We start from the raw sequence: 922,746 nt of genomic DNA on the forward strand, positions 1-922,746 counted from the left end.
GCAATAGGGCAACCATATAATGCGCATGGGGATGCCTTTTTGCCGTTGCCGCAAGATACCATTCGTACGCAGCCACCGCACTTTGCTCGACACCAAAGCCAAAATAAAACATATTCCCCAGGTTATACTGGGCCATGGCATTACCTTGCTGCGCGGCTTGAGTTAGCCATTTCACGGCAGCTTCCTCACTGACAATCAATCCTCCGTAGCCCAGCGCATAAGCCTCGGCCAAGGCCAGTTGTGACTGGCTATCACCCAATCCAGCCGTCAATTGCAGACGTTTAAGCTGTTCTGGTGTTATATCAGCAAATACTGGCGCCGAAACGACAAAAGCCCCAACACCTGACACGACAAGAGCACACATCACATTCCTGATTTTACGCTGCATATCCATCTCCTTGTGTTGAATATCGATCTTAATCACAATTTATATTGGTTTTATGAAAAAGTGATGCCAGTTCTGTGACTCAAACAAATCAAACGGTTAGCAAGGATTGTTCCCACCTCTTCTCTATCATTTCCCTATCACTGTGCAAATATGCACCAGAGCAGTTTCTGACATCCAAGGTTCACAATTGCTGTGTACATTATCATTAAGTAAGTTGATCGCTTTCTCGCCTTTCGGCGTTTATCACAGGAAATGCGCAAGCGACTTGTTGTTAATCAGGAGTATGGCTATGACTCAGGAAGTATTACTTTCATTGATGAAGCGAGGAAAATTCACGCCAACCATTCTCAATACAGCAGATTCAACCTGCTATTTGATTGGTGGGGAAGATGAAATGGGCAATTTTTACCACTTGAAAGATGAGGAACATCATTCTGTGACTTGCCCTTCGCTGCAAGAAGCGAAAGAGAAACTGAGCAAGTTGGGAATACACCAAGCGGTATTTGAAATGGTGACCCCCTACGATGAAATGATAGGCAGCAGCGATAATACTGGTGGCAAAGTCCGATACGATATTACCTTCTAACTGCCCATATTGATCGGAAGTGTTAGGCTGACTGACGGATCATCAACTCTGTGCCGAGCTCAATTCTACGCTCGGTATCCTGCTCTTCAATCAGACTTACCAGCATGGTCGCCGCCTGAGACCCTAGCTGAAAAATCGGCGTATCAACGGTGGTCAACCCTACCGGTAACATGTCGCTATTGGGAATGTTATCAAAGCCTGCAACAGCGATATCTTTTGGAATCGACAGCCCTTTTTCCAGCAGGGCTTTCATTGCGCCTATCGCCATCAAATCCGATGCGGCAAATACGGCATCAAAATTGATTTCTTCCATATCAGACACGATTTGGTAAGCATCTTCCTGATAATAGTCCGCTTTGTAGGCCCAACTTTCATCGTACTCAATACCATTATCAAGCAGTGCCTGACGGTAACCCTCAAAGCGATCCCGCGCCGCTTTAATCACATCCAACTTACCAAGGAACATGATTTTGCGATAGCCGCTATCGATCAGGTATTGGGTCATCCGATAGGCAGACTGGTAGTGCTCCACCAATACTGCATTGACGGCTTCATCCTGCAAGTCCCGCGCAATAGAAACAATCGGTACGCGATGGTCAAAAAGGGATAAGAATTGCTCATCTGGCATACGGGTACCCCAGATCAACACCCCGTCATACAGGTTAGAGTTCAGCTCGCCTTGGATAAACGCCAACTCATTGTCTGCCTTGGCCATACGCAACGTAAGTTCATAACCGTGCTGATTCAATGACGAGCCAATACCGTTTACCAACTTATAGATATACGGGTTGGTCAGGTATTCATAGTCAGGACCGGAGATGACCAAGCAAATGTGTTTGGTTGATTTGCTGGCCAGCATTTTTGCGGCACGGTTCGGCACATAGTTGAGCGTTTTCGCCGCTTCCATCACCTTAGCTTTGGTCGCATCGCTCACCCGGTTTTTATTATTCAATACATACGACACCGTTACTGCCGAAACACCTGCCACCTTGGCAATATCTTTTAATGTCGCTGCCATTTACTACTCCACCACTTCAGCCCAAATGTTGATATCGGGCCTCAGTTGTATGCCTCAAAGAATGCTTGCTTAACGACGTCCAGCCAACTATTCAGCGCATGAACGTCAATGCTGTTTGCATTATACCGAAACATGAGCCAGCGCACACAGCGACGCTTGGCAACTTTAACAAGATCACATTTTCACAGGGAAAACGTTTTCACTTTCTACCAGTCTGCTTATTATCATTTTAAATTTGCTTAAACGCTTAAGCAAGCAAGAAAGCGATTGTTAAAATGAGAGAAACAGGTATGAATTACACTTTTGAAACCCGCCAGTATGAGATTGTTGTCGTCGGCGGTGGGATCTCCGGCGTCTGTGCCGCTTTGGCTGCAGCAAGACACGGCGCAAAAGTCGCGCTGATCCAAAACCGTTCAGTGCTAGGAGGCAATGCCAGCTCTGAAGTACGCATGCATATCTGCGGCGCGGACTATCATGCCAGCAAGCAAAATGCCCGCGAAACCGGGATCATCGAAGAGATCTTGCTTGATAACCGTTTGATCAACCCGCAACACTCTTTCTCGGTGCTTGATACGGTTTTGTGGGAGAAAGTTACTTTCCAAGACAATTTGGATCTGTTTCTCAACACTCATATGACCGACGTTGAGATGGAAGGCAACCGGATCGTCTCCATCAAGGCCGAGCAAACCACCACGGAGCGCCGCTTTGAATTTTTCGCCAGCAACTTTGTCGATACTTCTGGCGATGCTGTTCTGTCGCTGCGAGCAGGGGCCGATATCCGCACAGGTCGCGAAGCCCGCCACGAGTACGATGAAGAGCTCGCTCCCGATCAGGCTGACAACGTGATGATGGGCAATACCCTGATGTTCGAATCCAAGGACATGGGCTACCCGGTACCATTCAAAAAGCCAAGCTGGGCCAATACCTACACCGAAGAGGATCTCAAAGACCGCAGCCACCGGGACATTACAGCTGGGTATTGGTGGATCGAGCTGGGTGGCACCGAGCTCAACACGACCCGCGATGGCGAGGTGATCCGTGATGAACTCCTCAAGGCAGTTTACGGTATTTGGGATCACATCAAGAACGGTGGTGATCACGGTGCCGACAACTACGTGCTCGATTGGGTCGGTATGCTGCCGGGCAAGCGCGACAGCCGCCGGGTACTGGGTGACTATGTGCTCAATGCCAATGATCTATTCGGCGCACGAGTATTCGAAGATACCGTCGCTTACGGTGGTTGGCCGATGGACATGCATGTCAAAGATGGCCTTAAGAGCAAGGAATCCCCAACCAAATGGATCGAAACCAATGACATGTACGCGATCCCTTACCGCAGCCTGTATTCCCGTAACATCAGCAACCTGTTTGTTGGCGGCCGTAACATCAGTGCCTCGCACATGGCATTCGGCTCAACCCGTGTCATGGCTACCTGCGGTGTGATCGGCCAGGCCATCGGTACTGCGGCTGCAATGACGATTGAAAAATCATTGAGCCCGCGAGAAGTGAATGCCCATATCCAAGAGCTGCAATTCCGCCTGCTCAAAGACGATTGCTACCTATTCGGTATCCAAGACACCGACCCTAACAACCTTGCCCTGCAGGCAACAGTCAACGCCTCATCACAACAAGCAGGTTATGAGGCGAGCAAAGCCATCAACGGCTGGCAGCGAAATATTGGTGATCAGCAAAACCTGTGGGTCTCCCAACCTCTGTCTTCTGAGGGCGAAACGCTCACGCTGGACTTCGGCGGCACTGTCGAAGCATCAGAAATGATCCTCAACTTCGACTCCAACCTGTCGAACGAAATTATGATCACTATCTCCAAGCCTAACAAAGCAGCCCAACGAGAAGGCTTCCCGCTGGAGATAGTCAAAGATTATCGCATTGATTGCCTGCTGGGCGGCCAAGTCGTCCACCAACACTCTGTTACCGAAAACCACCTACGCCACAACAAGATCGCACTCGACAAGCCCGTTCGCTGTGACGCTATCCAGATCACAGTGACTGCAACCCACGGCGATCCTTGTGCCCGAATCTTCGAAGTTAAAGTATTCTAATAACGATATAGGAATGAAACGATGAGCATCTTAGACGTAATAGTCCTCATAGCCTTCCTGGCCGGTATGGTCGGGATCGGCTACTGGTCTTCCAAGCGGATGACCAACAGCGCCGAAATGTTTTCTGCCGGGGGAAAATCCCCTTGGTGGATGTCAGGCATCTCGGCTTATATGACCATGTTCTCTGCCGGTACCTTTGTGGTATGGGGCGGTGTGGCCTATCGCCTTGGCGTGGTCGCCATTACCGTGTGTATGAGTATGGGTGTCGCTGCGCTGATTGCCGGGTATTTCTTTGCCGGTAAATGGAAAGAATCCGGTGCCACCTCGGCGGCTGAATTTGTCGGTCAGAAATACGGTCAAGGCGTACTGCAAATGTACACCTGGCTGGGTATTGTCACCCGGATCATCGGGGTTTCGGTTGCCCTGTATTCGGTGGCTGTGATTGTCAGCTCGCTGATCCCCGTCTCGCCGGACAACTTCTTTGCCGATGACAATGGCTTCTTCAGTGTCAACTGGCTGATCATCATCGTCGGTACGGTGATCATCCTCTACACCTTCCTTGGCGGCCTGTGGGCAGTATTACTGACCGATTTCACCCAGTTTGTGGTGTTGATGCTATCGGTCTGCCTGATCTTGCCAATGATTTACAGCCTGGGTGGTGGTAGCGAGAACATCATCGCTAACTTACCAGAAGGCCACCTGTCGTTCTTCAACAGCAGCTACACCCAGATATTCATCTTCGGCTGGATCTTGGTACATGTGTTCAAGGTCGGTGGTGAGTGGGCATTCGTCCAGCGTCACCTGTGTGTCGAGTCGCCAAGAGATGCCCGCAAAGCTTCTTACTTGTTCGGCGCACTGTACATCATCACGCCGGTACTATGGATGCTGCCACCGATCATCTACAGCACCATCAATCCGGATGCTAACCCAGAACAGGCTTATATCTTGTCGGCGCAGGCCGTACTGCCTGTAGGCATGCTAGGTCTGGTGGTATCTTCAATGTTAGCTGCAACGGCAAGTATGGCCTCATCGGAGCTCAACGTGTTCTCCGGCGCCCTAACTACCGAATTCTACGGCAAGCGCATCAACCCGCAGGCCAACGATGAACAAATGATGAAGGTCGGCCGCATCGTGACCATTATGCTAGGGATGCTGGTTATCGGGATCAGTATTTCCATCCCATACCTAGGCGGGGCTGAGAAGCTGATTGTCAGCATCACCAGCTTGTTTGTTGGGCCAATGGTCATGCCAACTCTGTGGGCACTGTTTGTCGGTAAAGTCACTAAACTGCACGCCTACCTGACGGTGGTGGTCACCGCGGGTGCGGGTTTCCTACTTCAGTTTGTGCTTGCTAAAATTGACTGGTTCGCCGCCAACATGGGTGTAATGAATCAGGCTGTTGGTCTGTTGGTGCCTGTTGCCATGCTGTTAATTGCGGATAACATCATGAAAAAAAAGCAGCTAACTGTCGCCTCTACCGCTAGCTAATAAGAACAACAACTCTGTACGACCCAACAAAAAAGCCATCCCGAGGGATGGCTTTTTAGTGCTTCAAAACAACCATTAAGATTCGGTTTCGGCCTCTGGTTCTGCTTCCATGTCGGCGTCAGCTGCATCACCTGCATCACCTGCATCACCTGCATCAGCAGAGTCTACGTTGATGCCAAATGTCAGGTCTTCAAGAGCGACGACTGTATAGACACCGCCATCTTCAACAGCGGCTTCACCGGTGATCAGCGGGGTCAAATCGCCAGTCGCGGTTACTGCCAGCATGTAAGTCCCGCCTGGTACATTGAGCACCGCTGACTCGGTAAAATCAACACCTTCAAGCACAACCGTTGACTCGCTGAACATGCCATCGGTAGAAGCATGAACATCGACAAGCCCTGCAAATGTATTAGCATGAACAACGCGTACTTTGGCATAGGTTGCAACTGAGCGGAGATCTTCTTCAATCACAACGGGCTCAATGGTTTCGTCAGTCACGCTGTTTAGGTTACCCATAGCGTAAATACTGGTTGCGCTACCTGCTGGGAACTCCACTCCAGGCGCTTCAATCACCACCAAAGTATTATCATCCGACGATGCAACACTCAGATCATAGGTGCCAGCATCAACATCAAGGCTACGGAATTCTGGGAACAATATATTATTAAACTCGTCATCGATCTGTGCCCCAGAAGCTAATACATCAACCGGCAATGGCATTACATCACCCACTGTGTGCACGACTCTCACCGTTGCTTTCTCGCCGGTATTGCGAAGTACTGCAACTCCTTCACCGTCGGCTACCAACAAATTAACTGGTGATACCGCACCACCATCGACGTTCGGTACCGCAGTGATCATCAAATCACTACCACCTGCTAAATCTAATTCACCACTGTCAAAAGCGACGTCTTTTGAGCCAGCTACAGTGACACGAATACGGTAGGTGCCAGAATCAATGGTTACAGGCAATATGTCACTATCAATGGCGAAGCCCAATCCGGGCACTGCCGGGTCGGCATCAGTGATTTCTTCATCGGTAGTAAGGTAAATATCGACTGGCGGCACGTCCGGGTGGGCGTGCAGTACATCTAGGCGTACATCACCGCCTTCAGGAGCAACATCCTCACGACTAAGCACAACAGGGGCAATGTTCGCTGTCTGTCCCAAAGCAAACACGTCGTACTGCATGTCAGGCGCGAAATCGAGATTTTCGTTAATCACTTCAAGGGTATCTTCCCCTGTTAGCAAAGCTTCCACAGCAACTTCATAGGTGCCGCTATCAATAGTTAGTAGACCACTGGCAACTTGATAGTCGACCATCTCAAGGCCTTCAACAGTTTCACCGTTTAAGTTAATAGCAACAAGTGGGGCATCGCTACTGGCATGGGTGACGCGTAACTTGGACGTTGTTTTTGTATCGTCATCATCGTCATCGGTAATTGGACAACCGGCAAGAGCAAGAGCCGAAATAATAGCAAGGGTTAGTGACTTGGCTTTCATCAGAGTATTCCTTCATGACTGTCTGTGGCGTTAGATACGCTTGCCTTACTTTCATCCGATCAAAAAAAAATTACTTCACAAAAAAAATCTCAATATTGAGATTTCCCCATTCCAAATGAAAATAAGCAGTCATCCAAACCAGAACTCCCCACGTAGTAATTCAAAAAAGGGAGGATACACAGTGCCAGTAATCAGTAACGAATCTAAACGCTTACCCTATTTAAAATGTCGTGAGCACCTTATGCCTATGGGAAGCGGCGATATTAATGGGGCTGGGTATCATTTTACACACGCTGTTACTGACGGACTGCGTGCTGGCGGATTGTGGCTTGTTATGCAAGATGACTCGGGCAAAATTGCTAGCAACAACGGTGACATCATAATGTTTGCTGCGATTGAAGACGTTGATTGGTTAAGCGGAAGCCAAATTAAACTCAAGTTAGCTATTAGGCATTGGGGAAAAGTTACCGCTGAAGGTATGCAGCACCAGCGGCTCGAAGGCCAAGTCTATCCATTGTGGCAAGATAGTTTTCTCCCCTTAGACGATGTACTTGTTTTACGGCTCATGCAGTGTACTAATGAGTATCCTAACAAATGGTTAGGCTCAGCGGCTCCCTCAACAGCAAAACACTTCAATACCAATTGGATTTGCTGGCGCTGGCTGGAAATCCTCCCTATCCCGCTAGATAAGAAACAACGTCTGCTCAAATACCCGACGTCCAAGCTATGTCTCAGATATCTTAAAAAAATCATTCGTCAAAGTGATCGCATCAATTAGTTTTGGCGTTTATTGCAAACGGACATAAGCTTGCAGATAGGGTCAACATGAAAACACATGCAGTAATGCACTCCGGGATCAGCAAGGAGCCTATGATCAACGAAGAAGCACCGGTTATTGATGTAGCTCTGCTACTCAACAATATTGCCCTTTCCCGTTGTCGTCGCAGTTACGAACAACTCTTCACCTTTGTCGCCCCAAAGTTGCTTAACTTTTCCCGCAAGCAACTGCGAGACGACTCAATGGCAATGGAGATTGTTCAGGAAACCATGCTTAAGATCTGGCTCAAAGCTCACCTCTATGATGAGACTAAAGGTGCAGCCCTTACATGGATCTATTCGGTAGCAAGGAACGTCAAATTTGATTTACTGCGTAAATCGAAACATCAACAGGATTGGGTTCAAGGCGATGACTTATGGCCTATTTTGCATGAAGAGCAAGATGCCGATAAATTACCTATCGAATTTCATTCTATTGTTAGCAAAGAGCTCGAAGCTGCTATCAACAATCTGCCACCCGCACAAGCTGAAATAGTCCGTATGGTTTGTATGCAAGGCGCATCCCATCAAGATGTCGCCGATGCCCTAGACGTTCCACTCGGCACGGTGAAAAGCCGATTACGCCTTGCCCTACAAAAAATGAAGGAGGCCCTAGATGGCTAATATTCACTTCCATCCTAACCATGACCTCCTTAGTCGCTACGCCAACGGTGATCTCGATTCTGCATCAAGCATTATGATTAGTGCTCATCTTGAGTTTTGTCCTCACTGTCGGCAGAAAATTGCGGCTATCGAGGCTAAACAGGCACGTATTCTAGAAAGTAGTGAATCCGTGGCACTGACACCTTCACTCAGTGCAATGATGCTCGAAATCATGGCTCAAGAGCCTGCTGAAACTAGTGTTGAAGAGGCACCTGATAGCGAATTGACGATGGAAGATAAAACCTACCCGCTTCCATCAGTACTGCAACGCCACAACGACAAAATCGGTCCTTGGTCTCGATTGCCGGGTAATATCAAACGGGCACAGGTCGAGGTCAGTGGTGACAGCAAGATGAACTTCATTTACATGGATTCGGACAGCTCACTGCCTGAACATACCCACCAAGGACAGGAAATCACCTTGGTGTTGGCTGGTGAGTTTTACGATGAAAGCGGTACCTACAAACCAGGTGATTTCATCGTGCAGACTGATGAGCATACCCATTTACCAAGAACCCGTGAAGGACAGGATTGCTTATGCCTTACCCTGCTAAATGCGCCACTGCACTTCACATCCGGGCTGGCGACCTTGCTTAACCCGTTCAGTCAGCTGTTCTTCAGACGTTAAAGACCTCCTGAAGTTATTTTCCCAAACAATCCTATAAAAAACCCCGTTGCACATGATGTACAACGGGGTTTTGTTTTCTCAGTTTCTGGCTGATTAAGCTTTAGCTGGCTGCTTAACGTTGTAGAACAGGCTAAATAACACAGGGACTACGATCAATGTCAGTACTGTAGCAAAGCCCAGTCCCGCCATAATGGTAATCGCCAGCGAGTTGAAGAAGGCATCAAACACCAGCGGGATCATCCCCAGAATTGTGGTCAGTGCCGCCATACTCACAGGGCGAACACGGCTAATAGCACTGTCAACAATCGCATCATAAGGCTGCTTGCCAGATTCCAGCTCAATATTGATTTGATCCAGCAATACGATACCGTTTTTCAGAATCATCCCGCTCAGGCTCAACAGGCCAAGCAAGGCCGTGAAGCTAAAGGGAATGTTTGTTGCCAGCAGGCCAAATGCCACACCGATAATCGACAGCGGCACCGTGGCCCAAATCACCAACGGCTTCTTCACTGAATTGAACAGGAAGATAGTGATGACGAACATGAACAGGTAGCCCATCGGCATCGAGCCCATCATGGCTTCCTGCGCATCTTTCGACGATTCATACTCACCACCCCACTCGATACTGTAACCAACCGGTAGCGGCAGCGCTTCAACTTGTGGGCGAATACGATTAAACAGGGTCGCCGCCGTTTCATCACCCAGCACATCGTGGTCTGCCAGTACCGTCAATGTACGCTTACGATCACGGCGCTGGATAAGCGGCTCAGACCAGCCGAGATCAACACCATCGATCACTTGCTCAATCGGTACGTAGGCCTGCTGAACCGGGCTCCAAAGCTGCAGGTTCTGCAAAGTGTTGTAATCAACACGCTCGGACTCCGGCAAGCGGGTAATGATCGGCAGCATATGGGTACCGTCACGCAACAGACCAATAGTGTTACCGCCGTAAGCCATCTGTAGGGTATTGGACAGATCTTCTTTCGAGATCCCCAGGCGACGCGCTTTGGTTTCGTTGAACTGCGGCACTAGCTCCTTGGTACGCTCACGCCAGTCGTGGCGAACGTTTCGAGCACCTGGGTCTTGCAGCAAGACATCTTCAACCTGCAGCGCGATATCACGCAGCGTCTGTGGATCAGGGCCGATAATACGTGCCTCGATCTTCGATGCTGGCGACGGGCCAAATTCCATCAGCTTGAACTGGAACGTCGGCTGGTCAAACTTGGCAGGCAGCCCGGTATCCAATTTGTGCAGCAAATCAAACATGTTGTCACGGCTGGTAGTACGCACCTGCAACTGAGCATAAGACTCGTAGCTTTTCTCCGGCTGATAAGTCAGCATGAATCGCTGCATGCCCTGACCCACAGAGGTTGTAACGAAATCAACATCGTCCTGACTGCGGATGTACTGCTCAACCTGCTCGGTCTGAAGCATAGTCTCGCGGATATCCGTACCTTCCGGCATCCACATATCCACATAGAACATCGGCGTATTCGACGGCGGGAAGAACGACTGCTTCACCTGACCAAAAGCGATAACCGCACTCACCAGCAGGGCTAGCATGCTGACCATGGTCAGCCAGCGGAAACGCAGAGCAAATTTCAACAGTGCGCCAAAGATGGTAAACAATGCCCCTTTGTACGGATCTTCATCGTCCTGCTGGTTTTTATCTTCCTCTTTAAGCAATAGATCGGCCAAGAAAGGCGTCAGAGTCAGCGCGGTGATCCAGCTTAAGAATAGCGAGTAACACAGTACCCAGAATAACGAGCCCATGAATTCACCGGTAGCATCCGATGACAAACCGATAGGCGCGAACGCCGTTATGGCAATCACCGTTGCGCCGAGCAGCGGCCATTGGGTCTGCTTGGCAATATCTGCCGCCGCCTGCACCTTGGTGCGACCTTTCTTCAAGCCCACCAAAATCCCTTCGACCACCACGATGGCATTATCCACCAGCATGCCTAGTGCAATGATCAGTGCGCCAAGGGAAATACGGTGCAGCTCAACATCATTGAGCTTCATCATGATAAAGGTGCCAAATACCGTCAGCAGCAGAACCAAACCGATGATCACACCACTGCGCAGTCCCATGGCAAACAGCAGTACCACGATAACAATCGCAACCGCCTGACCTAGGCTCACCACAAAATCCTGCACCGACTTGTCAACTTCCTGAGCCTGGTTGTAGAAGTAGTTCAACTCGACACCGGCTGGCTTGATGTTTTCCAGCTCAGCCAAACGGGCATCAAGCTGTTTGCCCACTTCTACGACGTTGACACCAGAGGCAAAAGAAAGACCTAGGTTAATCGCTGGCTGACCATTGTAAGTCACTATATTGCCCGGCTTTTCCTGCACGCCACGAGAGATGGTAGCGACATCTTTCAAACGGATAAGATTACCGGTGTCACGGCCATGGATAACCAAGTTTTCCAGTGATTCGACACTGTTCATTTCGCCGTTTGGGCGGATGATCAGGTTCTGGCCATTAATCATCATCTCGCCCGAGGCGGTCACGCTGTTTTGCTGATTAAGCAGGCCAACAACGGTGTTCATGTCCAGGTTGAGTGCAGCCATGCGCTCAACAGAAATCTCGACGAAGATCTGCTCTTGCTGATCGCCGGCAAGACTCACCTTGCCCACACCGTCAACCAACTCCAATTCGCGGATCAGGTAATCGGCATACTGCTTGAGCTCGATATAGGAATAGCCCTCACCGGTTAGCATGATCATCACACCGTATACATCACCGAAATCGTCGATGATCTGCAGCGAGCCGACACCAGAAGGCAACGTCGGGCGCAGGTCATTGACCTTACGACGCATTTCATCCCAGATTTGTGGCAGCTCGTCCGGGCCGTAAATCATCTCCATGCTGACCATAATCTGGGTCATCCCAGCCGACGAGGTCGAGGTCACTTTGTCGATATACGGCAACTGACGCACCGCTTTCTCCAGCGGGTAGGTCAGCTCTTCTTCTACTTCAGTGGTGGTTGCGCCCGGATAGGTCGCAACAATCATGGCATCTTTGATGGTAAAAGCCGGGTCTTCCAGCCTGCCCAAATCAAGGAACGAGGTGACGCCCCCGACCGCCAGAATAATCAAGAACAGCCAGCTAATGACTTTATTTTTTATTGAATACTCTGCAATATTCACTGTACTGCTCCCATGGTGGCTACTGCCATAGTCAATCCCCAATCTTCTTCACCAAGCCCGACCGCTGTTGTTACAACGGGCTTGGTCTGAATTGATAACTCTAAATACTGCATGCCTTCTTCAATCAGCTTCCAAGCCATTAGCTGACCCAGCTCGGTAAAAAAAGCGAGTCCGGCTAATGTGATCACAAACCAAATCACCCAACGGATAAGGGACTGGCGTATAGTAGGCATGTTAAATTTCACTGGGCTTGCGCCTCTGCTGCTGGCTTGGAAAGCAAACTCACTTCCATTCCCTCACGCAATTTACGCAGGCTGGATGTCACCAGATGGTCACCCTCGCTGACGCCACTGCTCACGATGGCACCGTGGTTATTCAGCTGACCAATCCCAACTTCCACTTTTTGAACCTGGTTACCGTCGATCTTCCAGACAAAAAACTGGCCAGCTTCACGGCCTGCCTCAATGGCAGTCATTGGCAGTTGGTAACCTTGCAATGTGCTCAAGCCTGCCTCGGCCATATCAACACGCAGGGATACGCTGGTACCCGGCAAAATGGCAGGATCTCGCTGTGGCATTTCAAACCACATGCGGTAGGTTTGACTTTGAGGCTCAAGCTCGCTGGTGTGCTCGAGATAGTTCACCGGGTAGGTTTCAGGCTCTGTGCCAAAACGAGCCATCGGCTGATAACCACGGTTCGCCTGCTGCGGATTCAACATTGCTAGCACGTTGTCGGATACCGCGATATTGATATATAGCAAGTCGTCCTGGTAAAGGTTAACGACCGCTTCGCCCGGCGATACCGCTTCGAACGACTCTTTCGGTACATCCGCGACCACACCATTGAACGGAGCAACTAAACGGGTGTAGCCCAAGCGACGCTCCGCCGAGTTAAAGTTCACTTTTGCCAACTTGTGATTAGCTGATAGCTCATCAAGTTCAGCCTTGGAAATCATCTTGCGTTCAAACAACTCACGGCCACGCTGTAGCTGCTTCGTCGCCAGCTGGTACTGCACTTGCGCGTCATTACGCTGCTGCTGAAACTTATCGGCATCCAGCTCTGCAAGGAGATCACCTTTCTTGACCTGCTGGCCAGATTTGACCAACACGCGCCGCAACTCACCTTCGACACGAAACGCCAACGGAGTATTTTCGGCTGCTTCCACCTGGCCCTTGAAGGTGCGGTACTGACTAGTCACCGGCTGATCTACCGTCAGGGATGATACTGCTAGCGGAGCAGTGATTTGTTGCTGAGGCGGCTCCTGACAACCGGCCAATACCATCATGGAAAGGACGGCGAATGACATCTTTTTCAACATCTTAGATACCACCCTCACGTTCCCAGGCACGTACTTGCTGGCCCGGTAACAAATCGGTCGCACCGGCTATCACCACCATGATCCCTGGAGCCAGACCGGATACTACTTCGCCCTCATCGTTAAGCGCGACTTGCAATGCATCAACAACACCGGTGGCAGGGTCAAACTGCCACAATGTGCCTTGGCCATTTTGTTTCTCAACCCATGCACCTTCCGGCAAGCGTAAGGCGGTCGACAGCTCAGGCTTGGCAAAATGCACCTGACCGACCATACCGGAGAGTAAGTTCATCGCTTCTGGGCGAGAAAGTGTCACCTTGGCGGTATAGCTATTGGTATCGGCATCGGGCTTGGTCGATAGTTCTTTGAACTCGGCCTGGATCTGCTGGGCTGGGTGGTTATCCATCTCAACCCACACCGCGGTCTGTCGGATCGCCGACAGGCTACTTTGTTTTACAAATGGTACCGGCAGGTTGAAGCTCACATCCATCTCGTCAACGTTCTGGATGTTCATCACCGGTTGGTTAGCACCGACAAACTGATTCTGGTTAACAAATTTCAGAGAAACGACACCGTTGAAAGGGGCTTTGATCAAAGTATGCTCAACGTCAGTCTTCGCCTGTTCCAGGTTAGCGGCGGCTGCCTTGTAGGCCGTCTCGCGCTGGTCGAACTGATCGGTACTGATCAACTTTTTGCCATATAGCTGTTTGGCACGCTGAAACTGACTCTGCGCCAATTCAAACTCTGCCAATTTGGCATCGAAAGCCAAGCGGTAATCCTGATCATCCAGCACGGCCAATACCTGACCCCGCTCGACGCGCTGACCAACCCTGACGGTCAATTTTTCAATTTCGCCAGGCACCTGGAAAGATAGCTGGGCGCGCTGTGTCGCTTCTAGCTTTCCGGGAAAAGCATTGCTTGCTTGATTCGCTGGCATTGGTACCTCCAGCAATTTCACAGGCTTAACGACCTCTTGGGTTATTTCTGAGTTGGCTTGGTTACATCCGGCTAGGATGCTTCCCAGCAACACTATTGTTGCCACCCTGACAAACGGGGTGAACGAAATGGATGTTCCTTTCACAGGCGTTTCTCTCTAATTGTTTATATTACACACCTGTGCAGTATAAGTTGATTTATGCTGAGATCAAGTATATTTTACAGGTGGACAATAAAACTATTTTGTGAACACACAGATGACGCCCCCGCGTTTTTTTGGTAAAAATGGCGTGGGCTATGAAACAGATAGAACGATGACCGAGAGAAAACAGGGCCGTCGCAGCGCACAGGCCGCCGAAGAAACCAAGCTGCTGATCATCAAAACCGCCGCGGAAATGTTCTGCGAATTGGGGTACGAAAGGGTCTCACTGAGAAACATCAGTGAGCGGGCTGGCGTATCACACAGTTTGATCCGTCACCATTTCGGCAGCAAAGAGAAGATCTGGCAAAGTATCAGCGACAACCTCCATGTCTATTTCTTGAGCTACATGTACAAGCTGCTGGAAGAAATTCCTTCCGAGCTACCGAGTAATGTCATTCTCTATCGCTTTGTCACCATGCTGCTGGCTCAACAGCTTGCCCATCCGATGCCTATCCAGCTGATTGCTGATGGGGTAAGGCAAGGTGATGTGCTGATGGACTACTTCTTCGATAGCAACGGAGAGCTTGAAAAGTTCGTTAATCGGCTGGTTGATAACTGCAACCGTGATTTCCCAACCACACCCGTCAAGGTATGGGAAATGAAATGGCAAATGATGATGTATGCCCATGGCGCGGCTAGCATGAAGCCGTTTTTGCGCGAAACCTGGGAAGAGGATAGCGAAGAGCAATGCCTGCTGAACCATTGGCAGCTGTTCAACCAAACCATGGCAACCCAATTCAACATCACCCCAGAGCAAATGCTGCAACCAAAACAGCTGTCGGATATTCTTATCGAACTCCCTTGCGAATGGGGTTGCGATAAAGAAGAAAAAGACTCACAAGAAACGAAATAACATAGCCAGAAAGATCGAGACAAAACAAAAAAGGTCAATACCCGAGGTATTGACCTTTTTTTCTGTTAATGCCTGATTTTTTAAACTGTTGCTGCTACCGGAAGTGCCGCTTGAGTAACTTCTTGTTCGGTGCTTTCTGCCTGCTCTAGCCAAGTCATCAGTAGTTTATAGCCTAGACCCAGAACCACCGCACCAACGAACAACCCGATAATTCCTGACATCATCATACCGCCCAGTGCACCCAGTAGAATTACCAACATCGGAATATCTACACCACGGCCCATCAACATTGGTTTCAGTACTGCATCACTCGCACTTACCAGAATACCCCACACTGTAAATAGTACCGCAACTGTTGTTGTCTCTACTGCGAACAAGTAAGCCATTACAGGGCCCAGTACCAAGATTGGTGGCAGCTGAATAATCGCCAGAATCAATACCGCAAGCATCCACAAACCTGTTGCTGGTACACCTGCAACGCCCATACCCAATCCAGCCAATACCGCCTGGATAACTGCAACACCAATTACGCCCTGAACCACACTACGAACTGTTGCAATTGAAAGACCGACATATTCTTCACCCTTATCACCCAACAGACGCGAAACAACTTTGTTCGCCATTGCTTTACAGCGTCCGGCATTACTCATCACCACACCGGAAATCAAAATTGAAATAATAAACTGAACAACACTGCCACCTAGGCTACCTACCGCAGATAAACCACTCGAAACAAACGCTTTTACCTGTGGTGCATAGGTCTCCAGTGCACTTTCTAGGTTCGTTGCAGAAAGGCTCCAAGCCTTGTGCAGCGGCTCACCGACAACCGGGATCTCCGCCACCGATGCCTCAGGATGAGGGATCACCAAAGTGCCTTCCGTGACCGACGTTGCCACTTCCTGGGTGGTACTGAAAACCGCACCGGAAAACCAGACTGTTGGAACAAGCAAGGCCGCAAGTGCTACCAAGGTAACTAACATGCTCCCCTTGCCCTGGGAGAGCGAAAAGCGTTTCATCAACCCTTTGACCAATGGCATCAGAGCGATGGCAATAATAGCCCCCCAGACAATGGGCAATAAAAATGGCTGCAATATCTGATAGCAGAAGTACACCACCAGCAGCAACAACATCGCTTTAATGAATGTATCCATTGAGCTTTTGCCCGGGAGTGTTACTAGGAATTGTTGAGCATTCACAATCTACCTCACAAATGGCTTTTTTTAACTGATGGGCTCTCGCCCTGACTTGGCTAAATAGTAACCACTTCAATGTCGGTAGACTTACCATTTCACGACATGCGCAGTATTTTGCTCGCAAAGATAATTGTTCACTTATTCATCATTTAGATTTTTTACTCTAAATAGATCGCATACTCTTTCTCTTGCATTCCTTCGGGATGTTAGTACCCATTACGTGAAATTAGCGTCCGCCATTGGTACAAAGGTCTCTTTCCCTCCTACCATCACTAACCAACGAATTGAAGAGACCTTTTCTTTCCTGCTTTTTCTACTTCTACTCTGCGAGGGACTCCTTGCTCATAGGCATCTACCCGCCATTTCATTCCCCAAATGAATACTTTTCGCTACCAAGCAGCCATTTTCTTACCAAAGTATGATCTCGCGCCCAAACACAGCAAAATTTTACTCACGGACTTGGTTTGCTAACTTTCACTCATGCGCGCAACTATGCAGGCAACTCTCTGGCTGCACAGAAGAATTCATTTGCAAAAGAATAGAAAGACACCACTTACTCATATCATCTAACTATGCAAATTGCGCATAAAAAAACAGGCGGTATAGCCGTGATCTGTCTCTCAACACCACCACAGATAAAACCATTACCCTCATAGCATCCCACGGGATATCAAAACTAGATACGATCAAATTCTATGAGGGAACACAATGAACACTAACAAATTGCGCCCTATTGCCCTTGCCATAATGACTCTAACAGCACTCGCTGGCTGTAACGACGAAACCACCTATATTGAGCAACCAAAACAGACAGAAGATCCCGCACGGCAAATGCGTTCTGTCTTTGACGGCTACCAAGATGCCATCAGCACCCTGGACAGCACCGAGTTCGGTCAGGTCACCGACCAGATGGCCAGTTCACGTCAAGCTGTCGACCGTATGTACTTGGACAAGCTGGAGAATATCGACCGCAGTGCGCTATCTGACGAAGATAAAATCTACTACGACACCTTCCAGTTTGACCGCAACATCGCTATCCGTGGCGCATCACTGCCCAACCCTCGATTCGGTAACTTTGATATCCCGATCACCCACTTCTACAACTATATCGATTGGAATGCGACGGCAGCAGGGGCGAAACAAGACACCCCTGATGACTACAAGAAACATATTCAGGTGATCCGAGAGTTCACCGCCTGGACTAATAACCTACATTCACAATATGCCATGGGTTTAATTGATAAAGCCCAGCTGCCAAAAGTCCTGATCGACAGGCTCGTCGATAGCACAGAGAAAGCCATGGAAATCGACGGGGAACCATACGGACTGCTAAAACAGGGATTGAATGACATAAATAAACACTCCAACCAGTATGAAGCAGCCTTTATCGATGAATATGCAAAAGCGGTTGGAGATGCACAAGAAGCCGTTGAGAGTTTGGTTGATTTCCTTAATGGCGATTATATGGCTGCAGCTAGAAGCGATGGAAATGGAGGTGCAGGGTCAGAGAAAGATACCAACATTGGCTGGGGTGACTTGCCTAACGGTCAGGCTTGGTACCAGTGGCAGTTGGATCGCAACAGTACTACCGGCAAGCCTGCGATGGAGCTAAGCCAGCTTGGCGAAGACCTGGTGGCCGATGCCAAAGCTGAAATGCTCCGTGTCGCTGAGTTTATGGTCAACAAACGAGGGAAAACAGTCGATGCCAAGTGGCGTAATAGCAATGGGGACATCGTCGATAAAACCTTTGTGTTAGCTGATGATAGCGGCAAGATAAACCTCAACGAATTCTTCGACTTCCTCAACAGCGAACAGTTCTTCTATGGCCGCGATGGCGAGAATGTCTCCGGTACCGACTACGCCGAACTGTGTAAGGCAGCATCCTCGCAAAATGCCTGCGAAGCCGCCCTGGTCGACTACAACATATTCAAACGTGATGCCAATGACGTCGTTGCCAAGTACTTCAAGCCTATCAAAACCGACTACACCATCGTTCCAGTTCCCGCTGCGCGTGAGCTTTATGACGGTGTCGCTTCATACGGTAACAACGAATTCAACCTCAATACCCACCCCAAATACAGTCTGCAGAAATGGAATGTTTCCACCTTGCTGCTACATGAAGCCGCACCCGGCCACCATTTCCAGAATGCCTACTCGATAGAATACCCACCAGCGGATAAGCCTGACTATATCCAGAAAGTCTGGTACACCGCCTATGCCGAAGGCTGGGCGCTCTACACCGAGTGGCTTGGGCTTGAAATGGGAATCTACGGTGAACTCAACGACGACGGTAAGCCAACGTTCGTTAATGCCACCGGCATGTGCAAGCCTGACCTGGATTACACCACTTTCCAGGGCGGTATTTATAAAGATGCTGAGGAGTGTAATGCCCTGCAGTATTTCGGTAGCCTCAACGAAGCCCAGCTTCGCAACATGCGTCTTGCGGTCGATACCGGTATCCATGCCAAAGGCTGGAGCATAGAAGAAGCTCAAGAATACATGCAACTCAACTCCGCTCTTGGGGATGGTGATATCGAATCAGAAAGCTACCGCTACGCGGCCTATGTCGGGCAAGCTGTATCGTACAAATCCGGTTTCTTGGTGATCAAAGAGATGCTCGAAAAAGCACAAAGCGAACTGGGCGGGCAATTCGAATGGGCGGCCTTCCATGATCAGCTACTTAAATACGGCGATCAACCAATGGAAGTAGTCGAAACCAGTATTGAAAACTGGATCAAAACTCAGCAATAAATCATAAGGGAATGTTGCCTGTCCGCTTGCTGGCGGGCAGCAAATCAACAGAGGAGGCAAAAGAGAAAAGGAAAAAAATGGGTAAGTACCAAGTTAAAGCAAAAGGTTGGCTGGCCAAGTGGCTTACTCAAGGAACGGTGAACAATAACTATTTACCAGTAACTTACCCGAACGATTATTTGTAGTGATGTTAAACCTTACAGGTACGAAGCATGCAACCTGAATTTAACGGGGGCTACTATACCCCGCAGGACACACAAAAATGTGACATACATCAATCTAGCGTGCGTAAATTACGTACAGCGAGGGGAGTGTGTAACAAGATGCAAACGGTGGTAAATAAATACCATAAAGCATCAGTTTGTTTATATTTCAACTCATTCACCAGCTGATTTATTACCCTAACGAGCCGATGTAGCCCCACCTCTAAATTTTCGTCATTGCTGTCTTAATTTCGCTTCATCCCATGCCATACTGGGCAGCAATGCCTCTTCGAACGGTTCAGGAAAGCACATGTTAAGGATCAACAGCAAAGAACGTCCCCACTGGCGAGAGCTTGCCAAAGAATATGGCTTCGGTTTTCACACCATGTACGGCGAGCCCTATTGGGACGAAACCGGCTATTACCAGTTCACCCTGCAGCAGATTGAACGGGATTTGGAAGATCCCACCGAGGAAATCCATCAAATGTGCCTCGAGGTGGTCGATGAGGTTGTTGCTGATGAGTATTGGTTGCAGCGGTTCCAGATCCCAGAGGCTATGTGGCAACCCATCCTAGACTCATGGCGGAGCAAAGAGCCCTCACTCTATTCCAGGCTCGATTTTGCCTACGACGGCACCGGTTTTGCCAAACTGTACGAGAACAATGCAGATACCCCAACCTCGCTGTATGAGACCGGCTTTTGGCAATGGTTATGGCTGGAAGATATGGTCAATAGCGGCGCGATCCGCCGTGATGCTGATCAATTCAACCTCTTACAGGAACTGCTGATTGAACGCTTCAAAACGCTTTCACGCCAGCAACCGGGCCAGACCCTTCACTTCTCCTGCTGCAAAGATACCGTCGAAGACAGGGGAACAGTGCAATACATGGAAGACTGCGCTAAGGAAGCGGGTTTGTCGACATCATTTGTGTTTGTTGAAGATATCGGTATCAACGGCAAGAAAGAATTTACCGATATGAGTGATAAGCCTATCCGCTGGATGTTCAAGCTCTATCCGTGGGAGTTCATGCTGAGGGAAGAGTACGCCAAATACCTGCCTGCTAATGCCATCAACTGGCTGGAGCCAATGTGGAAGTCAGTATTGAGCAACAAGGCACTGCTTCCCATGCTATGGCACAAATTCAAGGGCCACCCAAATCTGCTACCGGCTTTTTTTGCCGATGATCCAGGACTTGGCGAGCTCAAGGACTATGTCATCAAACCGATATTTGCCCGCGAGGGGGCCAATATCACTATCGTCGAAAACGGCAAACAGACCCTGCGCGTCGATGGGCCTTATGGCGATGAAGGGGTGATCTACCAGGCGTACCATCCTCTGCCTAAGTTCAACAACGCCTACACCTTGATCGGCAGCTGGCTGGTCGACGATCAGGCCGGCGGGATATCCATCCGCGAAGACCGCTCGCGTATCACCCAGGATATGTCGCGCTATCTGCCCCATATTATTTTGTAAGATCGGTTGTGCAAAAATAAAAATAGCCAAGGAAGAAAGCTTCCTTGGCTATGGCTGCAACGGCGCGTTACAGGTTAATTAGCAACCTGTGCCAGACAGTATGATTCACTAAGGCAACAGGCGCTGCTTGTATACCCTAAAGTTATCAATCGCAACCGTTTCTAGCCCGATATTCGTTCTTCTCTGTCGTGCATTGAAGATTACCTTGAAAGACTCCTCATCCGGACGTTTTCTCATCACAAAAGCAATTTCATCCTTCGAGTTAGTTTCGATGGTAGCCACATAAGGCCTAACCACCTTCTTTCCACCAACAGATGTAATTTCGACATCGATATCAAAATCAGTCGCTGGCTTTTTCCCGAGCTCTTCCTTGTCTTTGAGCATATTTTCAAGGACATCAAACTTGAAGATGTAACGGGTGCCAACAGGATCCCCTACGATATCAATATCTGTAGCGACTGACTGCGTTATATTTGACCCTTGGAGTTCGAACACCAAAGCATTACTCTGATATGCTTGGCCATCTTTGTCTAGGGCATCAACTGGCTTAACAGAAGCCATACCGGTGTTCATCGTCCAGTCATTCTCTCCGTTCTCAAAATCACCATTAGCCAGCTCCTCCAAAGTGCCGCTCAGCTGCAGCGACGTGTTGTCGAACATGAAGGACTCAATGGTCTCAGGGTTGCCACTCACCACATATTCAATTTGAAGGTATGCCCCCCCTTCGGGCTTCTTAGTGTACACCGATACCAACTGGCCATCCTCACCGGCACCAATAACGGCACTGGTCGTCACCTCACCGATAGGTAATTGAGACGTTTTTTCAGCAGTCCAATAGGCTCGGATAAAGGCCTCTGATTCAGTAACCTTCATTGGTTTGATAAAACCCAATACCTTGTACTGGCTATCAACAAGTGATATTGGCAAAGATACGGCTTGGGTTAGTGTTGATTCCCCTGTTGATGAAGACCGAACCCGCACCCCCTTGCCGGAAACCCCTCCATTATCCATGATTCTGTAATTACGCGAGCCCCGGTACTGCCAGCCTTCTATTCCACTCTCAAAATCTGGGTTAGAGAATCTTGCCGTACCCCCCTCAAGCTCACCGACAACATCATCCAACTCAATCCAGTCACCTTCCGGATCCTCAATTCTATAGTCATTAAAGTGGTCACGATTTGGCACCGTAAACGGTGAACGCTGGAAGCCGAAGGACTGCTCTGAACCATCATCCCTGATCCCAACAACATGACGTGGGGTCAAGGCCGAAAAATGCACGACTTGATAGCCATTATCTTCATCGGTGATCTCATGGTGCGGCATGAAGAAAGTATTGCGCAGCTTATCAGCGGTACCCGGCTGGAGGGTCTCAGCCAAGCCAACCGCCCCGAACCAGAAATCAGCAATACCAATGGCTGGCATCTCGTAATTAGGATCTTTTACAGACCTGCGGGTTAGCAGATCAATGGTTTGAGTCGAACCCGAAGCATTGTTCATTGCCTGTCGTTTACCATCCCGGTAGGCAAAATAGCCCCCTACCATGGCACCTTGCTTGCTATGCTGACCAAAACCCAGTACCGCAGGGAAGTGAATGATATCGCCGGGGTGATCCGAAGGGCCATCATTCCAATAGTTTCCAGTCTTTCCATCCCTATCAAACGGGTTGTTACCTGCAGAGAAGGCGGCAAAATAAGGCGAGCCAAGATCATCCGTTTCTGCCTGCGTAAGCGCATAATAATTATCATTCTGCGCTTTCCAATTCGGATCTTTAGCGTGGTGCTCCAGCACCAGAGTTCCTCCCATGACCACGAAGGCAGCATGGGAAGGCTTGATCACCGGTTCGCCTTTAAGCCAATCGTTATAACTGAAATTATCTCTCTCGTAGACATACTGAGCGTAATTGTAACTAGCCATTGGATCCTGGGCCGCGCCCAAATCGCCGTACATCCAACTTTCATTCGCCATACCATTATCATTTCTGACCGGGCCGTAATCGTCGACCTCCCAGGTTATACCCTGGCGGGCACGGATGGTATCGGCAGAGCGGACGAAAATCTGCTCGAGGTATTTCTTCGCCTTAGCGAATTCAGTATTGTCCGGAAACAACTCGGCCGCTTTGATCACCGCTGGCAGAAACTTCATGCTGGTATAAACCTGCGGCTGGGGACCCGGCCCATTATCATGGGCAAACGGGCTTCCATCGGTGTTGTAGTTACGTACAAAGTGGCCGTCAACACTTTTCAAGCCACCACCTTCATTATCGTCCATCAATCCGGCATGACGCTTGATCAATACTTCCAGCAGCTGTTGAATTTTGTCATTGTTTGGTAGGCAAAGCGGTTGAGGATCTTCATTCCCTTCCTCCGAGCTAGTATCACAGCTGTATGCTTCGCCTTTATTGACTTCACTGGCTGCGAGCAACATATACGTGGCCCATCCTACCGTATCAGCAATCGGCGTCTCATTGGGGGTAGCATCAGCATCGACCAATTTCCGGTGCAGGAACCCTTCAGGCGTTACCGTCGTCCCATTAGCCCCTTCAATATTCTCGCTAGCCGTCAAACTCATTAGCGCCGTGACATACTGGGCCAGTTCATCTCGAAGCCATTCCTGGTACGTAAAGGTTTTCGTATCCTGGCCATCAGTCAGGGTGTAGGTACCACCATAGCTATCGTTCACCCCACCGGCGGAGAACAATAATTTGCCATCGGGTGTCGGCACCAGATCCAACAACTTACCGTCATAAGACCACAATACTGTCGAATCAGTATTGAAGTCGCCGCCATTTTCCACTGTATCCCTAGGTACGAAATATACCTGAGATTGATCACTGGTATCTTGGGTAATATAGAGTCCTGAGGCGCTAGCACGGCCGAACACGCGGCTATAGCCAATCCTCGACAGGTTTCTCTTGTTGAAAACTTTTGTTATCTGCTGCCCATCTGCAGCAAGCTTAAACACCCCGTTTTGGGTCAATAGATATAAGTTCTCACCTACCATATCCAATGCGATATCTTTAACGGGGTTTGGAGTCGCAATTAGACCTAATTCCGGTCCATCCACACCCTGATATACGGCATTTTTGCTGGCATCATAACGATATACGCCGATATCACTACCGACGTAGAGTTTGGATTTAAAATAAGCCATCCCGAAATGCTGTGGCTCGTCACTTGAACCCGAGCGTAATTGCACCCGATCAAAAATAGACAGATCACCGGTATTGGTATTGAAAGCCAAGATCGCATCTTCTTCACTACCCGAACTACAAAGGGCCATATACAAAAACCGGCCCGAAGGGGTAAATGTCATGCCACATATTTTGGCGTCAGAGGAGAACCCCAACACAACAAAATCAAATGCACTGATTGTATGAAGCGGGTTCTCGGAGGAAATGTCTCGTATTTTGATTTCTGTCGCGCTACTGTCAGCCGCCGCATAATAACCTGCCACTTTGGCAGCAGCCACCATATCAGTTTGGCTCAGGCTAGACAGCCAAGGGCTAGAAACAAAGTCGGTCGCTAATACAGGTTCTGCATTCGATTTTGCAGTCGCCACAGGTAGAGCGGTTTGCTGTTCGTTATTGGTACTGCCACTTATTGAGTCGTCCTGACATCCTCCAAGGACGACCAGCATTATGATCTGGCTTAGCAGTTTCATTCTTTTATTAATTTCCATATATCCTCTACAACTAAAAAAATAAGTTGTCCTCGTTTAATATTTTATTTTTAAACCATGGGATTTATTCTTCGCATAACAAGCACCAGAGTAAATATCTGGTACTTGCTTACTAATAGTAAATTGGTTAATTAGTTAGAAGTTCTGGGATTACCTTTACAGTCTGTTATTTCATTACCATAAATGGTCGCATCTGGTGGTGATACTCCCCATTTAGGCACTAAATTATTACACTGAAAATCGGCAAGGGCAGCTTCTAATTCATCAGCTTTTGCTTTATATCCATCTTTATTATAAAGATTCCACTGGTCATAATTATTGTATTTTTTGGTAGTACCATCATCCAGGGTTTTCTCTTCCTCTACAAACTCTCTGTAGTTAGCTGGATCTGTGTAGTTACAGGTTTCATCACCGGCATCGCAATCTCTCATACGGAATAGATAAAACTGTTTCTTTCTTATTTTCAGCAACTTGAATTGGCCATCACTAATAGCCGCCTTATTAACCCTATCCCAATATAAATAGCGTTTATTAAACTGGCTGACCGTTTCAACACTGCTTTTCTCTGGTTTAATTAAACGAGGGAGTAAGTTAATACCATCAAGTTTTTCTTCTATTTCAGCTAGCTCGCTGTCTGGCATATTCGTCGCATTCAATGCGGTAGGCAAAATATCTAGCGAAATAACAGGTTCATCGACAACAAGCTGGCGTTTAATGACGCTTGGCCAGGAAATCATAAATGGCACACGGATACCGCCTTCATGAAGCTCGCCTTTATGTCCATCCAACGGCAGGTTTGATGAATAGTTACTCTTAGGTTTACCGCCATTATCCGCGATAAAGACAATCATGGTATTTTGTAGAATTCGTTTCTCTTGAAGTTTTTTTCGAATTAACCCTACGTTCTCATCCAAACTCTTCGCCATTGCAAGCGCTGTTTTACGAGCCAGGTCTCCATTCTCTTTATCTTCAACAAATTCAGTTGCACTGTTGATAGCATCTATATCATTGTCTAACGCACTCAACGGGGTATGTACCGCATTAAAGGCAAGGTACAGCATAAACGGCTCCGAACCACCTGCATGCTGGTCGATATAATTAACCGCCCGCTCACCAAATTTATTGGTTAGGTATCCATCTTTATTTTGTACTGGTTCACCATGCTCATCTTCATCATTGAGCAAGAAGTCCGGTGCAATATGTAACCCAACAACTTTCTCTAACGCTGAGTAGTATTTTTCTTTATAAACTTCAGGGTCATAAGTTGTATTAGCATCTTTAGCTTGTTGAGTTTTCTCAGCATGAAACGCTTTAACCCGTTGGTTTTCCGTTAGTCCATCACCCAGGCTATGTAGCAACTTATTATGGTCTTCAACTATTTGCCGTGCCTCGGCATCGGACATGGGCACTGCAAATTCATAGCTCTCTGGAAATGTCTCCCACATGGTGGAGTGAGGGGTGGTAAAGGCGTTTTCTTTGTTTCTGTCACCTATCGAATAGGCAGCCGCACCATTGTTGAAGCCGAAGAAATAGTCAAAGCCGCGATTGTGGGGCCAGAACTTATAAGCTTCACCGTCGTGATCTTTCCCGATAAAAGCCGTTGTGTAGCCCGCCTGCTGGAAATAATGTCCCATTTTTTGTTCTTCGACAGGAACTCCCGGCTCGACACTCTTATCAAGTAACTGGGTTTCCTGTGCTGTGTCTTCTACATCATCTGGCGAAGGGTTGCTGTAGAACCCAAACCGCTGTTGGTATCGGCCTGTCAGCATACCTGCCCGAGACGGGCCGCAAACCGGCGCCGTGACATAACCATGGTTGAAGACGGCACCGCTTTTGGCGATTTTAGTGACATTCGCCATTGTCTGGTTACTGATGGTATCCGCACTGTTCCACCCATCCCCGTAAAACCCTGCATCCGCATGTCCCAAATCATCGGCAACAATAACGATTACGTTTGGTGGAGCAACATTGGTGGTTTTAGCTACCGCCGGTTGCATCATACCGAAGGTGGCTAACAGCGAGGTTGCAAGCATGCATTTTTTGAAATTGGGTATTGTCATAAATCCCTCTTTTTGTTGTGTTGTTTCTTCCCAGAACGGTCAACTTGCCAGCAAGCAAGGTTAACGAGCTGTTGTAAAAACGTTTCTGCGCTACTTTCTAATTAGTCAATAGATAGAAATGCACACAGCAATTATTCATTACGACAATAATTCACCCAAGATAAATGCTTAATTTAAATACAGTAAAGCACAATATTGCGAGTATCATCCCAAAAAAACAGTATAGGTATACTTAACGGGAAGATTGAAGAACACTTCAGTTTATTAGAATAAAACCCTACATTTTTTGCTATCGATCTCAAAAAACAATTGAAACGTTTTTATCTATGAGTTTTGTGATTTTGCTTCATTGGATATGTAATCGGTTAAATCGCAATAATATGCATACAAATCAAAAAACTGATCGTTCAAAAGTCAAATGGAATTAGATGAACATCAAGGTCTAACTTATTAACATTCACCGTACTGATGGTTTTGACAGCTAAACGTATTACAAATGATCCATCGTACCCCTTTCGGGGAGCTATACTGAAGATCTAACATCTTGAAAATCTTTGCATTACTTTGTTACATATTCAGCTCAGCGAAAGCAAAATTGGGTATAACAACGGGGCAAAGGACAAGATTACATCTGCATCGGCTCCCTTATGGATAAAAACTATAAGCAATACTTAGCGCTTATTGCTCTGTCACACTCTTGCTATGTCGGCAATGCCCACGCTAACAATGAGCAGCGCTTTGCCGATTACGGCCCGCTGAAAACCTATGCCCAGTCGCCTCTTCAATCCAATGCCTTAACACCTTTGGTAAGAAGTGGTTTTAGCCATGCACCAGAAACTGTCGAACTCTATGCCACAGGCACGATTGCGAGTGTCTGGGCCCATACCGATGACTACAGTGCCGACTATTACCAAAATGATCTCTCCATCGGCGGATATTGGCAGCTAAACAATCAATGGGCGTTGGAGCTCGACTACACATGGCGCTTTGCCGCCAATAATCGGTTAGATACCTTAACCAAGGCCTTCCACGATTGGTTCGGCATCGGCCAAAATGGCCGTGATGAAGTGGATGACCACTCCTTTGATATCTCGGTACCGCAGTACGGTGTGGAAATCCACGACTTCGAGGGGGAGACCATCAGCAATGCATTCTCTCTCTATTCCAGTTACCAGATATTAGAGAACAAACACCATGGTCTATCTTTGGGGGGGACGCTGTATTTTAACTATGTCGGGAGCGGGCCGTTCAAAACCAGTAACTTTGAGCAAGCCTTGCAGCTGAATTACAGCTATAGAACCGGCAAGCACAGTGTGTATACTTTGCTCGGTGTTTCCTATCGTCATAACGACGAAGTACTGGCCCAGATAAAATATAACAAATTCGCTTTTGCCACTGGCGTCAGTTACCAATACCAGATCAGCCCCAAGCACCGCTTTCTCACCGAGGTACATGTGTATGAAGGAGCCAGTGACGCAACATCGGACTTGAGTGAGCCGTCTACCGAATTCTTGCTGGGATATCGCTACCACACCAAGAGCGGTGCGATAGAACTGTCGATGATCGAAAATGTCTTTAATATGGACAACAGTACCGACATCGCCTTTACGGTCGGTTACCGCCACAGGATGTAGCGGATAGCCTCAATTTACATTGTAAATATTTCCGGCCAAGTGCCTAAATATTGCTCTGTTAGCATTAGGATACAAAAAATAAAAAACACTGTATTGAAGAACATAGCGTTTCACCCTACCATAGCGGCCATCTCTCTTCGGCCAGCGAAAACAGACCTGTGAAAAATCTAGCCCTACTAATGTGTACCGCTTTACTTTCTGCATGCTCATACAATGCTGCGCCAGTTGTCGGCTCCCATGACAAAACCCAGCTCGAGTATGAACAAGACTTGGCTGAGTGCCGCGAGAAAACCCAGGAAGTAGATAAAAGTGAAGCTGTCCGTACCAGTGCCACCAACATGGCGATGATCGGTACCGCCGCAGGTGCACTTGGTGGTTTGCTGACCGATGATGTCGGAATGGGCGAAAGCATGGTGTGGGGTTTAGCGCTTGGGGCAGGAACCGGTGCTGCGATTGGTTCGGTCAAAGCGACCCAAACCCAATCTTTGGTTTTGCGCCGCTGTATGGAGCTCAAAGGCTACCAGATCCTCGATGCTGAAGTCGATGACTTAGCTAGAGTCGAGCTAGAGGCTGAGGCAGAAGCGAGCGAGCAACAGCAGCTGGCTTCAAACTAACTCCGTGCTACTGGGTAGCTTTGCTTGTGGCTGTACTTGTAGATTGTGCTTTCACCCGCAGTTCAAACTGCTCGACCAAAAAGTCCACCAGCACCCGCAGCCGCTTGGGCATCAACTTTCGCTGGGGATAAACCAAGCTGACCGGCACCAACGGCATATCCCACTGCGGTAACAACTGAACCAGTTTTCCCGACGCAAAATGTTCACGGCAGATAAACTCGGGCAGTACAGCAATGCCTAGCCCATCCAAGCATGCAGAGAGGGAAGCAGTAATGGTGTTGACCTTCAGGCGATAGGGCAAGTCTATGCTGACCTCTCCCCCTTCGTGCATCAGGTGCCAGTTTGGTAATTTCACCGCCTTGTTATGGATCTTGATTTGATGATGCGGCGGCTTGAGATCTTCCGGGCCTGCGATCATACCGTATTTCTCGAGATATTCTGGGCTGGCCGCCAAAACCCGTCGAGATTCAGTGAGTTTTCTCGACACAAGGCTGGAATCATCCAACTCGCCCACTTGAGCATAGAGATCGATCCCCTCGCCGATAATATCCACTTCCCGGTTGGTCATTTCAACATGCAGCGACACATGCGGATATTGTTTTAAGAAGGCATTGAGAAAACCGCCCATCACCTGGTGCCCCAGTTCCACTGGCATCACCACATAGAGCCGGCCGCGAACCAGATCCTGGTTGGCACTGACCTCAAGCTCAGCCTGCCCTATGATTTCCAGCATTTGTACACACGACTGGTAAAAGGCTTCCCCTTCTGGTGTCAGGATCAAACTTCGGGTCGAACGCGTGATCAAACGCACACCCAGATGCTCTTCCAGCTCGGCGACTTTTCGGCTGACTGTCGACTTGGTCATATCCAGAACGTCAGCGGCCTGAGTAAAACTACCACAATCAACAACTTGAGAAAAAATCGCTACCGAATTCAAGTCCATCACAGCCCAGCCTTTCAACCATTAGTAAGATTTGTGCAACAGTGTTTCCCTTTTTTCTTATCTTATCAACCAATCGGGATCATTTACAATTTGAAACACTTTCCGAAAGCCAATTCTTATAAGACACAGAGGGTAAAATGGCCGATCATCCCCAAGCGCCTGCAGCGACCAAAGCTAATCAATCACAAATCGCACCTGCGGCACTTCCCAAGCGCAATAAGAAAAAAGCGCCATTGATCGCTACCTTGATCATGCTTTCGCTAGGTGCATTAGGTGCAGGCTATTGGTATGGCTACGGCCAATACTTCGAGTCGACCGACAACGCCTACCTACAAGGCGATATCACCAACATCAGCCCTAAAGTCGGGGGCTATATCACCAAGTCTTTCGTCTCCGATAACCAGCAGGTCAAAGCGGGCGATCTTTTGGCCAAAATCGATGACCGTGACTTCGAAGCGGCATTGGATCAAGCCAAGGCGAATTTAGCTGTTAGCCAGGCGGCTATCGACAACCTCCATGCTCAAGAGCAGCTGCAAAAGACCCAGATCCGTCAGGTAGAAAGCCAAATTGCGTCAGCGAAAGCCGAGTTCGAGCGCGCCAAGCAGCAAGTTGCGCGTACACGCAGCCTACTCAAACGCAATTACTCATCACAGGACGAGCTCGACAGCATGACCTCACACCAGAAGGTGACTGCTGCCCAGCTCGAAGAAGCCAATGCCAGCTACCAAGGCGCCAAAGATCAGCTCGTGGTTATCGCCAGCCAAATCAAGCAGGCCGAAGCTTCAGTAACCGAAGCGCAGGCACAACTGGAACAGGCTGAGCTCAACCTTGCTTACACCAATATCTATGCGCCTGTTGATGGCATCGTCGGTAAACGTAGCCTACGCGTTGGTCTTTATGTTCAACCGGGTATGCCGCTGATGAGTTTGGTGCCCACCTCCAATGTATGGATCGAAGCCAACTTCAAGGAAACCCAGCTAAGCGGGATCCACAAAGGCCAAAACGTCACCGTTGAGTTGGATGCCTTCCCGGGCCAACCACTGCAAGGCGTCGTCGACAGCTTCTCGCCAGCTACCGGCGCGAAATTCGCCCTATTGCCACCGGAAAATGCCACCGGCAACTTCACCAAGATTGTCCAGCGCGTACCGGTGAAAATTACCATTCCCGACCCACAAGGGTTAAAAGGCCGCTTGATCCCTGGCTTATCGGTAGTGGCAACGGTTGATACGCGGGGCTAACTCATGGGTGCCGATATCACAACAGCTCAACAGCAACAGGCTCATGCTGTTGAAAGCGAGGCGCTGCATGTCCCTCGCCGCCACTGGATCGCCTTGTTTGGCGGCCTAATTGGCGCATTCATGGCGATCCTGGATATCCAGATCACCAACTCGTCACTCAAAGATATCCAGGGGGCGCTATCTGCCACGCTGGATGAGAGTTCTTGGATTTCCACCTCTTACTTGGTGGCAGAGATGATAGCCATCCCACTTAGCGGCTGGCTATCAAAAGCACTAGGTAAACGACGTTACCTAACCTGGACCACGGCGATTTTCACCCTGTCCTCCTTCTTGTGTTCGCTGTCATGGAACATGAGCTCGATGATCGTCTTTCGTGCTATGCAGGGTTTCAGCGGCGGTGCCTTGATCCCACTGGCGTTCTCGTTGGTGATACAGCTTCTGCCAATCCAGAAGCGTGCGGTGGGAATGGCGTTGTTTGGTGTCACAGCCACATTTGCCCCGTCCATCGGGCCGACATTCGGCGGCTGGCTGACCGAAAACCTGTCATGGCATTACATCTTCTATATCAACATCCCGCCGGCGATATTGGTGATATCCATGATCCGCTACGGCTTGGATGACGAACCACTCAACCTCAGCTCCTTGCTCAAAGCTGACTGGTTCGGGATCGTCACCATGGCGCTAGGGCTTGGCTGTTTGGAAGTGGTATTGGAAGAAGGCAACCGCGAAGAGTGGTTCAGCTCGAGCTTCATTGTCACGCTGGCGATTATCTCGGGCGTGAGCTTGGTGTACTTTGTCATCAACGAGCTGCAACACAAAAAGCCGTTGGTAAACCTGCGGCTGCTGCGAGAAAAACAGTTTGCGATGTCATGCTTGGCCTACCTTATCCTCGGCATGGCGCTGCTGGGCTCTATCTATGTCCTGCCGCTGTACCTGACCCAGATCCAGCGCTACAACGCGATGGAGATCGGTGAGGTACTGATGTGGATGGGCTTCCCCCAGCTGCTGCTGTTTCCCATCGTGCCAAAGCTGGTCCAGTTCATCAAACCCAAGTACTTGGTAACATTCGGCTTTACCATGTTTGGCCTGAGCTGCTACGTCAACACCCACATGACGGTGGATTTCGGCGGCCAGCAGCTGATCCTCTCCATGGTGCTGCGTGCTATCGGCAGTCCGTTTATCATGGTGCCGTTGTCCCTGGTGGCGATGAAGCACATCAGCAAAGCCGACACACCAGATGCATCGACCCTGACCAATGTCATGCGCAACCTCGGCGGGGCATTCAGCATCGCGATTATCGCCACTCTGCTGGATAACAAAACCCGGGAGCACCTTGGACACATCAAGGAATCACTGCCGAGTGTCAGCACCAATGGCTGGCAGCAGTTGTTGCAGCAGAGTGATTTCTTTATCAAGGCAGGTAGTGATGCTGGTACCGCGATGCAGCAGGCCCAAGCGACTCTGCTGTCAACCATGCAGCGTGATGCCGCCATCATGGCTTACAACGATGTGTTCCTGATGATGACCGCCTTCCTGGCTTTCGCCGCTGTGCTAATCATGTGTATGGATGATTAAGAAGAACCCAAGCTTTGAAAGCGATCGGATGGTCAGGCAACCTATCGGGAATGATTTCAAAACCTACCCGCTATGGACGGCGGGTTGGAGTTACATGGACGTACTCGCACGTTTTTGAAATTATTTCCGGTTGGTTGACAAAACAACAGGTGGACTAACAGTTTTACGCCTATCTACGTCAGCAGCTGCTCACCCAACTTATCGACCACCTCGAGTATGTGCAGCTGGCTCTCCCGGCTGTACAGCGATATCCCATCAATCTGCTCTTCCAGGTTCACATTGAGATGGCTAATTTGGCTCAAAGTCGAGCCTCGTAGGCTAATCGAGAATACCTTCATCCCTTTGCGTTTGGCATTGTGGGCCATGTCCACCACCGCGTTGGTTTCACCCGATTTGCTGATCAGTACCAAAATACCCGCGTTAGCCATGGTGAGCTGGTGAATATCGGTGATCACCAAGTGGGGAATATTAGCGAGAGACAAAAAACGGGACAGGTAATTCACGCTGACAATCGACGCGCCGCGGGAATAGAGGTACACCACATTGGTAGCCTTTAGGCCAGATGCCAACTTGGCTATCACTGCTTGATCTTGCCCTTCGTCTTCCGCTGACGAACGCTGGCGGGCCAAGTCTGCCGCTAGCTTGTAGCGGAGCTCAGTATAGCTGGCATACCCCATCTTCTTGCACACCCGGTTGACCGAGGTCGTGGTGGTCAGCGCCTTGGCCGCGATCTCCTTGGCCGAGATCTCGCCCAATTGCTTGGCGTGGCTAATAATAAACTCATAGATAATGCGTTCGGTCCCACGGAAGGTATTCATTGTAATTATTGTCGTCACGTCGTCATTGGATGGGCGTATTTAATCGCGAACAGCGGATGAAAATCCGTGAGTGATGTCTCAAAAGTATCGTCATACGCACCTTGTACCAAGAAACCATAACGCTTGCCGATCGCCGCTTTTTATACTGTCTGCAGTTTAGAACAATGGATATGAAACCATGGCGAAGAAAAAACTGGTCGCAGTAACGGCTTGCCCTACAGGTATCGCCCATACGTTTATGGCGGCAAAGAAAATTCAGAGCTGGGCTGAGAAGCAAGGCTATGAAGTCAAAGTAGAAACGCAGGGCAGTGACGGAGTCAAAAACAAACTGACCGCCCACGACATTGCCAGCGCAGATGCCGTTGTCCTGGCTGTCGACGTACCTATCATGGACATGGATCGCTTTGACAATGCCAACCCGCTACAGGTACGCACTCAAGAGTTGATCAAGCATGTCGATGTCCTGCTGCCAGAAGCCATGAAACGGGAGAAAGACAAGTCCACTTCTGGGGCTGTTCTACCGGTTCAGGAAAAACGCTCTGCCTACCAAGTCTTCATTGGTCACATAATGACGGGTATCAGCTACATGCTACCAGTGGTTGTGCTTGGTGGCCTGCTGATGGCGGTCGCCAAGATCACCGGTGAGTTCGTTGATATCTCCGGTACCCCGATCGAAACCCTCGACCGCCTTGGTTTCATGACCATCAAATTCATGTACCCAATCTTCGCCGCCTACCTTGCCTATTCCATTGCCGGTAAGCCCGCATTAGTCCCGGCCTTTATCGGCGGGGTAATGAGCGACGAGGTCTACAAACGCTTCTTCGGCATCGAGGTATGGGCACCATCAGGCTTCTTCGGTGCTATCGCTATCGGTTTCCTGATTGGTTACCTGGTTCGCTACCTCAACGACACCATCAAGGTGAAGTCTGAGCTCACCACCTTAAAAACCATGTTGCTGGTACCGCTGGTCAGTGGTGTTGTCATGGTGCTAACCATGGAATACGCGATCAACCCGTTCTTTGGTGCCGTCAACATGGCGATGGTCAAGCTGTTCACCGAAGCTGGTGACGCAGGTCGTGGTATTTACTCGATGGTCATTGCTGCCGGTACCGCCTTCGACCTTGGTGGCCCAATCAACAAAGCGGCTGGCTCGGTTGCCCTTGGCCTTAACGGCATGGGCGAAAACTTCGACTTAGTAGCCCGCGAGCTCGGTATCGTGATTCCGCCTATCGGCGTCGGTATCGCTGCCCTGCTAGACGGCAAGTTCCGCCCCCGCGTATTCAGCCGTGAAGAGCAAACGGTCGGTAAAACCTCGCTGATGCTCGGCCTTATTGGTATCTCGGAAGGGGCTATCCCATTCATTCTGAAAAACCCGAAAATGATCCCGATTATGATCCTCGGTTCAATCATCGGCACCCAGCTGGCCGTTGTGCTCAATGTCTGGCAGAGCCTTCCTCTGCCTGCGGTATGGGGCTGGTTCCTATCCTCAGATCCTGTGAGCTACACCATCTCGGTCATTGTTGGCTCCAGCTTTATCGCTATCGCCCTGCTGCTTTGTACCAAGCCGCAACCTAAAGGTAGCCACTAGCCACAGGGCTAGTTAACCCAAACGGATTCAACCCCGAACAACAAAGATAGGGGTGGTAAACACTGCCCCTTTCATACCGAATTAAACCAAAGAAGAGAAGTCAGCATGGCTAAAGTGCATGTTATTCCCCACACCCACTGGGACCGTGAGTGGTACTTCACCCAGCAAGACAGCGATGTTCTTGCAACCTATAACTTCACCAAGGTGATCGAAACACTGGAAAGCCAGCCGAGCTACAGCTGCTACCACCTTGATGGACAATCAGCCATTGTTGAAGACTACCTTAAAGTGATGCCGCACATGCGTGAGCGCATGGCGAAACTGGTCAGCGACAAGCGTCTGTTTATCGGCCCTTGGTACACCCAAACCGATACCTTCAACGTTGCTGGCGAATCTATCATCCGTAACCTCAAATACGGCATGCATGTCGCCGAGCAGCTAGGCCACAGCATGACGGTCGGCTACTTGCCGGACACCTTCGGCCACAATGCCCAGATGCCCACCCTATTCAAAGGCTGCGGTATCGACAATATCATCTTCTGGCGTGGCATCGACTACGACCAACAGGTCGAGCGATCCAACTTCTTCTGGCAGTCGCCGGGTGGCGACAACATCATTGCCTACAACCTGGTACACGGCTACGGCGCAGCGAAGAATATCGTGGCCGAGCCTGCCCACCTCGACAACAAAATCTTCCCGATGGTCGAGAAAATCAAAGCCCTTGCCGGCCTCGACGAAGTGCTGATCCCATCCGGTGGCGATCAGGTTAATATCGATCCTAACTTGCCGGACACCCTAGCCAAGACCACCGAGCGCAGCTCTGCCGATGACACCTATGTGATTTCGTCGATGGAAGACTATGTCGATTACCTGCGCCACAACAGCAGCAATTTCGACACTTACAGGGGCGAGTTCAAGATCCCGCGCTATACCCGTATCCACAAAACGATTGGTTCGGTGCGCTACGACATCAAGAAACTCAACTTCGAAATCGAGCAGTTCCTGCTGAAAAAACTCGAGTTGGTCACCGCGATTGCCAAAGCAAACGGTATTACCGTCCACACCGAGCTCATTGATATCGCTTGGAAAAAAATCATCGAATGCCATGCCCACGATAGCATGGGCGGCTGCAACAGCGATGCCACGAACGCCGATATCATGCACCGCCTCAAGCAAGCTGAGGAGATCTGCCACGGCCTGTACAACCTGATCGTCAAGGACATCGCCAGCCAGGTGTGCGACGACGGCGAGATAATGGTGTTCAACAACCGAATCAAACCGTATTCAGGTATTACCGATATCGTAGTGTTCAGTACCTTTGCCGATATTACGCTGGAGCACAACGGCCAAGTGATCACCACTGAACTGGTCAAGCGCGACACGCTCGATGGCGGCAAGGTTATCGAAGTTACCAAGGACGGCGAGAAAGAAGTCCCTGTCCCGCCGTATTACCGTTTCGAGCTAAAGGCCAAACTCAATGCTATTCCGGCGCTTGGTTACCAGACCCTTCAGGTCTGCGAGACCAGCACAATGGCCAAGGCACAAACCGGTACTTCAGCCCAGATCGAAAACGACCGCATACACCTGACTTTGGAGAACGGCGAACTGGTGCTAACCGACAAGCACAGTGGCCGTACCATCACCAACCTCATTCAGTTTGAAAACCAAGCGGATGATGGTGATTCCTATGATTTTTCACCACTGGAAGGCGATACCCCGCTGTACTCCCAGCCACTGTCACTGCTTGATAGCCAGCGTGGCGAGCTAATGCAGCAAATGACCCTGCAAAGCCGGATCTTGGTACCGCAAGATTTGGAAGACCGCCGCCAGGGGGATGCCAACAGCGAAATCGTATTTAAGCTAACGTTCACCCTGCACCATGGCGAGCGTAACCTGCAGGTCGACATTGATACCGTCAACCACGTCAAGGACCACCGGGTTCGTGTCTTAATCAATAGTGATATCAATGCAGCTAGCTCTATCAGTACCCTGCCGTTTGCTACGATTGAGCGCCCAATCGCACCCGTACTGTTCGGCGCAGAGGAAAACTGGCGCGAGCGCTATCGCGAGTGCCCAGTAGATATCGAGACAACCGAAGGTGCTGTTGCCATCGCCAGCGATGCAGCTGAGCCTAGCAAGGCCCTTATCATCAACGGTCGCGGGATCAAGGAATACCAAATCCTCAAAGCGGCTCACACCAGCCAGCACGACCAGATTGCCCTGACCTTGTTCAAGGCAGTTGGCTACCTTGGCAAAGATGATCTGCTTTGGCGTCCGGGGCGTGCATCGGGGATCAACAACACCGTGGTATACACGCCAGATGCTCAGTTGCAGCAATCCATGCGCTTCAGTTTCGCTATCGCCATGACAAAATGTGCCTCACAGCAAGTGATCCGCGAGCTGGAGACCGAATACTTGAACCAGCCGTTTAGCTACCAGAGCCAACGCCTAAACAGCTTTGAGAACCGTCTCGAGCGCTTCCAAGTCCGTTTTGACGCCAAGCCAATGGCCAAAAAGTTCAGCTTGCTCAGTGTTAAAGAGGAACTTGAACTGTCGAGCGTGTCGCACTCTTTCTACGATGACAAAGCGCTAGTCCTACGCCTGTTCAACCCAACAGAGCAAGCTATTGCCTTGGACATGTCGCAGTTCGACAGCTTTGCCGATGTCGCTATCGTCAACTACCGCGAACAACTGATTGCGGATGCCGAGCCTGTGGTTGCCCCGAACAATACTATCGACCTGCGCCTGATCTGCACGGTCGCTTCAACCTCTGACAAGGAACATTGCTAATGTTTGCCCAAACCATTACCCAGAAAGTGGCCGATATTTACGGCCAAGAGCAAGCGCCGCAGATCACTGAAGATATTCTTGCGCTAATCGACAAATGGCAGGGTAAAGCATCGGCCTACCCGGCATGGGTCGACCAGACCACCAGCTACCTGATCACTTATGGCGACAGCATCAGCGAGCAAGGCAAGCCAACATTGGCGACCATGAAAGCCTTTGCCGATAAGTACCTCAAGGGTGCGATCAGCAATATTCATATCCTGCCGATGTTCCCGTATACCTCGGACGACGGTTTTAGTGTGGTTGACTACCGCAAGGTCGATCCGAACCTTGGCGATTGGGGTGAGCTCAATGCCCTGGCTCAGAATTTCAACCTGATGTACGACTGTGTGATCAACCATATTTCCAAGAGCAGTGACTGGTTCCAGGGCTACTTGGCTGGCGATGAGCGCTATCAGGACTACTTCGTCGAATCAGACCCAAGTCTGGATTACAGCAGTGTCACTCGCCCGCGTGCTTTGCCGCTACTGACACCGTTTACCAAGGCCAACGGTGAGACCACCCATGTCTGGACCACCTTCTCGGATGACCAGATCGATATCAACTTCGCCAACCCGCAAATCTTGCTTGAGAGCATCGATATCCTGCTGATGTATGCGGCCAACGGCGGCCGCTCTATCCGCCTCGATGCGATTGGCTTTATCTGGAAAGTACTGGGAACCAGTTGTATCCACCTGCCGCAGGCTCATGACATTATTAAGCTATGGCGCTTGGTACTGGATATTGCAGCCAGTGGTACCTTGCTGATCACCGAAACCAATGTGCCTCATCCGGAGAACGTGGCCTACTTTGGCGACGGAGATGAAGCCCATATGGTCTATCAGTTCCCGCTGCCGCCCCTGACCCTACACGCCTTCTTGTCCGAGGACAGCTCGGTATTGACCCAGTGGGCTGAAGGGCTGACCCGCGAAGCAATGGAGAACCTCAGTGCTGGCCGCCAGACCACCTACTTCAACTTCCTTGCCAGCCATGATGGGATCGGAGTACGCCCGACCGAAGGGATCCTGACCGATGCCGACCGCCAGTTCATGTGCAGCGAAGTCGAGCGCAAGGGCGGCCGAGTCAACTACAAGCACAATGGCGATGGCACCCAGTCGCCGTACGAGCTCAATATCAACTACCTCAGTGCGATCACCGAGCCAAGCGACACCGATCATGACAAAGCACGCAAGTTCCTTGCCGCGCAGTCACTGTTACTGTCATTTATCGGCGTTCCGGCTATCTACTACCACAGCTTCCTGGGTAGCGAGAATGATATCGCCGGGATGGAAGAATCAGGCATCAACCGCCGCATCAATCGCGAGAAGTTCAACCTCGATGAACTGGAAGGCGAGCTGAATAACCAAGGCTCATTGCGCCAACAGGTATACAGTAAAATGATTACATTGCTGAACCTGCGTCAGCAGAATGCCGCGTTTTCACCGCTATCGAAGCAAACCGTGTTAAACCTGGGCAAAGGCGTGTTCGGGTTGATCCGTGGTGAAGGCGAAGAGCGCGTTACTTATGTTCTCAACCTGACCAGCCACCCCCAGCAAGTGAACTTGGCGCAGGGCGGGACCGATTTGATCAGCGGCGAAGCCTTCACTGCTCAGCCAACACTGGCACCGTACCAATTTATCTGGTTAGTACCCAACACCAATCAGCAGCATGAACAATAAGGAGCAAGACCATGAAATTGGCCCAATTAACCTCACCTGATTTGATCATGCTCGATGCCGTATTCGATGACAGAATTACCGCTATCGAAACCCTGACCGATAAAATCGATCAGGCCGGCAAGCTGACTGACCGCCAGATGTTCCTTGATGCGGTGCTAAAACGCGAAGAGGAAGGTCCGACCGCCCTTGGTGAATACCTCGCGGTGCCGCATGGTAAATCTGAAACGGTTACCGAGCCGGTCTTTGCCTGTGCCTTTGTCAAAGACGAACTGCAATGGCAGGGCCTCGATGGCGACGAGCCGGTCAATATGATTTTCCTGCTAGCTATTCCGCCTGCAGAAGCTGGCTCTACCCATATGGAAGTGCTGACCACCCTGACCTCGTCACTGGTTGATGACGATTTTCGAGATCAGCTATTGGCAGCACGCACCCAAGCTGAGGTGATGGCGCTATTTGGAGCGGATGAAGAAGAAGTGCAAACAGACGCTGAAGATGCATCCAACACTACCGCAGATGCCGAGCCGATAGCTGCAGCAGCGATGCAGGAGCAGCCGCAGGAAGAGCCACACAACAGTAAAGCCTACCCGTTAGTCTTGCTAGTTGGCTGCGCTATCGTATTCCTGCTGTTTGCGATGATGTAGGCGATGTGATTCTACATCTCATACCAAAATAGCAGAGTGAAAATTTCAAAAACGCGCAAGTACATCCATGTAGCTTTAACCCGCCATCCGTGGCGGGTAAATTTTGACATTTTACTCTGCTACTACTTGTTCATTCATTGCAGCTCCTCTATGTAAAAAGTATGGTTTTCCTTTTATGGTGTTTCACTTATGCTTTACGGAGAAACCGTGAAAAGGACTAGCACCATGGAAACGCTCACCATCGCCCAACTTGGTAACCCAGTGTTGCGCGAGCACGCCACACCACTGTCGGCCGCCCAATATCAGGAGTTCGCTCCTTTCTTCAATGCCCTTCAACTAAAGATGTTGGAGAGTAATGGCGTAGGTATCGCCGCGCCGCAGGTCAGCGAGTCTATCCGTGCGTTCATCGTGGCATCCCGTCCCAACCCTCGCTATCCCGACGCACCGATGATGGAGCCGACCTTGATGCTCAACCCGGAAATTACTTGGGCTAGCGAGAGCATGGAAAAAGACTGGGAAGGCTGCCTGAGCATTCCGGGGATCCGCGCGTTGGTCAACCGCCACTCTCACATCGAGGTGCGATACGACACGCTTGAAGGCAAAGAAGTCAAAACCCAGATGGAAGGTTTTATAGCCCGCATCTTCCAGCACGAGCTAGATCATCTCAACGGCTTGGTGTTCCTCGATAGGGCCGAAAAGACCGATTACTACACTGAGGCTGAGTATTTAAAACTCACCGCCCAAACCGCATAACCAAAAACGAATATTCTTAGAGAACCAATTCCTTTTCAAAAAAAGACCCGAGCCATTATCGATGGATGACTCGGGTTTTCTGATTTTACTTTATCCGCTTAATTAAAAGCTTCCAAAGGCACTGTTTGCTCTGTCTTCAAGGCCACCAAATGGGCCTGATGAACTGCCGTCATCCTCATGCTGCAAGCGGCTTTCATTGATAATATGCAAACGGTATCGACTAGGAGCCTGCACCGAACTTTCATCACTGAAAGTCTTCAGATAAGCCACAACAGCCGCTTCTTCTGCTGATGTCAAACCCAGATTACCCACACCAAAACCTGCAAAATTATCGGAGATTTCAGGCTCAGGCCAACAGTTATTGGCGATTGCATCTTCCACCTCGGTAATATGCGGAGGACATTGTGCTTTAATGGTTGCCGTATTATAGAAATGAACGAGCTGCTCTAAGCTCTTGAAATAGCCATTATGGGTATAAGCTTTGACAAACCCAGAATGAGGACGTTTGTCGACATTACGTAATGTCGGTACTTTGTGTTCACCGCGATGACCCGGGTTACCCGTTACCGCTTCTAAACCAATATCTGGCGAAGGATCTCCAGGAATATTGTGGTTCCTAGGTACACCTATATTGAAGTATCGATCGTTGGTATAACGCTCTAACTCTCCTTCTCCAAGATTGGTGAAATCACTACGGTGACAGAAGGAGCAGCGAGCCCCACCAAACCCAGGGCGATCTACACCCGGACCAGCTAACCCGTAGAATAAGTCATGGCCATGGTTTTCCTGGGCCGTAAAATCATCCAAGGGGAACTTACCATCGGCATCATTTCTCAAGGCAATATCGCGCTTGGAATCAAAGGGGTTATTGTCTTTTGACATCTGCCATGCAGAAAGGGCAATCGCGAAGCGGGCGAAAGTCCTATCTATCTGTCTCTTGCCACATTTGAGCTCTGTGCCCCAGGCATATTCATATAGCTGATCGCCCCATATCGTATCATCTCTTACCTGCTTACAAACGTCCTGCTTGGTCTCTAGCGCTTGCTCTACTGGGTTAATGAATGGACTAGCATGGGCTTGATCAGATAATGGACCGATGTATTTACGGTACATACCTTCATATTCGCTGCCGACACCAGAAAACGGATCTATATTATGAAACTCTTCAATTAAGTCGCCCTCAGCTCGCCCATTCCAAAATGCCCCTCCACAAGGCGCAGGGAAGGGAGCGCCTGGAGGAGGAGGACAAGCAACGTCAAAATTCACCAATCCAGTCACTTCAAAATTGTCTTTAAGAAACTGTGCGTACTGGTTAGTTGGTGGCTTCAAATTACCTACGCCCACACCATCTGAGCCCGTCACAGCCACGTCAGTGTCATTAGTCACAGAATCGCCATTCGTTCCCCCTGCCGAGCCAGCATGACACGTTGCACAGGACATATTTTGATTAAGTGAAATATCTTCAAAGAAAAGCCGTTTACCCAGCTCTTCAAGGTACGTTAGATCATTTGCTTGTACACTATTTGATAAAACACCGGCACTCATGATGCCTAAGAGAAGCGGGATAGATTTTTTATCTATTCCCTTTTTTTTGATGGTTAACCTAGCCAATTTATTACTCATCAATAAGCTCCAACTACTTATATTTTTATAATTAAAAGCAACTGACTTTCATAAAAAGTCAGTTTTCATTTAATTCAAAACGTATCGCTTAAAGTTTGGATCCCAATAAGCTTACATATCTCCTTAAACAAACATACTTAGTTCACCCACAGAAATTGTAAGCAAAGTTTAGCTATTTTTATTTCTCAAGAACAATAAATTAAGTGAATAAAATTGATGGCTAGCAATAACTTCGATGAGATGTATCATTTTCTCATGGGAAAGTTATCTTTTATTAGAATTGATGAAATATAAGTAAACCTATACCAGAGTGCATGATAATAATTACCACTAATACTTTATAGTTAACATGTATTATAACAGTGATATGGATAATGTTTATTATTTCGTTCAAGCAGAAATGAAGCCTATTTTCATGGCTATACTAAAGGTACTAGCAACGATTAGGGATGTATAAACAAAACAAGGAGGTATACCATGCAATACCATATCCATACGTTCCGCAATGCACTAGTAACCATTATCGAGACGCAGTCTTATCGTTATTGCCACCTTCCACGCTGGCAAGAGCTCAATGCCTTCCCATATGGTTCGTGTGATTTAGCCAACAACATGCTGGCAATGTATTTAAGAGAGCAAGGCTACAACCCCAAGGTGATATGGTGCCGGAATAACCTAACCGATTACCCCGAAATTCTCAGCCATGTGTGGCTTGAAGTCGATGATAAGTTTATTGATATCACTATTAATCAGTTCCCCCGCCTTATTCGAGAGCGTGTCCATATTGTGAATAAATATGATATCGGTATTCTGAATGAAATCTATTTACATTGCAGGGAGAATAACCAATTCGAAGAAAGAGAAGTCGATTTACGAAACCATGCAGGTTGTGCAGATGAGATATATCAAGCTGTCGCAGCACTTGCGCGAAAACTCTCAAACATTCACAAAAGAAATGAATAAAAACCGATTCATCACACAAATATGGAAGCAAGCCATCACTTTGTGATCTCACGCGCATACGAATCAGAATAATTATTACTGGATCACAATTTTAATACTTAGGATGCAATATATTGCTCGCCACCTTGTGATATATATTAAACAAAAACAATGAAAAAGAATCTTATTGCCCTTGCCCTGGGTGGCCTGCTAAGCCTTTCCTCGACGTCTATTCTGGCAGATACTGCCCCGCAGCAAAGTGTCCAAGCCAGCGCTGAATACAGCCAATTTATTACCAAACGCCAAGTTGTTGACCAACTACTTGCCGATGCCGTTACCGCGTTTAAATCTCCAGCCCGTATTTCCCATGCTGGGTTTACCGCCAAAATGCCAAGCAACATGGAGATTGTCACCAATCGCCTGCTTGAAGCCTACCAGCTAGAGCCATACCGCACCGACCTGCTGATCTCAGCAGCCAATGCCCAGATCTACAACAAGAATGTTGATCGCGCGATTGAGCTGTTCGAGCAAGTTCTGACCGTTGCGCCACAGGATGTCGATGCCCATGCCTACCTCGCAGTCTGGCAGCAATTTAAAGGCAACACCGAGGCATCTCTTGAGCATATGAACACGCTCAAAACCCTCAATGCCGGGCGTGCAGCCGATATCCAGCGAATATTTGATACCGTGAACCGTATTGTGGCAACGCCACTGAAAGAAAAACAAGACAAGACTTACGAAGGCAACACGGCGATCGTTACCCTAGGGTATGCACTGAACCCAGATGGCAGCATGCACGATATCTTGGTCCAGCGCCTTAAAATGACCTTGGCTATGGCCAAAGCCCAGCCAGATTCGATGATCGTACTAACCGGCGGTGTACCTCGCAACCATAAAACAGAAGGCAAACTGATGGCCGACTGGTTGGTTGAAAAAGGCATTGCCCGCGATCGCATCATCGAAGACAACTATGCCCGTAGCACAGTAGAGAACGCACTTTACAGCAGCTATGCTCTTGCCCGACATGATATCGACCACGCAACTATTATCAGCTCGGCAAGCCACGTTCGCCGCGGCCAATCATTGTTTGAAATCGCCACTTGGCAGACAGGCCCGAAAGATATCACCTTCGATACCGTTTCAGCCGCCGATAAGCCACTGGATGAACTGAAAGTGCCTTCTGAAGGTGAACTGCTGGGTATCTACCGTGATGCGCTACGCACCTACGGTATGTGGAGCTACCGCTCTTACCCGCTTGAGCAGCGTTAAGCCAGGCACAAATTAAAGCAACTATCCAACCAAGGCAGCCAATAGGCTGCCTTGTTGTTAATTGATTAAGCAGAAAATACGGAAACATGATCAAGGTTTAACCATATGAAGCTTCAACGCCTGCATATAAAAACCCAATGGGCCTGACAACATATCAACATTGAGCTCATCACCAGCCTGGCAACTCATAGCCAAGGCATACCCATGCAGATAATCCGCCAACATCGACAAGGCATTATTGCGCAGCTCTTCACTCAGCGATAAACCCGCTACCGCCAAATCAAACCGCTCGGTGAATACCGTTGCCGGACCATGAGAGCTCATCCCGAGCAAAGTCTCCAGCAATCCCGGATATTGCGCCAGTAGGTTAAGGTAACTTTGGCATAACTTGGTCAACTCTTGTTGCCACTCGCCATTGGGATCAGGACTGTAGATCTTCTCTACCAGCGACATCGTTACCGCTTCGAGCAGCGCCTGCTTGTTGGCAAAATAGTAATAAATCGCCATCGGATCGACTTCAAGGCTGGCAGCCAACCTGCGGATACTGGGGATCTTTCCCTCGTTTGCCATCAAGGCGTTAGCGCATTCGATGATCCGCTCTTTGCTCAGTGTTACCGACGCCGCAGCCGGTCTTCCCCGTTTTTTACCCTTGACAGTCATTCTCTGATCTCTTTACACTTCGCATTATTCTACAATGTAGAATATTATAACCTAAACCTTGTCGGCCTTCCACGCCGCATCTATTTGTAACCTCATGTTAGGAGTTCATCATGGCAAATATTGTCTACATCGCAACCAGTCTCGATGGCTACATCGCCGATAAGAACGGTAACCTAGATTGGCTACACAGTATCCCTAACCCTGAGGGCAACGATTTTGGTTTCGGTGATTTTATGAACAGGGTCGATGCGTTGGTGATGGGGCGCAATACCTTCGAGACGGTATGTGGTTTTGACTGCGATTGGCCATACAGCAAGCCGGTTTTTGTCATCAGCAATAGCCTGGCATCCATTCCTGAGGGCTATCAGGACAAAGCGTTTTTGGTCAGCGGTGATCTAACAGGCATCCTTGCCGAGCTCAACGGCAAAGGCTTCAACGAGCTGTATATCGATGGTGGCAAGACCATTCAAAGCTTCATGGCTGAGGGATTGATTGATGAAATGATTATCACCACTATTCCAGTCATTCTAGGGGGAGGGGCTCCTTTATTTGGCGAAACAACATCACCTGTGAATTTTGTACTAAAACACAGTGAAGTACTGCTTGATACCATTGTTAAAAATCAATATGTGAGGGCTTAATGCTCTACCTTTTTTATTTTCAAAGCGTGGAGTAAATGTTTAAGCTCACCGACTGTTAAAGCGGGTATTGTCACCTTATTATTTATATATACGCAGCTTGTTATTTTATCTGCAAGTTGGTCTATTTCCATTTCGGTCATATTTGCATACCTTTTTAATCAAGCCGGCTGTCACAAAGTCGGCTGTCACAAAGTCGGCTGTCACAAAGTCGGCTTGATCAATTGTTTGATTGAATAGAGTATTAATAAACAACATGTTCAGCGGCTAACATCCCGTAGTTAAAATCTTTTTCTAGCTCTTCCTCGCTTAATTCAACCCTAGCATCCGTAGACAAGTCTGCTTGATGGCGAGCCGCTATGAACTGTGTTTTCTGTTTTTCAGCTTGGTGTGCTAACCCCTTGAAACAACGATTACAGGCTAGCTGGAAGTTGACCCCTTTCTGTTTACTGAAGAAATCTGGGCTCGATGCCTCAACCGTAATTTCTTTAGTTTTCCGGTCCAGATCCACGTGTACTTTGAGATCATTGGCAAGCTGGAACTTGTTCATCAACTTACCTGATTGGTAAACAATTGATGCTTTCATTGACTCGGTAATGGCAATATTGTTGTTGGTAATATGCATAGTATTTTCCTCAAGTATTATTTTTCTTTGTCAGTCAATTTAACGTCCATCCCTTTATATCGTATGGAGGTTATTGAATATGATGATTTAACTTCCTTATCCATAATATTATCCCGACATGAAGATATATAAACAGTCGTCTTTATTCTTTGTCTGAAATTATTATTTCTCGGCATTTATTTATCTCTATTTATTTGGCTTAACTTCAATGTATCACTGTGGATTGCCGGGTATATAGCTAAGTTTGGCATCATACGTTTCAATTTTGGTGGGAACTTTATTATTTATGATGGTGCCAGAAAACAAAGAAAAATAACGTTATTAAGCAACTTGTTTATTCACCCATTATATATAAAATCAAAAAAGCAGCCTAAATGGCTGCTTTTTCTTATTTATTTTCTAATTGCCTTTCACGGGGTTACATCTTAACCACCACTTTGCCCATTGTGCGCTGTTCACGAATCGCTTTAAGCTCATCCCCGACTTGATCAAGTGTGATGGTTTTCAGCTGGGGCACCAACACCTCACCCTCTTCCAGCAAGGCCGAAAAGGCTTCTCCGGCACGGACTAGGTCACGCTGTGCTTTCTCGCCATTACGGTGGCCAGAACCCAGGCTCAGCTGGTGAAAGCTCAACCCTTTCATAAAGGCATCCGGGTATGCCTCAGGGCGAACCGTCGAGACCAATTCGACCATCTCCCCTTCATAGCCCAAACAGCTTGCAGCAATGATATCGTTATCACCGCCAACACAATCCAAGGCGATAGGTACACCGGCACCATCAGTGATTGCCATTACCTGCTCGATTATATCTTGGCTGCGGTAATCAATAACATGGGTCGCGCCCAGTGAATGAACATAGTTGTGCTTGGCCTGTGAAGCAGTGGTGATAATCGTGTCGATCCCCATGGATTTGGCTAGCTGGATGGCAAAGCCACCGACACCACCCGCTCCGCCCAAAATCAAAATGGCATCTTGCTCCTGAGCATTCAGCTTATCGACCAAGGCTCGGTACGCTGTCCACCCGGCACATGGGCTGGCAGCGGCCACCTCAGCAGACACCTCTGGGTGGGCAACCAAAGTACGGGAGTCTTGCACCGCATACTCAGCAAAGGCGCCATGTGGGCGGAACATATCACCGTGATACAGCACTTTATCACCGGCCTGCCACTGAGTAACCTCTTCACCAACGGCAACGATTTCTCCGGATACATCCAGCCCGGGTACCCAATTGTCATTCATGCCAGTTGCGGCTGATTGCCAAAGGTGTATTTTTGAGTCGACCGGGTTCAAGCCGGCAGCGATAACTTTCACCACAACGTCAAAGCCCGCTGCCTTGGGCTTGGGGAGCTCTGCCATTACAAATTGATCATCACCGGCATGGTAGGTCAGTGCTTTCATCATCATCCTTTGTCCATTGCTAATAGCTTTAGCGCAGAGTGTTTTTGCTTGCAATGTACCAGAACAGTTTCAACAAAATAATCTTAATCTTTTTATTTCACTAAATTATATATCAACAGCTTACACCAACTTGATGGAATAACCCCCTCATAGCCGACATTACTTATCAATGACAGTCAGTAATATCACTCCCACAACATGAACGGCTAACCAGCACGTTCAACGGACCAATAGTGAAAGAGTGAAAGGTGAACCCGATGAACAAACACCTACTGACTAGCCTTATAACAGCCAGCCTGATTGCCGGGCTAGGTACAGCACACGCAGCGGTAATGGAAGGTTTTCCGGCTTCAGGCGAAACCCAAGTCACCGCCAGCAACTGGACACTGCCAACCTACAATCAGTGGGCGTTTCGCAATGTCGGCATCCACCCGTCAGTCATGGTGCCACGCGGTGGCGAGACGGTCGCTATCCCTTACAAAATGAATGAGTCTCTTGAGCAAGCCAGCTTTGAATACCAGGGCGAAAAGGTCACCCTGCTCGAAGCACTCGCCGCGGATCACACCGATGGGTATGTGGTGATTAAAGACGGACTGATTGTCTACGAGCGCTACTTTGGTGAATTTGGGCCACGCGACCACCACCTGTGGGCGTCCAGTACCAAGTCATTGATCGGTATGGCTGCCGGGATCTTGGTCGAACAAGGCAAACTAGATATCACTAAGAAAATTCCTTCTTACATCCCCGAACTAAAAGACAGCGCTTTCTCAGAGCGCACTGTTCGCGACGTGCTGAATATGATCACCGCACTGGATTACAGCGAGGATTACGTCAACATGGAGCCGGGTGCAACCAGCACCGAATACTTCCGTCGTCTTGGCTTTATTCCGGCCTATGATCTGATGGCGCTCGACCCGGCTAAGGACGATACCCCGAGGGGGATACAAGCCTTCTTGCCAAATATCGGGCAAAACCCGGATCTGTCACCTCGCCACAAGTTTGAGTACCACTCACCGAATGTCGATGTTATCGGCTGGATCATCGAACGCCAAAGTGGCCAACCACTACAGAAGTTCGTTGCGGACAATATCTGGGGCAAGCTAGGTACCGAGCATGACGCCTTCTTTATGACCGATATCGCTTATACGCCAGTCGCTACCGGTGGCTTCAATACCACTTTGCGTGACTTTGCCCGCCTTGGCCTAGCGATGGTGAACAATGGCCAATACAACGGCGAGCAGCTGTTCCCGGAAAAATGGGTCAAAGACACCTTTACCCTGACCGACGAAGAACGCCAGCATGTCAGCAATAGCCAGTACAAGGATACCGAACACGTCACTTTCGATGACAAGCTAACAGGTTACAAAAACTTCTGGTGGATCCATGACGAGGAGAAAGGCATTGCTACCGCCCGTGGCGTCTTCGGCCAAACCCTTTATGTGAACCAGGATAAAAACGTTGTGGTCGCAACCTTTTCCAGCGCACCAAGCGCCTCCAATGCTGCGAGGGATACTTATAAGCTGAAACTAGATATTACCCACCAGCTAGCCGAGCAACTATAAAGCTATTAGCTACCTGCCCTCATTTTTCCGCCTACCATCATCCGACCGTGGTAGGCGGTCTTTTTGATTTCCCATTATCTTAGCTAACCACTTGAAAAGCATTTGCTCTAGATTTAGCTTCTATAACAATAACCACTGCCGGAATCCGCCATGTTCACCCTTGAACAAATCTCTGCCTTCACTGCTGTTTATCAACACGGCTCATACAGTGCCGCCGCCAGGGCGTTGGACAAAGACCGGACTACCGTCAGGGAGCATGTGCTCAGCCTTGAAGATAATCTCGGGCTACCGCTGTTCACTATTCTCGGCCGCAGTGCCAGGCCGACAGATCTGGCCCACCGACTATTCCCGAGGGCTGAAATTCTCGCCCGACAGGCACAGGAGTTTACCCTAACCGCGCTGGCTGCTTTCGATCAGACCCTGACCACACTCAATATCTACCACGACGTCTTGTTGCCAGCGAGCATGGTGATCCAAATAGAGCAGCAAGCGGCGGAGTATTTCCCGCAACTTCAGCTCAACTGGCTCCACCGTAACCGCGATGAAACCCTCAATGACTTGGTATCGGGCGAAGCCCACCTCGCCATCATGCCCCACCGCAACAAGATCATCCCGGAAAAACAGATATGGTACCGAAACCTTGGCATGCTACCGCTGTCTATTTATGCCGGTAAAGATCACCCGCTGGCAGCCAAAACGAACGTCTCGATCAAAGATCTCCAGCTCAACAAGCAATACATCAGCGAGAACCATTTGCGGGCGGGAATAGACATGATGAAGATCTCGCCGCACCAGCACATCATCAGCAACAATGATGTGTTGATTGCCCTACTGAAACATCAAGGGTGGGCGGTACTGTCGCGGATCTTCGCTACGGAGTATGTCGAAAGTGGCGATCTGGTCGAGCTAGCACTGACCGATGTCGTCAATGCACACCGCCACGGGTTGACATTGTATTACCCAACCCAGCTAGAAAGTGATCCCACTATAGGCCAGTTCATTGAATGGTTCAGCAGCTATGCCAAGCAATATATGGATTAACACAACAGGAAATCGCCTAAGAAATGTATGTGTTCAGAGAAGAGCAATCCTATTCGCGTTTACTCTCACGGTACACTTCGGGGCTCTGCCCGGTCCAGCTGGCAAACGCCCGATAGAATGAAGTCGTTTCTTGAAAGCCAAGTAAGTAAGAAATTTCAGCTAAGCTAGTGCGTGATTTGGTGAGGTAGAACTGAGCCAGCTCCCTGCGGGTGTCGCTCAGGATAGACTGGTAATTTTCCCCTTCGGCCGTTAGCTTACGCTGTAAAGTGCGTTTGCTCATTGCCAATTCGCTTGCCACATTGTCGACCGACACCAACCCGCTCGGGATCAGTTCCAGTAATGCGCTTTTCACCCGCTCAGCGGTACTTGCACCGGCACTCAGGTTCGACAGCCGCTTTTGCAATTCAGGCTCGAAGAACTGCCACATCCCCGCGTTCTCTGTGAGAAACGACGCCTTGGCATCTTGTGCCCTGAAAACAAGTTCAACCACCTCTCCCTGCTCAACCTCGGTACCAAAATATGCGGTATACCGAGCGGGGTTGGCAGGAAGTATCGGACTTTTTACCGAGATAGGCTCGATGTGCTTGCGGGTGGCGGTTCGCACCAACTGGGTGAAAAAAACCAGTTCAATCATCACCATAGACCGAGGCAATAAATCCCCGGCAGATTCAGGGCAGATCCGTGCAATCGTGCATTCGTCGGTGATATCCAACTCCATCCGCATCGGTGCAATCAGCGGCTTAAAGCGCTGAATACGCTCAAGGGCGACATTTAAATTCGGACTGCACAAACTGGCAAACAGCGGTGGGTTAAAGCTCTCCACCGCGAACACATCCGCCATCAACAGAGCGACATCCAGCTCACCGGCAATTTCATCCAATGCCGAGAAGAAACGGAAATATTCCTCTTTGTTCATGTAAGTATCATCACGGCTGAGCAAATCTTTGGGTAAATTGGCAACCCGCAATAAATTGGCAGCGTCAACGGCCATGTCCTTTAACCATACCCGCCATCCCGGATGCACCTGAAATTTTGATGCCAGCTTCATAGCCTATCTCCCACCATACTTTGCCCGCTACTATCTTATTGTTTTTCCATCGCTTGGCGGGACACCTTAAGCACCATTTTGCGAGGTAGCAATGGAATAATCCAGTTCAGCACAAAGCGCAGCTGGCTTTCGTTGAATGCCACCAATTCGCCTTTTTCCATCGCTTGATAACCACACTCGGCAACCGACTTAGCTGATTTGGCTTTCTTCCAAATATCGACACCGTCGAGATCGCCCGCCGCTACAAAACCCGTCGCTACCGCGCCAGGACAAAGTGCCGTTACTGAAATATTCTTATCAGCCACTTCCTCGGCAATGGCTTGCGAGAACGAGGTGACATAAGCCTTGGTCGCGTAATACACGGCCTGTAATGGCCCAGGTATAAACGATGCGGTGGAAGAAACATTGAGAATTTTACCGCGTTTGCGGGCCACCATTCCCTGCAGATAATAGTGGGTCAAGTTAGTCAGAGTGACCATGTTAAGTTGCATCATTGCCTGATCGGCCGCCAGTTCACGCTCATAAAACTTTCCATGGCCACCAAAGCCGGCGTTGTTGATCAGCACATCGACCTCGATACCCTGCGCCTCAGTGTGCTCGAATACCTCTTGAGCAGCCGTCGATGACGACAGGTCTTTTGCCACCACGACCACCTGAATACCAAACTGCGACTCTAACTCCTGCTTCAGCGCTTCCAGCTTATCCAAGCTACGGGCCACCAACACCAAATCCCCTCCTTTGGCGGCATGGATGCGGGCCAGCTCTTCGCCGATCCCGCCAGAAGCACCAGTGACAAGCGCCACATTGGTCATGGTGGCAGATTGGATTTCAGGTTTTACTACTGTGTTTGACTCTGACATGGCGGACTCCCTAATGAGTAATAAATGTGTTCGTTAGGGATATAGTAGTGAATGGGCAACAAACCACACTGTCCGATCGCGCCATGGTGTTAGCCAATAGCGCCAAATCGCTATCAGATAAAACAATACCAATTTAATCAATAAATTGGCCGTAAAGTTGAAGGTTAGCGAACCATCACTCCCTTCACCTCCCCCGTTTTTATCAAGTGCTGCTCAAGCTCCTCTAATGAAGAGAATCGACCGCTCGCCACAGCAAAACGAGGATCATCAATACTGTCCGGTACAGCAAACGTCGTCATACCCGCCGCTAAGCCAGCAATCATGCCTGTCACGCTGTCTTCAATCACCACACACTGGTTAGCAGCAACATCCAGTTTTTGAGCTGCCGTCAGATACACGGATGGATGGGGCTTGCCATGTTCTTCATTGTCGGCACTGCACACCACCGAAAAATACTGACTAATATTCAAGCTATTAAGCACCGCATCAATTATCGGCATGCTTGATGAGGTTGCTAACGCAATTTTCACTCCTGCGCTCTGCAGGGTTTGTAGCAATGAAACACCCCCTCGTTTAGGCTCTCCATGCTGGCGAATAAGTGCAACAACGGCTTGCATGATACTAAGCTGCAGTTCTTCCGATGGTATATTCAGATTAAAGTGCTGACACCAAATCTTAGCAATGTCATCTAATCGGCGCCCCATAGTCAGGCGAATACAATCGTCAAACGTAGCAGTCATGCCATAGCCTGCCAATACGTCCACCTGTGCCTGTCGCCAATAAGGTTCAGAGTCAATTAGCACTCCATCCATATCAAAGATAACCGCATCTTTTTGCATCATACTTACCTCTTAATCATTGGTAATTGCATCCTAGAGCGACATTAAACGGCAATAAAGAGAAGAGTTCATACTCGCAGCCTTCCCCCTTTCCAGCTACGCCATAGCGTTACTTTTCTGGCTTTGGTGTATCTGTTCCCCGCATGACTGTCGGATAGTCAGCTTTGGTGAGAGAATGATCTGCTTGGCGGGCTCTTCACTGCCATTGATCCGCAATAGCAAGGCTTCCGCGGCAGTCCTGCCAAGCTCTTTGGCACAGGCCGAAACGGTGGTGAGGGGGGGCACAGTCTCGGCAGACTCGGGCAAGTCATCAAAGCCGATCACAGCTATATCTTCCCCAACGCGCAATCCCCTTTCCACCAATGCCCGCATAGCCCCGTAGGCAATGGTATCGGTGTAGCAGACCAGGGCGGTCAAATCTGACCTCTCGTTAAGCAAGTGCAGGGTTTCCAAATATCCTTGTTGCCGGCTGTTGTTTTCGCAGCTTCGTACCAACTGGTAGTCAGGCTCTATCCCCTGCTCCATCAACCTCCCCATATAACCGCTGACCCGGTGTGATGCCGTTTTCGATCCGATAAGATTGCCGACAAACCCAATCTTGCGGTGGCCGAGTCCCAACAGGTAATCGGTCGCTATCTGCGCCCCCTTGAAGTTATCGATCCCGACAAAGTCATATTCATCGAGATCCGGCGATCGCACCGCAAAAACCACAGGGACATTACGCCGCTTGAGGGCATGGAGGTAGTCAGTATCCAGCCGTTTGGCAGGGCATACCACTAACCCCGAGGTGTTCTGGCTCATCAGCGACTCAATAAAGCGCTGCTGCTTTTCGGCATCGGACTCACAGTTGGCAAGGAACAGCAGGTAGCCGTCGCTGTCGAGTTTATGGCTGATCCCCGCTGTCAGCTGGTTATAGATCGGGTTGGTGATGTCATGAAGCACCAGCCCAACTAGGTTGCTTTTCTTGCTGCTCAAATTGGCCGCCGACTGGTTGTACACATACCCCAGATCTTCAATGGCAGAAAAAATCCGCTCCCGGGTGTGCTCTGATATCCGCCCCTTGCCCCGCAGGGTCAGCGACACGGTCGTCGCACTGACCCCACAGAGTTTGGCGACATCATGGATGGTGGGTTTAGCCATGGTTAACTCCTGATTTATCGCTAAACCATTTATCCCAGAAAAAACCCCGATTTCTCGTGAACAACCTCACACAATCCCAGATATGGCGCGGGATTGTTGTGGTTTTTGAGTGGTTTAACGGGTTTACCAGTTAGGCCATTTAATTTGTATGGGTTTAAGGTAGGACACAGATAACGACGGCGGGAATGAGTAAGCCCTTCCTGCCAAAACAACATCAAACCTCTACCAAATACAACAACGAAACGGTGCCCTATGAACCTGAAAAACCTGGATTCGGTACAGCGGTTTGCCAAGGCCATGCTCTTTGCCGTGACCTTCATCCTACCGTTTGCCGCCATCATGATATCGCTCGGAACCATCGGCATGAGCCCCATGTTGCTGGGCGGGATCCCTTATGTCGGTGACCTATTTGCCTTTGTCGGCAAATACCTCAATGTCGGCGGCTGGGTGATCCTTGCCAACCTGCCTTTCTTCTTCACCCTATGTGTCGCCTCGTCCCTGACCGGCAACAAGCAAGCCGGGCCGGTGATCATCGCTGGCCTGTTCTTCTTGATGGTGCACAAGCTGATTGGTGAAATGAGTGTCTGGTACTTTGGCGATATCAAAGGCTTTACCGATATCCAGTCCCCGATGGATCTATTATCACCGATTGCCAACCCGGAATACGTCAACATCTTCCAGGATGTACTGGGGATGCCAACCTTCCGTATCGGTATTGTCGGCGCCATCATTGTCGGTATCCTGTCAGCCCGTATCTGGGAAAAGTACAAGACGTTCGACAAACTGCCGATGGCACTGGACTTCTTCAACGGCCAACGCTTTTGCGTGTTCGTCACCTTTATCTACGCCTTTATCATGGCGGCAGTGCTGATGGTAGTTTGGCCGATTGTCGGTGACGGCCTGGATGCCTTCAGTATTTGGGCAGCACAAAACGGTGATTATGCTGCGCCTTTCTCCAAAGCCTTCCTCGAGACCGCACTGCGCCCGATTGGCCTGCACCACGTGACCAATGCAGTCTGGGAATACACCCCAATCGGTGGTGAGTTCTACTCCGAGCTTAAAGACATGACCATCATCGGCCTGCACCAGGTTGGCCCGGCTCGCCTTGATGAAATTGTCCAGCTGTTCAACCTTGGCCGCATCGAAGATGCCCAGGCTATCTTGGCCGACCCGATGATGAACAAGATGATGTTCTACCAAGACTTCCATGGCTTGTTCACCCTACCAGGCGCAGCACTGGGTATGTACCTGGCGATCCCGAAAGAGCGCCGTACCGCCAAAATTAAATCTATCTACCTAAGTACGACCCTGGCCGTAGTTTTCACCGGCTTCTCAGAGCCACTGGAGTTCATGTTTGTATTCGCCTCACCGGTACTGTACGGGGTGAATGTGGCCTTCCAGTCAATCATTTCGATGATGCCGGACTTCTTCAAGCACATGTTCGATGACCCAGCGATGATGACCTGGTACTTCCGTGGCCTGCCGAACCTGCTGACCAACTACCTGGTACAAGTCGGCTTTATCCTGGGTCGCTGGTACGAGCTAGTGATACTGTTCGGTACTGGGGTGATTTGGTTCCTTATCTACGGTGTGACCTTCAACTTCATCATCCGCAAGATGGACGTCACTATCCTGGGCCGCGAGAAAGAAGACGAAGCCGAAGAAGCCAATGACTCTTTCGTTACCCGCATGGCCAGCCAGAGCAACAAGCGTGTCGAAGCCATGGTCCATGTTCTTGGCGGCCTCGATAACATCGACACCATTGATAACTGTATGACCCGCCTGCGCCTGTCGGTCCACGACAAATCGAAGGTCGATATGAGCAAGAAGACCTGGCAGAAGCTCGGCGCTCTAGATGTGGTCGATGCCGGTGGCAACAATATCCAAGCCATCTACGGTGCATCTGTGAGTAACATCAAGATCCAGCTCGAAGACTATGTCGACGAAGCCAGAAGCCAAACATCAAACGTAGCGAACCCACTCGCATTCGAATAACCCAATTAACAAACAAATATAAGCCCGCCCTTCCCGCCGGGAAGGGACGGACACCGCTTTACTGAGGAAAAATAAGATGTCTGATAAAAAAATCGCTAACGTTGTAATGCAAACACACTGGGACAACGAATGGTACTTCACTGACCGTGAAGCACAGGTCCAACTGACCTACAACGTGCGTGAAATCCTATCTATGCTTGAGCGCGGCGAGATGAAATACTTCCTGTTCGACGGCCAGACTGCCGCTATCCAGGATTACCTCGATGTCTGCCCGGAAGATCGCAGCCGCATCGTCAAGCTGGTTGAGGAAGGCAAGCTGTTTATCGGCCCTTGGCATACCCAAGCCGAGACGTTTGCGGTTTCAGGCGAATCGATGATTAACAACCTGATCTACGGGATTGAATACGCCGACCAGCTTGGCGGCTCATCCTACGTATCCTACCTGCCGGACAGCTTTGGCCATCCAACGGATTTCCCTAAAATCTTCAACGGCCTGAATATCGAAAACCTATCGATCCGCCGCGGCATGGGTGACAAGCACAACGTCCCAACCGAATTCTGGTGGGAAAGCAACGACGGCTCTAAGATCATGACCAACGTGCTGATCGACGGCTACCACTGGGCAGTAGACCCTTACTTCGAAGGTGACTTGCTGACACGTAACATCCGTCCTGAGTGCACCACCAACGACATGACCTCCCTGGAGCTTGCGGCCCACAAAGCGCCGACCAAGAACTTCCTGTTGCCATTGGGCGAAGACCAGACTCCGGCATTTGCCAACTTCTACGAGCTGCTGGACAAATACAACAAAGAGTCTGACCTGTACGAGTTTGTCGAAACCACTTACGACGAGTTCTTTGCCAAGGTACGCGAAGAAGCCGGCGACGCACTGCCGACCTATAAGGGCGAGCTACTATGCCCGCAATATTCGCGTATCCACAAGTCCATCAACTCGGTTCGCTACGATGTTAAGCAAATCCATGACAAGGTAGAGCGCCTGATGACCTACACCGTCCAACCGCTAATGGCGATGGCGGACAAAGTTGGCCTGCCATACGAGCGTGGCCTGCTGAAGGAAGTATGGAACCTGCTATCTCGCGCCCAGACCCACAGTGTTTGCACCAACACCGACGAAACCAACGAGCGTATCTATGTACGCCTGAAAGAAGCCTATGATCTGGCGCTGACAGCACAAGCCTTCATCGCCCGTAAGCTGGCGGTATCGTCCAAGTACGGTGATAACAGCACGCCAATGGTGGTGGCAAATACCCTACCGACGAAGCGCACATTCACCGACCGCTTCAAGATTTACACCAAGAATGAGCACTTCGCGCTGATCAATGATGGCCAAGAGCTGCCATACTCGATCGTCGGCAAAACCCGACCATACGGCGGTGTTATCCGCGGCGATGAAAGCCTGCATGACGAAGAGAAGTACTACTTCGTCACCGAAGTGGAAATGACTTTGGAAATGAATGGTTTCTCTTACAAAACCATTGAAGTCGATGACTCAAAAGCGGGTGCTGATGTCACAGTGGCCATCAACGAAACTGCCAATGTGATTGAAAACGATGATTACGAAATCATCCTAAAAGGTGGCGAGCTGACGATTGCCAACCGCAAGACAGGGGTGGTGTACACGGATGCCATTCGCTTTAGCAATGACTCGGATGCCGGTGACAACTACGACCACAGCCCAATGGAAAATGATTGGGAGCTAGATCTAGACCTTAACAACTCCTTGGTAACTATCGAGAAAACCCCTGCTACCCAAACCCTGACAGCCAAAGGCAAATGGTTGGTACCCGCAAACATGGAAGAGCGCGCAGCACGTATCACAAGCAGCGAGCTTGCGTACGAGCTGTCTCTGTCGCTATGCAATACTTCTGATGTTATTGGTGTTCACATCGAAGTGGATAACAAAGCCCTCAACCACCGCCTACGCATGCTGGTCGATTCCCAGGTCGCCAGTGAGTTCTCTTACGCCGGTACCCAGTTCTCTGAAATCGCCCGCGAAGTAAACCCGCCAGAGCTTAAAACCTGGAAAGAGGATGGCTGGTTGGAAGAGCCAACAACCACTGAACCGCTATTGAACACAGTGGCACTGAAAGAAGATGGCAAGTACACCGCAATCTTTACCCAAGGCTGTAAGGAGTACCAGATCGTTGGCGAGAAGTTCGACAAAATTGCCGTCACGCTATTCCGTGCATGTGGCCACTTTGGTCTGCCGGATCTATCACGCCGCCCAGGTCGTGCCTCTGGTACACCGAACAAGATCACCGCGACGCCAGACAGCCAACTGCAGAAGCGCCTGACGTTTGACCTTGGTATCGTGACAGGCTCAGATTACAAGTCAAACCTTGTCCGCCAACAGTACGTTGAGTTTGCGACCGATACGGTGTTCTACCACGAACAGAACCTATGCCGCGCGGGTGAATACAACATCAGCTTCTTTGCCACTAACCCACTTCGTGAGCAAGTGCCTGCTAACTTCAGCCTACTTGAAGTAGAAGCAACCGATGCGGTGTTCTCTACCCTGACCAAGGCGAAAGACAACAACGGTTACCTACTGCGTATGTATAACTGCGAAGAGCAAGCAATCGAAGCAGGCCAAATCAACACGGTTCATGGTTACCAGCCTCGTGAGCTGACTAACCTGCTAGAGCAAAGCCAGGGTGAAGTCACGCCAACCCTTCGCCAGGGTGAGCTTCGAACTGTCCGTATTGCCTAACCTCCCCGTAACAGTGGCCGGCCTATGCCGGCCACTGCCTGAGTATTCGATATGTTGATTGATGATCCAATTTTTTACCTCGTTGCCGTGCCAGCCATCCTGGTCTACGGTATCGGCAAAGGGGGCCTGGGCGGTGCCGTCGGCGACGTTGTCGTCCCATTCATGGCACTCGCAATTTCCCCTTCTTTGGCTGCCTCTATCCTGATGCCGATCTTGATCGTGATGGACATCTTTGCCCTGCGCCACCACCGCCGTAATGTCGACTGGCAGCAAATCAAAGCGATGCTGCCGGGTGGGGTTGCCGGAGTAGTCATTGCGGCCCTGTTCCTGAAACAACTGCCGGAGTACGGACTGCAAATCCTAATCGGGGCTATTTCGGTAGGATTTGTAATGCTTTATGTATTCAAGCGAAGCGCAACCGAGCACCAATGCGGCCGCTTTGGCGCCAGTATCTGGTGCGGACTGGGCGGCTTTACCAGTACCGCTATCCATGCCGGCGGCGGACCGGTAAGTATTTACTTACTTCCGCAGAAACTGGATAAACTCAAGCTTATCGGCACTATCGTCTGGTTCTTTGCCATTATCAATTTCCTTAAGCTGGGTGCATACACCTACCTGGGCGGGATGAGCATTGATAACTTGATGACCGCTGCTGTGCTGATGCCGCTGGCGCCTATCGGGGTGCGTATCGGTGTCTACCTGCTACACCGGGTCAGCCAAGATTTGATTTACCGCTTGTGTTACCTGTTCTTATTTATTTCCGGGTTCAAGCTGCTGCTTGATGGCATCAGCCAGGCGATGGGAGGATAAAACCTTCAAACACTTGTTGGTCTTCACCGAGCTGATTTCACTATCCCAGTCCGGCAAATCCCGATATGATTGAGGGATCAAGCCCAAAGGTAATACAATATGACCAATAAGAACTTTGCATTGGCAGCGACCGAGCTGCTCAACCGCCGCGTTGCTGGCACCAAAGCAGCACGCCTTGACGAGCAGCAGCGCCCGGCCAATGTCGATGATGCACTGAAGATCCATGCGGCAATGATTGACCAGCACAGCGACAAAGTCGGTGGCTGGAAGTGCCTACTACCACTTTCAGACGATAAGTTTGTAGTGGCACCTATCTTTGCCGACACGATTCAAACTGGTGCCGATCTGCAAGGTAACAGTTGTGCACTTTTCGCCGACAACAATGTCGTTCGCATCGAGCCGGAAATTGCTTTTATCCTGAACAAGGATCTCCCTGCGAACCCTGAAGGTTACAGCGAAGAGCAAATCAACGAAGCAATTGGCCCATGTCATATGGCACTGGAGCTGATGCAGGCACGCTTTGCCGACGACAGCGGCGCCGAGTTCTTCGAGAAACTGGCAGATTGCCTGGTCAACCAAGGGATGTTTATCGGCCCGGAGATCAATCGTGAACAAGCATTCGCAGCAGCCAAGATTGACATTACGGTGAGCCAAGGTGAGCAAGTACAAATATTCGCGGGCGAGCACCCGAACTCGCTACCGCAGAACCCAGTGTACTGGCTAATCAACTATATGACCCGCCGTGGCATGCATTTCGCGGCAGGTGAAGCCATTATCACCGGTTCATACTGCGGTATTGTTGAAGTCGAGTTTGATAAACCAACGACTATCAAATACGACGGCATCGGCGAGTACCAAGTGACTTTCCAAGAGAAAGCCTAAAATGAAAAAGCGGGAGCACTAGGCTCCCGCATATTCTGAAAGGTGTTGGCTGGTTTGATAGTAAGTATTAACTTACCTGAAGCTCAGCCGCCTGTGACTTTACCAAACGGTATTTCTTCAGGGTTACCGTAATCAAGCAAGTTACAACAGCACCGACGATCATACACATTACAGCGATAACCGGCTTGTTCATCGCACCCAGTAGCGCCACAATCGGGCCACCGTGGGCAACGGTGTTGGTAATGCCGAACAGGAACGCCATTACACAAGCCACCATGCTACCAATGACATTGGCTGGGATAACAGTCAGTGGGTCACGGACGGCAAACGGGATAGCACCCTCACCGATACCCACAAAGCCCATCGCCCCTGCCGCTTTACCCGCCTCGATTTCAGTCTGGTCAAACAGGCCCATCTTGCGGCCGATAACAGTAGACATCCACATCGCCAACGGCGGAACCGGGAAGGCACAAGCCAAGGCACCCATAAACTGGGTCTGACCGCTGGCAATCATGCCGACACCGAACAAGAAGGCTACCTTGTTAACCGGGCCACCCATATCAAAACCGGACATGGCACCGAGGATCATCCCCAGGATAATGATGTTGCCACCGCTCATGTTCACCAGCATTGCATTCATCGAGTCGATCATTCCCGCCACCGGCGCACCGATAAGGGTAATGAAAATCACCGCGATGAAGAATGTACCGGATAATGGCGCAATGATAATTGGAACCAGCGGCTGCATCACTTTCGGGTAATTCAGGCTGGTGACCCAGCGGATGAAATAACCCACCAGCAAGCCGGCAATAATGGCACCGATAAAGCCTGTCCCGACTTCCGAACCGTAGAACGAACCGTTGTTGGCAATCCAGCCGCCAATGAGGCCCGGGGCCAAGGCAGGGCGGTCACCCACTGCATAGGCAATGTAGCCGGCCAGAATTGGGATCATCAGGGTGAATGCCACGACACCGACATCCAATACCGGTTGCCAGAAACTGCCTTCAGGGATCTGCATACCTTGTTCGGTTGGCACACCGCCAATGGCCAAGGATAGGGCAATCAGCAAACCACCAGTTACCACGAACGGGATCATGTAGGACACGCCGTTCATCAGGTAGGTGTAAAGCGCCGAAGTCGCCTTGGTTTTCTGGGCTGGTGCCTGATCGCTCTCACCACCGGCCTGGGCTTGGTAAGCCGGCGCCTGCAGCGCATTCTCAATCATCTGCTTGCCGCGTTTGATCGGCTCTTTCACACCGCTCTTGATTAGTTTTTTACCGGCAAACCGGTTCATGTCTACCTGCTTGTCACAGGCCACAATGATGGCATCGGCACGAGCAATCTCTTCGGCACTCGGGCTGTTCTTGACCCCAATTGAACCATTGGTTTCGACCTTGATTTCATAACCCAGCTCGGCAGCTGCTTTTTCCAATGATTCAGCGGCGAGGTAGGTATGGGCAACCCCGGCAGGGCAACCGGTGACACCGATCAAAAAGCCTTTGTTTGCAACCTCTGCTGCCGGCTCTTGCGCTGGATCCACTTGTTTTTCTTCAAGCAGCAAAACCAGCGCTTCCTTAGGGGTCTTGGCTGCCAGCAACGCATCAACAAACCCGTCTTCAATTAGCTTGCTAGATAGCTCGGCCAACACCTCGATATGGTGGTCAGCACCGCCATCAGGGGAAGCAATCATGAAAAACAGCTTGGATGGCAAACCGTCTTCCGAACCGTAATCAATGCCTTCGCGGCAGATACCAATCGCAACCGCAGGCTCAACCACCGCCTTACTTTTGGCATGGGGGATCGCAATACCATCTTCAAACCCTGTGCTGCCTTGGGCTTCACGGGCCTGGAGATCAGCAACAAACTGGGCCTTGTCGCTGATTTTCCCCTCGCGTAACAGGAACTCGGACAAGGTATCAAACACGTCGTCTTTGCTTGTGACCTTCAAATCGAGGCACATCAAATTCTCATTAATAAGAGATGTAATCATGGCAAACTCTCTTTTGTTGTAATGAGCGGCCCTGCCAGCAGGGCCACTTAACTGTAGGAACAGATAGATTCAGGGTTAGTTGCGCACGTAAGCCTTGATGGTGGCAATTTCCTGGCCTTCGCTTTCGCCATACGGGCGGATAACGTACTCACCAACCGACGCAGGAATCACGAAGGTTTCCGCGTAGTGCACCACATAAGGTTCGAAGGCACCGGTCGGGCTCTCGACAATCGCCTCACGGCCTTCAATCAGGTTGAGGACATTGACGTTGCCGCCAGTGTGGTGGCTCACTGCCTTGCTGAACCAGTGGCGGCGGGTTTCGATGAACTCTCGCTCATGCAAGCCAGTGCGCTCTTCGCGCCAACCATCGCCCTCGCCAATGAAATCGACACGGTTGACCAAATTCTCCTCAGTCCAATCGGTATCGCGGTCCCACTGGATCACTTCCTTGCCATGCTCCAGGTGAACCGGGCGTGGCAAGCCGTCCATTCCCAGGCGATCCCAATCCCACAGCTTAAAGGTAAAGATATACGGCGTTGCACTGATTTCCAGTACCATCGCATTGCTGCCGGAGCAGTGGATTGTCCCTGCCGGGATCAAGAAGTGGTCGTGTTTCTTGGCTGGGAACTTATTGATAAAGCGTTCGTCATCAAACGATTTTTCACCGCGCTGCGCAGCCTGGAGATCGGCCATCATCGCATCCGGGTCGACATCGTTTTTCACGCCGAGGTAAACCGTTGCATCATCACCGGCGTCAAGCATGTAGTAGCTCTCGTCCTGGGTGTAGTGCATGCCGAACTCCTGCTGGATGTATTCGGTCAGCGGGTGGACTTGCAAGCTGAGGTTCTGTCCCTGCATGGTATCGAGGAAGTCGAAGCGGATCGGGAACTCGGCACCGAAACGGGCATGGACCTCTTCACCCAGCAGCGCACGGGGCTGCAGCATCACCAAATCCTGGGATGGGATTTCGACGCGGATACCATCCACCATCAAGTAAAGGCTGTTCTCTTCCGGCACACAGTCAAAACACCATGCGTAATTTGGTTTGTCCGGATCAAGGTCGCACACTTCCTTCATCCACTGGCCACCCCATACGCCCGGGTCAAAGAACGGCACAAGACGGAAAGGTTGGTTTGTGGCCTGCTCAAGGCCGGCGCGGAACGCATCACCGCTGATCAGCTTCGGAGTATCGGCTACATTGGTATCAAGCAGAAAATCCGTACGCTTGAGCAGCGGGGTCTTGTAGCGGTCGAAGACACGCCATTCGATGAAGAATGCACGCTTGTATCGGCGCAGGACATCCTCGTCATTGTTCTCGACACCCCAGTTGCCAATTTCACCACGGCGGTAGCGCTGCTGGATTTCCCAACGGGCCAGATCTGCATAGACATGGACATCACCATCGTGGATCAACGAGGCACCCGGGCCATAAACCACCACCAGCTTCGATTGGCTCTCATGGACATTGCGCTTGAGAGCATAAACCTGCTCATCATCGAAGAACTCAACCAACTTGTGCGGGGCAATCACACCAAACACCCTGTCATCGGTGATATGGCGCTCGATCATGGCGAAGATTTTCTCTTCTGGGTATTTCGCCTGCTCTGAGCACAACAGCAGAGCTTGGGGGAATGCAGCCGCCAGGGCCTGCTCCAAATCGTTTAGGTTAACGCCAGGGTAACAGTCGACAACCAGTACGGTTTTGTCTTGGCCCAAAGCGTGGATCTTGCTGTCAACCGCATCAAACAGGTTATCCCAGCCCTGCCAACTCTGGCCGGCGAAACCTGCCACATCGATATGGGGGAATTTGTCGTAGTTTGCTTTTTGGTTGTTCAAATAGCTCATGATTGCACCTCATCAATTCGTTGAGGTGAAGATATATCGATTAACCACCAGCCATCAATTTGGTTAATGTGTTTAACCACTCAGTTATGGTTTAAACGATTAACCTTGGCTTTTTGGCGTGATTAATGTCACAAAAAGGTCGCTTTTCAACCATTATGATTAGATTAAACGATTAACCTTAGGTTTAAATCTATCATGGCTACCATTGTTGATGTTGCCAAGCACTGTGGTGTTTCTACCGCTACCGTGTCTATGGTACTGAGAGATAAAGGAAGAATTTCCGACAAAACCCGCCAGCGTGTGCTCCAGGCCATTGATGAGCTGGGCTATGTCTACAACCAAACCGCCGCCAACCTGCGTAACCAGCACAGCAATCAGATCGGCCTGCTGCTCAATGATATTACCAACCCATTCTACAGCGAGATGACAGCCGGGCTGAGCCAGGAGATGGAAGACAATGACCTGATGCTGTTTTTGGCCAATAGCGAAGATGCCGTTGCGCGGCAGAAGAAATTCATCGAGTCCCTGCTGAGCCAGAAAGCCGGCGGGCTAGTGCTCTGCCCGGCCAAAGGGACAGACCAGCAGTTCCTTGCCACCCTCAAACGGCGCCAGTTGCCGGTGATCCTGGCAGTAAGGGATATTGAAGGCACCGACTATGACTATGTCGGTACTGATAACTTTTACGGTGGGCAACTAGTCACCCAGCACCTGCTTGGTCTCGGCCACCGCCACATCGCCTTTATCGGTGGTGACAAAGCCTCGAAAAACCGAGCCAGCCGGATGGGCGGCTACATGAGCAAACTGATCGAGCATAATATCACCCCGCAACTTGGCTGGATGGCCACCTGCCCGGCAACCCGCAATGGCGGCGCTGCGGCAATGGCAACCCTGCTCAAGCATCACCCGGAAGTGACTGCGGTGGTGTGCTACCACGATATTGTCGCCTTCGGGGCAATCCGTACCTTGCGCCAACACCAACTCGAGCCAGGCAAGGATATTGCCATTACCGGTTTTGACGATGTCCCGGAAGCTGCCGATACCTATCCGGCCCTGACCACTATTTCTGTCTCGGCGAGGGAGATCGGCCGCCGTGCCGGTGAAGCACTGCTAGAGCGTATCCGCGGCAATACCGAACCCCAAAAGCGGATCATCATCCCGCCGAAACTTGTGATCCGCCAGTCCTGCGGCTACACGGATCCCAATGACAACGGCTAGTGTACGATTTCCGGAACGATGATCAAGCAACGATCCGAATGTCGCCTTGATCATCGTTCCACTGTTTTCGATCGAATCCAATCAAGAGAGTCCTATTACATGAACACCATTCGCCTTGGTAGCATCCAGGATGTGCCTGTCATCCATGTCCGCCATCCCAAAGCAACGGCCGATATCTCACTGTTTGGTGGCCAGGTGCTGCGCTTCCAGCCGGCCAACTCCCATCAAAGGTTATGGCTGGGTGAAAAGGCCATATTCAACCACAGCACTGCTATACGCGGTGGTATCCCGCTATGCTGGCCATGGTTTGGTAACCACAAGCCGGGTCCCGACCCACTTTCACAAACCGCCCATGGCTTTGCCCGCCAATCACTGTGGAACCTAGACCACAGTGAAAGCAATGAACAAGAGGCCCGGCTTCGGCTGGTACTCCGTGCCAATGAGCATACTTTGTCACTTTGGCCACACCACTTTGAGCTGCAGTTAGACATCACTATCGGTGAATCCCTGACATTGAGACTGACCAGTAAAAACACCGGCTCCACACCTTGGTCATACACCGGTGCTTTCCATAGCTACTTTGCCACTGAAGATATCCGCCAAAGCGAACTGACAGGCCTAGGCCAGCCATATCTCGATAGTGTGGATAACGGTACTCCCTGTCACAGTAATGGCCATTTGCAATTTGAACAGGCATTGGATCATGTCTACACCGAGCCAGAAGCAAACTGTGTTCTTTCATTGCCACAAGGTACAACGCAGATAGCCGCAACCGGCCATGACAGTTTGGTGGCCTGGTCGCCTTGGCGGGAAGGAGCTGCAGCAATGGCAGATCTGACAGACGATGACTACCTCAGAATGTTCTGTGTCGAGCCAGCAGTATTCCAGCAACCGGTTTGTTTGCAGCCGGGCGAGGAGCATGTGCTGAAAATGACCATCAGTTAATTAGGCAACAAAACAAAAAAAGGCCCCAACCATTGGCGATCAATGGTTGGGGCCGTTCCGTTAATGTCACGTACAACTAATGTGCTGAATTACAAGCTAGGCTGGCTGGGCCTGGGTTTGGATTTGAGCTTGCTGGTACTCCGGGTAGTCGATGTATCCCTTGTCATTACCTCCGTAAAGGGTCAGACGGGCATCGGCATCGAACTCAGTAAGCGGCCAGTCATTTTTGAAGCGCTGTACCAGATCTGGGTTGGTCACATATGGCGTACCGAAGGCCACCAAGTCAGCATACTGCTTATCAAGCAATTGCTGGGCCGTTTCCTTGGTCAGCTTGCCCGCTACCATAATCGGGTTCGGGTACACTTCCCGCACTTGCTGGCGGAATGACTCCGGCGCTTCTACATAGCGTGAAATGTTTTCCGAGAAGTGGACATAGGCCAGGTTCATCGGTGCCAGTTTTGCCAATGCTCTTAGCGTCAGCTCAATAATCTCCGGATCTTCTTCGGCATAGCCCTCAATCACGTGCGGTGACACACGGATAGCCACTTTGTCACTGCCGATTTCTTTGGCAACAGCATCAACGGTTTCCAGCATAAAGCGCATGCGGTTTTCCTGGCTGCCACCATACTGGTCTGTACGCTGGTTGCTTGCCATACGCATGAACTGGTCAATCAGGTAACCGTGGGCAGCGTGGATCTCAACGCCGTCAAAACCGGCTTCCATCGCATTCTTGGCCGCCTGGACAAAATCAGCAATGGTGTCCTGGATATCCTGCTCGCTCAAAGCGCGTGGCATACCGGTTTCCACCATACCAAAGCCGCCTTCTGGCAATGGGCCAAACACCTGATCGGGATCTTTTACCGCCGATGCCGATACCGGTTGCTCACCGGCGATAGTTTCGTGGCTGCGGCGGCCTACGTGCCAAAGCTGGATGAAGACTTTACTGCCGGCACTGTGCACAGCCTCAGTGACTTTTTTCCAACCATCGATATGTGCTTGGGTATAGATACCCGGGGTCATCGAATAACCACGGCCAACCGCAGAGATTGGCGCACCTTCGGTGATAATCAAACCGGCATTGGCACGCTGCTTGTAGTAGGTTGCCATCATGTCGTTTGGCACATCACCCGGCTGCGAGGTACGCGAACGGGTCATAGGGGCCATAGCAATACGGTTTTCGAACGACTGCTGACCGTAATTAAATGATTCAAATAGCATTGTTTCTCTCCAGCTAAAACTTAAACACACTCTGGGCTGGTTTCAGCCTGGTAAGTTGGGTAATCGGTCAGGCCTTTTTCAGCCCCGCCAAACAGGGTCTCTGGGTCATGCGCGGCCAGTGGGTAACCGTTTTCAATCCGGGCAGGCAGATCCGGGTTGGCCACAAACGGGCGGCCAAAGCCAATCATATCTGCCAAACCTTCACCAACGGCCTGCTCGGCTTTGTCGCCATCGTAGCGGCCGGCGTAAATCAATACGCCTTGGTAGGCTTCACGCAGTGCCTGCTTGAATGACTTAGGCGTATCTGGCGCGTCATCCCAGTCCACTTCGGCAATGTGCAGGTACACAATATTGTGCTTGTTAAGCAGCGCTGCAGCGGCGGTATAGGTTTCTTGCGGGTTGGCATCAACAGTGCCGTTAAGCGTCGTCAAAGGCGCAAGGCGAACACCCACACGGTCAGCCCCGATGGCTTCGACCATAGCGGCTACCACTTCATCCAAAAAGCGCAGGCGGTTTTCCAGGCTGCCGCCATAGGCATCGGTGCGGTTATTGGCTTCTGAATCGATAAATTGGTTAATCAAATAACCGTTGGCAGCATGCAGTTCGATACCATCGAAGCCGGCTTCTATTGCATTGAGGGCAGCCTGGCGGTACTGCTCAACAACGCCTTTGATTTCCCCGACAGTCATCTCGCGCGGCTCAACCACATCGACAAAACCCGGTTCATCGGTACCGTTGTCGATAAATACCTTGACGTTTTCTGCCTTGATGGCCGAAGAAGAAATAGGCTGCTCACCACCAATATTGTCTGGGTGGGTCACACGGCCGACATGCCATAGCTGGGCGAAGATCGCGCCACCTTCGGCATGGACCGCATCGGTAACTTTTTTCCAGCCAGCGATATGCTCCGGGGTATAGATACCCGGCGTCCAGGCATAGCCTTTGGCCATCGATGAAATCTGGGTGCCTTCAGAAACAATCAAGCCGGCACTGGCACGCTGGGCGTAATAGGTTGCCATCAAATCATTGGCCACATCGCCCGGTTGGCAGGCGCGTGAGCGTGTCATCGGAGGCATGACAATGCGATTTTTCAGGGTAAGGCGGCCGAGTGTCATCGGCTGGAATAGTGACTTGGTCATAACTGCTGCCCTCTCAATTAGGATGGGGGCAGTCTAGCAAGTCATCAGTTTTTCATTGATAGCAAGAATGACAAATAACTTTTGTAGAAAATGAAATAATCTTAGCAATCCCGTCACACCATACGGTTCGATACAAAGCGCTTCCTGAATTCGCTGGGGCTTAGCCCCATTACCTTGATAAAGACTTTGCGGCACGCACCTGCATCCTCATACCCAACTTGGTAGGCAATGGACTCGAAAGGCTCGATGGTTGCTTCCAGCAACTCACAGGCCTTCTGTACCCGCAGGCGCTGGAGGTATTGGGTGGGTTTGAAACCGGTCGCTTTGACAAAACGCCGAAGCAAAGTCCGTTCCGTCAAGTTGGCCCTACTCGCTAGGCTGGCAATCGTCATAGGCTGGCTGTAGCGGTTGTTGAGCTCGTGCTGCAGCGCCACGATAGCATTGTCACCATGCTGGTAGCTGGGGGTAAATTGCTGGTAATAGCGCTGCTCACGGGAGCCGGTATCGACCACCAGCATTTTGCCCACCAACCGCATCAGTGCTGGCGAACCCAATAGCGAAACGACCTCTAGACCCAGGTCAAGCCAAGACATCATGCCCCCAGCGGTGATCACATCGCCTTGGTTGACAAGGATCTTATCCGTAGCCAATTGTAACTCTGGAAACTGCTGGTGGAATGTCTGCGCCAGCCCCCAGTGGGTGGTAACTTGCTTGTCTGCTAGCAATCCGGTTTTAGCTAGAATAAAAGCCCCGGCACATGCCGATGCCAAAATACTGCCCTGTTGGTGCTGCTTACCCAGCCATTCAATTAACGCTTGTGGAGGCATGAGGTAATCATCGCCAAGCTGGCTCGGTGGCAATATCACAACCGCATAGCCTGCAGCCTTGTTATCTGGATGTGCCTTATCATGCAAGCTGTGCATATCAAAGGGAATAACCTCTGCCTTAAAGGTTACATCTATCCCCTGCTCTTTACTGGCATGGTTCGCCATGGCAAATAGTTCCTCCAGACCATATACCGCCGAGCGTAGGCTGTTGGGGTACTGAACGATGGCGATAGAAATAACATCAGAATTCATAGGAAAAAGCTCTTTGTCATTTTTAACCTGCTTTATGTCATTTTAGACACTGAGAAGCAAACAGTTCAATCCCTATACTGGCTCCATATTCATTGTTTAACCCCTTGTTTAGACCTCACACATCGCAACCGGAGTCCGACTATGTCAAAGAAGGCGCTACTTGTAATCGACCTACAGAATGACTATTTCCCAGGTGGTAAATTCCCGCTGTGGAATACCGAGCAAACCCTCGCCAATATCAAAACAGCTATTGCAAAAGCCAACCAGCAAAACATCCCGGTGATCCATATCCAGCACCTTGCTGATCCGGCGATGGGCCTGGCGCCATTTTTCAATCAAGGCACCCAAGGTGCCGAAATCCACCCGGAGATCCTGGCAGCGGCCCCACAAAGTGACGTGGTGAACAAACAATTTGCCGATAGCTTCGAGCAGACCAACCTCGAGCAAGTACTGAGCCGCCATGGTGTCGATGAATTGCTGGTCTGCGGCATGATGACCCAGAACTGCGTGACTCACACCGCTATCTCCAAAGCCGCAGAGAAGTACAAAGTCTCAATGCTGGTGGACTGCTGCACCACGGTCGATGAGATGATCCACAACATCGCCTTGCATGCGGCCTCGACCCGTGTCGAGCTGGTGGCCAGTGAGCAGGTGTTGTAAAGGAATAGGCTCGGGGCTCGGGGCTCGGGGCTCGGGGCTCGGGGCTCGGGGCTCGGGGCTCGGGAATAAACATAGATTAGACTTGAGACCGTGTTCAGCTTAAAATTGAACTATCGTTCACTTATTAGGCTGGAAACTCATCATGGCAAACCATGCAAAATTTGACCGTCAGCAAGTCATCGACAAAGCCACGAGCCTGTATTGGGAAAAAGGGTTTCACGCTACGTCTATGCGCAACCTGCAAGACGTCATAGATATGCGTCCCGGCAGCATTTACGCCGCCTTCGGCAGCAAAGAGGGGCTATTCAAAGAAGCCCTGCAACACTACACCGAACAAGGGGTAGCGAAGTTGGCAGCTTGTCGGGCTCATAGTGCTTCGCCTGTGGCAGCGCTGAAAATGTTTATGGAGCAGTTGGTGATCAACACCCAGCACGGGGCACCGAGCGGCATGTGTATGCTGGCCAAAACCGTGGCCGAGCTCACCGGCGAGCATGAAGAGCTGCTACAAGAGGCCAAACGCTCTTTCCGCAAGATGGAAAGTGAATTCGAAAAGCTGATCGTCGAAGCCCAGGAGCTGGGTGAGATTGACAAAGAGAAAGACCCGCACCAACTGGCCCGCCATATCCAGGTACAGATCTCGGGACTTCGCACCTATGCCCGTGTCAACGGCTCGGATGACGATGAAAATGGCGCTCCGCTAAAACAAATGATTGAGGATGTGTTCAACCACTATCCGTTCTAGGCGATAGCTCTATTGCCATTACCTATCAAGCCAGCCTCCAGTGCTGGCTTTTTGATACTCACAGCAAACCACATAGCTACAGCGTCAATTGCGGCTGGATAAAATCTATGAAGGCCGAGATCCGCCTTGCCACCGAGGACGATTTATAGAACACGGCATTGACCTGCTCACGACCGGTATTGACCAGTTTTTCTGTTTCCAGCAAAGAGACCAGACGCCCTTCCTCCAAATCCTTGTTGACCATAAAGCCCGACAGGCACGAGATGCCATTACCGGCCAGCACCAGCTGGCGGACGGTTTCACCGTTGCTCGAAATCATTGAAGGCGAAATCGCATCCAGTCCCTTGAGCGGCCAGCGATTAAGGATTTTGGCACCGGCAAAACCGATCAGGTCATGCTGGCCAAGCTCACTGACCTGCTTGGGGATCCCGCGCTTGGCGAGGTATTCCGGCGAGGCAACGATATAAAGCGGGCTTCTTCCCAGCGGCCGGGCATGCAAGGTGGAATCATCCAGCTTGCCGATACGGATCGCCACATCGGTGCGCTTTTCCAGCAAATCAACGAAACCTTCATTGGATGTCAGCTCAAGCTCTATCTCGGGATAAGCGGCTTTGAACGGCTGGATCAACGGAACCAGCTGGTGGAACACAAACGGGCTGGCTGCATCTACCCTTAGCCTCCCCTTGGGCAACTCACCTCGCTGCATGATGTCTTCCTCGGCCTGCTGGATATGCTGCAAACCTGTCCTCACCGCTTCGATAAACTGCCGCCCCTCGTCAGTCAGCTCGACCCTGCGGGTGGTACGGTTGAGAATAGACACGCCAAGCTGCTTCTCGACTTTACTTACGGCCCTTGAGACCCGTGCAACCTGGATATCCAATGCTTCAGCAGCGGCAGAGAAGCCGCCGCTATCGACCACGGTCAGTAAAATTTCCAAATCATCAGAGCGCGTTAGCATGGCACCTTTCCTTTCAACGTCTTTTATCACCTTTGCATTTTTTCATTTATAGCAAAAATCATTTGTAAAAGGTGCTGTTTTTAGCAATAGCATTTTTTTGAATAATGCCTGCCAACAGAGAGAGTGCCGCGAAGGGTTAGCGATAAAGCTGAAAACCTTGAGACCTTAAAACCTTGAGACCTTAAACAAGGTCGTAGCGGCGGTTTGATTACATCAATAGAGAGAAAGACTATGCCTTTAGCACTATTGGCATTGACGCTAAGCGCCTTTGCTATCGGAACCACAGAATTCGTCATCGTGGGCTTGATCCCAACCATGGCAGCCGACCTTAATGTGTCACTACCTTCTGCCGGCCTGCTAGTCAGTTTGTATGCCCTGGGTGTTGCCGTAGGCGCCCCAGTATTAACCGCCCTAACCGGTAAATGGAACCGCAAGGTTGTCCTGCTATCAGTCATGAGCCTGTTTGTTGCCGGTAACCTGCTGGCATGGCAGGCCCCGGGTTATAACACCCTGGTATTGGCACGTATTCTGACCGGTCTGGCCCACGGGGTGTTCTTCTCCATTGGCTCGACCATCGCAACCGGGCTGGTATCGAAAGAGAAAGCCGCCAGTGCCATTGCGATCATGTTTACCGGCCTGACTGTGGCCCTAGTAACCGGTGTACCTCTGGGTACCTATATCGGCCAAACTTTCGGCTGGCAGGCAACCTTCTTGATTGTTGCCCTGCTTGGCCTAATTGCCTTAATTGGTAGTGCATTTTTGGTCCCTGGTAACCTCAAGCAGCCGCCAGCGGCCAAGCTATCGTCACAGCTTAAAGTGTTGACCCAGCCTCGCCTGCTGCTGGTATATGCCATCACAGCACTCGGCTACGGCGGTACCTTCACAGCCTTTACCTATCTGGCACCGATCTTGGAAGATGTGTCTGGTTTCAACTCCGGTGCGATTGGCCTGATCATGCTGGTATACGGCGTGTCAGTCGCTATCGGCAACATCTGGGGTGGTAAAATGGCTGACAAGATGGGCCCAATCAAAGCCCTGACCATTATTTTCACCGGCCTAGCGGTAACGTTATTGGTGTTCAATGTGACCGCTTACAACCCGATAGCTGCTGTCGCAACCATCTTGGTATGGGGTGCCTTCGCCTTCGGTAACGTACCGGGCCTGCAGGTTTACGTGGTAAAACTGGCAGAGAAAGTCAGCCCGGATGCAGTCGATGTCGCCTCTGGCCTAAACATCGCGGCCTTCAACATCGGTATTGCCCTAGGTTCATGGGGTGGCGGCCACATCGTCGCCGAAGCGGGACTGATGCATACCCCTTGGGCCGGCGCTGCAATTGTGATTGTTGCCTTGCTGCTAACCCGCCTGAGCGGTCGCTTGGACAAGAAAGCGCTAAGCAACGACGTAGAGCCAAACAACAAGGTCGTAGCCAATACTTCGCAAGTGGTTTAAACATAGGACAAGTTATTAAAACACGAGCCAAGACCCCAAAAGCAAAAAGCCTGGCGTTACTACCGCCAGGCTTTTTTGGGTTCCAATACCATGGAGCGAGACAAACCTATCAATGCAAGAAGGTACTGCCTTCGCTAGCACTGGTCGCCGTCAAGTCACCTGCAGGGTTGATCAGGTGCGGCAGGATTTTCGGCAGGTTCAACTCAATATCCTGATCCTCTACCGCGTTGATGTTAGCGTGGTACCAACCCAGCAGGCCGAGGACGGCATAGCCGATAGCATCATCGCTATCGCGGTGCTCGAGGATAATTTGCAAGAAACGCAAAATCGTCTTGTCATTGGTTTTCGCCTGCTCAAAGGTTTCGTTATAGATCGCTAGCGCTTCACCAATCAGCCCATCAAATTCAGTTTCAATCGCAACTTGGAACGAGCCGCCATCAACAGAAATTTTCATATCAATATCACCAGAATAAGTCTTGCTGTGATAGTAACGAAATCATGTGGGATTGTCGTTTCATCAGCATCATTATCAGTATAAAACAGTACTTTTATTGATGAATTCGAGGCTTTCTAATAAATTTCTCCACTCAATCTCCCCCTCAGCTCTCCTCCATCTGCTGTGCCAACTGGCGTGATACATGTTCAGGGCTCTGAGTATGGCGGGCCAGCAAGCGGTACATCACCGGGATCACCACCAAGGTGAACAAGGTCGCCACAGTAATCCCGCACAGTACCACAATACCAATCACAATCCGGTTTTCAGCTCCCGCGCCGGTGGCCAAAATCAAAGGGACAGCACCGGCAATAGTGGTAATCGCCGTCATCAATATTGGCCGCAGTCGTTCTGAAGCAGCCTCCAATAAGGCATCATCAAATGCCATGCCCTGATCGCGCAACTGGTTGGCAAACTCAACAATCAAGATCCCGTTCTTTGCCGACAGGCCGATCAGCATGATAAGCCCGATCTGCGAGTAAATATTCAGGGTCTGATCAGTGAAATAAAGCCCAAGCAGCGCCCCAAGCGTGGCCAGCGGAACGGTCAGCATAATGATCAAAGGGTGGATGTAACTTTCAAATTGTGCTGCCAGCACCAGAAATACCACCAGCAGCGCTAGGGCAAAAATGAACACAATCGAGGTGCTAGAGTCCTGGTAATCCTTGGAAGCTCCCTTGTAATTGACCACCGCATCGGCAGGCAGCAATTCATCAACCAGTCCGTTGAGGTAGCCCAATGCCTCGCCCAAGGTATATCCCTCGGCAAGGTTGGCTTCAAGCGTAATAGCACGTACCCGATTGTAGCGATTGAGCTGCGGCGCCCCAGCATATTCATCGACTGTGATAAGGCTTGAGAGCGGAACCAGCTCGTCGGCCTGCTCGCCCCTGACATACAGATTAGCCAGATCCGCGGCGGTATTCTGCCGTTCACGTTGACCTTCGATCACCACATCGTACTCTTCACCGCGCCAGGTATACGTCGTCACCTGACGGGAGCCGAGCATGGACTCCAGCGTCTGGCCAATCGATTTGAGAGAAACGCCGAGATCGCCAGCCCGATCGCGATCAATCACGATCCTTAGCTGCGGCTTGGTTTCCTTGTAGTCATGATCCAGCCCGACAATATTGGCATTACTGGCAGCGGCATCGAGCAAGATATCCCGCCACTGCGCCAGCTCTTCATAACTGCCGCCCCCCAGCACAAACTGCACCGGCTTGCCGACCCCGCGCCCAAACGGCTGTCGCATCACAGGGAAAGCGGTGATCCCCGCCAAATCCCCCAGCCGCCTGCGGATATCGCCAATAATGGCCCCGGCCGGACGTCGTTCAGCCCAGTCTTCAAGCACCACGATAGCAAACCCATTGGAGAAATCGGCCACCCTCCCCCAACCTCGCGGGGCACGGATCAACAAACGCTTGATTTCCCCAGCCTCAACCAAAGGCATCAGGCGGTGTTCGACTTCATCCATATACGGCCGGATAAAATCAAAGCTTGCTCCCTGCGGGCCGTTGATGATGATAAACATCGCCCCCCTGTCCTCTCTTGGGGCGAACTCAGACGGCAAACGCTGCTGTAACCAACCACAGGTCGCCAGCACCACCAGTAGAACGATGATAACGCGTACAGGGCGCTGTATGGCACGAGAGAGCATAGATTTATAGCGGGCTGTTAACGCCGCCATGGCACGGCTACTCAAACGCACCAAGCCACTCTCCTTGTCGACCGGTTGCATCAGTTTGGAAGCCATCATCGGGCTCAGGGTCAGCGCCACCAAGGAGGACAGGATCACCGCGGCACTGATGGCAATAGAGAACTCACGGAACAGTTTTCCCAAATCCCCTTCGAGAAATCCGATGGGCAAGAAGACCGCCACCAGCACCACGGTAGTGGCAATAATCGCAAAGCTCACCTGTTTCGCCCCGAGGTATGCCGCCATAAGCGGAGGCTCACCAGTGCTGATCCGGCGGTGGATATTTTCCAGCATCACAATGGCATCATCGACCACAATGCCGATCGCCAAAATCAAAGCCAACAAGGTCAGCAGGTTCAGGGTAAAGCCCAAGGCATAAAGCACAGTGAAGGCTCCAATCAGTGATACCGGCAAGGTCAAGGCAGGGATCAGCATGGCGCGAACACTGCCAAGGAAGAGGTAAATCACCACTACCACCAGCCCAAGGGCGATCATCAGAGTCTTGTAAACCTCGTCAATCGAGGCCTGGATAAACACCGAGGAATCGTAGGAGCGTTTAATTTCCATGCCCGGCGGCAATGTCGGGTTGAGCTGGTCAACCAAGGCATTGGCCGCTTTGGCCACATCCAACGTATTGGCTTTCGATTGGCGGGTGATCCCCAGCCCAATCATATCCTGGGTGTTACCGCGGAAGGTGATCCGCTCTTCCTCGGCGGCCAACTCTACCTTGGCCACGTCACCGAGACGGATCAGATAACCATCGTCACCGGTTCCCACCACCAAGCGGACAAAATCCTCCGGGGCAATGAAACTGCGCTGGGTCCGGACGGTAAACTGGCGACTCTCCGACTCCACCGACCCGGCGGGCAACTCAATGTTGTCATCACGCAGGGCATCCTCGATATCGGTCACCGTCAATTCTCTTGCGGCCAACTTCTGGCGATCGATCCAGATCCTCAATGCATAGGATTTGCCGCCTCCAAGGCGGATCCCAGCCACACCATCGATCACCGAAAAGCGATCGGCCAAATAACGACGGGCATAATCGGTCAGCTCAAGCGTATCCATCCGATCAGAGACCAAGTTAAGCCACATGATCACTTCTGAGCTCGCCGCAGCCTTTTGGACTTCAGGAGGGTCAGCTTCGTCGGGTAAGTTATTGAGAATACCTGCGATACGGTCACGGACATCATTGGCCGCCGCATCAATATCGCGACCAATGGAAAATTCCAAGGTGACACTGGAGCGGCCATCCCGGCTCTGCGAGCTAATCGAGCGGATCCCTTCAAGGCCGGCGATCCTATCTTCCACCAGCTGGGTGATCCGCGTTTCAACAATTGCTGCTGACGCCCCCCTGTAGCTGGTGGAGATATTCACTACCGGAGGATCAATATCTGGGTATTCCCTAAGTGGCAGCCTGTCGAACGCCACCAAGCCAAAGACCACCAGCAACAGGCTGATCACCGAGCCGAGTACAGGCCGGGTAACCGAAATATCCGACAGCCACATCAGCTAGCCTCCCGGTAAGAGAAGCGCTCCTGCTCACGGATCTCCACTTTCTGTCCCGGCCTTACCCGCTGGGTTCCCCGGGTAATCACCCGCTCACCTTCCTGAATCCCGGTCACGACCTCCGCTTCGCCCCTGCGGCGAAAACCCAGTTCCACCTCGCGCTGCTCAACCTTGCCTTCCTCACCAACGACAAACAGAAAGTGCTGCTGCTGGCGCGATACCAAGGCTTCCTCGGGTACTACCAGCCCCTGATGCTCGCCAACGATCAGTGACAAAGTCATCAGCATACCGGGACGCAGCCGTAGATCCGGATTGGCAATATCTGCCCGTATCACGATGGCCCGGGTCTGGGGATTGATACGGCTGTCGATACTGGCCACCTGGCCACGGAATAATTCATCGGGATAGGCTGCGGCGCTAGCTTCAATCACCGCCCCTTGAGCCACCAAACCGAGAAAAGCTTCTGGAATAGAAAAGTCGAGTTTCACGGTGGCAATATCATCCAAGGTGGTGATCACTCCCCCCGGCGTCACCAGCGCGCCGGGACTAATTTGGCGAAAGCCCAGTACACCGGAAAATGGCGCATGAATATATCGAGCAGCCAGCTCAGCCTCGTTTTGCGCCAATACGGCCCTAGCGACCTCGATATCGGTATAGATGGCATCGAGCTCGGAGCGGGCAATGGTGTTGCGCTTAACCAGACCTTCAATCCGCTTGTATTCACGCTGTTGCTCTTTGAGATTGGCCTTGGCGGCCCGCACTTTAGCCTGCTGCTCGTCGGCATTGAGGGTGACCAACAATTGCCCGCGCGAAATCGACTGGCCATCCTCAAACAGCACCCGGTCCACTTTCTCGGTCACCTTGGCCGTAAGCACCACAGATTCGCGGGATTTCACCGTGCCTAGTGCTTCTACTTCGCGCCGGACCAATTTTTTTTCCACTTCGGCCACCACCACAGTCGGTGTCGGCATCGAACGGCTGGCAGCCGCTCCGGAAGAGAAGTATTCCTTGTACGTGATGGCACCCGCCAGCACAACGAGAAGCAATAGACTGATCAGAGTCCCTTTCAATCGCACGCAGTATCCTTCTGAGGGAGAGGGGAAAATTACAGCTGATATAGTCAGTATAGAAAGGGAGATTGAGGTCGGCGCAAATAGGTAGGATTTAATCGCAGGCAAAAAAAAAGCGAGCCGGTCGATGGCTCGCAAAATAACTCATATATTGCATTCCGAGAGGGTGACTAGGAAATCCCAGTATCCTTACCAGTGAAAACCTAACTCTCGAAAGGGACAAAGGTTATATCCGTTGGTCATTTTGCCTCAGCTCAGAGCCCTGATGTCAGGAAAATGTCAGGAATAACAAAACAATGTTCACCAATGAGGTCACGGTTCCAACTTTGATGAAACCTTCTAGGTATAAACCGGCTTTTCAGGGAGCAAAGCCCGCCGGATATACCTATTTGGTTGAATTAATAGATTTATTATTAATCAAAGGTGGTTCCCAGTGATAGGTAGAAGGAATTCTGACCATCCTCAGCCATACCGTAAGCAAGGTAGACAGGCCCTACTGGGGTATCCAAGCCCAAAAACACGCTAGCGGCCGACTGGCTGGAATCAAAATCGATATCCGCTTGATCATCCCACACCCCACCACGCTCCAGAGAACCACCGACATAGACAGGTATCGACACAGCCCCAAAATTGTTATCCAGCAAGCGGTAGTTATAAACCAAAGCCCCGAATAACTTGTAGCGGCCATTAAGCTCATAGCGATGGTAACCCGACAGGTTGAACAAGCCCCCCAAGTCCTGAACATAAACCGGCAACAGATCATCACCGTCATAGCCACCGGCCTGGAATGTCGTGACAAGGCTATGCCTGTCATGGCTGAACGGCTTGATCAATTTCAGCTGGCCATAAACACTCTCGCTCGACACCGTATCCTGATCATTGATAGAGCTGCGGCTCGAGCCCAGTCCAAACTCAGTCCGGAGCATGACCCCTTCGCGCGGGAAGAACAAACTGTCCAGATCATCATAAACAAAAGACACATAAGGACCATGGACCGAATAGTCCTGGGTATTGCTGATATTGATTTCACTGACTTCACCCACCCCGCCACGGTAACCGATAGCCAGCGAGCTCCATGGCTGGAGGTTCCAGCCCAACTCAGCATAGCCACTGTAGACACTGTACTCGGTTTCGGCACTGCTACCCGGTTCCCTGCCTATCAAGTCGGCCTGCTCCTCGGACAAAATAAACTCGCGCACTTCGCGGTTCCAGTTAACGCCAAACGAGGTATAACTGTTTTTTTGATAATCGAGGGGAAAATAGAAGCTGGTATCGATCTTCTTCCAGCTGCCCAGCAGCCATTCGAACTGCCACTCGCCGCCTTTGTCCGTGAGGTTGGTATAAATATATTGGGTACCGAAAGCAAAGTCAGAGCGGTTGGCAAAATCGTCCTCGAAGGCAAACTTGAGGTTGAGGTAGCCCGGCCCCCAGGACTTCTCGCGCACATCCATCAGCAGCACATTTTCATCGTCCTGTTGCTCGATTTGATAGGTGATCCGCTCAAATATATCCTGCCGGTTTAACCTTTTCACCGCATCATCCATTTCATGGTTGGTGATTACCCGTTCAGCCTTAAGATCCATCACTTCAAGCAAAGCCTGATCTGAGCGCTCGGTGTGGTTGGCAATCTCTATCCGATCAATGTAATACGCCGGACTGGCCTGTACCTGCGAGCGGCGGTCGAGTTTTTCGCGCAGATAGGCTTTATAGTCAGCCTCGGACAACTGATAGCGCTTCAATTCTGGCAGCGCATCCAATGCCACTTTGCGTCCTGCCACATAAGCCTGCTCCATCTTGTCAAAATCAGGTGCCAACATGAAAGAGACATCCGGCTGGAGATATACATCCTCTTCTCCCATCAAGCCCATTTGCTGATCAGAGCTGGTATTGGTCATGAAGGTGGTGAGCTGGCCGATAATATTGAAAGCGCTGTTGAGCTCCTGCTCTTCGAACAGGGCATCACGGAGATCAACCGCGATGATCGTATCAGCTCCCAGCGCCAGCGCGGCATCGACCGGCATGTTGTTGACGATCCCGCCATCGACCAAGATCCGGTTGTCTATCCGTACCGGTTGCAATGCCCCCGGCACCGTCATCGATGCCTGCATGGCTGTTGCCAGATGGCCTTTGTCCAACACAACCGGTTTGACCTTCACGATATCGGTCGCAACAGCCCTGTATGGAATCGCCAAGTCATTGAAACTGGCCAAAGCGGGCAAATTATCGGTCAGGTTACCGAGCAAGGTTGCCATTCCCTGGCCTTGAAAAGCGCCGGGCTTGGATTGGTAGTTCCCTTTCAGATCGATGCCGATATCGGTATAGATTTGATAGTTATCATTCTGCTGCTTGCGGCGAAGCTCAAGATCATTTCGGCCAACGCGATCTTCATAACCGCTCTGCCAATCGGCCCCCATCGTTTTGTGGCGCACTTCCTGAGCTGACAAGCCCATCGCATACATACCACCAACATAAGCCCCCATACTGGTTCCGGTGATCACATCAACCGGGATCCGGTTTTCCTCCAGCACCGACAGCACACCTATATGGGCCGCCCCTTTGGCGCCACCGCCACTGAGCACCAGGCCGATCTGAGGGCGGGATTGGGCCGCTGCGACATTAAAGGTTCCGGCGAAGACCCCGACCAGTGCGAGCAATGCGCCCCCCTGCCAGCGACGGCATATTTTGAGCCACTCCATGACATATCCTAATGATTGGATTAATAGCAATAATATACCCAAGTTAGCTGAACAAAAGGCATAAAAAATCCGGTCAGCAGCAGCTAACCGGATTTTTTTATTAATCAAAGTACGAACTTAGCTACCGCTGGCAATATCACTCAGCGCATTCATCACCTGTTCGTTGATATGGCCTTCGAACACCAACTTACAGACTTTGCGCCTCACTGCCAGACCCGAAATCAGACGTTCAATCGACAGATGGCCTTCGTCATGCTGGCTGTTGTATAGCTCGATAGTCTTACTTAAGGTCTCATAGGCCACCACCTCACCACCGACTCTCAACCAGTCAAGCTTCTCCAGCAAGCCGTGACACTCTTCGCTGATGGAGGCAACAGAATGTCCACTCATCGCCGATAAAGCCGTTATGCTGCGTTGCAGAGCCTCTGAGGAGGTATATTTGGACAGAGTAATGGTCAGTTCGTCGGCATTGATCTCTACCAAGTGCTTGCGCAGCTTCACCCGGCGGCCCAAACGCCCCTTCGGCCGGCTTTCCTTGCGCTGGATAGGTTCGAACTCCCCATCGATGATCTCGGAAAGCTGATCAAGCTCCTGCTTGGGCAATATTTCATTGCGCAGCGGGTTAGGCATGGTCGGCGCCATGGTTCGCTTGCCTTCATTGGTGGTTTTCGCCCGCGAGAATCGGATCACTTCGTCGACATCACAGCGGATATCAATCTGATAATCACAGTAGCGCTTGTCTTCCTCATGCGGTGTGATGGTCAGGTGGTAACCCCACAAATTCACGGCAAAGACATGTTCGGTGATCTTGTCCTCTGCCAACTTGCGCAGCTCGCGGATCAAATCGGACGAGAAGCGGCGCCATTCAATGTTGCGGGCCAACTTCTGGTTCAGTTCGCTCAGCATCATCGAATCATTGAGGCGGCGCGACATCCGGCTTCGGAAGAACGAGTACAACTGGAACACCAGGGTATGCTGACGCAGGATCTCCGGCGGAAACAGGAAGAAATAATCCCGGGTCAGCAGCTCATCAAAGAACGAGGGCTCCCACACCAGAATGTAAAGATTCGGCTTGATCCGGATCTCACCGTCATCGCCTTCCTTCGGCGCTTCCTCGGAAGCGGTAATGGTACGGGCCAGGAAGCGGAAGCGATCACTCTTGAATCCTTCCGGCATGTTTTCGCTCATCCAGCGGCCGGTGAGTTCATGCAATTGGAAGTCAGTAAATTCAATACGATCAATACTTTCACGGATTGAATCTCGCGCCGGGCCACTGTCTTTCTTGCCTCGTAAGGCAAGAATATCGGTGATATATACCGGGGTTTTATTCCCCATATTACGCGACTGGATCTCATAGTCGGCAATATGGTGATCATGGTATTGGACAGTCAGGGTGAACAGGGCAAACAAGGTCATCAGATCGTCGACAGTCATGATCGACTTTGATGATCGTGTCTCGATGATCGCTTTGGTACCACTGATTGCAACCATTGATTTCTGGTAGCTTTTTTTGGTCCGAGGCGGTGCCAGCGCCTGATCGATGATCCCGGCCCAGCTGGTGGGGGAGATCACTATCTGATCCGCTTCATCCGGCATTGTTGGTGGCGTACCCAAACCGTGCTCACTCAGCAGCTGGCGATTGACGTGATTCTGAGCCAAGGCTTTAGAACGTTTTTGTTTCTCTTTCGCTTTCGATTGCTCTGAGTTCAGGCTACCGGTGCCAAGCTGGGAGATCAGCATGGCCGGGTTGATGAAATGATGCAGCATGGTCTTGCCAGCCAGGCCCTCTTCGAACCTCACAGGCTGTTGTTTAAACAAACCAATATTTACCGCAGCCCGCAAGCGCTGCTGGATTGCAGCGCGGGTTAACTGACCTTCAGTAGCTTCGACCAACTCTGTGGTTGATACCATCCCATCATGGCTAGATAGGCCACGCAATGAAATCAAGTTAAGCAATTCAATGATACTTTTGGTGACACCTTTGAAGTGCTGGTATTGCGGAAGCCAGTCGATCAAGTTAGCCGGGATCGAAAACAAATGCCCATCTTTGTGGGATCGTGGAGCGGGGATCAATATCTTGTCAGTATTCTTATTGTTAGCTGAAAGCGCGGAGTTCATTTGTCATTAGCCGTAGATGCATCATTTTTCCGTGAAAGATTAATAGAAATACAACAAGAAAGAAAGATCTTTTATTGGCTTTTTTTAAACTGATCTTTTTGTTTATTTTGATCTTATTGATTAACTGATCTTATGATCTGGTTGACTAAATCTTCGTAACTGATTGAAATTTAATAAGATAAAAAATCACCCGATCGAAAGCATGATCATAAGGATTCTGGAAAAATGATCAACGTTTTACTGAAACGATGATCAAACTAGGGCTGGAAATATGATCATCATCAATCTGTAAGCATGATCATCGTAGTAATGAAAGCATGATCATGGTTATTGCACAGGTTATCCACAGACGGTTTCTGAAATGTGGGCATAAAACCAAGGACGAGCTGTTGTTGTCGCGTTTGGTGCTGCCATTTCTATGAAATTTTACCCGGAAAAATGATCACGGTGGTGTCATTCGAGCCGATATCAGGGCTGTTCTCCCTTTCAATGGTTTTTCATGGTGCAATTTTAGCCAAAGTTGATTTGACACTTTCCGTATTCTACTTGGGATTTAGCATGTGTCCGGTATGGATGAATGATCAAGCCAGTGGCGATGTATTTCAACTTCATGACAAAGTGTCGATTTACAGGCTGTTGGCCTGGATTTCACGTGGATATTTATGCGCTAAGCCCTTATCAGACCTACACTCACCGTAAATTACCCAATATTTTCCATGCTTTCGGGAATTGGGTGAGACTGTCCGATTTACACACTCATTTGCTTGATCATTTTTCCGATCGTTAAGCCTCTTTTTTGGTACCACGCTAAGCCTCTATTTTACCTTGATCATGCTTCATGATCAGTGAGTTTTGTTTGGAACAATGATCAAGTAAATGTTTATTGGTCTTCAGCGAGATCAGGGTTTTGAGTGATTTCACGTTGATCGTTGTGCTTCGAAAATACCGCTTTCCTGTGATCATAATGAAATTGATCGATTTCATCATCGTTTTGGCTTGTTTTCATGTTTGGCGCTAAGCAAGTTGATTTTAGTATGGAAAATAGTCAAATACGCACTCACCGTAAAATAGCCAGAAATTATCACGCTTCCGGTGAAAGCGAACCCTATTTGGATTTACATTGTAAAATAGTGACGCTGTAACACTTTTATTTTGTCACTTATTTCAAGTTAATCACCTTCGATGAGCATCAAAAATCCAATGAAAAACGTCGGTTTTTTGCTCTTGTTAATGCTTTATGCTGAGATAAATATCACATGGTGTCGTTCAGCTTTTTATTGTTTTGGTGTTTTTTTGCTGTACAATAAAGCAAAATGTTTCAAGGTGAATAAAGACAATGAACAGGGAACAAACCATAGACAACTTGCTCAATATCGCCGAGCAGACGAAACAGGTCCAGGCGGACCGTATTGAAATTGTATTGGAAGAGCGCCGCGAAGAAGCGTTTCCGCCAATGTCGAAGGCATTGATGGAAAGCCGCTCGGGCCTAACCCGCCGTAAGCTCGATGATGCGATTTCACGCATGGAAGCCAATGGCCATCAATTTACGAAAAATAATGCCAACCATTACTCCATCAGCTTGGAAGAAGCTCACCAGTTGATGGAAGCGACCAAGAAGCCTGCTTTTTACGAGCGTGAAGGTGCCGGTCGCAAGCCGTGGATTGTTAACGTCCAGAACCAGAAAGGTGGTACGGGCAAGTCGATGACAGCAGTTCACCTTGCTGCATGTTTGGCGCTTGATCTCGATAAGCGTTACCGTATCTGTTTGATTGATCTAGATCCACAGGGTTCATTGCGTCTATTCCTTAACCCGCAGATCAGTGTGGGTGATCAGGAAACCATTTACTCCGCAGTCGATGTGATGCTGGAAAATGTGCCAGAGGGGCAGGAAATCGACAAAGATTTCCTGATGGGGAACGTAGTGATGCCTACCCAGTACCCTAACTTGAAAACCATTGCAGCGTTCCCTGAAGATGCGATGTTCAATGCTGACGCGTGGCAGGATTTGGCTGAAAACCAGGACTTGAATATTGTTCGCCTCTTGAAGGAAAAGGTGATCGACCCGATAGCTGACGAGTTCGATATCATCATGATTGATACCGGGCCGCACATCGATCCATTGGTTTGGAACGCCATGTATGCCTCCAATGCTTTGATTATTCCATGTGCTGCTAAGCGTCTTGACTGGGCATCGACAGTTAACTTTTTCCAGCATTTGCCAACAGTTTATGAGATGTTCCCCGAAGATTGGCATGGTTTGGAGTTCATCCGCCTGATGCCAACCATGTTCGAGGACGATAACAAGAAGCAGGTCTCGGTACTGACCGAGATGAATTACCTGCTTCGTGATCAAGTCATGATGGCCACGGTACCGCGTAGCCGTGCTTTCGAGACTTGTGCCGATACCTACAGCACTGTGTTCGACCTAACGGCAGCCGAATTTGAAGGGGGTAAGAAAACCCTTTCGACAGCGCAAGAAGCGATCCAACGTGTTGGTCTGGAGTTAGAGCGCGTAATGCACTCTCACTGGGCTAACCTGAACCGGGAGTAATTAGCGGATGGCGATTAAAACCAAAGATCTGAATGCACGCTTGTTTGGCAAAGCGGACAAGCGTCGCGCGACAACGCCGACAGAAGCGCAGACTGCTGCACGCGACAAGGCGTCGGTGATTGAGCTGGCTGTCGCCGGCGAGGAAACTGTTGCGTTTGAATTGGTTAAAATCCAGGCTAATCAGGTCGCTGAAAAAACACGTGTATTTGCTGAAAATGCCCGTGAACAGGCTTTCCTGAACGAACATGCACTGGCCGATATCCTAAACACGCTCAAAGATCGTGGTCAGCAATACCCTGCGGTAGGACGCTGGTTGGACGATGGCAGGATTGAAGTCCTCGATGGTAGCCGCCGTCGCATGTCGTGTATCCTGGCAGAGAAGGATTTCCTTATCTATGTCGGTAAGGGAATTAACAGCGAACATGCTAAGTTCTTGTCCGATGTGGCCAATGCCCACAAGCCTTTATCGCTTTTCGAGCGCGGTAAGGAAATGCAGGCGTTGCTTGACGGTGGTAAAGTTGCCGATCAAAAAGAGTTGGCGAAGTACTGCCAGTGTAGTGAGGCCTTGGTCAGTGGTGCGTTGAAAGCGGCATCGCTGCCAATGGAGTTATTGATGGCTTACCCAAGTGTCGGTGAGCTCGGTCGCCCGACGATCGTCAAGCTGCACCGTTTGTTCTTTGGTCTCAACAAGGATCAACAAAAGCTGTTTGTCAGCGAGATCTCATCCGGCGATGAGGCGATGTGGAAGAGCATTGATGCATCTGGCATTACGCGGATTACCCGCGAAGTGACCAGCAAACTTGAGCAGATCGGTGAGACGCTACAGCCTAAAGTTGAAGTCGATAAACCCAAGCCTCAGGATTTGATCAAAGGCAAAATCAGCTATTTGCGCGATGGTGACAAACTGCAGTTGAAACTGAAGAAGCTGACTGAACGCCAGGCGGATGAAATTCTCTCTTATCTGGCTGACTACCTTAAATAACTGTCGGCGCTTTGAATAAGTTAAACGCCCAAAGCCAAGGCCATTGACGATTATTCCTGTAAAACCACGCTCTAGGGCGTGGTTTTTTTTCGCACCGCTATCGGCATATTGGTATTATCAAGGGGTTGTTTGCCATTGAGTCATAGCATGTCCCAACTTTCTCTTTTTTGCCGTACGCTCGCCGAGCGTGCGGCCCAGCAAAATATCCGCCATCTTGTTGTCGCAAAGGGCTGTAAAGTATGGTCGGAAGAAGTGGTTGAAGCCTTCAGCCAGCACTATGCGGATAAACTTTTCTGCGGTGAACCATTATTTGATGGTTGCGAAAGTATTCCTTTCAAAAAGGCCAAGCTGTGGTTAGGACGTGAATGCCAGATGCTCACGATCAATGGCCATCAAGGTTTGGATGCCCAAGCCCTTGGTGCTTTATCTGGCACCGTTGTTGGCGGTGGGATCCTGTTGCTGTTATTACCGGATGAATGGTTTGAGAATACTGATTCCAAGTTTAACCATCGGCTTAATCTGTTGCTAAAAAAGCCGGACGTTGTGTGGTTGGAATCGGGTCAAGCTTTGCCTGTATTGCCAGCTAGCCGTAATGTTATTCAGCCCGAATCAAACGAAGCTGGAATCACTGATCCAGAAAATTCAGCCACCAGTACAGATGCCTTACCTTTTGGCGCATTGACCACTTGTCAGGTGAATGCGGTTGAAGCTATTCGAAAAGTAGTCACCGGTCACCGGAAGCGGCCGTTGGTATTAACCGCGGATCGCGGCCGGGGGAAATCGGCCGCTCTCGGTTTGGCCGCGGCCAGTTTATTGGTCGATCGTAATATAAAGATTGTTGTTACAGCCCCTTCCTACCTCGCGAGCCAAACGGTATTCCGACATGTCGCTTTGCAGTTCGGGCTGGCATTTTCTGATCAAAAGCGGCTTGAGGCTGGCAAAGGCTGTATCGAGTTTATTGCCCCGGATGCTTTGCTGTCTGAGCTTCCATCTGCTGATGTGGTGATGGTTGATGAAGCGGCGGCTATTCCATCGCCTGTGCTGCAATCTTTGTTGCAATCATTCAATCGACTGGTTTTCTCCAGTACTGTCCATGGTTATGAAGGTACAGGCCGTGGCTTTGCGGTTAAGTTCCGCCAACAACTTGATAGTGTTATGCCACAATGGCGAGGCTTTGAAATGAAGCAAGCTATCCGTTGGGCTGACAACGATCCGTTGGAGCAGTGGATTTTCAATGCGCTACTACTCGATGCAGAGATTGCGAATGCCGAGCTTGATCCTCAAACCTCACAATATGAATATCTGGATAAGTCGGCATTGCTTCATTCACCGGCTTTGCTTTCTTCATTATTCGGCCTTTTGGTCAATGCCCATTATCAAACTTCGCCGGCAGATTTGGTGAACTTGCTTGACGATGATTCGCTTCATATTTGGCTATGCCGCAATGGCGAGCATGTATTGGGTTGCTGCTTGGTCGTTGACGAAGGCGGTTTTAGCCAAGAACTCGCCAACCAAGTTCAGCTCGGAACAAGACGACCTCGAGGCCATTTACTTGCTCAATCTCTTGCTGCCCACTTAGGGATTGTCGAAGGAGCCATTCAACGCTCGGGGCGTATTCTTCGTATTGCCGTTCATCCCGAGTTCCAGCAACAAGGTATTGGCCAGCAATTGCTGGGCTTTGTTCGGGGCTGGGCACAAATGCGTTATGACTTTTTAGGGACCAGTTTTGGTTATCTTCCCGAGCTCCTGCACTTCTGGCAGCGCGCTGGCTACCAGCCGGTTAGGTTGGGGTTACAAAAAGATGCGGCAAGTGGCTACCCTTCGTTGATGTGTGTGTTGCCAATCAGTGATTGTAGTCAGCGCTGGTTTCCCAATGCCCGGTTATTATTCTCTTCAGGCTTAATGGCAAATGCTTGCGAAGCTTACAGAGAGATGCCAACCGATGAGATCGTGCCTCTGTTGAGCGATGTAGCTTCACTCCAACCTGCTCCGGTATTATTGCCGAGTGAGCGGGCTGAGCAACAATTGCGTTTATTTGGTGCTGGCGGGTTGGGGTATGAATTGGTGTTACCCGCATTGCAGCAGTATATCTGGCAGCGACTGACGCACCCAGATACCCCATCAAACTTTTCATCATTGGCATTGGTTGTTGCTAAAGTCATCCAGCGTAAACCTTGGGGTGATATAGTTAGTCAATTCAATTTCACCGGCCGTAAGCAAGCAGAGCAAGCGTTACGTGATATTGTAAGTGCTGATATCCAGAAAAATTCTTAGCAAGGAGCAAGTAATGAAATTTGTTGTTGATACCCATAGCCACACGGTTTCAAGTGGCCATGCTTACAGCACGGTATTAGAGAATGCAGCTGCAGCAGCACAGAAAGGTCTTCAACTGTTGTGTGTGACTGATCATGCTTCATCAATGCCTGGCGCTCCTCATTTCTGGCACTTTGCTAATCAGAAAGTACTTCCGCGTTTTCTTCATGGCGTGGGGATCTTGCGCGGTGTCGAAGCAAATATCATGAACACTGACGGTGAGATTGATATTTTGCCAAAAGTTGAAGATAACCTTGACTGGATCCTTGCCAGCTTTCATGAACCTGTTTTTGCTCCCTCAACACGTGAAGCCCATACCCAAGCATTGCTCAATGTGATTCGCTCTGGCCGGGTTGATGCGTTGGGCCATTTGGGCAATCCAAATTTTGATTTCGATTTCGAGCGTGTGTTAGTTGCTGCAGCCGAAGCCAATGTTCTTATTGAGATCAATAATTCCTCATTGTCGGGTTCTCGCGTCGGCAGTCAACCTCGTTGCGAACGTATTGCAGAAGTTGGCAAAGAAGTGGGCGTGAAGTTCACAACGGGTTCTGACGCACACTTTGCTTATGATGTCGGTAAGTTTGATTCTGCATTGGCTTTATTTGACAAAGTGAAAGTGGATGAATCGAGTATTGTCACGACAAGTGCTTCTCGCTTTTTGGCATTTCTCTATCAACGTGGCCGTTCGCCAATTGCTGAATTTCAGTCATTAAGTTAAACCAATTTACACTGTAAATTTCAGTGTTGAATTCTCTCAGTGAAGGTGGCGTTAGCCGCCTTTTTTATTGTCAAAATTTACACTGTAAATCCTAGTTAAGAGACCATTGTGATCAAGATTTGTATTCATTTGACTTGTTGACTAAGGTTATATAATCCCCGCAATATTTGTGGCCTGCGTGGGAGCCTGCCATCCTACCTGTTTTGCTCGTTATGGCAGACATAAAATAATAATAAGGAGAGAGCATGAGTTTGGTTAAAGATTTATCCCCAGCGCTAAAAGAAATGTTTCATCCTTCCATTTGCCATGATGCTGACGTTGATAAGTGCTTTTCAGTAGGGCGTGGCGGTATTGCTGGCCGGATCTACGGCCATCTGCTCAGCAGCGGTGAGACCATTGATAGCCAAGATTATGGTGTGAAGGTCACGGCTAATCGGCTGAGTCGTCAATGCATTTATATCGAATCAGCTACAGCGTTGCCACTTATTGCCTGCTATCAGTTATACCTGCAACCGGTGGGCATGCTGGAAGGGTTCCTGAGGAAAGACGCTATCTCAGTTAACAAGAAGCATCCTTCGCATAACAGTTATATCTTCGTTACTGACAGCTGGCTCAGTGAACAACAGATTCGAGCAATTGCTCTAGTCTGATGAGTTATTTAAATTCTTGCAAAAACCGATATGCAATCTATTGTTTATGATAAGAATATAGATAGTTTTCAGATAAAAGTGTGACTTAACAGATACTTGGTAACTGTTTCGTTACTGTACTATTGAGGAGCTACCATTACGTTTTAGTGTTCGCTAATAGCAGGAAAAAGGAGTTGATATGGCAGATCTTTTTCTGCGTATCTCTGATGATGGACAATCAGTGTTATTCGCGGCGCTCCCCGGCCAAAAATCGGTTCCGACAAGGGCGTTGTTACTTGAGCAGCTCCACACTCTTGGGGCTGATTCATTCTACCTATTTGAAAAAGCCATTGATTCGGCATTGGCAATTACTGTCCAAGATGCCGAGCTGGTGACTGCTGGTTCAGACATGCAGTCTATCGTTATCGCAGAGCGGCGCAATGCAAGCTTGGTTGTCAAAGCTGAGCCTGACTTTATGCGTGCATCAATTACCGTCACGGCAGCTTTTGGCGGTACGCCCCTGACTGGAGCAGATATACTCGAAGCCCTCAAGCAAAACCGCATTGTTAAAGGGATCCGCAAAACCCAGCTTCAACAGCTACTTGAACAAACACAGCAACTTTCCCCCGGGGAAAAGCTGACGCTGCCTATTGCCTTTGGTCGCTTACCCGAACATGGGCGAGATTCTCGCTTTGAAGCGCTAGTCGAAGATGCCAGCCACCGTATCCTAAAGCCGCAAGCGACTGATGATGGTAAGGTGGACATGCGTGATTTAGGCGAACTTATTACCGTCAAAGCGGGTCAGCCATTGATGAAACGCATACCGGCTACTGAAGGTGTGCCAGGTTTTACGGTTCAAGGCAAAGCTTTACCAGCAAAGCCCGGAAAAGATGTCGATTTCCAGCCAGGTGATGGAACAATGATCAGTGACCATGATCCGAATCTATTACTGGCTGAACAATCCGGAATTCCGGTGCGTAAACCCCGTGGTATGCAGGTTGATGAAGCGTTGACCCTCAAAGGGGTGAATGTTGCGACCGGGCACATTAATTTCGATGGTAGCATACTGATCACCGGCGATGTCACCCCTGGGATGCGAGTCTCGGCAACAGGCAATATTACGGTTGCTGGTTTTGTTGAATTGGCAGAACTCAAAGCGGGTGGCGATATCTCCATTATTAAAGGGATAATTGGCCGTAAGCAACATGACGCCAAGTTAGCTTGTACGATAGAAGCAAAAGGCAATGTGACCAGTAAGTTTGCCCAGTTTGCTGAAATTACCTGTGGCCAGAATGCACAGTTCACCCTTCATGTGCTGCATAGCGTGATACGGGCAGAGGGTGAAGTTATCGTGATGGATCAGTTCAAGCGCCAGGGGACATTAAGCGGTGGGATCACCGAAGCGGGGTATAGCATCCGTACTGTTAACCTCGGTGCGCTTGCTGGCATCCCGACTGTGGTCAATGCGTTTACCAAGTTTGAAACTCTGCAGCAGCAAGTACAGGACAAGCACAGAGATTATCAGCTAGAGCTCCAGAATGTTGAGAAGATACGGCAGGCACAGCTCAAATTGCTAAAATTGCCTGAACACAAGCGACCTGCAGAGTTAAGTGAGCGTATTCAGCACGCTGCCGACCAACATAAAACGCAAATCATTTATCTTGAGGCTGACTATCAGCAGTTGCGCGATGAATATGAAGAATTACGTTCACGCGTCATGATCACTGCGGTCAATCGGCTCTATTCCGGCGTGCAAAGCCGGTTAGAAAAAGAAACACTGCTTATCGACCAAGACCACGGCCCCTCCAAGCTCCATATCTCTGAACAGATCTTCCAGTGCACTCCCCTTTAAATGACCGTTTTGGATTTACAGTGTAAATTAAATTTACACTGTAAATCACAATCAAAATTCACTGACTAATACTGGTTGATGGGTACTACAGCTACTGAACACGTAGATTTGCAGGCTTGAACGCTCGTCTATCTTTCTGTTTCTGCTCAGTGTAGAAGCCCTGGAAACCGCTCACGAAAAGATCAGACAATCGGTTTAGCTGAGTTTCAGTTTCTACCCGAGTGGCAATCGTCATGATATTGAGGCTGTGCGCTGTACGGCAGATGGATGATAGCAGCTGCTTCTTCAGTTCATCATTCAGCTGATGGGTATAGGAATAATCAACCTTTGCATAGTCAGGCCGGAATTCTTCAAGGTAAGCCAGCGATTTAAAATAGCGTCCGTAGCCGTCGACGCCATACTTGAACTTGTAGAAACGAATGGCGGAACACAGCAAGCTGCAGGCATCTGGCGTGCGGATAAAACAGGATTCAGGGATTTCGAAATGTAGGCGATCAGCAAGATGCTGGTTTCTAGCGAGTGCTTGGTCGAGCCATCGGTTGAAAGCCGGGTCGGTAATACTGTTGGTGCTGAGGTTGATGGCAAACGGGCCCCGGCTCGGGTCAGCATTGAGAATATTGATATGGTGGGCAATGACATGCTTATCAAGCAGCATCCCGGCTCCGACATCTTCGATAGCGCCTAAGAATTGGTTGGCTTGGTAGTGTGACTGCTGAGACTTCAGCGAAGAAAACACCTCGAAATGGTATTGCTGCTGGCGCTCATTGATGACGGGTTGGTACTTGTAATTCATGGCATTGTTATCGATCGCTTCGAGTAATAAAGCCTTCCATTGCTGTTTACCGAAGCTGGGGACTTGGTGCTGGTTCTCGGCCAGTTGGATTGGCTCGGCAGGATTTCGGGTGGCCTGCGCCAAAATATTATCTAGCTGGCCTAGGACGTGGCTGGCATTGCTGGCCTGCTCGATGATCAACAAACCGAGGAAGACACTGTCGGAGGTATCACCGCGATAGGCCTTCTCCTGTTGCTGGTGAACCTTCTGCATGTCTTCGGCGATGTGCTGGAGTTTTTCTGTGGAAATATTCGGAAGTAAAACGGCGAACTCATCATAAGATAATCGGGCAAGATAAACTTGTGCATGGACAATATTGCTGTTGAAATCCTCTGCAAGCTGACGGGTAAAGTTGTCGCCTTTTTCAAAGTCATTCTGCTGGTAGACTTCATCGAGCAAGGTCGACTTCAGTAAGATCAGGCCGCCCTGCTGGGGATTATCGAGCCATGCGTTGAGTTGGTTGATGAAATAGTGACGGTTGCCCAAGCCAGACACTTTGTCCTGATAAGCCTGCGCTTTGAGTTTATTGGCCTCAAGAGCCTGTTGCCTGAAAATATCATCCAGCTGTTTTTTGAAATGACCCAGCATGTTTACCCATGCCTGGGCTTCGAGACTATTGAGTGCTATGGCGGGGAGCTGTTTATTCAGCGAGGCCGATTGCTGCGCAAGTTGGCTAAGTGGTAAGAGTTTTCGTCTGATAACAAAATATAGGGTCAGCATCGAAAACAGATATAAGCCAATACCAATCAAAGCGCCGGGTATAATTTGTTGTACGAAGCTATGGCTGATGACTTCGATGGGCATTGAGGCAGTATAGCTGATGGTCTGACTGCTGCTACTCAGCAGTGTTCGTTGTACCGAAAGCTCAGGCCAGAACACAGCCATGCTGATTGGTGGTGCTGCTAGTTCTGGGGCTGAAGATTCAGTTCCTCTCTGTGTATCTAACGATTGATCAGATAGCGTATCCTTAGTTGGCCCTGTAAATGGAGAAGCGCTGCTGTACTGTTCGTTGCTAGCCAATACATGAATTCGTGTCTCCACTCGCGGAGAGACTAGGCTCAGCTGCTCTAGTATAGATGGGTAATCTGGTTGGTTGGTTTGCTCTGCGCTGGCCTCAATGCGCGTATGCTCAAGCTGGTGTTCAAGATAGGCGGCATGCGAGCGTAGCTGTAGATTAGTCTCGCTGACTAGGGTGGAGCGGATCCCAAAGGCATAGAGAACTAGGAAACATAGCAAAATTACTGTTAGGCAGCTGGCAATCCAAGCATAGGTATAGCGGAATAAATTCATAGTTTATCTCAGCAAGCTTGAAGAGAAATAAGTGTATGGAAGCGTTCAGGCGACTGAGGGTGTCAATTCGTGCTTTGCATAAGATTAAATTACCAAACTTTATTGGTAACTCGTTGTTTTGGTGTAGAAGAGATATTGTTTTCGGAAGATGGTTCGAAGAAACATGCAATGCCGCCACAGGTTACATTCGTGTTTGACCCATGGCGACATAACTTGGCTTGCTAGGCTTTAAATTCGTTCTTGTCGATGTGGTATTTCTTCATCTTGTCATACAGTGTTTTGCGTGCCAGCCCCAACTCCTGCTGGACTTCTTTGAGCCGACCATGATGCCGGTTAAGGGCATCATGCAACACTTTACATTCGAAATCGGCAACCCGATCGGCCAACGTGGCCGTTTGCGCTTGCTGGCTAGGATCATGGTGCTGGGGCTCAATCGCCTTGGCGCCCATCAGGGCAAATCGCTCGGCAAACAGTCTTAGTTCGCGCACATTGCCGGTCCAGCTTTGTTGTGTCAACCACAGTTCAAGCTGGTTATCGATATGAGGAGGCTCAAGGCCAAAGCGGCTACAGTCCGTTCGCAGGAAATTGTGGAACAGTAACGAAATATCTTCCCGTCGCTGGCTGAGAGGCGGCAGATCAATGGTAATGAAGCCCTGCTTGAAATAGAGGTTATGGAGGAAACCGGTTTGGCATTGTTGGTGGCTGTCGCTATCAGCACTAACAATAACCCGGACGGCTTTGTCGGCTTTGCATATAGACTCGATACAACGCAGCAACGTAGATTGTAGTTGAGGTGGTGTTCTGTCAATGTGCTTGAGATAAAGCGTTGCGAAAGGCACTGCTGACTTGGTTGTGAGTTCGCTTAGTTGCGATTCTGCTCCTGAAGAGCCGCAGTCAAGGGTTACAAAAGGCTGTTGAGGCTGCAAACCATGATCATGGACAAAACGGGCGACCAAGGCTTTGCCGCAACCGCTCGGGCCGTGGATGAATAACGGTGAATACGTTTTTGACTGATGGGCCAAGATCCTTCTTAGCTGTTTTATGGATGGGGCATTACCCAAGATCCGGGGCCCCGGTCCACTTTGGACTTCAAGCTCTCGTCGTAGATCCCTATTCTCCATGACCAGCTCACGTTTTTCACCAGCGCGCTTTACAACATCAAGCAGGTGCTCGGTTGAGAACGGTTTCTCCAAAAAGTCATACGCGCCCAGCCGCATCGCTTCCACAGCCATTGAGATATCCCCGTGACCGGTCAGCATAATGATCGACAGCTCGGGATCCAAGGCCAGCGCCTGCTTGAGAAAGGTCAGGCCATCGATTCCCGGCATATTGATATCAGAGATGATCACCCCGGAAAATTGATTCGTGAGTTGCTCAAGGGCGGGCTTGGCACTAGCAAAAAGACTGACGTCATAGTCCTCGAGCTCAAGGGTCTGGCCGAGGGCGTCGCGGATGGACTTCTCGTCATCAATAAAAATGACTGGGATATTCATGGGTTGATCTCGCTATCTAATGGCAAAGTCACTGTAAACTCGGCACCGCCACCAAGGTGGTCGCCGATAGTAAGTGTGCCTTGGTAGGCATCAATAATTCGTTTGGAAATGGTCATGCCAAGGCCTAAGCCATCTTCTTTGGTGGTATAAAACGGGTTGAAAACCTGTTGTTTTTGCTCTGGGCTCAAGCCGGGGCCGTTATCCCATACTCGGCAGATCGCACGGCCTGCATGGGCTTCGAGTGTGATGCCGATTTGCGGTTCGGGCTGATCGTTGAGCGCCTGCAGGCTGTTCTGGATCAGGTTGACCAGCACCTGCTCAAACTGTACGGCATCGATATTGATAACCATGTCTTCGGGGAAATCCTCGAGCCGCAGTATTACGCCTTGTTTGATCAGCGCACTGCGCATCAAAGATAATGCCGAGCGGATGGAGTCGGCAGCATGGGTGCGCAAGGTGGTTTGCTGTAAATTACGTTTGCGGGCAAACACTTTGAACCGGGCAATAATCTCTGCAATTAACGTATTTAGTTGGATGATTTCATCGAGGTTACGACCAACGGTGTCGTAACGCTGTTTTTCCAAGAGCTTGCGGCCGTTTTCGGCATAAGTACGGATCGCAGCTAATGGTTGGTTGATTTCGTGGTTGATACTCGCCGAGAGTTCTCCCAACATGGCTAGCTTGGCTGCCTGAAGCAGTTCGTCCTGGGTTTGTTTTAACTCGGCTTGGCTGTGCTCATATTGGCTCAGGGTGATCTTGAGTTGCTGGTTGGTTTCCTGCAGTCGGCGGGTACGTTGGCTGACTCGTTTTTCCAATCGGCTGTTGAGATTGGCCAGCGCGATGCGGGCACGGTAGGTCTGCCACCAGGAATGAATCGCGATGCAAAGCAAGGTGTAGATCAGAATAAACAGCAGCAGCACCTGCCCCATATATTCAAAAGCCTTGGTTTGCGGGGTAAAGCCGTAGATATACCAACCGGCCTTGTCCATATCGTGTTGGGCGGTGATAAAGGTTTTAGCTGGTGTGCCAGGTTGCGTGCGCAATGGCTGCACGGACTCTTGGTTGAATGCCGCCAAGCTGTCCGCTTCGGTTAGGGCGTTAATATCCACCTTGCCATATTGTCGCGATTGTTTAACTTGATGCCTGATGTCCTCGCCGAGAGGTAGCAGTGAATGATAGAGCCATTCGGGCTCTGAGCTGTAGAATATGATCCCCAGTTTGTCGGTAATGGCATATTCGATGTCTTCGTATTGCCAGATATCTGCCAGCAGCGAAAGATCAACCTTGATGGTCAGAACGCCGATGGGATGCTGATCTTTTAATACCGGGGCTGAGAAATAGTAGCCGCGTTTATCAGAGCGGGCACCGAGTGCAAAATATTGACCGTTGTTACCATTGGCTGCCTGCTGGAAATAGGGACGGTAACTAAAGTTTTGTCCTACAAATGAGTCGGCTTGCTGCCAGTTACTCGAGGCCAGCGTCGTTCCGGTCATATCTATCAGGTACAGGGTGTCAGCGCCGAGGGTTTGGTTCCACTCGGCGAGTAATTGGTTGACGGACAGGTTGGCGTCATTTTTGGAGGAGCCTGCACGTTTACCAGTGGTATCGAGGAGAGGGGCAAGAAGGCGCGGATCACTGGCAAGCACTGCGGGCAATTGACTGTAACGCTCGAGCTGGTTGTCTATTTTGCTGCCGAGTTGGCCCACATCAGCGGTGATTTTTTCGCTAAGATGCTGCTGAATTTGCAAGAAAGTGATCCAACCAATCAGCATGGCGCCAATACTGCCGATCAGCAGGGCGAAATAAAAGAATTGTTTTTTGCTCGACATATGAAGGCCTTTATTACTATACCCAAGACACTCTTGCTGAACCGAGCACCTTGAAGTTATTTGGGGATAAGGTAACAAATTGAGTAAGGGGAAACGTCGAGCTTGGTTGCATCCTGCTATGTCAGATCAGAGACTTGGGCAATTTACTTGTGTTTCAGCAAGACTAAGCGCACAATTTCAGCGTTATAAGAGACATCTACACAATCAGCGGAGATAACAATGGAATTGTCTGATATTCGTCGCGACTATACGCAGGGTGGGTTGCGCCGTAATGATTTGCCGGAGCAGCCGGAACAACTTTTCAATACCTGGCTGGAACAGGCGATAGAGGCAAAGCTGACCGATCCCACAGCGATGACAGTGGCGACTGTCGACGAACACGGCCAGCCTTATCAGCGTATTGTGTTATTGAAGCACTTTGATAAAGACGGGTTTGTCTTCTATACCAACCTTGGCAGCCGCAAGGCATCCCAACTGGCTGACAACAGCAAGATCAGCTTGCATTTCCCTTGGCATCCACTCGAGCGCCAAGTTCACATTACCGGAACGGCTGAAAAGCTTTCCAAAATGGAAGTGCTGAAGTATTTCTCATCGCGTCCGAAAGAAAGCCAGATCGCGGCTTGGGCCAGCAAACAAAGCTCTCGCATTTCGGCACGGCAAGCATTGGAAAGCAAGTTCTTTGAGCTAAAAGAAAAATTTGCCAAAGGTGATGTGCCGGTCCCGACATTTTGGGGCGGTTACCGGGTAAAAATTAATTCAATTGAATTTTGGCAGGGTGGGGCAAACCGTTTGCACGACAGATTCTTGTATACCCGAAGTGAAGAAAACAGCCAGACGTGGGATGTTGAGCGACTGGCGCCATAACGCAGCGCACTATTATTAATTGAACATGAAAAGAGCAGCCATCGCTGCTCTTTTTTTGTTTATGCGGCCAATTGTTGTTGGCTAGTGACAATGCTGACACCTTCAGGGTGGCGGACTTTCAACGCCTTTTCAGCACAGGCGATGGATTCGATTTCATTCACCGCTTGGATTTGGTATTTGCAAGGGATATTGAAATGAGGATGGACAACGTAGGTAATTGTAAATTGCTTCATGGTATTTCCAGCTGATAGTTGGCTCTTCGGCCGTTTAATTTAAGAACTGGGCGAATTATAGAAAATCGGCCCAGTACAAAAATTGATCTGGAAACAGGCTTTGGATTGCAAAAAGGCAAACTTAGTCTGCGTGTTTTGTGGTTAGCCGCGTGCTGCTACTCTTTCAAAATCACAGATAGTTGGCGTTTTAGCATGCTTTCAGGGATATGCGAGCCAAAGCCGAAATCGAGTGCGATATCGATCAATTCATTTTTCGAGCGTGCATTGAATTTTTCGCGTAGGCGAATGACATAATTCTCGACGGTTTTAACCGATACACCAAGTACCTTGGCAATATACTGAGGCTTCTTGCCGTAGAGCAGAAGAAACAGGACCTCGGATTCACGGGTGTTGAGATTAATGGCGCTGTGGTTGAGATCAAGATTGAAGGAGGCTTGCTCTTTCGGATCGATACCCGCTGCGCGACAAATCCAGTGGCCGACTTCGAGTACTGCCGTATCTTTGAGTTCGACACCAGAAAAGATGGTGCCGACTATTTCGTTTTCTTCATTCTTCCACGGCGTTTTAGTGAATAAGTGTGCACGCCAACTTCCGTCAGAATAGGGGTGGATATCTAATACCCGCATTCTTTTTCCGGATGTTACGACAAGATTATCTTGTTCACGGAATGCTTCTGCACATTCAACCGTTGGGCTTGGCATATCAAAATCGGTACGGCCGATACAATCTAAATGGTGATCCACACCAATGATGTCCCCATACTCGGAATTAGCATAAACGAAGACTGAATCCTTATCTTTACATCCCCAACACCCTGGGAGTTGATTAAAAATATGTAGTAAAGAGGGTTCTACTTTATTTTTCACTACGTGTGCCTGAGTTAATAGAATAGAGCAGTTGCAATAATGAAGTTTAATTGAATGGGCAGAGGTTACAATATCTGAGTGACGGGTTTTTGGGCACAATTGTAAAAAATGATAAAAAAAAGCCGACCTAATAGGTCGGCAAAGACAAGAGTTTGACTCCGAAGAGCACAATCCTGTACGACGTGTAGAAGAGGTATCCAATCAGATTCATATTCCTTGGTATGAGGGTGTATACCAAAGTAAACCCGCTTGGCATGTATCCAAAGCTGGATACTGTAAACAGAAAGCGGTGAACACCGTCCCCTGTCTACGGAAAGTACTATAGCAATAGTGCCTAGGGGTAGTAAGGGGGGAAATCACCTATTGACATCAATTTGACAATGTGGTTATGCGTGCAGGGGATGCCCTATGAAAACCAAAGCATACAAATGCTTAGTCGGATTCATATCTGTTGCCTATACGGAGTTTGAAATAATGAAAAAGCGAAAAACGAGAGCTTATTCAGTAACTTTGCATAGTTTTTTTCCGGCGATTTCAGTCCTATTTCGCTATTGTGAACCATTGAGATGGCAAGCACGAAGAAGGTTGTCCAGATATGCATGCATCTGCAATCGCCCGGTTTTATATATCTGTAATTTTTTTTTTGGCACTACATTTTATTTTCCAAGTGCAGTTATTTTCACAGCAAACTTATTTACCAAATAAAAAAACGACTAAAATCTCTGAGACTTTAGCCGTTATGTTGCACTTTAATATCCTCTGGTTTGATAAGGATAATTAATGCCAAACCATATTGAGTGATTAATTCACGAAATTAAATGTCCTTAGCAAAGTGATCCCTAAGCTGCTGGAAAATATGGAGCCAAGTGTAGTGACTGCGATTATATTGGCTGCCAGGTAAGCGTTACCCCCCATATTTCTTGCCATGACATAGCTAGCGGCGGCAGTCGGTGCTGCGCTCATCAGGAATATAAGACCCAACTCGAGATCCCTGAAACCAAATCCAATCCCCGCCAGTGTAATAAGCAGTGGGGCGACGATGAGCTTACCGATACTGGCAAACTGGGTATTGGTCGGCTCTTGGCGCAGTTGGTTGAATTCAAGGCTGGCTCCGGTACAAAGCAGCGCCAGCGGCAGTGTCATTCCTGCAAAATAACCGCCAGATTTGGTGATAATGTCTGGCAGGGGAATAGTGAACACGGAAAATGGCAGCGCGCAGAGGATGCTGATGATCAGCGGGTTTTTGATGATCGAACGTAGCAGGAAACGGGCGTTGAGGCTCGGCAAGTTCGGGTTTGAACGCGACAGGGTGATAACCGCAAGAATATTGTAGGCAACAGTGATAACGGCTACGTAGAGTGAGCCGAGGGCGAGGCCCGTGTCACCAAACGCATTGCTGGCATAGGCCATGCCAATGATTCCTATATTTCCACGGAAGGCACCTTGAACCACAACCCCGCGATCCTTCTTCTGTTTTATTGCCTTGTTGGCCAATAACTCGAACAAGGCATAAGTCAGGATATTGGCTGCCAATGCAAACAACAACAAATCAGGGTTACCAATTTCTGAGAGATTGGAGCGGGCAACACTCAAAAACAACATAGCGGGCAGTGTGAGATTGAAAACCAGTTTGGAGCCGGTTTCGATAAAATCTTCCGTCAGCATACCGATGCGTTTGAGGTAAATCCCCAGGCCAAGCATCAGAAAGATGGGGCCGGTGATGGAAAATGAATAATGTAGTTGTGCAAGCAGTTCTGTCATGGTCGCCTATCCCTATTAAGAATGCTATTTGTAACACAAATAGGTTCGGGAAAGGAAACATGATCAAGGATCATTGTTTCGATCTGTTTCATTCTGGTCGGCCAGCAAAGAATACGCACTATATACGGGGCAACTTACTGAAAGTAGATGGAACGATGATCAAGCTGTGCGTCGTTGTCACATGGCCAAAGTTTCAACAAATAAACATCTTAAGCAAACCTAAATCGTGTATTTCCAATTAACTGATTGAAAAGTAAACTATTATTTTACGTGTTCTTGGCTTGGTGTCGCTGGCTTGTCTAATGGCGTTTTCAAGTAACTGGTTTTTAAATCAACAGAATAGCGTCAGAATGACATTGGCCGTAATTTCTCCATACTTGATCATAGTTCCGAAGTATAGCTCTGTAAGGATTTATGGTATTATCGCTCTACGAATCACCGCCAAATCCTCGGTTATTTAGCATGAAAGAAAAGCTAAACTCGCCAATATTCAAACCTTCAGAAATTGTCAAACTGCCGGAGCAGATGGATCACCACAACCACGGTTACAACCAGGTGGTGATTGGTTTATCCGGGCAGACGGAGTTTGATATTGAAGGGGCGGGAAATCTAGTTTGCCCTGGCCAGGGCTGCTTGGTGACGGCGGATTCGGAACATGCCTTTTCTGGGATTGGCAATAATGAAATCTTGGTGCTCAATGTCGCTTCAGATCTGTATCAGGCCAGTTACACTCAGGATCATATCGCCCGTTTGTTTGATCAGTCTGGCTATTTTCATCTTGACCGCCAGGCACAGAACTTGATTCAGGCACTGACCGCCGAAATGGCCGCCCACCCCGATGATTTGCTACTGAGCCGGGCCTGTACCGATACCTTGATGTGTGTGCTACACCGCCACTTCAAACCGCTCAAAGATGATCGCCAGAGTTATCGGCTGAATATGGATGTGATTGATCAATACATCCTCCAGCACCTGACCAGAAAAATCTCGGTTGCCCAACTGGCGGGACTGGTCTTTTTGGGCGAGAGCCAGTTCCATTTTCTGTTCAAAGAGCAAACAGGCGTGACTCCTCATCAGTATGTGCTTAAGAAGCGATTGGAGTTAGCCAGGGATCTGATTGAAGAGTCCCAGTTGAGCGTTGCCCAGGTGGCGCAGAGTACAGGCTTTGCCAGCCAAAGTAGCTTCACCCAAGCCTTTACCCGGTTGTTTGGTAAACCGCCGGCGCGCTACCGCCGTGAAAACCCCGCAGGCTAACATAGCCTAGCTGCCTATCCCTTTCGTTGCCCTGCTTCTTTTGTCCCGTTAACCCTGTGATTATCGTGTCACTTCGCAGCACTTGGCTTGTTGCCTATTTGTAGCAAGCAACGTCAGTTCCGCTTTCTTTTTGCTTACCTATTCGCTCCTATGCGTATGTTTCTCTGTTGATCACACTTGATCATGCTTCCGCTATCTCTTGATCATTGTTCCGAAATTGCGTGTTTCTTCAGCAAAATTTGGCTGCTGGTTACGGAAAAATGCACGTTTTCTAAAAAATCCCTGTCAATTTTTGTTAAAGGCCGGACTTTTTCTAAAAAGTATCGGAGAATATAGCAAGACTATCGGAGTGGTGGAAAATAAAATCCCCTCAATGGTAACACTGATGTAACATTTTCTTGGGTGAGGAGGCAGCAAGTAATGGAAAATGCTGTTTGCCTGATCCGGCATACTATTGAGGGAATCACTATGTTCAATGCGGCAGAAGTACTTCAGCCTGGTTTTATTGAGCGTCCACTGGATGAGCTCTGGTCACAGATTTCACCCCTTTACAGCGTGGATGAGTCACAATGGCTAGCGCAGTTGATGCCGTTGGCCGAGCCAACAGAGCATGAGAGGCAGTTTACGTCTGAACAGGCCACCAGCTTGATCGAGCGGGTAAGGGATGATCAGAATGCAATCCAGATGATTGATGCCCTGTTGCTTGAATACAGCCTGGACACCAAAGAAGGGATCCTGCTGATGTGTCTGGCCGAAGCGCTGATGCGTATTCCAGATGCAGCGACAGCCGATGCCCTGATCCGTGACAAGCTCAGTGTGGCGGATTGGAAATCTCACCTGAAAAACTCTGACTCCTTGTTTGTGAATGCCTCGACCTGGGGCCTGATGCTGACCGGTAAAGTGGTTAGCCTTGATGCCAAGGAAGATGGCGCCCCTAGCCATGTTATCAACCGCCTCGTTAACAAGATGTCCGAGCCGGTGATCCGCCAGGCCATGAACCAGGCCATGAAGATCATGGGCCACCAGTTCGTGCTGGGCCGTACTATTGCCGAGGCAATGAAGAACGGTAAAGGTAAGCGCGACCAAGGCTTTACTTACTCATTCGACATGCTGGGCGAAGCCGCGCTGACTGCCCAGGATGCGCAAAAATACTTCAAAGATTATGTGATGGCTGTCGAAGCGGTAGGCCGTGACAGCTATGCCAGCGAAAAAGGCAGCAACACCCGTTCGCCGGATCCAACCGTATCTATCAAGTTGTCAGCTCTGCACCCTCGCTATGATGTAGCGAACGAAGCCCGTGTACTGGAAGAGATGTACCAGTCGGTACTTTCGCTATTGAAGCGTGCCCGTGAACTCAACGTCGGTATTACTATCGATGCCGAAGAAGCCGATCGTCTTGAACTGTCACTGAAACTGTTCGAAAAGCTTTACCGCTCGGAAGAGGTAAAAGGCTGGGGCCGCTTTGGCCTGGTGGTACAGGCATATTCGAAACGAGCCTTGCCGGTACTGGCATGGTTGGCGGCACTGGCCAAGGAGCAGGGCGATGTGATCCCGCTACGCTTGGTGAAAGGCGCTTACTGGGATAGCGAATTGAAACTGTCACAGCAGAGTGGCTATAGCGCTTATCCGGTGTTTACCCGTAAGGAAGCCACGGATGCGTCATACTTGGCATGCGCGCGCTTCTTGCTGGCATCTCACCTCAACGGCCTTATCTACCCGCAGTTTGCCAGCCACAATGCCCACACGGTATCGGCAATCATGGCGATGGCACAGTCTCACCGTAATTTCGAATTCCAGCGCTTACATGGTATGGGCGATGCGTTATACAACCATGTGATGGATATGCACCAGACCAACGTCAGGATTTATGCGCCAGTCGGTAGCCATAAAGATTTGCTGCCGTACTTGGTTCGCCGCCTGCTGGAAAACGGTGCCAACAGTTCGTTTGTCCACCGCTTGGTCGATGCCAACTGTCCGGTGGAAAGTTTGATCCAGCATCCGGTTGATACCCTGAAATCGCGCCCGACCCTGCACAACGGTTTGATCCCGCTGCCGCCGCAAATCTTTGGTGAAGAGCGTAAGAATTCGGCCGGTGTAAATATCGAGATCGCCTCGCAATGGCAGCCATTCAATGAATCTGTTCAGGCGTTTGCCGATCATCAGTGGCAGGCTGGCCCTATCATCAACGGTGTTGCCTTGCAGGCCGGTGAAAGGGTATTTGCGGTCACGGCACCTTATGATCGTCGCGAAAGTGTCGGTAACGTGGCATTTGCCAATGCAGCACAGGTTAATGAAGCTATTTCTATTGCGGCGGAGACCTACCCGCAGTGGTCTGCCCTTCCTGCTGCCGAGCGTGCTGCATGTCTGCAGCGTTTGGCTGATTTGCTCGAAGAGAATACCGGTGAGTTGGTGGCCCTTTGCCATCGCGAGGCGGGTAAAACCATCCAAGACGGTATTGATGAAATTCGTGAGGCGGTGGACTTCTGCCGTTTCTACGCCAATCAGGCTGCCGAGGAGTTTTCCCAGCCCAAACATGTGATGGGCTTTGATGGCACGACCCGCCAGCTGAGCTACCAGGGCCGCGGTGTCTTCGCCTGTATCAGTCCGTGGAACTTCCCGCTGGCGATCTTCCTAGGTCAGGTGTCAGCTGCGTTGGTTGCGGGTAATACCGTAGTTGCTAAGCCGGCTGAGCAAACCTCGCTGATTGCCTTCCGCGCTATCGAGCTGATGCTGGAAGCAGGCGTGCCTGCCGGCGCTATCCAGTTACTGCCGGGTACTGGCGCCGAGGTGGGTGCACCACTGACTTCTGATCCGCGCATTGCCGGGGTAGCGTTTACCGGTTCGACCGAAACCGCCCAGCGCATTAACCGCAGCCTCGCTGCCCGTGATTGTGAGCCTGTTCCTTTCATTGCTGAAACCGGTGGCCAGAATGCCATGCTGGTTGACAGTACCGCCCTGCCAGAGCAGGTGGTACGTGATGTCGTGCGTTCGGCCTTTGCTTCGGCGGGCCAGCGCTGTTCGGCATTGCGTGTACTGTTTATCCAGCAGGATATCGCCGACCGGGTGATTGGCCTGATCAAAGGGGCGATGGCTGAGTTGTCTGTTGGCCGCCCTGAGCTGCACAGTACCGATGTTGGTCCGGTGATTGATGCAACGGCACGCGATAAGCTGCTGACCCATATCCAATCGCTGAAAAATCAAGCCAAGCTGGTGGCACAGGCCACGATTCCGGATAGCTGCCAGCACGGTGATTTTGTGCCGCCGTCGGCGTTTGAGATCCCATCTATCGATGTTCTGGAAAATGAAAACTTCGGCCCGATCCTGCATATCGTCCGCTTCAAGGCGAATGAGCTGGATCAGGTCATCGACCAAATCAACCAAACCGGCTTTGGCCTGACTTTGGGGGTACATAGCCGTAACGAGCGTACCTATAGTCATGTTGAGCGCCGTGCCCGTGTCGGTAACTGCTACATCAACCGAGATCAGGTGGGTGCGGTAGTTGGCGTCCAGCCATTTGGTGGTCAGGGATTGTCAGGCACCGGCCCGAAAGCCGGTGGCCCGCACTACCTGTACCGCTTTACCCAAGATTGTGTTGAAGCCTAATGGCAGTCGAGAAATTTAAGGAGTGATCATGACTATTCAAACATTGGTAAATACAAGCTCGGCGGCATGGGAAGGCTGGAACAATCTGGGTTATGAAGCCCGTACCCGTATCTTACGCCACTGGACCGATCAACTGACTGCGGAATGCCGCGCCATGGTGGAATTCCAGTGTCAGCACGCCGAAGAGCATGTGGCATCGACGTTGTTGATGCCGGGCCCGACGGGTGAAACCAATGAACTTTACTGCGCTGGCCGCGGTAGCTTCATCGTCACCGCCGACAGCGATACCCCGCTGGTGGCATTGGTCGGTCAGTTGGCTGCCGCGCTGGTAACCGGCAATACCGTTTTTGTTTGCCTGCCTGCGGACTATCCGCTCAAGGCCAAAGAGGTCGTGGCACAGCTGGAGCAAAGTGGCTGTGCCGGCGGTGTGATCACCGCTATCGATAATGATCAGCTTGCCGACTTGGTTAGCCACCCTGCTATCGCGGGTGTGGCCTACGCCGGCAAGCTGTCGACAACCCAGGCGCTAGCGCGCCAACTTGCTGCCCGAGACGGCCTGCTTGCTCAGCTGATCAGTGAAACTGATACCGAGAAGCTACCGTTGATCGGCAGCCCAACATACTCACTGCGTTTTGTGACCGAAAGGACACGGACGATCAACATCACGGCAGTCGGTGGCAATGCCACCCTGCTTGAGTTGGGGAGTGGTGAGGAACACTAACCCGGGTTGGGCCGCCTGAAACAGGGAACTAGCTTGCAACCTGTGGCGGCCAAATAGCAACCCATCGCTGATTGTCAGCGCTATAACCAAAATGCCCCCGCTATGGACGGGGGCTTTAAGTGAGGGAACTCAAACAATGATAGAGAATAGCTTTGCTATTACAGCAACGTTTATCGCCTACCTAATTGGCATGTTGGCCATTGGCTACATTGCGTATAAACGCACGTCGAACTCAGCGGATTACTTCTTGGGAGGCCGTACACTAGGGCCATGGCCTGCTGCGCTGTCTGCCGGTGCGTCGGATATGAGTGGCTGGTTGCTACTGGGTCTGCCGGGCTACGCCTATGCCGCTGGTATGGAGTCACTGTGGTTGGCAGGTGGTTTGCTGCTGGGTACTTGGCTAAACTGGCTGATCTGTGCCAAGCGCTTGCGTACCTACAGTATTACCACAGATAACGCATTGACCATGCCGGAATTCCTGGCTCGTCGCTTCGACGATAAATCCAAGCTGATCCAAACTATTTCAGCATTCTTTATCTTGCTGTTTTTCCTTTTCTACACCAGCTCGGGTTTGGTTGCCGGTGGTAAGTTGTTCGAGACAGTCTTCGGTCTTGATTACACTATCGCAGTGGTTGTCGGTACGGTGTGTGTAGTGTCGTACACCTTGTTTGGTGGTTTCCTTGCGGTATCGTGGACTGACTTGGTACAAGGCCTGTTGATGTCTGCGGCACTGTTGATTGTGCCAATTGCAGCGATGAACGGCACGCCAAGCGATCTGGCTATGGCCCTGGAAGCGAAGAACCCTGAACTGATGACACTGTTCAATGACGTCAAGGGTGAGCCGCTATCGGCGATTGCCATTATCTCGTTAGCCGCTTGGGGCTTGGGTTATTTTGGTCAGCCACACATTCTGGCGCGATTCAAGGCGACCCGCAGTAACGCTGACATCGGTACTGCACGTCGTATCGCAGTGGGCTGGACGGCACTGTCAATGGCTGGTGCGATCCTGGTTGGCCTAGTGGGTATCTTGTTTGTTGATAACCAACTGGCAGGCAACCTAGATGACGGTGAGCGTATTTTCATGTTGTTGGTGAACTCTATGTTCCACCCAGTGATTGCCGGTATTTTGCTGGCGGCAATTCTGGCAGCAATCATGAGTACTGCTGACTCCCAGCTGTTAGTATCGTCTTCGGCATTGGCTGAGGATTTCTACAAGCAGGTATTCCGCCCGCAGGCAACATCGGAAGAGATTGTGAAGGTTGGCCGTATTGCGGTTGTCGCACTGTCGGTTATTGCTCTGATGCTGGCGATGAACCCTGATAGCACAGTACTGGGTCTGGTCTCTTATGCGTGGGCTGGCTTTGGTGCGGCATTCGGTCCGGCCTTGCTGCTAAGTTTGTTCTGGAAAGAAATGAACCGCAACGGTGCGTTGGCTGGTATCGTTATCGGTGCCATGACCGTGGTGATCTGGAAACAGCTGACCGGCGGTATTTTCGACCTATACGAAATTGTCCCTGGCTTTATCTTTGCCACGATCGCCATTGTGGCGGTGAGCAAGGCAACTGGCGGCGCTTCGAAGGCGGTTGAAGAGCAGTTCGAGACTTACCAGAAGAACTTGGTAGAGTTTAAATAATGTGCTGGATTAGCTAACCAGCTAAACCCAAATACAGAAACGGCTTCCCAATAGGGAAGCCGTTTTTTTATCTACAAAGCAAAGTTTTGACAATGTTTTTGACTAAATATTGACCACTTGAACAAATCAGACCAAAAAATATTTCAGTAGGCTTGTTCTGGTTAAGGGTATGATTTTTAAAGATATACACTCGGTTTGCGAACAATTAGATACAAAATAAACTTAATCGTGTACTAGTTTACTATTACATTGTTGTAGGGGTTCTGATAGTTTGTGCTGGCAATCACGCATTACTGTCACATTATCACTAGAAGTACCTGTTAAATGAAGTTGAAAATCTGCTCTGCTGTCATCTCTACACTTTTACTGGCTGGCCAAGCGTCAGCATTCACCCTTTATGAAGATGAGCAAACAAAGTTTGATATCGGTGGTGTCTTTGTTCTTGATGCCTTCCAGCCGGTGTTCGGCGAAGATGATATTTTCTCTGCCAGCCGTAGTATTTTGAACATGGGCGTTGAGCGTCAAATCCAGCCGGGTTTGACCATGGATGCCAAGTTCGAATGGGATCAGTTCCTCAATAGCCCAACGTCTGGCCGTAACAATTTCCGTAACCGTTTAGGTTATGTGTCTATTAACAGTGATGAGCTGGGTAACTTGCGTTTCGGTAAGCAGTGGTCGGCATACCACGATGTTGCCCGTTACATGGATAACCTGATCATTATCGATCCGGATGCAACTCCGATTTATTCTGAAGGTACCGACGGCGGCTTCGCGGCAACCGGCCGTGGTGATAACCTGGTAGCTTACCGCTATAGCGACAACGGCTTGAACGTGTCGGCGCACTATGGCTTTACCAGCGACGGTGAGACAAATGACGTTAAGCGTGACTACAACTACGCGCTGTCGACCAGCTACGACTTTGACTCGGGCCTGAGCCTGGGTGTGGCTTACCTTGAGAACAAGGTTGAAGTTTCAAATACGGCTGATGTGAATGGTCTTGAAGACGGCGATAAGCAAACAGCACTGACAGTCGGTGGTCAATATGTTGCTGGTGGCCTGAAGGTTGCAGCGGTTTACACTAAGGGTGAAAACATCCATAAAGCAGGCCTGCAAGGTGGTCCTCGCATGGAGTGGGCTGATGCCGATGCGGTAGACGTATATGCGCACTACGCACTTGAATCAGGTTTCCGTCCATACGCTTACGCTTCGCATGTTGATTTCGACGGTGAAGGTGATGTAACTGGTGACCGTCAAGTGTACGCTGTGGGTCTGTCTTACGCTTTCACTCCAGGTGCAACCTTGTCATTCGAGGTTAAGCGCAACGAGCTGAACGAGTTCAGTGGAGAATCTAGCCGTACTGACAACGGCGGTGGCTTTAACTTCGCCTGGGCATTCTAATCCCCGTATAGAAGCTATAGAGCTAACTATCAAAGGCTGGCATTGTTGCCGGCCTTTTTTGTCTGTGTTGATTGAAGGTTGATGTAACGCAACTCCGAAACTTTGCGGTTTATGGTTAGATACAGGGACTTTATGGGAGAGATTTCATGGCATTATCAGATAGAGAAAAAAGCCTGATCGCAGGTATGTTGTATAACCCGGGGGCTGATGATTTGCCTCAAGACCGCCAAAAAGCCCGCAGTTTGTGCCGCAAAATCAGCCATTGTGATGACAATAAAGAGCGCAATGCCTTGGTTCAGCAGTTGTTCGCGAAATCGGACGACTCGACAACCCTCAATGGCAATTTCATGTGTGACTATGGCTATAACATAGAGGTTGGCAAAAGTTTCTATATGAATGCCAACGGGGTGATCCTCGACTGCGGCAAAGTGATCATCGGTGATGAAGTAATGATTGGCCCTAACGTTACCTTATGTACCGCAGGTCATCCGATAGATGCGGCTACCCGCTATACCTATGAAGAGTTTGCCAAGCCAATTACGGTGGGCAATCAGGTGTGGATTGGTGCCAATGTGCTGGTGCTACCGGGGGTGACGATTGGTGACGGTGCGGTTGTCGGTGGTGGCAGTGTGGTGACCAAGGATGTTCCTGCCCACACGGTTGTGGTGGGTAACCCGGCCAAAGTGGTTAAAGAAAATATCAATGGTTAAACGGAAGCTTATTTGTAGAAGTTTATTGGTATAGGGTAAAGAACACCGCCGCGCTGGGGGAAGGTTAACGCGGCGGTGAGAGCCTGGTTATATCGCTGGCGACATCACCCCAAACGGCCTATTCGCAAGGAGGCTTGTTCACAAGCTGGTTTACTCACAAGGTGGAGCGAGGTGGATCATCGCCAGGCCGCCGAGTGAGGTTTCGCGGTATTTCTTGTTCATATCCTTGCCGGTTTGGTACATGGTATCAATCACCTTATCGAGCGAGATGCGCGATTTGCTGTTGCGCTTGAGGGCCATGCGCGAGGCATTGATCGCTTTCATCGCACCCATCGCATTACGCTCAATACAAGGGATCTGCACCAAGCCGCCAATAGGATCGCAGGTCATGCCCAGCGAGTGCTCCATGGCTATTTCAGCCGCCATGCAAATTTGCTCGTTACTGCCGCCGCGAATAGCGGTTAGGCCTGCTGCTGCCATCGAAGACGACACGCCAATTTCCCCCTGACAGCCCACCTCTGCGCCGGAAATCGATGCATTCATCTTGTACAGCATGCCGATAGCGGCAGAGACCGCAAGGAAGTCTTTGACTTGTTTATCATCCAGTTCGCGGATGAATTTGTTGTAGTACATCAGTACCGCTGGGATCACCCCGGCAGCCCCATTGGTTGGTGAGGTCACCACCTGTCCGCCAGCAGCATTTTCTTCGCTGACAGCAAAGGCAAATACATTGACCCAGTCCAGCACTACCATAGGATCGTTCTCGATCTCCTGGTTGGACTCGAGTTTCTTCAATAGGGCCGGTGCACGGCGAACCACATGCAGTCCACCTTCCAATACGCCTTCGGTCTCAAAACCACGAGCCATACAGTCCGACATCACCTGCCAGATCTGGCTTGCCTTGGCGTCCAGCTCTTGCTGGCTGCGGAATGCCAGCTCGTTGCGCAGGAACATGGCCCCGAGACTGAAGCCTTCTCGCTCGGTAATGGTGAGGATATCTTCCGCCGATTTAAACTCGAACGGCACGGTCACTTCGCTGGTGGCTTTACCATTTTGCAGCTCGTCGGCCGTTGCAATAAACCCGCCGCCAATCGAATAGTAGGTCTCGATGAAAAGTTGGTTGCCGGCTGGGTCGAAGGCAGTAATGGTCATACCGTTTTCATGCAACGGCAGGTTGTCGCTATGGAACAGCATGTCAGTATCGACATTGAAAGTAATGGTCTTCTTACCGGCAAGCAACAAGGTGTTGTTGGCAATGCCATCGGCCATCGCCTGGTTGGCCGCTTGGATATCAATGGCATCTGGTTTGTTGTTCATCAACCCGAGAATTGAAGCTCGGTCGGTGTGGTGGCCTTTGCCTGTCAGTGACAAAGAGCCGTACAGATCCACTTGAACCCGGGCCACATCGTCCAGCATGCCATCCACTTTTTGGCAGAAATCAAATCCGGCCAGCATCGGGCCGTTAGTGTGGGAGCTGGACGGGCCTACACCCACTTTGTAGATATCGAAAATAGATAACATGGTACTTCCTCATTGTTCACTTCTACCTGTAAGTTTGGCAAAAGATACATGCTAATTCTGTATAAGTGGCAAATAGTAAAAGCATATACTGACGATTAAGTATCCTGCATTTAAATTAGCTAAGGTGTGATCGCGGTGGGATTGATTGAGTCTAGGGCACGGCAATGAAAGGGAGTATCTAGTGGTAGAAAATAGCAAACAAGCCGTTTGCTAAGTTTCTCATTGGCTAGGTGGCCCCAGAGTAAAGGCCACCTCCATCTTAACCGAGGAACCGTTTATGAAATGCACTGTAAGTGCATTTCATCTTTTCCCCCTATTTTCTCCAGCCAGCAACCAGTCTTATGCTGTCTGAAATATCGCCAGATCAATGATCAAGGAACAGGTAGTTCTGCCAGCTTTTCATTCTGATCAGTACCTTACGCATCACCGATACATGCTCGAAGCTGTCGGAATAAACGGCGATTTCGACATTGGCCCCTTGCGGTAGGTTGTACTCGCTCAGATCATCAGTGATTTTTAATTTAACCAATGGACGGCCTTGGCGCAGTAACAAGTCGCTGCCGTACAACACTCCCGCGGCCTGGATTTGGCTCTCACCGATTGCTGGTAATACTTCAACTACCTCACCTTGGAACGTTTTGCCGGGCAGGGCACGGAAAATAAAGTCCGCCTTGAAGCCGGGGCGCAACCTGAGCAAGGAGTTTTGCCTAAATGCGCCGATAAAGAACTGCTCCTCCTGATGGACGAAGGTCATTACCGGTTTAAGTGGTAGGGGCACGGCCATCATTCCCGGACGTAAGGTGACCTGGGTGACATAGCCGGCGGTAGGGGCATGCACCACGGTCTCCTCAAGATTAAACTGGGCTTGGATTAACTGGGCACGCACCTTGGCGATAGCAGTATTCTCTCCCATGATTTGCGATTCATAGGCTAACTTTGCCCGCTGCTCTTCGGCACGGGCTGCTGAGAGCGATGCCTCGGCACTGCGGTAGAACTGGCGGCGGTTGTCCACTTCCGACTTGGTAAAAGCGCCACGCTTGTAGCCTTTTTCATAGCGCTGGAACTGGGTCAGGGTTCTGTCCCGCTCCGCAACGGCTCGCTCGGTACTGGCTTTGGCGGCATGATAAGCCGCTTCCAACCCCATCACATTCTGCTTGGCTTCGGCCAGCGCAGCTAACTGCAATTGGACTTCAGCTTCATACGGGGTCGGGTCGATACGAAACAGCACATCGCCTTTTTTAACTGGGGTATTGGCCTCAACAGGGACTTCCACCACTTTGCCCCTAACGCCAGTCACGATGGGAGTCGTGATATAAAACTGCCCACCCATGTTGCTGTGCGGGTGGTTGTAGTTCATTAGCAAAATCAGGGTGCCGATCAGGATAATACCGCCGAGCACCGCGGTCGGTACCGTCCATTTATTTAGCGGGATGTTGAAGATCTTGAACACCGCAATACACAGTGCGGCGTAGGTCAGAATGAGTAATAGATCCATTAGCGCTCATCCTCCTGCGGGTTGCTGCCGGTGCTGTTGTTACTGTTATTGCTGGGCGCAGAACCGTTATTGGCTTGTTTAGCCTGTATGACTTCCAACTCGGCTACTTTCCCTGTCAGGTGCTCGACCTGCTCCGAGAGCTTCAGTATTTCATGGTGTAGCTCGTTTTGTTCGTTCTGGATTTTGGTAAACCCCCAGCCCCTGTCTTCACGCCATAAAGTGGCCCAGATCCAAAGGAAAGGCCATAGGGCATGCAGGGTGAACAGGCTGACCCAGCCAGCGTAATGGATGGCATCCTGATGGGGATGGTTACGCTTTTTGGAGATTTCATAAGGGATATCGTGGATGGCGATGATCCCGTAGAACAGGAAGACCGCGACAAAGCACAATACGCCCAAGGCAAAATAGTCGAGAAACATCCTTGCTCCTTGTCCTTGGTGATCACATTAAAATTTAGCACTGATTTACTTTTATGCTTGTTTTTGTTGGCTTTATTTCGACAGGTTTCTGCAAGGTAAGACGGGCTGGCAATATCCTTTTAGGGAATTTATTCTCCAGTTTTTGACATTTTGGTCGATATAGAGAGTCAGCGAGAGAAAGGCCGCGACTTTTTGCAAAAAAGAGGGTTGCAAAAAGAGGGCGGTCTCACCGAATACCGTAGTCGTGTTCGGTAACATGGAAAAATGAAAACTGAGTATCGAGGGGATATGCCTTATCTAATGGTTATAACCGGCCTGTCAGCGGGCCTACTGGCGTGGATCCTGTATCGCGTGTTTACCTCTCAGGGTAAACAACAACAGTCGTTAGCAGAGAAACGACAGAAAGAAGCCCGATACCAGCAGGTGCTGGAAAAAGCCAAGATAGCCGAGCGCGAAGAAAAGATCTTCAAGGCCCAGACCGGGCATGTCCTCAGCCAGTTATCCTTGGCCAAAGAATATGAGCTCACCAATGTCCGTGAAGCCATCAATTGGTACGAGAAAGCCGCCAAGCTCGACAATATTATTGCCCAGAACGCCTTGGCCCGTTTGTGCCGTGCCGATATTGACGATCCGGATGGCGAAGCCAAATCGCAATACTGGGAGCAGGTGGTCAAAGCCAAGCGTGGCGAGGCCAAAGAGCTGTTTGAGCTTGGTCTGTTGCAGATCCGCGGGCAGGGAACCGAGATAGATGTCGAGGCAGGGCTGGAAAATGTGTTGCTGGCCGCTGATAAAGAGTTGTTGGACGCAATGCTGTTCCTTGGCGATTGGTATCTTTCGGAGTTTTCTCAGCCCCATCAGCCGTTGGAAGCCTTCTTGTGGCGTTTCCGTGCCGCTAAACAAGGTGATATCAATGGCTTCATGAAGACGGCATTCTGCTATCAGGCGGGGATCGGGGTGAGTAAAGACAGTTGCCGTGCCCTTTACTGGCTGGAGCGTGCAGCAGAGCGAGGCGAAGGTGAAGCCCAGTTGCTGGTGGCGAAAATGCACAACCGCGACACCATGGCCGAAGCCTCAATCGCTTATATCTGGTACTCCCTGGCGTATGTAAATGGTTACAAACAAGCTAAGGATGCACGGGATGAAGTGGTGCAGCAGCTTGATATTGATACCATCCTCGGCGTGCAGAATGTAGCGAACAGAGTCTATAAGTTGCTCAAGCAAGGCGAGGATCTGGAAGCCCACTCGGTGATTAACTTGCTCGATAAGTTATATGGCCGTAAAGGTTACCGACCAACAGAAGAGATGCTCGAAACCTTGGCGCTGGGCGAGCTGGAAACTGAAATGGCGACGTTGCAGCCAGTTGAAAAGGGAAGAACTGGCGAGCAAGCTTCATCTTCAACGGTATCTAAAGCAACAGGAGCGGCAGCAACTCATACAAAGACTGCACAGGCTGATTTGAACACGGATAGCCAGGCTCTGAATACCGATACCGGGGTGATGTTTGGTACCGATAGCCGTCACTCTTCCATGTCGGGTTACCAGCAGCAATCTTGGCAGACTTCATGGGATAGCCTGCTGGCAGATAATGAAAACAAGCAAAAAAGTGAAAATAGCGACTAATAGCACTGCTTGACTGTTTGATTTATTGGATAAAAGGCCCACCGAGATAATTCTTTCGGTGGGCTTTTTTGTTATTGAGCGCGGATATAGTCCAGCAGTTGCGGCATTTCCGTCAGGGTGATCACCCTGGGATCTTTGATTTCAGGCGCATGGGGGGCCGCATAATGGAACGTGGGGATCCCGGCGTTGAGTCCGGCCTGTACACCGCGGGAGGTATCATCGACAAACACGCAGTCTTGTAGCCGGTAGCCCATATTCATCGCAGCAAAGTGGAGTAAGTCCGGATCTGGCTTCCAGCTGCTAGCTTCGAACCCGCTGAATAGCTTACCTTCGAAATAGTGCAGCATATTGGTCAGGCCAAGGGTATGTTCCATTTTGTGTACCGGGCCGTTGGAGGCGATGCACATATCGATGCCTAGTTGGGTGAGCTCCTCGAGTAAATCTGGCACGCCCGCAATAGGCGTCAGGTGTTCATTGAACAGCTTGCGACACTCTTCCCGGTACATCGGTTCAAGGGTATCGATAGACACGGTTACCCCTGTGCGGCGGCGGGTTTCGGCGAGGATATCGACAATCTTGCCGCCTTGGAAGTGCTCAATACATTCATCGAGGCTCAGCTCGCCGCCAAGCCGAGAAAAAATGTTCACTAATGCTTGGTTACACAGCCGCTCGCTGTCTACCAAGGTTCCGTCGCAGTCAAAGATGACGCAGCGGGTTTGATAGGGCTGATCCTTATTCATATTCTTATCCTGTATATCTCGCTGTCTTGATTGTTAATCCAGCCCTGCGATTTCGACAATACAGAGTTTGGTGTTTTGCTAGCTACATCGCCAACCGCCTATAAAATGACAAGAATTATTTGAATCAGCGCTCATTAAGCGGGTTATCAGCAGCCTCGTGCGGCTTTGGGCTTGCCGTCATGCGCTGTGCTTGTTGATGAAGGACTCAAGTATTGCGGCCCCTGAGTCGACATTGTTTTGCTCTGCATGCAAAAAGGCCCAGATTACATCTTCGTGTTCAGTAACCAGCTGGTATAAACCGTGGTGTTTGGTGGCGTTTGCGGCCTGCTGACGGTAGCGCAGGGCATAGGGTTCAACCCAGTTGGCGAGGGTCTCGACCAAGGTACCCCATTCAAGATCGAGCCATTTTTCAGCGTCACGCTGACCTTTGTTTTCCATCTCGCTGTCGTGGTCTGGGCAGGCGATATCGATACCGTTTAATCCTGTTTTAAGCTTGCTTGCTGTGATTTGCTCGACCTTTATCAAAAGTTGCCATTTATGGATGTGGTTATCGTCACTATACTTGTTGGCAAAAGTAGTAAAAAAGGCAATGCCGTAAAGTTCACCGAAATAGGCGGAAAGGAGCAGATCTGTTTGCATGGGCGGGGCCTGTGTTGATGGTTTGGTTGAATATGCCAGGTGAGGCAGTGGTGGCAATTATAAGGGGTGGCTATGACTTCATCCATTTTTCCTTCATGGCTTGGCGGCTATGAAGTTAGGGAACATGTAAAGAACCCGAATATTTCGGTCGGGGAGCACACATATTATTCAGGTTATTATCATGACAAGCATTTCGAAGACCACTGTGTCCGCTATCTGCTGGGGGATCACTCGAGCCGTGCGGTGTGGGAGTCGGGGATTTTCGGCGAAGTTGACCAGCTTATCATCGGTAAGTACTGCTCGATTGCGTCCGGGGCGACATTCATGCTGGCGGGCAATCAGGGCCACCGCCATGATTGGATTTCCTCGTTTCCTTTCGATGTGGGTAAATTCGGCGATAAGGTGAAATCCGGCTTCGAACGGGCTGGTGACACCTTAATAGGCAACGATGTTTGGATTGGCAGTGAGTGCGTCATTATGCCCGGGGTAACTATAGGTGACGGTGCGGTCATTGGCGCTAGAACTGTTGTGACCAAAGATGTTGCGCCATATGCGGTGATTGTGGGTAATCCGGGTCAGGAGATCAAAAAGCGTTTCAGTGAAGAGCACATTGCCAAACTGCTGGAAATGAAATGGTGGGATTGGTCGATTAAACAGCTTCAGCAGAATATGGACGTTATGTGCAGTAACGATATCGATGCGTTGTACGAGCGGTATCTGCATTTCGAACAGTAAGGCTGAGCTCTAAGTTATAGATGAAAACCGGTCAGCTTGCTGACCGGTTTTTTCGTGTAAGTTTAACTCACAAGTAATGGGTTGGGCTGTGCCCGGTCCAGCTCTTAAAGGCGCGGGAAAAGCTGCTGAGATCGGCAAACCCAAGCCGGAAGGCAATATCGGTCAGGTTGATGTTGGGCTGGTTGAGCAGCAATAGGGCTTTTTCCAGCTTATATTGCTCCACAACCTGCCGGTAGCTGGATCCTAATACGGCGAGGCGGCGATTGAGCGTCCTGACACTCATCAGCATCTCGGTAGCTATTTTCTCTCGAGAAATAGCCTTTAGGTTAGGTTCGTTATCAAGCAACTTGTAGATCAGCAGAATAATATCGTGGCTCTCCAATTGGCTGACAGCCTGGCGCAGGGGAGGGATTGCAACGGAATAGATGTTGGGATCGCGGCCTTTCAATTGGACTTCAGCTGCATTACGGGGAAAGCAGATCTTTAAAATCGGCGAGCCCGTTTTGATTTGGCATCCCATCAACTGCTCGAACTGCGGCTGAAGCGCTTTGGGAAAGGGCCAACGGGTGATTTTCAGTACCAGGTTATCCATTCCCCCTGTGACTTGTTGAATCATCTCGATAAGGGTGGCGACATACATCATGAAACCGCGATCGGATACCTTCGACTTGTCATTGAAGGGATCATGGTTGATCACCCAAAGCTCGCTGTTGCCTTTTGGTGTGATGTGGTGCTTGAGCCGGATGGGGGAGCCTATCAAGATGCAGTATTGGCAGGCATCCTGAATAAAGGTAATAAGATCATTACCTGTCCACAGTGCCAATGAATAGCAGCTGAAGGTGAGTGGTGATACATACTTGGCGGCATATGCCGGAAAGAGTGGCTCCCCGCTGTCCTGGCACAGCTGGTTGAAACGGTAGCTGAATGCGCGCAGATCGGCAGGGCGTATCCGGATCCTTTCACTGGCGGTTTCATCGGGAAAGTAATTGCTGGGCTCGAGGCCGAAATCTACGGCGGCTTGCTGGAGCATTTCCCGCCATCCTTTATGGAGCGACATGGACGCGCAGGGGACTTGTGGCATGGAGGCTTGATTAGTTATGTGACTTAATGAATATCGTATTGATTTTATCGACTGAATGCATTTGACTTTTCACCAAAATGTGACTTGGTTGAACACTGTTGCAATGGTATTAAGTGTTTATTCAGCCAACTTGTCCGGGCTGCCATCGGGCAGGTATCTGTTGGCCAGATTAGCTTGGGGTGTGCTTATGCCAGCTCTGTTGCAGGGCGAGCTCCAGCGGGGTGTGTTGAAGCATGGGAAGCTGCCACTGAGTAGGGCGGATCGGCAATTTACCGCCGCGTTGCCATAGCGAGCGCATATTGATGAAACGACGAAACAGAGGTGAAAACACTGAGATGGCTTCCATCACCGTCCAGTGTAAAGGGGTAACCGTGACGGGCTTGCCAGTACTGAGTGCCAAGCCCCGGGCAATATCTTTGATACTGGCTTGGTGGCCGGGGTAGTAGTTGACCGAGAGCGGCGAGCTGAATGTTGGATCCAGCGAAAGTTGCTGGATGAGGTTTTCCGCTAAATCAGGCAAATAGGTCCAGTAATGGTTCATTCCATAGGCGCTTGGGGATTGCAGGATCAATTTGTGGTTGGTTTCTTTGACCAATAGTCCGAGGTAGCTGTGGTGTTGGGAAAAATTCAGGTTGTGCCCATAGCAGAGTACCTTGATATTCGCACCGGCGTTGGCGGCCATGTCCAATTGAGCGCTGATTTTTTTAGGTAGTACATAAGCTATGGGCGTTTTTTTATGCCAGAACGCAAGGCTATTGAATAGTGGTTGCTTGGTATCGTAGACGTTGGTTGTGATCACTAGGTTGCGGCGGAATCGGATCACCTGTTTGAGGATTTCGTCGAGAGAAAAAAACACCCGCCCGCCCTCGATTGGGTCGGGCAGGTGCAGGAAAACTGTGTCCGTTTCCGCCACTAGGGCTTCTAGTAAGTCATGATCGTGCTCCGTGAGCTCAGCCAAGGTCATATTGGCTGAGAATGAAATCGGCTGGCTGGGATCGGCAATAGTGGCGGTAATTTGCCAATTGAATCTCTCTAGAGATTTGCAAAGTAGTGCTCCCATCTCATGTTCAGCACCTAATACTAAGGCTCTTCTCATGTTTTTCTCCAACCTTGCGATTCATTTCAAAATCATCCCCCTTAGTTAAGAGCTTTTTCTCGTTATAGTGAATAGATAAAAACACATAGTGGGTATTTGAGAATGCATAACATGGAATGGGACAGCATTCGCATCTTTCTTGCTGTGGCTGAAGAAGGAAGTATGTCTGCTGCTGCGCAGAAATTGGGAATGTCACAGCCGACGGTCAGTCGGCACATATCGGCCCTCGAGGAAAAAGTGGGCTTTAACCTGTTTGATCGCTCAACACAGGGGCTGGGTTTGACCTTGGTCGGCAATGAATTGCTGGTGGCCGCCAAGGAGACAGCCAAAGGCGTCGATGGTTTTATCTCTAAGGCGTCGGCACACAGTGGAAAACACATAGGTCATGTCCGGCTGGCGGCCAGTGATACGATATCTTTTTATTTTATGCCAGCACTGCTTAATGAGTTCCAGCGGCAGTTTCCTGATATTGAAATTGAAGTCTTGGTCGCCAATAAAGAGGTGAACCTCAACAAGCGAGAAGCCGATCTGCTGATATCTAAGACCAGGCCTGAGCAGTCAGACTTGGTTGTGAGCTTATTGCACAGTGAGACAATTGGGTTTTATGCCCATCGAGACTATCTCGAGGAGTACGGCAAACCTACCTCGGTGTTGGAGCTTCACGACAGCGAGCACCAAATCATTGGCTACGATCAGCAGAAGGTCTATATCGAAACAGCGAACCGGTTCGGCAAGCCGCTCAATAAGTCGCATTTTAATTTCCGTACCGATAGCTTCAAGATGCAGCTTGAACTGGCTCGGGCCAAAGCGGGGGTCGCAGTGGTATTTCATTCCATTGCAGAGCGGTATCCCGAGCTAGAACTGATTGACCTGCCCGATCTGACCCTGCCCGATGCCCAATGGTGGCTGGTATGCCATCACGATGTCCATATCAATCCTAGGATCCGTCACTTGATGTCTTTTATCAGTGAATGGTTCCGATCACCGCACGATAAAATCCGGAAAATCAGCTAGTTATAATCATTTTACTGCTCTTCTGACGAAGAGCAGTTTCCTTCCTCATTAAAATGATGCTTTTTTCCGCTTATTGGGTCTTCTTTTTTCTATAATTTGTTTAATGCGATAAACATTTCTGTGTGTTTTTTTGTTGCCACTGGTTACAAAATAGACGCGCGAAAACGTTTTCGTTGCTTTAAACTTGATCTGAACCAGTGAATTTTCAATTTTTTTCAAAATTATCGAAACAAAAGTTGAGTTATTCAAAAAAAATTGAATAATGTAATCAAAAGCTATAAATCAGAAGAAAATGCTGCTCCACACATTTTTCTTCTGGATAGGTCAACAGACCGGATAGACGTGTAACGGAACTTATTGTTCTTGAGCCCAATTTAATCTGATGAGATAACCCATGAGCAACTCTCTAGTACTTGTAATCAACTCTGGCAGTTCTTCACTTAAGTTTGCCCTTATCGACACTGTTAGCGGTGAAGCGACCCTAAGCGGCCTTGGCGAATGTTTCGGCCTGCCTGAAGCGGTAGTAAGCTGGAAAATTGATGGTGAGAAGCACGAGCACATGCTTGATGCAGAAGGTAACCACCACCAGCAGGCAGTTGATCGCATTGTTGCCCTGCTTGAAGAGCTAGGCATGAAGCAAGACATCGTTGCTATCGGTCACCGTGTTGTACACGGCGGTGAGAAATTCACTAAGACGGTTAAGATTGACGAAGCTGTACTGGAAGAGATCGACAACCTGAGCGATCTGGCTCCTCTTCACAACCCTGCTCACGTTATCGGTATGCGCGCGGCAATGAAGGCGTTCCCAAGCCTGTCTCAGTACGCGGTATTTGACACTGCTTTCCACCAGACTATGCCAGCTAAAGCATACACTGGTGCTATCTCTCAGAAGCTATACAACGATTACGGTATCCGCCGCTACGGTTTCCACGGCACGAGCCACTTCTTCGTAAGCCGTGAAGCAGCGAAGATGATCAACAAACCTGTTGAAGACAGCAACTTCATCTCTGTTCACCTAGGCAACGGCGCATCTGTATGTGCAGTTAAGAACGGTAAGTCTGTTGACACCAGCATGGGCTTCACCCCACTTGCAGGCCTAATGATGGGTACTCGTTGTGGTGACCTTGACCCAAGTATCATTGAGTTCCTACTGAAGAAAGGTTGGTCTCAGGAAGAAGTCTTCGACGAGCTGAACAAGAAGTCTGGTCTTCTAGGTGTATCTGGCCTAACAAGTGACTGCCGTGGCATCATCGAAGCGATGGAAAATGGTCACGAAGGCGCAACGCTAGCGTTTGAACTGTTCTGCTACCGTGTAGCTAAGTACATCGGTTCTTACATGGTTGCGCTAGACGAGCTAGACGCAATCATCTTCACTGCGGGTATCGGTGAGAACTCTCAGCCAATCCGTAGCAAGATCCTAGAGAACCTGAAGATCTTCGGCTACCGTGAAGACGAAGAAGGCAACGCTGCAGCACGCTTTGGCAACGCTGGTATCATCACCAAGCCAAACACGCCAGTTGCTATGGTTATCCCAACCAACGAAGAGTGGGTAATCGCTAAAGAGTCAATGGAACTGCTACACGCTTAATTGCTAGTTCACTGTAGACACTTACAGCATAGATACTTACGCATATAAATATTAAAGAAACCGCCAGCAGAGATGCTGGCGGTTTTTTTATGGCTAGAATTCATCACCACCTGGAAAGCTTATATCGATATCGGCGAAGTGGAAGAGAGCCGACGCTTTTTTACGATTTCCTCCCTGATATGGTCGTAGATAAAATTGAAAACGAAGGCATAAAGAGTAATAAACACTGTCACACCAATGTCCATGATCAGCGCTTGGTACAGGCTCACCCCCAATATCACAGCCATGACAGGGATGGTTAGCACCAACAGGCCAATTTCGAACAAAACCACATGGAAGATTCGCATTGCGATAGTGCGCTGGGTTTTGTCGCCCGGGAAAAACTTATCGAATACCCAGTTGAAAACGAAGTTCCAGGCCATGGCGATCGTCGCGATGATTATCATGGTTCCTGATAGCGCTCCGACTTGATGGTCAGTAAAGGCCATTAGCAACACAATCGACAGCGATACCGCTAGTACTTCGAACAATACGGCATGGAACACCCGCTCAATAGCACCCATTTATCTATCTCCTCTTGTTTCATGGGCTACAAAAGAGCGGGCATTTTGGCAGCTTGAAACTTAACAGCAAGATAGTGCTTATCACACATCGTGATAGCTAATTTAATTATTGATGCAGTATTTTACCAATCTTCATTCAGCAGTTTAGTGAATGCCTGAACCGCCGTGGATAGACTGTCAGGTTTGGCTTTGGTGATCAGGTAGAACTGGCTTTCAAGCGTCCACTTGTCGGGCTGGAGGGCGATCAGGTGCTGGCAGGCGTGGTTTTGCTCGATAAGGTGGGTTGGCAGGAAGCTGAGGTGACTACCAGCAAGTGTCAACATCAGGCCAGATTCGACATGCCAGCCACTGTAGAGCTTGGCGCCGGGGTGTTGTTCAATATCGAGCAGCCGTTTCATGGACTCGGCTGCGTAGCCCCCCATATTTATCCGGCAGCCTGATAACGCATAGTTATTGGCAATAATCTTTGTTGCCAAATCTTTTCGGGCATACAAGTGGCTCTGTTCGACAAATAGCGGGATGGCAAAGTCAAATGCCGTGCGCTGGTGCTCGCCGAGTACGCAGATCATCATATCCAACTGGGCACTCGAGAGTTTTTCGTTGAGTTGGGTGAAGTCGCCGACATCCAAGGTAACCTCGACATCGTCACTGAGCTGGTAGAATTGCTCTATGGCTTTGAGCAGTGGGTTGTTGGTCAGGGTCGCAGTATTATCCAAGCAGCCGACCCTAACATGGCCAGATAAAGTTGACTGTACCCCTTTGAGTTTGAAGGCATATTCAGTCAGCATCGCGCTGATTTCATTTGCATAATTATACACTGACCTTCCTTCGTCAGTCAGTTCGAAACCACTCCTTCCCCGCTTGCACAGGCTGATCCCTAAGCTTTTTTCCAATGTGATAAGCTGGTTGCTCAGTACGGGCTGGCTCAGACCTGTGCTATGGGTAGCGTTGCTGATCCCGCCCTGCTCAACGATTTCGCGGAATAACTCGAGGCGGCGTAGGTCTCTTTTATCCAGTGTCGGGGCTTGGATGGTCATAAAGGTTTTCCATAATAAATTTCGAATGTTTGTATTTAATAATATGTATTTATTCGAATGTAACAAGCTGCTAACTTTTTTTATGTGATATTTAGGGATAAAAATGCAGGGTGGCTGAATGACCAAGAAAGGAAAGGAATCGAAAATTAATGACTTCGAGCTGGAGCCGGTACCGCAGCAGGCAAAGCGGAGCTGGATAGTGATCAGCTTGATTTGGCTGGCGATTGGGATTGATATCTCGGGCTTGTTCCTTGGTGCATTCCTCAGCAGCGGACTGCCGATAGATCAGGCCCTGACAGCGACGTTCGTTGGGTCGGCGCTGCTGGCGGTGCTCGCCATGCTGTGTGCCAATATCGGTTTTCAGGCAGGGGTATCAACGCCGTTGGTGAGCAGTGCAGTGTTTGGCCGCCTTGGTGGTAAAACCATGGGGGCTATCACCGGGATCTCGCTGGTGGGGTGGTTTGCCTTCCAGGCCGATTTCTTTGCCTTGATTATGGTGGATGCGCTGGCGAAATATGATGTCGTCGTTTCCCATGGTACCGCCTTAGTAGGCGGAGGCCTGCTGATGATGGTGACTGCCATTTATGGGGTACGGGCACTGGGCAAGCTCAGTACCTATTCTGTTCCTCTAATGGTCACGCTGATCACCATTGGTTTGTATATGGCGTCAGGTGTTCAGTCTTCGTCAACCAAGGTGATCGAGTCACCGTTGTCGATGGGTGAGGCGATTTCGTTTGTAATGTCGATTTGGATTCTGGCTGCCGTTGCTGCGCCGGATATTGCCCGTTATGCCAAGACCCGCAAAGATGCCATTCTCGGCGCCGGCTTCGGCTTCTTGTTTGGTAACAGTGCCATTATCGTGGTTGCGCTGCTGCTGACCCAAATGACAGGTACCGATAACCTGGTTGATGTTTTCTTCTCGCTCGGTTTGGGGCTAGCCGCCATCATCGTGCTGGTGTTTGCCCAGTGGACGACTAACAGTAGCAATTTGTGCTCAGGCGCTTTGGGGATGTCGGTAACGCTGCCTTCTGTTCCGCGTCCGCTGCTGGTCGTGTTGATGACGATTGTCGGCCTGGCGATTGCCCAATTTGGCATGGTCGATAAGTTTACCGCTTTCCTAACCCTGCTGGGCGTGACTATTGCCCCATCAGCCGGTGTATACCTAGCGCAATATTACCTGATTGATAAAGAAGCGCTGACTTTCGAGCGTATCTCCAAAGCCCCTGACTGGATGTTCAAAGGCTTGATTGCCTGGGGCTTCGGCAGTGTTATTAGTGCCTGTACCGCAGGTGAGTTTTTCGGATTGTTTACGCTAACCAGTATTTCGGCCATTGACGGCATCCTTGCCTCGCTGATGGCTTACATGGTGCTCGTAAAGTTGTCAGTCGTAGAAAAGGAGACTGCGCGTGATTATCAATGAACAAATGATCGATGATATAGCCTTGGGCGCGACAGTGCTGGGTACGGGAGGCGGGGGTGACCCATACAGTGGTGCCCTGATGGCCAAGGTAGCCATTGCCAATGCCGCCAAACCGGTTGAGATCATTGCACTTGATGACGTCGAAGATGGCTGGATGACGGTGCCTTCATCGATGATTGGCGCACCGACGGTGGCGATTGAGAAAATCAACTCAAGAGATCAGATGCTGGTGGCGTTCGAAGCCATGGAAAAAGCTGTGGGATGTTCTATTGAAGCCACCTACCCGATTGAGGTCGGCGGGTTTAACTCCCTTATCCCTATTTTGGTTGCAGCACAGAAAGGCATCCCGGTAATTGACTGTGATGCCATGGGGCGGGCGTTCCCGGAATCGCAGATGGTGACCTTTTACCTTGATGGCTTGCCATCGGCGCCCAATACCTTGGCTGATGAGAAAGGCAATGTGGTGACCTTACACCCGCTTGATGGGGTATGGTCAGAGCGTTTTGCCCGCCCGATCACTGAGCAGATGGGCGGCTCGGCGGCAATGTGTGACTACCCAATGCGCGGTGAGTTGCTCAAACGCAGTGCCCTACCGGCAACCCTGACCAAGGCGATGAAGATCGGTGCGGCGATCCGCAAAGCGAACGATGAAGGCAAGAGTGGCGTGGCAGCGGTGCTGGATATCGTCGGTGGCCACAAAATTATCAGCGGCAAGATTATTGAAATTGAAAGGAACACCAGTGGCGGTTTTGTCAAAGGCGGTGTGACGATTGAACGGCTTAGGCATGCTGATCCGGAATCAACGATTGATGATGTTTATGTTCACTTCCAGAACGAGTTGCTGCTTGCCCACCAAGGGGTAAAGGCAGGTGACTTATCGCAGGAAAACTTGCTAGCGGTGACGCCAGATTTGATCTCGATTTTGGATCATGAAACCGGCCACCCTATTACTACCGAGCAGCTTCGCTATGGCCAGCGGGTCGATCTTATTGCCTATCCTTGCGATGAAAAGTGGCGGACTGACAAAGGGATCGAAGTGGCGGGGCCGGCTTATTTCGGTTACCCAGCTCAATATTGCCCGGTGGAATCATTGAAGCTGTTATCCCCAACGACCCAGGCGAAATAGGAGTACGAAGTATGGAACAGAATCAATTTTGTTTAGGCCAGTTTCGTTTGGGTATTGACGTGGGCGGTACCAACACCGATGGGGTGTTGTTAGATGCTGCGCTTAACTGTGTCGCCAAGGTCAAAGTAGCGACCACTGCCGATATTGCATCGGGGATCGACGGCGCGATTAACGCTTTACTCGCGCAGGCTGGTATCACTGGCGATCAAGTCCAGCACGCCATGCTAGGCACCACCCAGTGCACTAACGCGATTGTCGAGCACAAGGGGTTGGATAGGGTCGGGATGATCCGCCTGTCGCTGCCAAGCGGCAGTAGCGTACCCCCACTGTGTGGCTGGAGCCGTGAGTGGCAGGATTTGCTTGGCGGACACTTCTACGAGGCGCATGGAGGCTACGAATACGATGGCCAGCTTATTGCCGAGATCCAAGAAGCGGAGATCCGCCAATTGTGCCAACAAATGCGCGGCAAGGTTGATTCGGTAGCGATATGCGGGGTGTTTTCGCCGGTAAACAGCCAGCAGGAGTTGCAGGTTGCGCAATGGCTCCGCGAAGAGTTGCCGGGCGTTGGTCTTTCCCTGTCGCATAAGATCGGTAGCCTTGGCATGCTTGAGCGTGAGAATGCCACTATCCTCAATGCGGCCTTGCAGGGCACAGCCAAGCGCTTTGTCGAAGGTTTTTGCCATGCTCTCGAGGCACACCGTATCAATGTGACGCCGTATTTCGGCCAGAATGACGGTACCCTGATGTCGCAGGAGTTTGCTCTAAAATACCCGATTTTGACTGTCGCCTGTGGGCCGACCAACTCGATCCGTGGTGCCAGCCACCTGACAAACTTGTCCGATGCGATTGTGGTTGATGTCGGTGGCACGACATCAGATATCGGTGCGTTGACTCATGGCTACCCGCGTGAGTCGAGTGCAGCGGTAGAACTTGGAGAGGTGCGCACCAATTTTCGGATGCCGGATATCCTGGCTATCGGCATTGGCGGCGGTACGGTGGTAAAAGGTGCGATTGAAGCTGGAGATGTTCGTTCGCTACAGCTAGGGCCGGAAAGTGTCGGCCACCAACTGACCCGAAAGGCGCGCAGCTTTGGCGGTGATACCCTGACATTGACAGATATTGCGCTTGAAAAGGGTGCAATGAAATGGACAGGCGAGCCGCAGGCACAGCCTCTTGGCATTGACATGATCACTGCCGAGCTTGTTTACCAGCAGATGGTGGAGCGGGTGGAAGAGGGTATCGATAAGATGAAAACCTCGGCCGCCAAGGTGCCGGTGATCCTGGTGGGCGGTGGCAGTGCTTTGTTACCTGATAGCTTTAGTGGGGTCAGTGAAGTCGTCCGCCCTGAGCATTTCGAAGTCGCCAATGCCATCGGGGTTGCCCTAGGAGAGATCTCCGGACAGCTGGATAAAATCGTTGAGATTGCCCCGGATCAGCGCCTAGAGGTACTGAAGGCCTTAGAGCAGGAAGCCGAGCAACTGGCGGTAGAAGCCGGTGCTTGTCCCGACAGCGTGCAGGTAATCGAGCGCCACGAAATTCCGCTCAGCTACCTGCAGGGCAACCGGGTCCATGTGAAGATCAAAGCGGCGGGAAAAATCGCCTAGCCATTATCGAGCCAGCTTAATCGGAAATCTATTACTGCAAGCAATAGCCCACAGTAAGACACTATGAAGCCCGGGGCGGGATATCGCCCCGGGCTTTGTTTTTCTATCGTTGGAGTATCAAGTGTCCCTGTTATTGGTCAAGCAACCTCAGCGCTTTATCAAGTAACTGCTTGGCTTGCTGGATATGTTCTTTGTCTTGGTGTCGCGGTGCCGTACTCTCTCGCTCGATCAGTGTGACACCGATATGGGTGATGTCTACCTGATCCGCTGGGGCGGTAAGCAGCTTGTTGACTGCAGTCTGGCCGAGTAATTTAAAATCCTGCTTGATGGTGGTCAGTGGCGGGGAGAAAAATGCACTGTCCTCGGTGCCATCAAAGCCGATCACCGACACACTGTTTGGCACGTCGATACCCATTTCATTCAAAGCGCGCAGTGCTCCTAGAGCCATCTGATCATTGGCGACCAGCACGCAGTCGAAGTGGCGGTTTTGCACAATCGCCTGGCGCATGGTTTGGTAGCCGCTTGAGGCTGACCAGTCTCCTTCGCATTGGGCGATAATATCTAGCTGGTGGATGGCAAAAATATCCTGCCAAATTTGGGTTCTTTGTTGAGAGGCATAAGAGACATTGGGGCCGGTTAATAATACCGGCTGAGTCCGCCCAAGTGCGATAAGCAGTTCTGCCCCTTGCTTCGCACCGTTGCCGTTGGCACTGCACACCGCATTGACCTGGGTACCGTCTGGCACATCAATGAACAGCAGTTTTACCTTGGCGTACTTTTGCATGAGTTCACCAGCAAGGTCACTAGATACCGGTGCGTTGATAATAATTGATTCAACCTGCTGGGCGATCAGCTCCCTAACGGCACTTTCAATGTCTTGGTCTTCAAGGTTATCTACCGCCGAGATGGCCAAGGTATAGCCTGCGTCATGGGCTTGTTGGCGTACCCCGTTGGCAATCATTGCCGCACCATGAAATGCCATGTCCAACGTGATCAAGCCAATGATTTTATTCTGAACTTTAAGTGCCTGCGCGGCTTTGTTCGGGATATAACCAAGCTCTTCTATAGCTGCAAGTACCCTTTCCCTGGTTTTGATCGATACATTTTCCGCGCCGTTGGTAACTCGGGATACCGTTTGGGTAGAGACACCGGCCAAACGGGCGACATCTTTGAAAGTTGCAGTCATTGTTTGCCATCCATTTTGAACATGTAAAGCATTCTATCATGAACATGACAAAAGGCCTTTCTGTTGATTTATGTTTTCGAAAACATTTGGTGATGATTCTCACGTAACTCAGGTTTGAAAAGGATCTTTGATCACATTTTCATCGCTATTGGCTTTTTAAATGGCTTGTTAGTGATCTAATTTATTTGTAAATGTTATCGAAAACAATTTTTGAGAGACTATGACAAAGCTACTTCATTTACAGAGCCAGAACCTGAGTTTGGTGTTTAAGTTGGGGCGTATTCCGGAGATTATCCATTGGGGTAACAAGGTATCCGCCATTGATGAAGATCTGTTTCTGGCGACCGAGCGCCCGGTGAGCCAAGCGCGACTCGATGTCGATGTGCCGTTGAGTGTTTGTCCTGAACTTGGGGCGGGGCATTTCAATGCGCCAGGCCTTGAAGGTAATCGCCAAGGCCATGACTTTGCCCCGGTGTTTACGATGGAAAACTACCGCCACCAAGGACAATGCGTGGTGTTCGAGCTGGTTGATGACGTGGCCATGCTGCAACTGGATGTGGAGTTCGAATTGGATGCCAGCAGTGATGTTCTGCGCCAGAAGCTCATTATCAAGAACCTTGGTGATGAGGCTTACTCGCTGGACAAATTGGCGTGTACCTTGCCGGTGCCTTATCACGCCAATGAGTTAATGACTTTCCATGGTCGTTGGTGCCAGGAGTTCCAGACCCACCGTGTTGCGTTTGAGCACGGTGGCTTTGTTCAGGAAAACCGCCGCGGCCGTACCTCGCACGAGAACTTCCCGGGCTTGTTTGCCGGTGCCAAAGGGTTCACTGAGCAATCTGGCCAGGTATGGGGATTTCACTTTGCTTGGAGTGGTAACCACCGCATGCGTGCCGATGTTCGTAGTGATGGACGCCGCTTTATCCAGGCCAGTGAGTTGCTGTTCTCCGGCGAAGTTGCTTTGGCTCCACATGAAAGCTATTCCACGCCTGAGCTCTTTGCGACCTACAGCAACGCTGGTTTGAATGGGATCTCTGAGCGTTTTCACCGCTATGTTCGCGAAAACATTCTGGCGTTCACCCCAGATCAGCCTCGCCCGGTGCACCTTAATACCTGGGAGGGGATCTACTTCGACCATGATCCTGACTACATCATGAAGATGGCCAGCGAAGCGGCTCGAATGGGCGTCGAGCGTTTCATTATTGATGACGGCTGGTTTGTCGGCCGTGATGGCGAAAAAGCGGCGCTGGGTGATTGGTACCTTGATGAAACTAAATACCCGAATGGCCTGGAGCCGGTGATCCAGCATGTGGTGGATAACGGCATGGAGTTCGGCCTGTGGGTTGAACCAGAGATGGTCAGTATGGACTCGCACCTCTACCGTGCTCATCCTGATTGGGTCTTAGGCATCGAGGGTTACCAGCAGCCGTCAGGCCGTTGGCAGTATGTACTCGACTTGCAAAACAAGGACTGTTTCGATTACTTGTTTAGCCGTTTGGATGATTTGCTTAGTCGCTACCAGATCAGCTATCTCAAGTGGGATATGAACCGCGAATTGGTCCAGCCGGCCCACAATGGCAAACCTGCAGTGAAGGGACAAACTTTGGCTTTCTATGCTCTGCTTGATGCATTAAGGGCTAAGCATCCAGAGGTTGAAATTGAATCCTGCTCGAGCGGTGGTGGCCGCATCGATTTCGAAGTGCTCAAGCGTACCCATCGTTTCTGGGCATCAGACTGTAATGACGCTTTGGAGCGCCAGACTATCCAACGAGGCATGGGTTACTTCTTCCCGCCGGAAGTGATGGGTGCCCACATTGGCCCTGCCGAGTGCCACTCAACCAAGCGGATGCACAACATCAACCTGCGCGGCGTGACGGCACTGCAGGGCCATATGGGTGTCGAGCTGGATCCAGTCAAGGTCGGTGAAGAAGAGAAGGCGGCTTTCGCCCACTACATCGAGCTGCACAAGTGTTTCCGCTCCCTACTGCACAATGGCCGCGCCTTCCGGATCGACCCGGCAGATGAGCGCCAATACATTTATGGCGTCGAGCATCAGGACGAAATGTTGATCACTGTCTGCCAGCGCGCGATGCCATCCCATGCCCTGCCAGCCCCGCTTCGTTTGAGCTGCTTGGAAGCAGAAGCGATGTACTCGGTAAAAATTGTCGAGATGCCCCAAAGCTCGTTCCAGCTGATGAAGCACCGCCCGGCATGGATAGATAAAACCCTACACCTACGGGGAGATAACTTGATGGAAATCGGCCTTATCCTGCCGATCCTCGATCCCGAATCTGCCCTGATCCTACACCTACAAAAAGATTAAAACGTACCCGGTGGCACCCCAGGTGCCACCAAACAAAAGGAACTGAAAGATGGAAATTACACTCATTTCATTCTTCTTGTTTACTGGCTTTGTGGTTTGGTTTACCTACAGCAAAGTGAAGAACTCGAAGAATGACTCCCACGATGGCTTTTTTCTCGGCGGCCGTTCACTGACCGGTGGTTTGATTGCCTCATCCCTGATTCTAACCAACCTTAGTGCAACCAGTTTTGTCGGGATGTCTGCCCAGTCCTATACCCACAATATGTCGGTCATGGGCTGGGAAGTGGCCAGTGGTGTTACCCTGGTGATGATCGCCCTTTACTTGGTGCCTCGCTACCTCAAGCAGGGGATCACCACGGTGCCGGATTTTCTCGAGAGCCGCTACGATCTTGGGGTGAAAAAATTCGTTACCCTGCTGTTCTTGTGCCAGTACGTGATTAATATTTTGCCGACCACCCTGTACGCAGGCGCGGTGGTACTGACTGGTATTTTTGATATTGAGTCGATTCTAGGGATTTCGGAATTCCAGGCCATTGCGTTGATCAGTGCACTGATTGGCCTGCTGGGTTTCTTCTACGCCATTTACGGTGGCCTGAAAGCGGTAGTGATTGCCGATACCATCAATGGCGTGGGTTTGATCACTGGTGGTTTGATGATCCCAGTCTTTGGCCTGTTTGCCCTAGGTGGCGGCAGCTTTGGTGAAGGTTTGAATATCTTGCTGACTGCTGCGCCGGAGAAGTTGGAGTCGGTGGGTGCTGCCAGCGATCCACTGCCGTTCTCAACCTTGTTTACTGGCCTGTTACTGGTGAACCTGTACTACTGGGGTACCGACCAGTCGATTATCCAGCGTGCGCTGGGTGCCAAGAATCTCAAGGAAGGTCAGAAAGGGGTGATCTGGGCCGGTGCCATCAAGGTGATTTCGCCGCTGTTCTTGATCATTCCAGGTATCATCGCCTTCCACCTGTTTGGTGCCGATGCCGGTAACCCGGATACCATGTATACCCGCTTGGTGAACGAAGTCTTGCCAAAGCCTTTGGTCGGTTTCTTTGTGGCGGTAATGTTTGGTGCCATTCTGTCGACCTTTAACGGGGTACTGAACAGCTCAACCACCTTATTTGCGCTAAACGTCTACAAACCTATCTTTGCCAAGGAAGGGCTGACAGACAAAGAGTTGGTGGCCAAGGGCCGCGTGTTTGGTGTGCTGATTGCAGTTGTCGCTATCTGTATTGCCCCGTTTATCATGTATGCCCCTGAAGGTTTGTTCCAGTACCTACAAATGGTGGCAGGCTTCTTTAGCGTGCCAATCTTTACCATTGTTTTCGTTGGTTATATTTCCAAGCGCGTACCTGCCATTGCGGCCAAAGTGGCGCTGGTGGTGTTTGTTAGCTCCTATGCCTCGATGCAGCTTATCTTCAAAACGCCACTGCACTTCCTGCACCAGCTCGCAATTCTATTCGTGGTTTGTACTGTACTGATGTTCGTTATTGGCCACTTTGCACCGCGCAGCAGTGACTATGTGATGCCGGTAAATGAGAGTATGGATGTGACGCCGTGGGAGTTTCGTTTCGAAGCGTCGGCCGTCATCCTCTACATGGTATTGGGTGCCTACATCATGTTCAGCAAAGTAGGCTTTGTGTCTGATGACCCAACCTTCATGCAGGTCTACGGCTTGTGTGGTATGGTGATGCTGGTGGGTGTTGCCGTAAGGTACTTCAAAAAAAAGCAGGCCTCGCAGCAAGTGTTGGCTCCTGAGTCCTAAGAATCGTTATCTGAAAAATAGCTTCTTGAAATTAGACTTTTGAAATGAAAGCCCGGCAGTGAAAACTGCCGGGCTTTTTTATCTTTCTACCGAGGGGGAATTCGGTGCGATTTACACTGTGAATTGGTTGGTGGTTGCCAATTCTTTGAACCACGTTGAGTGGCGTTTCGGGATGCGGTTGCCGGTTTCCAGATCCAGGCGGTAGAAGCCGTAGCGGCGCTTGAACGAGTTCAGCCATGACCAGTTGTCAATGAACGTCCACTGGTGGATACCGAAACAGTTTGCCCCTTCTTCCATCGCGCGGTGCAACTGGATAAAGTGCTCTTTCATTAGCTCGGTACGGAAGCTGTCGTCAATCATGCCGTCTTCTTGTACTGGGCCTTCCGACTCCAGATCCATCGCGATACCGATCTCTGCTAGATACCATTTGATGTTGCCGTAGTTATCCTGGATGTTTTTGGCGATATCGTAGATAGCCGTCGGCAGGATCTCGTTATTGTCACGGTATGGGTTGAAGCGGCCTTCCGGGTTGATGTAGTTCTCGAAGTACTTCTCTGGCGTGAAGTAATCCAATGTGTATTCGCCTTCACGGGCTTTGACGCGGCGCGGCACGTAGTAGTTAACACCCAGGAAGTCGACTTCGGCTGCTTTGATTTCATCGATTTCAGCGTCGCTGAATGCCGGCATGATGTCGTTGTCACGCAGGATCTGGCACAGCTCTTGAGGAATGGTGTTTTTCACCATCGGGTCAAGGAAGCTGCGGTTGAACAGCAGGTCGGCATACCATGCCGCTTCTTGGTCGGCGTCGCTGTCGTTGCGGGTGTATGACGGGGTAAGGTTTAGCACCACACCAATCTCACCATCAAGCTTCATCTCATGGTAAGCCAGTACCGCTTTGGCATGGGCAACCATGATGTTGAAGGCGACTTGGACTGCCAGTTTGCCGTCTTTTTTGCATGGGTAATGGAAATCATACAGATAGCCGCCTTCAACCGGGACAATCGGTTCGTTGAAGGTGATCCAGTGCTTGACCTTGTGGCCGAACAGTTTGAAGGCGGTACGGGCAAACTTCTCGAAAAGTTCAATAACATGCTTGGACTCGAAGCCACCGTATTGCTCTTGCAGCTGGGCTGGCATATCGAAGTGGTAGAGGTTGATCATCGGCGTAATGCCGTTGGCAATCATCTCGTCGATATAGGCATCGTAGAAGGCAACAGCATCCGGGCAGGCTTCACCGGTTTCGAAGTCCTTGATCAGGCGGGACCACTGGATAGAGGTACGGAAGGAGTTCATGCCGATCTTTTTCATCAGCGCGACATCTTCCTGGTAGCGCTCGTAGGTTTGGCAGACTGTCGCAGGACCGATTTCCTTGAAGAAACGCTCTGGGCTGTTCTGGTGCCAGGTATCCCAAATGGACGGGTGGGCTTTGTTGGTCGTGCCTTCTGTTTGAATGCCAGATGCTGCCGCACCCCACAGGAAACCTTCCGGGAAAGTGAAAGTTGTCATAGTTGCCTCAGTCTTTGATCGCTCAGCTTGTGAACGATAGGTGTTATCGGAAATAGGGTTCAGGCTTGCCGTTGCAAGTAATGAAATAGGGCACCAATCAAATTGGCGTCATTGCCTGCCTGGCAGGTCGCGAGCCTAGGCTTGATGTTGGCGATAGTAATGGCCTGCATCAGCCCATCGAGATGGCGGTTGAGGTGCTCGAGCAAATCCGCCCTTTCGCTAATCGCGCCACCGAGAATGATGGTCTCGGGATCAATGCAATATTGGATATTGAATAGGCCAGTTGCCAGGGTGCGGTACCATTGCTCGATGACCTCTTGAAGGCGTTCATCCCCTTGCTCAGCAGCCTCGAATACGGCCTTGCCATCCAGGCTGTCAACGTCAACATCCAGGGCTTGCGCAGCCGACTCAACCAAGGCGCGGGTGGACGCCATGTCACTGAAAGTAACGGGTAGGCCGTCTTTCTCGCCGGTGAGCATATAGCCGAACTCGCCGCCGTGGAGCTGGTGGCCGTGTTGGATCTGGCGGTTGTTGATGACAGCCCCGCCGATACCACTGCCAATGACCACCAGGCAGCACTGGTTGGCCTGCTGGGCCGAGCCTTGCCAGAGCTCGGCAAGTGCGGCGCAGCAGGCATCGTTCTCGAGCTCTGCCGTTAGCTGGTAGCGTTCGAAAATTAACGATTTGAAGTTGGGGCCATGGATGTAGGGCAGGGCACTGGCACCATGGATAACGCCGCTGTCACAGTCCACCGCGCCGCAAGCACTGATAGCCATGCCGCTGAGGGTGTATTTCTGGCGCAGGGTCAACACCACTTTGTCCAATGCTAGCCAGAAGTCATCGAGCGATGTTTTCGGGCTAGTGAACTTGCCTTTGTGCAGCAAGGTCGCATGGGAGTCCATCACGGCATATTTGACGGCGCTGCCGCCGATATCCAGTACAAGAATGTGTTGGGTCGTCATTGTGTCCTGCCTGTTTGATGTTCTGGTGGGGAATCTACGGACATAAACTGAGAAAAGATAGATCAGTATGGAAACCGGTTTCCATAAAATGAGAAAGGTCACAAAATATCGGCAGGGTATCTCTGGATCTGTGATTTTGATCGAAACAAAAAAGCCGCCCGATTTGGGCGGCTTAGAAGGTATGATGCAGCTTGTTGCTAGTGGGGCTTTATTACAGCATAGGACTTATCGCTGGCCTTGGATTTATCTCTGACACAGGACTTATCTCTGACACAGGACTTATCTCTGACGCAGGGCTTCCTGTTCAAGCAGCTGCTTTTCATAGACCTTGAAGAACGGGCGGTAAATCATCCATGAGTTAAAAATGGCAAACAGGCACATGAACATATTCTTCCAACTGCCGTTGGCAGCCCATGCAGCGCCTAGAGGAGCCGGCATCGACCATGGCAGCAGCGCCACCATCCGGTCGAGGGTTCCGATATCGGTGAGGTACCAGGCAATGCAGGCGTTGATCAGTGGCACCCCGACAAAAGGGATCAGGAACAACGGGTTCATGATGATCGGGAAACCGAATAATATCGGCTCGTTGATATTAAATAGAGATGGTATTAGCCCAACCTTACCCACTGATTTCAACTGCTTAGAGCGACTTTTGAGCGCCATGAAGATAAGCGGCAGAGTGGAGCCAATCCCGCCAATCAGCAGGTAAAAATCCCAAAAGCCTTGCAGGTAGATATGAGGCAGCTGTTCGGCTCCATCGGCTAGGGCGTGTTGGTTTTCAACCAGGTAGGTTATCCAAAATGGGTTCATGATACCGGTGATGATAAGAGCGCCGTGGATACCGATAAACCACAGCAGGTGGCAGATCAACAGCGACACCAAGACAGCCGTCAGGGTATCGGAGGCGACGATCAGTGGCTGTAATGCCGAAGCGATCAGCTCAGGCAAGATAAGCCCGGTGTTTACCTGCAAGTAAGCGTTGATCATGCTAATGGAGAGCAGGATAACCATCAGCGGCACGATCAGCTGGAAACCGTTGCGGGTCATCAGCGGGACTTCATCCGGCAGCTTGATGTACCAGCCTCGTTTATAAAAAAAGCGAATTATCTCAATCGCATAGGTGCTTGATATCAACGCAGTGAAGATGCCCATTCCGCCAAGGTAGACATTGGGCATTTCGTTGCCGCTAAAGCCGATAAACAGCAAAAAAGCCAAACAACCCGTCAGGCCGGATAAGCGTTCGGGGATCTGGTATTGCTTGGCCAGGCTAGCACTGGCACCGAAGGCAACAATGAGGGCGATCAGGCCGATTGTCAGCTCGAAGGTCGGTGCCAGTAGCGGTTTCAGGGTGAGGTAGAACTGGCCGAAACTGCTGGTGTAATTAATGGCAAACGGCGGAAAAATAAATGGAACCAACAAGCTACCGACGATCACAAACGGCATCGCTAACGAAAAGCCGTCTCTCAATGCGGTAACGTGGTTGCTGCGTGTCAGCCAGTTCGCCAATGGCGAGATACGCTGCTCGATGACACTTGCCGCGACATTCATCACTTGAATGTTCATAGGTTTTGCTAATCCTTTGGAAACAGTTTCCGGTCTCAATATTGAACGGATCACATTTTGCCAGAACATTCTGCGTTTTCTGGTGATCACACTCACAAATAGAAATGGATTACCTGGAAACCGGTTTCCAATATTTTCCTTTGGTCGTATATTTCAAACCGAAATCATTCGATAGAGGACTTAAAAATGAAAAAAATTATGTTGTGTTGCTCTGCAGGTATGTCGACCAGCCTTCTGGTGAAAAAAATGGTTGCCGAAGCGGAAAAGCGTGGTCTGGATGCGGAAATCAAAGCCTACGGCGCAGCGGAATTTGACCAGCAGGTAGGTAACTACGAAGTCGTATTGCTTGGCCCGCAGGTGAAATACATGCAGCAGGATCTGCAGAAGAAAGCGGACGCCCACGGCATCAAGGTAGAGCCGATCAACATGATGGATTACGGCATGCAGAAGGGTGACAAGGTGTTGGACTTTGCCCTGTCGCTAATTGACGGTTAATCACGAACTATAACAATAAAGGAATCGTTATGAGTGCCCTATACGACAAGTTAATCGGGGTGATAGAGCAAAAAATCACCCCCATGGCCGGAGCTATCGGCCAGCAGAAATACGTCACGTCGATCCGTGATGGTTTTATCGCCGCACTGCCTTTCATGATTGTTGGTTCATTCATGTTGGTGTTTATCTTCCCGCCGTTCTCGCAAGATACCACCTGGGGCTTTGCCCGCGCATGGTTGGACTTTTCCGAGCGCCACTTCGATACTCTGATGCTGCCGTTTAACTTCAGCATGGGGATAATGACCCTGTTTATATCGGTCGGGGTCGCAGCGAGTTTGGCTCGCCACCATGACCTGGATCCGTTGACCACGGGTATGCTGTCGTTCATGTCTTTCATGTTGGTGGCAGCACCGCTTGAGAACGGCATGATTTCAACAGCTTACTTCTCTGGCCAAGGTATTTTCACGGCATTGATCGTAGCGATTTACGCGACCGAAGTGTATGCCTTCCTTAAACGCAACAACATCACTATTCGCCTGCCGCCTCAGGTTCCGACTGGTGTTGCCCGTTCGTTTGAAATCCTGATTCCGGTGATGGTGCTGATCCTGACGCTGCACCCATTGAACCTACTGATTGAATCACAAACTGGCATGATCATCCCACAGGCAATTATGGCGTTGGTTGAGCCGCTGGTCGCTGCGTCTGATACCTTGCCTGCACTGCTGCTATCGGTACTGGTGTGTCAGATCCTTTGGTTTGCCGGTATCCACGGCGCGCTAATCGTCACCGGTATCATGAACCCGTTCTGGATGGCGAACCTTTCTGTTAACCAGGCAGCTATGGCGGCTGGCGAAGCTATCCCGCACATCTATGTTCAGGGCTTCTGGGATCACTACCTGCTAATCGGTGGTGTGGGTTCTACTCTGCCATTGGCCTTCTTGCTGCTGCGCAGCAAAGCTATCCACCTGCGTACTATCGGTAAGATGGGTGTGGTTCCGGGTATGTTCAATATTAACGAGCCTATCCTGTTCGGTGCACCAATTATCATGAACCCGCTGTTCTTCCTACCGTTTGTATTGGTGCCAATGATTAACGCGACTCTGGCTTACATTGCCCTTGACCTGAACTTGGTAGCGCGCGTGGTATCGCTGACGCCGTGGACAACCCCTGGCCCTATCGGTGCATCTTGGGCGGCGAACTGGTCATTTAGCCCGGTTATCCTGTGTCTGCTGTGTATGGCTTCGGCAGCGATTATGTACCTGCCATTCCTTAAGGCTTACGAGAAGCAACTGCTTGAGCAGGAAGCGGCGAACAAAGCAGACGAAGAAGCGGTAGAAGGTCAGCCAGTAACGGCTTAATTCCCCCTCATAAAATTAAGAAACCAATTATTCATATCAAGAGATACCCAGCTCTGCTGCCAGGCAGCAGGGCTGCAGTAAAGTGGAGAGAAAGATGGATTTAGAAGAACAGGTAATGGGCATCATCATCAACGCGGGCCAATCACGCAGCCTTTGTTATGAAGCCCTTCGCCATGCCAAACAGGGGAATTTCGACGAAGCCGAAGGCCTGATGAAAGAAGCCCAGGAGTTTGCCAACCAGGCTCACCTGGTACAGACCCAACTGATTGAAGCCGATGAAGGCGAAGGCAAAACCAAAATGACATTAGTCATGGTACATGCCCAGGATCATCTGATGACCTCGATGCTGGCCAAGGAATTGGTTGCCGAGCTGATTGAACTGCATCGCCGCGTGCAGTAATTCCAACATAAAGTCAGTCAGCTAGACCATAAGAGAGGGACAATGAAGCCCTCTCGTCCCACAGCCTTGAATACAGGCAATTTTTTCTCCAGCTACTGACACCACCATTCACTTTCATCATTGCCGAGATTTTTGAGTATCGACACAACGAACCAGAATGCTCGCCAATGCTGAAACGCACAAAGTTAATAACAAAGAGGGTAGGCAGATGTTGCAGTTAGGACTGGATATCGGTGGGACTAAAATCGAAGGCTTGGTACTGGATGCCAATGGGGAGCAGGTGTTCCGCAAGCGCATCCCGACCATCAAAACGAGCTATCAGGCTTTCATGGATAACTTGCTGACCTTCATTGCCGATATTCGGTTCACCGTTGGCCAGCCTTTGTCTATCGGCATTGGGCTGCCGGGGGCGGTCGATCCGGTGACCGATAAAATCAAGAACTGCAACTGCCTGGTTCTTAACGGCCATGACCTATGGTCGGATTTAATCCAGGCGCTGGAGCAAGATGTTTACATTGCCAATGATGCCGATTGCTTTGCGCTGTCAGAGGCCGTCGATGGCGCGGGTGCCAATGGCAACACGGTATTCGGTGTCATTGTCGGCACCGGTTGCGGCGGTGGGATGGTGGTAAATCGCCAGCTGCTGATGGGGCCCAATGCCATTGCGGGTGAGTGGGGTCATAACATGTTGCCGGGTTACGATATTCGCACTGATGGCATTAGCCAGCCTTGCTATTGCGGCAAGGACAACTGTATCGAGCGCTTTATATCCGGTACTGGTTTTACCGAGCGCTTCAACCAGCGGCTTGGCTGTAACCTGACGGCACAGGAAATCATTGCCGCGGCGGAGATGGGTGACGAGGAAGCCAAAGGCTACTACGACCACTTTATCGATGCCTTTGGCCGGAGCTTGGCCTCGGTGATTAATGTGGTCGACCCCCATGTGATAGTACTTGGCGGTGGGTTGTCCAATGCCGAAGCTATCTACCGCGACCTGCCGAAGGCCGTCGAGAAGTATGTGTTCTCGAAGCAGTGCAATACCCAGATAGTCAAAGCCAGGTTTGGCGACAGCAGCGGTGTGCGCGGGGCGGCATGGCTGCCGTCGATGCACGCTGAGGCAGCCTGAAGGGTACTAGGCTATTAATCACGGGTGCAGTGAGTGGAAATTAGGGTGGAAACTCATGGAAACTGTCCGGGATAAAAGAGGTTTTTCTTCATGGTCGAATGACTGTGGAGGTGACTATGATATGATAGACCCCTGCTGTGTCTGCTGGCATTGAAGACGGTACGGTGCAGTGGGAATTTTTGGGTAACAACGATGTAGTACGGATTAATGGCAACCATCACTGATGTTTCAAAGCTAGCAAATGTATCTAAAGCCACGGTCTCCCGTGTGCTGAGTGGTACGCGTGGGGTCAAGGAAGAGAGCAAGTTGGCGGTATTGAGAGCCGTCGAGGAGCTAAACTACCGGCCTAACGTTGCCGCGCAGAATTTGGCTAAGCAAGCCTCGCACTATATCGGTGTCGTATTGCCATCGGCTGAAGCGACCAATGTCGCTAACTACCTACCACTGTTGTCCAAAGGTCTAAAATCCCTCAACAAATTCATGCTGCTGCATTACGCTAGCGATGCAGAAGACCAGCGCCGGGTCATTGATGAGCTGCAAGACCAGTGTGAGGCCATCATCGTGATGGGCGCGCCGCCTGCAGGCCCGCAGCCGGCCAATGTAGTGCATTTCGATAATGTCTGTATCGAAGGTAGCCTGGTCAGTGGCTACAACTATGCTTTTGCCACAGAAAGCGCTTGCCGCTATGTACTTGGCAAGGGTCACCGCCAAATTGCTCTGCTGATTGATGATGCTCAAGAGGCCGCTAGCCAACAGATGCTGGATGGCTATCGCAGCGCGCTGCAAAACCTGTCGATCCCTTTCAACCGCCAACTGGTCGTGGAAGCCAAGAGTGATGTCGAGCAAGGCCTGTTGGCACTGATCAACAGCTTCACCAAATACACCGCACTGGTGGTCAAGCGTGATAGCCATGCTGCCGAAGCCATGCGCTTGATGCGTGAGTTTAATATTGCAGTACCGCAGGAAGTGTCGATCATCAGCTTGGAAGACTCGCCGCTTGCTACTTTGCTCTACCCGCCGCTGACCTGTATCAGCTACCCGACCGAATCTTTAATTGATGATTGCCTGAAACGGGTTAAGGGTATTGTCGATGGTAAGCCCCTCCAGCTAGAGCAGGCACCTGCCGCGTCTGGCCGCTTGGTTGCCCGCGCCTCGGTGATGACCCTAGCGTAAACTACCGGTATGGTCGAATTGGCCATGCTTGAGGTAGTGGATTGCCTGTTCGGAGACTGTCTGGCTGTAACGCATCGCGGTATGGCTTACCTTCAATGCGATAAAATCGTCCATAGTGTCAACCTTGGCCGATTCAACCGACACTAAACCGTCATTGGCCACATCAAAATAGGATTTGGTCGCGAACGATGACTTGGTGCCAGCAATGATCCCCACAGGATAGTTAGGCTCCGGTAGCCGGTTACCCAAGCTGGTATCGCCTGAGATTAGGGATTGGCTAACTTCCCCGCCAATATCCATCAGGAAATTATCCTGCATGTGATCAGCGACTTCACTGCCTTGGTTGGGCGTTCCCATGAAAATGACTTTGCCTAAGTGCTGCGGGTCGACAGGGTTCTGTGCCAGGTAATCCCTGATCACCAAGCCGCCGAGTGAGTGACCGATAAAGTGAGTCTGCCCGTCTTTGGACACGCAACTTTGGATTTGCTGGCGGGTGTCATCCAGCATGTCATCCAGCGCAACGCCGATGGTCGAGTAGTCGATGGCGCATACCGCGAATCCCGCTTGCTCTAAGTTATCCCTCATTTTCCACATCGCATGGCTGCTGCGACCTAGGCCATGGGCAAGCACCACCACATCGCCGTCATCGGCAATCTCTGGCTGGGATGAGCAGGCAGTCAACAAGCCTATCAGTGACAGGGCAATCAGGGAGTGTTTCGGTGTCATAATCAAAAGCGTTGCGGGTTGGACTGATTAATTATCATACCGTAGCCACCTGAATAGTTATTGACCTTGCAATACATCGGCTGAACCGTGACATAGAGCCATGTTTGGCGTCATCTATGTATCTCGAGCTCATCCATGCATTTCGAAATAAACCCAATTGTATTATTATATTTCCTATCGATAGCTAATCCATAGATTGGCTTCACTCGACTTTTTCTCCCAACCGGATACCACTCATGTCTCACACTTTGTTGCCGAACATCATTGAATTTCTGACCCATGTTGATCCGTTCGATAAGTTGCCTCAGGACTGTCTCGAAAAAATCGCGGGCTGTATCAAGATTAACTATTTGGGGCAGGGTGAGCGGATTGCATTCTCGACCGATCAGGAAGAGTGCTACCTCTACATTATCCGTACCGGTGCGATGGAGCAGCGTAAATCCGATGGGGTATTACGTGCGAAGTTAGGCGAGCAAGATATCTTCGGCTTTAGCTTCCTACAAACTGAAGGGGAAAATAGCCAAGCAGAGATGGCTTATACAGCAACAGCGATGGAAAACTCCTTGCTGTATTTGATCCCCCACGCCAAGCTCAAGCATATCCTGCGCTCATATCCGGAATATGCCCAGCATTTTGCGGCACAGGCGCAGGTTCGTATCCAATCAGCATTGAGTGTGGTGTGGTCAGATGATGAAAAGGGCTTGTTCTTCAAAACCGTGGCAGAAGTGGCCAGCGATAGGGTGACAGTGGTACCGGCGACATTATCGATCCAGCAAACGGCATATCGGATGACGGTTGAAACCCCGTCACCGCTAGCGGTGGTTAAAGATGGCAACCAGATTGTCGGGGTGATGACCGACCGCGATTTGGCCAAGCGGGTATTGGCAAAATGCGTCAATGCCGACAGGCAGATCAAGGAAGTGATGACACCGAACCCATTGATTGTCTCCCCCGATGATTTGGTCATGAAAGCCGCCTCTTTGATGATGCAGCACAATGTCAGAAGCCTGCCTGTGGTTAAAGACGGGCAGGTTGTCGGTGTCTTGTCGACTACCCACTTGATTCAGAAGCACCGGGTACAGGCCATTTTCCTTATCGAGAAAATTAACTACACCGACTCGCTGGAAGACTTGGTCGAATTGGCTTCGGAACGTCAGGCGATTTTCGAGGCGTTGATTGAAGGTAATGTTGGGTCGGAGATCATCGGTCAGGTGATGGCGATGATCATGGATACCTTTAACCGCCGTATTTTGCAGCTTGTGGAAGCCAAGATGGGACCTCCGCCATGCGAGTATGCTTGGGTGGTGGCAGGTTCTCACGCGCGTAATGAAGTCCATGCCCTGTCGGATCAGGACAATGCCATTATCTTGTCCGATGATGTGACCGATGATCAGCGTATGTATTTCAAGCTGCTGGCAATGGATGTCTGCAAATGGATGGATGCTTGCGGTTATAGCCTATGTAGCGGTAACTATATGGCCTCGGTACAGAAATGGTGCCAACCGCTGTCGGTATGGAAGGCGTATTACTCGAAATGGGCGGAAAATCCAGAATACGATCGCTTGCTCAATATCACCGTATTCCTGGAAGTACGAGCAATCCATGGCCATGCGGCGTTTTCCGAAGAGCTACAGGCACATTTGATGAACTTGCTGGGGGAGAACAGCAGCTTCTTGAGTATCTTGGCCAGAGACACCGTGGAGACCCAGCCGCCGCTGGGTATTTTCAATAAGTTTGTATTGGAGAAGAATGGCGATCAGAGCAACACCCTCAATATCAAAAAGTATGCCCTTAATCTGATCGTCGACTTGGCGCGGATTTACAGCCTGTCGGTAGGTTGTACCCTGACCGGCACCGAAGAGCGATTCCAGTATGCCTTTGAGCACGGCAGCCTGAGCGAGGAAAGCCTTAAAGATATTATCGGTGCCTACCGCTTTATTACCCGGGTGCGCTACAGCCATCAGCTGCAGGCGCTCAAGAACGGCGAGGTGCCGGATAACCATATCTCACCGGATATGTTCGGCAGCTTTGAGCGTAAGCACCTCAAGGATGCATTCCGGATTATCGCTGAGCACCAGGATGCGGTGAAGCTACGCTATGGCCAGGCATAAGGATTGCTATAGATGAAACGAATGCTGTCTTATTTCAAGCCGCTTAACCGCCTGTCGAGGGCACAGGCCAAGTGGCGTGATAACTATGAAGCCATTGATTCTGCCCAGCAGGTGGTGAACCTGCTCGGTGGTGAACTGCCTGCGCCTGACATTCCGCTGCTGGAGCGGGATATCATCAGCCTCGACTTTGAAACGACAGGGCTGAACCCGGACAAAGATCAGATCCTCAGTATTGGCTATGTTGAGATGCAAAATGGCATGCTCAACTTAAGCAGTTGTGAAGAGACCTTTATCAAGGACAGTAGCGGGATCAACGCGCAGTCGGCGATTATCAACCAGATCACCCCAGAGATGCTGAAGTCTGGGGTGGGGCTGGACGAGGCGATGGATGCCCTGTTTGCCAAAATGGCTGGCAAGATAGTGCTGGTTCATGGCCTCACGGTTGAGAAGTCTTTTCTTGAGCACTACCTGCAACAACGCTTTGGGATCCCGCTGCCGCCATTGCTATGGCTTGATACCTTGCTGATTGAAAAGATGCTGGTAACCAACCGCCATATGCGTGAAGAAGGGGATTACCGCTTGTCCTCAATCCGCCAGCGCTATGGCTTGCCGGAGTACCCGAGCCATGGTGCCTTGATTGATGCAGTCGCCACCGGTGAGTTGCTGCTGGCCCTGCTTAACAAGTGCTTTGGCCGCGCAATGCCTCGGCTCGAAGAGGTGTATGACATGCACCACTTTGATTTGACGATGAGTGAGTAAGGGCAACGTCATCACAAACTAACAGGGGCTACTACGGGCCCCTTTTGTTTGCCTATTGTTTTGTACATTAGCTCTGGACTTACACGCTGTTACAGAGAGGAGTGATAGATAAGATAAGCAATGAGCAGGATAAACAAAATGAACACGCCGATGACAGCTATAACACGCCGTGACAGTAAGTGCCGCTTGGAAGTCAGCAGGTAATAGGTCGAGACAATAATCAAGAACGTCGTCATGGAGAACCTTCCACTCACTACCTTTCAATATAGGCTGTTTCTCAGCGTCCTCCAGAAAGTGAGAATCTGACTTATAGTTAAGAGGCCATCCTTTGTGTGAGAGCCTTTGATGAAATTTAAGACAGGGTTTAACCTAAGGTTATGCTTACCAGCCTTGGTAGCGGCCGCTTCTCTCTTGGGGCTAATGGGTTGTGAGAGCAGTATGTTTGCCCGCAGCTATGACGAGCCGCCGATGAACCGCCAGTACATGGAGCTGTACCGCACCAGCGAGATGCTGAATAGGACTCCGCCTGAAATATACCAATACCCTCGGCCTCCATTCAGTTGAGCTGATATTTCATGTGTTGCAGATAAAAAAAGCCCCAGCTCATGGCTGGGGCAACTGGATCAATTAATGTAGTAACTTTGGCAAGTGACTAGCTATACCAACCTAGAAAAATGATTTTCACTAGGCCGGTATCAAATTCAAAAAATCAAAAATGATCGACTAAAATCAGAAAATTCATCGGGGGTGAAGCAATTACTGAACTTTGGCTACCGCATCTTTCACAAGCAGGCCAAGCTCATCCCACTGCTTGTTGTCAATTAGGTTGCCTGGAACCATCCAAGTACCACCGCAAGCTAGTACAGAAGGTACCGCTAGGTAGTCATCGATGTTGTTCAGGCTAACACCGCCAGTAGGCATGAACTTAACTGGGTAAACGGCAGTCAGTGCTTTAAGCATTGAAACGCCGCCAGAAGGCTCAGCTGGGAAGAACTTAAGGGTACGTAGACCCATTTCCATTGCTTGCTCAACCAGGCTTGGGTTGTTTACACCAGGAACGATAGCAACACCTTTCTCCTGGCAGTATTTTACTGTCGTAGGGTTGAAGCCTGGGCTTACGATGAAGTCAACGCCAGCGTCGATAGCTTCGTCAACTTGCTCTTTAGTTAGAACCGTACCCGCACCGATTAGCATCTCAGGGAATTCTTTACGCATGTTGCGGATAGCTTGTGCTGCCGCTTCAGTACGGAAAGTAATTTCAGCACAAGGCATGCCGTTGTCAACTAGGGCTTTACCTAGTGGGATTGCGTCTTCAGCGTCTTTGATCGCAATAACTGGGATTACTTTTAGCGCAGCTAGTTTATCGTTTAGGTTGCTCATAATTCTTTACTCTCACTCAGTGTGTGTTAAATCGTTGGCATCGCGTCGGCAGGGATCACTGCACCACGGTACTGGATAACCGTTGATGCAACCTGGTGGCCTGCGTGAGCAGCTTGGGTTGCTGAACCGCCGGTGAAACGCTTGGCTAGGTAGCCACCGCTGAATGAGTCACCTGCTGCAGTGGTGTCGACAACCTTGTCGGCAACCAGGGCAGGTACGAATACATTCTGGTCTGCGGTAACAACAAGGCAGGCATCTTTACCGCGCTTGATAGCGATTTCGGTAACGCCGGCACCTTGGGTACGTTCGATACACTCTTCTAGCGTTTCATCGCCGAACAGCAACTGCTCATCGTCGAAAGTCAGTAGTGCGATGTCAGTTAGGGATAGCATGCGAAGGTAGGCTTCCTGTGCTTCTTTCACACAAGCCCAAAGCTTTGGACGGTAGTTGTTATCAAACAACACCTTGCCACCTTTGCCTTTGAAATCTTCCAGGAAAGTAAATAGCTGTTCACGGCTTGCAGCCGTTAGGATAGCTAGGCTGATACCACTTAGGTAGATCGCATCAAAAGCCATCAGGTTGTTTAGCAGCTCTGCACTTTGCTCTTGTTCAAGCAGGTATTTTGCTGCTGCATCGTTACGCCAGTAGTGGAAGCTGCGCTCACCCGTGCTGTCGGTTTCGATGTAGTAAAGGCCAGGTAGTTTACCTTCTAGGCGTAGCACCAAGTCAGTATTGATCCCTTCCTTGTTCCAAGCTGCCAACATTTCATCACTGAAGCTGTCGTTACCTAGGGCAGTTACATAGGTGGTGTTGATGTCCTTGTCCTTGGTTAGGCGAGATAGGTATACCGCTGTGTTAAGGGTATCGCCACCAAAGTTACGGGTTAGTTGGTCATTGGCTTGTTGCAGTTCAATCATGCACTCGCCAAGAATGGCAATGTTCATAGTAGCCATACATACTCCGGAAAAAGGGGATGGGAAGGTGCACTAGTGTGCCCTTCCCATCAGGGTAATTACTTCAAAAAGTCCTGACGAACTGGAGAGAACATGTCTAGCAGGATGCTGCCTTCTTCTAGTGCTACTGCACCGTGAACAGCTAGCTTAGCTGCGATGTACGCGTCGCCTTTTTTCAGTACGCGCTTCTCACCGTCAACTTCTGCTTCGAAGCTGCCTTCAACCACGTAACCAATTTGGTCATGGATGTCGTGAGCGTGTGGGTGGCCGATAGCACCTTTTGCGAACTCTAGGTGTACTGCCATAAGATCTTCTGTGTGGCCGACGATTTTACGCTTGATGCCATCGCCTAGATCTTCCCACTCGTTGTTGTTGATTTCGAAAAACATTGTGTGATTCTCCCGAAAAATTAGTGTGTTAAAATATTACAATTCAAAATAGGGTACAAAGGTCCAGCCTTTGCTGTTGTTATTGGTTAAGCCGCACTCGTCTCGGCTGCGGCGTCAGGCTTTTTTCGAGAAGCACTCACCAGCAGGATACCGACCGTTAGTACGATAGAGCCACACAAAATAAACAGTCCACGGCCTGATGGTTCATTTGGAATCAGGGCCATTGCCAGAATACCGAAGCCAGCTACAGTGATTAGGTTACCTAGCATTGAACGCTGCTTAGTATCAAGCTGCTGCTGCTCGTCACCTTCTGCCACTAGTGGGGTATTCCAGTTTTCAAATAGTTTGTCGACTTCTTGCTGACGCTCAGTTGTCAGGCCTTTGTAGAAGAACGTAGTCATCATGAACCAACCACCGGTGAAGATAACGTGTGCTGCCAGGCTTAGGCCAACAACCAGGTCACTCCACTCACGGCCGGTGAACGGCTGTTCCAGACCGAATAGGCCTTCGATGTGGTGAGCTTTAAGCGCGATACCGAAGATGTAAGAAACCAGGCCACCAACGATAAGTGTTGTCCAACCCGCCCAGTCCGGCGTCTTGCGAACCCACATGCCCAGTAGGACAGGGATAAGCATTGGGAAGCCAATCAACGCACCGATGTTCAGTACGATATCGAACAGGCTCAGGTGGCGTAGCGAGTTAATAAACAGACCAATCGAGATGATGATGAAGCCCATCAGGATGGTGGTCACTTTAGAAACGATAACCAACTCTTTCTGGTTCGCATGTGGGCGAATGATTGGCTGGTAGAAGTTACAAACGAAGATACCTGCGTTACGGTTCAGGCCAGAGTCCATAGAAGACATGGTTGCCGCGAACATTGCAGACATCAGCAGGCCAACCATACCGGCAGGCATGACGTTCTGTACGAATGCTAGGTAAGCTGCATCACCACCCACTGAACCATATTGTTCTGCGAAGTCAGGCATGAAGGCTGCGACGTACCAAGGTGGTAGGAACCAGATAACTGGGCCAACAACCATTAGGATACAAGCAAGACCAGCGGCTTTACGGGCATTCTCACTGTCTTTTGCTGCAAGGTAGCGGTAAGCGTTGATGCTGTTGTTCATTACACCGAACTGCTTAACGAAGATGAATACTACCCACAGTACGAAGATGCTGATGTAGTTTAGGTTGTTACCAACGTAGAAGTTGCCCTGGAAGTTGTCAACGATGTTACCGATACCGCCACCGTGGAAGTAGGCTGCGATAGCACAGGTAATGGTTACGGCCATGATAACTAGCATCTGCATGAAGTCAGATGCGATAACCGCCCAAGAACCACCGGTAACCGCCATCAGCATCAGTACTAGACCGGTGAAGATGATCGTTGTTTCCATTGGGATGTTGAATACAGCCGCAACGAAGATTGCAAGACCGTTGAGCCAAACACCTGCAGAAATCAGGCTATCTGGCATGCCGCCCCAAGTGAAGAACTGCTCCGTGGTTTTACCAAAACGCATGCGAATAGCTTCAATCGCTGTTACTACGCGTAGTTGGCGGAATTTTGGTGCAAAGTACAGATAGTTAAGCAAGTAACCAAAAGCATTTGCTAGGAATAGGATAACGATGGTGAAACCATCAGAAAATGCGCGTCCGGCTGCGCCTGTGAACGTCCATGCTGAAAACTGAGTCATGAAGGCGGTAGCACCTACCATCCACCACAACATCTTACCTCCACCCCTGAAGTAATCACTGGTTGACGTAGTGAATTTCCTAAACATCCACCCGATTGCTATCAGAAAGAAGAAGTAGGCTAGAACTACTAAAGTATCTATGGTCATTTTTTTCAGCCTTAAGATTAACGAACTGGCGGTAGTGTAATAATTGAATGGTTGTATTGTAATACAAGACGACCATTTTCGTGACCTCAATCAAGTTTATTTTTTCGTGCTGCAGCGCGAAGGATTCCTGTTTTTATGCTTATTTCTTTTAAAAACATTGATTTGTGTTTTGAATTTGACATGGATCAACTCACTAATTGAAATGTGATAGCAGTCGGCTTTTTTTAAAACGGTAGTGAAACAAAACTCGATTTGTATTATTTTATGCGTATCGAAGAGGTGCAGTATACGCTCTAACCTAGAGGTCAATATGAACACAATGACACTGCCAGTGTTACTAACTATTGAAGAAGCTTCTGATTTACATAAAGAAATCGGAAGCTCTTCTTTAATGGGCTATACCATTGCAAAGCTACAGGCTGAGCTTGAGCTATATATGGCACAGCCAATGGATGTTCCCGGTCAAAGCGAAGCCGGAGGTTATGAACATAATAAGCATAGGCAAAACTACCATTACATTAATCTGGCTGGCCGTTTGTTCCTGATCACTAAAGAAGAACGCTATGCTGAATATGCTGGTCAACTTTTGACCCAATATGCTGATAAATACTTGCAGCTAGATTTTCATGTTCAGCGTAACACCAACCCTCCAGGCCGTTTGTTTCACCAAATGCTCAATGAGCACATGTGGTTGATGTATGCAAGTTTAGGCTATTCGTGCATCAGTGCATGGCTTTCAGACTCGCAGCGTGACCATATAGTGGAAAACTTGTTCAAGCCCATGTTGCATGTCGCGATAGAGAAGTATGACTTTGATTTTGACCGCATTCATAACCATGGCATCTGGGCTGTGGCGGCAGCGGGTATTTGTGGTTTAGCCATTGGCGAGCGTAAGTATTTGGAAATGGCGGTCTATGGCCTCAAAGGAGATGGTAAGGCTGGGGGGTTCCTCGCCCAGTTGTCAGAGCTATTTTCTCCATCGGGTTACTACATTGAAGGCCCTTATTACCACCGCTTTGCAATTCGCCCTTTGGCGGTGTTTGCCGAAGTACTGCACCGTCATATGCCTGAGCTGGATATCTACAACTACAAGGATCAGGTGATCAAGAAGACCACCCATGCCTTGTTGGCAACGGCATACCCTAATGGTGTGTTCCCGGCTTTGAACGATGCATCGAAGAGCATGGGCATTACTGACATGGGCGTGGTGGTTGCTGTGAGTATGGTCTTCAAGCGTTATGGCTTTGATAAAAACCTGCTGGGTATGGCGCAGATCCAAGACCAGGTATGGATGCACCCTTGTGGTCTGTCCCTTTCGCAAGCCTGTGGTGCTGAAGATAACATCGAGCCGCCGTTCTGGCCGAGCGTTGAGTTGACCGAAGGCCCTGACGGCAATTGCGGGGCACAAGGCTTCCTACGCATGCAGGCGAAAGACAAAGATATCTGCCAGCTATCCATGAATTACGGGCAGCACGGTATGGGCCATGGTCATTTTGATACCTTGGGTATCGCTTTCTACAACCGTGGCCAAGAAGTGCTGCGTGAGTACGGTTTTGCCCGCTGGGTGAATATTGAGCCGAAATTTGGCGGCCGTTACCTGGATGAGAACAAAAGCTATGCTCGCCAGACCATCAATCACAATACCGTGACGGTGGACGAAGGCTGCCAGAACCAGTTTGATGCCAACCGTGCAGACAGGGTACACGGCAAACCGCATTTCTTCATAGGTGAAGGCACTGAGCTACAGGCGATGAGCGCCTTTGCTGATGAGCATTACCCTGGCACTGGCATGCAGCGTACCGTGATGATGCTGAAATCTGATGCGCTGGAGAGTCCGCTGCTGATCGACCTGTACCGCCTGACTAGCGACAAGCCGCACCAGTACGACTATTCACACCAGTACCAAGGCCAGATCATCCGTACCGACTTCGAGTACAAAACTAACACCGAACTTCACCCGCTGGGTGATGGCTATGGTTACCAGCACCTATGGAACCTGGCCCGTGGCGAAGCAGGTAACAATGCTTTGGTTAGCTGGCTGCAGGGCAATAGCTACTACACATGGCTTGGTACCAGCTCAAGCGCCGACAACGAAGTGATCTTCACCCAAACAGGTGCCAACGACCCGCAGTTTAACCTGCGCCATGAAACCAGTTTTATGATGCGAACCACGGGCAGAGACCTGCTGTTCGCCTCTGCATTGGAGACCCACGGCTACTTCAATGAGGCCGTTGAAGCCTCGGTAGATGCCCGTGGCACACTAAACAAGATTAACGTTCTGGCTCATAACGAGACAGGTTCGGTGGTTGCTATCGAAGGTGAAGATATCCGCTTCACCGTAATGGTGAGCAACCAGCCGAATGTGACCGACACGACCGAACATCGAATTATCATTAATGACACAACCTATAGCTGGAAAGGATTCCTTGCTGTTGAGCAGGAGACGAAATAATGACGTATCAACCACTACTGATGAGCTTCGACGAAGCCGCTATCCTTCGTGAAGATCTGGGTAAAGACACCCTGATGGGCAATGCACTGGCCCGTGACATTGCAAAACTGGAAGATTACATCGCAACGGTTGGTATCGAAGTACCTGGCCACGGCGAAGGTGGTGGCTATGAGCACAACCGCCATAAGCAAAACTACATCCATATGGATATTGCTGGCCGTCTGTACCTGATCACCGAGAACGAAGCGTACCGTGATTACATCCGCAACCTGCTGGTGGCGTATGCAGAGGTTTACCCTAAGCTAGAGCTGAACGTCAGCCTAGACAGTAACCACCCTGGTCGTATCTTCCACCAGACTCTGAACGAAAACATGTGGATGCTTTACGCTTCTTGTGCGTACAGCTGCATCCACCACACGCTATCTGACGACGAGCGTCGCCTTATCGAAAACGATCTGTTCCAGATCATGGCTGATATGTTCGTCGACACTTACGCTCACGACTTCGATATCATCCACAACCACGGCCTTTGGGCTGTAGCGGGTGTAGGTATCTGTGGTTACGCGATCCAAAACCAGGAAATCGTTGATAAAGCGCTTTACGGTCTGAAAGGCGACAGCGTAAGCGGTGGCTTCCTGGCCCAGCTTTCCCAGCTGTTCTCGCCAGACGGCTACTACATGGAAGGCCCTTACTACCACCGTTTCTCACTGCGCCCAATTCAGCTGTTTGCTGAAGCCATTGAGCGCCGCCAGCCAGAAGTGGGTATTTTCGCCCACAAAGACGGTGTGATTAAAACGACCAGCTATGCCGTAATGTCAACGGCATTCCCTGACGGTACGCTACCGGCTTTGAACGACTCGTCGAAGACCATCGACATCAATGATGAAGGTGTTCTGATCACAACAAGTGCGTGTTTCGGCCGTTACGAAGAAGACGCCAACTTACTGGCGATGGCTGCTCACCAGAAAGATGTGTGGGTGCATATCTCTGGTAAGAAACTGTCTGACGCGGTAGCAAAAGAAGAGAATATCCCTGCATTTAACTGGGGTAGCCTGTTTGTCACCGATGGCCCTAATGGCGACAAGGGTGGCCTGACTATCATGCGTCACCGTGACAGCAAAGACCAAGATACCATGGCATTGCTATGGTTCGGCCAGCACGGTTCTGACCACCAGTACCACTCGGCACTGGATCACGGTCACTACGACGGCCTTCACCTGAGCGTATTTAACAAAGGTCACGAAACCCTGCACGACTACGGTTTTGGTCGCTGGGTTAATGTTGAGCCTAAGTTCGGTGGTCGCTACATTCCAGAGAACAAGAGCTACTGTAAGCAAACTATCGCTCACAATACCGTGGTTGTTGATCGCAAGACCCAGAACGAATTCAACACGGCATTGGCTGAATCTCGTAACGGTGAATTGCACTTCTTCAAGACTGACAACGAAGACTTCCAGGGCATGAGCGGCATCGTACGCGAATACTACGCCGGTGTTGATATGCAGCGTAGCGTGCTACTGGCGAAGGTTGACGGTATCGAAAGCCCGTTGATCATCGACCTGTACCGTTTGATCTCTGAAGACGAGCACGAGTATGACTTCCCTGTACACCACACGGGCCAGATCATCCGTACTGATTTCGACTACCAGGCAAACGCGAGCTTGAAGCCAATGGGCGAAAGCGATGGCTACCAGCACATCTGGCAGGTTGCTCAAGGTGAAGTATCAGGCAGCACGCTGGTAAGCTGGTTGCATGACAACAGCTACTACAGCATGGTGAGCTCTGCGGGCAACCAGGGTGAAGTGATCTTCGGCCGCTTGGGTGCCAACGATCCTGACTTCAACCTACGCTCTGAGCCAATGTTCGTACTGCGCCAAAAAGCGAAATCTCACCTGTTTGCTAACGTGTTGGAAACGCACGGTTACTTCAACGAAGCCGTAGAAGCATCGGTTGATGCCCGCGGTAAAGTAGAGCGCGTTGAAGTGGTGGGTATGGATGATGTGGCCTCTGTTGTCCGCCTGCACCTTGTTGACGGTCAGGTACTGACTTATGCAGTATCTAACCAGACTGGCGGTCTGCAAGACGGCAAGCATGAAGTGAGCTTTGAAGGCGAGAACTTCAGCTGGGAAGGCCCATATGCACAGCTATAACTAACACTGACTAAGTGATTAATGGAAAGCCGGGCTTGCCCGGCTTTTTTACGTTTATATCCAAGCTACTTCAAGATGCAGGTTCACTGCGCCCTGAGGCAGATTGAGTATATAAGCCCTGATGTATCAATGCTGATGCATAATATGTTCTGGGGCTTTTGTATTATTAATTGATTGTTTGTTATGTTGTTAATGAGATCCAAGTCACGCTAATGCAAAGATATTGCCGATTATTGGTTGGTTTAGCAATGTGGCGCCTTGAGTATATTGTATTACAAGGGGGCTGATCATATAATGCACCCATCAATCGAGATAGCCGTTCCTCAAGTGGCTACCCTGAGACTGACTTATTATAACAATCTACTTCCTAACTTAAGCTTTGCCTTGTCTAACAGCGCTCTAGGACGGAGCGCTATTTTTTTGCCTGTTTTTTACCCCCTCTCTTTTACTCAAATTCCTGTTCTCTTGTTCTAACCCTGTTTTTAGATCTCCCTCTTTTGTGCACTGCCTTCACTGTAATTTCTAATACCTATTCCCTGATACATGGAAAAGGGTGTTGACTCTGGGTTTGTTCCAGAGTTTATCCTTGTTACCAGGTTCAGCGAGCTAGGTTTAAATAGATGATTTTAATTGTATTTTTTGTAATCTGGTTAGTGTGGTTTTTCTATAACCTGCAGCGTTTCGAGCAGGTTTCGCATGAAGAGAAAGAGGAGGTGTCCGAAGAGCGAGGATGTATTGAATTGTGTCGATGCAGCCTTGGCAACTACGGCCCGGTGTTACCCGAGCATATCCAGGACTTTATCGAAGCAAAGTACTTTGATCCAAGGTTTGATGCTGCCTCAGAAGACGGTGCAGAGCGCACTTGTAAGAATTAACAGTAGGCGGGTTTGATGATGAAAAAGAAGCAATATAAGCGAACAGTAAAAGTATTGCAGGCCGAGTTGGTCCAGCTTCAGGCCCATATCATTGAAAAGGGCCTTAAGGTAGTGATTGTACTCGAGGGACGTGACTCGGCAGGTAAGGGGGGGACGATAAAGCGAATCGTCGCTAAGCTCAATCCGAATCATGTCCGGGTGGTAGCCAAGGGGAAACCAACCGATGCAGAAGAGCGGCAATGGTATTTCCAGCGCTGGGTCAAAGAGATGCCCAGCGAAGGGGAAATGGTGATTTTTGACCGCAGTTGGTATACCCGAGCCGGTGTCGAATCAGTAATGGGCTTTGCTACCGAACAGCAAGTCTCGAGTTTTCTCAAGGATTGCCCAGCTTTCGAGAAGAGTTTGGTGCGCCAGGGCGTTATTGTGCTCAAATACTGGCTGTCGATCACCCAGCAGACCCAGGAAGATCGTTTCCACCAAAGGTTCAATGATATTACCAAGCGCTGGAAGCTCTCACCGATGGATCTGCAATCAAGGACTAAGTGGGAACAGTACACCTCTGCCAAAGAGCGGATGTTCCGTAAGACCCATACCAAATATTGTCCGTGGTTTGTGGTTGATAATAACTGTAAGCTCAATGGCAGACTGGACATCATCCGTCATATCCTCAGGCAGTTTGAGTTTGAGTTTGAGCGTAAGATCATCAAGCCGAAAAAGTTACCACCAGTAGTTATTGACAGCGCTGAGCGCAATCCGGAGTTTGAGCCACTAAGGATTAACTAGAAAAACGCTAGAAAGTCTACAATTCCCAATAATGAAAACGATACGCACTTGCAATTGATAATTAATTGCATTTAATATTCAAAGCAAATGGGACTTTGTAGGTGTGTATTGTGAATCTTGAACAGTGCTGGGTACGTTATTTGAAAGCAGAAGAGTTGATGGCGCAAGGGCACTGGCCCGAAGCCCATCGGCTCTATGATGACGTGTTGAATCATTTGCCGGGACATATTCATGTTGCGCTAGAGCACGAGGATACTAAGCCTTGCCAATTTGCATGCCTGATTGGCGGATTGCGCGATGCCAGTGTTGCTTATTCTGAGATCCTCAATAAGCTTGGCTCGCACCAAGAGGCGTTTCAGACCCTCAATCAAACCTATGCTTTCCTACAATTTCTTCAGCTTGAAAAACATGACTTGATAGATCGGGTAAGAAGCGTCCTCAGCAAGCAGGTTGAGGAGCTGTACTCACATATGGCGGCCTTTTGTACCGCGCAGCGCAATGCGCAGTGGATGTTGGAGTTTACCCATGTGACCCGGGCTCATCAAAAATTCTCCCACCTTCACACGCTAGGCGGAACAGAGCCAGGTGGCTCAGTACTCTATAATTAATTCAAAACCACAAGGATATGTGATGACCGTTAATTCCATTCTTTCGGTGAACAACCTCTCTGTCAGCTTTACGACAAACGATGGTATCGTCGATGCAGTAAAGAATGTCAGCTTTGATCTCAAAGCCGGTGAAACCCTTTCCATCGTTGGTGAGTCGGGCTCAGGCAAGTCGGTATCGACCAATGCCCTGATGAAATTGCTACCGGATAATGCCATTGTGCATCCTGACTCTTCTATCACATTTGAAAATCAGCCTATCCTCGATCTGACCGAAAAGCAGATGAAGAGTATTCGTGGCGATCGAATAAGCATGATTTTCCAAGAGCCTATGACATCGCTCAATCCTTATATGCGTGTCGGTATCCAGGTTGCAGAAGCCATACTGAGCCATCGTCCTGTCAGTAAGAAACAGGCAAAGGACAAGGTGCTAGAGCTGTTTGACTTGGTACATTTGCCTAATCCGCAACAAGCGTATGAAAAATTTCCCCATGAGTTCTCTGGCGGTCAGCTTCAGCGCATCATGATAGCCATGGCGCTGATCAACGAACCGGAGATCTTGATTGCCGATGAGCCGACCACGGCGTTGGACGTGACGGTGCAGGCTGAGGTGCTGGATTTGATGAAAGAGATCCAGGCCAAAATGGGCATGGCGATCTTGTTCATTACCCATGACTTAGGGGTCGTCAAACACTTTGCCGATCGTGTGCTGGTTATGTGCAAAGGTGAGATGGTGGAAGAAGGAGTGACTGATGCCCTGTTTAGCCATCCCAAGCACAGTTATACCAAGATGCTGATTAACTCTATCCCCAAAAGTAGCAAAGCACCGACCCAACCCGATGCCTCTGAGCTTATCAAAGCCGAAGATATCAGGGTGCAATTCTTGATAAAGTCTCACTTCCTTGCCAGCCGCAATGAATATTTCGAAGCCGTGAAGGGCATTTCGCTGGAACTCAAGCAGGGTGAAACATTGGGGATTGTGGGTGAATCTGGCTCGGGTAAATCCACTTTGGGACGAGCCTTGGTTGGCCTGTTGCCCTCGACGGGGCGGATCGAGTTCAAGGGCAAGGATCTTAGCCAACTGAGTGATAAAGAGCGGTTTGATTTGAAGAAAGATGTGCAGGTGGTTTTCCAAGACCCGTATGGGTCATTGTCACCGCGAATGACCATCGGCGAAATCATCACCGAAGGTTTGACCGTCCATCAGCCTAGGCTGAGCAAAGCGGAGCGCATGCAGCGAGCACGGGAAGTGCTGAGAGAGGTGCGTTTGGACCCGGCATCTATCAACCGTTACCCCCATGAGTTCTCAGGAGGCCAGCGTCAGCGTATTGCCATTGCCCGTGCCCTGATATTGAAACCATCATTTATTCTGCTGGACGAACCGACATCGGCACTGGATCGTTCGGTACAGCTAACGGTTATTGATCTGCTCAAAGATTTGCAGCAGAGATATAACATTGGTTATCTGTTTATCAGCCATGACCTGTCTGTGGTGAAAGCGCTGTCTGATAGGGTAATGGTGATGCAGCGCGGCGAGGTAATGGAGCAAGGTACAGCAGATGATATCTTCCATCACCCGTCCAGTGACTACACCAAAAAACTAATCGAGGCGTCGTTCGATTTGGAGCAGGTGGCCTGATTCAATAAACATCACTTTTGTTCAAACAGCACCTCTTAATCCAGGTGCTTTTTATTGCCCCATAGTAGCTATCCGCATAATGCCTGGCGAAACACTTCGCGTTGTTCGCGCATGAACGCGATAAACAGCTGGGATTTCAGCGGCAGATACTTTTTGTCCGGATAAACCAGCAGCATGGATTTATCCTGTGGGATCCAATCGTCGAGCAGGAAGTCCACCTTGCCCCGAAGATGCTCATGCCGGAACAGCGAAATAGGCAGATAGCCGATACCAGCACCGTTCAGTGCTAGCTCCTTGGTGACATTGAGATCATCGCAAACAAGTGTGGCTTGTTCGCTGATGTCGACATGCTCACCGTCTTTGGCGAAACGCCATGGCAAAAAGTATCCTTCGACATGATTGCGGATGCATGGAAATTGGTAAAGCTCGAGCGGGTGTGCCGGTTTGCCATATTTGGCAACGAAGCCTTTGCTGGCACCCATCACATATTTGACCGGGGATAGCGTTAAGGCCATCAGTGATGAATCATGTAAAGGCCCTAGCCGGAAGGCAAAATCAATGTTTTGTTTGGTCAGATCCTGAAAGCGGTTGGATGAACTGAGGTTAATATTGATGGAGGGGTATTTGTTATGAAACTCAGCCAGCATCGGCGCAAGCAAGTCTTGGCTTAGCGCCCTTGGCGCGGTAATGGTAAGCGTACCAACAGGCTGGTTGGCTATCTGTTCGGCCTCACTGCAAAGCTCGGAAACGGTATCGGCGATTAATTGTGCCTTAGGCAAGATCTGTTGGCCCAGTTCCGTCAGCGACAGTGAGCGGGTTGAGCGGTTAATCAGCTTTGCCCCCAATTCTTGCTCAAGCTGCTGGATCTTACGGCTTACTGTGGTAGTCGGTACACTGAGCTGCCTGGCGGCTTCGGCAAAGCTATTGAGCTCAACCACCTTGGCAAAAAGCGGTAATGCAGAGATGTCTTTCATGGTGACGGCCTTCATCCCGTATTTGGGATAGTGAAACTCAATTTAACAGTCTAATCAACAACTATGGAATTCACTATAGTTTCCTCATCGCAAGGCAATCACAACACAGAGGTCACAATGGATATCTTGGTATTAGGCGCAACAGGCAACACAGGTTCAGAAGTAGTCCGACAGTTGGCAGAGGCGAAGGCAGATTTTGGTATTTTGGCTCGCAGCAGCGAGGCCGCGGAGAAGCTTAACCTTCAGCCTGAACAAGTTCGTATCGGGAGCTTTGATGATCCGGTTTCCTTGGTATCGGCGATGGACGGGGTTGGCAAAATCTATGTGGCCATGCCTGCCCATCCTAGCAATGTTCAATGGATTGAAAATGTTGTCGCAGCAGCGAAAAATGCTGGGGTCAAACAGATTGTGAAGCTGTCTGGCATGGGCGCAAAGGCAGATGCGGGCTCCGAAATTATCCGTACCCATGTGGCAACGGATGATCTGGTCAAAGCCTCGGGGATTGCCTATACCATAGTGCAGCCAAACTCATTCTTTCAGAACCTTTATGGCAGCCTTGCGACCATTAACAGCATGGGTAAGTTCTTCCTGCCATTGGCTCAGGCCAAACAGAGCGTGATTGATATCCGTGATGTGGCGGCTGTCATCGTTACCGCATTGACCCAAAGCGGCCATGAAGGGCAAACCTATCTTATCTCTGGTCCTGAAGCGCTGACGTTTGCTGAGCAAGCGACAATACTGAGTGAAGAGTCAGGTAAGCAAATCGACTATGTCGCTGTCAGTCAGGCCGATGCCGAGGCGGCCTTGAAAGGAGCGGGGATGGATGATTGGTCAGCCGAGAAACTGGCCGAAATCATGGCCTGGTTTGGCCAGGGGCATTACACCGAGGTCACCGATACCGTCGAGAAGGTAACAGGAAATAAGCCACGTAACTTCCGCGACTTTGCCAGGGAGTTTGCAGGGGCTGTTTCAAACTAAAGTCTGTTATTGGGCCGGGAAGGGAGGTCTTTTCCGGCTTGAACTAGTTAGATAGAGTGGTTGAGGAAACCTTATCTGCATAGATATCCAGATATGGATGCTATTTTTTTGACCTTTGCCATTTTTTTATAGGCTGTGATTCATTAACCTGAGGCGGGATTTCAGCAAGGTAATGCATAATGGCAACAACGTTTCAGGACATTGCGAATTATTGTGGGGTATCAACAGCAACCGTTTCTAATGTGATTCGGAACAAAGGCCGGGTATCTGTGGCAACTAGAGCGAAGGTACTCAATGCTGTTGATGACCTAGGTTATGTGTATAATCAGATCGCTGCAAACCTGCGAAATACCCGAAGCAAGCAAATTGGCTTGATTATTCCCGATATCCAAAACCCTTTCTATGCAGGGGTGACTGCCGGTCTTGCCCGTCATCTGGAAAAAAATGGCTACACCCTGTTCCTGGCGAGCTGCGAGGAAGACTTAGAGCGACAGCAATACTTTGTGGATGCTTTGCACCAAAACAGTTCGGCAGGAATTGTATTTTGCGAAGCCAGAAATACTTCCCCTACCTTGATCAATACCTTGGAAAATCGGCAGATGCCCATGGTACAGATCCTTCGTTCGGTGGGTAACTCTAATTATGACTTTGTCGGTATTGATAATGTGGTGGGCGGCCGCTTGGCGACCGAACACCTACTCCAGCTCGGACACCGCCACATTGCCTTTATTGGCGGGGAGGCCAACTCCAAGACCCGGGCACTGCGCCTCGAAGGGTATAATAACGCCATGAAAGCGGCAGGGTGCCTTGTCCCGGAAGGGTACCATGCCATGAGTACCAAAAAAGGCTCGAGGCTTGAGGGCTACCATGCCTTTGTTGAATTAAGACAGTCTTATCCTAAATTGACTGCAGCGGTATGTTATGACGACTTGACGGCGATCGGCGTGATGAGGGCTGCGGATTCGATAGGGCTTAAGCCCGGCAAAGGTTTTTCCGTTATTGGCTTTGACGATATTCCTGAGGCGTCAGACATTTTACCCGCTCTGACGACGATTTCAGCTTCCAGTGAAATTGGGGAAAAAGCTGGGGAACTACTTTTTGAACGGATTTTTGGTGATACCTCACCGAAGAAACATTTGCTGTTACCCCCGAGGCTGATAGAGCGCGAGTCGTGTGCCGCGATTTAACTTGAAGAACCAAGCATTGGTTCAATCTCGGACCGCCTGTTGGGGCATGGGGAGTTCGGCCTGCTGGGCAAGGTTCCACCAGCCACCTAACATTTGTTGCCAGGCCGGATGAGTCGGGTACTGGTTCATTAGGATATATCGAGCGGTAAGGGCTTTCTCTGTCTCTGTGCGGGGAACCCACCCGTGCCTTAGTAAAAAATCAAAGGCAGCTCGGCATGCCCAGACTGGAGCTTCATTCTTCCTTGGCCAAATTGCCAATACACTTTCCAATGGTGGTGTCCGGGGAGGGATATACCCAGCTTTCACTGCAATATCAGTCAAGTGCCGTATGGCCGCCGATGCATTGCCAGAATAGTGTTCAACAAACAGTTTGACTAATACCGAACGGTTAGGGTTTACAGCTTGTGCTAATTTTTTCCTTGCTTCCAGGTGCTTATTCATAGTGACCTCCATGCCTTCTGGTTGTTCAGATCGGCGAAAAAGACAGGCCGCGATCAAGCGGCCTGTAAATTAGATGAATAACAATTAAAGGACAATGCGGATATTTCGGATTTCTCCAGCGCCTAGCTGGCCGAGTTCCAGGCTACCGGCCTTATGGGTATCTTCTGCCAGATTGCTGAAGGTAATCGCTTTATGGTCGATATTGACTGCTAGCGTTCCCCCTTCGATGGCGTGGGATTCATTGTTGAAGATACGCAGGATATAAGCCTGGTTATCTTCTGACTTCTTCACGGTGCCAATGGTTGCTTGCGAATCCTGCAGCTCAAACATCTTGAATTCGTTTGGACAACCCTGTGCCAGTGGATAGGTGTCTAGGAAGCACATCGGGAAGACAACACGCTCGTGTTTCTGGTTCTGGAAGTAAGAGATATCGGTGGCAAAGCTGACGTAGTCCTTGGCAATGTGGTTACCATCATAAGCGTTGTAGTAACAAAGGCCGAAGTCGAACTCATTTTCGCCTTGCATTTGGCTCAACGGTGCCTCAAACATTTTCATCTGTAGGCCAGAAGCACGGCCTGGGCGGCGGTTCAGATCAGGCAGGCCGAGGTGGCCAACAGAGCGGAAGGCTGTCATAGCGATATCTTTTTTGCCTTCACCGATGATTTCGTACTCTTTCATACCACGGGTAAAGGTGGTGGCAACGTATTCATCACCGACCAGCGAGACATGGTTGAGTAACGGTTCAGTTGGTGTCGGCTCTTCCAGCCAGCCTTGCTCTTTCCAGAAGCGCAATGCTTCTGGCTCGGTAACACGTTTGATGTAGCCGAATTGAGTACCGGCGTAACTGTGTTCGCTGGCATTTTCAGTGCGGACTGCAAGCCGGACACGGTGGTTGTGGGCATGGTTGTCAATATGGCCAGAGAAGCGTATGACATTGTCATCTTCTTTAAGGGTAACCCTCAGCAAGTAACCCATGTCTGTCGAGCACTGTTTTTCGGCACGCTGCTCTAGGTCGAAAGGTGTGCGAACCTTACCTTCAATAACGAGCTCGCTAAGCGCCGGAGTGCTGTACGCTTCGGTGATCGCACCCTCAATGAAATCAAAGTGGTTGATCATGTCGTTAGTTGGGTAGGAGTAGTCGTAGTTATCCCCTTCATCGCCAGATTCTTCAATATAAAGCACATCGCTGTGGAGCTTGTTCATCGCTTTGTCGAAGATATTGAGTTTGCCGTGAACCAGTTCAATACGGTAGCGGTTATTCTCGATACCGTTGTTGACCGCCTTTTTCTCGGCGCGCTGTGTGGCTTTCTCGCCATCTACAATGGTCAAGGCTTTGTAGCTCAAGCCATCGAAGTCTTTCAAGTTCAATGCAATACGAGAGCGGAAGTACCATAGAGCCGGATCCATATCCTCCGCGTTTTTCCTGATTTTACCGCTGTAATGCTCATCAACACTGATCACTGAGTGCTCAACTTCTTTGCCATCGAGCATGATTTTGAAGTCAGTGGACTTAGTGTAAACATAGAGCTTTTGGCATAAATCGCGCTTTTCAGGTAGCGAGTTGAAAACAACCAGCGGTGATTCATTACCTTGTTGTGCGATAGACACTGCAATTTTACGGATCAGGTACACCTTGGTTGATTCGGCAATGTTGTATGCTCGAGAGCTACGGGTTTTTATCAGTTCATTGGTTTTATCGGTGTTGGTTGCCGATGAATGGGTTTGGCTGCACAGCAAGAGGTTCCAGACCCGGTCAATCAAACCGGTATCATAATCGACACCCAACTGATCAAGCAGGGCCATTAGAGGCTGCACCTCAAAGGTCATGATGCGCTCGGTTTTGTCCTGGATAGTCTTGATATCGGCACGGGCTGAGAACAAGGATTTATGAACGCGGTGGTATTGGGTACTTAATAGTTCACCTTGGAATGTCTTGATCCCTTCCCCTTCGGCACGCAGCTTGTTCATGTAGTCCTGAAGGGTGGTTTCGACAAATTCGTATTCGTCCGATTCGCGGTTGTACTTTTCTGCCATGTTAGTGAGGCACTGTACCGCCGGGGTCAGGTCTTCACCCATTGTTAACAGGAAGTCATGTTCCATTGCTGAGCCATTTTTCAGTTTTTGCATCTGGCTTTGGACATTATCACCGTAATATTCAAGGGTTGGGTCTGTGATGAGATCACCACTGACGTAGGCATGAGTGGCAAAGCCATAGCTGGCGTCCATTGTTGTCGCCAGTAATTCGCTGCCGTCATTGGACTGCCAGTAAAAATCCAGCCCAAGACCGTGCTCGTCACCTTTACCACGACGGAAAACGAAGTCCTGGATGCCCATGGAGTTAAAGATTTTCGGGAAATCTTGTGAATGGCCGAAGGAGTCTGGCAAGTAGGCTACTTTACCTGTCTGTCCCCAGCGGTTGGCCAGTTTCATACCTAGGCGCAGGTTGTTGATCACCGCTTCGCCACTAGAAATAAAGCAGTCGAGCTGGGCGTGGAACGGACCTGTGATGAGGTGGCCTTCCTTGACCAGGGCTTTGATCTTTGCTTCGTCTTCAGGGTGCATCTGGATATAAGTTTCCAGTGCATCCGTGCGTCCATCCATTAAGAAGTATTTGTAATTACCTTCTTCGAAGCCTTTTAACAGCTCTTTGGTGTTATAGGCAAACATTACTGTTGTATCTTCTTCCGTGAAGTACCACTCTGGATCCCAATGTGTGTGGTGTACTAGATGAGCAACAGTTTTAGACATAATAAACTCCATTGTATGATTAAATTGCATTCTTAAATTAATGAGACAAGACGATTAAAGCTGGTTGAATATTTTCAATGCCATCAGTGAAAAGCTTTAATCCTGAGATAAAAAGAAATAAGTAACAGGCTCTATATATCAGTGTTTGGCTGACTCGGTGTAATAACCAGACTCCTATTTTTACGCCCAATGGTGCTAAAGGCATTAATATAATGGCTGTGTAAATATTGGTTAACTCAAATCCCCCAAGCCATGAATAAGGTATAAGCTTAATGAAGTTGATGATGGCAAATAATACGACCATGGTTGCGATTAGCGTGACTTTATCGAGTTTTTTAGGAAGTAAGTAAATATTTACAGGGCCACCTCCTGCATGTATAGCGGTACTGGCAAAGCCACCAAGACAGCACCATACTGAAGGGGAAAGTGGCTGACTTGGTCCACTTGTATTGATTGCCCTTAATAGATAGAGGCCAACGAAGCCAAGAGATATTCCACCAATTAAAATTTGTAAGCCTGCTTCTGGAATATATTTCATTAAAGCGGTTGCCATAATAATACCTACTATTGCCCATGGCAGCATATGTTTTAATTCATTCCAATCAGCATGTTTATAATGTTGTTTAACGGCAAAGTAGTCCATGACACATAGAATTGGCAATAATATTGCTGCTGCTTGTGCTGGAGATATTGCTAATGCCATCAAAGGAACAACGATGTCACCGACTGCGCCACCTAACCCACCTTTTCCTATGCCATATATAATGACTGCTGGAATAGCAATTAAGTAAAAGTAAGGGTCTGAAATAAACATATTCTATTCCTTGGGCGTTATTAACCCAGCCGGGTAGGGAGTTACCCGGCTTTGAGTGTTGATATTGAATTAGGCAGTTGCGATGTAATCTTCTAGTTGTATTCTTAAGTTATTCACCTTGGTTCCATAAATTGCCTGGATGGCACCATCGACGACAACTATGTCTATGGCTCCGAGTTTTTGCCACGTCTTTTTGTCTTTATTGACCAGAGCGGTATCTTTTACTTCAACCCTGAGGCGGGTGAAGCAGTTGCCGACGGTAATAATATTGTCTTTGCCACCTAGTGCTTTGAGAATCCCCTCAGAGCGGCTTGTATCCATGTTGGCAAACTGGGTCAGCAAACCGTCTTCCTGAGCCCCCGTATCTTCTTCTCCTTCCGGTTCACGGCCGAGGATGACAACATCATATTTGACGATAATGTGGCGGAAGGTGACGGCATAGATCGCAAAGGCGGCCAAGCCACACACCAGCCAGATAGCCATTTCCCCCCAGCGGCCGAGTATCCAACCAACCTGCAGCAATCCAGAGGCTACCGCATTAGGCACGCCACGCAGGTACCAGGTCATCATGGCGTTATCGCCAGTTAGCATAGTCAGAGTATCGGGCAGAATCGAAACCAGCGAGTAGAAGATCACGTTCACTACATACAGGATTGGCGAAGCGAAAACGAACATGAACTCCAGTGGCTCAGCAAACCCGGTGAAGATGACGGCCATGGTGGTCGACAGGTAGACGGACTTCACTTTTGCCGTACGCCTTTCTTTAGGAATGGCAAAGTACATCCCAAGTGCGGCACCCGGCAGGGTGAACATGGCGTGGAAATCGGCAGTGAACATCATCTTGCACATCTGAGGGGTATGGACAATGGCAGTGGCATCACTGATACGGCCAAGGTTCATCATTTGTACCGCTTCATCCAGCCTTGCAGGGCACATTTGGTGAAGGCCAATGACTGTCATGTCTTTTAGTTCGGAGTAGAACTCACCGCCAATTGGCGTGTACTCCCAGACAGCATTGGTTACGTGGTGCATGCCGATAGGGCGCAAGGCGACTTCTGTCAGCCCTTTGATAAATGGCGTCGTGAAGGCACCACGCTCGGCAGCCCATACGCTGAAGGCGTCTAGGCCATCACCGACAATGGGCCATACCAGCATTAATGCCATGGCCATGACGAAAGCATAAAGGAAGGTGACAAGGACACAGAAGCGTTGACCATTGAAGAAATCGAGTGCCATGGGTAATTTGTCGAAGGTTTTGTATTTGTCCCAAATCCTTGCTGAGAGCACGCCGACAAGGATGGCACCAACAATCCCGATCCTGAACGTTGGCATGCCAAGTACATCTTGGAATATATTGATATAGTCAGGGTTGAGCGCAGGGTTTAATAAATCAGTGACTGTTTGTATCCCGTCATAGCCTTTGACTTGGCCGAAGTAAAAGACCGAAATAGTACCGATTAGCTTATGAAGTACTAGGAAGAATAGGCCGGCAATAATTACAGGTCCGGCTGACTTCTCACCTGTTAGTGAGGCGGCGACGCAAAGTGCAAAAAAGAAGGGTAGATTGGCAAGTATCACCCAGCCAGCAACATTGAGATGTTCACCGAAGAATGCAAAGGTGCTCCCAAGATAGGGAACGCCTCCAAGCAGGAAGGGGCTCATCATAATAGAGCCAATGGCTATCATGATGGCCGCAAACGGCAGGATGAAGGTCACAGCATAAAGCATAGCTTTAGCAAATTTTTGGACCTTCCCAAGTCTTTGACTATTCATTCGTAAGTCCTTATGATCGAGAAGCGTACAGATTCAATTAGAAGTAATGTTTAATCGTTATTTAATTTTTCCTACTCTTAATCCCCATCAAGGGTAGAAAACTGTTCGCCGCCCAGCAGCGGTTGTTGCTGGGCAACCTATCCTTCAGATATATTTGTTATTCTTTGTGTTATTCTTTGTGTTATTTATGGCGTATTTTTTGTTTTCATCTCGTTTTTTTCTTGCCTTTAATAATAGATATTTTGTTTATATGACACAAATTGATTAATGGGATTAATCATCGACTTCAAAATAGAAATGATGTCGGAAATATTAAGCTGTGAGGTTAATCCCAAATAACAATCAAAAGTATTAAAATTGGTATGGGCAAAATATAACGCTGGCGTGGCGTGGCGTGGCGTGGCGTGGCGTGGCGTGGCGTGGCGTGGCGTGGCGTGGCGTGGCACTCTATCTTTTATAAGTGAATGTAACAATAAATAGTATCCTGATTTAGATCATTAAAATGTCAATTATTATTTGATTTACAATTGATAAATAAAAAATGTGATGGTGCATATTTGTACTGATTTAACTTGAGTGATTTTAAATTATAAAGAGAATATGAGGTTATAAATGAATATATTAAGCATTAGTAGGTTTTTAAATTTCTGTAGTCATAACAAAAAAGCGCCTGAGTAGGCGCCCTTTTTTAACTTCGGCTATTTTGGGTAATATTAGCTAGCCGCTAGTACCGCTTGTTCCTTTTTTACTTTGTTATAGCGCATCTTCTTGAGCGTAATAGCGACAGCGGCAGTGGTGATGACACCAATAGCCATTGCGAGCAGTGCCAAAGCCGGCTTGTTGAAGGCGCCTAGCAGAACCACGATTGGGCCACCGTGTGCAACGTTACAGGTTAGACCGAAGCTAAAGCCTAGGATACAGGCTACCGCAGAACCAATCATATTGGCTGGGATAACGGCAAACGGGTCGCGGGCAGCAAATGGGATAGCACCTTCCGAGATACCCACAAGACCCATTGCGGTTGCAGCTTTGGCATTTTCCACTTCCTCACCTTCGAACAGTTTCATACGGCTGCCGATGAAGGCTGCTAACGCCATACCCAGCGGAGCGACAGGGATTGCTGCAGCTTGTGCGCCCATAAACTGTGTTTGCCCTTCGGCAATTAGGCCGACGCTGAATAGGAAGGCGACCTTACCGAACGGACCACCCATATCGAAACCTTGCATCAAACCAATTACCAGCCCGATAAGGATAACGTTACCGGTTGATAGGTTAGCCAGTACGGTGTTCATGGTTTCCATAATACCGGCAATAGGTGCACCGATAATGAAGATGAACACGGCTGCGATGAATAGCGAACCGGCAATCGGGGCGATCATGATAGGGACGAGCGGCTGGATCATCTTGTTGTAGTTGAAGCTGACAACCCATTTGACGAAGTAACCAACCAGTAGACCGGCAATGATGGCACCGATAAATCCGGTACCAGCATCGGCATCGTAGAAAGAACCGTTATTGGCAATCCAGCCACCAATCAAGCCCGGTGCAAGTCCTGGTCGGTCCGCAATGGCATAGGCAATGTAGCCGGCAAGGATAGGGATCATCAGGGTGAAGCCGACAACACCGACATCGAGGATCTTATTCCACAGGCTGCCTTCAGGAATCGCGAGGCCACCAGGGGTAGGTTCACCGCCGATCGCCAGTGAAATTGCAATCAAGATACCGCCGACCACGACAAACGGGATCATATGTGACACGCCATTCATCAGGTATTTATAAAGGTCATGGCCTGAGCCACCAGGGCCAGCTTTCGCTGCTGTTGTTTGACTTGCTTTGTCATCCCCTGCAAAGGCTGGGGCAACCAAAGCCTGCTCAATCAGGGTATCGGCATTTTTGATTGCTTTCTTCACCCCTGTAATCACGACTTTCTTACCGGCAAAGCGGTTTAAGTCCACTTGCTTGTCACAGGCGACGACAATGGCATCAGCGCGTGCAATCTCTTCGGCCGTTGGCGCGTTTTTTACCCCAACCGACCCATTGGTTTCGACCTTGTAGTCGTAACCCATCTCTTTGGCTGCATTTTCGATGGCCTCGGCTGCCAAGTAAGTATGGGCCACCCCAACCGGGCAACCGGTCACCCCAATGATAAAACCTTTTGATGGGCCTTGGGCGGTGGCAGGTTCGTCTATCTGCTTTTCGTCTTCTTGGGTAAACAACGCCAAAGCCTGTTCGCTAGAAGTGGCCTTTTGCAGGTCTTCGAGGAAAGAGGGTTCGATAATTTTTGAAGAAAGGCTGGCAAGGACTTCCACATGGAAGTCACTGGCTTTTTCCGGGGAAGCGATCATGAAGAAGATCTTCGAAGGCTCACCATCCTCAGCACCATATTCAATGCCAGCTTTGCTGACACCCACTGCAATCGCGGGGGCGATCACTGCACTACTTTTGGCATGGGGAAGGGCTACCCCGTCTTCGAAGCCAGTATTGCCTGTGGCTTCGCGCTCCCAGAGGCCTTTGACAAAAGTTTCTTTGTCCGACACTTTGCCTGCATTGACCAGTACGTCAGCAAGCTCATTGAATACTGCTTCTTTGTCTGTGGCAGCCAAGTCTAGCTTTATGAGCTGCTCATTTAGGATCTCTTTCATCATAGTGCAGATCTCTTTTTGATGTAGGGGGGTAAGATTTATGTATTTACAAATTATAATTTCATCTTAGTGATACTCTGGCAGGTGAAAATTGATAGAGATCAAATTTATCGAATGGTATCCAGCCTGTTTCAGTAAATGTGAGCTGAGTAACGGATGTGACATGACAAAGATCACAGTTAATTGCTGGTAAATTTGTCATATCAAATTCACGTTAGAGCGAGATCGCGTAAGGGAGTGATTGCTGGCCCCGCCATTGGCTGACTAACAATGTGCCGGCGCTCAATGGCAAAACATCGTGGACATGATGGAAAGGTGAATTTTCCTCGGCCTCCATAGGCAGAAGCTTTCCAGCAATGTAAACGGGCGGTTTGGCGCCGATTGCCCGGGCGACTTTGCCATTTTCATCAATGGCCAAGACAAACCCGCTGTTATCCCGTCTGCAGGCATAGTTTTCTAGGTCAATGTCACTGACAACTGGCCCAGACCAGCACACCCCACAATATAATAATGACTCATGGATCACCGGTCGGCACGGGTAGACGCCGGGTAAGTTGACTGATTTGACGAACTCGCCTGCCAAAGTGAAAAACTTGAAGCTGGATTGTTTTCTTGATGAAACGACCAGCAAGGCTTCCTCCCCTTTGGTTGTTGGCCTGCTATCGAGGGCGATGCCATGAGGATTGATGAGTGAGTGATTGGCTGGTGCCTCTTCTGTGCCTCCAAAAGAGAACTTGTAATTGCCATCAGACGTGAAGCAATGGACGAAGCTGGCACCATAGCCATCGGCGATATAGATATCTCCATTGGGCGCGACACACGTTTCGGTCGGGTTGTAAGTCAACCCCTGATGATATATGCCCAGCTCAAACGGGTTGGCAAAGGTGCGAATGACCTGCCCATCGAGGGTTGTCTGCACGACCTCACCCAGCCCTTTGCTCACGACACCATCAATCTCTAATACCCCTGTTTGTGTGATTAGCAGGTATTCGCAACCGTCAGTTTCATACAGGGTAAGGCCATGACAGCCATCATAGCCAAGTGTCCAACTGTCGAGGAAAACCCCGGACTCGGAAAAAATGAGAATGTTGTTATCTGGGTGGTCGACTGACAAAAAAACTCTGCCATCTCGGCTTCTTGCTAGTTCGTGGCAGTTCTCTATCTGGATATGGCTGGGGACTTCTGTCCAGTGCTGGTTGAGCTGAAAAGTATCGTGGGTTTGATAGGTTGGCGAAGGTTGCGGCATAACAAAAAGACCCTTTGATTTAACTATATGTATTTATTGGCTAAAGCATGCTGGCGAGTAACAGCTTCAATGAATGTTGATGCTTGTTAACAAAATTAGCGCTTGCACAACATATCAAATGCCGATAATTTGTAAATACAAAAATAAATTTACATCTTCAATGCCAATAAGGAAGTAACACCATGACCCTGCTCTCGCCGATCAAACCGCCAGTTCAAACACAAGCCCAGCCTCTACAGCAGCAATATCAGGAAAAAGGGTTCATCTTGCATAAGCAACCCCTGCTGGAGACGCAGCAGTTTGCCGAGTTACAACAGATCTTTGAGTCTTTGCTGACAGCAAAAGGAGATATGCGAGCTGACGAATTGAACCGCCCGCACTACGCGGATCCACGGTTGTTTAAGTTTTTGACGGCAAAGCCGGTATTGGATCTAGTTGAGTCCTTGATTGGCCCAAACATTGGCCTGTGGAGCAGCCATTTTATTTGCAAGGAAGCCTACACCGGCCGTATTACGCCGTGGCATGAGGATTCGAAATACTGGGAAGGTCGAATTGACCGGATGGATAAACTGGCGACTATCTGGTTGGCGATAGATCCTTCGAGCAAGGAGAACGGTTGCATGCGGGTGATACCGGGAACCCATGTGCTTGAGGAGAATTTTGAATATATTGATGTCGACAAAGCAAGCCATACCTTCTCCACCGAACTGCACCACCGCTATTTTGACGAGCAGGACGCCGTGTACTTCGAATTGGAGCCGAATGAGTGCTCTATTCATGATGGGCGCATTTTCCATGGTGCTCTTGCCAATACCAGTCCGTTGCGCCGCTGCGGTTACACCATGCGTTACGTCTCGCTGGATTGCAAAGTGAATGATGAGCACCCTGATAACGCAACCCATCGCCTGTACCATGTTCGGGGTGAGAATGTTGCGAATAACAAGGTATGTCAGCTACCTGATTTTTAATCATTTTGTTGATTCAGGGAAGTGGAGGAGACGTCGGTTTACTTGTTAAACCGACGTTTTTGTTATCAGCGGATAGAGACAGTGGTGAGCTCGTTGGAGACCAAGGTTTCGACTGTGTATTGCGCCAGTACAGAGTGAAGTAGGTACACATGGTGCTGGATGCAGAGGCTTATATGACCTGGCTCTGCACGAAGTAAAAAGGCTTCTTTTTCGTTAAGCGCTTTGCCTGAAATCGTCTTGGCATCATGGCTGATATTGTGGCCGGCACTGTGCTCGACAAAATGCAGTACTGACTGTTCACAGTGGGCTTCTGTAAAGGTTGGGAACAGCGCCACCGGCATCCAGGTTTCTTCCAAGATAGATGGCTCACCGTTGATAATACGCATCCGCTTGAAGTGATAGAGCGGGGTGCCCTGATCGAGGCGAAACTTTTTTGCCAGCAATTCATTGGCTTTTGTCTGGTTAAACTCCAAAACGATGTTTTTCAGATCGGTATCTTTGTTGATCCGCTCAGAAATACTGGTCAGGTTGTTGTCTTGGTAAAACTCTGGTGGATTGACAAAAATGCCAGAACCCTGGCGGGAATGCACGAATGATTCTTGCTTTAGTTTCTCAATCGCTTTACGCAATGTTGGCCTACTGACACCGAATTGACTAGAAAGCGCATGCTCACCGTCTAGCTGAGACCAAGCTGGGTAATTCCCCTTTACAATGTCAGCCTTGATGGCTTGGTAAACTTCTATGTACTTCATCTATAGAGCGACTTCTTTCTAAGTTGCGCATTGGAACGCCGGTTACAACCGAACCTGTTAACACATATTCTAGCTTTTTGGCGTAATACGCGAAAAATTATTACTGGAATATTACCAGAAAAGCCCTTCCAACCACACAGCCATGTTCAATATTTCTCATGGCATGATCAAGATCATCCTTTTCAATGCTTCTTTTTTATTTGTATTTACATATTTTGAATGTGGGTTTATGTTTATCTCATAAGCCAAGAGGAGCCCTACCATGTCATCCAAAATTGAAAACAACCCAAGTCAAGTTGATGTCAACAAGAAGATCCCTTGTGAAAAGCCTGTCATGACCCAGTTGGAAATCATGGAAGCCTATACGCATGCGCATCAGAGCGAGCACGATATCTACCAGCGTGAGGTAGGGTGTCTATCTGAGCTGTATCCAATTTTGTTCAGACAAATTGAAGCTAATGATTGTGTTGTTGGCCGCGTTGATGCGCTGCCAATTGGTTTTGGCAGCGTGACATCGGTAGGTGGGGTCGGTCACTACTGTAATTTCGACAAGCTTGAGGCGCTGAAGAATGATTTGCCGCCAGCGGTACACGGCCGAGTCGACGCCCTGCTTGATTACTGGCAGCAGCATGACACGCGCACTATCTACTACCGCCAGACCCTGACAGAGACTACATTGGGTAAGTTTGTCGATGTTAACTACCCGGCCATTGCGACGGCACGTCTTAGTGGCATGTACCTGGATTACAACAAACTGGTGGACCTGGGTCTTAATGGAATGCGGGCGCTTATTGGTGACAAATTGGCTTCAGCTCGCCAGCTGGCTGATACCAAGGCAGTATCGCTGCATCAGTCTTTCCTTGGCAGTTTGGATATTGTTGAAGAGGTGATTAACAAGCATATTGCGTTGTGTGCTAAAGAGCTTGAAGCGACGTCAGATCTAACCCGTAAGCTCCAGATGAGCGACTTGATTGATGCCCTAACAGCGATTCGCACTGAAAAGCCACAGACGTTCTTGCAGGGGATTCAGCTCACTTGGCTCTACAGTCTGTGTGCTGGGGTGGTGAACTACGGCCGAATGGATGATTATCTTGGTGATTTACTGGTGGCTGATCTTGAAGCCAAACGAATTACCGAGCGTCAGGCGATTGATTATATTCGCTCTCACTACCGCTTAATTGAATCGCGAAAAACAACGGTTAATGGTCGAGTGGTTATTGGTGGCGTTGGACGACGCAACCCTGAAACGGCTGATGTCTACTGCCGATTGTCTATTCAGGCGGTACGCGAAAATAAAGATACTGAGCCTCAATTTACCCTGCGTATTTATAAGGGCATGAACCAAGATGTTTACAACGATGCCCTAGATGCGATTGGTGAAGGACTGACATACCCAATTTTGTATAACGATGACGTGAATGTGCCAGCGGTTATGAAGTCGATGCAGATTTCAGAGCAGGACGCCCAGCATTATGTTCCGTTTGGTTGCGGAGAGTTTGTCCTGTCGGGCAAGAGTGTTGGGACACCAAATACCTGTATCAACATCTTGAAGATTTTGAACATTGCCCTGACCGGTGGTACCGATTTCTGGGATGGCCAAGATAAGAGCGGAGGCACGGCGCTGCTCAAGCCTGCTCAGATCGTGAGCTTCGATGACGTAATGCAAAATTACAAGGATCTGCTGGATTTCTATATCGACCTGACCGCCAAGGCGCAGTCTTTTTCGTATCAAGTGCTGAACCAGCAGGTGGGCTTCTTGTTTACCAGCATGTTGACCGATGATTGTATCGGGCGCAGCAAGGCGCTGCTCGATGGTGGTGTTTACAAGCTTGGCGGCACCAATGAAACCTATGGTAATACCAATGCCTACGATTCACTGGCAGCTATCAGGAAAGTGATATTCGAGGAGCAGAAGTATAGCTACGCGGAGCTGATTGAAGCATTGAAAGTCGACTTCGAGGGTTACGATCGCATGAAGTACGATCTTATCCATGCGCCGAAATTTGGTAATGATGATAGCTATGTTGATGATATTGCGGTCGAGATGCATGAATATATCTGCAATGGCATTAAGGATTCGGCCGCCGAAGTAGGGATGGACAGCTACTTGGTGGTGATTATCAACAACCAGGTGAACACCGAATGGGGCCGGGCGACGAGTGCTTCTGCCGATGGCCGCCATCGCGGGGTATACATGAGCAATGCCAACAACCCGCAGAGTGGCGCAGATAAAAATGGCCCAACGGCGATGCTAAACTCGCTGGCGAAGTTGAAGGCGGATGTCCATGCCGGCTCGGTACAGAACATGAAGTTCAGCAAGAATATGTACCAAGACAAGCGGATGATTGTCGAAGCGCTGCTGGATGGGTACTTCGAGCAGGGCGGCCCACAAATCATGGTAAGTGTCGTGGGTAAAGGTGAGCTCGAAGATGCCTTCCATAACCCGGAGAAATACCCGAACCTTGTTGTCCGTGTGGGCGGTTTCAGTGCTCGCTTTGTAAACCTTGACCGAGACGTTCAGCTAGAAATCTTGAACCGAACCCTGAACGACTAACCGCAAAAAGGGCTGCGATTTGCAGCCCTTACTTCCTCTCCCGACTCAATGTAAACAGGTATTGGCATGCAAGGATCAGTTCAATCAAAGCCGACAGGCATTGTCTTTGACATTCAAAAGTTCAGTGTCAATGATGGGCCGGGTGTTCGTACCACGGTCTTTCTCAAGGGGTGCCAGATGAAATGCGTCTGGTGCCACAACCCGGAGTCATTGAGCGTCAAGAAGCAACTGTCTTTTTCGGGGCAAAAATGCATAGGGTGTCGAGCTTGCGAAAAAGTCTGCCCCAACAGTGTGCACCAATTTGATAAAGAGGGTGTGCATCATGTTGATTTCGATAATTGCGATGCGTGTGGGTTGTGTGTCGATGCTTGTATGCAGGATGCGCTCAAAATCTACGGAAAAGAGATGTCGGTTGATGATGTCTTTGCCGAAGTGATCAAAGACAAGGTCTACTTTGATAAGTCAGGAGGGGGATTAACCCTATCAGGTGGTGAGGCCCTCAAGCAGTTTGAGTTTTCTCTGGCCCTAGTCAAGAAATGCAAGGAGCATGGTCTGCATGTCTGTATTGAAACCAATGGTGCTTCTAAGCCAGACCATTATCGGGCGATAGCGCCCTATGTTGATTTGTTTCTGTTCGACTACAAGGCGACCGGTGATAAAACCCATAAATCCTTGACTGGGTTATCAAGGCGTTTAGTCGATGACAACTTGGCGTTGCTTGAGCAAATCAATGCCAATGTGATCCTGCGCTGCCCGATCATTCCAGGCTACAACCTGTCAGACGATCATCTGCAGGCTATCGCGAATCTGGGCGAATCGATGGGGAATATTCAGAAAGTTGAATTGTTGCCTTACCATAACTTCGGCAAAGGGAAAGCGGCAGAGATTGGGCGGGACTATGACGTTGATGCTGATATTCCTGCAGATGAGCAAGTGCAATCTTGGCTGGAAAAAGTCCGCCGTTATGGCGAAATCAACGTCACATTGAGCTAGCTAACTTGTTTAAGACTTACCTAGGTAGGGGCCCAGAAATAAGCCGACCTGATTACGGCATAATCCCACCTCAACCCTGACTCCGGCTTGTTCTAGGATAGCGATCCCCTTTCCACTGTTTCTCGGATCGGGATCGAGCATGGCGACCACAACATGCTTTATTCCGGCTTCGGCCAGTGTCTTGGCACAAGCCGGTGTGCGGCCGACAAAAGAGCAAGGCTCCAAAGTGACATAAGCACTGACGCCCTCGAATGTCTCTGCTCCAGTGGCTATATAGGCATTGAGTGCCTCGACCTCGGCATGGTTGCCACCTATTTTTTTGGTATGGCCTTCGGCGACGATGCAATCACCTTTTACCAGCACGCAGCCAACCGGTGGGTTGGGCTGGCACTCTGGCAATGCTTGCTTTGATAGCTCAAGGGCGCGGAGCATAAATTTCTCAGCCATGTACTCTCTATCTCTGTAACGGGTATTAGGCGGGTATATTACCTGATACGTTACTGAAATGGCGTGAGATCGATATCTTCTATTTTGCTGACTGCTTTAATGGTTGGATGTTGGGAGATTCTTTTGAGATACGCCGCCAGGTGAGGGAAGTGCAAAGGTGACTTTTTGATAGGCATCGACCACTCAGCCAGCATGAACAGGAAGAAGTCGCAGGCGGTGAGAGTATTACCCAGTAAGTATGGGTTACCGTTGAGTTGCTTATCTATCACCGACAAGGCGTCGGCAATTCGGTCGTCTTGCGCAGCAACTACATTGGGAATAGTGTTTTCATCATTGGTATGGCGGTGCGGGTAATAGCGAACCATTAGCTCGGCTTGCAGGGTATTGTTAAGATAGGTTAACCACTGGAAAAACAGAGGCCTCAACGGGCTGCCAATGTCAGGGATCAAGCCATGTTCGGGGTGCTGTTCACACAAATGAATACAGATGGCAGGGCTTTCAAAAAGGACATTACCGTTCTCAACCAAGGTGGGTATCCGGCCTGCTGGGTTGAGTTTTAGATATTCCGGTGATTTTTGAGAGTTGGACTTTTTGTCTACCAGCAACAATTCATAATCCAGCCCCATATGGTGTAGCAAAAAGTGTGGGGCCAGGCTGGCGTTATTGGGGTAGTAATAGAGTTGGTACACAATGTTATCCTTGCTCGAGAGTATTAGCCAAATTGGTGAAAGAGTTCGCCGATCACTGGCAGTATAGAGAGTATCAACAAACCGGACATGAATAAATTGAACCATTTACGGTGGGTTTCATTGTTCAGATATCGTTTTAGCCATGAGCCGAAATATAGCCATATACCAACGCATGGGAACGAAATAACCAAGAACATGCCTGCCAATATCAAGGTTTGCACAGTAAATTCACTGCCTGATACTGTGAATGCGGCAATAGCACCGGTTGCCACCACCCAGGCTTTGGCATTTACCCATTGGAATAGAGCACCATTGAGAAAGGTCAGTGGCTGTGAATGTTCTTTGGCGCTTAGTCCATCGCTAGAACTGGAAATTAGCCAGGCTAAATACAGTAGATAAAGCACACCAGAGACTTTAATAATGGTATGCAAGCGAGGAAACAATTCAAATACTTGTCCGAATCCAAAACCGACAAGCAATAGCATAAATGAAAAGCCAATACATATTCCGCACAATACGGGTAAGCTTTTTTTAATGCCAAAGTTAAGGCCGGATGTCATCACTAATATGTTATTGGGGCCTGGTGTCGCGGATGAGACGACGGCAAATAGCACCAATGAGAATATGTAATCCATTACTTCCTCATAGCTAAGTTATATCGGCACAACCAGACTGTTATCTTAGCAAGGCAAGGTTGTCTAATTTTGTGTTCTTGATGGCTTGTTCCTTGGCAATATTTTACCGCTAACTATTTGGAGCTAGAAATAGCTTTCTCTAGGGAATACTGGTCTCAATATTGAGTTGGCCTTCAAGTCCGGCTTCGCGGTGAATACTCAATGCTTTAAATTCTTCTGATGATGTCATATCCAGCAATGCTTGTCGGGAAGGATACTTAACAATAACAAATGCATCCCAAAGCTCGTCGACTTCCCCTATTATCAGTCCGGTTATTTCGGAATAGAAAACCACTTCCGCGTCGTATTTATCGAGCACTTCCAGCATAGGCTTGCCATAGAGTTCATAAGCTTCCTTACCGGTTAATGTAGATTCACGACCATCGGGGTAAACGGCTTTTTCCTTGAACCGGAATAAATTAAGCAAATGAATTTCGCCACTTTCAGGTTCATTATTGAGTCTCTCCATCTGCTTGTCAGAGGGATAAAGCTGATTTAGAACTTCCATATTCTCTCCAGTATCTAGTGCTTCATAAATGTCTGGTTATATTTTACTCGCACAAACCTTAATATGAAGAGATGTTAAATAAAGGTAAAGTGTATTTTTGAATTAAGGCGATCTTTTTCGAAAATAATTTATTTGAACCCTGTTAGCAGGTATCAACCAATCATCTATTTTTACTCTGATATTGTTCAAGTGAGGTGTGATGATGAAGTTGATGTTAGTTTCAATGCTGTTCTCGCTTCTGTCTTTTGCCGTTTTTGCTGAGCATCATGGCAAGAAAAAACCATCGTTTGATGACCTTGATACCAACGGTGACGGGGTCTTATCGAAAGACGAGGTGAAAGGCCCCTTGGCGGATCATTTCGATACCATTGATGTTGATGGCGATGGTGTGATCACGAAAGATGAAATGCCAGAAAAGCCCCCAAGGAAGAAGAGTTACTAGTATTAACTATATGATATTGAATCATATATAGCAGCGCCTGGTACAGGCGCTGTATATTTTGTTATAGCCCTTCCAACGCTTCCAATGACTCTGGCAAGATCTGGCCACCATCTACCACTATGCTTTGTCCAGTGATATAACCTGCTTCGTCAGAGGCGAAGAATAGTGCAGTGTTGCCGATATCCTCAACATCGCCCAATCGGTTGAGCGGGATGGATGCTGCCATGGTATCGAGGTAGTCCTGGCCGAGATCTTGTAGCCCCTCGGTATAGATATTCCCTGGCATAACGGCGTTAATCGTAATACCAGAGCGGGCCAATTCTATTGCTGCGGTTTTGACAAAGCCTAGTTGACCAGCCTTGGAGGCACCATAGTGGGACCAACCCGGGAAGCCGGTTACAGGACCGGTGATGGACGAGGTGACGATAATGCGGCCCTTGCTTTGCTCTTTCATGAATGGGGTAACGGCTTTAACGCTCAGGAACAAGCTTTTGAGGTTGGTGTTCATTACCTGATCCCAATTCTCCGGCTCCATTGCGCTAAGGCTAGCTTGCGGGAAGATCCCTGCATTGGCACACAGCACATCGATATGGCCGTATTTTTCCCTGACAAATTCAGCCATTTTCTGCATTTCCTGCCAGTTGCTGACATCTGCCAAGAAGTATTCAGCGTTGAATCCTTGTTGATGAATTTCAGCAACGGCCTGTTGGGCGGACTCTTCACCACGGGCTACGATAATCACATTAGCACCTTGGCGTGCGAATACGCGTGCGATGCCTTTACCGATTCCTTTGCTGCCACCTGTGACAATAACGGTTTGCCCTTTGATTGGGTTGAGCATAGTAGACCTTCTTTCAATTTAAGTGTGTATGAAAAAGTAGGCATGATAATGCGTTACGGGTATAACTTATTGGGCTTAATTGTAAGTTTTTGCAGATGTTGATGTTAGTTCAATTTATTTGCAAAAAGCCGGTGAAGAAGCGCATCGGCAACGGTTTATGATTGGTTACAAATGAAGTGGGCTAGTTGCAACCTGTACTGCTAACATGCCGCGCTAAAATTGCATCGTGCAATTTTGGCTATAAACCCTATTGGTAAAATTCTCTTTGAAGATAACTTACTGCCACTTTGGGCAGTAGTCATATCGGTATTGATAGTGGTATTAGCATCGCAAGGAGGCGAGTGGCACAGTAGGAGATTATGAGTTTCAATGAAAGCAACACTCCAGCAATTGTATGGTCTTTCAGATGACCTGGCACATCAGCTTACCCAAGCAGGTACCTTCCGTACTTTCTCCCGTGGAAAATACCTGGGTTTCCAGGGCGAAACCCCAGATGTTCTCTATTTACCACTTGACGGTATTCTCTCGCTGCAAGCCCCTTTTGAGTCTCGAGATGATTATTTCTATTCGGTGTTCTGTGCGGGGATCCCGGTAAATGACTTATTTCTTCTTAACCCGCAACCGCGGCTTGAATCATTGAAGGCATTGACGGATGTCACTTTGTTATCAGTACCTTTATCTAAGGCAAGGGAGCTGATGGGGGTATCGTTGGAGTTTTCTCATTTGATGCTGAAGTCGTTATCCCAAAAACTCTATGCCTTTGGCAGCCTTACTTATATCCAGTCGGAAAAGAACCCAGAGCAGAAGATACTTAAGTGCCTGCAACAGTTGGCAAGGCTCAACCCCAACAATCGGGTGTATTTAAATTATCGCAATATCGCCTCCTTAATGGTTATCTCCCGTAATACCGTGGCTAAAGTGGTGAAGGATCTGCAAGGGCAGGGTGCTTTGATAGTAGAAAAAAACTATATTACGTTTCCTGAAAAGTGCGAGCCGTGTCCAACAACCAGCCACTCGCTGCATTGAGTATGTACTTCATTTTGCTACGATCCTTAGATAATAGAGGCGTTGAGTGATGAGGATGTACCATGCGACAAGAAAATAGGGCTGAGCTGGAGCACTTTAGCTCACTACTGACGGAACAGGACTATCCGAACCTGTACACGGCTTTTATGAAAAATGCTGTCGCCAAGCGATTTGAAGCCGGTGAAGTGATTGTTTTCCAGGAAGAGACATTACAGCGTTTGGGTTACTTGAGTGCAGGCGAAGCGGAGATCCACCTTACTTCATTTGAGGGCGACACCATTATTGCCGAGCGGTTTCCACCGGGCTCTTTGTTAAATGCCCCAAGGTACATCGATGGTAAAGGCTCGCCTGCGGACGTCATTGCTGTTAAACCGTGTACAGTCCTTTTTCTGCCTTACAGAATACTGAGAAGCGATCCGACCTTGGATGCTGAAACATTACGCCTGGCGGCACATACAACGGCGGCACTGTACCGATTGACTGAAAAGGTCTACCGGGCAGCCATGTTGCTGCCTTTGAAAGAAAGAATTATTCATCGTCTTTTTTTGCTAAAAGATGAGAATAATAGTGTGGAAATTACCGCTGAAAAACTAGCAAGTTATCTTGGTGTTAGTAAATATAAAATTCATCGCTCATTGAATGAGTTAGAAAAGGAAAACCGGATCGTTAATACCTATGGCGCCGTGACTTTAGTTGAATGACAGCTTAACTACTTATTAGTTTTTCTTTTATTTTTTTATTATCTTGATGGATAAGGATAATATTATTGCTAAAAGCTTCTTGCATGGAAATGCTGCCGTTAATAATTGCCTGTAAGCTGACATGAGTGAGCATGATGGTATTGGCGTGATCCTCTGGCGGCGTGATATCAACCTCAAGCCTACCCGTATTATTGATACCGTAACTTGACCAAATTGGCACGTCAGTTAGCAGGACGTTAACCCCTTCAACCCCTTGCTGCTCAAGCTTTCGAGAGAATAACGTCAGCCACCAAGAAGCCCTTTGGAAGGCTGGTAAGCCTTCAAGTTGAGTGACAGGTTTGATGATGCCTGTTTGCTCGGCATACATACCTGCAAGGGTGAGCTGCATCGTACCGGGAAGTATTGGGCTATTGTCATCGTATTCCATACTCATATGAAATGGGCACGCGAATGTCACAGTTGAAAATAGAATAGCAGCTAGAAAAACCGAGAGTTTACGTTTTTTCATAGATTGCTCATTATATATCTAAATAAATTTTAGTGAAATGTATCACTAAATTTCGAAATGGAAATTGTATCCTGCAATATTCAAAAGGAGCATGGTTGATATGCTTTGCGTGAATTGATTATTTCGAAAACGCAAAGGTAAGACTATGTATAAACTTACTTGTGTTGCAGCGTTAGTTGCAGCCGTTACATCCGCTTCTGTATTCGCCAGCACTTCACTCTCTGTAGATGCTCAAAATGTGGTGAGCCCATCCGGTGCGATTCTCGCTGAAAGCTTGAACAATAAAGATCAGCAGTACACTGAAGCTGTTTATGAAGTCGTGCCTGGGGTATGGTCAGTCACTGGCCTTGGAATGGATAACATAAATGTGATTGAAGGTGAAACCGGCCTTATTGTTATCGACGGTGGTATTAGCCGCGCTTATGCTAAGAAAGCCATGTCCATGCTACCCGAGAAGGTTTCATCTAAGCCAGTAAAAGGCTTTATCTATACCCACTGGCATTACATCTTCGGTGCCGGCGAATGGAATGTTAGCGATGATACGGTTGTTGTTGCCCACGAGAACCATCAGAGCGAACTGACGACTTCGACAGATGCATCTTCACCAACCGCGCCTGCTCGTGTCCTTCGTACCCAAATCCAACTAGGTACCTTCTTGCCAAAAGAAGGGCAGGACTCGCCATCGGTTACTGGCCTAGTGAATGTTGATATCTCTGATATTTCTGGGTATATGGCACCTACCAAGCTGGTGGGTGATGACGAGACCGAGTTCGAAATCGATGGCGTGAAATTTGTTACCCATGCCGGTCATTCGGATACCCTGGATGGTTTGAGCATCTACATGCCGGAGCAGAAAGTCAGCATCGACAACACTTACTGGGCACATGGCCTGTTTAACTTCTCAACCCTGCGCGGCGATCGTTGGCGTGAAGTGGACTTGATGACCCAGGCAACCCAGTGGCTGCTTGATCAAGATGTCAAGCATAGCCTGAAGGTGCATGGCAAGCCAGTATCCGGTGAAGTCTTTAAAGAGCAGCTTTCAGCACAGATGAAGTCTATCGAGCTGCTGGTTTCAGAGACAGAAAAAGCCATTGGCCAGGGTATGTCACCAGATGAAATTCAGTACAACGTGACTTATCCGGAAGAGCTAGCTAACTCACCGCACATGGAGCAAAACTATGGTGAATGGAGCTACCATACCCGCCGTTACTACAATCAAGCGATGCACTGGTTCGGTAACGACTCTGTCGACCTGCACCCACTTGAGCGTAATGACGAAGCGCGCCGTATGGTGAAAGCGATGGGTGGTGTGGATCAGGTGATCAGCCAAGCCAAAGAAGCTCACAAAGAGGGTGAATACCAGTGGTCTGCGCAATTGGCGACCTATGCAATCCGTGCCGGAAGTGACGAAGCAAAACAGGTGAAAGCAGACGCGCTGCGAAGCAAGGCGCAGTACGCGACGGCTTCAAATACCCGTAACTGGTATCTGACCCATGCATTGGTACTGGAAGGCAAGCTTGAGCTGCCGATGGTACTGACCGGCGAATACTAATCCCCTCGACACTATTTGCTGACATAGCAATTAATGACATTGCGATTGATGACATAACAAGCTCACCCACATCGGGTGGGCTTTATGCCATCTGTACTTCTTGTTAAGGACACTTTTATGAAAACCCTCTTTGCTTACTATCTACACTATTCAATTATTCTCGCCCACCATGTCAAACCACTTAGAAAGGTGCTTCAGGCGGGTAATACGCTGCTGATAAAGTTGGTTGTGCGCCAGTATGAGTGTGACGGCCTCAAAGCCTGGCAGTCATTTTGGATCCCGGCATTTGCCAAATTCGGTCGCTCAAGGGCACCCTATTTGGCTAAGAAAATGGCGATGGATATCAATGATCCGAAATCACTGGGTAGCTACCACGATTTTGAAGATCCGATTCTGGGCGTTGAAGGCCACTGGGAAACGACAGAAAACGGCGATCCAGTGCGTGTTGAAACCGCCTGTGTGGTGTGTGAAGCGCTAAAAGAGGCGACAGAAAACAAACAATGTCGCAGCGATTTTTGCCGCCATGTGGTTGCGGCTATGGAGCAGAACACCGGTGAGGCACTTAACCCGGACTACCGGGTAGAAATCCATGACCTGATGACAGAAGATGCCGAGGTGTGCCGCTTCGTTCATAAGATCGACAAAAAGTAATTATTGTCGATCAGTCTAAAACCTCGCTAATGCGAGGTTTTTTTTAATGTTTAGACTTCAAGCGTATAGCGCAACGAGCGCTTCTCGAATCCTTGCTTTGCATAAAACTCCTGGGCTTGGTAGCGACTTAGCGATGTCGTCACTTCCAATAGTTGGCAGCCATGCTCTTTGGCATGGTTTCTGGCCACTTCAATGAGCGTTGAACCAATGCCTTTGCCGCGCTTGTCTTTCTCTGTCACTAGGGCAGTGATACGGCAGATTTGCTCGCCAGTAGGAAAATACGGAAAGATGATCAAGGCTATCAACCCAAGTAGTCCGTCTTCGCTATCGAAAACCATGGTTGCTTGTCTGTTGTCGTCCAGCATTGACTCGATAATTGCAGGTGAGGTTTGGTAGCCAAGTTGAGTCAGCAATATGCCAATGGCTGGGCCATCATCCATGTTAGCATGTCGGATCATATCAATTCCCATTTAAGTATGACTAACCCAGCCTAGCAGAACGATATGACAAGTTTGTGGAGTGATAACTCAAAAAAAACAATACGAGCAGATTAAGAACTGTATATATCCAAGCGGCTTAGGGTGCCTATTGGATATATACAGTACAGGTAGGGGAGCAGCTTAAGCCACTTCGCTTGGCAGGCGGTGCTTCTCTTCTTTTAGCAGGAACTGAGACGCAGCACGGGCTTTGTCGGCATTGCCGGCCATGATGGCATCGTAGATTGAGCGGTGTTCATTAATACAAACGCCGCCGTCTTTGGACGAGTGGTGAATGAAGCTCATGAAAATCGTTGCCATTACATTGCCGAATGGTAGGTAGAAGTCGTTACCGGTTGAGAAGAAAATCAAACGGTGGAAGTGCATATCGACTTCTGCCCAGCGAGCTTGGTCGAAGTCTTCAGCAATTTCACACATTTGCTGGAAGGTCTCAGATAGCTCGATACGCTGTTCGGCAGTGGCATTGCGTGCTGCTAGGGCACAGGCTTCTGGCTCGATGGCTTTACGCAGGCCAAGGAACTGATGGTAGAAGACTTCTGCGTTTTGCAGGCCTTCCATCCATTCTAGAAGTTGTGGATCAAGGAAGTTCCAGTTCAGGCGGTCAACAACCTTGGTACCAATTTTCGGCTTTGACTCAAGCAGGCCTTTTGACGTCAAAAGCTTAACAGCTTCACGCAGGGCGGTGCGGCTGATGCCGAATTGTTCACAGAGCGTCATTTCTCCAGGGATCACTTGGCCTTGCGCGAGCTGGCCAGAGAGAATGCGACGGGCGATTTCGCGGGCTACCTGCACATGCAGGCTGCGTTTGGATCCCGCAATCGCGGTAAAACTAGAAGACATGTTAATCCTTGGTTCAATAACAATATGTATGACTATATGACTACAGTATACTGGATTTCGTGTTTTAGCTTGAGTAGTTTTGAATTTTTCAGGCAAAAAAGCCGACTTTCGTCGGCTTTTTATCGTAATAAAATTTACCGCTAGGGGCAATTTTTAGCTGTAAAACAGTCTATCTGTAGCCGATATCCTATGAGCGAACCATTAGAAGCTGTACGTAATACCTACACGGCTACGCAGTTCGCGGGTATCGCTTGCATCAGATCGGTTGTAATTGACGTCACCGAATTCAACATATGGGCTCCAAGCACCTGGACGGTAACGGATGCTGATGTTGTTCTCGTAGTTGGTGTCTTTACCGTCGTATAGCTCGTAACCTTCTGCTTTGTAGTAGTTCATTTCAAGGCCGAACTGCCAGTCATTAATGCGGTAGCCTACGTTACCGGTTACACGGTGGCGCTTATCTGTGCTGTCACCATTGCTGTAAGTTTTAAAATCGTGACGGTAACGACCGCTCAGTGTTAGGCCTTCCACGCTTTCAAAGGCGTAAGTTAGGCGAACCTGTGGCTTATATGTCATACCGCTGCTGCGGCCTTCAATTGGCATGCCTGGTTGCAAAGTCCAGTTGTCGTTCAGACGGAAGCGGTATCCCCAGTCAAATTCCCAGCCATTGTTTTGCAGATCTTCCATGAACTTGCCATCTGCGCCTTTAAACTTCAGTTCACCACTGAAGTAAAAGTCACCGATGCTTTCGTTGATTTTTACACGGCTAGAATGCTGTTCAGATTTACCGCGGTATTCATGACGGAAGTCGATAGAGGCAGCGCTGACCTGGCCTGCAATAAGAGCTGAACCAATAAGTAGCATCAGGGGAGAATGTTTGAACATAGTGTTTATTCCTGAATTGTAGGGCGTTCCCGAAAAAGTAATACAATAGTATTGTTTTGATTTTTGCCGTCAATCAGGGGTAAACGTTAATTGTGATCATGATCTATGGTGATCGGTATCACAAATAAAAAATCAAGCTTTTTAATATCAGTAACTTAATTGTTTGTTTGGAAGTTCTTTTTATATTTTTACTCTTGGTCATAAACGTGAAACCGATCAAAAAAAGTATGACATTTTGATTTTAATCAATATTAATAACTAGTATAACCGTTGTTTATCTTTGTTTTAAGCTGTTGTTTTTATTTGTTTTTATTGTTTTGTGTTACTTTTATCCTAAAATAATCGTGATCGCTATCGCGATTAATGAATATTGTAGTACAAGAAATTAGGCGAGGTTTTTATAGTATAAGCAAATTACTACTCAAAAGGACTTCAACGATGGATCTAAATACCATGATCGTCGGCATCTACTTTTTGTTTCTAATAGCAATTGGCTGGATGTTCCGAACATTTACCAATACCACCAGTGATTACTTCCGGGGGGGAGGTAGTATGCTTTGGTGGATGGTAGGTGCTTCAGCATTTATGACCCAGTTCAGTGCGTGGACGTTTACCGGTGCAGCCGGTAAAGCGTATGACGACGGTTTCGCTGTTGCGATCATCTTCCTGGCAAACGCCTTCGGTTATCTGATGAACTACCTGTACTTCGCGCCGAAGTTCCGTCAGATGCGTGTGGTTACCGTAATCGAAGCAATTCGCCTGCGTTTTGGTAAGCATAACGAACAGGTATTTACCTGGTCGGGTATGCCTAACAGCGTGATCACCGCGGGTATCTGGCTAAATGGTCTGGCGATCATTGCTTCTGGTATCTTCGGCTTTGATATGACCATGACAATTATCCTGACTGGTCTGGTTGTACTGGTGATGTCGGTAACCGGTGGTTCATGGGCGGTTATCGCCTCTGACTTCATGCAGATGGTTATCATCATGGCGGTAACGGTGACTTGTACTATCGTTGCGGTTATCCAGGGCGGCGGTGTTGGCGAGATTGTTAGCAACTTCCCACTGGAAGAAGGTGCATCTTTCGTATCTGGTAACAACCTTAACTACCTAAGCATCTTTGGTATCTGGGCATTCTTCCTTTTCTTCAAGCAGTTCAGTATCACCAACAACATGCTGAACTCATACCGTTACCTAGCGGCCAAAGACTCTAAGAACGCGAAAAAAGCAGCACTGCTTGCTTGTATACTGATGACCATGGGTCCATTGATCTGGTTCATGCCTTCTTGGTTTATCGCAGGCCAAGGTGTTGACCTTGCAGCACAATACCCAGAAGCAGGCTCAAAAGCCGGTGACTTCGCTTACCTATACTTCGTACAAGAATATATGCCAGCAGGTATGGTGGGTCTTCTGATCTCTGCTATGTTTGCCGCGACCATGTCTTCAATGGACTCGGGCCTGAACCGTAACTCAGGTATCTTCGTTAAGAACTTCTACCAACCAATCCTACGCCCTAACGCGCCGGAGAAAGAGCTGGTGGTTGTCTCTAAACTGACGTCTACCTTCTTCGGTATCGCGATCATCCTTGTTGCCCTATTTATCAACTCGCTGAAAGGACTGAGCCTGTTTGACACCATGATGTATGTAGGTGCGCTGATCGGCTTCCCAATGACTATCCCTGCATTCTGTGGCTTCTTCATCAAGAAAACCCCTGACTGGGCTGGCTGGGGTACGCTGGTTGTCGGTGGTATCGTTTCTTACTTCGTTGGTTTCGTTATCACAGCCGACATGGTTCAGAACTGGTTCGACCTTGAGCCGCTAACTGGCCGTGAGTGGTCTGACTTGAAAGTGGCTATCGGTCTGATTGGTCACCTGATCTTCACTGCTGGCTTCTTCATCCTATCGACTGTGTTCTACAAGCCGCTGTCTGAAGAGCGCCAGAAAGACGTTGACCGTTTCTTCAACAACCTGTCAACGCCGTTGGTGGCAGAGTCTACTGAGCAGAAGAAGCTGGATAACAAGCAGCGCCGTATGCTTGGCTCACTGATTGCTGTAGCTGGTGTTGGTGTCATGGCGATGTTTGCCCTGCCAAACCCATTCTGGGGCCGAATGATCTTTGTTCTATGTGGTGCGATTGTCCTTGGTGTCGGTTTGCTGCTGGTCAAAGCGGTAGATGGCAAAGTTGAAGAAGCTACCGAACTGGCTACCGAGCAGGACTAAGGAGCGAGCATGTTGAAACGTACTCTTACCTCAATGGCAATTGCTGGAGCCCTGTTCGCAGCCCCTGTATTTGCCGTGGACGGTACCCCTAACACTGTATTCTTCGATGCAGATTTGATTGCCGAGAGCAAGGCGCGTATCCACAACGATACTGCGACAGAAGAGGCGCAGGCGAGCTACCAGCGCCTGCTGGATGAAGCAGAAGATGCAATGAAAGTGGGTCTGCTGTCAGTGACTGACAAGACCCTGATGCCGCCAAGCGGTGACAAGCATGATTACTTCTCCATCAGCCCATACTGGTGGCCGAACGAGGAAACTGAAGATGGCCTGCCATGGGTACGTCAGGACGGTAATACCAACCCTGACTCGAAGACAGATGCCACAGACTCAGTGCGTATAGGCTTGTTTACCCGCTCGGTTCGCGCCTTGGGCGTGGCGTACTACTTCTCTGGTGAGGAAAAGTACGCCGAGCAGGCCGCAGAGATGCTGCGCCATTGGTTCATCAACCCTGAAACGCGCATGAACCCGAATATGCGTTATGCCCAGGCTGTACCGGGTGTTGATGACCAGCGCCGCAGCGGCATGATTGACTCGCGCAGCTTCTCGGACCGTTTGGTTGACGCATTGGCGCTGATTGAACTGTCGGAACACTGGACCGAGCAGGACGATACCGCAATGCGTGCATGGCTCGGTGACTTCCTTGACTGGTTGATTACTTCCGAGCAGGGTACTGCCGAACACTTTGCACCGAACAACCACGGTACCTGGATGCAGGCGCAGATTGCCGGTATTGCTTACTACCTTGGTCGCGAAGACATCGCCAAGATGACGGTTGCCCAGACCAAATGGCGTATCCGTGAGCAGCTAGATAGCAAGGGCACGCAGCCAGAAGAGTTGGCGCGTACCCGTGGCTACCACTATAGCTACTTCAACCTCGATGCCATGGCCTATCTGGCACAGCTTGGCGACAAACTGGGCGTCGATATCTGGAACCACGAGTACCGTGGCCGTAGCCTGAAATCAGCAATTGATTACGTGGCGCAATACCAGCGTATCGAAGACTGGCCGCACCCAGACAACGACGTGAAGAAGGGCCGCTTCCAGACTTACCGCATGCTGACGGTGTACCGCAAGGCTGATTTGGCCTGGGGTACAGACCACTACGATCAGGTTATCGACAAGATCGGCTTTGACAATGCCGAGCTAAATAACCTGTCACAGGTTTGGGCCGAGCGGGACGCGTACCTGCTGTATCCAAAACTGTAAACCCTCTCCGTGAAACACCCGGGCGGCAATACTGCCGCCCGGTATAAGGAAAACACCATGAAAAAACACACGCCTATCGCACTGGCTTTGCTGGCTGCGCTATCTTTCAACGCCCATGCTTCTTCACCGACGCCGGTACAACTGCCAGAAACTGCCGTTGAACAATCCATCGCTCAGGTTTCATTACAATCTTTGACGGCTGAGCAGTTGGTAGCCGGTCAAAGCCGTGAGCTTGTCGATGCCAGCAAGGTTGAGGCTGCGGATAACGCTGCCGTTGAGGCGTTGAAACAGCAGCTGGAAAATGCCAAGCCGGGTGAGGTGATCAGCATTGCCCCTGGCCGTTACGCCAACCTGGGTGTGGTTGAACTGACCGCCGATGACATCACAGTGAAAGCCGAGCAGCCAGGCACAGTGTTGTTGACGGGCTTGGTCCAGCTGGTCGTCAAAGGCGATGATATTACCCTAGATAGCCTAGTGTTTACCGAAGGTGGTCCGGCAGAGCGCTTTGGCGGCGTGCGTCTGGAAGGTATGCGCAATACCCTACAGAACTCGACCTTCTACTACTTCAACGATGATTACGAGTACGAGCCGGACGAGCGCCGCAGTGAGTATCCACGTTACCTGTGGGTGTCGCTATGGGGCAAAGATGGCAAGGTGATCAACAACCGTTTCGAGGGCAAGCATAAGCGCGGTACCTTGATCGGTATCCAGAAGAACATTGACGATAAGGCGGATAACCACCTGATCGAAGGCAATATTTTCTACTCGCAGAAAAAGAACCAGTATGACGAGTTGGCGATTGAAAAAGCTATCCGTTACAACGGCAACAGCTGGGAAGCGATCCGTATCGGTGATTCGAAGAGCAGCCAGTGGCCGTCAGCGACCCAGTTCGTCAATAACCTGCTGGTGGACTCTGACGGTGAGCGCGAGCTGATCTCGATTAAATCGGGTGAGAACCGTATTGCTGGCAACACCATCTTCGAAAGTGCATCGATGATTTCCCTGCGCCACGGCAAGGCGAATGTGGTAGAGAACAATGTGATCATTGGTAACAACAAGCAAGATACCGGTGGTATCCGTATCTACGATGAAGATCATGTCGTGCGTAATAACTACCTAGTTGGCCTACGTGGCTCGGGTGGCCAGATCGCTGGTAATGCCGATGTCCGTGGTGGCGTAGTGATCAACACCGGTATCATTGATGTGCAGAACAACGAGCAACTTGACCAGGAAGTGAAGGGCAAAGAGCTCAACAAGCAGTGGACGCCGAAGAACGTCACGGTGGAAAAAAACACCATGGTTGATGTGGAGTTCGGTATGGTACACGGCAACCAGGGCCACCGTGTCAGCCTGTTCGATAACAGCGAGGTAGAGACGATCTTCACGGGTGACGAGATTACCTTTAGCAGTAATGTGGTGTTCAACCTTGACGAAACATTGCAGGCATTGCGTGCAGACCCTGCGACTCCGTTGACTAACCCGACATACAGCGGTGAGGTTTACTACGGTCAGGTACACGGTGTTGACGGGGTGCCAGCAGGCGTTTCCCAGCAAAAACCAACCTACACCAAAGTGGGCGACTTCTACCAGTTTGCGGAAGGTGGTGCCGATGTATCGAAACTGCATGTGTTGACGGCTGACGAAATCGGCCCTAGCTACCGTTTGCAGGTTGCACCGAAGAGCTAGTTCTACATTTTGCTAGTTTGATATTTTGTTAATTGTCGTATTTTGCCCGGGCATATTCCAAGGTAGTGCCCGGGCTTTTTTTGTTAGTAATTCTTGATAACGACCGGTTCATGGTCGCTGTCGGTGTAGATAGTCATATCTACCTTCTTGCCATCAATTTGGTAATGGGTTGTGGTAACGGTGCCCATCAGCTCGCCACGGCCTTTCCATAATGGTTTGCTATGCATGGCTGCCACGGCTTCTACCTGTGTCGTTTTAGCTGTGGCACTGGCCATGAACTCGTCTAATGCCGCCTGGCGATCCAACGTCTTGGCAGCGAATTTGCTATCGACAAAGTCATGCTCGACAAACTTCGAGTGGTTGGCATGTGACTGCTTCTGGCTGTAGCTGTATGAATAGCGTGCCTTGTAGCCATTTTCGACATTCAGCGCCTCGCCGTTGGGATCCAGCATTACGTAGGAGAAGTATGCTGAGTATTTACCCGGCCCGCTGCGGTACATATCCAGCAACTGGTCAGGGCTGGTAGCGTTGTAGGCATCCCAAGACAGTACATAGCTTGGCGCGTTGCCTTTGAGGATATCTCCACCGTCTTTTTCGCGGTAGGTCCCTTCGTCTGCCATGGTGTTCATCAGCAGTGGCTGACCGCCTTTAGCAATACCGCCGTAAGGGATCAAGCCGGCCCAGGTTTGGATCACCTTGGTTTTGCCTTCTTCGTCGGTGTGGTTAAGGACAATCAGGCCTTCATAGTTCACCGCCATATAGTCGAAGTTAGCGACGCCCCAGCCCTTGCCTTCTCCATCTGTCATGCCCATGACCGAGCATTTCGCCGGTGCTTCAGCCTGTAGGAAGCCAATCCCGCCATTGCGTTGCGACTCTAGGATAGCTTCGTCACTCATGCCAACAGCGAGCAGGAATGAAGGTGGCAAGTTAAGGGATTCAGACAGCCCTTTGATGTAAGAAGCGGCCTCTGGCGACTGCTGCTGTAGGTTCTCGAAAACCTGCTCGCCCTCATAGCTTTTGCCAAGGCTTGCCACGTTAAGGCCCGGCAGCATCACGCCCAGTGTGTCATCAAAACGTGAAATTGAGTCGAGGATATCGTCTTTGGCGACTTCACCGACATGCTTGCCAAGCTCATAGGTGCTGCCGGTAAATTTTACCTCGGCAATCTGGTCGGTGTGCTGGATAAGTTCAGCATTTACGCCTGCACTGAGTAACGCGATGAGTGAAGCAAACAATGTCTTTTTCATGTCAAAAGCCCTTAATTCCATGATTCTTGAAAGTGGGGTAAGCGGTTATCCGCTCTGATGGGAAGCACATTAGGTTTGATATCGAACCTTGTAAAGGGTTTTGTTTTACATTGAATCTTTTATTCAGAATAGGTACAGCTACCTTCAACTCAGAGTTAAACCTAAATCTGGCTGCGAAAAGTACAAGTGATTGGATTTTCTGTCTATGTAGCTTTGGCTGGGGGTGGGTAACAATGAGTTCATGCTGAAAACATGCTCAACGCAATACAAAATCCAATATCAATAACAGCTCTAGGAAGGAACGAACTATGCCTATTCAACAACAGTTTCGCGATGCCATGTCTAACCTTGCCGCAGCCGTCAATGTGGTGACATCGGGAGGGGAAGCAGGCACTGTTGGCCTGACAGCGACAGCCGTCTGTTCGGTAACCGATAGCCCTGCCACGGTATTGGTGTGTGTTAACCGCAACAGCGCCTCCAACCAGATTTTCAAGGACAATGGCCGTATCTGCGTGAATGTGTGTGCTGCCGAACACAAAGAAATGTCGATGCATTTTGCAGGGATGACAGGCATGGCGATGGAAGACCGATTCCAGCTTCCTGGTTGGGAATTTAACCAGCATGGTGTGCCGGTACTGACTGATTCACTGGCGACACTGGAAGGTAAGGTAGCCTCTGTGAGCGAAGTGGGTACTCACAGTGTGTTCTTTGTTGAAGTTGAATCCATCACCACCACCGAGAGTGATGGGCTGGTGTACTTCTCGCGTGAGTTCAAATCTGTCGAAGCGACAAGAAAGATGCCGGAAGTGGCTTAAAAGTACCAGCTTTATTCGTTTTCTCGAACTCAGGAGCTTTCTCGAACTCAGGCAGGCCGCTATCTCTCTCGATATGAAGAGTTGGCGGCCTACTTACTATTGGCACTTAGGTTATCTATAGTACTTAGGCTTAGAATTTCAGGCCAAAAGTAACACCAATTTGGTCGGGTTCGTAGCGGTAAGGCCCTACATCTAATTTCAGGACTTCATTGGATACATTAATGTAGAACATATCTGCTGTCAGACGTACGCCGATACCGTAATAGGTGTTGGTATCAGAGTAATTAGTGGAGTAACAATTTTTACTTGAACACCACCGGTCATCTTCGGTCGTACGGTGGAAACCCAGTGAAACATATGGTTTAAGCGACACGCTTGGGCTCAGTGGGAAAGCATAGCCTAGATCTGTACCAAACTTCACTGTGCTGTAATCAACCGAGCCGCGATAGTAGTCATATCCGGACTCTTCATAGGACAGGTTGAAACCGACAATGCGGTTGAAATCATAACCGCCTTCAAGCTTAAATCCGGTGTCGGTTTCGATGTAACGATCAGACAGATATGAGATCCCCAAGCCAACACGCGGCCCCTGATAATCGTTAGGTCCGCCATGATGGTAATGATGGTGGGTATGGTGCTGATTGGCGCTGGCGACCATTGGCGCTGTAGTTAGCAGGGTTAAGGCTGCGGTAGCGAGTAACTTTTTCATTGTCTGCCTTACTGTGGAAATGGGAAGCGGGCAGATTATGGCGATCAAGTTTGGGGTTGTAATTAGCCTCATGACTGAAATAACAGAAAGCTGACAAAAGACGTCATTTTCGAAGCATTTGGCCGCTAAATGACGTTAAATGTAAGTAATTGTTGCTGGTTTATCTTGTGTTATCCTGCTTTCCGGTAACACATGAAGTGCTAAGCGGGCATGCAGTACAGCGAGGGGTTTTGTTGCAAAATTGCTGACCGTGTTCGACCATCAATCCGTGGTAAAAAGCATAGCGATTGGTATCAGCCGGAATGGCTTGCTCAACCAGTAGCCTGAACTTTTCATAGCTTTTTGGCACTTCAAGCCCGTTGCGTTCGAATATCCGCCGGGCATAGGCGTCGATGACAAAAGAGGGCTTGCCTATGGCATACACCAAGATGGCATCGGCGGTTTCCCCACCCACGCCCTTTATGGCTAATAGCTCCTGTCTAAGAACTGAAAGCTCAACCGCTCTAACTTGTTCGATGTCGTACTGATAGCTTTTGAACCATTCCGTTAGTGCTTTGAGTTTGATAGATTTTTGATTGAAGTACCCGCTAGGCCTGATTGTCTGTGCTAGTTCGTCGAGTGGAAGCCGTTCAATTAGCTGCGGATCATTGGCGGCCTTGCCGAGATTATTCAATGCCTTATCGGCGTTTTTCCAATTGGTATTCTGGACGAGGATAGTACCCAACATGGTTTGGTAGGGTGGGGTATCTGGCCACCAGTCGAAGTAGCCATAGTGGTTCTCTAAAGTGGAGAAGACGGTTTTTATCAGGCGTAGTTGGCCTGAGACATCATTAGAAAGCGTGCTCATTGATTGTATTTCTGCCCTGCTTCATGTCCGAAATCAGCGTAGCCTATCCATTCACCTCTGTCACAAGGCTTTGTCATAAACTTCAGATTGATTATGCCGTGTGTGGTCGATAAGAGGAGGAGTCGGAACGCCTGAACAGGAGACGACGGTATTTCTCCCTGCTTGCTTGGCCTGATACAGGGCTTGGTCTGCCCTTGAGACGAGTTGTTCCCAACTTTCACCGTCGCGAAGGGTGGCGACACCAAAACTGGAAGTTAATACAAAGTTTTTAATTACCCCACCTATGGAAATATTAATCCTTAGCGAGTCGGCAAGCTTGCTGGCATCTTCTGTATTGGTTTTGGCGAGTATAATTAATATCTCATCCCCGCCAAAACGGTAGGCCGAATAGGTGTTTTGAGTTTGCGCTCTGATGATTTGGGCTACGCGCTTGATTGCTTCATCTCCAGCCAAATGACCATGCTTGTCATTAATCGTTTTGAAGTTATCAATATCAGTCATGATGATACTGAGTGGTTGCACTTTACTCCTTTTTGCCATTAATTTGGGTAGCTTTCTCTCTAAGGCATGGCGATTGTAGAGCTGTGTTAGTGGATCTCGGCGCGAAAGTTCCCGGATAGAACTGATCAAGCGGGCATTGATCATCCACATCATGCTGAAACTCATCGCAACCACTAGAATAATACTGAACAAGAAAGTGAACTGGTGGATCACCCCTGCATACATGAAGCTATGTAATTCGCCTGATAATGCGGTCCACATTACTCTAATTATCATGAATATACTGTAAAGAAATAAAGAAGCCGACATCATCCAAACAGCGATCTTCAAGTCTTTATTTGTTCCTCTGATCGTTGCGATAGCTGATAAGAATGTGGTGATGGCCAAGAAAACACTGATAACTATAACCCGTGCCTTGATTGACGGTGAAACTTGGGTGAAGTAATAAAATAGCGAGACAGAGAGCGGAATGCAGGCATAGGTAAAATAGGTAAATTTCAGCGAACCCTTTCTGAAAATACATAAGCTATGCAGAACCAATTGAAAACCTAACATAATCAGACTATTAGCTAGGACAATGCTAAACCAGTCTGGTGTTTTTCCTCTCATGCCGAGGAAGAATGGGCCTACTCCAATAAACAAAAGGGATAATGCAAATAGCTCTAGTCCAGGTATTTCTTTTTGGGAACGACGATAGAGAAGAAAGCCAACACTGTAGATACAAGAAAACAGAATGATAATAAAGTTGAGTGTTCTTATATCTAGGGTAAAAAAATCCATGTTTACTAACCACTCTTTGTAAGGCAACAAAGTAGCTGGAAGCCATATCCCACTTTTTAGGTAATAGAATCTTAGAGTATTGTTAATATTATTCTCAATAACAGGCGGTGAAGTGAGAATGTAATCACATTACATGGTCATATTAGAAGAAATAGTCATCGCGAAAGAAGGAAATACACATTTAAAGTGACTTGTGTATTTCCCTTGATATTTCATTAAGTATTCATATATTCATGCGACTTCCGGTAGTTTTACCGCTCGTGCCGGGTTTCTTTTTACTGCAATTATGGCAAGTTTTTTCCGGTATATGGATATCGAGTGGTCGGCTAAGAACTTGTTATATTTAAAGTTGCCTAGAAACCATGCTTTTAATCTATAGGCAAAAGAAACAGAGTAAAGCAACCTAACTTCTTCGTACTTACCAGCATCGCAATTGGTCAAATAGCGCATATTTCCCCCGTGGATATATCCGTTGAATTTCTCCAAAAGCTTCTTTTGGAGCCAACGACCAACATAAGGGAGAATACCCAGTATGGTACTTAAGCCACCAATGGTTATCTTGTTTGGTGGCAGCATTGTGACAGCATCAGCGGCATTTACGATGCGATAAATTGGCGTCTTGATGGATGATATCCATTCTTCGTTACCGACTCTCGGTGCGCCAAAAGTATAGCAAGCGGCAATGCCGTTTTTGAAACCTAGCCGCTTGGCTGCAACCATTGCCAGCGCTCCTCCTAAGCTGTGACCAGTGATCATCAAAGGTTTGCTGTTATCTAATTGGTGCAGTGAGCGTTCTATCTGACTTTCAACGGCTTCATAAGCTTGCTTGAAACCAGTATGAACCTGCCCACCAGATACACACTCGGTTGTTATCGCACGAATATCCGTTTTTATATCTTCCAAGCTGGTTGCTTCAGTGCCTCGAAAGGCTAATACATGGTATTGCTCTAGCTCCACCAAAATGGCCTGTGTTCCATCTTCATCGAATGTGTCTATGAGGCGGGCACTATTAAGTAGGCGCAGTTCATTCTTGAGCGTGGCTTCTTCGGCTTGGTGATCATAAACCAAGTTATTGAGTAACGAGAGCAATTTTCCTATTCGTGGATCTGCCTTGTTTCGACTAAGTTGATTAACCATATCCTCTAGCCGATCTTCAGTAAACTTGGATGGGGTGAAAGGGTTAAAGCGGATATAAGCTAATTCAGATAAACAAGCCATTAGCCAAGCGGTTCTGTCGCTATAGGCCTGTCGGTAGAGAGGGAAAGCGGTATCTAATATTTGCTCGGCCTGTTTTTGTTGTGCTCGGGTCGACGCGATAATTTTACTAGTCATGTTATATCCTTATATCTTCATGAGGCGGTGACGGTATTTAATCCATCCAGCTTTTCGCGATCCGGCCGGAATCTTTGAGTTCCTGCAAGCCTCTTTCGTAGTGGGCATTTTTATCTGTGAGCCATTCCACCAAGTTAATGTCGATATAAAATCCGCTTCCGTTATTCCTGTGGGTATAACCTATTGTGTAATGATTAAATAGGTGGAGGCTTAGCCCTGCACCAAAATCACTGACATCAGGCCGGTCGGTATAAATTGCGGTTACAGATGCACCGATAGGGAACTTGCCATCAAAACAGTCCCAACAGTTAACTCCGAACACTTCTAGCCCATAGCTTAAATCGGTTCGTTCTCCGCGGACTGCATCTGGTATCTGTTCAATCAAAATAACAGGATGGAGCAAGAAAAACTGCCAGTCTGCAGGACCATCGTTACCAACCTGTTGGTAATAGCCACCTTGGAGCTGGTAGGTCACCAAACTATCAAGGAAAGTCATTGCCCTAGCATTGTTATTGAATCGCTCCCACCGCTTAAGTGTTTGCTTAATGGCTGTGTCTGCCTTTTCGCTAGCGATGGTCTCAATTGGGCTGTTTAAATGGTTTAGTACATCAGCTAGCGCTTCGAGAGCAATACCGCAGTCCAGGCGTTGTGTTGATGATAGCTGAGCTAACTTATCGCATTGTTGGTCGGCAACTTTAGCCCCCATTCTCGGGTTGCTACCAACATTGAAATAGTAGAGCCCGGTGTTGGCATTGTGTCGGTAGGAAGCATATTGGAAAGCAGTGAGCGGGGACTGCTCCAAGGTATCCGCATAATTGATAATAGGTAAGATGAGTGTTCTTTCTATCTCAATGGCTTGCACGCCAGCTGCATCAAAGATGTCTGCATAATATTGACCAACAGCAGCAGGCAGCTCTCGGGCGATTTGTTTTATAGTTTGTTCCGATTCACTCTGCGTGAACTGGTTGATGTTTTCATTTATGTCTATCGTTTGGCAAAGCGCTAAACGCCCTTTCTCAATGAGAGTGATCACGGGGTTAATTTGTTGCTGAACAGCCGGGTGAGCTTCAATGGGAGGGAGTGTTTGCTTACAATTGCTTGGTGTTTCTGTTGTGGATAATGCGTTGAAAGACAATAGGCTACAAAGTGCTACTATCAGACACCGAACATAGCTTTTCATAAGTCCTCCTAACTATTTTCTTGGGCTGCTAATTGTTCAAGTTCTCGATAAACCTCTTTAACGGCTCTGAAGAATGCGACTAACTCTCTTATGTTGATGTCATCATCCGTCAGGTCATCCAGTTCAGTGCGTACATCCTCAAATTTGTGGTTGAGTGAGCCTTGCTTATAGCTCTGCAGAGCTTGTTTGGTATCTTCGCTATAAATCCTAGACGGGGCGTAGCAGACGTTGTTGAGAAACTCGGCGACGAATTCCGGGTGCGCTGCATATTGACCAAAACCGTGGGGGTTGATTTTTTTCTGGATACTTTGCGATAGATGTTGGACGTTGAATGATTGCGTTTTGTGGAACGGAAGGAAGTGTGTGAGAGGATCAAGTACGTTGTGGCCGTTGATGAAAAAATCACGGATACAACCATTGTTGTCAGTATCTAAATGTACTCGGCTTTGTGATGGGTCGGGCAAACGGCTAATCAGCGGAAGCATGCGACTGACATTCGCAAAAGTCACCAAACCTTTGACGGTATTTATTTTGGGATGTTGGGTATATAGGGAGTTCAGGCTGTCATGAGCGACCGCGGTGCCCATTGAATGGGCGACAATAACAAGCTTTCCTTTGTTGTTGACTAGTTGGTTAATTTCATCGGTCATTCTTGCTCGCGCTCTGGGGCCGCAATGCGTTGAGCCATAGAGCAGGATATCGAGTAGGTATTCATAGATAAATCCGTCCTTGTCTAGCTTGGTTAGTCCTTTGAGGAGCTTTTTGACCAAGCTAGAAGGCAGGCCATTGGTAAACTCAGTAAGTTGGCTGACGAGTTGTTCATGGCCTCCTTTGGCCGCTTTTGCCATTTTCTGTCGTTCTTGATCAAACTCTTCAGAGTAGTTGAACTCACGTATCGTTACTTGGGAGTCGGTGTTGATATCATATGCCAGGCCAAAATGCTTTTGCGCGGTTTCATTGATAGCTGAAGTAAACGCCGCTTTCATATTGCCTGGTTTGTGGGTACCAATTCCGTGAACCAGTAATACTGTTGTTGTCATGATTGGTCTCCTTTTGCAGTTATCTTTCCTTAAGTCATTAACAGCCATCACCGGAGTAATACTTTATGGGGATATGGATTGCTTCATTGTTTCAGCCGTAATTTCGGCTTGAAGGCTCATGGTTGATAGTTGTAGTGACTTAAGATTTTTATCTGTTCTCAAGGGCGAGGGTGTAGAAGTGTAAGTTTTAGGTGCTAGCTGTATAGTTAGCTTATTGATGTCATTCGTAACGGGAGAAAGAAAGTTTTCTTTAATATCAATAATTAGCTTGTCGTTAATATACTTTGGCATAAAGTGATATGTTTTTGCCCAGCCACCATTACTTTCTGGTAAAAAGTAAATTCCCTCTTTCCAGTCATCAGGTAGTTCAGAATTAGATACAGAATTACCGCCATTGTCTCCCCAATAGCAAGTTCTTCCGTTGCAAAGAGCGGCGAGGTTTAATGGGGGATCATATTGATTGGGTGTTTCGTTAGAAAGTGAAGAACCTTTTTCACAGAGTATATAACTTTTACCACCAATAATTGTTGATATTGAATTTTTGCATGCATATGTTATTGAATCTTCATTAATTATTATTGGTTTTTTTATGCTTGGAGAAGAGTTAATGACACTGCCATCTTGTTTGCAAAGTATATATTTATCTTCTCCCAAATTGAGATGTTTTTGTGTTGTGCAATGAGGTAGAGCTTCTGAATGAGCATCAACATTAAAAGAAAAGAAGAACAATACTATGAGTAAGGCAAATCTGCTATTTCGCATTTTTCACTTCCTCCTCGAAACATGAAACAAGCTTTGCAGTTAACTTTTCATCGATGGGGTAACCATTTTGGGTGCAGCTGACTAAAAGATCTAATGGCTGGTAGGTCATTTTATTGTTCGTGTGTTTGATGGGGATTGGTGCTGGCTGTTGCGTAATGGGCTTAGATAAACCGTAACGAGGAAAACCTGCCCCTATATGTTCATTTGGTATTACACCTCCAATGACGACAGCAACAAGCCCAAGGATTATCATCGCCCCACCAATCGATCCGACAGTGACATTAAAAGAGAAATCCTCCGGAGAAAAAGCGAAGTTCACCGCTTTAGGGTTGTTTGCTGGTGGAGAATCTTCATTATTGCTTGCAGACTGCATTGAGGAGCCGTTATCTCTTGATATACCCAAGATGAAGAACATGATCCCTAAACTAATTACTGAGAAGCCAATTAACATGACATTTTGCTTCATGACCTGTTTATTGATAGTTAACCGGAATGTCTTTTCTTCTTGATTAAATAGAGAAAAAAGAGAGTAGTCGTCAGCAGAATATAGGATGTTTTTTCGTTTTGCTTCTTCAATATGGTATATGGCAGATACGGATGGTTCAGACTTTGTCAGTTCAAGAAGTGATTCACTTGCTTTATTTTGATAGATAATAGCGGTAGCAATAAGGTAAACGGGGATCACAAACCCAAAGAATGCAGTGATTAGCAGTTTTATACGGTCGAATTTAATATTCATGCTAGTGCTGTTTTGCTATGAATGATAAATATAACGTATGGTCATATTTATTGGTGGTCAAAAAACAACCGCGCAAATGTGAGGTACCTTTCAAAAGATAATATTAATAACTGAGGGAAAAGAAAATTAGGAAAATAGGAATAGCGTTTGCTTTATCAATGTCATAAATACATTGTTAACATGCGATTTGTCAAAATAATGACGCTTGGGTTTATTGAGTAATTAGATATTAATAAAGTGAGTAAATACACACTCTTCAGCATGAGGGTGTATTTACTGGGTTGAGGGAAACGGTGGCATCACGATGTGGTGTTTACATTACTGCTCTTTGGTATCAATCAACGCATTGAGCAGTGTGGAAAGCTGGCGGTATTTCTCTTCGCCGAGTTTGGCCTTGAGCTGAATATACTGGGCTTCAATTAATGGTCGCAGATCGTCGACCAGTGTTTTTGCCTTGTTCGTGAGATGGATATAGTACTTGCGTCCGTCATTAGCAGACTTCTTGCGCTGTACATAGCCCATTTTCTCAAGGCGGTTCACTATCCCGGTCAGGCTTGGGCCTAGAATGCAGCATTCGCGGGACAGGGTGGAGAAATCGATTTCACCAAGCGTATCGAGCACCCGCATCACACGCCATTGCTGCTCGGTGATTTCGTTGTCCGCCAGGATAGGGCGGAAGTAATCCATGGATACATCCCTTGCGCGTATCAGCTGCAGGGGGAGCGAGTCTTCGTACTTAGTCACAATATAACCTTCTAGCTGTTACCGTGTTGTCGCAAATTATTATTTGTTTCAGACACATATTCACAATATAAATCAAACTATCGAAAAGCTATAGCTGTATTTTGATCTTATATATTACTTTGGATATCGCCAAGTTATGTAAAAAATGCGGGCTTGCTGCTAGGCAACGAGCCCGCCGTGAATGCACCCGCTAGGCGTACAAGATGCTCGGTAAAAACAGTACGATAGCTGGCATCAATACAATAAGCGCCAGTCGTACCATGTCTGCCACCCAGAACGGGAATACTCCCTTGAAGATGGTGGCGGTGTTTATATCCTTGATAATGCCGGACAATACAAAAACGTTGAGTCCGACCGGTGGGGTGATCAAGCTGATTTCGGTGACCACTACCACCACGATGCCGAACCAGATTGGATCGAAGCCAAGCTCAACCACCACCGGGAAGAAAATCGGCACAGTCAGCAGCATCATCGACATACTTTCGAATACGCAGCCAAGAATGATGTAGATTAATATGATCAGGCCCAGCGCCATCATCGGGGAGACGTTAACCGCCTGGATCATCTCAATCAGTGCGGTTGGTAGTCCGGCTCGGTTGATGAAATTAGACAATATCAGGGCGCTGATCACTACTGCAAACAGTGAAGCTGATGTTTTGGCGGTATCAACTAGGATGTCGCGCAAAATGGCGTAGTTGAGCTGGCGGCGGTAGGCTGCCAGGGCGAAGGCCCCTGTTGCACCGATCCCGGCCGCTTCGGTTGGGGTAAAGGCGCCGATATAGATCCCGCCCATCACCAGTACAAACAGTGAAATGGTCGACATGATCCCTTTTAGAGCGATAAAGCGGTCTTTCCAGCTGACGCGTTCACCCGGAGGGGCGCTTTCTGGGTTGCGGAAAACCACCCATTGCACGGCCATCAGGTAAAGGACGATACCGATTAATCCCGGAATGAAACCAGCGGCGAATAGTTCACGGATACTGCTTTCCGTGAGTAGGCCATAGATCACCAGCATCACGCTTGGTGGGATCAGAATGCCCAAGGTACCACCGGCAGCAATAGAAGCGGCGGCCAATCCGTCTGAGTAACCAAACTTACGCATCGGCGGCATGGCGACTTTAGACATGGTTGCCGAGGTGGCGAGGCTTGAGCCACAGATAGCCGAGAAGCCACCGCAAGCCAAGATAGTTGACATCGACAGCCCACCTTTACGGTGGCCGACAAAGGCATTACAGGCACGGTAAAGTTCGTTGGAGAGCCCAGCCCGTGTCACCAAGTTACCCATCAGAATAAACAGCGGGATCACAGATAGGCTATAGTCCTGACCGGTATCGATAATGCGTCGGGCCGCCATCGACATTGCCGCGTTCCAGTTGTAGTCGTTGATGTACCAGAAGCCGAGAAAACCCACCACACCCATGGCAAAAGCCAGTGGCAAGCGGAGGAAGACAAGGGCAATCAGAACCGTAAAGCCAATAATTGATTCAATCATTTAAACCCCCTTGCTCTCGGTGTTCAGTGGCTGGGCCGTGGATGATGGCGAGAACAACGTCTTGCCGTAGACCAGGGCATTGAAGAAAGTCAGGAACCCGCCGACAAAGCCAGTAATAGAAATCAGGTAAGTGACATAGCCAAGAGGCAGCTCAAGAATTTCCGTAACCTCTTCATACTCCATAGAGCGGCCAGCCAATTTCCAGTTCATCATGGCAACCAGAACCAGCGAGCATGAGCAGATCAGGTTGATCACCACTTGACGCAGGCCCACCCAGCGTTTTGGGAAGACGTTGTCGAGCAAGTCGACGCAGATGTTTTCTTCCTGCCACGACACCAATGGAAAGGCCATGAACACCATGACTGCCAGTAATACCTCGATCATCTCGGTAGAGCCGATCAGCGGGCTGCTAAAGAAGAAGCGCCCGACGACATCTACAAAGGTGATCACCATCATTAGCATCAGGCTGAGAGCGGCAAGGGCCTCCAACCCTCGCCGAATCGCCTGGGAAAGTCTTGAGCAACTCATAGCTTACAGTCCTTGTTCAAGCTCTTTATAGAAGTAGTTGTAGGCCGCTTCGCCGTCTATCTTGCGTTGCTTGGCCGATTTGTACCATTTGTTCACCAATGGCTCGGTGGACTTTTTCAGGTCGGCAATCATTTCTGGTGTTGCTGGAGTAAAGGTGTGGCCGTTGGCGATACCGGCTTCATAACCGACGTTGTCCATGTCGTCCCACATCTTGCCGAACAGACGAGATAGTTTTTCACCCGAGACGTTGCGGATGGCTTCCTGATCGGCTTTCGATAAGCCTGACAGGGTGTCGCGGTTCATCACGATGGCAAAGCTGCCGCGGAAGATCCCGCCCGGGTAAACCGTGGTGTTGTCAGCAACTTCGGCGAGACGGAAAGAGGCAAGGGATTCATAAGGCAGATAGGTGCCGTCGACCACGCCTTGCGAAATAGACTCATACACCTTGGTGGTTGGCGTAAACACCGGTGTCACCTTCATGTCTTTGGCAATATCAGAGATAACGCCGCCACCGACACGCAGCTTCTTGCCTTTGATATCGTCCAGTGAGCCTACAGGCCCTTTGGTGATCAACTGGCCTGGGCCATTAACGCTCAGTGCCAGTACTTCAACACCACGGTGCTCGCGGCCTTTGCTTAGGTAGGCTTCGTAGGTGCGCCAGTAGGCTTGGGAGATCAGCTCGGAGCTGGCGTAGTCTGAAAAAGTTGGGATCTCAGGCAGCTGTGTAAGCTTGAAGCGCCCTGCCTTGTGGCCATGGTAAATCCAGGTGACTTCACCGATGCCATCGGTCACGACATCAATTTGGGTTTGCGGTGGGGCAAGGTCATACTCCACTTTTACAGTCACTCGGCCTTCAGTGGCCTCTTCAACCCATTCCCCCCACGTAGGCCAAACAACTTTGTTGATGCCGTGGTTTGGCGAACCCCAAGTACTGATTTTGATTGTTTTTTCAGGGGCGGCTTGCACGGCATAAGTGGAAAACATCATTAGTGCAGCGGTGGTCATGGAGGCAATTTTGGTTACACGCATAACAGGATTCCTTTAGTTATGGATGATGAGTAGTGCTCACTGGGTGAGTCGTTATTGGACTTTAGTTAACATATTAACTAATTCGCCAGAAAGCAAAGGTCTTGTTAATGAAATGTGTTAGTTTCCTATTGCTTTGTTAACTGGATCAATGATTCGAAAATAAAATCACTCCCGACATTATTTTCTTACTTGTTTGATTAATGACCAGTCTGTAAATACCTCCTACAAATGTGATCTTTCCTGCAAATTGAATGTAACGAGATTTGCATGACAAATGATTAAATGTCTATTTATAAATCTAAACCATTGATTTAATTTGGTTTTGCTCTGATTTCATTGAATTGCTGGACATTAGTTAATATATTAACTAATGTATTTAACATGTTAATTAGTTGCTAATTGCTTTCCCTGACAGCATGACCGTGGACGAGGGACGTTGGCAATCAGTCAGCCAGAAAAAAGGAATGCGAAATGTTAACGGAAGATCAAATTCATGTGGCGGCAGAGCGGTTATATAAAGCCGAGAAAGGAAGGGAGCAGATCCCGGCACTAACCCTAGACTACCCAGAGATGAGTATGGATGACGCCTACCGTATTCAGAGCCGTTGGGTAGAACGAAAAATTCGTGAAGGGGCCGAAGTAAAAGGTTACAAAATTGGTCTGACATCGCGGGCAATGCAGATGGCAGTGAATATTGACCAGCCAGATTATGGCGTACTGCTTGATGATATGTTTTTTCCTGACGGTGCCCAAATTCCCGCAGATGACTTTCTCGACCCGCGTATTGAAGTAGAGCTGGCCTTTATTCTTAAGGACAAGCTCGAAGGCGACAACATCACTATATTCGATGTGCTTAATGCCACCGATTATGTGGTACCTGCGCTGGAGTTGATTGCTGCCCGTTGCCACCGTACCGATCCACAGTCCGGTTATACCCGCAAGGTGTACGACACCATTGCCGATAATGCAGCCAACGCCGGGATTATTCTTGGCGGCCGTCCTATCAAGCCTACTGAGCTCGATTTGCGCTGGGCTGGCGCCATGCTTTATCTCAATGGCCAAATCGAAGAAACCGGCCTCGCCGCTGGGGTATTAGGCCATCCTGCCAATGGGATCTGCTGGGTGTGCAAGCGTTTTGCGCCGCACGGTGTTTCGCTAGAACCAGGGCAGGTGATCCTGGCGGGCTCCTTTACCCGTCCGGTGGCGGTGAAAGCGGGTGACAGTGTTCATGCTGACTTCGGCCCGCTCGGCGGCATCTCGGTCAAGTTCGTCTAGGGGACAGTGCGCTAATGAGTAATCAACTACCTAAAAACGTATTCAAGCAAGCTCTCACCCAAGAGGCACCGTTATGGGGGCTGTGGCTTGGCCTGCCCGATACCAGCTGCGCGGAAATTTGCGGCGGCAGTGGATTCGACTGGGTATTGATCGATGGCGAGCATGCCTCGTTCGACCTAACTGGGATCAAATATCACCTGCAGGCGCTAGCGCCGCATCCGACGTCGGCCATTGTTAGGGCTGAAGACGGTAATCCGACATTGTTAAAACGTTTGTTGGATATCGGTGCCCAGACCTTGTTGGTGCCTATGGTTAACGACGCAGAACAAGCCAAAAAGGCGGTGCAATCCGTGTATTACCCCCCTATAGGACAGCGCGGCATCGGCAGCGCCTTGGCAAGGGCATCACAGTGGAACCGGATCCCAAATTACTTGCACCAGGCCAATGAAGAGATCTGTCTGCTGGTGCAGGTAGAAACGGCCGAGGCGATTGAAAATATTGAGGCGATTGCCGCCGTCGAGGGGATTGATGGCATCTTTATCGGGCCGTCGGATCTTAGCGGCTCGATGGGGCATATCGGCAACCCGGGGCATCCGGATGTCGTCGCCGCTATTGACCATGCCATTGAGGTGATCAACCGCGCCGGTAAAGCGGTGGGGATCTTGTCACTGAACCCGACCCAGGCCAAAGGATATGTCGAACAAGGGGTGAAGTTCATCGGTGCTGGGGTAGACACCTTGTTGTTGCGTCAGGGCGCAGAAGGGCTAGCAAAAAAATTGAAAGATAAGGACAGCGACAGCGACACCAATATCAAGACCGAAGCGGCTGCTGTTGCCAACGTGTATTAAGAATCGCGGGGTTGAAAGGAAGATGATGGAAAAGATGTTTAAAGGCAAAGTGGTGTGTGTCGCGCTCAATGACAGCGAGCAACGCCAAGTCATGGCGGAAGCATTCAATGAACCGCCTTACAAGGCACCACCGACACAGCCTGTGCTGTATTTCAAACCAAGGAATACCTGGAACAACGAATCTGAAGCGGTCGCATGGCCAGCTGATAGCGATGAGTTTGTGGTTGGCGCCAGCCTGGCGGTAATCATCGGCCAGACTTGCTGCCGAGTGTCTGAGCAACAGGCGCTGGATTATGTCGAAGGTGTCGCCCTGCTGCATGATTTCTCTTTGCCGGAAACCAGTTACTACCGTCCGGATATCAAGGGCAAGTGCTTGGATGGCTCGGCAACCTTGTCATCCCCCGTCACCCTTTCCGATGTCGGCGAGCTATCAGATTTGGTGGTCACAACCATGGTCAATGGCCAGCCAGCACAGCAACTGCCGCTCTCTCGCCTTTACTGGGATGTCCCGGCGCTGCTGGAGCGAATCTCCCATATCATGACATTAGAAGCCGGCGATATCATCGCTGTCGGGTTTGCCGGTGAGCGTATTGCATTGCAGCCTTATGACAAGGTGTCGTCAACCGTTAACAAGTCCTCAATCGAAGGAGATGCAACTCGTTCAGCTCCATCTATCAGTTTACAAAACACAGTGGGAGGCCAGTACGCATGAAGCGCGCCAGAGTGGAATACAAAGGAAAAGTGTTGGATGTCATCGTCAATTTTGAAGGCGAGCTGGTAACGGCAAGTGGCGAGGTACTGCCTTCCCAAGCAGTAAAATGGTTATGTCCGGTGGAGAACCCGGGGACGATTTTTGCCCTTGGGCTGAACTATGCCGACCATGCTTCGGAGCTGGCGTTTGAGCCACCGAAAGAGCCGTTGGTATTCCTAAAAGGCGGTAATACCCTGACGGGTCATCAGCAGCCTTCCTACCGCCCGGACGATATCGAGTTCATGCATTATGAATGTGAGCTGGTGGCTGTCATTGGCAAAAGCGGCAAGAACATCAAGCGCGAGGAAGCGCTGGAGTATGTCGCGGGCTATACCATCTGCAACGACTATGCGATCCGTGATTACCTTGAGAACTATTACCGTCCGAATCTGCGAGTGAAGAGCCGAGATTCCCTGTGCCCTATCGGCCCTTGGATTGTCGACACAGACGATATCGCGGATGTGAACAATCTGGCACTGGAAACCCGGGTGAATGGTGAGCTGACCCAGCAGGGCACGACCGCCGATATGATTTTCGATATTCCGTTTTTGATTGAGTACCTCAGCAGCTTTATGACGCTGAACGAAGGGGATCTGATTGCCACCGGTACGCCAAAAGGGCTGAAGGACATCCAGCCGGGTGATGTGGTGAGCTGCTCAATTGAGGGGATCGGCACGCTGGAAAACCCAGTGCTGTCAGAGAAAGCCTTCTACGGCGAACTGACTGACTAGCCTGTTACCCATTCCAATTAAAAGATTTAGGGAAGAAAACTATGACTCAGCAACTCGATACCAATATCAACAAGGCCAACAGCTATTTGGCGCGCTTTCAGAATCAAACCCTGGGCCACTATATCAATGGTGAATGGACACTGGGCTCGGAAGGGGAGGCGTTTGATAACCTGACCCCAACCGACAATACCTCGCTGGGCAAAGTGGTCAAAGGCTCGGCAGAAGATGTTAACCAAGCCTGTTTGGCTGCCGAGAAAGCGTTTACTGAGTGGGCGGCGATCTCCGGTGCCGAGCGCCGCAAAATCCTGCACAGGTTGGCCGATAAAATCGAAGAGCGCGCCGAGGAAATCGCGCTGGTTGAATCCATGGACTGCGGCCAGCCGCTGCGCTTCATGCGCCAGGCAGCAGTACGTGGCGCGGCTAACTTCCGCTTCTTTGCTGATAAATCGCCTGAGGCGAAAAATGGCCTGTCATTGCACCAAGACAACCATACCAACTACACCATCCGTACCCCGATTGGCCCTGTAGGCGTGATCACGCCGTGGAATACCCCATTCATGCTGTCGACCTGGAAGATTGCCCCAGCGCTGGCGGCCGGCTGTACCGTGGTTCATAAACCGGCGGAATTCAGCCCATTGACTGCGGCCATTTTGGCCGAGTGTGCCGAAGAGGCTGGCTTGCCTGCTGGTGTGTGGAATATGGTCAATGGTTTCGGTGAGGTAGCAGGCAAGGCACTGACCGAACACAAGGCGATCAAAGCCGTCGCGTTTGTTGGCGAGACCGTCACTGGTTCGATGATCCAGGCCCAGGGCGCACCGACACTCAAGCGTGTGCACTTTGAGCTGGGCGGCAAGAACCCGGTTATTGTGTTTGACGATGCTGATTTCGAGCGTGCACTGGATGCGGTGGTCTTCATGATTTACAGCCTCAATGGACAGCGTTGCACCAGCTCCAGCCGCTTGCTGATCCAATCAGGCATCAAGCCAAAATTCATCGAAGCCCTCAAGCAACGCGTCGAGAACCTGCAAGTTGGCCACCCGTTGGATCCACAAACTGAAGTTGGCCCGCTGGTACATCAGTCTCACTACAACAAGGTATTGAGCTACATGGATTTTGCCGAGCAGGACGGGGCAACGATCGCTGTTGGTGGCCGTGCACTGCCAGAGCTGGGCAACGGTAACTACCTGACGCCGACCTTGTTTACCGAAGCGGACAACACCATGCGGGTGGCTAAAGAAGAAATTTTTGGCCCGGTGCTGACGGCTATCGAGTTCGACACGGAAGAGCAGGCGCTGCACATTGCCAATGATACTGACTATGGCCTGTCAGGCTATATCTGGACCCGCGATACCGGCCGGGCAATGCGTATGGCGACCCATGTGGAAGCGGGGATGATCTGGGTGAACTCGGAAAACAACCGTAACCTGCCGTCGCCGTTTGGCGGGGTCAAAATGTCGGGTGTTGGCCGTGATGGCGGTGATTGGAGCTTCGATTTCTACATGGAAACCAAGAATATCTGTATTGCCCATGATACCCACAATGTACCTTCTTTAGGTAAATAAGCAGATATATAACCGACTGATAAGGGTACCTCGGCCTGGCTAGGTGCCGGGGCCCTTTTGCAAGAGGAGAAGGATAATGCCTCATTTCATTATGGAATACTCCGCTAACTTGGAGCAAGACGTTGATATCCCAGCTTTGATGCGAGTGATCCACCGCGAGGCCATTGATACCGGCGTGTTCCCTAAAGGTGGGATCCGAACCCGGGCAATCCGTTGTGATCATGTACTGATCGCCGACGAAGATCCGGAAAATAGCTTTATTCATTTAACCGCCAAAGTGGGTGTCGGGCGGGATATAGAGACCTTGAAGGCAGCCGCTGATCGGGTATTTGAGGTGTTTACCCAGTTTCTTGCCCCAACCTTTGAAAAGCGTTACTTGAGCGTCGGTTTTGAGATGACCGAGCTTCATCCGGTGCTCAACTACCGCAAAAACAATATTCACCAGAAACTGGCGAAACAAGGACAGTAGTCATGGGACAGGCTTGGGCGCACTTCCAGTATGTCTTCTCCACCATCATGCCGGTGTTCCTGATGATAGGGCTGGGCTATCTGGCGTTCCGCCGTGGGATCTTGCCGCCAAATGGGCACAAGGCGCTGGCTGCCTTTGTGTTTAACTTCGGCTTGCCGGCTGCCATTTTCAGTGCCTTGAGTACCAAATCCCTCGGGGAGGTGTGGCATACCGACTATATCCTGGCCTACACTCTGGGGTCGCTGGTGGCGTTTGCTTTGGTCTTTATCTATGCCATTTGGATGTTGCAGAGGACACCGGTCGAAAGTGTGGTGCTGGGGTTGGGCGGGAGCTTTTCCAATAGCTTGCTAATTGGCTTTCCAATCATCTTCTTTCTGTTTGATACCCCGGCGTTGATCCCCTTTTCCCTCACTTTGATTGTCGAGAACCTGATAATGCTGCCTTTGCTGCTGGGTTTGGCCGACATGGCGGATAACGACAGCGGCGCCAACCTCAAGGGGAAAATGAAGGAAACCGCACTCAACCTGGCCAAGAACCCGATTGTACTGTCGATTGTTTTGGGGCTGGCGTGCTCGGCGATGTCACTGCACCCGCCACAGGCGGCTGAGCGCATCATTGATATGCTGGCTAGCACAGTGACCGGAGTGGCTCTGTTCACGATTGGTGGTGGCTTGGTTGGTGTGAGTGTGTCCGGCATGAAGCGGGAGATAGGCACCGTGATGATTGCCAAGCTGTTGATCCACCCACTGTCGATTTTGGTCATGCTGATGTTGGTGTTCCAGCTTGATCCGATGATGAGTTCGGTCGGGGTGATTTTGGCCAGTGTGCCGATGTTTGGCGTGTATGCCGTGATTGGCCAGCGTTACCAGATGGGCGGATTGTGTTCGGCGGTACTGCTGCCAACCACCTTGTTGGGCATGCTGACGGTGAGCGCGTTTACCACCCTAGCACTGATAATGTTTTGATTTGTTTTTTGATTTTATAGCCCACCTAGGGCATGACCAATAACTGAAACTGACGTCCGCTACCTGGCAGGATGTGATTGAGAAAAGGAATTTATTATGGGCAAACTCTGTGTTGCAGCAAAAATTACTCACGTACCGACCATGATTATGTCCGAGCAGCCGGGTAAGCTGCACGGTTGCCGCAAGGCAGCTATTGATGGGCACAAGCAGATTGCCCAGCTCGCCAAGGATCTGGACGTCGATACCATTGTCGTGCTCGATACTCACTGGTTGGTCAATGCTGGCTACCATATCAATGCCAACCAGCAGTTCACCGGTAACTACACCAGCCACGAATTCCCGCACTTTATCCAGAACCTTGAATACCAATACTACGGCAATGCCGAGCTCGGTAACCGCATTGCGGATAAGGCGACCGATAAAGGCGTCTTTACCCTTTCCCACCAGGTTGAGTCGTTGGATCTTGAATACGGCACCTTGGTACCGATGCGCTATATGAACGAAGACAGTCACTTCAAGGTGGTATCGGTCGCGGCATGGTGCTCGGTACACAGCATTGAGTCATCCCGCATTCTCGGCGAAGCGATCCGCGAAGCGATTGAAGAGAGTGACAGCCGGGTGATGCTGCTGGCCTCGGGATCGTTATCCCACAGGATCTGGGATAACGATGACTATGCCGCCAACAATGGTACTTTCACTATCTCCAAAGAATTCAACCGCCAGGTCGACCTGCGGGTATTGGATCTGTGGCAGAGTCGCGACTACAAAACCTTCCTGGATATGTTGCCTGACTATGCGGCGCTGTGTTCGGGTGAAGGTGGCATGCATGACACCGCGATGCTGTTTGGCGCATTGGGCTGGGACAAGTACGAAGGCAAAGCGGAGATTGTGACCGAGTACTTCCCAAGCTCTGGCACCGGGCAGGTCAACGTATTGTTCGAAGTAACGGAATAATGGGAGCGCAGATGGATTTGAAAAAAACGGCGCTGTTCAAACAGCAAGGTTACATTGGCGGTGAATGGTCTGATGCCCTAGATGGTAAGACAACGGCGATTACCAACCCATCGACTCAAGAAGTGATCGGCCATGTACCTGACATGGGCGAGAAAGAGGCTGAGCAGTGTGTCGGCATCGCCCAGCAGGCGTTCGAACAGTGGAAGCAGACCACGGCCGATCACCGTTCGGTGGTGCTGCGCCGTTGGTATGATTTGATTGTTGAAAATACCGAGGATCTAGCGAGGATCCTGACCACTGAGCAAGGCAAGCCATACACCGAAGCCAAAGGGGAAATCGCCTATGCTGCTAGCTTTGTGCTGTGGTATAGCGAAGAAGCCAAGCGTGCTTATGGCGAAGTGATCCCGAGCCACAAAACCGATGGCAAAATCGTGGTGACCAAAGAGCCGATCGGTGTAGTAGCAGCCATTACCCCTTGGAACTTCCCTGCCGCGATGATCACCCGCAAGTGCGCGCCGGCCTTTGCCGCAGGTTGCGCGGTGATACTAAAACCAGCACCGGAAACCCCGTTTACCGCGTTGGCATTGGCGGAATTAGCACAGCAGGCGGGTTTACCTGCCGGGTTGCTCAACGTGATCACCGGCGATGCAGTCGCTATCGGTGGCGTGCTGACCGCCCACAAGAAGGTGCGTAAAGTCTCTTTCACCGGCTCGACCCATGTCGGTAAGATCCTGATGAGCCAGTCGGCAGCCTCTATTAAGAAAATGGGGCTGGAGCTTGGCGGCAATGCACCGTTTATTGTCTTTGACGATGCCGATATCGATGCGGCAGTCGATGGTGCCATGATTGCCAAGTTCCGTAATGCCGGCCAAACCTGCGTTTGTGCTAATCGGCTCTTCGTCCACGACGCGGTTTACGATGAGTTTGCTGCGAAACTTGCCGCCCGGGTTGCCAATCTCAATGTCGGCGACGGCTTTGCCGATGGGGTTGAAATTGGCCCGATGATCAATAGCGGCGCGGTCGAGAAAGTGCGTACTCATATTGATGATGCCCTTGCCAAAGGCGCGAAGGTGCTGTGCGGTAATCTTGCCGAGCAAAAGGGGCTGTTTGTCCAACCGCATGTCATGGTCGATGTGACTGACGAGATGCTGGTAGCGAGCGAAGAAACTTTTGGTCCGCTGGCGCCGTTGTTCCGCTTTAAATCAGAACAAGAAGTGATCGAGCGTGCCAACAATACCGACTCTGGCTTGGCTGCCTATCTCTATACCCGTTCTCTAGGCCGCGCTTGGCGGGTGGGGGACGCGCTGGAAAGCGGCATGGTCGGTATCAATGAAGGTTTGATTTCCACGGCAGCAGCGCCTTTCGGCGGCGTTAAAGAATCCGGCCTTGGCCGCGAAGGCTCCCGCCACGGTATGGAAGACTACCTAGAAATGAAGTACCTGTTTATGGGGGGGCTGGAGTAACGATGTACTACATAGTGCTGGAAGATGGTGAGTTGATCTTGCTGTGAGTTAATCTCTGATAGAACAACACCACGAACAGATTGCTGTTCGTGGTGTTTTTGTATGGGAGAGGGTTATTGTAAAAATGAAGAGGTTAAGCCTAGTTAATTTTTTCACATACCGTTCTTTCCAGCTCGACGTCATACATCTCAAGTAGCTTGACGTAATCACCGCTCTCGCACATTTCCTTGAGTTTTTTGTTGAATGCATCCTTGACCGCCTTGTCTTTGAAACTGGCTTTGAATTCCGTCACCGGAGGGAAAAGACTGTGGTACTCGACACTGTCGATAGACTGCTTCATTGCCTTGCTGAAGAATTCGAAAATACTCTGGTCGATAACAATCACTTGCTTGTCCGCTTTCCAGAACTGGGCCACTTGGTCGGCTTGGTCGCCGAATTCATGGTAATTGGAGCGGTATTCGGAGCCCGGAGAGAAAAGCGTTTTGAACTCGTCCCCCAGTTCTAGATAGGCATTCTGCCAGGTCAGTACCGGGTGGGTTTTGAGATCATCAATGGTCTCAATCGCAAGACCATCACTTTTCTTGCTGATGGCGAAGTTGACGAAGGTAATAAGGTGATCGGAATAGTAAATCTCGCCGCCATCGACTAATACACCAATCGCGACATCGGCTTTTTTATCCTGAACGGCATTTTGGACATCACTCAGTGGCATTTGGACAAACTCCAGCTCATACCCTGCCAATGCCTGTCTGACAATATCTACTTCGAGGCCTTCACTGCCACTGTCCATGACATAAGGGGGCATATCCGTCGAGATAGCGACGGTGAGCTTTTCCTGCTCGGCATGGAGGTGGACAACGGCAAATAAGGCTGAACTGTAAATGGCTAGCCTCAAGGGGATCAGATAGCGAGGCTTTAACTTGGCATTTTTCATTGTGAAAAACCTCAGGCAGCAACAACACAAAGAGTCTTTTAAGTTTAACAGCAAAGTAGGAAACTGCTGGCAAGAGAGCGCTTTCGTCGCATTTTCGGACAACCTTGGTTTTTATTCTGCCATTTAGCGAGATTTAGTCATGCGCTCGGTTGGGTGTTTTGTCGAGGTTTATTCATATGTGTGACCAATGTAATTGAAGCAAAAGACAAAAATGGCAAACTTCAGCGAACAGCACTGCTATCTGTCCTTTTAAGACTAATCGCTCTGAATCGAGATGATTTAAACAGACAGCATGTAATTTCGAGCCCGCTTTGAGAGCCCATTATGTCACTAGAAGAAATCCAGAAAAAAATGCATAACGGCGAAGTCTATTTTTCGCATGAACAAGCATTGGTTGATGAACAGACGCAATGTCTTGAGATGTTGTACGACTATAACCAAACCCGCCCGTCAGAGGTGAAAAAGCGTGAAGAAATACTGCATAACTTCTTTGCTGAGATGGGCGAAAACTGCTACTTCGAGCCGCCGCTGAGGGCCAACTGGGGTAGGCACACTTACGTTGGTAAGCAAGTGTACGCCAACTTCAACCTTACCCTGGTTGATGACACCACTATCCGGATTGGCGATTATGTCATGCTTGCCCCCAACGTCACCATTGCCACTGCGGGACATCCAATCGAGCCTTCATTGAGAAAGAAAGTCGGGCAGTTCAATATGCCCGTCACCATTGGCAACAATGTGTGGATTGGCGCAAATTCCGTGGTATTGCCAGGTGTGACTATTGGTGACAACAGCGTGATTGGCGCAGGTAGTGTGGTGACCAAAGATATCCCGGCCAATGTGGTTGCGGTGGGCAACCCTTGTAAAGTGATGCGGGAAATTGGTGAGCGAGACAGGCATTGCTACTACAAAGATCTGCAGTTTAGCGCAGACGTCAGTGCGATGATCGAGCCGTAAGGCGGCCGTTTCAGAAAGCGACCGTGAATAAAAAAGGCAGTGGAAAACCACTGCCTTTTTAAATGTTTTTTAGCCAATTGGACTTAAGCAACGACGTTCGCCACTTCTTTGACTAGCACAGCCAGTTCGTCCCAGCGCTCTTCGTCAATCAGGTTACCCGGAACCATCCACGTACCGCCACAAGCGAAAACAGATTTCACTGCTAGGTAATCTTTAACATTGCTTGGGCTCACGCCGCCAGTAGGCATGAAGCTAACTGGGTAAACGGCAGTCATTGCTTTTAGCATGTTCACACCGCCTGAAGGCTCCGCCGGGAAGAACTTCAGGGTATCAAGACCCAGTTCCATCGCCTGCTCAACCATGCTTGGGTTGTTCACGCCAGGGATGATTGGCATTTCACGCTGCTGACAGTATTTCACGGTAGTTGGGTTGAAGCCTGGGCTCACGATGAAATTAACACCGGCATCGATAGCTTGGTCAACTTGTTCAGCATTCAGCACAGTACCTGCGCCAATTAGCATCTCAGGGAAGGCATCACGCATGTTGCGGATAGCTTGCGCCGCCGCTTCTGTACGGAAAGTTACCTCGGCGCAAGGCAGGCCGTTCTCAGACAGTACCTGAGCCAGTTTTACTGCTTTATCTGCATCTTTGATAGCAATTACAGGGATAACTTTCAGCTCGGCCATACGAGCATTTAACGTTGTCATGATGTCTTCCTTAATTCGAATTGAATAACACAGGCATTGCTGTGGCTGGAATAATGGCACCCTGATGCTGGATCACGGTACCCGCTAATAGATGGGCATTCTTTGCCGCTTGTTCTGTATTACCACCGGTAAGGCGTGTTGCCAAGTAACCTGCGCTGAAAGAGTCGCCCGCCGCTGTAGTATCGACAACATTGTCGACTTTGGTGGCGGCCACTGACGTGCAACCTTCGGCTGTGATCACTAGGCAGTCTTCGGCACCGCGCTTGATCACGATTTCACCTACGCCATTTTGCTGGGTGCGGGCGATACAGTCTTCTACAGAGTGCTCGCCATAGAGCATGATTTCATCATCAAAGGTCAGTAGTGCGATATCGGTCAGCGATAGCATAGTTTGGTAGTGCTTGGCGGCGATGTCGGCGCTTTGCCATAGGCGAGGGCGGTAGTTATTGTCGAAAACAATCTTGCTGCCTTGGGCTTTGCAGGCTTTGAGCACTTCGAAAAGACGCTCGAGGGCTGTCTCAGGCAAGATAGCAAGGCTGATGCCGCTTAGGTAGAGCATTTCAAAACCGGCAAGTTTCTCAACCAAGGCATGGGTATCGGTATGTTCCAGCCAGTAGCGGGCGGCAGAATCATTGCGCCAGTAGTGGAAGGTACGCTCACCGGTATTGTCGGTTTCGATCAGGTACAAACCTGGGTTCTTCTCTTCCAACTGGAAGACCAATTCGGTATTGATGTGCTCTTGTTGCCACTGGGCAAGCATATCGCGGCTGAAACTGTCGGTACCAAGCCCGGTGATGTAGCTTGTTTCGACATTATGCTGGTGGGTCAAACGGGAAAGGTAAAGTGCAGTATTGAGCGTGTCGCCACCAAAACTCTGTTTGATGAGCTCGCCTTTGCGCTGCAGTTCGACCATACATTCACCGATCACAGCAACATGATTTAAAGCCATAAAAATACCCTCAAGATTGGTCATTGAGGGTATTTTCAACAATAAGGTTTAACAAGTCAATAAAAATGAAATTATGTTTCTATTTATTGAGGGTAGTTATGAAAACCTAATTGTTCTGACACCTTACGGCTGGCATTTTGCAGCAGCTCTACGTAGTAGGCCTTGCGCTTTTCATCGAAACGTATGGTCGGCAGCGAGATAGACAGGCCAGCGATGACATTGCCAAAACGGTCGAAAACAGGGGCAGCCATGCAGCGAAGGCCTGGCTCTTGCTCTTCGTTATCTTCGGCAAATGCCTGCTCTTTTACCGCTTTCAACTCGCTAAGCAGCTGGTCGATATTTTCTAGCGTTTTGTCAGTGTGCTTAACAAAGTCGACATCTTTCAGCGCATTACGGGTGAACTCTTCACTGCGGTAAGCCAGTAGCACTTTACCAATCGCGGTGCTGTAGAGTGGGTTACGGCGGCCAATGCGCGATTGCATGCGTAGGTTGTAGCCAGAGTCAATTTTATGGATATAGATAATGGCATTTTCGTCCAGCGCACCAAGGTGAAGGGCTTCATTGGTCTGCTGTGAGATCAGTTGCATTTCTTTATCGCATAGATCAACCAGATCGACATGCTCCAGTGACGTCGCACCCAGCTCGAATAATTTTAATGTCAGTGCATACTTATCGGTTTCGCCTTCCTGAGAGACATATCCCAACATCTTCATGGTTTGCAAAAAGCGGTAAACCGTACTTTTTGACATCATCAGGCGCTGAGACAGCTCGGTTACGCCGATCTCTTTTTGCTCGCCTAGTGCCTGAAGGATGCCGAACACCTTCATCACTGAGGAGACGGCTTCGGGCTGTTTTGCGGATTCCATCTTTCATACCTTTCTTTATATTCGTTGTTGCCTGCATTATACGTTCTAACTTTTTATGTATCTATTTTTATGAAAACCTTTTTCAAAAAATATGAATCAACGCGAATTCTCCTTGTTTGTGTGATGTCGATCAAAGGTAATAAATCAAAAATAAAACAGCTTTTCAAAAAACTTGATGTGGTTTTTCATGGTTGTTATAGTGCAACCACATTAACGGGACACAAACATCTTGTTCAGGGCGTTGGAGCCGGGAACACATATCGAGGAAATGACATGATTCTGAATACATTCAACCTAGAAGGTAAAGTTGCCATCGTAACTGGCTGTGACACCGGCCTTGGACAAGGTATGGCGCTGGGCCTGGCACAAGCAGGTTGTGACATTGTGGGCGTCAACATTGTTGAGCCAACAGAAACGATTGAGAAAATCAAAGCGACTGGCCGCGAGTTCCTGGATATCCGCGCCAACCTGATGAAAACCGATGACATTGCAGGCATCGTTGATCAGGCGGTGACCAAGTTCGGCAAGATTGACATCCTGGTTAATAACGCCGGCATCATCCGCCGTAACGATGCGATTGATTTCAGCGAGCAGGACTGGGACGACGTAATGAACATCAACATCAAGTCGCTGTTCTTCATGTCTCAGGCCGTTGCTAAGCAGTTCATCTCTCAGGGCCATGGCGGCAAGATCATCAACATTGCGTCGATGCTGTCTTACCAAGGTGGTATCCGCGTACCGTCTTACACGGCATCGAAAAGTGGCGTAATGGGTGTGACCCGTTTGATGGCTAACGAATGGGCGAAGCACAACATCAATGTTAACGCGATCGCACCGGGCTACATGGCGACCAACAACACGGCACAATTACGTGCTGATGAGAAGCGTAACGCCGAAATCTTAGAGCGTATCCCTGCTGACCGTTGGGGTGAGCCAGCTGACTTGGCAGGCCCATGTGTGTTCCTAGCTTCTGATGCGGCTTCATATGTAAATGGCTACACAGTGGCTGTTGATGGCGGCTGGCTAGCACGTTAATCACAACAAGTTTTTATAGCGGCTGCATCTGTATGGATGCGGCCGCTTTTTCGTATTTGGCAGTTATTCGATTTTTACTGCTATTTGTTTTTGACTACTAACTCGTAGAGGACTGGATCTTGTTTGGTGAAATATCTTTGGCCCAGGCGCTGGGCTTTGTCAGCTTTGCCTTGGGAATAGCGGCGTTTTATCAAAAAGATGATAAGAAGCTAAAAGTGGTGATGGTGATATTTAATATCAACCACATGGTGCATTTCTTCTTGCTCGGTGCTGTCACCGCAGGTTTCAGCGCGCTGCTGTCGGCTTTCCGCACCGCCTTGTCGGTAAAGTACCAATCTAAACTGCTCGCCTATTTCTTCATTGCCTGTAATTTGGCCGTTGGTTTCTATTTAGCTGATGGCTGGTTGGATTTACTACCCATCGCCGGGGCTTGTATCGGCACTTATGCCTTATTCTGCCTGGAAGGGATCAAATTGCGCTTAGCGTTTTTCGTCGGCGCACTATGCTGGCTCAGCAATAACATCGTGGTGGGATCGATTGGCGGCACCTTGCTTGAAGCCACCTTGCTGAGTGTGAATGTCATGACCATGTTGAGACTATATCGCCAGCAACGGGTAGCGGTTGCGTAGCTACTTTTTGTCTTTACGTATTAGGGGTCTGTTGGAGCACATGAAGTAGTGATGACGACTTCATGTGCTGTGCTGTGCTGAGGTTGAGATGGGTTAGTTTGCTGACGGTAGATGTTTCTTTACAAATGCAACGACGCTTGGCACATACTTCTGTGTATCAAATATAGGGGCGCTGTGGCCGACTCCTTCTTCGATGTATAGTTGGTTATCAATGCCATGCTCATCCAACAATGTTTTCATCATTATACTTTGTTCTAAAGGGACTTGTTTGTCCAAGTCGCCATGCAACATGATAAAAGCCGGCGACTCTTCGTTGATGTAGCTTGTTGGCGATGCTTGCTTTGCCAGTTCAGGATCATGACTTGGGATCGTGCCAAGGAAACGGGAAACCGATGCGCGCTCTGTCGTTGGTCGGTTGCCCTTATTGCCAAGTGCTAGCAAATCCGTTGGACCAAAGAAGCTCACTACAGCATTGACCTTATAATTGGGTTTTTCGTAGAAGTCGATATCACCATGGGTATTTGTTGCACCAATTAAATTGGCAAGGTGGCCACCGGCAGAACGACCCATTACGATCAGGTTATCAGCAGCCAGGTTGTATCTATCAGCATGTTGATGAAGGTAGTTGATCGCATCATTGATATCAGACACTGGAGCCGGGAAGCTGGCTTCACCACTTAACCGGTAACTAACCGCCGCCAGTGCATAGCCTTCGCCGATCATTGAGTTGAGCAGCAAAGGGTTTTTTAAGGGGATATCATCCTTACTTCCTCGCTTCCAAGCACCTCCGTGTACCCAAATCAGCAGAGGCCGTTTGGTATCCGTTGTTGCCTCTGGCATGTATAAATCAAGCTTTAGCGCTTTATCATCGAGTTGCTTGAAAACGATATCTTTCTCAACGGTGTAGCTTGCACTTGCCGTGAAGCAGGCAAGCCCGAGGGCTGAGAGTAAAACCAGTTTTAATAGTTTCTTCATTGTGTCTTTTTCCGTAATTGGCAAAGCCCCTGACTGTGCAAACAGGGGCCGTACCAACAAAGTGTTGACTATTATAGTTAGAATGTCGTCTCGAGGCCGACCCAGTATCGACGACCATCTTCTACATATCCGTACTCATCGTAAGTGGTCTCTTGGTCAAACAAGTTGTAGATGCCTGCCATTAGCTTCACGTTATTATTGAGCTGCCAGCTGCCGCCAAAATCAACATAGGTGATCGCTGGGGCAAGGTTATTTCTTGAATCTTTGGTGATCGTGTCATTTTCGTCACTGCGGTAGGAAACACGCAGCCAGGAATTGACAGTATCGTTGACCATCCAGTTTGTATTCACTGATACAAGGTGTTCAGGCATTTGTGTTAATGGTTGGCCTTTATCTTCACCAGACTGCTTCTCACTGTAGGTATAGGTATAGGTGGCGGCGACGTTGACCGTATCGGTAATATCTCTTGAAACTGCGGTCTCTGCACCGTAGGTAATCGCATCTTCAATATTGGCATAGGTGGCGTCACAGGCTCGGCCGGTACAACCACTATCAATATTCATTTTCTCGATTTTGTCTTTGAAATCGTTGTAGAACACGGTCACGCTAGAGCTAAGGCTATCGTTGCCGGCGAAGTAAATACCCATTTCGGTATTAACTGACGTTTCTGGTTTCAAGTCCGAATTGCCGTAGACATAGCAGCTACCGCTACAGCTTTCTTGAACCCAGCCCTCTTCCATTTCTGTCAGGCTCGGTGCACGATATCCGGTTGAAACACCACCTTTTACTGTCCAGTTATAGTCAACCATCCACACCCCATACAAACGAGGGCTGAAATGGGAGCTGAATTGATCGTTATCGTCGTAGCGAAGGCCTGCTGTAAGGGCGAATGAGTCTGTCATATACCATTCGTTTTCAGCGAAAACCGACAATTGGGAGTTCTTGAAGATAAACGACGCATTGTCGAGCTCTTGTTTCTCATACGCCACCCCGATGGTGAGGTAGTGATTGCTAAGAGGCAATGACCATTGGCTGTTGAGGTTGGTATTTTCTACCTCAAGCTTGCGGCCGACGTTCTCAACTATTTCTTGGCTGATGTAAGAAGAGCCAGAGCCCCAGTTGTAGTTACCTGAATGGGCCAAACCGAAAGACTCACGCCTGTTTTGTGTTTCAGCGGTGGATGGCCTCGATTTGCCAGAGGTATTCACGCGTTCTTGGTCGTGGTAGGTGTAGTCAACCGTAAACGTATCTTCTGTCGTCGGCGTTAAATGTATTGAAGCGCGGTAGTTGTCTAGTTGCTTGCCACCGTTAGCATAGAGAATGTCATCTTCTTTGCGCTCTTGGTATAGGCCTGTCAGAGAAGCGCTCAGTAATCCGTCAATCAAGGGACCCGCTAAGTAAAGTTCACCTTGGTAGTGGTTACCTGATTGGGAATTCTCTTGAAGCGTCGCTTCAGCCCGCAGGCTGCCATGCCACTCTTGATAATCCTTGCGGGTAATAATGTTGATCACACCACCAATGGCATCAGAGCCGTATAGTGTTGACATCGGGCCACGTACAATTTCGATACGTTCTATGGCATTAAGAGGTGGTAGCCAATCCTGCTCAAAACCCCCTCCGCTACTGACTTGGGTTTCACGGCCTGATTGCTTGCGGCCATCGACAAGGATTGCCGTGTATTCTGAGGGCATACCGCGAAGTGATATCTCTTGGCGAGACCCGCCACCTGTTACGACTACGCCGGGTTGGTCACGCAGAGCATCGGTGAGATCTTTGTAAGAGCGGTTCTCGATCTGCTCGCGGCTGATGACACTGATAGATGCTGGGGCATCTGTTACTGATTGCTCGTAGCCAGCTGCGGTAACGACCATGGTTTCCATTACGCTGGTATCTGGGGTTGTTGAAGTGTCCTGAGCTAGGATAGGGGTTGATAGAGCGGTACATAACCCACAGGCAAGCATTGCCAAAGGGTGACGAGCGAAAGGAATAGACGGCATAAATACTATGTTCTGGCTTCAATTGATAATCGTTATCAATTAAATAGGTAATGACAATCAGTCGCAACAAGAACAGTATTTAGTAGCCCGAATGCCACTATCCCTATATTGAATAGTGGGGGTCAAGCTGTAGTGTGCTCTGCGGTGAATAACTCTTTGAAAACCGCTCGGATCCATTCACACATTGGATCATCATGGAACCGCTTATGCCAATAGAGATATACAGATTCGAAATGCAGCTTCAACTCTTCGGGCACTTCTTTTACCGTTAACCTCTCATCGCGGCACGCTTCTAGTGCATAAGGTGTAGGAAGATGGAATATTATATCGGTTGCAGCGGCGATATTAGGAGCTGAGCTGAAATGGCTTAATTGTACAGGTATAGACAAACGGTTTTTCTTATCTACCAGACCGAGCTCAATAAATTTATGCTCAAAAGACAGGGTTTTTTCTCCCTGCAATGAGATTTGGCCAAAGTGGCAGTTTAGTAACTTATCTGCAGTCAGTGTTTCATCAGCAAGAGGGTGCTCTCGGCCCATCAGTAGTTTGAATCCCCGACTGGCCACTGCCATGCGATAGAGGTTTTGATCTGAATATTCAGGCTGATGGGAAGATAAGACAAAATGTACATCACCGGATATAAGCGCTTCAAAGTGCCTTTGAGCTGTGGTATCGACACTTACCACCATATGCGGTGCTCGTTGACGGATCGCATTAATAACGCTCGGCATTAGCGTATTAACTTGAGGTTGAAGCCCAAAAAAGCGCACTGTACTCGTATCGTTTTGTGGCTTAAAAGACTGTTTGTGAACCAGCATTTCAAGGCTATTAATCACCAAGTTGATATCTTGCTTGATACTCTCTGCTTTGGGGGTTAGCTCATAGCCGGTATTGGTTCTTACCAACAATTCGTCAGAGAAAAAAACGCGCATCTTTTGTAATGCACGGCTTACTGAAGATTGGCTAATGTTCATCCCGTGAGCAGTGTTAGAGACATGCTTTTCTTCGAGCAAGTGTTTTAGGATTAGTAGTGAGTTGATATCGACTTGGGATAAATCCATGCTTCGACTCTAAAGTAATATGGCGTTGTGAGTATAGGAGGCTTTCCTTGCAGGTAGGGATAGTAACCTAAACTTCACTTTCTTATCTACAGTTTATAAGAGTGCCTGAAAATCAATAGTCCAAGACGACAAAGGCTCCGAGCATGCTCGGAGCCTTTTCAAATTCCATAACCGTAATGTTAACTGGCTACAGTAATATTACTTCTCTAGTACAGACAGTACGTAGTCTTTGATCGTTTCGTCTTGGCAGTTTGCGAAGAAGCACTCTTGGAACTGCTTGCTGCCAACTGCTGTTTTAACTAGCTCTTGGTCGATAGCGCGCAGACCTTCTACGACATCTTTAGATACAGCCGCTTTTACGTCGTTAAGGATTGCAGCGTTTGCTTGCTGAGGAGCCGCACGCTCAATTGGGTAACCTTCGCCACGCTTGCCAGTAAAGGCTTTTTCGAAGATGTAGCGTACGTTTAGCTCACCCGCCCAGCCAAAACCTTTCGCGAATGCTAGAGAGATAGCATTACCGTTGTTGATTTGGTTGAAAAGGAATGCGTCTGATGGCTCTAGGCAGTAACCACAAACAACGCCTGGGTGCAGGTTGCTTGACATAAGTGCACCTTGACCCGTACCACAACCGGTTACGACGAAATCTACAGCTTTAGAGTTAAGAAGAATGCTCGCCATGATACCTAGGTGGATGTAGGTAAGGTGGTGATCGTTCTCATCTGTCATACCAACGTTGAAAACGTCGTGACCTAGGCCACCTGCAACGTTGTTGAGTTCAGCTGCAACCATAGCGTTCTTTGGCGCTTGGCTGTTTTCCATCATTAGTGCAATTTTCATAACAATATCTCTCTGTCGTTGATGTTTTGAGTATAAGACAGAGATTTAAAAATGAAAAGGCTTTTCAAAAAAATAAAAATTAAATTAATTAAACTGTGACTTTGAGCGAGGTGTGACACATTTTTTGATGAGGGTGGTGTAATTGATTGCTTGGTTTTACGGCGTTTTCTCAGCAGCTTATGAATGGTTTATAATGTTCATTTTTACACTAACTTTATGTTTTTATTTGTTTTTATTGAAATTTTAAGGTGTGTGATTAGTGGTGGTGGTTTCAGTGTGCTCTGGTCTTAAGTTCATTTTCTAGGGTAACATCTTGAAATGGTTGCTTGGTGAAACATTGTTTCAATTATTTTTATTGGTTTGGTTTTTGATGTAAGATATGGGATATCGCCCTGAGGGCTTCGGGGCAAATCTTGTAACGAGTAACGCAGAATCAGAGAGAAGGTACGCAAATGTTTGTATTCAATAACGATATCGTGATAGAAGATCTGGGCGAAGGTGTAAGCCGTAAAATTTTGGCTCACAGCGATAACATGATGTCGGTAGAAGTGCACTTCGAGGAAGGGGCTATTGGTGCCTTGCACACCCACCCGCACGAGCAACTGACTTATGTGCTATCTGGTGAGTTTGAGTTCACGATTGGTAATGATACGAAAGTCGTGAAAGCGGGTGACACTATGTATAAAGAGCCAGAGATCCTTCACGGTTGCCGTTGCCTGAAAGCTGGCGTACTGATTGATACCTTCACGCCTATGCGTCAGGACTTTGTAGCGGCATAAGTAAATCGACATTAAAAAGGCCAGAGCAACGAGCTTGCTCTGGCCTTTTTGTATTGTGCCGTAACCTATTGCGAAAGACTTATCTGGCTAGCCAACCGCCATCAACTGCCATGGTAAAGCCATTGACATAGTTGGCTGCATCCGACGCGAGGAACACGGCCGGCCCGGCAAGGTCTTCAGGGGCGCCCCAGCGTTCAGCGGGGATGCGATCGAGGATTTCTTGGCTGCGTGCTTCATCTTGGCGCAGTTGCGCGGTATTGTCAGTCGCCATGTAACCCGGTGCAATCGCATTAACATTGATGTTGTGCTTCGCCCACTCGTTGGCCATCAAGCGGGTCACACCCATAACGCCACTTTTCGATGCCGTATATGACGGCACGCGGATCCCGCCTTGGAAAGACAGCATTGAAGCCACGTTGATGATCTTACCGCCGTTGCCTTGGGCGATGAATTGCTTGGCAACTGCTTGGCTAAGGAAAAACGTGGTTTTGAGGTTGATGTCCATGACATCATCCCAGTCCTGTTCGCTGAAATCGATGGCATCTTCACGGCGGATGATCCCGGCATTGTTCACCAGGATATCAATCTTTCCAAACTGCTCTAGCGTGGCAGCGACAATGCTTGGGATATCATCCGTCTTCATCAAATTGGCACGGATATCGATAAACTGACGCTCCAATGCTTCCACTTTGGCCTTGGTTTCCGTACTACCGGATGAGCTGACCCCGACAATATTACAACCTGCCTCGGCAAGCCCTAGAGCAATACCTTGTCCCAACCCACGATTACAGCCGGTAACAATGGCTACTTTGCCTTCAAGATTAAATGCGTTGAGTATCATGCCTATTCCTCGTGATGATGGCTGGTAGTGATTTAGTGTTAAATGATAACAGCGCTAGCTCATATTTCAACAAAAAAGAAATGACGTTTCATTTTTATGTTCTGTGGTCGTTGTCCTGTCTCTATATTTGTTGGGCTTGGTATTGATCTTTACTTCTGTTTTTGGCCTGTTGCTAGATAGACACAGTGATCTATCTCTCATTTGATGCAAGAATAATTAAAATTGAACCGATGTTTTGATTTTGTTCGTGTGTGAGGAGGGATGAGGTCGTATAATGGGTGTATTAAAACGACGTTTTGTTTTTATGCCTGTCTGGGCACTTTGAAATTCAACCGGAGAAATAGAATGGCAAAAGGTAATGTAATTGGCCTGAGCTTTGAGGTTTTTGAAGATAGTGATACAGGGGTGAAAGTAACTCGCCTTACCCCGAAAGGTATGACTTGTCACCGTAATTACTTTTACCAGAAGTGTTTCACTAATGATGGTTCAAAGTTACTTTTTGCTGGCGACTTCGATGGAAATCGTAACTACTATCTACTGGATCTAGTTAAACAGCAGGCTACACAGCTAACGGAAGGTGCAGGCGACAATACGTTTGGCGGCTTCATTTCAACAGATGAGAAAAGCTTCTTTTATGTGAAGAACGAGTTGCACCTGATGAAGGTGGATCTGGAGACACTGCAAGAGAGCGTTATCTATACCGTTAACAGCAAATGGAAAGGTTACGGTACGTGGGTGGCTAATTCTGACTGCACCAAGCTTGTCGGCATCGAGATTTTGAAATCCTGCTGGAAGCCACTGACAGATTGGCAGAAATTCCAAGATTTCTATCATACCAACCCGACTTGCCGTTTAATTAAAGTGGATATCCAGACGGGTGAGCTGGAAGTGGTTCATCAGGATGATGCGTGGCTGGGCCATCCAATCTACCGTCCTTTTGATGATTCGACGGTTGGTTTCTGCCATGAAGGGCCGCATGATCTCGTTGATGCACGTATGTGGCTTGTAAATGAAGATGGTTCAAATGTTCGTAAGATCAAAGAGCATGCTGAAGGTGAGTCTTGTACTCACGAGTTTTGGATCCCTGACGGCTCGGCGATGGCCTACGTATCTTACTTTAAGGGCCAGACGGATCGCGTCATTTACAAAGCGGATCCTGTCACTCTCGAAAATGAAGAAGTGATGGTGATGCCACCATGTTCACACTTGATGAGTAACTTCGATGGCTCACTGATGGTGGGTGATGGCTGTGATGCGCCAGTAGATGTGGCGGATAGCGATGGGTACAACATCGAGAATGACCCATTCCTTTACATCCTAAACACCAAAACCAAAACGTCGACTCGCCTGGCGAAGCACTCGACTTCTTGGGAAGTGTTAGATGGCGATCGCCAGATCACTCACCCTCATCCTTCATTCACGCCTGATGATAGTGGCGTGTTGTTTACCAGTGACTTCGAGGGGGTTCCTAGCTTATATATTGCTGATATCCCCGAACAGATGAAAGCCTAATTCAGGACATAACGTTCAATACAAAAACGGCTTTCTTACGAAAGCCGTTTTTTCATATCTTTATCAAGTAAAGTTTACTTCATATCACGTAGGGTACTTACAGCTGAAAATAGCGCTTGGCATTATGGTAACAAATATCGCTTATCAATCGCTCCAATAGCGCTTTATCCTCTGGCAACTCGCCTTGCTCAACCCACTCGCCGATCAAGTTACACAAAATACGACGGAAGTATTCATGGCGGGGGTAGGAGAGAAAACTTCGGGAATCGGTCAGCATGCCGACAAACCGGCCAAGGGCACCGAGGTTACCTAGGGTTTTTAATTGGTTAATAATGCCGTCTTTCTGATCGTTGAACCACCAGGCTGCCCCGAGCTGAATTTTGCCGGGTCCACAATCACTATCCTGAAACGCACCAATCATAGCGCCGAGTACATAGTTGTCTTTCGGGTTCAGGCAGTACAGGATGGTCTTCGGCATTGAATATTGATAGTCCAGCGAGCTCAGAAGCTTGCCAAGGTTTTGTGCAATACAGGTATCGTCGATAGCACTGAAGCCTGTTGCCCCGCCGAGCTGCTCGAACCGGCGTTTGTTCGTATCTTGCAATACCCCAATGTGGATTTGCATGACCCAGCCAAGATCGTGGTTTTTCTGACCTAGGAACTGGAATAGCTGGGTTTTGAACTGGAGAATCTCTTTGTTTGAGAGGGGCTTGCCTGCGAGCGCTTTGATAAAGGCTTGGTTGGCCTCTTCGAGTGTACTGTCAGCATACGGGATCGTTTTCAAGCCCAGATCGGATAGACGACACCCATGTTGATGGAAATAGTCGAAGCGTTGTGCCAATGCCTTGAAGAGCGAGTCGATATTGTGGATTCTGCAATCTGTGATCGAGGCAAGTTTGGCGACCCAGGTGACAAACTTTTTGCTGTTTTCGATGTTGAAGACATCATCTGCCCTGAACGTTGGCAGCACTTTGACCTTGAAGTCCGTTTCAGCCAAATGGCGGTGGTAGCGAAGATCGCTCAATGGATCATCGGTAGTACACAGCGACTCGACATTCATTCGCTCTAGCAACTGCCGGGCAGAGAACCTCTCACCACCAATTTGCGCATTACACTGTTGCCAGATTTTGTCACAGTTTTCAGGACAAATAAGATCGGTCACGCCGAAATAGCGTTGCAGTTCCATATGTGCCCAATGGTAGAAAGGGTTACCGACGAGGTAAGGCACGGTTTCACACCACTTCTGGAATTTCTCATAATCACTGGCATCCCCCGTGATGTAGTGCTCATCGATCCCGTTGCTGCGCATTGCCCGCCAGACATAGTGATCATGAGAAAGCCAGGCGTCAGCAATAGAGCGGTAATGGATATCATGATAGATATCTTGGGCACTTAAGTGGTTGTGGTAATCAATGATGGGCAGCTCTTTGGCATAGCTATGGTAGAGGTGCTGGGCCGTTGGGGTGTGCAGTAGGAAATGCTGATCAAGAAAAGGTTTCTTCATAACATACTCTTTAATGATGGTTTTAGCCTGGCAGGCATTAAAGGGTGGTTAAAATAAAAAGCCGCCTCAGAGATATGAGGCGGCATGAATTAACCCATTTAGTAATTAGTTTTGAGTCGCGAGTTCAGCTGATGAATCAGTTTTGCTCTGGGCACTCTTTTTGAGTAAGTAACCTGTTAACAGGATGATACCCGAGCAGCCTAGGAACAGTGCACGGCCCCAAAGTGGGTTAGGTACCAGTACCATCACCAGCAAGCCAACCCCCATCATCATAGTGATGGTGCCTAGTTTCTCGCGCTGCATTTTGTCGAACTCATCTTGAGAGTTATCAGCGACCACCTCGGTTTCAACATTTTCGAAGAAAGTGTCGATTTCTTTCTTTTCTTCAGTGCTGAACGATTCCTCTTTGTAGAATAGGGTTGTTGCCCAGAAGAAGCTTGCTGTCAGGAAGAGGTGAGCAGCGATTGTGATCATGGTGCGTAGCTCACCAATTTCTCGACCGGTAAACTCGATACCTAGTAACTGACCTAGAGCTTGAGGCGTGAAGACATTGATACATAGCCAAGAGACGAACATACCGAAAACCACTGTCGCCCATGCTGCCCACTTAGGTGTTTTCTTGATGAACATACCCATGAACAGTGGCACTAGAATTGGTGACTGGGCCAGTGTTGAAACCGTCATCATTAGATCGAACAGGCTTAGTTCCTTCAGGCTGCTAAATAGCTGAGCCATCAAGATAACAACAATACCGTTTGCTACACACACAATCTGGCCAACGCGCAGCTGTGACTTCTCACTACCAGGTTTGTTCTTACAGACAACCGGTGTCCAGAAGCTACGGACAAAAATACCTGAGTTGCGGTTCAGTGCCGAATCCATTGAAGACATGGTGGCGGCGAATAGACCGGCTACTAGTAGTCCGACAGTACCCAGTGGCATTGCATTTTCGGCAAACACAAGGTAGACCGCATCTGAAGCTTTATTACCTAGCGCTGCATATTGGGTCGCCGCTTCAGGATAAAGGATGGCTGATGCCCATGGTGGGATAAACCAGATGATGCTACCCACAGCCATTAGACACATCGCCATTAGTGCAGCCTTACTGGCATTGTTGGAGTCTTTAGCGTTTAGGAAGCGGTAGGAATCCTGCATATTGTTGATACTTTGCAGCTGTTTTACAACGAAGAACAGGAAGGTACCAACAAAGATGAGACCGTAGTTCATGTCTGGGCCCATCATGAAGTCAGATGGGAAGTTGGCGACAATTTCACTTGGGCCACCGACTTTTATCAGGGCGACTACGGCACAAGCAATAGAGATAATGGCTACTACCAGAGTTTGTACAAAGTCTGAAGCAACAACACCCCACGCGCCACTTAATAGCGAAATAGCAAGTACGGCAATACCTGTAATCCAAATGGTCGTGGTCATATCGAAGCCAAAGACTGCACCCACGAAGATTGATAGACCATTTAGCCAAACACCGGCATTCAATACACTTAGCGGAATGATAGCCCAGGTAAAGAATTGTTCATTGGTTGTACCAAAGCGGTTTCGTACAGCCTGAGTCGGGGTATCGACTCGGGTTTGGCGGAATCGTTTAGCGAAATATAAGTAGGAAACACCATAGGCAAGCGTATTACCTAAGAATACAGCCGAGGCCATGAAACCATCGTTAAAACCTTTACCTGCAGCACCGGTAAATGTCCAAGCTGAGAATTGGGTCATAAAGGCTGTTGCCCCTACCATCCACCACAGCATTCGGCCTCCCCCCCGGAAGTAGTCGCTAGAAGAGTTACTGGCCATTTTTTTGAAGGCGAGACTGATGAAGACCATCAGCATGAAGTACCCGCCTATTACCATAATCTCTATATTCATAGTGCTCTCTTAGGTTTGCCAACCATTGCATATGATGATTGGTCTGTTGCGATTTATAGTTCAAAGTTTATGAGAGAAGTCTATGTATTATGATTAGACAAATCCGTGATCAAAATCATCTTCGTAAAAAAATGAAACGCAATTTTGTTTTTTTTGTTTATTCGTTTTTCGAATAACTACCAGTTACTGTTTGAATAACAGGTACTTATAAATAATAAAGGCGGTTTTTTAAGTTGTTGATAAAGATCAGATATTCTCTGAACTGTGATCTGCCTTGTTTTTTGGCCTTTTTTCACTACCAATTCTCATGTGATATGTATAATTGAAACAACGGTTCATAAAAAGTGAGTGATTTCATGCTGCAGTTTTCAAACGATGAAATGGCAAGGATCAAGAGCAAAGATTGCGCGGCAATTATCGACAACCTGATCTCAAATAATCATACAGTTTTATCGTCGGACACCCTTGTTCCGCCGGATTCTCGAGCAACATGGAATCTGTATTATTTTTGTCCGGAGCATGGGGTTCGCCTTGATTGGCAGAGAAATAGTCCGAATGAACACCGCTGCCCGGTGGACGGTAAGGTGTTTACTGGCGAACCTTATGATGGCGCGTGGTGGCGATGGCTTAACGGTTTGAACTCCAAAGCCTGCAATGAACTTGGCTTGTTGTGGCACTTAACTGGCGAGCAGAAATACTTTGATAAAGTCCGCGAGATCTTGATGGGGTATGCCGATCACTACCCTGACTATGAAGAGCACGGTGGGATCCCTTACAATGGGCCGGGTAAAGCCAATGCCCAGACCTTATGCGAGGCTAACTGCCATATGGATTTCGCCCGGGGTTATGATTTTGTCCGTGAGGCACTGACTGCCGAAGAGCGAGATCACATTGAGCAGAACCTGCTGCGGGAAGGGGCAGAGTTCATGATGCAGCATCGCAGTGACCAGCTGCATAACCATGAAATGAAAATCAGCTCGACCATCGGGGTGATTGGCTTGTTACTGGACGAGCATCGTTTTATCGACTTTGCCGTCAATAGCCCATATGGCCTTCGTTATCAGTTGGAGCATGGCATTATTGGCGAGGGACTGTGGTTCGAAGGTTCTATCCACTATCACTATTACGCGCTTCAGGCTTTGATGGGCTATGAAATGATGGCGCGTGGTAGTGTGTACTCACTTAAAGACCACCCTAGCTTCTTCCAGATGCTGGCATTCCCTCTTAAGCTGGTACAAATTGATGGGCGTTTCCCTCGCTTGAATGACTGCATTGCCGGTCAGGAAGTACTTACTCATTCGCATTTGTTCGAATATGCTTACAGCGAGTTCAAGCATCCGCTGTTTGCTTCTGCATTGAGTAGTATTTACCAGAACAAGAGCCGCGATAACATTGATGCCTTGCTATATGGCGTTGATGAATTGCCAGACGCTAAACCACTTGCTACCCAGCCAATCCATGCGCCGGGTGTCGGCTTGACGATTTGCAAAGATGAAGCCCGTAATAATATGCTGTTGGTCAAGCATTCGCCTTATGGTGGTGAGCATGATCATTATGACCGGCTAGGTATCATTATCTGCCGTGACGGCAAGGAAATCCTGCCTGATCTTGGGACAACCGGATACGGTGCCGAGCTGCACTATGGCTATTACAAGAACACGGCGACCCATAATACCTTGGCGGTGAACCAGCAAAACCAGCCGCCGGCGATCCCAGAAGTATTGAGCTTCAAACAAACGCAAGATGTTACCTACCTCGATACCGTGGTTGATTGGTCGAAAGCCCATCCCGGTTTGGATAGCCATACCTTGGTCCAGTGGGATAAAGAAGCCTACCGTGATGTGCAATTCCGCCGCAGCGTAATATGGCTTGGTGATGCTGCCATTGAATTCAACCAAGTGCACAATCCTCATGGTCAGCAGTTGGATTTAACTTGGCATGTACGCGGAGAGCATCTGGTCAGCCCGCTGGCTGTTGAATGTGATAATCCTTTACACGGGCCGCTTGCTCGGATGACAGACTGCAAGATACAAACTATCTCGGGCGTAGCCGCACAGCGGTTTGATATCGAAGATGAACCTGCTTACCAGTGCTTTGTGTCCGCCGAGGGAGTACTGCTTACCGGCCAAGCACCAGATAATCCTGCGACCAGTAACCTGTCATATATGTTACTGCGTAGCCAGGAGACCGTATTCAAATCAGCCGTTATTCATGATTTGGATAGCCAGCAGCCTATTGATAATGTCGATGTGAAGTGGGTGGGAGAGAGTGCCTATATTAGCCTTGACCGCGATGGCAAACTTCACTCGGTCAAAGTGACGTTTTCTCAAGACGGCATGAGTTATCAATCATTGCATTGCGCTTCTTAGTATATTCAAAAGCAGTTAAGAGCAATCAAGGCCAGCACATTAGTGCTGGCCTTTTTTTATGGCTTGATAAGAAAAATATAAAACCTAGCTGAAATGGCCGTTGGTGCGGGGGAACGAAACTTCTTTTATGACGTTCTTATGAACCGGCATAAATATCTCGGCCTTAGATTTTGTGTCATGTAGGTTTTCATTAAAAAATTGACACTGCTTCAAGTAATTTGCCGCTTTTCTTTTTAGGTATAACAATGCTTACAAATTCTTTAGGCAAACTTTGCCTTTCGGAAACTAAATTTTATATTTTTAGATATTTATCATCATCTTAAAGTCATCAAAATGAAATGCTCCAACCTAAAGATAACGTCTGATTTGTGAACGCGTGTTCATATTTTTACTACATGTTTTAGGGATGCAATTTTGAAAAATATTCTTAAGCTGGTTGGTGTAATCGCGGCGGTTATATCGCTAGCAGCTTGTAATTCAAGTGATTCTGATGATGGTGGTAAAGGGCTGGAAGTGACGCCAACCGTACGCTCTCATTCACATAATGATTACTACCGTGACGAGCCGTTTTTCGGGGCAGTAAAACTAGGCTTTGGTAGCTTTGAAGCCGATGTCTTTTACCGCGAAGGCTATGATGAAGTGCTAGTGGCTCACGATGAGTGGGAAACGGTGTTTGAGTGGTCGTTTGATGATATGTATATCCAGCCTTTGGTGCAGTATGTCAGGGATAACGAGTATCGCTTTTATAATAACTGGTCTCACTCAGCGGTATTGTTGATTGATATTAAAACCCAAATTGACAGCGAAGATAGCGGCTACGAAACCTGGCTGGCGGTTGAAGAAGTGCTAAGCCAGTACCCAGATATATTTACTACGTATGAAAATGGCGTGGTGAAGCAGGGGCCTGTGACGGCGATTATTTCAGGCCATCGTCCGATCGAAAAAATGCGTGAAGCAACCAAACGCTACTCTTTTGTCGATGGCCGGCTGGGAGATCTGGGGATAGAAACCGATCCAACACTAATGCCACTGATCAGTAATAACTTCAGCCACTTTAACCAGCCTCAGTTTGGCAACTTCTTTGGTAAAGGCGAGTGGCCACAAGAAGCCTTGGATGAGCTGGAAAGAATTATGACCGAAGCGCATGCCAATAATCAGAAGATCCGTTTCTGGGCGACGCCTGAAGGCGATGACTATATCAACAACCATATTTGGAGCGAGTTGGTAAAAGCCGATGTCGACTTCATTAACACTGACTACCAACAGGACTTACATGACTGGTTACTGGAAAACGACCCGCATCCATCTGAGCCGTCAGTGAACTGGTTGGATGATCCATTCTGGGATCCGATGTATCCATAATTGTTACTTGCTAGCTCTGAACCCTTTCAAGTGTATTGGTTCAATACAGCACACAGGCTAGCCTGTGTGCTTTTTAGTCTCTGCTTTTTTCTCGAAATGCAGAAGCGGTGATCCCGGCATTTTTGCGAAAGAAGCGGGCGAAATAGGCCGGATCCGTAAAGCCAAGTTCATAGCCTACCTCAGAAATAGACATCGCGGTGAGCAACAACATCCTGCGTGCCTCCTGCATGATCCTGTCTGTGATTAACCGTTTTGAAGACAGGCCGCTGACCCTGCGACAGATATCATTGAGCCGAGATGTGGTGAGCCCGATATGCTCGGCATATTGCGGCAGTGCCCAATGGGAGCGGTAGTTTTCTTCTATCAATACGTTGAATTGGTTGAACACGTTGACATCTGTGCTGCGGTAACTGGTCGTCACTTGTTGGTTGTTGGCATAGCGCATTATCTCTATCAGGATCAATTGCAGCCAGCTAAGGCTGGCAGACTCTGCCATGAACTGTTGTCCAGCCGATTCTTTTTCCAGCATTTCAAATAACATTTCCAGCGGTGATGATTCCGGTAAAGGGATACAAAAAGGCTGCATGGCCGTAGAGGCGATATCATTGCGGCCAATCTCGATATCCAATAGTCGCCAGACCAACTGCTGGCTGGCGGTGATGACAAATCCGCTGGCGTGATCGTCGGTGACAAACGAATGGGGCACGGTGGGCGGGGTGAAGAACAAGGTTTTCCCGTGCATCGAGTAATGGGATTGGTCGAGCAGCACATGGGTGTTGCCCTCCAAAATACAATGGATTTGGTAGTAACGATCGTGGTAGTGGGTTGGCATGTTGCGGCCAAAAAACAGGGCGAGGCTGTTGAGCCGCTCAAGGTGAAACTCGTTATCGCTATAGCGAGAGTCGTACACCTTGCCAATGTTCAGGTTGGGGATTGTAAGTGCTTCCATGACATGACCTTCCGTTTTTTGATTTTATTATAGTAGTGATAGTTAACATGTTATCTAAAACGGCGAAAAGTACAATTGAATACTTGTAACATCCATTTAACACGGCGTGGTCATTTCCCATAATGAATGCAAAGAAGCCGCGAACAAGAAACGGCTGGCTCACAATCAAAAGGAACTGGACATGAAGCGACCGAATCCCCTGCTAGATAACATGCAAGCTATCCTACCGACTATTGCGGCCAATGCGGCGCAAGCCGAACTTGACCGTACTCCGCCGGAAGAAAATATTCGCCTGCTGCGTGAAGTTGGCTTCTTCCGTGCCTTCCAACCGAAAGTCTACGGGGGCTCGGAAATTTCACTGCCGGAGTTTACTGACTGTGTTGCAGCCCTTGCAGGAGCTTGTGGCGGTACGGCGTGGGGAGCGAGTTTGCTGGCGACACACAGCCATCAAATGGCGATGTTCTCTAAGCAGGCTCAGGAAGAGTTCTGGGGTGATAATCCAGATGCCACGGCCAGTAGTAGTATTGCCCCCTTTGGACAAACAGAAGAGACCGAAGGCGGGGTGATCTTCAACGGCAATATGCGCTGGAGTAGCGGTAGCGATCATGCCGACTGGGCTATTCTCGGTTTCAACCGTACCGATGTCAGCGGCAACAAGGTTTACTGCTTCGGCGTGGTACCTCGCCATGAGTACACTATTATTGATGATTGGTATGCAGCGGGTATGCGCTCCAGTGGCACCAAGACTTTAGTGTTGAAAGACGTATTTATTCCCGAACACCGAATTGAAACGGCCAAAGGTATGATGGAAGGCCAATCTGCCGGTTTCGATCTCTATCCTGACAGCGATATTTTCTACACCCCATACCGACCATATTTTGCCTGTGGCTTTGCGGCCATCAGCTTGGGGATTGCCGAGCGTATGCTGGAAGTCTATAAGGAAAAGACCAAAAACCGAGTACGTGCCTATACCGGAGCGAAAGTGGGTGCAGCGACACCGGCATTGATGCGTATTGCCGAGTCGACCCATCAAGTTGCCGCCGCTCGCGCTTTCCTTGAGAAGACTTGGGAAGACCATAAAGAGCATGGTGAGCGCAAAGAATACCCGTCGGCAGAGACATTGGCTTATTGGCGTACCAACCAGGCTTATGCGGTAAAGATGTGCATAGCAGCAGTCGATCGCTTATTTGAAGCCATGGGCGGTATGTCTTGGTTCAATGACAATGAAGGTCAGCGACTATTCCGTGATTCCCATATGACAGCTGCTCATGCCTACACCGACTATGATGTGTGTGCCCAGATCTTAGGCCGCCAGCTAATGGGCTTGGAGCCGGATCCAAGCATGGTCTGATGATATTTTTGCTCAAGTGATGTGCTTCTATTTGATTTAGTACGCATTAGATAAAGCTTTGTTGTGTTCTTGCCCCCGAACTCGGGGGCTTTTTTCATTTAGGGATAATTATTTTCAACTTTTGTTGAGTCGGTTCTGTCGTTACATCTTGGTTTACATGTAGCCACCGCGTCACCAAGGTGGGGTGGCTAGAAGCATGACGAATCGCTTTGATTATAACTTGTTGTTTTTAAATGTATTTAAAGGGTTTTAATGATGGGGTGAGGTAGTGATAAGGTGATGGTTATGAAACTGCTTGTTGTAAAGGGGTTTTCATTAAAATCAACAGATAATGAAATTTCTGATGATTTTAATCAAATAAATCAGTAATCACTCAAATATTTTTTGCAATACTAAAATTATGTGATAAATTGCTTTCAAGATTTGAGAGCATCAATTTGCGAACAAAGTGCCACGCTCCTTAGAACGGGGGAGGGTGGTTTAAAGGTCTGAACTTCATTTGCATGATTAAGACCGGCTGGGGAGACCCAGTGAATATCCTGCTTGGAACCCAGGGTATTAGGAACGGGAACGGCCCTGAGCGAAAGCTCAGGGCCGTTTTTCTTTTTGGGGCTTTTACTTAAGTATTGGCCGTGTTGTATCTTCGGTTGCGTCCTGCCCAAATCGTCGTTTCTGCCAAGTCTTCAATAGGGTTTTCTTCTCTGACTCGGCTTCTTCTCCGGCGATGAATGCTGCCTTGGGTATTTTTCTGATAGTGGCTGTTAAGCTGCCGGAGGCTCTTGATATCAGCTAATTTCATCGTTCTCTCCTTAAACAGATACTGTTACCAGCATAGAGGTCTTACCTGAATGGAAGTTGACGGGTATATTCAGTTGGTTGCACTATCTTTCCGATTCTTGATCTGTATCTATTTAATACAGTGATGTGACAAGGGTGGAAAATATGAAATAGCTATTTTTCATTAAGTAGTAAGAAATATCTGCAGTGATTGCCCAAGTAAAGCCCGAGTGGGAGGAAATAATCCACTTGGTGCCAGTCGCCATGTTTTGTTATTTTTTTACATGAAACGCATAAATTACTTTGAGCTGTGTCACACTTATATGTAGGATCTCTCTCGTTTTCTGATGGTTAATTGCACATTAAGGTTGAAAAATGATTGAGATGTTAGCCCTTTCCCAGCTTTTACTGGCTCGCTTAAAAGCGGAAGAACAAAAAGAAAAACAGGAAGAAACAGCAAAGTAATTGCTAAGAGCTTTAAAACCGGATTTTAATTCCTCCATCATAGATGCCGCTTCAGGCCATATGAAGAGCTTGAAAGCGGCGAATGAATACGAGGGGAATAGAAAGCGGCACATGAAAATGTGCCGCTTTTTAAATGGGTACTATTCGTTATTTAACCAGAGTTGATCTTGTTCAGAAACATACTCTTTGTAACCGGCTTCCCACCCTTGGATGGCAAGATTTTCATGTTCGGTATTGAGGCACTGGCCGGTATATTGTTGCCCTTGTTTACCATGTTTGTAGGTTTTGTAAGGTAGGCAGTAGTCTGCAATACCTTGCTGGTAGCCAAGGCGGTATTCGTTCACAGCGCCTTCTGGCAGTTCACTCAGTTTTTGGAGCTCATTTTCGGTGCGAACCAAACGGCCGTTTTCACCGTCTTTGACACCAAGCATTTTCCATTGGTTTTCCTGAGCCAGTTCTGTGTCATAGGACTGACCGGTACAGGCCGCTAAGCTGAGGACAGCTACAAGTAAAACTAGATGTTTCATCGTCTACCTCCGCAAGCAAATGTGAATTTACACTTTAATTATATATCCCCATGAAAAAACGGGCATAAAAGCCCGCTCTCTATATAAGGTTATTTTTTAATTGCTCGACAACAACCTAGACGGTGCGGTTCGGGGCCAGTAATAGCCGAGGTAATTCCAGCCCACCCAAAGTACCAGACCGGTGGCGACAACCATCTCGAAGATACCTAAACGCTCTAACCATGACCAGTGAGGGTAGTAGATAGCAAACCAATCAGTCAGGCGTTCCAGGGCAACAGCACTGATCACTGATGGGAAGGTAACAGCCGCCAGTGATGGCTGGAAGCGCTGCTTGAGCAAATAGAAGTAGCACAGGTAAACCAAGATGGTCATGGTGATCCCTACACCAGCCAGAGCGCCAGTTAGCACCGGATCCGGCTCGCTGACATTAAGCAGGTAGGCGGTTAGCGATAGGTTTACTGGTGCTGCCATAATAGCCAGTGTCGGCCTAGCTGGTCTTGGCAGACGTCCGGCAAAACACAAGCGGTACAGTACAACTGGCAACATCAGAAAATAGATCGCGATACACGCATCAGTCATCGCTAGGGCAAATTCGTGGTGGCCGAGTTGAGGGCCAGCCAAGGTGCCGCTGATTGCCCCTACCGGATACAAGAACCAACTCGGGTACATATTGGTTAGGCGGAATTTTCTGATTTGGCAGAAAAAGAAGAACCCCATCATGAACATATGCAGTGCTAATGCCGGGTACCAGAGCAAACGGGCCACTTCGACATGGATCGATGATAGGTAATCGGATAACACCAGCATGGTCATCGACATGGGTGCCATCAGGCTGCCATAGAGCGGGTGGCGAAGATCTTGGATAAACCGTTTGGGGTTGAGCAGGTATTTCAGCACAACGGGAAGCAGTAGGACGGCACCGATCAGCGCGCCAATTCCACGATACCAATTGGCGTGATCAGGGAAGTAGAGCGACCAGGCGAGGCCGGTTCCCATTGAAGCTAAAGCCAGCGCGGCTTGGGCTGTTGGAATATGTATCAAAGCATTACTAAATGCTGGCATTGCGCTAAAAAAACCTTATTTGAGCATAAAACAGACGGGAGAAAAGGCATTCTACACTAGATTGCCCTTGAGGGAGCGTGGGATGGATCAAAACAAGGTTTGGAGTGGGTCACATTTTGGTAGAAGATTTGGTAAATCGGGTTTGCTAAAAGTCGATTTTAGTACCATATTTATGATGTGACCTGTAAATGAGCTGATTCATATTTAGCTTACGGAGGAATGAGCTGTTTTCATTCATTTGGCTCAAGGGTACAGGGAGCCGGTTGATGTGAATCAACCACACTAAGCGTCGGTATTGCTTAGTTTACAATTTGGTTAAGTGACAAATAATGTGATTATACTTCTTCGCCAACACAATTGATGTCCGATTTAAACTTGTGACTGTATCGGGCACGGCATACTCAACGTAATGAGTGGCGAAGCCTCAAGTTGTATTTCAATCAACGCTCTATGTGTGCTGTGTAGGTAGACTAGAGCAACAGAATAGAGATAAAAACTAAGCCGCACTGCAATGGTGCGGCTTTTATTTTGTCTGAAAAAAATAGTGTCATTTTCTTGAAAATACTAACCCACTGTTTTTAAACGGCTGTTTAATGTTATCCACAAAAACAGTGGGTAACTTTATGGTAAATGTCAGATGTAATTGATTGTTTTGTCAACAAATGGTGCTGAAGTGAACAAAAACAGGGAGTAATGTAACCATTCACCGCTTTTTTGCCTAAGTTCATTATTTCTTCAATTGGTGATGGGGCTACCGGATATACCAACCTTTCTTTGCTATTGTAAATTCGTAAAAGGAATTTACATAACAAGAGGTTAACCATGATCAGCCCGCTCAAGCATTTGACCATACGCCAAACCTTGCTCGTCACCTTCATTATCCCTACTTTGCTGCTTTTGTCTGTTATCGGGTGGCAAACCCATCAGTTGCTGGAAAAGCGTGCGCAAGCCGATATTGCACAAGAAACTGTTGCACTCTTCCATCTTTATGATGAGGTTGCCCATCAGTTTGCTGTCGAGCGCGGATTAACCGCTGGGGTCATCGGTGCTAAAGGACAAGGTCCTCAGGTGCAGGCACTAAGAAACCAACGAACATTAGCTGACAATGCCTACCAGTCATTGTTGTCATTTACTCCGCAATATTTAGATTCACAAGTGGTTAGGCCATTACTTGAAGCGGTTCGCTCGGAATTGGACAAACGCCAAGGAATTCGCCAGCAAGTGGATAGCTTGGATTTGGTGGACTCCCCCTTTGCCTTTTACTCCAATGTAAACCGTCTGGCACTAGATAACCTTTCGCTCTTACTGGCGCAAATTAGTAACGCCGAGCTTAAGCAAGAGCTGCAAGGTTTGTTGCAGCTTTTAATTATCAAAGAGCAGGCTGGGATGGCTCGCGGGGCGCTTAACGGCGTGTTTGCTAGTGGCCAGTCAGGGCTAGATCGCTACGCGCAGATCCAAGGTTATATCAATGACGAGGCGTATGCAGTTCGGCAGGCTCGTATACTGCTGAGTGGCCAGAGCCAACAGCAGCTAGAAAGTATTGTTCGGTCACCAACATGGCAACAGGTTATGGGAATCCAGCAGCAATTTCTTGGCCAGAAAGCCTCACTTTCAGCCGTTAAAGGGCCTGCTGCACCGAGCTGGTTTGGGTTGGCGACAGAAAGGATTGGTGCCGTCAAAGGGCTGCGTGATCAGATGGCCGTAGAATTAGCTGCCAAAGCGCAGGCCGAGAAGCAACTTGTGACTAATCAGTTGTGGTTCTTTGCAGTGATTGTGGCCTTGGTCATCGTGCCATTAATTCTCTTTACTGTCGTTTCTCTCAAACGCTTAACTCAACGGGTCACTGCTTTCTCAGACAAGCTATCTACCATGGCGGCGACAAAGGATCTGACTGTTCGTCTGGCGGATGATCGTGACGATGAAATAGGAGAAATTGGCAAGAAGCTTGATAGGTTGTCAGACAGTGTCAGCGACACGCTCAGCAAAGCGCATTCTGTTGCGAACCAGACCCAGCATGAGATGGTGGAGATGGTGAAGTTGATTGCGTTGGCCAGAACTGACAGTCAGCAAACCCATACCCGCTGTGACAGCATCGCCACAGCGATGACGGAAATGGCTCAAACCAGTGAGCAGGTGGCGGGGATCACGAGCGAGGCTCAGCGAAGTACTGAACTGGCTCGCGAGAGTGCCGAGTCTAGCTATGCCCAAAGTGAACAGTCGCAGCAAACCACTTCTCGCTTGCTGGAAAGTGTAAACGAAACCTATCAGTGTATTGAAACGCTCGAGCAGCAAATGGAAGGGGTAACCGATATCCTGGATACCATTAATGCAATATCAGAGCAGACCAATTTGCTGGCGCTCAATGCGGCGATTGAAGCGGCAAGGGCGGGTGAACAAGGTCGGGGCTTTGCTGTCGTTGCCGATGAAGTGCGAACCTTGGCCCAACGCAGTAAGAAATCAACAGAGGATATTCGCCAGTTGCTTGATGGCATCACCCAGAATGCCAAGGCTTCCTATATCAATATGCAGCAAAGCCGTGAAGCCACGGTGGAAACCCAAGGCGTAGTGTCTGAAGCAAGAACCTTGGTCGAAGGTTTGATTGGGAACGTGAATGAAATTGCTGAGTTCAACATTGGAATTGCCACCGCGGCGAGCCAGCAATCACAGACGGCCCATAGCGTGGATGTCGATGTCGATGGCTTGCTGGATTTAGCTGGCAACACCATGCAGGCCATTGCTGATATTCATGACGAAATGAACCTGATCAAGCAGCGAATGACTGAGCTGTCATTGGAAGTCGATAAGTTCCACATTCGCACCGCGAATCAGTCACCAGAAACCAGTGAATTTGCTATAACAGCGTCTCACTAAATTCACATCAGGCCATACTGGGGCTAATTAGCAGGGGCTTTTTAGCCCCTGTTTATTGTTGGTAGGGTGCCATTCCAGAATGACTCAACAATTCCGTTGCACTTGGCATCATGGAGGCTGTTGTTGGCGATATGCAGTTTATCGGCGTATTGTCGACCTTCCACCCGAGCTTCTACCCATGCGACATGATGATCGGTATTGTCTGCCGTGAGCGTACTTTGGATCAGATAATCACTGACTCGCTGGATGGTCATCTCTGGCAGTGTTTCGAAGAATTGGCAAGAGTCCAACACCCCGTGCAGCTGTCCGGCAGAAGTGACGGTGGACAGGGGGCTGACAGAAGCGTTGGTGACTGTTGCAGCACACATTAATAGGGCGAAGATGACACTTGGTAGTCTTAGGAAAATCATGCATTCGTCTCGTAGCAAGAGGTTGGGAATGCGGATAATCTACCTATTTTCGACTACCAAATGTGGTTATCAGTTATGCAGCTTGCTGAGTTAAATTTAGCTCAAGCGCTTCTGCCACCATTCTTGGGCCATTGTCAGGGCTTGCTGCTGCTCACTGCAAATCCCCATCATTTTCAGTACGATGGCGAGGGTAGAAACCACCGCACACTCACCGTAATGGTTTTCCTCTTCGCCAAGCCAGATCTTTTGCAAGAATTCACCACTGATCTCACCGTGCTTGCCAGAGGCTCCTTCAAGGTATGTTGGCCATTCTTCGGTGAAAAGCTGCCCTTGGGAGACGCCAGACAGGCGGCATGCGGTGCGTGGACTACGCTCACTCTCACCGCCCTCACCTTTAAAGGCTACCATGTTGCTATCTCCTACCAACTGGGCAGCTTCAGCGTGGAGTTGTTCATAGCCTTGGTGGAAGATGCCATGGATTGAGAACGGTGCGGCGACTGGGTTCAGTGCCCGGGCAACCGTATTAAGCGGGGTTCTCAGCCCGACCAAATTACGCAGTGCTAGCAAATCGATTAGCGGCTCGCAGTAACTCGATAGCGGAATGTAGCAAATATTATCCTCAGCCAGAATGCGTCTGGCTTCATCGGGCGTCTCGGCCTGTTGGATATTTAGCGCCGGGCAGGCGCTTTCAACTTGGTATTTGATCGCATCAACCGCCATATGGCCACTGAGCATGACTCGGATACCGTTCTTTGCCAGCAGTTTTGCAGCTAATAATAGCCAAGGTGGCTGGCGGCGTTTTCCGGCAAAGCAAGGCCAATCGACATCGACGTCTAGTTCTTGCCATTCAGATGAAATACGACCACGTAATGATTGGATATATCCAGCGGCCTCTTCGCTGGTCTCGCAGCGAACACGCTGCAGCATGAGCAGGGTGGCAAGCTGTAGTAATTCGGCTTTGCCATCAAGGTACATATCCAGCGCTTCACGCGCTTCTTCTTGGGTGAGTGGACGACGGCCCTTTTCTCCGCGGCCAACGTGTTTAATAAATTCTGAAAATGCTGTCATGGTGTCTTCCGTGTAAATGTACCCAAGCCATTAGTTGACCTTAACTTAGGTATATTAGCACTAAGCCAATAAATTTATTCACAATAATGAAACAGGGTTAGTTCTGGTTCTGGGTAAGGGCTAGGTCAGGCTATTTCTACACTTTCGTCGTCGATTGCCTACACTTATTTCTGGAAACTAAGTTATAGCGCAATCAATAGGGATAACCGGAGCGGGTATGAAAACACTGTTTACGCGAGGTAAATTGTCATTAGGAGCCATACTGGCCTTGATCTCTTTGGGGGCGAATGCAACTGAAGGCCGGGTCATTGAGTACAAAGTGAATGATGAAGCTTATGAGGGATATTATATTTCACCATCGGAAGATGCTCCTTTGGTGCTGCTCATCCATGATTGGGATGGGCTTACAGACTATGAAGTGAAGCGGGCTGATATGTTGGCCGAGCAAGGCTACGCCGTATTTGCCGCCGACCTATTTGGTGCTGGTGTCCGCCCGACCGAAGTCAAAGACAAGCGACAGCATACCGGAGAGTTGTACAAAGACCGTCAGAAAATGCGCGACCTGATGAATGGCGCACTGCAAATGGCCGATTCTCTAGGAGCCAATACCGAGAAGTCTGTAGCCATGGGCTATTGTTTTGGTGGCGCTGCGGTATTGGAACTCGCGCGTTCGGGCTCCGACATGAAAGGTTTTGCGACGTTTCATGGTGGCCTGAAAACCCCTGAAGGTCAGGACTATTCCAAAGCAACAGGCAATATCTTAGTGCTTCATGGCGCGGCGGATGCTGCAATTCCGATGTCTGACTTTGCCGTGCTTTCCGGCGAGCTGGAAAAGGCCGGTGTCAGCAATGAAATGATTGTTTACAGTGGTGCACCGCATGCCTTTACTGTCTATGGCTCTGACAACTACCGCCAAGATGCCGATTACAAATCCTGGCAGCGCTTTTTAACCTTTTTGGATGACGTCGAATGGCAGTAGTGTGTAGAGCAGAACTCACGACATCTTTCTTTATAGGCCAATCCAGTTTTAGCTAAACACAGCAGCCAGCAGTATACCTGCTGGCTTTTTTCATTTTGAACGGTTGTAATGGACTGATGTCGAACAGTTAATGTCTATCGACGTCTAATCAAAAGGATGATGAATATGCTCTATGTGACGACCCCTGAAGTTTATGGCCGCGAAATCACGGAAGTGCTTGGTACCGTCACGGGCAACGTGGTGCAGTCCAAACATGTCGGCCGCGATATTATGGCGGGCTTCAAGACCATTTTCGGCGGTGAAATCAGGGGCTATACCGAAATGCTTACCGAAGCCAGGCAGGAAGCAACCCAGCGAGCCATTGCCGAAGCAGAAGCCTTAGGTGCCGATGCGATTGTCAATGTCCGTTTTACTACGAGTGCAATTATGCAGGGCGCGTCTGAAATCTTGGTTTATGGCACTGCGGTGAAGCTAAGATAAAAATAATATAAACATCTAATGACAAATAAATAGATGGCATATGTATCCCTAAAAAATAGGCAATATATCTCATATGGCCTATTTTTTTAGGCAGTTGTTCATTGTTGCAACGTTATTTTGTTATGCCTTATGTGAAAAATTAATACTAAAGACTTAATTTATTTTGTCTGGTTAATTCTGGGTGTTGATTAAAATTATTACTTTTGCTATCAATGAGTGAAGTCTCATTGTTGTAAGCTGTAGTGATTCTTGCTGACTATATATCAAGTATGGATCAAGGAAGACCCTGTGGACATATATTATCTAAACAATGGCATTAACTCTGATTTAAAGAAGGCATTTCTGAAGTTAACAGGTGATATTCCTAGGTTTGTAGAGTCTGTTAGGGATATTGACTGTTTGTCTGACACTCCACAAATTATTGTTATCGATCTGAAAAATATGAAAATTTCAGATATCGTTGGGCTGTCTAAAGAAATGATTTTTAGATCGTCACAAGCAAAAATAATCTTTGTTAATGCGAAGAAAAAATACGATGAACTCATTACATCTGATTGGCCACATTGTTTTGGTGTATTTTATGAAGGCTGTGATATTAGTGAGTTAGAAAAAGGAATTAGTGTGATTCTAAACGGTGAGCGTTGGATTACACGAATCAACTTATCTCGGATGATAGAAGCTTTAAGCACATCACAAGATGATAATGACAATCTTGTAAATAACAATATCACTAAAAAAGAATTGGCAGTATTAAACTGCTTGATCAAAGGGAAGTCTAATCATGAGATTGCTAATGAGCTATATATTAGTGAAAGCACTGTAAAATCTCACTTATATAGGCTGTTTAAAAAAATTGAAGTGAGTAATCGAACCGAAGCGATTAACTGGGCCTACACGTCTCTAAGAATGAAACTCTAGCTTCTGGTTACAAAGCGTTTTTTAATTTGACTTCATTCATATTGATAAAGATCCCATCTTCTGCTTTTTTTCCGTTGACGATAATGGAGTTAGAGTAGAGGGTGTCATCTGACAACCGTAAGTCGTACTCTCCTTCAGGGATTAGATCCAGCTCAAAGTCGCCGTTCTCACCGGTATAAAATGTATAAGATGAGTTGGTACTTTTTGATATCAGCTCTCCTACCTTACTTTGAATTGGGCTTTTGTTGTTATCGACGAGTACACCATAGATAAAGTAGCCTTTTAATACATCAAGTTCGACAGCTGAGCCGCGGCGGATACCACCTAACGAAGTAAACTGATCAAAAGCGAGCTCTGTGCCTAAATCCAAGTCATCAGCACTTATAGAAATTCGTCGGCTTCCCCTATTGGCAATCGGTATCACTTGGCTTTTAGCCCCTCCGTTTTCGGCCGAAACAACGGATAAATTGCCGTAGCGCTCTTTAGCGAGTGTATAGCCTTGCATGTCTTTAGGTAAGGAAACGATAGTGAAACTGCTCGATATTGGCGAAGTGAATGCTATGTTACTTCCAGCCCAAGCGATTGCGGACTCAATACCGATACTGGCACTTCGACGAGGTAAATCAGAATCTTCATTCCTTGATGTTAGGCGAACATTACCATTAACGTAATCACCACGTTGTTTGTAATACACATCTAAACTTTCATATTTTTCATCGACAAAATTTAGGCTACCCCGCCAGGAATAGTCACTGTCATACTTGGAGGCCGATAACTGGGTTTCGAATTGGTTGTCCGTTTCAGAGTATCGTGTTCGCAAGTTCCCCCAAATATTATTGAAAGAGAGCGGAATAGAAAGTGATAGGCTGAAATTTTGATCAGTTCTATCGTCATACTGTGTGACACCGTAGTTAACATTGACAGAAAACTTTTCCCAAAATGTATAGCTGGAGTTGAGACTGGCTGATTTACTGTAAAGGTTATTATCCTCAAAGTTCAAGTTGGTTGAAAAGCTGAGGTAGCCATTCTTCAACGGTGTGTTAACCCCAGAGCTAAAGCGAATGCTTTGCCGGTCAATCGAATTATCGCTGTCATATTTATTGATGGAGTAACCAAGCGTACTGTTCTGCAGTACAGAGTAAAGTAACTCAGGGAAGTACAAGCTTGAGTTGATGGTGTAATTTCTATTACCGGAGCTATCACTGTGCTCAGCATTCAAGGTTAAATAACTATCGCCAATAGAAAAATAGTTGTAGAGCCCGTATGTCTCCAAGTTTTCTTGCCACTGAACATGCGGAGAAACCGTCCACCAGTCAGTCAATCCATAAGATAAAACAGCTGATGCGGCAGGTTCATCATCGTCCAGTTTCTTCACGCCATCATCGTCATATTGTTGCAAATAACCTGCCACAAACTGGGTTTCAATATCACCGGGTAGAAGTAGGCTAGGGTGATCAATGATATTAAAATACTGGGTGATTGTTGTACCAGACTGATCTGGGTAACTGACCTCGACTTCATTTACCCCTGTTTCAAGGGGAAGATCGCGAAAGTTGTATTGGCCTGGTGGGAGTCGAATAGTCCGATAATCTTCACCATTAATTTTGATAGAGACGAGAGCACTAGACTCCAACACTAAAGGGACAATATTGGGCCGGCGGCTTAGTTTAAGGTATTCTGGTTGATAAGAATAAGATAGGCCAAAAATTTCCCCTGCCGACAACTGCTGAATTTCCGTTTCAATACGGTAGTCACCAAGTTGTAAAAAACCGGCATTATTAGGCAAGTCGTACATGAGCCTGGTACTGTCTCTTTGCCAACCTTTGTTACTGTTGGAGGTCGAGTCAAAATAGCTGTGGCCATCTTCTAGAGTGATAGCGCCAAAGGCGATACCGCTTCTCAGCGATAAGGTATCACCAAATGTACTAGTGTCGATAAGGTTATGGTTATGGGTAAGGGAGTAGTTGATAACACCGCTAAACAAAGATGGCTCTGCAACGTACATCCCTTCCGGGATAGCGCTGGCATTACGACGAAAAAATTCTATATCGATAGCCTTTAAATCTTGCACTGGCACCTGAATATTTACAACCAATTCCGCATCATCAAATTCTGCTAGCCAACCTAAGTTGTTTAACTGTTGGGCATTGATTCTTTGTTTCACAAAGTTTTCTCGAAGAACTTCCAAGCGGTCTGGCTGAAGGCTACTCTCTAAATGGTAAAAAAGTTCATCACCACTTAAATACCAATCACTTGGATTTTCTTCTGAGAGATAACCTGTTAATTCAAGTTGCTTTCCTATGATATTAACATCGAGTGGAAATTCGAATAATTGACTAGATGCATTATTTGATATTAATATGCCTAGTGATAATACTACTATGTTTTTACTATGCATAGTATTTGTCTTATTTATACATTAATGAAACATTTGATACTTCTTTTAATTTGATGTCTTTATTTATTAATTTCAAGAAAACCTCACTTTTTGCTAGTACATTTATACCAGGTAAAGAACTACCATAGATTGATTTATTACCATTATCATCCATGAGTTCAATTTCCCAATCATCTAAAACTTTATGTTTTGTCCCACTGTTATATATTGCGATGTTAGTGTACATATCATCTTTACTAATTACTTTTGTTGATAGAATATATTCAGCATTCTTAGGGGTAACGTATAGTGCTGTAATGAATTCATATTTTGCTTTCATTACATCTATATTATCGCCAGCTATATTTTTTTGATTGAAAATTACTCGATATGATCTTTCTTTTGATATTGATTTTGAACCGGTGTACATTACTTTTATCTTTTTTTTCTGTCCTGGAGCTAAAATTACTTTTTTAGGGAAAATCCGTAGTTCATTTGTATCTCTACGAATCTCTTTACCATTTTCGTTAATTTCTCTTGTATATGCACTGACAATGTATGCTGATTTTATGTTTGATAAGTTTTCAAGTGTATAACTTGTTGTTTTGTTTGGTATTGATATTTCTCTGTTCATTGGTGAAATGCTATAGTTTGCATTCGCAAGATTAGATATTAGGATAGCGATTATAATTATGTTGATTTTCATCATAACTAAATTCTCTGTTATTTGAGGGGAGCTCACTCCCCTCAGGTATGATTTAGATAGTGCTGATAGTAAAGGTGAAATCTTCACTATATGTACCAGCTTCCTTGCCACTAAAACTATAATCTTTAAGTTTTAGCCTAAATGTTTCTTTCTCATTGCTTGTAGATTCCGCCACCGGATAAACACCGTTAGGATCTGCTGGTCCAGTTATATTTATAAAAGTATTACTCATATTGCTACTGAAACCTGATGAGTCAGATTCGACTGAGTATGTAACTGAGCTGGCGCCATTGTTTGAACCATTAACAAAACTACCATTACCAACTCTTAACGACACTTTATATCCATTTGCTGCATTACATACAACAGCACCTGTAATATTTTGGTAATCGCTGTCAAGTAGGTTAATTTCACCTTGTACACCCATGTCACTGAAGACTTCACGGTATTTATCAGCAACGCCGCTTTCATTCGGATCCCAAATATCGAATTTCAATCCAATATTACATGTCTCTTCAACTGTTTCCATTACATGCACTTGTGCTGAACGCTCATCAGCTTGTGCGGAAGACATTACGCCAAGTAAAATTAATAGTGATGCTGCTGTTGCTGAATATTTCATTTTGAAATTCCTTATTACTAAATATATTGATTCAGGCCATGTAGTACAGCATTTTTCTACACGACTTCAGTATGGGTCTTTTCTTATTGATAAACTTCAGTCTTAAGACTGAAAATTTTAAACTTCAGTCTTAAGACTTAATTTTTAAGTGGCATGTTCATGTGAAAGTTGATTATTAATAGACATGAGCAAAACAGCCCCGCTATATGCGGGGCTGTTTGTTTTCAGGCGTTCGTTTCCCTACTCTCTATATCATGATGACTTTGACGGCGAGTCCAAGCAGAACAGCGCCTGATAAGCGATCGATGAGCAGGGCATGGTTGCGCAGGCGAGTCATGGTATTTGGCCGTGATAGAACACAAGCAATGAATGAATACCATAGCGCATCGAGCACAACAGGTGTAAGAACAATGATCAGGCGGCTAATGAAGTCATTGCCATCAGCAACAAACTGGCTGAACAGCGCTAGGAAGAAAATAATAATTTTCGGGTTGAGGAGGGAAATCAGAAAGCCGTCACGGGCAGACTGGAGCAGGGTGTTTTCTTTGCCCGCAGTGATCATGTCAGAAAGCCCGCCCTTGGAGCGCAACGAGCACACGCCAAGATAAGCCAGGTAGGCTGCTCCAGCATAGGCGATGGAGTGAAAAAAGACTGGAGAGTTTTTCAGGGCCATCGCGAGACCGGCTAATGACAATGCAGCATAAATACCGACGCCAACAGCATGGGAGATGGCTGTGACAATACCGTGGCGTCTACCGCCTGCCAGTGTGTTTCTCGATACCATGATGACTGATTGTCCCGGTGTCAAGGTGCCTAGTAGTGTGACGACAAATAAAGAAATGAATACAGTTAGAGACACAATAACCTCTTAATATTAAACGTACAAATGTGAGATTTGGATATAACTTGGTCTTTGATGGGGTGGTTACCAAGGTACGTTTAGAAGATTATTGTGCGTAGCTGCGTGAGCTACAGATGTTTTAAAACTGCTCATAAGTGTGATGATACATAAAACGAAATAGCGGCGAAAGCGATTGGTGTGGTTTTTTGCTTGGGTTTTACCAATTCAGTTATTATGAAATGCTAGAAATGATTGAGTTCCGAAAATGGCTAGTATTGTCCTTGTGGCGGGGTAGACTGAAAGAATAAATTGTCACCCTTCAAATTAACTAGAGCCCAAGGACACTCGTTCATGATGACTCCCGAACAATGTCAGCAAGCCCGCTTGGCAAGGGACAGACGCTACGACGGACTGTTCTTCACTGCGGTAAAAACCACAGGCATTTATTGCCGCTCTATTTGCCCGGCTCCCTCCCCGCTGGAAAAGAATGTTGAGTATTTCCCGTCAGCAGTCGCTGCTGCCCAGGCTGGCTATCGCCCTTGCTTGCGTTGCCGGCCAGACAGTGCGCCGGGCTCGCCTGCTTGGCAGGGCAAGAGTACAACGTTTGTTCGTGCTCAGCGTTTGATTGATGAAGGCGCCTTGATTGATGGTGACTTGGTGCAGTTAGCAGAAAGGCTTGGTGTAACCGATCGCTATTTAAGGCAGCTGTTTAATGAGGAGATGGGCTTGTCGCCCAAGGCGTATAGCCTTTACCAGCAGTGCCTGCTGGCGAAAAAGCTGCTGCATGAGAGCCAATTGCCTATTACCGATATAGCGTTGGCGAGTGGGTTTAATAGCATCCGCCGATTCAATGATTGTTTCCAGAAGCATTTCTCGCTCACCCCGTCGCAAGTACGCAAGCAGCTTAATGAGGCTCAGGAGGGCGGGGGTAAAGAGGAAAACATCCAAACGGTAACGGTGAGTTTGTCCTACCGCCCGCCCTATGACTGGCCCTCTGTGCAGGATTTCTTTGCCTCTCGCCTGATTGAAGGGTTGGAATGGCTGGATGAAAACAGCTACGGCCGCACGTTCGGTAAGGAATATGGCCAAGGGTGGTTTACAGCTGTCCATGAGCCGGATAAATCACGCTTTAGCGTAGAGTTAAACCTTGCTGATCTCCAATGCCTCCCCCGCGCTATTGCCAATATTCGTCGCTGTTTGGACTTGGACGCTGACTCTGGTGTGATAGACCGTGCGATAGAACAGGCAATGGGACAGCCACTGATTCAAACTGGCTTGCGTTTGCCGGGGACTTGGAGCCCTTTCGAGGCGGGTATCAGAGCCATACTGGGCCAGCAGGTATCGGTAAAAGCGGCGCGGAATTTAGTTGAGAAGCTCATCCTGATGAATCCGGACAACCACAGTGGGCGGTTGTTTTTCCCTGAGCCGGAAGCATTTTGTGGGTATGACCTCAATCAGCTGGGGATGCCTGAGCGCCGCCGAGAAACCTTGCGGGTGTTTGCCCGGTATGTGTCTGAGCAAGGCATTGATGAACCAAATGATTTGTTGTCATTGCCGGGTATTGGCCCATGGACGGTGGATTACCTTAAAATGCGTGGCTTGAGCGATCCCAATATCTTTCTTGTCGGTGACTTGGGGGTAAAAAAAGCGCTTCAGAAACGAGAAGAGCAATGCTTCGAGAGCCCTGAACTACCACCTTGCCAACCGGAACTGGCCGCGCCGTGGCAGAGTTATTTGACCTTATATTTATGGAAAACACTATGAGTAACCAACTGATCAACACCCCCATTGGCTGGCTGAATGTACTGGCAAGCGACAGTGCAGTTACCGCCATTGAATTTGATGCCGATCCAGAAACGCAGCAGCAACCTTCTGAGATCACCGAGCGTTGCTGCCAGCAGTTGGCTGAGTACTTCACCGGCCAAAGGGAGCACTTTGATATCGAGTTGGATATGGCAGGTACCGCTTTTCAGAAAACGGTTTGGCAGGCTCTTAACGGTATCGAATATGGTGATACCTGTTCATACGGCGATATCGCTAATCATATTGGTAACCCGAAGGCGGTGCGTGCTGTAGGGGCTGCTAATGGTAAAAATCCAGTCCCGATTATTGTTCCCTGCCACCGGGTGATCGGTAGTTCTGGCAAGCTGACTGGCTATGCGGGAGGGTTGGATATCAAAGTGTGGTTGCTCGATCACGAGAAACAACATTTCATCAAATAGCCCAGAGAGGGCATTTATTGATTTCCCTGCTATTGCTCGCCATGAATTTCCGATAGGGTGGCATCAATATTCGATTTAAGTTCTTGGTTTTTGATCTCAGTTTGGAGTGAACAATGATTATTGAGCCAGTGATTAAAGGCGTAGTAGCTCGCTCTGCCCACCCTTATGGCTGCCAGCAGGCCGTTCGAAAGCAAATTGACTATGTGAAGCAAGCGAAGCCTATTGTCGGGGGCGCCAAGCGGGTCTTGGTACTCGGTGCATCGTCTGGGTTTGGTTTGGCGTCACGGATTGCCCATACGTTTGGCGGTGCTGAGGCTGACTCCATTGGGGTGTCGTTTGAGCGTGGCCCTAATGAGAAAGGTGTGGGAAGCGCCGGTTGGTACAACAATATTTTCTTCAAACAAGAAGCGGAGAAAGTCGGCCGGATTGCGACCAATATTGTGGGTGATGCGTTCTCTGAGCAAGTGCGACAGCAAGTGATCGAGGCGATCAAACATGATCTCGGCGGTAAGGTTGATCTTGTGGTGTACAGCTTGGCTACCGGTGTTCGTCCAAATCCAGAAACTGGTGACATGTGGCGTTCGGTGATCAAAACCACTGGCCAACCGGTGGTGGGACCGACCTTGAACCTGGAAACCGACAGTCTGGCAGAGATGACGGTCGAGACTGCGACCGAGCAAGAGATCGACGATACGGTCAAAGTCATGGGCGGTGAGGATTGGGTAAGCTGGATCCAGTGCCTAACAGCGGCAGGTGTGCTGGCGCAAGGCTGCCGCACGGTAGCATATTCCTATATTGGCCCAGAAGTCACTTATCCTATTTATCATCATGGCACGCTTGGAAGGGCCAAAGAGCATATGCACAACACAGCTGTTGTGCTTAATGAACAGTTGGCTGAACTTGGCGGTCAGGCCCATGTTGCAGTCTGCAAGGCCTTGGTGACCAAGGCGAGTGTATTCATCCCCGCTTTCACGCCTTATATCCTTGCCTTGTTCAAAGTGATGAAAGAAAAAGGGACTCACGAAGGGTGCATCGAACAGATGCAGCGTCTGTTTAATCAGCGCTTTTATGCTGATGGGGGAGTGAAAACCGATGAGCAGCGCCTGATCCGTATGGATGACTGGGAGTTGGCTCCCGAGGTGCAGCAACAGGTTAGTGAACTCATGGCTGACATGAACGCTGAGAATTTTGCCGAAGTTGGTGACTATGCCGGCTATAAGCAAGACTTCATGGAGCTTAATGGTTTTGGCTTTGCCGAGGTTGATTACCAGCAAGATATCAGTCTTGATAGTTTACAGCTGCTTCAACCTTAGCGCTGTGTCGGCCTTTTCTGGGTGTGCTAGCTTCGATAAGCAACCCTATTGATAAAATCGTCATTATATTGTCATTGGAATATAGGCAAAGGTAATGGCGATTTTTATTTTCTCACTATTGAAACACTTTTCGGTTGTCGTTTCGTCACTGAGCGACGTCTTATCCGCATTTAGATCATAAAACCTCGACATAGTTAATTCTGCATTAGGATAAATCTGGTCTAATCAGCCAATAATCATTAGAATTAGATTAATAAAAGAACAACAAAGAATGCAGTGATTATGGTTGAACGTCGTCACTTTAGTCGTATTTTGTATCAAGCTCCGGCTACGCTGAACAATGCCAATGGTGAATGGCAGGCGGAAGTCCGGGACTTGTCCCTGCAAGGGATCTTGCTAACCAAGCCGGAGAGCTGGTCTGCGCAAGATGCTGACGATAAGTATTTTTTATCGTTTTGCTTACACGACTCTGATATCGAACTGCGGATGGAAACCCAGTTGGTTCACCATGATGCTGCTTATTTACGTATGCATATCTTCCATATTGATTTAGAAAGTGCCGGACATCTCCGGCGTTTGGTCGAATTAAATGTTGGCACTGATGAACTATTACATCGTGAGCTGGAACAGCTAACTGATCTGCAGCAACATCTCGACGAGTCGTGAATAGTCATCATGTCAGAAAATATTTGTATTTCGGTGTCCGATCATCGTGGCACCTCTCATTATCTTATTAACCGTTTTAAGAAACGTTATATCGCCCTTGCCACGACGGTCGTGATGGCAGCGGCAGCCGCTGGTGGGTACGGTGTTTATAACCTTTACCAAGATAACCTGCATTCTAATCAGCAGTTGAGCCAACTTAATGTTCAGGCCCAGCAGCTTAGCGCGTCCTTGACTGAGGAAAGTGAGAGCAACCGTGAACTGGTTGCTGAGCTCAATGAGAAAAAAGCTGAATTAGATGCCTTGTCATTGCGTATTGATGATGTGGAAACCATCCTTGGCCTGCAAACGGCCGAAGACGGCGAAGTGGTGACGCTTGAAGAGCGGGTGGACAGTGCAGCGATCAGCTCTGCGGTAAGGGGTACCTTGTTCCGCATGATCCCCAATGGCAACCCGACACCGGGGATCAGGATGTCGTCGCAGTTCGGTACTCGTGTCCATCCGGTTACAGGTAAGCGTAAGCGTCATTTGGGCTTGGATTTTGCGGCCAATACCGGTACTGAAATCTATGCCCCTGCCGATGGGGTGGTTGAAGTTACCCGGCCAAGCAACAAGGGCTCCGGCAACTTCCTCAAGCTTGATCACACCATGGGATTCACTTCGACCTATTCGCACATGAAGAAATTCAATGTGAAGCGAGGACAGTTTGTACGCAAGGGTGACTTGATTGGCTGGACAGGCAATACTGGCCTGTCTACTGGGCCGCACCTCCATTACGAGATCCGCTTTTTGGGACGAGCATTGAATCCTCGGCCATTCGTTGAATGGACGCCGGATAATTTTGATAGCCTGTTTGAAAAAGAGAAAACCGTCCAATGGGCGTCGTTGCTCAATATGATCAATAATGTGGTGTCGATGCAGGTAACGTTGACCCAGTCGCCTCATATTGCCCGTCCAATCCAGACGGCCAGTAATGAAAAAGGCCCTGTTGGGGAAGAAGGCTAGGCATCACATCTCTTTGACTGCGTCTTTGTTATTACTGAATCAGTGAAGGAATCGCTATGACCCGTGAGTTATATATTGGTGTGATGTCTGGTACCAGCCTTGATGGGGTGGATACTGCTTTGGTTGCCTTTGACACGGAAGGCGAGCGTGCTGCGAAGCCAGAATTGCTGGCGACCGATGCCTTCCCTATGCCAGATACATTGAAATCAGCGTTGCTGGATGTGTGTATGGGGCAGGCGACTAACCTCAAACAGATTGGCCAGTTGGATCACCAGTTGGGACATTTATTTGCTGACGCTGTCAATCAATTGCTGGACACGTCAGGAGTTGATGCAGCAACTGTCACCGCGGTGGGTAACCACGGGCAAACGGTGTTCCACCAACCTGATGGTGACTATCCGTTCACCATGCAGTTGGGGGATGCCAATATCGTTGCGGCCAAGACCGGCATTACTACTGTGGCTGATTTTCGCCGCAAGGATATGGCGCTTGGCGGGCAGGGAGCTCCCCTGGTTCCGGCATTCCATAAGGGGCTATTCTCGCAACAAGAATCAACAACTGTGGTGTTGAATATTGGTGGGATTGCCAATATATCGGTGTTGCGCCCAGAGCTGCCTGTGATTGGCTATGATACCGGTCCCGGTAATATGCTGATGGATGCCTGGGTGTATCTTCATCATGGGCAGAAATACGACCAAGACGGGGCCTTTGCCGCATCGGGCAGCGTTAACCAGCCGCTGTTGTCAAAGCTAATGGCCGATCCTTACTTGTCCCGGCCATATCCTAAAAGTACCGGGCGGGAGCACTACAATCTGCCTTGGTTAGAAGGCCAACTTACTGGTTTGGCCGAAGTGGTCTCGGAGCCTGATGTGCAGGCAACCTTGCTGCAGTTCACCGCTCAGACAATAGTTGAACAAGTAGCGCATTTTGCCCAAGGTCACCAACCGCAGTTACTGGTGTGTGGTGGTGGGGTGAATAACTCACTACTGATGCAGCGCCTTGCAGAGCTACTGCCTGATTGGTCTGTTGCCAATACCCGAGATGCCGGTGTCGATCCTGACTATATGGAAGCGATGGCCTTTGCCTGGCTTGCCCGTCAACGTGTCCATGGCCAACCGAGTAATGTACCGGAAGTGACCGGTGCCTCTGCTCTGGCGTCACTGGGTGTTATCTACCCGGCGTGATAGTAGATATTGATGCTGAGCGTGTTTTTGTCAAAAATGAATGTGTGATTACTCATAAGCATTGTTTTTCACAAAGCGATGGTTTACAACCATATATGCCATGGGTGTATGTGGTTAGTAGTGAGGTTATACATGAAGGGTCAATGGCGACATGGACTGTTGGTAATGTTATTGATTGCAGGCAGTGCGCACGCGGTAAAAGAGCGTGAGCTCGGCGAGATCTTTATTGAAGAGTCTAACTCTAAGCAAGCGCTTGAATTTGTCGGCCAAGGCAGCCGTCCTGTAGACAATACCGGACGAGATAAATACAGCATCTATCAAAACAAGAATATCCAGGATCCCACAGAATTCGGTGCCGGCCTGAAGTTTAATGCGACCGATGACTTCAGTATCTCCGTAGAGGCGGGTGGTGCTGTGGTGGACGATAGCGACTTGGATATTGATAGCGGTGCGGTAAAATTTGAGTTGAGCTACTAATACCTTTGTTACTTTTCCCAGTATGGGTATTGGGAAATAAGTCCGTCTTTAGCGATTATTTTTGTTGAACGGGTACGAAATAGTGAGTAATTGCGTGAAATGCGAGCCTATCGTGCCAGTTTAATACTTTGAAACATCTTGTCTTTTTTCCATCATCGAAGTTAAGCTTTTCTGTCATTCATTATCCCTATATTCAGCATGAAATTAATACATGCTCATATATCACGGGATTAATATGTTCAAGAAATCACTAGCTGCAGCAGTCACGCTGGTACTGACTACATCAGTATTTGCCATGGATGCACGTTACGAAGATCGCTCGGGTAATCTAACGGCGGACCTACCTCAGAACGAAGCGGAATGGGTGAACCCATCAACTTTGATTTTTGCTTACACGCCAGTAGAAGACCCATCGGTTTACGCTAGTGTCTGGAGTGAGTTTCTAGAGCACATGGAAGAGAAAACAGGTAAGTCTGTTCGCTTCTTCCCTGTACAGAACAATGCAGCGCAAATTGAAGCAATGCGTTCTGGTCGTCTACATATTGCCGGTTTCAACACAGGCTCTACCCCGCTAGCGGTTAACTGCTCTGGCTTTGTGCCTTTCACCATTATGGCCGGTGAAGATGGTTCATTCGGTTACGAAATGGAAATCATCACTCATCCGGACTCTGGCATCGATTCAGTAGAAGATCTGAAAGGCAAGAACCTGGCGTTCACCTCTCAAACGTCTAACTCAGGTTTCAAGGCTCCATCTGCGATTCTTAAAGCTGAATACGACCTAGAACCTGAGCGTGATTTCAAACCTGCTTTCTCTGGCGCGCACGATAACTCAATCATTGGTGTTGCCCACAAAGATTACGATGCAGCTGCTATTGCGAACTCTGTTCTGACTCGTATGTTGGATCGTGAAGTGGTGAAAGAGTCTGACATCAAGAACATCTACACATCTCAGACATTCCCGACAACGGCTTACGGTGTTGCTCACAACCTTCACCCAGAACTGCAAGAGAAGATCCAAGATGCGTTCTTCAGCTTTGACTGGAAAGGCACCAAGCTAGAAGAAGAGTTCTCCCGTAACGGCGAATCACAATTCATTCCTATTACTTACCAAGAGCATTGGGCGGTGATCCGTACCATCGACGAGGCGAACGACGTCTCTTACGCTTGCCGTTAATAGGAACTACCATGTCAACACTTCAACTTCGTTCACTGACGATGCAGTACTCGCCGAAAGATAAAGCGCTGAGTAACGTGTCGTTGGATATCCAAGCTGGTGAAGTTGTTGGACTTATCGGCCCCTCAGGGGCCGGTAAATCAACACTGATCCGTTGTGTAAACCGCCTAACCGAGCCAACGTCTGGAGAGGTCTTGTTCAAAGGGCAGGATTTGACCAAACTGGGGAGCCGTGAACTGCGTCAATCTCGCCGTAAAATTGCGATGATTTTCCAGGAATACGCCTTGATTGAGCGGCTCACGGTGATGGAAAACGTCTTGTCCGGCCGTTTGGGCTATGTACCATTCTGGCGCAGCTTCCTGCGCAAATACCCGGGTGAAGATATTCAATCAGCATATGCGCTGCTTGACCGCGTTGGCCTGATGGAGCATGCCGACAAGCGTGCTGATGCCCTTTCTGGTGGTCAGCGCCAGCGTGTCGGTATTGCCCGTGCTTTGGCCCAGCAGCCAGAACTATTGCTGATTGACGAACCTACTGCTGCATTGGATCCGCGCACTGCCCGTCAGGTAATGCGCCTAATCTGCGATATCTGCGACGAGCACCAGCTACCGGCGATTATCAATATCCACGATGTGAATCTCGCTAAGCAGTTTGTAGACCGCATTATCGGCCTTAAAGCTGGTGAGGTGGTATTCGATGGTAAACCGGAAGAGCTGGGCCACGATGCCCTTACCCGGATCTACGGCGAAGAAGACTGGAATAGTGCATCGGAAACCCCTGAGGAAGAAGATGTTCATGTCATTACCGAGCTAATTGCGGAGCCTGCGTAATGGCCCAGACTTACCCTACTCACTGGAAAAAGCCGCCGTTTATTGCCCAGCCTTTTTGGCGCTGGCTACTTTGGCTTGGTGCCGGGATCTATTTTTATATAGCAATCGGCTCAATTGAAATTAACTGGATGCGCGTCTACGAGGGTTCTGAGCGGGGCTGGAACTTCATTATGGCGTTTATGCAACCAGACTTCTTCAGCCGCTGGGAAAATATCAGTGTTGGCCTGGTTGAGAGCCTGACCATGACCCTGACCTCTACGGTTGCCGGCGTGCTGCTGTCTATTCCATTTGGCTTAGGGGCAGCCCGTAACTTGGCACCACGTCCGGTGTATTTATTCTGCCGAAGCTTTGTGGCGATTGCCCGTAGCTTTCAGGAAATCATCATTGCTATTTTGTGTGTTGCCCTGTTTGGTTTCGGTACCTTCGCCGGCTTCGTCACCCTGACCTTTGCAACGATTGGCTTTTTGGCGAAGTTGTTTGCTGAAGAGATTGAGTCAGTTGACCCGGCAGCGCTGACGGCCATGAAGGCAACCGGTGCGAGCTGGTTCCAGCAGGTGAATTATGCGATCCAGCCGCAGGTGATGCCTCGTATTATCGGCCTTAGCATGTACCGTCTTGATATTAATTTCCGTGAATCGGCAGTGATCGGTATCGTTGGTGCTGGTGGTATTGGCGCGACGCTGAACACCGCGATGGATCGCTACGAATACAGCTCGGCAGCCGCTATCTTGTTGATCATCATTGGCCTTGTCATGTTGGCAGAGTATGTGTCGGCCATTATCCGTAACCGCATTCAATAGGAGCCGGTATGTCTATTTATCAATCTACCTACCAGTCCCATTGGCAGAAATATTCGGCTAAAGAAAGCTTGTGGCGCTGGTTCGGCTGGCTGATGTTCGTTTCACTGTGCACGTATTGCTGGCAGGTCATGAACAAAGACACTATGTGGTTCTTTGTTACCGATGCACCTAATCAAGTGGCAGATATCACCGGGCGGATGTGGCCGCCGCGCTGGTCATACATGGAGCAGTTGTGGCAGCCATTATGGGATACTCTCAATATCGCCACATTGGGTACATTGCTGGGTGTCGTGATGGCTTTCCCCGTAGCTTTCCTAGCGGCGAGGAACACCACGCCATCGAGGGCATTTGTCCGTCCGGTTGCTCTGTACATTATTGCGGCGAGCCGTTCGATTAACTCGTTGATTTGGGCTTTGTTGCTGGTGGCAGTATTGGGGCCAGGCTTGCTGGCAGGGATCATTGCTATCGCCCTTCGCTCGATTGGCTTTGTCGCCAAACTGATGTACGAGGCGATTGAAGAGGTGAACAAAACCCAGGTAGCAGCTATCACCGCCACGGGGGCATCTCCACTGCAAATTCTTGATTACGCCGTGATGCCGCAGGTATTGCCTAATTTTATTGGTACTTCGATTTTCCGCTGGGATATCAACATTCGTGAATCGACTGTGCTGGGCTTGGTGGGGGCAGGTGGTATCGGCCTGAAACTTCAGGAATCGATGGCGGTACTGGCATGGCCGCAGGTGACGGTGATTTTCATCTCTATTCTTGCCACCGTGGTGGTATCCGAATGGGTATCGGCTCGCTGTCGTCATGCATTGATATAAAGATAAGTTATCCATTGATAGTAAGGCTCACTTCGGTGGGCCTTTTTTATGTCTCTATCTTGGGATTTTGGGGGCTGTAAGGGAGATTTGAAGGCTGACAGTCGTCAAAGTGTTTCGAGCGTGTCGCAAAAATATGCTGTGTTTGTGTTCTGTTGTATGGAATTTAATAGAGTGATAGTTGCTTGAAAACAGTCTCAGAGGCTCAACTTCAATTAATAACAATAAGGAAATCAGAATGGCAAAGTACCAGTTCTTTTGTAAGCCAGATTCAAACCGTAAAGCGTTCACTTATTTAGAGATGGAGAGTGAAAGCTTTAGTAATGAGAAGCTGCAGTTGTTGGAAATTGGATTTGAGGTTGAGGGAGATGTGATTTACGCAGACTCCCCAGAGGAAGCCGTTGAGAAGTTCAAGTCGAACTTTTTGGCACCGCTGGATGATTATGCCAATTCAAATCCCGCAGGTGGCTTGGTGACGTTCGTTTTTGAAACCTTCAAAGCCATACGCGGTAAGAAATAGTCCCTAGAGTTAAAGGCTCGACTTGGCGAGCCTTTAATAACCCAAGGGTGAATCAGCGTTCGATAATATAATCCAACTGGTAAAAATGCGCTTCGCTTTTACCATTCTCAAATTGGTTATATACCCCAGCCTTGAAGTAGCTAAGTAAGTTTTGCCAATACCTAATGTTGTGAGTGAGTTTTACTTCATCATTGACTTTGATCACCAAGTGATTGCCTCCGACATGAATATCGAAATCGGTTGGATTGACTAAATCAGCAGGGCCTAAATCCACATGCTGGTATGCGTGCTTACATTCAAGGCTTTCATGATGCTTACTACCTTTACTGCAATCTAATGCGTTTGTTTTTAGTACAGCCCAGTAGTGTCCATGTTGTCCATTGCGCTCAAGTTCCCAGGTGATCCTTGTTAAAGGGTGTGGGATATATCCGTTACCACGTTCGTCATTACCTTTATTATGAACTTGCAGGTAGGTGATTTCTTTCTTTCCTGAAGGGCTATTCTCAACCGATTTTTCTGGAGCTATCGGGAGCAGTTTTGCGCGCAAGCGATATGATAGTGTGGGCTCGCTAACGCTGAAGTTGTCGAGCACTCTGAGTTCATTTCTTAACTTATAGCCAGCCATATTGAATACTAATGCCTGACTTTGGCTATCGACATAAAAATGTTCGTTGATAATACCTTCAAAATCCCCTGTCTTTGCTAGTTCATATTTACTTCCAGGTGTTGCGTATGGTGTCGAAATTTGTAGTTTTGATGAGGATAAAATATGACTAAACTGCGGATAATCTACTGGCTCGGCATGTGTCTTTGGTTGGATAGCCTGAGTTGGGAATTCGGTGTTTGCTGGCGAATTTGCAACGGCAATATGACTGGTAAGCAAACTGCTAATAAGCACTAGATGTGTTTTATTCATTATGGACCTTAACAGTGATTCCAATGACAGTGACCAATGGATAGTCGCTATCAATTTGGCTAAGATCGTAGCAACTTAAAAAAACTCTTTGATAGGTCATTTTGCGACAATTGCGGGGTGAGATATATTGTGCTGCTATTTTGATTGGTCATTGACCAACAAAGTTTAAATAATAACCGGCACTGTAAAATGTCGGTTAATTCTCTTCTCTCTTAACATTTAATCGTTTTCGTCGCTTTAATATTTCGGCTTTTATCGCAGTGGAAATATTATGAAAAAGATAATGACGTTATTACTGGCGCTTGGGATGTGTGCATCTATGAGTGCTAAAGCCGAGACAGGTATCGGCCTTTCAGTCGGCGACCCGTTCTGGGGCGTGGATATGAAGCACAACGGGTTTCGGATCAATGTCAGCCTGGATGATCAGTTTGGTGTCGGCGTAAATAAAACCTATGGGGTGCAGGGTACACCTTTGTACCTGTTTCTTGGTGGTCAGTATGTTGATCGCAACAAGCATTATGTGGCGATCACGCCGGGTATCGGTGCGGAGTTCCGTGTGCGCCCTATGGGGTTCTATGTTGATTTAACCCCTGCGGTGTACTTGGACGAGCTGGATATTGAACTAGAAGCGAGAGCGGGCTTCCGCGTGTATTTCTAAGTGTCAGGGTAAGCCTTCTTTACTATACCGTCTAACCGCCCAAGATATTTATAATCAAGCACTTGTTATCAAGCACCTGTCATCAGGATTGACACACTAATCCTCGCCATATGGCGAGGATGTCAGGTCATTGTCAGTGACGAGGAATGGGTGTCACTTCAATTTCCCAACGGAAAGGAAATAAGCCTGTCAGGCTATTCTTAACGGCCGAGTATCGCCATTTTCATTTAAGCAGCATAGAACTCAAGTAAAGCTTTTCGACATCATTGAGGTTATTGGAAACCGCTATGGCTTCACGAAGTGGTTCTGATAATTCGAGAAAGTAGCTCGGGGGCATATCAAACAAGCGGGCGGCTTTGCTGATGACTTTTCTTGAGGGGGTATGTTTTCCGTTTTCGATCAATGATAGGTAAGTTGTTGTAATATCAAGGTGGCTGGCGCATTCTTCACTTTTCATCTTACTGTGAAGCCTTAGTGCACGAATCTTAAAACCGCTAATACTCATCAAATTTAGTCACCCTATTTATCTATTAAATTGTCATGTCTTTGTGGGCTTGGAGGGATGTTAGTCCATGTCTATCGGGGGCATACCTGCGATTCTAGCGTTGAGGTATCGGTCTGATGCTGGGTTGACTCGGAAGTGGATAAACGAGGTTTCGAAATCATCATCATACGTAAGTCGTTGGGCAACTCCGATAGCTTGATCATTATCGAATACTATCCAGTACTCAAGGCGCCCGTTTAAATCGTTTTTAAAGGTTGTCATGTACTTGATCATTTGGTTTCCAAAGGGGATGTCATACTTTAAAAAATACAGTTTATCCGCAACATTGGTTAAGTCTTGTGATACAAAGTACACAAGAAATGCTTTTGCCTCCTCACTAAGTTCATTCAATTCAGTGACATGAGTATACTTCATATTATTTAAACCTTTTAAAAATATTGTTTTATTAAGTGGTCGTTGAAGGTGTTATATATGATTACCTCAAAATGATACTATTTCAACTTATGAATTTGAAAAGTTAGATGATCATTTTATTCTAAAATGAATAGTTGTAATAATAAAAGCATTGAGTACAATGTACCCCCTGTGTTGACTGGAGGTTGATTATGGGTAACGAATGTCATAGTGAAAATATTGATATCAAGTCTATAAGAATGCGACTGAAGGTCAGCCAGCATGAATTTGCCGAAGCGCTTGGACTCAGCCTGGAAACTATTAAAAGCTGGGAGCAAGGACGTCGTAACCCAACAGGTTTAGCCAAGAAAGCCCTCAAGCTAATGGATAAAGATCTTGAGCTTTATTATAGGTTTAAGTTCAATTAGTTAATGAGCTATAGCACCTTTTTCCCACCCCATCGGTGCTATAGGACTTTGCATTCGCCAATAAAAGGGTCATATATTGAAACATGATGAATATGAGCTTGACTTGTACTTTGAAAATATTGATGAAATAAACGAATCAATAGATGGAATAGACTTTGTTATCAGTGATGATTTCCTTCATTTTAAATACCTCAATCTGATCATTATTGCCATCATTTTTATCGCTGTTTTATTGTTATTTATTTAATCGGAGGGTAAGAATATTATCACGCCGCCATAACCATAATATCTCTCATCCGTTCGCTTTAAATACATGAAATAAAAAAGAGATATTATGCTGAGTTTTTACAAAGAAAATTGGTTCAACAACATCAAGGGAGATTTATTATCAGGAGTCGTGGTGGCATTGGCCTTGATACCAGAAGCTATCGCCTTCTCCATCATTGCAGGCTTAGACCCTAAAGTAGGTCTGTATGCTTCTTTTTCAATTTGCGTAGTCATTGCCTTTACAGGGTCACGATCTGGCATGATATCAGCGTCGACCGGTGCTATGGCTTTGCTCATGACAACACTGGTGAAAGAGCATGGCCTTGAGTATCTATTAGCTGCCTCATTTTTTGCCGGGATCCTGCAATACATCATCGGACTGCTCAAGTTGGGCGATTTAATGCGGTTTGTCTCGCGTTCTATTGTGACCGGTTTTGTTAATGCCCTCGCTATCCTTATTTTCATGGCGCAATTACCAGAGTTAACTGGCGTAACTTGGCATGTATACGCACTGACAGGTGCAGGGCTGGGTATCATCTATTTGTTCCCTTACATCCCTAAAATTGGCAAGCTATTGCCATCACCGTTGGTGTGTATCATTGCTATCAGCGTAATTACGGTGATGTTCAAGCTAGACGTTCGCACTGTTGGTGACATGGGCGCACTGCCTGACTCGCTACCTGTTTTCCTGCTGCCGAATGTGCCGTTTTCCATCGACACATTACAGATAACTTTCCCTTACTCATTGGCCTTAGCTGTGGTCGGCGTGCTGGAGTCGATGATGACCGCAAAAATCATTGATGACATTACTGATACACCCAGTGATAACAATGCCGAATGCAAAGGTCAGGGGGTCGCAAATATGGTCTCTGCCCTGTTTGGGGGGATGGCAGGTTGTGCAATGATAGGCCAGTCGATGATCAATATGAATTCTGGTGGCAGGACGCGTCTGTCAACACTGTCGGCGGGTATCTTCTTGTTGGTCATGGTTGTTTTCTTGGGCGATTACCTTAAGCAGATTCCGATGGCAGCATTGGTGGCTGTGATGATCATGGTCTCGATTAGCACCTTCTCCTGGAAGTCGATCCTTGATATCAAACATCATCCGCTCAATGCTAATGCGGTGATGATATCGACGGTTGTCACTGTTGTACTGACCCATAACTTGGCAATCGGGGTCGTGGTGGGTGTCGTGGTTTCAACGGTGTTCTACGCTAACCACAGCCGCAAGATCATGAAAGTGACGGATGATATTGTGGTTCTCAATGAGCATACAATCCATAAGGTACACGGACAGATTTTCTTTGCATCTGCCTACAATTTCATTGATATGTTTAACTTTAAGCACCCGACCAAGTACGTCACGATAGACTTGTCCGATGCACATTTCTGGGATATTACCGCTGTTGGCGCGCTGGATAAGGTGGTTATCAAGTTCATGGAAGCTGGCTCAGAGGTTGATGTTGTGGGTATGAATGAAGACTCTGAACAGATGATCACAAAATTTGCTATTTTCGATAAACCGGAGAAATTGGCGAATCAGGCTGTTGGTCACTGACAGTTAGATAGAGATTACTTGATACCTAAATAACAGGAGTTCAAATGGCGTACAGTCATTTGAACTTTTATGGTTCCCGTTAGCAAAGCAAAGCAAAGCTCTTGGGTTACTGCGATGAGCTCGGCTTGATATCGATTGAGCCGCTTTTCGCATCGACTTGGGCGTGATATACCGCTTGTGGATCGCCGTAATGTTTGAACGTAAAGCGATAAACGCTCGCCGGAGACCATATTGCGGTGCTACTCAAGGGCTCTAAATCGTAGCCATCCTGCTGGTATAGCTCGGTCTCGGCGACTTTCTTCATCGCTGCTTGCTGGTCGGTGCCCCTGTCGAACTCTGGCTCGAGTGACGGATTCGTTGGATACGAACTCCCGTTATTTTTCATCAAGCGAAACGCTCCATTACTCCATACTAGGAAATCCTGCCAGCCGTTACTCGTACTGTCAGCCAGCAGTACAGGCGGTTTGACAACAGACATCTGGCTGATGATGTTGCCAGTATTATCGAAGATGACCGCGGTACAACCGCCGCTGCCACAAAAATAGCTGTCTTGTATCAACACGAAATGCTCAGCAATCCCATCGTTGTTAAGATCGGCTTGGCCTGTTAGGTAGTGGATATTGTCCTGCTCAAGCGAAAGTCCCTCGGGGGCTAATATTTTGATATCTACCCATTGAGCAATATTTCTTTCACTTGCGGTAATGGGCTGATTACTTGAAAGTGAGTCAGTGGAGGAGGTGCTGCTTGACGGACTGCAGCCAATCAGAAAAAGTACGCCTAGAAGGCTTAAAACGCCGTATTTGAGTTTGGACATGTCATCAGGCTCTATGTCGGTATTTATATAGAATATTTGCATTATGACCCGAGAAACGAACTATGGGTAATATACAGTTAGTCTCGCTATGGGACGTAGAAAGGGAAAAGCTCATCGACTTGATGAACAATGATCAAGTTAGGGCACAGCTACCGTTGTTGACCGGTGTTTTTACGCAAGAAAATTGCACGGCTTTCCTTGAGGCGAAGCAACAGCTTTGGGATGAGTATGGATATGGCCCGTGGGCTCTAGTCATCAATGGGGAATTTGCCGGGTGGGGTGGTCTGCAACCTGAAAACGGAGAAGCAGATTTTGCGTTGGTGTTACATCCTGACTTTTGGGGCTATGGCATTAAAGTTTTTGAAATTTTTGAACGTATTGCTTTTGTCGAGCTGAACCTAAAATCCATTACCGCCTTGTTTCCCCCTACAAGGGAGAATTGGAGAGCGATTACTCGCTTTGGTTTTATCAAAGAGACAGAACTCGTTTTCAATGGCCGGAGTTTTATCAGGTTTCGGCTTACACCAAAAACAAAAACGGCGCTGCAGCCATAAGCTGCAGCGCCGTTTTTTAAATTATGTTCGAATTACTTCTTAAGGTTAGTGAAGTAGTCGAAGATAACTGGTACGTCGTTGTTACCCATGCCTGCATCAACAGCAGCCTGTAGGCTAGTAGAAGTACCTTGAGCGATTAGAGACTCAGTGCCTAGCTCTTCACATAGAGCAAGGAAGTAGCCAAGGTCTTTGTTTGCGTTAGCAACAGAGAAACCTAGCTTCTCTTCGCCGTCTACCGCGTAGAACTTACAGAACTGCATGAACGGAGAGTTAGAAGGACCAGCTGACATGATGTCGAATAGTTGCTGGCCGTCAACGCCTGCTAGCTTAGCTACTGCGAACGCCTGAGACATAGTTGCAACAGTCGTCATACCCATGAAGTTGTTTACAAGCTTAGTCACGTGACCTGAACCTAGCGCACCTAGGTGGAATACGTTTTCGCCTTGCTCGTCAAGAACTGGCTTAACTTTGTTGAAAGTTTCCATGTCACCAGCAGCCATGATGTTCAGAAGACCATCTTTAGCGTGAGCTGGAGTACGGCCTAGAGGAGCATCGATCATGCCTGCGCCTTTCTCAGCAAGGTCAGCACCGATCTTCTTAGTAGAAGCTGGGATAGAAGTACCGAAGTCGATTAGCGTTTTGCCTTCAGACATGCCCGCTAGGATACCAGTTTCACCGTAAACTACTTTCTCAACAACTTCAGAAGTTGTTAGGCAAAGCATAACGATGTCACTTTTCTCAGCTAGTTCTTTACCAGAAGCAGCTTCAGAAGCGTTGCCACGAGCTAGAACAGCAGCAACTGCATCTTTGTTAAGATCCATTACGTTAACTTCGTAACCACGGTTTTGAAGATTCTCAACCATGTTGCCGCCCATAAGGCCAAGACCGATGAAACCAATTACTGGTTTAGTCATTTCAGACTCCTACTAAAAAATACTATTGTATGACTATATGGCTTAAGGATATACATCTGTTCGCTTTAAAGCAAATGTAGATTGCTTTGAAATCTTAGCCAGTTCACAGTTTTTTGATCTAAGCCAGATCTAAGCTGATTTTGAATTGTGATCTGGGGAGATATCGTGCTAGAGAGGAAAATTCATTAGCAAACAGGAAATATCTCCCCCGGAGAAAAGCCACCGATTTAGTGGTAATTCAGCTCTGCTGCTTTGCTTTGATCGAACTCATTGAGCGTCTTGCGTGCTAGGTGGCGGAATGGGATCGCCTTGATACATTCCTCGAATGGCATGACTGCGAACGCCCAAAACAGCGGTGCGTCGAAGAACTGGATGAGGATGGCCAGCAAAGGCAGTGACACTAGCCATTGGCCTGAGAAATTGATGGCGAATACCGCTTTGGTCTTGCCCAGCGCCCTTAGCGCATGGCCGTGCACCGTGTTATAGCCGCGCACCAAAGGTAGGAAGATGTAGAGCGGGGCAATCACGGCCAGTGCCTGGAAGGTTTCAGGCTCCATTTCAGGGTAAATAAACGGTAAGCACAAGCTCAGGGTGAAGAAAAACGCGCTGGTAATCATCGATAGGATGACAGCAATTTTGATGCTGGTGTCGACATTTTCCCGCAGGTCATCAAGCTTGTTGGCACCAATGGCCTGGCTGATCAGAATCGCCGTTGAGTGGGCGGCAGCCGTTGTCATTTGGGTACCCATACGGATCCACGGCATGATCAAAGTAATCGCTACGTAGGCATATAGAGTCAGCTGTGAGTACAGCAACTGGTAGATAGTTGCGCCGACAGCCAGCATTGCCACATTGGCGGCAATCGGGAAAATCTCACCGAAGTGGCGTTTGGTTAGATAGATGAAATGACTGACTTTTCCTGGTCTGCGCAGAGTGATCATGTCGTCCATACGCACACAATAAACAAGGAAACCGGTACGGACTAAAATCGCCACTAAACTACCTAGAGCAGCACCCAATACCCCCAAACCAAACTGGTGGATCAGCAAGAAAGTTGCCACCGTATTGACCGGCAGCTCCAGCAGATAGCCTTTGAAAGGGATCTTGGTTTTGCCAAGGCCATTGAAGCAAGCAATGATCACTTGGGTTAATGCACTGAATAGTAGGGTAAGAGTGGAAATTTGCAGATAACCAACTGTTAGTGCTAATAGTTCTGGATCTTGGGTAATGTAGCCGACCAACTGTTCGCCGAAGATAAACAGCAGTAGCGAGAACAAAATTGCCACCCCGAAGTTGATTGCCATTCCGCTTAGGATCGAGTCGCTCAATGCATCAGAGCGGCCTGAGCCATAGGCCCGGCTGATCACCAGTTGGGTGCCGTTGGCGAGTGCGTTTTGAAAACCAAGCAGGAAGGCAACAATGGCTGTAGCGATACCAATGGCCGCAACAGGAACTTCTCCAAGTGGTGAGATCAGCAGCGTGTCGATAAGTAGCATCGACTGCATAAGCAATGCATTCATGGCGAGCGGCCATGCGGTTTTCAGGTTTTTCTTTACAAATGGAGAGAGTTGCAAGAGGGCTCCTTGTTGCATAAATGGTTATTAGAGGTGACGAATTGTATTATTATATTTCAATCCGCCCCCTAACTTCCAGAACCTTCCTGTCGAAAAATCGTTCTGATTTGTTAATCACCCACCTTGTTCGCCACGTTGCCGTGTTTCTCTTCAATCAAGGCACAAAACAGCTGGCTAACCGTTTTGATGAGCGTGTCCGGAAAGTCGTAATCGGGATTATGCAGCTGGGGATGCGCCTCTCCGCTACCGACACAAAACAGTACGCCGGGCCACTTTGCGAGGAATTCAGCGACATCCTCAGACCATCTCATTGGCTTATCGATGCTCGCAATTGGAAGGCCGAGTGACTGCGCCTGCTTGATAACTTGCTGGCAATGTGATGGTGAATTTACGACAGCATTGAACCATTCCTGCCAAGAGATTTCGTATCCAAGATCTTCCTTTTCGCAAAGCTCACGGGTTTGCTGTTCAATGAGTGATTTCATTGCTAATAGGGTAGGGTTGTTTTCGCTGCGCAAAGTGGCAACCACCTTGGCATATCCCGGTGCGGTACCAAATGCCGCTGCGCCATTAACGGTTTCCCCGAGTGAGGCATGAACGACAGTGGTGAGGGAAAATACATCGGGAAATTGTTTGGGTAAGGTTTGTAGCAGCTTGATCAGTTCTGTCATCGTCAGCGTCGGCGAGACTCCGTCCTCAGGCCTGGCCGCGTGGGATGTCTTGCCCATTAGCTCTATGGTGACACCGGTAGAAGCACAAGCGAAGGTATCAGGTTTGATCACTATGGTATTGAGCGGGTAACCGGGCAGGTTATGGTAGGCATAGACATTGTCGATATGCTGATTGGCAAGCCAGGGTTCTTGCAGCATGGCTGCAGCACCTGCGCCGGTTTCTTCTGCAGGCTGGAACAACAATAGTACCCGGCCGGATAGTGGGGGATGCTCGGCGAGGTGTTTGGCGACCATCATCATTGTGGCGGTATGACCATCATGGCCGCAGGCATGCATGATGCCCTCATGACAAGAGATATGCGTATGGTTGGCTTGTTCTTGGATCGGAAGGGCGTCGAAATCAGCACGAAACAGGCTAGTTTCACCCGGCTGCCCGCTGTCGAACTCAACCACAACCCCGTGGCCTCCTAATCCTGTTTTCGGTGACAAACCAAATTGCCGCAGTTGTTGAACAATGAAATCAGCGGTTTGGCGTTCGTGGTGTGAAAGCTCAGGGTATTGATGAAGGTATTGGCGGAAGGCTATTGGATCAAAGGAATCAATCGGCGTAATCATAACAGTTCGTACAGCTATAGTAGGTAGGTTGCATAGCTTACGCCGATTCTAATTGGGCTGGTGTGATGGTTATCTCATCGATTACGTTAAGCAAAGTTAAAATACATGCTTTTTGATGATGACAGGTAAGTCATCTTTGCCTTCATTAAAAATGTCAATTTTGACGTTGGTATTTTCTTTTATTGCTTCAATAACTTTACCGAACAAATAAAAAGGAATAGACAGGCCAATCAAATAATACGATGGAGATAGCAGCATCGTGAAAGCTAAGCCTAAAAAACTTAGGAATACCCCAAGGATCAACATGAGGAAACTTATAATGATTAAACTTGATCTAGTGCTGATGTTTTTCATATTAACCTCGTAAATGATTTTTACTACTATATAGTGCCGATGCTATTGCATGGCTATCTGTATTGAAATGCTATATCAATGCGGTTAAAATAGAATGAATATCACCTGAATGATGAATAGTATTCCAGAAACAGATACCCAATATAAATATAAAATATATTTCTAAGATGAAATTACTACACTTGGTAAGTGAACATTAATCTATGATCCCCATTAGCATAACGAGTATCATTTGACCAGTTAGCAAAGTACCTAATATTTGAACGTGGTGTTATTTGGTATGAAACCGCTGCTTCGTGTAAAAAATGAGATTCACCAGATAATTCTCCTGTAGCGCCGTATAAAGACATTGGATTATAGTTGAGCCAAATATTGTTACTTACGTTGTATCGACTGTACATTCCAGCCAAGCCATATAGTCCAAGTAGGTGGTGACCGCCAATCGTGCCGTTTTCAGTCTCAAGGCGGTAGTCTGTCTTGTTTAAATCAATGGCCGCTGCTCCGGCTGCTAACATCGGATAAGCTTGAAAACGGCCTACTTGGGGTAAGGCTTGAATGAGTCCATACGTGCCGGAGCCGAGGCCCGAATTAAGGTTGTAATTCAGGTCAATATTGGTGCCTGTTCCCGTTTCCATGCTTGCTTCAAAATGGCGGTAGCGAAGCTCGCTGATGGAGTTGTTGTTACTTTCTCGCCATCCTATAGCATCACCAGCGATGCCCTTGACTTCCAATATATGCATGGCCTTTCGGTTAGCAACACCTGTATCGTAGGCATGGCCAAACATTAAATTAATCCCCTTATCACCGTACCCTGCACCAAACTGAGAGAATACAGCCATCGGATCAGACATATCTTGCAGGGTATCTGAATACTGAGAAGCAAATGCAGTATATGTTGGTAAAGTTAATAGAATATAAATAAGCGATTTTTTTATGCCTAATATCATGTCATATACCTGATGACTTCTTGCAGCCATTTTTGCACGTAGCATAGTAAAAATCACAACTGGGAATAGAGGCGATTTTGTTGCAACAACGGCACTTAGCTCTGATCAAAAAGATATTTATCAATGCGTACTCGTGTTTTTTGCTGAGAATGTTTGTTTCTCGAATAAATTCAAGTGTGTTACGGTTTATATATTTCACCATAATCAATTTCCATCTTGAAATGGGGGAGTCTACATGACATTTTGATAGATCTCCCCTGAAATGCTTATTTCATCAGTGGTACGATTTCGAAGTCTTGGCTAAATTGCACCGACACACTCTTCAGTGTATCCAATACTGATGCGTCACCCTCAAGTTGAGCTTTTTTATCTTTTACCAACTGCTCTAGCGTTGTCTTGCCAGTAATAGCGGCAATAAAATCATCGCGCTCTATAGATAGGGTTAGATCAACGCCGCTAACGGCTTCTTCCACCTGGAGAGGAGCAAGGTTAGCGTTGCTAAATTCAACGTAATATACTTCGTCTATCCCTGGGTGGATAAGATTAAAGTTGAATGCCATATCAGCAGGTACTTTGCTGGCATCAACCGAAATAGCCATAAAGTCTAGGAATCCTGCTGTTGTCATCTGTGACATTATGTCAGATGACACTGCTTTTAATGCTTCAGGTATATGGTTGGTGCGGAGTTCTGAAGCGCCTTGTAAGTATGAGTTTCGCCATGCCATGGTTTCAGACTGATAACCTTGCTGTTCCCAGCTATCAGCCAGCAAGTCGCGGGCTTTGCTATCGGAAGGATCGCAGTTGACGATATCATTTAACAGCGTAGAGGCTTCTTGGTAGGCGCCCTGGTTGAAATGATACTGAGCCTGCTTAAGCATAATATCAGCGCCTACTGTTTCCACGTATAAGCATGAGCGGTCAACGTTGGTCAAAGGATTGATGTTGGTCGGGTTCATATCGTGGTAACCCAAATATAGGTTAATGACGCCACGGGCATTGTGGGAGTAGGATCCGTGGTAGCCGCGACTTGCCCAGGTCTGTTGCTGAGATTCCGGTACAATCGCTTCGACTGCTCGGCCAATGTCATTGATCTTAACCCCTTGGTTAGCGAGCCTCAGAGTCTGGTTATGGATGAAGCCATAGTTGTCGCGCTGCATGGTGAGGTAGTCTGCGACTTCGTTGCTCTTAGTGTCCGGGTTGTTCCAGACCGGGGCAGAGTGAGCGGCATGGATGTTGTCGACTTTATCTGCAAAGCGATGCTTTATCTCCGAGAGGTATTTGGTCCAAGCAAGCGAGTCACGGGTTTGTGCCCCACGGAAGGTGTAAATGTTATGTTGGCCGTCGTAGGTGAGCTCCGCAGTGTTCAACGCGTTGTAAGCGGGTACATAGTTGATCATCTCGGTTGGCGCTTCAGCTCCCGGCATATTGATGAATAGCATTTCCAAGCCATCAATAATGACGGTCTCTTCACGATCTTCAATGATCACTGTCGGTGGGATCAGCGTGATTTCACCTTTGGAGGTGCCCATGCCGAGCGCGTTATCAACTACCCCGTATGCCGAATCTGGCAGTGTATTCCCGTACTGATATTGAGCGCGGCGACCCATGGCATTGCCGGCCAGCAAACCTTCGCTGAGCAACTCTTCCATAAAGTCCTTCGGAGCGTAGATATTTACCCCATCAGGCAGTTGCCCATCCTCAAACAATCCACGAACACCGCCATAATGGTCTGGGTGGGTATGGGAATATATGACCCCTGTGACTTTGTGCTCACCATTGATGGCAGGTAGGTGCTGTTTGGCAAAGTCCCATGCGGCTGAGGCGGCTTCCCTGGTGATCAGCGGGTCATGGATAATATACCCGGTATCGGAGCGGTATATGGTCATATTAGAAATGTCGGCACCACGAACTTGATATATGCCGTCGGTGACTTCATAAAGCCCTCCTGATGCATAGTTCATTGCTCCTTGCCGCCAAATAGATGGGTTAACCGTATCAGGGCGATCACTGCGAATGTTGTCAACTTCCAGATACCCACGTGAATTACGAAGCTCTGCCGCATCATGATCGCCAAAAACAGCAATAAGCCCCCGTTCTGAGCGTTCAAAGGCAGAAGTGTCGTGCCAAGGTAGTGTTTTGTCTAATGCATTGTTAGCTTCTATGGTGTGCTTTGTGGCTGGTTTGCCGATGTACTCTAACGCATCATAGTCAGCACTTGCCGCGCATGATGTCACAGCGACGGCGATAGATAATAGTGTTTTTTTCATTTTAGTCGTCTCTTTGGTCATAATAGTTAAGGAAGCACTGCCCCTAGAGGTTTGTTCTTTGTTTTGTGAACGAGTCGCCCCCTCGGTTAGAGGGAAACCGATATAGTGACTTCATCTTTTTCTATAGCTGAAAGTGCAAATAAATATCTTTATCTGGCATTTTTTTTCATATCTTTTTTCTTTCATATCTTTGAAGTTTATAAAAGCCGAGAATCACCCGGTAGATGATAGTGATGATGAGTATGAGTCCGGCTAAGGTTCCTATCGGTGTTCCAAATCCTAGTGCTGATACAAACAGGCTGACAATTATAGTTATATTCATTATAACTATTTGTAATATTAGAAGCCGACTAGGTTGTGAAATAAAAATAGTTCTAGACATCGTCTATAAATTCTTTTTATGTCAGGGTGGCTAGTTAAACAGAAAATTTGTTAGTTATACGACTTGATGATTTCATATGATTTAAAACTTTTAAGTGATGAATCCTGAATAAAAAATGAGTAAAAATACCCCCGCTAGTTTAAGCAGGGGATGCTAAATAGCATGTTAGGAATTTAAATATGAAATCAAGAATGTCGTCTGCTCATAGCATCGTTATGAGCTAAAAAGTTATCCCAAGGGTTAACCTTATCTGATCATAGTCAATGTTTGCTCCTCCTATATTGAAGTGAAGATTGTTTTTTGCAAGTTGCATGTAAACATATTCACTGGATGCCCTAATGCCAATACCATGGTAGATGTTGGTATCCCTATCGCTGGCCGTGAGGCAAGCACTTGTCATTTCACAGCTGACCCCACGCCATTTGGTCGTGTGTACTCCTGCCGTTACGTATGGTTTCAGTGCCATATTGCTGGAGTATAAAGTCCAACCGACATCAACTCCTGCTTTGACAGTTTTGAATTTTTCCCGGGATGAACTGTGACTATCTATTAATTTATAGTCACCTTGCGAAAATGAAGAATGCATTCCCACAATATCATTCCAGTCATATTCATATTCAAGGGTAAACCCTTTCTCTGTATTTACATTTCCGAGTGCCTCAAATTGACTCACGCCAAACCCGATACGATAATCACCTGAGAAAGCTGCACCAGAGGTTAACAGGCAACCAGTAATTAATAATAAAAAGTGTTTTTTCAAATTACTTATAAACCTATTGGATTAATTTGTTAGAAAGTTTTTCATTAAGATTTCATTAAGGAAAAATATAATCTATATGTTATATGGCTGAATTTTTCATATGTACCCCTCAAGATGAGATACTCGTTTCACTAAGAGCAGCCATAGTGAATATTTATTATTTGTCAGACAACATAATCAAGATTGCAGCGTTAGATTTTAATTGCGATTCCGTTTAAATACGAACGATCAAGTGTTTTAATTCTTTTCACTGATTATCATTTACTCGAAATGATTTTGGTTCAGGGTTGGAATTGTTTTATTACACTTAATTACAAAGGCTGCCTCATTAAGTTATTCCACTTAATAGGCAACCTTTATTGATTCGGCAAGGTATTTTGACTGGAGGAGAAATTTTTATTCAACTGGCAGTTGAGCTTGTAGCCATTCTATAAATGCGGCGTTTCTTGGTCTGTGCTGTTGTCCATTTAAGCAAATGAGATCATAACCACGCCCTGAGTTTACGCCATTGAAAGGAGCAATCAGCTCACCGGATTCTAAGCTGTGATGGACTAGTGATTCACGTGCTATGCATATGCCCATATTGTTCTTGGCAGCAGTCATAGCCATGTCAGAATGGTTAAAGATATAGGTTCGTGTCATCACATTAAGCTGCATGATCTCTTCATCTTTCTGATTTTCTAGCCATATATTCCATTCTTGACTCGGCTCGCTAGCTTCTAGTGACTCGTTACAGTGAATGAAGGTCGCCCGCTCAAGCTTACTCAGCATTGAGCCTTTCCCTTGAAGCTGTGCGTCGAAATATTCTGGGCTGCATACCGGCAAGAGCTTTTCATCAAATAACCGGTGATGATAAAACCCTGCATGATCACTTTCACTGTAGTAAATTGCGACATCTACAGGTTCGTGCTGGAAATCGAGCCGGCTGGCTTTTACTCGGAGTTTGACGTTAAGGTTTGGGTACAAGCGTTGGAAGTCTGGCAGCTTTGGCAGTAACCAGTTTTGCGCAAAGGTCGGTGCCGCGCCGATGTACAGCTCCCCCCGCAGTTCGTTGAACTTGATATCTTCGAGTTCAGAAAAAATCACATCGAAAGACTGGTTAAGTGCCAGTAGCAACCGTTCTCCCTCTTTGGTCAATGCCAGGCGCCGCGTCATGCGGATAAACAAATTAAAGCCTAGCTGTTGCTCAAGTAGCTTGATGCGTTGGCTTACCGCTCCCTGAGAGATAAATAGCTCTTCGGCTGCCTTGGTAAAACTGAGGAACTTGGCGGCCACGCTGAAGGTATACATATTGGATACCATCTGTTGTTTTTGATTCATGCTTCACCTCATAGATTAGCCTGCCTAATGCATAGCAGATGTTTATTGGTTTGTGTAGCGGCTAGTGATGCTTTTAAATCAATTTATCTTATTTATAACGAGGAAAGTACTATGAAACAGAAGCTGAAAATTACGATTATTGGGGCCGGTTCAAGCTACACGCCGGAGTTGATTGAAGGTCTAATCAAGCGTAACCACGAGTTACCGATCCGTGAACTCTGGCTGGTAGATATTGAGGAGGGGCACGAGAAGGTCAGTATCATCGGTGACCTGACCCGTCGGATGCTAGCTAAAAACAACATGGCACATATTGATGTTCATGTAACGCTGGATCGCCGTTCTGCATTAAAAGGTGCAGATTTTGTCTGCTCTCAGTTCCGCGCAGGTTGCTTGGAAGGCCGAATTCGTGATGAGCGCATTTCTTTAAAATACGGCATGATTGGCCAAGAAACGAATGGCCTTGGCGGGTTTGCCAATGCTTGCCGTACCATACCGATTGCTTTGGACATCGCGAAGGAGATGGAAGAATTATGTCCAGATGCATGGCTTCTGAACTTTACCAACCCATCAGGTATGGTGACAGAGGCGATACTAAAACATACCAAGGTAAAAGCCGTAGGGTTATGTAATGTGCCCGTTATCATGCAAAAAGGTATCGCGCAGATGCTGAGAGCTGACGAAAAGGACTTTGTCTTACAGGTTGCCGGTCTGAATCACTTCATCTGGGCACGACAGATTTTGCATGATGGCCAAGAAAAGCTTCAGGATGTTGTCGAAGAGATCTTGTCGGGTAACGATCTTTTGGTACCGCAAAACATTCCACCGTTTGAATGGCCTGCGGAATTATTGCGCAATATGGGGATGATCCCATGTGCTTACCTTCGTTATTACTACACCAGCCAAGATATTATGGGGCAGGAGTTAGAGGAAGCGGACGGTGAAGGAACACGAGGAGAGGTGGTGAAGGCGATGGAAAAGCGCCTGTTTGATATTTACCGTGATCCTGAGCTAAACGAGAAGCCTAAAGAGCTGGAAAAACGCGGTGGACAATATTATTCGGAAGCGGCATGTGAGTTGATGAGTTCGATTTATAACGACAAGCGAACGATCATGCATGTGAACACCCGAAATAATGGCTCTATTGGAGGCTTGCCAGATGACTGTACCGTTGAAGTAAGTTGTATGATCACCAAAGCTGGACCACTGCCACTGAACGTTGCTCCGTTCCCGTCAGATACATTACGTTTAATCCAGCTAATGAAAGAGTTTGAATCGCTGACTGTCGAAGCTGCTGTTACAGGTGACCGAAATGCAGCTCATCGCGCGCTGATACTCAATCCATTGGTGACGACAGGCACTATTTTGAAGGAAGCCTTAGAGGAAACAATTGATGCTAACTTAGATTTTATGCCTCAATTCCGTTAAGGCTCAATAATATCAAGTGGCTCATTACCGTCCCAGTTTTCCAGAATAAATTGACGCTTACTATCAAGTCGCTGCTGAAGGGATTGGATGTAATCTTCTGATTCCTTCAATTGGCGAGCCAGCTCGAAGGCTATCGCTTCGAGATCATCAAAGCTAAAACTATCGCCTTCTGTGTTGAGGTAATCTTCGGGGCTGTAGGTTTCAAATTCGAACTGAGGCGCAGAAGGTGTTAAGGCTCGTAAGTGGCGTTCTTTTTGTAGGTGGTCAAACAAGGAAAAGCTGGTGACAAGAACAGCAATGAGTGCACTGGCGCCAAATAGCTTTCGATACTGGCCATTCTCTTTCAACGCTAACAGGATCAGTAACCCACAAACAATGCATAGCAGTATCAGTACCATTCCTTAGAAACCTCAATCGCTTATTGTTAGTGATTAGATTATCAAAATGAATAGTTAGTCACTATTGAGATTCTGTTACGGAATGCAAATTGTGAGGTGGCGATATGGGAATTCTTTCCCGTAACTGAAAAAAAATTCCATGCAGTCAATGCCTCTGTTAGCACTGGCTCTAATTTGCTCTCAAGCCCAGACTAGCCATTCCTCCAACATCGCCACTGAAGCTTAATTCTGAATACATCATAAAGGTTCAATATCATCCCTTTTGCTATGTTTGGAATGTTTTGCATTACAAATGAACGTTTTTTATAAAGTGATGCTCCATTAGTAAATTATTGCAACCTTCATATTTATATGATTATAAATGCAAAGTTTATTGATTTAACTTCGCGTGATTACAAGTCTGGGAAAATTCCCCGTCAACATGCTTGATATTAAAATATTACCTCTCAAATATTTCGCTCCGTCAACAAGGAGGTTTTATGTGAAACACACTTGGGGATCTTACTAGTTGATGCCTGGTAAAAAGCATTGCACCAAGTTCGCTAGGCTTGGTGGATGGTTATAGAAAAGTAGCCGGTTCCTAGCCACCGGCTTAAAGCTCAAGGCTAGGGCACTTAATTAATGCATGGCCCAGACTCCATTAGATAAGTGTTGTCCCTATGCGACGCTGAACGGGCGGGGCCCCGTATAAACAGCCTCCTGGCCGAGCAATCTGCCAGCTGCAACTCACCCGCTGGTATACCGGGCAATATATACCGAATGTTCATGTTATGTATTGTGTTGATACTACTTTTCTAGGTATGTCTTTGACTGTTCGGCCACTCTATTATTTAGAGTGGCTTTTTTTTTAATCGAACTATATGATCCATCGCGTATAGTGATTAAGGGTTAAATCATGACAAAAAACATCAAGGCACACGAGACTACAAGCGGCCTGGCGTGGGTTGCAACAAGACTTCTGAATAATAAGATTCAACTTGCAATCTCTGAGCGTTATAGCGAAATCAACGTTGAACAGCTAACCATGCTGATGGAGTTGGCATACGAAGATGGGATCAGGCCAACCACGTTGGCTAAGCGTATGACCCGAAGCAAAGGTACTATCTCTAGCCTTATTCGTCATGCGACCAAAAATGGCTATATTGCTTCAGCCCCGGATCCAGCAAACAAAAATGCTAAGCGTATTCACTTGACGATCAAAGGCAAGGAAGTACACGATGAATTAATGCCGGTATTGATGAACATCTTGATTGGTTCTACCGAAGGCATTGACCAAGCAGATCTGGAAGCTACCCAGCGGGTGATGACCAAAATCATTAAAACCGAGTATCCTGAGTATTTCGAGTATTAAGTGAGTAGGGGCCATAAGCTGGCCCTTTCTTTTCCCTTCTTCATTATTTCCCCTCACCAGCTTTTTGTTGTTACTCATACTGAGCTTCACTTTCTTTGACGAAGGTACAGGATAGGTTGTCGTGGTTAGTGAGTCTGATACTGACCGTTGACGAAAAAACTAATAGGGGTGATATCAAATCAAATGTGATGTTTCTATCTCCATGCCATCTCATTTTTGTCTCACTATTTATAGTCATTAAATAACAGCTACTTGGCTGTGAATTGTGTTTTTGTAGAGTTCTGAAAGAAGAATTATGCTGTATGAATCCTGAATTTAGGTTTGATGCCAACTCTTTTTTGTTGATAAGGTTTGATATTGAATCTATTATCCCCGCAACGACATGAGTTACGGAAATAGAAGAGATGTTCAAACAATCAAAATTTGCTGCGCTAATGACAATTACCGCACTAGGTGCCGCTTCATTACTCTCTCCGGTACACGCCGCTGAGCAAGACCCTAATCCAGCGGATCTAACCCAAACCAATACCTTTGTTTGGTTGAGCGCCGACAGCAAAGGTAACAGCAAAGTGAATGTGGGACTTGCCGGCCAATACAGTGAGGGGAACACCTTCCTTGGCCTTATTGAGCACGGTGTGAAGTTCCAAAACAACTTCAAGGGAACGGACGGAGAAAACTCTCGTCTGCGCTACTTCCAGGTGCTGGATACTGGTTCTAGCCTGGCACCTAAAGCCGGTGCCAGTGTCGATTACATGAAGGGGTGGAAGCATAAAGGTGTGGAGAGTGACATTGTGGCACTGGGCGGTATTGCCAAAGTGAATACCCCGATGGAAGCGTTAACCATCTACCCGAATCTGGCTTATGTAACGGGTGAAATAAAATCGGGCGCAGCGAAGAAAAGCGTGAATGGTTATCAGGCCAACCTGTTTGCCTCCTTGGCACTGAGCGAGAGCGGTAACTACGCCATCTTCCAGCCCCAGTGGATGGATACCAATGTCGGTTCGAAGTTTGAAATGAAAACCGGCTTCGGTGCACCAGTGACGGACAGCGGCAAGCTATGGATGAACGTTGACCATGTTTATACCCATGTTGATTTGAAAGGTGCAAAGGGCGGCATGGGCCGAGACAACGACAATAAATTTGAAGTCGGTATTTCTTACTATTTCTAATATTTACAGGGGCTTATTATGAAAAAGACACTATTGGCTTTACTGGTTGCTGCGACAACATTCAACGCGGTAGCATTGGAAGTTCACGGTCCGGACAAAGCATTTATCGACCAGACGGCAGCGACCGGCATTGATCAAAGTAACTGGGACAGTGGTAAAAGTGCGAAGTTAACATTCAAGCACGCTTACAGGTTCACCCATCATATTGATATGGAAAAAGGCACATTCACTCACGACTTGGGTAAGGCGGAAGGCTTTGACTTGAAGTCGGTGAAGGCCAGTGATCTGGATGGCGAGTTTGACTTGGAAACTATCATTCGCGACCGCCTTAACATTGAATCATTGGTTCTGGTGAAAAATGGCCAGCTAGTGGATGAGTATTACTGGTCAGGCATGGATAAAGACCAAACCCACTTACAAATGAGTGTCACCAAGTCTTTTACCGCCCTCACCTTGCAGACTTTGGTGCAAGACGGCCTGGTGGATATGAGCAAGCCGATTGCCGATTACTTGCCTGAGCTAAAAGCATCAGCCGGTTTCCGTGACGCAACGGTTCAGCAAGTGGCCGATATGCGCTCTGGCATCAAGATTGAGTTCTCGCCGGGCAAAATCTGGGATGACCGGATGACCAACGTGCAAGAGTGGAACGGCGTGAACCAATACCCGGAGATGAGCAGTATTTTGGACTTTGGTAAAACACTCGGCCAGCGCTCTGATGTGGCGACCGGACAAGCGTTTGACTATCAGTGTGCCAATACCGAAATGCTAGGGATGTTGATTGAGCGTGTCACTGGCAAGCCTGTGGCAGAAGTCATGGAGGAAAAACTCTGGAAGCGGGTAGGCTTTGAAAATAACGCCCACCTTCAATCTAACCACAATGGTGAGGCTGTTGCCTCCGGCGGATTGAATGCCACCACTCGGGATATGGCCATCATGATGGATGTGCTGGTTAACCAGGGTAATAACCGTGCCGGTGAGCGAATTATTGATAAGGAATATATCGACAACCTAATGGCGGGTAACCCAGCGGTGAAGAGCGCCTGGCAGTACGACGGTTTTGCCTCCCTTCTTGCCGATGCTTGGTATAAAGATCAGGTGCGGGTGCTTAATGTTGAAGGCCATCGCTTCATCACCTTTGTTGGTATTCATGGTCAGGTTGTGATTGGCGAGCCATCAACGGGGATTGTTATTGCTATGAATGGTGCACAGGACGAAATGCAGGCAGTACGTACTGTTGCTATGACTTACCTCCAAGTTGCCCCTGCGCTGCTTGATGCCATGCAAGATTAAACCTTATAAGCCGGTTCAATGACTGATTTAGCCACCGCTCGCGGTGGCTTTTTTGTACTTGGCGCATAAATGGGAAGAAGTAGTGGCATTTACTTAATCTAGATTAAGTTTTACAGGCGGGATCCTCGCTATCATCGCCCACCACTTTTTGCTGTACCACACGATATTTGTAGAGGATTGGACTTGAGCACTTTGTTTACTGAAACCCGCATTGGCAAGATGGCGTTGAAGAACCGTTTTATGCGCAGCGCGACGTGGGAGAATATGGCAACAGAAGATGGCCATATGACAGACAAGCTATACGCCATCTATGAAGAGCTCGCGCAGGGTGAAGTCGGCCTGATCGTAACTGGTTATGCAAATATTGTTGAAGAAGAAAAGCCCAATGCCGGCATGATGGGGATCTACAATGATTCCTTCATTGATGAATATAAGAAACTGACCGAACTGGTGCATCGCAACGACTCTAAAATCGTCATGCAGTTGGCCTACGGTGGCACCAAAACCACTTTCAACCTCGGTGAAAGGGTCATTTTCGCGCCAAGCGAAGTACCAGAAAAAGGCACCCAAACACTGGGCAAGGCAATGACCAAAGATGAAATTGATTACATCGTCAAAGCCTTTGCCGAAGCTAGCTTGCGCGCACAAAAGTCAGGTTTTGACGGGGTTGAGATTCATGCTGCCCATACTTACCTGATCAACCAGTTCTTGAGTCCTTACTACAATCGTCGTGAAGACGAGTACGGCGGTAGCCTGGAAAACCGCATGCGCTTTTTGATGGAGATCTACGCCGAGACCAGAAAATTGGTCGGTGAGGATTTCCCTATCCTAGTGAAACTGACGGCGACCGAGTTTTTCGACGGTGGCGTGAGCTTTGATGAGACCCGCATCGTTTGCCAGAAGCTCGAAGAAATCGGGGTTGATGCCATCATCATCTCGGGCAATATCCATGGCAAGGCCAACACCATGATTGGCCAGTCTTTCGATGGCTATACCATCAAGGAAGAAGGCTATTTCCATGAATATGGTCATGCCATAAGCCAGGAAGTCAGCGTGCCTGTTATTACCGTTGGCGGCCTGACAGACATTGAGGCGATAGAAAAAATTGCTGAGAACACAGGTATTCAATATTTCGCATTATCACGTCCACTTTTGTCCGAGCCGCATTTGATCAAGCGATGGAAGCAAGGGAATAGGGCGCCCGTTGAGTGTGAGCGATGCTCTAAGTGCCGTACCAAGCGCGGCAACTTCTGCGTGGTGAACAAGGAAAGAAAGACGCAGCTCGCGCAAATGTAATTCGACCGGATTTGAGTCTTATTGATGGTAAAGCCAGCAAAGTGTTGCTGGCTTTTTTGATCTTGCTTGTTGTCGTGGAATACTGACCTCGTCATGACTTGATGCGGGCAGGGATGGTGTATTGATGGCAATTAAATAAAGCGCCAGTGGATCGGCGTGAACCACTTTTCATTTGTTGTGCTAACAATTGAAGGGTAGACAGAAAAGAGTAGTGATAGATGATAAAAACAAAAGCTAAATTACTTGCTGCGGCATTGGCTGCCGCTTTGCTTGGGGGCTGCGCCAGCTACAGCATTTCAGAGCAGGATATGACTAACTACCTGCAAGATTCGGTCAGTCTGGATCAGTCAGTCGGGGTTGAAAATGTCATGTATGCCGAGGTTGCGGTAGACGATTTGGAAGTCAAAATTGGCCGGGCAGATGCTGACCGCGTGTCGGTATTCGCCAGTACCAATGCCCAAGTACAGATGCTGAGCATGAAAAATATCGGTTTGGATTTGGATGTCGAATTTAGCGCTGTCCCTGAATATGATAAAGACACTGGTGAGGTTTACCTGAAATCGCTACGACTAGAGCGCTTTGATGAAAGCAGCAAGCAACTGACTCCTGAAATCAAACAACTGCTGAAACCTGCGGTTTCCATGATTGGCTATGCGCTATCTAAGCAACCGGTCTATAAACTGGATAGCTCGAAGGTACAGGAAGCTTTGATCAAATCAGCCGAGCCTAACTTGGTGATCAAGAACAATAAACTCGTCATCGAGCTGTTAGATTAGCATTAAAAGACTCTTGAGGCGTTAAAAGAGAGACTTACACGCTTCAAGAGTGCTACCTGTTAACTCATTCTTCAGTACTAAGGATGGGAAAGAAAACGTTGACTCTTCTTACCATGAAAGCGCCCATCCTTTGCAGGGAATTAATTCACTAAAACATAGCCATTTGTGTCCCGCACGCTGCGGCTATCATCGCAATCCATCCCTGCACCTTCAGCCTGGCATTTCTGTGTGGTTGGTAAATCAAGCTGCACGCTATTTCTAGACTTTATGTGAGTCGCAATCGCTGAACCAGCCAAGATAACAGAGATCGCCAAGAGTGGTTTAACAAAGCGCTGTGAAAATACCATGTGTTCATGTTCCTTGTTTTTTTTAAAACTTAAAATTTACTTTGGCTGTATTATAAGACAAATTGATTAAGGCTATTGAGTGTGATCAATTTTTCTTATGCTTTGTGTTGAACTGCTCTTTGGTGTTTATCTTGGGTAATTGAAAAGAGAAAGATATATTTTGATTTTAAGCTTTTGAAATTAACGGAAGTGATGACGGTTAATGTCGAGAATTGGATATTGGCCCAGTAGGTACTAAATAGCTTCTTTGCCAAAGTCAGTAGGTTGGCGTCGTACATTGTTGAGTTTTTCATCGTCTTTAATTTCTCTATCGACAAGCTTGCGGATAGTAAACCGGGCAATGTCGAGTTCTTGGTTGATACTGATGATTTTGAAGTGGATGCATTGGTATTGCTTGCGTAACCTGCGATAGCGATTGTTGAGTAGCAGCAGGACACAGAAAACAGCGGTATTGGTTAGTATCATTATGCCAATCAATAGTCCCAGCATGGTGTTACCTCGTAATATGAATTTTTTGTTCGAATTTGTCTGTCAGAGGGCATCCATGCCGATTGTTATTGCGATCAATAGTTTTTTTGGTTTGTTATTGAATATTATGTTTCTTACCTACTGATTAAGCCTTATTCAATAACCCTTACTTAGTAATGCCTTCACGGTGGTGGCAATATCCTCTTCACTCTTATGCGCCTGGAACAGCACGACATACTTGCTGTTGATGATCAGGGACGGTACCGCGTTGACTTCATAGGCCGCACTGATTTGCTTGGCTCTATCTACCTCTGCTTTGATGGCTCTGATGTTCCTTTCTGCCGTTTTACCATCGTCGCCAGTGGTATATCGTTTGATAGTCCCCATGGCATCATTCAGTCTAACTTCCGCACTGCCGCCTCCCTGAACCGCATCAAATAAATCTGCCGTAAAGGCGTCAAGTTTATCCGGAGTAACCATTAGCCGACCGGTGTAATACAAAGACGCTTGCATTTCAGTCGGCCGGTTGTAGACAACATGGACTTTGTCAATCGGTTGCTTAATTCGCCGAGCCAGTCTGGAAAAAATCTGCTCCAGTGAGTGGCAAGCATGGCAGCCAAGGGCGAAGATTTCTGTAACAGGTGCCAGTTTAATATCACCCGGGGTATCTACCGTTTCGTAGTGGATCCCCTCTATCGGTTTGGTTGCGGCATTGACCTGGGCAGCAAGCAGCATCCAGAACACCATGGTTATCAGGCTATTTGTTTTCACGGTTGTACCCCTCCTATTTCGTGCTGGTGATTATACATATTTAGGTTTGATATTAAATCTAAATATTTTATGGTGTTTTTTTATCCTCAGTTTAATCTGTCCAGTTTGGGGGGAGGGGGAGTGTTCATTTGCCGAAAATTTCCCTAAGATCAGAAATTAGGGAATGAGGATGTATGGCTGAAGATGGGTTTATCGTACGTGACTAAAAGCGCCATGGTAATTTGCTCAGTGTTTGGGCTATTTTCTGCCGCTTTTGCGTCGGAGCCACCAAAGGAAATAACCCTTTGGCGCCATCAAACGGGCACCAATGAGATGCAAGCCAGCGCCGACCAAGTGGCTCGTTTTAACCAGTCGCAGCAAAAATGGAAAGTCGTCGTTGAGTCACTGCCACAGGCGTCATACACCGAATCAATTACAGCTGCTGCCTTGGCGCGTCAGCTGCCCTGTATTTTGGGGGTCGACCAACCGACTGTCCCCAACTTTGCATGGTCTGGCTTTTTACAGCCTTTATTCCCTTTGCTCGCGCCTGCAACATACCAGGGTCTCAGCGTCGGCGGGCGAGGGATGTATCAAAACCAGCTGTATTCTGTCGGGCCTTTTGATGTTGCGCTGACGCTTTTTACTCGCTACTCCATTTTGGAGCGCTATCAAATTCGGGTACCCACTCTGTCATCACCTTGGACAAAAGAAGAGTTTGATAACGCTTTGCAGCGATTGAAAGCATCAGGGGAGTTTGCGTATCCCTTCGATATCAATACTGGATGGGGCAACGAGTGGCCAAGCTATGGCTGGGCACCATTAATGCAGAGTTTCGGGGCTGATTTGATTGACCGCTCAAACTATGTAGAAGCTGAAGGCATTCTGAACTCACCTGAAGCGGTGGCGTTTGCCGAATGGCTTTCCCAACTCGTTGAGTTTGGATGGATTGACCGCCGCCCGGCTGACAGCCAAGGGTTTATTAATGGCCGTACAGCGATTCACTACACCGGCAGCTGGTCAGTTAGGCAGTATCAACAGGCTTTTGGTGAAGATTTGGCTATCCTACCTGTGCCTGATATGGGGCATGGGCCAGTCATTGGAGGAGGCTCTTGGCAGTGGGCGATAACCACTAGTTGCCAGGCCCCCGATGGTGCGGCAGCCTTTATTGACTTCGTGATGCAGCCTGAAGAAATCGCGCTTTTTTCAAAAAGCACCGGATTCATACCGACAAAGTCCTCTGCTGCCGAGCTGACCGCGAACTACAACATAGAAGGCCAGTGGCGAGTATTTTACGAGTTTACTAAGCGGTATACGGTAAATAGGCCAGCCACACCTGCCTACGCCATAATTTCAGCCTCTTTTGCCAAAGCAATGCGCGATATTTTAGATGGCGGTGAACCGCAGGAAGAGCTAGATATGGCGGTCGATAATATTGAGCGCAGTATCTACAATAACCGGTGCTTTGGCTTTACGCTGCCGCCGGAAAAATGATGGATAGGAAGATAAATTAGTAATGTTGCTCAAAGGAATGACATTAGGAAAAAGACAGAAAGTCTGGGGTTGGATGATGGGGGGCCCGGCGTTTTTTGGTTTGGCCTTCTTTGTCATTCTTCCATTTGTCATGGCAATCGCCATGACCTTTACCAATCAGCGGCTGTTGTCTCCGTATCCGACTGAGTTTGTCGGTATGCAAAACTATGAGCGACTGCTGGGTATTAACTACGTCGTGCTTTCACCCTTGGAAGATGAGGCTGGCGAGCTGATTTTGGATGAGGATGATGAGCCGATATACCCCCGGCTACGGACGGTACTGAGATCCGATTATCCCAAACTGCGTTACTACTACGAACTTGCCAGTATTAAAGTCTGGGATGACAAAGAGTTTGTATTGCTGGCGCGCGACCCCGTGTTTTGGCGCTCTTTGTGGAATACCCTGAGTTTCGTTTTGCTGGTGGTGCCGCTGCAAGGCTGCGTGGCTCTGGGGCTCGCGCTTTTGGTCAACCAAGGGCTAAAAGGGACGCTGTTTTTCCGAACGGTCTTTTTTGCCCCGGTTGTGACCTCCATGGTGATAGTTTCGATTGTCTGGACTTTCCTCTACCACAAGGACATGGGCGCAATTAATGTCTACTTGCGTTGGTTTTCGTTGGGGTTATTAGGGCCTATCGACTGGCTCGGAGATAAAGCTTGGGCCATGCCCTCTATTGTCATTATGTCGGCATGGCAGGGGGCTGGTGTGCAGATGTTGATCTTCTTGGCTGGCCTGCAAGGGATCCCGAAAGAGCAATACGAAGCGGCCAGTATTGATGGTGCCAACCGTTGGCAGCGCTTTCGCTATATCACCCTGCCGGGACTCAAGAACACCTTGGTGTTCATTGTTATTTCAACCACCATTGCGGCATTTGGTTTGTTTACCCAGGTTGATGTGATGACCCAGGGCGGGCCGCAGGATTCAACCTCAACCGTCATGTATCACGCGATAACCCAAGGGTATCGGCAGATGGATATCGCCTACGGGGCAACTATCAGTGTGGTGTACTTTATCGTCATCTTCATTATCGCCCTATTGCAGAAGCGCGTTATGAGCCGGAGGCAGAAGTAATCATGGTGCTACGTTCCCACTTCAATAACCGTTACCAACGGATCCTGATGTACGCGGTGATGCTTTTTCTCGCTTATATCTTCGCCTTTCCTCTGCTGTTTATGCTGGTGTCATCGTTCAAGCCTGAGGCACAGATTTTCAAAGATCTCTATTCGTTGCGGGCAATACTGCCAAGTGGTGAGCTATCCCTCGACAACTACCGCACGGTGTTTGATAAAAGTAATATCGTGCGGTTTTTCTACAACTCGATGTTCATTACCGGCGTCAGTGTGCTGCTGGGATTATTGATTAACTCTATGGCAGCATATGCTTTGGCAAGGTTGCGCTGGAGGGGACAGGCGTGGATTTTGGCTGGCATTATTGCCTTGTTGATCGTGCCTTTCGAAGCCATCGTGATCCCATTATTGATGCTGGTGGCAAAGCTGCCATGGATAGAATGGCAGGGTGGGCAGTTTATCCTTGCCCAGTCTTGGCTCAATAGCTACCACGTACAGATTTTGCCCGGTGTCGCCAATGCGTTTTCTATTTTCCTGTTCTACCAGTTCTTCAAGGATATCCCGAAGGATTTCGATGAGGCTGCAGCGGTTGATGGCGCGACCCCGTGGCAGATTTACTGGAGGATCATAGTACCAATGTCGAAGCCGGTGTTTGCGACGGTAGCTATTTTGCAGTTTCTGACCAACTGGAACCAGTACCTTTGGCCGGTTATGGTGGTACAGAGTGAAGACGTCAGGCCGGTGATGTTGGGTATACAGCAGTTCTTCGGGGTGAATACCTCATGGGGGGAGGTCATGGCCTACGCTACCTTGATCACGCTTCCGGTACTGGCTGTGTTTTTGTTCTTCCAGCGCCGTTTTGTCCAGTCGATGGCTGGGGCGGGGATCAAAGGGTAATATCTCGTCGATGAACTGAAGCGGCGTCAGGAAGCGCTGGCAGAGAAGAAACCGTTAAGGGCATTAAACGAACGACCATTTTTACAAGGTTAGTTTGCTTCAATGGCTGCCTACCAAAGGTTGACCTAGGGCGGTTTATCGCTATGATCACTGGTCTGAAACTGATCATAATTCTACATAACCATTCAATAACGGAGGTGCACAAAATGACTAAGCTTACCCGCAAGCGCGTGCGCATCTTCGTTGCCAAAATTGCTTACCTTAAGCAGCCCCATATCGCTTAGTGCAGGCAGTAAATAATACTCACTTATTTACTGCCGAAGAATGATGCGAGACCATACCCAATATAAGTGAACTCTAGCTTGCCGATAATAAGTTAACGCAAGTAGTTTGCTGTGGCTTACTCCGCTCTTTCATAGGTTTTCTGTTTTTCTATATGAAGAGAACGAAGCAATGATGAACAACAAGCACTGGACGAAAATGGAAATGCTCCATCAAACCGTCAAGAACAAAAACATTTCCATCAAAGGCACCCATAGTTATTACAGCGATGCTTACGATAATGGCTTTGAGCGCTCGGTGGTGCGTTACCTCCATGGTGACGAACAAACTTGCCATCGCGAACCCCGTTGGGAAATCGACAAGCTGTATATCGGCGATTATGTCTGTATTGGTGCTGAAGCGGTGATTTTGATGGGGGGTAACCATACCCACCGTGTCGACTGGTTTTCGCTTTACCCGTTTATGGACAAGATTGACGAAGCCTACCAATCAAAAGGGGACACCCATCTTGGTGATGGCTGCTGGATAGGTATGCGTGCGATGATCATGCCAGGTGTTACCATTGGTGAAGGCGCTATTGTCGCTGCCAATAGTGTGATTACTAAAAATGTCGAGCCATATACCATTGTTGGCGGTAGCCCGGCGAAAACCATACGTAAACGCTTTGCGCCAGATACTATCGAACGCTTGCTGGCCTTGAAAATCTACGATTGGCCTGAAGCCAAGTTCGATGCCCTCAAAGATGTGATCTGCAGCAATGATATTGATGCATTGGAACACGCTCACCTTAGTTACGTGAACTGATCAGTGTTAGCAGCCTTTAGACGCTTTCTGTAGGCTGCTATTTACTTGTGTTACGTCGGTTTTTTCATCAATAACTCGAATGGCTAGATTTTAATTTTGGCTTTCTTAGATTTACGTAAAGGCTAAAGCGTGATGTAAGTACCTAAAAGTTGGTAAAAAGTTAAGCTGTTCGTGTTGTTTTGTGTGATTCTGAGGCGTAAAGTGTCCAGCAGATTGAGAAAATTGACCTTGAGTATTTACGTAAACTTTACGAAAATAGTTAAGTGATCTGTTATGGGGAAGAAAATGAACGTCATGGAACCAGTCGAAATTCCAAAAGCGACCATCAAAGAAGCGGCAGAAAGAGCTGGCGTTTCGATTGCATCGGTCAGCCGGGCTTTGAACAATAAGCCGGGGATTAGCGAAAAAACACGTAAGCGCATTTTAGACATCTGCGCTGAGCTTAACTACATCCCGAATACTTCGGCAAGGGAATTGACGGCAGGGCATAGTAATACCATTGCTATTTCCATGGGGCCGCATGACTTCGTTGCTTCGCGTTATCTAGGTATGCTTTGGCCTGCGCTTTCTTCTGCAATCCGCAAGAAGGGCCAGAACCTATTACCGGTTGAACAAGATACCGATATCAGCCAGATCACTGGGGCGATTTTGCTCGGGGTTGAAGACAATGATGCCCGCGCTAAGTACCTAAAAGAGACTGGAGTTCCTTTTGTTTCAATAGGTTGTAGTGATGGTGTGTTCTGGGTCGCACCGGATGATTTTAATGGTGCCCGCCAAGCAACCGAGCACTTATTGGAGCGTGGCCGCAAGCAAATCGCTTTTGTTACCCCGACGGTTTATGGTGGCGGCTACCAGTTCCGTTACCAAGGTTATATGTCGGCAATGGCGAGCAAGGGCTTGCCAGTCAGAGAGATCCGCACCACCTGTGAGCCACTAGGAGAGATTGCCGCTTATCGCTATTTCCTCAATATGGACGAAAAACAGCTGGAGTCCCTTGATGGCTTCGTATGTGAATGTGACGAGACGGCGATTGGTTTGATTGCGGCATTGAGGGATAGGGGCTATCAAGTCCCGCAAGACTTCTCTGTCGTCGGTTACGATGGGTTGCCTGGGGTATCGAAAGATCTGACGACCATCGTCCAGGACCCGCACGATATTGCCGATAAGGTTTCCGAATTACTTGAAGCGGCGATTGCCGGTGAAATGCCACGTGGAGCTGTGATCCCTGTCACGTTAAAAGTCGGCAAAACAAGCTGATTTAAGCAAAAAATATACCTTCCCCTTATATATCAACGTAAAAGCGTGACGAGAGTCGCGCTTTTTTTATCTCTATAGCAAATAGCTCCTGCCTATTACGTTTTTGTGATCCTGTTAACGTAAGCGTTTACGTTAAGATCGTAAACTCACCTCAGATTTTACGGATTGGACGAAAAGGTGAGGACAACAATGAAGAAAAAAGCATTGGCGTTATCTCTGCTGTTAGCGGGCATGGCTTCCCACACAATGGCTGCAACTGAAGTGACGATTGCTGGTTGGGGCGGCAATGATGTCGTTGCCATGAACAAACTGGTGAATGATGTCCTGGTTGAAGATTTCAAGGCGGCAGGTATTGCCATTAAATACATGCCGGTTGAAAGTGACTTCGGGCAGTACATCATCAATGGTTTGTCTGCGGGTACAGCGCCGGATGCGTTTTACATTGATGTCTTGATGGCTCAGGCATTGGTGAACTCTGGCAAGGTTGCGGCAAACGACAAGAGCTTGGATAAGGTCTCAGAGCAAATCCTTCCTAACCTGAACCTAGCATTCACCCTAGAAGATAAGCAGTACGGTGTTGCCAAAGATTTCAATACCTTAGCGCTGCAATTCAACAAAGATATCTTCGATGATGCGGGTGTTGACTACCCAACCAACAAAGATTCCTGGGCAGATCTGCTGACTAAGCTAAAAGCGATTAAAGCTGAGCTGGGCGATGAAGTCTCCGGTATCTGTGTGATGCCTGACTACGCACGTTTCGCTCCATTTGCGCTATCAACCGGCTGGAAGCCATTTAACGAAAATGGCCAAACTATTCTCGATGATGATTTCCGCCGTGCGTTTGAATTCTACACTTCGCTTAAGTCTGAAGGTGTTGGCATTCTTGCTTCTGATATCGGCCAGAGCTGGGGTGGCGGTTGTCTGGGTACCGAAGAGACGGCTGTTGCCATCGAAGGTAACTGGATCAGCGGCTATTTGCGCGATAAAGCGCCGAACATGCAGTATGGCTCGACCATGATGCCTATCGACAGCAAGACTGGCGAGCGTGGCAACCTGCTGTTTACTGTGGCATGGGGTATCAATGGTGATGGTGCCAATGTCGAGGCGACACGCAAGGCTGTCGACATCCTGACTAGCCAAAAAGCGCAAAACTGGGTGCTGGATTCGGGTCTTGCCCTGCCAAGCCGTGCAGATCTGTCTGAGGCGGAATACTTTGCCCAGCCTGATCAGGAAAACCAGCTAGCGAAAACCATTTTCGACGGTGCTTCAAGCGGCCACGTGATGCCATTTGCCTTCGGTCAGCATGGCTCGAACTGGATGCAACCAGTGAACGAAGCCCTGAACGCCGTATTGCTTGAGCAAATGACCGCTGATGAAGCGATCAAGATGGCTCAGGCTAAATACGACGCCATGACTGGCAAGTAAGCGAGGTTTGCAATGAATTCCCTTCGCTTACGCGAACAGGTTTACGGGTGGCTCCTAGCTGGGCCATTCGTTCTGACCCTGGTTGTTTTCTTCTTATATGCCTTGGTTCGTACCGTTTACTTTAGTTTTACGGAATACGATCTGTTTTCTGAGGCGGTCTGGGTTGGCCTGAATAACTTTGTTGCTCTGTTCAAGGATGACTTGTTCTTGCTGGCATTGGGTAACACGGTGTCTTTCTCGGTGATTGTGACGGTTATCCAGACGGTATTGGCATTGGGCTTGGCGATTTTGGTCAACTCCAAAATCCGCGGTAAGTCTTTCTTCCGCACAGCTTTTTACCTGCCGAGTATTTTGTCGAGTGCTGCCGTTACCCTGATTTTTATTTGGTTCTACCAAAAGAACGGTTACCTCAACGGCTTTTTGACTTCGGTAGCGGCAAACTCCCCGTACCTGACGTGCTTTGTAGTTACTGCTGCGATTTGCCAGCTGGTACTGGTGTGGCGTGACCGCATCCGCGGTTTGCCGGCAAGCTGGTTCGATCCGGCTTGGGGCATCCTGTCATGCATGATTGCCGCAGTGATCACCTTGGTTGGCTCGATGACTGGCTTGGTTGAAGCCTCAAGTCATGTGGTGGAAGTGAACTGGCTCAACACCCGTGAAGAGGTTGGCCCGATGCCGCTGACGCTTTGGGCGATTGTTATCCAGAACATCTACACCACGATCCCGACCTTCATGCTGCTGTTTTTGGCTGGCTTGCAAGGGATCCCAGAGGAGCTGTACGAAGCAACCCGCATCGATGGTGCGAAGAAGTGGCAACAGCACTGGCACATCACGATTCCTCAGCTTGCACCGGTGACCTTTGTCGTTATCACCTTCGGCATCATCGGTACGCTGCAGATGTTTGACCAGGTTGCCCTATTAGGTGCCGCTGCACCACTAGAGTCACGTATTACCCTGGCTTACTACGTTTACCACAATGCTTTCCCACCGGGCGGTACACCGCAAATCGGTATGGCAAGTGCTGCATCACTGGTACTGGCGTTCATTACCCTGGTCGTGGTTTACATTCAGAAAATTTTCGGTGTGAAGGAGAAAGCAGATGTCTGATTTGGCACTGGCACAACCGGCTGAAAAACCTGCGGTTAGCATGGAGCAAATCAGTAAGTTCCACGCCCGCCGCCGCTGGGCCAAGGTGGCCTGGGTTTACGGTGCGCTGATGATGATTGCGACTATCATGCTGGGTACGTTTGTGGTCGCTTTCATGGCGAGCCTAAAAGATGACCCGTTGGAGCAACCATTCAAGTTCAATTTTGCCCAGGTACAGCCTGCCAACTGGTCTGCAGCTTACCAGCTGGGTAATGACGGCAACAGTGCCCCTTGGTTTGGTGGCTTTGCCCCGGGCGCGGATATCACTTTCCAGGTGACTTACGCGGTCGAAGAGGGTGACGAGCTTGCTATCCCTGTGATTGAAGTGCCTCGCCGCCGTCCGGGTACCGGTATGGCTGCGGCTATTACCACCGAGTTTGCGGCCGATTACGCTGTGGTTTCCGAGCCGAAGCTTATTGGCGAAGCCAGCGACGTTACGTTTGTCGAGCAACGTGGTAAACGTGAAGTCACCCGCCAAGGCAACAGCGCGACGTGGGAATTCACTGTCCGCTATGAAGGCGATGGCCCAGTAGTGGATACCCTGCCACTTAACATCACCGCCCCTCGCGGTCAGGTACTGGTGGATAGCACCCTGTCACCGAACCGTATGGAGCGTCGAGGCCGAGTTGCCGCGTGGGACAACCTTGCACCGGGTGTGATTGGTTATGTGTTCAAAAGCTACGTAAGGGTTTACACCGAGTCAGTCAGCCTTGAAACCGGCAAGAGCCTGTTTATGAGCTGGACCATGAACTCATTCTTCATCGCCTTCGGCAAGGTACTGCTGACCCTGTTCTTTGCATGTACAGCAGGTTACGCCCTGGCGCGATTAAAGTTTACCGGTGCGCGCTTTGTGTTTGCGTTCATGCTGCTGAGCATGATGGTACCGGGTCAGGTGACGTTTATTTCGAACTACCTGATCTACCGTGACATTGGCTTGCTCAATACCCCCTGGGCTGTGATCACCGCCATCGTCGCCTCCGGCCAGGTGCTGATCATGAAGCAGTTCTTCGAAAGTGTGCCGAAGGAGCTGGAAGAAGCCGCGATTGTCGACGGTGCCAACCCAGCCACTATTTTGTTCCGTATTTTCATGCCATTGGCGAAGCCGGCCATCATGTCGGTCACCATCCTGGGTTTCCAGGGCGCATGGAATGATTTCTTCTGGCCGCTGGTGGTTATCAACAGCCCGACAGATGCCTACACGCTTCCTGTTGGTCTATTGAGCCTACGTAACGCTTACGGTGTTGCAGGCGACTGGAACCTGATCCTGGCCGGGGCTTTCCTGTCCACGATCCCTGTACTGATTGTTTTCATTATTTTCCAACGTTACTTCGTTGGTAACGATATTTCTTCCGCTGTTAAAGGTTAATTAGGAAATTTTACGATGTTTATGAACTACAACGCTGGTCAAGGCGAACTGAAAAACTGGATCGTTGAGGAAACCGCGTTTGACTCAGCATTCCAAGGCAAATGTGAAGTTGTTATGAGCCAAGGTAACGGCTACATGGGTGCGCGTAGTGCAACGGAAGAAAAATACGTTGGCCAGACCCGCAACCTGTTCGTTGCTGGTACGTACAACAAGTTCGATGAAGAAGAAGTGACTGAACTGCCAAACGCAGCTGATATGAGTGCGATTGAAATCTTCATCGATGGCCGCCGCTTTCACCTTGAAGCCGGCGAAGTGAGCAACTACTCACGCCGCTTGAACGTGAAAAACGGTGAGCTGACTCGTGAGTTCACATGGAAAAACACTGAAGGCAAGAGCTTCGAGATGCGCTTCCGTCGCTTCTTCTCACAAGCGAACCTTCACCTGATGGCATTTGATGTACAGGTTAAAGCCCTGGACAGTGATGCGAAAATCGAAATCCGCTCGGGTGTCGATGCCCAGCTTTCGAACTCTGGCGCACAGCATTTCCACGAAGGCGAAAAGCGTATTTACGACAAGCGTTTCATCGAGCTTCTGCAGCACACTACTGAAAGCAAGGTAGATTTTGTCTTCCTGACGTCGCACCGTTACTTTGTAAACGGCCAAGAGACTGAAATCGACCCATCGCTAGCTATGGACCGCCGTAAAGTATGGGTAAACATCAACTACGACCTGAAAGCGGGCGAAGCATTCGGTACCGAGAAAATCGGTGTGGTACACACGTCTCGCGACAAGCAGTTCGATGTTGAAGGCTACGAGCTTCAGTCTCTGCGTGACCACGCGCTGACAAACCTTAAAACGAATGCTGACCGTAGCTTTGATGAACTGCTTGAAGAAAGTGCAGCTGAGTGGGACAAGCGCTGGGCAGGTATGAATATCACTATCGGTGGTTCTGACTTTGATCAGTTGGCTATCCGTTTCGCTCAGTACCAGCTAAACATCTTTACCCCAATGCACGACTCTCGCTTCGGTATCGGCGCGAAAGGCCTGTCTGGCGAAGGCTACAAAGGCCACTCGTTCTGGGATACAGAAGTATTCATGCTGCCTTTCTTCATCTACACCATGCCTGAAGTTGCTCGCAGCCTGCTTGAGTACCGCTTTAAGACCCTAGATGGCGCGCGTAAGAAAGCGAAAGACAACGGCTACATTGGTGCTCAGTTCCCATGGGAATCAGCACTAACTGGTGAAGAAGTAACGCCTGTATGGGGTGCTGTTGACATCATCACTGGTAAATCAACCAAGATCTGGTCTGGTTTTATCGAGCAGCACATCACTTGTGACATCACTTACGCCCTATGGCAGTACTACCAGATCACTGGCGACCAGAAGTTCATGGATGACATGGGCTACGAGATCATGTTCGATACCGCGACTTTCTGGACTAGCCGTCTGGAGTGGCTGGAAGACCGCAACATGTGGGGTATTTGTAACGTCATCGGTCCTGATGAGTACAAAGAGCACATTGATAACAACGCCTTCACCAACTACATGGCGGTGGAAAACATTAAGCTGGCGATCCGCTACTACGAAGACCTTGAGCAGTCTAACCCAGAGCTACTGGCGAAACTGTCTGACAAGCTGAACCTAGTAGAAGCACGCAAGATGTGGCTAGAGCGCGTCGATAACGTTTACCTGCCACAGCCGCGCCCTGAAGATAAGGTAATCCCGCAGGATGACACTTACCTACAGAAAGAAGTTATTGACCTGACTAAGTACAAAGAGCAGCCATTCGTTGGTGGCCTGTTCCAGGACTACAACCTTGAGCAGGTTAACGAGATGCAGGTTTCCAAGCAGGCCGACATCATGGTGCTGTTCCTACAGCAGGAAGACAAGTTCGACCTGGAAACCAAGCTGGCGAACTGGAACTACTACGAGCCGAAAACACTGCATGACTCATCATTGAGCCTATCTACCCACTCGGTATTGGCATCGGATGTAGGTAATGCAGAGCTTTCTTACGACCTATACCAGCAAGCTGCAGGTATTGATATCGGCCAGAACATGAAGAGTTCTGATCACGGTATCCACGCGGCGTCTATCGGCGGTATGTGGCAGTGTGTGGTATACGGCTTCGGTGGTGTTCGTATGCTGGGCGGCAAGCTTCGCATCAACCCTAACCTGCCTAAGCAGTGGGACAGCCTGAACTTCCCAATCTACTGGAAAGGTGAGCGTCTGGAAGTCACTGTCGACCAGGAAACAGTACAAATCGCCCGTCCTGAATTCACAGGCCAGGCACTGGCAATCGAAGTGGCCGGTGAGCCACGTGTTATCGAGTCAACTGAGGTAACTTTCAATGTGTAAGGCATTTATTTTCGACCTAGACGGTGTGATCACCGATACCGCTGAGCTGCACTACCAAGCCTGGCAGCGTATGGCCGACGAAGAAGGTTACTACTTCGACCGTGAAATCAATGAACAGCTGCGCGGCGTTTCACGCCGTGCATCACTGGAAATTATCCTTAATGGCCGTGAGATCAGCGAGGAAAAAATCGCTGACCTAATGGAACGCAAGAACAACTACTACGTTGAGCTGCTGAGCACCATTACAGCTGAGGATGTCCTGCCGGGTATCGAGCAGTTCCTGCTTGAGCTGAACGCACGCGGTATCAAAGTTGCGCTGGCATCGGCGAGCAAGAATGCCCGCCCAATCCTGCACCGTTTAGGCCTGACACCATTGTTCGATGCAATTGGTGATGGCTGGTCGGTGAACCGCTCAAAGCCTGCGCCGGATGTATTCATCCACGCAGCAGGCCAGGTGGGCGTTAACGCTGATGAGTGTATCGTAGTGGAAGATGCTGAAGCCGGTGTTGATGCTGCGAAAGAAGCGGGCATGAAGGTTGTTGGTATCGGGCCGAAAGAGCGTGTTGGCCATGCGGACTGGGTCTGTGCAGACACCAGTAAGCTAGTGGTATCGCAAATTTTGGCGTAACGAGTAGGGATTCAGAGGTAAAAAAATGGCGCGTTTAGAACTTAAGAACATCAACAAAATCTATCCTGATGGTGCCCACATCATCAAGGATGCCAACCTGGTAATCGAAGATGGCGAATTTACGGTTTTCGTCGGCCCATCAGGCTGTGGTAAATCGACCATGCTGCGAATGGTGGCAGGCCTTGAGGAAATATCATCAGGCGATATGCTGATCGACGGTGATGTGGTCAACACCCTGTCACCGACAGATCGCGGGATCGGCATGGTGTTCCAGTCTTACGCGCTATATCCGCATATGACAGTGTTCGAGAACATTGCCTTCGGCCTCAAACTGGCGAAGAAGCCAAAAGAGGAAATCGAACAGGCAGTGAAGAACGTGGCCGAAATGCTGGAGCTGACCAAGCTGCTTACCCAGCGCCCGAGCCAGCTTTCTGGTGGCCAGCGCCAGCGTGTGGCAATTGGCCGTGCCATTGTCCGTGACCCGAAGGTGTTCTTGCTCGATGAGCCATTGTCTAACCTGGATGCGGCGCTGCGTGTTCGTATGCGTCTGCAACTGGCGGATTACCATAAAAAGCTTAAATCGACCGTGATTTACGTAACCCACGATCAGGTGGAAGCCATGACGTTGGCTGACAAGATCGTGGTACTGAAAGACGGTTTGGTTGAGCAGGTGGGTTCACCGCTGGATCTTTACTACTTCCCGAAAACCCTGTTTGTCGCAGGCTTCATCGGTTCACCGAAGATGAACCTGATCCCGGCAACACTCAAGCATGCCACAGAGGATCGCGCTACCGTTGAAGTTGGCGATTACACCTTTGAGGCCGAAGTGAATGCCGAGGCGGCAACACAAGGCGCTTTGATGACATTGGGTATTCGTCCGGAAGATATTCACCTGGCTGAGAGCGGGGTTGGTGTTCGCGTTGAGGGTATGGAGCGCCTTGGCACCGAGTCTTTGCTTTACACCACATTGCTGCGCGGTGGGCAGGAGGTTCTGGTACGTGTACCGGGCACCGTGCATGTAGAAGTGGGCCAGTACCTGAATATCCATATTCCGGCGGAAAAATGCCACTTGTTTGACAGCAAGGGCAAGGCATTTACCCGTAGCTTTACGCTGGACGATTTAATTACCTTACCACCACAAGTTCGCCAGGCCAGCTAATTAGGTTCTGACGAAGAGCGTCTGAAAGTCAAAATAAAAAGCCCGCTTGGCGGCGGGCTTAATATCCAACGTCTGAGTTAACTCATTGACGTTTAAGTATTCCTCAACCTGTTGGCGCAGGTTGAAAAAATTGTCCTGACAGCATGCGAGTCTGTTTGCAGGACAACAATACTCTGCCCGTTGGCGCGGGCAAAACATCTACTGTACGCAAAATTATAATAGGGAAATATTATGAATAAAACAGTCGTGGCAATGAGCTTGGCACTCATTTTCTCTGGACAAGCCTTAGCGGAAACTGAACAGGAAGCAGAAAACCAATCAACGCTAGTCCGTCTGGAGAACGAGGCTTCTAAAGCAGAGCTGCTGACGGCGACTAACGCACCGGCGAAAGAAGAGGGTCGCCTCCATGGTACGTTAGGCACCAACATTGAAGTAGAGCGAGTGATCCGTGATGACGGTGTAAACGAAGGTAAACTGAAATATACCCTGGCACAGGGTAGCTTCCGTCATGATGACCTTCCTGGCTGGGACTTTGGTTTCTACTCTGCACGCGAAGAGCTGTTCAACGGTAACTTGAAACACGCTGATTATGACCGTGGTGTTAACTCAATCCAGGAAATCTGGGCAAACCGCAGTTACGGTCAAGCATGGGGTAGCGTTGGCTGGGGGGTTAAACTAGCCGGTGAATCCATCGATAAGCGTACTACGCCAGAAGTTAAAGTGTTCGGTAACTACAACATTACTGATCGCCTAGATATTCATGGTTATGCGATGTACCACGTGGAATATAACCGTGGTAGCAGTGAGTTCCCATACTGGGAAATCGAACCGGGTTTCGGCTATAAAATTGCCGACAACATGGGTGCATGGCTGAACTTCCGCTACCAGGAAGGTACACTTAAGCCAAAATCAGGTGATAACTTTGTTGAAACAGAGACCATCATCAAGCCAGGTATCTGGTACAGCTGGGGCGACTTGAGTGCCTCACTCTGGGGTGAGTTCGGTAAATTCGAAAAAGAAAATGACCAGACAGGCGCCCATGAGTGGTCGGAAGACTACTGGAAGCTAGGTATTTCAGCTAACTATGCACTAAACAGCAGCTGGCGTGTCTTTGGTGAAGTGAGCTATAAAGACATCAAGTTCGAAGATAACAGTAATTCAGAGTTCGATGGTTACATCCCGCTATTTATTGCCGGTATTAACTACAGCTTCTAATTTTCCTTCTTTTACTATCGATGTATCCAGGCCGTTTTCGCGGCCTGGAATAACAAAATCAATAAATATAATAAGTTACTATTAAATTTATTAAGAAAATAATAATAAACCATGTGTATTGGACGTAAATTGAACCTTACGGCAAGCTGAACTTTACGCGAATATGCATGGATTTACGTATATCACACATCTTTTTATTCGCTACACTCATTGTGTAGGCAATAATGCCGCTATATACGGATGTGAGGTATAGGATGAAAAAACTATTATTGGCGTTAGTTTTAGTGGTACCAGCATTTGGGGTTTTGGCTTCATCATCAAGCTCTCCTTCAAGCTCATCTTCAAATAATGGCAGCCTTTCCGGTAGGCATTCAGAGTCTTATCAAGTTTGCTATATCGATGGCAAAGCTATCATGCTTCAACAAAACATGTGTTATGCCAAAGGCGGCAGTCTAGTAAAACCAAATTAATTAGGTTTAATTTTTCCTTTTAAAATGCACTTATAATGCAAGCGATATTAAATTAAGCAGGCTTTTTATTTTATATAAAAAGTCTGTTTGACTATTATTTCAATTGTAATGTAAGACACTTCTTCATAGCATTATTGCCTATTGCCTATTGCCTATTGCCTATTGCCTATTGCCTATTGCCTATTGCCTATTGCCTATTGCCTATTGCCTATTGCCTATTGCCTATTGCCTATTGCCTATTGCCTATTGCCTATTGCCTATTGCCTATTGCCTATTGCCTATTGCCTATTGCCTATTGCCTATTGCCTATTTAAACCATAAATTAAAGACTCAACCTAAAGGAATAGGGTAACGGCAGTGTTAGACATGAAAGAACTCCCCTCGATAAGAGCGCTTCGAACTTTTATCGCTGTTGCCAATCATCTGAGCTTCTCCAAAGCCGCTAGAGAGCTATCCCTTACCCAAGGGGCTGTCAGTAAGCAAATTGCTCAATTAGAACAGCAGCTTGGCCTGCCTTTGTTTGAACGCCACCTCAATGGTATCCGGTTATCTAGTGTCGGGTTGCGGTATTTACCCCAGATAGCGGAATCGCTAGAAGCCCTGCAAAATGCTACGGCCAGCCTGCGCCAGCTTGATCAGGTTGATGAAGTACTGACGGTCAATGTGACCCCATCTTTTGCTAGTCTCTGGCTTATCCCGAAGATAAATAGTTTTGCCAATGCTTTCCCTCATCTTCAAGTACAATTGAAAACCGGGGATGGGATGGTCAATGATATTAGCACTGACAACGACATCATCATTCGCTGTTTACCTCTTGCCAAGCATTACGAAAATGCCACTCTCTTATGCTACGAAAGTCTTCGGCTGGTGGCATCAGCTAATTTGTTACAGTTAAGGCCAATCAGGCACATTGATGATTTAGCTAATCATGTTTTTCTACCGCAAGTTACCCGGCCGCAATTGTGGGAGCAATTCAGAACCCATCATGACATTGCATTTCCAATGGATTTCTACGGCGTGGGATTTGAGCACTTTTATCTATCATTGGAGGCGGTGAGAAACCAGTTGGGCTTGGCTTTATTGCCCGATTTTATGGTTGATGATTTGCTCGCCGAGCAGTCGCTATTTAACCCACTTAATTCTGCGATGACCAGCCATTATGGTTATTACATAATTGTGCCTCATTATAAACGCCATGCCCGAAAGGTGTGTGTGTTTACTCAGTGGTTAGCCGACATGATGGACAACAGCCAAGATCATATTTCCTAGCATTTATGTTCTCGTAAGTCCTTATTCGTGATCTTATCAGCAAATATTCTCTCTAATTGTGTTTACACTGCTTTTTGATTAATAAGTCGATCTTTGTGCTAGTTTAATCAAAATAAAAAGAATAACTGAATAATATTTCAACATTCCAATAGGTGTTCACACCATAGGAGAGATACGATGACGAAGATGTCTATTACGCTGTTGAGTGCCGCTGTTCTATCTGCACTTAGCATGAGTGCTAATGCTTGTACGGGGTTGATTGTGGGTAAAGGAGCATCGGTAGATGGCAGCATTATGATTGCCCGCAACGAAGACTTTGGCATCAATAACTGGAACAAACACCTTGCCTATCGCCCACAGCAAATCAACGAAGCGGGCGATTGGACCTTAGGTAATGGTTTAATTGTCCCTATGCCGAGCCAGTTTTTTGCCTATTCGGCAATTCCTGACTGGGACGCGCTGACCGTTGATAAAGACGGCAAGTATTACGAAGAGCGCGGCATCAACCAGTACAATGTCGCTGTTTCAGCCACCACCAGTGCCGAGGTCAATGACAAAGCGGCCAAGGCTGACCCATTGGTAAAACCCGGCATCATCGAAGCGGTGATCCCAACCCTTATCCTGCCGCAGGTGAAAACAGCCAAGGAAGGGGTTGAACTGCTAGGTCAGTATATTGAAGAGTACGGCGCCGGAGAAGGTAACAGCTTGTACATTGCCGATGTCAATGAAGCTTGGTTGTTTGAAATCGGTTCTGGGCACCACTGGATTGCCGTTAAAGTGCCAGATGATAGCTATGCGATGATTGCCAATGGCTTGCGGATCCATGGGGTCGATTTGGATGCACCGGATGTGATGCACTCAGAAGGGCTACTGGATTTCGTCAAGCAGCACAAGTTGCTCGATAAGCCAGATGCCAGTTCATTTAACTTTGCCAAGGCCTTTGGGGTGATTGGCGATGTCTACAACGTGGACCGCGAGTGGTTGGGGCAGGCAATGCTGACGCCTTCGCAGGTGCAGGATACCCGCGAGCAGCAATACCCGTTGTTCATGAAGCCTGATGACAAGATTTCGGTCGGCGATGTCGCTAGTGTTTTGGGTTCAACCTATGAAGGCACCAAGCTGGCTGACAAAGGGGAGCGGCCTATCCGGGTAGAACGCCAGCTTGAGTCGCATATTATTCAGCTTCGCCCTGATATGCCTGAAGAGTTCCAGGGCATCATCTGGCAGAGCTATGGTGTATTGTCTGAATCTGTGTTGGTGCCGTTATACACCAGCTTGCAAGAGTACCCAACCCCGTACACGGTTGGTACCGATACCTACAGTGATGACTCGGCTTACTGGCAGTTCCGAAGCCTGACGGCACTGGCTACTGCCAATCCGGACAAGTACCTGCCAATGCTAAAAGCGACCTGGGACAAGGAAGAGAGCAAGCTTTACAAGCAAGTGAGCAATATGGATATGCTGCTCAAAGATATGTACAACCAGGATAAAGCGACCGCAGTCGAAATGGCTTCGGATTTCTCTTACGGCCAGTTGCAGCGCACCTTGAGCATGGCAACGGAGATCCGCTACAAGATGATGACGGACCTGACCAAGAGCACCGAGAAAAAATATAGCGAAGAAGAGTTCAAGAAGATTATGAGTCTTTAGCTAATCACTGTTGGTGTAGGTCTGCTGCACTAAACCTTATTTTTTCTGAAATGTTTGCCATCAATAAAAAGAGCGCGTATGCGCTCTTTTTTAGTTCAAGCATGACTTGCAGATATCTCAGTTACATCAAGCCGACTTCTTTGTAGTATTTTGCTGCACCAGGGTGGAGCGGGGCAGAAAGACCGTCTCGGATCATCTCTTCTTTCTTCAAGTGGGCAAAGGCTGGGTGGAGCTTTTTGAAGTCATCGAAGTTTTCGAATACCGATTTGACGATGCTGTATACCACGTCATCTGGTACTGACGTTGAAGAGACAAAGGTGGCACCTACACCGAAGGTGGTGACATCAATAGCGTTGCCTTTGTACATACCACCCGGCACCGTTGCGACACGGTAGAAGCTGTTGTCCTCTATCAGCTTGTTCACCTTGTCACCGGCAACGGTAATGATTTTGCTATCACAAGACGTGGTAGCTTCTTTGATAGCACCGCTTGGGTGGCCAACGGTATAGATCATGGCATCAATTTTGTTATCGCAAAGTGCTTTTGACTGTTCAGAAGCTTTTAGCTCAGAAGCCAGTTTGAAATCCTTCATTGACCAGTCGTATCTTTCCATCAACACTTCCATGGTGCCGCGCTGACCTGAGCCTGGGTTACCGATATTTACGCGCTTGCCTTTAAGATCTTCGAAGGTTTTGATCCCTGAATCGGCACGGGCAACGATAGTAAACGGTTCTGGATGGATGGAGAAAACCGCACGCAGATCTTTGTATGCCCCGTTGTCGGCAAACTTGCTGGTACCGTTGTAGGCATGGTACTGCCAGTCAGACTGGGCGATACCAAGGTCGAGCTCACCGGCTCGGATGGTATTGATGTTATAGATAGAGCCGCCAGTACTTTCGACCGAGCAGCGGATGTTGTGATCTTTTCTGTCTTTGTTGACCAAGCGGCATATTGCCCCACCTGTAGGGTAATATACCCCAGTGACACCACCTGTACCTATGGTAACGAAACGGCTTTCGGCAAAAGATAGCGTCGAGGTACCCAGTAAAACGGCGGCACCGGTGTAGGCAAGAAGCTTGTTGATAGATCCCATAGAAGTCCCTTTTGATGAGTTTTACGCAAAAAGCAAAGCCAATGGATACTGCTTCTGGCTAAGCAGTGAGGAGCTGGCGAAAATGGTTAGCATCAAGGGTTGCGAGACCTAAATGCTTGGCGGTTTCGACAAGGTTAGCCACTTGTTCTGCGTTGGTTGAGGCTACTGTACCTTGATGATTAACATGGTTATTTTCAAAGCCAACCCGAATATCTCCACCCATAATCATAGACGCTGTCAGGCAAAGGTGTTCATATTTTCCAAAAGCGCAAACTGCCCAACGTTTATCATGATTAAACAATCGCTGTTGCAAGAAAGGTGAGAGGTCTCGCGGTGAGGCGGTTTGGTGTTGGTCGTAGCGACCGAGCACCAGCAAGATATGGTGGTTATAGGCAGGCAGTAATCCTTTTTCCAACAATGCAAAGTAGCGTTCAAGATCTTGCGGACTATAAAGAATGTATTGGGCGATGATCCCTTGCTCGGCGATACCATGGAAAAAGCCGCTCGCTGTATCAAGGTAGGCAGTATCTGAATATTGGCTTTCGGGGATTAACTCACTAAGAGCCAAGGAGGCAGCTTCTGGCTTTACTTCGGTGATTAAGGCCATTTGTTGGCTAGGGGAATACTGCCCGACTGCCTCTGTGGTTAGCTGGACAATAATGCTGTCACCCACTTGCTCTTTCAGGGCGTGGTAGAGATGGAGGTTATCGCCGACTTCCAAGGAGTGCTTGCCATTTCTATCCCTGGCATGAAGGTGCACCATAGCCGCCCCTGCATCGCGGCAGGCGATAACCTCATCAATGATTTCCTGCCGAAGCATCGGCAGGGCAGGGTGATCGGCTTTGGTTTTCCTAGCCCCGTTGGGGGCCACAATTATCGCGGTCTTGCCCTGATATAGCTTGTTTGACATTGGTTTTCTTCCCGTTAGTTTTATCGCCTATCGCCTATCGCCTATCGCCTATCGCCTATCGCCTATCGCCACCCCACCGATGCTTGCAACAGGGAGGTATGTAGTTTGCTAACCAGCTCATCCAAATGGTGTTCTTCAATAATAAAAGGCGGAGCCAATAAAATATGGTGGCCAGCTTTGCCGTCTATCGTTCCTGACATGGGATAGCACATCAGCCCGTTGCTCATGGCCGCTGATTTAATCGCTTTGTGAGCCTGCGAATAGCTGGAAAGGGGGGCTTTGGTCTTTTTGTCTGCGACTAATTCTATGCCGATAAACAGCCCCTTGCCCCGGATATCCCCGATGTAAGGTAACTCCCCTAAGCTCTCGTTGAGTTTGGCCATGAGTTGGCTACCACGGAGTTTGACGTTGTCGAGTAGGCCGTCATCGACAATGGTATCAACGGTCGCTAGCGCCGCGGCACATGCCATCGGATGGCCCATAAATGTATGGCCATGCTGGAAAAACCCGCTACCTTTTGCGATGGCTTGGTAGATCTTGTCGTGGACGATGGCAGCGCCGATAGGCTGGTAGCCAGCGCCAAGCCCTTTGGCAACAGTAACAATGTCAGGCGCGATCTCTTCTTGCTCAAAGGCGAAAAAGGTACCAGTACGGCCAATACCGCACATCACCTCATCAAGGATCAGTAACACATCATAGGTATCGCAAATCTCCCTGATCCGCTTGAAATAACCAGCAGTAGCAGGAAGCGCCCCAGCGGTTGCACCTACCACGGGCTCGGCAATGAATGCCATGACGTTGTCGGCTCCCAGCTCAAGGATCTTTTGTTCTAGCTCATTCGCTACCCTAAGGCTGTAGCCCAGCTCTGATTCTCCCGGCTGCTGATCACGATAAGCATAGCAAGGGGCAATGTGATGGGCTGAGGAGAGTATCGGCCTGAAAGGTTCACGCCGCCACTCATTACCACCGACCGAAAGTGCGCCGAGGGTATTGCCATGATAGCTCTGTCGCCGGGCGATGAATTGGCTTTTCGTTGGTTTGCCCTTTTCGACAAAGTACTGCCGCGCCAATTTCAGTGACGCTTCCACCGCTTCGGAGCCGCCACTGACAAAGTAAGTGTGGTTCAAAGCTTCTGGTGCAAGTTCTGTCAGTCGCTTAGCCAGTTGCTCACTACTTGCACTGGTAAAAAAACCGGTATGGGCATACGGAATGCTATCTAACTGTTGGCTGATGGCCGCCTTTACCCTTTGGTTGTTATGGCCCAAATTTGATACTGCTGCACCACCGCAACCATCGAGGTATTGCTTCCCTTCGCTATCTGTCAGGTATATCCCTTGCCCGCTAACTACGGTGGGTAGCGGCGTATGGCAATGGCGGTGGAGAACATGGCTCATTATTAGATTCCTTGCATATAGTTAATAGCTTGATTGTTGAGCGGACCCAGCCTCTGTGGCAAACGAATAAAAGTGCAGGGGTATGAAAAAATAGAATAGGGGACAAGAAAAGCATGGCGCATGACTAAATAGTAAGGCTGTTTTCGTAATTTTTACGTTATTCGAGGTTGTTTTAACGAAATTGCGACGGCTTAATCCGTCTTGCGGGTAAAGAAAATAACTAAAACTGTTGTTTTTAGCGTTTTACTGATACTTGTATTTTCTTTAATGTGATCGGCTTAACGTAAGCGTTTACGTTAATGATGCATAATCCGCTGCATTGAGATGGATTGATACGGAAGAAGAGCAAGACATGGCAGAGGCTTACCGCCCTAAACTTCATATGACGCCGGACCAGGGATGGATGAATGATCCAAACGGTTTGGTCTATTTCAACGGGCACTATCATCAATTTTACCAGTACTACCCGCATGACACGGTGTGGGGGCCGATGCACTGGGGGCACAAAATTAGCCAGGACTTGATTAACTGGCAGGAGCTGCCGCCGGCACTCTATCCTGATGAGTCGGGAATGTGTTTCTCTGGCAGTGCAATTGTTGATTGGAACAATACATCTGGTTTGTTCGAAAATGGTAAGCTGGGCTTGTTGGCCTTCTATACCTCATTTATCCAGCCTGAGGTAATTTTGACCGATGGCCGCAAGGTTGAAGACCCTATCCAGCAGCAAGCGTTGGCCTATAGCCAAGATGGGATGATTTGGAAAAAGTACCATGGCGGCCAGCCAATCATCCCCGCACGTGGCAACCCGGACTTCCGTGATCCTAAGGTCATCTGGCACTCAGCCAGCCAAACTTGGGTGATGGTGGTATCTTGTGGTCAGCATCTTGAATTCTATCGCTCTACCAATTTATTGGACTGGCAACTAGTCAGTGAGTTCGGCTACCGTCATGGTGCCCACAGCAAAGGGCCATGGGAATGCCCCGACTTGTTCGAGCTTCAAGTAGAAGGCAGCGAAGAGAGCCGCTGGGTATTGGTTGTTGGTATCGGCGAAGGTGCCCATTGTGGTGGTGCAGGTACCCAATACTTTATCGGTGATTTCGACGGTAAGACCTTTACTAACCATAACCACCCAGAAGAAATCCTATGGCTCGACTTTGGCCGTGATTATTACGCGACCCAGTCATTTTCTGATCTTCCGAGCGAAGATGGCCGCCGGATCGTCAGTACCTGGATGAGCAATCATCAATACTCTCTGGAATTGCCAACGCAAGCCTTCCGTAGTTCGATGGCGATGCCGCGTGAGCTTTTCTTGTTTGAGAGCAAAGCAGGCTTGCGTGTCGGGCAGCGTTTTGTCCGTGAACTCGACACTGTGCTGGGTTTTGAGCCGAATACCGAGAGTGAATTCTCTGTCTTTGAGGGGATAAGCAAGGAGGAGAAAAACACGGTGATGAAATGTGAATTCATGGCGGCGCTTTCTCAAGGCCAAACCCTCTCACTGGCTCTGTTTGAAGATCATGATATCAAGTTCCAGTTCAAGCACCTTAAGGCTGGGCTTGAGGTTCGCTCCCTGCGCAAAGGGCAATTCGGGCAAACGCGTATCGATGAGCACTACCCCCATGATTACTGCGTTGTTCTTCCTGTCGGCCCTGAGTTTTCTATCTCTGTCTTAGTGGACAACGGTTCAGTTGAATTGTTGATCAACGGCGGTGAGTTCAGCTTTACCAATTTGGCCTTCGCCCGCAATACCGAAGCGATGTACGCAATCTGTGTTGATAACGGCGAGTTACCTATCCTGAAAAGTGCCGTCAAAATGTTAATGCAAGGAGAGCAGGCATGCTAACGCTTCAACAGGCTGAAAAAGCCCTAGCCCAGGTGCTCGATTCTATCGAACTGCCTAAATTGACCAAGAAAGACGAGCAGGCTTTTCTAAAACGTCTGGATGAACACTTCCCGGCCTTGGTGATCAAGCTGCACCAGTTATACGGTGAGCGTTATGATTTTTTCCTCCACCTACAACAGTTGGTGGTGGTATTAGCCAAGGCGTTTGCTGCCCGCAAGCGAAAGTGGAAGAACCTGGATGAACGCCGCCTTAAATCACCGGCATGGTACCGCGACGAGAAAATGCTGGGGATGGCGGTGTATGTTGATTTGTTCGCGGGCGATCTGAACAAGCTCAAAGCCAAGATCCCATATCTAAAGTCCATGGGGATCACATACCTGCATTTGATGCCTTTGTATAAGGCGCCGGAAGGTGACAGTGACGGTGGCTATGCCGTGTCCGATTATCGTTTGGTCGACCCGAAGTTGGGTTCAGAAAAAGACTTGGTTGCCCTTGCCGATGCTTTGTCAGCAGAAGGGATCAGTCTGGTATTGGATTTTGTTTTCAACCATACCTCAGATGAGCACCGCTGGGCGGAAGCGGCAAAAGCTGGCGATCCTGAATTCAAAGAGTTCTACTACTTCTTCGAGGACAAGCAGGAAGTAGATGACTATAACCAGACCTGCCGTGAGATTTTCCCGACAGTGCGCCGCGGAAGCTTTACTTTCCTCGAGCCTCAGCAAGAGTGGGTATGGACAACGTTCAACAGTTTCCAGTGGGATCTGAATTACGCCAATCCGGCAGTGTTCAATGCCATTACTGATGAGATGTTGTTCTTGGCCAACATTGGCTGTGAAGGGCTTCGCTTGGATGCACTAGCGTTTATCTGGAAGGAAAAGTGGACCCAATGTGAGAGCCTGCCGAAAGCCCATACGCTGATCCAGGCATTCAACAGCTGTTTGCAAATTGTCGCGCCTGCGGTGTTGTTCAAGTCAGAAGCGATCGTCCACCCGGATGAAGTGGCGCAGTACATCGGCAAGGATGAGTGCCAGCTGTCTTACAATCCATTGATGATGGCCTTGATGTGGGAGAGTCTGGCGACCCGCGAAACCAAGTTGCTGACCGCGTCGCTGAAAAAGAGCTTTGAGATCTCACCGGACTGCAGTTGGGTAAACTATATCCGTTGCCACGACGATATCGGTTGGACTTTCGATGACGCCATCGCCGATCAGTTGGGTATCAATGGTTTCGACCACCGCCGCTTCCTCAACCAGTTCTACACTGGTCGTTTTGATGGCTCGTTTGCCGAAGGGGTGCCGTTTCAGGAAAACCCGACTACCGGTGATTGCCGGGTCTGTGGCTCGCTGGCATCACTTGCCGGCCTCGAACGTGGCCTAGAACAAGACGATAACCAGTTGATTGAATTGGCTCTCAAGCGCATTCGCTTGCTCAATAGTATCAACTTGAGTATTGGTGGTATCCCGCTGATTTACCAAGGTGATGAGCTAGGTATTCTCAACGATCACAGCTACCTGGAAGATAGCAGAAAAGCCGATGATGCCCGTTGGGTAAACCGGCCTGCAGTGACCGATGACGCCATTGGCAAAGCGCAACTGCCGGGGTCATTCGAGGCGTCGGTGAACCAGTCGCTAAAAGCAATGATCAAGCTTCGCCAGAACAATGAAGTGTTTGGCGCTTCCCGAACCGAGATTCTGGAAACCTATAATCCACACTTGTTTGCTTATGCCCGCCTGAATGACAACGGCCAGACAATGCTGGCTATCTGTAACTTCAGCGAGCAAGAGCAACAGGTTCCGTTTTCAATCACCGATATTTTAGCCACTGCATCTGTGCTAGATATTTTGAATCACTCCCCTTTGCAACCTACGGATCAGATTACGCTGGGGGCGTATGACGTGAAATGGTTGGTACCTGCCTAACTGGTAAATAGGGATACCCCGTAACATTGTGTTCTTTGGCCGGTATGCGTTGAGTGACTCGCTACCGGCCTTTTTTTATTTATGCGACGGCCAATGCTTTATCTTGGGAGATGAATGATAAATCCAAGCTCTTCGCAACACTTTCGTTGGTCACCTTGCCATGGATGACATTCAGGCCATTCTTGAGGTGCTGATCGGCCTGCAGTGCCCGTTTGTAACCTAGGTTGGCCAAGCGCAGGATATACGGCAGGGTCGCATTGTTGAGGGCAAATGCTGAGGTACGGGCGAGGGCGCCTGGCATATTACCCACGCAATAGTGCACCACATCGTCAACAATGTAGGTAGGTTCATCGTGGGTGGTGACCCTTGAGGTGGCAAAACAGCCCCCTTGGTCAATGGCGACATCGACCAATGCTGAGCCTGGACGCATTGCTTTTACCATGGCTTCGGTGACCAACTTGGGCGCTGCCGCGCCGGGTATCAGCACCCCGCCAATGACTAAATCCGCTCCAACAACCGCATCTTCAAGGTTCTGCTGATTTGAGTAGACAGTTTTCACACTGGAGCCAAACTGGACATTGAGTTTACGTAGGGTATCGATATTGTTGTCCAAAATGGTGGTGTCTGCACCAAGGCCAACAGCCATTTGGGCGGCATTGGAGCCCACCACACCGCCACCGATAATGGTCACTTTTGCTGGGGCGACACCGGCAACACCACCGAGCAGCAGGCCGATCCCGCCTTGTGATTTCTCTAAGCAGGCGGCGCCGGCCTGAATGGACATTCGGCCCGCCACCTCTGACATTGGGGCCAATAATGGTAGGCTGTTATTCGGACCCGTTACCGTCTCATAAGCAATGCAGACGGCATCGCTGGCCAACAGATCTTCAGTCTGCGCCATATCAGGGGCAAGGTGCAGGTAGGTAAAGAGCAGTTGTCCCGGGCGAAGACGGGCACGCTCTACGTCCAATGGCTCTTTGACCTTGACGATCATCTCGGCGGCTTCGAATACTGCATCGGCATCGGGCAGAATATGCGCCCCTGCTTTTTGGTATTCTGCGTCACTGCAGCCAATCCCCATGCCGGCAGTGCTTTCGACGAAAACCGTATGGCCCTGGGCGCAAACCTCACGCACGCTTGCTGGCGTCATGCCGACACGGTATTCATGAACTTTAATTTCCTTAGGTACGCCAATTTTCATGGTTAACTCCTTTTATGCAATATCGTTTGAATCTTGTTTGATGACCTTGAAGTTGTCCCAAGCCTGCGACGTAGGCATGACTTCAAGGCTATTGATGTTGATATGGGCAGGTTGCTGGGCAATCCAACCAATAATCTCAGCAATATCTTCAGGCTTTAGCGGGTTGGTTTGCTCATAGATTGCGTTGTATTTGGCTTGGTCACCATCGAAACGGACCAGGCTAAACTCGCTTTCGGACAATCCCGGCTCCAAACTGGTGACCCGAACCCCAGTACCTGCAAAATCACTGCGGAGATTACGGCTGAACTGGGCGACAAAGGCTTTGCTTGCGCCGTAAACATGGCTGCCTGGATAGGCCCAATTGGCCGCAATGCTGGCTAAGTTGATGATGCTTGCTTTGGGTTGCTGCTTGAGAATTGGCAGCAACGCATGGGTGACATTGACTAGACCGGTTACGTTGGTATCAATCATGGTATGCCAGTCACTGAGTTTGGCTTGGTCGGCGGGTGATGCCCCCAAAGCTAGGCCAGCATTGTTGACTAAAACCTCAATGTTTTTGAATGAGGCGGGAAGCTCTTCGATAGTTTTCTGGATCTGCTGGGTATCCCGTACATCCATAGCAGCAAAATGAACCGGGGCTAAGAGAAAGAGCTCGTCAGCCAGTTTTCTAAGCCGCTCTTCCCGGCGCCCGGTAATGATTAAGGCGTAACCCTCGCGGGCAAAATAGCGTGCGGTAGCAAGGCCGAACCCTGAGGTTGCCCCTGTTATTAAGACGGTTGGTTGAGCCATGGTTAATCTCCTTATAAACCAAAAGCAAAGAAATGTCGGAATGCTGCATGTAACAGCAACCAGCCCGAGAGTGAAATAAGCAGGTAGTAAGCACCGTGATGGATGGCGGCAATGTGCCTACGACTAAATAATTGTTGGCCAATCAAAACGCCAATCACCGCAATGACTAGTGAGGCTACCGGAGCATCAGGCAGCAGGGAAAAGGACTTATTTAGTCCATACCCCAAACCGACAGCCATACAGGTCGTGAGAAAGAAATAACAAATCAATGTATCTCGCTGCTTTCCTGCAGGTAGCCCGCTGTAGCGCAAGTGAATTACTACGGGGGCACCGCCTGCCGATACTGCGCTGGTTGTCCAGCCTGACATTACGCCGCACAAAACCGGTGAGGCAATGGCCTTTTGTGCCAGCGCAAGCTTTAGTTTGGGCATCAGCGCCATCGCAAGGATTGTTGCTGGAACCAATAGCCGCAAACTACTTTCTGGCAACCAATGAAGTAATGCTAGGCCTGCAGGTATTCCTGCCATCGTCGCCAGTAAAATTTGGCGCAAGGCATGAAAATCGGTGTTGTCCCAACTTTTAGCTACCAAGGGTAAGCTGATCAGCAAGTCCATGAGTAAAATTGCCGGGACGGTTTCCGCAACCGGGTAGTAAAGCGTGAGCACCAAAATCGCGATGGCAGAAAAGCCAAAACCGGTATAACCGCGGATAAAGGCAGCGATAAAAAGTACTAAAGGTATGCTAATTGAGATAAACACACTGCCATCCTTGCCTGTTGCCAATCATTCATAGCTTCAGATTAAGAATTAGCAGTGTGGTTGATTAGAGCCAGTTCATTATTTTTGTGGGGACAGTTGCGAAATAACTTCAGCCAGTTTGCGGATCCCCGGTTCAATTTTACTTTCTGGAATAGCAAAGAAACCCAGACGGATAAAGCCCCGGTTCTGGTTTTGTGGCGAGGAAAAATGTACATCGCCAACCTCGATCAAAACGCCAGCCTGCATGGCATGGTTCTGCAGTTCTTGGGTACAGACCCCATCGGGTAGCTTGAGCCAGAAGGCACTTCCTCCCAATGTCTGACTGGTCATACATTGTGGCAGGTAAGCTTCTATACATTGGCGCATAGCTTGCCATTTTTCGCTGTAATGGCTGCGAAGCTTTCTCAGGTAGGTATCGTAATAGCCCATTGATATAAACAGTGCGCAGGTACGCTGGTTATTGGCTGGAGGATGTCGGTACATCAGGCGCCTAAGTTGTCTGGCGGCAGTGATCAAGGTTTCATCGGCGACCATAAAGCCAACCCTCAAACCCGGTGACAGGGATTTGGATAAGCTGCCAACGTAAATGACCCTGCCACTCTCGTCGAGGCTTTTCAGTGATGGCAGTGGTTCGGCGATAAGGTTGACTTCGCTGTCATAATCGTCCTCGATAACAATGAAATCATGGCTTTCAGCGGCATCCAAAAGTGCTTTTCGCCTAGTCATGGACATGGTGACATTCGTCGGTACCTGATGGCTGGGTGTTGTATAAACATAGTCACAACGATATAGACTGGGGTTGAGAGCCAAGCCTTGCTGGTCGATGGGCAGAGGTTGGATATCTGCCCCGTGACTGGCGAAAATGTTTCGTGCATCCGGGTAACCCGGATCCTCCACGCCGATGGTTGTGGTGCCATTGGAGAGGAGGTTTGCCAGCAAGTAGAGGGAGTTCTGGGTTCCTATCGTGATAAGGATCTGCTCTGGCCTGGCATGGATGCCCCGTTTGCTCAGTACATTGCTTTGTATCTGTTTCACCAGCGCAGGATCGTCACTGTCTATTGAGTCGGAAATCCAGTCTTTAATTACACTGGCGCGCTGGGCCAGACGGCCACACTCCCGCCAGTGGTTAAGTGGAAATAGCGAGTGGTCTGGCTGGCCGAAAATAAATGGGTAAGGATATTGCTGCCAATCGCTGGGCTTTTCGATATTGCGCTGTTGGCTGAGTCCTGGCTTTATCCGGTTGTACCAAAATTGTGCAGGGCGCGATCCTATTGTGGGCAGCGAAGACGAAGGTGCTGGTGTCATGGTTGAACTTGCCGGATTGACAAAATACCCGCTGCGTTGGTGGGATAACAGGTAACCCTCATCAACCAGTCGATCATAGACCAGTACGACAGTATTGCGTGAAACCCTCAGCATCGTTGCCAGTTTTCGGCAAGACGGCAGCGCTTTGTCGCTGAAAACCCCGTCATTGATTTTTTCCAGCAAGTGCTCGCGAATTTGTTCCTGGAGGCTGCGTTCTGGCGAAAATTGAATATGGATTAAGTGCTCACTTTTCATTGCATCATCCTTGATATCAAAACATCTTCCCTGTTTTCAGCACGATATGTGCCAAAGTGCATTCGTGCTGGCTCTGTTGCCCCTACAAAAATTTCAAACTGGCGCTATGGGGCAGGAACAAGCTTGCCTAATTTGGGGGTATGTAAAGACAGGGAGTGATCGATATGCATTTGCACAGCCAGCATTTTACCGCCACTGATTTATTGGCAATGGACAAAGACGCCGTTTGGCACCATATGACGCAGCATGCTACCCAAACCGTTCCAATGATGGTGCGGGGGCAGGGGAGTTATGTCTGGGATATTCACGGCAATCAGTATTTGGACGCCTCATCCGGAGGCGTGTGGTGCGTCAATGTTGGGTACGGGCGCGAGAGTATTGCAGAAGCCATCAAGGAGCAACTGGTGAGCCTCAACTATTTTGCAGGTACGGCCGCGACCCCCGTTGCTGCGCAATTTGCGGCTAAATTGCTCGAGCTGATGCCCGGAATGGGCAAGGTGTATTTCTCGAATTCAGGCTCAGAGGCCAATGAGAAGGCGTATAAAATTGTCCGTCAGATAGCGGCGAAAAAATACGGGGGGAAAAAGCATAAGATCCTCTACCGTGAGCGGGATTACCATGGCACGACGATTACCTGTCTCAGTTCCACAGGTCAGGAAGAGCGGCGAAACCAGTATGGGCCGTTTACACCGGGGTTTGTCGAGTTTCCCCATTGCAGTGAATACCGCAGCCAGTTTGGTGATGTGGACAATTACGGGGAATTGGCTGCAAAAGCCTTTGAAGATGTGATTTTACAAGAAGGGCCGGATACCGTGGGTGCCGTTGTCATTGAACCTATCACGGCTGGTGGCGGGGTGATCACGCCGCCCGAGGGTTACCTGCCAGCGATAGAAGCGATCTGCCGCAAGTACGACATCCTGCTCCATATTGATGAAGTGGTGTGCGGGGTTGGCCGGACAGGTGCTTGGTTTGGATACCAGCATTACGGGATCAAGCCTGATATTGTCACCATGGCAAAGGGGGTAGCCTCGGCCTATGCCGCCATATCCTGTACCGTGGTGACAGAAGAAGTATTCAATCAATTTGCCGATGAGCCGCTGGAGCGCGAGAGCTTTTTCCGCGATATCAGTACCTATGGGGGCTGTACTGCAGGTCCTGCCGCAGCATTGGAAAACTTGAATATCATTGAGCAGGAAAATCTGGTCGAGAATGCTGCCCATATGGGGGAATACCTTCGTGCCAGGTTGGATGAACTTAAAGCTCGTTATCCGTTGATTGGTGATGTCAGGGGGAAAGGATTATTTCTCGGACTCGAGCTGGTTGAAGACCCTGTTACCAAGCAGCCGGTGGATGAGAAGGTGGCCATGCAGGTCGTCGGCCTGTGTGCCAAGCATGGGGTATTGATCGGTAGGACGAACCGTTCATTTCGAGACTATAACAATACTTTGTGTCTAAGTCCGATGCTGACCCTTACCCGTGATGAAGCCGACGACATCATATTGGCACTGGATAGGGCATTCACTGAATTGACCCTATAAAACCTAATCAATGGGTAAAAGGCTGCTTCGGCGGCCTTTTTTGATCGTATTTAGCACTGGCTAAAGATATTTCCCTTTATGCGCTGGATTTGCCGGGATTTTGTTTTGCACGTTTTATGAGCATGGTCATGGTGCAAACCTGGACCAATTAACCTCTGAACTGGCACTACCGAAAGGCAGGTGAGATTCGTAGTGTAACCACTAATCCATCGACAAAAGGAAGTGACTATGACTCGTAACACGACATTTTTCGGGATGAAAGAATTGGCTTTGGCTGGCGTTATGGCGGCAACATTATCTAGCCCTGCAATGGCAGCGAAAGAGGTAACTATCGGCTATCAGGGGATGTTCAACCCGATGAAATATGCCATTGACCAGAAGTTATTTGAAGACGCTACGGGCTATTCAATTAAATGGCGTAAGTTCGATTCAGGGGCCCGTGCAATAACGGCAATGGCCTCGGGGGCGGTGGATATGACCGTTGCGGGTTCTAGCCCTATCGCCAGTGCGGCCAGTAATGGTATTGAGATGGAACTGGTCTGGGTGATGGAAAACATCGCCGATGCCGAGGCTTTGGTCGTCCGCAAGGGCAGTGGTATCTCATCGCCCTCCGATCTTAAAGGCAAAACACTTGGCGTCCCTTTTGTCTCGACTACCCACTTCCACATGCTGTTCGCGCTTGAGCAATTTGGCTTGACCGAAAAGGATGTCAAGCTGATCAACATGCAGCCCGGTGCGATAGTGGCCGCCTGGCAACGCGGCGATATTGACGGTGCATTTATCTGGGACCCTGCGCTTGGCACCATCAAACAAGATGGTGAGGTGTTGATCACATCCAAGCAGTTGAGTGCGTGGGGCAAACCGACCTTTGACGGTCTGATTGCCAGTAAGTCCTTTACCCAAAGTCATGGCGACTTTGTGACAGAGTTCCTGACCGTTCTTGCCAAGACTGATGAGGAGTACCGCTCTAACAAAGAAGGCTTTTCTGCTGACCACCCCATTGCGGTTTCGGTTGCCAAGCTGACTGGTGGGGAAGCAAGCACGGTACCCGAGGCGATGAGCCTTTATGAATTCCCAAATGTTGACGCTCAGTTGTCATGTCAGTGGTTAGGTTGTGAAGCCAAAGGCGGGGCCGTAAAAGCGCTGGAGGCGACTTCGCAATTCCTGTTGCAGGAGAAAAAAATCTCTGGCCTGCAGCCTGATTACAGTGTTTTCGTTAATCCGAGTTATGCCGCGCAAATAGAGTTATAGCCTGCCACCTGGCAAAAAGGAGGGAAAGTATGGACAAGGATAAAGTGCTGGAAATCCATGATGTGTCTGTCATTTACGATGACCGCAACGGGGGAGAGGCCGTTACCGCATTATCGGGTGTGAATTTGAAAATCGAGCAGGGCGATCTGGTTGTTGCATTGGGGGCTTCTGGTTGCGGCAAAACCACCTTGCTTAACCTTATGGCTGGTTTCATCCAGCCATCGGCGGGTTACCTGACACTGGGCAATTCTGAAGTAAAGGGGTTACCGCGCGTTACCATGGGACGGGAAATTGGTGACCAAATTGTTGGCCCCGGTGCCGAACGGGGGGTGGTTTTCCAAAAGCATGCACTTTTCCCTTGGTTAGATGTGATTGAAAACACGGCATTTGGCCTGAAATTGCAAGGTGTACCCGAAGAAGAACGCCTGGAGCGCGCAGCGAAATACCTCAAATTAGTTGGGTTGGAAGATTTCCATCAGCACAAGGTATATCAACTGTCCGGCGGTATGCAGCAGCGTGTGGGGATAGCCAGGGCGCTGACAAACGACCCCAGTATTCTGCTGCTTGATGAACCCTTGGGGGCATTGGATGCATTGACCCGTGAAACCTTGCAGGAGCTACTGCTCGATGCCTGGCAGGCGACCAATAAGATGATGTTCTTCATTACCCACAGTGTGGAGGAGGCATTGTTTATGGCGTCAAGGCTGATTGTTATGTCCCCCCGTCCCGGAAGGATCACCCATAGCTTTGAGCTGGATTTCAACCGCCGTTTCTTGGAATGCCGTGATGCGCGTGCCGTCAAATCGATGCTGGATTTTATCGAGATGCGGGAAAAAATCCTCTCGATCATTCACCAAGATGAAAAGCCGGAGGTTGCAGCATGAGTAACACCAATACCGTTGAGCAAATTGATGTATTGAACCCGGTAGAAGTCACTGGCGATGATGCCCAAGACATGTTGCATGAGGTTGTGCCTGCCACAAAAAAAACAAGGCTACTGCCACATTACAGGGATACCGTTGGCCAAGATGGCAAACTACCGTTAGGTCCAATGCTTATCCGCGCATTGAAACAACGTACAGAGAAGGCTCCGAATTATTATGGTGAACCGGGGCAGGGGGACGCGAGGCTGGTCTCGGTGATTTCTGTCATTGGATTTATCTGCCTATGGGCATTGGTCACCGAGGCGGGATGGATTAAGCCGCTGTTTTTGCCCTCACCGATTGCGGTGGTGGAACGACTGGGTGATCTGGTAGTTAATGGATTCTCCGGTGTGTCGCTGGGCGAGCACCTGCTGGCAAGCCTGACCCGGGTGTTTGGGGCGTTTGCCTTGGCGGCGGTAACAGCCATTCCATTAGGGATATTGATTGGTACCAATGTATGGGTGAGAGGTGTGTTGGACCCTTTAATCGAGTTCTATCGTCCTTTGCCTCCACTTGCTTACCTACCGTTGGTGATTATCTGGTTGGGGATTGATGAGACCAGTAAAATCACCCTTATCTTTCTTGCGATGTTTGCACCGATTGCCTTGAGTGCCAGGGCTGGGGTGTCGTCGGCCAAAAGCGAGCAAATTCAGGCGGCATACTCGATGGGCGCCAGCAAATTTCAGGTCCTTTACCATGTCATTATAAAGAGTGCGATGCCGGAAATCCTGACCGGTTTGCGTATCGGCATCGGCTTTGGTTGGACAACCCTTGTTGCCAGTGAAATGGTCGCTGCACAGGCAGGTATCGGTTATATGGTGCTAAATGCGGCGGAGTTTCTGGTGACGGATGTCGTGATTGCCGGGATTATGATAATTGGCCTAATTGCCTATTCTTTTGATCTGTTCATGCGCTGGCTGGAAAAGAAACTGGTGCCGTGGAAGGGATATTAATCCTGTTAGTTTCCTTTAGGGGGCGGTAAGGGGCTGTTAGGGCCGGACACTCTTTTCAATTGATATCTGGGTAGTAAAAAAGACACCAAAGCGTCCTAAATCGGTCATTTAAGTCTGCCATGATGAAGAGGCTAAGAACCAGTGCCGACTTGCGGCGCATAACGAAGACTCATAACGTTAGGTTCCTTTCCGTTGGCCACCCTAGGGTGGCCTCTTTTCTTTAAAATGCAATATCGATGACTTAATTGTTTAACCTTCTAAGCACATACTTCTCCCGCTTTTTGCACTAAGGCCATTCTGTATGGGGTGGCTATGAGTACTTTCACTATTTTCGCGTTTTATCTAGACAGTTGTTCGCCGTTCCAATCATTTATTGTTGTTGGTCATTAACAATTAATGATAGGAGCGGTTTTTTATTTTTCGTACCGCTTCATTATCATTGTCGAGGCATCTACTTTAGCCATAAACCCTTTGGCGGCATCGGCTGTCATGAATGAGTCCATCGATGCTTGAGCATCTTCTGTGCTTTCCCAGTGAACAATTACCAGCCACTCCCCATTTTCTCCCTTTGCACTCTCTCGGGAGATGAAGCCTGGTTGTTTTGATACGTGCTCAATCTCAACAGCCTTGTCTAAAGGAAGAAACTCTTCGTAACTAACGCCGTTATTGAGAGTAAAAGTCGCGACTTCGATGACTTCGGCATGGGCATGGGCACAAAAGGCAGAGATACAACATACTGCTGTACTTAGGTATTTCATTTTCATAATTAGTACCTGTTTATTGATGCGAAGATATTTTCACTGAACGTTAGCGTAAGTAAAAATATAGCTGGCAGAGTGAAATTGATTGGCTTAACTATCAGAAAGATTGTGTTTAACCGAGGAAAATAGTTATTCAAGGACGAAACAAAAAAACAGCCCAACTGAGCTCATTTGTGATGCGAAAGTGTTTGCAGGAATTATGCTTAGCAGTGAAGAGATTCTTCTACCTTTGTACCTGATAAATAAAGGCTTTAAAGCAAAGCAAGTTAGCTTTCGTTTTGTCGTTTGAAATTAGCGGGCCTCAATTGGTGTCAAGGCCCGCAGCAAACCTAGAGGAAAAGGTGAAAATTAGTTCTGGTGCGCCGGTAAGGTTTTGCTCTCATAAGCATCGGCAAAGCCGTGGTTTCTGTCGCGGTGACCGGCTTCGTCTTCGCGGATACGCAGGACAACATCCCTTAGCTTGGCATTGGCTGGGAGCTGGTAGTACTCAATCGCAATGTCTGGAGCTGGTGTGTTTTCAACTTCTCCGGCATCAATTTTTTCGAGGTATTCAGTGTAGCTTTTGCAGGCTTCTTCTTCGAAGTATCCGACCACACGGTGGGCGATACGTGATGACAACAAATAGATAAAGCTGTACACAACAAGAAAGACACCTTGCCCGAGCAATACCAATAGCCTCTCTATCCAGCTTGGCTTGGCGATATCAAGGAAGATCATCAGGTGCATGCGCTCGTTCTGCGCTTCATCAAGCAGCTCCTTGATCCAGCCTGCATCATCCCGCATCCGGCGTAATGATTTCAGGTGATTGAACATACCGGCAACCATGCCCGGTACGGCTGCAATGGTCTCAAGGATAACGGCACGCTTGGCATATTTTTTACCATAGAACAGGTTCAGGGAGAATTTAAGGAACTGCGTGATTTGATAGGCAACACGCTCCGAAAGCTTGGTGGCGCTGCGGTGGGTAATTTTAAAGCCTGACATAATAAATCCCCTATTTATAGTAGTGTTTCTAATGCTTTAGCATTGAAATTTGTCACCAATATATAAAACCGCTTTGTAACCAACTGTATTGTTCAAGCAGGGACTGTTGTGTCGGGTAACTGATTGTTTTAGTTGTAAACAACCTTATTTATTTGGTGGTTTTTTTTTGCTCTTAACAATTTGGTATTGTTGAAGAAGTTCCTTTTGCCAAATGTAACCGAAGTGGTGTGAGATAATTAACGGGCTAGGATGATAAATCCCTATTATTTATAATGACTTGCCGGTAAGTAACATCTTACGAGCATAGCGTGAGCTTAAATAATGATGAACAGGTAAATCATTGCCTTATAGCCAGACAAAGTGGTATGTTACAGTAACATTTTAAGCCTAGCTGTAACTTATCCTATTGTTATGACACAAGAACAACGAAAAGCGCGTCCTACCCTGCAAGATATTGCTGACCGTGTCGGCATCACCAAAATGACCGTCAGCCGCTATATGCGCAACCCTGAATCAGTGTCAGCCAAGACAAGGGATAAGATTGCCGAGGTGGTGGAAGAGCTGGGGTATATCCAAAACCGGGCGCCAGCCATGCTGTCGAAGTCTTCCAGCAAGGCGATAGGGGTGTTGCTGCCTTCATTGTCGAACCAGGTGTTTGCCAGCTTTGCCCAGGGCATCGAAGCGGTTACCAATGCCAACGGTTACGAGATCCTGATTGCCCACTTTAGTTACGATGAAGAAATTGAAGAGCGCAAAATTGCCTCTTTGCTTTCCTATCAGGTCGACGGCCTTATCCTGACTGGTACCTCTCATACCGAACGTACATTGCAGATGATCAAAACTGCCGGGGTGCCTGTGGTCGAAGCGATGGAGTTACCAAGTAACCCTGTCGATATGGTAGTGGGGCTGGATCATATCCACGCCTCCTATACGGCGGTGAAAACCATGCTAGATAAGGGCAAGCGCCACATAGCCTACTTTGGTGCCCGTTTGGATACCCGTACCAAACTGCGTATGGAAGGCTATGACAAGGCGATGGAAGAGGCCGGCTTGCCGAAATACCATATCCTGACCCATGAGCACTCCAGCTTTACCCTCGGGGGAGAGCTGTTAAGCCGTGCCTTGGCAGAGTGCCCAGAGTTAGACGGCGTGTTCTGTACCAATGATGATATCGCCATCGGTACTATCCTCGCCTGTAATGAACGAGGTATCGAAGTACCGCAGCGGATCAGTGTCGTTGGTTACAACGCCTTGGATATCGGCCAGGCTATCACGCCACGCCTAACCAGTATCTATACGCCGCGTTACCAAATTGGCGAGAAGAGTGCAGAGCTATTGCTCCAAGCCCTTGACGGTAAGCGAAGCGAGAGGAATGTGTTCGATATGGGCTTTACCATTAGCCGGGGCGAAAGCTTGTAAGGAAAAGCTTGTAGGTAAAAGCTTATATAGATTAGCGAATAGAAAAATGGGAGCAAGTTGCTCCCATTTTTGTTTGTGTTGTTACTTTTGTTTGTGCTGGTAGAGGCTTAGAACAAGAAGCTCGCGCCTTCATCGGCTCCGCCGACATTTTCACGCATCACTTTGAAGATATCCCGTCCCCAAGTAATCTGGCTGGCTTCGGTATCGAGCTGAACCTGCTGGCGCTGGTCAAAATCAACCGCCACTTCCAATAGCCCGGTGCTGCAGTCAAGCTTCACGACATCGCCATCTTTGATCATGCCGATGGCACCGCCGCGCAGCGCTTCTGGGGAGACATGGATAGCCGCCGGGATCTTGCCGGATGCGCCAGACAAGCGGCCGTCGGTAACTAAAGCGACCTGATGGCCGGCTTTTTGGATATTGCCAAGAATAGGCATTAGCTTGTGTAGCTCAGGCATACCATTGGCGGCAGGGCCATTGTGGCTGACGACAATAACACAATCCCCAGTGAACTCACCGGCCTGGTAGGCCGCTTCGACGTCATGCTGGCAACGAAAAACTTTGGCTGGCGCTTCAATGAACTGGTGCTCTTGCTTGACCGCAGAGACCTTGATGACTGCCTGCCCTATGTTGCCCTTGAGCACTTTGGTACCGCCAGTTTGGTTGAATGCCTGGCCGTTGGCTGCGATCACCTCAGCATCTCGGCTCTCGCTAACAGGCTGCCATACCAGCTTGTTATCAGTGATCGCTGGCTGGGTCAGTTGGTCGGCAAATTCACCAAACACTGTCTTCACCTCTGCATTGAGCAGGCCGCGTTCATGCAGTGTTTTCATCAGTGCCGGCACACCGCCAGCTTGCTCGAAGGCGTTGATATCTGCCGGGCCGTTAGGGTACATCTTGGCTAGCAGCGGCACGATATCAGAGAGTTCGCTGATGTCATCCCAGGTAAGGATGAGACCACCTGCGCGGGCGATAGCCAGCATATGAATAGTGTGGTTGGTACTGCCGCCTGAGGCTAGCAGGGCGACCACGCCATTGACCAAGTTTTCAGCCGTGAATACGTCAACAAGAGGGCGATAGCTAGCGGAGTCTGCCGTCATGGATGCCAGTGTAAGGCTAGCGTGTTCAGTCAGGGCTGAGCGTAATTCCGTATTTGGTGCGACAAAGGCCGAGCCCGGTAGCATCAAGCCCATGGCTTCGAAGACCAGCTGGTTGGTGTTGGCTGTACCATAGAACGTACAGGTGCCTCCGGAATGGTAGGCTTGGCACTCCATCTCTAGCAGGGCATCTTTGCCCACTTCGCCGGCGACATACTGTTGGCGCACAGCCACTTTCTTATCATTGGTTATGCCTGTTGGCATTGGGCCTGCCGGAATGAAGGCGGTCGGCAGGTGGGCATAGCTCAGTGCACCCATTAATTGCCCCGGGGCTATTTTATCGCAAATGCCCAGCAGCAGTGTGGCATCAAATACATTGTGGCTTAGCGAGAAGGCGGTGGACTGAGCTATTAAATCACGGGAGAACAGCGACATATCCATACCCGGCTGGCCTTGGGTTACCCCGTCGCACATCGCAGGTACGCAGCCAGCAATTTGGGCGGTATGGCCAAGCGATTGCAGCGCTGACTTGATTTGGTCTGGGTAGTTTTTGTAGAGCTGGTGGGCACTTAGCATGTCATTGTAAGACGAGACAATGGCAAGGTTGGCACGGGTGAAATCGAGGATCTGCTGCTTCTCTTGCTGGCATGAGGCCGCTACCGCGTGAGCAAGGTTGCCACAGGACAAGCTGGCTCGGCCTTTGCCTTGCTCTGCCTGATACGCTGTTTTGTCTTCAAAGTTCGCACGGATAACTTGGCTGCGGGCTTTGATACGCTCGGTGATCAAGGTAATCGTTGGGTGGATCATGCGGTGATCTCCTGGGCGGTAGCTGGCATTGGCATCGCTTGTTCTGTTTCAGATTGCTTTGCATCAGTTTGTTCAGTCAGTGCAATAACAGCCTTGTCCAAAATCGCTTCAATGCTCTGGTCAATGTCCACTGTAATGACATCGGCCTCATCGACTGGCGTTTCAAGAACGGCAAACTGGCTGGCAATCATGTTCTCTTTCATGAAATGCCCCTGGCGAAGGCGGATACGCTCCCTGATCACTTCTTGAGATCCAGACAGGTACAAAAAGGCTAAATTGTGATTTCCTTCACGAATTTGTTCCCGGTAACATTTTTTCAGTGCTGAGCAGACAATGACACCGGTTTCGTTCTTGCTTTCAATGCTGAATGCGGCATCACGGATCCGCTCTAGCCAAGGTTTACGGTCTTGGTCGTTCAGTGGCTCCCCATCGGCCATTTTCAGGATGTTGGCTTTCGGGTGCAGGTCATCGCCATCGATAAACTTACCGCCAATTCGCTGGGCAAGTTCATAACCAATAGTACTTTTCCCTGATGCAGACACTCCCATCACTATGATGCTTTTCCCCACCATATAAGCTCCTTGAATCTTTTTCTGATCTGGATCTCATTTTTCAGATGATCTTCAAAATCGGGTTTATTTTACGAATGTTATTGGTAACATGTTACCCGTAACTTGAATGGTTGTGAACCACTGAATCAAGAATTCATCAAAACACCATGTAAAGCACAGCGACAAAATTGTTCCGGTTATAGAGAACGGCTGTGCCATGGAGAGGGGAGAGAAATGGAACAGACAATTGAAAGCAAACTGAGAGCGATGAAGGTCGTGCCAGTGATTGCTATCAAGGATGCCGATAAGGCCCAACCGCTGGCTAAAGTGTTGGTCGAAAACGGTTTACCTTGTGCCGAAATTACCTTTCGCACTGAAGCGGCGGCTGAGTCGATTCGCCGAATGCGCGAAGCCTACCCAGAGATGCTAATTGGTGCCGGTACGGTGTTGACAACTGAGCAGGTTGATCTGGCGGTTGAAGCCGGTGCTGATTTTATTGTTAGCCCTGGCTTGAATCCGACCACGGTTACTTACTGCCAACAGAAGAATGTGGCGGTTATCCCTGGCGTCAACAACCCAAGTCTGGTTGAACAGGCGATGTCGCTTGGCCTGAAAACTTTGAAGTTCTTCCCAGCGGAGCCTTCAGGGGGCATCGGCATGCTAAAAGCGCTATCGGCGGTTTATCCGGTTGAGTTTATGCCGACGGGTGGGATTAGCCCGGCCAATGTGGCGGACTATCTGGCATTGGACAAAGTGGTCGCTTGTGGCGGTACCTGGATGGTCCCGAACAACTTAATCGACCAAGGCGATTGGCAAGCCATTGGTCAACTGGTGAGTGAAATCAACCAGTAAGCAAAATAACAAATTGATGGTCACCAGAATTTACATTTTATCGGGTGACATTTAACGCATTTTATTGGGGAATAGGCCGCAAATTACGCTAGCCAACTATTCTCCGTACACGCAGGAGTTGAGAAGATGTCGAAAGAATTCAGCGCGGTAGCCCGCTCGGTCGTTGAAAAATTGGGGGGCGCTAATAACGTTGTCGCCCTTACCCATTGTATGACCCGTCTACGTTTCGTATTGAAAGACGAAGCGAAAATTGATGCCGCAGCCATTAAAGGCGTGAAGGGTGTAATGGGTGTCGTACACAATGGTGACCAATGTCAGGTGATCATTGGTAACAATGTGGCTGCTGCCTATAAAGAAGTGATGAAGCTGTGTAACTTTGATGGCGCGCCTGCTGAAGATACACCGGCGCCTAAGGTTAAGCTAACGCCGAAAGTGATTGGCGCTAAAATGCTCGACGCGCTTGTTGGTACCATGTCGCCACTGATCCCTGCGATTATCGGTGGCTCGATGGTTAAGCTGGCTGCCATGCTGCTGCTGATGTTCAACATCTACGAAGCCGATCACTCGACTATCATTTTGCTCAACACTATTGGTGACGGTGCCTTCTTCTTCCTGCCTATCATGGTAGCGGCATCTGCAGCCATTAAATTCAAAACCAATATGTCGCTGGCCATCGGTATTGCCGGTGTGTTGGTTCACCCGAACTTTATTGACCTAATGGCCCAGGCAGCAGATGGCCGTGCGGTAGAGCTGTTCGGTATCCCAGTAACATCAGTTCGCTATACCTATACGGTTATTCCTGTCCTGATCATGACTTGGATTCAGTCGTACATCGAGCGTTGGGTAGATAGCATCACACCTGCTGTGACGAAGAACTTCCTAAAACCTATGCTGATCGTATTGATTGCTGCGCCAATCGGTATCTTGCTTGTTGGTCCTATGGGTATCTGGATCGGTACTGCAATCTCGACGTTGGTATACACAATCCACGGTGCATTGGGTCCACTGGCTGTTGCTATCATGGGTGCACTATGGCCGCTATTGGTACTTACTGGTATGCACCGCGTATTTACGCCAACTATCATCCAGACCATTGCTGAAACGGGTACTGAAGGCATGGTTATGCCATCGGAGATCGGTGCGAACATCGGCATGGGTGGTGCGTGTCTGGCAGTCGCATGGAAAACTAAGAACATCGCCCTTAAGCAAACATCTATGGCGGCAGGTGCCTCAGCACTGATGGCTGGTATCTCTGAGCCTGCACTATACGGTGTGTTGGTTCGCCTGAAGCGCCCTCTAATCGCGACGCTTATCACTGGCTTCATCGTTGGTGGCCTTGCGGGTATGGCGGGAATTGCAAGTCACTCAATGGCAGCGCCTAGCCTGTTCACCAGTGTCCAGTTCATCGACGTTAACGACCCGATGAGCCTGGTTTGGGTACTGGGTCTGATGGCACTGTCAGTGGTTCTGTCTTTCGTACTGACGCTTGTCCTAGGCTTTGAAGATATCCCTAACGATGAGGATGAATCAAACCCAACGGCAGCAAAAGAAAGCGCTGAAGAAGTTGAAACACCAGTGCCGGCAAAACCTGCAACGGCCTAGTCTTTCATAACGAGTAAAATGAGCCACCTCTAAATGGGGTGGCTTAGCAACAATTCGCGGTAACGTGCGGTAATTAGCGAAAACACAAGAGGCAAACCATGTCTGATATTAAATTCCCGGAAGGGTTTCTATGGGGTGGCGCGATTGCGGCAAACCAATCTGAAGGTGCTTACCGCGAAGGCGGCAAGGGGCTTACCACAGTAGATATGATCCCTTACGGTGAAAACCGGATGCCAGTTAAACTGGGTCAGGTTGATAAAGTGGAATTGGACGCGGACGAATTCTACCCAAGCCATCAGGCCATCGATTTCTACCACCGTTACAAAGAAGACATTGCGATGCTGGCCGAGATGGGCTTTAAGGTATTTCGTATGTCGATTGCCTGGGCGCGTATCTTCCCTAATGGTGATGAAGAAACCCCGAACCAAGCGGGTATCGATTTCTACCGCTCAGTATTCGAAGAGTGCAAGAAATACGGCATCGAGCCATTGGTGACCCTTTGCCACTTCGATGTACCTATGCACCTTGTCAACGAGTATGGCTCTTGGCGTAACCGCAAGATGATCACGTTTTTTGAGCGTTATGCCCGTACCTGTTTCGAGGCGTTTGACGGCCTAGTGAAATACTGGCTGACATTCAATGAAATCAACATTTTGCTGGCAAGCCCGTTCTCTGGTGCCGGTATTGCTTTCCAGGAAGGCGAGAACCACGATCAGGTTAAATACCAAGCGGCGCACCATGAGTTGGTAGCCAGTGCGTTGGTGACTAAAATCGCCCATGAGATCAACCCGGAAAACCAAGTGGGTTGTATGTTGGCTGGTGGCCAGTTCTACCCGTATTCATGCAAGCCGGAAGATGTGTTCACGGCGATGCAGAAAGATCGCGAAAACTTGTTCTTCATTGATGTCCAGTCACGCGGCTACTACCCGTCTTACGCCCAGAAGGTGTTTGATGAGAAAGGTGTGAAGCTGGAAATCCACGAAGAAGACTTCGAGATTTTGAAAAATACCGTCGACTTCATCTCATTTAGCTACTACGCCTCACGCTGTGCATCTGCTGATATGAACGATGGCAATACCAGTGCGGCGAACGTCGTTAAGTCGATCAAAAACCCGCATTTGGAAGCCAGTGACTGGGGATGGGTCATTGACCCGCTTGGCCTGCGTATCACCATGAACTCGCTGTACGACCGTTACCAAAAGCCATTGTTCCTGGTTGAAAATGGCCTGGGTGCCAAAGACACTCTCGATGAGAACGGTGAGATCAATGATGACTACCGTATCGATTACCTGCGCTCACACGTTGAAGCAATGAAGGATGCGATTGCCGACGGTGTGCCACTGATGGGTTACACGCCGTGGGGCTGTATTGATTTGGTTGCGGCATCGACGGGTGAAATGAGCAAGCGTTATGGCTTTATCTATGTCGACCGCGATAACGAAGGCAACGGTAGTTTGGATCGTACCCCCAAGAAATCCTTCTACTGGTATAAAAAAGTCATTGCGAGCAATGGCGAAGATCTAGCTTAAAACTTAACGGATTTAATGCCGTTTAGGTTAGATGTGTTCTGTTGTCTGAGGGGAACTCTGACAGTTTGCCGGTAAGGCCCTTTGAGGCTTACCGGCTTTTTTGTATTTATCACCTATTCATTTATCTATGGATAGGGTTATGACTGGAAGGCCAGTATGCTGCCGAAGGCAATCAAGCCAGCCCCGCAGGCTTGGTTGAGGCGCTTCTTTAGGCGCTGCATTGTTGATTGCAGTGAGGCAGATGTGAAGATAATGGCCACTAGGCAGAACCAGATACCGTGCAGCGCAACCATGTAACCACCGTAAAAAAATGCCTGTGAGTTCTGTGCGTTGTCTGGAGCAACAAGCTGGCTGAAAATACTCAGGAAGAACAGCATTGTTTTTGGGTTAAGCACATTACATAGAAAGCCCTGCAGGAAGTAGCGGCTTGCGCGTTTCTCGACGGTATCTGTTTCAATCTTTGCCAAGCCTTCATTGGCTGTCATGAGCCCTTTGATGCCGAGGTAGATTAAGTACCCCGAGCCAGCATAGCGGATGGCATTGAACAGCACTTCATTCTGTGAGATTAGGTAACTCATCCCCAGCATAGAGTAGCTGATGTGGACAAAAATGGCGGCGCTGATCCCGGCTGCAGTCCACAACCCTGCTTGACGCCCCTTCCCGATACTGTTTTTTAGTACCAAAACAAAGTCTGCACCAGGACTTATCACAATTAAAATACCCAATAACGCTAAGCTGATTAATTCCAAACCGACTCCTAAACCTTTCTTAAAACCTATGTCTATGACTAAGGCTGTGAATTGAATAGTCCCGATTGTAGAGTAGTTTTATGCTCGCTATAATCGAAATACTCTCCTTTGAATTGTGAGAAAAAGTCACATATGCGTCATCTCAAAGCCTTTCACATCTTCCACGTTGCAGCGTCTTCGCCTAGCTTGAGTGAAGCGGCGAACCGGCTCAATATTACCCATGGGGCGGTCAGTAAGCAGATCAAGGTGCTGGAAGGCTACCTTGGCCATGCTTTGTTCTATAAGCAGGGGCGTCATCTTTATCTGACCCAAGAAGGGGAGCTGCTTAAGCAATATACCCAAACCGCGTTTTCCGCCTTGGAAGATGGTGTGGGGCAATTGATGAAAAGCGAGCAACAGTGCTTGGAAATATCGTGCGAGCCGACATTGACCATGCGCTGGTTAATGCCACGCTTGGCTGACTTTCACAATGAGGTAGAGGGCGCGGATATTCGTCTCTCGACAGCTGGTGGCCCGGTTACGCTCGGAACAACTGGGTTATCGCTGGCTATTCGCCGCGACGATTTCAGGGTCGAGCATGACTACAACAAGGTGTCTTTGGTTAAGGAGTGGGTAGGCCCAGTATTCTCGCCGGATTATTGGCAACAGGTTCGCCATGATTTGACCTGTGTTAAACGGCTGCATAGCCAGACCAGGCAATCAGCCTGGGATGATTGGATAAGAGGCTCGGGACAGCATGGCATAGCTGGTAATAGTCACCAAACATTTGCCCATTTCTATTTTTGCTTCCAGGCGGCGGTCGATGGGTTGGGGGCTGCGTTGGGTTCTTATCCCTTGGTAGTGGATGATCTCAAGCGGGGAAACCTGGTTGCGCCATTTGGGTTCATCCCGTCAGGTCATAAATACATTCTGTTGTCGCAAAAGCAGACGCCCAGTGATTTGGAGTATCGTTTTACTCAATGGCTTCAGGGGTGTTTGGCAGGTTGTGTTCCGACTGAAAGTGAAGCTGTTGGGCTTATTGATTAGAGTTGCCTAACTCCGAACGTGTGGAGCTAGGCATTTTTGACTTTAGTTCTGACTTTTTAGCTAGTTGGCTCAAGCGCCCAGAACATAAGGCCAGTCACCAATGGAATGTTCAAGTGGCTGAAGTCGAACTTGTCGGTGAGGTATGTCGGTTCAATATCGGTACTTAGGTTCGTTTGGCCATCAATGAAAATGACTTCGCCGTTAATCTTTTCTGCATAAATGTAATGGCTGTTATCCCGGATCAGATCATCCATCAGTCCGATGCCGACAACAAAACGGGTACCGTCCTGGTACTGATCCATTGCTAGCCAACCTTCAGAATTTTTCACTTCTTCCTGTTTTAGTTCAAACCACTGGCTACCGTTAGGAGTGGCCAGCGACAAGCCTGATTGAGGGGCTTTGATAGAGAGGTACTTTGAAATACCGGCCAGCTGTTGTTCCACTGTCGGGCTGTAATTGCCCCAGAAATGGTATTGGGTGTTTGACATGAGCTGTTCGGCATCAAGAGCGACATCTGCAGTAGTTTGCCGGGTAGCAATCCCTGTTGCATTGAGTGAACAGTTCGACAGCATACGGCTTTGGTTACCCGTAATGACGGCTGTGTTGATCATCTCACCAATACTGCTGCCGATGCTTCCGACATCGGCCAATAGTGGAGAATAAGCTTGGCTAAATTCTGCATTATAGGCTTCGACAGCCGTTTTGATGCCAGGGATACGAGCGTCGTTGATCTCGCTATGCTCTAGGGCGTTGGCATTGATTGATAAAATTGAAATCATTGATACTAAAAGCTTTTTCATGCTTACCTCTCCTTTAAAAAGAAAAGATTGCACGATCCGTGCCATAGGGTAGATAGCTTGGGTGGGTTGGATAGCTTAAGTGAATTAGCAATTTTATCGCCCCATATTGGTGCGCCTGACTCAATATGGGGCGCCAATATGGGGGTAAATATATAAGCGTTATTTCACGTCATCAAACGTAGCGCTTTCAAGCAACGCGGCGATAGTGTCTTTATAGCTAAGCCCAGCCTCTTTGGCTGCCATTGGGAAAACACTTCGGGTTGTCATTCCCGGTACTGTGTTCATCTCGATAAGCCAGATTTGTCCACTTTCATCAAGGAAAGTATCTACCCGTCCCCAGCCACGGCAGCCCAAGGTTTTGTAGGCGGTTAGGGCAGCTTGCTGCATGGCTTTTTCTTGTTCTGCTGTCAAGTCAGACGGGCAGTGATAAGTCGCCGTTTGCTCGCCGAATTTGGCATCCCAGTCAAAGAAGCTGTCTGATTTGATCTGTACCACAGGCAGGGGTTTGCCATCAAGGATGGCACAGGTGTATTCGCGGCCTGTGATGAATTGCTCAACCAGGATGTCATCATCGTACTCAAACGCATCAACCAAAGCGGTGTAAAGCTCTTCCGGCGAGGCGGCTTTTGATACACCGATGCTGCAGCCTTGGTTTAAGGGTTTGACCACTACGGGGTAGGTCAGGTTTGCCAACGTGGTTTTGATGGTGTCTACTGGCGTATGCTTGTTGACCTTAATCCAATCAGCGGTTTGCAGTCCATTCGAGCGCCAGATCTCTTTGGTCTTGAGTTTGTTGAGGGAAATGGACGAGGCCAAGAGGCCGCTGCCAGTATAGGGGATCTTGAGCAAATCGAGCAGGGCTTGCAGGTGCCCGCTTTCACCCATACCGCCATGAAGGGCAATGAAAGCTTTGTCTAAGTTGAAGAAGCCCTGCAAGGTGATATCAATGTGCCGGGGATCGATCTTGATAGCTTCATAACCCAATGACTCAACGGCCTCGGCAATACAATTGCCCGACTTTAATGAGACTTCGCGCTCGCTAGACTCACCGCCGTATAAAATTCCAATTCTCATGGTCATGTTCCGATTAAGCTTTGTTGTGTGAAAAAATCATCAAAGGAATACAAACCGATTGTTTTATAGCGAACAATCGAAAAAGTAAGAGTATAAAATTACTTGTATAGTGTTTAGTAGCTTATTGTAATGCTTTGTACTTCATATTGGATTGAAATGCCTAAAAAGTATGACATTGTGCATAACTTTATTTTCATCACAGAGAATGTTGTCTTATTTTTGAGCAAGGAATGAATTTCTTTTCAGCTAACTTGAAATAAATATCCTGCTAGGTATTGGGCTATGAACAGACAACAACAGCAAAATAAGTCATTGGGTATGTGGTTAATTTCCTTGTTGATTTCCTTGTACATGGGGCTGTTTGCGACGGTCGCAGCTGCACTGGAGTTTGAAAGCTATCCTCTAGATACCCTGGATAAGACGACGGCACAAGGTGTGAAGGCTGAAGTGGTTGATTACCACGGCCAGAAAGGGATACACGTTGCGGTGTCACCAGATCATCAGTCTGCTGAGCAAGGAGGATGCGATCACTGTACATATTTAGCGTTGGAGACTATCCCGTTTCGTGATGGCACCATTGAAATAAATATGGCTGGTGAGCCGCAGCAGAATGCAGCTGCAACATCAACGGCAAATGGCTTTGTGGGTATCGTTTTTAGGGTCAGTGAAGACTTGTCCAAATATGAAGGTGTGTATTTCCGCCCTTCCAATGCCCTGTCAGAAGATGAAGCGCAGCGTGAAATGACGGTTCAGTATTTCTCCTATCCGGATAACACCGCTGAACAATTGAGGGAGTCGGATCCGGGCAAATATGAAAGCGCAGCTAATATCCGTCCCGGGCAATGGTTCCACCTGAAAGCCGAAATCAATAATAACCAAGCGATTTTCTATGTTGATGGCGAAAAAATCTTGGTGGTTGACCGCTTGTTCCACGGCTCTGAGCACAAAGGGGTCATTGGGTTTATTACCGAGCCAGGCAATGATGCATATTTTTCAGAGTTGCAGATAAAGCACAGCCAGTAGCTGAACCTCCATCTTGAAGCAACTTGAGTATAAAAAAAGAGCAAGGCCGTGGCCTTGCTCTTTTTGTTTGAAACTGTTGTTTTTGAGGCTTTTGTATTTAAAGCCTTTCAGAAAACTTAGCTCGTGACAGGCTCTGCTGCAACAACAGGCTTGCTCTTACGAACAGCAAAGGCACAGAACGCCATAAACCATAGGCCGCTCACAGCAACACCTGCCCAAGCTGAGTGGGTGTAGCCGATAGCGAGGTAACCCAGCAGCGCGCCGAAGGCCACTGAGCATGCGTAAGGAAGCTGGGTCATGACGTGATCCATGTGGTGGCAGCCTGCACCTGTCGCAGACAAGATACTGGTGCTTGAAATTGGCGAGCTGTGATCACCAAATACCGCACCGGCCAGTACCGCAGACAACATTGGAAGCAGCAGTGCGATGTCACTGGCCGCAGCAATATCACCGGCTAGCGGTAGCATGATGCCGAACGTACCCCAGCTGGTTCCTGTCGCAAATGCCATGGCACAAGACAGCAGGAAGACAACTGCCGGAAGCAGTTCAACCGGCAGGTTACCGTTAGACATTGAAGCTAGGTAGATACCGGTTTGCATGTCACGCACAACGGCGCCAATCGTCCAGGCAAAGAATAGGATAATAATAGCGGGCATCATGGCTGAAATGCCTTGTGGGGCGGCTTTCATCCAGCTGCCTGCATCTAGCTTCAAGCGAAGGGCAAGGCCGATAGAGACGACCAAGCTGCAGATCGCACCGTATACTAGCGATGAGCCTACATCGGTGTTCTCAAACGAGCCGATCACGCTGAAGGCTTCGCCGTTGGCAGCCAGTACATCCGCACCTGACTGCACCATGAAAAATACCGTTGCCATAGTTAGGGTCAGGATAGGCAGTACCATATCAATCATGCCGCCTTTGGCTGACTCTGGCACCTCGACATCCAGGCCGGCTGGTTTGCCTTTTGATTCATCCCATAGCTTGCCTTCAAGTGCCCACTTCTCATGTTTGCGCATCGGGCCGATATCAAGCTGGAACGCAATCACACACAGCACCATCACAAGGGTGAATACCGCGTATAGGTTCATTGGCATCATCTCGACAAACGCCGAGATTGGACTTTGATCGGTCACGCCATGTGCCACCATGATGCCGCCAACTAGGGCAATGATGTATGCACCCCATGAAGAGATTGGCATCAATACACAGACTGGTGCTGCTGTGGAGTCCAGCAGGTAAGCGAGTTTGGCTCGAGAGATATTGAAACGGTCAGTCACCGGGCGGCAGATAGCACCCACCGATAGGCTGTGGAAAAAGTCGTCGATAAAGAAGATGAAGACCATCAGGCCTGTCAGTGATTTGGCACTGCGACGGTCTTTACAGCGGACCGCTGCCCAGTCGGCGAACGCTTGGGTAGCCCCGGAAACACTCATCAGGCTGATCAGCGCGCCAAGCAGCAGCATGAAGATGATCATGTTGACGTTATCGCTGTTCATTGCGCCGTCGACCCATACAATTGCCAGCACTTTGCCGACCAGGTATTGCAGGGACTCAAGCGGTGAGTATTGGTTAAGCATCAATGCGCCGGCAAAGATACCTGCTCCGAGGGAGAGCAAAACCCGCCTGGTGGTGACCGCAAGGATAACAGCCAGCATGGCAGGGATAACGGACATTAGCGAGTCCGAAAAATCGACAAGGTTCATGATCTCATCACACCTATGTGTTTCAGGTGGAGATCTACCGAAAGGAAGTGTAACTAAGACGCAGAAAAAGAAGACTTGTTACCCCCTCAGGTAGCGCTCCATAGGTAAATACTATGGCAGTTCTGTGCCTATTCGACACAGACCCAGCGACTGAGTTGATGGCTGCAGTCACTTCGGCGCTGACTCCTTTCTCCGGCTTCAAAGGTATCACCCTCCACACGGTTACTTATAGGCAGCGCGCCTCTACTGATTTAGGGTTTATCACCGTCAATCCTACTGGATTTTGGTCATAAGTCTAACATTATATACGGCTGAATATTTATGTCAGCTAATAATAAGCTTTTTTCATGGTCTTGATTAGAATCTTGGTTTGAAGCGTTAGCCCTTTCCTCGGATTATCCGTTTTACCCATTGCTGGGTTTAAATTTTAAGGAGCTAACGTGTTTTCTCGCAAACACTTTGAATTGATTGATAAACCGACGTTCTTCGGGGCGTTGGGGATGTTGATCTCGGTTGTGGTGCCTTTGCTGCTGTTTCCGGCACAAGGGGCAGAATGGATTGCTGTCGCCAAAACGTTTATGACCGATAAGCTCGGTTTCCTCTATTTGGCGCTCGGTGTCGGTGCATTCTTCTTTATGATTTACATCGTTTTTTCCGATATCGGCCAAATTAAACTGGGCGATCCTGATGAGCAGCCCGAGTTTACGACGGCGTCATGGGCGGCCATGCTGTTCTGTGGTGGTATCGGTGCCAGTATTCTTTACTGGGGGACAATTGAGTGGGCGTATTACTACCAAGCGCCTCCTTTCCAGTTAGAACCTGGCAGTGAAGAAGCGGTCCGCTGGGCGGCAACTTATGGCTTATTCCACTGGGGGCCGATTGCATGGTCTATTTATTTGGTCCCTGCATTGCCGATTGCTTATTTCTTCTATGTGCGCAAGCAGCCTGTACTTAAGGTCTCGGCGGCATTGATGCCTGTGATAGGGGAAGCCCGCAGTTATGGTTGGCTGGGTAAAGTCATCGATGTGTTATTTATCTTCGGCTTGCTGGGCGGTGGTGCTACGACGCTGGGCTTGGCTGCGCCGTTGATCACCGAAGGTGCCAACTACCTATTTGGCGTACCGAAAGATACGGTTACCCAAGTTATCGTATTGATGATTTGTACCGCCATCTTCGCCTACTCGGCGTATGCCGGGATGGAGAAGGGCATTAAGTTCCTCAGTAACATCAACTTCTGGGGGGCTTTGGGTCTACTGGCTTTTATTCTGGTGACTGGGCCAACGATATTCATGCTGGAAACCGGCTTGGATTCACTGGGCCGTATGCTGTCGAACTTCTTTGTCATGGCAACATGGGCTGAGCCGTTCGGCGGCTATGGCTCGTTTGAAAATACCCACTTCCCGCAGGATTGGACTATTTTCTACTGGGCGTGGTGGCTGGTGTTCGCCCCGAGCATGGGCTTGTTCGTCGCGAGGATCTCCCGTGGCCGTACCATCAAGCAGATGGTGACCGGTTCGATATTCTTTGGGTCGATGGGCTGCTTCCTGTTCTTCATGATTTTGGGTAACTACGGTCTATCGCTTCAGCTTTCGGGAGCGTTGGATGTGGTTGGCATCTTGAACTCTGAGGGTGCGACAAAAGCTATTTTCTCTATCCTTGAGCAGTTGCCGTTTAGTACCTTGGTCATCGCAGCATTCACCCTGCTGTGTTTGATTTTCACTGCCACGACGTTTGACTCGATTTCCTATATCTTGGCATCGGTTGTACAGAACAACGTGACTGAAGACCCAATGCGCTGGAACCGCTTGTTCTGGGCATTTGCGTTGTCATTCATGCCGTCGGTATTGTTGTTTATGGGGGGGCTGTCGACCCTGCAAACGGCGGCTATCGTCGGTGGCTTGCCACTGCTTGTCATTGCAGTAATGCTGATGATGTCGGCGGTGAAGGCGGCAACGCTCGATCTGACCCATCAGGAAGGTTATGAAGATCCGGTGATCAATATCGAGGAACTACCCGATGTCGACCCATGGTCAAATGAAGGCATGGCATTGACCAAGTTCGAGGAGCTGAAAGAGATCGCCATGGCGGCGGCAGAAGCCGAGCGAGAAGCACTTTACAAAGTGTGGAAGCTGAAGAAGAAAATCCGCGCTGAAGCGGTGGCCAACGGTGAGTCCGGGATGGATTTCAGTGATGCGCCGCAAGAGCGTTTGGATCAGCTTCAGCAGTTGATGGACGATGCCATGACAGCCAAAGAGAACAAGCTAGCCGCTTCGGAAGAAGCGCAGGAAGCACGCAAGGTGTTCAACGAGCTGATGCGAACCCGGTTGGAAACGATGGTCGAGCAGGAAGTGTAGGGAAGCACTGACTTACAGCTATAAAAAATGCCGAGTCATGAGACTCGGCATTTTTGTATCTAAAGCTTTTGTGTTTAAAGAAGGCGTTAGATCTGATCGACCACAGCCCACACGGCTGCAAGCACATCCTGGCCGAAGGCGACGCTGCGCTCCGGCGACCAGCCGTAGAACTCATCAGGGTGGCTGATGTGATCTTTAAATGGCATCTCGATAGTGTAAGACAGGCACTTGAACTGCTCGGCAACCCAGTTGGAGCCAATGGCCAGGTTAGCTTTGCCAGGCTCGTCTTTGTCGTAACCGTGGGCTACCTGGAATTCTGGGGTAATGGTCAATAAAGCAGCCTTGAACGCATTTTCTAATGCGGCATGGCGCTCATTGTAAGATGGGATCCCTTCGCTGCCTGCTACGAAGTTATACGGGATCGCTTCGTCACCGTGGATGTCGAGGAACATATCGACGCCAGTCGCCAGCATTCGCTCGCGGACAAGGAAAACCTCTGGACTCTTATCCATTGATGGGGTTTGCCATTCGCGGTTTAGGTTGACACCAATGGCATTGGTTCGCAGGTGGCCACGGATACTGCCGTCCGGATTCATGTTTGGCACGATATGGAATACCGCTTTGTCTAGCAGGGCTTTGGCAACCGTGTCGGTATCATCAAGCAGGCGCTGCAATAGGCCTTCGATAAACCACTCGGCCATGGTTTCACCCGGGTGCTGGCGGCCAATGATCCAGATGTTTTTCTTCTCATCTGACGGTTCGCCAATGGTCAGCAAGCTCATGTCGTTGCCATCAAGGGTCGCACCAAGGGTTTCCAGTTTGCAGCTGAACTGGCTTTGTGCCTGGTGCAGTAAGTCTTGGTGGCGGTCGTAGCTGTATGGTGCGAAGTAGGCGAAATACATCGAGCCGTACTCTGGGATCATCTTGAAGCTTAGGGTATCGCCATCAAACTCAGCAGGAATACGGAACCACTCTTCTCGGTCGTATGAGGCGACAACGTCATAGTCTTGCCAGCCTTCCGGGTAGGCAGACTTAGCCAGGTTTAAGATTGAGAACTGGTGTTGCTTCTGGGGCTCGCTTTCGAGGCGGAAATGGAACCATTGCGAGATATCTGACTGGTTATCGGCAGGGATGGTCAGCTGGATGTTGTCTGGTGAATCGGCACTGACGATATGGATGTTACCACTTTCGAAATTGCTGAAAATTTTCATTGTTATCAATCTTATGTTTGTTGAGGTAAAAAGAGGTTAGCTGTAAATATAGCTGGTTTGAAGTATTTATCTGTTACAGAGCATTGATAACTCAAAGAGCCGGTAAAGTAAAAAGCTTCGGGCCCGTAGAGCACTGCGGTAACATGGCATAAAAACGACAAACAGGAAGATAAAGTGGCTTTTCATTATGTTGCTCGCGGGGTGATCCGCGATGGAGACCGTATCCTTTTGGTCAGGGCGATTGGCGATAGTATGACTTTCTTGCCCGGTGGGCATATAGAGTTTGGCGAATCGGCGCCGGTAGCATTGGCCCGTGAATTGTTCGAGGAAGCGTCAATAAATGCCAACGTCGGTGAATTTATTGGTGCGGCTGAAAACGAATGGTTCCTTGAGGGGCAGCCACAGACTGAAATCAACTTGCTGTTTGAGGTTGAAACGGGTCTATCGCATAGAGACCCTGTTGTTTCCAATGAAGCTCATCTCGAGTTTTTCTGGGTACCTTGCAAGGAAATTGAGCAGTGGAACCTTTTTCCTGAGTCTCTTCGTGCTCTGGTTAAGCAAGAGCAGAGACCTAAACAGGCATTTTGGGGTTCGGGAATCCCACTCAAGTCAGTATGATCACACACTTTTTTATGTGATTTTGTTGATTAAACGGATAGATTGGCTCTTTGTTGTCTAATGTGTGAGCAAACGAACATTTTGGGGGTTTACACATTACGGCAAGCTTTATATTATACGCCGCACTTACGGAGAGATGGCTGAGTGGTTGAAAGCACCGGTCTTGAAAACCGGCATACGTTTGTAGCGTATCTAGGGTTCAAATCCCTATCTCTCCGCCACATTTCAATAGTCAGTAGTCATACTGGTTATTTGACCTTTTGGGTAAGCAGGGTTCAAATCCTCCATACCAAGAGCGTCTCCACCACATTCTAAAAGTTTGACCAAGGTTGAGCTTTATAAAGAATTGGAGCGGTAGTTCAGTTGGTTAGAATACCGGCCTGTCACGCCGGGGGTCGCGGGTTCGAGTCCCGTCCGCTCCGCCAACGACATTAGCCCGATGCGAAAGCGTCGGGCTTTTTCGTATTTACCACTCCCGAAAGTGCTGCGCACTTTTGTCTGCGGAACTAGGCGTCCCCACCGTGATGCCGGACCATCGAGTCCACTTGGATGCAAGCCCAGCCCTCCGCCACTACACTGAAGCCTCGTCAGAAATGCTGGGGCGTTGTTGTTTTCTCGTTATTCCTTAGCAACAAACTTCGTCAATAGCGCTTCGCCTTGCTGTTGGCTGAGGTACCCCGGTACTGGGTAAGTACCGTGGGCTTCAGCCAGTGCACGCTGGGTTATAAGCGGGATCTCTTCGGCTTTCAGCTCTGGGAAAGAGGTTGGGATCTCCAACGCCTTGTTAAGTTCTGTCACTGCGACGATGAAGTCTTCTGCGGTGTTTAGGCCAATGGCTTCGGCGAGGAGCTGTAGCCGGTTTTCGCAGTAGGGTTTTAGCAGTTTGAGTACTTCTGGAAGCAGGACGGCATTTGCCAGACCATGGGGAATGTTGTACATGCCGCCTAGCTGGTGGGCAAAGGCATGGACATAGCCAACGTATGCTCGGGTGAAAGCACATCCTGCCTCGTAGGAGGCAATCGCCATTTGCTCTCTTGCCTCTAGGTTATGGCCATCCTCAAAAGCGGTAGTTAAATATTTGAAGATCTTCTCGGTTGCTTGGATCGCGTATTTAACAGTTAGCGGGGTATGGTAGGTGCCAATATATGACTCAACAGCGTGGGTCAGCGCATCCATACCGGTTGCGGCAGTAATGGGTTTAGGGAGTCCGACCATCAGCGTCGGATCTATCAGGGCGACATCTGGCAGAATTGCCGGATCGACAATGGCAAACTTCTCACGTGCACTTGGATCCGAGACGACCGCCGCAACGGTCGCTTCCGAGCCTGTGCCAGCTGTGGTTGGAATAGCCATGAACGGTGGTAACTTCTTTCTGATTTTGAGCTTTCCTGCCAATCTTCGTACAGGCTTGTCCCTCACGATTTTTGCACCTATCGCTTTAGCACAATCAATCGGTGAGCCCCCGCCAATGGCAATAATGGCGTTGCATTGTTGCTCTTTGTACACATCCGCACCCACTGCGACATTGGCAATGGTCGGGTTGGGTTTTACCTCATCGTAGATGACATATTCAATGCCCTGGTCTTTCAGGGCGTTACATAAAGCCGTTGTGAGACCGAGTGAGTGAATCATGGCATCGGTAACAATGAGCACTTTCTGAGCGCCTTTTGCGGCCATAAGCTCACCGGCTTTGGCGACGCTATTGGTACCCATTTCGAGTTCGGGGAAAGGAATCGTGATGAGTTTGTTGAGCTGTTTATTGATTCCAACCACGGTTTTGTAGAGCAACATAGTAAACATCCTTTTAAACACGTGTTTGAATTATAGTCATAACTCGTGATGCGTTTATGGGATGAGCTTCATGGTTGAACAAAAATATGCTGCTAAGTGCTTATTAGGTTTTAGGTATTGGCAAGGATCTCAACCAAAGGGAACGGTTGCGAGGTTAACTTGTTGTTTCGGTATAAAAAACTATTTGTTGTTTGGCTACCGTTACTGAACAGCTTGGTAATTTGGTAAGGCGTACCTTTGGCGAGGTGCCAGAGAAAATGCTCAGCGGCCTTATCAAATGTCCTAACGCGTTCAATTTTGTCGACAGTCCCTAAAGGCGAATGGAAGGTGAACTCAGTTAAGGTAACGCTGCCATCACATTCAAGGCGTTGTTTGTCGACATGCTCGAAGCCGAAATCATTGGCTGAAGGGGCCACGCCTCCTGGCAGCATCTGTGCGGGTAGGATTAAAGTTGCTTGTGAAAGGGTCATTTCAACTCCTGCTTTTTTATTATCGTGGCACAGGCTGCAGGTTAATGCACTGCGATCTTATGAGCAAATTATCTATGTGCTGCCACACTGTAAGAAAGCCAGCAAAGGAGATAAGGGATGAATAGGCGGCATTTTCTAGCACTGTGGTCGGTATTGTTTGTGAAACCATTGTGGGCAAAAACGCCTGCTGTTGCGACCCCTTCGCAGGCTGAAGGGCCCTTTTATCCTGTTACACCTATTCCACTGAGAGCCAATTTAGTTTTGCAGGAGGAAGGTTTGGCTGGGGAGCCGATCGATTTACTTGGTCGGGTGATAGACACAGATGGCCAAGCGCTATCTGGAGTAAAAGTGGAAATTTGGCAATGCGATGGCAATGGCGTTTATGATCACCCACAGCAACCTAATAATGAGGCTTTTGATCGCCACTTTGCCGGTTTTGGTGCTGTAGAAACCGACAGTAATGGCCAATACCGTTTTCGTACTCTCTATCCTGTGCCGTATACCGGCCGTCCACCCCATATTCATGTCAAACTTTGGCGTGGTAATAAAGAACTCTTAACGACACAGCTCTACCTCAAAGGGCAAACGGGTAACGAATGGTGGGGTGGGCGAGAACGCCAGCATCTCCAGTTTGATCCTGTTGGAAGTGGGAAAGATAAGGTCGGAAATTTCGATTTTATTCTCTCTGTGTGAGTGCTTAATTCTCAAATATTGAATTATCGGCTGTATTGTGAGCAGTCAGTCGTTCTGGGTGTTTACAAGTCCCTGAGTGCCCGATATTATACGCCGCACTTACGGAGAGATGGCTGAGTGGTTGAAAGCACCGGTCTTGAAAACCGGCATACGTTTGTAGCGTATCTAGGGTTCAAATCCCTATCTCTCCGCCACATTCTAGATACTGGGTAATTAGCCGAGTGTCATACAGAATTGGAGCGGTAGTTCAGTTGGTTAGAATACCGGCCTGTCACGCCGGGGGTCGCGGGTTCGAGTCCCGTCCGCTCCGCCACTACATGAAGGCTCAGTCGAAAGACTGGGCCTTTTTTGTACCTGTTGATTCTGGCGTCAGTCCTGCGGACTGATGAGTCCCGGTCGAGTGCGACCCCAGCCCCAGCCCTCCGCCAATACACTGAAGGCTCAGTCGTTTTTTGTATGCTTCGAAATTGGCGTTCGTCCTTCGGTCGAATGAGTTCCGCTGGAGCGCCAGCCCGGCCGTTCCGTCAACGACATTAGCCTGATGCGAAAGCGTCAGGCTTTTTCATATAACGTTTGTGAAAGTGCAACCTGAACATTTAGTCTGTTTGAAACATTGATGCATCAAAGTTGTGAGAAAAAGCGGGGGATTTTATGTTATGAAACAAAAGCGCTCTGATGAAATATTTGGCTGCTCTGATTGTTCTTATAGTCTGACTTTTAAAAGAACTAAGAACTTAGCGGAAAGTTCTTATAATGTGAATTGGTTATATTGAGTGTATGCATGCTCTAAAGTCAATTTATTGACGTTTTGGGGTGTCTATTTTATTTGTATTCATTAAAAATAAAATGGGCATTTATATTTTAATATCAATAAATTAAAAGACATCAGGCGATATTTTTGGATTGATATCACAAAAATGTGATACGTGTGGCATATGAGGTGTGATTCAGCTGCTAACATTTAATTACATTTGGATGAAATCAGTCCAAGCTTATAAATATATAAATCAGCTTTTTTAATACTAATAAATATTTATTCATGGAAGAATAAACAACGTTTTTATGGCTTTTAATCAGACAGTTTTATTTCGTGCTGTTATAACAACAGCAATGATTTTATTTGCATTTGTTGTTGACCCTCTTGGCGTTAGAAATGCGGCAGAAAAGCATTATGAGGACCATATTCTACGGCTATGGTCCCCCTTTTATGTGGATGATGTTTCACAGGACGTCACAGTCATACTGATAGACGATACTTTTCTGCGCCAGACAGAAAAGTATCCTGTGACTTATCGAAATCTGTCTAACTTACTGAGGGTTATTAGTGCCCATAAACCACAGGCAGTTTTTTTTGATATTCTTCAGCACTATGAACATTCTCCTCGCTTAGATCGTTGGTTAAAAACATTGGGGTCTCAAGAGGTTCCCGTATTTATGAGTAGCGACACGGACTATGACACAGAATCTATATTGAATGATGAAACATCCCTTCGCTACAAAATATCTAAAGTCAGTCAACTAACTGCGGTTTCTTGGAGTGGTTACCAGCATTACTATCCGTTATATGTTGATTGGAACGGAAATAAATCTGAAACGGCAGCCATGTCACTGTACCAAGTATGGTGTGAAGAAGAAAAAGGTCGATGCAGTTCACCCGAAGAGCAAAAAAATAGCTTTAGCGATCCAATGATGGTTCAGTGGACGAATAAATTTGATGGTAAGCAAAATAACTATTTCCCTTTAAGTCATGAATGCGGGCAAGTGTCCAACAGTCAGTTTTCACAGTTTTGGGAACTGCTTAAGTTAAGCCTTACTCAAGGTGTTCAGAGTGATAAAACATTGGATGAAGGTCTTAGGCAAAGGTGCCCACCATTTCTCTCTGTTTCAGCCTCTAAGTTATTGGAATCTGGTGCTCTTAAGTCAGAGTCGTTAAGGAAAGCAATAGAAAATAGACTGGTACTTGTTGGGTATTTTCTTCCTGGAGGTACCGATATTGTTCGTTCTCCAGTTCATGGCAGTTTACCTGGTGTGTACTACCATGCAATGGCACTGGACAATTTAATCAATCTGGATGCGGATTATTGGCATGTTCCTGAAAAGATTGGCCTCTTTAATCTAAGTCTTGCTGATATTGTAGAAATTCTTGTCCAAGTTGGAGTGCTGTTTCTTGTTATCTGGTATCGCTATACGCATCTGGAGAATGAACTCGCCGACGGTGAGACGCTCAATTCCAGAACCCAGATATATTCCGGTATTAAACCCACAGTGTGTATCGTTGCGCTGATAGTCACTTCGGTTTTGGTATGCCATTTTATTTTGAAAGTTGGTGCACCTAACTGGTATGGGTTATTAATGATCCTATTTTTGGATCTGCCTATATTTCTTTTCTACTTTCTTGAAGCTGTTAAGAAGTTTGCAACTAACAAAGCAAACCGTGTCAGAGAGAAAGTTACCTGTTATATCCATTCAATCAAAACACTGAACAATAGATAAAGGAGTAGCTATGTTTCGCCATAACAAAAGGTGGTTAGGGTTAGGTCTTGTCACAGTTTTAACGGCTTTTCCAACTGTTGCGGAGGACAAGGTATTGATTTTGGATTTCCTGATGGATTCTGTTGAAATCTGTGATGGTAATTTGGACTGTAGTGATGTTGATAAAAAAAGCCTTCCGAACCCATCAGACGAGATGGTTATCGTTTCAAGCTACGATAAAAAAGAAGGAATGGTTATGTTTAAACACCTTGGTAATGAAAAATGGGTTCACATTACTGAGGTTGAACTAAGTCAAAAAGCTGTAGCATCCGTTGTTTGTACTAATCAAAAAACAATTTCTAGAAAGTCTGATAAGCAAGTGTTCTCTACATATGGACTGGGAGAAGGGTGTTAATTATGCGTCAATTTATTGCACTGTTGGTTATGTCTGGAATGCTATCTGGTTGTGCTGTTGATAGTTTAAAAACCCTGACAGGAAGTACTTATGAGGGAGTGGAAGGGAAGTATATTCACTCTCTCACACCGGAAACCAATCAACCGGTAGTGAATGAAGAAGCTACGGTGCGCAATACTGAAGAAACAGAAAAAGAAAAGGTCTTCTATCGTGCAGCCGCTGATAAAAACCTCATAGCCAACCCTTATGCTGAAAAGTACTTGAATGAGATTCTGGCAAACATCCTTGCTGAATGGGAGCAACCGGTCGACAAAGATATTAAAGTCGTTATTTCAGCGGATAGAAACTATTCCGCTTTAGCAACGACAGATACGATTGTAATTACCCAGGGAGTTTTGGGAGACGCAGAATCTGAGGATGAATTAGCGTTTATTATCGCTCATGAGTTGTCCCATATTCTGTTAGAGCATAACAATACTAACGAGTACTTCGCTAAGCAAAGTGCTTTGGTGAGCAAGGCTGCAAATGTTGCTATGGTCTCTGCAGTTGTTGGGGATTTAGAGACGCATAAAACAGCCGATGGCCTTAAGTTAGCTTCCAAAAACTCGGCAAGTGCCCAAAAATTAGTATCAGACTCGTATCGGATGGGAATGACAATCAACCGCCTGAGTCGAGATGTGCTGAGTTCTTCTATGAGCCGACAAGATGAAGATGAGGCCGATCTACTTGGTGTCGACTTAATGGTCAAAGCGGGTTACAGCGCTAGGGCATATTATGATGTGATGGATCGGCTTGAAAGCAGCCAGGTGTTCAATAAAGAGCAGTTAGCGGCCAAAAAGCAGGATTTCCAAAGCTTTGTCAGTATGGCTAGTAAGGCAAATAAAAACATAAGTGGATCAAACTTGGAGACGTTAGGCTATTTGGCCGCAAATGAAGCAGCAACACGTCTTTTGCAAGATTTTGCTGAGCGACATAACTCACCCAGTGAAAGAAAGCAGGATCTTAATCACTATGTAAAACGTGAGTATCGTAAAGAGCGTAGACGTGACTTTTCTACGGAAAGGCTGAATAAAACACTTCGTTCAGGTAAGGCAGAGCAGATACAGAAGAATTACTGGGCAGCTTCTGAAGCAATGAGAGCTGTTGAATTTGGTGATTTAGAGAAGGCTGAAAAACTGGCTCGCCAAGCGGTTTCTGGTCCAACAAGCTCTCATGCCTATCCACGACTGGCGTATTACACCGTTCGAAAATTACAAAACAAGCCTGACAAAGCGGCGCAGAATCTGGCATTAATTAAGAATTGGGATTACGCCTCTATTCAGACATTCGCGTTAGCTTCGCAAGCTTTCCGGGCGCAAAATCAGCATAAAAAAGCCGAACAGGTATTGGATAAAGCGAAAGCTGCAATAGGTTCCGATCAGCCATTCTTACCAGAATATATTGCCTTGTATCGTAGCATGGGGGAGCAGTCTAAGTTAGACGAGCACCTCAAACGCTGTGATAATGTGAGTGAAAATAATATTGTCGCCCAATGTTATCAAGCTGCAGGTGTAGATATTCCATCAGACACTAAGAAAGCTGGTAAAGGCTTCTTTGATTCGATTACCAGCATGGTTGAGATTTAATGGCTGCTAGTTGAGCAGTTAAACTCTCAGATTCAATTATCATTAGCCTCCAATACAGCATTGGAGGCTTTTGTTTCTTGTGAGTAAAGAGATGATATGACCATTAAGGTTGTACTAATTTTCTTTGAGCTAGTGAAAGGACTGTCCGTTCTAATTGGGCTACGATTTCTGACTCTTGCTCCCAGGTGTTCCAATAAAGCTCTACAAAGATGGAATCAGGGGAAAGAGTTATTAAATCAGAGGATGTTAGCTGCTCTTCTATCAGGAGCTTAGGAAGCATAGTCCAGGCATTTCCGCGAGCGACGGCATCGAGAAGCGCATGAGAGCTAGGAAGGTAGTGGGTTCTTTGCTGTTTACGTTCTACACCATGAATCGATAAATACTTATCCACCAAGTCATCATCTCGGTCGAAAATGGCGATGGGAGCTGAAGCGAGTTGTTCCTTGCCAATGCCGTTTTTGAAATAGTGATCACAATATAACGGAGAGCATACCGGAAGATATTCCAATTTGCCGAGGTATCGGGTTTTGCATCCACCTATGTGATTGGCTTTCGAGGTGATAGCAGCGATGACTTCACCACTTTTGAGTAATGCTTGGGTTGAGACTGTATTTGATGTTCGGATATCAAAAGACAGGTTTGGTGTTTCGCTAAACTGGTCTAAAACATCCATAAACCAGCAGCTTAAGCTATCATGATTGACTGCAATCGCAAGGGATAGGGAATTGTTATCCGAACCATGGTTCAGGGCATGGTTCATCTCATTTTGCAGTAAGAGCATACGGCGAGCGTAGCTCAGAATTTGCTTGCCTACCTCAGTTGCTTGTGGCGGTGTGCTGCGGACTAAGACCGAGTGTCCTATCCGGTTTTCCAGCGATTTAATCCGCTGAGATACGGCGCCGGGCGATATATGTAAATGGCGAGCGGCGTTATCGAAGCTTTGACCATCCACGATAGCGATTAAGGTTTCCATCTCCTTGTGATCGAGCATTTTTACCACCTAGTACCTTTAGTTTTACTAAAGATATATAAGAATATTTAGTTTTATGCAACTTGTCGGGAGGATTACTATCAAGTCGAAAACACATGAACTGATAGGGATCTTTCACCATGACCAAGCCACTCACACAAGTACCATCGAAGTCACCACAGACCTTCCTCGACTTTCCTTTTGTCAACGATTTTGAAAACTTCTCTTCAGATATTACGATTCTAGGGGTGCCTTATGGCATGCCATACAGCGTTGACGGGATGGCCAATGATCAGAGCTTGGCGCCTGATCATATTCGTAACTGGTCAACGCTCACGGAAGTTGAGATGACCTTGGGGAATTACGACTTCGATTTGGGGGGAACCTTGTTAGATGGTAAAGATATCAAGATTGTTGATTGCGGTAATGTTACTTCTAGCTTTAACCCCGGTGAGCACTATGAGAAAGCAGAACAAGTTGCCCGTACTATTTTTGCCGCTGACTCAGTGCTTATTACGCTAGGGGGCGATCATGGTGTGCCTATTCCTATTTTAAAGGCACTAGATGTATTGGATGAAGAAATTACCTTGATCCACATAGATGCCCACTTGGACTGGCGTGATGAAATCAACGGGGAGAAAAACGGCTATTCCAGTGTTATCCGTCGTGCTTCCGAGCTTCCTCACATTAAAGGCATCCACCAGATTGGTATGCGGGGAATAGGCAGTGCCAAGAATCAGGAAGTGAATGATGCCATCGCACACGGATGCTCGATTACCACCGCATATCAGCTCCATGATTTAGGCATGGAAGAAGTCTTAAAAACGATTCCTGACGGCGGCACGTATTATTTAACGATTGATGCCGATGGTATCGATCCTACCATTATGCCAGCTGTACTGGCTCAAACTCCCGGCGGATTAAATTGGGTTCAACTTCACAAGCTGATACATGGATTGGTGAAAAAAGGACGGGTCGTGGGTATGGATTTGGTCGAGATCACCCCGTCTTGCGATGTTGGCAATATATCCATGATCCATGCTGAGCGATTACTGTGTAATTTTATTGGTGCAACGATTAGAGCGGGATACTTTGACAAGTAGTCTCTGGTTTAGGCAAAAGAAGTTAGCTTGAAAATGTGAATGAAAAGGGCCCTCAGGATGTGTGAAGAGGGCCCCTTTATTTAACACAGAGCTACTTCAGCGATTCATAAGGCAACCCGACATACTGCTCGGCAATAGCGACTTTTCCGGCTGGGTTGTTGAGGTAGTAATCGAGCTCGGAAGTCATCAGGCGATTGAAAATATCAGCGCCGGTATGATCGACATCTAACTGGTCGAAATCGTGCAGCATGTTGGTCATCCACCAGGAAAAACGCTCGCCATGCCAAACGCGGCGCAAACAGATATCAGAGTATTGCTCGATGCATTCCATATCATCGTTTTTATATACCCGGGTCATGATTTGATACAGGGTAGCGACATCTGATGCCGCGAGATTAAGCCCTTTAGCACCTGTTGGTGGCACGATATGGGCGGCATCACCGACAAGGAACAGTCGGCCATACTGCATCGGCTCGCAGACGAAAGAGCGCAAAGGTGCGATGCTCTTTTCAATACTCGGGCCGGTTTGTAACCGCTTGGCTGCATCCTCGGGGAGGCGCTCTTTGAGCTCATCCCAAAACCGCTCGTCACTCCACTCTTCGATCTTGTCTGTCAATGGCACTTGGAGATAATAGCGGGAGCGGGTCGCAGAACGTTGGCTGGCGAGTGCAAAGCCACGCGGGTGCTTGCAGTAGATCAGTTCGTCATCCACTGGCGGGGTATCGCTCAGTAGTCCTAGCCAACCAAACGGATACACGCGCTCATATTCATGGCGGATAGAGTCAGGGATAGTTGGGCGGGAAACGCCGTGGAAGCCATCACAGCCAGCGATAAAATCGCACTTCACTTGGTATTGTTTGCCGTTGTATTCAAATTTGACCGAAGGGGTGGATGAGTCGGCATCGGCAATTTCCGACACGGGGGCATTGTAATAGCTGGTGAGCCCTGCCTCATGACGGGCGTCCATCAAATCACGGGTGATTTCCGTTTGGCCGTAACACGTGACCACTTTTCCCTGGGTTAGCTCACGAAGATCAATGCGGGTGCCCTTGCCATCGACACTGATCTGGAAGCCATCATGGCTATGCCCTTCTACATCCATGCGATCATGGCAGCCTGCTTCTCGGATCAAATCGACAAAACCTTGTTCGAGGATCCCAGCCCGGATCCGGGATAGCACATGGTCAGCGCTTGACCGTTCAATAACAATGTTATCAATTCCTTGTTTTGCCAGTAGTTGGCCTAGCAGCAAACCTGATGGGCCAGAGCCAATAATGGCAACTTGTGTAGTGATGACTTCCATTTGTAGTACTCCTACTGTCGTTTTTTCGTTGTGTTCTTGTTGTGTTTGTAGTTTGTTAAAAATATGTGATTTCGGCCATTCACATTGTCTGCAGATTCTTGTACTTTTTCGTCATGGTGGATAAGGAAATAAAGTAAATGATCGAGCAGGTAGCCATCCCACGCTTCTTTCTCTATGGCGAGGAAAGTGATAGTGACGATTCTGAATTTATCCATATTGAAACGATCGCGGCGAGAAGTGCTGAGCGTGGCTGGAAAATTAAACCACATCGCCATGGCAAGTTATTCCAGTTATTGCTTATTAGCGGCGGGGCGGCAGAAATTGTATTAGATAATAAACAGTTAACCGTTACTGGAGAGAGTGCGGTGATTATTCCTGCTGGGGTTGTTCATGGCTTTGTATTCTTGCCGCAGACTCAAGGGTATGTATTGAGTATCGCCGAACCGCTTATCCACCAATCCGCGGCTTCGAAGGTCAGCGGCTATTTCAATGCGGTGCTTGATGCTCCGCGGATCATTACCTTTTCAGGCCAAACTGACTTCAATGCCCAGATACAAACATATTGCAATTTATTGTCACTAGAGTCCGATACCCGCTATGCCGGAAAACGTCATGCAGTCGAGTGGCTGGCAAAAATGATTTTGCTATCGATATATCGGGAAATCGAGTATAGCGAGGCAGAGCATGTGGCGTCGCAAAAGCTACATTCCAGCTATTATCAATTCCAGCAATTGATTGAAAAGCACTATCGCCAACAGTGGGGTGTGGCTCAGTATGCCGGACAATTACAGGTATCTGTTTCGACGTTGAATCGACTGTGCCAAAAGGCAAAAGGAGTGGGAGCGAAGCAGATCATCTCGGAGCGGTTGTTTGTCGAAGCAAAGCGCAGTTTGCTGTATACCCAGATCAACGTTGATCAAGTGGCCTATAACCTAGGCTTTGAAGATCCTGCTTACTTTTCGCGGTTCTTCAAGAAAAAATCAGGGTTAAGCCCGAAGGCATTCCGCGAGCTTAACCCGTTCGAGACAGAGTTCTAACGGCTAGATTTAAAAAATATCGAGGTCATTACCAATGACGACCTTGCCGCTATAGCCAGCCTGTACTTCGTCCAATACTGACTCGACCGGAGCGCTGTAATGGAGGATATGGCTTAAAACAAGCAGCTTAGGTTGGGCTTCGTTGGCAATTTGGGCGAGCTCGCCGGTTTTGGTGTGGCTGGTGGAGTGATACTTCTGCCAAAAGGCCGATAGCTTCGATAGGCCCTGCTCGCTGATCACTTCATGCACCAGAACATCGGCTCCTTTGGCTATGGTTTTCATTTCTTCCGAAAAAGCTGTATCACCACTGATCACCACGACTTTATCCGGTGTTGTTACCTTGTAGCCAAAGGCTGGGCGAATATCGCCATGGGGAACGCGGAAAGCTTCAATGGTGACACCGTCTTGCTGGTAAACAATATTGCCTTCAGTGTATTCGGTCACATTCACTTGATAGAGGGTAGGGTTCTTGACGGGTTGTTTGCCACTGGTGCGCAAACCGATATCAACCGACAGCATGTCGTAGTAGCCAGTGACAAATTTTTCGGTGCCGATAGGCCCGTAGATCGATAATTTTTCATCCCGGCGCCACCAGTAAGTCGCTGCTAACTCAGATACATCCAGGATATGATCGCTATGTAGGTGGGTCAGGAATACATGTTGGATATTGGTCGGATAAAGTGCGGTGATGCCTTTTTGCTCGGCGGCTTCAATGGCTTTTTGTACCATCCCGCCGCCAGCATCAAAGACAAACGCTTTATTGTTGTAGACGACTGCCGTCGATGGTCCTGAGCGGGAGGCATCAGGCACCGGCGTTCCCGTACCCAGCAGTATGACGTCGGTTTGGGCTTTGGCGGTAAATGAAAAGAATAGTGCAAATACAACAGCAATTGCGCGCACAACGCTACGCGAGATAAGATCTCTCATTGCTTTCTCCATGGTGACTATGTGTAGGGGAAGGTTATGCCCCGCAGTGGCAATAACTACGGGGCACTATTTATGGGTGCAGTTATTGGATTACTATGACTTGGGTTTACAACAATCCCAGTGCCAGAGATGGGAAGCCGATGATAAGTAGCAATCGGGTGACATCGGATAACACAAATGGGATCACGCCTTTGTACATGTCTTTGATTGATACACCGGGAGCCAGCGACTTGATGACGAAGACATTCATCCCAACAGGGGGAGTGATAAGCCCGAGCTCAACGGTAATGACTGCGACAATACCGAACCAGATTGGATCAAAGCCAGCGGCTTCGATAAGCGGGTAGACCACAGGTACGGTAAGCAGCAGCATAGCGATACTGTCCATCACGCAGCCCAGCAATACAAACAGCAGGAGAACGGCAAACAACACCATGTACGGCGACAGTTGCAGGCTATCGACAAAATCTACCAGCGAGTAGGAAATACGCGAGACCGACAGGAAATAACCAAAGATCTCAGCCCCGATAATCATGAAAAAGATCATGGCAGATATGGCGAGCGTTTCTTCGACGGATTCGAGAAATTGCTGCCAGCTCATCCCTCGGAATATGGCCATTACCAGGGTGCCGGCGGCACCAATCGCCGCAGCTTCAGTCGGGGTGAACAGACCAAAGTAGATCCCGCAGATGATGAAAGCGAAGATCCCGGTGAAGGGTACCAAGCCTTTCAAGCCTTTAATCTTTTCTAACAGTGATGTTTCTTGTCCCGGAGTGGCAAGATCGGGATAGAGCCAAACTGTAATCGCAATGGTGGCGCAGTAGAGGAACAAGCCCAATAAACCCGGGATAACCCCTGCGATAAACATATCGCCTACTGATTGCTCGGTGATCAGGGCATAGAGCAGCAAGGCGATAGAAGGCGGGATCATGATACCCAGCGTACCGCCGGCGGCAAGGGTACCCGTTGCCAGTGACATCGAGTAGCCGTTCTTTTCCATCTCAGGCAGCGCGACACGGGACATACTGGCCGCCGTTGCTAGCGAGGAACCGGAAATCGCCGAGAAGACCCCGCACGAGGTGACGGCTGCGAGTGCCATTCCCCCGCGCCAGCGCCCAAATAGGGTTCTGGCACCATTGAACAGCTCCTGGGACATTTGTGCTTTTGAGGCAAATACCCCCATCAAAATAAACATCGGGATCGGGCTATAGCTGTAGTTCGACAGCGTTTCGAAAGGGCCGCTATCGAGGATCGCCACAGCTGAAGGGAAAGCGACGATAGAGCCAAAGCCGACAAACCCAGTGACTGCCATAGAGAGGGCAATTGGGGCGCGAAAAGCAATCATCACCAGCATCAAAGCGATGCAAATCAAGCCAATAGTTGAAGATTCCATTACGCTAGCTCTCCTTTTTGGGTTTGATGTGTCGCTTCAGAGCTCGAAGGTGTTTCTGCTGAGGAGGTTTCCGTATCCTCGCACGATGCTATATCGCTGCCTTGATGGCTGACCAGTTCAATAGCAATAATCAGTGATCTCAGGGCAAGCAGGCTGGTAGCAATGAGCACAACGGTATACACATAGTGCAATGGAATATGGAGATCTTGGGTGGTTTCCCCTGTCATTCTCACCGATTCAATGGCTTGGTAGAATCGTACTGACATACCTGCACCGAGAAGTGAAAAGCCTAGGGTATAGAAGGCCTCAAGATATATTTTGAGGCGGTGATTCATCTTTTCGGTAAACAAGTCAACAATGACCTGAGATTTGCCGACAGAATGAGGAAGGGTAAATAATATGGCAAACAATAGGCCGTATTTAATCAGCTCCACCCCGCCGACAAACGTAAAATCAACACTGCCGCCTGAGTAGTTGAATATGGCTCGCGTTAGCACATCACTGAGAGTGATGAACATCATTGAGACCAATATCGCGCCACTGGCCAGATGTAGCAGATAGGCACAGCGATTAATCAGGTTGATGATCCCTTTCATGATCGTATTTCCTTATATTTGAGGCCTTTCTAGAATCCGCGAGTTAGCTACAAGTGGTAGACAGTTCCATTGCCCGGTTATAGACATTACGCGCGGGTAGCCCTTTGGCCTCGAGCTGGGAAAGGTAGTTCTCCGTCACTTGCTCAAAGATCGGTTGCCATGTCTTTTGGTTGCTTGAGGCGTCAACACGGTAGATGTTGTGGTTGTCGGCTTTGGCATCGGCAAGGCCTTCTTGGTCAAGGCGATCGAATACGCTGGCAGCGATGTTCGACCATTTCTCTCCAGAGTGCTTATCAATGACAGCTTTGAGCTCGGGATCCAGCTTGTTGTAAACGCTGGTATTCATGGTGACAAGGAAAGCCAACGAGTAGAGGCCACCCACTTCAGTGTGGTTGTCCGCCAGTTCATTGAGTTTGAAGCCTTTAGCGCCTTCCCACGGTAAAGCGACACCATCAATCACGCCACGCTGCATAGACTGGTAGGACTCAGGTGCTGGCATGCCGACAGGCAATGCGCCAAGCTCTTCCAGCAAGCTACCAACAACGGCGGTTGGGCGGCGAATTCGCAAGCCGTCTAGATCACTTGGCTCTTCGATATTCTTGCCTTTGACATGAAGCAGGCCTGGACCATGGGTAAACAGGAACAGCGGTTTGGAGTCTTTGTATTCGTTACCGAACGCGCCTTCCTCATATAGGTTTTGGATCACGCAGGAGCCTTGTGAAGCATTTTGCACAACCCCAGGGAGTTCAACGATCTGTGTGAGCGGAAAGCGGTTAGCCGAATAGCCTTGAACCGTAGCGGTAACATCCAAAATTCGATGTTTCACCGCATCATATTGGGCTGGTGGTTTGGCTAGCATTGAAGCGGGATAAAGCTCCACTTTAATACGGCCATTGGAGTCGGCTTCGATTTCATTGGCCCACTCTTGGTAAATTTCTTTGTGGATGTCCGACACCGCAGGCCAAAAGTGGCCAAAGCGTAGGGTGACATCAGCAGCAAAAGCGTTAGAGCTCAATAGAAGAGAGGTGAGGGCAGCGGTAGTTGTTGCTTTGAATATCTTTTTCATTTTCAAACGTCCATTTGTTTAGCAAAAGATGTCGTGCAGTTTTATTGTTAACTTTTCAACATTCACGCCCCAAGACAGCTAGGGAAAGGCGGCGAATGAGGACCACTAGTTAATGTGTTAATTATTTGTAAAATACGATTTGAATTTAGCATTACGCTGATAATGTCGTTAATTAGAAAAAGACAGTAGCTATTCAATTATTGAATAGCAAAGGGACTATTTGACGGTATTTAGGGGCTAAATGCTGGGTGATGTAAAGCAGGGAAAAATCTTATTTTAATGTTACTGGTGATGTTTTTTGTCGATGATTCTATCTTTTGCCGTTTATTTCTAACGAAAATGGCGGATTTTCATTAGATCTTACTTCGAGGCTAAATAACATTTAGCACGTATGCAGTTGTGTATTCTTTTGATATTAACCTTTAGTCTAACGTGGTTGCGATTTTTCACTTATGTCTTGTGGGAATGATTCATAAATTAATATGTTAACTATTAGTTAGAAGCTGCCGCTAGTATGTCGTTCTGCATTTTTCATACGATCAGGGCGACGAAATGGGTGGCGTTAAACAATTATATGTAGGCATGGCGTTAGCCGTGTCGATCCTTTTGGCTGGTGCATTAGCACTGGATCAAGCTGTCTTTTTGCGGCTTCTGCTGGGTTTAGGACTTGGTATTGCCCTGACCAAAGGGGCGATTGGGTTTGCAGGCAGTATTAACCGAGCTTACCGCCGGGGATCAACCCAGTTGATGCAAGCATTGATGCTATTGTTTGTGGTTACCGCCATTATCAATGCTGGGCTTCTATATGGCGCTGAGCCGGGAAGTTATAACCTGTGGGTGAACCCGATTAATGCCGGTTTGGTCATTGGTGGCCTGATGTTCGGCTTTGGTATGACGCTCTCCAGCTGCTGTGCTTCTGGGGTAATGGTCGAGATGGTCAGTGATGTGCCAAGGGCGTTGACCACCTTGGTGGCTTTTGGTTTTGGTGTGTTTATCGGCTTCCCGATCCAATCGTCGTCGCCTTTAGTGACGGAAACACTGTTCTCGACGGCCAGTTACCAAGGTCAGGGGGTGTTCCTGCCTGACTTGTTTGCATGGGGGCCTCTGAACGGCTATTTGATGTCAGTGTTGGCGACTATTGGTTTTGCAGTTGTTACCGTTTGGCTTGCCAAGAAGTACCAGCACAAGCGCCAGCAAGAAGGGACTTATCTAGGTGTCGAAGCGGAGCAGAAAAGGGCTCCCCAAAATTTAGGCTCGGCAGAAGTTAAGCGTTTTTCATGGCTTAGCAGCCTGTGGAGCATGAATTTTGCTATATTGGTTATCGCGTTGATCTTCGGCGTGATGATGGCGACCACTTCCGCAGGCTGGGGGGCATCATCGCCGTTTGGCTTCTGGTTCGGCAAGGCGCTGCTTGCTATCGGAATTGATATTGAAGCGATCACTTCATTTACTGGGCGCCCGGCACAAGCCTTTACCACGCCGTTTTTTGAACATGGCGTATCGGTACAGAACTTGGGTATTTTGTTGGGCACTTTGGTCGCCGTATTGTGGATAGGCAAATTCAGCTCTCCATTTGCAGCCCGCTACTCGTTGAAGCAGTACATGCTGTTTGCCCTTGGTGGCGTGTTAATGGGGTTGGGAACCCGTTTTGCTAACGGCTGTAATGTTGGAGCGCTTTATACACCGATTGCCAATTTTTCGCTATCGGGCTGGATTTTCTTTGCGACCATTATCGCGGGCGGGGTATTTGGCAACCAGTTTGCAAGAAAGATGAAGCTGATCCCTGCGGCGCCGAAACGTCAGTTGAAGCCAGCGAATGCCATCGCTTAATTTTAATGACCATCTTATCATAATAAAAACAAGCGGGCTGTAGAGGCCCGCTCCAAAAGTATTTGGATAAAAGAGCGCATTAGCACAACTAAAAAGGAATATAGACACCCTAAAAAGAAAAACACTTTCTTTGAGTTCGATCGAATATTACATGCAGTTTATCGTTGTAACAATTAGGCTTTGCCTATTGCTATAATCGGTAAGTCCTTTCATACCTAGCTGGTAAATGTGAAGATGAATTAAATTGCAATAAATTCAGTTGTTTATGTTTTGTGGGAAGGCTATGGTTTCTACTTGAATGTTTGCGGGACGCTAAACACTCTGCTTCAGATATTTGAAAGAGCATAATTTAATCAGTAGTATCCCTAGTAATTAAACTAACTCAATACATTAATAATGAAACCAGTAGAGTCAGCAAAGCTAGATATTCTTATAGACGAAGTAGAACACATCAAGAAAGAAAACAGAAAGTTGAAAATGCTTATTTCAACCGTTTTGGTTTTAGCTGTTATTGCAATCGTGAAAATACACATCTTTCGATGACTGGCAAAGCATACCTATAGTACGTATTGGATGAAATAAAAGAAGGCATGAGCATCTACTCGTGCCTTTTTCATAGAGATTCGACGGTGCAAGATCGGTTAAAGCGTCAGCTCACAATTAACCCAGCAACCACCTTGGTGATGCGACTCTACCGTGGCATCAGAGAATTTCACCCCTGCTGCGCCGGCTTCAACTCGAGGGAAAAGCAGCCAATCTGCTGGTGCCTCAGTGCCATCTTTGCGTGCAGCCACTGCCAGCGCAAATTCGGTATAGAGATTGGCCCAAGCTTCAATGACACCTTCGGTAAAACCGCGCGCCAAACGCGTGGTTCGCTCGACGGAAGGGAATAGTTCACCCCCTTGACCGCGAGAAAGTACCCGGTCAGCTTCACCGTGGATACTGAATTTGAGCTGTTCCGGATGTTCCATATCCCACTCAATGCCACCCTTGTCACCATATACTCGCAGGCGAAGGCCACCACGGTTACCCGGTGCCAGTCGGGTTGCCATCAAGGTTCCCGGAATAGTGTGATTAAATTTGGTCATCATCATCACCGTATCTTCCAGTGCTTTAGGGGCACCGCAAACATGCATCTGGGCCAGAATATCAGTCATAGGCAAACCGGTAACAAATGTCGCCAGGTTTTGGGCGTGGGTACCGATATCACCGGTACAACTAGTTGAGCCTGACTTTTTCGGATCAAGCCGCCATTTAACATGTTCAGCTTCATTGATACTTTCGTTCATCATCCAGTCCTGCATGAATTCGACATGGATCTGATTGATGTTGCCGATATCACCACGGGAAATCATGGCTTTGGCCTGACGTACCATAGGGAAAGAGGTATTAACGAAAGAGACACCGAATACCAGCCCTGTCTCTTTGGCAAGATGGATTAAATCAATGGCTTCATCCAGTTCATTGGTCAGTGGCTTGTCACACAGCACATCGATACCGTGCTCCAAGAAGGTTTTTGCTGCTTCATAATGGAGATGGTTGGGTGTCGTTATCATTACGGCGTCGACGCCATCTTCTCGGGCAGCTTCGGCTTTGGCCATTTCCTTGAAAGAGGTGTAACAGCGGTCTTCGGGTAAATACCATTGTGCCCCCTTGGCTTTTGCTTTGGCGGGATCAGAGGATAGCGCACCGGCTGTTACTTCCCAATAATTGCTCAATCTGGCGGCGGCTGATTGGGTAACAGAGATCCGCCCTCCACCTACAATTCCCAAACGGAGGCGGCGAGATAATCGCGGATAAGGGCCAGCAAAAGTTAAATCGCTTGGAAGTAATTTTTCTTTCATCTCGGTGAGTTCCTTAGTGGGCTGCAAGTGATTCGCTTTGAGGCTCGGTTTGCTCAGAAGGAGACATCTCCATTTCGATAGCCATGAATACCCCCTGGGTAATGGTTTCATACTGATGCCACGGGTAACGGCCATTTTCATCGTACATAGGCTTGTGGCTGGCTCCTGGAGCAAGTGTGTCTTCTAAGTACAAGGTATTGATATCCTTTTCGAAACACTGCTGCATCTTGCCGAAACCGACAATTTGGGTGTGGATTTCCTTAAGGTTATTGAAGCCGACATGGGTTTGATGCAATCCCACCTGAAGTGGTACTCGACCTGCAAAGTACATGCTGAATTTGATGTTGCCGAGGGTATCTTTCGGTGACATCCAGAATGGCACTCCTTTCAGACGCTCTTCCCCCCGCGCATCATAAGCCAATGCCCATGTCTGCTTGATCTCTTCAAAGAGTTTGGCTTCGTTCGGGTAGGCATCGAATTGTTCAATCAGCACAATGCGGTCGATATTATTCAACTCAATGTTGTTGACAATTTTTGACTCGTAAAAGGCGATACTTTGGGTGTTGGCTTTGATCGGGGTATCAGACAGGTTAAGTAGGATACTGTTTTTGCTCACCGTATACTGGGATTCATTGTCGATTAAGGTCGCTTTGAAAAAAGGGGCGCAGAATTTTAATGTTTGAATGCTCATTTAAGCAGCTCCGTGTAATTGCCCAACAAGGTTGCTTGTCATTTGTTGGGCAAGGTCCTAGAAATAGTGTTAAACCAATCAGTGAGTGAGGTCGTTAAAGTACGGCGTTTGTTTCTTGCTGAGCAGGGTGGACTCCGACTTCACTGTCTGGGAAATTAGCAGGCAGCGCAGCAGGGATATCACACTCGGTGGTTAACTGCTGGTAAGCACCGGTTTTCGCCGAGAGCATAATGCCCTCCATGACCTCGCAGACGTGCAGTGCCATTTCTCCGCTCGCACGGACTGGCCGCTGGTTGTTTACCGCATACGCGAGGTCGACCAGACCTAGGCCACGGGAGTCATCCGAGAAGTTGTGCTGATTTTTCGCCACGCTCCAATTGTCCAACCCTTGCTGGCGAGGGCGATAATTCCAACGTGCGTTGTCACGGGTGCGATATAGCACGTCTCCGCCGAAAATGTTGGTTCCGTCGGTTGGATCGGGATCGGCAATACACAGGGTGCCTTTGGTACCGTAGATCTCCAGCCGAGGTAACTCTGAATCCCAAATGTCAAAACTGGTGAGCATCATGGCAGAAACACCGCTCTTGAACTCCAACAAGCTGGAGATGTGGGTGTCGACTTCAACATCGATATGTTCACCGGCACGAGGCTGGGATTCGATCAAGCGCTGTTCGAATGACTTTTTCGCCATGCCAGCACATTGTTTGATGGGGCCGAGCAGCGAAATCAGAGATGTTAGGTAGTAAGGACCAAGATCAAACAGCGGACCGCCGCCCGGCTTGTAGTAGAAATCAGGGTTCGGGTGATGTCGCTCTACACCATGGGTACCGACAAACGCAGTGGCACCAATGGGCTCACCGATAATACCTTCATCCAGCAATTTGCGGCAGGTTTGGATCCGGCTACCAAGGAAAGTATCTGGCGCGTTACCCACCAAGACATTGTTCTGTTTGGCAAGGGCTAGGATCGCTTTGCCTTGTTCTAAATCGGTAACAAATGGCTTCTCGGAGTAGACATGTTTGCCGGCTTTGACCGCAGCTAGGGAAATATCACCATGCACGGCAGGGATCGTCAGGTTAAGAACGGCATCAATATCGGGATCATTGATAACGTCATCAGGCGTACAGTATTTGGCAATATTATATTTTTCTGCTTTGGCTTTCGATTCGTTAATATCTAAGCTGGCACAAGCAACTATTTCAACAATATCAAATTTCTGGCAGGTTCTAAGGTAGATATCACTGATAACACCGCAGCCTATAAGCCCTATTCGTAGTGGTTCCATTTTTTTACTCTTGGTTATTGGATGTGGACGTTGTGGGTTGAGTAAATGTGAATGTACTCAACCTTATAGATATATTTATTATTTATGATGTATATTTAAAACAGTGAGCTATTAAATGTTCGAGCTTGCATTCTCTACTGAAGCTTGCGCTTGTTTTATCCACTTTGGATCTATTCTAGTGGCTAACCAAGTGAGCATCTTTGGTTGTGAAGCAATTCGGAAAGCATCGAGCTCTTCGGAATTAAGTGCACGAACATTCATGCCCTCTTTGATAATGGTTTCTAGACCTTGAGCTGAATTGATTTGCTGGATAGCACGACCAACTGTGCCAGCAATTTTAGCTGAACGATCAATGATTTCACGATCTATCTGATTCAGTGAGCGGTAGAAGTTGTCATTAATGACTAAGAAGTCAGCACTGTAAACATGACCATCCAAAGTAATATATTTCTGTAGTTCATAGAGCTTTTTCTCAACAATCACACTGACAGGGTTTTCCTGACCGTCGATGACGCCAGTGGTTAATGCGGTAGGCAGTTCTGGTGCGGCGATCGGTGTAGCCATGGCATCAAGCACTTTCATAAATTCGATAAAAGTCTGGTTTGGCATCACACGCATTTTCATGCCTTTGAGATCTTCTGGTTTAGCAATTTCTTTTTTCGAATTGGTAAAATGACGGAAACCTGTTTCACCATAAGCTAATGTTTTCAAACCAGTTAACTGGCGGCAGTGCTCGCTGAGATTTTGGCCGAATTCACCGTCCAGCACTTCCCAAGCGACTGGTGAAGAAGGGAATAAATAGGGGATTTCGATGATGGCGGCTTCTGGGCATACCTTGGAAAAAGCGCCGGATACGATGGTCATGCTTAACATCCCTTCTTGTACCGACTGGAGTAATTCGGTTTCACCGCCTAACTGGCCCGCTGGGAAAATATCGACTTGAATACGGCCGCCAGATTCAGCCTCAACTAAATTCTTGAAGACCTGAGTTGCTGCCCCTTTTTTTGAAACTGTCCATTCTTGGGAGTCAACATGACCGATATTGATTTTTATGTTAGCGGCAGAAATGTGAGGTGTGATAAGGAGTGAAGAAAGTAAAGCAATCGATTTAAAGAACTTCATGTGCTGTTCCTATTATTTACGTTATTGGTAAAGATTGACCACAACTTCAGATCAAATTGTTATTAACATTTTGTTTACGTCAAATAGGTTAGACATGCTTTTTGTTGATGAGAAATAAATAAATTGCAAAGGGTATAAAATTAACCTATTGCTAAATTAAAATTGCTGTTATTTATTGAGAGGGAAGGGTTAAAATTGTGAGGAATGTTTAATTTCTACGAAAATTAAAGTGGATTATTACATGGGAAATTGTATCAAAATATATTCACTCAGAGCTAATAATCAAACAGGATATAAAAAGGCTACTGTTTCCAGCAGCCTTGTAAAATTGAGGGCATGAAGTAATGAATTATGGTTACTGCTCTTGGATAAGCATGGTGCCCGCACCCGTATTTGAGATTGGGTAGTGGTAATTGCTGGATAGCACCTTGAGATTGTCGGATAGTGCACCGCGCATGCCCAGCCAGAGGATCAGCTCAGGGCCTTGGGATCCGGCCTCGACCACAAGATCGCGGATACTGAGTTTGGTCAGGGCTTCTGGCTCGCTGATGATCTTGTCCATACAGTAGCGGTCGAACTCGGTATTAATAAAGCCAGCACGCTCACCATCAAGTTGGTGGGATAAACCACCAGTACCCAGAATTACCACCTTCAGATCTTTATCGAAAGAACGGATTGCATCACCGAGTGCCTTGCCCATATCAAAGCATCGTTTTGGGGATGGCATCGGGTGCTGCTCAACGTTGATACAGACCGGGATCACCTTCATATGGCCATAGCTGTTGTTTGGCCACATCAGCTGCATTGGTACGGTAAGGCCGTGGTCGACCTTCATTTCCTGGCAGATAGTAATATCGAATTCGTTTTCAACCAGCTGGTTACAGATGTGCCATGACAGTTCTGGCGCGCCCTTGATTGGCGGGATGGTGTTGATACCCCAGCCTTCGTCGGCATTATGGTATTCCTCGGCAGCACCAATGGCAAAAGTGGGTTTTTTATCGAGGAAGAACTCCAGGCCATGATCGTTGTAGAACACGATGGCAACGTCGGGCTGCTCTTCTTCCAGCCAGTTATGAATAGGCGGGTAAGCATCAAAGAAAGGCTTCCAGTATGGGGTCTGCTGCGAGCCTTCAGCGATAGCTTTGCCGATGAGCGGAATATGTGATGTGGTGATACCACCGATGATCTTAGCCATGGTTTAGCTCCCTGGGTTACGCAGTTTTTGGTTGAATTCTTCGAGTGTGACGCCGGTTTGGATGGCTCCGATGTCCTGCATGTTAAGCCCCAGCATGCCGACAAATTTGGCAAGGTAATAGATGCTGCCGCCTTCTTCGATGAGCCCCAAAACATCGCGATTGGCGATGGCTTGCTTCTGTGCCTCGGTGAGGTTGAATTTATCGCAATAGGCCATCTCGTCAGCGGAAAAGGCGGCTCTTGCCTCGGCGTTGTTAAGGGAAAAGCACATTTTGTTTAGGCCATAGCCCTTGCGGGCCATAGTGCTGTCGAACAGGGTGGTGCCTTCAATGGCGTTTGGGTTATCGAGGTAAGACATGTGCTCTCCCTAGGCTTGCTGCCAGTATAGTTTGTCGGGGTTGGTGACCAATAGTGCCTGCTGCAGGGCTGGCGTTGGGGCGATCTGCGGGATCACATCGACCAGTTGGCCATCATCCGGGGTGTGGGATTTCATGTTGGGGTGCGGCCAGTCGGTGCCCCATAGTACTCGCTCAGGGAAGCGTTCTACCAAATACTTGGCAAATGGCACCACATCGCTGTAATCCGGCGGGGTTTGGGTCAATCTTTCTGGGCAGCTCACCTTGGTCCAGAAGTGCGGGTTGCGCTCCAATAGGCTAACGAAGGCTTGAAACTCAGGGCCATCAACTGGCTTGCTGACATCGGGCCGCCCCATGTGGTCAATCACAATGGTGGTATCCAGCTCTTCAAGGAATGGCGCGATATCTTCAAGATCCTGGGCTTCGAAATACACCACGATATGCCAGCCAAATGGGCGGATTTTCGCCGCGATATTTTTGAATACCGATTTCGGCGTGGTATCAACCAAGCGTTTGACGAAATTGAAACGCACGCCACGCACGCCAGCTTGGTGCATGGCAAGAAGCTCTTCTTCAGTAATGGACTCATCAACCACGGCAACGCCTCGGGCCAGCTCGCCGGCCGTATTAAGCGCGTCTACCAGGGCTGCATTGTCTGTGCCATGGCAAGAGGCTTGAACGATAACATTGCGGCTAAAGCCTAGGTGATCGCGCAGAGCAAACAATTGCGCTTTGCTGGCATCGCACGGGGTGTATTTACGTTTCGGAGAATAAGGGAATTGGGCTGCAGGGCCAAAGACATGGCAATGGGCATCCACTGCGTCTGCCGGAACCTTAAATGCCGGGGTACGTGGGTTTGGGTGGAAAGGGAGGTAATCAGCGTCCATGTTTATTCCTTTTTCGTTATTTTTAAAATTGGTTTGCGATGAATACGTTGCCATCGAACAGCTTTCTTGCTGTTCGCAATATTGCTGCGCTCTCGTCACCATCGCTTCGATTGACTATGACGGTAAGAGCGCCGGTTGGGTGTTCGATGTCCAATGTCATCGTGTCGCCAACTTCAACCCTAGCGAGTTCAAAGGCTGGAGATTCTGGCAACAAGCAGGCAGATGCCACACTCACGGCACCTAGCACCCCGATAGAGGCATGGCAGCGGTGAGGGATAAATGTTCGGGTGGAGATAGCCCCGCCATGTTGTGCCGGGCTCACCAATGACATTTTCGGGACGGATTTGTCAGTGACATCGCCAAGATTCATCAAAGGGCCAGCTTGTAAGCGGATAGATTCCAGACGGGCTTTAAGCGCTTCGTTGCTGTCGAGTTCGTCACGGCTTTCACTGCCTTTGATGCCGACATCTTCGGCGCGAATGACGACAACAGGCATGCCATTGTCGATAAGGGTAGTGGCAACGCCGTCTATGTTGTCGAACTGGCGTCCGGTCGGCAGCAGAGCCCCGCAACTTGAGCCCGCCGTATCACGGAAAGTCACCGCAATTGGGGCAGCTGTGCCAGGTACCCCGTCGATAGCCGCGTTACCCTGATAGCTCACAGTCTTGTTAGGCGTAGGCACCAGGCACTCAGCGATTTGGCCAGTATTTTCCATGTAGACCGTAACTGACGTTTCGCCGTCTTTGGCCTCTATCAAACCACGCTCAATGGCAAAAGGCGCGACGCCGGCAAGGATATTGCCGCAGTTTTGCCCGTCGCTTACCACAGGCTTATCGACAAACACCTGCAGGAACAAATAATCAACGTCCACGCCTTCACGGCTTGAGGGGGAGACGATGGCAACTTTGGAAGTAAGGGGATCGGCCCCACCCATGCCATCAATTTGGCGGGGGTCTGGGGATCCCATCACGCCAAGTAACAAGTTATCGCGCTGCTTTGGATCGCTTGGTAAATCGCTGGCGAGGAAGTAGGCACCTTTCGATGTACCTCCCCGCATCCACATGCAGCGAACAGAGGTTTGATCAAACATACTTCAGGCCCTTTTCAGCCAAACGGCCACGCATGTTGTAGATATCGAGGCCTAACTCGCCGTTTGCCAAACGAATACGCTTCTCTTCTTCCTTCGCCATTCGCTCACGGGCCAAGGAAAGTACTCGTTCGGCTTCGTCACGGCGCACGACACAAACGCCGTCATCGTCAGCAACAATGACATCGCCCGGGTTGATAAGCTCATCGGCACACACCATTGGGATATTGACTGAACCGAGGGTTTCCTTGATGGTTCCCTGGCTGAAGACATGTTTCGACCATACCGGGAAGTTCATTTTCTTCAGGTCACGCACGTCACGAACGCCGCCTTCAATGATCAAGCCGACCACGCCACGAGCTTGTGCTGAAGTTGCTAATAGGTCGCCAAAAAAACCGAAATTCGATGGGGAGGTAGGGGCGAAAACAAGAATGTCGCCTTCACGGGCCTGCTCGATAGCAACATGCATCATCCAGTTGTCACCGGCCGCGCCAGAAATCGTCAAGGCCGAACCGGCAACGGCAACATCAGAGTAAATAGGGCGCATATAGTCGGCCAGCAACCCACGGCGTCCTTGTGCCTCATGGACCGTAGCGACTCCGCACTCAGCCAGTCCAGCGATGATTTCAGGGTTAACTCGTTCAATGTTTTGCACCACGACGTTGTTGTTCATAGTGGGGTTCCCTTTTCCTATCCTTGAAAAAATGTATCCAATCGGCTGTTAAAGATTACAGTGATCACAGTATCTGGTCTTAACACTTTTTTTACCATTTCGAAATAATGTAAAGGTATTCGTTTTTGGTATAGTGGCCCTATTATTTCAATTATTATTAGACGTGAAGATGGTAGATATTCCTAATTTAAGGCATTTGCGGGCATTTATTTACATTGCTGAGTCAGGCAGTATTAGTAAGGCATCGGAATTGGTTTTTTTATCCCAACCCGCATTAACCCAAGCAATAGCAAAGCTGGAAAATGCTGTCAAAGCGACGCTATTTGAAAGGCGTTCTGACGGCATGCATTTAACATCACTTGGAATGATATTTAATAAGCGAGTCAGTCGTGCAATTAATATCTTGGATGATGAACTTACCAAAATTCTTAATATAAAAACGGGAAGTTCAAAAAAATCAAAACCTTCCAATTATATCAATACTGTCACTATCACTCAGCTAAGGGCTTTATTAGCGGTAGCCGAAAATAAAAGCTATTCAGCGGCTGGGCGCAGTATTGGCGTGTCACAGTCTTCGCTTTATCGAGCCTCAAAAGAATTGGAAGCCAGTTTAGATGTTGTTCTATTTGAGAAAACATCGTTGGGGATCAGTATCAGTAAAGTGGGGCTTGGCTTGCTTAAAGCGACCAAGCTGGCGTTCAAGGAAATCCAACAGGGCCTGGAAGAGATCAGCTCCGAACAGTTGGCAGGAGCTGGGAGAATCGTGATTGGCAGTATGCCTCTTGCTAGAACCTGCCTGCTACCAGAGACGATTAATGACTTCTCTTACATTAATGATGACTTCAATATCAAGGTCGTGGAAGGGGACTACTCTGATCTGCTTTATCATCTTCGCAATGGTGAAATTGATGTATTGATTGGCGCGCTACGATTCCCGCCACCGGCTGTTGATATAAGGCAAGAAACCCTTTTTGATTCAAGTAATAATATTATCGCCAGAACCGATCATCCATTAACTAAAGTGGATGATTTAACCATGGATATTCTTGCTGAGCAAAGTTGGGTGGTACCTGGCGAGCATACGCCTGCACGAAGAATGTTTAATGAATTTTTTTCCGACACTGAAAGCTATCCGCAGAAATTAATCGAAACCAGTTCGCAAATACTGGTAAGAGAAATATTACTTGGTAGCAATAAGTTAGCGATACTTTCAAAGCATCAAGTCCAGCGGGAACTTAATGAGGGCAAGTTCACTATTTTAGACTTTCCTTCATTCAGTCATTCTAGGCCTATAGGATTAACCTTCAGGCAGAACTGGCATGCGACAGAACTCCAGAAAAGCTTTATAAGTTTACTGCGTGATAAAGGATTAGCGCTATCGGTTTTGAGCTAGGAATTATTACTGTCTATTCAAAAAATGAATATCTCTCGCTTTTAATTAATTACCTTTAAAAATCAGCTGGTGATAGCTTTTGGTTAACGGCGCATTAACAATTGCGCGTTGTGAATGTTAATCGATTGAAAGGAGTGGCAATGGCCAAGTTATCACAAGTTGCCTTTCTAGGTTTTGGTGAAGCAGGGCAGGCAATTATGTCTGGCTGGAGTGATAGTCAGGCTCCGGTTACAACGGCTTATGACATCAAAACGGATAATCCTTCCCTGCGGAAGGCGAAACTGACTGATTACATCGAATCAGGGGTACAGGGATGCTTCAATCTTGGTGCAGCACTGAGTGGTGCGACCGCGATTTTCTCTCTGGTTACAGCGGATCAGGCGCGGGTTGCTGCTGAGCATGCCGCGCTTCACATCCAGCCGGGACAGTTTTATTTCGACTGTAATTCTTGTTCGCCGGATTCAAAGCGCATGAATGCCAGGTTGATAGAACAAGCAGGCGGCAAATATGTTGATGTCGCCATTATGTCGCCGATTTATCCGAAGCGACACCAGACACCCGTTTTGATCAGTGGCCCCCATGTGGCAGAAGCCAAAAAGATCATGGAGCAGCTGGACATGAATCTGGATGTTATTGAAGGTGATATCGGTGCCGCCTCTTCGGTCAAGATGATCAGAAGCATCATGGTGAAGGGGATGGAAGCGCTGATGGCGGAATCTTTCCTCAGTGCTAAAAAAGCTAATGTCGAGGACTATGTGCTTAGCTCGCTGGAAGCAAGCCACCCTGGTATCAACTGGCGCCAAGCTGCTGCCTATAACCTCGAGCGAATGATGGTTCATGGCCAGCGCCGCGCTGCAGAAATGCGCGAAGTGGCACTGACGGTGGAGCAGCTGGAACTGGATAACGCTATGACGCAGGCAACGGTGCAATGGCAAGAGCAAATTGGTTCATTGGCACTGAAAGCCGATAGCGAAGATTTTACTGAGTTAGCAAACACGGTGCTTAAACGCTTGTCCTCTTAACAGGACCCAAAGCGTTACAGACTGACTTAAACATAAAAGGGATGTAATGATGAAAGTATGTGTAGTGGGTGCAAACGGTGCATTTGGTACTAAGCATCTTGAAGCAATCAAGAATATCGAAGGTGTTGAAGTGACGGCGCTTGTTGGCCGCGATTTGGACAAACTCCAGTCAGTAGCCGCTGAATACAACCAGCCGCTGGTGACCGAAGAGCTAGAGCAGGCACTGGCGCTTGAGGATCTGGATGCAGTGATCTTAGCAACGCCAACCCAGATGCACGCCAGCCAGGCCATTCAGTGTCTTGAAGCCGGTAAGCATGTACTGGTGGAAATTCCGATGGCAGACAATCTGGAAGATTCCCGCCGCTTGGTCGATGTCCAGCAGACTACCGGTTTGGTGGCAATGGCTGGTCATACTCGTCGATTTAATCCAAGTCACCAGTGGATCCATAACAAGATCCAAGCCGGCGAACTGAATATCCAACAGATGGATGTCCAAACTTACTTCTTCCGTCGTACCAATACCAATGCCAAGGGTGAGCCACGCAGCTGGACGGATCATCTGCTTTGGCACCACGCCTGCCATACGGTTGATCTGTTTCAGTACCAGACAGGTGAAGTCGCTTCGAAAGTTACCGCGCTGCAAGGACCTATCCATCCTGAGCTTGGTATTGCGATGGACATGAGTATTGGTATGAAAGTCCCATCAGGCGCTATTTGTACTTTGTCCCTGTCATTCAACAATGACGGCCCGTTCGGCACTTTCTTCCGCTACATTTGCGACGAAGGTACTTTCATTGCCCGTTACGATGACCTATTTGATGGTCGTGAGAATCCAATTGATTTGAGTGACGTTGCGGTATCAAACAACGGTATCGAGCTGATTGACCGTGAGTTCTTTGCCGCCATCCGCGAAAACCGTGAGCCTAACTCCAGTGTTAATCAGTGCCTGAGCGCAATGGAAACCCTAGATCGCATTGAACAGGAATTGGAAAGCGATTGGTCGCGGGGGCATGCATGCGCAGGATAGGGCAGTTAGACACTGCGCCGGTCGCGCTTGGGTGCATGAACCTCTCCCATGCATACGGTCAGCCACCGACGGAGAAGCAGGGGATTAGGCTACTTAACGAGGCGTTGGATCTCGGCTACGACATGCTAGACACAGCGATGTTGTATGGTGCAGGGGCCAACGAAGCGTTGTTGGCCAAAGCGGTGGGTCACCGCCGCTCTGAGTTTTTGCTAGCGTCGAAAGGTGGCATGTTCATTGGTGACAATGGCAAAAAGCAAATTGATGGCCGTCCAGCATCACTGCGTCAGCACTGTGAGCAGAGTTTATCCCGGCTAAAAACTGATGTGATCGATCTGTATTACCTCCACCGCTGGGATAAGAGCGTCCCCATTGAAGACAGCGTGGGTGAGCTGTCGCGACTGGTCGAGGAAGGCAAAATTCGCGAGATCGGTTTGTCGGAAGTCTCGGCAGATACGCTGCGCAAAGCCGATGAGGTTTATCCAATAGCGGCGGTGCAGTCAGAGTATTCGCTATGGAGCCGGAACCCCGAAATTGCATTGCTTGATGCATGTAATGATATTGGCGTTACGTTTGTCGCATTCAGCCCGCTGGGACGGGGGGCACTGACTGGGTGTATCCGTGACCCGGATCAGTTTGAAGGTAATGACATCCGCCGGGCAATGCCGCGTTTTTCATCGGAGTATTACCCGAGCAACTTGAAGCTCATTGATCAGCTGTTTGATGTTGCTGCGCAGGTGAATTTGTCGGGAGAGCCCTCACGCCAAATCTCGCTAGCCCAGTTGTCTTTGGCTTGGGTATTGGCCAAGCAACCAGACAGTATCGTGCTGCCAGGCACGACAAATAGCGATCACCTGGTTGAGAATTGGCTTGCTGCAGACTTTTCTTTATCGGCTGAAGTTGTTGGGCAGTTGGATAAGATCATCAATCAGCAAACAGTAAAAGGCCCTCGCTATAACAGCGTGGTTCAGCTGGAAATTGATACCGAAGAATTTTAGCTCAATCGAAGTGTGTTGCTAGACGTGAACTGATTTGTAATAGGCGATAAGTCATGTTCGGTCCTTGCCCGAGGTTATGCCTCGGGCTTTTTTTATTTGTTGCATAAATGTGTGTAAATCATTCTGAGTTTTACCGGTTGTAAGTATTGAATAAACGCTATTGTTAAGGCGCTAAATTAAATGTGAGCCAGCATCAATTTATCAATAAAATACCAATCAGGAATCGAAGTTAATTTTTACATTCATTTGTATAACATAATGAAAAATAAAGGCTAAGTTGAGGTGTTTTAAACAGCTTATACCTAATTTGAATGCCCTATGCGCTATATCAATTTCTGGCGATAAATTTCGACTGTTAGTATCAAATGTATGTTAACAGGAGGTAAACGGTTGTGAATATTATAAAGTCATTAGTCATAGCGCTTTCGCTAGCAACTGCGGGCACAGTGAGTGCGAAAACAATCAACATCACCATTGGTCACGTCGATGCCCAAGAGTGGACAACATCCAAAAAAGGGGCAGCGACTCAGGTATTCAAAAACTTGGTTGAGGCGGAATCCGGCGGCAGGATGAAGGTCAACATCTACCCTGCGGGTCAGTTGGGTTCAGAAACCGAGTTGGTGCAGTCTACCCAGGAAGGCATGGTTACAATGAGCTTGGTATCGGGTGCTTTTGCCAAAGTATGTAAGGAAGCATCGGTACTGGAAATTCCATACTTGTTCCCTTCATCACCGGTTGCCTGGAAAGTGCTAGATGGCGAGTTTGGCCAGAGCTTGAGTGAGCACTGTCTGCAGCAAACAGGTCTTCGTACCCTTTCTTATGGTGAAACAGGCTTCCGCCACTTCACCAATTCTAAGCGCCCAATTCATTCTCCAGAAGATCTGAAAGGCCTGAAAATTCGTGTCATGACGCTGCCTTTGTATATCGAGATGATGAAATCACTGGGTGCTGAAGCGACACCAATCGCTTTCCCTGAAGTACCTACTGCACTGACAACCGGTGTTATCGATGGTCAGGAGAATCCAGTAAGCGTTATTACCCTGAGTAAATTCTACGAATTCCAAAAGTACATCACCCTTGATGGCCATGTGTACAGCACTGACTTCCTGCTAATCAATGAAGACTTCTACTCATCATTGAGCCCAGCGGACAAGGAAATCATTGACCGTGCGGGTAAAGTGGCAGGAACCGTCGGCCGAGCTGTCCAGCAGGTTAACTCAGCACAAGGGCTGGAAATCCTTGCCAAAAACGGTATGGAAATTACTTCTCTATCACAGGAAGAGCTGGAAAAATTCCGCTCAGCCGCGCAGCCACAAATTGTGGAGTGGTTGAAGAAGCAGGTTGATCCTAAGTGGGTAGTGAAAGTACAGGACTCTGTAAACGCAGCGAGTCAGGTTCAGTAAGTGGTTTGAGCTGGCATGGATAACCATGCCAGCTTTTCCGTCTTAAGCAATATCAAGGATGTGTATGATGGTCTTCTATAAAAAACTACTGTCAGTGCTAGCGGCCTTGTCGTTATTTATTCTTTTTAGTGTCATGCTGGCTGCCAGTATTAGCCGTTACTTTTTGGATAGCCCAATTTTATGGAGTGAGGAAGTTGCCAAATACTCCATGATATACGGTGTGATGTTTGGCATGATCCTCTGCTACCTAGAGGGCCTTCATATTAAGTTTTCGGTGCTTGACAGCTTCTTATCGAAAAAAAATCTAGCCAGATTAAATATCCTGACGGACGTTGCAGTATTGGCAAGTGGTGTATTAATTACTTGGTCTGGCTATTTGTTTGTAATGCGTCGCGGGTCAATCACTTCTCCAGGCACAGGCTTGAGCATGTATTTCTTCCAATCAGCGATTGTCATTGGTGGAGCAGGATTAACCATTGCCGCAGTCATGAAATTAGCCAGCTATATTCAATTGCGCCGTTATGAATTAAGTACGCTTACCAGTAAATAAAAGATAAATAAATATAAGGAAGTAACATGTTATCTTTAGCATTTCTATCCAGTATGCTAATACTGGGTATACCGCTCGTTTTCGGTATTATTCTGTCAATAACGTTATTTATTTCTGATACCCCTATTTCTTTAAGCCTGATTGGGCAACGTATTTTTGGCGGGTTGGACTCATTTTCAATCCTTGCGATCCCACTTTTCGTCTTGGCAGGCGAGCTAATGAATAAAAGTGGCATCACCAAGCGAATTATCACATTTGCTAATGCCCTAGTTGGTACGTTTAAAGGTGGTCTGGCTCAGGTCAATATTTGGTCTTCGGTCATGTTTGCAGGGCTTTCTGGTTCGGCGGTGGCAGATACCTCTGCTCTGGGTCGGGTCTTTATTCCTGAAATGGAGAAGGAAGGCTATTCCAAGTCATTTTCATCGGCGTTGACTGCGGCTTCTTCGGTAATTGGTCCGATGATCCCACCAAGTATTCCTGTGATTATCTATGCCCTTATTGCTAGTGGCGTATCGGTTCCGGGGCTTTTCCTTGCAGGTATTGTTCCTGGCATCCTCTCTGCAATTTGCTTGTCGGCCTATGTGTATTACTACGCGACGAAGCACAATATCAAAAATACGGCAGTTGTAACGGGGCGTTTCAAGGCGTTCGTTAATGCGATTATCCCGCTGACTATGCCAGTATTGATCCTTGGCTCAATTCTTATGGGGATTGTGACACCAACGGAAGCGGCAGCCTTCGCGGCTTTCTATGCTTTGACGATTGGTATGTTCGTCTTCAAGACATTGAAGATCAAAGATTTGCCAGAGATCTTCATTACCTCGATGCGCGATTCGTCAATTGTATTGATCTTGATTGCTGTCGTATCGGTGGCGAACTGGTTGCTGACCTTCTCGCAAGTGCCGCAAATGATCAGCCAGCAGGTACTGGATAACATCACCAATCCTATTGTATTCCTGCTGTTGGTTAACTTGATATTGCTATGTATTGGCCTGTTCCTTGAAGGTATCGCGGCCATGCTGATCCTTATCCCAATCTTGCACCCGATTGCGATGAGCTTTGGTATCGACCCAATCCACTTCGGTGTCATCGTGATCTTCAACTTGATGATTGGCTTGATCACGCCACCAATGGGGATGTGTTTGTTCGTGGCAAATTCAATCTCGAAAGTGGGTATTGCCGCAATTTCACGCCAGGTTATGCCGCTATTCATCATTGAAGTGTTTGTCCTGATGTTTATTACGTTCGTACCAAGCTCAGTGACGATGTTACCAAGGCTGTTCGGATATTAGGTTGACTGGGGATAATTACAATGTCGGTGGCGGAAATACTTGCACCTATTGTACTGATGATGTCAGTTGGCTACTTCGCGGTGTCGATGGGGGCGTTTTCTAAAAGCTTTGTGGCTGAAGCTGGAAAGTTTGTCATGTACATTGCTTTGCCGGCATTGATTATCTTGAATGTCAGTACTATCGAGTTGTCTGAAGCAATCAGCTTTAACTATTTATTGGTTTACGGAGTGACAGGGCTTATCGCAATGACCATCGGTTTTGTCGCGAGCCGAGCCCTGCTAAAGAATAATAGTAAGTCATCAGCAATGAACAGTTTGGGCTGCGCGCTCTCAAACAGTGCGTTTGTTGGTATACCGATTGTTATTCAGCTGTTTGAAGATACGACAGCAAAAGCCTTTGTGATGTGTTTTTTGATAGAAAACATTATTCTTATCCCATTGGCTTTCATGATTTTAGAAATCACACATAATCAATCGGGAAAAAGTAAGAAAGCCATCTACCTGGCATCATTGACGAAATTAACCAGAAATCCAATGATCATCGCTGTAACTATTGGCTTTACGATCAATATCTTTGGTATTTCACTGCCAACTGTTGCGGGCGGTGTGCTGGAGATGGCGGCAAAGGTTTCGACTGGGCTTGCTTTATTTGTCATTGGCGGCTCCTTGGTCGGTGCAACCGTAAAATCCAATATTAGCCGTTCACTATTGGTATGCAGTACAAAACTAATAATCTGTCCAGTTATTGCTTTATTCTTGACGTTTATTTTTCCACTGGATGGAGAATTACAACTAGCGGTTATTTTATTTTCCGCAATGCCAATGCTGAGTATATACCCGGTAATAGGCGGGCAATATGGTGATAGCGTTTTTTGCTCAAGTACATTATTAATCACAACAATATTATCTGGGGTGACAATTTCACTCATTCTGTATGTAAATCAATTATCAATAAATATCTAAAAAGTTGGTAAGCCATAGCTGGAAGTTAGTTAAAACATAGCTGCACCATAGTTTAAACATAAGTAAAAAACAAAGCGATACAGTGGCTTTTATCAACCAAAATAAATATGAAATAAGAGGCAAGTAATGACAAAAATTAAAATTGCAGTGGCGGGAGCTGGGCTAATTGGAAAAACTCACCTGAAATTAATCAGTGAGAGTAAAGAGTGTGAGTTGTCTGCCATTGTTGATCCTTCTCCACAAGCGAAGGAATTAGCCGAGCAATATAATGTTCCACTATTTCCAAGCCTGAATGCACTATTCGATGACGCCAAGCCTGATGGCATTATCTTGGCTACGCCCAATAAACTGCATGCCGAGCAGGCGATGCAGTGTGTCAATGAAGGGGTACCGGCCATTGTTGAAAAACCGGTAACACAAACCATTGAAGAAGGCTTTGCCCTATACAAAGAAGCCGAAAAGCATAACAGCAAGATTTTAGTCGGCCATCACCGTGCCTATAGCCCGATTTTGGAAACCGCCAAGCAGGTCATTGAAAGTGAGCGGTTCGGAAACCCGGTTGCCGCGATTGGTAGTGCGGTTTTCTACAAGCCTGATTTCTATTTCGATGAAGGGCCATGGCGCACGCAAAAGGGCGGCGGGCCAATCTTGATCAATATGATTCACGAAATTGGCAATCTGCGTTACCTGCTTGGTGAAATTGTGGGCATCCAAGCGTTGAGCTCGAATGTGAATCGCCAGTTTGAAGTCGAAGACACGGCCGCGATGACCTTGCATTTCGCCAGTGGGGCGTTGGGGACGTTTGTTCTTTCTGATGCAGCATGCAGCGGCCGCAGCTGGGAGCAGACATCGCTGGAGAACAAGTCTTATGCCAGTTATGGCGACGAAGACTGTTATCACATTGCTGGTACCAATGGCTCGCTATCTATCCCTACGATGCGTTTGAAATACCATACTGGCGATGAAGAGAAATCATGGTGGAAGCCGCTGGCCGTCGATACGGTTGAGCTAGAACGCGAGGATCCGCTTGCACTCCAGCTTACCCATTTCTGCGCATTGATCCGTGGCGAAACTGAGCCAAGAGTCAGTATTAAGGATGGCTTGCAGAACCTGCTGGTGATCGACGCAATTGTCGAAGCCAGCGAGAGCAAAAACTATGTTGAGGTGCGCCAGGTCAGCTAACACAGCATTGGGCAGATTATCACGTATTCATTGAAAGGAAGTAATGATGAAATATTCTATCGCAACGGTGAGTCTATCTGGAACCTTGCCGCAGAAATTCGAAGCTGCCGCCAAGGCGGGCTTTGATGGTGTTGAGATCTTTGAAAATGACCTGACGCAGTGCCGTTACAGCCCTGCTCAGGTGAAGCGTATGGCGGATGATTTCGGGCTCAGCATTGTTGCCCTCCAGCCAATGCGTGATATGGAAGGGATGCCCGAGCCTCTGCGCCAGCAGAAGATTAATATGCTGCAAATGAAGTTCGAGGTTGCCCATGAACTGGGTACAAACCGTATCTTGATGTGCAGTAATGTACAGCCTTATGCGTCAGCAGACCGCAGTCAATGTGCCAGTGACCTCCACACTTTGGCTGAGCTTGCCCAGCGCGAAGAGATCATGCTGGGTTATGAAGCCTTGGCGTGGGGGCGCCATATTGCCGATTACCATGACGCTTGGGATTTGGTAAAACGTGCCGATCACCCGAACATGGGGATCATTCTCGATACCTTCCATATGTTTGCCCGCGGTAACACCTTGGACGTGCTCAAGAACGAAATCACCCCGGATAAAATCGCCTTGGTGCAGGTGGCGGATGCGCCGAAGATCCATATGGATATTCTGCAGTACAGCCGCCACTTCCGCTGCTTCCCGGGACAAGGTGATCTGCCTGTGATTGAGTTCCTGCAAGCGCTTAAGGACAAAGGCTTCGATGATTATCTGTCCCATGAAATTTTCAATGATGAGTTCCGTTCTTCTTCACCGCTAGAGAAATCGATAGATGGCATTCGTTCGTTGAAGTGGCTTGAAGACCAGGTGGGCACCCAACAAGTACCAGCGGCGCCAGCGCCTGAAATCAAAGATATTGGTTTTATTGAATTTTCTATTGCCGATGAATCTGACAACTCTTTCTATAACCTGCTGGCATCGCTTGGGTTTAGGAAGACTCATGTACACAAGTCGAAGAATGTTGTATTGATGAACAAAGGCGAAATCAATATCGTACTCAATGGCGAGAAGAACAGCAGTGCCCATGAATACCTCAAGCGACATGGCGAGTCTGTTTGTGCGATTGGCCTGATTTCAGAAGATAGCCAGCGCAGTTTGGCACTAGCAAGCCGTTACCACTGCGACATTATCCATAACCAAAGGCTCAATGATGAGCTAAGTATTCCTGCGGTTGTCGGGGCGGGTGATAGCCTAGTGTATTTCTTGGACGAGAAAGCACAGCGCAATTTCTATGACCATGACTTCGAACCGGTACTCACTCAAGCCACTGAAGACGATGGCAATTTGTTGCGTATTGACCATATTGGTCAAACAGTACCAAATACCGATATGCTGTCGATGGCGTTTTTTTACCGTTCCATTTTTGGTTTCAAACCAGAGCAAAGCTTTGATTTGCCGGATATCAATGGACTGATCACCAGTAAAACGGTCACCAGCAGCAACAACAATGTCAAAATTGTACTCAATACAACGACTGCGTCAGATACCGCAACTCAGCAGTTTCTGACCAAGTCTAACGGTGCATCGGTGAATCAGATAGCACTGGAGTGTCGAGATATTTTCAAAGCGGCAGAGTCGTTGGAGCAGACATTCCAACTGCCTATCCCGGATAACTATTATCGTGATATTGAAGCCAAGTATGGCCTCGATGAGCAGTTAATCGAGAGCCTCAAGCAAAATAATATTATGTATGACCGTAGTGAAGATGGTGAGTTTTTCCACTTCTATACCAAAGAAGTCAATGGGATTTTCTTTGAGGTGCTCCAGCGGGTAGGTGAATATAAAAAATACGGTGAAGACAATGCCTTTATTCGCTTGTCTGCCCAAGCAGCAACACGCGAAGTCGAAGATATGTAGAGTGTAAATGAATCTGAAAGGCCACCTTGCTGACAGGGTGGCCTTTTTATTTTCGCGCAACACTACATTTAGGGAATATAAAAAGCCATCGAATATTACGATGGCTATTTGTTATTTGTTATTTGTTATTTGTTATTTGTTTAGGTTGAATACTATCAAGACTCAGCGATACATTGGATAGCAAGCTCATACCCCTTTAAACCCATACCTATGATGGTCCCTTTGGCAACAGGGGAAATATAAGAATGGTGGCGGAAGCTTTCTCGGGCATGGACGTTGGAGATATGTACTTCTATAACAGGGACATCTACCCCTTTGATTGCATCATGCAAGGCGATGGAAGTATGGGTGTAAGCGCCGGGGTTAAAAGCTATACCAAGGATTTCTCCTTGCTTGAAACGCTCGCCCGCTTCATGGATCGCATCAATCAACACGCCCTCATGGTTGGACTGACGAAAATCAATAGTATGGTCAAAATGACTTGCCGCAGCAGTACAGCGTTCTTTCAAGTCGTCGATGGTTTCACTGCCATACTGAGCAGGCTCTCGCGTGCCCAGTAAATTCAAGTTAGGCCCATTTAGTACCATGATAGCTGACATATATCCCTCTATTTATGAATTCCATTTGTGTGATGATTTATTATAAAAAAACATAAGCTATTTACGCCTAACTAGCTCACAAAAGGGCTCTCACTGAATATTGTTTTTTGAGAGAGGATATAAGTAAATGAGAACCGTAAATATATAGATCTCAAGATATGATTAGCATCGTAAAACTTTATAGGTTATGTCTAAATTTCGAATTGATATTCAAGCGTAGCCATCGTTTATCTTGGCTGTTTGCATCTAGTTCCGTTGCAAGCCCAGAGAACCTCAGAGAATGAACAATGAGGTGCAGTTGTACGCTTGCAATCTTAGCTTGCATGGATGTTAAATTTTGATCCTATAACCTATCGAAATAGGTGTCCAAATTGTGTATCCTCACTTTTTGAACGTTGTTTTATTTGGTGTAGGTTGGTTACATGTTAAAGATTGTGTTGGTCGAGGATGACGAGAAGCTGTGTGAGCTATTGGCAAATTACCTTCGGCAACAACAGTTTGAAGTGATCACAGTACACGATGGGCTGGAAGCACCTGATGTGATCATTAACCACCAACCGGATTTAGTGGTATTGGATTTGATGTTGCCGGGCATGGATGGATTAAGTATTTGCCGTAAGATCCGTGGTAAGGTGCAGAGTAAAATTATGATGCTGACAGCGAGTGATGACGATATCGATCATGTCGCTGGGCTTGAGGTTGGCGGGGACGATTTTGTCAACAAGCCAATCAAACCTCGCGTATTGCTGGCGAGGATCAGAATGTTGTTGCGCCGTGAATTGAGCAGTGTTAACTCGGCTCAAGTGGGTGATAATGAGCCGGCTCCATCTGATGAACAGGAGCATCGATATGGCTCACTGACCGTAAATCATCGAAGCCGCAGCTGTGAAATGAACGGAGAAGCGGTAAGCCTGACGGACAGTGAGTTTAACTTGTTGTGGTTGCTGGCTTGTCATCCTGATGAAGTGCTAACACGAGAATTCCTAGTCATGGAAACCCGCGGCATCAAATATGATGGTCTAGATCGTACCATCGACAATAAGATTGTTACCCTGCGCAAAAAGCTGGGCGATAACCCGTCGCTACCAAGGAAGATCATTACAGTACGCGGAAAAGGATATTTATTTGTACCTGACCGTTGGTAGGGTAGTGGTATGAAGCGTCTGTATTTAGAGTTTTTTGGTGGCTTGTCGGGTCTATTCTTCCTTTGTATTTTGGCCTTTTCTTTTGTGACCCAAGAGCTGACAACTGACTACGAAGCCGAGTTGGAAATCAGCCACGTGTCTAGCGTGATGCAGATTTTGGATGATGTTGCAGCCCAGCGAGGCCAGGCAAAAGCCGATAAGTTACTTGCCGGCTATGCTGAGAAGAGCCATTTGACCTTCCAACAATTTAGCTGGGATGAAATTGGTTTTACGGAATCTGAACGCAATGAACTAAGCCGCCGTGGTGCCCTATTTGATGATGAAAACGAGTACTGGGTTGTGTTCGGGGATCAGCAGTGGGTGTATTACCTCCAGCCGGATGTGGAGCAAGATCTCTGGCAGATGCTGGACTTGGAAGTCAAACTGTTATGGGCCTCCTTTTTTGCCACTTTTGCCTTATACAGTGCGATTATGTTGAGGCTGCTGTCCGGACGTTTTCGTAAGTTGGAAGAGGCCACCATGGCCTTTTCTGATGGCGACTTCAAAGTACGGGCATCGGAGAAAGCTGGTGACCGGGTTGGCCGACTCAATGCCCGTTTTAATCAAATGGCCGATAAAATCTCTGAGTTGATCCAAAGCCACAAACATCTGACCAACGCCATTGCTCATGAGCTAAGAACCCCTATTTTCCGGATGCAATGTCAGCTGGAACTGTTGGAAGAGTCGGTGTTGAATGCCGAGCAAAAAAGCTATCTGGGCGGCATTTATGATGATATCGATGAGCTGGAATCGCTGATTGAAGAGCTGCTGTACTTTGCCAAGATGGAACGCTCTGGGGTGACATTACAGCTCAAGCAACAGGATGTTGCCGAGGTACTGCAGCGAACCATTGCCCACTGCCAGAAGGACACTAAGCAGGTACTGAGTTTGGAGTGCCCGTCACAATGCTATTTTGATGTTGATGCCCATCACCTCGAACGAGCAGTGTCCAACATTATCCGTAATGCTTTCCGCTACGCAAAACACTGCATTTCAGTAAAAGCGTTCTGCCACGAAGGAATGCTGACCATTCAGGTCGATGATGATGGCTGTGGTATCCCGCCAGATGAACGGGAGAACGTATTAAAGCCGTTTTACCGAGTGGGGACTTCCCGGGATAGGCAGTCTGGTGGGCATGGTTTGGGGTTAGCGATAGTTGCCCAGGTTGTCTCGCTGCATCAGGGGGAAATTAAGATCAGCGAAAGTGATTGCGGCGGCGCGAGGTTCACTATTCGCTTGCCGCAGGCCAAGTGTCATGTCGCTTGAAGCTTAGCTGGCTAGCGCAACGAGGTGGAAAAAGGCAACAATCCCGGTGAGCTTATTGCGCATCGGTTGGTAGTCTGCCGGGCTATTTTCTTTTTCTACTTCACGTATTTTCTTCTCAGCAAACCAAATAGCGACAAAACCAAATAGTAGAACCAGCACTGACCATACATAGCTTTCAGGAGAATGGAGCAAAACGCCCCAGGCGATCAAGGCAAACAGGTTGCTGAGCAACAAGGCATTGCGGCTGAGGCTGGTTTTCATATGATCAATGGCATTGCCCCACAAAATGCCCGAAAGGAAGCTTAAGATCACTGCACTGTAGGCAATAAAGACTTTGTGGGCAGTGAGGCCAAACATGGTTTTGTCTGCCCAGATACAGATCAGGCTCAGTGCAAACGGCACCAAGCCCAAATATGCCAACCGGGTCATGATTTGATTGGGTGTTGAAGTCATTGCGCGCTCCCTCATCATTTGCTTTTAAAAAGCATAGCTTAAGCTTATGAATTGTGATGATGGGGCGGTTTATTGAGATATGTTCTAAGCACTTGGCTCCATAGTGGCACATAGAAATGGCAGATGCGGTAAAACAGGTATGCTGCTGCAAATAGTCCCGAGAGAGAAGCGCAAAGATGAACGGATAACCCGGCAGCAAGACCCGTTAGCATTATGACGAGCGAGAGTAGTATCGAACGCCAAACATTCTCGATTAAGTAAGCCACCCATGGTCTGAAGTTGGTCTCTCTTAGCCTATAGCGCAGTACGAGCAAAGCGGTGAGATACAAGGCGGGGATCAGGCTGACAAGTGGAAGTGGCCAGCCTTGATAAAGGGTAAACCCAACCAGAAGTTTGCCGGAAACAGCATAGGTGAGTGCTAGTGAGTGGATAAACTCAACGGGCAGCAGACTAGCAGCAGCAAATAAGCAAAGGCCTACGGCATAGACTACCGAGCCTGAGAACAAGATGAAATAAACCGGTAAGCCGATGGCAAGGTGGGCTAAAGGGGCGAGTGTCATTGCATGCATTAGCCATTTCAGCCAAGAAGCATGATTTTCCATAACCACCTCCGTATGCCAAGAGGGCATTGGTAACTTGGTTATCATCTAATGAAAAGGTAAATAATGCAACGTTATGTATATCTATGTTTGATGGATGTCATTATTGAGGGCATTTGTGAATATTGTGTTGTTAATGCATGACATATGGGCCTATGAGGCATTACTATATCCCCGTTGTGATTACTGTTGAGATTAAAAATGAGAAAGCTTTCTCTTGCGGCATGCACTTTTGCACTTCTTTCCTCTTGGTCTGTGTTTGCTTCAACAGATCTTGAGTCGAAATCAGCCCCAGTTTCGTTTCAGGCTGTGCCGGAAATTATGGAAAAGTTTGATGATGCAGAAGAATACCGTAAGAAAGCCGTGACCTTGGGTAGGCTTCCTCATAAGGTTGAATTGGGCAAGCAATTCCCTACCTATGTAGCAGGAGAGGATGGCAAGCCGGTATTGGAAACCCAAAACACGGTAACAGAGGACGTAGTGATTGCCCGTAATCCATCACCCGTTGTTGGTGCTGTTTATAACGAGTGGCTGGTTCCCAAAGAAACATGGCATTCCACTTATGGCGAACTGCCGATGTTTGATACCTTTATGCCGTTCAAAAGGGTGAAAAGCATAAAAGCTATCCCTATCACTGAAGATATTTTGAGTCTGTTGGGAAGCCTTGATGGCGAAACCGCGGTTATTGATGTCGATTGGAATGATGCTGGAATGAAAGTCTATATAGATGGCTATCTGACCGACGGTGGTTACGGTATTGCACCGGAAGAAATGCAAAGTACTTATGAGATAATTGAATAGACTAAGACTAACCTCCCTTATCTATTATTGAACTCACTGAAACGCCCCGCTCAACAAGCGGGGCGTTTCTGATCTCATAACCGCTGATGCTTTGTTGGTCATAAAATCCTGCTGCTATTGTTACCAGAGTCGAAGTGTAATCCCGATCACATTTATTCCTGAACAGGTGCTGTTTTAGTTGTTCAGCTAAATCGGTTTAGCAATAATTGGCACAGTTAGAAATTTTGGGAGAGAAGAGAATGGCAAAAGTATGGGTTACTGGTGATGCGGTGGTTGACCTCATTCCTGAGGGTGCAGGAACTTACCTGAAGTGTCCGGGCGGTGCGCCTGCAAATGTTGCGGTAGGTATTGCCCGTCTAGGTGGCGAAACGGCATTTTTCGGTCGCGTTGGCCAAGATCCGCTAGGGCGTTTTATGAAGCAGGTTTTGTCTGAAGAGGGCGTAAATACTGATTTGATGAAATTGGATGCCGAGCACCGTACTTCAACTGTAATTGTTGATCTGGATGATGAAGGCGAGCGCAGCTTTACTTTTATGGTAAAACCGAGTGCCGACCAATTTACATCTAGCGAAGATGTCCCTGCTTTTGCCCAAGGTGAATGGCTGCACGCTTGCTCTATTGCCCTAGCCAATGAGCCTTCTCGCGGTACAACGTTAGAGGCGATGAAAGCGATTAAAGACGCTGGTGGCTATGTGTCTTTTGACCCTAACTTGCGCGAAGAAGTATGGGCCAACCCGGCTGAATTGAAGCCTGTTGTCATGCAAGCTGTAGCACTTTCTGACGTGGTGAAGTTCTCTGATGATGAATTGCTATTCCTAACGGATAAGACTGATCTACAGACGGCACTGACATTCCTTGAGGAAAACTACCAGCTGCCACTGGTTATCGTTACCCAGGGTAAGAAAGGGGCTTTGGTTGTTCAGGGTAATGAACAGCAGTTGTTTACTGGTAAGCCGGTCAGCCCTGTTGATACTACAGGTGCGGGTGATGCCTTTGTTGGCGGCCTGTTGGCGGGTTTGGTATCTGTCGATAACTGGCAAGATAAAGCCGCATTGCTGGATATCATCAAGCAAGCCAACGCTTGCGGTGCGCTAGCAACAACAGCAAAAGGGGCGATGACTGCGCTGCCGACAGCAGAGCAACTGGCCGAGTATTTGGCTGAATAATATTGGTGTAACACGCTTGAGAGATGCGCATTACACGTACTGAAGAGGCCCGGCTACCGCTGGGTCTTTTTTGTTCACCCATTCAATTTTGCAAATTTTGCAGTACATATTGCCTATCCCATCCCACATTTTAAGCGACTGCATTGATCATTTTTTCATCGCAGACTATTTATATATGCAATGTATATACAATGTGTATCTGTGATGGCACCGAAAGCAAAACGAGCGGCAAACAAGAAAGACAGTCAGCTCATCATTCGTATTAACGGAGATCAACGTGATGAGTTTGTTTCTCTGTGTGAAGACCTGGATACTTCCGCTGCAAGAGAGCTACGCCGTTTTATCAAGCAGTTCATTGAAGAGCACAAATCTAGCGAATCATGAATAGGTTGGCAGTTTCTCTGCTCAGCCTGTTTTTCACCCCGCACAGGGCCACTTTTAGGCGAGTGCACAAAGCGATGACAAGGAAATGAGATGGCTAAGAAAGAAGCTAAAATCAAAGTTGTAAAAAAAGATGTAAAAAAAGAAGTGAAAGTCAGCAAGAAAGATATTAAAAAGTCACTGAAAAAGGCAGAAGCGAAAGTTGAAAAACTTAAAAAAGCCGAGGCCAAAGTGCAGAAGCTGAAGAAAGCGCTTAAAAAAGCATAATTGCTAAAGTAACACTTAAAGCCATCGCCTTTTACTGTTAAAAGTCGATGGCTGTATTTGTTTTGTTCCCTACCTCTGGCTCAACAGCAAGGCTCAGTTGCCAACTCGTCTTCCTTTATCTGAGCTTTACTGCTGGATGCTCTTTTGTTATTCAACGCGAGAACAGTGAAGGCTGTTAGGGCTGATGCACTGATGATTAGCATAGCCGTCAATACCGTATCATAGTCTCCCTGCTGCCAAATCAGCGAGCCGATATAAGGGGCAAATGCTGAGCACAGCAAGTAGGGCAGGGCCAGTGAGCCAGAAATTACCCCGAAGTTGCTATCACCCATTAATTCGCGGGTCACCATTGGCTTCATGATGCTGATAACGCCGTAGCTGCCACCCTGGAAAAAAACAAATCCAATCAATAGCCAAAATTGATCGCCAGCAAACAGGAATAGGCTAAGCGCAATATTAATGCCGATAAAACAACATAGCGTCATGGTTATTAAATTAAGGCAGCGATCAGCTAAAATCGAGACAACCCTTCCCAGTACTTGCATCGGGCCAATCAAAGAGGCAATGAGAATCGCCGTAGTAGCAGGCACTGCACGTTCATCGAAAATAGGCAATAAATGGCTAATCACCACTCCATGGGTTAACCCCAGTAAGGAGAAGCTAGCCGCTAGAAGCCAGAATGTTTTGTCGGATAAAAACTGATACCGAGAGGGAGAGTCGTGCTGACGAGTGCGAGCTGCCACTTGTTGCCGGGTACTATGGGCTTGAATGTATCGGCTACTGAAATACACCATAGGTACAGCGATAATAACTACCGTTGTTGCTGCAGCTTTGATTGCTGTCGGCAAACCAAAATGGGTTAACAAATAGTGGGTTGCTGGAAAACAGATAGTGCTAGCAAAACCAGCAACTAACGTGATGACGGTAATGGCTTGTTTGGCGTTGCCGAGGCGGTAGCGGATAAGAAAGGCAAAGCAGGGCTCATAGAGGCACCCAGCCATCGCGACACCGATACCAAGCCATAGGAAATAGAAGCCTGTCAGGGATGCGACATGGCTCAGTGACCACAACAGAACACCGCCGATCAAAGAACATACGGTAAGCATCGTTGGCCCATGACCACGGTCGATAAGCCTGCCTGCAAGAGGGGAAAAGATTGCTGAAACGGCAATACCCAGGGTGAAAGCCAAGGTGAGATCAGAGCGGCTCCAGGAAAATTGATTTTCCCATTCCAGCAAGGTGGCGGGGAACAGGTAGTACAAACTGGCCCATAGTAAGGTTTGTGCAGTGGCGAGCAAGAGCGTGGCGTATGTCATGGTAGTCCTGAATGAAAAAGCGACGAGGTTAATTCACTCGATAAGGGTAGCGGATAAATATTAAATATTTATTATTCTAGAATAGTGGAAATAATGTTGACTTAAACCTGATCAACTCAACGGGTTCATCTACAGGCAAAGCATTTACGCTGCGGGCAGGGGTAGGAGGAATGAAGGTAAGCGAAGTGTTGAAGTATGGAGTTATGGAATCATGGCTACCTTCAGAAGCGCTGAGAAAACTCGGCAGGCAGCCATGATGTAGGGGGAATAGTTTATAATGGAGCTAGGCTAGCCTAGCAACCAAGCCGTAGCGTCAATAGAGAAAGATTCGTTGCTCATCAGGCGCACAGCAGAGGCATCTTCAGCAGTAAATACCCGCGCAGTCATCACAAACTCGCCCTGGTTGATAAACAGCTCAAGTGATGAGTTGTCAGCCAGTAGCTGTATCTCAACATCTCGCTGATCAGCCCAAGGCAGCTCGCGGATGGTCTCGCCATCGGTAGGCTGGGCATGGGTGCGATCTAATTGGATCATCTGCTTATCGGCATCAAGGATGATGTCACAGTACTCGTTGCCATTGTCCATCACCCGAAGCGTTATTTGTCCTTCTGCCGGCCAAGGCAGGGTAGTTTGTAGTTCAAAGCTCTTGCTGCCGAGATCAGCTGAACCATCACCATTACTGCTGTTGAGCTCGAAGTGCTGCATTTCGCCACGAAGTTGCTGCAACTCACGGACCGGTTGCTGGTAAAGCTTGCCGTTTTGCCAAGATAGCTCCCTTAAGCAAGTGAGCTGGTGGACCCATTGGTCTTTGACGCTTGGCTGGTTGATTTCATCGGGTAATCCCATCCAACCTACCATTAAGCGGCGACCGTCCGGTGCCTCTGTTGACTGCGGTGCATAGAAGTCAAAGCCGTGATCCAGGGTTTGGAAATCAGAAAGGCCAAGCTGGTCGTTGTCATCCAATGTGGCTTGTAGGTAGCCATTATGGTGCGGGATGTTATGGTGCTCGCTATTGGCTTCGATACCTTGCGGACAGATGATCGCAATCAGCTGATCGTTAAGTTCGAACAGATCCGGGCATTCCCACATGTAGCCGAAGTCATTCAGTTCATCGCCAGCCAGAGAGACAAACTCCCACTGGTGCAAATCCACAGAACGATAGATAGCCAAGCGACCAAGCAGTTGTCCGTCGCTTGTTTCCAGGTGGTTAGTTTCCTGCTGGGCTCCCAACAGCATCAACCAGTGATCGCCATTTTTAACCAGCTTCGGATCACGGCAGTGCGGCGTGACCGATGGTGGCAGGCTGTCGATAACCGGGCCGTGCTTGGTGAAATGGATCCCGTCTGTTGAGGTCGCAAGGCACTGGGTGGTGATACGGTCGCGTTGTTCGCCGATTCGGACATTGCCGGTGTAGAACAGCATCAGCTCCTCTTCGGTACTGACTGCGTGGCCTGAGAAAACACCGTGGCTGTCGAACCAGTCTGATGGGAACAGCGCCATAGGTTGGCTTTGCCAGTTAATAAGATCACTACTGGTAACATGAGCCCAGTACTTGTCTTTGTGCACACAGCCAAATGGGTAGAGCTGGTAAAACAGGTGGTATTCACCATTGTGGTAGGTGAAACCGTTAGGATCGTTGAGCAAGCCTTGCGGCGGCGCAATGTGCCACAGCGGACGATGCTGTGATTCGGTCGTTTCACTGACATCCGCAAGCTGCAGGCGCTGGTTTTGTTCGATAATACGTCCTAATTGTTCCCATTCAGCCTCACTTAGAGGCATATCCGGCGTCCATGAAACTTGATTGAGGTTGCTGTGGAAGGGCAGCACACGAGCAAGATCGGAGCGAAGTTCCGGATCCTTAAGCTCCAGAATCACCTGTTGCTCGACACGCAAAGCGCGCAAGAGATTATTGGGGCCGCCGCAGGCAGCAAGGATATCTGTCAGTGTCATGGATGCGAGACCTTAAGCAAAGTTTGCTTGTTGATTTTCGGGAACGTTCCAAAAATACAGAAAAGGCAGTATTTAAGGCAAGGGGAGTTGTGGAAATACTCCCCTTTATGAAGAAAACTGTGCGTTTGATCGCTTTTTAAGGTAGGAAAAGTGCGGGAAAGGGGTTAACTACTTTCGCGTTGTACCCAGTCAAAGCCGAGTACCAGCTTGGAGACCTGGCTGCGGCCTTGTTCGATAATTTCCAGCAGCATTTTAGCCGCATTGTTGCCCGCAGGCTCGAAGCCATAGGCAAAAGTAGAAAGACTAGGAGTGACGACTGCGGCCATTTCATCATTACCGACACCGATCACCTTGATGTCTTTCCCGGGCACTAGCCCTGTGGCTGCAATGGCCTGCATGGCACCAATTGCGATGCGGTCGGTAGCACAAAAAACACCGTCAACTTGTTGATTACTAGATAAAATATCAGCCATTTCCTGACGACCGGAAGCGATTGAAAATTGCCCTTGGCTATGGAACTTGGGTTGTTTGGCTGCCAAGTGTTTGAGCGCAGTAGAGAAACCATCGAAGCGCTGCTGGTCAACCGCGATATCATCACTCTGCACCCCGAGAAAGCCGACATGCTTGCAGCCCGCTAGGGTGAGGAGTTCGCCTGCACAGTAGCCAACCCGGTAGTCATCGTGGACAACGCTGGGAATATTGAAGCTGGAGCCGTCCTGGCCGATCAGGACTACCGGCGCCTTGGAGCGCTTGATAGCGGTAACCAGCTCATCATCGATATGAGTGGCAAACATCACGATGCCTTCAACCCGCTTCTGATTGAATAACTCGATATATTGCAGTTCCTTGCCTGCCTGCAAACGGCTGTTGGCGAGCAATACCTGCTTGCCAGCCTGTTCGAAGATTTCGCTTAAACCATCAACGCCTTGTGATGTGGCATTGGAGGCAACGCGAGGAACGATTATTCCTATCAGGTTGGTTTTATTAGATTTTAAGTCTTTTGCTACTTGGTTTACAACGTAGCCGCACTCTTCGATTGCGCGTTTTACTTTGACCTTGGTCGCTTCTTTAACGCCATATTCGTCGTTGATCACCCGGGAAACCGTTGATTTCGATACCCCGGCAAGTCGGGCTACATCGTGTAGGCTTGCCATACATAACTCCTTGGTTACCCACGATCATCCTGCAAACTAGGGATGCTTTGCAATCATTGTGCTTTGGATAAGGCCTTTAGAGTGACTTAGATCACGTTTGAATGTGCTTGATAGCCGCAATCATCGATCCCCCTCACAGTCAGAAAAGCAAAGCTTGACGCCAGCTTACTCGATCGTAAAAACTATTTCGGTAACGTTCCCGAAATCAAGCCAAATTGTTTAGGGCGCAAGTGACAAAGTGAGCAGTCCCAACACCTGCTAAGCCCTATGGCGCACCTTGTGACTTGCCGGGAGCCGCAATGATTTTAATAACATGTACCCATACCAGCAGGCGTGCTGGGGGTGGAATTTAAATTTCTGAGCGTGAAGAGCATTCGCGACGGGGGTAGAAAGATGGACTTTCCGGTAATTGCCAAGCAACTTATTGAAAAGCTTGGTGGAAAAAATAACATAGCAGCAGCGGCACACTGTGCGACACGCTTGCGTTTGGCTTTGCATGATGAAAGCAAAGCCGACTTGAAAGCAATTGACGACATCGAAGGGGTGAAGGGCCAGTTCCAGGTAGCTGGTCAAATCCAGGTGATTTTTGGCTCGGGTATCGTCAACCAGGTCTATGCGGCAATGACTGTAGAGACCGGGCAGACAGAGATGTCGACCAAGGACGTCGCTTCAGCTGGCGCACAAAAGCAGAACGTGGTTCAACGCGCGGTGAAAGGTCTGTCTGATATTTTCGTGCCGATCATTCCAGCGATTGTCGCGGGCGGCCTGTTGATGGGGATCTTTAACCTGCTGACAGCACAAGGCTTGTTTATTGACGGCCAGTCTTTGATCGAAGCCTACCCGGATATGGCTGATCTGGCGTCGATGATCAATACGTTTGCCAACGCTCCATTTGTGTATCTTCCTGTTTTGCTGGCATTCTCGGCATCGAAGAAGTTTGGCGGCAACCCGTTCCTCGGGGCAGCGTTGGGTATGTTGATGGTTCACCCGGATCTGCTGAACGGCTGGGGCTTTGGTGGGGCTAGCGTTAGCGGCAATATCCCGGTGTGGAACATCTTTGGCTTTGAAATCCAGAAAGTAGGCTACCAAGGCTCTGTACTGCCGGTTTTGGTATCCGCTTTCATTCTTGCCAAAGTTGAAAATGGCCTGCGTAAAGTGATCCCATCAGTATTGGACAACTTGTTGACCCCGATGCTGGCGATTTTTATCACTGGGTTCCTGACCTTCACGCTCGTTGGTCCTATCACCCGAGATGCGGGTTTCCTTCTTGGTGATGGCCTTAACTGGCTGTATGAGTCAGCTGGCTTTATCGGTGGCGGCATGTTCGGTTTGGTATATGCGCCGTTTGTTATTACCGGTATGCACCATAGCTTCATCGCGTTTGAGACCCAACTGCTTGCTGATATCGCGGTAACCGGTGGTACCTTCATCTTCCCAATCGCGGCGATGTCCAACGTGGCGCAAGGCGCGGCTTGTCTGGCATTCGGTTTGACGACCAAAGATAAAAAAGCCAAGGGGATTGCGATGCCATCGGGCGTGACAGCCTTGCTGGGTATTACTGAGCCTGCCATGTTCGGTGTGAACCTGAAATACCGCTACCCGTTTATTGCAGCCATCATTGGTGCGGCAATCGCAAGTGCTTTCATTACCTTGTTCAAGGTAAAAGCGACGGCACTGGGTGCGGCAGGCTTGCCGGGTATTATCTCTATCGACCCTAACTCTGTGATGTACTACATCGTAGGCATGGTGATTTCCTTTGGTGTTGCATTCTGCCTGACTATCCTCTTTGGCCTGAAGCAGAAGAAAGCTACGCCGAAAGCAGCTATGGCTTAATCAGAGGCTTAACTTAAGTTATAAGTACCAATAGAAAAGGGGCTGGTATAGCCCCTTTTTCTTTATTGATGATACACACTTTTATTACTGAGAAGCTTGAGCGACCTGATCGACATCCTCTTCATTACAGCTTTCCATCCGTGCACCGATGATCGCCCCGGTTAATGCGATAACAGTTGAGCCGACCATCGCGATGATCATCGGCCACAGTGATGTGCCACCCAGCATTGCCGCCAGCGCACTGACACCCGCACCCACACCATATTGCACCGCCCCCAGTAGAGCTGATGCAACCCCTGCATTTTTACCGTAATAACGCATGAAACAAGCGCTTGAGTTCGCCATGATACCGCCGTTGGCAGCAATGGAAATGACGAAGCCAGGCAAGATATACCACAGTGTTTCTGGTGCAATAATGTGGCTGTAAATCAGCACCATGCCACCAACAAGCTGCAAGCTTAGAAAGACCTTGAGCAAAGTAGATGGCTCATAGGTACGCAGCAGGAAAGTATTGGTTCGGTTGATGATCACAATGCCGATGACATTGGCAATAAATAGCCCCGAAAAGAGCTCGGCCGAAACACCGAAGTGCTCGATATAGGCCAAAGGCGCACTGGTAATAAATGTCATCAGTACTGCATAGCCGAAGGCTTGGGCGACAAGAAACCCCAGCGCCCTGCGCTCCCTGATCACTGATAGATAGCCACCAGACCCTTTTTCTTTTTTAGCCGGTTTAGTCTTTGGCATGACGACCATGGCATTGAGTGCAATCATGGCTGCGAGGAAGCAGAGCAGGTAGAAAATCCAGTGCCAGCTTTGGCTGCGAAGGATCAAGGTACCGACCGTTGGGGCAATGGAAGGGGCCAGCATCATGATCAGCGCGATGAGTGAAAACAAACGGGCGGCTTCTTTGCCTACCGCATTGTCACGAATCGTTGCTGGCACACCGACAACAGCAATACCGCCGCCAAGGGCTTGTACTACCCGCCATGCCCATAGCATTTCCAATGACTCCACACCCGCCATCATGAAACTACCGACAGCAAAGAGCAGCAAACCGGCCACCATGGTTGGCTTACGGCCTAGCTTATCAGATAAAGGCCCGCCGATTAGTTGGCCTGCGGCCATGCCAAGGACATAGATACTGACGGTGACGGCTACCAATGAGGTGTTCACGCCGAGATCGCTGGCGATGATCGGGATTGCAGGCAAGTAGCTATCGATTGCGAAAGGAGAAAGGGCAAAAACGGCGGCAAGCAACAGCAATAGAGAAGTGGGGATGTGTTTATTCATAGAACCTCTTATTTATCTTTCTAGAAAGATAATATCTAGCATTTGTCTTTCCAGCAAGATATATTTAACGGGCTAGGAAGGAGAGAGCAGATGGCAAAACAAGAAACTGTCGCCAACATATTGAAAAACATCGAACAAAACTGGCCGGAGTCGTTTGAGAAATATTCGCCGCCGAAGCTTAGGATCCACCGCCTCCACGATTATTTTCAGCAAGATTTAGAAAAAGTGATCAGTCAACACGCGCTCCAGCACGCTGATTTTGGGGTGTTGACCACCTTGAGAAGAGCCGGCGAGCCGTTCTGTTTATCACCGACTGAGCTCTACAGTTCAATGCTGTTGAGTTCAGGGGGCCTGACGAAAGTACTCACTCGGGTGACTACGGCTGGATTAGTTGAGCGGGTTGATAACCCGGAGGATAAGCGCAGTAAATTGGTTCAGCTTACTGAGGAAGGACGAGTTTTGATTGATGGCATCATTCAGGAGTTACATCTTGTTGATCAACTGCGCCTCAATGTGCTTACCAAGGAAGAGAAACAGCAGTTAAATGGTTTGCTAGCAAAAATGCTGACTGCTTGGGAGTAGTTTATTTTTGGTCTGTGACTTGGGTGATCAAGGTTTACAAGGGCTCCATAGTGGTATGGAGCCGATGTTGGCTAAGAGAATTCCTTGAAGAAAGGGATACTGGCTGCCCCTAGACTAGCGGATAACAGGCCATTGTCTGCAGCGAGTATTTTGGGTTTAGAGTAATTGGGTTTTACTGCAATTATTTTTTCCATATCCATTTCATCAGCAATGTATTGGGCGACTTGCTTTGGAATTAACCCGCCAATAATGATTGCATCGGGTGCCAACAACCACACAACTGGCTCGATAACTTTTTCAAGTTGCGTGGCTGCATGTTTTGCCCATTGTCTCGTTACAGGGTGGCAGGCAATACTCTCTTTAGCTAAGTCTGAAAATGATTGGCAGTCTATGCCATTTTCATCAAGCTTGTTGACCAAATCCAGTGCCGATGGACGTGGCCTGCCATGTGGAAAGAGTGCCCCAATTTCACCAGCATTGTTAACATTACCTCGGTAAAGCCCACCATTTAGGATGCTCGCAGAGCCGACACCATAGCCTAGATGAAGATAAAAGACATTGTCATATTCTCCCCAGTTACCGACATATTGCTCCCCGATAGCACCCGCATTGGCGAGGTTGTCAACAAAAGCCGGTAAGCCAACTTTCTCAGAGAATAGCTGTTCAAGATCTTTTTCACGCCATTGTTGGATTATCTCTGGTGGGTAAAGGTAGCCATTATTTCGGTCAAAATAGCCAGACAATGCCAAACCAACACCATAGACTTTAGATACCGGGATCTTCTTAGCCTTAATCATTGCCTGCGAAACTGATTTTAGTTTTTGTGCTACTTGTTCTGGGGTTGTTATGTCACATTCGATGCTCCTTGAAGCAACGATATGGCCGCAGAAATCAGCCAAAACCACTTGTATCCTGTTTAGCTCCAGTGCTAAGCCGATAGAATACCCACCACAAGGGTTTGCTTGGAGGGGGACAATAGGCTGGCCGCGCCGAGTTGGAACCCTTTCGCCTTCGACAAGAAAACCACTAGAAACCAATTCTTTGCTGATCTTTGTTACTGCACTGGCAGTGAGGCCAGTGATCTGGCTTATCTGCACCCTAGATAGCGATTTATGCTTTTTTATTAGGGAAATTAGATTTTTATGGTTGGTATTTAATCCGTTATCCATGGCTGCTGTTAAATCATCTACAATCCTTTCATATTGCTTTAAACCCCTAGCTCAGTCAAATGTTGATACTTAAGTTGAAAGTTTGAATTTAAAATATAATTAATTATCAATAACTTAATATTTAATTTGAAAAGATAAATTTTTCTTAAATAATTATGAAATATTAAGTTGATTAAATGAATTTAATTGAGCGGCTGACGCTGCATTTTGTATTTTGTAATGGATTTAGAGGGAATGATGGTGACAAAAACTGCTTTATCAAGTTTGGTGCTCTTGGCATGCACAGCAACTGCGCAAGCTTCTGCGAAAACAGAAATTGAGTTTTGGCATGCGTTAGGTGGCAAGAATACTGAAGCGGTTGAACATCTATGTTCAGCGTTTAACGATCAATCAAAGACTGCCCAGGTAGACTGTATCTTCCAAGGGGATTACCAGACAGCGATGCAAAAGGCGGTTGCTTCTGTGCGCTCAAAGACTCACCCGGTTCTAATGCAGTTCAATGATGTTGGTACCACAGATATCATGATGTCGGGAATTTTCAATCCAGTTGAAGAAACTATTACCGATGCTAACTGGAGTTCCTACATCAGTGGCGCAAGAGGCTATTACGAATCGGCTGAAGGTAAAATGATGTCCCAGCCGTGGAATAGTTCAACGCTGGTTATGTATGCCAACAAAAAAGCACTGGCTGAAATAGGTGTAGAGCAAGTCCCTACAACCTATGAAGCCTTGTTACCTATTCTGGAAAAGCTTAAGGAAAGTGGCCATCAGTGCCCTATGGTTACCGATGGTGGTTCATGGCGTATCCTCGAGCAGGTTGCAGCCCGCCACGGTGCTGAAATTGCGACCAATGCCAATGGTTTTGACGGGTTGGATGGTGAGTATGTTGTTAACCAAGGCTTGATAGCCCAGCACTTGAATAACCTGAAAACATGGAACCAAGAAGGTCTGCTCAAGTTAACAGCAGAAACGGTTTCGGGAAACCAGACAGCAGCAATGGCTTCAGGTGAATGTGCGTTAATGGAAAGCTCGTTATCAGCCTACGGTGCGGCGAAGTCAACCTTAGGGGATGACCTTGAGCTAACACTTGCCCCAATGTACGAAGGTCATGAGCGACATAATACCTTTGTTGGTGGTGGTTCAGTGTGGCTGCTTAAAGGTCATGATGCCAAGAAAGATGCGGCCGCCATTGAGTTTCTAAATTTCATTCGTCAACCAGAGCAGCAGCTGACGTTCACTTCAATGACCGGTTACCTGCCAGTAACCAGTGATGGCTATGACTTCATCAAAAAAGCTGGTGTATTGGAGCAGGCTGAATTTGGTTCTATTGCCCCAGGCTTCGAGTCTTTGGATCAGATGAATAACCCGGCATCGAAGGGAATTCGTCTTGGGTTCTACACGCAGTTCCGCAGTATCTTTGAAGAAGAGACCCAGAAGGCCTTTGCTGATCAAATCTCAATGCAGCAAGCGCTGGACAATACCAAGGCTCGCGGTGACCAGTTGCTTCGCCGTTTTGAAAGAACCTACCAGTAGTAATGGAGAGGGGCGCGCAAGGCGCCCCGATACGAAAACCCTATGACCTCTGTCTATAACAAAAAGTGGCTGGCAATGTTTCTCGCCGGTCCCCAGGTTCTCGTTCTATCGCTGTTTTTCTATTTACCGATAATGAAATCCATCGAGTGGTCGACAACCCTGCAGCACCCTTTTGGTGGCCCATCGAAATGGGTGGGTATTGAGAACTATATTATTACCCTTACAGACGCTGAATTTTATCGCAGCCTGATGCTGACGATGAAGTTTATGTTCTTTGGATCGACTTTATCAGTGTTGGTTCCTTTGATATTAGCTTTGGCGGTGCATCGACAGGTACGGATGTCGGGAATGGCGAGGAATTTACTGGTATGGCCCAAGGCTGTTGCCGGCGCATCTATTGGTGTTGTGTTCGCATTTATTTTTAATCCATTTGTGGGTGTATTTTCTTTCGTAAATAGTATTGAGCCTAACCTTTGGAATCCGGGGTTGAACGGTAATGATGCCTTTTGGACGATCATCATCGCCCATGTGTGGGGGGGGATACCGTTTAACTTCATTATTTTCCTCGGAGGCCTAAATGCGATACCCCACAGCCTTAACCAAGCGGCAGCAATGGATGGAGCATCAGGTTTACGGAGGATATGGGATATATATATTCCGCTGCTAACACCGCAATTGTTCCTCAGTTTTGTGCTCGAAGTGACTGACTCTGTGGTATCAGCTTTTGCGTTAGTTGCCAGTATGACTCAAGGGGGCCCCGGAGGGTCAACCAAATTTCTGGTTTACAAAATTTATGAAGACGGTTTTTTAGGGCTGGATTTATCCGGTGCGTCAACTCAGACCGTTATTCTAACTGTATTTGTATTGCTGGTTGCATTCTGTCAGTTCTTATTCCTTGAAAAGAAAGTGAAGTACGCAAGGTAGTTATGATTGAAAATAACAAAAAACTCGACCGTGTTGCGGTAACCATTATTGGTATCGGTTTATTATTTATTCTAATGCCCATTTATTTAATGGTTGTCACGGCGACCCATTCATACGATGACTTTATTCGAAATGGCGTAAGCTATTTCCCCGGCGGTCATTTTATTGAAAATATTAGGTCGGTTGTTAGTGAAACAATCTTGCTCAAGCAGTTGGTCAATAGCATCATCGTGGCAACATTATCAGCAACAGGAAAAGCTTGCTTTGCCTTTTTTTCGGCTTTTGTCATTGTCTACTTTAGGATCCGTTACGGAACATTACTGTTCTTCTTTATCTTGCTTTCGACTATGGTACCGATGGACTTGAGGGTAGTAGCGAGTTATGAAGTTGCCTCAAACGTATTGTCACCGTTCAACTACCTGATGGGCATACTAGGCATTAATAGTTTAATGAGCTTTGCCTTTGGTAAAGAAGTCTATTTAGAATGGAGCCTTTTGGATTCATATTTAGGAATGGCCGCACCTATTTTGGCATCAGGAACGGGTACCTTTTTATTCCGCCAGTTTTTTAAGACCATTCCAAAATCATTGGTTGATGCTGCAACAATGGATGGCGCCGGTCCATTAAGGTTTATGTATGACATTCTGTTACCACTTTCGAAGTCTACATTTATTTCCCTTTATGTATTGATGTTCATGGGAGGTTGGAACCAATATTTGTGGCCGCTCATTGTTAGTTCGAAACCAGAAATGCAGACATCACTTATAGGTTTGGTAAATATGACCATTGTTACTGATGGGGCGATACCCAATTACCCTATGGTCATGGCTGGTGCGATATTGGTTAATATAATCCCCGTATTATTAATTGCCATTATGCAGAAATATATTGTTCAAGGTTTAACTCTTTCGGAAAAATAAAAATGTCAGTAGAACTAAGCCACCATAATGGTGAAGACATTATCCTTAGTAATATAAGCAAAAGCTACGGTAATAGTGACGTTATCGATAAGCTAAATATTACCTTTAAATCAGGTGAATTTAATGTCATTTTAGGCCCGTCAGGGTGCGGTAAATCCACAACGATGAATATGATTGCTGGTCTTGAAGGGGTAACGTCTGGTGAAATTTATATTGGCCAAACGGATATCACTCACCTGGAGCCCAAAGACCGTGGTTGCGCCATGGTATTCCAAAATTATGCCCTCTATCCGCATATGACAGTGTTTGACAACATAGCTTATTCGCTAAAAATCCGTCGGGTGCCAAAGCATGAGATCAAAAAGAGGGTTGAAGCGGTTGCCAAAATGGTTTCTTTAACCGATTACCTAGATAGGCTTCCTTCAGAGCTTTCTGGTGGTCAGCGTCAGCGGGTAGCTATTGGCAGGGCGATTGTGCGAGAGCCTAAGGTCATGCTATTCGATGAGCCGTTATCAAATCTAGATGCCAAGCTCCGCCATGAGATGAGGATGGAACTCACCATGCTGCACAACCGCCTCGGCGCTACGTCTATCTTTGTGACCCATGATCAGGTAGAAGCGATGACTTTGGCTGATAAGATTTTGATCCTCAACCAGGGCAAAGTTGAACAGTTCGATACACCAAAGAATATCTACCAAAAGCCAGCTTCCACTTTTGTTGCAGACTTTATCGGGTCGCCGGCAATGAATTTATTTGCAGTTCACAAAGTCGATGGTTGGTACTTTGATAAAGCGGGAAATGAGGTAACCAAGGGACATGATCTTGAGCGAGCCGTTTTGGGAGTGCGGCCTGAGGATATTGCCATCAACCCTGAGGGCCGGATTAAGGGCAAACTTAAGTATATTGAAGATATGGGGGCATATCAGGTACTGACATTGGATGTTGGGCATGATCAAGATTTCCGAATTAATACGACTCTCGGGCTAGAGCTCAAAGTTGGTGAAAAAGTCAGTTTTGATATATTGGAAGAAAACTGCCACTTATTTCATCCTGATACAGGAAGGAGGATAGGTGAATAATATACAAGCAATTATTGATGACGTGCTTCACGTCATCAAAAAATGTTCAAGGCAAACTATTTTATCTGGTCTTAGCGCGTCTTCAAATGTTGAAAAGAATCAAAAAACATCTGCTAGTGATATTGCAACACAAGATGATAGGGAAATAGAAAAGCAATTAAGGAAATCACTTTTACACATTTTTCCAACAGCTCTCATTATTGGTGAAGAAAGTGTTCATGAGTCACCGGAACTGTTATCCCAAGCTGAAGATGCTAACTTATCTATTATTATCGACCCCATAGATGGTACTTGGCATTACGCTCATGGAAGTAACCTGGTCGGCGTAATGCTCGCTATATTAAAAAATGGTAAATGTATCTTTGGTGTCATTTATGATCCACTTAATGATGAGTATGTTTACGCCGTTGAAGGAGAGGGAGCCTTTGTCAGAACAAAGGACAATGTCACGAAAAGTGTCGTGACTTCAGATAACTCACCCAATATTGGACTATGCTCACCTTTTCATTTTAATGATGCAAAGATAAGAGAAGATATTTCAAATTGGATGAATACCTATGACCGAGTGTTTTCGCTGTCATGCTCAAGCTTTGAATATAAAATGATTCTAAATGGCGGGGCAAGTTTTTATTTAACCCATGAGTCGCCGAAACCTTGGGATCATTTGGCAGGGGTGTTAATAATTAACGAAGCCGGTGGGTATGCAGCAAAAATAGATAATACGGAATATTTATTATCAGATAAGGACAATAATTTACTTGTTTGTTCATCTAAACAAATTTGGCAACAAATAGTGACTCAACTCCCTTTATAATATTTTTAAGGATAAAAAATGAAACTTGTAAACATGCTCGGGATCTCAATGATCTCCGTGAGTTGTTTTATTGGTGCTGTAAACGCTCAAGATATCTCCCGCGATGACATAATGATTATGGCTCACCGTGCCGATTGGCGGGCATTTCCGGAAAACTCATTACCAGCTATTCAATCTGCGTTGGATAAGGGTATTGAAATTATTGAAGTTGATATTCGAATGACTTCTGATGGGGTTATTGTTTTATCCCATGATACCTCAGTTAACCGTACAACGGATGGTAGTGGCTCAATATCATCTATGACGTATGATGATATTTTGCAATTACGCCTGAGAGAATACCTTGGTGGTGAAACCACGGTAACTGATCTCCATATGCCGACATTGCAAGAAGCTCTGGAATTAATTGATGGGCAAGCGATGATCTTCCTTGATAAGGGATGGCCGTTGCGTGAAGAGGCCTATGAATTGGTCAAGTCTATGGATATGCTTGATTACGTTATTTTTGATACCAGCTCGGGGCCTGATGCTGTGGCTGAGTTTGGTAGAAAAGATAATCGCATTCAACAGCTATACCGTGTTAGGGCGAATAATGTTGATGATATCCAGCATTTTGAAGACCTAAACTATGTCCCATATGCGTATTCACTAAATTATAATGATTATCTTGAGCCGCACATCCAACCAGATACTCTTGACCGTATTCAGGCTAATGGTACAAAAGTGATGTACAACACCCTGTGGTACGGGCAGACGCCTGATGCAACCGATGAGGTCAGTCATTTTAACCCTGATGCAGGCTGGGGGCGTCTGATACGTCATATGCGTGCAGATATTATCCAAACCGATAATATCGATGAAATGACATACTGGCTCGATAACAAATCGCTGCCTCATCTCGATAACCAGTCTGTGATTGTGATGGCTGATGAATTTGGAATGGAAGGCTTCGGAGTGTCATATTTTGATTCTGTAGCCAGCCCTTCAAATGGCCCTACCCGCCCAGCTGATGCGATCGAGTTCTGTGATAAAAACGGAACCCACTTGATGTGTTACATCCGCAATGATGAATGGGTAAAGTATGAAGTGACTATCCCTCAGGCAGGTTACTACGATGTTTCAGCGCGTGTTTCATCAAGGCAGCAAAATGCAGGTGCTTTCTTTCTTGAGTTTGGGGAAGGGGCAAGCATTTTGCAGCATAAGGTAATGAACACTAGTACTCATAATGTCATGATGCATGACAATGTGGGTGAAGTTTATCTAGATGCAGGTAAGCAGGAATTTACATTCCGAGTTGATAACAGCGCTTCAAACAATAATTTCTCTGTCCATTATTTCATGTTTGAACCGGTTGATATGTCACTGCCAACTGCAAGCTGTGAGTACCATATTTCAAGCGAATGGGATAACGGCTTTATTGCCAATGTTCGTATTCAAAACCTGGGTCATGAAACCATTTATGGCTGGGAGGTTGATTGGAACTATACGGATGGAGCGAAAGCCGATAGCATTTGGAATGCTAATTTGAGTGGGAACAACCCATACACAGCGAAAGACTTGGAATGGAATGCTCTTATTCGTCCGGGACAAACCGTTGAATTTGGCATCCAAGGTAAGAAACAGCAGGGTACTGCCCACCAAATCCCACATATCAACGGTGATATCTGCGGGTAATTCCTACCGAAGGCTAGCCTGAACTTAAAACAATAAATTGGATATAAGCAAAGCCAGTAGGAGCTGCCCTACTGGCTTTTTTGTTCAATATTAGGTTCGACTTCGTGCTCGGCATTGTGTTGAAAGCTAAGCTTTGTATACTGCCCGCAACGCACATCTAGCTAAGACATTATTATGATTATTTTCACGACAAACTTTGGTGATATCGAGATTGAACTGGATTTCGATAAAGCGCCGGTAAGCTCCAAGAACTTCCTGCAATACTGTAAGGATGGTTTCTACGAGGGCACTATTTTCCACCGTGTGATTGATGGTTTTATGATTCAGGGTGGTGGCCACATTCCAGGTATGAAAGAGAAGCCAACCCGTGACCCGATTGTCAACGAAGCCAATCGTGGCCTAAAAAACAAGGTCGGTACCATTGCCATGGCTCGCACCGATGCGCCGCACTCGGCAACGTCACAGTTTTTCATCAACCTTGAAGATAACGATTTCTTGGATTTTACTGCAACGACTAACCAAGGCTGGGGCTATGCCGTCTTCGGTAAAGTTACTGCGGGTATGATGGTGGTGAATAACATAGGTAAAGCTTTGACTATGACTCGCTTTGGACACGAGGATGTGCCGTTGGATGATATCATCATCGAGAAAGTGACGATCAAAGAGTCATAATCTCATCTCAAGCGTGATGCTAGAAGAAAGCCACCTGACTAGGTGGCTTTTTTGATCAGTATTCTAGCAACTCAGTTAGCCATATATTTTTATTTTTCACTCCTTCGTGCTATTTCCCCTTTTATATTAAAAGTTTTTTAACTGTTAATAATGGTTTGATTAATTAAGTTGTAATAAACATCAAGCGACTAATAAATTTTTTTACCAATCATTTCTGTATTGTTTGAAAAAAATGGTCATAAAAAAAAGTGTGCTCTGGCTCAAATATTTTTGCCTGATTCTCTGTTTTTATTGCCATCAGAGAAGGGATTTTTGGCAATTATATTAGGTGACTTAAATTATGCGAGAATTAACAGTGGAGACTCTCACCAAAGAGGCGTTCGCCCCTTTTGGTGATGTGATTGAAACGGATCAATCCGATTTTTTTTATATTAACAATCGTTCAGGGCAACGCTTTCATGGCCTTGGTGCCATTGACGTATCGGATGAGTCTAAGCCTTTGATTAGTATTGTGCGTGCGGCAGGGTTTGATAATGGCATTTCGTTTGATTTATTGGAAAAGCACCCGAAAGGAAGCCAAGCTTTCTTTCCACTAAAAGGTGAGCGATTTATTGTCATCGTAGCCCAGGGTGATGAAAACATTGATGAATCTTCATTACGCGCATTTATTACGAATGGAAATCAAGGTGTGAATTATCACCGTAATGTTTGGCATTATTTATTATTTGCCAAGAATAAAGAAACGGATTTTTTAACGATAGACCGTGCGGGTGAAGATAACTGTATTGTTAAGAAGTTATCCTCTAATTACACCATCAACTTTTAAATTATTTAAATAGATAAGTCCTATTTAACTAGGGTGGCAAAGTTTACCTATCTTTAGGCGGAGAACAATTATGGCAAGAATGCGAGCAATAGAAGCGGCAGTATTAATTTTAAAAAAAGAAGGTGTGGATACGGCATTTGGTGTTCCTGGTGCCGCTATCAATCCAATGTATGCTGCGCTTAAGAAAATTGGTGGGATTGACCATGTGTTGGCACGGCATGTTGAAGGTGCATCTCATATGGCTGAGGGCTATACCCGTACAGCACCTGGCAACATTGGTTTGTGTATTGGCACATCAGGCCCGGCGGGAACCGATATGATCACTGGTCTGTATTCTGCATCAGCAGACTCGATTCCAATCCTCTGTATTACCGGACAGGCACCTGTTGCGAAACTTCATAAAGAGGACTTTCAAGCGGTTGATATCGAAGCGATAGCCAAGCCCGTTACGAAAATGGCGGTCACGATTCGAGAAGCAGGACAAATCCCTGGCACTTTCCAAAAGGCATTTTACGAAATGCGCTCTGGCCGTCCCGGACCAGTTCTGCTGGATTTACCAATTGATGTGCAGATGACAGAGATTGAGTTTGATATTGACCTCTATGAGCCAATGGCGCCATCAAAAACATCTGCCACTAAGGCTCAGGCCAAGAAAGCGCTGGAAATGCTAAACGAGGCTGACAAACCTGTTTTGGTTGCCGGTGGCGGGATTATTAACGCCGATGCCTCTGATCTTCTGCGTGAGTTTGCCGAGTTGGTCAATGTGCCAGTTATCCAAACCCTGCGCGGATGGGGAACATTATCTGATGAGCACCCATTGATGACAGGCCGAATGGGTTGTCAGGCTAACCATCGTTATGGCAATGCGACGTACCTTGAATCTGACTTTGTATTTGGTATCGGTAACCGCTGGGCGAACCGCCATACGGGGGATCTAAATACCTACACCAAAGGGCGTAAGTTCATTCATATTGATATCGAGCCGACTCAAATTGGCCGCGTTTTCTCGCCAGATCTAGGCATTGCTTCTGACGCGCACGATGCACTGTCGGTATTCATCGAAGTGGCCCAAGAGATGAAAGCCAACGGCGACTTGAAAGATAGAACTGAGTGGGTCGCTAGTTGTGCGGAACGTAAACGTACGATGTTACGCCGTGAGGATTTTGATTGTACCCCAGTTAAGCCACAGCGCATTTACCATGAAATGAATAAAGCTTTTGGTCCTGAGACAAGGTATGTGTCGACTATCGGTTTGGCTCAAATCGCGGCCAATCAGTTCTTGCATGTTCACCAACCAAGGCATTGGATTAATGCTTGCCAGGCCGGCCCGCTAGGCTGGACAATGCCTGCCGCATTGGGTGTCGTAAAAGCGGATCCGTCAAAGCCTGTGGTCGCTATTTCTGGAGATTACGACTTCCAGTTCCTAGTTGAAGAGCTAGCTGTAGGTGCCCAATTTAATCTGCCCTATATCCATGTACTTATCAACAATGCCTACTTGGGTCTTATCCGTCAGGCTCAGCGAGCCTTTGAAATTGATTACTGTGTTCAGCTTTCTTTTGAAAATCAGAATGCACCGGAAGTAAAAGAATACGGTGTTGACCATAAGCGCGTGGTTGAAGGACTTGGCTGTAAGGCGATTCGCGTCGATCAGCCGCAAGATATCGGTCCTGCTTTGGAACAAGCAAAAGAATGGTTGCAGAAATACAAGGTGCCCGTTGTGGTTGAGGTCTTGACTGAGCGTGTCACCAATATTGCGATGGGGCCAGATATCGACAAGGTCGTGGAATTCGAAGAAACCATTGATCTTTAGGCCTTATTGCAAAGAGATATCAACCAATTTCAAATATTTAATTTCAAATTTGCTGCGGCTTTAGTGCCGCAGCATCAAGGAGCATGAATTATGCCTAAACTCGCAGCAAATCTTTCAATGCTTTTTACTGAGCTTGATTTTATGGATCGCTTTCAAGCCGCCTCCGAGGCTGGCTTTCGGGGGGTTGAATACCTTTTCCCTTACGACTTCCCTGCAAATGAGATTGCAGCGAAGTTGGAAGCGACGGGCTTGCAGCAGGTGCTGTTTAACTTACCTGCCGGTGATTGGGCAGCAGGTGAGCGCGGTATTGCGTGCCACCCTGACCGTATTGAAGAGTTTCGTTTTGGTGTTGCCAAAGCGATCGAGTACGCCCAAGTATTGGGCTGTAAACAAGTGAATTGTCTAGTCGGTATCAAGCCGGATCATGTCACCGATGATGATGCTTACCGGGTACTTGTAGATAATTTGCGGTTTGCCAATGAACAGCTAGAAGCAGCAGGCATCGCTTTTGTTATTGAAGCGATCAATACCCGAGATATTCCTGGCTTCTTTGTCTCCAATACTCGGATGGCCCTGGGCCTATTGGAAGATGTCGGCTCTGACAATATTCGCTATCAATATGACATTTACCATATGCAGGTTATGGAAGGTGATATTGCTCGTACGCTGGAAACGAATCTAGACCAAATTGGTCATGTCCAGTTGGCTGACAATCCAGGTCGTCACGAACCAGGTACAGGTGAGCTTAATTACCCATTCTTACTGGCTCACCTCGATAATATTGGTTACGACGGCTGGGTAGGATGCGAATACGTGCCGGCAAATGGTACCCAGGCAGGTTTGGGTTGGCTTAAAGAATTTAATCTAGTTTAAGGAAGGGAGACAATAGGATGAAAAATATCGGATTTATTGGTACGGGGATTATGGGTAAGCCAATGGCAAAAAATCTGCAGGATGCAGGTTATACCTTGTATTTCTCTGAACATTTTGAGCCAGCCCCAGCTGAATTACTGGGAGAAAAAGGGTTTGCTTGTCCAACTCCTGCTGCAGTAGCTGAAGCTGCTGAGGTGATCATTACTATGGTACCGGATACTCCGCAGGTTGAAGATGTGCTGTTTTCAGACATCGGAATCGCGAAAGGGCTGGCTCCCGGTAAAGTTGTCGTGGATATGAGCTCAATCTCACCGATTGCAACGAAGGGGTTTGCCCAGCAAGTGGAAGAACTCGGTGCATGGTATATCGATGCGCCTGTGTCTGGTGGTGAAGTGGGTGCCAAGGCTGGCACGTTATCCATTATGGCTGGTGGCCGTGAAGATATTTTCGAACAGGTCAAGCCACTGCTAGAAGTGATGGGACAGAATATCACGCTGGTTGGGGGGAACGGTGATGGCCAGACATGTAAGGTAGCCAACCAAATCATTGTTGCTTTGAATATTGAAGCGGTCGGTGAAGCTCTGCTATTTGCTTCAAAAGCTGGCGCAAACCCAGCCAAAATCCGTGAGGCTTTAATGGGTGGCTTTGCTTCTTCAAAGATCCTAGAAGTACATGGTGAGCGAATGGTCAAAGGGACGTTTGACCCGGGCTTCCGTATTCAGTTACACCAAAAAGATCTTAATCTTGCGCTTACTGGCGCGCGTGAGCTGCAACTTAACCTGCCCAACACAGCGACCGCGCAGGAGCTGTTTAATACTTGTGCCGCGCTCGATGGAAGTGGGTGGGATCACTCTGCGATGATCAAAGCGCTTGAACACATGAGTAACCACTCTATCCGAGGCTAACCAAATCAGCGGGCACTAAGGTGCCCGTTGTGGTTTTTGCTGATGTGTTTAGAAAGGAGATAAAGGATGAAAATTGTCATTGCCCCTGATTCATTCAAAGAAAGTTTAAGCGCTGCAGAAGTGTGCAGAGCGATACACAAAGGTATTTCTCAGCGTCTACCATCCATTGAGGTGGTATGCGTGCCGATGGCGGATGGCGGTGAAGGCACCTTAGATGCGCTAGTGGACGCAACTAATGGTTATCGCCAAGCGGTGAGGGTAATGGGGCCATTGCCTGACATGCAGGTTGAGGCACAATTTGGCATGTTGGGTGATGGTGAGACAGCCGTTATTGAAATGGCGAGAGCGTCGGGGATAGAGCTGCTAACTCCAGAGCAGCGAGACCCACGTCTGACGACGAGTTACGGGACGGGCCAATTAATTTCCGCAGCATTAGATGCCGGGGCCAAAAGGTTGATTGTAGCGATTGGCGGCAGTGCGACTAATGATGGCGGAGTGGGGATGATGCAGGCGCTTGGGGTTAGGTTCCTTGATAAGTACCGTTACCCCATTGGCCATGGCGGCGCTCAGTTATCACGAATAGCTGACATTGATATGGAGGCGTTGGATCCTCGTCTCGCAGATGTTGAGGTTGTAGCTGCATGTGATGTTGATAATCCATTGGTTGGTGAACGAGGTGCATCAGCCGTTTTTGGGCCTCAAAAAGGAGCCTCCCCCGACGTCGTGGCGCAACTGGATTTGGCATTGGCAAAGTATGCGGGTTGTATTGATGAAAAGCTTGGGTGCCAGGTGGTTAATGTTGCCGGTGCTGGTGCTGCTGGCGGGATGGGAGCCGCTTTGTTGGCGTTCATGCAAGCTGAGCTGAAACCCGGCATCGAGATTGTTTCGGAAACCGTGTCACTCTCAGAAAAGCTGCAAGGAGCCGACTGGGTTATTACCGGTGAGGGAAGAGTAGATGGACAAACACTTGGCGGTAAGACACCTGCTGGCGTCGCGAAATTAGCCCACTCGATGGGGATACCGACAATTGCATTGGCTGGTTCAATGGGGGATGGCTGCGATACATTACGCCAAGTTGGTATTGTCGCCTGTTTCTCGATTTTATCTAAACCCTGCTCGTTATCCCAAGCTCTCAGCGAAGGCGCTGAAAATTTAACGTTAACAGCCTTTCAGGTTGCAGGAATGATGGTAAACCAGTCTGATTAACGGAAAGTGCAGAAACGAAATATCGCGACTTAAAGAACAGACAAAGTGCCACCTAAAGGGTGGCACTTTGTGATTTAAACTGACAATAAAGCAAACTGAGCTCAGTAATACTCCATCGCTGTTGCGACAGATGCGCCAAGTTGAATTCGGGCTTTATTTTTAAGCAGTACAGCTTCTAGTGCTGCCAGCGTATGAAGAACGGCTTCTTGGCGGGCGTTATAGCCCATAGTGCCTATACGCCAAATTTTGCCCTGAAGCGGGCCAAATGACGTCCCGATCTCAATACCGAAGCGAGTCAATAATTCATGGCGGACATTTTCACCATCAACCGAATCTGGAATATAGACACCAACGACATTGTTCATCTTGTAGTCTTGATCACCAAATAGCGATAGGCCCATGGCCTGCAGGCCAGCTGCCATGGCATCGCCTGCTTGCTTGTGGCGGGCAATAACATTTGCAGGGCCTTGTTCAAGATAAATCCTGGCACATTCGCGGGCGGCATAGAGCATTGAGGTGGCTTCGGTATGGTGGTTCAGCCTTTCTTCACCCCAGTAGTCAAGGATCATTGGTAAATCGAAATAGTTTGATTGGATCATCGTCTCGTCACCGTCTATATGGTGTTGGGCTCTGATCCCTTTCTCAATATGCTTGCGGCGATTAATCTGTTCAACAAACTTCGGGCTTAGGGTGAGCGGTGCGCTCCCGGATGGGCCGCCCAAGCACTTCTGGAGACCGACGGAAACTGCGTCAAGGTGCCAGTCATCGACGAACAGGTCATTACCGGCAACCGACGCTGTCGCGTCACAATAGAAAAGTACATCGTGGCGCTGACAAATTTCGCCGATTTCGGCCAAAGGCTGGTTCATTGTTGTTGATGTATCGCCCTGTACAGTTGCCAATAACTTTGGTTTATCACGCTTGATTGCATCTTCAACTTGCTGAGGATCACAGACCTTGCCCCACTCAACATCAATGGTGGTGATCTCGGCGCCAGTACGCTGGGCTATCTCGCATAATAAATGGCCAAATCGGCCGATGACTGGAATTAATACCTTGTCACCAGGTTGAAGAATGGAAACCAAGACGGCTTCGATGCCAGCCCTTGCAGTCCCGTCAATAAGAAGCGTTTCTTGGTTTCGAGTGTGAAAAACTTGGCGGTAGAGCTGTTGGGTTTGACGCATGTATTCCGTCATTGCCGGATCATATTGACCGATCAACTGACTGGATAAAGCCTGATGAACACGCGGATAGGCGTTGATCGGGCCCGGCCCCATCAGCAAACGCTGTGGTGGGTTTAGGGTTTCAAAAAGTTCATTGTTAATCGTCATTGATTGTGGGCTCCTTGATCTTATTTTTCCGGCTTTCGATGCAACAGATGGATACTAGTTTCAGTCACATGTTGGCGGCACTTAACCAGAGAATATAGGGAATGAGGTGGTGGGAACATTGATATATGTGGAAATCTGGTTCTTTTATAAAAACTTTTGATAATCAAATTATGATTAAAAAAAGGAAGTGCAAGATCGAGCCGGCACTTCCAAAGGCGATATAGAGTATATACCCAAGCTACTTCAAGATGCTGGTTCAGCGAGAATTTATAAGCTTATAGACAAGACATTGTTTTGAGGATCTAGTGGCTCTAAATCAAGAAACAATAACGCGGTATAGAAGCTTAGAAAGCTCGCCCTTCGGGAGGGTATCAGCACCTTGAGGTAACTTGGGTATAATTAGCAGTGATGCAGGATTACAATGAAATATCTCGGTTACAGTCTTTGGAATAAATGTAGCTCAGTGGCTCATCCCTTCCTGTTGCATAACAGGCTTGGGGAACATAGGCCGCCATGAAAAGGTAGTCCCCTTTTTTCACTGGGATCCAGTTGTTGTCTAAGTTATAGACACCTTCACCACTGAGTATATAAGCACCGTGCTCTTGAACATGCGTTTCGATATAGCCATGGCAAGCCCCCGGCTCAAAAGTCAGAACATGGAAGTTCATGTCGAAGCCTAAATCTTTCGGGAGCAAATCTTCTACAATGACATTTTCCATACCTTCGTAATGGATTTTTTCGAGGTTATCTCGGTGGTTAACGATCAACCTTGGTTGATAGCCGTTAACAGGCTGGTACTTTCGTTTGTAGAGGAATGCCTGACTGTCTTCGCCTTGGTTGGCATTTTCCATCAGTAACAGGGCTCCTGGAGGGCAGTAGATATACCCTCCAGCTTTGAGCGTGTGGCGTTGGCCGTCGGCTTCGACACTGACTTGCCCTGAGATAACATAGAAGAAGGTTTCAATTTCTTCACCGCCAAAACCAGAGCGGTTATTGCCGCCATCATAGAGGGTAACAAGATAGTCAACAAAAGTAGCTCCGATTTGCGGAGAAGACAGGATAGTCAAATCGCAATTCTCAAAGCCAGGCAGAACATTTTTAACCAAACCGTCTGGAGGAAGAATTGCAAAATTATTCTTTTTAATTACAGCGCGTGTTGCAAGAAGATCATTTATATATCCAGTATTGTTGTTTAAGTATCCCATCTTATACCTCGAATCAATCACCTAAAAAAATGGGCCCGGAAGGAAGTCGTTGGGCCCTATTACCAGAAGCTGTGTTGGTATAGAAATATTATCGGTTATGAATAATAAAAATGTGATCTTGGTAACTCATCTTTCACTTAAAGGTTTAATTGTATGTTGGGGCGATAATTAAATAAAAATGTTTTATAAAGATGTAATTTATATCCTGGAGCTAGACATGAAATACAGTCGTTAATATTTTAAATATGTGGTCTGGAAATGCTCATTGTATTTAAAAGTCATTATGAAGAATATTAGTAGGTGTATGATGAATAAAAAAAGAATTGTTATAGCTTTAGGTGGCAACGCTATGCTTCGACGTGGTGAGGTGTTATCGGCTGAAAATCAACAGCGCAACATCAATATGGCCGCCAAACTGATTAAGCAACTTGAGCAAGATTGTGATATTGCAATCGTACATGGAAATGGCCCACAAGTTGGTTTATTGGCCCTGCAAAACTCTGCCTACAATGAAGTACCAACCTATCCGCTGGACAACTTAGTGGCGCAAACACAAGGTATGTTGGGTTACATGTTATTGCATGCCTTAACGGAGCAAGGCATGAGCGATGTGTCTTGCTTGTTAACACGTGTTGAAGTGTCAGCCTCTGACCCCGCTTTTTTGGAGCCAACAAAGTACATAGGTCCGGTATATTCGCCACAAGACCAGGCCGATCTGGAAAAGCAATATGGATGGAAAATGAAGCAAGATGGTCAATTTGTTCGCCGAGTTGTTGCTTCGCCAAAACCAGTTCAAGTGCTTGAATCAAATTCAATTATCCGTTTATTGGAACAGGGGCGGACCGTTGTATGTTGTGGAGGTGGTGGTATGCCTGTCGTGCAGCAGGAGGTTGGTTATCTTGGGGTAGAAGCTGTTATTGATAAAGACCTGGTAGCAGCCATGCTCGCAGAGCAAATTGGCGCAGATTATTTGATGATTCTTACCGATGCAGATGCCGTTTATCAAGACTGGGGTACACCGAACCAAAAAGCGCTGAGGGATGTAACTGTTAGCCAGATGCGTCCTTTTGCCGCCCCTGATGGCGCAATGGGGCCAAAAGCCGAGGCTGTGATTCAGTTTGTTGAGCGAACAGGTCAACGCGCTTTTATCGGCGCGCTACAAGACATTGAGCAAATTCTATTGGGTGAAAAGGGGACATGTGTCAGGCCGGCATGCACTGTTGTCCCCGAAGAACCACTAGTGGTGTAGTTGGTCGATATTTTTCAGGAACCCTTGGATTATGGGATCATTATTGTTGAATAGTTCTATAATCCATTGGGTTACCTCACCAGCCGAGTTTTGACGCCAGCCAATCGATAGTGGAGAAGGAGTCCGGCTCCATTGCACCTCTTTTTCAATTAACTCCCCATTTTCAATCATAGGCTTAGCCAAGTTTTTAGGTAAGAAGCCGATCCCCGTTCCGCTCTTGTGACAAGCTACCTTTGTCGATAAATCTGGCACCTTGATTTCCTTTTGATCGCGTAGCAACCAAGCTGTGCGCTTATTTATATGCTGCGATGTGTCTTCAATGTTTATGGCGGGGTGGTGCCTGAGTTGAGATTCTTTGAGTGGCACGTTAAGCGCGGCTAATGGATGGTCGGGGGCCAGAATAAAGCTCCAACTCATCTTTCCAAGTGGCTTTAGCTTTACCGCATTATCAATCGTATCAAGGCCCGGTACACCGATTGCCAGGTGGTAATCATTATTTAAAAGATCATCCCATACCCCCATATATACAGCATTAGAAATGTTGATTTGGGTAAAAGGGAATGCTTCATGCAAGGCAAAAATGAGCTGAGAGACAGCATTTTCATCAAACAGCAAGTTGTTGATTACTATATTGATATGTCGCTCTACACCATCTGCGATTTGGCGTAGCTCATCTGGCATGCTTTCCATCCAATCAAGCCATTTTTGGCATTGGCTTAGTAAGTGCTCACCGGCCTGGGTGAGGTGGACACTGCGTGTGGTTCGAGTGAAAAGTTGAGTATCTACAGCGTCTTCCAATACTTTAATCCGATAGCTGATGGCAGCCGGCGTTTTATGTAACTCTTCAGCAGCCTTAGAAAAATTAGCATACTCTGCTACTTTCATAAAAGATCGGATAGTTTCCTTGTCAAGCATGTGAGCCCTTTAAAGTTGATGAGACTCCATTCATCTTATAAAAGAATATAAGATATTAAAATTGATCTATGTCGATATTCCAATATGCGTTACAAATATTATTGTAAATAATCATTTTTAATAATTAATGCTTGATTATATAAATAATTTTAATTGTCACAGTTCATTGATGCTGCGTCATTAATACTGATTGAAATATATTAATTCTATTCTTGAAAAAATTATAACAATAAATCGTGTGTGACATTGCTCAATATTTTTAACTCATGACTGCCTTAATCTCTAACTAAATACAGGTAATCACATTGAAGATAAAAGAGTTTTCGATGTTTTAAATATTGGGATTAGAAAGGTGGTCATACATGGTCCAGGCATTTTTAAAAAAAGGTTGTTTTCAGGACTCGGTGAGCCTGATGCTGATATCAAGGCAATTGAGTAACGGGGACGCGGTTGAAGAAGTCTCGGTTATGATGGGCACTCCCGCCAACAAGTCTTTGCTGGAATCCACAGGTCTGTGGCATCCACTGTTCGCTGAAGCAACACCAAATGATATTTGTGTGGCCATTCGTCCCTCCGATGATAGTGGCAATGTAGCAGATGAAATAGCCCAGCAGTTAAATGAAGCACTTGCCTCGGTGGCGCAGGCATCTTCGGGCGGAAAGCGGTTAGATGTAGCTCGCCGTTGGCAGACCGCATTGGCGAAACAGCCAGAAGCAAATCTGGCGTTGATTTCAGTAGCTGGCGATTATGCCGCTGACTTGGCAGATGAGGCATTAGATCATGGTTTGAATGTGATGATGTTCTCGGACAATGTTCCTGTTGAGTCTGAAGTCGCATTGAAGCATAAAGCTGCCAGCAAAGGGTTGCTTGTTATGGGACCTGACTGCGGTACTGCAATGGTTGCTGGGTCGCCACTGGCTTTTGCTAACGTGTTACCCAAAGGACCTATTGGCATTGTCGGTGCCTCTGGTACCGGTATTCAAGAGTTAGCCTCGCAAGTTTGCCTGTCTGGCCAAGGTATCACCCATGCCATTGGTTTGGGTGGCCGCGATTTATCTGCACAGGTCGGCGGGGCAAGTGCTTTGAGCGCCCTCAAGATGATGGAAAATGACCAAGAAACAGAAGTCGTTGCTTTTGTCTCCAAGCCGCCAGCTCCAGAAGTGGAACAAAAAGTGATTCAGGCAATGAGAGGGATGAGCAAGCCTGTTGTTGCGCTATTTTTGGGGACGCGCCAAGCCAAGGCCCGTGAAGGCAATGTCTTTTTTGCTAAAAGTCTCGCTGAAGCAGGCAGGCTTTCCGCGATGCTAGCGAATGTCCGCCAGAATGTTCCTGGTTGTAACCATACAGCGGGAAAAAGCATTCTAGGCCTTTACACTGGCGGTACGCTGGCTGCTGAGGCCGCGATGCTCACCGCTGAGCAGTTAGGGTTGAGAGTGGATGATACGCACGAGCAAGGCGTGATGCTTAATGACAGTGGCCACCTTATTATCGATTTAGGCGATGACCATTACACGGTTGGCCGACCTCATCCAATGATTGACCCCACAACCCGCACTTTAGAAATAGAAAAGCGTGCCGCAGATGAAACTGTCGGAGTGCTGCTGCTGGATGTAGTTATTGGCTATGGTGCGACAGCAGATCCTGCCGCGGCACTTGTTGATGCCGTCGAAAATGTTAAATCCAAGCGCCAAAGCCCGCTGCACGTTATCGCCACAGTAACAGGTACACAAGAAGATCCACAGCAGCGCTCGGAACAAATTGACAAATTGGTTGCAGCTGGGGTCGCGGTCGTTAATACCCTAGAAGAAGCTGTGTTGTTGTCTGAAGCGTTAATTGAGCAACAAGAAAGACAAATAGTTAATGAACGTCCTTCTCTCCTTGATGGGATCAAGGTGGTGAATGCAGGTTTGCGTAGCTTTGCCGATGACTTGCAGTCTGCTTCTACGCCTGTTGTGCATTATCAATGGGCGCCAATCGCGGGCGGGAACACCAAATTAGCCAATCTACTAAAACAAATGCAATAGGGAAGCAAAGATATGTATTCATCAATTAATGAAGCCAACGCAGCCGTACTGGAAAAAGTGAAATCCGCTCGTCCATTTTGGGTCGATGTAACCTCTGCCGGTGAAGTAATACCTTGGTTGTCAGAAGGCCGGCACCTGCTCCACGCTGGCCCGAATATTTGCTGGGAAGAGATGACCGGCCCAATGCAAGGCGCCTGCGTCAGTGCTTGTTTGTATGAAGGTTGGGCAACGTCTGACACTGAAGCCATGGCAATGCTATCACGAGGCGAGGTTCAATTTAGTCCATGTCATCATCACAATGCTGTTGGCCCAATGGGGGGGATTACTTCTGCAAATATGCCGGTCGTTGTGGTTGAGAATAAAAACGATGGGAACTTTGCATACTGTAATATGAATGAAGGTATTGGCAAAGTGATGCGCTTCGGTGCTTATGGCGAAGAAGTTCAGCAACGATTGCATTGGATGCGTGAAGAGCTGATGCCTGTTCTTAAGGATGCACTGAAGCAAACAGATGGCGGTGTAGATTTAGGCTCTATCATGGCCCAAGGGATCACGATGGGAGATGAGTTCCACCAACGTAATATTGCGACCTCCTCACTGTTACTGAGAACACTTGCACCTAGCATTGCTGCTGTCGATACCAGCAAGAGCGTATTGAAGCGGGTGTTTGATTTCTTAAGTATTACCGACCAGTTTTTCCTCAATTTGGCGATGGCATTTTGTAAGTGTGCGATGGACGCTGGCGCAAATGTAGAGGCGGGCAGTATTGTTACCGCGATGACGAGAAACGGTAAGGATTTTGGTATTCGAGTCAGTGGGCTAGGCAATCAATGGTTCACAGCTCCAGTCAATACACCTGAGGGCTTGTACTTCACCGGTTATTCTCAAGAGCAGGCCAATACGGATGTGGGCGATAGCGCTATTACGGAAACTTATGGGATAGGTGGTGCCGCAATGGTCGCTGCACCGGGGGTAACACGCTTTGTTGGAGTTGGCGGGGTAGATGTTGCACTCGATGTATCAGAAGAAATGGCTGAGATTTTCATCGAAAATAACTCTTTGCTACAAATTCCATCGTGGAATTTCCAAGGTGCTTGCCTTGGATTGGATGTGCGTCATGTCGTGGAGACCGGTATTACCCCAGTGATTAATACAGGTATCGCCCATAAGGAAGCTGGTATTGGCCAAATTGGAGCGGGAACCGTAAGGGCGCCGTTGGCATGTTTTGAAAAAGCGCTTGAAGCGTTGGCTCAAGAGATGGATCTGCAGGCTGAGTAAGGGAAATAAGGCGGCCTCTAGGCTGCCTTGCTAAGGCCGACGGAGAAGAAGATGGTAAAAGAAGCGCTAGCCTACAGTTTGTCTGCCCCTAGTAAGCAAGGGGAGTTACGCTTTGCAGGAGGTGGCAGCCAGGCGATTAATTTTCTAACTGAAGATAACAAGGTACTGACCTTACATCGTAGTGACACGGGGATGAGCCCTTCTGGCTGGACAGTATCTGACCTGGTGTTCCATCAATTGACTGCACTTGTGCCAAAGGCGAGTCATATACGATTGGTCAGTAATGGGCTTATCGTTAATGGCTTACACCTACAAAAAGGGACAAATGGCGTATGGCTAAAGGCACAGGGCGTATCGTCTATTTCCTTAGCGGAATTGACAGACTTCCTTTCCAGGCAAAAGCAGGAAACGGGCTTATATGGTTCGTTGGCAAAAGTTGTGGAGGGTGAAGATAAAACACCATTTTATCCAATCTTGGTGCAACTGTACCGATGGTTTAATGGTGATACGCCATGCTGGAAAAATATCATCGGAGCAGGACCTGGTTTAACACCTAGTCACGATGACATGCTCGTTGGCATGTTGGCCTGTGCTTATAGTAATCCTGACTTGAAGCACAAAGCACACAGAATGTTGCCTTTATCATTAGATTTAGATTTCTGGACGACATCAGTTAGTGCCGGGTATTTAGAGCAAGCACGAAACGGGTATTTCTCTGTTTCACTATTAAACCTAATTAACTCAAATCCAGATGAATTTAGCTATTTTGCTTCTCGACTACTAAGTCATGGTCATTACTCTGGTGCCGATACATTATTAGGTATGTGGTTATTCCTTAAGTTACAAGAAACTATATAAAACGATTTAATTATTGATCGTCAATAAACAGAAAAAATCATGCAGTTTTATGAGCTGTTTATGGATCACAAAACAATATATTTCCATCACTATTATAGAATTATCTATAAGTGATATAAAACTATTAGCCCGTGAATTAGAATATTCATCATGGAGTATCTTATGAATCTTTCCAGTGAGCAGCTTCATCAGTTAATTAAAAATAAAATTAAACAAGCCGGTTTATCTGATGAACATGCTGATATTGTTGCAGATGTCCTCGTTTTTGCTGATGCGCGAGGCGTGCATTCACATGGCGCTGTGCGGGTAGAATATTACTCGGAGCGTATCTCTAAAGGGGGGATCAATGCGAACCCTCAATTTACTTATGAAGAAACAGGCCCCTGTAGTGCGCTTTATGATGGCGATAATGGCGCAGGCCATGTCATTGCAAAAAAAGCAATGGATAAAGCCATTGAGATGGCAAACACGAAAGGTGTTGCTGTTATTGGTGTAAAGCGCATGAGTCACAGCGGTGCGCTTGGGTATTTTACAAAATATGCGGCCGAGCAGGGACTTATAGCAATATCGATGTGCCAATCAGACCCAATGGTAGTCCCATTTGGAGGCAGCGAAGTCTACTATGGCACCAACCCAATAGCCTTCTCAGCGCCAGGGCCGGATGGTAAGACAATCAACTTTGATATGGCTACCACCATACAGGCTTGGGGTAAGGTATTGGACGCTCGTTCCCGGAACCAATCCATCCCAGATACATGGGCGGTGGATAGCGATGGTCATCCTACGTCTGACCCACATGCAGTTCGAGCACTATTACCGATTGCTGGACCGAAGGGGTACGGCCTGATGATGATGGTGGATATTCTGTCTGGTGTGATGCTGGGGTTACCTTTCGGTAAAAATGTCAGTTCAATGTATGACGATTTAACAGAAGGACGAAATTTGGGTCAGCTACATATTGTGATTAACCCTGAATTTTTCACAACAAAAGAATATTTCATTGAATCGATTTCTCAAACTATGAAGGAATTGGGTGAGATTCGTCCAGCCCCAGGTTTTGATAAGGTATTATACCCTGGACAAAACAGTGACCTCATTGAAGCTAAATCAAGAAAAGATGGAATAGAGATTGTAGATGAAGTTTACGATTACTTAATATCTGAGCATACCTACATTAACTCCTACGATCACAAATCTGCGTTTAATGGATAAATAGAATAAATGTTCATAATAAAAATAGCTAAATAAGTACCTTTATCGTTATGAGCTGTCTGTGATAAATACATATTTTGAAACAAAATAAGGAATGAAAAGATGGAGCTATTAAAATCTAAAGTAGAAGAGACGTCGAAAAAAATCACTCAATACGGCTATCAAGAAGGGGCTGGTATGACCCGCCTGCTTTATACCGAAGAGTGGTTATCAGCACAAAATACATTCTTAGAGTTATTTGAAAAAAGCGGCTTCCAAGCTTATTCGGATGATGTAGGTAATATTTATGGACGCTTGGAAGGAAGGGAGTTCCCAGACCAAGTGATCATGTCTGGCTCACATATCGATACTGTGGTGAACGGCGGTAATCTCGATGGTCAGTTTGGTATCGAGGCAGCATTTATTGCCATGCAATACTTAAAAGACAAGCATGGTTCTCCAAAGCGTACGATTGAAGCTGTTTCTTTGGCTGAAGAAGAGGGTAGCCGTTTTCCTTATGTTTTCTGGGGAAGCAAGAACATTGTTGGCATTGCGGATAATGATGCGGTTAAAGATCTGACCGACAATAAGGGTGTGAACTTTGTTGACGCCATGAGAAAGTGCGGATTTGATTTTGCAACAGATCGTACGGTCAGAAAAGATATTAAAGCCTTTGTCGAACTCCATATCGAGCAGGGTAAAGTACTAGAAACAGAGGGTAAGCAACTTGGTGTCGTAACCAGTATTGCAGGTCAACGACGCTACAATATTACCCTCAAAGGGGAAGCGAATCATGCGGGTACCACCCCGATGGGATACCGAAAAGATACTGTTTACGCATTCAGTAAGATCTGTAGCCAGTCTATCGATAAAGCCAAAGCAGAGGGCGATCCACTTGTATTAACCTTTGGTAAGGTGGTACCGAAACCAAATACCGTTAATGTCGTGCCTGGTGATATTTTATTCAGCATGGATTGTCGCCATACCGATAAGGAAAAGCTACTCGGCTTCAGTGATCAGATTATTGCAGATATGCAGAAAATCTGTGCCGAGATGGACATTGAAATCGATGTTGATCTGTTTATGGATGAAGAGCCTATCCCTATGGATCCAACGTTGGTTGATCTCATCGATACGACGTTTGAGTCGCAAGGCAAAAACTATATGCGCATGCACAGTGGTGCCGGGCATGATTCGCAGATTTTTGCTCCTCGCGTTCCTACAGGAATGATCTTTATTCCAAGTGTTGCAGGTATTAGCCATAACCCAGCAGAGCAAACCAATCTTGATGATCTTACCGTTGGTGTCGAAGCACTTATCAGTGTGCTTTACGAGCTAGCATACAAATAATATGCGGAAACTAATATGGAAATTAAAAATCAGTCCAGTACTGAGTACTGGAAAAAGCTTGTCGTAATACTTTGCTTTGGTTGGGTTGCTATTTGGATTTATCGTACTGTTTTAACTCCGATTTATCCAGAAATCCAATCTGCACTCGGTGATATCAGTGATACCCAGATTGGCCTTATTGCCACATTCTATTTTGCAGCATACTGTGGAGGTCAAATACCCGCCTCGATTGTTGTTGAAAAAATGGGGCAGAAGCTAACGCTATTGTGTGGCTTCAGCTTATTTACTGTGGGTACGCTTGTTATTGCGAATGCTCCATCTATCAATACAGTCTACGCAGGTTCCTTGCTGTCAGGATTAGGGTGTGCGTCATTTTTCTGCTCGGCTTACTCACTATCTGGTGAGCATGTTCCTGAGGAGCGGCGTGCATTTGCCTCTGCGATCGTCAACAGTGGCGCTGCTCTAGGGATGGGGGTTGGTCTCATAGGATCAAGTGTTCTGGTAAAGAACATGGGAGTGGCATGGAATAGTGTGCTGTACATTTCTGCAGCTGTTATTTTCGCAATGCTTATTGTCTTTGCAATGATGATAAAGCCGCAAAAGAAAGCGCAGGTTTCTACCGGGTCTAAGCAAGATGATTCTGCTGGCACAGAGCTAGAGCAGCAAGGCTCTTCGTTGTTTAGCCCGGAACTGATTGCGGTATATTTCCTATATTTCTGTACTTGTTATGGTTACTACATGATCGTAACTTGGCTTCCGAGTTACTTACAAACAGAGCGTGGGTTCGAAGGTGCTGCAATCGGTGGGGCATCCGCCTTAGTTGCCATGGTTGCTGTTCCGGGCGCACTGTATTTCAGCTCATTGGCTGACAAATTTAAGTCACAAATGATCAAGTTGGTTGTTGCGATGGAAATCGCAGGTGGCTTAATGTTGGCTTTTACGGTGTTATCGCCGAATACTACGGCTTTGATGATTAGCCTTGTCGTTTATGGATTCCTAGGCAAGATGGCTCTGGATCCGATTCTGATCTCTTATGTTACGGGCCGTGCACCGAAAGTAAGAATGGCAAGGGCTTTGGCAATCTTTAACTTGTCAGGCATGTCATCGTCGATTATTGCGCCACCACTGACAGGTCTTATTTCAGATATAACAGGATCTAAAGCAATTGGTTTCTATTTGTCTGCAGGCTTGCTAATTGTTGGTGCCTTGTTATTTATCGTCATCAACTTCAGATCAAACCATAAAACAGAAGTACAAGCAGCATAATATTAATAGTAACTATATATTTCTAATTAATGTCAAAGTAATTGAAATCATTGGCTATAAGCCAGCTAACTCTGTTAGCTGGTTTTTTATTTATGGGAAACAAATCACGGTTTAACTTTATATGGTAATAACCATACGTAAGTACTCATAAAGTGTCGGGTGTTTATCGAATGTAAAAATAGATTGAACAATAATATTGTAATAAGCAAAAAAATAAAAACATTGCGTATAGTGTGGTTACTTTCTAATACAAGTGAATTCCTTATCGGTATAGTTTTCCCTAACAAATTGAATTGATGTCCAATAATAAGGGAAATACCATGACTGAAATAACTAAGGAGTTAATCGATGAATATCGAGCTCGAGGTTATAACAATGATCTATTACCGAAGTCCACAGACAAAAGAACATGGCGAGCATTAAATTATTTTACTTTATGGCAGGGATCGGTACATAACGTCCCTAATTATGTTGCTGTGGGTGGTTTTTTCATGCTCGGCCTTAGTACCGCGGGTATTATGGCCGCTATCTTGTTAAGTGGAGCTGTCATTGCACTGGCGATGATTCTCAATGGAGCTCCCGGCTCTAAATATGGTGTTCCTTTCTCTATGCTCTTAAGGGCTTCATATGGTGTTAAAGGCGCACTTTTCCCAGGTGTATTGCGTGGTGGCATTGCCGCTATAATGTGGTTCGGCTTACAAAATTACGCTGGCTCTATCGCTTTACTCATTATTATTGCCAAGATTTGGCCTGAGTTTCTGGCGATTGGTGGTGACTGGTCCTTTATAGGTATTTCTGCGCCAGGGTTGATTGCTTTCTTAGCGTTTTGGGCCATCAATATGCTTATTGGTTTAGGCGGAGGCGCTATCCTAAACCGCTTTACGGCTTTCCTTAATCCGTGTATTTACCTTGTTTTCGGTGGCATGGCAATTTGGGCTGTATACCTGGTTGGTTTTGAAAGTATCCTTGCTTACGTTCCTGCTAAAGTTCAGCAGGGTGATGCTGGCTTCTTCGAATTCCTCATTGTAATCAATGCGATTGTTGCCGTATGGGCTGCTCCAGCGGTGAGTGCTTCTGATTTTACTCAGAATGCCCGTAGTTTTCGTGACCAAGCTGCAGGTCAGTTTAGTGGCCTAATGGTGGCTTATCTGCTTTTTGCTGTTTCCAGTGTTTGCGTATTGGCTGGAGCCAGTATCCATTTCGAAACTGATACCTGGAATGTACTCGATATAATCGCTAAGTGGGACAGCTTATTCTTGGTGATATTTGCCGGAGCTGTTGTATTGATGACGACGATTTCAACCAATGCTACGGGTAATATTATCCCGGCCGGATATCAGCTTGTAGCGGTTTTCCCACGTCTTACTTACCGTCAAGGGGTTATGATTGCTGGGGTGATCAGCGTGATAATCTGCCCGTGGAAATTGATGGAAAGCCAGGAAAGTATCTTCCTTTTCCTTAATACCATCGGCGGTATTCTTGGTCCTGTAATTGGAGTCATGCTGGGTCACTACTTCATTATTATGAAGCAGAAGATTAAATTGGATTCACTTTATGTATCTGGCGAAAGTTTTAATTATTATAAAAATGGCATTAACCTCATTGCCTTTTATGCCACGATCTTTGCCTGTGTGCTTTCATTAGGCGGCCAGTACATTTCTTCGCTAAGTGCTTTAAATAGTCTTTCTTGGTTCACCGGTGTCATTGTTGCCTTTGTAACATACGTTGCACTGATGAAGCTTGACGAAAAACGCAATCCAGATCTTTACCTATCGTTCCGATAATTAACATTGTTTTCAAAGTAGTTTAAATTAAACCAATAAAATGGAGTGAAACATGTCCTACGATAAAATTATTAAAAACGGTACTGTTATTTTAGAAAATGAAGCGATTGAAACGGATATCGCGATAAAAAATGGTGTTATTGCCGCTATTGGCAGCAATTTGGGAGAGGCATCTGAGTACATTGATGCGGCAGGTTTGATCGTTGCACCCGGCATGGTTGATGGCCACGTTCATATCACCGATCCAGGCGGCCCTCGTAGCGAGTGGGAAGGGTATGAAACGGCAACGAAAGCAGCGGCTAAAGGCGGGGTAACGACCTGTGTTGAAATGCCGTTGAATCAGGTTCCCGCTACGATAGATCGGGAAACCCTACACATTAAATACGAGGCCGGTAAGGGGAGGCTCTCGGTTGATGTTGCCTCGCTAGGGGGGCTCGTTCCGCATAATATTGACCGCCTACATGAATTAGCTGAGGAAGGTGTGGTTGGCTACAAATGCTTTGTATCGACTTGTGGTAACCCAGATCCGACATCAGGTGACTTTTGTAACGTAAACAATTATCAGCTTTACGAAGGTATGACCGAACTGGCCCGCTTGGGTAAAATACTGCTGATGCATGCTGAAAACGCTGAGATTTGTGATGGCTTGGGTAAGAAAGCGGTGGCAGAAGGCCGCTTAACAGCCAAGGATTACATTGCTTCTCGTCCGGTTTTCACTGAGGTTGAGGCTGTGCGTCGTGCGATCTATCTAGCGAAACAAACAGGGTGTAAGCTGCATCTTTGCCATTTGAGCAGCCCTGAAGCGATTGAAGAAGTTACCAAGGCTCGTAATGAAGGCCAGGATGTAACATGTGAATCCTGCGGCCACTATTTTGCTTTAGATGATAATCAGTTTGAGGAAATCGGAACCAAGGCGAAGTGTTCACCGCCTATTCGTGATAAGGATAATCAAGACCGTATGTGGGCGAAGCTGCTAAACGGAGAAATTGATTTTATTACCTCAGATCACTCACCTTGTACGCCAGATCTCAAAGAGGGAGGTATTTTTGATGCGTGGGGCGGTATCTCTTCGTTGCAGAATAGTGTCGATATTATGTTTGACGAAGGGGTTCAAAAGCGTGGTATGGCGTTGACACAGTTTGCTAAGCTGATGGCCACCAACCCGGCTGATTTGTTTGGTTTAGAGCAGAAAGGGCGAATTGCTATTGGTAAAGATGCCGATATTGTCATCATCAAACCGAATTCATCTTATGTACTAACCGCAGACGATTTGGAGTACCGCAATAAGTTCAGTGCTTATGAAGGGCGTAATATTGGTGCTCAGGTTGCCAAGACGCTGCTACGCGGTCAGGTTGTCTATGATCTTGAGAATGGGGTAACTAACCCTTACCAAGGTGACTTTGTAACTGTATAAGTGACAGGTTTAAAGTGATATTTAAAAGGCAGCCAATGGCTGCCTTTTTAGTTTTCAGCCTTTAACTTAGCTGGCATGGAGCAGGCTCTTAGTTAATGCTTAGGTATAGTTAGTTTTAAAGTAAATCAATTACCATGAGGATAATGATTAATAGTATTTGAGTATACGTCCGCTCGGTTGAGATACTTATAGGTGACTTCTATGTTGGAATGGAGATAGTGGATGTGATGAAGAGTAAGGTGATAGGAAACGATTTGATAAGTACTACACTATTTACAGTATTAAAAATAAAGCCCCATTCGGGGCTTTATTTTTATCATCTTATTGGTTTATCGCCCAATATGTCATGCCTGTCACTTTAGGGATTTTGATATGGCAAAAATCGAAATAGTGACTAAAGAAGGTCGCATTAATATCGCTGAACAGGTTAGTCTGTCCATCAATGAAAACTAGCTTTCCATTTACTTTCTCGGCATATAAATAGTGGCTGTTATCACGGATGAGGTTTTCCATTAAACCTACGCCGACGACAAAGCGTGTGCCATCTTTATATTCATTCATTTCTTGGTAAGCCTGGCAACGGGTGATATCCGTCTGGTCAAGCTCATACCATTGGTTAACCTCTGGCGTTTTAAGAGATAAATTATCTTGTTCTGCTTTCAACGCCAGATATAAAGAAATATATGAGACTTGGTCCTTTACAGGTTGGACATACTTACTCCAAAAAAAAGTCTCACGATTTCGTAATAAGGCCATGGCCTCTGCTTGCACTAAGTGAGTTGACTGCCGAGTCGCAAGTCCCACAGCATTGAGTGAACAGTTATTGAGTTTGTTAGCGTTGTTTTCAGTCACAATCGCGGTATTGATGATTCCGCCAAGTTGTTTTTGAATTGCTAGGCCATAGTTATATTCATCGGGATACTGCTTTTCGAATGCGTGGTTATGCTCTGTGACAGCGGAAATTATTTCATCTAATATGTTGTTTTCAATTTGAGTTTTATCTTCAAACCAACAATGTTGCTTAGTCATTGTTTATCCTTTTGTTCAGTAATTATTGGTATAACTTAATTGGCCGTGATAGGGGCTGGATTTTCATTTTCAGCCGCTTCGTTCTGCATATAGCTTGGATCGAGGGCCATTTTTCTTTTTGTGAGAAAGGCATATAGGACAAAGGCTAAGAATACGCCGGTAAACCAAGAAACTTGTGACAGAGGCTTCAGCGCTGGTATAAATTCACCAATAATAGCGGCTAACGCAGCAACAATGGTGACACCGAAAGCAAGTGTGTTGTAGCCATTTTTAAAGTAGTTGTATTGACCCGGTTTGGTATAAAGAGTATCCAGATCAACATTGCCTTTTAAAATGACAAAGTAGTGGGCTAGCATAACACCCAGTACAGGGCCAAGCATTGCACCGATTAAACTCAAAAACATGAATAAACTATCCTGGCTTTCCATCAACTTCCATGGACAGATGATAACACTCACTACCCCGGCAATCATAACCCCTTGACGGTATGTCAATTTAGGGAACAGCGCGACCACTTGATAACCCGCTGGGATAATATTCGCCGTGGCATTGGTTGATATTGTCGTCATTAGGATCACGATACTCGCAAGGGTTGGGACAAACCAACCATCGAAATTGTTGACTATATCTAGCACATTCCAAGTATCTACTCCGTAATGGATACTGGCACCGGCTAAAATCATCACACTGGTCATAGCAAACAGAGTATATGCGACGACAAAGCCTAGTGTTTGGCCTTTTGCTTGAGCTTTATCACTTTTAGCATATTGAGTGAAGTCACAGTTCCCTACTGCAGGGCAGGCCCATACTGCGACAAGAGAGTTCATAACAATAAAGAATTTAAAGAATGATCCTCCGTCAGTTTGCACTTGCTCTGGTACATAACTGAAAATATTACTAATACCAGCTTGGTAAACGGCCCAAATAGCCAGGCCGCCAAAGACGATCCAGATAAGAGGGTTTAAAATGGCAGTAAACTTATTAAGAACGTCACCCCCATAAAAGGCTATCACCATATTAACAGCCCAAAAAATCAAAAAAGCAATCATAGCAGGGATACCCAGACCAAGAATGGTTTCCCCCCCACCGATATTTAAAAATGATGGCCAAAATTTGCTAATTAATATCAGCATAGCTCCTGTGCCAGCGGTATTCATGATACCAAACCACATAATCGAAGCTACGCCGCCTCGTAATGTACCAGGTAGCAAGGCTCCCTTAACCCCATAAGAACCACGCAAAAGCATAGCAAAGGGAATACCATATTTTGAGCCGGCTAAACCATTTAGTACCATTGCAGCCGCAATGACTAAACTACTTAATATAATGGCAGTAATAAGACCGAAGGTACTTAATCCTAAAGTCAGAAAGCCACCTACCGCAATGTAACTTGGGATGTTGTGAACGGAACCTTGCCATAAAGTAAAGTAGTTAAAGGTATTCCAAGTGCGTTTTTCGGAAGGTTTGGGAAGCATATCATCTTTATATCCCCTAGCGCGATATTCTTCAATCAATGCCTGGTTTTCTGTTCTCATACTATTTCCTTTTTTATGTCATGTTTTTATTTATGTTATCTATAAGATGAGATGGGATAATTGACTGCTCGCGCGAAATAGATAAATTATATTATTTTCATTGATTATTGATTGGATTAATCAAATTGTTTATCAAGTAAAAAAGAGCAGGTAATTAAAGTTATCTGCTCTTTTTAATCAAAGTAATTATATTAAAACTGTGTTGTCATTTAAACATGTAGATATTCTGCAGTCTTATTTTCGTTATAGACTTCACGGTCAAATTCACCTAGTTTGTCTGAAACAAGCATGGCAATCATGACATCAACAGTATTGTTAAGTAGGGTTCTGAACATACCAGAGAACCAATCAATACCAATAAGGATAGCCACACTCTCGAGCGGAAGGCCCATCGAACTGGCAAGGAAGGTGTAGACAATAATCATCCCGCCGGGTACGACAATGGTTCCCATGCACATCAGCACTGACAGTAGGATAGCCATACCCATTTGGAAGGGCTCGAGGACAATACCTGTAGCTTGGCTCATGAAGAAAATGGCTAGGACGTAGCACATTACCGCACCATTAGCATTCATTGACATGGTTATTGGGCCAGTGAAGTCTGCGACCTTGCGGCTAACGCCAAATTTGGTCACTGAATCTTCCATTTTGGTCGGTAAACAAATTGCAGAAGATGTTGTGGTCATTGACATAATCGACAGCTTTGCAAATTTCTTTGGCATTTTGAAAGGGCTGACCTTGGTTAACATAGCCGTAAGAGGGCCATACATTAACAGCAAGATAATATCGCCGATTGCCAGTGCACCAAGGAACTTAAGCATAGGTATTATAACTTTAAAGCCAATAGCGCCAGAAACGTTAGCCAATAGGCAGAAAATACCAATGGGTGCTAGCTTCATGACCATTTTGATGATGTTCATGATCACGGCATTAAAACTAACGATAAACTCAGTGATGACCTTGTTACCACTGGTTCGAGAATATGATCCCATGGCTAGCCCGAAAATAACGGCAAAGACAATACACGGTATCATGGCGCCACTTGCCATAGAATCAACGATATTGGTAGAGAAAAAACCTAAAATGGTATCTTTGATAGAAGCATCGGGTGTGGCGACCGCTGCAGCTGCGCCCTCAATAATTATTCCTTCCCCGGGTTTAATTGTGAGGGCAAGAAATAATCCGACAAAAGCAGAGACAATGGTCATTGATATGATCCATTTGAATGTGTGAAGGCTCATTTTACCGGCGCCTTTGCTGTCTACGTTTCCGATTGCAGCAGAGACTGCAGTCATGACAAGCAAAACAACGGACATCTGAATTAGGCGGATAAAGATATCCCCAATAAATTTGATGTTCTCAGCCCAAGGGCCAACTACTGCCCCAAAGATTATACCTGCTGCAGTAGCAATAAGTATCTGATTTGTTAAAGATACTGATAGTTTCGGTTTGGGTTCAGACATACTAAGTGACATACTCGTTCCCTCATTTCAGTTATATTCCTGATATTAAGGTCGGCAAAATGTTTTAGCTCATAAAGCAAGAAATAACATTACAACTTGCATTGACCTCTTCTGTATCGAAGCATTATTTCGTATTTATTGTGTTTCTTTATGGGATATAGAATAGGCGTAAAGAAGTTTGAAATTATTGAGGGTGATTAAATATTAAGCAAATATTAAATTGTTTTGTGAAACAACAATGAATAGTTAGAAAAGTTTAAATACTATTCTAGAAAGAAGGGAGATATCAGAAGTTCATCTTTCGATATATCAGCATATCGAAAGATGAGTTTACTAAGAAGATGAATGAGTATTTTTAATACTCAGGTAGCTCAAACTGCTCGGAAATTTTGAGAATCTCATTATCCGAGCAGTGGGCGATATCTTCCATCACTTCCCGTGTAAGGTGAGGACAGAACAGCTCGATGAAATCCAACATGTACTTTTGTAAGAACAGGTTGCGGCTATAGCATAGCCAGGCGTCACAGGCCGGGATGATATCATTGAGCGGAATGCTGACCAGATTCTCGTCCACCACATCTTGAGCGGCTACTTGGGCAATAATGCCGATCCCATAACCGAGGTTGACGTACTTTTTGATAACCTCGACATCCATTACCGTCATGAAGTAATACGGCGAGATCCCTTTTTCCTTGAACGCTTTGTCTTGAGCCGAGCGTCCGGTTGAACCCGGCTCGTAACTGATCAGTGGGTAGGCACCGATTTTCTCGATGGAGATATCGCTATCATTAGCCAGCGGGTGGTCTTTGGGCACGATCAGGCTCAGGTTCCACTTGTAAGCCGGTAGTACAATGATGTCTTTTTCTCGCTCGACATTCTGTGCCAGTATCGAGAAGTCAGACTGGCCACGTTTTAGGATATGGCCGTATTTATCGAGCTGCGAAGTACCGATGTGGAATTTGATTTTTGGGTAGCGTTTAACGAACCGTTCTACTGCTTCCGGTATGAGATAGCGGGCAATGGTATTGGTGGTGTAGATGTTCAAAAATCCTTCTTCGGGCTTAATATGATCACGAACGATCGTCTTGATACGGCTTTCTTTTTCCAGCATCTCGATGGCTTCATCGATGATCTGTTTACCGATAGGTGTCACCGTACTGATGGATTTGCCTTTTCGCTCGAAGATTTTAACGCCAAGTTCTGACTCCAGCAGCCTGATTTGCTTGCTGACACCAGGTTGGGTTGTGAACAGGGAATTGGCAGCAACCGAGATATTCAGGTTGTTGTCTATCACCGCCTTGAGGTAACGCAGTTGCTGTAATTTCATTGCTTTCTCATTATTTCCGCAATAGTTTCATACCTTTGATTGTGCCTTAAGTAACAAAATTTTCATATAACAAGTGGTAATAATATATTCACTTTCCTTTTAGTGATGATTGTAGGTGCTCAGGAATCCCTGTTGGAATCACCTATGCTTTTGAGGGTTTAGTTTTCCAGCGCGCGGATCATTTCGAATCGCCGTAGCCCTTGCATAATCCTGTCTTCTGCTAGCACAGTAAGGTTTCGGACAATCGCATTGGTAATAACCAGCGGCGGGCTGACTGACTTTGTTCCTTTGGTTTCTCCACGATAGATACGCATCAGCAATACATCTGGTGGCACGCTTAATGAGCTGAGGTCACTGATCCCTATGACTTGGAGCTGCAAATTTCGGGCGATTTTGATCAGCTTTTCCGTCATTTCGTTCATAGTGTTGTTGAAGATTAAAATCAGCACGTCTTCTGGCTGGGAGGCGGTTAGGCACTCAGCCAGTTTGGAGCGACCCAGCGAAACGGTTTCCGCATCAATACCCGAGCGGTTCAGGCGGCGGGAAAAATGCTCGGCAAACCCTTCGGTATTATCTTGGCCGTTGATGAAGACTTTGTTCGCAGCAAGGATAAGCCGGCAGGCTTCATCGAGTAAGGGCTGTGAAACCGCACTGCTGATTAATCTGAGGTGCTCGATTTCCTGGTTGATGGTTGATTGCAGTACCGAGCCTTCCATTTGGGACAGGGTGTGCTGGTGACGTTCACTGGCATCCGCCGATTGGTTGGCAAATTTAATCAAATATTGCTTGAGCTCGGGATGACCGCGAAAGCCCAGTTTTTGTGCCAATCTGACCAATGTTGAAGGGTGTACCTGAATTGCGTTGGCAATTTCTTTGCCGCTGTGACCTGCGTGGTCGGCATTGGCAAGGTAATAGTCGACGACTTTGACCTCGGATTTTGTCAGCTTGTTCTCCACCCCCGTGATCAATTGCTGGATAGCGCCGCGGAATTTTACTTGGTAACTGATCTGCCTATCGTTCATTGTCTTATCGTAAGTGGCTAATTTGCTTTGAATATAGCCATAGAAAATGACTGTTAAATGTCAAAATTGCAGAATTCATGCAATTGCAATTTTGATTGCAAAGTATGAAAACCAAAGATAAACAGGTTATTACAGCACCTCTGCAACGGTTGCAGTGTTCTCTTCAACGAATCAACGAATTACTGAAACGGTATTGTCATTTTTCCTGCCTAGCATGCTCCGCAGTCCTTCAGATAAACATGGAATGAATCATGAAACTGCGTCTTTCAGCATTGGCATTGTCGCTTGTTGCAGCGGGTGCGATGGCAAAACCGGTACAAGTAGAGCTTTGGCATAACCAAACAGGTGACGATGAAGTCGTCTTGCAAAAACTGATCAATGACTTCAATACTGCCAATGGTGATATTGAGGTAAAAGCGACATACAACGGCAGCTATGCCGACATCATTACCAAGCTGCAGGCGTCTATACCTGCGCGACGCAACCCGGAAATGGCGGTACTGGAAGTGACCCAGTATGGTGTTTTTGCCGAAGCCGGTGTCCTGAACGATCTGAATGGCTATTACGCTGAAAACAAGGCGTTTACCGAAGAGCTTCAGCCGTTTGCGCTGGAAATCGGTAACTATAAAGACGGCAACTATGTGATGCCGTTCAATTCCTCAACACCGCTGATGTATGTCAACAAGGCGCTGCTTGAAAAAGCGGGCTACGAGGGCATGCCTGCGATGACATCGTTCGATGAAATTCTTGAAGTGGCAAAATCTGTGCAAAGCAAACTGGGGGCAGACAATGTCTACGGCATTAATACACCGAGCCAGTTCACCCGCTTTGGCCTGGTGATGCAAAACGGTGGTGATTGGGTTGATCCTGTCACTAACAAGTCAGGCCTTGCAGACGAAGCGACTATTGAAGCGTTCCAGTGGATGGGTGATCTGTACCACAAGCATGGCGTGGCATCAGCGGAAAGTGTGACAGACGAAAAGCTGGTTAAACAGCACTTCAGTTCAGGCCGTGTTGCCATCCACTTCGACAGCACGGGTAACCTGGGTGATTATAAGCGTTTGCTGGGCGATGACCTAGTTGTACTGCCGATGCCATGTACCGCCGAGTGTCGTGTACCAATCGGTGGCGCGGGCGTGGGTATGATGGCCAACGTTAGCGATGAGAAGAAAGCAGCCTCATGGCAGTTCATGCAGTACCTGGCATCTGCCAACCAGAGTGCAACCTGGTTCCAGCATACCGGTTACATGCCGGTGAATAAGAACGCGCTGGACGTTGAATCATCTATGCAGCTACTTGCCGATAATCCAGATTTCGGTGCGGCAATGGATCAATTGCCGGTTGCCCAAGGCCGTGCCCGTCCACCGGCAATGGCTTGGATCCGTGCCCAGGAGCAAGGTATCTGGGAGTCCATTGCCCTTGGCCAGCAAGATGCAGACAAGGCCCTGAAAGCTTTTAACCGCCGTGTTGAATCCCGTCTTTAATTTTTCTGTAGGCGGGAGCAATCCCGCCTAATAAGCATGACCATGAAAAGATTTGCGCCGTATTTATTTGTTTTACCCTGCCTACTTTTAATAGGCATTTTTACTTATTGGCCGATAGTTTCGTCTTTTGTCTATAGCTTCCATAGCTGGAATTTCCTCAGCAGCGACATGCCGTTCGTCGGACTGGAAAATTACCGCTACTTGCTCGAAGGCGAAGAGTTTCGGAACTCGCTTTATATTACTTTGGTATTTGTGGTGATCTCGGTGCCGGTTCGCCTGGCCCTTGCTTTGTTGCTGGCTAACTTTCTGGTTAATGAGACCAAGCTGGTACGCTTCCTGCGCGGAGCTTACTTCTTGCCATCTGTTACCTCTACGGTCGCTATCTCGGTGATCTGGAGTTGGATTTTTGCCACTGATTTCGGTTTGGTGAACAGCATCCTCAGCACGTTCGGGTTGGAGAAAGTGACTTGGTTGCAATCACCGATGCTCGCGCTATGGGTGGTGATCATCGTCAATACCTGGAAACAGCTGGGCTACGACATGGTGATTTATGTTGCTGGTCTACAAGCTATTCCCAATGAGCTTTACGAAGCGTCACAGGTTGATGGGGGCAAGAAATGGCATGTGTTTCGCCGTGTGACCTTCCCATTAGTGATGCCGACGACCTACTTCCTATTGATCATCTCTGTTGTGGAGTCATTCCAGATATTCACCATTGTTAATGTGATGACCAATGGCGGGCCGGCATTTGCCACCGATATGTTGGTGAACCTGCTTTATCGTACCGGTTTTGTTTTGTTTGATATCGGTCAGGGCTCGGCGCTGGCGGTAATTTTGTTTGTGATTTTGCTGGTATTGGCCGTGGTGAAATCGAAGTTGATTGGTAAGAAGGTGCACTATGAAGGCAGCTAAAGTGATTCAGTTAGCGCCGAAGAAAACCCGGTGGTCGTTGTCGATGGTGATGTTGACAGCTTTGGCGCTGATGTTTTTGTTCCCAATTGGGTACGGTGTATTTCTCTCGTTTATACCGTTTGATACTTACGCCTCTGGGCAAATTGGTTTCTCGTTGGAGAACTATGCCTACGCCTTTACCCAGATGAATTTCCCGCTGTACCTATTGAATACGGCCATTGTGTCGGTGGCTGTGACGGTGCTGAGTTTGACGGTTTCTATTTGTGCAGCCTATGCCTTCAGTCGGATTGAATTCAAGGGGCGTGAGCTGTTGTTTTGGCTGGTGGTCGCAACTTTGATGGTCCCGGGGCATATCAGTTTGATCCCAAACTACCTCAATATGGCAAAAATAGGCTTGCTTGATAGTTACTGGACGTTGATTTTGCCTTCTATTGCCAGTGGCTTTGTCACCTTTTTCCTGCGCCAGTACTTTAAGGGGATCCCAAAGGCGATGGATGAAGCGGCCTGGATTGACGGTGCCAACCACCTTCAGGTGCTGTGGAAAGTGATTGTTCCTATGGCCCGTCCCGCGATTGCCGCGATGGCATTGTTTACTTTCCTTGGCGAATGGAATTCCTATATCTGGCCATTAATCGCTACCGACAGTGAGGAAGTGCGCACCCTTCAGATCGCGCTGTCTCGGCTCTACGCCAGTGCTGCAGATGACGGCATGGTGAACTGGCCGTTGGTAATGGCGGGGGCGACGCTGACTATGTTGCCGACATTGCTGTGCTTTAAGTTGGTAGAAAAACACTTGGTCCGTGGTATTGCCATGGGCGCGTTAAAGTAAGAGATAACATGATGAAATCACAAATTGCTTCACACCGTGGCGGAACGCTTGTCTGGGGTGAGAACAGCCGCCGTGCATTCGAAAATACTTTGAACCTACCGGTAGAGCTGGTTGAATTTGATATCCACCCTTCCAAAGACGGTATTCTGGTTGTCCATCATGATGCGACACTGGATCGCACGACTGATATGACCGGCCCGGTCAATGCCAAAACTTGGCAAGAGCTTGCGCAGGGTAGCGTGAATTACTCTGGTGGTCAGCGCATGATGACGCTGGAAGAGCTTTGCGAGATGTATCACGGCAGTGACATTGTGCTGCGCTTGGAAATCAAGGCAGATGTTAACAAGGAGCCCTATCCAGGCGTGGTGGACAAGGTGCTGGATATACTTCAGCAAACGGGCATGTTTAGCCAAACAATTATTTCTTCATTCAACTGCGAAGTGTTGGCGGAGCTAGCAGAAAAAGCTCCGGAGCTCTTTACTATCTGGTTGATGCAAAGAAATATGCCACGCTTACTTGGTACTGATTTTGCGATAAGCCTTGCCCAATCCATGAAGGTGAATGAAATCTCAGTCCATGTCACCCAGCTTGATACAGGGGCTAAAGACAAAGTATTGGCAAGTGGCTTGAAATACGGGTGTTACGGCGCTCATAGCGCTGAATTGATCCAAACCGCCCTCGAGCATGGGGTACATGCTTTTACCACCGACCGTCCAGACTTGGCTATCACACTTCGCAACGCATTTATGTTGGAGAAAGCATCATGACCGCTATTGCCCTGCAGCACATAGATAAAACTTACCAGGAAGGCAATCAGGTTGTCTTCGATGTCAACATGAATATCGAAAGCGGTGAATTTATCGTGATTGTCGGTCCGTCAGGCTGTGGCAAGTCGACGTTGCTGCGGATGATCGCAGGTCTTGAGGAGATCACCGGTGGCGATCTGATCATCAATGATCAGCGGATGAATGATGTGTTGCCACAAGATCGTGATCTGGCGTTTGTGTTCCAGAACTATGCCCTTTACCCGCACTTGACCGTGCGCGATAACATTGCATTTAGCTTGGAGCTTCGCGGCGTAGATAAGAAAACTCGTCATAAGCGAGCGGAAGAGGTGGCGAAAACACTGCGCCTGGAAGAGTATTTGGATAAAAAGCCGGGTCAGCTTTCCGGTGGCCAGCGCCAGCGTGTTGCTATGGGCCGTGCAATTGCCCGTGATGCGGGTATCTATCTGATGGACGAGCCGCTGTCGAACTTGGATGCTGAGCTGCGTAACTCGATGCGGGCGCAGATCAAACAGCTCCATCGAAACCTGGGCAATACCACCATTTACGTGACTCACGATCAGATTGAGGCGCTGACCTTAGCCGATAAGATCGCGGTGATGAAAGGCGGTGTGTTACAGCAATTCGCCAGCCCAGAAGAAATCTATGATAACCCGGCCAATGTTTTCGTAGCTTCGTTTATTGGTGCGCCGCCAACCAATATCTTGCCGCTGGAAGTTAACACTGGCCGTGCACAGCTTATGGGCGATATTGCCAGCTGGCTGGTGCCAGATAGCAGTCTTGCATCAGGAAATTACCTGCTGGGTATTCGACCGGATAAAATGGCAATCATGGATGCGAGCTTTGCCAAGGATATTCGTTGGCAGGCGGATGTTGAATTGGTAGAGACAACAGGAAGTGATCGTATTATTCATTGCCGCTGTGACGGCCACAAGTTCCTGCTTAGTGTTGATCGCCGGTACCGGATCCAAGAAGGCGAAACCATTGATGTTGGTTTCAATATTGGTGATGCCTTACTATTTGATGGTGAGACAGAAGAGCGGATTTATATTCAGTTGAGCCAGGCAGAACAGGCGGCATAGAAGGAGTTCGTTGCCGCCCTCATCTTGAGCTCATCTTATGTGAGCAATGAAATGGCTGCCTTGTGCAGCCATTTCTATTTCAACAGTGACTAACTGCGCGAGATCACCCAAGTTGATTGGCAATCATTACAACAGATTTCGGCATCGCTGATGCTTTTGTTGATGATCTGGGTGTTTTCAGAATCGCATTTCGGGCAGTGGGTCCGCGTCGGTGGGCAGTTAAGCTCAACACAGTGGTTATGGTTGTCCTTTGCTTTGACCATAGGTTGTTTGCAATCTGGGCACAACATGATTTAACACTCCTTATAATTTCTACTGACTTCATGTCAGCTTTGCTGTTATGCCTTTTATGACTCTAAAGTGTGTGGCACAAAAATTGCGCCAAAGCGGCAGAAATAAAAGGCATGCAATGTAATATCACCGTTGTTGTGGTGTGACCAGCATATGGGCTGAATTGTTGGCAATTTGTTGATCGCAATCATGAATAGGCAAAAACAGTGAATAATTTTGCGAACTATTGTTCGAGTCTGTAATAGAGCTGCATTTGACCTGTCATTATACTTTCTTATCTCTGTCACCTTAGCGTCCAATAACTGAATTATTTTGCCTTTTTCTGAAATAAAGGTGAAATATGTTGCCTCCATTACGTGCCCTAGTGGCTTTCGAAGCGGTTGCCCGACTAGGTTCTATCGGGGCAGCAGCCAGAGAACTCCATGTTACACAGGCGGCTGTTAGCCAGCAGCTCAAAAGCCTGGAGCAGTTTCTTGATTGCGCCCTTTTCGAGCGGAGCCAGCGTGGTGTCATGCTGACATCCACTGCGCAGCAATATTTGCCTGCGGTCACCGGTTCTCTTCACCACCTCAAGCTGCAAACTGAGCTGTTGTTCGGCAAGCAGCAGCCCGATGTATTGCGGGTGAAAGTCAATCATTCCATTGGTCATAACTGGCTGATCCCAAAGCTCAAAGATTTTACCGAGAAGTTTCCTTTTATTCGGCTTGATCTGTCCTTGGTCGATTGGCCGTCAAGGGAGCCATGTATTGATGCCGATGTTGAAATTACCAATGGTTATCTGGAGACCGAAACAACCCGGGCTGAGCGGTTGTTTGAAGAACAATGGTTGATGGTGTGCTCTCCGGCATTCAAGCAATCCCATGCCGAACAACTTGCCTGCGGTGATATTGCCACTTTGCCAGCGATACAAGTCAAAGGCTATGAAGAAAGTTGGATGCAGTGGCTGGCGCATAACCAGCGCTTGCCAGAATTGCCGAATATCCAGTTGGAGCTGAGTAACTCTCTGCATGGCCTTGAAGCCGTCAAGCAGGGGATCGGCATGATGCTGGTTCGCTCACTAGTCGCCGAGCGGGATTTGTTGTCCGGCGAGGTAGTAACCGCCATTGATGGCTGCATGCCCTCGGAATCTGGCCATTATCTGATCACTGCCAATAAGCGTGATGCCAAGGTGAATTTCTTCTGTGACTGGCTCCACAAGCAGACGCAGGGCAGTCAGCCACCACAGGGGGCTGGGGAGCAAAATAGCGCTGAGCCCCATACCATTTCTAAACCCAAACAGAGCAACCCCTAAGTTTTTCTTATGGCGAACATCGGAAAATATGACGTTGAGCCAAACAAGCTTGTCATACACGGCAACTAGGATAGCGGGCATAGAGTAAAGGAAGTGCTTATTCCATGAAAATTACATCTCAAATACTAACAGACAAAGCCAGGGTCTTGCTGTTCATTGCACCTTTGATGGCGCCACTGATGGCATTCTGGTTGATCCCATTTGGCTGGAGCGTTTATATCAGCTTTACCGACTGGGACTATATTTCACCTGACTACTATTATGTCGGTTTTGAAAACTACCAGTATCTGCTGGAAGACCGCGACTTCCACCAAGCGATGCTCAATACCTTTTGGTTTGCATTGGGTGTGGTGGTGCCGACTGTTGGCCTTGGCTTGGTATTCGCCCTGATGCTGCATAAGAATTTTGCTGGTAGCCAGTTCTACCGGGCAGTGATTTTCTCGCCATGGATCACCCCGACCGTAGCGGTGTCGATAGTGTGGTCTTGGGTATTCGAAACCAAGGCAGGGCTTGCCAACCTGTTGTTGGATAAAGTGGGTTTTGCCCCGATCCCTTGGCTGGAAAGCGGCGATACCGCCATGGTTGCCGTCATTATTGTCACCGTGTGGCAGGCGATTGGCTGGACCATGCTGTTCTATATCAGCGCCTTGAACAAGATCCCAACCTCTTTATATGAAGCAACACTGATCGATGGTTGCAGTCCGCTGACGCGATTTTTCAAGATCACTCTGCCGCTGATATCACCGACTACCTTCTTCTTGGTCATTGTGAATGTTATCAATGCGATCCAGGCATTTGACCAATTCCAGATCCTTACCCAAGGCGGCCCGAGCGGCAGCACCCGTACCCTGCTGTACCTGTTCTATCAAACGGCATTCGAACAATACGACATGGGGCCTGCGGCTGCGACCTCTATGATCATCCTGCTCATTACCGGGGTGCTCACCATTATCAATACCGTGATGGGTAAACGTTGGGTGTATTACTAAGGACAGTGTTATGACAATGCAATCTGTAGATTTTCCAACCGGCAACCAGCCTGCGGCAAAGGCGCTCAAATTGGCCAAGTCGGCGCAGGGCGGTATGGCTGAAACGACAATAACGGCAGGTGATAAATCTCCATCTTTGGGCAAGCTATCTGTTACGGCCAGTCTTGCCAAGGCGACCATTGCCAAACATGTATTCCTGGCCTTTTCCGGTCTGATCATGGTGTTCCCATTTATTTGGATGCTATCGGGGTCGATGAAGTCGAATGATGAGATTTTCAGCAACCCGCTCAACATCATTCCTGAGCAGTTCCGCTGGGAAACCTTTGTCGATACGTTCCAGTTGGCTCCGTTCGGCCAATATATTTTCAACAGCTTCTCGGTGGCATTTTTCACCACACTGTTTGTAATTGTGAACTCGGCGATGTTTGCCTATGCCATCACCCAGCTCAAGTTCCGCTCACGTACCTTGCTGTATTTCGTGGTGATGGGCAGTTACATGCTGCCGGGGGCGGTGACTTACATTCCGTCGTATATCACCTTGGCAAATATGGGGCTGCTTGATAGCCACGCCGGTCTTATCTTGTCCAGTGCCGCTAGCGTGTTCGGGGTGTTCTACCTGCGCCAGGTGTTCCTGAAGATCCACCCGTCTTTGATTGAGGCGGCGCGTATCGACGGTGCTGGGGAGCTAAAAATTCTGTGGGCCATCGTGCTGCCACAATGCAAGGCAGCGTTGGCCACCTTGTTCTTGATTACATTTATCACCAACTACAACAGCTACATGTGGCCGAGTTTGGTGATCACAACCCAAGAGTTGCACTTGATTGCAACCGGGATCCGCCAGTTCTTTATTGCAGAGGGTAACTACGGCCTTAACTGGTCGCAGATCATGGCTGCCAGCACTATCGCTGTCGTGCCTCTGCTTGTTCTATTCATGATTTGTCAAAAAACGATTTTGTCCGGCATTGCCGATAACGGTGTTAAAGAGTAAATGGATATGAAACTAAAAACACTCGCAATTGTATGTGCATCTATTGCTAAAGGTTCTGTTGTAATAGGCGCTATGGCGGTTGCAGGAACTGCAATGGCTCAGACTGAGGTGAACTTCTGGTATTCAGGTGGTACTCAGCCTCAGCAGATGATGACCAAGCTAATTGAAGAATTTAACGCGAGCCAGGACGAGTACGTTATTCGCGGCGCATTGCAGGGCAACTACCAAGAAACTTTCCAGAAGCTGCAGGCTGGCATGGCATCACGGACCGCGCCAGAGTTTGTTTTGGTAGGTGCTTCTGAAGCTAGCTCGATGGAAAACCGCGGCCTGACCCGTGACCTGCGAGATTTCATCACGGATGATTTCAACTACGATGACTTTATCCCGGCTTTCCGTGCTCAGGGAACCGCCGACGGTGGTGAGGTGTTTGGCCTGCCAGCTTACGGTACAACGCAGGTACTTTACTACAACAAAGCAAAATTGGCTGAGCACGGCTTTACCGAGGCGGATCTAGCTACTTGGCAAGGTCTTGCCAAGGTTGCAGAAAAAGTAGCGGTCAAAGATGCCCGCGGCAATACCGAATACTATGGCTGGGAGCCAATGTGGGGTAAGGACAATCTGATTGACGCCGCATTCTCCAACGGTGCCAAGGTGATCAGTGAAGACGGCAAAACCGTGATGATTGACTCGCCAGAGTGGGTTGAAGTATGGGAAAGCTTCCGTAAGTGGATCCACGATGACAATGTGATGCGTATCCACCACGGTGGCCAAGGCTGGGAATACTGGTACAAGACCATTGATGATGTGATGAAGGGTAATGCTCTGGGCTACACCGGTTCATCAGGTGACCAAGGTGATTTGGACTTCACCAAGTTGGCCGCAACGACCCAGCCGGGTTGGGGCGATCATCCAGCAGCCCCTCAGGCAGGCTCTTTGATGTTTGTTATGCCAAAAGGAACCAATGACAAAGCTGCACAGGGCGCATTTGAATTCATGGAGTTCTACACCAATGCGGCAAACACCGCGCGCTGGTCAATGTTTACAGGTTACATCCCAGTTCGCCAAAGCGTGAATGAGGTGCCTGAGTACCAAGCCTTCACCAAGGAAAACCCGCAAGCACTGATCCCGCTCAAGCAGGCGACAACGGCTTCGGTTGACTTTATGGACCCGACCAATGGCCGTATTCAGGACGCCCTGTCTATTGCCGCCGATCAGGTGCAGATTGAAAACATCCCAGCTGAAAAAGCCCTCAAGGATGCCGCCAAGCGCGCGCAACGTGCCTTGGATAGAGCGAACCGCTCTTAATTACCAAGTTGCTTTAGGGTGAACAGGCATCAAGCCAATCGTGCTTGATGCCTGTTCATTATCGAAAAACATATCTAAGAGAATTTTTCATGCTGACGTTTTCGGGTGAATTGGCTTTTGGCCATCAAGTCGAACGCTTTGTGGTGCCTGTCGGTACCCAAAACATATCGTTGACAGGTACTACGGTAAAACAGGGTTTTCTTTACGCTTACCTCTATGATGCCAAACAGCAACTGCGCATGGCGATCTTATGGGTAAAGCCTGAGAAGCAGGTAATGATAAGCCAAGATATAGCTTCACTTGGCGGTATTGCCGGCGAACTTCCTGCCGGTGAGTGGGAACTGCATATCTATAACTTGGAAGGCGAGGGCCGTAACCATAAACCGATGCAGTATCAGGCTGATATTGCGTTTGACGTTGCGACCGATGAGCCTAGCGAACAAGCTGTAGCTCCTGCCATTGCCGTGCCGACCATTGCCAGTTTGAACACAGCGAATCAAATAGAGTTTGATTACTCCAAAATCAAGACGCCAGAGTCCCGTTGGTTCCGGGGCGACTTGCATGCGCATACCGTGTTGTCTGATGGCCATAACACGTTGGAAGCAGCGACAGAGATCATCGAGAACCAGCAATTAGACTTCATGTTCCTGACCGAGCACAACATTTGTCATCCGGCTTTGCCTGATAGTGATCGTACCCTGATTTTGCCGGGTGTCGAGGTCACGACCGACAAAGGCCATTTCAATGTCCACGGGCCAGTGGCTGGTCTTGCGATGCGTAATGCAGATTACAGCAGCGAGGCATTGATCCATCAGGGTTTGGCGATTGCTGGCAATATCAGTATTAACCACCCGATGATGAAGCCTTGGCATTGGCACTACGCTGATATGCCTTTGGCAAGCGTCGACACTATGGAGTTGTGCTGCGATCCGACGTGGTCGACTTCTCCGGCTTCTACTGAATCGGCGCTGGACGTGCTCAGCGCTATGTGGAACTGCGGCCACCGAATCTATGCCGTGGGCGGCAGCGACTCGCATCTCGAACCCCACGAGCGCAACCCCAAAGCGACCGAACCTTCCATCTATGGCGATCCATCAACCTTTGTGTTCTCACATGGCTTGAGTGGTGAAGGTATTTTGGCTGGGCTTAGACAGGGTCATGTATACCTGGAGCGACGGTGTGGGTTAGCGGTTTCTATCAATAACGGCAGTGTATTGCCGGGGCAGGATGTCGGTGAAAGTGAGTTGAATTACCAGCTTGCAGTTGCGGATAGAACATCACCCTATTTTGCCGAGTGTGTGGCAGACGGCGAGGTGATAGCGCGCTATCAAATCAGTCCGGAAGGCGTTGAATTTGGTATTGAGATGCAACATCACAATTGGGTGCGCATTGATATTCGCCGCGGTGACCTGGCTAACATGGTAGCGGGCGAGAAAGGCGAGTTTGAAGGGGTGATCAACCCAGTATTTAACGGTCTACAAGCAGTATTTGCTCAACCTTCGGTAGCGACCTGGGGTGAGCTGATGGAGACGATGGAAAACAATGGAAATTAAAGGCGTATTGTTCGACAAAGACGGGACTTTGCTCGAATTTCACCAGATGTGGCTCAAGGTATCGCAAGGGGTTGTTGCGGCATTGTTGACCCGTTACCCGGCACAAGATGAAGTCACGGCAACGGCAATGCTTGAAGCGATTGGTGTCTATGGTGAGCGGGTTGATAACTACGGCTTGCTGGCCTCGAATCCGGTAGAGGATACTTCCAAAAAGTGGTTTGAAATGTTGGCCCCGCAGTGCGATTTCGTGGCTTTCAATCATGAAGTGAAAGGCTTGTTCAACCAGCAAGTCGAGCAGATGCCGGAGCTGATCCAAACCCTGCCAGGGATTGAAAGCACACTCATAAATCTGAAACAAAAGGGATTTAAGCTTGGCATTGCCACCGCTGATACCAAAGATGCCACCCTCTACTCCCTTGAGCAGGCAGGGATTATTGAGCTTTTCGACTTCATCGGTTACTCCGATGGCGATATTGAGCCAAAGCCAGCACCAGCATTGATGGAAGCTTTCTGCCAGCACTGTGATTTGCATGCTGCCGAGGTAGTGATGCTGGGGGATACCGTGTCGGATATGAAGTTCGGCATTAACAGTGGGGCACGAAGCGTGGGTGTTTTGACCGGTACAGCGTCTCACGAAGAGTTGGCCTCCCATGCTGAGTTGGTGCTTGATTCTGTGGCAGAGTTTACACCTTGCCTGCTCAAGTCCGCGTAAGTGATTAATTAGAACAAAAGACATAACGGAAATTATTATGGCTGAAGTCGTACTTCGTGAGGTAGAGAAGGTCTACCCAAATGGATTTAAAGCTGTGAAAGGGGTCGACCTTACGATCAAAGAAGGCGAGTTTATGGTGTTTGTCGGCCCGTCTGGCTGCGCAAAGTCCACGACTTTACGTATGATTGCTGGTCTGGAAGAGATCACCGACGGTGACATCATGATCGGTGACAAGCGGGTCAATGATCTGCCGCCAAAAGATCGTGGGATCGCAATGGTGTTCCAAAACTATGCGTTGTACCCCCATATGTCGGTTTACGACAATATGGCGTTTGGCCTCAAGCAGCAGAAACTAGACCGCCATGAGATTGACCGCCGTATTCGCGAAGCGGCAGAAACGCTGGAGATCACCCACCTGTTGAACAACAAACCGGGAGAGATGTCTGGCGGCCAGCGCCAGCGAGTTGCACTGGGGCGCGCTATGGTAAGGAAGCCGGATGTCTTTTTGTTCGATGAGCCGCTGTCCAACCTTGATGCCAAGCTACGCGTATCGACCCGAGTGAGTATTGCCCAGCTGCACAATGATCTGAAAAATGAAGGCCAAACAGCCACTATGATCTATGTGACACACGATCAGGTTGAAGCGATGACGCTGGGCGATCGGATCTGTGTCCTCAACCAAGGCCAGGTGATGCAGGTCGATACGCCGATGAACCTGTACCAGTACCCAGCCAACAAGTTTGTGGCAGGGTTTATTGGCTCGCCTGCGATGAATATGATCAAGGCCGCAGTATCGCTCGAAGAGGGCAATATTTACCTGCAGCCGGAAAACGGCCCTAAGTTGTTATTACCGGCAGACAAGGCCGGTAAAGTGATGGACAAGGTCGGCCAGCAGGTTTGGTTAGGCCTTCGCCCAGAGCACATCAGTGTGGTGGACGAGCAGGACATGGCGCACTCAACCCAGGACATTGAGCTGAAAACAATCAATGTGGTGGAGTCGATGGGTAACGAGCTTTACCTTTATTTCAATATTGGTGATGTGAAGCTGGTGGCGCGGGTACCGTTTAATCCTCAGCAGTCAATCAGCCACGGCGAACTAAAGCCGCTGCACTTTGATATGTCACATTGCCATCTCTTTGATATCGAGACTGAAGCTGCTTTGCTTTAATAGTTGAAAGTGAGTGTTATATGGAAAAAGAGCGCCTACTTCATGAGGCGCTTTTTTGTTTTCCTTAACGTGTGTTCTCCCTTGCCAGATCGGGCTCGCCGCTGTTTTCCAAAATGATTTTCCTTGCGGTATTACGTAGTGCCAGTGTTGCCTGCCAGTCACTGCCATCAGGTTTGATGAGGGGGCTAATGATGACTTCGATATCGCCCTTGCGGGGGAAGAGGGACTTATCCCTCAGTATTGAGCGGGTGCCTTTCAGTGTTACGGGCAAAAGAGGAAGCTGTTTTTCGACCGCAATTTGGAACGCGCCGAGATGGAAGTCATGAACGCCAGCCATGCGGTATAAAGTCCCTTCAGGGAAAATGGTTAGCGGACTTGGTTTATCAGCAAAGGCTGCCAATTGACGGCTATCAGTAATGCTTTTTTGGGTATCAAATCGTTCGACAAAATGGGTTCCCAGCTTGCCGAGGAAAGTTCTGGCGAAGAAGTTCTCCTTGAGTTCGGATTTGGCAACAAACTGATGTTCTTTGCCTGTTGCAGCCAAGAGCACCAAGCCATCAAGGTAGCTGGCGTGGTTGACGATAACCAGGTAGGGAGAGTCATCTTTGGGCAGGTTGTCGATACCCGTTATCTCCATCTTAGTTCTGGTAAGCTTGATGAGCGAACGGGCTCCCCAGCGTGCTACTGACCAGCAGGACTGACGAGAAGGTAAAGTCGCCACCAGAACCCACACCGGTGGGGCTAACAGCGCCATAACCAACCACATATAGCTGGCAAAACCCCAGTCAGCGGCCAGTCGTTTGAATCGGCTAAATGCTGGCTTGGCACTGGATACAAACAAACGGGTTGCTTGCCACCATACTGCACGTTGTGGGGCATTGAGTTTGTTTTCCTCAAATAACGTTTTACATGCAGAGCGACGGATTTTACCACTGGAGGTTTTAGGTACGGTATGGGGAGGGCAGAGCTCAACTACATCAGTGGGAATCCCAAGCAGGTTGATAGACAGGTTTTGTATTTCATCCCGGAGTTTTTGCTTTTGCTGTTCATCATTGAGTTTGGTTTCGGCCAACACAACCAGTTGTTCGGTACCGGTTTTGGGGTTGGCACTGGCAAACACGGCGATACAGCCCTTGCGGATGCCTTCCAGTTGGCTAACAGCAGACTCCAGTTCTTGCGGGTAAATGTTGCGACCTGCCTTGATGATGATGTCTTTGACCCGTCCGGTCAGAAAAAGCTCACCTTCCATCGTTAAGGCGCGGTCGCCTGTACGCAACCATTCGCCATGGTAAAGTCCGGCGGTTTTATCTGGCGCGCGATAGTAACCCGATGTTGAAGAGGGGCCTTTGAATTCCAATTCGCCTTCTTGGCGCTCAGGCAGCTCCCTGCCTTGGCTGTCGACGATACGGATCTGGTGCCCTGGAAGGGGGTGCCCTAGGCCAATCAACGGAATACTGTGTTCGAGCAGAGCGTTGATATCTGGTTGCTCGTCTTGGTCGTCTTCATTTCCTTCTGAGTTTAAGGTTTTGTCTGCAGCGGCTTTACCTGAACTCATCACCGCTCTACCCGAGTTCATCATCGTCTGTCTGTCGGCCCATTCAACCCTCGGGGTACGGGTGCTGAGCGGGAACGTCAACCCCACCGAAGACTCTGCCAGACCGTAAACCGGCGTCATGGCTTCTGGGGTGAAACCATGCGGCTCGAACCGTTGGGTAAATGCTTTCATGGTCGCCGGGCTGATAGGCTCGGCGCCGTTCCAGCAATGCCGGACACTAGAGAGATCCAAGCCTTCTAGATCGGCATCCGGTATCTTGTTCACGCACAATTCATAGGCAAAGTTAGGGGCGGCGGTAATGGTTCCCCGGTGATGGTGCAGTGCCCACAGCCAACGTTTGGGTTGGGTCAGGAAGTTGAGCGGAGACATGATCACCAAGGGGATCGCATGGTAAAGGCTGCCGAACCAAGCGCCGATCAAGCCCATGTCGTGATAGACAGGCAGCCAACTGACAAACACATCATCGGAGGTTGCGCCGACGGCCTTGCCCATGGCCCGTATATTGGCAAGCAGGTTGGCATGGGTGAGCTGCACCCCTTTCGGTACCCCAGTACTGCCCGAGGTATATTGCAAAAAAGCGATGTCGTCGGGCTGGGCATTTCCTATTTGCTGATGCTCGGAAGAGACGGATTCAGCTGACAGCATTTCAATTTCTTCTGCTGTGACAATGTGCTCGAGTGCTGGTACGTGGAGCTTAAGCAGGGTGGACAAGCCCTTGGCCTGTTCTACTGTGATTAGCATTTTTGTCTCGGCGTTTTGCAGTATCTTACTGTGCCTGACAAGGTGATCCTCGATTTGCGATGGCCTTGCGGGCGGGTATATCGGAACTGGGATCGCCCGCGACAATAATATCCCGAAGAAGCAATAGAAATAGGCATTGCAGGTCGGCAGCATGATCGCCACGGTATCACCTGGGACGATACCAAGATCCTGAAGCCGGCTGGCTATGATCTTCGCCTGCTGGTAAAGGGTTTGGTAGCTGATCGACTCAACATTGTCGGCATCTTGGTAGACATACAGGTGCGGGCGGTCACCATGCTGATCAACATGCCAACGCAGCAACTCTTGCAAGGTTTGGACTTGATCCGGATAACTCGACGCTGTTGGTAATTCTATTTTCTCAGCAGTAGCTTTAATCGCTGTCGGATGTTGCTCGGCATTGAAGATGGCATTGAGCAAATCTCGTGGGGTGTCGATTTCCGCCAGTGTTTGTGAGGGCAGGGTGAGGGCAAATTGTTGTTCGGTTCGCTGGATCAGCTCTGCCCGGCCTAAACTGTCGAGGCCAAGGTCTTGGTCGAGGCTGCTATCAAGTTGAACAGTGCTGCTATCGAAGTTGTCAGGATTGATTTCCTTGGCCAGTTCAGTAACCAACTCGAGTAATGAATGGGCAGCCTGTTTGGGATCGGAGTAGGGCGGGATATTCTGGCTTTCCATGGGCTACCCTTTTTCTTGTTATGATGCCTAAAGTGTAGCCAAAATCGGCATTAATGCCGTTAAATGTATGAAAAGTGTGGTGATGTGCACAGTCGGTATAGTGTAGAGTCTATTGCCCGTGCTGATTACCCTTTTAGGTAGCTCAAAGGGTTATCTAGTTTAAATTGTTCGGCGGTGAACGGTCTGTCACTCAAAGCCAGCTGTATTTGATTCTGGTGCCTGCTCAGTAGTAATGAATGGCCTTTGAAGTGCAGTAGGTTGTTAGAAAAATCATAGAGGTCAAACTCAGCTTGTTGGATTTCCCCCTGATTGTATATTTGCCTTATTAGCTCACAGTAGTAGAAATCCCCTTCCTTTGCTGAACTGAATTCAGCTTGCTCAATTTGGTATCGATGCCCGTTAATCACGATTGCCTTGGCTGCAGGTCGTTTTCCTGCTGACAGTATTGGTTTTAACACCTTTTGGCGGGAGCAAAGCCAAACACTCAGCGTCAAGAATAGTAGAGTTGTGACAACAAACATCGATACCTCTTTAATTGAACAGGTGATTAAGCGCCCTGTGCGATCTGGCTCAACATGGCTTTATGGGTTTCAAGCCACTGAGAGAAGTTTTGGGGTTTACGGCCTGTCAGCATTTCGAATTCCTCGCTGGTGCCATCAGAGAAAGCGCCACGGGCATGTTGGTCCATAGTGGTGACCATGGCGACAATACCTTCAGGCAGGCCAAACGACTCAAGCTGTGCTTTTAACTCTTCATCTGATTGGTGGATCACCTGGATATTAAGCCCCAGTGCCTGGTTGATCTTGGCCGCCATTTCGTCAGTGGTTAGAGACTCCGGACCATTAAGTGTCAGGGTCTGCTTGCCAGTTAGCGCTTTAGCAACAGAAGCGGCAGCCGCATAGGCAAGGTCAAGACGGCTGAGCTGCGCGGAGCGGCCCTCTTTCGCTGCGGTTAGCCACGCTTGGGTTTGCAGCGTGCTGGCGAAGAACTCTGCAAGGTTCTCGAAATACCAGTTATTGCGCAGGATAGTCCAGTCGCTAATGTGGCTATCAGCAATCGCTTTTTCTGTTGCTTCATGTTCAAAGGCAAAGACAACCGGTGAGGTATCAGCGGCAGGCATAGACGTATAAGTCAGGTGCTTAATACCGACATTTTGTGCTGCCACTACCGCATTGCGGTGAAGTTCACTGCGCTGGCCAATGGCATCAATACTGATCAATAGTAGGTTGTCGGCACCGGTAAAAGCCGCTTCCAGTGAGGCTGGGTTTGAGAAGTCAGCTTCACGGACATCCACACCTTGTTCGGCCAATTCGGCGAGGCTTGCAGCGTTACGCGTTGTTGCAATCAGTTGGCTCGCCGGAATATTAAAATCATTCAAAAGGTAATCAATTACTTGCTGGCCAAGTTTACCTGAAGCGCCTGTAATAAGAAGTTTGCGATCTGACATGGTGTTTCTCCTGGTAGTGTCGTCGTCGGCTTGTACCGCCGAATGTGCTGTTGGTAATCACTATATCGTTTATTATTTGATTGATAATTAGCTTGAAGATAAACTCACTGTTTAGTTTTGATAAACAATAGGGCAGGCATGAATATCTCAATTGATGACATGGTGGTATTTGCTGTGGTGGTGGAGCAGCAGTCGTTTACTAAGGCGGCTGATGCACTGGGCCTTGGTAAGGCGCGGGTATCACAGGTGGTGTCGAGGCTGGAGTCTAACTTGGCTACAAGGCTGCTTAACCGTACCACTCGCTCTCTGTCTTTGACTGAAGCAGGGGCGCTGTATTACCAAAAATGCAAAGAGATACAGGACATCGCCAATTTGGCCAACACAGAAGTGCAGCAAGATACTGCCGAGCCAAGTGGTCTGATACGTATTTCGACCCCGGTGGGTAGCCCTGATTTGGTCAGGTTGCTTAGCGAGTTCTTAAAGCTCCACCCCAAAATCAGCCTGGATATCTTGGAAAGCGATGGTTACCAGGACTTGACCGAGGAACGCTGTGATATTGCCATTCGTGCCTCGAGTGCGCTGGTTGACTCGAGCCTGTATGCAATCAAAGTCGGAGAGTTTACCGACATGCTCTGTGCATCCAAGAGCTACCTTGAGCGCTTTCCACCGGTTAAAGATATCAAGGATCTGGCTACGATGAATTGGCTCAGCCATGCCATTGTCCACGGGCGAAAGCACTTGGTGCTGAAAAACAGCCAAGGGCAGGTGAGTGTATTGAATAAAGAGCCCGCATTGTCAGTGCGGACCACGGCCATGCTGAGGGATTTTGTCCTGACGGGGGAAGGGTTTGCTGTCATGCCAAGCTTTGTGATTGAGAATGAGCTTAAATCACAGCGAATTATCCGGATATTACCAGAGTTGCATGGTGTTACAGTGTCTCTTTATGCGGTATACCAGCACAAAACCCTGATGCCGAAGAAGGTGAGGGCGCTGATTGATTTCTTTAAAGCGCATCCGTTGTCTTCGTCGGTGTGATAACCCTTTGAACAGTTAATGCTTATGACGTTTACATGAAAGTCACTCGCTAGGCTGTGGGAGCTAACTCATTTGTGCCCCTTTCCTTGTTAGTGCAAGCACTCTTTCACGGACTGCTATTCAAGCTGTCCATGTGAACACCAATAAAGCTCATAGAGTGCTAAGCTCACATGATTCCAAAGGCGGTGTAATCAGCTAATATGGAGTGGATTAAGGTTTGCCTCATTATTTTACAAAGTAGATTAGATGTAATACTGCGGTTTAAAAGAATGGAAGTCCTACTCTGCTAACGTTAAGCGTTATTAGAAACAATACGGTTGAGCCAAAACGTTCCCAGTCTGTAAGACATAAATGATGATACAAGCCGCAGAGATTATGAACGAAAAAATCGCAATCCAATGACTAAGTTTGGCGAAGATACTCATTTGTAGGAGTCGATGAATGAGGTTAGATCTTGCTTCTGATTCAAAATATGAAAATGCCCAGATCCCGTTAAAAATGATTGAAAGAGTAAAACCAATCGACGCTACTTTGAGGGCGAATGAGTCTTGGATGAGGGCGGCATCCCCGACAATCGCAAAATAAAATGCCATACTTGTGGCAGTAAATGCATGATGGATCCATTTACCCGTTTGATTTTTAATTGCTGAAGTCACCGCTTTCTCCCACCTGGAATCGTAACTAAGTGATTGTAAAAAAATGTTTAGAGCTGGTAATTGTATTCCAAGCGAACATCTGTACTATCTAATGATTTTCCCCAGTTAACAAAAAAACGCACGTTTTGCTTAGAGTCAATTTGATAACTGACTGCAGCTTCATGTAAAACCCCGAACATTGATTTCAGCTGATTATCTCCCCCTAATTGGGAAGAATAGGTAGGGTTGTAGTTCATCCAGACATCGTCACTCATGGCAAGCTTAGAATAGAGCCCAACAGTGGCATAGCTGGCTGGTATTTCATAACCTTCATTGTCTTGAATAACAATGCCTGCTCCCGCTAAAGGGTAGAGCTCTAGTGGTCCAAATGCGGGAAGCGCTTGGAGAAAAGAGTATGATGCGAGCCCACTTTGCTGCTCAAAGTTCCAGTTAAAATCAATTTGACTACCCATACCATTTGAGGTGTTGACTTTAAAGTGACGGTACCGCACTTCGTTAATGGAATCGTTTCCCTCTAAACTTAAAGAATCACCCAACGCCCCTTTTAGTTCTAGAACATGCATTGCGATTGTTTCTGGGTCCATGGTGTCGTATGCGCTACCAAGTTTTACATTGAGCCCTTTGTTGGTGATCCCGCTGCCTACTTGCGTGTAAACGGCCATAGGATCACTCATGTCTTGAAGGCCGTCTGAACCAGTAGAATCAGAAGCAAGTGCAATAGTATTGGGTAGTACAGCAATTAATGCCGTGAGCAATTGTGATTTCATTTCTATGCCTTTATATGTTTACTACTCGTCATTGAGCGGTCAACACTTTTCCATTTGCGATGCCTATCTAAAGCATCAAACTGGTTACAAATATTAATGAGTCGTAGGCGAGGAATGAAATAACTAGATTAGCGTTAATAAATTACTGTTGGTTATTTTATGTCTTTGTATTTTTCGTAATGGGATACCAAAACAAAAACGTTAGCTGCTACATAGCCGGATAAATGATCGAATCAAAGTTTGTCACCGTGGCTTTATCGCGTTGTTACTTAGGTTAGTAAGTCAAAATATAACTATTCGTAATATTTTGATGTGCGCTAAATCATTTCAGTTAGGCTCACTGACTTCCCTATTATTGCCCCAGTCGATTAACTCCTTCTAAACAACAGAGGCAAATTATGAAAAAGACTTTACTAGCGGCATCTCTAGCACTACTAGCAACAACGGTTACGAATGCTAGCACTACTCTAGACGATACAGATTTTACTGGATTACGCGTATACCATCATATGAAAAACATAGTTGGACATATTAAGGCTAACGGCATTAATGAGTTTGAGCACCCAGACATAGCGGACCATACCTTCTTTGTTATCACTCCTGCGCTTGATCATTTGTACTCAAAGGCTGTGCTAGATGTACGTAACGGCCCTGTCATCTTAGAAACCCCGCCACGTGACAATCGTTACGCTTCGGTTCAAATTATTGATTCAGAGCATTTTACTCTATACGCTGAGGCGTCACCTCAAGAGGGCGGCAAATACCTGATTACTCGTAAAGGTGCAGATTACGCCATACCAGAAGGGGACTTCACGGAAATCCTCGAAGTGAATGACGATCTGCCATTTTTGTTCATCCGCACTGAAACTAAAATGTATCGCGACGACGGCTACGCAGACCAAAATCGCCGTCAACTTAAACTAACTCCAGTGGTTGCAGCAGAGCCTATAACAGTCCCTAGCACACAAGATCCACGCGAAGTAATAAATTTTGCGATGTCATTAAACGATGGCTGGGAAGAAACAGAACCTTACGTGCTGAATGCATCTGCTACTTATACGTATGAGCGTTATGAGAAAACCGTAGACTACATTACGTCACAAATTGCCAACGGTGTCCTAGTCAATAATGAACACGGATTTGAGCCGCCAACGCACCCTGACGCTAATGGTGACAACCTAACTCGCGCCGCCATTACGCATATCGGTCACCTAGGTTTCCCTGCATACCATGCTTACTATGAGAACATTCCAATGTCTCCAGAGGGTAAGCCTTTAAATGGTTCTGAGCCGTTTGTGTTGACGATGGAGCACAACTTAGATCTTGATTACTTCTGGTCTGTCACTCGCTACAGCTCGGCTACACGCTTACCGTTAGATCCAGTCACTATAGATGGCAGTAACCGTCAGGCATTTGCACTGCACAATACGATGCCAGACGAGAATGGGATGGTAACCATCACCTTCAGTGCAGAAGACCCACAAGATGGTACTTACTGGATGCCAGTAATTGACGGTGAGCAGTATTACTTTGTCGCACGCTACTACGGGCCACGTGGAGGTCTACAGGGAAAAACAGCTGCAAGTATTATGTACAAAGACACGCCGTTAGAAACTATCTTTGCACCAAAGGCTTCATTTTAAAATAAGCTGACTTCGATTAAGCCATCACCAGTAATGCCATATTTTGCATACCAATGGTGGTGGCTTCTCAATTTTCGACTGGTAAGCCGTGAGCCTACCATTGTTATTCACTCCGAATCGAACTGTGATAACCTATTCGAACTTGCGCAATAGGGGTCACTCATGAAAGATATTGAAATGTTAAGGCTTGATTTTAATAGCTTGAAGTTACTGAAAATTCTTGGTGAAGAAAAAAACACCAAGCGCGCGGCAGAGCGGCTTTTTATTAGCCAGCCAGCGGTGAGTAAGTCACTCAAGAAGTTGCGAGAGCAATTTAATGATCCCTTATTTACGCGTCGACTACATGGATTGGAGCCCACCCAAAAGTGTGAAGAGCTGCTTGCTCAACTTCCTGATATTCTCTCTAGGCTAGAGTTTTTGTTCGAGCAAGGAACGAGCTTTGATCCATTCACCTATACGGGAGAAATCAGTATTCACCTTAATACGGTGCTTTATCATCCTCTTATGGGAGCTCTATTCAATCAACTTACAACGCTTGCCCCCAATGCCACGATTCGCTTTGAAAATTGGTCAGGCGAGACTGAGCAAAAGCTCAAAAACAACCAAGTCGATTTAGGGATCAACTTTGAACCCATTGCTCTATCGAAGGAAATCATTCAAAAGCCAGTGCGTATCTCAAGAATTAGGATGTGTTGCCGTAAGGACCACATACTTACTACTCAAGCTAAATTTACTGCAGAAGACATTGTTCAGCATCCACTCGTTTTAATGCTCATGCCAGATTATAATCCTGGAGAAAATTATGCCGCCATCTATCTAAAAAGCAGAGGGTTAACACCCAAGATATTATTACGTTCCGATAAGATGGAGTTGTGTTTTGATGCGTTGAGAAATCATAATGGGCTTCTCCCCGTAACTGAAATTGTTGAACATATTTTACCCAGTGATCTTACAATTTTACCTTTATCTCATTTGGACGGTATTCCAGAGTATTCCATTGGTTGTTTTTATTCTCACCGAACGCGTAATTCCCATTATACTCAGTGGCTTAATGATGTTGTGGCTTCCGTCATTAATGACTTATTGGAAAGCAATGAACAGAGTAAAGATTAAAGAACAGTCGGTTCTAAAAACCAACGGGGACAGGTCTAACCTTTTTCCTCACTTAAATTAATTTATGAAATACTAATTTAGTGAAGTCACTGACACACTTTTGTCCAAAAACGAGCTAGCGCAAACATTTTGGTACGTGTACTAATTAAAGAGCGACATACAATAGCTATTGCCTGGGTGACCAGGTGACCTCAGTCACTGAAGTCCAACGATAGGAATAATCGCCTTTCATCGCTGAGCAATGTCGGGGAGCGATGAACTAATCCCGTTTCTTCGTTTCCTTGCCAGCGTTCCCCTTTGAGTAGTGCAACGTCACCCGAAGAGAGTTGTTGAACACTTGCCTCTCGAACATATAAACCCGATACCGAGTCTGGCCGCCCATTGCTGCCGTGCCCAAGCTTTGTACGGTTGATGGCATGATTCGGAAGCCACTCTGTCGCTAAACCATGATAGGTGGTCACCAAACGACAAGGCACCCTATCAACGTGAAAACGCGGACACATAGCCTTGTCTAATATTGCTAATCGAAGGCCTGCCCGTTTGAGGTCAAACAGACAACAGAACATGTCGACAAGCTCTGCCATATTGCCGAGAAATACTTTTGATGCTGTACCTTTGGTGAGTGCTTCTAATTCAGAGTAAGCATTTTGAGGGGAGAGAGTAACGGACTTTTCAAATTTTTCATTAGCTTCAAGAAAATGGCTAACGGCATTGCGGAGTTCCGTGTTAATTGAGCGCCGCCAGATAGCAATATTGATTTGCTCCTTGTAGATATCAGTCATTACCGTTGGGTTGTGGCCTGATGACAAAGATTGCCCTTGAGCAGATTCTATTTCTTTCTTGAACCCATCTTTGACCTTAATTTCGACCTTAACTTCGGCCTCAACGTCAATACAGCTGTCTGTGGTTAGTTGTTCTGTTAAAGCAGCATTCATTGTGCGTTTTCCCATTTCCTGAACGAATTGCTTATGTCTTCCAATCCCTTCACTCGCACGGATACGAATGCAAAGATATTGTTATGTTATAACATAGCTATAATGGCGAGGAAAACAATAAATCTGATCTCAATATCATCGATGAAAGGAACGCTTTATGGATCCAATATGGGAGGATGATGCAAAGAAACTTGATCAAAACAGGCCCAGCTTCAGCCTAGCGGGTGCTAGTGGGAACGAAACTGGGCCAGAGGGTTTGCCGTACCTTAGCGGGCGCTAAGCTTAAGCATTTACGGATATTTATTTGAGGTCGAAACGGTCTGCATTCATTACCTTAGTCCACGCTGAGATGAAGTCATTTACAAACTTTTCTTTTGAATCATCTTGTGCGTAGACTTCTGCAATGGCTCGCAGTTGTGAATTAGAACCAAAGACCAAATCCACACGTGTTGCTGTCCATTTCTTCTCGCCTGTCGCTCGGTCCGTCCCCAGGTAAGCACTGTTGTTAGGGCATACTGGTTTCCACTCTGTTGCCATATCGACAAGGTTGGTGAAGAAGTCGTTGCTGAGAACGCCTACCTTATCGGTGAATACGCCGTGTGCTGTATTGTTGTGGTTTGCGCCGAGTACACGCAGGCCACCGATGAGCACGGTCATCTCTGGCGCAGTTAGGCCCAGCAGTTGCGCTTTATCCAGCAGCATCTCTTCGGCAGGCACTGAGAACAGCTTTTTAGCGAAGTTGCGGAATCCGTCAGCTTCAGGCTCCAGTACCGCAAAGGATGCTTCATCCATTTGCTCGGCGGTAGCATCAACACGGCCTACAGAGAATGGGATATCTACATCAAAGCCACCTTCTTTCGCGGCTATCTCGATGGCTGTGTTACCAGCTAGTACAATAAGGTCTGCGATGGATACGCCACGTTCGGTGTTATTGAAGTTGGCCTGGATACCTTCAAGGACGGCCAGTACTTTTTCGAGCTGCTCAGGTTGGTTTGCTTCCCAATTTCTTTGTGGTGACAAACGAATACGTGCACCGTTTGCACCGCCGCGGTAGTCTGAGCCGCGGTAGGTCGAAGCACTGGACCAAGCGGTAAATACCAGCTCAGACACACTCAACCCTGAGTCAATAACCGCTTTTTTCAGTTCAGCAATATCACTGTTTGATAGAGCCGCATAACTTGCTTGTGGCAGCGGGTCTTGCCAAATCATATCTTCTGACGGGGAGTCTTCGCCGATATAACGGCTCTTCGGCCCCATATCGCGGTGTGTTAATTTGAACCAGGCTCGAGCAAAAGCATCAGCAAATTGGTCTGGGTTTTCATGGAAGCGTTTTGAGATTGGACCATAGATAGGATCCATACGCATTGCCATATCTGCGGTCGTCATGATGGTTTTGACTTTCTGAGAAGGATCATGCGCTTTTGGCGCCATATGCTCTTCATTGACCCCAATCGGCTCCCACTGCCAAGCGCCTGCCGGGCTCTTCACCAGATCCCAGTTGTAGCCAAACAGCATATCGAAGTAACCGTTATCCCAAACAATAGGGTTAGGTGTCCAAGCGCCTTCAATACCGGAGGTTGTCGTATCATCGCCTTTACCTGTGCCAAAGCTGTTTTTCCAGCCAAAGCCCATATCTTCTAGTGGCGCTGCTTCTGGCTCCGGCCCCATTGCTTCTTCCGAGCCTGCGCCGTGGGTTTTACCAAATGTGTGGCCACCAGCGACAAGGGCAACAGTTTCTTCATCGTTCATCCCCATACGAGCAAAGGTTTCGCGAATATCACGGCCTGAAGCAAGGATGCTTGGATCGCCATTTGGGCCCTCTGGGTTAACGTAGATCAAGCCCATTTGCACCGCGGCTAATGGCTTTTCTAAGTCTCGGTCACCGGAGTAACGCTCATCGCCAAGCCACTCGCTTTCAGCACCCCAGTAGATGTCTTCTTCTGGTTCCCAAATATCGGCACGGCCACCGGAAAAACCAAAGGTTTTTAGCCCCATTGACTCTAGTGCAACGTTACCAGCAAGAATGAACAGGTCAGCCCAGGAAAGGTTGTTGCCGTATTTCTGTTTGATAGGCCACAGAAGGCGGCGTGCTTTATCAAGGTTACCATTGTCTGGCCAGCTGTTAAGAGGCGCAAAACGTTGGTTACCAGTGTTACCACCCCCGCGGCCATCTGAAGTACGGTATGTCCCTGCAGCGTGCCACGCCATGCGGATCATGAACGGGCCGTAGTGGCCATAGTCAGCTGGCCACCAATCCTGAGAGTCGGTCATGAGTGCTTCAAGATCTGCTTTAACGGCTTTTAGGTTCAGCGCTTTGAAGGCTTCTGCGTAGTTGAAGTCTTCACCTAACGGGTTTGATTTCTTATCGTTCTGGTGAAGTATTTTTATATTCAATTGGTTTGGCCACCAATCGACATTTTTGGTTGCTTTCCCGCCTAGGGTGGTATTGCCACCATGCATGACTGGGCATTTACCAGCAGAACTTGCTTTATTGTTACTCATTTTAAGCTCCTGTGCTGTCAGCTCTTTTTGCGACAGAGTCTATGTTTGGAAAACTCAATATGAATATATAGATAAAGTCAGGGGGTCACAGATGGTTGTATCGATAGTTGTGATAGAGCGAACCTATCTGACGAAGAATGAAATAGTTAATTGATTTTAATCAAATTGTTACAAGTGGTAGGTAAAACAAACCCTGCCAAGCAGATAGCATAGGCAGGGTTTGAGGTTAAAGACAAGGCAGGTTATTAGGCTTGTTTCAGCTCTACCTCGTCGGCGATGAATCCACCGGTCTGATGCTCCCAAAGTTGGGCGTAGATACCATTGTGATCCAGCAGCTCTTGGTGGGTGCCCTGTTCGACGACTTCACCTTGGTCGAGTACGATCAGGCGATCCATTGCGGCGATTGTCGATAGGCGGTGGGCAATGGCAATAACTGTTTTGCCTTCCATCAATTGATACAGGCTTTCTTGAATTGCTGCCTCTACCTCAGAGTCCAATGCCGACGTTGCTTCATCCAGGATCAAGATTGGTGCATCTTTTAGCAGCACACGGGAGATCGCAACGCGTTGGCGCTGGCCACCAGAGAGTTTCACACCACGCTCACCGACCTGGGCATCATAGCCAACATTGCCATGGGGATCGCTCAGGGTTTCGATGAACTCATGGGCGTGGGCCTGCTTGGTGGCACTCAGTAGCTCTTCTTCTGTTGCATCAGGACGACCATAAAGAATGTTCTCCCTGATTGAGCGGTGAAGCAGTGATGTATCTTGCGTCACCATACCAATTTGGCCACGCAGTGAGTCTTGGGTGATATCGGAAATGGTTTGACCGTCAATCTTGATGGCGCCAGATTCAACATCGTGGAAGCGCATCAATAGATTCACCAAGGTCGACTTGCCCGCACCGGAGCGGCCAATCAGACCAATCTTCTCACCCGGTTTGATGTTGAGGTTGAGCTTTTCAATTACCCCTTTACCTTCACCGTAGTGGAAGCTGACATCGTTAAATTCAATGCCGCCTTTAGTCACGTCCAAATCTGGTGCGTTTGGTTTGTCTTGGATATCAACAGGCTTGGATAGGGTTTTCATGCCATCAACCACGGTGCCGAGGTTTTCAAATAAGCTACCGACCTCCCACATGATCCACTTGGACATGCCGTTGATCCGAAGTGCCAAGCTGACCGCAATTGCAATAGCACCGATGGAGATAGCAGCGCTCGACCACAGCCAGATAGACATACCGGCAATGATAAATACCAGTAAGTAGTTAATGGCTTCAACCGAGATATTAAAGCCTGTGACAAAACGCATCTGACGGTACACGGTGTCCATAAAGCCGCTCATGCCCTGCTCGGCATATTCGGTCTCACGGTTGGTGTGCGAGAACAGTTTAACTGTCGAGATGTTGGTATAGCTGTCGACAATGCGGCCGGTCATCATCGAGCGTGCATCGGCTTGCTCGGTCGCAACAGCTTTCAGTTTAGGAACAAAGTAAAACTGGATACCGACATACGCCGCTAGCCACAGCAGCATCGGGATCATCAAGCGAGCATCAGACTGGCCGATCATCACCACCATTGAGGTGAAGTAGACAGTGATGTAAACCAGGACATCGAGCAGCTTCATGACCGTTTCCCTGACGGCCAGCGAGGTTTGCATCACCTTGGTGGCAATACGTCCGGCGAATTCATCCTGATAGAAGGAAACACTCTGGCGCAGTAGGTAGCGGTGTGCCAGCCAGCGAATCGACATCGGATAGTTGCCCAGCAAGGTTTGGTGAACAACCAGAGAGTGTAGGGTGATCAGGATAGGGACCACGATCACCACCAGTAACCCCATGCCTAGTAGCTTGCCACCTTCTTCTGCCCAGAATGTATCCGGGTTGTGCACGGCAAGCCAGTCGACCAGTTGACCCATGAAACCGAACAGTGATACTTCGACGATAGCAATCAGTGCACTGAGTACCGACATGGCAAGCAGGGGTAACTCAAAGCCGCGGGTATAGTGGCGGCAGAAAGCAAATAGCCCCTTGGGTGGCTGTTCTGGCTCATGAGGCGGGAAAGCCTGTGCGAGCTTTTCGAAACGTTTGTACATAAAATGATGGTTCCAGTCTGGCGGATGTGTTTGGCAAAATAGCTCTATCGAAGGCTAACGCTCAGGGGATCACGAAAATTTGGGTGCGCAGCATAGTCGGCGCAGTGATATGTGAAACCGGAGCGATATCCCGACAGGAAAAAGGAATGTGCAAGGACATACACATTATGGTTATCGATTGTACATTTGTGCAACTAAGAGGTTAAGTCTTATTTCTATTTCAATCTTGCCTGATTCTGCTTTTTTACTGCTGCCCAGATAGCGGATGAAAGAAGAGTTAGGTAGCTGGGTATGAATTTAAGGCTCTGATTTTTAATAACAGGCAGGAAAGTGTGAGAATTACGGAAATATCAGCTGAGTTAACATTACCCGTTCGACATCAAGTCCTTTGGCCCAATGAAAGCATTGAGTTCTGCCGAGTCCCCGATGATGCCGATGGCCAGCATTATGGTGTTTACCTTGGCGAGAAGTTGGTTTGTGTGGCATCGGTGTTTGTTTCGGGTGAGCAAGCCCGATTACGTAAATTTGCCACGCTGCCTGAGCACCAAGGTCAAGGTATAGGTTCGGCTGTGATCGAACATATCTTGTTGGATATTAAAGAGAAAGGTGTGAGTTATTTCTGGTGCGATGCTAGAGAATCTGCTGGCGGTTTTTACCATCGTTTTGGCATGTTCCCTGAAGGCGAACGTTTTTACAAAGGCGAGGTACCTTATTTCAAGATGGCAATGCACCTGGACTGAATAGAGAATTAAAAACATAATTCGGCTGGATGTTACCGGTAACGGATGGTTTAATATCAAGATTGCCAAGGTATCGATTACGCTTAAGGCAACCGAATGGAAAATATAAAACAGGAAGAACAATGAAAGAAAGTCAGCAGTTAAACCTCGAATTTTCTCCTTTGGTAGAGCAGGGCTTTGACCTTGCAGAGTGCCCTCGTTGGGACTGGCGTCAGCAAGCGTGGTGCTGGGTGAATATCCCTGCCGGTGAGCTATGGCGCTTGAAAGATGGCAAGGCCGAGTCACGCCAGTGGGATGATATGCTTGGCTGTGCGGCAATGTGGGGTGAAAGTGGCTTCGTTCTAGGTACCAAGTCGGGTGTTTACCTGCTGGAAAACTGGGAAGCGGAACGCCAGCAAATTGCCCCTCTGGTAAAAACGCACCCGAGAATGCGCTTCAACGACGGCCGTGCAGCACCAGGCGGTCGCTTCATGGCTGGTACCCGAAATGGTGCTAAAGAAGGCGATCAGGGCCAGTTCCACCAATTGATGGCTGGCGGCAAGCTAGAGAAAATGCCGATGTTTGCCTGGACCTGTAATGGCTTGGCATTCTCTCCTTGCGGCAAAATCCTGTACTGGGCAGATACAGGGACGAGTTTGGTTTACCGTGCTGACTACAATCCTGAAACCGGCGAGTATGGCGAAAGCACAGTGTTCTGTGACCTGACTGGTTTTGATGGCCGCCCTGATGGCGCCAGCGTCGATAGTGAAGGTGCTTACTGGGTAGCGATGTACAGCGGAAAGTCAGTTGTGCGTATCGGTACTGATGGTGTTGTTACCCACGTGATCCCTGTCCCTGCGGATAACCCAACTATGGTTGCGCTTGGTGGTGAGAAAGGTAATCAGCTAGTCGTAACCAGTGCCGAAAGTGCTAACGGCCCTGGCCAGGTACTAACGGCCCAAGTTGATTGGCAAGGCATTGAAGAGCCGCTGGTAACGGTTCTTTAAGTCAGCTTAATATTTCGGGCGCATCACTCCACTTGTCACTCCACGACAAGGCAGTTGCGCCCTTCTTCTTTGGCCTGGTACAAGCAGTTATCAGCACGTCGGATCAAGCTGTGAATATCGCTCTCTGCATGGGTCATACCCATACTGATGGTGTATTTGATGGTGTTACCGAGGATCGTTAACTCGGATTCGGCTATTTCCTCAATCATCCGATTCAATCTCTGGATGAAAATTTCTGGAGAATTGCCGAACAAAATACAGAACTCTTCACCACCAAAACGAGCAACCAAAGCATCAGGGAAGTAAATCTGCAAGGTGTTCGCCAGCTCAATTAGAACCATGTCGCCGATATGGTGGCCATAGTTATCGTTGAGATGTTTGAAGTTATCGATATCCAGCAAGGCAAGACAACGTGGTCCGTTGTTTTTCTTCACCAGTTGGTGATTGAAGAAGTAGCGTCGGTTCCATGACTGAGTGAGGTAGTCACGGTTGGCTAATAGATATAGATTGCGCTCAGAGTCGAGAATATTCAGGGTGCTGTGCAGTCGGCAGTAGAACTCTTCCTGGTTAAAAGGTTTTTTGAGGAAGTCGTTAGCACCCGCTTTGAGGAATTTTGCAGTAAGTGCAGGCTCTTCACTGGCCGACAGACCAATGACAGCAAGTTGACCCGGTCGGAAGCGTTTTCTGAGCTCTTTGATCAAGCTGACGCCATCGCGCTCCGGCATTGAATAGTCGGTGATCACCAGAGAAATCGACTTGTTTTTGTTGATCATCTCCAGCGCTTGCTCACCGTTTTTAGCTTCCAGTACTGTGAGGTATTGCCTCTCAAGCAGGCTGCGGATGTATTTACGCGCCGTGACAGAGTCATCAACCACCAGGGCGGTATGGTCATGGTTACGTTCTAGGCGCTGCAAGATAGGAATAATGCTGGAAATACAGGTCGGGCTGTCTTTGGGGATGTAGTCGATGACTGTCTTTGCCAGCACTTTTTCACGAGTCATTTCGTCCATTAGCGCCGTCAAAACAATGACTTTTATTCCAACCGATAAACAAACATCGATAATCTCACCGTCCTGGCCGTCCGGTAAGCAATAGTCGAGAATGGCGCACAGGAAATCGGTGCTGTTGTCTAGCACAGCTTCTGCTTCGGCGATGGAGTTGGCAATAACCGGGGTGTAGCCTGCTTGTCTTAGTTCACTTTCAATGACTCGACGGAATGGGCGGCTATCCTCGACGACCAATACTTTTTGTTCCATCACTCAAACCCTGTAGCTGTCTATTATTATGCTTGTTTATAAGGCGCAGTATTATGAGCTATTTTATTTTGAGATACAATTAACACATTCTTTTGTTTGCAGAAATACAATTACTTGTCTGTTTCGGCGGCAATTGGCTATTGATGAATATCAATCAAACATCAAATATTCACTGAATAGTTATTCTGATAAAGAGAAAGAGGTTTTTAAAATGCTGCGGTATCTTACTGATGTACAATCAACTTTCACTCCTGTTTTCTTAACGTCGAGAGAGTTTTTTCTTGAGGAAAATGTAAAAGCACAATCTTGAGGGTTTTTCTTATCAGTGGATTAACCCCTTTGAGTCATATAGAGGCCTTATTAGGGTAAAATAAAGTACTAATGAGTTCAGGCGTTATTTATCTCTTTTATCTTTTTTCAAGTAATAAACTGATAACTTATTTTTCATTACAGTTAAGATACTTTTCGCTCTTTGAGAAATCTTGAAGAAAAAACGGGCAAATTCACCGGGAGAAATTGCCCATGGATAATCATATTATTCTTTCGTGCTGTAATGCTCTAGGATGGCGGTGACCTCTTTTATCCGTCGTACAAAACTGGCCTTTGAGGCGCGCTCGTGTTCGGTATGATCACCATCGCCAAAGGGGCCAAATCCATCGAGAGTCGGGACGCCAGCCCCCGCCATAATATTGGCGTCACTGACACCACCGCGCTGTTCTGTTTTTAGTTCATAGCCCAAAATAGACGCAATTGTATCGAGTAAGGCTTGCTGCTCGGCGGTGGGTGTCATGACATCTCGCTGCAAGCCGCCTTCAATGCTAGCCGTGACCCCTTCGATACCATGCTGGTGGATTAATTCAGGGATCGCACCGAGTACTCTGTCTTGTTCACTTGGTTGGGTAAAGCGTGCTTCAACCATTAATTCTGCATTGGGTGAAATGGTATTGGTACTGATCCCGCCTTTTATTTTTCCGACATTGACCGTTGTTCCTTGCGAAATGTCTGTTAATTCGTCTAAAGCAATCAGCAACTTGGCGGCAGCAAGGTTGGCATTTCTGCCTAGATGGTAGTTATTGCCGGCGTGGGCAGCAACGCCTTTGAGCGTTATTTTGTAGGTGGCTACCCCCTTGCGGCCGACAACCACTTCATGATCAGAACCGGCGGCTTCGAAATCGAGGCAGGCGGCATATTGGTGGGCTATCTGGCGGGTGACAAACTTACTGTCGTCGCTGCCTGTCTCTTCATCGCTGACTAGCAGGACATCGATATTACAGATTTGTCCATATTTCTGGTGAAGGTTTCGTAGCGCACTCAAGGCCACAAAATTGCCGCCTTTCATATCACAGGTACCTGGGCCGTAGACCCATTTTTCATCTTCACTGAAACTCTCGAAAATGCCCGGAGGGAATACTGTGTCTAGATGACCAAGAAGTAACAGTTTGGGGGCGTTTTTATGCTGCGGAGACGTAAACAGTAAATGATTTCCAACACTTTCCCGCTGAAAAGTCTCAACATTGAATCCTAGTGGTTTAAACCAGTTTTGCATGGTCTGACCACTTAGATCTACACCTTCTTTGTTATCTGTCCAGCTGTTTATTTCGATAATTGTTTTTAAATCAGTGAAATCGATAGTTGCCATAATTTGATTCCTTGCACAGGTTTTGTGTTTTTTCTGCGCTGTTTGAATGAAAGTTCCACATAGCTCACTGTTACCACATATATGCAACATTATGATGTCAAACTATGTTAATACCCTAAAGGTTTTACTCACAATGCCATATCGGCATTTTTTTGAACTGCTCACAAAAGGAGTGACACATGGCAAGGCATCGGGTCGGTTTATGGATGTATGAGAACTGTGGAGGCAAAGAAATAGAACAAAAAATCGTCACCAAGTTACGAGAGCGAGAAATTGATGCTTTAACTGGGCTGAACTTGGCGTATGCGACGGCATTTGACGGCAATATTGTATGCAATGGGCAACAACTGAACGAACTCGACCTGTTTTTCTCTTATAACGCGGGCCAGCAGACGCCCTATCAGGTGTACCTGTACCAGGTACTCAACTCAATGATGCCGATGATCAACAACTATGAATCCTTTGCGTTGACGGAAGATAAATTCCGCACTGCTCATGTGTTGAAGACCAACGGCATTACAACTACCGACTATGTGATCTGCAATAAGCATAACTTGGAGCAGGTGCGTGCCCACATGCAGTTCTGGGGCGGCAAGGCAATCTGTAAGCCGGTCGATGGCTGGGGTGGCAACGGTATTATCAAGTTGGAAAGTGAGCGAGATCTGGACTTGTTGACGCCATTTATCAACCAACAACATGCGCCGCAGTTTTATATCGAGCGGGTCATCGAGAATGACTTTTCTGATTACCGTATCGATATTGTCGATAACAAATATGTGGCTTGCTATGGCCGCAAAGCCGCACCAGGAAGCTGGAAAACCAATGTCACCAGCGGCGGCAGTGTGATTAAGCGCGAGCCGGTTCCGGAAGTTATCGAACTGGCATTAAAGGCGGCGAAGGTAACCGGCCTAGAAGTCGCCGGTGTGGATATTATCTATGACGTTGAGCATCAGCGTTATGTGGTGATTGAAGTTAACGGTATCCCTGCGTTTGCCACCCCGGATCAAGAGTTGTTCGGGCTTGATTTCAATGACACCAAGATTGACTACCTGGTGGATCTGATTGACCGCACCGTTACCAAAGAGACTAAACAGCCAGCCAAAGGCTTTATTCCTTCTCTTTCTGAAGCGCTTATCAAACCAAACTTGCTTACCGAGGAAGCTGCAGTATGAACACCCAGAACCACACTCGTCCAAAAATCGGCCTGTTGTACCTAGATCATGTACTGCGCTTCTTTAACCGCTCTAACTTCAAGGGCTGGCCGGACAAAATCGAACAGGTCACTTACCATTGGGGCAATGACAAAGACCGTTTTGTAGCAGAGGTCAAACGCAAGAAAATCGATGTGCTGATCGGCAACATACCGGCGACCGCCTACGAGACGTTCCGTGAGATAGCCCGTGAGTTGCCAGGTGTCCGCTTCTTGCCTTCCCTCGATAGCCAGTTCAGCAACAAGTCGAAAGAAAATGTGACTCACTTTTGTGAGAAATACGATTTGCCGATCCCTCGCACCCGTATTTTTTACGAAGTCGAAGAGGCATTGGACTTTTTGACCAATACGGATTACCCGAAAATCGTCAAGCGTTCATACGGCCCGTCCAATTACGGTGGCTATTTCGTCCATAAAGTCGATGATGTTGAGGAGGCGCTGCGCCTATTCTCGGAAAAACGTTACTACCCAGCCTATATCCAAGATTTTGTCCCGATGAAGGCTGATATTCGGGTCATGCTAGTAGGTCACCAGCCTGTCTGTGCTTTCTGGCGCCGACCGCCGGAAGGTGAGTGGCTGACCAACACCAGCCAGGGCGGCAGCATGGATTACCAGGCGGTACCTGATGGCGTGCTTGAGTTGGCGGTTAAAGCTTCCAAGGCGGCCAATGCCGAATATTGGGCCTGTGATATTGCGGTTAGCATGGACGATGACTACACCATCCTAGAATGTGCGACCGCTTTTGCAGCCTTCCCGTATATCCGAGACTGGATTGGCCAGTACTTGATGTGGCTGTTAGCGCCGCAAGACTTCCGAAAACCGTATTTTGCCCACCGTAATTGGGAAGAAATAGGCAAGATCGATTCTTCGCTGCTTCGAACCATGCGCTATATCACCTTCGGCCAGGCTGATTACTCGACCGATACAGGCGAGTATGCGCCTGCCGATGACCGTTACCGCCTGCTTGAGACGAGCTACCAGCGTGAGGAAGAGTGGCCGAGTGAAGCCTGGAACTTCCAGGGCAATACACCTTACAAAGTGATTGCAGCAGATGACAGCCCATTTGAGAAAGCCAGCCCAAGCCTAAACCCACACATAGAGCAGGAGGTTGATACTGGTATTGAGCAGCTGCAAGAGGTGATGATTGCCCCGGAACAAAGCAATGCTGCTGATAGCAAATCGCTGAGCGAAGAAGAACTGCTGGCGTTTTTCCTACAAGTGAAGAGCGTTGGCAAAACCTTAGCGGGTGATATCGTCTCTACGCTAGGAGCGGTTGAGACACTGCGGGTGCTCAATCAACAACCCGAAATCCTATTGCAGTTCAGGAACCTTAAGCACAAGAAGTTAGCCATAATCATGGATGCATGGCGTGAGTATTGTGCCGAACACCAATATCGCTATGAAGAGGCGGTTGAATGAAAAAACAATATATCTCTTACCAGGACATGATGGACTTCCTGGAAGAGGCGATGGCGAAATACCCGGATCTGATCCGCTTGCAGAGTATTGGCGATACCCATGAAGGGCGACCCATCATGATGGTCACTATGTCGCAGGATGTGGCATATGCGGATCTCAAACCGGCATTGCTTTATACCGGTACTATTCATGCGAGGGAGTGGATTGGCATTGAGTTGGCGGTAAGCTTCGTCCAGTACTTACTGGATAATTACCCGTCAAATCCGGATGTGGTGGAGGCGTTGACCCGCAACACTTTATATATGGTGCCTTGCCTCAACCCTGATGGCTTTGAGTACTCCCGTAAGCACTTCTCATTCTGGCGTAAAAACCGCCGCGATAATGGTGACGGGACATTTGGGGTCGATCTCAACCGTAACTTCGGGATCAACTTCCGCCAGTCGGCCCAAACCAGCTCGAATATTTACGGTGGTCCAGGGCCATTTTCCGAGCCGGAAACCCAGGCGATCAAACAGTTTGTCGAAAGCCGTGACAATATCTGTGTCGCGTTGGATTACCACTCGCAAGGCAATGTGTTTTTCCCTGCCCACAAGTTCAACCATGAGGCTGAAATCGAGGGTACCGATCTCAATATTCTCTGTGCCAACATGGCGCGGGAAATCTACAAGGTCACCAATCGCCAGTATGGTATTCACCGCGGCAAGCCGCCTGCGAACCTGATCCACGGTAGTGGGCGTGAGTACTACTATGACAGGGGTATTTTATCGACTGTGGTTGAGGTTGGGAGCCGGAATATTCCCGATTACCTGATCAACATGTCGCAGAGTGTCGATGAAAACATTCCTGCGCTACTCTATGCCCTGCGCACGACTATTGATTATTCAAAGTTGGCGCCAAGCCGCCCGGAGAGTTTCTCGACCAAGGAAATCACCGCCAATACGGTTGATTTGATTTGGGAGGCGGGCGCTGAAGATGAAGGCTGTTATTACCAGATCTACCGCAGTGAAACGCCGAAAGCGGCTTGTACCCGGGACAATTTGATCGCCATCACTTCGCAGCTCCGCTATACCGATAAGCAGCTCAAATCTGGCCGCCGTTATTTTTATAACCTGCGCAAGGTGAATCGGGTAACGCGGATTAAATCGCCGTTTGCCCCTGAGTTGAAGATCAAAACCTTGCTGGAGCGTGATGAGTTCTCGTTTACCTTGTTCCCCAGCCCGGAAAAAATCGGTTATGTCGGGGAGCTGACCCGCGCCAACAATGCTGAACACTTTGGCCATAATTCGCTGTTTATCGGGGTGAATAAAACCAAAGGGGTTTGCTACGGGGTGATTGATTACGACATGAGCCGGTTACCGGCAGATGCCAAGATCAAAGATGCGCTGTTTTCGCTTTATCCGATGAACCGGGTCGGGGCGAAAATCGAAAATTACGGTGAGTGGTCGGTGTCGATCCTCGACCCAGACGACATCAGCGACATTACCGACTTCGAGCAAATCCACAACGCAGCGCCTATCCAGACGCTGGGTGATGCCATTGACTCGGATCAGCTGACCCAGGGTATTTGGAAAAGCTGGCATTTCAGTGCAATGGAAAAAGAACTGATTGAGCAGCAGCTTGAGAAAGGACGTTTGTTGCTTAGGCTACAAGGCCCGGTGAGTTTGCCGATGGGCAATGACTCGCAGATGATGCAGTTCGATATTGGCTATGGTCGTTTCGGCGGTGGCATCCATTATCGTCCGAGCTTGGATTTGATCTACCACCGCAAGCCGTACCAATTGTCGGTGGGAGCCAGCGCTTGCCATACAGTGAAAGCCGGTGCTGTCGAGGCTGCCAAGCTGCAAAGCGGCTACGATGCCAACGGTGAGCGGATATTCGGGGTGGTGGACTTCACCTTGCCGAGGATGTCTGAGCAAAGTGATGTGGTGTTCACCGACGCCTATTTTGTACTGGAAAGTGCATCGCTGACGGGGATCAACCAGCCAATGCGCTTCTTGGTCGAAATGGTCGATGTGGAAGAGCCGGACTTTGAGCTGCTGACGACCAGTGAGCCAATAGAGTTTATTGGTTATGAAGTCAGTAGCGAAGGGCTGGCCAAAACCGCTCGCCAGACGTTCATGTTCGACAGTTCAGCCCGTCAATACCTTGAGGACTGCTACGACCAAAACCGGGCGGTGAAGCTGGTGATCAAAGCGACCTCGGCTTCTAGGCAGCAAGATGCGGTTGTTGAGTGGAAAACGGACTCCAATGACGGCACCATGTCGACCCAGCTGGTGGTTGAGTATATTGAGCGCCGGAAGCAGCCGCTTGAGGTGCCAGAGAACTTCCAAGCCAGCCTTGAAGGCGGCATGGTCAAACTGACATGGGATAACCCCGATGATAGCGACTGGGTGGGGACTTACGTAGTGCGTAACAGCTTCCATCCACCGCGTTCACCGTTTGATGGCGTCAAGTTGTATGCCGGTAAAGACGGCTACACCTTTGACAAGTTCGGCAATGCCAACCTGGCCAAATACTATTCGGTGTTCAACTACGACAATGTGCCAAATTACTCGGCGCCTGCGGTGCTCAAGTTCAGCTCGGACGAAGTGACGCCGATTGAGTTTGATGAGTTTGAAGCCCAGGACGAGGTCGAACAGCGCTATCGCCAGGGTGATTAATTCAGGCGATTAAGCAAAAGAAAAGCCGCCAGCATGAGCACTTATGCTGGCGGCTTGTTTTTAATCCACTAGGTTAAATAGCCCATAGCCCATAGCCCATAGCCCATAGCCCATAGCCCATAGCCCATAGCCCATAGCCCATAGCCTTTTCTCTAACTCTGGCCTTGCCAAATCAGTTCACATTGCTGGCTGCCATCTTGGGCGATCGGCTTTTCAACCAGCCAACGCAGTGGGGAAACAACTGGGCTGGTGGTGAACCGTACCGAGGTTTCCAGAATCGCAGACAGTGGTACCGAGAAGTCAAAGTCTTCGAACTTGCCATACACTTCAACCGGTGTTTGCAAGCTGAAGATCTGCGCCCGCTTAGACTGTGGCCTTAGGTACAGGGCAAAGTCGCGGTTGGCATAGCTGGCATCGAACTGGCCATTGACCTGGATTCGGGAAGTATCAAGCAGCAAGTCACGCTGACTCATCGTCCCTTGACGGATATCCAAACCGGCAGCGACACAATTGATCACAGACGGATCATTGTTGGTAAAGTTTGGAATGATCGCATCGGTTAAACTGACAGCCCAAAGGTCGATCAAGTCTGACTCAAACTCCTGCGGCCAAGCAGCAAAACCAATAAAGCCGTTGGCGTTGTTCATCAGGGTATCTGGCGAATTGGCCAAACTGGTCAGGTTGAACTGGGTAGAAATATTGCCGTGCATTCCACTTTCCGGTGCTAAGCGACGAGCCAGTATCCCGTAATCGAAGTTTTTGACATTACCCGTGAGCTGGATGTCGAACATATCGTCCTTGGCCTTGATTTCACTGGCAAGCTCGATGTTGCCGCCCGGTAGCTGGACTGTCATTGGCTTGAGGGTGAATACGCCGTTTTCCAGCGCCCAGTGCAATTGGCCTGCTCCTAACCAGTCTTTGCCAGAGCGAACTTCATCGACATCCAACGCGAAGTTGGCGTTGAGCATGTCTAGACCGTCGGTGCTGATCAAAGCAGTGTTCTGAAGATCGTCAGTATTCGCCGTCTCGTCAATTGGTTGCTCGTTGCCAGCTGTTTGCTCAGTGCTTTCTGTCTCCCAAGCCTGCCAGTCGCCAACCTTGAAATCGTCAAGCTGGATAAATGGCGCTCGGAATGCCAGTTCAAGGCGAGGACGTTGATCCGCTTTGAGCGGTGGTAACCATGCTCCCTTGCCAGTTAGCTGGCTGTCGTTGACCTGTACCTTCATATCATTGAGGTGATAGCCCTTGGCATCCATCGACAGGCTAGCGGCCAGTGTGATAGGGCCGTAAGGTGGCAAATCAATATCACTGAAGGCTTCGAGTCGGTCGAGGTTTGGCGTAAATGCCTCGAAGGTAAGATTGAGCGCTTGCGGGTTAATCGGCAGAGTCAGGTTAGAGCTGGCATTGAAACGCATGTCACCCAGATTGGCTGCCAATGTGACCGGTAGCGTCGAGCGACCGTCATTGGCTTCTTTGAGAGATAACGATGACAGTTTGAAAGAGGCTGCTTTTCCCGCTGCCATGCCATTGATGGCCAAGTGGGTTGAAGTGTTAGGGCCTGTTACGAAACGGCCTTGATCCAATTTAACCGCCAGTGCTTTGCCGGTGTAGCTGTCAGCAATATTGGCCTGGCCGCCAATCAGAGCCGCATCGACTTCTGTGTGTTCCATCAGCTCCAAGATAGTGCGGCCCGATAGAGACACGGCGAGCTTGGCACGGTCAAGGCGCATATCAAAATCATCGGTCACATCGAATTGGCTCAGGATGGCCCCGATATCCGGCTGGTTTACGGCAAGGTTGAGGTTGGCTTCGATATTGGCCGCATTGACACCTAAGCTCAGGTCACCTTGGTAAGTGCTACCTGCAAAGCTTGCGCTGATCGGTGCTTTACTCATTTTGCCGTTGCGGACTTTGCCGTTGAAAGACAACTTGTCTAGCTGCTGGTCAGCCCATTTCAGTTTGTCTGCACGGAAGGTCAGGTCAGCATCGGCAATGACCAGCTCACTGCCTAGCAGCGGTACATCAAGGTTGACCCCTTGGGTCGGTACTGTCTGCTCAACCTGTGGCAGCTCTTCATCATTGATGAACTGGCCGAACTGGGTGAAATCCAACTGCGAGAACTGGGCATCCATCACTAGGAATGGACGAACCTGATCAGGCTGCCAACGTAAAGTGACATCGCCGTAGCTTTCCAGCAGGGCAAGATCTGGCATGGCAAGATCTATCCAGCCGTTTTGGTAGCTGAGCTTACCGTCAATATTGATGGTGCCGGAGATGTTAGTTTGGGTGCCCAACCAAGGGTTGAGCAGGCTGGCATCCTTGCTGTTGACCTTGAGATCAAACCAGCTGCCTTCTTCCCAGCGGGTATGTTTGAGCAAGCCTTTGGCTTCGACAGAGATCGCCGGTGAATCGAAGGTCAGCGTTGTCGGCCAGTCACGGCCCATCATGATATCTTGCAGGGTACCGGCTTCGGCTTGGACGTGGGCCGGAATGCCCATTAGCTGACCTTGGATATCTGACTGGAACGGACGGCTGATACCGGCGTTAAGCCTAGCTTGGTCAATGCTGAAGCTGGCTTCGCTTCCCCATTCGACCAAGGCTTTGTCGATAGCAAGGGAAAGCTCGGCTCGCTCCAACCATTCGCTCAGCTTGGTGCCGTTGGTGGTGACAGCTAGCTCAGCGCGGTCAAGCTGGCCGCGGGAGTAGGGCATACCAGTTAGCCAGCGGGCCATTTCGCCCAATGGGGATTGTTCCGCACCCAGTCGGATATCCAGGTTAGATACCCAACCCGTGGCATCGAGCGAGGCTTGGCCACGGAAAGGCACTTCGGCAATGTCTGCTGTCATTGGGGCCGATAGCACGCCAGCCTTGCCATCGACTGACAGGGACAGGTTTTCAACCGGGGTACCCAGCCCTTTGATCTCATCAATGGAGAGATCGACGCGGGTGGTGGTTTTTTCCAGCCATTGCTCAAGCGCACGTTGCAGTGGTGACTGCTGAGGTGGAGCGGCAAAGGCGCGCATCATAGGCTGTGGCTCAGGCTGCAACCATGGGCGCAGGTCAATCAAAGGGATATTCAGCTCACCGTCTATCACATTGTGATCGCCAAGCTCGATATCTAGGTAGCCCTCGCCATGGGTGATTGGGCTTTCAATGACAAGGTTGCTGACCTTGATGCTGTTAGCGGCTGCACTGACATGGGTGGAAACTGTCAATGGAGCAACATGTTTAACATCTAAGCCGAACAGGGCTTCAATCGGGCCAGTATCCTGCCATTGCAGCTTAATATCAGCGTTGACGATATCTGACGCATCGGCCTCGATATTCAACTCGGCACCAGCGAATGAGCCTTTGGCTTTAACCTTACCGGTTTGCTGGTTGACGAGCTGCTCCAGATCGCCAGTTAGTTTAATATCATAGGCTTGGCCGATCATTGCCCCTTTAGCCGTAAACTCCCATTGTTCATTGGGTTGGCTGAGGTTAAGCGAATCTAGGTACCAGTCGAAATACTGACCTTGGCTTTGATCTTCGAAGACAACCGAGAGGTTGCTGGCTCTGATTTGGTCGGTAAGTGCTAACTGCAGCGATGAGTTTCCATCAGTCACAGCCTTTTCGTCAGAGGCGTTTTCACTATCGGTTTCATTTACAGGATCGTCACCTGGGCTAGCGGCTTTAGCTTGAGGACCTAGTAACCAGTTTGCTTGCCCGTCATGGGCCTTGGCGAGGTGCAGGTTAATATTTTCAAGTTCGAGATAGTCAACAGCCAACGTGCCTTTAAGCAGTGGCAGCACGGCGACTTTTGCATTGATCTTGCCGGAGGTCAGCATCGGCTGCCAGTTGAAGGCTTCAATGTTGTCAATGTGCACCCCTTCAAGGTGTACCTCGGGGCGAAATGACAGTACCAAGCCCATCTCCCCGTCAATACGGGTCTCGCGGTCAAGGTTGGAGGTTAGCCACTGATTGATATCGTCTCGGTAAGGGGTGAGGTCAACCTTGATGCCTACGGCAAGGGCTGCGGTGATAATGGCAGCAGGTGTGAGCAGGCCAAGTCCTACCCATTTGCTGATCTTCTTCAGGGGTGACTTAACCGGTTTTGTCGCACCTGGAGTCTCTGGCGACGTGGGCTGCTTGTTGGCAGTATGTTTGTTATTTTCTGGGCGCATAATGATTGCAAAGAAGGCGAAAGACAAAAGGAAAAAAGCACAGCAAAATCAGCTGCGCGCCATTTTGGATGTTGTTTTATTAGCTTCGGCAACCATACCATGAAATGGTCTTTGAAGGCATAAGCGCCGACGGAATTTACACTTCACTGACGGTTATTTCAGACTGTTAATCGGTAGTATACCCAAGCTACTTCAAGATGCATGTTCAGCGAGAATTTATAAGCTTTTAGACAAGGCATTGTTTTGAAGATCTAGTGGCTCTAAATCAAGAATCAATAACGCGGTATAGAAGCTTAGAAAACTCGCCCTTCGGGAGGGTGTCAGCACATCCAATCCTTCGTTGAAGCTTCTTGAAAGGAAATGCCATTCCTGCAAATCTTCGCCTTGTATTGAATGCGCTGACAACCCTCTGAATCCTGCACCTTGAGGTAACTTGGGTATATCATTATTTCAATTAATGTTTCTGATGATTACCAACGGTTTGAGTCATAAGTGATAGGGACGTAAAATCTCTGTACGATTGGAGTAGTGTATGACAGATCAACGTACAGAAATATTCACCGCTGAGCGGCTAGGATCTGGCTTTGAAGTCGATCAGGCATCGCATCTAACAGTGAGCCTACAGCCCGGGCAACATTTGGCAATCAGTGGTCCATCAGGTTGCGGTAAATCGAGCTTGCTGCAAGTCATTGCTGGTTTGCGTCCCCCTGCGGGTGGCGCCATTCACTGGCAACAAAACACGATTAAAGAGCAGAACCTGCCTTGGTGGCGCCAGCAGTTTTGTTATTTGCCTCAGCAAGCCGTGATGGGCGGTGAGACAATCTTAAAGGCACTACTACTGCCTTGGCACCTTAAAGCCCTTAACCTTCCAGAGCCTACACATGAAAAGTGCCTTCAGGTATTGGCATCCCTAGGGATTTCCCATTCACTCGAGCAGCCAACGCTCAAACTCTCTGGAGGGGAGAAGCAGCGCTTGGCGATTGCCCGTTCACTGCTGATGGAGCGTACTTTATGGTTGATGGATGAGCCGACCTCAGCACTTGATCCTGCCAGTCGGGATAAGGTGATTGAGCTCATTGCTAAGCAATCACTTACCGTGATTTCGGTTTCTCACGATCCGGTATGGGTTAACTCGGCACAGCTACAGCATGTGATGGGAGGGAGCGATGAGTGATACTTTAGTGATCAGCAACTGGGCACTGGCTGGTTTTTATCTGTTGTTTCTCATTCCGCTAGGTTTATTTCACCGTTGGGAGTTTGGCCTGAGCAAGACCTTGGTGTCAGCTGTGCTCAGGATGACAATTCAACTTTCGATAGTGGGTATTTACTTACAAACCCTGTTTTCCTTTCAGAACCCCTGGCTCAACACCTTGTGGCTGTCAGTGATGGTGATTGTGGCCGGGTTCAGTATCTGCCGCCGTGCAGGCGTACCGCCAAAATCCGTATTACCGGCTGTATTGAGTGGCCATGTCGTTGCGCTGCTGGTGGTGTTGCCCTTGTTATTGGCAGGTGTGATCCAGGCTGAGCCTTGGTGGCAGGCGCAATACCTGATTCCGGTCGCGGGAATGTTGTTGGGGAACTGCTTGGCCGCGAATGTCTTGGCGTTGGAGCGTTGGTACAGCAGCTTGAAAGACAAACAGGATGAATATCAGTTTTACTTGGCGATGGGAGCGCCTAAGCCGGAGCAGCCATTTATCCGCACAGCGGTTAAAGCTGCCTTGGCCCCACAGCTAGCGTCGATGACTACATTGGGCATAGTTAGCTTGCCAGGTATGATGACAGGTCAGATCCTCGGTGGCACTGAACCTTTGCTGGCGGTGAAATACCAGTTGGTAATTATGGTGGCGATTTTTATCTCAGCCACACTATCAGTAACCACGACCTTGACGGTTGCCAGCCGCTCTGCCTTTAACCGCTATGGACAGTTGAAGTTCTAATGGTTGAAGCTCTGATAGATGACGGTAAAAAGCGTGGATAAAAAAACAGCCGGCATTGCCGGCTGTTTTTTCGAGAATAAGTAATTATTCTGCGATTTCTGCGTTGTGGTAAACGTTCTGAACGTCGTCACAATCGTTTAGCGCATCAAGGAATTTCTCGAATTTCGCTACGTCTTCACCAGCAACTTCAGTCATGGTTTGAGGAACGAAAGAAATTTCTTCAACGTCTAGTGTTACTTCAGGCATAGTCGCAGCCAGTGCGTTTTTCACCTTGAAGAACTCAGTGTGTGGGGCAAATACAGTGATCACGCCGTCTTCACACTCGATGTCAGATACATCAGCATCTTCCATCATTAGGTTCTCAAGTACTGCTTCCTCGTCGTCACCTTTGAACTGGAATACAGCCTGGTGCTCGAACATGTGTGCAGTGGTACCTGGAGAGCCGATTTTGGCACCGTTTTTAACGAATGCTTGGCGAACGTCCATGAACGTACGGTTGTTGTTGTCTGTTAGACAGTCAACGATCACCATGGTGTTACCAGGACCGAAACCTTCATAGCGTGCAGTTGCGAAATCTTCACCGCCGCCACCTTTCGCCTTGTCGATCGCTTTCTCGATAACATGGCTTGGAACCTGATCTTTTTTCGCTTTTTCAATTAGGCGTTTCAGGGAAAGGTTGCTATCAGGATCAATACCACCGTTTTTCGCACTTACGTAAATTTCTTTACCGTACTTTGAATAAACTTTGATTTTTGCGCCCTGTGTTTTTGCCATAGAGGCTTTACGGACTTCGAAACTGCGTCCCATAGGAATCACTCTCTTTTAGATATTTGGGATTTCTGTTGGAGGCGGATTTTATCAGTAACCAAGGCGGTCTGGCTAGGGGTTATAGCTTGAAAGACGGGTTGAAAGGCAGGTTGATTGGTGGGCTAGATCAAGTTCTGTTTTGAAATTTGCACCAATCTTTTCACAGTCGCTAGATTATTAGCGATGAAAACGGTACAAAGCAAAGGCTCAAGTCTCTTGGGTATTGTGAAAAACAGAGAATAATAAAGAGAAGAGATATCAATGAAAATAGTTGCTGTCACCGCTTGCCCTACCGGGATTGCCCATACTTACATGGCTGCTTCTGAACTGACCAAGGCTGCCCAGCAGTTGGGGGTGCAGATGATGGTCGAGACTCAAGGGGCGATGGGGATCGAAAACCAACTGAGTTTTCAGGATATCGGCCGGGCTGATGTTGTTCTGATTGCTTCAGATATCGAAATCGAACACCGTGCCCGATTTACCGGTAGCAAGATCCATTGCGTGACTATTGAAGAGGTGCTGACCGATCCGGTAGGGGTGATCAACCGCTGCAAAGAGTTGTAATTAAACACCTATCTTGATTAATCACATAACGACTTATGATTGAACGCCGTATCACCTTCACTCTCGATGAAGAGGGCCTGCCTGCCTGGAAACTCAACCGGCTAAAAACTTTGGCGGGGTATTTCCGCTCTGTGGTGGTGATACACAATGTCTCCCAGCTAAGGATGGCTAATGCCGAACAGGCAATGCGGATGATGAGCTTGGGTTCGATGCCAGGCGATTTATGCCAGCTGATGATTGAAGGTTCGGATGCCGAGCTGGCCTGTATGGTGTTGACCGACTTTGTCTCCGAGCACTGCCACCTTGTTTGTACTGGCCATCGCCACATTAGTCAGCGTGAAGGGACGGGTAGTATCACCCTACCGTTTGACTATGAACTGAGCTTTTTGCCGCCGCTTTCCCAGTTATCAGTCAGTACTGTTGAAAAAGCAGATGTCCTTACACAGATCTGCCGCCAGTGCGCCCCCAACCAACCCGATAAAGCCAACCGTCTTTTAGAGCAAATGCAGGCGAGAGAGACTATATCATCAACGGCAATGGGCAATGGTGTTGCATTGCCACATATCCTAATCTCAGATGTCGAGGTGCCAACCTTGGTCTTGGCGACTTTAGAACAACCTTTAGACTGGGGCTCTAAGCGCGGTCCTGTGACCAGTATTGTGGGATTGGTACTACCTGCTCCCCCACAACGTGAACATTTGTTGGCTTTCTCGTCATTTTCCAAACGGTTGCTAGAGCCTGATTTTTGTCAACTGCTCACTGAAGATGCGCGCCCAGAGGTACTGCGTGCTGTTGTCCTTGATAGCTTGTCTTTGCCGTTTAGGTGAAAAGGCGTTTAGGTAATAAGGCGTTAGGTAAACTATTCTCTTCCTCGGTAGTCAGACGGCGTCATCCCTGTTTTATTCTTAAACACCCGGTAGAAGTAGTTCACATCCTGAAAACCACAACGGGTTGCCACTTCGTTTAAGCGGAAGGTGTACTTTTTTAACATGAACTTTGCCCGTTCAATCCTTACCCAAGTGATGTAATCGGCCATGCGCATGTGGCCCTGCTGGCGAAATAGCCGTGATAGGTGGTTGGGTGTGATGTTAAAGCGCTTGGCGATCGAGTCGCGGGTAATCGGGCGGTGGAAGTTCTCCTGAATGTAAATACAGATCCCCTGATAGAGATCTTCGCTGCGCTTTTTATTGGTGTTGCTCGGGGCTGAGAGCATCTGCTGGCAATAGCTCATCAAGGCTTGCAGCAGGTGCTCATCCATCGGTTTTTGCAGGGGCTCTTTCGCTAAGGCATTCAGTGCCGCAAGAATGTGGTCGATGGCAAAGCCGGTTCGGGTCTGGATACTGTGCTTTTGCACATCATAGAAGCTCGTTTGCCCCTTGGACTTACTAACCAGGCTGAATCCGAGTTGACGTTTACCAAATAGCAGGCTGAGTACCGAGCAGTCAGTATCCCAGTTGGGCTTGTTCCAACTGTTGGGCGGGATATACAGCGCATCGCCGGCCATGATCTTTACTTCGGTGATGCCATGATCCGGATCCTCCAGCTCATTGAGGTACTCACCGCTGATGACCATTTCCAACCGCGGGAAGTTAACCTGATAGCTAAATGGTGGCGGGGTGATATGATCGCCTGCAAACCAAATTCGGTTGAAGTGCTCCCGCTCGGCAAGCAGGGTTTCGAGTAGCTGGTGGAAGACTTGGGTCATGGTACAAATTGACCTTGGCTAGGGTAGACGTGTTGTGGCTATTATCTTTTGAGCTTGCCTCTATTGTCCTTGTTCTCGGTTGGATACCGTGAAGCGGATCACTAAAAATTGCAGTCCTAGGATGAAAAATCGTGTTACTTAAGTCTAGCGGTTATTCATTTTTTATTTTATATATGTAGCATTTATGATTGATGCTTTGAATTTAATCAGTTGATTTGAATGGTATTTTTGTGGGTTTTTATTGATTGCTATTAAGTGTGTCATTGTGAGAGTCCGATCACACAACAATACAGGTGTTACAAATATCCAGTAAATGCCCCTTTGGTACACTATAAGAGGTGTGCTAAAAAGCCGAAAATATCCCCAACGGCAACAAACAGTATGCCGATATAAATAATCAAAGGGGGAACACTCATGATCACCAATCTGATTAATGAGCAGTTGATTTGCCTAAATCTTAAGGCAACAACGAAAGAAGAGGTGTTTGTTGAAATGATCGATATCCTGCACGCGCAGGGTCGAGTCAGCGACAAAAAACAGTTTTTGGCAGACATCCATGCCCGTGAAGAGCTAGGTAATACCGGTTTTGAAGATGGCGTTGCACTACCACATGCGAAAAGTGCCGCCGTTTGTGAGCCTGCTGTCGCAATCGGTATCAGCCGCAGCGGTATTGAATACGGCGCAGAAGACGGCCTGCCTTCTAAGCTTTTCTTCATGATTGCTTCTCCAGACGGTGGTGCCAACCACCATATCGAAGTACTGGCCGAGCTATCTTCCAAGCTAATCGAGGACGGCTTCATTGACGCTTTCCTTGCAGCAAAATCTGAAAAAGATGCCTTGGCTCTGCTACTGGAAAAAACAGAAAGCGCAGAAGCACCAGCGGCTGAAAATGGTTTCCTTATTGGCGTAACCGGTTGTCCTGCTGGTGTTGCGCACACTTACCTTGCAGCGGAAGCGCTGGAGAAAGGCGCTAAAGAGCTTGGTTACGAAATCAAGGTCGAAACCAATGGTTCTATCGGGGTGAAGAATAGCCCGACAGCCGAAGATATCGAACGTGCTGAAGCGATCATTGTCAGCTGTGACAAGCAAGTGGACATGACTCGCTTTGCTGGCAAGCGTTTGATTAAAACCGGTGTTAAAGCACCTATCAAAGATGCCAAAGGTCTGATTGGCCAAGCTTTGGCTGCGCCTGCATATCAAGCGTCTGGCGATGACGCGCCAGCTGAGAAAGAAAGCAAAGTGACTCAGGCTCGCTCGGATCTCTACCGCTACCTGATGAACGGCGTATCGCACATGATCCCGTTTGTTGTTACCGGTGGTTTGTTGATCGCCCTTGCTCTGGCAATTGGTGGCCAACCAACAGAAGCGGGCATGGCCATTCCTGATGGCAGCATGTGGAATAAGGTACTGGATGTCGGTGTTGTTGCATTCACATTGATGATCCCAATTCTGGCCGGTTACATCGCCTACGCCATTGCAGACCGTCCTGCGCTTGCCCCAGGCCTGATTGGCGGCTGGATTGCTAACAACGGTTCGTTCTACGGCGCGGAAGCCGGTACAGGTTTCATCGGTGCTATCGTCGCGGGCCTGTTGGTCGGTTACTTCGTTAAATTTATCGTCACTCGCAATTACCACAAGTTCATTCAGCCACTTGTGCCAATTATGATTGCGCCAATTACCGGTAGTTTGTTCATCTCAAGCTTGTTCATCTTCGTTATCGGTGCACCGATTGCGAGCCTGATGGATGGCCTGAACGCACTACTGACCAGCATGAGTACGGGTAACGTTGTACTGCTAGGCATTGTATTGGGTGGTATGGCTGGCTTCGATATGGGTGGCCCATTCAATAAGGTAGCCTTCCTATTCTCTGTAGGTATGATTGCCAGTGGCCAGACACAATTCATGGGTGCGATGGCGTGTGCAATCCCAGTCGCTCCGCTAGGTATGGCGCTAGCCACTGTAATTGGTCGTAAGTTCAATATCTTCGAAGAGTCTGAAATTGAAGCTGGTAAAGCCTCAGGTGCAATGGGCTTGGTGGGTATTTCTGAAGGTGCGATTCCATTTGCGGCGCAAGACCCAATGTCAGTTATCCCTGCGAACGTATTGGGTTCAATGGTCGCTGCTGTAATGGCCTTCTCATTTGGCATCACAAACAGTGTTGCTCACGGTGGTCCGGTTGTGGCTCTGCTTGGTGCGATGAACAAACCGGTTCTGGCACTAGCATGTATGGCTGCAGGTGCGGTGGTGACAGCACTGGTTGCAGTATCACTGAAAAAGATGCGCCAGGGTAAAGCACAACAAACCGCTGTTGCTTAATTTCCCCCGCTAGCAATAGCACTACACAGTAAACCTGAGTGACTGTGTCCTTGAAGCTCCCTTAATCGAGGGAGCTTTTTGGCTAGAAGACTTATTCCTAGATTGGTTAGTTTGATTAACCATGAATAATCGATGAAAAGTAATGAAAAGCCTCTCTTTGCTTGCGTATTTTGGTAGTATGCGCTGCTGGAATGGCGATGGTCATGACAGGGAAACGAATAAGATGGTTAATCGGATTTCATCAGTGTCCTAATGCATGATTGGGGCACTGATGAAATCTGCATTAGAAATAAGGAAAGCTATGTCTACTTCCCCTCGTTTTTATCGTATGCATAACGTGATTCAAGATTATGCATGGGGCAGCACAACCTCGGTTGGTCAGTTGTTTGGTTTTGAAAACCCTGAAGGTAAGCCGCAAGCGGAAATCTGGATGGGGGCGCACCAGAACGGTTGTTCGCAAATTGACGTAGATGGTGAGACAACTCTGCTATCTGATTATATTGAATCGGATAAAGCGACATTGATTGGGGCACAGACGGCTGAGACATTTGGTGAGCTACCTTATCTTTTCAAGGTGCTGGCTGCTGAAAAAGCCCTGTCTATCCAGGTTCACCCAAGCAAAGCCCAGGCAGAAGCGGGTTTCGCCAAAGAAGAAGAGCAGGGCGTACCTCGCACGGCGGGTAACCGAAACTACAAGGATCCAAACCACAAACCTGAGCTGGTTTATGCTCTGACGCCTTATCAGGCAATGAACGGATTCCGTGAGTTTGCTGAGATTGTGGCTAATTTCCGTAAGCTGGATATTGCCGAGATCAGCGCGTTGGTTGATTCTCTTGAAGCGAATCAGAATGAAGCGGGTCTAGAGGCGTTTTTTGAATCAATGCTGTCACTGGACGGTGAAATCAAAGAAACATCTGTGGCCAAGCTACTGGCTTATGCTGAAGCTCACAAAGACCAAGATCTGTTTGCACTGATTCTGGATCTAGCAGGGCAATACCCGGGTGATATTGGTCTGTTTGCACCGCTGATGCTAAACACACTGACATTGCAACCAGGCGAAGCTATGTTCCTGTATGCGTGTACCCCACATGCTTACATTAAGGGTACCGGCTTGGAGATTATGGCAAACTCTGACAACGTGCTTCGTGCCGGTTTGACACCTAAGTATATGGACGTGCCGGAGCTAGTATCTTGTACTACCTGCCAGCCAATTCCTTTTGATTCGCTATTGATGGCACCGCAAGTTGAAAATGGCGCTTTGCACTACCCAATCCCAGTACCAGACTTCAAATTCAGCGTTTACCAGCAGGCTAACGATGTAGCGCTAGAGACAAACAGTGCAGAAATCCTTTTGGCTGTTGATGCGCCTTTGACTGTTGCCCATGCTGACGGCGAAACGCTGACGATTGCCAAAGGTGAGTCAGTCTTCATTCCGGCTAATGCTGGTGCTTACCTAGCAACATCTGACGGTAAGTTTGCTCGCGCATACAACTAGTTGTTGGGTGTTTAAGCGAAGTGCGGGTTTGTTGTTCGGTTGGGCGTAAAGAGCTTGAAAAGCCCTTTACATCAATCGGATGAGCTCGTATTATACGCCGCACTTACGGAGAGATGGCTGAGTGGTTGAAAGCACCGGTCTTGAAAACCGGCATACGTTTGTAGCGTATCTAGGGTTCAAATCCCTATCTCTCCGCCACATTCTAAAAGTTTGACCAAGGTTGAGCTTTACAAAGAATTGGAGCGGTAGTTCAGTTGGTTAGAATACCGGCCTGTCACGCCGGGGGTCGCGGGTTCGAGTCCCGTCCGCTCCGCCACTACATTGAAGCCTCAGCAGAAATGCTGGGGCTTTTATGTATGCGATAAACATAGGCGTCAGTCCTGCTGACTGATGAGTCCCGCTGGAGCGCCAGCCCGGCCGTTCCGCCAACGACATTAGCCTGATGCGAAAGCGTCAGGCTTTTTCGTATTTACCGCTCCCGAAAGTGCTGCGCACTTTTGTCTGCGGGCCGGGTTGCCGGACCATCGAGTCCGTCGGCTCCGCCACTACAATGAAGCCCTTAACTAGGCGTCCCCGACGAAAGACGAGGGCTTTTTTGTATTTAACGCTCCCGAAAGCGCAGCGCACACGAATTAGATGCTATGACGTGTAGAATCGATCTGTTGCTTGCGAACGTCTTTTAGTGTTTGCGGGATGGTTAATTGGTTAACCTTCAGAGATTTCGCTGCCGTATCAACTTTGCGGTCAGGCTGAGCTGAATTCGCTGGATAGCCAGCACCATAAGATACCTTGGTCCAAGAGCCTAGCTCGCTTCGGTTAATATTTAAGTCAGCAAGGGCTGTAGTTGAAAAGGCTAATAGTGCAGCTGAAAAAATAAAACGATTCATTATCTTCTACCTTTGTACATTCAACGCTCAGCGGAAAATTGCTGCGTTTCAATGGGACAGATTATGTAACGTTTTATTCATAGTGATAATGCGTCTATTGGTTAAATCACTTTTACCGATAGGCTAATAATCGTGCCGGGCCAAACCTGGTCATACTTAGCTATGCCGGCACAATGAATATAGTGGTGTGTTTATTTTCCAGGGTTACCATGTTGAGAGCTGGCGATCTCCTCGCTCACCCAATGCAGCAATTGTTTGATCGCGCGGGATAGCACTTGGTTCTGGCGCACGATATAGCCCAAGCTGGTGGTTGGAAAATCTGGCAGTGGGGTGATGGTACTTTTCAGGTTGAGCTTCGGGTGCAGTGAAAAAGCAGGCACGATGGCAATGCCAAATCCCGCTTCGGCCCAATCTATTTGGGCATCGACACTGCCGACTTCCATCACCCGGTATTTGGGTAAATGCAAACTGGGCAGGGCAAGATCAATCAGATCCCGGGTTCGGGTATCATGGCCTAATAAGATCAGTGTTGGCTCTTCGCCTGATGGCGTCATTTTTCCTTCCTTAGCTTGCTGTTGCCATTCACTCAAGCCATTTCCAAACGCACACCAGCGTATTTGACGCAATTCGGTAAAGTGTAATGGCTGGCTTTCTTTCTGGGCAATTACAAACCCTAAATCGGCCTTGGCGCTTTTGACCAGTTCGGCTGCCTGAGTCGAGGTGGTGTTAAACAGGGAAAGATCAATACCGGGAAACTCGTGCTTGAATGACTGGAAGGGCTTGATCAGTAATAGCCGGGAGATAATGTCACTGGCAGCAATGGAGAGTGTGCCTAGCGACAAGTCATTGATGGCATTGAGGTCTGACTGACATACCTGTAGTTCTTGCAGGGTTGACTGCGCGCTCTGTAACAGCCGCTCTCCAGCTTGGGTTAGGCGAAACGGATTACGTTCGACCAGCTTTACCCGGGTAGCTTGCTCCAACTGCTTGATGTGCAAACTGACATTGGGCTGGGTCATATGCAGCTCTGAGGCCGTTTTTCCGAAATGCTCTAGCCGAGCCAGGGTAACAAAGGTATTAAGCCAATTGAGATCTAGCATAAAGACTCGCCTGTTGAACTACTAATGCCGAATAGCCTTATTCTACGCCCTTTGTCACAAAATCCCATATGAGATCCTTATTGGAGTTATAACGATTATTAATTTTTCTTATTGACTGGGTCGCCTTAGCATATTCGCATCATTGATTGGGAGAGTTAATTATGTCGTCTATCGTTGTTGTTGGTGCTAACTGGGGTGATGAAGGTAAGGGTCGTATCGTTGATTTCCTTGCTGAGAAAGCTTCTGCAAGTATTCGTTTCCAAGGTGGAAACAATGCTGGCCACACTGTAGTTAATGATTTGGGTACCTTTAAATTGCACCAGCTGCCAAGCGGCGTATTTAATCCTGACTGTCTTGCGGTGCTAGGCCCTGGTATGGTTATCAGCCCTGAGCCTCTATCTACCGAACTAGCAGAAGTCAAAGCTGCCGGGGTTAACGTTAACCTTTGCATTTCTGACCGTGCGACCTTGTGTCTTCCACTCCATGCTCTTGAAGATACCTTAGAAGAAGTTCGCTTGGGTGATGCAGCCTACGGTTCAACCCGTCAGGGCATAGCACCTGCTTACGGTGACCGCGTAATGAAAAAAGGAATCTTGGTCGGTTGGTTGAAGCAGCCAGAAGTACTGTGCGAGCGTATTCAGTTCTGGATGGACTGGAAACTGCCTCAGTTGAAAGCCCTTTACCCGACATTCGAATTCAGCCAGACCGCACAAGAGATGACCGAGTGGTTGCTAGAAGTGTCTGAACCTTGGCGTGATGCTATCTGCAACGTGACCTTGCCGCTAAAAGCACTGCAGGCAGAAGATCAGAACCTGCTATTTGAAGCCCAGCTAGGGGCAGGCCGTGACCTGACCTACGGTGAGTACCCATGGACAACATCATCTAACGTTGTCTCTATGTATGCTGGCATCGGTAGTGGCCTACCAGCACTTCGCCCAGAGCGCGTGATTGCTGTTGCTAAGGCATTCAGCTCATCGGTAGGTACGGGTACGCTGATCACTGCAATGGAAGAGCAAGATGCGTTCCGTGAAGCGGCGGGTGAGTTCGGTGCAACGACTGGCCGACCACGTGACATGGGTTACTTTGATGCCGTAGCAACTAAGAACGGTGTTGAACTGCAAGCAGCAACTGAAATCGCCCTAACAAAAGTGGACTGCCTAAGTGGCCTGAGTGATCTTAAAATCTGTGTGGCTTACGATGGCGACCACAGCGAGAACCCAATCTGGCCGCAGACTGCTTCTCTAGCGCCTGTATATGAGCAGATGGAAGGTTGGAGCGAAGATATTACCGGTTGCCGCAAGTTTGAAGAGCTGCCAAAAGCGGCACAAGATTACGTGTTGCGTATCGAAGAGCTAATGGGTGTACCAGTGAAAATGGTTTCTGTTGGCCCTGGTCGTGAACAGATGATCATGCGCTAATCCCGCTCTGATTTTGATCTATCAAAATCGGATATAGAAAAGCCAGTACCATTTGTTAGGTACTGGCTTTTTGCTGTTTGCTTTTTGTTGTTTATGCAAGTATTAGGTTATGCCGTTATACCGGTGATTCAAATGAATCCGGTTTGAGGGTCAATACCGAGCAGCTGAGCTGGTTGATCATCGATTCAGCAGTATTTCCCATTAGGAAACCCGCGATGCCGGTTCTAGAAAGCGAGCCTAATATCACCACATCCACCCCTTTTGCTGATGCATACAGCGGAAGGACTTCCCTTGCTTCTCCTTCGACAATTTCTATCTTGGTATTCACCGTACTGTCTTGGTGGGGTTCTAACAGAGATTTCAAACGCTCAATGCGTTCATGCCTCATCTTTTGCGACAGCTGTGCAATATCGTTGTCGTCATAGCCACTCCATTTTCTCAGGTAGCCTTCTGAGTCAAGTCGCCAAGCATGGCACAGTGTTAAATCAGCACCAGTGATTTCACAGTATTCCAGCGCAAGTCCAATAAGCTTTGAATTAAAGTCTTGGTATTCAATATTGCTGAGATCGATCGCCGCAACCACTTGCTCGATAGGTTTTGAGTAAGAGCTGATTGACCAAATTGGCACTTCAGATTTGCGTATGATGTTTAAGGTGTTGCGACCGCGCTGACAGGCTAACTTTTTGTCATCTCTGGTTGAGTCAATGATCACCATACTGGCCTGTGATGCCTTGGCTTCCTTGATGATTTCGATATGGGGAATACCGATACGAACCAGGGTGTTGAACGTAATATTGGGGTACTCGGCATTGAGTACTTCAACGTAGTGGTTGAGTTGCCTGTGGTAGTACTTTTCAGCTTCATCAATGATGTTGACTGCAGTATTGGAATGCTTGGCGACTTCCTTTAATTCGCAAAGCTCTTCAATAACGGTGAGCAGGGTAACTTGTGCAGAACATCTATTGGCAAAGGCGAAGGCCTGGTGAAAAGAATCATTGAGCGGTTGCTCAGGAGCAATGGTAACCAACAATCGATTGAGTTTCATATGTCCTCCTTAAACACGCAAAAAAGTACGGCTTTTAATTTAAGTCTATAACGGTTGGTTTTCGTTTACCTGTCCGGTTCATGTTTGGTAACAGAAATGCGCATTTATGAGACTGGTTTTGCGGGCTAGCTCATAATGTATGGGCAGGTCAGGGTTTTTGCTGCAGCTGTGACCTGATTCAACATTGCCAACTTACATTAATTGGCAATGAAATTTCATAATAGAGCCGCTCTCGGAGGTGCATGACAATATCGATTCAAGGAGGTTGTTATGCTAAATAAACATGATAGCAGCGAGTCGCAGTGGGGCGAGTATCGAGTTTTCACCCTAAAAAACCGTCATGGTTTGCAAGTTGATATTTCCGACTTGGGGGCGTCGGTCGTTAACTTTTTTGTTCATGACCGTTTCCACCGCAAAACCAATATTACATTGGGGTATCACCACCCCGAGGAGTACCTTGCGGGACAGGCATTTATCGGTGGTGTCGTCGGGCCGTGGGCCAACCGTATTGAAGGTGGGGCTTATAAGGAAAATGGCCATCCTGTTCAGCTGGAGCAAAACGAAGGCGCCAACCATCTTCATGGTGCTTCGGTTGCACTGCACTTAAAGCGTTGGCAGGTTGTCATGCAGGCCGAACAGGGGATATCGCTTAAAACCAAGGTGGTAAAGGGGACGGCAGGGTTTACGGCAAATATGGACATTTGCGTAACGTACCGCCTGACTGAGAATAATGAGCTGAGTATTCAGTATCAGGTTGAACTCGATGCCGTCTCACCATTGAACTTGACCCATCATGCTTACTTCAATTTGAACGGTGGGGTAGAGGATGTCCTCAATCATATTCTGACTATCGATGCGGATGAATACTGGCAAATTGATCGAGGGTCGATTCCGCTATCACGTCAGTCAGTTGCCAGTTCGGCCATGGATTTTCGCCAACCTATTCGCATTGGTTTGGCCAAGTCACTCGGTGGCGAGCAGGTTGATGCCGTTGGCGGCTTTGACCATTGCTGGTGTTTGAATGGTGAAGGACTGAGGCCGGTTGCTTGGCTCTATGACAATAGCACCGGGATAGCGCTCGAGGTGAGTACCGACCAGTTGGGACTTCAGTTTTACAGTGGTAATTCGCTCGATGAGCCAAATGGCCGGGAAGGGTATTATCGCCGTCATTCTGGCCTGTGCCTTGAGACGCAAGCCTACCCCAATCAGGTGAATATGGCTGATGCCGAACAGGTGTTATACGGCCCAGATAGGTCTTATAGCCACACCACCATTTATCAAGTGATGGTGGAGTAACTTTAGGGCTATAGCGTTAAAATGAAGCCGACGATTTTCCGTCGGCTTTTCTTTGTGTGTTTAACAGCATGGCCAAAGCTAGCGGTAGACCTTATGTTGACCGGACTTATCAGGCAGAGAGCCTATTGGGCTGGGGGACAGGTATTCATGTTTACAACTGTCACCACAGACTTTGACTGGCTGAAAAACAAACTTACCATCTTTATTGGGTAAGGTGCCGGCGGGACTGGGGCTGGTATAGCTAAATCGGTTGTAGCCAAACTCTACATTTGCGACTTGGTATAAACCTTGTTTATTGGGTGTTGAACCTATCGGACTGTTACTGGTTGTGCTGTTGGCAAAAGCGTAATTACCGAGTACTGCTACCGATAAACAAAACCCTATGACTGCACATCTTACCATGGTGGAACCCTTAATGTGGAATTACCAAATAACATAATAGTTAATTTTGGTTGGTTAAGGTTTGTTGCTGTCTTTTTTATGAGATTGCCTTGGAGTGTTGGTTTTAAAGGCGTGGAAGGCAGAGGGTAAGGGTGAATCTAGTAAGCGTATAACCAAATAACATAAAACCCAGCATGTGCTGGGTTTAGTTGTAGCTGGGTTTAGTTGTAGCTGTGTTTAATTGTAAATACTTCGAAAGTCTTGGTTTACTGCACGTCATGCTCACGGTAGTAGAAGTAATCAAAGTCTGCTGGGCACTGCTGGCCAGAGACATCTGCCACGAATAATGCTGCGAATGAGCCGGTGAAACGGAAAATATCCGGGCCGCCTTCATCAGAGAGGAAAGTGCTATTTAGTCGTGGGCCAATGTCATGCCACTGCTCGCCGTCGAGCGAGTAGCTGAATTGGTACCATTGCTTGTCCAGAGCTAGGCGCATATACACCTTGCTAGCATCACCTACCGGGACTTCTTCACCAATTTCACCGTAGTTGTCGTTGATGTTCGAAGCGATTTTGAGCACCTTGTTGCCTTCATCGTCCGCAGACAATTTAAGGAAGTAGTGACCGTTGCGTGCATAGTAAGCACATAGCCCTGCCATTTGCAGTGGGGTTTCCGGGGTGAATTCAACAGCTGTTTCTACTGAGGCGTAATGAGATTGGAAGCGGCGGGCAACCATGCTCTGCTCATAGCGGGAGTAGAGGTAATGGCGGCCTTTCAGGCGCAGGAAGCCTGGACGTTCGGTTAACGACACCCATGATTCATCAAAAGGTTCACGCAAGGATTGGTAGTGAATGTTGAAAGATTCGCTCTCGAAGTTATCAAGGTGGTTTTCCTCGGGCCAAGGGCAAGGTATTAGTTCAGGAGCTGGAACCTCGAGAAGCGGTGTTTTTCCTGTCACGACATAAGGCCAACCATCGCGCCATTCGGCTTTTTGTATCGCGGTTTCACGACCAAGAATGGAAAAGCCGTTTCCGTATTTCGGGCCAAATTGATAGCCTTCCGGGTTCTTCACTTGGCGACCACACAGGTGGCTCAAATACCACTCACCATTTTGGGTTTCGACAAGGAAGCCATGGCCAGCGCGCTGGAGTTCTGCCTGCTCCTTGAAGCGTGACGTTAAAATAGGGTTATCAGGGTGGACTTCATAAGGCCCCCAGACATTGCGGGAACGGCAAACCGTGACGGCATGGTTAACTTCAGTACCGCCTTCTGCGGTGATGAGGTAGTAGTAACCGTCTTTCTTGAGGATCTGCGGGCCTTCGGTACAACCGAGTTCAGTGCCATGAAAGATAGTCTTTGCCTTGCCAACCAGTTTGCCTTTCTCTGCATCAAACTCCTGCAGCACGATACCATTGAAGAAATTGCTGTCCTGGCGGCCATCCCATACCATGTTGAGCATGTATTTCTTGCCGTCATCATCGTGGAACAGAGAAGGATCGAAACCATAGTTGCCAATTGGCATAGGATCGCTCCATGGCCCTTCGATATTATCAGCAGTGACCACAAAACTCGGTGTTGCCATCCAGTTACCGCCCCGGCAAGAGTGGACATTGGAAAAACAAAGCCAGAACTTTCCATCAGCGTAGGTCAATGCAGGGGCGTAGACACCTTCAGAGTTGTCCATGCCTTTCATGTCGAGCTGAGAGGTACGGGTCAGTGCGCGACCGATAAGGCGCCAGTTAACCAGATCTTTTGAGTGGTGGATCTGGATGCCGGGGAACCACTCAAAGGTAGAGGTCGCGATATAGTAGTCATCACCGACGCGGATAATGGAAGGGTCTGGGTTGAAGCCTTTAAGAACAGGGTTTTGAATGCTATGGGTCATAGGTCTATCTCTCGTTGGTATGGCAAGAGTAATGCAGAATGGAAATCAGTGCAGTGAGTTGGCGCAAGGCCGGATGAATATCCGGCCTTGATGGGTGTTGCTTGCTTATTTGTAAAGGAAGCTTGTTACTACGTTTTCCAGACGCTCTTGCTGACCAGAAGCCGGTTTAGGCTGGATATCATTTGTCAGTGCATGGTCTGCCAAAGACGCTAGTGAGAAGTCACCATTGATGATGTTCTTGCCAAGGTCAGTATTCCAACCAGCGTAGCGCTTAGCAACGTGCTGACCAAGTACGTCGTTTTCGATCATCTTAGCTGCACGCTCAAGAGAAAGTGCCATCACATCCATACCGCCAATGTGGCCGTGGAATAAGTCTTCTAGGTCAATCGATGGACGACGAACACGCGCATCGAAGTTAAAGCCACCTGTGGTGAAACCGCCCGCTTTCAAGATTTCGTACATCACTAGCGTGTTTTCTTCAACGCTATTCGGGAACTGGTCAGTATCCCAGCCTAGCTGAGCATCACCGCGGTTGGCATCGATGGAGCCGAATAGGCCAAGAGACGTTGCTGTTGCGACTTCGTGGTGGAAGCTGTGACCCGCTAGCGTAGCGTGGTTGGCTTCAATGTTTACCTTGATTTCATTTTCTAGGCCGAACTGCTTCAGGAAGCCATAAACAGTTGCTGTATCGTAGTCGTATTGGTGCTTAGTTGGCTCTTGTGGCTTAGGCTCGATAAGGATGGCACCTTTGAAGCCAATCTTATGCTTATGCTCAACAACCATCTGCATTAGGCGGCCCAGTTGCTCGCGCTCTTGGCGTAGGTCAGTGTTTAGTAGTGTTTCGTAACCTTCACGACCCCCCCATAGTACGTAGTTTTCACCGCCAAGGCGCTGAGTTGCGTTCATTGCATTGAAAACTTGAGTCGCTGCGTAGGCAAAGACTTCTGGGTTCGGGTTGGTTGCCGCACCGTTCATGTAGCGGGCATTTGAGAATGCATTCGCTGTGCCCCAAAGTAGTTTAAGGCCAGTCTCATCTTGTTTGCGCTCAAGAATATCAACCATTTGAGCGAAGTTGTTAACGTATTCTTTTAGGTTGCGGCCTTCTGGAGCCACATCTGTATCATGGAAGCAGTAGTAAGGGACATTCAGTTTGCTGAAGAATTCGAATGCGGCATCGGCCTTAACTTTAGCCATCTCCATTTCGTCGCCAGCTTTAAGCCAAGCGTGCTCGAATGTACCTTCACCGAATACATCAGAACCAGGCCAGCGGAAGTTGTGCCAGTAACAGGCAGCAAAACGCAGGTGATCTTTCATGGTCTTACCCAAAATCATGCGCTCAGGGTCATAGTGACGAAAAGCTAGCGGGTTAGTTGATTCTGGACCTTCGAATTGAACCTTATTCACGTTTTTAAAAAATTCAGTCATAGCCTTAATTCCAAAAAATAATTTGTGATTGCTTTCGGTATATATAATTTTCATTTTTTGTCATCGTCACAATTACGAAATTTCATTCTGAATTTCATTGATTTTGTTATTGTGGTTCAGCTCTCGTTTTTTAGCTTTTTAATACGCGCAAATGACTTTAAGTTGTTGATTTGTAATGGTTGGGTCTGTTCGTTTTGCGATTTAATTTGGCTTGGTTCACATTAAGTAAATTCCATAAAGGTATTACTATTTTGCATAAATTGATTAATATGACGACAACGTAAAAATAGAAGGCAAGCGCAAACTCGTACCCTGGAGTAAATAATGACTACGATAAAATTATCGGTTAAGGAAAAGATTGCATATGGCCTTGGAGACACGGGCTGTAATTTTGTCTGGCAAACCGTGATGCTGTTTCTTGCCTATTTTTATACAGATATCTATGGCCTATCACCGGCACACATGGGAACCATGTTCCTGCTAGTGCGATTCATCGATGCCGTTACCGACCCCATAATGGGATCAATTGTTGACCGGACCCGGACTAAATACGGTCGCTACCGTCCTTACCTGGCATGGATTGCCATCCCGTTTGGTATTGCCTGTACGTTGGCATTCTATACCCCGGACTTTGGGCCAACCGGTAAAGTGGTTTATGCCTATGTGTCTTATATCTTCCTGACGCTCATGTATACCGCTATCAATGTTCCTTATTGTGCGATGGCAAATGCGCTGACTAATGACTCCGATGAGCGTACTTCCCTGCAGTCTTACCGTTTCGCCCTGAGCACGGCTGGTGGCCTTGTTGTTGCAATGGTTGCTTTGCCGCTGGTCGATATCATCGGTGGTGGCGATAAGCAGGCTGGTTACCTTGGTGCCATGGCCGTGATGGGGCTGGGTGCTATTGCCTTGTTCTTCTTCAGCTTTGCTAATACCAAAGAGCGTTGCTTGCCGGAAGAAAACGAGAAGCAGCAGTCGGTATGGGCTGATCTTAAAATATTGTGGCAAAACACCCAGTGGCGTGTGCTGTTCATTCTTAATGTGTTGCTACTGACAGGTATCGTGCTGAAAGGTGCGTCGACCATGTACTACGTTAATACCGTAATGGGTCGCCCTGACATTGCTACTATGTTTATGGTTGCCGGTATGCTGGCGAACATTGTCGGTGCTATTGGTTCAGCGCCAATTCTCGGACGCTTCGATAAAGTGAAAACCTACCGTGTGCTGATTGTTTTCTCTGGCTTGCTATCGGCGCTACTGTTCATGGTTGACCCTAGCAATGTCGTAATGGTCTTCACCCTAGTGATTATTTTGGGTGTGGTGCAAATGAGTACAACGCCGCTGCTGTGGAGCATGATGAGTGACGTGGTTGATTATGAGAAGACCCGTAGTAACCGTTCGCTAGGTGGCATGGTGTTCTCAACAAACCTTTTCGCTATCAAGTTAGGTATTGCCATTGGTGGTGCTATGGTAGGTTGGATTCTAGCTGGAGTTGGCTATGTCGGCGGTGCGGAGACTCAAACCGAGCAAGCGATCACATGGATCAACCTACTGTATACCGTGATCCCGGGTGTGATGTTTGCTTCTTTGGCGCTAATCATGAGCTTCTATGAGTTAGACAGTGAAAAACTTCGCCAAATTAAAGCCCTGCTGACATTGGATAACAAGGAGCAGGAGGGCCTGACGCCAAAAACACATAACGCAGAATTGGGTTAAGGAGACTGGTGATGCTGTATAAAGATAGTAATCTGCCAGTGCAAGAACGCGTTAATGATTTGATTGGCAGAATGACGTTAGAGGAAAAAATTGCTCAGCTTCATGCTCAATGGCTATTTCTCGATGAGGATGGTAATCACCAAGAGCGTGAATTGGAAATGTCAGGAGGTCAGCCCGCAAGGGCTGATCTTCAGTCCCGCCTAACGCTAGGGCTAGGACTAGGACAAATCACCCGACCGTTAGGCACCCGTTCAGTCGACGCTGAACAAGGTGTCAGGGCGTTAAATTCACTGCAACGTTTCTTAGTAGAGGATACACGATTAGGCATTCCTGCTCTTTCTCATGAAGAGTGTTTAGTCGGATTGATGGTCAAGGGAGCGACGTTGTTTCCTTCATCACTTAATTATGGGCATACCTGGGACCCAGAGTTGGTAGAGCAAGCGGGTAAGGCGATTGGCGATGAACTTCGCCAAGTTGGCGCCCACATTGGACTGGCACCTGTACTGGATGTTTCCCGAGATGTTCGCTGGGGTCGTACCGAAGAAACGCTAGGTGAAGATCCCTATCATGTCGGTGTCATGGCGACACAGTATGTAAAAGGCCTGCAAGGCCCCGACAGGGATGTGCTGGCTACACTCAAGCATTATGTGGGGCATTCCTTTAGCGAAGGTGCGCGCAATCATGCCCCGGTCAACCTTGGTTACAAAACCTTGAATGACACCTTCATGCTGCCGTTTGAAATGGCGGTGAAGCTGGGCAATGCGGGCGGCGTCATGCCAGCCTATCACGATATTGATAATACCCCTTGCCACAGCTCTCACCACCTATTGACCCAAGTGCTTCGTGAAGAGTGGGGGTTCAATGGCTTGGTGGTTGCTGATTACGGCGGTATTGATCTGCTATGTGGCCATCACGGTGTCGCCTCCGATCGAGCAGAGGCAGCGGCAATGGCGTTCAATGCAGGTTTAGATTGTGAGTTGCCAGATGACCAATGTGCCCGCGATCTAATTGAAGCGATTGAAAAGGGGTTGATCACAGAAGCCAAGATAGATGAGATCGTAGCCAGAGTATTGGCAGTCAAATTTGAACTAGGGCTGTTTGAAAACCCATATGTTGAAGAAAAAGACATTGCACTCCAGCAACAACGGACACGGGATATTGCTTACCGCGTGGCCTCACAGTCGGTGGTATTGCTCGAGAACAACGGAATATTGCCGCTCAAGAAAGAAAAGAAGATCGCAGTTATCGGCCCGACGGCGGATGACCAACTCGCGTTGCTAGGTGGATATAGTTTTCCTATCCATCTCATCTTGGGCAATTTGGATGACGATGCCAAGGTATCGAAAACCCTTCTAGAAGCGTTTTGCGAACGTTTCGGTGATGTTATTTACAGCCGTGGCTGCGATATCCTCACCGAGCGTCATGCCAATGCCCCGGTATTTCCTGGGGATGTCGCGATGGCGGTGGGGCAGGAGATGTCTTCTCCGGTGTCTGAGGATACTTCGATGATTGCCGCAGCGGTTGAGCAAGCGCGCAATGCTGCGGTTGCAATAGTGTGTGTTGGCGATTTGGCTGGCTTGTTCCAGACCGGAACGGTTGGCGAGGGATCGGATGCTGACAGCCTTAACCTCCCCGGCGTACAGCAGCAATTGCTTGAAGCTGTTATTGCGACCCGAACGCCTACAGTCGTGGTTGTAACCGGCGGTCGGCCTTATAACTTACAGGGGCTAGAGAACAAGGCGGCTGCAATATTATTCGGTTGGGCTCCCGGTCAGGAAGGTGCGGATGCGTTGGCAGATATCGTGGTCGGTCAGGCGAATCCTTCAGGTCGCTTGACGCTATCGATCCCGAAAAATGCAGGAGCGGTGCCTTACTACTACAACCATAAGCTCAAGAGCAGCGGTACACCAATTGCCTACCATTTTGGCTCTAAGTATAACTTTGGCTATGGCCTGACCTATACCGAGTTCACTTACAGTGATTTGCAGGTTGTTAACCAGCAAATCAGCAATGATGGGCTGGTTGAGCTTTCGGTCACCATTACCAATACCGGTAAACGGGCGGGTTGTGAAGTTGTGCAGCTGTACGTGCATGACAAGTTCGCGAGCCAAGTCCGCCCGGTTAAAGAGCTTAAAGGCTTTTGCCGTGTTGAGTTAGCTGAAGGAGAGGCAAAGAGAGTGTTCTTTACCTTGCCGGTGGATATGCTGAATTTCACCAATGACAGGCAGCAACGGGTGGTTGAGCCCGGGATGTTTGAAGTGATGGTGGGTAAATCCAGTTCAGATATTCAACTCACAACGGAAATATCGGTCACTGGTGAGACGCGAATATTACCGAATCATTGGAATATGCTGTGTCACACTGAGGTGGCTGAAGTTTAATCTTAGGCACTGCAGATGCTCTAATTAGAAAAGCCGACTTAGAGAGTCGGCTTTTTTTGTTGTTATATTCCGCTCTTACTTATGAAAGCCATCAATGGTTATTTGTCCTGCTAATCTGGTAACCCTTTTCCAACTCTGGACAACGCCAAATAGAGAGGCATTTATGAGTAACTGTTTAAATTGCTCACACTTGGCAAGTCCAAATGTGGTTGAGCGCATTCCGCTCCAAGTGCGAATGCGCTGTATCACCTATTACCGCCAGTTTGTTGGTAGAGAGAAAGCGCTGCTTGTTCTCGGCAATTGTTAATGTTGTGGAACCATTTGGCCATTCGCGCAAGATCAAAAAAGCCTATTGCTGAACGTTGTCAGCAATAGGCATCTGGGCAATGGGCTTTGGTGTTATGGTTAGCGTTTTTTCTTGGTTGCGCTATCCATCCAAACAGCGAGGAGCAAAATGGCGCCTTTGACGACATACTGCCAGAATGTCGGTACATCCATCATGCTCATGCCATTATCCAGAGATGCCATGATAAATGCCCCGATGACAGCCCCAATCACGGTACCGACGCCGCCGGCCATACTGGTGCCACCAATCACACAAGCTGCGATGGCATCCAGCTCTGCAATATTACCGGCTGATGGCGAACCGGCTCCTAGTCGCGAGCTAAGGATCAACGCTGCAACAGCCACAAGGAAGCCATTCATGGCATAAACGGACAGCTTGGTTTTTTCGACATTGATGCCAGACAGGCGGCTGGCTTCAATGTTGCCACCGATGGCATAAATACGGCGGCCAAAGGTTGTTTTGTTCGCAATGAACATCCCGATGATAAGCAAGCTTGCCAAAATTAATACCGGAGTTGGTACGCCACGATAGTCATTAAGCATCAAAATCATGCCGAGAACGGCAATACCGATAAGGCTGTTTTTCAACAAATTCTGGGTCGTTGGCGGGTTTGGCAGGTTATATTGTGCTCGCAGGCTATGCTGCTTTTTCTGCCAGCCAAAATAGACACTCAGTACCCCAACCCCAATGATTAAGCCGAGCATATTGGGTAGGTAGCTTTGGCCGATGATCCCCATAGCCTCAGATGTTGGAGCAACCGTGGTACCGTCGGTGATGCCAATCAAGATCCCCCGGAATGCCAGCATCCCGGCGAGGGTTACGATGAAAGAGGGAACTTTACGATAAGCCACCCACCAACCATTCCAAACGCCAAGCAGGAAGCCAGCACTCAGGGTCAGCACAATCGTTAGTGGTAGCGGTAGGTTAAACCACACATCAAGAATGGCAGCGGCGCCACCCAGCAGGCCCATCATCGACCCTACTGAAAGATCAATTTCACCACTGATAATGACAAACACCATCCCGATAGCAAGGATACCGGTGATTGATGTTTGCCTGAATAGGTTGGATATATTCCTCGGTGTCAGGTAGCTCCAGTCAGTCATGATACTGAAGAAAATAGTGATAATGATGATGGCGGCTGCCATGACCAACATCTGCAAGTTGGCCTTTTTCAAATAGTCGAGTAATGGAGCCGAGCCTTTTTGCGGTAACTCTGCGGTTTGTTGTTCACTCATGCTGCTACTCCTTCAGATAGTGCGCAATCCATAATGGCTTCTTGGGTAAGGTTGTTATTGATTAAATTGCCTTTGATCTTTCCTTCATGCATGACCAATACGCGATCGCTGATGCCGAGTATTTCCGGTAATTCAGAGGAGACCATAATGATGCTGATGCCTTTGTTGACCAATGCGAACATCAGCTTGTAGATTTCGTATTTTGCCCCAACATCAATGCCACGGGTCGGCTCGTCGAGGATCAATACTTTGGGTTCGATGGCAAGGAAGCGAGCAAGAATGGCTTTTTGTTGGTTTCCCCCCGATAGGCTCTTTATTGCTAACTCGCTGCTTGATGTTTTTACTTTCAGCTTGTTAATTGAAGACTCGATAGATTGCGATTCTTTGGGCGCATCCAGCACCCCTAATGAGGAGAATGCATCCAGCCCTGACAGGGAGATGTTTTGACCTACCGACATGATAGGAATAATGCCATGGCGTTTTCGGTCTTCCGGCACCATCGCGATACCAAGTTCCAGGGCTTTCTGGCTGCTGTCGATGGCTTGGTGCTTTCCTTGGTAGTGAATCGAAATGGTCGATTTACCTTCGTAGCTTCCGTATAGGCATTGCATCAATTCAGTACGGCCAGACCCCACCAACCCGGAAATTCCTAGGATCTCCCCTTTGCGTAGTTCAAAGCTGGCATCATCGACTTTCTTGATATTGCTTGATGAAGAGTCCCACGCCGTCGCGCCTTTGACAGACAGAATAACCTCACCAATAGGATGGGGTTCTCGAGGGAATAACTGCTTCATCTCCCGCCCGACCATCATGGTAATGATGTCATCCGTTGTCATGTCCTTGGCGTGGCGAGTGCCGATATGTTTGCCATCGCGGATAACACAGATGTGATCGGATATCGCTTTTACTTCGGAGAGTTTGTGTGAAATATAAATGCAGCTGACCCCTTTGGCCTTGAGATCTTTGACCAAGGCGAGCAGGATGTCCGTTTCGGACTCTGTCAGGGGCGCGGTGGGCTCATCGAGTACCAGCAGTTTTGCATTCTTGGATAAGGCCTTGGCAATTTCTACTAATTGCTGTTGCCCCACACCTAAATCACCCACGCGGGTGCTTGGAGAAACAGAGAGTTTGACTTGCTTGAGTAACTTCTCTGTTTCTAAATACATGGTGGTAAAATCAAGAATGCCTAAGTGGCTTTTTTCAGCGCCAAGGAACAGGTTTTCCATGATACTGAGCTCTTTCACCAGCGTGAGCTCCTGGTGGATGATGGCAATACCAAGCGCTTCGGTTTCTTTTATACTGCTGGCCTTTAGTGGTTGTCCTTCAAAGGCGATATCGCCCTCGAACTCCCCGTGGGGGTAGATAGCGCAGAGAACTTTCATCAGGGTTGATTTTCCTGAGCCGTTTTCTCCGCACAAAGAGAGAATCTCGCCCTTTTGCAGGGTGATACTGACGCCATCAAGCGCTTTGACCGGGCCAAAGCGTTTTATAATGTTTTTCATTTCTAGCAGGGTAGACATGGGCAGACTCCGTTGCGACAGCCCCATTGCTGGGGCTGTATGCACCTTACTGTTGGTAAACGTCTTTTTCTGAGTGGAACTTATCAGCAATAACGGTTTTGCCGATATTGGCTTGATTGACCACGATAGGTTCTAGCAAGAATGACGGAACATCTTTCTTACCGTTGTTGAGGGTGGCGTTACTGTCTGGCGTATTGTCGTTGCCAAGTTCGACGGCAATTTCAGCTGCGCGATCAGCAAGAATAGTGATTGGCTTGTAGACGGTCATGGTCTGGGTACCCGCCACGATACGGCGTACCGCAGCGAGATCAGCATCCTGGCCTGAAATCGCCACTTTGCCAGCTAACCCCTGCGCTTCCAGAGCCTGAATCGCACCGCCTGCGGTAGAATCATTGGATGCGACAACAACATCAATCTCGTTGTTATTGGCTGTTAGGGCGTTCTCCATGATCTTGAGGGCATTCTCTGCCAACCATGAGTCAACCCACTGGTCGCCGACAACCTTGATATCGCCGCTGTCGATTTTCGACTGCAATACATTCATCTGGCCCTGGCGGAACAGTTTGGCATTGTTATCAGTTGGTGCGCCGCCCATCAGGAAGTAGTTGCCCGCCGGTGTTGTCTCAAGCATTGCCTGGGCTTGCATTTCACCGACTTTCTCGTTGTCGAAAGATAGGTAGAAATCAAGATCTGCGTTGTTGATCAAGCGGTCATAAGCCAGCACCTTGATGCCGTCCCTTTTCGCTTCCCGGATCACGTTGGTTAGCACTTCCCCGTTGTACGGAATAATGACCAGCACATCGACACCACGGGAAATCATATTCTCAATTTGGGCGATTTGTGTTTGTTCGTTACCGTTAGCGGATTGTACGAAGACTTTTGCCCCTAAAGACTCCGCTTTATCGACAAAAATATCTCTATCTTTCTGCCACCGCTCCAGTCTCAGGTCATCAATCGCCATACCGATTGTGACCGTTTTCGCCAAGGCAGAGGTACTCAGTAAACTCACCGATAGTGCGCAGAGCAGGGTGATGAACTTTTTCATGGAAAATCCCTTATTTTTCTATTTTTAAAATGAATAAGAACGTTATTGCATTAACCAATTTAGGGGATTAAAGGTGGCTTTCCATGATGGGATTTATTTAGATATTTACGTTTTTTTGTTTTTAATTGAGAGTGTGACTGCTGTACATATTTTGGTCAAAAAAGGGTGTCAGGGGTCACAGTCTATTGGGTGCGAGAAGGGAGTGTATCTTAACTGTTTTTCCAAGCTGCAATAAAAACAAAGGCCACCTCAGTGGCCTCTTTTCTCTTTTTATCGAAGATAGGGATAGGTGTAATTACCCATTAACCAATCGTTGATGGAGCGAGTCTTTCAACTCGGCTCTTTGGTGCTTCAGTTCGTGCATTGCGATATCGTCGATAGGGGAGCCACTGAGTTCCAATTCGCGGATCTCTTTATCTAGGGCATCATATTTTGAGGCATCTTTGGCAAAAATTTCGTTATTGGCAGATAAGCTAAAAATCGTATCTTTGAACTGTGGAAACTCGCTGAGCAGTGAGTGATCTTCTCCTAACATACAACCTCCTAAACCAACCTGAAAAATAGTTAAACTCGGGCTAATTGCACCTAATAGGATAGCAGCTTTGGCAGTATCGACCGGACATCATGATAAAAAATAGAAGGAAGTGCCATTAAACTTTGAAAACCAATAGCTTGATCACCTTTTGGCCTTATCCTGGAGTGACAATCAGGCCCAATGGTTCGAGCAGTTGTTCTTGCTGCCAGTCACAAATCATGACCCCTTTTAACTTCACCCTTCTAGGATCTAGCCCGGTTAGGTCGACGTGGCAAAGGTTACACTCTTCAATATCAAATTGGCCCCAACTCTCAGGTGAAAATTCTCCCCGGCTAAGATCTGAGCCTTTGAGAGAGGCGCCATGCAGGTTGGCACCTACCCAGCGGTTTTCGAACAATTCGCACTGCTCGAGCTTTTGGTTTTCCAGGTTGGCATAAGCGAGGTTGCTTGCCGAGATGTAGGCCGAGCAAAAGTAGCTTTTTTGGGTCAGGTAGTTGGCAAAGCTGGCTTGGGCGAAGTTGGCTCCTTTGAGGTTGCAGGCACGTAACTCAATGGCAAAACACTGTGCCCCTCTGAAGTTTGCCATGCTCATGTCGCAGTCTTTGAAACCGGCCTCCTTGAGTTTGGCATATTCGAACTGGCAGCCTTCGACTTCGCCACGTTCGATAAACTGGCAGTTGACGAATTCGGCTTCACTCAGATTGGCTCGGTTGAAGTTACAGCGAATGAAGGTACAGTTTTCGAACTGAGCATATTCAAAGTTTTGCTCAGAAAAATCGTGGTCAATATAGGTTTGGTCTTTCATTGATTTTGTCATTATTTGTCGTCTTTATATGGCCAGATTACAGCTAAAAATGGTTGAAAAGCCAGAGAAAAATGCGAATAAAAACCAACTTTTTTGAGTGCTTTTAAATGGCTAAAATAACAGGTTAAATCAGCCTTTTGAGAGGTTTTCTTGGGATGATTTAACGGGCGTAACTACTTAAATTGTTTTGAGCCTACAGGGCTTCTAGGTGGGCTTTAGGCTGCTTGGTGTACTAAATGATTAGCTGAGCTGGATTGGCTTGGTTGTCAATTAAGCAATAGCCCATAGAGACAGGGCTATTGGGCTACAGAGGGCAAGCATTATTGGAGGGCGAACAGCTCAACATCCGTTTGATTTTTCCGAGCTAGCTCTTTGAGATCATCACAGTACTTTTTGCTGGTTTCACTGAGTTGGGTAATTTCCTGCGCGCCTTGGTTAAGGCTGTGAATACTGTTTAGTAGCGATTTACTGGCAATACTTTGTTCTTCAGCCGCACAACTTACCTGGGTACTCATATCATGAACCGAGTCAATATCGTTAAGTAGGCTGTCGTAGATCCGGCAAACCGTTTCTGCTTCCAATGTACTGTCCTTGACCGAGTGAACACACTCTTGCATCTGAGTCACGACGTTTAATATTCCTGTGTTTAGGTCGTTGATAGTCGACTCGATATTGTTGGTAGAGCCGCGGGTTTGCTCTGCGAGCAGCCGGACTTCGTTGGCAACTACAACAAACCCCTTGCCGTGTTCCCCGGCTCTTGCCGCCTCTATTGCCGCGTTAAGGGCGAGTAGGTTAGTTTGATCAGAGATTTTACGAATAACCTGCAAGATGGCACCCACATTGTTATTTTGTTCCAGCAATTGCTCGATTTGCTGATTGCAGTGGTTGAGTTTGTCTTTTAGCGCAGAAATCGACAGAATGTTTGCCTGAGAGGCCGCTTTGCATTGCAGGCTGTTTGTTTGGGTATTAATAACGACTTCTTGTGTTTTGCATGCCATTTGGGCGACTTCGTCAATGGTTGTTGTCATCTGCTCCATAGCCGCAGTCATATCCGTGACATTACTAGACTGCTCTTGGCTGATGGTAAGTGCCAATCCCGCTTGTTCCATTACCGACTGGGTTTTGCCCGCTACATTGTCAGCGCTGGTTTTGATTGATGTAACCGTTGCCTGAAGCGCTTGTTTTACCTTGTTTGCTTGGTGGCCAATTTGGCCAAACTCATCGTCGGTAATTGGTAAGTCCCTGCCAGTTAAGTTCTTGTCTGAAAGAAGAGCCAGTGCAGATAAAATTGAGTGTATAGAGCGTTTTATTTTCAGGGTAATAAATGTGCTGAAAAAAAGCGCAACCCCTATGCTGATGATGAATAGAATTAATATCCTCTGCGAGGCGGCTGAAGCTGAATGTTGAGATTGTTGGTTTGCGCTGCGGATTGACGTGACAAGTATGGTTTCAATTTCAGCTATCATGGCTTTTAAAGCCGTATGATTTTCGGCAAAGGATTTTAGTTGCTGGTTAGCAATTTCTTCATGCTCCAATTTTGCAATATGTTGGAGTAGAACCCCTTTCTCATTTTCGACGGCATAAAAAACGGGGGAGAGGAGTTGTTCGAGTTGTTGGGTCGATTGTTTATCTCTTTCCTTTAACTGGGCGGTTTTTCGCTGTAATAAGCGAATATGGCGATCAAGGTTAGATTTGATGATCCAGGCTTCATCGGTTGTATTTTGCAACAGTATTCGGTGTATCAGTCGGTCGGCAGATTCGGTATGGAAACGTAAAAAATCGAGGTCGCGAACTTGGATAGATTCACTTTCCGTGTAATTTGCTAAATCATTTTTTATTTGAATGGATTGTTGTTCATATTGCAGGGCACTCGATTGGGCGCTTATCGCGGCGGCTGCACTTCGATCTTTAGCGTCAACCTGTGATAGCACGAGGGGAGTGAAGCTGTTTAATACTTCGTTAAATGTACCTATCTGCTCTTCATTTAACAGCGGCATCAGATAAGAAAGCTCTTGTTGGTTCAGCATCTGTTGTAGAGAATCGATACTGTTATTGATATCAGAAGCTGAAATCAACAGGTTTGTATTTGGTGCTGCTGTCGTGTTTCTCAGAGAAGTATTGGGGGAATACATCAGTGCTAAGTTAGTACTGTCAAAGATGTGAGTACTAAGGTTTGAAAAATACCGAAGAGGAGTCACTGTATTATATTCGGTTTTTTCTATTTCATTTACCAGATAACGAGAATTGTTAAAAGCGGTTATTGATACTGAAGAGATGAGCAAGATCAAAGTAATGAAAACAAAGATAACTTGTTTAATAATAGACTTCATATTAGAGGTAATAATAAAAAATAATGTGATTAATTATAATTATATTGTTTGTGGTGATAATGTGATCTGTTTCCTTAACATCTTGATGTTTCATCGATTTGTGTCACATATTTAATTATTGCTCTTATGGGTTTAAGGTCATGATTATATGTGTTTTTTTGTTTTTGCTCTAAGGGTCGGTGAAAATAAAATAGCATAAGCACGATGTGAAATTCAGTAAGGTTTACAGCTGTAAATAAAGGTTATCAAAATCCAAAAAAACGTAATAGATATATCTGTGGTTATTAGACAGTATAAGCTTATAGGATATGCGTTAGAAGAGGGTCAATGCTAGGGTTATAAAAAGTCGTCTTGAAAAGCAATCATCAAATAAATGACGTGATAGTTAATGCTGCTGAAATAGTTGTCATTCAGTGAGCATACTTTACCTAGCAAACGCGCTATAACTTTGGTTTTATAAATCTATTTATTTAATCAATTAATTATAAAAATGAGTAAACACTGGAATATAATATGATCAATATACCTCAAGTGAAACTAGGTATTGTCGCTGTAAGTCGTGATTGTTTTCCTCTTTCACTTTCTGAAATGCGCCGTAAAGCTGTTGTTGGATCTTGCGTTGCTAAAGATGTCGAAGTTGTTGAACTACAAACGATCATCGAAAACGAAAATGATACGGTAAAAGCGCTGGAAGAGGCCGCTGTTCTGGGCATTAATTCTCTAGTGATCTATTTGGGTAACTTTGGTCCTGAAGGCCCTTTGACCCAGATGGCTCAGCGCTTTGATGGCCCGGTTATGTTTGTCTCTGCAGCCGAGGAGTCAACGTCTTGCTTGGCTGACATGCGTGGCGACGCATACTGCGGCATGCTCAATGCCTCATACAGTGCTAACCTGCGTAATATTCGCCCTCATATTCCACCATATCCAGTGGGTACGCCGGATGAAGTGGCAACAATGATCAAAGACTTCGTACCGGTAGCCCGTACTATTTTGGGTTTGAAGAGCTTGAAGATCTTTAGTTTTGGCCCTCGCCCACACGATTTCGTAGCCTGTAATGCGCCTATCAAGGCACTTTTTGACCTAGGCATCGAAATCATGGAAAACAGTGAGCTTGATCTGTTGGATCTCTACCAGCAAGCGGAAGGCCACCCAGATATTCCTGCCATTATTGAAGACATGGAAAAAGAACTCGGTGACAACAACCCATATCCCGATCTGCTGCCGAAGCTAGCTCAATATGAAGTCGCACTGCTTGAATTCCACAAGAACAATCTAGGCTCTTCGACCTTCGGTATTTTTGCCAACAAGTGCTGGCCTTCATTCGAGAAGTTCTTCGGCTTCGTGCCATGCTATGTTAATGCGCGTCTGGCCGAGCGTGGTATTCCGGTAGCCTGTGAAGTTGATATTTACGGTGCGCTTTCTGAGTACATGATCACTTGTGCGACGAACCATCCTGCCACCCTGCTTGATATCAACAATACAGTCCCGAAAGATATGGTTGAGAAGAATGCAGCAGCGATGGGGGATTACACTGCCAAAGAGCTGTTTATGGGCTTCCACTGTGGTAATACGGCACCAAGCTGCATGAAAAACTCTCAGCTGCGTTTCCAGAAAATCATGCATAGCCTAATGGAGCCAGGACAAGCACCAGATATCACCCGAGGTACACTGGAAGGGCAAATTAAAGCAGGAGAGGTCACCTTGTTCCGCTTGCAGTCTACCGCAGATACCAAGCTTCGTTCTTACGTAGTACAAGGGGATATTCTGGATATCGATCCTGAGTCATTTGGCTCGATTGCGGTGTTTGCTATCCCTGAAATGCAGCGCTTCTACCGTCATGTACTGGTTCAAAAGCGTTATCCACACCATGCAGGTATCGCATTCGGTCATGTTGGTAAGACCCTGTACCAGGTTCTTGATCTACTGGGTGTCACGGATATTGATTACAACCAGCCTAAAGACGAGCGTTACCCAAATGAAATACCAAGTGTTTTCCTTGGGTAAGTTTGGCTGAACCGATAAATATAGGGAGCTTTGACAGCTCCCTTTGTTTTTATTGGAGGCTATTTAGCGGTGACTAATATTTTCCTAACGATATCCAGGGTCAGGTCGCCGCTCTCCGATAGGGCTGTCATCCCGAGGTTTTCAAGATTTTGAATGACGCGATCAATACCTTCGTCATCGATGCCGTAGTGAGATAGGCGGGTGACGATATCGAGGGAATTAAAGAAGGCTTCTGTTTGGTCGATAGCCTTGTCAATTTTCTCGTCATCCGAGCCAGTGTGAATATCCCACACCCGTTCTGCAAACTGAATGAGCTTATCCCGTTTATGGTCTCGTCTTTCGCGTAAGAGGTGCGGCAATACAATGGCAAGAGTTCTACCGTGGGCAATACCAAATAACGCGGTAAGTTCATGACCAATCATATGGGTTGACCAGTCTTGGGGAACACCAGCGCCAATCGTGCCGTTCAGGGCACTGGTTGCTGACCAAATGAAATTCTTCCTTGCTTCAGTATCTTGGTTGTCTTGATAAGTGATAGGGCCGATTTCAATTAAGGTCTTTAATATCCCTTCCGCTGTACGGTCCTGCACCATGGCTTGAACGGGTACTGTCAGGTATTGCTCGATAACGTGAATAAACGCATCTGCCACCCCATTGGCAATTTGTTCTTTGGGGAGGGTGAGGGTGAGATCCGGATCCAAGAACGAAAATGTTGGGAAGGTGAGGGGAGACATAAATACCATCTTTTGGCCGTTCAGGGTGACAACGCCTCCCATGTTCATTTCAGAGCCAGTGGCTGGAAGGGTAACAACGCAGCCAAGCGGTAATGCTGATTCGGTAGGAACGGGCGTGAAGCCGTTGAACAATATATTTTGGTACTCTTCCGTGGCATAGTTCACTGCCAAGGCTATGAACTTAGTACCATCCATGACTGAGCCGCCACCGACGGCGAGAAGAAAATCAATGTCATGCTGTTTGGCAAGCTTGGTTGCCTCTACCAAGGTCTCAAATTTCGGGTTGGCTTCAATACCACCAAACTCTATGACCTTCCGATCACCCAATGCGGCGACAACTTTGTCAATCGTGCCGAACTTCTTGGCGCTTTGACCACCAAAGGTCACCATCACTTTGGCATTGGCCGGAATAAGCTTATCTAATTCGCCGAGCCGGTCTTGGCCGAAGACAATATGGGTTGGATTGTAATAATCGAAATCAAGCATCTTTTCTCTCCGTGTTGTTAACGTTGATCAGAGACCGTTATCTTGTGGTGCATTTGAGTCTACCGACTTTATGCTTAGCCGCCGTTAGCCAAATGTGTCAAGGTGCTGGCAGAGTACGCCATGTAGAAAAAAGGCCTCCACAAGGGAGGCCAAAACATCCAAACTCATCGGGGGTAAGTTTTTCAGGAGTCAGGAGTGGATGAAAAAGTGGATTACCACCACATATCAATCTGAGCGCCGACAATGACGTCGCTGTCTTTGCCTGGGTTGCCGCCCGAGACACCCTCAGAACCTTGGATGTAGGTGGCAAGCAGGCGGATTTCAGGTGCAGGGCCGAAACCGGTATCAACCGTCCAAGTAGGCGCGATGGTGGCTTTGTAGGTCGCATCATCGGTAATAGAGCTATCGGTATAGCCAAACTCAGAGGCGATCACGAAGTTATCGATTGATGGCATGGTGTAGACAGGGCGAACCATGGCATACCAGTACGAGTAATCTTTTTCGCCGTCAGCACTACGGATGGTGTTGATGCCATCGTAGTCTGTGTACTCATAGCCGATAGCTGGGAAGAACAGCCAGTCACCGGCAAATAGCCCACCATAGGCTTGCAGGCGAACAGAAATGTCATCATCTTTGACTTTAGACATCTCACCTTGGTTGTCGCCGCTGAATGCGTAACTGCCAGGGCTATAAGCGTTATAGTTGGTGAAGGTACGGCCAAGCATTGCACCTGAGCCTAGACCCATACCCGTTTGCAATGACACGGTTGAAAACCCTTCACCAAGGGCAAAAAAGCCTTCTGGATTGTAGGCAATATTAGCCTCGATACCGCTGGTGGCATATTCATCGCCGTTCACGTTGTCGGCCATGTATTTCGCCAAGGCTTCAATACGCCACTGGCCATAGTCAGCTCGGACATGGAGGGCGTGCAGCATTTCGTTTAGGTTGGCATTTTCGTTATTTGTCTCGGACTGGTTACTAGCAATGTAGGCAAAATCCCAAGCACCATTACCCAATTCCATGTTTTGGACACCCACACCGGTACCTGAGTAGTCGGTATAGAAGAAATCGGTCATGAAGATATAGTTGTCACGGCCGTAGTAGCGCTGACCGCCCCAAAGTGTGCCCGTTGAAGTGACACCGTCAAATTCAACGAAAGCTTCAATTAGGCCCGTTGCCTTACCGTCGATATTGGCAAAACCGTTGCTGCCATGACCATTGGGGTTGTCCTGTCCCAGACGGGCATTGATACGCACGCTTTTATCACTTTCAGACCAATCCCAGCGATTCATGAAAGCGAGTTCCCAAAAATCGTCAGCCTCGAGACCTAATCGGCCTAGTGTTTCTTTTTGCCCGGCATAAGGAACCTGGGTGAAGTCATTACTGGCGCTGGAAAAAACGCCGGCACGTGCATAGCCATGAAATTCAAAATCCATCGTTGCTTCTTCTGCAGTAGCTGAAGGAACCGATATCGCAGTTAGGCCAACAATAGCCAAAGCTTTAGTGACAGCAGATAGTTTCATTAAATGATGCTCCATTTCATTGTTTTATTTAGATTGCTAGATGTGTACAGAGTGTTGGCAGTAAACACAGTAATTCGACAGGAAAACTATAAAATGCCTGAATAAGGTTTTTGAGTGATGTTAGTCACGTGAGGTTTGAATATTTGGTGATATTAATCACTGAAGTGAATTAACATAAACTTAAAAGTTAAATCCTGTAATTTGTCTAATAAATATTTATATTGATAGCATTTTAAGGCTTATTTTTATCATATTTGTTTTTATGATTTCGATTTTTTGTGAGTGTTGATGACCTGTTATGGTCGTCACATTTACTGCCTTGACGAACTTTCAATCACACTACAACAATATATTTGTCTTCCACTGTTATCCGTTTTCTCTCTGTACCAATTAAGTTAATGGATAACTGAAAATTAAAATGTATCGATAAATAAAATGGAGCTACCCAAATATGTTGAAGGTTCATATGAAGGGAAAATATATTGCAACATCAATTTGTGCTGGACTGATGATGTCATCAGCCGCTTTTGCTGATACCACTGTCCGTATGCTGCATATTGAAACCGACTCTAATGTGCTTGGCGTATGGAATGAAATTGCACAAGAGTTTGAAGCTGAAAATCCGGGCATCGAGATCAAGATTGAATTCTTGGAAAATGAGGCATTCAAGGCGAAGCTGCCGACATTGCTGCAGTCCCGCCAGCGTCCTGACGTTTTCTACAGCTGGGGGGGCGGTAATTTCCAAGTCCGTGCTGAGGCTGGTTTACTTGAGGATATGGCTGACTACTCCAAGGGCATGCAGGCCAACCTCTCTGATGCCGGGATGAATGCCTTTAAATATCAGGATCACCAGTACGGTGTGCCGTACATGGTGAGTCAGGTTGGCTTTTGGTACAACAAGGCGCTGTTTGACAAAGCGGGAATCAAGGCTGAAGAAATTGAAACTTGGGATGACTTCCTTGCTGCTGTTGAGAAGTTAAAGCAGGCTGACATTACCCCGATCGCTGTCGGTGGCGCTGATAAGTGGCCAATGCACTTCTACTGGAGCTATTTGGCAATGCGTGCCGGTGGCCAGCAAAGCTTCGAGTCTGCGATGCGTGATGAAGGCGATGCTTTTGCCAGCGAACCTTTTGTCCGTGCGGGTGAAGAACTCAAGCGTTTGGCCGCCCTAAAACCGTTCCAATCAGGTTTCATGGCTGCAGGCTACGGTGAGGCAGCGGGCTTGTTCGGCGATCATAAGGCAGCAATGCACCTAATGGGTGATTGGGACTACAACTACCAGGCTCAGCAATCGATATCGGGCAAAGGGGTTGAAGATAAAGATCTTGGCTGGCTTAACTTCCCTGCGCTGGCTGATGCAAGCGGAAATGCAACAGATACGCTAGGGGGCATTAATGGTTTTGCTTTTGCCAAAGGGGCAAAACCTGAGTCGGCCAAGTGGATGGAGTTCTTCTTGAATGAGCAGAGCCAAACCAAATTGGCAGCTATCGATCAAATCATCCCTGTTGCCAAAGGGGCAGATGCCGGGTTGCAAAATCCATTCAAGCAGAAAATTGCCCAGACGATTGGTAGTGCGGGATGGCACCAAGTGTTCTTTGACCAAGCATTGGGTGCGGATGTAGGCGGTGTGGTTAACGATATTTCTGTGGGTATTGTTACTGGTGATCTTTCCCCGGAAGAAGCTGCCGAGCAAGTTCAAGAAGCCTGGGAAATGCGCTAATTCCTGCTGGCGAAAAGATTAGAAAATAAGTTCTTGTGACGAGAGGCAGGAATATGCTTTGGGATGTTCCTGCCTAATTTAAGTAAATGGAGTTATCATGAGCGAGCAGCTAGCAAGCTTGCCACCGAAAAAAGAGCCTTTTTCTTTTTCCGCTTGGCTAAGTAAGCATAATCATGGCAATAGGCTATTATCATTAATAATATTTCTGCCGCCTGCATTATTATTATTTACGATTTTTGTTATTTTACCTTTAGGCGAGGCAGCGTATTACAGCTTTTTTAAATGGAATGGATACGGCGTTCCGACTAATTTTATTGGCTTTGATAATTATACACGCCTCTTTAAGCACAGTGCTTTTGAAACAGCTTCAATAAATACACTGAAAATTATCGTTGTGTCGCTGGTAATCCAGCTTCCACTAGCGCTGATTGTGGCCTTGAATATTTACAAGAAAAGTTGGAGCAATAGCTTTTTCCGGCTGATTTTCTTCTTGCCTTATATTTTGGCAGAAGTGGTAGCCGGTCTGATTTGGCGTTTTGTCTTTGACGGCGACTACGGTGTGATGGCCGGTATGGCAGAAACACTGGGCACCGAGCCTTGGTACATATTGGCAGATCGTGAATGGGCGTTCACCGCGATATTGGTGGTGATTGTGTGGAAGTACTTTGGCTTTCATATGATGATTTATATTGCTGCACTACAGGGGGTGCCAAAGGATCTGACGGAAGCTGCCAAGCTTGATGGTGCATCGCGGCTACAGACGATTTGGCACGTCAAGATCCCGCTAATTATGTCAGGGATAAAGGTATCGGTGTTCTTCAGTATTCTTGGTGCCTTGCAAACCTTTGATCTCATCATGCCATTGACCGGCGGTGGTCCTTCGCATTCCAGCCACTCTTTGGTTACCTATCTGTATACCTTCGGTATTACCCGGATGAACGTCGGCTTTGGTAGTGCGGTGGGTGTGGTCCTATTCTTGGCCTGTGTCATTTTCGCATTCACTTACCAAAACACCATCCAGAAAGAGCGGGGTTAACTTCATGTCCATGATTAAAGTAAACAAAGTGGAATGGATCCGGATCATATTCTTAATGCTGGTGGCTGGGTTCGTGTTATTTCCTATGATTGCCACCTTGTTTGGCGGGTTTAAAAGCCTGGGGGAGCTGCGGACCAACCCGTTCGGTATCCCGGTGCAGTGGGAGTTCGAGCACTATCAGGCTATTTTTGCTGATGGCTCTATCTGGCGACTGATGAAAAACTCACTGGTGATTGCGGGCTTGTCGGTAATTCTGACCTTGCTGTTTGGCACCATGACGGCTTTTACCTTCTCTCATATTAAATTTGCTGGTTACCGTTATGTCTATAGCTATTTCCTGATGGGCATGATGTTCCCCGCAGCCGCAGCGATCTTGCCGCTGTTTTTGAAGATCCGTGATCTGCAATTGCTCGATACCCTGCCGGGGATCGTGATCCCGCAGGTCGCTTTTGGTCTGGGTTTCAGTATCTTGTTATTCCGGACGTTCTTCGAGCAATTGCCTAAAGAGTTGTTTGATGCCGCTCGTGTCGATGGCTGTAGCTACATGCGGTTCTATTGGCATGTCATTTTGCCATTGTCGACACCGATCTTGGCAACGGTCGGCGTGTTTGTGTTGGTCGGCAGTTGGAATAACTACCTGTTGCCGCTATTGGTGCTGAATAGTGATGAGATGTACCCGTGGACATTGGGCATCATGCAGTACCGCGGCGAGTACGGGATCGCCTGGAACAAAATACTGGCATATGTTTCGGTAACCATTACCCCTGCGATTGCCTTCTTCTTGTTGGCTCAGAAATACATTGTTGCCGGCCTGACCGGTGGTGCTGTCAAAGGTTAAGTGCGCATTTAAGGACAAAGGAAATTATTATGGCGTCTGTTGAATTTAAACATATTGATAAAATTTATCCGGGCAATGTGCACATTGTGAAGGATTTCAATCTGAGGATTGAAGATGGCGAATTCATTGTATTTCTGGGGCCATCAGGCTGCGGAAAGTCGACAACCCTGCGTATGTTGGCGGGGCTGGAAGATATCTCCGGCGGTGAGATCACCATTGGCGACAAGGTGGTCAACGAGCTTGAACCCAAGGACAGGGATATCGCGATGGTATTCCAAAGTTACGCGTTATACCCGCATATGACCGTGTACGAAAACATTGCGTTTGCATTGAAACTAAGTGGTTTGGATAAGAATGAAATAGAACAGAAAGTTAGGCCAGTGGCTGACATGCTGCAGCTGACACCTTTACTGGAACGTAAACCGAAAGCCTTGTCCGGTGGCCAGCGCCAGCGGGTTGCCATGGGACGTGCGATGGTGCGTACTCCAGAGGTCTTCCTGTTCGATGAACCGTTGTCGAACCTTGATGCGAAGTTGCGAAATTCGATGCGCAGCGAGATCAAGGCGATGCACAAGAAGTTGAACAAGACCACTATTTACGTGACCCACGATCAGGTGGAAGCGATGACCTTAGCCGACAGAATTGTGATTTTGCGTGATGGTAAGGTTGAGCAAGTCGGTACGCCTTACGAAATTTATCATAACCCGGCTAACAAGTTTGTAGCTGGCTTTATTGGTAGCCCGACCATGAACTTGTTCCCGGTCACCCTCGAGCAAAGCGAAGGTTGGCAATTGAATTTGCAAGGTCAGACGATCCCATTAGTGGGTGAGCTAGACATTGAAGATGAAAGTGTTGAGCCAGGCCAGCATGTGGTGATGGGGATCAGACCAAGTGATATTCATCTATCTCCGGCAACATTGGCGGCCCCGGTTGAAGTGAAAGGGCAGGTGGTACAATCAGAGCTGTTAGGCTCGACAGTTCAGTTGACTTGCCAAATCGGTGACTACCAGCTGGTGGTTGAAGCGGCTTCAACGGAACAAATCGAGGAAGGGAGCGAACGTGCGTTATATTTGGATAGCTCCCAGCTGCATTTGTTCGATGACGAAAGCGGCAAGTCGGTGTACACGGCATCTGCTATTGAGATGATGGGAAGTCATTCTCCGCAAACCGTTGCGCTGGCTTAGGGGGAATCGTAACCAAACCAGCCTCCAGCAATTAGCTGGAGGCTGGGGGCTGATAAACAACTCGAGAGCAAAGGTTATTGTTTGCTGACTCGGTAGTCTTTTGGAGTGAGGTCTAGGTTTTTCTTAAACACGGTATACATGTATTGCAATGATGGATAGCCGCACAAAGAAGCAATCTCGACAATGGGCAACTCCGTTGAAGCCAGTAGGTGGCAGGCTTGATGTAGCTTTGAGTTATGGATTTCTTGGTGGATAGAGTGGCCACGCTCTTCTTTGAATCGAGCCTCTAGGTTGGAGCGGGAGACGCCGACAAAACTCAGTACTTGTTCGACCTTGATCCCCTTGCAGGCATTATGGCGGATATAGTGCATGGCCTGGATCACGTAAGGGTCTTTGAGCGCCTGAAAGTCTGTACTCTGCCTTTCGAACACTTGAGTCGGTGGAATAATGACCCTAGCCGGCGCAGCGGGAGCCGTTGCCTGAGGACTGGTTAATTGGCTATGGAGCAACTTGGCGGCACGATAGCCCATAGACTTACATCCCTGCCCGACAGAGCTGAGCGACACCCGGGTGAGATAGCGGGCGAGCTCTTCGTTATCGATGCCAATCACGGCAATTTTATCGGGGACCATCAAGTTCAGGTGATCACAAACCTGCAGTAGGTGACGAGCCCGGGAGTCCGTCACGGCGATGATACCGGTAGGGGTAGGAAGTCGCTGCAGCCAGTCGGCAAGGCGGTTCATGTCATACTGCCAAGTTTGCGGGGTGGTTTCATTTCCTCGGTAAACCGCGCCGTAATAGCCTTCGTCTTTGACGATTTTATGGAAGGCTTTTTCCCGCTCTTGGGCCCAGCGTTTCCCTGGGTGCTCAGGCAGGCCATAAAACGCAAAGTTTTCCAGCCCTTTATCGCGCAAATGATGGAAGGCCGTTTCTACCAAACTGTGGTTGTCGGTCGCGACATAGGGCACATTAGGATAGTCCTCGCCATTTTGATAAGAGCCACCCACCCCGATAATCGGGATATCCAACTCAGACAGGAAATGCACTATTTCAGGATTATCATAGTCCGCAATGATCCCGTCACCGACCCAATCCTTGATATTGTCTAAGCGCGTGAGGAAGTCTTCTTCGAGGAAGATATCCCAGTCGCATTGCGTTGCCTGAAGGTATTCTCCAATACCTTCGATGATTTGCCTGTCATAAACTTTATTGGCGTTGAACAGCAAAGTGATACGGTATCTTTTATTCATGAGGATTATGGTAACTCCTGCTAAAAATCATAAAACGGATACTATCAGTGGTAAAATGAACACTGTGTGACGAGCCCCTCACTCGTGAAATCCGAGAAATCCGGTAACAAAAAACATAATTGTCCTGGATGCAACGTTTCGCCAGCATGGAGTCATTAACGTGAATTGATGTCTCAGAAGGAAAACAAGATGTTTATCGGTATTGATTTGGGAACCTCCGGTGTCAAAGTCGTACTGCTGGATGAAAGCGGTCTTATTGTCGGTGCCGAAACGGTTCCATTAACGGTATCCCGCCCAGCACCTTTGTGGTCAGAGCAAAATCCACAGCAATGGTGGCAGGCAACGGATCAGGCCATTTTGGCATTGCGCGAAAAAGTCGAACTATTCAATGTGCGGGCGATTGGTTTATCTGGCCAGATGCATGGTGCGACCCTATTGGACAGTGATGGGAACGTGTTGCGTCCTGCTATTTTGTGGAATGACGGCCGCAGTTTTGCGGAATGTGAAGAGCTAGAAGCGCTGGTTCCGAACAGTCGTGACATTACCGGTAATATTATGATGCCGGGCTTTACCGCACCTAAGCTGAAGTGGTTGCAGCGCCACGAACCTGAATGTTTTGCCAATATCGATAAGGTTCTGCTACCAAAAGATTACCTGCGTTACTGCCTAACCGGCGACTTCGCTTCCGACATGTCAGATTCTGCCGGTACATTGTGGCTGGATGTTGCCAAGCGTGATTGGAGTGATGAGCTGTTGGCTGCAACTGGCTTAACTCGCCACCATATGCCGGAGCTGTTCGAAGGTTCTGATGTAACTGGCACCCTGTCTCCAGAGCTTGCACAACGCTGGGGGATGCCATGCGTACCGGTTGTTGCTGGTGCGGGTGATAATGCCGCCGGTGCTATCGGTGTGGGGATTACCCAGCCGGGACAGGCCATGATTTCATTGGGTACCTCAGGTGTTTACTTTGCGGTCAGTGACGGCTTCCTAGCTAACCCAGAGTCAGCCCTTCATAGCTTCTGCCATGCACTACCGGGCACTTGGCATTCAATGTCGGTTATTTTGAGTGCAGCCTCTTGTCTCGCATGGGTGGCTGAACTGACTCACGCCGAGAGCGTACCGGCGCTCCTAGAAGAAGTGGCAGAACAAGCCTCTGAAGACTCAGATCTGATCTTCTTGCCATACCTGTCTGGTGAGCGAACCCCGCACAATGACCCAACGGCGAAAGGCGTGTTCTTTGGCATGACGCACACCACCAAGCGTGCTGATTTGGGTAAAGCGGTATTGGAAGGTGTGGGCTTTGCGTTTGCAGATGGCTTGGATGCATTGCATGCAACCGAGCTGGTTCCAGAGGAAATCTCACTGATTGGCGGTGGTGCCCGCAGTGCATACTGGCGCCAGATGCTGGCCGATATCTTCGGCAAGGCATTGACCTACCGCGCGGGTGGTGATGTTGGCCCTGCACTGGGCGCAGCCCGTTTGGCGCACTTGGGTGTAGCGGAAAAAGCGGTACTGTCTGATATCTGCCCTGTTCCTGGATTAGTACAAGTGCATGAGCCGAATTTGGTAAAACATGCGAGTTACAGCGCCAAGCGTGAGAAATACCAGCAGTTGTACCGACGCTTGAAGGGCATGTTCTAACACGCTTTTTATATCGGAAATGCGCCACCTGAATCCACCAGGTGGCGCAGTTAATAAGGAGTCGAGATGCAAAAAAGGATTATAGGAAAAGCATTAGTCAGCCCGATAGGAATGGGATGCTGGGCAATCGGCGGGCCATTCTGGGAAGGGGATAAGCCACTAGGCTGGGGGCAGGTTGATGACAAGGAATCGATAAGGGCGATTCATGCAGGCCTCGATGCCGGTGTTAACTTTATCGATACTGCCAATATCTATGGTGCTGGTCACAGCGAAGTGGTGATCGGAAAAGCCATTGCAGGGCGACGTGATCAGGTTGTTTTGTCGAGCAAGGTCGGGTTTGATTGTGATGTGCAGTCCAAGCAAGTGTTAGGGGCCTTTTCTAAACTCGGAGAGATCAGGCAAATGCTTGAAAATAGCTTGCAGCGCTTGGGCACCGATTATCTGGATATCCTTTTCCTCCATATCGGTGACTTGCCGCTAGAGGAAGCGATTGCTGTTCGCGAGACCTTGGATAACTTGGTCAGCGAGGGGAAGATTAACAGTTTCGGCTGGAGTACGGATCTCATCGACAGGGCTGAATGTTTTGCCCAGAGCCCTCATTGTGCCGCCATCCAGTTTGAGCAAAATGTCTTTAGCCCGAACCTTGCAATGACCTCCCTGTGTGAAAACAAGCGCTTGGCGGCGATAAACCGTGGCCCTTTGGCGATGGGATTGCTCAGCGGGAAATACAGTACAGGCGCGGCACTGAGTGACAGCGATATTCGCAAAGTATCACCCGACTGGCTGAAGTATTTCAAAGACGGGCAAGCGGCACCTGAACTTATCAGTCGCTTGGATGCGATTCGCGACGTCTTAACCAGTAACAACCGCACTTTGACCCAAGGGGCACTGGCTTGGCTATGGGCGTTAAGCCCTAATAATATCCCTATTCCGGGCTTTAGAACCGTTGAGCAAATCACCTCTAACGCCATGGCCATGGAAAAGGGGCCGCTGACAGCAGCGCAGTTGGGTGAGATTGCTGAGTTGTTAGAGTCGACCTGATAATAGGTGATATTGTTGCTAAGTCGGAAAAGACGTATTTAAAATGCTAGGTTTAGTGCCTAGCATTTTTATATCTTCAGGGGAGGAGTTTATTATATCTGGCTAGTAGCCGCAAAAATATGTCTCTATACAATAATTTATGCAATGTGTATGATAATTTTTTCATGAGCATGGTCGTGGAAAGCAAACCTTATTTCTGACCAAAACCATTGAAATTATTAGTGTATTTACTCGATCAAAGGGTGGAATACCTGTTGTCAACGAGCATAAATGGAATAGATGGATCTATGACTTCGACAAGGATCACTCATAAGCTGGTGTTGGAATTCATTACCCAAGATACCTCTGAACGTAAACAGGCCGTTCAGTATTTGTTGGACGCAACTTGCGAGCATAATTTTTCAGATATCAATTTTATAATATGCCAATGTGGTTCAGATCATAATGAACCTTGTAAATTAGAATTTTCCAGTCATCGTTTTGATCTGTTGTTAAGTTTTGAAGCTGAGGCTATCAATAAGCTACGTTCTTATCCTGGAGTTATTTTGCATCAGTAATGTTAAGCCATGTTGCAACTGATAATTAAATCATTATGATACTTTTAGCTAGGAATAAAGTGGTATAAAAAATAGGGATATAATGATAGTTAATGCAGCTGAAACGTCTTCTTTTAATTTACACAATTACTCAAAAATAGATAATTTTTTTATTGACCTCTTTGGTAATGCTCAGCATTGCTGCAAAGCAATAGCTGTAATTCATTGTTATAAAAGTGCTCTTCCGTATACATTGGCACTTACCCGCTTGTTTCGCGAAGTGGTGTTGATCCCAAAAGAAGCCACCCGCTCTTTTTCTAGCGAAATGGAGAAAGCCTTCAAATGCAATCCAAAGGTTAAGTTTATATATCCTAAAAAGTCTGATTTTTATAACCAAGAAAAACATCAGATGATCATTGATAACCTTGCTATTCAAGAAGAGAATTTTGTTATTCTTGACCATGGTGGTTATTTTTGTGATCTTGCTTCAAGACTAGAAGATGAATATAAGGAGCAGTTTTTAGGTATTACGGAAATGACAGCCAATGGACATTACCGATATCAGAATGTACAACTTGGCGTACCTATTCAGTCTATCGCTGAAACAGATCTCAAACGTAGCGGCGATTTTAGTGCTTCTCAAAATATTGTTCATTACACCGAAAGAACGCTCAGGGATCATTTCAGCCTACGTCTATATAGTTCTCAATCATTTCAGACAGCTGTCATTGGTCTCGGAAATTTAGGCGAAGGTATCGTTGATGAATTAAACCGCCTTAGCGGCAGCACGCCTTATGTTTACGATATTGATCCAGTTAAGGTAGTGAGCTTGAGCGCCAACAATATTCGCTATCTGGGCAAAGAGCAGCTTTTGCAGCACTGTAATCTATTGTTCTTATGTAGCGGAAATATCAGTATTTCAGAGCAAGAGTTCGCCAATATTACCCGCGAGAAGTTCCTGTCGACAGTGACTTCTGCAGATGATGAGTTAGATCTCGAGGGACTGGTCGCGCGTGGTGCACTGACTTTGGTTGAAAGGAGCGATCTCGTTTCAACGTATCAAAACCGTCGTGGGGTTAAGATCCACCTGATTGCTCACGGGTCAGCGGTGAATACCTTAGCCCCGACATCAATGGCGGATGAAACCGTCCAACTGTTTCTCGCAGCGCACATACAGGCAGCCCATAATGTCGTTTCTCATCTACACATGCAGCGAGGTTGCGGCATTGTGGAACTCTCAAAAGATGACGAAAGGCACATTGCAGCCACATGGTTGCGCTGGTTTGCTTGATAGTACTAATGACATCAATGGCAGGATAAGAAAACAACCGAGCGGTACCGCTCGGTTGAGTTATTTCTAGGTCTGATAGAGATTAAAAGGGTGAGGCACGCCCCCAGATTTCGATTCCACTGAAGTTGTTCCAGCCTCTCAGGGAAGCACTGTCAGGATCGTTGTTGCCATTGCAGACTAATCGGACAAACTGCACCTCGTTGCGCTCAACGGTTTGGTCAACCCAGCTATTGGTATTACCTGGGCTGGTAAAATTTGCAACTTGCTCATAAGACTCGCCATCGCTCGAGACCATCACATCAGCAAAGTACTGTCGGACATCACCTTTGTCTTGCCGCAGCTTAATAAAGTCTATGTCGCTAGGTTCGGATAGCATGATTGTGTAGGTGACCCCTATTCCTTGTGCAGACCACTTGGTGCTAGGGTCACCATCGACGGCATTGATAGCGGCACCTGTGCCATTGGGGTTTTCTGCGCTGGCATCGATGGCAAAGGGTGGAAGCGCCTCGGCAGGTGTTTGGCCGCCACCTAGAGGAAGGAAAGGTAGGTAACGACTACTGAATGGGTAGTCATTTGCTGGATTCAGGCTTGGGAATATGTGGTCAACGGCGGATTCTGATAGCCCAAACCATCGGCCTAGCGTCGCTGCCATTTGCTCGCTTGACTGAGATGGCTTGAATTTATTGCCGTAAGCATCTTCACTGCCAACGATAAATTGCGGGTAAAGCCCGTGCGCCTTTGTACCATCTACTGCTCCGCCAAGTACTAACTGGTTGGCTCCCCAGCCATGATCAGTTCCCTTATTGGCATTTTCATTTATGCTGCGACCAAAGTCAGACATAGTGAAAATAACCGTATCATCAATCAAGCCATCACGTTCCAGAGAGACATAGAAACTAGACAGCACAGCATCAATTTGAGCGAGAAGGTGATCGTTCGATGCCTTATGGGTATCAAACCCTCCCATGACCACGGTGAAGACCTGCCTAGAATGGCCTATTCCTTTGGCTGCTTGCATCATCTGCTTGACCGTTTGTAGTGAGCTTGCCAGCGATCCCCCGGTGATCGTCTCATCCGGTGGATACTGTGATAGTTGATCATTTACCTGATCCTGTGTTTCTTGCAAAAAGGTCAATCGAGCCAGCCACTCTTTATCAAAGGGAGTGTTGCCAATTTGGCTTGAGTAGCTGTGGTATTGTTGTGAAAAAGAAGAAGATTGGGACAGCACCCCGAGCCCTGGCGTGTCTCCTGCCCGCATTTTTAGCTGTGTCGATTCTTTGCCTGCGATACCGAATCCACTGACGTTGATGGACTCTGGCAGGACGGTATTGGGATCATATAGGAAATCCATCATCGCACCGAGCCAACTACCGACATAACTTTGGGTCTCGGGGTTCCACCTTGTCCGCCACATTTTAGTACCGGTACTGTGAGAGCCAAGACTTGATGGACGAGGGCCTGTCCTGCCATTAAGTGGTTCGATCAATGGCCCGACGTTGATGATGGCTGATCCTTTTTGTTCGGAAAGCAACTGGGCTAAGTTTGGCATGTTGGGATGCAAGCCCAATTCGACACCATTGGCAGCGTATAATCCGGTAGGCAGAATATTCTCTAATGCCACTCCACTCGGCCTAGCTTGTTTGAATTGTGAGTAATTTTCGGCGGTTCTTGGCAGGACCATATTGAATGAGTCGTTGCCGCCGGCGAAATAGACCGCGACGAGTGCCTTGTATCCGCTGTTTTCTGAAGCCAGTGCTGTTGAAGGTAGCGTCAGGCAAAATGGCACACTACCTGAGGCCATCACAGCACCGCTCGATTGCAGAAATTGTCGTCTGTTAAGTTTCATGTGCTACCCCTGGATGCTGAATTCTGTTGAAAGAAGAGTCATTAAAATCACGTCGTTCACAGCGCTTTTATTGTCACTTTCAAGCAGGCGTGACTGATAGAGTGATATTAAGTTGTCGCGTAGTACTGAGCTCATTTCGCCGTTAAGCAAAGCTGCGGCGACCAGGTCGAGCATGGCACCGACGCCCTGCTCAGTCGCAGCATCATAGTAGGGGGATAAAGTGATATAGGTTTTTTCATCTTGCCGATACCCATTTCCGTGCTTTACGGTATCGTTAAAGTTGGTCATTGCGAGATGCAGGACATTATTGATCTCTGCGATATCAACCCACTCCATGAGCTCGAGTTCGGGGCCAACCAATTGATTGTCAAAGAGTGGGCCTTCCGGGCTGAATTCTGGGCTATAGAAGTTAAATACTGAAGGCGCTCCTAGCGGCGTTTGGTTGAATCCGTCTCGGTAGCTTAGAAATTTACTTGTTGACGCATAGAACATCGGTTCGGGGGATTGATTCTCTCGATTCGAGATACCCGGGTAAGCATTTAGCGCTCTTAGAAAGTAGGTCAGGCGAAGTATCGGCTCTTTGTATTTCACATTGCCAGTATTCTGCGGTTTAAAGACTTCCTCATCACTTAACAGGGCTTTGAGCGTTTCACCTAGATGACCGTTTGTCTGGCGGAATACCGCAGCAACCCGGGAGATGTAATCCGGGGATGGGTTAGATGAAACAAAACGATTGATCAAGAACTTGGCAATAAATGGCGCAGTACTTGGGTGATTCAACAAAATATTAATCACTTGCCTGAGCTCTAGATCGGCATCTTGTTCTGCCGGTAGAGTGACACCATGGAGTGTTTTTTCCTTCCGGTCATGATGGGCTTCATTGTTCACCATCGGCTCAAGTAAACTGTTGTTACTCAGCTCCCAGCCGGTGAACACACGCGCCAGTTCTGCAACTTGCTCTTCATCATAGTTTTCGACTGGGCGGCCTTGCTGATCTTTAATCACTGCGCCGTATTGGTCTAGGGCAAAGTCTCCGGTGGTGAGTAGCTGCATGAGCTCTCGGGCATAGTTTTGATCAGGTAGTACACCCGTAGAATCAAACGATCGGTTATCTAAGTGGGTAAGGAAAGTGCCCATGACAGGTGAGCGAGAAACGTCATAGAGCAAGTCTGCGTAAGACCCGAACGCATGCTCTACCAGTAAGTCATAGTACTTGGCTAGCGCCTTGGGTTCATCGGCTAAGTTTGCGTCTCTTTGCGAGACAACAAGAATTTGGCTAAGTGCGAAAGCCATCCTTTGTCTCAACTGGTCTTCCCCCCATAGAGCAAGATCAAACCAGGCACTGACTCTAACGGTTGGCCACCATTTACCATTTTTCCGATGTGAACGCTGATATTCTCCTCGCTCGTCATGGTAATTGGCTGGAATAGATAATTGGTTACTCAACCAGTCTTCAACCCCAAGCTCTTGGAGTTTAGCGACATCCTCCTGCTTTACACCGAAAGTTGCTCGCTCCAAGAACCGAGAAGCCTCAAAGGAACTTAATTGAATTGTCATGTCACTTCCTTATGAAATAGAATTGTACGTTTGTTGTGTAATTGTTGCGTGGTTGTTTTGTGGTGTTGATATAGATATTTAACAAGTTAACTTTATGCAAGTTTTGTCATACACATATTTGATCTTCTATCCAAAGATATATTGCGGGTGATTTATTCGTCGGGTGAATGGGAGAAGGGGGGGAATGTTGAAATGGTTTTAGTGTATTGGGCTGGACAGTCGTAGGTATTTCGTTATGCATATCACTCTTTATCAAACTGAAACAAAAATGTGACTAGCCCCGGCATCCCTCGTCATGTTTTAATTGCACAATATTCATAAGAACAAAGACAACATAATCAGGGACTAACATGGTGACAATGAAAAGAGCAGCTGCAGGGATAGCAATGGCCTTTTTGTCGCTCTCAGCAGCGGCTTCAAACACGCTCTCAGATACAAGGAGTGTCGGTATGGGCGGTGTTGGGGTAGCGTCAGCCGATTACCTGACCGCGAGCTTCCATAATCCAGCATTGGCAACTCAGAATAAAAGCCATGATCGTTTTGGAATGATCCTCCCGGTAGTCGGGGCGCGAGTTTATGATGGTGATGATCTTCATGATCGTGTGGATGCATTCCAAGATTTAAATGATCAGTTAGCGACGAATCCAGATCTTGAAGACCAATGGCGTGCTGCCTTGTTAGATCTTGATAACGAGCGGATTGATGGTGATGCCAATGTCGGCATGGTGATAGCTATTCCCAACCGCGTTGTCAGCACCAACTTTTTCATATCGAGTCATGTAACAGCTCTGCTTACCACAGATATTGATGAGGACGATCTCAATAGCCATGAGATCGTGAAATCGAATGCCCAGGGGGTTGCTGGGGGTACCGTTGATGTCGGCTTTACTTTTGCCAAAGAGTTTATCTTTCTTGATCGCGACCTGAGCCTAGGTATTTCGCCGAAGTTCCAACAACTATTGGCTTATAACTACCAAGATACCATAGATACCTTCGATGATGATGATATCGACTACAGTTCTGATTATGTCGATAAGTCCGCATTTAATGCCGACTTGGGGGCGGCCTATGCCCTAAGCCGTAATACTATGGTGGCCTTGAGTGCCCAGAATGTGTTTTCTCAATCTCTGAAAACCAATATCAGCAATGGCAGCCAAGCGACTTATGAGGTGAAAGCTCAATACACGGCAGCGGTTGCTTACAATCACCCTCGCTTTACCGTAGCTGCGGATATGGATTTGAACAGCAAGCAACCATTCAAAGAAAAGTCGTACAAAACCCAGTTTGCCCGTATCGGCATTGAAGCGGATGCTTGGCGTTTTGCCCAATTACGTCTGGGCTATATCCATAGTATGACGAACTATGCCGATGACTTGATCACCGCGGGTATTGGCCTCAAGCCATTTGGCAAGTTCGGTTTGGATATTGCCGCGCTGTATGGTGATGAAGATAACTACGGCGCATCAGCTCAACTCGTCTTCCACTTTTAATATACCCAAGCAACTTGAAGGCATTTGGGTATAATCCTTTTGAAGAGTAAGCAAAGACGCTTGTTATAGTGATAACAAGCGTCTTTTTTTCGTCTTTCTTAAACCATCAATTCAATTATTGTGAGTGATTCATGAAGCCTTGTTTTTCAAGGTAGTGAAGTACGGTTTCAGAAAAGCCAATGTGCGACTCACGGGTGTATTTCAAACTGGTGTAGATCTGCGCCAGATTCTTCACATCGGATGCTTCGATTTTCGCTTTTAGCTCGGGGTATGACATATACCGATTCCAGCCATCAGTCTCGCGCTGGTGGTAAATCGCTTGTATTTCTTCATCACTATGGTCGTGATAGGTTTCGTTGTGAACAAGCCCATTCAACGGCAAGCGGTCTCTGGTTTCCGGTGTTTCATCAGCATAACCCAATGAATAGCCTACGACAGGAACGACACCTGGTGGCAGTTCTAAAATCTCACCGATTTTATCGCAATTAGCCAAGGTTGATCCCATATAGCAAAGCCCCAGCCCCTTAGCTTCGGCAGCGATTGCAACATTCTGCGATACCAAAGTAGCGTCAATGGCAGCAATCATAAAACTCATGAAGTTATCAAAGTTAGGTTTGGCATCATTGAGTGCCAGCCATTTTTTCATTCGTCTAAAGTCAGCGCAAAAGGTGAGTAGGACAGGGGCATCAACCACCATATTCTGTTGCATATGTGGCTTGAAGAGCGATTCTCGGCGGGCATTATCTTTGGTCACTATGATGGAATATGACTGCATGTTTCCCGAAGATGATGCCCTGATCCCAGCTTGTAGGATCTCATTAAGTGCATCGTCGCTTACAGGTTGGTCGGTATATTGGCGAATAGAGCGGTGGGAATGAAGGTGAGAAAGAATATCCACAGTGTGTCCTTACAGCGTGATGGAGAAAGAATAGTGCCAAGTCCTGTATAAGGCTTGCTATTGATAATCTAAAAGAAAACATCACGTAATGTAAGACGTTTGTTGCTATTGGTTGAGATAGACAACCAATAGGTCAGCTTTGACAGTGTTTGCCAATTTAGGGACGGATGAAAAAATACGGCTAAATAACTTATTGTGGTGGCCGCATACAACAAGATCGATATCGACCTCTTTCACAATGCCTGCGAGTTTGATGTGGAGATCACCAATGACGACTTGGGTATCAGTGACGGGGTAGCCGCATTGCTCTGCCAATGCTTGTAACTTCTCCTCTAATGCCTGCTTTTCTTGTTGAGTCAAAGCAACTCTTTCAACACTCACGTGAGCAAAGGACAGTTTGCATTGCGCATCTTTCGCTAACGAAACGGCTTTATCAATCACTTCCTGACTGGTTTGAGTTAAATCCACCGCGACCAAAATATGCTGATAGCTCATTATGTTTCCCCCAAACGGCTTCGTATGATTGATTAAGTCTAGTCGTAATTGGGTATTAATCTTGATAATCCCTAAGTGGCATAGGTATCTACACTTTAACATTAGCTGTGTGCTTGGAGGCTATGTGAGTGGGGTGCTTGGTTAGACGGCTCTTAATTTGTCTGGGGCTAACATTATTGCTGGTTGTGCGGGTAGGGGCTGAAACATTGCCGGATATCGGTTTTGTCGACAGTGAGATAGAGCGCCTAAACAATGAAGCCCCCAAGGATGAAAATCTGATCAGCCAGTATCAAAGCTTAGCGCAGAGCTTGAAGAGTCAGGCTGCTTTGGCAGAAGAACAAGAAAAGTTACGCAACCTGATCACTCAGTTTCCCGAACAAAGAATACTCCTCAATCAGAAAATCCAAGAGGCGAACCAATTACCCGTTTTCCAAACCGGCCAGCTTGAATCTTATGATGACCTATCCCAAGCCTTGGCCAGATTGAGTGCTTCGCTTAGCGAGTGGCAGGCGGCTTTGAAAACGAATGGCGATGGGCGTAAGAAACTTAATGACTCCAGAATTTCGCTCCCTAAGGAAATAGCCAGCCTCAATAGCCAGATAGAGCAAGCTTCTTTAACAGTCAGCGATAGCACGGACAAGTTACAAACCTGGCTGGCAGCGGCTAATGCAAAGTCTCTTCTACTGGAAAAAGACAAGAAGCTACTTGAGCAGCAAACGCTTGATGAACGCAGTGAGTTGCTCCAGTTAGAGCAGGAGCTGCTGACAAAGAAAATTGATTTGGCAACGCCCCTGCAAGCCCAGCTGCAAAATCGCCTTACAACCATTGAGCAAGGTTCAGCCAAAGCCCTTATTGTGGAAGCCGAGCAACTTAATCGTGAGCTTGGAAGTTCTGATGGCCAGAAAACTGGCCAAGGCGAAGAGGCTAGTCAAGGTGAAGAGACTCACCAAGACACACCTCAACAACAACACGCCGCTAAGCTGCTCGAGTTTGCCAAAGAACTAGAGCAAGTCTTACTCGACATCGATGATGCCCGAATAGAGATCCACCGAATTCAAGCAGAGAGGCAAAACCTGACTGATGAGCAGGTGCTGATTCGAAATAACTTGGATTGGCTAAGGGAAAGCACCGCTTTTGGCGCTTCAATCCGAGCCCAGTTACAGCGGCTGCCTACCCGGGTGTCGGTGAAGGTGATCCCCGATCAAATTGCTAATGCTCATATCAGAAAATACGAGATCAGCCAGCTGCGCTCAGATGCGGTGCTCAATGAGCAATCCCAAAAGCAATCAAAAACCCTATCAAAAATAAATCACCAGGGAGAGGGTGCAGAGCAAGTATCACTTACCCAACGGCAACAAGAATTGCACAAAGAGCTACTGTCCCGCCTTAGCCTAGAATATGACAAGTTGATCACCGAATTAAGCCGGCTCCAGGCTGCGACTATCCAGTACAAAGACGAGGTGACCAGTGCTCGCTCTTTCCTGCGTGAACAGCAGTTGTGGATCCGGAGTAACTTACCGCTGTGGAAAAACCTCACCCGTTTTGAGATGGATATCTGGTTCGGTGCCCACACGCCGCTGAAAATCATGTTTGAGCGCACCACCCAACAGCAACAAATGACGCTCGCGTTTTCCATCATGGCGTACACCTTATTGTTTATTCTGATAAGGCTTAAACTCACCCACCTTACTGAACAGCGCCGTACGGAATACAAAGGGTTGTTTGGCCATCCGCTAAAAGACAAGTTTCGTTATACCTTGTATCTGTTTGCGTTGGCCTTGTTTCGGGCGGTTATCTGGCCGTTGTGGTATGGGCTGACAGCGCTGGGGATCTATTGGCTATGGCCACTGCCGACTTCAGGCGATCTCCCAACCTTGATAACGGCCAGTGCGTGGGGGCTGTTTGTGCTGGAGCTGATCCATGGCTTGACGGCCAAGGATGGGGTGTTAGATCTGCACCTTAACTGGCCATCGGAAATCTGCCGCTACCTACATCGTGAAAGCCGCCGGCTGCGTTGGCCTCTGATTGTTATTCTGTTGGCTTTGTATTGTTCTGAATTGGTCTCCGGCGAGAAGGAGGCAGAAGCTTCCCGGGTGCTGTTCTTGTTGCTTGTGGGTTGTATGACTTATATCTATGCTTTCCTGTTCAAGCGCGAGCGTTTGCCGATGGTATTGCCGTCTCCGCTGCATCAGGGATTTCCGCTGATGCTTACTCGAGGATTGGTGATTGGTTCGTTCCTTGCGATTATGCTGATGTCGGTGATGGGGCTCTATCTCGCTTCATGGGTGTTGCTCAACTACCAGCAGCTCACCTTGTTTTTGATGTTGGGGGTACTGCTGGTCTATCAGATGGGGGAGCGCTGGCTCAAGCTCGAGCACCGCCAACTCAACTACCAACGGCTGCTAGAGAGGCGGGAAGAGCTGATTGCCCAGCAGCAGGAACAAGCTGACGAACCGCCAGAGCTGGCTGAGCTACGAGAAGTCATGCCTGAAGTGGAGGAGAGTAGTTTGGATGCCGAACAGGTCAGTGAGCAGTCGCTTACCTTGCTCCGGGGGTTATCTCTAATTGGCTTTGTGATTGCCATGCTGACCTTGTGGTCGAGCGCTCTAGAGATGACCAGCTGGCTTGGGCAAGTTGTGGTCTGGCAAGTTAGTGAGATCGGAGAAACCGGAGTGGTGATGGTAGACATCACCATGCAATCGCTTATTTATGCGTTGATCACCTTGCTGATCACTTTTATCGCGGTGAAGAACCTGCCAGGTATATTGGAGCTATTGGTTCTGCGCCGGCTCGATTTATCTCCCGGTACTGGATATGCAGCAACCACTGTACTGCGTTACCTACTCATGCTGATTGGGGTATTCAGTGCCTGTTCACTAATTGGTTTTCAGTGGTCGAGCTTGCAGTGGCTGGTGGCAGCATTTGGTGTTGGGTTGGGTTTTGGTTTGCAGGAGATCTTCGCCAACTTTATTTCGGGATTGATCATTTTGTTCGAGCGGCCTATTCGTATTGGTGATATTGTGACGATCAACGATTTGTCGGGTACAGTCAGCAAAATCAAAACCCGAGCGACCACTATTATCGATTGGGATAACAAAGAGATCGTCGTCCCCAATAAAGCTTTTATTACTGAAAAGTTGATCAACTGGTCGCTGACCGATCCGATAACCCGTATCGTGATCCCTATTGGTGTGGCCTATGGGTCGGATATCGATAAAGTCGAAAAGTTACTGTATCAGGCCGCCAATGAGCACCCGCTGGTACTTAAAGATCCTCCACCTTCAGTCTTCTTCCTGGCCTTTGGTGCCAGCAGTCTTGATTTTGAATTGCGGGTTTATATCACGGCGATTGACCATCGCCTTTCGACCATCCATTTGATCAACAAGAGTATTGATAGTTTGTTCAAGGAGAACAATATTGAGATAGCCTTCCCGCAAATGGATATCCATGTGCGCGATGTGAAGCAGGAAAAAGATAATCCACCGGGGGATTAGGGCTTGTTGCAAAAATCATTTAAAGTCATGATAGTTCAAGAATTAATGCTAGAAAGGAAGCAATATGACTCAACAAGCCTACCCAATTACTGGTCAGTGCCAATGTGGCCAAGTCAGTTATACCCTCAAAGAAGCACCGCTCATGGTTGCTGCCTGCCACTGCCAGGCATGCCAGACGTTAGCTACTGCTCCGTTCAGTGTGACTGCCATTGTCGCAGCTTCATCGATTGAATTTAAAGGTGAGATGAAAGAATGGTCTCGGCCAACGGACAGTGGTGGTGTCAGCGCCGCTAAGTTCTGCCCAGACTGCGGTAACCGCGTGTACCATTACGATCCGAGCGTACCAGAGAAGATTAAATTGAAGTTGAAGTCCCATCAGGATGCCGATTCAATATTATATAAACCGACCGTACATATTTGGGTGAGCGAAAAACAAGACTGGTACCCGATCCCTGAAGGTGTGAAGACCTTTGAAGGCCAGCCTTAATAGTGCAGCGAAATCGACACCGGGCAATGATCACTGAGCTGATAGAGCTTCAACTGTTGGTCGGTATACAGATATTCTGAAAAGGAGACTTCGGTGTCCTTTTCTTGTATTCGGCCATCGATAATAAAGTGATCGATAAAGCCCGGATATTGTCTGACTTCCCATTGTTTTTTGCGTTTGTTGTAGGCTTGAGATCGGCAGTGACTGTCTCTGCCTTGGGTGACGAGTGTCGGAACTGATGTCAGTCCAGAAGTCAATTTTTGCCAGAACTTATCTCCTTTATGTGACAATCTGCGGTTAAAATCCCCCAAAATGATATAAGACTGTTTTTGTTCTTGCCGCTCAGTTATCCAGTTTTTGAGCACCTCAAATTGCTCTTTCAATACAGTACAGTTTTTGTTGCGGTGACGGTTGCTGTAACAACCACTCTTCAAGTGAACTGCTAATAGCCTTAAGGCCGGTTTTCCTGATTGAAATAAAGAAATATCGATACCGTAACGTAAGTACTGGTTATCCCATACATCAAGTTGATGAAGATCGGGATGACGGTGATAGGCAATTCCCTTCCGTATCGCAAAGCCGACAAATTGTGGCCAAATTTCGTCGTTGTTTTTATCTTTCCTGCTCGAGAACTCAATTTGGTATTTGTCTAGCGAGATCACCTTACCTATTGACTGGCGGTTAGCAACTTCCTGGAAGGCTAAGACATCCGGAGCAATATCATTGATGATTTCTGCCATTGCCTGATAGTCACGGGGCGTTCTTAACGGAATGGTTGTGCGGCTTTTTTCACTCGGAACTTGATCAGTGAGCCAATTAAGGTTCCAAGTGGTCAAAGTTAATGATTTAGATTGTGATGCGGCCGCTACCACTTGTCCTGAACTGATAATCATCCAAAGCAAGAGTAAATAGTACGCTGGTGGCTGAGTCATAATAGTGAGCGCCGATGCTGAAAAACTTACTTTTACCTCGATTGAGCGAAAAATCGATTCACCTTGAATGTATTGAGGGAGGAAAAACAGTTTGAATGAAATGGACGCTTTGTTGCGGAAAGTTTTGGCAGATTACTCGCAAAGAAAGTGTTTGTTGGTCAGGCAACAACCCCAAATATTTGACCGACGACTGCGGTCAGGATCATGGCTAAAGCTCCCCAAAAAGTCACTCGTCCTGCCCCTATTACTATTGAGGCCCCACCAGTTCTTGCCGCAATGGCGCCAAGAGTAGCCAGGAATATAAGAGAACAGGCTGCAACCATAATGATCAGTAGGGGTAAGGGGACAAGCCAGGCAACAAGCAAAGGGAGTGAGGCGCCTATTGTAAACGTCGTTGCGGAAAACATGGCTGCTTGAATAGGGTTTGCTCTCTGATTGTCTGATAAGCCAATTTCATCTCGGGCATGGGCCCCGAGTGCATCATGCTCCATTAGTTGCTCTGCTACTTGCTGGGCCAGTTTTGGATCGAGTCCTCGTTGTTCATAAATTTGGGCGAGTTCATCGATCTCGTCTTCGTAATCCTGTTCTAATGCTTGTTTCTCAATAGCAAGGTCAGCCTCAATAGTATCTAGCTGTGAGCTTACTGAGACATATTCTCCTGCAGCCATAGACATTGCACCGGCAACTAGACCGGCGATACCAGCAAGTAAGATATTGTGTTGGGTCGCACTGGCTGCAGTAACGCCAATGATGAGGCTGGAGGTTGATACGATCCCATCGTTGGCCCCCAGTACAGCGGCTCGCAGCCAGCCGACCCGATTAGAGCGGTGGTTTTCCTCATGGCTCATCAGATACACCCTCGTAGATGCTCAAATTCTCTACATAAAGCATAAGCTCTGTTTGAGCGGGTGCACTGACTTATTCCAGACAGCCTTAATCGTGTCTTCCATTACGATTTGAATGTGCCAGAGAAACTCTTAATGTTGATGCGCTGGAAGGGTTTGGCTTTCATAAGCATCGGCGAAAGAATGGTTACGATCGCGATGTTTGGCTTCATCTTCACGGATTTTCACAATAACATCTCGCAATTTAGCATTCGACTGTAGCTGGTAATAATCCACGGCGATTTTTGGTGCGGCTACGTTTTCTACTTCACCGTAGTCAATTTTGCTCAGATACTCAGTGTAACTCTTGCAGGCTTCTTCTTCGAAATAGCCGACTACCCGATGCGCAATCTTAGAAGAGAGCAAATAGATCAAACTATACACGACTATGAATGCCCCTTGTCCGAGTAAGACCAATGCTCTTTCAACCCAGCTCGGTTTGGCAATGTCCAAGAAAATCATCAGGTGCATTCTCTCATTCTCTGCCTCATCCAGTAATTCACGGATCCAGCCTTCATCATCTTTCATCCGGCGTAGGGCTTTGAGGTGATTGAACATACCTGCCACCATTCCGGGTACGGCGGCAATGGTCTCCAAGATAACGGCACGTTTGGCATATTTCCTTCCGTAGAAGATATTGAGAAGGAACTTGAGGCACTGGGTAATTTTATATGCCACATGCTCGGAAAGTTTGGCGGCGGTTTTGTGTTTCAATTCGAAATCTGACATAGGTGAGCTCCTATTTTCTTCAACTTTTTCTCCAACTGGGTGTGGTTTAAAGCAGCCTTAAACCGCTCGTCCACACCCAGGGTTTGTCTTATGTATTTCTATTTATGAGGAGGTAGGTTTAGTATTCGCTAGTGACTGACAATTCTCCCTCACCCAGCGTAGAGAGCAGATTTGATAGCAGGCTCGACGCACCAAAACGATAATTCATGCTGTTGTTTGCCCATTCGACGCCGAACATACTGTCCACCATATCTAAGTACTTTTTAGCTTCTTCGGCAGTTTGAACGCCACCAGAGGCTTTGAAGCCAACCCGATGCTCGACACCCAACTCTTTGATCACGGACAGCATCGTCTCTGCTGCTTCAAGGGTTGCATTGACTGGCACTTTACCTGTTGAGGTCTTGATAATGTCTGCCCCGGCTTTAATTGATATTTCAGACGCTTTTTGGATCAGCGCAGGCGTTTTTAGCTCACCGGATTCAATAATGACTTTCAAAGGTGTCCCACCACATGCCGCTTTACATTGCCTAACGAGCTCAAAGCCAACATTTTCATCTCCGGCCATTAGCGCCCGATATGGGAAAGTAACATCCACTTCGTCGGCGCCGTACATAATGGCCGCTTTCGTTTCGGCTACAGCGATGTCGATATCGTCATTTCCGTGCGGGAAGTTGGTCACAGTGACAACGCGAATATCAGGTGTGCCTTGCAGGCGTAATTGTTTTTTGGCAACAGGAATGAAACGCGGGTAGATGCATACCGCTGTCGTATTACCTACCGCGGTTTTGGCGCTCTTGCAAAGCTCGATGATTTTTTCATTAGTATCGTCATCGTTTAACGTTGTCAGATCCATTAGTTGAAGTGCACGGAGTGCGGCAGTTTTAACATTGCTCATAGGTATCTCCCGTTGAGTTACTTCTATTAAAATTCATATGCTTGTGCTGATGTATCGTTGTGAATGAGTGTCTGGCAGATACATAACTCAAGACTTGAAAAGAAACGGTTGAAGCTGAAAGTAGGGGGATTATAGGAACGGACTACAAACTATAATAGATACAGAAAATGGACTTTTATATATAACAGATTTTGGGCTGTGCTATATTCCAGCCAGTTGTTGTTTGAAGGGCACTGTCGCATTGGCTAAATATGAAAAGCTCGTAGAGCAAATTCGCAATCAGATCCAAAATGAAGTTTGGGCCGTCGGTGACAAGCTTCCTTCCCTGCGCAAGCAGACTGAAACTACAGGCATGAGCCTGATGACAGTGCTACATGCTTATCAGGTACTAGAGAGTCAAGGTTGGATCGTCTCTCATGCGCGCTCTGGGTATTTTGTCGCACCCAAAATCCAATATTCGAATACACCAGACTCCGATGTGACAGTGCAGACAACAGAAGCTATTGATATCAATGATTTTATCTTTGATGTTCTGCAGGCCAGCCGTAAGCCACATATCGTTGATTTTGGTTCTGTTTATCCCGATCCAACGCTGTACCCCCGGCAGCAAGTGAACAAATCACTGATTGCCGCAGCACGTACTATGCCGACCTCCAGTGCGCTGGATAACCGCCCTCCGGGTAATAAAGCGCTACGACAACTCATAGCCAAGCGCTATGCGGCACAAGGGATAAGTGTCCACCCAGACGAAATTGTGATCACCGCGGGGGCGCTAGAGGCACTGAACTTAAGTCTTCAAGCCGTTACCCAGCCCGGTGATTGGGTGATCGTGGAGTCGCCGACCTTCTACGGCGCATTACAATCCTTGCAAAGACTGAACTTGCGGGCGCTGTCTGTTAGAACTCACCCACGAGAAGGGATCGACCTAGATTCCCTCGAACAGGCGTTGCAATCTCATCCGGTAAAAGCATGCTGGCTGATGACCAATCACCAGAATCCCTTGGGTTGTACGTTGGCGGTAGAAAAGAAAAAACGTTTGATTGAGTTGCTGTCAAAGCACAACGTCTTTCTTATTGAAGATGATGTTTACAGTGAGCTGTATTTTGGTGCTAACAAACCACTTCCCGCTAAAGCATTTGATCAGCAGGGTATCGCGATGCATTGTTCATCGTTTTCGAAAACGTTGGTCGCAGGCTTTCGGATCGGTTGGGTGGCGGCCGGGAAAATGGCATTACCTATTCAAAAACTGCAAATGATGAGCACCTTGTCTGCCAGTGCGCCGATACAGTTGGCGTTGGCGAATTATTTATCCACCCGTAATTATGAAAACCACCTACGGAAATTACGGAGAACATTGGAGCAGCGGAAATTCACTACTTGGCAGATGCTACGCTCACATCTTCCTTCTGAAGTCAGTGTTAATTATTCAGAGGGCGGGTACTTTTTATGGATAGAGTTACCGCAACACCTGGATGCGATGGTGCTCTACCAGCGGGCGTTGAAAGATAATATCAGCCTTGCTCCAGGTAAAATGTTTTCTGTCAGTGAGCAGTTCAATCATTGCTTGCGACTCAATGCATCATTTGAATGTTCAGCAACAGAGGAAAGGGCGATAAAGCGGTTAGCCGAGTTAGTTCAAGCCATGTTGGATGAATAGGTTAGTTTCTGATTGATAGTCTTTTTGGAAAGACCGATATTCCCAAAAAATAAAAAAAGGCAGGAAGACCTGCCCTTAGTGATTTAGTGATATCTCGAACAACTGGGGTTACTGCAAGCTCTCACGTTCAGCAACTGTCTTGAGGTCGGTCAGGGTGCCTTGCCGTTTGAGTTGTCTAGCGTTTCGGCTCTTTCTTTGGCTCGGCTCAGGTTCGCCTGACGATCAGCTCTGGAGTTAACAGCTGTGCCGATGGGAACACTGGGGCTGCCCCTGTATGACTTCCATTGGTCTTATTTGTCAGTAGCATATCCAAGTAAAGGATGGCTTGCTCAGCGATAGTGTGAACAGGTTGGGCAACCGTCGTGAGTTGATAGCCCTGCCATGAAGACATCGGCACATTATCGCAACCGACTACCTGCAGTTGTCCGGGAATACTGATGCCGTTGACTTGTTTACAACTGTCGATGAACCCGAAAGCTAGCGCGTCTGATGCACAGAATACGCCTTGCAGCTTCCGGATATCTTCACTGTGACGAACACCGACTTCAAAGCCGGCGCTATAGCCATAACTTCCGGCGTTAAAGGTGGCATGTTTAGTGATGCCAGCTTCCTGTAACTCGGCACGAAAACCATTATGGCGAGCAATAGACGCTTCACCGTCTGTACGTCCCTTGATGTACCCCTGCTCAGTCAGTCCCTTGGATAGTAAATGCCTTGCGGCCAGGCGGCCAGCCTGTTCATTGTCGGTTTGTATCGAAGGTATAACGCTGTTCGGGTCTGAGCGACCGAGAGTAACTAGAGGTAGTTGTAACTCAAGGCATTGTTCAAAACTGCTGGCGGGTAGAGAGCCTGCGACAGCAATCACTCCGTCAACCTGATATCCAGATAGTTTCAGGATTGTAGAATCAAGATCGCTGTCATTTGCAACAGAGATCAGCATTGGCATTTTCCCTTGCTTTCGCAAGGCTGTGGAAAGTGCCTCGAACAGATAAGACTGGTAAGGGTTTGAAAAGTCGCTGATCAATATCGCAACAAGGTGCGATTTGGCCTTCTGTGAAGGTGTACTTAAAGTACGAGCGAGCAGGTTCGGTTGATACCCCAGTTTTTTGGCGGCTTCCAGAATATTAGCTTTTTGTTTAGGCGCTATACTAGCCCCCTCGGTAAAGGCGCGAGAAACCGATGAGCGTGAGACTCCAAGGTAGCTTGCAACATCCGAGGCAGTGACTTTCTTCATACTAATCTAACAATAATTTTTTAAGTGGCGAATCTGGCGTGAACGCATAGATAGGACCAGTGTGTTTGAAATAGGGGGCGGTATCAAGGCCCGCTTCGTTACAGATGAGTTGTGCAGCCATTGCATCCCAGACATTCACTTCTCCGACATAGCACCCATCAAGCTCGCTGCAAGCGACTTGGGTCAGTGACCAGGCGGCAGATCCCGACATTCGGATCTGATGTCCACTTTCAATCATGCGTTGCGCGTTACGTATAAATTCGGCAGGAATACCTGGCTGAAAATTAAGGTTTAGACCGACAAGCAATTCGTTCTTTCTATTGCTTTGAGGGGCAAGGTGTTTACCGCTTTCAAAGGCCCCTTCACCGCGTAAAGCATAGATGGTTCGGTTGTGGGCAGGGGCACAGATAATACCAATTGCGGGTCCTTGTTCATCGACAAATGCCATGCTGATAGCAAAATCGGCGATACCGTATAGAAAGTTGGTAGTGCCGTCGATGGGGTCAATGACCCACCCTGGAGGGGTCAGTTCTCCGCCACTCTCTTCACCCAAAAAAGCATGTTCAGGGAATGCATCACTCAGCGTTTGTTTGATATAGCTCTCGACTTGACGATCGGCTTCAGTAACCCAATCCTGTAAACCTTTTGATTCCCTCTGATAATCATCCCGGGTAGCAAAGGCGCGCATAGCAATAACTGAGGCTTGCTCGCTGATAGATAACGCGGTCTTTAAAATATCATGCAACATCAACGTTTACCTTTAGAGCATTTAGTGAAAGAGTCAGACCGTCCTGGGCAAGAGCAATCTGCGGTTGCTGTTGGCACAGCGTATTAAGCTCAGCGCGACAGTTAGGATCGACATGATAGAGAAAGCAGTGGTTACGAATGGTGAATGGTAAATGACGAACATCCTCCCATGACCCATGACTTTCATGGGAGAAGATGTATTCACACTCAATGAAAGCGACATCGGCAGCAGTCGCCAATTTTTCTCCCTCAGCACTTAGCTTCCCGTCACCCGAATAAAACAGGGCGTTTCGACCATTTTCAATATATAGGCTGCGGTTGCTGACGGCGTGAAAAGTTGGAGCTGTTTTTACAGACCAGGGGCCAATGTGAGCAGTCGTCAGAACATCGACGAAGTGAATGTCAAAAGACAGGCTTTCTTCTGGCCAGTGCGCAAAGTTAACCAGTTGGCTGAAAATTTCCCACTGGCTTTGCTGGCCAATAATGGTGAGCGGTTTGCTTCTCCCTCTAGCATTCATCCAATTGACCAGTGTTGTTAGCCCCAAGCAGTGATCAGGATGCGCATGCGTCAGGTAGATGGCATCAATGCGATGCTCATCCATTGTGTGACAGTTGTCCGCATTACTATGGTTCTCATCTGTCTTTGAGTACTTGCCTGTCATTGAAAATATTGCTCGTGGCACGGTTGGCCCACAGTCAATCAACAAGGTGAAATCGTCATCACTGACGAGTAGTGATGCATTGGTATGGTCACTATCATAAGCATCGCCACACCCGAGCATGTTAAGCAGCATTTGATTTCTGTCCTGTAGTCACTAAACGACAGCCATCTTCCCCAAACCAATGCTGGACTGATTGAGAAAGGTTAACGGGGATCTCATCACCTACTGCGAAGTTCTGTTGCGATTCAATCGTGAATCTCTCTCCTCCTAGCTTACCGTAATATAAGCGAGCGTGGCCGAGCGGTTCGATGACTTCAACCATCATTGTTGCGTCGTAATTACTGCTGTCGATAACTACTTGATTAGGTCGGATACCTAAGGTTATCTGTCCATTGACTGGAATCGTATTGAAGCTATTAACTTGTCCTATCTTGAACATCTGACCTTGATTATCGCCTTCAAGGAAGTTCATGACAGGGGTACCAATGAAGGAGGCGACAAAGCGGTTTTTAGGTTGTTTATATAGCTCTTCTGGCGTGCCTATCTGCTCTATTTGCCCCTGATTGAGTACAACAATACGATCAGCAAGCGTCATTGCTTCGACTTGATCATGAGTAACATAAATCATGGTGGCATCCAGTTGCTGGTGGAGCTGCTTCAAATAAATTCGCATCTCACTTCGTAACTTGGCGTCTAGGTTAGACAATGGCTCATCAAATAAGAACAGCTCAGGATCGCGGACAATAGCACGGCCGATTGCCACCCGCTGTCGTTGTCCACCGGATAAAGCACCTGGAAGGCGATGTAGATAGGGTTCTAGTTGCAAGTTTTTAGCTGTTTCCCTGACCTTTTCGGCCGTAGTGTGTTTATCCACGCCCGCCATTTTCAGCGGAAAGGCCATATTCTTTTCAACGGTCATATGCGGGTAGAGGGCATAGGATTGGAATACCATGGCAACCTCGCGTTCGCAGGGGTGGATGTTATTCAGCCGTTTTCCATTCAGTGAAATGTCCCCTTGAGTCACCGACTCAAGACCGGCAATCATTCTCAGCAGGCTGGATTTTCCACAGCCTGACGGGCCAACAAAGACCACAAATTCACCGTCGTTAACGGTTAGATTGACATTTGGCATCACCACATGGCTACCATAGGCCTTCGATAGATTTTTAATTATTAATTTGCTCATTACTTAAGTCCCATAGAGAAGCCACGAAGAAGAAATTTTTGCATGTATCCAGCCAGAGCCAGCATTGGTAAGGAAGAAATAATGCCGACAGACATGAGCTCTCCCCAAGCGGTACCGTCTTCTGTCATAAAATTAGAAATGAAAAGGGGGATGGTGAATTTATCGGGGGTATGGATAAACAGCAGCGAAAATAAAAACTCATTCCATCCAAGAATGATCGAAAAGATCGCAGTTGCAACCAAGCCTGGGGCACATAGCGGAAAAACAATATAGGCCAATCGTCTGAACAAATGTGCGCCATCCATTGACCCGGCTTCTTCAATCTCGAGTGGGATATCACGGATAAATCCAAGTAACATCCAAATGCAAAATGGCAAAGTATAAATTTGAAATGCTAATACCAATCCGATTTTACTATTCAGTAAACCAATCTGATTCATGAGTGAATATAAAGGTACCGCGACAACAATCGGCGGCATCATTTTTATCACCAAAACAAGTAATAAAAAGAGGCTATCGAGCTTTGCTGGAAACGAATAGCGAACTAAAGCGTAAGCAGAGAAAAACGCGATTGCTACAGAGACGGCTGTCGCGCTCAGTGCGATCACTATAGTATTGAAAACCAGGGTTGATACGTCTCCGCCCCATAAGTTGGCGAAGGATTCAAAACTCAACCGAGTCGGTAATAATTGAGTACTGGCCATGAGGATTTCGTTTTGTGGTTTGAAAGCCGTACCAAACATCCAAACAATTGGCAGCATGAATAGCCCGACCGCTGAATAAACCAGAAATAAATGAAGGTATCGCGACATTATTTTTTACTCCCGATAACTCGTTTAGCGTAAAACAGGGTCATCGTAATGGATATCAATAGCATGACTAGGGCTGCTGCACTCGCCATTCCCAAGTCGAAGAAACGAAAGCCATATTTATAGACAAACATTGAAAGCGTTTCGGTTGCATTGCCGGGACCGCCTCCTGTCATCACATAGACCTTGTCGAACAGTTTGAAGGCATCTATTGAGCGTAATAGCATGGCTAACATTAATTGCTTTTGGATCAGCGGCAAGGTGATATAAATAAACGATCGCCCCCCTTTCGCGCCATCGACCATTGCGGCTTCTTGGATGTCTTTTGGAATCGACTGTAAGCCTGCGAGAATGATCAGAAAAGCCATCGGCGTCCACTGCCATGTGTCAACCAGAGCAATAGCATAAAGCGCGAGGTTGGGATCAAATAGCCATTCCATTGGTGGCAGGCCTATTTTTACCAGCATGTTGTTAAGCAGGCCGAAATCATAGTGATACCAAGAGCGCCAAATAGACGAGCAGACCAATGTGGATAGCATCATTGGGTAGATGATCACGGGCAAGGCAAAGCGTCTGCCTGGAAACTGGCGATTAAACAATAGCGCTAACCATAACCCCAACAGTACTTGAGAGACAGAAGCGACAACGGTAAATAGAAAAGTGTTTTTTATTGCGCTGACAAAAAAGAAGTCGTCAAGCAGCTCTATAAAATTGGCAAAGCCAACGAATTGATATTGTTTGTTCACATAATCCACATTACCAAATGCATTAATCAAAACTGTTGTGATGGGGTACAGGGTCAACAATCCTAAAATAAGCAATGCCGGAGATAGCAATACAGCGAGTTGTTTGCGGTTTTCAAATAACATGACAGAACCTGATAAAGGCCCTGTTTTAACCAGGGCCTGTATTAACGGTGATGGTTTACTTACACTTTGATAGCGCGGCTGATACGGCGGTTAGCTTGTTTCAACGCTTGCTCCGCTGTCATTTGCCCCATCATTGCCATTTGCAAAAAGTCACCTAAGATACTTTCTACTTCTGCCCAATTTTGAATACGTGGACGTGCTTTACCTGTCTTCAGTGCTTCTACTTGCTGAGGGTACCAGCGGTATTTGGCGGTAACCGCTTTGTCCAGGTAAACGCTTTGTCGCGTAGGTGGCATGCCATAATCCAGAGCCAGTGTTTTTTGAATGGCCGGACTAGTGGCAAAAGCGATGAAGTCTTCAGCTGCCTGTTTGTTGTTTGAGTCAGCCGGTACGGCCAACTGCCAAATACCTAGCATGGGTGAAGGCTGGCCCACCTCTGCTGGCGGTGCCATGATTTCCATATCACCGACGACGTTAGATAGCTCAGGATCATCGAGGTTGGGTACCCAAGCCGGCCAGACTTCAATTGCCATGGCTGCAGTGCCTTTTTGGAGGGAATCGCGAACCTCGTCAGCGTTGTAAACGTCCACACCCCGAGGCGCGTATTGCTTCATAGCCAGAAATGTTTCCAATGCCTGTTTCGCTTCTGGTGTATCTAACGTTGGCTTACCTTCGCTATCAACCACGTCGGCACCATATCCCCATAGGATCGGAAGAAAACCTGTCACAATAGGGTTGCCTTTCACACCGCGAAAAACTAATCCGCTATTGTTTTTATCGGTATCAATTTTGGCGGCTGCATTGAGTACATCTGACCAGGTATGCGGTTTTGATAGATCATGTTGGTCAAACATTGCCTTGTTCCAGGCGAACATGGCTACATTACCAACCATCGGGATCGCATAAGCATTACCCGTTGCATCCGGGTAGCGGCCGATATCAAATGGAGCCTTAACGAAGTCAGGGTCTTCGATATTTTTTGAGAGAGGGGCCAGCCAATTGTTTGTCAGAAACTCAGGAGCCCATGTATCGTCCATTAATATGACATCATAGTTGCCGGTTTTTTCTCTCATCGACAAGACGATACTTTCATACAAGCCATTGCTAGGGCGTTGAACTAAGGTGATCTTCGCATCGGTATTTACTTTTTTATATTCCGCAACAATATGTTGAAGAGCTTGTCCGTAGTTGCTGTCACGGCCTGCAATAACAAGCTCTGAAGCAATAGAACTAAAAGAAGCGCTAAGCAGCGCAGTGGCAACCAGAGTTCGTCTAAACATTTCTAAAAGTCCTTTTCATTGTGCATTTTTGCACGCGTGTTCATTTGTGTTGCTGAAGAATTTACCCCTCGAAGATGTCAATTAGGTGACGGCACTATGAATATTAATCTATTGGTAGGACTGGGTCGGTTGGACGCACAACATGAAGCTGTGGGGGCAGTGAATTGTCATGTTGCGATCACCAAAATGCAATTAATTACTTATTAATATTGCACTCGCGTTCATTAATATTCAGGAGGAAACATGAATACGCACTTTGGGTCGATACTCGTTGCGATGGTTATTACCCTCATAACGTCTACACAGGCCATTGCATCGTGGAATTGGTATGCGGAAGGGTTAAATGACACGGTGAAATACAATAATGCCTATTGGTCCCGGCCACACAATACATTTGAAAATAGTAAATTTTCATCACTTGGTGATGCATTGAATCAAGGCTACCGAGCAATAGAATTGGATGTTTTTCCAAAGCCCGGCTATGAAACAATATATGTGTCACATAGCTATACGAGTCCGAAGAACAACAAATGCAGCGGAAATAAAGAGTTTGTTGATTGCTTGAGAGATATTAAAAATTGGAGTGATAATAATCCAGGTCACGATGTGATCTCACTTCAGTTGGATATGAAAGACTTCATTATTTCGCCGATGTGGAATGACAGAGCTCACCGTCTAATGGTGGCCAACATCGAGTATGTATTAGGTTCCAAGCTGTATCGGCCCAAGGATCTACAAACATATACCGGGTACTCGAATCTGCGAACAGGCGTTAAAAATATGGGGTGGCCAGAGCTTAATCAGCTACGTGGCAACATTATTGTTTTCGGATTGGCTGGACCGATTGGTTCCAAAAACCAAACCCAATCAAGGATGATTGACACGATAGGTGGCGATAAAATGCCATTGTTTATCTGTCCCGAAGTCACGGCTCCCGAGCACTTTACTTATAATAAATACGCAAACGGTTTTAATGGTAGCGCATACTCACATAATAATCAGTGGGTGGTCTGCGGTAATACCGGAGATGGAAAATATTGGGCAACCTTGGCTGCAGAAGCAAGCAGGAACAATCAGCTAATGGCTATTTGGTCCGGCAATGATCATAAATTTGATGCTTATGATGACATGATGCTTGCGGTAGGGTGGGGGGCGACGATGATCAGCCGTGAAACCTCTAGTACCCATAGTGGCAGGATCCCACTCAATGGCATTCGAAATTCGATGCCGACTCATTTTTCCCTGCAGGCAGTGAACAGCAATAAGTGTGTTGATGTTAGTGGCTCTGGCCAAAGCAATGGAACCGATATTATCCAGTGGCCATGTACCGGTTCGGCAAATCAGGCTTTTTTGTACAGTGATGAAAAGCAGCTCAGAGCACTGCACAATCCCCGCTATTGTTTGGATCCGGAAGGCTCGGCCAGTACTCCGGGTTGGAGAAATGTTGTCTTGTGGAACTGCGGTACACAAAAGACTCAAAAGTGGTGGATGGATTACAGAAACGGCGGAAAGGTGAAGCAGGCCCATGACGGTTATTTCGTCTTAACGGTTGAGGCGGGCTCTACTTCAAATGGCTCCCGGATTGTCACCTGGGGTGATGATGGAAGTAGCTATCAGCAATTTCGCGTCATTCCGGTCGAGTCTGATTTTATTGATTGGCGCAGTTATTAAACCGTAGACAGGAACAATTTTACTATTATGGTTTGGGCCGCGAGCAGATATGCTTGCGGCCCAATGAGAGATGGTCTTTTATGCAATAAACTTTAAGGTTGCCAAGGATGTCTACACTGGAAGCAAAAAAGGGCAGGAAGACCTGCCCTTTTAGTTATATCTCGAACAACTGGAATTTACTGCAAGCTCTCGCGGTCAACCGCTGTTTTGAGGTCCGTCAGGGTGCCCTGCTCAACATCAATTAGGAAGTTGTCGCTGGCCTCACCGGTTGCGAAGCGGTCAAGGATGTAGAACAAAGTACCAAAGCGGACTTTGAAGACATCGCCAACCGGCGTCGATACGCTGTAACCTTCACCGAAGTGGATTTCACTTTCCATATCGTACAGCTCTTCACTCAATAGCTTGTATTGAGGCAGACGAGACGGTTCGATATCTCGGAATGCCAGTTCATCAGCGTTGCGCAGGCGGTAGAAATCGATAGCCAGCTCTTCACCGTCCCACTCGGCAAAATCGATTAATGCCATACCGTGCTGGTTAGCCAGCTCTTCTGCCTTCTCTTTTGCTAGGCTCCAGTCTTGGATAAAGTCATTGAGGTCATCCTGACCTTCTGCTCCTGCACCATCAGTTTTCACACATGGCAGGCCAAGCGCTTCTTTTAGCTGACATACAGTAATATCTGTCTCTAGCTGTGACAGGATGAGCATCTGCTTGCCATCCATGTTGAACAGCATGTTCTTGATATCTTGCGGCCATTCTTCAGGTAGGAAACGAAGGCGGGTCAACTCTTTGATGTGCCAGTCTGTTAGCTCGTAGTAACTTTCGGCATCAAGGATCACACTGTTCCAGATCTCACCAGCACCTGATTCAACCAGTTGATCGTGCTCTTCGGCATAGTGCTCGAACAGTTCGTTGAAGCGAGGAACGTTTTCTAGTACGACAGTTTCAACTTCTACCTGGCTGTTTGGTTTGATTTCCAATACCTTGTAGGCTGGGATATAGCCTGCCAGCGAAGGCGCTTGAATGTTGAATAGGGTATAGGTTTCACCGTCGATATTGTATTGCTTCATGCCAGTATCGTTGAAGTGCATGTGACCACCGACATGGATACTTAAGCCTGTTTTGGCCAGTGCTTTACTGGTGTCATCTTCTGGCTGGCGCGCAAGTTGGAAGTTGCCTTCGCCGAAAATATCTTCGATTTCCTCTGATGCTCCATTGTAGAAATCAGTCATCGGGAAGTGGCTGAACGATAGCAGGACTTTGTTCTGCTCTTTAGCCGCTTTTACCGTGTTGCTGATCCACTCAACTACATGCTCTTTGTGGGTCAGCATCATATTGTAACCTGCACTGCTTGAGCCGTCATAATCACCTGGGTTGTTTTCCCCACCAGTAGAGTCGGCTTTCGGGCGGTAAACATTGGCGTCGATAGCCATCAGCCATAGGCCTTCGATAGGCTCAACCAAGTACGTACTGTCTGGTACCATCGAACATGCGGTATAGCTGTCTTCCTTGTGCTTTCCACCAGTCCCCTCATGGCAGATTTCATACATGCGGTTGGCATAGTTTGCTTCTTTCAATGCCACATCGTAAGAATAGTTTTCACGGGCTTCATCAGAGCTATAAGGGGTTTCGAAATACTTGTATTCTGGCTGGGGATCGAAGCCATGGTGGCTGAGGATTCCCATGATTTCCTTATAGCCCCACTCTTTAACTTCTTCGGTGCAGATGGTTGGCAGTGGGTTATCAGTAGGTATGATGGTCCAATCACCCTCGTAGCCAACACATTCGTCCTTGCCTTTACTGAAAATGCGCTGCTCATGGCCATCGCGACCGAGGTAATCTGATTTACCGGCGGGTTGGGTAAAAGGGCGTACAGGATCGTGGTTACCCGGTGCGGCAAAGAACTCAAGACCATGCTCTTCACGGTACTGGTCAAAGATTTTTACCAGTCCGCGCATGTGAACAGGCTGGCCATCATCACTAAAATCACCTGGTAAGGCGACGTACTTGATACCTTTCGCGACAATGTCATCAAGTGCTGCAATCATGGCGAAGTAGTTTTCGTTGAACAGGCGGGTCGATTTCATCTGCGACATCATGGTACGAATGGTCGCGCCTTGCCCTGATTGTGAATTGTATAAGCCGTCAAATGAACCGTCTTGGAAATCACCATAGACATCATGAAAATGGATATCAGGCATAAAGGCGACTTTTACGCCTTCTACTGGGAGTGTTTTGCCATCATCATTGCTGGAATCTGAATTACAACCAGCCAATGCAAGAGCGGTGAATAATGCCACTGCTGAGTGTTTTATTGTCATTTTATATCTCGAAAAGAAGGTGTTTATTTTTTGCTGGAAGAGAATAAATATTCAAGATGACAGAAATAAAACACTTTTATTATTCATTGGTTTAGGTGTTATCAACAATGCTTCTATTCTTTGTTTTTTAGTTGCTTACAAGATGTAATCTATTGGTTTTTGTTTTGGATTTGCTAGGTGAATGATTTGTGGTTTGAATAATGATTGATTTGTTATTAGTTTAAATTGTTATCTTCATTCAATAAAAATATGAATTTTCACTTTATTATTATTCCAAGGTTAGTTATTTAGGTGAGTGATGAAGAGTCAAAATGTGAATTACTCAAATCGGAGTTTTGAGTATTATTTTTCTGAGAGCTTGCAGCAAACGAGACCGCATATTACATCGCTTCCACCTATTGTTTTTATCCACGGTATATTGAGTAGCGGCCGGTTATTTACTCACCAGCTCATGCCATTTATTTCCAGCCAAGGCTATTCTTCGTATGCCCTTACCCTGCGTGGCCACGGTACCCATCAAGCAAAATCCTCCCCGAACCCTTTTGAAGATCACGTTAATGATGTAGCAGCCTTTGTTGATTACGTGCACCAGCGGGAGAACAGACCTGTGGTCGTGGTTGGGTATTCACTCGGGGGCTTGATTGCCCAGCATGTCTGTCAGCGTGAGGAGGTGAAGCCAAAGTTAGCCGGAATGTCTTTGATGGCATCGGTCCCGCCGCAAGGCTTTAATCAACTGAACCAAGCTATGTGGCTTGAAAATCCAGTGTTGTCTATGGTGCTCGGCCCGGTAATGGCAATGCCGAATATGGCGCTGCTTAATCCGTATTACCGCAGTGTTTTGGTCGATGCCTTGTTTGCCAATACGCCCAACCAGCAACAGCTAGATGCGTTACTCTTTGAACTAAAAGCCGAAGATCTTCGGTTGTTCGCAAAGCCGCACCCTGTAGAAGATAGTGCTCACTTGAGTGTTCCCGTTACTGTTATTGGCGCAAAAGAAGACAAGTTGGTACCAGCTTCTCTCGTTGAGGGCACGGCGGATTTCTATGGCGTAGAACCTGTTTTCTTTAGTCCTATGGGTCATGCGATGCCGGTAGAGAAAGAAGCAGGGCAGCTGGCAGCGTATTTAGCGAAATGGTGCAGTAAGCTCTGAGGCTCCTAACTTCCTGATTTACATTAATGTGAGCTCGGTATTGTTGTTTTTTTGATCTAAAACAACCAACCCTTTCAATACCCCTTTCTGGGTATCCAACCTATTCAAATTAGGCATAAATTAGTCAATAACCACTAAATTGTTAAGTGTATTTAATTGCACTTATTAATTTAGGAAGGATTCGGTGGTGTGCCTTAAAGGGGGGCTTTGTTGTGAGTGAGTTCCATGTCTGCAGCTTGATTGTTTACGTCGTGGCTGAGCAGCTTGAATCAATAAAAAAGACCATAGAGAGCTTACCGGGGGCAGAGGTGCCGATTTTGGGTGAATCAGGGAAATTGGTTGTCGTGCTAGAGGGCGAGCAAAAGAACGATATTGTAGGTCATTTTGACTATATCAAACAGTTGCCCGGGGTACTCGATACCACGCTGGTTTACCACCAAATGGAAGAACAATCTGAGCTAAAGGAAGCGTAACATGACAGTTACTAGACGTAGTTTCTTAAAGGCCAATGCAGCCATTGCTGCCGCCAGCGCAGCTGGGCTAACCATACCTGTGTCGGTAGCCAATGCCGCAGAGGGCGAGCAGGAAGTGAAGTGGGACAAAGCCCCATGCCGCTTCTGTGGGACGGGCTGTAGTGTGCTGGTGGGGACCAAAAATGGTCGCGTGGTAGCATCACAGGGGGATCCTGATGCACCGGTGAATAAGGGCCTCAACTGTATCAAAGGCTACTTCTTGCCTAAGATCATGTATGGGGAAGATCGCCTGACCCAACCGTTATTGCGCAAGAGAGACGGTAAGTACCACAAGGAAGGTGAGTTCACCCCAGTGAGCTGGGATGAAGCCTTCGATGTGATGGCCGACAAGTTCAAGCAGGCACTGAAAGACAAAGGTCCTTCTGCCGTTGGCATGTTCGGCTCTGGCCAGTGGACAGTCTGGGAAGGCTATGCCGCTGCTAAGTTGTACAAAGCGGGTTTCCGCTCCAACAATATTGACCCGAACGCCCGCCACTGTATGGCGTCAGCGGTAGTTGGGTTTGGCCGTACCTTCGGTATGGACGAGCCTATGGGGAGCTATGACGATCTCGAACATGCCGATGCCTTCGTGCTTTGGGGATCTAATATGGCTGAGATGCACCCTATTCTCTGGACCCGTTTGACTGACCGCCGTTTGTCTTCTGACAAGGTGAAAGTCGCGGTGCTCTCGACCTTTACCCACCGCAGCTATGAGCTGGCTGACAACCCAATTATCTTCAAGCCACAGACTGACCTGGCTATCCTCAACTTTGTTGCCCACTACATAATCTCCAATGACAAGGTCAACCAGGACTTCATGAACAAGCACGTCAACATCCGCAAGGGTGTGACAGATATTGGCTATGGTCTGCGTCCGACCCATCCATTGGAAAAAGCGGCCAAGAACCCGGGTAGCGGTGATTCGACGCCGATGAGCTTTGATGATTACGCCAAGTTTGTCTCGACTTATACCGCGGAATACACATCGGAATTAACAGGGGTACCAGTTGACCAACTCAACGCCTTGGCCGAAATGTACGCCAACCCAGAAACCAAGGTAGTGTCTTACTGGACTATGGGCTTCAACCAGCACACCCGTGGTGTGTGGGCCAATAACCTTATTTATAACATCCACCTGCTGACCGGTAAGATCTCCAAGCCGGGTTGTGGCCCGTTCTCGCTGACCGGCCAGCCATCAGCCTGTGGTACGGCGCGTGAAGTGGGGACCTTTGCCCACCGTTTGCCAGCCGACATGGTGGTGATGAATCCGAAACACCGTGAAATGTGTGAAACCCACTGGAATATCCCAGAAGGCACGATCCCGCCGAAGCCGGGTTACCACGCGATTTTGCAAGACCGGATGCTCAAAGACCGCAAGCTCAATGCCTACTGGGTGATGTGTAACAACAATATGCAGGCCGGGCCGAATATCAACGAAGAGCGCCTGCCGGGCTACCGTGATCCCGCTAACTTCATTGTGACCTCTGATCCTTACCCAACGGTTACCGCCATGGCATCAGATTTGATCTTGCCAACAGCGATGTGGGTGGAAAAAGAAGGGGCTTACGGTAACGCTGAGCGTCGTACCCAGTTCTGGCACCAGCAGATTAGTGCACCGGGCGAAGCGAAATCTGACCTGTGGCAGCTGATGGAATTCTCCAAGCGCTTCAAGGTTGAGGAAGTGTGGCCGCAGGAACTGATCGCCAAGAAGCCAGAGCTTAAAGGCAAAACTTTATTCGAAGTGCTGTTCAAAAACGGCAAGGCCGATAAGTACAGCTTGGATGAGATCGCTGCTGACCAGCTCAATGATGAATCGCGCGATTTTGGTTTCTATGTCCAGAAAGGCTTGTTCGAAGAGTATGCCTACTTCGGCCGTGGCCATGCCCATGACCTGGCACCGTTTGATATGTACCATCAGTCCCGCGGCCTGCGTTGGCCTGTGGTCGATGGCAAGGAAACGGTCTGGCGTTACTCCGAAGGGTATGACCCGTATGTGAAAAAAGGCGAAGAGTTTTCTTTCTACGGTAAGCCGGACAAGAAAGCGGTGATTTTCGCCCTGCCGTATGAGCCGCCAGCAGAATCACCGGATAACGAGTATGACCTGTGGCTATCAACCGGGCGGGTACTGGAGCATTGGCATACAGGTTCAATGACCCGTCGTGTGCCGGAGCTATACCGTTCATTCCCTGATGCTGTGCTCTACATGCACCCGCTCGATGCCAAAGAGCGCGGGCTGCGCCGGGGCGATGCAGTGAAAATTGTTTCCCGCCGTGGTGAGGTTCTCACCCATGTGGAAACTCGCGGGCGTAACCGGGTACCGCAAGGCTTGGTATATATGCCTTTCTTTGACGCCGGGCAACTGACTAACAAACTCACGCTTGATGCGACCGATCCTATTTCGAAAGAAACGGACTTCAAGAAATGTGCAGTGAAGGTGGTTAAAGCCTAACTATTGGAAACAGACTGATGAAGCGTTCACCTCTCAAATCATCGGAAAGCCGCCGCCGTTTCCTCCGGGATGCCGCGCGAACGGCTGTGGGTGTGGGAGCGGCAGCAACCGTACTCGGACTACAGAGCAAACAGAGCCAGGCTGACAGCAGCGGTGTGCCGATAAGGCCGCCGGGTGCATTGCCTGAGCCTGAATTTTTGCAGGCTTGCTTGCGCTGTGGGTTATGCGTTCAGGCGTGTCCTTACGATACCTTGAAGCTGGCAAGCTTGTTGTCGCCAGTGGCTTCGGGGACGCCGTATTTCACTGCCCGAACGATTCCGTGTGAGATGTGTGAAGACATACCCTGTGTGGAAGCCTGCCCGAGTGGCGCGCTGGATCATGGCCTGACCGATATCGATGATGCCCGGATGGGAACCGCGGTATTGATTGACCATGAAACCTGCCTCAACTGGTTGGGTTTGCGCTGTGATGTTTGCCACCGGGTTTGTCCGCTGATTGATGAAGCTATCACCCTAGAGCCCATCCGCAACCAACGTACCGGCTACCATGCCAAGTTTATCCCGACAGTGCATTCCGATGTTTGTACCGGCTGTGGTAAATGCGAGCAAGCCTGTGTGCTGGACGAAGCGGCGATCAAAGTTGTGCCTACGGCATTAGCCAAAGGCGCACTTGGTCACCACTACCGCTTAGGTTGGGAAGAAAAGGCCAAGAAAGGGGAAAGCCTGATCCCAGAGGATCTGACTTTGCCTGCTCACAAGCCGGGTAACAGTGGAGGAGGTCAGTAATGGCTAAGCATTTGGCAAAAGACGCCGGCAAGGCAGCGACCGCCTCGCTCGGCTGGTGGAAAGCCCACCGCTTCTTGCTGCTGCGCCGCAGCTGCCAGCTGTTGATCATTGCCTTGTTCATGATCGGCCCGACACTGGGGGTACTGCGTGGCAATTTGTCGGCAAGCACCTTGTTCGACACGGTGCCTCTGACTGACCCGTTGATCTTGCTGCAAACCATAGCCGCAGGCCATTGGCCTGAGCTGGCAGCCCTGCTTGGTGGAGTCATTGTGGTGGGCTTTTATGCCCTGTTGGCCCCTCGGGTGTTTTGTGCCTGGGTATGCCCGCTCAACATGGTGACGGACTTGGCTGCTTGGCTTCGCCGAAAACTGGGGATCAAGCTCAGTTACCGCTGGCCATCAAGCCTGCGTTACTGGTTGTTGCCGGTGTTACTACTGGGTAGTGCGGTATCGGGCACAGTGCTGTGGAGCTGGATTGACCCGGTTGCGGCACTGCACCGTGGCTTGGTGTTCGGCATGGGCGCGGGTTGGGTGCTGATATTGCTGGTGTTCTTGCTTGATCTGGTATTGGTCGAGCATGGCTGGTGTGGTCATTTATGCCCGCTTGGCGCGACTTATGGGGTGATTGGCCGTAAGAGCCTGGTTCGTATTACCGCGACCAACCGCGAAGCCTGCAACAAGTGCATGGATTGCTTCAACGTGTGCCCCGAGCCAGAAGTGCTGAGGCAACCGCTCAAAGGCGGGGATCGCAAGGTGATGAGCCAAGACTGTATCAGTTGTGGACGCTGTATTGATGTCTGTTCCGAGGAAGTATTGGAATTTAAAATAAGAATTGGAGCCAATAAAAATGAAGGGTAAGTATGTTGTGTCTGCGCTGCTGGCGGCTGTCGTGAGCCTAGCAGCATTTGCAGAGGTTACCTCGTTACGTGGCGCGCAGGAAATAGGGGATACCAATGCTGTTGCGCCCATCAAGCCGGTGCCAAAAATGCAAGATAAGCTGGCCTTGGAATTTGTTCATCAACCCCCTTTGATCCCGCACTCAACGGAAATGGTGCAGATCAACCCAAGCAACAATGGCTGTTTGCAATGCCATGATGTCGACAAGTACCGCAGAACTGGCGCCCCTAGGGTGAGCCCAACGCACTACATGGATAGCAACAACAAGATCCTAAGTGACGTCGCCCCTCGCCGTTACTTCTGTTTGCAGTGCCATGTTTCGCAGGCTGATGCCGCGCCGCTGGTGGAAAATACCTTTAAACCGGCTGGTAAGTTCGGCCAATAGGAGGGGCTATGAAAAGTCAACGACCTGGAATCATCCGGCGTTTTTGGCAGTGGTTCAGAAAGCCCAGCCACTTTGCGATTGGCACCGTCCTGACCGTAGGTGTGGTTGCAGGTGTCATCCTGTGGGGCGGGTTTAACACTGCAATGGAGTACAGCAATACGGAAAGCTTCTGTATCGGTTGTCATGAAATGGAGAACAACGTTTACCAAGAGTACGTTGGCACCGTTCACTACAACAACAGCAGCGGCGTCAGGGCGACCTGTCCGGATTGCCACGTACCCAAAGAGTGGGCACCGAAAATGGTGCGGAAGATCCAAGCTTCGAAAGAGCTGTATGCCAAAGCGTTGGGATTGGTTGATACTCCGCAGAAGTTCGAGGATCACCGGTTTGAAATGGCCTCCCGGGAGTGGGAGCGCATGAAAGCCAATGATTCTCAAGAGTGTCGGAACTGCCATAACTTTGAATACATGGATTTCAGCACCCAGAAGTCGGTTGCTGCTGGTATTCATAGCCGGGCAATCGAAGACGGTAATACCTGTATTGATTGCCACAAAGGTATCGCCCACCAACTACCGAAAGGTCATCAAATCGAAAGTGCAATCTAACGACGTGTAATTGCAATAAGCCTGTCCAATAACCCAGTCCCCGGTAGAGTGATCTGCTGGGGATTTTTTGTTTTAGCCCTAACCCGCATAAGTAAATCACAAGTTGAAACAATCTTACTGTCATGCAGTACACTGATATTGCATATGATCAGACAATACGCCCTCGTGACTAGATAGTGAGTTTTCGGCAAACCGATATGAAATCAACATCCTCGACGACAGATATCCTTCTAACCTCCACCATGAACATTTGGCCTTTTATAGAATACTGTGAAAAAAAGGGCTTTGATTGGCAGGCGGTTGCCGAGGAGTGTGAGTTACCGGTAGAAATGATGGACAAGAAACATTGGTTGCCGACCAAAGATATCATGCTGTTTTTGTTTGGGTTGGAAAGGCGGTACGGTTATTTGGTTGGGATTGAAATTGGCCGCTTTGTTACCGTTAAGCAGCTTTCATCAGAGCTAGATAGCAAGATCCAACAGTGCGGCAGTCTCTCTGAGGGGATCCAATTGTTGGTTGAAGAAATGCCCAAGCTTAATAACCATGTGATTATCTGGACCGAGAAGCTTGAGGGTAAATGGTGGCTATGCCATCGCAGTGCCTTCCGTGATTCAACTCCGGGTTTTGAACAGGCCGAATGGTTCAGAACGCTAGCACTGATTAACTTTTGCCGCCGGTTTATCGAAGGCTACTGGCAGCCAGAGCAAGCCAAGCTAGTATCTCCCAATACCAATGTAGACAAGCTCCCCTCGACCTTCAAAAAGACGGATATTGCCTTTGGCCAAGCATTTGGTGCTTTTACGGTGCCGCTTCCCGATGATTTTCATCCCGTTGCCGAACAGGCCATTGATGCCAGTTGGCACCACTCAGTCAGTAAACTTATCGATACCTATGCGTCGTTACCTTGGTTCAATATCAAGTGGTTCTCAACCCTGCTGGGTATGACGCCAAGGACTTTGCAACGCAACCTTAGCCTGCAAGGCCTAACATTCCGCGAGCTTAGGGATAACGCTAGACGCGATCATGCGATCAAACTGCTGGGCGAGGAAGGGGTAAGTACCCACGAAGTCGCCTGGCGGGTAGGGTACGATGATCTCAGCAACTTCAACCGTGCCTTTCGCAAGTGGACAGGTTATACCGCCCCGGCTTACCGTCGAAAATTGCTATCGTGATTTAGTGATTCGACACGATGGTGGAGAATACAATTCCGTAGCATCTTTGGCATGCTAATTATCTTCGGAAATAAGAAGCAAGCAAAGGACTGCTTGTCTCAAAAACACCCAGCTTTGTGTTGGCCAATTGTTGAGCTTTAACCTCGTTGTAGCATGCAACGGTTTACATTTAACGCGGTATTTATCCAACTTACTGAATTTACATTTCGCAACAGATTGAGTAATTTTCACGTATTTATTCTGTTTTTTCTCCTTATATTGCCTATACCCAAGCTCCTTGGATAAAGATATTTTCCAATACATTAGGCTCTGTGAGATGAAAAATAAAACCTTTAAGCTTGCGACATTAAGCGCTGCAATCCTGATGGCTTCGGCTGGAAGCTATGCGAGTGATTCAGTATCAATGACTATCGCTGAGTGTAAAACCTTTGAACCTACTCCTTCGGTAATCGTAAAAGGCGAGAATAACGAACTAACAAGCCAGACGATCACCATTGGTGCGACCGGTGATATGCACGGCCGTATCTTTGCATATGATTACGCGCTGGATGGCGTGGATAGAAATGCCGGCTTCTCTAAGATTGCGACCCTACTTCGTGACGAGCGTGCCAGCAATGACAACTTCTTGCTGATTGACTTGGGCGATACGGTGCAAGGTAACTCGGCAGAGCTGTTCAACAATGATCCGGTTCACCCTGTTGTTGAAACCATGAATGCCCTAAATTATGACCTTTGGGTACCGGGTAACCACGAGTTTGATTTTGAGCGCGCTTTCCTTGAGCGTAGTCTTGAAAACTTCAACGGCTCAGTGATCTCTTCCAACGTAATTTGGGACAAAAACTCGGTTGACTGTAAAGCTAACGAGGAAGAGACCCCGTTCTTACGCGGCTACCAGATCTTCGATTACAACGGTGCCAAAGTGGCCGTTATTGGCCTGACGCCGTCGTATGTAAAAGTATGGAACGCATCTAACCCAGAGAACTTCCGTAACCTAGATTTCAAAGACGAGCTGGAAGCGGTGACCGAGACCGTGAACACGGTTATAGACCAATACCAGCCGGATGTCGTGATTGGTGCCTTGCACCATGGCCGTAAAGAGCATGGTCGTGGGGTACACGAAATTGCCTCTGAGCTTGCTGATAAGTTCGATGTGATTTTCATGGGTCACGAACATGCCCGTTTCATCGAGCAAGTAGAGAAAGGCGCGGATATCACCGCTGAGATGCCTGAGATTTCTGTCGATGGTAACAGCGAGCAGGAAGACAAGGCGAAGTCTGGTGTTTACAACGCTGAAAACCGTCACGAGAAAGTTAAGATTATCGAGCCGGGCAACTGGGGTTGGGCACTGGCCAAGGCGGAAATCGAGCTTGAAAAAGATCAGCAAGGCAAGTGGCAGATTGTCGATACCACGCTATCAAACCGCAAGGTAGAGAACGTACAGGAAGACAAGCACCTGCAAGAGCAGATGCAGCACATCCATGACTCTTCGGTTGAAGATGCCAACATCATGATCGGTAAGGTGAAAGGTAACTTTACTAACTCTGCTGGCGGCTTTGCCGATGAGGCCGTTTTGGAAGAGCAAGTACTTAACAGCGAAGGTCTTCGCCTTTACAGCTCTATCCATACCGGCAAACTAGCTGACATGCCGATCACTGATTTGATCAACCAGATCCAAATCATGAACATCGAGCAGAAAGGCTCTGACGCCAAAGGCAACAGCATTAAAGTTGATGTGTCTGCCGCTGCGCTATTCTCGGACGGTTCGAACCTGTTTGATGGTCAGGAATACCGTAAGAAAGACAGTGCCAACCTATACATGTACGACAACCAGTTGGTTGCTGTTAGCATCAAGGGTGAGCAGCTGAAAGAATACATGGAGTGGTCTTACGGTTACTTCAATACTTACCAGCAGAATGACATTACCGTGTCTTTCGACCCTGCGATCCCTGCTTATAACTACGATATCTTCGATGGCTCTATTCAGTACACCGTGGATCTGAGCAAAGCGGTGGGTGAGCGTATTGATATTGGTGAGATCCGTGGTGGTAAATTCAAACCAGAAGCTGATTATGTACTGGCGATCAATGATTACCGCCTAGGCACTTTGCTTGGCCAGGAGTGGATCACTGGCGAGCAGGTGATTTGGGATTCTTCTAATGAGCCTGTTTATGCTGTACGTGACATGATCACCGAGTACGTAGAGAACGAAGGTGTCTTGGATCGCAGCAAGTTCGAGAATGTTAACTGGTATATCAAGCAATACGGTCCATCAAATGCTGCTGGTGAGGTTGCAGAGAAAGGTGACATCCTATCGTTGCGTGAAGGCGAAGGTGCCGAGTTGTGGCAGAAACTGCAAAACAAAGAGATTTGTGTGATGCGCTCAGGTCCTGGTGCACGTGATTCAATCAACGTGTCAGTAAACCTTGCCGACGACAGCACTTGGTTTGCAAACCCGAACTATTCAGCAGAGGCGACTCAGGAAGCCCTGTATGAAGGTTGTGCGTACAGCAACCAGCCAAAATAATTTCCTCCCTTTATCCTAATTCAAGGCGCTTCGGCGCCTTTTTTTGTGCCTAAACCAGACGAAGATCACTTTTGATCCTGACATGAGGTTTGAAATCTTCGTGAAAGGTGTTATTGTAATACAATATTATTGATTGCTAGATGTCGAAGCGTACTTTTCCTAAGAGCTTCGGCATAGCCATTAACTAACTTAAAGAGAACATTGATATGTCTAACAAAGTTGCATTTATCTCTGGTGCTACAGGTGGTATCGGTTTCCAAGTTGCTAAGCGTCTTGGTCAAGATGGCTACACTGTGATTCTTAACGGTATCGAAGACACTAAAGGCGCAAGCTGTGTGGCTGAGCTAACAGGTGAAGGCATCGAAGCTGAATACCGTGGTTTTGACGTAACTGATGAGAATGCTGTAACTGAAAACATCAATGCTATCGGTGAAAAATACGGTAAGATCGATGTTGTTGTTAACAATGCTGGTGGCCTAGGTGGTCGTAGCCCAATCGAAGGCATGGAAACTGAGTTCTTCCGCAAAGTAATGGCACTTAACCTAGACAGTGCATTCTTTGTTTCTCGTGCGGCAATCCCGTTCCTGAAGAAGTCTGACAACGCGTCAATCATCAACTTCACATCTAACGCTGCTTGGAACGCTGGTGGCCCAGGTGCAGGTATCTACGGTACATCTAAAGCTGCAGTTCACACGCTAACTCGTGCTCTTGCAAAAGAACTAGCGCCAGCAAACATCCGTGTTAACGCTGTATCTCCAGGTACTATCGATACGCCGTTCCACGCGCAAATCAAAGAAACTAAGCCTGAAGTATTTGCTTCTTGGGCTAACAGCATCATGCTTGGTCGCCTAGGCCAGCCAGAAGAAGTGGCTTCTGCTATTTCTTTCCTAGTAAGCAAAGATGCTTCATTCATCACTGCTGAAACGCTACAAATCGGTGGTGGCCAGGCACTAGGTATCTAATCCTATTTATGCCTGAACAAAGCTAGGCTATAGCTTTGTTGTGAGAACCAATACAGACGGTAGGTACTGCAAGGTACCTACCGTTTTTTGCGTCTGCGTTCAGCTAGTAGAGTCCATCTTCATCTTTGGTTATTGAGTGTTGCAATGCGTAGGTGGCGTTGCTAGCTTGTCCTGCTGTCCTGCTGTCCTGCTGTCCTGCTGTCCTGCTGTCCTGCTGTCCTGCTGTCCTGCTGTCCTGCTGTCCTGCTGTCCTGCTGTCCTGCTGTCCTGCTGTCCTGCTGTCCTGCTGTCCTGCTGTCCTGCTGTCCTGCTGTCCTGCTGTCCTGCTGTCCTGCTGTCCTGCTGTCCTGCTGTCCTGCTGTCCTGCTTTCTGTCTCATTTAGGTTGATATATGGCATATCCCAAATATTTTTTGAGTATAGATACTTGGGGTTATCGATCGTCGTTTTTGAACACACTTGCAAATCATATCCTTACACAGGCTTACATTAGGTGTGAAAACATTGTTGTTTAACGGTATTGAGAGGCCGAAAAAGAGGGTAACTCCTATTTTATGGTTAGTAAGTGATCATCTTCTTTCATTTTGTAAGTCACCACATATTTAACGAATGAAGTTGGTAGCATAAGGTTATTAGTCGCAATTGTGTGATCTTTGTCACTTTTGTGTGTTTTTGATGGTTCATTTATCTTTGTGATTTTGGGATCGGTATCACATAGGTAAACGTTTGCCTGTTCGTTTTTTGAACATTGGGGTGTTGAGGGGTTGTTGAGGTTTAACGTTTACGCAGCATGCAAAGGTTTACAATTAACGATTCATTTATCGAACTTACCGAATTTACATTTGGAAACGTTCTGGATGCATTTCGAGTTTTTATTCTATTCCTTGGGCGTATATTTGCTCGCGTTCCCATTTTCTTTTTTTATTTTTTTGATTGCCTAAACATGACTAAGAGTACTATTAAAGTAGCAGCGCTGAGTGCAGCGATTGTTACCGCCCTAGCTGGATGTAATAGCAGTAGCAGTGATGACAAAACACAACCATCACGTCCATCAATCGCTGAGTGTAAAACCTACGAGCCAACCCAGCCGGTAATCGTTAAGGGTGATAACCCTGACCTTAACTTCCAAACAATTACTGTTGGTGCAACTGGTGATATGCACGGCCGTATCTTTGCGTATGATTACGCACTTGACGGCGTGGATGTGAATGCTGGCTTTACCAAGATTGCTACGCTGTTGAACGAAGAGCGTGCCAACAACGATAACTTCTTGATGATCGATCTTGGTGATACGGTTCAAGGTAACTCGGCTGAATTGTTCAACGACCTACCGGTACACCCAGTTGTAGAAACCATGAACTTCATGGATTACGACGTTTGGGTTCCGGGCAACCATGAATTCGATTTCGAGCGTGCTTTCCTTGAGCGTAGCCTTGAAGGCTTCAATGGTTCAGTGATCTCTTCAAACATCATCTGGGACAAGAACTCAGCTGACTGTAAAACCAATGGTCAGGAAGTACCTTTCCTACGTGGTTACCAGATCTTTGATTACAACGGTGCCAAAGTTGCGGTTATCGGCCTAACGCCTTCTTATGTGAAAATCTGGAATGCTTCAAACCCAGAAAACTTCCGTAACCTTGATTTCAAAGAAGAGTTCGAATCACTGGAAAATACCGTTGACCAAGTAATTGCCCAGTACCAGCCAGATGTTGTTATCGGTGCGCTTCACCATGGTCGAAGTGAATCACATGCCCGTGGTGTAAACGAAATCGCTTCTAAGATGGCTGATAAGTTCGATGTGATCTTCATGGGTCACGAACATGCTCGCTTCATTGAGCAAATCGATCTAGGCGCACCTTACGAAAATGGCATGGACGACATCACTGTATCTGGTGATAAAGCTAATCAAGTTGAAGATAAAGCCAAGTCTGGTACATACAACTGGCGTAACCGAGACTCGAAAGTGAAAGTTATCGAGCCGGGTAACTGGGGTTGGGCGTTAGCTAAAGCTGAAATTGATCTGTTCAAAGACCAAGATGGCAACTGGAAGATCTTTGATACCACGCTTTCAAACCGCACTGTTGCTGATGTTGAAGAAGATGCGGCACTACAGAATGAAATGCAGCATATCCACGATGCTTCTGTAGAAGATGCCAATATCGAAATCGGTGTTGTTCGCGGTAACTTCACTAACTCTGAAGGTGGCTTTGCCGATGAAGCGGTACTTGAAGAGCAAGTACTGAACAGTGAAGGCCAGCGCCTGTACTCGACAATTCACAATGCAAAACTGTCTGACATGCCGCTAACTGATTTGATCAACCAAATTCAGATCATGAACGTTGAATCAAAAGGCAGTGAAGCGATTGGTGAGCAAATTTCTGTTGACGTTTCAGCAGCAGCGTTGTTCTCAGATGCATCTAACTTGTTTGATGGTGAAACTTACCGTAAGAAAGACAGCGCTAACCTTTACATGTACGACAATCAGTTGGTTGCGGTAAACATTAAAGGTGAAAAGCTGAAAGAGTACATGGAGTGGGCATACAGCTACTTCAACACTTACCAAGAGGGTGACATCACGGTGTCATTTGATCCAACCGTTCCTTCATTCAACTACGACATTTTTGATGGTGAAATCGAGTACGTGGTTGACTTGAGCAAGCGCGGACGTGAGGAAGACGAAGATGGTAACCTTATCTTTGAGGGTGAGCGTATTCAGAACATCACCATCCGAGGCGTTGAGCTACAAGATGATGCTGACTATGTTCTAGCAATCAATGACTACCGCTTTGGCTCTCCGATGAAAGAGAAAGGCTGGGTAACTGACGAAGATATTATTTGGGAATCTTCAGCTGAGCAGGTTTACGCAGTGCGCGATATGCTGACTGAGTATGTTGCCGAGCACAAAGTACTGGATCGTTCGAAGTTCGAGAATGTGAACTGGTACATCAAACAATACGGTCAGTCTGATGAAAGTGGCTTTGTTGCACGTAAAGGTGAAATCCTTGCCTCTCGTGCTGATGAGGGCGCAGAGTTGTGGCAGAAGCTACAAAACAAAGAAATTTGTGTAATGCGTTCTGGCCCAGGTGCTCGCGATGCTATCAACGTTTCTGTAAATGTTGATAAACCAGAGACTTGGTTTGCTAACCCGAATTACTCTGAAGATGCATCTATTGAAGCACTTTACGAAGGCTGTACTTACAGCAACCAGCCTAAGTCTGAGTAATTGAATGTATTGAAATAAGATAAAGAAGGCGCTTCGGCGCCTTCTTGTTTTGGAAAATTACGATGTTAAAACGATTATTATTTCCTTTTGTCGTCTTTTTGGTTTCCACCGCTATCTTGTGGTTTTCGCCATCAGTGAGTGAATCTTTCAGGCCCAAGGCTTACAGCAACCAGGAATTTGTCCGCGCGAGTGTGATCGATGTTTTAGCTGAGAGTACTCAGTCTGATCCTTTAGTGCCTTCAGTTAAGACAGGACGTCAACGGTTGCTGGTGGAGTTGTTGGAAGGGGCAGAGGCTGGCAAGCAGGTCGAAGTCGAGAACCAATTAAGCCGACTGCACAATGTGTATGTGACTGAAGGTGATAGGTTTATCCTGCTGGTTAGAGAGCAGGGCAGCCGGACGATTTACTGGCCTTACAACCATGACCGTTCCTCGGCGGTGTATTGGATGGTCGGGATCATTGTGGTTCTCACCGTATTGTTTGCTGGTTTGCAAGGTGTGAACTCGGTCATTTCTTTGTACTTTACCGGTGCTTTGCTGATTGGCGTGTTAGTGCCTGCTCTGTTTGCTGGTTGGAACCCTATCCTTATTACCATCGGCTTGATGGCAGTGAAAATTGTGGTCAATTTCCTGTTGGTCGCAGGCTGGAATAAGAAGTCGTTGGTGTCGATGCTAGGTACACTGGCAGGTGTGGTGATGGCAGGCTTGATGGCCCAGTTCTTTGGTGAGATGGCCCAGCTTAACGGCCTATACCTTGAGAAAGGGGAAGATATTCTCTATCTCGGCGGTGAAGCCCAAGTACAGGTACGCTGGTTGCTGTTTGTTGCGATTATGGTGTCAGCATTGGGTGCGGTGATGGATGTAGCGATCTCCATGGCGTCTTCTTATCACGAGCTGCGTGAAATGTCGCCGGAGCAATCTGAAAAAGATCGCCTGCTGGCAACAATTCGGATCGGCCGCGATATCCTGGGAACCATGACCAATACCTTGGTACTGGCTTTTGTCGGTAGTGCACTGACCACCATTATGATGGTGTGGGGCTTCCAGATGCCGGTAATGCAGTTTATGAATATCCCGGCTTTATCGCTGGCAATGATCCATGGTCTAGCTGGTAGTATCGGGCTTATTATGACTGTGCCGCTTACGGTAGTGATTGCCAGTGTTGTTTATCAACGTGATGCTAAAAAGCCGGTAGAGACTGCTAAAGTTGTCACTGAGTAATCCTTAGGTCTCAAACCAAAGGCTCAAATTAAAAAAAGCCACGATGTGCTCCCAGTGCATCGTGGCTTTTTAGTTCTACTCGGGCAGGGTTTACACCATAAAGCCTAAGTCCATGGTGGCGAAGTTGGCCGAAGCCGTTGGGAAAATGGCTTCTATGCCTGATTGGCCGACGCCAAACCAACTGGACAGAGTGGCAGCCATCTGCTCGTGGGCCTGAGTCGGGATCAGGCGGCCCCTGCCGTTATCGTCTGGACTTCCGACACTAAAGTCGGGATAAGCGCCGTAGCAGCCACCTGATACGCTACCGCCTATCACCAGTTGGTTACTGCCCCAGCCATGGTCGGTCCCGTCATTGGCATTGTTGTGCATGGTGCGACCAAAGTCCGACATGGTAAAGCTTGTGACATTGGGCTGCAGTGCACCTAATGCCCGGGTGAATTCGGTCAGAGCGGTATCGAGTTGGCTGTACAAGGATTGGTGACGCGGTACCTGATTTTTGTGGGTATCATAGCCACCTTGGTTAACGATAAAGACCTGTCTCCCCACGCTGCCGGAAGCAACCGATGCATCAATAATGCGTTTAACAGCCGATAGCTGCGAGCCAATAGAACTATTTCGGCTGATGGCCGGATCGAGCTCCGTTGAGTCTATAAGCGAACGGAAGTTATTGTAAGGAGCGAGGAAGTCACTATGCTGCTTGGTGTATTGCTGGTGGAAGGGCGACATGTACACCTCCTCTACCATTTCGCTATACTCTCTCTCCAGAGTTCCTGATGCACTAAAGGCGTTTACCGCCGATACCGAACCTTGGGTATTAGTACGCAGATCACTGACATTTACACCGCTTAGCCAGCTGTTGCCACCGAGTGAGAGTAGTTCAGGTATTGCACCTCCCTGAGCTAAGATGTCCATCAACAAACCACCCCAGCCATAGGCAGCATAGGCACTGGAATGCCATGCACTTTCCCATGCGTACTGCTGCTTTGAATGGTTAAACAACCCTGTTGGATAGGGGGCTCCGGATCCGGCAGGGCCAACAAGCGTACCTATATTGATTAACCCAGCGGCAAGGCCATCTTGGAACAATGACTGAACGCCCGGCATATTGGGGTGAAGACCAATTGGTACTCCGTTGCTGTCGGTTTTGCCTGTCATCAGCAAGCTAGCTTTATCAATGGCGATGTTAGGGCGTCTTGCGGCATATTTGCCATAGAGATCATCATCGCCCGCCATCATCATATTGAACGAATCATTTCCTCCTCGCAGGAAGACACAGACCAAGGCTTTGTAATCTTCAGCCGCATACGCCTTGTTTGAAAGGGAGAATGCCACCGGCATTGCCGTCGCCCCTGTCATCAGGGCGCTGTGTTGCAAAAATCGACGTCTCGATAATTTCATCATCATTACTCCTGAATCTGGAACTCGGGGGACATGGCGGCCATCCAGAACACCTTGTACATGTTGTCATGGTTACTTTTCGGCATATCGTCATAGACATCGCTGAGCCGTTGCTCCAACTGCGGGCTAAGCGAGCCATCGAACAAAGTATCAGCCAGCAAAGCAAGGAAGTTGGCTTTGTCATCAGTTGTCCAAAGGCCGGTAAACGCGGAGTAATCGAGGAATAAACGGTTATCCGCCAAACCGGCGACATCACCTGTTAGTGTGTTGTCGTCTTTGAGCTTGCGGAACACCAAGTTGGAGAGGTGCGGGATCTCGGCCGATGTGTATAGGGCGAATTCTGGGCCTATTAATCCGTTGTCTTCCAATGGGCCGCTAGGCGTAAAGTTAGCGGGGAAGAAGTTGAACACAGAGGGTGCCGACAGTGGCCCTTGCGAAAAGCGATGGCCTTCTGGCGAGTATTGCGCATCGTAACCGTAGCCCAGTGACGTATCGCGATGGTGCTCATAGTTGTTGCCCATTTGGCTGTTAAACGCTCGATAGAGTGCTGTCATGGTGATAATTGGCTCACGGGCTTTTGACACGGAAAGCGGGTTTGATTCATAAGGTTGTGGGTCGGTGAGTATCGCGGTCACCACTGCGGCTAAATCACCATGGGTTTGGTTGAAAGTACGAGCGACGCGCTCAACATAGTGTTTGTTTGGGTTAGAGGTAACAAGTTGCTTGATAAGGTGGGTGCTGACAAACACAGCGGTTTCGCGGCTGGATACCAGAATATCGAGCAATCTTTCTAGTTCCTCTTCGGCAGTCTCATTACCGGGGAAGTTGCGACCAAGTATTCGCTTGGGTTCATTATCATGGTTACTGGCGGTAACGACCATGGGGCTGAGTAGGCCATTTTCTTCATCCCAACCAGTGAACAATCTTGCTAACTCCAAAACATCTTCTTCGGTGTAGGCAGGAATAGGTTGCTGGGTTTCTTTGTCTTTTTTGATAACGCCTTTGTAGCTGACTTTCCACTCACCGAGCGAGAAAAGTTGCAACAATTCACGGGCATAGTTTTCATCGGGGTATTGGTTATTTTCTGGATCAGGCGGCAAGTTACCAGCCATGGTTAGAAAGCGACCCATTGCAGGCGAGTAGGTGACATCTCGGATTAAGTCTTTGTAATTGCCAAAGGCGTGCTCGACAAGAATATCGTAATAGATGGCTAATCCTTTTGCCCTGTCATCACCGGATAGTCCTGCGTCATTTTGTGATACAACCACCAATTGACTTAGCGCGAAGGCAACTCTTTGACGTAGCTGGTCTTCACCATTGAGGGCGATTCCCCACCAGGCATTGCTGCGATAGTTGCGATGCTCTTGGCTACTGCCGTTTTCACCCGCGCGGATATCTTGGATTCGTAGGTATTCATCAAGGTGGTATGACGGCGATACTGCCAGCTGTGCTTCTACCCATTGCTCGGGGGTGAGGCCGACGGCCGCGTTGATATCAGCTAACGTTGGGCCAAACGTACCGCGTTCAAGCAAACGTGAGGCATTGTGGAAATCCAAAACAAGTGGCGTCTCGATGCGCTCGAAGCTTAGGCTATAGTCGGCAGACGCTGCCCAGAGAAGATTGTCTGTTTTAGATTTGATGGGAACTATCGTGCCATCTGTTTGCAGTTGCCCCACCACGACTTCAGCACTGTTGTTATTGATACATTGACCTATCCGGTAGGGCCATTGTGCGGTTCGATTGTGACTACGTTTAGTAATTTGGCACTCAAAGGTTTCTGCTGGAATGTTGTTATTTAGAACAGTCACTTTAACAGTGTACGGAAAGTAGGTGTAATTAATCGCTTTTTGAACGCTACCATTATCGATCAAATCAACAGCGTATGCATGAGATGCAATAACTTGAAAGAGCAGTACTACGATAGCCTTTTTCAAAAAACAAAGGTTTTTGAAAAACATCGTGTTGACTCCAAATATAGTTAATTAGAGGTGTGTTTAATTTAATGTTTAAAAAAGTAGTAAATGGCTGATTTAAAATAATTCCTTTTTATGCCTCTCCTTGAAGTGTGTTTTATTTGATAGTTGAATGGTAGCAAATAAATACACCTTGCATATAAAATCGGACAGGTTATTCCCATTCGAAATATTTCGTTTTATGATTTTGTGAACCTAAGCCAAAGATGGTTTGAAATTGATATAAATATATTTTAAATGCTTGAACCAATGAAGTTTAATAACTATTGGCTCGTTATTATTTTGACGCTGTGATGATTTTCTGACATCTGCACACTACAGGATAGGTGTTTAAGTTGGAGGATGTTTAAGATGCTTCATACGATACAGTTCTTCATCAGAGCAATTTATTGCACCCCTTAGGTTACGCCTATCGCTATTTGGCGCTACACCGTAGCTGTAAGAAATATTGAGTGCAGATAAAGTCGTTTTAATTTCGGCTAGGAAGGGCTTAGCTCTACACGGTAAGAGGACGGCAATGAATTCATCACCCCCGAAGCGTATGATCATTTCGTTTCGTTGAGTATGCTGTTTTAACCCTTGGCTAAATAGCACTAGTACACTGTCGCCAAATTTATGGCCGTGTTCATCATTGAGTTTTTTAAAGTTATCCAGATCGAAAAAGATCAGATCAAATTTTTTTAGTGAAATGCTTCCAAGTGCCTTCCTATTAAACACACCTGTCAGCTCATCAACACTTTGGTTGCACTCGTATTTTGTGATGATACGTTTTGCGGCAAGGGCCAGTAAGCCAATACCAATCAGAATACTTCCATCATCAAGAAAAATAGCGATAGGAGAGGGGATTGCATCGATTACCTTTTTCAAAGGAGCGGTTTGCTCAATCATGTGAAAGATATTCTCGATCCCCATAAACATCATTCCGACAAGTGCTATTTTTTCTTTTTTGAAAACAGGAAAAGCACATATCGAGATGGAAACTATGGAAAGTAAGATCAAGTACTCGATTGCAAATTCTGCTTTGGAAAAGAAAAAAGACTCATCAATTTCCATGATGAGCATAAGCAGAACCAACCCTGTGCAGACGACTGTCGATACGGCCTTAACCATTGAAAACCACCTTTTCCTTCATATAGTTAATATGCCTACTAGTGCATTTATACTCTATGAGGATGAATTTTGCATGATACTTGTCAAAAAAATGACACATGGCTAACACTGCAGGTAAATGCTTTTCCCAAGTCGTTAAAGGGATCACTGATTCGCTATGGTTAGGGGTGAGTGCTCAAGAAAAAAGTTGATGAAAGTTCTGACTTTTAGTGGCTGTGATTTTCCTTTATACAACAGATGAATAGGCTTCGAAGATGGACGATAGTCTTGAAGACACTCACAGAGTAGCCCGAGCTCAAGCTCGTTTTCTAGCAGGATCTCGGGTTGCAAAATGATCCCTGCATGGAGTAAAGCTGCAGCCTTGAGAACGTCTCCGCTATTGCTACTTAGCCTTGATTGTTGGCGGCTGAAATACTGTGCTTCCTGAGGACGTTGCTGGGGCAGGATATCCCCGTAGTGAAACCCCAGACAGTGATGGTGACTCAGATCTGTGAGTATTTCAGGAGTGCCAAATCGCTCAAAGTAGGTAGTGGAAGCACAGAAAATTAGCTGGTAATCGCCAACCTTCCTCGCGACTAGGCTGGAGTCATCTAAGTCACCGATACGAAAGACTAAGTCATAACGGTCGTGTAGTGGGTCAATGCGGTTGTTGTCTAGGATCAGTTCAACATTGATATGAGGGTGCAGCTCAATAAATTGAGCGAGTAGCGGCGCAATAACGGTATTGCCGTAGGTGACAGGCGCATTGATCCTAATTGTACCCATTGGGGTGTTGGTTAAGGTCTGTAGGTTCTCTTCGGCCTCTTTGATATCACCTAGAATCCGTTGGCATTCATGGAAATATATTTCTCCGGCTTCTGTGAGTGATTGCCTGCGCGTAGTCCGGTTCAGTAGCTTGGTGCCTAGGCTTTGTTCTAACGCTTTGATGTGCTTGCCGACCATGGTAGAGGTGACATTAAAGTGAGCGGCCGCTTTGGCCAAGCTGCCACGCTCCACCACATCGACAAACACTTGCATGCTTTTCAGTTTATCCATATTACAAACTATAAGTTGATAAATAGCAGAATGGATCGTTATTTATCAAGTTCTGGATGTCAATTACATTAGTGCTCAGATTGAACAATAATGGGTTGATGAGATGTTTGAACAAGGGTTATTTATCACGGCAGCACTGCGTGTCAATGAGGGCGTCTCTATCGAGGAGGCAAAAGAAGTTATTGCACAGTTTTGCCAAGATATGAACAGTGAGCCAGGGTGTTCAATGGCAATTGCGATGCAGGACACAAAAGATCCACATCGCTTTATCTTCTGGGAGCGTTATGACGATCAGGCAGCCTTTGATGCCCATTTTCAAGCTAAGCATACCCAGGATTTCATCGCACTAGGCTATACCCAGCTAGAGCAAGCATTCGAAGCTAGTTTGATGGAAGTAGGAGCGGGACAATGAGTCAGATTAATCTAGAGGTGAACAAGGAAGTTAAGCAGTGGGGTATTCTCGGTACTAGCTTTATCTCTGGTGTCATGGCCGAAGCCATTCGCCAGGATGGCCAAAGCCAAATCTATGCGGTGGCAGGACGTAGTCCTGAACCTCGTGAGGCACTGGCAAAGCAGTATGATATTCCAGTACAACATGATAGCTATGATGCATTGATTGCCGATCCTGAGGTGGATATTGTTTATATTGCGCTTCCAAACCATCTTCATCACAAATATGTGATAAAGGCTGCCCAAGCAGGCAAGGCAATATTGTGCGAAAAGTCCCTGTCGGTCGATATGGAAAAAACAGATGCTGCATTTGCTGCAGTCGCAGAGCATCAGGTCTTTTTTGCTGAAGGGTTGATGTATCTGAACCACCCATTTACTGCCAAGATCCTTGAGGTAGTTAAGTCAGGGCAAATCGGTGAGCTTCGCTCGATCCAGGGCCAGTATACTGCGGCCATTTCGCAATTTGTGAATCCTGACAGTAAAGGGGCACTTTATAATCTGGGTTGTTATCCGGTGTCACTCCTGCACCTTATCATTGAGCAATGTTGTGGCAGTGAAGTTGTTGATAGCTACACTGTGTCTGCGATGGGGCGCCGTGGTCAAGACGGCAACATTTGCGAGGCACAAGCTAATTTCAAGTTTGGCAATAGTTTGATGGCACAATTGCATACTGCCGAAGACTACGGCTTGCATGCTGAGTTTACTGTTTTGGGCTCAACAGGAAGTTTACAGGTAACAAGTAACCCTTGGCTGCCTGATGCGAAAAACCAATTAACGGTTACCCAATACGAACAAACGCCTGAAGTGATTGATGTCGAGGCTGAAGGCGATGGCTTCTTATATCAGGTAAGGGCTGTACTCAAAGCTTTGGGCGGTAATGATGTTCAGCTGTCTCGACCTGCAGCGAGGCCAGAAGACTCAAGACAAATTATGAAACTGCTGACTGATTGGGAAGCTGCGGCAACTGCGTGATGTTTCTTAATGCCCAGATCGGTTTATCTAAAGATATATTTGTTCTGGGCATACAAACCCATACATTGTAACTATTCATTTCGACAGAAAACCATAACCGTCAATTATACACTGTTTATAATTTTGTCTGCTTATGTGGTTTGTTGTGCTTTCTTCCTCCCTTCATTTTGATTATTTGCGTCGTCTTCCTGTTTTAGCTAATACGGTTTACCCAACTAGCCGAGGTTTCAGAAAGATAAAGAAAAATGCGCGTTTTTGTCTTTGGGGCATAGTCAATGCCGATGCGGTAAAGGCGATGTCGGAAGTTTTTGCCCATCCGGAACTGAGGCCTGTTCTTCAGAAGAACCCTAGAATTTTCGAAAAGCCACTTAAGCCATACCTTTGTGTGAACTGGTCTCGAAAGGAAAGAATTGCCCGATTGCGTGAGCATTACCTGTTCATCAAAGACACCTTTGGTAACCAGGCACAAACGGTACTTTCTGTTAAAGGTGCCACAATCCTTGAGTTCTCCGATAACCAAGATGTGGGTTACAAAGTGCAACTTTGTCAGGGAATGAGCCGTGAGGGTTCACTTGGATTGTATTTAGTTGATGAGAATAGCCGCAATATCTATTCGCTGACCTGTCATATTGGAACCAGCGATAAGAAGATCCTTTATGTGGGGGCTTTGCAGGGGCCGAAAGAAGAGATTACTGATCGAAACCAGGTGATCAAAACCCTGACTCGCTCACTGCATGGCTTACGTACCAAAGCCTTGATGGCTGAATTGGTGTTGATTGTCGCCAATGTGCTGGGCATGGATGAGGTAAGAGGTATCTCCAATAAGGGGCACGTCTATCAAGCTTTGCGCTACATAGGCTCGAAGCGAAAAGCCGTCACCTTTGACTATGATGACTTGTGGCAAGAGTACGGGGCTACCAAAGAGAGCGCCTATTTCTACCAACTGCCGCTACAGCCGTTGCGCAAAGATACGTCCAGCCTGAAGAAAACCAAACGCCGTTTGTATACCAAGCGCTATCAATGGCTGGATGAAATTAGCCTCGAAGTCGCTGCTAACATGCAGGCAATGATGAAAACTGCAAATAACCGGTAATGCCTGTATTAAATACCCTTGTTCATCGACGCGATAAGAATTTTATCGTTTTTTGTCCGGCTGCGGTTGTGGCAGGTAAGGTAATTCATTAACGTGAGTGAACCACAAATAGCCAAATGGAGATGGCAATGGTACTACGGGTATATGGTGATATCCAATCGGGTAACTGCTACAAAGTAAAACTGCTACTTGAATTGCTGGGGATTGAGCACGAGTGGCAGCATATCGACATTCTCGCCGGGGAAACCAAGACTCCCGCCTTTTTGCAAGTTAACCCCAACGGCAAAATACCCACAGTACAAATAGAAGATGGCCGGTTTTTGGCAGAATCTAACGCCATATTGACCTATTTCGCTGAAGATACACCGCTGCTACCAGAAGATAAATACCAGAAAGCCAAGGTGATGGAGTGGCTGTTCTTTGAACAGTATAGCCACGAACCTTTTATTGCTGTCGCCCGGTTTATTGAGAAATACCTAGGGTTGCCAGAGGAGCGCAAGGCTGAATATGTTTCATTGCAAGAGGGTGGTAATAAAGCGCTCGGTGTAATGGAGAAGCAGCTTGCGACTTCGCCATACCTTGCCGGTGATGAGCTGAGTATCGCTGATATCGCATTGTATGCTTACACCCATGTCGCTCACGAAGGTGGCTTTTCACTGCAGCAATACCCGCATATCCAAGCATGGCTAGAAAAAGTTAGCGAACATCCGCGTTATGTCGGCATGTTGTCATAATCGGTAAGTAAAATGGCTCGCTGTTTAAGCTTTAGTGGATTAGATGTGGGGAAGCATGGAAGTCATTCTAGCAACAACGAATGAAGAAGTAGTTGAAATTGCACCGCTCATGCAGCAACTCCGGCCCAAGTATGAACTGGAGCAATTGATAGATCTAATGAGCCAACAACGTAAAAACGGCTATCAGCTGGTTTATGTTAGAGCTGACGATACCATTTTATGTGTAGCCGGATTTGTCACTGGTCATAAACTGGGTTGGGGCAATTATCTGTACGTTGATGATTTGGTTACTGATGAAGCTCAGCGCTCGACGGGAGCTGGGAAATACTTGATGGAGTGGTTCAAGGACTATGCCCATATCAACCAGATAGATCAGATCCACCTAGATTCAGGTGTTCATCGCTATGGTGCGCATAAGTTTTACTTGAAGGAAGACTTCGTGATTGCTAGCCATCATTTTGTTTGTCAGTGCTGAACAACAAATCAGCTCAAGGAACTGAGCTGATTTATCGTTCTTGATTGGCTAAATAGCATGGCGATAAAACATTAATGATGAGCACAGCAACAATCACTGGCATGTGTTATTTCATCAATCAGCAAGATAGAAGCAGAACGCTGATCTTCCGCAGAGATGTAATCGATAGACAAGACTTCAAGTAAATCTTTTAGCAGGAAGCTAAGATGAGAAACTGTCTTGTCCTCGTCTTTGTAAGGCTCTAGATCGATGATCAGTTTTTCGACATCATTTGCAATCGCATTTGAGGTGTCGTTTTTCCAGTGTGATTTCTTTATTTTATCAACAATGTTGAAAATGGATTCGCATTTGTTCATTGCTCGTTTGTCCTTGGCATTGCTGCTAATGGTATAAATAAAACTAAAGGTTTTACCTTTGTTAAGAAGGTGTTTTCTTATTGTTCTTGATGCTTCCTTTGACCTTAGGCCTAGTATGGATTTTACCAAGCAACTAGCACGGAAAACTAGTAGGTATGCCCACAATTTTCTTTAGGTTTAACCGCATTTTTTTGCCGAAAAAAAGCCATTCATTTGTATTAGATTATCTATCATTGAGTTAGCCGTGTTATGCCTTTCGAAGTAAGAGAAATTAGGTATTTCACCCTATATCCAATGAATGTAGAAATGAGTGTAAAAGGTTTGACATAAAACCATGTGAGAGAGTAATCTACCGCTAAATTGATTGTAATGAACTTAATAGCGTAAGGCGGGATGATGGACAATAAAGCGAAACAGCAGCTAGGGCAGATCATGGTCGAACAAGATAAGTTGCTGGCTATTTTGTCGAGTAATCCTAGTGCACTCGATGACTACCCTGAACTTCAACGCCACGTGTCTGATAAAAATAGTAATGCCATTGCTTATCGCCGAGCGCTTCGTAACAAGCAATTTTCCAAGGAACAGTATCGAGCAGCGGTATTGGCGCGGATTGATGACATTAGCTTTGAGATGTGTGCACAGCTCGATCTGGATTTTATTATCAATCGAGTCGCGAATAAGGTTGGTGATGATATAGAGGCTATCAGATGTCTTTCCATTCGGGACTTTGGTGTAGACACCTTGTCTAAGCTATTACATATGCTCGGTAATGCTGCATATGGTGTGCAGGAAACTAAAGTTTCTTATCCGTGGATGAGCCTCAAAGGGCAGGCAAACCCGACTTTTTGGAAGAAAGCTCATAAGGCGTTTGACTTGATGCAGGAAGGTTATTCTACCCACTGGAAGCTTAACTCGGTGTTTAAAGACAGGTTTGGCATTGCCGTTCCCCAGTCTTTTCCCCGTTTTGTGCGAGCTTATGGCAACCCTAGAGATATTTCTGAGTGGCGAGAGTGGGCTGACTATAAAGATGTGTGATAGCTAATTCGTCATTGCAAAGAGAAAAACGAGGTAGCCACTGGCTACCTCGTTTTTTATTGAAGCGTTTTATCGTTACAACTGATTTATATGTGCAAATTAGAAGTTAAAGTTCACGCCGACAGAGAACACGTTGTCTACTGACGCTTTGCCCACTCCCTTGATTTCGGCATCGCCCTTATAGGTGTACATCGCATATGGGTGGATGCTGTCAAAGCCGATGAATTTCGCCTTCAGTTCAACTTCGCTTTGATTGCCTTCCAATTTGCCTTTAAGTTTCTCGTTCTCGTCAACCATGTTGCCGTTAAACTCAGAATCGCCAAGCTTGTGGATGTAGTTCGCGGATAGATCCATCATATCGGCAACGATATAACCGACGGTTAAGTCCATGCGGTGAATGTTGTTGTCTTCTTTGATGCTAGCTATGTTAGATTTAACTTTCGCATCGGTCATCTCGTAGCGGTATCGGGCGGCGGTATAAAGGCCATTGTCAAACTGGTAACCTGTTTTCAAACCAAACTTCGCGGTATTACTCAGCCTCAAGTCTGCACGATGGTTGTCGCTTTCGAAGCTTGAACGGCTGCGAGAGCCCGAGGGCACGGTAAGTTCGAATTGTGGCTGGATATACCAAGAATCGGTTACATCGAAGTTGTAATCGATACGCATGTTGGACTCTTTATGGCGCTTCAGGTTGCCTTCTGTGACGATTTCAACACCACCACTGAAGCCCAAGCCAATGTCATGGTAGACAGAGAGCTTGCTCTCATCATCATTGCCGTGCTGAATGTTGTAACTGGTGTTTGCCATTGCAGTGGCAGAGAAAAGAGAGGAAACGACTGCGGCTAAAACTAACTTTTTCATTATTAAACCTATTTTGTATTAGAGAAATACAATCCATCGTCAGGTTTTGTTATCCGTTAACAGCTTGATGAATCAGGTAAAGCACCGTGTTCATCAGCGGGGACAGAATAGTGAAAAGTTTTTTCGAATGTAATTGAATGCTGTTTGAAATGATTAGATTTGAAATGATTGGAATAGTCGTTCAACTAACAGAAAAACGAGGCAAGTCGCCTCGGCCTTTGAGAGAGTGATTAGTATGCATAGCTTAGACTAAGGACATGCAGGCGTTGGTCGTCAACCTTTCCGGTGAAGCCATTATCATAGCTGACATCATGTTCTCCCAGGTCGCGATATTCATAAGCGAGACCAACACGGTGGCCATTTGAGCGTGTTTTCTCGGCACCCAGGCCCACTGCCCAGTTTTTGCCAACGGCAAGTTCAGGAGAAACCGCTGAGCTTTTTTGTAACGTCGAGTCGTAACGAACACCCGCTTGGTATTGCCAGCTGTTCTGGCTATAGCTAATGGCGGTACCTACACTGTAAACATCTTTAAGGTCGCCATCGCGGTCAAAGTCGGACCAGAACTCAACGCCAGTCATAGCTTTGACTGCCAGCTGATCATTGATTTGGTGGTGAAGGCCAATATCTATACGAGCTGGCCAGATCACATCATTGGCTACCACTGTTTTCATCCCTCCTGCTTTAACCTCTATTTTATCGCCACGGTGGTCAACACGGTGTTTGTAGTTAGCGGCAATATAAGTGCTATCGGTGATATCAAACATACCTGAAAGGATAAAGCTGGCAGCAGTCGAGTTAGCCTCACCTTCTATTTCGATATCAGCAATGGATGCATCTAGGGATGTCATTAGATGCTGTATGACAAGTGCACCGCCAAGGGATAAACGGTTATTGACTTGGTAGCCTGCTGCAAAGTGCACATTGACCGCTTCCTGCGACATGGCATCAAACAAGTTAAAGCCAGATAGACCGTTGGTATAATCCATACCAAGACCACCATCGGCGTGTAGCGAGGCTCCTAATACCCATTGATCATTGATCCGCTTGGCATAGGCAAGGCTTGGCGCGAGGGCCTTGTTTTCACCGGACGCATGGAGGTTTCCCCCCATCAAGCCATTACCATTATGGTCTGAGTAGGCGTCGATATATTGCAAACCAAAGGAAAAGCTGGAATCTTCGATAGCCGTTAAGCCTGCGGGGCTGGTGATTGCCGCACTGGCATCGTTTCGGTTGGTTGGGTTAGCGACGCCTGCAGATGAGGCACTATCAAAGGTGGCAACTTCATGGAGAAGAATACCGCCTGCCATTACGCTTGAAGAAAAGGCAGACGCTAAAAGTACAGCTAAAGTATGTTTTTTCATAATCAGGCTCGAAATAAACAAGAGCAATCAGGGAAGCTTTCGGCTAGCTAGTATTGAAAACGCTGCCTATCGGCAGCGCTTGAATGCATGTCTAGATTTGATAGTTGAACTCTATCCGGTGGTCGCCGTCTTTGAAGTCGGTGTATTCTGTCCAGTTGGCGAAATAACGCACGTTGAAGCGAGGGTTAAACTGGTATGAGGCTGCAAACTCATGGGCCAAGACATTTGAGTTACCTTCACCATACGCATTGTTTTTATAGCTATCTGAGCCCGATAGGGTGGTCATCCACATCGGGTTGTAGTTAAGCCAAATCTTATCGTTGATGGTGAACTTACCGTAGGTACCGACAACCGCAAAGGTACCCGGTACTGAGTAGCCGTTGGTTTCGGTGAATACGCTGTTGTTGCCAAATGCCGCTCCGGCACCCGCTAGCGGGAATAGCTGAACTGGACCAAGGGCCGGTAGCGCCTGAATAAAGCTGTAGGAAATGTTACCGGCTTCAGTATTGAAGTCGTAGGTAACATCAATTTGGTTACCGCGGCCATTGGTTAGGTCGACACCGAAGTTACGGAAACGGATGCTATCAATGCTGTCATTAGCATCGCTATCCCAGCCAAGGGTGTCGCCCAATGCACCTTTGAATTCGAGTACATTCATGCCAGCAGTGGTAGGGTTACCGGTGTCATAGGTTTGACCTAATTTAATGTTCAAACCTTTATCGGTATAGCCTGCGCCTACTTGGGTAAATACCGCCAGCGGATCAGACATATCTTGAATTTCGCCATCGGCATGTGCTGCAAAGCTGACTGCAGTTAGCACGGCTGCAGAAATAAGTAATTTATTCATAATATTATTCTAAAGAGGTACAACAATGAAGTGAGGTCAAAATACCATTAAGGTGAATGTTGCATTGCACTGTAAGTGCAGGTTGTTTAGTGGGTTTGTAATATTGTGTGTATTTATATAACTTTTAAATGCTTACCGGAAGTGAACCAAATTTAAGTTACTCTAAATTATCAAGGTTATTTTAAATAATATTACTTAATTAAAGGGTAATGTAATAAAAAGTTATTGTGCACTCACAGTGCAATCAAGGTTGTTTTTTTCAATTAAAATAAAAGGAGTGTTTTAAGTTTAGTGAAGGCTAAATATAGGTTGCATTTATTTTCCGGCCAATTTTTGAAAGTTCCAGCTGTGTTAGCTAACCAGTTTTTGTCAGGTAAAAGACATGATTGATTTGAATCTTGTGCGGGTGTTTGTTGCAGTATACCGCCATTCTTCCTATACCCTTGCTGCGCGCGAATTGAACTTGTCTCAACCTGCCGTTAGCCAGGCAATACGCCGGTTTGAAAGTAGCCTTGATACGCTTTTATTTGTCAATGAAGGTCGTCGCCCTTCGCCAACCCCCTATGCCACTCGGTTAATTAGGCATCTTGGCCTAGCCGTTGACTCTATTGATGGTGTACTGGCACAAAAACGTGATGTTTGCGCTTATGTCAACGAAGCCTATTTTCATTTATTCAGTGATATTGAATTTTTGATCATGCGCCAGCAACCTCGGGTACAAAAGCAAATGTTTGAGGATCTGCAAGCGAACAAAATAGAGTTATTACTAGATACTGTTGCTCACCTTGATAGTAACTTTATTGTTGAAGAGTTAATTAAACAGCCTATGGTGGTGGTGTGCCGTCAAGATCACCCTAGAGTGTGCGAGAACACATTGACCAAAGAACTCTTCTATAATGAGGAGCATGTTGTCTTGCAGCTTTGTGCTGATAAGCGACAAATTTTGGAGTCTTACGTCAAGGAACCAGTATCTACTTTCAAAGATAAGCTCGAAGTGAGCAGTGTTGCCAGCCTCTTGATGAGTGTTTCACGAAGTGATTGCTTGGGTATTGTGAATGATGCCGTTGCCAATGAGTGGGCTGACATACTCCGCTTGCAAGTCTTGCCTTTGCCTATTGCTGCTGAGCCTGTTCCATTGCATATAGTTTATCACCGACGGTATGCTTCAGACCCACACCATCAATCGATAAGGGCCGAAATCCGCCATCGTATCTGTCTTTAATTCAATTGCATATTCTCTTCTTATAGAAGATATAAGCGGTAAGTGATATTTAGTCTTTGCGATTTTCATTAGACTCATCCCGTAATTTTGAGAGTGTTATTTTCCAATATGGAGTCTCTGATGGATGCTTTCTGTCGTTTAAAAAACAAGTACAGTATTGATGATGAGTTAGCCCTGCAACTTCTTAATCGAGGGAAACTCAAATTTATTCAGAAAGGGAGCTTCCTGTACTACCAAGATCAGATATCTGACTTTATCGCAATTCCCTTGAGCGGTGTCTTTGGCATATTTCCAACGAACAAAGAAAGTCATTGTTTATTCTATAACCTGATCACTCCAGGGATTATCCTCAATGAAGTTCAATATTTGTTGGGTGGTGGCAGCCATACCGATGTCAAAGCAGTAACGGATTCTACGGTTGTTGTTGTGCCGTTCCATGTTGTAAACGAACTAGTGGAAAGCAACGCCAACTTTTCCAAAATGATCAATATTTCATTGGCTAAAAAGCAGCGGTTTTCACATACCCTATTTCACCTCAGGGGTGAGAAGAATGCTCAGTATAAAGTAGAGCAAGCTTTGCTGGCGATCAGCGAGGTAACAGATGATGGTATCATCCCAATAAACATTGTTGCCCTGGCTTCTTTGTTGACCATGTCCAGGAATACTGTGGGCAAAGAAATCAAAGGGCTGATTAGCAAAGGGTCACTGCATAAAGAAGGAATGGGTTACCGTCTTTCCCAAGAGATCCTGCAGGTTGCTTGAAGTGCAGGCTGTTTACTCTTTCATATCCTCGACAATATTCAACAAACTATATTCAACGAACTATATTCAACGAACTATATTCAACAATCTATCAGTCATAGCTTGCTACACTGAGGCCTATACTCCCAGTGAGACAAGGAATTCAGATGAAAAGCAAAAAGTTTGCCACTCAAGTCATCCACAGTGGTGAGCAACTCGTCCAGCAAACCAATCCAATCTTTCCGGCCATAACGACCGCCAGTACGTTTGTTCAGCCAAACATTGGTGAGTTCGGCGACTTTAACTATTCCCGCTGCGATAACCCAACACGGAGTGCCTATGAAAGTGCTTTGGCCGAGCTAGAAGGCGGCGTTTACGCCACGGCAACGGCATCGGGGATGGCGGCGACTGCATTGGCTCTAGAGCTTTTCCCAGCGGATTCCCATGCGATAGTGATGTCGAGCGTCTACGGCGGTACCCATCGTTTGTTCGAGACGCTACGCAGCCGTACTTCAGGCATGTCGTTCAGCTATGTCGATCTTAATGACTTGGCTGCGGTTGAAGCCTGTATCCAGTCAAATACCCAATTTATCTGGATTGAAACCCCAACCAACCCATTGCTTGAACTGGTGGATATCGAAGCGGTTTGCCAATTGGCCAAGCAGCGTGAGCTAATTTCAATTGTCGACAATACCTTCTCTACCGCGTGGAACCAACAGCCACTCACGCTAGGGGCCGATATCGTGATGCTCTCTACCAGCAAATATATTGGCGGGCACTCGGATCTGATTGGCGGTGCGCTGATCACAGCTGATGACAACCTGGCACAGCAATTGGATCGCTGCAAAACCACGGTTGGGGCGATTGCCTCACCGTTTGATTCCTACTTGGCTCTGCGTGGATTGAAAACCTTGGATATCCGGATGGAAAGGCAATGCAGCAATGCCCTTAAAATCGCGCAATGGCTGGAGCAACAGCCAGCGATTGAGCAGGTTTATTACCCTGGCCTTGAAACTCACCCTCAGCACGCGTTATGCCAAAAGCAGATGCGCACCGGCGGTGCGGTGGTATCAGTCCGGTTGAAAGGCGATGAAGATACTGTGAAACAGTTTGTCGGTAAGCTGAAGTACTTCATGTTGGCGGAGTCATTAGGCGGGGTAGAGAGCATGATCAACCATGCCGCTACGATGTCCCATGCTGGTGTACCTGAAGTCGAACGCGAAAAAATGGGGATTTACTATCAGACCCTCCGCTTGTCAGTCGGCATAGAGCATGCTGATGATTTGATTGCAGATCTCGAGCAGGCGTTGAACAAATAGCCTCGATTATTGCCTTGTAGCGAAACTCAAAAAAATACCCTTCCTCCATATGACCGGAAGGGTATTCTTCTCTAGCCTCTAACTCTATCTCAACATACTACTGTGAATTTCCCGTCCTTTCGGCGTCAGGGCATAGACTCGGCCTTCGCTCTTTTTCACTAACCCGCTGTTGACCAAGTGGCGAAGATGGAAGTTGAACTTGGTATGGTCTTCGATACCAACCAAACGGCACAAATCCATGAACTTTAGCTGCTGATGCAGGCTAAGTTGCTGCATAACCGCGCGGCGGATCGGGTTGGCTAGCGCTGAAAATACTTGATCGTTGGTACGCTCTTCGATAGGCGATTTGGGTGAACGCTGGGCATGAACCCGCTTGAGAGTGACTGACAGGGCTGCAAGGTTAAAGGGTTTGGTCAGGAACTCATCAGCCCCTTTTTTCATGGCATCCACGGCGACATCGACGGTGGCAAAAGCGGTGGTAATGATAATACCGATATGGGGCTGCTGGCGGCGAATCGTCGTCATGGCTTCGATACCGGTTAAACCACTCATCACCACGTCAAACAAGGCCAGGTCAAATTGTTGTTCGTTGGCAAGCTCCAATGCACGCTCAGCATTTTCGCAAGCCCTGACATCGAAGCCTTCGAGGGTTAATGCCTCTACCAACACTTCACGTAGATCGTCATCATCTTCGGCCAGTAGTAGTGATAGGTTCACAATTGCTCCTTAGGTAGCTCTATTTCAACACATAGGCCATTGCCGGTATTTTTCAATGATAATTGACCCTGGTGCTGGTTGGTGATTTGTTTGCAGATGGAAAGCCCCAAGCCGGTACCTTTGCCAGCAGGCTTGGTGGTGTAAAAAGGTTTGGTCGCGGCGGCAAGGGTATCGTCATTCATTCCGGGCCCGTTGTCCGTTACCCGGATCAACACTTGGTCGCCTAACTGGTTGGCGTTGATGGTGATAATGCCATCCTCGCCACAGGCATCAATGGCGTTGTTTAGCAGGTTGATGAACAGCTCTTGCAGCTGGGTGTTATCCCCATCCAGGGTGAGTTTATCAGGCACGCTCATGACCACAGAAAAGTGCGACAATCGATGAGACATCATATCTAGCGTGTCATTAACCAAGTCAGCCAGGTGAATACTGCTGTAACTCGGGGTTCGCTGGTGGGCGTAGTTGAGCACTTCGTGGCTGATATTGGCGGCTTTCTCCATGCCAGTGCGGATCCGGTTGAGCTGGCGGTGAGCATTTTCATTGTCTTCTGGCAATTGGCGTTCTAGCAAATCACAGCTGACAATGGCGCTACTGAGCGGCGTTTTTATCTCATGGGCGATGGCAGAGGTGAGTTCGCCGAGCTCTTTGAATTTATCATGTTGCAGTGATTGCTGGAGTTGGGCTTTGATCTGGCGGTGGCGCTCTAAATCGAAAACCACCAATGCCCGCCATAGGGTGACTGAAATAGCGACTGCGCACAGGGTACGCACCATAGGTACCCAGATCCCGTAAGAAGTTAATAGCAAACCTGCAGCGACACCATAGGCAATAACGGCAAAGCCGGTAAGTTGAAACCATAAGCCGGAATCAGTTTGGTTTTTATTAAGTTGTTGACCATAAATAAATAAACAGTATCCCGATAATAAACCGGCACCAAACCCGAAAATCCACCTGATTTGATTAGCACTGTTAAATAAGAAGGTATTGGTCGGTTGTGAATAGTAGCTGTGAATTGAAAACAAAGAAAATATAACAAGAATGCTAATAATGACTCTCTTTGCATATTGTCGATATTGCCATTGGATTACATTTAGCATTTGCCAAGCAAATGCGCCTAGTGCGAGGAATGAAACCCAAAGCTTGATAACTTTAAATACTTCTAAATGGATGACTTTACTCAATGCATTTTCATTGAGGATGAGATAAAGCTCGGACCATTCGTGCAGGCCGTGGATAAATCCGAACACTGCCAAGGTGGGGAGAGCGGTTGCTATGTGTAAACGGCTTAGCTTTAAGTTTCTGAATGTTATGGAAAAGCCAATGGCGAAAAAAGCCAGGCCATAGATAAGGTAGATGATAAAAACTGATAAATTTTCCATCCGGTAATCTTAATCGAGATAGAGTTATCTAGCAATGGCGCAAAATTAAGACGGTAAATTAGGTCACAAAAAAGCATTATCTCTAGGTTGTGAATTTTTCTTCACAGAATATTATGGCGATGATAATTCTTTTTTCTTTTTGGCTTTATGAAAGCAAAAGTAATAAAAGTGAAATATTCCAAATCTAATCTCCACCTCACAAGTTTGATGACCACAATCGTTAGAAAGTTGCGCCAGTAGGACTTTGAATGAACACCTTAGTTTTTATTTTGCCAATTTTTTAAAAGATGCTGTAAACAAAACTTGTTGAATGAACGACCTAACTCATTCGTAACCTCACAATATAATCGGAGATAAGATTGTGAAACTAATCAAAACCGCTTTGGTTTCTTCTGCACTGATGGCTGCATCATTTGGTGCTGCTGCAAATGTATCAATTAATGGTGCAGGTGCAACGTTCCCACACCCAATCTATGCAAAGTGGGCAGAGGAGTATCGTGCGGAAACCGGCGTGCAGATTAACTACCAGGCTATCGGTTCAGGCGGTGGTATTCGTCAGATCACAGCTAAAACTGTTGATTTCGGTGCAACCGATGCGCCTCTTACCATCGATCAACTGAATGATGAAGCCATGCTGCAGTTCCCTATGGTAATGGGCGCAATTGTGCCAGTTATCAATGTACCAGGCATCGAAGCGGGTGAACTCAAACTGACTGGTGAAGTACTGGCAGATATCTACATGGGTAAGATCAAGCAGTGGAATGACGAACGTATTGCTGAGTTGAACGAAGGTGTAAAACTACCTAGCCAAGCCATCTACGTCGTTCACCGCTCAGACGGTTCTGGTACAACCTTCAACTTCACCGATTACTTATCTCTGGTCAGCAAAGAGTGGGCTGAGAACATCGGTGCAAACTCTGACATTACTTGGCCGCGTGAAGCAACCACTATCGGTGGTAATGGTAACGCAGGCGTTGCTAACTTCGTTGGTCGTACCCGCGGCGCAATTGGCTATGTTGAGTACGCGTTCGCCAAGCAGAACAACATGACTCACACCCAGATGGCCAGTGCGGAAGGCAACTTCATCCAACCAACCATGGATACTTTCCAGGCTGCAGCTGCCAATGCTGACTGGGAAAACGCTCCAGGTTTCCGCCTGCTTCTAAATAACCAGCCTGGCGCTGAATCTTGGCCGATGACAGCGGCAACTTTCATCCTGATGCATAAAGATCAGGTCGATGCTGAGAAAGCACAAGCCATTGTTGACTTCTTCCAGTGGAGCTACGAGAACGGTAGCGAAATGGCTGAAGAATTGGATTACATCCCAATGCCTGAATCTGTAGTGGAAATGGTAAACAGCGAATGGTCGCAAGGCTTTACGTCTAACGGTGCTTCTTTCATCAAGTAATTATCTTCCACTTATTTTTCCGCTGCCCATTTTGGTGGGCAGCGGCTGTACTTATTATGTTATTGACTATCGCTAAGCCAAAACTGGACGGAGATTCAATCTTCAGTCGAATCAGCCTGTTCAGCGCGGCATTAATCTTTTTTACCTTGGTAGGTATCGTTCTTTCTTTGATTGACGGTGGCTGGAAGGCGTTTTCTGAATTTGGTCCAGGCTTTGTTTTTCGCAATGTTTGGGATCCGGTAAACAGTGATTTTGGAGCTGCTTCTGCTGTATATGGCACCTTGGTCACCTCCCTTATCGCAATCGTTATTGCTATCCCTGTGGCTATCGGCACGGCAATTTTTCTCGCTGAGCTTGCGCCGCGCTGGGTAGCATTGCCTGCCAGCAAGGCTATCGAACTGCTAGCTGCGGTGCCGAGTATTATCTACGGTATGTGGGGCTTGTTTGTATTCGCTCCATGGTTCTCGGAAGGGTTTCAAATGTGGGCTGCGATGCACCTTGTTGGCTTGCCACTGATTGGCCCTTGGTTTGACGGGCCGCCAATCGGTATCGGCTTGCTAACCGCCGGTATTATCTTGTCGTTTATGATTTTGCCGATTGTCACGGCACTCACCCGTGATGCCCTGCAATCTATTCCAAATGTTCTGCGCGAAGCTGCTTATGGCGTTGGTGCGACGCCTTATGAAGTGATCACCCGTGTTTTGCTGCCAAAAATCAAAAGTGCTGTGGTCAGCGCCGGTATTTTGGGCTTGGGCCGTGCTCTTGGTGAAACCATGGCGGTAGCCTTCGTGATCGGTGGTGCCAATCGTATCGAAACTTCTTTGTTTATGCCGGCAAGTTCGATCTCCTCGACCATTGCCCAGCAATTCAATGAAGCAACTAATCCAATGCATATATCGTCACTGATTGGTCTGGGTCTGGTGCTGTTTGCGATCACTGTGGTGGTGATGGGCACAGCGCGTTACTTGATGAGGGCATCGAAATGAGAAAGCTGAAGAATTTGTTATTCAAGCTGTTCTGTATTGCGTCCTCGATGCTGGGGATCGTGGTGTTGGCCAGTATCCTTTATACCTTGGTGTCAAAAGGGATCTCGGGCCTTAACATGGCAGTGTTTACCGAATTGACGCCGGGTCCGGGTAGCCAGGGCGGCCTGAAAAACGCCATCTACGGTAGTTTAGTGTTGACCGCTTTGGGGATTTTGATAGCTGCACCGCTAGGCGTTTTGGCTGGAACATGGCTGTCAGAAGCAGAGAAAGGCAACAAGCTGGCAGAAACCCTACGTTTCCTGAACGGCATGTTGGTGAGTGCGCCTTCAATTCTTGTAGGCCTGTTTGTCTACGGTTTGATTGTGGTACCAATGGGTTCTTATTCAGGCTGGGCAGGCGCGATTGCCCTGGCCATTCTAGCACTGCCTGTGATTGTCTCCTCGACTGAAGAGATGCTTCGCTTGGTGCCACCAACGCTTAAGGAAGCCGGTAGTGGTTTGGGTGTGCCTAAATGGCGTGTGATCACCCAGCTTGGTTACCGTGCGGCAGGCCCGGGGATCGTGACAGCTATCCTGTTGTCTATTGCCCGTATTTCAGGTGAAACAGCGCCGCTGCTGTTTACCGCACTTAACAGTAATTTCATGACGACGGATCTTGGCAAGCCGATGGCAAACCTGCCTGTCACCATTTATCAGTATGCGATGAGCCCATTTGCCTCATGGCAAGAGCTAGCGTGGGCGGGTGCCCTGCTCATCACCGGTTTTATTTTATTGGTCAACATTACCGCGACCGCATTACCAAAATTGATTAAAGCGAGAAAATCATGACAGCAACAGCGATTAACACTATGACAGCACCTGTTGGTAACACAGTTACCAGTGCGGATATAGCGCTGGGACACCGAATGGATGTGCGTGATCTTAGCTTCTTCTATAACGCTTCCGATGAGGCTGCGCTGAAAAGCGTCAACTTGCCGATTTTCAATAATCGGGTGACGGCGCTGATTGGCCCGTCGGGTTGCGGTAAGTCTACTCTGTTGCGCACCATGAACCGTATTTATGATCTCTACGGCTCACAGCGTGCAGAAGGGGAAATCTTGCTCGATGGCGAAGATATCCTGGGTAATGTGGATCTCAATGAACTGCGCTCAAAGGTTGGCATGGTGTTCCAAAAGCCAACCCCGTTCCCGATGTCTATTTATGACAACATGAAGTTCGGCCTGAAAATGAAAGGTGGCCTGAGCAAAGAGGAAATGGATACCCGTATCGAGAAAGCCCTTCGCCGTGCTCATCTGTGGGAAGAGGTCAAAGATAAGATGCATGCCGATGCTAGTGGCTTGTCAGGTGGCCAGCAGCAGCGCCTTTGTATTGCCCGTACGATCGCGTTGCAGCCAGAAGTCATCCTGATGGATGAACCGACCTCGGCCTTGGATCCAATTGCGACAGCAGCGATTGAGGAGCTGATCACCGAGCTTCGTGAGAAATACACTATTGTGATTGTGACCCACAACATGCAGCAGGCGATGCGTATCTCCGATTACACCGGTTTTATGTACCTTGGCAAGCTGGTTGAGTTCGGCAAAACCGATCAAATCTTTAATGCACCAAAGGAAGATAGAACCCGTCGCTATATTTCCGGTGACTTTGGTTAAAAAAAGAAAAAGGTTAAAAAGAAGCAGGTTAACAGAATCGAATAACAAGTCAGCCTAATCATAAACTCAGATCAAAGCCTCAATAGTGATGGTATTCACCGTCGCGGTTGGGGCTTTTTTAATTGCCTTTTGTCTTCAAAGTTATGCAAAAGTGTTGGTCAAGTCATTCATCGTGGCTTTTTGTGCTTAAATGCTTCGAAAAGTCCGATAAATTTCCTTATTTGCCCCGATTTGAAACAGTACTTAATGGCGAGTCACTGTTTTAGGGCAAATGTAGTTTTATTGCACCAATATGCACTGAGGGAATAATTGGAAAAGAGTGTTCTAGCTTTAGGGTTTGAGAATTAAATCAATATAATCAGTGTCTTACCTGGTTTATGGTGAGGTGGGTTATTTTGGCATCGATTTTGATTGGACATAACTGAATATTTATTACAAACGGAGATGTTAAGTATGTCCACGATGTCCAAACTGAATCTAGCAACACTGGGTCTGAGTTTATCTTTGCTCTCAGCGGCAGCATCGGCTGAAGAGACGATCAAGGTCGGGGTTCTCCATTCGCTATCGGGTACCATGGCGATCAGTGAGACTACGCTGAAAGACACAGTATTGATGCTAGTCGATGAGCAGAACAAAAAAGGCGGCCTGTTAGGCAAGAAGCTGGAGGCGGTGGTCGTGGATCCTGCTTCGAACTGGCCTCTATTTGCTGAAAAAGCCCGTGAACTTATCGAAAAAGAAAAAGTTGATGTAGTGTTTGGTGGTTGGACGTCGGTCTCCCGTAAATCAATGCTGCCGGTGTTTGAAGAGCTCAACAGTATCTTGTTCTACCCTGTGCAATATGAGGGTGAGGAATCCTCCAAGAATGTTTTCTATACCGGTGCTGCGCCTAACCAGCAGGCGATCCCTGCTGTTGAATACCTGATGGATGAGTTGGATGTCGAGCGTTGGGTGCTGGCAGGTACAGACTATGTCTACCCGCGCACCACCAACAAAATTCTTGAGTCTTACTTAAAAGCTAAAGGTGTTGATGAAGGCGACATCATGATCAGCTACACCCCGTTTGGCCACTCTGACTGGCAGTCGATAGTGTCTGATATCAAGAAGTTTGGCTCTGCGGGTAAGAAAACGGCGGTAGTTTCAACCATCAACGGCGACGCGAACGTTCCCTTTTACAAAGAGTTAGGTGCCCAGGGCGTCTCCTCTGAAGACATCCCTGTTGTCGCGTTCTCCGTGGGTGAAGAAGAGCTATCTGGCATGGATACATCGCCGTTAGTCGGCCACCTTGCGGCCTGGAACTACTTCATGAGTGTTGATACAGAGCAGAATGAAGATTTCATTGACGGCTGGCAGTCGTTTATCAAAAGTGAAGAGCGGGTGACCAACGACCCGATGGAAGCACACTATATCGGCTTTAATATGTGGGTACAGGCGGTGAAGAATGCCGGTACGACGGATTCGGAAGCGGTACAAGATGCGCTAATCGGTATTGCGGTGCCTAACCTTTCTGGCGGCTACTCGACCATGTTGCCAAACCACCACATCACCAAACCCGTGCTGATTGGCGAGATCCAAGATGATGGCCAGTTTGATGTCGTTTGGGAGACAACAGGGCTAGTGGCCGGTGATGCATGGTCTAAGTATCTTCCTGAGTCAGCCAAGTTATATTCTAGCTGGTCTAAGCCATTCTCTTGTGGTGCCTTCAACACTGAAACCAAAAAGTGTTCAGGCTCGAATTAACCCCTCGTAAACATTAAGGGCAGTTTGCCCTTTATTGATAGCGCTTCAGTGTAAAGCTGAAGCGCTATGTTCTGTGGGTTTTTGCCCACCTTGGAAGTCGTTAATTGCCAGTAAGGACACAAGAAATGACACCTTTAATGAAGCTCGTTAAAGCACTCATGGTCTTCTTGTTATGTACTCCCATGGCGTTTGCTTCGGTCAGTTCAACGGATGATTTTGATCGGGTATTGCTTGGGAAAAATAATAAAGACAAGGAAATAGCCATTGAGTGGCTAGTAGCCAACCAGCCAACAGAAAAGGCTAAGCCTATTCTGCGTGCGTGGTTGGAAGGGGATTTGTTTTATTACAAAGACAAGAAAAGTGAAGCTTATAAGAAGCTTTATATTATTGCCGGAAGAAATGGCAAACAGGCCGATGGTATTTGGGATGCCGAGCAGCTGACCGTTTCTCGCTCGCGAGATTTTGGCAAAGTGCGGGTCAATAACAAGTTGCGTAGCATGATAAGGATGCAGTTGGCATCACTGGGGCTGAACTCGCCTGATCCTGCTGTCCGCCTGCAGGCTGCGAATGGGCTGCTGGGGCAAACCGATGATGAGATCCTTGAAAGGATCACGGCTCAGCTAAGTGTTGAGCAAGATCCCCAAGTTCAAGACAGGCTGCAGCTTGCATTAGCCGTCAGTAAAGCGGTGGATAACAGCGAACCAACCCAAGCACGTATCGCAGCGGTAGAGACACTGTCTGAATACAGGCAAGCCATTGTGCTGCAAACCCTGAATAGGCTGCAGCCCCAGTCACTTGATCCGGAGCTCTCGGCGGCGGTCGAAAAAGGGCTAGATAAGTACCACCAGAGCCAGCGCTTTTACTCCGGGGTGGAAACGGTTTTCTTTGGTCTTAGCTTAGGGTCGGTACTGGTACTTGCCGGTATAGGCCTTGCCATCACCTTTGGCGTGATGGGGGTTATTAACATGGCCCACGGTGAGCTGATCATGATTGGCGCCTACACCACTTATGTGATGCAACAGCTTTTCCCCCAACAGATTGGTGTGGCGTTAATTCTGTCTATTCCAATGGCTTTCATTATTTCTGGGCTGGTGGGCATTGCGATTGAGCGCAGTGTGATCAGGCACCTCTATGGCCGGCCACTGGAAACCTTATTGGCGACATTCGGGATCAGTTTGATCCTCCAGCAAGCGGTACGATCTATCTTCTCTCCACTTAATCGCTCGGTCAGTACGCCAGATTGGATGGCGGGTGCCTGGGAGCTTAACCCCATGTTGTCGCTGACCTATAACCGCCTTTACATCATTATTTTCTGTGCCTTGGTGTTTATCGCCATGGTGGTGGTGTTGAAGAAAACCCCTCTTGGCCTGCAAGTCCGGGCTGTCTCCCAAAACAGGGCAATGGCCAGGGCAATGGGGATCCGCTCTGAGCGCGTCGATGCCCTAACGTTTGGGCTGGGCTCAGGCGTAGCCGGTGTTGCCGGGGTGGCCTTGTCACAGCTGACGAATGTCGGGCCGAATATGGGCCAAGCCTACATCATCGATTCCTTTATGGTGGTGGTGTTTGGCGGGGTCGGCAACCTCTGGGGCACCCTGGTCGCTGGCTTGGGGCTGGGGCTTTTCAACAAGCTATTGGAACCTTGGGCCGGGGCAGTGCTGGCGAAGATTTTGATGCTGGTGTTCATCATCCTGTTTATCCAGAAACGTCCTCGCGGGCTATTCCCGCAACGTGGCCGTGCGGCAGAAAGCTAAGGAGCGCTTGATGCAGTCTAAATCAATTATTCTCTCGGCTTTGGGACGGGACCGGGGCGGCAAAGTCGTCCTCACGCTTCTGCTCGCTGCCGTTATTCTGGTGCCGATGGCCAACCTATTATTACCGGCTGGCCACCCGCTACATATCGAAACGTTTACTATCTCGCTGATGGGTAAATACCTCAGTTATGCCATGCTCGCGCTCGCGGTAGATTTGGTGTGGGGATACCTTGGCATCCTTAGCCTTGGGCACGGTGCCTTTTTTGCCCTTGGTGGCTATGCCATGGGGATGTACCTGATGCGCCAAATTGGTGACCGGGGCGTGTATGGTGACCCTGTTTTGCCGGACTTTATGGTGTTCCTCAATTGGTCAGAGCTACCGTGGTTCTGGTACGGCTTTGATCAGTTTTGGTTGGCTTGCTTAATGGTGGTATTGGTTCCTGGCCTGCTGGCATACATTTTTGGCTACCTGGCTTTTCGCTCAAGGGTATCAGGGGTGTACTTGTCGATCATGACCCAGGCCCTGACCTATGCCCTTATGCTGGCGTTCTTCCGCAATGAAATGGGATTTGGCGGTAATAACGGCCTGACGGATTTCAAGGACATCCTCGGTTACAGCCTGCAGCAGGATACAACCAAAATCGCATTGTTTGTCTGTACCGGACTGGCTCTTGCGGCTAGCTATATCGTGTGCCGCACGGTGGTTAGCAGCCGGTTGGGGCGTGTCGCGATGGCTATCCGAGATACCGAATCGCGCACTCGTTTCATGGGCTATGACGTCGACGGCATCAAGTTATGGGTCTTCGTGTTGTCTGCAGTAATCGCTGGGATTGCCGGGGCTTTGTATGTTCCGCAAGTGGGGATCATAAACCCAGGTGAGTTTGCGCCACTGAACTCTATCGAGGTCGTGGTATGGGTAGCGCTTGGCGGGCGGGCAACGCTGTTTGGGGCCATTGTCGGCGCCTTGATTATCAATTATGCCAAAAGCTGGTTTACGGTCGAGTTCCCAGAAGTGTGGCTCTTTGCCCTCGGCGGCTTGTTTGTGCTTTCTACCATGTACTTCCCGAGAGGGGTGATTGGGTTTATTTCTGATGGCATTAACCGGTTTAGCTTCAAACGGAAAGGTAGGGATTCTCTAACATCATCGAAATCCCAACAAGCGTGCAATGGCAGTGAGGTGGCGTCATGACAGTATTGGAAACGGCAAAAAAACTACAGACCTTTGCCCATGAAATGACAAAGCGCGATGAAGTCTTTTCGTTCTTGATCCCTGAAGAGCACCCCTTAATCGATACCAAGCACAATATCTTGCTCTATGTGGAAGGGGTGAACAAAAGCTTTGATGGATTCAAGGCGATTAACGACCTCAACTTATACATTCGCGAGGGGGAGCTGCGCTGCATTATCGGCCCTAACGGAGCCGGTAAAACCACCATGATGGATATTATCACCGGAAAGACCAAGCCTGATTCAGGGCAAGTCTGGCTGGGCTCCAACATCAACCTGCTGACAATGAATGAATCGCAGATCGCCAATGCTGGCGTAGGGCGGAAGTTTCAAAAGCCCACGGTGATTGAGTGCCTCACTGTTTGGCAAAACCTTGAACTGGCGATGTCTGGGGTACGGAGCGTTTGGGGCACGTTTAGGGCTAAATTGACCGGCGAGCAGCAGGACAAGCTTGAGTCTGTTCTGGAACTCATCAATCTTGCTGACAATGCTGCGCTGTTGGCTGGCAACTTATCCCATGGCCAAAAACAATGGCTGGAGATCGGCATGCTGCTAATGCAAAACCCCAAGTTACTACTGGTTGATGAACCCGTAGCAGGGATGACCCATCAGGAAATGGATAAAACCTCAGAGTTGCTTAATTCGCTGGCGGGCAAGCACTCGGTGGTAGTGGTTGAGCATGATATGGACTTTGTCCGTTCGATTGCCAGTGAGGTGACAGTGCTTCATCAGGGCCATGTCTTGGCTGAAGGCACTATGGATCAAGTACAAAATCATCCTGAAGTGAAGCGGGTTTACCTGGGGGAATAGCATGTTAGAAATCAAATCACTCAATCAGTACTACGGCGAGAGCCATACCTTGTGGGATGTGGATATGCAGATCCCCGAGGGTAAGTGCACGGTCTTGATGGGACGGAACGGGGTGGGGAAGACCACCTTGCTTCAATGCATTATGGGGCTAGTGGGCGCGAAAAGTGGTGACATTACCTTTAATGGCCAGTCAATACTTCCTGAGCCGGCGGAGTCCCGCCCACGGTGTGGGATAGGCTATGTCCCGCAGGGGAGGCAGATTTTCCCGATGCTGACGGTGCAGGAGAACCTGGAAATCGGCTTGCCTATCCGCGACCGGGGTGACCGCAAGATCCCTGATTTTATTTTTGACTTGTTCCCTGTCCTTAAGGAGATGCTCCACCGCCGAGGAGGCGATTTATCGGGGGGGCAACAGCAACAATTGGCAATAGGCCGGGCGTTGGTGGTTAATCCAAAGCTGTTGATTTTGGATGAGCCTACAGAGGGGATCCAGCCGAATATCGTGCAGGAGATAGGCGATATTATCAGGATGCTTAACGAAAAAATGGGGCTGACCGTGTTGCTGGTTGAGCAAAAACTGCCGTTTGCCCGCCGGGTAGGCGATCAGTTCTGCATTCTTGATAGGGGGCGTCATGTTGCCAGCGGGCAAATGGACGATCTCAATGACAGCTTGGTCAAGGAGTACCTGACTGTATGACGGCGCTTATTTCACCTGCTTTATCCCAACCGACAGCCAACCAAATTGCCCAGCATACCCGCCATGGTTGGCTGGCTGAGTTGAGCTTGTGCTACCGCGACAGGGGCGACAAAACCGTACTCAAGCACCGGGAGCAGAAAGGCCCGCTAGCGGTGCAGCAGGCACTGTACCCGGAAGGCGAGATCTGCCATAGCTATCTGCTCCATCCCCCGGGGGGAGTTGCAGGTGGCGATACCCTTGATATCCGCGTCGATGTCGGCGCGGGAGCAAATGTATTGGTAACAACGCCTGGGGCAACCAAGTTTTATCGCTCAGAGAGCCGTTTTGCGAAGCAAACCCAGCACCTAACCGTTGAAGCTGGCGGCAGGCTCGAATGGCTGCCACAAGAGAATATTTTCTTCCCAGACGCCCATGCCCAGCTCAATACCGCTATCCACCTTGAGCGCGGCGCACAATTTGTGGGCTGGGAGCTGCACTGTTTTGGTCGGCCTGCACTAAATGAGTGCTTCGACAGTGGAAAACTCGTCGGTAAAACAGAGGTTTATCTTGATGAACGTCGAGTGCTCACTGAAGGCTTGAATATGTCTGGAGGCGATAAGGTATTGATAAATATGGGGATGCAGAATTTCCCCATGATGGGGACACTGTACTTAACCGAAATGGGGCAGGACTTCTATCAATTGGTACAGGCCTTGCTATCTGATATTCAGGAGCAATTAGGTCGCGATAAGTTAATAGTGGCGGCTACCCAAATAGAGGGGCTGGTTGTTGTCAGGGCTCTGGGAAATTGGAGCGAGGATATCTTGTCTTGCTTCACCAAGGTGTGGCAGCAAGCAAGGGTTGAGGTGATAGGAAAGCTACCTAGCCCGCCCCGGATTTGGGCCACTTAGCACCATTTTTAGACAGTACCTTTACACAGTACCGCTGGGAGAAAGACATGGAGTTGACGCCAAGGGAGAAGGACAAGCTACTGATTTTTTGTGCCGGTATGTTGGCTAAACAGCGCAAGGAGAGAGGGCTTAAGCTCAATTATCCTGAATCCATTGCTTTTATCAGTAGTGCAATCTTGGAAGGTGCGCGGGAAGGCAAAACGGTCGCTCAGTTGATGGACTATGGCCGTACTCTGTTGTCGGTTGATGATGTGATGGAAGGGGTGGCTGCAATGATCCCAGACGTTCAGGTTGAGGCGACGTTTCCCGATGGCACCAAGCTAGTGACGGTACACGAGCCGATTGTATAGCGGCTCTTTTTACGTAGAAAACGCAGATCAACAAGGAGTCAAAATGGCAGGGAGCAGCGCGTTTAATACCTCAGCTTTTGTACCCGGGCAAATTGAAACAGCAAGCGGTGAAATCGAGCTCAACGCAGGCAGGGCAACCATCACTGTTGCGGTTGAGAATCTCGGTGATAGGCCGATTCAGATTGGCTCACATTATCATTTCTTTGAAGTTAATGACGCCCTTAAGCTTGACCGGCAAGCCTGCAAAGGGTTTCGCCTAAACATTCCCGCTGGTACTGCAACGCGTTTCGAGCCGGGCCAATCCCGGACGGTGGAGTTGGTTGAGTATGCGGGAAAACGCGAAGTTTACGGCTTCCAAGGAAAAGTGATGGGCCAAGTCTAGCCCGTCAGCATCGTCTCTAAAAATTATACAAGGAAGAGTTATGGCAAACATTTCACGTCAGGCTTATGCCGAAATGTTTGGCCCAACAGTGGGTGATCGGGTGCGTCTTGCCGATACCGAGTTGTGGCTGGAGGTCGAAAAAGACTTCACTGTTTATGGGGATGAAGTGAAGTTTGGCGGCGGTAAGGTGATCCGCGATGGAATGGGACAGAGCCAGCGCCCAAGTGCCGAAACGCCAGATTTGGTGATCACCAATGCCATCGTGCTTGATTACTGGGGCATCGTGAAAGCAGATGTAGCGGTGAAAAATGGCCGGATCAGCGGTATCGGCAAAGCCGGGAACCCTGATATTCAGCCTGGGGTAGATATCATTATTGGTCCTGGGACTGAAGTGCTGGCAGGTGAAGGTGCCATTCTCACCGCAGGGGGTATCGACTCCCATATCCACTTTATCTGCCCGCAGCAAATTGAAGAAGCATTAGCTTCTGGGGTCACCACTATGATTGGTGGCGGGACAGGCCCTGCAACAGGTACCAATGCGACTACTTGTACACCGGGACCTTGGAATATGGCGCAAATGCTCCAGGCTTTGGATGGTTTCCCAATGAACTTTGGCCTGCTGGGCAAGGGTAACGCCAGCCAGCCAGAGGCATTGCGAGAGCAAGTTGCTGCTGGGGCGGTGGGGCTAAAGCTCCATGAAGATTGGGGCACGACACCTGCGTCGATTGATACCTGCTTGTCAGTTGCCGATGAGATGGATGTTCAGGTCGCTATTCATACCGATACCCTTAATGAGTCAGGTTTCGTCGAGTCTACCCTGGCGGCGATTGGTGATCGGGTGATCCACACCTATCACACCGAAGGAGCGGGTGGTGGCCATGCGCCGGATATTATCCGGGCTGCCGGGGAGTCAAACGTCTTGCCGTCATCGACCAATCCAACCCGCCCTTACACGGTGAATACGGTTGATGAGCATTTGGATATGTTGATGGTGTGCCATCACCTGTCACCGGCTATCGCCGAAGATGTCGCTTTTGCTGAGTCGCGCATCCGGCGGGAAACCATTGCCGCAGAAGATATCCTTCACGATCTGGGTGCGTTCTCAATGATCGCTTCGGATTCTCAGGCCATGGGCCGAGTCGGAGAGGTGATCACCCGTACATGGCAAACCGCCCATAAGATGAAGGTTCAGCGTGGCAGCTTGGCGGAAGATTCCAGCTTCAGCGATAACTTCCGCCTCAAGCGCTATGTCGCTAAATACACCATCAACCCTGCGATTACCCATGGCATGGGGCATGAAATTGGCTCTATTGAAGTCGGTAAGCTGGCGGATTTGGTGCTGTGGAAGCCCGCCTTTTTTGGGGTGAAGCCGAGTGTCGTTGTCAAAGGCGGCATGATAGCCATGGCTCCGATGGGGGATCCCAATGCGTCTATACCTACCCCGCAGCCAGTCCACTACCGAGCAATGTTTGGCAGTTACGGCAAAGCGGCCATGAATACCTCGATGTTGTTTGTCTCGGCAGCTGCTAAAGAGGCAGGGATTGCTGAAGAGCTTCAGCTAGGCAGCCAAATTGGTGTTGCCAAAAATTGCCGGACAATTAGCAAGGCCGATATGAAGCTCAATGATTGGCAGCCTCGCATTGAGGTGGATTCTCAGACCTATCAGGTTCGCGCTGATGGTGAACTTTTGGTATGTGAGCCGGCAGAGGTATTGCCAATGGCTCAGCGCTACTTTTTGTTTTGATTCATGTAGTTCAAATAATAACAAGGGATATGTAAATGATTGAGTTGGTTGAAGTGACAGAAAAGGCGACATCGAAGCCCGATGCGTATTTGAGCCTTCCGATAGACAGCCGGATCAAAAGCCGTTTGAAGGTCGTTCTGGATGACGGTCGTGATGCGGGCTTGTTTCTGCCAAGAGGCCACATTCTACGTGGTGGCGAGCAGCTCAAGAGCCGTTGTGGCGAGGTTGTGGAGATCAAGGCCGCCAGCGAGCAGGTATCGACAGTGTATTGCGCTGATCGCCATTTGCTGATGCGCGTTGCTTACCATCTGGGTAACCGACATGTACCGCTTCAGGTGGAAGCAGATTGGGTGCGTTACCAACACGACCATGTGTTAGACGAGATGGTGGTTGGGCTGGGTGCTCAGGTTACTGTTGAAAACGCACCGATTGAACCAGAAGGCGGCGCTTACGGCGGCCGCTCTGGCGGGCACCATCATCACTAGAAACAAAGCTCACGTTTTTGTACAAGGATATGACAATGAAACCATCTAAATTTTTCTCTGCAATGTTTTCGTTTTTTGCTGTCGCAGCGATGGCTCTTCCTGTTACAGCGCATGCCCACCCTGGCCATGAGCATTCTTCCTTTTTTAGCGGGCTTGTACACCCGATCACCGGTGTAGATCACCTCATCATGCTGCTTGCGTTTGGCGCATTGGCCTTCTTCACGGTTAAGAAAACAAGCAGCCAGCTGAGCTTGCTGGCGGCTGCGCTCATTGCCATGGTAAGTGGTGTAGCAGCAGGGCTAAATTTTGGCGAGCTAAGCGGTATTGAGGGAGCAATTGCTGCTTCGTTATTGGTGGTTAGCGCCGCCCTTTGGCAGGTGTTTACGGCCAGTAAGACGGTAAAAAGTATGGCAGTGGCAGTCTGTGTTGCCCTTATCTTTTGCCACGGTTATGCCCATGGTGTTGAGGCAACAGGCAATGTCTCCATGTTTGCGGTTGCGATGGCGATTTCAGCCTCAGCATTAATGTTGCTGGGTAACCGACTCGCTGCTTTTGCTTCCAGCCGCTGGATCTCTGCAGGCGTGGCTTCTGCCAGCCTCGTTTATTTGCTGGTGGCTTGATATGGCGGCCGAGGCGATGGGGATATGCGAAGTCGGTTTAGGTGATAGCCAGTTTGCGACCTACCGTTTGTTTCAACTAATCAGCCCCTCATTGCCTATCGGTGGCTTCACCTATTCGCAAGGGCTGGAGTGGGCGGTTGAAGCGGGATGGGTTAAAGACAGAGCGACCATGGTGCTTTGGCTCGAGAACCAGCTGCGCTATAGCGTGGCAACACTCGAGTTGCCGTTGATCGATAGGTTTTACCAAGCGATTGAAGGGCGCGATCTGCCAAGGATTGAAGCGCTGAGTAACCTGCTTTGCTCAAGCCGTGAGACCAAAGAGTTACGGGCCGAGGAAACCCAGCGGGGAAAAGCACTGAATGTACTGCTCAAGCAGCTGGATATCCCGGTGGACGAGTACTTGGGAAGCAAAACTGATCCTAATCAACTCGTCGGGCTGTGTGTTGCCGGCCTCCAATGGGGGATAACCCCGCAAGCGATGAAGCAGGGCTATCTTTGGAGCTGGGCAGAAAACTTGGTGATGGCTGGGGTGAAGCTTGTTCCACTAGGCCAGACAGATGGGCAGCGGGCATTGGTGGAACTGACGCACTTGTTCCCTGAAATGGAATTAATCTCCTCACAGGTTGATGAGACCATGATGGGGAGCTTTACCCCTGTGGTGTCATTGGCCAGCAGCCTACATGAAACACAATATACCCGTTTGTTCCGTTCATAAGCCGAAGGGCTAAAGAGAATTAGAAAATAAGGATTGTTATGGAAACATATAAGCAGCCGCTTCGCGTCGGAATTGGAGGCCCGGTAGGGTCAGGTAAAACTGCGTTACTTGAAGTGTTGTGTAAAGCAATTCGCGACAAGTTGAACATCGCGGTTGTTACCAACGATATCTACACCCAGGAAGATGCCAAGATCCTGACCCGTGCCGAGGCGCTTGATCCCGACCGGATCATGGGTGTTGAAACAGGGGGATGCCCGCATACGGCTATTCGAGAAGATGCCTCAATGAATTTGGCGGCGGTCGAAGAGCTGGCAAAACGTCACCAGAGCTTGGATGTGGTTTTCGTCGAGAGTGGTGGTGACAACCTGAGTGCGACTTTCAGCCCGGAGTTGGCCGATCTCACCATTTACGTTATCGATGTTGCAGAAGGTGAAAAGATCCCGCGTAAAGGTGGCCCCGGCATTACCCGTTCGGATCTGTTGGTGATCAACAAGATTGACCTTGCCCCTTATGTCGGCGCTTCCCTTGAAGTGATGGAAGAAGATACCAAGCGGATGCGTCCAACCCGGCCTTATGTCTTTACCAACCTCAAAGAGAGCAAAGGGCTAGATACCATTATTGATTTTATTATTACCGAAGGAATGCTGACGCCGAAGGCGTAGTATTAAGATAAGTTGTAAGGGGATCTGATAAATCCGAATCCACTTGGATGCTGCCTCTAACTGGGTTCAAAAAAGGGTTGGTATCAATACCAACCCTTTCTGTTTATAGCTCTTACTCGTAATCAGATGCGTAAGTCTCTTCGTAAGTGTGCGAGTACAGCTCAAATAGATTTCCAAACGGGTCTTCCATGTAGATCATTTGTGCTTGTTTAGATTCGTCTTCTGGGTGGTAACGCATGATATCCATGCGAGCTTTACCGCCAAGCTCTTCAATACGCGCGATTGTCTGTGGGAATTGCTCTTTAGCAACTTGCAGACAGAAGTGGAAGATACCAAGACGAGAGAAATCGACTTTATGACGCTCTTGGCGCTCTTTCATTTCAAACAGTTCAACACCGATACCGTCTGACGTTACCAAGTGCGCAATGTTAAAGCCTTTGAAACCTTCACCGAATACGGCAATACACATACGGCCGATTGCAGTTTCACGCTCTTCGATAACTTTAGTGTTGTTCATTACAATGCGAAGACCTAGCGCTTTAGTGTAGAACTCAACCGCTTTGTCCATATCGCCAACCATGATACCAACGTGATTCATTTTCATAACTTTCTCCAAATACTTTTTAATTTGATTCGAGCTTCGTTTCGATGGAGAGAAGTATAGGGCCACAGATTGATTAACTAAAATTATCAAAAATTATAATTTTAATAATTTAATTTTATTAATTGTGGGTTGGGAGTATAAGTATCCTGTGAGTTTGTTCATAGGCTTGCTGACTTAAGGTGTAACACGGAAATGCCCCAAAGTGTGTTTCAACTTCCCAATTGAACACGAAATTATAACTTCCTTTGACCTACATTTTCTAATACCAGCAGTCCCCAAAAAGGCTAACTAGTGTCTACTGAGTTAGTAGCTATTCACTGGGTCGTAATATTACCTACTATGAAATATGATTTAGAACTTCAGTTCGAGTGCTGATTTTCATATTAAGATGAATGATACAGCGGAGATAGATATTGGTTATGTAATCAATACTATCGTATCGATAAAAAAAATTTGATGTCGTACAGAATAGTTGCACATCTATAATCTCGACTTTATTAAAAGCAGATTAAACAACAAATGATTTTTCAACGTTCTTGTCTAGTTGCAACTCTGTCGATTCTACTTTCAGGCTGTGGCGGTGGTGACTCCGATAGTTCACCGCAACGACCCTCAATTCCGGCCACAACAAGTTGTCCAGACGGTAGTTGTCTAGAAGATGATGGGTTTACTAACCCTAGTTTGCCTATGGTTCCGGTTGATCCACCAACTATACCGCCAACAACAAGTTGTCCAGATGGTAGTTGTTTAGAAGATGATGGGTTTACTAACCCTAGTTTGCCTATGGTTCCGGTTGATCCACCAACTATACCGCCAACAACAAGTTGTCCAGATGGTAGTTGTTTAGAAGATGATGGGTTTACTAATCCTAGTTTGCCTATGGTTCCGGTTGATCCACCAACTATACCGCCAACAACAAGTTGTCCAGATGGTAGTTGTTTAGAAGATGATGGGTTTACTAACCCTAGTTTGCCTATGGTTCCGGTTGATCCACCAACTATACCGCCAACAACAAGTTGTCCAGATGGTAGTTGTTTAGAAGATGATGGGTTTACTAATCCTAGTTTGCCTATGGTTCCGGTTGATCCACCAACTATACCGCCAACAACAAGTTGTCCAGATGGTAGTTGTTTAGAAGATGATGGGTTTACCAATCCAAACTTACCTACGATTCCAGACTTTACCATTATGGGCTCAGACAAGGCCTATGAGACTAATTCACCAGTCGTATTGAAGGTTAACTATGGAGAGGAGGATGTATACTCCATTTCCTACTTATGGACTCAAGTTTCAGGTATACCAGTATCTATTCAAGACCCGAGTTTACAAGAACTTAATTTCGTAGTTCCTGCCAATATTGTCGAAGCACAAGAACTGGTCTTTCAGTTAATACTAACGTCTGAACATAGTGAACGCTCTGAGACGGCTAAAATTGCTGTTTATTCGCCTCTTGCCATCACTCCAATTGATATGCCAATAACCGCACTTGGTGATCAAGTTCAGATAACGACATCAGGGGGCAACAACAGTAGTCTGCACTTTAGTAGTTCAGACAGCGAAGTTGCTACCATTGACGCTGATGGGGTACTTACACCCTTAAACCCAGGTCAAGTAACAATTCAGGTCACACAGGCCGCGCTAGGTTTACTACCAGCACTGAGTGATGAGATTTCTCTGGTTATTGGCGAAGCTGAAGATACAACCGTGTATCTTGATGTTCCTGTTGAAGTGACTAACGACACTAATACATATACTCACTACAATGTGCCAACTGTGAGTGAAGATAAAGACACAAGCTTTACTACATATGCTAGGGCTATTTTTGGTGATGGAGAGCGCATTGCAAAGTTAAATAAAGTTGATGGTACTTGGAAAGGCACCCTGCAACAAATGCCTGCCGACACGCCAATTATCTTAATGACACATAGCTTAGATTTCGCAGGCCAAGAAATCTATCAGCAATCTCAAGAGCTACTTTTAGAAGAGGGGGAAACACAACCTCTCACGATACAGCAACAAGCAGTAGAGCCTGAAAACATTGTTACAGCGCCTATCGATCACTGTGAAAACTACGTGGATGATAAGGGCAATATTTATCCAATAACAAAAGATGAAAGTATCGATAGTGATGGAACGATACTTCATGTTTGGGGTTACACAAAAGACAGGCAATTTATCCGTCACCATGACTGTCAAGCTGCTTATATTCAATACTACCCATCAGGTAGACTTGAACGTGAGAGCCACTATTTACATGGTGTAAATCATAATGATGGCGAGATTTCTTCTGTTCATTACCTTGATGCTGTAAATGATTTAGGGAATCCAATTAAGAGTTTAGAATATAGGCATGATGAGAATGGGCACTATATGATCTTAGATGACCAACCATCTGTGTATCAATATTACCCAAGTGGTAGAATTCGAGTTAAAGCTTGGAAAGCTGGAGCAGATTACGTCTCTGCACGAAATTTTGGTCCAGATTCTATCACCTATTCGGATACACCTGAGTCATTCTATAGCAGTTTAATATGGCATGATGCTGAACAAAATCGTGAAAAACAGTCAGTTTTTAATGATGATGGTACCGTTCAGTGGTGTAAATATATTGACCCGTTAACGAATGCAGAAATGCATTACAGTAATTGCCAAATCATTGATGAGCACGGTCAAATAGTTAAAACAGAAGCAGATTTAGATAGACAGTACGGTATTGATACTAATGACGAGCCAATCATTGAACCTATCAACGAATGCACCCATTTTATCGATACTGATGGTACGGTTTACCCTATTCAGTCGCAGTTTAGCAGTTCTGGATACGTTACTACTGGTTATTATAAGGGTGATCAATACACCTATCACAACCAATGCGCGCCAGCAATGACTCGCTTTTATGATTCAGGCAATCCTGAACATGCTTGGACATTCCGCCAAGGGTTGAACACTAACCCTGATGGCTATACTTCATTCGCTTATTATGACCGTCTAGATAGCAATGGTGAGCCATTACTTAAAATGGAATCCAAAATAGAAGATGAGCTTTACGTTATCGTAGATGACCAACCATCAGTGATTAAGTACTTCATTAATGGTGATATTCAGTACCAGTCTTGGATGAAGACTAATGTACATGGTGACTGGGTGTATGGACGTGACGCAGGTCCTGACATTATTAATTACGGCTATAGCGTGAATGGGGAGTACCAGCAGAAAGACCTTTATTGGTACAGCGAAGTCGGTGATATTTTAAAACGTAAGTACTTTGATGAATCAGGACAAGTTGATTTTTGTCATTATTACAGGTCAGGTGAAGAGCCTAAGTTCGATAACGCTTGTTTTAATGAGGCCGGACTTGATATTGAATACCAAATTAAGTAAATGCTAATTTAGCTAAAAGTATGGACACCAAACACCTGTTTGATGTCCATTTTTTTGCCCGCAAAGCACTGTGTTAGTTCGCTCAATTTTATTTGTACTAATGAGGTTGTGAAAATGTTGGATTAAATACACTAGCTAACTTCTGTCCATCTTCGATCTAGGATCTAGCTGATGTGGCTAGCTCATAACTGCCCCAAAGCAAGTTATCTAACGCTTTAGCCTCACGTATCTAAATCATCATTTGGCCTACTTTTTCTAATACCTATATGGTGTTCATCAAATCCGTGGCTATTCAAGATATTTTTCTTTGAGCGGTGCGTTGGTACTGTAAATAAGGTATCAATTACTTCTCTCAATACATTCATAATGATAACCAACTCCAATAACCTTTCCTTACTCTTTATTAACATAAGAAAAAAACGCTTTCTTATCTTTAATAACCCAATAACCTGAAGTTTGATTAAGCAGTTTTAATAGATTTATAAAATTTACTTGCCATCATTTTTAAATGTTTATCTTTTGTAGCTTTAATCGCCTCACCTGCTAGCAGTTTATATGTATTATTTAATTTTTTCGTAGTTGATACGTATGACATTTAATTCTGGGGTTATAATAAGTATAATTAATGTTTGTTTTATGATGCTTATTTATCTCAACATCAACATCTTTTTTCGATGACAAAATAATTAAGTATGATACTCTATACATTCATACTTTGACCAAGATCTCTTTGTTATATACTTCTCAATATAGCCTCTATGTTTCTGATTTAAAATATAACTGATTTACAATACGGACATTGCTTGTTCATAGGTTACCTATACTTCCGAATTTTTGTGATATATATACAATACCAAAAATGCCAGAAGTTTGACACAGATCACTTTTACATAAAGTCTGAAAATTCCCATAATTGCAAATCTGTTACAGTATGATTTATTGGTGATTTTTACTGAATGGCCTTCGATGATTTATTTTAATCATGGTGATAAGCAAATTATGTTAAAAGTAAATTTATCCTACTTACCTTATTGCTCTGTTTCTTTCAAAATTGGCACCTCATGAAGTGATGCCGTTCTAAAATTAACGATACAAAAAGTTATCCGAAAGCTAGAAATTACCTGTGTTGGCTAACTCAAAAATGTCCAAAATCGTGTTGAGGCGACTAGAAGTTTATCTGTGATTAGAAGTTGTTCATCTAAATTAGCTGATATACAGACATAAAAAAGGGGCCTGAAATACTCGAACTTCAGACCCCTTATAACTGTATTACTTATCAGCTCATCAACACAATCACTTCACTCACCGTCAAACCGACGAAAGAGCCTAGCATTGAGCCAATTAGCGCCATGATCACCGCAACAGGTACGAGGTTTTTATCATAAGCGGCTGCGACTACGGCGGCAGAAGGTGCGCTGCCGATATTGGCGATAGAGGCCAGCCCTATAAGGTGTAGGTTCATCTTCATCATGCGGCCGATAATGAGCATCAAGATACCGTGAACAGCAAGGATCATGAAACCGGACATGATGTACATCGGCGCTTGGCCTATGGCACTCAGGTTCACTTCAGCCCCGATCAAGGCAACTACGACATACAGCATTACCCCGGAGACTTCATTGGCTCCGGCCATTTTGCCAAGAGCAGTCGGTGCCGCAAGGATACCCAGCAATGAGGAGATGATAATTGCCCAAATCATTGGGTTCAAAAGACCCATAGAGGCAATTGCTTGGCCGAGGTGACGACTTATCGAAGAGATAACTAAAGCAACACCTAGCATTAAAAGGATAGCCTGAAGATCAGGCTTTTCTTTCTTCTCGAGTGAACCAAGCTTCGACAGGATTTCATCCAGCCCGTTGTCGTTTGCTTTTAACACCCCGTTGAAGCGCTCTTTCATCGGCTTCAGAGCAACAATCATGATCAGCCAGACGGTATAGCATAGCGCTCCCATCAGTAGGGTATAGGCCATGGCTGAGTCAGTCACTGACAGCGCTTCTTTAACAGCCACGAAGTTTTGAGTGCCACCCGTCCAACCTGCTGACATGACACCGAAAGTGAGTGGAGTCTCATCGCTCAGGAAGCCGCCCATCATGCCATGCACGATAATAAATCCAGCCATGATACTGGCGGTTGAGGCGAGGAAAAGAATAATTAATCGTGCTCCGAGCTTGCGAATCACGCTTAAGTTAAAGCTGAGCGACATCAGAAATAGCATGGCGGGAATGGCATTGTCTCGTACAGTTGCACGAGCTGCTTTCACCTCTGGGGTCATCTCCCACATACCAAATGTGTACAGGGCCATTGAGCCAAACATGACCAGTACAATACTGGGAAACCATTTGAATAATTGGCTGGGGTATCTTTGCTCTAACCAGACCAGTAAACCGCATAAGCCGAACATCACGGCAATAAAATCGAATCCTTCTGTGATCATAATCTTCCTTTGACATAGAGTATTGAATTAATAGGGCATAATTGGTATTTGTAAGACAAAATTTAATTTATTTATATCATTGTTAATTCAATAGGGAAATATAGAAATGAAGATTGAAACGCGCTGGGTTCATGGAAAGTGTTTCGTTAGCACTGTGGAGCAAGGCCATGCGGTGATTACCGATGCGCCAACTCAATTTGGCGGGACCGATAGTGCGCAAACGCCGATGGAGTTGATGCTAAGTGCGGCGGCAAGCTGCGCGTCGATTGATGTGACCAGCATTATGGCTAAACAACGTCAGCCACTTGATAGTTGCCGTGTGGTTGTAAGCGCCGAGCAAGCCCCGACACCGCCTAAAGTGTTTACTAAACTGCATTTTGAATTTGAAATTTCGGGCAGTGAGCTGACAGAGAAAGCGATAGAAAAAGCCATCGAGATGACGTTTGAAACCCATTGCTCAGTGTCTATCATGATTGCTCGGTCTGGCGCAGAGCTGAGTTGGGAATACAAAGTGTTATAGAGGGTGCTTTTATAGTGTCGGGGGCTGAATATCCGTGATGGGCTAAGAATCGCGAAAAACAGACGAGTTTAATCGTTGAGATCTATCTTTTTACCCTTAAGGCTGTTAGTGTCGCACCCCTTGTGGTAACGGGGTGAGACAGACAGTGATTTTCGCCGGTGTTGCCAGTGTTTTTTGAACCTGCAAAGCGATGTTGATTTTGCAGGTAATGACAGGACTATGCCAGTGAGCAACAACGCGTTTTCAACCCTTAACCTAAAGCCTGAGTTAGAAGCTAACCTAGCGACCCTTGGCTATGAATCTATGACGCCTATCCAGAGCCAGAGTCTACCGCATATTCTATCGGGCAAAGACGTTATTGCTCAGGGTAAAACGGGCTCAGGTAAAACCGCGGCGTTTGGTTTGGGCTTGCTTGACCACCTTAATGTAAAGCGCTTCCGCATCCAGTCTTTGGTATTGTGCCCGACGCGTGAACTGGCCGACCAGGTAGCCAAAGAAATCCGTAAGCTGGCACGTTCTATCCACAACATTAAAGTGCTGACCCTATGTGGCGGTATGCCGTTTGGCCCACAGATTGGTTCTCTGGAGCACGGTGCACACATTATTGTTGGTACGCCGGGTCGTGTGGAAGAGCACCTGCGCAAGGGCTTCCTGTCTCTTGATGACTTGAACCTGCTGGTGCTGGATGAAGCAGACCGCATGCTGGAAATGGGCTTCCAAGATGCCTTGGATGCAATTGTTGATGCTGCGCCTGCAGATCGCCAAACCCTGCTGTTCAGTGCGACCTACCCGAAGCAGATTGAATCTATCGCTCGCGAAATCATGCACAAGCCTGTGATGGTGAAGGTAGAGTCTACCCACGATGAAAATACCATCGATCAGCACTTCTACCATGTAGAGAGTAATGAAGATCGCATGACGGCACTTCGCCTGTTGTTGTCTCTTCATAAGCCAGAATCATCAGTGGTGTTCTGTAATACCAAGCGTGAAGCTCAGGAAGTGGCAGATGACCTGGATATGTATGGCTTCAGTGCGATGGCACTTCACGGTGACTTGGAGCAGCGTGAGCGTGATCAGACATTGGTGCGCTTTGCCAACAAGAGCACCTCGGTGCTGGTAGCTACCGATGTCGCGGCACGTGGTTTGGACATCGAAGCGTTGGACTGCGTGATTAACTACCACCTAGCGCGCGATACTGAAGTGCACGTTCACCGAATTGGCCGTACAGGCCGTGCAGGCAGCAAGGGCGTGGCATGTTCTTTCTTTAGTGATAAAGAACACTACAAGGTCGCGCTGCTTGAAGACTACCTAGAAAAAGACATCGTAGGCTCTGAGCTGCCATCTGAGTCTTTGCTGAATCAGCCGACATTCCGCCCAGCGATGACCACGCTTCAGATTTTGGGTGGTAAGAAACAGAAAGTACGCCCGGGTGACATTCTTGGTGCACTGACTGGTGAAAATGGGATCCGAGGCGATCAAGTCGGTAAGATCAATGTCTTTGATATGGTGGCTTATGTTGCCGTGAAGAGCGATGTGGCACGTATTGCTCTCAAGAAACTTGAGAAAGGCAAGATGAAAGGCCGTACGTTCCGCGTGCGTGCTATCAAACGATAATTCATTCATTTACCGTTATTGCATCCTAGAGCCATGGTGGGATCCCATTTTGGGAATCACCATGGCTTTTTTGTGTTCATCTTGAGCGGATATCTCAGAATCTATTTCTTTATAGCGGTACAAAATCAAACAGATACCTAAGGAGTTTGATTATGTACAAGAAAAAAGCCCTCATTACCGCAGAGAGCGGTCTTCATACCCGACCTGCCGCCCAGTTCGTAAAAGCAGCGAAAAAATATGCCGAAGAAATCGAAGTTGTTTCTAACGGCAAAGCAGCAACCGCTAAAAACCTGTTCAAGCTGCAGACACTGGCATTGGTACAAGGTACAGAAGTGGTCGTACAGTCGTCCAATCAACAGGCTGTTGATGAACTGGCAACCTTTATCGAGAACGTAACGGGCTAACCCTCACATACGTCACATACGAAAAAACGTATTAGCAAAAAGCCCACTCTTTGATATTGAGTGGGCTTTGTTTTGATTAATGTCTCGACCTAACTCTAACGATTTTCTTGCGCCAACTGAGGCTCTGGTGTTAGCGGGGTATTACCTGCTTCAGGTTCTTCATCACCGTATTTCTGCATCAGCTTGTGCTGGACATCATTGAGCAGTGTGCCGTTTAGCTTGTAGTAGCGGAAGTAGATATACAGCGCAATGGCAAAGAAGAAGCTAGGCAAGCCAATCATGATGCACTGCATGCCAAAGACAGTATCAGCATTCTGCTCAACGTTCGGTACGTAGTTGACTGCTGTCAAGGCAATACCGATGAAGAAGGCCGCAAAGGCTGAGCCAGCTTTAACTACCAAGGTTTGTACCGAGTAGGCGATACTTTCGCAGCGAACGCCTAGCTTATATTCGCCGTAGTCCACAGTGTCAGCGACCATGATGACGTTAAGTACCCAGAACAGTGCCGTACCAATTTGCAAGAAAACACCTGCAGTTGAAATCAAGATGATACTCTGCGGGTCATACATGCCAACGTAAATCAGTACCAAGCTACCTAGGATTGGGAAGCCAGAAGCACATGCCCAAAGTACGCGGCGTGAGAACATCCCGGCAAGTTTCGGGAACAGGACAAGGGTGATCAGGTTAGCGATACCCGCATAGGCCATGTAGTAAGGGAACAGCGCCTCATTGCCAACAACATAGGTGAAGTAGTAGACAGCAAAGGCAGTGATGATATTGGTTGCTAGGTTATAGGCCAATGCCATGCACAATACACTGCTTAATTGGCTGTTTTTGTAGATAAGGCCAACCATTTCTTTGAGCGAGACTTTCTCTTGCACAGGCTGGTCTTCAAGCTGTGCGGTAGAGTAACGCTCTTTAACGTTACGTAGGGTGATATAGGTTGATACCGCAAAGCAGGCAATCAGCAGGATGGTAAAGACTTGGAAACCGTAACCTTTGTCTTCACCGCCAACATAGTTGATAAATGGCATGGCAATGGCTGCGGTAACAACCCAGGCTAAGCTGGCAAAAAAGCGAGGGTAGGGAACAAGCTCTTCGCGTTCACGTTTATCCAGCGTTAGGGTAGGTACCAAGGACCAGAACGGGATATCCATCAAGGTATATGTCATACCCCATAAAATGTAAGTGACTGCGGCATAGGCAATAAGCCAAGGGCCTTCAAAATAGTGGGCATTGAACAAAAGGTAAAGCACAACAGAGTTGGCGATGGTACCGATTAAAATCCATGGCTTGAATTTACCCCAGCGGCTGCGGGTGTTGTTGACTATCCAGCCCATAATCGGGTCGTTCACCGCATCCCAGATACGGGCGACGAGGAAAATGGTACCGACAATACCGGCTGAGATCCCGGCGACATCGGTGTAGTAAAACATCAGGTACATATAGACGATGGTGATGGCAAAGTCCTTGCCAAATGCCCCAAAGCCGTAGCTTAACTTGGTGTTCATTGAGACGCTCATAAAAGCTCCTTTTTCCTTTTCCCTGTTTTACTGCTTTTTGTAGGAAAGGCAATTATTGTTTGTTTCACGATAAGGATGTGCCCAAACTGCTTCAAGCCTCTGCACCCAGAATTGGGCACAGCATCTTTCTGCAATTGGGTAAATGTGCTTCTTGTTCTTTTCCATCACGCCACGGCAATGGCGTGATGGTGATTTGTTATTTCTAATGAGGGTGTTGCTTTAATGGATTAAATCCAATTAGGCAACCAGTCTTGCTGTGCCTCAATGAGCTCATCAACCAAGGCATAGATTTCCTCTATGCCCAATACGGCGGCAGTGTGAGGGTCTAACATGGCAGCATGGTAAATACGATCGCGGTTCTCAGTCAGGATTGCTTCTGTCAGCAGGGTCTGGACGTTGATGTTGGTCTGCATCAAGGCAGCCAAATGACTTGGCAGTTTGCCCACTGCGGTCGGCTGGATACCATTGGCATCAACTAGGCAAGCCACTTCGACACAGCAACCCTGTGGCAGGTTGTCAATCAGCCCTTCGTTTTTCACGTTGCCGTAAATCACGCTTGGGGTATTGGTCCAGATCGCATTCATGATGGTACTGGCGTACTCATGAGACTCTTTCTGTTCGATACGGTCTGCCTGTTTAAAGGCTTCCAAGTCTTTTTTCCAGTTGGCGATCTGCTCGACACAACGTTTTGGATACTCGTCCAATGGCACCTTATAGCGCTCAATCAAATCTGGGCGGTTTGGCTTGATGAAATAAGGAGTGTATTCGGCGAAGTGCTCGGAAGATTCGGTAACGAAGTAACCCAGCTTCTTGAACATTTCATAGCGAACGATGTTTTCGCAACGAGGGTTGCCATGAATATTTGGCTTCGGCGCCTGTCCCATTTCGTAAGCTTCTAGCAGATCCGGATAGATGCTGACGTACTCGCCGTTTTCGGTTTTCTTCTCCAGTGTCAGGTAGTAGGCCATATGGTTGATACCTGCACAGGTGTAGCGAAGGTCGCTGTAGTCGATGTCCAGATCGCGAGCAAGCTCCTCTGCAGTGCCTTGTACCGAGTGGCACAAACCAACTTGCTTGATGTGTGGATATTTCTCGTACATCGCCCAAGTGTTCATTGCCATTGGGTTGACGTAGTTCAGCATGGTAGCTTCTGGGCAGACTTCAGTCATGTCTTCACAGATCTGCCATAGATGAGGAATGGTACGTAGCGAGCGCATAATGCCGCCAGGGCCTAACGTATCAGCGATAGTTTGCTCCAAACCGTGCTTTTTACATACGTCGAAGTCGATAACCGTACATGGCTCATAGCCACCGATCTGGAAGGCGACGACCACGAAGTCTGCACCTTTCAGTGCTTCTTTCTGGTCGGTGTAGCAATGGATGTTGCCCGTTGCACCAGCAGACTCCATCAGTTTGCTGACAACAATTTGCGACTCTTCAAGGCGGATAGGATCGATATCCATCAGGGCAACGTCAGCCGCTTTTAGTGCTGGTTTATGGAATACGTCGCCAAGGATGTTTTTGACGAAAATAGTAGAACCGGCCCCGATGAAGGTAATTTTTGGGTGATGCATGGCTGTTCCTTTGTATGCTTGGTTTTGATGGATACATCTTTATCGAAAAACGTGCGGCTATCTTCCCTATAGTGGGCAATTATGTCCCATTTCCTAAGATTTTCGTCTTGGCCTCACAATTCTGCTTGAGGTGAAAATGAATCAGTAAATTGGGTAAAGGGGGGAATTAGATAACAAAAGAGACAAGACTAAGCCTTGCCTCTTTGCTAGTGGGATATGTTTTTACCGTGTTTCTACCGCTTGTGAACGGGTGGCAGGGCATCTGAGTACACACGCTTAGCCTGTTCAGGGCTGGTATCCAGAATATTCTGATAAGCCGTTTGCACCATCTGGTAGCGACCGCAGATATAGATATCTAGCTCTGTACTTAACGGGTGGCTGGCAAAAAAGATATCCAGCAGTTTACCTTGATGTATCTGGACCGTATTACGGATTAATGCCTTGTCTCCGCCAGTTAGTTCCTCAACAATTGGCACATAGTGAAACCGTGGATGTTGTTTCGCGAGCGCTACCATCGCATTGTGTTCATACAGATCGGAAACGCTTTTTGCTCCCCAGTACAAGGTGATATCACCTGTTGTGGGTAGCGATAAAGCCTGTAACACGATGCTTTTGGCGTAGCTGAAACCTGAGCCGCCAGCGATGACAGTAACCGAGCTTTCAGTATCACGAAAATACGCTTCACCAGCGGCCTGGCCGAGATAAACCGGCTGCTGGTTCAGCCATTGTGAGCGGAACTGTTTGATATCCGATGCCAGCTCAGAATCGGGTAATACTCCACCAATTTGGATCTCAAGAGTATTGGGATGATCATTTAGTGAGTACTCTCCCTGATGCGGCTTACTGGCAATAGAAAACGGCATTGCCTTTTGGCTGCTCGGAAGCGGTAAGTTTAAGTATTGTCCTGCACGGAAGTGATAAGGCTGCTCGGGTTGTAGCCTCAGGCTCATTGTCTGGGCATTGAGCCATTCCATACCAACAAGCCTAACAGGCGTTGCTGCTTGCGTTATAGCTGTGTTCATCAGTTTTACTCTGCACAGTTCAAGATGGCGGTGACTTCGCAGCGTTTGCCTGTTGAAGCGCTTGTGACATCAAAATCAATGTCCAGCTGGGTCAATCTGCCTGCCATTTCATGGTGTAACACTACATTTTCAATCACAAAGCAGTCATTGTCCTCGCAGCGCTTGTCGAAGCTAATGTGCTCATCACCATGCGCGCCGATACCGTAGCTATCAATAACAATGAATGCTGGGCGTTTGGCGAGAATAGCATCGAGTACATCACTATCAAGTGCGGTATCTGTTTTGCCATATTCTGGTGTGCCGTAACCGTTGTTCTCTAGGTTTGCGGTAAATAGCACCAGAGACTTTCCTACGATATCAAGCTTCTCGATATCATCAATGCAAGGCATCACCTGCGTACAATCAAGCAATAAGGTGTCAGTGATGTACTGGCTGTTTTCCGGTACTTTGGTGTAGCAGTCGATATGGGTACCAATGTGACCAAAAGCATTAACTGAATCAGATTGCTTCTTTGCCCACTGGTAAGCAGGGTGATCTTCGGTAATCAACAAGCTGACCGACTGGCGTGTGCTGCTTGTGTGATGTGATGTTGGTTGCTCTGCTGTTGATGATTTTGTTGCTGATAGCTTTGAAGTAGATAGCTTTGATGTAGATAGTTGAGACATACAAAGGCTCCTGTTGGTTGTCGTTAATGTCGGGAGCCATTGTAGGGATGATATAAGATGTCTATTACAAACATAAAGACTAAAAATATCAACTTTAGGACAAGCAGGAGGTGCTTATCTTAACTTCCTAATATCTATAAATGTAATCAGATCGACTGCGAATGTTTTCAAGAAAGGTTTTGATTCGCGTGAGTAAAATGAAGTGGGGTTATATAAGTTGAAGTAATAATTTTTTTCTGATGCGGAAATTGGAAAAAATGGATTCTTACCAATATAAATATATATGCATACCAATAACAAGGATGAAAAGAAATGAAGATGATTTATAAAAAAATCAGCGCTCTATTTGCTTTATTGTTCATATCTTTTAATGCTAATGCAGATTTTGGGATTAGGCATTTTGACAAGGTTGAACCGCATTCGTATTTCGGGGTCGGCTACAGTTTTGTCGATGTTGATGTTGACGGCACGGTAAATGACTCTTTTGATAGTGATCTGTTAGGAGTCATTATCGGTTATCAATTTAACACTAATTTGGCTGTTGAGTTCCGCGGATATGGCAATGTTTCTGATGATGAATTGTTAGGAGTATCGGCAGAGATCAACAATCATTTCAATATTGTTGGCAAAGCGATGTTGCCTATAGACAGGTATATTAAGCCTTATGTATTGGCAGGGTTTGGCAGTACCAAGGGAAAAATCGCCTCTGGATCCGAGACCGAAACGGATTTTCTTTACGGCATCGGCATAGGGATAAATAAAGGCAATGCATTAGAGTTCGCCGTTGAATGGGTGAGGATGTTTGATGATAGCTTTGGGGTTTCTGGCGTGGATTTTAAAGGTGATTCCATAAACCTTAATTTGGTTTATCACCTTCCAAGAGACTGGTGGCATTAAATCGGTATTTAATGAGAACGCCCAAAATTAATTTTATATAGCAGTGAGGTTGTATTAGTTATTGGGCTTCTTTCATGTTTAATGCCTGCTAGGGTAGGCAGTGGCCTTTCGGTGTTTTAGATATGTAAAGTAAGCTATATCTTATTAATATAATTATTATTTTATTAGTACCTGCTGTTTTGCCCATAGTGGTTTGAAAGGTTATCGGTGTTAGACCCTCCTTTCCAGCCAGTAGGTTTGGCAATAGCAATGATATCCAGGGCATTAAAGGGGCTACCTTCGAATAAGCTGCTAGCCAGTTCTTGATGTTTTGTAGGATATTGCTCGCCAAAGAGAGCGTGAGCATATTGCTGGTACCGATGGCTTAGGCCAGATTCGTTCAGCACGGCATTGATCTGCCCCTCGGTATAGCTTTCTCTTGGACCATAGGATTTCACTAGCATTGGGCTGAGTGTTTTGATGTACTGGCGAATTGCTTTTCGCTTGAAAAACTGTCTAATGGCGAACATCGCTGATCTCCTACGAGCAAAACACTATTAATACAGTGTTCAATAAGGTTTGGCAAATGGTTTCAACTGTCATTCCCATCAAAGGTATCAGCAATAAAGTCAATGAAAGCTCTGATACGAAAAGGCTGAGACTGACTGTCTTTGTAAACAGCATAAAGCGGAATAGTTTGTCTTGGGTAATCGGTTAAAACCTCAACCAACTCACCTGTTGCTTCATAAGTAGACACCATCCATTGAGGTAAGAAGGTAACTCCCTGCCCTAAAATAGCCATTTTCAACAGCATTTCCGGGCTGTCGGTACGAAAAGCCTCACTCACTGTCACTTTTTCTGACTTGCCGTCTCGATTGGTGAAGCGCAAAACATTAGAGGGATGGGCTAGCGAATAACTCAGGAATTGATGTTCAGTGAGATCACTGGCGTATTTTGGCGTGCCTTCTCGCTCAAGGTAGTCGGGGGAGGCGCAATAGACCATGGTGTTATCCATTATGCGCTTCGCTTTGAGCCCTGAATCCTTAAGGAAAGACGCGCGAAAAGCGATATCGATGTTGTCGCGATAAAGATCTATGTGTTGATCGTTGAGTGAAAGATCGATATCAACGTCGGGATGTGTTGCCATGAAGTCAGCAATTGGCTTGGATAGGAGGTGCAGCCCAAGTGAAGTCGGCATGGATAGGGCTAGCCTTCCTTTGACTTTGATCTGTTCACCTTTGAGTGTGGCTTCGAAGCTGTCATGATCTTCCAGTAGGCGAAGGGCATGCTGATAATAGGCCTCCCCCGCATCAGTTAGCGACAGTTGGCGGCTTGTTCGGTACAACAATGAAATTGAAAGTTGTTGTTCCAGCCAGGCGACCTTTTTGCTAACGCTGCCTTGGGTGATGTTTTGGCTATTGGCGACAGCAGTAAAGCTGCCCAGTTGAACGACTCTGACAAAGGTTCGGATGCAGTCTAGTTTGTCCATATCTATTCCCACCTGGAATTATTGGTAATCAATTTTAGCCGTATATCTTGGTCAGTTGGAATGTATATGATTGCTCTCAGCTTATATTTTGAGGCCAATATCATGACTACTACTCAAGTTACTATTACCGTTCTTCTTGCTGTTTTCTTTGTGTTTGCTAGCTCTATCAAGTTGTTAGGTTGGCAGAAGACGATTTTTACTACCCAGCTGGCCTTCTTCGTGAAGTATGGCCTTAACCGCAACTGGATGTTTGTGGTTGGGAGCGTTGAGTTAATTTCAGCATTGCTGATCATGGCTCCAATCTTCATAGGGACATCGTTCGTTGCGAGTGTATCTTTGGTGGGGGCGACAGCTCTTGCTGCTGTTTCTATTGGTGCGATTGCCTGCCACCTGTGGTTTGATACTTGGCGTGATGGGGTACCGGCGATGGTGACCTTTGTGTTGTCTGCAGTGTTATTGTTTCAGGGACTTTGATTGAACTTGTAGATGAAAGGGAAACACCCGCCGGGTAAGTCCCTTGGCTCGCCATTCGGGACAAACCCCAGTTTTTGATAGAAGTTTACGGCATACCTTGAGGCATTAAGATGCACAGCTTGCTTAGGAGAGCGCGACTTACATTCTTCGAGGGCTTTGTTGATTAACTGGCGAGCAATGCCTTGGTGATGGTATGCCGGATCGACGAACAAGTTGGAGAGGTTCCAATACTCTTTGACCAGAACAGCGCCTACTACTGCGTCACCGACACGGTAGACATAATGTACCGAGTAATCGGGGTGTGTCCGCCACCACATTACACTGTCGGCACAACTGGCGATAAGCCCGTCCTGAACATCTGCAGGCTCGTCTATACACGATCTGATAGCTCTCCCAGTGAGGGCAATAATGTCTGAGATATCCCTAAAGCTGGCTGGTTGTATCACTCGCACTTTTCCTTGTGTCTGTATTGCTTGTCTTATAATTGCTTGTTTTTCCCTTTCTAACAATGCTAATAGTGGATATATGTTCGGCAAAATATTATGGATAGACTCACCATGAAAACTATTGGCCTGTTAGGGGGAATGAGCTGGGAATCTACAGCCAGTTACTACAAGGCAATTAACGAAGGTATCAAGCGGGAGCTTGGGGGGTTACATTCGGCAAAAGTAGCACTTTACAGTGTAAACTTTGACGAAATTGAGAAACTCCAGCATGCAGGCGATTGGCCAGCTACCGCGGAGATTTTGTCCAATGCGGCAAAATCTGTAGAGGCTGCAGGAGCGGATTTTTTATTGATCTGTACTAATACCATGCACAAAGTCGCGAAAGATATCGAGCAGGTGATGTCTATACCATTGCTCCATATTGCCGATGCCACAGCCAAACAATTGCAGGCCGATGGTATTAAGACGGTTGGCTTACTCGGCACCCGCTTTACGATGGAGCAGGACTTCTACATCAACCGTCTTACCGAGAAATTTGGTATTGAGGTGATTGTGCCAGACTTGCCTGATAGAGAGATCATTCACAGAGTGATTTACGATGAACTGTGCAAAGGGATTATCAAAGATGAATCCCGCGCTGAATATGTAAGGATCACTGAATCGTTGGCTGAACATGGGGCTGAAGCGGTAATTTTAGGTTGTACGGAAATCGCTCTGTTGATTTCCTCTGAAAACACCGATGTACCCTTATATGACACGACGATAATTCATGCAGAAGCGGCAGTGAAACTCGCTTTATCAGAGTAATGTGAGGCCACCGCAGGGTGGCCTTTTGACAAACTATCAAATGTTATTCTGAATGACATTTATTTTTGCCACTCTTCGCTTTCCAACTTGGTAAACCTTTTCGCCTATTGCTGGTGTCAGTGTTGGATCGTCTATTTTAACCCCATTTATCTTCACCGCACCTTGCTTGATTAACCGTATAGCCTCAGAGGTTGAAGTGGTTAAACCTGATTGTTTGAGCAGTTGACTGATGCTTAAGCCGTGCTGTACTTCCATTGTCTCTAAGTTGTCAGGTAAAACTTTAGCGCTAAAGCGTTGGTTGAACATGGCTTCAGCATCATCTGCCTTGGGCTCGGAATGGAAGCGGGTGACGATCTCTTTTGCCAGCAGTACCTTGATCTCTTTGGGGTTGCGCCCTGAATCGATATCCCGCTTAAACTGCTCAATTTCATCCATAGGACGGAATGACAATAGCTCAAAGTAATTCCACATCAAGTCGTCTGAAATGGACATCAGTTTACCGAACATTTCTTCTGGCGATTCGGTAATACCAATGTAATTAGCCGCTGACTTGGACATCTTCTTAACCCCATCGAGGCCAACCAGCAACGGCATGGTGATAACGACTTGCTGCTCCATGTTGTGCTGTTTTTGCAGCTCACGGCCCATCAGCAAGTTAAAGGTCTGATCCGTGCCGCCCAGTTCGATATCGGCCTTGAGCTCTACTGAGTCGTAGCCTTGAAGAAGTGGATAGATAAACTCATGAATACCAATAGACTGTTGCTGGGCAAAACGTTTCTTGAAGTCCTCACGTTCAAGCATCCGGGCGACTGTCTGGCTGGCTGTGAGTTTCAACATGCCTTCAGCGCCCAGTTTGGACAGCCAGTGGGAATTGAAAACGATCTCGGTCTTGTTTGGATCAAGGATCTTGAACACTTGCTGCTGGTAGGTTTGTGCATTGGCAAGAACCTGCTCTGTCGTCAGCGGTGGTCGGGTTGTGTTTTTTCCGCTTGGATCACCAATTTTGCCGGTAAAATCGCCGATTAAGAAGACAACATTATGTCCCAAGTCTTGAAACTGCCTCAGTTTGTTCAAGATAACAGTATGACCAAGGTGGATATCGGGTGCGGTAGGATCAGCCCCTAGTTTGACTACCAATGGTCGGTTCTTTTGTAACTTTTCAATCAGTGCTGATTCAGGGGTGATTTGCTCTATACCTCGGTGGATGAGAGCAAGCGCTTGGTCAATATTCATAGTAGCTCCGGCAGGTATTAAGTTCAGAGCTTTTCTATCATTTATTCTGATACTCTGATTTAGCTGAAGGTATTAATTGGTGCCTAGATATACTAATATCCGGCCTCATTTTAGGTAGCAGCGTAGCAAATCTCTTCTGGGGCGAAAGTTAGCAGCTATCACGGTTCGTGATAGCTATGCTGAGAGGCGGGAGATAGCGTAGATAATGGTTAATCAATAATGTACAGCTTTGAACAATTGAAAATGTTTGTCGCCGTTTGTGAGTGTGGTTCTTTTTCTGCAACAGCGAGAAAACATAAACGGGCGCAATCTGGGGTTAGCCAGTCGGTGTCGAACCTGGAAATCGCGTTAAATCAGACTTTGTTTGACCGCTCCAGCAATATTCCAAGGCTCACCCCTCAGGGAGAAGCTTTGCTGCCTATTGCCCGCGCTATTTTGTTGCAACAGCAACGCTTGGATCAAAAGGTCATGGCACTGGATGCTGACCAAGAGCATGAGTTAGTGGTAGCAATAGAAGAGAGTGTGCTTGAGCCTGAACTGCTGGCGCAGTTAGTTGCCCTTGGTGAGCAGTTTCCGATGACCAATATTGAACTGATTTCGGCATCGACCTTTGATATCAAAACCATGGTGAGTGAAGGACGGGCACATGTCGGTGTTGTCTACTCTGACGGCAAGATGCTGGAGGATACCGAGTTTGCCACGGTGGGCTATAACCGGTTTTTGACTCTAGCTTCTCCCGAGCACCCTTTAGCTCAGAAAAAAGCTTTGAAAGATGGTGATCTGCGTAATTACCGCCAAGTCGTCCAGCGCTCGTCCAGTGGCAAAGAGCTGTGGTTTAGTTATGCCATTAGCACACAGATCTGGTATGCCAATAATCATCAGCTGCTATTGGAATTGGCTGCCCAAGGTTTAGGTTGGGTAATAGTACCTGAGAGGCTGGCAGCCTCATTCGTTGAGCAAGGTAAGCTGACAGTATTGGATTTGGCCTTTGAACCAGATGGCTGGTTGACAACAGTCGATGTGATCCAAACTCGCCGTCATACCGAAGGGCCGGTTCGACAAGCAATGCTACGTCTATTAGAAGAGGCTCTCGCTTCAAAGCCAAGGTTGTAGATATTTGCTTGTAAAGTCAGAGCGACCTTGTTGTTTTTGCTATAGTTCAATTGTATCGAATTACATATAGTTAGCAGCTGCAAGGAGGCAGGGATGAAACGAGTGTTTGGGTTGTTGGCCACACACATCATAGCGGTTGGGATTGGTTTTGCGCTAGGTATTTACGCGCTACCCATTTTGATTGCGCCGGAGGCACCACCGGTTTCCACTATTCAGTCGGTGGAGGCAAAAGCACAGTTTACCGGTACCTTTGATAAAGAGCGTCAAGACAGTGACTTTCTTCATTGGGGAGAAGGAAAGGTCGCACTAGCCACAGACAGCATCAGCTTCATGGGTGAGTTAGCTCCAGGGCCTGATTATAAACTTTACCTATCGCCAGAGTTTGTTGAAACAGAGGACGATTTCAATCGCCTCAAATCAACTATGGTCAGGGTCGGTGATATTAAAACGTTTAATCAATTCATGCTGCCGGTGGACGATAGTATTGATATCGCCCAGTACAATACCGTGATTGTGTGGTGTGAAACTTTTGGCCAGTTTATTACATCTGCCCAATACCAGTGAACTAACTGAGACCCGTAAGAAAAGGAACATCAATGGTTACCTGTCACCAAACAGATTATGTCGAAATTGCTTGTATGTATCGCTACCCCATCAAGTTGACTATGAGGTCGGGCGAGGAAGTGCTCGGTACTGCACTAGATACAAAATGGGATGAAAACAAACAAGAATGCATTGAGATAAAAACAGAAGATGCCAGTACTGAACTAGTAGTGCTTGAAGAGATCTCAACCTTGGAAGTTCAGATCGACAATCCCCATTTTAGCAAAATCTCCTTTGATTAAGCTTTCTTAAATTTTCGTTAGACCTCTGATACATCCCAGCATTTCAACGGTTGGGATGTTCTCCTTTCTCATTTTAAAGCTCTCATATATTACTTGGATACTGAGCATGCCCTTTGATTACGAGGCCATGTTTTTTTGCAGGGAAATGCATTTATAAGTCTGTAATATTAAAATAACCTGCATTTTTTCGCGTTTTTTTACGGCATTTTGCGGTAAGGTGCATTGATCTGCAGTTTTATGCAATATAGAATGCAGGCTATCGCATTCCTACGAGACTAGCTTATGGCAGATTCATCCCTTGATTTAAACAACCCGGTTACCCGGCAGAATTGGCTTCTGGAGCAAATTCAGCAAGGGAAAACGCTTATCGCCAAAGAGGCTGCAGAAGAGTTGGGTGTTTCCCTTGATACCATCCGACGCGATCTGATTGCCCTCGAGCAGCAAGGCTCGCTCAAGCGGGTAAAAGGAGGCGCTATTGCAGGAGGCGTTCCTGCGAGGCCTTTTATCGATAGGGTAAAAGATGCCGATACCTGGTTAGCAGGTTGCCAGTCTTCGCTTCAGTCATTACTTGATGGTGTGCAGACGTTATTTCTTGATGGCGGGACTTCGATATTGAAAGTGGCGAATGTCATTCCCGTAAACAGTACTATTACTGTGATCACCCCATCACCTGTTGTTGCAACCGTTTTGCTTGAGAGAAATATCGAGACCATCTTGCTAGGCGGACGCATCCATCCATCAGGTGCCATCGCAACCGGGGCAGTGACGGTGCGTGCGATTGAAAACATAGCTGCAGATATGGCTGTGCTTGGGGTATGTGGACTGGACAGTGAGTTTGGACTAAGCGCTGATGATATGGCTGAAGCTGAAGTGAAAACCGCAATGGTTAATCAGGCTCGCCGCGTTGTTGCTCTTGCGAGTCAACAGAAACTCAATAAACGCTCCCCTTACAAAGTGGTAGCCGCGGAAGTGCTCGACGTGATTGTGACGGATGCAACGCCAGAGTATACCGCAGCTTTTGTAGAGCTCGATATCGAGGTGATCAGCGTATGACATTCAACCTATCTGCTAAGAAGTTCCAATGGTTAAATCCGCCACTGCATGTCGAACAAACCCCGAATCAGCTGCTGATTGAACCTTATGGCGAAACGGATTGTATTCGATCGTTCGAATCAACCATTGCTGATTCGGCAAGCTTTCTCTTTACACATTTGTCGGGAGATTTCACCTTTCAGGCCAAATTGGATTGCCACTTGGTGGGATTGTTCGATGCCGGCGCATTGATGGTTCGAGAAAGTGCCGAACGTTGGGCAAAAATCTGTATAGAAAAGTGCGCTGATGGCGGGATATCGATTGTGTCTGTCGTCACTGATGGTTGGTCAGATGATACCAATAACGAAGTGCTAGAAAGTCCCGAAGCTTACCTTCGGATTACCCGCAAGGGCAATATGATCGGCATGCATTATAGCCTTGATGGCAAGCTGTGGCGTTTTGTCCGTAAGTTTGGCTTGCCTTGGAAGCCGCATTTACAAGTGGGTATAGCCGCACAGGCCCCAAGACAGCTTGGATGTAGGGTAACTGTAGAGCAGGTGGAAATATCGACTGAGGCTGTTGCCAATTTCCGCAATGGCGAATAACGCCAGTATATGACCTTTAGGATAAATCATGAAAATTGAACATGTTGCAATGTGGGTACGCGATTTGGAAGCGATGCGTTCTTTCTATCAAACCTATTTCAAAGCGGTATCTAACGATAAATACGTTAATACCAAGAAAGGATTCTCTTCTTATTTCTTGAGTTTTGGCAAAGGGGCTCGTTTGGAAATCATGCACAATGATGCGATTCCTGTGACGGCAGATGATCCCTTGGCTCAGTTTACTGGGTTGATACACCTGGCGATGTCGGTGGGTTCCGAGCAAGAAGTCGATGCATTAACCGCGCGTTTAGCCAATGACGGTTATAACGTGGTTGATGGCCCGCGGCGAACCGGTGATGGTTACTATGAGAGCGTTGTACTTGACCCTGAAGGCAACCGACTCGAAATTACGCTGTGATGACATCACTCAGCGCTGGCAACTCTCTGCACACAACAACTTTGAGGAAGGATATGAAAGAAGTAAAAGCGGTATTGTTTGATATGGATGGCCTGATCTTTGACACTGAAGGGTTGTACAAGGCTTGCTGGCAATACGCCGCCCAAGACCAAGGTTTAGTGATAACCGATGCAGACTATCAGTCTTTCATCGGGGTGCAGGATGTAGAGTGCGAGCACCGAGTGGCTAAAATGTTTGGTGATCAGCTAGATTTGGCACGCTTTTGCCAGGTCAGGGATGAGATGTTCAAAGCAGAACAAGACAAAGGTATTCCTTATAAGTTGGGTTTTGCTGAACTGTTTGCAGAGATCAAGCGAAAAGGGATTCAGTGTGCGCTTGTAACGTCCTCCCCTCGAGATAAAGTGGAACATCATTTTTCGGGTAGCGACTACATTAGTCAGTTCGATGTCATGGTGACTGCCGAAGATGTAGAGAACGGCAAGCCGGCACCGGATTGCTACTTGATGGCCTGTAGCCAGTTAGATATCGCACCAGCAAATTGCTTGGTATTGGAAGATTCCAATAACGGCATGCGCTCAGGGCTTGATGCAGGTTGCCTGGCGATTATGATCCCGGATTTGTTAGTACCTGCGGAAGATGTTGTACCTCGTGCAACGTCAATTGTTGACTCACTAATTGACGTTAAGCCATATATCTAACCTATAGGTGAATTTGAATTGGCGATTCTGTGATCTCAAAAGCATGCCTTTGCTGCGCCCTCTGGCACTATAGTTGATAGATAGAGAAGTTGATTAGAAACAACTAACTAGCGGAGAAGGCATGCGACAGATAGGCGATGATATTTGGGTTCATGAAGACTCAATGAAAATGCTGGGTAACAAGCTTGGCTTACGGATGACCATAGTTCGGCTTAAAGATGGCCGGCTATGGGTACATTCACCAACAGCTATCTCACCGTCATTGCAACAAGAGATAAATGCCTTGGGATCTGTACGGTACTTGGTCGCTGCCAATAACCATCATAGTAAATGGTTGCAAGACTGGATTGATGCTTATCCTGATGCTGAAGTCTATGTCAGTGCGGGTATTCCCCGTAAAGTACCGCTCTCCAATTATCACATTCTGCAACGCGGCATGGAAAATGTATGGCAAGGGGATCTTGAATGGCAAACTATGCCATCTGTTCCGGTGCTAAATGAAACTGTCTTTTTTCACTCCCGCTCATCATCTTTGATAGTGACAGACTTAGTACAAAATTACCCTGAAAACCCCAATAAAACAGGGTTTGCGGGAGCAATGACTAAATACGTGTTTGAGCCTATTGGTTTTAAAGACTGCTGTGTTCACCCTCTGCTTAAAATGAGCTTCACCATCAAAGATAAAACAGCTTTCAGCCGATTTGTGCAAAGCGTACAAGATTGGGAGTTTGATAAAATAGTCGTGACCCACGGTGATATTATCGAAAATGATGCCAAGGCTGTTTTTGCCGGGCTCATCTCACGCTTTGCAGTTTGAGCCTTGCTGCTACAATCTGTAGCTTAATGAAGCGTCATGTTATGAATAGCAACGCTTTGGTCTGATAGTGACCACTTAGGCTCTGGATGAGGTTTTTCCTCTTTACAGCCATCATCGAAGTCCGTATTATTCACCGCACTTACGGAGAGATGGCTGAGTGGTTGAAAGCACCGGTCTTGAAAACCGGCATACGTTAATAGCGTATCTAGGGTTCAAATCCCTATCTCTCCGCCACATTCTGAAGAAGCCGCTGAGAAATCAGCGGCTTTTTCGTATGCGCATCGTTTGCTTTACAAGCTCTCAATCGCACCTTGGATAGCTGGGCCAATCTGGCGCTTGCGTGAGGTGACGCCTTCTAGCGTTAGCATATCAGTAGCTGGTGTAGGCTCGAAGGCAGTTTTGATTACTTTCAAGTCACTGTCATCGACCCATAGCAGGTTGGCTTTTTTGTCTTTGGTGTCGGTGATCGAAAAGAACAGGTGATCCAGTTTGTTGGCTTGCTTGTAGGCTTTCATTGCTGCCTGTAACTCTTCTTTGCGGTCAATGAGCTGCTGGGCCGTCAGGGTTTCTGCTACACCAATGCCGACTTTCTTGCCGCCGTATTCAAAGTTTTTGTAGTCCATGGTTAAAATGGTGTCAGCGGAAAGGTGGCTCAAATCTGATTTGGCAATCAACATCTGCTGGCCGAAGTCTTCGATATCATCAATACCGGCAATTTTTGCTAATTTCTCAGCATATTCACGGTCATAGTCAGTCGTCGTCGCAGACTGGAAGACCACGGTATCAGACAAGATTGCGCCCAAACCGACACAAGCAAGATGCTTCGGTAGGGTGACATCTAGTTTTTCGGCATTGTCTGCCAAGATAGTTGCCGCAGAACCCCAGCCACGGATGTCCATAGCGACAATCTGTGGTGTGTTGATTGGCGAGCCGCCAATGGCGTGGTGGTCGATAACGGCGACAATAGAGCCTTGGTTAATGGTTGGTGCTAGCTGGGTAGTCTGGTTGAAATCGACAAGGCCAACTTTGAACTGGCTGTAGTCAGATTCAATGCGAGGTGACTCAGCGTTACAAAAATTGAGGACAAACTCAGACTCAGGGTTGATTTTCTCAGGTACCGTTGCTGTACCACCGTAGATGTGGGCTGCTAGCATTGCTGACATGACGGTGTCGGTATCAGGGCTCAGGTGACCAGTCCAGACCAAGTTATCTGTATTGTTGTTAGCTGGTTGCTGCAAGTCGAAGGCGTGGCTCGCCGAGGATACTGCAACAATGACAGCTGCAACAAGTGGTGATAATTTCACGGTGATTTCCCTATCTATTTCAATAAACTGGAAGCGAAAACTACCGATGCTAGATTACAGTTGTATTTCATAACCCTTAAAGAATGATTAAAACTGTATTTCTACTTCCATTCCCTCAATCCAGTATTTGGGGTCTAAAGTGCCTTCAAACTTTAAGGTTACTTTTAAGTAAGCAGGCTGCCCCTCAAAAGGTTGGCGAAGCTCCTGAGGTAACTTATTAACGATCTCAACAGGCTTACTGACAGTAGCTTTCATAGTTTTGCCATCTGGGAATTTCACTGTGGCTTGGCTATCGATATCGGCATACTGTAAGTACTTGGGATTGAGAAAGGCAATGACATCTGGCGTGTTGTTTTGTGCCACGGTGATAAGCGGAGCACCAAGGGGTATTCTTTCGCCCTCTAATACGTGGATGTCAATGACACGGCCATTAATTGGGCTGCGTATGGTGAGGTTATCCTGTTGGGCTCGTTTAACTACCAACTCTTGCATCAGAGCACGATAGGCTTGGCTTACAGGGCCTGCGAGGGCGATCTCATTTAAATGGCGCTTCGCCTCAATATAGGCCAGCTTTTGGTTATAAAGTTGGTTGTTGAGTGAACTGCTGATATTAATTATTGCTGCATAATCAACTTCGGATACATGGCCCTTTGCCCTAAAAGTGTCGTACTTCCTTTGTATCTGCCTGAACTTCTGTAGGTTTTGTTCTGATTGTGCAATAGCCGCCTGATAAAGCTTGTCTATATCCGGATTCGGAGGGGTTAGCTTCAATAACTCTTGCTCGATAAAGCGCGTTTCCTCATCAAGTGCTGGATCGCTCAGCAAAATGATGGCTTGGCCTTTAGTTATCTGACTCCCAATCACGGTTGGTATTGGCGCGACGAGGCTATCTTCAGCAGAAATTATGGTTATTGGGTAGGAAGTGATTATGGCAGGAGCGATGACCAACACTTGAGTACGAAATAAATAGTACCCCATGATGATCAGCGGGCTGATGACCAAAGCAAGGATCAGGTACCAGCGCAGTTTATATCCGCCCCTTTTTGCTTGGCCGTATACAACCTTAACGCCACTTTCAGACTGTGGCTTTTGCTGCTTTTCGAGGTGAAATTTAACTTTCATCGGTTAGAATTTTTTCCCTCGTTTGAGTACCCACCAAGGTGCCATACTGGACTCTTCATGGCTTCTACGTACCACCTCATTAATCATGGCAAAAGCAGTAAGAAGACGCATGATGAACTGGTAAATAGGGTAGATAGGAAGCCATAGCGCCGCTTTCCAATCACTTTTTCGTTCAGAAACTAAGCCGTAGTACACAACAAAGAATAGCAACGAAAAGAAGAGATAAATGCAGTACAACAGCATGCTAAGAGCAAGGGTAAAAGCAAGTGGGTAGCTGATGATAATATACAGCGTATAGCCCGCGACAATGATAGGTAGCAAAACGTTTTGGATCACTCCGTATGCTAAAGTGAAAATGAAATTTCCCCATCCTAGTAGTGAAGGGGACAAGCCTTCACTGTGCTTGCGTAGAAACAGGAACAGTAGGTCGCCGTCCCATCTTAAGCGCTGCATAATCAACCCTTTTAAGGTATCTGGAACGTCTGTATGGCCAACAGCGTGAGGAGAAAAACGAAGATGGTACATTGGGTAGCGTACCTTGTACTGTTTCAAGCGCATGGTTAAATCAAGATCTTCAGCTGTGTGGGTATCCCAGCCACCAACCTGTTTGAGTAAAATACTCCTAAATGCACCGAAAGCACCAGAAATATTGTTTAATACCCCCCAGTTTGCCATGCCGGTCTTTCCTGCTTGCATAGATAACATATATTCAAGTGACTGCATCCGAGTCAGGAGGTTGGTTGTGTGGTTTCTAACCCTCAATGCGCCACCGCAGGCTAAGGTGTTTGGGGAGGAAAATACCTTAGCCATGGTATAGGCCATGTCATTATCAAAAGAGGTATCGCCATCAACATTGATCACTAGTTGGCCTTTTGCCATCGCGAGCCCGGCGTTGAGGGTGGAGACTCTACCTCCGCGCTGCCATTTTGGAATAACCTTGATTTGTCGGTCTTTTCTACTGCGATGCTGTTGTTTGCTTTGAATAGCGGCTAGATAAGTTTCATGGTTTTGGCCTGCTCCATCCACAACCGCCAGTATTTCAATTTGGCCCGGGTAGATTTGCTCGACTAAGGTATCGATGGTGATTTGAATGGCATCTCCCTCGCCATAGCATGTAATGATGAAACTAATGCTGGGAAAGTGCTCGGGTTCTGGTGGTGGTTGATGGTAAGCCCAGCGGAAGATCCCTGTAATTACCAATAGGTACAGTGGTAATTCAACGATGATTAGCATCGGAAAGAGTAAAAGCCATAATTCAAGATTATTCTGCAGGATCAGAATGAAATGTTCAAAAATATAGACACTACCTGGCTCCATAGATGTTACCTATAGCCTCAGCGAGCCACACTTTAACACTGTCGTTTATTGTGGGATCGGGTATTTTGAAGGCGGATACATGCAGAGTGAAAAGGTCGTCTTCAATCAACTGGGTGAGCTTTTTTATTTTGCCTTGAAGTACTGGCATCGTTGATATTTTAGTTTTAGGCATCAAAACCAGCAGTACATCTTGCTTGTATTGACAGCAAATGTCGGTATCACGAAACAAGCCGTTGAGCCGGCTGGTAATTTGGTCGAGCAAAGCAAATAGCTTACTGTCACCGTAGAGGCTACTGTATTCTTCGAGTCTAGGGAGATGCATACTAAGCAGTAAGTGCTCTTCATCATGACGCAAGGCAACTTTATTAAGCCACAACAGAATATTTTCAAAATATCCGGCATCGACTTTTCCTTTGATTGACAGCTCAGGAGCCTGAAGCATTTTTCCATGTTGATAGACATATTCACCAAGCTGCCCCAGCTTTAGTTGATATATTTTTTGTACAATGAGTTCTGAGATTTCTGTTTGAGCTTCACAGCTTAGACAATGACTGATGGTATCTGCCTCAACAAATAAGTGGGAGCAGTTATGGCAAATATGCGTTTCCAAAGGCCGGTCATAGTCAACCCCGATATGCCGGAGTTGGGTGATGCACTTGGGGCATTCTAGTTTTCCTTTACGCAAGAAGCTCTGTTGCTCGCCGACATGTCCACAAGTAAAGCAATGCAGGGAAGTTTGGACGTCGATGTCGATATTTTTGCAGTTGGGGCAGACCTCGACATAGTTAAGGTGTCCGCCATTACACTGTTTACAGACTCTTATGCGGTCAATTAGGATTTCGGCTTCTAGCATTTCACGCTTAGTTTCGGTCACAATGAACCGATAGCTAGAGTAAAGCTCCGGGTAAAGGGCCTCTATGATGGGGTAGCGGTATACGGATAGTGAGTCGAGAAACTTGACCGGTTTTATCCTTCTATGCCGGTTGATACCGAGCCAACCCACCATGGGCTCCATGCTTTCTCTATCAGGCAGTTTGCTGAGCTTAACTTTGCTGTTTTCCCACTGTTCATAGGCAACCTTTTCATCGAAAACACCGTCACACAAACATTCACTGTAGGGGGTGCTGAGGCCAACATAAACCGACCATGACCAGAACTTTGGATGGCTAAACATCGCTTTGAGTGTGTCATTTTGTTTTTCGGCATCATCAAGGTTAATGCACAAGATCCCTCCCCAGATATCAGGTAGGTCTTCGACTGTTCCAATAATACCGACTTGCTCAAATAACATCACTTCAGGGATGTCTTTTCCCAGCCAGTATAAGCATTTGTCTGTTAATGGCATATGGTTATCCTGCTGGTCTTCTAAGCTGCTGTAACACTGTTTCTTTCTCCCCATCAGCTACCACATGGCCTTTATCCAACACTATCAAACGGTTTACACACTCGAGCATGCTGGTTTTGTGGGTAAAGAGGATCAGCGTGTGCTGCTTATTGAATGATTTTAGCGTGCGTTTGATATGCTGTTCCGATTGGCTGTCCATTTGGCTGGTGGGCTCATCAAATACTAGTACCCTAGGTTGGTTGAGCAAGGCGCGTGCGATGGTGATAGCTTGTCTCTGTCCACCAGAGAGATATTGACCTCCCTCTCCGGCTTGGCGATTTAAGCCTGATGGGTCGTGTTGAGTAAACAGATGGACGCCTGCTTGGAGGCAGGCTTTTTCGATGTCCTCGTCGCTGGATTGTGGCGAACCGAGGGTAATGTTGTCACGTATCGAGCCGAAAAATAGCGCGTTGTCCTGGGGGACACATCCTATCTGCTGGCGCAGCGAATGGAGGTGAAATTGGTTGATGTCGGTGTTGTCAAAGCGGATTGCCCCTGAACTTGGCTGGTACAGTCCCATTAATAACCGCTGCAGGGTAGTTTTGCCCGAGCCGATTTTACCAATGACTGCGACTTTCTCGCCCGGCTTGATCGTCAAAGAAACAGATTGCAAAGCAGGTGTATCGGCATGCGGGTAGGTGAAGGTTAGGTTGTCGCATTGAATATCGCCACTTAGCGGCTTGGCGTGCTCGGTCGTTTGCTGAGACCGGGTTTCATCGGGCATCGCCATGATATCGCTCAAGATAGCAATGGCAGACTTAGCCTGGTGGTAACGGGTCGATAGCTGTGACAGCTGGACCATCGGCCCGATAGCCCGGCTGGTGAGCATAGATACGGCGATCAAGCCTCCGACACTCAACGTGCCTGCGGCAATAAGGTAAACCCCATAGATAATCACCCCCACAGAGACACATTGCTGGGTGAGGCTTGCCAGGTTATGGACCGAGTCTGTCAGCCTGCGCGATTTAACGCCCCAGTTAGCTATGTGGGCGACGGCCTGCTCCCAGCGATACTGGTATTGGGGTTGGCTATTGAATAGCTTGACCGTTTCCAAGCCTGCCACACTCTCGACCAAGTTAGCATGTTTTTGCGCTGCAAGTTGCGAGCCTTCTTCAATGGCTTTTTGCAAAGGGTGCTGTATCAGCATGCTGTAAATCGCGAGAACAATAATGGCGGCGATGGGAATGACAACTAGCGGCCCTGCAATGGTGTAGATAACCAGTAAAAAAAGCAGGGCAAAGGGTAAATCGATCAACGCCGTGATGGTGGCGGAGGTAAAGAACTCCCTGACCGACTCGAACTCCTGCAAATGGCGGGTAAAGGCACCGACAGAAGGAGGGCGGGCAGCCAGCTTCAGCCCCATTACTTTGCGGTAGATTGCCGCTGATAGCAGGATATCCGATTTTTTACTCGCAATATCGATGAAGTAACTGCGCAGGTATTTGAGCAGGAAATCAAAGCCAAATATGACCACGATGCCGCTGGTCAGTACCCAAAGGGTATCGAATGCTTGGTTGGGCACCACCTTGTCGTAGATCAGCCGGGTGAAGAGCGGAATGGCCAAGGCAAAAACATTGAGCAAAGCAGAGGCGATTAGTACATCGCGGTACAGGGGCTTGGATTGCCATAGTGTTTGCCAGAACCAGGCTTGGCTGGAGTGAGAAGGGCTTTGGGGAGGCGCAACTCCCGCAGCTCCTGTCGTTGGATTTACTTGGGCTTTGCTTGCGTTAGCAGCGTCAACGGTTGATTCAGCTCGGGCATCGAACTGAAATGGCATTTTTAGCAAAAAGACTCGGTTGAGAAATTGCTGCTCTAGCTCATCGAAACTCATCCAGCTTTTTTCAGGGGCATCGCTTTTTTCTGAGGCATTGCTTTTTCTTGGATCATAGTTTTTTGGGCAGGGAAGGGCGACTTCAGCCCGCTGTTTTTCCTGATCGATATCGAGCAGGACACAGGCCTGGTTGCTATCGAGCAGGGCAATCACCGGCAGCAGTAGTGGGGAAAGCTGGGGGAGGCTGAGGTTTGCTTCCTCGGCCTGGAAACCGGCATTGTGAGCCGCCCGGGGCAGTAAATGTGGTGAGAGCTGGCCATCTTGCAAGGGGAGGCCCTCCAGCAGGCAGTTCACTGAACGGGGCTGGCCGTAATGGTGACAAAGGTAATGCAAGGCGTTAAGAAGTGGGTCTGCCATGGTTTGCCTCCTTCTGAACGGTAATGTAGTGGCCTTGGAAGCCAACAACGCCGAACTCCTTCAATGCTTGGTATTGAGGTTGGTGCTCCACCCGCGTGGCAATCGTTTTGATATTGCGGTGATGGGCCGTCTGGATAAGGGCACGCAACGCATCCTGCTGTGCATCATCCGTTGGATGCCGGGTGAAATCGGTATCGATTTTTACATACTGGGGATTGAATTGTCGTAAATAGCCAACAGAATCAAAGTGGTGGCCGAAATTATCGATACCATAGGTAAAGCGGTGTTTGTCGAGCACGAGGCAGAACAAACGGGTTTGGGCTGCGTCTTCAAGAAACGCGATTTCTGGCAGTTCGAATATCAGCTGCTGGCTAATGACAGGGTGCTCGGCAAGAAAGCTGTCTAACCACTGGATAAAACCTGTATCGGCAATGGATGTCGGGGCGATATTAATGGCCAGAAACGTTTGGTGTAGCGACAGGTAATGGACAGCTTTCTGGATCATATGGCGATCTAGCGCCACGGTTTGCTTTAGGGCATTGAGGGCTGGAAGGAAGAGGTGGGCAGAATAACACTGCTCATGGTGTTTGAGCACCGCAAAGACTTCTTGGTGAAGCGGGTGGTGCTGGCTGTCTCTGGCGGTCTGGAATGACAGGGTAATATTGTCGTTTTCAATCGCGGTTTGGCACAGCTCAAACCATTGCTGTTTGCCCCACAGCAAGTGTTCGGGTTGGTGCATCTCTCGCTGAGAATTGTGCGGCGCCCCTTCGGCTGGCGATGCCTGCTCTTGCTGTAAGCCGTTCTGATGGTGAACGGCGGCGAAACGCTGGGGGTTATGCAGGGCTTTGGACAGGACATTGTCACATTGCGCCAGTAATTCAGACAGACTCAATGAGCTTTGGGTATGTTTGGTGATGATGCCGCCCAAAATAGGCTGGAGGCTCTCAGGCGAGTTGCTGGCCTGAATATGGCTGAGCTGATCCATGAGGTTCAATATGGCGTCGCGATCTTGTTCTGAATTATTTGCATTGTCGTGTTCGGGGTGAATGATGACGAATTCACTGTGGCTCAGCCGGCCGAGCTTTTGCTGGGCAGCTGCGGTGCTGTTGAGATGCTGGCCGACTTTTTCTGCCAGCAGAGCGGCTTTCTTGAAGTTTTTCTTCCCTCTTAACCGGCTGATGGCTTCTAATTTGATGATCACCAAAGCGCCTGGCGTACCTTGCTCCAGCCAATCTTCCATTTGGAGAAGCAGCCGCTTGCGGTTATTGAGGCCAGACTCCGGATCTTGGTAGGCGCGCTTGCGCAGCAGATCGGCCTCTTGGGCCTGCTGATTGAAGTGCTGTTCGATTTTAGCTGACATCTGGTTGAACGCGTGGGTGAGCGGGATAAACTCTTTTGTTGGCGGCGTTGGCAGTGGGTGGCCAAAGTGTTTCTCGGCAATAGCATGGGCTTTTTGTTGGAATTGGCTGAGTGGTTTTTTAACGAAGTGATCCAGCAGGAGTTTCAAGGCCAGTACGCCAATCACAAAGCCGATAATAAAGGTGGTTAACAGCTGCCAGCTACTTTGCCAAAGCTTGCTGTAGGCGAGTGTTGGATAACTGGTTACCGTTATCTTGCCATACTGGAGCCAGCCACTGGTCAAAGTGTTTTGCCGGGTAACCGTGGGGATCGAGACCCACTGCTGAAACCAATGCGGGACATCGCTGGGCTGGGCGGGATAAGCGCGCTCAATAACGGTATTATCTTCTAGTAATTCCAGCGTGACTTTCTGGTACAGGCTGCCATCGAACATGGCATTGATCACCGACTCGATGGCGACAATATCGTCTTGTTCCAAGTAAGGGGAGATCGCCAGGCCAACAGCATGGATAGCGTTGTTTATTTCGATGCTCTGCTGTTCAACCAAATAGCTTCGGGTCGTCGTGAATTGGCTGAAGGCAATGCCGGCCAGCAACAACAAGAACAGCAGGCTCAACCCCAAAAACAACTGGCGATAGAGTGACATATTCTGTTAAGCCTCCTATTCCCTGTCCAGCCAAAGGATGGGCTTGGCAAACTGTTGGTGCAAAACTCGTTGTTGCAGCGATCGCCAATGTTTGATCCGGCTGGCATCACCGACGAGCTGGCCTTGCCCGCGCTGTTTCATGAGCCATAGCTTGCTACCGTTGAAGCTGTAGATAGGTTGCAAATCAGGGCGTTGGCTAGCCTGCAGGATGTCTGGTGTCAGGTTGTCCAGCAGCAAAGGTACCGAGCTAGGCGTTGGGTAGTAGGCCAATACCATATGGAATTGATTTAGGGTTAGCGCTTTGACATAGATGAGCCGCAGTTTTTCATCTTCTACGCCTAACTCCCTGAGTGAAAGGTATTTGGCGATGCTGAATTCCTCGCAGTCTCCCGCCCCGGCCCCTAAAAACTCCAGCGGGGTGGCCCAATAATCGTTTTTGCCCCAAATGTCGATATCATCGAGAAACTTGAGCTGGTTAAAGAAATCATTGACTTGTTTGAGCTGGTCAAGCTCATCATGCAGCTTTGTTTCCTTGAGTAGTTTCCGCCAGGCTGTCACCCGCATGGCCGCTTTTTTGCTGTAGGCCTGTTCGATACGCTTGGCAATTTGTATCTCCTCGGCGCTCAGCTGGACTGCTTCCTCAGAAGGCTTCTTGGCTGCAACATGGGCCGGCTGTAACCAGCTACCGCTGAGTAGCAGCGAGATCAATAGCATTCTAACCTCCGTCCTCTTCATTGGCATTTAGTCGGCGCGTAGCGAGAAAATAGTCCACTCTTCCAGCACATTCCCCCGTTCTCCTCGTACCCGGGCTGTGACTCGCCTGCTGAGGGTGTTGGATTGCTCCCGCGAACTGGCCGCTACCGGTTCGCTGTCACCAAAGCCGAGCGTTTTTATCCGGCTGGGGCTGACCCCGTAATCAATCAGTTGCTGGCGAACGACGGTGGCCCTGCGCTTTGACAGCCCAAGGTTATACTCAGAGGCACCCACCGGGCTGGCATAGCCTTTTAATTCGATCCGGGCTTCTGGGTAGGAGGCGAGGAAATCCGCCATTCGCTTGATTTGGGCTTGGAAATTATCAGGGATGACCGTTGAGTCATTGGCAAACAAGATGTGGAGGTCATTGGACTCGGAGCGTTCGACAAATGTCGGGCAGCCATCGTTATCGACGATGGCGGAGTGCGGTGTTCCCGGGCACTTGTCCCGTGCGTTGATCACCCCGTCGCCATCGTCATCCATCAGATCCCGTGATTGCTCGGCCACGGGCGGTGCTTCGGCTTCGGTCGAGCATCCTGCCAATAAGCCCAAGGCGTACAGGTAGACAAATGGAACCCACAGCCACTGATAAATATTAAGTCTTTTCATGGCTCCCCCTAGCGTACTGATTGTGACCATTGGTTCGGGACATCAATCCGCATTTCCTCTAGCAACTGCCCGGTGGCGTTCAGGACACGGTACTTGGCAAGAATGCCGGCATAGTGGGCATCGAGATACGCTTTCCTCGCCTCAAACAGTTCGTTTTCCGTGTTGAGTACATCGAGCAAGGTGCGCTTGCCGATTTTAAATTGCTTTTCGTAGGCAATAACGGTTCGGGCGGAGGCATCGACATGTTTTTGCAGGTATTGGGTTTGGCTGAGCGCCAGCTCCATGCCGCTCCATGCCAGGCGGGTGCTTTCCTCTAGCAAACGGAATGCGCGGTCTCGTACATCCTTAGATTGGCTGTATTGGTAAGCGGCGCGGCGGCTTTCGGCGAGATCAGAGCCACCGTTGTAGAGGTTGTACTCCATTTTCAGCATCGCCTTGAATTCATCGGTATGGCCGGGAGTACCGTCCAGGTCTTCTCCCCACTCTTGGGAAGCTTCGATGGAGAAAGTTGGGTAGAAGTTGCCTTTGGCTTGCTTGTATTGGTAATTGGCAGCGTCGATATCGTTTTTGGCGACAAACAATACCGGGTTGCTGTCTTTGGCCTCATTGAGGGCGCTGTCGAGGGACGCTGGGATGTAATTCTGGTCAACTTCCGGCTTCTCGAGGTTGACGGGATTGCTGCCAACTTCACGGTAGAATTCGGTGGTTTTATCTTGAAGGTTGTTTTCGGCGGCAATGAGGTTTGAGCGCGAGCGGGCGAGCCGCCCCTCTATCTGGGCTAAATCAGCCGTAGAGCCGATACCGGAGTCCGTCCGTTTCTTGATATCGGTGAATATCCTCTGGTGCACGGCATAATTGGTTTGCGACAGGGCCAATACTTCCTGGGCTTCAAGGGTATCAAGATATATTTCTGTTACCCGCAGGGCTTTGTCTTGCGCATCCGCCAATAGCTGGTAGCGCTGCGCTTCGGCTTCGGCCTTGTTGCGCTGGATATCATGGTAGGTGATGGAGCCATCCCAGATCAGCTGGCGCAAACTGATGGTAGCGTCGAGAGGTTCATAATCCCCAGTGCTGTTGGTGGTGTTGTCGTAGTCTTCATAACCGGCACTGGCCTCGAGGTCGACAGAAGGCAGGTAGTCACCGACTGAGGAGCGGGTGGACTGGTTACGGCTCATGAACTCATTGTACGCCCTTTTGATTTCAGGGTTAGTCGCGAGCGTATCAGCCACCGCCTGTTCCAGCGATTGCCCCACCGCTAGCGGAATGTTTAACAATGATGCAATCAATCCCAGCTTGATACTGAGCTTGGTCGACACAGGTCGTGTTATTATTCGCATCTTTTTCATTGAGCAATAGCCCCTAAATAATTGAGAAGTAACCCCTAAATATTGGTAAACAGCCTCCTTCAATCACTCCCTGAGTGCTGTGTGCTGGGCTTTTAACACTGGGTTGAGCAAGTACTGCAAGACGGTTTTTTCGCCGGTGATGATATCGGCTACCGCGTTCATGCCCGGAATAATTGGCAGCTGGTTTCCCGCCGGATCGGTAAAAGCGGTTTCATCAGTCCGGATCCTGATCTGGTAATAGCTGTGACCTTCTTCATTGAGCAAGGTATCGGCGCTGATATGTTCCAGCGTTCCCTTAAGCCCCCCGTATTGGGTGAAATCATAGGCGGTGAATTTGACCATTGCGGTTAACCCGGGTCTCAGGAACCCTATGTCCTTGGGTGAGATCTGCGCCTCGACCAACAAGCTGTCTTCTGTAGGGATCACCTCGATAAGATCCATCCCGGGCTGGATAACACCGCCGAGGGTATTGATATGGATTTTTTGCACCGTGCCATTGACGGGGGAGGTGACAAGGGTACGAACCACCTTATCCTGTAACCCAAGGTGTGATTGGCTCAAGGCATCGAGTTTGTCGGAGGTTTGGTTCAGCTCTGATTGGGTATCAGAGCGGAAGTTGAGCGCTATATCGAGCCGTTTGAAAATGGCCTCATTCAAGGCGGCTTTCATCGCTGGGATCTGCAGCTCGGTCGAGGTCATATCCCGGCGGGTTTCATTCACCTGCCGTTGCAGTTTCAACAGTTCAACTTTTGGTACTACCCCTTCATCGGCCAGTGGCTTGGTGATGCGGTATTCTTCACTGGCAAGGTAATAGCTCTGTTTCTGGTTTTTCAATCGTGCTCTTGCTTCCTCCAACTCCCGCAGTTTTTGCTGGATTTGCTGTGCCATCAATGTGAGTTGGTTGTCCAGACTGGCGAGCTGGTCACGGTACTCGCTCTGCTGTCTTTTTACCAAGTCGGCATTTTGCTGGTGGAAATGTTCTGGAAACGTCAGGTTAGCAGGGGAAATAGTGACAGACTGCCGCCAAAGCTTGCTGGGTGACTTGTCAGGCGAATCACTTGGTAATGATGTTTTGATACTGCTAAGCAGAGCGGTGAGGCGGATACTGTCGGCTTTGATTCCGAGCAAGTCTTGGTTCTTTTCTTCGTAGTCGGCCTTGAAGCGGGTGTCATCCAGTTGGATGAGAGGCTGCCCGACAGTAACCTGTTCACCTTCACGTACCAAGATGGCCTTGATAATCCCGCCTTCAAGGTTTTGAATAATCTGACGCTGCGAGGAGGGGATCACCTTCCCTTCACCACGGGTGACTTGCTCGATGGGGGCAAAAGCGGCCCAGCTGATCGCAGCGATAAAAAACAGCCCGACACACCAAAGCAGCAGGCGTGACTTGCCCGATGCCTCAAGCAGTAAGGCATAGTGAGTGTCTCGAACATAGTCGAGATGCTGTGGTTTGATATCACTATTTTTCTTCGTCATGCCTTCGTACTTAACCTCGTACTGAAAGACACGTTAGCCAACCCATATCCATATAGTGGTAACGGAAACAATTATTTACCTGCTCTTTGTTTGTTATTTATGGCTTTTGTAAGAGCAGACACTTGCTCAAGATAATAGAGCACGGCGAGGAGCCATGGCGTAGCGACTTTGGGAATTCTAAAAGCTGAGATCCGTTTAGGGTTTGTGAAAGCTGACTCGGATCCGAGACTAGACTTGAGGGAATAAATTCCTCCCCCCACCAGTCAAGAGTAGTGTGTATGGCTGAATCATCGTCGATAGGCTCGTCTTCTAAACCGATACAATCCAGTGGCGAAAATGCTGAAGTAGGCCCTGAAGGTGTAAAAAGCCCTGACAACAGCGCACAATACGTGGTCATGCAAAATGGCAAGCCAGTGTTTGTCGATTGGCCTTGCCCAACCTGCGTACTGGTGGCGCCTGCAGGCGGCTCAGATACTAGTTTGGAGGTTTTCCCGCCAGGCTACACAGTCCAACCGATGGGGCAGTTTATTGATGAGGCTTCGTTTGCCCAGCTTGGTTTGAGCGAGCAAGAGTTAGCGGACATACAGCAGCAAATACTAGCCGGCGCTGATCCCACCGACATTTTAGCGCCTCCTGCGGCGGGTATCTCCAGCGGAGCGACTGGAGGTAGCGGGGGATTGGGGAGCAGTGACGAAACTGCAAACGGTGGTTTTGTCGTTATCAACTACAATGGCGATTCAACTTTGGCTGAAGCGGGATTTGATACCCGGTTTGAGCGAGGGGAGGAGACTGCTGAAGATGAAACATCGCCTTTGTTTGCGGCTTCCGGCGGCCAATCGGGCTCCATGCTGCTTACTGAAGCTGACTTTGTACCGAATACCTATCCTTCCGAGTCTTCCACTCAAGTGATAGTAAGTGCTGGCTCGCTGCCGCTTGATCCTGATTCATTCACCTTCGACCCTGCGCAATTGGCTGATTTACTGTCTGAGCTCAATGCCGAAGTTACCTCCATTGGGCAGCCAGTCCTTTTCAGTTTCGATGCTGGTAGTAATGCGATTATTGGTACCAGCAATGGCAATACGGTCGTGACATTTCAAATATCGGCCGAATTGAGTGGTAGGGATGTTACGGTCACTGTCTCAACATTGCTTGAGCGGCCAGTAGATCATATTGCAGACGGAGGTGGCGGCAGGGTTACCAATATCGATGATGCACTAACAGTACTATTGCCATTGCAGGGGGCTGATTTAGCAGGAAACCCGTTAGATATACCCTTGCAGGTGAGCTCTGTCATTGTTGACGGGGAAAACCCACTATTTGGCTCTGATGCAGGTACTGTCATCGACGAGGCTGATTCACTGGGCGTTGATATAGAAGGGGAAGTCCCCTTGGACGTAGGCAGTGACGAGATCAGCAGCGTGGTATTTGATGCTGAACAGCCTGACTTGGAAGGTATTACCAGTAATGGCTTTGCGACAACGGTATCGATCAACGGCAACCAGCTTGAGTTGGTGGATAGCCGGGGAGTCTTGGTACTCACTATTACTATCAATACCGATGGTACTTACGTCGTTAACCAGATGCAGCCATTTGACGAGCTTAATCGTGCCGAGTTGGTGCTGCAAGTCGCTGTTACCGCGACCGATTTTGACGGCGACAGCACTGACGGTACTGTCGTGTTGATCAGTATTGACGGCAATAGCCCTCCTGGCGGAGAAACCGGCGAAATCACTTTTGTCGAGCCCGATCTGCAACCCAATAATTATCCGGGCAGTGGGCAAGATACCATTGAACTCACACCGGGGGTCGACCGCTTGGATCCCGATACCGTCACTATCGATGAATTAGAGCTCGATAACCTGATCAGCGAATTAGGGCAAGAGCTGAGTTCAGGCGGAGAACCTCTTACTTTCACCTATGACGATGCAACGGATGTGCTGTCGGGTGTGAGGCCTGATGGCGAGGTGGCTGTTACTTTGACCCTGACATCAGTTCAAAGCGCCGATGGGCTGGGGATCACCATTACCGCCGATTTGGTTCAATTACTGCCGCTTGATCACCTTTCTAGCGGAAATAGTAGTGGCTTCGTTGCTGTCAATGGGGAACAAATCGTCGTGACCGTGCCTATTCAGGCCAATGATACCGATGGTGATTTCCTCGACACGCCAGCGATACTCACGACCACCATCGTTGATGGTGATATCCTCGCCTTTGGCGCTGATTCCGGCGCAGTGATCACCGACCCTGATAACACCCCTCCGGATCAGGTAAGTACTGCCACCGGTGCCATTGAGTTAGATATCGGCAGTGATGCCATTGCCAGCGTGGTGTTTGTTGATAGCACTGATTTAGCGGATTTGATTGCAGGCTTTTCCAGCAATAGTGAGCCAGTTAGTTACCAAATTGATCAGAACCAACTGCAGATATTCAATAGCCAAAATGAAGCCATTCTTACTGTTACCATTGCCAACGATGGTACTTATACGCTTGAACAAAGTGATTCGCTAGACCAGCCGATTGATACTAATCAGTTGGTTCTGACTGTCGATGTAAGAGCAACAGATGACGACGGCGATACTGACGACAGCCAGATTGTCCTGACACTCAATGATGGCTCCGATCCTGCTGGTGGCGAAAGTGTTGCTGTGGCAATGATTGAGCCTGATCTTGAACCTAGCAATTACCCTGGGTCTGTTGAGGCAACGTTGAATATCGTTGCGGGTGCAGACAGATTGGAGCCGAGTTCGATATCCCTAGACCCGACCCAGCGCGATGATCTGATTGCTGACCTGCAAGCGGTGCTGAGCTCGGCAGGCGAAGCGTTGACAGTGACCTATGACGAGGCCAACGGGTTACTCGAAGCCCGCCTGCCTGGTGATACTGGTGATAGCTTGGTGCTAACGGTTGCGATTAGCAGCGTACAGGCAGCCAATGGCGATGATCTAACAGTATCGGTCATTACGACCCAACTTCAGCCCCTTGATCACCTTGATACGACTCTCGATTCTCCCTATATCACCAGTAGCGGTGAAGAAATCGTGCTGACTTTGCCATTAATGGCAACGGATACTGACGGTGACGATCTCTCTCAGCCCCCCAGTGTTTCGGTGACGATTACCGATGGTGAGTTTCCGGCTTTGGGAGGCGAGGCTGGAGTGACCCTTGATGAAACCAGTGACGCTAACCAGGTGGTTGAAGGTGAGATCAGTATCGATAAAGGTAGTGATGATATTGCCTCTTTGCTTTTTGCCGATACCCAAACTGCCTTGGATTTCACCAGCGACGGCAATCCGGTTAGCCTTGTCGTTGGTGGTACGCCGACTGGCAGCGAGATCACCTTGGTTGACTCACTGGGCAATACCATTTTGCTGGTAACGATTAACAACGATGGCGAGTTCGAGGCTACGCTCAGCGGCACACTGGATCATAGTGACAGTGACAGCTTGGTGGTGCCGCTGGATGTGGTGCTCACCGATAACGATGGCGATCAGGCGCCGGGGCAAATTGCTATTACTATTAATGACGGTGATGACCCTGCGGGTGGCGGCACCATTGAGGTTGAGTTTACTGAGCCCGACCTTTCACCACCCAACCAAGCCCCGAGCGAATACCCGCTCACCGAGCAGCAGCTGGAAGAGATTGTTGCTGGCTCTGATCGCTTGGTGCCGGAATCTGTCCAGATTGATCCAGACCAACTTGCAGCGATTATCGCAGAACTAAATAGCGAGCTGACCTCTGGCGGTGGCGGGGCACTGACGTTCAGCTATGATGCGGCATCGAATACTTTAGCTGGCGTTTTGGGTGATGGCACACCGGTGCTCACTATCGTGTTTACCTCGGTGCAGTCCGCCAATGGCCAGGATGTCGATCTGACCATGACGGTGACCCAATCGGCTCCGTTGGATCACAATACAAATGGCAACAGCGAGGGGTTTGTATCGGTCAGTGGAGAGCTGATAGCGGTTAACCTTCCCTTGCAAGCCACAGATGTCGACGGTGATAATCTAACGACATTGGTCAGCGCGGTGGCCTCCATTACCGATGGTCCAATACCGGAATTGGCTGAAGGCAGCAGTATTACGGTCAACGAAACCGCTGATATTAACACGCCGACACCGGGGCAAATTGGCGTTGATGTGGGCAGTGATGCGGTGGCATCGATTAACTTTACTGATGAGCAACCTGCATTTGAGGGGTTATTGAGCGACGGCCTACCGGTACAGTTCGAAGTGGTCGGTGGCGATACTATCAATGCCTTCATTGATGTTAACGGCACCCCGCAGGCTGTGTTTACGGTAGTCATGACACCGACAGGTGACTACACTCTCACCCTCAACAACAACCTCGACCACCTTGTCGATGACACCCTATCACTCCCGTTAAATGTGCTTGTTACCGATGATGACGGTGATACCAACACCGGTATTGTCACTATCAATATTGAAGATGGTGATGATCCTGCCTTTGGCAATGACTCTGGTCTAGCTCTCAATGAAGGTGACGACGGCCTCTCTTCAGGAACGGGTAATATTGAAGTTACTCAAGGTAGCGATGATGTCATCTCTGTTCTTTTTTCTGCCACACAACCTTCGTTAGATAACTTAACCAGCAATGGTTTTGAGCTGATATCTAGCGTAGATGGCAATCAAATAACGCTAGTAAGGGCGGATGACCCAAATATTGTGGTGCTGGCAATCTCGATTGATATCAATGGGGGTTACAGTGTCACTCAGTTGCAACCTTTGGATCAAATTGATGCTTCAGATCTCGCTACACTGGATTTAGCGGTAGAGGTAACAGATCGAGACAACGACACAGCACTGGGCTCTATTACGGTAACGATCGAAGACGGAACGGATCCTGCCGGCGGAAATACGGCACAAATTGCTTTCACCGAGGGCGATCTGAAGCCCGATGACAGCGATCCTGGTGGTGAACAAGGTTACCCCGTTTCTGGCGAGGCGGCGATCACGATCGCCGCCGGAGTCGATAGGTTAGATCCTGATACGCTTGATATTGATCCCGCTCAGCTAGCCACGCTATTGGCAGAGCTAGAGGCAGAAATTACCGCAGGTGGACTCCCGGTTACTGCGACTTGGGAGTCGGGCACGGGAACCCTGACGTTGGCGGTTGGTGGAGGGAGTACCGGGGGAGAGACGGTTCTGACTGCGGTGATCACCACGGTGCAAAACGCCGATGGCGAACAGGTTGATATCACCACTACAGTGACTCAGCTGCAACCGCTGGATCACAATGGTACAGATAATACCGGCTTGGTTCGCCAGCAAGACGATACCATAGTGTTCGACTTGCCAATTCAGGTGCAAGATACCGATGGTGATTTCCTTATAACCCCTGCACTTATCACGACCACTATTACTGACGGAACCGATCCGGAAATTGACACCATTACTTCGGTGACTGTACTGGAAAGTGATATTGATGAAGGAGGCGATTTCCACCCTGGCTCAAACCCAGATGGCGATGGGCAGGTGGCGACGGGCACCATCACGATTGATTCTGGCTCGGATGAAATCGTCAATTACCAAGTCGATGTCAATGCGTTTAATACCGACAATGCAGGAACGCTAACGGCAGGCGGGCAACAGGTTACCTTGGTGTTCAACGCCACTAACAATACCTACGAAGGCCAAGTTAACGGTGTGGTTATCTTCATTTTGGCGTTTAGTGCAACGGGCACCGCAGCCGATGATAGCTATAGCTTTACCTTGCTGGGCGCGCTGGATCATGTTCAGCCTGAGAATGACACTGAGCTGACGATTACGTTCTCGGCGACTGCGATTGACCAAGATGACGACGCTAGCGCTGCCGTTACGTTTGCGGTAACGATTGAAGATGACATCCCACAAACTCAAGATGCGGCCTTCCAATCTATAGAAGAGGGGGAATCGACAGAAACCCTGGATGTACTCACGGTGCTAGAAGAAGGGGCCGATGATGCCGAAGTCACTGCGGTCATTATTGACGGTGTGCGGCAAGAGCTGACAGGCACGCCGGATGCACAGGGCTTCTTCAGTTTTGATGTCAACCAAGACGGCCAACTGCTCGGCCAGTTATTTATCACTGCCGAAGGGCAAGTGCTGTTCAATTCGCTATCCGATCTCGACCATGGTGCGGAGCCGATTGTTGCCAATGTGGATTTTGAAGTCACTGATGGTGATAACGATATCAGTCAAAACACGTTGACGATCACCATTACCGATGAAGAGCCGACCTTGGTGGTGCAGCCTTCAGAAGGGGTCGAAGATCAGGGGCGTAACCCTGATGAATCTTTGGGTGATCCCACCACAGGGATCCCGATCAATATGTCGATTGACATCGGCGATGCGGATCGCGGTGAGCAGATCGGCGATGTGTTTATCATTCTTCCCGCCGATCCCCACGGCCAGTTCTTTCTTAATGGTGTCGAGATTGTGCCAGCCGGAGGGCAAGTTCTGATCGATCCTGCTGCATTTGTCGATCCTGATGGCGATGGCGTGTTTGAGCTGCAAGGCGTCACTTTTGTGCCAGAGCCTGATTATTCCACCCTGTTTGAGCCAAACAATTTGCTGGACTTCACTGTGACTGCCGAAGTGGTGACCAGCGATGGGGTTAATCAGCCGCTGCAAGATGGCAACTTGTCTATCAGTGTGCTGGGCATTGCCGATCAACCGGCTTTTGCTGATACCGCGGTATTTTATTACGGCGACGGTGAGGAGGACGGCGATAACATCAGCCTCAGTGAATCATTCCAGGCACTGCTGCAAGATACCGATGGCTCTGAAGAGTTGACGTATTTCATCACAATTACCGAAGGCCAAGCCCAGATCATTGGTGAGGGTATCACTGAAGTAGAGCCGGGGGTGTTTGAAGTGCCAGTCACGGCAGTCGACACCATAGAGATAGATCCTATCGATAACTTCAGCGGCGATATTCGCTTGAATCTCACTGCACAAAGCACCGAGCTTGGGCATTTTGTACCGGGCTCGGAAACAGCAGAAATTACCGAAGAAATCCTGATCAATGTTCTGCCTGTGGCCGATGATGCCCAACTGAAAGTGAGCCGGGTTGAATCCCTTGAGGATGAGCCCATTGCTCTGGCTCCGCTTATTGAACTGACTGAACTGGATGATCTCGATGATGATTTCGGGGTTGAAACCTTGTTTGTGCGTATTTCAGAGCTACCTGATGGCGCGCAGTTGTCACAAAATGGCTCTGTGCTGACCCCCGATGCTAGCGGCGTGTACGAAATTCTCTATGAGGAGTTGGATCAGGTCGTGCTGATCCCGGTGCCGGAAAGTAATGTCGACTTTCAAATAAAAGTGGAAGGGGTCGTTAAGGATGTGGTCGATATTACCCTTGAAGATGGCACGGTCGACACTGTCGAAGACGTATTGGTCACCCCCGAGCAGTTCATTGAAGTCACACTGACCGGTGTGGTTGACGAACCTGAATTTGAGCTCGGTGGCAGTAACTGGACAGAGATTGTTGATGGCGAAGTTCCCGGCATCGAAACCACGATTGATGAAGATACCGATGCTGTTCTCGATTTCAGCTTGGTCTCGGGTGAAATAGCCAATGCGCCGCTGGATGAATCCGAAACCCTGACCTTTGTGGTGTCCAATATTCCTGAGGGAACGCAGATTTTCGATGCTGAGGGCAACGAACAAACCTTGGTCTTTGTGGGGTTTGATGACGATGGCCTCCCTCGTTATGAAGTGAAACTGACCGGGGAAGACATTGGCGACCCTGACCAACCGGTTGCTATCAGTATTCGCCCACCGGAAAACAGCACAGAAGATATTGTGCTCGATGCCAATATTGTGGTGACAGAAAACGATGGTGACCAAGGTGAATTTGAGTTCCAATTGGTGATCCATATCGAGCCCGTGGTCGATGCCGAGGACTACGTTAGGCAAAGTAACGGGCTGGAAGATGAGCCGATTAACCTCAACTGGCAACCTGTACTGACCGATAGCAAAGAGCAAATTACCGGCTTGATGGTGAATAATGTCCAAGCGGGTTACGGCTTGCAGATCAATGATGGCGGCACGATTACATCATTAACGGTTGATGCCGCAGGATCAGTCACCTTAACCGAAGCGCAGTTGACCCAGTTGCTGAACGGGGCTCAACTGCAACTGCTCGCTCCGGAAGATTCCGATTTGAATCTGACTAGCGCAACGGCGATTACTACTGAGGTAACTGTTACCGAAGTCGATGTCGACTCCCCGGCAACGGATGTCCAAGTGGTCAATGGCACTTTGGACGTTATCATACAGGCTGTCGTTGAGCCGGATGCCGAGATAGGGGTGATCCCGACAGGCACCACGGACTTTGTCGATACGATTGTGTCTATTGACGGTAGCTTGGATCTCGGAGGTGGCCCTGACTCTGACGGCCAGATCGTATTTGAAGATCTCGATCCTAGCAGTGATGAGATCATTCTATCGATAGTGATCACCTTTCCCGATCCTGAAGCCGATTTTGTCGTTATTGGTGGTATTAACAACGGTGATGGCAGTTGGACTGTTCCTCAAGGCAGTTTGGAGGATATCCAGATCCTCGCTCCCGCTGACTTTACGGGTGAGGTGGTGGTCGCGATTGCTGCCGAGGTGCAAGATCAGAGCGACGATGTCAATCCTAGCGCCATTGAAATCGTCAACAGCACGCTGACGATTGATTTCCAAGGCAATGCGCTTAACGACCAACTGGCGGCTGATATTGTTGTTGATGACAGCATTATCGTCACGGGTGAGGAAGATACAGCGGTGAACCTAGGGAATTTCCTCAACCAAATTGTTAGCCTCAGTACAGTTGGCGAGAACCAGGGTGATGATGAGTTTTCCTTGGTCATCAGCGCGGCGAGCTTGCCTGATGGCGCGACGATTTCAGGTATGGACTTTAACTTTGTGACTGGTGAGTATGTGATCAAAGTGCCCGTGCAGGGCGATGGCAGTGTCGATCTGTCTGGCATCACATTGAACCTTCCCCAGGACTTTGCCGGTGACTTCCTGTTGGATGTGAAATACGTCAACACCGACACCGAAAGTGGTGATTTCAACGAAGTTACCGACACGATACCTGTCCGGATAGACCCGATTGTTGATGTTCCCGAACGCACAGGGGACAACGAGCGTGTGCCGGATATTGGTGTGTCGGTGGTGGAAACTCAGGGGCTCGATGCCGATCGCCAGCCTGTTGAAGACGGCGAGCCGGAGGTTATCTATCCCGACATAGCCTACGAAGATGGCACCATTATTTTGGATGTCACCGCCACGGTCGCCGATATCAGCACGACAACCTTGGAAGGGCTTGAGACCATCGAACAAGCCGTGATCAGCGTGGGTAGCTCCGGTGGCTTCTTGCTCAATGCCGCGGGAGAGCAGGTCACTAGCCTGATCATTACCGACAGCAGCGAGCTCAGTGCTATCCAATATGTCCCGCCGCAGGACTTCAGTGGCGATGTATCGCTCGATGTCTCGGTGACGCTTGTTGATACCGCTGAGTATGACGAAACGGCCGGGGCAACGATTCAAACTGATACCGCCAGTTTTGACGGCAGCATTACTTTCGAAGTGATTGCGGTCAACGATGAGATTAACTTTATTGGGATCGAAACACCGATTGAAGGCGACGAGGACAGCGGGTCGATCAGCTTTGCCGGAATTAGCGGTAATGTCGTCGATATTGATGACTCTGAATCAATCTTGTCACTAAAAATCGTTAATGTGCCCGAAGGGTTTATCATCAGTGGTGCAGACAATAACGGTGGAGGAGAGTGGAGTGTGGCTGTTCCGCCGGGTAGCGATTCTTTCGATTTGAGTAGCCTTGGCCTTATTCCTCCGAAAGACTTTAGTGGTTCGGTTGAGCTAGGGATTGTGGTTTTTTCCAAGGAAGATAGCCTGGATCTGCCAGTCGAAAACACGGCAAACTTTACTGTCGTCGTGAATCCGATAGCTGATAGGGTGGATATTGATGTCCCCCCAACCGCAGAAGGCACCGAAGACGACAATATCGACCTTGTCCTCAATATTGAAGCGTTTGATGACAGTGATAGCTACACCGGGACAGGCACAAATGTGTCGGAAAACCCGCCTGAAACCTTGCAGATCCAAATCAGTAACGTACCCGATTCAAGCCAAATTGCCCTGCCGGATGGGGTAACGGGCACGGTAACGGAGCAGGGCAGCGGAGTGTGGCTGGTCACGGTCGATAGCTCGGATTTAGACCGCTTGGTGTTTATCCCTGGCGATGCCAACAGTGACAATTGGAATGGCCAGCTGGACTTGGAAATCCGTGCGGTAGACCAAACCGATGTGGCAACGGATGATATTGCCCAGTTCGTGACGATTAACCTAGATATCGAAGCCGTTAACGATGCGCCGGTAAACCAAGTGCCAGTCAGCCTTGAAGTCGATGAAGATAACGTACTGCTAATCAATAGCCTGCAAGTAACCGATGTGGATGTGGATGAAGTCAGCGAAGGAAACATGTCCGTAGTGCTTGAAGTGGATAACGGCATATTGTCCCTGCCCGCAGGTGCGCCTATAGGCAGCTTGGTGATTACTGGTGATGGCAGCCAGACAATGACTTTGGAAGGCTCAATCACTGATATCAACACCTTGCTCTCTTCTGGTATCAACTACCAGCCTGATGCCAACTTCAATGGCGATGACAGTTTGCTCATGACCACTGACGATCAAGGGAATACCGGTACAGGCGGCCCGCTGCAAGATAGCGATAGCGTTCCAATCACGGTGAACCCCATTAATGATGCCCCAGAGCTTCCAACCACAGGGGATCAGACTGTGGAGGAAGATTCACCGTTAGTGATTAACGGCCTTAACGTCACCGATATCGACTTCGACGAGGCGGGTAGTAGTGGAGTGATGACAGTGACTGTCTCGGCAAACAATGGCAGCTTGACGGCAGTTGAAACCGCTGGTGTCACCATCACTGACAATAGCAGTGCCGCTGTCACCTTGGAAGGCAGCCTTGCCGATATTAATGCTGCCTTAGCGGCTGGGATCACCTACCTCGGTAACCCTGATTTCAAAGGCGATGACGTGATCACTGTGGTTGCCAACGATAATGGCAATGTGGGGGCGGGTGGGCCGCAGCAGGCGATCTCTACGATTAATGTCACGGTTACCCCTAAACCTGAGCCACCGACACTGGAGTTAACGGTTCCTCAGCTAGCAGATACGCGGGCTGTACTAGGTACTTTGGTGCCCCTTCTGGGGTTGGTAGTGATCCCCGCTGATGCCGATGAAGCCCTTTTTGTTGAAGTCCGCAACCTTGGCGCCGGAAGGTTGGTTGATAGCGCTGGTACTGAAATCGGCACTGATAATGGTGATGGTAGCTGGCGGGTGGCAAGCAGTGAGCTCGACAATATTTTCGTGGCAGATCTTTCCGAAGGGGCAAATAGCTTGACCCTAGTTGGTATCTCGCAGGAAATCGATGGCAGTGAGGCCGAATCGACCGAATTGCTGATAGGTGTTCGTATTGATGATCTCGCTAACACGGGTAATGAAGTTGGCGCGGGGGATAACGATGGTGAGAACCTTGTTGTTGGTAGCGATGCCAATGAACGTTTGTTGGGAGGATTAGCAGATGACATCTTAGTGGGGGCGGGTGGCGGCGATGAGCTACTTGGCGGTGCTGGGAACGATGAACTGTGGGGCGGTGAGCTCAACGGCAACGGTGATGGTGCCTCTGATGTCTTCATCTGGCAGTCTGGGGATATATCCACTTCCGGTACGCCATTTACCGATACAGTGAAAGACTTCGAAATCAACCTGGACCAGCTTGATATTGCTGAGATCTTGCCGGATGACGGCGAAGAGGATCTCGACCGCCTGCTCAATAACATCACGGCCGGTATCGATGCTGATGAGACAGTGAATTTAACGGTAGCGGTAAGCGAAACTACTCAGCAGAACATCGCTGTGGAAAATATCGATTTGTCGGCATTAGGGCTGGGGACAGGCTCGACTTCAAATGAAATCATCAATGAGCTGTTCAACAATGGAGTGTTTATTGTGGATTGAGTGGAAAGGCACGAACTAGCTGTAAAGATCACACTTATGCTAAATACTCATCTTATCACTATTCAACCATGGCATATAACGCTTTATGATGGCTGAGTGTACTCATTGAATAGGACAAGGAAGCCATGAAGAACTCGTTTGATCACGCTTTACCTAATGCTCAAGGTTATTTTGGTGAATATGGCGGCAGCTTTATTCCCGAAGAGCTGCAAAAAGTGATGGAGGAGATCACGGCAGCCTATGATGAGTGCCGCAAGGATCCCGCCTTCCAAGAAGAATTGGCGCGTCTTTACAAGCATTTTGTCGGGCGTCCGAGCCCAATCTTCCATGCCGAGAACTTATCGGCGAAATATGGTGCGCCGATTTACCTAAAGCGTGAAGATCTCAACCATACCGGTGCCCACAAAATCAACCACTGCTTGGGTGAAGCTCTTGTTGCCAAGAAGATGGGCAAGAAGAAGCTGATTGCAGAAACCGGCGCGGGTCAGCACGGTGTGGCATTGGCAACTGCAGCGGCACTGGTTGGCTTGGAGTGTGATATCTACATGGGTGAAGTGGATATCGCCAAGGAGCACCCGAATGTCGTTCGGATGCGTATCCTTGGTGCCAATGTGATCCCGGCAACCCATGGCCGTAAAACACTCAAAGAAGCAGTGGATGCTGCGTTTGAAGCTTACCTCAAAGATCCTATTAACCAGCTATATGCTATCGGCTCTGTAGTCGGCCCGCACCCATTCCCTATGATGGTGCGTGATTTCCAGTCGATCATCGGAAATGAAGCGCGCGTTCAGTTCAAGGAGATGACCGGAAACCTGCCTAACAACCTTGTGGCTTGCGTCGGCGGCGGGTCAAATGCGATGGGGCTATTTACTGCGTTCTTGGACGATCAGAATGTGGCTATTCACGGGGTCGAGCCAGCAGGCCGTTCTATGGATGAAGTCGGTGAGCATGCGGCAACCTTGTCGTTGGGTGAGCCGGGTATTATGCATGGCTTTAAGTCTTACATGCTAAAAGACGAGAAGGGCGAGCCTCAGGAAGTCTACTCAGTTGCTAGTGGCTTGGATTATCCGTCGGTTGGACCGCAACATAGCTACCTTAAAGATATTGGCCGGGTTAACTACGGTACCGCGGATGATCAGGAAGCGATAGATGCTTTCTTTGAGCTATCACGCTGCGAGGGGATTATCCCAGCGATTGAGTCAGCCCATGCCTTGGCCTATGCCCTGAAAATCGCCAAACAGGGTGAAACCGGGTCAATTTTGATTAACCTCTCTGGCCGCGGCGATAAAGATATCGACTTTGTGGTTGAGCACTACGGCAAAGACTATGGCATTGAGTCACTGATCTAATTCGATTCAAATCTGGAATAAAATGGAAAGCCAGTAAGTTAGACTTGCTGGCTTTTCCTATTAATTAATTAATGCCTTCAGGTGTTTTTTCTCACCTTGAGCAACTCTATCCAGTGCGAGATTGACAGTGTTGAGCCCGAACCAATGTGCAATTGGCAGCTTAGGTTAGCAGTGACTATCTGTGATGGATGGTTAATGGTTAGCGCTTTAATTTTGTTATTTCTTAACTGAAGACTGGACTCTGGTTGTAGCAAAGAATAGGTACCGCCTGATCCACAACAGATTTTATTGTCTTCTATAGCAGAGAATGTTGCGCCAAGTTGGCTGAGGATTTGCTTGGGGATTTCATCTTTGCGTAGGCCATTCCTTAGTGAGCAGGGTGTATGTAAGGCTAAGTTTTTGTACTCCCCATTTAGCGTGAAGTGTGAAAGCTGCTCGTCTTCTGTCAGGATAATTTCACCGATATTCTTCGTAAGCTTGCTCACAACACTGGCTTTCTCGGCATATTCTGTGTCGTCAGCGAGGTGTTTGACGTATTCCCTCACCATAAGCTCGCAACTCGAAGACATTGAAATAATGGCTTCCGCCCCTTGCTCAATCAATGGCCACCATGCATCGATATTCGTTTTCATGCGTTGCTGTGCTTTTTTGTTATCGCAAAGGCTGGCATGAATGGCTCCACAGCATTGTGCGGCAGGGTGCTGCTGGGTATCAATCCCCAAAGCCGACAGTAAATCCATGGCGGCTTGGTTGGTGGCAGGCTGCACTACATCTTGCGCACAGCCAGTGAGTAAGATCACGAACCTGTGCTTATTAACCGGTTTGGGTAATTGATCTTCCTTAACCGCGACGGGTACCTGTGGTTTGCTGTTGCTGTTGCTGTTTGTTGGTGGGATTTTTATCGCGATAGGGTTAGGCAAAATAGGCTTTAATCGTTGGCCGATAGAGAGTGCCAATGAAAATCGATTTGGGTAGGGGAGAACCTGCTTTATCGCCCAGCGTAACGCCCGTTCCTTCCAAGGGCGGGGATATTCATCTTCAAGCATGCTACGGGCAATGTGGATCAGTTGGCCGAATTCGATACCTGCGGGGCAGGTGGTTTCACAACTTCGGCAAGCGACGCATAAGTCTAGGTCTTTGCGTTGCTCTACTGTTAGCGTTTTTCCCTGCAAATAATCTCGAATTAAATAAATCCTCCCCCTCGGCCCACGGCTTTGGATGCCAGACTCAATGAATGTTGGACATGTTGCATTGCAAAAGCCGCGGTGGACACAACGCTTGATAATCGCTGCAGCGTCAAGGGCTGGTTGTGATTGGCTGAACTTATGATCAAGATCTGTAAGCATGCGATTCCCTTCTGAACACTTCACTTCTGAACACTTCACTTCTGAACATTTGCCAACAAGCGCCTAAATCCTCGCCTTGGTCAATTTGTAAACAATAACGTGCAATGTATCTCACTTTAGAAAGTTCACTTTGACTTTAAATAGTTATAGATCAATAGTCAATTTATTGAATACTCCAAATTATGATTATTGAGTCAAAGAGAGTGAACCAGAGACTCATACCTAACCGTGAATACCCAGATGATGAGTTAAGTGAGGGGCTATGTTGGATTATCCGTTAATTGAAAAGAAGCTCGAAAAAGCATTAGGTTCAGCGAAAGTATCGACATTGAAGCAAGACCTTGAGGCTAGCAGCCATGATACCTGGCCATTGATGACCAAACTCAATTTGCTAGATAAGCACCCAAATATGGCTGACATTGTTGTCAAAGCTCAAAGTGATGACGATATCTGCCAAGTGCTGGCACTGGCCAATGAGGACAAAGTGCCAGTGACCGTAAGGGCTTTGGCTTCGTCGGTAACTGGACAGCCCCTGCCAACTAAAGGTGGGATCGTCTTGGATATTTCAGAGATCCCCAGTAAGTTCAGCCTCAATGAGGAGAACATGACGGTTACCGCGACTTGTAGCCAAAATGGTGGGGATCTCGAGGATTTACTTCAAAAACAAGGGTGGACACTAGGCCATTCTCCCCAGTCACTGTATCGTTCAACGGTTGGCGGGTGGTTGGCAACCTTAGCAACTGGGCAGTTTTCTTCCCTTTACGGTGGCATTGAGGACTTGGTCGTTGGCTATGAGGTGATTTTGGCAACGGGTGAAAAAATGTCACTTAAAGCTAATCCACGGGCGGCGATGGGACCGGATTTACGCCAGATCTTTCTAGGTTCAGAAGGCACATTAGGCGTCATTACCTCAGTGACCCTAAAAGTGTTCCCGCAAATGGAAGCTGAAGCCTTCATGACCTACGCCATACCGACGGTCAAAGACGGTTTGGCCCTGATGCGGGAAATCACAGCGTCAAACCTGAAACCTTTCCTGGTTCGTTTTTATGATACCGAGGAAGCAAAGCATGCCATGCAGGATAAAAGTTTCGACTCTCCAGTATTGTTCCTAGGAAGCCGGGGATTGTCGACCATGGTTGATGCTGAGCAAAGTGTCCTGCACCAGTTAGCTGAAAAGCATGGTGGTAAGGCGATCGGCCCCGAAGGCACGCTTGGCTGGATGGATCGTCGTTTTGATTTTTCAACCGTTGAGAATTTGCTGGCGACAAAAGGGGGCTTTGGTGAAACCATCGAGATTGCCCACAACTGGGACTCCATCCATCCATTATGGGCAGACTTAAAGCAAGCTCTCTCACCGTTAGCCAATGAGGTTATTTCCCATTTCTCGCATATCTACAACCAGGGGACGTCTATGTACGTCATTCTGCTTGGTCAGGAAGCGGATAATGAAGCTGCAGTCGCTCGGCTGGAAGAAATTTGGAAAACCACAATGGAAGTGTGCATCAAGCATGGTGCAGAACTCTCACATCACCATGGCGGTGGTTTAGCCCGCTCTCCATACAGCCGCCGCTCAATTGGCGAAGCTCACCTCATCTTGCGTAAGTTGAAAGCTGCGCTTGATCCAAATGCGATTCTCAACCCAGGGAAATTGGGTCTTGATTGATGTTTACCAGTTACAAACCGGCAGGTAGATAAGGATGCCTGCCGGCCCTCTAATGAGCCTTGGCTGAAAAAAGACAGAGAAGATAAGCCTATGAGGCTCACCCTACACAACTAAAAAAGGACATGAAAGATGGATAGCTTATTCAATATCAGTGTCATGGGTTTACTCGGATCGTTCGCCGGAGGTTTTTTAGGCGCCGTTTTTGGCGGCTTGGTGGCATTTGTTTTTACGGGGATCGCGATTATTGTCGGTATTGCCATTATTATCGGCAGTGGTGATTCCGCATTCCTTGATTTAATTGGGCTTGGGCCAGTATTCGGGCCCCATATTTCTTTTGCTGGTGGTGTTGCAGCAGCTGCTTATGCATCACACAAAGGTTGGCTGGCAAATGGCCGAGATATCGTTACGCCATTGGTTAGCCTCAGCAGGCCGAGCGTGTTGATGGTCGGTGGTGCTTTTGGCCTCGGAGGGTATTTGGTCCAATCTATCCTTGCGGGTATAGAAGGTATTGGGGCTAATACCGATTCAGTCGCCTTAACCGTCGTATTATCTGCGATAGCGGCACGTTTGATGTTCAGTAAGTGCGGGATTATAGGTCAGCACTGTGAGGGTAAGCATGGGTTAGACCGCTTTAAAACTTCAGAACAGCATTCGTGGCTTGCTTACCAAGATACTTTCCCGATGACAATCATACTGGGGGCGTTCGTGGGCGCGATGTCGGCATGGTCGGCACTGGAATTATTAAAGGCTTATCCGGAAGCTCCCGGGGTTATTTTCTTAGGCTTTGCCATTTCTGCGATATCCCTCCTCTTTTTAGCGATGAATGTCCTTGTTCCGGCAACCCATCATATTACCCTAGTGAGTGCAGTGGCTGTCTCGTTGTTTATTGGCGTGGTGGAAAGTGATGTCCTTCTCGTCATTATCGGTGCCGTTTCTGGGTTATTTGCTTCAGTACTCGGCCAACTGTTCGCACGTTTCTGGTTAATCCGGGCTGATACCCATATCGACCCACCGGCAAGTGCAATATGGCCGATGACAACAGCGCTGATCCTAATTTCTCTGGTCGTTAGTAAGTAGTGAATACAAGGAGTGAGTCATGAGCAAATATATTTTGGTAATTGATGCTGGGACAACAGGTATTCGAGCCCTAATTTACAATGAGCAGAGCCAGATCCTGTCGCAGGCGTATACGGAATTTCCCAACTATCACCCTGAGCCTGATCGCGTCGAGCAGGATGCCATTGAAATTTGGTTAGCGGCAAAAGCGATGATAGCCCAAGCCCTCAAACATATTTCACTGCAGATGAATGATATCTCTTGTGTGGGGATCACTAACCAACGGGCGACAACAGTAGTTTGGGATCGCAATACTGGAGAGCCGGTGACAAGGGCGATCGTTTGGCAGGACACGAGAACCGCAGGACGGGTTCAGGAACTCGCGGAGCAATGGGGAGAAAAAGTATATAGCCGGACAGGTTGGGCACTAGCCCCTGTTTATTCTTCCCTCAGTTTAGAGTGGATGATGGACAATGTTGAAGGCATCAGGGAGCGCGCCGAGGCGGGAGAGTTAGCGTTCGGGACAATAGACTCATGGTTGGTATATTGCCTGACTGGCAGCGAAAAGCATGTGATCAGTGCTTCGAATGCCTCTGTGACAGGATCTTATGACCTAACCCAGGAGCAATGGTATGAAGAATGGCTCGAGGAATTGAATATCCCGCTATCGATGTTCCCGGAGGTCTGCGATGACTCTGCGGTTGTGGGTTTAACTGATGAGCGAGTTGTCGGCGGAAGTGTTCCTATTTCTGGCATTATTGCTGACCAGCATTCAGCGCTGTTTGCCCAGGGTTGTACTAAGGCAGGTATGATCAAGTGCACCCATGGCACAGGTACTTTCCTTGATATGTTAGTTGGCGATAAGCCAGTCATTGATGTTAATAGTGGCATTTGCTGCCAGATTGCGTGGCGGAAGAACGGAAGAACCCATTATGCGCTGGAAGGTTATGCGGGATGTACCGGCTCTGCCGTCCAGTGGCTGCGTGATGGTTTGCAAATCATTGACTCATCAGCGGAATCGCAATCGGTAGCGTCCAAAGTCGATGATAATGGCGGTGTCTATTTTGTCCCTGCGCTGACTGGTTTATCTGCGCCTTACTGGGATCCCTATGCCCGGGGAACGATGTTTGGTATCACGCCGGGCACAACCCGCGGCCATGTTGTCAGGGCAACGCTTGAAGGCATTGTTTACTCTATTCGTGATTTCATTAATGCCATGCAGTCGATATCAGGCTTTGATATCACGCAAATGTCGGTTGATGGTGGCGCCGCGAAAAATGACCTGCTGGTACAGTTCCAGGCCGATCAACTGGGCGTCACAGTGATACGTCCGCGCAATGTGGAAGCGACCAGCTTAGGAGCGGCTTTGATGGCTGGGCTTGGTGCAGGCGTTTGGAAAAGCGAAGATGAGGCTTTTTCTATCGGCAGGAATAAGCAGACCTTTGTCCCCCAAGTTGATAAAGCAACACGGGAGAAACAATACCAAATGTGGAACCGGGCTGTTCAGCGTGCACAGGGATGGAGCAAGTGATGAAAAGAGCGACGTTACATGATCTATCGAGTACCGTTTTCGATCTTGTTGTGATTGGTGGCGGTATTACAGGCGCTGCCACTGCAAGGGATGCAGCACTGCGTGGATTGAAGGTTGTGTTGGTGGAGAAAGAGGATTTTGCCTCAGGGACATCAAGTCGATCCTCAAAATTAATCCATGGCGGCTTGCGCTATTTGGAGACTTACCAGTTTGGCTTAGTTGCCGAATCAGTCCGGGAACGTGAAATGGCGCTGAAGCTGGCGCCTCACCTTACCAAGGTACAACCATTCCTATACATGTTCTATGAAGGTACGCCTGATAAGAAATGGTTGCTGAACCTCGGGTTGACCTTCTACGACTTTGTTTCGGGTAGCTGGAACAAACGGCGCCATAAAATGTTAAGCAAAGAGCAGGTGTTAGCTCGCCAGCCAGAATTTAGGCAAGAGGGGTTGCGTGGCGCTGCAATGTTCTACGACGTATCGACCGATGACGCCAGGGTAACTTTAGATACGGTCAAAGGGGCTGCAGAGCATGGTGCCCAAGTTATTAACCATTGCGAGGTGACGGGGCTGACATTCAATGACAACCAATGTAATGGGGTCAAAGTTGTCGATAAGCTAACAAGTCAGCAAGGGGTAATACGCGGGCATTATGTGATTAACTCTACAGGGCCTTGGAGCGATAACATCCTGCGCTTTGAACAGAGCTGCTCAAAAGTATTACGCCCGACCAAAGGCGTTCATATTGTATTGAGAAAGCAGGACTTCCCGTTGCAATCCGCTGTCTTTATGCGTTCGCCGGATGATGGCCGAACAGTCTGGCCAATACCTTCCATGCAGGATGACCGGGTGTTTATTGGCACCACGGATACTACTTATGAAGGCGACCTGAATAATGTCCATCCAGAAAAGGAAGATATCCAATACCTTTTGAATGTGGCTAATCATTTAATGCCCAACAAAAAGCTCACAGAAGATCATATTGTTGGTTCTTGGGCGGGCTTAAGGCCGTTGATTGCCCCTGCCGAAGATGTGAACAACAGTAAAACGCCCCGGGAGCATCAGATATTACGCAGTGATTCTGGGGTATATTCCATCGTTGGCGGTAAGCTGACCAGCAATAGGGTGATGGCAAAACAGCTGCTGGATAAAGTGGTCAAGCAAGATCAGAACAAATACCTAAGGCCAGATCTCTTGCCATACCGGGCAAGCAAGATCCCTATCTCGGGAGCATGTGAACCCTCGCAAGCAAATAGCGCGGGTAAGGTGAAGTATGTCGCCAATGAGGTAGTCGCCAAATTGCAAGCTGGTGGTGTGCCATATCGGCTAGCACAGGCATGGGCGTCTCGGTATGGCCACAATAGTATCCTTATTGCTAAATATTGGGACAAAGGAGCTCAATATCAACAAGCACTGGGAGCCCGGGATTTGACGGCCGCTGAAGTTCATTATTGTGTGCAGGAAGAGGCGGCTTGTTCATTGAAAGACCTGTTGGTTCGCAGGACTTCCGCTTTCTTCTGGGATAAGGATGGGGGGCTTGAACAAATAGGCCTCATCGCCCAGGAGATGCAAGGGTTACTGAATTGGACGGAGGAAGAAAAGCTCTCTCAAATTGACAGTTACTATGACTTGGTGAGAAAGCATCGTCCAAAAGCTGTTCCTAAGCCAGCCAATGAACCCCAGGGTATAGCTCAACCTGTATACGATTAACCATTACAGATTTTTGTGCGTTATTATAGTTCCCAGCCTAGATGACCACTGTCTAGGCTGTTTTTTTGTTCGCTAGGTAGTCATTACGTCAGTCTATTAAGCTATTCATTATCCAATCATTATCCAATCTTGTTAAAGGCTTTACGGTATGGATCTTCTTGCTGGAAGGCTTTTCCTAAGCTTTGAACAATTTCCTCGTTATTGATTTCATTGAGCAATGCGAATAGCTCTGGCCTGTGGGGGTTAACCACCAGTGTCGCCGCAGATAACTCTTGGTGGGAGGCAATAGATTCTGGCTTTGACAGCAATTTTGCACAAAGCCCGGCATGCTCTAACGAAACGGGGCTTGAGGTCATATGCCAAAGACCAATATCGGCTTCTTTATTCAATATCCTTGCAGGGATCTGACGAAAGTCGGTTTCAACGTATTCAAACCCTTCGGCTTGGGGAAATTCAATTTTTGTTAAGCGGACATGGTCAGAAGAGTTATTGTCGATAGCCACACGTGTCGGGTTATGGTTGTCTTTAGCGGAGACAGCGATGAGACGGTTAATTGAGTAATAGGTATCAGCTGCCAATACTTTAATGTGGTTCTCATCAATAGGGTCTGGCATATTTTGTGCGGCACCAAGAGACACTAAAGCGATGTCATAATCCCCTGATAAAACCTGAGAAATACGATGCTCCCCGCCTGGCTGGTGTTCAATAAAGTAGGGGATATTGAGCTTACTGAGCTTATTCGTAATATGGCGAATGAGAATATCGATCTCTATTGAACCACTACTAGGCATTATCAGCTGAACAGGGGCTAACTTCGCGATGTTCCAACATAGCCCGGTATCAATGTGGGTAACGATACGGCCCATATGGCCTCTGGATTGGGTCGAGAGTGCCATTGCGTCTTTCAATTGTTTTAGGGCACGCTGCATGGTGCCAGCGACGATACCATATCGTTCGTGGAACTGTGTGTTTGTGAGTAGCTTACTGCCCAAGCCTGACCTTAAGGCATGGATCACAATATGGCGCTTGGCATTTAGTATGGCTTGGTCATCTGCAAAAGCAGAAGGTCGGGTATTGGACATAAATAACCACTCAACAAGTATCTGTAACGATTAAATAAATTGTATCGAAATCAATAATAACTTACTAACGCTTAATGAATAGCGGTTTGTTATTGCGGTCATTATCATCACAAATTTCTTTGTCTCGAAATTCATAACACTGATTCTTGTGTGCCAGTCAGCGTTTATTGACCTTAATACAGCTATTTTTACTAGAGTTTTGCTAGGGTTAATGAAAGCTATAGGAACGATAAGGGTTTAACTATATGGAAATGGATTGGGTCAATGGCATATTGAGGTTTGACTCCTTTTTTGCCGTCACCATCGGGATTTTGGTGTTGTTCGTGGGTCGCCAGCTCAACAATGTATTCAGGCCGCTCAAAGAGTTCAGTATTCCCGAGCCAGTCACCGGCGGTATTTTGTTTTCGGTGATCATTGCGGTTGTCTACAGCGTATCTGATGTTGCCATCGAATTTGATTTGGTCGCCCGCGATGTGCTGTTGGTGTATTTCTTTACCACTATCGGTATTAATGCCAGCCTTAAAGATTTGCTCAAGGGCGGATTGCCGCTGGTTATCCTTCTTGCTATCACCATTGGCTACATGATGGTACAGAACTTTACCGGGATTGGCGTGGCAAAAGCCTTTGGGCTTGATAGCCCGGTAGGGATGCTGGGGGGGAGTGTTTCACTTATTGGTGGCCATGGTACGGCGATTGCCTGGGCTCCGCGGATTTCTGAAGGTTATGGCATCTCCAATGCGATGGAAATAGGGGTAGCCTGCGCCACATTTGGTTTGATCTTGGCTAGCTTGATGGGGGGACCTATCGCCAAGTTTTTGATCACCCGATACGATTTAAAGCCGGAGAAAAAAGAAGCGCTCGATGTCGGGGTCGCGGATGATACATCAAATGGTCATATCACCGGCTTTGACTTCCTCGATGCCATTTTATCCATTCATATCTGTGTCATCCTTGGCTACCTTCTCAATGAGTCAATCGCTGAAATGGGCTTGCAGTTGCCTTTGTTTGTCACCTGTTTGTTTGCAGGTATCGTGATGACCAACATTGTGCACAAAATCGGCTTCCGCCGTATTACAGGTACCAGTTGGCCGACGAGAAAACCCGCGATAGCTTTGATAGCAGATATTGCACTAGGCACCTTCTTGGCGATGTCGCTGATGAGCATGCAGCTGTGGACCTTGATTGATTTGGCTGGGCCTATTTTCGCTATCCTGACCGCGCAGTTCATTGTGGCAGTCTTGATCAATATCTTTGTCGTGTTTCCCGCTATGGGGAAAAACTACGATGCGGCGGTGATTTGCTCGGGCTTTGGCGGTATTTCATTAGGCTCAACCCCTACCGCTATGGCAAACATGTCTGCCGTTTCGCAGCGCTACGGTAACTCTCACTTAGCCTTTATCATCGTACCGCTGGTTTGTGCGTTCTTCATTGACTTGGTCAACGCCTTGATGATTCCGTACTTCCTGACGAATTTCTAAATACCTCAGTCCCCCCCTGTTTCAGTTAGCCCCGCTCTGCCAATTGAAACAGGGATATACCCAAGTTACTTTGGGTATATGACTATTACTTTCATTTTTTTGATATCAGTATTAGTTCACCGCATTTTCCCTTTTTCATCTATATTTCAATTTATTGGGGGGATAGGGAAGCCATCTATGCGTGCCACTTTGGCCAGTTGTTTTTGTTCGTTAAATTCAGGCTTGTTATCAATGGCTTGGTTCTCGCTAATGGGCCTTTCTAGCCATGTCTTGGCCGAGGAAGGCGCAAGCGGCCACTATCAGCCAGGCACTTTGTCTTCAAGGTTCAATAAAATTCCTCCCAGCAAATCAGTCAATATTTTTGTTGATGCCAGCAAGTACGAGGGAAAGACTCAGCAGAGCCTTATCGTTCCTGTGGCTGGGTTGGCTGTTACTGATTTGGATGTGAAGGATCAAACCTACACACTGAATATGGTTTGGAACCCAGGCATTGAGCTGAAAGGCGGCTGGCAATATGCAACGGCCCTATCTTTGCCTTATCGGGATTTGGATGTGTCGGCCAACCAAACAGCCGTCGAACAAGGGCAACGCCAAAAAGAGTCGGGCAGCGGGCTTGGCGACATTATGTTTTCTCCTTTGATGCTGGCCTACCCCATATCAGAAAACTGGCAGTCAGAACTGCATTTCAATATTTACCTGCCAACAGGAAACTTTGAGGCCGGTAAGCTAGCCAATGTCGGCAAAAACTATTGGACCTTTTCGCCTGTTGCTTGGCTGCAGTATATCGAACCAGTGACCGGGCAAGAATTTACCCTGTCAGGTGGTATTGATTGGAATACGAAAAATGAGGACACCGATTACCAGACAGGAACCCAACTGCATATTGATTCCACGGTGATCCAATACGTGCCTTTGCTTTGGGGGTTCACAGGGATTGGCCTGTCAGGCTACTGGTACCAGCAGATCAGTGATGACTCTGGCAGCGGTGCTGTGGGGGGAGGCTTCAAAGCCAAGTCTGTTGGGCTGGGGCCTGTCCTTAGCTATCGGTCAAAATGGTCAGGAAGGCGGGTAAGGGCGGAATTAAAATGGATAAATGAACTGGACGTCGAAAACAGGCCTGAGGGCGATCTCATATCGCTGAAGTTGTCAGCCCAGTTTTAGCGGTAGGTTTTCATCCCCCTCTGTACTCTCAAACTTCAAACGCTAATATGGTTATGGCTGCGATTAGTGTGTATCACATCTAAGACACAAACGGCATTAGCATCCAAAAAGCATTCGCAATTACTAAGCTGTGGGTAATAATATCCACCCCACCGGACGGGATGACTTTTCTTGATACATCCCGCTGTAAAGTTAAGCAGTTAGGCTGTAGCAAGATGACATATTGCCTATGGCCGTTATGCCTGCTATCCCGCTACTTTCATCGCAGCATTAATGCCACTAGGCGCTTATTTATTTTCTATGAGTTGATGTGGTTATGGCAGCGATGATGTATCAGCCGACCTTCGATCCTATCGAGTCGCTGAGTGATGAGCAGTTGCAGCAGGCAATTGCCAACAGGCTTAACAAGCAGTTGAATAATAAGGATGTTGCCGATCAAACTGCACAGTTTATTATGGACTCCCTGCTCAATTGGCAGGCAGAGAGTATCCCGGTAGAACAGGTAGAGAGTATCCTTGCCTTTGCTTTCGGTAACCGTGTTGCCCCTAATGGTAATCAACGCCCTGGCCCGATGAATGAGGCAATTGCTAATGCGGTAGTGTCTTTATATCGCCGTACCGGCGTGCCTGTTTACGCACAATGGGAAGTCGCTGAAGCGATCGGTAACCGTATTCCAGCCCCAGATCTCCATGGAATTTATCCGCGTTTTTCAGGCAAAGGAACCATGAAATACCTTTGTACCTTAGGTGTTGCGGAGAAAGCAGTATCAAAGGCAGGTGGTGTGGCAAATTTGGGTAAAACTGCTGTGGTTGCCTTTTATGAGCACAGCTTGCGCACTGTTGATACCGCTCGAGGAGCTGGTATTGATGCTTATTTACCACATGGGCTAGATATGCCACGTGAGTTTGACCCTGATTCAGGCCAGGCTTGGACGCGTGATCAGCAAACTTATGTGATGCATGAAATCCGTACCCGTGCTACCAATGAGCGAGACCGGATCATTAAGTCAAAAAAAAGCGAAGGTTAAACCTTCGCTTTTTTATTGATTACTTGCTTAGCACAAACTCTTCAATCACTTTCGCTACACCGTCGTTGTCATTGGTGTCGGTTACGTGGTTAGCAATCGCTTTGATATCGTCGGTAGCATTGCCCATTGCAACGCCCAGGCCGGCATATTTGATCATGTGGTGATCGTTGCCGGCATCACCCATACAAATCACTTCGCTAGCGTCCAAGCCCAAATGCTCAGCAAGCATGGCAACGCCAGTACCTTTATTGCTGTTCGGGTTCATCAGTTCAAGGAAGAATGGGGCACTTTGCACCACGGTATATTGAGTGTAGAGGCTCTCAGGCAGTTGGTTAATTGCCGCAGTTAGCACCTCAGGATCAGCAACCATCATCACCTTGATCACTTCCTCGTCATCTGCAAGCTCGGCAAAATCAAGCACAGTAGTTGGTACGCCATTTATCACCGACTCATGCTCGGTGTAAGGGTTGTTCTCTGGAGTGATCAGGCCACGTTCTGGGGTAAAAGCATGAATGAAAGTGCCGAAGTCACGAGCAAGGCTAGCGATGTTTTTGGCATCACGGCCGGTCATGATTTGCTTGCGGATCACCGTTTTGCTTGCAACGCGCTGCACCAAAGAAGCGTTGTAGCTCAGGACATAATCACTTTCGCCTGTCATACCCAGTTCATCGAGGTATTTGGTCATACCTTCAAGCGGGCGGCCTGAAGCAAGCACTACTTGTACGCCGCTGTCGCGTGCGGCTTGAATAGCTTGTTTAGTTCGAGGAGAAATGGCCTTCTGCGAGTTAAGCAGTGTACCGTCCATATCAAGGGCAACCAGTTTATACATTGATTCGTCCAATCAGCGAAAAATTTTAGAACCCGCATAGTAATCAATTTTTGTGATCAACTCGACATCCATTGATGATGTTGTTGTGACATTTCAAAGTTAGCTTGATGTGCGTCAATCACCTTATTCCTTAACCTCAGTAACAAGACTTAATTTCATAATTTGTTACCTGTTAGGGAATGGAATAAAGGTATAAGTTTTTGAAATTAATCACAAAATAGATATGTTGCCCTCTTTGTTTCTAACATGCATTAAGTGATTGATTTGTTGGGTTATATTTCTATCAAACCCCAATTTATGTGTGAAACTATCAAACAACTAGAAGTGATTTGTGGTTTTTCTCACTGTTTAATTCGCATGGCGAATTTAATATTTCGGCATCCAACAAGGGGCGAGTGAGAGTGGTATCCAGTTCTACCCCAAATCCATGCTGGATAGTTGCCCCGATAAATAATGATGAGTATGTCTGAGGAATGATCATGAAAAAAACGATCTTGTCTGCTTTGGTTGCCGGAGCCATGTTGTCGCCAGCAGTGAATGCTGCCGCGCCGAATACCGATTTGAATCTAATGCCATATCCACATTCTGTGGAGCTCCGAGAAGGCAAGGTCGAGATTGATGGTGACTTCAAGGTATTCATCAATGGCTATCAGTCTGATCGTGTTGCCTTCACCGCCAAGCGTTTGCTAAAACGCCTTGAACGCCAGACCGGTGTACCAATGCTAAATCCATATGTGGATAGTGAAGAAAAAGCGACACTGGTGATCGATATCGATCAGGCGCCAAAAACAGCTGTACAGACCGTTGAAGCCGACGAGTCATACACGCTGACAGCCAAGAACGGCAAGATTGTACTGGCCTCCGAGCGCCCATATGGTGCGATTCGTGGTATCGAAACCCTGCTTCAGTTGGTTGAAACCGACGCTAACGGTTATTTCGTACCTGAAGTGACCATCGAAGATACACCGCGTTTCCCGTGGCGTGGTGTGTCATACGATACCTCGCGTCACTTTGTAGAAATCGATGTGATCAAGCGCCAGCTCGATGCGATGGCCTCGGCGAAGATGAACATTTTCCATTGGCATATCTGGGATGACCAAGCAATCCGTATCCAGTTGGATAGTTACCCGAAACTATGGCAGATGACCTCTGATGGCGATTACTACACCAAAGACGAAATCCGTGGTGTGGTCGAGTATGCGCGTAACCTCGGTATCCGCGTGATCCCTGAGATCTCATTGCCGGGCCACGCTTCGGCGGTTGCCCATGCCTATCCTGAGCTGATGTCTGGCGGTGAAGGCCAAAGCTATCCGCACCAGCGTGAGTGGGGGGTATTTGTTCCACTGATGGATCCAACGAACCCTGAGCTTTATACCTTCTTGGGTAAAGTGTTCGATGAGGTGGTTGAGCTGTTCCCGGATGAGTATTTCCACATTGGTGGTGATGAGCCAAATTACTCTCAGTGGACAGAAAACGAAGACATTCAAGCCTATATCAAAGAAAAGGGCCTAGACGGTAACCATGGCTTGCAGTCTTACCTCAACAGCCGTGTTGAGAAGATGCTTGATGAGCGCGGCAAGAAGATGATTGGCTGGGATGAAATTTGGCATAAAGATCTACCGACGTCGATTGTGATCCAAAGCTGGCGTGGCCATGACAGTATTGGCCGTGCAGCACAGGAAGGTTACCAAGGTATCCTATCAACGGGTTACTACCTCGATCAGCCGCAACCAACCAGCTACCACTATCGCAACGACCCAATGCCAACAGGCATCACAGTTGATGACAAATTGCATAGCGGCGAGAAATTTGCCACTTACGAGTGGGAGAAACCACGTACTAAGGGCGGCCCGCGTAAAGGCCTGATCACCATCATTGAAGACAAAGAAGGTAACTTCCGTGCCTTTACCGACTACAACGGCAAGTCGCGTGAAGAGGTGTACATCCTTGAGTATGTGCCGGGCAAAGTATTCCGCGGCCACTTTGACAACTTCATGTCTTACACTGAGTTTAACCTTGCTTTCGAAGGTGCAGAGCTTGCGGAGAATAGCTACCAGTTGATTGGTAATGTGCGCTGGCCGACCACAGGCAAGCTGATTGCCGGTACTGAGATTGAAGGCTCTGTGATCCCTGAGCCTAACGGCGGCTACCCAGCCGAACTGACTGAAGAGCAGCAGAAACTGATCCTGGGGGGTGAAATTACGGCTTGGGCAGAAAACTACGATTCTATGACGGTAGAAAACCGCCTATGGCCACGCAGCTATGCCATTGCCGAGCGTTTCTGGTCACCAGCCGAACTGACTGATGAAGACAGCATGTACAAGCGTATGGCAGCTATCGATAACTGGTCAGAAATTTCACTTGGCCTGCAGCACCACAACAAAGCCATGATGATGTACAAGCGCTTGGCAAATGGCAACGATGTCCAGCCGTTGGTGGCACTGGCTGAGTACACCGAGCCTGCACAGTACTATGCGCGTAACTGGGAGAAGTGGATCCAGACTCCGAACCATGGTGACCTATATAACCAGTATGAGCGCCTGAACCGCTTCGTTGATGCACTGCCGGTAGAGAGCCATGCAGTATATGCGATGGAAAAACTGGTTAGCGAGCATTCTACTGGAAACAAAGACGTTCTGGGTGAACTGAAAGCACATTATTCTAAAGTGCTGGATGCGGCACAAAACGCCAAGCCAATCTTTGCGGCTAATGTGGCCTCGGTGGACAGCGTAGTCATTGCTGAGAAAACCATCGAAGTGGCTCAGATGGGTCAGGCTCTGATTGCCAAGCTGGAGAACAACCAGTCACTTAGCGAGCAAGAGCAAAATGAATACCTAGTTAAATTGAATGATGCGGCGAAAATTTACGATGAGGCAATTGTCGCTATCGTGAAGCCAACAGAAATGCTGGTAACCCAGTTTAACAGCGAAAAGTAATCACCTATTTTCATTACATTGAAAATTAATATAAAAGCGCGCCAATTGTGGCGCGCTTTTTCGTTTTGGTTGCCACCGTGAGCAAATAAAAGCATTCACGGTGGTGATAAATGTGTATATATATCAATTTTGCAAAATATGATTGACATTGTATGCAAAATTATCGATATTTTATTCTTCATTTTTAAGCTGTAGATGAAGAATTATAATGAGCGATACAACATCGGACGTTGTCCAAAACAAAACCTGGAAAATGCCAGACACCCTGGTATTAATCTTCTTTATTGGCCTGTTGGCGACGGCAATCACCTATGTCGTACCTGCAGGTATGTTTGAAACCCAAGATATTTCTTACATTGCCGACGGAGCAGAAAAGACCCGTACCGTACTTGACCCTGAGTCTTTCGCCTACGCGACGGATGAGCAGGGCGAGCTGGTATACAACAGTGTCGGCTTGTTCGCCAGTGGCGGCGGCATTGGCTTGATGAACTTTGTGTTCGAAGGCTTGGTATCGGGCTCGAAATGGGGCTCGGCTATCGGCGTTATCATGTTCATGCTGGTGATTGGTGGTGCGTTTGGCATCGTGATGCGCACAGGCACTATTGATAACGGCATCCTTCGTTTGATTGACCGTACTAAAGGCAGCGAATCCCTGTTTATTCCTGTGCTGTTTTCCCTGTTTTCACTGGGTGGCGCTGTGTTTGGTATGGGTGAAGAGGCGGTGGCATTTGCCATTATCATTGCCCCGCTGATGGTCAGGATTGGCTATGACGGCATTACAACGGTGATGGTGACGTACGTCGCAACCCAAATTGGCTTTGCTGCATCATGGATGAACCCGTTTTCGGTTGCAGTCGCCCAGGGTATTGCTGGCGTGCCTGTCCTTTCTGGTGCCTCGGTACGTATCGGTCTTTGGATCATGTTTACTATCATCGGTATTGCATTCACCATGTGGTACGCCAATGGCGTGAAGAAAGATCCGACCAAGTCATTCAGCATCAAAGGCGATGTTCATTTTAAAAACCAAGAAGCCTCTGTGACATCTTCTCGCTGGAACCTAGGCGATACCCTTGTCATGTTCACCGTTGTTGCGACTATGGTGTGGGTGATTTGGGGCGTAGTTGCCCATGCTTGGTACATTCCTGAAATCGCTTCCCAGTTCTTCACGATGGGCTTTGTCGCTGGCTTGATTGGCGTTGTCTTCCGCCTTAACGGTATGACAGTCAATGATATGGCTGATGCGTTCAAAGAGGGTGCAAGCATTATGCTGGCTCCGGCGCTGTTGGTCGGTAGTGCCAAAGGTATCCTGCTGATCCTTGGTGGTGGCGGTGACGCAACCGAAGCGAGTGTATTGAACTCTATCCTAAGCAGTGCAGGTAACGTTATCGGCTCGCTGCCGGAAGTAATGGCTGCTTGGCTGATGTATGTGTTCCAGTCAGTGTTCAACTTCTTCGTGACTTCTGGCTCCGGTCAGGCGGCACTAACAATGCCACTGATGGCACCACTGGCTGATTTGGCAGGTGTAACCCGTCAGGTTGCGGTACTGGCTTTCCAGTTGGGTGATGGCTTTACCAATATCATCGTACCGACGTCTGCTTCTTTGATGGCAACACTGGGTGTGTGTCGCATAGACTGGGGTGACTGGGCGAAGTTCGTATGGCGCTTTATCGCCCTACTGTTTGTGCTGTCCAGCGTCATTGTAGTGAGTGCACACGTAATGGGCTTTGCGTAATCGCTAACAAATCGATTAGAGTGGATGGGCAGGCAACTGCCCATTTTTTTTTGCATATGAAAAATTCAACACCATGCGGATGGAGAGTGGGGATGGAGAGAATGGTGGAAATGAAGACCCGATATACTGATGACGTTTTGCAAGGCCATCAGGTGATCACCCGATTGGATGTCGATGAATTGCCTATTGGCTGTCATCGTTTTTGGTTCCGTCCTCAGGAAAACGGTATCGGCCAGAGTTGGCATTTGCCAGTTGTGGTGTATCGCGGCGAGCAGACTGGCAATGCGCCCAAGGTGATGATCACCGCAGGTGTGCATGGCGATGAACTCAATGGCGTGATCACGGCACAGAATATTATCCAACACCTCGCCGAGCAGTCTGTGGTGGGAACGGTGGTAATAGTTCCGACGGTGAATGTATCCGGTATGTTGATGCACACCCGTGACTTTATTATGTCCGACCCTGATGCCTCGCCGACCAATTTGAACCGTATCTTCCCGGGTAACCCCGAAGGGGATGCGGCTCAGCGCTATATCGCCTCGATATGGTATGACTTGCTAGCTCACAATGCGGATATCGCCATAGACCTGCATACCCAAACCCGTGGTGCGGCCTATCCACTTTATGTATTTGCGGATTACCGTATTCCACAGACTGTGAAAATGGCTCGTCTGATGAACCCAGATTGTATTTTCGATGATCCGGGGGATGATGGTGTATTGGAAACGGTGTGGAACCGCAGCGGGATCCCGTCAATTACCGTTGAAGTCGGTGCTGGTAAGGTACTGCAACCAGATATGATTGCCCGCTCGGTTGATGGGGTGATCAATATCCTCAAATCAGAAGGTGTGCTAGAAGGGGATATCAGCCAGCCACAGCATGAATGCTATGAAGGTAAAAAAATCTTCACTGTCCGCGCCACACTGGGCGGTTTTGCCCTGCCGAAGGTCGAAATTGGTGATCGGGTAGAGATGGGCCAGCTAGTTGCAGTCCAATACGACAGCTTCGGTGATGAAATCCAGCGCTATCACGGCCCGACCAGTGGCTATGTGCTGAGTGTTAATCTCGATCCGATGCGCGAGCCGGGTACCTTGCTGGTGCGTTTAATTCAGTAGAAAAGCGTTTTAGCGAATGGTTAAACTACGCCACTATCAGCTCATATCTCAGCTGATAGTGGCGTTTTTCTTGCCAGATTAAAAGTGTGGCCTTAAATGGCAAAAGGCTGTAGGCGAAAATGATGAACTTCACTGTTCTGGACATTGAGGTTCAGTGTTTTCAGCGATGCGATGAGCAGTTTCAGTGACGTCAGTAGCTGATAGGTGGCATCGACATCATCCGCACTGAGAGCGAATTGCAATATAGATTCCCTATCCAGCCCGATAAGGTAGTGCTGAAGTTCACTCAGCAAATCATCAAGCTGCTTCTGGTGAGTTGTCAGCGTTTCACTGACACTTGATGTTTCCAAAATACTGACCAGCGAGCTCATGATCTTTGAAAGTAAGTCATCCAAGGCTTTGTTGTGAGAAGAACGCTGCCAATTTAGATAATTATCCTCAAATGCCCTGTAGAGGAGGCAGGTTTTGTAGCCGCTGGTGATCAGGCTTTTGACTTTCTCAGGATTGATCTCGGGGTAGGTTGCCCAATTAACCCTACTTGCAGCATTCTCTGCCATTGCGACCGAGCGCAGCGGGGCGGGTTGGATTTGAAAGCACTTGGGTGAGTTGCAATGGGTACGGAATGCGTGTTTTAACCCGCTGCGCAGCCGTCCCATTTCCCGCAAGAAGGTAGATTCGGGGGTACCGGAAAATACGGTATGGTTGATGAAAAAAACAATTAACATCACGATGCCAATGAGCATTAATTGCAGCAGTGCAAGCTGAATATCATAGACAGGTGTAAGTTGCATCGCGCCGCTGGTCATCATGATCAACAATTGGGTACCCAGCATGCGCTGAAGTACCTGCTGGGGTTGGCTAAACAGATACCATATGCCAAAAGCATTGATGAAATAGAACGCTGCTAGCTGCCACACCTCGGTCAACATTGGCATAAGCAATACGTACTGGGCTAAGACGAACAATGACCATGTAAACATAGAAAACAGCAGGGTCTTGACGTTGGCAAAAGGCAGTGACAACACCACAGTGCTGAGTATGGCACCTAGCAGGACAATCATCGCGCCACCGGGCATAGGTACAAAAAGCCACAAAATCATGCATGTCCAAATCACCAAGCAGGCTTTCAACGCTGCTATGGCGCTATCAGGGCGAAAAAGCCAGCTTACCTTTTGATTAGGTTTTATGTTTTTCCTTTTATCTGCATTGGAAGCATTTGCTGCATTGGCTGCTTTAAACTTTGTTTGAGCTGTTTGTATTGAGCCTGCTTGTTCAGAGCCAGTATTCCCAGTTAAATCCGCAAGGGTTATCACAATATCAAACTGCAGTTGGTCAATCTCAGTAAGAAGGGCGCCTAACATCAGGAGTGCGCCATGCTGGTTATGATTGTTGTGGTTCAAGGAGATCTGGCAAGGCTCGGCCAGAATACCCGCTTTCCCGCTTTGTGGCTGCTGTTCAAGTAAAGCCAAGGCGTTATGCGCCCTTTGGCTTAGCCTATTCAACAAGGATGTCACAACAGTAGATTGCTCCGGTGTCATCTTACCTTTAACTTGCTCAGTGAGCTCAGCCAGGTGACCGCAGAGCAGAGCCCATTGGTTTAGCTGGCCGAGCAAGGCATGCCACTTTGGGTAATCCTGCGCGACATGGTAGCTGTCGGCACTGGCCGCGTAGATTAAGTCTTCCAAGCGGGTTAATTGCCTCAGGCTGTCACCCAAGTTGAGCTCTTTGGTAAAGGAGCCTTGTTCAACAAGCTCGTTTTTGGCGATTTGCAGTTGTTGTATTTGGTTTTCGAAATACAACCGTAGGGTTGAGATAACGACAGAGCGGCTCGAGCTTGGCCAAAGCAGGCTGAATACTAAGGTAAAGCAAAGAATACCCAACACGGTTTCCTGAACTCGCAGCACCGCCATCGAGAAGGTGAGTTCTGGCAGCAGCTTGCCCATCACCAACACCAATGAGCACACCATCAGGCAGATAGTCCAAATATAGCCATTTCGCGGGTTACCTTGCAGGTAGACACAAAGGGCAGCAAAAAGGCTGTAGCAAAGCAGGAAGGGCAAAGGTTGCTGGGCAAAGCTACCAACCAATAGAAATGCCGCCATGACACCAAGCAAGGTACCGAGCAGGCGGTGACGGCCTTTTTTCAACGAGTGCCCGGAGGTTTCCGTTGCTGCCATAACGACGACAGCGAAGCCTGCCCAGTAGGGACGTTCCCAGCCCAGCCAAAGTGCACTGACAATAGCCAAAGTCAGGGCGATAGCCACTTTCAGAGGCAAGATACAACGTGGGGTGAGCATGGCAAGTCCTTACAGTGCAGTTTGATGGTGCGATTTGTTGATCATGATTGATGCGGTAGCCCCGACCCGAAGTTGGATAGGTGCAGGAACGTTATCAAGTGCAATTCTCACAGGAATGCGCTGCGCGAGGCGGATCCACTGAAAGTTGGGATTGACGTTAGGCAGAAGCGAAACACCAGTGCTGCCATCCTGGTGGGCGATACCGAAGCCGATACTCTCGACTTTGCCCTGAAGCGGATGATCGCGATATGCCATCAAAGTGACCAAAGCTTGCTCTCCGGGAGCGACATCATGGATATCAGTTTCCTTGAAGAAACCTTCAATCCAGAAGCTATTTTTATCAACTAGGGCGATAACAGGCTGGTTGGCAACCACTTGGCTTCCCACTCTCAGCGTGAGGTTGGTTACAAAACCGTCTACCGGCGCGATGACCTTGGTAAAGCTGAGATTGAGCTCGGCTTCTTCTAGCGCGGCCTTGGCGACCATGACCCCGGCGTGCGCAGATTCAACAGCATTGTTGAGCTGACTGAGTGACAGCTGCGAGATAGAGCCAGGTTGACGGCGGGACAGCGACTGGCCGCGTTTGGCTTCATCTTGTGCTTTTTTTAGCAGAGCTTGTGCTTGGGTCAGACTAGCATTGGCTTTAGCCAGGGCTGCCTTATAGGTACGAGGGTCGATTTCAAACAGTACATCGCCAGCTTTCACTTCGCTGTTGTCACGAATAGGCAGGTTAATGATCGGTCCGGTAACACGCGGGGTCACTTGTATAACCTGAGCGCGAATTTGGCCATCTCGGGTCCATGGATTTTGTAGGTATTGTTGGTATTTCCAACCAATGGCGGCAATTGCTAGTAGCACCAAGCAAAGGGTGACGCTTAAACGTTTGAACAAAGTTAGCTCCAAATGAAATCAAGAAGGAAAAACATAAGTACCGACAATAACGGTGTATATGACCGCCAGTGAGAGCTCGACCAAGGGGGGGCTTGCGACATGGCGAAACCACCGCAGCCGGTTTAATACACGGACAGTTAGGGAAGTGCATATCAACCCTAACAGAGCGGCGACCAGCAATGGGGGAAGATAGAGATCACCAAAGGCAATTTCATGGGGAATGGCAAACGACACAGTTTTTCTCTTGTTGGTCAAAAAGCGATGGAGCATGTTATTGCTATTCGGACTGGCGATAAATCGATGAAAAGGGAATACAATAGAAACTATTGGTTTCTAATGCTGGTTAAAATAGAATCTATTGATTGTTAATCATGGAGCAAGCTGTTGGACCGCTTAACCAGTATTGAAATTTTTGTACGAGCCGTAGAGCTTGGCTCTTTTGCCGCTGTGGCTGAAGAGCGTGGGATCAGTGCCCAGATGGTAGGTAAGCATGTCAGGGGGCTGGAGGCATCTATCGGTGCCAAGCTGTTGGCTAAATCCACCCGTTTCCAAAGCCTAACAGCTGCGGGAGAGCAGTATTACCAGCGGTGTTTGGTGGTGTTGGATGAGCTCAAAGCAGCTCAGGAAGATATCTACCGCAATATGAATGAGCCCACTGGTAGCTTGAAAATCGCAACCGGAGTGAATTTTGGCATCAAGGCATTGGCACCGATCCTTGCTCGGTTCCAGCAACAGTACCCCAAGCTAGATATTGACCTGACTTTGGATAACAACCCGCCGGATATGCAAAAAGGAGGGTACGATGTTATCTTCCGAGAGCGTCTAGAGGGATTTGATTACCTCGTTGCAACTAAGTTGCGCAGCTATCCCATGATTGCCTGTGCCTCACCGGCTTACCTTAAGCGATACGGTACGCCGCAGCACCCTGACGAGCTGGAGCAACACCAATGCCTACTGAGTAATTTACCGCAGGCTCCGCTTAAGTGGCGGTTCTTCGATGGCAAGAAAATCAATACGCCGGAGGTGAGCTCCCGTTTTACCATGAATAGCGGTCAGGCGATGTTGGCTGCGGCGTTGGAAGGTGCTGGTATTACCCTGCAGCCAACCTTTCAAGTGAGCGAGGCATTGGCTGATGGCTCGTTGCTGCCTATTTTGCAGGACTACACCTTACCTGAGGTCGATCTTTATATGCTTTACCGACCTTCACTACGCAATACCGCTAGGCTAACTGCGTTGCAGGTATTTGTCCGTCAGTCCATGGAGAATCAATTAGATGATTAAATCGAAAACGGAAGAGCTTGAAGTCTTTCTTGCGGTGATTGATTGCGGTGGATTCTCTGCCGCTGCCAACCAGCTAGAGATGCAGGTAGCAAAGGTCTCCCGTTTAGTGGCTAATTTGGAAAAGACCATGGGGTGCAGTTTGCTGCACCGGACTACGCGACGGGTTGAACCTACCCACGAAGGGCTGATGTTCGCCCAGAGTGTCAGGGCTGGGTTGATGCTGATCCAAGACGCACAGGAGAGGTTGAGCTCACAGCAATCATCGCCTAAAGGAAGGTTGAGAATCGATGCAGCCAGTAGTGTTATGACCCATCAGATTGTCCCGCTTATCAAACCATTTCAGGCGGCTTTTCCCGGCATCGAAGTTGAACTAGCGACAAACGAGAGCATTATCGACCTGCTGGAAAAACGCACTGATGTAGCGATTCGGGTCGGTACGCTCAAAGACTCAAATTTGCACGCCAGAGTGCTGGGGCAAAGCCCGTTAAAGCTGGTGGCATCGCCTAACTATATTGCCCAGAACGGTGAGCCCGAGGATATAGAGACGTTACTATCACACCAGTTAATTGGCTTTTCCGGCCAGCCCCACCTCAATAAGTGGCCGCTATTCGGCGAAGTGCTTGAACCGACCTTTTCGACGCTGGCGACCAGTGGTGAAATCATCCGTCAGCTGTGTCTGGCAGACATGGGAATTACCTTGCTCTCTCAATTTACCGTTGGAAAAGACATTGCCGAAGGGCGCTTGGTGAGCCTTTGCGAAGGTCAAATTACTTCCCCGCACCCAAGGGAGTCGGTGCAGGCGGTGTATTATCAAAACTCGGCACCATCGCCGCGGATAACGGCGTTTTTGGATTTCATTCAATCGCGGCTTAGTTTGTAAAGCGCTTGTTTTATAAGTAACCAAGTAAATCATACGGTTAGTATAAGTTTGCTTGCCGGCGGCGAAGGGTGATTGATTGCCATACTTTCTTAAAAAATGAGAAGGTGTTTTGTGAATTATTGTCTTTTTTGATGGTAATAACGGCGTAAACTAACACTCAGTTTTTCATACATCAGAGAGTTGAACGATGACAATTGCAATGCCGGTTTTGGGAGCAGGGACTTTCCGCCTGAAAGGTGAAGACGCATATAATTCAGTGGCGATGGCACTAGAAGCGGGTTACCGTCACATTGATACAGCACAGATTTACGGAAATGAGAAAGAAGTGGGTGCTGCAATTGCCGATTCGGGGATTGCTCGCGACGAGATCTTCTTGACCACCAAAATTTGGATGGACAAATTCGGCAAGGATGCCTTCCTGCCGAGTATCCGCCAGAGCCTGTCTGATCTGCAGGTTGAGTATGTAGACTTGCTGTTGATCCACTGGCCATTGAAAAACGAAGAAGTCGCAATGGCGGATTACCTGGCAAGCCTTAAAGAAGTGAAAGAGCTGGGGCTGGCCAAGCAAATTGGTATTTCAAACTTCACCGTCGCTCAGATGCAGCAGGCGATTGATATCCTTGGTGCAGAGGCTATCTATACCAATCAGGTCGAGGTTCACCCTTACCTGCAAAACCGTAAAGTCGTCGACTTCTGCCGTGACAACGGCATTATTGTGACTGGCTACATGCCGTTTGCTTATGGTGATGTGCTAAAGGATGAAACCATTGCTCGTATTGCTAAGAAGCACCAAGCTACACCGGCTCAGACAGTGCTGGCCTGGATGCGTCAAAACGCGTTTGTCACGATCCCATCCTCGACCAAGCGTGCCAATATCGAGAGCAATCTGAAAGCTACATCTGTCGAACTCGATGATGAAGATATGGCTGCAATCGCCAAGCTTGATCGCAACCATCGTTTGGCAAATCCTGATTTTGCCCCTGAGTGGGATTGATTTCACTTCAGCCAAGTCGATGAATATGTAAAGCCAGCAGATTAGCTCTGCTGGCTTTTTTGTGCATGTTTGATAAAAGAAGTGAGCAGCTTACGTCACTGCACAATGATTGAGGCTGGTGTTTTGAATAGTTGTTCTGGAATAACAGAAAGCCAACCATTACAGCGAGCATACTCAATTAACGTGGCGCGATTGGTTACACCCACGTCAGCAAATCGTGCAATCAAATTGGAAATCTGCTTTTCAACGGCTTTGGGGGTCCTGTGGATTAACTGGGCGATCTGTTTTGTCTGTCGGCCGCGTAATAACCAGAACAGGACGATTTCCTGTGATGGCGTGAGCTGCATACACTCAGGTTTTATCGTACTGAAAGAGGTATTGGTACTGTTTAGCGCCATGATTTCAGCGAAAGACGCCAAGTTGACCAGTTCCCTTAAATTAGTCGCGCTAAATTGGATACCCCATGGTTCTCCATTGATGATCACGGGACGTTTTTCAAAAGTATAAGCATCGAAACCATGGGCATACTTATGCACATCTATGGTTACAACTGTCTTGTTTTTCGTTATCGCCTGCCTATCTTGTTGTACAAAGTCAGATGCAAATTGGGCGGTATCACATGGTAGATCACGATCAGTGAGGCCCTCGATATCACAAGGTGCATTGACTAAGTCGCGGTAAGCTTTGTTGGCAAAGGCGAAAATGCCGTCCTTAGACTTCAATCCTGCAGGATATGGGCTGTGCTCTAGCATGTGAATCAAAACGGATAAATATGTATTTTGGTCTATTTTCACCCGCGCATTTTATCACTCCGATCGAGGAAGGGAAGTAGGAGAAATCCCCCTTTTTGAGTAGATTATCACTAGCAGCAATTACCAGCTTCTATATCCGCACGTATCGATATGAAAACGAACGCCACTGTACAAACCCAACCCCATGTTGTTCTCTCTGCCTACTTTGTTGTAAACGCTCATCAGGATTTTATGGAGTTCAGTACGCGAGATATTCCTTATTGGAACGAGGTCTAGAGCACAAAAGTCAAGGTGGGAGCTACGAGGAGCCCCGCCAGCATGCTGGTTGTATTCTTTGCTTCTGTCTCCAGAGACAGGGATCAGCAAACCGGTTTTTGGCATGATGTGCTCTTGAATGAACAGCAAGGTGCGAACCATATTGCCCCAGTTTTTCTTATCTGGCAGGTTGAAAACCGTGGTATTGCTTAGCCGCCAATCTGTACCCTGCAATAAAATCAGGTGAAGGGGTATGCCTTCTTTGACACCGTTATCTAGAAAATATTGATAGCCTTCTTGTATCTCCTTTTCTTTCCTGTTCATTAATACCCAACCACGAAATGCAGCCAAGGTTGGTACTTTGAACCCTTGCACCTCAACGACTAAATCACTGTAGTCAAAGTCGGTATGGACTTCATAAAGTTTTGTTAGATCAACGGCTTCAGCTTGACTATGGATTGAAAAAGCCAGAAACAAAGACAACATTATCCACTTCATTTATCAACCCTGTATTACGAACTGCAGGATATACATCGATATGTTCGTTTAAGTGTAGGTGATTTGACTGATAGGGTTTTGGTCTATTCTTAAGCTTGTATTTGTAATTTTTTATGAAAATCTGTCTGAAATGGTGAGATAAAAAAGTCATTGCTGATTAATCTGTTAAAATTAGAAAGGTAACCTCGTCGTAAAAAAATCGTTATTTGTTATTGCCTATGATCAAAAAAATACTTCTAATTCTGCTTTTTTCTTCTTTCGTTCAGGCTGGTACTCTCGAAGAGCATATTGAGGATCTTGCTAGTGATGTCTACGCAAGAGCCTCCCTTGATGGGGTGATGGACTATGCGTTGCTCAAAGAGGGGATTGAGGCGTACATGACCAAAGGCACTGGCGCTAATCCCAACTTGGTGATCATCGACTATCGCAGGCCTTCAAATGAAAAACGGTTTTATGTGGTCGATTTGGCGAATAAAAAGTTGAAATACCACACCTACACCACACATGGTATAGAGAGTGGTGGTGCAACAGCAGACCGTTTTTCCAATACCGTGAATTCCAAGCAAACCTCTTTGGGGGTGTTTAAAACGGCTGAAACATATTACGGGAAATACGGGTACTCACTGCGGCTTGATGGCCTATCGGCAGGCGTCAATGATAATGCCCGCCGCCGTCATATCGTGATCCACGGAGCGAAATATGCCTCACCTGACTTCCTTGCTGCCAATAATTTTATTGGTTGGAGTTGGGGATGCCCGGCACTGCCGCCAGAAAAGAACCGTGAAATTATCGATTTGATCAAAGGGGGCAGTATCATTCTTGCCGCCAACGACGAGATGGTCAGTCAGGAATCATCCCCGTCACTACTGGCCTCTAATACTTTTCATGAGCCTGTAATGAATGAGTCTATTATTGATAAGCCTATTAATTCTGACCTTGTGCAAACTGATAACCGGATGGTGATCAGCCGGTAAATATCACGACTCTACAGGTTACTTTCTTAGAAGCCGATGATGCATTCATCGGCTTTTTTGTAAGGGACTACTGTTATTCGCTCTCTTTCGTGTTTTATGCCCTGTTAAGGAATATTGAATAAAGGTTTCAGGACAATCAACTAGACGGTTTGTCCGAAAGTCTGGATATTCTAGTCACAGGCAACAAAACAGCAGTGAAGAAAAACACTGCGTAAATTATATTATTTAACATAGAGATACGAATATGGCTTTTAATCTACGTCACCGTAATTTCCTACGTCTATTGGATTTCACCGGCAAAGAAATTGAGCACCTGATCGGCCTTGCACAAGATTTGAAAAAAGCGAAATACAGCGGTACCGAGCAACCAAGACTGAGCGGTAAGAATATCGCGCTTATCTTCGAAAAAACGTCAACCCGCACCCGTTGTGCATTTGAAGTTGCAGCGTACGACCAAGGCGCGAACGTAACTTATATCGGCAGCGGTTCACAAATGGGTCATAAGGAAAGTGCCAAAGATACTGCGCGAGTATTGGGGCGCTTCTACGACGGTATCGAGTACCGTGGGTTTGATCAGAAGATCGTTGAAACCTTGGGTGAGTTTGCCGGAGTACCGGTTTGGAATGGCCTGACCGACCAATGGCACCCGACGCAGATCATTGCTGACTGGATGACCATGATCGAACATGGAAATGGCAAACGTCTCAGCGAGATGAAATTGGCTTACATGGGCGACGCCAAGAACAACATGGGTAACTCGTTGATGGTTGGTGCCGCAAAAGTGGGCATGGAAATCCGTTTGGTTGGCCCGAAAGAGTACTGGCCTGAGCCAGAGTTAGTTGCCGAGTGCAATGAGCTGTGCGAAATTTCCGGAGGTAAGATTGTGATTACTGACAATGTTCAAGAGGGCGTTGCCGGTGTCGACTTCATTTATGGTGATGTATGGGTATCTATGGGTGAACCTGCAGAGTTATGGGCACAGCGCGTTCATGACCTGTCCCCTTATCAGGTTAATATGGACGTGATCAAAATGACCAATAACCCGGGTGTGAAATACATGCATTGCCTGCCAGCGTTCCACAACAGTGAAACAACGGTGGGTAAAGAAATATCAGAGCGTTTCTACTTGGAAGGCTTGGAGGTGACGGAAGACGTATTTGAGTCGCCTTATAATATCTGCTTTGATGAGGCCGAAAACCGTATGCATGCCATCAAAGCCATTATGGTTGCGACCTTGGGCGATTAATGTAGCCAATGGGGCTTTAAGGTAAGACCTTGAATCTGAATCTTGAAGCTATGACCTCGAAACCTAGACCTCGAAACCCAGACCTTGAAATCTAGACCTTAAAGTCTTTGGCTAAAACAAAGGGAGGCGATTTCGCCTCCCTTATATCTATTTCTTCATTATCAACAAACTTACAGCGCAGCTTCTAGGATAGCTCGGCTGTCATTGATAGTGATATTGCCGCGTTCACCCAATGCTTTCATACCATGTTTTTCAAGGCTGGCAACTAGGGTGTCGATGTCAGCATTACCTAACTCAACATCGCTTAGGCTGGTTGGTACTTCCATTTGCTTGAAGAAAGCAATAGTTTGGGCAATTGCCTGGTCGATACGCTCGTCGTTTGAACCTTCTGTAATACCAAATACGCGTTCTGCGTACTGAAGTAGTTTCCCTTCTTTGTCTTCACGGCGCTCTTTCATCACTGCCGGTAGGACAATGCTCAGCGTGCGGGCATGGTCGATACCGTAGTTACCGGTTAGCTCATGACCGATCATGTGTGTAGTCCAGTCTTGCGGTACCCCAACGCCAATCAAGCCGTTAAGCGCCTGAGTCGCGGTCCACATGATGTTGGCACGCACATCGATATCATCAGGTGTGGCAAGGGCTTTTGGCCCTTCTTCGATAAGGTTAAGAAGCAGGCCTTCTGCGAAACGGTCTTGTACCTTGGCGTTGGCAGGGAAGGTCAGGTACTGCTCCATAACGTGGACATAGGCATCAACCACACCGTTTGCCACCTGGCGAGGAGAAAGGCTAAGCGTAGTTGTTGGATCCAGAACTGCAAATAAAGGCTGAACTTTTGGTGTCATAAAAGCCAGTTTGTCTTTGCCGCGCGATACTACTGCGCCCATATTACTTTCTGAGCCTGTCGCCGGAAGAGTCAATACACATGCAAGTGGTAGAGCACTTTCTACAGGGTGCTGCTGGGCAAGAATATTCCATGGGTCTTCACCTTGGTAAGCGGCAGCGGCGGCAATGAACTTAGTCCCATCGATGACGGAACCACCGCCGACAGCAAGTAGATAGTCAAAACCTTCAGCTTTGATTTTGTCGACCGCTTTCATCAACGTGTCGTATTGTGGGTTTGGTTCTACACCGGCAAACTCATCCCAGCTATGCTCACTTAAAGCTGCTTTAACTTGTTCATATACACCGTTTTTCTTGATAGAACCGCCACCATAGATGACCAAAACTTTTTTATCTTGTGGGATATCGTTGGCAATGGCAGCGATTTGGCCTTCACCAAAATGGATACGGGTAGGGTTCTGGTAAGTAAACTTGTCCATGAAGTATCTCCAGTGTTTTTGTATATGTCGCTATATGATGAACACAGTCTATGCCAATGATCCGAAAAGAGGGATGCTCAAAACTGTTTAATACTTGCCTAAATCTACTTTTTTCATGATATGGTAGCCGAGGTGATCTGGCAGAATGCTTTTCTGCTGTTTGTATAGAGGTGCAAGTCTTTTACTCAACGCTGTGATTTTTACTGGGCTAAAAGGCAGCTATTCTTTTTATTCTAGGGTAGGTTAAATGGTTTCAGTCGTAGATTCCGCTTCTAAAAAGTGCGTGCAAAAAGGTGAGGAGCTCTGCAGTTATTATGGATTATCAGATGGTTCTGGTCTTGTTGAGCTGCCAATACCAGGTATTCGCCTGTTTCGGATCAATCAGTACCATAAAATGACGCCTCAGATGTATCAGCAAGGTGTGGTGGTGATCCTACAAGGGAATAAAGTAGGGCATCTCAATGATTACCGATTTGATTACGACACTAACCATTGCCTGATTGTGGCAACGCCTTACCCAATTGCCTGTGAAACATTTGCCTCAGCAGAACAGCCTTTGATTGGATTAGATATAGATTTTGATCTCACCATCATCCAAGAGCTTGTTGATACCTTGGAGCAGCACCAGCATAGTGAAATGCCCCTTTCGCCTGATAATGGCCGTGGTGTTGCAGTCACCCAAATTACGCCGGATATACGGGATTGTATTTGCCGCCTTTTAGGCTGTTTGAAAGATCCTCTCGATGCCAAAGTGTTAGGCAAACAGCTATTGCGAGAGTTTTACTATCAATTGCTAAAAAGTGATCAAGGGCATTTGCTCGCACAATATTGCAAGCAAGACAGTGCATTGTCGCGTGTGTCCCGCGTGATCACCCATGTCCAATCACACTATGATCAAAAACTGGCGATTAATGATTTGGCCGATATGGCTGGAATGAGTGTGTCGGCGTTTCACCGTGCCTTCAAGCAGGTAGTTACTGATCCGCCTTTGCAGTACATCAAGAAGATCCGCCTTAACAAGGCAAAAACCATGATGTCGCAAGATGGCATGCCTGCCAATATCGCCGCCTTGAAAGTGGGTTATGAGAGCCCAACCCAGTTTAGCCGCGAATTTAAACGTTACTTTGGCGTGCCACCCAGTAAGGCTTCGCATATAGGATTTTCTTGATAACGTTAAGCACTTTCTTGTGTTTTGACATAGAAAATTACAAATAAAACAGTGTTTTCTATTTTAAGTCTACGTTCAGCTTTATTGTGTACAGTGTTCATTATTGAAAGGGCAGCAATGATTACTGCACCTAATAACTAGAAACCAAGAAGTATCTTGGCTATACAAACACTGCATCAAGGAAATTACACATGAAAAAGCTAGTAGTAGCGTCAACTCTTATTCTTTCCACTCTTGCGGCTACACCTGCACTGGCAAACAATACTGATTGGTTTGTCGGTGGTGGTATTGGTTACCAGAACGACAAAATCGAAAGGAGTGGCCAGCTATTATCGAACAAGAATGTTGAAGATGCCTCCTACCAATTCCGTGGCGGTGCCATCATCAACGACCAGCACCGATTCACGGCGACATACAGTTATTACGAGAGTAAGTTTGATGGCATTTTTGCAAATGACTATACGCAGAACATGTATCTCGCTTCTTATGACTATTTGATTCCTGTACATCAAAACGTGAACCTGTTTGCTGGTGCTACAATGGGTTACTCTGATACCAAGATTAAAAATACATTGAACAGCAACAGCTCAACAGATTTCGTATGGGGCGGACAAGTGGGTGCCCAGTATAAGTTGAGCAATAACTTATCAACAGATCTTACTTACCGCTACCTAGATCAAGACTATAAAGAAGGTGTGAATAAAATTGATTACACCCAGCAAGTCGTTTGGTCTGTTGATTACAAATTTTAATTTCAGCTGAATGATTTTAAAAAAGAGGGCTTATTGTCCTCTTTTTTTATTTTCAATACATAACTTTAAAACATTCAGTCTAGGTTTTGTTTTTTCAGGTAACACTTTGTTTTTAAGGTTGTTTATTTTAATTGTATAGCGTGATTATTCCTCATTTATCGTTTTTTTGATTAATTATTTATTGTTTTATGAGAGCCGTAACTGAGCACTTACATTATTTGTTCAGCGTTTATTAAGTTAAAAACAATGTTTTATATTTTAAGTTTACGTTCAGTAAATAGGCGTATATTGATTGGCGAACAGAACAAATTATATATGACTTATCCGGCCCATTAGACAATAACCAAATAATGAAGCTTGGGAGTCCAAGGAGACATACATGAAAAAGATCACAGCAATCTCAACTTTGGCATTAGCAGTAATGGCAGCATCTCCAGCGTTCGCTGCTGACACTCAGTGGTTCGTGGGTGGTGGTGTAGGTTACCAAGAAGATAATGTAAAAGGTGCCAATGCCCAAAACGGTGAGGATGCAACTTACCAGCTACGTGGTGGTGCAATCATGAATGACCATCACCGTGTGATGGGTACATACAGCTATATGGACAAGTCATCTCAGAACATGTTCCTAGCTTCTTATGATTATCTAATGCCTGTTCATCAGAATGTGAACTTGTTTGCGGGTGTATCTGCAGGTGTGGCTGATAATAAGATTGGTAGCAAGAGCTCTACAGATTTCGTTTGGGGTGGCCAGGTAGGTGCGATGTATGAAATTAATGATAACTGGTCGACTGATTTGACTTACCGCTACCTTGATCAGGACTATAACAAAGAAAGTACGAAGATTGATTACTCTCAACAAGTTGTTTGGTCGGTAGATTACCGTTTCTAAATTCTCTGCTGGTATAAACAAGCAGAAAGAAACCAAGGGGAAAGCATGCGCTTTCCCCTTTTTCTGTTCAGCCTGAGCTCTGCAGTGGCAATAGAGAAGCGGTAATTTCGCTGTCTTGTTTGGTTAGATACTGCTATAACTAATTGTATTAGAGTAAATAAGTCAGGATTCAAGGATGAAGTTAAAACTGATTGGACTACTGATGGGAAGCATGTTGGCAGCACCAGTTTATGCAACTCAACTGGAAGGTGGCACATGGTTATGCCAGCGGCCGGATAGGACAGAAAATATGTGGGAGACCACATCATATACATTTATGCCTGATGGGACGATGCATTCAGAAGAATGGTTGAGGCGCTCTGAGAACAATCAAGTCCAGCTGGAGTTCAAGTTGGCTGTCGATTATAGCTTTTACCACAATGGTCTCGATTATGTATTGAAGCCGGAGCAATTGACCCGTCAAATCGTGGTCGATAAAAAGAATATAAACCCGTTTGATAGTGACGCTAGACGCGATTTACTTGGCTATCGAATTTTCTTCCAGCCTCAATTTGAAAGTGATAACCGCGCAGCGTTTGTGATGCGTCACCATATCACCCCTGATCAACGCTTTACCTTAAATTGTTCCCGTCAAACATAAGGTACAATTTCTCTGAATTATCATCTCTTCAGTACCTTATCTAAGGTACCTGGGTATTAAAATCACCTGGGTATCTATTACTTTTTTCTCACGCTAAGACGTTTATCGTCGGCTACGTTCCTGTAGCTTCTCTTTATACTGGGTGGGGGTTTGCCCCCGCTGGCGTTGAAAAGCCTTGCTGAAACTCTGTACATTGCTGTAGCCCAGCTCTTCAGCAATTTCCTTTATGCTCAGATCTGCCTGCATGTATTTTATTGCTTGATTGCACAGTACATAGCTGGTGATTGAGCTGAAGCTCCAGCCAAACTGGTGTAGGCGACGCTGTAGCTGCTGTCGAGATAGGCTGAATCTCTCTGCGACAAAATCCAAGCTAGGATAGCCATAGAACCGGGAGTAGTTGATCATTTCATACATCATTTTAGCCGCATCATGGGGCTGGGGCATGTTAAGGAACTCGTCTAGCTCTAGGTTAGTCAGCATCATCGGACGGGTGAGCTCGAAGGGAAAGGTATTGCCGTGCTCAAGGATGGAAATATCTAACCAAACTCGAGTTGATGGGGCATTCCAGCGTATGTCAGTCCCAAAGAAGCGCTCTAGTTCGCCCTTACCGCAAGGAGGACCGCTGAGCTCGACAGTAAGCGGGTGATAATCCTCCCCCATAAAATAGCGCAGGGTATTGGTGAACATGATTGCCATCCGTAAGCTGTCCTGAAAGCGTCCTCGACCTACCGAAAAATGGTTGTCATAAGTCCATTTGATAATTTTGCCAGATAGCTCGCCGTGGAAGGTGGCCCCAGATTGCAAGCAGGATGTGCCGTAATTGATGCGACGAAAAGTAAGGGCAAGCTCGGGGGTAGAGAGAAACCAATCTCCCAGTTTATCCATGTTAGTAAAACTAACATCTTTGGCCATACGACTCAGGTATGCCTGATCGCCAATTAGCTTTTCCAAGTCTTCCATCCATAGATTGAGATCTGAAAATGGTACCAAGGTCATGGGCTCATCGAGCAGCTTTGTGGGGATGCCTAGATCTTGAATTGTGATCCCGTAGTGCTGCTCCAGTGCCCGAACAAAAGGTTGGAAGAAAATGGATCGAACAAAACCAGCTTGAAACTGAGAATCGGGTAATGGCATGGCACTTCTTTGCTCTTGTGTGGGTTGATTGTTTTAATAATTAGCCTGTATCGATTCAATATATCCAAACATCTGATAATAGTCACTCTTGCTTACATAATCTCACTCACAAAAATAATTTGAAAAAAGCCGACAACTCTTCGTGTTGCGATGCACTCAACTGTGTTGATTCGGCGTTTAGTCTTGCGTTAGTAAATTGGAGAACTGTTATGAGTCTCGTCAGCATGCCTTTTGTCGACAATGGGGTCGATACTGCGCTTCATGTTGTTGCTGCTGTGGTCCTGATTGGATCTGTTGCGGCAGCCGTGTTTGGATTTTGGCGTATCCATGAATTACCGATCCAAAAAGCCCATAAAAATGAACACCACCAAATAGGGTTGATTACTGCCTTGACTTGGATTGGCTTTATTTGGCACTGGGTATGGGTCGTCGCGGTGATCATCGCCTTTGTTGATGGCGAACAAGCCCTTCGCCATATCCGAGATATTTGGAAAGAAAAAGATCTTCAACCTCAACCCGTTGTAAGCAAGTCATCTTTGTCTGAGCCTGTGATCATGACTGAAGAGGAGTCTGAAAATGCTTGAGGGATTGGCGGTATGGGCACTATTTATTTATCTACTTCGTTTTGTCGGGATGCCTTGGAATAAATTCACCAAGTCATTCTCTTATCTAGGCGGAGCGGGTTGGTTGGTATTTGTTTGGATTGGATTGATCACCTTTGCGCCAATGGACATGTCCGGTGGCTCGGTAGTGCAGTCGCCGCACATCCAGCTTCGCCCGGGTTCGACCAAAATCAAAGGCCATGTTGATGAAATTTTGGTACGCCCGAATGAAAAGGTGAAAAAGGGGCAGCTGGTTTATATCTTGGATGATGAACAATACCAGATTGCACTCAATAAAGCCGAGACCCAATTGGGATCTGCCAAGGTAGCTCTGTCGATTGCAAAGGAAGATGTGCTGATTGCCAAGCAAAACCATCATGCGGCCCTGAAAGATATTGAAATTGCACAGAACGAGATAGAAGCGGCGAAGGAAGACTTGGAGTGGAAAGAAACCACGCTGCGCCGTTATCAAGAGCAGAACAGGGTTGTTAAGCACACGATTACCGAAACTCAGATGGATGAGCAACAAACCGCTGTGGATGTGGCAAGAGCTAAACAAGTGACATTGCAGTCACAGTTGGATAAAGCCAAAGTATCCGCTCAGCGTGCTCAACTGGCTTTTGAGAAAGCAGGGCTATCTGTAGAAAGCCGCAAGGTGGATGTGGCAAACAAGCAAGAAGATGTTGCACAGGCGCAGTGGAACTTGGACAACACTCGAGTATACGCCCCAGCTGACGGTTACCTGACCAACTACATCATGCGCGAAGGTCAGTATGTTGGTGTCATGCCGCGTATCCAGATGTATACCGATGAAAAGTATGTCTTGATGCGGGTTAACCATCAGGCAATCCGTAATGTCAAAGTCGGCCAACAAGCTGAGTTCGCCTCACCAGTTTATCCGGGCAAGGTGTTCAGTGCCGAGGTAGAAGGCATTATCGAAGCGACGGGTGAATCTCAAGGCAGTTTGCTGGCAAGGGATGATAACGTTCGCCAGACTACTGGCCAGAATGCCATGAATAAGCACCACTTTGTCCGTTTGAAACTGACCGAGCCCGGTGACTATGACATCCCGGTTGGCTCGGTTGGCCTTGCATGGATAAGTGCAGAGAAGCCGATTGATTTCTTGGCATTTTTAGATGTCATCCGCGGCATTATTATCCGCATGAAATCCCAGATTTATTTCATCTGGTCGATGTAAAACAAACCTTCGCCCGATACAAAGATAAATTGATGGGTGAGATCCCGATTACCGCTCTGGGATAACAAGGTTTCCGAAGCTGCGTTATCCCACTTTAACTACGAAAATGCTGACCGTAGTGGCTGCAATTCTATAGGCTAAGGAATTGCAGCTTTTTTTTATCGGTGACTTGGGTATATAATTGGCGGATTACATGGAGCGTTAATCATGCCTTTAGTTTTTCCGTTTACCTGCCACCTTCGTTTTACGGCTTCCTTCAAGATATCAGCCTCTTACTTGTTTGTCCTTTCCACTGCTTTGGTTTTATTCTCGCCACTTTCGAGTGCCAATCTCCTACAGCAGGATTTTGAATTTGGTGATTCTGTTGACTACATGAGATCACTGTCTGAAGGCTTTGACTGTTCAGCTCTGTACCAAACGGATGATGGTGTTGAGTCTGAAGGAGTTGCATTTTGCTTTGACCAAACCAATCTGTTCAGCACTCAAGATGGAATGCTTACGGCGTTCATATCAGAAGGGGGAGTCGATAGAGTGGAGTATAGGTTGGAAATGACCTTGGCCAATTACAATGCCGTGCTTGCCGGTTTGCGCCGTCAAAACTATGTGTTTGCCCAAGTGACCGTTGGTGGTGAAACGCTTGATGTATTATCCGGCCTTAAAGTGCTAGATCAACAAACCCTTGATGACCAGCTGTTTACCTTGGCAAACCATAGTGATTTTTCGGTGCGGCGAGAATTTATCCTGCTAGATCACCGTAGTTTCAAGCGAGCTCTAAAAGCAGATATTAATAGTGTAGCGAGTTGGTTAGAGCGCAATAATCCTCATAGAGGTTTCGAGCGATTAACACTGGTTCGAGTTACTGTTAAAAACAATGAAATTTTACTGCAAGCGAGCCAGCCGTTTTCAGATTAATCCTTGCGCAATTTCTTGACCGTGGAGATAGGAGTCGGGAAGCGGTTTACCACCCAGTAGGTTGAGATAATAAATGTGGTGATGGTCGCCATTTGAATGAACAAGATCGCTTCCATAGATAACAAGCCGCTGATCATTGCCGCATAGGCAACGAGGAAGGAAAATTCACTGGCTTGGCTGAGTCTGGCACTTAGCTCATGCTGCATAGTGGGCTTTTCTTTGGCCAGTTTCAGCGCGGTGGAGAATCCCCAGTATTTGATCACCACCATCAAGCCACCAAATGCGATACCAAAGAAGGTGTATTGGTTCCATTCGCTGAAATCCATCCTGGCGCCAATGGCAAAGAAAAATAGGATCAGGAAAAATTCCCTCAGTGGTTTCAAATGGACAGATATGGCCTGTGATACCCGGCTGGTCGCAATCGAAATACCCGCAATAAATGCACCGCTCTCGTAGGACAGCCCTACCTGATGGCTCAACTCCGCCCAGAAGAAGCACCACGCCAATGTTGCCAAAAAGCTGTACTCCTGGATTACATCAAACTTCCTAAAAAGCGGCAAAATAATGTAGCGCACACCAATAAACGCGAGAGTACAGATCGCAACGAACTTACCCAGCATTAATAAAAACCCAACCATCATGGCATTGCCACCGTCCATGTTGAGGAAGATGATCACACTGATGGCGATAACGTCCTGAACCAGCAAGATACTGGTGATCACTTCCCCCATACGCTGGTGGTGCAATGTGGTGGTTGGAATGAGCTTAAGGCCAATGACTGTACTGGAAAACATCAAGGCTGCAGCGCAGATCATTGCATCCAGTAGTGACAGCCGGATCGCTAGGCAGAACAGCAAGGTGACAGTGAAAAAGAAGACACAGGTACCAAGGGTGATAATGGCACTTTCTTTGAAAAGGTTGAGCAACTTCCTCGGCTGCAGGTTCAAGCCAATTAGAAATAGCAAGAGAATAACGCCGATATTGCCGATTTGGGTAATGTGTTCGGCATTGGGGATCAGGTTAAAGCCGTATGGGCCGATGACGACTCCGGCAGCAATGTAAGCCAAGATTATGGGTTGGCAGGCATATAAAAAAAGCGTACCCAAGATCGCTGCGCTGATAATGATCGCGCATAGCTCGAAGATGATGGGGGCTAATTCAATCGGCATACCAATACAACCGCATGAGAGACATCCTGCAACATGGTGTCACATAAGTTTGGCTCATCTTGTTCTGTTACGCCTAAGCGTCTGGTTGCACTCAGATGTTGTTAGAGGTGGTAGCAGAAAAAGGCATCTTAATGTGATTAGTGTCACGGAATGGTGTGCGATTTATTGCTCCGTGAATATACAGAATGCTATTCTTTATTTCGTAATGGTTCTCAGCAATATGGATGTTGCTTGATTAGGCTTAATTTGCTGCGGGCTGATGCCCGCTTTTTTTTCATTAAGCACAGTAATCACTTTTATGGCAGAGTAGTCTTAATCTCTATCGATTGGCGCTTAGGATGAAGCATATGCCCGGCTCAAATGTCTCTGTTTTTGACTCAACCCTCTACTCCCCGCTTTTTACCCAAAATGAAATGAAGCGGATATGGTCAGACGACAACCTTATCCAAACATGGTTAACCTTCGAAGTAAGCATTGCCAAGGTTCAGGCTGAGCTTGGGCTTATTCCACAGCAAGCTGCTGCCTCGATAGAACAGGTTTGTAAACCAGACATCATCGATTGGCCGCGCCTTGCTAATGACACCCAGCGTGTCGGAATGGCCATCAAACCGCTGGTTGATCAGTTAACTGACCAAGGTGATGAGTTAGTCGAAAAGTATTTGCATTGGGGATGTACTACCCAGGATCTGCTCGACACCAGTTTGGCGATGCGGGTAAAGCAATCACTAGACTTGGTACGAATTCAACTTGTGACCCTCGGTGATCAGCTTGAAAGTATGGCGCTTTCCCACAAGCACACTGTGATGGTAGCGCGAACCAATGCAATGGACGCCCTGCCGACTACCTGGGGTCTACAGGTAAGCAGCTATCTGCAGGAAATTACTCGTCATATCGTCCGTCTTGATGAACTTTACCCACGGGCAACCACAGGTATGTACGGTGGGGCTGTGGGGAATTTATCCTCGATTGGCCCTCAAGGGCTAGCCGTTCGTAAAGGTCTATTTTCTTCCCTTGGCCTGACAGAGCCAAAAGGCTTGGGTAATGCTAGCTTGGATAACATTGCCGAGCTCATCCAGTTCTTTGCTTTGATCCACGGTACCTTGTGTCGCATAGCCAATGACACAGAAACCATGGGGCGGGCATCTATTGCCGAAGTTCACGAGGGTGAATCGGGAGGGGGCTCAAGTACAATGCCGCACAAAGCCAATCCCCGTGCAGCCAATATGATTCAGACTCTGTCACGTATGGGGTGGATGTACGCTAGCAGTGCGCCGAACTTGATGGATCAGCATGATGTCCGCTCTGCCTCGATGCGGGTGTTGAACTGGAGTTTGGTGCCAGAATCGTCTTTGGCTGTTTCGACAGCATTGGAACGCGCTCAGAGACTGATAGGTAACCTTATGATCAATAAGCAGCGCATGCGTGATAACTTTGAAGCATCCCGTAACTTCATTATGTCGGAAGCGGTAATGATGAAGGTGGCTGAAAAAGCCGGTCGCGGTGAAGGTTACAGCAAGGTCAAATCAGCGATTGCTAATGCCCCAGCTGAGGGAAGCTTGGTTGAGGTGCTAAGACAGGATCATGAGGTGTCAGCTATCTTGTCTCCAGCAGAGATTGATGAGGCATGTGACCCGCAACATTATCTCGGCTGTAATGATGAGTTGATCGATGAAACGGTCGCTCAGTATCACAAGGTGATGAAGCAATAATTACGCTGTAAGTGTGTACCAAAATTAGTCTCTAAGAGCCAGCTTACAAACGCTGGCTCTGTTTTATCTTCAAAATCTCCAAAGGATACTTATTCGTTCTCGCTCCCCCCAGTTAACTCTGTATTTGCCATCTTGCGGTATCGCTCTAACCTTAAACCTTAGAGTAGAGCAGATGAACCCAGCCTATGAGTAGTAGCAAAGATCCTGTTGTTCCTTTGATCAAGTCCGGTTATGCCCGAGTATTGGTAGAGATATTTTACGAATACAACCATGACCCCCACCAAGCGATTAAAGACTCAGGGCTTCCGCCGGATCTGTTTGATTTAGACCAAGAGTTCCTCCCCCAGGAGCCAATGAAAAAGCTGATATACCTCCTGGCAAACCAGCTGGGGATCACTCAGTTTGGTGATATTTTGCGAACCGCAATCAGGCGTAAAGCAATCCCGCGGCTAATAGGGGAATTTTCACAATGCAAAACGGTTAAGGAGGCTTTAGAGCTTAGTCAGGCAGTATTTCTTTATGATTCTACCGTTGCCAATGTGGGGTTGGAAACCAATCACGGCAGAACATGGTATTGGTGCAAACGTAAAGTCGATGAAAGTGCCTTGTTCTTGTGGTCTGAAATTTGGGCAGTGCTCTACGCAGTGGAGTTTATCAGTGTGCTGACGCAAAGAGACTGGCTGCCCGCTCAGATTAAAATCCAATCAGACAATGCGGATGTTTATCAATCGATTCTTGGTAACTCGATCCAGTATTTTGTCGGCAATGAGCGCGTTGAATGGCTAATTGATGATGAGGTGTTGGCGTTGCCGCTTAGAATAAGCCCCAAGGCATTTGAAGAAAAGAAGCCATTGGTTAGTTGGCATGCTAATTTTACTGACCGTGTTTTTACTTCATTGTTACCTTATGTCCGCGAGCATAATCTCACACTCGAAGAAGCCGCTGAACTGCTCAGTATGACCCCCCGGACATTGCAGAGAAGGCTGACTGAAGAGCGCACCAGTTTCAGGCGAATTAAAGATAACCTCCTCTACACGGTTGCCGCGGATATGATGGGCGAAAATTTGTCCCTTACCCATATTGCCAACCAGTTGGGCTACTCCAATATCGCTCATTTTTCCCGCTCTTTTAAGCGCATCAGTGGCCTTACCCCGAAGGTTTATCAGAAAATCATTCTGAGTTTGAATGATGAGCCGTAATTTAAGCCCGTGTTATCAGGCGATAAACCCTTAACCCTACCTTAATATAAGCCAGTTAACTTGTCCGCCTCCCTCAAGTTCTTATCTTATTTATTCAGGGATGAAATGTATTTTTGAATACCCCTGCGGTATGTGAGTGCCAATATATCAAGTGATGTGGGTGCCTTATTCCACATGCCGTGTATAGCTAAGGTTTATGTCGTATACGGTATGTCGGTTTTGCATTTATCCGTTTGGCGTAACGACACAATGGTTGAGGTTGCATTCATATTTTCAATATGAGCCGTAAATTGTCGCACCTATTTGCGTGACTTGCGTCACGGTCATTGATTTTTAGAGTTATTACTCTAAAATTGGCAAATCAAGCCATTTAATCAGGCATATAGGTATTTTAACAATGAGATTAACGCCAGCTGCGGTGCTTACCTGCTGGGCAATGGTGGTGGTACCGGCATCGTCAAGTGCCAACACCATTATTGATAATGACCCACATTACAACTCAATCGGAGGCTCCGCGTCAGCACAGGCGAAACACCCTGTTAGCTTTCTGGATGCATGGCAGGCAGTCGTGGGCCAGAATGATGGCTTGGCTGCTGAACGGGCGAATATTGAGCGTACCGAAAATATGCAGGATGCTGCAAAAGACTTGTATCTTCCTTCTATCACGGCGACGGCAAAATATACTCGGCTTGATAAACCCATAGAAATCAAACCGTCTGATTTAATTGACAGTATGCCGATAGGTGGCGTTATTCCGACTTCGCCTATTGTTGACCAGTTGTTTACCTCACAGCTCACTAACCGTGAAGTGTTTACCAGTTCAATACGCGCGGTATGGCCGATCTTTACTGGTGGCCGAATTACAGCAGCACAAGACATTGCCAAGAGCCAAACCGAAGAAGCAAACCATTTATTGGCGATGAAGCAGCAGGCAACTTTTGAAGACCTTTCAAAATTTTATTTTGGCGTTGCACTTACTCAAAAAGTGTTGGAAACGCGTATCGAGGTTGAAAGTGGTCTGAAAAAACATTTTGAGCGTGCCCAAAAGCTTGAACAGCAAGGACAGATAGCCAAGGTTGAGCGTCTTCAGGCTCAAGCGTCTTACGATAAAGCACGAGTCGAGCGTCAGAAAGCTCAACGTGATATGGAGATTGCCCAAGTTGCATTGACCAAACTGCTGAAAGTCAGTTCGCCGGCAGTCCCGACTTCCTCATTGTTTGTCAATGAGTCGTTGCCTCCTATGTCGGCGTTCATTGAAAAGACACTGGCGGGCTATCCGGGGTTGCAAATTTTGGATGCTAAGAAGAAGCAAGCGCAAGGCCTGATGGCGGCAGAGAAGGGTAAGTACTACCCGGAAGTGTATCTATACGGTAACTATAACCTGCATGAGGACGATACTCTTGCCGCGAAAACGGCACCTGATTGGGCTGTTGGAGTGGGAGTGAACATTCCTCTGCTCGATAGCTCTGGTCGTTCGGGCAAAGTAAAAGCGGCACACAGTGCTGTTACGCAAGTTAATTACTTACGTGCGCAGGCTGAGCAGGATTTGACGGTATTGGTTGAGAAAACCTACCGCGAGGCGATGCAGTCGCTGGAAGAATACAACGGATTAGCTTCAAGTTTGGATTTGGCCAAAGAAAATGTCAGCTTGCGTGAAAAGGCCTTTAGCCAAGGCTTGTCGACATCTTTGGATGTGGTCGATGCCGAGCTGTATCTGGCCAGCGTCAAAACGCAGCGGGCAGCTGCAGCATATCAATATGTTATCTCTTTGACTCGCTTGTTAGCAGTCAGCAGTGAAATCAATAGTTTTAAACAATATCAGCAATATCAAGGGTTAGAGGTTCAGTCATGAGAAACGGCAAATCAAAAGCGACGTTGATCGCCACTGCAGTGTCAGTAACCGCAGTGGTTGGATGGCTGGGTTATGAATTCTGGGCAGGGTACCAACCAACACCGATTCGTATGCAAGGGCAAGTTGAAGCTCAGCATTACAATATTTCTTCCAAAGTGCCTGGGCGTATTGAACAAGTTCTTGTGCGCAAAGGCGATATGGTGGCAAAAGGGGAGTTGATCTTCACGCTTTCCAGCCCGGAAATTGATGCCAAACTCGAGCAGGCTCGTGCGGGTGAAGAAGCCGCTGATGCAATGTCACAGCAAGCGGAAAAAGGTGCCCGTGAGCAGGAAATTGCTGCTTCGCGCGATCAGTGGCAAAAAGCCAAGGCAGCTGCTGCTCTTATGCAAAAGACCTACCGCCGAGTAGATAACCTTTATAAAGAAGGTGTTATGGCAGAGCAAAAGCGCGATGAGGCTTACACTCAATGGCAAGCAGCACGTTATACCGAGCAAGCAGCCTACCAGATGTATACCATGGCCAAAGAAGGTGCGCGAGTTGAAACGAAACGCGCTGCTGCGGAAAAAGCCCGTATGGCCGCTGGCGCAGTTGCTGAAGTAGAAGCTTATGCGGCTGACACCCAGATATCTAGCTGGTTTGATGGGGAAGTGAGCCAGGTGCTATTGCATGAAGGTGAGCTTGCTCCGCAAGGTTTCCCTGTTGTTAGTGTTGTCGACATGGACGATGCCTGGGCACTTTTCAATATCCGAGAAGATAACCTGAAGCATTACCCGCAGGGGAAAGAATTTGAGGCGAAGATCCCTGCTCTGGGGGATGAGTCTTATACCTTCAAGGTGACTCATGTCGCGGTGATGGGTGACTTTGCTACATGGCGTACGACGGATGCAGCCCAAGGATTTGATATGCGTACGTTTGAAGTGGAAGCTCGTCCGGTTACGCCTGTTGAAGGGCTTCGTGTTGGCATGAGCGTGATTGTTAGCGAATGAAGATTCAACTCGCACGTGAATGGCGCTTGATCCGGGAAGAGCGCTGGCTGTTGTCATTAACAACTTGGCTACCGCTGGTGCTGTTTACTGTCATTTGGGCCATTTTTTCCTCGGGGATCGCCAGAGACTTACCCGTCGGCGTGGTCGATTTAGATCACAGCCAACTGTCACGTCAGTTGGTGCGTTATTATGATGCCAACCCGACTTTGGCAGTGTCTAACGCCTATTCTTCCGTGGCTGAAGGCAGCCACGCTTTGCGAGGTGGGGATATTTATGCGCTGGTGGTGATCCCGACAAACTTGGAACAAGACACCAAGCTCGGAAAATCACCCACAGCCACTGTTTTCTATAACAGCCAGTTTGTACTGATCGGAAAATTGGTGAAATCGGCGGTTGTACAGGCTCAGGGGACGCTTAATGCCCAAATAGACACCTTACGGAATATGGTTTCTGGGAGCCGGGTTCCCCAACAAGCGTTGGGGCAAGCGGTACCGGTTAGAAACCAGATAACGCCGTTATATAACGCCAACAGCCACTATGGCCAGTTCTTGGTCTCAGCGACTATCCCGGCAATCTGGCAAATTGCGATTGTTATCACCACCATCATAGCCTTGTCGGCGGAGCAGCGTAAGGATGGGATCAGAGCATGGCTGGGCGATACGCCTAAGCGTAATCTCATCGCTAAGCTTATGCCTTATACCGTACTGTTTTTCGTGCAGGGCATTCTCTTTGTACTGGCTTTGTATCATGAGCTTAACTGGCCAATGCATGGGCAGTGGTGGATTTTACTGCTTGCCCAATTACTGATGGTGCTAGCCTGCCAGGGTGTCGCGTGCCTGTTCTTCCTGTTTACCTTGGATGCCACAAAGGCAATGAGCTTGGCTGCCGGCTTTACCGCGCCCGCATTTGCTTTTGTGGGGGTGACTTTCCCAGCTACAGATATGCCTAGTTTCGCGCTGGTCTGGCGAGCAATGTTGCCTGCAACCCATTACTTGGATGTTCAGTTGCATCAGGTGAACCATGGCATGACTTTTCTGCAGGAAATCCCTCAGTTACTTTGCTTGCTGACATTTCTTGTGACTTGGATTTTGTCTGCTAGGCGGGTTGGCCATTTGAGTAAGATACCGGAGGGGGAGGTATGAGTTGGCGTTCGTTATTTAAGTTTGAGCTGATGGCTATCTTTACCAACCCATCGATTCTCTTTACCGTGTTTGGTGGAGTGCTGATTTACTCGTTTCTTTATCCACTGCCATATACCCAACAATTGCCACGAGAGCAGCAGATTGTGGTAGTGAACTTGGATCAATCAGAGTTAGGACGCAAGCTCGAGCGCATGGTTGATGCCACTCCGCAGGTGATCATCACAGCCAGGGCTGAGTCGGTGAATGCTGCCAAAGATCTCGTGAACCAAGGCAAGGCGCAAGGACTATTGGTGATCCCGAAAGACTTCCAGCGGGATGTTTTACTTGGAAAAAGCCCGACATTGGCATACGGCGGTGATGCGGCATACTTTCTCGTGTACGGCACCATTGCAGAAGGCATAGCCACAGCAGCCGGTACATTGGGGACAGAGGTAAAAGTAGCGAGAATGGTCATGACGGGCAGTGATATGGCATTGGCCGCAGAGCATTACACTGCCATAAAACTCAATGCCCAGCCTGTCTTCAACCCGACCATGGGCTATGTGGATTATGTTGTACCAGCTGTATTTGTATTGATTCTGCATCAAACACTGCTGATTGCGGTTGGTTTACTTGGAGGTGGTCAGAACGAGTATCAGCGTGCCGGGCAGAGTGGCTATTGGCTCCACTATCCAGCAAGGCGTATTGTATTGGTGCGCGGCATAGTGTTTACCCTTATCTACCTGCCGTTAGTTATGTATTACTTTGGCTTTAGCTTTAGTTATTACAATATTAGCCGTTTAGCATCGATGAGTGATTTGCTGCTGATTACAATGCCATTTTTATTGTCAGTGATCTTTCTAGGCATGATATTGGGGCAGTTGATCCCAAGGCGAGAACTAGCGACAGTGGTGGTGTTGCTAAGCTCTTTACCGCTGGTATTTTCGACTGGATTTATCTGGCCGGTTGAAATGATCCCTGCGCCAATTTCATTGTTAGCTCAACTTGCTCCTTCTACTCCAGCTATTAATGCCTTTTTGCGGCTGAACCAAATGGGTGCGGACTTTAATCAAGTATTAGCTTTATGGGGACAGCTGTGGCTACAGGTCATCATATATGGAGTTATTGCAGCAAGGTTAATGCTGAGAATTAAGCGGAAAACCAAACTTGCAGTTAAACGATAAAAGAAAGAGTGATGTAAAATATGAGCATCACTCTTTTAATTTTATCTAAATTAATGTGTAATTAATCCTAGTTAATGTTTACTGCTTCTATTCAACTTTAACTAAAATACTAGAGTCAGTATGAGATACAGACTGACCATAAATATCCAACAAGGTAGTTTGTGAATAAGTCATTTTGTCATCTTCAATCTGAATGCTCATGGTAAAGTCTGTGGTGGTGGCATTTTCTTTCATGTAGTCTGACTCAGCAATCCCACGCTCTGAAGCGACTAAAGTCATATGGTCGCCAGCAGCCCCTTCAGCTGTTACACAAGTGTTCCTAGGCACACAGAATGAGTTGTACACCTTCTGGTTGGCTTTATCATAGACAAAGTAACCACGCTGATCATGGAACTTAGAATCGTCCTCCTTACGGAAGACTTCCTGCTTGTAATAAAGCGCGACAAGGTACTGGTCACTGGCATTAGTCGCATCTGCGGCCACCTCAAAAGTCATTGTTTCATAGAAAGGTGTGACGGCTGGAGAGCCTGCGGCAACGTCTAGATCTTTCTGAGCCGGAGCGATATCGACACCGCCAGCATCAGCAGAAATCCAGGTGCCAACTAATTGTGCTAACGGTCCGAAGTCCATGCCATCAATGATTGTACTTTCATCGCTAGCAAAAGCGGGTAGGGAAAGTGCAGCCGATATACCAAGAGCAATAATTGTGTTTTTCATATTGAGCTTCCTTTTGGTTTTTTCATTTAAGATGAATTAATTCTTGTTATGGCGGCTACTTTACATGAATGAATAATGGTTAATTATTGATCTGTGTTAATTATTGGTTGTGTAAATGGCTTTTATGTTTTAACTATGTGATGAAGGAATGCTTAGAAAGTAATCCCTTACATCCTGAATTATATTGAAATATCTATAGTATCTAAGGCTAGGTCAATAAAAGGTCGAAAAAGCCACTAAAGCAATAAGTGGCTTTGAAGTTTAAGTGATTAAAATAATTCCACTTCAATATGCTGGGTTGCAAACGTGAATATTGAAATGTTTTTACTCGATAACTCTTTGTTAATGCTTTCCGAACGTGATGAGAAAAAGACTTCAACAAAGCAAGAGCTGTAGTCTGATTTTAAATTATCAACATTTTTATTAAAAAGGGTGTTGATATTTTTTTGATAATCACCAGTTAGAACACCTTCACCATTAAGGGAATATATTGAATCAATGTTTGTAGGAGCATAGTCATTAAAGGCTGTGCAGTATAAACTCTCTGCTGTGTATTCATAACTATGGTTTTGGTTTTTGTATAGTGTTATGGAAACTTCATCTCCATTTGCAACTCCCGCGACACCAAATGCTTGTGGCAGAGAGTCTATGCTACCTTCGGATACAAGTTCGCTATTACGGGTATAGCTGAATTCATAGCTGCTGGCATTATTGGGTAGTGTGTAACTGTAACTGGTTCCAAATTCAACCGAGTAATCCTCGTTAAGATCAACTTTTTGACCATCAGCAAATAGAGCAATTTTATCGAGATGATCAACAAACAGCCCTACTTGAGGGTTATCATAGTTGTATATTCTTGTGACACCAGTAACTGCCTGACTTTTGCTGTTGAGAATGATATTTGTATTGAAGTTCAATTCATTGGTGTTATGACCACTACTAGCACCTGAATTCTGAGTTGTTGCTGGAATGCTGACGATATTTCCTGAGTTCGCTGAGGTATCGTTATTGCTTGTATTTTCGCTTCCTCCACTACCACCACCGCATGCTGTTATCAAGAAAACAGATAGTGAAGTAGCTAAGCTTTTTGACAAAGTGTTCATCCAAATCCCTTTTATATTCGATGTACGACAACCTCAATGTTAACAGTAGGTTGTGGGCGATTTTATGCATGTAAGGAGATGGAGTTTACGTTTTACGAGGTGCTTCGAAATTTTGATAATAGACAAGAAAACGCCAGTGATGAGTATCTCAAACTTAGGTTGAGGGTGTGAAGGGAGGTGAGTGACTATTGACCGAAACCGCCAGTGCTTAAATATCACTGCAATTTCTTGATATAAAAGGGGAAGAATGAAGGTGGAAAATGAATACTTCCACCTTGATTGCATTATAAATACAGTTACTGTGCTGGCGTCGGAGCCTGATAAGCTTTTGTTCCATATAACGGGACAGTCGAAAGACTATGCTTGAAGCTACCTTCAGTCTCTTTCGTGGTATATGAAAGGTAAAGTAGCGTCTGGTTCTCAGCATCATAGATGCGTCTGACTTTCATCGTTTTGAAGAAGATGCTTTTGGATTTTTTGAACACCACTTCGCCAGATTTAGATTTATCGATCTGCGCGATCATCTCTGGGGTAATATCACCGGTTTGACGACAAGAAATGGAGCTGTCACTTGGATCGGCTAGGCTTAAGTTTGCCTCGATAGAAGCGATATGACAGGTTACACCGGTGACAACATCATCTTTCAAATGCCCGATTTTGATATCCTTCATGGTGAACATGCCAAGGCTGACATCACCAACTTCATCATCTGAACAACCGCTCAAAGCAGTGGTTGCGGCTAGCAGGCCCGCAAGCATTAATTTTGATTTCATTATTATTTCTCCATCATTTTTCATCATGATAGCAGCAACTTGGCGCTAATTTCTATTTCCTCGGTGCTAGAGATGAAATTCTCTCTAACGTGGCGTGCGAATTTGTGCTTCATCAAACCGTCGTATTACGCTCATTTATTTGCCGTAAAAGTGAAACGGTTCGGTCATCTGTCTGTTTCATAATTTTCATTCACGACTTGAATGATTAACAGGTAATAACATGGAAGTGACAAGTCCTTTCCGCCTTCCCCGCAAGACACCATTCGGTGTAGGGGAGCATGTTACTGAGTGGGCGACAGGGTTAAAAAAGCTGGATCAATTTTACGCTGCTCGCCCTGTGGGTGGTGATGTGTCTGTTTTTCTCCGCTATGCCTTAGACACGTTAGGTATTCAGTATTCGATTAAGCAGGGATCGCTGGCACAAATCCCTGCACTGGGGGCGACCGTTGTGGTGGCTAACCACCCGTTGGGTTGTGTTGAAGGCGTTATCTTGGCGGAGTTGCTTCGCTCAGTCCGCAAAGACATCAAAATTCTGGCCAATCACTATTTGAAAACAGTTCCAGAGCTGGATGAGTTGTTTATTGGGGTTGATGTCTTTGAGGGGCCGCAAGCGGTTAAGGCGAATGTGAAAGCGTTACGGGAAGCAAATAAGCATCTTGCCAATAGCGGGTTGTTGTTGATCTTCCCGGCTGGGGAAGTATCAGCCTATGATCATAAATCGCGAAGTATCACTGATAAAGATTGGAGTCACTCAGTGAGTCGGTTGATCAGTAAAAACAAGGCGACGACTGTACCGGTTTATATTGATGGTAAGAACAGCCGTAAGTTTTATATGGCAGGTCGGATCCATCCGTTGCTACGAACCCTAATGCTTGGGCGTGAGTTGCTCAATAAGCGTGATAGGCAAATTAACTTGGCTATTGGCGAGAGTATCAGCTTTAAGGAAATCAAAGGGTTTGAAGACCATAAGCAGTTGGTCAATTATCTTCGGCTAAATACCTACCTACTAGGAAGCCAGTTGAGAAGTGCCCAAAAACCCGTGTTGGCAATCAATGATAAAAATGCTGAACCCATTGTCTCTAAGGTTGAATCAGAAAAGCTAGTCTGTGAGATAAGCCAACTAAACAGCAGCGAGCATTTACTTTCATCAGGTCAGTTCGATGTCTTTTGTGCATTAGCCGATCGCATTCCTTCTATGATGATAGAGCTAGGGCGGATCAGGGAAGTAAACTTCCGCGCGGTTGGTGAAGGTACAGGAAAATCCACAGATATTGATGAGTTTGATCAGTACTACCATCACCTTTTTGTTTGGGACAGAGAAAACCAATGTTTGGTTGGTGCTTATCGCCTGGGCTTAGTCGATAAAATATTAGCGGCGAAGGGGGTGAGCGGCCTCTATTCCCGTACTCTGTTTAAGTATGATGAGCGTTTTATTCGCCAACAGGGAAATGCAATTGAGCTTGGACGCTCTGTCATTTCGGCTGAATACCAAAAAAGCCTAAGTGCCTTGTTGTTACTATGGAAAGGGATTGCCACATTTGTCTCTCGCCATCCGGATTACACGCATTTGTTCGGGCCTGTCAGTATAAGCAATGATTACAGTCCGGAAGCCCGTCACCTTTTGGCTGAGAGTATGGCTGTACACCATTATGATGTGCAAAGTGCCAAGCTGGTTTCACCGAGCAATCCGCTGTTACCCAAGGCGCCTTCATTCTGGCAAACAGATATGCTTTCGTCTTTGGCGGATATTCAATTGCTCTCTAAGGTGATCTCACGCCTTGAAGGAGGCAAGGGGGTACCTGTGCTTCTGAGACAGTATCTTGGTCTGAATGGCAAGTTGGTGTGTTTTAATGTCGATGCTGATTTCAATGATGCCCTAGACGGGCTAATCGTTGTGGATTTGCGCGGTGTACCGGCTAAAACCTTGGGAAAATATATGGGAAAGGCTGAGGCAAAGACTTATCTGGGGCGGTTTGGACTGAATAAATAGATTATGTCTAGGCGGAGGGAAGAAGGGCTTCCCTCCGTCGTGTGAATGGCATTTTCAGCTACATATCTTCGTTTTCTTTGATATGACTAAGTTGCCAGAGCTTTTCTGCTTTACTGCCGATTAGCCAGAAGCTAAGAGCCAGCAAAGCAAAGAAAATCGTCTTGTGCATGGCATCCCAGAAATACTCAAAGTAACGGGTGTACAGGTTAATTAGCAGGAAGGTGATACCAAAACTGCGGGTCAGTTTGTCGGCATGTTTGATGCCGTGGTATAGCAAGCCGATACACACTAAGCCTGAAAGTAACGCCCAAGGAAGGAATGAGACTTGCGATACCTTCGACCAGGTTGCAGCATTGGTGTGGTTTCCAAATAGCGAGACCAACCAAAGCGCAAACAGCAAGTAAAACAAGCCAATGAACCGGGTAGGTTCTTGCAGGTAGGCAAACCTGTTAGTCGCTACGGGTGTCCCGACCGCAATATCAGCCTTACTTTCTTTGTTTTGGGCAAAAAAACACGCAGTAGCCAGGACAATCAAGCCTATGAGAACCAATCGCCAAGCCATGTTGAGTCCCATGAAGTAGTCTGACGGTTCGGCAAAATAGCTGGTTTGCTCCAGTCCCCAAGCGGCAAAACTTAGCAGCGCGAAAATCCAAACCAGCATACTGGATAGACGAAAGCCGATGGCACCATAAATGAATGTTAATCCGAGCAAAAAGAAAGCTATGTGGGTGTCTGCAAACAGTGCTGTTTCTCTTAAGAAGCCAACAGAAACTGCGGTCCATAAAACCCCGAAGAAATACATGGCTTCATTGCTGAAATATTTCTCTGGGTAGCGACGCCGGCGTTTCACGCCAAAAGCAAAGGAGCCGACGGCTAACCCAGCACTAATGACCGAGAGTACACTAGCAGGTGTATCAATGAGATTTGCCAGCAATGCCATTAGGTAGTCGTCAGCCAAAAGCACGCCAATCGAAATCACAAAGCAGGTGATAGCAATCCAAAATGAATACACTGCCAGCAGCTTCCAATCAAAGCCAACGACCTCATAACTGTTGCGCAGTGATTCAGCGGTATCGGCATTGATCCGTTTATCTTTTTCCCACTGGGTAATAGCCTCATTGAGGGTTTTGGCTTGTCGTTTGTTTATTTTCATAGCGAAACACAACTTGGGTCTTGTGAACCTGTCTTTGGAAAATAAAGCGCAGCCAAATGGCTGCGCATGGAATCTGGTAGGTTTGCTGAGCTTACTGGCTATCTTCAGCGGCGACTTCTTCAGGCGTAAAAGTCAAAATGTGCTGCTTTGAAGTCAAGGTTAAGATGTTGTTTTCCAAAGCCGCATTGTTCCACTCCTGGAGAGATTGAGTCATGATGGCTTCAACAGTTGCCTGATCATCTTGGATACAAGCCATTTTGGTAGAGCCCATGCCGGTAAGGCGAATTCTATTTCCGTCTGCTAACTCAATTTGGCCAAAGAAGCGGTTGCAACCACCAAACCCCGAGACCTTTAAGTCAGCATCTACGGCCATGCCCGGTACAATACGAGGTTCTGTAATGGTGATTTCTTTACCGTCGACCCTAGTCAATACCCAACTTTGTTGTAGGTTTTTGGCTGAAAAGCCTTGTTCTAGTTCAGCATCACAACCCGTGAGTAGAAAGAACAGGGGAGCCAAAATAAGTAGCCACTTTTTCATATACATTACCTCAGAGGTTTGCCGTGTTAAGGGCTTAAGTCAACGATAGCTTGATGAATAGTTGTTTTGAATAATAGTAGCACTACCAAGCATTTATCTAGAAATATCAATAGTGACCACGGCCAAAAAAGTTAACTTCACCTTGTTTGTGGTGGAAGCCACTTTCTTTGTCCTCATCAAACTTCAGTAACGCCCGCTGTGCATCACAATAACTGCCATGCATTGCGAATGCTTCTCGGCTGGTATCAATGGCTCTTTCAGCCATACGCCGAGTTTCAGTTGTCGCTTGGCTATCACTAAACAATACTTGCTGCTGGCTGAGTAAGGTTTCCATCTCTTTCAAGCATATCTGCTCATTGTCCGGTAATGCGTTACTTGCAGTTGCCAATAAAGGGAGTAAAGCCGAAACAAGAAGGAGTACTCTTACTGCTGTCATCTTAGTGTGCCGTTTAGAATGGGATGAATTATAATACACTGTTCATTAAAGGCAAGTGTATAGTTAAAGTGCTGTTTTGTTATGATATTAATGGTTAGATGAGAGGCAGTTTCTCTAGGCAATGTCTACATAAACACGTACCTGATGGAATGCCTGAAGTATCACGCTTGGTTAACTCGAAGCACCAACAGGTCTCTTTCCCTGCGCTGATTTCGCAATAGGCCGGTTGGCCACACTGGCTACAAGTGTGGGTAGATTGATGTCCTTGAATTTCATGTATCTTTTGTTCTTGTTCAGAATCACTCATGGTACGCCACGCCGTTAGTTCAGACATCGTTCGGTGGCATCCGCTACAGATACCTTCATTGTTTTTACATTTTGCTACGCAAGGGGTTTTCACGGCTGATAATACTTCGTTATGTGCTTGAAACGCACAAAATAGCATATACCCAAGTGACTTCAAGTTGGAGGGCGGGGTGTTTATGTGTTTCTTTGGTTATCTCAGTCCCAGTACCTTAAAAGGTACCGGGACACTAAGCATGTTTATTAACTTACTTCCCGCTTTCGCCAAATCGTCATTTCAGATACCGAGTGCTGGAACTTGCGTTTGGTCTCTCTGATCACAAAGGGAATTTCTTTCACTGCGATGAGTTCAAAGTGTGGGATGAGGGTTTCGGTCAATCCATCAAGGGTAGTGAAGTTTTCACCGTTGACTTTGATCCCCCCTAACCAATTGGCTTTGTCAGTGTATTCTTCAAGCCAGGTATAAGGCGAAGCGATAACAAGGTATCCGCCAGAGGCGAGTCGCTCATGGATGGTTGTCAAAAACTGTTTTGGGTTACCTAAGCGGTCGATCAGGTTTGAGGCGTAGATCAAATCGTACTGGTTGAACTGAGGTTTTAAATTACAGGCATCACCCTGCACAAAATTTACTTTAGCCGCTATGCCCTGATAACCGAGCTCGGTCAAAGTGACACATTTGAACTCGACTAAATCGCCTTCTGTTCTTATGGTGTAGCGCTTTTCACCTTGCTCGGTCAGTGAGTAAGCTTGTTGAATGAAGCGTGCGGAGAAGTCTATGCCGTCGACGTAATCAAAAGTCTTGGCAAGCTCGAAAGAAGCCCGCCCGACTGAACAGCCGATATCTAGAGCTCGTTGGTGATGAGTAAGTTGAATCTCCTGCAAGCAAGCCTGTACGCCATGGATACAAAAGTTAGGGACAGAAAAATACTCATTGCCGTAGTGGAATTCTAAATACTGCGAAATCAGCTCATCGGTTTCATAGACATTTAAGCTAGCCATGGTTTCAGGGGCTTGTTGGGATTCGACATATCGAAATCCCGCGTGTTGGTAAAAATGGCGACGGAAGGCATAACGTGAAGCCTTAATAGACTCATTTCCTGTAGAAATCCATGAGCCGCCTTTTATCAGATTATGCTTGCCATCAAAAGTTGGTGTGGAGAAATCATCGTATAACGGGTGAACCTTAAACCCCTGGAATCCGTCAATACTGGTTTCTGTCCACTGCCAAACGTTACCGATGATATCGCAGAATCCTTCATGCTCAAATCTATCTACAGGGCAGGAAGAAGCATAATATCCTAACTCAATATTACCCGGGGCCTCATCCCAATGCGGTGAATCTGTTTCGATGTTCTGTCGTAGCAAATACCATTCAGCTTCTGTCAAAAGTCGTATTGGGCGCTGTGCCAGTTCAGCTTTCCAGTTACAGAATGCTTTAGCTTCAAGCTGATTGACTTCGACTGGCCAGTTAAGTGGTAGTGGAATTTCTGCAGTGAGGTTACGCTGGAACCATTGCCCGTTTCTTTCACGCCAAAAACGGGGCATGGTGGCCTGAGTATAATTTAGCCATGCTTTTCCTTCGTCATCCCAATAACGCTGGTGTCGATATCCATCAGCTTTAACAAAAGCAAGGTATTCTTGGTTTGAAACCAGAAACTTTGACGCTTTGAAATCGGCGACTTGATACGCTTGACTGCCGTATTCATTATCCCAGCCATAGGTATTTTCCTGCTCGGATTTGCCGAGGGAAATATGCCCTCCAGCAACACTCAGCAAGCAATTCTCTGGGGCGCTGCCCATATCAGTGCATGCTGGCCATAGAGGAGATGGCGTTACATCTCTAAGAGGGAGCTGTCGAATAATCACCGATGAGGTTTCAAGGTGGATGCGTTCATGCTCTATCCCCATCAGGATGATCCAAGCCGGATCCTCCTCACTGATAGGGAGGGCAAGAGGCATCTCATCGATGACCTGATTCACACATTGTTTTACCAGCTCTCTGTACTGCCTGACTTCTCCCACGGTGGGCCATTGGTAGTGGGTTTCATCGAGATCATCCCAAGACATCTCATCAACCCCAATGGCAAACATGGACTCGAAATGAGGATCTATACGATGGTCGATATATTTTCCTAGCTTGAGCTTGTTGATGTAGAAGGTGGCGGTATGACCGAAGTAGAAAATTAATGGGTGGCGAAGCGGCTCGGCTTTGACAAAATAAGCCTTGTCATTGTTGATGACACTAAAAAGAGATTCATAGAGCTCCCAGGTGTGATTAAAAGCGAGTTTGAGTTCTTGGCGTTTTTGTTCGATGTCGCTACCAGTGAGAGGAACGGTACGGCTTGCATACTTTGGAACCTTATCCATTGAAACGCTTTCCTTTTTAGTTATTTTTCAGACAACCTGAAATTAAAGATAGACAAAGAAAAGCACGGTCATCAAACATAAAATATGTCAATGCAAATTAATGTCTTACTGAGAAATTTCGATGTTTTTGCTGACATAAAAGTGCAAAAAACTTTGCCATAATTATTAGGTAGTAATTTTCTTTGTTGGCAAATGGAAGAATAGATGGGACAGGTTTCTTCAAGAAAATGGCAGGTACCGACTTGGACCTTGGTTGCAGTTGGTTTGTTGCTCAATATTATTTCGGCCTTGATAACCAACTTCTATATCGACGACTTAACCCGTCGCTCGAACGACATCGTCCAGCGTCAGCAAAGCAATGAGAAATTGATCCAGTTGATTTGGCAACAGGTTGAAACGGTAGAGCGTAAGCGAGAGCACACCCTAGTGATCTTGAATGCCGCCGAGATGATGCAGTCACCTTTGCCTAAAGAGATAGCAGCGCAGCTAAAGCATGATATCGGATATTGGCTCCCTGACATCCCTTTGGAGTTCAATATAGAGAATGTGCCTGAATTCATGGAAGCATTAGATGTGGTTCAAGCTGGTCAGCGAGAAAAAATTAATGAACTGTATTTGGAAAACCAAGTGTTTATTGATGACAATGCTGAAAAAATGAAAGCAATTTCGCGACTCAGAAACTTGGCACTGTTCCTTCAGGTACTGGGGTTGGCTTTTGTCTTGGCTCGGGATCTGAATTGGAAGGATTATCGATACCGCTAAGTGGACGTTAAGAAACTTTGAGTGGTCGCTCACAAAAGTAAAAGCCCTCATCAGAGGGCTTTTGCAAGTTAGGCGTTCATCAACTATTTGTTAGTAGAGTGGAAAGCAAAGCGTGAAGATTGTTTACCACCCTCTGTAGTTGCTTTATATTTGATTGAGCGAGAGTTTTCTAGTGTCAATGGAATGAAAACTCGACCATTTGCGTCAGTTTTATAACTTTGGCGTTGTTGAGGAACGTTAGCAACAGAAACGGTAGCGTTTGCAGCTGGCTGACCATTTTCAGTTACGGTTACCCATGCACCGTTGTGGGTGTCTGCCACACGGATATCAGCAAAGGCTGAAGAAGACATTACAATCACAGCGGTTGCAGTTAGTACTTTCAAGCTAGACATAATCTTCACCTCGTTATCTATGGCTTTGGCCATATTGTTGTTTGTGTACTTATGTTTGTGACTAAGTTCACGTTCAACCTATAAGACCCGCCTATAAATCGTATCTTTCATCAATTTATTATTTTTTTTCTTATCACTTAAAATTCAGTGCGTTAACAGTTCAACTTTTTTTACAATGAGCATTAAATGTAGCTTGTCACAAAGTTTGCTTCGTGTCGCTTGTGCGAACAAGCCCATTTACCTCAATTTCAGTATAGCTATTGGATTTCAGATAAAGGCACAATTTTTATGTTGTTTTAATCTATGACTATGACATCTAAAGAAAAAACAAATAAAAATCGACTATTTACTCAAACCCTCCCACACCTAGCACTTTCCATATACTGATTGGGATAAGGAATGGATCAGCTAAATAATTCAATTATAAAATAAACTCATTTCGATAAGATTTTATAAAGAGATGCGCTTAAGGTATGTATCGTTTATTTCGTATAAAAGTATTGTTTTTCATTGGTTTATATGTTGTTTTAGAGGTGGGGGTTTAAAACAGAAGGAGGAAGCCAATGTCGATTATTATCAGGCATGTCGAGAAAGAAGATATCCCAGCAATTCGAGAAATTTTTGCTGGGCGTAATGCCTACACAGGCACATTACAGCTGCCTCACCCTTCACTGGAGCTATGGAAGCAACGCCTCGAAAAGCTACCGTCAAATGTATATAGCCTGCTTGCTGAGATTGACGGTAAGGTTGTTGGACAGGCAGGGTTGGCTGTTGAACAAAACCCTCGCCGCCGGCATGTGGCGGGCTTTGGCATGGCGGTTCACGATGACTATCAAGGAAAAGGGATAGGAACGGCGCTGTTAAAAGAGCTCGTTGATTTAGCAGAGAACTGGGTTGGGGTCACCCGCATTGAGCTAACAGTGTATACAGACAACGCTGCTGCAATTGCACTTTATGAAAAACTGGGTTTTGTTATCGAGGGGACATCACGTAACTATGCCTTGCGCAATGGTGAATATGTGGATGTATACCAAATGGCAAGGCTGAAAGAATAACAGATGGTTGATCTGCCAGTGTTTAGCTAACGGGAAGTGCTTCAGGGCACTTCATTTCGTAGTACTCCATGTTTTCGGTGATCATATTCACTCTCACCGCGTCGCTCTTGGTCATAACGTGTGTCATGCCGATTTTCTGCATGACTTTTCCAGGGTTAACTTCACGGCTGAAATGCTGGCCATAGATGGTGTCTAGTTTCAGACGCTTAAAGCCGAATTCGACAACTCTCTGTGCTGCTTCAGTGCAGAATCCCTGCCCCCAATAGGGTACGCCAATCCAATAGCCAAGCTGTGCCTTGCCATGCTGAATATTGTGAAGACCAATACAGCCAATCAATTGCTGGGTAGATTTCAAGGTGATTGCATATATCGCGGAGTGGCCCTGGTGCCAACCCGCGAGATGTTTGCCTATCCACTGACCGGCAACACCATCAGTATAAGGGTGGGGGATATTGAGCGTCCCGTTTGCAATTTGTTCATCTCCGGCAAGGGCTTGAACTCGTGTGGCATCAGACAACTGAAGTGGGCGCAAGAGCAATCGTTGAGTCGTTAATAATGGTTGGTGTGGCATAGCTATCCTCTTAAGTGGGCACTTTGTGATACTAGTAAAGCCTTAATGGACCTTCTTGAACAGCGACCAGATCAAATTAGAGGATAAATATTAAACAATTAGAACATTCGTATGATAATTCAGTTATTTGAAGGAAAAGCTGTTTTAAGACTGCCAGTGATCCTCGCCATAGTTTGCTAAATTATCCAATGCTCTTTTTATTTGTTTTTCAATAAGGTACTTCATTATCCAGCCCGTACCTTTGACTTTGGGCGTGAACATAATTCGGTAGTGGATCATGCTATCGTGTGCATTGAGACTATTGAATTTGATCCATCCACCATGCTCTTCTACTGCAGCCCCTTGGATTATCTTGTAGTGCAAGTGCTCATTTTGTTTGTAATCAATAACCTGCTCTTGAACAGTAAATAAGCCATTGGACACTTCTCTGATGGCACCTATACCGTTACTTTCGGGTTTTCCTTCTTTGATCAGGTTGTACTGACCATCGAAAAAGCGACCAAGGTTTCCATGGTCGGTGAGTAGCTCAAAAAGCACTTTCTTCGGAACTTTTGCGGTTTTCTCTAAAGTAATAGTGTACATTCCCATAGCACCATCTCCACATGGACTATTATGCCAGTCTATTACTCGTTACGGACTTGTCAACATAAGGTTTTTGTGGTGTTGCAAGGTCTATTCTGTCATTGATAAAGATACATTTTTCTTGTTAATGATAAATTCCCTTTAAGTATGTGTAGCTGTTAACCTTAAAATTAAATGTGTTAAAACAGTAGTCTGCGTTATTTTTTTTTGAAAATATGTATGTTATGTCGGAAATGGATGACATCTATCACAAAAAAAATGCCAAAGAGTATTGCAAAAGGCTTGGGAGCCTCTTATATTGGAATCTGTTGATTGCTATTCAGAGGTGGAAAATTCCATACAAGGCTCCTTAAACCGTTAATTAAGGTCAAGTCATTCTCCTCTAGCTACATCACAGTTCTTTAACTCCTCGGTTATTCTAAAGTTGGCATGAGATATGCCTTTACTTATGTGTTAGGTTTTTACCTATTGGATAACAATGAGGATTGACGTTTTTCTTTTACTGAATTGTCATATGGATGTCACAGGGTTCGGTTTAAAGTAAAACGGTATTAGGATGAGTAAGAACGGTATTATTAAAGAGAAATATCAACCTTACTCGTTTAGGAAAAATGAGAGGTGTAATATGTCAAATCGTAACCGTCGTCAGTGGTTCTACCATCAGACGCAAACAAACAACCTGAAAACTAAATCTAAGTAATGTCGTTGCAGCGTATTCTCGCTAATTACTTGATTTAAAATAGGTTTAAAGCAGTAAAGCCAGAGGCACAAGTGATCCAGTGTTTCTGGCATATACTTCCCCCCATGTAAAACATTTATCTATCCCAGTAATTTAATATTAGATTTCACGCAAACGTTTTCCTTTCTGTGATGTCTATTTTATTTGGTGCTAACACTTTGAGTTAATGCTTTTCTTTTATTTTTGTAGATATCTAAACGCCGACCAATAATTGATTTGTGAGCTTAAATGGCTGGCATGTAATGTACTTGTTATGGAGTACAAAACATACTTGCCTTTTTTAGGTGCATCCCTCTAGCCAAACTGATGACCCTTTTTGATGCAATTGCGCACCATGTGTGAACGTCTACAAAATACGGATTATTAGAATAAAAGAGATACGGCTCTTTTTATTATCAAACAGTTATATCTTTTTCTAATGCTGGGTATATCAGTGGTTTTCACTGTTTCAAAGCCTGTGTAATTCTTTGTGGGTATATTGGCACGCCTGTTGCAATTTTGAGACTGCAACATAAATCAAAAGCTTATCTCAAATGGTAGACAGGATGTCCAATATGAAGAAAGTCATTAATGGTATTTCAATTTCTTTGCTCGCTTCAGCGTTGATGATGTCGGGAGCTGCAACAGCAACGACAGCTTCAAGTGGAGCGACATTGAAGAAGGTGACAGAAGCCGGTGTTCTAAAGTGTGGGGTGAGTACAGGCCTACCTGGTTTTTCCAGTACCGATGCCAAAGGTAACTGGGAAGGTATTGATGTGGAATACTGCCGGGCCGTTGCTGCTGCAGTACTGAAAGATGCCAGTAAAGTTCAGTTTGTGCCGCTTACTGCCAAAGAGCGCTTTACTGCCTTGCAGTCAGGCGAAATCGATATTCTGTCTCGGAATACGACTTGGACAATGCAGCGTGATAGTGCCCTGGGGATAAACTTCGTTGGTGTTAACTACTATGACGGGCAAGGGTTTATGGTCAGTAAAGAGCTGGGTCTTACCTCTGCCAAAGAGTTGGATGGTGCTTCGGTATGTATCCAGTCTGGTACTACTACCGAGCTGAACTTGGCCGATTATTTCCGAGTCAATGGGATGACCTTCAAGCCGGTGGTTTTCGATACCTCAGATCAGACAGTGAAGGGCTTTGAAGCGGGTCGCTGTGATGTGCTGACGTCAGATCAGTCCCAGCTTTATGCACTGCGTATCAAATTAGCCGACCCGTCATCTGCAGTTGTGCTGCCTGAAGTCATCTCCAAAGAGCCTCTGGGCCCTGTCGTCGCCCAAGGCGATGACCAGTGGTTCAACATCGCCAAGTGGACATTGAATGTGATGGTCAATGCCGAGGAGTACGGTATCGATCAGGCAAATGTCGATAGCAAGAAAAAGTCGACCGATCCTAACGTGTTGCGATTGCTGGGCGTTGAAGGACCCAAAGGGCAGGGCTTGGGCTTAGCCGATGATTGGTCTTATCAAGTGCTCAAGCAAGTGGGTAACTATGGCGACAGTTTTGAACGCACCGTCGGTACAGGTTCACCATTGAAAATTGCTCGTGGACTCAATGCGCTATGGAATGATGGCGGCATTATGTATGCGCCTCCAGTCCGCTAGAGCGTAACCTCAAGAAGGCGCAAATTTTAGTCATACGTAAATTGGCTGGGAAGGATGCCGGCAGAGACTGGGAAGCTGGCATCCTTTTTCTTTGAATTGCACAGGGATTTAACTTGTTAGTATAGGTGCATAGATGTCTACAAGTGATTTGGAACTGGACTCACGGCTAAGCCTTGAGTCCAAACCTGCCAGCAACAAGACCGTTGCCAGGGCAGCCTCGGTTGAGGATAAAACAGCACCTGCCTCAGGTGGCCTAAAAAGATTCGTGTATAACCCGTCAGTGAGGGCGGTATTTTTCCAGCTGCTGTTGTTATGCAGTGTTGGTTTTGTGATTTATACCGCGATCACCAATGCTCTGGGTAACTTGGAACAAAGGGGGATCTCAACGGGTTTTGATTTTCTGGGGCAAACAGCAGGCTTTGGTATCGGGATGTCGTTGATCCCGTATGATGAAACCCATACTTATGGCGCAACATTCATTGTCGGTTTGCTCAATACGGCTTTGGTAGCGGGATTGGGAATAGCCTTGGCAACGCTGCTGGGCTTTATCATTGGCGTTGCACGCCTATCTAAGAACTGGCTGCTAAGCCGAGTTGCCGCTGTATACATTGAAGTGTTTAGAAACCTTCCGCTTCTGTTGCAAATACTGTTTTGGTACACCGTTGTTTTGCAGGCATTGCCTTCTCCTCGCAATAGCCTGTCCTTGGCTGATGCAGTTTTCCTCAATGTTCGGGGGCTATTTCTGCCTGCGCTCGAAACGCATCCCGGAGCCGGTTGGGTTGGCTTGTCTGTGCTTGTTGGCTTGATTGGTGTCATTGCTATTCACCGGTTTAAGCATCGCCGCCAGCAGCAAACAGGCCAGTTGATTCCCGCCTGGCGTTTGAGTGCATTGGTAATGGTTGTATTGCCATTGGCGACATTCTTCCTTGCCGGCAAGCCATTGGGCATCGAGTATCCGGAGCTCAAAGGCTTTAACTTCCGCGGCGGCATTGATGTGATGCCTGAGTTATTTGCCCTGTTAATAGCGCTGTCTATCTACACCGCCGCTTTCATCGCTGAAATCGTACGCTCTGGAATAATGTCCGTAAGCAAAGGGCAAACCGAGGCGGCGAATGCGCTGGGGCTACCGTCAGGCAAGGTACTTAAATTGGTGGTGATACCGCAGGCAATGCGGGTCATTATTCCCCCTTTGACCAGCCAGTATTTGAACCTGGTGAAAAACTCTTCACTGGCAATGGCAATTGGCTATCCCGACCTTGTGTCGGTATTTGCTGGCACCACACTTAACCAGACAGGTCAGGCGATTGAAATCATTACCATGACGATGGCGGTCTACCTGACGTTTAGCTTGGTCACTTCGCTGTTGATGAATATCTATAACCGTAAAATGGCATTGGTGGAGAGATAGTATGAAGGCTTTTCATTTTTCACCCTCAGAAGCGCCACCATCCAAAATGGTGGGGGTATCGGCATGGCTAAGGGAGAATTTGTTTTCTTCTGCCTTGAATACCGTGATCACAGGTGTCATTGCCGGAAGCGTATTTATTGCGTTGGCGAGTATCTTCCAGTGGGCATTTCTCGATGCGGATTGGGTTGGGGTCAGTAGGGAAGACTGCAGCCGTGATGGCGCTTGCTGGGTGTTCGTCCAGGCCCGATTTGAACAATTTATGTTTGGCTTCTATCCAAGCGACGAGACCTGGCGTCCACTTGCCTTCATGCTGGGCTTAATAGGTATGATTGCGGGCATGATGCTAGGCAATGCAGTAGTTAAAAAATGGCTCCTTGTTTTTGCTTTAACCGCCTTCCCATTCCTATCAGTGGCACTGCTTTATGGGGGTATTGCCGGCATGCCGGTAATTGAGACTCACCTCTGGGGCGGCTTGCTGATCACCTTGGTTATTGCACTAACGGGCATTGTCGTGTCATTGCCTTTTGGTGTGGTTTTGGCACTGGGCCGCCGCTCGAACATGCCTATTGTGCGCAGCTTGAGTACGGTATACATCGAGTTTTGGCGTGGTGTTCCGCTAATCACGGTGCTTTTCATGGCGTCGGTCATGCTGCCGCTATTTCTATCTGGCGGGACGGAAATCGACAAGTTGGTCAGGGCATTGATTGGTGTCGTCTTATTTAATGCCGCTTACATGGCTGAGGCTATTCGCGGTGGCTTGCAGTCGATTCCAAAAGGGCAGTTTGAAGCCGCTGAAGCCTTGGGGCTTAGTTATTGGAAATCGATGCGGCTGATCATTTTGCCTCAGGCGTTGAAGATCAGTATTCCGTCTATCGTCAATACTTTCATTGCCCTGCTAAAAGACACCAGCTTGGTACTGATTATCGGGATGTTCGATGTCTTGGGTATTGCCCAATCGGCAAATAGCGATCCAGCTTGGCTTGGCTTTTCGACCGAGAGCTTTGTCTTTGCCGCTTTAATTTTCTGGATTATGTGTTTCGGTATGTCGCGCTACAGCATTTACCTGGAAGGTAAGCTAAATACCGAGCACAAACATTAATTTGCACAAGGAAGTTGTGAGTATGTATAGCAAAACAGTTTATCAATCGGTGTCGGAAGATTCGGTGATCCGCCTACAGAAAGTCAATAAGTGGTATGGTGAATTTCATGTCCTTAAAGACATTGATTTAAATGTAAAAAAGGGCGAAAAGATAGTGATCTGCGGCCCATCAGGGTCAGGGAAATCAACCATGATCCGCTGTATCAACCACCTCGAAGCACATCAGCGAGGACAGATTAAGGTTGCAGGTACTGAGCTGACCGATGACCTGAAAAACATCGAGCTGGTTAGGCGAGAAGTGGGGATGTGTTTCCAGCACTTTAACTTATTCCCTCATTTAACGGTGTTGGAAAACTGTACCTTGGCACCGGTTTGGGTGAAGAAGATGCCACAGCAGGAAGCCGAAGAGCTGGCGATGGAATACTTAAAGCGCGTCAGGATTGCTGATCAAGCCCATAAGTTCCCTGGGCAGCTATCTGGTGGCCAGCAGCAGCGTGTGGCTATTGCTCGTTCACTGACGATGCAGCCGCAGGTGATGTTGTTCGATGAGCCGACTTCAGCCTTGGATCCGGAAATGGTACGAGAAGTACTCGATGTGATGGTCGAGTTGGCTTCGGAGGGAATGACAATGCTTTGTGTGACCCATGAAATGGGCTTTGCCAGAGAAGTCGCCGATAGGGTGATCTTTATGGATGCGGGGGAAATCATAGAGGAAAATGAGCCTGAAGCTTTCTTCAGTAATCCTCAGTTCGACAGAACCCAAGCCTTCCTAGAGCAAATCATTCATTAATCGCCTTTACAAACAGGAAGGCGAAAGAAAACAAGTTGCTTCCGTTACAACCTCCTTTGGCGTCCTTATGGGCGCCTTTTTTATTTATTGGTAAATGGTTCCATCTATTTGAGCTTGCTCGGGGATATATGTGATCGTGACACCACCGAGGTAAATATTGCCTTTTACCACAAGGAACTCTGGCAGTTCGGTGATAGTTGAATTGGCCAAATAAAGATCCCCTCCGACATAGAGGTGTGACGGTAGTTTGGTGAGTTGAGTTCCCATCAGGCTGAGATCCCCGTTTACCTGTAACCCTTCGCTAATGGCGGCTATTTTTGAGTGAGCCAGGTTGAGGTAACCGCCTATGTGCAGCTGAGCAGGTAGGTATTGTATATCGCTATAGGCCAAATTAAGGTTACCGTTGACGGTAAGCGTATTTGGAAGTTGGCGTATCTGGCTATTCTCTAGGTTCAGGTTACCTTCAATGACGAGAGGGTCGGGCAAAATGAGTTCGGCAGAATTACGCAGCGAAACATTGCCGTAGGTATCAGTATGATTGAGTAACTGCTGGGGAATGACAATCGATTTAGCGTGGCTTTGCAGAGAAATGAAGAACGAGAAGAATAGCCAGATTGAAACGTGTTTCAATGGCAATAAGCCTCGGTTCCTGCGCGAATAAGCCGTTGTGATCAATCCTAAAATTACCTTGTCCCTTTTCATAGCAAGTGCAGATAATACTTCCATATGATCCATTGTGGTGCGTGGTGCACGGTTTGTAATCATTTGATTGATAGGTTTGCGGTCAGTATTCAACAATTTCATCTAGATAGTGACAATGTACCCTAATAAAAAAGGTGATGACTAGCCTTTAATCGCCAAAGTAGGTTCATATTGCTCTGATTTCAGTTAACGACATCGAAAATCTTGCCATTTTACTCAATTGTTTTTCGACTATCGTCCAGTGGCTAAACTTGGCACACCTATTGCTTTATTACTTATGCGTTTCGGGCAACAAGCAAGGTATCTTTACCTCCCCTAGGACATTGCGTCCTTTCCTGGATACCGAGCTTGGAAACGATGTAAGCAATTAGCACACAACTTCCTTTCGGGCGCTCTTCCAGGCGCCCTTTTTTTATTTGTCAGTCTACACTTAATGCAAAAGAGGTATGGCAAAAGTCGGATGTAGGCTGTTGTCTTATCAAAGTTTTGTGAATTATTTTTGGGTAAACGGTTTATCCGTTACTTGTCGTTTTCTTTCCCAATGTGAGGAGCTTTATGTCAGGGACCAAGAACAAAGTACTTATCCTATTTGCCCATCCGTCAACCAACCGTTCTGAGATAAATTGGCCTTTGTTCCGGTCTTCCCAAGGTATCGATGGTGTGACAACGGTTGATCTTTACCATGAATACCCAACATTTCGGATTAATATCGACAGGGAGCAACAACGATTGCGCGATCATGACATTGTTGTGTTTATGTTTCCTATGTACTGGTATTCCACACCGGCAATATTAAAAGAGTGGCAGGACCTTGTGCTCGAATATGGTTTTGCTTATGGGGCGGATGGCACTGAGTTGCATGGCAAGAAGTTCCTTTGCGCTTTGACTGCGGGAGGGCCCGCAAATGCCTACTGTGAAGATGGTTTCAATCATTACACCATCCGAGAATTGTTGCACCCGCTTGAGCAAACCGCGGTATTAACCGGTATGGAATACCTTGCGCCTTATGCCTTATTCGGTGCCCGAACTGCGGTGGAAGAGAAGCGGGTAGATGCACATATAGAGGGATGGCAGCGGCTGTTGCTGGCATTGCGTGATGATCGAATTGACTTTGAACAGGCTGGAGAAGTGGCCAAACTCAATGATCATCTCGACAGGTTGATCACGGAGGTGCCAGCATGACCATCTATTTTATCCAGGCATTTATCTATTTATGTGCAGCGGTAGTTGCCGTGCCGATAGCCAAACGGCTTGGTTTAGGTTCGGTACTTGGGTATCTCATTGCTGGGGTCGTGATTGGCCCTGTGGTTGGGCTGGTAGGAGAAGAGACTCTCGCTATTCAGCATTTTGCTGAGTTTGGCGTAGTGATGATGCTGTTCCTGGTGGGTTTGGAGCTAGAACCCAGAATGCTATGGGACATGCGTCATCGTCTGATAGGTCTTGGTGGCTTACAAGTAGGCCTGACGACTGTGATAGTGATGGCTATTGCGATGATGTTCGGCTTAGGCTGGACCATGGCGTTAGCCATTGGTTTGATATTCTCATTGTCGTCGACAGCGATTGTGTTGCAGACCTTCAATGAAAAAGGATTGGCTAAAACTGAAGGTGGGCGGAATGCTTTTTCTGTGTTGCTGTTTCAGGATATTGCTGTTATCCCGATGCTGGCATTGATTCCGCTACTCGCTTTACCTGAATTGGTTGAAAAAGCCCAGCAGTTGGCTCAACAGGCCGCAGATCATCATGAAGAGCTAAGCTTGGTCGCAGGATTGCCCGGTTGGGGATATGCGTTGGTGGTTATCGGTGCCATTGCTGCCGTGGTTGTGGGAGGGCACTTTCTTAGCCGGCCATTATTTCGATTTGTTGCAAATGCCGGGCTGAGGGAAATTTTTACCGCGACAGCACTGATGTTGGTGATCGGTATTGCTGCCTTGATGAGCTTGGTCGGCTTGTCACCGGCGTTGGGTACCTTCTTGGCCGGTGTGGTACTGGCAAACAGTGAGTTCCGCCACGAACTTGAATCGAATATCGAGCCATTCAAGGGCTTATTGCTTGGCTTATTCTTCATCACTGTTGGCGCTGGCATCGATTTCACTGTGTTATTTAGCAATATCGGTATGGTGCTAGGTATTACTCTTGGGGTGATGGTTCTAAAAGCCGCCGTGTTATTTACCCTTGCGCTAATTTTCAAGGTGAGGGGCAGTGATCGCTACCTGTTGACATTAAGTTTGGCTCAGGCCGGTGAGTTTGGTTTTGTATTGCTAAGTTACTCGATGCAAAACCATGTGCTGCCAGCAGATATTGCCCAAGTACTGGCTTTGGTTGTGGCGATTTCAATGTTTTTGACCCCAGGTCTGTTTATCTTCTTCGATAAAGTGGTTGTTCCTAAGTTTCAGGAACAGAGCAACGAGCGGGAGGCCGATAAGATTGATGAAACAGGCACGGTGATCATCGCCGGTATCGGCCGATTTGGTCAAATCGTCAACCGTTTGCTGGTGGCTAACGGTGTCAAAACGGTGGTTCTCGACCATGAAGCGGGCCAAATAGATAACATGCGGGCCATCAAGATCAAAAGTTATTATGGTGATGCTACCCGGCCTGATTTGCTGCATACCGCAGGGATTGAGGAAGCTAAGCTTCTCGTTATTGCCATTGATGACCAAGAGCGGGCGGTTGATTTGGCTGAGTATGTTAATCACACTTACCCTCATGTCAGGATATTGGCTCGGGCCTACGATCGGGGGCATCACTATGCACTTCGCTTTGCTGGCGCGGATTTTATCATCAGTGAAACTTACCATTCGGCACTGACGTTAGGGACACAAGCATTAAAAGATCTGGGTGTTCATCCATTTCGTGCAGAACAGCTTCGGCAAACGTTCAACGAAACTGAAGCTAAGAGTAAGGATGTGCTCTATCAGGCTTGGAAAGATAATACCGAGGACAATAAATATAACGCGACATACCGTGACTTGTTCATGCAGCTAGAAGAGGCGTTAAGCAAAGAAATGAAAGCCGATAGGCATGACAAACATGCATCGTCAGAGCGTGGTTGGACCCCACCACCTAAAAACTATATTGATGTGATTGCAGAGATGCAAAAGGAGCAAGAGTAGCCTTTAACGTAATTAATAGTTGAAAATAGCGCGTCTAAGTCGTTGAAGACTTAGCCGCGTTTTCTTTAGTCTTTATCAGAGCAAAACCCAAAAATAAAGGAAGCAAAAAATAGTAATCGTTTGCTTTTTTAGGGCTGAAATTGACAGGTGGAAATGTTTTCTTACATTTGATGGATAATTGCCCATTTAAACCTGGATCACAAAAAAATCGACCTTTGGGGTTTTTAATGTGATCTATATCTCTATATACTCCGCTTCCGGCCAGAACCATAGAGTTCAGCCACCTTAGTTACAAGCTGTCACCATGGACATGTGAATGACCCACGGAGTTGGACCGGCATTACTTAGCTTGTTAATTAGGTGACTTGTATGTTTTACAAATGGACGGACAATTCCACATTTTCTGGGCGTATTTGCTCAGGACCTTCCTATTTAGCTTTCTCCCCGAAGGCGATGTCCCCATTGGTAATGCAGGCAGTAACACCTTCATTTTTCGATATCCCAACACATAGTCAAAGCAACAGGACGAAATAATGCAGTTGTTAATTAGTTTGGCCGGTATTTTAGTACTGGTATTGTGCGCGTACGCGCTATCTGAAAACCGTAAAGCAATCAACTGGCGTACGGTTGGTGGGGCGTTGTTGTTACAGGCCAGCTTTGCTGCCTTGGTTCTGTATATTCCCGTTGGGCAAAAGATGCTGGGGGCAATGAGTGGCGGTGTTGCTAGCGTATTGGGTTTTGCCGATGAAGGGATCAAGTTCCTGTTTGGTGATCTAGCGACTTCCGGTTTTATCTTTGCTATTCGCGTCCTTCCTCTTGTTATCTTCATTAGTGCTCTTATCTCCCTTCTTTATTATCTCGGTGTGATGCAATGGATCATCAAAGTGATCGGTGGTGGCATTCAGCGTGCGCTGGGTACAAGCCGTGCCGAATCTTTGGTGGCTACAGGTAACATTTTCCTGTCTCAAGGTGAATCTCCGCTATTGGTTAAACCTTTCCTACCACAGATGACTCGCTCAGAGCTGTTTGCGGTAATGACCGGTGGTATGGCATCGGTAGCAGGAAGCGTGCTGGGGGGCTATGCTGGCCTTGGTGTAGATCTCAAGTACCTAATCGCTGCGAGCTTCATGGCTGCGCCTGGTAGTTTGATGATGGCGAAACTGTTGGTGCCAGAGCAGAGCGTAGCGGTTGAGCAAACCGATATCGAAATGGCAAAAAGCGACCATAGCAACGCAATTGATGCGCTTGCAGCGGGTGCAATGAACGGTATGAAAGTAGCGGTTGCTATCGGTACCATGCTGATTGCATTTGTCAGTGTGATTGCGATGGCGAACGCGGGTCTAGAAACGGTTGGTTCATGGGTAGGTTTTGAGCACTTGACCCTTCAAGGTTTACTTGGCTACTTGTTCTCGCCGCTGGCCTTTGTGATTGGTGTTCCAGCTTCTGAAATGTTACAGGCTGGTGCCTTTATTGGTCAGAAGATGATCCTTAACGAGTTCGTTGCTTTCCTCGACTTCGTAAGCATTAAAGAGACTCTGTCTGAGCACAGCCAAGTGATCATCACTTTTGCGCTATGTGGCTTCGCTAACATTGGTTCTATTGCAATCCAGATCGGCTCTATCGGTGTAATGGCACCAGAGCGTCGCGGTGATGTGGCAAGCCTGGGTATCAAAGCCGTATTGGCTGCGACACTGGCTAACCTGATGAGTGCAGCACTCGCAGGTATCTTTATTAGCCTTTAATTGATAAAGTAATTTTAGAAAACCTCTTTCGAAAGAAAGAGGTTTTTTTATACGTGGAGAATGGTTTAATCGCCGTTTAAGTATTTCTGGCGATATGAGAATGCTTGGCTGAATAAAGTGACCATCAATCCGACAAAGATAAACCCTAAGCCAAATATAATCTCTTCATTAGCGAGAAGCTGATAGCAGCAGAATGCAAAAATAAAAAACGTCAAAATCACATTGAACCAATGTATGTATGGTCGGTTTTTTGACATGCGAGCATAAGCCCTAATCATGTTACCCTCATTCTTCTATAAAAAATCCATTTTTTAATAATGGTTATTATTAGTAGTGTTTTTCTAAAAAGAAAAGCACTTATATACAAAAGTGTGAAATCATCAACATTTCATCTACGTTTATGAAATGGTGTATTATTTGATACTGGTAAATATGACTTTGTTTTTGTTGTGTCAATTATATGGTGGCGGTGGTGTTGCCTTTAAATCAATGACTTAAAATGGTTTTTGGGTGTTGTGAGTGATTGGGTAGGGGGTGTGATTTGCTTGCATTTATTTTTAGTCATCGATTGTATTATTTGTATTAAAATGAATGCAGTGTGTAAATAATGCCTAGCTTAAATGTTATAACTTATTATTGATGTTTGTAAGGAATTCTTTGCTTTTAAGGGGGCTTAATAAATCAATTGTTGTGTGCCTAAATTTTGCCCAGATAAATGAAAATGTCAAAAGAAAGGACATCTAAAAAACATAATGTTTTGGTAAGTTGATAATTTTGAATGAATTGTCATTTTTCATGCATATGAAATTAGAGCTTGAGGTACTCATTATTAGTAAGGTTTTAATAGTTACTGAGCCTCTACTTAGAAAATCAAGTTTAAAATATAAGCAGGAAATAAAAAACATACAGGTAGATTTTTTATCTTTCGTTTTATGAGGAAAGCTATTTAACTGCTAAACAAGATTAAAGCATGAGGCCAGGTGAGGGGCCTCATGCGAAGTGGACTGATTTAGCGCTTGTCGTTATCGAATTGCTTGATCAGCACTGAAGTATCTGCGCGCTGGTAGCCACGCTGCTGTAGTTCTGCGTATTTCTCGTCAACTTGTTTGGCAAGTGGAAGATCTACGCCGAGTTTCTCTGCCGCTTCAAAGCAAATGCCTAGATCTTTACGCATCCAATCAATGGCAAAGCCGAAGTCGAAATTATTTTCTGCCATAGTTTTTGCTCGATTTTCCAACTGCCATGAACCGGCCGCACCATGCTTGAGGACTTCTGTCATTTGCTCGATATCAAGACCGGCAGATTTAGCCAAGGTAATGGCTTCTGATAAGCCTTGCAGTACGCCGGCAATACATAGCTGGTTGGCCATCTTAGTAATTTGGCCATAACCAATATCGCCCATCAGCGTTGTCGCTTTGGCAAAACAGTCAATAACAGGTTTTGCTTGTTCAAACACTTTGCTGTCGCCACCCACCATGACAGTCAGACAGCCATTTACCGCCCCCGCTTCACCGCCGGAAACTGGCGCATCAAGGAAACGTAGCTGACAATCGCTGGCTTTCTCAGCAATTTCTCTCGCCACCTCTGCAGAGGCTGTGGTGTTATCAATGAGAATGGCACCGGGTTTGGCTGAAGCCAAAATACCATCTTCGCCACAGTATACTTGGCGTAGGTCATCATCGTTACCCACACAGGTAAACACAAAGTCAGCCCCCTCAGCCGCTTCTGCTGGAGTAATTGCAAAACTGCCAGCGTATGTCTCAACCCATTTTTCAGCTTTAGCTGTGGTGCGGTTATACACGGTGACATGATGGCCTGCATTGGCAAGGTGTCCAGCCATCGGGAAGCCCATTGTGCCTAGTCCGATAAATGCAATTTTATGTGATGTCATTAATTCGCTTCCCTTATTCATTTACGTTTGCCGATAATGGTAACGGTGGGGTAATAGAGGTTTTTCAGTATCTTGCATTAAGATAATAAATGCTACCGATTAGCCCCGATATATAGCACAACTAATGTTGTCAAAAAATAACTAAAAAATTGTGGGCAAGCGCAATCTTTTCTTGTGAATCACTAGCAGTAGCCCTATTATGCGGAAAGTTATTCTGTATATGGCCATTCTTTTAATATTTGGTCGGGGCTGGCTTCTGTGCTAAGAATTTTGATGCTGATAGTGTGTTTGGGATTTGCGTGGTCTAGTCATGCAGGTTCAGTCGCGCCTGTATCAGAGTCCGCAACTTTTCATAGCGCCAATCAAGTTACAGATAATAATGTGTTGATGCCTTTGGTGTCTTCAAAGCAAGTGATTTCGGAGCAAGTACTTTCAAAGCAAGTCTTATCTGAGCACTTGGCTCATCCTGCCTCATTTGCGCCTTCTAAGGCAGAGCTAAACGCGCTGTTAAAGTTTGATCAAACTGATTTGACCGATGCTGTTCAAGCCGGAGGTCATGCACCTTCCAGTAATAACCAGCACTCTAATCACGATCGCAGCCTTGATTTGGCCATCGCGGCTTCAAGCCGTTTTACCAGCTTGTTACGTCATGATCCTGAAGAGGTTGAGCCTGCTTATCAATTAGCCATCGAGCTACCTGTTGCACCTGCTCCTAGTTTTGCCAAAGACTATCGGGTTGATATGCAGCCAGCTTTGGATTGGACGCTGAAAACATCTCCTCCTTCGGGCCGGGTCTCCGGTTGGAAAGAATCTAACCTCATATATACCGTTTACCACCATCGCCTGCCTTTGGCGTGATCCGCAATCTATCTAGTCCTGCTTGTTGTTCAGGGCAAATTAATCTTGCTTGTTAAGTACATATTGTACTGCCGAGCAGGAGCGGTATTAAACCTGCTTCCCTAGTTTTGATATGGGGGCAGTGTGCTGTGCATCGCAAACGTTGCACGCTAAAAACAGTGGTAAAACTATGAGAAAAAAAGCCCCTCAGCGGTTACTGAATCATTATCCTGCCTGGAAATATGTTGTTCTGATTGTCACTTTGGTGGTGATGATGTTAAGCGCTATCCCAACTTGGTACGGGGAAGACGCTGCCGTACAAGTTTCAGCCAAGGGTGTTCCCGTCCCTGATGTCGTCCAGTTGCAAAATACCTTGAAGCAGCACGATATTGCGGTAAAGCGTATCGACCAGCAACCAGATAGCACCTTGGTTGTGCTTGCCGATGAGTCTCAGCAAACCCAAGCCCGAACGGTACTGGCTCAGGAGATGGGGCCAAAGAGCGATTCACAGCTAACGTTGGCAATGACGCCAGCAGCACCAGCATGGTTGCAGGGTATGGGTTTCGCGCCAATCAAGCTGGGTTTGGATCTTCGTGGCGGCGTGCAGTTCTTACTCGATGTAGACATGAACCAGGTCTATCAAGCCCAGGCCGAGTTGCTGCAGGATGAACTTCGTCAGGAGTTTCGCCAGCAGGGTATTCGTAATACCCGTATTGAACCTGTTGCTTCAGATACCCTCGTTGTTCGCCTTCCTAATAGCGAAGCGAACGGTAAAATCCGTCAGTTTGTTCGCAACAATTATCCGCAATGGCAGGTCACCAATGATGCTGGCCATGGCGTGAAACTCGCACTGAAAGATGATGAGCAAGCGCAGCTAAGAAATCTAACTGTTCAACAAAACTTGCAAACCATGCGTAGCCGTATCGAAGAGCTCGGTATTACCGAAGCGCTGGTACAACGCCAAGGCGAAAACCGTATTCGTATTGAATTGCCGGGGGTTCAAGACCCTGCGGCTGCAAAAAGCGTGATTGGTGCGACGGCGAGTTTGGCATTTTACCCGGTTCGCGAACTGGGTAGCGGCAGTACCATGACAATCAATGATGAGCATGGTCAGCCAGTGCGCGTAGCGCGTAAGCCAATCCTAAGTGGTGATCACATTGTTGATGCCCGTGCCAGCTTTGGCGAAATGGGTATGGCCGAGGTAAACATCAACCTTGATAGTGCTGGCGGCAAAATCATGTCTGACTTCTCTCGTCAGAATATTGGTAAGCCAATGGCAACCGCCTTCAGCGAATATAGCCGCGACAGTGAAGGCAATGCGGTACAGGAAAGCAAGATCATCAGTGTCGCTACCATCCAGAGCCAGTTGGGTAACCGCTTCCGAATCACTGGTGCGGGTTCTATCCAAGATGCTCAGGAACTGGCGTTGCTATTGCGAGCAGGTTCATTGACTGCACCGGTTACCATTGTTGAAGAGCGAACTATTGGTCCAACACTGGGTGCTGAAAACATTGAGAACGGCTTTGCTGCTCTGGCGTTGGGTATGGGCCTGACACTTGTCTTCATGGCGCTGTGGTACCGCCGCTTAGGCTGGGTGGCCAATGTGGCATTGGTTTTCAACATGGTAATGCTGTTTGGTTTGCTGGCTTTGATCCCAGGAGCGGTGCTGACCCTTCCAGGTATCGCAGGCTTAGTGTTGACGGTCGGCATGGCGGTCGATACCAACGTGCTTATCTTTGAACGTATCCGCGACAAGTTAAGAGAAGGTCGAAGCCTTGCACAGGCGATCGATCGCGGCTTTAGCAGTGCCTTCAGCACTATCTTCGATGCCAACTTCACCACCATGATAACTGCTGTTGTGCTTTACGCCGTTGGTAATGGTCCGATTCAGGGCTTTGCCCTGACGCTTGGGTTAGGTCTTCTAACCAGTATGTTTACCGGTATTTTTGCTTCCCGCGCCATTATTAATTTGGTTTGGGGTCGTGATGCTCGACGTGAGGTGCGAATTTAATATGTTGATCACTATGAAGAATGCAACAAAATGGCGTCACTTCACCAGTGTCGTGTCTATTATCTTGCTGCTTGGCTCTCTAGTGGCTATTTCCGTTAAGGGGCTTAACTGGGGCTTGGACTTTACCGGCGGCATCGTGACTGAGGTGCAAACCAACAGCGCGTTAACCAGCCATGAGATTGACCAGCAACTGGATACAAAATTTGGCCAGGATGTCAGTGTTATCGCAGCCGGTGAACCGGGGCGTTGGGTATTACGTTATGCAATCCCTGAGCAAGGCGAAGCACCGGATGTGTCTGCTGCCCTGCATACTTTGGATGCCAATGTTCAAGTATTGAATACCAGTATTGTTGGTCCTCAGGTTGGCCAAGAGTTGGCAGAACAGGGTGGTTTAGCCTTGCTTGTTGCCGTGTTGTGTATTCTTGGCTATCTGAGCTACCGCTTTGAATGGCGCCTGGCATCTGGCTCTGTGTTTGCTTTAGCGCATGATGTGATCTTTGTACTGGGTTTCTTTGCCCTTACCCAGATGGAGTTCAATCTGACAGTACTGGCAGCTGTGTTGGCTATTCTGGGTTACTCTTTGAATGACTCGATCATTATTGCTGACCGTATCCGTGAGTTGTTGATATCAAAGCCAAACAAGGCTATTGAAGATATCAATAATGAAGCAATTGCTGCGACTATCTCTCGTACTATGATCACCTCGGGTACAACGTTGCTGACAGTGGGTTCATTGTGGCTGTTGGGTGGTGGCGCCCTTGAAGGTTTTGCCATTGCGATGTTTATCGGTATTTTGACCGGTACATGGTCTTCTATTTCGGTAGGTACAGCGTTACCTGAGTTGTTCAAGCTTGACTCGTCGCACTACAAGCTAGTGCCAGTTTCACAAGAGCCGTAACAGCAAAATAGTAATCATAACATTAGGGCCTTCGGGCCCTTTTTTGTTGATGTACCCAAGACGTTTGAACTGTGATAACGTCAAATGCATGGAGATTAGCGCCGAGATTGAAAGGAAAGAGACGCAACATGGGTAAGAAATCATTAGAAACCAAGATCGTAACTGCAGGACGTTCATCGAAGTGGACGCAATCACTGGTTAACCCACCGGTCAGCAGAGCTTCAACCATTGTGTTTGATTCAGTAAAAGAGATGAAGCACGCCACAGCGAACCGAGCGAACAAAGAACTGTTCTATGGCCGCCGAGGCACCAATACTCATTTTGCATTCCAGGATGCGATGGTCGAGTTGGAAGGTGGGGTTGGTTGTGCGCTATACCCGTGCGGAACGGCTGCAATCACCAGCGCTATACTGTCGTTTGTTAAAGCGGGCGATCACATCTTGATGGTGGATGGTGTCTATGAACCTACCCGTGATTTCTGTGACAAAATGCTCGATAAGATGGGCGTGGAAACCACCTATTACGATCCTATGATTGGCGAGGGGATCCGTGATCTTATCAAGCCGAATACAACAGTTCTTTTCCTTGAATCACCATGTTCAATCACCATGGAAGTACAGGATGTGCCGACCTTGGCGCGCATCGCCCATGAGCATGACCTAGTCGTGATGCTCGACAACACCTGGGCATCACCAATTAATTTCCAGCCATTTGAGCACGGTGTCGATATTTCGATTCAAGCGGCGACTAAATACATTGTCGGCCACTCTGATGTTATGTTGGGTACGGCGGTTGCTAATGAGCGATGCTGGGATCAACTACGCGAAAATAGTTACTTGCTTGGCCAGTGTACATCGCCAGATGATGTTTATCTCGCCATGCGAGGCCTACGTACGCTAGGTGTTCGTTTAAAGCAGCATGAAGAAAACAGTATTAAGGTAGCGCAGTGGCTGGCAGAGCGCGAAGAGGTTGACCATGTGCGTCACCCGGCTTTTGAAAGCTGTGAAGGCCATGAGTTCTACAAGCGTGATTTCAAAGGCTGCAACGGTCTGTTTTCTGTTGTGCTGAATCGCGGTAATACCGAGGCGCTGACAGCGTTACTTGATGGTATGGAGCATTTCAGCATGGGCTATTCTTGGGGCGGTTTCGAAAGCCTGATCCTTGCTAATGAAAATATTAACTCGTTGCGCACTGTGGCCAAGAAAGACTTCGCGGGTCCATTACTGCGTTTGCACGTTGGTCTTGAGTCACCGGAAGATTTAATTGCCGATTTAGAGCGAGGTTTTGAGCGCTTCAATGCGGCTCTGAAGAAATAATTTCGCTTATCTATCTGATTAAAGGCCAGCATCGCTGGCCTTTTTTGTTCGGTTATTGAGTAGTTCTGCCATTTTTACAGACAATATCTAACTTGAGCACCGTTACCTGCAGGTTTTGGCTACTATGTAGTAAACGCCAGACCAAAGGGGAAGTTATGAAAAAGACAGGGTATTGGGCCGCTATTGTCATACTCCCAATGACAATACTGGGTTGTTCGAGTTCAGATCTGGAAAACTACCAGTTGTTTCCTGATGATTATGATTACGATGTGCCTTACGACAGTATCTACCATTATGGCTATAACCAAGGATGCGAGAATGCACTTGGAGTGACTGGGAATTATGGCAAGGTGTTTGGCAAGGATGAAACCCTAGACGGTAGTGATACCAAATTTAATCAAGGTTGGGATGATGGAAATCTGGCCTGTAAACAATCTAACGCACGGATACTCATGTCGACGTCATTCATCAACCCCAATCAGAACTTTAGCTATAGTTACGAATGAGTAGCGTATCGCTACATTTTCGACTTGGCATAAAAAAAACAGACCAGGAAGGTCTGTTTTTGGATAAGGCATTTTCATTTTGTGTTTAAGATTGACCTAGCCATGTATCGTTCTTAATCGTTAGTCACAAAGTTAGATGTCTTATTTAGTTTGGTCGAGTCAGTGACTGTACTTGCCCGTCTCGGAACGAAACAGGTACAACAGCATGAACCTCAGGTAGTAATAAAAATGCATCTTCATCAGATTCATTATTCACTTCCACTACAATCTGTAGGTATTTGTTCAACGCTCGCTGAAGGGCGGGAGTTGAAATTTTGTTACCTTGTTTGCCAAACTGACTGTATTGACCTTTACTTGAGTATACCCAAACGCTGAATGGGTCATCTCCTTTTTCTAGTTGCTCGATAAAATCGGCGATATTTCTCATAAAAGTCCTTTTCCCTAACCAATAACGACGTATTGATTTCCCCATTATGGAATGAAGTTGTTATTTTTCAATTTGATTTACATGTCTTATCTGGGTTTATGTGATGCTGGTAGCAAAAAATTGAAAATCGAATGCATGCTCAAAAATCAATTTAACTCTCATTGTCACTTTGTACCTAAATAATCTATAAACTCATCAGTAAACGTTTACAGAATAATTCCCTAAAAGAATATTATCAAGGGGTGCTTGTAACCATAACTACCCCTTAAGGGGTACGTAAAGTGAAATCTATTTGTGCTCAGGAGTTTGGAGAAATATCATTGTTGTAACTAAATTTTTCGGTGAAAAGTTGTACACCTTCGGAGGTTTCTTGGAAAAAAGTGTATGCGCATGGGCAATGAAGCAGCCTATAGAGCGGGAATACCACGATAAAGAGTGGGGAAGGGTAAATAAATCAGATACATATTTATTCGAATTCCTGATTTTAGAAGGCGCTCAAGCGGGATTGAGTTGGTACACCATTCTTAAAAGGCGAGAGGCTTACAGGGCGGCATTTGATAATTACGACATAGCTAAGCTCGCGTTATATGAAGATGATCGAATAGAGGCAATTATTGGTGATTATGATGTCATTAAACATCGAGGGAAAATCAGTTCGGTATTTAATAATGCACGAGCTGCTCAGCAGTTAATTAATGAGTATGGCTGTCTGGCAAATGCGCTTTGGCAATTTGTCGATCACCAACCAGTAAATAACCACTGGCAAACAATGGAAGAAATACCAACTTCAACAGAAGCTTCAAAGCAAATGAGTCGTTTTCTCAAAAAGAAAGGATTTAAGTTTGTTGGAGAAACTATTTGTTATGCATTTATGCAAGCGGTTGGGATGGTGAATGATCATTTAATAACCTGTTACTGTCATCAAGAAGTAATAGGCGAGCAAATAAAATAACTCAAGGTTGATAGCCATTACCTATTTTAGCGATAGAAGAGAGATACTGGTTTGTCACAGTGATGACGCGTATTATGTTCAATTCTTTTTCCCTCGTAATTTGGCTTTGACGAGGGGATGTTAACCATGCAGAAGTTGGGACAATGGCTGATAATCCGGTAAAAGTAATACAGCGAGCGACGTGGGTAGGCTCAATTGCAAACGTAAGTTTGGCCGTATTAAAGATCACGATAGGTAAAATTACAGGTAGTCAGGCTTTGGTTGCCGACGGTGTACACAGTTTTTCTGATTTGATCACCGACACCGCTATTTTGATTGGCTCACGCTATTGGACCGCGCCAGCTGATAAGGGGCATCCATATGGGCATGGCCGGTTTGAAACCTTTACTAATATCTTTATTGGTGTATTGCTGCTCATTGTTGGTATTGGCATTGGCTGGGATTCGCTATCAGCTCTGGGCCATGAAACCAACGCTGTTCCGGGAATGCTGGCTTTCTGGGCTGCTATTGCTTCAATTGTAGTGAAGGAGGTGTTGTACCGTTGGACGGTTGTCCAAGCCAAAATGATCAACAGCCGCTCTCTTCATGCCAATGCATGGCACCATCGTACTGATGCCCTGAGTTCACTGCCTGTAGCTGTTGCTGTAATCGCAAATTATATTTTCCCAGACCTACATTATCTTGATCAGGTTGCGGCGCTGATCGTCACTGCAATGATCCTAAAAGCGGCATTTGAAATACTGTGGCCGGCTATCATGGAATTGACAGACGCGCAGGCTGATGAAGACATCGAGGCTAAGATCCAAGGCTATGCCAGCGAAGTACCGCAGATAAAAGAAGTTCATGCTATCCGCAGCCGTCGTACTGGTAGTACAATTTTGTTGGACTTTCATATGCTAGTGGACCCCGATATGCGGGTTGAGGATGCCCATACTATCAGCGAAAACTTCAAGTCTCATATCTTGGCCCAGATAGATGAATTAGTTGATGTGATTATCCATATCGAGCCATATACTTGTGCCGAGCGCGTCATAAATCCTTGTTGCGAGGAGAAGGGCTGCGATGATAAGAGCTGTGACTAATTTGCGCACGTGTGACGAATAAAAATGTGCTAATTCTCAAAATTGAGAAGGTGTAGCAACAACGCACTTGGCTATCTTCTTTAATGTGACCCCGATCAAATTAGCTAGCAGCTATTTTGCTGCTAGCTAAGGTCTTAAAGGAGAAGCGCTATGCCGTTAATCAGAATTAAGTCGTTGCCTTTTGCTCAAGAAGTGAATATTCCCTCCACTTTAGGTGTGCTTTCCAAAGCAGTATCAGAAACCAGCGATATCGACTTAAAACATGTTATGGCGACTTGGGATTACCTCTCTCCTCATCACTATGCCCACAACGGAAAGGTAGTAGACTGCCAGCCTGATAAAACCCATCCTTTACTGGTTCATCTCGTTGCACCCAGTTTCAACACCGAAGAGCAAATTGCCAATATGCTTGAAGTGATTGCCAACACCTTGGCTGATGTATTGCCTGTGTCGAAGGAAAACATCTTTATCAATTTCTCTCCAGCCTACAGTGACGGTGTCTATGACTCGGGACATGTTGTTGAGTGGGACGATTAAACTTATGGGTTTGCTTAGCTAAAGTAATGCCTTAATTCATGACTTATTCATCAAACTGGCATAGGATGAGCGCTTTTCACATGCTATGAGTTTCAAATGTTTAAGTTGATTGCGGCTATGCCCCCTATGATGGCGCTGTCGATAGCGATTGTTTGTGAAGTGATTGCGACGTCGATGCTGCCTAGAACCCAACAATTTACCCAGTTTGTACCCACTCTGATAACGTTATCGGGGTATGCTGTTGCCTTCTTTATGCTGTCTGTCACAGTGAAGGCAGTGCCTATTGGGATTGCCTATGCGATATGGTGCGGGGCGGGGATCGTGTTGGTTGCCATGATAAGCTGGCTTTGGCACGGCCAGCAACTTGATTTACCAGCTTTAATAGGCATGCTCCTCATTCTATCAGGTACCGTAGTGATTAACGTTTTTTCTAGCTCAGTGAGCCACTGAGCCTTTTCTTCGACGATAAAGATGATCAAGCGCACAGTTTAATAAAAAGCCTGATTGGAAAAAGCAGGCTTTTTTTGATCCTCCAAACGCTTATTTATGTGCCAGTTCAGGAATAGGAACATTCAGTAAGCCACCTTTGATGAATAGACATGCCACTTGCAGTCAGTTCTATCTCTGCGGCTGAGCTTTGTAGTGACTTGTACTAAGGTTGTTGAAAATGTAGCAACTTTGTTATGGTGGGCAAGGTACAAAAGTGGTAACTAAACATGGAATGTCTATGAGCGCACTTGAAGCAAATTTTGATGGCCTAGTTGGGCCAACACATAACTACAGCGGTCTCTCTTTTGGTAATGTCGCTTCTGCGAAAAACCAAGCCAACCCATCCAGCCCTAAGCAGGCCGCTTTGCAAGGCCTGGCAAAGATGAAAGCTTTGTCAGATATGGCAATGGTGCAAGGGGTATTAGCGCCACAGGAAAGACCTGATATTGCCACACTACGTAGGTTAGGATTTACCGGTAGTGACCAGTCGGTATTGGCAGCGGCAGCGAAGCAGGCTCCACAAGTGTTGGCTGCTTGCTGTTCAGCTTCAAGCATGTGGACCGCTAATGCGGCAACAGTTTCTCCTTCGGCAGATACCAAGGATGGAAAAGTCCATTTTACACCTGCTAACCTCATTAATAAGTTCCACCGTTCAATCGAACATGAAGTAACGGGCCGCATTCTAAAGGCGACATTTTCGGATGAGAAACATTTTGTCCATCATCCAGCTCTTCCAAGTGTCGAGCATTTTGGTGATGAAGGTGCGGCTAACCATACTCGCTTCTGTCTTGATTATGGCCAGCAAGGGGTTGAGTTCTTCGTCTTCGGACGTTATGCCTTCGACAGTCGACAACCCGCGCCGACGAAGTTTCCTGCCCGACATACCTTTGAAGCTTGTGAGGCGGTCGCAAGGCTACACCAGCTTGATAATGACAAAGTGGTTATCGCCCAGCAAAACCCGGACGTGATTGACCAAGGCGTATTCCATAATGATGTTATTGCAGTGGGTAACCGCAATGTTCTGTTCTGTCACGAGCAGGCGTTCTTGAACCAACAGGCTGTCTACGATGAGCTAAACTTGAAACTCTCTGGCGAAATGCGGATTGTTGAAGTGCCAACCGACAGTGTATCAATCGGGGATGCGGTCACTAGCTACCTGTTTAACTCCCAGCTCATTACCATGCCAAATGGTGACAATGTTCTGATCTTGCCGGAAGAGTGCCGCAATAATCCGAGAGTGTGGGCGTATCTTGAGCAGCTTCTGGCTAATAAACAGGGTATTGATGACATTAAAGTGTTCGATTTGAAGCAGAGTATGGCTAATGGCGGTGGTCCTGCTTGTTTGAGGCTACGCGTTGCACTAACACAAGCTGAAGTGGCGGCGGTGAACCCAAGCACCTTGATGTCTGATGCTTTGTATAGTCAGTTAAGCGGCTGGGTGGAAAAGCATTACCGTGACCGGTTGGTTGAAGCGGACTTGGCTGATCCTGCCTTGCTGCTTGAGTCACGCACAGCCCTTGATGAGCTGACGCAAATCCTCAATTTAGGTTCTGTCTATCCTTTCCAACAGTAATTTCTAAGAAAGCAGCACAAATTAGTGCTGCTTTTCATTTCTGTGTCTTTGTTGCCGAAAGCTTTGTGCTACAAGAGGTGTCTTAAACCTGCATTAAACACTGAAAAGTAACAACTTTATTGAGTGTGAGATATTCATTTTGCATCTTCTTTTGCAGCAAAAGAGTTTAATTGCGAGGGCAAATTTTTAATTGCATTTTAACTGTATGATATTTAACAAAAATTAGAGTTGGCACGAAACATGGTTCTTTTGCTTTGATGATTAGAAGGGGCAAATTATCCATGAAGTATTCTTATCACTTTTTAGCTTTACTATTTCTTGCCGGATGTGGGGGCGGTGGAGGTGATTCTGCGTCTGAGCCACAACCGGAAAAGCCAACCACAACACTGCTTGGTGAAAACACTGTTTCTGCCGATGCCAGGTTTCAGCAGTTTGAAAACTATCTGTTTGAAATTAATCCATCAGACTTCAACTTTACGGGCAATCGGTTGTATCTCAAAGTTTATCTTTCCTCGGGTAACGTCTTGTTTTTAGGTAAAATTGATAAGCAAACTATCTTTGCTTTTCCGATTTCTGTTCCGCTGAAAGATAAAGTAGTCAGGTTTGATTTGTTTAGTGATTTTAGTGGTGATGAGGCTGTCACAGGGGAGGTGGCGCTATGATTAAACCTTTTTTTATAGCCTGTTTGTTTATGCTGATATCAGTAAGTAAAGGGTTTGCAGTTGAGCAGTCCGTTTTGCTCAAGGATACCGTGTTTCAGGGGAGTGGCAGCATTGATCTATTTAAGGCTAGGCAGCAGAAAAATAACCCTAGTGCAGCGAGTTTGGAAGCATTAAGGGTAGAAAACAATAATGCCTTGGTATTGGCTGTCGATGTGAACGAGGCGGCAAACGGCACCGAAAAAGCTGCGAGCCAAGGTGTGGCTGTTGAATCAGTGACACTGACAGTTGAAACTGAAGGGAATACTTTCACTTTCACTGAGTTTTCGACGCCGACTCAGTGCTTACTGGCAAAGGCTGGGGAGACAAATCGCGCTCTATTTTACACCTTGATCGGGCGAACTGGTTCTTCGTCGCTGACCCCGAACAGCGGGTGGCAGGGCACTTCTTACGATGCAGTGCTTACCATACCGGTCAATATCTCGCTTGAAAATGCGACATCAGTCGTACTAGATATCACTTTCTTGGAGACCAATACTTCTTTGGGTGATCCTGAAGCCTTTTATGATTTCACGGCAGGACCTGAAGATCTTGCCTTGTTGAGTCAGCCAGATGCTGTGACACTTACTGAAGAGGCTCCGGGCCAAGATGAAGCGCCTTTGGTGATCACTCAGAATCAAATCGGCAATGAAACTGATTCGTGGGTGTACTATCCCTCCTCAGTAGAGTATTACGTGGCAGCTTACGAGGATAATTACCCAGTCAAAAGTGACTATGACTTCAATGACTTGGTAATAGGTTATCGGGTTGGCTATGGGATGACAGGCCAGCAAGTGTCATCGCTGATTATATACGGTTATATGATTGCGAGAGGATCGGGTTTCACCCATGACTGGCATTTACACATTGGACTACCAGATACAGCATCAGGGGCAGGAACGCTTAACTTATTCAAGCCAGACTCCACTGAGCAAGAGAGTGGTTACCCACAAACATTTTCGCTGACGGGAAGCTTTGATAAACGGCTTCTACAAGGCACAAAAGCACTAATGAATAGTCCTGGATCAGAGTTTGCTAACACAGAAACCAATGTTGATTTGATAAAAGGGCATAAATTCAGTGTGGCGTTTGATTTTGATGAGCCAATAGCGCTCTCTAGTATCTCCTTGCCTCCATATGATCCTTATCTGTATGTGCAAAATACCGGTTATGAAATTCATCTACCTGAGTACTCTTCCCGTCTGGGCACTTCTGTTAACAACGCAGAAGCGGCTGGTGGGTTCAAGAATGAGCAAGGTTACCCTTTCGCGATTATTATTCCTGAAGATTGGGAGCCACCACTAGAGCGAGAAGATCTCGGGGGCGCGTATTCTACATTCTTAGGGTTTGTCACTAGCAATGGTGAGCAAGAGGACTCATGGTATAACGCTCCGTCACAAAACAAGATCAAGCAAATTGGTAAGGCATTTTGGAAGTGGGATTAACATAAGGATCTATCTCGGAAATTGCCCAATAACTTGACCTTAAACTTATTGGGCAGGGATAATACGTCAAAACCAACAGGGTAAGAGGCTAACTTGGCTTGTTGGTTTACTTGTTTAACTTAGATTGCCCGTGACGGAGTCGAAATGGCGAAATTATCCCTTCAAGAGCAGATGCTAAAAGCTGGTCTTATTGACAAGAAAAAATTGAAAAAAGCGGGCAAACAGTCCAAGAAATCTCGTACTCTGCGTAATGAGGCTAAAGCCGCTGTTGAAGCGAATAAAGCTGCCCAGTTGGAGCAGGACAAAGAGCTGAACCGCCAGAAGCAGGATGAAGCGAATAAGAAAGCTATCGCTTCTCAGGTGAAGCAGCTGATCGAAATGAATAAGATAGATCTGGCTGATGGTGATATTGGTTATAACTTTACCGATGGTACGCTAGTTAAGAAAATCTATGTCGATAAGCAGACACAAGACCAGCTTGTTAGCGGCCGACTAGCGATTGCCCGCTACCTGGAGGGCTACGCAGTGATCCCTGGTGTGGTTGCCGATAAGATCAGCCAGCGTGATGAAGAGACGATCATTGTCAACAATACTGTGTCTGAGCAGGAAGTTGATGAAGATGATCCGTACGCGGACTTCCAGATCCCAGATGATCTAATGTGGTAATGCCACTAATCAAAGCCTATTTTGAGCCCAGCACCCAGCTGGGCTTTTTTATCTTCGCTGTAGATTACTGGTTCAGAAAACTATCTATGTATCGGTAAGTTTGCTCACAGTCGTTTGGTGCTAGATCTTCCAAATTTAAATAAGCATGTGTCATGTTCTCGAAGTGATGGTGAACACTTGGGATCCCTAGCAATTGCAAGCGCTTGAAATAGCGCTTTCCTTCATCCTGTATCGGGTCAAATCCTGCTGTTATGAGCATGGTTGCTGGGTGGTTACTGGGTAACGCTGAAAACAATGGTGAAGCTTCTCGGCGGTCTTCGCCTTGTTGAAAATACTGATCGAAGTACCACTGCACTTTTGCTGTTTCTAAAATGTAACCTTCACGGTAGTCGACCAAGGAGTCACTGGAAAAAGTGTAATCCAGACTTGGGTATATCAGCACCAATTGGTTGATCATTTCTGGGTGACGCTGTGCCAGTGAGGTTGCTAAAGCTCCACCGGCTGAGTCGCCAGCAATAGAAATGTTGTGCTGAAAGGCAACAGTGAGCTTCTCGAGGGTATGGACTATTTCTTCTAGGCTCATGATGCAATCGACCAAACCTTTGGGGTAGGGGTGATCTGGAGCAAGGCGATAGTCAATTGTCACTACAATATGCTGACTATGGTGGGCAAGACGGCGGCTTATTGGGTCGTAAACCGCAATACTGCCACACATGTGACCACCACCATGGAAGAAAATCAGTACCGGTAAAGCCGCATCAGGAGACGGGTGGTAAATCCGACAAGGTATCGATGTGCCGTTGATATGGGTATCGATGACTTGGCTTATCTCCACTTTTGCAGTTACAAACTGTTTGGTAATAGTCGCTAGGCCTAGCCTTGCCATTTCTGGTGTTGGCGGAATGCCGAGTTGCTTTGCTTGCGATAGGGCATCATTGAATGATTTTAGCCAGGTCTGCAGGCTTGGTGGCATATCGGCCATGGGCGCTTCCTTGTTGCTTTAACAGTTCAATTTCCGGAACACGCTCTATCAGATAATCTTTGAAGTTGGCACAGCGTGCAGGCATATATTTACGGGGCTTGAAATAGAGGTTGAGCTCAAATTGACTACTTACATAATTTTCTAAAACGGGTTGAAGAGTCTTTTTTTCGATCTCATTAGAGATCAGGCTCAGTGGTAGATAGGCTATTCCACCACCATTTAGCGCAATGTTCTTGAGGATTTCACTGTCATCGGCTTCGACGGTCTGGGCGATTTCTACAGTTGAATATTCACCATCCAATTCGAAAATCCATCGGTTGCCTCCAACCAAAGTACTGGCGTAGAGGCAACGGTGGTGCTTGAGGTCGTCGGGGACAACGGGCTTTCCATTTTTCTTGATATAGCCCGGTGAGCAGCATGCCATCAAGGGTTCTCGAAGCAGTGAACGTTTCACCAGCAGGCTGTCTTTATCCTGGAAGCCTCGATAAGTGGCATTGGCACGGATAGCAAAGTCCACATCATGGACGTGATCAACTTCGAAAGCGGTCTCTAATACCACAAAATTGATTGAGGGATGCTCCTGCAGATATTCGCCGATAATCTGGCTTAGGTAGTGCTTGGCAAACAGTGGGGTACTGGCGATTTTGATGGTGCCTTTGTCCTCACTGCTCATGTTCTGGACTTCATTGAAGACATCATCAATCTGGGTATGAAGTAGGCTGAACCTGTCAAATAACCGTTGTCCTGCTTGGGTTGGGGTGATTTTCCGGGTGGTCCGCTTGAGCAAACTCACCCCCATTTTTTCTTCCAGCTCATTTAACCAACGGCTGGCAGCGGAAGGTGAGATATTATTGTGCTTGGCCGCTTCGCTAATCGAACCGGTTCTCACAACATGAAGAAAGAAGACTACCTTATCTAACATGATCACCCCCTAAAATCCATTTCCCTACATATAGTTATAGCAAAAAAGTGCCAGAAAATGATGACGATATGGTTATCGCCTCGGTTGATATCCCATATTCGCAAAGGTGATTTGCATCAATGTGACTAATCGTTTGGGGTGAATCTTCTAAAATACGAGAATACAGTGAGTTGTGTTGCCCGTCACAACTGCAGGCACTCGCTAATACCAGTTCTAACCGTTTTGATGTAACAGTTTGGTATTCATATAGGGGAATAAAAAAATGCTAAATAACAAAGTGTGTATCGTGACAGGTGGTGCCCAAGGGATTGGCCGCTGCATCGTCGAAACCTTTGCCAAGAATGATGCGTTGCAAGTGTATGCGTGTGACATGAATTTGGCCGCAATGGCTGACTTGGAGGCAAAGTATCCGAATGTCACTGGTATTGAGCTGAATGTTTGTGATCGTGAGAATATTGCGCATTTCGTTGAACAAGTGAAATCAGAACACGGCAAGATTGATGTATTGGTCAACAATGCCGGAGTAACCCGTGACAACCTAATTGAAAAAATGACCGAGGAAGATTGGGATCTAGTGTCTGATGTTAACCTAAAAGGTGTGTTTAACATGACCCAGGCGATTGCGCCGGTCATGGTTGAAGGCGGTGCAGGTTCTATCATTACCATGTCTTCAGTGGTCGGTACCGATGGCAATATAGGTCAATCAAACTATGCGGCGACCAAAGGTGGTGTGATTGCCATGACCAAAGGTTGGTCGAAGGAATTTTCTCGCAAAGGTGCACAGGTCAGAGCGAACTGTATTGCGCCTGGATTTATTGAAACACCGATGACCGTTGATCTACCTGAGAAAGTCTTGGATTTCATGAGACACAAAACACCTCTAGGTCGGATGGGTAAGCCACAAGACATTGCCAATGGCGCGCTATTCCTTGCTAGCGACAACTCGGGATTTATTACGGGTCAGACGCTAAAGATTGATGGTGGGTTGGTTATTTAACTCTGCTATCTTTTGGATTTAAATTAATCCCCTGCTTAACGGCAGGGGATTTTTTATGTGTCGAATACACAGTAGAGACAATGGGTAAAGCTAAAAATGATTGGAAAAGAAATCATCCTCCCATTGCGTGGAAAGCGATAAACAGAGTAAGCGAAGTTTAATCCAGTGCGTAATGCCATCGAGCATATTGCTGTCCTTAGCTAGGGTAGGGCTAGCTGTGAATTTGAAAGCAAAGGTGTAATGTGAATTTTGAGCTTACAGTTGTACGCTGGATTGAATGTTCGGTCAATTGGTATCTTGCTTCTTGTAATAGAACAGCCGATTTTGCTGGGTTTGATGCCATGAATTTTTGTAACGGCATATGTCTATCACTGAGAGGGAAATAAAAAAAGCCCGTGTATGTTACGGGCTCTAGAGATTTTCATGAGTTCACACTAATGAATACGCTTAACGCTGTCACGCTCTACCAATGTCGGCTCAAGCTGTATCACAGTGTTGGCTTCATGCTTGTTTTGGATCTTGCTGAGTAGGATATCGACAGCTTGCTGACCCAGTCTGTGTTTAGGCTGGTGGATGGTCGTCAAAGAAGGCGTGATATATTTTGCCAGCTTGATATCGTCGTAACCCACAATAGAAAGATCTTCAGGCACGCGGATGCCTTTTTTGCTGGCGGTATTAATGACGCCCATCGCCATCATATCGTTACAAACGAACAGGGCAGTTGGTAGCGGTCCACGGCCAAAGACTTCATTAAAGGCGATTTCCCCGCCTTCACACTCAAAGTTCCCTGATGCAATCCACTGTTTGTTGACTTCCAAGCCAGCTTCTTCCATCGCCTGCACATAGCCTGACAGGCGCTGCTGGGCGGTGAGTTTATCGAGCGGGCCGGTTAGGCAGCCAATTTGGGTATGGCCTTGGTCGATAAGGTGCTTAGTCGCCAGATAACCACCATGGTGGGAGTTATCTTGGATCTTGTCGCTCGGAAAATCAATCGGCCCCCAGTCCATCACAACGGTTGGCACTGGCTGGTGGCGAGAGAATAAATCGAAGGCCTGGCCGTCGACTTCGCTGCACATCAGCAGCAGGCCGTCGACACGTTTTTGCAGCAGGATATCCAGGCTGTCACGCATACGGGCCAGGTCGCCTTCGGTGTTGCACAGGATCAGGTTATAGCCTTGCTCATAGCAGCGGCGCTCTACACCTTTTACGACTTCACCAAAGAATGGGTTGGTCGAGGTGGTTACTAGCATACCGAAAGTACGGGTGTGGTTAACCTTCAGGCTGCGCGCCAAGGCCGATGGGGCATAGTTCAGCTCTTTTACTGCCGCCATAACGCGAACAGAAATGTCTTCACTGACAAAGCGGGTTTTATTCAGGACGTGGCTAACTGTCGAAGTCGAGACCCCTGCAAGTTTTGCTACATCTTTGATTGTCGCCATAGGTTCTCCCTGAACCGTGCCCGGGCGGGCACGGTATCATTAACTTATTGGTGCTCAATAAGAAAGCGTTCCACTTCACGGCGGTGTGGAATAGACGTTTGAGCACCCATTCGGGTGACTGAAATTGCAGCAGAAGCATGGGCAAAGCGGATGGCGTCATCCATCGCCTTGTTCTCCTGAAGGCCTGTCAGCAATGCGCCGTTGAAGGTATCGCCTGCTGCAGTGGTATCTTTGGCATCAACACGGAAGCCTGGTACTTGTCGACCTTGCCCGTTTTCGCTGACCCAAACACCTTGGCTGCCCAAGGTGATCATGACCTGTTTGATCCCTTTTTCATGCAAGGCATCAGCCGCGTTCTGCGCGCTGGTGGTATCTGTTACCTTGATACCGGTTAGCAGCTCTGCTTCAGTCTCGTTTGGGGTAATCATATCAATATGTTGCAATAAGTCATCCGATAATGGCTGGGCAGGTGCCGGGTTGAGCACAACACGAGTACCTGCTTGCTTGGCTACTTTGGCCGCAGCCTCAATAGTCGCCATCGGGGTTTCCAGCTGCATCAACAGCGTATCAGCTTGCTTAATAAGATTATGGTGCGGCTCGATACGGGCCGGACTCAGGCAACCGTTGGCTTCGGCGGAAATTGCAATGCTGTTCTCGCCAGTCGCCGCTACTTGGATCATCGCAATACCGGTTGGTATGCCTTTCTCAATCATCACGCCATCGGTGTTCATGCCTTCTTTGGCAAAGGCGTCACGCATCTCGTGGCCGAAGCTGTCATCACCGACACAGGCGATGAATGCGATATCAGCACCCAGGCGGGCAGCAGCGACTGCTTGGTTTGCCCCTTTACCACCAGGGATCACACAGTAGCTATGGCCATGCAGCGTTTCTCCCGGACGAGGGAAAGATGCAACTTGCAGAACATGGTCGGCGTTCACACTGCCAAGAACGACTAATTTATTCATATTGGGACCTTTTTGATTCTCATTGGCCAAAATGTATGGCTTAGCAGTTGGGAAAGAGATGTTTGCTAAGCGATAAATTCTGAAAGTTATTGGGGCTGAAACTAAGGCGCGAAAGGTAAGCCATATCGACACCTTAGTTTAAGAGTTCCTAGATCCTAGAATCTAGGCACTAGGTTCTAGGATCTGCCTCTTACTCCGAAACCACTTTCAGAGGAACAGGGATGTTTGCTTCAACCTGCTCGCCTTTCAGCATCTTGTCTGCAGTCTCTACACCTAGCGCACCGATTAGATCAGGCTGCTGGGCGATAGTTGCACCTAGCTTGCCACGCTTAACCGCTGCGATACCGTCGTCAGTACCATCGAAGCCAACGATCAGGACATCTTTGCCTGATGCTTGAACAGCACGAAGAGCACCCAGTGCCATTTCGTCGTTCTGGGCAAATACAGCTTGTACGTCAGGGTTAGCTGCTAGCATGTTTTCCATTACGTTCAGGCCCTTGGTACGGTCGAAGTCTGCTGGCTGGCTAGCAAGTAGTTCCATACCGCTGCCGTCAACCGCCTGCATGAAGCCTTTACCACGTTCACGGGCCGCAGAAGTACCAGCAATACCTTCTAGCTGGATAACACGCGCTTTTTCACCCACTTTTTCCATGATGAATTTACCGGCCATTTCACCGCCTGCCACGTTGTCAGAGGCAATGTGGCTAACCACTTCACCACGGCTTGCACCACGGTCCAGGGTTAGAACAGGGATGTTAGAGCGGTTCGCCATGCGGATTGCATTGGAAACGGCATCAGAATCGGTAGGGTTGATTAGAATTGCCTTCACGCCACGTACCGTAAGGTCTTCCACGTTGGAAAGCTCTTTGCTCGGGTCGTTTTGTGAATCAAGAACAATCAGGTTATAGCCCAACTCTTTCGCTTTGGCTTCAGCCCCTTCCTTCATGGTTACGAAGAATGGGTTATTAAGCGTGGAGACAACCATTGCCATTGTGTCCTGCGCGGCAGCCGTAGAGCTGAATGAAGCTGACAGTACAGCGGCAGAGATTAGGGTTGCTAACTTTTTCATTCTATTTTCCTTTCTACATATGTCGGGTGGAGGCGGGCAGGGGGCTACCCGCGTACAGAGGTTGTGTTACTTATTTTTGTTATCTACAAGGACTGCCAGCAGGATAACCACTGCTTTAGCAATCATTTGGTAGTAGGAGGAGACATCCAATAGGTTTAGGGCGTTGTTCAGGAAGCCGATAATCAGTGCACCAATCAAGGTACCCATGATACGGCCTTTACCACCGGCTAGGCTGGTGCCGCCAAGAACAACCGCTGCAATTGCATCAAGCTCGTAGCCCATACCTGCTGTCGGCTGAGCCGAAGACAGACGAGAGGTAACGATGATGCCGGCAAGGGCGGCTAGCAGACCACAGATGGCGTAAACACCAATCTTGACGCGATCCACATTGATACCAGATAGGCGAGCAGCTGATTCGTTACCACCCAGCGCGTAAATGTAGCGACCGAAACGGGTGTGGTTTAGTAGGTACCATACTGCAGCAAAGACAATCACCATCAGCCAGATTGGCACAGGGATACCCATTGCATAGCCAGTACCGAACCAAGCAAAGCTGTCAGCAACGTCAGTGAAGCCAGTAGAGATAGGTCGACCATCGGTGTAAACCATGGTCACACCACGTAGCAGGGTCATGGTCACCAGTGTGGCAATGAAAGCCTGTACTTTACCCTTGGCGATAATGACACCACTGATTGCACCCAGCGCAGCACCGGCCAGCAAGGCAGTTGGCACCGCAATCATTACCGGCACTTCCATCGCAATGAGGGAAGCGGCAAAGGCACCGCACAAGGCAAGTACCGAACCAACGCTCAGGTCAATACCAGCAGTCAGGATAACCAGTGTCATACCCACAGCAATGATGGCATTGACCGAGGTTTGACGCAGAATATTCAAGATATTGTCGACGGTGAAAAAGTTCGGGTTCAGGAATGACACCACGACAATCAGGAATACAAGGGCAATCAGAGACTTCTGCTCGATCAGCCACTCTTTGCTAAATAGCTTGGCGCTACCGGAGTTTTGTTGTTTGGTCATAGCGTTGCTGCTCATGCTGCTACCTCGTTGATTTGTTTACCCACAGCGCAGGCAAGAAGTTTTTCTTGGTCGGCATCTTCAGCCATGAATTCGCCGCTGATTTTACCTTCGTGCATGACCAGAATGCGGTCACTCATGCCGAGTACTTCCGGCATCTCAGAAGAAACCAGAATGATGCTCATCCCTTCTGACTTGAATTGGTTGATTAGCTGGTAGATCTCTTTTTTCGCACCGACGTCTACCCCTCGGGTCGGCTCATCGAGAATCAATACTTTTGGCTTGGTCATCAGCCCCTTAGCAATGGCTACCTTCTGCTGGTTACCACCAGAAAGGTTGCCGATGATTTGGTTGCGAGTCGGCGTCTTGATGTTGAACAGGCGGATGAAATCTTCCACTGCGGTGACTTCGTCGTAGTGCCTTAGCTGAACACCCTTTGACAGCTGCTCTAGCGAGCAAATCGACATGTTTTCTTTCACTGACAGACCAAGGATCAAACCATCACCTTTGCGGTCTTCAGAAATGTAGGCAATGCCGTTGGCCAGCCCGTCTTGTGGGGTCAGTGGGTTAATCACCTTGCCATCAAGCACAATGTCGCCGGCTTCACGCTTCAGGGCACCGTAAATGACTTTCATTAGTTCGGTACGACCTGCGCCCATAAGGCCGGAGATCCCTAGGATCTCACCGCGATCTAAAGTGAAGCTAACATCGTGGACACCTGCGCCAGATAGGTTTTTCACTTCAAGGCAAGTAGTACCGTGTTTGACGTCGATGCGTGGGTATTGTTCGTCCAGACGACGGCCAACCATCATTTCGATCATGGTGTCTTCATCGATATCGGCCACAGCACGCTGGCCGATGAACTTACCGTCGCGAAGAACCGTGATATCGTCACAGATCTCGAAGATCTCTTTCAAACGGTGCGATATATATACGATGCCAGTGCCTTCTTCACGTAACTCATTGATCACCTTAAACAGAGACTCTGTTTCGGTGTCGGTCAGGGCATCGGTTGGCTCATCCATAATGATGACTTGAGATTTGAAAGACAGCGCTTTGGCAATCTCCACCATCTGCTGCTCACCAAGGCTTAATTCGCCAAGTAGTGTGCGCGAGCTGTGTTTAACATTGAGTCGAGCCAGTAGGGCATCGGCTTCTTTGTACATTTGTGCCCATTTGATGCCGCCAAATGCATTGGTTTTTTCACGGCCAAGGAAAATGTTTTCGGCAATGGTCAACTCAGGGATCAAGTTCAGCTCCTGGTGAATAATGCTGATACCTGCTTCCTGTGAATGGCGTGGGCCATTGAAGTTAACGGTTTGACCCTGGTAGCGAATTTCGCCCGCGTCCATATGGTAGATGCCGGTCAACGCCTTCATCAGTGTTGACTTACCTGCACCGTTTTCACCCATCAAGGCCATCACCTTGCCCGGGTAGACATTCAGGCTGGCTTTATCCAGCGCTTTCACGCCAGGGAATGCCTTTTCGATGTCTTTGAGTTCTAGAATTGGCTGAGTCATAGGGAGTCCTTGCAACTAGGCCTTTTAAAACACAACGCCGGCTTGGAAAATGACATTGGCGTATGGGGTGCATTCACCGGTACGGATCACCGCTTTACTGTTTTGGGTGTGTACTTTGAATGCTTCATGAGGCACATAAGCGATATTGAATGTTTTACCGCACATCGCTTCTTCTTCGCGGAGAAGAGCAATCAGCGCATCGTGGTGTTCAGGGCTGACTTGCTTGAATTCTTCTGCCATCACCACGCCTTCAATCTGCATTTCGCCCAACAACGCTTTTACTGTCTGGATGAAAGTTGGCACGCCAGGGATAAGGGCAAGGTCAATACGTTGGGTTTCATCTGGGATTGGCAGACCGGCGTCACATACTGTGACTTCATCGGTATGGCCAAGAGTGGCAACCAGATAGGACAATTCAGAGTTGATGAGTGCGCTCTTTTTCATGCTTGCACCTTAATTATTGATGGTGGTGATGCTTCTAACGTCGTTTGCCAACCTTGGCAGTGTCATCCATGTCTTAATCGAATATCGAAACGATTACGCAATCGTTTCGATAGCGATAAATGTAAAAGCAAACGTTTCGATGCGCACTAATTATGGTTGAAAAATGTGATTGAGCTCAGAAGAAATATGCTTTTAGTGAATGTTTTTTGTGCGTCATCAAGAAATGCAGGCATGAGATATGTGATTTTTATGTAAGGTTTTGCAAAGGGCGCCAGATTGCTTTGAAATTACATGCACTAAGAGCGTATTATTACGGCGTTATATACCCATACCCTTTGAGTGGGTTGGGAGTCCCTCTTCGTTCTTCAATCACCTAAATGGACTGCTCGTGATGGTAACCGTACTACAGCTTCAACCTGTTCTGCTCAGTATTGCCCCTGTTTCAGTGGCGGTTATGCTGTACGCGATGAAGAGAAAGAAACTGTGGTTGATGCGGGTGTCTTTGATTGGCATGGTGATATCAGTCATTTTGCTGTTTGCTTTCCAATACCTGGACTACCGCTATTTGGAAAGTTGTCTCCAGCAAGGGGAAGTCTATAACCCATTGCAAAATACCTGTATTAAATTCAACTAGCGATATTCAACGTTAGCTGAGGGTTGCCAAGATAACTTGCGCGCTAGGGAAAACAGCATAGGCATCATCACCAACAGTGAGCATTGAAATGTCTTCGCTTCCTTTATCAATCAGGGAGCAAATCTCATCGTCTTGATTGAGTGTCAGGGTAACTTCGACCGAGCTGTCATCGGTATCAATCGCTTTGACTTTGCCTTTCAACCAGTTTTGGTCAGAGGAAGCATCAGGTTTTCTTCTCTCCAAAGTAAAATGAGGGGAAGAAGCGGGGAGTTTGATATCAATCGCAGGCCCTTTGATTAGTGCAACCACATCTTTACCATGATGTAGGTTCAGCCTCACTGTGCTGCCGTGGGTAATGGTAGCCGTCAGGTTAATGCCGCTTTGTAATTCCACCGTTATCAAATCATGCAGGGCATGATTCTCGATTTGCTTAATGGTTCCGAATAGCTGATTTCTGGCACTGGTTTGTAGCGATAATTTACTCATGACTCCCAGCAAACTGTGCAGCGGTACACTGTCATCATTCAGTGCCTCCAATCCCATCGATTGGATTTGCTCCAGCAACTCATACATCTGTACCAGACGTTGGCCATGATTAGTCAACGAAGCACCACCGCCGCCTTTGCCGCCTTTTTCAGACTCGATAAGAGGAGACTCTGACTGTTTGTTCATTTCCTTTACGGCGTCGTAAGCTGCTTTGTAGCTGAGCCCAGCTTGCTTGGCACCTTGGCTGATGGATCCTGTCTCGGCGATCGCCTTTAGCAGGGCGATACGGCGGGGATTGGCAAACATTTTTCCATGTTGTGATAGAGTAAGAATTGCGTCGAAATTCATTGTTATATCCAATCCTGAGTGCCAGATCATAAACCGTCTAAAAGCTTTGACGTAGAGTATACCTGACTTTAAGTAGTGATTGATTTATAAAACAAAAGTTTTAAGGACAGTGGCAACATGAACTCAAAGCAAACCCTGTTATTTATCTTGAATGATGCACCGTATGGCTCTGAACGCTCGTTTAACGGCTTACGCTTGGCCATTAACCTAGGCGAACAAAGTGAGGCCGAGACGGATATTAAGATCTTTTTGATGTCTGATGCGGTAAGCTGCGCGCTGCCTGCCCAGGTGCCGGGGGAAGGGTACAATGTTCAGCAAATGCTGGAGATCCTACTGGCCCAAGGTGCTGAAATAAAATTGTGCAAGACGTGCTGCAATGCCCGTGGCCTTTCGTCTTTGCCGCTTATCGAAGGGGCTGAAATTGGGACATTAGATGACTTGTCACTATGGACGTTACAGGCTGATAAGGTCGTGACCTTCTGACAAGAAACAGGGCTGGTTGAAATCAGCCCTTTTGATGCAATTACCGCAAGCTCAAAATCACTGAGTATGGCTGCTGGCGCGCGGGGTTAGTTGAAAACCTATATTGATAGTGCTGGAAGCTCCATTCAGGGGCTCGGTATCTTTAATTTTCCCTACCAATAGCTCTGAAGCTTTGGTCGCCATGTCATGGTAGTTAACGTGAATCGCGGTGATGCCTGGGTAGCTTTGCTGGCAGAAATCAGCACCATCCAAACAGGTGATCGCCATGGATGTCGGTACTTTGATCACCCTTCGCTGACACTCGAACAATGCACCCATGGCGATGTTCTCGTGGGTGCAAATCAGGGCATCGAGTTCTTGCTCCCTTAACAGAAGCTTCGCCAAGCCTTCCGCTCCCAATTCGATACTGGCTTGCTGATGGGATGTCAGGAAATGATCCGGTGCTAAATAACCTTCGATCATCGCAGCCTGCCAGCCCCTTAATTGTTTGTTAAGGATTGCTTGGTCACCATGGCCGCCGATAAAGCCAATATTTTTGAAGCCTCGCTCAATCAGTTGTTGGGTCAGGACTTTTGCGGCCTGATAATGATCGACGCCCACATTGAGATCGATCGCCAGTGGCGTGATTTCATTGACCTCCAAAACAGGGATATTACAGCTCTCAAGCAGCTTGCGGCCTTTGGCTGATCTTTCGCTACCAAACAGCACGATAGCGGCTGGACTACTGGCCAGAATATTAGTCAGAATTTTCTCTTCTTGATCCAGCACCCCACCCGTGTAGCTGATCTGCAGCTGGAAATTACGTTTGGCCAATTGGGCTTGGAAGGGGTCGATAAATTGGCAGCAGGCACTTTCTGTCATGGAAGGGATCAGCATGGCAATAGTGTCACTCTGACCAGAGGCCAGCGCACCGGCAGCTTTATTGGGAATATACCCAAGCTCATCGACCGCTTGTTGGATCTTTTCGCGCAGTTTATCTGAAACTTGTTCTGGGGTACGCAATGCCCGAGATACCGTCATCGAACCCACACCTGCGAGTTTGGCGACATCTGCAAGTGTTGCACGTCCCGTACTTCGACGTTTTCGAGGCTCAGCCATCGAATCTCCCTACATCTTAAAATAGCATTGCTAACTTTCTAGTATTAGCAATGATATTTTTATCTAAAAATCAGTCGGTTAAATATACCGCTTGAATGTGTTTACTGTGAAATACGCATTTTAACCTTGTTAATACCAAGGTTCCAACTGGTTTCCTCGGTCTGTGATATGAAAAATGGTAGCGCTATCACAAAATTTGGTAGCGCTATCAGATAGCGCTACCAAATGTGATTTTGATCTCTTTATTTGTACCGAACGATCGTTAAAGTGACCCCATCGACACAACTTACCCTAGTAAAAAACGAGAAGAGCGATGCTGAAAGAACTGCTTACCCCAGACGTAATTAGCCTTCATGATTCGGCTGAAAACTGGCAACAGGCGATTGAGCTATCTTGCCAACCGCTGATTGACAATGGCGCTATCAAGCCAAGTTACGTTGAGGCCATTTTTAAATCTCACGAGGAAATGGGGCCTTATTACGTTATCGGTCCTGGTATCGCTATGCCGCATGCCCGCCCTGAGAATGGCGTTAACCGCCTAGCGCTTGGCCTGACGGTGATCCGCAATGGGGTTAACTTCGATGCCGATGAAAATGACCCGGTAAAAATGCTAGTGACGTTAGCGGCAACCGATAGCAACAGCCATGTTGATGCGATTGCCCAGCTCGCAGAGCTTTTTATGAATGAAGAACATGTGGCGCAGATTTGTGCCGCGCAAGATGTGGATGCTATTCGCCGCATCATTGAAACCTATTAATTCAAATGGCTTCGGCCAACTAAATTACAGCGAACTATTCGCAAACTAATAACGCTTAGAAGTAGAAAGGTAGAATATTATGAAAATTATGGTTGTATGTGGTCACGGTCTTGGTACTAGCCTAATGATGGAAATGAGCCTGAAGGGCATCGTTAAAGAGCTAGACGTTGCAGCAGCGGTCGATCACTGCGATTTGGGTTCGGCGAAAGGTACGGCATGTGACATTTTCATCGGTACCAACGACATCACTGAACAGCTAGTTGCCCAGGGCGTTGACGGCAAGATTGTCTCGCTAGATAACATGGTCGACAAAAACGCGATGAAAGAGCGTTTGTCAGCAGCCCTAAAAGAACTTGGCGCTCTGTAAGAGGTAGCGATGGAATTCTTCAGTTTTCTAATGAATGACGTGCTGGCCGAGCCAGCCGTCCTTGTCGGTCTGATAGCGCTTATCGGTCTGATTGCCCAGAAAAAGCCGGTGACAGAATGTATCAAGGGTACCGTCAAAACCATTATGGGTTTTGTCATCCTCGGTGCTGGTGCAGGCCTGGTGGTTACCTCGCTGGGTGACTTCTCGGCTATCTTCACCGAAGCCTTTGGTATTACCGGTGTCGTACCAAACAACGAAGCGATTGTTTCGATTGCCCAGGAAGCCTTCGGTAAAGAAATGGCAATGATCATGTTCTTTGCCATGTTGGTTAACATCCTGATTGCCCGCTTTACCCCATGGAAATTCATCTTCCTGACTGGCCACCATACCTTGTTCATGTCGATGATGGTTGCCGCTATCTTGTCGTCTAGCGGCATGACAGGTGTTCCTCTGATTGCAGCAGGTTCATTGGTTGTTGGCTTTGTTATGGTGTTGTTCCCGGCAATTGCCCACAAATATATGAAGCAGGTGACGGGCTCTGATGATGTGGCAATCGGTCACTTCTCTACCATGTCATACGTGCTGGCGGGTTTCATCGGTAGCAAGTTTGGTAACAAAGAGCACTCTACCGAAGATATGGATGTGCCAAAGAGCTTGCTGTTCTTGCGTGATACGCCAGTGGCGATTTCATTCACCATGAGTATCATCTTCTTGATTACCTGTTTGTTCGCTGGTGGTGATTTTGTCCGCGAAGTGAGCGGTGGTAAGCACTGGTTCATGTTCTCAATGATGCAGTCAATCACTTTCGCTGCCGGTGTCTACGTTATCCTGCAAGGTGTACGTATGGTTATCGCTGAAATCGTACCTGCATTTAAAGGGATTTCTGACAAGTTGGTACCAAACGCCAAACCTGCGCTGGATTGCCCGGTTGTCTTCCCATACGCACCGAATGCGGTATTGGTCGGCTTCCTATCAAGCTTCACGGCAGGCCTGTTTGGTATGTTCCTGCTATACATCATGGGATTGACGGTTATCATCCCGGGTGTAGTACCACACTTCTTTGTTGGTGCAGCTGCCGGTGTATTCGGTAACGCAACCGGTGGCCGCCGAGGCGCAATGCTAGGTGCATTTGCCCAAGGCCTATTGATCACCTTCCTACCAGTATTCCTATTGCCAGTACTGGGTGACCTTGGCTTTGCCAACACCACCTTCAGTGATGCTGACTTCGGTATCGTAGGTATCTTGCTAGGTCTGATTGTTCGTTAATCCCGCCAATTAGAGCTGCTTACTGTAAGAACTAAAAGCCCGCAACCGTATTGGTCGCGGGCTTTTTCCTATTTTAGAACGGAACAGCGAGTCCTTTTGGGTGTAACATTAATCCGGTTTGGCATTCAGGCCGGACAGTTGTTTTTCGATAGCACCAATACAGGTGGTAACGTTAATGGGTGGTTGTTTAGGGTAGGGGTGAAGCGCATATACCGGGTTTTGTTCAAGCTGGTGGTCGGGAAATAAAGCTATCAGATATGGTTTTTGATGAAAGATGTAATCAGGGATAATGCCAATGCCAGCCCCGGATTCAATTAAGCTCAGGCAGGTGTGGAAAGAGTCTGCACGGCAGGTGATATTCGCTTGGTAACTATGCTTTTCTCCGGCCATTTTGATATGGGTAAAATGGTGGAGGATAGAAGCAGGCTGCCATTGGTTGGCCAGATACCCTGCGTCCTCACTCTCATTGTCGATGACACTTTGTGTTCCACAAAGCACATCCCTAAATTCCCCGATCCTTCTTTGTATTAGTACGTTTTCAGAGGACGCACCTACCCGGATGGCAAGATCAATGTGTCTCTCCATCAAGTTCAGAGGTTGGTCGCTGCTTATCAGTTCAGGCCGTAACTTTGGATAACACTTCATCAGCGCACCGATGGCTGGGGCGACAAGGGTCGACATCAGGGCGTCTGACGACGTTATTACGATTTTACCCTGTGGCTCTTGTTGGCTTTCCAATGCCTGTTGCCAGGCAAAGTCTGCCAGGTCATTGAGCTTCTTGCATTCAGCATAGAAGGCCTGTCCTGCTTGGGTCAGGGTTTGGCGACGGGTGGTACGCTTGAGAAGGCTGATACCAAGCTCTGTCTCTAGCAATTTGAGGTGTTGGCTAACCACTGATTTCGACAGTCCCAAGTGCTCGGCGGCCGTGGTAATCGAACCCGATTCGACGATGTGGGCAAACAATGACATCTGGCGTAGTCGGTTCATTTTCTCTTCGCTCTTCAATCAACCGTTAGGTATCTATATTGTCCGTAAAAACAGAACAGTCATTTCTAATACGTCTGTTTTTCTATGTTAATTGAGTGCCTACACTTAGGGCAACTTGATAAGCAATCAGAATAAGGATTCAAGATGGACACTTTAGCGCGTTGTAAAGCAGGTATCGCGGCATGGCAGCAGGCATTTAACCAGCAAGATGCCGCAGGGTGTGCAGCGCAATACACCGAAGAGTGCGTTATGGAAGCCAAACCGTTTGGTGTTTTCGAAGGGCGCGAAGCGATTCAGGCGTTCTGGCAGAACATCATTGACCAAGGCTTTGCTGATGTTCAGTACAGCGACGTGCGTTGGGAAGCTGAAGGGGATGACGGTTATATCCTGTCTTCTTCATGGACTATGAACAAGGCATTTGGTGTGGTACACCGTGAGCACTGGGTTGTTCAGCCTGATGGTCATGCCCGTTTGGTCAGTGACTATTTTGAAGTGCAGGGTGAGCGTTAACAGGCTCGATAAACCCGGAATGAGATAATTGCCCGGCATAAGAAAAGGGAATAGGTTTTAAGCCTATTCCCTTTTTTGTTTATCGGTTAACACGCTGTGAGCGCAAAGCTAGTGCGAAACGACCGGCTCACAGACCTTAATCGTTGTTTCACCCTGTTTCGCCACACTGTCGAGGTTGGTATCCAGCGGCTGGTCGGTGAAGAGGTAAGTGGCCTCTTTGATATGACCAAGCTCAATGGAGCCTTTTGGAATAAACTTCGACGAGTCCAGCGCGATGATGACATGGCGAGCCGATTTCATGACAGTTTGGGTGATCACCGTTTCGTTTAAATCGTATTCCAGCAAGGTCCCGTCAACATCCATTGATGCAGCACTGGTGATCAGGTAATCGAATCGGAAGTGCGAGATGAAATCCAACGCTTCGGTACCTACGATACCGCCGTTAAACGCTTTGATCTTGCCGCTAGGGATCAGTACATCAATGCTTTTATTGTTATGCAATACGTTGGCAACACGTAAGCTGTTGGTAATCACCTGGAGATTTTTCTTGTCCGCAAGGTGGCTGGCAATCACTTCGGCGGTGGTACCGATAGTAATGAACACCGTTGAGCCATCTGGGATCATCTCAGCAATGGCCCTGCCGATAGCATGTTTTTGCTCAGTGGCTGATACCTTACGGACTTCGTAATCAAGGTTGGTTTTACTGGCCGGAGAGCTTGCCCCACCATGGTGACGGATCACTAAGCGCTCTTCGCTGAGCTTTTTGATATCCCTGCGAATAGTCTGCGTAGATACGTCAAGCTTTTCAGCAAGCTCTTCTACGGTGTAATAGCCCTTGTCTATTACAAGTTTTATCAGTTTGTCTTGTCTTGGATTCGTCACGTTAAACCCTTTACCGCTTATATTTACCGCTATTTATTATGTAGTTGGCTATCCACTTCCGATCTTGTTGGGATGCCTTCACGACCACCGCGCTTGGTACATTTGATTGCGGCAACCGTGTTAGAGAAAATCACCGATTCACGAGCTGGCATCGCTTCAGCAACAGCTACAGCCAATGCGCCGTGAAAGACATCTCCAGCGCCGGTGGTATCGACAACGTCGACTTTGACACCCGGCTGGTGGCAGAGTTCTTCGTTTTCGAACCAGTAACAGCCTTTTGAGCCGACTGTCACATAAACTTTGCCTTTTGTCTGTTTCTGAGCGATTTTGAGCCCTTCTATTGGATCACTGCTTCCGGTGAACTTTTCAAGGCCCGGTTCAGAGAATGCCACATGGTCAGCCAGTTTGACCAGATCATCGATCGCATCCGGCGTGATATCTGCGTCCAATACTGAAGGTATGCTGTGCTTTTTGGCTTGCTCGAGGGCGTATTTTGCCCCTTCCACCCACCTTACATCTGTGAGTACTGTCTTATAGATAGAAAAATCAATTAATTCAAGTGGTTTTGTATCACGTTTTAAAGACGTATCTTGATAGTTGATGATCATTCGCTCGCCTGCGTCATCGACAAGCACAGCAGAGAACGCCGATGAGGCATCAGCAATCTTGACTACTTTATCGACATTTACATTGTAGCCAGCTAGCTCGGTCAGCATGGTATCAGCAATGGCATCCTGGCCAACACGGCCAATAAAATCAACATCATGGCCTAGCTTGGCAACCGCAACAGCGGCCGTTGCCGCCGGCCCTCCACCTACTTCAAAATAATCTTTGGCGACAAATTTACCGCCTTGGGTTGGCAGGCTGTCTACTCGCTGGATCCTATCAAGTACCGTAATTCCTAAACACGCAATAGTCATAGTTATTCTCTTATCTAAATCCGTTGTCTGACGTTATTGGCAATGCACTCACTAAGTGCATCCTTATATCTACAGTATATCCATTATTGACAAAATGATTGAGATTGTAATCACAAAACAACTTAAAACGACAGAAATCAACAAAATGTGACATTTGTTGTGGTTGTTTTGTTTCTTAATGTTTATATTGATTGCAAATCAACTGCGAGAGTAAGGATAAATACATGTCATCAATTGGTTTTATCGGATTAGGACAAATGGGCAGCCCAATGGCGCTGAATCTTATCAAGGGCGGGCACTCACTGCGTGTTTTCGATATCAATACATCAGCTGTTGAGGCACTTGTTGAACAGGGCGCGACGGCGGCAAGCTCTCCGGCCGATGCGGCATTGGATGCCGAGTTTGTTGTTACCATGCTGCCAAATGGCACTCTGGTAAAAAACGTTCTGTTCGGTGAGTCAGGCATTGTTGAGTCGCTAGATAAGAATGCACTGCTAATCGATATGTCGACTATCCACCCGTTTGAAACCGATGCGCTGATTAAGCAGATGAGCGATAAAGGTTTTTCAATGATGGAAGCGCCTGTAGGTCGTACATCAGACCATGCGGTAAAAGGTGAATTGCTGATCCTTGCCGGTGGTACCAAAGCACAAATCGAACGTGCCCAGCCACTGTTTGACTGTATGGGCTCAGAGACTGTTGATGCTGGTGGTGCGGGTAAAGGTATCCGAGTCAAGATCATCAATAACTACATGAGTATTGCGTTGAATGCACTTTCTGCAGAAGCCGCAACGTTGTCAGAAGCGATTGGCCTTGAATTTGAAACTGCGCTTGAAGTAATGAGCGGCACACCTGCAGGCAAAGGCCACTTTACAACCACATGGCCTGGCAAAGTCCTTGCCGGCGACTTGTCACCAGCCTTTATGGTTGATCTTGCGCACAAAGACTTGGGTATTGCCTTGGATCTCGCCAATCAGGTGAATGTGCCAATGCCATGCGGCGCAGCATCGCGTGAATTGTATAGCATTACTCGTGCTGCTGGTCGTGGTCGTCAGGACTGGACATCAGTGTTTGAGCAGCTACGCGTGACATCTGGCCTGGAAGCTAAAATCAAATAAAAAAACCAAGGACAATAACGTGAAACTAACCAGTGAAAACTGGGGTGAAGTTGAAGGTCAATCGCAACCCGTCAAGTTGTTCACCCTCGAAAATAGCCAGGGCATGAAAGTCCAAGTCACCAATTATGGCTGTATTGTTACGTCGATAACAACGCCTGATCGTGACGGTCAACTTGCTGATGTGGTGCTGGGCTATGAGAGCCTTGATCGATATTTGGAAGGGCATCCATTTTTCGGTGCTGTTGCCGGTCGTTATGCAAATCGGATCAAGGATGGTCGCTATGAGTTGGACGGTGAGGTATTCCAGCTGGAAACCAATGAGCTACCGACGTCACAGCACATCCATGGTGGCAGCAAAGGGTTTGATAAGTATGTTTGGGATGTTGCCGTCGAACAGCAAAAAGAAGCGATTTACCTTCATTTCAACCGGGTTTCACCGGATGGAGAGTCTGGTTATGGCGGCACTTTACATGTGACACATTCCATAGGCTTGGATGAGCACAACCAGCTGCACTTCAACTTCAAAGCAACCACGGACAAGCCGACGGTCGTTAATCTGGTCAACCATAGCTACTACAACCTAGGTGGCCATGACTCAGGTTTGGTCGATGGTCATGAGTTGACGCTCTATGCTGATTTCTATACGCCAGTGAACGAGAACACGATCCCAACAGGCGAGATCCTTGCCGTTAAAGGAACGGGGCTCGATTTTACTCTGCCGGTGGAAATTCGTGATAACAAAGAGAAAGTGCCAGGTGGCGCATTTGACCACAACTTTGTCATCAACCAAAAGCGCAAGCTCGGTGAATATGCCTATGCTGCTGAGCTTTATGAGCCACTCACCGGGCGTGTGATGACGGTGCTGACGACCCAGCCGGCAGTCCAGTTCTATAACGGGGCCAAGTTGTCGAACAAACCTTGGTTTGGCCGCAATGGCTACAAGTATGAGTCGTTCGACGGGATGTGCCTTGAAACCCAGCATTTCCCGGACAGCCCGAACCAGCCGCATTTTCCTAATGTGCGCCTAAACCCCGGTGAAGTCTTTGAAGAGAAAACCATCCACCGCTTCTCCGTGAAGTAGAGCTTCTCCGGGCAGTATTACAGCTGCCAGTAACAAAGTAGGGGCGGAAAGTCGCCCCTAATCAGGAATTAAATATGGATATGACCGTTGTTTTGGTCTCCCTGATCATTGCATTAGGAGGCTTTACGCAAGGCTTGACCGGGTTTGGCTTGGCCCTTGTATCTGTGCCGCTGCTTTCTATGGTGGTGGACGCAAAAATGGCAGTGCCTATTGCCGGTATTTTTGGATGGCTCGTGACCTTTCCCATTGTTTGGAAAATGCGCCACTCCATTCAATACAAAGCGGGCCTGATCCTTGTTGCGGGTTCACTGCCTGCTTCTATTGTCGGCGCCAAGCTGTTGGCAAGCCTACCGTCACAATACATTCTCATCACCATGGGGATAGTACTGATTGTATCGAGTATCCACTCGATGCGAAGTACCAAACCTGCTTTTTCAAAGACGTCGGTGCCAGTGACTGTCGGGACCGGGTTTGCCTCAGGTGTGTTGGGCGCCAGTGTCGGCGAAGCTGGACCGCCGGTGATTGCTTACACATCCATGCAGCCATGGACTGCAGACCAAGCTAAATCAACGCTGGTGTTCTTTTTCATGCTGCAGATGATTGGTGCCATTGTCAGTTTTTGGAATGAAGGACTTTTTACCCCAGATGTAAACAGTCTGGTTGTCTCGGCAATGCCTGCATTTTTAGTGGGGATGACCGGGGGCATGGTGGGATACCACTTCCTGCAGAAATATAAGATCAACTACCACCATATTGTACACGGCCTACTTTTGGTTATCGGTTGTGTGCTAGTGCTCAAGAATGTCAGTTTTTGATTGTTTTTGTTGAAAAGTGATAGATAAATAACAGAATTGAATGCTACTGCCTGTTAATTTCAGTAGCAAAAGAAAATAACGAGGAAACACTTCATGAAATGGATTAATACCCGATCTCATAACGCTTGGCTAGATACAGAAACCGATCGAATCTTTGAATTCGGCAGAAAATCGGTCGTACCAAACGGTTTTGGCTGGGTGGGCAACAACGGCAACATCCGTGAAGAAATGGGTACTCGCCTGTGGATCACCGCGCGTATGCTGCACTGTTACTCGCTGGCAGCGTTGATGGGCCGTCCAGGTGCTTACGATCTGGTTGAGCATGGTATCGCGGCATTAGAAGGTCCTCTGAAAGATAAGGCTCATGGTGGTTGGTACGCGACTATCGACAATGAAGGGGAAGGTATCGTTGATGCGTCCAAGCAGGGTTATCAGCATTGCTTTGTCTTACTCGGTGCAGCCAGTGCCGTGACTACAGGCCACCCGAGGGCTCAGGCACTGTTGGATGAAGCTATTAACGTGTATGAAAACCACTTCTGGTGTGAAGAAAAACAGATGTGTTTCGAGTCTTGGGATGAAACTTTCTCCGAGACGGAAGATTACCGTGGTGGTAATGCGGCGATGCACTCTGTTGAAGCATTCCTGATTGTTTACGATGTAACGAAAGACAAGAAGTGGCTGGATCGTGCACTGCACATCACCGAGTTCATGATCAACAAGACAGCAAAATCTCTGAACTACCGTGTCAATGAACACTTTGACGCAGACTGGAACCCGCTTCCAGACTACAACAAAGAAACCCCAGCCAGTCACTTCCGTGCATACGGCGGTACACCTGGCCACTGGATCGAGTGGGGCCGTTTGATCTGTCACCTACGTGCGACATTGATTGAAATCGGTGCTGACTGCCCTGATTGGCTACTGGAAGATGCTATCGGCCTGTTTGATGCCACTGTGCGTGATGCATGGTCGGTCGATGGTGCGCCGGGCTTTGTGTACTCTGTAGATTGGGACGGCAAGCCGGTTGTTCGTGAACGTATCCGCTGGGCACCAGTGGAAGCAATTGGTACTGCTTATGCGCTGTACACTGTCACAGGGGACGAGAAGTACCAAGAATACTACCGTACATGGTGGGATTACTGCCGCACTTATCTGATTGATTACGAAGGTTGTTCTTGGTGGCAAGAGCTGGATACCAACAACCAGGCTGGCACCAGCAAAGTATGGGATGGTAAGCAAGATATCTACCATCTCATGCACTGTCTTGTGATCCCTCGTCTACCTCTAACACCTGGTCTGGCGCCAGCCCTGGCTGCTGGCTTGCTGGATAAGAACATGGGCTAATGTTTTAAAACGACCACCCTGTGACTTGTCGTTTTATGCGTAAAGGTGATGGCTTTCGGGCTGTCACCTTTTTTTGTCTCAGCGCTTGGCCCTGGCCACTTCCCCCCCTTGAATGAAATAAGATGTGCTCTAGTACTCATTTCTGTCTATTTATGTCTATTTTTGTACCTTCTTGTTGGAAAATGATACATAACTAACAGAAATGAACCTTCTTGACTGTTACTTTATTTACAACAACGAACAAACAAGTGAACAAAGAGGAACACTCAACATGGCTTACATGTCTGGTAAAACAATGATTCAGGAAGCGTGGAACAACGGATATGCGATTGGCGCTTTCACTGCACACAACCTAGAAACAATCAAAGCAGTTCTGCTGGCTGCTGAAGAAGAGCAATCTCCAATCATGATCCAGATTGGCCAGAAAGCCATTAATGAGATGGGCATGGAGCCACTGAAAAACGCTGTTGACTCACTGATGAAGCATCACAACATCTCAGTGCCAGTTTGTATCCACCTAGACCACAGCCGCCAGTTTAAGCAGACAATGGAAGCAGCGCGCTGTAACTTTAACTCTCTAATGTTTGATGGCTCTGCGCTGCCATTCGAAGATAACGTACGTATCACTAAAGCCGTGGTTGAAGTGGCAAATGCACTTGGCCTTGGCTCTGAAGGTGAAATCGGCAAAATCGGCGGTACTGAAGATGACATCACCGTTGATGAGAAAGATGCCATGATCACAACGGTTGAAGAGGCGCTGGACTTCTCTGAGCGCACTGGCGTTGATTACCTGGCGGTGTCTATTGGTACTGCCCATGGTGTCTATAAAACAACACCTGAGCTGAAGTTTGAGCGTCTGTCTGAAATTAAAGAAGCCGTGAAGAAGCCGATTGTCCTACACGGTGGTTCGGGTGTGCCTGATGACCAGGTTATCGAAGCTGTTAAGCGCGGTGTAGCCAAGATCAACGTTGATACAGAGCTTCGCCAAGGCTTTATTGACGGGGTTCAGGCTCACTGGCGTGCGAACGAGAAAGACTACATTCTTGCTGATGTTATGAACAGCGGTATCGCAGCGATGAAAGAAGTGGTACAGCACAAGATCCGTTTGTTTGGTTCAAATGGTAAAGCTTAAATCTTATAAAGTGTCCGTTTTTGGCACATAAGGTACATAAAAATGACATGTTTTGTCCGTATGTGAAAATCGTCACGGATTACTGCCACTAATTAAGTTATCAATATAGCGAATTTATCGGACAGCATGTCATTTACCAAACACATAAATGGACTGGAACAAAAGGGATACACAATGTCTTCACTGAAACCAACAAACGTTATCAGAACTCTTGCTCATGCCAAACATCAGCATGGCCTGAAGCGCTTACATCAAGCTAACGTTCAAGGTAACAGTGAAATGGATAAAACGAACCCAAAAGGTCTCCAGTACTGCTCTTTGATTCAGCAAGGTGTTCGCCTTGGTGTAACAGCGCTATCGCTGACTTAACCCTACTTTAATCGGGCACCTTTATTGGTACCCACTATAACTATGCCCTCATTCACATTGGATGGTGATTCTATGCTGCGTACTATTGAGAAAGCATTGAATATCGTGACAACGCCGTTATCACGACTGTTGCGTCATGTTGCCGGAATACTGCTCTTATTAATGACAGCCATTGTTGTTGCCCAGGTTTTATTTCGCTACGTATTTAATATTCCATTAAGCTGGACTGATGAATCTTCTCGATTCCTAATGATCTATATGACTTATCTGTGTTTACCGTTTGTATATTTAGCAGATAAAAATATAGCCATGACTTTCCTGACTGAAATATTAGAGAAAAAAGCACCTCGCGTTTATTCCTTTTTATTATTGCTAGGCCATATCTCTGCCATGTTGGTGTTCTCTGTCTGGATCACCTTCGGTTGGAACTTCTTCCAAACCGGTTCAGTTATGGCTGATAGCCTGCCTATTCCTATGTACTACGTGTATATCATGCCTCCGGTAATGATGGCAGTCACTATGCTGTATGCCGTACAAAAAAGCATTGCATCTATCCGCGGTATGCTTGGCGATTTTGAAGATGTTTCAAAAACAAGCCAAACAGCAGAAATGCTTGAATCTAACAAACCCGTTGAAGATTCGGATGATACCGAACAACTTGAATTAAAACCGGCGGCGTAAGGGGCAAAACATGGTTTCTCCAATCTTCCTATTATATTTCTTAGTCTTACTTATTATTGGTGTACCGGTATTATTTACCCTTGGTCTGTCACCTATTATTACCCTGTTCCAAAATGAACAGATGCTATTTGCCAATATGCTTTACCAGCGCCTTTATTCTGGCTTGGATAGCTTCCTTCTTCTCGCGCTACCATTCTTTATGTTGGCCGGCGAATGTATGACGGCAGGGGGTATTACCCCACGTATCATCGCTTTTGCCCAAACCATGGTACAGCACCTGCGCGGTGGCCTGGGACATGTGGTTATCCTGGCGGCAACTATCTTTGGTGCCCTGACAGGCTCTGCTGTTGCAGCCACATCCGCTATCGGTGGCATGCTGATTCCCGAGATGAAGAAGTACAAATATGATGCTGGCTATTCGGCAGCGTTGACGGCAGCAGCAACGGTACTGGGAAACATTATTCCGCCGTCAGGCATCATGCTTATCTATGCCTTTGTGATGAACACGTCAGTGGCTGCAATGTTCTTGGCTGGCGTCACACCGGGCATCATCTTCTGTATCGGTTTGATGATTATGAACCGCTACCAGATCCGTAAGTACCCTGCGGTTCAACCAATGGATCGAGCGCCAGCGATGGAGCGCCGCCAGGCATTTAAATTGGCGATTCTGCCTTTGATGACACCTGTGATTATCCTGGGTGGTATTTACGGCGGTATCTTTACCCCAACAGAAGCTGCCGCAGTCGCTGTTGCTTACGCCATTGTTGTTTCGCTTTACATCATCCGTGCAACCAATGTGAAAGCGACCTACGCCTTGTTTGCCAAGGTGGCTGTAAACGCCGCATCAATCTTGATTATCGTGGCAGCTGCGAGTGGTTTTGCCTCATTGATCAGCCTGTCTGGCGTGTCCGCCATGGTGGCTGACTTCATGAATGGCATTACTGACAACCCTTACCTATTGTTCGCGATTATCAATGTGCTGTTGTTCATCATCGGGATGTTCCTCGATGCTGGCCCAGCCATCCTGATTTTCGCACCTATCTTTGCCCCAATCATGATCAGTGCCGGTATCGACCCAGTCCACTTCGGTGTCGTGATGTGTGCAAACCTGTCGATTGGCTTGGCGACCCCGCCAATGGGGCTAGTACTGTTCGTGGCATCGGGCGTATCCAAAGTTTCGGTGGCGGAAATCTCGAAGAAGATTATCCCTTTCCTACTGGTTGAAGTGGCGCTGATTTTCTTGATTTCCTGCTTCCCACAGCTGGTTATCGGCTTACCTCAACTGTTCGGCATTATGTAGAAGAATTAAAAACTGGCGTGCTTAGGCACAACCTCTAAATTTCCTATAACGGTATAATTATTATGAAAAAAACACTTTTGACATTAGCGACCTCTGCAGCACTTATGGTATCTGGCACTACGCTGGCGGCAACTGAATTTAATGTGGTTCACCTGACGTCGCCTGATAGCTACAACCACCAGTCGCTGTTGGTATTCAAAAACCACCTGGAAACCCGTTCTAACGGTGAGCTGAAGGTTAAGATTTACGGCTCAGGCCAGCTTTGTGGTTCGGGTAAAGAATGTATTGCCGGGGTCCAAGCCGGTATGTTCGATTACTTCCCAACCACAGTGTCTGAGATTGCTTACTACTGGAAGCCTGCTGAATCCTTTGACTTGCCATACCTGCTGCCAAATGACCGTGTGGCTGAGTGTGTGTACGGTAACGATCAGTTTATTGCCGATGTTCGTGGCAATGTATTGAAGAAAGCGCCGAATGTTCGCTTGATGATGGTGGCAAACTCGGGCGGTTGGCGTAACTTCGCGACCACCAAAAAAGCGGTCAAAACACCGGAAGATGTCAATGGTATGAAGATCCGTACAGTACCGGCCAAGGTTCAACAGGATCTCGTCAAAGAACTTGATGGCTCACCAACTCCAATCGCTTGGCCTGAAGTATACACAGCGCTATCAACGGGTGTGGTTGAGGGCACCAAGAACGGTATCGTCGATATTATCCAGAGCCGTTTCCACGAAAGCTTGGATTACCTAACATTGGATGGCCATGCGTACATGGGCGGTGCATGGTTGATGTCTGACATGAAGTTCAAGTCGCTGTCGCCTGAGCTGAAGAAAGTGGTCTTGGATGGTATCGACGCTCAGCAGCAGTACCTCATGTCTTATCCGAAGCATAACGAATACGCCTCGTACGAAGAGTTCAAGAAAGCCAACGGCAAGATCTACAACCCGTCTGCGACAGAAAAAGAAGCGTTCAAGAAAGCGACCCAGCCAGTGGTTGATAGCTGGGCGAAAAATGCCGATGCCGAAGGTAAAAAGTGGCTAGAGCGTTTCCAGAATGAGATTAAAACCTGTGAAGCGAAAATTGATGCGTCTTACCAGCTATCAATGTAATTCAATTGCTTAATTAGTTTTTAGTGCCAGCTAATATCGGCTGGCCTTTTTTGATGGGAGAGAAATAGGGTCATGATAAATGACAAGGGTAACCTCACTGCCAAAGCGCAGAAGATTCTGCACGGTCTTGGTGGGCTTGATAACTTAGTCGCAGGGCAAATTGATAACTGTGCCACCCGTCTTCGTATTCAAATGGTGGATCTAGATGCGGTAGATGAAAATATACTGCGTCGCCAGGGAGCGCTGGGGTTTATTAAGTTGCCGGAAAACCAAGTACAGGTCGTGTTCTTTGATGTTCATGCTATTACTGAAGCGCTCAGAGATGTCATTGCTGCAGAAGTGGCTTAGGCTATTGGCTTTGAGGCAATTAGCGAAGAATACAAAGCGAGGGGAGTACCCTCGCTTTTTTCATCTGATATGAAGGTTAAGCCGTTTGTGCGTCTTTTGAATCAGTCTCTTCGCTAACATCTGTCTCAATAAGTTTGTTGAGGCGTGGTGCCAAGTAGACACAAACCAAACCAACAACGGTTGACGCAATCGCCAAGGCATAGAAGTAATTACCATAAGAAACCAAACTTTCAACCGGTGTCATCTCCGCTTCGCCAGTTGACGACAGGCCTGCCACCCAAGCCCCAGCGACTGATGCCAGCGCTAGCGTCATGTTCCATGCCCCATAGATGAATCCACGGATACGGCTCGGGAACAGTTTGGCGATGGCAGAGAGACCAAGGGCAGAAATCAACAGCTCACCGATGGCAAACAGGAAGTGCGGTGCTGCAATCCAGAATGGGTTGAGCATGCCGTTCTCGTCGCCGAAGTATTGTGAGAAACCGGCCAAACCAAAGGCGGCGGCACATACCAACATACCCAGCGCAAATTTGCCCGGCATGGATAAGTCTTTGCCTTTCTCGCCCAGCGTGGTGTAGATATGAGCCAGTACAGGACTGAGGAAGATAATCCACAATGGGTTGAAGGACTGGTACGACACTGGGTTGATGGCAATACCGAAGATCTCTGCTTCAACATTATTGATAGCGAAGAAGTTCAGCGACGTTGGCATTTGGTTATACAGTACGAAGAAGGCCAAAGCCTGTCCCATCAGTACCAAGCCGACAATCATGCGCTTGCGGCTGATTGGGGCTTCTTTCTTCATTTCTTTGGTGATCAGGAATAGGATCACCAGTGCGGCCATTGCCAATACAAACTGGGCCAGTGGCAAGTTGGTGAGCAGGTAACTTGCCAATGCGACGGCAATCAGCGCACCAGACAAGAACAGGCTATTGGTCTTGAATGGGATAGCATGTTTGTCGGCCTCTGTGGCTTTGTTGATCTTTTTGTTGAGCATAAGGTAGGTAATGACGTTCACCGCCATACCAACGCCCGACAAGATAAACGCCGATGTCCAACCAATGCTGTATGCCATGATGGGCGCGCCCAGTTGGGCAACAAAAGCACCGATATTGTTGACCATGTAGAACAGGGTATAGGCGCCGTCTAAGCGGGGATCATTCTTGTCGTAGGCGGAAGCGATAATGGTCGGTGGAGCAACGCTGCCGATACCGCGGCCAACCGCAACCGTACCTAAGCCGACAAAGACGAAATGTGGTTGGGCAGTGATTGCCGAGTAGGCAATGATGAAATAACCAAGGCCCTGGAAAAAGAACCCCCAGACCAGGGTACGTTTGGCTCCAAGGATTTTATCGGCAAGCCAACCACCGACAAACAGCATGGCAGCGCCCAGTGCGGCGAATGCCCCGAAAGTAGCGAACGAGGTTTTTTGGTCGATACCCAGCTCATCGCCGAGGAATACCGGTAAAATCGCCCATAGGCTATAGAAAGACAGCGCCCACCAGAACTGGCATGAACAAAGGATATAGAAAGTTATAGGATGTTTCTTTTTCATGTGTGGAGTCCCGTTAATGATTACATTTCCCCAATTGAGCTCACGTTGCGTGATCTAGTTTTTTGCTGATCACGCAACATGACGTTATTGGCTATAGAGCTTTGGTGTAGAAAGTCTTATAGGCGCGGTACAGTTCGAAGATGTCGAACTTGGAAGATAATTCGAAGGGTGAATGCATGGAGAGCAGCGCCGCCCCAGCATCGATAGTGTTGATACCATAATGGGCCAGGTATTTGGCCACCGTGCCGCCGCCCCCTTCATCGACTTTGCCAAGTAGGCCGGTCTGCCAGCTGATTTCATGCTCGTCGAAGATACGGCGCAGTGCGGCAACATATTCGGCGTCTGCATCGTTGGAAGCGACCTTGCCACCATGGCCGGTGTATTTGGTCAGCACCAGCCCGTAACCCAGCTTGGACGCATTCTGTGCGTCGTGAACAGATTCGAACAGCGGGTTGAGTCCGGCGTTGACATCAGAAGACAAGGCATAAGATTGCCATAGGCAGCGGCGAAGCAATTGGTCGTTGTAGCTGCCGCCAGCCTGGCGGATCAACAGCTCACCAACGAAGAATTCCAGATAACGCGATTCCAAGCCGGTTGCACCAGAAGATCCTATCTCTTCTTTATCAACCAAGAAGCAGACCGCGGTTTGCTCTGGTGTTGGGATATCAAAGATGGCTTCCAGCGAGGTGTAGGCACAGATGCGATCATCCTGGCCGTAAGCGCCGATCAACCCCTGATCAATACCGACATCGCGGGCGTTACCTGCTGGTACCAGCATCAGTTCAGCAGAGATGAAGTCGGTCTCGCTAATTTCGTATTTTTCGAAAAGCTTGGTGAGCACGTGGTGTTTAACTTTGTCTTTGACTTTTTCATCATCAAAGGCCATTGGTACCGAGCCGACAATAATCTGAAGCTCTTCACCTTTAAGCACTTCATCTGCTTTGCGATCACGCTGCACTTTGCGGTCAAGGTGAGGAAGAAGGTCCGGGATTGTGAACACAGGATCAGACTCTTCTTCGCCTATCGCGATATCAACGCGACGGCCAGATTTAGTCACGACGACACCATGCAGTGCAAGGGGGCGAGATGCCCATTGGTACTTTTTGATACCACCGTAATAGTGGGTTCGCATCAGTGCCAGTTCATGCTTTTCATGCATTGGGTTGGGTTTTAGATCCAGGCGAGGAGAGTCAATGTGCGAAACAACAAAGCGAATACCGTCTTGAATCGCTTGTTGGCCGATAATCGCCAGCACGACGTTTTTATTTCTATTAATGAAGTAGGCTTTATCACCAGGCTTGAGTTGCTCAAACTCTTCTATTGGGCGGAAGCCTTGTTGTTGGGCTTTTTCAATGGCGACGTTTACGCATTGGCGTTCGGTTTTTCCTTTATTGAGGAAGTGTTTGTAGTCTTCGCAGAAATGATTGATGTCATTAACTTGGGTATTATCGAGATTTAACCAACCATTCGTATATTGCAGCGTTTCCATTGCTTATCTCCAAAAGGGCGATGAATTTCACCGTGAAGACTATCACTCCGCATTTGCTGTTTAATGTGAGTTTGATCTGCTTATATAAACAAAATAATCAGATTTTAATGCTGGTTCATTGATGGTTTTGTAATTAAATATCCTCCTGCATTTGTTTTTTTGGTGCTGGCGAGAAAGTGCTTGCTTACAGCCTGAATATCAAACTCTATATTGGTTTAACACTTATTACCATTAGGGGGAGAGGGTTTGAAAATATGAATTAAAGGTGTTTGAAATTAAAGTTACGGTAAGAGAAAAGCCTATAAAAAAGCATGTTTATTTGAACTCTATATTCCCCGTTTAAAGCTGTATAGCAAAGCAGTACTTTTATTTCCATTAATCATTAGTTTTTCTCATGACAATCTTCAGTAAGCGATTATCATCAAATTTATATAATTTTGTTGAAGCGAGATCACGTAAGTTTCCTAGGTGAGTATAAATTCACTTAAAATAGAATAATTACGTAAAAATTCATTATCAGAACATTTTTAGTATCCTTTTGGTAACAGTCCATTCACAGAAGGGCTATTTTTATAAGCATTAATATGACCTGGGTATCATAATGATTGGTGCTGTAGAGTTTTATGCTGGAATTGGGCGTTGCTCACAAAAATTATGACATTACTAATTATAATCGACTCTAAGTTTTACGAACAAGAAGCTATCACTGGGTAAAAGCTAAATTATAAAAGAATTATCTACCCAAGAGAGATACGGCAGCCCTTTTGATAACTAAAGGTATTGAAGTTTGATATTTGGTTCTCATAAGCATGGAAGGTCTGCGAAAAACTGATTTGTTTTAAGTGCACTCTATATACCCCGGTGTTTGGAGTGTGGTGTGAAATAGCAATCGGTGAAAAATATGTCAGAACTATACGATGTCATTATTATCGGTGGCGGTGCTGGTGGAATGTCTGCTGGTGTCTACGCTGCACGCGGTAAAATGAAAACCCTGATCATTGAAGATAAAAGAAATACAGGTGGTCAGGCCGCAACAACCAGTGAAATGGAAAACTACCCTGGTATTTTGGAGGCCACCGGCCCGCAGTTGATGGATATGTTCCGGGAACACTGTGACAAATTCGGTGTGCAGTTTGCTCGAGGTTTGGTTACCGGTATTTCTATTGCTGAAGATGGCTTTATTAAAACCATAACCACCAATAAAGGCGAAACCTACCAGACCAAAAGCATTATTGTCGCAACAGGGGCAACTCCACGCATCCTAGGTATTACCGGTGAGTCTGAGTTTCGTGGTAAAGGGGTCTCATACTGCGCCACATGTGATGCTGATTTCTATGAAGAGCTGGATGTTGTGGTGGTTGGCTCGGGCAATACGGCAGTTGAAGAGTCTGTCTTCCTGACCAAGTTTGTCAACAAAGTCACCATGATTGTACTGCATGACCAGGGCATCCTTGATGCAGATCGGACAGCACAGGAGCAGGCTTTCGCTAATGAGAAAATTGAGTTCGTCTGGAACTCTGTAGTGGAAGAAATCACCGGTGATGAATTGGTTAACGGCGTGAAGCTCAAGAACCTCAAAACTGGCGAGATCAGTGAACTGGCTGCTGACGGTGTGTTCATGTTTGTCGGTACGGTGCCAAAAACAGACTTTGTCAAAGAGTTAATCGAGCTGACACCACAGGGTTATGTCATTACCAATGACAAGCAGGAAACCAGTGTACCGGGCATTTTTGCCGTTGGTGATGTGACCGATAAATTCCTCCGCCAGGTGGTGACCGCTGCGGGTGATGGGGCCGTCGCCGCTGTGGCAGCCGACCGCTATATCGAGGAAGAAGAAAGCTGGCGCAAGTCGGTATCGGAGTTTGGTGGCACGGCGATGGTGGCATTCTGGAACCCGCTCAGCAAAGAAAGTTTGGATGTGATCAACCAGCTTGAGCTGAAGTGCAAAGGCCACCCAGAGCAGCGTGTTGTGACGATTGATACCTATAAGAGCCAGAACATTGCGAACCGTTTCTCGGTATCTGAAGTGCCTGTAGTGATTCGATTTGACGCTGGGCAGGAAGCCAAGCGAGTAGATGTTAAGGATATTACCGAGTTAGAAACTCTGTATTAAGGGAAACGCAATGATAGAACTAACCAAAGAAAACTTTGATGCCGAAGTGAAAACCGATGGCATCGTATTGGTGGATTTCTGGAGCGAAAACTGTGGCCGCTGCATCGAATTGATGCCAGAGGTGATGGCGCTGGCTGAGAAATACGGCGATGACATCAAATTCTGCAAATTGAATATTCAAGGTAACCGTCGCCTAGCGATGGCGCAGAAAGTGATGGGGCTACCTTCTTTTGTTTTCTACCGTAACGGCGAGAAAGCAAAGCACCTTTCAGGTGAAGAGTTAGAAATCGAACATGTAGAAAGCATGCTCGAAAGCTTTGTGGCAGAAATAGCCTAAAGCAAGAATTTGTATTGAATGGGTGAAAGCCCGTTGGCACAAATACACCGGTGAGTAATCACCATTATAAAACTATGTAATTTATGTAATCCGTACCCTTGGAGTGAACAATGCTCAAAGATAAGAAAGTCATTATCTTGGGAGACAGGGACGGTGTACCGGGCCAGGCAATTGAAGCCTGCATTAAAACAGCCGGTGCGCATGTTCTTTTCTCTACAACTGAGTGTTTCGTCTGAACCAGCGCAGGTGCTATGGATCTGGAAAACCAAAAGAGGATTAAAGGTTTCGCTGACGAGTTCGGCCCAGAGAATCTGGTTGTCGTGCTTGGCGGTGCAGAAGCGGAAGCTTCTGGCCTAGCGTGTGAAACCGTGACTAACGGCGATCCTACTTTTGCCGGACCATTGGCCGGAGTCCAGTTGGGACTCTCTTGTTATCATGTGGTTGAGCCGGAAATTAAAGACAATGTCGACGCTGCTATCTATGACGAGCAGGTCAGCATGATGGAAATGGTACTTGATGTCGATGCCATCGTGGCGGAAGTCAAAGAGTATCGTGAGCAATTTGGTAAGTATGTTTAATCGGGAGCAGAATTGTGTTCGCTAACAAAACAGTGATCATTCTGGGAGACCGTGATGGCGTACCTGGGCAGGCAATCGAAGCTTGCATGAAGACAACAGGTGCTCACGTTGCTTTCTCCACCACAGAATGTTTCGTCTGAACAAGCGCTGGCGCAATGGATCTTGAGAACCAAAAGCGGATTAAAGCCCTAGCCGATGAAAAAGGCGCCGAGAATCTGGTTGTGATTCTAGGTGGCGCAGAAGCGGAAGCTTCTGGCCTAGCGTGTGAAACCGTCACCACCGGTGATCCGACTTTTGCAGGACCATTGGCGGGAGTCCAGTTAGGACTCTCTTGTTATCACGTGGTTGAAGACGAAGTTAAAAATGCCGTCGATCCGGCTGTTTATGAAGAACAAGTTGGAATGATGGAAATGGTACTTGATGTCGATGCTATCAAAGCGGAAATGCAACAATACCGCAGCGAAACTGCATTAGCATAAGTATATCTCAATGCTGGTTCGGATCTGTTTTCAAACAGGCAGGTTCGAACCTTTTATCCGGCTCGGATGCAGGAGTAACAATGGGATACGCAGTAATCAAAGGCGTGAGCTATGTGCTCGCCCATACCCCAGATGTGTTGATCCAACACGGTTCGGTGCAAGTTCAGACCAGGGCAAAAGACCCGTCAGACGCTTACTTGCAGCAGTTGAAAGACCACCTTCGCCCCTTTGAAGAAGTGGTATCTTACCCCGCGAACCAGTGCTACATCGGAAACCTGACCCCACAGCAGTTGGCAGATATTCCCCTTCCTTGGTATGAAAACCATGACCATACCTCCCATGAAGGCAAGTTCGGTGAAATCTATAGCCAGCCCCAATTTTATGCCATGTTGAATCATGTTGATGTGTTCAACTTGGTCCACTTAACCCAGGAATTCATTGATACCTATCAGTCCAGTGCTGGCCACCACCCGCTTTATGGCGAGGTTGATTTATTAGCAGGCCACCAACTGATCAGCAAAGATGAGATCTTGGCGTTGGTTGAACATCATCAGGCCGAAGTGCTGATGATGAACGGCGAGCTGATCGGCTGTGTCAAAGCCGCCCACGACGAAGACGAAAACCTCTCCGCCCACATCATGCTGGAAAACCTTTGTACCAAGGCATCGGGCGTGATGGCAGCCATGCACCTCAAGCAGCAGGGTATTGAGCTTGATAATGTTGACTACATTATCGAGTGTTCGGAAGAAGCCTGTGGTGATATCAACCAGCGCGGCGGCGGTAACTTCGCTAAAGCCATCGGTGAAATCATCGGCTGTAACCGCGCAACGGGCTCTGATGTACGTGGTTTCTGTGCGGCACCTGCCCATGCGATGACCTTGGCGGCAGCACTGGTTAAATCCGGCGTGTTCAAGAACGTGATGGTTGTTGCTGGTGGTGCGGTCGCCAAGCTGGGCATGAACGGCCGTGACCATGTGAAGCAAAACATGCCAGTTTTGGAAGACTGCCTGGCGGGCTTTGCCTGTATGGTGACTGAAAACGACGGCATCAGCCCGGAAATCAACACTGATATTATCGGTAGGCACCAGATCGGTACCGGCTCATCGCCACAAGCGGTAATGACTGCCTTGATTGCCAATCCGCTGAAAGCGGCGGGCATGAAGATGACGGATATCGACAAATACTCGGTGGAAATGCAAAACCCAGAGATCACCAAGCCAGCCGGTGCCGGCAATGTGCCTGAGTCTAACTACAAGATGATTGCAGCATTGGCTGTGAAAGAAGGCCAGATGGAGCGCACCCAGCTTCCCGCTTTCGTCCAGCAGCATGGTATGACAGGCTTTGCCCCTACCCAGGGTCATATCCCATCAGGGGTGCCTTTCCTTGGTTTTGGCCGTGAGATGATCGTCAACGGCGATATCAACAATTTCATGATGGTCGGCAAAGGCAGCTTGTTCCTCGGTCGTATGACCAACCTGTTCGATGGCCTCAGCTTTGTGGTGCAGAAGAACAGTGGCAAGCAGGCAGAAGCCTTTGACGAAGATCAGGTGAAACAAGTCGTTGCGCAGGCAATGCGCGATGTGGCTGAGAACCTACTGTCCCCTAAACAGGGCAAGCAGTAACCGGAGGCTGAGATGTCGAATATCAATCAACAACTGGCCGACACCTTCAATGCCATGGCAGATGGCTTGATGAGTGGTCAGTTTGGCAAAAAACTTCGCATCGGCCTGACTCTGATTGGCAGTGAGCACGGATCACAAGAATTATTGCGCGGGGCACAAATGGTTTCCCGCCAGTACAGTGATATCGAACCGGTGCTGATTGGCTGTGATGAACCAGATTGTGGCTTCGAATGTTATCCGGCAGCGGATTTGCATGAGTGCCACAAGGTGATGGAAAGCCTGTTTGCCGAGCAGCAGCTCGATGGCTGCGTCACCCTTCATTACGCTTTCCCATTAGGAGTAAGCACCATGGGCAAGGTGGTCACACCGTCAACGGGGCGTGAGATGATCATCGCTTCTACGACAGGCACCACCGATACCCAGCGTCAGGCAGCCATGCTGAAAAATGCGATTTACGGTATCGCATTGGCGAAATCAACAGGGATCGAAAAGCCGACAATAGGTGTTCTCAATGTTGATGGAGCGGCGGTGTGCGAGCGTGCACTGCGCGAGTTGCAACAGGGCGGTTACGATATCCAGTTTGCCCAATCAGGGCGTGCTGATGGCGGTATTGCCATGCGTGGCAACGATCTGCTGCAGGGCACACCGGATGTCATGGTGACCGATAGCCTGACAGGCAACCTCTTGATGAAAATGTTCTCGTCATTTACGACTGGTGGTAGTTATGAAGCCTCTGGCTTTGGCTATGGACCGGGGTTAGGTGAGGGCGCGACGAAACAACCTGTGAATATCATCTCACGGGCGTCAGGCGCACCGGTTGTGGCAGGAGCCATGAGGTTGTGTGCTGACGCAGCGAGAGGAGAGGTTATGAAGCGCGTTGACGAGGAATGGGAAGCCGCCACCCTGTCAGGGTTAAACAGTGTCTTGACCAAGTATTGCACGGCCAAGCCCGCTGCGGAGCAGGCCGAAACAGTGGTTGCACCGCCAGAGAAAGTCACCGACGCAGAGATAGGCGGGATCGATATCCTCGCTATCGAAGATGCTTGCCAAGCACTGTGGAAAGCGAACATTTTTGCCCGCACGGGGATGGGCTGTACCGGTCCTATCGTGTTGGTGGCAAAAAGTGATTTGGAGCAAGCAAAAACCAAATTAGTTGAGGCAGACTATATCAGCTAATTATGGATTTTTGCTTTAAATCCAGATAATTACACTATTCTGCTTTGTTGGAATAGATCATCGGGTAGTTCGCTACCCTTACCGTCCACTTCAAAGGAATTAGAGATGACAGAGAAAATTCGTCTGACGCAGATGACCAAGAAAGCCGGGTGAGCCGCTAAAATAGGCCCCAAGGCCATGGCGCAGGTTCTGCAGTCCATTTCACCCCTATTTCCCGAACAAGCGTATCCCAATCTGATGGTTGGGCTGACGGTAAGCGATGATGCTGCCGTCTACAAAATCAACGACGATGTTGCCGTTATCCAAACATTGGATTTCTTTACTCCAATCGTGGATGACCCCTATGACTTCGGTGCCATTGCCGCGGCGAATGCCTTGAGTGATGTGTATGCCATGGGTGGTCAGGTAACACTGGCGATGAATATCTTTTGTGTGCCAACAGACCTTCCGCAGGAAGTCGTCGGCCAGATCCTCAAAGGCGGCGCGGAGAAAGTCCGTGAAGCTGGCGCGGTATTGGTTGGCGGTCATACCGTGGAAGACAGCGAGCCGAAATTTGGCTTGTCTGTGATGGGCACTATTCACCCGTCTAAAGTGCAAACCAAGGCGGCGGTGGAAAGTGGCGATGTCCTCGTACTGACCAAACCGATTGGTACTGGGTTGATCTCAACAGCAGCGAAACGCGGCAAAGCCAGTCAGGCGGCGATCCAAGCTTCGACTGACAGCATGAAAATGCTAAACCGCAAAGCGGCTGAGATTTTTGCCAACTACCCCGTTAAGGCTTGTACCGATGTCACTGGCTACTCTCTGCTGGGCCACGCCCACGAGATGGCTGAGAAAAGTGATATCTGCATGCACTTCAAGGCGGAGCAGGTGCCGTTCTTACCTGAAGCTGAAGACTATGCCGCCCAAGGGTTATTCCCTGGCGGGGCGAAGCGCAACCTCGATGCGTACCGCGAAGACATAGTGTTTGCTGATGGTCTGGATGAAAGTTGGCATCGCAAGCTGTGCTGCCCGGAAACCTCCGGTGGCCTGCTGGCAGCTGTACCGAAAGATTGTCTGGATGCGTTATTAACTGAATTTAGCAGTCAAGATGAACCCTGTTGGGTTGTCGGGTATGCCGAGGAAGGTTCTGGCCTTAAGGTCAGCTAACTCGGTCACTAATTAGGTTGTCTGGCCTCGGCCGAGGCCGGCACCTTGCTAAATCAATTCTATCTTGGGATCCCCTCCCATTTGACGCTTGTTTGGAGAAACACATGAAACTCGAACTAGGCAATATCCATGTTCGTGATCTGGCCTTTGGTCCAGTAAGCGAAGTCAAAGAAAATACTGTGGTCATCGATCAGCAGGCATTAATTGCCCACCTGACCGAGCTGGATCACCGTATCCGCTCATTAGAACTGTCTATCGCCAAACCGGGTGACAGTACCCGTATTATGCCGGTCAAAGATGTTATTGAACCGCGTGTAAAAGTTGGCTGCGAAGGCGATATCTTCCCTGGCCGTCACCTAGGCGAAGAAGCCATGGTCGGTGAAGGCCGCACCCATGTGCTAAAAGGCATGGCAGTGGTGACGACTGGCGAGATCGTTGGTTTCCAGGAAGGGATCATCGATATGAGCGGCCCGGGTGCGGATTACACGCCGTTCTCATCGACACTGAACCTAGTTATCCAATGTGAAGTGGATGAAAGCTGCAACCAGTACGACCATGAAGGAGTGGTGCGTTTGGTGGGCCTAGAAGCCGCTCGTTGGATCGGTCGTTTGGCTGAGCATGTTGAGCCGCAAGAGATTGAGACTTACGAAACCAAGCCATTGCTAGAGCAAGCTGCAGAGTTCCCGCACCTACCGAAGGTGGGTTATGTCTACATGCTTCAAAGCCAAGGCTTGCTGCACGACACATACTACTACGGTGTTGATGTGAAAGGCATTCTGCCAACATTGATGTACCCAACGGAAGTGATGGACGGTGCGATCATCAGTGGTAACTGTGTATCGGCCTGTGACAAGAACACCAGTTATGTTCACCAGAACAGCCCGGTCATTTACGACCTATACCGCCACCACGGCACCAAGTACAACTTCATGGGTGTTATCGTGACGAACGAAAACGTCACCCTGAAAGATAAAGAGCGCTCTTCGAACTTTACTGTCAAGCTTGCTAAGCAAATGGGATGGGAAGCGGCGATTGTGAGTGAAGAAGGCTTTGGTAACCCTGATGCCGACTTGATGATGAACTGTGCCAAGTTGGAAGCAGCAGGCATCAAGACCGTATTGCTAACCGACGAATATGCCGGGCAGAACGGCGAAAGCCAGTCATTGGCTGACTCGCACAAGAGTGCCGATGCGGTGATCACCAACGGTAACGCAAACCAGCTAGTGACTTTGCCAGCGATGAATACTGTGATTGGCCATGACCGCTACGCAGACGTGGTTGCAGGTGGATTTAATGGCAGCTTGCATGAAGACGGTTCAATCACTGTAGAGCTACAGGCGATTATCGGTGCAACCAGTGAGCTTGGTTTCCATACCCTCACCACCAAAGCTAGTTAAGCGAGGACACTCTAATGACAATTAAAGTCGTATATTACTTAAACCAGTTCTTCGCCCAAAAAGGTGGTGAAGAGATGGCCCACACTCCAATGGAAGTGGTTGAAGGGACTATCGGTGTAGGCACGCAAGTGAACACCATGCTGCAGGACAAAGCGGAAGTTACCCATACCATCATCTGTGGTGACTCTTACTTCAATGAAAATGAAAGCCTATGCTGCCACGGCTTGCAGGAAATCTTAGCCCAGCTAAAACCTGATCTTGTTGTAGCAGGCCCTGCCTTCAACGCAGGCCGTTACGGCATGGCTTGTGGTACGGTAGCGAAAGTCGCGCATGAAATGGGGATTACTACCATTTCAGGCATGTATATCGAAAACCCAGGCTACGAATTATTCCGCCAGTACGCCTACATGGTTGAAACTGGCAACAGCGCAGCGAGTATGCGTAAAGCGATTCCTGCCATGGTGAACATGATTAACCGTTTCATCGATACAGAAGGTGAAATGGGCTCACCTGAAGAAGCGGGCTACATGCCTCGCGGTATCCGGGTAAACTTCTTCGCACAGAAGCGAGGTTCCGAGCGTGCGGTTGACTTGCTGATTAATAAGCTATCGGGCAATGAGTTCACCACGGAATACCCAATGCCGGTCTTTGACCGGGTCGAGCCTCAGCCTCCAGTTGAAATGCTTAGCACTGCCAAGTTTGCGCTAGTTACTTCAGGCGGTGTTGTGCCTAAGGGCAACCCAGATCATATCGAGTCTTCCAGCGCATCGAAGTACGGTGAGTACAGTATCCAGGGCCTAGAGACCTTGACTGAAGATACTCACGAAACGGCCCATGGTGGTTATGACCCAGTGGCATGTAATCACAACCCTAACCGCGTATTGCCTGTTGATGTACTTCGCGACATGGAGCGTGAAGGCGTTATCGGTAGCCTGCATGACATGTTCTATACCACAGTCGGTAACGGTACTGCGGTAGCGAAAGCCAAGGAATATGGTGCAGAAATTGCGATGAAGCTGCAAAAGGCCGGGGTTACCGCCGCTATCTTTACTTCCACTTGAGGCACTTGCACACGTTGCGGCGCAACGATGGTCAAAGAAATCGAGAAAGTTATGCCTGTAGTTCACATTGCAACTGTTGTTCCTATTTCGAAAACAGTCGGTGCGAACCGTATTGTTCCTGCTGTTGCTATTCCACACCCACTGGGTGATCCGAATATGCAGCCGAAGGAAGAGAAATACATGCGTCGTCAATTGGTTGAGAAGGCACTGGGTGCGCTTCAGACTAAAATCGATGATCAAACGGTATTCTAAGTCGAGCCTTGTGTAATTACCCAATTGCATGAGACCAAGCCAGCCTGAATAGGCTGGCTTTTTTTATCTTATTCCGAGATGTAATAAAGATTTCATTTCTGAACGTGGCTAAATAACCATCTGTGGATTATGGTTATTGATGGCGTTTTTTGACTAAATTACTGTGCACTTGTGTGAACATCTATGTATGTAATCTGCGATTGGTTTATTAAATGTGTGACGCCGCTTCACAAAGGAATTTTTTCCAAGAAAGTAAGAATATTCTTAATGGCAAATTTTTTACTTTCTATATTAAAAATATGATGGAGTATATTTAAAAATATTCAATTAAATATTCGGTTTTATGTGTTTTGTTATTGATTTAATCAGAATTTAAGTGTTTGAGAAATATTCATAGGTTAAATTTAATCAACAAATAATTTATATAAGGTAAATATATTTATGGTAAGGGCAGTTACTGGTCCTCTCTTTGTCTTTTTTTTAATTTTCTATAGCGTGATGGCGATCGCATCAGAGAGTATCGGGGCTGTGAGTGAGTTTGGATGGAGGGCGTATAACGTTGAGAAATATGATGATGTACCTATCAATCAGATACATAGTTGGAATTTGCAGATAACGGATGGTGCAGGAAACCCTACCGGTTGTGCTCCACAACAGGTAAGGGGCGGGATGCCTGCTCATCGGCATGGTTTACCTACTCAACCACAATGGCACCAGGAGAAAGGAGCTGGAAACTACCGAATAGATGGCTTGAAGTTTCAGATGCCGGGTTTATGGCAAGTGATCTTTTCATGTAAGGATGACAGAGAGCGTACCCATGAATTTATCTTTGAGTTTATGCTTTAGGCGCTTCAATTACCTGTTGCTGTGTATGGTGATTATCGGATGCCCCGGTGAGGGGCCTGCTTTTCGTCAGCATTGGAACCAAGATGAACTAAGCATTCTGCAGTCACTGCATTTGTCCAATCTACCGCCAGTCACTGATCCGGGTAATGCTTATATCGGTAATGATGCTGCTGCAGAGTTAGGGAGAAAGCTGTTTTTCTCGCCCCAGTTAAGCCAAAAAGGCGATACCTCTTGTGCCCATTGCCATCAACCTAAACATTATTTCACATCAGGTAAGCCGTTAGACGGCAAGCGTAATACGCCGACAGTGGTGGGTAGTGCGGCTTTTTCTTGGCAATTTTGGGATGGCCGGGCCGATAGCTTATGGTCACAGGCACTGTTTCCGCTCGAAGATCCTACCGAGCATGCACTGAGTCGTCTTGAAGTTGTTCACATAGTGCTAGACAACTTTCAGGATGACTACAAAGAGGCCTTTGGAGCAACGGAGCAACTAACTAATTTTTTAAACGAAAAGGCCTCATTGCCAAGACAAGCCTCGCCGGTAAACAGTACCGAAAACTGGGAATTATTGACCGATCGGCAGCGCAACCAAATCAACCAGATCTATGCGTCAATAGGTAAGGCATTGGCTGCATACCAAGCCCGGCTGATGCCTGCAGAGTCACGGTTTGATAAGTATGTCGAAGCGGTTGTCAAAAAGGATTATGAATCGGCCCATCAGCTTTTGAGTCCAGCTGAAGAGGCAGGGCTTAGCCTATTTATCAGCGATCGGGGACGATGTATCCGCTGCCATAGCGGCCCATTGTTTTCAAACGGCGGGTTCACCGCAACTGCAGCGCCTGGAAGCCTGAATGATGAAGGACGTTTGGCGATTATTGAGCAACTGCCGAATAACGAGTTCAATTGTTTAAGCCAATACGCCGATGAAGGTGAGGGAAGTTGTGATGAGCTGGTTTATTTGAAAACAGAAGGTGAAGAGTTACGCCATGCATTTAAAGTCCCAACACTTAGGAATATAAGTTTGACGGCGCCATACATGCATAACGGCTCATTTAACGAACTTGGTGAGGTAATGGATTATTATAATCGATCTCCTCGTAATAGCTTGAACCACACAGAGCTAGAGCCGCTTTACCTATTTCCTTTCCAACTCAAACAGCTTGAACAGTTTTTATTATCACTTGAAAGTGGAATAGCACCTTCATCGGTATGGGAGCTTGCCCACAACAAGGAGAAAGCAGAATGAGATATATTTCCCTGTTGTTGTTTGCCTTATTTTCAATACCTAGTTGGGCACATGTAAGATGGTTTGTTAATTCTACCCAGTTCCCAGAGGTCAGCTTACCTGTTGATCCACTTTTTTATTCTATTTTGGTCGCTGTGGTTGGGTTTTGTCTGTTTGCCTCTATTATTACCCGGCAGGGATTACTTGGCCCGGTAACCGCCAATCCTGTTATGACCGACTCCTTCTTTTTCTGGCGTATTCTAACGGTAATTATGGCGTTGTTCTTTATCCTCAATGTAGTGCTCGGCGAATTTATCGCGCCTAACCTGCAACTGGATACCGGACGTGAGATGATAGGTGTTTGTTTGCAGGTCGCTGTAGCGACTACGATGGTTTTTTCTGTATCTATCAGTGGCCTTATGATCCTGTTGATAGCACTCACTTCGAGTATATTGCTGCCTTTTTCAGCCGTGATTGACTATATTCCTGAGTTATTCGGTATTGGGGGGGCGTTAATACTGATTGGCCCTTATATCACTCCTTTTGACAAGAAAATGTTTAGCCGTTTTGTGAATTTCCTTGGTGGTCGAGGGAGCGCAGTGGTTTTGCTACGTTTTATGTTGGGATTACAGCTGTTAATCTTAGGGGTGCACAATAAACTCATGTTACCGGGCCTGTCGCTAACCTTCCTTGAAATGTATCCCTACTATAACTTCTTTCAGCTAATGGGTTGGGAAGCTTTCAGTCATTTGCATTTTGTGTGGTTTGTTGGTTTGAGCGAGTCCTTGCTCGGTCTGATGTTGATGCTTGGCTTTGCCAACCGGTTAGTTGTCGGACTATTGGCGACGATATTCACGATAACCACCTATGTAGCGGGGCCTACTGACCTGCTGGGACACCTGCCTATATTCGCCATTGCCTTTATATTGCTGTGTGAGTCAGTGAACAAGTCATCTAATCAACCTCAACTAAAGACCGCGAGCTAATTTCCAAAGGCTATAGCCAGTCATTAACGGCTGGCTATAAGTAGAATCGGCGTTGCAGCATAAACCTTCACCAGGAATTATTCCCCTGACTTGAGAACTGTACTCACAGCTTCCTCTATCATCGATTTTCCATACATACGAAGTGGGTCTAACGAAGCCCTCTCGTGGAAAAGTAAGCATAGGCTTTGTGCTGGAATAAACGGGGCTGGGTGAGTAGACACATCATATTGTTGGAAAAATCGGTCTTTAGTCTCGGCTGCGAACATCAGCCGGTCGGTACCCGCCAGTGCCATGGCCGCAAACTCCATCGATGATGATGAAAAGGCAATATTTCGGTGCTGATGGTGCTTAGTAGCTAAATAATTCAACCACCTCTCTACGGCTTCATGGGTGTTTACCACAATATGTGGGTAGTCAAAGAGTTGGCTTTCGGTGAGTGGTGTACAAGCCAAAGGGTGGGTGTTGGCCATGACAACTTGGTAGTTGATTTTGCCTAATGGTAAGGCGGTTACCTGAGATAAATTATCGGGTGCAAAGCCTATGGCGAAATCAAGCCTAGCTTCGCGAAGCATTTCAGGCACCCGTTCATTCCAATCTACAATATCCAACCTTACTTGGGGCAGTGTTTTGTTCATTCGTGATATCAAGGCGTGAATGAAACTACGGGCCCCGTTGCGATGGCAAGCGATACGTAGAGTGCCCGTCGCTTTGAGAGGTTCGAATTGAGATTCAAACAATAGGTTTTCGAGCGACTGTAATTGCGCTGTCAATGCTGGTTGAATTTGAGTGGCATACGGTGAAGGCTCTAAATTTCGTCCGCAACGGATCAGAAGAGGATCGCCTAAAGCATCACGTAGTTTTCCAAGCTGGTAGCTGACTGTGCTTTGTTGAATTTCCAGAATCTCTGCGGTACGTGATAGGTTTTTGGTTTCTAACAGTACCAATAACATGCGGAGCATTTTTAGATCTAATGCGGCTAATTGTTCAAAAGCGTTGTGCATTATTTGTCCCTATCCAAAACGGCAACAGAATAACAATACAGTAGTATCAAAATTTTCGATAGCTGGTATTTTTCATATCGGATTGTTTGGATTTGCTTGTTTGAGAAAATATAACCATTCAATCAAAGAGGATGGAAAGATGACAAAGCCCCTGACTTCCCTTGTTTTATCAACACTTTTGCTACCCACTGCGGCATCGGCTGAATTAGTCGGTGAGCATTTCACTGCTGAATTAGATATTCCTTATGGTAAAGGGTTGGTAACGGTTGATGGCAACATCACTCAGCGTGATTTGCTAATGGATGTTGTTAAACCCACTGAACCAAGAGCAGAGCAAAATCCAGTTGTTGTAATGACTTTTGGTGGTAACTTTATTCGCGGTGGGCGTAATGATGTGTATTCGGTAGAAGGGGCACAAACGACAACCATGCGAGACTACTGTAAGTTGTTTGCCGAAGAAGGTTATACCTGTGTGGCTATCGACTACCGGTTGTCGTTGGAGGAGCCGGTGCCTTCGAATATTGGCTATAGCGATGAGTTGCTGGTAGAAGATGAGCTGCGCATGAAGGCGCTTCATGACCGCCACAACATGCTTCGGCAGGGTAAGGGGTTAGAACCTCTACCGGATGGTAGCCTAATTGTTCGCAATACTATTATTTCAGCCGCAGAAGATCTCTATCGTGCCGTGGAGCATTTGCAAGGTAATGCCGACAAATACAGTATTGATCCTGAGCGTATTGCCGTTGGCGGTTTCTCGGCGGGGGCAATGACGAGCTTCAATGTGGCTTATGGAATGAATGCGCCAGTCAAAGCGGTGTTGGCGAATTCCGGCAGGTCTCTTGGTTTTGATATCGAAGCCGCAGCCAAAGAGCGAACCACAACACCTCCTGCGCTGCTGCAAATGGGCCAGTATGACCTAGAGCCTCTACTTGCTAGCGTACGCCATGTATTACCGGTATATGAAGAACTTGGTATAGAGACCGATTTGGCTTGGGTTCCTGGTTTTGGCCATTTTTATCCAGCAGGGGCTATGGCATTAGGGACGGATTTTGCTCGGGAGCCAATTATTGATCGCATGTTAGCTTCCTTGGATAAGTATTTGTAAGTGTTCATTTTTCCAAAACAGGTAAAGGATTGGCATTATTGCCAATCCTTTAATTTTCTTGGTTGTATTATTACTCGTACTCAGAAGCGTAAGTTTCTTCGTAAGTGTGCGAGTAAAGCTCGAACAAGTTGCCGAACGGGTCTTCTAGGTAAACCATTTTGGCTGGCTTGTTATCATCTTCTGGGTGGTAGCGCATGATATCCATACGAACTTTACCGCCGAACTTTTCAACGTTTTCAATTGTCGCCGCGAAATCGTCAGTTTGCAGGCAGAAGTGGAAAATACCCAGGCGTGAGAAATCAACTTCATGACGCTCTTGGCGCTCTTTCATTTCGAACAGTTCAACACCAATGCCATCGGTAGTGACCAGGTGGGCAATGTTGAAACCTTTGAAGCCTTCACCAAAAACAGCGATACACATTCTGCCGATGGCGGTCTCACGCTCTTCGATCACTTTGGTGTTGCCCATGACAACTTTCAGGCCAAGCGCGTTAGTGTAAAACTCAACGGCTTTATCCATGTCGCCGACCATAATACCTACGTGATTCATTTTCATAATTTGCTCCAGACTCTGATGAGTTGCTACGTGTTTTGTACGTGATTTGTTTCGATGGGGAGAGTATATGGATAAACCACTATCAACTGAAATTATCAAAAATTATTTATTTGATAATTTTTGGTTATTATTTGGTGCTAAGGACAAAGCTGCATTGTAGATCGAGATTACAACTGGTCATCATGGACAAGCGCAAAGGCAAAGGTGACAATTACCAGATATTCAAAAGAAGGTGATCCACTGCATTGTTATGAACTCTCTATCTCTCTCAGAAGCCCGGAAGCTGGTTTTACTCTCTCAAGGGTTACCGTCCAAGCCACAAAAAGGTAGCGCTTATGACAAGTCCTTGTTGGCATTTAAGCGACTTGGATATCTGCAAATAGATACGATTTCAGTAGTGCAGCGCGCTCATCACCACACCCTATGGAGCCGAAACCCTGACTATAAGCTCGAACATTTAGAGCACTTGGTTCGGGACAAGAAGGCATTCGAGTATTGGTCACATGCGGCATCTTATCTATTGATGGATGACTACCGATATAGCTTACCCCGCAAGCTAGCGATTAAATCTGGCGAACAGAATCATTGGTTCAAAAAAGATCCCAAACTAATGGCCAATGTCCTAAAGCGTATAGAGTCGGACGGACCGTTAATGGCTAAAGACTTCGAGTCTACATTAATAAAGAGGACGGGCTGGGAGAGCAAACCCACTAAGCAGGCTCTTGAGATGCTCTATATGCAGGGAGATTTGATGATCGCTGAGCGCCGCAACTTCCATAAGGTATACGATTTGACTGAGCGGGTAATACCTTCACACATTGACACATCTGTGCCGACTGAGCAGGAATATGCCCACTTTCTTGTAATTAGCTTTCTGAAGGCCCACGCTATCGGCACTTTGAATGAAATTACCTATTTACTTAAAGGGGTTAAAGCACAGGTCGCCAAAGCGTTGTCAGAGCTATTGGAAAACCGGGAGGTTGAAAGGGTTAAGGTCAGCAACGTTGACTATTACGTTCGTCCTGAATCATTGGCCCTGCTTGACCAGCGCCTTTCCCGTAAAACGGCCAAGATCCTTTCTCCGTTTGATAACCTGCTGATCCAAAGGGGCAGGGCAAACTCGATTTTCAACTTCGACTACCAATTGGAATGTTACGTGCCAGCGGCAAAGCGTAAGTTTGGCTATTTTTGTTTGCCGATACTATGGGATGGCAGGTTGGTTGCAAGGGCGGACTGTAAAGTGAATAGGAAGGCATTTAGGCTAGAGGTGATCCATTTGTTCCTGGAAAGCTCATTAAAGGCAAAAGAAGCTTTTTTAGCAGCACTCGATCTAGAGCTGCAAGCTTTTGCAAAATTCAATCAATGCGGTGGATATACAATAGAGAAAACGTCCACCACACCGTATTAGTTATCTTTGCTTTTCTTGTATTTAGACTTTCGCAATAGCATTTTTTCCAAATCCTGAATCGCTGTCGAGAGCTTGATGCCGCTGGTGATCAGCCCATGCTCATGGAACAAGATGGAAGGGATCCGCTTTAAGTTGTACCGATAGCAATCAGCGGCGGTTGTGATGATGATTTCCACCCCTGACAGCTCTGTATCATGTAACCAGCCAAGCTGGTGCTCAGAGCACACCACGGTGACCCTGCCCACATTCTCGGATTGCCAGCGATTACAATACATCGAATCCTTTGTCTGTAAATTCGACATGTCATCCCTTAGTTATTTTTTATACCAGTAATTATTTTACTGTCTTTAGAAGGAGTTAAAGTTAGAGTTATGTCAGTAGACCGTTAGGATTTAACTCGCATCTCATATCTGAGACGACTTTAGAAGAAGAAAGCACCCATGAGCATTGAGGCTGCATATGTTAACAGCCTCCAGCTTTGTACGGGGAGTTAGACAACAGCGGCTTGGTATTCAGCAAAACGAATTCCCATTGCGCTTAAGCTTGACTTGATGAGTTGCATATCAATGAACTGGAAATCACGGTTTTGCTTATCTGGAAACTGGCGATGAATATCTGCGGCAGTTAATGTCATGTGGTCTGGATTGGGTTTGCACAGTATTTGGTAGCGTTCGATCGCCTGCTCAATTGTATCGAGTGACTCCATATCCAGCCCTTCCTGCTGATTAAGCAGAACAATGCTCCGGTAAGGTGTTTCGTGTGGTTTTACGCTGCCGGCCAAAGGATGGGAGACTAGCCGCGCGCCAAGGTGGATTTTGTCACGAGCTAATGTCAACACATCCAGAATATGATCCCGGTGTGTGATGGTGACATGGGTTGATAGGGTCGCAAGGCTTAAGTTGTTGCTAATGATTTCTAATCTGTCGTATCTCACGTTCTTGTCCATTATTGTTTTAATATAACTCCGTATTATAGATTTATTTACAATGTACAAATTTGATCTTGCTGGATATTTTTTGCGAAAAATTGAACGGTCAAACAAAGTAAATAGTTCAGAAAAGTCAAAATACGAGTAATGTTAATTGGCTGTAATTAATCTGTATTGGAAAATGATAAAAGCATAAAATGGAAAATTATACACAAGCAGAATAATGTTAACCAACGCACACTTGAATACATTGTGTTGCATAATGTTTTCACTTTGCCCGCAAGCTCACACAACGATTATTTTTGGCTTTAACTCAATGATTGATATGGGTATATTGGCTCCAACGAAACGCGGAAGTGGATGGGGTCTGGTGGCCCTCCCGGTCTTCAAAACCGACGTGAGCTGAATAGGCTTTGGCAGGTTCGATTCCTGCTCCTTCCGCCAACTCATTTCTAAAAATTCGGAAATTATAAAACATCGGTATTTCGTTTGTTTTATTCAGGGGTGAAAAATGACAGCGGCATTTTAATACCACTGATTTTATATCAAGTCTTCATCTATTATTGTCCCTGACATTTTCTAAGCCCTACTTAATTCATAACTGTTAGCATGTTTGGTCTGACGGTTTTATTTTTAACTATCGGGGCTTTATCATGGCAATAAGCACCTTATCGTCAATTCCACAAATTGAAAAAATCCTCCAGCAAGCTTTTCTGGCACCTTTCATTGAGCGCTTGAGCCGCCCAGTGGTGGCCGATGCCGTCCGTGAGCAAGTGGCTCGCTACAAGAAGCAACATCTGCAAGATCCTGAAAACCACCCATTCTCGCTTGAGCAGCTGTATCACAATATTGAGCAAGGCTGTTGGCTATTGAACCAGCAGCGCTTGCAGCGGGTGGTCAATGGTACAGGGGTTATCGTTCATACCAACTTGGGGCGATCGCCAATCAATGCTGAACTCTGGCAGCAGGTCTCCGAGGTGAATACCCATTACAGTAATTTGGAAATAGATCTGAGTACCGGCAAGCGAGGGAAGCGCAAAGGACTACTCCAACAACTGATGCAATATCTCACGAAGGCTGAGAACACGCTGGTAGTGAATAACAATGCCTCATCCATCTATTTGTTGCTGCACGAGTTAGCCAAAGGCAAGGAAGTGATTGTGTCTCGTGGTGAGCAAATTCAGATAGGTGGTGGCTTTAGGATCCCAGATATCCTTGCTTTATCTGGCGCCAAGCTGGTGGAAGTGGGTACGACCAACATTACAACCACAGAAGATTACCTTGACGCCATAACTGATGAGACTGCGATGGTGTTGGTTGTGCATACCTCTAATTTTAAAATCCGGGGTTTTACGGAATCACCGGATGTGAAAGAGCTAGCCAGTGCACTGCCAGAGAATGTGATCCTCGCCATTGACCAGGGCTCAGGCACAACAACCGAGCAGATGCCGGATGAACCGACCGTAGCCAGTTATATTGATGCAGGGGCGGATTTGGTGTGCTATTCGGGGGATAAGATCCTTGGCGGACCGCAGGCCGGCATGATCTCTGGCAAAGATGCACTCATCAAGCAGCTTGAAAAAAATCCGATGATGCGTGCTTTCCGCCCTAGTCGGATCGTCTACTCACTTCTCGAAGAGCTGGTAGTCAGAAAGCTTAACCAGCAGATAGAAGGAAAAGGGGTCGCTGAATCGAAAAGTCATGTTGATCTTAATTTGCTGAAGCAAAGAGCCCAAGAGCTAGCTGAAGGGTTCAACGATTTAATCACTGCGGTTCAGTCAGAGATGACTGTTGGAGGAGGATCGCTGCCCGATCAGGATGATCCCTCGTGGTCGGTACAGATCAATCCTAACCAGCCTGCTTACCAGCGCTCTCCGGAAAAGCTGTTGGCTGTAATGAGGCAATGGCCGCTGCCAGTGATCGGGGTGATCAAACGTGACAAGGTTCAGCTCAATCTGGCGACGATCGAAGCGTCCGAGATTCCCTATTTGCGTAGCCAGCTGGCGGAGGTGCTGCAATGAGTTATGTGGTTGGTACGGCGGGGCACGTCGATCATGGAAAGTCCGCTTTAATCAAAGCCCTCACCGGGATAGATACGGCACATTTGCCACAAGAGAAAAAGCGAGGCATGACCATTGATTTGGGCTTTGCCTACTTCAAACACCAGAATGGTGAGCCTGTTGGGGTTATTGATGTCCCGGGTCACGAACGCTTTATTCGTAACATGGTCGCCGGGGTATGGAGCCTCGATATGGTGTTGTTTGTGGTGGCCGCTGATGAAGGCTGGATGCAGATGTCGACTGACCACCTAAAGGTGATAGCCTCGATGGGCATTGAGAATGTCACTTTGGTGATCACCAAGTCTGATTTGGTCGATGAGGATATGTTGGCCCTCGTCGAAGAGGAATCGCTTGAGCAGTTTCTCGATATAGCGGGTTTTATCCCTGACTCGGTCACAGTATCAGCCCACCAAGGCAAAGGGATTGATGGTCTGCGCCAGCATATTTGTAAGAAGCTTGATAAAACGGTAGATCAAGAGCGGGTGGACAGCGATCGTCATGGTCATTTGTACATTGATCGCGTATTTACGGTTAATGGTGTCGGGACCACGGTTACCGGCAGCCTCTGTGGCGGAGAGTTTGCTGTCGGCCAGAAGTTGTATTTGCAACCTGGTGGGCGTGAGGTTCATGTGAAAAGCTTGCAGTCCTATCATCAGAATATTGAATTGGCAAAACCGGTGTCACGAGTGGCAATTGGCCTTAAGGGCGTTAAGAAGAAAGAGGTTGAGCGTGGCTTTTGTTTGACTAGCCGGAAAGAGACTCCCTTTGTCACCGATGAACTGATTATTCGCCTAGATAGCCAGCTTTTTGAAAGCTCTTCACCTGGAAAGCAGTGCAGAAATAACAGCGAAGTAGAAGTTGCCTTTGGTACTTTCAATACGCTTGCCAAAATATTTGTTTTCAAGGGAACTAACCTTGCGAGACTTCGCTTGAAAGAAGCAGCAAGTTGCTTTTGGAATCAACGAGCCTTGCTGATCCAGCACGGTGGTAGCCGTATCCTTAACTGCGGTGCCATTGTTTGGTCGGGGGCTGTAACCAAAAGTTACCGCAATAAACTCTACGATCTTTTGATGGCAATGCCCGAGCATCCGGCATGGGAAGATTACGTAACAATTAATATGTCCCTATATGGATTTGCCAAACGGGGCGAGCAAGCGATTGATGAATCAGGATACAAGATTTGTGGTCAGTGGCTGTTTACCGAAGAGTGCTTCAGCCAAACCTACCAGCAGGTCGAGACGATTTTGAAACAAGGCCAAATTGATTTGTCGGCCATTGAGCTGAGCGGCAAATTACAAATGGCAGTAGCCCCATTGTCGGCGGTGCTTGATGTGTTAGTTCAAGAAGGCAAGCTGAGACAATGTAATGAGCTGTACTCCCTAGGTAGTGGGCAGAATGAAGCCCAGTTGTCGCCAACAGCCAAGAAGATCCTTGAGCATATGGAGCAAGCCGGCAAGCAAGGTTATGAAGCGGACAAAGAAAAAATTCCAGGAGCCCAAAAAGAGCTGAGAAACCTCGTCAGGCTTGGTTTTGCGGTACCGATGGAAGGGAAAATATATTACCTCGCTTCAATTTATGAAGGTTTGGTACAAGACCTACTTCACTGTCGGCGAGAAGGGGAGCGTTTTGCTATCTCGGAGGCAAGGGAGCGAACAGGGCTATCGCGTAAATATATGATCCCATTACTAAACCGGATGGAGACCGATGGTTGGATCAAGCGCGTAGATAACGATAGACAGGTACTTAGAGCATTAGATACCGAGTGCGTTTAGTCCAATAAGGATTCTGCAGTTAGCATAAAACAGCCGAAGCTCTAGCTGAGCTCCGGCTGTTTTTTTTGTTAAGGTAAGTCAAACAGCAATGCCGTCACAGGCTCCTGTTTGGCATTGGTCATTCGGATTTTGGTGTGTTGCTCGATCTTGGCACCATCACCAGCATGAAGCTCTGTATTTTCGACAGTGAGTGTACCGTCGATTTGGTGTAGATAGATATTTCTTCCGTTTGACACATCAAAATCGAGTTGTTGCCCTGGCTTCAGGATCAATTGGTACAGAGAGGCATCCTGTTTAATGTGCAGGGTTCCTGCTTTGCCATCAGGTGTTGCAATAGGCGTTAAGCCATCTTGTTTACCGAAGTCTTTTTGTTGGTACCCCGGTTGATTGCCGAATGTATTTGGTTGGATCCAGATTTGGAGAAACCTCAGTGCATCATTTCGCGATGCATTATATTCGCTGTGGTAAATTCCACGGCCTGCCGACATCAGCTGAAATTCACCAGCTGGGAGCGTTTGGATATTACCCTCACTGTCTTTGTGTTCGATACTTCCTTCCAACACGTAGCTGATGATCTCCATGTCTTTGTGACCATGGGTATCAAACCCCGCTCCGGGTTTTACGACATCATCATTGATAACCCTTAGGGCAGAAAAGCCCATATGTTCTGGGTCATAGTAACTGCCGAAAGAGAAGTTGTGATTGCTATCTAGCCAGCCGAAGTTAGCCCGTCCACGATCTTGTGCTTTACGTACTGTGATCATAATCCATTCCTCTTACTGACAAATTCAAATTAATTTAATTCTGCTTTAAGAAAGCAAACCCTTGTGGGTTATCGTTAAATCAAAGTTTAGGCATGCTAAATTGAAAGGAAAATCGGAATGATTTGAAAGTTAAATTCAAATTATTTGAATAAAGGATATCGCTATGCAACATGCAATTACGATTGAAGCTCTCAGGGCATTGGATGCGATTGATACAAAAGGAAGTTTTGCGGCAGCAGCAGAGTCTTTGTTCAAGGTTCCTTCTGCGTTGACCTATACCATAAAGAAGCTGGAAGAAGAGATGGGCGTGGCATTGTTCGATAGAACTAAACAGCGTGCTCAACTGACACCCGCTGGCCAGCTTGTGCTGGAACATGGGCGGGAAATCCTGTTAGCGACTAATCGATTAGTTGATTCTGTCCAGCAATTGGAGTCGGGTTGGGAGCGTGAAATTCGTATCGCAAGAGATACGGTGATCCCTGAATCTGTCCTTTTTGAGTTGGTTGGGCAATTTAATCAGCTAAACCATAACGTAGATGTTTCACTTGGCGTCGAAGTGCTTGGTGGCGGTTGGGATGCGCTTCATAGCCGGCGGGCAGACATAGTGATTGGAGCTACGGGGGAGCTGCCCAAAGGCCTTTTTCACACTCATCACATCGGCTATCTGTCTTTCGTATTTGCTGTCGCGCCACACCACCCTTTGGCGAGTATTGAAGGTGTGCTAGAAGCCGGTATGGTTGCTCAATTCCCTGCTGTAGTCGTATCAGACACTTCCCAGCTTCTACCTGTTCGCGACAGTGGTCAATTTAACAGTAAGCAAGTGATCAGAGTGAATTCGATGGCGTCAAAGCTAAGGGCGCAGCTAAAAGGCTTGGGTGTTGGTTTTCTCCCTGAGCATATGGCAAAACCTTATTTGGATACGGGGCAACTCATCGTCAAACAATGCGAGATTCCCAGAGAGAATCAAGAGGTATATATCGCCTGGCATAAAGGGCAGGTAGGGAAAGCCTTCGAGTGGTTTGTTGAACAACTCTGTAACCAAGATTGGCAACTGAATAAAGGGAAATATTAACCCTCTTAATTATGTGTATTTATCCGGTGAAGCCGATAATATACAAACTCAATAGTATTAAGTAGCCAGGGAGGCATACGATGTTGCTCACCAATTTTCATACCCATTGCCATTACTGTGATGGTAAAGGCTCACCACTTGAGGTGGTTGAACAGGCTAAGCAACTCAATTTCAAAGCTATCGGCTTTAGCTCCCACGCTCCTCTGCCATTTAAAAATGACTTCTGTATGCAGCAGGAAAATCTTGAAGCGTATGTAAGAGATATCATGGCGCTAAAGACTGACAATGACATTGAGGTCTATCTGGGGTTGGAGGTTGATTATATTCGAGGCCTGCTCTCACCGAGTGACAAAAAGTGGGATGACTTGGGTCTGAATTATAAAGTTGGCTCGGTTCATACCTTAGCGGCCCCTAACGATCGTTACCCGGTGCTGAGTGTTGACGGCCCTCATGATGAGTTCAAAATGCTATTAAATGAGGTCTATCAAGGTAGCGCCCGGGATATGATTGAAACCTATTTTCAGCGAGTTAGTCAGCTCTGCGCAGAGGGTGGATTTGATATTCTCGGCCATTACGATTTGGTCAAAAAGCATAACAAGGCACTGCAGTTTTTTGATGAGACCTCTCCCTGGTACAAAGATATTGCCATCTCAACCTTAGATGACGTCGATAAATCCGGCGTTATCTTGGAAGTGAATTATGGTGGTATGTTGCGTGGTGCGACTGATGATGTCTATCCGTCCCCTTGGCTGTTAAAAGAGGCAAGAGACAGACACATCCCAATTCAAATTAACGCCGATGCCCACGCGCCACATCACTTGGGTGTTCACCATAAATATTGCCGAGAAATCCTTCTGGAAACTGGGTACCAAGAGCAAAGAGTGCTGCTTGGAGGGAGGTGGCAAGATGTTGCACTGTAAAGCGTGCTAACTCATAAGTTAGCAAGCCTGATATTAAACTTGAAATTGAACTGTTGGTGTATAAAGCATTAAGCATGTTCATTTTGCATACACTTGACCTTTTTTTCACTATTTCTGCCATACACTGACGTATTGCGAAAAAGTCGGTATAGATAGGAAAAATCGAATGTGTGGTATTTCTGGCATTATGGGATTGCATTCCCGCATAAACATTGAGTCTGAAGTGCAAAATGTTTACTCCATGCTAGATCTGATGGAACACCGTGGTCCTGATGCAGCGAACGTGTGGCATAACGGTAACAATATCGTTCTCGGACATCGAAGGTTGGCGATCCAAGATCTGTCGACATTTGGTGAGCAGCCAATGCTGTCGGCGAGCAAGAAATACACTATTGTTTTTAATGGTGAAATATACAACTTTAATGCCATCAGGCAAGAGTTGGCATATGACTATAATTTCACTTTTACTGGCCATTCTGATACAGAAGTGTTGGTAAATGCCATTGAGTTATTAGGGCTAGAAAAGACTCTCGCAAAACTTAATGGTATGTTTGCCTTTGCTCTGTTAGACAATACAACCAACATTATCACCTTAGTGCAGGACCGGGCTGCAAAGAAGCCGCTTTACTACGGTTTTGTCAATGATCGCTTTGTTTTTTCTTCAGAATTAAAGACGATCGCAGCGTTACCGGATTTTCATAAAAATATCGACCAAAACGCACTGTCTCTATATTTTCAAAAAGGCTATGTACCTGCTCCGTATGCCATTTATGAAGGCATATTCAAATTAACACAAGGAAGTATCATCACTATTGATGAGAAGACGATCGCGGGCAAAGATAACTTTACGCCTAAAACAACTCAATATTGGTCGCCTTGTCAGCGTGCCGTCGAGATGTCTTCCTCGCCTTTTACCGGAAATTTTGATGCCGCTAAGCAGCAACTCAATGAGCTACTCATGGACTCAACCGAGTTACGCATGGTGGCGGATGTACCTGTTGGAGTCATGCTGTCTGGTGGCGTGGATTCCACGTTGGTTTCTGCGGTCTCCAAGCATGTGTCAACCAAGCCGATAAAGACATTCTCTTTGGGTTTTAACGGTTTTGAAAAGTCAGAGGCTGAGTCAGCTAAACGGATAGCAGAATACCTAAAGACTGATCATGAAGAGATGTATATTCATGGTGAAGATGCGCTGAATGTCGTGCCGCAAATCTATAACATCGCTGATGAGCCATTTGGTGATTCGTCGCTGATCCCAACCTATTTGGTTTCTAAATTGGCCAAGTCTCAGGTGACGGTTGCCCTAACCGGTGATGGCGGGGATGAGTTATTTTATGGTTATAAACGCTATTTCAGTGGCAGCAAAATCTATAACAAGCTTCAATCGGCACCTTACCCAGTAAGAAAATCACTTTCGCTACTTAGTGGAGCGATTGCCAAGGCACAGGGGCCAGAATCTGCGTTTGAAAAACATGTTGCGATGCTCGTCAGTGATCATCCGTTAGACTTGTACAACCTACGAAAGGATAAATTGTTCAACCCATCCCGTATTGTCTTAAATGACTGTAAGGTGAATGACATTGCCTATGAAAAGGTGAAATCACTTAAACTTGATTCAGCAGAGCTCAATATGATGCTGTACGATTATCAAACCTACTTGACGGATGACATTCTGACAAAGGTCGACAGTGCTTCGATGGCGGTTAGCCTAGAAGCAAGAAACCCTATTTTGGATAAACGCATTGTTGAGTTTGCGTGGTCGTTACCGCAGGAGTTCAAGTCAGAGAACGGTAAAGGAAAACGTATTTTGAAAGCACTGCTTAATGATTATGTTCCTACTGAGCTGACTGACAGGCCGAAGCAAGGCTTTGGCTCTCCACTGAGGGACTGGTTGACAGGCCCTCTTCGGGATTGGGCTGATGAGGTTCTTAACGAAGATAAGTTGCGTAGCCAGGGAGTTTTGGACGCAAGCTTTGTCAGAGGGCTTTGGGAAGAGTGCATGGCGAATAACAAAAAGAGCTTTTCTCGGATTTGGACTATCCTGATGTTCCAAAATTGGTACGACAACCAATTATAAATTTCTCCGCTATTCAATAAGTAAGAAGCGTGTTACGTAGCACGCTTCTTACTTTGTGATTGCCCGTTTAAGCGACATGGTTCATAGCCATTTGCTGGAAAATGAGCATGAAGTCTTTCGACTTTCAAGCCTTGGCAATAGACAAGGCTAAGCTGCACGCATAACGTATCTGCCAGATTGGCTCCGTAGATTAACGTTAATGGGAGTAAAGCTGTTGCCTGAAAAGTTGGGAGGTCCAGCTGAGTTCTTATTGGGTATAGAGCACAGTTATATGTAAATCGCGGCCCTATAATAAGTTGTAGGTTAACCATTGAGGGATTGCTGATGCTAAATGAAAACCATGCGTTTATTTTAGATTTTCCTGAGCTCAAATTAGATATTGTTCAACTTAATCACGATGATCCAAGGTTCAAAGCCGAGCTGCAGCGTTATCATGAGCTTGATTATAATATTCGTCAGTTGGAGATATCGGGAAGCCCGATTGATGACACCAGCATGCATGACTTGAAACACCAGCGTATGGTGCTAAAAGACATGCTCTATAAGCAGCTTACCCAGCATCATGAGCAGGCCGGAAAATAATCATACTCATTCAATGATATAGATCCATATCCTAGTATTTTCGCCATGATAGTTTGAACAAATGATTGAAATCGGCAGAGTTAATCAAGGAGAGATTAATGCTAGGAAAACACCAAGAAGCTTATGGGGCATTTTACCGTTCGACGCATAATAATGAGCACCTGGATACAAAAACAGAGTTATTGGTCGGGCTTGCTGCTGCAATGGCAATGAATTGTTTGCCATGTGCCAATTATTATCTCAAACAAGCTAAAAAGGCGGGGATCACCCAAGGAGAGGTGTCTGATGTCACCGCCAAGGTGATGGCTGTGTCTGCTGGCCAAAAGAAGCTGCAGTTGCAGGAAGTGCTAGAGCGTTATGATATTGACTTGAGTACTTTTGCTGAATAAGCAATGTAAACAAACCATGAAGGCGAGCCATGCAGTTCGCCTAACTATGACTACTTATCTGAACATTACTCATCGGTCCAAACATGTTTGAAATCAGGCCATGACCAATCGGTCATTGTCACTCCTTGCAGCACTCCTCGCCATTTAAGCGTTTGACGATGGTGGACTAGCGGCATTAGCCAATTCTCGTATTGCAGGGTTGTGCCAATGGATTCCAGTTTTAGCAAATAGTCACTGACTTCATTATTTTCACGGATTTGGCCCAATTGTTGATTAAGCCAACTTTTTGCTTTGGTTGATAATCCGTGGTGCAAGACGGGGTTGGAGCAAAACCATCGGAATACAGATACAGGCAGGTTATCGTCAACATTGAAGCTGGCAATGATTATTGCTTCTTTCAATTCGCCAAGTTCGGCTTGTTCATGAAACTCTGAAAACGAATAGACATTGACCTGACTGTCGATGCCCATTTGGTGTAATTGTGCACTGAGTACTTTGGCGCAATCAAGGATAACCAGATGATCATAGGCAGCGATATCAAGCCTGTGAGGAAGTTCTGTTTCTTCCATTAGTTGTGGTTGAACTTTGGCCCAGCTCGGCAATAAGCTGTACGCGGGCTCTGAAGCCAAAAGCAAATCAGATAAACCTTCTTGTGCTAAGACCAGTTCTGGAGAGAGGATTTTACTTAGGTACTTTCTCTGAGAGTGGTTTAGCGGGGCCGCTTCACTATTCATGTTGAATAACAGGTACAAACACCCATTCTCTATTCGAGATTGGGTACTGTCAGTATCGGTGTCGTTTTCGTTGAAAAGAGGTGCCGTGTGCGTCTGTAAGTGCCTTGAATCACCTGGACCTGTGCGACCAAATTGGATCCTTTCACTAGGCGTTTGATCGAATTGCCATATGGTCACAGTGTCAGTGAGTGAGCGTAGCGAGAAGTAATGATCAAATGCTTGAAGGCGCAGCCGTTTATCAGACTGCTCAATGACTTGAAAGGGACCGCAACCGTCGACAATAGCCTTTGAATCTTTTATCAGCTGCTCCGGGGGCTGAATGGAATAACGCAGATCAGATAGCAATGCGGCAAACCCCCAATCCGGCGTGCTGAGCTCAAAGGTGACACACTGATGCGCGGCGGAAATATTGGTTACGTGCGCAAGCTCTTGTTGATAGTCAGGCAAATCCCGGAGCCGTGTAAACAATCTACCGATCAGTTGGGCATCAATAGGTGTATTGGAATGAAATCGAAGCTGGGGCCGGATATAGAACCGCCATAGTGTAGCCTCTTTGTTGCGTTGCCAGTGATGGGCAAGCTGAGGGCGGACTTGTCCGGATTTATCGCAAGATGTCAGACATGCATATACTTGTCGAACTAGAAAGCGTTCGCTGTTGCGCAGCGGTTTATGCGGTAACAGTTGAGTGAAAATACGCTGGTAGGTGAGCTGAATATGAAGTTGACCTTCGCGTAGGGTAGCTCCAGAGGTCTGTTGCAGCAAGGCACTGAATCGGCTTTGATCACCTTGCACCAACTCCATGGCTTTCTCATATTGCCCATTAGCAATGAAGCCTTTTGCAAGTTCTTGCTGAAGTTCATTGAGTGAGTAATGTAGATGTAATACCGAGCGTTGGTTGCGACCTACCTTGGGGATCCAACTTAACCAATCTCTCTCCTGCAATGCTTGTAATAGCGTTCGGCTGTGCCTTGGTGAGGTACACAATACGTCCGCGACATCGGCAAGCGACACCAGAGTGTCTTGTTTACTGCCAAAGGACAACAATCTAGAGTAATACTGAAATGCTCTTTCGTCTTTCATCTGTCTAAATCAGGAACTCAACATACATGAACTTTCCTAATTTTATCGCCCGATACCTACTCTAGACAAATAAATGGTGAATTAATCCAATATGGGGAAGTAAAATGCCGTAAATGCGCTCTTTTTCTTTTCCTTATATTTGAAGATACTGGTTCTATACCTAAGTGACGGCACGGGTATGGTTTTAGTTGAAAGTATTGTCTAAATAGAGGTTTCTATGACGCAGTTTCCGAATGATTTTCTATGGGGTGGGGCAATTGCTGCCAATCAGGTTGAAGGTGCTTATAATCTTGATAGCAAAGGGTTATCGACATCAGACATGCTGCCTTCAGGTATTTTGAGCCCTCACCAAACTCGGGAAGCGCGAACTGCGGGTATTAAGGATGTCGCAATCGATTTTTACCACCGTTACCCGGAAGATATTTCCCTGTTTAAGGAGATGGGCTTCAACTGCCTGCGCCTGTCTATAGCATGGAGCCGGATTTTCCCAAATGGTGATGAGCAAGAGCCAAATGAAGCAGGTCTGGCCTACTATGACCGTATTTTTGACGAACTTGAAAAACACGATATCACACCGTTCGTGACCCTTTCCCACTATGAAATGCCTTACGCACTGGTGGAAAATTATGGTGGCTGGGCAGACCGCAAGTTGATTGAGTTCTTCGAACGCTACGTGACGGCGGTGTTCGAACGCTATAAAGAGAAAGTGAAGCTATGGCTGACATTCAATGAGATTAATATGTCTTTGCATGCGCCGTTCACTGGGGTGGGGTTGCAGGAAGAGGCCTGCGAGCAGGAAATTTATCAGGCGATCCATCACCAGCTGGTGGCGAATGCCAAAGCAGTAAAGCTGTGTCAGACGATTATCCCTGATGGCAAAATTGGCAATATGCTGCTTGGCGCGATCAACTATCCGTATACCTGTAACCCGGATGATGTGATTGCTGCGATGCATGAAAACAACAAATGGTTGTTCTTCGGCGATGTACAAACCCGTGGTAAATACCCTGGTTATATGCTGCGTTACTTCCGTGAAAATAACATTGAAATAACGATGGAGGAGGGCGATCTAGAAGCCATTTCTCAAGCTTCGGTCGATTTCATTTCATTTAGCTATTACGCCAGTGGCTGTGCCAGTGCTGACCCTAAACAAAAAGAGGTGGGTAACATTGTCGATAGTGTGCCAAACCCTTACCTAGAAAAAAGCCAATGGGGGTGGCTCATTGACCCTAAGGGTCTGCGTATCCTGCTGAACTTCTTGTACGACCGATACCAGAAACCGCTGTTCATCGTTGAAAATGGCTTAGGTGCCCGTGATGAGGTTGATGAGAACGGTGAGATCCATGATGACTATCGTATCCAGTACCTCAATGATCACTTGGTACAAGCCCGAGAAGCGATATTGGATGGCGTCGAGTTGATGGGGTTCACTAGCTGGGGGCCAATTGACCTAGTTGCCAATTCTACTGCTGAAATGAGCAAGCGTTATGGTTTTATTTATGTTGACCGTCATGATGACGGTACGGGAACGTTAGAGCGTAAGCGCAAGAAGAGTTTTAGTTGGTACCAGGAAGTGATCAGCACTCAGGGCCGCTCACTGAAATAGGTGTTTCTGGTAGCCTCTAATATAATAAAGCCTCACTTTATAGTGAGGCTTTAATCGTTTTGGTTTACTTGGTGAGATCCAAGTCTACCCATACCATGCGGTGGTCAGAAGATACACCTTTGCTGTTACCAAGCTCCTCGTCATAAACAAGGTAGTAACCGTCTTCATTACCGGCTGGCCAGAAAACACCAGAACCTTTCACATCAAGGGTTGCTGATGGAATTACGTAATCTAGGCGAAGGCCACTTGTGCTAGTAATATTTTCAACGTGTGGGGTATCAGGGTTACGGGTACAGATACCTTCGTTTAGGCAGTACTCACCACCTTTGCTAGCAGGTGCGAAGCTACCCAGCGTGCCTTCGATATTAACCATAGAGTGGGTAATAAGGTTCGCAATCGTTTCACGATCACCATCACCCATTTGGTGGTCGGCATTCAAGTCGCCAGCAACAACGAAATTGCTACCTGCTGGCAGGCCGCCGAATACACCCTTGTCATCGTACATATAGTTCTTAGAGTCGATGTAATCGTTCCAGAACTGCAGTTCAGCACGGTTTCGCTCTGTGTTGTGCTTGGCTGGATTGTCAAAGATTGGTGGTGCAGGGTGTGAAACCAAGAAGTGTACGACTTCGTTTTCACCGTTTGGTTGAGGAATAATCACAGGGATATCGGCATGGTTTTTAGAAGAGAGCGGGAATTCAGCCCAGGCTTCATCGCTGTACCAAGCATCACCACACTTTTTACCTGTTGGTAGCTCAGCCTCACAGTTCACGATTTCGATGTTTTTCTCACCTGGCATGTCTTTCCATTTGAAGTTTTGGAAAGTACGTACGTTATCTTCGTCGATTTCAAACTGTGAGAAAACAGCAAAGGCATATTGGCCGTGATAGAAGCCAAAGCCCCATGCGTCATCACCAGTACCAGAAGCTGAACCATCAAGGTTCAAGTCATACTCACTTGGAAGGCCAGTATTGGTAGCGACGTTCTTCTTGTAAGCAAAAGCAATAGGCTTTTGATTGTTTTGAGAATGTGCCAAGTAGTTTTCATGAAAACCGTTTAGCGCTTTCATATCCTTGCCAGTACCGTCGTTGTTGAACTCGGCTAGGACAAAGGCATTAGGGCGAACGCGTTGGATAGTTTCAGCAACGTTTCTGATCTGAATAACTTTTTCAGCTGTTTCGATTTCTTTTTCTGTTAATGACGCGTCATCATTTTTGTAGCGCTCAATCAGTGCAGACTGTTCTTCTCGGGAAAGCGTCATTTCTGCGACTAAATCTTCATATGTCGCACGATCAAAAGATAGGTTAAAAGTGGCAAATCGTGCTTCAGTGTATGTCTCTACAGAACTGTCGCTGTTGCAGCCTGAAAGTGCGGCTAGGGCAATAGATGCCGCAATAAAAGTCTTCTTCATCGTCATTGTTGTCGTGTCGTTTAGAGCCAAATGAGTGACAGAGGCTAAAGATTTTTTTTGCTCTTATCTGTTGAGTTTCAAATTATTGTGAGCAAATTCAAATTATTTTTATGAGTATGGTTGAAATACAACCAAAGCAATAAAAAAGTAACCGGTTGCGCGTTCAAAAAATGCTCGTAAAATCGTTTGCCTGCTCTTTTCCGATAACTTTGTCAGTCGAGTGTGGCTCATGCCAACGGGAGTGACATTATTTTGACTTTACTCTTTATATCGTACGTAGCACCATTTATTGGGTTGAGGATGATGCTGGTATGGACGTCTGTTGATGAGAGTGAAATTGAGGTTAGGCAGCAATGAGTTTCCAGCAAAGTAGAAAAGCTGCCTTACTATCAGGTGAAATGAGATATGCATTCAAGACGGCTAAATCTTACCTGAAGCAGACATAAAATTTACTTTTTCCTGAAAAATATAATCGGTGCTGTGACATATTAAATGGCAGTTAATTAGAAACTAAATATATTGGTTACCTAGATGTGTGATTATTGCAAAGGGCGCCTTGTTCAGCTCCGCCGAAATTGGCTTCAAAAAATCAAGTTTAAATCAATATGGAAGTGCGTTGATTGTGGTAAGGAGAAAAGGCTTTGAAAGATAAGAAGTTAGTTAGGAGGATTTTAAAATCTAAGTCTATGAGTATCCTAGGTAAAACAAAAAATAAGCACGTGGATAAAAAGCCATTGAAATGAGATTCTTCTCAACGTACATACAATAATTCAAAAGTGTATGGCCGCTATCAATAAATAAAAACCGAATATTTCGATTATTGCTTTATCGTTATGTCTATTTTAGACAAACCTTCAACTGTCACATTTTTCATTGCTCATAAGTATTACAATTTGTTGGCTTTCTCTACATGAGGAAGCCAATAAATAACAATGATAATAATGTGAACGGAGGAATATATGACGATAGGGAGATACCTACGTTGGAAAGATGAGCATGGTGACGAATTCAGGCCAGTCTCTTTGAGTGGCACAGAATTACTCAATGACCGGACTTTGAATAAAAGCACCGCATTCACCTATGAAGAAAGGGAAGCCTTTCAGTTAGAAGGTTTATTGCCACCACGAGTTCAAACCTTTGAAGACCAGTTGAACCGAGTCTATGATGGGTTTCGAAATGCTTCTACGGATATTGAAAAATACCTCTTCTTGCGTGCCTTGCAAGATCGTAACGAAACCTTGTTCTATGCATTGCTCTCAAGGCACATAGAAGAAATGACCCCGATTATCTATACCCCTACTGTGGGTAAAGCCTGTCAGGAGTTCAGCCACCGTTATCAAAAAGCCCGCGGCCTCTACATCACCCAAGACAACGTCGAGAATATGGATGAGCTGGCTCGTCATTTTACCGGTAAAGATATCAAAATAATCGTAGTGACAGATAGTCAGGGTATTCTAGGGCTAGGAGACCAAGGTGTGGGAGGAATGGGTATTCCCATTGGGAAGTTGTCTTTGTATACCTTGGGTGCTGGGATCCATCCTGCTCATTGCTTGCCGATTGCGCTGGATATCGGAACGGATAACCAAGATTTACTTGATGACCCAATGTATTTGGGGGTTCCGCAACGGCGTCTGAAAGGTGAAGCATACAAAGCCTTTATCAAAAAGTTTGTACACCAGGTTAAGCGTAATTTCCCTAAGGCGGTTCTTCAATGGGAAGACTTCAGCAAGTCTAATGCTTTCGATAACCTCAATGATTATGAAGAGTTCTTACCGTCCTTCAATGATGATATTCAAGGTACGGGTTCAGTCGTACTCGCCGGTATTCTTGGTGCGGCCAAGATCAAGGGGGAATCATTAGCTGATCAGAACTATGTCGTTTATGGTGCGGGTGCTGGTGGTGTCGGTGTTGCCGATCAAATCTTTGCAGGGTTGCTCAAGGAAGGCTGTTCTCATGCGGCAGCTCGGGACAGAATCTTTATTCTTGATTCTCAAGGCTTGATATTTGATGACCGTGAAGGCTTGGACGAGTACAAGAAGCGCTATGCGAAACCGAGAGTGCTGGCAGAAGGCTGGACAGTTGCAGACGTCGGCAAAGTGTCGTTGGCTGAATTGATTGATAACTACCCAGTGACTGTTCTACTCGGGACAAGTGGTATTGGTGGCGCCTTCAAAGAAGAGCATATCCAGAAAATGATGGAATATACCAAGCGGCCAATGATATTTCCGTTATCAAACCCAACCGCAAACTGCGAGGCTTTGCCGGAAGATATTTATCGCTGGAGTGATGGCCAGGCAATTGTGGCGACCGGTAGCCCATTTGGTGATGTGGACTATAACGGGCATTCATTCCGCATTGGCCAAGGTAATAATGTCTTTATTTTCCCTGGTGTTGGCTTGGCTGCGATTGTGTCACAAACCCGTAAGGTTACGTTGGATATGTTCACCACCGCATCCTATGCATTGGCAGAAAAAGTATCGGATGAGGATTTAGCTACTGGATGTGTTTATCCAAGGATCAGCAACTTGAAGCAAGTCTCATTGCATGTCGCAACCCGCATTCTCGAAGATATGAAGGCGAAAGATCCTAACTGCGCTCTGGCAGGCAAAGATATTGCCCATGAACTGGCAGAGCATATCTGGGAGCCGATTTATTTACCATACCGCCGAGTTTAGCCCTCATTGTAAATTGCCCGGCTTTTGCCGGGCTTTTTACATTTCACGCCAATGATTTAGCATTTTGGGCCACTTTTCCATAAGCCGATCTGTATCTTAACAGTTACTGAACTTTCAGGGTTAATATGTTGTTAAAGCTTGATTCTACTTGTTATTTCAAGCCAGTGGCAGCTCAGGAGGTTCGTATGCATATGTCGTGCTTTCTATCAAAATTAAAGCAACTACTTGTTATCTCATTCCTGGCCGTTTCAGGTGTCGGCTTATGGCTAATGATGATGTATCACATCTTCAGAATGTCAGCGTAATAGGCTCGGTGACGGAGGCTCGTTAAACTTGTTGGCGATGGCGCTGTGCCCATATGCCAATAACAATGAACATTGAGATGACGACAGTAATAAGCCAGTGGTTAGCCAGCTGGCTTAGTTGCTCAGATAAAAATGGTGCGGTGGTAACAATGAATAATCCGTAGCCAAAGGCATTGATCAAAATAAAAATCATCGTTCTGATGATAAAATTAGTGCCAATTAATTGCTTTCTCATAAATCGATTAATATCGGCAGCAAACATGACGAGAAGGCAAGTGACAGCTGCCGTTGATATGTCATCTGTCCAAGGTCTGATCCAGTTCCCAACATCAGCAATAAATGAAGTGATAATTTCCATAGGTTTCTATCCAGGTACTCGCCTGAAAATCATATCTCATTGTGTTAAAGGTATATTGGCTAAAGGCGACCAGAAACCAGTAAGGGTTAAATGAAAAATGGCTGAAAAAAGACGGTCAAGGAGAGGTATACTGTCTGTTGAATCCTTATTGATTGTTTTTTTATGATAGTGATCTCTAACTCAGTTCAATTAGGTGATTGGGAAGTTGAACTGACGGCTATTCGCGCTCAGGGTGCGGGTGGACAAAATGTCAACAAAGTCTCCTCGGCAATCCACCTTCGTTTTGATATTCCTCACTCTTCATTACCGCCGTTTTATAAAGAGCGGTTGCTTGCCTTATCTGATAGCAGGATCTCCAAAGAGGGGGTAATTATCATAAAAGCGCAACAATACCGTACCCAAGAGCAAAATCGCGAAGATGCCTTGGAAAGGCTAGTGGCGCTGATTAAATCGGCTGTTGTACAGCAAAAGAAACGCCGGGAAACCAAACCAACTCGCTCCTCACAGAAAAAACGGATGGATAAAAAAACACAGCGAGGCCAGACTAAAGTACTGCGCGGCAAGGTTAAGTTTTGACTTGTATAGCAAAATCAATGTTTAACACTAATGCTGTATATTAAATAGCGTTACATTTAATAGCTAACGTTGTTTTATGGAGATAGGGATGTCTGATCTGAAAACCCAAAAGTTATTGCAGTTGTTTTATCGTGAATCAGAGCGGGTGAGGTTGCTGGATTTAAATCAGTTGCCGGCTCCTGACAACAAGGAGCAGGATGAGCTGCAAGTCTGGTTGTCAGGTAAACGTGACTTTTCTCTTTCAGAGCTCACCCAGCAGCACTGGATTAAAACATGCACGGCGGGCTACACCACAGAATTGCTTCTTCATCCAAATGGTAGCCTAGAAGAGTTTACCTTGTTCAGGCGCCAGAAAACGACGGGTGAATGGCGTCTAGTCAATGGCATGCTGGAGCTAACTATTTATAAAGATGAAAATCGTTATACCTGTACGGTTGTTGCCAACCAAGACAGCAGTATTCACTCCGCCATAGAGTACAAAAACGATCAGCTACATGCTTATTTGAAACTGGCTCAAACACGACCGCAACCATTTTAATCCGTAAATGTTGGTTCAACCAGTGCCTTATAAGCCACTAAATATGCATTTTTTCTGGAAAAGTATCAGTGAAGCTGGTATCAGTGAATGTAACTTAGAAATTGATTAAGGCGAGTTTGAACCGAAATGACAGGGACGAATACATTGAACAAAGTGGCCATTGTTGGCGGTACCCACGGTAATGAATTTAGTGGCATTTACCTGCTACGTAAATGGCGTGAAGCACCACAGTTGATCCAGCGAGACAGTTTTACAGTTGAAACTGTATTTGCTAACCCAAAAGCGTTTGAGGAGAACAAGCGCTATCTTGATTGTGATATGAACCGTCAGTTTGGAAATGACGATCTCATCAATCCTGAGTTGGCAAATTACGAGCAAAGCCGGGCCAAAGCAATCAACGCCCAGCTAGGCCCTAAAGGCAATGCCAAAACCGATTTTATTATCGATCTGCATAACACGACCAGCAATATGGGACCATCACTTATCTTGCTGCAGACAGATACCTTCAACCGCCAGCTTGGTGCCTATGTCTCAGCAAAAATGCCTGATGCGGTTATCGTGCTGGAAGATCATGTCGCTGTTCACGAGCATTGCTTTTTGAGTTCAATTACCGAGCAGGGCGTCATTGTTGAAATTGGTCCGCAACCTCAGTCTGTCATCCGGCAAGATGTATTGGACTGGATGGAAGAGATGACCGGTCATATTCTCGACTTCGTTGACTTGTATAACCGCAGTGCTTTGCCAGCGCTGCCTGCTAGTTATGAAGCTTACAAGTATCATGAAACACTTAAGTTGCCTGAGAATGAGCAAGGCGAGCGAATCGGTATGGTTCACCGTAACGTGCAGGATGCCGACTTCAAAGTGCTACGTCACGGCGACCCAATCTTTACGCTGTTTGACGGTCAGGAAATCTGTTGGGAAGGGGATTACGAAGCTTATCCGCATTTCATCAACGAAGCGGCTTATTACGACAACAACCTTGCGATGTCGTTGGCGAAGAAAGTCACTGTTACAGTTTAGCCCCTTGCTTCGAATAGTGGAAAAACCGCCTGCTCTGCGGGCGCTTTTCTTCAAACGGTGTAATTATATTGTTGTTGGTAACAAAGTAATGAGTTGTCGCCTGTTATGAGGATGCCCTAAGATATCTAAGCGTATGGAAGTGGCCTCAAAATGATGGAGCCTATACCAATCTCATAACTCATAATTTGTGACTATTACACCTTGGCTATCTTAAGTGATCCAAATTTTCTTACAATTTATATGATGAATTGGTTGAGAAGCTATACTCATTAGGTATTCTTATGTCGCTTTTAAAATGCATAATTTAATCTGATTTTCGGTCATCTATCAAACAATAATGAACATAACAGATGAACAGTATCTTTATGCTGTTGGGCTAAAGAACATATCAAGCCCTTTCCCTTGTGCTGTCTATGATGGTGAGGGTAATTATTCTGCGATCAATCGTCCTTATGCTGATATTTTAGGCTTAAGTAATGAGCAGGCATATGGGGTAAAGAACTCAGCACTCCAATGTAACTTTAGTGATTTTGCAGATGTGATTGATATTCAAAACAAGCATGTGCTTGAAAGCCAAGATTATCTTTTTTCATTGAATATCATAAGGCTCTCTTCTGGGTGCAAGGCGTACTATGTGTCTAAACGCCCAATTATCAACACTTCGGGTAAAGTCGTAGGTATTGATGTCAGCATGTACAATACTGGCTTTATCTTCACGTTATCTTCAGCCTTTAATGATCCAACCATGTATTTCAATCAAGGCCATGAAGTTGACTTTAAAGCAACTAAGCTTTGTGAGAGCTTTACATCTCTGCAGGAGACTTATGCCTATTTTATTATGTGTGGGTTTTCCAATGAGTTTATAAGTACCATTCTTGGTAAGTCGATAAAAACCGTTGAGAACAATATGGCTCGACTGTTTGATAAAGCGCAACTCCGTTATTGTGGAAGTATAAACAGTAGAAGAGCACTACGAGATTACTTGTTGAATAATAGGATCACTAATTTATCGCCTGCTGGGATAATGACCAATACGATTAAAACCTTAACAGCGATACCAAGTAATTCCACATATCGTGATCCTTCTGATTCTGACTATCCAGCTTCGTTTAATGACTTTGGCAAGGATATTTAATCGCAGCAGAGCTTTACGCTCAAAGTAATATTTCCGTTTTGATAGGTAATGCTGCGCCAAGCCAAACCGCTTTTGTGGTGTGATCGGAAAGTACATCATCAGACACCGGGTGGATCAAAACCGATAATTCCCCGCGTTCGCTGTCTAGCCAGTTAACAAGGCCTTGTTCATTATCAGTAAAATGGACTTCAAACATAGGTTTGCTATGCGGACCGACTTCGCGGTGCACAAGGGGAAATACTCGGCTAACATCTTGGCGCTGGGCGATTTTTTCGTGTAGATGTTCAGCGGCGTTGATTTGGTGTTCATCAAAGTAAATATGGGCGTGATACATAATAGCCTCCATGAGTTCCAAGCGTTGTTGGAAATCATTGTAAGCTTGCGAGAGAAACAGACGAGGGCTTTTGTTTGATGGAGTTATTCGGTTTTATTGAAGGTATGGTGATTGCTAAGTAATTGCCGATAGCGGAAGAACTGGATGATCCACTGTGTGACTTCTAGGTGGTCTGTGGGTTGATCGAGTGAGTCCAAAGCGATTTGGTAAGTCTGAGCCGGATAAATACTTTTTCGAAGCTCTAACAAGTCGTACAGGTACTCTGGGGTGAACTCGGGGTGGCCTTGAATACCCAGGAAGTGCTCACCAACTAGCATGATGCTGCTAGGACAGAAATCGCTGCTGGCAATAATAGTTGTGTTTTCCGGGGGGCGAATCACTTGATCTTGATGGCTTACTAGCAGGGACACCTTGTTTGGAGGCTCAGTTAGCCAAGGAGGTTGCTGAGTTAATGGGGTATCTAGGGCTGCTTGAGCTGCGCCTATTCCCCAGCCTTTATCCGACTGCATCACTTCACCGGCAAGTGCCTGCGCAATCATCTGATGGCCGAAGCATATCCCCACCAAGGGGATGTGCTGAAAGAAGAGTTGATGGACAAATCCTTGGAAGACATTTATCCAGCGGTTTTGCTCATAAACACTGTACCGGCTGCCGCTGGTTATGTAGCCATCGCACTCGTTCAATGATTGTGGGTACTGGCCATCAATGACTCGGTAGAATTGCAGCTCAATATTAGAGTCGACTTGTGCGAACAGGTTGGTGAACATCGCTGGGTAATTACCATGCTTGGGCTGTAACTCTGGCCTGACATCATCACACAGCAATACACCTAGCTTCATTTTCTTACCTCAATTTCAGACCTATATCTTCAGACTGACCTGTTCAACCTTACAAATCGAGCTTGCCGTCGAGGGCAAAGTTAAAGACCGCTTGATACTGCTCCTGAGATAAGTGTATAGGGTTTCCACTGGCAGCGGCGTCTTTTACTGCCTGAGATGCAATGACTTCTTGTTCTTGATTGTTGATGCCCAGTTCAGATAATGAATGCGGAACATGGAGCTGCTTTCGCAGTGCCAGTACCCACTCGAGTACACCGTCGAAGCCTTCTTTCTCCAGCTCAAGATAGTGAGACAGCCGTTGCATTTTCTCGTGAAGGTAATGCCGATTGGCGCACAATACATAAGGCATCAAGACAGCATTCAATAACCCATGATGCAGGTTGTAGCGAGCGCCAAGCGTATGAGCCAATGCATGCATTGCGCCAAGCCCTTTCTGGAAAGCGGTCGCTCCCATCGAAGAGGCAATAAGCATTTGGGTTCTCGCTTGTAGGTTGGTCCCGTCAGTGTATGCGATGGGGAGGTACAGCTTAATTAACCGCATGCCTTCAATGGCAATGGCCTCGGCCATGGGGTGGTAGCTTGGCGAACAGTACGCTTCAAGGTTGTGGGACAAAGCATCCAGACCTGTTGCTGCTGTGAGGTGGGCTGGTAGGTCAACAGTAAGGGTGGGATCCAAAATAACCTGCGTAGGCAGCATCTTTGGGTGGAATATGATGCGCTTACATTGGCTTTGAGTATCAGTAATCACCGATGCTCTTCCTACTTCTGAGCCGGTTCCAGCAGTGGTTGGCAGGGCGATAACGGGAGCGATAAGGGTTGAATCGGCCTGTTTCCAATTATCACCTATATCTTCAAATTCCCATAATGATTGCTTTTGCTGAGCAACTAAGGCTATGGCTTTTCCTATATCCAGAGAAGAGCCGCCACCAATGGCAATGACGCCGTCATGTTTTCCTTCTAGAAAAGCAGTATTACCACTTTCAACCTGCTCCCCGGTAGGGTTCCCTTCAAAACTATTGAAGATGTCGGTAGTTAAGCTGGCTTCTTCACATGCAGCGAGAATAGATTGTATTGTTTGGGTGCTTGCCAGTGATGGGTCGATGACAAACAGTGGTCGCTGTATCGATGATGTTTGGCAGATCGAAACCAGTTGCGAACCGGCATTTTCGCCAACGAGTATTTCGGTGGGGTAGTGCCAATGCAGGAGAGTCATGGGCTAGTCCAATGAATTAGGTGATATGTTGTCATCAACGCTGGTATGTTGCTTACGCGGGTGCTTCAGATGATATGACTTAGGACGGGTTAGTGTCTCAAACCCCAGAGTCGATAAGGCATAACCTTTACCTGAGTGCTTGATACCTGTCCATGCCAGCGCAGGGTCGAGATAGTCACAACGGTTAGCGAAAAAGGTTCCCGTCTCAATTTGCTCGCCAATGGCAATAGCTTGCTTAATATCAGATGTAAAAATACTCGCTGTCAGTCCGTATTCGCTATCGTTCATTAAATCGATAGCTTCTTGGTCCGAAAATACCTTTTGTATCGGCAGCACAGGGCCAAATGTTTCCTCGGTCATAACCTGCATTTGGTGATTCACCTCGGTTAACACCTGCGGCGCAATATATGGGCTCCCTAGCTTGCTGTTAGGGAAGCAGGCTTCTGAGATATGTACTTGGGCACCTTGTTGTTTCGCATCGGCTATTTGATGGCGGACGTGGTCGGCGGCCTTGGCTGAAATCAATGGCCCTAAGGTGGTGTCTTCATCAAGTGGAAATCCCAATTGATACTGATTGACTAATCTTACGGCTTTTTCGACAAACTCGTCATGGACACGATGGTCGACATACACCCGCTCTATGGCACAGCATGACTGCCCAGCATTATAGAGCGCACCATCAACTATGGTTTCAGCGGCCAAGCTGATATCGGCATCATGACGAACATAGGCTGGGTCATTGCCTCCAAGTTCAAGGCCAAGGCCATGGAAATGTCCAGCGGCTGCTATTTCGATTAACGCCCCTCCGGTGACAGAGCCGGTAAAAACGACATGCTGGAGCTGATCATTGCTAACCATCTCTTCAGTGGCTTCATGACTCAAGAACACGTGTTGGAAGACGCCATCGGGCAGTTGGGCTTCATCAAAAGCTTGTTGGAAACGCTGGGCACAGAGTGGGGTATGGGAAGACGGTTTTAAGATCACGCTGTTTCCTGCTAACAAGGCAGGAACGATTGAGTTAATGGCAGTGAGGTAGGGGTAATTCCATGGAGATATCACCAGTATTGTTCCTAGGGGTTCCCTAGTTATATAGCGAGTAAAGCCTGATTTATCAGGTAGCTCTACGGGTGCAAGTGCTTGCTCACAGTGCTTTATCATGTAGCGGGCACGCTCTTCGACACCTCTCAGTTCGCTGCCACTGTGCTGGATAGGTCGGCCCATCATCCAGCTGAGTTCGGTCGCAATCATATCTTTGTGGCTCAGGAGCGCATCGATAGCCCGGGTACAGTATTCTTGTCTCTTGGCAAGTGGTGTGAGTTTCCACTCTTTTTGTGCTTTGTTGGCACTATCAAGCGTATCCTGTATCACTTCGGGTGTAGCAAGCGTAACGGTTGCTACCACACTTCCATCTGCAGGTGAGAGGGTATTTTGGACAACACCTTGTGGGATGTCTGTTTTAACTGAACGATTCAAATGTTTTTTCCTCGTCTCAGATAATTTCAAAATAACGGCTGAGCTCCCAGTCGGTGACGTGTTTTCTGAACTCCCTATCTTCCCATTCTCTTGAGGCAGCAAAGTGCTCGACAAAAGCATCGCCGAACAATGCAACAGCGGCTTCTGATTGCTTATATCGCTGGGTGGCATCCCACAGTGTACGCGGGAGGGCAAGGGTATCACTGTGAGTTTGTTGGTAAGCATTTCCTAACACCGGATCTGAAGGCTCCCAGCCTTGTTCAATACCAATTAGGCCAGAACCAAGCGCAGCGGCCAGGGCTAAAAACGGGTTGGCATCGGCCGCCCCGATTCGGTATTCGATACGCTGTGACTTTTCTGATCCCGTAATTACCCTGAGCGATGTCGTGCGGTTTTCGATGCCCCAAGTGGCGTCGGTGGGGGCCCAGAACCCAGGGATCATTCGACTGTAACTGTTCACCGAGGGAGCAACCATACAGAGTAGTTCTGGCATCAGTCGTTGCTGGCCAGCAAGGAAATGGCGTTGAATGGCACTCATTGAGTGGGGTTCATTATTGTCGTAAAAAACATTGTTGCCATCTTGGTCGCGAAGGGATAAGTGGATATGCCCGCTCTGGCCAGGGTAATCATTGCTCCATTTGGCCATGAAGGTTGCCATTAAATCGTTTTTCTGCGCCAGTACCTTCATGTAGGTTTTGAACAGCGCTGCTTTGTCTGCAGCATGGCAGGCATAGTCGACAGCGATAGCTGCTTCGATGACACCTGGACCGGTTTCCGAATGGATGCCTTCAATGGGGAAATCCATGGTTTCGGCCATCGCAAGGATAGATTTATACAGCTCGGAATAGGTCGAATTACGTATCATCGAGTAACCGAACCAGTCTGGGGTGATCGGTTCAAGGTTCCGAAAACCTTTTTCACGGACTGAATGCGGCGTTTCGCGGAACAGGAAGAACTCATACTCGAAGGCAGCTCTTGGGATCAGACCCATGGCTTTACATTTATTAAGTACCCGATGCAGCGTGGCCCTAGGGCAAACCGATTCAGCTTCGCCTGCAAATTCAGCCATAAACAGCAACATGCCGTCTTCGTCTAATACATCACGGCAACTGGAAGGAATAATCCTCACAGGAGCATCGGGATAACCAGTATGCCAACCTGTGTATTGGGTGTTATCGTAAAGCTGATCTTTGACATCCCAGCCCAATACCACATCACAAAAGGCAAACCCCTTGTCGAGAGACGAAAAGAATTTTTCCTTCGACATATACTTGCCGCGCATTACGCCATCGTTGTCGAACAGCCCCACTTTGACATGGCTGAGCTTGCGCTCATCGATAATCTGTTTGGCATCGTCAACCGTTCTGACCTCTCTTGGCTGCATAGGCGGGTATCCCTTCTGTTGGCTAAGCGTTAGCTAGGAAATAGGCAAATAAGCGTCATGACTAGGATTTTTTTATTATTGATTTAAACCTAGGAAGAGGTCGGACATTCGTCAACCTTATCAATACGGTGAAAAAGTCTTGTTTGTGAGACATTGGTATTGTGCAAGTAACTGTGTTCCAATATCGGCAAACTATTTTAATGATAAGTAAAGAAAAGGAAGTTATTGATGTCACTTGTTATTCCTATGGTGATATTCATGCAGCAGAGAATGGCCGAAGCGGGTAATGCCGACGACGCAAAGGCCATGCAAGCATATATGAAAACCGAACAGCCTTTTTATGGTGTGAAAGCGCCTGAGCGAAAGGCAATATTTAAACAAGCCCGTGAGCATACCAAGATCACCTCTTTCATCGAGTACAAGCGATTGGTGCTCTGGTTATGGTCAGGGGAGAACCGCGAAGAGCAGTACCTTGCGATGGATGTTGCCGAATACTACAAAGCTTTTCGCACCTTGGAGGCATTTCCCATTTACGAAGAGATGCTTACCGAAGCCACTCATTGGGATACCGTTGATAAATTAGCTTCTAACTTAATTGGACCGTTGGTAAAAGAGCACCGCGAACTTGAAAGTGTTGTCTGTAATTGGCGTGAATCGGACAATATGTGGCTACGCAGGGCATCATTGCTGGTTCATCTCAAACATAAAGCGGATACCAATCTCCCTTTGCTTGAGGAAACCATTTTGATGTTGGCTAATGAGAAAGAGTTTTTCATTCGCAAGGCGATTGGCTGGGTGCTCAGAGAATATGCAAAAACAGACGCGGATTATGTAAAGTCCTTTGTGTTAGCCCATCAAGAACAATTATCTCCTTTAAGCCAACAAGAAGCATTGAAGAATATATAATCGGCCGATTAACTATCAAAATGATAGTTATAAATTCTTTTTACTGAAATGGATGCAGTTGTTAGTATAACGCTGAACCGTAATCAATAGAATTACATTGTATAGAGACCCCTAGGTCCCAATAACATAAAAAGGCATTTATTGTGATTGAACGTCAAGAAACTGGTCAGCGTATGAGTCGTATTGTTAAGCATAATGGTACGGTTTACCTTTGTGGCCAAGTCTGTGCAGATGCAACACAAGGTATTACTGAGCAAACTCAAACCATGCTGGATAAAGTAGAGAAACTACTTGAGCAAGCGGGAAGTGATAAAGAGCACATGCTTTCAGCGACCATCTATATCAAAGATATGAAAGACTTCGCTGAAATGAACGCAGTGTGGGACAACTGGGTACCAGCTGGTCACGCCCCAGCTCGTGCTTGCGTAGAAGCGAGCATGGCACGCGAAGCGCTGCTGGTGGAAATTTCTGTAGTTGCAGCAGTTAAAGAATAATAACGATACTTTTTACTTAAGTAACGCGCTAAAAGGGTCGTTGATATAGAGCAGGGTTATTAAGGAGAAGATGATGAACAAGTGGAATCTGGTGATGCCAGGGAATAATCAAGGTTTATTCAAGCCGTCGCTTTTCACTCTTATCTTGTCTTTATTGCTGATGTTGCTATACTCTCAGGCTTTGGCGGCCAAAGAGATTTCGGTGAAGTCACAGCCCAAAGTGAGCCTTGAAGGGACATTTAATACTCAGCGAGTCTGCTTCTATGAAGGGCGATCCTACTCATTGGGTGCCGTGATAGCCATTGAAGGTGTGCTGCTGGAATGCCAGCCTGAAAAACACTTTGAAACCAATGGTGCCCTTAAGTGGGTAAGGCTAGAAAAGAAGTCTTAGCCTGTAGATAGGTTATTATTACATCGCTCTAAAAGAAAATGCAGCCATATCCCTTACGGGACTGGCTGCATTGTCGTAACAGGGGGAACTGTTACTTGAATTAGTTTTCAGCGACTGAGCCGAATTAGCGAACTAGTCGGCCTGAGTCAGGACCAAGTTTGCCTGTACCACCTTCATGGTGAGCCGTTTTCGCTCCCATTTCCTGCATCAAAAACTCTTTCAATGCGGCAGATTCGCGCTCGTTGGTTGGTTTCCAGTTAGAGATCACTCGTGCTTTATTGCTGTTCATCGAATATTTCCTTTTCTATCCATGATATGGGTTCAATATCATGTGCTTAGTGATTCATAAAGTTGCTGTCATTTTCATACAAAACGAAATCAATTTCCACTATTAATTCGCTATGCAAATGCACTTAATTTGATACTCATTGATAACAGAGAATCGCTTACAGGCATATCTGACCAGTTTTATGGGAATATATGCAAGTAATCGGAGTAACTATGTCCCTATTGAGTGCTTTATTAAATATAGCTGCAAATGGGTATAAAAAAAGCCGATACCCAAAGGGAATCGGCTTTTCTGGGATATGAGAAAAGTGTTGTAAAATTACGCAACTTTTCAGTCTAAAAAGACCTATTAACGCATCAGCGATCGTGTTTTAAGTTCGAAGATCAACTTTTCTGCGCTGCATTCGAATTGGAAGCGTGCTGTAAGCTCTGTGCTGTCGTCTTGCATTGGGCTAACTTCATGCTTGAAGTTGGCATTAACTTCTTTTGCAAGGGCTAGGTAGTTGGCTAGCTCTGCTTCTAAGGCTGCTTTATCACCACCGAAGATCTTTACGTCAGCAACATCATCATTTTCTTTGATGATGAAACCCATTTCAGCTGATACACCGCAAGCTTCGCAGGTTTGGTATTCTTGGCTTTCGTTTGTCATGGCGTTTACTCTATCTCCATTTATATTATGAGGACATTTTAAAACGTTGTGACTCAGATCGCTATGGGGTAATGTTATTTTTCATAATACAAATGTGTATTGTGAAGCGAAAAGGTACTGTGAAGTTGGTACGAGGTGTACCAACTTCTATTGATTACTAGCGATTATCTGGCTCTAACTAGGTAAGGCTCGGATATAGCTGATGAATTTGCATTAAGGTTTGCTGGAACGGGTACTGCTCCATTTTGCCAAACCCTGAAAGCTGACGAGCTTTAATCGCAGTATGAAGCGGGCTTGTCATACCGCATAAGAAGCGGGTGACTGCAGCAGCAGATGGCGAAGATGGACAAGCCGCCATGAATGGGTCGCACCAGGCCTTCAGCATGTTCTCAGAGACTTCGGCGAGTTGGGTGTCAGAAGGTAACTTTGCCACATTGCCACGGCAAACTGAGCAATGACCACACTGCTGCGGGGCTTGATGATCGGCAAAGTAACTGGCCAGCTCGTGGCTGAGGCACTGCTCGCTTTCGAAGAAGGAAAGCATGTTGTCCAATCTTGAAATTTCACTCTGCTCTTTAGCCTTGAATAGTTGATAAAGTCGTGCAGCTTCTTGTTGTATATCGAAGTGAGGGTTCATCACCCGGTAAACATCGGTCATTTGCTTGCTTTCTAGGGTGACCCAGCCTTTTTCACTGAAATAGTCGATTGCGGCCACAACACGTTTACGCTCTGCCTGCGTAGTCTGCCACAACGCTTCAAAATCAACAGTGTGCCAGGTACGCGCTTTCGGCGAGCAAGCGAAAATGTTACTGACAAACTGTTGTCGCTCTCCCTGGAATTGGTTGATGATAAATTGCTGCTCGACAAGTAACTTAAAGCGATAATCAGCAAAGTAGGTATATTGTGGTTCAATGATGTTAGCCATTTCCAAATACACCAACAAGGTCTTCAAAGGCAGCGTGCGGATATTACTTTCCTTGGACAACCGCAATTGCACCACCTCCCATTGGGGGGCATTTTGTTGGATCAGCCTAAGTACCGTTTCAATCGCCGATTGATCCGGCGTGTCGCCATAAACGAAATTCTCCAGCACATTCAGACCCGATTTGCTGCCCAGCAAAATACAATCTGAGTGCTGACCATCTCGTCCAGCGCGACCGATTTCCTGACTGTAGTTTTCAATCGACTTGGGTAGATCAAAATGGATCACTCTTCGGATATCGGACTTATCAATCCCCATACCGAAGGCGATAGTGGCAATGATGCATTGGTGTTTACCGGCCATAAAATCAGTTTGGATTTGCTGGCGGCGCTCGCTATCCATACCGGCATGGTAGGCCTGAGCCATGAGCCCTTGCTGTTGCAGGAAAGTCGCTAAATCTTCAGCTGTTTTTTGTAAGGTTACATAGACAATGGTTGGTAGAGAAGGATCAATGTTGAGTGAATCGAATAACGCGCTTTGCTTTTCTGTCTCAGGCGTAGGCACAATCGTTAAATCAAGGTTCGAACGATAGAAACCAGTGATCACGATGTTATCTTCACTGATACCAAACTTTTGCCCCATATCATTGATAACCGCTGGGGTAGCAGTCGCAGTCAACAACAGGACCTGAGGGATATTGAGCAACTGTCTGTATTGCGGCAGCTTGAGGTAATCAGGGCGGAAATTGTGCCCCCACTCGGAAATACAGTGGGCTTCGTCGACCACCAATAATGAGATTGGCAATTGGGAGATAAACTGTCGAAAACGCTCGTTATTTAATCTCTCCACTGAAATCATCAGGATTTTTATTGAGCCTGAGCGTACTCCCTGCATTACCTGCTGAGTCTCTTCCCATGTTTGGCTTGAATCAATTGAAGCAGCCTGTATCCCCTTGCTGTGCAGGAAATTTATTTGGTCTTTCATCAGGGCCAATAAAGGCGAGATGACAAGTGTCAGGTGAGGCAATTGCAAAGCAGGTAGCTGGTAACACAGTGATTTACCAGAACCGGTAGGAAAGATAGCTGCAGCAGAGTGGCCTTCAATGACCTTGTTGATCACATCATCCTGGCCCGGACGCAGGCTATCAAAGCCAAAAAATTGTTTAAGGTTATTGAGATACATAGGTAATACATAGAATAAGGGCAATCCATTGATCATACCTAAGTATGAATGGATTGCCCATGTGGTTAGCCTGATTGTTATCAAGCTCTAACTGCAAGCGTTGATACGACGAACTGTTGCATCAAACTGCGAGGTAGCTCTAATGGCGTTTAAAACGCTCTGCGAGTAGGTAGAAATCATCAACGCGACGTTTGAGCTCTGCACTGCTTTGTTCTACTTGGTTGACACCCTCAAGGTTTTGCTGCGAAGTATCAGCCAGGGCATGGATATGCTCACTGGTTTGCTGGGCATGGGCTTCCTGGCTTTGCGCTGATGATGATACTTGATCGACCAGCTCATTTATTGCCTGCATATTTTGTTCGACAGCCCCTAAAGCTTCAGCTCCTTGAGCGGCTTGCTCGACACATGCCAAGGTATCGTCGTGATTATTTTTGATTAGCACTTGCCAGTTTTCAATGGTAGACAGCATGTTGCCGATACTGGTCTGGATTTGTTCGGTAGCCGTTTGCGTTCGTGATGACAGGGCACGGACCTCATCGGCAACGACAGCAAACCCGCGGCCATGTTCACCTGCCCGAGCAGCTTCTATGGCTGCGTTTAGTGCCAGCAAGTTGGTTTGGTCGGCAATACCACTGATTTCGGACATCACGGTACTGACTGTCTCCGCCTCGGTACTGAGTTTGTCGGTAGCATCTGTGGCTTGGCGGGCTTGGTCCGACAAAGCGTTTAAGCTTGACTGGGTTGCATCTAGTTGTGTGCGAGTCACTGAGCACTGGCCCCGGGTTAGATCTAGCAACTGATGGCCTTCGCCAGCATGAAGCGAAATGGTGCGTGCCGAGTCAGAAATATTATCGATAGCCGTTGCCATGTGCTGGATGCTCTTGTTCTGCTCACCGATAGCACTGTTGACCTTATGGGTAGTGGCATTCAAATCATCAGCAAGATCATGTAGTGGAGCGGCAGAGTCTGTCATTCTTCCGAGTACTGTTCGCATACCTGCAGAGGCCATTTTCAAGTGGTAATCAACCACCGAGTAGGCATCATTGCCGGAAAAAATTGCCCGGCTCAAGCTGTCATACTGTGATTTCAGCTTTTCTATTTTAGATGGAGTACTGAACAGCTCCTGACGAAACAGAGTGCCTAAAATTAATGCAGGCGTAAGTCCTATTAAGGCATTTACGCTAAGGCCGTTAGAAATCAAAGCTGCTGCTGTAGGTAGGGCACAGGCGGCAGTAAGCAATCCATATTTTAACGATTTAGGTAAGGCGAATGAGGGTGCCTTGCTACCACGCTCAGCTTTGATTAACTGTTTATAGGCAGATTCAGCCGTTCTGACTAGCTGCGCTTCTGGCTTAACCCGGACTGATTGATAACCAACTATCTTGCCGTCATCGTAAATTGGGGTGACGTAAGCATCCACCCAGTAGTAGCCGCCGGCTTTGGTCCGGTTTTTAACAATACCACGCCAAGGCTTACCTGCCTGTATTTGTTGCCATAGATCGGCAAAGGCCACCTTCGGCATATCTTGATGGCGGATAATATTATGGTTTTGTCCCAGCAGTTCCTGTTCAGAATACCCAGCAACCCGGCAGAAAGCAGCATTGCTATAGGTGATGACCCCTTTAAGATCTGTGGTTGAGACTAGTTGCTCACCTTCTGCGAAGGTCACTTCCTGATTGTGGTTTGGCTGATGGGTAGCGTTGACTTTTGGTGTTGAGCGCGTCACTAGATAACCCTTTGTATGTATATTGTTGTTTTTGGGGCAATGAGAGCATACCAATGTAGTAAATGGAAATAGTTTGTCTTTTTTTAATGTGAAATGTTAACTCGGGCGTATTGTGCTGTTAATTTGTAATCAAATTAATGGTTTGCCAATTTTTTGACGCAAGTGGCAGGATTACAAAGGCGTTGATGTTTACTCCAGTGCAAGCAATATAAGTCATGCTTTGTCGCCATTTAGGTAGCATTAACATTATTCTTGTAGATCTATGATATTAGAATCTTTTTGTGGAAGATATTTGAGCTATGCGTTGTATTGAAATGGTTGCATACGTTATTCTGACTACCAACTGAACGCTGTTTATTAAGGAGAGCAACATGCCGTACGATACCTTGGTCACTGTGGGCATATTTATCATTGTGGCAATTGTGTTTATTGCTTCTGGTGTCAAAACCGTTCCTCAGGGAAGTGAGTGGACTGTCGAGCGCTTTGGACGTTACACCAAAACGCTGCGTCCCGGCCTTAATTTGATTGTGCCGTTTATTGATCAGATAGGTAATAAGATCAATATGATGGAACGTGTGCTTGATATTCCGGCACAAGAGGTGATTTCGCGCGATAACGCCAATGTCACCATTGATGCAGTGTGTTTTGTCCAGGTCATTGATGCAGCAAAAGCTGCGTATGAAGTGACAGATCTGGAGCACGCTATCCGTAATCTAACGCTTACCAATATCCGTACTGTGCTTGGTTCGATGGAACTTGATGAGATGCTATCTCAACGCGATACCATTAATGGTAGATTGCTGACAATTGTCGACCAAGCAACCAACCCATGGGGGGTGAAAGTCACCCGTATTGAAATCAAAGATGTCCAGCCGCCAGCGGATTTGACTTCTGCCATGAACGCCCAGATGAAAGCTGAGCGTAATAAACGTGCCGAAGTGCTGGAAGCTGAAGGTGTCAGACAAGCCGAAATCTTACGTGCTGAAGGGCATAAACAATCAGAGATCCTCCGTGCAGAAGGTGACAAGCAAGCCGCTATCCTTCAGGCTGAAGCGAGGGAGCGTGCGGCGGAAGCAGAAGCAAGGGCGACAGCAATGGTATCCGATGCTATTGCCAAAGGGGATCTGCAAGCGGTTAATTATTTCATTGCCCAAGGCTATACCGATGCATTGAAAACCATCGGCCAAGCTGAAAATGGTAAAATTATAATGTTGCCGCTGGAAGCAACTGGCTTGATGGGTTCAGTTGCCGGGATCACAGAGATCCTAAGCCAGACTGGCCGCAGTAAAGAGGGTGATACAGGTAAGAACGCATGATTACGCTACTAGAGCAAATGAATGTCTGGCACTGGCTAGCGCTGGGCTTGGTATTATTGCTAATTGAATTACTAGGCACTGCAGGTTATCTGCTTTGGCTAGGGGTATCGGCTTTATTGGTAGGGGCAATTTTGTTCTTTCTACCTCTTGGCTGGGAAATGCAGTGGATGACTTTTGCGGTGTTCTGTTTGTTCACCACTTGGTTGTGGTGGCGTTATCAGCACAAGCAAGACAGAGCTGGTGATGAACAACGCAGCTTGAACCAACGTTCAGAACAGTTAGTCGGGCAGACCTGTGTGCTTGAGAGTGACTTCCCGCTGGGTCAAGGTCGCTTGCAGCTTGGCGATACAACGTGGTCTGCCAAATCAGAAGCAAATATTCCAGCTGGAACCTTGGTAGAGGTTGTGCGGGTTGAAGGAATTGTTGTCGTTATTCAAGAAAAAGCCAACCAGTAGAGAAGAAGATATGAGCAATATTGAGTGGTGGCGTGTAATGGTAAGTTTGTTCGATTAACTTCCATTATATTGGCTATGTGCTTGAGGAAAGAACCTTTTAGCATAACTTAATACTGCTTGAGCAGGTGATCTCCCCATCAGTTTTGCTTAGTCAGTGTTGGGTGTCTTCATACTACTTAAATGTGTTTGTAATTTGCTGGTATTGCCTCTGCTTATGCGGGGGCATTTTTTTGTTTCCACTTGTAAACAGATTGTTTCCAAAATGGCTGTGTAGCTTGTTTGTTGCAAACGATAAAATGCAATGCAACCGATTACGTCGGTAAAATAGCCAAGTCAATTGGTATAAAAATAACGAGTCAGTCAGATAGAAGAAGATAAATCATGAAATTGGAAGCAGTTGATTATAACGCGCCCGATGCCGCCGAGCGCTTTGTCGAGTCACTCCGCAACACCGGTTTTGGTGTGCTAAAAAACCACCCAATCCAGCAGCAGCTAGTTCAGTCGATTTATGACAACTGGCATGGCTTTTTCAATACCGAAGAGAAAGATAACTTCCGTTTTAATGTCGACACGCAAGACGGTTTCTTTCCTTCAGAAGTGTCAGAAGTGGCTAAGGGCCACACCAAGAAAGACATTAAGGAATATTTCCACTACTACCCATGGGGTCAGTGCCCAGACACGCACAAAGCAGAACTTCAGCGCTACTACGAAGAAGCCAATGAACTGGCTAGCCAACTACTTGGTTGGGTAGAAGAGCATTCTCCAGCCAACGTGTCTGATCTATATTCTCAGCCGTTGTCTTCGATGATTGACGGTAGCGACAAGACTCTACTCCGTGTGCTTCATTACCCGCCGCTGAAAGGTGACGAAGAACTTGGTGCTATCCGCGCGGGCGCTCACGAAGATATCAACCTGCTAACGGTACTGCCTGCTGCCAATGAGCCAGGGCTTCAGGTGCTGACCAAAGAAGGTGAGTGGCTGGATGTACCGTGTGATTTTGGCAATTTGATCATCAACATTGGTGATATGCTGCAAGAAGCGTCAGGTGGTTACTTCCCATCGACAACCCACCGAGTGATCAACCCAGAAGGTGCGGACAAGACGAAAGCGCGTATTTCGCTACCGCTGTTCCTGCACCCAAAACCAGAAGTAGTACTGTCGGAGCGTCACACGGCGAACAGCTACCTGATGGAGCGTTTGCGCGAATTGGGCGTGATTTAATAAACGCCAGCGTACAAGTATTAAAATACAGCCCGGCTTCTGCCGGGCTGTTTTGTTATTGGCGCATTAAAGTAATAAGTAAGCGTGGTTATACCTGCCCAGAGGTATCAGCTGTTTTTTCAAAATAGAATTTGTACTCACGCACACCATCAATCTGTACACCTTTATCTCTTAGTTCGAGGTACTGTTGAAGTTTTATCGTTCTGAAATCCAACGCTTTCAATGCCAGGACTATCCGCAGCTCATCCATTGAGCGTGATTTTGCACTCGAACTGCAGGTGCTACAGATAACATGCGTTTTAGGCTTGAAGCCGGTCTTGTCCAGCCAGACAAGTGCTTTGGTCGCAAAGCACTCACCACAGAAATAACAGCGATTGCCTTGCTCAGTAGCCGCTTGCTCTCTTAACGCTTTAGGGCTCAGTGGTTTGTTTGTAGGGGGAGTCTGGCTTTTCTTTGCGCCGCTGAAAGCCGAGAACTGAACTACGTTAGACATTTGGGTAACTCTCACAAATCAAGGTATTTTCGTTAAGGTGCTGCTTATGGTTAATCCTAACTATGTATATCTCGGTAATCTACTTTTTCGAATTACGCTGTTTGCCATCAAAAGACTTCCTGAACTAGGCTTGGTCAAAGTGCAGAGTGTTTTTTGACCTGCATCAACCAAGAGCGGTTTAGCCGCTTATCTAGGCTGAAGCCGTTCACAAGCGCTCCTACACTTAATATAACCACAAAATCTGTTGAACAAATCTAAGCAAAAGACAGGTGGTGATTTATGAAAACTTTATCATTACTACTTGGTACAGTATTGGCTGTCACATTGACTGGGTGTTCACCACCCGAACGCGGGAATACCTCTGCGTTTACATTACCTCCGGGCAACGCTGCGCATGGGGAAGAGTTGTTCCAGCACTACCAGTGCTTGAGCTGTCATACCATGGAAGGCTATGAGCGGCCTGAAGTGCTGGATGAGTCTGGAGTGAGTGTTGAGCTGGGTGGTAAAGTTCCTAGGCTTAAAAAATACCAAGAGCTAGTTATTTCGGTAATTAATCCTAGTCACCGTATTGCTCAAGGTTTTGATCCTGGCGAAGTGGTGCGTTCAGGAGAATCCATTATGCCAAGTTATAACGACGTGATGACGGTAACTGACTTGGTTGACCTCATTACTTTCCTTGAAAGTAAATACGAACTAGAGCCATATGAATATACCCAATATGAAGGGTTCTATCATTAGCACTTGACCTCTTTTCGCCTTGTGCGGTTTGAGAGTGAGAGAAAGGCCCATTATGGGCCTTTTTTGTTAAACCTGCCTAAAACCACCACATTTAAACGCCGCCATCCCATATCCACGCAGTGCATCGATATAACAGTTGATGCGTGTTTGCCCGCTAGGAAAGCTTTTCTGTGACAGCCCATCATGAACCGCTATGTGGTCAAAGCTGATAGTTTTTGATGAATAGCGATCACTATTCGGTTTAAGCTGCCGGCTTTTATGTTGAACCGTCTCAAACAAGATCTGGGAGCGGTGAACATGGATAGAGGCGCTGGCTAAGGTCGCGCTTCTGATCCCGTTAGCTTGCAGTAGCTCCAAGCTATTTTGGGCGTTTTCTATGGTATTGGTCGCTTTGTCTTCTTTGATGATTCGCCTACTATTGATCCCTTTTGCTACAAGCCAGCGTTGCATTTGCTCCGCCTCGGTAACCCCAGCCGTTTCTAACCCGCCAGTGACAACTATCATGCTACCTGGATTTTGGGTGGCTAGCTCGAGTGTTTTCTCCAGTCGTAGTTGAAGGGGGGAGGCGATAGAACCATCACTATTGAGCTTGTAGCCCAGAGTTACGATGGCATGTGGCGAAACCAAGTTATTCAAAGATGTCGGGCGACGGTAGCAAATAGGCTTGTCGAGGGCGTTTTCAATAATCTTAATCACATCTTGAATGTCTCGGGCGCATTGATTTTTGATGTGAGAAAGCTGTTCAAGATAACCGAGTTGTCTAGTTACTAATTTCAGATTGTCTTGGTAGTGATGCCATATTGCTAAGTAAGCATGGAGTGCGATTTGCCGCCAATGGTTGGCTGAGAGTAGGGCTTGCTCGTATCCAGTAATCGCCTCATCGATTTTCCCCTGGAAGCTATGCATGTTCGCCATAGTTATTAGGATATTAACTGTTTCGTCAGCAGCCGCTGTGCCCAAAGCGTTTTTTAGGTAATGCAGGACTGCATCAAGATTGGAAACGGATTGGTCGTTCAAATTGAAGTCGTGGCGATGGGGGCTGTTATAAGCCTCTAGTGCCTGTTTGATATAGTCCATGCGTAAACTATTCCTGTCTCTTAATATTTGGCTGCAAGGGGCATCGTAGCTTTCATTCGCAATTTAGCAAAGTGATATTCTTATGAAAATACTATAGAAACAGCATGTTGAGCTTCCTTCTGATGGTGTTGTAAATCCATTTTTTGGATCAAAACGTCAGCTGAATTTTCAGAGCTGAATTAGCCGAGCAGAACCGACGGGTTAGGCTAGCTTTAAAAGCAGGTGTGCAACATCGATAAGGAGAGAAGGATGGCGAGCGTTTTTGAGCAGCATGGTGCTTTTAGTTGGTCTGAGTTAATGACCGATGATCCCGAAAAAGCGATTGAATTCTACCGGCAAGTGATTGGGTGGGAAGTTGAGGCGATGCCAATGGAAGGCGGAACTTATCATGTAATCAAAGCGGGAGGGGAGCCTGTAGGCGGTATTATGGGCAAACCTGAAGGTTACGAGAATATCCCCAACCACTGGGGTAGTTATATTACGGTGGAAGATGTTGACGATACAGTCGCTGCGGCCAAAGCAGCGGGTGGCTGTATTGTCTATGAGCCCAAAGATATCCCGGGCGTAGGGCGTATCTGTGCCATTAGCGATCAAGATGGCGCCATTGTGTCGGTCATCGCTTACGAAAACAAAGAATGTGAAGACTAAAATCGTAAATCAGCTTGATGCAAATTGAGTAGATATAAAGAAAGCTGCAGAGTTTCGACCCTGCGGCTTTCTTGTTTTATATCGCTGATGTTACTTAATACACTTGAGCATATAGCCGATGATTGGATCGCTGGTATCCTTCATCGCCAATGCTTTTGGCAAGTAAGCCGGCTTTTTGAGGATCTCACGGGTGATCAGCTCATCAAGTAGCGGTTTAAATTCAAAACCGGTTTTACCGATGAACATCGACGTCAGATCTTCTTTAGCATAGGCATGCAGTGCATCTTTCAGCCCTTTTAGATATAGGTAGTCTTTAGTAAAGCCACCGCCTCGGTATGCCCGTGCTGTTACAGTGAAAGCTTGGTCGTTACTGATCCCATAATCATGCTTGAGGACATGGAAGGTCTCGTTAAAGCTTTCGCCCTTCACCATCATATCTACCGCAATCACCCGAAGCGCCAGTGTCTTTAGGCGGTGCAGTGGGAAGCTACCTGAGAGGTGCTCACACAGTATCGCCAAGCCTTCCTGCGAGTGGGTGTTACCCGGAAGCCCTAGTTTCAGGACTTTCAATGGCTGCAAATCGGCGTTGGCACTGGTGACCAAGTGCACTCCTAGCTCGTGGTGGATCAGGGCATCAAGATCCTTGCGGTTGAATTTCGCCGCTTGGTTTACCTTGATTGTTCGTCCACTGACCATGGCTCTAGCAATCAACTGTTTGGAGCCTGCGACTTTACACTTCACCCCATACTCTTCAGCAGCTAGTTTGAACGCCTGAATCGCTTCCTGGGCGGTGATCGTCTCTTCTTCTGGCTCGCTGTACTCACAAGCGTGCAAGATGAAGTTGGCATTGGCGATATCGTTTTGATCCGGCTGGCCATAGTAACGCAGCGAGTTATACAAAAATTCCTCACTGCCGATACTGGTCAGCAAGTCGATACGCACCGCTAGCTGGTCGATCACTTTGCGATACATTGACTGGATATCCGCATCACGGATATCTTCTACCGGCAAGCGGTATAGCTGCTCGCGGAACTTGAATGGGTCTAGATCCAGCTGACGGTAAGTAAAGTCAGGCTGGTAATCATAAGGACGATGCAAGAACCGACGCTTCTCCTGCTTGATATTCAGCGGGTTGATATAGCTGAGCGTATTTACCCCGCGCGCAATCGAAAACAACTGGCGGTCAAGCTTGAGCACTTCGCGTGGCAACTTGGATGCCAACACATGGCTGCTGGTCAGCTTCTTGACCTTGGTCCGGCGCAGAATAGTCTCAGCGGCGTGCTCGGTCAGTACGTTTTTCATCTCGGCACGCAACTTCTCGAGAACTAACGGGAAGCTTTCACCGCGTGCCTCGTCCATGAAGACCTTCTTCACTTCCAACGGCATGATCAGCGTATTGGCAAAATTAGCTTTCACAAAGCTGGCTTGGTAACCCATGCCTTGGAACACATCATTCACTTCTGCAGTAACACCGATATTAGGTAATTCGATGTTGCGCAGTTTGCCAACCAGGCTGTCAATCTCCCTGCGCCAGCGACGGGTGTTGACCTGTCGTGTGCCAATGTTGAATACCGGCACATCGCGATCAATGCGCTGGTAGTTGTACGAATGGACGTCATACAGCAGGCAAAGGCCGAACTTACTTTCTAGCGAGTCAATCAAGCACGCCAGAATTCGGTAGTAGCAACTGTGCTTGGCCAGCGAAACAGCCCGCTCCTCATCTGACAGCGGTGTCTGCCAAACCGGCTTGCCCCAAGCTTCATCGTAGATGCAGTTTTCAGGCGCTCGGTTCAAGTCATACTCGTAGCGTGAATCTTCACCCTGCAGCACGATCGGCAGCGAGGAAATGAAATCACCGGTGAACGGGTCTTCCTCGAAATAGCGCTCTTCTTCTGTGAGCAAACAGTTTGGCATCAGGTCACCGCGAAGGCGGTGACCATGATGGATAGCTGTGGCGACATAAGGCTGATATTCGCTGATGCGAATGGTCAAGCTACCATCGTTAAGCTGCGCTTCAAACGGAACATGCTGCTGGATCCTTTCCAGAATTTCCGCTTCAGAAAGTTGTAGCATCGGCAATCACCTGACGAAATTCATTTTTACGAGCAATGCTGACTTCTTTTGCTTTAACCACGGTTTCAGCAAAATCAATAACTTGAGCCTGCAATTTAGTACGGTTCAAACGGTTGATACGGGTGATGCCGCCAGGGCTCAACACGTTAACTTCAACCAGTTTGCCGTTGATCACATCTAAACCAACGAAGTAAAGGCCATCACGAACCAGTTTAGGGCCGATGTGCTTACACAGACGCAGCTCCTGCTTGGTCAGGGTATGCTTCACTTCCTTACCGCCAGCATGGATATTCGAGCGCACATCGCCTTGGGCTGGCACTCGGCGCATTGCTCCGATAGGCTCACCGTTCAGCATCATAATGCGCACATCGCCTTCTTCAGCCCCTTCGATGTAGTCCTGAAGAATGACGTAGTTCTTGTCGTCGCCGATGTAGAAATCCAATAGGGACTTCACGCTCGACTTGGCGCTTTTCTCAACCAAGATCACTCCTTTACCGCCGTAACCGTTCAGAGGTTTAAGGATCATGCGATCGTTTTGGTTTTCCTCCAGAACACGCTCTAGGTAGTCACGGTTCTTCGATACATGGGTTACCGGAATGAACTCATTGTTCGGATCCGGTAGCGATGTGGTGTAAAGCTTATTGTTTGCCACACGCAGGCCATCGATATCGTTCATGATAAAAGTATGATCACGAACCGAATCAAGGAAGTTCAGTGCCATGGTGTCCAACGGCGGGTTGGCGCGCATGAAAATCACATCAAAACCTGCCAACGGTAACTGGGCTTTGCGGAACTCTGCTTTGCGATAGAAGCTCGGGATATTGTTAGATACCTCGGTCTGTTTCAGCACCTGGCAGAATGCAATCGCCGTACTGTGTCGCATAGTTAGATTATTCGGTGTTGTAATGGCTACCGTGTGACCGCGTGAGGCAGCCTCGTGGATCAGACGCAGTGTTGAGTCGTTTTCTGGCTCAACTTTGTCCCACGGATACATAACAAAACAAATTTTCATAGCAGTCGCCTAATTACTGTCATCGTTGACAGGGGTAAAAAGAAGTAAGCCATCGCACAAAGGTGGATGGCTTATTCGATAATGAGTAATGTAATGAGTAAATGTGCTTTACTCAGTTTAGATGTCTAGGTCGGTATCGACATCGTCATCTTCATAGTCGTTGTTGTTTTGCTTTCTTTGCGAAACACACAACGTGTAACTACGTACTTTATTAGTGGTTTTGTTCACGTATTTAGACCAGCATTTTGCATAGCTGGTATGAATTTCTTTGCTGCCGCTGATTTCGGCTAGAAATTCTTGTTCATTCTCCGTTTCCGGAAATAATGAACCATCAGCGAGGCCACGCATGGTGCGGCCGAAGTTCTCTAATAGTTGCGCTTCGCCAATGGTGAAAACACCTGAGCGGTTGAAACCTCGTGGGAAATTTTTATCGTCGTAAAATTTGCCTACACTTCTCATTGAATATGCTTCCAAACGTGATTTGCGCAGATATTCTTTCAGGTTGTTGATCTTGTAAATCAAAAGTTTTTCGTCGTAACGATAAAAATATTTGATTAAGATGAAATGGCATCCAGATGTATTATGCTCCTTTTAACCCTTAATCTTCGTCGTCGAGGACGCTAGTGGATACAGAACTACTCAGAACCTTTCTTGAAGTGACCAAAACACGTCATTTTGGTCGTGCGGCAGACAACTTGTTTCTAACCCAGTCTGCGGTGAGCTTTCGTATTCGCCAACTTGAAACCCAATTGGGGAATGACTTGTTTTCGCGCCAACGTGGCAATGTACACCTCACTGCTGCCGGGGAGCGCCTACAGCCTTATGCCGAGGCAATATTGCAAACTTGGGGTAGGGCAAGACAGGATGTGGCATTGACGGAGTCGCTCAATCAACAGGTGACGATTGGTGCTTCTTCATTATTCTGGGAATTCGATGGTATTTCAGATTGGGTAAGCCGCATTTACCAGCATGTCGAAGGCCTGGCTTTGCGTTTGGAGTCGATCCCTCGCCAGAGTCTGGCGAAACAGTTGTTGGATAAGAGTGTGGATGTGGCCATTACCTCAGAGCCACCCAAAATTGAAAACCTGCAGGTAACCAAGGTCCGTGATTACCAGTTGCAGCTAGTTACCAAAGATAAAGACTGCACCATGGAGCAGCTCAAGTCTCTGCCGTTGGTGTATTTGGACTGGGGTACCCGTTTCTCGGTGGAACACAGCCGAATTGTGGAGCTTCAGAAGACGCCAATCATGCATACCCATTCCAGCAAGATGGCTTTGGAGTTTTTGATAAACAACAAAGGTGTCGGCTTCTTGCCTTCGCCGGTTGTCGCGGCCAGTGTGCAGGAAGGTTTACTGTTTCCGGTCGAGGGTGCCCCAGTGATGGAGCAGTCGTTGTATTTGGTGTGGCGGGAAGATACCGAAAAAGCCGAGATGCTAGAGTCGATGCTGGCGGTACCTTTCAATCAAATTATTGAAAGTGTGTAGCGTAAATCAGATTAAAAAGAACAATCAGATTCTCTTATCGATATCAGTGAAATTACTTGTTGTACATAAAATGCGTTGATCTCCTATTCTCTCGCTATCCCCTCTAGGCAGTAGGGGGATAGCGATACGAGAATGTAGATGTATATCACAAACAGCATTATGGGATTAATGACCTTGATACTATTTGTGGCCGGTCCGCTGGTGTTTAGTATTTTTGTCATAATCCAAAGTTACACTTCGATCAGGTTTGGTAGTGATATTTTGCTGTTGGCATGTATCGTCGCCAGCGTTCAATTAATCTGTATTTGTTACTTACTCTGGAATGGTTTCAGGAAACAATCATGGCTAAGTTAGATCAAAAATTCTCTAAAGGGTCTAAGTCAAAACACAAGTTCGATTTTGAAGATGATTTTCAAGATTTCGATCAATCCTCAAAGAAGAAGAAGCGCCGAACCGCACGCCAGCGCGACGCTTTCCCGGAGTATGACGACAGCTATTGATCCTATAAATTGATTCCATAACTCAATTCAACGATTGAAGTAACGATAAAGGGTGCCTAGTGGCACCCTTTGTGGTTTTTAGCGCCAGTGGTTTACGCTTAAAGACAGAACCCTTCCTGTAATGAGGTTTGCACTATGTCTAAAAACCCTATGTCGATGGAAAATGTACAAAAGCTGGTTGGTGAGCAAGTTAAGGTCTTTGATCAGTCTGGCCATGAGGCAGAATTTACGGTCAGTCAAGTGACCCAGCAGCCTCGCCATGGCTTTGATGACCTTGGTCGGTTTATCGAGCACTTCGTGATCACTTTCCAAGGGGATGGCAGCACCCATTTCCCTGACGGCCATTACCATTTCAAGCACCCCAAGCTTGGCGAAGTTGAGCTGCATGTGATCCACAAGCACGACCATGATTATGAAGTACTGGTTGAAACGGAGTTGGTTATTGGCCAGTTTAGTTGATGTATCTTGATCAATATTTCTTGTTGCAAATCATGTATACTGACGCCAGTTTGAATTCAAATACTGCAAGACAAGAGTGAAATGATGCTAGACAATCTTTCTATCCCAGAAGACATCAATAAAGAGCCTGAGTTGGCGATTCCTTCGATTGACGAGCAAAAGCGCATTGTTGAAGAACTAAAGCGCCTAGAAGAAGCCGGCGAGCTAACACCTGAACTTCTAGAAGAGTTTATGACAGGTAAGCGTACTGCTCCCGAAGGCGAATAAATTAATAACTAAGTGCAAATGTGTATTTTGCAGCTTGATTTTAGAGCCTAAACGAACGGCACCATGAGTTATCCTGGTGCCGTTTTTTTTGGCTTCCATTTTGGTATGAATTTAATTTATTCATTATGTTGCCTCAGTTCTATTGATGAACTATGTGAATATAATCACCCGCATTCCTCGTTGGCTAAATGCCTAGGCACTTGTCTAATACTTAAGAATTATTTTGTGGTAATTATATGTTCTTGATAAACACAACTCTAATCATAAACCTATAAATTGTAATGGTTTATTCCATGCTTGATTTTTAATCTAGAAAAAATAGTTTAACTTTTTTGTTTTGATTCTCATAATTTAACTATACTTAATTGTACACAAAAGGAGGCATTACAATATCATCAGTTGTAATTGTTCATTTATTAGGAGTGCAATGAATGATTGAAGAAATTCAGTTCTACGAACCCCATGAAGACTATGGATTTTTATCAAACTTTTCCCACAGCCCCATTCATTTAAGTGATGTTACCTGGCCTACCAGCGAACATTATTATCAGGCTCAGAAATTTACCAACTCAACAATTGTCCAAGAGATATTAAATGCCCCAACGCCAGATGAAGCTTTTCAATTAAGCCGAAAATATGCCCATCTGGTGAAGTCAGATTGGATGGATGTCCGTCATTCTGTCATGCGTTATATCGTGTTTGAAAAATTTCGCCAAAATCCATATTTTACTCACCTCTTGGTGAGTACGGGTGAGAAACTGCTGACTGAGCACTCCCACAAAGACAGTTATTGGGGTGATGGCGGAGATGGCCGAGGGCAGAACGAGCTGGGTAAGATACTGATGGAAGTGAGGGATTACTTCGCTGAGCAAGAGCCGTTTAACCACGTCCACTATGTCGACAGTGCTAAACTTCCCACCCAGTGGGGGACCTTCCAAATGTACGGCTTTGTTGAGCGGGCGACAGGTAAAGAGCACCTTGCCCTTGTTTATGGCGAACTTAAACAAGGTGAGCCGCCACTCATTCGTCTTCATTCAGAGTGCTTAACTGGCGATGCTCTTTTCAGTGCTCGTTGTGATTGTGGATTTCAATTATCAAGAGCAATGGAAAATATCGTTAATGCCGGCAGTGGGGTATTGTTCTATTTACGCCAAGAAGGACGTGGTATTGGATTGATCAATAAAATTCGTGCCTATCATTTGCAAGATAATGGTGCCGATACGGTAGAAGCCAATGAAGCACTTGGATTTGCTGCTGACATGAGAAATTATGAATTTTGTAAAGGGATGCTGAGCTTTTTGAATATTGAGTCGGTCAAATTGATGACAAATAATCCACGAAAAGTAAAAGCACTTAAAACCGCTGGTATTAATGTGGTTGAGCGAGTTGCTCTGCAGGAAGGAAATAACCCTCATAATAGTGGTTACTTGAAAACTAAAGCCAGTAAACTAGGACATATGTTTGACTCATCATTTATTAAATGATTTTAATAATAACTGAATTCAACAAAGAACAAGGCCACTACTAAGTGGCCTTCTTTATTTGATTAATTGCTGATTAAAGGTATTTATCAACAATGCTGTCAATTTTACCTGTTGATTTTAATGTGGCCAAACGCTGATTGATGAACTCCTGAAGTGCAGGGTCCATATTCGGATCAAAGGCTAAATAAATCGGATAGTCAGGAATAACCGTATTGAACGATTGTATATTGAAATTGCTCTGATCTTTTTCTTGTTTGCCCAGGTTGTATTTGACTCGCGATTCCATCTCGACAAAGGCAGTGTCACCAGGTAACTTCTTGATGACTCTAAAAGCGGCACTGTAATCTTTTACACGTAGTTCTTCCACATCACCTTTTTCAATGTAAGGTTCGAGCTGGGGGTAATCGAAGCCATGTAATAACACGACGACTTTGTCTTGTAGGTCTTGCATCGTATTGAAATTAAATGGCGCGCCAGTACTGCTCAAAAGGACATGATGGACATTATAGATTGGGTTATCTGATAAATTAGCGGCCTGTACGCCTCCCCAGTTAGGGCTACCGTATGTTATCCAGTTTGCTTCACCGCCAGCTTCAAGCATAGTGATCATGCGGTTGAATGGATAGGTATGATATTGGATATTATATTGACTCTGTTCGAATACGGCTTTGACGATATCTGTCACGATACCTTGGTGGCTGTTACCTTCTTCAATTTGGAAAGGTTCGGCTTGTTTAGCGATGACATAATAATTGACGGTTTCAGCCTGAGTATTGACGGCATAAAGTGGGAGACTCAACATAACCCCTAATGAAAATAGTGTTTTTTTATTCATTTTTGGTCCTTGTCTTAATAATCCTTTCTGAAGGTCTATTATTAGGTTAGTAGAGTAATTGGAAGATGCGAGTTTAAGGATGAAGGAAGTGACAAGGCCGTTTAAAAAATATCGTCAGTTTGGCATAGCCAAGCAATTACTGTTTTCGATCATCTTGCTGAGCTCACTATTTACACTACTGTCAACAACGTTGAGTTTATACCTGGAGTACAAAGGCGAGCTGAAAGATATAGAAAGCCGTTTTACCCAAATTCAAGATAGTTATCAGTCCAGCTTAACGTCTAGTTTATGGGTTGAAGATAGAGAATTATTAATGACACAGGCTGAAGGGGTACTCAGTCTCCCCTCTATTTCCTATGTCAAAATTTTCGATGATAGCCAGGTTATCCTAGAGTTGGGGGAAGCACTGAATGAAGGCACACTGGAGAAGCAGTGGCAATTATCTCATCAGGCACTGAAGAAAGAGTTTGTCCTCGGTACCTTAATGGTTCAGTCAGATCTACAACCTGTTTATCAAAGCCTTTATGACACCTTCTTACTATTGCTGTTTGGTCATAGTCTGCAAATCTTCTTTATCTCTATTTGCATCATGCTTATCGCTTATCATTTAGTTGTTAAACCGTTGACCAAGATGTCTGTGGCTGTTACCAAGTTTGATGAGCAAAACGTTCCCTTGCCTGTCATGCTTCCTAAAAGGTGGTTTGATGATGAGGTTACTACCCTAGCGGCGCAATATAACCGTTCGGCAGGCTATATTCGTCAGCACTATCTCGAGCTTGAAGAGGCAAGAGAATCCGCAGAGCAGGCTAACTTAAAGAAAAGTGAGTTCCTGGCCAATATGAGCCATGAGATCCGTACCCCAATGAACGGCATTATCGGCTTATCGGGGCTTATGCGTGAGATGGAGATGCCTGCCGACCAAAAAGAATATATCAATATGCTTCATACCTCGTCACTGTCACTGCTTGATCTGATCAACGACATCCTAGACTTTTCCAAAATAGAGGCGGGCCAATTCGAGCTGGAATCAGTGCCTCTTAACTTGTTTGAAGTGAACAAGGAAGTTGAATCTCTGTTCATGATAAAGGCGGCAGAAAAGGGCCTTAAGTTCTCATGCTTTGTAGAGAAAACGATCAGTCCAATGTTAATGGGTGATGGCGCTAAATTAAGGCAAATTCTCAATAACTTAGTGAGCAACGCTATTAAGTTTACTGACAAGGGACAAGTTAACCTGTCGGTAGAACACTTAGGGAGCACGGAAGAACTCGCCAAAGTTAAGTTCTCGATTATTGATACGGGTATTGGTGTTGCTAAGGACAAGCAAGCAGCCATTTTTGAAAAGTTTCAACAGGCTGACGGAAGTACAACTCGACAGTATGGCGGTACCGGACTGGGCTTAGCAATTTGTCGTGAGATGGTCAAATTGATGGGCGGCGAAATTATCGTCGATAGTGAGCCGGGTAAAGGAAGCACATTTTCGTTTGTCATCGAGTTACCTAAAGAGAAAACCAATATCCCTGTGGAAGAGCGTTCAGCGCTTGAAGGGCTGAACATCCTGCTGGTTGATGACAGCATGTTGAATATGCGTATTACCACGGTCCAGCTTGAGGCGTTTGGTGCCAAGGCGGTGAGTTGCCTAGACCCGAATATGGCGATTCCGATGGCAGAAAAAGCGGTGACACAAGATCAAGCCTTTGATGTGGTGATCCTTGATAAATATATGCCAATACTGGATGGTTTTGAGCTTGCTGAGCAGCTTCAGCAACATTTTGGTGCCAACTGCCCACATTTGATGATGATTTCAGCTGCTCCTGAAATGAATGATGAAGAGAAGGCTGCAATGATAGGGATACAATCTTTCCTAACCCGCCCTTATAAAGATGCTCACCTGAAGTGGGCAATCTTGAAGTTGGTCGCCAAATCTATTGATTCTGATAGTGATGAGCAGGTATTAGATTCAGAGTCATCAACGGCCAGTGCTGTTGATGGTATCTTGGTGCAGGAGCAATCTGCTAAGAAGCTAGCTCCCTCATTACCAGAAAAACCAGAGACTGATATCAAGGTGGCTGTGAAGAAAAAAATTGAAGGTTCAGAGAAAAAAGAAACACAAGAGAGTGAAAATACAGAGTCGGAGCCAGCTGTAAAAGTATTGGTGGTTGAAGATACTTTGATTAATCAAAAAGTGGCGAAAATGATGCTTGAGAAAGCAGGTGCCGTGGTTGAGATTGTCGAAAATGGTGAACTTGCTGTGGCTATCTATCAAGAAAAGCGCTTTGATGTGATCTTTATGGATTGCCAAATGCCTGTGATGGATGGATTTGAGGCAACCCGCCAGATAAGAGAGATTGAAAAACAAACCGGTCGCTTTACTCCGATCATTGCCCTTACGGCCAATGTGGTAAAAGAGGAGAAAGATAAATGCTTTGCGGCGGGGATGAATGACTTCGTATCTAAGCCGGTAAATTTACAGATATTGAAACAGAAATTAGAGCAGCATGCACCTCTTACAGAATCTCCCGTCTCTTGATGGCACTTTTCAAGTCACGTTAAATCTCAAACAGCGCCATGTAAGGCGCTGTTTGATTTTGAATATGTGCTTTTAGCTCAGGGACCAATCGTCTGTCGGCAATGAGATTGGCTGGTTATATAGTGTGATGACAATAGTCAGGGTGTTGTTCAGCGTATCTTCGGAAATGTCATCGATGACGTAAAAATCGCTACTGTTATTCTTTAAAGTGTTATTCACCAGCATCTGTAGGCTGTCGTTAATGTCGCCATCAATCACCAGTGTTTCAACATGATTGAGTTGTATATTGGGAACTTCAATCGGTACAAGCAGCTCAGGGGAGGCGTAAGAAAAAGTGGATGCTGTCAGTAATGCAATAGCTGCGATAGTGCGCGAAATCATGGGTATATAGTGGGTTGTCAGTCAGTAGATGTACTTTGACATGTCGACTGTGATGAAATGTCAGCGCAAGGTAAAAAGAGTAGAAAATGCGCCTTTGGCTAACAGCAAAGGCGCTGGTGGCTAAAAGTATATTAAAACACCGTTCAAAAACATCTATTCAATGAAAGTAAATTTCTAATTGGTGTGATTTTAATCACTGAGTTTATTGGAACTATTGTTTGTATTTTCATCATAGTTGCCAAAATCATAGCAATATCCTATTGATGGTTCTCATAGAGCTTATCTAGCGCAATCGACAGCCCGTTCTCAGTGACTATCCGGATATGGGATTTGTTTAGCTGCCTGGCATTGGTTACGCCACATGAATGGGCGATTACCCCAAGCCCGTAATGGATGTACTTATTGTAATTGGCGACCCGTTGGGTTTTATCTCCAACGTCAAGCCCCTGCTGTAGCCGCTTGTTGTGTGTAGTGATCCCGGTAGGGCAGGTGTTTTTGTTACACTGTAAAGCTTGGATACAACCTAAAGCAAACATATGTCCGCGGGCAGAGACGACAAAGTCAGCCCCGAGGGCAATGGCCCAAGCAACCTTAGAGGGTGTGATTAGCTTGCCCGATGCAATCACTTTTATTCGGCCTTTTAGCTGATGTTTCTCTAATCTGGCTACCACAAGAGGCAAGCTCTCCTTGAGAGGTAAACCCACATAGTCAATAAGTGGCTGTGGGGCGGCCCCCGTACCACCATCAGCACTATCGATGGTAATAAAATCCGGTGCGCTGGCTTTACCGCGCTTTTCTATCTCATCTAATAGTTCATCGAACCAGTTAAGTGAGCCGATCACGGATTTGAACCCTACGGGTTTACCTGTTGTTTCTCTGATGAAGTCAATCATATCAAGTAAATCACCGACACTGCGGATATCGATATGGCCATTGGGGCTGATGGAGTCTTTGCCTTCGGGGATTCCGCGAATTTGGGCGATTTCTGCAGTCACTTTTCCACCGGGTAAGATCCCGCCTTTACCGGGTTTCGCGCCCTGACTCATTTTGATTTCAAACATTTTGACTTCAGGGTGTGCCGCTACTTCTTCAAGCTTTTCTTTGCTGAGGTGACCTTCGGCATTTCTGACCCCATATTTTGCCGTGCCGACTTGGAAAACAATGTCGGCACCGCCTTCGAGGTGATAGGGGCTCAGGCCGCCTTCACCGGTATTCATCCAGCAGCCGGCAATTTTGGCTCCGTGCGAGAGGGCCTGTACTGCTGGTTTGGAAATAGCGCCGTAACTCATCCCTGAAATGTTAAAAATGGAAGATGTGGTATACGGGGTCCGGCAGTCAGGGCCAATGGTAATAGGGGCAGGGGCGACAGCGTCTTCTTCTAACGTCGGAAAAGCACAGTTCATGAACATGATGGTGCCTGTAGGCTCAAGGCTACGGGTTGAGCCAAAAGCCAGGGTGCGGTCTACGTTTTTGGCCGCTTTGTAAACCCAGCTTCTCTCGGCTCTGTTAAAGGGCATCTCTTCGCGATCCATAGCGAAAAAATACTGGCGAAAGAATTCACCCTGTTTTTCGAATAAATATCGGAAGCGGCCAATAACAGGATAGTTGTGCCTGATGGCGTGCTTGTGCTGGCGGATATCGGTTATATACATGTAGATCACCGCCAAGACGGTCAACCCGATACAGATGATAAATAGTCCGGAAAGGAAGTTAATGCCGAAGATCAATGAGTCGCCCATAGTGCCTCCCAGTAATAATGGCTAGATCTAAAGCTAGCTTATACAGGAGTATAGAACGCTCAAACTTCGATATATTTCATGGTAGGGCGACACTTATCAGCACAATAGCCCTAAAGAGTGATGAAACCAAGCCAGGCCAAGGAGGCCTAGCTTGGTAATATGGCTAGGCTACTTGAATGCTCTTTTTCTTTTCTGCACCACGAAGCATGGCATGGATCAGTTCATTGGCTTCAAACTTGGTCAGGGCTTCATGGGCACCGACCTGGTGGGCTTGGGAGACACTGATCTCACTTGAAAGGGAAGTGTGCAAAATAATATAAGCATGTGACAGTTGCTGAGTATTCTGGACTTCAAAGGCAAGCTCGTAGCCGTCTAAGCCCGGCATCTCGATATCACTGACGAGGATATCAAACGGTGCCCCAGCTCCGGAGGCATGCTTGAGCATATCAAGAGCATCATGACCGTTGGTCGCAATAAAATAAGGAATAGAAATACTGTCTAACGCTTGCGAAAGCTGACGGCGAGCGACAGCTGAATCATCAACCAACAGTATTTTCAGCGGACGCAATACCTCGCGTTCTACGTCAGTCAGAATCGGGTGCAGGCTATCAGGGCTATCCGGGAAGACTTTTGATAGCAACAACTCAACATCCAGCAGCTGCACGAGCTTGTTATCGACGTTAGTGACACCTGTGACAAAGACATTTTTACCCAGAGAGCTAGGTGGCGCATCGATATTATGCCAGTTACATTCGGTGATACGATCGATACCGCGGACGAGGAAGCCAACCAACATCCGGCGGCAGTCAGTAATAATGATATAGCTATTTTTTAGCTCATCTTTGGTTAGAGGTGGATACCCAACGGCTTTTGCCATATCGATAACTGGCAGCGTATCTCCACGCAGGCTTGCTGCACCTAGCACGGTAGGGTGTGAATGCGGAATAGCTGTCAGGGGCGTGTACGGCACAATTTCTTTGACCTTTAATGTGCCAATGGCAAAAGATTGTTGGTGGGTCAGTTTAAATAACAGCATTCCCTGAGATTGATTTGTTGCTGCTTTAATCATTGGCCAATCCCTTTTTGATATTCTAGGTTACACGTCAAAGCGATACTTGAGGTGCTGTGGATTTCTATTTTGCCTATATCTTAGCGGCTTATCAGGAAGATGGAACAAAAGTACAGAGATATTTAGGTGTACATTGATCTTTCTCCACTTTGAGAAGCATTAAAGGTCTGGTAAAGAATCAGTTGAGTCTGTGGTGGTTAAAATTTGAACGCCTGTCGCCGTTTTTAGTTCACCTTACATTTCCCTTTCAAATTGATTTGAAATGACATTAAAAATGCCATTCTTCTACAACGATAATTATGCGAACTCCAAAAAGCTCGCTAACACTTAATGGGACTTTTTTGAGGGCGTAAAAAATGTGCCTTCATTCTTTACATTCAATAACCATTACGTGGAGATCAAAATGCAAAAGGGATTACACCTGAGTAAGTTGGCAGGCGCTATGGCTGCCGTGCTGATGGTTGGCAGTGCCGCAATCGTTCATGCTGCACCTACCCATGACAAGAATGTCATTGGTTATATTACTCAGTGGGAAGCATGGAAAGGGACGAATGCTGGGTTCAGTGTAAAAGGCGAAGCCACACACTTGAACGTCAATATGGATATTTACTCGATCTTAAATTTTTCTTTCTTTGGCGTAGCAAAAGACGGGTCGCTTCACAGTGGCGACTTGCGCAATAAAAATATCTACCAACCGACAGCGGTACAAGAACCCGGACCGCTACTTCATCCGGATGTTTACTCAAGCTGGGACTTCCATATTTTGTGGGGCGAATTAGAGTATATTCACCAGTATCCGGGCAATGAGGCATGGGAAGCGGATGCTTTGCGCAAGGTTCAGGAGCAAGGTTTCGTGAAATCAGGCAACGGCTGGCTTCACACTCCAACAGGGGTTTCCGGCCAGTTCCCAATCCCATTGAAAAAAGCGGGCGGCGCACCGGGCCTGATCGATCTTGCCCATCAGAAGGGAGTCAAAGTAATGGCTTCGCTGGGGGGGTGGAGTATGTCCAAACACTTCCCCGAAATGGCTTCCGATCCGGTGAAAAAAGCCCGATTCCTGGAAGACGTCGATAAGCTGATGGCACTTGGTTTTGATGGTATCGATATAGACTGGGAATACCCAGGTACAGGGGGGATGAACTTCGAAGGAAACCCAGAAGATTACGGTAACTTCGAGCTATTAATGGAAGATATCCGCGAGCGTATTGGACCTACTAAATTGCTAACCGCTGCATTTTCTGCTTCTACAGCCAAGCTGGAGGGGTATAACTGGCCGCGTTTGGTCGCATCTATGGATTACTTCAACATGATGACTTACGACCTCAATGGAGGTTGGTCGAATGTTGCTGGGCACAATGCGCCGCTGTATCCGTATCCTGAAGAGGAGTATGCGGATTTGGATCTAGACCATCTTCGTGCTTGGATGGCTGCCAAAGGGATCCCTTCAGAGAAAATCAACTTTGGTGCCGCTTTCTACGGTCGTGGTGTCCAGACCACTGAGGCAACTGCTTATGTGGGCGCACCAACAGATAAGCGTACCGTTAATTTCAGTGTTGATGGCCCTACGGAATCTGCTGTTGATTTAGATAATTGGAAAGAGTTCGAAGGCCAACCTAATTATAACTACATCATGCAGAGCGCTGGCTGGGAACACATGTGGGATGTCAATGCCGAAGTCCCTTATGCGGTCAAAGGGAAGTATTTCCTCAGTTATGATGATGTGCCGTCTATCGAGAAAAAGGCGCAGTACATTGTTGATAACCAACTGGGCGGGGTCATCGTCTGGCAGGTGCATGGTGATATTAAGTGTGAAGGAACCTTCATTAGTTACGGTGCCAAGCTAAAACAATGTACTAACCTCAGCTCACCACTTGCAGAAGCCATTGATCGCGTCTTTAGTGCTGGTGGCAGCCTAAACACCGCCCCGGTCTTAACGGTACCTACGGCACAGAATGTGGATGCTGGCGCGGTGGTTAGCTTCAACGTTTCAGCAACAGATGCAGAAAGTGACCCGCTTAGCTTTACGGTAACGAATGCGACCGTTGTTGATAACGGCAACGGTAGTGCAACAGTGACTTATCAGGCGCCTAACACGGCGACAGATCTTCAAGACATTGTCGTGGTTAAAGTGTCAGATGGCCGTACATCAACATCTGATTCAATTGTAGTGAATGTGAAGGGCAGTGGTGGTGTAGGGAATACCGCACCGGTACTAACCGCACCTATTAACGCAACAGTAAATAGTGGGCAAAGTGTAGTGATCAGTGTATCTGCGGAAGATGCTGACGGTGATCTACTTACCTATAGCGCCTCAGAAGGCACGGTAACGAAAACTGCAACGGGTGCGGATATCACTTTTGTTGCGCCAAGCGTAACTGTCGATACGGTGATTGACTTAGTTGTTACCGTAAGCGATGGAGTTGCTAGTGAGACAGCCACTATTCCCGTCACCGTGTTGGCGGATACCACAGGTGGAGTGACAACTTGGGAGCCGAGCCAAGTGTATAATACCGGTGACACTGTCATGTTCGATGGCGTGAAGTACACTGCCAAATGGTGGACAAAGGGTGAACAGCCAGGCTCAAGCTCGGTCTGGGAAGTCTTCGATGATGGCAGTGTGGGCGAGTGGAGTGCTAGCAAAGCATATTCAGGCGGTGCTGAAGTGACTTTCAACGGCCAAAATTATCGTGCCAAGTGGTGGACGAAAGGTGATCAGCCGGGTAATGCGGGGGGGCCATGGGAGCTCGTATAGGTCTTCAGCCTTCCTAGTTGAATATCACTAGGACCTATAAACACTAACCGCGATAAAGGCCCGACTAGTTCGGGCCTTTTGTTGCCTGCAGGACAAGTCATCGCATCACCACTATAGTTAAGGAGGTGAAAGGGCGTTTGTTAGAAGGTAGACGGATATGGAATTACGTAATAAATCTGGCGATATTGCTAAGCTGGCTGACAATCTGACATTAAAAGAAGTCGTAGATATGGGCTTCACATTGGACATTTGTGATGAAGCATATGATCCAAATGAACACTGGAAAGTTACTGGTGATACGGCGAAAGACAAAGCCGGCGAATACCCATCTAAATGATAAAGTACAAATAGCGAAGAAAAGCCAGCTTGTCGCTGGCTTTTTTCATTTGTGGTGTGGAAATAGGTCCACTTGCTTTATGCGACCTCTTCGGCAGGGATCAGCTCGCCTCCAGTCTCTTCGGCTGAGTCAGAAACTTTGTCAATGAGCAGGGCAATAACACCGTCTCCGGTAACGTTACAGGCTGTACCAAAGCTATCTTGGGCTAGGTGAAGGACGATTTGTAGGGCAATCATCTCCTCGGTAAACCCAAGCATTGAGCCAAGCAGACCGGCTGATGCCATCACTGCACCGCCCGGTGCACCCGGTGCAGCAACCATAGTGATACCCAACATAGCAAGGAATGGCAGGGCTTCCAGCAGGCTAGGCACAGGTCCGGCACCGGTCATGATAATGACGGCAACCGCCACGCTGGCAATACTGATCACTGAACCCGACATATGGATATTGGCACAAAGCGGTACAACAAAGTTGGCGATGGAGTTGGATACCCCGTTGCGTTTAGTTTGCTGCAGGGTAACCGGTACTGTTGCAGCAGAGGACATGGTGCCAACAGCGGTGAAATAGGCCGGTAGCATGGTACGAAGGATTTTCAGTGGTGAGCGTTGCAGGGCGACACCAGTAGTAACGAACTGGAAACTTAGCCAGAACCAGTGCATGGCGACAACAGCAAGCAATACTAAACTGAAAGTCTGTAGGGTTGCGAATACTGTCCCTTTGACCGTCATGTCAGCGAACACGCCTGCAATATAGAATGGTAACGACGGGATCATTACCTTGTTAAGGAACAGTTCGATGATGTCACGGCCTTGGTCACTGATTTTCTTCAGGTTGTCTGCACCGGTGTTTGAAATTCCCAAGCCGAAAATGAAAGCGACGGTCAATGCGGTCATGATATTCATGATCGGTGGGATCTGAAGCTCTAAGAATGGGGTTAGAACGGTTTCGGCTTCAGGAAGTTGGCCGGCTCCGCTGAGCAGTGCTGGGAAAAGACTCTTCGCCACCAAGAAGGCAAGGATACCTGCTCCTAACGTTGATAAATAAGCTAATCCAACGGTTTTGCTCAGCAGTTTACCGGAGTTTTTCGGGAGGCTAGCAATACCACTGGTGACATAGAAGAGGATAAGGAGAGGGATGGTAAATTTAATTAACTGGCTAACTAAGTATTTAGCTGTAATTAGGGCTTGAACAATAACTTCAGGGGCAAACATGCCCATGAGAATACCAGCGAATATTCCACACAATAACTTAATAATTAAGTTCATTTTGTTGACCTTTTATTTATTAGGATACAGAGTTCATATAATGGTTAGTAGGTTTGTTAAACTTATTGGTTGAATAATTAATAATTAGAATAAATTTTAAACTATCTCATTTTATATGTTTGTTAAAATAATAAATGAGTCAGTGTTATTAATGTTACAACTGGATGGTATGATTATTCTCAAGGCTTGTGAAATGCAGAAAAAAAAGGCTTGGTTATTAAAATGCATCAGGGTAAATTCACGGGGTGTGATCAAGTTAATAGACATATGTTAATGGCTGATTAATGCTTAGGGTTTTCTGCGGGTGACTTCTCATTATCTTGCTGGTAGCCGAAATTTTTGTTGGGTTGTTAGGGGATGACGATTGCCATAGGTAGATGTTTATTGAGAAAAATAAATGAAAAATATTGAGACAAAATGGCTGCAAGACTTCCTCACTCTTGCGGAGTTAAAAAACTTCTCCCATGCTGCGGCTGTCCGAAATGTTACCCAACCTGCATTCAGTCGCAGGATAAAGTCACTGGAGGCTGAATTAGGCTTGGTGTTAATCGAACGCAGCAAAACGCCGATTGAGCTGACTCTCTGCGGCAAGCAGTTCAAGACAACTGCGCTGTCCATTCTTCAGCAGATAGATGAAGAGGTTAATCGTCTTGCTGGCAGCTCTTTCGACGGCCGGCATACTGTGCGTTTGAGTGCGGCCCATTCTATCTCCATCAGCTTATTGCCCAAGCTGCACTCATGTCTGTTCGACCCTCAATTAAACACCCGTCTATCTGTTGTTGCGAATGAAGTAGATGACGCTGTTGAGCAACTGATAGACGGTAAGTGTGACTTTTTGTTCTCGTTTTATGAAGACAGGTTACAAGTTGCCCCCTATCGATCAATCTATCTTGGCCGCAGTTACCTGTATTGCGTGTCAGCGGTCGATGAGGAAGGGAAAGAGCTGTTCGACTTGGCAAATAATGATGATGTTCCCTGTTTAGACTATACACCGGAAAGTTATATGGGAAGGGCTCTCCATCGCTCTAAAAGCAAGTTGACTAATAACACAGTATGTTCTTCTTCAATGACAGACTTTATTAAGGCCTTAGTCTTACAAGGTAAAGGAATTAGTTGGTTGCCTGATTATGCAATTAAGGATGAATTGGCATCAGGACAGTTGAAAATACTTTCATCGAGAGAGCCAGTGCCTTTAGATTTATATGTTTACCGTTATTATTCGAAATTACATTCCTCCTGTGAAGCAATGTGGAATGAACTAAGCAAGATCTGCCCAATAAAAGAACTAACGGGTGAAAGTCTGTTGGGTAATTAATCGGTTTTTCTGTTGTGACTGATAATTACCACTTAAATTAAGCCTCAGTATCCAACATGACATTTTGAAGTGATTGAAAAAGGGGCTTTATTCAGCCCCTTTTTCAAAGATTAGTTATATAGTTTAGCTTTGTATTCTGGGTGCATTAGGTTGTTCGCTGAAAAGATTTCGTTCAGTTGCTCTTCGCCAAGCAAGTTGCGCTCAAGAGCGACATCTTTCACGCTACGTCCCGTTTCGGCACATATCTTACCGATGATATCGCCTTCGTGGTGGCCGATGAACGGGTTAAGGTAAGTTACGATACCGATTGAGTTAAAGACGAAATGTTCACATACTTCTTTGTTAACGGTAATACCGTTGATGCACTTGTCAGCAAGGTTGATACAGGCATTGCCAAGTAGTTCTATGGATTCAAATACAGCCTGCCCAATAACCGGTTCCATAACATTCAGCTGCAATTGTCCGGCTTCTGCTGCGAATGTGACTGTTGTGTCGTTACCGATAACTTTGAAACAAACCTGATTAACGACCTCAGGGATCACCGGGTTAACTTTAGCTGGCATAATTGATGAGCCAGCCTGCATTTCTGGTAGGTTGATTTCATTAAGGCCTGCACGTGGGCCTGAAGACAACAGGCGCAGGTCGTTACATACTTTGGATAGTTTAACGGCAAGGCGTTTCAAGGCTGCGTGGACTGTTACATAGGCCCCACAGTCAGAGGTTGCTTCAATCAGGTCTTCTGATGGTACGCAGGCCAAGCCTGTAGTTTCTGCAAGGTATTTGACAGCCAGTTCTTGGTAGCCCTCGGGTGCGTTCAAGCCGGTACCGATAGCTGTTGCACCGAGGTTAACTTCGAGCAGCAGGTTAGCTGCGTACTTCAGGTTTTTGACTTCTTCTTTTAGCAAGGTGCTGAAGGCACGGAATTCCTGGCCTACCGTCATTGGTACGGCATCTTGCAATTGGGTACGACCCATTTTCAAGATGTCATGAAACTCTTCGCTCTTGGCATCGAAAGCGGTACGCAGATATTCGATAGAGCTGATCATCTTGATAATGCTGTTGTACACCGCTATACGGAAACCGGTCGGGTAGGCACAGTTGGTTGATTGGCTTTTGTTCACATGATCATTAGGGTTAATAATGTGGTATTCGCCTTTATCGTCACCTTTTAGTTCTAGTGCAACGTTAGCGATCACTTCATTGGCGTTCATGTTAACTGAAGTACCGGCGCCGCCTTGGTAAACATCAGAGATAAACTGATCCATACATTTACCCGTGTCCAAAATAAGATCACAAGCTTGGATAATGTACTGGCCAATATCACTAGGGATAGTGCCTAGTTCCATATTGGCTTTAGCCGCCGCTTTTTTCGTAAACACCATGCCGCGAACAAACTCAGGCACATCAGAAATCTTTGTCGTAGAGATATTAAAGTTCTCATACGCACGAAGCGTGTGGATACCATAATAGGCATCTGCCGGGATTTCACGCTTACCAAGTAGATCTTCTTCAATACGAGTGTTAATAACAATGTCGCTCATGGTGGGTACCTTTTATTGATGATAAGACACCAACACCTTGTTCTTTTTGCGCCCGAAAGTGAAATGCCTAAAATTTAGCAATAATGCATTTATTGCATAGTGGATTATCATGCCAAGGTATGGATTAAAACATCACTTCCATAGAGTGATAAAGATACTATGTGCTTGTTTTGTAAGCGATTGGGGTGGTTGTTTGTGATGAAGGTCACGCACTGGAAATCAACACTTTTCTTCTCAGCGCGTTGTGACAATATAGTAATTGTTCGATGCAAATCAAAGTTGGCATGCAGGCCAATTTCCAATAAGCGGGCATCGTATAATGGCTATTACCTCAGCCTTCCAAGCTGATGATGCGGGTTCGATTCCCGCTGCCCGCTCCAAGTTTCATCTCTCTATAAAGTCTACATATCTACTTAAAATCAATGCGCTTAAAGGCGTTTTTTGTTGTTTCAATTTGTTGAACGTTTTCCTAAACGTACCTCCTTTTTCAGTACTTAGCTGTCTTTACTACCTTGACCAACTATGAGCCTTCAGCAACATAGCGACATATGTGCCATGCTTGCGGAATAACGATTAGATAATGATATATAGGGAGGGGGTATGAACCAGCCATCACTGACTTATATTCTAACGGCGAGTTGCGTTGGCCGTTCTGGGACTGTGGATGTAGTCACGCGCTTTTTACGGGAGTTTGGTTGCTATATTACCGAACTGAATTCTTTTGATGATGCGCTGGGCCACCGTTTTTTTATCCGCGCAGTATTTCGCATGGAAGACAACTCAGTACTTGATCAAGTCACGTTTTGCTCTTCCTTTGCCACCCGGGCCGAAGAGTTTGAAATGGATTGGGAACTGACACCGTCGGAGTACCGGCCAAAACTGGTGATCATGGTGTCGAAATATGAGCATTGCCTGAATGATTTACTGTATCGGTACCGCACTGGCAATCTAGCCGTTGATATCAAAGCCGTGATATCCAACCATCCTGATCTAGAATCATTGGCCAAGTGGCACGATATTCCTTATTTCCATTTTCCAATTACCGCTGAAACTAAACCACAGCAGGAAGCCAAGGTTCAGGCTGTGTTAGAGCAAACGGGATGTGAGCTCTTGGTGCTTGCCCGCTACATGCAGGTTCTCTCTCATGAAATGTGTGTCCGCTGGGCTGGGAAAGCCATCAATATCCACCATTCATTGTTGCCAGGCTTCAAAGGAGCTAAGCCTTATCATCAGGCTTACCAGAAAGGAGTTAAGTTGGTTGGGGCGACGGCGCATTATGTCAGCGATGATCTTGATGAAGGCCCAATCATTACTCAGGGGATGGAGACGGTTGATCATACATACTATCCTGCGGATCTAGCCAGAAAGGGAATGGATGTTGAGTCCTTAACTTTGGCAAGGGCGATTCAGTACCATATCGAAAAACGGGTGTTCCTATTCAATGATAAGTCTGTGGTTTTCGAGCGCTCTTAAAGTGGAGTGAACTATATTCAAATACGATGAAATGGCAAATCACCCTCAATGGCTTGCTCGGGGTATCGTATGAAAGCTTCAGATTTATTGGTAAAGGCGCTTGAAAATGAAGGGGTTGAATATATCTTCGCGGTTCCCGGAGAGGAAAACCTCGATGTACTTAACTCCCTGAAAGATTCTTCAATAAAGTTGGTGCTAACCCGTCATGAGCAGGGGGCGGGGTTTATGGCGGCGACATACGGGCGTCTTACGGGCAAAGCGGGTGTCTGCATGGCTACACTAGGGCCTGGTGCGACCAACTTCTCGACCCCCGCAGCCTATGCCCATCTTGGGGCTTTTCCTCTAATTATGCTCACCGGGCAAAAGCCGATAAAAGCCTCTAAGCAGGGACAGTTTCAAATTATCGATGTGGTTAAGCTGTATGAGCCTATCTGTAAACTGAGCAAGCAGATCGTTCATGGCAATACCATCCCCTCATTGGTTCGGGAGGCCTTTCGACGCGCCGAGGAAGAGCGACCCGGTGCAATTTTGCTTGAGCTGCCAGAAGATATTGCGGCGGAAGAGACCGATGCCAAAGTGGTGAAGCAAAGTACCAGGCAGTATGCCGTCGCGGATGATTTTGTCCTTGATGAAGCTATAGCCAAAATAAAGGCGGCAAGCCATCCGTTGATTTTAATAGGTGCAGGCGCGAACAGGAAAACAGCGTGCAAGGCGGTTGAAAAGTTCGTTGAGCAATCCGGTATCTATTTCTTTGATACCCAGATGGGGAAAGGGGTTGCCGACGAGCGCTCAGATCTGTTTTTGGGCACCGCAGCCTTGTCTGATAATGACTATTTGCATTGCGCGGTCTCACGGGCTGATTTGATTATCAATATTGGCCATGATGTTGTAGAGAAGCCGCCTTTCTTCATGACGGACAATGATAAGTTTGTTATTCACCTCAATTATAAGTCTGCGCAGGTTGACGAAGTGTATTTTCCGCAGCTCGAACTGGTAGGTGATATCAGTAGAACAGTGCGTCGGTTAAGTGAAAAGCTCAACGGATGGAAAAGTGCTGATGTGGATTATTTTCAAAGAATCAAACAAGAAATCGAACAGCATATTATAACGGGTGCGCAGGATGATTCTTTTCCCATTATTCCGCAAAGACTCGTCGCAGGAACCCGAAAGGTGATGGGTGAGGATGGCATTATCGCCTTGGACAATGGCATCTATAAGATCTGGTATGCGAGAAACTATAAGGCTTATCATCCTAACTCGGTGCTATTAGATAACGCTTTGGCGACCATGGGGGCTGGTTTGCCGTCAGCGATGATGGCGGCGCAGCTCAATCCCGGCAAGAGGGTCTTGGCCATATGCGGTGATGGGGGATTCATGATGAACTCCCAAGAGTTGGAGACCGCAAGAAGAGTCGGCCTCAATTTGGTTGTCATGGTGTTGAATGATGGTTCTTATGGGATGATTCGCTGGAAGCAACAAATAGCCGGTATGGCCGAGTGGGGATTAGAGTTTGATAACCCTGACTTTGTTAAATATGCCAATGCCTACGGTGTGACAGGGCACCGGGTAACCAGTGCGGACGAGTTTGAAAGTGTACTCAACCAAGCCTTTGAGGCCGGTGGCGTACATCTTGTCGATGTGCCGGTTGACTACACTGCAAACAAAACAGTGTTAATCGATGAATTAGCTTCGAAGGTTTGCCTATTATGACCGTTGTTAAAGTAGAGAACCCCTATAACCAAGAAGTTATTGCTGAGTTGGAGTTGTCGACGTGGGATGAGCTTGATGCCATGTTACAGCAAGCAGCAGATACCTTTGCGGATAAATCACAACGGCTCGCCGCACATGAACGGATAGGGATCCTAAACCGATGTGCCGACCTAATGCTACAGCAAAGGGATGAGTTGGCAATGCTGATTGCCTCTGAGGGGGGGAAGCCGTTAAAAGATGCATTTATCGAAGTTGACCGAGCAATTGATGGGGTGCAGTTGGCAGCCAAAGAGCTGTTGAATCTCAAGGGAGAGCAAATCCCGATGGATCTGACTGCTGCTGGCGCTGGACGGTTGGCATTTTCTTATCGGGAGCCCATTGGACCGGTAGTGGCGGTATCTGCATTTAATCATCCTCTCAATCTGATTGTTCACCAAGTGGCACCTGCAATTGCGGTTAATGCCCCTATATTGATTAAACCTGCCAACGACACACCACTTAGTGCCAAAAAGTTTGTCGAACTGCTTTATGAAGCAGGGCTTGATGACAAATGGTGCCGATTTTTCTTGGCCAAAAGGGAAGATACAGAACGGGTAGTCACAGACCCAAGAACGGCTTTCTTTTCTTTTATTGGCTCTCCTGGGGTGGGGTGGTACTTACGCAGTAAATTAGCACCCGGTACTCGCTGTGCCTTGGAACATGGCGGGGCGGCGCCAGTGATTGTTGATCGAAATGTAGACGTTGATGCAATACTGCCTTCGATTGTGAAGGGCGGTTTTTACCACTCCGGGCAAGTCTGTGTGTCGGTTCAGCGAGTTTACGTTGATAACCACACTCTTGAAGAGTTTACTCAAAAGTTAGTGCAGCAAGTGCAAAAGCTAGTAGTGGGTGATGCCCGGGAGATAGAAACTGACTGCGGCCCATTGATTCGCCCCAAAGAATGTCAGCGAGTCGCCGAGTGGGTCGACCAAGCCAAATCGAGTGGAGCACAAATACTGATTGGTGGTAAAGCGCTTACCGCCACCCTTTATGAGCCGACGGTGATACTCAACCCAGCAGATGATTTGAATGTTTCTTCCAAAGAAATTTTCGGGCCTGTGGTTTGTGTGTATGGTTATGATCACATCACGGAAGCCTACCAGCGTGCGAACAGCGTGCCATTCTCATTCCAAGCCGCGGTCTACACCCAGAATCTGGAAGTGGCCTTACAATCGCAGCATCAACTTGAAGCCTCTGCAGTGATGATTAATGATCACTCGGCTTTTAGGGTTGATTGGATGCCTTTTGCCGGCCGAAAACAATCCGGTTATGGCATAGGTGGCATCCCCTATACCATGCATGATTTTACTGAAGAGAAAATGGTCGTAATTAAAATGCCGAATTAATACGAGTAGCGGGATTCGAGTTTCAAAAAAGCCTGGTCAGTGATAATCGCAATAAGTGCAACTAGGATCCCGCCTTGCAGAATGAACGCCATGTTGTCTGTCAGCAGCCCGGCGATGATCACCTCGCCCAAGCCTTTCGATGCAACGGTAGACCCGATTGTTGCCGTCCCTATACTGATGATTAACGAAGTGCGTATTCCCGAGATAATGATCGGTAGTGCTAGGGGCAATTCTACCTGGAAAAGCTGCTGGAACTTACTCATCCCCATACCCTTTGCAGCCTCAAGGACACTTTTTGGGGTTTGCTGTAACCCAGTTACGGTGTTTTCAAAGATCGGGAGCAAGCCATAAAGGAACAGAGCAACAAGTGTGGGCTTCAGACCAAAACCTAATGAAGGAATGGCCAATGCCAATACCGCAACGGGTGGGAATGTTTGGCCAAGGTTGGCAACCGCTCTTGCCAATGGCAGGAAGTCTTTCCCTGATTCGCGCGTAACGAATATTCCGCACAGTAAAGCTGTTATGGTGGCAGCACCAATGGATAAAAACACCACGAGCATGTGCCAGAAAATCAAATTGGTGAAGGTATCCCGGTAATAAATCACCGGAGCATCAATGTGGTTGAAGTAAGCCAATAAGGGTTCTATCAGCTCAATGCGGTAAGCAAGTAGTGCCAATATACTTAACGGAGCGATAAGCCCGAACCATTGTTTAACAGATTGTGAGTTCATGACTTGGCACCTTTGCTGAGAATGTCATTGAGAGACACTGTTCCCACAACAGCTCCTGCTTCATCGACCACGGCGAGGGTTTCCTCACCTTCCCAAATATGCATGGATACAGCATCACGTAAATTGGTATTGAACGGGATCTGTGGTATTGAAGCGCCATCTACTAGCTCAGGGTTGTGGTTAAGGACATCCTTGACCTGATTGAGGGTCAGTATACGCAACGATCGATCCAAGCCGCCGACAATGTCGCTGACAAAACCGGGCTTTGGGTTCCTCAATAAGGATTGGGGAGTATCGAACTGCAGCAATGTCCCTTTATCCATCACTGCGATGATATCCGCCATTTTGATTGCTTCGTCAATATCATGGGTGACCATAATGGTAGTGATACCGAGAATTTTCTGAATACTCAGGATTTCATCTTGCAGACTTTCGCGAGTTAACGGGTCAAGTGCACCAAAAGGTTCATCCATCAGCAAAACTTCGGGTTTTGCCGCGAGGGCCCGTGCGACGCCGACACGCTGTTGCTCACCACCAGAGAGCTGGTGGGGGAACTTGGTAGCAAAGCGTTCATAGTCAAGGTGGAATAGCTCTAGCAGCTCTTTTACCCTTAGGGTGATTGTGTCTTTATCCCACCCTAACAGTAAAGGCACGGTTGCGATATTTTCAAACACATTGCGGTGTGGAAAAAGTCCCACGCCTTGAATCGCATACCCAATACGGCGCCTTAATGACTCTGCTGGCATACTGGATACATCTTGTTTGTTGATCAGCACTTTGCCCGCACTTGGTTCTATTAAGCGGTTAATCATTTTGAGTGTGGTTGACTTTCCACAACCTGATGTACCAATCAAAGTACAAAATTGACCGGTTTCAACGGTTAAAGACACTTCTTTCACCGCAGTTTGTTCACCGAATGTTTTAGTTAATGCTTGTAACTCAATCATGATTTGTTGCCTTTAACGACTTCTATGATGGCATCAATCAATACCGCGGAAATGAAAGAAAGGAGCAGGGTGGGAATAGCACCCAGAATGACTAAATCTGTTGCAGTTTGGCCTAACCCTTGGAAGATGTAGGTACCAAAACCGCCTCCGCCAATCAGCCCTGCAACGGCAACCAAACCAATGTTCATGGTGACAACGATCCGGATGCCCGACAGAATAACGGGAAGCGCGAGAGGCAGTTCAATACCAAAGAGGATCTGCCGGGCGTTCATGCCCATTCCTTTCGCGGCATCGAGTGTTTTGGGATCTAACTTGTCAAAACCTGCAATGGTATTGCTGACAATAGGAAGTAGGGAGTAGAAAAACAGCGCAATGACTGCCGGAGCGGCACCGATGCCTTTGATACCAAGCGCAGAGAGAGCTGGAAACTTAAGTGCAATATAACTCAGTGGGATCATCAAAATGCCAAACATCGCGAGGCTAGGAATGGTTTGAAGAACATTGAGAATAGGAACCACACTGCTTCGTACTGCTTGTGAGCGATGACATTTTATCCCCAAAGGGATACCAACTAGTATGGCAGGCACTAGGCTACCAAAAGAGAGCTGTATATGGCGTATGGCCTGCTGCCAGAAAGTGTCTTGATTTTGGTATTCTTTAATAATAGAGAGGTTATCAAGCGAACCTGATTTGAAAACCACTATAACGCCAACCACTATCGCCAAGATAAAAAGCAGACGCTTAAGGCCGTGCACATTCAACTTTATGATCACGTCGGTTAACAGCAGCCCTAGTAAAAAAAGGCTAGTCCAAAAACCGCTTCCCAAGGATACCCGAGCAAAAGGAGAGGCTTCTGAGAGTAAGCCATCAGCACTTAGCCCGACGATGTGCAATAGGAAAAATGCCGAAGCAGAGCAAAGAATAAGTTGCAGTTTGTACAGCCTCGTTGTCGAGGCGCTAAACACTGTTAGGCCCAACAGCGCGACGAACATCGCAAGATGACTCTGGGATAACACTTCGGCAATAAAGAAGCCTTTACCGGGCATAATGCGGTTAGGCTGGAGATGAATAAAGGGTAAAGCAATCAGTGAGAATACCGTAAGTACACTCACTGAAAGACCCAGTTTGTCGAGAGGTAAGAACTTCAAATTAGTACCTTGAACAGACTGTTACTTAATAAATCCGTTTGCTGTGAGGTAACTTTTCGCCACAGAGCTGGCACTTTCACCACCAATCGCAATACGACTGTTTAGGCTTTGCAGAGTGTCTAGATCGAGCGAGGCGAAAATTGGGTTAAGGATGTCATCGATTTGAGGGTGCGCTTTCAAAACGGCTTCTCGAATGATAGGTGCCGGTGCGTAAACAGGTTGCACTCCCTTGTCGTCCTCCATCACGACTAACCCAACAGAGGCAATCGCGCCGTCGGTGCCATAAACCATAGCGGTATTGGTTTTATCTGTTTGGAGTGCCGCGGCACGGATTGTCGCAGCGGTATTACCACCAGATAGGACAAGCAGTTGGCTTTCTTTCAATTCAAAGTCATAGGTTTTCTGAAAAGCAGGAAGTACCGCCGGGGTGGAAACAAATTCTGCAGACGCAGCTAGCTTAATGTCACCGCCTTTGCTGACATACTGGCCAAAGTCAGTCATGGTTTTTAGGTTATTGGGCTCTGCAATTTCTTTTCGTACCGCAAGTGCCCAGGTGTTGTTTGCTTTTGCTGGCGTCAGCCAGACAATTTTGTTGGCATCGTAATCAAGGCTTTTGGCCATGTCATAGCCTGCCTGGAAGTTCTTCCATGCATCATCAGCTGTTTTATTGAAGAAGAAGGCGGCATTACCGGTGTACTCTGGGTAGATATCAATTTCGCCGGCCAGTAAGGCTTTTCGAACAATTGGTGTACCACCTAGTTGGACACGGTTTTCGACATCAAGCCCGGCATCCTGCAAAGATAAGTATATGATTTGACCTAGTAGTCCGCCCTCGGTATCAATTTTTGAGGACACGACAACGGTATCAGAGGCAAAGGCGCTCGGTGCTGAAAGAAGGGAAGCAAGGAGCAGAGTATTTAGTGTGGTTTTCTTCATCAACGTTTTCCTTAGTTGTTGATTCTGCAAGGCCTTCCGTTTGGTCTTGCCTATCATTTCTCTTTTATGTTCCCAAATTAACTGATTTTTTTTGGGGACGCCAGTGCATAGTTGTACATGTGTGGGTTACAACGACATTACAGATTATCAACAAATGTAACGATAAGGACTGTGATGGTGAGGTGTTTTAAACAATGCTGATAAAACGAGCAATGAAAGGTGTTTGTGCATGTTTCAGGGGGATTTTTTCGTGTTGTGAAATTTATAAAATATTTACGTTTGTCTTCTGCTTAATAACATAGTCTCACTTTCTTGATAATGAGAAAAATATCACTTAGAACCTCGTCTACATTTTTGGAATCACTGCCTGAAATAGAATGCATTTGTGAATACGCCATACAATCTAACTATTAACTTAAACAAACTTGTTAATGTGGTATTTTTTTGTTTTTTGTATGTGTTGTATTTCTACACCGTGGCGCTCTTAACTTGTGGATGATAAATCAGTTTAACCTTAATTATACTTGGCTAGGTGAAGGCGGTATTTATGTTTGGTTTTCAACGAGAAAATATGAACAATCCTGACTCGGGTAATATGAAAGGTATAGGGTTGTTCACTCTTTCATTGCTGCTTTGCTCCTCAATGACCTATGCAAAAACAGAGTACTTCGTGGGGGCTGGGGTAGGGTATCAAGACGACCAGCTTGATGGCGCCAGCTCAATGAATGGTGAGGACGCAACCGTACAGCTTAATGCTGGCCTGACCATAAACTCAGAACACAGAGTGACAGCGACTTATAGTTATAAAGATAAGTTTTCACAGAGTTTGTTTTTTGCATCTTATGATTACCTGTACGACATTACTAACAAGATGTCTTTAAATGGCGGTTTTTTACTGGGTGTAGGATACAATGACATAGCTAATGAAACCTCGATGGATTTTATTAAGGGGCTACAAGTCGGTACTAGTTATCATATAAATAAAGATTGGAGTACAGATCTGACTTATCGGTATATACACCAAGACTTTGAAGAGCAGGATGTTGAAATAGATGATACTCAGCAGGTTGTTATTATGGCTAACTATCATTTCTAATCGGCTTGAAAAATTCGTATCAAAAAACGCTATTACAGTATTGTAATAGCGTTTTTTATTTCTCTATAAGAGATGAAATTACTGCAAAGACTATGCTTAATTACTTGAAGAGACAGGTTTCGAAGATTGGAGAATGATATGAGCAGCAAGCTGGCAAACGCAACGAACTTGTATATGGAAGGGATCCGAGATGGTAATGCCAAAGAGGCTGTGACCAAGTATACCGGTAGGCGTTATACCCAGCACAGTACGGGGGTGCGTAATGGGATTGAAGGGTTTGTTGAGTTCTTTGAGCCATTCTTAGTCCGATGCCCTGTGAGAGATATAAGGATTGTCCGTTCGATCGTTGATGGCCAATATGTGTTCATGCAGGTTTTCCAGGATATCAATAATGGAGAAGCCAAGTGGGTAACCACGGATATGTTTGATACAGATAGCAACGACAAGATCATTGAGCACTGGGATGTGATCTCTGCCTATCAAGTTGTTAATGATTCAAGTACTGACCAAATCTCGGGTGAAACGGAAATTACAGATTTAGAAGCAACGGAAGACAACAAAGAGCGTGTTAGGGAGTTCCTCTGTGATGTCATGGTTTTGGGGCAGCATGAAAAGCGGGATGCGTTTTTTGTTGATACACAATTGGTTACCCACGCAGCACCGGATGTCGGCTCTCTGGACAGTTACTTTGGTACCTATGATCAGGTATTTAAAATTATCGGGCAGGGTAACTTTGTCGTTGCTTACAGCCGGGTTATAGCAAGCGGGCAGGAGATCGCTCGGTTTGATATTTTTCGGTTAGAACAGGGCAAAATAATTGAGCTTTGGGTTAACCAAGAGCCTGTACCACCCAAGCAAGAGTGGGTGAATGGTGGGAAGTTCTAACTTGTTTATCTGATGAAGTGATTCAGTTAGTATCCGAAGAGAGTAGTAAGAGTGTCTACTTAAATCGGAGAGGAAAGAGATGTCCAACAATCACAAAGTTGTCCACGATAAAGACAATCAAACATATTATGTCGATCTTGTTGATGGTTACCAAGCCAAGGTAAGTTACCAAATCTCGGGAAACGTACTAACACTCGATCACTCTTCAGTACCTGATGCACTCCGTGGGCAGGGATACGCCGCTGTAATGATGGACGCCGTTTTGAAAACCATTGCTGAAGAGGGCTATAAAGTGATCCCTGAATGTAGCTATGTGGTGCACTATATGAATAAACACAATGATGAGTGGAAGCATTTGCTGGCGAGTGCCCAGTAATCATAACAGGCCAAATATACAAAAGCCCTGCTATCTTCTTTATTCGAGCAGGGCTTTGTTCATGTTTGTTGCTTAAAGCTATTAGTTAGCTTGGTAGGCAGGGTAATCAAGCAACCCTTTTTCTGCACCACCGAACAAGGTTTCAGGGTCGTGTGCTGCCAGCGGATAGCCGTTCATAATACGGTTTGGAAGGTCCGGGTTAGCAATAAATGGACGGCCAAAGCCAATCATGTCAGCGATACCGTTAGCAATGGCTTCCGCACCTTTTTCAGCATTGTAGCGGCCAGCGTAAATGATAGTCCCTTTATAGGCTTCACGTACTGCTGGTTTGAACTCCTTGGGCGTTTCCGGTGCATCATCCCAATCAACTTCAGCAATGTGAAGGTAAACCACATTCAGTTTGTTAAGAAGTGCAGCAGCAGCCGTGTACGTTTCAACAGGGGTCTTATCCACCGTGCCGTTTAGGGATGTAAACGGAGCAAGGCGAACACCAACGCGGTCTGCACCGATGGCATTTGTCATCGCTTCAACCACTTCACCCAAGAAGCGCAAACGGTTCTCAATTGAGCCGCCGTACTCATCAGTGCGGTTGTTAGCTTCTGAATCGATAAACTGGTTTACCAGATAACCGTTAGCAGCATGTAGTTCGATACCGTCAAAACCTGCTTCAATCGCATTGAGAGCGGCTTGGCGATATTCACCAATAACATGCTGGATATCTTCCTTAGTCATCTCACGCGGTTCTACCACGTCGACAAATCCAGGGGCATTGTTGCCATCGTCGATAAATACTTTCACATTCTCAGCTTTAAGTGCTGAAGATGAAATTGGCTGCTGACCACCAATATTTGCAGGGTGGGTAACACGGCCCACATGCCAAAGTTGCGCGTAGATCACACCGCCTTTTTCGTGGACGGCGTCAGTGACTTTTTTCCAGCCAGCAATTTGTTCTTGGGTGTAGATACCCGGTGTCCATGCGTAACCCTGACCCATTTCAGAGATCTGCGTGCCTTCGGCAACGATCAAACCGGCATCAGCGCGTTGGGCATAGTATTTAGCCATCATGTCATTGGCGATGTTACCCGGTTGGGTTGCACGCGAGCGGGTCATTGGTGGCATTACGATACGATTTTTCAGTGTTGCATTGCCAAGGCGCATTGGCTGAAATAGTGCGTCTTTCATCTTTAATACTCCAACCTGTAATTATTTGCTGGTCTGAATCAGTTCGATGGCATAACCATCAGGGTCTTTGACAAAGGCAATGTGGGTCGTACCGCCAAGCATAGGCCCTGGTTCGCGGGTAACGTTTCCGCCAACGGCTTTGATTTGATCACAAGTCTGGTAAATATCATCAACGCCAAGAGCGAGGTGACCGAAGCCGTTACCGAGATCGTAAGCGTCGGTATCCCAGTTGTAGGTCAGCTCGATAGTTGGGCCATTTTTATCGTAACCCACAAATACTAGCGAGTAGCGATATTCAGTGTTTTCAAAACGATCTAGGACCTGCATACCCAATACGTTGGTGTAAAACTCAATCGATTTATCAAGATCGGAAACGCGGATCATGGTGTGGAGAAATTTCATATCGCAACCTTCTGTAGGGATGCAGAGCGAGTGAGGGAAGATGTTCGCCCTGAGAAACCATTTTTGATGTGGCTACTATAGCGATGAAGGGGGGCAATAAGAAATTATCAAAAATTATCGATTTGATAACTCAAAGTTATGAACTTATCGGATTTTGATAGCATAGGCTGCAATAGCCAGGGTGACTACAAGAAGTCGTAACCCTGGCTTGTCCAATGGTTGCTAAATTTGATCAACGATAAGCTGGAATATATCCCTGAGCTGCTCGTTATCCATCTTCAGTAAATTGTCACCGATGTACCATTCAATGACCGACTGATCAGGATGTTGGGCTATTTGTGGGTTGCCCAGCCAAATGCCTTTTCGGGTTGCTAACTCTTCACACAACTCCACGGTCTTCTCGTAGCTCAGCGGCAGGATCAAATGCAGCATATTACATTGAGGCTGGGTGGGGTTAACGGCGAGTTGCGGGAACTCAGCGATCAGTGAGTAGATTTCCTGCGTTCTTTCGAACAAAGCCGGCATCATCGCAATGCGCTCATCAAACTGCATGGCGGCTGAAACAACATAAGGGGTTCGGTGATAGACATTACCGCCTTGGCGCTTCATCCACATATCGGCCAACTCAATAAACGCTTTATCCCCCAACAGCATTGAACCGCCAAGCCCGTTGACTCCCTTGTACAAGGATACATAGGCACTGTTAAAGCCGTGGGCAATTTCTTGGTATGATTTCTCGTAATAAGCGGCTGTTTCCCATAGGCGGGCACCGTCCATATGCAGGTGGATATTTTGCAACTGGCAGTATTGCTTGATGTCTCTTAGTTCATCCCACGACGGTAGTTGCCCACCCAATTCTCGCATTGGCAATTCATACAAGGCAGCAGAAATTTCATCTGGCCACGCCTGCAGATCTTTCTTTGTCCATGGCCTGAACATATTACCGACAGGCAGAATGCTGAAACGGTTTTGTAGTTGGTAACCCTGCCTTTCGAAACGGGTGACATGGCTGGACTCATGCATGGCAACAATCGGGTTGCGCTTCTGCCGGCAGACTAGCTCAAGGGCGGTTACCTGAGCCATGGTACCACTGATGACAAATAGCCCAGATTCGAACCCCAATAGATCGGCAACCTTTTTCTCGAACGATTTAATTAGCTCACCTTCGCCATAGATATCATGCTTGATATCGTGTTGCTCACACCATTGAGCCATTTTTTGGAAATGCTCAGCGGGTGACTCATCATGGTTTCCAGGTAGTATGGTATGGCACTGGTTGCGCAAATCCTTGTTCATTGAATGTTCCTTTATTGTGCACTATTCCTACAAGCTATAGGGCTGGTGGCGAGAAGTAAAGGGAGCTGAAAGGGTAGAGTAACTAATGAAAGTAGAGTGAGACTTATCATAATTTATAAAACGTCTCATCTATGAAGCATTTACTTTCCACAGGACTGTGTAGTTTTAACTGTGAGTGGAGGGAATGTATGTATAAGGTTGTCGTCCCGGTTGTTGTTATTTTCACTGTGTTTTTACATGGATGCGCGAACTCTTTATTTTACTATCCAGGATATAGTGAAAGAGAGCAGACTCATGTCCAGTGGTTAGATTCTCACTCTGGAAATGATTTAGCCTATTTGTGGTTATCATCCAAAGCGGCGGAGCCGAAAGGGATCATTGTTCACTTTCATGGCAATAGTGGACACATGGGGGAAACGAAAGAGAAGGTCGATTGGCTCCCGGCCTTTGGATACCATGTCCTTGCTTTTGACTACTCAGGCTTTGGTTTTTCTTCTGGAGCAGCAACAGACAGAGCACTGTATGATGATGCACGAACTGTTTTGGAGCTGACGTCTAAATTAAAGGTTGAGTATCAGTTGCCTGTTTTTGTTGTTGCGACTTCTACGGGAGGAAACGTCTTTCTTCGAGCATGGGCAGATGAACCCGTGGAACTTGATGGCGTGATTATTGATTCATCCTTCCTTAGCTATATCGAAGTTACAGAGCATGTACTTGAACAGTATTTTCTTGGTGAATGGTATGCATGGATTTCAGGTGTTTTAATGCGTGATAGCTATGCGGCAAAGACGGTTATCAACCAGATCCCTACAGTAAAAACGTTGGTTGTACACTGCGAAGAAGATGACATCGTCCCTATCTCCCTTGGTTATGATATTTATGATCAACTTTATGGAGATAAAGAATTTTGGTCATTGCAACAATGTAAACATGCGAGAGGAATAACCCGCGACTTTCCGGAAAACCAATACCGGTTAGTGAGTTGGTTGGAAGGTGCTACCTCAGATATTGAGGTAGCGGGCATTGATTTTATTGGTGGCCAGACAACAGAGTTAAACGCCTTTTAGCTCTAACAAAGTGTGTCCTAAGCCTATATGGTCGGTACGGTTAACCACCTCGAAACCAGCGTCATTTACAATCTCTAGAAAATCATCACTGCGGTAGAAACGACTGTTGCCATTAGCAAGGCATGTGAAATATAGAGATGTCGCATTTAAGCTGTAAGCGGCTGCATCGTATTGCTGGTTATCCCAGAACAGCTCAAGAATGTATACTTTTGCATCTGCAGACATCGATTTCCTGACCAGTTTGAGGATCCTGAGGATTTCCATCGGTGAAAAACAATCTAGAAATTGGCTCATCCACCATACGTCTGCGCCAGTGGGTAGAACTTGCTCAGCATTAAGCATGTTTGCTGGGTAACCTTTGATCCTATCGGAAAACCCTTGAGCTGCGGCGTTTGTCATAGCCATGTCTATTTGCTGAGGCAGATCGATAATCGTTACTTCAACATCAGGGTTATGCTCGCAGCATTGAATTGCCCACTTACCAGTGTTGCCTCCGATATCAAAAATTGTCTTTGGCGCATCATGGAAGATTTTTTCTACGAGTAACGGAAAAGAGCGATCTGAGTAAAAGTGGTCGAAGTTGAACCAGCTTTCTTTTGCTTCTGCCGGTAATCTGGATAGGCCTTCATAGATAGTTGGCCAATCTCCGAGCTCTTTGAGGCCTGCAGGCTTCCCTTCCTTGATCGCTGTGGTTAGGTGCATCATCGCGGCGTAACAGACATCCGCTGTAAAATCCATGTTGGCTTTGGTCATGCCGTCGTTGTTCAGAAAGTAGCCCAGGTTAGCTAGATAATAATTGGGCTTATTCCAGGTAACAATATTTGCACTAAGGGCCATGTCCAAAAGGACTTTTACACCGTATTCAGAAACACTTGTTTGAGAAGATATTTCCTCAGCGTTTAAGCCTTTCTTTCCAGCCTTTTCCAACGCAGATAAAATACCTAGATCACGTAAAGTTCGTGCTGCATGAAAAACAATAGGCGCAAAAGAAAGTTTTTGCGCTTCGGTTTTTGCTTCTAGCGCATTGAATGGGTCATTTTGATATGAGGTCACAAGCTAATCCAACTACTATATGATGATAATCCTTTATTGATCTAAGTCCATTAAGATCAAGATAGACGTTATTCTGTATTAATTTATCGAACTGTTTCAAGTCTTGTTATCATAAAATTGTCATTAATTCATTGCAGGAATCATATATTTCATTTTGTAATCATATTGTTGCTTGTATAAAAAACACCCAATTGGTTTATATGTATTACGATATTAACGCAATGAAAATTGCTATTTGTGATTCATGTAAAACAATGCTACTAGATTGCTGATATATGGTGGTTTTTTTGCTGATGCTTGTATATAGTCCCTTTTGCTAAGCCAGTGAAAACCCGCAAGATATATAGTTTCTTGTATTGTTGAATAGTCAATTGTGCTGAGCGAATATTATTGCCATAGTGGTATTGAAGCCATAATAAGAATCAGTGCCATTTATGGCGGAGAGGCGCAAAATCTCAAAATAGTGAGATAACATATACCCAAAACTCGATTTTAATATTATGATGTTCAAACACATGGATTGTGTATCAGATTATAACTCAAAATAAGAAGTGTAAGACGCAAGGAAGATGAATAACATCCACTTTAATATCGAATCTTGGTTAGCGCTTTCTCCAAGCCTAGAGAGCAAAGAGCAGTGGCGTTTATGGGCCTTGGCTGATCAAGAATGGCCAAAAACTACCAGCTCATTACCTGTTAACGAAATACCTGCGGTATTTCGTCGACGGATGAGTCTGCTGAGTAAACTTGCTATTCAAACAGCGCTATCTCTGGTTAAAAATAACGACATTGATTTTATTGTCTTTTCTAGTCGCCATGGTGAGTTGCATCGAACGGTCAAATTATTGACGGACATCCTGCATGGCGAAGATGCATCCCCGATGGCTTTCTCCCAGTCAGTACATAATACTGCTGCTGGTTTGTTGACCATAGTGTCAAAAAAAGCAATACCCGCCACATCGCTAGCAGCTGGTGAGCACTCTTTGCATTCTGCTCTTATCGAAGCGTCTGCTTACTTGGCCGAAAACCCTGAGCATCGCGTTCTCGTTGTTGATTTTGATCAGCCTCTTCCTGAGCAATATGAAGAATTTGATGAGATGAAGTATCAGGCTTTTGCTCTTGGTATGGTTTTGACTAGTGGAGAACAATGCCATTTGTCATGGCAGGCAGCCCTGCAGGCAAATGTGGAACGTAGTGAAGCATCATTGCCTCAGACTTTGAATGTGATTGCCAAATTAGCGTGTGATGAAACCTCATGGCAGGTAGCCGGACAGCGTTACAGCTGGTTTTGGCAATGTTAGGTTGAGAGGGGTGAAGCATGCTTGGGTCATTACTAAAACGAATTAACAAATTGTGGCGGATAGCTGCCACAGGATTATGCTTTTCAATCTTTGGACTAGGTGCGCTATGCCTTACCTTCGTTGTATTTCCTCTTGTTACATGGTCGGTTAAAGATCAGGTTGTGCGTGAACTGAAAGTACAAAAGGTTATTCAGCAATCATTTGATTTGTTCAGTCGTTTGATGCGCTTTTCAGGTGCGCTTGATTATCAAATTGTCGGAGCAGAAACATTACGCCAAGATGAAAATTGTATTGTGGTCGCCAACCACCCAAGTCTCATTGATTATGTGTTGATTGGCTCCTGTCTTCCTCAGTGTGATTGCATTGTAAAAGCGGCAATTTGGCAGAACCCTTTTATGAAGGGGATTGTAAAAGCGGCAGGCTATATTCCGAACATTAACCCTGAAAGTTTGCTTGATGCTTGCAATGCGCGATTGAGCAGTGGGAACGTCCTATTGATCTTCCCTGAGGGGACGAGAACCACACCAGGTATAGACTCATCATTACAGCGAGGAGCGGCACAGATCGCTGTCCGCTCAGAAGCCGATATCAGGTTAGTTCATATCACAGTAGAACCAAGCTTTCTGACTAAACAATCAAAATGGTATCAAGTTCCTGATAAAAAACCATATTTCCATGTTGAAGTGCAACAGAAAATCAACATAGACCAGTTTGTTCGCGATGGCAGCTCTCCAACAACGGCGGCTAGGCAGTTAAATCGCCATCTAGCGGATGTTCTTTTTCCTAATTAGGAATCAATTACAACTCAATATTAAAAAAGAAGGTTATTGTGGAATCATTACATATAGAACTTAAAAAGCTAATTATTGAAGCGTTAAATCTAGAAGACTTGACGGTAGAAGATATCGATACTCAAGCACCCCTGTTCGGTGAAGGTCTGGGGCTAGATTCTATTGACGCACTTGAGCTTGGTTTGGCTATCAAGAAAACGTACAACATTGTGATTGATGCTGACGATACGAAGACCCGAGAGCACTTCGCTTCTGTGGCTAATCTTGCCGAATTTATTTCTCTGAACAAAGCATAAAAGATATTGGAAGTAAAAGTTTATGAGTGAAGTGAATCGTAGTGAAGTCTTTGAGCAGGTGCGCGATGCACTTGTTGAGCTATTCGAACTGGATGCAGGTGATATTACCCCTGAAGCTAACCTTTATCAGGAGCTTGATCTCGATAGCATCGATGCGGTTGATTTGGTTGTGTATTTGCAAAATGCCACAGGCAAAAAGATCAAGCCAGAAGAGTTCAAGTCAGTACGTACAGTCGATGATGTTGTAGATTCAGTCGCTGAATTACTGCAGCAAGCGTAATGCGCTGGTTGAGTGTTGTTTCGGCCGCAGTTCTGTTTGCTTACCCATTTGCGGTTTACTTTGGTATTCGCCATTGGGGGCTGACTGCTGTCGCTGGCCTTTTGGTCGCGATATTTGCATTACGGTTCTTGTTAGGTACTAAGCTCCCATTGCGCGAACAGCGCTACCTTGCGTTACTGACTGGCGGTGCGGGATTGGTGCTGACATTACTTGGTAGCGTATTTCGCGAGCAGGGTTGGTTGACCATTTATCCCGTTGTGGTGAACGCAGCAATGTTCACTGTTTTTGCTGCCAGTCTGTGGCAAAAACAGACAATCATTGAACGGCTGGCCCGGCTTCAGCACCCCAACCTGCCGCCCAGCGGTGTGGAATATACACGCAATGTCACCAAAGTATGGTGTTGCTACTTCGTGCTTAATGGCCTTATCGCTTTGGTAACCTGTTTTATGCCGTTGCCAGTCTGGACCCTTTATAACGGCCTTGTTAGTTACTTGTTTGCAGGCCTGCTGTTCATTGGCGAATGGCTGGTGAGGCGAAGGGTTCTTCGAAGAGAAATGGATAATGCCCACTAGTCGGGCAGTGGAATCAGGATGAATACCCAACAAAACGATAACTCTACTTTAAACATGGTCAAGTTCAACTCCCTGTCAACTGTCATGATGTCAGTACGACCGGAGGGGATGCAGGTTGCTGACGATGTTGATTGGGCTCAGTTTCAGGTTGATGTAATTGCTGTCAAAGCAACGTTGGATGCTTCGCCATATCAAAGATGGGCTCTTTGTTTTGATGATAGTTATCTTTTTTTAGTCGCGTTTTTGGCATTGGCATATGCCGAAAAAGAGATTGTTCTACCGGGTAATCATCAACCTTCTGCTTTAGAGGAGTTGGTTGATCAGTTCGATGCGATGCTGCATGACCATTCTGACAATAAGCCACTGGATATCCCGGAGGTGCAGTTGCCGCTGAGCCAAACTGATACCTCATCGCAGGATTTTTTGTTTGAAGCCCTGAGGCTTAGTCACCATAAGGTCACTCTGTTTACTTCAGGTTCGAGCGGAACGCCAAAAGCGATTGTGAAAACACTGGCCAATATTGATGCTGAGATCTGCCACCTCGAACAGGTTTGGGGCGATCAACTCAATGGGGCCTCAATCGTCAGTACGGTTTCACATCAGCATATTTACGGGCTTTTGTTCCGTGTCTTATGGCCTCTTTGTTCTGGTCGCCCATTTAGTCGTAAGGATTTCAGTTATCCCGAGCAAGTGGTAGATGCATCCGACAACAACACTATTTTGATCTCCAGTCCTGCATTGCTCAAACGACTGGAATATCAGCTTATCGATACACCATATCGCGCTATTTTTTCGTCTGGTGGGCCTTTGAGTTTGGATATTGCACACCAGACTCAATCGATGTTTGAACAACTCCCCATAGAAGTTTTCGGTAGTACCGAAACCGGGGGAATTGGGTATCGACAGCAAAAGGCTACAGATACGCCTTGGAAGAAATTCGATGTGATCGATTTGGCATTGAATTTGGACGGTTGCCTGCAGTTGAAGTCGCCCTATCTTGAAGCCAAAGATTGGTACCAAACCACTGATCTGTGCGAAATCTTGGGGTCGGATCATTTTCGTGTGATGGGGCGTAGCGACAGGGTTGTAAAGGTAGAAGAAAAACGGATATCTCTGGTTGAAGTTGAACGCCATCTTTGCAGTCTAACGTGGATAGAAGAAGCGGTTGTGCTGCCGCTAGAAGAGTCAAACCGTTTGGTTATTGCATCGGTGATTACGTTGAGCAAGGAAGGGCAAGAGAGTCTTGCCAAGTTGGGCCGGGGAAAATTGGGGCTAACTATCCGGCAGGCTTTGAGGCAATGGGTGGAGCCCGTTGGGATCCCTCGACGTTTCAGAGTTGTTGACGAGATCCCACAAAACAGCCAAGGCAAACATCAAGTTAGAGAGTTACACAAGCTATTCATCGATTGAATGATTTGAATAGCAAGGAAGATGAGTGAGACGGCATTATGAGTAGGCCACAAAGTAAGCCAACAGTAATTTCACAGCGCCAGGAAGGTGATATCGCAGAGCTAGTATTGCGCATTGACCCTCATCTTGCAGACTTTGAAGGGCATTTCCCTTCTTACCCAATCTTACCAGGCGTTACCCAAATAGATTGGGCGGTATATTTCGGTGAACGTGTTTTGGGTACACCCACTGTTTTTGCAGGCATGGAAGTTATTAAATTTCAAGAACCTATTCAGCCCAATAAAGATGTTCTGCTGACCCTATCTTGGAACAGTGAAAAGGGGAAACTGCAGTTTAGCTATACATCGAAAGGCGAAGAAACAGATGTGACCCATTCATCAGGACGAATTGCCTTGGATAAAGCGATATGACGACCTTTCATCCCTGTTTTTTGATCCCCTGTTTTAACCATGGTGCGACTGTACAAGGGGTCGTTGATGCGTTACTGCCTTATCGCTATCCAGTGATCATTGTCGATGATGGCAGTAATGAGGAAACGAAAGCCTTTTTGGCTTTGCAGGCCCAGCGAGAAAATGTCAGTGTCATTACTTTACCTGAGAATCAGGGCAAAGGTGGAGCCGTTATTGCCGGCCTTTATGAAGCGTTTCGAAGAAGCTTCACCCATGCGATTCAAATCGACGCTGATGGTCAGCATGATCTGGGCGCATTACCAACTCTAATCGAGGAGTCTGCTACACATCTGACGTCTTTAGTCTCCGGACAACCTGTCTATGATGAGTCCGTACCGAAATCAAGGTTGTACGGACGTTATGTGACCCATTTCTGGGTTTGGGTCGAGACGTTGTCTTTTGATATCAAAGATAGCATGTGTGGTTTTCGTTCTTACCCAATAGGTAAAACTATCCGTGTTCTTGAAAAGCATCCTGCGATAGGTCGAAGGATGGATTTTGATGTTGAGATCATGGTGCGCATGCATTGGGCTGAATGCGATATTCGATTCATTCCTACCCAAGTGATCTACCCTGAGGGGGGGATCTCACACTTCGATAGTTTTAGAGACAATGTCAAGATAAGCGCTATGCATACGCGTTTGTTCTTTGGCATGTTGCCAAGAATACCGGCTTTATTTAAGCGAAACCACCGTCAGCAACACCATTGGTCTGCCCGTAAAGAGCAAGGGACGATAATTGGGATCAAGCTGTTGCTATTTGTATATTCAGTACTTGGCCGTAGGGCGTTTGATTTACTGTTGAAACCAGTTATTGCTTATTACCACAAAACGGGAAAGCAAGCTCGAATCGCATCTGAAGATTACCTGCAACGCTTAGTTGCCTACGCCCAATCAAAGGGCCATTCAGTACCAGATAACCTCAATAGTTACCGCCATTTACTGTCTTTCGGTCATACCATGCTGGACAAACTTGCAGCTTGGCGCGGTGATTATACCTTTGAAAACTTAACCATCCACGGTAAGGAACATTTCGATAAAGTGGCAGCCAGACAACAAGGTATCGTTGTGTTAGGTTCTCATCTGGGCAACCTTGAACTTTGTCGGGCACTTGGCCGCCAATATGACAACGTAAAAATAAATGCACTTGTTTTTACCGAGCACGCCGAGCGTTTTAACAGCGTGATGAAGGCTGTGAATGCTGATTCAGAACTGAATCTTATCCAGGTGAGCCAACTTGGACCTGATACCGCGATTTTGTTGCAGCAAAAGTTGGAGCAAGGAGAGTGGGTTGTCATTGTTGGGGACCGCACCTCTGTGACTAAGGAGCAGAGGGTGGTTTGGGCTGACTTTTTGGGGCAACCGGCACCATTTCCTCAAGGGCCTTTCATGTTAAGTGCTGTACTTAAGGCTCCTGTTTACTTGCTATTTGGCCTTAGGGACGAACAGCAGTCATCTCCACACTTCAATGTGTATTTCGAACCATTCAGTGACCAGATACATTTGCCACGTCTACAAAGAGAGCAGGCTTTAACTGCCGTTGTAAACCAATACGCCAAGCGTTTGGAGGCATATACCCTTCAGGCACCTTTGCAGTGGTTTAATTTTTTTAATTTCTGGCAGCTAAGTGAGACTCATAATGCAAGACAAAGTACAGAATCCCGTTAAATTTGGTGCCGAGCGCCTGACGATTGAAGATGTTGCGGCTGTTGCTCAAGGCGCATCCGCGGAAATGAATTCTAGCCCTGAGTTCACGGCAAAGATTGATCGAGGCGTCGCCTTTCTAGAGCGCCTGTTGAAAGAAGAGGGCGTGATTTACGGCGTTACCACTGGGTACGGGGATTCCTGTACGGTTGCAATCCCAACGAACCTTGTTGATGAGCTACCGCTTCACCTGACCCGTTTCCATGGCTGCGGACTAGGTGATGACCTCACCCACCAGCAGGCAAGGGCGGTTCTAGCTACCCGGTTGTGCTCTTTGTCTCAGGGGGTATCTGGTGTTACCCATGATTTACTGAATCAAATCGTTACCTTGATAAATAAAGATATAACCCCGCGCATTCCTCAGGAAGGCTCTGTCGGCGCGAGCGGCGATCTTACTCCGCTTTCTTATCTGGCTGCGGCTTTGATTGGAGAGCGGGAAGTCATCTATCAAGGGGAAATTAAGCCGACAGCTGCTGTGTTTGCAGAGTTGGGCATAACACCCATAAAGCTTAAGCCCAAAGAAGGGCTGGCACTGATGAACGGGACGTCGGTAATGACGGCGCTAGCTTGTCTTGCCTACAAGCGTGCAGAGTATCTCGTCCAGCTATCGACGCGGATCACGGCCATGGTATCTCTAGGGATGCAAGGCAATGATTTCCACTTTGACGAAGCGCTGTTCGCGGTGAAACCACATCCAGGCCAGCAACAAATTGCCCAGTGGTTGAGGGCTGACCTTCAGGCAGAAAGGCCGCCAAGCAATAGTGACCGTCTTCAAGACCGCTACTCCCTGCGTTGCGCTCCACATGTACTAGGCGCAGTGCAAGATAGCCTTCCTTGGTTACGCCAGCTGATTGAAAACGAATTGAACAGTGCCAATGATAATCCAATCATCGATGGCGATAACGAACGTGTGCTTCATGGTGGTCATTTCTACGGCGGCCATATCGCAATGGCCATGGATACCCTGAAAACCGGCATTGCCAACATTGCAGACTTGTTAGATCGCCAGATGGCTCAGTTAATGGACTACAAGTTCAACAATGGATTACCGTTTAACCTGACCGGCGCAGAAGGTGAACGAAAGCCGATCAACCATGGCTTCAAAGCTGTTCAGATAGGTATCTCAGCATGGACGGCAGAGGCTCTCAAACACACCATGCCTGCCAGCGTGTTTTCTCGTTCGACCGAATGTCACAACCAAGACAAAGTAAGTATGGGCACGATTGCCTCACGAGATTGCCTGAGAGTGCTTGAGTTAACGGAACAAGTTGCCTCTGCTTCATTACTCGCGGCAACGCAGGCTCTTGAGCTTCGTAAGATCCACGATCAGCTTGATGACAAGCATATGAGCCTTGCCTTGAAAACCATGAATGAACTGATACTGAGTGAGTTTGATTTTGTGCGTGAAGACCGTCCGCTAGAGCAGGATCTGAGGCATTTCATGGCGCGTATACAGCAACAGCATTGGGCGCTTTATGACGAGATTGAGGGGTAGTGTATGAGTGGAGAAACACATTTTCTGTACGCTGAAGTCTCCATGGTGACCTCGTTTCAAGATGCCGACCCGATGGGGGTTGTGTATCACGGAAACTATTTCCGTTTTTTTGAAGAGGCTCGTCGCGTATTGATGAACAAGCTTAGCTATGGCTACAGGGAAATGCAGGATTCTGGCTTTATGTGGCCAATTATCGATACCCGTGTGAAATATGTCAGACCTATTCCGTTTAACCATGAAATAAAGGTGAAAGCCACCCTGAAGGAGTGGGAAAACAGATTGCGGGTGGATTATATGATCATGGATGCATTGACTGGTGAACGCTTGACCAAGGCTCACACTATGCAGGTGGCTGTCAGGATAGATGATGGAGAAATGTGTTTTGCCTCCCCTGCGGTATTTACAGACAAAGTTGAGGCTTGGTATGCGTCAACACTCTAAGCAGGTATGTACCGGTTTGGGTACGCGGTTTATAAACTATGTTAAGCCTCTCAGTATGCTGTCGTTGATCGTATTTTCTGTTGCTGGACATACCGTTACGCTTGAAGGTCTGCAAGAGCAGTTATCAAGCCAACCAATTGTTAGGGGACACTTTACGCAATTGCGAAGCATGGAGATGCTCAAAGCGCCATTGGAGTCTGCTGGCGAGTTTCTATTAGCTAAGGACATGGGTTTACAGTGGAACCAAACTGCGCCTTTCCCGGTCAAGTTGGTACTAACTGAAAGCAAACTGAGTCAGCAGTTTGGCGGTGGTGAAACCCAGGTCGTCGCTGCTGAAGATAACCCGATGGTGTTTTACTTCAGCCATGTGTTTCTCTCTTTGTTTAGTGGGGATACCAGCGAGCTCAATGCTCAGTTTGATATGTCTTTATCCGAGACGGACAACAGCGGGGGGTGGACATTGGTGCTCACGCCAAAATCGGCACCACTCAATGCTGTTTTTCAAACTATTGAGCTATCAGGCTCGCAATATATCAATGAGCTGACACTAAAAGAGGTACGTGGAGATCAGACCGAAATTACCTTCTTTGATCAAGCGGTCGCTGAGCCGATTTTAACTGCGGAAGAAAGTCGTGGCTTCAAGATTTAATTTGGCTATCTTTTGGCTATTGATTATGTTGGGGGCGATCGGCAGCTTATGGGCCGAAATGGCCACTCGGAATCAATCGGTCGTTGAGACTAACTTATTTGCGTTATTACCTGATAGCCAACAGGATCCTGCGGTTGAAACCGCTTTTGAGCAGGTTGCAGGCAGTTTGGGTGAGAAAGTGTTGTTTGTGGTTGGTGGCAAGGATAAGCCCGTGCTGTTTGAAGCCGCAGAGCAACTTATCAACCAGCTTCGCAATATAGGTATGTTTTCTGATGTTACTGGGCAAGTGACTCAGTCCCAGCAACACCAATGGGCAGAGTTTATGTTCCCTAGGAGAGCGAATCTTCTGACATCAGAGCAGCAAATTATGCTGAGGGAACAGCCACAACAGGCGATAGACAATGCCCTGGCGAAGGTCTACAACCCATTTTCGGGGGTGACAAGCCGTGAACTCGAAGCCGATCCATTCCTGTTATTCCGCGATTATTTGACCGAGTTAGGTCAGCTGTCAGGTAATGTCTCGTTGGAAAACGGCTTTTTGACGACGGCCTACAATGGAGACACTTATGTCTTGATATCTGCAGATCTGGCCGGATCGCCTTACAGCCTGAGGCTTCAACAACAACTTCCTGAGCTGGAAACCCTTGAAGCGAATCTCCGAGCGCAATATGACGTTGACCTACTGCATACCGGTGTCATCTTTTATGCCGCTCATGGTACTGAAAGTGCAAAAGGAGAAATCAGCACCATTGGTTTAGGCTCGTTAGTTGGAGTGCTGACTTTACTGCTGGTGGTCTATCGAAGCGCAACACCTTTGATGTTGGCGATGCTCTCGATTGGATGCGGATTGGTTTTTGCTTTTTCTTTGTCTATCGCTGTCTTTGGTCAAGTGCATATTTTCAGCTTGGTATTTGGCGCAAGCTTGATCGGTGTCTCTATAGATTATGCTTTCCACTTTTTGACCGAACGCCTTGCTGCTGGATGTGATTGGAATGCTCGGCAGGGCTTGAAGCACATTCTGGCAGCAATTTCATTGGGGTTATGCATGAGCCTGATTGGCTATGCCTGCATGATGGTAGCGCCGTTTCCGGGTTTAAGACAGCTATCATTCTTTTCGGCCGCTGGACTTGCTGCAGCATACGCTACGGTTGTTTGCTGGTATCCGCTGCTTGCTGCCAAGCCCAGCCGTCATGTCGAACTGCCAATGCGTAACGGAATGACGATGTGGCTAGCCTGTTGGAATAATCGTCATGTTCGAACCGTGTTGCCTGCAGCGATGTTGCTATTTGCTGGAATTGGACTTTATCAAGTGCAGTACGATGATGATATTCGTCAGCTACAGGCGCTACCAAGCGATTTGAAACAGCAAGAAGAGCAGATAAAACAGATCACAGGGCTGGGGAACAGCCAACAGATGTTGTTGGTAAAAGCATCCAATGAACAAGCTTTGCTCGAACAGTTGGAGTGGGTTGGCAGGCAACTAGATCCGCTTGTAGAAAATGGTGTGATCGAAGGATATACCAGTATCCATCAATATATCCCTTCTATTAAGCAGCAGGCAGATAACTTCCAACTTATTGAAACGCTTTATCATCATCAAGGCCAAGAGTTAGTAGGTAGGCTCAACCTTGGGCGAAGCGTTGAACTGGAAACAGAATTTACGCCAATTACGCTGGATTCATTTCTTCAGTCATCACTTGCCAATCAGCTGCGTTTCTTATGGCTTGGTAATATTGATGGGCAGGAAACGACTGCTGTTCTGTTAAAAGGGATACATGATGCAGACGGCATCAGCCTGCTTGCGGATTCCAGCGAAGGGGTGACATATCTGGATAAAACCCAAGAGCTATCAACGATCTTTGCTGACTACCGACAGCGCATTTCACTGTTATTGTGCATAGCCCTTGGGGTTATTGGGGCACTGCTCAGCTGGCGGTATGGTATAGCCAAGGGATTTAGGGTGATGCTGCCTCCTGTGATTGCCTGCTTTGTGGGTATTGCTATCACCGGTTATATGGGCAGTACGCTGAACATCTTCAACTTGCTCGGGTTGTTTTTGATCTTGGGGATAGGGATTGACTATACCTTGTTCTTTGCAGAGCAGTCGAAAACTCACAGCACGTTATTAGCTATTACCTTATCTGCAATTACCACAGTACTCTCTTTTGGATTGTTATCTCTTAGCGAAACACAAGCCATTCATAGCTTTGGTATCACGGTGCTGACGGGTATTTTTACTGCGTGGCTATTGGCCCCGTTATCGTTAAAACACCCCAATAGGGAGCCTTTAGGATTCACCGATGAAGTTAAGTATTAATCCTTATATTGGTTTAAAGCGCGTTTTGGCTATTGGCTTTTTTGTCATCGGCTTGCTGGGGTGTGCGAATCAGGTCACGACTGTTCCAACTGAAAACTGGCAGGTGGAAATCGCCCCCGATGTATGGGTGTCCATGCCGGAGCCCTCAGATCTTGGGTATACGCTAGATGCCAGCCAATTGATTTCGGCGAAATGGCAAGGGCAGACCAATCAACTACCGGTTCAACTCCAAGTTAATGAAGACAAACTGGTTTTAGTCGGCTTTTCGTCCTGGGGGACGAGGATATTAAGTCTGGAATATCAAGATGATAAAGTCGATAGCCAGATTCTTGCTGGCATCGACAGTCAAGAAATCATGCCGGAGAAGATCCTGTTTAACTTAATGCTGACACTATGGCCTACTGAATCATGGGAACAGCCATTATCAAATATTGGCTGGACATTAGTCGACACTCCCAAGCACCGACAACTGCTTAATGAGAATGGTGAGGCGGTCATTGATATTCAATATAGCGCGATGCCACATCTTGAAGGTGAAATCCTGTTCTCGGATAACAAGCTGGGATACTTTATTTCAATAAAAACGTTAACTTATGAACAATAAAGAGTGAAACGTCACAATGGAAAAAACTAACTCAACATATCACTCAGCTCCAATCTATATCCATGGTTGTGGTTTTCACTCTGCATTGGGATGGACCAATGAGCAAATTCATCCTCGGTTAAGCCAGGGGGAATCGCCGGATATGCGCCAAGTGTCTGGCTGGTTGAATAATGGCTCAGACACCGTTGTCGGTCAGGCCGCTGGTGCATTGCCGGCTTTACCAGACAATCTTGGCCGTTATGAAACCCGCAATAATCAACTTGCCCTTTCTGCCTTACTGCAAATCGAACAATCAGTGGTACATGCGATTGAGAAGTACGGTGCTGATCGAGTAGCAGTCATTGTCGGAACCAGTACATCGGGGATTGCTACCGGTGAGAAAGCCCTCGAAGAACTCTTTGATAATGGAAGTTTCCCTGCTAGCTACCACTATCGCCAGCAGGAAGTCGGCAATTTAGGTGAATTTGTTGCGGACTACTTTGGTATACATGGTCCGGTGTATACCGTATCAACGGCTTGCTCTTCAAGCGGCCGCGTCTTCCTTTCGGCTAAGCGGTTACTTAATGCAGGCATTGTCGACGCTGTTGTTGTCGGAGGGGCGGACTCTCTGTGTAAGTTGACGCTTAATGGCTTTAATGGCCTTGAGGCATTATCGGATGTGTTGTGCACACCATTTAGTGAGCACCGCAAAGGCATTAACATCGGTGAGGCGGCTGCTTTTATGCTGTTATCTCAGGATAGAACAGATTCAGTAGAGGATGCTCCTGCTATTGCCTTCTTAGGAGGAGGGGAGAGTTCAGATGCCCATCACATCTCAGCGCCTCACCCAGAAGGAGAGGGAGCCGAAACTGCGATGAGAAAAGCGTTGGCTGATGCAGGACTCGCGCCTGGGGATATTGGATACATCAATGCACATGGCACCGCGACACCACTGAATGATGCGATGGAATCGAAAGCCATACATCGAGTTTTTCAAAATGCGGTGCCGGTCAGTTCGACGAAACCTCTCACCGGACACACACTCGGCGCAGCAGGGGCTGTTGAGGCTGCAATTTGCTGGCATATTTTACGTTATGGGCTTGAACTACCTATACAGAAGCGTCGCCATGACCAAGATCCAAGCTTGGCCCCTATTACCTTGGTGGAAGCGGGAATGCGCCTTGAAACTTCTGCCGTCTTGAGTAATTCCTTTGCCTTCGGCGGTAACAATGTCAGCCTGATTTTCGGTTACACCCATTTCGGATACACCCATGAATAATATTCCACACTTCCACCAGTTGTTGCCTCATGAGTCGCCGATGGCGCTGGTGGATGAGTTAGTTGATGTCGGTGAACTTCATATACATTGCCGAACCACTATTACATCCCAATGCCCTTTCTTTAATCAGGAAAGTCGCAATGCACCTGGTTATGTCGGTATTGAATTCATGGCGCAGTCAGTGGCGGGTTGGTCTGGTTACCATGCCTGGTTGAAAGGAGACAAGTCCCCTATCGGTTTCTTGTTGGGAAGCCGACGTTATCAATCCATGTGTAGTGATTTTAAAGAGCATGATGTGTTGGATATCTATGCAGAACAAATAATGGAAAACCTCGGTATGGCGGTATTCTCATGCCGTATTGAGTGTCAAGGGAAGGTGATTGCGTCAAGCCAACTGAACGTCTACGTGCCATCCCAGCAAAAATTAGATCAAATGTTAAATAGGACCCATTCATGATGAGACAGGTTTTAGTGACTGGTGCAAGCAAAGGCATAGGACGTGCAATTGCAACACAGCTTGCAAAAGATGGATTTACCATCGTTGTCCACTATATGAGCGATGAAGCTGGTGCTGCAGCAACATTACAAGAAATAAATGCTGCGGGTGGAAATGGGCGCTTGATTCAGTTTGATATCAGTAACCGCGAACAATGTCGTGAAAGGCTAGAGCAAGATATCACGGAAAATGGCGCCTATTATGGGGTTGTCAGCAACGCAGGCATTACGCGAGATACGGCTTTTCCAGCAATGACAGAAGAAGAGTGGGATGGGGTTATCCATACCAATCTCGATAGCTTTTACAACGTACTTCACCCGTGTGTTATGCCGATGGTAAGACTGCGTAAAGGGGGGCGTATCGTTACCCTGGCATCGGTATCAGGAATGATGGGTAACCGCGGCCAGACTAACTACAGTGCAGCGAAAGCTGGCGTGATCGGTGCGACAAAGGCATTGGCTCTCGAAATGGCCAAGCGCAAAATTACGGTTAACTGCGTTGCGCCGGGATTGATTGATACCGGTATGGTCGACGAAACAGTCAAAGAGCATGCGTTGCCGCAGGTGCCAATGCGCCGAATGGGGCAACCGGAAGAAGTGGCGGGATTAGTGAGCTATCTAATGTCGGATAATGCCGGATATATCACCCGTCAGGTAATTTCAGTCAATGGAGGTTTAGTATGAAGCGTCGTGTCGTCGTGACTGGAATGTCCGGGGTTACCGCATTTGGTAATGATTGGCAAAGTGTAGAGCCCAAACTAAGAGCTTGTGAGAATGCTACGCAGTATATGCCGAGCTATGAACAATACAATGGGCTGAATACCAAATTGGCAGCGCCGATTGATGACTTTGAGTTGCCCAAGCATTACACCCGCAAGAAAATTCGTGGTATGGGACGCGTTTCTCTGCTTTCAACGGTCGCCAGTGAAAATGCCCTTAAACAGAGTGGGTTGCTGGAATGTGAAGCCTTGACGGATGGCCAGACGGGGATTGCTTATGGCTCATCTACCGGCAGTACTTCTGCCGTTGGTGCATTCGGGGTGATGTTGAATGAAAAAGATACCAAGGCGATCACAGCAACGACGTATGTTCAGATGATGCCTCATACTGCGGCGGTTAATGTCGGATTGTTTTTTGGCTTGCGCGGGCGGGTTATTCCGACCAGTAGTGCTTGTACCTCAGGAAGCCAGGCGATTGGGTATGCTTATGAGGCGATTAAGCACGGTTACCAGACTGCGATGGTTGCTGGCGGTGCAGAGGAACTTTGTCCTACTGAGTCAGCGGTGTTTGATACATTGTTTGCTACCAGCCTGAGGAATGATGACCCTAAATCAACGCCACGACCTTATGATATCGACCGTGATGGTCTTGTCATTGGTGAAGGGGCGGCAACCTTTGTGCTTGAGGAATATGAACACGCTGTAGCGCGTGGGGCAACAATCTATGCAGAAATTGTTGGCTTTGCGAGTAATTGTGATGCTGCCCATGTGACCCAGCCCCAGAAGGAAACCATGCAACTCTGTATGGAGATGGCATTGAAAGATGCTGACCTACCACCTCAAGCAATTGGATATATCTCAGCGCATGGTACTGCCACGGATAAAGGTGATATTGCGGAAACCAATGCGACAGCTGAAATCTTTGGTGATAATGCACCGATAAGTTCGCTGAAAAGTTATCTCGGTCACACGCTTGGAGCCTGTGGAGCAATTGAAGCATGGTTAAGTATTGAAATGATGCGCTCTGGTTGGTTCTGCCCAACACTGAATTTGGATAAGCTAGATGAACGTTGTGGGAATCTTGATTATATCAGGGGAACAGGTAGAGAAATCGATTGCCAATATTTGATGAGCAACAATTTTGCCTTTGGTGGTATTAATACATCGATTATTTTCAAGCGTTGGCAGGATTAAGGTTCGAACTTAAGCTGACATTTTACAGCCCTGCAATATTGCAGGGCTGTATGTATATTAACTATTAATTTGATAATAGCTCTCTTTGGATGTCACTATTTAAGTTTGCCACCCAGCCATTGTATTTTCTGTGAATGGTTCCTTTATCAGCATTATACTTCATGTTATCGCTATCATTATAGGTAATGTCATAGCTCTCTTCATGGAGAGTGATATTGACAGCAACGTAGTGAGTTCTTACATGAATTTTTGCGATCAGTTTATCTTCTGATTCTTTCTCGATTTGCCAACCTCGAACAAGTCCTGCTTTAGTAATTTTTTTTATGAGCTGCTGTGTGGAAATAGGCTCATGAAGAGGCTGGTTGAGAACAGGTTCGGGTTTAGCAGCATAGCTTATAGTGGAAAAGCCTAATAATAGTGTTAAAAGTAGGTATTTAATAGCTTTCATTTTTGGATATATCCTTATATGGAGAGTTGTGGTTCGAGATAGACTCTATTAATGATATGAGAAATTTCATATTCAACATTTTCATTGTTCAAATGCAATAAATGATTATCGTATAATATTTTTAATAATTTTGTTGGTGCGTATGTTTCATTCCCAACAATCTCGACATGTCCGGCCTTAACCGTAAGGGCTTTAACATTTGTCGGTTTATCTGTCATCGGGTTAGATTGTTCGTCTAAACTGAAAACAAAGTCATCTTCTATACAGTGCCCAGTATTATCAAACGTTCTGCAACTTTTTTCTTCATCGGTTTTGATAAGCAAGTGCTCGGTGACAGAAGGAACCAGGTCACCGGGATGATTGACGAAGTACGAAGAAGGTGTGATTTGGCGGTATTTATTTCCAGTAACGGCGTAGCAAATCAGGTCGACCATGCCAAAGCTGAAAATCCTTAATGGTTCTATCCCGCAATGCGAGGAGGCAGTGATCCCATTAAAGGGTGAAGATATTGTGGTTAAATGAATATCATGAGCTTCAACTCGAATGTTATCATTTCGATTGGCTATCAACGATCTTCTTGAAATTAACCCGCCTTGGCTATGACCGATAATATTAATGGTTTGGTCTGGAATTGATACCGCCAGTTCGTTTATTGCTTGTGCCAAGTTTCCAGATACAACCTCTAAGTCATCCCGGTCATTATATTCAAAGCAGACGGCTTGCTGTTCATTAAAATTGTAGACATCGGCTAGTGCACGGAACTTACCTGCAGAAGAGAAGCAACCATGGACAAGAATAGTGACAGGCATATCAGGTGATATTTGAATAGAGTTATCTTTCGAGTTGGCGCATTTCTTCAGTCCGTCGATATTCAGTGTGATTTTATCTGTTATCGACTGGTTACTTGATTGGGTTGAGTCGCTTAGTTTAACGCTGTTTAAATTAGCAGTAGTACAACCTGTCAAACTTAGTAGCACAGGAATTAAGTAAAAATATGGTTTTAATCTAGCGCCTTGAAACCGTAAAATTTCCATCCACCTCAGTCCTACAAGCTGTCGTGACAATAATTCTCATAATCTTATCTATTCCTTCTATAGTAATACTCATGCTATTTATAGATCAATAATAATATGATGTAATTAGGGTTATTGCAGGGTTGTTATTTCACATAAGAAGATAATGAGTATGATTAAAAGGAATTTTTCATTTCAAGTCTTATTTGTATGTTTTTTTCTCGTCTGTCATTTTCCGGCGCATGCTGTTGAGCTTGCGGTATCTGCTGGTAAAGGACCTCAGTTTGGGGAAGATTATACAAATTCACTGTTAGCAATGGATGTAATTTTCTCTGATTGGCAACGCAGTGACGTACAAAGAATCAGTTTTGGTGCAAGTGTCACACATTTGAAGGCTGATACTAAAGGACATGATGATGACCTTATTGCATTGAGTGTATTCCCAGAGTTAAAACTATTTGCGGAAAGGTTTGGCCATCGTTGGTTTTTTCAGGTTAGGGCACTTGGCCCCACCTGGCTGAGTGAAAAGCAATTTGGTGAAAGGGAGCAGGCCATGCACTTCGCGTTTTTGGCTCAAGTGGGTGGAGGGGTGTACTTTGGCGAGGGAAATCGCGGCTACTTCAATGCCTTTTATCGTCATTTCAGCAATGCTAATTTGAAAAAGCCAAATGATGGCTTTGATGTACCGCTTAATTTTTCTGTAGGCTATCGATTTTAGCGTTAGAAAAACAGGCAGCAGAAGTACTGCCTGTTTTCTTACCCCTTCATTGTTTGAATAACTTTATCCGGGAAGCCAAAGTACTTCTGCGCTCCGTCGTTGTCGAGCAATAGGCAGCTGGTGGAAGCGGCAATATAGGCTTTGTCATTGGTGGTGTAGATCACCGTGGCCTGGGCGAGCTTTTCGGTAAACAGCTTATTGATGTACTTAGTGTATTCTTTCTCACTTCCTACGAAGGGCTCATCAATGATGATGATGCCTTGGTCACAGCTACCGAGCCCCAGCGCCATTCTAATCAGTTGCTGTACGCCATTAGGAAGCTGCTGGACAAACTCTGTCGACATCTGGGTTTGAAGGCCATCGGGTAGCCATGGACCTAGGTTGAAAAACTCAATGGTTTCTTCCATCTGCTTGGTTGAAATGACGCCATCATGAATGATGAAGTTCGATTCCAGCGTACCATCAAAGATATGCAGTTCGAACGGTATGTAGTTGATCGCTTTTCTATAACGAAAGTTGTTGAACTGCTTGATGTTATAGCCATCGAGCAGAACGTTTCCCTGATACTTTTCTTCCAGGCCGGCCAGAATGGTAAGTAAGGTTGTTTTCCCTGATCCCGAGCCACCGGAAATGGAAATCTTATCCCCGGCCTGAGCGCTGAAAGCGAGATTGGTTAACCCTGTTGCGGCTCCTTGGTGACGGTGGGTAAGCCCGGAAATGGCGATATTGCCCTTGAACTGACGGATAGGCGGGCTGCTTTCCAGTGAATGGCGGTCATCGTTGAGTGACATCAGCGCATTGATTTGAGCACTGGCTGACTTGATGGTTTTGAACTTGGTGAGCGAGTTGTAGATCCCCATGATAGGGCCAAGTGCCTTCCATACCAAAATAATGATAGCTAGCATGGCACCGGCGTCTGTTTCGCCGGACATCACACCAAAAACGGCAGTCACAATACTGGCAGTACCAATCGCTTGGATTAATCCTTGTCCCATCGCTTGGATTTTACCATTGGTGACCGACACGCCTTTGGCATCGTCTAGGCTTTGGCCGTGAGCAGCTTGGAAGCGTGAGCGGATCACCCTGATCAAAGGGAGTCCTTGGAGGCTGCCGATATTTCTTAGCAGCTCGTTCCACTGGTAGGACACCATGGCGTTAGCCCGGGAGCTTCTGGCCGTAGCTTGGTTGTAGATATAACGGGCATAGACACAAAAGAACAGCATAAGGGCAATCCCCGCCAAGACGGTTAGTGCCGCAGAGCCGGATATGATGGTGATCGCCATGATAAAGATGATCACAAAGGGCATATCGAAGTAACTGAGAGATGATTCTGCCGTTACCAGTTTTCGGAACTGGTCAATATCTTTCAGCCTTGCTAATTGCGAAGAGACACCTGCCGATGATGTCATCGAATAGGGGAGCCACAGCAATTTGCTGATAACGTTTTGCGAAATGTGGGTTGCGAGATCTTTCCCCGAAGTGGCTAAAATATTCATTCGCATTCGCTTGAAAGCGTACTCGGATAAGGCGAGAAAAACCGCAAACCCGGTTAGCCAAAACAGTGTAGTCTGTGAACCTGAACTGAGGGCAAAGCTATAAACCCCCATGATAAAGAAGGGTTGCATCGCACCTAATACGTTGATGATCAGACTCAGCAGCAACAGGCTTTTGATTTCATTGTTGTACCGGTAGAACGCGTATTTAATCCAGTTGGATTTGTCTTGCGATTCAGGCGGTGGTTCACGGAAAATCTTTGAGTAGCTTGAAATTTCACAGACTGTGCAGCTATCAGTGGTTAGCGGGTGTTCAATGAGGACGTTGTTGCGATAGTCGAACAGTTTCGCTTGGCCGTTTTCGATGCCAAGAAAAATAGTACAGACATTGTCAAACTGGACAAATGCGGGAGTTGAGACCTCTGTAAGCTGCGCCATGCTGGCGAGTTGCCGTACCTGGCATTCGTAGTCTAAGCGCCTTAAAGTACTGGCAAAACTGTCTACATCACGGGCTTTGGGGACAAAGGCATCACTGAGGATCTCCGGCGTCCCTTCCCACTGCAAAGTGACAAGGGTATAGGCGAGCCCCAATAGCGTCGGAGAGGTTTTGTAACGCTGCTTGAACTTGGCAGAGCCAAAGTCGCCTAGCCGCTCGTCAGTATTGCTGAAATCGATTAGTACACTCATGCGACGATCCTTGAAACAAGTTTATGACTAACCAAGCGAGGATCTGAATGTCCCAGTTTGTTGCTCGCTATAACACAGATGAAATTATTCGTTTTCGGGGTAATGCAAGCTAACAGCAAGCGGCCAAACTCTTCGTTGTAAACCATGTCGATATCATCAATCAGCAATACGCGTTTGTTGCTGAGCAGAGCCCTGACAATGAGCAATGCAAAGAGTACCTGGCGCGAAAATGGCAGCTGGCTGTGGCTGGATATTTTGGTGTAAAAACCGTTTTTGAGGCCATCGATCTTTTGTTTGATCGCCAGGTTTTCACATAGGGAAAACGCAGCGCTGTTAAGGTGCGGCTGAAAGCAGGTCAGATTATCTATGATGGTTCCCTCAACGAGCGAGGCGTTTTTATCCACTTTGATGACATTATTCCGCCATTGGCTATAATCAATCTCGCTAATGTTTTTGTCGCCAAGCGTTACCACGAGACTATCGTCATGGCTATCCCGGGTTAAGCATCGAAGAAGGTGGCTTTTCCCGCTGCCACTGGCGCCAGTGAGCAGGTGTATTTGACCTTTAGATAAAGACATCGTCGGTATGCCCGGCTCAGTACCGTTATCTACAGGGGAGACTAACAGGGTGTTTACCGGTTCTTTTTCCTGCGAACTTTGTTGGATAGACTCTAGCTCCAAGATTTCCGCAATGCGCTGAACATTGAGCTGGTTCGTCCTCCAGCGGCTCAGAGCCCGCATCACCTGTTGGTAGGGGGCGAAATAGCGGTTTGTCAGCAAGATAACGGCTGCCATTACCCCTTGGCTGATTTCCAAGTTGATCACCGCAAGTGCGCAAAGAACGACAACAATAGCCACGGAGAGTTGCTGGATGAGGTTCAAAGTCAGATTGAATGAAGACTCCAAACGCTCATAGGCAATACTCTGCTCTTCACGCTCACCTATCATTTCGACCATGATACTTTCTATACGGTACTCCATGGTGCGGCTCTTGATATCCAGAGGGTTAGAGACAATTTCGATAATTTTTGAATTGGTCATCCCTTCGATATCAGAACGCTGGGAAAGCACTTCAACCCGCCGTTTGGACAGCTGGCGTGCAGCGTACAGCAAGGCGATGGAAGCGGTGATCAGCGCCAACCCAGCCCACACGTTAATCAGCAAAATAATCAACACTGTGATGACACTGGTACCCGCATTGATCACCGCCTTGATGGTTTCACCGCCGAAAAACTGTTTGATATCCCCTATGGTTGCAATCCGCTCTAGGTATTCCCCCATCTCCAACCGGTTGAATCGCTCAATATTGGCTGCGCAGACGGCGAGGAAGACTCTGTTGGTCAACTGGCTTTCAAAGCGCTTCATGATCACTGATACCAAATTTTCTTCCTGCTGCTTGAGTTGGTAATCGAGGAAGATAGCCAGCAGAATAATGGCAAAAAGCAGCATCAAGGAGTTGGTTGACTGGTTTGGCAGAATACGGTCAAAAATGATCAGAATAGAAAAAGGTAGCACCAAACCGAGCAGGGTGGTCATTAACGTAGAGAACAGTAAGTACAGCTTGTCCAACGGGCTGATTTTTCGGGTAAAAGGTTGGCTTTTCATTGCTGACTCCGTCATTGAACCATCAGGTGGAGCGGAATAGGGGATTGCGAACTGTTGTCATCCATAGGCGACATCTGCTCGGCAATTTTACCGACCGTGGCCATATTGAGGTTGCCGATCCGTTCGTTAAGTTGAATAAGATTGATGACATAGTCGTAGCGGGCACTTTCATAATCTCGAATACTCCCGTACAACTTGCTTTCGGCTGAAAGCAGGTCGGTAATGGTACGGGTACCGAGTTTGTGCGCTTTTTGAATACCGATATATGAGGCGTAGTTCGCCTGGATAATGGTGGTGAGGCTGGTTAGCGATGCCGAAAAATCATTGATGTTGTAAATGAACTCATCAAACTGTTGCTGGCTGAAATTCTTGCTGTTCTGGAGGTCTATTTCCGTTCTGTCTATGTCGACTTTATTTTGCTGGTAGCGGTAGTAGTCACGGCCGCCGTTTAAGATCGGTACATCCAGAGTCAGGGTATACACTGTTTCTTCGGTTACGCCTTTGTCTGGGTAGATCTTAGCCGATGCGTCGTTGGTATTGTCATAGGTGTATCCAATACTGCCTTTGAGAGAAGGAACGAAAGTGGAGCCTGTTTCCCTTAACACTTGCCGGCTTTTGTTGACCTCTTGTTTTGCTATTAGCAAGCTAAGATCTGACGTGTACATGATGTTATTGAGCTCGTTCTGGCGGGTAGAAGGGATAGCCTCAAACTGGATGCTAGATTTCAGATCGAAATCGGGCTTGAGCGGCTGCTGAACAATATTGGCCAGTTCATTGAGAATGATACGTTGATCTTTCCTCAGAGTACGTAGGCTATCTGCAGTACGCTCTTTCTGCGCGAGCACTTCATAGCGTTCGGTACCGGCAACATTTCCCAGTTCAATATTGCGGCTGATCAGAGTCAGCCTGGCTTCTGATGAGTCTAATTCTGCTTGGGTTGCCCTTATTTGGGCTTGATTTTTCAGGTACTCAAAGTAGGCCGTAGCAGCTTCCCTGATAATTTGTTGCCGGGTTTGCTCGGTTCTTAACGTCTCGATATCGATATCGGTTTGCGTGCTGCCGTGAGAATAGATATCTCCAAGGTCAAACAAACTTTGGGTCAGGGTGACATTGACGCCATGGTTGTTATAGCTGTTTCTGGCATTTGAGCTACTGTACTTGTGCGTTGTCCCATCATTCCAGTTGGTATTGGCCGACACATTCAACGATGGCAAGAAATTACCTCGGTTGATATCAAGCTCATACTCAGTAGCGGCCAAATTGGTTTCGGCACTACTGAGCGATAAGTTCCGTTGCAAAGCCACGTCAACCACATTGAGTAGATCAGCAGCTTGTACCGGCAACCCAAGCGAGGCAGAGATACAAACTGCTACAAGCGAATTAGCAGATCTTCTTGATGGCCATGTATTTTTTAATAACTTTGATAATTTCATCATTTTTGTACGGCTTACTGATGACATAGTCCATCCCTGCTTCAATACATGACTTATGTTCACTGGCACTGGTGAGTGCGGTTGCGCCAATAATGGTGGCGGGGTGATAGACGTCCAAGTCTTGTTCTCGTTGGCGAATAAGTTTGGTGGCTTCGATACCGCCCATGCCCGGCATAATACAGTCCATGAAAACGATGTCGGCACCGTGTTCTTTCATGTACTCAACAGCTTGCGCCCCGTCGCTAACGGTATGGGCGTCATAACCTTGCTTGCTAAGCAGCTTTTTCAGCAAGAACTGCTGTACCTTGTCGTCCTCGACAATCAGGAAGGCATTTTGTGTTTGCTCGTCGGCTTCTTCCGTTGCCTGCATGGCTTCTGTGAGGTTTGGTACCAGTTCATGGGGAATGAAAGGGGTAAAGAAAACCCGGTCAACGAACTCATGGGTATCTTGTACCGTACTGGATTCAGATGCAGCCAAGAAGAGCTTGGTTTTATTGCTCTTTTTCAGCCTAGAATGCAGTGTTTTACAAAACGATTTGAGCTGGATGCCTTTGATCGTATCGGTAATGATGATGCCGTCGAAGTCATTGATCCGCTTGAGCGACTTAAAGATATCGTTGGCAGAGCGGATGATCTCAACCGTTGCACCATAGCGCGCCAGCATCTTCGACATAATGTCGATTTGTAGCTGGGAGTCTGTGCAAATCATCAAGTGTTTGTTCTCAAGAGAGCGCTCAGCTTGATGGAAGCTTTTAGGGGTAATATCAATACCAATCCGGAGCTTCTGCATATTGGCTTGTTGTGACTGCTGATCGCTGTCCTTCAGGGTAATCTCTGATTTCAGCCACGTCGATTCAAAGCGGGTGACCTTGGAGAGGATTGCTTTTGACCACTCATCATTAATGCCGCTTTTTTCTTCAAGTACCTGCCAGTGGGCATTTTGGATATCTAGCAAGTTGAGCGAATTGCTAGGTAAAAAGACAATCTCGAAGATGATTCGAGATTGCTCTACCTCGTCAGCCGATTCGGTGCGAATGTGGAATAAAATATGAGGTTCATTCTGGGCAGAAATAGCATTCGATAGCTGTAAAAACAGCACCCAGAATAAACTCGTCGGGTTACCTTCAATTTCGCCCGGTAAGTTGCTGCCCAAATGACATTCCAAGTGGCGTTGGGAGTGCTGGGTTTTTGCGCTTAGGTGAACCAATAGCTCAGACATTAACGGAAGGAAGGTAACATTCCCTGCCGCGGCGGTATTACCACCTGAAATCAAACGGTTATAGTTATCTGCTAATTCAGAAAGCGTATTGGTCGCTAAAGTGATGTCTCTCGCCAGAACCGCACCATTTTCCCCAGCTTCTTGGGCGATGAGGCGCACACCACCTTGGATGGTATTGGTCATACCGCGGATCTCGTAACCGATCAATGCATAAAGCTGGCGGTATAAGTCGGCATTGCGTTTTTGCTGCTCGACATCTTGATACATGGTTGAGAGGTTGGCAAAAATACGCCGCTGTGCTGGAGGAGTACTGATGTCATTTAAGATATCAGTGATCTCATTGGCCGAGATACTTTCTAGTTGGTTGGCAAGCTCATTGACATCTGATTGGGTATGTTGCGACTGACGTCCCTTTTGCTTGGAAGCTGCCACCAGAATTAATAATAGGGCGGATGAGATCAGGCCGAAAATCAGAAATACCACAAGTGCACGGTAGAACAGAGTTTGTTGGTTTTGCTGAAAATCAACATTAATGGCGGCAGCTAAATTTTGTTGCGCAGTCTGAAGTTGGGGCAATAGCTGCAACATCGCCTGTAACAATTGCTGGTGGTCACTGTCAGTATTAAATCTGACAAGCGCCAGTTCCAGCTGAGGGTAGAGGGTATTGCCCACCAGGCTGATCGTAGTTTTTTCCATCGATGCGGCATGTTTAAAGCGCTCGATGTCTTGTTGTAACGTATTAACTTGTTTGTTAATTACTGTTTCTGCCGGACACTCTGCGGTTCGGCAACTGTTTAGCGAATTTATGAGTCCTTGAGCGGTGTGATTTAATTGGTGGCTGTTATTAACTAGCTCGGAACTTAACGCCTGATTATATTCCGTTGTTTGGCTATGCCATTGCAGGCCAATAACCATTTGACAGGTAATACCAATGGCCATGGAGATGACAATAAACCGAATAAGCGCTTTTCTTGACAATTTCACTGCTGGTTACCTCTCGTCAAATGCATCTTCCATGGCACTGACCACGGGTTTCAGGGCGTAATCAATGGCGTAGCGGGAGCCAGTTTTTATGTCGGCAGTAAATTCCATATAGGGCGAGAGGGTGTAGGTTGCCCCGCCGTTTTCCAGAAAATCTTTTTCAATTGCAATCTTGGCAACATAAAATTCGTTTTCTTCTTCTTGGTATGATGAACGGCTGATCGAGTCGATAGTGCCGCTGATAAAGCCATACTTGGCAAAGTTGTAGGTGTCGAACTTGAGTTTGACTTCTTGGCCGACCTCAACAAACCCCAAGTCTTTCTTGGCGATTTTCGCTTCGCCGTGCAGCGTATTATGAATCGGTGAGATATCCGCAATGCTTTCATTGGCAGGGATCACTGCCGATTTAAAATTGAAATGGATCTTGTCAACGATGCCGTCGATAGGCGAATACACCGTCAGGCGCTCGACTTTGTCGGTATGTTGGGGCAGCTGGGCTTTTTTCAGCGAGAGATCTTTTTCAAGCTGGTTAATTTGTGCTTGGTAACCAGCATTACGGTTAGCAATGGTGTCTTTTAATTGTTTCTCTAGGCGGGCAAACTGGAACTTCTCATTCATCACCGCTTCGGTTAGGTTTTCAATTTCCCTCACCATATTCGCTTCTTGTACTTGCATGTTGAGTACATCGATATAAGAGGCCATTTCTTCTTTGTAGAGGGTTTCTTTTATTGTCAGTTGTTTTTGGATCAAGCTAAGTTGCTTGCGCGAGCTGGCGATGCGCTTTTGCATCGAGTTGATAAGCTTCTGCTTGTGTTCGATATCCAATGCAATAAGCGCTTGGTTGGAGTTATTCTTCTGCGCTTCTTTTTGCCAGGACTCAGTGTATTGAGCGATTAGTTGGGGGAAGGTGGAATAAGCGGTGAAATCTGGCTCGGTATGATTGATCAGGGAAACATAGCGAAGAATATCCATCTCAAGGCTGGCGATATCCAGCGTTGCTGAATCTAGCTGGGTATTTCTATCTACCGAGCGCAAGCGGGCAATGGGTTGACCCGCGAAAACGTAATCCCCAGTCTTAACCAGCATGGCATCAAGGATCCCGCCTTCAAGATGTTGGACACGTTCGATATCCGAATCGAGTAGGATCTCACCCCTTGAGGAAACAACAATATCTATTCTTGCCTGTGCGGCAAGAACAATAAGCAGCAGTACCACAATAAACAGCAACAGCAACGACTTGTGTACCGTTGTCATAGCACTTTGGATATATACACTATCGTCGCTATCTTGCTCTTGGCTGTATTTTGCTTCCACAAGCGCATGCTTGATGTGCTTTTCTATTCCCATTGCATCGACTCCCTGAAGCAATGCCTATTCTAATCTAGAGTTAATTTGCCAGAGGCAGCGACTCAATTTGCGTGTTGACATTGGCGACTTCAGCCAGCATGTCATCAATAAGGTTCTTGGCAGGTAATTGCCCCTGTTTACAGAGCTGCTCAATGGTTTCTAGCTGCTGGGATGCATTGTCTTCGCACAATGTCAGCAAGACCCCTTTCAAAGAGTGTGCGGCTTGGTACAAGCCTTCAATATTGCTGCTAGCATATAATCCTGTTATCAGCTCGATATCCTCACCATGTTCTGCACTGTATAGGTCAAGGATCATAGACATCATATCTTCATCGCCATCCATGGCTTCGGTAAACGCGTTGTAATCAATCATCTCTTTGTCCCTAAATCGTTTTTCTTTCCAAGTCACTGATAAAAAATAGTTTGCTATCCATTATGTATGGTCTAGCCCATGCAGGAATACAAGGTGAAGTCACTAGCCAATATTTAATTTATTGATCAATATCTCATCATTAAAAAAACATGAAGTTCACAGTAAGTGTGCGTTATCTCTCTATTTTTTGATTTTGTTATAAATTCCTAGCTATCTGGTTGTCATTTCTCCTTATTTGAATCTATCCATAAAGTTAGAAAACTCTTAATTGTACAGAATGGCAGGCAATTGCACGGAGGCGCTTCATGGCTCAGGACAATCAAAATCAAGACCAACAAAATCCACTCAACAATGCGGTTGAGCATAATGCGACACCCGATAGCAATACCGATGAGCACCGTGCGCAGGATAGGCAAAACCAACAAAATACCATGGCTTCGACAACGGCCACGGGTGCTGATGCTGCCGAGCAAAATGATCAAGTCAATGGCCCTTCTAATCAGCCTGGTGCTGATAACGGAGAAGATGCTGGCGTGCAGCCCGTAGTAGAAGGTTCGGATTCAGAAAGCGGTGAACAGAGCCAAGGGCAATCAGCTGGTAATGGTGATGAACAATCAGCAGAGCCTGAGCAACAAGAAGGCGGCGGGGTTGATGGCGGAGGTGCGCCACAAGCGGTGGGAGGTGGGGCACAAAGAAATGCTCAACCTGAACAAGAAGAGCAGGGTAGAGCCGAGCAAAACGCCCAAGAGCAAGCCCAAGGCTCGGGAGGTAGTAGTGGTGGAACATCAGGGCAAATTGGTGGCCAGACACCTTTTGATACTGAAACTACCAGTGAAACCTTTCAGGTAGATGTCGCCGATACAACTACTAAGGAAATGGCCACTGACGGTGATTTTGATACTGAGACCAGCTCTGAGACTTTCGAAATTCAAGTGGATAATATCAATGATGAAGTTGTCATTGACTCCCAAGAGCAGCCAGCGTTTGAAGCCAATGAAGATGGCCAGATCGTTATTACTGAAGCGCAGCTACTTATCAATGCAAGTGATGTTGATGGTGATGATCTCAGTGTCCTTAACCTGTCTATTGCCAATGCCTCCTTTGAAACCCAAGTTGACCCTGAAAGCGGTGAGCGCTCCTTTGTTATAACCCCCAATGAAAATATCAATGGTGAGCTACAAATCAGCTTCGATGTCACGGATGGCCAAGGGAGCGAAGTCGCTTCTTCAGCGCTGTTAAGCGTAGCCGCTGTGAACGATGAAGTTGATATTGATACAAGCTCGCCGCTGGCGTTTGATACCCAAGAAGATAACCAAATCGTGATTACCGAGGATCAGCTGCTGGCTAATGCCAGTGATGTTGATGGCGATGAGCTTTCTGTGACCAATTTGAATATTGCAGATGCAACGTTCACGACGCAAGTTGACCCGGAGACAGGCGATAAGTCTTTTGTGATAACGCCTAACCAAGACGTTAACGGTGACTTGACGATCACTTTCGATGTCTCAGACGGGCAAGGTAGCGAAGTGGCCTCGAGTGCCACGTTGCAGGTAGAAGCAGTCAATGATGCGGTTATTGCTTCCGATGATGGTGCCAGCAGCCCAACTATCTCTACTTTTGGTGCATTCTCTGCTTCGCCAGCCAATGCTCAGCCGAACCCAGAAATACAAGTCGATGAGGATGCTCAGCTGGTTCTTCGGCCAGAAGACCTGCTGGCAAATGATACCGACGTTGATGGCGACACGCTGACCATCACCGAAGTAGCAGCCACTGCTGATACCCACGGCACCGTGGCGTTAGACGAAAGCGGCAATGTCGTCTTTATTCCTGAGCCTAACTACCATGGCTCGGCGACTTTTGAATACACAGTAACTGATGGTAACGGTACGTTTGATACAGCAACCGTAACGGTTGATGTTCAATCGGTTAACGATGAAGTGGTTGCCGCTGACGATGATCGCCTAAATGGCCTTGAGCCGCAGATCCGCCTTGATGCGGAGCCGGAATATGGCTCGGTTCAATATCTGGACTCGGAAGGTGAGTGGGTCGACATGCAGGTCGGCCAGGAATACCCGGCTGACACTCAAATGCAATTTGTGCCAGATACCGAAGATATCCAGGCCGGAACCCGCGATATTCAAGTTGGTAGTTTTGATGGTGACACATCAACCACGACTTTTGACGGGACAGCTCGGGTCGAGGATTGGGGTACAGTTGATGGTGATACCGCAGTTTATCAGGAAGACGGTGTCACTGTTACTACCCAGGTCAATACCGGCCAGCTTGCCGCTTGGAATGGATCTGGTAGCCATGTCGGTGCGGGTATAGGTAATGAAAGTCGTGAAGGGCTTGATACGAATGAAATGCTGACAGTGACTATAGAAGGTGAGGAGGTTAATCAGATCACCTTCCAGCTTGATGGATTGGGCGGCTATTTTGATGAAACTCATAGCCATGCAACAGAAGTGATCATTAAAGCCTATGATGAGCAAGGTAACTTGATTGATTCTCAAGGTGGCTACCGAGACTCTGGGGAGTACCAGGATACCTACGTATTCACTACAGATACTCCCGTCCACCACTTTACCCTAGGTACCACGGGAAGTGATGGAACTTACGTTGTGCAAAACATGACGATTTCCCGGACTGTGCCTGAAGAACTGCAAGTCACTACTATTCAGGCAGATGGTAGCGAAGTTACCAATACATTGCAGCTAGCCCTGAATCATAATACTGCCGATGAGAGCCTCAGCATCACCGAGCAGCTTATTGAAATCAATGGCGATATTCAGTCAAGACCCATTGAAGTCGAAGAAGATGGCCAGCTAGTAATCAGCCCATCAGATTTGCTGGCCAACGATACAGATGTCGATGGTGACACGCTGACCATTACTGAAGTGGCAGCCACCGACGATACTCACGGCAGCGTAGAGCTGGATGAAAGCGGCAATGTGGTGTTTACTCCGGCTGCCGACTATAACGGGCCGGCGTCGTTTGAATATACGGTCACCGATGGTAACGGCTCGTTTGATACTGCTACTGTGTCAGTCGATGTCACTGCTGTTAATGATGCTGCCGTTGTCGGTGATACCAGCATCGATGGCACCGAAGATACAGCGATTACCTTTACTCAGGACATGCTGCTGCAAAATGCCACTGATGTGGATAGCGATACCCTGACGGCGATAAACCTCCAGATTGATCCGCAATACGGTGCCTTGAAGGACAACGAAGACGGCACCTTTACCTTTACCCAGAAAGATGACTTCAATGGCGAAGTGCCCTTTACCTTTGATGTTGATGACAATGATGGCGCGGTGACCCCCGCTTCAGGTTCTCTTTCTGTTGAAGCAGTAGCTGATGCCCCAGAGCTATCGGTAACCGATGGCGAGAGTAATGCCATTCCGGGTAATGTACTCGATACGGATCCCGATGATGTTATTGAACTGAATATTGCTGCCAGCTTAACGGATCAGGATCTGTCAGAAACACTCAGTGTGACCATTGATGGCGTGCCTGAAGGCGGGGTTATTAAGTTTGATGGCCAGGCAGTACTTGATGCCCAGGATAATGGCTTAACAAGCTATGCAGATACTGACGTGACAGTAACCTTCGCAGGAGAAGGCGCTGGGTTTAAGAATTCGGTTGGTTATTACCGTATCGACGAAGAGGGCAATATCTCGGATGTCGAGCTGGTTTACGAAAATGCCTCTCAGGTCAGAGGCGGTGGCGATTTGTTACCAGGAGAATCATCGTTTAGTTTCGAGTTGGAACAAGGCGAGAGTTTTAATATTTTCGTTATCCCTAACGGCTTTCATAAAAATGATTTTGATGGCTTGGGAGAGGGGGTATTTGAGTTCCGAGACCAAGAAGGTAATCCTGCCTCTATGTCATCAACGGATCCACAATTGGTCTTTGTGGGTGATGATGGTTCCGAAACGATTATTCGCAGCCAGTTTGGTGATGCTATTTTCCATGGCGGTAGCAGCGAAAACCTTAATCAGGATAATTTCCAACACACCCACACCACGCTTAATGATGATGGGCAGATAGTCTACGGGATAGAAGACTGGTTGGGAGGCGGAGACCGCGATTACGATGACTTTATGTTCACCATTGATATGGGAGAAGAAAACAGCAATATCTTCCGTGGAGAAATCCTTTCTGACGGTGAGACACCAATCGTGCTGCCGTCTGTAGCCATCGAAGAGGCTATTCAGCTGCAACTACCTGAAGACTTCAATGATGAGTTTGATCTGGTGGTTGAGGCAACTTCAACTGAACGGTCAAACAATGATGAGGCAACCACAACCCAGACTATACACGTTGATGCAAGGGAGTTTGCCCCAGAGGTAACAGGCCCTGCTGCTGCATCGACGGATGAAGATACGACCATCACCATCACGCAGGATGATTTGTTGGCGAATGCTTCAGATGCTGACGGCGATGCGCTGGTTGCCCAGAATGTAACGACCAATCACCCGGATGTCGTGGTTGTTGATAACGGCAATGGCAGTTTTGATATTACGCCGCCACAAGACTTCCATGGAGACATCTCACTGTCTTTCGAGATTACAGACGGTGAATTTACTACTCCTACCCAGATGATGTTGACGGTCGATCCTGTCAATGATGCCGTTGTCGCCCAAGATGACAGTACGTTGCCAAGTGGTGAAGGGCCTGCTATTGCAACATTTGGAGCGCCTTCTTCAATAGACAGTAATGCCATTGAAGTCGAAGAAGATGGCCAATTGGTAATCAGCCCTTCCGACTTGCTAGCCAATGATACTGATGTCGATGGTGACACGCTGACTATTACTGAAGTGGCTGCCACCGACGATACTCACGGCAGCGTGGAGCTGGATGAAAGCGGCAATGTGGTCTTTACCCCTGCGCCTGACTATAACGGACCGGCGTCGTTTGAATATACCGTCACCGATGGCAACGGCTCGTTCGATACTGCTACTGTGTCAGTCGATGTCACTGCTGTTAATGATGCTGCCGTTGTCGGTGATACCAGCATCGATGGCACCGAAGATACAGCGATTACCTTTACGCAGGACATGCTGCTGCAAAATGCCACTGATGTGGATAGCGATACCCTGACGGCGATAAACCTCCAGATTGACCCACAATACGGTGCCTTGAAGGACAACGAAGACGGCACCTTTACCTTTACCCCGAAAGATGACTTCAATGGCGAAGTGCCCTTTACCTTTGAGGTCGATGACAATGATGGAGCAGTGACGCCCGCCTCGGGAACACTCGATGTTGCAGCGGTTAATGATGTCCCCGTTTTCGCCGAGACGTCATATACCATTGCTGAAGATGGCTCGATTACCCTCTCCGAGGCGTCGCTGCTGGAGAATGTCACTGATGTCGATAATGATGTGCTGAGCGTGACCAATATCAGCGTTGAAGGCAATGGCACGGTAACCCGTGATGACGAGAGCGGAGATTGGACTTTCACCCCTGATGCAGACTACAGCGGTGATGCTGCGCTCAAAATTACCGTTAATGATACCAAGGTTGATGCAATATTCACCGCACCGGTGACGATTGCGCCTGAGGCTGATGAGCCATCGTTGACCGTATCGCTGACTGATATGAGCCTGATAGATTTTGGGCTTGGCCAAGATACAGCCCTGACCGGTTGGCATACCGACAATGTCAATAACCATATCGAAATCCACCAGGATTATGTCTACGGCGTGGGCGATAACCGTGGCGGGGTGATTGAGCTTGAAGCCAACCGCGGCGATGAATCCAATCTTTACACCAACCTAGATGTCAAAGCGGGTGAAGTAGTTACACTTGAATTTGATATGTCGGCGCGTAAAAACCACGAGGGTGAAGATTCTCAGGTCGATATTTACTTCGAAGGCCAGTTGATCGATTCACTGGCACCGGATGAAATAGGCTGGAACCATTACAGCTACCAGTTTACTGCGACGACGGATAATCCAAAGCTCGAGTTCGATTCACCGGATGATAACAGTCTAGGCGGCATTTTGGACTCCATCACCGTCGTGAAAGAGGTGACGGAAGACTTACCGACGCCACTCAATATCGACGCCGCGCTGAGTGATACCGATGGCTCTGAATCGCTGGCTTCGCTGGTGGTGGATGGTTTGCCCGATGGCGCGGTACTGACTGACGGTGACAATACCTTCACCGCAGATGGCGATGATAACAGCGTTGATATCAACGACTGGGATTTGAGCCTGTTGACCTTCCAGGGGGGCGAGAATTTCCATGGCCCGGTATCCCTGACGGTCACTGCGACTGCAATCGAAGATGCGACGGCGGACAATGACACGCCTGAAACGGCCTCGACAACAGCAACGCTGGATTTCAATGTCGTACTCGTCAATGATGCAGTGGTTATCGATGCGAATAGCCCGCTGCAATTCAATACTGATGAAGATACCCAGATAGTGATCACCGAAGCGGCATTGCTGGCTAATGCCAGCGATGTTGACGGTGATGATCTGTCGGTAGTTAACCTCAATATTGCCAATGCCTCGTTTACCACCGTGGTTGACCCTGAGACAGGCGATAAGTCTTACGTAGTTACGCCAGACCAGAATGTGAATGGTGATTTGGCGATAAGCTTCGATGTCACCGATGGTGAAGGCAGCCAAGTGGCTTCAGGAGCGACACTGCAGGTCGCAGCCGTTAATGATGGACCTGAAGTCAGTGCAAATTTGGCTTATACCATCGATGAAGATGGCACCATTACACTGTCCCAAGAGCAGCTGTTGGCGAATGCGTCGGACGTCGATGGCGATAAGTTGACCGCTGAAAACCTTCAGCTTGATGCTGATGGAACGGTAGAGCGTAATGAAGATGGTTCATACACCATTACGCCGGATGAAAACTTCAACGGTGAGCTGAAGCTGACCTTCGATGTCACGGATGGCCAGGAAACGGTGGTAACCGGTTTGGATCTCACGGTGAACTCAGTCAACGACGAAGTTATCGCTGCTGATGACAGTCGTATGTCTGCCCAAGAGCCGCAAATTCGACTGGAGGCAGCACCAGAGCATGGCACGGTCCAATGCATGAATGCTGACGGTGAATGGGAAGACATGGTTGTCGGCCGGGAGTACCCCGCAGATGCCCAAGTACAGTTTGTCCCAGATACTGACGACGTCCAGGCTGGTACCCGCGATATCATGGTGGGTAGCTTTGATAATGACACCTCGACAACGGTATTTGACGGCACCGCCAACGTTGATGACTGGGGCACAGTTGATGGCAACAAGGCTGTGTATCAAGAAGATGGCGTTACCATTACAACCGAAGTCAGCAAGGGGGATTTGGCTGCGTGGAATGGGGCTGGCAGCCATAAAGGGGCTGGAATTGGTAACGACAACAAGAACGGCTTGAGCGGTGATGAATACCTCACGGTGACGGTAGAAGGGGAGGATGTCAATCAGATCACCTTCCAGCTTGATGGCTTGGGTGGCTATTTTGATGAATCAAGTCGTCAGGCAACAGAAGTGATTATTCAGGCTTTTGATGCTGAAGGTAACCTCATTGATAGCCAAGGTGGGTTCCGTGAATCGGGTGAGTATCAAGATACCTATGCGTTCACCACGGATGTACCGGTACATCACTTTACATTGGGTACAGAGGGCGGCAACGGGACCTATGTTGTCCAGAATATGACAGTATCCCGCACCATGTCTGATGAAATTCAGCTGACCACAATTCAGGGCGATGGTAGTGAAGATACCAATATCCTTGCTTTGGATCTCAACCACAACAAGGCTGATGAGCCGATGGATGTCACCGAGCAATTGGTGGATATCCAACAAGGTATTACTAGCCGGGCAATAGAAGTGGAAGAAGATGGTCAGTTGGTCATTGCCCCTTCAGATCTGCTTGCCAATGATACCGATGCAGATGGTGACGTGCTCACTATTACAGCGGTTGAAGCGACAGATGATACCCACGGGACGGTAGAACTGGATGAGGACGGCAATGTTGTCTTTACCCCGGCTCCTGATTACAACGGGCCGGCATCATTCACATATTCCGTTACAGATGGCAATGGTTCATTTGACACCGCAACCGTATCTGTCGATGTTAAACCCGTAGAAGATCTTCCTCAGGCGCCGACACTAACCTTTGATGTCAATGAAGATCAAATATTGGAAATTGATCCGGCATTTATTCTTTCTCAAGCATCAGATGCCGATGGCGATAAATTGTCATTGGAAAGCCTGTCGTTGAAGCTGCCGCCGACAGGCAACCTGCAGCTACAGCAGGATGGCATGTATCATCTGATCACGCCGCCAGATTTCAATGGTTTGATTGAGTTGGATTACGCTATCTCAGATGGCGATGATGTGGTGGATGGTTCGCTGAAAGTGGATGTGGTGCCAGTTAATGACGCGCCTTTCAATGGCGGGAATGCGCACCTGACGACGTATGAAGATGGCGCCTTTACCTTCAAAGCTGAAGATATGCTCGATCTGTTCGGTGATGTAGACGGTGACGAATTAGTTGTATCCCGAGTGATTACCGTTGAAGGCGAAGAGGCGGGTGACGTCGAGAAAAATGAAGACGGCAGTTGGACTTTTACGCCGGCGGATGATTATTCCGGTACGGCAGAGTTACAGGTTGAAGTCAGTGACCCTAATGGGGCGACAACGGTAATGGATGTACCTGTGTATATTCGCCCGGTCGCTGATGGAGCAGTGATCACCACTGATCATGATGGGCCTTTGGTTTTTGATGAAGACACAACCGGGCTGCTGGGGCTAAATGTCGATATGCTCGATACTTCCGAGCAGCTAAGTCATTTGGTGATTACAGGCTTCCCGGTCGGCTTTGTTGTTACTGATGGTGACAACACCATTACTATCACGGAGCCCGGGCAGGTTATCGATGTCACAACTTGGAGCTTTGATGATTTGTCATTAACTCCGCCGGATGATTTCACGGGTAGTTTCTTTATTACCGTGTCAGCGACCACGGCAGACTATGGAGAAGAATCATCGAATACAATGCCTGAGGCTACTGAAGCTTATGCCGATTTCGATACCGCTCAAGGTGAGTCACTACTGTTAACAATGGACGACTTGCTGGACATGGCCGAAGGGGTGGAGACAACCGATGGTGATTCGGTTCAGGGTGTTCATCTGATAGATCGCTCTCAGGGCGAGCTGGTTGATAATGGTGATGGAACTTGGTCATTTACGCCAGCAGAAGGTGAAGAAGGGCCAGTCGATTTCGCCTACCAGGTGAATCAAGGCGGCAACTTGGTGGATGTGCAAAGCAGTATTGCTGTTACGGAGTCTGAAGCTCAGGAAAGTAATAATAGTGCGCCTACAGTGGATCATATTGCCACCACTGAGCTTGGCTCGGGTAATGAATTGAGCTTCACCGATGCTGATATGTTAGGGCAGTTGTCTGATACGGAGAATGATCAACTAAGTATTGAATCTGTCCAAGTGGTTGGAGGACAGGGGGTACTTGAGACCAATAGTGAAGGACAATATACCTTTACCCCTGCAGAAGGCTTTGCTGGGCAGGCTCAAATTGCCTTTATTGCCACTGACGGCAATAGCTCTATTCAGTCTCATTTCAACGTTGAGGTAGCAGAGCCGGAACCTTCTGAATTTATGCTCGATGAAATGGGTTCATTAACTCTCACTCAGGAAGATTTGCTAAGTGAGCTGAGCTTGGGCGATGAGTCGGCCATTACCGCTGTTGATTATCATGGCGATCAAGGCACGCTTATCCAAGATGGTGATGAATGGGTATTCTGGAGTGATGATGACTTTACCGGTCAGCTGCCTCTTGAAGTCACTTCATCAGACGGAGAAACAACAGCCGTTCACCAGTTATCATTGGATGTCGATGAGTACCAAGACCCAGACAGTCAGCCAGAAGTGGCTGAATCACAGCAGGGGGATAGTCAGGGTATGGATACCCAAACAACAACACTGGAACAGTCTGATGATGCCCAGCAAGACGGTGGAGAGACTGACAGTGATATCACTGCAGCTCCGGGGAATAATGTTCATTTCGAAGTGCCTGATGAAATAGCGAGTAACCCTGATGTGGAACAGGTGGAGATAAGCGATCTTCCTGATGGGGCAACGATTGCCAATGCGCTACTCAATGATGATGGTTCTTATACCGTCAGTGGAAACCTATCAAAGCCACTGCTTATGAAGTTATCGGATGAATTTGAAGGTGAAGCGACGCTGCAGTTTGAGGGTCAATCTGATTTAGGTGCTGCAATAGATGGAGCCTCAGGGTCACTAACGATGGATGTCTCCGAAGAATATGCGATGCAAGGTAATAAGGGGGGTAACCCTAATCAACCGGCTATGCAAGACGAGAATGGGCAAAATGGGGATTGGACCCAAGGTGATAATACAAATCAAGGCGTAGATGCTATGGATGACAGTTCATCGTATGATAATGATGCTTCGGGAACACAACAGGATGATTCGCCAGTGATGGATGAGAATATATAAATTGTCCTATACCGGGTAACTTGATGTTACTTGGAGCTATAAATTAAGCAAGCCAGTCTGTTGCTGGCTTGTTTTATTTTATGGTAATTATGGTTAATACTAAAACAAACACACAGTTTGAAATTATTTAAATATTTGATCGTTATATTCAATGCACTAATTGGCTTTCTTATGCATTTTTTGCATGATGAAGCCATATTTGGCATTTCACAATATTAGTGAGAAATATGATTATTCGGTTACTTTATTATTAGTGTTAATGAGTTAGACAAATAACTTAATAACAACTTTAGATAACTCGAAAACTTAATTGCTTTAGGAAATATCATAGTGGCATAACATGCATTTTTAACTAATATCATTATTTGTGACTAATATAGAATAAATTACGATGAAAATCGCATCTGCTAAGTAACAATGATATTAATGATTGATGAGAATAGAATTAAAAATGTGATGAGATTAAGAATTATATAATAGGAAATAAAAGAATGACGCATCTTACCCTGATCAAAAATGCCAATGTATATGCTCCAGACTCTCTGGGCGTAAAAGATGTATTGGTGGCGGGTAACAAAATTGTTGCCATCGAAGATAACTTGAATGTGAGTGGGCTGGGCACACAAGTAAACACCATCGATGCCGCGGGCAAATTGATGATCCCCGGTATCATAGATCAACATGTGCACCTAACAGGTGGGGGCGGTGAAGGTGGGTTCAGTAGCCGTACACCATCAATCACTTTTTCGAAATTGATCAAAGCAGGTATCACCTCCGTTGTCGGTGTGATGGGTACTGATGGCTCGACGCGATCGCCACAGGATCTGTTTGCAAAAGTGATGGGTTTACGGGCAGAAGGGCTTTCTGCCTGGATGCATACTGGCTCTTACCAAGTGCCAACGGTGACTCTAACAAACAGTATTCGGGATGATCTCGTGTTTCTTGAGCCAGTACTGGGTGTGAAAATCGCTATTGCCGATCACCGAGGCTCGTTCCCTTCAACCGACGAGCTATTGCGAATTACCTCTGATGTCCGGATGGGGGCAATGCTTGCGGGTAAGAAAGGGGTACTTCATATGCACATGGGCGGCTTGCCTGACCCATTCAAGCAAATTAATGAGCTCGTAGAGCTCGGCATTCCACACAGTAACTTTTCCCCGACCCACGTAGCAAGAACAATCCCGCTTTTTGAAGAGGCTGCAAGCTTCGCTAAAGCTGGCGGTGTGATGGACATTACCTCTGGTGGTAGTTGCGCCTTCAACGATCCCGGTGAAGCTGTATTTGCCGCTTTGGAAGCTGGCGTACCTTCAGAGCGAATTACAATCAGCTCGGATGGTAATGGTAGCCTGCCAAAATTCAACGAGGCAGGGGAGATGATCACCATCACTGCTGCAGCTGTTGATTCGAATATTAAGTTGCTTCGTACCTTAATTGACCGCGGTTTAGATATCGGACAAGCAAGTGCCATGATGTCTGAAAATGTTGCGAAATCATTGGGCATTAATAAAGGTGAAATAGCACTGAACAGCGATGCGGATTTCTTATTGCTTGACGATAATCTTGATATTGATTCAGCATTTTCAATGGGAAGAGCAATTATCTCAGGAAAAGAACAACTTGTAATTGGTAACTTTGAAGAGTAGCACTTTACTCTAAATCGAAGGTTTGATTGTTATTCAATATAAAGGGCAGGTTAATTTCTCTGCTCTTTATATATCTACTCTTCAAGTTTTACGTTTTTACAAGTTAATAGCCGCTGGAAAATAATAAGATTAAATATTCTTGCGATTTAGCTGTTCAATAATTATTGTAACGGTTTGTTTTATTATAAAAATATACTTCCCATGTCGTCTTCTTAAGTTTCTCTCTTGTTGCTGGTGTTGTTAATGCCTGTGCGGGGGCTGCAAATGTATCACCGGTATCAGTGGTTGTCCGTACAGCGATTTCAATGATAGGGGGAATTCTTACTCTGCTGATCATGACTATGATGTTGATGTAATAACCCCAATCTTTTCTATCCTCATGTATGAACAAGCCAGCATTTCTGCTGGCTTGCTCTTTTCTAGTTTTTATTGAGCGACTTTTTGAAGGCTTCCATAAGGAAAATGGGATTAGAATCGAAAAACCACACGTATAACTTGCGTCCAGCCCCATAGGCTGAAGCCGATCACTGTGGATAAGAATAACGTAGGAAAAATCATATCAATCATAGTTGTAAAACCTAGCTTTGAGTTGTTATTTTGGTTTTATTGTCTATATTTATTGGTTTTTAATAAAGTAAAGTCCTGCTTTGGGGTTCGTTTTTGTGATATGCAACTAAGATCGATGGTTTGTGAGCTTTGGTGAGTATTTAAGTGTGTGTTTTTTGAACGCTATCGCGCTTTATACACTTCGGTATTAGGATAAAAAGCATACCAGGCAAACCAGTAAAGTAGAGTGCTGGGTAACTCCTCTTCTTGGCTGTTGGTTAAATGGGCTGATTGATTTTGAGCATCCCAATGAACGGTTAACGTCTGCTGTTCGAAGGTGTGGCTAAAAGTCGATTTTCCGTTCTTTTTTAATTCAGTGAAAGGAAAGGCAATGACGCCATTTCGCCCTTTGTAACCCATAACTGTTTCTTTTGAGCTGTAAACTGACGGGGCTTGGTTGGCTACGGGGAAGTAAAGCCGTGGAGTGCGGCTGTAGCCTGCATAGGGATCATGTTGGTAATCACGCTTGTAGCCGGTCTTCGTTGATAACACCAATGTATTTGGGTGCATTTGTTGCCACTTTCCCCAGCGCGTTAAGGTAAGTGGGTATTGGGTTAATTTTTTGCCTTTGGACTGGCCTGACACTGCCGAACCTTTGATTTGTGACCACAAGGACTCGGTTTGATGGTCATACATCAGAACATCAGAGTTATATAACAAACCGGATACCCCAAAAGTTAGGGCTCGACCGCTTACCATGGACGAAAAAGCCATTCCCGAGCCACATAACGGGCAGTAACTGACGATAAAGCGTTTGCCGTCAATTTGATCATTCACTATCTCGTGCCAATTTAAGATCTTGATGGGGTAGGCTCGGTATTTCCCATTTATTGCTATGCCTAGGATAGGATCCCTAGTGGATAAAAAGTTCGCCTTATCGGCTGGGACAAACTTGGGGTGAAGAATGGCGGGGATCCCGTCTTTGCCCGGTCCGCCAGAAAGAAATTCTTCGGCTGGAATGCTGGTATTGGATAGATTAAAGCCGTTAAGCGATGCGGCTTGCATGCTTAACGGCAAAGTGAAGATAAGTCCATATAAAAGAATAACAATGAGCTGTTTCATCTATCCCCTCCAACGCGCTTCAGATATACAGACCGCAGTGGTAGGGGAAACTTTCAATTACCTTGCCGGAACTATCAGAAAATAGTTATCACAATTTATTCTTTACTGGCAAAGAAGCGCTGGCGGTACTGCTCTGGCGTGCAGTGGGCATGTCGCTTAAAAAGGGTGATGAAAGGGGATGCTTGGTGATATCCCAAGGTCAATGCCACTTCCTTCACAGAAGACCCTTTACGCAATAAGTGCAAAGAATAGAGGAACTTGCGCCGTTGTCGCCACTCGGTAAAGCTCATCCCGAGTTTATCCTGGCAATGCCTGGCCAGCGTTCTTTCCGTGGTGTGCAGAACTTCAGCCCAGTCCTTTAGGGCTTTCTCTGACATTGGATTGCGCTCAAGCTCAGTTAGGATAGGCTTAAGCAACTTGTCGTTACTACTTGGCAAGAACTGCTCGTGCTCTTTCGCTTGGTAGACTTGATCAAGCAACACGCTGATCAACCTTTTATCCTGCTCCGATTCTGCCACTGTTAGCTGGCGGGCTTTGAGATCATTGATGATCGCTTCCATGATTGGGCTAACTTCCAATAAACAGGGGTAATCGGGAAGTGGGGCAGCCAAAGGGTGGGTAATATTCATCGAGCAATAGTTGAGGCTTCGCCTCATAAAGCTCTCATGTTCGATCCCTGCAGGAACCCATACCGCGTATTGTGAAGGTGACAAGAATCGCTTCTTCTCTGCCCTGAGTTCTAGGATACCACCGTTGATAATTTGCAACTGTCCCCAAGGGTGGCTATGGCTTGGTGTCGTTGTGTTCGGTAGAAACACCTCATGGCCGAAAAAAATCTCTCCGGGTGGATTGTCGTTATCAAAAAGCGGTTGGTAGATTTTCTTCATTGTATCCTTGGGGTTAGAGCATATAGATAAAGTTCGCGTGGTATTTACAGTAATCGTGCTGAAGCTGTAAGGCAATCATTACATCGTTGCGGCTAAAGCTTAATATAAATAGCGTCACTAAAAGAGCCTCAGAAACTGGCTAAAATTAACTGTGACTAGATTGGCTGACAGCTTGCTCTTGTCATAAAGCAGGAGGGTAGACGATGACGGTTTCTGTTGAGGCATTCTTCCATAGCTCTACATCAACACTAAGCTATGTGGTGTTTGATATGGCGGGTGGGCACTGTGCAGTGATTGATAGTGCTCTGGATTTTGATTTGTCTTCCGGTGTTGTAAGTACAGAGCTTGCCGATACCATTATTGAATATATCAGGTCAAACCAACTGACTCTGGATTGGATAGTAGAAACCCACGCCCATGCAGATCACCTAACTGCTGCGAGTTATATCAAATCTAAGCTTGGTGGCAAGATTGGTGTTGGGCGACATATTGTTGATGTACAAGCTGCATTTAAATCTGTGCTGGGTATAGATGATTTTCACTTCAACGAAAGTGGTTCATTTGATCATTATTTTGAAGACAAAGAAGAGTTTGCCATTGGCCAGCTTACTGCAACCGTTTTGGAAACGCCGGGACATACCAGTGACAGTGTCACCTATGTAATAAATCAAAATGCGTTTATTGGTGATACTTTGTTTATGCCTGATTTCGGCTCAGCCCGCTGTGACTTTCCTGGTGGGAGTCCAAAGCAGTTATTCGATAGCATTCAGCGAATTTACTCTCTAGCTGATTCGACTCGTTTGTGGGTTTGTCACGACTATCAACCCGGCGGTAGGGAGTTGATGTATCAGACCACCGTCGGTGAGAGTAAATCAGACAATATTCACATTAGAAGTGAAACACTCGAAACCGAGTTCGTTGAATTTAGAAGTGAACGAGACAAGCAGTTAAATGTCCCTAAATTGCTATATCCTTCGGTGCAGGTAAATATTTTGGCAGGTAAGTTGCCTGAAGGATTTATTAAAATACCAGTATCTAAAACGTTTTGACTTTTTACTATGAAAAGAAAGGGCTTGGTAGCCCTTTCCTATATCACTCAGTTACCCCAGATTTCAATTTCACGGAAGTTATTCCACCCAACCCATCGCCCACCGGCGGGATCATTATTTCCGTTACAGGTGAGCTGAACGTATTTCACGTTTGTTGCTGAAACAGGGAAGCCGATTAGTGCCGAGGTATCTCCTGGAGTCGTAATATTGCTGACGGTTGTGAAGTTGATACCATCCTCACTCACTGCAATATCGACAAAATATTGCCGCACATCACCTTTTTGCTGGGACCATTTTACCTCTGATATTGTTGCAGAATTCGTAAGCTCTAGAGTATAGGTAATGCCGAGCCCATGTGCTGTCCAGCGCGTTGTGTCATCGCCGTCAACGGCCATCTCTGGAGTATGATCAACACGGGTTTCAGAGGCGAAAACACTGGCAATGGCTAATTTCTCAGGGATTGCCGGTGGTTGGGTGGCATCGCCGAGAAAGCCAAGATACCGACTGGGAAACGGGTTGCTGTTAGCGGGGTTCAGGCTCGGGAAAATATAGTCGACACTGTTGTCGGACAAGCCGAACCATTTACACAGCGTTGCGGCCATCTGCTCGGAAGAGGTGGATGGAATGAACTTGTTACCCGTTGCGTCTTGCCCATCGGTGGGGATGAATTCTGGCAGTGTGCCATAGGTAACCCCGCCGTTGATAGCCCCACCCATAACGAGTTGGTTACTGCCCCAGCCATGGTCGGTACCACGGTTGCTGTTATTGGCAATGGTTCGGCCAAAATCTGACATGGTGAAAGTGACGACTTTATCTTGCAGGCCTTCTGCTTCTAGTGAGCGATAAAATGCACTCAATGCGCTGTCAATTTGGGCTAGCAGGTTATCATGCTTGCCACGCTGGTTTCCGTGGTTATCAAATCCGCCAAGGCTGATAAAGAATACTTGGCGCTGGTGGTTGAGTTGCTCACTGGCCTGAATCATACGTTTCACCATGCGGCACTGGCTGCCTAGGTAACTGGCAGGGATGGTTTCATCTTCAGGGAAGTTGTTCATCACAGAATCAAGTTCAGCCTGGAAATCAATCACACCTTTGAGGCGAGAAAGATATTCTTGTGAGAATAAAGAGCCGTAAGGCTGGTCTACCAGTTTGATGAAGTTGTTATTCACTGCATTGGAGTGGCCGAGCGCATCCATTGCCCGAACCCCATCACTGCTGATGCGCAAGTCTTGGCTGTTTTGTCCCCCCAATAATTCATTACCTGAGAGCGAGAGGCTTTCCGAGACTGTTGCAGATTCGTTCGGCAGCAAATCCATCATCATGCCAGCCCAGCCATAAGAGTGGTATTCAGACGTGTTCCATGCTATTTGCCACGCCGATTGCTGTTTGTTGTGCGCGCCAAGGTTTGAAGGCTTTTTAACACTGTTGATATTTCCTTTATTGGTAGGTTCCAGCAAGGTGCCGACATTAACGACAGCAGTGGCCTTTTGTTCTGCCATTAACTGGGCGATGTTAGGCATGCTGCTATTGATGGCGGTTGCCTGCCCAGATGCAGTCGGCGGTATCGATAGCATCTCAGCGGCAGAAAGATGGATGTCCGGTCTGGCGTTGACATAATTATCATAGTTAACACCAGAGGCGGGCATGATCATATTGAAAGAGTCGTTGCCGCCATATAGGAATAGGCAGACCAGCGCCTTGTAGTCATCGCTACCAGCGGCAAAGGCATTGCTGGGAAGAGTCAAAGATAATGGCAATGCTGAAGATGCAGTTGCAATGGCTGAGCCTTTTAAGAATTGTCGACGTGAAATGCTCATAGTGACTACTCCTGTACCATGAAGTTAGGGGAAATGACGGCGAAGAAAATCATTTTGGGAACGGCGTAGTACTTGTTGTTATGGGTGTCGTAGATTGCCCCGATTCTTTCTTCTAGTTCAGGAGCCATTTCGCCATGCAAGAAGCGGTTTTTGAGTAGTGACATCATTGTTTCTTTGTCTTGGTTGTTTGCGGCATCTTCGAAATCAACTGGGGCGATATACATCTCTTGTTTGTTGTTGGTTTTGTTGCGGTCTTGGCCATAGTTAAGGATTGTCCGGTAGAAGACATTGCTGGTTTTAATGACTTGGCTCCAATCGATAAGCTCAAACTCCGGTGCAGTAAGATCAGCATTGAGCAAGGCGCCTTGCGGACTATGATCGGGGGAGTAGAAATTAAATACAGAAGGCGAGCCCAGAGGATATTGACCAAACGTGTCGGCATAATTCATCGGGTTATAGATGATGTCGCCGCCTTTACCCGGGTAGGCATCCATAGCGCGATAGAAGTAGGTCATAGCGAGGATGGGTTCGCGCACTTTAGCTACATGCAGGTCGTTTTCCTTTAGTACCTCAACATCGGTCAGAATGGCGGTAATGACCTCACCAAGATTGCCTCCAGTGTTTCGGAAAACAGAAGCGACTCTCGCCACATACTCGGGCCTAGGGTTGGAGGTGACGAAGCGTTTAATCAGCAGGGTACTGATAAATGGTGCGGTATTGGGGTGGTTAACCAACAGATCCAGTGCTTGATCTAATTCTGCTTCTGCCCCAACGCCTTCGGGGAAATCGGTTCCAAGTATTTTTTTTGCTTCCATGTCGTGGGAATCATCATAGGCCACCATGGGGCTTTCCATACTGCTTCCATTCATGAACCAACCAGTGAAAACCCGAGCCATATTCTCTATGTCGGTGTCACCATAGGTTGGGATAGGCTGGCTGTTAGCATCGAGTTTTGGTGTACCATCGAGATTGAGCTCTTCAAGACCGATAGTGAAGAGCTGCATAATTTCCCGGGCATAGTTTTGGTCTGGGTTAACCCCGGTATGGCTTTTTGGCAAGTTGCCTACCATGGTGAGGTAGTGACCCATAATTGGGGAACGGGTAACATGATAAAGCAATGTTTTGTAATCGCTGAATGCGTACTCGGTAAGGATGTCATAGTAATGAGCCATTTCAGTAGGATAGGGGGCTAGCTGCGCATCACGGTCGCCGACAACTAATATCTGGCTGAGGGCAAAGGCCATTCGCTGGCGTAATTGTGCGCCTTGCCATAATGCAATATCGAACCAGGCACAGACCCGCATTTCCTGTGATGTCGAGGAGCTGCCACGCTTTTGGGCCTGATATAGCGTGCGATCTTTGTGGCTTGCATAAGGCTCGTTTAGTTGGCTGTTAATCCAGTTGATGCGGCTATCGAGAGACATAAACGCATCAACTTCCCCTTTTTTTATTCCCATTGTTGCCATGTCCAAAAATCTAGATGCTTGTCGGTATGTTAGTCCTTCCATAGATGCCCACCTTTGTGATGAAGAAGTATTGTTGCAGGTACATTTATCTTGGAAGCCATCTATTTGCGTGTGGAATGATCGTGGTAGGTTTTATTTGAATTTATGATGTTGTGGCAATTCATAATGAAACTGCCTTGAAATCTAGTCAATAAAAGAAAAATATCGGCATTTCTCAAACCAGTAATAGGTAAAGGTGCGGGATATTATTGTGTTGGAGAGTAAATGATGAATGCCTACTCATTCACCGAGCTATCTTCTGTTTAAAACCAGCTTTTAGGATGTGCTGTTAGTGATACAAATCCCATGCATTGTTTTGCTCTCCCTCTTATGTCATGGTTTTTAGTTTTTTCTAGGCGTGAGCATGGCTAATAAAAGACTGTTTCGAAAGCTTGTTTTTTAAGCCATTAACGTTTTAAACATCGGAAGTCTACGGTGACTGGATTTTGCTTTAAAACTATGGGAGTTTAGCAAGGTGTCACTTATAGATTTATAAGTAGGAGTGAGAAGGGCGGTCATGCCAGAGAAGTTATTACCGGTTATCGATTTTTTCTTAGAAAACAAAACACTGCTCAGTGTATTGATCATTGCGCTGGTTCTGATGTTCAGGCGGCTCGTGCTGAAACAAATTCGCGGGGATGTTGCGTTTGTTTCTGAGCATCAGCGTAAATGGATGTCTCGTACCAAAAACGGCACTTTTACCATTATGGTGGTGGTGCTGTTTATGCTCTGGCAGTCTGAGATCAGTGAATTTGCTCTGTCGGTGACAGCCATTGCGGTTGCGATTGTCGTTGCATCCAAGGAGATCATCCTGTGTTTTACCGGGTCAATTCAGCGAGCGAGTGCCCGTTCATTTCGGATTGGTGATTGGATAGAAGTTGGTTCTCTTTGTGGTGAGGTGATAGAGCACAATATGATGGCAACGGTGATCCAAGAGATTGACCTTCACCATGGGCAATATCACTTCACCGGTAAAACAGCCACCTTGCCCAACAGTATGTTTTTTACTTACCCGGTGAAGAACCTGAATTTCATGAAGCGCTATGTGTACCATAGTTTCAGTATTACCGTTAAAGAGTTCGTTAACTTGTATGTCACGGTGCCTGAGCTAATCGAACAGATTGAGGGGCACTGTGAAGAATTTATTGATGTTGCGCGGCGCTACAATGGGGTGATTGAAAAGCACGCGGGGGTTGATCTGCCTGGCCCTGATCCACATGTACATATCACCACGACACCAACGGGAGAGCAGGTGGTGCATGTTATGCTATTTTGCCCAACAGAAATGGCGACGCACCTTGAGCAGTTGATCCGTGAAGATTTCATGCAGATCTACCACGAGACCTTTGGTAAAAATGCCATTAATGAAGAGCGAAATCCCAAAGTCAGCTTCATGTAGTATATTTATGAAGTGCTTGCTAATGATCTAAATATAAAGTGTTTATTTCAGAATGGCTCTTGCTTTGGATTTGCTGATTACAAAACGCCTGATGGTTTTCATCAGGCGTTTTGTGTTTTAGGCGATGAAAGAAAGGACGAGATTGATTTCGATTAATTATAAAAAGTATATGAAATATATCTTATTGGTATATGCAAGTTGGGTTATACAGTATAGAATTTGCCAGCTTTACGGTATGGAGTGTTGATAGATGGTGAAGGAAGTAAGTCGAACTAAAATTGAAAAGCTATACATTCGTGCCAAATACCATGGTTACGGGCGTTCTTACAAGGTCTATAAATGGGAGTGGCTCGGTTCACTACTTCGTAGCGGGGATTAATATGGAAAAACGTGGTTTAGCTTCAGGCGCCAGCGGGTTAAGCATCAATGATTTTTCTCTAATTTCACTATGTTTGAAAGGAAAGTTGTCTCTTGCCAACAGTGTTCGTGGTACACTCCCGCGCTTCATGTAGAGGCGGCTCTACCATATTAAGATTCAGTATAATTAGAGGCGATTCATGCCATTCTCTAAACTTGGGCTCAGCGAGTCATTAACCAAAGCGGTCAGTGAACTTGGCTACAGCAAGCCAACCACTATTCAGAACAAGGCTATTCCGGTCATCTTGCAGGGCAAGAACCTGATTGCGGCAGCGCAGACTGGTACAGGTAAAACAGCCAGCTTTGTTTTGCCTATTCTTGAAAAACTCAGCCAGGGCAAAACGCAGCGTAAAAAACGCATCCGTGCGTTGATCCTTGTTCCTACCCGTGAGCTTGCTGTTCAAGTAGAAGAGAAGATCGCCCTTTATAGCAAACACCTAAGCCTGACATCGTTGGCGATGTACGGTGGTGTCGATGAAAAAGAGCAGAAGCAGCGCTTGATTGACGGTGTGGATGTATTGGTCGCGACTCCAGGTCGCTTGCTTGATATGTATGGCAAGCGTGCTGTTCACTTCGAAGAAGTGGAAATGCTGGTACTTGATGAAGCCGACCGCATGCTGGATATGGGCTTTATCGATGATATCAACAAGATCATTGACCGTTTGCCTGAAGAGCTTCAGTTCTTGTTGTTCTCTGCAACGCTTTCTAACAAAGTGCGTGATTTGGCTAAGTCGGTGGTTGAAAACCCGCATGAGATCAGTATTGCGGCTAATCAAGCTTCTAAGGCTAATATTGAGCAGTGGTTGATCACGGTTGATAAGGACAAGAAGTCTGCTTTGCTTAGCCACCTGATCAAAGAGAATGATTGGGATCAGGCACTGATCTTTATTGAAACCAAGCACGGTGCTGCCAAACTGGTATCTCAGCTGGAAAAGCGCGATATAGCTGCCGAGGCATTCCACAGTGGCCGTAGCCAAAAAGTTCGTGAACAACTACTGGAAGACTTTAAAGCAGGTAAGATCAAATACCTTGTAGCAACAGGCGTTGGTGCCCGTGGTATTGATATTGAAGAGCTATCCCGTGTAGTAAACTATGACTTGCCATTCCCAGCGGATGAATATGTTCACCGTATTGGCCGTACCGGTCGTGCAGATGCATCGGGTGAGGCTATCTCATTTGTATCGAAAGATAACTTTAAGAACTTGTGTATGATTGAGAGCCGACTAGGGCACCTTATTGAGCGTCGTGAAGTCGAAGGCTTTGAGCCGAGAAAGCCTGTACCGATTTCCATTTTGAATTACGTGCCAAAAAACAAACGTCAAAAGAAAGACTGATCTCTTTTAAAAACTACTCAGCCCTTGCCATTCGGTGAGGGCTTTTTTTTGCTCTGGTCTTTCACCAGTCACAGATTGCAATAACGTCACCTGTCACAATACCTCCTTACTCAACATAAACTTGAAGTAGCTATTCGGATTAGTAGGAGCGAAAGATGAAAGGACAATGTTTGTGCGGAGCTATCGAATTAACGGCGGACGATCAAAAAGAAGTTGGGTTGTGTCATTGCGATATGTGCCGCAGATGGTCTGGTGGCCCCTTGTTTGCGGTCCATTGTCATTCTAAGGTGCAAATTAAAGGACAGCAGCCTGTGGTGTATCGCTCGTCAGAGTGGGCTGAAAGGGTATTTTGCGGAACCTGCGGCTCGCATTTATTTTATCATTTGCTACCAAGTGATGAGTATATTGTCTCGGCAGGACTGTTTCAGGACCAGGATTTTACTTTGGTCAGTGAAATATTCATTGACGAAAAGCCGGATTACTATGAATTCAGCAATGACACCCAAAAGATGACCGCGCAGCAGGTCTTTGACCAGTATGCGCCCAAAGAGGAATAACAATCAGTGATGACTACACAAAAGATACCGGTGAATACCTCGATTGTCTCAGGCGTTGCCCTGTCTGAAATTGATGGTGAAATGAAAATGCTATTGATGAAGCGGGTTAAAGGTGACTACTGGTGTCATGTTGCCGGATCTATCGAAGGAGATGAAAAGGGCTGGCAGGCAATCGTTAGGGAATTCTATGAAGAGACACAGATCTCTGTGTCTGAGCTCTATAATGCACAGTTTCTTGAACAGTTCTTTGAAGCTAATGTGAATGTATTGCAGATCATCCCGGTATTTGCCGTACTATGCCCGCCCAACCAACCTGTGACCCTTAATGAAGAGCATACTGAGTATCGTTGGGTGGGGTTAGAAGAGGCGAAGTCCCTGGTGCCATTTCCGGGGCAGCGGCAGGTGTATGATCATATCTGGGCGCATTTTGTAGACAGCAGCCCTTCCAAATATATGAAAGTTACTATTAATTAAACGAGGCTGGTGTCGCGTTAAGGATTTAAAGTGAAACAGAATATCGTTCATATTGCCCTTGTCGTAAAAGACTACGATGAGGCAATAGACTTTTACGTTAACAAGCTGAAGTTTGAGTTAATCGAGGACACCTACCAGCCAGAGCAGGATAAGCGCTGGGTCGTGGTATCACCGCCGAACTCCAATGGCGTGACGTTACTGCTTGCACGAGCGTCAAAGCCTGAGCAGATAGACTTCATCGGGAACCAAGCGGGGGGCAGGGTGTTCCTGTTTTTGAATACCGATGATTTTTGGCGTGACTACAACCGTATGGTCGCAGACGGTATTAATTTTGTCCGTGAGCCGAAAGAGCAAGATTACGGCACGGTGGCTGTTTTTGAAGATCTTTACGGTAATTTGTGGGATCTGCTGCAGCTCAATCCTGAACACCCTATGGCAAAACGCACAGCTCGATAATGATTAAAGAGAACTGCGATGAATAAACAAGAGATTGTCGACTTTATGTTGACCTTACCGGAAGCCGAGCTTGATTACCCATTTGGTGCCGATGTCATGGTGTTCAAGGTGCTGGGGAAGATGTTTGCGTTGTTGTCGGTCAATGATGGGATTGTTGATATTAATCTCAAAGGGGCACCGGCTGACAACGAAGCATTGACTTCGATGTTTACCGCGATAAAGCCGGGTTACCACATGAATAAAAAGCATTGGATAACCGTATCGGTAACAGAAGAAATAGAAGATGGTATGTTGAAAGGTCTGATTGATCGCTCATTCGAATTGGTTGTTGCGAAGTTGAAGAAAGCTGATCGAGACAGGCTTGCGATACAGAGATAGCAGAAGAGTTATTGCTTATATAGGGAAATGATGGAAAAGCTAGAGACATTACTCGAGTTAGCACGAAGGAAAGCGGTTATCGATAAAACATCGACTTGGTCTGAAGGGGCAAAAACCTATCTCTCGGAGCTAAAGGCAGAAGTCGATGAAGTCAACGAAGAGATTGCTAATAAACGGGTATGTTTTTTAGAAGACGAGCTTGGTGATGTGCTTTGGGATTACCTCAATGCGTTAGTTGCCCTAGAGGAAGAACAGGGCATCAATATCGAATCGGTTCTGACCCGTTCATTAAGTAAGTACAATGAGCGGATCTTGGGAATTGAAAACGGAGAGTCGTGGCAAGAAATTAAGTCCAGGCAGAAACGAGCCCTAGAGCATGAGCAAGCTAACTTAGAGCAAAATAAGTATGGATAACAATCCAAAGTCTTTAAGAACTGCAACGATAAACGATCTCTCCGCACTGACACGATTATTTATTGTAGAAAACCACCACAACGCAGCAATTGCACCGGATGTCGTTAATAAGACTGTGGATGTACTTAATGAGGATGAGTTGAGGGAGTTACTTGCTGACAATAATCAGTGCCTACTCGTTGTAGAAGTTGATGAGTGTGTGGTTGGTACATTGTTAGGCTCTATTGTTAATGTCAAAGGTCGGCGCTGGACAAACAGTCGATGCTATGGATATATCGAAGAGCTAGTGGTAGATGCGCACATGCGGGGGAAAGGCTTGGCTCGTCAGCTTGTGGCGGCATTTGAGGATTGGGCTAAAGCAAAAGGGGCTTGTTCAGTCGAATTGCATGTTTGGTCGAAAAATCAAGTTGCCAATGAGTTTTACCGTCGCTACGGATTTGAAAATAAGCAGCGATTACTTTCTAAGTCGCTTTAACTCATTTCTCGATAAAATATCAACATTACCACTGCCATAGTGTGCCCCATACAAAATGAAGTTATGGTTATACTGAGGTAATTGATATAAGTTGGACAAGGACTCATAAAGGTATATGGCAACGCAGTTAGAAACAGATAGATTGACCCTTAGGCAATGGAAAAGAGAAGACTACTCCGATTACGCCAAGCTTAATGCCGACCCAGCTGTTATGCAGTTTTTTCCAGCCGTTTTATCGCAACAAGAGAGTGATGCGCAGGCGGCAAGGATCACCCAGCTTATTGCAGAAAAGGGCTGGGGCTTCTGGGCGGTTGAGCTAAAGATCAATGGGCAATTTATTGGTTTTGTGGGTTTACATAGCCAGGACGAGCAATCCGGTATACCCAATGCACCCTTTATAGAAATCGGTTGGCGGCTTGCCAAAGAGCATTGGGGGAAAGGCTATGCATCTGAAGCAGCCAACAGAGTACTGCAGTTTGCGTTTGAAGAGTTAGCGGCGCCTAGCATCTATGCGTTTACTTCTTTGCCGAATACTCCATCACAAAAGGTGATGGAGAAAATCGGAATGACAAATATCGGCCAAGACTTTGATCATCCCAAACTGCCGAAAGGGCATCATTTGGAGCGCCACTGTTTGTATCAAATATCTCGAGAAACTTGGCTGAAAAGCCATATAAAAGTCGACTTTAGCGCCTAGGTGTCATCAATTATCAAGGAGGATGTATGAATGGAATTACCGACCTGCAACAGTTACTGAAATCGATGGCGCCTGAACTCAAAGAAGGCGAGTTTGTATTCTGTACTTTGGAGGGCGATTTATCACAGTATTTGGACTTGTCACCAATATCGACTTTTCAGGAGCAAGAAGGGCTGACTCTGGTGCTCAGCAGGGACAAGGCTGATCAAGCTGGTTTGGACTACGACGCTACCTTCCGTATGATAACGTTAACGGTACATTCCAGCCTCGAGGCCGTAGGATTGACCGCTGCGATTGCTAGCAAACTCGCTGAACAGGGAATCAGTGCCAATGTTATCGCGGCTTATTATCATGACCATGTGTTTGTACAAAGTGCCAAGGCAATAGAAGCTCTGGAAGCATTGCAATCCTTCTCTTCATAAAATACCGCTCAGATTAACTTGCCAGACTGAAAGGAAGCGATATGGCAAAGATATATTTATTTGATTGGGGAGATACCTTGATGGTCGACTTCCCACAATATCAAGGGCCGATGTGTGATTGGCCTGAAGTAAGCGTTGTTCCTGGGGCGCTAGAAACGCTTAGTTACTTGTCTGATAAAGCAGAGATTTATATTGCAACCAATGCTGAAGAGTCATCTGTTGAAGATATAAAACGGGCATTTACTCGAGTAGGTTTAGCACCGTTTATCAAGGGGTATTTTTGCCGGGTAAATATGGGAATCGCTAAAGGGACTCCGGTGTATTTTGAGAAAATAGCATTGGCTTTAAATGCCGAACCTCAGAGCATCACCATGGTTGGCGATACCTTGGACAAAGATATATTGCCTGCCATTGACGCTGGGCTTAATGCGGTTTGGTATCGACCTGAAGCTGTTAGTAGTGACAATGAGAAATATCGGGTAATAAGTACTTTAGAAGAATTAATTTAAAAAGGATTATGTAAATGGAATTAATTTCGCCCAATCTTGAATACATGAAGGCATTTCAGCGATTTTATGATGACTATGCGCAAAATGATGTAGAAAACGCCGAATATTACCAGAACGGAAAAAACAACTTTGAACAATATGTTCAATCTTTAATCGACGAATCAAATGGCGTGAATCTGCCTGAAGGGTATGTGCCTTGCCATCATTATTGGCTTATTAATCGAGATAAAGAAATCATCGGTGTCATTAGGGTGCGCCATAATATCGAAACACCATTTTTATCCCAAGAAGGTGGCCATATTGGTTATGACATTGCACCAAGCTTTCGAAGCAAGGGGTATGGTACAGCAATGTTGAAATTAGTCCTGCCTAAAGCCTGCCTGCTGGGTATTCATAAAGCGTTGATCACAGCTGATGAAGACAATATTGCTTCGCGTACTGTCATCGAACGTAATGGCGGACAGTTTGAGAACATTGTTCAAGGGATTGTATTCCAATATCCTATTGCCCGGTATTGGGTAGAGTGCTGTGGTGCGCAATGAAGCCAGTGTGCCTATTGCGATGGCTGGTGGATCAATGTAGCGGTTCAATTAAGGCGTAGAATGAATAAAACGAATAATTTAAAAAACGTATATACAGGAAAAGTTGCCCGTCGTTATGGTTTCGATACCGCCATTGATAAGCTCGCGGTTAAGGAGCCGGTATATTTGTCTGAGACGGGACTGGAAGGTGATGAATGTGCTGAAAAGCGTCATCATGGTGGCCCTGAGCGGGCTCTCCACCAGTATCCTTTGGAACACTACCATTACTGGTCGGAAAAGTATGGCGCTCATATTGAGTGGCATGCACCCGGAATGGGAGAGAACATTAGCTCTGAAGGTATGACAGAAGAAACAGTTTGCCTTGGTGATCGCTTTCAATGGGGGGAAGCGATTATCGAGGTTAGCCAGCCTCGCTCTCCTTGTTATAAGTTGAATCAGCGTTGGGGTGTGGAGGCTTTCTCTGTTGATATGCAAGCGATCAGCCGTTGTGGTTGGTTATATCGCGTGATCAAGCCAGGAATGGTAAGTGTCGATGAACCATTGACCTTGATTGAGCGTGTGCCTAATGCCATGTCGCTTAAAGCTGTGTGCGATATCTTTTTTGGTGATCCGTTAAACCAGCAAGGTTTGGAACAACTATTAGCGCAAGAAAAACTGTCTGATAGCTGGATGAGTAAGGTCAAACAACGCTTAGAAACCAACGAAGTCGAGAATTGGCAATTCAGACTGCAGGGCAGGGAACGCACAACCTAAGTGCCTAACCCCTTTTAAATTCTATGATATCTGGTTAGCTAAAATGAAATTAACCATTTTCATTTTTGGCTAACCCGCCTCTAAATGCTATCCTTCGTGCCAGTTATAGCGTGATATCCGGAAGTGAAATGAATTTTAACCGTATTGTCTGTTTTGACCTCGAAATGTGCTGTTGGAATGATGGCAGAGAGTCCAGAACAGGTGAGATCATAGAGATTGGCGTCGCAGAACTTGATCTGACCAACGGTGAGATTGTGCGCCGAGCTCAACATTTTGTGAAACCGGATAATGATGAAGTATCACCGTTCTGCACAGAGCTAACAGGTATCAAGCCTGAAGTCATCGAGAAGAATGGAAAGCCCCTGGGGCATATCCTAAAGTCGGTCGAACAGAAATTTGGTGGCCGACATAAAATATACGCAGCATGGGGGCGAGATGACATCATCCTGCGTAAAGAGTGTGAAGAAAAAGGCTTGAAAGTCCCTTTCGATGAATACCTAAACTTGGCAACGCTGTTTAGACTACAGCGCCATGTTACCAAGAAGCGTTGTGGCCAGCGTGCTGCTATGGAAATGGCTGGTATCGAGTGGGAAGGGCGACAGCACTCTGGTTATGATGATGCTTATAACCTTGCTCGGTTAGCCAGAACTCTTTTTATTGATGATTAAAGAAAACATGTTTTTGGTCGTTTTTATCTCAACGGTGTAGGGAAAATCTTAGATAGCATGATTTTCCTTATCAATAATGGGGTACTTTTCTTGATAAGATTATAATTTATCAAGGAAAATTTCCGCAAAATAATTGACAAATGCATCACAAAAGCTAAGATTATGCAAAAATATAAATATGCAAATTGTTGGCTATGGATTTTACAACTTGTCAAATTCCTGTAAGGAATAGACTCAATATGGACGAGTTTCCCTGCTCAGATACTCTCAATGAGCAACGTCATATTGAGGAGATCATTCGCTGGTGGAATGTCCCTTTTGTGGACGAACTTCGGTATGAAGAATCAGGGGAAATAGGTGTTTGTGTGCTTGATGGTGCAACTTGGGATGGTCCAAGGTTGATTTCTGAGCATGCAACTTTTGATGAAGCGGTCGCAGCAGCTAATTTCTATGTCAGTCATTCTGATATTTGGCGAAGATTTAAAGAGCCCTATCAACCAATAGCGAAGGTCGATCACCTGATTGATATGAGCTCATTTATTCATGGTAAGTTAGCCAAAATGGATGAGAAGCAGTTATTCGATTACATGTTTCATTGGCTGCCCAATGCTGAACCTACCAAACAACCAGAACGAGAATCATCTCTGGTAGAGTAATGAATTTTTGAAGTGGCGCATTTTACTGCGCCATTTTTATTTCTGGTTATCAGTCGTAAAGGGTTAGGTGAACCTGACATTCATTGTGATTTCTGCTCGAAATACCAAATTTCCATCAGTATCTTTCACTTCAACCGGTACAAGCTTGTCACCTTCTGTGTTCCAGTCGATATTCTCTCCTTGTGCATGAGCAGTAAGATCTGTCTTGGCTTTTTTTAAATACTCAACTGTCATCCCAACTGGGATCCAGCGACTTTTAACTGGAATAGAAACATCCGTCATCATTCCACCCGCTAGCTCAGCCATATTACACATAGCGATAGCATGCACAGTATTCAAGTGGTTGGTGACGCGCCGGCGTTTCTTAATTGTCACCTCAGCATAGCCTGGCTTTAGTGCCGTGACTTTTGGCTTGATACTTCCAAAGTAGGGGGCTAGGCGGCACACAACGATACTAAATAACTTGTTGCCAAAAGGTAGACGACTCATCTGTTTGTAGATTTTGAGGTTTTTGCGCATTGGGATGTCCTTTTCGAAATGGCTGAGAGGCATATTGTATTTATAGTCTGGTCTGACCACTATGCAAGTTAAAATTAGATCTTTCATTCTACAGCGAGAAATTATGCAGTGGATAAGAAATACACGGTGATTTCCAGTGAGAAAGATCACTCTTTCTTAATGGGAATGAATTTAGGGGTGTGTTTAGGCTTAGCGCTTAAAGTCTAATTTTTCAATAGCTTAAATTTATTTTTGCCTGCAAAAGGAAGTGTTGAGTGGCACGAAATTGTCGGTGAATAATCCAAATGTCTGACAATAGAATCACGATGTCTTTTTAGAGATATTTGTTTGTAAGCTGACGTGCCACAATTCCCTCGTAATCAAATTATAAGGCAAACCATGTTCTATTTATTTCCTCTTCTGACTGTCATTATTTGGGCAGGGAATGCCATCGTAAACAAAATGTCTTACAGCGTGATCGACCCTGGGGCGATCTCTTTTTATCGCTGGTTTTTTGCCATGATGGTATTAACACCCTTTGTTCTACCATCGGTGTGGCGTAAGCGTCATGAAATCAAACCGCATCTATCCAAGCTCGCATTTTTGGCTCTACTGGGTATGGTGCTCAACCAGTCGCTGGGTTATTTCGCTGCGGCGACGACAACAGCAACCAATATGGCGTTAATCATCTCGTTGGTGCCGTTGCTGAGTATGTTCTTGAGTGTCCCGTTGCTGGGGCAGCGTCTGCTACCTTTGGCTATGGTAGGAGCAGTGCTTTCTTTGGCTGGTTTGGTGTTCATGCTGGGTCACGGTGATATCAGTACTTTGACTTCGCAAGGTATCAAGCAGGGTGATGCTCTGTTGTTAATTGCCGCGTTTGTGTATGCGCTTTACTGTGTATTGCTCAAGCGTTGGAGAATGCCACTGAATAATTGGCAGTCTGTCTATGTACAGGGACTGTTTGCGGTAACCATGCTTACCCCTATGCTGTTAAGCAGTGAGCGTATGGCGATCACTGGTGAATCACTGCCATTGATTATGTACGCGGCGTTGCCTGCATCGGTACTGGCCCCGTGGTGCTGGCTGAAAGGAATCGAGATTTTAGGTGCAGACCGTACTGCGATGTTCATGAACCTGATGCCGGTGCTGACTGCGCTTATTGCCAGCATGACATTAGGAGAGCAATTAGCGGTTTACCATTATATTGGTGGAGGTATGGTTCTCTTTGGAGTGATTCTTGCCCAGCGCAAACCAAAGTTGGAGATTACCACCGAGCATTTGGCTGGCGACGCAAAACCAACAGCGTAACCAGAGGTTAATTTTGATAACGGCAGTGGCTGAGAAGTCACTGCCGTTTTTTTTTGCTTTCTTCGTGATGATGACAATAACGTCATAGAGCTCATTGAATATGCCGGTTTAGACGCGTTGAAGTGAGAAATTGTCGACAATCTATACTAAGGTCTAATACATATTGTTAACAATTAGCTTGTGCGGATGGTAAATTAGCGCTAAATTTGTTCACAAGTTAAGAAATTGTTGACAATAATGATGAGCAAGCAAGATTTGAAATTGAAAAGTGTCGACAACCAGGGTGAGAAAGAGGGCACCAAATCTGAGAGTTTAACCGAGCAGTTAATCGATCAGATTGTCAGCGGTACCTATCCAGCGGGCAGCAAGATTTCCGAGCCGGAGCTCGCCAAGCACTATGGTGTGAGTCGAGGACCATTGCGTGAGGCCATGATGCGTCTTGAATCTATGGGGTTGGTTGAGCGTATTCCCCATGTTGGTGCCCGCGTTGTGGCTCTTAGCCAGGAAAAGTTAATTGAAATTTATGCGGTTCGTGAAGCCCTAGAAGGAATGGCCGCTAGGCTTGCCTGTGAGCACATCACCGATGACGAGCTCGCAGGGCTGGAAGCTTTGTTAGATGCCCACCACCAGCACATAGAACAGGTTGAGGGAGCATCGTATTTTCACCAGCAGGGTGACTTCGATTTTCACTACCGGGTAATCAAAGCCAGCCGCAACAGCAAATTAATCAGTCTGCTATGCGATGAGCTATATCATTTGCTTCGAATGTACCGCTACCAGTCACAGCGGTCACATTCCCGCCCAGAGCAAGCCTTAAAGGAACACTTTCATCTCCTTAGTGCGTTGAAAGAGCGTGATGGAGAGTTGGCAGAGATGTTAATGCGGCGTCACATTATGAGAAGCCGCCAGTTAATTGAACAACAGTTGAAGCAGGATAAGGAGAAGGTCTCATGAGTCCAGGGAAACGCTTCCGCCAAGCGGTAGCCAACAACAACCCGTTACAGATTGTCGGTACGGTCAATCCGTATTGTGCCATGATGGCAGAGCAGGTAGGCCATCAGGCGGTATATCTTTCGGGGGGAGGGATTGCCAATGCTTCCTATGGCCTTCCGGATCTGGGTATTACGACGTTAAATGATGTGTTGGAAGATGTTCGCCGCATTACAGCAGCCACCAAGCTGCCACTGATGGTCGATATTGATACTGGGTTCGGCGGCGCGTTTAATATTGCCCGAACCATCAAAGAAGTGGAGCGAAGCGGGGCTGCAGCGGTTCATATGGAAGATCAAGTGGCGCAGAAGCGTTGTGGTCATCGCCCGAATAAAGCCATTGTCAGCCAGCAGGAAATGGTTGATAGGATTAAAGCGGCGGTTGATGCCAGAGTGGATCCGGATTTCGTGATCATGGCGCGCACCGATGCACTGGCTGTTGAGGGAATGGATTCAGCGATTGAGCGAGCCCAAGCGTGCGTCGAGGCTGGGGCGGATATGATTTTCCCTGAGGCGATAAATACGCTTGAGCAATACCAGCAATTCTCAGACGCCGTTAAAGTGCCTATTTTGGCCAACATTACCGAGTTCGGACAGACGCCTCTGTTCAGTACCGGTGAGCTGGCTGAATGTGGCGTCGATATGGTGCTTTACCCGCTGTCTGCATTCAGGGCAATGAACCAAGCGGCACTGAATGTTTACCAGCACTTATTGCAAGACGGCCATCAGCGCAATGTCGTTGATCAAATGCAAACTCGTGAAGAGCTATACCACTATTTGGGTTATCACGACTACGAACAAACTTTAGATAAGCTATTCAAACAGCCTTAATTGGCACAAAGACAAAATAATAATATTAAAAATAAATGAATACAGGGTGGTAATAACCTCTGGGGATCAGTGTACCTAATTATCCCGCAGGAATAGAGGGAAGCCCAATCCATTCAATATCGTGAATACAACTGAAGAAGGAGTCTGCTATGACTGCGATAGCCGTAGCTGATGTAAAGAAGGACGGAAGTGAAAAGAAATCGAATGCCATTGGAGGTGCAGGCCTGAGAGGTCAAAGTGCCGGTGTAACGGCGCTCTGTACTGTGGGTAAATCTGGTACCGGATTAACCTATCGGGGATACGATATCACTGATTTAGCCAATAATGCTGAGTTTGAAGAGGTGGCCTATTTATTATTAAAAGGCAAACTTCCAAATAAAGAAGAATTACAAAGTTATAAGCAAGCATTATTGGCTTTCCGTGGATTACCGGAATCCCTGAAATTAGTATTAGAAACGATCCCTGCCGATGCTCATCCGATGGATGTGATGCGAACCGGTTGCTCAATGTTAGGTAACCTTGACCAAGAGCTCGATTTTTCGCAGCAGGATGAAAAGACCGATAAGCTTCTCGCTATGCTGCCAGCCATTATTTGTTATTGGTACCGCTATAGCCATGATGGTGTCCGTATCGATACCGCCAACAGCAGTGAAGACAGTATTGGTGGGTACTTCCTTGAAATGCTAACAGATAAATCACCATCTGAACTTCATAAGCAGGTCATGCACTGTTCATTGGTGCTTTATGCCGAGCATGAGTTCAATGCATCGACCTTTACTGCTCGTGTTTGCGCCTCTACTTTGTCTGACCTTCACTCTTGTATCACTGCCGCGATAGGGAGCTTGCGTGGACCATTACACGGTGGTGCCAATGAGGCTGCAATGGCAATGATCGAGAATTGGCAGACGGCTGAAGAAGCCGAAGCTGGCATTATGCAGATGCT

The 922,746-nt window shown here is 47.5% G+C and carries 795 protein-coding genes, 9 tRNA genes, 3 pseudogenes and 1 riboswitch (2 of these 808 running past the window's edge); of the genes and pseudogenes, 469 read left to right on the plus strand and 338 right to left on the minus strand.

Going from position 1 to position 922,746, the window contains the following annotated elements; translation table 11 throughout:
* Positions 1-388, minus strand: partial view of a tetratricopeptide repeat protein gene (locus ACXAD4_RS22460; protein ID WP_475244228.1) — the 5' portion only. 134 nt of this gene lie to the left of the window's left edge; 388 of the gene's 522 nt are visible here — the first part of the coding sequence; its start codon is at positions 386-388; its stop codon lies off the left edge, out of view.
* A 289-nt stretch (positions 389-677) separates the two neighbouring features.
* Here ACXAD4_RS22460 and ACXAD4_RS22465 point away from each other — a divergent pair, with 289 nt between their 5' ends.
* A complete protein-coding gene (locus tag ACXAD4_RS22465) occupies positions 678-974 on the plus strand; it encodes a DUF6482 family protein (protein ID WP_475244229.1) in 297 nt (98 codons plus the stop codon).
* 22 nt (positions 975-996) lie between these two features.
* Here ACXAD4_RS22465 and ACXAD4_RS22470 read toward each other — a convergent pair whose 3' ends face one another.
* Positions 997-1,992 (minus strand): LacI family DNA-binding transcriptional regulator, encoded by a 996-nt coding sequence (locus tag ACXAD4_RS22470; RefSeq protein ID WP_475244231.1) that lies wholly within the window; start codon positions 1,990-1,992, stop codon positions 997-999.
* Positions 1,993-2,282: 290 nt separating this feature from the next.
* Between ACXAD4_RS22470 and ACXAD4_RS22475 the strand changes: the two genes are divergently transcribed.
* Together ACXAD4_RS22475 and ACXAD4_RS22480 are read left to right on the plus strand one after the other, a co-directional pair.
* The gene (locus tag ACXAD4_RS22475) at positions 2,283-4,052 is read left to right on the plus strand and encodes an FAD-dependent oxidoreductase (protein WP_475244233.1); all 1,770 of its coding nucleotides are present in this window, start codon (positions 2,283-2,285) and stop codon (positions 4,050-4,052) included.
* 21 nt (positions 4,053-4,073) lie between these two features.
* Positions 4,074-5,540 carry a sodium:solute symporter family transporter gene (locus ACXAD4_RS22480; protein WP_475244235.1) on the plus strand — a complete coding sequence of 489 codons (1,467 nt, stop codon included), beginning with the start codon at positions 4,074-4,076 and terminating at the stop codon, positions 5,538-5,540.
* Between the two features lie 75 nt (positions 5,541-5,615).
* Here ACXAD4_RS22480 and ACXAD4_RS22485 read toward each other — a convergent pair whose 3' ends face one another.
* Complete coding sequence (locus ACXAD4_RS22485) at positions 5,616-7,043, minus strand: DUF4397 domain-containing protein (protein WP_475244237.1); 1,428 nt, start codon at positions 7,041-7,043, stop codon at positions 5,616-5,618.
* A gap of 181 nt (positions 7,044-7,224) precedes the next feature.
* Here ACXAD4_RS22485 and ACXAD4_RS22490 point away from each other — a divergent pair, with 181 nt between their 5' ends.
* From ACXAD4_RS22490 to ACXAD4_RS22500, 3 genes are read left to right on the plus strand one after another with little or no spacing between them, the layout of a single operon-like run.
* Positions 7,225-7,821: a hypothetical protein gene (locus tag ACXAD4_RS22490; protein WP_475244238.1), complete on the plus strand. Its 597-nt coding sequence runs from the start codon at positions 7,225-7,227 to the stop codon at positions 7,819-7,821.
* 47 nt (positions 7,822-7,868) lie between these two features.
* The gene (locus ACXAD4_RS22495; protein WP_475244239.1) at positions 7,869-8,483 is read left to right on the plus strand and encodes a sigma-70 family RNA polymerase sigma factor; all 615 of its coding nucleotides are present in this window, start codon (positions 7,869-7,871) and stop codon (positions 8,481-8,483) included.
* Positions 8,476-9,150, plus strand: coding sequence for a ChrR family anti-sigma-E factor (locus ACXAD4_RS22500; protein ID WP_475244240.1), 675 nt, complete (start codon positions 8,476-8,478; stop codon positions 9,148-9,150). The genes ACXAD4_RS22495 and ACXAD4_RS22500 overlap by 8 nt, the downstream gene beginning before the upstream one ends.
* Before the next feature lie 93 nt (positions 9,151-9,243).
* Here the strand turns inward: ACXAD4_RS22500 and ACXAD4_RS22505 are convergent, their stop codons facing one another.
* Genes ACXAD4_RS22505 through ACXAD4_RS22520 form a run of 4 tightly spaced genes read right to left on the minus strand, consistent with a single transcriptional unit; the run spans position 9,244 to position 14,699 of the window.
* Complete coding sequence (locus ACXAD4_RS22505) at positions 9,244-12,303, minus strand: efflux RND transporter permease subunit (protein WP_475244241.1); 3,060 nt, start codon at positions 12,301-12,303, stop codon at positions 9,244-9,246.
* Entirely contained in the window at positions 12,300-12,536 is a 237-nt protein-coding gene (locus tag ACXAD4_RS22510; RefSeq protein WP_475244242.1) for a hypothetical protein, read from the minus strand. The genes ACXAD4_RS22505 and ACXAD4_RS22510 overlap by 4 nt, the downstream gene beginning before the upstream one ends.
* Positions 12,537-12,544: 8 nt before the next feature.
* Positions 12,545-13,618, minus strand: a complete 1,074-nt coding sequence (locus ACXAD4_RS22515) for an efflux RND transporter periplasmic adaptor subunit (RefSeq protein ID WP_475245613.1) — start codon at positions 13,616-13,618, stop codon at positions 12,545-12,547.
* Between the two features lie 4 nt (positions 13,619-13,622).
* The gene (locus ACXAD4_RS22520; RefSeq protein WP_475244243.1) at positions 13,623-14,699 is read right to left on the minus strand and encodes an efflux RND transporter periplasmic adaptor subunit; all 1,077 of its coding nucleotides are present in this window, start codon (positions 14,697-14,699) and stop codon (positions 13,623-13,625) included.
* 169 nt (positions 14,700-14,868) lie between these two features.
* Between ACXAD4_RS22520 and ACXAD4_RS22525 the strand changes: the two genes are divergently transcribed.
* Positions 14,869-15,609, plus strand: a complete 741-nt coding sequence (locus tag ACXAD4_RS22525) for a TetR/AcrR family transcriptional regulator (protein ID WP_475244244.1) — start codon at positions 14,869-14,871, stop codon at positions 15,607-15,609.
* A gap of 80 nt (positions 15,610-15,689) precedes the next feature.
* Here ACXAD4_RS22525 and ACXAD4_RS22530 read toward each other — a convergent pair whose 3' ends face one another.
* Positions 15,690-16,760, minus strand: a complete 1,071-nt coding sequence (locus ACXAD4_RS22530; protein ID WP_475244245.1) for an AI-2E family transporter — start codon at positions 16,758-16,760, stop codon at positions 15,690-15,692.
* A gap of 750 nt (positions 16,761-17,510) precedes the next feature.
* Between ACXAD4_RS22530 and ACXAD4_RS22535 the strand changes: the two genes are divergently transcribed.
* From ACXAD4_RS22535 to ACXAD4_RS22545, 3 genes are all read left to right on the plus strand, one after another.
* Complete coding sequence (locus tag ACXAD4_RS22535) at positions 17,511-19,553, plus strand: DUF885 domain-containing protein (RefSeq protein WP_475244246.1); 2,043 nt, start codon at positions 17,511-17,513, stop codon at positions 19,551-19,553.
* Positions 19,554-19,564: 11 nt separating this feature from the next.
* On the plus strand, positions 19,565-19,738 hold the full coding sequence (locus ACXAD4_RS22540; protein WP_475244247.1) for a hypothetical protein: 174 nt from the start codon (positions 19,565-19,567) through the stop codon (positions 19,736-19,738).
* A gap of 328 nt (positions 19,739-20,066) precedes the next feature.
* Positions 20,067-21,230 carry a glutathionylspermidine synthase family protein gene (locus ACXAD4_RS22545; protein WP_475244248.1) on the plus strand — a complete coding sequence of 388 codons (1,164 nt, stop codon included), beginning with the start codon at positions 20,067-20,069 and terminating at the stop codon, positions 21,228-21,230.
* A 108-nt stretch (positions 21,231-21,338) separates the two neighbouring features.
* On the opposite strand, the gene ACXAD4_RS22550 is transcribed toward ACXAD4_RS22545, so the two are convergent.
* Positions 21,339-24,908 (minus strand): hypothetical protein, encoded by a 3,570-nt coding sequence (locus tag ACXAD4_RS22550; RefSeq protein ID WP_475244249.1) that lies wholly within the window; start codon positions 24,906-24,908, stop codon positions 21,339-21,341.
* A 131-nt stretch (positions 24,909-25,039) separates the two neighbouring features.
* On the minus strand, positions 25,040-26,968 hold the full coding sequence (locus tag ACXAD4_RS22555; protein WP_475244250.1) for a sulfatase-like hydrolase/transferase: 1,929 nt from the start codon (positions 26,966-26,968) through the stop codon (positions 25,040-25,042).
* Positions 26,969-27,615: 647 nt separating this feature from the next.
* Between ACXAD4_RS22555 and ACXAD4_RS22560 the strand changes: the two genes are divergently transcribed.
* Both ACXAD4_RS22560 and ACXAD4_RS22565 read left to right on the plus strand, forming a co-directional pair.
* Positions 27,616-28,602, plus strand: a complete 987-nt coding sequence (locus ACXAD4_RS22560; RefSeq protein WP_475244252.1) for a DUF3187 family protein — start codon at positions 27,616-27,618, stop codon at positions 28,600-28,602.
* A 158-nt stretch (positions 28,603-28,760) separates the two neighbouring features.
* Positions 28,761-29,216 (plus strand): glycine zipper family protein, encoded by a 456-nt coding sequence (locus tag ACXAD4_RS22565; RefSeq protein WP_475244253.1) that lies wholly within the window; start codon positions 28,761-28,763, stop codon positions 29,214-29,216.
* 7 nt (positions 29,217-29,223) lie between these two features.
* Here the strand turns inward: ACXAD4_RS22565 and ACXAD4_RS22570 are convergent, their stop codons facing one another.
* Positions 29,224-30,159, minus strand: coding sequence for a LysR family transcriptional regulator (locus ACXAD4_RS22570; RefSeq protein ID WP_475244254.1), 936 nt, complete (start codon positions 30,157-30,159; stop codon positions 29,224-29,226).
* A gap of 251 nt (positions 30,160-30,410) precedes the next feature.
* Between ACXAD4_RS22570 and ACXAD4_RS22575 the strand changes: the two genes are divergently transcribed.
* From ACXAD4_RS22575 to ACXAD4_RS22585, 3 genes are read left to right on the plus strand one after another with little or no spacing between them, the layout of a single operon-like run.
* A complete protein-coding gene (locus ACXAD4_RS22575) occupies positions 30,411-31,397 on the plus strand; it encodes an HlyD family secretion protein (protein ID WP_475245616.1) in 987 nt (328 codons plus the stop codon).
* A 3-nt stretch (positions 31,398-31,400) separates the two neighbouring features.
* Positions 31,401-32,972, plus strand: a complete 1,572-nt coding sequence (locus ACXAD4_RS22580; protein WP_475244256.1) for a DHA2 family efflux MFS transporter permease subunit — start codon at positions 31,401-31,403, stop codon at positions 32,970-32,972.
* On the plus strand, positions 32,965-33,090 hold the full coding sequence (locus tag ACXAD4_RS22585; RefSeq protein ID WP_475244258.1) for a hypothetical protein: 126 nt from the start codon (positions 32,965-32,967) through the stop codon (positions 33,088-33,090). The genes ACXAD4_RS22580 and ACXAD4_RS22585 overlap by 8 nt, the downstream gene beginning before the upstream one ends.
* A 55-nt stretch (positions 33,091-33,145) precedes the next feature.
* Here ACXAD4_RS22585 and ACXAD4_RS22590 read toward each other — a convergent pair whose 3' ends face one another.
* Positions 33,146-33,790, minus strand: coding sequence for a MurR/RpiR family transcriptional regulator (locus ACXAD4_RS22590; protein WP_107298839.1), 645 nt, complete (start codon positions 33,788-33,790; stop codon positions 33,146-33,148).
* A 178-nt stretch (positions 33,791-33,968) separates the two neighbouring features.
* Between ACXAD4_RS22590 and ACXAD4_RS22595 the strand changes: the two genes are divergently transcribed.
* The 5 genes from ACXAD4_RS22595 to def all read left to right on the plus strand — a co-directional run bounded on the left by ACXAD4_RS22595 (position 33,969) and on the right by def (position 41,277).
* Complete coding sequence (locus tag ACXAD4_RS22595; protein WP_475244260.1) at positions 33,969-35,378, plus strand: PTS fructose transporter subunit IIC; 1,410 nt, start codon at positions 33,969-33,971, stop codon at positions 35,376-35,378.
* A 105-nt stretch (positions 35,379-35,483) separates the two neighbouring features.
* Complete coding sequence (locus ACXAD4_RS22600) at positions 35,484-38,168, plus strand: glycoside hydrolase family 38 N-terminal domain-containing protein (protein ID WP_475244261.1); 2,685 nt, start codon at positions 35,484-35,486, stop codon at positions 38,166-38,168.
* On the plus strand, positions 38,168-39,883 hold the full coding sequence (locus ACXAD4_RS22605) for an alpha-amylase family glycosyl hydrolase (RefSeq protein ID WP_475244262.1): 1,716 nt from the start codon (positions 38,168-38,170) through the stop codon (positions 39,881-39,883). Before ACXAD4_RS22600 ends, ACXAD4_RS22605 begins: the two co-directional genes overlap by 1 nt.
* Before the next feature lie 11 nt (positions 39,884-39,894).
* A complete protein-coding gene (locus ACXAD4_RS22610) occupies positions 39,895-40,524 on the plus strand; it encodes a fructose PTS transporter subunit IIA (RefSeq protein ID WP_475244264.1) in 630 nt (209 codons plus the stop codon).
* A gap of 207 nt (positions 40,525-40,731) precedes the next feature.
* Positions 40,732-41,277, plus strand: a complete 546-nt coding sequence (def, locus tag ACXAD4_RS22615; protein ID WP_475244265.1) for a peptide deformylase — start codon at positions 40,732-40,734, stop codon at positions 41,275-41,277.
* Between the two features lie 102 nt (positions 41,278-41,379).
* On the opposite strand, the gene ACXAD4_RS22620 is transcribed toward def, so the two are convergent.
* Entirely contained in the window at positions 41,380-42,900 is a 1,521-nt protein-coding gene (locus ACXAD4_RS22620) for a cytochrome-c peroxidase (protein ID WP_475244267.1), read from the minus strand.
* Positions 42,901-43,377: 477 nt separating this feature from the next.
* Here ACXAD4_RS22620 and ACXAD4_RS22625 point away from each other — a divergent pair, with 477 nt between their 5' ends.
* Positions 43,378-43,863: a hypothetical protein gene (locus tag ACXAD4_RS22625; protein WP_475244268.1), complete on the plus strand. Its 486-nt coding sequence runs from the start codon at positions 43,378-43,380 to the stop codon at positions 43,861-43,863.
* Positions 43,864-44,013: 150 nt separating this feature from the next.
* Positions 44,014-45,111, plus strand: a complete 1,098-nt coding sequence (locus ACXAD4_RS22630; protein ID WP_475244269.1) for an ElyC/SanA/YdcF family protein — start codon at positions 44,014-44,016, stop codon at positions 45,109-45,111.
* Between the two features lie 90 nt (positions 45,112-45,201).
* Here ACXAD4_RS22630 and ACXAD4_RS22635 read toward each other — a convergent pair whose 3' ends face one another.
* Positions 45,202-45,771, minus strand: coding sequence for a TetR/AcrR family transcriptional regulator (locus ACXAD4_RS22635; RefSeq protein WP_475244271.1), 570 nt, complete (start codon positions 45,769-45,771; stop codon positions 45,202-45,204).
* 110 nt (positions 45,772-45,881) lie between these two features.
* Here ACXAD4_RS22635 and ACXAD4_RS22640 point away from each other — a divergent pair, with 110 nt between their 5' ends.
* Positions 45,882-46,412, plus strand: a complete 531-nt coding sequence (locus ACXAD4_RS22640) for a dihydrofolate reductase family protein (protein ID WP_475244272.1) — start codon at positions 45,882-45,884, stop codon at positions 46,410-46,412.
* A 241-nt stretch (positions 46,413-46,653) separates the two neighbouring features.
* Here ACXAD4_RS22640 and ACXAD4_RS22645 read toward each other — a convergent pair whose 3' ends face one another.
* Entirely contained in the window at positions 46,654-47,034 is a 381-nt protein-coding gene (locus tag ACXAD4_RS22645; RefSeq protein ID WP_475244274.1) for an HPF/RaiA family ribosome-associated protein, read from the minus strand.
* Between the two features lie 418 nt (positions 47,035-47,452).
* The gene (locus tag ACXAD4_RS22650; RefSeq protein WP_475245618.1) at positions 47,453-48,433 is read right to left on the minus strand and encodes a zinc-binding dehydrogenase; all 981 of its coding nucleotides are present in this window, start codon (positions 48,431-48,433) and stop codon (positions 47,453-47,455) included.
* A gap of 257 nt (positions 48,434-48,690) precedes the next feature.
* Here ACXAD4_RS22650 and ACXAD4_RS22655 point away from each other — a divergent pair, with 257 nt between their 5' ends.
* Positions 48,691-49,995: a serine hydrolase domain-containing protein gene (locus ACXAD4_RS22655; RefSeq protein ID WP_475244275.1), complete on the plus strand. Its 1,305-nt coding sequence runs from the start codon at positions 48,691-48,693 to the stop codon at positions 49,993-49,995.
* 150 nt (positions 49,996-50,145) lie between these two features.
* On the plus strand, positions 50,146-51,036 hold the full coding sequence (locus ACXAD4_RS22660) for a LysR family transcriptional regulator (RefSeq protein WP_475244276.1): 891 nt from the start codon (positions 50,146-50,148) through the stop codon (positions 51,034-51,036).
* Between the two features lie 49 nt (positions 51,037-51,085).
* Here ACXAD4_RS22660 and ACXAD4_RS22665 read toward each other — a convergent pair whose 3' ends face one another.
* The 4 genes from ACXAD4_RS22665 to ACXAD4_RS22680 all read right to left on the minus strand — a co-directional run bounded on the left by ACXAD4_RS22665 (position 51,086) and on the right by ACXAD4_RS22680 (position 54,923).
* Positions 51,086-52,084: an AraC family transcriptional regulator gene (locus ACXAD4_RS22665; RefSeq protein ID WP_475244277.1), complete on the minus strand. Its 999-nt coding sequence runs from the start codon at positions 52,082-52,084 to the stop codon at positions 51,086-51,088.
* Positions 52,085-52,119: 35 nt separating this feature from the next.
* The gene (locus ACXAD4_RS22670) at positions 52,120-52,896 is read right to left on the minus strand and encodes an SDR family NAD(P)-dependent oxidoreductase (RefSeq protein ID WP_475245620.1); all 777 of its coding nucleotides are present in this window, start codon (positions 52,894-52,896) and stop codon (positions 52,120-52,122) included.
* A gap of 212 nt (positions 52,897-53,108) precedes the next feature.
* Positions 53,109-53,786 carry a hexitol phosphatase HxpB gene (gene hxpB, locus ACXAD4_RS22675; RefSeq protein ID WP_475244279.1) on the minus strand — a complete coding sequence of 226 codons (678 nt, stop codon included), beginning with the start codon at positions 53,784-53,786 and terminating at the stop codon, positions 53,109-53,111.
* Between the two features lie 93 nt (positions 53,787-53,879).
* Positions 53,880-54,923, minus strand: coding sequence for a LacI family DNA-binding transcriptional regulator (locus ACXAD4_RS22680; RefSeq protein ID WP_475244280.1), 1,044 nt, complete (start codon positions 54,921-54,923; stop codon positions 53,880-53,882).
* Positions 54,924-55,175: 252 nt separating this feature from the next.
* Between ACXAD4_RS22680 and ACXAD4_RS22685 the strand changes: the two genes are divergently transcribed.
* From ACXAD4_RS22685 to ACXAD4_RS22700, 4 genes are all read left to right on the plus strand, one after another.
* The gene (locus ACXAD4_RS22685) at positions 55,176-56,918 is read left to right on the plus strand and encodes a PTS transporter subunit EIIC (protein WP_475244282.1); all 1,743 of its coding nucleotides are present in this window, start codon (positions 55,176-55,178) and stop codon (positions 56,916-56,918) included.
* A gap of 76 nt (positions 56,919-56,994) precedes the next feature.
* Positions 56,995-59,649, plus strand: coding sequence for a glycoside hydrolase family 38 N-terminal domain-containing protein (locus tag ACXAD4_RS22690; protein ID WP_475244284.1), 2,655 nt, complete (start codon positions 56,995-56,997; stop codon positions 59,647-59,649).
* Positions 59,650-59,703: 54 nt separating this feature from the next.
* Positions 59,704-60,459, plus strand: a complete 756-nt coding sequence (locus ACXAD4_RS22695; RefSeq protein ID WP_475245622.1) for a sulfite exporter TauE/SafE family protein — start codon at positions 59,704-59,706, stop codon at positions 60,457-60,459.
* 99 nt (positions 60,460-60,558) lie between these two features.
* Entirely contained in the window at positions 60,559-61,341 is a 783-nt protein-coding gene (locus ACXAD4_RS22700; protein WP_475244285.1) for a hydratase, read from the plus strand.
* Positions 61,342-61,408: 67 nt separating this feature from the next.
* Here the strand turns inward: ACXAD4_RS22700 and ACXAD4_RS22705 are convergent, their stop codons facing one another.
* Entirely contained in the window at positions 61,409-63,331 is a 1,923-nt protein-coding gene (locus tag ACXAD4_RS22705) for a PTS fructose transporter subunit IIABC (protein WP_475244287.1), read from the minus strand.
* Between the two features lie 75 nt (positions 63,332-63,406).
* A complete protein-coding gene (locus ACXAD4_RS22710) occupies positions 63,407-65,176 on the minus strand; it encodes a class I mannose-6-phosphate isomerase (protein ID WP_475244289.1) in 1,770 nt (589 codons plus the stop codon).
* 195 nt (positions 65,177-65,371) lie between these two features.
* Between ACXAD4_RS22710 and ACXAD4_RS22715 the strand changes: the two genes are divergently transcribed.
* Positions 65,372-66,391 (plus strand): LacI family DNA-binding transcriptional regulator, encoded by a 1,020-nt coding sequence (locus ACXAD4_RS22715; protein WP_475244291.1) that lies wholly within the window; start codon positions 65,372-65,374, stop codon positions 66,389-66,391.
* A gap of 99 nt (positions 66,392-66,490) precedes the next feature.
* A complete protein-coding gene (locus ACXAD4_RS22720; RefSeq protein ID WP_475244292.1) occupies positions 66,491-67,336 on the plus strand; it encodes a D-hexose-6-phosphate mutarotase in 846 nt (281 codons plus the stop codon).
* A gap of 96 nt (positions 67,337-67,432) precedes the next feature.
* Here the strand turns inward: ACXAD4_RS22720 and ACXAD4_RS22725 are convergent, their stop codons facing one another.
* The 3 genes from ACXAD4_RS22725 to ACXAD4_RS22735 form a co-directional block, all read right to left on the minus strand.
* The gene (locus ACXAD4_RS22725) at positions 67,433-68,554 is read right to left on the minus strand and encodes an alkene reductase (protein WP_475244293.1); all 1,122 of its coding nucleotides are present in this window, start codon (positions 68,552-68,554) and stop codon (positions 67,433-67,435) included.
* 20 nt (positions 68,555-68,574) lie between these two features.
* Positions 68,575-69,693, minus strand: a complete 1,119-nt coding sequence (locus tag ACXAD4_RS22730; RefSeq protein WP_475244295.1) for an alkene reductase — start codon at positions 69,691-69,693, stop codon at positions 68,575-68,577.
* Positions 69,694-69,806: 113 nt separating this feature from the next.
* Positions 69,807-70,772, minus strand: a complete 966-nt coding sequence (locus tag ACXAD4_RS22735) for a GlxA family transcriptional regulator (RefSeq protein ID WP_475244297.1) — start codon at positions 70,770-70,772, stop codon at positions 69,807-69,809.
* A gap of 141 nt (positions 70,773-70,913) precedes the next feature.
* On the opposite strand from ACXAD4_RS22735, the gene ACXAD4_RS22740 reads away from it, so the two are divergent.
* Both ACXAD4_RS22740 and ACXAD4_RS22745 read left to right on the plus strand, forming a co-directional pair.
* On the plus strand, positions 70,914-71,432 hold the full coding sequence (locus ACXAD4_RS22740) for a cysteine hydrolase family protein (RefSeq protein ID WP_475244298.1): 519 nt from the start codon (positions 70,914-70,916) through the stop codon (positions 71,430-71,432).
* Positions 71,433-71,574: 142 nt separating this feature from the next.
* Positions 71,575-72,174 (plus strand): TetR/AcrR family transcriptional regulator, encoded by a 600-nt coding sequence (locus tag ACXAD4_RS22745; RefSeq protein ID WP_475244300.1) that lies wholly within the window; start codon positions 71,575-71,577, stop codon positions 72,172-72,174.
* 76 nt (positions 72,175-72,250) lie between these two features.
* On the opposite strand, the gene ACXAD4_RS22750 is transcribed toward ACXAD4_RS22745, so the two are convergent.
* Positions 72,251-73,132 (minus strand): LysR family transcriptional regulator, encoded by an 882-nt coding sequence (locus tag ACXAD4_RS22750; RefSeq protein ID WP_475244302.1) that lies wholly within the window; start codon positions 73,130-73,132, stop codon positions 72,251-72,253.
* 231 nt (positions 73,133-73,363) lie between these two features.
* Between ACXAD4_RS22750 and ACXAD4_RS22755 the strand changes: the two genes are divergently transcribed.
* Complete coding sequence (locus ACXAD4_RS22755) at positions 73,364-74,581, plus strand: MFS transporter (RefSeq protein ID WP_475244303.1); 1,218 nt, start codon at positions 73,364-73,366, stop codon at positions 74,579-74,581.
* Between the two features lie 109 nt (positions 74,582-74,690).
* On the opposite strand, the gene ACXAD4_RS22760 is transcribed toward ACXAD4_RS22755, so the two are convergent.
* From ACXAD4_RS22760 to ACXAD4_RS22785, 6 genes are all read right to left on the minus strand, one after another.
* Positions 74,691-75,035 (minus strand): hypothetical protein, encoded by a 345-nt coding sequence (locus ACXAD4_RS22760; protein ID WP_475244305.1) that lies wholly within the window; start codon positions 75,033-75,035, stop codon positions 74,691-74,693.
* 145 nt (positions 75,036-75,180) lie between these two features.
* Positions 75,181-78,276, minus strand: a complete 3,096-nt coding sequence (locus ACXAD4_RS22765) for an efflux RND transporter permease subunit (RefSeq protein ID WP_475244307.1) — start codon at positions 78,274-78,276, stop codon at positions 75,181-75,183.
* A complete protein-coding gene (locus ACXAD4_RS22770; protein WP_475244308.1) occupies positions 78,276-79,352 on the minus strand; it encodes an efflux RND transporter periplasmic adaptor subunit in 1,077 nt (358 codons plus the stop codon). Before ACXAD4_RS22770 ends, ACXAD4_RS22765 begins: the two co-directional genes overlap by 1 nt.
* A gap of 407 nt (positions 79,353-79,759) precedes the next feature.
* Positions 79,760-82,042, minus strand: coding sequence for a patatin-like phospholipase family protein (locus ACXAD4_RS22775; protein WP_475244309.1), 2,283 nt, complete (start codon positions 82,040-82,042; stop codon positions 79,760-79,762).
* 117 nt (positions 82,043-82,159) lie between these two features.
* Positions 82,160-84,160, minus strand: coding sequence for a replication initiator protein RctB domain-containing protein (locus tag ACXAD4_RS22780; RefSeq protein WP_475244310.1), 2,001 nt, complete (start codon positions 84,158-84,160; stop codon positions 82,160-82,162).
* An 880-nt stretch (positions 84,161-85,040) separates the two neighbouring features.
* Positions 85,041-85,166, minus strand: a complete 126-nt coding sequence (locus tag ACXAD4_RS22785; protein WP_475244312.1) for a hypothetical protein — start codon at positions 85,164-85,166, stop codon at positions 85,041-85,043.
* 330 nt (positions 85,167-85,496) lie between these two features.
* On the opposite strand from ACXAD4_RS22785, the gene ACXAD4_RS22790 reads away from it, so the two are divergent.
* The 6 genes from ACXAD4_RS22790 to ACXAD4_RS22815 all read left to right on the plus strand — a co-directional run bounded on the left by ACXAD4_RS22790 (position 85,497) and on the right by ACXAD4_RS22815 (position 93,205).
* The gene (locus ACXAD4_RS22790) at positions 85,497-86,711 is read left to right on the plus strand and encodes an AAA family ATPase (protein ID WP_475244313.1); all 1,215 of its coding nucleotides are present in this window, start codon (positions 85,497-85,499) and stop codon (positions 86,709-86,711) included.
* Positions 86,712-86,718: 7 nt separating this feature from the next.
* Positions 86,719-87,693 (plus strand): ParB/RepB/Spo0J family partition protein, encoded by a 975-nt coding sequence (locus tag ACXAD4_RS22795; RefSeq protein WP_475244314.1) that lies wholly within the window; start codon positions 86,719-86,721, stop codon positions 87,691-87,693.
* A 147-nt stretch (positions 87,694-87,840) separates the two neighbouring features.
* Positions 87,841-89,967, plus strand: coding sequence for a tRNA(Met) cytidine acetyltransferase TmcA (locus tag ACXAD4_RS22800; protein WP_475244315.1), 2,127 nt, complete (start codon positions 87,841-87,843; stop codon positions 89,965-89,967).
* 13 nt (positions 89,968-89,980) lie between these two features.
* Complete coding sequence (locus ACXAD4_RS22805) at positions 89,981-90,724, plus strand: PHP domain-containing protein (RefSeq protein WP_475244317.1); 744 nt, start codon at positions 89,981-89,983, stop codon at positions 90,722-90,724.
* 245 nt (positions 90,725-90,969) lie between these two features.
* Positions 90,970-91,374, plus strand: a complete 405-nt coding sequence (locus tag ACXAD4_RS22810; protein ID WP_475244318.1) for a hypothetical protein — start codon at positions 90,970-90,972, stop codon at positions 91,372-91,374.
* Between the two features lie 178 nt (positions 91,375-91,552).
* Complete coding sequence (locus tag ACXAD4_RS22815) at positions 91,553-93,205, plus strand: DUF342 domain-containing protein (protein WP_475244320.1); 1,653 nt, start codon at positions 91,553-91,555, stop codon at positions 93,203-93,205.
* A gap of 91 nt (positions 93,206-93,296) precedes the next feature.
* Here ACXAD4_RS22815 and ACXAD4_RS22820 read toward each other — a convergent pair whose 3' ends face one another.
* The 3 genes from ACXAD4_RS22820 to ACXAD4_RS22830 all read right to left on the minus strand — a co-directional run bounded on the left by ACXAD4_RS22820 (position 93,297) and on the right by ACXAD4_RS22830 (position 98,649).
* Positions 93,297-95,327, minus strand: a complete 2,031-nt coding sequence (locus ACXAD4_RS22820; protein ID WP_475244321.1) for an EAL domain-containing protein — start codon at positions 95,325-95,327, stop codon at positions 93,297-93,299.
* Between the two features lie 221 nt (positions 95,328-95,548).
* On the minus strand, positions 95,549-96,820 hold the full coding sequence (locus tag ACXAD4_RS22825) for a sigma-54-dependent transcriptional regulator (RefSeq protein ID WP_475244322.1): 1,272 nt from the start codon (positions 96,818-96,820) through the stop codon (positions 95,549-95,551).
* Positions 96,817-98,649, minus strand: a complete 1,833-nt coding sequence (locus tag ACXAD4_RS22830) for a sensor histidine kinase (RefSeq protein WP_475244324.1) — start codon at positions 98,647-98,649, stop codon at positions 96,817-96,819. Before ACXAD4_RS22830 ends, ACXAD4_RS22825 begins: the two co-directional genes overlap by 4 nt.
* Positions 98,650-98,868: 219 nt before the next feature.
* Here ACXAD4_RS22830 and pdxH point away from each other — a divergent pair, with 219 nt between their 5' ends.
* Entirely contained in the window at positions 98,869-99,513 is a 645-nt protein-coding gene (pdxH, locus tag ACXAD4_RS22835) for a pyridoxamine 5'-phosphate oxidase (protein WP_475244325.1), read from the plus strand.
* A gap of 59 nt (positions 99,514-99,572) precedes the next feature.
* Here the strand turns inward: pdxH and ACXAD4_RS22840 are convergent, their stop codons facing one another.
* From ACXAD4_RS22840 to ACXAD4_RS22850, 3 genes are all read right to left on the minus strand, one after another.
* The gene (locus ACXAD4_RS22840; protein WP_475244327.1) at positions 99,573-99,746 is read right to left on the minus strand and encodes an addiction module component; all 174 of its coding nucleotides are present in this window, start codon (positions 99,744-99,746) and stop codon (positions 99,573-99,575) included.
* A gap of 155 nt (positions 99,747-99,901) precedes the next feature.
* Positions 99,902-100,612 carry a helix-turn-helix transcriptional regulator gene (locus ACXAD4_RS22845; RefSeq protein WP_475244329.1) on the minus strand — a complete coding sequence of 237 codons (711 nt, stop codon included), beginning with the start codon at positions 100,610-100,612 and terminating at the stop codon, positions 99,902-99,904.
* Between the two features lie 801 nt (positions 100,613-101,413).
* On the minus strand, positions 101,414-102,373 hold the full coding sequence (locus tag ACXAD4_RS22850; protein ID WP_475244330.1) for an AEC family transporter: 960 nt from the start codon (positions 102,371-102,373) through the stop codon (positions 101,414-101,416).
* 462 nt (positions 102,374-102,835) lie between these two features.
* Between ACXAD4_RS22850 and ACXAD4_RS22855 the strand changes: the two genes are divergently transcribed.
* From ACXAD4_RS22855 to ACXAD4_RS22880, 6 genes are all read left to right on the plus strand, one after another.
* The gene (locus ACXAD4_RS22855; RefSeq protein WP_475244331.1) at positions 102,836-103,627 is read left to right on the plus strand and encodes a helix-turn-helix domain-containing protein; all 792 of its coding nucleotides are present in this window, start codon (positions 102,836-102,838) and stop codon (positions 103,625-103,627) included.
* A 468-nt stretch (positions 103,628-104,095) separates the two neighbouring features.
* Positions 104,096-107,230, plus strand: a complete 3,135-nt coding sequence (putA, locus tag ACXAD4_RS22860; RefSeq protein ID WP_475245623.1) for a bifunctional proline dehydrogenase/L-glutamate gamma-semialdehyde dehydrogenase PutA — start codon at positions 104,096-104,098, stop codon at positions 107,228-107,230.
* 28 nt (positions 107,231-107,258) lie between these two features.
* Positions 107,259-107,951 (plus strand): aldehyde dehydrogenase family protein, encoded by a 693-nt coding sequence (locus ACXAD4_RS22865; RefSeq protein WP_475244332.1) that lies wholly within the window; start codon positions 107,259-107,261, stop codon positions 107,949-107,951.
* A 136-nt stretch (positions 107,952-108,087) separates the two neighbouring features.
* On the plus strand, positions 108,088-109,584 hold the full coding sequence (putP, locus tag ACXAD4_RS22870) for a sodium/proline symporter PutP (protein ID WP_475244334.1): 1,497 nt from the start codon (positions 108,088-108,090) through the stop codon (positions 109,582-109,584).
* A gap of 324 nt (positions 109,585-109,908) precedes the next feature.
* The gene (locus tag ACXAD4_RS22875) at positions 109,909-110,982 is read left to right on the plus strand and encodes a porin (protein WP_475244335.1); all 1,074 of its coding nucleotides are present in this window, start codon (positions 109,909-109,911) and stop codon (positions 110,980-110,982) included.
* Between the two features lie 146 nt (positions 110,983-111,128).
* Positions 111,129-111,692 (plus strand): sugar O-acetyltransferase, encoded by a 564-nt coding sequence (locus ACXAD4_RS22880; protein WP_475244337.1) that lies wholly within the window; start codon positions 111,129-111,131, stop codon positions 111,690-111,692.
* 150 nt (positions 111,693-111,842) lie between these two features.
* On the opposite strand, the gene ACXAD4_RS22885 is transcribed toward ACXAD4_RS22880, so the two are convergent.
* From ACXAD4_RS22885 to ACXAD4_RS22895, 3 genes are all read right to left on the minus strand, one after another.
* Positions 111,843-113,213, minus strand: coding sequence for an L-serine ammonia-lyase (locus tag ACXAD4_RS22885; RefSeq protein WP_475244338.1), 1,371 nt, complete (start codon positions 113,211-113,213; stop codon positions 111,843-111,845).
* A 364-nt stretch (positions 113,214-113,577) separates the two neighbouring features.
* A complete protein-coding gene (locus ACXAD4_RS22890) occupies positions 113,578-114,708 on the minus strand; it encodes an HlyD family secretion protein (RefSeq protein ID WP_475244339.1) in 1,131 nt (376 codons plus the stop codon).
* Positions 114,708-115,127 (minus strand): DUF3302 domain-containing protein, encoded by a 420-nt coding sequence (locus ACXAD4_RS22895; protein WP_475244340.1) that lies wholly within the window; start codon positions 115,125-115,127, stop codon positions 114,708-114,710. Before ACXAD4_RS22895 ends, ACXAD4_RS22890 begins: the two co-directional genes overlap by 1 nt.
* Before the next feature lie 264 nt (positions 115,128-115,391).
* On the opposite strand from ACXAD4_RS22895, the gene ACXAD4_RS22900 reads away from it, so the two are divergent.
* Positions 115,392-116,747, plus strand: a complete 1,356-nt coding sequence (locus ACXAD4_RS22900) for a tetratricopeptide repeat protein (protein WP_475244341.1) — start codon at positions 115,392-115,394, stop codon at positions 116,745-116,747.
* Between the two features lie 71 nt (positions 116,748-116,818).
* Here ACXAD4_RS22900 and yieH read toward each other — a convergent pair whose 3' ends face one another.
* Both yieH and ACXAD4_RS22910 read right to left on the minus strand, forming a co-directional pair.
* Entirely contained in the window at positions 116,819-117,487 is a 669-nt protein-coding gene (gene yieH, locus ACXAD4_RS22905) for a 6-phosphogluconate phosphatase (protein WP_475244343.1), read from the minus strand.
* A gap of 177 nt (positions 117,488-117,664) precedes the next feature.
* Complete coding sequence (locus tag ACXAD4_RS22910; protein WP_475244345.1) at positions 117,665-118,126, minus strand: hypothetical protein; 462 nt, start codon at positions 118,124-118,126, stop codon at positions 117,665-117,667.
* Positions 118,127-118,198: 72 nt separating this feature from the next.
* Between ACXAD4_RS22910 and ACXAD4_RS22915 the strand changes: the two genes are divergently transcribed.
* Entirely contained in the window at positions 118,199-118,861 is a 663-nt protein-coding gene (locus ACXAD4_RS22915; protein WP_475244346.1) for a CatB-related O-acetyltransferase, read from the plus strand.
* Positions 118,862-118,928: 67 nt separating this feature from the next.
* On the opposite strand, the gene ACXAD4_RS22920 is transcribed toward ACXAD4_RS22915, so the two are convergent.
* Together ACXAD4_RS22920 and ACXAD4_RS22925 are read right to left on the minus strand one after the other, a co-directional pair.
* Positions 118,929-119,891, minus strand: a complete 963-nt coding sequence (locus ACXAD4_RS22920; protein ID WP_475244347.1) for a helix-turn-helix domain-containing protein — start codon at positions 119,889-119,891, stop codon at positions 118,929-118,931.
* Positions 119,892-120,111: 220 nt separating this feature from the next.
* Positions 120,112-121,038 (minus strand): Rossmann-fold NAD(P)-binding domain-containing protein, encoded by a 927-nt coding sequence (locus ACXAD4_RS22925; protein ID WP_475244349.1) that lies wholly within the window; start codon positions 121,036-121,038, stop codon positions 120,112-120,114.
* A gap of 102 nt (positions 121,039-121,140) precedes the next feature.
* Here ACXAD4_RS22925 and ACXAD4_RS22930 point away from each other — a divergent pair, with 102 nt between their 5' ends.
* Positions 121,141-122,052, plus strand: a complete 912-nt coding sequence (locus ACXAD4_RS22930) for a LysR family transcriptional regulator (RefSeq protein ID WP_475244350.1) — start codon at positions 121,141-121,143, stop codon at positions 122,050-122,052.
* A 394-nt stretch (positions 122,053-122,446) separates the two neighbouring features.
* Entirely contained in the window at positions 122,447-123,640 is a 1,194-nt protein-coding gene (locus tag ACXAD4_RS22935) for an acetate/propionate family kinase (protein WP_107299449.1), read from the plus strand.
* A gap of 119 nt (positions 123,641-123,759) precedes the next feature.
* On the opposite strand, the gene ACXAD4_RS22940 is transcribed toward ACXAD4_RS22935, so the two are convergent.
* Both ACXAD4_RS22940 and ACXAD4_RS22945 read right to left on the minus strand, forming a co-directional pair.
* Positions 123,760-124,203, minus strand: coding sequence for a PACE efflux transporter (locus tag ACXAD4_RS22940; RefSeq protein ID WP_475244352.1), 444 nt, complete (start codon positions 124,201-124,203; stop codon positions 123,760-123,762).
* A 122-nt stretch (positions 124,204-124,325) separates the two neighbouring features.
* Positions 124,326-125,240, minus strand: coding sequence for a LysR family transcriptional regulator (locus ACXAD4_RS22945; RefSeq protein ID WP_475244353.1), 915 nt, complete (start codon positions 125,238-125,240; stop codon positions 124,326-124,328).
* Positions 125,241-125,358: 118 nt separating this feature from the next.
* On the opposite strand from ACXAD4_RS22945, the gene ACXAD4_RS22950 reads away from it, so the two are divergent.
* From ACXAD4_RS22950 to ACXAD4_RS22960, 3 genes are read left to right on the plus strand one after another with little or no spacing between them, the layout of a single operon-like run.
* The gene (locus tag ACXAD4_RS22950; RefSeq protein WP_475244354.1) at positions 125,359-126,660 is read left to right on the plus strand and encodes a cytosine permease; all 1,302 of its coding nucleotides are present in this window, start codon (positions 125,359-125,361) and stop codon (positions 126,658-126,660) included.
* A complete protein-coding gene (locus tag ACXAD4_RS22955) occupies positions 126,647-127,786 on the plus strand; it encodes a DUF917 domain-containing protein (RefSeq protein WP_475244355.1) in 1,140 nt (379 codons plus the stop codon). The genes ACXAD4_RS22950 and ACXAD4_RS22955 overlap by 14 nt, the downstream gene beginning before the upstream one ends.
* 11 nt (positions 127,787-127,797) lie before the next feature.
* Positions 127,798-129,390 carry a hydantoinase/oxoprolinase N-terminal domain-containing protein gene (locus ACXAD4_RS22960; protein ID WP_475244356.1) on the plus strand — a complete coding sequence of 531 codons (1,593 nt, stop codon included), beginning with the start codon at positions 127,798-127,800 and terminating at the stop codon, positions 129,388-129,390.
* Positions 129,391-129,520: 130 nt separating this feature from the next.
* Here the strand turns inward: ACXAD4_RS22960 and ACXAD4_RS22965 are convergent, their stop codons facing one another.
* Positions 129,521-130,576: a LacI family DNA-binding transcriptional regulator gene (locus ACXAD4_RS22965; protein WP_475244357.1), complete on the minus strand. Its 1,056-nt coding sequence runs from the start codon at positions 130,574-130,576 to the stop codon at positions 129,521-129,523.
* A 220-nt stretch (positions 130,577-130,796) separates the two neighbouring features.
* On the opposite strand from ACXAD4_RS22965, the gene ACXAD4_RS22970 reads away from it, so the two are divergent.
* Positions 130,797-132,899 carry an alpha-galactosidase gene (locus ACXAD4_RS22970; RefSeq protein ID WP_475244358.1) on the plus strand — a complete coding sequence of 701 codons (2,103 nt, stop codon included), beginning with the start codon at positions 130,797-130,799 and terminating at the stop codon, positions 132,897-132,899.
* A 49-nt stretch (positions 132,900-132,948) separates the two neighbouring features.
* The gene (locus tag ACXAD4_RS22975; protein WP_475244360.1) at positions 132,949-134,658 is read left to right on the plus strand and encodes a solute:sodium symporter family transporter; all 1,710 of its coding nucleotides are present in this window, start codon (positions 132,949-132,951) and stop codon (positions 134,656-134,658) included.
* Between the two features lie 111 nt (positions 134,659-134,769).
* On the opposite strand, the gene ACXAD4_RS22980 is transcribed toward ACXAD4_RS22975, so the two are convergent.
* The 3 genes from ACXAD4_RS22980 to ACXAD4_RS22990 form a co-directional block, all read right to left on the minus strand.
* On the minus strand, positions 134,770-136,164 hold the full coding sequence (locus ACXAD4_RS22980; protein ID WP_475244361.1) for a glycoside hydrolase family 1 protein: 1,395 nt from the start codon (positions 136,162-136,164) through the stop codon (positions 134,770-134,772).
* A gap of 59 nt (positions 136,165-136,223) precedes the next feature.
* Entirely contained in the window at positions 136,224-137,126 is a 903-nt protein-coding gene (locus ACXAD4_RS22985; RefSeq protein WP_475244362.1) for an ROK family protein, read from the minus strand.
* Between the two features lie 279 nt (positions 137,127-137,405).
* The gene (locus ACXAD4_RS22990; protein WP_475244363.1) at positions 137,406-138,689 is read right to left on the minus strand and encodes a PTS sugar transporter subunit IIC; all 1,284 of its coding nucleotides are present in this window, start codon (positions 138,687-138,689) and stop codon (positions 137,406-137,408) included.
* A 186-nt stretch (positions 138,690-138,875) separates the two neighbouring features.
* Between ACXAD4_RS22990 and ACXAD4_RS22995 the strand changes: the two genes are divergently transcribed.
* The 5 genes from ACXAD4_RS22995 to ACXAD4_RS23015 all read left to right on the plus strand — a co-directional run bounded on the left by ACXAD4_RS22995 (position 138,876) and on the right by ACXAD4_RS23015 (position 143,241).
* Positions 138,876-139,184, plus strand: a complete 309-nt coding sequence (locus ACXAD4_RS22995) for a PTS sugar transporter subunit IIB (protein WP_107299461.1) — start codon at positions 138,876-138,878, stop codon at positions 139,182-139,184.
* A gap of 29 nt (positions 139,185-139,213) precedes the next feature.
* The gene (locus tag ACXAD4_RS23000) at positions 139,214-140,542 is read left to right on the plus strand and encodes a PTS sugar transporter subunit IIC (RefSeq protein WP_475244365.1); all 1,329 of its coding nucleotides are present in this window, start codon (positions 139,214-139,216) and stop codon (positions 140,540-140,542) included.
* Positions 140,543-140,636: 94 nt separating this feature from the next.
* Entirely contained in the window at positions 140,637-140,942 is a 306-nt protein-coding gene (chbA, locus tag ACXAD4_RS23005; protein WP_187464111.1) for a PTS N,N'-diacetylchitobiose transporter subunit IIA, read from the plus strand.
* A gap of 211 nt (positions 140,943-141,153) precedes the next feature.
* Positions 141,154-142,068 (plus strand): ROK family protein, encoded by a 915-nt coding sequence (locus ACXAD4_RS23010; RefSeq protein ID WP_475245625.1) that lies wholly within the window; start codon positions 141,154-141,156, stop codon positions 142,066-142,068.
* 207 nt (positions 142,069-142,275) lie between these two features.
* Entirely contained in the window at positions 142,276-143,241 is a 966-nt protein-coding gene (locus tag ACXAD4_RS23015) for a LacI family DNA-binding transcriptional regulator (protein ID WP_475244366.1), read from the plus strand.
* Here ACXAD4_RS23015 and ACXAD4_RS23020 read toward each other — a convergent pair.
* A complete protein-coding gene (locus tag ACXAD4_RS23020) occupies positions 143,233-143,967 on the minus strand; it encodes an esterase/lipase family protein (RefSeq protein ID WP_475244367.1) in 735 nt (244 codons plus the stop codon). The genes ACXAD4_RS23015 and ACXAD4_RS23020 overlap by 9 nt on opposite strands.
* Positions 143,968-144,203: 236 nt before the next feature.
* Between ACXAD4_RS23020 and ACXAD4_RS23025 the strand changes: the two genes are divergently transcribed.
* Entirely contained in the window at positions 144,204-146,078 is a 1,875-nt protein-coding gene (locus ACXAD4_RS23025; RefSeq protein ID WP_475244368.1) for a putative nucleotidyltransferase substrate binding domain-containing protein, read from the plus strand.
* 12 nt (positions 146,079-146,090) lie between these two features.
* Positions 146,091-146,837 (plus strand): 3'-5' exonuclease, encoded by a 747-nt coding sequence (locus ACXAD4_RS23030; protein ID WP_475244369.1) that lies wholly within the window; start codon positions 146,091-146,093, stop codon positions 146,835-146,837.
* An 89-nt stretch (positions 146,838-146,926) separates the two neighbouring features.
* Here the strand turns inward: ACXAD4_RS23030 and ACXAD4_RS23035 are convergent, their stop codons facing one another.
* Complete coding sequence (locus ACXAD4_RS23035; RefSeq protein WP_475244370.1) at positions 146,927-147,073, minus strand: hypothetical protein; 147 nt, start codon at positions 147,071-147,073, stop codon at positions 146,927-146,929.
* 109 nt (positions 147,074-147,182) lie between these two features.
* Between ACXAD4_RS23035 and ACXAD4_RS23040 the strand changes: the two genes are divergently transcribed.
* Entirely contained in the window at positions 147,183-147,401 is a 219-nt protein-coding gene (locus ACXAD4_RS23040) for a hypothetical protein (RefSeq protein ID WP_475244371.1), read from the plus strand.
* Between the two features lie 192 nt (positions 147,402-147,593).
* On the opposite strand, the gene ACXAD4_RS23045 is transcribed toward ACXAD4_RS23040, so the two are convergent.
* From ACXAD4_RS23045 to ACXAD4_RS23060, 4 genes are all read right to left on the minus strand, one after another.
* Positions 147,594-148,217, minus strand: a complete 624-nt coding sequence (locus ACXAD4_RS23045; RefSeq protein ID WP_475244373.1) for a bifunctional 4-hydroxy-2-oxoglutarate aldolase/2-dehydro-3-deoxy-phosphogluconate aldolase — start codon at positions 148,215-148,217, stop codon at positions 147,594-147,596.
* A gap of 26 nt (positions 148,218-148,243) precedes the next feature.
* Positions 148,244-149,170 carry a 2-dehydro-3-deoxygluconokinase gene (kdgK, locus tag ACXAD4_RS23050; RefSeq protein ID WP_475244374.1) on the minus strand — a complete coding sequence of 309 codons (927 nt, stop codon included), beginning with the start codon at positions 149,168-149,170 and terminating at the stop codon, positions 148,244-148,246.
* A gap of 59 nt (positions 149,171-149,229) precedes the next feature.
* The gene (locus ACXAD4_RS23055; RefSeq protein ID WP_044621713.1) at positions 149,230-149,559 is read right to left on the minus strand and encodes a cupin domain-containing protein; all 330 of its coding nucleotides are present in this window, start codon (positions 149,557-149,559) and stop codon (positions 149,230-149,232) included.
* Positions 149,560-149,645: 86 nt separating this feature from the next.
* Positions 149,646-151,403, minus strand: a complete 1,758-nt coding sequence (locus ACXAD4_RS23060; protein WP_475244375.1) for a sodium:solute symporter family protein — start codon at positions 151,401-151,403, stop codon at positions 149,646-149,648.
* A gap of 310 nt (positions 151,404-151,713) precedes the next feature.
* Between ACXAD4_RS23060 and ACXAD4_RS23065 the strand changes: the two genes are divergently transcribed.
* The 6 genes from ACXAD4_RS23065 (at position 151,714) to ACXAD4_RS23090 (ending at position 159,907) form a co-directional block, all read left to right on the plus strand.
* Complete coding sequence (locus tag ACXAD4_RS23065) at positions 151,714-153,855, plus strand: heparinase II/III domain-containing protein (RefSeq protein ID WP_475244377.1); 2,142 nt, start codon at positions 151,714-151,716, stop codon at positions 153,853-153,855.
* Positions 153,855-156,005, plus strand: a complete 2,151-nt coding sequence (locus ACXAD4_RS23070) for a heparinase II/III domain-containing protein (RefSeq protein ID WP_475244379.1) — start codon at positions 153,855-153,857, stop codon at positions 156,003-156,005. Before ACXAD4_RS23065 ends, ACXAD4_RS23070 begins: the two co-directional genes overlap by 1 nt.
* Positions 156,006-156,625: 620 nt before the next feature.
* Positions 156,626-156,880, plus strand: a complete 255-nt coding sequence (locus ACXAD4_RS23075; RefSeq protein ID WP_475244380.1) for a hypothetical protein — start codon at positions 156,626-156,628, stop codon at positions 156,878-156,880.
* A 15-nt stretch (positions 156,881-156,895) separates the two neighbouring features.
* Entirely contained in the window at positions 156,896-157,663 is a 768-nt protein-coding gene (ppk2, locus tag ACXAD4_RS23080) for a polyphosphate kinase 2 (RefSeq protein ID WP_475244381.1), read from the plus strand.
* Between the two features lie 110 nt (positions 157,664-157,773).
* Entirely contained in the window at positions 157,774-158,271 is a 498-nt protein-coding gene (locus ACXAD4_RS23085) for a hypothetical protein (RefSeq protein WP_475244382.1), read from the plus strand.
* Positions 158,272-158,293: 22 nt separating this feature from the next.
* Positions 158,294-159,907: an ABC transporter ATP-binding protein gene (locus tag ACXAD4_RS23090; RefSeq protein WP_475244383.1), complete on the plus strand. Its 1,614-nt coding sequence runs from the start codon at positions 158,294-158,296 to the stop codon at positions 159,905-159,907.
* A gap of 68 nt (positions 159,908-159,975) precedes the next feature.
* Here the strand turns inward: ACXAD4_RS23090 and ACXAD4_RS23095 are convergent, their stop codons facing one another.
* Positions 159,976-160,881, minus strand: a complete 906-nt coding sequence (locus ACXAD4_RS23095; RefSeq protein ID WP_475244384.1) for a LysR substrate-binding domain-containing protein — start codon at positions 160,879-160,881, stop codon at positions 159,976-159,978.
* 117 nt (positions 160,882-160,998) lie between these two features.
* On the opposite strand from ACXAD4_RS23095, the gene ACXAD4_RS23100 reads away from it, so the two are divergent.
* Both ACXAD4_RS23100 and ACXAD4_RS23105 read left to right on the plus strand, forming a co-directional pair.
* Positions 160,999-161,859 (plus strand): SDR family oxidoreductase, encoded by an 861-nt coding sequence (locus tag ACXAD4_RS23100; RefSeq protein WP_475244386.1) that lies wholly within the window; start codon positions 160,999-161,001, stop codon positions 161,857-161,859.
* Between the two features lie 179 nt (positions 161,860-162,038).
* On the plus strand, positions 162,039-163,046 hold the full coding sequence (locus ACXAD4_RS23105) for a LacI family DNA-binding transcriptional regulator (protein ID WP_475244387.1): 1,008 nt from the start codon (positions 162,039-162,041) through the stop codon (positions 163,044-163,046).
* 21 nt (positions 163,047-163,067) lie between these two features.
* Here ACXAD4_RS23105 and ACXAD4_RS23110 read toward each other — a convergent pair whose 3' ends face one another.
* From ACXAD4_RS23110 to ACXAD4_RS23135, 6 genes are all read right to left on the minus strand, one after another.
* A complete protein-coding gene (locus ACXAD4_RS23110) occupies positions 163,068-163,487 on the minus strand; it encodes a hypothetical protein (protein WP_475244388.1) in 420 nt (139 codons plus the stop codon).
* An 84-nt stretch (positions 163,488-163,571) separates the two neighbouring features.
* Complete coding sequence (locus tag ACXAD4_RS23115) at positions 163,572-166,235, minus strand: glycoside hydrolase family 38 N-terminal domain-containing protein (protein WP_475244389.1); 2,664 nt, start codon at positions 166,233-166,235, stop codon at positions 163,572-163,574.
* 37 nt (positions 166,236-166,272) lie between these two features.
* Complete coding sequence (locus tag ACXAD4_RS23120) at positions 166,273-167,049, minus strand: sulfite exporter TauE/SafE family protein (RefSeq protein WP_475244390.1); 777 nt, start codon at positions 167,047-167,049, stop codon at positions 166,273-166,275.
* 69 nt (positions 167,050-167,118) lie between these two features.
* Positions 167,119-168,822, minus strand: a complete 1,704-nt coding sequence (locus ACXAD4_RS23125) for a PTS transporter subunit EIIC (RefSeq protein ID WP_475244391.1) — start codon at positions 168,820-168,822, stop codon at positions 167,119-167,121.
* Positions 168,823-169,535: 713 nt separating this feature from the next.
* Complete coding sequence (locus ACXAD4_RS23130; RefSeq protein ID WP_475244392.1) at positions 169,536-171,467, minus strand: PTS fructose transporter subunit IIABC; 1,932 nt, start codon at positions 171,465-171,467, stop codon at positions 169,536-169,538.
* A gap of 211 nt (positions 171,468-171,678) precedes the next feature.
* Positions 171,679-172,710 carry an NHL repeat-containing protein gene (locus ACXAD4_RS23135; protein ID WP_475244393.1) on the minus strand — a complete coding sequence of 344 codons (1,032 nt, stop codon included), beginning with the start codon at positions 172,708-172,710 and terminating at the stop codon, positions 171,679-171,681.
* Between the two features lie 182 nt (positions 172,711-172,892).
* On the opposite strand from ACXAD4_RS23135, the gene ACXAD4_RS23140 reads away from it, so the two are divergent.
* Complete coding sequence (locus ACXAD4_RS23140; RefSeq protein ID WP_475244394.1) at positions 172,893-173,678, plus strand: phytanoyl-CoA dioxygenase family protein; 786 nt, start codon at positions 172,893-172,895, stop codon at positions 173,676-173,678.
* 65 nt (positions 173,679-173,743) lie between these two features.
* Here the strand turns inward: ACXAD4_RS23140 and ACXAD4_RS23145 are convergent, their stop codons facing one another.
* The gene (locus ACXAD4_RS23145; RefSeq protein ID WP_475244395.1) at positions 173,744-174,430 is read right to left on the minus strand and encodes a GntR family transcriptional regulator; all 687 of its coding nucleotides are present in this window, start codon (positions 174,428-174,430) and stop codon (positions 173,744-173,746) included.
* A 262-nt stretch (positions 174,431-174,692) separates the two neighbouring features.
* On the opposite strand from ACXAD4_RS23145, the gene ACXAD4_RS23150 reads away from it, so the two are divergent.
* Positions 174,693-176,984, plus strand: a complete 2,292-nt coding sequence (locus ACXAD4_RS23150; protein ID WP_475244396.1) for a pyruvate formate lyase family protein — start codon at positions 174,693-174,695, stop codon at positions 176,982-176,984.
* Between the two features lie 66 nt (positions 176,985-177,050).
* Positions 177,051-177,977, plus strand: coding sequence for a glycyl-radical enzyme activating protein (locus ACXAD4_RS23155; RefSeq protein ID WP_475244397.1), 927 nt, complete (start codon positions 177,051-177,053; stop codon positions 177,975-177,977).
* A gap of 9 nt (positions 177,978-177,986) precedes the next feature.
* Here the strand turns inward: ACXAD4_RS23155 and ACXAD4_RS23160 are convergent, their stop codons facing one another.
* The 4 genes from ACXAD4_RS23160 to ACXAD4_RS23175 form a co-directional block, all read right to left on the minus strand.
* On the minus strand, positions 177,987-178,424 hold the full coding sequence (locus ACXAD4_RS23160) for a bifunctional diaminohydroxyphosphoribosylaminopyrimidine deaminase/5-amino-6-(5-phosphoribosylamino)uracil reductase RibD (RefSeq protein WP_475244398.1): 438 nt from the start codon (positions 178,422-178,424) through the stop codon (positions 177,987-177,989).
* Between the two features lie 50 nt (positions 178,425-178,474).
* The gene (locus tag ACXAD4_RS23165) at positions 178,475-179,113 is read right to left on the minus strand and encodes a glutathione S-transferase family protein (RefSeq protein ID WP_475244399.1); all 639 of its coding nucleotides are present in this window, start codon (positions 179,111-179,113) and stop codon (positions 178,475-178,477) included.
* A 23-nt stretch (positions 179,114-179,136) separates the two neighbouring features.
* A complete protein-coding gene (locus ACXAD4_RS23170) occupies positions 179,137-179,748 on the minus strand; it encodes a LysE family translocator (protein ID WP_475244400.1) in 612 nt (203 codons plus the stop codon).
* Between the two features lie 139 nt (positions 179,749-179,887).
* Positions 179,888-180,295 (minus strand): DUF1330 domain-containing protein, encoded by a 408-nt coding sequence (locus ACXAD4_RS23175; RefSeq protein ID WP_475244401.1) that lies wholly within the window; start codon positions 180,293-180,295, stop codon positions 179,888-179,890.
* A gap of 202 nt (positions 180,296-180,497) precedes the next feature.
* On the opposite strand from ACXAD4_RS23175, the gene ACXAD4_RS23180 reads away from it, so the two are divergent.
* On the plus strand, positions 180,498-180,737 hold the full coding sequence (locus tag ACXAD4_RS23180; RefSeq protein WP_475244402.1) for a hypothetical protein: 240 nt from the start codon (positions 180,498-180,500) through the stop codon (positions 180,735-180,737).
* Positions 180,738-180,798: 61 nt separating this feature from the next.
* Here the strand turns inward: ACXAD4_RS23180 and fabG (ACXAD4_RS23185) are convergent, their stop codons facing one another.
* Positions 180,799-181,578 carry a 3-oxoacyl-ACP reductase FabG gene (gene fabG, locus ACXAD4_RS23185; protein ID WP_475244403.1) on the minus strand — a complete coding sequence of 260 codons (780 nt, stop codon included), beginning with the start codon at positions 181,576-181,578 and terminating at the stop codon, positions 180,799-180,801.
* Between the two features lie 369 nt (positions 181,579-181,947).
* Here fabG (ACXAD4_RS23185) and ACXAD4_RS23190 point away from each other — a divergent pair, with 369 nt between their 5' ends.
* Complete coding sequence (locus ACXAD4_RS23190) at positions 181,948-182,604, plus strand: Crp/Fnr family transcriptional regulator (RefSeq protein ID WP_475244404.1); 657 nt, start codon at positions 181,948-181,950, stop codon at positions 182,602-182,604.
* 62 nt (positions 182,605-182,666) lie between these two features.
* Entirely contained in the window at positions 182,667-183,305 is a 639-nt protein-coding gene (locus ACXAD4_RS23195; RefSeq protein ID WP_475244405.1) for a Crp/Fnr family transcriptional regulator, read from the plus strand.
* A 4-nt stretch (positions 183,306-183,309) separates the two neighbouring features.
* On the opposite strand, the gene ACXAD4_RS23200 is transcribed toward ACXAD4_RS23195, so the two are convergent.
* On the minus strand, positions 183,310-183,813 hold the full coding sequence (locus tag ACXAD4_RS23200) for a hypothetical protein (RefSeq protein ID WP_475244406.1): 504 nt from the start codon (positions 183,811-183,813) through the stop codon (positions 183,310-183,312).
* A 145-nt stretch (positions 183,814-183,958) separates the two neighbouring features.
* Here ACXAD4_RS23200 and ACXAD4_RS23205 point away from each other — a divergent pair, with 145 nt between their 5' ends.
* Positions 183,959-185,365: an alkyl sulfatase dimerization domain-containing protein gene (locus ACXAD4_RS23205; RefSeq protein ID WP_475244407.1), complete on the plus strand. Its 1,407-nt coding sequence runs from the start codon at positions 183,959-183,961 to the stop codon at positions 185,363-185,365.
* A gap of 117 nt (positions 185,366-185,482) precedes the next feature.
* Entirely contained in the window at positions 185,483-186,016 is a 534-nt protein-coding gene (locus ACXAD4_RS23210) for a hypothetical protein (protein WP_475244408.1), read from the plus strand.
* A gap of 50 nt (positions 186,017-186,066) precedes the next feature.
* On the opposite strand, the gene ACXAD4_RS23215 is transcribed toward ACXAD4_RS23210, so the two are convergent.
* The 3 genes from ACXAD4_RS23215 to ACXAD4_RS23225 form a co-directional block, all read right to left on the minus strand.
* Positions 186,067-186,474 (minus strand): GNAT family N-acetyltransferase, encoded by a 408-nt coding sequence (locus tag ACXAD4_RS23215; protein ID WP_475244409.1) that lies wholly within the window; start codon positions 186,472-186,474, stop codon positions 186,067-186,069.
* Positions 186,475-186,636: 162 nt separating this feature from the next.
* A complete protein-coding gene (locus tag ACXAD4_RS23220; protein WP_475244410.1) occupies positions 186,637-187,353 on the minus strand; it encodes a FadR/GntR family transcriptional regulator in 717 nt (238 codons plus the stop codon).
* A 201-nt stretch (positions 187,354-187,554) separates the two neighbouring features.
* Positions 187,555-188,238: an oligogalacturonate-specific porin KdgM family protein gene (locus ACXAD4_RS23225; RefSeq protein ID WP_475244411.1), complete on the minus strand. Its 684-nt coding sequence runs from the start codon at positions 188,236-188,238 to the stop codon at positions 187,555-187,557.
* A 438-nt stretch (positions 188,239-188,676) separates the two neighbouring features.
* On the opposite strand from ACXAD4_RS23225, the gene ACXAD4_RS23230 reads away from it, so the two are divergent.
* The 3 genes from ACXAD4_RS23230 to ACXAD4_RS23240 are packed head-to-tail and all read left to right on the plus strand — an operon-like array spanning position 188,677 to position 193,410.
* Positions 188,677-190,458 (plus strand): sodium:solute symporter family protein, encoded by a 1,782-nt coding sequence (locus tag ACXAD4_RS23230; RefSeq protein WP_475244412.1) that lies wholly within the window; start codon positions 188,677-188,679, stop codon positions 190,456-190,458.
* A gap of 9 nt (positions 190,459-190,467) precedes the next feature.
* Positions 190,468-191,724: an alginate lyase family protein gene (locus ACXAD4_RS23235; protein ID WP_187463313.1), complete on the plus strand. Its 1,257-nt coding sequence runs from the start codon at positions 190,468-190,470 to the stop codon at positions 191,722-191,724.
* Between the two features lie 57 nt (positions 191,725-191,781).
* Complete coding sequence (locus ACXAD4_RS23240; protein ID WP_475244413.1) at positions 191,782-193,410, plus strand: polysaccharide lyase 6 family protein; 1,629 nt, start codon at positions 191,782-191,784, stop codon at positions 193,408-193,410.
* An 83-nt stretch (positions 193,411-193,493) separates the two neighbouring features.
* Here the strand turns inward: ACXAD4_RS23240 and ACXAD4_RS23245 are convergent, their stop codons facing one another.
* Entirely contained in the window at positions 193,494-194,657 is a 1,164-nt protein-coding gene (locus ACXAD4_RS23245; protein ID WP_475244414.1) for a C45 family autoproteolytic acyltransferase/hydolase, read from the minus strand.
* A 308-nt stretch (positions 194,658-194,965) separates the two neighbouring features.
* On the opposite strand from ACXAD4_RS23245, the gene hpaC reads away from it, so the two are divergent.
* The gene (hpaC, locus tag ACXAD4_RS23250) at positions 194,966-195,472 is read left to right on the plus strand and encodes a 4-hydroxyphenylacetate 3-monooxygenase, reductase component (RefSeq protein ID WP_475244415.1); all 507 of its coding nucleotides are present in this window, start codon (positions 194,966-194,968) and stop codon (positions 195,470-195,472) included.
* A gap of 130 nt (positions 195,473-195,602) precedes the next feature.
* Here the strand turns inward: hpaC and ACXAD4_RS23255 are convergent, their stop codons facing one another.
* From ACXAD4_RS23255 to ACXAD4_RS23310, 12 genes are all read right to left on the minus strand, one after another.
* Entirely contained in the window at positions 195,603-196,181 is a 579-nt protein-coding gene (locus ACXAD4_RS23255; protein WP_475244416.1) for an outer membrane beta-barrel protein, read from the minus strand.
* A 160-nt stretch (positions 196,182-196,341) separates the two neighbouring features.
* Complete coding sequence (locus ACXAD4_RS23260; protein ID WP_475244417.1) at positions 196,342-197,028, minus strand: endonuclease; 687 nt, start codon at positions 197,026-197,028, stop codon at positions 196,342-196,344.
* Positions 197,029-197,088: 60 nt separating this feature from the next.
* Positions 197,089-198,309, minus strand: a complete 1,221-nt coding sequence (locus tag ACXAD4_RS23265; protein WP_475244418.1) for a GGDEF domain-containing protein — start codon at positions 198,307-198,309, stop codon at positions 197,089-197,091.
* Positions 198,310-198,540: 231 nt separating this feature from the next.
* Complete coding sequence (locus tag ACXAD4_RS23270) at positions 198,541-199,641, minus strand: lipase family protein (RefSeq protein ID WP_475244419.1); 1,101 nt, start codon at positions 199,639-199,641, stop codon at positions 198,541-198,543.
* Between the two features lie 37 nt (positions 199,642-199,678).
* Positions 199,679-200,821, minus strand: coding sequence for a hypothetical protein (locus ACXAD4_RS23275; RefSeq protein ID WP_475244420.1), 1,143 nt, complete (start codon positions 200,819-200,821; stop codon positions 199,679-199,681).
* An 8-nt stretch (positions 200,822-200,829) separates the two neighbouring features.
* Positions 200,830-201,861, minus strand: a complete 1,032-nt coding sequence (locus ACXAD4_RS23280; RefSeq protein WP_475244421.1) for a hypothetical protein — start codon at positions 201,859-201,861, stop codon at positions 200,830-200,832.
* Positions 201,862-201,924: 63 nt separating this feature from the next.
* Complete coding sequence (locus tag ACXAD4_RS23285; RefSeq protein ID WP_475244422.1) at positions 201,925-202,623, minus strand: hypothetical protein; 699 nt, start codon at positions 202,621-202,623, stop codon at positions 201,925-201,927.
* Complete coding sequence (locus ACXAD4_RS23290; protein WP_475244423.1) at positions 202,613-203,362, minus strand: hypothetical protein; 750 nt, start codon at positions 203,360-203,362, stop codon at positions 202,613-202,615. Before ACXAD4_RS23290 ends, ACXAD4_RS23285 begins: the two co-directional genes overlap by 11 nt.
* 318 nt (positions 203,363-203,680) lie before the next feature.
* A complete protein-coding gene (hpaR, locus tag ACXAD4_RS23295; protein WP_475244424.1) occupies positions 203,681-204,106 on the minus strand; it encodes a homoprotocatechuate degradation operon regulator HpaR in 426 nt (141 codons plus the stop codon).
* A 190-nt stretch (positions 204,107-204,296) separates the two neighbouring features.
* A complete protein-coding gene (locus tag ACXAD4_RS23300; RefSeq protein WP_107299497.1) occupies positions 204,297-205,598 on the minus strand; it encodes a TRAP transporter large permease in 1,302 nt (433 codons plus the stop codon).
* Positions 205,599-206,126: a TRAP transporter small permease gene (locus ACXAD4_RS23305; RefSeq protein ID WP_475244425.1), complete on the minus strand. Its 528-nt coding sequence runs from the start codon at positions 206,124-206,126 to the stop codon at positions 205,599-205,601.
* 3 nt (positions 206,127-206,129) lie between these two features.
* The gene (locus ACXAD4_RS23310; RefSeq protein ID WP_475244426.1) at positions 206,130-207,155 is read right to left on the minus strand and encodes a TRAP transporter substrate-binding protein; all 1,026 of its coding nucleotides are present in this window, start codon (positions 207,153-207,155) and stop codon (positions 206,130-206,132) included.
* 471 nt (positions 207,156-207,626) lie between these two features.
* Here ACXAD4_RS23310 and hpaH point away from each other — a divergent pair, with 471 nt between their 5' ends.
* The 9 genes from hpaH (at position 207,627) to ACXAD4_RS23355 (ending at position 216,173) form a co-directional block, all read left to right on the plus strand.
* The gene (gene hpaH / locus ACXAD4_RS23315) at positions 207,627-208,430 is read left to right on the plus strand and encodes a 2-oxo-hept-4-ene-1,7-dioate hydratase (protein WP_475244427.1); all 804 of its coding nucleotides are present in this window, start codon (positions 207,627-207,629) and stop codon (positions 208,428-208,430) included.
* Between the two features lie 14 nt (positions 208,431-208,444).
* Positions 208,445-209,278 (plus strand): 4-hydroxy-2-oxoheptanedioate aldolase, encoded by an 834-nt coding sequence (hpaI, locus tag ACXAD4_RS23320; RefSeq protein WP_475244428.1) that lies wholly within the window; start codon positions 208,445-208,447, stop codon positions 209,276-209,278.
* A gap of 25 nt (positions 209,279-209,303) precedes the next feature.
* Positions 209,304-209,990: a fumarylacetoacetate hydrolase family protein gene (locus ACXAD4_RS23325; RefSeq protein ID WP_475244429.1), complete on the plus strand. Its 687-nt coding sequence runs from the start codon at positions 209,304-209,306 to the stop codon at positions 209,988-209,990.
* Positions 209,987-210,760 (plus strand): fumarylacetoacetate hydrolase family protein, encoded by a 774-nt coding sequence (locus tag ACXAD4_RS23330; RefSeq protein ID WP_475244430.1) that lies wholly within the window; start codon positions 209,987-209,989, stop codon positions 210,758-210,760. Before ACXAD4_RS23325 ends, ACXAD4_RS23330 begins: the two co-directional genes overlap by 4 nt.
* A 41-nt stretch (positions 210,761-210,801) precedes the next feature.
* The gene (gene hpaE, locus ACXAD4_RS23335; protein ID WP_475244431.1) at positions 210,802-212,322 is read left to right on the plus strand and encodes a 5-carboxymethyl-2-hydroxymuconate semialdehyde dehydrogenase; all 1,521 of its coding nucleotides are present in this window, start codon (positions 210,802-210,804) and stop codon (positions 212,320-212,322) included.
* 76 nt (positions 212,323-212,398) lie between these two features.
* Positions 212,399-212,791 carry a 5-carboxymethyl-2-hydroxymuconate Delta-isomerase gene (locus ACXAD4_RS23340; RefSeq protein WP_475244432.1) on the plus strand — a complete coding sequence of 131 codons (393 nt, stop codon included), beginning with the start codon at positions 212,399-212,401 and terminating at the stop codon, positions 212,789-212,791.
* Positions 212,792-212,793: 2 nt separating this feature from the next.
* On the plus strand, positions 212,794-213,756 hold the full coding sequence (locus ACXAD4_RS23345) for an AEC family transporter (RefSeq protein ID WP_475244433.1): 963 nt from the start codon (positions 212,794-212,796) through the stop codon (positions 213,754-213,756).
* 96 nt (positions 213,757-213,852) lie between these two features.
* Positions 213,853-214,710: a 3,4-dihydroxyphenylacetate 2,3-dioxygenase gene (gene hpaD / locus ACXAD4_RS23350; RefSeq protein WP_107299507.1), complete on the plus strand. Its 858-nt coding sequence runs from the start codon at positions 213,853-213,855 to the stop codon at positions 214,708-214,710.
* A gap of 11 nt (positions 214,711-214,721) precedes the next feature.
* A complete protein-coding gene (locus tag ACXAD4_RS23355; RefSeq protein WP_475244434.1) occupies positions 214,722-216,173 on the plus strand; it encodes an NAD-dependent succinate-semialdehyde dehydrogenase in 1,452 nt (483 codons plus the stop codon).
* 139 nt (positions 216,174-216,312) lie between these two features.
* Here the strand turns inward: ACXAD4_RS23355 and ACXAD4_RS23360 are convergent, their stop codons facing one another.
* A complete protein-coding gene (locus tag ACXAD4_RS23360) occupies positions 216,313-217,107 on the minus strand; it encodes a substrate-binding periplasmic protein (protein ID WP_475244435.1) in 795 nt (264 codons plus the stop codon).
* A gap of 324 nt (positions 217,108-217,431) precedes the next feature.
* Here ACXAD4_RS23360 and ACXAD4_RS23365 point away from each other — a divergent pair, with 324 nt between their 5' ends.
* Positions 217,432-218,064, plus strand: a complete 633-nt coding sequence (locus tag ACXAD4_RS23365) for a sugar O-acetyltransferase (RefSeq protein WP_475244436.1) — start codon at positions 217,432-217,434, stop codon at positions 218,062-218,064.
* Between the two features lie 83 nt (positions 218,065-218,147).
* Here ACXAD4_RS23365 and ACXAD4_RS23370 read toward each other — a convergent pair whose 3' ends face one another.
* The 3 genes from ACXAD4_RS23370 to kdgR all read right to left on the minus strand — a co-directional run bounded on the left by ACXAD4_RS23370 (position 218,148) and on the right by kdgR (position 220,586).
* On the minus strand, positions 218,148-218,771 hold the full coding sequence (locus tag ACXAD4_RS23370; protein WP_475244437.1) for a bifunctional 4-hydroxy-2-oxoglutarate aldolase/2-dehydro-3-deoxy-phosphogluconate aldolase: 624 nt from the start codon (positions 218,769-218,771) through the stop codon (positions 218,148-218,150).
* Between the two features lie 10 nt (positions 218,772-218,781).
* Positions 218,782-219,720, minus strand: a complete 939-nt coding sequence (gene kdgK, locus ACXAD4_RS23375) for a 2-dehydro-3-deoxygluconokinase (protein WP_475244438.1) — start codon at positions 219,718-219,720, stop codon at positions 218,782-218,784.
* 83 nt (positions 219,721-219,803) lie between these two features.
* Positions 219,804-220,586: a DNA-binding transcriptional regulator KdgR gene (gene kdgR / locus ACXAD4_RS23380; RefSeq protein WP_475244439.1), complete on the minus strand. Its 783-nt coding sequence runs from the start codon at positions 220,584-220,586 to the stop codon at positions 219,804-219,806.
* Positions 220,587-220,859: 273 nt separating this feature from the next.
* Here kdgR and kduD (ACXAD4_RS23385) point away from each other — a divergent pair, with 273 nt between their 5' ends.
* Positions 220,860-221,621, plus strand: a complete 762-nt coding sequence (gene kduD, locus ACXAD4_RS23385; RefSeq protein ID WP_187461785.1) for a 2-dehydro-3-deoxy-D-gluconate 5-dehydrogenase KduD — start codon at positions 220,860-220,862, stop codon at positions 221,619-221,621.
* A gap of 119 nt (positions 221,622-221,740) precedes the next feature.
* Positions 221,741-222,250: a YgjV family protein gene (locus ACXAD4_RS23390; protein WP_475244440.1), complete on the plus strand. Its 510-nt coding sequence runs from the start codon at positions 221,741-221,743 to the stop codon at positions 222,248-222,250.
* A 93-nt stretch (positions 222,251-222,343) separates the two neighbouring features.
* Here ACXAD4_RS23390 and ACXAD4_RS23395 read toward each other — a convergent pair whose 3' ends face one another.
* From ACXAD4_RS23395 to ACXAD4_RS23410, 4 genes are all read right to left on the minus strand, one after another.
* Positions 222,344-223,225, minus strand: a complete 882-nt coding sequence (locus ACXAD4_RS23395; protein WP_475244441.1) for an alpha/beta hydrolase fold domain-containing protein — start codon at positions 223,223-223,225, stop codon at positions 222,344-222,346.
* Between the two features lie 77 nt (positions 223,226-223,302).
* On the minus strand, positions 223,303-225,222 hold the full coding sequence (locus ACXAD4_RS23400) for a TonB-dependent receptor domain-containing protein (RefSeq protein ID WP_475244442.1): 1,920 nt from the start codon (positions 225,220-225,222) through the stop codon (positions 223,303-223,305).
* A 122-nt stretch (positions 225,223-225,344) separates the two neighbouring features.
* On the minus strand, positions 225,345-226,283 hold the full coding sequence (locus ACXAD4_RS23405; protein WP_475244443.1) for a LysR family transcriptional regulator: 939 nt from the start codon (positions 226,281-226,283) through the stop codon (positions 225,345-225,347).
* A 198-nt stretch (positions 226,284-226,481) separates the two neighbouring features.
* The gene (locus tag ACXAD4_RS23410) at positions 226,482-227,120 is read right to left on the minus strand and encodes an RpiB/LacA/LacB family sugar-phosphate isomerase (protein WP_475244444.1); all 639 of its coding nucleotides are present in this window, start codon (positions 227,118-227,120) and stop codon (positions 226,482-226,484) included.
* Positions 227,121-227,572: 452 nt separating this feature from the next.
* Here ACXAD4_RS23410 and ACXAD4_RS23415 point away from each other — a divergent pair, with 452 nt between their 5' ends.
* On the plus strand, positions 227,573-227,899 hold the full coding sequence (locus tag ACXAD4_RS23415) for a cupin domain-containing protein (protein WP_475244445.1): 327 nt from the start codon (positions 227,573-227,575) through the stop codon (positions 227,897-227,899).
* Positions 227,900-227,978: 79 nt separating this feature from the next.
* On the opposite strand, the gene kduD (ACXAD4_RS23420) is transcribed toward ACXAD4_RS23415, so the two are convergent.
* Positions 227,979-228,740 (minus strand): 2-dehydro-3-deoxy-D-gluconate 5-dehydrogenase KduD, encoded by a 762-nt coding sequence (kduD, locus tag ACXAD4_RS23420; RefSeq protein ID WP_475244446.1) that lies wholly within the window; start codon positions 228,738-228,740, stop codon positions 227,979-227,981.
* Between the two features lie 345 nt (positions 228,741-229,085).
* Here kduD (ACXAD4_RS23420) and ACXAD4_RS23425 point away from each other — a divergent pair, with 345 nt between their 5' ends.
* Positions 229,086-230,252, plus strand: coding sequence for an oligogalacturonate lyase family protein (locus ACXAD4_RS23425; protein ID WP_475244447.1), 1,167 nt, complete (start codon positions 229,086-229,088; stop codon positions 230,250-230,252).
* Between the two features lie 97 nt (positions 230,253-230,349).
* On the opposite strand, the gene uxaC is transcribed toward ACXAD4_RS23425, so the two are convergent.
* Both uxaC and ACXAD4_RS23435 read right to left on the minus strand, forming a co-directional pair.
* A complete protein-coding gene (uxaC, locus tag ACXAD4_RS23430) occupies positions 230,350-231,756 on the minus strand; it encodes a glucuronate isomerase (RefSeq protein ID WP_475244448.1) in 1,407 nt (468 codons plus the stop codon).
* Between the two features lie 105 nt (positions 231,757-231,861).
* Positions 231,862-233,637, minus strand: coding sequence for a sodium:solute symporter family transporter (locus tag ACXAD4_RS23435; RefSeq protein WP_475244449.1), 1,776 nt, complete (start codon positions 233,635-233,637; stop codon positions 231,862-231,864).
* A 356-nt stretch (positions 233,638-233,993) separates the two neighbouring features.
* On the opposite strand from ACXAD4_RS23435, the gene ACXAD4_RS23440 reads away from it, so the two are divergent.
* Both ACXAD4_RS23440 and ACXAD4_RS23445 read left to right on the plus strand, forming a co-directional pair.
* The gene (locus tag ACXAD4_RS23440; RefSeq protein WP_475244450.1) at positions 233,994-236,006 is read left to right on the plus strand and encodes a heparinase II/III domain-containing protein; all 2,013 of its coding nucleotides are present in this window, start codon (positions 233,994-233,996) and stop codon (positions 236,004-236,006) included.
* Between the two features lie 414 nt (positions 236,007-236,420).
* Positions 236,421-237,368, plus strand: a complete 948-nt coding sequence (locus ACXAD4_RS23445) for a PI-PLC domain-containing protein (protein WP_475244451.1) — start codon at positions 236,421-236,423, stop codon at positions 237,366-237,368.
* Between the two features lie 73 nt (positions 237,369-237,441).
* Here the strand turns inward: ACXAD4_RS23445 and hpaA are convergent, their stop codons facing one another.
* Positions 237,442-238,317, minus strand: coding sequence for a 4-hydroxyphenylacetate catabolism regulatory protein HpaA (gene hpaA / locus ACXAD4_RS23450; protein ID WP_475244452.1), 876 nt, complete (start codon positions 238,315-238,317; stop codon positions 237,442-237,444).
* A 181-nt stretch (positions 238,318-238,498) separates the two neighbouring features.
* On the opposite strand from hpaA, the gene ACXAD4_RS23455 reads away from it, so the two are divergent.
* Entirely contained in the window at positions 238,499-239,668 is a 1,170-nt protein-coding gene (locus tag ACXAD4_RS23455; RefSeq protein WP_475244453.1) for a p-hydroxyphenylacetate 3-hydroxylase oxygenase component, read from the plus strand.
* A 619-nt stretch (positions 239,669-240,287) separates the two neighbouring features.
* Here the strand turns inward: ACXAD4_RS23455 and ACXAD4_RS23460 are convergent.
* The 3 genes from ACXAD4_RS23460 to ACXAD4_RS23470 form a co-directional block, all read right to left on the minus strand.
* Positions 240,288-240,467, minus strand: a complete 180-nt coding sequence (locus tag ACXAD4_RS23460) for a hypothetical protein (protein WP_475244454.1) — start codon at positions 240,465-240,467, stop codon at positions 240,288-240,290.
* Positions 240,468-241,050: 583 nt separating this feature from the next.
* A complete protein-coding gene (locus ACXAD4_RS23465; RefSeq protein WP_475244455.1) occupies positions 241,051-241,437 on the minus strand; it encodes a DUF2799 domain-containing protein in 387 nt (128 codons plus the stop codon).
* A 96-nt stretch (positions 241,438-241,533) separates the two neighbouring features.
* Positions 241,534-242,499 (minus strand): TDT family transporter, encoded by a 966-nt coding sequence (locus ACXAD4_RS23470; protein WP_475244456.1) that lies wholly within the window; start codon positions 242,497-242,499, stop codon positions 241,534-241,536.
* An 822-nt stretch (positions 242,500-243,321) separates the two neighbouring features.
* Here ACXAD4_RS23470 and ACXAD4_RS23475 point away from each other — a divergent pair.
* Positions 243,322-245,370, plus strand: coding sequence for a methyl-accepting chemotaxis protein (locus tag ACXAD4_RS23475; RefSeq protein WP_475244457.1), 2,049 nt, complete (start codon positions 243,322-243,324; stop codon positions 245,368-245,370).
* 41 nt (positions 245,371-245,411) lie between these two features.
* Here ACXAD4_RS23475 and ACXAD4_RS23480 read toward each other — a convergent pair whose 3' ends face one another.
* A complete protein-coding gene (locus ACXAD4_RS23480) occupies positions 245,412-245,780 on the minus strand; it encodes a hypothetical protein (protein ID WP_475244458.1) in 369 nt (122 codons plus the stop codon).
* Between the two features lie 96 nt (positions 245,781-245,876).
* A complete protein-coding gene (locus ACXAD4_RS23485; RefSeq protein WP_475244459.1) occupies positions 245,877-246,848 on the minus strand; it encodes a glycosyl transferase family protein in 972 nt (323 codons plus the stop codon).
* A gap of 217 nt (positions 246,849-247,065) precedes the next feature.
* Between ACXAD4_RS23485 and ACXAD4_RS23490 the strand changes: the two genes are divergently transcribed.
* The 3 genes from ACXAD4_RS23490 to ACXAD4_RS23500 all read left to right on the plus strand — a co-directional run bounded on the left by ACXAD4_RS23490 (position 247,066) and on the right by ACXAD4_RS23500 (position 249,225).
* Positions 247,066-247,827, plus strand: coding sequence for a dienelactone hydrolase family protein (locus tag ACXAD4_RS23490; protein WP_475244460.1), 762 nt, complete (start codon positions 247,066-247,068; stop codon positions 247,825-247,827).
* Positions 247,828-247,992: 165 nt separating this feature from the next.
* Positions 247,993-248,307 carry a heavy metal-binding domain-containing protein gene (locus ACXAD4_RS23495; RefSeq protein WP_475244461.1) on the plus strand — a complete coding sequence of 105 codons (315 nt, stop codon included), beginning with the start codon at positions 247,993-247,995 and terminating at the stop codon, positions 248,305-248,307.
* Between the two features lie 288 nt (positions 248,308-248,595).
* On the plus strand, positions 248,596-249,225 hold the full coding sequence (locus tag ACXAD4_RS23500) for a LuxR C-terminal-related transcriptional regulator (protein WP_475244462.1): 630 nt from the start codon (positions 248,596-248,598) through the stop codon (positions 249,223-249,225).
* 7 nt (positions 249,226-249,232) lie between these two features.
* On the opposite strand, the gene ACXAD4_RS23505 is transcribed toward ACXAD4_RS23500, so the two are convergent.
* The 4 genes from ACXAD4_RS23505 to ACXAD4_RS23520 all read right to left on the minus strand — a co-directional run bounded on the left by ACXAD4_RS23505 (position 249,233) and on the right by ACXAD4_RS23520 (position 253,789).
* Positions 249,233-251,623 carry a fimbria/pilus outer membrane usher protein gene (locus tag ACXAD4_RS23505; protein WP_475244463.1) on the minus strand — a complete coding sequence of 797 codons (2,391 nt, stop codon included), beginning with the start codon at positions 251,621-251,623 and terminating at the stop codon, positions 249,233-249,235.
* 10 nt (positions 251,624-251,633) lie between these two features.
* Positions 251,634-252,395 carry a fimbrial biogenesis chaperone gene (locus ACXAD4_RS23510; protein WP_475244464.1) on the minus strand — a complete coding sequence of 254 codons (762 nt, stop codon included), beginning with the start codon at positions 252,393-252,395 and terminating at the stop codon, positions 251,634-251,636.
* Positions 252,361-252,930, minus strand: coding sequence for a hypothetical protein (locus ACXAD4_RS23515; protein WP_475244465.1), 570 nt, complete (start codon positions 252,928-252,930; stop codon positions 252,361-252,363). The genes ACXAD4_RS23510 and ACXAD4_RS23515 overlap by 35 nt, the downstream gene beginning before the upstream one ends.
* 247 nt (positions 252,931-253,177) lie before the next feature.
* The gene (locus tag ACXAD4_RS23520) at positions 253,178-253,789 is read right to left on the minus strand and encodes a LysE family translocator (RefSeq protein WP_475244466.1); all 612 of its coding nucleotides are present in this window, start codon (positions 253,787-253,789) and stop codon (positions 253,178-253,180) included.
* 333 nt (positions 253,790-254,122) lie between these two features.
* Here ACXAD4_RS23520 and ACXAD4_RS23525 point away from each other — a divergent pair, with 333 nt between their 5' ends.
* The 12 genes from ACXAD4_RS23525 (at position 254,123) to ACXAD4_RS23580 (ending at position 264,780) form a co-directional block, all read left to right on the plus strand.
* Entirely contained in the window at positions 254,123-255,535 is a 1,413-nt protein-coding gene (locus tag ACXAD4_RS23525; RefSeq protein WP_475244467.1) for a DNA-3-methyladenine glycosylase 2 family protein, read from the plus strand.
* Positions 255,532-255,993, plus strand: a complete 462-nt coding sequence (locus ACXAD4_RS23530; RefSeq protein ID WP_475244468.1) for a methylated-DNA--[protein]-cysteine S-methyltransferase — start codon at positions 255,532-255,534, stop codon at positions 255,991-255,993. The genes ACXAD4_RS23525 and ACXAD4_RS23530 overlap by 4 nt, the downstream gene beginning before the upstream one ends.
* A gap of 113 nt (positions 255,994-256,106) precedes the next feature.
* Positions 256,107-257,306 (plus strand): enoyl-ACP reductase FabV, encoded by a 1,200-nt coding sequence (gene fabV, locus ACXAD4_RS23535; RefSeq protein ID WP_475244469.1) that lies wholly within the window; start codon positions 256,107-256,109, stop codon positions 257,304-257,306.
* Positions 257,307-257,588: 282 nt separating this feature from the next.
* A complete protein-coding gene (locus tag ACXAD4_RS23540; RefSeq protein WP_475244470.1) occupies positions 257,589-257,972 on the plus strand; it encodes a PilZ domain-containing protein in 384 nt (127 codons plus the stop codon).
* Between the two features lie 9 nt (positions 257,973-257,981).
* A complete protein-coding gene (locus ACXAD4_RS23545) occupies positions 257,982-258,974 on the plus strand; it encodes a M23 family metallopeptidase (protein WP_475244471.1) in 993 nt (330 codons plus the stop codon).
* A gap of 56 nt (positions 258,975-259,030) precedes the next feature.
* Positions 259,031-260,158 carry an anhydro-N-acetylmuramic acid kinase gene (locus ACXAD4_RS23550; protein WP_475244472.1) on the plus strand — a complete coding sequence of 376 codons (1,128 nt, stop codon included), beginning with the start codon at positions 259,031-259,033 and terminating at the stop codon, positions 260,156-260,158.
* 132 nt (positions 260,159-260,290) lie between these two features.
* Positions 260,291-260,635 (plus strand): hypothetical protein, encoded by a 345-nt coding sequence (locus ACXAD4_RS23555; RefSeq protein ID WP_475244473.1) that lies wholly within the window; start codon positions 260,291-260,293, stop codon positions 260,633-260,635.
* Positions 260,636-260,870: 235 nt separating this feature from the next.
* Positions 260,871-261,809 (plus strand): phosphate/phosphite/phosphonate ABC transporter substrate-binding protein, encoded by a 939-nt coding sequence (phnD, locus tag ACXAD4_RS23560; RefSeq protein WP_475244474.1) that lies wholly within the window; start codon positions 260,871-260,873, stop codon positions 261,807-261,809.
* An 11-nt stretch (positions 261,810-261,820) separates the two neighbouring features.
* The gene (gene phnC / locus ACXAD4_RS23565; protein WP_475244475.1) at positions 261,821-262,639 is read left to right on the plus strand and encodes a phosphonate ABC transporter ATP-binding protein; all 819 of its coding nucleotides are present in this window, start codon (positions 261,821-261,823) and stop codon (positions 262,637-262,639) included.
* Positions 262,639-263,439: a phosphonate ABC transporter, permease protein PhnE gene (phnE, locus tag ACXAD4_RS23570; protein ID WP_475244476.1), complete on the plus strand. Its 801-nt coding sequence runs from the start codon at positions 262,639-262,641 to the stop codon at positions 263,437-263,439. Before phnC ends, phnE (ACXAD4_RS23570) begins: the two co-directional genes overlap by 1 nt.
* A gap of 8 nt (positions 263,440-263,447) precedes the next feature.
* Entirely contained in the window at positions 263,448-264,263 is an 816-nt protein-coding gene (gene phnE, locus ACXAD4_RS23575) for a phosphonate ABC transporter, permease protein PhnE (RefSeq protein ID WP_475244477.1), read from the plus strand.
* A 235-nt stretch (positions 264,264-264,498) separates the two neighbouring features.
* Positions 264,499-264,780: a hypothetical protein gene (locus ACXAD4_RS23580; RefSeq protein WP_475244478.1), complete on the plus strand. Its 282-nt coding sequence runs from the start codon at positions 264,499-264,501 to the stop codon at positions 264,778-264,780.
* 52 nt (positions 264,781-264,832) lie between these two features.
* Here the strand turns inward: ACXAD4_RS23580 and ACXAD4_RS23585 are convergent, their stop codons facing one another.
* Positions 264,833-265,696 (minus strand): polysaccharide lyase family 7 protein, encoded by an 864-nt coding sequence (locus ACXAD4_RS23585; RefSeq protein WP_475244479.1) that lies wholly within the window; start codon positions 265,694-265,696, stop codon positions 264,833-264,835.
* Positions 265,697-265,967: 271 nt separating this feature from the next.
* Between ACXAD4_RS23585 and ACXAD4_RS23590 the strand changes: the two genes are divergently transcribed.
* Positions 265,968-266,354, plus strand: coding sequence for a hypothetical protein (locus ACXAD4_RS23590; protein WP_475244480.1), 387 nt, complete (start codon positions 265,968-265,970; stop codon positions 266,352-266,354).
* A gap of 223 nt (positions 266,355-266,577) precedes the next feature.
* Here the strand turns inward: ACXAD4_RS23590 and ACXAD4_RS23595 are convergent, their stop codons facing one another.
* Positions 266,578-266,859: a helix-turn-helix domain-containing protein gene (locus ACXAD4_RS23595; RefSeq protein WP_475244481.1), complete on the minus strand. Its 282-nt coding sequence runs from the start codon at positions 266,857-266,859 to the stop codon at positions 266,578-266,580.
* A gap of 60 nt (positions 266,860-266,919) precedes the next feature.
* On the minus strand, positions 266,920-267,120 hold the full coding sequence (locus ACXAD4_RS23600; protein WP_475244482.1) for a hypothetical protein: 201 nt from the start codon (positions 267,118-267,120) through the stop codon (positions 266,920-266,922).
* A gap of 344 nt (positions 267,121-267,464) precedes the next feature.
* Between ACXAD4_RS23600 and nadS the strand changes: the two genes are divergently transcribed.
* Positions 267,465-267,680 (plus strand): NadS family protein, encoded by a 216-nt coding sequence (gene nadS / locus ACXAD4_RS23605; RefSeq protein ID WP_475244483.1) that lies wholly within the window; start codon positions 267,465-267,467, stop codon positions 267,678-267,680.
* Positions 267,681-268,014: 334 nt separating this feature from the next.
* Positions 268,015-269,505, plus strand: a complete 1,491-nt coding sequence (locus tag ACXAD4_RS23610) for a SulP family inorganic anion transporter (protein WP_475244484.1) — start codon at positions 268,015-268,017, stop codon at positions 269,503-269,505.
* A 106-nt stretch (positions 269,506-269,611) separates the two neighbouring features.
* On the opposite strand, the gene ACXAD4_RS23615 is transcribed toward ACXAD4_RS23610, so the two are convergent.
* Positions 269,612-270,319, minus strand: coding sequence for a hypothetical protein (locus tag ACXAD4_RS23615; RefSeq protein WP_475244485.1), 708 nt, complete (start codon positions 270,317-270,319; stop codon positions 269,612-269,614).
* A gap of 62 nt (positions 270,320-270,381) precedes the next feature.
* On the opposite strand from ACXAD4_RS23615, the gene ACXAD4_RS23620 reads away from it, so the two are divergent.
* A complete protein-coding gene (locus tag ACXAD4_RS23620) occupies positions 270,382-270,873 on the plus strand; it encodes a GNAT family N-acetyltransferase (protein ID WP_475244486.1) in 492 nt (163 codons plus the stop codon).
* A 32-nt stretch (positions 270,874-270,905) separates the two neighbouring features.
* Here the strand turns inward: ACXAD4_RS23620 and ACXAD4_RS23625 are convergent, their stop codons facing one another.
* From ACXAD4_RS23625 to ACXAD4_RS23660, 8 genes are all read right to left on the minus strand, one after another.
* Entirely contained in the window at positions 270,906-271,787 is an 882-nt protein-coding gene (locus ACXAD4_RS23625; protein ID WP_107301496.1) for an NAD(P)-dependent oxidoreductase, read from the minus strand.
* Between the two features lie 227 nt (positions 271,788-272,014).
* On the minus strand, positions 272,015-273,379 hold the full coding sequence (locus ACXAD4_RS23630; RefSeq protein ID WP_475244487.1) for an MATE family efflux transporter: 1,365 nt from the start codon (positions 273,377-273,379) through the stop codon (positions 272,015-272,017).
* Positions 273,380-273,471: 92 nt separating this feature from the next.
* Entirely contained in the window at positions 273,472-274,647 is a 1,176-nt protein-coding gene (locus tag ACXAD4_RS23635; protein WP_475244488.1) for an amidohydrolase, read from the minus strand.
* A gap of 96 nt (positions 274,648-274,743) precedes the next feature.
* On the minus strand, positions 274,744-275,001 hold the full coding sequence (locus ACXAD4_RS23640) for a hypothetical protein (RefSeq protein ID WP_475244489.1): 258 nt from the start codon (positions 274,999-275,001) through the stop codon (positions 274,744-274,746).
* A 176-nt stretch (positions 275,002-275,177) separates the two neighbouring features.
* Complete coding sequence (locus ACXAD4_RS23645; RefSeq protein WP_475244490.1) at positions 275,178-275,993, minus strand: hypothetical protein; 816 nt, start codon at positions 275,991-275,993, stop codon at positions 275,178-275,180.
* Positions 275,994-276,214: 221 nt separating this feature from the next.
* Positions 276,215-278,215, minus strand: coding sequence for an alkyl/aryl-sulfatase (locus ACXAD4_RS23650; RefSeq protein WP_475244491.1), 2,001 nt, complete (start codon positions 278,213-278,215; stop codon positions 276,215-276,217).
* 602 nt (positions 278,216-278,817) lie between these two features.
* Positions 278,818-279,357, minus strand: coding sequence for an outer membrane beta-barrel protein (locus tag ACXAD4_RS23655; protein ID WP_475244492.1), 540 nt, complete (start codon positions 279,355-279,357; stop codon positions 278,818-278,820).
* Between the two features lie 396 nt (positions 279,358-279,753).
* Complete coding sequence (locus ACXAD4_RS23660; protein WP_475244493.1) at positions 279,754-280,677, minus strand: LysR substrate-binding domain-containing protein; 924 nt, start codon at positions 280,675-280,677, stop codon at positions 279,754-279,756.
* A 111-nt stretch (positions 280,678-280,788) separates the two neighbouring features.
* Between ACXAD4_RS23660 and ACXAD4_RS23665 the strand changes: the two genes are divergently transcribed.
* Positions 280,789-282,102 carry a 6-phospho-beta-glucosidase gene (locus ACXAD4_RS23665; RefSeq protein ID WP_475244494.1) on the plus strand — a complete coding sequence of 438 codons (1,314 nt, stop codon included), beginning with the start codon at positions 280,789-280,791 and terminating at the stop codon, positions 282,100-282,102.
* Here the strand turns inward: ACXAD4_RS23665 and ACXAD4_RS23670 are convergent.
* Positions 282,099-282,500: a hypothetical protein gene (locus tag ACXAD4_RS23670; protein ID WP_475244495.1), complete on the minus strand. Its 402-nt coding sequence runs from the start codon at positions 282,498-282,500 to the stop codon at positions 282,099-282,101. The genes ACXAD4_RS23665 and ACXAD4_RS23670 overlap by 4 nt on opposite strands.
* Before the next feature lie 895 nt (positions 282,501-283,395).
* Here ACXAD4_RS23670 and ACXAD4_RS23675 point away from each other — a divergent pair.
* The 5 genes from ACXAD4_RS23675 to ACXAD4_RS23695 all read left to right on the plus strand — a co-directional run bounded on the left by ACXAD4_RS23675 (position 283,396) and on the right by ACXAD4_RS23695 (position 288,382).
* Entirely contained in the window at positions 283,396-283,851 is a 456-nt protein-coding gene (locus tag ACXAD4_RS23675; RefSeq protein WP_475244496.1) for a MarR family winged helix-turn-helix transcriptional regulator, read from the plus strand.
* Positions 283,852-284,255: 404 nt separating this feature from the next.
* The gene (locus ACXAD4_RS23680) at positions 284,256-285,020 is read left to right on the plus strand and encodes a hypothetical protein (RefSeq protein WP_475244497.1); all 765 of its coding nucleotides are present in this window, start codon (positions 284,256-284,258) and stop codon (positions 285,018-285,020) included.
* Between the two features lie 18 nt (positions 285,021-285,038).
* Positions 285,039-286,310: a serine hydrolase domain-containing protein gene (locus ACXAD4_RS23685; RefSeq protein WP_475244498.1), complete on the plus strand. Its 1,272-nt coding sequence runs from the start codon at positions 285,039-285,041 to the stop codon at positions 286,308-286,310.
* Positions 286,311-286,493: 183 nt separating this feature from the next.
* Positions 286,494-287,606, plus strand: coding sequence for an NADH:flavin oxidoreductase (locus tag ACXAD4_RS23690; RefSeq protein ID WP_475244499.1), 1,113 nt, complete (start codon positions 286,494-286,496; stop codon positions 287,604-287,606).
* Positions 287,607-287,824: 218 nt separating this feature from the next.
* Positions 287,825-288,382, plus strand: coding sequence for a YceB family lipoprotein (locus ACXAD4_RS23695; RefSeq protein ID WP_475244500.1), 558 nt, complete (start codon positions 287,825-287,827; stop codon positions 288,380-288,382).
* 140 nt (positions 288,383-288,522) lie between these two features.
* Here ACXAD4_RS23695 and ACXAD4_RS23700 read toward each other — a convergent pair whose 3' ends face one another.
* From ACXAD4_RS23700 to ACXAD4_RS23710, 3 genes are all read right to left on the minus strand, one after another.
* Positions 288,523-288,729 carry a hypothetical protein gene (locus tag ACXAD4_RS23700; protein WP_475244501.1) on the minus strand — a complete coding sequence of 69 codons (207 nt, stop codon included), beginning with the start codon at positions 288,727-288,729 and terminating at the stop codon, positions 288,523-288,525.
* Positions 288,730-288,963: 234 nt separating this feature from the next.
* On the minus strand, positions 288,964-289,218 hold the full coding sequence (locus ACXAD4_RS23705) for a hypothetical protein (protein WP_475244502.1): 255 nt from the start codon (positions 289,216-289,218) through the stop codon (positions 288,964-288,966).
* 135 nt (positions 289,219-289,353) lie between these two features.
* On the minus strand, positions 289,354-289,968 hold the full coding sequence (locus ACXAD4_RS23710; RefSeq protein ID WP_475244503.1) for a thioredoxin domain-containing protein: 615 nt from the start codon (positions 289,966-289,968) through the stop codon (positions 289,354-289,356).
* A 228-nt stretch (positions 289,969-290,196) separates the two neighbouring features.
* On the opposite strand from ACXAD4_RS23710, the gene ACXAD4_RS23715 reads away from it, so the two are divergent.
* The 15 genes from ACXAD4_RS23715 to ACXAD4_RS23785 all read left to right on the plus strand — a co-directional run bounded on the left by ACXAD4_RS23715 (position 290,197) and on the right by ACXAD4_RS23785 (position 308,468).
* The gene (locus ACXAD4_RS23715) at positions 290,197-291,438 is read left to right on the plus strand and encodes an extracellular solute-binding protein (protein WP_475244504.1); all 1,242 of its coding nucleotides are present in this window, start codon (positions 290,197-290,199) and stop codon (positions 291,436-291,438) included.
* 22 nt (positions 291,439-291,460) lie between these two features.
* Positions 291,461-292,546, plus strand: coding sequence for a carbohydrate ABC transporter permease (locus tag ACXAD4_RS23720; RefSeq protein WP_475244505.1), 1,086 nt, complete (start codon positions 291,461-291,463; stop codon positions 292,544-292,546).
* Between the two features lie 2 nt (positions 292,547-292,548).
* On the plus strand, positions 292,549-293,439 hold the full coding sequence (locus tag ACXAD4_RS23725; protein WP_475244506.1) for a carbohydrate ABC transporter permease: 891 nt from the start codon (positions 292,549-292,551) through the stop codon (positions 293,437-293,439).
* 456 nt (positions 293,440-293,895) lie between these two features.
* Positions 293,896-294,525 (plus strand): CatB-related O-acetyltransferase, encoded by a 630-nt coding sequence (locus ACXAD4_RS23730; protein ID WP_475245627.1) that lies wholly within the window; start codon positions 293,896-293,898, stop codon positions 294,523-294,525.
* Between the two features lie 285 nt (positions 294,526-294,810).
* On the plus strand, positions 294,811-295,782 hold the full coding sequence (locus tag ACXAD4_RS23735; protein ID WP_475244507.1) for a LacI family DNA-binding transcriptional regulator: 972 nt from the start codon (positions 294,811-294,813) through the stop codon (positions 295,780-295,782).
* Between the two features lie 189 nt (positions 295,783-295,971).
* Positions 295,972-297,207 carry a type 2 periplasmic-binding domain-containing protein gene (locus ACXAD4_RS23740; RefSeq protein WP_475244508.1) on the plus strand — a complete coding sequence of 412 codons (1,236 nt, stop codon included), beginning with the start codon at positions 295,972-295,974 and terminating at the stop codon, positions 297,205-297,207.
* 12 nt (positions 297,208-297,219) lie between these two features.
* Entirely contained in the window at positions 297,220-298,314 is a 1,095-nt protein-coding gene (locus ACXAD4_RS23745; RefSeq protein ID WP_475244509.1) for a carbohydrate ABC transporter permease, read from the plus strand.
* Positions 298,307-299,719: a carbohydrate ABC transporter permease gene (locus ACXAD4_RS23750; RefSeq protein WP_475244510.1), complete on the plus strand. Its 1,413-nt coding sequence runs from the start codon at positions 298,307-298,309 to the stop codon at positions 299,717-299,719. The genes ACXAD4_RS23745 and ACXAD4_RS23750 overlap by 8 nt, the downstream gene beginning before the upstream one ends.
* A gap of 15 nt (positions 299,720-299,734) precedes the next feature.
* Entirely contained in the window at positions 299,735-302,077 is a 2,343-nt protein-coding gene (locus tag ACXAD4_RS23755; protein ID WP_475244511.1) for a glycoside hydrolase family 65 protein, read from the plus strand.
* Entirely contained in the window at positions 302,070-302,705 is a 636-nt protein-coding gene (gene pgmB, locus ACXAD4_RS23760; protein ID WP_475244512.1) for a beta-phosphoglucomutase, read from the plus strand. The genes ACXAD4_RS23755 and pgmB overlap by 8 nt, the downstream gene beginning before the upstream one ends.
* A 25-nt stretch (positions 302,706-302,730) precedes the next feature.
* Positions 302,731-303,864, plus strand: a complete 1,134-nt coding sequence (locus tag ACXAD4_RS23765; RefSeq protein WP_475244513.1) for an ABC transporter ATP-binding protein — start codon at positions 302,731-302,733, stop codon at positions 303,862-303,864.
* Positions 303,865-304,095: 231 nt separating this feature from the next.
* Positions 304,096-305,079, plus strand: a complete 984-nt coding sequence (locus ACXAD4_RS23770; RefSeq protein ID WP_107300503.1) for an OmpG porin family protein — start codon at positions 304,096-304,098, stop codon at positions 305,077-305,079.
* A 254-nt stretch (positions 305,080-305,333) separates the two neighbouring features.
* A complete protein-coding gene (locus ACXAD4_RS23775) occupies positions 305,334-305,549 on the plus strand; it encodes a hypothetical protein (protein WP_222550029.1) in 216 nt (71 codons plus the stop codon).
* A 357-nt stretch (positions 305,550-305,906) separates the two neighbouring features.
* Entirely contained in the window at positions 305,907-306,818 is a 912-nt protein-coding gene (locus ACXAD4_RS23780) for a LysR substrate-binding domain-containing protein (RefSeq protein WP_475244514.1), read from the plus strand.
* Positions 306,819-306,995: 177 nt separating this feature from the next.
* On the plus strand, positions 306,996-308,468 hold the full coding sequence (locus ACXAD4_RS23785) for a C69 family dipeptidase (RefSeq protein WP_475244515.1): 1,473 nt from the start codon (positions 306,996-306,998) through the stop codon (positions 308,466-308,468).
* 121 nt (positions 308,469-308,589) lie between these two features.
* On the opposite strand, the gene ACXAD4_RS23790 is transcribed toward ACXAD4_RS23785, so the two are convergent.
* The 3 genes from ACXAD4_RS23790 to ACXAD4_RS23800 all read right to left on the minus strand — a co-directional run bounded on the left by ACXAD4_RS23790 (position 308,590) and on the right by ACXAD4_RS23800 (position 311,865).
* The gene (locus tag ACXAD4_RS23790; protein ID WP_317524961.1) at positions 308,590-309,561 is read right to left on the minus strand and encodes a TAXI family TRAP transporter solute-binding subunit; all 972 of its coding nucleotides are present in this window, start codon (positions 309,559-309,561) and stop codon (positions 308,590-308,592) included.
* Between the two features lie 58 nt (positions 309,562-309,619).
* Complete coding sequence (locus tag ACXAD4_RS23795) at positions 309,620-310,471, minus strand: beta-keto acid cleavage family enzyme (RefSeq protein WP_475244516.1); 852 nt, start codon at positions 310,469-310,471, stop codon at positions 309,620-309,622.
* Between the two features lie 62 nt (positions 310,472-310,533).
* Positions 310,534-311,865 carry an aspartate aminotransferase family protein gene (locus ACXAD4_RS23800; RefSeq protein ID WP_475244517.1) on the minus strand — a complete coding sequence of 444 codons (1,332 nt, stop codon included), beginning with the start codon at positions 311,863-311,865 and terminating at the stop codon, positions 310,534-310,536.
* Positions 311,866-312,217: 352 nt separating this feature from the next.
* Between ACXAD4_RS23800 and ACXAD4_RS23805 the strand changes: the two genes are divergently transcribed.
* Entirely contained in the window at positions 312,218-313,705 is a 1,488-nt protein-coding gene (locus tag ACXAD4_RS23805; RefSeq protein ID WP_475244518.1) for a glycoside hydrolase family 32 protein, read from the plus strand.
* Positions 313,699-315,624 (plus strand): alpha-amylase family glycosyl hydrolase, encoded by a 1,926-nt coding sequence (locus ACXAD4_RS23810; protein WP_475244519.1) that lies wholly within the window; start codon positions 313,699-313,701, stop codon positions 315,622-315,624. Before ACXAD4_RS23805 ends, ACXAD4_RS23810 begins: the two co-directional genes overlap by 7 nt.
* A 79-nt stretch (positions 315,625-315,703) precedes the next feature.
* Here the strand turns inward: ACXAD4_RS23810 and ald are convergent, their stop codons facing one another.
* The 4 genes from ald to pdxR all read right to left on the minus strand — a co-directional run bounded on the left by ald (position 315,704) and on the right by pdxR (position 319,932).
* Positions 315,704-316,825 carry an alanine dehydrogenase gene (ald, locus tag ACXAD4_RS23815; protein ID WP_475244520.1) on the minus strand — a complete coding sequence of 374 codons (1,122 nt, stop codon included), beginning with the start codon at positions 316,823-316,825 and terminating at the stop codon, positions 315,704-315,706.
* Positions 316,826-316,837: 12 nt separating this feature from the next.
* Positions 316,838-317,614 (minus strand): SDR family NAD(P)-dependent oxidoreductase, encoded by a 777-nt coding sequence (locus ACXAD4_RS23820; protein WP_475244521.1) that lies wholly within the window; start codon positions 317,612-317,614, stop codon positions 316,838-316,840.
* Between the two features lie 11 nt (positions 317,615-317,625).
* A complete protein-coding gene (locus ACXAD4_RS23825) occupies positions 317,626-318,372 on the minus strand; it encodes a TSUP family transporter (protein WP_475244522.1) in 747 nt (248 codons plus the stop codon).
* A 78-nt stretch (positions 318,373-318,450) separates the two neighbouring features.
* Positions 318,451-319,932 (minus strand): MocR-like pyridoxine biosynthesis transcription factor PdxR, encoded by a 1,482-nt coding sequence (gene pdxR, locus ACXAD4_RS23830; protein ID WP_475244523.1) that lies wholly within the window; start codon positions 319,930-319,932, stop codon positions 318,451-318,453.
* Between the two features lie 164 nt (positions 319,933-320,096).
* Between pdxR and ACXAD4_RS23835 the strand changes: the two genes are divergently transcribed.
* From ACXAD4_RS23835 to ACXAD4_RS23850, 4 genes are all read left to right on the plus strand, one after another.
* Positions 320,097-321,470: an aminotransferase family protein gene (locus ACXAD4_RS23835; RefSeq protein WP_475244524.1), complete on the plus strand. Its 1,374-nt coding sequence runs from the start codon at positions 320,097-320,099 to the stop codon at positions 321,468-321,470.
* A gap of 228 nt (positions 321,471-321,698) precedes the next feature.
* A complete protein-coding gene (gene tauA / locus ACXAD4_RS23840) occupies positions 321,699-322,721 on the plus strand; it encodes a taurine ABC transporter substrate-binding protein (RefSeq protein WP_475244525.1) in 1,023 nt (340 codons plus the stop codon).
* A 29-nt stretch (positions 322,722-322,750) separates the two neighbouring features.
* Entirely contained in the window at positions 322,751-323,605 is an 855-nt protein-coding gene (locus ACXAD4_RS23845; protein WP_475244526.1) for a taurine ABC transporter ATP-binding protein, read from the plus strand.
* Positions 323,602-324,597 carry an ABC transporter permease subunit gene (locus tag ACXAD4_RS23850; protein ID WP_475244527.1) on the plus strand — a complete coding sequence of 332 codons (996 nt, stop codon included), beginning with the start codon at positions 323,602-323,604 and terminating at the stop codon, positions 324,595-324,597. Before ACXAD4_RS23845 ends, ACXAD4_RS23850 begins: the two co-directional genes overlap by 4 nt.
* 413 nt (positions 324,598-325,010) lie before the next feature.
* Here the strand turns inward: ACXAD4_RS23850 and ACXAD4_RS23855 are convergent, their stop codons facing one another.
* Together ACXAD4_RS23855 and ACXAD4_RS23860 are read right to left on the minus strand one after the other, a co-directional pair.
* A complete protein-coding gene (locus ACXAD4_RS23855; RefSeq protein WP_475244528.1) occupies positions 325,011-325,361 on the minus strand; it encodes an antibiotic biosynthesis monooxygenase family protein in 351 nt (116 codons plus the stop codon).
* Between the two features lie 345 nt (positions 325,362-325,706).
* The gene (locus ACXAD4_RS23860; RefSeq protein ID WP_475244529.1) at positions 325,707-326,342 is read right to left on the minus strand and encodes an alternative oxidase; all 636 of its coding nucleotides are present in this window, start codon (positions 326,340-326,342) and stop codon (positions 325,707-325,709) included.
* Positions 326,343-326,753: 411 nt separating this feature from the next.
* Here ACXAD4_RS23860 and ACXAD4_RS23865 point away from each other — a divergent pair, with 411 nt between their 5' ends.
* Positions 326,754-327,761 carry a substrate-binding domain-containing protein gene (locus ACXAD4_RS23865; RefSeq protein ID WP_317524956.1) on the plus strand — a complete coding sequence of 336 codons (1,008 nt, stop codon included), beginning with the start codon at positions 326,754-326,756 and terminating at the stop codon, positions 327,759-327,761.
* Between the two features lie 107 nt (positions 327,762-327,868).
* Here the strand turns inward: ACXAD4_RS23865 and edd are convergent, their stop codons facing one another.
* A complete protein-coding gene (edd, locus tag ACXAD4_RS23870; RefSeq protein WP_475244530.1) occupies positions 327,869-329,665 on the minus strand; it encodes a phosphogluconate dehydratase in 1,797 nt (598 codons plus the stop codon).
* The gene (locus ACXAD4_RS23875; RefSeq protein ID WP_475244531.1) at positions 329,662-330,237 is read right to left on the minus strand and encodes a gluconokinase; all 576 of its coding nucleotides are present in this window, start codon (positions 330,235-330,237) and stop codon (positions 329,662-329,664) included. Before ACXAD4_RS23875 ends, edd begins: the two co-directional genes overlap by 4 nt.
* A gap of 213 nt (positions 330,238-330,450) precedes the next feature.
* Here ACXAD4_RS23875 and ACXAD4_RS23880 point away from each other — a divergent pair, with 213 nt between their 5' ends.
* The 3 genes from ACXAD4_RS23880 (at position 330,451) to ACXAD4_RS23890 (ending at position 334,199) form a co-directional block, all read left to right on the plus strand.
* The gene (locus tag ACXAD4_RS23880) at positions 330,451-331,068 is read left to right on the plus strand and encodes a bifunctional 4-hydroxy-2-oxoglutarate aldolase/2-dehydro-3-deoxy-phosphogluconate aldolase (protein ID WP_475244532.1); all 618 of its coding nucleotides are present in this window, start codon (positions 330,451-330,453) and stop codon (positions 331,066-331,068) included.
* 126 nt (positions 331,069-331,194) lie between these two features.
* A complete protein-coding gene (gene ascF / locus ACXAD4_RS23885; RefSeq protein WP_475244533.1) occupies positions 331,195-332,670 on the plus strand; it encodes a PTS cellobiose/arbutin/salicin transporter subunit IIBC in 1,476 nt (491 codons plus the stop codon).
* Between the two features lie 98 nt (positions 332,671-332,768).
* Entirely contained in the window at positions 332,769-334,199 is a 1,431-nt protein-coding gene (locus ACXAD4_RS23890; RefSeq protein WP_475244534.1) for a 6-phospho-beta-glucosidase, read from the plus strand.
* A gap of 137 nt (positions 334,200-334,336) precedes the next feature.
* On the opposite strand, the gene ACXAD4_RS23895 is transcribed toward ACXAD4_RS23890, so the two are convergent.
* A complete protein-coding gene (locus ACXAD4_RS23895; RefSeq protein ID WP_475244535.1) occupies positions 334,337-334,948 on the minus strand; it encodes a LysE family translocator in 612 nt (203 codons plus the stop codon).
* A gap of 132 nt (positions 334,949-335,080) precedes the next feature.
* Here ACXAD4_RS23895 and ACXAD4_RS23900 point away from each other — a divergent pair, with 132 nt between their 5' ends.
* A complete protein-coding gene (locus ACXAD4_RS23900) occupies positions 335,081-335,974 on the plus strand; it encodes a LysR family transcriptional regulator (RefSeq protein ID WP_475244536.1) in 894 nt (297 codons plus the stop codon).
* Positions 335,975-336,030: 56 nt separating this feature from the next.
* Here ACXAD4_RS23900 and ACXAD4_RS23905 read toward each other — a convergent pair whose 3' ends face one another.
* Together ACXAD4_RS23905 and ACXAD4_RS23910 are read right to left on the minus strand one after the other, a co-directional pair.
* Complete coding sequence (locus ACXAD4_RS23905; RefSeq protein ID WP_475244537.1) at positions 336,031-336,774, minus strand: hypothetical protein; 744 nt, start codon at positions 336,772-336,774, stop codon at positions 336,031-336,033.
* A gap of 159 nt (positions 336,775-336,933) precedes the next feature.
* Positions 336,934-337,848, minus strand: a complete 915-nt coding sequence (locus ACXAD4_RS23910) for a D-alanine--D-alanine ligase family protein (protein ID WP_475244538.1) — start codon at positions 337,846-337,848, stop codon at positions 336,934-336,936.
* 282 nt (positions 337,849-338,130) lie between these two features.
* Between ACXAD4_RS23910 and ACXAD4_RS23915 the strand changes: the two genes are divergently transcribed.
* Positions 338,131-338,871 carry a hypothetical protein gene (locus tag ACXAD4_RS23915; RefSeq protein WP_475244539.1) on the plus strand — a complete coding sequence of 247 codons (741 nt, stop codon included), beginning with the start codon at positions 338,131-338,133 and terminating at the stop codon, positions 338,869-338,871.
* Positions 338,872-338,987: 116 nt separating this feature from the next.
* Here the strand turns inward: ACXAD4_RS23915 and ACXAD4_RS23920 are convergent, their stop codons facing one another.
* Positions 338,988-340,574 (minus strand): Na+/H+ antiporter NhaC family protein, encoded by a 1,587-nt coding sequence (locus ACXAD4_RS23920; RefSeq protein ID WP_475244540.1) that lies wholly within the window; start codon positions 340,572-340,574, stop codon positions 338,988-338,990.
* A gap of 83 nt (positions 340,575-340,657) precedes the next feature.
* Positions 340,658-340,828, minus strand: a riboswitch (Lysine riboswitch).
* A 186-nt stretch (positions 340,829-341,014) separates the two neighbouring features.
* Here ACXAD4_RS23920 and ACXAD4_RS23925 point away from each other — a divergent pair.
* A complete protein-coding gene (locus tag ACXAD4_RS23925) occupies positions 341,015-342,928 on the plus strand; it encodes a BCCT family transporter (protein WP_475244541.1) in 1,914 nt (637 codons plus the stop codon).
* A gap of 86 nt (positions 342,929-343,014) precedes the next feature.
* Here the strand turns inward: ACXAD4_RS23925 and ACXAD4_RS23930 are convergent, their stop codons facing one another.
* Positions 343,015-344,139 carry a M14 family metallopeptidase gene (locus tag ACXAD4_RS23930; protein WP_475244542.1) on the minus strand — a complete coding sequence of 375 codons (1,125 nt, stop codon included), beginning with the start codon at positions 344,137-344,139 and terminating at the stop codon, positions 343,015-343,017.
* A gap of 174 nt (positions 344,140-344,313) precedes the next feature.
* On the opposite strand from ACXAD4_RS23930, the gene ACXAD4_RS23935 reads away from it, so the two are divergent.
* The 3 genes from ACXAD4_RS23935 (at position 344,314) to ACXAD4_RS23945 (ending at position 345,182) form a co-directional block, all read left to right on the plus strand.
* The gene (locus ACXAD4_RS23935) at positions 344,314-344,757 is read left to right on the plus strand and encodes an NUDIX domain-containing protein (protein ID WP_475244543.1); all 444 of its coding nucleotides are present in this window, start codon (positions 344,314-344,316) and stop codon (positions 344,755-344,757) included.
* A gap of 130 nt (positions 344,758-344,887) precedes the next feature.
* Positions 344,888-344,978, plus strand: a tRNA-Ser gene (locus tag ACXAD4_RS23940).
* 127 nt (positions 344,979-345,105) lie between these two features.
* Positions 345,106-345,182: transfer RNA gene (locus tag ACXAD4_RS23945), tRNA-Asp, on the plus strand.
* Between the two features lie 193 nt (positions 345,183-345,375).
* Here the strand turns inward: ACXAD4_RS23945 and ACXAD4_RS23950 are convergent.
* Together ACXAD4_RS23950 and ACXAD4_RS23955 are read right to left on the minus strand one after the other, a co-directional pair.
* Positions 345,376-346,548 carry an iron-containing alcohol dehydrogenase gene (locus tag ACXAD4_RS23950; protein ID WP_475244544.1) on the minus strand — a complete coding sequence of 391 codons (1,173 nt, stop codon included), beginning with the start codon at positions 346,546-346,548 and terminating at the stop codon, positions 345,376-345,378.
* A gap of 110 nt (positions 346,549-346,658) precedes the next feature.
* The gene (locus ACXAD4_RS23955; RefSeq protein ID WP_475244545.1) at positions 346,659-347,018 is read right to left on the minus strand and encodes a hypothetical protein; all 360 of its coding nucleotides are present in this window, start codon (positions 347,016-347,018) and stop codon (positions 346,659-346,661) included.
* A gap of 117 nt (positions 347,019-347,135) precedes the next feature.
* On the opposite strand from ACXAD4_RS23955, the gene ACXAD4_RS23960 reads away from it, so the two are divergent.
* The 6 genes from ACXAD4_RS23960 to ACXAD4_RS23985 all read left to right on the plus strand — a co-directional run bounded on the left by ACXAD4_RS23960 (position 347,136) and on the right by ACXAD4_RS23985 (position 352,223).
* On the plus strand, positions 347,136-347,711 hold the full coding sequence (locus tag ACXAD4_RS23960; RefSeq protein ID WP_475244546.1) for a dioxygenase family protein: 576 nt from the start codon (positions 347,136-347,138) through the stop codon (positions 347,709-347,711).
* A 103-nt stretch (positions 347,712-347,814) separates the two neighbouring features.
* Positions 347,815-347,905: transfer RNA gene (locus tag ACXAD4_RS23965), tRNA-Ser, on the plus strand.
* A gap of 42 nt (positions 347,906-347,947) precedes the next feature.
* Positions 347,948-348,024: transfer RNA gene (locus tag ACXAD4_RS23970), tRNA-Asp, on the plus strand.
* A 749-nt stretch (positions 348,025-348,773) separates the two neighbouring features.
* The gene (locus ACXAD4_RS23975) at positions 348,774-350,204 is read left to right on the plus strand and encodes a CHASE2 domain-containing protein (RefSeq protein ID WP_475244547.1); all 1,431 of its coding nucleotides are present in this window, start codon (positions 348,774-348,776) and stop codon (positions 350,202-350,204) included.
* Positions 350,205-350,214: 10 nt separating this feature from the next.
* Entirely contained in the window at positions 350,215-350,598 is a 384-nt protein-coding gene (locus ACXAD4_RS23980; RefSeq protein ID WP_475244548.1) for a hypothetical protein, read from the plus strand.
* Between the two features lie 2 nt (positions 350,599-350,600).
* Complete coding sequence (locus ACXAD4_RS23985; RefSeq protein WP_475244549.1) at positions 350,601-352,223, plus strand: M48 family metalloprotease; 1,623 nt, start codon at positions 350,601-350,603, stop codon at positions 352,221-352,223.
* Between the two features lie 103 nt (positions 352,224-352,326).
* Here ACXAD4_RS23985 and ACXAD4_RS23990 read toward each other — a convergent pair whose 3' ends face one another.
* Entirely contained in the window at positions 352,327-353,214 is an 888-nt protein-coding gene (locus ACXAD4_RS23990; RefSeq protein ID WP_475244550.1) for an ArgP/LysG family DNA-binding transcriptional regulator, read from the minus strand.
* Positions 353,215-353,333: 119 nt separating this feature from the next.
* Here ACXAD4_RS23990 and ACXAD4_RS23995 point away from each other — a divergent pair, with 119 nt between their 5' ends.
* On the plus strand, positions 353,334-354,296 hold the full coding sequence (locus ACXAD4_RS23995) for an agmatinase (RefSeq protein ID WP_475244551.1): 963 nt from the start codon (positions 353,334-353,336) through the stop codon (positions 354,294-354,296).
* 91 nt (positions 354,297-354,387) lie between these two features.
* Here ACXAD4_RS23995 and pobA read toward each other — a convergent pair whose 3' ends face one another.
* Entirely contained in the window at positions 354,388-355,599 is a 1,212-nt protein-coding gene (pobA, locus tag ACXAD4_RS24000; RefSeq protein ID WP_475244552.1) for a 4-hydroxybenzoate 3-monooxygenase, read from the minus strand.
* Between the two features lie 137 nt (positions 355,600-355,736).
* On the opposite strand from pobA, the gene ACXAD4_RS24005 reads away from it, so the two are divergent.
* Positions 355,737-356,636 (plus strand): helix-turn-helix domain-containing protein, encoded by a 900-nt coding sequence (locus ACXAD4_RS24005; RefSeq protein ID WP_475244553.1) that lies wholly within the window; start codon positions 355,737-355,739, stop codon positions 356,634-356,636.
* Positions 356,637-356,645: 9 nt separating this feature from the next.
* Here ACXAD4_RS24005 and ACXAD4_RS24010 read toward each other — a convergent pair whose 3' ends face one another.
* The 4 genes from ACXAD4_RS24010 to ACXAD4_RS24025 all read right to left on the minus strand — a co-directional run bounded on the left by ACXAD4_RS24010 (position 356,646) and on the right by ACXAD4_RS24025 (position 360,618).
* Positions 356,646-357,563 carry an MBL fold metallo-hydrolase gene (locus ACXAD4_RS24010; RefSeq protein ID WP_475244554.1) on the minus strand — a complete coding sequence of 306 codons (918 nt, stop codon included), beginning with the start codon at positions 357,561-357,563 and terminating at the stop codon, positions 356,646-356,648.
* 106 nt (positions 357,564-357,669) lie between these two features.
* Positions 357,670-358,956 carry a TRAP transporter large permease gene (locus ACXAD4_RS24015; protein ID WP_475244555.1) on the minus strand — a complete coding sequence of 429 codons (1,287 nt, stop codon included), beginning with the start codon at positions 358,954-358,956 and terminating at the stop codon, positions 357,670-357,672.
* Positions 358,956-359,552 carry a TRAP transporter small permease gene (locus tag ACXAD4_RS24020; protein WP_475244556.1) on the minus strand — a complete coding sequence of 199 codons (597 nt, stop codon included), beginning with the start codon at positions 359,550-359,552 and terminating at the stop codon, positions 358,956-358,958. Before ACXAD4_RS24020 ends, ACXAD4_RS24015 begins: the two co-directional genes overlap by 1 nt.
* A gap of 43 nt (positions 359,553-359,595) precedes the next feature.
* Entirely contained in the window at positions 359,596-360,618 is a 1,023-nt protein-coding gene (locus ACXAD4_RS24025; protein ID WP_475244557.1) for a TRAP transporter substrate-binding protein, read from the minus strand.
* Between the two features lie 552 nt (positions 360,619-361,170).
* Here ACXAD4_RS24025 and ACXAD4_RS24030 point away from each other — a divergent pair.
* On the plus strand, positions 361,171-362,448 hold the full coding sequence (locus ACXAD4_RS24030; RefSeq protein WP_475244558.1) for a YeeE/YedE family protein: 1,278 nt from the start codon (positions 361,171-361,173) through the stop codon (positions 362,446-362,448).
* A 641-nt stretch (positions 362,449-363,089) separates the two neighbouring features.
* Here the strand turns inward: ACXAD4_RS24030 and ACXAD4_RS24035 are convergent.
* The 9 genes from ACXAD4_RS24035 to ACXAD4_RS24075 form a co-directional block, all read right to left on the minus strand.
* Entirely contained in the window at positions 363,090-364,292 is a 1,203-nt protein-coding gene (locus ACXAD4_RS24035) for a Gfo/Idh/MocA family protein (protein WP_475244559.1), read from the minus strand.
* Between the two features lie 13 nt (positions 364,293-364,305).
* Positions 364,306-364,983: a hypothetical protein gene (locus ACXAD4_RS24040; RefSeq protein ID WP_475244560.1), complete on the minus strand. Its 678-nt coding sequence runs from the start codon at positions 364,981-364,983 to the stop codon at positions 364,306-364,308.
* A 94-nt stretch (positions 364,984-365,077) separates the two neighbouring features.
* Positions 365,078-366,268: a Gfo/Idh/MocA family protein gene (locus tag ACXAD4_RS24045; RefSeq protein WP_475244561.1), complete on the minus strand. Its 1,191-nt coding sequence runs from the start codon at positions 366,266-366,268 to the stop codon at positions 365,078-365,080.
* Positions 366,269-366,379: 111 nt separating this feature from the next.
* The gene (locus ACXAD4_RS24050; RefSeq protein ID WP_475244562.1) at positions 366,380-367,390 is read right to left on the minus strand and encodes a DctP family TRAP transporter solute-binding subunit; all 1,011 of its coding nucleotides are present in this window, start codon (positions 367,388-367,390) and stop codon (positions 366,380-366,382) included.
* Positions 367,391-367,745: 355 nt separating this feature from the next.
* A complete protein-coding gene (locus ACXAD4_RS24055; protein WP_475244563.1) occupies positions 367,746-368,585 on the minus strand; it encodes a class III extradiol dioxygenase family protein in 840 nt (279 codons plus the stop codon).
* A gap of 3 nt (positions 368,586-368,588) precedes the next feature.
* Positions 368,589-368,942, minus strand: a complete 354-nt coding sequence (locus ACXAD4_RS24060) for a protocatechuate 4,5-dioxygenase subunit alpha (protein ID WP_475244564.1) — start codon at positions 368,940-368,942, stop codon at positions 368,589-368,591.
* 9 nt (positions 368,943-368,951) lie between these two features.
* Positions 368,952-369,827: an amidohydrolase family protein gene (locus ACXAD4_RS24065; RefSeq protein ID WP_475244565.1), complete on the minus strand. Its 876-nt coding sequence runs from the start codon at positions 369,825-369,827 to the stop codon at positions 368,952-368,954.
* A 22-nt stretch (positions 369,828-369,849) separates the two neighbouring features.
* Positions 369,850-370,917: a 4-oxalomesaconate tautomerase gene (locus ACXAD4_RS24070; protein WP_475244566.1), complete on the minus strand. Its 1,068-nt coding sequence runs from the start codon at positions 370,915-370,917 to the stop codon at positions 369,850-369,852.
* Complete coding sequence (locus tag ACXAD4_RS24075; RefSeq protein WP_475244567.1) at positions 370,910-371,587, minus strand: 4-carboxy-4-hydroxy-2-oxoadipate aldolase/oxaloacetate decarboxylase; 678 nt, start codon at positions 371,585-371,587, stop codon at positions 370,910-370,912. Before ACXAD4_RS24075 ends, ACXAD4_RS24070 begins: the two co-directional genes overlap by 8 nt.
* 169 nt (positions 371,588-371,756) lie before the next feature.
* Here ACXAD4_RS24075 and ACXAD4_RS24080 point away from each other — a divergent pair, with 169 nt between their 5' ends.
* The 10 genes from ACXAD4_RS24080 (at position 371,757) to ACXAD4_RS24125 (ending at position 383,313) form a co-directional block, all read left to right on the plus strand.
* Positions 371,757-372,980, plus strand: coding sequence for a LysR family transcriptional regulator (locus ACXAD4_RS24080; protein WP_475244568.1), 1,224 nt, complete (start codon positions 371,757-371,759; stop codon positions 372,978-372,980).
* Between the two features lie 140 nt (positions 372,981-373,120).
* Positions 373,121-374,002 carry an NAD(P)-dependent oxidoreductase gene (locus tag ACXAD4_RS24085; RefSeq protein ID WP_475244569.1) on the plus strand — a complete coding sequence of 294 codons (882 nt, stop codon included), beginning with the start codon at positions 373,121-373,123 and terminating at the stop codon, positions 374,000-374,002.
* 49 nt (positions 374,003-374,051) lie between these two features.
* Complete coding sequence (locus ACXAD4_RS24090) at positions 374,052-375,029, plus strand: Gfo/Idh/MocA family oxidoreductase (RefSeq protein WP_475245629.1); 978 nt, start codon at positions 374,052-374,054, stop codon at positions 375,027-375,029.
* Positions 375,017-376,024 carry an aldo/keto reductase gene (locus ACXAD4_RS24095; RefSeq protein WP_475244570.1) on the plus strand — a complete coding sequence of 336 codons (1,008 nt, stop codon included), beginning with the start codon at positions 375,017-375,019 and terminating at the stop codon, positions 376,022-376,024. The genes ACXAD4_RS24090 and ACXAD4_RS24095 overlap by 13 nt, the downstream gene beginning before the upstream one ends.
* Before the next feature lie 392 nt (positions 376,025-376,416).
* Positions 376,417-377,427, plus strand: a complete 1,011-nt coding sequence (locus tag ACXAD4_RS24100; protein WP_475244571.1) for a DctP family TRAP transporter solute-binding subunit — start codon at positions 376,417-376,419, stop codon at positions 377,425-377,427.
* 64 nt (positions 377,428-377,491) lie between these two features.
* Positions 377,492-377,977, plus strand: coding sequence for a TRAP transporter small permease (locus tag ACXAD4_RS24105; RefSeq protein ID WP_475244572.1), 486 nt, complete (start codon positions 377,492-377,494; stop codon positions 377,975-377,977).
* A 26-nt stretch (positions 377,978-378,003) separates the two neighbouring features.
* Positions 378,004-379,269 carry a TRAP transporter large permease gene (locus ACXAD4_RS24110; protein WP_475244573.1) on the plus strand — a complete coding sequence of 422 codons (1,266 nt, stop codon included), beginning with the start codon at positions 378,004-378,006 and terminating at the stop codon, positions 379,267-379,269.
* 20 nt (positions 379,270-379,289) lie between these two features.
* Positions 379,290-380,231, plus strand: coding sequence for an AEC family transporter (locus ACXAD4_RS24115; protein ID WP_475244574.1), 942 nt, complete (start codon positions 379,290-379,292; stop codon positions 380,229-380,231).
* Between the two features lie 126 nt (positions 380,232-380,357).
* Positions 380,358-381,413: a Gfo/Idh/MocA family protein gene (locus ACXAD4_RS24120; RefSeq protein ID WP_475244575.1), complete on the plus strand. Its 1,056-nt coding sequence runs from the start codon at positions 380,358-380,360 to the stop codon at positions 381,411-381,413.
* 46 nt (positions 381,414-381,459) lie between these two features.
* Positions 381,460-383,313 (plus strand): bifunctional sugar phosphate isomerase/epimerase/4-hydroxyphenylpyruvate dioxygenase family protein, encoded by a 1,854-nt coding sequence (locus tag ACXAD4_RS24125; protein ID WP_475244576.1) that lies wholly within the window; start codon positions 381,460-381,462, stop codon positions 383,311-383,313.
* A gap of 155 nt (positions 383,314-383,468) precedes the next feature.
* On the opposite strand, the gene aroQ is transcribed toward ACXAD4_RS24125, so the two are convergent.
* Complete coding sequence (gene aroQ, locus ACXAD4_RS24130) at positions 383,469-383,912, minus strand: type II 3-dehydroquinate dehydratase (protein WP_475244577.1); 444 nt, start codon at positions 383,910-383,912, stop codon at positions 383,469-383,471.
* A 422-nt stretch (positions 383,913-384,334) separates the two neighbouring features.
* On the opposite strand from aroQ, the gene ACXAD4_RS24135 reads away from it, so the two are divergent.
* Together ACXAD4_RS24135 and ACXAD4_RS24140 are read left to right on the plus strand one after the other, a co-directional pair.
* Positions 384,335-385,057 carry a response regulator gene (locus ACXAD4_RS24135; protein WP_475244578.1) on the plus strand — a complete coding sequence of 241 codons (723 nt, stop codon included), beginning with the start codon at positions 384,335-384,337 and terminating at the stop codon, positions 385,055-385,057.
* A gap of 9 nt (positions 385,058-385,066) precedes the next feature.
* Positions 385,067-386,362, plus strand: a complete 1,296-nt coding sequence (locus tag ACXAD4_RS24140) for an ATP-binding protein (RefSeq protein ID WP_475244579.1) — start codon at positions 385,067-385,069, stop codon at positions 386,360-386,362.
* A gap of 3 nt (positions 386,363-386,365) precedes the next feature.
* Here ACXAD4_RS24140 and ACXAD4_RS24145 read toward each other — a convergent pair whose 3' ends face one another.
* Both ACXAD4_RS24145 and ACXAD4_RS24150 read right to left on the minus strand, forming a co-directional pair.
* A complete protein-coding gene (locus tag ACXAD4_RS24145) occupies positions 386,366-386,815 on the minus strand; it encodes a DUF3429 domain-containing protein (RefSeq protein WP_475244580.1) in 450 nt (149 codons plus the stop codon).
* Between the two features lie 44 nt (positions 386,816-386,859).
* Entirely contained in the window at positions 386,860-387,417 is a 558-nt protein-coding gene (locus ACXAD4_RS24150; protein WP_475244581.1) for a hypothetical protein, read from the minus strand.
* A 198-nt stretch (positions 387,418-387,615) separates the two neighbouring features.
* Between ACXAD4_RS24150 and ACXAD4_RS24155 the strand changes: the two genes are divergently transcribed.
* The 4 genes from ACXAD4_RS24155 (at position 387,616) to ACXAD4_RS24170 (ending at position 390,029) form a co-directional block, all read left to right on the plus strand.
* Positions 387,616-388,215, plus strand: a complete 600-nt coding sequence (locus ACXAD4_RS24155; protein ID WP_475244582.1) for a hypothetical protein — start codon at positions 387,616-387,618, stop codon at positions 388,213-388,215.
* A 239-nt stretch (positions 388,216-388,454) separates the two neighbouring features.
* A complete protein-coding gene (locus ACXAD4_RS24160) occupies positions 388,455-389,381 on the plus strand; it encodes an aminoimidazole riboside kinase (RefSeq protein WP_475244583.1) in 927 nt (308 codons plus the stop codon).
* 204 nt (positions 389,382-389,585) lie between these two features.
* Entirely contained in the window at positions 389,586-389,765 is a 180-nt protein-coding gene (locus ACXAD4_RS24165) for a hypothetical protein (protein WP_475244584.1), read from the plus strand.
* Positions 389,766-389,855: 90 nt separating this feature from the next.
* On the plus strand, positions 389,856-390,029 hold the full coding sequence (locus ACXAD4_RS24170; RefSeq protein WP_475244585.1) for a hypothetical protein: 174 nt from the start codon (positions 389,856-389,858) through the stop codon (positions 390,027-390,029).
* Positions 390,030-390,109: 80 nt separating this feature from the next.
* Here the strand turns inward: ACXAD4_RS24170 and ACXAD4_RS24175 are convergent, their stop codons facing one another.
* The 3 genes from ACXAD4_RS24175 to ACXAD4_RS24185 form a co-directional block, all read right to left on the minus strand.
* The gene (locus ACXAD4_RS24175; RefSeq protein WP_475244586.1) at positions 390,110-391,345 is read right to left on the minus strand and encodes an MFS transporter; all 1,236 of its coding nucleotides are present in this window, start codon (positions 391,343-391,345) and stop codon (positions 390,110-390,112) included.
* A gap of 288 nt (positions 391,346-391,633) precedes the next feature.
* Complete coding sequence (locus ACXAD4_RS24180) at positions 391,634-393,295, minus strand: glycoside hydrolase family 32 protein (protein WP_475244587.1); 1,662 nt, start codon at positions 393,293-393,295, stop codon at positions 391,634-391,636.
* Positions 393,296-393,459: 164 nt separating this feature from the next.
* Positions 393,460-394,449 carry a LacI family DNA-binding transcriptional regulator gene (locus ACXAD4_RS24185; RefSeq protein ID WP_475244588.1) on the minus strand — a complete coding sequence of 330 codons (990 nt, stop codon included), beginning with the start codon at positions 394,447-394,449 and terminating at the stop codon, positions 393,460-393,462.
* 393 nt (positions 394,450-394,842) lie between these two features.
* On the opposite strand from ACXAD4_RS24185, the gene ACXAD4_RS24190 reads away from it, so the two are divergent.
* Positions 394,843-396,282, plus strand: coding sequence for a sucrose-specific PTS transporter subunit IIBC (locus ACXAD4_RS24190; RefSeq protein WP_475244589.1), 1,440 nt, complete (start codon positions 394,843-394,845; stop codon positions 396,280-396,282).
* An 84-nt stretch (positions 396,283-396,366) separates the two neighbouring features.
* Here the strand turns inward: ACXAD4_RS24190 and ACXAD4_RS24195 are convergent, their stop codons facing one another.
* Positions 396,367-397,575, minus strand: a complete 1,209-nt coding sequence (locus ACXAD4_RS24195) for a multidrug effflux MFS transporter (RefSeq protein ID WP_475244590.1) — start codon at positions 397,573-397,575, stop codon at positions 396,367-396,369.
* 90 nt (positions 397,576-397,665) lie between these two features.
* Here ACXAD4_RS24195 and ACXAD4_RS24200 point away from each other — a divergent pair, with 90 nt between their 5' ends.
* Positions 397,666-398,157, plus strand: a complete 492-nt coding sequence (locus ACXAD4_RS24200) for a MarR family winged helix-turn-helix transcriptional regulator (RefSeq protein ID WP_475244591.1) — start codon at positions 397,666-397,668, stop codon at positions 398,155-398,157.
* A gap of 71 nt (positions 398,158-398,228) precedes the next feature.
* Here the strand turns inward: ACXAD4_RS24200 and ACXAD4_RS24205 are convergent, their stop codons facing one another.
* The gene (locus ACXAD4_RS24205; RefSeq protein WP_475244592.1) at positions 398,229-399,326 is read right to left on the minus strand and encodes an ROK family protein; all 1,098 of its coding nucleotides are present in this window, start codon (positions 399,324-399,326) and stop codon (positions 398,229-398,231) included.
* 234 nt (positions 399,327-399,560) lie between these two features.
* Between ACXAD4_RS24205 and ACXAD4_RS24210 the strand changes: the two genes are divergently transcribed.
* The 12 genes from ACXAD4_RS24210 (at position 399,561) to ACXAD4_RS24265 (ending at position 412,562) form a co-directional block, all read left to right on the plus strand.
* Complete coding sequence (locus ACXAD4_RS24210) at positions 399,561-400,859, plus strand: extracellular solute-binding protein (RefSeq protein ID WP_475244593.1); 1,299 nt, start codon at positions 399,561-399,563, stop codon at positions 400,857-400,859.
* Between the two features lie 42 nt (positions 400,860-400,901).
* Positions 400,902-401,783, plus strand: a complete 882-nt coding sequence (locus tag ACXAD4_RS24215; RefSeq protein ID WP_107297332.1) for a carbohydrate ABC transporter permease — start codon at positions 400,902-400,904, stop codon at positions 401,781-401,783.
* Positions 401,784-401,785: 2 nt separating this feature from the next.
* Positions 401,786-402,703, plus strand: a complete 918-nt coding sequence (locus ACXAD4_RS24220; protein WP_475244594.1) for an ABC transporter permease subunit — start codon at positions 401,786-401,788, stop codon at positions 402,701-402,703.
* 2 nt (positions 402,704-402,705) lie between these two features.
* Complete coding sequence (locus ACXAD4_RS24225; protein ID WP_475244595.1) at positions 402,706-403,782, plus strand: ABC transporter ATP-binding protein; 1,077 nt, start codon at positions 402,706-402,708, stop codon at positions 403,780-403,782.
* Entirely contained in the window at positions 403,775-404,596 is an 822-nt protein-coding gene (locus ACXAD4_RS24230; RefSeq protein ID WP_475244596.1) for an inositol monophosphatase family protein, read from the plus strand. The genes ACXAD4_RS24225 and ACXAD4_RS24230 overlap by 8 nt, the downstream gene beginning before the upstream one ends.
* Positions 404,597-404,614: 18 nt before the next feature.
* Positions 404,615-406,270, plus strand: coding sequence for a cellulose binding domain-containing protein (locus ACXAD4_RS24235; RefSeq protein ID WP_475244597.1), 1,656 nt, complete (start codon positions 404,615-404,617; stop codon positions 406,268-406,270).
* Positions 406,271-406,444: 174 nt separating this feature from the next.
* On the plus strand, positions 406,445-406,942 hold the full coding sequence (locus tag ACXAD4_RS24240) for a peptidylprolyl isomerase (protein ID WP_475244598.1): 498 nt from the start codon (positions 406,445-406,447) through the stop codon (positions 406,940-406,942).
* A 340-nt stretch (positions 406,943-407,282) separates the two neighbouring features.
* Positions 407,283-407,768: an ureidoglycolate lyase gene (locus tag ACXAD4_RS24245; protein WP_475244599.1), complete on the plus strand. Its 486-nt coding sequence runs from the start codon at positions 407,283-407,285 to the stop codon at positions 407,766-407,768.
* Between the two features lie 70 nt (positions 407,769-407,838).
* Positions 407,839-409,578 carry a glyoxylate carboligase gene (gcl, locus tag ACXAD4_RS24250; RefSeq protein WP_475244600.1) on the plus strand — a complete coding sequence of 580 codons (1,740 nt, stop codon included), beginning with the start codon at positions 407,839-407,841 and terminating at the stop codon, positions 409,576-409,578.
* Between the two features lie 90 nt (positions 409,579-409,668).
* On the plus strand, positions 409,669-410,451 hold the full coding sequence (gene hyi, locus ACXAD4_RS24255) for a hydroxypyruvate isomerase (RefSeq protein WP_475244601.1): 783 nt from the start codon (positions 409,669-409,671) through the stop codon (positions 410,449-410,451).
* A gap of 17 nt (positions 410,452-410,468) precedes the next feature.
* Positions 410,469-411,356, plus strand: coding sequence for a 2-hydroxy-3-oxopropionate reductase (locus ACXAD4_RS24260; protein WP_475244602.1), 888 nt, complete (start codon positions 410,469-410,471; stop codon positions 411,354-411,356).
* Between the two features lie 66 nt (positions 411,357-411,422).
* Positions 411,423-412,562 carry a glycerate kinase gene (locus tag ACXAD4_RS24265; RefSeq protein ID WP_475244603.1) on the plus strand — a complete coding sequence of 380 codons (1,140 nt, stop codon included), beginning with the start codon at positions 411,423-411,425 and terminating at the stop codon, positions 412,560-412,562.
* Positions 412,563-412,663: 101 nt separating this feature from the next.
* Here ACXAD4_RS24265 and ACXAD4_RS24270 read toward each other — a convergent pair whose 3' ends face one another.
* The gene (locus ACXAD4_RS24270) at positions 412,664-413,893 is read right to left on the minus strand and encodes a pyridoxal-phosphate-dependent aminotransferase family protein (protein WP_475244604.1); all 1,230 of its coding nucleotides are present in this window, start codon (positions 413,891-413,893) and stop codon (positions 412,664-412,666) included.
* A 416-nt stretch (positions 413,894-414,309) separates the two neighbouring features.
* Positions 414,310-415,098: a (S)-ureidoglycine aminohydrolase gene (allE, locus tag ACXAD4_RS24275; RefSeq protein WP_475244605.1), complete on the minus strand. Its 789-nt coding sequence runs from the start codon at positions 415,096-415,098 to the stop codon at positions 414,310-414,312.
* A gap of 307 nt (positions 415,099-415,405) precedes the next feature.
* On the opposite strand from allE, the gene ACXAD4_RS24280 reads away from it, so the two are divergent.
* Complete coding sequence (locus ACXAD4_RS24280; protein WP_475245631.1) at positions 415,406-416,347, plus strand: carbamate kinase; 942 nt, start codon at positions 415,406-415,408, stop codon at positions 416,345-416,347.
* On the opposite strand, the gene allS is transcribed toward ACXAD4_RS24280, so the two are convergent.
* Complete coding sequence (allS, locus tag ACXAD4_RS24285) at positions 416,336-417,262, minus strand: HTH-type transcriptional activator AllS (protein ID WP_475244606.1); 927 nt, start codon at positions 417,260-417,262, stop codon at positions 416,336-416,338. The two genes, ACXAD4_RS24280 and allS, sit on opposite strands and share 12 nt — an antisense overlap.
* 362 nt (positions 417,263-417,624) lie before the next feature.
* Between allS and fdrA the strand changes: the two genes are divergently transcribed.
* The 8 genes from fdrA (at position 417,625) to allB (ending at position 428,427) form a co-directional block, all read left to right on the plus strand.
* Positions 417,625-419,286 (plus strand): acyl-CoA synthetase FdrA, encoded by a 1,662-nt coding sequence (gene fdrA / locus ACXAD4_RS24290; RefSeq protein ID WP_475244607.1) that lies wholly within the window; start codon positions 417,625-417,627, stop codon positions 419,284-419,286.
* Positions 419,287-419,298: 12 nt separating this feature from the next.
* Complete coding sequence (locus ACXAD4_RS24295; RefSeq protein ID WP_475244608.1) at positions 419,299-420,564, plus strand: YlbE family protein; 1,266 nt, start codon at positions 419,299-419,301, stop codon at positions 420,562-420,564.
* Positions 420,565-420,615: 51 nt separating this feature from the next.
* Entirely contained in the window at positions 420,616-421,422 is an 807-nt protein-coding gene (locus ACXAD4_RS24300; protein ID WP_475244609.1) for an oxamate carbamoyltransferase subunit AllH family protein, read from the plus strand.
* 162 nt (positions 421,423-421,584) lie between these two features.
* Positions 421,585-422,634: an ureidoglycolate dehydrogenase gene (gene allD, locus ACXAD4_RS24305; protein ID WP_475244610.1), complete on the plus strand. Its 1,050-nt coding sequence runs from the start codon at positions 421,585-421,587 to the stop codon at positions 422,632-422,634.
* Between the two features lie 102 nt (positions 422,635-422,736).
* Complete coding sequence (allC, locus tag ACXAD4_RS24310) at positions 422,737-423,963, plus strand: allantoate deiminase (protein ID WP_475244611.1); 1,227 nt, start codon at positions 422,737-422,739, stop codon at positions 423,961-423,963.
* A gap of 15 nt (positions 423,964-423,978) precedes the next feature.
* The gene (locus ACXAD4_RS24315) at positions 423,979-425,229 is read left to right on the plus strand and encodes an MFS transporter (RefSeq protein ID WP_475244612.1); all 1,251 of its coding nucleotides are present in this window, start codon (positions 423,979-423,981) and stop codon (positions 425,227-425,229) included.
* A 320-nt stretch (positions 425,230-425,549) separates the two neighbouring features.
* Complete coding sequence (locus ACXAD4_RS24320) at positions 425,550-427,013, plus strand: allantoin transporter (RefSeq protein WP_475244613.1); 1,464 nt, start codon at positions 425,550-425,552, stop codon at positions 427,011-427,013.
* A gap of 52 nt (positions 427,014-427,065) precedes the next feature.
* Positions 427,066-428,427: an allantoinase AllB gene (gene allB, locus ACXAD4_RS24325; RefSeq protein ID WP_475244614.1), complete on the plus strand. Its 1,362-nt coding sequence runs from the start codon at positions 427,066-427,068 to the stop codon at positions 428,425-428,427.
* 321 nt (positions 428,428-428,748) lie between these two features.
* Here the strand turns inward: allB and ACXAD4_RS24330 are convergent, their stop codons facing one another.
* The 5 genes from ACXAD4_RS24330 to ACXAD4_RS24350 all read right to left on the minus strand — a co-directional run bounded on the left by ACXAD4_RS24330 (position 428,749) and on the right by ACXAD4_RS24350 (position 434,803).
* On the minus strand, positions 428,749-429,456 hold the full coding sequence (locus ACXAD4_RS24330; RefSeq protein ID WP_475244615.1) for a hypothetical protein: 708 nt from the start codon (positions 429,454-429,456) through the stop codon (positions 428,749-428,751).
* A gap of 35 nt (positions 429,457-429,491) precedes the next feature.
* Complete coding sequence (locus tag ACXAD4_RS24335; RefSeq protein ID WP_475244616.1) at positions 429,492-430,991, minus strand: allantoin transporter; 1,500 nt, start codon at positions 430,989-430,991, stop codon at positions 429,492-429,494.
* A 209-nt stretch (positions 430,992-431,200) separates the two neighbouring features.
* Positions 431,201-432,466, minus strand: a complete 1,266-nt coding sequence (locus ACXAD4_RS24340; protein WP_475244617.1) for a dicarboxylate/amino acid:cation symporter — start codon at positions 432,464-432,466, stop codon at positions 431,201-431,203.
* A 343-nt stretch (positions 432,467-432,809) separates the two neighbouring features.
* Complete coding sequence (locus ACXAD4_RS24345) at positions 432,810-433,781, minus strand: LysR substrate-binding domain-containing protein (protein WP_475244618.1); 972 nt, start codon at positions 433,779-433,781, stop codon at positions 432,810-432,812.
* Positions 433,782-433,939: 158 nt separating this feature from the next.
* Complete coding sequence (locus ACXAD4_RS24350; protein ID WP_475244619.1) at positions 433,940-434,803, minus strand: MurR/RpiR family transcriptional regulator; 864 nt, start codon at positions 434,801-434,803, stop codon at positions 433,940-433,942.
* Between the two features lie 251 nt (positions 434,804-435,054).
* Here ACXAD4_RS24350 and ACXAD4_RS24355 point away from each other — a divergent pair, with 251 nt between their 5' ends.
* From ACXAD4_RS24355 to ACXAD4_RS24375, 5 genes are all read left to right on the plus strand, one after another.
* The gene (locus tag ACXAD4_RS24355; protein ID WP_475244620.1) at positions 435,055-436,287 is read left to right on the plus strand and encodes an ABC transporter substrate-binding protein; all 1,233 of its coding nucleotides are present in this window, start codon (positions 435,055-435,057) and stop codon (positions 436,285-436,287) included.
* Positions 436,288-436,455: 168 nt separating this feature from the next.
* Positions 436,456-437,199 (plus strand): carbohydrate ABC transporter permease, encoded by a 744-nt coding sequence (locus ACXAD4_RS24360; protein WP_222549441.1) that lies wholly within the window; start codon positions 436,456-436,458, stop codon positions 437,197-437,199.
* Positions 437,186-438,028: a carbohydrate ABC transporter permease gene (locus ACXAD4_RS24365; RefSeq protein ID WP_475244621.1), complete on the plus strand. Its 843-nt coding sequence runs from the start codon at positions 437,186-437,188 to the stop codon at positions 438,026-438,028. The genes ACXAD4_RS24360 and ACXAD4_RS24365 overlap by 14 nt, the downstream gene beginning before the upstream one ends.
* 8 nt (positions 438,029-438,036) lie before the next feature.
* Positions 438,037-438,795: a glycerophosphodiester phosphodiesterase gene (locus ACXAD4_RS24370; RefSeq protein ID WP_475244622.1), complete on the plus strand. Its 759-nt coding sequence runs from the start codon at positions 438,037-438,039 to the stop codon at positions 438,793-438,795.
* Positions 438,792-439,895 carry an ABC transporter ATP-binding protein gene (locus ACXAD4_RS24375; protein ID WP_475244623.1) on the plus strand — a complete coding sequence of 368 codons (1,104 nt, stop codon included), beginning with the start codon at positions 438,792-438,794 and terminating at the stop codon, positions 439,893-439,895. The genes ACXAD4_RS24370 and ACXAD4_RS24375 overlap by 4 nt, the downstream gene beginning before the upstream one ends.
* An 89-nt stretch (positions 439,896-439,984) precedes the next feature.
* Here ACXAD4_RS24375 and ACXAD4_RS24380 read toward each other — a convergent pair whose 3' ends face one another.
* Positions 439,985-440,185 carry a hypothetical protein gene (locus ACXAD4_RS24380; protein ID WP_107297314.1) on the minus strand — a complete coding sequence of 67 codons (201 nt, stop codon included), beginning with the start codon at positions 440,183-440,185 and terminating at the stop codon, positions 439,985-439,987.
* A 341-nt stretch (positions 440,186-440,526) separates the two neighbouring features.
* Between ACXAD4_RS24380 and ACXAD4_RS24385 the strand changes: the two genes are divergently transcribed.
* From ACXAD4_RS24385 to ACXAD4_RS24415, 7 genes are all read left to right on the plus strand, one after another.
* Positions 440,527-441,477, plus strand: a complete 951-nt coding sequence (locus ACXAD4_RS24385) for a LysR substrate-binding domain-containing protein (RefSeq protein ID WP_475244624.1) — start codon at positions 440,527-440,529, stop codon at positions 441,475-441,477.
* A 104-nt stretch (positions 441,478-441,581) separates the two neighbouring features.
* Positions 441,582-442,466 carry a carbohydrate ABC transporter permease gene (locus ACXAD4_RS24390; protein ID WP_107297312.1) on the plus strand — a complete coding sequence of 295 codons (885 nt, stop codon included), beginning with the start codon at positions 441,582-441,584 and terminating at the stop codon, positions 442,464-442,466.
* Between the two features lie 94 nt (positions 442,467-442,560).
* Positions 442,561-443,454, plus strand: a complete 894-nt coding sequence (locus ACXAD4_RS24395) for a carbohydrate ABC transporter permease (RefSeq protein ID WP_475245633.1) — start codon at positions 442,561-442,563, stop codon at positions 443,452-443,454.
* Positions 443,455-443,460: 6 nt separating this feature from the next.
* On the plus strand, positions 443,461-444,759 hold the full coding sequence (locus ACXAD4_RS24400; protein ID WP_475244625.1) for an extracellular solute-binding protein: 1,299 nt from the start codon (positions 443,461-443,463) through the stop codon (positions 444,757-444,759).
* Between the two features lie 89 nt (positions 444,760-444,848).
* A complete protein-coding gene (locus ACXAD4_RS24405; RefSeq protein WP_475244626.1) occupies positions 444,849-446,312 on the plus strand; it encodes a CehA/McbA family metallohydrolase in 1,464 nt (487 codons plus the stop codon).
* On the plus strand, positions 446,302-447,024 hold the full coding sequence (locus tag ACXAD4_RS24410; protein WP_475244627.1) for an HAD family hydrolase: 723 nt from the start codon (positions 446,302-446,304) through the stop codon (positions 447,022-447,024). The genes ACXAD4_RS24405 and ACXAD4_RS24410 overlap by 11 nt, the downstream gene beginning before the upstream one ends.
* A gap of 37 nt (positions 447,025-447,061) precedes the next feature.
* Positions 447,062-448,192 carry an ABC transporter ATP-binding protein gene (locus ACXAD4_RS24415; protein WP_475244628.1) on the plus strand — a complete coding sequence of 377 codons (1,131 nt, stop codon included), beginning with the start codon at positions 447,062-447,064 and terminating at the stop codon, positions 448,190-448,192.
* 64 nt (positions 448,193-448,256) lie between these two features.
* Here ACXAD4_RS24415 and ACXAD4_RS24420 read toward each other — a convergent pair whose 3' ends face one another.
* The 3 genes from ACXAD4_RS24420 to ACXAD4_RS24430 all read right to left on the minus strand — a co-directional run bounded on the left by ACXAD4_RS24420 (position 448,257) and on the right by ACXAD4_RS24430 (position 452,628).
* Positions 448,257-451,181 carry an AMP-binding protein gene (locus ACXAD4_RS24420; RefSeq protein WP_475244629.1) on the minus strand — a complete coding sequence of 975 codons (2,925 nt, stop codon included), beginning with the start codon at positions 451,179-451,181 and terminating at the stop codon, positions 448,257-448,259.
* Between the two features lie 125 nt (positions 451,182-451,306).
* Entirely contained in the window at positions 451,307-451,702 is a 396-nt protein-coding gene (locus ACXAD4_RS24425) for a hypothetical protein (protein ID WP_475244630.1), read from the minus strand.
* A gap of 26 nt (positions 451,703-451,728) precedes the next feature.
* Positions 451,729-452,628 carry an NmrA family NAD(P)-binding protein gene (locus tag ACXAD4_RS24430; protein ID WP_475244631.1) on the minus strand — a complete coding sequence of 300 codons (900 nt, stop codon included), beginning with the start codon at positions 452,626-452,628 and terminating at the stop codon, positions 451,729-451,731.
* 138 nt (positions 452,629-452,766) lie between these two features.
* Here ACXAD4_RS24430 and ACXAD4_RS24435 point away from each other — a divergent pair, with 138 nt between their 5' ends.
* A complete protein-coding gene (locus tag ACXAD4_RS24435) occupies positions 452,767-453,663 on the plus strand; it encodes a LysR family transcriptional regulator (RefSeq protein ID WP_475244632.1) in 897 nt (298 codons plus the stop codon).
* Positions 453,664-453,965: 302 nt separating this feature from the next.
* Here the strand turns inward: ACXAD4_RS24435 and ACXAD4_RS24440 are convergent, their stop codons facing one another.
* Together ACXAD4_RS24440 and ACXAD4_RS24445 are read right to left on the minus strand one after the other, a co-directional pair.
* Positions 453,966-454,319, minus strand: coding sequence for a hypothetical protein (locus ACXAD4_RS24440; RefSeq protein WP_475244633.1), 354 nt, complete (start codon positions 454,317-454,319; stop codon positions 453,966-453,968).
* Between the two features lie 47 nt (positions 454,320-454,366).
* Entirely contained in the window at positions 454,367-455,086 is a 720-nt protein-coding gene (locus ACXAD4_RS24445) for a hypothetical protein (protein WP_475244634.1), read from the minus strand.
* A 509-nt stretch (positions 455,087-455,595) separates the two neighbouring features.
* Between ACXAD4_RS24445 and ACXAD4_RS24450 the strand changes: the two genes are divergently transcribed.
* Entirely contained in the window at positions 455,596-456,729 is a 1,134-nt protein-coding gene (locus tag ACXAD4_RS24450; RefSeq protein WP_475245635.1) for a DUF1254 domain-containing protein, read from the plus strand.
* A gap of 162 nt (positions 456,730-456,891) precedes the next feature.
* Positions 456,892-457,842, plus strand: a complete 951-nt coding sequence (locus tag ACXAD4_RS24455) for a LysR family transcriptional regulator (protein ID WP_475244635.1) — start codon at positions 456,892-456,894, stop codon at positions 457,840-457,842.
* A 191-nt stretch (positions 457,843-458,033) separates the two neighbouring features.
* On the opposite strand, the gene ACXAD4_RS24460 is transcribed toward ACXAD4_RS24455, so the two are convergent.
* From ACXAD4_RS24460 to ACXAD4_RS24470, 3 genes are all read right to left on the minus strand, one after another.
* Positions 458,034-458,777, minus strand: a complete 744-nt coding sequence (locus ACXAD4_RS24460) for a DUF1826 domain-containing protein (RefSeq protein WP_475244636.1) — start codon at positions 458,775-458,777, stop codon at positions 458,034-458,036.
* Positions 458,778-459,077: 300 nt separating this feature from the next.
* Positions 459,078-461,279 (minus strand): catalase/peroxidase HPI, encoded by a 2,202-nt coding sequence (katG, locus tag ACXAD4_RS24465; RefSeq protein ID WP_475244637.1) that lies wholly within the window; start codon positions 461,277-461,279, stop codon positions 459,078-459,080.
* Positions 461,280-461,524: 245 nt separating this feature from the next.
* The gene (locus ACXAD4_RS24470) at positions 461,525-463,372 is read right to left on the minus strand and encodes an ABC transporter ATP-binding protein (RefSeq protein ID WP_475244638.1); all 1,848 of its coding nucleotides are present in this window, start codon (positions 463,370-463,372) and stop codon (positions 461,525-461,527) included.
* Between the two features lie 332 nt (positions 463,373-463,704).
* Between ACXAD4_RS24470 and ACXAD4_RS24475 the strand changes: the two genes are divergently transcribed.
* Both ACXAD4_RS24475 and ACXAD4_RS24480 read left to right on the plus strand, forming a co-directional pair.
* On the plus strand, positions 463,705-464,112 hold the full coding sequence (locus tag ACXAD4_RS24475; RefSeq protein ID WP_475244639.1) for a GNAT family N-acetyltransferase: 408 nt from the start codon (positions 463,705-463,707) through the stop codon (positions 464,110-464,112).
* A 122-nt stretch (positions 464,113-464,234) separates the two neighbouring features.
* Positions 464,235-465,098: an SMP-30/gluconolactonase/LRE family protein gene (locus ACXAD4_RS24480; RefSeq protein WP_475244640.1), complete on the plus strand. Its 864-nt coding sequence runs from the start codon at positions 464,235-464,237 to the stop codon at positions 465,096-465,098.
* 35 nt (positions 465,099-465,133) lie between these two features.
* On the opposite strand, the gene ACXAD4_RS24485 is transcribed toward ACXAD4_RS24480, so the two are convergent.
* Together ACXAD4_RS24485 and ACXAD4_RS24490 are read right to left on the minus strand one after the other, a co-directional pair.
* On the minus strand, positions 465,134-466,354 hold the full coding sequence (locus ACXAD4_RS24485; RefSeq protein ID WP_475244641.1) for a response regulator: 1,221 nt from the start codon (positions 466,352-466,354) through the stop codon (positions 465,134-465,136).
* A gap of 535 nt (positions 466,355-466,889) precedes the next feature.
* Positions 466,890-467,993, minus strand: coding sequence for a M20 family metallopeptidase (locus tag ACXAD4_RS24490; protein WP_475244642.1), 1,104 nt, complete (start codon positions 467,991-467,993; stop codon positions 466,890-466,892).
* A 179-nt stretch (positions 467,994-468,172) separates the two neighbouring features.
* Between ACXAD4_RS24490 and ACXAD4_RS24495 the strand changes: the two genes are divergently transcribed.
* From ACXAD4_RS24495 to ACXAD4_RS24505, 3 genes are read left to right on the plus strand one after another with little or no spacing between them, the layout of a single operon-like run.
* Entirely contained in the window at positions 468,173-469,165 is a 993-nt protein-coding gene (locus ACXAD4_RS24495) for an ATP-grasp domain-containing protein (protein ID WP_475244643.1), read from the plus strand.
* A complete protein-coding gene (locus ACXAD4_RS24500) occupies positions 469,162-470,622 on the plus strand; it encodes an ATP-grasp domain-containing protein (protein WP_475244644.1) in 1,461 nt (486 codons plus the stop codon). The genes ACXAD4_RS24495 and ACXAD4_RS24500 overlap by 4 nt, the downstream gene beginning before the upstream one ends.
* Positions 470,619-473,282 carry a M14 family zinc carboxypeptidase gene (locus ACXAD4_RS24505; RefSeq protein WP_475244645.1) on the plus strand — a complete coding sequence of 888 codons (2,664 nt, stop codon included), beginning with the start codon at positions 470,619-470,621 and terminating at the stop codon, positions 473,280-473,282. Before ACXAD4_RS24500 ends, ACXAD4_RS24505 begins: the two co-directional genes overlap by 4 nt.
* 152 nt (positions 473,283-473,434) lie before the next feature.
* Here ACXAD4_RS24505 and ACXAD4_RS24510 read toward each other — a convergent pair whose 3' ends face one another.
* Positions 473,435-477,445, minus strand: coding sequence for an AsmA family protein (locus ACXAD4_RS24510; protein ID WP_475244646.1), 4,011 nt, complete (start codon positions 477,443-477,445; stop codon positions 473,435-473,437).
* A 532-nt stretch (positions 477,446-477,977) separates the two neighbouring features.
* Between ACXAD4_RS24510 and ACXAD4_RS24515 the strand changes: the two genes are divergently transcribed.
* Positions 477,978-478,619 carry an ABC transporter ATP-binding protein gene (locus tag ACXAD4_RS24515; RefSeq protein ID WP_475244647.1) on the plus strand — a complete coding sequence of 214 codons (642 nt, stop codon included), beginning with the start codon at positions 477,978-477,980 and terminating at the stop codon, positions 478,617-478,619.
* Entirely contained in the window at positions 478,612-479,382 is a 771-nt protein-coding gene (locus tag ACXAD4_RS24520; protein WP_475244648.1) for an ABC transporter permease, read from the plus strand. The genes ACXAD4_RS24515 and ACXAD4_RS24520 overlap by 8 nt, the downstream gene beginning before the upstream one ends.
* An 84-nt stretch (positions 479,383-479,466) precedes the next feature.
* Here the strand turns inward: ACXAD4_RS24520 and ACXAD4_RS24525 are convergent, their stop codons facing one another.
* Positions 479,467-480,189, minus strand: coding sequence for a YebC/PmpR family DNA-binding transcriptional regulator (locus tag ACXAD4_RS24525; protein ID WP_044620594.1), 723 nt, complete (start codon positions 480,187-480,189; stop codon positions 479,467-479,469).
* A gap of 261 nt (positions 480,190-480,450) precedes the next feature.
* Between ACXAD4_RS24525 and ACXAD4_RS24530 the strand changes: the two genes are divergently transcribed.
* Positions 480,451-480,753 (plus strand): PTS fructose transporter subunit IIB, encoded by a 303-nt coding sequence (locus ACXAD4_RS24530; RefSeq protein ID WP_107297288.1) that lies wholly within the window; start codon positions 480,451-480,453, stop codon positions 480,751-480,753.
* A 35-nt stretch (positions 480,754-480,788) separates the two neighbouring features.
* The gene (locus ACXAD4_RS24535; protein WP_475244649.1) at positions 480,789-481,580 is read left to right on the plus strand and encodes a PTS sugar transporter subunit IIA; all 792 of its coding nucleotides are present in this window, start codon (positions 480,789-480,791) and stop codon (positions 481,578-481,580) included.
* A 32-nt stretch (positions 481,581-481,612) separates the two neighbouring features.
* On the opposite strand, the gene ACXAD4_RS24540 is transcribed toward ACXAD4_RS24535, so the two are convergent.
* Positions 481,613-482,458, minus strand: a complete 846-nt coding sequence (locus tag ACXAD4_RS24540) for an AraC family transcriptional regulator (RefSeq protein WP_475244650.1) — start codon at positions 482,456-482,458, stop codon at positions 481,613-481,615.
* Positions 482,459-482,872: 414 nt separating this feature from the next.
* Here ACXAD4_RS24540 and ACXAD4_RS24545 point away from each other — a divergent pair, with 414 nt between their 5' ends.
* The 4 genes from ACXAD4_RS24545 to ACXAD4_RS24560 all read left to right on the plus strand — a co-directional run bounded on the left by ACXAD4_RS24545 (position 482,873) and on the right by ACXAD4_RS24560 (position 486,585).
* Complete coding sequence (locus ACXAD4_RS24545; RefSeq protein ID WP_475244651.1) at positions 482,873-484,774, plus strand: PTS fructose transporter subunit IIABC; 1,902 nt, start codon at positions 482,873-482,875, stop codon at positions 484,772-484,774.
* A 301-nt stretch (positions 484,775-485,075) separates the two neighbouring features.
* Positions 485,076-486,269, plus strand: a complete 1,194-nt coding sequence (manA, locus tag ACXAD4_RS24550) for a mannose-6-phosphate isomerase, class I (protein WP_475244652.1) — start codon at positions 485,076-485,078, stop codon at positions 486,267-486,269.
* A gap of 107 nt (positions 486,270-486,376) precedes the next feature.
* Positions 486,377-486,467 (plus strand) — tRNA-Ser (locus tag ACXAD4_RS24555).
* A gap of 41 nt (positions 486,468-486,508) precedes the next feature.
* Positions 486,509-486,585: transfer RNA gene (locus ACXAD4_RS24560), tRNA-Asp, on the plus strand.
* A gap of 316 nt (positions 486,586-486,901) precedes the next feature.
* Here ACXAD4_RS24560 and ACXAD4_RS24565 read toward each other — a convergent pair.
* Positions 486,902-487,156 (minus strand): hypothetical protein, encoded by a 255-nt coding sequence (locus ACXAD4_RS24565; RefSeq protein ID WP_475244653.1) that lies wholly within the window; start codon positions 487,154-487,156, stop codon positions 486,902-486,904.
* A 191-nt stretch (positions 487,157-487,347) separates the two neighbouring features.
* Complete coding sequence (locus tag ACXAD4_RS24570; RefSeq protein ID WP_475244654.1) at positions 487,348-488,256, minus strand: LysR family transcriptional regulator; 909 nt, start codon at positions 488,254-488,256, stop codon at positions 487,348-487,350.
* Between the two features lie 161 nt (positions 488,257-488,417).
* Between ACXAD4_RS24570 and ACXAD4_RS24575 the strand changes: the two genes are divergently transcribed.
* Positions 488,418-489,674: an adenylosuccinate synthase gene (locus ACXAD4_RS24575; protein ID WP_475244655.1), complete on the plus strand. Its 1,257-nt coding sequence runs from the start codon at positions 488,418-488,420 to the stop codon at positions 489,672-489,674.
* A 115-nt stretch (positions 489,675-489,789) separates the two neighbouring features.
* On the opposite strand, the gene ACXAD4_RS24580 is transcribed toward ACXAD4_RS24575, so the two are convergent.
* Positions 489,790-490,719, minus strand: coding sequence for a universal stress protein (locus tag ACXAD4_RS24580; RefSeq protein ID WP_475244656.1), 930 nt, complete (start codon positions 490,717-490,719; stop codon positions 489,790-489,792).
* Between the two features lie 270 nt (positions 490,720-490,989).
* Here ACXAD4_RS24580 and ACXAD4_RS24585 point away from each other — a divergent pair, with 270 nt between their 5' ends.
* Positions 490,990-492,015 carry an aldose epimerase family protein gene (locus ACXAD4_RS24585; protein ID WP_475244657.1) on the plus strand — a complete coding sequence of 342 codons (1,026 nt, stop codon included), beginning with the start codon at positions 490,990-490,992 and terminating at the stop codon, positions 492,013-492,015.
* A 647-nt stretch (positions 492,016-492,662) separates the two neighbouring features.
* Here ACXAD4_RS24585 and ACXAD4_RS24590 read toward each other — a convergent pair.
* Positions 492,663-494,282 (minus strand): glycoside hydrolase family 43 protein, encoded by a 1,620-nt coding sequence (locus tag ACXAD4_RS24590; RefSeq protein WP_475244658.1) that lies wholly within the window; start codon positions 494,280-494,282, stop codon positions 492,663-492,665.
* Positions 494,283-494,387: 105 nt separating this feature from the next.
* Positions 494,388-495,707 (minus strand): xylose isomerase, encoded by a 1,320-nt coding sequence (gene xylA, locus ACXAD4_RS24595; RefSeq protein ID WP_475244659.1) that lies wholly within the window; start codon positions 495,705-495,707, stop codon positions 494,388-494,390.
* Between the two features lie 324 nt (positions 495,708-496,031).
* Between xylA and ACXAD4_RS24600 the strand changes: the two genes are divergently transcribed.
* Together ACXAD4_RS24600 and ACXAD4_RS24605 are read left to right on the plus strand one after the other, a co-directional pair.
* Complete coding sequence (locus tag ACXAD4_RS24600; protein WP_475244660.1) at positions 496,032-497,423, plus strand: glycoside-pentoside-hexuronide (GPH):cation symporter; 1,392 nt, start codon at positions 496,032-496,034, stop codon at positions 497,421-497,423.
* 11 nt (positions 497,424-497,434) lie between these two features.
* On the plus strand, positions 497,435-499,804 hold the full coding sequence (locus ACXAD4_RS24605; RefSeq protein ID WP_475244661.1) for a glycoside hydrolase family 3 N-terminal domain-containing protein: 2,370 nt from the start codon (positions 497,435-497,437) through the stop codon (positions 499,802-499,804).
* A 405-nt stretch (positions 499,805-500,209) separates the two neighbouring features.
* Here ACXAD4_RS24605 and ACXAD4_RS24610 read toward each other — a convergent pair whose 3' ends face one another.
* The 6 genes from ACXAD4_RS24610 to ACXAD4_RS24635 all read right to left on the minus strand — a co-directional run bounded on the left by ACXAD4_RS24610 (position 500,210) and on the right by ACXAD4_RS24635 (position 507,425).
* Positions 500,210-501,388, minus strand: coding sequence for a sugar ABC transporter permease (locus tag ACXAD4_RS24610; protein WP_475244662.1), 1,179 nt, complete (start codon positions 501,386-501,388; stop codon positions 500,210-500,212).
* Positions 501,385-502,908, minus strand: a complete 1,524-nt coding sequence (locus tag ACXAD4_RS24615; protein WP_475244663.1) for a xylose ABC transporter ATP-binding protein — start codon at positions 502,906-502,908, stop codon at positions 501,385-501,387. The genes ACXAD4_RS24610 and ACXAD4_RS24615 overlap by 4 nt, the downstream gene beginning before the upstream one ends.
* A 46-nt stretch (positions 502,909-502,954) precedes the next feature.
* Positions 502,955-503,953: a D-xylose ABC transporter substrate-binding protein gene (gene xylF, locus ACXAD4_RS24620; RefSeq protein WP_475244664.1), complete on the minus strand. Its 999-nt coding sequence runs from the start codon at positions 503,951-503,953 to the stop codon at positions 502,955-502,957.
* 295 nt (positions 503,954-504,248) lie between these two features.
* Positions 504,249-504,488, minus strand: a complete 240-nt coding sequence (locus ACXAD4_RS24625; RefSeq protein ID WP_475244665.1) for an HP1242/YdcH family protein — start codon at positions 504,486-504,488, stop codon at positions 504,249-504,251.
* Between the two features lie 154 nt (positions 504,489-504,642).
* Complete coding sequence (locus ACXAD4_RS24630; RefSeq protein WP_475245637.1) at positions 504,643-505,293, minus strand: Qnr family pentapeptide repeat protein; 651 nt, start codon at positions 505,291-505,293, stop codon at positions 504,643-504,645.
* A 320-nt stretch (positions 505,294-505,613) separates the two neighbouring features.
* Positions 505,614-507,425, minus strand: coding sequence for a methyl-accepting chemotaxis protein (locus ACXAD4_RS24635; protein WP_475244666.1), 1,812 nt, complete (start codon positions 507,423-507,425; stop codon positions 505,614-505,616).
* Between the two features lie 711 nt (positions 507,426-508,136).
* Between ACXAD4_RS24635 and ACXAD4_RS24640 the strand changes: the two genes are divergently transcribed.
* On the plus strand, positions 508,137-509,627 hold the full coding sequence (locus ACXAD4_RS24640; protein ID WP_475244667.1) for an L-fucose/L-arabinose isomerase family protein: 1,491 nt from the start codon (positions 508,137-508,139) through the stop codon (positions 509,625-509,627).
* Positions 509,628-509,686: 59 nt separating this feature from the next.
* Here ACXAD4_RS24640 and ACXAD4_RS24645 read toward each other — a convergent pair whose 3' ends face one another.
* Together ACXAD4_RS24645 and ACXAD4_RS24650 are read right to left on the minus strand one after the other, a co-directional pair.
* Positions 509,687-510,847, minus strand: coding sequence for an iron-containing alcohol dehydrogenase (locus ACXAD4_RS24645; RefSeq protein WP_475244668.1), 1,161 nt, complete (start codon positions 510,845-510,847; stop codon positions 509,687-509,689).
* 212 nt (positions 510,848-511,059) lie between these two features.
* Positions 511,060-512,370 (minus strand): carbohydrate porin, encoded by a 1,311-nt coding sequence (locus tag ACXAD4_RS24650; protein ID WP_475244669.1) that lies wholly within the window; start codon positions 512,368-512,370, stop codon positions 511,060-511,062.
* A gap of 466 nt (positions 512,371-512,836) precedes the next feature.
* Between ACXAD4_RS24650 and ACXAD4_RS24655 the strand changes: the two genes are divergently transcribed.
* The 4 genes from ACXAD4_RS24655 (at position 512,837) to ACXAD4_RS24670 (ending at position 517,148) form a co-directional block, all read left to right on the plus strand.
* On the plus strand, positions 512,837-514,090 hold the full coding sequence (locus tag ACXAD4_RS24655) for an ABC transporter substrate-binding protein (protein WP_475244670.1): 1,254 nt from the start codon (positions 512,837-512,839) through the stop codon (positions 514,088-514,090).
* 394 nt (positions 514,091-514,484) lie between these two features.
* Positions 514,485-515,126 carry a carbohydrate ABC transporter permease gene (locus ACXAD4_RS24660; RefSeq protein ID WP_475244671.1) on the plus strand — a complete coding sequence of 214 codons (642 nt, stop codon included), beginning with the start codon at positions 514,485-514,487 and terminating at the stop codon, positions 515,124-515,126.
* A gap of 4 nt (positions 515,127-515,130) precedes the next feature.
* The gene (locus tag ACXAD4_RS24665; protein ID WP_475244672.1) at positions 515,131-515,964 is read left to right on the plus strand and encodes a carbohydrate ABC transporter permease; all 834 of its coding nucleotides are present in this window, start codon (positions 515,131-515,133) and stop codon (positions 515,962-515,964) included.
* Positions 515,965-515,993: 29 nt separating this feature from the next.
* Positions 515,994-517,148, plus strand: coding sequence for an ABC transporter ATP-binding protein (locus ACXAD4_RS24670; protein WP_475244673.1), 1,155 nt, complete (start codon positions 515,994-515,996; stop codon positions 517,146-517,148).
* 74 nt (positions 517,149-517,222) lie between these two features.
* Here the strand turns inward: ACXAD4_RS24670 and ACXAD4_RS24675 are convergent, their stop codons facing one another.
* Positions 517,223-518,398 carry a XylR family transcriptional regulator gene (locus ACXAD4_RS24675; RefSeq protein WP_475244674.1) on the minus strand — a complete coding sequence of 392 codons (1,176 nt, stop codon included), beginning with the start codon at positions 518,396-518,398 and terminating at the stop codon, positions 517,223-517,225.
* Positions 518,399-518,587: 189 nt separating this feature from the next.
* Between ACXAD4_RS24675 and xylB the strand changes: the two genes are divergently transcribed.
* From xylB to ACXAD4_RS24690, 3 genes are all read left to right on the plus strand, one after another.
* Entirely contained in the window at positions 518,588-520,039 is a 1,452-nt protein-coding gene (gene xylB / locus ACXAD4_RS24680) for a xylulokinase (protein WP_475245639.1), read from the plus strand.
* Between the two features lie 66 nt (positions 520,040-520,105).
* Positions 520,106-521,080 (plus strand): aldo/keto reductase, encoded by a 975-nt coding sequence (locus tag ACXAD4_RS24685; protein WP_475244675.1) that lies wholly within the window; start codon positions 520,106-520,108, stop codon positions 521,078-521,080.
* A gap of 639 nt (positions 521,081-521,719) precedes the next feature.
* Positions 521,720-522,907 (plus strand): Rossmann-fold NAD(P)-binding domain-containing protein, encoded by a 1,188-nt coding sequence (locus ACXAD4_RS24690; protein WP_475244676.1) that lies wholly within the window; start codon positions 521,720-521,722, stop codon positions 522,905-522,907.
* Between the two features lie 82 nt (positions 522,908-522,989).
* On the opposite strand, the gene ACXAD4_RS24695 is transcribed toward ACXAD4_RS24690, so the two are convergent.
* Both ACXAD4_RS24695 and ACXAD4_RS24700 read right to left on the minus strand, forming a co-directional pair.
* Positions 522,990-524,753 carry a DUF1501 domain-containing protein gene (locus ACXAD4_RS24695; RefSeq protein WP_475244677.1) on the minus strand — a complete coding sequence of 588 codons (1,764 nt, stop codon included), beginning with the start codon at positions 524,751-524,753 and terminating at the stop codon, positions 522,990-522,992.
* 3 nt (positions 524,754-524,756) lie between these two features.
* Positions 524,757-526,310, minus strand: coding sequence for a DUF1800 domain-containing protein (locus ACXAD4_RS24700; protein WP_475244678.1), 1,554 nt, complete (start codon positions 526,308-526,310; stop codon positions 524,757-524,759).
* Positions 526,311-526,660: 350 nt separating this feature from the next.
* On the opposite strand from ACXAD4_RS24700, the gene traF reads away from it, so the two are divergent.
* The gene (gene traF, locus ACXAD4_RS24705) at positions 526,661-527,800 is read left to right on the plus strand and encodes a conjugal transfer protein TraF (protein WP_475244679.1); all 1,140 of its coding nucleotides are present in this window, start codon (positions 526,661-526,663) and stop codon (positions 527,798-527,800) included.
* A gap of 115 nt (positions 527,801-527,915) precedes the next feature.
* On the opposite strand, the gene ACXAD4_RS24710 is transcribed toward traF, so the two are convergent.
* Both ACXAD4_RS24710 and ACXAD4_RS24715 read right to left on the minus strand, forming a co-directional pair.
* On the minus strand, positions 527,916-528,698 hold the full coding sequence (locus ACXAD4_RS24710) for a nitroreductase family protein (RefSeq protein ID WP_475244680.1): 783 nt from the start codon (positions 528,696-528,698) through the stop codon (positions 527,916-527,918).
* A gap of 105 nt (positions 528,699-528,803) precedes the next feature.
* Positions 528,804-529,193, minus strand: a complete 390-nt coding sequence (locus ACXAD4_RS24715) for a universal stress protein (protein ID WP_475244681.1) — start codon at positions 529,191-529,193, stop codon at positions 528,804-528,806.
* A gap of 185 nt (positions 529,194-529,378) precedes the next feature.
* Here ACXAD4_RS24715 and ACXAD4_RS24720 point away from each other — a divergent pair, with 185 nt between their 5' ends.
* Complete coding sequence (locus ACXAD4_RS24720) at positions 529,379-532,687, plus strand: mechanosensitive ion channel domain-containing protein (RefSeq protein WP_475245641.1); 3,309 nt, start codon at positions 529,379-529,381, stop codon at positions 532,685-532,687.
* A 64-nt stretch (positions 532,688-532,751) separates the two neighbouring features.
* On the plus strand, positions 532,752-533,174 hold the full coding sequence (locus ACXAD4_RS24725) for a GFA family protein (protein ID WP_475244682.1): 423 nt from the start codon (positions 532,752-532,754) through the stop codon (positions 533,172-533,174).
* On the opposite strand, the gene ACXAD4_RS24730 is transcribed toward ACXAD4_RS24725, so the two are convergent.
* The 4 genes from ACXAD4_RS24730 to deoC all read right to left on the minus strand — a co-directional run bounded on the left by ACXAD4_RS24730 (position 533,171) and on the right by deoC (position 536,614).
* Positions 533,171-534,106, minus strand: coding sequence for an endonuclease/exonuclease/phosphatase family protein (locus tag ACXAD4_RS24730; protein ID WP_475244683.1), 936 nt, complete (start codon positions 534,104-534,106; stop codon positions 533,171-533,173). The genes ACXAD4_RS24725 and ACXAD4_RS24730 overlap by 4 nt on opposite strands.
* A 158-nt stretch (positions 534,107-534,264) precedes the next feature.
* Positions 534,265-534,954 carry a VIT1/CCC1 transporter family protein gene (locus tag ACXAD4_RS24735; RefSeq protein ID WP_475244684.1) on the minus strand — a complete coding sequence of 230 codons (690 nt, stop codon included), beginning with the start codon at positions 534,952-534,954 and terminating at the stop codon, positions 534,265-534,267.
* A gap of 129 nt (positions 534,955-535,083) precedes the next feature.
* The gene (locus tag ACXAD4_RS24740) at positions 535,084-535,719 is read right to left on the minus strand and encodes an alternative oxidase (protein WP_475244685.1); all 636 of its coding nucleotides are present in this window, start codon (positions 535,717-535,719) and stop codon (positions 535,084-535,086) included.
* Between the two features lie 118 nt (positions 535,720-535,837).
* Positions 535,838-536,614 (minus strand): deoxyribose-phosphate aldolase, encoded by a 777-nt coding sequence (gene deoC, locus ACXAD4_RS24745; protein WP_475244686.1) that lies wholly within the window; start codon positions 536,612-536,614, stop codon positions 535,838-535,840.
* A 241-nt stretch (positions 536,615-536,855) separates the two neighbouring features.
* Here deoC and ACXAD4_RS24750 point away from each other — a divergent pair, with 241 nt between their 5' ends.
* On the plus strand, positions 536,856-538,271 hold the full coding sequence (locus ACXAD4_RS24750) for an aminotransferase-like domain-containing protein (protein WP_475244687.1): 1,416 nt from the start codon (positions 536,856-536,858) through the stop codon (positions 538,269-538,271).
* A 205-nt stretch (positions 538,272-538,476) separates the two neighbouring features.
* Here ACXAD4_RS24750 and ACXAD4_RS24755 read toward each other — a convergent pair whose 3' ends face one another.
* The 7 genes from ACXAD4_RS24755 to ACXAD4_RS24785 are packed head-to-tail and all read right to left on the minus strand — an operon-like array spanning position 538,477 to position 545,058.
* Positions 538,477-539,505, minus strand: a complete 1,029-nt coding sequence (locus ACXAD4_RS24755) for a LacI family DNA-binding transcriptional regulator (protein WP_475244688.1) — start codon at positions 539,503-539,505, stop codon at positions 538,477-538,479.
* Position 539,506: 1 nt separating this feature from the next.
* Entirely contained in the window at positions 539,507-540,253 is a 747-nt protein-coding gene (locus tag ACXAD4_RS24760) for an inositol monophosphatase family protein (protein WP_475244689.1), read from the minus strand.
* Entirely contained in the window at positions 540,243-541,046 is an 804-nt protein-coding gene (locus ACXAD4_RS24765) for an MBL fold metallo-hydrolase (protein ID WP_475244690.1), read from the minus strand. Before ACXAD4_RS24765 ends, ACXAD4_RS24760 begins: the two co-directional genes overlap by 11 nt.
* Positions 541,036-542,100: an ABC transporter ATP-binding protein gene (locus ACXAD4_RS24770; protein ID WP_475244691.1), complete on the minus strand. Its 1,065-nt coding sequence runs from the start codon at positions 542,098-542,100 to the stop codon at positions 541,036-541,038. Before ACXAD4_RS24770 ends, ACXAD4_RS24765 begins: the two co-directional genes overlap by 11 nt.
* Positions 542,100-542,861, minus strand: a complete 762-nt coding sequence (locus ACXAD4_RS24775) for a carbohydrate ABC transporter permease (RefSeq protein WP_475244692.1) — start codon at positions 542,859-542,861, stop codon at positions 542,100-542,102. Before ACXAD4_RS24775 ends, ACXAD4_RS24770 begins: the two co-directional genes overlap by 1 nt.
* 50 nt (positions 542,862-542,911) lie before the next feature.
* A complete protein-coding gene (locus ACXAD4_RS24780) occupies positions 542,912-543,778 on the minus strand; it encodes a carbohydrate ABC transporter permease (RefSeq protein ID WP_475244693.1) in 867 nt (288 codons plus the stop codon).
* Positions 543,779-543,837: 59 nt separating this feature from the next.
* Complete coding sequence (locus tag ACXAD4_RS24785) at positions 543,838-545,058, minus strand: ABC transporter substrate-binding protein (protein WP_475244694.1); 1,221 nt, start codon at positions 545,056-545,058, stop codon at positions 543,838-543,840.
* Positions 545,059-545,301: 243 nt separating this feature from the next.
* On the opposite strand from ACXAD4_RS24785, the gene ACXAD4_RS24790 reads away from it, so the two are divergent.
* Positions 545,302-546,729: a Ca2+-dependent phosphoinositide-specific phospholipase C gene (locus ACXAD4_RS24790; protein ID WP_475244695.1), complete on the plus strand. Its 1,428-nt coding sequence runs from the start codon at positions 545,302-545,304 to the stop codon at positions 546,727-546,729.
* Between the two features lie 176 nt (positions 546,730-546,905).
* Here ACXAD4_RS24790 and ACXAD4_RS24795 read toward each other — a convergent pair whose 3' ends face one another.
* A complete protein-coding gene (locus tag ACXAD4_RS24795; RefSeq protein WP_475245643.1) occupies positions 546,906-549,041 on the minus strand; it encodes a metallophosphoesterase in 2,136 nt (711 codons plus the stop codon).
* 304 nt (positions 549,042-549,345) lie between these two features.
* Between ACXAD4_RS24795 and ACXAD4_RS24800 the strand changes: the two genes are divergently transcribed.
* The 10 genes from ACXAD4_RS24800 (at position 549,346) to ACXAD4_RS24845 (ending at position 560,487) form a co-directional block, all read left to right on the plus strand.
* Positions 549,346-550,197, plus strand: coding sequence for an alpha/beta hydrolase (locus ACXAD4_RS24800; RefSeq protein WP_475244696.1), 852 nt, complete (start codon positions 549,346-549,348; stop codon positions 550,195-550,197).
* Positions 550,198-550,409: 212 nt separating this feature from the next.
* Positions 550,410-550,670 (plus strand): chaperone NapD, encoded by a 261-nt coding sequence (locus ACXAD4_RS24805; RefSeq protein WP_222549922.1) that lies wholly within the window; start codon positions 550,410-550,412, stop codon positions 550,668-550,670.
* Position 550,671: 1 nt separating this feature from the next.
* Positions 550,672-553,158: a nitrate reductase catalytic subunit NapA gene (gene napA / locus ACXAD4_RS24810; protein ID WP_475244697.1), complete on the plus strand. Its 2,487-nt coding sequence runs from the start codon at positions 550,672-550,674 to the stop codon at positions 553,156-553,158.
* Between the two features lie 17 nt (positions 553,159-553,175).
* Positions 553,176-553,943 carry a ferredoxin-type protein NapG gene (gene napG / locus ACXAD4_RS24815; protein ID WP_475244698.1) on the plus strand — a complete coding sequence of 256 codons (768 nt, stop codon included), beginning with the start codon at positions 553,176-553,178 and terminating at the stop codon, positions 553,941-553,943.
* The gene (napH, locus tag ACXAD4_RS24820; RefSeq protein ID WP_475244699.1) at positions 553,943-554,800 is read left to right on the plus strand and encodes a quinol dehydrogenase ferredoxin subunit NapH; all 858 of its coding nucleotides are present in this window, start codon (positions 553,943-553,945) and stop codon (positions 554,798-554,800) included. The genes napG and napH overlap by 1 nt, the downstream gene beginning before the upstream one ends.
* Entirely contained in the window at positions 554,790-555,224 is a 435-nt protein-coding gene (locus ACXAD4_RS24825) for a nitrate reductase cytochrome c-type subunit (RefSeq protein WP_222549919.1), read from the plus strand. Before napH ends, ACXAD4_RS24825 begins: the two co-directional genes overlap by 11 nt.
* An 8-nt stretch (positions 555,225-555,232) precedes the next feature.
* A complete protein-coding gene (napC, locus tag ACXAD4_RS24830; protein WP_475244700.1) occupies positions 555,233-555,829 on the plus strand; it encodes a cytochrome c-type protein NapC in 597 nt (198 codons plus the stop codon).
* 197 nt (positions 555,830-556,026) lie between these two features.
* Complete coding sequence (locus ACXAD4_RS24835; RefSeq protein ID WP_475244701.1) at positions 556,027-557,001, plus strand: helix-turn-helix domain-containing protein; 975 nt, start codon at positions 556,027-556,029, stop codon at positions 556,999-557,001.
* Between the two features lie 316 nt (positions 557,002-557,317).
* Positions 557,318-559,525 carry a bifunctional metallophosphatase/5'-nucleotidase gene (locus ACXAD4_RS24840; protein ID WP_475244702.1) on the plus strand — a complete coding sequence of 736 codons (2,208 nt, stop codon included), beginning with the start codon at positions 557,318-557,320 and terminating at the stop codon, positions 559,523-559,525.
* A gap of 206 nt (positions 559,526-559,731) precedes the next feature.
* The gene (locus ACXAD4_RS24845; RefSeq protein WP_475244703.1) at positions 559,732-560,487 is read left to right on the plus strand and encodes an SDR family NAD(P)-dependent oxidoreductase; all 756 of its coding nucleotides are present in this window, start codon (positions 559,732-559,734) and stop codon (positions 560,485-560,487) included.
* A 103-nt stretch (positions 560,488-560,590) separates the two neighbouring features.
* Here ACXAD4_RS24845 and ACXAD4_RS24850 read toward each other — a convergent pair whose 3' ends face one another.
* On the minus strand, positions 560,591-560,866 hold the full coding sequence (locus tag ACXAD4_RS24850) for a hypothetical protein (protein WP_475244704.1): 276 nt from the start codon (positions 560,864-560,866) through the stop codon (positions 560,591-560,593).
* 563 nt (positions 560,867-561,429) lie between these two features.
* On the opposite strand from ACXAD4_RS24850, the gene ACXAD4_RS24855 reads away from it, so the two are divergent.
* Together ACXAD4_RS24855 and ACXAD4_RS24860 are read left to right on the plus strand one after the other, a co-directional pair.
* Positions 561,430-563,709, plus strand: coding sequence for a bifunctional metallophosphatase/5'-nucleotidase (locus ACXAD4_RS24855; RefSeq protein WP_475244705.1), 2,280 nt, complete (start codon positions 561,430-561,432; stop codon positions 563,707-563,709).
* A gap of 62 nt (positions 563,710-563,771) precedes the next feature.
* Positions 563,772-564,929, plus strand: coding sequence for a YibE/F family protein (locus tag ACXAD4_RS24860; RefSeq protein WP_475244706.1), 1,158 nt, complete (start codon positions 563,772-563,774; stop codon positions 564,927-564,929).
* Between the two features lie 90 nt (positions 564,930-565,019).
* Here the strand turns inward: ACXAD4_RS24860 and ACXAD4_RS24865 are convergent, their stop codons facing one another.
* The 4 genes from ACXAD4_RS24865 to ACXAD4_RS24880 all read right to left on the minus strand — a co-directional run bounded on the left by ACXAD4_RS24865 (position 565,020) and on the right by ACXAD4_RS24880 (position 570,445).
* A complete protein-coding gene (locus ACXAD4_RS24865) occupies positions 565,020-566,327 on the minus strand; it encodes a DUF1501 domain-containing protein (protein WP_475244707.1) in 1,308 nt (435 codons plus the stop codon).
* 5 nt (positions 566,328-566,332) lie between these two features.
* Complete coding sequence (locus ACXAD4_RS24870; protein ID WP_475244708.1) at positions 566,333-568,285, minus strand: DUF1800 family protein; 1,953 nt, start codon at positions 568,283-568,285, stop codon at positions 566,333-566,335.
* A 345-nt stretch (positions 568,286-568,630) separates the two neighbouring features.
* The gene (locus ACXAD4_RS24875) at positions 568,631-569,410 is read right to left on the minus strand and encodes a GGDEF domain-containing protein (RefSeq protein ID WP_475244709.1); all 780 of its coding nucleotides are present in this window, start codon (positions 569,408-569,410) and stop codon (positions 568,631-568,633) included.
* Between the two features lie 144 nt (positions 569,411-569,554).
* Entirely contained in the window at positions 569,555-570,445 is an 891-nt protein-coding gene (locus ACXAD4_RS24880) for a LysR substrate-binding domain-containing protein (RefSeq protein ID WP_475244710.1), read from the minus strand.
* Positions 570,446-570,548: 103 nt separating this feature from the next.
* On the opposite strand from ACXAD4_RS24880, the gene ACXAD4_RS24885 reads away from it, so the two are divergent.
* The 5 genes from ACXAD4_RS24885 (at position 570,549) to ACXAD4_RS24905 (ending at position 574,169) form a co-directional block, all read left to right on the plus strand.
* Positions 570,549-570,857: a putative quinol monooxygenase gene (locus ACXAD4_RS24885; RefSeq protein WP_475244711.1), complete on the plus strand. Its 309-nt coding sequence runs from the start codon at positions 570,549-570,551 to the stop codon at positions 570,855-570,857.
* Positions 570,854-571,867: a Gfo/Idh/MocA family protein gene (locus tag ACXAD4_RS24890; RefSeq protein ID WP_475244712.1), complete on the plus strand. Its 1,014-nt coding sequence runs from the start codon at positions 570,854-570,856 to the stop codon at positions 571,865-571,867. The genes ACXAD4_RS24885 and ACXAD4_RS24890 overlap by 4 nt, the downstream gene beginning before the upstream one ends.
* Before the next feature lie 133 nt (positions 571,868-572,000).
* Positions 572,001-572,960, plus strand: a complete 960-nt coding sequence (locus tag ACXAD4_RS24895; protein ID WP_475244713.1) for a VirK/YbjX family protein — start codon at positions 572,001-572,003, stop codon at positions 572,958-572,960.
* Positions 572,961-573,088: 128 nt separating this feature from the next.
* Positions 573,089-573,694, plus strand: coding sequence for a glutathione S-transferase family protein (locus ACXAD4_RS24900; RefSeq protein ID WP_475244714.1), 606 nt, complete (start codon positions 573,089-573,091; stop codon positions 573,692-573,694).
* A gap of 55 nt (positions 573,695-573,749) precedes the next feature.
* A complete protein-coding gene (locus ACXAD4_RS24905; protein WP_475244715.1) occupies positions 573,750-574,169 on the plus strand; it encodes a GNAT family N-acetyltransferase in 420 nt (139 codons plus the stop codon).
* Positions 574,170-574,240: 71 nt separating this feature from the next.
* On the opposite strand, the gene ACXAD4_RS24910 is transcribed toward ACXAD4_RS24905, so the two are convergent.
* Positions 574,241-574,525, minus strand: coding sequence for a hypothetical protein (locus ACXAD4_RS24910; RefSeq protein WP_475244716.1), 285 nt, complete (start codon positions 574,523-574,525; stop codon positions 574,241-574,243).
* A 396-nt stretch (positions 574,526-574,921) separates the two neighbouring features.
* Here ACXAD4_RS24910 and ACXAD4_RS24915 point away from each other — a divergent pair, with 396 nt between their 5' ends.
* Positions 574,922-575,560, plus strand: a complete 639-nt coding sequence (locus tag ACXAD4_RS24915; RefSeq protein ID WP_475244717.1) for a hypothetical protein — start codon at positions 574,922-574,924, stop codon at positions 575,558-575,560.
* Positions 575,561-575,659: 99 nt separating this feature from the next.
* Here ACXAD4_RS24915 and ACXAD4_RS24920 read toward each other — a convergent pair whose 3' ends face one another.
* The 3 genes from ACXAD4_RS24920 to ACXAD4_RS24930 form a co-directional block, all read right to left on the minus strand.
* Entirely contained in the window at positions 575,660-576,421 is a 762-nt protein-coding gene (locus tag ACXAD4_RS24920) for an oligogalacturonate-specific porin KdgM family protein (protein ID WP_475244718.1), read from the minus strand.
* A 230-nt stretch (positions 576,422-576,651) separates the two neighbouring features.
* A complete protein-coding gene (locus tag ACXAD4_RS24925; protein ID WP_475244719.1) occupies positions 576,652-577,782 on the minus strand; it encodes an OmpP1/FadL family transporter in 1,131 nt (376 codons plus the stop codon).
* A 91-nt stretch (positions 577,783-577,873) separates the two neighbouring features.
* Positions 577,874-578,629, minus strand: coding sequence for a hypothetical protein (locus ACXAD4_RS24930; protein WP_475244720.1), 756 nt, complete (start codon positions 578,627-578,629; stop codon positions 577,874-577,876).
* Positions 578,630-579,011: 382 nt separating this feature from the next.
* Here ACXAD4_RS24930 and ACXAD4_RS24935 point away from each other — a divergent pair, with 382 nt between their 5' ends.
* The 3 genes from ACXAD4_RS24935 (at position 579,012) to ACXAD4_RS24945 (ending at position 581,911) form a co-directional block, all read left to right on the plus strand.
* The gene (locus ACXAD4_RS24935; protein WP_475244721.1) at positions 579,012-579,851 is read left to right on the plus strand and encodes a LysR family transcriptional regulator; all 840 of its coding nucleotides are present in this window, start codon (positions 579,012-579,014) and stop codon (positions 579,849-579,851) included.
* A gap of 120 nt (positions 579,852-579,971) precedes the next feature.
* Positions 579,972-580,613: a Crp/Fnr family transcriptional regulator gene (locus ACXAD4_RS24940; RefSeq protein ID WP_475244722.1), complete on the plus strand. Its 642-nt coding sequence runs from the start codon at positions 579,972-579,974 to the stop codon at positions 580,611-580,613.
* Between the two features lie 146 nt (positions 580,614-580,759).
* Positions 580,760-581,911, plus strand: a complete 1,152-nt coding sequence (locus ACXAD4_RS24945) for a trans-sulfuration enzyme family protein (protein WP_475244723.1) — start codon at positions 580,760-580,762, stop codon at positions 581,909-581,911.
* A gap of 84 nt (positions 581,912-581,995) precedes the next feature.
* Here ACXAD4_RS24945 and ACXAD4_RS24950 read toward each other — a convergent pair whose 3' ends face one another.
* Complete coding sequence (locus tag ACXAD4_RS24950; protein ID WP_475244724.1) at positions 581,996-582,628, minus strand: response regulator; 633 nt, start codon at positions 582,626-582,628, stop codon at positions 581,996-581,998.
* The gene (locus ACXAD4_RS24955; protein WP_475244725.1) at positions 582,625-584,007 is read right to left on the minus strand and encodes a sensor histidine kinase; all 1,383 of its coding nucleotides are present in this window, start codon (positions 584,005-584,007) and stop codon (positions 582,625-582,627) included. The genes ACXAD4_RS24950 and ACXAD4_RS24955 overlap by 4 nt, the downstream gene beginning before the upstream one ends.
* 361 nt (positions 584,008-584,368) lie before the next feature.
* On the opposite strand from ACXAD4_RS24955, the gene pstS reads away from it, so the two are divergent.
* From pstS to ureG, 17 genes are all read left to right on the plus strand, one after another.
* Positions 584,369-585,415: a phosphate ABC transporter substrate-binding protein PstS gene (gene pstS / locus ACXAD4_RS24960; protein ID WP_475244726.1), complete on the plus strand. Its 1,047-nt coding sequence runs from the start codon at positions 584,369-584,371 to the stop codon at positions 585,413-585,415.
* A 56-nt stretch (positions 585,416-585,471) separates the two neighbouring features.
* Positions 585,472-586,401 (plus strand): phosphate ABC transporter permease subunit PstC, encoded by a 930-nt coding sequence (pstC, locus tag ACXAD4_RS24965; protein ID WP_475244727.1) that lies wholly within the window; start codon positions 585,472-585,474, stop codon positions 586,399-586,401.
* Positions 586,392-587,228 (plus strand): phosphate ABC transporter permease PstA, encoded by an 837-nt coding sequence (pstA, locus tag ACXAD4_RS24970; RefSeq protein WP_475245645.1) that lies wholly within the window; start codon positions 586,392-586,394, stop codon positions 587,226-587,228. Before pstC ends, pstA begins: the two co-directional genes overlap by 10 nt.
* A gap of 20 nt (positions 587,229-587,248) precedes the next feature.
* Positions 587,249-588,052, plus strand: coding sequence for a phosphate ABC transporter ATP-binding protein PstB (pstB, locus tag ACXAD4_RS24975; protein ID WP_475245646.1), 804 nt, complete (start codon positions 587,249-587,251; stop codon positions 588,050-588,052).
* Between the two features lie 453 nt (positions 588,053-588,505).
* The gene (gene urtA / locus ACXAD4_RS24980; protein WP_475244728.1) at positions 588,506-589,789 is read left to right on the plus strand and encodes an urea ABC transporter substrate-binding protein; all 1,284 of its coding nucleotides are present in this window, start codon (positions 588,506-588,508) and stop codon (positions 589,787-589,789) included.
* Positions 589,790-589,914: 125 nt separating this feature from the next.
* Positions 589,915-591,540, plus strand: coding sequence for an urea ABC transporter permease subunit UrtB (gene urtB, locus ACXAD4_RS24985; protein WP_475244729.1), 1,626 nt, complete (start codon positions 589,915-589,917; stop codon positions 591,538-591,540).
* Positions 591,541-591,550: 10 nt separating this feature from the next.
* On the plus strand, positions 591,551-592,729 hold the full coding sequence (urtC, locus tag ACXAD4_RS24990; protein WP_475244730.1) for an urea ABC transporter permease subunit UrtC: 1,179 nt from the start codon (positions 591,551-591,553) through the stop codon (positions 592,727-592,729).
* Positions 592,726-593,577, plus strand: coding sequence for an urea ABC transporter ATP-binding protein UrtD (gene urtD, locus ACXAD4_RS24995; protein WP_475244731.1), 852 nt, complete (start codon positions 592,726-592,728; stop codon positions 593,575-593,577). Before urtC ends, urtD begins: the two co-directional genes overlap by 4 nt.
* Position 593,578: 1 nt before the next feature.
* Complete coding sequence (gene urtE, locus ACXAD4_RS25000) at positions 593,579-594,274, plus strand: urea ABC transporter ATP-binding subunit UrtE (protein WP_475244732.1); 696 nt, start codon at positions 593,579-593,581, stop codon at positions 594,272-594,274.
* Complete coding sequence (locus tag ACXAD4_RS25005; RefSeq protein ID WP_475244733.1) at positions 594,271-595,164, plus strand: urease accessory protein UreD; 894 nt, start codon at positions 594,271-594,273, stop codon at positions 595,162-595,164. Before urtE ends, ACXAD4_RS25005 begins: the two co-directional genes overlap by 4 nt.
* A 47-nt stretch (positions 595,165-595,211) precedes the next feature.
* Positions 595,212-595,514, plus strand: coding sequence for an urease subunit gamma (ureA, locus tag ACXAD4_RS25010; RefSeq protein WP_317520749.1), 303 nt, complete (start codon positions 595,212-595,214; stop codon positions 595,512-595,514).
* A 43-nt stretch (positions 595,515-595,557) separates the two neighbouring features.
* A complete protein-coding gene (locus ACXAD4_RS25015; RefSeq protein ID WP_475244734.1) occupies positions 595,558-595,896 on the plus strand; it encodes an urease subunit beta in 339 nt (112 codons plus the stop codon).
* 40 nt (positions 595,897-595,936) lie between these two features.
* Positions 595,937-597,640, plus strand: a complete 1,704-nt coding sequence (gene ureC, locus ACXAD4_RS25020; RefSeq protein WP_475244735.1) for an urease subunit alpha — start codon at positions 595,937-595,939, stop codon at positions 597,638-597,640.
* Positions 597,641-597,675: 35 nt separating this feature from the next.
* Positions 597,676-598,125 (plus strand): urease accessory protein UreE, encoded by a 450-nt coding sequence (gene ureE / locus ACXAD4_RS25025; protein WP_475244736.1) that lies wholly within the window; start codon positions 597,676-597,678, stop codon positions 598,123-598,125.
* Positions 598,126-598,160: 35 nt separating this feature from the next.
* Positions 598,161-598,745 (plus strand): HupE/UreJ family protein, encoded by a 585-nt coding sequence (locus ACXAD4_RS25030; protein WP_475244737.1) that lies wholly within the window; start codon positions 598,161-598,163, stop codon positions 598,743-598,745.
* Between the two features lies 1 nt (position 598,746).
* Entirely contained in the window at positions 598,747-599,460 is a 714-nt protein-coding gene (locus ACXAD4_RS25035; RefSeq protein ID WP_475244738.1) for an urease accessory protein UreF, read from the plus strand.
* Between the two features lie 38 nt (positions 599,461-599,498).
* Positions 599,499-600,122 (plus strand): urease accessory protein UreG, encoded by a 624-nt coding sequence (gene ureG / locus ACXAD4_RS25040; protein WP_475244739.1) that lies wholly within the window; start codon positions 599,499-599,501, stop codon positions 600,120-600,122.
* Between the two features lie 112 nt (positions 600,123-600,234).
* Here ureG and ACXAD4_RS25045 read toward each other — a convergent pair whose 3' ends face one another.
* Entirely contained in the window at positions 600,235-600,726 is a 492-nt protein-coding gene (locus ACXAD4_RS25045; protein WP_475244740.1) for a VOC family protein, read from the minus strand.
* Between the two features lie 519 nt (positions 600,727-601,245).
* Here ACXAD4_RS25045 and ACXAD4_RS25050 point away from each other — a divergent pair.
* On the plus strand, positions 601,246-604,107 hold the full coding sequence (locus tag ACXAD4_RS25050) for an Ig-like domain-containing protein (RefSeq protein WP_475244741.1): 2,862 nt from the start codon (positions 601,246-601,248) through the stop codon (positions 604,105-604,107).
* Positions 604,108-605,383: 1,276 nt separating this feature from the next.
* On the opposite strand, the gene ACXAD4_RS25055 is transcribed toward ACXAD4_RS25050, so the two are convergent.
* Positions 605,384-606,541, minus strand: coding sequence for a DUF819 family protein (locus ACXAD4_RS25055; protein ID WP_475244742.1), 1,158 nt, complete (start codon positions 606,539-606,541; stop codon positions 605,384-605,386).
* A gap of 106 nt (positions 606,542-606,647) precedes the next feature.
* Between ACXAD4_RS25055 and ACXAD4_RS25060 the strand changes: the two genes are divergently transcribed.
* From ACXAD4_RS25060 to ACXAD4_RS25070, 3 genes are all read left to right on the plus strand, one after another.
* A complete protein-coding gene (locus ACXAD4_RS25060) occupies positions 606,648-607,061 on the plus strand; it encodes an OsmC family protein (RefSeq protein WP_475244743.1) in 414 nt (137 codons plus the stop codon).
* 225 nt (positions 607,062-607,286) lie between these two features.
* Positions 607,287-608,675: an ATP-dependent RNA helicase DbpA gene (gene dbpA, locus ACXAD4_RS25065; protein ID WP_475244744.1), complete on the plus strand. Its 1,389-nt coding sequence runs from the start codon at positions 607,287-607,289 to the stop codon at positions 608,673-608,675.
* A 152-nt stretch (positions 608,676-608,827) separates the two neighbouring features.
* Positions 608,828-609,079: an HPr family phosphocarrier protein gene (locus ACXAD4_RS25070; protein WP_222549866.1), complete on the plus strand. Its 252-nt coding sequence runs from the start codon at positions 608,828-608,830 to the stop codon at positions 609,077-609,079.
* A gap of 95 nt (positions 609,080-609,174) precedes the next feature.
* Here ACXAD4_RS25070 and melB read toward each other — a convergent pair whose 3' ends face one another.
* The 4 genes from melB to ACXAD4_RS25090 all read right to left on the minus strand — a co-directional run bounded on the left by melB (position 609,175) and on the right by ACXAD4_RS25090 (position 613,863).
* On the minus strand, positions 609,175-610,602 hold the full coding sequence (gene melB / locus ACXAD4_RS25075) for a melibiose:sodium transporter MelB (RefSeq protein WP_475244745.1): 1,428 nt from the start codon (positions 610,600-610,602) through the stop codon (positions 609,175-609,177).
* 227 nt (positions 610,603-610,829) lie between these two features.
* Positions 610,830-612,176: an alpha-galactosidase gene (melA, locus tag ACXAD4_RS25080; RefSeq protein ID WP_475244746.1), complete on the minus strand. Its 1,347-nt coding sequence runs from the start codon at positions 612,174-612,176 to the stop codon at positions 610,830-610,832.
* Positions 612,177-612,409: 233 nt separating this feature from the next.
* Entirely contained in the window at positions 612,410-613,198 is a 789-nt protein-coding gene (locus tag ACXAD4_RS25085; RefSeq protein WP_475244747.1) for a ferredoxin reductase domain-containing protein, read from the minus strand.
* A 5-nt stretch (positions 613,199-613,203) separates the two neighbouring features.
* Positions 613,204-613,863 carry a cyclase family protein gene (locus ACXAD4_RS25090; RefSeq protein ID WP_475244748.1) on the minus strand — a complete coding sequence of 220 codons (660 nt, stop codon included), beginning with the start codon at positions 613,861-613,863 and terminating at the stop codon, positions 613,204-613,206.
* Positions 613,864-614,175: 312 nt separating this feature from the next.
* Between ACXAD4_RS25090 and ACXAD4_RS25095 the strand changes: the two genes are divergently transcribed.
* Positions 614,176-614,760 carry a porin family protein gene (locus ACXAD4_RS25095; protein ID WP_475244749.1) on the plus strand — a complete coding sequence of 195 codons (585 nt, stop codon included), beginning with the start codon at positions 614,176-614,178 and terminating at the stop codon, positions 614,758-614,760.
* A gap of 164 nt (positions 614,761-614,924) precedes the next feature.
* On the opposite strand, the gene ACXAD4_RS25100 is transcribed toward ACXAD4_RS25095, so the two are convergent.
* Positions 614,925-615,269 (minus strand): DUF6559 family protein, encoded by a 345-nt coding sequence (locus ACXAD4_RS25100; protein ID WP_475244750.1) that lies wholly within the window; start codon positions 615,267-615,269, stop codon positions 614,925-614,927.
* Between the two features lie 62 nt (positions 615,270-615,331).
* A complete protein-coding gene (locus ACXAD4_RS25105; protein WP_475244751.1) occupies positions 615,332-616,228 on the minus strand; it encodes a LysR family transcriptional regulator in 897 nt (298 codons plus the stop codon).
* Between the two features lie 102 nt (positions 616,229-616,330).
* On the opposite strand from ACXAD4_RS25105, the gene ACXAD4_RS25110 reads away from it, so the two are divergent.
* The gene (locus ACXAD4_RS25110; protein WP_475244752.1) at positions 616,331-616,702 is read left to right on the plus strand and encodes a DoxX family protein; all 372 of its coding nucleotides are present in this window, start codon (positions 616,331-616,333) and stop codon (positions 616,700-616,702) included.
* On the opposite strand, the gene ACXAD4_RS25115 is transcribed toward ACXAD4_RS25110, so the two are convergent.
* The gene (locus ACXAD4_RS25115; protein ID WP_475244753.1) at positions 616,690-617,148 is read right to left on the minus strand and encodes a GNAT family N-acetyltransferase; all 459 of its coding nucleotides are present in this window, start codon (positions 617,146-617,148) and stop codon (positions 616,690-616,692) included. The two genes, ACXAD4_RS25110 and ACXAD4_RS25115, sit on opposite strands and share 13 nt — an antisense overlap.
* Positions 617,149-617,259: 111 nt before the next feature.
* On the opposite strand from ACXAD4_RS25115, the gene ACXAD4_RS25120 reads away from it, so the two are divergent.
* Positions 617,260-617,955 carry an aspartate/glutamate racemase family protein gene (locus ACXAD4_RS25120; RefSeq protein WP_475245648.1) on the plus strand — a complete coding sequence of 232 codons (696 nt, stop codon included), beginning with the start codon at positions 617,260-617,262 and terminating at the stop codon, positions 617,953-617,955.
* 36 nt (positions 617,956-617,991) lie between these two features.
* Here the strand turns inward: ACXAD4_RS25120 and tyrS are convergent, their stop codons facing one another.
* The gene (gene tyrS / locus ACXAD4_RS25125) at positions 617,992-619,188 is read right to left on the minus strand and encodes a tyrosine--tRNA ligase (RefSeq protein WP_475244754.1); all 1,197 of its coding nucleotides are present in this window, start codon (positions 619,186-619,188) and stop codon (positions 617,992-617,994) included.
* Between the two features lie 219 nt (positions 619,189-619,407).
* On the opposite strand from tyrS, the gene ACXAD4_RS25130 reads away from it, so the two are divergent.
* The 9 genes from ACXAD4_RS25130 (at position 619,408) to ACXAD4_RS25170 (ending at position 624,950) form a co-directional block, all read left to right on the plus strand.
* Positions 619,408-620,301 carry a LysR family transcriptional regulator gene (locus ACXAD4_RS25130; RefSeq protein WP_475244755.1) on the plus strand — a complete coding sequence of 298 codons (894 nt, stop codon included), beginning with the start codon at positions 619,408-619,410 and terminating at the stop codon, positions 620,299-620,301.
* 93 nt (positions 620,302-620,394) lie between these two features.
* Entirely contained in the window at positions 620,395-620,865 is a 471-nt protein-coding gene (locus ACXAD4_RS25135) for a DM13 domain-containing protein (protein WP_475244756.1), read from the plus strand.
* Between the two features lie 32 nt (positions 620,866-620,897).
* Positions 620,898-621,146, plus strand: coding sequence for a Rho-binding antiterminator (locus tag ACXAD4_RS25140; RefSeq protein WP_475244757.1), 249 nt, complete (start codon positions 620,898-620,900; stop codon positions 621,144-621,146).
* Between the two features lie 282 nt (positions 621,147-621,428).
* On the plus strand, positions 621,429-622,199 hold the full coding sequence (locus ACXAD4_RS25145; protein WP_475244758.1) for a DeoR/GlpR family DNA-binding transcription regulator: 771 nt from the start codon (positions 621,429-621,431) through the stop codon (positions 622,197-622,199).
* Positions 622,196-622,783: a DUF1349 domain-containing protein gene (locus ACXAD4_RS25150; protein ID WP_475244759.1), complete on the plus strand. Its 588-nt coding sequence runs from the start codon at positions 622,196-622,198 to the stop codon at positions 622,781-622,783. The genes ACXAD4_RS25145 and ACXAD4_RS25150 overlap by 4 nt, the downstream gene beginning before the upstream one ends.
* A gap of 28 nt (positions 622,784-622,811) precedes the next feature.
* Positions 622,812-623,201, plus strand: coding sequence for a VOC family protein (locus ACXAD4_RS25155; protein ID WP_475244760.1), 390 nt, complete (start codon positions 622,812-622,814; stop codon positions 623,199-623,201).
* Between the two features lie 53 nt (positions 623,202-623,254).
* Positions 623,255-623,899, plus strand: a complete 645-nt coding sequence (locus ACXAD4_RS25160) for an HAD family hydrolase (RefSeq protein WP_475244761.1) — start codon at positions 623,255-623,257, stop codon at positions 623,897-623,899.
* A gap of 121 nt (positions 623,900-624,020) precedes the next feature.
* Positions 624,021-624,716 carry a DUF4336 domain-containing protein gene (locus tag ACXAD4_RS25165; RefSeq protein ID WP_475244762.1) on the plus strand — a complete coding sequence of 232 codons (696 nt, stop codon included), beginning with the start codon at positions 624,021-624,023 and terminating at the stop codon, positions 624,714-624,716.
* A 143-nt stretch (positions 624,717-624,859) separates the two neighbouring features.
* Positions 624,860-624,950: transfer RNA gene (locus tag ACXAD4_RS25170), tRNA-Ser, on the plus strand.
* Between the two features lie 56 nt (positions 624,951-625,006).
* Here ACXAD4_RS25170 and ACXAD4_RS25175 read toward each other — a convergent pair.
* The 10 genes from ACXAD4_RS25175 to ACXAD4_RS25220 all read right to left on the minus strand — a co-directional run bounded on the left by ACXAD4_RS25175 (position 625,007) and on the right by ACXAD4_RS25220 (position 638,220).
* On the minus strand, positions 625,007-626,020 hold the full coding sequence (locus ACXAD4_RS25175; protein ID WP_475244763.1) for a manganese-dependent inorganic pyrophosphatase: 1,014 nt from the start codon (positions 626,018-626,020) through the stop codon (positions 625,007-625,009).
* Between the two features lie 87 nt (positions 626,021-626,107).
* On the minus strand, positions 626,108-627,142 hold the full coding sequence (locus ACXAD4_RS25180; protein WP_475244764.1) for an HlyD family secretion protein: 1,035 nt from the start codon (positions 627,140-627,142) through the stop codon (positions 626,108-626,110).
* A gap of 3 nt (positions 627,143-627,145) precedes the next feature.
* The gene (locus ACXAD4_RS25185; protein WP_475244765.1) at positions 627,146-628,459 is read right to left on the minus strand and encodes a glycosyltransferase family 2 protein; all 1,314 of its coding nucleotides are present in this window, start codon (positions 628,457-628,459) and stop codon (positions 627,146-627,148) included.
* Positions 628,446-629,804, minus strand: a complete 1,359-nt coding sequence (locus ACXAD4_RS25190) for a TackOD1 domain-containing metal-binding protein (RefSeq protein ID WP_475244766.1) — start codon at positions 629,802-629,804, stop codon at positions 628,446-628,448. The genes ACXAD4_RS25185 and ACXAD4_RS25190 overlap by 14 nt, the downstream gene beginning before the upstream one ends.
* Positions 629,805-629,808: 4 nt before the next feature.
* The gene (locus tag ACXAD4_RS25195; protein ID WP_475244767.1) at positions 629,809-632,031 is read right to left on the minus strand and encodes a type I secretion system permease/ATPase; all 2,223 of its coding nucleotides are present in this window, start codon (positions 632,029-632,031) and stop codon (positions 629,809-629,811) included.
* Positions 632,012-634,036: a bifunctional diguanylate cyclase/phosphodiesterase gene (locus ACXAD4_RS25200; RefSeq protein WP_475244768.1), complete on the minus strand. Its 2,025-nt coding sequence runs from the start codon at positions 634,034-634,036 to the stop codon at positions 632,012-632,014. The genes ACXAD4_RS25195 and ACXAD4_RS25200 overlap by 20 nt, the downstream gene beginning before the upstream one ends.
* A 15-nt stretch (positions 634,037-634,051) precedes the next feature.
* On the minus strand, positions 634,052-634,750 hold the full coding sequence (locus tag ACXAD4_RS25205; RefSeq protein WP_475244769.1) for a transglutaminase-like cysteine peptidase: 699 nt from the start codon (positions 634,748-634,750) through the stop codon (positions 634,052-634,054).
* Between the two features lie 27 nt (positions 634,751-634,777).
* On the minus strand, positions 634,778-635,251 hold the full coding sequence (locus tag ACXAD4_RS25210) for an OmpA family protein (RefSeq protein WP_475244770.1): 474 nt from the start codon (positions 635,249-635,251) through the stop codon (positions 634,778-634,780).
* Positions 635,252-635,406: 155 nt separating this feature from the next.
* Entirely contained in the window at positions 635,407-636,735 is a 1,329-nt protein-coding gene (locus tag ACXAD4_RS25215; protein ID WP_475245650.1) for a TolC family outer membrane protein, read from the minus strand.
* 72 nt (positions 636,736-636,807) lie between these two features.
* Positions 636,808-638,220 (minus strand): HlyD family type I secretion periplasmic adaptor subunit, encoded by a 1,413-nt coding sequence (locus tag ACXAD4_RS25220; RefSeq protein WP_475244771.1) that lies wholly within the window; start codon positions 638,218-638,220, stop codon positions 636,808-636,810.
* A gap of 278 nt (positions 638,221-638,498) precedes the next feature.
* Between ACXAD4_RS25220 and ACXAD4_RS25225 the strand changes: the two genes are divergently transcribed.
* Together ACXAD4_RS25225 and trpB are read left to right on the plus strand one after the other, a co-directional pair.
* Entirely contained in the window at positions 638,499-650,273 is an 11,775-nt protein-coding gene (locus ACXAD4_RS25225) for a retention module-containing protein (protein ID WP_475244772.1), read from the plus strand.
* Between the two features lie 125 nt (positions 650,274-650,398).
* Entirely contained in the window at positions 650,399-651,622 is a 1,224-nt protein-coding gene (trpB, locus tag ACXAD4_RS25230; protein WP_475244773.1) for a tryptophan synthase subunit beta, read from the plus strand.
* A gap of 77 nt (positions 651,623-651,699) precedes the next feature.
* Here trpB and glcF read toward each other — a convergent pair whose 3' ends face one another.
* Entirely contained in the window at positions 651,700-652,968 is a 1,269-nt protein-coding gene (gene glcF / locus ACXAD4_RS25235) for a glycolate oxidase subunit GlcF (protein WP_475244774.1), read from the minus strand.
* Positions 652,969-653,230: 262 nt separating this feature from the next.
* Here glcF and ACXAD4_RS25240 point away from each other — a divergent pair, with 262 nt between their 5' ends.
* The 4 genes from ACXAD4_RS25240 (at position 653,231) to ACXAD4_RS25255 (ending at position 658,927) form a co-directional block, all read left to right on the plus strand.
* Positions 653,231-654,631, plus strand: coding sequence for an FAD-binding oxidoreductase (locus ACXAD4_RS25240; RefSeq protein WP_475244775.1), 1,401 nt, complete (start codon positions 653,231-653,233; stop codon positions 654,629-654,631).
* Positions 654,632-654,760: 129 nt separating this feature from the next.
* The gene (locus tag ACXAD4_RS25245) at positions 654,761-655,708 is read left to right on the plus strand and encodes a DUF7973 family transport facilitator (protein WP_475244776.1); all 948 of its coding nucleotides are present in this window, start codon (positions 654,761-654,763) and stop codon (positions 655,706-655,708) included.
* A gap of 19 nt (positions 655,709-655,727) precedes the next feature.
* The gene (locus ACXAD4_RS25250) at positions 655,728-657,218 is read left to right on the plus strand and encodes an FGGY family carbohydrate kinase (protein WP_475244777.1); all 1,491 of its coding nucleotides are present in this window, start codon (positions 655,728-655,730) and stop codon (positions 657,216-657,218) included.
* Complete coding sequence (locus tag ACXAD4_RS25255; protein ID WP_475244778.1) at positions 657,218-658,927, plus strand: glycerol-3-phosphate dehydrogenase/oxidase; 1,710 nt, start codon at positions 657,218-657,220, stop codon at positions 658,925-658,927. Before ACXAD4_RS25250 ends, ACXAD4_RS25255 begins: the two co-directional genes overlap by 1 nt.
* A gap of 119 nt (positions 658,928-659,046) precedes the next feature.
* On the opposite strand, the gene ACXAD4_RS25260 is transcribed toward ACXAD4_RS25255, so the two are convergent.
* Positions 659,047-660,009 (minus strand): YhfZ family protein, encoded by a 963-nt coding sequence (locus tag ACXAD4_RS25260; RefSeq protein WP_475244779.1) that lies wholly within the window; start codon positions 660,007-660,009, stop codon positions 659,047-659,049.
* Positions 660,010-660,260: 251 nt separating this feature from the next.
* Between ACXAD4_RS25260 and gltS the strand changes: the two genes are divergently transcribed.
* From gltS to ACXAD4_RS25275, 3 genes are all read left to right on the plus strand, one after another.
* Positions 660,261-661,487: a sodium/glutamate symporter gene (gltS, locus tag ACXAD4_RS25265; protein ID WP_475245651.1), complete on the plus strand. Its 1,227-nt coding sequence runs from the start codon at positions 660,261-660,263 to the stop codon at positions 661,485-661,487.
* Between the two features lie 177 nt (positions 661,488-661,664).
* Complete coding sequence (locus tag ACXAD4_RS25270; protein WP_475244780.1) at positions 661,665-662,648, plus strand: SphA family protein; 984 nt, start codon at positions 661,665-661,667, stop codon at positions 662,646-662,648.
* A 316-nt stretch (positions 662,649-662,964) separates the two neighbouring features.
* A complete protein-coding gene (locus tag ACXAD4_RS25275; protein WP_475244781.1) occupies positions 662,965-663,675 on the plus strand; it encodes a hypothetical protein in 711 nt (236 codons plus the stop codon).
* A 19-nt stretch (positions 663,676-663,694) separates the two neighbouring features.
* Here the strand turns inward: ACXAD4_RS25275 and yidA are convergent, their stop codons facing one another.
* On the minus strand, positions 663,695-664,504 hold the full coding sequence (gene yidA / locus ACXAD4_RS25280; protein ID WP_475244782.1) for a sugar-phosphatase: 810 nt from the start codon (positions 664,502-664,504) through the stop codon (positions 663,695-663,697).
* Positions 664,505-664,983: 479 nt separating this feature from the next.
* Here yidA and ACXAD4_RS25285 point away from each other — a divergent pair, with 479 nt between their 5' ends.
* From ACXAD4_RS25285 to ACXAD4_RS25295, 3 genes are all read left to right on the plus strand, one after another.
* A complete protein-coding gene (locus ACXAD4_RS25285; RefSeq protein WP_475244783.1) occupies positions 664,984-667,440 on the plus strand; it encodes a family 20 glycosylhydrolase in 2,457 nt (818 codons plus the stop codon).
* Between the two features lie 253 nt (positions 667,441-667,693).
* Entirely contained in the window at positions 667,694-669,172 is a 1,479-nt protein-coding gene (gene yfcC, locus ACXAD4_RS25290; RefSeq protein WP_475245653.1) for a putative basic amino acid antiporter YfcC, read from the plus strand.
* A 110-nt stretch (positions 669,173-669,282) separates the two neighbouring features.
* Complete coding sequence (locus ACXAD4_RS25295) at positions 669,283-670,287, plus strand: succinylglutamate desuccinylase/aspartoacylase family protein (protein WP_475245655.1); 1,005 nt, start codon at positions 669,283-669,285, stop codon at positions 670,285-670,287.
* A 92-nt stretch (positions 670,288-670,379) separates the two neighbouring features.
* Here the strand turns inward: ACXAD4_RS25295 and ACXAD4_RS25300 are convergent, their stop codons facing one another.
* Genes ACXAD4_RS25300 through ACXAD4_RS25310 form a run of 3 tightly spaced genes read right to left on the minus strand, consistent with a single transcriptional unit; the run spans position 670,380 to position 673,745 of the window.
* Entirely contained in the window at positions 670,380-672,584 is a 2,205-nt protein-coding gene (locus ACXAD4_RS25300; RefSeq protein WP_475244784.1) for an FUSC family protein, read from the minus strand.
* 9 nt (positions 672,585-672,593) lie between these two features.
* Positions 672,594-673,475 carry an efflux RND transporter periplasmic adaptor subunit gene (locus ACXAD4_RS25305; protein ID WP_475244785.1) on the minus strand — a complete coding sequence of 294 codons (882 nt, stop codon included), beginning with the start codon at positions 673,473-673,475 and terminating at the stop codon, positions 672,594-672,596.
* 18 nt (positions 673,476-673,493) lie between these two features.
* Positions 673,494-673,745, minus strand: coding sequence for a DUF1656 domain-containing protein (locus tag ACXAD4_RS25310; protein WP_475244786.1), 252 nt, complete (start codon positions 673,743-673,745; stop codon positions 673,494-673,496).
* Between the two features lie 114 nt (positions 673,746-673,859).
* On the opposite strand from ACXAD4_RS25310, the gene ACXAD4_RS25315 reads away from it, so the two are divergent.
* The 3 genes from ACXAD4_RS25315 (at position 673,860) to dkgB (ending at position 676,630) form a co-directional block, all read left to right on the plus strand.
* On the plus strand, positions 673,860-674,756 hold the full coding sequence (locus ACXAD4_RS25315; RefSeq protein WP_475244787.1) for a LysR family transcriptional regulator: 897 nt from the start codon (positions 673,860-673,862) through the stop codon (positions 674,754-674,756).
* Positions 674,752-675,636, plus strand: coding sequence for a LysR family transcriptional regulator (locus tag ACXAD4_RS25320; RefSeq protein ID WP_475245657.1), 885 nt, complete (start codon positions 674,752-674,754; stop codon positions 675,634-675,636). The genes ACXAD4_RS25315 and ACXAD4_RS25320 overlap by 5 nt, the downstream gene beginning before the upstream one ends.
* Positions 675,637-675,823: 187 nt before the next feature.
* Positions 675,824-676,630 (plus strand): 2,5-didehydrogluconate reductase DkgB, encoded by an 807-nt coding sequence (gene dkgB / locus ACXAD4_RS25325; protein ID WP_475244788.1) that lies wholly within the window; start codon positions 675,824-675,826, stop codon positions 676,628-676,630.
* A 95-nt stretch (positions 676,631-676,725) separates the two neighbouring features.
* Here dkgB and ACXAD4_RS25330 read toward each other — a convergent pair whose 3' ends face one another.
* Entirely contained in the window at positions 676,726-677,382 is a 657-nt protein-coding gene (locus ACXAD4_RS25330) for a PAS domain-containing protein (protein ID WP_475244789.1), read from the minus strand.
* Positions 677,383-677,502: 120 nt separating this feature from the next.
* On the minus strand, positions 677,503-678,126 hold the full coding sequence (locus ACXAD4_RS25335) for a D-Ala-D-Ala carboxypeptidase family metallohydrolase (RefSeq protein ID WP_475245658.1): 624 nt from the start codon (positions 678,124-678,126) through the stop codon (positions 677,503-677,505).
* 230 nt (positions 678,127-678,356) lie between these two features.
* Here ACXAD4_RS25335 and ACXAD4_RS25340 point away from each other — a divergent pair.
* Positions 678,357-678,965: pseudogene (locus ACXAD4_RS25340) on the plus strand (murein L,D-transpeptidase catalytic domain family protein); the annotation flags it as partial.
* Positions 678,966-679,353: 388 nt separating this feature from the next.
* Complete coding sequence (argF, locus tag ACXAD4_RS25345) at positions 679,354-680,355, plus strand: ornithine carbamoyltransferase (protein WP_475244790.1); 1,002 nt, start codon at positions 679,354-679,356, stop codon at positions 680,353-680,355.
* Between the two features lie 170 nt (positions 680,356-680,525).
* Here the strand turns inward: argF and ACXAD4_RS25350 are convergent, their stop codons facing one another.
* Complete coding sequence (locus tag ACXAD4_RS25350) at positions 680,526-681,677, minus strand: iron-containing alcohol dehydrogenase (RefSeq protein ID WP_475244791.1); 1,152 nt, start codon at positions 681,675-681,677, stop codon at positions 680,526-680,528.
* Positions 681,678-681,924: 247 nt separating this feature from the next.
* Between ACXAD4_RS25350 and ACXAD4_RS25355 the strand changes: the two genes are divergently transcribed.
* The 4 genes from ACXAD4_RS25355 (at position 681,925) to ACXAD4_RS25370 (ending at position 685,126) form a co-directional block, all read left to right on the plus strand.
* Positions 681,925-682,845 carry an AraC family transcriptional regulator gene (locus ACXAD4_RS25355; RefSeq protein WP_475244792.1) on the plus strand — a complete coding sequence of 307 codons (921 nt, stop codon included), beginning with the start codon at positions 681,925-681,927 and terminating at the stop codon, positions 682,843-682,845.
* 191 nt (positions 682,846-683,036) lie between these two features.
* Positions 683,037-683,597, plus strand: coding sequence for a porin family protein (locus ACXAD4_RS25360; RefSeq protein WP_475244793.1), 561 nt, complete (start codon positions 683,037-683,039; stop codon positions 683,595-683,597).
* A gap of 379 nt (positions 683,598-683,976) precedes the next feature.
* Complete coding sequence (locus ACXAD4_RS25365; protein WP_317520666.1) at positions 683,977-684,486, plus strand: porin family protein; 510 nt, start codon at positions 683,977-683,979, stop codon at positions 684,484-684,486.
* A 175-nt stretch (positions 684,487-684,661) separates the two neighbouring features.
* Positions 684,662-685,126 carry a hypothetical protein gene (locus tag ACXAD4_RS25370; RefSeq protein ID WP_475244794.1) on the plus strand — a complete coding sequence of 155 codons (465 nt, stop codon included), beginning with the start codon at positions 684,662-684,664 and terminating at the stop codon, positions 685,124-685,126.
* 102 nt (positions 685,127-685,228) lie between these two features.
* Here the strand turns inward: ACXAD4_RS25370 and ACXAD4_RS25375 are convergent, their stop codons facing one another.
* A complete protein-coding gene (locus tag ACXAD4_RS25375; RefSeq protein WP_475244795.1) occupies positions 685,229-686,260 on the minus strand; it encodes an AraC family transcriptional regulator in 1,032 nt (343 codons plus the stop codon).
* Positions 686,261-686,469: 209 nt separating this feature from the next.
* Here ACXAD4_RS25375 and ACXAD4_RS25380 point away from each other — a divergent pair, with 209 nt between their 5' ends.
* The 3 genes from ACXAD4_RS25380 (at position 686,470) to ACXAD4_RS25390 (ending at position 688,972) form a co-directional block, all read left to right on the plus strand.
* Positions 686,470-686,844, plus strand: a complete 375-nt coding sequence (locus tag ACXAD4_RS25380; protein ID WP_475244796.1) for an MFS transporter — start codon at positions 686,470-686,472, stop codon at positions 686,842-686,844.
* Positions 686,837-688,060 carry an HlyD family secretion protein gene (locus ACXAD4_RS25385; RefSeq protein ID WP_475244797.1) on the plus strand — a complete coding sequence of 408 codons (1,224 nt, stop codon included), beginning with the start codon at positions 686,837-686,839 and terminating at the stop codon, positions 688,058-688,060. The genes ACXAD4_RS25380 and ACXAD4_RS25385 overlap by 8 nt, the downstream gene beginning before the upstream one ends.
* A 207-nt stretch (positions 688,061-688,267) precedes the next feature.
* Positions 688,268-688,972, plus strand: coding sequence for a hypothetical protein (locus tag ACXAD4_RS25390; RefSeq protein ID WP_475244798.1), 705 nt, complete (start codon positions 688,268-688,270; stop codon positions 688,970-688,972).
* Here ACXAD4_RS25390 and ACXAD4_RS25395 read toward each other — a convergent pair.
* A complete protein-coding gene (locus ACXAD4_RS25395; RefSeq protein ID WP_475244799.1) occupies positions 688,969-690,141 on the minus strand; it encodes a cation:proton antiporter domain-containing protein in 1,173 nt (390 codons plus the stop codon). The two genes, ACXAD4_RS25390 and ACXAD4_RS25395, sit on opposite strands and share 4 nt — an antisense overlap.
* Before the next feature lie 347 nt (positions 690,142-690,488).
* On the opposite strand from ACXAD4_RS25395, the gene ACXAD4_RS25400 reads away from it, so the two are divergent.
* From ACXAD4_RS25400 to ACXAD4_RS25425, 6 genes are all read left to right on the plus strand, one after another.
* Positions 690,489-691,850 carry a class-II fumarase/aspartase family protein gene (locus ACXAD4_RS25400; RefSeq protein ID WP_475244800.1) on the plus strand — a complete coding sequence of 454 codons (1,362 nt, stop codon included), beginning with the start codon at positions 690,489-690,491 and terminating at the stop codon, positions 691,848-691,850.
* A gap of 353 nt (positions 691,851-692,203) precedes the next feature.
* Positions 692,204-693,049, plus strand: coding sequence for a helix-turn-helix transcriptional regulator (locus tag ACXAD4_RS25405; protein WP_475244801.1), 846 nt, complete (start codon positions 692,204-692,206; stop codon positions 693,047-693,049).
* Positions 693,050-693,446: 397 nt separating this feature from the next.
* The gene (locus tag ACXAD4_RS25410; RefSeq protein WP_475244802.1) at positions 693,447-694,901 is read left to right on the plus strand and encodes a TolC family protein; all 1,455 of its coding nucleotides are present in this window, start codon (positions 693,447-693,449) and stop codon (positions 694,899-694,901) included.
* Positions 694,898-695,887 (plus strand): HlyD family secretion protein, encoded by a 990-nt coding sequence (locus tag ACXAD4_RS25415; protein WP_475244803.1) that lies wholly within the window; start codon positions 694,898-694,900, stop codon positions 695,885-695,887. Before ACXAD4_RS25410 ends, ACXAD4_RS25415 begins: the two co-directional genes overlap by 4 nt.
* Positions 695,884-697,029, plus strand: a complete 1,146-nt coding sequence (locus tag ACXAD4_RS25420) for an ABC transporter permease (RefSeq protein ID WP_475244804.1) — start codon at positions 695,884-695,886, stop codon at positions 697,027-697,029. The genes ACXAD4_RS25415 and ACXAD4_RS25420 overlap by 4 nt, the downstream gene beginning before the upstream one ends.
* Positions 697,026-698,192, plus strand: coding sequence for an ABC transporter permease (locus ACXAD4_RS25425; RefSeq protein ID WP_475244805.1), 1,167 nt, complete (start codon positions 697,026-697,028; stop codon positions 698,190-698,192). The genes ACXAD4_RS25420 and ACXAD4_RS25425 overlap by 4 nt, the downstream gene beginning before the upstream one ends.
* An 87-nt stretch (positions 698,193-698,279) precedes the next feature.
* Here the strand turns inward: ACXAD4_RS25425 and ACXAD4_RS25430 are convergent, their stop codons facing one another.
* The 3 genes from ACXAD4_RS25430 to ACXAD4_RS25440 form a co-directional block, all read right to left on the minus strand.
* Positions 698,280-698,909: a heme-binding beta-barrel domain-containing protein gene (locus tag ACXAD4_RS25430; RefSeq protein ID WP_475244806.1), complete on the minus strand. Its 630-nt coding sequence runs from the start codon at positions 698,907-698,909 to the stop codon at positions 698,280-698,282.
* 269 nt (positions 698,910-699,178) lie between these two features.
* A complete protein-coding gene (locus ACXAD4_RS25435; RefSeq protein WP_475244807.1) occupies positions 699,179-700,012 on the minus strand; it encodes a hypothetical protein in 834 nt (277 codons plus the stop codon).
* Positions 700,013-700,308: 296 nt separating this feature from the next.
* Complete coding sequence (locus tag ACXAD4_RS25440) at positions 700,309-700,785, minus strand: CreA family protein (protein ID WP_475244808.1); 477 nt, start codon at positions 700,783-700,785, stop codon at positions 700,309-700,311.
* 220 nt (positions 700,786-701,005) lie between these two features.
* Here ACXAD4_RS25440 and ACXAD4_RS25445 point away from each other — a divergent pair, with 220 nt between their 5' ends.
* A complete protein-coding gene (locus ACXAD4_RS25445) occupies positions 701,006-702,775 on the plus strand; it encodes a lysophospholipid acyltransferase family protein (RefSeq protein WP_475244809.1) in 1,770 nt (589 codons plus the stop codon).
* A 58-nt stretch (positions 702,776-702,833) separates the two neighbouring features.
* Here the strand turns inward: ACXAD4_RS25445 and ACXAD4_RS25450 are convergent, their stop codons facing one another.
* The 5 genes from ACXAD4_RS25450 to ovoA all read right to left on the minus strand — a co-directional run bounded on the left by ACXAD4_RS25450 (position 702,834) and on the right by ovoA (position 707,572).
* Entirely contained in the window at positions 702,834-703,928 is a 1,095-nt protein-coding gene (locus ACXAD4_RS25450; RefSeq protein WP_475244810.1) for a hypothetical protein, read from the minus strand.
* 91 nt (positions 703,929-704,019) lie between these two features.
* On the minus strand, positions 704,020-704,466 hold the full coding sequence (locus ACXAD4_RS25455; protein ID WP_475244811.1) for an META domain-containing protein: 447 nt from the start codon (positions 704,464-704,466) through the stop codon (positions 704,020-704,022).
* 106 nt (positions 704,467-704,572) lie between these two features.
* Positions 704,573-704,902, minus strand: a complete 330-nt coding sequence (locus tag ACXAD4_RS25460; protein ID WP_475244812.1) for a hypothetical protein — start codon at positions 704,900-704,902, stop codon at positions 704,573-704,575.
* 94 nt (positions 704,903-704,996) lie between these two features.
* The gene (locus ACXAD4_RS25465) at positions 704,997-705,302 is read right to left on the minus strand and encodes a DUF1289 domain-containing protein (protein WP_475244813.1); all 306 of its coding nucleotides are present in this window, start codon (positions 705,300-705,302) and stop codon (positions 704,997-704,999) included.
* A 146-nt stretch (positions 705,303-705,448) separates the two neighbouring features.
* Positions 705,449-707,572 (minus strand): 5-histidylcysteine sulfoxide synthase, encoded by a 2,124-nt coding sequence (gene ovoA, locus ACXAD4_RS25470; protein ID WP_475244814.1) that lies wholly within the window; start codon positions 707,570-707,572, stop codon positions 705,449-705,451.
* Positions 707,573-707,776: 204 nt separating this feature from the next.
* Here ovoA and ACXAD4_RS25475 point away from each other — a divergent pair, with 204 nt between their 5' ends.
* On the plus strand, positions 707,777-708,334 hold the full coding sequence (locus ACXAD4_RS25475) for a hypothetical protein (protein WP_475244815.1): 558 nt from the start codon (positions 707,777-707,779) through the stop codon (positions 708,332-708,334).
* An 83-nt stretch (positions 708,335-708,417) separates the two neighbouring features.
* Here the strand turns inward: ACXAD4_RS25475 and ACXAD4_RS25480 are convergent, their stop codons facing one another.
* Entirely contained in the window at positions 708,418-708,726 is a 309-nt protein-coding gene (locus ACXAD4_RS25480) for a hypothetical protein (RefSeq protein ID WP_475244816.1), read from the minus strand.
* 563 nt (positions 708,727-709,289) lie between these two features.
* Here ACXAD4_RS25480 and ACXAD4_RS25485 point away from each other — a divergent pair.
* Positions 709,290-709,781 carry a GNAT family N-acetyltransferase gene (locus tag ACXAD4_RS25485; protein ID WP_475244817.1) on the plus strand — a complete coding sequence of 164 codons (492 nt, stop codon included), beginning with the start codon at positions 709,290-709,292 and terminating at the stop codon, positions 709,779-709,781.
* A gap of 22 nt (positions 709,782-709,803) precedes the next feature.
* Here the strand turns inward: ACXAD4_RS25485 and ACXAD4_RS25490 are convergent, their stop codons facing one another.
* Positions 709,804-710,352, minus strand: coding sequence for a GNAT family N-acetyltransferase (locus ACXAD4_RS25490; RefSeq protein WP_475244818.1), 549 nt, complete (start codon positions 710,350-710,352; stop codon positions 709,804-709,806).
* 144 nt (positions 710,353-710,496) lie between these two features.
* Positions 710,497-710,940, minus strand: coding sequence for an SRPBCC family protein (locus ACXAD4_RS25495; protein WP_475244819.1), 444 nt, complete (start codon positions 710,938-710,940; stop codon positions 710,497-710,499).
* A 1,287-nt stretch (positions 710,941-712,227) separates the two neighbouring features.
* Between ACXAD4_RS25495 and ACXAD4_RS25500 the strand changes: the two genes are divergently transcribed.
* The 4 genes from ACXAD4_RS25500 to ACXAD4_RS25515 all read left to right on the plus strand — a co-directional run bounded on the left by ACXAD4_RS25500 (position 712,228) and on the right by ACXAD4_RS25515 (position 716,565).
* On the plus strand, positions 712,228-713,268 hold the full coding sequence (locus ACXAD4_RS25500; RefSeq protein ID WP_475244820.1) for an amino acid ABC transporter substrate-binding protein: 1,041 nt from the start codon (positions 712,228-712,230) through the stop codon (positions 713,266-713,268).
* Between the two features lie 133 nt (positions 713,269-713,401).
* The gene (locus ACXAD4_RS25505; protein WP_475244821.1) at positions 713,402-714,676 is read left to right on the plus strand and encodes an amino acid ABC transporter permease; all 1,275 of its coding nucleotides are present in this window, start codon (positions 713,402-713,404) and stop codon (positions 714,674-714,676) included.
* Position 714,677: 1 nt separating this feature from the next.
* Positions 714,678-715,775, plus strand: coding sequence for an amino acid ABC transporter permease (locus ACXAD4_RS25510; RefSeq protein ID WP_475244822.1), 1,098 nt, complete (start codon positions 714,678-714,680; stop codon positions 715,773-715,775).
* Positions 715,776-715,797: 22 nt separating this feature from the next.
* The gene (locus ACXAD4_RS25515) at positions 715,798-716,565 is read left to right on the plus strand and encodes an amino acid ABC transporter ATP-binding protein (RefSeq protein ID WP_475244823.1); all 768 of its coding nucleotides are present in this window, start codon (positions 715,798-715,800) and stop codon (positions 716,563-716,565) included.
* 84 nt (positions 716,566-716,649) lie between these two features.
* Here the strand turns inward: ACXAD4_RS25515 and ACXAD4_RS25520 are convergent, their stop codons facing one another.
* Complete coding sequence (locus ACXAD4_RS25520) at positions 716,650-717,291, minus strand: hypothetical protein (protein WP_475244824.1); 642 nt, start codon at positions 717,289-717,291, stop codon at positions 716,650-716,652.
* A gap of 531 nt (positions 717,292-717,822) precedes the next feature.
* Between ACXAD4_RS25520 and ACXAD4_RS25525 the strand changes: the two genes are divergently transcribed.
* From ACXAD4_RS25525 to ACXAD4_RS25535, 3 genes are all read left to right on the plus strand, one after another.
* Positions 717,823-718,449, plus strand: a complete 627-nt coding sequence (locus ACXAD4_RS25525) for an NAD(P)H-dependent oxidoreductase (RefSeq protein WP_475244825.1) — start codon at positions 717,823-717,825, stop codon at positions 718,447-718,449.
* Positions 718,446-720,380, plus strand: coding sequence for a monovalent cation:proton antiporter-2 (CPA2) family protein (locus tag ACXAD4_RS25530; protein WP_475244826.1), 1,935 nt, complete (start codon positions 718,446-718,448; stop codon positions 720,378-720,380). Before ACXAD4_RS25525 ends, ACXAD4_RS25530 begins: the two co-directional genes overlap by 4 nt.
* Positions 720,381-720,913: 533 nt before the next feature.
* Entirely contained in the window at positions 720,914-722,122 is a 1,209-nt protein-coding gene (locus ACXAD4_RS25535; RefSeq protein ID WP_475244827.1) for a NupC/NupG family nucleoside CNT transporter, read from the plus strand.
* A gap of 1,009 nt (positions 722,123-723,131) precedes the next feature.
* On the opposite strand, the gene ACXAD4_RS25540 is transcribed toward ACXAD4_RS25535, so the two are convergent.
* Positions 723,132-724,013 (minus strand): NAD(P)-dependent oxidoreductase, encoded by an 882-nt coding sequence (locus tag ACXAD4_RS25540; protein ID WP_475244828.1) that lies wholly within the window; start codon positions 724,011-724,013, stop codon positions 723,132-723,134.
* 396 nt (positions 724,014-724,409) lie between these two features.
* Here ACXAD4_RS25540 and ACXAD4_RS25545 point away from each other — a divergent pair, with 396 nt between their 5' ends.
* From ACXAD4_RS25545 to ACXAD4_RS25565, 5 genes are all read left to right on the plus strand, one after another.
* The gene (locus tag ACXAD4_RS25545) at positions 724,410-724,871 is read left to right on the plus strand and encodes a hypothetical protein (protein ID WP_475244829.1); all 462 of its coding nucleotides are present in this window, start codon (positions 724,410-724,412) and stop codon (positions 724,869-724,871) included.
* A gap of 169 nt (positions 724,872-725,040) precedes the next feature.
* Positions 725,041-726,861 carry a protein translocase subunit SecD gene (gene secD, locus ACXAD4_RS25550; RefSeq protein WP_475244830.1) on the plus strand — a complete coding sequence of 607 codons (1,821 nt, stop codon included), beginning with the start codon at positions 725,041-725,043 and terminating at the stop codon, positions 726,859-726,861.
* Position 726,862: 1 nt separating this feature from the next.
* Positions 726,863-727,759, plus strand: a complete 897-nt coding sequence (secF, locus tag ACXAD4_RS25555; protein ID WP_475244831.1) for a protein translocase subunit SecF — start codon at positions 726,863-726,865, stop codon at positions 727,757-727,759.
* Between the two features lie 128 nt (positions 727,760-727,887).
* Complete coding sequence (locus ACXAD4_RS25560; protein ID WP_475244832.1) at positions 727,888-729,075, plus strand: cystathionine beta-lyase; 1,188 nt, start codon at positions 727,888-727,890, stop codon at positions 729,073-729,075.
* Positions 729,076-729,230: 155 nt separating this feature from the next.
* Positions 729,231-729,581, plus strand: coding sequence for a hypothetical protein (locus tag ACXAD4_RS25565; protein ID WP_475244833.1), 351 nt, complete (start codon positions 729,231-729,233; stop codon positions 729,579-729,581).
* Between the two features lie 145 nt (positions 729,582-729,726).
* On the opposite strand, the gene ACXAD4_RS25570 is transcribed toward ACXAD4_RS25565, so the two are convergent.
* Positions 729,727-730,008, minus strand: a complete 282-nt coding sequence (locus ACXAD4_RS25570; RefSeq protein WP_475244834.1) for a hypothetical protein — start codon at positions 730,006-730,008, stop codon at positions 729,727-729,729.
* A 397-nt stretch (positions 730,009-730,405) separates the two neighbouring features.
* Here ACXAD4_RS25570 and ACXAD4_RS25575 point away from each other — a divergent pair, with 397 nt between their 5' ends.
* The 8 genes from ACXAD4_RS25575 to ACXAD4_RS25610 all read left to right on the plus strand — a co-directional run bounded on the left by ACXAD4_RS25575 (position 730,406) and on the right by ACXAD4_RS25610 (position 737,450).
* Positions 730,406-730,960, plus strand: a complete 555-nt coding sequence (locus tag ACXAD4_RS25575) for a DNA-3-methyladenine glycosylase I (protein ID WP_475245660.1) — start codon at positions 730,406-730,408, stop codon at positions 730,958-730,960.
* 143 nt (positions 730,961-731,103) lie between these two features.
* Positions 731,104-732,042, plus strand: a complete 939-nt coding sequence (locus ACXAD4_RS25580; protein WP_475244835.1) for a cation diffusion facilitator family transporter — start codon at positions 731,104-731,106, stop codon at positions 732,040-732,042.
* Between the two features lie 150 nt (positions 732,043-732,192).
* Positions 732,193-732,579, plus strand: coding sequence for a hypothetical protein (locus tag ACXAD4_RS25585; RefSeq protein WP_475244836.1), 387 nt, complete (start codon positions 732,193-732,195; stop codon positions 732,577-732,579).
* A 117-nt stretch (positions 732,580-732,696) separates the two neighbouring features.
* Positions 732,697-733,029 (plus strand): SMR family transporter, encoded by a 333-nt coding sequence (locus tag ACXAD4_RS25590; RefSeq protein WP_475245662.1) that lies wholly within the window; start codon positions 732,697-732,699, stop codon positions 733,027-733,029.
* Between the two features lie 277 nt (positions 733,030-733,306).
* A complete protein-coding gene (gene astB, locus ACXAD4_RS25595; protein WP_475244837.1) occupies positions 733,307-734,641 on the plus strand; it encodes an N-succinylarginine dihydrolase in 1,335 nt (444 codons plus the stop codon).
* 281 nt (positions 734,642-734,922) lie between these two features.
* Entirely contained in the window at positions 734,923-735,303 is a 381-nt protein-coding gene (locus ACXAD4_RS25600) for a hypothetical protein (RefSeq protein WP_475244838.1), read from the plus strand.
* Positions 735,300-736,784: an LruC domain-containing protein gene (locus ACXAD4_RS25605; RefSeq protein ID WP_475244839.1), complete on the plus strand. Its 1,485-nt coding sequence runs from the start codon at positions 735,300-735,302 to the stop codon at positions 736,782-736,784. Before ACXAD4_RS25600 ends, ACXAD4_RS25605 begins: the two co-directional genes overlap by 4 nt.
* A 144-nt stretch (positions 736,785-736,928) precedes the next feature.
* Entirely contained in the window at positions 736,929-737,450 is a 522-nt protein-coding gene (locus ACXAD4_RS25610) for a DUF2058 domain-containing protein (RefSeq protein ID WP_317520595.1), read from the plus strand.
* Positions 737,451-737,514: 64 nt separating this feature from the next.
* Here ACXAD4_RS25610 and ACXAD4_RS25615 read toward each other — a convergent pair whose 3' ends face one another.
* Together ACXAD4_RS25615 and ACXAD4_RS25620 are read right to left on the minus strand one after the other, a co-directional pair.
* The gene (locus ACXAD4_RS25615; RefSeq protein WP_475244840.1) at positions 737,515-738,432 is read right to left on the minus strand and encodes an alpha/beta hydrolase; all 918 of its coding nucleotides are present in this window, start codon (positions 738,430-738,432) and stop codon (positions 737,515-737,517) included.
* Positions 738,383-739,354 carry a LysR family transcriptional regulator gene (locus ACXAD4_RS25620; RefSeq protein WP_475244841.1) on the minus strand — a complete coding sequence of 324 codons (972 nt, stop codon included), beginning with the start codon at positions 739,352-739,354 and terminating at the stop codon, positions 738,383-738,385. Before ACXAD4_RS25620 ends, ACXAD4_RS25615 begins: the two co-directional genes overlap by 50 nt.
* Positions 739,355-739,616: 262 nt before the next feature.
* On the opposite strand from ACXAD4_RS25620, the gene fabG (ACXAD4_RS25625) reads away from it, so the two are divergent.
* The gene (gene fabG, locus ACXAD4_RS25625; protein ID WP_317520589.1) at positions 739,617-740,351 is read left to right on the plus strand and encodes a 3-oxoacyl-ACP reductase FabG; all 735 of its coding nucleotides are present in this window, start codon (positions 739,617-739,619) and stop codon (positions 740,349-740,351) included.
* A gap of 434 nt (positions 740,352-740,785) precedes the next feature.
* Here the strand turns inward: fabG (ACXAD4_RS25625) and ACXAD4_RS25630 are convergent, their stop codons facing one another.
* The 6 genes from ACXAD4_RS25630 to rbsD form a co-directional block, all read right to left on the minus strand.
* Positions 740,786-741,790 (minus strand): substrate-binding domain-containing protein, encoded by a 1,005-nt coding sequence (locus ACXAD4_RS25630; protein WP_187462222.1) that lies wholly within the window; start codon positions 741,788-741,790, stop codon positions 740,786-740,788.
* Positions 741,791-741,834: 44 nt separating this feature from the next.
* Positions 741,835-742,755 carry a ribokinase gene (gene rbsK, locus ACXAD4_RS25635; protein ID WP_475244842.1) on the minus strand — a complete coding sequence of 307 codons (921 nt, stop codon included), beginning with the start codon at positions 742,753-742,755 and terminating at the stop codon, positions 741,835-741,837.
* A 190-nt stretch (positions 742,756-742,945) separates the two neighbouring features.
* A complete protein-coding gene (rbsB, locus tag ACXAD4_RS25640; protein ID WP_039461926.1) occupies positions 742,946-743,824 on the minus strand; it encodes a ribose ABC transporter substrate-binding protein RbsB in 879 nt (292 codons plus the stop codon).
* Between the two features lie 66 nt (positions 743,825-743,890).
* Complete coding sequence (gene rbsC, locus ACXAD4_RS25645; RefSeq protein WP_317520584.1) at positions 743,891-744,874, minus strand: ribose ABC transporter permease; 984 nt, start codon at positions 744,872-744,874, stop codon at positions 743,891-743,893.
* Entirely contained in the window at positions 744,871-746,376 is a 1,506-nt protein-coding gene (gene rbsA / locus ACXAD4_RS25650) for a ribose ABC transporter ATP-binding protein RbsA (protein WP_317520582.1), read from the minus strand. Before rbsA ends, rbsC begins: the two co-directional genes overlap by 4 nt.
* Before the next feature lie 24 nt (positions 746,377-746,400).
* A complete protein-coding gene (gene rbsD, locus ACXAD4_RS25655; RefSeq protein WP_475244843.1) occupies positions 746,401-746,820 on the minus strand; it encodes a D-ribose pyranase in 420 nt (139 codons plus the stop codon).
* A 391-nt stretch (positions 746,821-747,211) separates the two neighbouring features.
* On the opposite strand from rbsD, the gene ACXAD4_RS25660 reads away from it, so the two are divergent.
* Positions 747,212-747,454 (plus strand): hypothetical protein, encoded by a 243-nt coding sequence (locus ACXAD4_RS25660; RefSeq protein WP_475244844.1) that lies wholly within the window; start codon positions 747,212-747,214, stop codon positions 747,452-747,454.
* Between the two features lie 12 nt (positions 747,455-747,466).
* Here the strand turns inward: ACXAD4_RS25660 and ACXAD4_RS25665 are convergent, their stop codons facing one another.
* Complete coding sequence (locus ACXAD4_RS25665; RefSeq protein ID WP_475244845.1) at positions 747,467-748,288, minus strand: TOBE domain-containing protein; 822 nt, start codon at positions 748,286-748,288, stop codon at positions 747,467-747,469.
* Positions 748,289-748,405: 117 nt separating this feature from the next.
* On the opposite strand from ACXAD4_RS25665, the gene ACXAD4_RS25670 reads away from it, so the two are divergent.
* Positions 748,406-748,771 (plus strand): DsrE/DsrF/TusD sulfur relay family protein, encoded by a 366-nt coding sequence (locus ACXAD4_RS25670; RefSeq protein WP_475244846.1) that lies wholly within the window; start codon positions 748,406-748,408, stop codon positions 748,769-748,771.
* 57 nt (positions 748,772-748,828) lie between these two features.
* Here the strand turns inward: ACXAD4_RS25670 and ACXAD4_RS25675 are convergent, their stop codons facing one another.
* Positions 748,829-749,869: a LacI family DNA-binding transcriptional regulator gene (locus ACXAD4_RS25675; protein ID WP_475244847.1), complete on the minus strand. Its 1,041-nt coding sequence runs from the start codon at positions 749,867-749,869 to the stop codon at positions 748,829-748,831.
* A gap of 313 nt (positions 749,870-750,182) precedes the next feature.
* Here ACXAD4_RS25675 and ACXAD4_RS25680 point away from each other — a divergent pair, with 313 nt between their 5' ends.
* The 3 genes from ACXAD4_RS25680 (at position 750,183) to ACXAD4_RS25690 (ending at position 752,259) form a co-directional block, all read left to right on the plus strand.
* The gene (locus ACXAD4_RS25680) at positions 750,183-750,626 is read left to right on the plus strand and encodes a PTS sugar transporter subunit IIA (protein ID WP_475244848.1); all 444 of its coding nucleotides are present in this window, start codon (positions 750,183-750,185) and stop codon (positions 750,624-750,626) included.
* Positions 750,627-750,705: 79 nt separating this feature from the next.
* The gene (locus ACXAD4_RS25685; protein ID WP_475244849.1) at positions 750,706-750,993 is read left to right on the plus strand and encodes a PTS sugar transporter subunit IIB; all 288 of its coding nucleotides are present in this window, start codon (positions 750,706-750,708) and stop codon (positions 750,991-750,993) included.
* A 9-nt stretch (positions 750,994-751,002) separates the two neighbouring features.
* Positions 751,003-752,259 (plus strand): PTS ascorbate transporter subunit IIC, encoded by a 1,257-nt coding sequence (locus ACXAD4_RS25690; protein WP_475244850.1) that lies wholly within the window; start codon positions 751,003-751,005, stop codon positions 752,257-752,259.
* A 108-nt stretch (positions 752,260-752,367) separates the two neighbouring features.
* Here the strand turns inward: ACXAD4_RS25690 and ACXAD4_RS25695 are convergent, their stop codons facing one another.
* On the minus strand, positions 752,368-753,246 hold the full coding sequence (locus ACXAD4_RS25695) for a LysR family transcriptional regulator (RefSeq protein ID WP_475244851.1): 879 nt from the start codon (positions 753,244-753,246) through the stop codon (positions 752,368-752,370).
* 144 nt (positions 753,247-753,390) lie between these two features.
* On the opposite strand from ACXAD4_RS25695, the gene ACXAD4_RS25700 reads away from it, so the two are divergent.
* Positions 753,391-753,756 (plus strand): YybH family protein, encoded by a 366-nt coding sequence (locus ACXAD4_RS25700; protein WP_475244852.1) that lies wholly within the window; start codon positions 753,391-753,393, stop codon positions 753,754-753,756.
* Between the two features lie 108 nt (positions 753,757-753,864).
* Here ACXAD4_RS25700 and ACXAD4_RS25705 read toward each other — a convergent pair whose 3' ends face one another.
* Positions 753,865-754,638: a DeoR/GlpR family DNA-binding transcription regulator gene (locus tag ACXAD4_RS25705; RefSeq protein WP_475244853.1), complete on the minus strand. Its 774-nt coding sequence runs from the start codon at positions 754,636-754,638 to the stop codon at positions 753,865-753,867.
* Positions 754,639-754,667: 29 nt separating this feature from the next.
* On the minus strand, positions 754,668-755,558 hold the full coding sequence (locus ACXAD4_RS25710) for a PfkB family carbohydrate kinase (RefSeq protein WP_475244854.1): 891 nt from the start codon (positions 755,556-755,558) through the stop codon (positions 754,668-754,670).
* A 224-nt stretch (positions 755,559-755,782) separates the two neighbouring features.
* Between ACXAD4_RS25710 and yihU the strand changes: the two genes are divergently transcribed.
* The 10 genes from yihU (at position 755,783) to ACXAD4_RS25760 (ending at position 764,855) form a co-directional block, all read left to right on the plus strand.
* A complete protein-coding gene (gene yihU, locus ACXAD4_RS25715; protein ID WP_475244855.1) occupies positions 755,783-756,676 on the plus strand; it encodes a sulfolactaldehyde 3-reductase in 894 nt (297 codons plus the stop codon).
* A gap of 19 nt (positions 756,677-756,695) precedes the next feature.
* Complete coding sequence (locus tag ACXAD4_RS25720; RefSeq protein WP_475244856.1) at positions 756,696-757,757, plus strand: aldose epimerase family protein; 1,062 nt, start codon at positions 756,696-756,698, stop codon at positions 757,755-757,757.
* 74 nt (positions 757,758-757,831) lie between these two features.
* Positions 757,832-758,572: a sulfite exporter TauE/SafE family protein gene (locus ACXAD4_RS25725; protein ID WP_475244857.1), complete on the plus strand. Its 741-nt coding sequence runs from the start codon at positions 757,832-757,834 to the stop codon at positions 758,570-758,572.
* A 93-nt stretch (positions 758,573-758,665) separates the two neighbouring features.
* A complete protein-coding gene (locus tag ACXAD4_RS25730) occupies positions 758,666-759,916 on the plus strand; it encodes an AGE family epimerase/isomerase (protein ID WP_475244858.1) in 1,251 nt (416 codons plus the stop codon).
* A 271-nt stretch (positions 759,917-760,187) separates the two neighbouring features.
* On the plus strand, positions 760,188-761,048 hold the full coding sequence (locus ACXAD4_RS25735) for a class II fructose-bisphosphate aldolase (RefSeq protein ID WP_475244859.1): 861 nt from the start codon (positions 760,188-760,190) through the stop codon (positions 761,046-761,048).
* Between the two features lie 174 nt (positions 761,049-761,222).
* Complete coding sequence (locus tag ACXAD4_RS25740; protein WP_475244860.1) at positions 761,223-761,417, plus strand: hypothetical protein; 195 nt, start codon at positions 761,223-761,225, stop codon at positions 761,415-761,417.
* Between the two features lie 72 nt (positions 761,418-761,489).
* Positions 761,490-762,098: a TRAP transporter small permease gene (locus tag ACXAD4_RS25745; protein ID WP_107296096.1), complete on the plus strand. Its 609-nt coding sequence runs from the start codon at positions 761,490-761,492 to the stop codon at positions 762,096-762,098.
* A 10-nt stretch (positions 762,099-762,108) separates the two neighbouring features.
* On the plus strand, positions 762,109-763,398 hold the full coding sequence (locus ACXAD4_RS25750) for a TRAP transporter large permease (protein WP_475244861.1): 1,290 nt from the start codon (positions 762,109-762,111) through the stop codon (positions 763,396-763,398).
* Positions 763,399-763,460: 62 nt separating this feature from the next.
* Positions 763,461-764,507, plus strand: a complete 1,047-nt coding sequence (locus ACXAD4_RS25755; RefSeq protein WP_475244862.1) for a TRAP transporter substrate-binding protein — start codon at positions 763,461-763,463, stop codon at positions 764,505-764,507.
* Between the two features lie 72 nt (positions 764,508-764,579).
* A complete protein-coding gene (locus ACXAD4_RS25760) occupies positions 764,580-764,855 on the plus strand; it encodes a PTS sugar transporter subunit IIB (protein WP_475244863.1) in 276 nt (91 codons plus the stop codon).
* A gap of 76 nt (positions 764,856-764,931) precedes the next feature.
* On the opposite strand, the gene ACXAD4_RS25765 is transcribed toward ACXAD4_RS25760, so the two are convergent.
* Positions 764,932-766,410 (minus strand): oligopeptide:H+ symporter, encoded by a 1,479-nt coding sequence (locus ACXAD4_RS25765; protein ID WP_475244864.1) that lies wholly within the window; start codon positions 766,408-766,410, stop codon positions 764,932-764,934.
* A gap of 91 nt (positions 766,411-766,501) precedes the next feature.
* A complete protein-coding gene (locus tag ACXAD4_RS25770) occupies positions 766,502-767,899 on the minus strand; it encodes an aminopeptidase (RefSeq protein ID WP_475244865.1) in 1,398 nt (465 codons plus the stop codon).
* 901 nt (positions 767,900-768,800) lie between these two features.
* Between ACXAD4_RS25770 and trxB the strand changes: the two genes are divergently transcribed.
* The 12 genes from trxB (at position 768,801) to ACXAD4_RS25830 (ending at position 781,120) form a co-directional block, all read left to right on the plus strand.
* On the plus strand, positions 768,801-770,012 hold the full coding sequence (trxB, locus tag ACXAD4_RS25775) for a thioredoxin-disulfide reductase (protein ID WP_475244866.1): 1,212 nt from the start codon (positions 768,801-768,803) through the stop codon (positions 770,010-770,012).
* A 10-nt stretch (positions 770,013-770,022) separates the two neighbouring features.
* Complete coding sequence (gene trxA / locus ACXAD4_RS25780; RefSeq protein ID WP_475244867.1) at positions 770,023-770,349, plus strand: thioredoxin TrxA; 327 nt, start codon at positions 770,023-770,025, stop codon at positions 770,347-770,349.
* A gap of 110 nt (positions 770,350-770,459) precedes the next feature.
* The gene (gene grdA / locus ACXAD4_RS25785; RefSeq protein ID WP_082008543.1) at positions 770,460-770,927 is read left to right on the plus strand and encodes a glycine/sarcosine/betaine reductase complex selenoprotein A; all 468 of its coding nucleotides are present in this window, start codon (positions 770,460-770,462) and stop codon (positions 770,925-770,927) included.
* Between the two features lie 14 nt (positions 770,928-770,941).
* Positions 770,942-771,406 carry a glycine/sarcosine/betaine reductase complex selenoprotein A gene (gene grdA, locus ACXAD4_RS25790; RefSeq protein WP_157097639.1) on the plus strand — a complete coding sequence of 155 codons (465 nt, stop codon included), beginning with the start codon at positions 770,942-770,944 and terminating at the stop codon, positions 771,404-771,406.
* A gap of 80 nt (positions 771,407-771,486) precedes the next feature.
* The gene (grdC, locus tag ACXAD4_RS25795; protein WP_475244868.1) at positions 771,487-773,028 is read left to right on the plus strand and encodes a glycine/sarcosine/betaine reductase complex component C subunit beta; all 1,542 of its coding nucleotides are present in this window, start codon (positions 771,487-771,489) and stop codon (positions 773,026-773,028) included.
* Between the two features lie 12 nt (positions 773,029-773,040).
* A complete protein-coding gene (gene grdD / locus ACXAD4_RS25800; RefSeq protein WP_475244869.1) occupies positions 773,041-774,204 on the plus strand; it encodes a glycine/sarcosine/betaine reductase complex component C subunit alpha in 1,164 nt (387 codons plus the stop codon).
* A gap of 105 nt (positions 774,205-774,309) precedes the next feature.
* Positions 774,310-775,353 carry a selenide, water dikinase SelD gene (gene selD, locus ACXAD4_RS25805; RefSeq protein WP_317520560.1) on the plus strand — a complete coding sequence of 348 codons (1,044 nt, stop codon included), beginning with the start codon at positions 774,310-774,312 and terminating at the stop codon, positions 775,351-775,353.
* A 104-nt stretch (positions 775,354-775,457) separates the two neighbouring features.
* Entirely contained in the window at positions 775,458-776,750 is a 1,293-nt protein-coding gene (locus ACXAD4_RS25810; protein WP_475244870.1) for a glycine/sarcosine/betaine reductase component B subunit, read from the plus strand.
* A gap of 14 nt (positions 776,751-776,764) precedes the next feature.
* Complete coding sequence (gene grdB / locus ACXAD4_RS25815) at positions 776,765-778,063, plus strand: glycine reductase complex selenoprotein B (protein WP_475244871.1); 1,299 nt, start codon at positions 776,765-776,767, stop codon at positions 778,061-778,063.
* Between the two features lie 441 nt (positions 778,064-778,504).
* Positions 778,505-778,909 carry a FixH family protein gene (locus ACXAD4_RS25820; protein ID WP_475244872.1) on the plus strand — a complete coding sequence of 135 codons (405 nt, stop codon included), beginning with the start codon at positions 778,505-778,507 and terminating at the stop codon, positions 778,907-778,909.
* The gene (locus ACXAD4_RS25825) at positions 778,881-780,155 is read left to right on the plus strand and encodes a cytochrome-c peroxidase (RefSeq protein WP_475244873.1); all 1,275 of its coding nucleotides are present in this window, start codon (positions 778,881-778,883) and stop codon (positions 780,153-780,155) included. The genes ACXAD4_RS25820 and ACXAD4_RS25825 overlap by 29 nt, the downstream gene beginning before the upstream one ends.
* Positions 780,152-781,120 (plus strand): hypothetical protein, encoded by a 969-nt coding sequence (locus tag ACXAD4_RS25830; protein WP_475244874.1) that lies wholly within the window; start codon positions 780,152-780,154, stop codon positions 781,118-781,120. The genes ACXAD4_RS25825 and ACXAD4_RS25830 overlap by 4 nt, the downstream gene beginning before the upstream one ends.
* A 77-nt stretch (positions 781,121-781,197) precedes the next feature.
* Here ACXAD4_RS25830 and ACXAD4_RS25835 read toward each other — a convergent pair whose 3' ends face one another.
* The gene (locus tag ACXAD4_RS25835) at positions 781,198-782,121 is read right to left on the minus strand and encodes a LysR family transcriptional regulator (protein WP_475244875.1); all 924 of its coding nucleotides are present in this window, start codon (positions 782,119-782,121) and stop codon (positions 781,198-781,200) included.
* Between the two features lie 139 nt (positions 782,122-782,260).
* Here ACXAD4_RS25835 and ACXAD4_RS25840 point away from each other — a divergent pair, with 139 nt between their 5' ends.
* The gene (locus ACXAD4_RS25840; RefSeq protein WP_475244876.1) at positions 782,261-783,226 is read left to right on the plus strand and encodes an alpha/beta hydrolase; all 966 of its coding nucleotides are present in this window, start codon (positions 782,261-782,263) and stop codon (positions 783,224-783,226) included.
* 70 nt (positions 783,227-783,296) lie between these two features.
* On the opposite strand, the gene ACXAD4_RS25845 is transcribed toward ACXAD4_RS25840, so the two are convergent.
* Positions 783,297-783,782, minus strand: a complete 486-nt coding sequence (locus ACXAD4_RS25845) for a VOC family protein (protein ID WP_475244877.1) — start codon at positions 783,780-783,782, stop codon at positions 783,297-783,299.
* A gap of 250 nt (positions 783,783-784,032) precedes the next feature.
* Between ACXAD4_RS25845 and ACXAD4_RS25850 the strand changes: the two genes are divergently transcribed.
* Complete coding sequence (locus ACXAD4_RS25850) at positions 784,033-785,190, plus strand: winged helix-turn-helix domain-containing protein (protein WP_475244878.1); 1,158 nt, start codon at positions 784,033-784,035, stop codon at positions 785,188-785,190.
* Here the strand turns inward: ACXAD4_RS25850 and ACXAD4_RS25855 are convergent.
* Together ACXAD4_RS25855 and ACXAD4_RS25860 are read right to left on the minus strand one after the other, a co-directional pair.
* On the minus strand, positions 785,187-785,492 hold the full coding sequence (locus tag ACXAD4_RS25855; protein ID WP_475244879.1) for a hypothetical protein: 306 nt from the start codon (positions 785,490-785,492) through the stop codon (positions 785,187-785,189). The two genes, ACXAD4_RS25850 and ACXAD4_RS25855, sit on opposite strands and share 4 nt — an antisense overlap.
* A 188-nt stretch (positions 785,493-785,680) precedes the next feature.
* Positions 785,681-786,124 carry a GrdX family protein gene (locus ACXAD4_RS25860; protein ID WP_475244880.1) on the minus strand — a complete coding sequence of 148 codons (444 nt, stop codon included), beginning with the start codon at positions 786,122-786,124 and terminating at the stop codon, positions 785,681-785,683.
* A 346-nt stretch (positions 786,125-786,470) separates the two neighbouring features.
* Between ACXAD4_RS25860 and ACXAD4_RS25865 the strand changes: the two genes are divergently transcribed.
* The 3 genes from ACXAD4_RS25865 to selB all read left to right on the plus strand — a co-directional run bounded on the left by ACXAD4_RS25865 (position 786,471) and on the right by selB (position 789,950).
* Positions 786,471-786,562: transfer RNA gene (locus tag ACXAD4_RS25865), tRNA-Sec, on the plus strand.
* A gap of 209 nt (positions 786,563-786,771) precedes the next feature.
* A complete protein-coding gene (gene selA / locus ACXAD4_RS25870; protein ID WP_475244881.1) occupies positions 786,772-788,139 on the plus strand; it encodes an L-seryl-tRNA(Sec) selenium transferase in 1,368 nt (455 codons plus the stop codon).
* Positions 788,136-789,950, plus strand: a complete 1,815-nt coding sequence (selB, locus tag ACXAD4_RS25875; RefSeq protein WP_475244882.1) for a selenocysteine-specific translation elongation factor — start codon at positions 788,136-788,138, stop codon at positions 789,948-789,950. The genes selA and selB overlap by 4 nt, the downstream gene beginning before the upstream one ends.
* A gap of 68 nt (positions 789,951-790,018) precedes the next feature.
* Here selB and ACXAD4_RS25880 read toward each other — a convergent pair whose 3' ends face one another.
* Entirely contained in the window at positions 790,019-790,714 is a 696-nt protein-coding gene (locus ACXAD4_RS25880; RefSeq protein ID WP_475244883.1) for a pirin family protein, read from the minus strand.
* Positions 790,715-790,877: 163 nt separating this feature from the next.
* On the opposite strand from ACXAD4_RS25880, the gene ACXAD4_RS25885 reads away from it, so the two are divergent.
* The 5 genes from ACXAD4_RS25885 to ACXAD4_RS25905 all read left to right on the plus strand — a co-directional run bounded on the left by ACXAD4_RS25885 (position 790,878) and on the right by ACXAD4_RS25905 (position 795,754).
* A complete protein-coding gene (locus ACXAD4_RS25885) occupies positions 790,878-791,786 on the plus strand; it encodes a LysR family transcriptional regulator (RefSeq protein ID WP_475244884.1) in 909 nt (302 codons plus the stop codon).
* Positions 791,787-791,866: 80 nt separating this feature from the next.
* Positions 791,867-792,706, plus strand: a complete 840-nt coding sequence (locus ACXAD4_RS25890; protein WP_475244885.1) for a histidinol-phosphatase — start codon at positions 791,867-791,869, stop codon at positions 792,704-792,706.
* Positions 792,707-792,872: 166 nt separating this feature from the next.
* Positions 792,873-794,783, plus strand: a complete 1,911-nt coding sequence (asnB, locus tag ACXAD4_RS25895; protein ID WP_475244886.1) for an asparagine synthase (glutamine-hydrolyzing) — start codon at positions 792,873-792,875, stop codon at positions 794,781-794,783.
* A gap of 324 nt (positions 794,784-795,107) precedes the next feature.
* Positions 795,108-795,365, plus strand: a complete 258-nt coding sequence (locus ACXAD4_RS25900) for an HP1242/YdcH family protein (protein ID WP_475244887.1) — start codon at positions 795,108-795,110, stop codon at positions 795,363-795,365.
* Positions 795,366-795,463: 98 nt separating this feature from the next.
* Positions 795,464-795,754: a carboxymuconolactone decarboxylase family protein gene (locus ACXAD4_RS25905; RefSeq protein ID WP_475244888.1), complete on the plus strand. Its 291-nt coding sequence runs from the start codon at positions 795,464-795,466 to the stop codon at positions 795,752-795,754.
* A 65-nt stretch (positions 795,755-795,819) separates the two neighbouring features.
* On the opposite strand, the gene ACXAD4_RS25910 is transcribed toward ACXAD4_RS25905, so the two are convergent.
* Positions 795,820-797,568 (minus strand): SgrR family transcriptional regulator, encoded by a 1,749-nt coding sequence (locus ACXAD4_RS25910; protein WP_475244889.1) that lies wholly within the window; start codon positions 797,566-797,568, stop codon positions 795,820-795,822.
* Between the two features lie 217 nt (positions 797,569-797,785).
* On the opposite strand from ACXAD4_RS25910, the gene ACXAD4_RS25915 reads away from it, so the two are divergent.
* Positions 797,786-799,174 (plus strand): glycoside hydrolase family 1 protein, encoded by a 1,389-nt coding sequence (locus tag ACXAD4_RS25915; protein ID WP_475244890.1) that lies wholly within the window; start codon positions 797,786-797,788, stop codon positions 799,172-799,174.
* 64 nt (positions 799,175-799,238) lie between these two features.
* Here ACXAD4_RS25915 and ACXAD4_RS25920 read toward each other — a convergent pair whose 3' ends face one another.
* Positions 799,239-800,585: an endonuclease/exonuclease/phosphatase family protein gene (locus ACXAD4_RS25920; RefSeq protein WP_475244891.1), complete on the minus strand. Its 1,347-nt coding sequence runs from the start codon at positions 800,583-800,585 to the stop codon at positions 799,239-799,241.
* A 959-nt stretch (positions 800,586-801,544) separates the two neighbouring features.
* Between ACXAD4_RS25920 and ACXAD4_RS25925 the strand changes: the two genes are divergently transcribed.
* The gene (locus ACXAD4_RS25925; RefSeq protein ID WP_475244892.1) at positions 801,545-803,260 is read left to right on the plus strand and encodes an NAD-dependent malic enzyme; all 1,716 of its coding nucleotides are present in this window, start codon (positions 801,545-801,547) and stop codon (positions 803,258-803,260) included.
* Positions 803,261-803,587: 327 nt separating this feature from the next.
* On the opposite strand, the gene ACXAD4_RS25930 is transcribed toward ACXAD4_RS25925, so the two are convergent.
* The gene (locus ACXAD4_RS25930; RefSeq protein ID WP_475244893.1) at positions 803,588-803,923 is read right to left on the minus strand and encodes a DUF3392 domain-containing protein; all 336 of its coding nucleotides are present in this window, start codon (positions 803,921-803,923) and stop codon (positions 803,588-803,590) included.
* 162 nt (positions 803,924-804,085) lie between these two features.
* On the opposite strand from ACXAD4_RS25930, the gene arfB reads away from it, so the two are divergent.
* From arfB to ACXAD4_RS25950, 4 genes are all read left to right on the plus strand, one after another.
* Positions 804,086-804,499, plus strand: a complete 414-nt coding sequence (arfB, locus tag ACXAD4_RS25935) for an alternative ribosome rescue aminoacyl-tRNA hydrolase ArfB (RefSeq protein WP_475244894.1) — start codon at positions 804,086-804,088, stop codon at positions 804,497-804,499.
* Between the two features lie 88 nt (positions 804,500-804,587).
* Complete coding sequence (locus ACXAD4_RS25940) at positions 804,588-805,037, plus strand: hypothetical protein (RefSeq protein WP_475244895.1); 450 nt, start codon at positions 804,588-804,590, stop codon at positions 805,035-805,037.
* A 126-nt stretch (positions 805,038-805,163) separates the two neighbouring features.
* Entirely contained in the window at positions 805,164-806,057 is an 894-nt protein-coding gene (locus ACXAD4_RS25945) for an aspartoacylase (protein WP_475244896.1), read from the plus strand.
* A 337-nt stretch (positions 806,058-806,394) separates the two neighbouring features.
* The gene (locus ACXAD4_RS25950; RefSeq protein WP_475244897.1) at positions 806,395-807,192 is read left to right on the plus strand and encodes a PAS domain-containing protein; all 798 of its coding nucleotides are present in this window, start codon (positions 806,395-806,397) and stop codon (positions 807,190-807,192) included.
* Between the two features lie 19 nt (positions 807,193-807,211).
* Here the strand turns inward: ACXAD4_RS25950 and ACXAD4_RS25955 are convergent, their stop codons facing one another.
* The 5 genes from ACXAD4_RS25955 to ACXAD4_RS25975 all read right to left on the minus strand — a co-directional run bounded on the left by ACXAD4_RS25955 (position 807,212) and on the right by ACXAD4_RS25975 (position 812,435).
* The gene (locus ACXAD4_RS25955) at positions 807,212-807,526 is read right to left on the minus strand and encodes a DOPA 4,5-dioxygenase family protein (protein WP_475244898.1); all 315 of its coding nucleotides are present in this window, start codon (positions 807,524-807,526) and stop codon (positions 807,212-807,214) included.
* Between the two features lie 83 nt (positions 807,527-807,609).
* Positions 807,610-808,365: a glutamine amidotransferase-related protein gene (locus ACXAD4_RS25960; RefSeq protein ID WP_475244899.1), complete on the minus strand. Its 756-nt coding sequence runs from the start codon at positions 808,363-808,365 to the stop codon at positions 807,610-807,612.
* A 49-nt stretch (positions 808,366-808,414) separates the two neighbouring features.
* The gene (locus ACXAD4_RS25965; protein ID WP_475244900.1) at positions 808,415-809,578 is read right to left on the minus strand and encodes an iron-containing alcohol dehydrogenase; all 1,164 of its coding nucleotides are present in this window, start codon (positions 809,576-809,578) and stop codon (positions 808,415-808,417) included.
* Between the two features lie 3 nt (positions 809,579-809,581).
* Positions 809,582-811,051: an aldehyde dehydrogenase family protein gene (locus ACXAD4_RS25970; protein WP_475244901.1), complete on the minus strand. Its 1,470-nt coding sequence runs from the start codon at positions 811,049-811,051 to the stop codon at positions 809,582-809,584.
* A gap of 16 nt (positions 811,052-811,067) precedes the next feature.
* Positions 811,068-812,435: a glutamine synthetase family protein gene (locus ACXAD4_RS25975; protein ID WP_475244902.1), complete on the minus strand. Its 1,368-nt coding sequence runs from the start codon at positions 812,433-812,435 to the stop codon at positions 811,068-811,070.
* 228 nt (positions 812,436-812,663) lie between these two features.
* Here ACXAD4_RS25975 and ACXAD4_RS25980 point away from each other — a divergent pair, with 228 nt between their 5' ends.
* From ACXAD4_RS25980 to ACXAD4_RS25990, 3 genes are all read left to right on the plus strand, one after another.
* The gene (locus ACXAD4_RS25980; protein WP_475244903.1) at positions 812,664-813,341 is read left to right on the plus strand and encodes a DNA alkylation repair protein; all 678 of its coding nucleotides are present in this window, start codon (positions 812,664-812,666) and stop codon (positions 813,339-813,341) included.
* A 143-nt stretch (positions 813,342-813,484) separates the two neighbouring features.
* Entirely contained in the window at positions 813,485-813,835 is a 351-nt protein-coding gene (locus tag ACXAD4_RS25985; RefSeq protein WP_107296143.1) for a RidA family protein, read from the plus strand.
* Positions 813,836-813,908: 73 nt separating this feature from the next.
* Positions 813,909-814,226, plus strand: a complete 318-nt coding sequence (locus ACXAD4_RS25990) for a DUF1496 domain-containing protein (protein ID WP_475244904.1) — start codon at positions 813,909-813,911, stop codon at positions 814,224-814,226.
* Between the two features lie 124 nt (positions 814,227-814,350).
* Here the strand turns inward: ACXAD4_RS25990 and ACXAD4_RS25995 are convergent, their stop codons facing one another.
* The 4 genes from ACXAD4_RS25995 to ACXAD4_RS26010 all read right to left on the minus strand — a co-directional run bounded on the left by ACXAD4_RS25995 (position 814,351) and on the right by ACXAD4_RS26010 (position 818,993).
* On the minus strand, positions 814,351-814,515 hold the full coding sequence (locus ACXAD4_RS25995; protein ID WP_170114867.1) for a hypothetical protein: 165 nt from the start codon (positions 814,513-814,515) through the stop codon (positions 814,351-814,353).
* 348 nt (positions 814,516-814,863) lie between these two features.
* On the minus strand, positions 814,864-815,163 hold the full coding sequence (locus ACXAD4_RS26000) for a YfcZ/YiiS family protein (protein WP_039456122.1): 300 nt from the start codon (positions 815,161-815,163) through the stop codon (positions 814,864-814,866).
* 178 nt (positions 815,164-815,341) lie between these two features.
* Positions 815,342-817,267: a RecQ family ATP-dependent DNA helicase gene (locus tag ACXAD4_RS26005; RefSeq protein WP_475244905.1), complete on the minus strand. Its 1,926-nt coding sequence runs from the start codon at positions 817,265-817,267 to the stop codon at positions 815,342-815,344.
* A gap of 139 nt (positions 817,268-817,406) precedes the next feature.
* Entirely contained in the window at positions 817,407-818,993 is a 1,587-nt protein-coding gene (locus ACXAD4_RS26010; RefSeq protein WP_475244906.1) for a methyl-accepting chemotaxis protein, read from the minus strand.
* A gap of 371 nt (positions 818,994-819,364) precedes the next feature.
* Between ACXAD4_RS26010 and ACXAD4_RS26015 the strand changes: the two genes are divergently transcribed.
* The 3 genes from ACXAD4_RS26015 (at position 819,365) to ACXAD4_RS26025 (ending at position 821,985) form a co-directional block, all read left to right on the plus strand.
* Complete coding sequence (locus tag ACXAD4_RS26015) at positions 819,365-820,309, plus strand: SPFH domain-containing protein (protein WP_317520527.1); 945 nt, start codon at positions 819,365-819,367, stop codon at positions 820,307-820,309.
* Positions 820,306-820,764: an NfeD family protein gene (locus tag ACXAD4_RS26020; RefSeq protein ID WP_475244907.1), complete on the plus strand. Its 459-nt coding sequence runs from the start codon at positions 820,306-820,308 to the stop codon at positions 820,762-820,764. The genes ACXAD4_RS26015 and ACXAD4_RS26020 overlap by 4 nt, the downstream gene beginning before the upstream one ends.
* Before the next feature lie 381 nt (positions 820,765-821,145).
* Complete coding sequence (locus ACXAD4_RS26025; protein WP_475244908.1) at positions 821,146-821,985, plus strand: 2OG-Fe(II) oxygenase family protein; 840 nt, start codon at positions 821,146-821,148, stop codon at positions 821,983-821,985.
* Positions 821,986-822,073: 88 nt separating this feature from the next.
* On the opposite strand, the gene ACXAD4_RS26030 is transcribed toward ACXAD4_RS26025, so the two are convergent.
* Positions 822,074-822,478, minus strand: a complete 405-nt coding sequence (locus tag ACXAD4_RS26030; RefSeq protein WP_475244909.1) for a hypothetical protein — start codon at positions 822,476-822,478, stop codon at positions 822,074-822,076.
* Between the two features lie 279 nt (positions 822,479-822,757).
* Between ACXAD4_RS26030 and ACXAD4_RS26035 the strand changes: the two genes are divergently transcribed.
* The gene (locus ACXAD4_RS26035) at positions 822,758-823,216 is read left to right on the plus strand and encodes a cytochrome C (protein WP_475244910.1); all 459 of its coding nucleotides are present in this window, start codon (positions 822,758-822,760) and stop codon (positions 823,214-823,216) included.
* A gap of 66 nt (positions 823,217-823,282) precedes the next feature.
* Here the strand turns inward: ACXAD4_RS26035 and ACXAD4_RS26040 are convergent, their stop codons facing one another.
* Positions 823,283-824,293 carry a YdcF family protein gene (locus tag ACXAD4_RS26040; RefSeq protein WP_475244911.1) on the minus strand — a complete coding sequence of 337 codons (1,011 nt, stop codon included), beginning with the start codon at positions 824,291-824,293 and terminating at the stop codon, positions 823,283-823,285.
* A gap of 249 nt (positions 824,294-824,542) precedes the next feature.
* Here ACXAD4_RS26040 and ACXAD4_RS26045 point away from each other — a divergent pair, with 249 nt between their 5' ends.
* On the plus strand, positions 824,543-824,941 hold the full coding sequence (locus ACXAD4_RS26045; RefSeq protein WP_475244912.1) for a VOC family protein: 399 nt from the start codon (positions 824,543-824,545) through the stop codon (positions 824,939-824,941).
* Positions 824,942-825,031: 90 nt separating this feature from the next.
* Here the strand turns inward: ACXAD4_RS26045 and ACXAD4_RS26050 are convergent, their stop codons facing one another.
* The 3 genes from ACXAD4_RS26050 to ACXAD4_RS26060 form a co-directional block, all read right to left on the minus strand.
* Positions 825,032-827,014, minus strand: coding sequence for a flavohemoglobin expression-modulating QEGLA motif protein (locus ACXAD4_RS26050; protein WP_475244913.1), 1,983 nt, complete (start codon positions 827,012-827,014; stop codon positions 825,032-825,034).
* Positions 826,998-828,026, minus strand: coding sequence for a glutathione synthase (gene gshB / locus ACXAD4_RS26055; protein ID WP_107296156.1), 1,029 nt, complete (start codon positions 828,024-828,026; stop codon positions 826,998-827,000). Before gshB ends, ACXAD4_RS26050 begins: the two co-directional genes overlap by 17 nt.
* A 117-nt stretch (positions 828,027-828,143) precedes the next feature.
* The gene (locus ACXAD4_RS26060) at positions 828,144-828,485 is read right to left on the minus strand and encodes a MaoP family protein (protein ID WP_475244914.1); all 342 of its coding nucleotides are present in this window, start codon (positions 828,483-828,485) and stop codon (positions 828,144-828,146) included.
* A gap of 164 nt (positions 828,486-828,649) precedes the next feature.
* Here ACXAD4_RS26060 and hdfR point away from each other — a divergent pair, with 164 nt between their 5' ends.
* The 5 genes from hdfR (at position 828,650) to ribA (ending at position 832,220) form a co-directional block, all read left to right on the plus strand.
* Positions 828,650-829,510 carry an HTH-type transcriptional regulator HdfR gene (hdfR, locus tag ACXAD4_RS26065; RefSeq protein WP_475244915.1) on the plus strand — a complete coding sequence of 287 codons (861 nt, stop codon included), beginning with the start codon at positions 828,650-828,652 and terminating at the stop codon, positions 829,508-829,510.
* 341 nt (positions 829,511-829,851) lie between these two features.
* Positions 829,852-830,010, plus strand: coding sequence for a hypothetical protein (locus tag ACXAD4_RS26070; protein ID WP_475244916.1), 159 nt, complete (start codon positions 829,852-829,854; stop codon positions 830,008-830,010).
* A gap of 135 nt (positions 830,011-830,145) precedes the next feature.
* Positions 830,146-830,469 carry a DUF6916 family protein gene (locus ACXAD4_RS26075; protein ID WP_317520513.1) on the plus strand — a complete coding sequence of 108 codons (324 nt, stop codon included), beginning with the start codon at positions 830,146-830,148 and terminating at the stop codon, positions 830,467-830,469.
* An 84-nt stretch (positions 830,470-830,553) separates the two neighbouring features.
* The gene (locus tag ACXAD4_RS26080) at positions 830,554-830,736 is read left to right on the plus strand and encodes an ATPase (protein ID WP_475245664.1); all 183 of its coding nucleotides are present in this window, start codon (positions 830,554-830,556) and stop codon (positions 830,734-830,736) included.
* Positions 830,737-831,167: 431 nt separating this feature from the next.
* A complete protein-coding gene (ribA, locus tag ACXAD4_RS26085) occupies positions 831,168-832,220 on the plus strand; it encodes a GTP cyclohydrolase II (RefSeq protein ID WP_475244917.1) in 1,053 nt (350 codons plus the stop codon).
* Between the two features lie 73 nt (positions 832,221-832,293).
* Here the strand turns inward: ribA and ACXAD4_RS26090 are convergent, their stop codons facing one another.
* The gene (locus tag ACXAD4_RS26090) at positions 832,294-833,055 is read right to left on the minus strand and encodes a substrate-binding periplasmic protein (protein ID WP_475244918.1); all 762 of its coding nucleotides are present in this window, start codon (positions 833,053-833,055) and stop codon (positions 832,294-832,296) included.
* Positions 833,056-833,134: 79 nt separating this feature from the next.
* On the opposite strand from ACXAD4_RS26090, the gene ACXAD4_RS26095 reads away from it, so the two are divergent.
* Complete coding sequence (locus ACXAD4_RS26095) at positions 833,135-835,582, plus strand: response regulator (RefSeq protein WP_475244919.1); 2,448 nt, start codon at positions 833,135-833,137, stop codon at positions 835,580-835,582.
* Between the two features lie 72 nt (positions 835,583-835,654).
* Here the strand turns inward: ACXAD4_RS26095 and ACXAD4_RS26100 are convergent, their stop codons facing one another.
* From ACXAD4_RS26100 to ACXAD4_RS26110, 3 genes are all read right to left on the minus strand, one after another.
* On the minus strand, positions 835,655-835,963 hold the full coding sequence (locus ACXAD4_RS26100; RefSeq protein WP_475244920.1) for a hypothetical protein: 309 nt from the start codon (positions 835,961-835,963) through the stop codon (positions 835,655-835,657).
* A 257-nt stretch (positions 835,964-836,220) separates the two neighbouring features.
* Positions 836,221-837,702, minus strand: coding sequence for an FMN-binding glutamate synthase family protein (locus ACXAD4_RS26105; protein ID WP_475244921.1), 1,482 nt, complete (start codon positions 837,700-837,702; stop codon positions 836,221-836,223).
* Between the two features lie 163 nt (positions 837,703-837,865).
* Entirely contained in the window at positions 837,866-838,771 is a 906-nt protein-coding gene (locus ACXAD4_RS26110) for a chemotaxis protein (RefSeq protein ID WP_475244922.1), read from the minus strand.
* Positions 838,772-839,174: 403 nt separating this feature from the next.
* Here ACXAD4_RS26110 and ACXAD4_RS26115 point away from each other — a divergent pair, with 403 nt between their 5' ends.
* Both ACXAD4_RS26115 and ACXAD4_RS26120 read left to right on the plus strand, forming a co-directional pair.
* Positions 839,175-841,523: a glycosyl hydrolase family 18 protein gene (locus ACXAD4_RS26115; protein ID WP_475244923.1), complete on the plus strand. Its 2,349-nt coding sequence runs from the start codon at positions 839,175-839,177 to the stop codon at positions 841,521-841,523.
* A 157-nt stretch (positions 841,524-841,680) separates the two neighbouring features.
* Entirely contained in the window at positions 841,681-841,860 is a 180-nt protein-coding gene (locus ACXAD4_RS26120) for a hypothetical protein (protein ID WP_317520506.1), read from the plus strand.
* Positions 841,861-841,937: 77 nt separating this feature from the next.
* Here ACXAD4_RS26120 and ACXAD4_RS26125 read toward each other — a convergent pair whose 3' ends face one another.
* Positions 841,938-843,125, minus strand: a complete 1,188-nt coding sequence (locus tag ACXAD4_RS26125; protein ID WP_475244924.1) for a dicarboxylate/amino acid:cation symporter — start codon at positions 843,123-843,125, stop codon at positions 841,938-841,940.
* Positions 843,126-843,522: 397 nt separating this feature from the next.
* Here ACXAD4_RS26125 and ACXAD4_RS26130 point away from each other — a divergent pair, with 397 nt between their 5' ends.
* On the plus strand, positions 843,523-844,440 hold the full coding sequence (locus ACXAD4_RS26130; protein WP_475244925.1) for a LysR substrate-binding domain-containing protein: 918 nt from the start codon (positions 843,523-843,525) through the stop codon (positions 844,438-844,440).
* Positions 844,441-844,550: 110 nt separating this feature from the next.
* Here ACXAD4_RS26130 and aspA read toward each other — a convergent pair whose 3' ends face one another.
* Positions 844,551-845,981: an aspartate ammonia-lyase gene (gene aspA, locus ACXAD4_RS26135; protein ID WP_475244926.1), complete on the minus strand. Its 1,431-nt coding sequence runs from the start codon at positions 845,979-845,981 to the stop codon at positions 844,551-844,553.
* Between the two features lie 305 nt (positions 845,982-846,286).
* Here aspA and ACXAD4_RS26140 point away from each other — a divergent pair.
* The 4 genes from ACXAD4_RS26140 to ACXAD4_RS26155 all read left to right on the plus strand — a co-directional run bounded on the left by ACXAD4_RS26140 (position 846,287) and on the right by ACXAD4_RS26155 (position 850,549).
* A tRNA-Gly gene (locus ACXAD4_RS26140) sits at positions 846,287-846,361 on the plus strand.
* 220 nt (positions 846,362-846,581) lie between these two features.
* Positions 846,582-847,454, plus strand: a complete 873-nt coding sequence (gene purU / locus ACXAD4_RS26145; RefSeq protein ID WP_475244927.1) for a formyltetrahydrofolate deformylase — start codon at positions 846,582-846,584, stop codon at positions 847,452-847,454.
* A 69-nt stretch (positions 847,455-847,523) separates the two neighbouring features.
* On the plus strand, positions 847,524-849,164 hold the full coding sequence (locus ACXAD4_RS26150) for an acetolactate synthase large subunit (protein WP_475244928.1): 1,641 nt from the start codon (positions 847,524-847,526) through the stop codon (positions 849,162-849,164).
* Positions 849,161-850,549, plus strand: a complete 1,389-nt coding sequence (locus ACXAD4_RS26155) for an aldehyde dehydrogenase family protein (RefSeq protein WP_475244929.1) — start codon at positions 849,161-849,163, stop codon at positions 850,547-850,549. Before ACXAD4_RS26150 ends, ACXAD4_RS26155 begins: the two co-directional genes overlap by 4 nt.
* On the opposite strand, the gene ACXAD4_RS26160 is transcribed toward ACXAD4_RS26155, so the two are convergent.
* The 4 genes from ACXAD4_RS26160 to osmF are packed head-to-tail and all read right to left on the minus strand — an operon-like array spanning position 850,546 to position 854,311.
* Positions 850,546-851,280, minus strand: coding sequence for an ABC transporter permease (locus tag ACXAD4_RS26160; protein ID WP_475244930.1), 735 nt, complete (start codon positions 851,278-851,280; stop codon positions 850,546-850,548). The genes ACXAD4_RS26155 and ACXAD4_RS26160 overlap by 4 nt on opposite strands.
* Complete coding sequence (locus ACXAD4_RS26165; protein WP_475244931.1) at positions 851,277-852,227, minus strand: ABC transporter ATP-binding protein; 951 nt, start codon at positions 852,225-852,227, stop codon at positions 851,277-851,279. The genes ACXAD4_RS26160 and ACXAD4_RS26165 overlap by 4 nt, the downstream gene beginning before the upstream one ends.
* Positions 852,224-853,375, minus strand: coding sequence for an ABC transporter permease (locus ACXAD4_RS26170; protein ID WP_475244932.1), 1,152 nt, complete (start codon positions 853,373-853,375; stop codon positions 852,224-852,226). Before ACXAD4_RS26170 ends, ACXAD4_RS26165 begins: the two co-directional genes overlap by 4 nt.
* A 21-nt stretch (positions 853,376-853,396) precedes the next feature.
* Positions 853,397-854,311 (minus strand): glycine betaine ABC transporter substrate-binding protein OsmF, encoded by a 915-nt coding sequence (gene osmF, locus ACXAD4_RS26175; RefSeq protein WP_475244933.1) that lies wholly within the window; start codon positions 854,309-854,311, stop codon positions 853,397-853,399.
* Positions 854,312-854,858: 547 nt separating this feature from the next.
* On the opposite strand from osmF, the gene ACXAD4_RS26180 reads away from it, so the two are divergent.
* From ACXAD4_RS26180 to ACXAD4_RS26190, 3 genes are all read left to right on the plus strand, one after another.
* Complete coding sequence (locus tag ACXAD4_RS26180; protein ID WP_475244934.1) at positions 854,859-855,407, plus strand: outer membrane beta-barrel protein; 549 nt, start codon at positions 854,859-854,861, stop codon at positions 855,405-855,407.
* Positions 855,408-855,545: 138 nt separating this feature from the next.
* Complete coding sequence (locus ACXAD4_RS26185; protein WP_475244935.1) at positions 855,546-856,292, plus strand: nuclear transport factor 2 family protein; 747 nt, start codon at positions 855,546-855,548, stop codon at positions 856,290-856,292.
* A gap of 79 nt (positions 856,293-856,371) precedes the next feature.
* Positions 856,372-856,668 carry a GNAT family N-acetyltransferase gene (locus ACXAD4_RS26190; RefSeq protein ID WP_475244936.1) on the plus strand — a complete coding sequence of 99 codons (297 nt, stop codon included), beginning with the start codon at positions 856,372-856,374 and terminating at the stop codon, positions 856,666-856,668.
* An 81-nt stretch (positions 856,669-856,749) separates the two neighbouring features.
* Here the strand turns inward: ACXAD4_RS26190 and ACXAD4_RS26195 are convergent, their stop codons facing one another.
* The 3 genes from ACXAD4_RS26195 to ACXAD4_RS26205 form a co-directional block, all read right to left on the minus strand.
* The gene (locus tag ACXAD4_RS26195) at positions 856,750-857,850 is read right to left on the minus strand and encodes an alkene reductase (RefSeq protein ID WP_475244937.1); all 1,101 of its coding nucleotides are present in this window, start codon (positions 857,848-857,850) and stop codon (positions 856,750-856,752) included.
* Between the two features lie 21 nt (positions 857,851-857,871).
* On the minus strand, positions 857,872-858,252 hold the full coding sequence (gloA, locus tag ACXAD4_RS26200) for a lactoylglutathione lyase (protein ID WP_222549664.1): 381 nt from the start codon (positions 858,250-858,252) through the stop codon (positions 857,872-857,874).
* A gap of 222 nt (positions 858,253-858,474) precedes the next feature.
* Positions 858,475-859,548, minus strand: coding sequence for a threonine aldolase family protein (locus ACXAD4_RS26205; RefSeq protein ID WP_475244938.1), 1,074 nt, complete (start codon positions 859,546-859,548; stop codon positions 858,475-858,477).
* Positions 859,549-859,736: 188 nt separating this feature from the next.
* Between ACXAD4_RS26205 and ACXAD4_RS26210 the strand changes: the two genes are divergently transcribed.
* A complete protein-coding gene (locus tag ACXAD4_RS26210; RefSeq protein ID WP_475244939.1) occupies positions 859,737-860,615 on the plus strand; it encodes an alpha/beta hydrolase in 879 nt (292 codons plus the stop codon).
* Here the strand turns inward: ACXAD4_RS26210 and ACXAD4_RS26215 are convergent.
* Complete coding sequence (locus tag ACXAD4_RS26215) at positions 860,601-861,668, minus strand: methyltransferase (protein WP_475244940.1); 1,068 nt, start codon at positions 861,666-861,668, stop codon at positions 860,601-860,603. The genes ACXAD4_RS26210 and ACXAD4_RS26215 overlap by 15 nt on opposite strands.
* 569 nt (positions 861,669-862,237) lie before the next feature.
* Here ACXAD4_RS26215 and ACXAD4_RS26220 point away from each other — a divergent pair.
* The 17 genes from ACXAD4_RS26220 to ACXAD4_RS26300 are packed head-to-tail and all read left to right on the plus strand — an operon-like array spanning position 862,238 to position 877,642.
* A complete protein-coding gene (locus tag ACXAD4_RS26220) occupies positions 862,238-862,969 on the plus strand; it encodes a beta-ketoacyl synthase chain length factor (protein ID WP_475244941.1) in 732 nt (243 codons plus the stop codon).
* Positions 862,970-862,986: 17 nt separating this feature from the next.
* On the plus strand, positions 862,987-863,760 hold the full coding sequence (locus ACXAD4_RS26225; RefSeq protein WP_475244942.1) for a lysophospholipid acyltransferase family protein: 774 nt from the start codon (positions 862,987-862,989) through the stop codon (positions 863,758-863,760).
* 38 nt (positions 863,761-863,798) lie between these two features.
* Positions 863,799-864,056, plus strand: coding sequence for a phosphopantetheine-binding protein (locus tag ACXAD4_RS26230; protein WP_222549659.1), 258 nt, complete (start codon positions 863,799-863,801; stop codon positions 864,054-864,056).
* A gap of 22 nt (positions 864,057-864,078) precedes the next feature.
* On the plus strand, positions 864,079-864,336 hold the full coding sequence (locus tag ACXAD4_RS26235) for an acyl carrier protein (RefSeq protein ID WP_222549658.1): 258 nt from the start codon (positions 864,079-864,081) through the stop codon (positions 864,334-864,336).
* A complete protein-coding gene (locus ACXAD4_RS26240) occupies positions 864,336-864,908 on the plus strand; it encodes a COG4648 family protein (RefSeq protein WP_475244943.1) in 573 nt (190 codons plus the stop codon). Before ACXAD4_RS26235 ends, ACXAD4_RS26240 begins: the two co-directional genes overlap by 1 nt.
* Positions 864,909-864,926: 18 nt before the next feature.
* The gene (locus ACXAD4_RS26245) at positions 864,927-866,318 is read left to right on the plus strand and encodes an AMP-binding protein (RefSeq protein WP_475244944.1); all 1,392 of its coding nucleotides are present in this window, start codon (positions 864,927-864,929) and stop codon (positions 866,316-866,318) included.
* A gap of 38 nt (positions 866,319-866,356) precedes the next feature.
* Positions 866,357-866,728, plus strand: a complete 372-nt coding sequence (locus ACXAD4_RS26250) for an ApeI family dehydratase (RefSeq protein WP_222549655.1) — start codon at positions 866,357-866,359, stop codon at positions 866,726-866,728.
* A complete protein-coding gene (locus ACXAD4_RS26255; protein ID WP_475244945.1) occupies positions 866,725-868,434 on the plus strand; it encodes a glycosyltransferase family 2 protein in 1,710 nt (569 codons plus the stop codon). Before ACXAD4_RS26250 ends, ACXAD4_RS26255 begins: the two co-directional genes overlap by 4 nt.
* The gene (locus ACXAD4_RS26260; RefSeq protein ID WP_475244947.1) at positions 868,406-869,965 is read left to right on the plus strand and encodes an HAL/PAL/TAL family ammonia-lyase; all 1,560 of its coding nucleotides are present in this window, start codon (positions 868,406-868,408) and stop codon (positions 869,963-869,965) included. The genes ACXAD4_RS26255 and ACXAD4_RS26260 overlap by 29 nt, the downstream gene beginning before the upstream one ends.
* Positions 869,966-869,968: 3 nt before the next feature.
* The gene (locus ACXAD4_RS26265) at positions 869,969-870,406 is read left to right on the plus strand and encodes an acyl-CoA thioesterase (protein WP_475244948.1); all 438 of its coding nucleotides are present in this window, start codon (positions 869,969-869,971) and stop codon (positions 870,404-870,406) included.
* 55 nt (positions 870,407-870,461) lie between these two features.
* A complete protein-coding gene (locus tag ACXAD4_RS26270) occupies positions 870,462-871,055 on the plus strand; it encodes an outer membrane lipoprotein carrier protein LolA (protein WP_475245666.1) in 594 nt (197 codons plus the stop codon).
* 25 nt (positions 871,056-871,080) lie between these two features.
* The gene (locus ACXAD4_RS26275; protein WP_475245668.1) at positions 871,081-873,372 is read left to right on the plus strand and encodes an MMPL family transporter; all 2,292 of its coding nucleotides are present in this window, start codon (positions 871,081-871,083) and stop codon (positions 873,370-873,372) included.
* Entirely contained in the window at positions 873,356-873,976 is a 621-nt protein-coding gene (locus ACXAD4_RS26280) for a DUF3261 domain-containing protein (protein ID WP_222549650.1), read from the plus strand. Before ACXAD4_RS26275 ends, ACXAD4_RS26280 begins: the two co-directional genes overlap by 17 nt.
* A gap of 16 nt (positions 873,977-873,992) precedes the next feature.
* On the plus strand, positions 873,993-875,234 hold the full coding sequence (locus ACXAD4_RS26285; protein ID WP_475244949.1) for a beta-ketoacyl-[acyl-carrier-protein] synthase family protein: 1,242 nt from the start codon (positions 873,993-873,995) through the stop codon (positions 875,232-875,234).
* A complete protein-coding gene (locus tag ACXAD4_RS26290) occupies positions 875,227-875,691 on the plus strand; it encodes a hotdog family protein (protein WP_475244950.1) in 465 nt (154 codons plus the stop codon). Before ACXAD4_RS26285 ends, ACXAD4_RS26290 begins: the two co-directional genes overlap by 8 nt.
* Positions 875,688-876,413, plus strand: coding sequence for a 3-ketoacyl-ACP reductase FabG2 (locus ACXAD4_RS26295; protein ID WP_475244952.1), 726 nt, complete (start codon positions 875,688-875,690; stop codon positions 876,411-876,413). Before ACXAD4_RS26290 ends, ACXAD4_RS26295 begins: the two co-directional genes overlap by 4 nt.
* Complete coding sequence (locus tag ACXAD4_RS26300) at positions 876,410-877,642, plus strand: beta-ketoacyl-ACP synthase (protein ID WP_475244953.1); 1,233 nt, start codon at positions 876,410-876,412, stop codon at positions 877,640-877,642. The genes ACXAD4_RS26295 and ACXAD4_RS26300 overlap by 4 nt, the downstream gene beginning before the upstream one ends.
* 64 nt (positions 877,643-877,706) lie before the next feature.
* On the opposite strand, the gene ACXAD4_RS26305 is transcribed toward ACXAD4_RS26300, so the two are convergent.
* Together ACXAD4_RS26305 and ACXAD4_RS26310 are read right to left on the minus strand one after the other, a co-directional pair.
* The gene (locus ACXAD4_RS26305; protein WP_475244954.1) at positions 877,707-878,090 is read right to left on the minus strand and encodes a hypothetical protein; all 384 of its coding nucleotides are present in this window, start codon (positions 878,088-878,090) and stop codon (positions 877,707-877,709) included.
* 14 nt (positions 878,091-878,104) lie between these two features.
* The gene (locus tag ACXAD4_RS26310; protein ID WP_475244955.1) at positions 878,105-879,124 is read right to left on the minus strand and encodes an esterase/lipase family protein; all 1,020 of its coding nucleotides are present in this window, start codon (positions 879,122-879,124) and stop codon (positions 878,105-878,107) included.
* 145 nt (positions 879,125-879,269) lie between these two features.
* Here ACXAD4_RS26310 and ACXAD4_RS26315 point away from each other — a divergent pair, with 145 nt between their 5' ends.
* Positions 879,270-879,821 carry an acyloxyacyl hydrolase gene (locus tag ACXAD4_RS26315; RefSeq protein WP_475244956.1) on the plus strand — a complete coding sequence of 184 codons (552 nt, stop codon included), beginning with the start codon at positions 879,270-879,272 and terminating at the stop codon, positions 879,819-879,821.
* A 38-nt stretch (positions 879,822-879,859) separates the two neighbouring features.
* Here the strand turns inward: ACXAD4_RS26315 and ACXAD4_RS26320 are convergent, their stop codons facing one another.
* From ACXAD4_RS26320 to ACXAD4_RS26345, 6 genes are read right to left on the minus strand one after another with little or no spacing between them, the layout of a single operon-like run.
* A complete protein-coding gene (locus ACXAD4_RS26320) occupies positions 879,860-882,001 on the minus strand; it encodes an ATP-binding cassette domain-containing protein (RefSeq protein ID WP_475244958.1) in 2,142 nt (713 codons plus the stop codon).
* Positions 881,998-883,605 carry an ATP-binding cassette domain-containing protein gene (locus tag ACXAD4_RS26325; protein ID WP_475244959.1) on the minus strand — a complete coding sequence of 536 codons (1,608 nt, stop codon included), beginning with the start codon at positions 883,603-883,605 and terminating at the stop codon, positions 881,998-882,000. Before ACXAD4_RS26325 ends, ACXAD4_RS26320 begins: the two co-directional genes overlap by 4 nt.
* Positions 883,606-883,616: 11 nt before the next feature.
* Positions 883,617-885,065: a TolC family protein gene (locus tag ACXAD4_RS26330; protein WP_475244960.1), complete on the minus strand. Its 1,449-nt coding sequence runs from the start codon at positions 885,063-885,065 to the stop codon at positions 883,617-883,619.
* Positions 884,986-887,241 carry an ATP-binding response regulator gene (locus ACXAD4_RS26335; RefSeq protein WP_475244962.1) on the minus strand — a complete coding sequence of 752 codons (2,256 nt, stop codon included), beginning with the start codon at positions 887,239-887,241 and terminating at the stop codon, positions 884,986-884,988. Before ACXAD4_RS26335 ends, ACXAD4_RS26330 begins: the two co-directional genes overlap by 80 nt.
* Before the next feature lie 6 nt (positions 887,242-887,247).
* Complete coding sequence (locus ACXAD4_RS26340; RefSeq protein WP_475244963.1) at positions 887,248-888,585, minus strand: HlyD family type I secretion periplasmic adaptor subunit; 1,338 nt, start codon at positions 888,583-888,585, stop codon at positions 887,248-887,250.
* Between the two features lie 40 nt (positions 888,586-888,625).
* On the minus strand, positions 888,626-888,958 hold the full coding sequence (locus ACXAD4_RS26345) for an Hpt domain-containing protein (RefSeq protein WP_475244964.1): 333 nt from the start codon (positions 888,956-888,958) through the stop codon (positions 888,626-888,628).
* Positions 888,959-889,833: 875 nt separating this feature from the next.
* Here ACXAD4_RS26345 and ACXAD4_RS26350 point away from each other — a divergent pair.
* The 3 genes and pseudogenes from ACXAD4_RS26350 to iadA all read left to right on the plus strand — a co-directional run.
* Positions 889,834-895,941, plus strand: a pseudogene (locus ACXAD4_RS26350) (tandem-95 repeat protein); the annotation flags it as partial.
* Between the two features lie 804 nt (positions 895,942-896,745).
* Positions 896,746-898,569: pseudogene (locus tag ACXAD4_RS26355) on the plus strand (tandem-95 repeat protein); the annotation flags it as partial.
* 1,379 nt (positions 898,570-899,948) lie between these two features.
* On the plus strand, positions 899,949-901,100 hold the full coding sequence (gene iadA / locus ACXAD4_RS26360) for a beta-aspartyl-peptidase (RefSeq protein WP_475244965.1): 1,152 nt from the start codon (positions 899,949-899,951) through the stop codon (positions 901,098-901,100).
* 154 nt (positions 901,101-901,254) lie between these two features.
* Here the strand turns inward: iadA and ACXAD4_RS26365 are convergent, their stop codons facing one another.
* From ACXAD4_RS26365 to ACXAD4_RS26375, 3 genes are all read right to left on the minus strand, one after another.
* Positions 901,255-901,611, minus strand: a complete 357-nt coding sequence (locus ACXAD4_RS26365) for a hypothetical protein (RefSeq protein ID WP_475244966.1) — start codon at positions 901,609-901,611, stop codon at positions 901,255-901,257.
* Between the two features lie 218 nt (positions 901,612-901,829).
* Positions 901,830-902,768, minus strand: coding sequence for a DUF3179 domain-containing protein (locus ACXAD4_RS26370; protein ID WP_475244967.1), 939 nt, complete (start codon positions 902,766-902,768; stop codon positions 901,830-901,832).
* Between the two features lie 95 nt (positions 902,769-902,863).
* Positions 902,864-903,655: an AraC family transcriptional regulator gene (locus ACXAD4_RS26375; RefSeq protein ID WP_475244968.1), complete on the minus strand. Its 792-nt coding sequence runs from the start codon at positions 903,653-903,655 to the stop codon at positions 902,864-902,866.
* Between the two features lie 203 nt (positions 903,656-903,858).
* Here ACXAD4_RS26375 and ACXAD4_RS26380 point away from each other — a divergent pair, with 203 nt between their 5' ends.
* Positions 903,859-904,704 carry an MBL fold metallo-hydrolase gene (locus ACXAD4_RS26380; RefSeq protein ID WP_475244969.1) on the plus strand — a complete coding sequence of 282 codons (846 nt, stop codon included), beginning with the start codon at positions 903,859-903,861 and terminating at the stop codon, positions 904,702-904,704.
* A gap of 47 nt (positions 904,705-904,751) precedes the next feature.
* Here ACXAD4_RS26380 and ACXAD4_RS26385 read toward each other — a convergent pair whose 3' ends face one another.
* Together ACXAD4_RS26385 and ACXAD4_RS26390 are read right to left on the minus strand one after the other, a co-directional pair.
* Positions 904,752-906,521: a DUF1501 domain-containing protein gene (locus tag ACXAD4_RS26385; protein WP_475244970.1), complete on the minus strand. Its 1,770-nt coding sequence runs from the start codon at positions 906,519-906,521 to the stop codon at positions 904,752-904,754.
* Positions 906,522-906,526: 5 nt separating this feature from the next.
* Positions 906,527-908,029: a DUF1800 domain-containing protein gene (locus ACXAD4_RS26390; RefSeq protein ID WP_475244971.1), complete on the minus strand. Its 1,503-nt coding sequence runs from the start codon at positions 908,027-908,029 to the stop codon at positions 906,527-906,529.
* Positions 908,030-908,543: 514 nt separating this feature from the next.
* Here ACXAD4_RS26390 and ACXAD4_RS26395 point away from each other — a divergent pair.
* The 15 genes from ACXAD4_RS26395 to ACXAD4_RS26465 all read left to right on the plus strand — a co-directional run bounded on the left by ACXAD4_RS26395 (position 908,544) and on the right by ACXAD4_RS26465 (position 918,177).
* Positions 908,544-909,425: a mechanosensitive ion channel family protein gene (locus ACXAD4_RS26395; protein WP_475244972.1), complete on the plus strand. Its 882-nt coding sequence runs from the start codon at positions 908,544-908,546 to the stop codon at positions 909,423-909,425.
* 557 nt (positions 909,426-909,982) lie between these two features.
* Positions 909,983-911,176: a DEAD/DEAH box helicase gene (locus tag ACXAD4_RS26400; protein WP_475244973.1), complete on the plus strand. Its 1,194-nt coding sequence runs from the start codon at positions 909,983-909,985 to the stop codon at positions 911,174-911,176.
* 155 nt (positions 911,177-911,331) lie between these two features.
* The gene (locus tag ACXAD4_RS26405) at positions 911,332-911,733 is read left to right on the plus strand and encodes a GFA family protein (protein WP_475244974.1); all 402 of its coding nucleotides are present in this window, start codon (positions 911,332-911,334) and stop codon (positions 911,731-911,733) included.
* A 9-nt stretch (positions 911,734-911,742) separates the two neighbouring features.
* Entirely contained in the window at positions 911,743-912,207 is a 465-nt protein-coding gene (locus ACXAD4_RS26410) for an NUDIX hydrolase (RefSeq protein WP_475245669.1), read from the plus strand.
* Positions 912,208-912,237: 30 nt separating this feature from the next.
* On the plus strand, positions 912,238-912,663 hold the full coding sequence (locus tag ACXAD4_RS26415) for a VOC family protein (protein ID WP_475244976.1): 426 nt from the start codon (positions 912,238-912,240) through the stop codon (positions 912,661-912,663).
* 18 nt (positions 912,664-912,681) lie between these two features.
* Positions 912,682-913,041, plus strand: a complete 360-nt coding sequence (locus ACXAD4_RS26420) for an MmcQ/YjbR family DNA-binding protein (protein WP_475244977.1) — start codon at positions 912,682-912,684, stop codon at positions 913,039-913,041.
* A gap of 30 nt (positions 913,042-913,071) precedes the next feature.
* Complete coding sequence (locus ACXAD4_RS26425; RefSeq protein WP_475244978.1) at positions 913,072-913,455, plus strand: MazG nucleotide pyrophosphohydrolase domain-containing protein; 384 nt, start codon at positions 913,072-913,074, stop codon at positions 913,453-913,455.
* On the plus strand, positions 913,448-913,930 hold the full coding sequence (locus ACXAD4_RS26430; protein ID WP_475244980.1) for a GNAT family N-acetyltransferase: 483 nt from the start codon (positions 913,448-913,450) through the stop codon (positions 913,928-913,930). Before ACXAD4_RS26425 ends, ACXAD4_RS26430 begins: the two co-directional genes overlap by 8 nt.
* Positions 913,931-914,045: 115 nt before the next feature.
* Entirely contained in the window at positions 914,046-914,627 is a 582-nt protein-coding gene (locus ACXAD4_RS26435) for a GNAT family N-acetyltransferase (protein WP_475244981.1), read from the plus strand.
* A 26-nt stretch (positions 914,628-914,653) separates the two neighbouring features.
* Positions 914,654-915,049: an ACT domain-containing protein gene (locus ACXAD4_RS26440; RefSeq protein WP_475244982.1), complete on the plus strand. Its 396-nt coding sequence runs from the start codon at positions 914,654-914,656 to the stop codon at positions 915,047-915,049.
* Between the two features lie 41 nt (positions 915,050-915,090).
* Complete coding sequence (locus ACXAD4_RS26445) at positions 915,091-915,558, plus strand: HAD family hydrolase (protein ID WP_475244984.1); 468 nt, start codon at positions 915,091-915,093, stop codon at positions 915,556-915,558.
* A 14-nt stretch (positions 915,559-915,572) separates the two neighbouring features.
* On the plus strand, positions 915,573-916,100 hold the full coding sequence (locus ACXAD4_RS26450; protein ID WP_475244985.1) for a GNAT family N-acetyltransferase: 528 nt from the start codon (positions 915,573-915,575) through the stop codon (positions 916,098-916,100).
* Between the two features lie 60 nt (positions 916,101-916,160).
* Positions 916,161-916,853, plus strand: a complete 693-nt coding sequence (locus ACXAD4_RS26455) for an MOSC domain-containing protein (RefSeq protein ID WP_475244986.1) — start codon at positions 916,161-916,163, stop codon at positions 916,851-916,853.
* Between the two features lie 128 nt (positions 916,854-916,981).
* Positions 916,982-917,521: a 3'-5' exonuclease gene (locus ACXAD4_RS26460; protein ID WP_475244987.1), complete on the plus strand. Its 540-nt coding sequence runs from the start codon at positions 916,982-916,984 to the stop codon at positions 917,519-917,521.
* A gap of 239 nt (positions 917,522-917,760) precedes the next feature.
* Positions 917,761-918,177 (plus strand): hypothetical protein, encoded by a 417-nt coding sequence (locus ACXAD4_RS26465; protein WP_475244988.1) that lies wholly within the window; start codon positions 917,761-917,763, stop codon positions 918,175-918,177.
* A 63-nt stretch (positions 918,178-918,240) separates the two neighbouring features.
* On the opposite strand, the gene ACXAD4_RS26470 is transcribed toward ACXAD4_RS26465, so the two are convergent.
* Positions 918,241-918,696, minus strand: coding sequence for a hotdog fold domain-containing protein (locus ACXAD4_RS26470; RefSeq protein ID WP_475244989.1), 456 nt, complete (start codon positions 918,694-918,696; stop codon positions 918,241-918,243).
* 378 nt (positions 918,697-919,074) lie between these two features.
* Between ACXAD4_RS26470 and ACXAD4_RS26475 the strand changes: the two genes are divergently transcribed.
* From ACXAD4_RS26475 to prpC, 4 genes are all read left to right on the plus strand, one after another.
* Positions 919,075-919,983, plus strand: coding sequence for a DMT family transporter (locus tag ACXAD4_RS26475; protein WP_475244990.1), 909 nt, complete (start codon positions 919,075-919,077; stop codon positions 919,981-919,983).
* A gap of 240 nt (positions 919,984-920,223) precedes the next feature.
* A complete protein-coding gene (locus ACXAD4_RS26480; RefSeq protein WP_475244992.1) occupies positions 920,224-920,937 on the plus strand; it encodes a GntR family transcriptional regulator in 714 nt (237 codons plus the stop codon).
* Positions 920,934-921,803, plus strand: a complete 870-nt coding sequence (gene prpB, locus ACXAD4_RS26485; protein WP_475244993.1) for a methylisocitrate lyase — start codon at positions 920,934-920,936, stop codon at positions 921,801-921,803. The genes ACXAD4_RS26480 and prpB overlap by 4 nt, the downstream gene beginning before the upstream one ends.
* 149 nt (positions 921,804-921,952) lie before the next feature.
* On the plus strand, positions 921,953-922,746 hold the 5' portion of the coding sequence (gene prpC, locus ACXAD4_RS26490) for a bifunctional 2-methylcitrate synthase/citrate synthase (protein ID WP_475244995.1). 382 nt of this gene lie beyond the right edge of the window; 794 of the gene's 1,176 nt are visible here — the first part of the coding sequence; its start codon is at positions 921,953-921,955; its stop codon lies off the right edge, out of view.

The sequence above is a fragment of the Photobacterium sp. AWH4_225 genome (assembly GCF_056158405.1).

Excerpts from the sequence above, each read along its gene's own strand:
- ACXAD4_RS22465 (WP_475244229.1), top strand. The coding sequence starts at position 678 with ATGACTCAGGAAGTATTACTTTCATTGATGAAGCGAGGAAAATTCACG.
- ACXAD4_RS22470 (WP_475244231.1), bottom strand. The coding sequence starts at position 1,992 with ATGGCAGCGACATTAAAAGATATTGCCAAGGTGGCAGGTGTTTCGGCA.
- ACXAD4_RS22475 (WP_475244233.1), top strand. The coding sequence starts at position 2,283 with ATGAATTACACTTTTGAAACCCGCCAGTATGAGATTGTTGTCGTCGGC.
- ACXAD4_RS22480 (WP_475244235.1), top strand. The coding sequence starts at position 4,074 with ATGAGCATCTTAGACGTAATAGTCCTCATAGCCTTCCTGGCCGGTATG.
- ACXAD4_RS22485 (WP_475244237.1), bottom strand. The coding sequence starts at position 7,043 with ATGAAAGCCAAGTCACTAACCCTTGCTATTATTTCGGCTCTTGCTCTT.
- ACXAD4_RS22495 (WP_475244239.1), top strand. The coding sequence starts at position 7,869 with ATGAAAACACATGCAGTAATGCACTCCGGGATCAGCAAGGAGCCTATG.
- ACXAD4_RS22500 (WP_475244240.1), top strand. The coding sequence starts at position 8,476 with ATGGCTAATATTCACTTCCATCCTAACCATGACCTCCTTAGTCGCTAC.
- ACXAD4_RS22510 (WP_475244242.1), bottom strand. The coding sequence starts at position 12,536 with ATGCCTACTATACGCCAGTCCCTTATCCGTTGGGTGATTTGGTTTGTG.
- ACXAD4_RS22525 (WP_475244244.1), top strand. The coding sequence starts at position 14,869 with ATGACCGAGAGAAAACAGGGCCGTCGCAGCGCACAGGCCGCCGAAGAA.
- ACXAD4_RS22530 (WP_475244245.1), bottom strand. The coding sequence starts at position 16,760 with ATGGATACATTCATTAAAGCGATGTTGTTGCTGCTGGTGGTGTACTTC.
- ACXAD4_RS22535 (WP_475244246.1), top strand. The coding sequence starts at position 17,511 with ATGAACACTAACAAATTGCGCCCTATTGCCCTTGCCATAATGACTCTA.
- ACXAD4_RS22540 (WP_475244247.1), top strand. The coding sequence starts at position 19,565 with ATGTTGCCTGTCCGCTTGCTGGCGGGCAGCAAATCAACAGAGGAGGCA.
- ACXAD4_RS22545 (WP_475244248.1), top strand. The coding sequence starts at position 20,067 with ATGTTAAGGATCAACAGCAAAGAACGTCCCCACTGGCGAGAGCTTGCC.
- ACXAD4_RS22550 (WP_475244249.1), bottom strand. The coding sequence starts at position 24,908 with ATGGAAATTAATAAAAGAATGAAACTGCTAAGCCAGATCATAATGCTG.
- ACXAD4_RS22555 (WP_475244250.1), bottom strand. The coding sequence starts at position 26,968 with ATGACAATACCCAATTTCAAAAAATGCATGCTTGCAACCTCGCTGTTA.
- ACXAD4_RS22560 (WP_475244252.1), top strand. The coding sequence starts at position 27,616 with ATGGATAAAAACTATAAGCAATACTTAGCGCTTATTGCTCTGTCACAC.
- ACXAD4_RS22570 (WP_475244254.1), bottom strand. The coding sequence starts at position 30,159 with ATGGACTTGAATTCGGTAGCGATTTTTTCTCAAGTTGTTGATTGTGGT.
- ACXAD4_RS22575 (WP_475245616.1), top strand. The coding sequence starts at position 30,411 with ATGCTTTCGCTAGGTGCATTAGGTGCAGGCTATTGGTATGGCTACGGC.
- ACXAD4_RS22580 (WP_475244256.1), top strand. The coding sequence starts at position 31,401 with ATGGGTGCCGATATCACAACAGCTCAACAGCAACAGGCTCATGCTGTT.
- ACXAD4_RS22585 (WP_475244258.1), top strand. The coding sequence starts at position 32,965 with ATGATTAAGAAGAACCCAAGCTTTGAAAGCGATCGGATGGTCAGGCAA.
- ACXAD4_RS22590 (WP_107298839.1), bottom strand. The coding sequence starts at position 33,790 with ATGAATACCTTCCGTGGGACCGAACGCATTATCTATGAGTTTATTATT.
- ACXAD4_RS22595 (WP_475244260.1), top strand. The coding sequence starts at position 33,969 with ATGGCGAAGAAAAAACTGGTCGCAGTAACGGCTTGCCCTACAGGTATC.
- ACXAD4_RS22600 (WP_475244261.1), top strand. The coding sequence starts at position 35,484 with ATGGCTAAAGTGCATGTTATTCCCCACACCCACTGGGACCGTGAGTGG.
- ACXAD4_RS22605 (WP_475244262.1), top strand. The coding sequence starts at position 38,168 with ATGTTTGCCCAAACCATTACCCAGAAAGTGGCCGATATTTACGGCCAA.
- ACXAD4_RS22610 (WP_475244264.1), top strand. The coding sequence starts at position 39,895 with ATGAAATTGGCCCAATTAACCTCACCTGATTTGATCATGCTCGATGCC.
- ACXAD4_RS22620 (WP_475244267.1), bottom strand. The coding sequence starts at position 42,900 with ATGAGTAATAAATTGGCTAGGTTAACCATCAAAAAAAAGGGAATAGAT.
- ACXAD4_RS22625 (WP_475244268.1), top strand. The coding sequence starts at position 43,378 with ATGCAATACCATATCCATACGTTCCGCAATGCACTAGTAACCATTATC.
- ACXAD4_RS22630 (WP_475244269.1), top strand. The coding sequence starts at position 44,014 with ATGAAAAAGAATCTTATTGCCCTTGCCCTGGGTGGCCTGCTAAGCCTT.
- ACXAD4_RS22635 (WP_475244271.1), bottom strand. The coding sequence starts at position 45,771 with ATGACTGTCAAGGGTAAAAAACGGGGAAGACCGGCTGCGGCGTCGGTA.
- ACXAD4_RS22640 (WP_475244272.1), top strand. The coding sequence starts at position 45,882 with ATGGCAAATATTGTCTACATCGCAACCAGTCTCGATGGCTACATCGCC.
- ACXAD4_RS22645 (WP_475244274.1), bottom strand. The coding sequence starts at position 47,034 with ATGCATATTACCAACAACAATATTGCCATTACCGAGTCAATGAAAGCA.
- ACXAD4_RS22650 (WP_475245618.1), bottom strand. The coding sequence starts at position 48,433 with ATGAAAGCACTGACCTACCATGCCGGTGATGATCAATTTGTAATGGCA.
- ACXAD4_RS22655 (WP_475244275.1), top strand. The coding sequence starts at position 48,691 with ATGAACAAACACCTACTGACTAGCCTTATAACAGCCAGCCTGATTGCC.
- ACXAD4_RS22660 (WP_475244276.1), top strand. The coding sequence starts at position 50,146 with ATGTTCACCCTTGAACAAATCTCTGCCTTCACTGCTGTTTATCAACAC.
- ACXAD4_RS22665 (WP_475244277.1), bottom strand. The coding sequence starts at position 52,084 with ATGAAGCTGGCATCAAAATTTCAGGTGCATCCGGGATGGCGGGTATGG.
- ACXAD4_RS22670 (WP_475245620.1), bottom strand. The coding sequence starts at position 52,896 with ATGACCAATGTGGCGCTTGTCACTGGTGCTTCTGGCGGGATCGGCGAA.
- hxpB (WP_475244279.1), bottom strand. The coding sequence starts at position 53,786 with ATGATGCAAAAAGATGCGGTTATCTTTGATATGGATGGAGTGCTAATT.
- ACXAD4_RS22680 (WP_475244280.1), bottom strand. The coding sequence starts at position 54,923 with ATGGCTAAACCCACCATCCATGATGTCGCCAAACTCTGTGGGGTCAGT.
- ACXAD4_RS22685 (WP_475244282.1), top strand. The coding sequence starts at position 55,176 with ATGAACCTGAAAAACCTGGATTCGGTACAGCGGTTTGCCAAGGCCATG.
- ACXAD4_RS22690 (WP_475244284.1), top strand. The coding sequence starts at position 56,995 with ATGTCTGATAAAAAAATCGCTAACGTTGTAATGCAAACACACTGGGAC.
- ACXAD4_RS22700 (WP_475244285.1), top strand. The coding sequence starts at position 60,559 with ATGACCAATAAGAACTTTGCATTGGCAGCGACCGAGCTGCTCAACCGC.
- ACXAD4_RS22705 (WP_475244287.1), bottom strand. The coding sequence starts at position 63,331 with ATGATTACATCTCTTATTAATGAGAATTTGATGTGCCTCGATTTGAAG.
- ACXAD4_RS22710 (WP_475244289.1), bottom strand. The coding sequence starts at position 65,176 with ATGAGCTATTTGAACAACCAAAAAGCAAACTACGACAAATTCCCCCAT.
- ACXAD4_RS22715 (WP_475244291.1), top strand. The coding sequence starts at position 65,372 with ATGGCTACCATTGTTGATGTTGCCAAGCACTGTGGTGTTTCTACCGCT.
- ACXAD4_RS22720 (WP_475244292.1), top strand. The coding sequence starts at position 66,491 with ATGAACACCATTCGCCTTGGTAGCATCCAGGATGTGCCTGTCATCCAT.
- ACXAD4_RS22725 (WP_475244293.1), bottom strand. The coding sequence starts at position 68,554 with ATGCTATTTGAATCATTTAATTACGGTCAGCAGTCGTTCGAAAACCGT.
- ACXAD4_RS22730 (WP_475244295.1), bottom strand. The coding sequence starts at position 69,693 with ATGACCAAGTCACTATTCCAGCCGATGACACTCGGCCGCCTTACCCTG.
- ACXAD4_RS22735 (WP_475244297.1), bottom strand. The coding sequence starts at position 70,772 with ATGAATTCTGATGTTATTTCTATCGCCATCGTTCAGTACCCCAACAGC.
- ACXAD4_RS22740 (WP_475244298.1), top strand. The coding sequence starts at position 70,914 with ATGTCAAAGAAGGCGCTACTTGTAATCGACCTACAGAATGACTATTTC.
- ACXAD4_RS22745 (WP_475244300.1), top strand. The coding sequence starts at position 71,575 with ATGGCAAACCATGCAAAATTTGACCGTCAGCAAGTCATCGACAAAGCC.
- ACXAD4_RS22750 (WP_475244302.1), bottom strand. The coding sequence starts at position 73,132 with ATGCTAACGCGCTCTGATGATTTGGAAATTTTACTGACCGTGGTCGAT.
- ACXAD4_RS22755 (WP_475244303.1), top strand. The coding sequence starts at position 73,364 with ATGCCTTTAGCACTATTGGCATTGACGCTAAGCGCCTTTGCTATCGGA.
- ACXAD4_RS22760 (WP_475244305.1), bottom strand. The coding sequence starts at position 75,035 with ATGAAAATTTCTGTTGATGGCGGCTCGTTCCAAGTTGCGATTGAAACT.
- ACXAD4_RS22765 (WP_475244307.1), bottom strand. The coding sequence starts at position 78,276 with ATGTGGCTGTCGGATATTTCGGTTACCCGGCCTGTACTCGGCTCGGTG.
- ACXAD4_RS22775 (WP_475244309.1), bottom strand. The coding sequence starts at position 82,042 with ATGGAGTGGCTCAAAATATGCCGTCGCTGGCAGGGGGGCGCATTGCTC.
- ACXAD4_RS22780 (WP_475244310.1), bottom strand. The coding sequence starts at position 84,160 with ATGAACTCCGCGCTTTCAGCTAACAATAAGAATACTGACAAGATATTG.
- ACXAD4_RS22785 (WP_475244312.1), bottom strand. The coding sequence starts at position 85,166 with ATGAAAACAAGCCAAAACGATGATGAAATCGATCAATTTCATTATGAT.
- ACXAD4_RS22790 (WP_475244313.1), top strand. The coding sequence starts at position 85,497 with ATGAACAGGGAACAAACCATAGACAACTTGCTCAATATCGCCGAGCAG.
- ACXAD4_RS22795 (WP_475244314.1), top strand. The coding sequence starts at position 86,719 with ATGGCGATTAAAACCAAAGATCTGAATGCACGCTTGTTTGGCAAAGCG.
- ACXAD4_RS22800 (WP_475244315.1), top strand. The coding sequence starts at position 87,841 with ATGTCCCAACTTTCTCTTTTTTGCCGTACGCTCGCCGAGCGTGCGGCC.
- ACXAD4_RS22805 (WP_475244317.1), top strand. The coding sequence starts at position 89,981 with ATGAAATTTGTTGTTGATACCCATAGCCACACGGTTTCAAGTGGCCAT.
- ACXAD4_RS22810 (WP_475244318.1), top strand. The coding sequence starts at position 90,970 with ATGAGTTTGGTTAAAGATTTATCCCCAGCGCTAAAAGAAATGTTTCAT.
- ACXAD4_RS22815 (WP_475244320.1), top strand. The coding sequence starts at position 91,553 with ATGGCAGATCTTTTTCTGCGTATCTCTGATGATGGACAATCAGTGTTA.
- ACXAD4_RS22820 (WP_475244321.1), bottom strand. The coding sequence starts at position 95,327 with ATGAATTTATTCCGCTATACCTATGCTTGGATTGCCAGCTGCCTAACA.
- ACXAD4_RS22825 (WP_475244322.1), bottom strand. The coding sequence starts at position 96,820 with ATGAATATCCCAGTCATTTTTATTGATGACGAGAAGTCCATCCGCGAC.
- ACXAD4_RS22830 (WP_475244324.1), bottom strand. The coding sequence starts at position 98,649 with ATGTCGAGCAAAAAACAATTCTTTTATTTCGCCCTGCTGATCGGCAGT.
- pdxH (WP_475244325.1), top strand. The coding sequence starts at position 98,869 with ATGGAATTGTCTGATATTCGTCGCGACTATACGCAGGGTGGGTTGCGC.
- ACXAD4_RS22840 (WP_475244327.1), bottom strand. The coding sequence starts at position 99,746 with ATGAAGCAATTTACAATTACCTACGTTGTCCATCCTCATTTCAATATC.
- ACXAD4_RS22850 (WP_475244330.1), bottom strand. The coding sequence starts at position 102,373 with ATGACAGAACTGCTTGCACAACTACATTATTCATTTTCCATCACCGGC.
- ACXAD4_RS22855 (WP_475244331.1), top strand. The coding sequence starts at position 102,836 with ATGAAAGAAAAGCTAAACTCGCCAATATTCAAACCTTCAGAAATTGTC.
- putA (WP_475245623.1), top strand. The coding sequence starts at position 104,096 with ATGTTCAATGCGGCAGAAGTACTTCAGCCTGGTTTTATTGAGCGTCCA.
- ACXAD4_RS22865 (WP_475244332.1), top strand. The coding sequence starts at position 107,259 with ATGACTATTCAAACATTGGTAAATACAAGCTCGGCGGCATGGGAAGGC.
- putP (WP_475244334.1), top strand. The coding sequence starts at position 108,088 with ATGATAGAGAATAGCTTTGCTATTACAGCAACGTTTATCGCCTACCTA.
- ACXAD4_RS22875 (WP_475244335.1), top strand. The coding sequence starts at position 109,909 with ATGAAGTTGAAAATCTGCTCTGCTGTCATCTCTACACTTTTACTGGCT.
- ACXAD4_RS22880 (WP_475244337.1), top strand. The coding sequence starts at position 111,129 with ATGGCATTATCAGATAGAGAAAAAAGCCTGATCGCAGGTATGTTGTAT.
- ACXAD4_RS22885 (WP_475244338.1), bottom strand. The coding sequence starts at position 113,213 with ATGTTATCTATTTTCGATATCTACAAAGTGGGTGTAGGCCCGTCCAGC.
- ACXAD4_RS22890 (WP_475244339.1), bottom strand. The coding sequence starts at position 114,708 with ATGGATCTATTACTCATTCTGACCTACGCCGCACTGTGTATTGCGGTG.
- ACXAD4_RS22895 (WP_475244340.1), bottom strand. The coding sequence starts at position 115,127 with ATGTTTCTCGACTATTTTGCCTTGGGCGTATTGTGCTTTGTCGCGGTC.
- ACXAD4_RS22900 (WP_475244341.1), top strand. The coding sequence starts at position 115,392 with ATGAAAACTGAGTATCGAGGGGATATGCCTTATCTAATGGTTATAACC.
- yieH (WP_475244343.1), bottom strand. The coding sequence starts at position 117,487 with ATGAATAAGGATCAGCCCTATCAAACCCGCTGCGTCATCTTTGACTGC.
- ACXAD4_RS22910 (WP_475244345.1), bottom strand. The coding sequence starts at position 118,126 with ATGCAAACAGATCTGCTCCTTTCCGCCTATTTCGGTGAACTTTACGGC.
- ACXAD4_RS22915 (WP_475244346.1), top strand. The coding sequence starts at position 118,199 with ATGACTTCATCCATTTTTCCTTCATGGCTTGGCGGCTATGAAGTTAGG.
- ACXAD4_RS22920 (WP_475244347.1), bottom strand. The coding sequence starts at position 119,891 with ATGCTCCAGCAAGCCGCCGTAGATTTCGGCCTCGAGCCCAGCAATTAC.
- ACXAD4_RS22925 (WP_475244349.1), bottom strand. The coding sequence starts at position 121,038 with ATGAGAAGAGCCTTAGTATTAGGTGCTGAACATGAGATGGGAGCACTA.
- ACXAD4_RS22930 (WP_475244350.1), top strand. The coding sequence starts at position 121,141 with ATGCATAACATGGAATGGGACAGCATTCGCATCTTTCTTGCTGTGGCT.
- ACXAD4_RS22935 (WP_107299449.1), top strand. The coding sequence starts at position 122,447 with ATGAGCAACTCTCTAGTACTTGTAATCAACTCTGGCAGTTCTTCACTT.
- ACXAD4_RS22940 (WP_475244352.1), bottom strand. The coding sequence starts at position 124,203 with ATGGGTGCTATTGAGCGGGTGTTCCATGCCGTATTGTTCGAAGTACTA.
- ACXAD4_RS22945 (WP_475244353.1), bottom strand. The coding sequence starts at position 125,240 with ATGACCATCCAAGCCCCGACACTGGATAAAAGAGACCTACGCCGCCTC.
- ACXAD4_RS22950 (WP_475244354.1), top strand. The coding sequence starts at position 125,359 with ATGACCAAGAAAGGAAAGGAATCGAAAATTAATGACTTCGAGCTGGAG.
- ACXAD4_RS22960 (WP_475244356.1), top strand. The coding sequence starts at position 127,798 with ATGGAACAGAATCAATTTTGTTTAGGCCAGTTTCGTTTGGGTATTGAC.
- ACXAD4_RS22965 (WP_475244357.1), bottom strand. The coding sequence starts at position 130,576 with ATGACTGCAACTTTCAAAGATGTCGCCCGTTTGGCCGGTGTCTCTACC.
- ACXAD4_RS22970 (WP_475244358.1), top strand. The coding sequence starts at position 130,797 with ATGACAAAGCTACTTCATTTACAGAGCCAGAACCTGAGTTTGGTGTTT.
- ACXAD4_RS22975 (WP_475244360.1), top strand. The coding sequence starts at position 132,949 with ATGGAAATTACACTCATTTCATTCTTCTTGTTTACTGGCTTTGTGGTT.
- ACXAD4_RS22980 (WP_475244361.1), bottom strand. The coding sequence starts at position 136,164 with ATGACAACTTTCACTTTCCCGGAAGGTTTCCTGTGGGGTGCGGCAGCA.
- ACXAD4_RS22985 (WP_475244362.1), bottom strand. The coding sequence starts at position 137,126 with ATGACGACCCAACACATTCTTGTACTGGATATCGGCGGCAGCGCCGTC.
- ACXAD4_RS22990 (WP_475244363.1), bottom strand. The coding sequence starts at position 138,689 with ATGAACATTCAAGTGATGAATGTCGCGGCAAGTGTCATCGAGCAGCGT.
- ACXAD4_RS22995 (WP_107299461.1), top strand. The coding sequence starts at position 138,876 with ATGAAAAAAATTATGTTGTGTTGCTCTGCAGGTATGTCGACCAGCCTT.
- ACXAD4_RS23000 (WP_475244365.1), top strand. The coding sequence starts at position 139,214 with ATGAGTGCCCTATACGACAAGTTAATCGGGGTGATAGAGCAAAAAATC.
- chbA (WP_187464111.1), top strand. The coding sequence starts at position 140,637 with ATGGATTTAGAAGAACAGGTAATGGGCATCATCATCAACGCGGGCCAA.
- ACXAD4_RS23015 (WP_475244366.1), top strand. The coding sequence starts at position 142,276 with ATGGCAACCATCACTGATGTTTCAAAGCTAGCAAATGTATCTAAAGCC.
- ACXAD4_RS23020 (WP_475244367.1), bottom strand. The coding sequence starts at position 143,967 with ATGACACCGAAACACTCCCTGATTGCCCTGTCACTGATAGGCTTGTTG.
- ACXAD4_RS23025 (WP_475244368.1), top strand. The coding sequence starts at position 144,204 with ATGTCTCACACTTTGTTGCCGAACATCATTGAATTTCTGACCCATGTT.
- ACXAD4_RS23030 (WP_475244369.1), top strand. The coding sequence starts at position 146,091 with ATGAAACGAATGCTGTCTTATTTCAAGCCGCTTAACCGCCTGTCGAGG.
- ACXAD4_RS23035 (WP_475244370.1), bottom strand. The coding sequence starts at position 147,073 with ATGACGACGTTCTTGATTATTGTCTCGACCTATTACCTGCTGACTTCC.
- ACXAD4_RS23040 (WP_475244371.1), top strand. The coding sequence starts at position 147,183 with ATGAAATTTAAGACAGGGTTTAACCTAAGGTTATGCTTACCAGCCTTG.
- ACXAD4_RS23045 (WP_475244373.1), bottom strand. The coding sequence starts at position 148,217 with ATGAGCAACCTAAACGATAAACTAGCTGCGCTAAAAGTAATCCCAGTT.
- kdgK (WP_475244374.1), bottom strand. The coding sequence starts at position 149,170 with ATGGCTACTATGAACATTGCCATTCTTGGCGAGTGCATGATTGAACTG.
- ACXAD4_RS23055 (WP_044621713.1), bottom strand. The coding sequence starts at position 149,559 with ATGTTTTTCGAAATCAACAACAACGAGTGGGAAGATCTAGGCGATGGC.
- ACXAD4_RS23060 (WP_475244375.1), bottom strand. The coding sequence starts at position 151,403 with ATGACCATAGATACTTTAGTAGTTCTAGCCTACTTCTTCTTTCTGATA.
- ACXAD4_RS23065 (WP_475244377.1), top strand. The coding sequence starts at position 151,714 with ATGAACACAATGACACTGCCAGTGTTACTAACTATTGAAGAAGCTTCT.
- ACXAD4_RS23070 (WP_475244379.1), top strand. The coding sequence starts at position 153,855 with ATGACGTATCAACCACTACTGATGAGCTTCGACGAAGCCGCTATCCTT.
- ACXAD4_RS23075 (WP_475244380.1), top strand. The coding sequence starts at position 156,626 with ATGATTTTAATTGTATTTTTTGTAATCTGGTTAGTGTGGTTTTTCTAT.
- ppk2 (WP_475244381.1), top strand. The coding sequence starts at position 156,896 with ATGATGAAAAAGAAGCAATATAAGCGAACAGTAAAAGTATTGCAGGCC.
- ACXAD4_RS23090 (WP_475244383.1), top strand. The coding sequence starts at position 158,294 with ATGACCGTTAATTCCATTCTTTCGGTGAACAACCTCTCTGTCAGCTTT.
- ACXAD4_RS23095 (WP_475244384.1), bottom strand. The coding sequence starts at position 160,881 with ATGAAAGACATCTCTGCATTACCGCTTTTTGCCAAGGTGGTTGAGCTC.
- ACXAD4_RS23100 (WP_475244386.1), top strand. The coding sequence starts at position 160,999 with ATGGATATCTTGGTATTAGGCGCAACAGGCAACACAGGTTCAGAAGTA.
- ACXAD4_RS23105 (WP_475244387.1), top strand. The coding sequence starts at position 162,039 with ATGGCAACAACGTTTCAGGACATTGCGAATTATTGTGGGGTATCAACA.
- ACXAD4_RS23110 (WP_475244388.1), bottom strand. The coding sequence starts at position 163,487 with ATGAATAAGCACCTGGAAGCAAGGAAAAAATTAGCACAAGCTGTAAAC.
- ACXAD4_RS23115 (WP_475244389.1), bottom strand. The coding sequence starts at position 166,235 with ATGTCTAAAACTGTTGCTCATCTAGTACACCACACACATTGGGATCCA.
- ACXAD4_RS23120 (WP_475244390.1), bottom strand. The coding sequence starts at position 167,049 with ATGTTTATTTCAGACCCTTACTTTTACTTAATTGCTATTCCAGCAGTC.
- ACXAD4_RS23125 (WP_475244391.1), bottom strand. The coding sequence starts at position 168,822 with ATGAATAGTCAAAGACTTGGGAAGGTCCAAAAATTTGCTAAAGCTATG.
- ACXAD4_RS23130 (WP_475244392.1), bottom strand. The coding sequence starts at position 171,467 with ATGATGAAAGAGATCCTAAATGAGCAGCTCATAAAGCTAGACTTGGCT.
- ACXAD4_RS23135 (WP_475244393.1), bottom strand. The coding sequence starts at position 172,710 with ATGCCGCAACCTTCGCCAACCTATCAAACCCACGATACTTTTCAGCTC.
- ACXAD4_RS23140 (WP_475244394.1), top strand. The coding sequence starts at position 172,893 with ATGACCCTGCTCTCGCCGATCAAACCGCCAGTTCAAACACAAGCCCAG.
- ACXAD4_RS23145 (WP_475244395.1), bottom strand. The coding sequence starts at position 174,430 with ATGAAGTACATAGAAGTTTACCAAGCCATCAAGGCTGACATTGTAAAG.
- ACXAD4_RS23150 (WP_475244396.1), top strand. The coding sequence starts at position 174,693 with ATGTCATCCAAAATTGAAAACAACCCAAGTCAAGTTGATGTCAACAAG.
- ACXAD4_RS23155 (WP_475244397.1), top strand. The coding sequence starts at position 177,051 with ATGCAAGGATCAGTTCAATCAAAGCCGACAGGCATTGTCTTTGACATT.
- ACXAD4_RS23160 (WP_475244398.1), bottom strand. The coding sequence starts at position 178,424 with ATGGCTGAGAAATTTATGCTCCGCGCCCTTGAGCTATCAAAGCAAGCA.
- ACXAD4_RS23170 (WP_475244400.1), bottom strand. The coding sequence starts at position 179,748 with ATGGATTACATATTCTCATTGGTGCTATTTGCCGTCGTCTCATCCGCG.
- ACXAD4_RS23175 (WP_475244401.1), bottom strand. The coding sequence starts at position 180,295 with ATGGAAGTTCTAAATCAGCTTTATCCCTCTGACAAGCAGATGGAGAGA.
- ACXAD4_RS23180 (WP_475244402.1), top strand. The coding sequence starts at position 180,498 with ATGAAGTTGATGTTAGTTTCAATGCTGTTCTCGCTTCTGTCTTTTGCC.
- fabG (WP_475244403.1), bottom strand. The coding sequence starts at position 181,578 with ATGCTCAACCCAATCAAAGGGCAAACCGTTATTGTCACAGGTGGCAGC.
- ACXAD4_RS23190 (WP_475244404.1), top strand. The coding sequence starts at position 181,948 with ATGAAAGCAACACTCCAGCAATTGTATGGTCTTTCAGATGACCTGGCA.
- ACXAD4_RS23195 (WP_475244405.1), top strand. The coding sequence starts at position 182,667 with ATGCGACAAGAAAATAGGGCTGAGCTGGAGCACTTTAGCTCACTACTG.
- ACXAD4_RS23200 (WP_475244406.1), bottom strand. The coding sequence starts at position 183,813 with ATGAAAAAACGTAAACTCTCGGTTTTTCTAGCTGCTATTCTATTTTCA.
- ACXAD4_RS23205 (WP_475244407.1), top strand. The coding sequence starts at position 183,959 with ATGTATAAACTTACTTGTGTTGCAGCGTTAGTTGCAGCCGTTACATCC.
- ACXAD4_RS23210 (WP_475244408.1), top strand. The coding sequence starts at position 185,483 with ATGAAAACCCTCTTTGCTTACTATCTACACTATTCAATTATTCTCGCC.
- ACXAD4_RS23215 (WP_475244409.1), bottom strand. The coding sequence starts at position 186,474 with ATGATCCGACATGCTAACATGGATGATGGCCCAGCCATTGGCATATTG.
- ACXAD4_RS23220 (WP_475244410.1), bottom strand. The coding sequence starts at position 187,353 with ATGTCTTCTAGTTTTACCGCGATTGCGGGATCCAAACGCAGCCTGCAT.
- ACXAD4_RS23225 (WP_475244411.1), bottom strand. The coding sequence starts at position 188,238 with ATGTTCAAACATTCTCCCCTGATGCTACTTATTGGTTCAGCTCTTATT.
- ACXAD4_RS23230 (WP_475244412.1), top strand. The coding sequence starts at position 188,677 with ATGGATCTAAATACCATGATCGTCGGCATCTACTTTTTGTTTCTAATA.
- ACXAD4_RS23235 (WP_187463313.1), top strand. The coding sequence starts at position 190,468 with ATGTTGAAACGTACTCTTACCTCAATGGCAATTGCTGGAGCCCTGTTC.
- ACXAD4_RS23240 (WP_475244413.1), top strand. The coding sequence starts at position 191,782 with ATGAAAAAACACACGCCTATCGCACTGGCTTTGCTGGCTGCGCTATCT.
- ACXAD4_RS23245 (WP_475244414.1), bottom strand. The coding sequence starts at position 194,657 with ATGAAAAAGACATTGTTTGCTTCACTCATCGCGTTACTCAGTGCAGGC.
- hpaC (WP_475244415.1), top strand. The coding sequence starts at position 194,966 with ATGCCTATTCAACAACAGTTTCGCGATGCCATGTCTAACCTTGCCGCA.
- ACXAD4_RS23255 (WP_475244416.1), bottom strand. The coding sequence starts at position 196,181 with ATGAAAAAGTTACTCGCTACCGCAGCCTTAACCCTGCTAACTACAGCG.
- ACXAD4_RS23260 (WP_475244417.1), bottom strand. The coding sequence starts at position 197,028 with ATGAGCACGCTTTCTAATGATGTCTCAGGCCAACTACGCCTGATAAAA.
- ACXAD4_RS23265 (WP_475244418.1), bottom strand. The coding sequence starts at position 198,309 with ATGGATTTTTTTACCCTAGATATAAGAACACTCAACTTTATTATCATT.
- ACXAD4_RS23270 (WP_475244419.1), bottom strand. The coding sequence starts at position 199,641 with ATGACTAGTAAAATTATCGCGTCGACCCGAGCACAACAAAAACAGGCC.
- ACXAD4_RS23275 (WP_475244420.1), bottom strand. The coding sequence starts at position 200,821 with ATGAAAAGCTATGTTCGGTGTCTGATAGTAGCACTTTGTAGCCTATTG.
- ACXAD4_RS23280 (WP_475244421.1), bottom strand. The coding sequence starts at position 201,861 with ATGACAACAACAGTATTACTGGTTCACGGAATTGGTACCCACAAACCA.
- ACXAD4_RS23285 (WP_475244422.1), bottom strand. The coding sequence starts at position 202,623 with ATGCGAAATAGCAGATTTGCCTTACTCATAGTATTGTTCTTCTTTTCT.
- ACXAD4_RS23290 (WP_475244423.1), bottom strand. The coding sequence starts at position 203,362 with ATGAATATTAAATTCGACCGTATAAAACTGCTAATCACTGCATTCTTT.
- ACXAD4_RS23300 (WP_107299497.1), bottom strand. The coding sequence starts at position 205,598 with ATGATTGAATCAATTATTGGCTTTACGGTTCTGATTGCCCTTGTCTTC.
- ACXAD4_RS23305 (WP_475244425.1), bottom strand. The coding sequence starts at position 206,126 with ATGAGTTGCTCAAGACTTTCCCAGGCGATTCGGCGAGGGTTGGAGGCC.
- ACXAD4_RS23310 (WP_475244426.1), bottom strand. The coding sequence starts at position 207,155 with ATGCGTGTAACCAAAATTGCCTCCATGACCACCGCTGCACTAATGATG.
- hpaH (WP_475244427.1), top strand. The coding sequence starts at position 207,627 with ATGTTAACGGAAGATCAAATTCATGTGGCGGCAGAGCGGTTATATAAA.
- hpaI (WP_475244428.1), top strand. The coding sequence starts at position 208,445 with ATGAGTAATCAACTACCTAAAAACGTATTCAAGCAAGCTCTCACCCAA.
- ACXAD4_RS23325 (WP_475244429.1), top strand. The coding sequence starts at position 209,304 with ATGGAAAAGATGTTTAAAGGCAAAGTGGTGTGTGTCGCGCTCAATGAC.
- ACXAD4_RS23330 (WP_475244430.1), top strand. The coding sequence starts at position 209,987 with ATGAAGCGCGCCAGAGTGGAATACAAAGGAAAAGTGTTGGATGTCATC.
- hpaE (WP_475244431.1), top strand. The coding sequence starts at position 210,802 with ATGACTCAGCAACTCGATACCAATATCAACAAGGCCAACAGCTATTTG.
- ACXAD4_RS23340 (WP_475244432.1), top strand. The coding sequence starts at position 212,399 with ATGCCTCATTTCATTATGGAATACTCCGCTAACTTGGAGCAAGACGTT.
- ACXAD4_RS23345 (WP_475244433.1), top strand. The coding sequence starts at position 212,794 with ATGGGACAGGCTTGGGCGCACTTCCAGTATGTCTTCTCCACCATCATG.
- hpaD (WP_107299507.1), top strand. The coding sequence starts at position 213,853 with ATGGGCAAACTCTGTGTTGCAGCAAAAATTACTCACGTACCGACCATG.
- ACXAD4_RS23355 (WP_475244434.1), top strand. The coding sequence starts at position 214,722 with ATGGATTTGAAAAAAACGGCGCTGTTCAAACAGCAAGGTTACATTGGC.
- ACXAD4_RS23360 (WP_475244435.1), bottom strand. The coding sequence starts at position 217,107 with ATGAAAAATGCCAAGTTAAAGCCTCGCTATCTGATCCCCTTGAGGCTA.
- ACXAD4_RS23365 (WP_475244436.1), top strand. The coding sequence starts at position 217,432 with ATGTCACTAGAAGAAATCCAGAAAAAAATGCATAACGGCGAAGTCTAT.
- ACXAD4_RS23370 (WP_475244437.1), bottom strand. The coding sequence starts at position 218,771 with ATGACAACGTTAAATGCTCGTATGGCCGAGCTGAAAGTTATCCCTGTA.
- kdgK (WP_475244438.1), bottom strand. The coding sequence starts at position 219,720 with ATGGCTTTAAATCATGTTGCTGTGATCGGTGAATGTATGGTCGAACTG.
- kdgR (WP_475244439.1), bottom strand. The coding sequence starts at position 220,586 with ATGGAATCCGCAAAACAGCCCGAAGCCGTCTCCTCAGTGATGAAGGTG.
- kduD (WP_187461785.1), top strand. The coding sequence starts at position 220,860 with ATGATTCTGAATACATTCAACCTAGAAGGTAAAGTTGCCATCGTAACT.
- ACXAD4_RS23395 (WP_475244441.1), bottom strand. The coding sequence starts at position 223,225 with ATGAAGAAACTATTAAAACTGGTTTTACTCTCAGCCCTCGGGCTTGCC.
- ACXAD4_RS23400 (WP_475244442.1), bottom strand. The coding sequence starts at position 225,222 with ATGCCGTCTATTCCTTTCGCTCGTCACCCTTTGGCAATGCTTGCCTGT.
- ACXAD4_RS23405 (WP_475244443.1), bottom strand. The coding sequence starts at position 226,283 with ATGGATTTATCCCAAGTCGATATCAACTCACTACTAATCCTAAAACAC.
- ACXAD4_RS23410 (WP_475244444.1), bottom strand. The coding sequence starts at position 227,120 with ATGAAAATTGCACTAATGATGGAAAACAGCCAAGCGCCAAAGAACGCT.
- ACXAD4_RS23415 (WP_475244445.1), top strand. The coding sequence starts at position 227,573 with ATGTTTGTATTCAATAACGATATCGTGATAGAAGATCTGGGCGAAGGT.
- kduD (WP_475244446.1), bottom strand. The coding sequence starts at position 228,740 with ATGATACTCAACGCATTTAATCTTGAAGGCAAAGTAGCCATTGTTACC.
- ACXAD4_RS23425 (WP_475244447.1), top strand. The coding sequence starts at position 229,086 with ATGGCAAAAGGTAATGTAATTGGCCTGAGCTTTGAGGTTTTTGAAGAT.
- uxaC (WP_475244448.1), bottom strand. The coding sequence starts at position 231,756 with ATGAAGAAACCTTTTCTTGATCAGCATTTCCTACTGCACACCCCAACG.
- ACXAD4_RS23435 (WP_475244449.1), bottom strand. The coding sequence starts at position 233,637 with ATGAATATAGAGATTATGGTAATAGGCGGGTACTTCATGCTGATGGTC.
- ACXAD4_RS23440 (WP_475244450.1), top strand. The coding sequence starts at position 233,994 with ATGCTGCAGTTTTCAAACGATGAAATGGCAAGGATCAAGAGCAAAGAT.
- hpaA (WP_475244452.1), bottom strand. The coding sequence starts at position 238,317 with ATGGAAGCACTTACAATCCCCAACCTGAACATTGGCAAGGTGTACGAC.
- ACXAD4_RS23455 (WP_475244453.1), top strand. The coding sequence starts at position 238,499 with ATGAAGCGACCGAATCCCCTGCTAGATAACATGCAAGCTATCCTACCG.
- ACXAD4_RS23460 (WP_475244454.1), bottom strand. The coding sequence starts at position 240,467 with ATGAAATTAGCTGATATCAAGAGCCTCCGGCAGCTTAACAGCCACTAT.
- ACXAD4_RS23465 (WP_475244455.1), bottom strand. The coding sequence starts at position 241,437 with ATGAAACATCTAGTTTTACTTGTAGCTGTCCTCAGCTTAGCGGCCTGT.
- ACXAD4_RS23470 (WP_475244456.1), bottom strand. The coding sequence starts at position 242,499 with ATGCCAGCATTTAGTAATGCTTTGATACATATTCCAACAGCCCAAGCC.
- ACXAD4_RS23475 (WP_475244457.1), top strand. The coding sequence starts at position 243,322 with ATGATCAGCCCGCTCAAGCATTTGACCATACGCCAAACCTTGCTCGTC.
- ACXAD4_RS23480 (WP_475244458.1), bottom strand. The coding sequence starts at position 245,780 with ATGATTTTCCTAAGACTACCAAGTGTCATCTTCGCCCTATTAATGTGT.
- ACXAD4_RS23485 (WP_475244459.1), bottom strand. The coding sequence starts at position 246,848 with ATGACAGCATTTTCAGAATTTATTAAACACGTTGGCCGCGGAGAAAAG.
- ACXAD4_RS23490 (WP_475244460.1), top strand. The coding sequence starts at position 247,066 with ATGAAAACACTGTTTACGCGAGGTAAATTGTCATTAGGAGCCATACTG.
- ACXAD4_RS23495 (WP_475244461.1), top strand. The coding sequence starts at position 247,993 with ATGCTCTATGTGACGACCCCTGAAGTTTATGGCCGCGAAATCACGGAA.
- ACXAD4_RS23505 (WP_475244463.1), bottom strand. The coding sequence starts at position 251,623 with ATGCATAGTAAAAACATAGTAGTATTATCACTAGGCATATTAATATCA.
- ACXAD4_RS23515 (WP_475244465.1), bottom strand. The coding sequence starts at position 252,930 with ATGAAATATTCAGCAACAGCAGCATCACTATTAATTTTACTTGGCGTA.
- ACXAD4_RS23525 (WP_475244467.1), top strand. The coding sequence starts at position 254,123 with ATGATGACTCCCGAACAATGTCAGCAAGCCCGCTTGGCAAGGGACAGA.
- ACXAD4_RS23530 (WP_475244468.1), top strand. The coding sequence starts at position 255,532 with ATGAGTAACCAACTGATCAACACCCCCATTGGCTGGCTGAATGTACTG.
- fabV (WP_475244469.1), top strand. The coding sequence starts at position 256,107 with ATGATTATTGAGCCAGTGATTAAAGGCGTAGTAGCTCGCTCTGCCCAC.
- ACXAD4_RS23540 (WP_475244470.1), top strand. The coding sequence starts at position 257,589 with ATGGTTGAACGTCGTCACTTTAGTCGTATTTTGTATCAAGCTCCGGCT.
- ACXAD4_RS23545 (WP_475244471.1), top strand. The coding sequence starts at position 257,982 with ATGTCAGAAAATATTTGTATTTCGGTGTCCGATCATCGTGGCACCTCT.
- ACXAD4_RS23550 (WP_475244472.1), top strand. The coding sequence starts at position 259,031 with ATGACCCGTGAGTTATATATTGGTGTGATGTCTGGTACCAGCCTTGAT.
- ACXAD4_RS23555 (WP_475244473.1), top strand. The coding sequence starts at position 260,291 with ATGAAGGGTCAATGGCGACATGGACTGTTGGTAATGTTATTGATTGCA.
- phnD (WP_475244474.1), top strand. The coding sequence starts at position 260,871 with ATGTTCAAGAAATCACTAGCTGCAGCAGTCACGCTGGTACTGACTACA.
- phnC (WP_475244475.1), top strand. The coding sequence starts at position 261,821 with ATGTCAACACTTCAACTTCGTTCACTGACGATGCAGTACTCGCCGAAA.
- phnE (WP_475244476.1), top strand. The coding sequence starts at position 262,639 with ATGGCCCAGACTTACCCTACTCACTGGAAAAAGCCGCCGTTTATTGCC.
- phnE (WP_475244477.1), top strand. The coding sequence starts at position 263,448 with ATGTCTATTTATCAATCTACCTACCAGTCCCATTGGCAGAAATATTCG.
- ACXAD4_RS23580 (WP_475244478.1), top strand. The coding sequence starts at position 264,499 with ATGGCAAAGTACCAGTTCTTTTGTAAGCCAGATTCAAACCGTAAAGCG.
- ACXAD4_RS23585 (WP_475244479.1), bottom strand. The coding sequence starts at position 265,696 with ATGAATAAAACACATCTAGTGCTTATTAGCAGTTTGCTTACCAGTCAT.
- ACXAD4_RS23590 (WP_475244480.1), top strand. The coding sequence starts at position 265,968 with ATGAAAAAGATAATGACGTTATTACTGGCGCTTGGGATGTGTGCATCT.
- ACXAD4_RS23595 (WP_475244481.1), bottom strand. The coding sequence starts at position 266,859 with ATGAGTATTAGCGGTTTTAAGATTCGTGCACTAAGGCTTCACAGTAAG.
- ACXAD4_RS23600 (WP_475244482.1), bottom strand. The coding sequence starts at position 267,120 with ATGACAACCTTTAAAAACGATTTAAACGGGCGCCTTGAGTACTGGATA.
- nadS (WP_475244483.1), top strand. The coding sequence starts at position 267,465 with ATGGGTAACGAATGTCATAGTGAAAATATTGATATCAAGTCTATAAGA.
- ACXAD4_RS23610 (WP_475244484.1), top strand. The coding sequence starts at position 268,015 with ATGCTGAGTTTTTACAAAGAAAATTGGTTCAACAACATCAAGGGAGAT.
- ACXAD4_RS23615 (WP_475244485.1), bottom strand. The coding sequence starts at position 270,319 with ATGTCCAAACTCAAATACGGCGTTTTAAGCCTTCTAGGCGTACTTTTT.
- ACXAD4_RS23620 (WP_475244486.1), top strand. The coding sequence starts at position 270,382 with ATGGGTAATATACAGTTAGTCTCGCTATGGGACGTAGAAAGGGAAAAG.
- ACXAD4_RS23625 (WP_107301496.1), bottom strand. The coding sequence starts at position 271,787 with ATGACTAAACCAGTAATTGGTTTCATCGGTCTTGGCCTTATGGGCGGC.
- ACXAD4_RS23630 (WP_475244487.1), bottom strand. The coding sequence starts at position 273,379 with ATGCAACAAGGAGCCCTCTTGCAACTCTCTCCATTTGTAAAGAAAAAC.
- ACXAD4_RS23635 (WP_475244488.1), bottom strand. The coding sequence starts at position 274,647 with ATGATTACGCCGATTGATTCCTTTGATCCAATAGCCTTCCGCCAATAC.
- ACXAD4_RS23640 (WP_475244489.1), bottom strand. The coding sequence starts at position 275,001 with ATGAAAAACATCAGCACTAGATCAAGTTTAATCATTATAAGTTTCCTC.
- ACXAD4_RS23645 (WP_475244490.1), bottom strand. The coding sequence starts at position 275,993 with ATGCTACGTGCAAAAATGGCTGCAAGAAGTCATCAGGTATATGACATG.
- ACXAD4_RS23650 (WP_475244491.1), bottom strand. The coding sequence starts at position 278,215 with ATGAAAAAAACACTATTATCTATCGCCGTCGCTGTGACATCATGCGCG.
- ACXAD4_RS23660 (WP_475244493.1), bottom strand. The coding sequence starts at position 280,677 with ATGAATCAAAAACAACAGATGGTATCCAATATGTATACCTTCAGCGTG.
- ACXAD4_RS23665 (WP_475244494.1), top strand. The coding sequence starts at position 280,789 with ATGAAACAGAAGCTGAAAATTACGATTATTGGGGCCGGTTCAAGCTAC.
- ACXAD4_RS23670 (WP_475244495.1), bottom strand. The coding sequence starts at position 282,500 with ATGGTACTGATACTGCTATGCATTGTTTGTGGGTTACTGATCCTGTTA.
- ACXAD4_RS23675 (WP_475244496.1), top strand. The coding sequence starts at position 283,396 with ATGACAAAAAACATCAAGGCACACGAGACTACAAGCGGCCTGGCGTGG.
- ACXAD4_RS23680 (WP_475244497.1), top strand. The coding sequence starts at position 284,256 with ATGTTCAAACAATCAAAATTTGCTGCGCTAATGACAATTACCGCACTA.
- ACXAD4_RS23685 (WP_475244498.1), top strand. The coding sequence starts at position 285,039 with ATGAAAAAGACACTATTGGCTTTACTGGTTGCTGCGACAACATTCAAC.
- ACXAD4_RS23695 (WP_475244500.1), top strand. The coding sequence starts at position 287,825 with ATGATAAAAACAAAAGCTAAATTACTTGCTGCGGCATTGGCTGCCGCT.
- ACXAD4_RS23700 (WP_475244501.1), bottom strand. The coding sequence starts at position 288,729 with ATGGTATTTTCACAGCGCTTTGTTAAACCACTCTTGGCGATCTCTGTT.
- ACXAD4_RS23705 (WP_475244502.1), bottom strand. The coding sequence starts at position 289,218 with ATGCTGGGACTATTGATTGGCATAATGATACTAACCAATACCGCTGTT.
- ACXAD4_RS23720 (WP_475244505.1), top strand. The coding sequence starts at position 291,461 with ATGTTGCTCAAAGGAATGACATTAGGAAAAAGACAGAAAGTCTGGGGT.
- ACXAD4_RS23725 (WP_475244506.1), top strand. The coding sequence starts at position 292,549 with ATGGTGCTACGTTCCCACTTCAATAACCGTTACCAACGGATCCTGATG.
- ACXAD4_RS23730 (WP_475245627.1), top strand. The coding sequence starts at position 293,896 with ATGAACAACAAGCACTGGACGAAAATGGAAATGCTCCATCAAACCGTC.
- ACXAD4_RS23735 (WP_475244507.1), top strand. The coding sequence starts at position 294,811 with ATGAACGTCATGGAACCAGTCGAAATTCCAAAAGCGACCATCAAAGAA.
- ACXAD4_RS23740 (WP_475244508.1), top strand. The coding sequence starts at position 295,972 with ATGAAGAAAAAAGCATTGGCGTTATCTCTGCTGTTAGCGGGCATGGCT.
- ACXAD4_RS23745 (WP_475244509.1), top strand. The coding sequence starts at position 297,220 with ATGAATTCCCTTCGCTTACGCGAACAGGTTTACGGGTGGCTCCTAGCT.
- ACXAD4_RS23750 (WP_475244510.1), top strand. The coding sequence starts at position 298,307 with ATGTCTGATTTGGCACTGGCACAACCGGCTGAAAAACCTGCGGTTAGC.
- ACXAD4_RS23755 (WP_475244511.1), top strand. The coding sequence starts at position 299,735 with ATGTTTATGAACTACAACGCTGGTCAAGGCGAACTGAAAAACTGGATC.
- pgmB (WP_475244512.1), top strand. The coding sequence starts at position 302,070 with ATGTGTAAGGCATTTATTTTCGACCTAGACGGTGTGATCACCGATACC.
- ACXAD4_RS23765 (WP_475244513.1), top strand. The coding sequence starts at position 302,731 with ATGGCGCGTTTAGAACTTAAGAACATCAACAAAATCTATCCTGATGGT.
- ACXAD4_RS23770 (WP_107300503.1), top strand. The coding sequence starts at position 304,096 with ATGAATAAAACAGTCGTGGCAATGAGCTTGGCACTCATTTTCTCTGGA.
- ACXAD4_RS23775 (WP_222550029.1), top strand. The coding sequence starts at position 305,334 with ATGAAAAAACTATTATTGGCGTTAGTTTTAGTGGTACCAGCATTTGGG.
- ACXAD4_RS23785 (WP_475244515.1), top strand. The coding sequence starts at position 306,996 with ATGACGAAGATGTCTATTACGCTGTTGAGTGCCGCTGTTCTATCTGCA.
- ACXAD4_RS23790 (WP_317524961.1), bottom strand. The coding sequence starts at position 309,561 with ATGGGATCTATCAACAAGCTTCTTGCCTACACCGGTGCCGCCGTTTTA.
- ACXAD4_RS23795 (WP_475244516.1), bottom strand. The coding sequence starts at position 310,471 with ATGTCAAACAAGCTATATCAGGGCAAGACCGCGATAATTGTGGCCCCC.
- ACXAD4_RS23800 (WP_475244517.1), bottom strand. The coding sequence starts at position 311,865 with ATGAGCCATGTTCTCCACCGCCATTGCCATACGCCGCTACCCACCGTA.
- ACXAD4_RS23805 (WP_475244518.1), top strand. The coding sequence starts at position 312,218 with ATGGCAGAGGCTTACCGCCCTAAACTTCATATGACGCCGGACCAGGGA.
- ACXAD4_RS23810 (WP_475244519.1), top strand. The coding sequence starts at position 313,699 with ATGCTAACGCTTCAACAGGCTGAAAAAGCCCTAGCCCAGGTGCTCGAT.
- ald (WP_475244520.1), bottom strand. The coding sequence starts at position 316,825 with ATGAAAATTGGCGTACCTAAGGAAATTAAAGTTCATGAATACCGTGTC.
- ACXAD4_RS23820 (WP_475244521.1), bottom strand. The coding sequence starts at position 317,614 with ATGGCTCAACCAACCGTCTTAATAACAGGGGCAACCTCAGGGTTCGGC.
- pdxR (WP_475244523.1), bottom strand. The coding sequence starts at position 319,932 with ATGAAAAGTGAGCACTTAATCCATATTCAATTTTCGCCAGAACGCAGC.
- ACXAD4_RS23835 (WP_475244524.1), top strand. The coding sequence starts at position 320,097 with ATGCATTTGCACAGCCAGCATTTTACCGCCACTGATTTATTGGCAATG.
- tauA (WP_475244525.1), top strand. The coding sequence starts at position 321,699 with ATGACTCGTAACACGACATTTTTCGGGATGAAAGAATTGGCTTTGGCT.
- ACXAD4_RS23845 (WP_475244526.1), top strand. The coding sequence starts at position 322,751 with ATGGACAAGGATAAAGTGCTGGAAATCCATGATGTGTCTGTCATTTAC.
- ACXAD4_RS23850 (WP_475244527.1), top strand. The coding sequence starts at position 323,602 with ATGAGTAACACCAATACCGTTGAGCAAATTGATGTATTGAACCCGGTA.
- ACXAD4_RS23855 (WP_475244528.1), bottom strand. The coding sequence starts at position 325,361 with ATGAAAATGAAATACCTAAGTACAGCAGTATGTTGTATCTCTGCCTTT.
- ACXAD4_RS23860 (WP_475244529.1), bottom strand. The coding sequence starts at position 326,342 with ATGTCAGGCTTTAAAATTACCCACCGCAGCGCCACCAAGCTTTCGGAG.
- ACXAD4_RS23865 (WP_317524956.1), top strand. The coding sequence starts at position 326,754 with ATGACACAAGAACAACGAAAAGCGCGTCCTACCCTGCAAGATATTGCT.
- edd (WP_475244530.1), bottom strand. The coding sequence starts at position 329,665 with ATGATCCACCCAACGATTACCTTGATCACCGAGCGTATCAAAGCCCGC.
- ACXAD4_RS23875 (WP_475244531.1), bottom strand. The coding sequence starts at position 330,237 with ATGGTGGGGAAAAGCATCATAGTGATGGGAGTGTCTGCATCAGGGAAA.
- ACXAD4_RS23880 (WP_475244532.1), top strand. The coding sequence starts at position 330,451 with ATGGAACAGACAATTGAAAGCAAACTGAGAGCGATGAAGGTCGTGCCA.
- ascF (WP_475244533.1), top strand. The coding sequence starts at position 331,195 with ATGTCGAAAGAATTCAGCGCGGTAGCCCGCTCGGTCGTTGAAAAATTG.
- ACXAD4_RS23890 (WP_475244534.1), top strand. The coding sequence starts at position 332,769 with ATGTCTGATATTAAATTCCCGGAAGGGTTTCTATGGGGTGGCGCGATT.
- ACXAD4_RS23900 (WP_475244536.1), top strand. The coding sequence starts at position 335,081 with ATGCGTCATCTCAAAGCCTTTCACATCTTCCACGTTGCAGCGTCTTCG.
- ACXAD4_RS23905 (WP_475244537.1), bottom strand. The coding sequence starts at position 336,774 with ATGAAAAAGCTTTTAGTATCAATGATTTCAATTTTATCAATCAATGCC.
- ACXAD4_RS23910 (WP_475244538.1), bottom strand. The coding sequence starts at position 337,848 with ATGAGAATTGGAATTTTATACGGCGGTGAGTCTAGCGAGCGCGAAGTC.
- ACXAD4_RS23915 (WP_475244539.1), top strand. The coding sequence starts at position 338,131 with ATGAACAGACAACAACAGCAAAATAAGTCATTGGGTATGTGGTTAATT.
- ACXAD4_RS23920 (WP_475244540.1), bottom strand. The coding sequence starts at position 340,574 with ATGAACCTTGTCGATTTTTCGGACTCGCTAATGTCCGTTATCCCTGCC.
- ACXAD4_RS23930 (WP_475244542.1), bottom strand. The coding sequence starts at position 344,139 with ATGAAAATTTTCAGCAATTTCGAAAGTGGTAACATCCATATCGTCAGT.
- ACXAD4_RS23950 (WP_475244544.1), bottom strand. The coding sequence starts at position 346,548 with ATGTTGCTCTACAAAACCGTGGTTGGAATCAATAAACAGCTCAACAAA.
- ACXAD4_RS23955 (WP_475244545.1), bottom strand. The coding sequence starts at position 347,018 with ATGACCCTTTCACAAGCAACTTTAATCCTACCCGCACAGATGCTGCCA.
- ACXAD4_RS23960 (WP_475244546.1), top strand. The coding sequence starts at position 347,136 with ATGAATAGGCGGCATTTTCTAGCACTGTGGTCGGTATTGTTTGTGAAA.
- ACXAD4_RS23975 (WP_475244547.1), top strand. The coding sequence starts at position 348,774 with ATGGCTTTTAATCAGACAGTTTTATTTCGTGCTGTTATAACAACAGCA.
- ACXAD4_RS23980 (WP_475244548.1), top strand. The coding sequence starts at position 350,215 with ATGTTTCGCCATAACAAAAGGTGGTTAGGGTTAGGTCTTGTCACAGTT.
- ACXAD4_RS23985 (WP_475244549.1), top strand. The coding sequence starts at position 350,601 with ATGCGTCAATTTATTGCACTGTTGGTTATGTCTGGAATGCTATCTGGT.
- ACXAD4_RS23990 (WP_475244550.1), bottom strand. The coding sequence starts at position 353,214 with ATGCTCGATCACAAGGAGATGGAAACCTTAATCGCTATCGTGGATGGT.
- ACXAD4_RS23995 (WP_475244551.1), top strand. The coding sequence starts at position 353,334 with ATGACCAAGCCACTCACACAAGTACCATCGAAGTCACCACAGACCTTC.
- pobA (WP_475244552.1), bottom strand. The coding sequence starts at position 355,599 with ATGGAAGTCATCACTACACAAGTTGCCATTATTGGCTCTGGCCCATCA.
- ACXAD4_RS24005 (WP_475244553.1), top strand. The coding sequence starts at position 355,737 with ATGATCGAGCAGGTAGCCATCCCACGCTTCTTTCTCTATGGCGAGGAA.
- ACXAD4_RS24010 (WP_475244554.1), bottom strand. The coding sequence starts at position 357,563 with ATGAGAGATCTTATCTCGCGTAGCGTTGTGCGCGCAATTGCTGTTGTA.
- ACXAD4_RS24015 (WP_475244555.1), bottom strand. The coding sequence starts at position 358,956 with ATGGAATCTTCAACTATTGGCTTGATTTGCATCGCTTTGATGCTGGTG.
- ACXAD4_RS24020 (WP_475244556.1), bottom strand. The coding sequence starts at position 359,552 with ATGAAAGGGATCATCAACCTGATTAATCGCTGTGCCTATCTGCTACAT.
- ACXAD4_RS24025 (WP_475244557.1), bottom strand. The coding sequence starts at position 360,618 with ATGAAAAAGATATTCAAAGCAACAACTACCGCTGCCCTCACCTCTCTT.
- ACXAD4_RS24030 (WP_475244558.1), top strand. The coding sequence starts at position 361,171 with ATGGGTGGCGTTAAACAATTATATGTAGGCATGGCGTTAGCCGTGTCG.
- ACXAD4_RS24035 (WP_475244559.1), bottom strand. The coding sequence starts at position 364,292 with ATGAAAGAAAAATTACTTCCAAGCGATTTAACTTTTGCTGGCCCTTAT.
- ACXAD4_RS24040 (WP_475244560.1), bottom strand. The coding sequence starts at position 364,983 with ATGAGCATTCAAACATTAAAATTCTGCGCCCCTTTTTTCAAAGCGACC.
- ACXAD4_RS24045 (WP_475244561.1), bottom strand. The coding sequence starts at position 366,268 with ATGGAACCACTACGAATAGGGCTTATAGGCTGCGGTGTTATCAGTGAT.
- ACXAD4_RS24050 (WP_475244562.1), bottom strand. The coding sequence starts at position 367,390 with ATGAAGTTCTTTAAATCGATTGCTTTACTTTCTTCACTCCTTATCACA.
- ACXAD4_RS24055 (WP_475244563.1), bottom strand. The coding sequence starts at position 368,585 with ATGGCTAAGATCATCGGTGGTATCACCACATCACATATTCCGCTCATC.
- ACXAD4_RS24060 (WP_475244564.1), bottom strand. The coding sequence starts at position 368,942 with ATGTCTTACCTCGATAACCCAAACGCCATTGAAGGCACCACCCTGTTC.
- ACXAD4_RS24065 (WP_475244565.1), bottom strand. The coding sequence starts at position 369,827 with ATGGACGCTGATTACCTCCCTTTCCACCCAAACCCACGTACCCCGGCA.
- ACXAD4_RS24070 (WP_475244566.1), bottom strand. The coding sequence starts at position 370,917 with ATGTTTGATCAAACCTCTGTTCGCTGCATGTGGATGCGGGGAGGTACA.
- ACXAD4_RS24075 (WP_475244567.1), bottom strand. The coding sequence starts at position 371,587 with ATGAACAACAACGTCGTGGTGCAAAACATTGAACGAGTTAACCCTGAA.
- ACXAD4_RS24080 (WP_475244568.1), top strand. The coding sequence starts at position 371,757 with ATGGTAGATATTCCTAATTTAAGGCATTTGCGGGCATTTATTTACATT.
- ACXAD4_RS24085 (WP_475244569.1), top strand. The coding sequence starts at position 373,121 with ATGGCCAAGTTATCACAAGTTGCCTTTCTAGGTTTTGGTGAAGCAGGG.
- ACXAD4_RS24090 (WP_475245629.1), top strand. The coding sequence starts at position 374,052 with ATGAAAGTATGTGTAGTGGGTGCAAACGGTGCATTTGGTACTAAGCAT.
- ACXAD4_RS24095 (WP_475244570.1), top strand. The coding sequence starts at position 375,017 with ATGCGCAGGATAGGGCAGTTAGACACTGCGCCGGTCGCGCTTGGGTGC.
- ACXAD4_RS24105 (WP_475244572.1), top strand. The coding sequence starts at position 377,492 with ATGATGGTCTTCTATAAAAAACTACTGTCAGTGCTAGCGGCCTTGTCG.
- ACXAD4_RS24110 (WP_475244573.1), top strand. The coding sequence starts at position 378,004 with ATGTTATCTTTAGCATTTCTATCCAGTATGCTAATACTGGGTATACCG.
- ACXAD4_RS24115 (WP_475244574.1), top strand. The coding sequence starts at position 379,290 with ATGTCGGTGGCGGAAATACTTGCACCTATTGTACTGATGATGTCAGTT.
- ACXAD4_RS24120 (WP_475244575.1), top strand. The coding sequence starts at position 380,358 with ATGACAAAAATTAAAATTGCAGTGGCGGGAGCTGGGCTAATTGGAAAA.
- ACXAD4_RS24125 (WP_475244576.1), top strand. The coding sequence starts at position 381,460 with ATGAAATATTCTATCGCAACGGTGAGTCTATCTGGAACCTTGCCGCAG.
- aroQ (WP_475244577.1), bottom strand. The coding sequence starts at position 383,912 with ATGTCAGCTATCATGGTACTAAATGGGCCTAACTTGAATTTACTGGGC.
- ACXAD4_RS24135 (WP_475244578.1), top strand. The coding sequence starts at position 384,335 with ATGTTAAAGATTGTGTTGGTCGAGGATGACGAGAAGCTGTGTGAGCTA.
- ACXAD4_RS24140 (WP_475244579.1), top strand. The coding sequence starts at position 385,067 with ATGAAGCGTCTGTATTTAGAGTTTTTTGGTGGCTTGTCGGGTCTATTC.
- ACXAD4_RS24145 (WP_475244580.1), bottom strand. The coding sequence starts at position 386,815 with ATGACTTCAACACCCAATCAAATCATGACCCGGTTGGCATATTTGGGC.
- ACXAD4_RS24150 (WP_475244581.1), bottom strand. The coding sequence starts at position 387,417 with ATGGAAAATCATGCTTCTTGGCTGAAATGGCTAATGCATGCAATGACA.
- ACXAD4_RS24155 (WP_475244582.1), top strand. The coding sequence starts at position 387,616 with ATGAGAAAGCTTTCTCTTGCGGCATGCACTTTTGCACTTCTTTCCTCT.
- ACXAD4_RS24160 (WP_475244583.1), top strand. The coding sequence starts at position 388,455 with ATGGCAAAAGTATGGGTTACTGGTGATGCGGTGGTTGACCTCATTCCT.
- ACXAD4_RS24165 (WP_475244584.1), top strand. The coding sequence starts at position 389,586 with ATGGCACCGAAAGCAAAACGAGCGGCAAACAAGAAAGACAGTCAGCTC.
- ACXAD4_RS24170 (WP_475244585.1), top strand. The coding sequence starts at position 389,856 with ATGGCTAAGAAAGAAGCTAAAATCAAAGTTGTAAAAAAAGATGTAAAA.
- ACXAD4_RS24175 (WP_475244586.1), bottom strand. The coding sequence starts at position 391,345 with ATGACATACGCCACGCTCTTGCTCGCCACTGCACAAACCTTACTATGG.
- ACXAD4_RS24180 (WP_475244587.1), bottom strand. The coding sequence starts at position 393,295 with ATGACACTGACAGATATCCTTGCTGCCTGCGGCGGCCCCAATAATCTC.
- ACXAD4_RS24185 (WP_475244588.1), bottom strand. The coding sequence starts at position 394,449 with ATGGCAAGCCTACACGATGTAGCCCGACTTGCCGGGGTATCGAAATCA.
- ACXAD4_RS24190 (WP_475244589.1), top strand. The coding sequence starts at position 394,843 with ATGGACTTTCCGGTAATTGCCAAGCAACTTATTGAAAAGCTTGGTGGA.
- ACXAD4_RS24195 (WP_475244590.1), bottom strand. The coding sequence starts at position 397,575 with ATGAATAAACACATCCCCACTTCTCTATTGCTGTTGCTTGCCGCCGTT.
- ACXAD4_RS24200 (WP_475244591.1), top strand. The coding sequence starts at position 397,666 with ATGGCAAAACAAGAAACTGTCGCCAACATATTGAAAAACATCGAACAA.
- ACXAD4_RS24205 (WP_475244592.1), bottom strand. The coding sequence starts at position 399,326 with ATGGATAACGGATTAAATACCAACCATAAAAATCTAATTTCCCTAATA.
- ACXAD4_RS24210 (WP_475244593.1), top strand. The coding sequence starts at position 399,561 with ATGATGGTGACAAAAACTGCTTTATCAAGTTTGGTGCTCTTGGCATGC.
- ACXAD4_RS24215 (WP_107297332.1), top strand. The coding sequence starts at position 400,902 with ATGACCTCTGTCTATAACAAAAAGTGGCTGGCAATGTTTCTCGCCGGT.
- ACXAD4_RS24220 (WP_475244594.1), top strand. The coding sequence starts at position 401,786 with ATGATTGAAAATAACAAAAAACTCGACCGTGTTGCGGTAACCATTATT.
- ACXAD4_RS24225 (WP_475244595.1), top strand. The coding sequence starts at position 402,706 with ATGTCAGTAGAACTAAGCCACCATAATGGTGAAGACATTATCCTTAGT.
- ACXAD4_RS24235 (WP_475244597.1), top strand. The coding sequence starts at position 404,615 with ATGAAACTTGTAAACATGCTCGGGATCTCAATGATCTCCGTGAGTTGT.
- ACXAD4_RS24240 (WP_475244598.1), top strand. The coding sequence starts at position 406,445 with ATGATTATTTTCACGACAAACTTTGGTGATATCGAGATTGAACTGGAT.
- ACXAD4_RS24245 (WP_475244599.1), top strand. The coding sequence starts at position 407,283 with ATGCGAGAATTAACAGTGGAGACTCTCACCAAAGAGGCGTTCGCCCCT.
- gcl (WP_475244600.1), top strand. The coding sequence starts at position 407,839 with ATGGCAAGAATGCGAGCAATAGAAGCGGCAGTATTAATTTTAAAAAAA.
- hyi (WP_475244601.1), top strand. The coding sequence starts at position 409,669 with ATGCCTAAACTCGCAGCAAATCTTTCAATGCTTTTTACTGAGCTTGAT.
- ACXAD4_RS24260 (WP_475244602.1), top strand. The coding sequence starts at position 410,469 with ATGAAAAATATCGGATTTATTGGTACGGGGATTATGGGTAAGCCAATG.
- ACXAD4_RS24265 (WP_475244603.1), top strand. The coding sequence starts at position 411,423 with ATGAAAATTGTCATTGCCCCTGATTCATTCAAAGAAAGTTTAAGCGCT.
- ACXAD4_RS24270 (WP_475244604.1), bottom strand. The coding sequence starts at position 413,893 with ATGACGATTAACAATGAACTTTTTGAAACCCTAAACCCACCACAGCGT.
- allE (WP_475244605.1), bottom strand. The coding sequence starts at position 415,098 with ATGGGATACTTAAACAACAATACTGGATATATAAATGATCTTCTTGCA.
- ACXAD4_RS24280 (WP_475245631.1), top strand. The coding sequence starts at position 415,406 with ATGAATAAAAAAAGAATTGTTATAGCTTTAGGTGGCAACGCTATGCTT.
- allS (WP_475244606.1), bottom strand. The coding sequence starts at position 417,262 with ATGCTTGACAAGGAAACTATCCGATCTTTTATGAAAGTAGCAGAGTAT.
- fdrA (WP_475244607.1), top strand. The coding sequence starts at position 417,625 with ATGGTCCAGGCATTTTTAAAAAAAGGTTGTTTTCAGGACTCGGTGAGC.
- ACXAD4_RS24295 (WP_475244608.1), top strand. The coding sequence starts at position 419,299 with ATGTATTCATCAATTAATGAAGCCAACGCAGCCGTACTGGAAAAAGTG.
- ACXAD4_RS24300 (WP_475244609.1), top strand. The coding sequence starts at position 420,616 with ATGGTAAAAGAAGCGCTAGCCTACAGTTTGTCTGCCCCTAGTAAGCAA.
- allD (WP_475244610.1), top strand. The coding sequence starts at position 421,585 with ATGAATCTTTCCAGTGAGCAGCTTCATCAGTTAATTAAAAATAAAATT.
- allC (WP_475244611.1), top strand. The coding sequence starts at position 422,737 with ATGGAGCTATTAAAATCTAAAGTAGAAGAGACGTCGAAAAAAATCACT.
- ACXAD4_RS24315 (WP_475244612.1), top strand. The coding sequence starts at position 423,979 with ATGGAAATTAAAAATCAGTCCAGTACTGAGTACTGGAAAAAGCTTGTC.
- ACXAD4_RS24320 (WP_475244613.1), top strand. The coding sequence starts at position 425,550 with ATGACTGAAATAACTAAGGAGTTAATCGATGAATATCGAGCTCGAGGT.
- allB (WP_475244614.1), top strand. The coding sequence starts at position 427,066 with ATGTCCTACGATAAAATTATTAAAAACGGTACTGTTATTTTAGAAAAT.
- ACXAD4_RS24330 (WP_475244615.1), bottom strand. The coding sequence starts at position 429,456 with ATGACTAAGCAACATTGTTGGTTTGAAGATAAAACTCAAATTGAAAAC.
- ACXAD4_RS24335 (WP_475244616.1), bottom strand. The coding sequence starts at position 430,991 with ATGAGAACAGAAAACCAGGCATTGATTGAAGAATATCGCGCTAGGGGA.
- ACXAD4_RS24340 (WP_475244617.1), bottom strand. The coding sequence starts at position 432,466 with ATGTCACTTAGTATGTCTGAACCCAAACCGAAACTATCAGTATCTTTA.
- ACXAD4_RS24345 (WP_475244618.1), bottom strand. The coding sequence starts at position 433,781 with ATGAAATTACAGCAACTGCGTTACCTCAAGGCGGTGATAGACAACAAC.
- ACXAD4_RS24350 (WP_475244619.1), bottom strand. The coding sequence starts at position 434,803 with ATGAACGATAGGCAGATCAGTTACCAAGTAAAATTCCGCGGCGCTATC.
- ACXAD4_RS24355 (WP_475244620.1), top strand. The coding sequence starts at position 435,055 with ATGAAACTGCGTCTTTCAGCATTGGCATTGTCGCTTGTTGCAGCGGGT.
- ACXAD4_RS24360 (WP_222549441.1), top strand. The coding sequence starts at position 436,456 with ATGCCGTTCGTCGGACTGGAAAATTACCGCTACTTGCTCGAAGGCGAA.
- ACXAD4_RS24365 (WP_475244621.1), top strand. The coding sequence starts at position 437,186 with ATGAAGGCAGCTAAAGTGATTCAGTTAGCGCCGAAGAAAACCCGGTGG.
- ACXAD4_RS24370 (WP_475244622.1), top strand. The coding sequence starts at position 438,037 with ATGATGAAATCACAAATTGCTTCACACCGTGGCGGAACGCTTGTCTGG.
- ACXAD4_RS24375 (WP_475244623.1), top strand. The coding sequence starts at position 438,792 with ATGACCGCTATTGCCCTGCAGCACATAGATAAAACTTACCAGGAAGGC.
- ACXAD4_RS24380 (WP_107297314.1), bottom strand. The coding sequence starts at position 440,185 with ATGTTGTGCCCAGATTGCAAACAACCTATGGTCAAAGCAAAGGACAAC.
- ACXAD4_RS24385 (WP_475244624.1), top strand. The coding sequence starts at position 440,527 with ATGTTGCCTCCATTACGTGCCCTAGTGGCTTTCGAAGCGGTTGCCCGA.
- ACXAD4_RS24390 (WP_107297312.1), top strand. The coding sequence starts at position 441,582 with ATGAAAATTACATCTCAAATACTAACAGACAAAGCCAGGGTCTTGCTG.
- ACXAD4_RS24395 (WP_475245633.1), top strand. The coding sequence starts at position 442,561 with ATGGCTGAAACGACAATAACGGCAGGTGATAAATCTCCATCTTTGGGC.
- ACXAD4_RS24400 (WP_475244625.1), top strand. The coding sequence starts at position 443,461 with ATGAAACTAAAAACACTCGCAATTGTATGTGCATCTATTGCTAAAGGT.
- ACXAD4_RS24405 (WP_475244626.1), top strand. The coding sequence starts at position 444,849 with ATGCTGACGTTTTCGGGTGAATTGGCTTTTGGCCATCAAGTCGAACGC.
- ACXAD4_RS24410 (WP_475244627.1), top strand. The coding sequence starts at position 446,302 with ATGGAAATTAAAGGCGTATTGTTCGACAAAGACGGGACTTTGCTCGAA.
- ACXAD4_RS24415 (WP_475244628.1), top strand. The coding sequence starts at position 447,062 with ATGGCTGAAGTCGTACTTCGTGAGGTAGAGAAGGTCTACCCAAATGGA.
- ACXAD4_RS24420 (WP_475244629.1), bottom strand. The coding sequence starts at position 451,181 with ATGGAAAGCCAGAATATCCCGCCCTACTCCGATCCCAAACAGGCTGCC.
- ACXAD4_RS24425 (WP_475244630.1), bottom strand. The coding sequence starts at position 451,702 with ATGTTTGTTGTCACAACTCTACTATTCTTGACGCTGAGTGTTTGGCTT.
- ACXAD4_RS24430 (WP_475244631.1), bottom strand. The coding sequence starts at position 452,628 with ATGTCAGATCGCAAACTTCTTATTACAGGCGCTTCAGGTAAACTTGGC.
- ACXAD4_RS24435 (WP_475244632.1), top strand. The coding sequence starts at position 452,767 with ATGAATATCTCAATTGATGACATGGTGGTATTTGCTGTGGTGGTGGAG.
- ACXAD4_RS24445 (WP_475244634.1), bottom strand. The coding sequence starts at position 455,086 with ATGAAATCACAATTGCTCACGGCATTAATTGCTGTACTACCCAATACT.
- ACXAD4_RS24450 (WP_475245635.1), top strand. The coding sequence starts at position 455,596 with ATGAAAAACATAGTTGGACATATTAAGGCTAACGGCATTAATGAGTTT.
- ACXAD4_RS24455 (WP_475244635.1), top strand. The coding sequence starts at position 456,892 with ATGAAAGATATTGAAATGTTAAGGCTTGATTTTAATAGCTTGAAGTTA.
- ACXAD4_RS24460 (WP_475244636.1), bottom strand. The coding sequence starts at position 458,777 with ATGAATGCTGCTTTAACAGAACAACTAACCACAGACAGCTGTATTGAC.
- katG (WP_475244637.1), bottom strand. The coding sequence starts at position 461,279 with ATGAGTAACAATAAAGCAAGTTCTGCTGGTAAATGCCCAGTCATGCAT.
- ACXAD4_RS24470 (WP_475244638.1), bottom strand. The coding sequence starts at position 463,372 with ATGTACAAACGTTTCGAAAAGCTCGCACAGGCTTTCCCGCCTCATGAG.
- ACXAD4_RS24480 (WP_475244640.1), top strand. The coding sequence starts at position 464,235 with ATGAAAGAAAGTCAGCAGTTAAACCTCGAATTTTCTCCTTTGGTAGAG.
- ACXAD4_RS24485 (WP_475244641.1), bottom strand. The coding sequence starts at position 466,354 with ATGGAACAAAAAGTATTGGTCGTCGAGGATAGCCGCCCATTCCGTCGA.
- ACXAD4_RS24490 (WP_475244642.1), bottom strand. The coding sequence starts at position 467,993 with ATGGCAACTATCGATTTCACTGATTTAAAAACAATTATCGAAATAAAC.
- ACXAD4_RS24495 (WP_475244643.1), top strand. The coding sequence starts at position 468,173 with ATGGCAAGGCATCGGGTCGGTTTATGGATGTATGAGAACTGTGGAGGC.
- ACXAD4_RS24500 (WP_475244644.1), top strand. The coding sequence starts at position 469,162 with ATGAACACCCAGAACCACACTCGTCCAAAAATCGGCCTGTTGTACCTA.
- ACXAD4_RS24505 (WP_475244645.1), top strand. The coding sequence starts at position 470,619 with ATGAAAAAACAATATATCTCTTACCAGGACATGATGGACTTCCTGGAA.
- ACXAD4_RS24510 (WP_475244646.1), bottom strand. The coding sequence starts at position 477,445 with ATGCGCCCAGAAAATAACAAACATACTGCCAACAAGCAGCCCACGTCG.
- ACXAD4_RS24515 (WP_475244647.1), top strand. The coding sequence starts at position 477,978 with ATGACAGATCAACGTACAGAAATATTCACCGCTGAGCGGCTAGGATCT.
- ACXAD4_RS24520 (WP_475244648.1), top strand. The coding sequence starts at position 478,612 with ATGAGTGATACTTTAGTGATCAGCAACTGGGCACTGGCTGGTTTTTAT.
- ACXAD4_RS24525 (WP_044620594.1), bottom strand. The coding sequence starts at position 480,189 with ATGGGACGCAGTTTCGAAGTCCGTAAAGCCTCTATGGCAAAAACACAG.
- ACXAD4_RS24530 (WP_107297288.1), top strand. The coding sequence starts at position 480,451 with ATGAAAATAGTTGCTGTCACCGCTTGCCCTACCGGGATTGCCCATACT.
- ACXAD4_RS24535 (WP_475244649.1), top strand. The coding sequence starts at position 480,789 with ATGATTGAACGCCGTATCACCTTCACTCTCGATGAAGAGGGCCTGCCT.
- ACXAD4_RS24540 (WP_475244650.1), bottom strand. The coding sequence starts at position 482,458 with ATGACCCAAGTCTTCCACCAGCTACTCGAAACCCTGCTTGCCGAGCGG.
- ACXAD4_RS24545 (WP_475244651.1), top strand. The coding sequence starts at position 482,873 with ATGATCACCAATCTGATTAATGAGCAGTTGATTTGCCTAAATCTTAAG.
- manA (WP_475244652.1), top strand. The coding sequence starts at position 485,076 with ATGTCTACTTCCCCTCGTTTTTATCGTATGCATAACGTGATTCAAGAT.
- ACXAD4_RS24565 (WP_475244653.1), bottom strand. The coding sequence starts at position 487,156 with ATGAATCGTTTTATTTTTTCAGCTGCACTATTAGCCTTTTCAACTACA.
- ACXAD4_RS24570 (WP_475244654.1), bottom strand. The coding sequence starts at position 488,256 with ATGCTAGATCTCAATTGGCTTAATACCTTTGTTACCCTGGCTCGGCTA.
- ACXAD4_RS24575 (WP_475244655.1), top strand. The coding sequence starts at position 488,418 with ATGTCGTCTATCGTTGTTGTTGGTGCTAACTGGGGTGATGAAGGTAAG.
- ACXAD4_RS24580 (WP_475244656.1), bottom strand. The coding sequence starts at position 490,719 with ATGAAACTCAATCGATTGTTGGTTACCATTGCTCCTGAGCAACCGCTC.
- ACXAD4_RS24585 (WP_475244657.1), top strand. The coding sequence starts at position 490,990 with ATGCTAAATAAACATGATAGCAGCGAGTCGCAGTGGGGCGAGTATCGA.
- ACXAD4_RS24590 (WP_475244658.1), bottom strand. The coding sequence starts at position 494,282 with ATGACCCATAGCATTCAAAACCCTGTTCTTAAAGGCTTCAACCCAGAC.
- xylA (WP_475244659.1), bottom strand. The coding sequence starts at position 495,707 with ATGACTGAATTTTTTAAAAACGTGAATAAGGTTCAATTCGAAGGTCCA.
- ACXAD4_RS24600 (WP_475244660.1), top strand. The coding sequence starts at position 496,032 with ATGACTACGATAAAATTATCGGTTAAGGAAAAGATTGCATATGGCCTT.
- ACXAD4_RS24605 (WP_475244661.1), top strand. The coding sequence starts at position 497,435 with ATGCTGTATAAAGATAGTAATCTGCCAGTGCAAGAACGCGTTAATGAT.
- ACXAD4_RS24610 (WP_475244662.1), bottom strand. The coding sequence starts at position 501,388 with ATGAGTGAACAACAAACCGCAGAGTTACCGCAAAAAGGCTCGGCTCCA.
- ACXAD4_RS24615 (WP_475244663.1), bottom strand. The coding sequence starts at position 502,908 with ATGTCTACCCTGCTAGAAATGAAAAACATTATAAAACGCTTTGGCCCG.
- xylF (WP_475244664.1), bottom strand. The coding sequence starts at position 503,953 with ATGAAAAAGTTCATCACCCTGCTCTGCGCACTATCGGTGAGTTTACTG.
- ACXAD4_RS24625 (WP_475244665.1), bottom strand. The coding sequence starts at position 504,488 with ATGTTAGGAGAAGATCACTCACTGCTCAGCGAGTTTCCACAGTTCAAA.
- ACXAD4_RS24630 (WP_475245637.1), bottom strand. The coding sequence starts at position 505,293 with ATGAAAGACCAAACCTATATTGACCACGATTTTTCTGAGCAAAACTTT.
- ACXAD4_RS24635 (WP_475244666.1), bottom strand. The coding sequence starts at position 507,425 with ATGTATTCCCCCAATACTTCTCTGAGAAACACGACAGCAGCACCAAAT.
- ACXAD4_RS24640 (WP_475244667.1), top strand. The coding sequence starts at position 508,137 with ATGATCAATATACCTCAAGTGAAACTAGGTATTGTCGCTGTAAGTCGT.
- ACXAD4_RS24645 (WP_475244668.1), bottom strand. The coding sequence starts at position 510,847 with ATGCTTGATTTCGATTATTACAATCCAACCCATATTGTCTTCGGCCAA.
- ACXAD4_RS24650 (WP_475244669.1), bottom strand. The coding sequence starts at position 512,370 with ATGAAACTATCTGCTGTCACTAAAGCTTTGGCTATTGTTGGCCTAACT.
- ACXAD4_RS24655 (WP_475244670.1), top strand. The coding sequence starts at position 512,837 with ATGAAGGGAAAATATATTGCAACATCAATTTGTGCTGGACTGATGATG.
- ACXAD4_RS24665 (WP_475244672.1), top strand. The coding sequence starts at position 515,131 with ATGTCCATGATTAAAGTAAACAAAGTGGAATGGATCCGGATCATATTC.
- ACXAD4_RS24670 (WP_475244673.1), top strand. The coding sequence starts at position 515,994 with ATGGCGTCTGTTGAATTTAAACATATTGATAAAATTTATCCGGGCAAT.
- ACXAD4_RS24675 (WP_475244674.1), bottom strand. The coding sequence starts at position 518,398 with ATGAATAAAAGATACCGTATCACTTTGCTGTTCAACGCCAATAAAGTT.
- xylB (WP_475245639.1), top strand. The coding sequence starts at position 518,588 with ATGTTTATCGGTATTGATTTGGGAACCTCCGGTGTCAAAGTCGTACTG.
- ACXAD4_RS24685 (WP_475244675.1), top strand. The coding sequence starts at position 520,106 with ATGCAAAAAAGGATTATAGGAAAAGCATTAGTCAGCCCGATAGGAATG.
- ACXAD4_RS24690 (WP_475244676.1), top strand. The coding sequence starts at position 521,720 with ATGATAGTTAATGCAGCTGAAACGTCTTCTTTTAATTTACACAATTAC.
- ACXAD4_RS24695 (WP_475244677.1), bottom strand. The coding sequence starts at position 524,753 with ATGAAACTTAACAGACGACAATTTCTGCAATCGAGCGGTGCTGTGATG.
- ACXAD4_RS24700 (WP_475244678.1), bottom strand. The coding sequence starts at position 526,310 with ATGACAATTCAATTAAGTTCCTTTGAGGCTTCTCGGTTCTTGGAGCGA.
- traF (WP_475244679.1), top strand. The coding sequence starts at position 526,661 with ATGGTGACAATGAAAAGAGCAGCTGCAGGGATAGCAATGGCCTTTTTG.
- ACXAD4_RS24715 (WP_475244681.1), bottom strand. The coding sequence starts at position 529,193 with ATGAGCTATCAGCATATTTTGGTCGCGGTGGATTTAACTCAAACCAGT.
- ACXAD4_RS24725 (WP_475244682.1), top strand. The coding sequence starts at position 532,752 with ATGACTCAACAAGCCTACCCAATTACTGGTCAGTGCCAATGTGGCCAA.
- ACXAD4_RS24730 (WP_475244683.1), bottom strand. The coding sequence starts at position 534,106 with ATGACTCAGCCACCAGCGTACTATTTACTCTTGCTTTGGATGATTATC.
- ACXAD4_RS24735 (WP_475244684.1), bottom strand. The coding sequence starts at position 534,954 with ATGAGCCATGAGGAAAACCACCGCTCTAATCGGGTCGGCTGGCTGCGA.
- ACXAD4_RS24740 (WP_475244685.1), bottom strand. The coding sequence starts at position 535,719 with ATGTCAGATTTCGAATTGAAACACAAAACCGCCGCCAAACTTTCCGAG.
- deoC (WP_475244686.1), bottom strand. The coding sequence starts at position 536,614 with ATGAGCAATGTTAAAACTGCCGCACTCCGTGCACTTCAACTAATGGAT.
- ACXAD4_RS24755 (WP_475244688.1), bottom strand. The coding sequence starts at position 539,505 with ATGAAGAAAGTCACTGCCTCGGATGTTGCAAGCTACCTTGGAGTCTCA.
- ACXAD4_RS24760 (WP_475244689.1), bottom strand. The coding sequence starts at position 540,253 with ATGTTGCATGATATTTTAAAGACCGCGTTATCTATCAGCGAGCAAGCC.
- ACXAD4_RS24765 (WP_475244690.1), bottom strand. The coding sequence starts at position 541,046 with ATGCTGCTTAACATGCTCGGGTGTGGCGATGCTTATGATAGTGACCAT.
- ACXAD4_RS24770 (WP_475244691.1), bottom strand. The coding sequence starts at position 542,100 with ATGAGCAAATTAATAATTAAAAATCTATCGAAGGCCTATGGTAGCCAT.
- ACXAD4_RS24775 (WP_475244692.1), bottom strand. The coding sequence starts at position 542,861 with ATGCTGCCAATTGTTTGGATGTTTGGTACGGCTTTCAAACCACAAAAC.
- ACXAD4_RS24780 (WP_475244693.1), bottom strand. The coding sequence starts at position 543,778 with ATGTTATTTGAAAACCGCAAACAACTCGCTGTATTGCTATCTCCGGCA.
- ACXAD4_RS24785 (WP_475244694.1), bottom strand. The coding sequence starts at position 545,058 with ATGTTTAGACGAACTCTGGTTGCCACTGCGCTGCTTAGCGCTTCTTTT.
- ACXAD4_RS24790 (WP_475244695.1), top strand. The coding sequence starts at position 545,302 with ATGAATACGCACTTTGGGTCGATACTCGTTGCGATGGTTATTACCCTC.
- ACXAD4_RS24800 (WP_475244696.1), top strand. The coding sequence starts at position 549,346 with ATGAAGAGTCAAAATGTGAATTACTCAAATCGGAGTTTTGAGTATTAT.
- napA (WP_475244697.1), top strand. The coding sequence starts at position 550,672 with ATGACAGTTACTAGACGTAGTTTCTTAAAGGCCAATGCAGCCATTGCT.
- napG (WP_475244698.1), top strand. The coding sequence starts at position 553,176 with ATGAAGCGTTCACCTCTCAAATCATCGGAAAGCCGCCGCCGTTTCCTC.
- napH (WP_475244699.1), top strand. The coding sequence starts at position 553,943 with ATGGCTAAGCATTTGGCAAAAGACGCCGGCAAGGCAGCGACCGCCTCG.
- ACXAD4_RS24825 (WP_222549919.1), top strand. The coding sequence starts at position 554,790 with ATGAAGGGTAAGTATGTTGTGTCTGCGCTGCTGGCGGCTGTCGTGAGC.
- napC (WP_475244700.1), top strand. The coding sequence starts at position 555,233 with ATGAAAAGTCAACGACCTGGAATCATCCGGCGTTTTTGGCAGTGGTTC.
- ACXAD4_RS24835 (WP_475244701.1), top strand. The coding sequence starts at position 556,027 with ATGAAATCAACATCCTCGACGACAGATATCCTTCTAACCTCCACCATG.
- ACXAD4_RS24840 (WP_475244702.1), top strand. The coding sequence starts at position 557,318 with ATGAAAAATAAAACCTTTAAGCTTGCGACATTAAGCGCTGCAATCCTG.
- ACXAD4_RS24845 (WP_475244703.1), top strand. The coding sequence starts at position 559,732 with ATGTCTAACAAAGTTGCATTTATCTCTGGTGCTACAGGTGGTATCGGT.
- ACXAD4_RS24850 (WP_475244704.1), bottom strand. The coding sequence starts at position 560,866 with ATGAGACAGAAAGCAGGACAGCAGGACAGCAGGACAGCAGGACAGCAG.
- ACXAD4_RS24855 (WP_475244705.1), top strand. The coding sequence starts at position 561,430 with ATGACTAAGAGTACTATTAAAGTAGCAGCGCTGAGTGCAGCGATTGTT.
- ACXAD4_RS24860 (WP_475244706.1), top strand. The coding sequence starts at position 563,772 with ATGTTAAAACGATTATTATTTCCTTTTGTCGTCTTTTTGGTTTCCACC.
- ACXAD4_RS24865 (WP_475244707.1), bottom strand. The coding sequence starts at position 566,327 with ATGAAATTATCGAGACGTCGATTTTTGCAACACAGCGCCCTGATGACA.
- ACXAD4_RS24870 (WP_475244708.1), bottom strand. The coding sequence starts at position 568,285 with ATGTTTTTCAAAAACCTTTGTTTTTTGAAAAAGGCTATCGTAGTACTG.
- ACXAD4_RS24875 (WP_475244709.1), bottom strand. The coding sequence starts at position 569,410 with ATGGTTAAGGCCGTATCGACAGTCGTCTGCACAGGGTTGGTTCTGCTT.
- ACXAD4_RS24880 (WP_475244710.1), bottom strand. The coding sequence starts at position 570,445 with ATGGATAAACTGAAAAGCATGCAAGTGTTTGTCGATGTGGTGGAGCGT.
- ACXAD4_RS24885 (WP_475244711.1), top strand. The coding sequence starts at position 570,549 with ATGTTTGAACAAGGGTTATTTATCACGGCAGCACTGCGTGTCAATGAG.
- ACXAD4_RS24890 (WP_475244712.1), top strand. The coding sequence starts at position 570,854 with ATGAGTCAGATTAATCTAGAGGTGAACAAGGAAGTTAAGCAGTGGGGT.
- ACXAD4_RS24895 (WP_475244713.1), top strand. The coding sequence starts at position 572,001 with ATGTGGTTTGTTGTGCTTTCTTCCTCCCTTCATTTTGATTATTTGCGT.
- ACXAD4_RS24900 (WP_475244714.1), top strand. The coding sequence starts at position 573,089 with ATGGTACTACGGGTATATGGTGATATCCAATCGGGTAACTGCTACAAA.
- ACXAD4_RS24905 (WP_475244715.1), top strand. The coding sequence starts at position 573,750 with ATGGAAGTCATTCTAGCAACAACGAATGAAGAAGTAGTTGAAATTGCA.
- ACXAD4_RS24910 (WP_475244716.1), bottom strand. The coding sequence starts at position 574,525 with ATGAACAAATGCGAATCCATTTTCAACATTGTTGATAAAATAAAGAAA.
- ACXAD4_RS24915 (WP_475244717.1), top strand. The coding sequence starts at position 574,922 with ATGGACAATAAAGCGAAACAGCAGCTAGGGCAGATCATGGTCGAACAA.
- ACXAD4_RS24920 (WP_475244718.1), bottom strand. The coding sequence starts at position 576,421 with ATGAAAAAGTTAGTTTTAGCCGCAGTCGTTTCCTCTCTTTTCTCTGCC.
- ACXAD4_RS24925 (WP_475244719.1), bottom strand. The coding sequence starts at position 577,782 with ATGAAAAAACATACTTTAGCTGTACTTTTAGCGTCTGCCTTTTCTTCA.
- ACXAD4_RS24930 (WP_475244720.1), bottom strand. The coding sequence starts at position 578,629 with ATGAATAAATTACTTATTTCTGCAGCCGTGCTAACTGCAGTCAGCTTT.
- ACXAD4_RS24935 (WP_475244721.1), top strand. The coding sequence starts at position 579,012 with ATGATTGATTTGAATCTTGTGCGGGTGTTTGTTGCAGTATACCGCCAT.
- ACXAD4_RS24940 (WP_475244722.1), top strand. The coding sequence starts at position 579,972 with ATGGATGCTTTCTGTCGTTTAAAAAACAAGTACAGTATTGATGATGAG.
- ACXAD4_RS24945 (WP_475244723.1), top strand. The coding sequence starts at position 580,760 with ATGAAAAGCAAAAAGTTTGCCACTCAAGTCATCCACAGTGGTGAGCAA.
- ACXAD4_RS24955 (WP_475244725.1), bottom strand. The coding sequence starts at position 584,007 with ATGGAAAATTTATCAGTTTTTATCATCTACCTTATCTATGGCCTGGCT.
- pstC (WP_475244727.1), top strand. The coding sequence starts at position 585,472 with ATGTTATTGACTATCGCTAAGCCAAAACTGGACGGAGATTCAATCTTC.
- pstB (WP_475245646.1), top strand. The coding sequence starts at position 587,249 with ATGACAGCACCTGTTGGTAACACAGTTACCAGTGCGGATATAGCGCTG.
- urtA (WP_475244728.1), top strand. The coding sequence starts at position 588,506 with ATGTCCACGATGTCCAAACTGAATCTAGCAACACTGGGTCTGAGTTTA.
- urtB (WP_475244729.1), top strand. The coding sequence starts at position 589,915 with ATGACACCTTTAATGAAGCTCGTTAAAGCACTCATGGTCTTCTTGTTA.
- urtC (WP_475244730.1), top strand. The coding sequence starts at position 591,551 with ATGCAGTCTAAATCAATTATTCTCTCGGCTTTGGGACGGGACCGGGGC.
- urtD (WP_475244731.1), top strand. The coding sequence starts at position 592,726 with ATGACAGTATTGGAAACGGCAAAAAAACTACAGACCTTTGCCCATGAA.
- urtE (WP_475244732.1), top strand. The coding sequence starts at position 593,579 with ATGTTAGAAATCAAATCACTCAATCAGTACTACGGCGAGAGCCATACC.
- ACXAD4_RS25005 (WP_475244733.1), top strand. The coding sequence starts at position 594,271 with ATGACGGCGCTTATTTCACCTGCTTTATCCCAACCGACAGCCAACCAA.
- ureA (WP_317520749.1), top strand. The coding sequence starts at position 595,212 with ATGGAGTTGACGCCAAGGGAGAAGGACAAGCTACTGATTTTTTGTGCC.
- ACXAD4_RS25015 (WP_475244734.1), top strand. The coding sequence starts at position 595,558 with ATGGCAGGGAGCAGCGCGTTTAATACCTCAGCTTTTGTACCCGGGCAA.
- ureC (WP_475244735.1), top strand. The coding sequence starts at position 595,937 with ATGGCAAACATTTCACGTCAGGCTTATGCCGAAATGTTTGGCCCAACA.
- ureE (WP_475244736.1), top strand. The coding sequence starts at position 597,676 with ATGATTGAGTTGGTTGAAGTGACAGAAAAGGCGACATCGAAGCCCGAT.
- ACXAD4_RS25030 (WP_475244737.1), top strand. The coding sequence starts at position 598,161 with ATGAAACCATCTAAATTTTTCTCTGCAATGTTTTCGTTTTTTGCTGTC.
- ACXAD4_RS25035 (WP_475244738.1), top strand. The coding sequence starts at position 598,747 with ATGGCGGCCGAGGCGATGGGGATATGCGAAGTCGGTTTAGGTGATAGC.
- ureG (WP_475244739.1), top strand. The coding sequence starts at position 599,499 with ATGGAAACATATAAGCAGCCGCTTCGCGTCGGAATTGGAGGCCCGGTA.
- ACXAD4_RS25045 (WP_475244740.1), bottom strand. The coding sequence starts at position 600,726 with ATGAAAATGAATCACGTTGGTATCATGGTTGGCGATATGGACAAAGCG.
- ACXAD4_RS25050 (WP_475244741.1), top strand. The coding sequence starts at position 601,246 with ATGATTTTTCAACGTTCTTGTCTAGTTGCAACTCTGTCGATTCTACTT.
- ACXAD4_RS25055 (WP_475244742.1), bottom strand. The coding sequence starts at position 606,541 with ATGATCACAGAAGGATTCGATTTTATTGCCGTGATGTTCGGCTTATGC.
- ACXAD4_RS25060 (WP_475244743.1), top strand. The coding sequence starts at position 606,648 with ATGAAGATTGAAACGCGCTGGGTTCATGGAAAGTGTTTCGTTAGCACT.
- ACXAD4_RS25070 (WP_222549866.1), top strand. The coding sequence starts at position 608,828 with ATGTACAAGAAAAAAGCCCTCATTACCGCAGAGAGCGGTCTTCATACC.
- melB (WP_475244745.1), bottom strand. The coding sequence starts at position 610,602 with ATGAGCGTCTCAATGAACACCAAGTTAAGCTACGGCTTTGGGGCATTT.
- melA (WP_475244746.1), bottom strand. The coding sequence starts at position 612,176 with ATGCATCACCCAAAAATTACCTTCATCGGGGCCGGTTCTACTATTTTC.
- ACXAD4_RS25085 (WP_475244747.1), bottom strand. The coding sequence starts at position 613,198 with ATGAACACAGCTATAACGCAAGCAGCAACGCCTGTTAGGCTTGTTGGT.
- ACXAD4_RS25090 (WP_475244748.1), bottom strand. The coding sequence starts at position 613,863 with ATGTCTCAACTATCTACATCAAAGCTATCTACTTCAAAGCTATCAGCA.
- ACXAD4_RS25095 (WP_475244749.1), top strand. The coding sequence starts at position 614,176 with ATGAAGATGATTTATAAAAAAATCAGCGCTCTATTTGCTTTATTGTTC.
- ACXAD4_RS25100 (WP_475244750.1), bottom strand. The coding sequence starts at position 615,269 with ATGTTCGCCATTAGACAGTTTTTCAAGCGAAAAGCAATTCGCCAGTAC.
- ACXAD4_RS25105 (WP_475244751.1), bottom strand. The coding sequence starts at position 616,228 with ATGGACAAACTAGACTGCATCCGAACCTTTGTCAGAGTCGTTCAACTG.
- ACXAD4_RS25110 (WP_475244752.1), top strand. The coding sequence starts at position 616,331 with ATGACTACTACTCAAGTTACTATTACCGTTCTTCTTGCTGTTTTCTTT.
- ACXAD4_RS25120 (WP_475245648.1), top strand. The coding sequence starts at position 617,260 with ATGAAAACTATTGGCCTGTTAGGGGGAATGAGCTGGGAATCTACAGCC.
- tyrS (WP_475244754.1), bottom strand. The coding sequence starts at position 619,188 with ATGAATATTGACCAAGCGCTTGCTCTCATCCACCGAGGTATAGAGCAA.
- ACXAD4_RS25130 (WP_475244755.1), top strand. The coding sequence starts at position 619,408 with ATGTACAGCTTTGAACAATTGAAAATGTTTGTCGCCGTTTGTGAGTGT.
- ACXAD4_RS25135 (WP_475244756.1), top strand. The coding sequence starts at position 620,395 with ATGAAACGAGTGTTTGGGTTGTTGGCCACACACATCATAGCGGTTGGG.
- ACXAD4_RS25140 (WP_475244757.1), top strand. The coding sequence starts at position 620,898 with ATGGTTACCTGTCACCAAACAGATTATGTCGAAATTGCTTGTATGTAT.
- ACXAD4_RS25145 (WP_475244758.1), top strand. The coding sequence starts at position 621,429 with ATGGCAGATTCATCCCTTGATTTAAACAACCCGGTTACCCGGCAGAAT.
- ACXAD4_RS25150 (WP_475244759.1), top strand. The coding sequence starts at position 622,196 with ATGACATTCAACCTATCTGCTAAGAAGTTCCAATGGTTAAATCCGCCA.
- ACXAD4_RS25155 (WP_475244760.1), top strand. The coding sequence starts at position 622,812 with ATGAAAATTGAACATGTTGCAATGTGGGTACGCGATTTGGAAGCGATG.
- ACXAD4_RS25160 (WP_475244761.1), top strand. The coding sequence starts at position 623,255 with ATGAAAGAAGTAAAAGCGGTATTGTTTGATATGGATGGCCTGATCTTT.
- ACXAD4_RS25165 (WP_475244762.1), top strand. The coding sequence starts at position 624,021 with ATGCGACAGATAGGCGATGATATTTGGGTTCATGAAGACTCAATGAAA.
- ACXAD4_RS25180 (WP_475244764.1), bottom strand. The coding sequence starts at position 627,142 with ATGAAAGTTAAATTTCACCTCGAAAAGCAGCAAAAGCCACAGTCTGAA.
- ACXAD4_RS25185 (WP_475244765.1), bottom strand. The coding sequence starts at position 628,459 with ATGGAGCCAGGTAGTGTCTATATTTTTGAACATTTCATTCTGATCCTG.
- ACXAD4_RS25190 (WP_475244766.1), bottom strand. The coding sequence starts at position 629,804 with ATGCCATTAACAGACAAATGCTTATACTGGCTGGGAAAAGACATCCCT.
- ACXAD4_RS25195 (WP_475244767.1), bottom strand. The coding sequence starts at position 632,031 with ATGGCAGACCCACTTCTTAACGCCTTGCATTACCTTTGTCACCATTAC.
- ACXAD4_RS25200 (WP_475244768.1), bottom strand. The coding sequence starts at position 634,036 with ATGTCACTCTATCGCCAGTTGTTTTTGGGGTTGAGCCTGCTGTTCTTG.
- ACXAD4_RS25205 (WP_475244769.1), bottom strand. The coding sequence starts at position 634,750 with ATGCTATTGATCTCGCTGCTACTCAGCGGTAGCTGGTTACAGCCGGCC.
- ACXAD4_RS25215 (WP_475245650.1), bottom strand. The coding sequence starts at position 636,735 with ATGCGAATAATAACACGACCTGTGTCGACCAAGCTCAGTATCAAGCTG.
- ACXAD4_RS25220 (WP_475244771.1), bottom strand. The coding sequence starts at position 638,220 with ATGACGAAGAAAAATAGTGATATCAAACCACAGCATCTCGACTATGTT.
- ACXAD4_RS25225 (WP_475244772.1), top strand. The coding sequence starts at position 638,499 with ATGGCTGAATCATCGTCGATAGGCTCGTCTTCTAAACCGATACAATCC.
- trpB (WP_475244773.1), top strand. The coding sequence starts at position 650,399 with ATGAAGAACTCGTTTGATCACGCTTTACCTAATGCTCAAGGTTATTTT.
- glcF (WP_475244774.1), bottom strand. The coding sequence starts at position 652,968 with ATGCTTACAGATCTTGATCATAAGTTCAGCCAATCACAACCAGCCCTT.
- ACXAD4_RS25240 (WP_475244775.1), top strand. The coding sequence starts at position 653,231 with ATGTTGGATTATCCGTTAATTGAAAAGAAGCTCGAAAAAGCATTAGGT.
- ACXAD4_RS25245 (WP_475244776.1), top strand. The coding sequence starts at position 654,761 with ATGGATAGCTTATTCAATATCAGTGTCATGGGTTTACTCGGATCGTTC.
- ACXAD4_RS25250 (WP_475244777.1), top strand. The coding sequence starts at position 655,728 with ATGAGCAAATATATTTTGGTAATTGATGCTGGGACAACAGGTATTCGA.
- ACXAD4_RS25255 (WP_475244778.1), top strand. The coding sequence starts at position 657,218 with ATGAAAAGAGCGACGTTACATGATCTATCGAGTACCGTTTTCGATCTT.
- ACXAD4_RS25260 (WP_475244779.1), bottom strand. The coding sequence starts at position 660,009 with ATGTCCAATACCCGACCTTCTGCTTTTGCAGATGACCAAGCCATACTA.
- gltS (WP_475245651.1), top strand. The coding sequence starts at position 660,261 with ATGGATTGGGTCAATGGCATATTGAGGTTTGACTCCTTTTTTGCCGTC.
- ACXAD4_RS25270 (WP_475244780.1), top strand. The coding sequence starts at position 661,665 with ATGCGTGCCACTTTGGCCAGTTGTTTTTGTTCGTTAAATTCAGGCTTG.
- ACXAD4_RS25275 (WP_475244781.1), top strand. The coding sequence starts at position 662,965 with ATGGCAGCGATGATGTATCAGCCGACCTTCGATCCTATCGAGTCGCTG.
- yidA (WP_475244782.1), bottom strand. The coding sequence starts at position 664,504 with ATGTATAAACTGGTTGCCCTTGATATGGACGGTACACTGCTTAACTCG.
- ACXAD4_RS25285 (WP_475244783.1), top strand. The coding sequence starts at position 664,984 with ATGAAAAAAACGATCTTGTCTGCTTTGGTTGCCGGAGCCATGTTGTCG.
- yfcC (WP_475245653.1), top strand. The coding sequence starts at position 667,694 with ATGCCAGACACCCTGGTATTAATCTTCTTTATTGGCCTGTTGGCGACG.
- ACXAD4_RS25295 (WP_475245655.1), top strand. The coding sequence starts at position 669,283 with ATGAAGACCCGATATACTGATGACGTTTTGCAAGGCCATCAGGTGATC.
- ACXAD4_RS25300 (WP_475244784.1), bottom strand. The coding sequence starts at position 672,584 with ATGCTCACCCCACGTTGTATCTTGCCTCTGAAAGTGGCTATCGCCCTG.
- ACXAD4_RS25310 (WP_475244786.1), bottom strand. The coding sequence starts at position 673,745 with ATGCTCCATCGCTTTTTGACCAACAAGAGAAAAACTGTGTCGTTTGCC.
- dkgB (WP_475244788.1), top strand. The coding sequence starts at position 675,824 with ATGACAATTGCAATGCCGGTTTTGGGAGCAGGGACTTTCCGCCTGAAA.
- ACXAD4_RS25330 (WP_475244789.1), bottom strand. The coding sequence starts at position 677,382 with ATGCTAGAGCACAGCCCATATCCTGCAGGATTGAAGTCTAAGGACGGC.
- argF (WP_475244790.1), top strand. The coding sequence starts at position 679,354 with ATGGCTTTTAATCTACGTCACCGTAATTTCCTACGTCTATTGGATTTC.
- ACXAD4_RS25350 (WP_475244791.1), bottom strand. The coding sequence starts at position 681,677 with ATGGACAAGTTTACTTACCAGAACCCTACCCGTATCCATTTTGGTGAA.
- ACXAD4_RS25355 (WP_475244792.1), top strand. The coding sequence starts at position 681,925 with ATGGTTTCAGTCGTAGATTCCGCTTCTAAAAAGTGCGTGCAAAAAGGT.
- ACXAD4_RS25360 (WP_475244793.1), top strand. The coding sequence starts at position 683,037 with ATGAAAAAGCTAGTAGTAGCGTCAACTCTTATTCTTTCCACTCTTGCG.
- ACXAD4_RS25365 (WP_317520666.1), top strand. The coding sequence starts at position 683,977 with ATGAAAAAGATCACAGCAATCTCAACTTTGGCATTAGCAGTAATGGCA.
- ACXAD4_RS25370 (WP_475244794.1), top strand. The coding sequence starts at position 684,662 with ATGAAGTTAAAACTGATTGGACTACTGATGGGAAGCATGTTGGCAGCA.
- ACXAD4_RS25375 (WP_475244795.1), bottom strand. The coding sequence starts at position 686,260 with ATGCCATTACCCGATTCTCAGTTTCAAGCTGGTTTTGTTCGATCCATT.
- ACXAD4_RS25380 (WP_475244796.1), top strand. The coding sequence starts at position 686,470 with ATGAGTCTCGTCAGCATGCCTTTTGTCGACAATGGGGTCGATACTGCG.
- ACXAD4_RS25385 (WP_475244797.1), top strand. The coding sequence starts at position 686,837 with ATGCTTGAGGGATTGGCGGTATGGGCACTATTTATTTATCTACTTCGT.
- ACXAD4_RS25390 (WP_475244798.1), top strand. The coding sequence starts at position 688,268 with ATGCCTTTAGTTTTTCCGTTTACCTGCCACCTTCGTTTTACGGCTTCC.
- ACXAD4_RS25395 (WP_475244799.1), bottom strand. The coding sequence starts at position 690,141 with ATGCCGATTGAATTAGCCCCCATCATCTTCGAGCTATGCGCGATCATT.
- ACXAD4_RS25400 (WP_475244800.1), top strand. The coding sequence starts at position 690,489 with ATGCCCGGCTCAAATGTCTCTGTTTTTGACTCAACCCTCTACTCCCCG.
- ACXAD4_RS25405 (WP_475244801.1), top strand. The coding sequence starts at position 692,204 with ATGAAAAAGCTGATATACCTCCTGGCAAACCAGCTGGGGATCACTCAG.
- ACXAD4_RS25410 (WP_475244802.1), top strand. The coding sequence starts at position 693,447 with ATGAGATTAACGCCAGCTGCGGTGCTTACCTGCTGGGCAATGGTGGTG.
- ACXAD4_RS25415 (WP_475244803.1), top strand. The coding sequence starts at position 694,898 with ATGAGAAACGGCAAATCAAAAGCGACGTTGATCGCCACTGCAGTGTCA.
- ACXAD4_RS25420 (WP_475244804.1), top strand. The coding sequence starts at position 695,884 with ATGAAGATTCAACTCGCACGTGAATGGCGCTTGATCCGGGAAGAGCGC.
- ACXAD4_RS25425 (WP_475244805.1), top strand. The coding sequence starts at position 697,026 with ATGAGTTGGCGTTCGTTATTTAAGTTTGAGCTGATGGCTATCTTTACC.
- ACXAD4_RS25430 (WP_475244806.1), bottom strand. The coding sequence starts at position 698,909 with ATGAAAAACACAATTATTGCTCTTGGTATATCGGCTGCACTTTCCCTA.
- ACXAD4_RS25435 (WP_475244807.1), bottom strand. The coding sequence starts at position 700,012 with ATGAACACTTTGTCAAAAAGCTTAGCTACTTCACTATCTGTTTTCTTG.
- ACXAD4_RS25440 (WP_475244808.1), bottom strand. The coding sequence starts at position 700,785 with ATGAAATCAAAATTAATGCTTGCGGGCCTGCTAGCCGCAACCACTGCT.
- ACXAD4_RS25445 (WP_475244809.1), top strand. The coding sequence starts at position 701,006 with ATGGAAGTGACAAGTCCTTTCCGCCTTCCCCGCAAGACACCATTCGGT.
- ACXAD4_RS25450 (WP_475244810.1), bottom strand. The coding sequence starts at position 703,928 with ATGAAAATAAACAAACGACAAGCCAAAACCCTCAATGAGGCTATTACC.
- ACXAD4_RS25455 (WP_475244811.1), bottom strand. The coding sequence starts at position 704,466 with ATGAAAAAGTGGCTACTTATTTTGGCTCCCCTGTTCTTTCTACTCACG.
- ACXAD4_RS25460 (WP_475244812.1), bottom strand. The coding sequence starts at position 704,902 with ATGACAGCAGTAAGAGTACTCCTTCTTGTTTCGGCTTTACTCCCTTTA.
- ovoA (WP_475244814.1), bottom strand. The coding sequence starts at position 707,572 with ATGGATAAGGTTCCAAAGTATGCAAGCCGTACCGTTCCTCTCACTGGT.
- ACXAD4_RS25475 (WP_475244815.1), top strand. The coding sequence starts at position 707,777 with ATGGGACAGGTTTCTTCAAGAAAATGGCAGGTACCGACTTGGACCTTG.
- ACXAD4_RS25480 (WP_475244816.1), bottom strand. The coding sequence starts at position 708,726 with ATGTCTAGCTTGAAAGTACTAACTGCAACCGCTGTGATTGTAATGTCT.
- ACXAD4_RS25485 (WP_475244817.1), top strand. The coding sequence starts at position 709,290 with ATGTCGATTATTATCAGGCATGTCGAGAAAGAAGATATCCCAGCAATT.
- ACXAD4_RS25490 (WP_475244818.1), bottom strand. The coding sequence starts at position 710,352 with ATGCCACACCAACCATTATTAACGACTCAACGATTGCTCTTGCGCCCA.
- ACXAD4_RS25495 (WP_475244819.1), bottom strand. The coding sequence starts at position 710,940 with ATGGGAATGTACACTATTACTTTAGAGAAAACCGCAAAAGTTCCGAAG.
- ACXAD4_RS25500 (WP_475244820.1), top strand. The coding sequence starts at position 712,228 with ATGAAGAAAGTCATTAATGGTATTTCAATTTCTTTGCTCGCTTCAGCG.
- ACXAD4_RS25505 (WP_475244821.1), top strand. The coding sequence starts at position 713,402 with ATGTCTACAAGTGATTTGGAACTGGACTCACGGCTAAGCCTTGAGTCC.
- ACXAD4_RS25510 (WP_475244822.1), top strand. The coding sequence starts at position 714,678 with ATGAAGGCTTTTCATTTTTCACCCTCAGAAGCGCCACCATCCAAAATG.
- ACXAD4_RS25515 (WP_475244823.1), top strand. The coding sequence starts at position 715,798 with ATGTATAGCAAAACAGTTTATCAATCGGTGTCGGAAGATTCGGTGATC.
- ACXAD4_RS25520 (WP_475244824.1), bottom strand. The coding sequence starts at position 717,291 with ATGGAAGTATTATCTGCACTTGCTATGAAAAGGGACAAGGTAATTTTA.
- ACXAD4_RS25525 (WP_475244825.1), top strand. The coding sequence starts at position 717,823 with ATGTCAGGGACCAAGAACAAAGTACTTATCCTATTTGCCCATCCGTCA.
- ACXAD4_RS25530 (WP_475244826.1), top strand. The coding sequence starts at position 718,446 with ATGACCATCTATTTTATCCAGGCATTTATCTATTTATGTGCAGCGGTA.
- ACXAD4_RS25535 (WP_475244827.1), top strand. The coding sequence starts at position 720,914 with ATGCAGTTGTTAATTAGTTTGGCCGGTATTTTAGTACTGGTATTGTGC.
- ACXAD4_RS25540 (WP_475244828.1), bottom strand. The coding sequence starts at position 724,013 with ATGACATCACATAAAATTGCATTTATCGGACTAGGCACAATGGGCTTC.
- secD (WP_475244830.1), top strand. The coding sequence starts at position 725,041 with ATGAGAAAAAAAGCCCCTCAGCGGTTACTGAATCATTATCCTGCCTGG.
- secF (WP_475244831.1), top strand. The coding sequence starts at position 726,863 with ATGTTGATCACTATGAAGAATGCAACAAAATGGCGTCACTTCACCAGT.
- ACXAD4_RS25560 (WP_475244832.1), top strand. The coding sequence starts at position 727,888 with ATGGGTAAGAAATCATTAGAAACCAAGATCGTAACTGCAGGACGTTCA.
- ACXAD4_RS25565 (WP_475244833.1), top strand. The coding sequence starts at position 729,231 with ATGAAAAAGACAGGGTATTGGGCCGCTATTGTCATACTCCCAATGACA.
- ACXAD4_RS25570 (WP_475244834.1), bottom strand. The coding sequence starts at position 730,008 with ATGAGAAATATCGCCGATTTTATCGAGCAACTAGAAAAAGGAGATGAC.
- ACXAD4_RS25575 (WP_475245660.1), top strand. The coding sequence starts at position 730,406 with ATGAAGCAGCCTATAGAGCGGGAATACCACGATAAAGAGTGGGGAAGG.
- ACXAD4_RS25580 (WP_475244835.1), top strand. The coding sequence starts at position 731,104 with ATGGCTGATAATCCGGTAAAAGTAATACAGCGAGCGACGTGGGTAGGC.
- ACXAD4_RS25585 (WP_475244836.1), top strand. The coding sequence starts at position 732,193 with ATGCCGTTAATCAGAATTAAGTCGTTGCCTTTTGCTCAAGAAGTGAAT.
- ACXAD4_RS25590 (WP_475245662.1), top strand. The coding sequence starts at position 732,697 with ATGCCCCCTATGATGGCGCTGTCGATAGCGATTGTTTGTGAAGTGATT.
- astB (WP_475244837.1), top strand. The coding sequence starts at position 733,307 with ATGAGCGCACTTGAAGCAAATTTTGATGGCCTAGTTGGGCCAACACAT.
- ACXAD4_RS25600 (WP_475244838.1), top strand. The coding sequence starts at position 734,923 with ATGAAGTATTCTTATCACTTTTTAGCTTTACTATTTCTTGCCGGATGT.
- ACXAD4_RS25605 (WP_475244839.1), top strand. The coding sequence starts at position 735,300 with ATGATTAAACCTTTTTTTATAGCCTGTTTGTTTATGCTGATATCAGTA.
- ACXAD4_RS25610 (WP_317520595.1), top strand. The coding sequence starts at position 736,929 with ATGGCGAAATTATCCCTTCAAGAGCAGATGCTAAAAGCTGGTCTTATT.
- ACXAD4_RS25615 (WP_475244840.1), bottom strand. The coding sequence starts at position 738,432 with ATGGCCGATATGCCACCAAGCCTGCAGACCTGGCTAAAATCATTCAAT.
- ACXAD4_RS25620 (WP_475244841.1), bottom strand. The coding sequence starts at position 739,354 with ATGTTAGATAAGGTAGTCTTCTTTCTTCATGTTGTGAGAACCGGTTCG.
- fabG (WP_317520589.1), top strand. The coding sequence starts at position 739,617 with ATGCTAAATAACAAAGTGTGTATCGTGACAGGTGGTGCCCAAGGGATT.
- ACXAD4_RS25630 (WP_187462222.1), bottom strand. The coding sequence starts at position 741,790 with ATGGCGACAATCAAAGATGTAGCAAAACTTGCAGGGGTCTCGACTTCG.
- rbsK (WP_475244842.1), bottom strand. The coding sequence starts at position 742,755 with ATGAATAAATTAGTCGTTCTTGGCAGTGTGAACGCCGACCATGTTCTG.
- rbsB (WP_039461926.1), bottom strand. The coding sequence starts at position 743,824 with ATGAAAAAGTTAGCAACCCTAATCTCTGCCGCTGTACTGTCAGCTTCA.
- rbsC (WP_317520584.1), bottom strand. The coding sequence starts at position 744,874 with ATGAGCAGCAACGCTATGACCAAACAACAAAACTCCGGTAGCGCCAAG.
- rbsA (WP_317520582.1), bottom strand. The coding sequence starts at position 746,376 with ATGACTCAGCCAATTCTAGAACTCAAAGACATCGAAAAGGCATTCCCT.
- rbsD (WP_475244843.1), bottom strand. The coding sequence starts at position 746,820 with ATGAAAAAGAGCGCACTCATCAACTCTGAATTGTCCTATCTGGTTGCC.
- ACXAD4_RS25660 (WP_475244844.1), top strand. The coding sequence starts at position 747,212 with ATGGTAACCGTACTACAGCTTCAACCTGTTCTGCTCAGTATTGCCCCT.
- ACXAD4_RS25665 (WP_475244845.1), bottom strand. The coding sequence starts at position 748,288 with ATGAATTTCGACGCAATTCTTACTCTATCACAACATGGAAAAATGTTT.
- ACXAD4_RS25670 (WP_475244846.1), top strand. The coding sequence starts at position 748,406 with ATGAACTCAAAGCAAACCCTGTTATTTATCTTGAATGATGCACCGTAT.
- ACXAD4_RS25675 (WP_475244847.1), bottom strand. The coding sequence starts at position 749,869 with ATGGCTGAGCCTCGAAAACGTCGAAGTACGGGACGTGCAACACTTGCA.
- ACXAD4_RS25680 (WP_475244848.1), top strand. The coding sequence starts at position 750,183 with ATGCTGAAAGAACTGCTTACCCCAGACGTAATTAGCCTTCATGATTCG.
- ACXAD4_RS25685 (WP_475244849.1), top strand. The coding sequence starts at position 750,706 with ATGAAAATTATGGTTGTATGTGGTCACGGTCTTGGTACTAGCCTAATG.
- ACXAD4_RS25690 (WP_475244850.1), top strand. The coding sequence starts at position 751,003 with ATGGAATTCTTCAGTTTTCTAATGAATGACGTGCTGGCCGAGCCAGCC.
- ACXAD4_RS25695 (WP_475244851.1), bottom strand. The coding sequence starts at position 753,246 with ATGAACCGACTACGCCAGATGTCATTGTTTGCCCACATCGTCGAATCG.
- ACXAD4_RS25700 (WP_475244852.1), top strand. The coding sequence starts at position 753,391 with ATGGACACTTTAGCGCGTTGTAAAGCAGGTATCGCGGCATGGCAGCAG.
- ACXAD4_RS25710 (WP_475244854.1), bottom strand. The coding sequence starts at position 755,558 with ATGACTATTGCGTGTTTAGGAATTACGGTACTTGATAGGATCCAGCGA.
- yihU (WP_475244855.1), top strand. The coding sequence starts at position 755,783 with ATGTCATCAATTGGTTTTATCGGATTAGGACAAATGGGCAGCCCAATG.
- ACXAD4_RS25725 (WP_475244857.1), top strand. The coding sequence starts at position 757,832 with ATGGATATGACCGTTGTTTTGGTCTCCCTGATCATTGCATTAGGAGGC.
- ACXAD4_RS25730 (WP_475244858.1), top strand. The coding sequence starts at position 758,666 with ATGAAATGGATTAATACCCGATCTCATAACGCTTGGCTAGATACAGAA.
- ACXAD4_RS25735 (WP_475244859.1), top strand. The coding sequence starts at position 760,188 with ATGGCTTACATGTCTGGTAAAACAATGATTCAGGAAGCGTGGAACAAC.
- ACXAD4_RS25740 (WP_475244860.1), top strand. The coding sequence starts at position 761,223 with ATGTCTTCACTGAAACCAACAAACGTTATCAGAACTCTTGCTCATGCC.
- ACXAD4_RS25745 (WP_107296096.1), top strand. The coding sequence starts at position 761,490 with ATGCTGCGTACTATTGAGAAAGCATTGAATATCGTGACAACGCCGTTA.
- ACXAD4_RS25750 (WP_475244861.1), top strand. The coding sequence starts at position 762,109 with ATGGTTTCTCCAATCTTCCTATTATATTTCTTAGTCTTACTTATTATT.
- ACXAD4_RS25755 (WP_475244862.1), top strand. The coding sequence starts at position 763,461 with ATGAAAAAAACACTTTTGACATTAGCGACCTCTGCAGCACTTATGGTA.
- ACXAD4_RS25760 (WP_475244863.1), top strand. The coding sequence starts at position 764,580 with ATGATAAATGACAAGGGTAACCTCACTGCCAAAGCGCAGAAGATTCTG.
- ACXAD4_RS25765 (WP_475244864.1), bottom strand. The coding sequence starts at position 766,410 with ATGAAAAAGAAACATCCTATAACTTTCTATATCCTTTGTTCATGCCAG.
- ACXAD4_RS25770 (WP_475244865.1), bottom strand. The coding sequence starts at position 767,899 with ATGGAAACGCTGCAATATACGAATGGTTGGTTAAATCTCGATAATACC.
- trxB (WP_475244866.1), top strand. The coding sequence starts at position 768,801 with ATGTCAGAACTATACGATGTCATTATTATCGGTGGCGGTGCTGGTGGA.
- trxA (WP_475244867.1), top strand. The coding sequence starts at position 770,023 with ATGATAGAACTAACCAAAGAAAACTTTGATGCCGAAGTGAAAACCGAT.
- grdC (WP_475244868.1), top strand. The coding sequence starts at position 771,487 with ATGGGATACGCAGTAATCAAAGGCGTGAGCTATGTGCTCGCCCATACC.
- grdD (WP_475244869.1), top strand. The coding sequence starts at position 773,041 with ATGTCGAATATCAATCAACAACTGGCCGACACCTTCAATGCCATGGCA.
- ACXAD4_RS25810 (WP_475244870.1), top strand. The coding sequence starts at position 775,458 with ATGAAACTCGAACTAGGCAATATCCATGTTCGTGATCTGGCCTTTGGT.
- ACXAD4_RS25820 (WP_475244872.1), top strand. The coding sequence starts at position 778,505 with ATGGTAAGGGCAGTTACTGGTCCTCTCTTTGTCTTTTTTTTAATTTTC.
- ACXAD4_RS25825 (WP_475244873.1), top strand. The coding sequence starts at position 778,881 with ATGAATTTATCTTTGAGTTTATGCTTTAGGCGCTTCAATTACCTGTTG.
- ACXAD4_RS25830 (WP_475244874.1), top strand. The coding sequence starts at position 780,152 with ATGAGATATATTTCCCTGTTGTTGTTTGCCTTATTTTCAATACCTAGT.
- ACXAD4_RS25835 (WP_475244875.1), bottom strand. The coding sequence starts at position 782,121 with ATGCACAACGCTTTTGAACAATTAGCCGCATTAGATCTAAAAATGCTC.
- ACXAD4_RS25840 (WP_475244876.1), top strand. The coding sequence starts at position 782,261 with ATGACAAAGCCCCTGACTTCCCTTGTTTTATCAACACTTTTGCTACCC.
- ACXAD4_RS25845 (WP_475244877.1), bottom strand. The coding sequence starts at position 783,782 with ATGAAAATGAATCACGTAGGTATTATGGTCGGCGACATGGATAAAGCC.
- ACXAD4_RS25850 (WP_475244878.1), top strand. The coding sequence starts at position 784,033 with ATGAACTCTCTATCTCTCTCAGAAGCCCGGAAGCTGGTTTTACTCTCT.
- ACXAD4_RS25855 (WP_475244879.1), bottom strand. The coding sequence starts at position 785,492 with ATGTCGAATTTACAGACAAAGGATTCGATGTATTGTAATCGCTGGCAA.
- selA (WP_475244881.1), top strand. The coding sequence starts at position 786,772 with ATGGCAATAAGCACCTTATCGTCAATTCCACAAATTGAAAAAATCCTC.
- selB (WP_475244882.1), top strand. The coding sequence starts at position 788,136 with ATGAGTTATGTGGTTGGTACGGCGGGGCACGTCGATCATGGAAAGTCC.
- ACXAD4_RS25880 (WP_475244883.1), bottom strand. The coding sequence starts at position 790,714 with ATGATCACAGTACGTAAAGCACAAGATCGTGGACGGGCTAACTTCGGC.
- ACXAD4_RS25885 (WP_475244884.1), top strand. The coding sequence starts at position 790,878 with ATGCAACATGCAATTACGATTGAAGCTCTCAGGGCATTGGATGCGATT.
- ACXAD4_RS25890 (WP_475244885.1), top strand. The coding sequence starts at position 791,867 with ATGTTGCTCACCAATTTTCATACCCATTGCCATTACTGTGATGGTAAA.
- asnB (WP_475244886.1), top strand. The coding sequence starts at position 792,873 with ATGTGTGGTATTTCTGGCATTATGGGATTGCATTCCCGCATAAACATT.
- ACXAD4_RS25900 (WP_475244887.1), top strand. The coding sequence starts at position 795,108 with ATGCTAAATGAAAACCATGCGTTTATTTTAGATTTTCCTGAGCTCAAA.
- ACXAD4_RS25905 (WP_475244888.1), top strand. The coding sequence starts at position 795,464 with ATGCTAGGAAAACACCAAGAAGCTTATGGGGCATTTTACCGTTCGACG.
- ACXAD4_RS25910 (WP_475244889.1), bottom strand. The coding sequence starts at position 797,568 with ATGAAAGACGAAAGAGCATTTCAGTATTACTCTAGATTGTTGTCCTTT.
- ACXAD4_RS25915 (WP_475244890.1), top strand. The coding sequence starts at position 797,786 with ATGACGCAGTTTCCGAATGATTTTCTATGGGGTGGGGCAATTGCTGCC.
- ACXAD4_RS25920 (WP_475244891.1), bottom strand. The coding sequence starts at position 800,585 with ATGAAGAAGACTTTTATTGCGGCATCTATTGCCCTAGCCGCACTTTCA.
- ACXAD4_RS25925 (WP_475244892.1), top strand. The coding sequence starts at position 801,545 with ATGACGATAGGGAGATACCTACGTTGGAAAGATGAGCATGGTGACGAA.
- ACXAD4_RS25930 (WP_475244893.1), bottom strand. The coding sequence starts at position 803,923 with ATGGAAATTATCACTTCATTTATTGCTGATGTTGGGAACTGGATCAGA.
- arfB (WP_475244894.1), top strand. The coding sequence starts at position 804,086 with ATGATAGTGATCTCTAACTCAGTTCAATTAGGTGATTGGGAAGTTGAA.
- ACXAD4_RS25940 (WP_475244895.1), top strand. The coding sequence starts at position 804,588 with ATGTCTGATCTGAAAACCCAAAAGTTATTGCAGTTGTTTTATCGTGAA.
- ACXAD4_RS25945 (WP_475244896.1), top strand. The coding sequence starts at position 805,164 with ATGACAGGGACGAATACATTGAACAAAGTGGCCATTGTTGGCGGTACC.
- ACXAD4_RS25950 (WP_475244897.1), top strand. The coding sequence starts at position 806,395 with ATGAACATAACAGATGAACAGTATCTTTATGCTGTTGGGCTAAAGAAC.
- ACXAD4_RS25955 (WP_475244898.1), bottom strand. The coding sequence starts at position 807,526 with ATGTATCACGCCCATATTTACTTTGATGAACACCAAATCAACGCCGCT.
- ACXAD4_RS25960 (WP_475244899.1), bottom strand. The coding sequence starts at position 808,365 with ATGAAGCTAGGTGTATTGCTGTGTGATGATGTCAGGCCAGAGTTACAG.
- ACXAD4_RS25965 (WP_475244900.1), bottom strand. The coding sequence starts at position 809,578 with ATGACTCTCCTGCATTGGCACTACCCCACCGAAATACTCGTTGGCGAA.
- ACXAD4_RS25975 (WP_475244902.1), bottom strand. The coding sequence starts at position 812,435 with ATGCAGCCAAGAGAGGTCAGAACGGTTGACGATGCCAAACAGATTATC.
- ACXAD4_RS25980 (WP_475244903.1), top strand. The coding sequence starts at position 812,664 with ATGTCACTTGTTATTCCTATGGTGATATTCATGCAGCAGAGAATGGCC.
- ACXAD4_RS25990 (WP_475244904.1), top strand. The coding sequence starts at position 813,909 with ATGAACAAGTGGAATCTGGTGATGCCAGGGAATAATCAAGGTTTATTC.
- ACXAD4_RS25995 (WP_170114867.1), bottom strand. The coding sequence starts at position 814,515 with ATGAACAGCAATAAAGCACGAGTGATCTCTAACTGGAAACCAACCAAC.
- ACXAD4_RS26000 (WP_039456122.1), bottom strand. The coding sequence starts at position 815,163 with ATGACAAACGAAAGCCAAGAATACCAAACCTGCGAAGCTTGCGGTGTA.
- ACXAD4_RS26005 (WP_475244905.1), bottom strand. The coding sequence starts at position 817,267 with ATGTATCTCAATAACCTTAAACAATTTTTTGGCTTTGATAGCCTGCGT.
- ACXAD4_RS26015 (WP_317520527.1), top strand. The coding sequence starts at position 819,365 with ATGCCGTACGATACCTTGGTCACTGTGGGCATATTTATCATTGTGGCA.
- ACXAD4_RS26020 (WP_475244907.1), top strand. The coding sequence starts at position 820,306 with ATGATTACGCTACTAGAGCAAATGAATGTCTGGCACTGGCTAGCGCTG.
- ACXAD4_RS26025 (WP_475244908.1), top strand. The coding sequence starts at position 821,146 with ATGAAATTGGAAGCAGTTGATTATAACGCGCCCGATGCCGCCGAGCGC.
- ACXAD4_RS26030 (WP_475244909.1), bottom strand. The coding sequence starts at position 822,478 with ATGTCTAACGTAGTTCAGTTCTCGGCTTTCAGCGGCGCAAAGAAAAGC.
- ACXAD4_RS26035 (WP_475244910.1), top strand. The coding sequence starts at position 822,758 with ATGAAAACTTTATCATTACTACTTGGTACAGTATTGGCTGTCACATTG.
- ACXAD4_RS26040 (WP_475244911.1), bottom strand. The coding sequence starts at position 824,293 with ATGGACTATATCAAACAGGCACTAGAGGCTTATAACAGCCCCCATCGC.
- ACXAD4_RS26045 (WP_475244912.1), top strand. The coding sequence starts at position 824,543 with ATGGCGAGCGTTTTTGAGCAGCATGGTGCTTTTAGTTGGTCTGAGTTA.
- ACXAD4_RS26050 (WP_475244913.1), bottom strand. The coding sequence starts at position 827,014 with ATGCTACAACTTTCTGAAGCGGAAATTCTGGAAAGGATCCAGCAGCAT.
- gshB (WP_107296156.1), bottom strand. The coding sequence starts at position 828,026 with ATGAAAATTTGTTTTGTTATGTATCCGTGGGACAAAGTTGAGCCAGAA.
- ACXAD4_RS26060 (WP_475244914.1), bottom strand. The coding sequence starts at position 828,485 with ATGAGAAGTGTAGGCAAATTTTACGACGATAAAAATTTCCCACGAGGT.
- ACXAD4_RS26070 (WP_475244916.1), top strand. The coding sequence starts at position 829,852 with ATGGCTAAGTTAGATCAAAAATTCTCTAAAGGGTCTAAGTCAAAACAC.
- ACXAD4_RS26075 (WP_317520513.1), top strand. The coding sequence starts at position 830,146 with ATGTCTAAAAACCCTATGTCGATGGAAAATGTACAAAAGCTGGTTGGT.
- ACXAD4_RS26080 (WP_475245664.1), top strand. The coding sequence starts at position 830,554 with ATGCTAGACAATCTTTCTATCCCAGAAGACATCAATAAAGAGCCTGAG.
- ribA (WP_475244917.1), top strand. The coding sequence starts at position 831,168 with ATGATTGAAGAAATTCAGTTCTACGAACCCCATGAAGACTATGGATTT.
- ACXAD4_RS26090 (WP_475244918.1), bottom strand. The coding sequence starts at position 833,055 with ATGAATAAAAAAACACTATTTTCATTAGGGGTTATGTTGAGTCTCCCA.
- ACXAD4_RS26095 (WP_475244919.1), top strand. The coding sequence starts at position 833,135 with ATGAAGGAAGTGACAAGGCCGTTTAAAAAATATCGTCAGTTTGGCATA.
- ACXAD4_RS26100 (WP_475244920.1), bottom strand. The coding sequence starts at position 835,963 with ATGATTTCGCGCACTATCGCAGCTATTGCATTACTGACAGCATCCACT.
- ACXAD4_RS26105 (WP_475244921.1), bottom strand. The coding sequence starts at position 837,702 with ATGGGCGACTCATTGATCTTCGGCATTAACTTCCTTTCCGGACTATTT.
- ACXAD4_RS26110 (WP_475244922.1), bottom strand. The coding sequence starts at position 838,771 with ATGATTAAAGCAGCAACAAATCAATCTCAGGGAATGCTGTTATTTAAA.
- ACXAD4_RS26115 (WP_475244923.1), top strand. The coding sequence starts at position 839,175 with ATGCAAAAGGGATTACACCTGAGTAAGTTGGCAGGCGCTATGGCTGCC.
- ACXAD4_RS26120 (WP_317520506.1), top strand. The coding sequence starts at position 841,681 with ATGGAATTACGTAATAAATCTGGCGATATTGCTAAGCTGGCTGACAAT.
- ACXAD4_RS26125 (WP_475244924.1), bottom strand. The coding sequence starts at position 843,125 with ATGAACTTAATTATTAAGTTATTGTGTGGAATATTCGCTGGTATTCTC.
- ACXAD4_RS26130 (WP_475244925.1), top strand. The coding sequence starts at position 843,523 with ATGAAAAATATTGAGACAAAATGGCTGCAAGACTTCCTCACTCTTGCG.
- aspA (WP_475244926.1), bottom strand. The coding sequence starts at position 845,981 with ATGAGCGACATTGTTATTAACACTCGTATTGAAGAAGATCTACTTGGT.
- purU (WP_475244927.1), top strand. The coding sequence starts at position 846,582 with ATGAACCAGCCATCACTGACTTATATTCTAACGGCGAGTTGCGTTGGC.
- ACXAD4_RS26150 (WP_475244928.1), top strand. The coding sequence starts at position 847,524 with ATGAAAGCTTCAGATTTATTGGTAAAGGCGCTTGAAAATGAAGGGGTT.
- ACXAD4_RS26155 (WP_475244929.1), top strand. The coding sequence starts at position 849,161 with ATGACCGTTGTTAAAGTAGAGAACCCCTATAACCAAGAAGTTATTGCT.
- ACXAD4_RS26160 (WP_475244930.1), bottom strand. The coding sequence starts at position 851,280 with ATGAACTCACAATCTGTTAAACAATGGTTCGGGCTTATCGCTCCGTTA.
- ACXAD4_RS26165 (WP_475244931.1), bottom strand. The coding sequence starts at position 852,227 with ATGATTGAGTTACAAGCATTAACTAAAACATTCGGTGAACAAACTGCG.
- osmF (WP_475244933.1), bottom strand. The coding sequence starts at position 854,311 with ATGAAGAAAACCACACTAAATACTCTGCTCCTTGCTTCCCTTCTTTCA.
- ACXAD4_RS26180 (WP_475244934.1), top strand. The coding sequence starts at position 854,859 with ATGTTTGGTTTTCAACGAGAAAATATGAACAATCCTGACTCGGGTAAT.
- ACXAD4_RS26185 (WP_475244935.1), top strand. The coding sequence starts at position 855,546 with ATGAGCAGCAAGCTGGCAAACGCAACGAACTTGTATATGGAAGGGATC.
- ACXAD4_RS26190 (WP_475244936.1), top strand. The coding sequence starts at position 856,372 with ATGTCCAACAATCACAAAGTTGTCCACGATAAAGACAATCAAACATAT.
- ACXAD4_RS26195 (WP_475244937.1), bottom strand. The coding sequence starts at position 857,850 with ATGAAAGACGCACTATTTCAGCCAATGCGCCTTGGCAATGCAACACTG.
- gloA (WP_222549664.1), bottom strand. The coding sequence starts at position 858,252 with ATGAAATTTCTCCACACCATGATCCGCGTTTCCGATCTTGATAAATCG.
- ACXAD4_RS26205 (WP_475244938.1), bottom strand. The coding sequence starts at position 859,548 with ATGAACAAGGATTTGCGCAACCAGTGCCATACCATACTACCTGGAAAC.
- ACXAD4_RS26210 (WP_475244939.1), top strand. The coding sequence starts at position 859,737 with ATGTATAAGGTTGTCGTCCCGGTTGTTGTTATTTTCACTGTGTTTTTA.
- ACXAD4_RS26220 (WP_475244941.1), top strand. The coding sequence starts at position 862,238 with ATGAATAACATCCACTTTAATATCGAATCTTGGTTAGCGCTTTCTCCA.
- ACXAD4_RS26225 (WP_475244942.1), top strand. The coding sequence starts at position 862,987 with ATGCTTGGGTCATTACTAAAACGAATTAACAAATTGTGGCGGATAGCT.
- ACXAD4_RS26235 (WP_222549658.1), top strand. The coding sequence starts at position 864,079 with ATGAGTGAAGTGAATCGTAGTGAAGTCTTTGAGCAGGTGCGCGATGCA.
- ACXAD4_RS26240 (WP_475244943.1), top strand. The coding sequence starts at position 864,336 with ATGCGCTGGTTGAGTGTTGTTTCGGCCGCAGTTCTGTTTGCTTACCCA.
- ACXAD4_RS26245 (WP_475244944.1), top strand. The coding sequence starts at position 864,927 with ATGAATACCCAACAAAACGATAACTCTACTTTAAACATGGTCAAGTTC.
- ACXAD4_RS26250 (WP_222549655.1), top strand. The coding sequence starts at position 866,357 with ATGAGTAGGCCACAAAGTAAGCCAACAGTAATTTCACAGCGCCAGGAA.
- ACXAD4_RS26255 (WP_475244945.1), top strand. The coding sequence starts at position 866,725 with ATGACGACCTTTCATCCCTGTTTTTTGATCCCCTGTTTTAACCATGGT.
- ACXAD4_RS26260 (WP_475244947.1), top strand. The coding sequence starts at position 868,406 with ATGCAAGACAAAGTACAGAATCCCGTTAAATTTGGTGCCGAGCGCCTG.
- ACXAD4_RS26265 (WP_475244948.1), top strand. The coding sequence starts at position 869,969 with ATGAGTGGAGAAACACATTTTCTGTACGCTGAAGTCTCCATGGTGACC.
- ACXAD4_RS26270 (WP_475245666.1), top strand. The coding sequence starts at position 870,462 with ATGCTGTCGTTGATCGTATTTTCTGTTGCTGGACATACCGTTACGCTT.
- ACXAD4_RS26275 (WP_475245668.1), top strand. The coding sequence starts at position 871,081 with ATGTTGGGGGCGATCGGCAGCTTATGGGCCGAAATGGCCACTCGGAAT.
- ACXAD4_RS26280 (WP_222549650.1), top strand. The coding sequence starts at position 873,356 with ATGAAGTTAAGTATTAATCCTTATATTGGTTTAAAGCGCGTTTTGGCT.
- ACXAD4_RS26285 (WP_475244949.1), top strand. The coding sequence starts at position 873,993 with ATGGAAAAAACTAACTCAACATATCACTCAGCTCCAATCTATATCCAT.
- ACXAD4_RS26290 (WP_475244950.1), top strand. The coding sequence starts at position 875,227 with ATGAATAATATTCCACACTTCCACCAGTTGTTGCCTCATGAGTCGCCG.
- ACXAD4_RS26295 (WP_475244952.1), top strand. The coding sequence starts at position 875,688 with ATGATGAGACAGGTTTTAGTGACTGGTGCAAGCAAAGGCATAGGACGT.
- ACXAD4_RS26300 (WP_475244953.1), top strand. The coding sequence starts at position 876,410 with ATGAAGCGTCGTGTCGTCGTGACTGGAATGTCCGGGGTTACCGCATTT.
- ACXAD4_RS26305 (WP_475244954.1), bottom strand. The coding sequence starts at position 878,090 with ATGAAAGCTATTAAATACCTACTTTTAACACTATTATTAGGCTTTTCC.
- ACXAD4_RS26310 (WP_475244955.1), bottom strand. The coding sequence starts at position 879,124 with ATGGAAATTTTACGGTTTCAAGGCGCTAGATTAAAACCATATTTTTAC.
- ACXAD4_RS26315 (WP_475244956.1), top strand. The coding sequence starts at position 879,270 with ATGAGTATGATTAAAAGGAATTTTTCATTTCAAGTCTTATTTGTATGT.
- ACXAD4_RS26320 (WP_475244958.1), bottom strand. The coding sequence starts at position 882,001 with ATGAGTGTACTAATCGATTTCAGCAATACTGACGAGCGGCTAGGCGAC.
- ACXAD4_RS26325 (WP_475244959.1), bottom strand. The coding sequence starts at position 883,605 with ATGAAAAGCCAACCTTTTACCCGAAAAATCAGCCCGTTGGACAAGCTG.
- ACXAD4_RS26330 (WP_475244960.1), bottom strand. The coding sequence starts at position 885,065 with ATGTCATCAGTAAGCCGTACAAAAATGATGAAATTATCAAAGTTATTA.
- ACXAD4_RS26340 (WP_475244963.1), bottom strand. The coding sequence starts at position 888,585 with ATGGGAATAGAAAAGCACATCAAGCATGCGCTTGTGGAAGCAAAATAC.
- ACXAD4_RS26345 (WP_475244964.1), bottom strand. The coding sequence starts at position 888,958 with ATGATTGATTACAACGCGTTTACCGAAGCCATGGATGGCGATGAAGAT.
- iadA (WP_475244965.1), top strand. The coding sequence starts at position 899,949 with ATGACGCATCTTACCCTGATCAAAAATGCCAATGTATATGCTCCAGAC.
- ACXAD4_RS26365 (WP_475244966.1), bottom strand. The coding sequence starts at position 901,611 with ATGGGGCTGGACGCAAGTTATACGTGTGGTTTTTCGATTCTAATCCCA.
- ACXAD4_RS26370 (WP_475244967.1), bottom strand. The coding sequence starts at position 902,768 with ATGAAACAGCTCATTGTTATTCTTTTATATGGACTTATCTTCACTTTG.
- ACXAD4_RS26375 (WP_475244968.1), bottom strand. The coding sequence starts at position 903,655 with ATGAAGAAAATCTACCAACCGCTTTTTGATAACGACAATCCACCCGGA.
- ACXAD4_RS26380 (WP_475244969.1), top strand. The coding sequence starts at position 903,859 with ATGACGGTTTCTGTTGAGGCATTCTTCCATAGCTCTACATCAACACTA.
- ACXAD4_RS26385 (WP_475244970.1), bottom strand. The coding sequence starts at position 906,521 with ATGAGCATTTCACGTCGACAATTCTTAAAAGGCTCAGCCATTGCAACT.
- ACXAD4_RS26390 (WP_475244971.1), bottom strand. The coding sequence starts at position 908,029 with ATGGAAGGACTAACATACCGACAAGCATCTAGATTTTTGGACATGGCA.
- ACXAD4_RS26395 (WP_475244972.1), top strand. The coding sequence starts at position 908,544 with ATGCCAGAGAAGTTATTACCGGTTATCGATTTTTTCTTAGAAAACAAA.
- ACXAD4_RS26400 (WP_475244973.1), top strand. The coding sequence starts at position 909,983 with ATGCCATTCTCTAAACTTGGGCTCAGCGAGTCATTAACCAAAGCGGTC.
- ACXAD4_RS26405 (WP_475244974.1), top strand. The coding sequence starts at position 911,332 with ATGAAAGGACAATGTTTGTGCGGAGCTATCGAATTAACGGCGGACGAT.
- ACXAD4_RS26410 (WP_475245669.1), top strand. The coding sequence starts at position 911,743 with ATGACTACACAAAAGATACCGGTGAATACCTCGATTGTCTCAGGCGTT.
- ACXAD4_RS26420 (WP_475244977.1), top strand. The coding sequence starts at position 912,682 with ATGAATAAACAAGAGATTGTCGACTTTATGTTGACCTTACCGGAAGCC.
- ACXAD4_RS26425 (WP_475244978.1), top strand. The coding sequence starts at position 913,072 with ATGGAAAAGCTAGAGACATTACTCGAGTTAGCACGAAGGAAAGCGGTT.
- ACXAD4_RS26430 (WP_475244980.1), top strand. The coding sequence starts at position 913,448 with ATGGATAACAATCCAAAGTCTTTAAGAACTGCAACGATAAACGATCTC.
- ACXAD4_RS26435 (WP_475244981.1), top strand. The coding sequence starts at position 914,046 with ATGGCAACGCAGTTAGAAACAGATAGATTGACCCTTAGGCAATGGAAA.
- ACXAD4_RS26440 (WP_475244982.1), top strand. The coding sequence starts at position 914,654 with ATGAATGGAATTACCGACCTGCAACAGTTACTGAAATCGATGGCGCCT.
- ACXAD4_RS26445 (WP_475244984.1), top strand. The coding sequence starts at position 915,091 with ATGGCAAAGATATATTTATTTGATTGGGGAGATACCTTGATGGTCGAC.
- ACXAD4_RS26450 (WP_475244985.1), top strand. The coding sequence starts at position 915,573 with ATGGAATTAATTTCGCCCAATCTTGAATACATGAAGGCATTTCAGCGA.
- ACXAD4_RS26455 (WP_475244986.1), top strand. The coding sequence starts at position 916,161 with ATGAATAAAACGAATAATTTAAAAAACGTATATACAGGAAAAGTTGCC.
- ACXAD4_RS26460 (WP_475244987.1), top strand. The coding sequence starts at position 916,982 with ATGAATTTTAACCGTATTGTCTGTTTTGACCTCGAAATGTGCTGTTGG.
- ACXAD4_RS26465 (WP_475244988.1), top strand. The coding sequence starts at position 917,761 with ATGGACGAGTTTCCCTGCTCAGATACTCTCAATGAGCAACGTCATATT.
- ACXAD4_RS26470 (WP_475244989.1), bottom strand. The coding sequence starts at position 918,696 with ATGCGCAAAAACCTCAAAATCTACAAACAGATGAGTCGTCTACCTTTT.
- ACXAD4_RS26475 (WP_475244990.1), top strand. The coding sequence starts at position 919,075 with ATGTTCTATTTATTTCCTCTTCTGACTGTCATTATTTGGGCAGGGAAT.
- ACXAD4_RS26480 (WP_475244992.1), top strand. The coding sequence starts at position 920,224 with ATGAGCAAGCAAGATTTGAAATTGAAAAGTGTCGACAACCAGGGTGAG.
- prpB (WP_475244993.1), top strand. The coding sequence starts at position 920,934 with ATGAGTCCAGGGAAACGCTTCCGCCAAGCGGTAGCCAACAACAACCCG.